Annotated in this window: 532 protein-coding genes, 12 tRNA genes, 3 rRNA genes, 2 other RNA genes and 19 pseudogenes (2 of these 568 cut by a window edge); 231 read left to right on the top strand and 337 right to left on the bottom strand. The window is 53.0% G+C overall.

Annotated elements, in window-relative coordinates:
* From DQM29_RS13465 to fdrA, 4 genes are all read right to left on the bottom strand, one after another.
* Window positions 1-760: the 5' portion of an autotransporter-associated beta strand repeat-containing protein gene (locus tag DQM29_RS13465; protein ID WP_111741165.1), read on the bottom strand. 1,310 nt of this gene lie to the left of the window's left edge; 760 of the gene's 2,070 nt are visible here — the first part of the coding sequence; its start codon is at window positions 758-760; the stop codon falls past the left edge of the window.
* Between the two features lie 238 nt (window positions 761-998).
* Window positions 999-1,904, bottom strand: a complete 906-nt coding sequence (locus DQM29_RS13470; RefSeq protein ID WP_111741166.1) for a carbamate kinase — start codon at window positions 1,902-1,904, stop codon at window positions 999-1,001.
* Between the two features lie 193 nt (window positions 1,905-2,097).
* A complete protein-coding gene (locus tag DQM29_RS13475; RefSeq protein WP_111741167.1) occupies window positions 2,098-3,363 on the bottom strand; it encodes a YlbE family protein in 1,266 nt (421 codons plus the stop codon).
* A gap of 9 nt (window positions 3,364-3,372) precedes the next feature.
* Entirely contained in the window at window positions 3,373-5,040 is a 1,668-nt protein-coding gene (gene fdrA, locus DQM29_RS13480; RefSeq protein ID WP_111741168.1) for an acyl-CoA synthetase FdrA, read from the bottom strand.
* A gap of 463 nt (window positions 5,041-5,503) precedes the next feature.
* Between fdrA and allD the strand changes: the two genes are divergently transcribed.
* From allD to DQM29_RS13495, 3 genes are all read left to right on the top strand, one after another.
* Window positions 5,504-6,553, top strand: coding sequence for an ureidoglycolate dehydrogenase (gene allD, locus DQM29_RS13485; protein ID WP_111741169.1), 1,050 nt, complete (start codon window positions 5,504-5,506; stop codon window positions 6,551-6,553).
* A 358-nt stretch (window positions 6,554-6,911) separates the two neighbouring features.
* On the top strand, window positions 6,912-8,075 hold the full coding sequence (locus tag DQM29_RS13490) for an MFS transporter (protein WP_232054965.1): 1,164 nt from the start codon (window positions 6,912-6,914) through the stop codon (window positions 8,073-8,075).
* A 100-nt stretch (window positions 8,076-8,175) separates the two neighbouring features.
* Window positions 8,176-9,015 (top strand): oxamate carbamoyltransferase subunit AllH family protein, encoded by an 840-nt coding sequence (locus DQM29_RS13495; RefSeq protein WP_170126535.1) that lies wholly within the window; start codon window positions 8,176-8,178, stop codon window positions 9,013-9,015.
* Here the strand turns inward: DQM29_RS13495 and allS are convergent.
* The 6 genes from allS to DQM29_RS13525 all read right to left on the bottom strand — a co-directional run bounded on the left by allS (window position 9,012) and on the right by DQM29_RS13525 (window position 17,131).
* The gene (allS, locus tag DQM29_RS13500; protein WP_111741172.1) at window positions 9,012-9,944 is read right to left on the bottom strand and encodes an HTH-type transcriptional activator AllS; all 933 of its coding nucleotides are present in this window, start codon (window positions 9,942-9,944) and stop codon (window positions 9,012-9,014) included. The genes DQM29_RS13495 and allS overlap by 4 nt on opposite strands.
* Window positions 9,945-10,157: 213 nt before the next feature.
* A complete protein-coding gene (locus DQM29_RS13505) occupies window positions 10,158-11,240 on the bottom strand; it encodes a hypothetical protein (protein ID WP_111741173.1) in 1,083 nt (360 codons plus the stop codon).
* A gap of 52 nt (window positions 11,241-11,292) precedes the next feature.
* Complete coding sequence (locus DQM29_RS13510; protein ID WP_111741174.1) at window positions 11,293-12,315, bottom strand: DUF4272 domain-containing protein; 1,023 nt, start codon at window positions 12,313-12,315, stop codon at window positions 11,293-11,295.
* A gap of 122 nt (window positions 12,316-12,437) precedes the next feature.
* On the bottom strand, window positions 12,438-12,926 hold the full coding sequence (locus DQM29_RS13515; RefSeq protein WP_111741175.1) for a hypothetical protein: 489 nt from the start codon (window positions 12,924-12,926) through the stop codon (window positions 12,438-12,440).
* 51 nt (window positions 12,927-12,977) lie between these two features.
* Window positions 12,978-15,818 carry a bifunctional [glutamate--ammonia ligase]-adenylyl-L-tyrosine phosphorylase/[glutamate--ammonia-ligase] adenylyltransferase gene (gene glnE, locus DQM29_RS13520; RefSeq protein ID WP_111741176.1) on the bottom strand — a complete coding sequence of 947 codons (2,841 nt, stop codon included), beginning with the start codon at window positions 15,816-15,818 and terminating at the stop codon, window positions 12,978-12,980.
* A 23-nt stretch (window positions 15,819-15,841) separates the two neighbouring features.
* The gene (locus tag DQM29_RS13525) at window positions 15,842-17,131 is read right to left on the bottom strand and encodes a CYTH domain-containing protein (protein ID WP_170126536.1); all 1,290 of its coding nucleotides are present in this window, start codon (window positions 17,129-17,131) and stop codon (window positions 15,842-15,844) included.
* A 205-nt stretch (window positions 17,132-17,336) separates the two neighbouring features.
* On the opposite strand from DQM29_RS13525, the gene DQM29_RS13530 reads away from it, so the two are divergent.
* Entirely contained in the window at window positions 17,337-17,960 is a 624-nt protein-coding gene (locus DQM29_RS13530; protein WP_111741178.1) for a TIGR04211 family SH3 domain-containing protein, read from the top strand.
* A gap of 93 nt (window positions 17,961-18,053) precedes the next feature.
* Complete coding sequence (locus DQM29_RS13535; RefSeq protein ID WP_111741179.1) at window positions 18,054-19,286, top strand: multifunctional CCA addition/repair protein; 1,233 nt, start codon at window positions 18,054-18,056, stop codon at window positions 19,284-19,286.
* Window positions 19,287-19,380: 94 nt separating this feature from the next.
* On the opposite strand, the gene bacA is transcribed toward DQM29_RS13535, so the two are convergent.
* Window positions 19,381-20,208 carry an undecaprenyl-diphosphate phosphatase gene (bacA, locus tag DQM29_RS13540; RefSeq protein ID WP_111741180.1) on the bottom strand — a complete coding sequence of 276 codons (828 nt, stop codon included), beginning with the start codon at window positions 20,206-20,208 and terminating at the stop codon, window positions 19,381-19,383.
* 114 nt (window positions 20,209-20,322) lie between these two features.
* The gene (gene folB, locus DQM29_RS13545; protein WP_111741181.1) at window positions 20,323-20,682 is read right to left on the bottom strand and encodes a bifunctional dihydroneopterin aldolase/7,8-dihydroneopterin epimerase; all 360 of its coding nucleotides are present in this window, start codon (window positions 20,680-20,682) and stop codon (window positions 20,323-20,325) included.
* A 161-nt stretch (window positions 20,683-20,843) separates the two neighbouring features.
* On the opposite strand from folB, the gene plsY reads away from it, so the two are divergent.
* Window positions 20,844-21,482, top strand: coding sequence for a glycerol-3-phosphate 1-O-acyltransferase PlsY (plsY, locus tag DQM29_RS13550; protein ID WP_111741182.1), 639 nt, complete (start codon window positions 20,844-20,846; stop codon window positions 21,480-21,482).
* 7 nt (window positions 21,483-21,489) lie between these two features.
* Here the strand turns inward: plsY and tsaD are convergent, their stop codons facing one another.
* Window positions 21,490-22,512, bottom strand: coding sequence for a tRNA (adenosine(37)-N6)-threonylcarbamoyltransferase complex transferase subunit TsaD (tsaD, locus tag DQM29_RS13555; RefSeq protein ID WP_111741183.1), 1,023 nt, complete (start codon window positions 22,510-22,512; stop codon window positions 21,490-21,492).
* A gap of 263 nt (window positions 22,513-22,775) precedes the next feature.
* Between tsaD and DQM29_RS13560 the strand changes: the two genes are divergently transcribed.
* From DQM29_RS13560 to DQM29_RS18215, 8 genes are all read left to right on the top strand, one after another.
* Window positions 22,776-24,299 (top strand): vWA domain-containing protein, encoded by a 1,524-nt coding sequence (locus tag DQM29_RS13560; protein WP_111741184.1) that lies wholly within the window; start codon window positions 22,776-22,778, stop codon window positions 24,297-24,299.
* 151 nt (window positions 24,300-24,450) lie between these two features.
* Window positions 24,451-24,666, top strand: coding sequence for a 30S ribosomal protein S21 (gene rpsU / locus DQM29_RS13565; protein ID WP_027275017.1), 216 nt, complete (start codon window positions 24,451-24,453; stop codon window positions 24,664-24,666).
* A gap of 164 nt (window positions 24,667-24,830) precedes the next feature.
* A complete protein-coding gene (gene dnaG / locus DQM29_RS13570) occupies window positions 24,831-26,579 on the top strand; it encodes a DNA primase (protein WP_111741185.1) in 1,749 nt (582 codons plus the stop codon).
* 163 nt (window positions 26,580-26,742) lie between these two features.
* The gene (gene rpoD / locus DQM29_RS13575; RefSeq protein ID WP_111741186.1) at window positions 26,743-28,596 is read left to right on the top strand and encodes an RNA polymerase sigma factor RpoD; all 1,854 of its coding nucleotides are present in this window, start codon (window positions 26,743-26,745) and stop codon (window positions 28,594-28,596) included.
* Window positions 28,597-28,679: 83 nt separating this feature from the next.
* On the top strand, window positions 28,680-29,252 hold the full coding sequence (locus DQM29_RS13580) for an NADAR family protein (protein WP_111741187.1): 573 nt from the start codon (window positions 28,680-28,682) through the stop codon (window positions 29,250-29,252).
* Between the two features lie 72 nt (window positions 29,253-29,324).
* Window positions 29,325-29,400 (top strand) — tRNA-Ile (locus tag DQM29_RS13585).
* A gap of 185 nt (window positions 29,401-29,585) precedes the next feature.
* On the top strand, window positions 29,586-30,155 hold the full coding sequence (locus DQM29_RS13590; RefSeq protein WP_170126537.1) for a DUF4875 domain-containing protein: 570 nt from the start codon (window positions 29,586-29,588) through the stop codon (window positions 30,153-30,155).
* A gap of 433 nt (window positions 30,156-30,588) precedes the next feature.
* Window positions 30,589-30,765, top strand: coding sequence for a hypothetical protein (locus DQM29_RS18215; protein WP_170126538.1), 177 nt, complete (start codon window positions 30,589-30,591; stop codon window positions 30,763-30,765).
* Between the two features lie 259 nt (window positions 30,766-31,024).
* Here the strand turns inward: DQM29_RS18215 and DQM29_RS13595 are convergent, their stop codons facing one another.
* Complete coding sequence (locus tag DQM29_RS13595; protein WP_170126539.1) at window positions 31,025-35,050, bottom strand: autotransporter outer membrane beta-barrel domain-containing protein; 4,026 nt, start codon at window positions 35,048-35,050, stop codon at window positions 31,025-31,027.
* A gap of 498 nt (window positions 35,051-35,548) precedes the next feature.
* Window positions 35,549-38,197, bottom strand: coding sequence for an autotransporter outer membrane beta-barrel domain-containing protein (locus tag DQM29_RS13600; protein WP_111741190.1), 2,649 nt, complete (start codon window positions 38,195-38,197; stop codon window positions 35,549-35,551).
* Window positions 38,198-39,001: 804 nt separating this feature from the next.
* On the opposite strand from DQM29_RS13600, the gene DQM29_RS13605 reads away from it, so the two are divergent.
* The gene (locus DQM29_RS13605; protein WP_111741191.1) at window positions 39,002-40,102 is read left to right on the top strand and encodes a mandelate racemase/muconate lactonizing enzyme family protein; all 1,101 of its coding nucleotides are present in this window, start codon (window positions 39,002-39,004) and stop codon (window positions 40,100-40,102) included.
* 98 nt (window positions 40,103-40,200) lie between these two features.
* Here DQM29_RS13605 and DQM29_RS13610 read toward each other — a convergent pair whose 3' ends face one another.
* The 4 genes from DQM29_RS13610 to DQM29_RS13625 form a co-directional block, all read right to left on the bottom strand.
* Window positions 40,201-40,812, bottom strand: a complete 612-nt coding sequence (locus tag DQM29_RS13610; RefSeq protein WP_111741192.1) for a GntR family transcriptional regulator — start codon at window positions 40,810-40,812, stop codon at window positions 40,201-40,203.
* A gap of 143 nt (window positions 40,813-40,955) precedes the next feature.
* Window positions 40,956-42,551 carry a UxaA family hydrolase gene (locus DQM29_RS13615; protein WP_111741193.1) on the bottom strand — a complete coding sequence of 532 codons (1,596 nt, stop codon included), beginning with the start codon at window positions 42,549-42,551 and terminating at the stop codon, window positions 40,956-40,958.
* Window positions 42,552-42,590: 39 nt separating this feature from the next.
* A complete protein-coding gene (locus tag DQM29_RS13620) occupies window positions 42,591-43,886 on the bottom strand; it encodes an MFS transporter (RefSeq protein WP_111741194.1) in 1,296 nt (431 codons plus the stop codon).
* 55 nt (window positions 43,887-43,941) lie between these two features.
* A complete protein-coding gene (locus tag DQM29_RS13625) occupies window positions 43,942-44,835 on the bottom strand; it encodes a dihydrodipicolinate synthase family protein (protein WP_111741195.1) in 894 nt (297 codons plus the stop codon).
* A 347-nt stretch (window positions 44,836-45,182) separates the two neighbouring features.
* Here DQM29_RS13625 and DQM29_RS13630 point away from each other — a divergent pair, with 347 nt between their 5' ends.
* A complete protein-coding gene (locus DQM29_RS13630; RefSeq protein WP_172622633.1) occupies window positions 45,183-45,950 on the top strand; it encodes an IclR family transcriptional regulator in 768 nt (255 codons plus the stop codon).
* A 136-nt stretch (window positions 45,951-46,086) separates the two neighbouring features.
* Here the strand turns inward: DQM29_RS13630 and DQM29_RS13635 are convergent, their stop codons facing one another.
* The 18 genes from DQM29_RS13635 to DQM29_RS13715 form a co-directional block, all read right to left on the bottom strand.
* Window positions 46,087-47,301: a fimbrial protein gene (locus DQM29_RS13635; RefSeq protein WP_111741197.1), complete on the bottom strand. Its 1,215-nt coding sequence runs from the start codon at window positions 47,299-47,301 to the stop codon at window positions 46,087-46,089.
* Window positions 47,302-47,324: 23 nt separating this feature from the next.
* Entirely contained in the window at window positions 47,325-47,915 is a 591-nt protein-coding gene (locus tag DQM29_RS13640) for a fimbrial-like protein (RefSeq protein ID WP_111741198.1), read from the bottom strand.
* 16 nt (window positions 47,916-47,931) lie between these two features.
* Window positions 47,932-48,537 (bottom strand): fimbrial protein, encoded by a 606-nt coding sequence (locus tag DQM29_RS13645; RefSeq protein WP_170126540.1) that lies wholly within the window; start codon window positions 48,535-48,537, stop codon window positions 47,932-47,934.
* Window positions 48,538-48,551: 14 nt separating this feature from the next.
* Window positions 48,552-49,136: a fimbrial protein gene (locus DQM29_RS13650; protein ID WP_170126541.1), complete on the bottom strand. Its 585-nt coding sequence runs from the start codon at window positions 49,134-49,136 to the stop codon at window positions 48,552-48,554.
* An 85-nt stretch (window positions 49,137-49,221) separates the two neighbouring features.
* Window positions 49,222-51,828, bottom strand: coding sequence for an outer membrane usher protein (locus tag DQM29_RS13655; RefSeq protein WP_111741201.1), 2,607 nt, complete (start codon window positions 51,826-51,828; stop codon window positions 49,222-49,224).
* A 55-nt stretch (window positions 51,829-51,883) separates the two neighbouring features.
* Window positions 51,884-52,627 (bottom strand): fimbrial chaperone, encoded by a 744-nt coding sequence (locus tag DQM29_RS13660; RefSeq protein WP_111741202.1) that lies wholly within the window; start codon window positions 52,625-52,627, stop codon window positions 51,884-51,886.
* 145 nt (window positions 52,628-52,772) lie between these two features.
* Window positions 52,773-53,348 (bottom strand): fimbrial protein, encoded by a 576-nt coding sequence (locus DQM29_RS13665; RefSeq protein ID WP_111741203.1) that lies wholly within the window; start codon window positions 53,346-53,348, stop codon window positions 52,773-52,775.
* Between the two features lie 1,275 nt (window positions 53,349-54,623).
* The gene (locus tag DQM29_RS18470) at window positions 54,624-54,923 is read right to left on the bottom strand and encodes a hypothetical protein (protein ID WP_232054920.1); all 300 of its coding nucleotides are present in this window, start codon (window positions 54,921-54,923) and stop codon (window positions 54,624-54,626) included.
* 2 nt (window positions 54,924-54,925) lie between these two features.
* Entirely contained in the window at window positions 54,926-55,147 is a 222-nt protein-coding gene (locus DQM29_RS18475) for a hypothetical protein (RefSeq protein ID WP_232054921.1), read from the bottom strand.
* A gap of 3 nt (window positions 55,148-55,150) precedes the next feature.
* A complete protein-coding gene (locus tag DQM29_RS13675; protein WP_111741204.1) occupies window positions 55,151-56,092 on the bottom strand; it encodes an ABC transporter substrate-binding protein in 942 nt (313 codons plus the stop codon).
* On the bottom strand, window positions 56,089-56,781 hold the full coding sequence (locus tag DQM29_RS13680) for an ABC transporter ATP-binding protein (RefSeq protein WP_232054922.1): 693 nt from the start codon (window positions 56,779-56,781) through the stop codon (window positions 56,089-56,091). Before DQM29_RS13680 ends, DQM29_RS13675 begins: the two co-directional genes overlap by 4 nt.
* On the bottom strand, window positions 56,778-57,533 hold the full coding sequence (locus DQM29_RS13685; protein ID WP_111741205.1) for an ABC transporter permease: 756 nt from the start codon (window positions 57,531-57,533) through the stop codon (window positions 56,778-56,780). Before DQM29_RS13685 ends, DQM29_RS13680 begins: the two co-directional genes overlap by 4 nt.
* Complete coding sequence (locus DQM29_RS13690) at window positions 57,533-58,090, bottom strand: hypothetical protein (protein ID WP_111741206.1); 558 nt, start codon at window positions 58,088-58,090, stop codon at window positions 57,533-57,535. The genes DQM29_RS13685 and DQM29_RS13690 overlap by 1 nt, the downstream gene beginning before the upstream one ends.
* Window positions 58,091-58,236: 146 nt before the next feature.
* Window positions 58,237-58,779 carry a 4Fe-4S binding protein gene (locus tag DQM29_RS13695; protein WP_111741207.1) on the bottom strand — a complete coding sequence of 181 codons (543 nt, stop codon included), beginning with the start codon at window positions 58,777-58,779 and terminating at the stop codon, window positions 58,237-58,239.
* Window positions 58,780-58,909: 130 nt separating this feature from the next.
* Window positions 58,910-59,686, bottom strand: a complete 777-nt coding sequence (locus DQM29_RS13700) for a dimethyl sulfoxide reductase anchor subunit family protein (protein WP_111741208.1) — start codon at window positions 59,684-59,686, stop codon at window positions 58,910-58,912.
* 1 nt (window position 59,687) lies between these two features.
* Window positions 59,688-60,305, bottom strand: a complete 618-nt coding sequence (locus tag DQM29_RS13705; RefSeq protein ID WP_111741209.1) for a DMSO/selenate family reductase complex B subunit — start codon at window positions 60,303-60,305, stop codon at window positions 59,688-59,690.
* Between the two features lie 10 nt (window positions 60,306-60,315).
* Window positions 60,316-62,736 carry a DMSO/selenate family reductase complex A subunit gene (locus tag DQM29_RS13710; protein ID WP_111741210.1) on the bottom strand — a complete coding sequence of 807 codons (2,421 nt, stop codon included), beginning with the start codon at window positions 62,734-62,736 and terminating at the stop codon, window positions 60,316-60,318.
* Between the two features lie 398 nt (window positions 62,737-63,134).
* Complete coding sequence (locus DQM29_RS13715; RefSeq protein WP_111741211.1) at window positions 63,135-66,191, bottom strand: autotransporter outer membrane beta-barrel domain-containing protein; 3,057 nt, start codon at window positions 66,189-66,191, stop codon at window positions 63,135-63,137.
* Window positions 66,192-66,611: 420 nt separating this feature from the next.
* On the opposite strand from DQM29_RS13715, the gene DQM29_RS13720 reads away from it, so the two are divergent.
* Window positions 66,612-66,881, top strand: coding sequence for a hypothetical protein (locus DQM29_RS13720; RefSeq protein ID WP_111741212.1), 270 nt, complete (start codon window positions 66,612-66,614; stop codon window positions 66,879-66,881).
* 221 nt (window positions 66,882-67,102) lie between these two features.
* Entirely contained in the window at window positions 67,103-67,528 is a 426-nt protein-coding gene (locus DQM29_RS13725) for a DUF1622 domain-containing protein (protein ID WP_111741213.1), read from the top strand.
* A gap of 97 nt (window positions 67,529-67,625) precedes the next feature.
* Here DQM29_RS13725 and DQM29_RS13730 read toward each other — a convergent pair whose 3' ends face one another.
* From DQM29_RS13730 to DQM29_RS13750, 5 genes are all read right to left on the bottom strand, one after another.
* A complete protein-coding gene (locus DQM29_RS13730; RefSeq protein WP_111741214.1) occupies window positions 67,626-69,053 on the bottom strand; it encodes a DUF3999 domain-containing protein in 1,428 nt (475 codons plus the stop codon).
* Window positions 69,040-71,877: a DUF2339 domain-containing protein gene (locus DQM29_RS13735; protein ID WP_111741215.1), complete on the bottom strand. Its 2,838-nt coding sequence runs from the start codon at window positions 71,875-71,877 to the stop codon at window positions 69,040-69,042. Before DQM29_RS13735 ends, DQM29_RS13730 begins: the two co-directional genes overlap by 14 nt.
* Window positions 71,878-72,048: 171 nt before the next feature.
* Window positions 72,049-72,855: a siderophore-interacting protein gene (locus tag DQM29_RS13740; RefSeq protein WP_111741216.1), complete on the bottom strand. Its 807-nt coding sequence runs from the start codon at window positions 72,853-72,855 to the stop codon at window positions 72,049-72,051.
* Between the two features lie 88 nt (window positions 72,856-72,943).
* On the bottom strand, window positions 72,944-73,840 hold the full coding sequence (locus DQM29_RS13745; protein ID WP_111741217.1) for a DMT family transporter: 897 nt from the start codon (window positions 73,838-73,840) through the stop codon (window positions 72,944-72,946).
* A gap of 21 nt (window positions 73,841-73,861) precedes the next feature.
* Window positions 73,862-74,110, bottom strand: a complete 249-nt coding sequence (locus DQM29_RS13750) for a hypothetical protein (protein WP_111741218.1) — start codon at window positions 74,108-74,110, stop codon at window positions 73,862-73,864.
* A 286-nt stretch (window positions 74,111-74,396) separates the two neighbouring features.
* Here DQM29_RS13750 and DQM29_RS13755 point away from each other — a divergent pair, with 286 nt between their 5' ends.
* Window positions 74,397-75,179 carry a triose-phosphate isomerase gene (locus DQM29_RS13755; RefSeq protein ID WP_111741219.1) on the top strand — a complete coding sequence of 261 codons (783 nt, stop codon included), beginning with the start codon at window positions 74,397-74,399 and terminating at the stop codon, window positions 75,177-75,179.
* A 103-nt stretch (window positions 75,180-75,282) separates the two neighbouring features.
* Here the strand turns inward: DQM29_RS13755 and DQM29_RS13760 are convergent, their stop codons facing one another.
* The 7 genes from DQM29_RS13760 to DQM29_RS13790 all read right to left on the bottom strand — a co-directional run bounded on the left by DQM29_RS13760 (window position 75,283) and on the right by DQM29_RS13790 (window position 82,576).
* Window positions 75,283-76,125, bottom strand: coding sequence for a sugar phosphate isomerase/epimerase family protein (locus DQM29_RS13760; RefSeq protein ID WP_111741220.1), 843 nt, complete (start codon window positions 76,123-76,125; stop codon window positions 75,283-75,285).
* Entirely contained in the window at window positions 76,122-77,060 is a 939-nt protein-coding gene (locus tag DQM29_RS13765) for an amidohydrolase family protein (RefSeq protein ID WP_111741221.1), read from the bottom strand. The genes DQM29_RS13760 and DQM29_RS13765 overlap by 4 nt, the downstream gene beginning before the upstream one ends.
* Window positions 77,061-77,079: 19 nt before the next feature.
* Entirely contained in the window at window positions 77,080-78,417 is a 1,338-nt protein-coding gene (locus DQM29_RS13770) for an MFS transporter (RefSeq protein ID WP_111741222.1), read from the bottom strand.
* Window positions 78,418-78,622: 205 nt separating this feature from the next.
* Window positions 78,623-79,246 carry a dihydroxyacetone kinase subunit DhaL gene (gene dhaL, locus DQM29_RS13775; protein ID WP_232054923.1) on the bottom strand — a complete coding sequence of 208 codons (624 nt, stop codon included), beginning with the start codon at window positions 79,244-79,246 and terminating at the stop codon, window positions 78,623-78,625.
* Window position 79,247: 1 nt separating this feature from the next.
* Entirely contained in the window at window positions 79,248-80,246 is a 999-nt protein-coding gene (locus DQM29_RS13780) for a dihydroxyacetone kinase subunit DhaK (RefSeq protein ID WP_111741223.1), read from the bottom strand.
* Between the two features lie 30 nt (window positions 80,247-80,276).
* On the bottom strand, window positions 80,277-81,275 hold the full coding sequence (locus tag DQM29_RS13785) for a 4-hydroxythreonine-4-phosphate dehydrogenase PdxA (RefSeq protein ID WP_111741224.1): 999 nt from the start codon (window positions 81,273-81,275) through the stop codon (window positions 80,277-80,279).
* 41 nt (window positions 81,276-81,316) lie between these two features.
* On the bottom strand, window positions 81,317-82,576 hold the full coding sequence (locus DQM29_RS13790) for an MFS transporter (RefSeq protein ID WP_111741225.1): 1,260 nt from the start codon (window positions 82,574-82,576) through the stop codon (window positions 81,317-81,319).
* Between the two features lie 503 nt (window positions 82,577-83,079).
* Between DQM29_RS13790 and DQM29_RS13795 the strand changes: the two genes are divergently transcribed.
* From DQM29_RS13795 to tkt, 4 genes are all read left to right on the top strand, one after another.
* Complete coding sequence (locus tag DQM29_RS13795; RefSeq protein WP_111741226.1) at window positions 83,080-84,048, top strand: sugar-binding transcriptional regulator; 969 nt, start codon at window positions 83,080-83,082, stop codon at window positions 84,046-84,048.
* Between the two features lie 452 nt (window positions 84,049-84,500).
* Window positions 84,501-84,959 (top strand): ribose 5-phosphate isomerase B, encoded by a 459-nt coding sequence (gene rpiB, locus DQM29_RS13800; protein WP_111741227.1) that lies wholly within the window; start codon window positions 84,501-84,503, stop codon window positions 84,957-84,959.
* A gap of 185 nt (window positions 84,960-85,144) precedes the next feature.
* Window positions 85,145-86,095, top strand: coding sequence for a transaldolase (gene tal / locus DQM29_RS13805; protein WP_111741228.1), 951 nt, complete (start codon window positions 85,145-85,147; stop codon window positions 86,093-86,095).
* 112 nt (window positions 86,096-86,207) lie between these two features.
* Window positions 86,208-88,202, top strand: a complete 1,995-nt coding sequence (gene tkt / locus DQM29_RS13810) for a transketolase (RefSeq protein ID WP_111741229.1) — start codon at window positions 86,208-86,210, stop codon at window positions 88,200-88,202.
* 32 nt (window positions 88,203-88,234) lie between these two features.
* On the opposite strand, the gene DQM29_RS18220 is transcribed toward tkt, so the two are convergent.
* The gene (locus tag DQM29_RS18220; RefSeq protein WP_170126542.1) at window positions 88,235-88,408 is read right to left on the bottom strand and encodes a hypothetical protein; all 174 of its coding nucleotides are present in this window, start codon (window positions 88,406-88,408) and stop codon (window positions 88,235-88,237) included.
* A gap of 16 nt (window positions 88,409-88,424) precedes the next feature.
* On the opposite strand from DQM29_RS18220, the gene crcB reads away from it, so the two are divergent.
* From crcB to DQM29_RS13850, 8 genes and pseudogenes are all read left to right on the top strand, one after another.
* Window positions 88,425-88,811 (top strand): fluoride efflux transporter CrcB, encoded by a 387-nt coding sequence (gene crcB, locus DQM29_RS13815; protein ID WP_111741230.1) that lies wholly within the window; start codon window positions 88,425-88,427, stop codon window positions 88,809-88,811.
* Window positions 88,812-89,251: 440 nt separating this feature from the next.
* Window positions 89,252-89,923, top strand: a complete 672-nt coding sequence (locus DQM29_RS13820) for a DedA family protein (RefSeq protein WP_111741231.1) — start codon at window positions 89,252-89,254, stop codon at window positions 89,921-89,923.
* 164 nt (window positions 89,924-90,087) lie between these two features.
* Window positions 90,088-90,399: an ElaB/YgaM/YqjD family protein gene (locus DQM29_RS13825; RefSeq protein ID WP_111741232.1), complete on the top strand. Its 312-nt coding sequence runs from the start codon at window positions 90,088-90,090 to the stop codon at window positions 90,397-90,399.
* Window positions 90,400-90,408: 9 nt separating this feature from the next.
* Window positions 90,409-90,804 carry a phage holin family protein gene (locus DQM29_RS13830; RefSeq protein WP_111741233.1) on the top strand — a complete coding sequence of 132 codons (396 nt, stop codon included), beginning with the start codon at window positions 90,409-90,411 and terminating at the stop codon, window positions 90,802-90,804.
* Window positions 90,801-91,097 (top strand): YqjK-like family protein, encoded by a 297-nt coding sequence (locus DQM29_RS13835; RefSeq protein WP_111741234.1) that lies wholly within the window; start codon window positions 90,801-90,803, stop codon window positions 91,095-91,097. Before DQM29_RS13830 ends, DQM29_RS13835 begins: the two co-directional genes overlap by 4 nt.
* Window positions 91,098-91,376: 279 nt before the next feature.
* Entirely contained in the window at window positions 91,377-91,772 is a 396-nt protein-coding gene (locus DQM29_RS13840; protein ID WP_170126543.1) for a DoxX family protein, read from the top strand.
* Between the two features lie 64 nt (window positions 91,773-91,836).
* Window positions 91,837-92,828: pseudogene (locus tag DQM29_RS13845) on the top strand (glutathione S-transferase family protein).
* A gap of 10 nt (window positions 92,829-92,838) precedes the next feature.
* Complete coding sequence (locus tag DQM29_RS13850) at window positions 92,839-93,693, top strand: pirin family protein (protein WP_111741235.1); 855 nt, start codon at window positions 92,839-92,841, stop codon at window positions 93,691-93,693.
* Between the two features lie 39 nt (window positions 93,694-93,732).
* On the opposite strand, the gene DQM29_RS13855 is transcribed toward DQM29_RS13850, so the two are convergent.
* Window positions 93,733-94,584 carry a DMT family transporter gene (locus tag DQM29_RS13855; protein WP_111741236.1) on the bottom strand — a complete coding sequence of 284 codons (852 nt, stop codon included), beginning with the start codon at window positions 94,582-94,584 and terminating at the stop codon, window positions 93,733-93,735.
* Window positions 94,585-94,613: 29 nt separating this feature from the next.
* Window positions 94,614-95,525: a LysR family transcriptional regulator gene (locus tag DQM29_RS13860; RefSeq protein WP_111741237.1), complete on the bottom strand. Its 912-nt coding sequence runs from the start codon at window positions 95,523-95,525 to the stop codon at window positions 94,614-94,616.
* A 241-nt stretch (window positions 95,526-95,766) separates the two neighbouring features.
* Here DQM29_RS13860 and DQM29_RS13865 point away from each other — a divergent pair, with 241 nt between their 5' ends.
* From DQM29_RS13865 to DQM29_RS13880, 4 genes are all read left to right on the top strand, one after another.
* Complete coding sequence (locus tag DQM29_RS13865; RefSeq protein ID WP_111741238.1) at window positions 95,767-96,252, top strand: zinc-ribbon domain-containing protein; 486 nt, start codon at window positions 95,767-95,769, stop codon at window positions 96,250-96,252.
* A 464-nt stretch (window positions 96,253-96,716) separates the two neighbouring features.
* Window positions 96,717-97,688, top strand: a complete 972-nt coding sequence (locus DQM29_RS13870; RefSeq protein WP_111741239.1) for an HlyD family secretion protein — start codon at window positions 96,717-96,719, stop codon at window positions 97,686-97,688.
* Entirely contained in the window at window positions 97,670-98,821 is a 1,152-nt protein-coding gene (locus tag DQM29_RS13875; protein ID WP_111741240.1) for an ABC transporter permease, read from the top strand. The genes DQM29_RS13870 and DQM29_RS13875 overlap by 19 nt, the downstream gene beginning before the upstream one ends.
* A gap of 2 nt (window positions 98,822-98,823) precedes the next feature.
* Window positions 98,824-99,972 carry an ABC transporter permease gene (locus tag DQM29_RS13880; protein ID WP_111742102.1) on the top strand — a complete coding sequence of 383 codons (1,149 nt, stop codon included), beginning with the start codon at window positions 98,824-98,826 and terminating at the stop codon, window positions 99,970-99,972.
* A 54-nt stretch (window positions 99,973-100,026) separates the two neighbouring features.
* Here the strand turns inward: DQM29_RS13880 and DQM29_RS13885 are convergent, their stop codons facing one another.
* The 5 genes from DQM29_RS13885 to DQM29_RS13905 all read right to left on the bottom strand — a co-directional run bounded on the left by DQM29_RS13885 (window position 100,027) and on the right by DQM29_RS13905 (window position 105,442).
* Window positions 100,027-100,815 carry a hypothetical protein gene (locus tag DQM29_RS13885; protein ID WP_145960375.1) on the bottom strand — a complete coding sequence of 263 codons (789 nt, stop codon included), beginning with the start codon at window positions 100,813-100,815 and terminating at the stop codon, window positions 100,027-100,029.
* A 164-nt stretch (window positions 100,816-100,979) separates the two neighbouring features.
* Window positions 100,980-102,257 (bottom strand): TRAP transporter large permease, encoded by a 1,278-nt coding sequence (locus tag DQM29_RS13890; protein WP_111741242.1) that lies wholly within the window; start codon window positions 102,255-102,257, stop codon window positions 100,980-100,982.
* Complete coding sequence (locus DQM29_RS13895; protein WP_111741243.1) at window positions 102,248-102,727, bottom strand: TRAP transporter small permease; 480 nt, start codon at window positions 102,725-102,727, stop codon at window positions 102,248-102,250. The genes DQM29_RS13890 and DQM29_RS13895 overlap by 10 nt, the downstream gene beginning before the upstream one ends.
* A gap of 108 nt (window positions 102,728-102,835) precedes the next feature.
* Window positions 102,836-103,855 carry a C4-dicarboxylate TRAP transporter substrate-binding protein gene (locus DQM29_RS13900; protein WP_111741244.1) on the bottom strand — a complete coding sequence of 340 codons (1,020 nt, stop codon included), beginning with the start codon at window positions 103,853-103,855 and terminating at the stop codon, window positions 102,836-102,838.
* A gap of 132 nt (window positions 103,856-103,987) precedes the next feature.
* Window positions 103,988-105,442 carry a tagaturonate reductase gene (locus DQM29_RS13905; RefSeq protein ID WP_111741245.1) on the bottom strand — a complete coding sequence of 485 codons (1,455 nt, stop codon included), beginning with the start codon at window positions 105,440-105,442 and terminating at the stop codon, window positions 103,988-103,990.
* A 498-nt stretch (window positions 105,443-105,940) separates the two neighbouring features.
* Here DQM29_RS13905 and DQM29_RS13910 point away from each other — a divergent pair, with 498 nt between their 5' ends.
* Window positions 105,941-107,431, top strand: coding sequence for a UxaA family hydrolase (locus DQM29_RS13910; RefSeq protein WP_111741246.1), 1,491 nt, complete (start codon window positions 105,941-105,943; stop codon window positions 107,429-107,431).
* A 59-nt stretch (window positions 107,432-107,490) separates the two neighbouring features.
* Here the strand turns inward: DQM29_RS13910 and eutH are convergent, their stop codons facing one another.
* Together eutH and DQM29_RS13920 are read right to left on the bottom strand one after the other, a co-directional pair.
* Window positions 107,491-108,741: an ethanolamine utilization protein EutH gene (gene eutH, locus DQM29_RS13915; protein WP_111741247.1), complete on the bottom strand. Its 1,251-nt coding sequence runs from the start codon at window positions 108,739-108,741 to the stop codon at window positions 107,491-107,493.
* 109 nt (window positions 108,742-108,850) lie between these two features.
* Window positions 108,851-110,290, bottom strand: a complete 1,440-nt coding sequence (locus DQM29_RS13920; protein WP_111741248.1) for an FGGY-family carbohydrate kinase — start codon at window positions 110,288-110,290, stop codon at window positions 108,851-108,853.
* 246 nt (window positions 110,291-110,536) lie between these two features.
* Between DQM29_RS13920 and DQM29_RS13925 the strand changes: the two genes are divergently transcribed.
* The 4 genes from DQM29_RS13925 to DQM29_RS13940 all read left to right on the top strand — a co-directional run bounded on the left by DQM29_RS13925 (window position 110,537) and on the right by DQM29_RS13940 (window position 114,548).
* Entirely contained in the window at window positions 110,537-111,937 is a 1,401-nt protein-coding gene (locus DQM29_RS13925) for an NAD(P)/FAD-dependent oxidoreductase (RefSeq protein ID WP_111741249.1), read from the top strand.
* Window positions 111,934-113,148 (top strand): NAD(P)/FAD-dependent oxidoreductase, encoded by a 1,215-nt coding sequence (locus tag DQM29_RS13930; protein WP_111741250.1) that lies wholly within the window; start codon window positions 111,934-111,936, stop codon window positions 113,146-113,148. The genes DQM29_RS13925 and DQM29_RS13930 overlap by 4 nt, the downstream gene beginning before the upstream one ends.
* A 40-nt stretch (window positions 113,149-113,188) precedes the next feature.
* Complete coding sequence (locus tag DQM29_RS13935; protein WP_111741251.1) at window positions 113,189-113,977, top strand: DeoR/GlpR family DNA-binding transcription regulator; 789 nt, start codon at window positions 113,189-113,191, stop codon at window positions 113,975-113,977.
* Between the two features lie 211 nt (window positions 113,978-114,188).
* Window positions 114,189-114,548, top strand: coding sequence for a DUF1937 family protein (locus tag DQM29_RS13940; RefSeq protein ID WP_111741252.1), 360 nt, complete (start codon window positions 114,189-114,191; stop codon window positions 114,546-114,548).
* A gap of 34 nt (window positions 114,549-114,582) precedes the next feature.
* Here DQM29_RS13940 and DQM29_RS13945 read toward each other — a convergent pair whose 3' ends face one another.
* From DQM29_RS13945 to DQM29_RS13955, 3 genes are all read right to left on the bottom strand, one after another.
* Window positions 114,583-114,873 carry a type II toxin-antitoxin system RelE/ParE family toxin gene (locus tag DQM29_RS13945; protein ID WP_111741253.1) on the bottom strand — a complete coding sequence of 97 codons (291 nt, stop codon included), beginning with the start codon at window positions 114,871-114,873 and terminating at the stop codon, window positions 114,583-114,585.
* Window positions 114,870-115,157 (bottom strand): damage-inducible protein J, encoded by a 288-nt coding sequence (locus DQM29_RS13950; RefSeq protein ID WP_111741254.1) that lies wholly within the window; start codon window positions 115,155-115,157, stop codon window positions 114,870-114,872. The genes DQM29_RS13945 and DQM29_RS13950 overlap by 4 nt, the downstream gene beginning before the upstream one ends.
* A gap of 312 nt (window positions 115,158-115,469) precedes the next feature.
* On the bottom strand, window positions 115,470-116,375 hold the full coding sequence (locus DQM29_RS13955) for a GntR family transcriptional regulator (protein WP_111742103.1): 906 nt from the start codon (window positions 116,373-116,375) through the stop codon (window positions 115,470-115,472).
* A 163-nt stretch (window positions 116,376-116,538) separates the two neighbouring features.
* Between DQM29_RS13955 and DQM29_RS13960 the strand changes: the two genes are divergently transcribed.
* Entirely contained in the window at window positions 116,539-117,555 is a 1,017-nt protein-coding gene (locus tag DQM29_RS13960) for a zinc-binding alcohol dehydrogenase family protein (protein WP_111741255.1), read from the top strand.
* An 80-nt stretch (window positions 117,556-117,635) separates the two neighbouring features.
* Here the strand turns inward: DQM29_RS13960 and DQM29_RS13965 are convergent, their stop codons facing one another.
* The 3 genes from DQM29_RS13965 to DQM29_RS13975 all read right to left on the bottom strand — a co-directional run bounded on the left by DQM29_RS13965 (window position 117,636) and on the right by DQM29_RS13975 (window position 121,116).
* Window positions 117,636-118,292, bottom strand: coding sequence for a DUF4136 domain-containing protein (locus tag DQM29_RS13965; RefSeq protein ID WP_111741256.1), 657 nt, complete (start codon window positions 118,290-118,292; stop codon window positions 117,636-117,638).
* A 523-nt stretch (window positions 118,293-118,815) separates the two neighbouring features.
* On the bottom strand, window positions 118,816-119,772 hold the full coding sequence (locus DQM29_RS13970) for an amidohydrolase family protein (protein WP_197708830.1): 957 nt from the start codon (window positions 119,770-119,772) through the stop codon (window positions 118,816-118,818).
* Between the two features lie 36 nt (window positions 119,773-119,808).
* Window positions 119,809-121,116, bottom strand: a complete 1,308-nt coding sequence (locus tag DQM29_RS13975) for an MFS transporter (protein ID WP_170126544.1) — start codon at window positions 121,114-121,116, stop codon at window positions 119,809-119,811.
* Between the two features lie 473 nt (window positions 121,117-121,589).
* Between DQM29_RS13975 and DQM29_RS13980 the strand changes: the two genes are divergently transcribed.
* From DQM29_RS13980 to DQM29_RS13990, 3 genes are read left to right on the top strand one after another with little or no spacing between them, the layout of a single operon-like run.
* Window positions 121,590-122,732, top strand: coding sequence for a transglutaminase-like domain-containing protein (locus DQM29_RS13980; protein ID WP_111741259.1), 1,143 nt, complete (start codon window positions 121,590-121,592; stop codon window positions 122,730-122,732).
* Window positions 122,704-123,066 (top strand): hypothetical protein, encoded by a 363-nt coding sequence (locus tag DQM29_RS13985; protein ID WP_172622634.1) that lies wholly within the window; start codon window positions 122,704-122,706, stop codon window positions 123,064-123,066. Before DQM29_RS13980 ends, DQM29_RS13985 begins: the two co-directional genes overlap by 29 nt.
* 20 nt (window positions 123,067-123,086) lie before the next feature.
* Window positions 123,087-123,347 carry a heavy-metal-associated domain-containing protein gene (locus tag DQM29_RS13990; protein WP_111742104.1) on the top strand — a complete coding sequence of 87 codons (261 nt, stop codon included), beginning with the start codon at window positions 123,087-123,089 and terminating at the stop codon, window positions 123,345-123,347.
* Between the two features lie 81 nt (window positions 123,348-123,428).
* Here DQM29_RS13990 and DQM29_RS13995 read toward each other — a convergent pair whose 3' ends face one another.
* The 7 genes from DQM29_RS13995 to rsmI all read right to left on the bottom strand — a co-directional run bounded on the left by DQM29_RS13995 (window position 123,429) and on the right by rsmI (window position 130,773).
* Window positions 123,429-124,256 carry a phosphoenolpyruvate hydrolase family protein gene (locus DQM29_RS13995; protein ID WP_111741260.1) on the bottom strand — a complete coding sequence of 276 codons (828 nt, stop codon included), beginning with the start codon at window positions 124,254-124,256 and terminating at the stop codon, window positions 123,429-123,431.
* Between the two features lie 11 nt (window positions 124,257-124,267).
* Complete coding sequence (locus tag DQM29_RS14000) at window positions 124,268-125,482, bottom strand: Tm-1-like ATP-binding domain-containing protein (RefSeq protein ID WP_111741261.1); 1,215 nt, start codon at window positions 125,480-125,482, stop codon at window positions 124,268-124,270.
* Window positions 125,483-125,707: 225 nt separating this feature from the next.
* Entirely contained in the window at window positions 125,708-125,806 is a 99-nt protein-coding gene (locus tag DQM29_RS18770) for an IS1/IS1595 family N-terminal zinc-binding domain-containing protein (RefSeq protein ID WP_422385824.1), read from the bottom strand.
* Window positions 125,807-125,929: 123 nt separating this feature from the next.
* The gene (locus tag DQM29_RS14005; protein ID WP_170126546.1) at window positions 125,930-128,761 is read right to left on the bottom strand and encodes an autotransporter outer membrane beta-barrel domain-containing protein; all 2,832 of its coding nucleotides are present in this window, start codon (window positions 128,759-128,761) and stop codon (window positions 125,930-125,932) included.
* Window positions 128,754-129,056 (bottom strand): hypothetical protein, encoded by a 303-nt coding sequence (locus DQM29_RS18225; RefSeq protein WP_170126547.1) that lies wholly within the window; start codon window positions 129,054-129,056, stop codon window positions 128,754-128,756. Before DQM29_RS18225 ends, DQM29_RS14005 begins: the two co-directional genes overlap by 8 nt.
* A gap of 422 nt (window positions 129,057-129,478) precedes the next feature.
* An RNA gene (gene rnpB, locus DQM29_RS14010) (RNase P RNA component class A) lies at window positions 129,479-129,856 on the bottom strand.
* A 38-nt stretch (window positions 129,857-129,894) separates the two neighbouring features.
* Entirely contained in the window at window positions 129,895-130,773 is an 879-nt protein-coding gene (rsmI, locus tag DQM29_RS14015; protein WP_111742106.1) for a 16S rRNA (cytidine(1402)-2'-O)-methyltransferase, read from the bottom strand.
* 64 nt (window positions 130,774-130,837) lie between these two features.
* Here rsmI and DQM29_RS14020 point away from each other — a divergent pair, with 64 nt between their 5' ends.
* The 4 genes from DQM29_RS14020 to dolP are packed head-to-tail and all read left to right on the top strand — an operon-like array spanning window position 130,838 to window position 134,212.
* Window positions 130,838-132,622 (top strand): penicillin-binding protein activator, encoded by a 1,785-nt coding sequence (locus tag DQM29_RS14020; protein WP_111741263.1) that lies wholly within the window; start codon window positions 130,838-130,840, stop codon window positions 132,620-132,622.
* Complete coding sequence (locus tag DQM29_RS14025; protein ID WP_111741264.1) at window positions 132,571-132,981, top strand: YraN family protein; 411 nt, start codon at window positions 132,571-132,573, stop codon at window positions 132,979-132,981. The genes DQM29_RS14020 and DQM29_RS14025 overlap by 52 nt, the downstream gene beginning before the upstream one ends.
* A gap of 48 nt (window positions 132,982-133,029) precedes the next feature.
* Entirely contained in the window at window positions 133,030-133,620 is a 591-nt protein-coding gene (diaA, locus tag DQM29_RS14030; protein WP_111741265.1) for a DnaA initiator-associating protein DiaA, read from the top strand.
* Window positions 133,621-133,633: 13 nt separating this feature from the next.
* Window positions 133,634-134,212, top strand: a complete 579-nt coding sequence (dolP, locus tag DQM29_RS14035) for a division/outer membrane stress-associated lipid-binding lipoprotein (RefSeq protein WP_111741266.1) — start codon at window positions 133,634-133,636, stop codon at window positions 134,210-134,212.
* Between the two features lie 95 nt (window positions 134,213-134,307).
* Here dolP and mtgA read toward each other — a convergent pair whose 3' ends face one another.
* The 4 genes from mtgA to mnmL all read right to left on the bottom strand — a co-directional run bounded on the left by mtgA (window position 134,308) and on the right by mnmL (window position 139,278).
* Window positions 134,308-135,030, bottom strand: a complete 723-nt coding sequence (gene mtgA, locus DQM29_RS14040) for a monofunctional biosynthetic peptidoglycan transglycosylase (RefSeq protein WP_111741267.1) — start codon at window positions 135,028-135,030, stop codon at window positions 134,308-134,310.
* Entirely contained in the window at window positions 135,027-135,680 is a 654-nt protein-coding gene (gene elbB, locus DQM29_RS14045) for an isoprenoid biosynthesis glyoxalase ElbB (protein WP_111741268.1), read from the bottom strand. The genes mtgA and elbB overlap by 4 nt, the downstream gene beginning before the upstream one ends.
* 183 nt (window positions 135,681-135,863) lie before the next feature.
* Window positions 135,864-138,206 carry an aerobic respiration two-component sensor histidine kinase ArcB gene (gene arcB, locus DQM29_RS14050; RefSeq protein WP_111741269.1) on the bottom strand — a complete coding sequence of 781 codons (2,343 nt, stop codon included), beginning with the start codon at window positions 138,204-138,206 and terminating at the stop codon, window positions 135,864-135,866.
* Window positions 138,207-138,375: 169 nt separating this feature from the next.
* Entirely contained in the window at window positions 138,376-139,278 is a 903-nt protein-coding gene (mnmL, locus tag DQM29_RS14055; protein WP_111741270.1) for a tRNA modification radical SAM protein MnmL/YtqA, read from the bottom strand.
* 733 nt (window positions 139,279-140,011) lie between these two features.
* Between mnmL and gltB the strand changes: the two genes are divergently transcribed.
* The gene (gltB, locus tag DQM29_RS14060) at window positions 140,012-144,475 is read left to right on the top strand and encodes a glutamate synthase large subunit (protein ID WP_111741271.1); all 4,464 of its coding nucleotides are present in this window, start codon (window positions 140,012-140,014) and stop codon (window positions 144,473-144,475) included.
* An 11-nt stretch (window positions 144,476-144,486) separates the two neighbouring features.
* Window positions 144,487-145,905: an FAD-dependent oxidoreductase gene (locus DQM29_RS14065; RefSeq protein WP_111741272.1), complete on the top strand. Its 1,419-nt coding sequence runs from the start codon at window positions 144,487-144,489 to the stop codon at window positions 145,903-145,905.
* Between the two features lie 79 nt (window positions 145,906-145,984).
* On the opposite strand, the gene DQM29_RS14070 is transcribed toward DQM29_RS14065, so the two are convergent.
* Window positions 145,985-146,926 carry a LysR family transcriptional regulator gene (locus DQM29_RS14070; RefSeq protein ID WP_111741273.1) on the bottom strand — a complete coding sequence of 314 codons (942 nt, stop codon included), beginning with the start codon at window positions 146,924-146,926 and terminating at the stop codon, window positions 145,985-145,987.
* A gap of 424 nt (window positions 146,927-147,350) precedes the next feature.
* Between DQM29_RS14070 and DQM29_RS14075 the strand changes: the two genes are divergently transcribed.
* From DQM29_RS14075 to dsbI, 3 genes are all read left to right on the top strand, one after another.
* Window positions 147,351-149,147, top strand: a complete 1,797-nt coding sequence (locus DQM29_RS14075) for an aryl-sulfate sulfotransferase (RefSeq protein ID WP_111741274.1) — start codon at window positions 147,351-147,353, stop codon at window positions 149,145-149,147.
* Between the two features lie 82 nt (window positions 149,148-149,229).
* A complete protein-coding gene (locus DQM29_RS14080; protein ID WP_111741275.1) occupies window positions 149,230-149,898 on the top strand; it encodes a thiol:disulfide interchange protein DsbA/DsbL in 669 nt (222 codons plus the stop codon).
* Between the two features lie 12 nt (window positions 149,899-149,910).
* Window positions 149,911-150,594: a protein-disulfide oxidoreductase DsbI gene (dsbI, locus tag DQM29_RS14085; RefSeq protein ID WP_111741276.1), complete on the top strand. Its 684-nt coding sequence runs from the start codon at window positions 149,911-149,913 to the stop codon at window positions 150,592-150,594.
* A gap of 92 nt (window positions 150,595-150,686) precedes the next feature.
* On the opposite strand, the gene sspB is transcribed toward dsbI, so the two are convergent.
* The 12 genes from sspB to citC form a co-directional block, all read right to left on the bottom strand.
* A complete protein-coding gene (sspB, locus tag DQM29_RS14090) occupies window positions 150,687-151,175 on the bottom strand; it encodes a ClpXP protease specificity-enhancing factor (RefSeq protein WP_111741277.1) in 489 nt (162 codons plus the stop codon).
* Window positions 151,176-151,180: 5 nt separating this feature from the next.
* Entirely contained in the window at window positions 151,181-151,822 is a 642-nt protein-coding gene (gene sspA, locus DQM29_RS14095) for a stringent starvation protein SspA (protein ID WP_111741278.1), read from the bottom strand.
* Between the two features lie 315 nt (window positions 151,823-152,137).
* Window positions 152,138-152,530 (bottom strand): 30S ribosomal protein S9, encoded by a 393-nt coding sequence (rpsI, locus tag DQM29_RS14100; RefSeq protein WP_027274897.1) that lies wholly within the window; start codon window positions 152,528-152,530, stop codon window positions 152,138-152,140.
* A gap of 15 nt (window positions 152,531-152,545) precedes the next feature.
* Window positions 152,546-152,974, bottom strand: a complete 429-nt coding sequence (gene rplM / locus DQM29_RS14105; protein ID WP_111741279.1) for a 50S ribosomal protein L13 — start codon at window positions 152,972-152,974, stop codon at window positions 152,546-152,548.
* Window positions 152,975-153,373: 399 nt separating this feature from the next.
* Window positions 153,374-154,813, bottom strand: coding sequence for an anion permease (locus tag DQM29_RS14110; protein ID WP_111741280.1), 1,440 nt, complete (start codon window positions 154,811-154,813; stop codon window positions 153,374-153,376).
* A gap of 395 nt (window positions 154,814-155,208) precedes the next feature.
* Window positions 155,209-156,354 (bottom strand): 2-methylaconitate cis-trans isomerase PrpF family protein, encoded by a 1,146-nt coding sequence (locus DQM29_RS14115; RefSeq protein ID WP_111741281.1) that lies wholly within the window; start codon window positions 156,352-156,354, stop codon window positions 155,209-155,211.
* Between the two features lie 23 nt (window positions 156,355-156,377).
* Window positions 156,378-157,301, bottom strand: a complete 924-nt coding sequence (gene citG, locus DQM29_RS14120) for a triphosphoribosyl-dephospho-CoA synthase CitG (RefSeq protein ID WP_232054924.1) — start codon at window positions 157,299-157,301, stop codon at window positions 156,378-156,380.
* A complete protein-coding gene (gene citX, locus DQM29_RS14125) occupies window positions 157,298-157,822 on the bottom strand; it encodes a citrate lyase holo-[acyl-carrier protein] synthase (RefSeq protein ID WP_111741282.1) in 525 nt (174 codons plus the stop codon). The genes citG and citX overlap by 4 nt, the downstream gene beginning before the upstream one ends.
* A 5-nt stretch (window positions 157,823-157,827) precedes the next feature.
* Window positions 157,828-159,348 carry a citrate lyase subunit alpha gene (citF, locus tag DQM29_RS14130; RefSeq protein ID WP_111741283.1) on the bottom strand — a complete coding sequence of 507 codons (1,521 nt, stop codon included), beginning with the start codon at window positions 159,346-159,348 and terminating at the stop codon, window positions 157,828-157,830.
* 12 nt (window positions 159,349-159,360) lie between these two features.
* Window positions 159,361-160,248, bottom strand: a complete 888-nt coding sequence (citE, locus tag DQM29_RS14135) for a citrate (pro-3S)-lyase subunit beta (protein WP_111741284.1) — start codon at window positions 160,246-160,248, stop codon at window positions 159,361-159,363.
* On the bottom strand, window positions 160,245-160,541 hold the full coding sequence (citD, locus tag DQM29_RS14140; RefSeq protein ID WP_111741285.1) for a citrate lyase acyl carrier protein: 297 nt from the start codon (window positions 160,539-160,541) through the stop codon (window positions 160,245-160,247). The genes citE and citD overlap by 4 nt, the downstream gene beginning before the upstream one ends.
* The gene (gene citC, locus DQM29_RS14145) at window positions 160,538-161,614 is read right to left on the bottom strand and encodes a [citrate (pro-3S)-lyase] ligase (RefSeq protein ID WP_111741286.1); all 1,077 of its coding nucleotides are present in this window, start codon (window positions 161,612-161,614) and stop codon (window positions 160,538-160,540) included. Before citC ends, citD begins: the two co-directional genes overlap by 4 nt.
* Window positions 161,615-162,025: 411 nt before the next feature.
* On the opposite strand from citC, the gene dpiB reads away from it, so the two are divergent.
* The 5 genes and pseudogenes from dpiB (at window position 162,026) to degS (ending at window position 167,766) form a co-directional block, all read left to right on the top strand.
* The gene (gene dpiB / locus DQM29_RS14150; protein WP_338418312.1) at window positions 162,026-163,612 is read left to right on the top strand and encodes a sensor histidine kinase DpiB; all 1,587 of its coding nucleotides are present in this window, start codon (window positions 162,026-162,028) and stop codon (window positions 163,610-163,612) included.
* Between the two features lie 2 nt (window positions 163,613-163,614).
* The gene (gene dpiA / locus DQM29_RS14155) at window positions 163,615-164,316 is read left to right on the top strand and encodes a two-component response regulator DpiA (RefSeq protein ID WP_111741288.1); all 702 of its coding nucleotides are present in this window, start codon (window positions 163,615-163,617) and stop codon (window positions 164,314-164,316) included.
* Between the two features lie 249 nt (window positions 164,317-164,565).
* Window positions 164,566-164,973 carry a Z-ring associated protein ZapG gene (zapG, locus tag DQM29_RS14160; RefSeq protein ID WP_111741289.1) on the top strand — a complete coding sequence of 136 codons (408 nt, stop codon included), beginning with the start codon at window positions 164,566-164,568 and terminating at the stop codon, window positions 164,971-164,973.
* Between the two features lie 272 nt (window positions 164,974-165,245).
* Window positions 165,246-166,619 (top strand): serine endoprotease DegQ, encoded by a 1,374-nt coding sequence (gene degQ, locus DQM29_RS14165; RefSeq protein WP_111741290.1) that lies wholly within the window; start codon window positions 165,246-165,248, stop codon window positions 166,617-166,619.
* Window positions 166,620-166,708: 89 nt separating this feature from the next.
* Window positions 166,709-167,766 (top strand): annotated as a pseudogene (gene degS / locus DQM29_RS14170) (outer membrane-stress sensor serine endopeptidase DegS).
* A gap of 84 nt (window positions 167,767-167,850) precedes the next feature.
* Here the strand turns inward: degS and murA are convergent.
* The 7 genes from murA to mlaF form a co-directional block, all read right to left on the bottom strand.
* Window positions 167,851-169,113, bottom strand: coding sequence for a UDP-N-acetylglucosamine 1-carboxyvinyltransferase (gene murA, locus DQM29_RS14175; RefSeq protein ID WP_111741291.1), 1,263 nt, complete (start codon window positions 169,111-169,113; stop codon window positions 167,851-167,853).
* Window positions 169,114-169,214: 101 nt separating this feature from the next.
* Window positions 169,215-169,469, bottom strand: a complete 255-nt coding sequence (ibaG, locus tag DQM29_RS14180; RefSeq protein WP_111741292.1) for a BolA family iron metabolism protein IbaG — start codon at window positions 169,467-169,469, stop codon at window positions 169,215-169,217.
* A gap of 197 nt (window positions 169,470-169,666) precedes the next feature.
* The gene (gene mlaB / locus DQM29_RS14185; protein WP_111741293.1) at window positions 169,667-169,990 is read right to left on the bottom strand and encodes a lipid asymmetry maintenance protein MlaB; all 324 of its coding nucleotides are present in this window, start codon (window positions 169,988-169,990) and stop codon (window positions 169,667-169,669) included.
* The gene (gene mlaC, locus DQM29_RS14190) at window positions 169,990-170,616 is read right to left on the bottom strand and encodes a phospholipid-binding protein MlaC (protein WP_111741294.1); all 627 of its coding nucleotides are present in this window, start codon (window positions 170,614-170,616) and stop codon (window positions 169,990-169,992) included. Before mlaC ends, mlaB begins: the two co-directional genes overlap by 1 nt.
* Window positions 170,617-170,655: 39 nt before the next feature.
* Window positions 170,656-171,171 carry an outer membrane lipid asymmetry maintenance protein MlaD gene (mlaD, locus tag DQM29_RS14195; RefSeq protein WP_111741295.1) on the bottom strand — a complete coding sequence of 172 codons (516 nt, stop codon included), beginning with the start codon at window positions 171,169-171,171 and terminating at the stop codon, window positions 170,656-170,658.
* Between the two features lie 4 nt (window positions 171,172-171,175).
* Complete coding sequence (mlaE, locus tag DQM29_RS14200) at window positions 171,176-171,958, bottom strand: lipid asymmetry maintenance ABC transporter permease subunit MlaE (RefSeq protein WP_111741296.1); 783 nt, start codon at window positions 171,956-171,958, stop codon at window positions 171,176-171,178.
* Window positions 171,958-172,761, bottom strand: coding sequence for a phospholipid ABC transporter ATP-binding protein MlaF (mlaF, locus tag DQM29_RS14205; protein ID WP_111741297.1), 804 nt, complete (start codon window positions 172,759-172,761; stop codon window positions 171,958-171,960). Before mlaF ends, mlaE begins: the two co-directional genes overlap by 1 nt.
* Window positions 172,762-173,201: 440 nt before the next feature.
* On the opposite strand from mlaF, the gene kdsD reads away from it, so the two are divergent.
* From kdsD to rnk, 9 genes are all read left to right on the top strand, one after another.
* A complete protein-coding gene (gene kdsD / locus DQM29_RS14210) occupies window positions 173,202-174,170 on the top strand; it encodes an arabinose-5-phosphate isomerase KdsD (protein WP_111741298.1) in 969 nt (322 codons plus the stop codon).
* Window positions 174,171-174,223: 53 nt separating this feature from the next.
* A complete protein-coding gene (kdsC, locus tag DQM29_RS14215) occupies window positions 174,224-174,772 on the top strand; it encodes a 3-deoxy-manno-octulosonate-8-phosphatase KdsC (protein WP_111741299.1) in 549 nt (182 codons plus the stop codon).
* Entirely contained in the window at window positions 174,769-175,362 is a 594-nt protein-coding gene (gene lptC, locus DQM29_RS14220) for an LPS export ABC transporter periplasmic protein LptC (RefSeq protein ID WP_111741300.1), read from the top strand. Before kdsC ends, lptC begins: the two co-directional genes overlap by 4 nt.
* On the top strand, window positions 175,346-175,864 hold the full coding sequence (gene lptA / locus DQM29_RS14225; RefSeq protein WP_232054968.1) for a lipopolysaccharide ABC transporter substrate-binding protein LptA: 519 nt from the start codon (window positions 175,346-175,348) through the stop codon (window positions 175,862-175,864). Before lptC ends, lptA begins: the two co-directional genes overlap by 17 nt.
* A 50-nt stretch (window positions 175,865-175,914) precedes the next feature.
* On the top strand, window positions 175,915-176,640 hold the full coding sequence (gene lptB, locus DQM29_RS14230) for an LPS export ABC transporter ATP-binding protein (RefSeq protein WP_111742108.1): 726 nt from the start codon (window positions 175,915-175,917) through the stop codon (window positions 176,638-176,640).
* Window positions 176,641-176,664: 24 nt separating this feature from the next.
* Window positions 176,665-178,101: an RNA polymerase factor sigma-54 gene (gene rpoN / locus DQM29_RS14235; protein WP_111741302.1), complete on the top strand. Its 1,437-nt coding sequence runs from the start codon at window positions 176,665-176,667 to the stop codon at window positions 178,099-178,101.
* Between the two features lie 21 nt (window positions 178,102-178,122).
* Window positions 178,123-178,644, top strand: a complete 522-nt coding sequence (gene ptsN / locus DQM29_RS14240; RefSeq protein ID WP_111741303.1) for a PTS IIA-like nitrogen regulatory protein PtsN — start codon at window positions 178,123-178,125, stop codon at window positions 178,642-178,644.
* A 173-nt stretch (window positions 178,645-178,817) separates the two neighbouring features.
* On the top strand, window positions 178,818-179,690 hold the full coding sequence (gene rapZ / locus DQM29_RS14245; RefSeq protein ID WP_111741304.1) for an RNase adapter RapZ: 873 nt from the start codon (window positions 178,818-178,820) through the stop codon (window positions 179,688-179,690).
* A 306-nt stretch (window positions 179,691-179,996) separates the two neighbouring features.
* Window positions 179,997-180,404 (top strand): nucleoside diphosphate kinase regulator, encoded by a 408-nt coding sequence (gene rnk, locus DQM29_RS14250; RefSeq protein WP_111741305.1) that lies wholly within the window; start codon window positions 179,997-179,999, stop codon window positions 180,402-180,404.
* A gap of 73 nt (window positions 180,405-180,477) precedes the next feature.
* Here rnk and pmbA read toward each other — a convergent pair whose 3' ends face one another.
* Complete coding sequence (gene pmbA, locus DQM29_RS14255; RefSeq protein WP_111741306.1) at window positions 180,478-181,818, bottom strand: metalloprotease PmbA; 1,341 nt, start codon at window positions 181,816-181,818, stop codon at window positions 180,478-180,480.
* Window positions 181,819-181,985: 167 nt separating this feature from the next.
* Here pmbA and yjgA point away from each other — a divergent pair, with 167 nt between their 5' ends.
* From yjgA to DQM29_RS14285, 6 genes are all read left to right on the top strand, one after another.
* Complete coding sequence (gene yjgA, locus DQM29_RS14260) at window positions 181,986-182,546, top strand: ribosome biogenesis factor YjgA (protein WP_111741307.1); 561 nt, start codon at window positions 181,986-181,988, stop codon at window positions 182,544-182,546.
* A 272-nt stretch (window positions 182,547-182,818) separates the two neighbouring features.
* Window positions 182,819-184,495, top strand: a complete 1,677-nt coding sequence (locus tag DQM29_RS14265) for an HAL/PAL/TAL family ammonia-lyase (RefSeq protein ID WP_111741308.1) — start codon at window positions 182,819-182,821, stop codon at window positions 184,493-184,495.
* Between the two features lie 9 nt (window positions 184,496-184,504).
* Window positions 184,505-186,094, top strand: a complete 1,590-nt coding sequence (locus DQM29_RS14270) for a flavocytochrome c (protein ID WP_111741309.1) — start codon at window positions 184,505-184,507, stop codon at window positions 186,092-186,094.
* A 15-nt stretch (window positions 186,095-186,109) separates the two neighbouring features.
* Window positions 186,110-186,541 (top strand): cytochrome c3 family protein, encoded by a 432-nt coding sequence (locus DQM29_RS14275; protein ID WP_111741310.1) that lies wholly within the window; start codon window positions 186,110-186,112, stop codon window positions 186,539-186,541.
* Between the two features lie 10 nt (window positions 186,542-186,551).
* Complete coding sequence (gene phsC, locus DQM29_RS14280; RefSeq protein ID WP_111741311.1) at window positions 186,552-188,177, top strand: thiosulfate reductase cytochrome B subunit; 1,626 nt, start codon at window positions 186,552-186,554, stop codon at window positions 188,175-188,177.
* 192 nt (window positions 188,178-188,369) lie between these two features.
* A complete protein-coding gene (locus DQM29_RS14285) occupies window positions 188,370-189,827 on the top strand; it encodes an AAA-type ATPase lid domain-containing protein (RefSeq protein ID WP_111741312.1) in 1,458 nt (485 codons plus the stop codon).
* Window positions 189,828-189,862: 35 nt separating this feature from the next.
* On the opposite strand, the gene DQM29_RS14290 is transcribed toward DQM29_RS14285, so the two are convergent.
* The 13 genes and pseudogenes from DQM29_RS14290 to csrD form a co-directional block, all read right to left on the bottom strand.
* Window positions 189,863-190,126, bottom strand: a complete 264-nt coding sequence (locus tag DQM29_RS14290; protein WP_111741313.1) for a barstar family protein — start codon at window positions 190,124-190,126, stop codon at window positions 189,863-189,865.
* Window positions 190,126-190,623 carry a ribonuclease domain-containing protein gene (locus tag DQM29_RS14295; protein ID WP_111741314.1) on the bottom strand — a complete coding sequence of 166 codons (498 nt, stop codon included), beginning with the start codon at window positions 190,621-190,623 and terminating at the stop codon, window positions 190,126-190,128. Before DQM29_RS14295 ends, DQM29_RS14290 begins: the two co-directional genes overlap by 1 nt.
* Window positions 190,624-190,740: 117 nt before the next feature.
* Window positions 190,741-191,616 (bottom strand): DUF817 domain-containing protein, encoded by an 876-nt coding sequence (locus DQM29_RS14300; RefSeq protein WP_111741315.1) that lies wholly within the window; start codon window positions 191,614-191,616, stop codon window positions 190,741-190,743.
* Between the two features lie 126 nt (window positions 191,617-191,742).
* Window positions 191,743-192,243 carry a DUF1993 domain-containing protein gene (locus DQM29_RS14305; protein WP_111741316.1) on the bottom strand — a complete coding sequence of 167 codons (501 nt, stop codon included), beginning with the start codon at window positions 192,241-192,243 and terminating at the stop codon, window positions 191,743-191,745.
* 76 nt (window positions 192,244-192,319) lie between these two features.
* The gene (tldD, locus tag DQM29_RS14310; protein ID WP_111741317.1) at window positions 192,320-193,765 is read right to left on the bottom strand and encodes a metalloprotease TldD; all 1,446 of its coding nucleotides are present in this window, start codon (window positions 193,763-193,765) and stop codon (window positions 192,320-192,322) included.
* Between the two features lie 4 nt (window positions 193,766-193,769).
* On the bottom strand, window positions 193,770-194,618 hold the full coding sequence (gene nit1 / locus DQM29_RS14315) for a deaminated glutathione amidase (RefSeq protein ID WP_111741318.1): 849 nt from the start codon (window positions 194,616-194,618) through the stop codon (window positions 193,770-193,772).
* The gene (yhdP, locus tag DQM29_RS14320; protein WP_111741319.1) at window positions 194,618-198,460 is read right to left on the bottom strand and encodes an AsmA2 domain-containing protein YhdP; all 3,843 of its coding nucleotides are present in this window, start codon (window positions 198,458-198,460) and stop codon (window positions 194,618-194,620) included. The genes nit1 and yhdP overlap by 1 nt, the downstream gene beginning before the upstream one ends.
* A 117-nt stretch (window positions 198,461-198,577) precedes the next feature.
* Window positions 198,578-200,048: pseudogene (gene rng, locus DQM29_RS14325) on the bottom strand (ribonuclease G).
* A pseudogene (locus DQM29_RS14330) lies at window positions 200,045-200,643 on the bottom strand (Maf family protein). The pseudogenes rng and DQM29_RS14330 overlap by 4 nt, the downstream one beginning before the upstream one ends.
* A 7-nt stretch (window positions 200,644-200,650) precedes the next feature.
* Window positions 200,651-201,142: a rod shape-determining protein MreD gene (gene mreD / locus DQM29_RS14335; RefSeq protein ID WP_111741321.1), complete on the bottom strand. Its 492-nt coding sequence runs from the start codon at window positions 201,140-201,142 to the stop codon at window positions 200,651-200,653.
* Window positions 201,139-202,152, bottom strand: coding sequence for a rod shape-determining protein MreC (mreC, locus tag DQM29_RS14340; protein ID WP_111741322.1), 1,014 nt, complete (start codon window positions 202,150-202,152; stop codon window positions 201,139-201,141). The genes mreD and mreC overlap by 4 nt, the downstream gene beginning before the upstream one ends.
* Window positions 202,153-202,386: 234 nt before the next feature.
* A complete protein-coding gene (gene mreB, locus DQM29_RS14345; protein ID WP_111741323.1) occupies window positions 202,387-203,430 on the bottom strand; it encodes a rod shape-determining protein MreB in 1,044 nt (347 codons plus the stop codon).
* 262 nt (window positions 203,431-203,692) lie between these two features.
* Window positions 203,693-205,633: an RNase E specificity factor CsrD gene (gene csrD, locus DQM29_RS14350; protein WP_111742109.1), complete on the bottom strand. Its 1,941-nt coding sequence runs from the start codon at window positions 205,631-205,633 to the stop codon at window positions 203,693-203,695.
* A gap of 617 nt (window positions 205,634-206,250) precedes the next feature.
* Between csrD and acuI (DQM29_RS14355) the strand changes: the two genes are divergently transcribed.
* The 4 genes from acuI (DQM29_RS14355) (at window position 206,251) to accC (ending at window position 210,013) form a co-directional block, all read left to right on the top strand.
* The gene (gene acuI, locus DQM29_RS14355) at window positions 206,251-207,231 is read left to right on the top strand and encodes an acrylyl-CoA reductase (NADPH) (protein ID WP_111742110.1); all 981 of its coding nucleotides are present in this window, start codon (window positions 206,251-206,253) and stop codon (window positions 207,229-207,231) included.
* Between the two features lie 455 nt (window positions 207,232-207,686).
* Window positions 207,687-208,130 (top strand): type II 3-dehydroquinate dehydratase, encoded by a 444-nt coding sequence (gene aroQ / locus DQM29_RS14360; protein WP_111741324.1) that lies wholly within the window; start codon window positions 207,687-207,689, stop codon window positions 208,128-208,130.
* A gap of 41 nt (window positions 208,131-208,171) precedes the next feature.
* Complete coding sequence (gene accB / locus DQM29_RS14365) at window positions 208,172-208,633, top strand: acetyl-CoA carboxylase biotin carboxyl carrier protein (RefSeq protein ID WP_111741325.1); 462 nt, start codon at window positions 208,172-208,174, stop codon at window positions 208,631-208,633.
* Between the two features lie 24 nt (window positions 208,634-208,657).
* The gene (gene accC / locus DQM29_RS14370; RefSeq protein ID WP_111742111.1) at window positions 208,658-210,013 is read left to right on the top strand and encodes an acetyl-CoA carboxylase biotin carboxylase subunit; all 1,356 of its coding nucleotides are present in this window, start codon (window positions 208,658-208,660) and stop codon (window positions 210,011-210,013) included.
* Between the two features lie 69 nt (window positions 210,014-210,082).
* Here the strand turns inward: accC and DQM29_RS14375 are convergent, their stop codons facing one another.
* The gene (locus DQM29_RS14375; protein ID WP_111741326.1) at window positions 210,083-210,514 is read right to left on the bottom strand and encodes a GFA family protein; all 432 of its coding nucleotides are present in this window, start codon (window positions 210,512-210,514) and stop codon (window positions 210,083-210,085) included.
* 144 nt (window positions 210,515-210,658) lie between these two features.
* Here DQM29_RS14375 and DQM29_RS14380 point away from each other — a divergent pair, with 144 nt between their 5' ends.
* From DQM29_RS14380 to DQM29_RS14415, 8 genes and pseudogenes are all read left to right on the top strand, one after another.
* Window positions 210,659-211,054, top strand: coding sequence for a tautomerase family protein (locus DQM29_RS14380; RefSeq protein WP_111741327.1), 396 nt, complete (start codon window positions 210,659-210,661; stop codon window positions 211,052-211,054).
* Window positions 211,055-211,242: 188 nt separating this feature from the next.
* Window positions 211,243-211,488 (top strand): YhdT family protein, encoded by a 246-nt coding sequence (locus DQM29_RS14385; RefSeq protein ID WP_111741328.1) that lies wholly within the window; start codon window positions 211,243-211,245, stop codon window positions 211,486-211,488.
* Window positions 211,478-212,926, top strand: a complete 1,449-nt coding sequence (gene panF, locus DQM29_RS14390) for a sodium/pantothenate symporter (RefSeq protein WP_111741329.1) — start codon at window positions 211,478-211,480, stop codon at window positions 212,924-212,926. Before DQM29_RS14385 ends, panF begins: the two co-directional genes overlap by 11 nt.
* Window positions 212,927-212,936: 10 nt before the next feature.
* Entirely contained in the window at window positions 212,937-213,821 is an 885-nt protein-coding gene (gene prmA, locus DQM29_RS14395) for a 50S ribosomal protein L11 methyltransferase (RefSeq protein ID WP_111741330.1), read from the top strand.
* A 258-nt stretch (window positions 213,822-214,079) separates the two neighbouring features.
* Window positions 214,080-215,087: a tRNA dihydrouridine synthase DusB gene (dusB, locus tag DQM29_RS14400; RefSeq protein WP_111741331.1), complete on the top strand. Its 1,008-nt coding sequence runs from the start codon at window positions 214,080-214,082 to the stop codon at window positions 215,085-215,087.
* Window positions 215,069-215,365, top strand: coding sequence for a DNA-binding transcriptional regulator Fis (gene fis, locus DQM29_RS14405; protein WP_111741332.1), 297 nt, complete (start codon window positions 215,069-215,071; stop codon window positions 215,363-215,365). Before dusB ends, fis begins: the two co-directional genes overlap by 19 nt.
* A gap of 183 nt (window positions 215,366-215,548) precedes the next feature.
* Window positions 215,549-216,928: pseudogene (locus DQM29_RS14410) on the top strand (PepSY-associated TM helix domain-containing protein); the annotation flags it as partial.
* 105 nt (window positions 216,929-217,033) lie between these two features.
* Window positions 217,034-217,588 carry a hypothetical protein gene (locus tag DQM29_RS14415; protein WP_111741334.1) on the top strand — a complete coding sequence of 185 codons (555 nt, stop codon included), beginning with the start codon at window positions 217,034-217,036 and terminating at the stop codon, window positions 217,586-217,588.
* Between the two features lie 536 nt (window positions 217,589-218,124).
* Here DQM29_RS14415 and DQM29_RS14425 read toward each other — a convergent pair.
* Window positions 218,125-220,293 carry a YgiQ family radical SAM protein gene (locus DQM29_RS14425; protein ID WP_111741336.1) on the bottom strand — a complete coding sequence of 723 codons (2,169 nt, stop codon included), beginning with the start codon at window positions 220,291-220,293 and terminating at the stop codon, window positions 218,125-218,127.
* Between the two features lie 352 nt (window positions 220,294-220,645).
* Here DQM29_RS14425 and nrdD point away from each other — a divergent pair, with 352 nt between their 5' ends.
* From nrdD to DQM29_RS14440, 3 genes are all read left to right on the top strand, one after another.
* On the top strand, window positions 220,646-222,784 hold the full coding sequence (gene nrdD, locus DQM29_RS14430; RefSeq protein ID WP_111741337.1) for an anaerobic ribonucleoside-triphosphate reductase: 2,139 nt from the start codon (window positions 220,646-220,648) through the stop codon (window positions 222,782-222,784).
* Between the two features lie 80 nt (window positions 222,785-222,864).
* Window positions 222,865-223,329: an anaerobic ribonucleoside-triphosphate reductase-activating protein gene (nrdG, locus tag DQM29_RS14435; protein ID WP_111741338.1), complete on the top strand. Its 465-nt coding sequence runs from the start codon at window positions 222,865-222,867 to the stop codon at window positions 223,327-223,329.
* Window positions 223,330-223,348: 19 nt separating this feature from the next.
* Entirely contained in the window at window positions 223,349-223,759 is a 411-nt protein-coding gene (locus DQM29_RS14440) for a DUF2251 domain-containing protein (protein ID WP_111741339.1), read from the top strand.
* An 11-nt stretch (window positions 223,760-223,770) separates the two neighbouring features.
* On the opposite strand, the gene DQM29_RS14445 is transcribed toward DQM29_RS14440, so the two are convergent.
* Entirely contained in the window at window positions 223,771-224,226 is a 456-nt protein-coding gene (locus DQM29_RS14445; protein ID WP_111741340.1) for a YhbP family protein, read from the bottom strand.
* A 111-nt stretch (window positions 224,227-224,337) separates the two neighbouring features.
* Between DQM29_RS14445 and DQM29_RS14450 the strand changes: the two genes are divergently transcribed.
* Complete coding sequence (locus DQM29_RS14450; RefSeq protein WP_111741341.1) at window positions 224,338-224,655, top strand: GIY-YIG nuclease family protein; 318 nt, start codon at window positions 224,338-224,340, stop codon at window positions 224,653-224,655.
* Between the two features lies 1 nt (window position 224,656).
* Here DQM29_RS14450 and DQM29_RS14455 read toward each other — a convergent pair whose 3' ends face one another.
* The 4 genes from DQM29_RS14455 to relB form a co-directional block, all read right to left on the bottom strand.
* Window positions 224,657-225,160, bottom strand: a complete 504-nt coding sequence (locus tag DQM29_RS14455) for a GNAT family N-acetyltransferase (protein WP_111741342.1) — start codon at window positions 225,158-225,160, stop codon at window positions 224,657-224,659.
* Window positions 225,154-225,675, bottom strand: coding sequence for a ubiquinone anaerobic biosynthesis accessory factor UbiT (ubiT, locus tag DQM29_RS14460; protein ID WP_111741343.1), 522 nt, complete (start codon window positions 225,673-225,675; stop codon window positions 225,154-225,156). Before ubiT ends, DQM29_RS14455 begins: the two co-directional genes overlap by 7 nt.
* Window positions 225,676-225,823: 148 nt before the next feature.
* On the bottom strand, window positions 225,824-226,093 hold the full coding sequence (locus tag DQM29_RS14465; protein ID WP_111741344.1) for a type II toxin-antitoxin system RelE/ParE family toxin: 270 nt from the start codon (window positions 226,091-226,093) through the stop codon (window positions 225,824-225,826).
* On the bottom strand, window positions 226,083-226,289 hold the full coding sequence (gene relB / locus DQM29_RS14470; RefSeq protein ID WP_415270871.1) for a type II toxin-antitoxin system RelB family antitoxin: 207 nt from the start codon (window positions 226,287-226,289) through the stop codon (window positions 226,083-226,085). The genes DQM29_RS14465 and relB overlap by 11 nt, the downstream gene beginning before the upstream one ends.
* A gap of 212 nt (window positions 226,290-226,501) precedes the next feature.
* On the opposite strand from relB, the gene ubiU reads away from it, so the two are divergent.
* Both ubiU and DQM29_RS14480 read left to right on the top strand, forming a co-directional pair.
* Window positions 226,502-227,497, top strand: coding sequence for a ubiquinone anaerobic biosynthesis protein UbiU (ubiU, locus tag DQM29_RS14475; RefSeq protein WP_111741345.1), 996 nt, complete (start codon window positions 226,502-226,504; stop codon window positions 227,495-227,497).
* Between the two features lie 13 nt (window positions 227,498-227,510).
* Window positions 227,511-228,392, top strand: a complete 882-nt coding sequence (locus DQM29_RS14480) for a U32 family peptidase (protein ID WP_111741346.1) — start codon at window positions 227,511-227,513, stop codon at window positions 228,390-228,392.
* A gap of 102 nt (window positions 228,393-228,494) precedes the next feature.
* Here the strand turns inward: DQM29_RS14480 and DQM29_RS14485 are convergent, their stop codons facing one another.
* The 4 genes from DQM29_RS14485 to DQM29_RS18480 all read right to left on the bottom strand — a co-directional run bounded on the left by DQM29_RS14485 (window position 228,495) and on the right by DQM29_RS18480 (window position 232,062).
* Window positions 228,495-229,379: a tetratricopeptide repeat protein gene (locus DQM29_RS14485; RefSeq protein ID WP_111741347.1), complete on the bottom strand. Its 885-nt coding sequence runs from the start codon at window positions 229,377-229,379 to the stop codon at window positions 228,495-228,497.
* A 148-nt stretch (window positions 229,380-229,527) separates the two neighbouring features.
* A complete protein-coding gene (locus DQM29_RS14490; RefSeq protein WP_145960376.1) occupies window positions 229,528-230,292 on the bottom strand; it encodes a hypothetical protein in 765 nt (254 codons plus the stop codon).
* 55 nt (window positions 230,293-230,347) lie between these two features.
* Window positions 230,348-231,805 carry a M14 family metallopeptidase gene (locus DQM29_RS14495; RefSeq protein WP_241966740.1) on the bottom strand — a complete coding sequence of 486 codons (1,458 nt, stop codon included), beginning with the start codon at window positions 231,803-231,805 and terminating at the stop codon, window positions 230,348-230,350.
* Window positions 231,806-231,849: 44 nt separating this feature from the next.
* Window positions 231,850-232,062 (bottom strand): hypothetical protein, encoded by a 213-nt coding sequence (locus DQM29_RS18480; protein ID WP_241966741.1) that lies wholly within the window; start codon window positions 232,060-232,062, stop codon window positions 231,850-231,852.
* Between the two features lie 193 nt (window positions 232,063-232,255).
* Here DQM29_RS18480 and DQM29_RS14500 point away from each other — a divergent pair, with 193 nt between their 5' ends.
* From DQM29_RS14500 to DQM29_RS14550, 12 genes and pseudogenes are all read left to right on the top strand, one after another.
* The gene (locus DQM29_RS14500) at window positions 232,256-232,804 is read left to right on the top strand and encodes a metal-dependent hydrolase (protein ID WP_111741350.1); all 549 of its coding nucleotides are present in this window, start codon (window positions 232,256-232,258) and stop codon (window positions 232,802-232,804) included.
* Between the two features lie 405 nt (window positions 232,805-233,209).
* Window positions 233,210-234,097, top strand: a complete 888-nt coding sequence (cyoA, locus tag DQM29_RS14505) for a ubiquinol oxidase subunit II (RefSeq protein ID WP_111741351.1) — start codon at window positions 233,210-233,212, stop codon at window positions 234,095-234,097.
* Window positions 234,098-234,100: 3 nt separating this feature from the next.
* Window positions 234,101-236,095: a cytochrome o ubiquinol oxidase subunit I gene (gene cyoB, locus DQM29_RS14510; protein ID WP_111741352.1), complete on the top strand. Its 1,995-nt coding sequence runs from the start codon at window positions 234,101-234,103 to the stop codon at window positions 236,093-236,095.
* Window positions 236,085-236,699, top strand: coding sequence for a cytochrome o ubiquinol oxidase subunit III (locus tag DQM29_RS14515; protein ID WP_111741353.1), 615 nt, complete (start codon window positions 236,085-236,087; stop codon window positions 236,697-236,699). The genes cyoB and DQM29_RS14515 overlap by 11 nt, the downstream gene beginning before the upstream one ends.
* The gene (locus tag DQM29_RS14520) at window positions 236,700-237,026 is read left to right on the top strand and encodes a cytochrome o ubiquinol oxidase subunit IV (protein ID WP_111741354.1); all 327 of its coding nucleotides are present in this window, start codon (window positions 236,700-236,702) and stop codon (window positions 237,024-237,026) included. It begins immediately after the preceding gene.
* A gap of 11 nt (window positions 237,027-237,037) precedes the next feature.
* Window positions 237,038-237,931, top strand: a complete 894-nt coding sequence (cyoE, locus tag DQM29_RS14525; RefSeq protein ID WP_111742113.1) for a heme o synthase — start codon at window positions 237,038-237,040, stop codon at window positions 237,929-237,931.
* Window positions 237,932-238,083: 152 nt separating this feature from the next.
* Window positions 238,084-239,436 (top strand): annotated as a pseudogene (locus DQM29_RS14530) (MFS transporter); the annotation flags it as partial.
* A 171-nt stretch (window positions 239,437-239,607) separates the two neighbouring features.
* Entirely contained in the window at window positions 239,608-240,624 is a 1,017-nt protein-coding gene (locus DQM29_RS14535; protein ID WP_111741356.1) for an LLM class flavin-dependent oxidoreductase, read from the top strand.
* 119 nt (window positions 240,625-240,743) lie between these two features.
* The gene (locus tag DQM29_RS14540; protein WP_232054925.1) at window positions 240,744-241,703 is read left to right on the top strand and encodes a D-2-hydroxyacid dehydrogenase; all 960 of its coding nucleotides are present in this window, start codon (window positions 240,744-240,746) and stop codon (window positions 241,701-241,703) included.
* 265 nt (window positions 241,704-241,968) lie between these two features.
* Window positions 241,969-242,352, top strand: a complete 384-nt coding sequence (locus tag DQM29_RS14545) for a SymE family type I addiction module toxin (RefSeq protein WP_332102947.1) — start codon at window positions 241,969-241,971, stop codon at window positions 242,350-242,352.
* A 173-nt stretch (window positions 242,353-242,525) separates the two neighbouring features.
* Complete coding sequence (locus DQM29_RS18485) at window positions 242,526-242,870, top strand: hypothetical protein (protein WP_232054926.1); 345 nt, start codon at window positions 242,526-242,528, stop codon at window positions 242,868-242,870.
* A complete protein-coding gene (locus DQM29_RS14550) occupies window positions 242,824-243,525 on the top strand; it encodes a hypothetical protein (RefSeq protein ID WP_232054927.1) in 702 nt (233 codons plus the stop codon). Before DQM29_RS18485 ends, DQM29_RS14550 begins: the two co-directional genes overlap by 47 nt.
* Window positions 243,526-243,666: 141 nt before the next feature.
* Here the strand turns inward: DQM29_RS14550 and DQM29_RS14555 are convergent, their stop codons facing one another.
* The 5 genes from DQM29_RS14555 to ltnD form a co-directional block, all read right to left on the bottom strand.
* Window positions 243,667-245,037, bottom strand: coding sequence for a GntP family transporter (locus DQM29_RS14555; protein WP_111741359.1), 1,371 nt, complete (start codon window positions 245,035-245,037; stop codon window positions 243,667-243,669).
* A gap of 118 nt (window positions 245,038-245,155) precedes the next feature.
* Window positions 245,156-245,932, bottom strand: coding sequence for an HPr family phosphocarrier protein (locus DQM29_RS14560; protein WP_111741360.1), 777 nt, complete (start codon window positions 245,930-245,932; stop codon window positions 245,156-245,158).
* 3 nt (window positions 245,933-245,935) lie between these two features.
* Window positions 245,936-246,580, bottom strand: coding sequence for a 3-oxo-tetronate 4-phosphate decarboxylase (gene otnC, locus DQM29_RS14565; protein WP_111741361.1), 645 nt, complete (start codon window positions 246,578-246,580; stop codon window positions 245,936-245,938).
* Window positions 246,577-247,860: a 3-oxo-tetronate kinase gene (gene otnK / locus DQM29_RS14570; RefSeq protein ID WP_269472291.1), complete on the bottom strand. Its 1,284-nt coding sequence runs from the start codon at window positions 247,858-247,860 to the stop codon at window positions 246,577-246,579. The genes otnC and otnK overlap by 4 nt, the downstream gene beginning before the upstream one ends.
* A complete protein-coding gene (ltnD, locus tag DQM29_RS14575; RefSeq protein ID WP_111741363.1) occupies window positions 247,860-248,771 on the bottom strand; it encodes an L-threonate dehydrogenase in 912 nt (303 codons plus the stop codon). Before ltnD ends, otnK begins: the two co-directional genes overlap by 1 nt.
* A 260-nt stretch (window positions 248,772-249,031) precedes the next feature.
* Between ltnD and ygbI the strand changes: the two genes are divergently transcribed.
* Window positions 249,032-249,802 carry a DNA-binding transcriptional repressor YgbI gene (gene ygbI, locus DQM29_RS14580; protein WP_111741364.1) on the top strand — a complete coding sequence of 257 codons (771 nt, stop codon included), beginning with the start codon at window positions 249,032-249,034 and terminating at the stop codon, window positions 249,800-249,802.
* 65 nt (window positions 249,803-249,867) lie between these two features.
* Here ygbI and DQM29_RS14585 read toward each other — a convergent pair whose 3' ends face one another.
* From DQM29_RS14585 to DQM29_RS14610, 6 genes are all read right to left on the bottom strand, one after another.
* Window positions 249,868-250,623 (bottom strand): hypothetical protein, encoded by a 756-nt coding sequence (locus DQM29_RS14585; RefSeq protein WP_145960377.1) that lies wholly within the window; start codon window positions 250,621-250,623, stop codon window positions 249,868-249,870.
* A gap of 211 nt (window positions 250,624-250,834) precedes the next feature.
* Window positions 250,835-251,980 (bottom strand): glycerate kinase, encoded by a 1,146-nt coding sequence (locus tag DQM29_RS14590; RefSeq protein WP_111741366.1) that lies wholly within the window; start codon window positions 251,978-251,980, stop codon window positions 250,835-250,837.
* A 92-nt stretch (window positions 251,981-252,072) separates the two neighbouring features.
* Window positions 252,073-253,425 carry a GntT/GntP/DsdX family permease gene (locus tag DQM29_RS14595; protein ID WP_111741367.1) on the bottom strand — a complete coding sequence of 451 codons (1,353 nt, stop codon included), beginning with the start codon at window positions 253,423-253,425 and terminating at the stop codon, window positions 252,073-252,075.
* Between the two features lie 174 nt (window positions 253,426-253,599).
* Window positions 253,600-254,601: a 4-hydroxythreonine-4-phosphate dehydrogenase PdxA gene (gene pdxA / locus DQM29_RS14600; RefSeq protein ID WP_111741368.1), complete on the bottom strand. Its 1,002-nt coding sequence runs from the start codon at window positions 254,599-254,601 to the stop codon at window positions 253,600-253,602.
* A complete protein-coding gene (locus tag DQM29_RS14605; protein WP_111741369.1) occupies window positions 254,598-255,926 on the bottom strand; it encodes a four-carbon acid sugar kinase family protein in 1,329 nt (442 codons plus the stop codon). Before DQM29_RS14605 ends, pdxA begins: the two co-directional genes overlap by 4 nt.
* Before the next feature lie 66 nt (window positions 255,927-255,992).
* Window positions 255,993-256,736, bottom strand: a complete 744-nt coding sequence (locus DQM29_RS14610; protein WP_111741370.1) for a DeoR/GlpR family DNA-binding transcription regulator — start codon at window positions 256,734-256,736, stop codon at window positions 255,993-255,995.
* A 297-nt stretch (window positions 256,737-257,033) separates the two neighbouring features.
* Here DQM29_RS14610 and DQM29_RS14615 point away from each other — a divergent pair, with 297 nt between their 5' ends.
* Complete coding sequence (locus DQM29_RS14615) at window positions 257,034-258,011, top strand: KpsF/GutQ family sugar-phosphate isomerase (protein WP_111741371.1); 978 nt, start codon at window positions 257,034-257,036, stop codon at window positions 258,009-258,011.
* Between the two features lie 62 nt (window positions 258,012-258,073).
* Here DQM29_RS14615 and DQM29_RS14620 read toward each other — a convergent pair whose 3' ends face one another.
* The 4 genes from DQM29_RS14620 to rpsO form a co-directional block, all read right to left on the bottom strand.
* Entirely contained in the window at window positions 258,074-259,963 is a 1,890-nt protein-coding gene (locus DQM29_RS14620; RefSeq protein ID WP_111741372.1) for a DEAD/DEAH family ATP-dependent RNA helicase, read from the bottom strand.
* A 167-nt stretch (window positions 259,964-260,130) separates the two neighbouring features.
* Window positions 260,131-261,021, bottom strand: a complete 891-nt coding sequence (nlpI, locus tag DQM29_RS14625; protein WP_111741373.1) for a lipoprotein NlpI — start codon at window positions 261,019-261,021, stop codon at window positions 260,131-260,133.
* Window positions 261,022-261,181: 160 nt separating this feature from the next.
* Window positions 261,182-263,296, bottom strand: coding sequence for a polyribonucleotide nucleotidyltransferase (gene pnp / locus DQM29_RS14630; RefSeq protein WP_111741374.1), 2,115 nt, complete (start codon window positions 263,294-263,296; stop codon window positions 261,182-261,184).
* A gap of 260 nt (window positions 263,297-263,556) precedes the next feature.
* Window positions 263,557-263,826: a 30S ribosomal protein S15 gene (gene rpsO, locus DQM29_RS14635; RefSeq protein ID WP_111741375.1), complete on the bottom strand. Its 270-nt coding sequence runs from the start codon at window positions 263,824-263,826 to the stop codon at window positions 263,557-263,559.
* 495 nt (window positions 263,827-264,321) lie between these two features.
* On the opposite strand from rpsO, the gene DQM29_RS14640 reads away from it, so the two are divergent.
* The 7 genes from DQM29_RS14640 to DQM29_RS14670 are packed head-to-tail and all read left to right on the top strand — an operon-like array spanning window position 264,322 to window position 271,990.
* Window positions 264,322-265,131 (top strand): BPSS1780 family membrane protein, encoded by an 810-nt coding sequence (locus DQM29_RS14640; RefSeq protein WP_197708832.1) that lies wholly within the window; start codon window positions 264,322-264,324, stop codon window positions 265,129-265,131.
* Window positions 265,132-265,178: 47 nt separating this feature from the next.
* Window positions 265,179-265,868, top strand: a complete 690-nt coding sequence (locus DQM29_RS14645) for an RDD family protein (RefSeq protein WP_111741376.1) — start codon at window positions 265,179-265,181, stop codon at window positions 265,866-265,868.
* Window positions 265,865-266,857 (top strand): stage II sporulation protein M, encoded by a 993-nt coding sequence (locus DQM29_RS14650; protein ID WP_111741377.1) that lies wholly within the window; start codon window positions 265,865-265,867, stop codon window positions 266,855-266,857. The genes DQM29_RS14645 and DQM29_RS14650 overlap by 4 nt, the downstream gene beginning before the upstream one ends.
* Complete coding sequence (locus DQM29_RS14655) at window positions 266,847-268,376, top strand: DUF4129 domain-containing protein (RefSeq protein ID WP_111741378.1); 1,530 nt, start codon at window positions 266,847-266,849, stop codon at window positions 268,374-268,376. Before DQM29_RS14650 ends, DQM29_RS14655 begins: the two co-directional genes overlap by 11 nt.
* 2 nt (window positions 268,377-268,378) lie before the next feature.
* Window positions 268,379-269,653 (top strand): DUF4350 domain-containing protein, encoded by a 1,275-nt coding sequence (locus tag DQM29_RS14660; RefSeq protein ID WP_170126548.1) that lies wholly within the window; start codon window positions 268,379-268,381, stop codon window positions 269,651-269,653.
* The gene (locus tag DQM29_RS14665; RefSeq protein WP_111741380.1) at window positions 269,643-270,689 is read left to right on the top strand and encodes an AAA family ATPase; all 1,047 of its coding nucleotides are present in this window, start codon (window positions 269,643-269,645) and stop codon (window positions 270,687-270,689) included. The genes DQM29_RS14660 and DQM29_RS14665 overlap by 11 nt, the downstream gene beginning before the upstream one ends.
* Window positions 270,686-271,990, top strand: a complete 1,305-nt coding sequence (locus tag DQM29_RS14670) for a DUF58 domain-containing protein (RefSeq protein ID WP_111741381.1) — start codon at window positions 270,686-270,688, stop codon at window positions 271,988-271,990. Before DQM29_RS14665 ends, DQM29_RS14670 begins: the two co-directional genes overlap by 4 nt.
* Window positions 271,991-272,088: 98 nt before the next feature.
* On the opposite strand, the gene truB is transcribed toward DQM29_RS14670, so the two are convergent.
* The 6 genes from truB to DQM29_RS14700 all read right to left on the bottom strand — a co-directional run bounded on the left by truB (window position 272,089) and on the right by DQM29_RS14700 (window position 278,460).
* Entirely contained in the window at window positions 272,089-273,039 is a 951-nt protein-coding gene (gene truB, locus DQM29_RS14675; protein WP_111741382.1) for a tRNA pseudouridine(55) synthase TruB, read from the bottom strand.
* The gene (rbfA, locus tag DQM29_RS14680) at window positions 273,039-273,440 is read right to left on the bottom strand and encodes a 30S ribosome-binding factor RbfA (RefSeq protein WP_111741383.1); all 402 of its coding nucleotides are present in this window, start codon (window positions 273,438-273,440) and stop codon (window positions 273,039-273,041) included. Before rbfA ends, truB begins: the two co-directional genes overlap by 1 nt.
* 99 nt (window positions 273,441-273,539) lie before the next feature.
* Window positions 273,540-276,200: a translation initiation factor IF-2 gene (gene infB / locus DQM29_RS14685; protein WP_111741384.1), complete on the bottom strand. Its 2,661-nt coding sequence runs from the start codon at window positions 276,198-276,200 to the stop codon at window positions 273,540-273,542.
* Window positions 276,201-276,223: 23 nt separating this feature from the next.
* Window positions 276,224-277,705: a transcription termination factor NusA gene (gene nusA, locus DQM29_RS14690; RefSeq protein ID WP_111741385.1), complete on the bottom strand. Its 1,482-nt coding sequence runs from the start codon at window positions 277,703-277,705 to the stop codon at window positions 276,224-276,226.
* A gap of 19 nt (window positions 277,706-277,724) precedes the next feature.
* On the bottom strand, window positions 277,725-278,177 hold the full coding sequence (gene rimP / locus DQM29_RS14695) for a ribosome maturation factor RimP (RefSeq protein WP_145960378.1): 453 nt from the start codon (window positions 278,175-278,177) through the stop codon (window positions 277,725-277,727).
* Between the two features lie 206 nt (window positions 278,178-278,383).
* Window positions 278,384-278,460, bottom strand: a tRNA-Met gene (locus DQM29_RS14700).
* Window positions 278,461-278,673: 213 nt separating this feature from the next.
* Here DQM29_RS14700 and DQM29_RS14705 point away from each other — a divergent pair.
* Entirely contained in the window at window positions 278,674-279,573 is a 900-nt protein-coding gene (locus DQM29_RS14705; protein WP_111741386.1) for a LysR family transcriptional regulator, read from the top strand.
* A gap of 61 nt (window positions 279,574-279,634) precedes the next feature.
* Here the strand turns inward: DQM29_RS14705 and DQM29_RS14710 are convergent, their stop codons facing one another.
* From DQM29_RS14710 to DQM29_RS14765, 13 genes and pseudogenes are all read right to left on the bottom strand, one after another.
* Window positions 279,635-280,480 (bottom strand): dimethyl sulfoxide reductase anchor subunit family protein, encoded by an 846-nt coding sequence (locus tag DQM29_RS14710; RefSeq protein WP_111741387.1) that lies wholly within the window; start codon window positions 280,478-280,480, stop codon window positions 279,635-279,637.
* A 1-nt stretch (window position 280,481) separates the two neighbouring features.
* The gene (locus DQM29_RS14715) at window positions 280,482-281,033 is read right to left on the bottom strand and encodes a DMSO/selenate family reductase complex B subunit (protein ID WP_111741388.1); all 552 of its coding nucleotides are present in this window, start codon (window positions 281,031-281,033) and stop codon (window positions 280,482-280,484) included.
* A gap of 2 nt (window positions 281,034-281,035) precedes the next feature.
* Window positions 281,036-283,621: a molybdopterin-dependent oxidoreductase gene (locus DQM29_RS14720; protein WP_111741389.1), complete on the bottom strand. Its 2,586-nt coding sequence runs from the start codon at window positions 283,619-283,621 to the stop codon at window positions 281,036-281,038.
* Window positions 283,622-283,674: 53 nt separating this feature from the next.
* Window positions 283,675-284,376: a TorD/DmsD family molecular chaperone gene (locus DQM29_RS14725; protein WP_111741390.1), complete on the bottom strand. Its 702-nt coding sequence runs from the start codon at window positions 284,374-284,376 to the stop codon at window positions 283,675-283,677.
* Between the two features lie 11 nt (window positions 284,377-284,387).
* Entirely contained in the window at window positions 284,388-285,710 is a 1,323-nt protein-coding gene (locus DQM29_RS14730; RefSeq protein WP_111741391.1) for a radical SAM protein, read from the bottom strand.
* 12 nt (window positions 285,711-285,722) lie between these two features.
* Window positions 285,723-286,112, bottom strand: a complete 390-nt coding sequence (locus DQM29_RS18490) for a 4Fe-4S dicluster domain-containing protein (RefSeq protein ID WP_232054928.1) — start codon at window positions 286,110-286,112, stop codon at window positions 285,723-285,725.
* A 360-nt stretch (window positions 286,113-286,472) separates the two neighbouring features.
* A pseudogene (locus tag DQM29_RS18775) lies at window positions 286,473-286,655 on the bottom strand (hypothetical protein); the annotation flags it as partial.
* Between the two features lie 330 nt (window positions 286,656-286,985).
* Window positions 286,986-288,995: a TonB-dependent copper receptor gene (locus DQM29_RS14740; protein WP_111741393.1), complete on the bottom strand. Its 2,010-nt coding sequence runs from the start codon at window positions 288,993-288,995 to the stop codon at window positions 286,986-286,988.
* Window positions 288,996-289,136: 141 nt separating this feature from the next.
* Window positions 289,137-289,583 carry a DUF2946 domain-containing protein gene (locus DQM29_RS14745; RefSeq protein WP_111741394.1) on the bottom strand — a complete coding sequence of 149 codons (447 nt, stop codon included), beginning with the start codon at window positions 289,581-289,583 and terminating at the stop codon, window positions 289,137-289,139.
* 192 nt (window positions 289,584-289,775) lie between these two features.
* Window positions 289,776-291,872 (bottom strand): TonB-dependent receptor, encoded by a 2,097-nt coding sequence (locus DQM29_RS14750; protein WP_111742115.1) that lies wholly within the window; start codon window positions 291,870-291,872, stop codon window positions 289,776-289,778.
* A 452-nt stretch (window positions 291,873-292,324) separates the two neighbouring features.
* On the bottom strand, window positions 292,325-293,197 hold the full coding sequence (locus DQM29_RS14755) for a dimethyl sulfoxide reductase anchor subunit family protein (protein ID WP_111741395.1): 873 nt from the start codon (window positions 293,195-293,197) through the stop codon (window positions 292,325-292,327).
* A gap of 14 nt (window positions 293,198-293,211) precedes the next feature.
* A complete protein-coding gene (locus DQM29_RS14760; protein WP_111741396.1) occupies window positions 293,212-293,757 on the bottom strand; it encodes a 4Fe-4S dicluster domain-containing protein in 546 nt (181 codons plus the stop codon).
* Between the two features lie 3 nt (window positions 293,758-293,760).
* A complete protein-coding gene (locus tag DQM29_RS14765) occupies window positions 293,761-296,124 on the bottom strand; it encodes a molybdopterin-containing oxidoreductase family protein (protein ID WP_111741397.1) in 2,364 nt (787 codons plus the stop codon).
* Between the two features lie 1,088 nt (window positions 296,125-297,212).
* Here DQM29_RS14765 and DQM29_RS14770 point away from each other — a divergent pair.
* Window positions 297,213-298,643: a pyridoxal phosphate-dependent decarboxylase family protein gene (locus DQM29_RS14770; protein WP_111741398.1), complete on the top strand. Its 1,431-nt coding sequence runs from the start codon at window positions 297,213-297,215 to the stop codon at window positions 298,641-298,643.
* A 275-nt stretch (window positions 298,644-298,918) separates the two neighbouring features.
* Window positions 298,919-299,982 (top strand): annotated as a pseudogene (ada, locus tag DQM29_RS14775) (bifunctional DNA-binding transcriptional regulator/O6-methylguanine-DNA methyltransferase Ada).
* Window positions 299,983-300,321: 339 nt separating this feature from the next.
* On the opposite strand, the gene DQM29_RS14780 reads toward ada, so the two are convergent.
* From DQM29_RS14780 to rlmE, 9 genes are all read right to left on the bottom strand, one after another.
* Window positions 300,322-300,408: transfer RNA gene (locus DQM29_RS14780), tRNA-Leu, on the bottom strand.
* A 40-nt stretch (window positions 300,409-300,448) separates the two neighbouring features.
* On the bottom strand, window positions 300,449-300,781 hold the full coding sequence (secG, locus tag DQM29_RS14785; protein WP_111741399.1) for a preprotein translocase subunit SecG: 333 nt from the start codon (window positions 300,779-300,781) through the stop codon (window positions 300,449-300,451).
* Window positions 300,782-301,065: 284 nt separating this feature from the next.
* Entirely contained in the window at window positions 301,066-301,710 is a 645-nt protein-coding gene (locus tag DQM29_RS14790) for a hypothetical protein (protein ID WP_145960380.1), read from the bottom strand.
* Between the two features lie 275 nt (window positions 301,711-301,985).
* Window positions 301,986-302,711 carry a glycoside hydrolase family 25 protein gene (locus DQM29_RS14795; RefSeq protein ID WP_111741401.1) on the bottom strand — a complete coding sequence of 242 codons (726 nt, stop codon included), beginning with the start codon at window positions 302,709-302,711 and terminating at the stop codon, window positions 301,986-301,988.
* Window positions 302,712-302,852: 141 nt separating this feature from the next.
* The gene (gene glmM, locus DQM29_RS14800; protein WP_111741402.1) at window positions 302,853-304,193 is read right to left on the bottom strand and encodes a phosphoglucosamine mutase; all 1,341 of its coding nucleotides are present in this window, start codon (window positions 304,191-304,193) and stop codon (window positions 302,853-302,855) included.
* Between the two features lie 7 nt (window positions 304,194-304,200).
* Window positions 304,201-305,034 (bottom strand): dihydropteroate synthase, encoded by an 834-nt coding sequence (gene folP, locus DQM29_RS14805; protein ID WP_111741403.1) that lies wholly within the window; start codon window positions 305,032-305,034, stop codon window positions 304,201-304,203.
* A 58-nt stretch (window positions 305,035-305,092) separates the two neighbouring features.
* A complete protein-coding gene (locus tag DQM29_RS14810) occupies window positions 305,093-306,031 on the bottom strand; it encodes a hypothetical protein (protein ID WP_111741404.1) in 939 nt (312 codons plus the stop codon).
* Window positions 306,032-306,256: 225 nt separating this feature from the next.
* Window positions 306,257-308,206 (bottom strand): ATP-dependent zinc metalloprotease FtsH, encoded by a 1,950-nt coding sequence (ftsH, locus tag DQM29_RS14815; protein WP_111741405.1) that lies wholly within the window; start codon window positions 308,204-308,206, stop codon window positions 306,257-306,259.
* A gap of 52 nt (window positions 308,207-308,258) precedes the next feature.
* On the bottom strand, window positions 308,259-308,888 hold the full coding sequence (gene rlmE / locus DQM29_RS14820) for a 23S rRNA (uridine(2552)-2'-O)-methyltransferase RlmE (RefSeq protein ID WP_111741406.1): 630 nt from the start codon (window positions 308,886-308,888) through the stop codon (window positions 308,259-308,261).
* 121 nt (window positions 308,889-309,009) lie between these two features.
* Between rlmE and yhbY the strand changes: the two genes are divergently transcribed.
* Window positions 309,010-309,303 (top strand): ribosome assembly RNA-binding protein YhbY, encoded by a 294-nt coding sequence (gene yhbY / locus DQM29_RS14825; RefSeq protein ID WP_111741407.1) that lies wholly within the window; start codon window positions 309,010-309,012, stop codon window positions 309,301-309,303.
* A 107-nt stretch (window positions 309,304-309,410) separates the two neighbouring features.
* Here the strand turns inward: yhbY and greA are convergent, their stop codons facing one another.
* Window positions 309,411-309,887 (bottom strand): transcription elongation factor GreA, encoded by a 477-nt coding sequence (gene greA, locus DQM29_RS14830; protein WP_111741408.1) that lies wholly within the window; start codon window positions 309,885-309,887, stop codon window positions 309,411-309,413.
* Window positions 309,888-310,198: 311 nt separating this feature from the next.
* Here greA and dacB point away from each other — a divergent pair, with 311 nt between their 5' ends.
* Window positions 310,199-311,629, top strand: coding sequence for a serine-type D-Ala-D-Ala carboxypeptidase (gene dacB / locus DQM29_RS14835; protein WP_111741409.1), 1,431 nt, complete (start codon window positions 310,199-310,201; stop codon window positions 311,627-311,629).
* Window positions 311,630-311,692: 63 nt separating this feature from the next.
* Here dacB and cgtA read toward each other — a convergent pair whose 3' ends face one another.
* The 4 genes from cgtA to rplU all read right to left on the bottom strand — a co-directional run bounded on the left by cgtA (window position 311,693) and on the right by rplU (window position 314,743).
* A complete protein-coding gene (gene cgtA, locus DQM29_RS14840) occupies window positions 311,693-312,877 on the bottom strand; it encodes an Obg family GTPase CgtA (RefSeq protein WP_111741410.1) in 1,185 nt (394 codons plus the stop codon).
* Between the two features lie 100 nt (window positions 312,878-312,977).
* Window positions 312,978-313,940, bottom strand: a complete 963-nt coding sequence (locus DQM29_RS14845) for a DMT family transporter (RefSeq protein ID WP_111741411.1) — start codon at window positions 313,938-313,940, stop codon at window positions 312,978-312,980.
* 214 nt (window positions 313,941-314,154) lie between these two features.
* Window positions 314,155-314,412: a 50S ribosomal protein L27 gene (gene rpmA / locus DQM29_RS14850; RefSeq protein WP_108901277.1), complete on the bottom strand. Its 258-nt coding sequence runs from the start codon at window positions 314,410-314,412 to the stop codon at window positions 314,155-314,157.
* A 19-nt stretch (window positions 314,413-314,431) separates the two neighbouring features.
* On the bottom strand, window positions 314,432-314,743 hold the full coding sequence (gene rplU, locus DQM29_RS14855; RefSeq protein ID WP_111741412.1) for a 50S ribosomal protein L21: 312 nt from the start codon (window positions 314,741-314,743) through the stop codon (window positions 314,432-314,434).
* 253 nt (window positions 314,744-314,996) lie between these two features.
* Between rplU and ispB the strand changes: the two genes are divergently transcribed.
* Window positions 314,997-315,968 carry an octaprenyl diphosphate synthase gene (gene ispB / locus DQM29_RS14860; RefSeq protein ID WP_111741413.1) on the top strand — a complete coding sequence of 324 codons (972 nt, stop codon included), beginning with the start codon at window positions 314,997-314,999 and terminating at the stop codon, window positions 315,966-315,968.
* A gap of 56 nt (window positions 315,969-316,024) precedes the next feature.
* Here the strand turns inward: ispB and DQM29_RS14865 are convergent, their stop codons facing one another.
* Both DQM29_RS14865 and DQM29_RS14870 read right to left on the bottom strand, forming a co-directional pair.
* Window positions 316,025-316,414 (bottom strand): DNA-binding protein, encoded by a 390-nt coding sequence (locus DQM29_RS14865; RefSeq protein ID WP_111741414.1) that lies wholly within the window; start codon window positions 316,412-316,414, stop codon window positions 316,025-316,027.
* Window positions 316,415-316,441: 27 nt separating this feature from the next.
* Entirely contained in the window at window positions 316,442-316,906 is a 465-nt protein-coding gene (locus DQM29_RS14870) for a DNA-binding protein (protein WP_415270872.1), read from the bottom strand.
* 478 nt (window positions 316,907-317,384) lie between these two features.
* On the opposite strand from DQM29_RS14870, the gene DQM29_RS14875 reads away from it, so the two are divergent.
* Complete coding sequence (locus tag DQM29_RS14875; protein WP_111741416.1) at window positions 317,385-317,681, top strand: helix-turn-helix domain-containing protein; 297 nt, start codon at window positions 317,385-317,387, stop codon at window positions 317,679-317,681.
* A gap of 80 nt (window positions 317,682-317,761) precedes the next feature.
* Here the strand turns inward: DQM29_RS14875 and mdh are convergent, their stop codons facing one another.
* Window positions 317,762-318,700 carry a malate dehydrogenase gene (gene mdh, locus DQM29_RS14880; RefSeq protein ID WP_111741417.1) on the bottom strand — a complete coding sequence of 313 codons (939 nt, stop codon included), beginning with the start codon at window positions 318,698-318,700 and terminating at the stop codon, window positions 317,762-317,764.
* Window positions 318,701-318,988: 288 nt separating this feature from the next.
* Here mdh and argR point away from each other — a divergent pair, with 288 nt between their 5' ends.
* Window positions 318,989-319,459 (top strand): transcriptional regulator ArgR, encoded by a 471-nt coding sequence (argR, locus tag DQM29_RS14885; protein ID WP_111741418.1) that lies wholly within the window; start codon window positions 318,989-318,991, stop codon window positions 319,457-319,459.
* 183 nt (window positions 319,460-319,642) lie between these two features.
* On the opposite strand, the gene DQM29_RS14890 is transcribed toward argR, so the two are convergent.
* Window positions 319,643-321,718, bottom strand: a complete 2,076-nt coding sequence (locus DQM29_RS14890; protein ID WP_111741419.1) for a DUF4139 domain-containing protein — start codon at window positions 321,716-321,718, stop codon at window positions 319,643-319,645.
* 114 nt (window positions 321,719-321,832) lie between these two features.
* The gene (mpl, locus tag DQM29_RS14895; RefSeq protein WP_111741420.1) at window positions 321,833-323,206 is read right to left on the bottom strand and encodes a UDP-N-acetylmuramate:L-alanyl-gamma-D-glutamyl-meso-diaminopimelate ligase; all 1,374 of its coding nucleotides are present in this window, start codon (window positions 323,204-323,206) and stop codon (window positions 321,833-321,835) included.
* 271 nt (window positions 323,207-323,477) lie between these two features.
* Here mpl and fbp point away from each other — a divergent pair, with 271 nt between their 5' ends.
* The 4 genes from fbp (at window position 323,478) to ppa (ending at window position 326,239) form a co-directional block, all read left to right on the top strand.
* Window positions 323,478-324,485: a class 1 fructose-bisphosphatase gene (fbp, locus tag DQM29_RS14900; RefSeq protein WP_111741421.1), complete on the top strand. Its 1,008-nt coding sequence runs from the start codon at window positions 323,478-323,480 to the stop codon at window positions 324,483-324,485.
* A gap of 136 nt (window positions 324,486-324,621) precedes the next feature.
* Entirely contained in the window at window positions 324,622-325,368 is a 747-nt protein-coding gene (locus tag DQM29_RS14905; RefSeq protein WP_111741422.1) for a sulfite exporter TauE/SafE family protein, read from the top strand.
* A 71-nt stretch (window positions 325,369-325,439) separates the two neighbouring features.
* A complete protein-coding gene (locus DQM29_RS18835) occupies window positions 325,440-325,553 on the top strand; it encodes a hypothetical protein (protein ID WP_232054929.1) in 114 nt (37 codons plus the stop codon).
* Between the two features lie 155 nt (window positions 325,554-325,708).
* Window positions 325,709-326,239: an inorganic diphosphatase gene (gene ppa, locus DQM29_RS14910; protein ID WP_111741423.1), complete on the top strand. Its 531-nt coding sequence runs from the start codon at window positions 325,709-325,711 to the stop codon at window positions 326,237-326,239.
* A 122-nt stretch (window positions 326,240-326,361) separates the two neighbouring features.
* On the opposite strand, the gene DQM29_RS14915 is transcribed toward ppa, so the two are convergent.
* A complete protein-coding gene (locus tag DQM29_RS14915; RefSeq protein ID WP_111741424.1) occupies window positions 326,362-326,589 on the bottom strand; it encodes a hypothetical protein in 228 nt (75 codons plus the stop codon).
* A 271-nt stretch (window positions 326,590-326,860) separates the two neighbouring features.
* On the opposite strand from DQM29_RS14915, the gene DQM29_RS18500 reads away from it, so the two are divergent.
* Window positions 326,861-328,000 (top strand): fimbrial protein, encoded by a 1,140-nt coding sequence (locus DQM29_RS18500; protein ID WP_232054930.1) that lies wholly within the window; start codon window positions 326,861-326,863, stop codon window positions 327,998-328,000.
* A 65-nt stretch (window positions 328,001-328,065) separates the two neighbouring features.
* On the opposite strand, the gene DQM29_RS14925 is transcribed toward DQM29_RS18500, so the two are convergent.
* From DQM29_RS14925 to tamA, 3 genes are read right to left on the bottom strand one after another with little or no spacing between them, the layout of a single operon-like run.
* Window positions 328,066-328,410 carry a gamma-glutamylcyclotransferase family protein gene (locus DQM29_RS14925; protein ID WP_111741425.1) on the bottom strand — a complete coding sequence of 115 codons (345 nt, stop codon included), beginning with the start codon at window positions 328,408-328,410 and terminating at the stop codon, window positions 328,066-328,068.
* Window positions 328,411-328,412: 2 nt separating this feature from the next.
* The gene (gene tamB, locus DQM29_RS14930; protein WP_170126549.1) at window positions 328,413-332,177 is read right to left on the bottom strand and encodes an autotransporter assembly complex protein TamB; all 3,765 of its coding nucleotides are present in this window, start codon (window positions 332,175-332,177) and stop codon (window positions 328,413-328,415) included.
* The gene (tamA, locus tag DQM29_RS14935; RefSeq protein ID WP_415270873.1) at window positions 332,174-333,925 is read right to left on the bottom strand and encodes an autotransporter assembly complex protein TamA; all 1,752 of its coding nucleotides are present in this window, start codon (window positions 333,923-333,925) and stop codon (window positions 332,174-332,176) included. Before tamA ends, tamB begins: the two co-directional genes overlap by 4 nt.
* A gap of 282 nt (window positions 333,926-334,207) precedes the next feature.
* On the opposite strand from tamA, the gene msrA reads away from it, so the two are divergent.
* Together msrA and paeA are read left to right on the top strand one after the other, a co-directional pair.
* A complete protein-coding gene (gene msrA, locus DQM29_RS14940; RefSeq protein WP_111742119.1) occupies window positions 334,208-334,846 on the top strand; it encodes a peptide-methionine (S)-S-oxide reductase MsrA in 639 nt (212 codons plus the stop codon).
* A 175-nt stretch (window positions 334,847-335,021) separates the two neighbouring features.
* Window positions 335,022-336,356, top strand: a complete 1,335-nt coding sequence (gene paeA / locus DQM29_RS14945; protein ID WP_111741426.1) for a polyamine export protein PaeA — start codon at window positions 335,022-335,024, stop codon at window positions 336,354-336,356.
* Between the two features lie 119 nt (window positions 336,357-336,475).
* Here paeA and DQM29_RS14950 read toward each other — a convergent pair whose 3' ends face one another.
* Window positions 336,476-336,682, bottom strand: coding sequence for a DUF1107 domain-containing protein (locus DQM29_RS14950; RefSeq protein ID WP_111741427.1), 207 nt, complete (start codon window positions 336,680-336,682; stop codon window positions 336,476-336,478).
* 246 nt (window positions 336,683-336,928) lie between these two features.
* A complete protein-coding gene (gene cysQ, locus DQM29_RS14955; protein WP_111741428.1) occupies window positions 336,929-337,708 on the bottom strand; it encodes a 3'(2'),5'-bisphosphate nucleotidase CysQ in 780 nt (259 codons plus the stop codon).
* Between the two features lie 375 nt (window positions 337,709-338,083).
* On the opposite strand from cysQ, the gene dcuC reads away from it, so the two are divergent.
* Both dcuC and DQM29_RS14965 read left to right on the top strand, forming a co-directional pair.
* Complete coding sequence (gene dcuC / locus DQM29_RS14960; RefSeq protein ID WP_111741429.1) at window positions 338,084-339,388, top strand: C4-dicarboxylate transporter DcuC; 1,305 nt, start codon at window positions 338,084-338,086, stop codon at window positions 339,386-339,388.
* Between the two features lie 48 nt (window positions 339,389-339,436).
* Window positions 339,437-340,714: an amidohydrolase gene (locus DQM29_RS14965; RefSeq protein WP_111741430.1), complete on the top strand. Its 1,278-nt coding sequence runs from the start codon at window positions 339,437-339,439 to the stop codon at window positions 340,712-340,714.
* 52 nt (window positions 340,715-340,766) lie between these two features.
* On the opposite strand, the gene fklB is transcribed toward DQM29_RS14965, so the two are convergent.
* Together fklB and DQM29_RS14975 are read right to left on the bottom strand one after the other, a co-directional pair.
* The gene (gene fklB, locus DQM29_RS14970; RefSeq protein WP_111741431.1) at window positions 340,767-341,387 is read right to left on the bottom strand and encodes a BamJ family beta-barrel-assembly machinery protein; all 621 of its coding nucleotides are present in this window, start codon (window positions 341,385-341,387) and stop codon (window positions 340,767-340,769) included.
* Between the two features lie 97 nt (window positions 341,388-341,484).
* Window positions 341,485-342,699, bottom strand: coding sequence for an MFS transporter (locus tag DQM29_RS14975; RefSeq protein ID WP_170126550.1), 1,215 nt, complete (start codon window positions 342,697-342,699; stop codon window positions 341,485-341,487).
* A gap of 222 nt (window positions 342,700-342,921) precedes the next feature.
* On the opposite strand from DQM29_RS14975, the gene DQM29_RS18230 reads away from it, so the two are divergent.
* Window positions 342,922-343,668, top strand: coding sequence for a LysM-like peptidoglycan-binding domain-containing protein (locus DQM29_RS18230; RefSeq protein ID WP_170126551.1), 747 nt, complete (start codon window positions 342,922-342,924; stop codon window positions 343,666-343,668).
* Here DQM29_RS18230 and DQM29_RS14985 read toward each other — a convergent pair.
* From DQM29_RS14985 to DQM29_RS15025, 9 genes are all read right to left on the bottom strand, one after another.
* A complete protein-coding gene (locus DQM29_RS14985; protein WP_111741432.1) occupies window positions 343,654-344,022 on the bottom strand; it encodes a DUF488 domain-containing protein in 369 nt (122 codons plus the stop codon). The two genes, DQM29_RS18230 and DQM29_RS14985, sit on opposite strands and share 15 nt — an antisense overlap.
* Before the next feature lie 123 nt (window positions 344,023-344,145).
* A complete protein-coding gene (rplI, locus tag DQM29_RS14990; protein WP_111741433.1) occupies window positions 344,146-344,598 on the bottom strand; it encodes a 50S ribosomal protein L9 in 453 nt (150 codons plus the stop codon).
* A 35-nt stretch (window positions 344,599-344,633) separates the two neighbouring features.
* The gene (gene rpsR, locus DQM29_RS14995; protein ID WP_000135199.1) at window positions 344,634-344,861 is read right to left on the bottom strand and encodes a 30S ribosomal protein S18; all 228 of its coding nucleotides are present in this window, start codon (window positions 344,859-344,861) and stop codon (window positions 344,634-344,636) included.
* Window positions 344,862-344,865: 4 nt separating this feature from the next.
* Window positions 344,866-345,183 carry a primosomal replication protein N gene (gene priB, locus DQM29_RS15000; RefSeq protein ID WP_170126592.1) on the bottom strand — a complete coding sequence of 106 codons (318 nt, stop codon included), beginning with the start codon at window positions 345,181-345,183 and terminating at the stop codon, window positions 344,866-344,868.
* Window positions 345,184-345,193: 10 nt separating this feature from the next.
* On the bottom strand, window positions 345,194-345,595 hold the full coding sequence (gene rpsF, locus DQM29_RS15005; RefSeq protein WP_111741435.1) for a 30S ribosomal protein S6: 402 nt from the start codon (window positions 345,593-345,595) through the stop codon (window positions 345,194-345,196).
* Between the two features lie 197 nt (window positions 345,596-345,792).
* Entirely contained in the window at window positions 345,793-346,188 is a 396-nt protein-coding gene (locus DQM29_RS15010) for a RidA family protein (RefSeq protein WP_197708871.1), read from the bottom strand.
* A gap of 20 nt (window positions 346,189-346,208) precedes the next feature.
* Window positions 346,209-346,868, bottom strand: coding sequence for a DUF2625 domain-containing protein (locus DQM29_RS15015; protein ID WP_111741437.1), 660 nt, complete (start codon window positions 346,866-346,868; stop codon window positions 346,209-346,211).
* A gap of 32 nt (window positions 346,869-346,900) precedes the next feature.
* Window positions 346,901-348,037, bottom strand: coding sequence for a threonine synthase (locus DQM29_RS15020; protein ID WP_111741438.1), 1,137 nt, complete (start codon window positions 348,035-348,037; stop codon window positions 346,901-346,903).
* A gap of 124 nt (window positions 348,038-348,161) precedes the next feature.
* On the bottom strand, window positions 348,162-348,665 hold the full coding sequence (locus tag DQM29_RS15025; protein ID WP_111741439.1) for a YbaK/prolyl-tRNA synthetase associated domain-containing protein: 504 nt from the start codon (window positions 348,663-348,665) through the stop codon (window positions 348,162-348,164).
* A gap of 614 nt (window positions 348,666-349,279) precedes the next feature.
* On the opposite strand from DQM29_RS15025, the gene DQM29_RS15030 reads away from it, so the two are divergent.
* The 5 genes from DQM29_RS15030 to DQM29_RS15050 all read left to right on the top strand — a co-directional run bounded on the left by DQM29_RS15030 (window position 349,280) and on the right by DQM29_RS15050 (window position 357,825).
* Window positions 349,280-349,909, top strand: a complete 630-nt coding sequence (locus DQM29_RS15030; RefSeq protein WP_111741440.1) for a SadB/YajI family lipoprotein — start codon at window positions 349,280-349,282, stop codon at window positions 349,907-349,909.
* Window positions 349,910-349,951: 42 nt separating this feature from the next.
* Window positions 349,952-354,958, top strand: a complete 5,007-nt coding sequence (locus tag DQM29_RS15035; protein WP_111741441.1) for a YadA-like family protein — start codon at window positions 349,952-349,954, stop codon at window positions 354,956-354,958.
* A 247-nt stretch (window positions 354,959-355,205) separates the two neighbouring features.
* Window positions 355,206-355,889, top strand: coding sequence for a helix-turn-helix transcriptional regulator (locus DQM29_RS15040; RefSeq protein ID WP_111741442.1), 684 nt, complete (start codon window positions 355,206-355,208; stop codon window positions 355,887-355,889).
* A gap of 212 nt (window positions 355,890-356,101) precedes the next feature.
* Window positions 356,102-357,058 (top strand): AEC family transporter, encoded by a 957-nt coding sequence (locus tag DQM29_RS15045; RefSeq protein WP_111741443.1) that lies wholly within the window; start codon window positions 356,102-356,104, stop codon window positions 357,056-357,058.
* A gap of 77 nt (window positions 357,059-357,135) precedes the next feature.
* The gene (locus DQM29_RS15050) at window positions 357,136-357,825 is read left to right on the top strand and encodes a glutathione S-transferase family protein (protein WP_111741444.1); all 690 of its coding nucleotides are present in this window, start codon (window positions 357,136-357,138) and stop codon (window positions 357,823-357,825) included.
* Window positions 357,826-357,874: 49 nt separating this feature from the next.
* Here DQM29_RS15050 and rlmB read toward each other — a convergent pair whose 3' ends face one another.
* From rlmB to DQM29_RS15070, 4 genes are all read right to left on the bottom strand, one after another.
* Window positions 357,875-358,606 (bottom strand): 23S rRNA (guanosine(2251)-2'-O)-methyltransferase RlmB, encoded by a 732-nt coding sequence (gene rlmB, locus DQM29_RS15055; RefSeq protein WP_111741445.1) that lies wholly within the window; start codon window positions 358,604-358,606, stop codon window positions 357,875-357,877.
* 74 nt (window positions 358,607-358,680) lie between these two features.
* Window positions 358,681-361,104, bottom strand: a complete 2,424-nt coding sequence (rnr, locus tag DQM29_RS15060) for a ribonuclease R (protein WP_111741446.1) — start codon at window positions 361,102-361,104, stop codon at window positions 358,681-358,683.
* A 3-nt stretch (window positions 361,105-361,107) separates the two neighbouring features.
* Window positions 361,108-361,566, bottom strand: coding sequence for a nitric oxide-sensing transcriptional repressor NsrR (gene nsrR / locus DQM29_RS15065; RefSeq protein WP_111741447.1), 459 nt, complete (start codon window positions 361,564-361,566; stop codon window positions 361,108-361,110).
* Between the two features lie 183 nt (window positions 361,567-361,749).
* Entirely contained in the window at window positions 361,750-363,048 is a 1,299-nt protein-coding gene (locus tag DQM29_RS15070; protein ID WP_111741448.1) for an adenylosuccinate synthase, read from the bottom strand.
* A 940-nt stretch (window positions 363,049-363,988) separates the two neighbouring features.
* On the opposite strand from DQM29_RS15070, the gene DQM29_RS15075 reads away from it, so the two are divergent.
* The 6 genes from DQM29_RS15075 to DQM29_RS15095 all read left to right on the top strand — a co-directional run bounded on the left by DQM29_RS15075 (window position 363,989) and on the right by DQM29_RS15095 (window position 375,661).
* Complete coding sequence (locus DQM29_RS15075; protein ID WP_170126552.1) at window positions 363,989-364,576, top strand: fimbrial protein; 588 nt, start codon at window positions 363,989-363,991, stop codon at window positions 364,574-364,576.
* A gap of 89 nt (window positions 364,577-364,665) precedes the next feature.
* The gene (locus tag DQM29_RS15080; protein WP_170126553.1) at window positions 364,666-367,293 is read left to right on the top strand and encodes a fimbria/pilus outer membrane usher protein; all 2,628 of its coding nucleotides are present in this window, start codon (window positions 364,666-364,668) and stop codon (window positions 367,291-367,293) included.
* Window positions 367,294-367,317: 24 nt separating this feature from the next.
* Entirely contained in the window at window positions 367,318-368,055 is a 738-nt protein-coding gene (locus tag DQM29_RS15085; RefSeq protein WP_111741451.1) for a fimbrial biogenesis chaperone, read from the top strand.
* A gap of 37 nt (window positions 368,056-368,092) precedes the next feature.
* On the top strand, window positions 368,093-368,281 hold the full coding sequence (locus tag DQM29_RS18785; protein ID WP_415270874.1) for an IS1/IS1595 family N-terminal zinc-binding domain-containing protein: 189 nt from the start codon (window positions 368,093-368,095) through the stop codon (window positions 368,279-368,281).
* A 364-nt stretch (window positions 368,282-368,645) separates the two neighbouring features.
* Window positions 368,646-374,159, top strand: coding sequence for an autotransporter outer membrane beta-barrel domain-containing protein (locus DQM29_RS15090; RefSeq protein WP_170126554.1), 5,514 nt, complete (start codon window positions 368,646-368,648; stop codon window positions 374,157-374,159).
* Window positions 374,160-374,401: 242 nt separating this feature from the next.
* Window positions 374,402-375,661, top strand: a complete 1,260-nt coding sequence (locus DQM29_RS15095) for a fimbrial protein (protein WP_145960381.1) — start codon at window positions 374,402-374,404, stop codon at window positions 375,659-375,661.
* Between the two features lie 147 nt (window positions 375,662-375,808).
* Here DQM29_RS15095 and hflC read toward each other — a convergent pair whose 3' ends face one another.
* The 9 genes and pseudogenes from hflC to nnr form a co-directional block, all read right to left on the bottom strand.
* The gene (hflC, locus tag DQM29_RS15100) at window positions 375,809-376,825 is read right to left on the bottom strand and encodes a protease modulator HflC (protein WP_111741454.1); all 1,017 of its coding nucleotides are present in this window, start codon (window positions 376,823-376,825) and stop codon (window positions 375,809-375,811) included.
* Between the two features lie 6 nt (window positions 376,826-376,831).
* Window positions 376,832-378,136 (bottom strand): FtsH protease activity modulator HflK, encoded by a 1,305-nt coding sequence (gene hflK, locus DQM29_RS15105; RefSeq protein ID WP_111741455.1) that lies wholly within the window; start codon window positions 378,134-378,136, stop codon window positions 376,832-376,834.
* A 55-nt stretch (window positions 378,137-378,191) separates the two neighbouring features.
* Window positions 378,192-379,475, bottom strand: coding sequence for a ribosome rescue GTPase HflX (gene hflX / locus DQM29_RS15110; RefSeq protein WP_111741456.1), 1,284 nt, complete (start codon window positions 379,473-379,475; stop codon window positions 378,192-378,194).
* 35 nt (window positions 379,476-379,510) lie between these two features.
* A pseudogene (gene hfq / locus DQM29_RS15115) lies at window positions 379,511-379,803 on the bottom strand (RNA chaperone Hfq).
* A gap of 200 nt (window positions 379,804-380,003) precedes the next feature.
* Complete coding sequence (gene miaA, locus DQM29_RS15120) at window positions 380,004-380,930, bottom strand: tRNA (adenosine(37)-N6)-dimethylallyltransferase MiaA (RefSeq protein ID WP_111741457.1); 927 nt, start codon at window positions 380,928-380,930, stop codon at window positions 380,004-380,006.
* Window positions 380,920-382,851 carry a DNA mismatch repair endonuclease MutL gene (gene mutL / locus DQM29_RS15125; RefSeq protein WP_111741458.1) on the bottom strand — a complete coding sequence of 644 codons (1,932 nt, stop codon included), beginning with the start codon at window positions 382,849-382,851 and terminating at the stop codon, window positions 380,920-380,922. Before mutL ends, miaA begins: the two co-directional genes overlap by 11 nt.
* 37 nt (window positions 382,852-382,888) lie before the next feature.
* A pseudogene (amiB, locus tag DQM29_RS15130) lies at window positions 382,889-384,354 on the bottom strand (N-acetylmuramoyl-L-alanine amidase AmiB); the annotation flags it as partial.
* Between the two features lie 64 nt (window positions 384,355-384,418).
* The gene (gene tsaE, locus DQM29_RS15135; RefSeq protein WP_111741459.1) at window positions 384,419-384,892 is read right to left on the bottom strand and encodes a tRNA (adenosine(37)-N6)-threonylcarbamoyltransferase complex ATPase subunit type 1 TsaE; all 474 of its coding nucleotides are present in this window, start codon (window positions 384,890-384,892) and stop codon (window positions 384,419-384,421) included.
* Window positions 384,893-384,911: 19 nt separating this feature from the next.
* Window positions 384,912-386,417, bottom strand: a complete 1,506-nt coding sequence (nnr, locus tag DQM29_RS15140; RefSeq protein WP_111741460.1) for a bifunctional ADP-dependent NAD(P)H-hydrate dehydratase/NAD(P)H-hydrate epimerase — start codon at window positions 386,415-386,417, stop codon at window positions 384,912-384,914.
* On the opposite strand from nnr, the gene queG reads away from it, so the two are divergent.
* Complete coding sequence (gene queG, locus DQM29_RS15145; protein WP_111741461.1) at window positions 386,416-387,555, top strand: tRNA epoxyqueuosine(34) reductase QueG; 1,140 nt, start codon at window positions 386,416-386,418, stop codon at window positions 387,553-387,555. The two genes, nnr and queG, sit on opposite strands and share 2 nt — an antisense overlap.
* 337 nt (window positions 387,556-387,892) lie before the next feature.
* Here the strand turns inward: queG and DQM29_RS15150 are convergent, their stop codons facing one another.
* From DQM29_RS15150 to DQM29_RS15180, 7 genes are all read right to left on the bottom strand, one after another.
* The gene (locus DQM29_RS15150) at window positions 387,893-389,368 is read right to left on the bottom strand and encodes a hypothetical protein (protein ID WP_111741462.1); all 1,476 of its coding nucleotides are present in this window, start codon (window positions 389,366-389,368) and stop codon (window positions 387,893-387,895) included.
* Window positions 389,369-389,371: 3 nt separating this feature from the next.
* Entirely contained in the window at window positions 389,372-390,754 is a 1,383-nt protein-coding gene (locus DQM29_RS15155; RefSeq protein WP_111741463.1) for a DUF6384 family protein, read from the bottom strand.
* Window positions 390,751-391,911 carry a merozoite surface protein 3b gene (locus DQM29_RS15160; protein WP_111741464.1) on the bottom strand — a complete coding sequence of 387 codons (1,161 nt, stop codon included), beginning with the start codon at window positions 391,909-391,911 and terminating at the stop codon, window positions 390,751-390,753. Before DQM29_RS15160 ends, DQM29_RS15155 begins: the two co-directional genes overlap by 4 nt.
* 225 nt (window positions 391,912-392,136) lie before the next feature.
* Complete coding sequence (locus DQM29_RS15165; RefSeq protein ID WP_111741465.1) at window positions 392,137-392,820, bottom strand: GntR family transcriptional regulator; 684 nt, start codon at window positions 392,818-392,820, stop codon at window positions 392,137-392,139.
* A 120-nt stretch (window positions 392,821-392,940) separates the two neighbouring features.
* The gene (locus tag DQM29_RS15170; RefSeq protein WP_111741466.1) at window positions 392,941-394,134 is read right to left on the bottom strand and encodes an enolase C-terminal domain-like protein; all 1,194 of its coding nucleotides are present in this window, start codon (window positions 394,132-394,134) and stop codon (window positions 392,941-392,943) included.
* Window positions 394,121-395,458 (bottom strand): MFS transporter, encoded by a 1,338-nt coding sequence (locus tag DQM29_RS15175; RefSeq protein ID WP_111741467.1) that lies wholly within the window; start codon window positions 395,456-395,458, stop codon window positions 394,121-394,123. The genes DQM29_RS15170 and DQM29_RS15175 overlap by 14 nt, the downstream gene beginning before the upstream one ends.
* 295 nt (window positions 395,459-395,753) lie before the next feature.
* Window positions 395,754-396,824 (bottom strand): NADH:flavin oxidoreductase/NADH oxidase, encoded by a 1,071-nt coding sequence (locus DQM29_RS15180; RefSeq protein WP_111741468.1) that lies wholly within the window; start codon window positions 396,822-396,824, stop codon window positions 395,754-395,756.
* 96 nt (window positions 396,825-396,920) lie between these two features.
* Between DQM29_RS15180 and DQM29_RS15185 the strand changes: the two genes are divergently transcribed.
* From DQM29_RS15185 to DQM29_RS15195, 4 genes are all read left to right on the top strand, one after another.
* The gene (locus DQM29_RS15185) at window positions 396,921-397,829 is read left to right on the top strand and encodes a LysR family transcriptional regulator (RefSeq protein ID WP_111741469.1); all 909 of its coding nucleotides are present in this window, start codon (window positions 396,921-396,923) and stop codon (window positions 397,827-397,829) included.
* A gap of 39 nt (window positions 397,830-397,868) precedes the next feature.
* A complete protein-coding gene (locus DQM29_RS18235) occupies window positions 397,869-398,030 on the top strand; it encodes a hypothetical protein (protein ID WP_170126555.1) in 162 nt (53 codons plus the stop codon).
* Window positions 398,023-398,199 (top strand): hypothetical protein, encoded by a 177-nt coding sequence (locus DQM29_RS18240; RefSeq protein ID WP_170126556.1) that lies wholly within the window; start codon window positions 398,023-398,025, stop codon window positions 398,197-398,199. Before DQM29_RS18235 ends, DQM29_RS18240 begins: the two co-directional genes overlap by 8 nt.
* A 205-nt stretch (window positions 398,200-398,404) precedes the next feature.
* Window positions 398,405-399,181: a hypothetical protein gene (locus DQM29_RS15195; protein WP_111741471.1), complete on the top strand. Its 777-nt coding sequence runs from the start codon at window positions 398,405-398,407 to the stop codon at window positions 399,179-399,181.
* Between the two features lie 27 nt (window positions 399,182-399,208).
* Here the strand turns inward: DQM29_RS15195 and DQM29_RS15200 are convergent.
* From DQM29_RS15200 to orn, 4 genes are all read right to left on the bottom strand, one after another.
* Window positions 399,209-399,284: transfer RNA gene (locus tag DQM29_RS15200), tRNA-Gly, on the bottom strand.
* Window positions 399,285-399,317: 33 nt separating this feature from the next.
* A tRNA-Gly gene (locus DQM29_RS15205) sits at window positions 399,318-399,393 on the bottom strand.
* Window positions 399,394-399,442: 49 nt separating this feature from the next.
* Window positions 399,443-399,518, bottom strand: a tRNA-Gly gene (locus tag DQM29_RS15210).
* A 181-nt stretch (window positions 399,519-399,699) separates the two neighbouring features.
* On the bottom strand, window positions 399,700-400,245 hold the full coding sequence (gene orn, locus DQM29_RS15215; protein WP_111741472.1) for an oligoribonuclease: 546 nt from the start codon (window positions 400,243-400,245) through the stop codon (window positions 399,700-399,702).
* A 101-nt stretch (window positions 400,246-400,346) separates the two neighbouring features.
* Here orn and rsgA point away from each other — a divergent pair, with 101 nt between their 5' ends.
* The 3 genes from rsgA (at window position 400,347) to mscM (ending at window position 405,801) form a co-directional block, all read left to right on the top strand.
* Entirely contained in the window at window positions 400,347-401,390 is a 1,044-nt protein-coding gene (gene rsgA / locus DQM29_RS15220) for a small ribosomal subunit biogenesis GTPase RsgA (RefSeq protein WP_111741473.1), read from the top strand.
* Between the two features lie 166 nt (window positions 401,391-401,556).
* Window positions 401,557-402,420 (top strand): archaetidylserine decarboxylase, encoded by an 864-nt coding sequence (gene asd / locus DQM29_RS15225; RefSeq protein WP_111741474.1) that lies wholly within the window; start codon window positions 401,557-401,559, stop codon window positions 402,418-402,420.
* A 60-nt stretch (window positions 402,421-402,480) separates the two neighbouring features.
* Window positions 402,481-405,801, top strand: a complete 3,321-nt coding sequence (gene mscM / locus DQM29_RS15230) for a miniconductance mechanosensitive channel MscM (RefSeq protein ID WP_111741475.1) — start codon at window positions 402,481-402,483, stop codon at window positions 405,799-405,801.
* 355 nt (window positions 405,802-406,156) lie between these two features.
* Here mscM and epmA read toward each other — a convergent pair whose 3' ends face one another.
* Window positions 406,157-407,134 carry an elongation factor P--(R)-beta-lysine ligase gene (gene epmA, locus DQM29_RS15235; RefSeq protein ID WP_111741476.1) on the bottom strand — a complete coding sequence of 326 codons (978 nt, stop codon included), beginning with the start codon at window positions 407,132-407,134 and terminating at the stop codon, window positions 406,157-406,159.
* A gap of 403 nt (window positions 407,135-407,537) precedes the next feature.
* On the opposite strand from epmA, the gene frdA (DQM29_RS15240) reads away from it, so the two are divergent.
* The 5 genes from frdA (DQM29_RS15240) to DQM29_RS15260 all read left to right on the top strand — a co-directional run bounded on the left by frdA (DQM29_RS15240) (window position 407,538) and on the right by DQM29_RS15260 (window position 411,690).
* Window positions 407,538-409,346: a fumarate reductase (quinol) flavoprotein subunit gene (gene frdA, locus DQM29_RS15240; RefSeq protein ID WP_111741477.1), complete on the top strand. Its 1,809-nt coding sequence runs from the start codon at window positions 407,538-407,540 to the stop codon at window positions 409,344-409,346.
* Complete coding sequence (locus DQM29_RS15245) at window positions 409,339-410,073, top strand: succinate dehydrogenase/fumarate reductase iron-sulfur subunit (protein WP_111741478.1); 735 nt, start codon at window positions 409,339-409,341, stop codon at window positions 410,071-410,073. The genes frdA (DQM29_RS15240) and DQM29_RS15245 overlap by 8 nt, the downstream gene beginning before the upstream one ends.
* A gap of 18 nt (window positions 410,074-410,091) precedes the next feature.
* On the top strand, window positions 410,092-410,481 hold the full coding sequence (gene frdC / locus DQM29_RS15250) for a fumarate reductase subunit FrdC (protein ID WP_111742121.1): 390 nt from the start codon (window positions 410,092-410,094) through the stop codon (window positions 410,479-410,481).
* Window positions 410,482-410,494: 13 nt separating this feature from the next.
* On the top strand, window positions 410,495-410,851 hold the full coding sequence (frdD, locus tag DQM29_RS15255) for a fumarate reductase subunit FrdD (RefSeq protein ID WP_170126557.1): 357 nt from the start codon (window positions 410,495-410,497) through the stop codon (window positions 410,849-410,851).
* Between the two features lie 224 nt (window positions 410,852-411,075).
* Window positions 411,076-411,690: a trimeric intracellular cation channel family protein gene (locus DQM29_RS15260; RefSeq protein ID WP_111742123.1), complete on the top strand. Its 615-nt coding sequence runs from the start codon at window positions 411,076-411,078 to the stop codon at window positions 411,688-411,690.
* On the opposite strand, the gene rbsR is transcribed toward DQM29_RS15260, so the two are convergent.
* The 12 genes and pseudogenes from rbsR to DQM29_RS15320 form a co-directional block, all read right to left on the bottom strand.
* Window positions 411,687-412,679 (bottom strand): ribose operon transcriptional repressor RbsR, encoded by a 993-nt coding sequence (gene rbsR, locus DQM29_RS15265; RefSeq protein WP_232054931.1) that lies wholly within the window; start codon window positions 412,677-412,679, stop codon window positions 411,687-411,689. The genes DQM29_RS15260 and rbsR overlap by 4 nt on opposite strands.
* Window positions 412,680-412,689: 10 nt before the next feature.
* Window positions 412,690-413,613: a ribokinase gene (rbsK, locus tag DQM29_RS15270; protein WP_111741479.1), complete on the bottom strand. Its 924-nt coding sequence runs from the start codon at window positions 413,611-413,613 to the stop codon at window positions 412,690-412,692.
* Window positions 413,614-413,682: 69 nt separating this feature from the next.
* A complete protein-coding gene (gene rbsB / locus DQM29_RS15275) occupies window positions 413,683-414,570 on the bottom strand; it encodes a ribose ABC transporter substrate-binding protein RbsB (protein WP_111741480.1) in 888 nt (295 codons plus the stop codon).
* Between the two features lie 60 nt (window positions 414,571-414,630).
* Entirely contained in the window at window positions 414,631-415,602 is a 972-nt protein-coding gene (gene rbsC / locus DQM29_RS15280) for a ribose ABC transporter permease (protein WP_111741481.1), read from the bottom strand.
* A gap of 3 nt (window positions 415,603-415,605) precedes the next feature.
* Window positions 415,606-417,123: a ribose ABC transporter ATP-binding protein RbsA gene (gene rbsA / locus DQM29_RS15285; RefSeq protein WP_111741482.1), complete on the bottom strand. Its 1,518-nt coding sequence runs from the start codon at window positions 417,121-417,123 to the stop codon at window positions 415,606-415,608.
* A gap of 13 nt (window positions 417,124-417,136) precedes the next feature.
* Window positions 417,137-417,556 carry a D-ribose pyranase gene (rbsD, locus tag DQM29_RS15290; RefSeq protein ID WP_111741483.1) on the bottom strand — a complete coding sequence of 140 codons (420 nt, stop codon included), beginning with the start codon at window positions 417,554-417,556 and terminating at the stop codon, window positions 417,137-417,139.
* 241 nt (window positions 417,557-417,797) lie between these two features.
* Complete coding sequence (locus DQM29_RS15295) at window positions 417,798-418,460, bottom strand: 3-oxoacid CoA-transferase subunit B (protein ID WP_111741484.1); 663 nt, start codon at window positions 418,458-418,460, stop codon at window positions 417,798-417,800.
* Window positions 418,457-419,115: pseudogene (gene atoD / locus DQM29_RS15300) on the bottom strand (acetate CoA-transferase subunit alpha). Before atoD (DQM29_RS15300) ends, DQM29_RS15295 begins: the two are co-directional and overlap by 4 nt.
* An 18-nt stretch (window positions 419,116-419,133) precedes the next feature.
* Complete coding sequence (locus DQM29_RS15305) at window positions 419,134-420,312, bottom strand: acetyl-CoA C-acetyltransferase (protein ID WP_111741485.1); 1,179 nt, start codon at window positions 420,310-420,312, stop codon at window positions 419,134-419,136.
* Entirely contained in the window at window positions 420,312-421,142 is an 831-nt protein-coding gene (locus tag DQM29_RS15310) for a beta-keto acid cleavage family enzyme (protein ID WP_111741486.1), read from the bottom strand. The genes DQM29_RS15305 and DQM29_RS15310 overlap by 1 nt, the downstream gene beginning before the upstream one ends.
* 1 nt (window position 421,143) lies before the next feature.
* Window positions 421,144-422,415, bottom strand: a complete 1,272-nt coding sequence (locus DQM29_RS15315; RefSeq protein WP_111741487.1) for an MFS transporter — start codon at window positions 422,413-422,415, stop codon at window positions 421,144-421,146.
* A gap of 14 nt (window positions 422,416-422,429) precedes the next feature.
* Window positions 422,430-423,203 (bottom strand): cyclase family protein, encoded by a 774-nt coding sequence (locus DQM29_RS15320; protein ID WP_172622635.1) that lies wholly within the window; start codon window positions 423,201-423,203, stop codon window positions 422,430-422,432.
* A gap of 294 nt (window positions 423,204-423,497) precedes the next feature.
* Between DQM29_RS15320 and DQM29_RS15325 the strand changes: the two genes are divergently transcribed.
* Entirely contained in the window at window positions 423,498-424,196 is a 699-nt protein-coding gene (locus DQM29_RS15325) for a TetR/AcrR family transcriptional regulator (protein ID WP_170126558.1), read from the top strand.
* A gap of 41 nt (window positions 424,197-424,237) precedes the next feature.
* Here DQM29_RS15325 and sugE read toward each other — a convergent pair whose 3' ends face one another.
* Window positions 424,238-424,552 carry a quaternary ammonium compound efflux SMR transporter SugE gene (sugE, locus tag DQM29_RS15330; RefSeq protein ID WP_111741489.1) on the bottom strand — a complete coding sequence of 105 codons (315 nt, stop codon included), beginning with the start codon at window positions 424,550-424,552 and terminating at the stop codon, window positions 424,238-424,240.
* Between the two features lie 234 nt (window positions 424,553-424,786).
* Here sugE and DQM29_RS15335 point away from each other — a divergent pair, with 234 nt between their 5' ends.
* Together DQM29_RS15335 and DQM29_RS15340 are read left to right on the top strand one after the other, a co-directional pair.
* Entirely contained in the window at window positions 424,787-425,206 is a 420-nt protein-coding gene (locus tag DQM29_RS15335; protein ID WP_111741490.1) for a MarR family winged helix-turn-helix transcriptional regulator, read from the top strand.
* A 34-nt stretch (window positions 425,207-425,240) separates the two neighbouring features.
* Window positions 425,241-426,518 carry an MFS transporter gene (locus DQM29_RS15340; protein WP_197708835.1) on the top strand — a complete coding sequence of 426 codons (1,278 nt, stop codon included), beginning with the start codon at window positions 425,241-425,243 and terminating at the stop codon, window positions 426,516-426,518.
* A gap of 28 nt (window positions 426,519-426,546) precedes the next feature.
* Here DQM29_RS15340 and DQM29_RS15345 read toward each other — a convergent pair whose 3' ends face one another.
* From DQM29_RS15345 to efp, 3 genes are all read right to left on the bottom strand, one after another.
* Window positions 426,547-426,900, bottom strand: coding sequence for a DMT family protein (locus tag DQM29_RS15345; protein WP_111741491.1), 354 nt, complete (start codon window positions 426,898-426,900; stop codon window positions 426,547-426,549).
* Window positions 426,901-426,943: 43 nt separating this feature from the next.
* Window positions 426,944-427,075: an entericidin A/B family lipoprotein gene (locus tag DQM29_RS15350; RefSeq protein WP_111741492.1), complete on the bottom strand. Its 132-nt coding sequence runs from the start codon at window positions 427,073-427,075 to the stop codon at window positions 426,944-426,946.
* A 74-nt stretch (window positions 427,076-427,149) separates the two neighbouring features.
* A complete protein-coding gene (gene efp / locus DQM29_RS15355) occupies window positions 427,150-427,716 on the bottom strand; it encodes an elongation factor P (protein ID WP_111741493.1) in 567 nt (188 codons plus the stop codon).
* Window positions 427,717-427,758: 42 nt separating this feature from the next.
* Here efp and epmB point away from each other — a divergent pair, with 42 nt between their 5' ends.
* Both epmB and fliB read left to right on the top strand, forming a co-directional pair.
* Window positions 427,759-428,790 carry an EF-P beta-lysylation protein EpmB gene (gene epmB, locus DQM29_RS15360; RefSeq protein ID WP_111741494.1) on the top strand — a complete coding sequence of 344 codons (1,032 nt, stop codon included), beginning with the start codon at window positions 427,759-427,761 and terminating at the stop codon, window positions 428,788-428,790.
* 189 nt (window positions 428,791-428,979) lie between these two features.
* On the top strand, window positions 428,980-430,191 hold the full coding sequence (gene fliB / locus DQM29_RS15365; RefSeq protein ID WP_111741495.1) for a flagellin lysine-N-methylase: 1,212 nt from the start codon (window positions 428,980-428,982) through the stop codon (window positions 430,189-430,191).
* 83 nt (window positions 430,192-430,274) lie between these two features.
* Here the strand turns inward: fliB and DQM29_RS15370 are convergent.
* Both DQM29_RS15370 and DQM29_RS15375 read right to left on the bottom strand, forming a co-directional pair.
* Window positions 430,275-431,523 (bottom strand): annotated as a pseudogene (locus DQM29_RS15370) (enolase C-terminal domain-like protein).
* 215 nt (window positions 431,524-431,738) lie between these two features.
* Complete coding sequence (locus DQM29_RS15375) at window positions 431,739-432,443, bottom strand: FadR/GntR family transcriptional regulator (RefSeq protein ID WP_111741496.1); 705 nt, start codon at window positions 432,441-432,443, stop codon at window positions 431,739-431,741.
* Between the two features lie 178 nt (window positions 432,444-432,621).
* Between DQM29_RS15375 and DQM29_RS15380 the strand changes: the two genes are divergently transcribed.
* The 3 genes from DQM29_RS15380 (at window position 432,622) to DQM29_RS15390 (ending at window position 435,972) form a co-directional block, all read left to right on the top strand.
* Complete coding sequence (locus DQM29_RS15380) at window positions 432,622-433,395, top strand: SDR family oxidoreductase (protein ID WP_111741497.1); 774 nt, start codon at window positions 432,622-432,624, stop codon at window positions 433,393-433,395.
* 52 nt (window positions 433,396-433,447) lie between these two features.
* Window positions 433,448-434,494, top strand: coding sequence for an L-idonate 5-dehydrogenase (gene idnD, locus DQM29_RS15385; RefSeq protein ID WP_111741498.1), 1,047 nt, complete (start codon window positions 433,448-433,450; stop codon window positions 434,492-434,494).
* Window positions 434,495-434,631: 137 nt separating this feature from the next.
* Entirely contained in the window at window positions 434,632-435,972 is a 1,341-nt protein-coding gene (locus DQM29_RS15390; protein WP_111741499.1) for an MFS transporter, read from the top strand.
* 138 nt (window positions 435,973-436,110) lie between these two features.
* Here DQM29_RS15390 and groL read toward each other — a convergent pair whose 3' ends face one another.
* The 3 genes from groL to DQM29_RS15405 all read right to left on the bottom strand — a co-directional run bounded on the left by groL (window position 436,111) and on the right by DQM29_RS15405 (window position 438,772).
* Window positions 436,111-437,757, bottom strand: coding sequence for a chaperonin GroEL (gene groL, locus DQM29_RS15395; RefSeq protein WP_111741500.1), 1,647 nt, complete (start codon window positions 437,755-437,757; stop codon window positions 436,111-436,113).
* Between the two features lie 50 nt (window positions 437,758-437,807).
* Window positions 437,808-438,101: a co-chaperone GroES gene (locus DQM29_RS15400; protein WP_111741501.1), complete on the bottom strand. Its 294-nt coding sequence runs from the start codon at window positions 438,099-438,101 to the stop codon at window positions 437,808-437,810.
* A gap of 185 nt (window positions 438,102-438,286) precedes the next feature.
* Window positions 438,287-438,772: an FxsA family protein gene (locus tag DQM29_RS15405; protein WP_111741502.1), complete on the bottom strand. Its 486-nt coding sequence runs from the start codon at window positions 438,770-438,772 to the stop codon at window positions 438,287-438,289.
* Between the two features lie 403 nt (window positions 438,773-439,175).
* Between DQM29_RS15405 and aspA the strand changes: the two genes are divergently transcribed.
* The 5 genes from aspA to DQM29_RS15430 all read left to right on the top strand — a co-directional run bounded on the left by aspA (window position 439,176) and on the right by DQM29_RS15430 (window position 445,452).
* On the top strand, window positions 439,176-440,600 hold the full coding sequence (gene aspA, locus DQM29_RS15410) for an aspartate ammonia-lyase (RefSeq protein ID WP_111742127.1): 1,425 nt from the start codon (window positions 439,176-439,178) through the stop codon (window positions 440,598-440,600).
* A 240-nt stretch (window positions 440,601-440,840) separates the two neighbouring features.
* Window positions 440,841-442,142, top strand: coding sequence for an anaerobic C4-dicarboxylate transporter (locus tag DQM29_RS15415; RefSeq protein WP_111741503.1), 1,302 nt, complete (start codon window positions 440,841-440,843; stop codon window positions 442,140-442,142).
* 167 nt (window positions 442,143-442,309) lie between these two features.
* The gene (cutA, locus tag DQM29_RS15420) at window positions 442,310-442,654 is read left to right on the top strand and encodes a divalent cation tolerance protein CutA (protein ID WP_111741504.1); all 345 of its coding nucleotides are present in this window, start codon (window positions 442,310-442,312) and stop codon (window positions 442,652-442,654) included.
* Window positions 442,630-444,387, top strand: coding sequence for a protein-disulfide reductase DsbD (locus DQM29_RS15425; RefSeq protein WP_111741505.1), 1,758 nt, complete (start codon window positions 442,630-442,632; stop codon window positions 444,385-444,387). The genes cutA and DQM29_RS15425 overlap by 25 nt, the downstream gene beginning before the upstream one ends.
* 33 nt (window positions 444,388-444,420) lie before the next feature.
* On the top strand, window positions 444,421-445,452 hold the full coding sequence (locus DQM29_RS15430) for a DUF1176 domain-containing protein (RefSeq protein ID WP_170126559.1): 1,032 nt from the start codon (window positions 444,421-444,423) through the stop codon (window positions 445,450-445,452).
* 76 nt (window positions 445,453-445,528) lie between these two features.
* Here the strand turns inward: DQM29_RS15430 and DQM29_RS15435 are convergent, their stop codons facing one another.
* Window positions 445,529-446,395, bottom strand: coding sequence for a LysR family transcriptional regulator (locus DQM29_RS15435; protein ID WP_111741507.1), 867 nt, complete (start codon window positions 446,393-446,395; stop codon window positions 445,529-445,531).
* Window positions 446,396-446,672: 277 nt separating this feature from the next.
* Between DQM29_RS15435 and bla the strand changes: the two genes are divergently transcribed.
* Window positions 446,673-447,560: a class A beta-lactamase gene (gene bla / locus DQM29_RS15440; RefSeq protein ID WP_111741508.1), complete on the top strand. Its 888-nt coding sequence runs from the start codon at window positions 446,673-446,675 to the stop codon at window positions 447,558-447,560.
* A gap of 138 nt (window positions 447,561-447,698) precedes the next feature.
* Window positions 447,699-447,774, top strand: a tRNA-Phe gene (locus DQM29_RS15445).
* 297 nt (window positions 447,775-448,071) lie between these two features.
* Here the strand turns inward: DQM29_RS15445 and DQM29_RS15450 are convergent.
* Complete coding sequence (locus DQM29_RS15450; protein ID WP_111741509.1) at window positions 448,072-448,539, bottom strand: hypothetical protein; 468 nt, start codon at window positions 448,537-448,539, stop codon at window positions 448,072-448,074.
* A 557-nt stretch (window positions 448,540-449,096) separates the two neighbouring features.
* On the opposite strand from DQM29_RS15450, the gene DQM29_RS15455 reads away from it, so the two are divergent.
* Both DQM29_RS15455 and DQM29_RS15460 read left to right on the top strand, forming a co-directional pair.
* Window positions 449,097-449,879: a type IV toxin-antitoxin system AbiEi family antitoxin domain-containing protein gene (locus tag DQM29_RS15455; RefSeq protein ID WP_172622636.1), complete on the top strand. Its 783-nt coding sequence runs from the start codon at window positions 449,097-449,099 to the stop codon at window positions 449,877-449,879.
* Window positions 449,866-450,798 carry a nucleotidyl transferase AbiEii/AbiGii toxin family protein gene (locus tag DQM29_RS15460; protein ID WP_111741510.1) on the top strand — a complete coding sequence of 311 codons (933 nt, stop codon included), beginning with the start codon at window positions 449,866-449,868 and terminating at the stop codon, window positions 450,796-450,798. The genes DQM29_RS15455 and DQM29_RS15460 overlap by 14 nt, the downstream gene beginning before the upstream one ends.
* A gap of 659 nt (window positions 450,799-451,457) precedes the next feature.
* On the opposite strand, the gene mhpE is transcribed toward DQM29_RS15460, so the two are convergent.
* The 10 genes and pseudogenes from mhpE to hcaE all read right to left on the bottom strand — a co-directional run bounded on the left by mhpE (window position 451,458) and on the right by hcaE (window position 460,474).
* Window positions 451,458-452,489, bottom strand: coding sequence for a 4-hydroxy-2-oxovalerate aldolase (gene mhpE, locus DQM29_RS15465; protein WP_111741511.1), 1,032 nt, complete (start codon window positions 452,487-452,489; stop codon window positions 451,458-451,460).
* A complete protein-coding gene (locus DQM29_RS15470) occupies window positions 452,486-453,436 on the bottom strand; it encodes an acetaldehyde dehydrogenase (acetylating) (RefSeq protein ID WP_111741512.1) in 951 nt (316 codons plus the stop codon). Before DQM29_RS15470 ends, mhpE begins: the two co-directional genes overlap by 4 nt.
* On the bottom strand, window positions 453,433-454,230 hold the full coding sequence (gene mhpD / locus DQM29_RS15475) for a 2-keto-4-pentenoate hydratase (protein WP_111741513.1): 798 nt from the start codon (window positions 454,228-454,230) through the stop codon (window positions 453,433-453,435). Before mhpD ends, DQM29_RS15470 begins: the two co-directional genes overlap by 4 nt.
* A 14-nt stretch (window positions 454,231-454,244) precedes the next feature.
* The gene (locus DQM29_RS15480) at window positions 454,245-455,114 is read right to left on the bottom strand and encodes an alpha/beta fold hydrolase (RefSeq protein WP_111741514.1); all 870 of its coding nucleotides are present in this window, start codon (window positions 455,112-455,114) and stop codon (window positions 454,245-454,247) included.
* A 21-nt stretch (window positions 455,115-455,135) separates the two neighbouring features.
* Window positions 455,136-456,080 (bottom strand): 3-carboxyethylcatechol 2,3-dioxygenase, encoded by a 945-nt coding sequence (gene mhpB, locus DQM29_RS15485; protein ID WP_111741515.1) that lies wholly within the window; start codon window positions 456,078-456,080, stop codon window positions 455,136-455,138.
* 178 nt (window positions 456,081-456,258) lie between these two features.
* Window positions 456,259-457,458, bottom strand: coding sequence for a 3-phenylpropionate/cinnamic acid dioxygenase ferredoxin--NAD(+) reductase subunit (hcaD, locus tag DQM29_RS15490; protein ID WP_111741516.1), 1,200 nt, complete (start codon window positions 457,456-457,458; stop codon window positions 456,259-456,261).
* Between the two features lie 9 nt (window positions 457,459-457,467).
* Window positions 457,468-458,280, bottom strand: coding sequence for a 3-phenylpropionate-dihydrodiol/cinnamic acid-dihydrodiol dehydrogenase (gene hcaB, locus DQM29_RS15495; protein ID WP_111741517.1), 813 nt, complete (start codon window positions 458,278-458,280; stop codon window positions 457,468-457,470).
* The gene (hcaC, locus tag DQM29_RS15500; RefSeq protein ID WP_111741518.1) at window positions 458,280-458,597 is read right to left on the bottom strand and encodes a 3-phenylpropionate/cinnamic acid dioxygenase ferredoxin subunit; all 318 of its coding nucleotides are present in this window, start codon (window positions 458,595-458,597) and stop codon (window positions 458,280-458,282) included. The genes hcaB and hcaC overlap by 1 nt, the downstream gene beginning before the upstream one ends.
* Complete coding sequence (gene hcaF, locus DQM29_RS15505; protein ID WP_111741519.1) at window positions 458,597-459,118, bottom strand: 3-phenylpropionate/cinnamic acid dioxygenase subunit beta; 522 nt, start codon at window positions 459,116-459,118, stop codon at window positions 458,597-458,599. The genes hcaC and hcaF overlap by 1 nt, the downstream gene beginning before the upstream one ends.
* Window positions 459,115-460,474, bottom strand: a pseudogene (gene hcaE / locus DQM29_RS15510) (3-phenylpropionate/cinnamic acid dioxygenase subunit alpha). The gene hcaF and the pseudogene hcaE overlap by 4 nt, the downstream one beginning before the upstream one ends.
* A gap of 143 nt (window positions 460,475-460,617) precedes the next feature.
* Here hcaE and hcaR point away from each other — a divergent pair.
* Window positions 460,618-461,493 (top strand): annotated as a pseudogene (gene hcaR, locus DQM29_RS15515) (DNA-binding transcriptional regulator HcaR); the annotation flags it as partial.
* Between the two features lie 208 nt (window positions 461,494-461,701).
* The gene (locus tag DQM29_RS15520; protein WP_111741520.1) at window positions 461,702-462,598 is read left to right on the top strand and encodes a PhzF family phenazine biosynthesis protein; all 897 of its coding nucleotides are present in this window, start codon (window positions 461,702-461,704) and stop codon (window positions 462,596-462,598) included.
* Window positions 462,599-462,785: 187 nt separating this feature from the next.
* Here DQM29_RS15520 and DQM29_RS15525 read toward each other — a convergent pair whose 3' ends face one another.
* The 5 genes and pseudogenes from DQM29_RS15525 to DQM29_RS15545 form a co-directional block, all read right to left on the bottom strand.
* Window positions 462,786-463,304: an OsmC family protein gene (locus DQM29_RS15525; RefSeq protein ID WP_111741521.1), complete on the bottom strand. Its 519-nt coding sequence runs from the start codon at window positions 463,302-463,304 to the stop codon at window positions 462,786-462,788.
* Window positions 463,305-463,783: 479 nt separating this feature from the next.
* A pseudogene (gene acuI / locus DQM29_RS15530) lies at window positions 463,784-464,771 on the bottom strand (acrylyl-CoA reductase (NADPH)).
* A 138-nt stretch (window positions 464,772-464,909) separates the two neighbouring features.
* Window positions 464,910-465,542, bottom strand: coding sequence for an acrylate utilization transcriptional regulator AcuR (gene acuR / locus DQM29_RS15535; protein WP_111741522.1), 633 nt, complete (start codon window positions 465,540-465,542; stop codon window positions 464,910-464,912).
* A gap of 48 nt (window positions 465,543-465,590) precedes the next feature.
* A complete protein-coding gene (locus DQM29_RS18335) occupies window positions 465,591-465,914 on the bottom strand; it encodes a hypothetical protein (protein WP_111741523.1) in 324 nt (107 codons plus the stop codon).
* Between the two features lie 171 nt (window positions 465,915-466,085).
* Window positions 466,086-466,970, bottom strand: a complete 885-nt coding sequence (locus tag DQM29_RS15545) for a LysR family transcriptional regulator (protein ID WP_111741524.1) — start codon at window positions 466,968-466,970, stop codon at window positions 466,086-466,088.
* Window positions 466,971-467,169: 199 nt separating this feature from the next.
* Here DQM29_RS15545 and DQM29_RS15550 point away from each other — a divergent pair, with 199 nt between their 5' ends.
* Window positions 467,170-468,147 (top strand): NAD(P)H-dependent flavin oxidoreductase, encoded by a 978-nt coding sequence (locus DQM29_RS15550; RefSeq protein ID WP_111741525.1) that lies wholly within the window; start codon window positions 467,170-467,172, stop codon window positions 468,145-468,147.
* A gap of 116 nt (window positions 468,148-468,263) precedes the next feature.
* On the opposite strand, the gene DQM29_RS15555 is transcribed toward DQM29_RS15550, so the two are convergent.
* Window positions 468,264-468,620 carry a tRNA-binding protein gene (locus DQM29_RS15555; RefSeq protein ID WP_462927098.1) on the bottom strand — a complete coding sequence of 119 codons (357 nt, stop codon included), beginning with the start codon at window positions 468,618-468,620 and terminating at the stop codon, window positions 468,264-468,266.
* A 486-nt stretch (window positions 468,621-469,106) separates the two neighbouring features.
* Here DQM29_RS15555 and DQM29_RS15560 point away from each other — a divergent pair, with 486 nt between their 5' ends.
* A complete protein-coding gene (locus DQM29_RS15560; RefSeq protein WP_111741527.1) occupies window positions 469,107-476,561 on the top strand; it encodes an autotransporter outer membrane beta-barrel domain-containing protein in 7,455 nt (2,484 codons plus the stop codon).
* Between the two features lie 940 nt (window positions 476,562-477,501).
* Here the strand turns inward: DQM29_RS15560 and DQM29_RS15570 are convergent.
* The 6 genes from DQM29_RS15570 to DQM29_RS15590 form a co-directional block, all read right to left on the bottom strand.
* Window positions 477,502-478,722, bottom strand: coding sequence for an MFS transporter (locus DQM29_RS15570; RefSeq protein ID WP_197708836.1), 1,221 nt, complete (start codon window positions 478,720-478,722; stop codon window positions 477,502-477,504).
* 114 nt (window positions 478,723-478,836) lie between these two features.
* Window positions 478,837-479,037 (bottom strand): IS1/IS1595 family N-terminal zinc-binding domain-containing protein, encoded by a 201-nt coding sequence (locus DQM29_RS18790; RefSeq protein WP_415270875.1) that lies wholly within the window; start codon window positions 479,035-479,037, stop codon window positions 478,837-478,839.
* A 65-nt stretch (window positions 479,038-479,102) separates the two neighbouring features.
* On the bottom strand, window positions 479,103-480,068 hold the full coding sequence (locus DQM29_RS15575) for a hypothetical protein (RefSeq protein ID WP_111741529.1): 966 nt from the start codon (window positions 480,066-480,068) through the stop codon (window positions 479,103-479,105).
* A gap of 27 nt (window positions 480,069-480,095) precedes the next feature.
* Complete coding sequence (locus DQM29_RS15580; RefSeq protein ID WP_111741530.1) at window positions 480,096-480,875, bottom strand: OmpA family protein; 780 nt, start codon at window positions 480,873-480,875, stop codon at window positions 480,096-480,098.
* A gap of 80 nt (window positions 480,876-480,955) precedes the next feature.
* A complete protein-coding gene (locus DQM29_RS15585; protein WP_111741531.1) occupies window positions 480,956-483,706 on the bottom strand; it encodes a YadA-like family protein in 2,751 nt (916 codons plus the stop codon).
* A gap of 60 nt (window positions 483,707-483,766) precedes the next feature.
* Entirely contained in the window at window positions 483,767-484,555 is a 789-nt protein-coding gene (locus DQM29_RS15590; RefSeq protein ID WP_111741532.1) for a hypothetical protein, read from the bottom strand.
* Window positions 484,556-485,442: 887 nt separating this feature from the next.
* Here DQM29_RS15590 and DQM29_RS15595 point away from each other — a divergent pair.
* From DQM29_RS15595 to arsB, 3 genes are all read left to right on the top strand, one after another.
* Window positions 485,443-485,817, top strand: a complete 375-nt coding sequence (locus DQM29_RS15595) for an ArsR/SmtB family transcription factor (RefSeq protein WP_111741533.1) — start codon at window positions 485,443-485,445, stop codon at window positions 485,815-485,817.
* Entirely contained in the window at window positions 485,814-486,290 is a 477-nt protein-coding gene (locus DQM29_RS15600; RefSeq protein WP_111741534.1) for an arsenate reductase ArsC, read from the top strand. The genes DQM29_RS15595 and DQM29_RS15600 overlap by 4 nt, the downstream gene beginning before the upstream one ends.
* Before the next feature lie 91 nt (window positions 486,291-486,381).
* Window positions 486,382-487,404, top strand: a complete 1,023-nt coding sequence (arsB, locus tag DQM29_RS15605) for an ACR3 family arsenite efflux transporter (RefSeq protein ID WP_111741535.1) — start codon at window positions 486,382-486,384, stop codon at window positions 487,402-487,404.
* A gap of 81 nt (window positions 487,405-487,485) precedes the next feature.
* Here arsB and gss read toward each other — a convergent pair whose 3' ends face one another.
* On the bottom strand, window positions 487,486-489,360 hold the full coding sequence (gss, locus tag DQM29_RS15610; RefSeq protein ID WP_111741536.1) for a bifunctional glutathionylspermidine amidase/synthase: 1,875 nt from the start codon (window positions 489,358-489,360) through the stop codon (window positions 487,486-487,488).
* Window positions 489,361-489,693: 333 nt separating this feature from the next.
* Here gss and DQM29_RS15615 point away from each other — a divergent pair, with 333 nt between their 5' ends.
* Window positions 489,694-490,803 (top strand): 4Fe-4S binding protein, encoded by a 1,110-nt coding sequence (locus DQM29_RS15615; protein WP_111741537.1) that lies wholly within the window; start codon window positions 489,694-489,696, stop codon window positions 490,801-490,803.
* A 102-nt stretch (window positions 490,804-490,905) separates the two neighbouring features.
* Complete coding sequence (locus DQM29_RS15620; protein WP_111741538.1) at window positions 490,906-491,151, top strand: YmjA family protein; 246 nt, start codon at window positions 490,906-490,908, stop codon at window positions 491,149-491,151.
* A 108-nt stretch (window positions 491,152-491,259) separates the two neighbouring features.
* Here DQM29_RS15620 and DQM29_RS15625 read toward each other — a convergent pair whose 3' ends face one another.
* The 30 genes from DQM29_RS15625 to DQM29_RS15770 form a co-directional block, all read right to left on the bottom strand.
* Window positions 491,260-492,804: a T6SS immunity protein Tli3 family protein gene (locus DQM29_RS15625; protein ID WP_111741539.1), complete on the bottom strand. Its 1,545-nt coding sequence runs from the start codon at window positions 492,802-492,804 to the stop codon at window positions 491,260-491,262.
* 117 nt (window positions 492,805-492,921) lie between these two features.
* Window positions 492,922-493,335 (bottom strand): type VI secretion system baseplate subunit TssE, encoded by a 414-nt coding sequence (gene tssE, locus DQM29_RS15630; RefSeq protein WP_172622637.1) that lies wholly within the window; start codon window positions 493,333-493,335, stop codon window positions 492,922-492,924.
* A 10-nt stretch (window positions 493,336-493,345) separates the two neighbouring features.
* Window positions 493,346-493,894: a type VI secretion system lipoprotein TssJ gene (gene tssJ / locus DQM29_RS15635; RefSeq protein ID WP_111741541.1), complete on the bottom strand. Its 549-nt coding sequence runs from the start codon at window positions 493,892-493,894 to the stop codon at window positions 493,346-493,348.
* A 31-nt stretch (window positions 493,895-493,925) separates the two neighbouring features.
* On the bottom strand, window positions 493,926-494,978 hold the full coding sequence (tssG, locus tag DQM29_RS15640; RefSeq protein ID WP_111741542.1) for a type VI secretion system baseplate subunit TssG: 1,053 nt from the start codon (window positions 494,976-494,978) through the stop codon (window positions 493,926-493,928).
* A complete protein-coding gene (gene tssF / locus DQM29_RS15645; protein WP_111741543.1) occupies window positions 494,942-496,708 on the bottom strand; it encodes a type VI secretion system baseplate subunit TssF in 1,767 nt (588 codons plus the stop codon). The genes tssG and tssF overlap by 37 nt, the downstream gene beginning before the upstream one ends.
* 441 nt (window positions 496,709-497,149) lie before the next feature.
* Entirely contained in the window at window positions 497,150-498,733 is a 1,584-nt protein-coding gene (tssA, locus tag DQM29_RS15650; protein ID WP_111741544.1) for a type VI secretion system protein TssA, read from the bottom strand.
* A complete protein-coding gene (locus tag DQM29_RS15655; protein ID WP_170126560.1) occupies window positions 498,723-502,169 on the bottom strand; it encodes an ImcF-related family protein in 3,447 nt (1,148 codons plus the stop codon). The genes tssA and DQM29_RS15655 overlap by 11 nt, the downstream gene beginning before the upstream one ends.
* A gap of 275 nt (window positions 502,170-502,444) precedes the next feature.
* On the bottom strand, window positions 502,445-502,702 hold the full coding sequence (locus DQM29_RS15660; RefSeq protein ID WP_415270876.1) for a PAAR domain-containing protein: 258 nt from the start codon (window positions 502,700-502,702) through the stop codon (window positions 502,445-502,447).
* A gap of 41 nt (window positions 502,703-502,743) precedes the next feature.
* Window positions 502,744-504,207 (bottom strand): hypothetical protein, encoded by a 1,464-nt coding sequence (locus DQM29_RS15665; protein WP_111741547.1) that lies wholly within the window; start codon window positions 504,205-504,207, stop codon window positions 502,744-502,746.
* Between the two features lie 255 nt (window positions 504,208-504,462).
* Window positions 504,463-506,808, bottom strand: a complete 2,346-nt coding sequence (locus tag DQM29_RS15670; RefSeq protein WP_111741548.1) for a T6SS effector phospholipase Tle3 domain-containing protein — start codon at window positions 506,806-506,808, stop codon at window positions 504,463-504,465.
* 2 nt (window positions 506,809-506,810) lie between these two features.
* Window positions 506,811-508,280, bottom strand: coding sequence for a T6SS immunity protein Tli3 family protein (locus DQM29_RS15675; RefSeq protein WP_111741549.1), 1,470 nt, complete (start codon window positions 508,278-508,280; stop codon window positions 506,811-506,813).
* 38 nt (window positions 508,281-508,318) lie between these two features.
* On the bottom strand, window positions 508,319-511,771 hold the full coding sequence (locus tag DQM29_RS15680; RefSeq protein WP_111741550.1) for a DUF2345 domain-containing protein: 3,453 nt from the start codon (window positions 511,769-511,771) through the stop codon (window positions 508,319-508,321).
* 144 nt (window positions 511,772-511,915) lie between these two features.
* Window positions 511,916-514,600 carry a type VI secretion system ATPase TssH gene (tssH, locus tag DQM29_RS15685; protein WP_111741551.1) on the bottom strand — a complete coding sequence of 895 codons (2,685 nt, stop codon included), beginning with the start codon at window positions 514,598-514,600 and terminating at the stop codon, window positions 511,916-511,918.
* Between the two features lie 124 nt (window positions 514,601-514,724).
* Entirely contained in the window at window positions 514,725-515,213 is a 489-nt protein-coding gene (locus tag DQM29_RS15690; RefSeq protein WP_111741552.1) for an Hcp family type VI secretion system effector, read from the bottom strand.
* A 10-nt stretch (window positions 515,214-515,223) separates the two neighbouring features.
* Entirely contained in the window at window positions 515,224-516,927 is a 1,704-nt protein-coding gene (locus DQM29_RS15695) for an OmpA family protein (protein ID WP_111741553.1), read from the bottom strand.
* 214 nt (window positions 516,928-517,141) lie between these two features.
* A complete protein-coding gene (gene tssL / locus DQM29_RS15700; RefSeq protein ID WP_111741554.1) occupies window positions 517,142-517,801 on the bottom strand; it encodes a type VI secretion system protein TssL, short form in 660 nt (219 codons plus the stop codon).
* Complete coding sequence (gene tssK / locus DQM29_RS15705; protein WP_111741555.1) at window positions 517,798-519,150, bottom strand: type VI secretion system baseplate subunit TssK; 1,353 nt, start codon at window positions 519,148-519,150, stop codon at window positions 517,798-517,800. Before tssK ends, tssL begins: the two co-directional genes overlap by 4 nt.
* Window positions 519,151-519,177: 27 nt before the next feature.
* Window positions 519,178-520,713: a type VI secretion system contractile sheath large subunit gene (gene tssC / locus DQM29_RS15710; protein WP_111741556.1), complete on the bottom strand. Its 1,536-nt coding sequence runs from the start codon at window positions 520,711-520,713 to the stop codon at window positions 519,178-519,180.
* 39 nt (window positions 520,714-520,752) lie between these two features.
* The gene (gene tssB / locus DQM29_RS15715) at window positions 520,753-521,265 is read right to left on the bottom strand and encodes a type VI secretion system contractile sheath small subunit (protein ID WP_111741557.1); all 513 of its coding nucleotides are present in this window, start codon (window positions 521,263-521,265) and stop codon (window positions 520,753-520,755) included.
* A gap of 924 nt (window positions 521,266-522,189) precedes the next feature.
* Window positions 522,190-522,540, bottom strand: coding sequence for a DUF4156 domain-containing protein (locus tag DQM29_RS15720; protein WP_111741558.1), 351 nt, complete (start codon window positions 522,538-522,540; stop codon window positions 522,190-522,192).
* Window positions 522,541-522,925: 385 nt separating this feature from the next.
* Entirely contained in the window at window positions 522,926-530,401 is a 7,476-nt protein-coding gene (locus DQM29_RS15725; protein ID WP_111741559.1) for a BigA/YdbA N-terminal beta-barrel domain-containing protein, read from the bottom strand.
* A gap of 1,448 nt (window positions 530,402-531,849) precedes the next feature.
* Window positions 531,850-532,173: a FaeA/PapI family transcriptional regulator gene (locus tag DQM29_RS15730; RefSeq protein WP_111741560.1), complete on the bottom strand. Its 324-nt coding sequence runs from the start codon at window positions 532,171-532,173 to the stop codon at window positions 531,850-531,852.
* Between the two features lie 243 nt (window positions 532,174-532,416).
* Window positions 532,417-533,376, bottom strand: a complete 960-nt coding sequence (locus DQM29_RS15735) for a D-2-hydroxyacid dehydrogenase family protein (protein WP_111741561.1) — start codon at window positions 533,374-533,376, stop codon at window positions 532,417-532,419.
* A 105-nt stretch (window positions 533,377-533,481) separates the two neighbouring features.
* Window positions 533,482-534,558 carry an FAD-binding protein gene (locus tag DQM29_RS15740; protein ID WP_111741562.1) on the bottom strand — a complete coding sequence of 359 codons (1,077 nt, stop codon included), beginning with the start codon at window positions 534,556-534,558 and terminating at the stop codon, window positions 533,482-533,484.
* A 98-nt stretch (window positions 534,559-534,656) separates the two neighbouring features.
* Window positions 534,657-535,448, bottom strand: a complete 792-nt coding sequence (gene kdgR / locus DQM29_RS15745; protein ID WP_111741563.1) for a DNA-binding transcriptional regulator KdgR — start codon at window positions 535,446-535,448, stop codon at window positions 534,657-534,659.
* A 103-nt stretch (window positions 535,449-535,551) separates the two neighbouring features.
* Entirely contained in the window at window positions 535,552-536,460 is a 909-nt protein-coding gene (rnz, locus tag DQM29_RS15750; RefSeq protein ID WP_111741564.1) for a ribonuclease Z, read from the bottom strand.
* Window positions 536,461-536,483: 23 nt separating this feature from the next.
* Complete coding sequence (locus DQM29_RS15755; RefSeq protein ID WP_111741565.1) at window positions 536,484-537,476, bottom strand: zinc-binding dehydrogenase; 993 nt, start codon at window positions 537,474-537,476, stop codon at window positions 536,484-536,486.
* Between the two features lie 18 nt (window positions 537,477-537,494).
* Window positions 537,495-538,133, bottom strand: a complete 639-nt coding sequence (locus DQM29_RS15760; RefSeq protein WP_111741566.1) for a LysE family translocator — start codon at window positions 538,131-538,133, stop codon at window positions 537,495-537,497.
* 35 nt (window positions 538,134-538,168) lie between these two features.
* Window positions 538,169-539,032, bottom strand: a complete 864-nt coding sequence (locus DQM29_RS15765; protein WP_111741567.1) for a helix-turn-helix transcriptional regulator — start codon at window positions 539,030-539,032, stop codon at window positions 538,169-538,171.
* A 111-nt stretch (window positions 539,033-539,143) separates the two neighbouring features.
* On the bottom strand, window positions 539,144-539,725 hold the full coding sequence (locus DQM29_RS15770; protein ID WP_111741568.1) for an NAD(P)H-dependent oxidoreductase: 582 nt from the start codon (window positions 539,723-539,725) through the stop codon (window positions 539,144-539,146).
* A 294-nt stretch (window positions 539,726-540,019) separates the two neighbouring features.
* Here DQM29_RS15770 and DQM29_RS15775 point away from each other — a divergent pair, with 294 nt between their 5' ends.
* The 4 genes from DQM29_RS15775 (at window position 540,020) to DQM29_RS15790 (ending at window position 545,032) form a co-directional block, all read left to right on the top strand.
* A complete protein-coding gene (locus tag DQM29_RS15775) occupies window positions 540,020-540,751 on the top strand; it encodes an AzlC family ABC transporter permease (RefSeq protein ID WP_111741569.1) in 732 nt (243 codons plus the stop codon).
* The gene (locus tag DQM29_RS15780; RefSeq protein ID WP_111741570.1) at window positions 540,748-541,071 is read left to right on the top strand and encodes an AzlD domain-containing protein; all 324 of its coding nucleotides are present in this window, start codon (window positions 540,748-540,750) and stop codon (window positions 541,069-541,071) included. Before DQM29_RS15775 ends, DQM29_RS15780 begins: the two co-directional genes overlap by 4 nt.
* 95 nt (window positions 541,072-541,166) lie before the next feature.
* The gene (locus tag DQM29_RS15785; protein WP_111741571.1) at window positions 541,167-543,047 is read left to right on the top strand and encodes a diguanylate cyclase domain-containing protein; all 1,881 of its coding nucleotides are present in this window, start codon (window positions 541,167-541,169) and stop codon (window positions 543,045-543,047) included.
* A gap of 95 nt (window positions 543,048-543,142) precedes the next feature.
* Window positions 543,143-545,032 carry a diguanylate cyclase domain-containing protein gene (locus tag DQM29_RS15790; RefSeq protein WP_111741572.1) on the top strand — a complete coding sequence of 630 codons (1,890 nt, stop codon included), beginning with the start codon at window positions 543,143-543,145 and terminating at the stop codon, window positions 545,030-545,032.
* Here the strand turns inward: DQM29_RS15790 and DQM29_RS15795 are convergent.
* The 3 genes from DQM29_RS15795 to gltP all read right to left on the bottom strand — a co-directional run bounded on the left by DQM29_RS15795 (window position 545,029) and on the right by gltP (window position 548,539).
* Window positions 545,029-546,372: an MATE family efflux transporter gene (locus tag DQM29_RS15795; protein ID WP_111741573.1), complete on the bottom strand. Its 1,344-nt coding sequence runs from the start codon at window positions 546,370-546,372 to the stop codon at window positions 545,029-545,031. The genes DQM29_RS15790 and DQM29_RS15795 overlap by 4 nt on opposite strands.
* A 30-nt stretch (window positions 546,373-546,402) precedes the next feature.
* Window positions 546,403-547,011: a TetR family transcriptional regulator gene (locus DQM29_RS15800; protein ID WP_111741574.1), complete on the bottom strand. Its 609-nt coding sequence runs from the start codon at window positions 547,009-547,011 to the stop codon at window positions 546,403-546,405.
* Window positions 547,012-547,228: 217 nt separating this feature from the next.
* The gene (gene gltP, locus DQM29_RS15805) at window positions 547,229-548,539 is read right to left on the bottom strand and encodes a glutamate/aspartate:proton symporter GltP (protein WP_111741575.1); all 1,311 of its coding nucleotides are present in this window, start codon (window positions 548,537-548,539) and stop codon (window positions 547,229-547,231) included.
* 841 nt (window positions 548,540-549,380) lie between these two features.
* Between gltP and acs the strand changes: the two genes are divergently transcribed.
* The 3 genes from acs (at window position 549,381) to DQM29_RS15820 (ending at window position 553,446) form a co-directional block, all read left to right on the top strand.
* Window positions 549,381-551,339, top strand: coding sequence for an acetate--CoA ligase (gene acs / locus DQM29_RS15810; RefSeq protein ID WP_111741576.1), 1,959 nt, complete (start codon window positions 549,381-549,383; stop codon window positions 551,337-551,339).
* A gap of 143 nt (window positions 551,340-551,482) precedes the next feature.
* Window positions 551,483-551,794, top strand: coding sequence for a DUF485 domain-containing protein (locus DQM29_RS15815; RefSeq protein ID WP_111741577.1), 312 nt, complete (start codon window positions 551,483-551,485; stop codon window positions 551,792-551,794).
* A complete protein-coding gene (locus DQM29_RS15820) occupies window positions 551,791-553,446 on the top strand; it encodes a cation acetate symporter (RefSeq protein WP_111741578.1) in 1,656 nt (551 codons plus the stop codon). The genes DQM29_RS15815 and DQM29_RS15820 overlap by 4 nt, the downstream gene beginning before the upstream one ends.
* A 162-nt stretch (window positions 553,447-553,608) precedes the next feature.
* Here the strand turns inward: DQM29_RS15820 and rpoC are convergent, their stop codons facing one another.
* From rpoC to DQM29_RS15890, 14 genes are all read right to left on the bottom strand, one after another.
* Window positions 553,609-557,832, bottom strand: coding sequence for a DNA-directed RNA polymerase subunit beta' (rpoC, locus tag DQM29_RS15825; RefSeq protein ID WP_111741579.1), 4,224 nt, complete (start codon window positions 557,830-557,832; stop codon window positions 553,609-553,611).
* Window positions 557,833-558,090: 258 nt separating this feature from the next.
* The gene (gene rpoB / locus DQM29_RS15830) at window positions 558,091-562,119 is read right to left on the bottom strand and encodes a DNA-directed RNA polymerase subunit beta (protein WP_111741580.1); all 4,029 of its coding nucleotides are present in this window, start codon (window positions 562,117-562,119) and stop codon (window positions 558,091-558,093) included.
* A 341-nt stretch (window positions 562,120-562,460) separates the two neighbouring features.
* Complete coding sequence (gene rplL, locus DQM29_RS15835; protein WP_111741581.1) at window positions 562,461-562,826, bottom strand: 50S ribosomal protein L7/L12; 366 nt, start codon at window positions 562,824-562,826, stop codon at window positions 562,461-562,463.
* Between the two features lie 57 nt (window positions 562,827-562,883).
* On the bottom strand, window positions 562,884-563,381 hold the full coding sequence (rplJ, locus tag DQM29_RS15840) for a 50S ribosomal protein L10 (RefSeq protein WP_111741582.1): 498 nt from the start codon (window positions 563,379-563,381) through the stop codon (window positions 562,884-562,886).
* Window positions 563,382-563,709: 328 nt separating this feature from the next.
* A complete protein-coding gene (gene rplA, locus DQM29_RS15845; protein WP_111741583.1) occupies window positions 563,710-564,414 on the bottom strand; it encodes a 50S ribosomal protein L1 in 705 nt (234 codons plus the stop codon).
* Window positions 564,415-564,417: 3 nt separating this feature from the next.
* Window positions 564,418-564,846, bottom strand: a complete 429-nt coding sequence (gene rplK, locus DQM29_RS15850) for a 50S ribosomal protein L11 (RefSeq protein ID WP_027275337.1) — start codon at window positions 564,844-564,846, stop codon at window positions 564,418-564,420.
* A 138-nt stretch (window positions 564,847-564,984) separates the two neighbouring features.
* On the bottom strand, window positions 564,985-565,530 hold the full coding sequence (gene nusG / locus DQM29_RS15855) for a transcription termination/antitermination protein NusG (RefSeq protein WP_111741584.1): 546 nt from the start codon (window positions 565,528-565,530) through the stop codon (window positions 564,985-564,987).
* Window position 565,531: 1 nt separating this feature from the next.
* Window positions 565,532-565,915: a preprotein translocase subunit SecE gene (gene secE / locus DQM29_RS15860; protein ID WP_111741585.1), complete on the bottom strand. Its 384-nt coding sequence runs from the start codon at window positions 565,913-565,915 to the stop codon at window positions 565,532-565,534.
* A 234-nt stretch (window positions 565,916-566,149) separates the two neighbouring features.
* Entirely contained in the window at window positions 566,150-567,334 is a 1,185-nt protein-coding gene (gene tuf / locus DQM29_RS15865; protein WP_111741586.1) for an elongation factor Tu, read from the bottom strand.
* 129 nt (window positions 567,335-567,463) lie between these two features.
* Window positions 567,464-567,539: transfer RNA gene (locus tag DQM29_RS15870), tRNA-Thr, on the bottom strand.
* Between the two features lie 3 nt (window positions 567,540-567,542).
* Window positions 567,543-567,617, bottom strand: a tRNA-Gly gene (locus DQM29_RS15875).
* Window positions 567,618-567,846: 229 nt separating this feature from the next.
* A non-coding RNA gene (locus DQM29_RS15880) (RtT sRNA) lies at window positions 567,847-567,978 on the bottom strand.
* A 43-nt stretch (window positions 567,979-568,021) separates the two neighbouring features.
* Window positions 568,022-568,106 (bottom strand) — tRNA-Tyr (locus tag DQM29_RS15885).
* Window positions 568,107-568,143: 37 nt separating this feature from the next.
* A tRNA-Thr gene (locus tag DQM29_RS15890) sits at window positions 568,144-568,219 on the bottom strand.
* 347 nt (window positions 568,220-568,566) lie between these two features.
* Between DQM29_RS15890 and DQM29_RS15900 the strand changes: the two genes are divergently transcribed.
* The 11 genes and pseudogenes from DQM29_RS15900 to DQM29_RS15950 all read left to right on the top strand — a co-directional run bounded on the left by DQM29_RS15900 (window position 568,567) and on the right by DQM29_RS15950 (window position 580,926).
* Window positions 568,567-570,132, top strand: coding sequence for an ABC transporter substrate-binding protein (locus DQM29_RS15900; RefSeq protein ID WP_415270890.1), 1,566 nt, complete (start codon window positions 568,567-568,569; stop codon window positions 570,130-570,132).
* Entirely contained in the window at window positions 570,132-571,100 is a 969-nt protein-coding gene (locus tag DQM29_RS15905; RefSeq protein WP_111741589.1) for an ABC transporter permease, read from the top strand. Before DQM29_RS15900 ends, DQM29_RS15905 begins: the two co-directional genes overlap by 1 nt.
* On the top strand, window positions 571,097-571,909 hold the full coding sequence (locus DQM29_RS15910; protein WP_111741590.1) for an ABC transporter permease: 813 nt from the start codon (window positions 571,097-571,099) through the stop codon (window positions 571,907-571,909). Before DQM29_RS15905 ends, DQM29_RS15910 begins: the two co-directional genes overlap by 4 nt.
* Window positions 571,903-572,709, top strand: coding sequence for an ATP-binding cassette domain-containing protein (locus DQM29_RS15915; RefSeq protein ID WP_111741591.1), 807 nt, complete (start codon window positions 571,903-571,905; stop codon window positions 572,707-572,709). The genes DQM29_RS15910 and DQM29_RS15915 overlap by 7 nt, the downstream gene beginning before the upstream one ends.
* A complete protein-coding gene (locus tag DQM29_RS15920) occupies window positions 572,693-573,316 on the top strand; it encodes an ATP-binding cassette domain-containing protein (protein ID WP_111741592.1) in 624 nt (207 codons plus the stop codon). Before DQM29_RS15915 ends, DQM29_RS15920 begins: the two co-directional genes overlap by 17 nt.
* Window positions 573,317-573,488: 172 nt before the next feature.
* Entirely contained in the window at window positions 573,489-575,339 is a 1,851-nt protein-coding gene (atoS, locus tag DQM29_RS15925; protein WP_111741593.1) for a two-component system sensor histidine kinase AtoS, read from the top strand.
* Window positions 575,336-576,712, top strand: a complete 1,377-nt coding sequence (gene atoC / locus DQM29_RS15930) for an acetoacetate metabolism transcriptional regulator AtoC (RefSeq protein ID WP_111741594.1) — start codon at window positions 575,336-575,338, stop codon at window positions 576,710-576,712. Before atoS ends, atoC begins: the two co-directional genes overlap by 4 nt.
* 319 nt (window positions 576,713-577,031) lie before the next feature.
* Entirely contained in the window at window positions 577,032-577,691 is a 660-nt protein-coding gene (atoD, locus tag DQM29_RS15935; protein ID WP_111741595.1) for an acetate CoA-transferase subunit alpha, read from the top strand.
* 2 nt (window positions 577,692-577,693) lie between these two features.
* Window positions 577,694-578,359, top strand: coding sequence for a CoA transferase subunit B (locus DQM29_RS15940; RefSeq protein WP_111741596.1), 666 nt, complete (start codon window positions 577,694-577,696; stop codon window positions 578,357-578,359).
* Window positions 578,356-579,677: pseudogene (locus tag DQM29_RS15945) on the top strand (TIGR00366 family protein). The gene DQM29_RS15940 and the pseudogene DQM29_RS15945 overlap by 4 nt, the downstream one beginning before the upstream one ends.
* Before the next feature lie 43 nt (window positions 579,678-579,720).
* Window positions 579,721-580,926: pseudogene (locus DQM29_RS15950) on the top strand (acetyl-CoA C-acetyltransferase).
* Window positions 580,927-580,988: 62 nt separating this feature from the next.
* On the opposite strand, the gene hypE reads toward DQM29_RS15950, so the two are convergent.
* From hypE to DQM29_RS16015, 13 genes are all read right to left on the bottom strand, one after another.
* Window positions 580,989-582,014 (bottom strand): hydrogenase expression/formation protein HypE, encoded by a 1,026-nt coding sequence (gene hypE, locus DQM29_RS15955; protein WP_111741597.1) that lies wholly within the window; start codon window positions 582,012-582,014, stop codon window positions 580,989-580,991.
* 12 nt (window positions 582,015-582,026) lie between these two features.
* Window positions 582,027-583,133 carry a hydrogenase formation protein HypD gene (hypD, locus tag DQM29_RS15960; RefSeq protein WP_111741598.1) on the bottom strand — a complete coding sequence of 369 codons (1,107 nt, stop codon included), beginning with the start codon at window positions 583,131-583,133 and terminating at the stop codon, window positions 582,027-582,029.
* Window positions 583,117-583,413 (bottom strand): hydrogenase maturation factor HybG, encoded by a 297-nt coding sequence (hybG, locus tag DQM29_RS15965; protein ID WP_111741599.1) that lies wholly within the window; start codon window positions 583,411-583,413, stop codon window positions 583,117-583,119. The genes hypD and hybG overlap by 17 nt, the downstream gene beginning before the upstream one ends.
* Window positions 583,404-584,621, bottom strand: a complete 1,218-nt coding sequence (hypB, locus tag DQM29_RS15970) for a hydrogenase nickel incorporation protein HypB (RefSeq protein ID WP_111741600.1) — start codon at window positions 584,619-584,621, stop codon at window positions 583,404-583,406. The genes hybG and hypB overlap by 10 nt, the downstream gene beginning before the upstream one ends.
* A gap of 84 nt (window positions 584,622-584,705) precedes the next feature.
* Window positions 584,706-585,047, bottom strand: coding sequence for a hydrogenase maturation nickel metallochaperone HypA (gene hypA, locus DQM29_RS15975; RefSeq protein ID WP_111741601.1), 342 nt, complete (start codon window positions 585,045-585,047; stop codon window positions 584,706-584,708).
* Complete coding sequence (gene hybE, locus DQM29_RS15980) at window positions 585,040-585,531, bottom strand: hydrogenase-2 assembly chaperone (protein ID WP_111741602.1); 492 nt, start codon at window positions 585,529-585,531, stop codon at window positions 585,040-585,042. Before hybE ends, hypA begins: the two co-directional genes overlap by 8 nt.
* A 2-nt stretch (window positions 585,532-585,533) precedes the next feature.
* Window positions 585,534-586,019, bottom strand: a complete 486-nt coding sequence (locus DQM29_RS15985; protein WP_111741603.1) for a HyaD/HybD family hydrogenase maturation endopeptidase — start codon at window positions 586,017-586,019, stop codon at window positions 585,534-585,536.
* Window positions 586,019-587,722, bottom strand: coding sequence for a hydrogenase 2 large subunit (gene hybC / locus DQM29_RS15990; RefSeq protein WP_111741604.1), 1,704 nt, complete (start codon window positions 587,720-587,722; stop codon window positions 586,019-586,021). Before hybC ends, DQM29_RS15985 begins: the two co-directional genes overlap by 1 nt.
* Window positions 587,719-588,897 (bottom strand): Ni/Fe-hydrogenase cytochrome b subunit, encoded by a 1,179-nt coding sequence (hybB, locus tag DQM29_RS15995; protein ID WP_111741605.1) that lies wholly within the window; start codon window positions 588,895-588,897, stop codon window positions 587,719-587,721. Before hybB ends, hybC begins: the two co-directional genes overlap by 4 nt.
* Window positions 588,887-589,870, bottom strand: a complete 984-nt coding sequence (gene hybA, locus DQM29_RS16000) for a hydrogenase 2 operon protein HybA (protein ID WP_111741606.1) — start codon at window positions 589,868-589,870, stop codon at window positions 588,887-588,889. The genes hybB and hybA overlap by 11 nt, the downstream gene beginning before the upstream one ends.
* Window positions 589,871-589,872: 2 nt before the next feature.
* Complete coding sequence (gene hybO, locus DQM29_RS16005) at window positions 589,873-590,991, bottom strand: hydrogenase 2 small subunit (protein ID WP_111741607.1); 1,119 nt, start codon at window positions 590,989-590,991, stop codon at window positions 589,873-589,875.
* 386 nt (window positions 590,992-591,377) lie between these two features.
* Window positions 591,378-592,427, bottom strand: coding sequence for a LacI family DNA-binding transcriptional regulator (locus DQM29_RS16010; RefSeq protein WP_111741608.1), 1,050 nt, complete (start codon window positions 592,425-592,427; stop codon window positions 591,378-591,380).
* A gap of 45 nt (window positions 592,428-592,472) precedes the next feature.
* Window positions 592,473-593,099, bottom strand: coding sequence for a TetR/AcrR family transcriptional regulator (locus DQM29_RS16015; RefSeq protein WP_111741609.1), 627 nt, complete (start codon window positions 593,097-593,099; stop codon window positions 592,473-592,475).
* A 213-nt stretch (window positions 593,100-593,312) separates the two neighbouring features.
* Here DQM29_RS16015 and DQM29_RS16020 point away from each other — a divergent pair, with 213 nt between their 5' ends.
* From DQM29_RS16020 to DQM29_RS16080, 13 genes are all read left to right on the top strand, one after another.
* A complete protein-coding gene (locus DQM29_RS16020) occupies window positions 593,313-594,098 on the top strand; it encodes a 3-ketoacyl-ACP reductase (RefSeq protein WP_111741610.1) in 786 nt (261 codons plus the stop codon).
* A gap of 8 nt (window positions 594,099-594,106) precedes the next feature.
* Window positions 594,107-594,949, top strand: a complete 843-nt coding sequence (locus tag DQM29_RS16025; protein WP_111741611.1) for a sugar phosphate isomerase/epimerase family protein — start codon at window positions 594,107-594,109, stop codon at window positions 594,947-594,949.
* 9 nt (window positions 594,950-594,958) lie between these two features.
* Window positions 594,959-595,735, top strand: coding sequence for an enoyl-CoA hydratase/isomerase family protein (locus tag DQM29_RS16030; RefSeq protein WP_111741612.1), 777 nt, complete (start codon window positions 594,959-594,961; stop codon window positions 595,733-595,735).
* Between the two features lie 14 nt (window positions 595,736-595,749).
* Complete coding sequence (locus DQM29_RS16035; protein WP_111741613.1) at window positions 595,750-597,291, top strand: acyl CoA:acetate/3-ketoacid CoA transferase; 1,542 nt, start codon at window positions 595,750-595,752, stop codon at window positions 597,289-597,291.
* The gene (locus DQM29_RS16040) at window positions 597,288-599,357 is read left to right on the top strand and encodes an FAD-binding protein (RefSeq protein WP_111741614.1); all 2,070 of its coding nucleotides are present in this window, start codon (window positions 597,288-597,290) and stop codon (window positions 599,355-599,357) included. Before DQM29_RS16035 ends, DQM29_RS16040 begins: the two co-directional genes overlap by 4 nt.
* 255 nt (window positions 599,358-599,612) lie before the next feature.
* A complete protein-coding gene (locus DQM29_RS16045) occupies window positions 599,613-600,890 on the top strand; it encodes an MFS transporter (protein WP_111741615.1) in 1,278 nt (425 codons plus the stop codon).
* Between the two features lie 423 nt (window positions 600,891-601,313).
* On the top strand, window positions 601,314-602,666 hold the full coding sequence (gene purB, locus DQM29_RS16050; protein ID WP_111741616.1) for an adenylosuccinate lyase: 1,353 nt from the start codon (window positions 601,314-601,316) through the stop codon (window positions 602,664-602,666).
* Between the two features lie 155 nt (window positions 602,667-602,821).
* On the top strand, window positions 602,822-604,225 hold the full coding sequence (locus DQM29_RS16055) for an anion permease (protein ID WP_111741617.1): 1,404 nt from the start codon (window positions 602,822-602,824) through the stop codon (window positions 604,223-604,225).
* Window positions 604,226-604,453: 228 nt separating this feature from the next.
* Window positions 604,454-606,262 (top strand): fumarate reductase (quinol) flavoprotein subunit, encoded by a 1,809-nt coding sequence (gene frdA, locus DQM29_RS16060; RefSeq protein WP_111741477.1) that lies wholly within the window; start codon window positions 604,454-604,456, stop codon window positions 606,260-606,262.
* The gene (locus DQM29_RS16065; protein WP_111741478.1) at window positions 606,255-606,989 is read left to right on the top strand and encodes a succinate dehydrogenase/fumarate reductase iron-sulfur subunit; all 735 of its coding nucleotides are present in this window, start codon (window positions 606,255-606,257) and stop codon (window positions 606,987-606,989) included. Before frdA (DQM29_RS16060) ends, DQM29_RS16065 begins: the two co-directional genes overlap by 8 nt.
* Before the next feature lie 18 nt (window positions 606,990-607,007).
* A complete protein-coding gene (frdC, locus tag DQM29_RS16070) occupies window positions 607,008-607,397 on the top strand; it encodes a fumarate reductase subunit FrdC (protein ID WP_111742121.1) in 390 nt (129 codons plus the stop codon).
* 13 nt (window positions 607,398-607,410) lie between these two features.
* Window positions 607,411-607,767 carry a fumarate reductase subunit FrdD gene (gene frdD, locus DQM29_RS16075; RefSeq protein ID WP_170126557.1) on the top strand — a complete coding sequence of 119 codons (357 nt, stop codon included), beginning with the start codon at window positions 607,411-607,413 and terminating at the stop codon, window positions 607,765-607,767.
* Between the two features lie 109 nt (window positions 607,768-607,876).
* The gene (locus tag DQM29_RS16080) at window positions 607,877-608,536 is read left to right on the top strand and encodes a hypothetical protein (RefSeq protein WP_111741618.1); all 660 of its coding nucleotides are present in this window, start codon (window positions 607,877-607,879) and stop codon (window positions 608,534-608,536) included.
* A gap of 81 nt (window positions 608,537-608,617) precedes the next feature.
* Here the strand turns inward: DQM29_RS16080 and DQM29_RS16085 are convergent, their stop codons facing one another.
* The 3 genes from DQM29_RS16085 to hypF all read right to left on the bottom strand — a co-directional run bounded on the left by DQM29_RS16085 (window position 608,618) and on the right by hypF (window position 615,583).
* Window positions 608,618-611,440: a S8 family serine peptidase gene (locus DQM29_RS16085; RefSeq protein ID WP_145960382.1), complete on the bottom strand. Its 2,823-nt coding sequence runs from the start codon at window positions 611,438-611,440 to the stop codon at window positions 608,618-608,620.
* Between the two features lie 629 nt (window positions 611,441-612,069).
* Window positions 612,070-613,245: a hypothetical protein gene (locus tag DQM29_RS16090; RefSeq protein WP_111741619.1), complete on the bottom strand. Its 1,176-nt coding sequence runs from the start codon at window positions 613,243-613,245 to the stop codon at window positions 612,070-612,072.
* 58 nt (window positions 613,246-613,303) lie between these two features.
* The gene (gene hypF, locus DQM29_RS16095) at window positions 613,304-615,583 is read right to left on the bottom strand and encodes a carbamoyltransferase HypF (protein ID WP_111741620.1); all 2,280 of its coding nucleotides are present in this window, start codon (window positions 615,581-615,583) and stop codon (window positions 613,304-613,306) included.
* A gap of 215 nt (window positions 615,584-615,798) precedes the next feature.
* Here hypF and coaA point away from each other — a divergent pair, with 215 nt between their 5' ends.
* Window positions 615,799-616,752 carry a type I pantothenate kinase gene (coaA, locus tag DQM29_RS16100; protein WP_111741621.1) on the top strand — a complete coding sequence of 318 codons (954 nt, stop codon included), beginning with the start codon at window positions 615,799-615,801 and terminating at the stop codon, window positions 616,750-616,752.
* A 19-nt stretch (window positions 616,753-616,771) separates the two neighbouring features.
* Here the strand turns inward: coaA and DQM29_RS16105 are convergent, their stop codons facing one another.
* The 4 genes from DQM29_RS16105 to yccX all read right to left on the bottom strand — a co-directional run bounded on the left by DQM29_RS16105 (window position 616,772) and on the right by yccX (window position 619,971).
* The gene (locus DQM29_RS16105; RefSeq protein WP_111741622.1) at window positions 616,772-617,479 is read right to left on the bottom strand and encodes a hypothetical protein; all 708 of its coding nucleotides are present in this window, start codon (window positions 617,477-617,479) and stop codon (window positions 616,772-616,774) included.
* Between the two features lie 70 nt (window positions 617,480-617,549).
* Window positions 617,550-618,521 (bottom strand): bifunctional biotin--[acetyl-CoA-carboxylase] ligase/biotin operon repressor BirA, encoded by a 972-nt coding sequence (gene birA / locus DQM29_RS16110; RefSeq protein ID WP_111741623.1) that lies wholly within the window; start codon window positions 618,519-618,521, stop codon window positions 617,550-617,552.
* Window positions 618,518-619,555 (bottom strand): UDP-N-acetylmuramate dehydrogenase, encoded by a 1,038-nt coding sequence (murB, locus tag DQM29_RS16115; RefSeq protein WP_111741624.1) that lies wholly within the window; start codon window positions 619,553-619,555, stop codon window positions 618,518-618,520. The genes birA and murB overlap by 4 nt, the downstream gene beginning before the upstream one ends.
* A 143-nt stretch (window positions 619,556-619,698) precedes the next feature.
* Entirely contained in the window at window positions 619,699-619,971 is a 273-nt protein-coding gene (gene yccX / locus DQM29_RS16120) for an acylphosphatase (RefSeq protein WP_111741625.1), read from the bottom strand.
* 116 nt (window positions 619,972-620,087) lie between these two features.
* On the opposite strand from yccX, the gene DQM29_RS16125 reads away from it, so the two are divergent.
* Both DQM29_RS16125 and DQM29_RS16130 read left to right on the top strand, forming a co-directional pair.
* Window positions 620,088-620,666, top strand: a complete 579-nt coding sequence (locus DQM29_RS16125; RefSeq protein WP_111741626.1) for a hypothetical protein — start codon at window positions 620,088-620,090, stop codon at window positions 620,664-620,666.
* Window positions 620,667-620,736: 70 nt separating this feature from the next.
* Window positions 620,737-621,696 carry an MBL fold metallo-hydrolase gene (locus DQM29_RS16130; protein WP_111741627.1) on the top strand — a complete coding sequence of 320 codons (960 nt, stop codon included), beginning with the start codon at window positions 620,737-620,739 and terminating at the stop codon, window positions 621,694-621,696.
* Window positions 621,697-622,241: 545 nt separating this feature from the next.
* On the opposite strand, the gene DQM29_RS16135 is transcribed toward DQM29_RS16130, so the two are convergent.
* Window positions 622,242-622,793, bottom strand: coding sequence for an HD domain-containing protein (locus tag DQM29_RS16135; RefSeq protein ID WP_170126561.1), 552 nt, complete (start codon window positions 622,791-622,793; stop codon window positions 622,242-622,244).
* Window positions 622,794-622,809: 16 nt separating this feature from the next.
* Complete coding sequence (locus DQM29_RS16140; RefSeq protein ID WP_111741629.1) at window positions 622,810-624,555, bottom strand: sigma-54 interaction domain-containing protein; 1,746 nt, start codon at window positions 624,553-624,555, stop codon at window positions 622,810-622,812.
* A gap of 366 nt (window positions 624,556-624,921) precedes the next feature.
* On the opposite strand from DQM29_RS16140, the gene dpaL reads away from it, so the two are divergent.
* The 4 genes from dpaL (at window position 624,922) to DQM29_RS16160 (ending at window position 630,428) form a co-directional block, all read left to right on the top strand.
* Window positions 624,922-626,139 carry a diaminopropionate ammonia-lyase gene (dpaL, locus tag DQM29_RS16145; RefSeq protein ID WP_111741630.1) on the top strand — a complete coding sequence of 406 codons (1,218 nt, stop codon included), beginning with the start codon at window positions 624,922-624,924 and terminating at the stop codon, window positions 626,137-626,139.
* A gap of 46 nt (window positions 626,140-626,185) precedes the next feature.
* Complete coding sequence (locus DQM29_RS16150; protein ID WP_111741631.1) at window positions 626,186-627,370, top strand: YgeY family selenium metabolism-linked hydrolase; 1,185 nt, start codon at window positions 626,186-626,188, stop codon at window positions 627,368-627,370.
* An 85-nt stretch (window positions 627,371-627,455) separates the two neighbouring features.
* A complete protein-coding gene (locus tag DQM29_RS16155) occupies window positions 627,456-629,045 on the top strand; it encodes an N-acyl-D-amino-acid deacylase family protein (protein ID WP_111741632.1) in 1,590 nt (529 codons plus the stop codon).
* 87 nt (window positions 629,046-629,132) lie between these two features.
* Window positions 629,133-630,428 (top strand): MFS transporter, encoded by a 1,296-nt coding sequence (locus DQM29_RS16160; RefSeq protein ID WP_111741633.1) that lies wholly within the window; start codon window positions 629,133-629,135, stop codon window positions 630,426-630,428.
* A 3-nt stretch (window positions 630,429-630,431) separates the two neighbouring features.
* On the opposite strand, the gene DQM29_RS16165 is transcribed toward DQM29_RS16160, so the two are convergent.
* On the bottom strand, window positions 630,432-630,635 hold the full coding sequence (locus tag DQM29_RS16165; RefSeq protein WP_111741634.1) for a hypothetical protein: 204 nt from the start codon (window positions 630,633-630,635) through the stop codon (window positions 630,432-630,434).
* Window positions 630,636-632,203: 1,568 nt separating this feature from the next.
* Between DQM29_RS16165 and DQM29_RS16175 the strand changes: the two genes are divergently transcribed.
* The 13 genes and pseudogenes from DQM29_RS16175 to fdhF all read left to right on the top strand — a co-directional run bounded on the left by DQM29_RS16175 (window position 632,204) and on the right by fdhF (window position 646,656).
* On the top strand, window positions 632,204-632,839 hold the full coding sequence (locus DQM29_RS16175) for a 4Fe-4S dicluster domain-containing protein (protein WP_111741635.1): 636 nt from the start codon (window positions 632,204-632,206) through the stop codon (window positions 632,837-632,839).
* Window positions 632,839-634,857 (top strand): hydrogenase 4 subunit B, encoded by a 2,019-nt coding sequence (gene hyfB / locus DQM29_RS16180; protein ID WP_111741636.1) that lies wholly within the window; start codon window positions 632,839-632,841, stop codon window positions 634,855-634,857. The genes DQM29_RS16175 and hyfB overlap by 1 nt, the downstream gene beginning before the upstream one ends.
* Before the next feature lie 10 nt (window positions 634,858-634,867).
* Window positions 634,868-635,835, top strand: a pseudogene (locus tag DQM29_RS16185) (respiratory chain complex I subunit 1 family protein).
* 17 nt (window positions 635,836-635,852) lie between these two features.
* Window positions 635,853-637,292 (top strand): hydrogenase 4 subunit D, encoded by a 1,440-nt coding sequence (locus tag DQM29_RS16190; protein ID WP_111742132.1) that lies wholly within the window; start codon window positions 635,853-635,855, stop codon window positions 637,290-637,292.
* A gap of 11 nt (window positions 637,293-637,303) precedes the next feature.
* On the top strand, window positions 637,304-637,954 hold the full coding sequence (gene hyfE / locus DQM29_RS16195) for a hydrogenase 4 membrane subunit (protein ID WP_111741637.1): 651 nt from the start codon (window positions 637,304-637,306) through the stop codon (window positions 637,952-637,954).
* A gap of 6 nt (window positions 637,955-637,960) precedes the next feature.
* Window positions 637,961-639,523: a hydrogenase 4 subunit F gene (locus tag DQM29_RS16200; protein WP_111741638.1), complete on the top strand. Its 1,563-nt coding sequence runs from the start codon at window positions 637,961-637,963 to the stop codon at window positions 639,521-639,523.
* A 26-nt stretch (window positions 639,524-639,549) separates the two neighbouring features.
* Window positions 639,550-641,262 (top strand): hydrogenase large subunit, encoded by a 1,713-nt coding sequence (locus tag DQM29_RS16205; protein ID WP_111741639.1) that lies wholly within the window; start codon window positions 639,550-639,552, stop codon window positions 641,260-641,262.
* A gap of 14 nt (window positions 641,263-641,276) precedes the next feature.
* The gene (gene hyfH / locus DQM29_RS16210) at window positions 641,277-641,831 is read left to right on the top strand and encodes a hydrogenase 4 subunit H (RefSeq protein WP_111741640.1); all 555 of its coding nucleotides are present in this window, start codon (window positions 641,277-641,279) and stop codon (window positions 641,829-641,831) included.
* Window positions 641,828-642,610, top strand: coding sequence for an NADH-quinone oxidoreductase subunit B family protein (locus DQM29_RS16215; RefSeq protein WP_111741641.1), 783 nt, complete (start codon window positions 641,828-641,830; stop codon window positions 642,608-642,610). The genes hyfH and DQM29_RS16215 overlap by 4 nt, the downstream gene beginning before the upstream one ends.
* Before the next feature lie 4 nt (window positions 642,611-642,614).
* Entirely contained in the window at window positions 642,615-643,028 is a 414-nt protein-coding gene (locus DQM29_RS16220) for a formate hydrogenlyase maturation HycH family protein (protein WP_111741642.1), read from the top strand.
* Window positions 643,025-643,495, top strand: coding sequence for a hydrogenase maturation peptidase HycI (gene hycI, locus DQM29_RS16225; RefSeq protein WP_111741643.1), 471 nt, complete (start codon window positions 643,025-643,027; stop codon window positions 643,493-643,495). Before DQM29_RS16220 ends, hycI begins: the two co-directional genes overlap by 4 nt.
* Window positions 643,496-643,870: 375 nt before the next feature.
* Complete coding sequence (locus DQM29_RS16230; protein WP_111741644.1) at window positions 643,871-644,416, top strand: 4Fe-4S dicluster domain-containing protein; 546 nt, start codon at window positions 643,871-643,873, stop codon at window positions 644,414-644,416.
* A gap of 95 nt (window positions 644,417-644,511) precedes the next feature.
* The gene (fdhF, locus tag DQM29_RS16235) at window positions 644,512-646,656 is read left to right on the top strand and encodes a formate dehydrogenase subunit alpha (protein ID WP_111741645.1); all 2,145 of its coding nucleotides are present in this window, start codon (window positions 644,512-644,514) and stop codon (window positions 646,654-646,656) included.
* 80 nt (window positions 646,657-646,736) lie between these two features.
* On the opposite strand, the pseudogene DQM29_RS16240 reads toward fdhF, so the two are convergent.
* The 5 genes and pseudogenes from DQM29_RS16240 to DQM29_RS16260 form a co-directional block, all read right to left on the bottom strand.
* Window positions 646,737-648,329 (bottom strand): annotated as a pseudogene (locus DQM29_RS16240) (sigma 54-interacting transcriptional regulator); the annotation flags it as partial.
* A gap of 604 nt (window positions 648,330-648,933) precedes the next feature.
* A 5S ribosomal RNA gene (gene rrf, locus DQM29_RS16245) occupies window positions 648,934-649,049 on the bottom strand.
* Between the two features lie 31 nt (window positions 649,050-649,080).
* A tRNA-Thr gene (locus tag DQM29_RS16250) sits at window positions 649,081-649,156 on the bottom strand.
* Window positions 649,157-649,202: 46 nt separating this feature from the next.
* Window positions 649,203-649,318 (bottom strand): 5S ribosomal RNA (gene rrf, locus DQM29_RS16255).
* Window positions 649,319-649,438: 120 nt separating this feature from the next.
* Window positions 649,439-652,329: ribosomal RNA gene (locus tag DQM29_RS16260) — 23S ribosomal RNA — on the bottom strand (it continues 108 nt past the right edge of the window).

The raw sequence follows: 652,329 nt of genomic DNA on the forward strand, positions 1-652,329 counted from the left end.
CCTTCAACAAGAGTGCATTTCCAACACCTGAACTTTGCACGCTCCCTACCAGCGAGGTACCTTCATCCAATATCAATATGTTGTTATCGCCATGGATATCAATCGCCGTTCCACTTGTGCCTTCAATCGCCCCTAGGTTGGTCAGCGTATGGCCGTCGCTGAGCATTCTTACGCCAACGTCACCGACAATAGTGCCACCGTACTGATTGGTAAAGTGGGACGCCGAGGCCGTCGAGACCGAAATCCCCGCGTCAATGCCCTCTATGCGCCCGGCGTTGTAAAGCGTATAGGTGCCGGAAGAGAACGAAACGCCGGTATTGCCCATAATGACGCCCGCCGCCTGATTGACTAGCGTCCCGCCGTTGAGCATCTCAACGCCTACACCGCTGACGCCCTGAATACGACCGCTGTTAGTGATGTAAGCACCGCCGTCCAACGCTGACGTCAAACGAATACCGTCAACGGCGGCGGTAATATTACCCTGAACGTTCAGTATCCAGTTCTGCGAGCCGTCAGCCTCAATACCGTTTCCCGAGGCAGACTGAATAGCGCTGCCGTTCGGCAGAATAAAGTCGGACTCTCCCGGCGCCAGCGCCTGAAGCACAACCGCTGATGAGGAAGAGGGAATTGTGGTTTCAGCCTGCGCCAAAGAACCAAGTAAACCGACAGCACTCATCCCAATCCCTAAAACAACCCTCTTGTAGTTAGTCGAGGTTTGTTCACGACTTGCCGATGCGTTCACGCAATAGTAGCCCTTCATGCTCGATCCCAAAGATAGGAAGACCCTATAGAAAGCCTAGATATAAATACGTGATTTTCAAACGCCGACGTATAAAAAATCTTTTTAATCAATGATAACGACTCTCTTTCTCGCTCAAACCTCACGCCGCGACTGACGCGATAAAAAACGTCAGGAGAACAGAATAAAGGGCAATAAAAAACGACCGCTGAATCCATCAGCGGTCGTTTTACATCAAGCTCTGGGAAAAGAACCCTAGCTATGCCAGCCTTATACAGGTTCCCTTTTCTTCCCTGACGATATCCAGCGCGTCTTTCAGTGCGCCGATAAACGCCTTCTTACCGGTTTTTTCCACAAACGAAATCGCCGCCTCAGCCTTTGGCCCCATCGCGCCGTCCGGCGCGGCAAACGGCCGCAGCTCGTCGGGAGTAACCTGACGCAGCGCCCTAGCCTGCGGCGTGCCCCAGTCCTGATAGACTGCATCGGCATCCGTCAGGATCATCAGATATTCAGCATCAAGCTCACAGGCCAGCAGAGAAGCCACTGAATCTTTATCGATCACTGCCTCAACGCCGCGATAGCCTCTATCGCTTTCAACCATAGGAACACCTCCCCCACCGCAGCAGATAACGATATGGCGCTTTTCCAGCAGCAGCTCAATTGCTTCCCTGTCCTGAATGCTTTTTGGCGCGGGAGAAGGCACCACACGACGCAGATAGCTGCCGTCAAGCTTCATCTGCCAGCCATACTGGCGTTCAAGCTCCTGTTGACGCTCAGGGCTATAAACCGGACCGATATACTTGCTGGGCGAACAGAATGCAGGGTCATTCTTGTCCACCAGCACTCGCGTCAGTATGGTTGAAACGGGAAGCCCATTGACGTTTTGTGACAGCTGCTGAGACAGCATGTAGCCGATCATGCCCTGACTTTCTGCCCCTAAAATGTCGAGAGGATAAGACGGTACCTCCTCATACGCCAGATTTTGTAGCGCCAGCAGCCCAACCTGAGGTCCATTACCGTGCACAATCACAATGCGGTAGTGTTCGGCCAGCGTGTCTATCGCCGCGGCTATTTTCGCGATGCTCTTATACTGATTGTCGGCGGAGAGCACGTCTCCGCGCTGGAGTAACGCATTACCCCCTAGGGCGATCACTAATGTTTTCATTGGCATACTCTTCTCTTAAGTCCGTTTCGTCATAGAACATTCGCCGGCTATCCCGCAGTATGCTGTACCGGCGCGGTACATAGACCGAAGGCAAAAAGAAAAGGAAGGCGCGGCCTTCGCCTTCCTTTATCGTCTATCGTCATATTTGCGCTTCCCCCTACAGCCGGGGGAAGCGCTTATCGTGAGTGCGTCGCTAGGCTTTGATGTCCATCTTCTCAGCCAGCGCCTCTAGCGCCTTTTCAAAGCAGGCCAGAGGTGCGCGCACAGTACCTGCGCCGATCTGACCAACGCCCGCTTCGCGGTGGGCAATGCCGGTGTTGATCAGTGGTGTAATGCCGGTTTCCACAACGCGAAGCACGTCCAGACCGATACAGGCGCCCTGGAAGTCCCAGGTAGGGATTTGCATCATTCCGTTACGCTCAAGGTAGATTTCACCCATTTCTTCGGTCACTTCCAGCGCAGCGCTGATACCGCCACCTGCGCCAACAAAGCGGGTAACGCCCGGTGCGGCAACCATCGCTGCGCCGCCAACGCCAAAGGTTTCCGTAATGGCACTGTCGCCAATATCAGGGTTAGCATCGGCCTGGCTGTAGCCGGTAAAGAACAGCCCTTCCGGTGTGTTCACCGGAGCGGTAAACCAGCGATCGCCCATGCCGCTCACTCGGATACCGAAGTTTTCACCGTTACGAGTCATCACCGTCACAATGCTGCCCGCTTCGATCTGCGCACCAGCATCCATGGCGGCTTTGCAGTAGGCCATTGCAAGGTTGAGGAAGAACTGATCCGTGACGCTTAGGAACTGCATCACTTCTGCCAGCTGATCTTTCTCACGTTTGAGCAGAGTAATTTTCGGTGCCAGCACGCGCATCAGCAGGGCTGAAGCGGCAATGTTTCGCTGGTGGAACTCATCACCCATGGTGATAGCCTGTGCCATCACTGCGGTAAGATCGATGCCGCCTTCAATCGCCTGTAGCGCTTCGCTCAGGGTCGGCGCCAGAGTGTCACGCATCCAGCGCAGACGCGCCTGCACTTCCTCGTTATAGGCGCCAAAGCGCATGACCTTGCCGATACCTTCGTTCAGGTTGCAGTAGGCACGGTTGCCGTGCACCTTGTTTTCAATCACCAGCATCGGCATATTTGCTGAGGTAATGCCTCCCATTGGCCCAACAGCATCCACGCTGTGACATGGGAAAAACTCTACGCCGCCGCCGTCCAGCAGGCTCAGCGCCTCTTCTTTAGTCTTCGCCCAGCCTTCAAACAGGCAGGCGCTAATGCAGGCGCCGCGTACTGGGCCGCTCATCGCCTGCCACGTTACCGGAGGCCCGGCGTGGAGAAGCCTGCGCCCCTCTTGAAGCACGGGAATAACCTGCTTTGCCGGTTTGACGTCTAGCCAGTGTGGGCGAGCTTCTTTAATGCGCTCGATGACCGCTGCGTTAGCTTCTTGAATAGATGCGTACATAAGGACCTCTTATTGCATTTGTTTTAATAGGTTAGCCAGCTTCCGGTTGCCGCCTGCGATAGGGGCCCACTGGTAGTGCACAACGGGTACGCCCGCTGACTGAAGATCTTCAGCAAAGCTGCGCAACCCAGCGTTAATCACCGCCACGGAGTTGAGCAGCGAAGCGGGTTCTCCGAGAGAGACCGTCTGACGCGCCTCAATAAGCCCGTGACTCAGCATGACGGCTTCCGGCAGCGTATCGACTACGGCAATGCCCGCAGCCCGCAGCGCGTCGATCTGTACGGACCTCACCTGAGGATCCTGTTCGGTACCGGTGACTGTCGCGATAACGGCAAGAGGATTAGCCTCGCCCCGGCGGTCGCGCGCCTTGTTGACGGCCTCTATCAGAGAGCCGGTAGGCTCTGCCTGCGCACCGTAACCAATCACCACGTCCAGCAGAAGAACGCCGACGTCAGGGCGATTCGACAGGTTGACGATTTCCTGATTGCGGGTTGAAGGGTCGATCATCGGATGCGGCTTACCTTGGGTATAGAAGTCGTCCCCTAGGTCGATGATGCTGTGACCATCGGCATTGAGCATGGTGCCGCGCTCGTGTTTACTGTCGATCTCAGCGCCGAGGCGCTCGGCCAGCATCATAGCGACCTCAACTGCCAGCGTGCCCCCGGTGTAAAGCCCGGCAATCTTCTTACCGGTGACAGTCGGCAGGCTTTCTGCACACTCTTGGACTCGTGCCAGAGCCGCTGCCAGACGCGCAGCTTCATCCAGCGAGCTCGCCAGATAGACGTTTCCGTCCCTCGCTTGGCTATGCTTGACGCCTAAAAATAGGGTAACGATGGGCTTATTAATTTGCTTCATTGCGCTGAACACACGCTGGCGCACCTCTTCAGCAGGCGGCTTAGACACAAACAGCAGCACCTTGCTTTTCTCGTCTCGCGCCAGCATGTCCAGCGCGGTCAGCGCGCTGATCCCGCCCACGTCAGCGGAGAGGTCTCTACCGCCTAGGCCGATAGCGTGGCTAATGCCCTGCCCCGCCAGCGCAATCTGTGACGCCAGCTCCTGAATACCGGTACCGGAGGCGCCGATAATGCCAATCCGCCCTTCCGGCAGAACGTTGGCAAAAGCCAGCGGCGCGTTGGCTATCATCGCCGTACCGCAGTCAGGGCCCATGACAATAAGCCCCTTATCCCGCGCCTTGGTTTTTAGCGCCACTTCTTGCTCGACAGAGACGTTGTCAGAGAAGATCATCACGCTTTTCCCGCTGTCCAGTGCGGTATCCGCCAGCTCGGCAGCATACTCACCGGCGATGGAGATCAGCAGCAGATTAGCATCCGGTAGCTTCTGCTCAGCGCTTTGCCAGCGGCGCGCTTTTAACAGAGATTTCCCACCCTGTTGCCCCTTGGCAATAGCCGCCAGCGCTTCGTCCAACTGCTCGCCGACATACTCTGTCAGCGAGCCGTCAGCGCCTTCCGCCTTAATGGCGACGCAGATATCGTTTGGCGTCGCTTCGTTGAACATCTCGTGCCAGAACCCGGTATTGGTTAACAGCGACTTGTTGGCCGGCGTTCCCATCATGATGGAAACCTCGTCAACGCGAGGAAGCTCGCTCAACTTCCGGGAAATCAGCATCAGGCTGACGGAATCCTGAAAGCTGCCCTTTTTTATGAAAGCATGGATCATAGATAGGCCCTTTAACGTAAACAAAAAAATGAACCCAATATTTTCTTAATACGTTACCCAGATAGACAAAATAGGATATGGCTTTTACTTTTAATTAATGTTCTCTCATTACCCGTGCTTTATAAGCATAATGAAAATACCTAAAAAATGAAAACCAATGACGCATTAGAAAATTTAAACCAGCAATAGCTCAATAGGCTGGCTAAAAAGCTATATAAAAAAGATGTCCATCAAAGTGAGAGAGGTCACATTTCTATTATTATAAAAAAAATGTATCAAATCAGCAGGCAATTATTTAATTAGTCATGAATAACCCTATTTATTAAGTTATTTTGATAATCAAACATTCATTTAATGAATTTTTTTTCGAATTCCGTAACACCAATGTCGATCACATTATTTCACTTTAATTATCGCAATTATCGGCACAGCGTTATTTACCCTGCGAAAGGATGACACCTAAATGAAAATGACTCGAGAAAGGCTTCATCAGCTCATAAAAAACAAGATTGCCGCCGCTGGTCTTTCGCTCGAACACGCTGATATCGTTGCTGACGTTCTCGTTCACGCTGACGCCCGAGGCATTCATTCTCACGGCGCGGTGCGCGTAGAGTACTATGCAGAACGCATCAGCAAAGGCGGCACCAACCGCGACCCTCGCTTTACGTTTGAAACAACCGGTCCGTGCAGCGGCATTTTTGACGGCGACAACGGCGCTGGTCACGTCGCGGCAAAGCTCGCGATGGAACACGCTATTGATATCGCGAGCGAACAAGGCGTCGCCATTGTCGGTGCCCGCCGGATTGGCCACAGCGGCTCGCTGTCCTACTACGTTCAGCAGGCGGCTAAAGCAGGGCTTATCGGCATTTCAGTCTGTCAGTCCGATCCGATGGTGGTTCCCTTCGGCGGCGCTGACGTTTACTTTGGCACCAACCCCATAGCCTTCGCCGCGCCGGGAAACGGCGACGACGTTATCACATTTGACATGGCCACCACCGTTCAGGCCTGGGGAAAAATCCTCGATGCACGCTCCCGCGGCGTCGCAATCCCCGACACCTGGGCTGTAGACGATCGGGGTGTTGCCACCACCGACCCTATGTTGGTTAAAGGACTGCTGCCCGCGGCAGGCCCCAAAGGCTATGGCCTGATGATGATGATTGACGTGCTCTCCGGCATGCTGCTTGGCCTTCCCTTTGGCAAACACGTGAGTTCGATGTACCACGATCTTTCTCAAGGGCGAGAGCTGGGGCAGCTACACATCGTCATCAATCCGGCGTTCTTTACCTCTCGCGACCTGTTTTGCAGCAGCGTCAGTCAAATGATGGTAGAGCTAAACGCCATAGCGCCCGCCCCCGGCACTGAAAAAGTGCTTTATCCGGGCCAAAACTGCGACATAGCCGAGCGGGAAAGCAACCTCCACGGTATCGATATTGTTGACGAAATATATCAGTACCTGATTTCTGATTCGCTGTATGAACATTCTTACGACTGCAAAGATCCGTTTGCGTCCTAGTACACAGCGCTGATGAAGCCGTTGCTCGAAAATAGAAAAGTGTGCGATAGCCTTTCCAGAAATAGAACTATTCCAAATGACTTAGTTTCATCAATGGAAAATACAGGCTCCGCATAGAAAGAATAGCGTAAACACTGTTTATTGGCCGCTAAGGAATATATAGCAGAGTCATTAAACGCTATCGAAATGACTAAATATCCTTTAGTGTGGGGGATACAAACGCCAATAAAAAATGAAAGATCGGATTTGCCTTTCGAAAAAATTAAAAAATAGTGTGGTTAGTTAAAAATTGTTGAGGATTCATTATGGATAACGAAGTAAAAAAGAGCTATTTCCCTACTGGGTTAGACTCGTCATCATATTCTTTCTTGGCTGGATTGCCATTTATGCGGGTCGTTCTGTATTAAACCCAATTATGCCCCACATTCAGGCTGAATTTGGGTTATCAAAAGGCAACCTAGGACTGATAAGCAGCCTATTTTTCTTGACCTATACGGCGCTTCAAATCCCTGCGGGTATTTACGGTGATAAAGTTGGCCGCAAAAAAATCATGGTTCCCGGCTTTATGCTGTTTGCGGCGTTTATTGCTTCCGTCAGCATCTCTCCGAGCTTTATGATTTTCATCATTTTGTGGATGATGACCGGCGCGGCTCAAGGCGCCTACTATGGCCCGCAGTACGCTCTGTCTTCCGAAGCCATTCCCAAAAAGTGGATCACTCTGGGCAGTGCGGTGATCGGCAGCGGCATGTCGTTCGGTATTGCGCTTGGCTACTATCTGTCCAGTACCATGGTGGACAGCTTCCACACCTCGTGGAAAATGCCATTCTTAGCCATTTCCATTCCCATTTTTATCGTTGCCCTGCTGATGCTGTTCTTCATTCGTGAGAACGCAAATCCAAAAGATCCCAAGGCGGCTACCACAGCCAAAAGCGACTTCCGCTTTATGGATCTGTTCAAGAATCGCAACCTGATCATGGCCTATATCACCATTTTCTGTTCGATTTACGGCTTCTTCGTCATCATCACCTGGCTGCCCTACTACCTACAAAAAGAGCGCGGCATGGACATCGTTCACGCCTCCAATATCGCCTCTATCGTACCGTGGATTTCCATTATCGGTACGTTGCTGTGTAGCTATGTGTCCGACAAGCTGGGCCGCAGAAAACCGGTCGTGCTGTTTATGATGCCGCTGTCTCTGCTGGCTATCTTCGGTATCGTCTATTCCAGCTCTGAAGCTGTGCTGATCGCGGTGCTTATCCTGTACGGCTTTATCGGCAAAATCAGCCTTAACCCTGTACTGGTCGCCCTCGTTGCCGACAACGCACCGAGATCGGCACTGAGTACCGCCTTTGGCCTATATAACTTCTTCGGCATGGCGGCATCGATCTTCGCCCCAGTCATCACCGGCTTTATCGCCGACAGCACAGGTAGCCTGAACGCCGGCTTCTACTTTGCTGCGGTAGTGACCGTCGTCGGCATTATCGCCATGCTGTTTGTTAAAGAAGGGGAAAAGCAGGCCTAATAGGCTGTTAACCCTGTCTTGGAGTAGGTTCGAAAACATGATGTCCTTCGAATCTACTCCAGCGACAAACTCACGGGTCGTTCCTCAAGGTGATATAACAATGACCGCACTTTCCCTCTCCACGCTGGCCTATAGCTCCAACGCGCCTCATACCTCAGGAACCGCCACCTGTATTGGCATTTACAGCAAGGCAATAAACCTGCTGACCGAAAAAGGAGAGCTACTCACGCTTCATGAACATCCTCACGGCCTTAGCCCTGCCGGATGGCTGCTTCAGGAAGAGGTGTTTCACGCCGTCAGCCACCGCATTACACCCCAGTCTCGAGTCTGTCTGAGCAAGGGCGAGCTACGAATAGGCGGCTTATGCCTGAGGCGCGCCGGGCGCAGAGTCAGTCTGAATATGTGGAGCGGAAGTCACCCTCTAAGAGCTGAGAGCCTACGGCAGACGCTGTGCCATCAAATGAGGGAAACGGGACTTTACGGCTCGCTTCACCATCTTGCGACCACTCCCCTTTGCGATAAACTCGGCCTTATAGTAGATCGATTCACTCTGTCATTGATCGGTCAGAAAACGGACTGGACCGCCCATATCGGTATGGGGCCAGGGTTGACGCCAAGCAGTGACGATATGTTGGTAGGCATGCTGGCTGCAGCGTATGGCTACACGCCAACGGCAAAGAGGCTGCGCCAATCACCGTTCTTTATCTCAGCCACACCATTACAAGAGTTAACCACTCACGTCAGCAGTGCCTATTTGCATCACGCCTGCGAAGGGCGTTTTTCAACGCCTCTTAGTCGCGCCGCGCTATCGCTACGTCATCATCGCAGAGATAAGACAGCGGTAGTCAGGCTGCTGTCCCACGGGCACACGTCCGGTGCTGATACGCTGCTGGGCGTTTGGCTGGGAGCAATGGCCGTTGAGAGGCTGGAGCGTGTTTAACCGACCTCAATGGGATTATCGATTCTAGCCAGAAAGTCTTGAATTATCGGATCTCGCTCTTCAAACAGCCTGACAATCTGCTGTGTGGCTTTCCCCATGGTGGCGTTCTTCCACGCCAGACACAGCGGAGAAGGCTGTCGGTTATGGGACACTTCGCGCTGAATAAGCGTGCCGTCGTCCAGATAGGGCTGGCACAGCGTCTTGGGTAAAAATCCAACACCTAGCCCCCGCAGGTGACAGGCCAGTTTGGTGTGGAGATTAGGCACTTTGATATCCCGCTGCCCCGGCAACAGCCAGGCAACCCGCTTGGGAAGGTTTCGGGAAGTGTCTTCAATATTAATGGCGGGATAGGCGCGCAGTTGATCTTCCGTCAACGTACCTGTCGTGCTTGCTAACGGGTGCTGAGGCGCAATAACAAACACCCAGCGCACCGCTCCGAGCTGTAAAATATTAATAGAGTTATCTAAAGACTCCCAGCCCGTTGCGCCAATAGCAATCTGGTAGCCGCCGTTGAGCAGCGTGTCCCAAACCCCCATGTAAACCTGACGAGAAATCTGAAACTGGGTAAACGGAAAGCGCTGGTTAAGGTAGTTCAGCAGCTCTGCGGCAGCGGCAGGGTTGTACAGCAGGTTGTTGACGACGATATTGACCTGAGGTTCGACCCCGTCGTTAATCTGGCGCAGCTCCCCCGGCATCACTTCCAGCCAGGTATTCCAACGGTAGCACTGGGCCAGCAGATACTCTCCCGCCGAAGTCAACGATACCGAGCGCGTTGTGCGGTTAAATAGCGGTGTGCCGATCCGCTCTTCCAGCATTTTGATGCGATAGCCGATGGCCGCAGGTGTCTTATGCATCACCTCAGCGGCTTTAGAAAAACTGGCAGACTCCGCCACGTTAATAAATGAACGGATCGTTTCTTGATCAAGCATCGCAACCTCAACGCATGGACGGCTCCACCGCTTATAGCACTTGATTAGTTACAAATATCAAGGAAAGCGACGTAACCCATCATTAACAGAATCTGACATTGTATCCCTATATCAAAATGACGCGGTGATCCGCGTCATAGAATGAGATTAACCCCATGAATAATAATGGATTAAATGTCTTCCTTGAGGCCTGAACCGCAGAGAGACTACCGTTTAGTACCACTCTCCCCGCAGGTACCCTTTCAGTTCACCCTCTGGTGACTCATTTGCGCGATTCACTTCCAGCTCCGTATCCTCAGTCACAAAGGTAAATCCTTCTTTGGGCAGCGCATCTCGTAGAGCACTGGCCATCAGCCCCTGCCAGTACGTCAAGTCCCCAGCCTTATCGCAGTACCCGCCGGGGTAGGTATAGTCAGTAAACGGATCGCTGTCCTCAACCAAAAAATCCTCATAGTTGATACGCCCTGTATACATTGCCCGTTTTCCGTCCTCGCAGGGCTTATCACCATAACGAATGACCCACGGTTCTGTACCGCTAACGGCAAACACGACGTCCTTTTGCAACTGACGATAAATGTCTGCTCGCGACTCTTTCCAGTCAATGTTGCCGACGTTCTTCTCTACCCATTCGGCGGCACTCATCAATTCTGACGGCGCCAGCAGCCTGAACGCTTTTCCGCTTTCTTCACCTTCGATCGTCACCTGCCATGCCCGACCCTCATAGGCCAGCTCAAGGTAGTACGACGGCAGCTTTACGTCTAGGCGCTCCTGCGCTTTGGCAATCTCTTCCGGTGAAAAACGGGCGTCTGTTTCCTCAACGACCAGCCCCGCGTGATAAGGGTTGAGCTGTCTTACCGCCTCTTCCCAAGTGGGAAAGAAGGCTTCCATCGTTTTAGCCTTGGCCATCTCTTTTTTCAGGAAGTCATTGGGCAGTAGCACACCGTCACCCGACACAGTAAGTGAGGTATCCCCCTCCATCATCGCCTCACCGTAGATTCGATAAGGCACGATGCTCGTTACCGGCGGCAGTTCGACCGATCGCTCCGTTGCATCAGCATCAACGCTAAGGCTGTACTCATTACCGCCGATTTCAAGGACTAGAATTTCTTGTATCTGATCGCTACCCAGCCCGTTGGTCACATAAAGCCCGCTGCGATCTTCTTGAATGCTAGCTCGCTCACCCAGCGAATCCCAGTTCTGATATACGTTATACCAAATGTAGGCCATGCCGGAACCCACAAGCAGAAACAGCCCCAGCGCTGAGCCTATCAGGATATTTTTTTGCGTTTTGGTCATTTGATTAAGCTTATTTTCGTATGATTATTTTTAAACCGCTTTTCGCTACTGCTCAAGTGGGCGTATCGACTTCATCCCACTGCGCATCCTCAAAGCATACCAGCCAGTTCAGGGCATAGTGACGTTCGCTTACTACGCTAGCTGACAGGTTTGCGGGCACTTCCTCTCCGCGCTGCCCAGCTTCACGAACCACCCAGTGCAGGCGATAACATAAATCCAATGCGTCTAAAATCTCAGCCGCCGGGCGAAGTCGCGCTGAGTCGATAAAGCTTTGCGTATCTCCGGCTAGAATAAGATTGGTGACCTCATCAACATCACAAATATCAGTAGGCAAGGCGAGGTGCTCCGTTTTGCCTAAACTCCACAGCAGTCCTGCCAGCGCCTCATAGCGCCACACTGCGTTAATGATGTCTTGCTTATCTGGCGGTGAATCAGACATAAAGCGCGCCTCTTCCGCACTTAACAGAGATACCGCCTGCGGCAGGCGTGCATAAATCTGTTCAATATTATCGCGCTCCCCTTGAGAAAGAGCCAACGCCCGCGCCGCTACGCACAGCAGCGCTACACAGCGCTCAGCCACCTCTTTAGGCGAGCGTAACACCGCTTCACCTTCACCCAGCACCGGCGGTAAAGAATTGGCAACGTGAACGCCCAGCGTTCGACAATAGGCATCATGACTTGCTTTTCGCGCCAAAGCGTCCGCAGGATAAGGCACTGAGCCCGTTATCTCTTCATCCCCTGGTGTCGCTAACAGCTCCCCTTCGGGAGAAATAACCGCGCCATTCGTACAAAAGCAGATGCCGTTCACCTGCTTCATCCAGTCAAAAAATGCGTCTAGGCTGTCTTCCTCAATCTCTAAACTAAACTGGGTCTGCACGCGACTGATATGTTGCAGTAAGTGATATAAATGCGCCGTCATCTCGCCACCGCTTTTCTCATGCACATAGCCCATAAACCCGTTTAAATGCGGCTGAAGCTCAGGATCTGTACGATCGCGGCGATGAACAAGCTGATGAGAAAACGCTGGCGCTGGCGGCGTGCGCAGTGTGGAATAAACGTTGAATAAAATCGTCATGAAAATAAATCCTTTTAAGCCGAACGCCAAGATAAGTGGAAATGGTTATATTTAGTTATATATAGTTGCGCAACTTTATCAAAAAGCACCCTCTCCAACTTTGATGAAAAGGGTCTTCTCATTCACTTATTATTATTTGATTTAAGCGCGTCAAGCTCTTGTCGACAATCGACGGAACGACAAGGCGTGACTTCCAAAATGCCAACATCGGGGCCAACAAGCACAAAACCGCTTTGGCTAATATAGTCTGTTGATACAAAGGGCTGTGTATTGGGTTCTCCAATACACATTATCCAGTCGTTATTGCACTGCCAGCCCGGATTCAATTTGCTGGCTTCTTTACCGGTAATATCATAGGGATAAATGAGTGCTGACTCTCTGCCTTTCTTACCAATTTCAGTGAGCCGCCATCCAGGCATTACATCGCGTTCCTTATCGTCTTCACATTCCTTCACGTTCTCACGTTCGCACTGATAAGGAGCGACGCGTATAGCAACGGCGCCTTCCGGCTTTCCCGGCTCATAAATAGCCCAGTCGCCAACGAGGCGATCAGCTGTGCATCCGGCAAGCAGGCTGAGTAAAGCAATACCCAATAGATAGATCTTGTTCATCATATTCCCTTATAGGTGTTTCATGCTGGCGCCACGCCGAGATTATTTATTTTATTCCCCAAGCCACTTCTGCCAGCTTATTCTCACCTGTTCCCGCTCAGGGAGAAAAGCGTCCATCGTCACTTTCCCGGCCTTTTCCTGCAGCGCCATCCGGTGGATTTCATCACGCATGGAGACGTAGGCACGGGTCAGCGCCATGGCTTCTTCTTCATCCATAATCTGGTGGTTAGCCATCAGTTCAAAAATCCTGACGTTGTCCGGCCAGCGGGTCAGCTGCGGCTTGTCGTGAGCATAGCGCAGCACCAGATACTGGGCGATAAACTCAATGTCGGTAATGCCGCCTTCATCTGCCTTCAGGTCAAACAGCGTATCGGACTTGCCGCCCAAGTGACCGCGCATTTTCTCGCGCATCTCGCGCACTTCCCGCTTGAGTGTTTCTTCATCACGTTCAAGGCACAGCGTGTCATGGCGAACGCGATCGAACGCGGCCTGTAGCGGCGCATCGCCGTATACCAGCCGACTGCGCACCAGCGCCTGATGTTCCCAAGTCCAGGCCTCTTTGCGCTGATACTCATCAAAGGCCGCTAGCGTCGTGACCAACAGACCTGACTCGCCGGACGGTCGCAGCCGAGCGTCGACTTCATACAGAATGCCGGACGCCATGCGGGCGCTAAACAGGTGCATAATGCGCTGCGCCAGCCTCAGGTAAAACTGCCTACCGTCGATGCTGCGCGGGCCGTCTGTGGAGATATTATCCGGGCAGTCGTTCAGAAATACCAAGTCCAGATCCGAACCATAGCCCAGTTCAATGCCTCCCAGTTTGCCGTAGCCAATCACCGCGAAGCCCAGTCCGTCCCTGTCGTGCAGATGAGTCGGCTGACCATAGCGAGCGGTCATCTGGAACCATGCCTGCCTCACTACAGCGGCAATAATGGCCTCAGCTAAGTAGGTAAGGTGATCGCTGACCTTCATCACCGGCAGCGCGCCTGAGATATCTGCGGCAGCGGTGCGTAAAATATGGGTCTGCTTAAACTGACGCAGCGCTTCCAGCCGCTGCTCTTCGTCCTCTTCCGGCACCCGCAGCAAAAACTGGCGCAGCTCGTCGCGGTAGGCGCTGAGCGGAATAGCCTGATAAAGGGAGTTTACGTCCAGCAGCTCATCGAGCAGGATCGGGTAGTCCGCCAGCTGCTGTGCCACCATCGGTGACGCGGCGCACAGGCGAATCAGGTGGGTCATCGCTGACGGATATTCCACCAGCAGTTCTAAATAGGTCGTGCGCGTCACGATACAGGCAATCAGGTGGGTCAAGCGCGGCAGCAGACTGTCGGCATCATTCCGCTGGCAAACGTCTGCCAGTAGCCTTGGCATCAGGCGATCGAGAACATCGCGCCCGCGCTGCCCGACAGCGCGCTTGTCCAGATCGTGCCGAAAGGCGTCAAGGTGCTCGCCTACCGCCCGACGCACCCCCTCGTCCAGCTTTGGCATCAGCGCCGTCAGCTCTTCTTCGCTTAACTCGTCTTGCCACAATGTGGCGTATCCCTGACAGCCCCGATCCTCTTCCCCCTCTTGCGCATCTTCGCCAATCAGCGAGCTGAAGATTTCTCGAACCGCCTGAGTATGGATCTCTAGCTCAGCCATCATCGCAGACCAATCTACGCAACCCATACCGTAGGCCAAACGTTCGCGGTTTAGCGCATCTGTCGGCAGCGTTTGAGTCTGCTGATCGTCAATGGCCTGTAGCAGATTTTCCAGTCGCCTCAGGTAAAGGTAGCTTTCCCGCAGCGCGTCAGCCTGCTCCTTTGTCAGCAGCTCCAATTCAGCAATCGCCAACAGAGTCGGCAGCAGCGCGTTCCCCTGTAGCTGCGGCTCTCGACCTCCGCGAATCAGCTGGAAAACCTGAGCGATAAACTCAATCTCGCGAATACCCCCAGCGCCAAGCTTGATGTTATCCGCCAGCCCGCGGCGGCGAACCTCTCGGGAAATCATGCCTTTCATGCCGCGCAGCGACTGAATAACGCTAAAGTCGATATAGCGGCGAAACACAAACGGCCTCAGCATGCGCTTCAGCTCTTCGGCGTAAGGTTCTCCGGCATCCCCCATCACGCGGGCTTTCACCATCGCGTAGCGCTCCCAGTCGCGCCCCTGTTCCTGATAGTAGTCTTCCAGCGCGCTAAAGCTAAACACCAGCGGCCCGCCGTCGCCAAACGGTCGCAGGCGCATGTCAACGCGGTAGACAAAGCCTTCCATCGTGACCTGATCCAGCGCTTTAATCAGGCGCTGCCCAAGGCGAGTAAAGAACTGTGCGTTGTCGAGCTGGCGTCGCCCCCCTTGGGTTTCGCCGTTTTCGGGATAGGCAAAAATCAAATCAATATCAGACGAAAAATTCAGCTCGCCGCCACCCAGTTTCCCCATGCCTAAAATCAACAGCGGCTGCGCCTCGCCCTCACTGTTAACCGGTGTCCCCCACTCTCGACAGCACTGCTCGTACAGCCAGTCGCGCGCACTGACAATGAGCACCTCCGCCAGTTCGCTGAGCTGCGCCAGCGTCTGCTGTGTGGTGCACAGAGACAGGCTCTGCGCCCAAGAAATGCGCGTCAGCATTCGACGGCGAAACAGGCGCAGCGCTCTCATCAGTGAAACCTCATCCACCGCATCGGCCATGGCTTCCTCCAGCCACTCGCGATAGCGCTGGGCATCATCCCCCTGCGGAGGAACCTGATGCAGCTCCTTCAGCCAGTCAGGCTGAAGCGCCAGACTTTCACTGACGAAATCACTCAAGGCCAGCGCAACACCGTCCTCCAAAGAGAGGTTCACGGCGGAAGGTTCCTGAGCGGCAAGATCGCTCTGTCGCTTAAGGCGCTGGGTTTCAAGCAATGGAGAAAGCGGTAGCATGAAATATCCTTACTGAAAAAAGATCAGGCGGGCCGATCGCCGTTTAGCCAAAATGCGGGCTGAGTCAGCGCTTTCTGTCGCTGGGTGTCGCGATCGCACTGACCATCATAAAGCTGCTGCCAGGTATCGATATAGGCTTCCGCTGCTTCTGAATAAGCGCCTGACAGCAGCCAAAAGGCGATGATCAGTCGTTCAAGACGGGGCTTCTGGTCGCGATATTCATCCGACGACAGCGTAGAATGAAAGGCTTCTTTAAGCTCGGCTCGGCAGCGCGACAGAGCGACGTCCGCAAAGCGCTTAAACGAGCCACTGAGCTTTTTCTCATCCCGCTCGTCAATAAAACCGCGCCAGCGCTGGCCGTTTGTCCAATCCATGACCGCCAGCTTGAGAGCCAGATAGCCTTCGCCATAGCAAATATCCCTCGCTGCATGGCGAGTCGCCAGCTTCGCTTCCAGCGCTAGCAGCTGTTCCCGCAGCGCGCTCGACGCCTTGCGGGGAATAATGCTTCCCAGCAGCGCTATCGCCTGTCTGATAGCCACCAGCGCACGTCTAACCTCTTGTTGAGCGCCAGCGTGGCCTGCAAACCAGTCGGCCTCTCCGCGCTGCCAGCGAGCCAGCGACCACTCCAGCGCTGCGCTGAAGCCCTGTTCTACGCTCGCGCGAGCGGGAAGCATTAGCGGCGTAAACGGCAGCGTCGCTGGCTCTACGCTTTCGGTCAAAAGCCGATAGCCTCGCGCTGCCTTACTCTGACTCCCCAAGCGAATGCCCGATGTAGAAGACAGCCGCTTCGCCAGCGCCAGAACGTCTTCCAGACGCCCCTCTTTCAGCTCCATTTCCAGTTCGCTAATCGGTTCGCTACGCCCGTCGGCCTTAATTTCGCCCTGATCCAGCGCGACTTCAATTCGGCTCTCTCCTTCATTCACTAACCAGGCCTCACGGGTAAAGTCGGTGGTAAAGAGAGGGGCAAGCTTTCCATCAAGCAGGGAAACGTCAATCCCCTCTGGCCACGCCTCCTGCGGCAGCAGGCCAATGTTCAAACCGTCGCTTTCCAGCGGTACGTTATGCTCAGCGCGGTGCGATACGCCCCCCACCGTTTTGCCACCGGACTTCAGCGTCATTTCGTAACGCCCATTGTGCCCTCGAACGCGCAGCCCGATCCGGTGACGACGTAAAATGCCGTCCGCCGTGTCGTAATAAGCATTAGACAGGTGCAGCGTGCCGTGTTCCAGCACAGGCCAGTCAAGGATCTGCGCCTTCAGCGCCGCAGTGGCCTCTGGCTCAACGATAAACTTCAGTTCAACTTCAATACTCATAGACCTGTTCCTATCACCGTCATGACGCACTTGCATTTACATAATGGCGAGCAGTGTAACAATTTCTACCGTTTTTCAGGAAAATAACCGTTAAGGAAAGGCAATTATTCCCATTTAGCCGGGTTTTTACATTGCACCCTGCATCTGAAATCTCTACTATCCATAGACATGTTATTTCGCTACGGAAGATAAAAAAATACCGCCGATGCTTAAATTCAACCGATTCTCGACTCTTCTGCTGATCTCATTCAGCATCGCTGCTTTCAGCGCTAGCGCGGCAGAAGTCCGCTATATCTCAGATAATCTTATCACCTATCTGCGCGGCGGTCCGTCGGATAGCCACCGCATTACCGGAGCTATTAACGCCGGTGAAAAGGTTCAGCTTCTTAGCACCAGCAGCGACGGCAAGTATGCGCAAATTACAGATTCCAAGGGCCGCACCGCATGGATCCCTCAGGCTCAGCTAAGCACTGAGCCCAGCCTGAGTGAGAAAGTGCCCGCGCTGGAGCAGCAGGTTAAAGATCTGACTGACAGGCTGGCCAATATCGATAATAGCTGGAACCAGCGCACCTCTGAAATGCAGCAGAAGGTGTCCAGCAGCGATGGCATTATCAATGAATTAAAGCAGGAAAATCAGAAGCTGAAGGAAGAGCTGGTCGCCGCCCAAAAGAGAGTCAGCGACATTGGCCTACAGCTGGATGACAAACAGCGCACCATTATTCAGCAGTGGTTTATGTACGGCGGCGGCGTTGCTGGCATTGGCCTGCTGTTAGGCCTGGTTCTGCCGCACCTGATCCCGCGCCGTAAAAAAGACCGCTGGATGAACTGATCGCCCGCTGTTAAAAAACCGTAGCAACGCCGACGCCCTTTGGTCGGCGTTTTTATTCAAAACGTCTGGATACGCTTTTTGCGCGGAGGCGATGTGAAAACCTATCTCGTTGGCGGTGCTGTCCGCGATTCTCTGCTGGGGCTGCCCGTTCACGAACGCGACTGGGTGGTCGTCGGCGCTACGCCTGAGCAGATGCTCTCTCTTGGATACCAGCAGGTAGGGAAAGACTTTCCGGTTTTTCTCCATCCCAAAACTCGCGATGAGCATGCCCTAGCGCGGACAGAGCGCAAGACCGGCTCCGGCTATACTGGATTTACCTGCTACAGCGCGCCGGACGTGACGCTGGAGCAGGATCTGCTAAGGCGTGACCTGACCATTAACGCCATCGCACAGGATGCCGAAGGCGGCATTATCGACCCCTACTTTGGTGAGCGCGATCTGCAACAAAAAGTGCTGCGCCACGTCTCCCCGGCGTTTAGAGAAGATCCCGTGCGCGTGCTGCGCGTCGCCCGATTCGCCGCCCGCTTTGCGCCGCTGGGCTTTACCATTGCGCCAGAAACTCAGCGGCTGATGACAAACATCGTCAAGGACGGAGAAATCTCCTACCTGACGCCAGAGCGCGTTTGGAAAGAGACGGAGAAAGCGCTCAATACCGACGCGCCTCAGATTTTCTTTCAGGCGCTGCGCGACTGCGGCGCGCTGGCCGTTCTGTTCCCCGAGCTGGACGCGCTGTTTGGCGTCCCCGCACCGGAAAAATGGCACCCGGAAATCGATACTGGCGTGCACGTTCTGATGGTGCTGGAAATGGCTGCTCGTCTGAGCGATGACGTCGATGTGCGCTTTTCTGCGCTGTTTCACGATGTGGGTAAAGGACTCACTCCTCCTGAGCTTTGGCCTCACCATCGCGGTCACGGTCTGGCAGGCATTCAACTGGTGGAAGACGTCTGCCAGCGCTACCGCATCCCTAATGCCACACGCGAACTTGCCCGACTGGTGTCAGAGTTTCACGACAGGATCCACACCGCTTACGAGCTTCGTGCAGAAAGCCTCCTTGGGATGTTTGACGCTGTTGACGTCTGGCGCAAGCCGCAGCGTCTGGAGCAGCTTCTGACTGTGAGCGAAGCCGACTATCGCGGTCGAGCCGGGTGGCAGGAAAGGCTTTATCCACAGGCCGAGTACGTTCGGGAAGCCTACCGCGTTGCCAGCAGAGTCAGCGTAAAAGAGATCGTCAGCGCTGGGTTTACCGGTAGTGCGATTAAAGAAGAGCTCAAGAAGCGGCAGCTCGTCGCCCTCAACGCGTGGAAAAGCCAGCAGGCACAGCCGTAGACAGCCCAAATTGGCCCAACAAGCATAAACACAAACGCCCGGCTTTCACCGGGCGTTTGTGTTTTTAGCACCTGCTGTTCACGGGCTTATCGAATCAGAAAAATACCAGATAAATCACGCCCGCCACAAAGAAGCGGTAAATAGCAAACGGAATAAAAGAGAAGCGTTTAATGACGCTCAGGAAGGTTTTAATCGCCACCAGTGCCACGAGAAACGCGGTGACAAAGCCCACGGCGAACATCGGCAGATCGCTCCACGCCAAGTGCCCCAGGCTCTTGTACATCACCAGTATCGTCGCTCCCAGCATCATCGGTACTGCCAGAATGAACGAAAACTCTGATGCCGCATAGCGGCTTACGCCAAGCAGCATACCGCCAGAAATCGTCGCGCCAGAGCGGGAGAATCCGGGCCACAGAGCCAAACACTGGAAACAGCCAATAATAAAGGCCTGCCGATAGCTTACATCGTCCAGCCCCTCGGCTCTTGGCTGCTTAGGCTTGAGCAGTTCAGCGGCAATGAGCAGCAGGCCGCCCGCAATCAGCGCGTACATCACGGTCTTCGCGCCGAAGAGATTCTCTTTGATGGTATCGTGCAACGCAAAGCCGGCGATTACAGCAGGCAGCATGCCGAGAATAATATGGATCAGCGTTAAACGCCCTGTGCCTTTTCCTTCGCGAAGCGGCTCTTTTTGACCAAAGTGGATACCAATAAGTCCAAACAGGCGACGCCAGAACACTACCACTACCGCCAGAATCGACCCTAGCTGGATAACCACTTCAAACGTTGAGGCTGTATCGCCGGAAAAGCCTAAAAACTCGCCAACAATGATCATATGCCCGGTGGAAGACACCGGTAAAAACTCGGTAAGACCTTCAACAACGCCGAGAATAAACGCAACGACCAGCTCGTGTACCCCACCCATCAAAAAACACCTTATACAAGAAAAAAGACAAAAAAAGGGGCCTTCCTAGAAAGACCCGTAAACGTTTTATCCATATGCTCAGACAGGCCGCTGTGCAATTAGTTCAATGTGTTGTTAGACATTACGAAAACCACGCTCAATTACCACGCCAACGCTCTTCGCCCGTGCAACGGCGCCCGGTTTGTCCAGACGAATTTTAACCCAAGGAACGGAAAAGCGCTGCATTAAAAGAGTGGCCACTTCTTCCGCAACCCGTTCAATCAGCGCAAAACGGCCTTTTTCCACGAGCTCAACAATCGCGTCGCTGACCTCAGCATAGTTCAGGCAGTCCACAACGTCGTCGCTGGCTGCGGGCTTTCGGTTGTCCCAGCCCATTTCGATATCGAACACTAAACGCTGCGTGATAGTCTGTTCCCAATCATAAACGCCAATTGTTGCAAACGCTTCAAGGCGTTCTATAAAGACAGTATCCATGACTCGACTCTCTGTTTTTCAATTAAGACATACCACTTTTTACTGAATATGCGTATTATTCACACATATTATCCACATATAGTCAGGCCGTGTCCCGCGATTATCCGTCACAGGTAGCGGCCTTAGATCCACCCGATAACCGTAAAACGAGGAGCGAGTTTATGAGTGCTATCGCGCTTGGCATGATCATTATCGCTTATCTGTGCGGCTCCATTTCCAGTGCCGTGCTGGTGTGTCGAATCGCTAGGCTGCCGGATCCCCGAGAAAACGGCTCCGGTAACCCTGGCGCAACCAACGTGCTGCGCATTGGCGGCAAGGGTGCCGCTGCCGCTGTACTCATTTTTGACGTGCTCAAAGGGATGATCCCCGTCTGGATCGCCTACAAGCTTGACCTGCCGCCGTTCTTACTGGGTATGGTCGCTATCGCCGCCTGCCTTGGCCACATCTACCCCATTTTCTTTCACTTTCGCGGCGGTAAAGGTGTCGCAACCGCTTTCGGCGCTATCGCCCCCATCGGCTGGGATCTCACCGGCCTGATGACCGGCACTTGGCTGTTGACGGTGCTGCTAAGCGGCTATTCATCACTAGGCGCGATAATCAGCGCGCTGATTGCGCCATTTTATGCCTGGTGGTTTAAGCCCCAGTTTACCTTTCCCGTCGCCATGCTCTCCTGCCTAGTGCTGATCCGGCACCATGATAACATTCAGCGCCTGTGGCGCGGTCAGGAAAGCAAAATCTGGGATCGGTTTCGCAAAAAGAAAAACGGCGACGCGCCTGGTAAAGACGAATCGCCGGAATAATGACCGACTAGCCTGCGCTGACCTGAGGCAGCTCTTCCAGCGGCCAGCGGGGGCGAACAATCACCGGCAGATCGGCGTGTTCCCCCGCCTTCAGTCTGACCATTCCCGCATAGGCAATCATCGCGCCGTTATCAGTACAAAACTCGGGGCGCGCGTAAAACACTTCGCCACCACGAGCAGCCATCATTTCCGCCAGTTTTTTACGCAACGTTCGGTTGGCGCTGACGCCTCCCGCCATCACCAGTCGCGTAAAGCCGGTTTGATCCAGCGCCCGACGGCACTTGATTGCCAGCGTGTCTACAACGGCGTCTTCAAACGCTCGGGCGATGTCCGCTTTGGTTTGTTCATCGTCCCCAGACTGGCGAACCGTATTGGCCGCATAGGTTTTCAGGCCGGAAAAGCTGAAATCCAGCCCCGGTCGGTCAGTCATCGGTCGGGGGAAAGTAAAGCGATCTGCAGAGCCTGACTGCGCCATTTTTGACAGCATCGGCCCTCCGGGGTAGTCCAGCCCCAGCAGCTTGGCGGTTTTATCAAACGCCTCACCCGCCGCATCGTCAATCGACTCGCCCAACAGCTGATACTGCCCAATGCCGGTAACGCTGATAAGCTGGGTATGACCACCGGAAACCAGTAGCGCAACAAAGGGGAACGCAGGAGGATTATCCTCCAGCATCGGCGCCAGAAGGTGCCCTTCCATATGGTGAACGGCCACGGCAGGCACGTTCCACGCCATCGCCAGAGAGCGGCCAATGGTTGCCCCCACCAGTAAAGCGCCAATGAGCCCCGGACCGGCCGTATAGGCAACGCCGTCGATATCTTTCGGCGTCAGCCCTGCCTGCGCCATCGCCGCCTGAATCAGCGGCACTGTCTTACGCACGTGATCGCGCGAGGCAAGCTCCGGCACTACGCCGCCATAATCGGCATGCAGTTTGACCTGACTGTAGAGCCGATCGGCCAAAAGCCCCCGCTCGTCATCATAAATAGCCACGCCGGTTTCATCACACGACGTTTCAATACCTAGAATGCGCATATCTTGTTAATCCGCTGGAACCTTAGAAAACAGCGGCAATAATAGCATAAGGAAGCGATGACTTAACGACCGCCTTGCGTAAAAATGCTACTTGATAGCGACATCCGCCTACAGATTCCGTTAAACTACGCGACTAATAAAGCTCGCTGAAGAGTTCCTGTCGTAAAGAAAGCCCCATCGCTGTGTATATGCCACTGCACAGGTGTTGTGCTACGCTTTTCGGCGTCCGTTACATTTAAAACAACCACTTGATCGAGACTGAAATGACGAAAGCCTACAGAGTGAACCGCAAAATCGCCTCTCTGGCCCTATTGAGCACGCTGGTCATTGCCGGCTGTAGCTCGACGGATCCTAACGCCAATTTGCCTTCCGCAGCCAAAACCAGCGCCGGTGCAGAGCAGGAGTCAAAATATGGCATAACGACGACAGGCCCTGCACTGAGCATCGCCGCCGGGCAAAACAGTGGCAGTTACCTCAACGCACGCCGCTCGCTGATTAACGGCCGGATCCCTGACAAACAGTCAATTCAGTTAACCGAGTGGGTGAACTTCTTCCCTTATAACTATCCGCAGCCAAAAGGGCGTATCCCCTTCTCTGGCAACAGTGAAGTCGCAGCCACGCCGTGGAACCCTGCCACCAAGCTGCTGCGCGTCGCCATCAAGGCTGACGACCTACAGGCCGCTGAACGCCGCTCGGCAAACATTGTCGTGCTGGTCAACCCAGACAGCACTGACCTTTCTCTGATCAAGCTGAGCCTGACGAAGCTGGTTAATCAGCTTAATGCGCAGGACAGCCTGACCATTCTGACCTACGCGGGCGACAGCGCCGTTGTACTGGCGCCGACCGCCGGCAGCAGCAAAGACAAAATGCTGTCCGCTATTAGCAACATTAAAAGCGGTAAAGCCGGGAAAGACAGTGAGTCCCGCCTTTCTCAGGCCTATCAGCTGGCAAAAGAGCGCTATATCGCAGGCGGCGTTAACCGCGTGATTCTGGCGGGCAACAGCGCGTTCAACGCGGGCCTCAAGAATGCCGAGCAGGCGCAGAGCTTCTTCTCTAGCCCCCAGACTGCAAATATCTCGTTAACTGCGCTAGGCTTTGCCGTTAACAGCTTTACGCCTTCTGCATTAGCAGATCTGGCCACTATCGGCCACGGTGCTTACGGCTATATTGACAACGAGCGTGACGCGGAAAAAACCTGGTCTGAGCAGCTGCGCTCCACGCAGACCCCGGTTGCCAAAAACTTTCAGATGACCGTAGAGTTTAACCCTAGCTTCGTGAAGGCTTATCGCCTACTGGGCTATCAGCCAACCAGAGCGGCAGGTGGCGAACAGGGTGTCGTGGTCACGGGCCAAACCCTGACAGCGCTCTATGAAGTCGTTCCTGCGGGCGGCAACGGCGGTTGGGAAGGTGAAACCTTTACCCCTAACGCCAATACCTACCTGCGTCCGACTCAGGAAATGGCTATGGTACACCTGCGCTACCAGACCGCTGAAGCCCAAGGTGAACCAATGCGCATCGAACTCCCGGTTCCTAGCTCTCAGATGAGCACACCGCTGACGAAGAGCAGCAAAGACTTCCGCTTCTCCGCCGCAGTCGCCGCATTTGCTCAGCAGCTGCAGTACAACGGTGCAGCGACTGGTCAGTTCACTCTGGACGATACGCTGAAGCTGGCTAAATCCGGTGAAGATGACGATCGCTTTGAGCTGCGCGGCGAGTTTATCCAACTGGTGGAAAAAGCTCAGGACGCGCTGCCGAAAAGTTCGCCAATAAAGGGCAAAGGAAAATAAAAGTCGCGTAAAACGACGCGCCGAAACGGTGAGAGAATCCGCACCGGGGGTTTACAAACGCCCCCGGTTCGAAGTAGAATTCCGCACCATTTTGAATATCGCTGGCAATGATGCCAGCAGCAAACCGATTTCTTATTGAGGTGAAAGGTACATGCCGGTAATTAAAGTACGTGAAAACGAGCCATTCGACGTTGCGCTGCGTCGCTTCAAGCGTTCCTGTGAAAAAGCAGGCATTCTGGCAGAAGTTCGCAGCCGCGAATTCTACGAGAAGCCAACCACAGAGCGTAAGCGCGCTAAAGCGTCTGCCGTAAAGCGTCACGCCAAGAAACTGGCTCGCGAAAACGCACGCCGCACTCGCCTGTACTAATGCATTCCGGCCTTCTGCCGGACATGCATTAATAATGCGGTTGACCGTGCAGAAGGTACAGACGCAATAGCGAAAGCTAGCGGGCTGACTGCATATAAGCATGCCGTGCTTTCCAAAAGGAAGCGCGGCTTGTTCTCATTTATGGGCTTACAAATTGAGGCGGAATGGCAGGACGAATCCCACGCGTGTTTATTAATGACCTGCTGGCCAGGACCGACATCGTCGATTTAATCGACGCTCGGGTGAAGCTGAAAAAGCAGGGCAAGAACTATCACGCCTGCTGTCCGTTCCATAATGAGAAAACCCCCTCTTTTACCGTCAACGGTGAGAAGCAGTTTTATCACTGCTTTGGCTGTGGAGCCCACGGCAACGCCATTGACTTTTTGATGAACTTTGACCGCTTAGAGTTTGTCGAAAGCGTTGAAGAACTGGCCGCGATGAACGGCCTTGAAGTTCCCTATGAGGCCGGAAGCGGCGTCAGTCAGCTAGAGCGACACCAGCGGCAAAATCTTTATCAGCTGATGGCTCCTCTGGCAACGTTTTACCAGGAAGCTCTTAGCGCGCCTCAGTCCCAGACCGCGCGCGACTATCTGGCCCAGCGAGGCTTAAGCGATGAGGTTATCTCGCGTTTTGCTATCGGCTTTGCGCCATCGGGCTGGGACAACGTGCTAAAGCGCTTTGGTCGCGCTCAGGAAAGCCGAGAGCTGCTGAGCAATGCCGGTATGCTGGTGACCAACGACAACGGTCGCACCTATGACCGCTTTCGCGAACGCGTTATGTTCCCCATCCGCGACAAACGCGGGCGGGTGATTGCCTTCGGCGGGCGCATTTTGGGCAGCGGTACGCCCAAATACCTGAACTCGCCAGAAACAGAAATTTTCCATAAGGGTCGCCAGCTGTATGGCCTTTATGAAGCCCAGCTTAGCCACCCTCAGCTTGACAGGCTGCTCGTGGTAGAAGGCTATATGGACGTCGTTGCACTGGCTCAGTACGGCATCGACTACGCCGTGGCCTCTCTGGGAACGTCAACGACAGCGGAACACATTCAGCTGATGTTTCGCTATACCGACAGCGTAATTTGCTGCTACGACGGCGACAACGCCGGTAGAGAAGCAGCCTGGCGGGCGCTGGAAACGGCACTGCCCTATTTGAACGACGGTCGCCAGCTGCGCTTTATGTTTTTACCGGACGGTGAAGATCCGGATACGCTGGTTCGTAAAGAAGGTAAAGAGGCGTTTGAGCAACGCATGGAAGGAGCTCAGCCCCTGTCGACATTTCTCTTCGACACGCTGCTGCCACAGGTAGATCTCAGCTCCCCCGACGGTCGTGCTAAACTTAGTACACTGGCGCTGCCGCTTATCGGTAAAGTGCCCGGCGAAACGCTTCGCCTTTACCTGCGTCAAGAACTCGGTATGAAGCTGGGCATTCTAGACGACGCCCAGCTTGAAAAACTGCTGCCCAAGCAGCAAGAAACAGCGCAGCCTAACCAGGCGCCGCCGCTCAAGCGCACGACAATGCGCCTGCTTATTGGGCTTTTGGTTCAGCGCCCTCAGCTAGCGACGCTGGTGCCTTCAACAGAAGGCCTTGAGCAGTCTGAGCTTGCGGGCGTATCGCTGTTTATTGAACTGATAAAAACCTGTCTGTCTCAGCCAGGGCTAACAACCGGGCAGCTGCTTGAGCTGTATCGCGGTAATAAATTCAGTCAACAGCTTGAAATGTTGGCCATATGGAACCACATGATCGTTGAAGAGATGATCGAAGACACGTTTCTCGATTCTTTGGCTAAACTGTATGATTCCATCTTGGAGCAGCGTCTGGAGACGCTAATCGCCCGGGACCGAACCCACGGGCTAACTGCCGAAGAGCGTAAAGAACTTTGGTCGCTGAACGTCGCGCTGGCGAAAAAGAGCTAGACTCAGCGATCGGTAAGAAATTAACGGCTTAAGTGCCGCATAGAGCAGGAAGCGAATCCTGCATTGAAGCTGTTAGGCCGCAGCTGATAAAAATGGCCCAATCGCTTATGATGACCGGCTTAGCCGATAAAAATTTACTACTCTGAAGTGTGGATACCGTCTTATGGAGCAAAACCCGCAGTCACAGCTTAAGCTTCTTGTTACCCTTGGCAAGGAGCAGGGCTATCTAACCTATGCTCAGGTCAATGACCATTTGCCGGAAGATATCATCGACTCCGATCAGATCGAAGATATCATCCAGATGATCAACGACATGGGCATTCAGGTTATGGAAATCGCGCCTGATGCCGACGATCTCATGCTCGCTGAAAACACGGCGGACACCGACGAAGACGCTGCTGAAGCCGCCGCTCAGGTGCTTTCCAGCGTAGAATCCGAAATTGGGCGCACTACCGACCCGGTTCGCATGTACATGCGCGAAATGGGTACCGTTGAACTGCTTACCCGCGAAGGCGAAATCGACATCGCCAAGCGTATTGAAGAAGGTATCAACCAGGTTCAATGCTCCGTTGCTGAATACCCGGAAGCCATCACCTATCTGCTTGAACAGTACGATCGCGTAGAAACCGGTGAAGCTCGCCTGTCCGATTTGATTACTGCCTTTATCGACCCCAACGCCGACGAACTCGGCCCGGCCGCGACTCACGTAGGTTCTGAGCTGTCTAGCGAAGAACAGGACGATGACGACAGCGACGACGATGATGAAGACGGCGACGACAGCGATTCTGATTCCGATGAAGACATCGGTATCGATCCGGAAATGGCCCGCGAGAAGTTTAACGAACTGCGCGAGCAGTACGAAGCCACCCGCAAAGCCATTAAGGCTCACGGCCGCAGTAACGCCAAGGCGCAGGAAGAGATCGTTAAACTGTCCGACGTGTTCAAACAGTTCCGCCTGGTGCCTAAGCAGTTTGACTATCTGGTCAACAACATGCGCCAGATGATGGATCGCGTGCGTACGCAAGAGCGCCTGATCCTCAAGCTGTGCGTTGAACAGAGCAAGATGCCGAAGAAAAACTTCGTCACGCTGTTTTCCGGCAACGAAACCGATCTGGGCTGGTTCACTGGCGCAATCGCGCTGGGTAAGCCGTGGTCTGAAAAGCTGAAAGACGTTGCGGAAGAAATCGAACGCAGCACACAGAAGCTACAGCAGATTGAAGAAGAGACTGGTTTGACTATCGAGCAGGTCAAAGACATCAACCGTCGTATGTCTATCGGCGAAGCGAAAGCCCGTCGTGCGAAGAAAGAGATGGTTGAAGCTAACCTGCGTCTGGTTATCTCTATTGCCAAGAAGTACACCAACCGCGGTCTACAGTTCCTCGACCTGATTCAGGAAGGCAACATCGGCCTGATGAAAGCGGTAGACAAGTTTGAATACCGTCGCGGCTACAAGTTCTCGACTTACGCCACCTGGTGGATCCGTCAGGCGATTACGCGTTCAATTGCCGATCAGGCGCGCACCATCCGTATTCCGGTGCACATGATCGAAACCATCAACAAGCTTAACCGCATCTCCCGCCAAATGCTGCAGGAGATGGGTCGTGAGCCGCTGCCGGAAGAGCTGGCAGAACGCATGATGATGCCGGAAGACAAGATCCGTAAAGTGCTGAAGATTGCCAAAGAGCCTATCTCCATGGAGACGCCAATCGGCGACGACGAAGATTCGCATCTGGGCGACTTTATCGAGGACACCACCCTCGAGCTGCCGCTGGACTCTGCTACCTCTGAGAGCCTTCGTTCAGCCACTCACGAAGTGCTGGCTGGCCTGACCGCTCGCGAAGCGAAAGTGCTGCGCATGCGCTTCGGTATCGACATGAACACCGACCACACGCTGGAAGAGGTCGGCAAGCAGTTTGACGTTACCCGTGAGCGTATTCGTCAAATTGAAGCAAAAGCGCTGCGCAAGCTGCGTCATCCAAGCCGCTCAGAAGTTCTGCGCAGCTTCCTGGACGACTAAGCGACCGCGTTTCACGCTTTGCTAACAACAAAGGCCTCCAGCTCGCTGGGGGCTTTTTTATGAATTAGGGACACAACAAGGTTATGCAACAGGGAAACTACAGCCTCGACGCGCTACAGCAGGCCGTACGCGCAGGAAAACGCTTTAAGTACCTCTATTTCTGGGGTCATCGCCCTTCCGCCAGCGGCGCAGTAACCTCCTCCTGCTTTAGCCAGTGGTGGCCGTCACTATTTGTCGTAGACGGCGTCACCTACGCCAGCGCGGAACACTGGATGATGGCGGGCAAGGCCAGACTGTTTGGTGACGAAGCCACCCTGCCGCGTATTTTGAACGCAAACTCCCCCGCAGAAGCAAAAAAGCTCGGCAGACAGGTTGCTGGCTTTAATCAACAGATTTGGGAAGTCCACTGCTTTGAGCTGGTGTGCGAAGGCAACTATCACAAGTTTAGCCAGCATCCAGAGCTGGGTGCGTTTCTTATTGGCACCCACACTCGCGTTCTGGTGGAAGCTAGCCCTGTTGACCGCGTTTGGGGTATCGGCCTGGCACAGGATGACGAGCGCGCCGCCAACCCTCTGCGCTGGGACGGCACCAACCTGCTCGGCTTCGCGCTAATGGCGGTCAGGGACAGACTAACGGGAGCCTGCGGCGGCAGCTGAACAGAAAAGCCGCAGGCAGACTAGGCAAGTGTAGATTTTCTCCCGGCTTTTACCGTATAATCGCCGCCTACTGGCCCCTTAGCTCAGTGGTTAGAGCAGGCGACTCATAATCGCTTGGTCCCCCGTTCAAGCCGGGGAGGGGCCACCAAATTTTGACAGCATTTTTATAAATAAATCATATAATTAAGCCCGCTTTTTTAAGCGGGCTTAATTATATGGTTCATAGGCTGTCGCAAAAGTGTCGCACAAAGTTTTTATATCAAAACTAATAAGGTAATCCCCTTCAAACGCAGTAGGTAATACAACCTCTGGACTACAAATAGGATGTTATATATGGCTCTATTACTTAAATTACGGAACACTGCAACGCTATTGGCAATAGCTGTATCGCTGCCCGCCTTTATCGGCATCGCTACAGCTGCACCTATTGCTTACGAAATCATTCAGGATGAAAACACGCCTACAGGAAGCCAGCGGACTAGTGCAAACATAACTATTGTCGCACCGTCCGCACAGGATAAAGCCAGCCGAGCTGAGGCTGTAAAACAGGCCGTTAATGACAAGGTAGCAAAAGACAAGACGACCGTAGTTAACGTTTCATTAATTCCATCAAAACAGCTGCTCGGCACGGGCGCCCTACTCGCGCAGGCAGAGTTCTATGCAGACGGCTGCGGCTTTTCAGGCTCCCCCTGTAATGGCGTCAAGTGGAGCGTTATCGCATCTGATATCAAACTTTCAGATAAAGACCTTCTGATATGGAACCAGTGGGGAATAAGCTCTAAGGAGTTTGAGGCTAAAGGAATTTTTGATGATAATAAAGTTGCCGCGGACGTAGCAAAAAAACTCAAAATAAAGCTCTCAGAAGTTGAGATCCCTTATGTAGAACTAGAGGCCGTTAAATAAGCTACAGATTCATGACTCATTGAACTCTGTATTAATGGTGAAGGGCCAGCGAGGTGTAGCTGGCCCTACTTATATAGAGGCCAAAAGCGACACTACACGTTCAGCATCACATAAATGTCACTACAGGTCTCATCCAAAAAATAGCTTACCTAAAAAGCATTTTATTGCGCTAATGAACTACAATCTAAAATAGATCTTCAGACAAGAAGTTCTAAGTAATAAAGTAAATAAAAAAGAAATTAATTCATCAAAAATAAATCATCAATACAAAATCCTTATTGATATGAAAATTATATTCATAGAAAAATAAATAAACCCTCAATTATTATTAAATAAAAAACACTTATATTGATTAACGCTACATTTTAACATTAAATAAAAATGCCTAATGGTACATTTTATTAATTTTAACTCTATAAAAGGATATATAGTTATGCGTCAACTCGACCAGCATGAAATCGAAGCAGTAAACGGCGGCTGTTCTTTCATCACCGATGCCATCAAGTCCATCTTAAATAAAGAATCTGGCGGCTTCCTGAGCAATATCTTTGGTGGTGGCTTACTGGACAGCATCTCAAACATCTTCGGTGGACTCTTTAAGAAGAAATAATTTATCGACTTAATTAAAAAGAGGGGAAACAGCCCTCTTTTTAATGCAACACATTCTATATCTTAATAATTAAATAAAAGCACTCAAAAAAACAACTCAAATGCGCCTTACTCTATAAGAATGTATTCCATAAATATCCAATTCACACAATATCTTTTACTCAGTAAAGATTTCCTTATCTAAACCTCTCATCAAAATAGAAAAGGGAAGACAAAATGCCTTCCCTTGCTGATTTAAGTCACGTTAATACCTACAGGTATCAAAACCGGTAGTTAACGCCCACGACGCCACTGGTATCGTGATACCCATTTTTACCGACCTGCTGAGCCACGTGACTCCATACGCTGAAGCCTTTGCTTAACCGGCCTTCAATTCCCACCTTCGCCTCATAAACGTTTCGGCTTCCTTCGGAATAAGAGCGAGTATCTTTCATCTGAACACCGTACTGCTTTGAATTATGCACCCAGTTTGTTTCCACAAAGGGCTGAAACTCACGCACGGTATCTTTATCTACACGACTCTTGCCGTTGAGATACAAACGAACGCCTAGGCGAGTTTGGATATTGTCGTTACCTTCACCTTTCACCCGCGTACCATTTTTTTCAATATGGTCATCGGCCTTCACCCCAGCCCAGATAACCTGTGCCTGCGGTCGAATATAGACCTTATTCTCTATATTGCTGTCCGTGGCGTATGATCCTATGTGATAGGTATAGCCTGACTCTACTGATGAAGTAATACCCTTACTGTTGTAGCTCTCTTGGGCAAGTTCATTGCCTTTCACAGTATTATCAAACCAGTTATAGAGCACCCATGAGTCAACGTACAGCCCTGTCTTTTCTAGCGAGTTCTGATACCAGGTTCCGTACAGGCCGGCACTGTAGCCGCTCACTTCACCGCGAGAGCGATGACCCGACCAGCGGTTGTGGGTATTGCTGTTCTGCTTGCCATAGCCGCCCATTATGCCTAAGTGATAGCTATCAACGCCGTTAACGCTTCCCTGAGCCAGATCGCCCCCAAGCTGTATCACAAAACGGTTAGCCGACGTCTTATTTTGACCGTCAGACATCCGTCCTGCACTGTGTCCACCCGATACGCGCAGCCACATGCTGGTCTCGTAGCTTCCCCCAGTAACAGGATGGAAATAGCCAGCGCTGCCCTGGCGATCGTGTAGTCGAGTACTAAACAGCGAGTTGGCCGCCGCTAGGTTACTGGTATAGCTGCCCCCTTCGGGGCGATAAACGTGAACCGAGTCGTTCGAATTACCGGACTCATCGGGATTCGGCGAGTGAATTAGACTGGTCAGATACCAGCTATTCAGGTCTTCGCCGGAAGCCGTACCCTGTTTCACATAGTATTCATAGCTGCCCGCCACGATACGCCCGCGCTGCACAAAAGCATCCGACGTCGTACTGCCGGTTTCAACAATCTTAATCCCTTCATGCACCAGAGAGCCTGAACCGTTCTCATTGCTCACGGAGACATAGGTTGTGCCAGTCGCACTACCGGTAACCACCAGCTTATCGGTCAGGCTACTGTCTCCACCGAGAACGGTTCCCAGAGAAAGACTGCCGCCGTTGCCGACGTAGTCACCGTCGATGGTCAACGTGTTGCCAGCGCTAGTATCGCTATTATTCAGCACGATATTGCCGCTGTTAGTCACATCGCCTGTCAGCGTCACGCTAAGAGGAGAAGCGGGCGGAACGCCATAGTCATCAATCAGTAGAGTACCGCCGTTATCCAGCGTATTCACCGTCTGGCTGTTGCCGTTAAGATTCAGCGTGCCCCCTTCATCAATAGTCACTCCGGACGTATTGGCAAAGGCGTTCGACGCTGTCGTCTTTAAGGTTCCTTCATGGATATGGGTTGAACCGGTATAGGTATTTTCTACCGACAGAACCAGCGTGCCTTTTCCGGCCTTGGTCAAACTTTTACCGTCCCAGAGGGTATTGGTATGCACGGTATTGTCTGCCAAATCGACACCGAGACTAAAGGTGCGTCCTTCATCAAGGGTAAACGTCCCGTGAGCATCAGAGTCCAGACCGTTCCAGTACAGTGAGTACTTAATGGTTCTGTCTCCGGCGTTGATATAGGCAAAATCGGGCTGACTCATACCCGCCACAAGCGCGTTGTTAAAGGAGAACGCTCCACTGATGCCGTTAACCGTTTCCACCAGCATAATGTCGTGCTGATCCCAGTGGGTGATATTCGCATTGAGGGAGGCTCCCTCTTCGATAGACAGAGAGTCCGCTTTAAGGCTGACACCGGCACCAAGAGTTAACGCGGTTCCCTCGGCAAATGAAACCTGTCCGGAAAATTCAATTGGCTGTCCTGCAAGGGCAACGCTGGCCAGTCTGCCAACGGCCAAACCGCCGTTGATAGCGCGATTCTCTGCAACGCGCCCCACAATAAGCAGCGCTGTTGCGCCTTCAGCGGTGCTGTCCGCCAGCGTGATATTTCCGGTGATGACTGAGCCAGTGTCTAACGTCAGGGTATTGCTGCCGCCGGTGAGATCTATCGCAGAACCATTTTCACCCGAATTGGCACCCGTGCCACCGCTACCGCCAGTGATTTGGCCGCTGTTGACGATCGTCAAATCGCTGCCGGATATTCCCGCGCCGCCGTTGCCGCTGCCGATGTTACTACTGCCACCTCTGCCTCCAACAATAGAGCCACTGTTTTCAATCACTCGGTTACTGCCGGAGATCCCCGCACCGCCATTACCACCGTAGTAGTTATAGTATCTGGCATCATAACCTACTCCCCCGGTAATACTGCCAGTGTTAGTGATTTTACGGTTGTTACCGGATACGCCAGCACCACCTTCACCGCTAACGCCCATGATGTTACCTCGTTCACCGTTCCCTCCAGTGATAACACCCCTGTTGATAACCTCTATGTCACTACCTGTTACGCCTGCCCCACCGTTACCGCCGTTAAGAGCCTCACTACCCGGACCATTGTAGGAACCGTTACCACCCGTAATGCGGCCATCGTTAGTGATGGTCATATCGCTACCAGATATCCCTGAACCGCCGTGGCCACCGTTACCGCCAAGTGCGTTAGCAGTATAGCCACCGCCGTATTTACCGTTTCCACCCGTGATAGAGCCATTTGCCATATTGGTTATCGACATGTGACTACCAGATATTCCGTCACCGCCATCGCTACCATCAGGGCCTGATGAATCTCCACCGGCAAAACCGCCTTCCCCCCCAATAATAGAGCCGCTATTAGTGATGACCGCATTGCTGCCGAATATACCTGCCGCCCCTGCGGTAGGGTTTCCGGCCCCGCCATTGTCGTCGAGGCCGCCATAGCCGCCTTTTCCACCGGTGATGCGACCGCTATTAATGATGGTCATGCCGTTACCGGATATTCCCGCACCGGCCATGCCGGCATCATTACCATAGCCGAAGCCGCCCTCACCGCCGGTAATACTGCCGCCGTTAGTTATCCTTAGGTCATCGCCGGAGATTCCCGCACCGCCAGCGTTTCGTGAGTTCCCTTCTCCCCCGGTAATAGACCCACTCGCTATATTGTCTATTGTCAGCCGGTTGCCTGATATTCCATCCCCGGCAACACCGCCTAAGCCGCTACCGTTACCATAGCCATAGCTGCCTCTGGCTCCAATGATTCTACCGCCGTTGGTTATCGTCGAGTCATTCACGGATATGCCGGCAGCGCTATTACCACCGTAATGACCTTCCCCGCCAGTGATAGTGCCGCCGACTATATTGGTTATAGTCAGATGGTTACCGGATATCCCCGCTCCACCCAGACCATCCGTACTGCCAATATTGCTCTGACCATAGCTTCCGCTACCGCCCGTAATTTGACCGCGATTAATAATCGTCAGGCTATCGCCAGAGACACCGGCGCCACCGGAACCCGAGCGAGCGGATCCACCATAGCCGCCAGCCCCTCCAGTAATGCGGCCGTCATTTTCCAGCGTCAGATTGCTGCCAAGAATACCAACGCCTGCATCATTGTATCCATTACCGCCCGCGCCGCCGGTAATAATGACACCGCTAGCCACGGTTACGCGGTTATCTGATGCGACAGACTCCGGATCCGTTAAAAATATGTATCCCGCTTCGCCGCGAGTTCCCTGCGCGTCAGCCGTTTCGTTAATTCCGCGAGTACCGGTGTTAGACGCAGCAGAATAAGGGTATGGCCCCTCGATCTGAATAGTCGCGCCTATTGCCGATCCGAACGATGCAGCAATTGATAGGCTTAATAGGGCTATTTTGTGTGGTTTATTAAGAATATATGGGATTTTCATGTTCTTATAACTCTCCATGTTCTATTGCAGTCCTAAATCAGTATACATAGCAACGCATTTTAATGAAATATTAGATCGAGTTTTTATTCCATAAAGAAATAAATATCTAGATATTAACTAAAAAACGGCAGGTAAAAACATACGGGGTGAGTAAAACAGACCATTACGTATTATTAAATGGCTTGCAAGCCATTTAATCTGGATGTTCGCTCGGTAAAAACACTGGTTTGTAGTTGGTTTTTTTGTTATACACACGCGATGAATATTAATGGTTTATTAATTAATAATAGCATTTCATTAATAAACATCCGAAAGTATCCGTGATTCTTTTTATTACACTGAATTAATAAAATAAAAAATTTCAATACACTAAATACGCAATCTTGACGGAAAATATATTCACCGTTATTCCTGCACTGATGCATCAAAAAAGCCTCTAAAAATAAAAAGGATCGGTGATAAATCACAGGCCCTTGCAGCATTATCTCTACATCTACATCAAAAACTGTATTTAGCACCCAGCATTGCCTGCGTATCGCTGTAAGAATCGTTTCCTATCTGCTGCGATACGTTGCCCCACAGGTTAAGCCGTTTACTGACCTGCCCTTCGACGCCGATTTTGGCTTCACCTATATTTTTTGCCCCACTCTGGCTGCTTTTACGGTTATCCATCTCGACGGAATAGTCTTCAGTATTATGTATCCAGTTGGCTTCGATAAACGGCTGGAAGGTGCGATCTTTGCCGTCATCCACCGCACTGTGGCCGTTCATAAAGGCGCGCATGCCTACGCGAGTCATTAAGTTGCCGCTGGTATCGTATTTGATCCGACTGCCGTTATTCTCTCGGTGTGAATCGGCCGTAACCCCTAGCCAAACCAGCTGGGCTTTCGGCTGTAGCCAAAAGCTGGAACGTTCGCTATCTGCCAGCTTGATACTGTACCCGCCTTCCAACGAGGCCGTCACGCCGCTCGATTTGTACTTCTCTGCCGCCAGCCGCTCGCCGTTAACCTCGTTGTCAAACCAGCCGTACTGCACCCATGAATCCAGATAGCTACCGCTTTTATCCACGCTGTTGGCATACCAAGTGCCGTAAAGACCTACGCTATAGCCGTTCACCGAGCCTTTAGAGGTATAGCCGGTCACGTTAGAACGCGTTTTACTGTGGCTATTACCATAGCCCGCCATAGCGCCGACGTGCCAGCGATCCATGCCGTTGCGAGTCCACTGAGCCAAATCACCGCCAAGCTGCATCACATAGCGATTGCTGGTGGTTTTTAGCTGCCCGCTGCCGTCATGAAAGCGGTTATGCCCCCCGACGTTGCGCAGCCACATGTTGGTCACCTTCTGTTCGCCAGTTAGCGCATCGGTGTACTGCGTCTCCCCAAGACGGTCGTGCAGACGAGTGATAAACAGGGTATTTGCTGCGGATAGGTTAGCAACGTAGCTGCCCGCCTCCGGACGATAGACTGGCTTTGGCGTAGACACTTCCGGCGTCACGGGTGGAGTCACTGGCGGATTAACCGGTGGGTTCACTGGTGGATCGACAGGAGGATTCACCGGAGGAATAACTGGGCTATAGTCAGAAACCAGATACCAGCTGCTGTCGTTCGCCCCAGCGATGGTGCTGCCTGAGCGAACAAAGTAGTCAAACGCGCCGCCGACAATACGCTGGCTGTTGCCAAAAGTGCCCGCTGAGTTGCCCTCAACCTGAACCAGCTCAATCCCCTGAGTGGTTAACGCGCCGTTGCCGCCCGCATTGGTAATAGAAATATCCGTATGCCCTGACGTATCGCCTTTAATGACCAGCTTATCCGTTAGAGAACCGTCGCCCTCCAGCACCGTATTCATGGCGATAACGCCGTTATTGCTGTGATAATTGCCGTTTACCGTCAGGGTTTTGAACACGCCGTCCGTATAGTCATAGTGAATGCGAGTCTTATTCCCCAGACTCAGCGTTGTCACGTCAGAATCCTGATTCATATTCCAGCGACTGTTCTGGCCGCTGATATCAAGGGAGACAGTACCGGTTTCACTGTCCGTGGAAGCACCGCCGTTAAACTGAGTCCCGTCTGTCATGACTAGCGCTATTTGACCGCCTTCAGTTGCCAGCATATTGCCGGTAATCAGAAACTTACCGGACGTAGCCGTTGACGTACCGCTGCCGGCAATATAGTCATTAAGCTCGCTGACTGTTTCCAGCGCCGTTTTTTGAGAAACAATTCTGGAGCCAACGCCCTTTGCATACACCGCATAGGCCGTATCGTAACTAACAATCACCTCAGCACCGCCGGTCAGCTCAATAATGCCGCCCTTCTGGTTTTGCGTATCTGTTCCTACTGTGGCGTGCAGCGCATTTGCTCGGGTACCAGAGGTTTCAACGTATGCGCTATCTCCAAGCTGAATAACCCCGCCTTTATTGGCATACACCGCATGAGTCAACGCTGTTCCACTGTTGGTAGTAGAAATATGGCTACCGCGGTTGATAACCACAAATGCCGAACCGTTCTGTGTATCGCTATTACGGTTACGGTTGCCGGCAAAAACAGCATAGCCTTCGCCGCTCGTCTCGCTGGCACTCGTCGCCTCGCCGGTGATAGTCGCCCGTTCACCAATCTTCACGTGGTTGTACTCTCCCGCGTTCGGAGAGAGATTAGCCCGCACCGCCACGCCGACTCTTGAGCTAATATCAACGTCATTTCCCAGCGTTACCGAACCGGATCCTTGATACAGCGCCACGTTAATACCGTCGCCCGAGCTCCCCGTTGCCCTTATTCTCGCGCCGTCGCCAATAGTCAACGTCGTCGGGCTACCTGCACTGCCGGACGCCTTCAGGTTAATAGCATCAGCATTCAGTCCCGATACCGTGACTATCAACTTGCCGCTTAAGTCTATATTTCCAGCATACATATAGACACCGTGCGTACCGCCGGTGTTATCACCGCCGTTCCATGAGCCGTTGGTATTCACAATAGTAATATCCTGTGAACAGGCCATTGAAGTAGAGCCATTGACGGAATAGATAGTCTCATTGGAAAAGCTAGACTGCCCGCCGCTGCAGTCCGCTGCAAGAGCAGCAGAAGGCACAGCGCCCACAGTCAGCGCAATAAACACTGCGGCGGGAGTTGGTATCGCATTATTTTTTAACATGTTATTAGTCCATTAAATACATCAATAAACGTTGACCCGATTCTAGCTTCACTGATTTTTGTAAAAATAGGATGACGACAGTGAGCCGGTAGAAAATGAAAAATGAGTATATTGTTAGGCACTGCTTAACGAGAATGATAAGCGCTAAAAAGGCATGAGCCTTTGCAAATATTACAAAAATAGCCCGCAGCTAATCTGGTGTTATTAATAAATATTTTTTTGAAAACCTCCACCAGAATATTATTCCATACCTGTTGCTTAAAAAGAAATATAACACAATAAACGTGTTTTTATAAGTCATTCAATTCAATTGGCGCAGTTTGTAAAGAAAGTTTACTCCGCTGTGATTGGAGGTAAAAATAATTGATAAAGCAGGCAATATATTTTGCTGACATTTCAAATTAAAGAAATAATTTAAATTAAAATGGTGTCATTAATCATAATGACAATAGAAATTATATTAAGCATCTATTCATTGATATAATAGCGTTAATTTATAGTCCCCCCTAAATTTATACACAAATTAGTCAAATAATAATGAGCCAGTTAGCAGGCTTTATACTGATTTTTTATGTGAAAATAGACAAGCCGTGCCCGCCTCAAGATCTTTCGCTACTGTTCTACCCTTTCGCTGGCGTCTAGCTGTCTCTTTAGACTACGTGAACTGCTGCTCTTCAGCATCGTTACCATCTGCCTAAAAACCGTGATCCTCCCCCCACATCCAGCACAATCTGTTTGATCTTTACGCCGGCTCACTTATTGTATTTACATTGTATACAATATAAATACCAAAAAGGAGCGACGATGAAAATCACCAAAGCAGAAATCTTCATGGTAGACCTGAAGCCGAAGGTAAAGCGCGTAGACGCCATCCAGTCCTTCGTTTCACAAGAAACCCCTATCGTTAGGATAACAACAGAAAGCGGCCTGGTCGGTGAAGGCTACACCTATACCATCGGCACCGGCGGATCGTCAGTGGTGGCGCTGCTAAACGACCACCTGTTGCCCAAGCTCATCGGCCGTGATTCCTCCATGATCGAAGAAATATGGGAATCCCTGCTGTTCTCAACCCACGCCACCTCTGTTGGCGCCATCACCTCCCTGTCGCTGGCGGCGATCGACACCGCCCTGTGGGATCTGAAGTGCAAACGTCTGGGGCAGCCTCTGTACAAAGCGGCTGGTGGCGCAAAGTCTAAAATCAAGCTCTACACCACCGAAGGCGGCTGGCTGCACCTGAGCACTGAAGACTTGGTGAAAGATGCACTGGACGTGAAAGCAAAGGGCTTCTGCGGTTCAAAAATCAAGATTGGTTCAGAAAGCCCAGTACGCGATATCGAGCGGTTAGAAGCGGTGCGTAAAGCCGTCGGGGGTGAGTACGTGATTATGACCGACTGTAATCAGGCGTTTAAATTCTCTGAAGGCAAACAGCGCGCTGCGCTGCTGGAACACATTAACCTATCGTGGATTGAAGAGCCGTTCCTCGCTCACGACGTGGACTCCCATAAAAAGCTGTGTGAATCCACTACTATTCCCGTTGCGGTCGGCGAATCCATGTACTCCGTTCAGCATTTTAAAGAGTACCTGCAAAACAACGCCGCCGACATTATTCAGGTGGACGTTGCCCGCATCGGCGGTATTACGCCGTGGCTGAAAGTGGCGCACATGGCCGAATGCTTCAACAAGATCGTTTGCCCGCATTTCCTGATGGAGCTACACATCTCTCTGTGCTGCGCTATCACTAACAGCCGCTGGCTGGAGTACATTCCGCAGCTCGACGGCATCACGCTCAATCAGGTGAAGATCGAAAACGGCATCGCCTATCCACCGCAGGAGCCGGGCATCGGTATTCAGTGGGACTGGGAAAAAATCCGCAAAGAGACGCTGGTACACCACGTTATCGAGTAACCATGTCTGTTCTTTAGAAATAGAAAACGGGGTTGCAGCATATACTGCGACCCCGCTCTTTTTATGTCTGTTCTTTTAATATAAATAGAGCATAACAGCTACTTAAAAGCTGAGAAAAGGCGGTTATAGGAATTGCCAACGTGTTCGGCCACCGCCCCCCTCGCCTGTTCAAGATCCCTCGCGATCACTGCATCGCAGATGGTTAAGTGCTCGCGGGAAGACGCCAAAATAGACTCTCCTTCACCGTTGCCGGCGCGCAGCATCCGCAGCCGCTCGTAAATAAACGACAGCATTCGGGTGACGATTTCATTTTGGCAGTCCACTAGCAGCCGCTCGTGCAGTTCGCTATCTGCCTCCAGCAGCAGATCAAAACGCGTCTCCGCCAGTCCCTGTTCGATCTTCTGCCGAATATCGCGATAGCGCTGAACGTCCTGGTTTTCCCATGAAAGGTTAAGCACCATCAGCTCAATGTCTTTTCTGACCTGAAAAATACTGCGTATTTCGTTAAAGGTGATTGGCCTGATGGTCTTGGTTTTATTTTTTGAATGTTCGATCCAGCCTTCTGTCATAAGCCTGAAAATCGCCTCACGAAGAGGCGTACGGCTGACGTTTAGCTCTTGGCACAGTTCATTTTCAGACACCGCGCCGACCAGCTCGTTAGCAATAATTTTCGCCTTGAGCTGCTGATATGCTTTTTCACTGACGTTCATAAAAGATAGGGTAGCCGATAAAATGTATACCAATAAAATACCGACTAAGAGACGGCAAATCAATTAACGCCGCGGTTCAGGCAAAAAGACGCTCTCATAAAAAAGGGGCATCCCTGCCCCTTCTTTATGTCAGACAGATAGCATTACAAATCCAGCGAGCGCTTCCACAGCAGGAAGTCAAACTGTTCCAGCCTGTCGGCCTTCACCACGTAGTCCTTACTGGCTGTGTCGATAACTTTGTCAAACAGCCCGCGGCTCACTTCCGGCAGCGGCATGCCGTCGATTACCGGGCCGCAGTCAAAGTCGATCATGTCGCTTAGCCGCTCGGCGATGGCGCTGTTAGTGGAAATTTTCAGCACCGGCACAATGGGGTTACCCGTAGGCGTACCCAGTCCGGTAGAGAAAATCACCACGTTACAGCCCGCGGCCACTAGCCCGGTCACCGCATCCACATCGTTACCCGGCGTGCACACCAGCGACAGGCCGCTGTCCGGCATCGGTTCGGCGTAATCACACACGCCAGTAATCGGCGCGCGACCGCCCTTTTTCGCTGCGCCCGTGGACTTAATGGCGTCAGTGATCAGGCCGTCGGCAATGTTGCCAAAGCTTGGGTTGTCGGCAATTGTAGTGTTGAAGAAGTTGGCGGTTTTCTCATAGGCCTGCATCAGATCGAGGAACTTTTTCTTATCTTCAAAGCGAACGCAGCGCTTCACCATATCTCCTTCCGCGCCGCACAGCTCGGGGAACTCCGCCAGCCCGGATGCGCCCCCTAGCGTTGTCAGCCAGTCAGACACCAGCCCCATCGCTGGGTTACCGGAAATACCGGAGAAGCCGTCCGAGCCGCCGCACTTCACTCCTAGCTTCAGGTAGGAAAGAGGCACATCGACTCTCGCCGTTGGCTTCACCGCCTTCATGGCGTTAAAGGTTTCTTCCAGCGCGGTTTGCATCATGCGCTCTTCGCTGTCCCACTCCTGCTGGAGAAAATAGAGCGAGGGCTTATTGAAATGAGGGTTGCGCCTTGCCAGCGCGTCCTTAAACATCTTTTGCTGTGACTTTTCGCAGCCCAGGCTGAATACCGTCATGCCGATGACGTTCGGATGGTCGGCATAGGCCGCCAGCACGTCACACATGGTTTCGCAATCAGAAGTCGCGCCGCCACAGCCGCTGGTCACAGTAATGCAGCGAACGCCTTCAATATGTGGGAACATTTTTGGCGCTTCCGCAGGTGCAGCGCTGCCGGAGGTCAGGCTAAGGGCAAAGTTTTTCAACGAACTGTTGCTGTAGCCCAGCGCCTCATTGAGGGCATCGGTCAGCTTGGTGACGTTGCGGTTTTCGCAAAATACCAGCGGGAACACCAGCCAGTAGCTGGCGGTGCCGACCCGGCCGTCGTCGCGAACGTAGCCCTTAAAGGTGCGGGATTCCCATTCAGAAACGTCCGGCGCCTGCCAGCTGTACGGCTCAACGTTCTCTAAAGAAACTGGCGCGGCGTGATGACGAATATTGTCCACCGTAATCGCCTCGCCCTTGGCAATCGGGCGAGTTGCCTTACCTACCGGCGTGCCGTACATCGACACCACGCCGTCAACCGGCACGTTTTCCGTCGCAAACTTGTGCTTGGCCTTGACGTCGGTCACGAGGGTAAACCGCTCGCCGTTCCAGTCATAGGACTCACCGGCGCGCAGGTCTTTCAGGGCGACAATCAGGTTATCGCTGCTGTCGATACGCAATATTTTTTGCATGCTCACATCCTTCTCAAAGTGGCTCTGACCTAAAACGAACTATGCCTCATCAGACGGCTGGCTATTTTTTAGCAGGCCAATCAGCAGCGCACAGCCGACGGTAATAACGGACAGCGTAATCAGGCCGGCAATGCTGCTGTTCATCAGCTGATCCATCTCTACGCGGATGATGGGAGCAAGGAACGCGCAGAAGGCGCCCATGGTGGTACAAAAGCCGATGCCGGCGGCCAGCGCCGGGCCAGTCAGCAGCTGTGGCGGGAAAGTCCAGAAAATCGGCTGGACGGACAGAAAGCCAATCGCGCTCAGGCACAGCGCTGCAATGGCGAAGACCGGCCCGGCAAAGGCAGAAATCGCCAGCCCAATCGCCGCCGCCATCATGCACATCACGGAAATAGACACGCGCTTCTCTGGGTGACGGTCAGCAATGCGGGGAATATAGTAAACGCCAAACGCTGAACATGCCCAAGGGATAGCCGCCACCAGCGACTGCTTAAAGCCCAGACTTTGCCCCATCAGCGAGGCGACCTGTGAGGGCAGGAAGAACATCAGGCCGTATACGGAAATCTGGATGGTGCCGTAGATCAGCGCCAGATGCCACACCTTCAGGTTCTTCAGCGCCGACAGCACAGAGCTGGTCTCGGTTTTTGACTGTTCTGAGGCAAGCTGCGCGTTTAACGCCTCTTTCTCTTCCTGAGTCAGGAAGCGCGCCTTGGTCGGGTTATCGTCCAGATAGAAGTAGGCAAAAATCCCCAATACCAGCGCAGGTAGCCCTTCAATCACGAACATCCAGAACCAGCCGGGGTGCCCCATCCAGCCGTGCAGCTCCAGCAGCGCACCCGATATCGGTGAGCCCAGCGTCAGCGCCAGCGGTACGCCGAGCACGAAAATGCCGACCACCGAACCGCGCACTTTGTTAGGAAAATAGATCGACGCCAGCAGCAAAATGCCGGGATAGAAACCCGCTTCTCCCAAGCCGAGCAGGAAGCGCAGGATGATAAATTCCGTTTCGTTGGTCACAAACCCTGTCATCGCCGACAGCAGCCCCCAAACGGCAGTGGTAATACTCAGCCATTTTTGAGCGCCGATTTTATTCAAAATCAGGTTTGCCGGAATGCCAAACAGCGCATAGGCGGCGAAGAAGATCCCCGCCCCCAGCGCAAAGGCCGACTCGGACAGGCCAATATCCACCTTCATCGCGTCTTTGGCAAAGCCGACGTTGACTCGGTCAATAAAGGCGACAAAGTACATGATAAACATCAGGGGAACGAGGCGTTTCCACGATTTCTGTATCGCAGAATTTAGTAGGGGGTTATCGTACTGCGCTATTTTAGCCATTTATTTTTCCTTATATTCTGTAGATAAAATGTTCTATTTATTGATCTAATAAGGTTTATTTATAGGAATCGGCTGCGGTAAGAATGTCCTGTAGCTGCTGTGTTTGTACCGCGTTCAGGGTGTTGAAAGGCGACGAACAGCGGTCCGACTGAATCACGCCCTTAAGCTGTAACGCTTTCTTAAAGGTCGGTATAAAAGGCGCATTGACCCCGTAGACCGCCATTAGCCGATCTACCGCGCGCTGGTGCTGACCCACAGCGACCAAATCACTGTTGCTAAAGGCTCTCATCCAAGAGGCAAAAAACTCCGGCACGATGTTAGAAAGCCCGCCAATACAGCCATTCCCACCGGACAGTACCGTATGGGCAAAGTTGTTGTCATAGCCCGCGTACACTTCAAAGTGCGGGATTTGCCTTTTCACCGTATTGATCACCTGTGCGGTGTGCGCCGTGTCGGGAATGGTGTCCTTCATACCGATAATATTCGGGTACTTGTCTGCCAGGCGCAGGCACACCTCTGGCGATACCGAGTAGCCAGTTCTTTCCGGGAAGTTGTAGATAAAGATCTTGGCCGGAGTCTGAGAGGCAATGGTGCTGTAGAAGTCAAAAATCGCCTCGTCGCCGAGCGGAAAGTAATAGGGGCTGATAATCATCACCCCGTCCAACCCCTGCTCGTGCGCACAGTTCGCCAGCTCAACGGACTCGTTTACGTCCAGGCGACTTGCTCCGGCGTAAACCTTCATATCGCCTTTAGCAAACCCGCCGCAGGCTTTGATCAGCTGCCGAGAGCTTTCCATATTCAGAGAAAAAAACTCACCGGTGCTGCCCATCACGACAAATCCGGACACGTGCGGCTTAATAAAGTCGTACACCCGCAGGTTCTGTTCAACGTCGATTCGGCCTTTCTCGTCAAAAATGGTAACGGTGGGCGTAATGTAGCTACTTTTCATTTTTACCTCGTGGAGACTGTTTTTGTTGATTGTTCATATATACAAACTTCATTTATAAATACAAACTACCGCGAGTATACCTAAGCCGAAAAACGAGTCAAATGTAGCCAGATCGTTTCAATAAGCATTTATTTTATTGATTAGTAAAAGTTATTTATTTACAGGGCGAAAAGACGATCTTTTGCAACCAACGCTTTTTCGTTAATGTTTGATGCCAGTCACACAACGCGGCAAAAGGATAAGAAGCGGAACGGGCCTGCGAGTGGGAAAAGGGGCGGGGCGATTTACTTGGGTTATTTTTAAACCTAGAATGGTGGCCCTGTTTACCGGCAAGAGCATTTATCACTATGGAACACAAGCCCACCATGCGGGTTTTAGAAATACTGGAAGCGCTCGCGTCGGAGAATAAAGGCGTTTCATTAACCGCCCTCTCGGAAAAAACCGGTATTCTAAAAGGAACGATTTTCCCGATACTGAAAACGCTGGTGGAACAGCGCTACATCAGCTACGACGTCAACGCCCAACTCTACTATTTGGGCATTTCCTGTTCCATTCTGTCGCGATCGTTCCTCGACAAGTCCTACTGGCTAAACATGGTGTACAAAGAGATGAACGACATTGTTAAAGAGTGCAATGAAGTTTGTCAGATGGGCATTCTGGACGGTGCAGACGTGCTGTACATCAACAAAGTGCAGGCGGAGCAGACTGTTCAGCTAGTATCCCACATCGGCACTCGACTGCCGGCAATCTATTCCGCACTGGGCAAAGCCATTATCTGCGAGTACAGCGATCGACAGATTCTGGATCTCTATCCTGAAGGGTTTACCCCCCTCACTCCCTACAGCGTGACGTCCATCGAGCAGCTGCGTCAGCAGCTTGAAGGCGTGAAGCAGAACGGTTACGCGGTAGATAACCGGGAAATCAACGAAGAAACCACCTGCTATGCGGTCGCCTTAAGGCAGCGAAACCACACCATTGCCGCCATTAGCATTTCGATCCCCACCTTCAGGGCAACAAAAGAAAAAACGGCAGACGTTACCCGCACGCTGCTGGCCGCGCGCGGGCGTATTGAACAGGAGCTCAATACGCTACAGGATGTGAATTTTTATAAATAAGCGTCTGGCATAAAAAGGCCTCCTAAACAAGGAGGCCGATGTTTGAAACCGTATAAAACGCATCTAACATAGTAAAAGTATTCTGCAACCTACTGCCATCAGCGGTACTCGCGTGCGTAGAGCAGTCCAGAAGGCGCTATGGATACGTGATTTGAAACGTCCCCTTGGCTTCAAGCCTGCCGGAACCGATTGTGGCACTGCCGTCCTGTTTAAGCGTCGCAAAAAACTTCAGCGTTTGCAGGGCGTTGCCCACCGAACTTTGCTGATAGTCAGACTGATTGGCATAGGATGAAAAATGATAAATTGAATCAGCCTTGTTAGGCACCAGCGTCATCTTTGCGCTAAGCGGGTTAGCATCCCCTTCGATCATCACCCCAACGCCCTTGGCGGCATCCGCCCCCGTTTTAGTATTGGTTAACAGCGTTGTATCGCCAGTACCAACGCTACTAGATACAAGTTTCACCTGTACGTTTTTAACGTAAGAACAGCCCTCCAGATTTAACGAAAAGGGTACTGCGGCAAGTCCGTTTCTAATGTCGCTAGCCTTATGTTCCCCCAGAGCGACAGTGGTTCCGGTAACGCTACTGCCGGAAATGGACCTCGCGGTACAGGTCGGAAATGTCACAACCATAGGGTTACCGGTTATATTAAATTTAACCTGTTTTGAACCGTATAAATCGGCTCTCGGGTCTGTCATTTCAAAGAGAAAGTCGTAGTCTTGCTGCACCTTAGTAAAGTTCATCGACAGGGGGCTAGCGGTTGGGCGAAAGGAGGAGTCGGCATAAAAATGATACTCTGCCGTCAAGACGATCCCGCCCATGATCATAAATTTGTTTTCTACCCCACCACAGGCGCGAAGATTTTCGGGTGGTATAAACCCGCTAAAATCCAGGTTAATCGTATTACTATCAAGCCAAACGGGCCCGGTGATCCCTGTGCCAAAATTGAGCGTAGTGAACTTGACAGAAAAATAGAGTCCAGAAACGGACGTTTTCCACAGGGTGTGGCCATCGAATCGCTGACCCGAGCTCTGATAGCTGGTGCTCATTCTAATGTCGTGCATATCATGATGGCTATTACAGTATACCCCTCCACCCGTTCCGCCCGACTGAAATCCATCCCAGTAATAACTCGATGTGCCAACCTTTCGCATAGACGTCTCGCTGTGAACAGCAACGGTAGGCATGCCCGCATTAAACGTTGCAAGCCCGCTGCTTAATCCACCAAGATAAATGTTATCTCTTGAGGTCGGCGTTTCTTTTTCACCAAAATAAATACTCCACGCGTGGGACGGCATGGACGAAAGGGCAAAAAGCAAAGTACCAGCAAGTGCGGCAAAAAAACGACTCATGTAGCATCCTTTCTCTTTCTTGCTCAGTTATAGCTCACGTTAACCAGCACGTTCGACAGTACAGGCCCCGGCGTTACGCCGAGGCTGGCGTCGATTTTTTGCATCCGGGTGTAAAACGTCCAGGTTGAGTTTTCCAGCGTGCTTTTTGTCACTGGATAAACGGCCTGAGAGCTTCCATCGGTTTTCAACACGTTAAAGCGATTGGCGCCGTCCTGAGCAGAAAAAATCACCACCCCCACGTTTTGCGCCCCGCTAACCAACGCGTCGTTGGCAAAGATCTGTCGACTTGGTAGCGGAAAAAGGCCGCTCTGTGGGGTAAACTCAACCTGCATTTGCGACACACTGCTTATCGTCGAGAGCTGGACGCAGTTGGTAATACTTAGCGTAAACGTCTGCCCTCCCGGATAGTCAGTTGTCGCCGTCACACCCGCTGCAAAATAGTTCGGCGTTACGGTACCTAAAATGACCCTCCCACCGTTACTCACTGTCACTTTGCAGGAGTTAGCAATGACATTGGCGGTAAAATCCACATCTTTTGCCAGTACTGCCGAAGCGAAAAACAACGCCGCCATCGGCCACAACGTATACGCCAAACGGCGTTGATTTCGACACATCTGCTGTACCTAAAAGTTACTCGTAAACAATGTTAAACGTTCCCTGCGAGCTGAAGCTTCCTGCCGTTACAGCATCAGAAGAATTCGGCGCAGCAACGACTAAACGAGCGTTTAGCGGCCATTCGGTGTCCGCTGTCGGAGAGATCCGCACCGTTTTTTGCACTGGAGAACCGCAGTTTAGTGGTTCACCGCTTGCGTCTTTAGGGTCGCTTTTCGTCCGAATTGCTACTGCAACAGCACTCGCACTACCGGCTCCTGTTACAGTATTGGCAAAGGCATTTCCCGCCCCTGCCGCGTCGCAGCTTACGCCCGATTTTGGACGCAGAGTTATCTTTGCCTGACCAGAGTTAACCGACTCGCACTCAGAGAAAATCAAAGAAAAAGATTTAGATTTGCTCTCATTCACTACTTCAGAGGTATACACGTCGCCAAAAGCAACCGTGTTGTTCTCTACTTTATCAACCATCAGCTTTACCTTACAGGTACCCGCTGTGACAGTAGTAATAACATCCAGCTTTAAAGATTCCGTCCCTTCCGCTGCGCTGGCAATGTTCATATACAGAGAACTGGTAATAAGCAGGCCGCTAATAAGGCTACAGTAAACGGAGTTAATTTTTTTCATGACATTTCTCTCGCTCATTCGTAGGTAAATCCAAACGTGGCCGAAGCCTTAAAGCTTCCGGTTTGCCCGCCGCCATAATCGGTGCTGGTTTCACGCAAAACCAGCGTCATATCGAGCCCACTGCTTTTTTCACCACTGCTCCAGACGACAGAGTCTCCCGCTTCAGTACCCTGTTTGAGCTTAATAAAGCTGTCTCCTGACGTTGACTTGCGTTTAAAGCCCATCCCAACCCATTTCGCAGTACCGGCACCCGTCAGTTCGTTACTCGCTAAGTACAGGGGTGAATAAGTTGATACACGCCCCGGTGTGATAGTCATCGATATCTTACTGAGGTCAGCTGTGCAGTACTCGGCCTTCAGCTTAAAGTGAGCCTGCGCCTGATTGGCCGTCTTTTGCTTGATGTATCTCAGGGGCACTTCCGGCATCATCATCGTGTAACCGGACGTAGTGCTCCCCGACACATTGTCCCCCGACAGCGTAATCTGGCAGGTTGCCGCTTTGATATCCGCAGTAAAAGTGACTTCCACATCCTGGGCCAGCCCCAGCGGTGACGTTAACACTGTTAGAGGAACGGCTGTGGCAACCAGCATTTTTTTCATATTTACCATCGTTTCCCTTATTTCCATCATTGCGCGACGCGCGCTTTTTGTTTAAACGTTGCCCATCTCTATCGCTTAAGCGGGCTTACTGAACGCGGCAGACCGCGTTGTTAAATACCAGCGTTTGCCCCAGCTTTTCCTGTAAGTCAGTCACTTGGTAATCGATCATGCAGCTTTGAGCGCCGCTGCCAGCGCCCCATACCACTCGAAGCTGGCCGCTGTCCTCAATGCCGCGAACAAATGCCTGACCGCCCTGCCCCACGTGCCCAATAATGACGCCCTGCTCGTTATAAACATCAGCGGCGAAAGGGATAAACTCACCGTCGCTGCGCGAGAGTCTCATAACGGCGGAGCGCCCCATGTCGGTATCAAAATTGGCCACGACAACCGAGCCGGAGCGCGGTATGGTCGTTGCGCTGGTGCTCTTTAACTCAACGTCGTTTTCTACTGTTTCAATATCTAAAGAAACGCTGTTTTCACGATAGGGAGAGAGCGTATTGGCAACCCCGTATCCCCAGCGGTCAACGGTGTTGTTGCCGTAGTTAATGCGCGCGCCTTGAGCGCCGGGAGCTTTCACCAGCACCAGCGTATCGCTGTCGCCGAAGCTGTTATTGCTGAAGGTTAGCCCACCGCGATGCAGAACAAATCCGCCGTCAGTATTTGCCGAGTACTGCCTGCTGCCGTCATCGTTGGCTGATATTGATGCCCCGAGAGTGCCCCAGGGAGACTCATAGCTGCTGTAGCCGCCAATAGAAGCCAGATCCCGCCCGGTCTTCACCATGCTATAGCCGGTGTTAACGCTATAGCTCAGACGACCGTCTTCACTGCCGCCGTAGCTGCTCATGGTCAGACCATGGTTACCGTTAAAGTCAGTGTTCATCTGGCCGTCAACAGAGCGGAAGCCTGACGTGCGCCGTTCGCCGCCCAGAAGCTTTTCGAGAGGGATACTGACGTTAAAGTACATGCTGTCTTGACGATCGCCGTACTCATCCCAGGTTCTTTGCACGCTGATGCCGTAAGACCCCCAAGAAGCGCTGTTGCTGTATCCTAGCGAATAGTTGCTGCGACTTTGGTCCGTTGCCCAGTAGTCAATCCAGCTGCCCGTCAGGTAAAACGATCCAAAATCTTGCTCTTGAAGCCTCAGGGGTTGGTTAATGCTGATGCTGAACTGGTTTTTCATCCGCGTATAGTTGCCCATGCGGGCCTTGTCTTCTTCACTAATGTTTTCTGGCGGATGTTTAGCATCGTCAATCAGCCTAATTGCGTCATTCAACCCCAAATAGTTTTGCGTGGAATAGCGGTAAGCAGCGACGTTTAGCGAGGTGTTCGTCGCCTCAAACATTTTGTTCCAGGAAATGCGGTAGCTTTGCCCCGAGTAGCTCTTATCATCGGGAATATCGACCTTAGAGTGGGTCACATCGAATGAAATCGCACCAATGCCGGTGTTCACCCCGACCCCAAGCAGGCCAGACAGGTAGTCGTTATCGGTCGCCTGAATGCCGGTATAGCCAGTCAGCAGGTTGTTAATACCGTAGTAGAAGGTTCCCTGAACCAGATTGGGCTCATCTTCCAGATCGTCATTGATAATTCGACCACCGCTGATATCCCAGCGCCCAACGCCGGGGCTCATCATTTGCACTACTGACGAGAACGGCTGGCTAAAGGTACGTATAGAGCCATCGGCTTCTTCAATGGTGACGATCAAATCCGCCCCGTAGCCCGAAGGGCTCAGATCCTCGATAGCAAACGGACCAGGAGGGACGGTGGTTTCATAAATTTTATAGCCGCCCTGAGTAATCGTGATCTTGGCGTTGCTGTTCGCTACGCCCCGAACCGTAGGGGCATAGCTGGAAAGGTTAGAGGGCAGCATGCGGCTATCGCTGTAAATGCGCGCACCGCGGATGCTCACGGAGTCAAACGTTTCCCCGGTCGTATAGGATTCGCCCAGAACGATCTGCGATCTCAAGGCAGCCACATCGCGCTGAACGTAGCGGTTTTGAAAGTCAAAACTGTTACCCATTGAGTTCGACCAGCTGTAGTTCCCTCTCGCTCTGAGCCGCCAGGCGCCTAAATTTATCCCGCCGTTAAAATTGGTGTAAAAGCTGTTGTTATTACCGCCGTGATTCTCCGTTCTGTAAGCATTCGTATTGTAAGAAAGCAGCGCGGCATTGATCCCTTCTTCCCAAAGAGAGGGATCGACATAGTCCCTATAGCCGTGCACGATCCAGGCCTGAGGTAGCGAAATATTAAGACGCTGTTCATTGGTGTCATACTCAACGCGAGACTGAGCAATTGACTGCTCCAAATCCAGACAGTCACTCTTTTTCTCTTGCTCGCTTTTTAGCAGCCACTGAGTGTCCATCATGCCGGGCTGCTTAATGTGTAGCTGCGTCAGCAGGCTGGGCGTCAGGCAGGCAAGAACGCCGCGATCTTTGATATCAATAAACTCTACGCTGGCGATTGAAACTGGCCTGTCGTTAATAAACACGCTGACTTCATGAACACCGGCAAGCGCAGGGTTGCCGTCCGAATAGCGCGCCAGATCCAGAGACGTTGCCGCGCTGCCCATCAGAAAAGTGCTATCGTATTCCACTTTCTCAGCAGCACTGGCTGCGCTGCTGCAAAATAGCGCACAGGCCGCTGCTATACCTGACGTTTTACGGTGGAATTTTTTATTATTAGGTGTAGACAACTTGATTGGTATCCCTTCGGCGTCTCTAAGTTATAGAAAAAGAAAAAAGCGTACCTTATAGACCGGCGCTGCCTTCTACCGCTCCACCGAAGTCGTTAATGGCAGAGAAGCTAATCTTGGCCTGCCTTGGAATGCTCTTGATTCCTTTCACCGGATAGCGGGTTTCACCAAAGGGGACAACCATCTGGCTTTCTATTTCGTACTTTCGACCGCCAGCGTTCAGGTTTAGCGAGCTAAACGATACGTGGTAAGGGGTTGGGTTTTTAGCAATCACCACCGCTACGCCCTTTTCTACGCCGGTACTCCACACCAGCGCTTTCGGCGCTTCGGAAGGAATACCGTTCAGCCCTTCAGGGCGATAGAACAGTTTGATGCGTGTGCGAAACGCCAGCTGCAGCATGTTTTTACCGGCTGTTTCCCCGTCTGCTGGCTTTGGCGGCACTTCCAGCACGTTGAACCAGAAAACGCTTTCGCGGTCTTTAGGCAGCGCGCTTGCGGCGGTATACATCACCTTGACTGTTTGACCGCGCTTGGAATCAATGCGAGATACGGGAGGCGTTGAGTTGAAAGGAACGCTAATTTGACTAGGGTCAACGTTATCATTACCGGTATCCAGCCAGTTTTGCACCAGCAGCGGATTCTCTCCCCGGTTTTCCAGACGCACGTTGACGCTTTTCTGACTTTCTTTATAAACAATGCGGGTACCGGAAATCACGATATCCGCCTGCGCGGGCGCACTCAGAGCGGTGAGGCATACGGCGCATGAAATAACCGCCGCGGCTTGAGTAAAATAACGCATAAAACATCCATCCCTAAACGTTGTTCCCCACAGGGGATATCCTGACAGCCCTGCAGGCACAGCACTGTTACCAGATACCGCGCCGCAAAAAGTGCAACAATAAACTCACAGCCCGACGCCGTAGCGCTCGGGCTGCTCTCACCCATTACTGGTAAGTGAAGGTGTAGGCTGCGTTAGTCATAACGTGGCCTGATTTCACCTCAGTGGTGGAATTTTCTCTCACGTAAGAGGCCAGAAAATCAAACACTGCTACCTTATTGGTGAAAGACGCTTCCATGACTTGGCTTGGATCGTTCACTTTTACCTGATTCTGAATCGCGCCGTTTGGACCTTCTGTTAAGTGCAGCGCAATGTTGACGCCCTTAGCTGGATCGTTAATAGATTCGTTATTTTTCAGCGTGCCGGTGCTGTTGCTAAAAAATACAGAACTAAAAGTTACAGAAGCCTTATCCAAAGCATTACCGGACTTGTTGCAGTCAATGGTCAGGCTAAAGGCCTTTGGCTTGGCGCCAGCTGTTGTATTGGAAACCATACCCGCAGTCTTTACTTCATCAACTAGCGCAGTATCCAGAAGAACTAGGCCATCTTTTCCGCCACCGTTAACACGGGTATCACAGGTGTTATCGCTCACTAGGCCGCTGATGTTGATTTGGCCAGCCTCGCCAGCCATTGCAGACGCAGAAGCCAGTGCCAGAGCGGCAAAAAGAATACTTTTTTTCATGGTACATCCCTTGATATAAACAAAGTCCAATAGAGGTAATAATTCACGCTTGCAAAAAGCGTCCGAACGCCCTGCCAGTGGCAGCAGAATATTGACTCGCCTTTACGTGAATCATTAATTTTCATTACGTGGTTAGGTTTAATGGCAGATAAAACCTTCTGCAACAATAAACGTGCGGCATTATTCCACTCAATCATAAATATCGTCAACCGCATTTTAAAGATATCATCATAATATTAAATAACACCATGAAAAATAACATATTTATATTTTATTTGAATTGTTTTTAAAAATTTAAAAAATTATTTTAAAAAAATAAAAAGTGAATTTTTATATTAAAATCTAAGAATTAAAAACATAATTAAATATAAAATAAAAATGACACATAAAATAAATGAACCACGTTAAAAAAAATTATACAAAATAAAATTTACCGGCTAAAAAATAACTACCATCCATAACTCCTTTAAAAATGCGCCCGACAGGAAAGTAAATACGTCGTTACTTCAGAAAAAAAATAAACGCGGACTCTGACTCACACAATTAGCTATCAGGCCATTGAGTACCCTAAAAAGCCTAACTACACCACTACAACGCTTACGACTTAGGCACCAGCTTGCGAAAACATCCTTCCAAAGCAGCACGTTTTGTAAAAATGCGATAAAAAAAGCAGAAATCTACTTTCAGCCCGGTTCAGTGAATACAGGCTTACCGCCCATTAATAAAAATGATAATAATTATCAACAAAGGAAGGTGGGCTTTTTTATCAGCAGAAAATTGGTTTGTTTTTATCTCAATTGTGTCGTTTTCACGATCCCCTGCGCTTAAAAACAGACAAATCGATCGTACAGCCATAAGGCCTTTACTTTGCTGTGCGTCAGTGCGAATACCTTTGCGCAGTATTCACCTCGGCGAAAAAAAGCATAACACCATGAAAATAAAGAATTTATTAATTAATTTATTTAAAAAAATGGTCTATTAGAAATAATAGAAACGCATTAAAAGTAATAAAATCGCAGAAATAGCAGGATCGCGAAAAAAAATAACACATTGAAAAACAATAAAAAAAATAATAAAACCCTATAAAAAATAGTACCAAAACCCTATCTTTACCGGGTTTACCACCATTATCTGCCGCATATTAATGCATGCAAATGCCGAGCTGGTTCTTGCTGCTGTGACATCCCCCTGCAGACAGCATCGACTGACCGAGAAGGAGCCACATAAAGCAAAACCGGCGCAGTTAGCGCCGGTTTTTAAACGCTAAAGTAAGCCTTACGCGTAATGAAACAGCGCACTATCCGGCAGCGTCATGATTTGCTGCACCTTTTCAGCCTTATAGCGCAAATAGTCGCCATAGCCCTCGGTACTCTCGTCAACCGCCTGCCAGGTCGACACCTGCTGGCGAAACTCATCGTCAAGCACCGAGGCGTCCGGCCAAACGGTCAGCGTTTGGCTTCGATAGCGGATTTCAAACAAAAAGCTGCCCACCAGCGAAGCGGGCGCATTGGCCTGCGGGTGACTGAGCGTCGGATTTTGCAGGCAACGCCCGTCTCTCACCGCGTGAGAAATCATCTCTACACAGTCAAGAATGCCGGGCCGGGGAAGCCTACCTGCCAGTAAAGCTCGCGGCGATGCACCGATGCATTCGGCGACAGCTTTTCAAAGGCAAATCGGCACAGGCGGATCATCAATGCTGAAGCAATGACGTTCTCTTTAGAGGCGTACTTGAGCAGGTCTTCTCGCGTCAGCACAATATCACCGTCTCGGTCGTGAACGGTTACGCTACACTCTTTCATTGCTTAGCGCTCCATGGCCTGAGGAATAACAATCGCGTTGACGCCCGGCGCGTTACGCATCATGCCGTTGTCCAACATAAAGCGAACGTCGTCCTGCATGCTGTCAATGTCTCTCTGATTCATACGCTGGGTAAAGTGCGAACCGTTAAACAGCGTTTGCGCCTCTTCTACGCTGATGCCCTGAACCTTCGCCCCAAGCGCGATAGCCTCTGATTTATGTTCTTCGATCCACTGGCCCGCTTCGTCGTGAGCCGCTATCGCTGCCTTAATCCACTCTGGGTGATTTTTCACTACCGCTTCGCTAGAGGCCATCACCAGCTTAGGCACCACCAGCCCGTCAGCCGTAGTGAGCACTTTAGCGCCTTCCTGCTCGGCTTTAATCACAGCGGTAGCCGCCAGCAGCGCGGCGTCAACCTGCCCGCTTTGCAGAGCAGCAAAGGCCTGCGGGATATCCATTTGTACAAACTGTACGTCTTTCATCGTCAGGCCGCTTTTCACCAGCGCGGCAACCAGCGTCTGATGCAGCACAGTGCCCTTTGGCCCAGCGACCTTTTTCCCTTTCAGATCGGAAATAGATGCAGCGCCGTCCTTTTTTGCCACAATGGCAAAAGTGCCCGTTGGGCGAGAAACCCCTGCGATAATCTTGACCGCGTTGCCTTCGCCGTTCGCCATCAGCACAGAAGACGTGTTCATCACCCCAGCCACGTCCAGATCGCCACTGGCCAGCGCCTGAGCCTGCTTGGCGCCGGAAGTGATTTCATGCCACCTGACCGCCATGCCAAGTTTTTCCGCCTGTTTTTCCAAGAGCCCCTGCTCTTTCATCACAATCATTTGCAGGTTAAACGGCGCTTTGACGTAGCTGATATCAATGGTTTTATCATCCGCGTGAGCCTGACCAATGCCCAGCAGTAGCGCGAGCGCGCCAGTTAATAGCGTCTTTTTCATTGAGGGTTCCTAGTTTCAAGAGGTTGTAAAGAGTTAAGAACGAGCTGTTTTAGATCGAGCGGGTAGCCGCCCTCTCTGCGGACAAATTCAGCGGCAATTCGCCCCTGATTCATCACTAGAATGCGGTCACCGATAGTTATTGCTTCATGAATATCGTGGGTCACAAACAGACAGCTGGCGCGCTGGCCGCTAATCAGACCGCGCAGCATCTGCTGCTGCTCAGTACGGGTGATAGCATCCAGAGCGGCAAAGGGTTCATCCATCAGCAGCGCGCTTGGGTTCTGTAGCAAAGCCCGGGCAATGCCGACCCGCTGGGCCATTCCGCCGGACAGGGAAGCAGGCATCATCTCCCGCGTACCGCCTAGTTGAACTTTTACCAGTGCGCTATCTATAGCCTGCCGTTTATTTGTGCGCCAAAAGGGTAGCGCCAGCGCCAGATTTTCCGCTACCGTCAACCACGGCAGCAGCCGAGGCTCCTGAAAGACCATGGCACAGTCGGCTGGCTGTACGTTAACCGAACCGCCGTCGGCGGGGATCAGTCCACCCAAAATGCGCAGCAGCGTTGACTTACCGCAGCCGGAAGGCCCCAGCAGACAGGTGATTTCGCCCTCAGGCAGAGAGAGGGAAACGTTATCCAGCACCGTTCGCCCACCGTAGCGCTTGTCGATCCCCGTTAATCCCTTCATCATCGAATGACCTCCGGAAAGCGCCGCGATAGCCCTTTAGCCATCGCCTGATAGAACAGAGCGTCCAGCAGCCAGCCGATAAGGCCAATGGTCAGGATCCCCACCATCACCGCGTCGGTGCGCATCATTTCCTGAGAGTCGACGATCAGATAGCCCAACCCGCTGGCGGCGGCGATAAGCTCTGCGCCAATCAGCGCCCGCCAACTGTAGCCAAAGGCTAGGCGAACGCCGGTCACGGTAGAGGGCACTGCGCTGGGAATAACGATAAAAAACAGATAGCGCAGCGGTGACAGGTTCAGCGCCACCGCCAGCTCGCTGTGCTCCGGCGAAACCCGGCGCAAGCCGTCACGTGCGTTAAGAAAAATCGGAAAAATGGACGCCAGAACGATGATCGACAGCTGAGTGGCTTCGCCAATGCCCAGCCACAGGATCAGCAGCGGTGTCATTGCCAGCGGAGGGATCATGCGAAACAGCGCCAGCGGTGCGGAAAGCAGCTGCTCTAGCCAGGAAAAACGCGCTACCAGCCCTGCCAGCAGCATCCCCAGTGAACAGCTGATAAAGAAGCCTTCAAACACTCGGGCAAGAGAGGTCGCAATATGCTGAGGCAGCTCTCCCGAGCGCCACATGTCGACCGCCGAGTGCAGCACTGTCAGCGGCGGCGGCAGCAGGTAGGCAGAGATCACGCCAGAGCTGGCTAAAAGCTGCCAGTACACCACCACCAGCACCGGCGTCAGAAGCGGTCTGAAGTAGCGCATCACAGTTGCCGAACGGCGCTCTCAGCGTCAATAGTCAGAAGTGTATTGGCTAGGCTGTATTTGGCCTCTGTCCACTGTCGCTGAATTTCTTCAGTGGCACTCGCCTGCTTGCTGGCTCGCCCCATGGCTAAAAATGATTCCGGCGGCTGGCCGACAGCCGGCGCCAGCTCGACGCTTTTCCCCCGATAGCCGAATTTAAAATAGAAGCTACCGGCGATTCCCTTTTGCGCATCGGGGTGAAGGTAGTCAACGTCCAGCGTAAAGCGCCCTTCGCTCACCATGCGGCTTACCAGCTCAAAGCCGTCCCTTGCACCCATGCCGGGAAAGGCGGTAAACAGAGTCAGTTCGCGCCTCTCCAGCAGCTCCCCTTCGTCGGTCAGCAACACAATGGCGCGCTGTAGTAAGCGAAAACCCAATACCACACCACCGACCGCATCGTAGCCGTGGTAGTTAAAGGCATCCTGAAGAGTAAAAGCAATAGGCTGGCCGCAGTCTGCGACGGTTAGCGAAGGGGAAACCCACTCAGTACTGGGAATAAGACGAGGGTTAGCAATCACGGGGGCTCCTTTGAACCTGCTGTTAACGATGCCTTTATAACCCGTGATTGTAGGCATAAACACAAATGATATCAATTCTCATTTGTGTTTCATAAATGTAATCAAAGCGTTTTAAATGTGTTGATTATCGGGAGGATTAAAGCAGATCAGATAATGGTCATTTCCAGCGCGTTCACCGGGCAGGCAAAGGCACACTCGCCGCAGCCGTCACACTTGTCGGCCTCAACGATCGGAGCTAGGGCTTTTTGCCAGACGATAGCGTCTTTCTGGCAGCGCTTTTTGCAGGTATTGCAGAACATGTAGCGGTTTTGGCAGGTGTTCTCAACTTTGGGCAAAGCGTTAATAGAAAATCGCCCAGCGCTCAGCGCCAGCTGCCCGCAGGCTTTTGCACACTCACCGCAGCGAGAACAGTAGTTAGAGATAAAATCCAGCGCCGGATAGCCGTTATTCATCACAATGATGGACTCAGGACAGGCAGTAACACAGTCACCGCAGCTGTTGCACTGCTGACGAAACAGTCCTTCGTCCAGCGCACCCGGCGGACGGATCGCATCAGCCTTAGTGATTCGCCGCTCAGTTTCCTTTTCAACCGCGTCCTGCGCGCCCTTAAACAGCCCGCGAAGCAGGCCGCGTCGGCTCACCGTACGGTGTTCCATATAGGCGCGATAAAAACGTTCGTCCTTAGACAACGGTAAACTCCAAAAGGATAAATGAGACTCTGCTCTAGTATACGCCAGCTTGCGGCATCACTAAAGGCGCATCGTCGAGGGGAGAAGCGGCCGAGGAACCCCAGCCGCTAAGTCTTTCTTACAGTGTCGCTTACAGCGCAACCGCCCACAGGTTATAAAACGCGATGCGGGACAGCAGCTCACCTACGATCACACCGCAAGCGCACAGCGCCAGTGTCGCTTTCGCGCTCTCGCTTTTGACAATCGCCACAGCCGCAGCGGCAACGCCCAGCGCTAGGCAGAGCGCCTGAACCGCCCACAGCGTTGATTGCATACCGGCAAGGGACGGATCGGTCTCGGTGACAAAGCGCAGGTAGTCAGGCTTCACCAGCAGGCTCAGAAGAGCGCCAACCAGCAGCGCAATGCCGCCCAGCTTACGCACTCCGGCCAACAGCGCACAGGCACCGCCGCCCACCAGCACGGTTGCCCACATCTGCCATGCGGTATGCGAGGTATTCCAGCTGGCAACGGTCGCCAGCTGATAAACCTGCGTCATTGCCCAGACAAACACCAGACCAACGGCGATAGTCAGCACGTTAAACAGCGTCGCCAGCGCGGCACTCTTTTTCACATAGAAGAAGAACAGCGTGCAGAACGCCAGACCGATAAAGGCACCGCCGAGAACAATCTCGTTGCTCATCGGAGAACGACCAACCCCTTCCAGCATGTTAAACATGCGGAACAGCTGCCCCAAGTGGAACATACTGCACAGCAGGCCAATGGCCATCAGGATAAACGCCAGCAGGTTTGCGCGCTTTAGCTGATCCCAGTCAGACAGCTTTAAGCGGTGGCTAATAAAGGCCAGCAGGAACAGGCCCACCGCACTTTGCCCCAGTACGGTAAAAAAGACTAACGGTAGCTCATGCATGTTACACCTCCGCCGGGTTCTGAATGCGGCCAGACTTATCGCCGCAGGGCTTTGCATCGCGATGCGCGATAATCACCAGGTTCGGCCCGGTCAGGCTCGAATCCGGCAGCGGCGCAATGGCGTTCTCATTACCATACTTCTCACGCAGCACGCTAATTTCATCAAAGTCCAACGCCCGCTGCGGACAGGACTCAACGCAAACCGGCTTTTTACCTTCCGCCACGCGCTGATAACAGCCGTCACACTTAGACATCACCTTCTTCTCGGCGTCAAACTGCGGTGCGCCATACGGGCAGCGCATTTCGCAGTAGCGACAGCCAACGCAGACGTCCTGATTAACGACGACCAAACCGTCCTCTTTGCGCTTGTGCATTGCCCCAGTCGGGCAGCCTTCAACACAGGTAGGATGCTCGCAGTGGTTACAGGCGATAGAGAGGTAGTAGTTGAACACGTTTTGCGTCCACAGGTTGCCCTGCTTTGCCCAGCTGCCGCCACCGAACTCATACACGCGGCGGAATTTGGGCCCTAACGGCAGATCTTTCTCATCTTTGCAGCTCACCTGACAGGTTTTGCAGCCGGTGCATTTGGAGCTGTCTACTAAAAAGCCATACTGTTTCATCACAATCTCCTTACGCCAGCTTTATCTCAACCAGGTTGGTGTGCTGCGGGTTGCCTTTGGCAAACGGCGACGGCCGCTGCGTCGTCAGGGTGTTGATACAGCCCCCGACGTCTAGCCCCTGCTCATTTACGTCACGCCACGCTCCCTGAGGAACGGCGAGGACGCCCGGTAAAACGCGCTGTGTAACTTTGGCCAAAATGCGAATTCGGCCGCGATCGTTGAAGATCTCTACCATATCGCCGTGCTTCAGCCCGCGAGCCTCAGCGTCGATCGGGTTGATCCAGACCTGATGCGGCACCGCTTCGCGCAGCATCGCCACCGAGTAGTAGGTGGAGTGGGCGTGGCCCTTGTCGTGGAAACCAATCATCTGGAGCGGATAGGTCTTCTGCTTTTCAAGATCGTTAACGCCTTCATAGGTTTCGCAATACTCTGGCACCGCAGGGATACGGTCACCTTCCGGCAGTTCCCAAGTGGCTGCGATCTCCGCCAGACGATCGGAATAGATTTCGATTTTTCCCGACGGCGTTTTTAGCGGATTAGCCTGCGGATCGTCGCGGAAGTCCTTCAGCGCAATGTACTTGCTGCTGTCGGCCAGCGCCCGGTCGATAACGCCTTTGTCATTGGTGTCGGCAAAGGTAGGCAGCGCTGGGTTCTTCTCGCGCATTTTGTTGTAGCAAAGCTCGATCCACTGCTCCTGCGTGCGGCCTTCAGTGAATTTGTCGCGAATGCCCAGCTTTTCTGCCACTTCGGCCAGCACGTCGTAAGACGGGCGGCACTCCCACAGCGGCTCGATAGTGTTCTGCATGCGAACAAAGTAGTGATAGGCGCCGCTGGCGTAGGAGTTATCGATCAGGTCGTTAGACTCGACGTAGGTGACGTCCGGCAGCAACAGATCGGCGTATTTCGCCGTCGCCGTCATGTGGTTTTCCCATACCAGCACAAACTCACACAGGGATTCGTCCTGAAGAATGGTGTGTGTTTTGTTCAGGTCTGAGTGCTGGTTCATCAGCACGTTGCCCGCATAGTTCCACAGGAACTTGATGCCGACTTCCAGACGATCCTTATTCTTAAGGTGAGCATTTTTCGCCGTCATCTCGGTTGGGCGAGCAATGGCGTCAGTCCACATAAAGCAGGGGATAGTGGTTTTTATCGGGTTAGGAATGCTAAAGCCCGGCACGTTGTACTTCACGTTACCGCCCCAGCCGCCGGTGTTAGTACCCGGACGCCCGATTTGCCCGGTCATGACCGGAACCATCATCACCGCACGGGCAGCCTGCTCGCCGTTCGCCGTGCGCTGTAGCCCCCAGCCCTGAGAAATCCAGGCTGCTCTGGCAGTGGCAATTTGGCGCGCCAGCTGCTTAATACGCACAGGGGAGATACCGGTAATAGCGCTAGCCCACTCTGCGGTTTTAGCGATACCGTCCGGGCCGTTGCCCAGCAGGTAGTCTTTATAAGAGGCGTTTCTCGGCGCAGACTCTGGCAGCGTGGTTTCATCCCAGCCGACACAGTAGGTTTTCAAAAACGCTTCGTCGGTCAACCCTTCCTGAATCAGGGTATGGCCGATACCCGCCACCAGCGCACCGTCGGTACCCGGATAGATGGGGATCCACTCCGCGCCCAGAGTCGTTACGCTGTCGTTCATGCGCGGGTCGATAATAATGACGCGAGCGTTACTCTGCTTTAACGCGTTCAGCGTTTCATAGAACTGACCGCCGCCAGACATGCGGGTTTCCCCGATGTTGTGACCAAACATCACCACCAGATCGGAATTTTTAATCTCTGCCAGCAGGCTTTCGAGAGTGCCGCCGTAGACATAAGGGAAGATGTGGTTAATCTGCGCCGTAGAATAGGTACCGTGCTGCTCAAGGTAGCCGCCGTACAGGTTCAGCAGGCGCTTACAGGCGTTACGACCCTGTAGGTTAGCGCCGGTAGAGCCCGAACCATACTGGTAGTAAATCGCTTCGTTACCGTATTTTTCGACAGTGTACTTCAGCTTTTCCGCCAGCAGCGTGGTGGCTTCGTCCCAGCTGATGCGCTTGAACTTGCCTTCTCCGCGCTTGCCGGTGCGCAGCATCGGGTACTTGATGCGGTCAGGATTGTAGGTTTTCCAGCGGATCGAGCGCCCACGCAGGCAGGGGCGAATATGGTGTTCACCGAATTTGGCGTCGTCAAAAATCGTTTCAGACGCAACTTTGGTAATCACACCGTCCTTAACGTGAACCTTCAGCGGACAGCGGCTGCCGCAGTTCACTAAACAGGCGCTGTATTTGATTTTTTCTTCCGACGCGGCGTCAGAGGCTGGCTGTGCATTGACTGTAAACGGCAGCGAGATCGATCCCGCTACTGCGGCAGCGCCACCTGCCGCCGCCGAGGCCTTGATAAAGCCCCGCCGCGTCACCTCACCGTGGTGAACAGATCTGTTTTTGCTCATCGACATTACCCTCGTGGTAATAACATTAAGATATATAAAGGTTTTTAGTATTATTATTACTTTATATCATACCGTCGTTGCGCAAACGTCCATACTGATCTATGTCAACCAAAAGTGGAGGAATATATCGAACTTTTCCAACGGACTGCTGTTGTCTAACAAAAAGCCAAATAACATATTGTTATTATTTGGCTTTAAATGGCAAGAAAGTTGAATACTTAACGATTCTGAAACAAATATTGTTCCAATAAGTTGAATTTTCACCTCAGGATTTCATTTTTTCCTGTAGAAGCCCTTAATAAACAACTCTCATTACTTTTTGGCATAAAAAAGCTCCAGACGCCGTCAAAACGACGCTGGAGCCATTTATCATTATCTATCAATACGCTAGATCAGTATTAGAAACTCACTTTGATACCAAAGCTGCCGCCGTAGCCGTCAGCGCTGGACGACGTGTCCTTCTGGTATTTCAAGTCACCGTAAACAGAAACGCTGTCAGACAGGTTAGCGCTGACGCCCGCTCCGGCTCTCCACCATGTGTCAGTGAAATCGCTCTTCACGGTGGTATCCGCTACGCGAACGTCCGGCGAGTCGCCCAACTGGTGAATCACGTCCATCGTGATATAGGGCTTTACGCTGTCCATCTGCTTCTCAATGCGCAAACCGCCGCGAGCGCGACCGCTGCTTTCAGAAACCCCATCAACGCGACTTACGCCGTCGTTAAAGTCGCTCAAATGTAGATATTGATACATCAGCTGTGCCTGAGGCTGCACGCTCCAGCCCGAACCGAGCGCAAACCCGTGGCCGGCTTCGATAGAGGTGACGGCACCGTAGCCGTTCTGCTTGGCGTTATGGTCACTGCTGTAGTCATTGCGGTAGTAAGTGCCCTGCCCGACCACATCAATATAGGCACCGTTTGCCATCGACACGGAGTAGTAGGCGCCCAGACCGTAACCGTCACTGTCCACTTTTCCGGTTTTAGCTGAAAGCAAAGGAGACAGGCGACGAACGCTGTCGCGAGCGTCGGTATTCTGGCGCCCCAGCGTCATCATCAGGCCGCCAACGGCACGAGTGCCGGAGTCACTGATGCTGTCATAAATGTCTGAACCCAGTTGAACAAACCAGGTGTCAGTTTTGTAGTTAAAGCGTCCGGACTCATTGTCTATACGCTGGCCGCTGATTCGCCCCCAGGCGCTGTCTTTACGGGTGACAGTGCTGTCGCCTTTACGCTCTTGGAATGACCCTATGGTGTCAAACCCATACTGCTGGTTCAAATAGGGAGCCGCCACATAGCCCGCCACTTCAGGCCGATACAGAATCTGTGGCTTTGGCTTCGGTGCTGGAGGCGTTACGCCCGGCTCAGGGTTCGGATTTGGATTTGGATCCGGATCGGGTTCTGGCGCAGGAGGCGTTGGCGTCAGGTAAGAACGAAGATACCAGTCGTTAGCATCGGATTCTCCTCCCTGATAAAGCATATACTGATAGGCACCGGCGCTGACCGTATTACCAAGAGTGAATCCTCCGGTCGCGCTGCCGTCAATTTGCACTACCTGAATGCCATCTCCTACGGTCAAGGCGCCTAAACCACCAGCGTTGTGGATGACCAAGCTGTGATTGCCGTCAGCGTCACCGGTAATGTGTACTCGGTCGCTTTCCGTCGCGCTGCCGCCTTCATTAAGCACGGTATTTAGCTCAAAGGTCGCGTTTTGCCCCGCCAGAGAACCCAGCGAAAGTGTTTTAAAGATTCCTGCTGCCGGCGCGCTAAGCGCGATAGTCGCACCGTTTGCCGTCAGGCTGCCGACGTAAGAGTCCTGTTTCACATTCCAAAGGCTGTCGCTCATCGTCAGCTTGTCTACGCGCTCGGCAGCACCGTTCCACTGCGTGCCGTTTGTCAGCGCCATGTCAATACTGCTGCCGGCATCAAGCTTAACGTTACCGTTCAGGGTAGAAGAGTCTGCCCGCAAGTGGGCTTCAGATCCGTTGCCCATAACGTAAATCAGTTCATCACTGCCAGAGCTGACCTCACTGTTAGTCAGTGAAATCAGACCTCCGGTTGCGTTTGCTACTGTGAACGCAGCAAACTGCTCGCTCACTAACGAGCTATCTTTAAAGCTGAACTCACCGCTGACGCCGCTATCCACCATCATCATAAACGCTGAGCTTTCTTGACCCTTAACGTGAATATTTACCCGCTCGGCCTTGACGATATTGTCAGAACCGTAGGAAATAATGCCGTGCGCACCGTTTCCTTCAGTCTCAATAGCAACATCCTGCAGTTCAAGATGCGCAATGTTAGGCGTGTTGTAGCTAGTCAGGAAGAAACCGTAACCGTTATCATTTTTTGTTGAGAGCGTACTTTGCTTCATAACCATACGCGGCCCTTCAACGGATTGGTGATCCGCTGTGGGTAGCGCCTGTATAGTCACACCAAGGGCGTTTTGCCCATCAATATCAATGCGGCTGCCGCTAATCTCAACCCGAGAGCCGTCGCTGACCTGTATGCCGTAGCTGTTTTTACCGGTCATGGTGATATGGGTATTGTTAGCCTCAATCAGGCTACCGGGTGCAAACGTGGTATCAGAAGCTTTAGAAACGGCAAGCAGACCAACTCCGTTATCGCCGGAATTCGTTATTGTGGCACCGTCAAGGATGAGTGTACTGCCGCCCGCTACTGCGGCACCCACGGAGTATTTACCCTGCAGAGAAATGTCAACGCCGCTGGCCTGAACCCAAGACTGTGCGCCTTCCGCCCTGATCCCCGTCTGGTTGCTTAAACTGCCCTCGATAGTGCCGCCGGTAGCCGTCAGCTTGCCGCCGTCTGCTGCCCATAGTCCCTCTCCGGCAGCCCCGCCGATGATCAGGTGGCTGTCTTTGATGCTGCCTATCGTGCCCAGATCTTTGACAAATACGCCAACGTTGCCGCTGTTGCTGTTGTTGGTTATCGTCACGCCGTCCAGCGTCACGCTAGCGCCGCTAGAAGCGCGAACGCCGTAGGACTTCTGTCCACCGACCTGAATAGTCGTGCCAATAAGTGAAACCGACGCGCCGGACGTTGCGGTCACGCCGTCAGAGCTCTCGTTAGAAACGGTAATATGTCCGCCGGTCATCTCGGTTTGGCCTGCGCTCAGCCACATACCGCTGGCGTTTTTACCGGTTGTTAAAATGTCTGAATTCGTCAGCGTTAAGCCATTTCCTTCCATCACAACGCCGTGCGCATTATCGCTCTGCGTTTGGATTTGGCTTTCCGTAACTTCTATCAGTTCTCCGGCATTCACAGTCAACCCGTTAGGGTAATCGACTGCATACGCAGAGGAAATGGCACTAAGTCCAATAATGGCGCTGGCAAGCGCGCGACCGCGGCGAGAGGGAGAAGATTTCTTTTTGCTGCGGCCGAATTCAGAAACGACTTTCCAGCCAGTGAGGTGGTCCCATACGAGACGATAGATATGATTCAAAATAGCATTCCATTACAAAAGATTAGCAATATCTTGAATTATGGAATGGCTAATGCCCCCCCTGTCCATAGGGTCAAAAAAGTCATCCATAACTCTGTAAAAGGCAGATATATTTAAGTGAGGAGATGATAAACAACTTTTTCGATAAAAAGAATACTTGTGAAACTATCTTTTGACGATAAAATAAATTACCAATAAATTCAATTAATTAAAATAAATGCAACTCTTTAATTATGAATAAATAATTCATTAAAGAATGAAATTAATATAATTACATAATCAAATAAATCAATTTTTAATAAACCAGTACAGAAAAAGAAAGATTGAAAAAACAGCTCCATCGGGCGCTTGCCTGTTGTCAGTCGGGATTTCTTAGCCTAAAAATAAAGGTATCCATCCAAAAGTTTTGTCGGAGGAGCCATGTTTACGTTTGAGCAGCTCATTGACGGTGTAAAGCGCAAAAAGGAGGACATCTTTCTACAATATGGTCGCCTATCCAGCGACAGAATGCTTATCGTCATGAGAAAGGATGATATGCACGAGCTGTTTAAGCTGCACTATCAAAACCGCCACACTCCACATCTGACGCTGACTCCCGGCTACATGCTGAAAATTATGGATATTAAAGTCATCACCGCGCCGGAAGCGCTGCTAAAAGAACGGCTTTTTATGTTAACCGTGGTGGTATGAGATGGCAGTGTGAAAAGCACACTTTAAAAAGAAAGTATTGAAAATATGGAACTGCATTGTAAGAACAGTGTCTCTTATTCTGAAACGCTTACGCTAAGGCAACCCGTTATTAATAACAGCTATACGCCGCCGCGTATTCGTGCGATGCTAGATCGTGCTCAAGGAGAGCGTGTTGAAGTCTTTTTTTTACCAGACATTTCATCAAACAAAGGGAACCTGATATGGTCACTATTCTACAGCTACTTGCTGATATCATTAGTATTATCAGCATTTTTATTATCGCCTACGGCGCGATTGTCTCCATTATTACCTTCGTTCGTAACGAGCTTAAGCCTCGCTATGGCGCATTAAACGATCTCAGACCCGTTCGAGCGACTCTGAGCTCCTATCTTCTGCTCGGTATTGAAGTGCTAATCGCCTCGCTGATTCTCAAGACGATTTTAGAACCCAACTACAGCGCGCTGATTGTCCTAGGTGCTATCGTTGCAGTTCGCCTGCTGATGTCACTGTTCCTCAATCGAGAAATTGTCGATCTGGCTGCATTGCAGCAAAAAGAAGCGCTTCAGCCGACGTCTGCTGAAAAAGCAGCAGTTGAAGCAGAAGAGAAGATTATCGTTAGCAGCGAAGAAACTAAACACGCCCACTAGGCTGTTTTTTGGCTAAAACCAAAAGCGCAATGGCGATATTAAAAAGGCCACATCCCTAGGACGTGGCCTTTTATCATCAACGCCAAGCGTCAAACCGCTAGTCGCTGCGTTTACCCATCGCCTCTCGGGCAAGCTTTAGCGTAATCAGCCCTAGCCCGGCAACACCGGCAATCAGTAGTCCCCACAGGAGCCAGGTTTGCCAGCGCGCAGAGGCTTCCGCAGCCGATTCTGCCGTCAGGCGGGACTCGCCGCCCAGCGTCATTGTCGGACCTGCCTCAGCCGTATCCAGCCCTTCAACACCCGATGGCGGCATGGCCGCCGCAGGGATCATGCTGCCAAGCTCTATTGACGCATTATAGGCAATATTTGATCCCCAGGTTAAAAGATAGGGAGGATTTCCCTGCGCGTTAAAAATAACGTCAACACGCTCGCGTTCACCTTTTACCACTGGAGGCTCTTCGCCCCAGCTGCCGTTCACCGCCTTCACGCGAACGCTCTGCACCAGTGATTTATTCAGAGCAAAGGGATCGGAAATTCGGTAACCGTCAGCGCTTTCAAGACGATAAATCACCGCGTTCGTCAAAGATCGCCACTCCCCGCCGGCCTTAGTGCGATACTCAACGTTGACGGGTAAAACGGTGTTGCTCTGCGCCGGCACAACGGACAGCGTCGAAAGCGGCTGAGGGCGCTTAAGCTGATACACGGCCTCACTTGCAGTGATCGATTCAACAGCAAACGGCACTTCCAGCGTGGCAACGCTCGAGTGTTCGACAATTGATATGGCCTTCGCTCCACTAATTGCAGGCGCTTTACCCTGACCGTCAGCGTTGACCACCAGCAGCCAGTAGAGGTCATTGCGGCTACTGTAGTCGTTATCAATATCGACATGGTTAAGCGTCAGGCGATCGTTTCCTGACAGCAAGTCCATCAGCGGCGCATTGCTGGCTCTCGGCCGCCAGTTTTTCAAATCCCGGCTACCGTAGACGGAAACCTTGGCCTGCCAGTTGGCGGGAGCCTGCTGCCAGTCAAGCACCAGCTGATTAAAGCCGTCTCCTTCTCTGGCGTGCTGGCTATCGTCGGCCTTTAACAGGTAGGTAGTTCCCATTTCCCGCCGATCGTCGCCGGGGTAGAGACTCACCTCCACGCCGTCAGCAGACTTCATCACCACCTTGCCCTCTTCACCGCGGTCTTTAGCGCCGGTAGACGTCACGCTTAGGGGAAAGACCTTCAGCGACTGCTCGTAGCGCTCGGTCTTTGCCGAGGAAACGGGAGAAAGCGCAAACGTCACTGCCTGCCCCGTATGGTTAAACACTCTAACGTCACGCAAATCGCTCCGAGCGGTTTCAAAATAGACGCGATCCGGCAAAGGCAATCGGTAGAACGGCGCCGCAGAGTCGGTAGAAAGCTGAGCGCCCTGATAGAAATCCTGTGGCGTTAGCGCCGCCTCTTCTGCGGCTGCCGGAAAAATTGTCAGCAGCCCCACGGCGGTAAGGGCTGTCCATAGTCCGTATTTAGCTGTTTTCATTTTGTGCCACACCTTCACGTTTCTGTTCCCGATTTGCCCCCTGACGAGGCGGCAGCGGTGAAAAATACCCAACAACCAGCAGCAGCCCGGCAACGCCGAGGAACGCAACGGCACGAGCCAGCCCGCCGCCCTGTGCGCTATCTACCAGGAAGAGCTTGATGATAACCACGCCCAGCACGCTTGCACCAGTAAACCAGAGCGCCCGACTGGCGATACGCACCGCGTAGACCATGCCGAGTAGCGCCACCAGCGTCCAAACGATGGCAAAGGTTGCCTGAATCAGGCGCGAAGCCCACAGGGTTTCCGGCCACCAGGCTACCTGCGCGTAATATGACAGTGCCCTTAACAGCATGCCGTTTATCCACCATGCGCCCAGACCGACGACAGTCCACACTGCAATTTGGTTTATCTGCCCAGCGCGATCGTCCAGCGTCCCCTTCACGACCATACCCGGAAGGCGGGACACAGCGGCCTTCATCCAGACATACACTGCGACAATGCCCAACCAGGCAGCCTCTTCCAGAGGGTTAACCAGCGGCAGGTAGCGCCAGAACGGGATTTGCCCGTCCATCAGGTTTCCGTATACCAGCAGCGCCAGTACGCTTAGCGCCAGAGGGGATGCGCCGAGCCAGTAAACGTTGCCAAACGAACTCATTGGCCACAGCCCTCGGCGGGCGAGTCCCCAAAGCGCCAGCAGCGGCAGAGATAGCACAACAACGCGCAAACTAAAGCGCCACTCGTCCATGCCCCAGGCCAGTCCGTCGATTTGCCAGAATGCTTCACTGCCAATCAGTGCCAGCGCGATCCAAAACAGTGACAGGTGACCGCCCTTCACCAGCATTGAAGGAAGCAGGAGTACGGCCTCTCGCCGCAGTAGCCAGCCCATTGCCCCTATTGCGACCACCCAGCAGAGGTTCCATATTCCCGCTGCCAGTGGATGAGGCTCATAAGACAGCTGTATCAACAGCGCAATTCCTGCCATCGGCCACAGCAGCCAAGCGGCCTGCCGCAGCTCCGACCAGCCTAGCCTGCGACCACCTCGGTTCCAAACCAGTGCCGACAGAACAAAGCCCAGCAGATAAACCAGCGGTCGCCGTGAAGTAAAGCCATCTCCGTCGGCCAGAGCTGACAGTTCAATCAGCCACCAGCACCAAACGAGGATACCGCCAGTCAGTAAACCGAGGCTCATCACCTTCCACGGCAGGTTCTGAGGCCGGTAGCGGCGCCACAGCTCCGCAGAAACCAGCAGGCTTAAAGAAACCACTGCCAATCCCAGCAGCGGCATAGAGACTCCAAACGGATCGTACATATAGGCCACGCACTGGGAACCCAGACCAAAGGCCACTAGCCCACTGCCGCTGAGAGATAGACCCCGCTGCTTTTGCAGCAGTCCGAACCACAGGATCGCCACGCCCTCCAGCGACCAGGCCAGCGCCGTCCACTGTGCTGACAGCGCCAGCGGGATAGCCAGCGTAACAAAGCCACCTCCCAGTGCCAGAAAGCCAATAGCCATACGCTTGCCCATCTCAGGGAAGCGCCGCAGCGTCCACCAGGCCATTGTCAAATAGAGCAGACCAAAGCCGAGAGCTGAGAACGCCGCACCAAACGCCCAGTGTTCCGTAATGGCGTACTGCATGGCGAATCCAACCAGCGGCGGGCCAAAGACCAGCGGCGCGTCGATCGCCATATGCTGTTTCATTCGGTGCTTTACGGCAAACAGCTCCGCCAGCAGGCCGAACAGGATCAGGTTCGCCAGCAAAAACAGCTGGCAGGAGAGGTAGTGCTCAGGGCGATAGTATTCTGCGCCCCACATAGCCGCCACGCCAAAGGTAAAGGCAAAGCCGACCAGATTCAGCGCTCGCCACGACTGCCAGATGCTGACGGCCACAATGCCGCAGGAAATCAGCAGGTAGTAGGAAAACAGCGCAACGTGGTTGCCAGAGCCAGTGGAAAGCAGTATTGGCGACAGGTAGCCGCCGATGCTGGCAAGCATGGCTAAACTCAGTGCCCGCTGCATAACGGCCAGCGCGACGCTGGCGGCACAGATAACCAGCATCAGCCCGAAGGCAAAGGCGTGCGGCACCAGCGCATACAGCCGGAAAGCGGCAAAGGTCGTAATATAGAGCGCCCCGATGGCGCCACCCTGCAAAATTAGCGCATAGAGAGCCTGCTTATGGCGCAGACGCCAGCCTAGCCCCAGCAGAACAATGCTCACCAGCGCGGCGCTGGCCAGTCGGAGCTCGATGGGGAACATGTCCCGCTCAATAGTATATTTCAGCAGATAGGCGATGCCGAAAAACAGCAGCAGGATGCCCAGCTTAGCCACGGGATTCTCTTTAAACATCCAGTGAATAATGGAGCTGAAGGGATCCGGTGCATTCGCCTTATCGACTTCTTGTCGCCTAGCGGCGGGCGTCGAAGCCGTTACCGGCGTTGAAGGAGGTTCAACATTGGCTTTCTTTGCTACCAGTGCCGACTCGTCAGGCGCAGAAGCCACTGTTTCTGGCGTTTTCTGAGCAATGCCGGGCGGAGCCAGAGGCGCCACTGGCTCTGCCGTTACGATTGTCGGCGTGGCGGTAGCAGAAGCTGTCGGTGTGGTAAGGGCACTTTGCCGCTGCGGTTCACTCGGTTTTTCCGCGCTCAGCTTTTCAACATTCCCTGCCGTAAAGGACGCCAGCGTCTTGTTGAGCGCGTCTATCTGCGCCTTAAGTCGATTAACTTCATCTCGAGCCTGAGCGCTGCGGCTAAGCGCGACCAGCGCCATTATCGGCGCAGCGAGCACCGCCAGAATGATAAGTAAACCAAGAAGAACTAATCCATCCATAGGACGTCATCCTGAATATAAGAGAAGCCCAGTGTTGCAGGAAACCACGCGTTGCGCTACCTCTGCTGGCGTAAATATAGCTCTGCAAATATTTACCAATTGTAAGTTTTTATCAAATAGCGTCGCAAAATCCTAATGTGTAGCTGCCCAGCATACAGCCCAATAGCCCCTCTACTCTTCGTTCGTATGGCTAAAGCTTCCTTCGGCGACGCCCTCTCTCCAGTAGTTCACTAAATAGATACGATCGCGAGGAATATCGCCTCGATCTATCAAACGACGCCTTAGGGCTTTTGCCAATCCGCACTCCATGCCGCCCCACACCAGTGGCTCTTCATCGGGTAAAAATACCGTCGATACCGCAGCATTCACCAGCTGGCTCTTCTCCCCTGCACGTCGGATAAGCCATACCACTTCAACACCTTCAGGGGCGATTAGATCGGTGATTTCTTCTTCATCCGCGACTTCAATTATCGCTCTGCCCTTCGCGCGCTCCGGCAGAACGTTCTCCAGCGTATAGGCAATTGCCGGCAGCGCTGAGCGATCGCCGACGAACAGCGTCCACTGGCCGCTATAGGTGACACGACCGCCCGGCCCCCAGATACCGATCCTGTCACCCGCTTTCGCATTTTTCGCCCATGAAGACGCTACGCCGCCCTCGTGACGTACAAAGTCTATCGTCAGCCGCTGGTGCTGTTCATCGTAGTGACGCAGACTGTATGTGCGAAGCGTCGGGCGTTCTCCTTCCGGCCAGACGAGTCGCCCAAGTTCGGCGTCAAATGCAGGCCATAGCAGGCAGTCTACTCCCTTAGGCGGGAACATCAGCTTTAGGTGAGGGCCAAGAATAGAGCGGTCGATCTCCAGCGACGCAAGCTCCGCGCCGCCGAGAACGACTCTGTAAAAGCCGCCGTTAAGCGGATAAGCCTCAACAACGCAAAGTTCACGCTGGTTGTCGGCGCGTTTAGGAGGGCAAGATGACATAGGGAAGCCTCAGTCGCGATCGGTAAGAGCAATATGATAATTGATAATAATTATCGTTTGCAAACTGAGTGCACGTTTGGACTATTCCCTATGTTGTGGAGACCTCGCGCTTTCTGGGAGGCAGGCTGACGACAATCAGTGCCAGGATCACACAGAGAATACCGGCTGCCTCATACGAGTTTGGCCGCTCGCCCAGCAGCCACCATGACAGCAGCGCGCCGCAGATCGGCACGGCCAGCGCCCCCATTCCCGCCACAGCAGCGGGCAAATTTTTCAGAATAAACATCCACAGTACCCAGGCCACCGCGGTGCCCAGCACAGCGTTAAACAGCAGACCACCCCACATGTAAGGATGCCATTCGATAGGGCGACTGTGTGTCACAAACGCAATAACCACCAGCACCAGCGCTCCCCACACCATCTGCCAAGTGGTCAGCGACAGCAGGTCGGTTTGATAGCGAATGTACAGGCGCTTGGCGTAAATGGCGCTTGCCCCCCAGAAAAAACCTGAACACAAAGCCAGCAGAGAGCCGATAATTCCACTGTTTATCTTCCACGGCTGAAGGATCAGAACCATGCCGCAAACGGCAATCCCGGTCGCCAGATACTGCACTTTTCTCAGGCGCTCTTTCAGAAACAGAGCGGCCATCAGGATCACCCAGAAAGGCATGGTGTAGGTCAAAATAGCGACTTTACCCGCGCCGCCGTTTACCAGCGCCCACTGGGAAAAGCCGACCATGCCTGCTGTCTGCAATAGCCCAATAATAAAAGTCGGCAGCAGTGGCGGCGGCTTCATACCGCGGTTGCGCACTTTAAGCACCAGCAAAAGCAGAACCGCCCCCAGTGAACAGCGCATGGCGGCGAAATCAAAGGCGCCCACGTAGGGCAGCACAGACTTCATGACGATCCAGCCGTATCCCCAAATACCGGTCAGGCAGACGAGCGCAAGCAGCGCAGAAACGTTAAGCTTCAAAGGTAAAAACATCCATTCAACAAGAAATACACACTAGCGCGGCGCGCTTTCTTCTTCGCGTTTAGCCAGCGCGATAAGGCCTTCAATAGCGCCTCGCGCCTGCGGGCTGTTGTGCCAGCAGGTGGAGCCCATCATATCGGCGATTTGTTTGGTAACCTGTGAGGTCTCGGCCATTGCCAGCTGAGACAGTGAAGAAAAGCCAATTTGCTCCAGGCGAGATATCACCGTAGCGCCCACGCCCTTCACTGCCAGCATGAGGGATTTCTCCCGTTCGGAAAACATCGCCACTCCTATTAATTAGTTACGGCTGTGTCATAAAAGGGGACAAAACGTCAGCCTGAAAGCTTAAGTCATCCCATTAATAAATCAAGGAGAGAACGCGGCAATCGCACTTAATGTGTGTGATAAAACAGGCAGCGTTTTTTTACGCTTTTCGTGAGGTAGGTCAAAGGTTTTACTCGATAATCAATTGTTCATTGATGTATCATATGAACAATTTTACAAATAAAGACAAGCAGTACTAACGCCTCAACCCCAATGCCTCAATACTCATGCCCAGAGGACTATGATGAAAAAGACGCTTATCGGCACCAGTTGGAAAATGAACAAAACGCTGGCTGAAGCCATGGCGTTTTGCCAGACGCTGGAAACCTTTATTCCCACCCTGTCAGAACGCATTCAGCCTTTTATTATTCCCTCCTTCACCTGTGTGCGCGACGTCTCGACCTATGTGGCCAAGAATAACGTTCGCTGCCTGACCGGTGTGCAGAACATGCACTACGAAGATCAGGGTGCCTTTACTGGGGAAGTCTCTCCGCTGATGGTCAAAGACGCAGGGGCTCTCTTGGTCGAAATGGGTCACTCCGAACGGCGGGAGTTCTTCGGCGAAACAGACTTAACGGTACAGAAAAAAGCCAATGCGGCACTTAAGCACGGCCTGCGCCCGCTTATCTGTATCGGCGACAGCGCGCAGGACATGGCTTGGGGTACTTCGGCAGAAACTGTCGTTAAGCAGATGAAGGCCGCCCTGTTTGGCATTACGCCAATGCAGGCCGAGCAGGTGATTATTGCCTATGAGCCTATTTGGGCCATTGGCGAAGGCGGCACCCCCGCAACGCCCGAACAGGCACAGGCAGTTCACGAACGCCTGCGAGCCGCGCTAGTGGAACTCTACGGAGCAGATACCGCCGAGCGCATTCCACTGCTTTACGGCGGCAGCGTTAATCCGGGCAACGCGGTTTCCTTACTCGCTCGTCAGGATATCGACGGTCTGTTCATCGGTCGCTCAGCCTGGCAGGCGGAAGGCTTCTGCAATATTTTACGCCTTGCTGAAGGCTATCTGACGGCCTGATACCTCAAAAAGAAAGCGCGCCGTAGAGTCTTCCCTCGGCGCGCTTTTTTACGTCTTTACGCTAGATTAACTGCACAATCTCAAAAGCATGACTTCAACGGCGCTATCCCAGAAGCCGCTGAATGCCAGCCAGCGAACGGGTCAGCACGGTGCGGCTATCCTCCAGCGGCGCAGGCTCGGCGCTTCGAATAGGCCAGCTGTCTGCCTGACGGTGCATGCGCAGCGGGATCTCTAGGCTGCACGGAATACCGCGTTCAGCGAGCGCCGGTAAAATCGTCGCGTAGTCAATCACACCCTCGCCAATAGGCGGGAACCAGAACTCACCGTTGCGCATTTCAACGTCTTTCACGTGAAAATGCTCAGCGTAAGGCAGCATTGCCAGCGTCTGTTCAACGGGATCGAGCTCCGGCGCCAGTGAAAGCATATTGCCCGGATCGATGTTTAACGCAACGGCAGAGTGCCCCACCTCTTCCAGCAGGCGAATACCGTCCTCAGCGGTAGTGAACGCATCGTAGTTAGGATCGCCGCCGTTTTCCAGACAGATCACACAGCCGCTGTCTGCCGCTTCAGGCGCTATCGCCTTCAGGTTTTTAATCATCTGTTCGCGCTCTGCCATCTGCGTAGTGCAGGCATTCAGACAGCGAACTCCCAGCATGTGGGCAAAGCGGATGCGCATACGGAATTTTTCCACCATATCGGCACCCGCTAGGTTCATAGTACAGCCGAGCGCTACCGTCGACAGACCGTGCTCCTGCATCAGCTCCTTAACTCTGCCGGCGCTGGCCGTTGAAAACAGCGTCGGATTGAGGTTACCGACATAGCCTTCGTTGTAAGCCAGCTCCAGATAGCGGTACCCAGTCTCAGCAATAATCGAAAAGGCGTGAGCCAAATCGTGACCGTCAAACATGGCGGTGTTTACTGCCAGTTGGGTAATGGTTTTACTCATAGGGTCTCCTTACTGTGTGTTCGATAGTAGCGGCGAGCGTTGGTACAAAACAGCTGCTGCTGCTCTTCATAAGGCCTATCGGCCACGGCCTGCTTAAAGCCGGAAAAAATAGTGTCAAAGCTGCCGCACAGGCTGTCTACCGGGAAGTTGCTGGCGAACATGGCGCGATCGGCGCCAAAAATGGCAACGGCTTCGCGAATAATCCAGCGGTTGTCTTCAATATTCCACGGAATGTCCTTCAGGCCAATACCCGATACTTTTACAACCGCATTGGACACCTCAGCAAAGTCAGCCATCGCTTTATGCCAGGCGGCTAGCCCTTCCGGGGAGCGATCTGAAGGCAGGCCGGTGTGGTTAAGAATAATCAGCGTATTGGGAAAGTCCTTCGCCAGCCTCTTGGCCTCGTGCAGGTTCCACCACGGCGTTTGCAAATCAAAGCTCAGACCGTTTTTTTCCAACTCGGCGTATCCCCGCAGCCAGCGCTCATCGCTCATCAGCGTACGCTGACCGGCTTTAGCCTCCTCAGGCGTTGCCGCGCCGCCGGGCTTGTGACGCACGCTGCGAACTAGTCTGTAAGCCGCCTGAGCCTTAAGCACTTCTGGCGCATCGTCCGCGTTGAGCCAAGCCTGCGCCACCACGGCGTTAGGTACACCAAAGCGCTCTGCGACAGTGTGGATATAGTCGGTTTCGCCCATCGGGTCTCGCGGATCCCACTCGGCATCAATATAAACCGTTTCTACGACGTGGTGCTTTTCCGCATCTTTAAAGTAGTCCGGCGGCAGATACTCACGCTTGATGGACGTATAGTCACCGTAGCGGAAAGGAATCATCACGCCTTCCGCTAGCCAAGGATGTGGGTTAACCGCTGGCTGCCAGAAGTGGTGGTGAGCATCCACTATCGGGCCATCATAGTACTCATGGTGTTCTTTGTTCATACTGATTCTCCTCCCCGCATCAGGTATTTTTTATCGACTTTGCGCCGATCAGGCAGGTGCCCAGCACATAGAATCCTGCGCATCCTGCGAAGAAGGCCAATACGCCGTTATAGCCACCGGTGGTTTCAACAATAAGCCCTACGAGGATCGGCACCAGAATTCCGCCTGTGCTGCCCGCCATGTTCATGGTGCCGCCCACTACGCCTACGCGGCTCTTTGGCGCCAACAGCGCCGGGAAGCTCCAGTAGATACTTCCCCACAGCAGGAAGAAGGAGGCTACGGACAGAACGGCAACCGCCATCACCGGATCGCTCAGGTAAGGCAGAGAAACGAACGATACCAGCGTTACTAAACCAGAGAACGACAGCAGTGACTTTAACGCCACAATGTGTCGAACGCCGCGCTTCACCAGCAGGTCAAACAGGAAGCCGCCGCACAGCGAGCCTAACGCCCCAGACATAAAGATAATAAAGGTCGCGTTGCCGATAGTATGCAGATCAAAGTTTCTAGCGTGTGACAGGTAGCTAGGGCCCCAAGTCAACAGGCCGAACCAGGCCATGGCCCAAGCAGCACGACCAAGCAAAATACCTGTCAGCGAGTTCAGCGGAATACCAAGGCCTTTAGGCGCAGGCTCACTGCTCTCCAGCTTATCCGCCGCACGGGTCTTTTCATCAAAGATCTGATCCAGCTCTCCCTGATTCACCTTAGGGTGCTCAAGAGGATTGTCGCGCAGGTAGTACCAAGCCAGCGCCCCTAACAGGACGGTCACGATACCGGCAATGGCAAACACCATACGCCATGAGTCGAGTGACACGATCATATAGGCGATGATAATACCCCCCAGCGCTGCACCCAGTGGCCCGCCGCAGTCCATTAGCACCGCACCGCGTCCACGCTCCTGAGATGAGAGCCAGGAAGAAATCATCTTTCCGCCCGCCGGGAATAGCGGCGCTTCTGCCGCACCCAGCGCCATGCGGGTAAACAGCAGAGACATGCCGCCGGTAGAAAACGCCGCCAGCGTCTGGAACACGCCCCAAAATACGGTGGAGCCGGTAATGATCTTACGTGCACCAAATTTATCGATCAGCCAACCGCCCGGAATTTGCAGCAGCGCATAGGCCCAAAAGAAGCTACTGAGGATCAATCCCTGCATGGTGGGTGACAAATTGAACTCTTTTGCGATGGTCGGCATACCGATAGACAAGGAAACCCGGTCGATAAGGTTAATCACTACCAGGATGAAAATGATGCCAAAAATAGTCCAGCGCACGCGTGTAGGTTTGGTATTAGATGATCCCTGAGGTGTAGGGATCCCCTGAGCTGTCGGTTGCCCAGTAGAAGTCGATTGAACTGTCATGTTGTCCCCTATCATCGCCGGTGCGTCTTAAATCGTACCGTGCGGATATCAATTATTAGTTTCGTTGTGTTGATAAGCGCCCGCTGACCGCTGCCATCGAGCACTTCGGGTTACTATGGTTACTGGCTATGAATTACTAGGTACTACTAGGTCGTAATAGGATTAAAAACAGGCGGGCGAACCAAGTTCGCCCGCAGGCCCATGCTTAAAGGCCTTCTGCCATATAGGTCAGAATCAGTGACATAGATACCGCACCGGGGTCGACATGTCCGAGTGAGCGCTCACCCAGAGTCTTCGCCCGGCCAAACACAGCAACCTGATCCTTAGTGGACTCAGCGCCTTCTCTCGATGCCTGAGCAATTTGCGGCAGCGCCTCGCTCAGCGGCATATTGCCCAGCGCGTTGGCTTTTTCCACCGCAGCTATCAGCGCATCAACCATGGTCTTATCGCCCTTTTTCGCCGCGCCGCGCTGGAATACTGCGCTGTGCCCTTCGGTTAAAAACTTCGCCAGAACCGGCGTGGTCAGCTCAGGCTCACCGGCCACAGCCTTGCCGCCCGCGCGGAACATGGTGCCAAAAATTGCGCCGGACGCGCCGCCCATGCTGGACATCAGTCGCGTACCGATTTGCAGCAGCAGCGCGCCAACGTCATCAGGGTTACACCCGTCGCCGTCCAGCATGGTTATCACGGCGGCGAAGCCGCGCTTCATACCCAGTCCGTGGTCACCGTCGCCGATAACCTGATCAAGACGGGTAAGTTCAGGCTCTGCTGCAACCATTTTTTCTGCCGTTGCGCGCATCAGACTGCGGGTTGAAGTTAAATCCATCATGTTATTTTCTCCAGGCAAAGCTGTGGCAAGGGGCGTCATAAAGCGCTTGAAGTTCGTCATCAAGCTTAAACAGGGTGATTGAATAACCGGACATCTCCTGAGAGGTACAGTAGCTGCCGATCAGCGTGTCGTGGATGGCGATGCCCTTTTCGGTGAGCATCTCGTTCGCCTTACGGTTAGCGATCAGCAGTTCAGTCACCGTAGAACCGCCGAGGTTGTTAATCAGCAGCACTACGCGATCGCCGGAGGTAAACGGCATATCTACACAGAGGCGCTCGATAATTTCCGCCACGATGTCGTCGGCAGGCGCCATTTTCTGGCGACGAACGCCCTGCTCACCGTGGATCCCCATGCCAAGCTCTAACTCGTCATCTGCCAGTTCAAAGTTAAAGCCGTCGTTTAGCGGCAGAGAGCAGGCAGACAGCGCCACACCCATCGAGCGAGTATGCTCGTTAGCCTTCACTGCCAGACGATGAACTTCCTCTAGGTCCTTCATCTGTTCGGCAGCAGCACCAGCGATCTTCAGCACGATCATGTCGCCCGCGACGCCGCGACGGTCGCTCTTCTTGGCAATAGCAATATCATCGCTGACGCGAATAGTACGCGACGGGATCCCTTCCTCTTCCAGCAGCTCTGCCGCGATGTCGAAGTTCATGTTGTCGCCAGCGTAGTTACCGTAGACAAACAGCACGCCTTTCCCGCGCTGCGCAGCCTGCGCACCGGCCATAATGATATCCGGCGAAGGTGAGGTAAAAATCTCCCCCAGAGAAGACGCGTCGGCAAGCCCTTTGCCCACATAGCCTGCAAACATAGGTTCATGGCCGCTGCCGCCACCGATAAGCACGGCGACTTTACCGTCGGGAATATCACTACGAACCACGGCGCTAAAACCGTCGACCCGCTTCATTGTCCCGTGACAGGCGGCAATGAGCCCTTCTAGCTGTTCTTCAGGCACGTTTTGGGGATCGTTTAAGAGTTTTTTAGGTTTTCTTGTACTCATGGAAATAGTCATCCTCTACGTATGCCCTACTCAGCGGGCGTTTTTTGCCATATTGACGGTAAGTTCTAGCGCATTATGGAATGCTGACGGCGACGCCAGATTCTGGCCGTAAATGTTGTAGGCCGTGCCGTGGTTTGCCGTGGCGATAGCAATAGGTACGCCGCCCTGAACCGTCACGCCGCGCTCAAAGCCCAGCATTTTGATCGCAGAGGCGAACTGGTCGTGGTACATGGACACAACGCCGTTCAGCTTCTGATCCTGTACCGCTTTCAGCGTGGTATCGGCAGGGAATGGGCCATAGACGTCAATCCCCTTCTCGCGCGCCTTTTCCATCGCAGGCTTGATGATCGTAATTTCTTCATCACCAAACAGGCCACCTTCGCCGCCGTGCGGATTCAGCGCCTGTACGGCAATCTTCGGATTAGCGATACCCGCCTGCTTCAGCGTACGGTTCAGCAGCTCAATACAGTCCAGAACGGTTTCAACGCTCAGGTTGGCAACGATGTCCTTAAACGGAATGTGGGACGTCACGCGGCTGGCCCAGATACCGTCAACGACGTTCAGCTCGCAGGCAAAGTCTTTAAAGTTGGTCAGGTCGGCAAACCAGTGAAGCTCATCGCGGTACTTTAATCCGCCTTTGTGCATCGCCTGTTTGTTCAACGGGGCAAAACAGATCCCTGAGGTGTAGCCCGCAAGGGTCATATCGACGGCTTTTTTCAGCGTTTCCAGCATGTAAACGCCGCTCTGTTCAGTCGCCACACCGTACTCAAACGGTGCGGGGTGACTGCCCTTATGGTGCAACAGCACCGGCACGCCGGGTTTGAAGGCTACCTTGGCGATATCGTCAGCCTCTTCATAGGGGAAGCGAAGACCGGCAATCTTCATGCCTTTCTCCAGCTCGTCCCGATCGGCAATAATGGCGATGTTGGCTTTTTCGCGGTTCTCTTCTTGAGACAGCACTTTTGCCACCAGCTCAGGGCCTACGCCCGCTGGATCGCCAAGGACTAATGCAATGGATGGAATCGTCATAGTTGCTACCTACCTTTTGGTTAAAATCAAATCAAGTCGAATTATTGTTCCGGCACCTGCAGCGGTTTGTCCGGGCGCATAAAGAAAGTCAGGAAGATCCCCACTACCAGCAGCACGACAGAGCCGTAGAACGGCAGGCTCCAGTTGCCTGTTTTATCAATGATGATGCCGAAGACGATGGGCGAAATAATGCCCGCCACAGCAGAACCGGCGTTCATCAGTCCGCTGGCTATTCCGACGTACTTTGGCGTGATGTCCATTGGTACTGCCCAGATAGGCCCAATAGTGAGCTCAAGGCAGAAAAAGGCCACGCTCAGACATATGGTCATCACCAGCAGAGAGTTGGTGTTAATGACCGGAATAAGCAGAAGCAGCACAGTGATAAAGCTGAAAATGATGATATTGCGACGAGCCGTCACCAGATTGCCGGTCATCTTGAGCACGCGGTCGCTGATTATGCCGCCGACCGTATTGCCCACCACGCCGGAAAGGAACACGCCAGCGGTAAACAGCGCCGATGACTTCAGATCCATATCGCGACCGTGCATAAAGAAGGTTGGCAGCCAGGTAAAGAATAGCCAGCTGGTCCAGCCGTAGCAGAAGTAGACACCCATTGTCGGCCCCATACGCTTTAACAGCGGGCCCCACGGGGTTGGTTCAGCTTTAGCTTTGAGATCTTTCTTCTCGTAGACCGGTACGCCTTCCAGCTCTTCTTCCGTCATGCCGCTGTGGTCACGCGGATCGTCTTTAAACGAGATAATCCAGGACACCAGCCAGACGAAGGTAATAATACCCAGACTGATAAACGCGCCACGCCATGACCAAAAGGCCACCAGCACAACAATGATGGGTGGCGTGATCGCGTTGCCCAGACGGGAGAACGAGTGAGTAATACCCTGCACAAAGCCGCGCTGCTGCGGTTTAAACCAGTAAGTAATGGCTCGCGCTTGAGAAGGCAGCGCTGCACCTTCGCCGACGCCTAGCAGCAGTCTGGCCATGAAAAGAGAGATAAAGCCGCCGACGAAGCCGGTCAACATGGTGGCAATAACCCAGATAACGCCGCAAAAGATGATCATGCGGCGAGCGCCGAGACGGTCAACAAACCAGCCGCCGATAATTTGGAAAATGGCATAGGTATAGGCAAACGCCGAAAAGATAACGCCGAGTTCAGTGTTGCTAAGCCCCAGCTCGTCCTTAATCAATCCGGCAGTGGCCGCCAGGTTAACGCGATCCACGTACATCAGGAAAGACATTGCGCAAAACAGCGCAAGTATCTTGGTTCTGGCTTTAATTTGTAACATTGTTGTCCCCTGTGCCAGCGCTCTACGCCAGCAAGAATGTCAATCAGTCACACATGTCCACAGCAGTTAATATTTCCCTTTACGCTCGTTCATCCCGTTCATGCAAGAGCACTAAAACCCTTACGCTCTTAGCGAACCGTTGAGGAATGCCTTTGTTTTTTTAACGTTCCGTTACTTTTGCGTATTATCCTTAGCCGTGATAATACAAAAGAACAAATGACAAACTTTTGTTCAGCTATATCAGCAAAAATCCAGAAATAAAAAAAGATAACAGATCTCATTAATCGTCTTTTCAGCGTGGAGAATTCAAATTTCGTGAACTGAATCGCTTCTTCACTCCTTATAAAAAGAACAGCTGAAGAACAAATGAAGAATCACCCTTCACCAAGTGGAACAAATGTTCTAATATGACCTTTGCAGGTGAACATATCTGCCAGCGTTTAGAGACAACAAATAATAACAACGCTTTTAATCTCTACTTTTGACCTAGAAGGCATCACTCAATGGAAAAACAACGAGTTCCACAAGACAATGAGCTGCTGACCGAAATCGCCGTAGCCTACTATCAGGACGAAATGACGCAGGAAGAGATCGCCCAAAAGTTTGGCATCTCGAGAATTAAGGTTGGCCGCCTACTCAAGCGCGCCAAGACAGAAGGCATTGTCGAAATTACCGTGCGCTACCATCCGGTATACAGCACTCGGCTTGAGCAGCAGTTGATTGAACACTTTGGCCTCAAGCGCGCGCTCATCGCCCTTGACTACCAGGATGAAGATGAACAGCGACGCCAGATCGCCTCGCTGGTTTCCAACTATCTGGCGACTAACCTGAAAGACAACACAGTGCTGGCTGTTGGTCAGGGCCGTAATATCGCCGCTGTAGCGGATCACGTCAGTATCGTTCCAGAAAGAAGCTGCCGGTTTGTTTGCGGGATTGGCGGCACTCATCGCCCCGGTGACGCCATTAACGCTGACCACATCAGCCGCCGCATGGCGAAAAAGTTCGGCGGCACCAGTGAAACCCTATACGCCCCAGCCTACGTTGAAAACCGCGCGCTGAAAGAAGCGTTTATGCAAAACGGCACTATCAAAGAGACGCTAGACCGCGCTCGCAAAGCCGATATTGCTCTGGTCGGTATCGGTGACATGAACGAAAACAGCTACATGGTAAAGCTCGGCTGGTTTACGCCGCAGGAAATCGTCGACGCCAGTCTGCATCAGGGAGTCACGGGTGAAATCGGCGGCTATGACTTCTTCAATGCGCAAGGACAGCCCGCCAATACGGTGATGAATAACCGCGTTATTGGCCTAAGTACAGAAGAGCTGCGTCAGATACCCTGCGTGATTGCCATCGCGTCTGAAAGTACAAAAGCGTTAGCTATCCTTGGCGCGCTACGCACCGGCGCCATTGACATTATCGCCACCAGTGCGGCCAACGCCCGCACTATCCTGAACATGCTACAGCAGCCCTAAACGCTGTAACCTATATCCGGGGCGGCTTGCAGTAGCGCCCCGCTTTCTCAACCTTTCCAGCCCTTACAATTTCTCCCTCTCATCTCTTTTGCTAAACCTCTCCTACTACAACGCATCTATTGTTCAACACCATCTCATTTATTCAATTTTTGCCTTATAAATCGCTAACCTATCCGCTAACACGCGTTCTTTTCGGAGATCCACTTCGTTATCCACCCCTCATTTTGAGTAAAAATCACACCAAAACGAACAAAAGTTTATTGACTTAACATATGAAAAAAACGAACATGCAACAAAAGAACACAGTGCGAACTTTTGAAAAGCGCATGCACTGAACCGCCTTACAGAGAAATAAGACGCCTTCATCCGACATTAGCCAGTCGCTGTCGACGCCAGAGCGGTTCCAGTGCGATCTACAGAATTTCCGTTAAAATTTGTCAATGAGGTGAAATATGCTTCCTATAGCCATCGGCTGCGACGATGCGGCAATTGAAATGAAAAACCACATCGTCGCGTTTCTTAAACAAAAGGGAATCGAAGTCGTAGACTATAGCTGCGATCAGCGCAGCGAACCGACCATTTATCCAGACATCGCCGTTGAAGTGGCGCAGGCCGTAAAGGCCGGCAAGCACCAGCGCGGCATTCTTGTCTGTGGAACCGGCATCGGTATGAGTATTTCTGCAAACAAAGTGCCCGGCATTCGTGCGGCACAGTGCCACGATACCTACTCTGCTGAGCGGGCACGTAAGAGCAACAACGCCCAGATTATCTCTCTCGGCGCTCGCGTGATCGGCGTAGAGCTGGCAAAAACTATCGTCAACACCTGGCTGGAGTCTGAGTTTGACGGCGGTAACTCAGCGCCGAAAGTAGACAGAATTAGCTACTACGAACAGAAGCTACAGCAAAAATAGCCCAATACATCCCCGGTTTCTCCGACTTCCGGGGAACCGGTCCAGGCCTTCTGCTTTAGGAACTGGCGCAGCAGCATTGCTGCGCCAGATGCCTACGGCTACCCGCTCAGCGTCAGGCCGGCGCGTATTGCGCTTTGTTTCCTGTACGATGAGGGGATAAATAAAACAAAAAAGGACCCCCTTATATGAACCAGCTCGAGTCATTAAAACAGTTAACGACCGTAGTGGCTGACAGCGGCGATCTTGAATCCATCCGTCAGTTTTCACCTCAGGATGCCACTACCAACCCTTCCCTGATCCTCAAAGCAGCAGAGCTGCCCCAATACCAATACTTGATTGACGCCGCCATCAGCGACGCCAAAGCGCAGGGCGGCGATAAAGAGACCCAGCTTATCAACGCCAGCGACCGTCTGGCGGTGTATATCGGCGCCGAGATCGTCAAAACGATCCCAGGCCGCATTTCTACTGAAGTTGACGCGCGCCTCTCCTTCGACCGTGGAATGTGTGTAGCAAAAGCCCGCAAGCTGATTTCCCTGTACGAAAAAGCGGGCATCGACAAATCGCGCATTCTAATCAAACTGGCAGCCACATGGGCCGGCATCCGCGCAGCCGAAGAGCTGGAGCGGGAAGGCATCAACTGTAATCTGACGCTGCTGTTCTCATTCGCTCAGGCTCGCGCCTGTGCTGAAGCGGGCGTATACCTGATTTCCCCGTTTGTCGGCCGTATCTACGACTGGTACCAGAACCGCCAGCCGGTAGCTGACTACCAGGCCGACAGCGATCCAGGCGTAGTGTCCGTGCGCGATATCTATAACTATTACAAGCAGCACCGCTATGATACCGTTATTATGGGCGCCAGCTTCCGCCGTACCGAACAGATCCTCGCACTGGCTGGCTGTGACCGTCTGACCATTTCCCCCGCGCTGCTAAAACAGCTTCAAGAGGCTGACGGCCCTGTCGAGCGCAAGCTTGCACCTACTAACGATGTAAAAAATCGGCCGAACATGATGACGGAAGCCGAGTTCAACTGGCAGCACAATCAGGATGCGATGGCGGTAGAAAAACTGGCAGAAGGTATCCGATTATTCGCCGTCGATCAGGAAAAACTGGAAAAAATGCTGCTTGCTCGCCTGTAAATCACCGACTGGCACTAACAGCGAGGGCAAGGCTATCCTTGCCCTCACGCTGCCAGGCTAACAGACTGATTGACATAAAGAATGTGAACGCCGAATTTAAACGGAGCAAATAATGCCTTCTCAAAAAGAACTCGCCAATGCTATCCGCGTCTTAAGTATGGACGCCGTGCAGAAAGCCAAATCCGGTCACCCAGGCGCCCCCATGGGGATGGCCGACATCGCCGAAGTCCTCTGGCGCGGCTTCCTGAGCCATAATCCGACCAACCCCAACTGGGTTAACCGCGACCGCTTTGTCCTGTCCAACGGTCACGGCTCCATGCTGATTTACAGCCTGCTGCACCTCTCCGGCTACGACCTGTCTATTGAAGACCTCAAGCAGTTCCGCCAGCTCCATTCCCGCACTCCGGGTCACCCAGAGTACGGCTACGCGCCGGGCGTGGAAACCACCACTGGCCCGCTGGGTCAGGGTATCTGTAACGCGGTAGGGATGGCAATTGCCGAGAAAACTCTGGCGGCACAGTTCAACCGCCCGGGTCACGACGTGGTTGACCACTACACCTATACCTTCATGGGTGACGGCTGCATGATGGAGGGCGTGTCTCACGAGGCCTGCTCTCTGGCGGGCACGCTGAAGCTGGGCAAGCTGATTGCCTTCTACGATGACAACGGCATTTCTATTGACGGCCACGTTGAGGGCTGGTTTACGGACGACACCGCCATGCGTTTTGAAGCCTACGGCTGGCACGTGGTGCGCGGCGTAGACGGCCACGACCCGCAGGCGCTGCGTCAGGCGGTGGAAGCGGCACAGAAAGAGACCGGCAAGCCGTCTCTGCTGATGTGTAAAACCGTGATTGGCTTTGGCTCGCCGAACAAGGCCGGTACCCACGACTGCCACGGCGCCCCGCTGGGCGACGCGGAAGTGGCGGCCACTCGCGAAGCGCTGGGCTGGACGCACGCCCCGTTTGATATTCCGGCTGACGTTTACGCGGCCTGGGATGCCAAAGAAGCCGGTAAAGCCCGCGAACAGGCGTGGAATGAGAAGCTGGCAGCCTATGCCAAGGCGCATCCTGAGCTGGCGGCCGAGTTCCGCCGTCGCACCTCCGGCGAGCTGCCGGCCAACTGGCAAAGCGAGTCAACGGCGTTTATCGAAAAGCTGCAGGCCAACCCGGCCTCTATCGCCAGCCGTAAAGCCTCTCAGAACGCGCTGGAAGCGTTCGGCAAGGTGCTGCCGGAGTTCCTGGGCGGTTCCGCTGACCTGGCGCCGAGCAACCTAACCATGTGGTCGGGCTCGAAGTCCATCGTGGAAGACGCGGCGGGCAACTACATTCACTACGGCGTGCGCGAGTTCGGCATGTCGGCCATCATGAACGGTATCGCCCTGCACGGCGGGTTTATTCCTTACGGCGCGACCTTCCTGATGTTTATGGAGTACGCCCGTAACGCCGTTCGCATGGCGGCGCTGATGAAAATCCGCAGCCTGTTTGTTTACACTCACGACTCTATTGGTCTGGGTGAAGACGGCCCGACTCACCAGCCGGTAGAGCAGATGGCCAGCCTGCGCTTAACGCCGAACATGCGCACCTGGCGCCCCTGTGACCAGGTGGAATCGGCGATTGCGTGGAAGTCAGCGCTGGAGCGTCAGGACGGCCCAAGCGCGCTTATCTTCTCCCGCCAGAATCTGGTACAGCAGCCTCGTACGGCGAAGCAGCTGGCAGACGCGGCGCGCGGTGGCTACGTGCTGAAGGGCTGTGAAGGCACGCCGGAGCTGCTGCTGATTGCCACCGGTTCAGAAGTGAGCCTGGCGGTGGACGCGGCCGAGAAACTGGCCGCAGAAGGGCGTCGCGTACAGGTTGTTTCCATGCCCTGTACGGAAGCGTTTGACGCGCAGGATGAGGCCTACCGTGAATCCGTGCTGCCTTCAGCGGTCACAGCGCGCGTTGCCGTGGAAGCGGGCATTGCTGACTTCTGGTACAAGTACGTTGGCCTGAACGGCCGCATCGTTGGCATGCGCTCGTTCGGTGAATCTGCACCAGCAGAGCAGCTGTTTGCCGAGTTTGGCTTCACGGTCGACAACGTGCTGACGCAGGCTCGTGAGCTGTTGAAGTAACGCTTAGGCATACAGAGCCTCTAGAGGCTTTCTTAAAAATAAGCGACAAACGCCGCCCGCCGTTTTTTCTCACCGGCGGGCGGCGCAATCTCATCTTCCGCTATTCCCACACGTCCTTCACAGGTAAGATAGGCCACAGACACCGCACGCCCGTCGAGCCGATTTGGCGAACGACGTCCTCCGGCGACATCACGTATCACTGACATATCAGAGGTTTCTCACATGGGCTATTCCGTCACGCTAGCTATCGTGGCCTTTGGCGGCGCTGTTGGCGCCATCAGCCGTTTTCAGATAACAAACTGGTTCTCCCAGTGGTTTGGTAACAGCTTCCCCTACGCTACGCTGGCAGTAAACGTTGGCGGCTCTCTTATTATGGGGCTGCTGATGGCCGCGCTGACCCAAGGATCTCTGATCTCTCCCCACTGGCGACCTCTTATCGGCGTTGGATTTCTCGGCGCGCTAACGACGTTCTCTACCTTCTCTTTCGATACTCTGGCGCTGTTCACTCAGGGCGAATGGCTCAAGGCAGGTATCAACATCGTCGCTAACGTTGTGCTGTGCCTGCTAGCGGTCTATATCGGCTACCAGTGCCTTAACAAGGCTGTATAAAAGTTATCCACAGGCCGTCGACAGAACGTCGGCGGATCCCATCATTTTTTTGGTATTTATCAAAAACCGTGCCCGGTAACAGTGCTATGCTGCGCCGTCGCCTCTGTAAAGATATTAAAAGATAATTAATAAACGTACTAAACCGGTCTTTTTATCTGTCGTGACAAAATGAACTTTGATACAGTGCCTGCACCGTTTTTCGCGCCTTTGCCCGTTTGGCAAAAGAAGAAGAGCCTTGGCGCAGCCCAATATCAGCATAGGGTTAGGCTACACTGATAGAATATATGGCAGTATCGCAACACAATTATCCACAGATGTGTTTTGAAGGCGAATCTAAGAGTCTGGCGACACTCCTGTCCGATGTGATAAATGGTGATATGTGCGGTAAACCGTTTTATCCAGATAGGCACTCCGGCAACACCGATGTTTAGGAATACGAAATGGATGTAATACATACCCTCTGGCAGGCCCTCTGGCACCACGACGTCGCCATGCTGACGAACCCTTCTCTGGTTTGGACACTATACGCCATTCTGTTCACTATCCTTCTGTTAGAAAACGGCGTTCTACCGGCAGCGTTCTTACCCGGTGACAGCCTGCTGCTGCTAGTCGGTGTGCTGGTCGCCAAGGACGCCATTAACTATCCTATTGCTCTGGTCGTTTTAACAACCGGCGCCAGTATCGGCAGCTGGATAGGCTTCCTTCAGGGTCGCTGGCTCGGCAATACTAAAATCGTGCAAAACTGGCTTTCCCATATTCCTCCCCACTATCATCAGCGCGCTCATCACCTGTTTCATCGTCACGGCTTGGCTGCCCTGTTTATTGGCCGTTTTCTGGCGTTTGTCCGTACCCTACTGCCAACGCTGGCGGGTATCTCGGGCCTAAACGGCAGCCGCTTTCAGTTCTTTAACTGGATGAGTTCTTTCCTGTGGGTGTTCATTCTTACCGCTCTCGGTTACGGGCTGGGCAGTTCTAAGCTCTTTGGTCAGTATGAAAGCCAGCTAATGAAGTGTCTGGTGCTGTTGCCAATCGTGCTGCTGGTTGTCGGGCTAGTTGGCTCCATTATTGTTATCTGGCGCAAAAAGCGAAGCCAAGCGGTTAGCAGCAAATAGCCAAAGATAGACTGAGTTAGCGGCGCTTTATAGCGCCGCTTTTCGTTTTAAAGCGCATAAAACTCCCCTCAATGTGGGGAATAAATCGGCAGCATCGTCTTTAACAACAGTTCATAATGAACTATGTTTAAATGAGTATTTCACTTAACGAAAGGACGAATCCTATGACCAAGAAAACAGAAAGCGTTTCAGAGCCGCTCCATGAAGAGCTGCAAACTCTGGTAGACACACTGGAGGAAACCCTTCAGTCCACCACCGAGCAATCTGGCGCCGAAATAGAGAAACTCTATACCAAAGCGGAAGGTCTGCTCAAAGAGGCACGCGCTCGCCTGAGCGAAACCGGCGGTAAAATCGTCGATCAGACAAAAGAAGTGGCGGACAAAGCGGACAGCTATGTTCATGAAAAACCTTGGGCCAGCGTCGGTATTGGCGCTGCCGTAGGTTTGGTGCTCGGCGTACTGCTGTCCCGTCGCTAAGGCGTTTTCATGCCAAACACAACAGCCTCTCAGGGCCCCGGTCGCGGTGCCCTGAGCGTTGTACAGCGCATATTTACTCTGCTGCTAAGCATTGCACAAACCCGTCTGGAGCTGGCGGCCGTTGAGCTGGAAGAGGAAAAGTCTCATCTAGTACAGCTGCTTATCATGGCGGGGTTAACCCTGCTGTTTGCCGGCTTTTGCCTGATGGGGCTGTTTATTCTGGTCTGCCTGGCAATAGACCCCGCTTATCGGGTTGTAACGCTTATTGCCATTACCGGCACGCTGTTCTGCCTAGCCATAGGCGTTGGCTTTTGGACGCTGTCTAAAGCCCGTCGCTCCACGTTTCTTAAAGAAACGCGAGCGCAGTTAAAGAACGATCGCCATCGTCTGGAAAAAGACCGATGAACGAGCGCGCTTTGCAACGGCACCTAAAGAAAGCGCAGCTGCTTCAGCGCATTGAACAGCAGCGTGTTCAGCTTTCCAACGAGTGCCAAAACTGGCTGGACAGCACGCAAACCTTAGATAACAGTTGGCAGAGAGCACGTCGTCACCCTCTCCTTGTCAGTGCCGGCGTTGCGCTGGTAGCTGTTTATGCTCTGCGTCATCCCCGCAGGCTGCTGCGCAAAGGGCAGTGGGCGCTATTTGCCTGGCGCGGAATAGACTACGCCAGTCAAATCCTGAAAAAATCATCGTTCTAACAGGCCACCTCTCAGCCAACTCAACACAACCAACAGTAATTCTGATTGCCAAAATCAAAATTCATGTGATAGTTGCTCCCGTTATTTCATATACCCCCATTTTTCCTTGCATATAGAGCCTTTTTATTTGGTCATATTTTTTGAATAACTCGTGCAATTCTTCTTACTAACAACCCAGACGATCCTGAACTACGATTATCCCTGTCAACAACAACGCGTTTATTCACACTGTGATGAATAAACCAAAGCGATATATTTTATTCAGGAGTCGTAAGTACCATGAAAAACCTAACCCATCTGGCACTGCTGGTCGCGCGTATTTTAATGCCGGTTCTGTTTATCGTTGCTGGCTATGGCAAATTGGGAGACGCCTATGCGGGAACGCAGCAGTACATGACAGCGATGGGCGTACCCGGCTTTATGCTGCCGCTGGTCATTTTACTGGAGCTTGGCGGCGGTCTGGCCATTCTGTTTGGCTTCCTTACCCGCACCACTGCACTGTTCACAGCATTCTTCACGCTGATGACTGCACTGATTTTCCACCACGACTTCGCTCAGGGAGTTAACTCTTTGATGTTCATGAAAAACATGACCATCGCCGGCGGCTATATTCTTCTGGCCGTAACCGGCCCGGGCGCCTGGAGCATTGACGGGCTGCTGAAGAAAAAGTGGTAAGCCTGACGTAACGTTTAACGCGCGCCGCCTCAAAGGCGGCGCGTCTACATCTGGAGGTAGTAAAATGGGACAGCTTGTTAACGGCGTCTGGCAAGACGTTTGGTACGATACCGCATCAACCAAAGGGCGCTTTGAGCGCATGCCTTCCCGGTTTCGCAACTGGATCACCGCCGACGGGCGCCCTGGCCCCACCGGAGAAGGAGGATTCAAGGCTGAACCCGGCCGCTATCATCTGTATGTTTCCCTCGCCTGCCCCTGGGCTCACCGAACGCTAATGGTGCGCAAACTCAAAGGGCTAGAGAGCTTTATCGACGTAAGCGTGGTACACCCGCTGATGTTGGAACACGGCTGGACGTTCGATACCGACTTCCCTGCTGCCACTGGCGATGCCCTGTTTGGCCTATCGTATCTTTATCAACTGTATGTCAAAGCTGCCCCAACTATACCGGACGCGTTACTGTGCCAGTGCTGTGGGACAAGCAGACAAACACCATCGTTAACAATGAGTCTTCGGACATCATTCGCATGTTCAACGACGCGTTCAACGGCATCGGCGCGCAGGAAGGGGATTATTACACAACTGAGCTGCGTGAACAGATCGACGATCTTAACGCGTGGATCTACCCCACTGTTAACAATGGTGTTTATAGAGCCGGATTTGCCACTCAGCAAGATGCCTATCTTGAAGCGGTTGAGTCACTGTTTCAGTCACTGGATACGCTGGAAGAAAGGCTTAGCCGCAGTCGCTTTTTAACCGGCAGTCGGCTGACAGAGGCCGATATTCGGCTGTGGACTACACTGCTGCGCTTTGATCCGGTGTATGTCACCCACTTTAAGTGCGACAAAAAGCGTATCAGCGACTACCCCAATCTCTATGGCTTTTTACGAGACATCTATCAGATACCGGGTATCGCGGAGACAGTGAGCATTGACCACATTCGTCACCACTATTACCGCAGCCATAAAACCATTAACCCGACGGGAATTATCTCTATCGGGCCGCAACAAAACCTCAACGAGCCGACGCTTCGCGCTACGCTCGGCGAAAGCCGATAAGGAGTCAGCAATGAGTACTGTATTTCGCCGTATTGCCACTGTCCTCCCTGCCATTGCCACACAGGACGGCGCGGGCGTCAGCCTGAAGCGAGCGCTGGGGCAAAGCGATCGACAGAGAATGGATCCCTATCTGATGATGGATGTCTTTTTCTCTCAGGATCCAAAAGACTATTTGGCCGGCTTTCCCAGCCATCCGCACCGCGGCTTTGAAACCATTACCTACATGCTCGAAGGCAATATGCTGCATGAAGACCACGTTGGCCATCGCGGCGAATTGAAAACCGGCGGCATCCAGTGGATGACTGCGGGTCGGGGCATCATTCATTCAGAGATGCCGCAGCAGGTAGACGGCGCTATGCGCGGCTTTCAAATTTGGCTCAACCTGCCGCGCGATGAAAAGATGAAAGCACCTGCCTACCAAAATATCGAGGCCGACGGCCTGCCTAAGATCGCGCTGTCGAAAGGCGGTGAAATCACGCTGATTGCAGGAACCCTCGAGCTAAATGAAAAGCGCTACCAAAGCCCAGTGCAGGCATCGGTCACACAGCCGCTGATTGCCGATGTTCACCTTGCACCTGATGAGGAAGTTGAACTGCCGATCCCTGAGGAGCTTAACGCTCTGCTGTTTCTGTTTGAAGGGAACGTTGAAGTGGAAGGCCAGAGCCTGCACTCTGACCAGAGCGCCCTGCTCACTTCTGGTAGCACTCTGCGCCTGAAAGCAGGGAAAATCGGCGGGCGCGCTATGCTGTTGGCGGGTAAACCGCTCAACGAGCCGGTTGTTCAGTACGGCCCGTTTGTCATGAACAGCGTGGAGGAAATTCAGCAGGCGATAGACGACTACAACAGCGGTCGCTTCGCCTATTAAACGTATAGCAGGCGGCTTTCAGCATCAGGCCGCCCGTGTTTATCCCTTTTGGCGGCTCGACCAGGCAACGGCCAGAATAATCAGCGCGCCGCCAATAATCGTTCGCAGCGTCGGCTGCTCGTGAAACAGCGGCCAGGCCACGGCAATGGCATACACGGGTTCCAACGCAATAATCATCGCCGACGTTCGGGCATTAATCACCCTAAGCGCGTTGATAAACAGACTATAGGACAACCCAGTGCACAGCAGCCCCAGACAGGCAATCCACACCCAGTCCAGAATAGGTACCGAAGACACATCCCCGACGGCAAACGGCAGTAAGCACAGCATTACAGACAGACTTTCCCACCAGTTGACCTGTACCCCCGACAGCGTCGCCGCCACCTTACGATTACCAAGGGTTAACATAGCGTAGGTTAGGCCTGAAACAATCCCCCAGAGCAGCCCCTGAGTAGCGCTCGCCGTAAAGTCGACCTCTGGCGTCACTAAAATCAGCCCCAAAGACACCAGCGCGATCAGCACGTACTCTGTACCCATCAGCCGTTCACGAAACATCAGGCTTTCAAACAGCGCGACAAAGGCGGGAAACGCAGCAAAGCCGAGCGTAGCCACCGCCACTCCGCCCACTTTAATGCCGATAAAAAAGGTAACCCAGTGCGCTACCAGCAAAGTGCCCAGCGCCAGCAGGCAGGCAATCTGCTTCACGCTTAAGCCTTTCCAGGGAGCTCGGCTGTCCTTCAGCAGCATGGCAGACAGTGCCATCAGGCCGAATGCCGCCCGACCAAACACCAGTACGGCTACTCCGCTAATAATCAGCTTGCCAAAAATGCCCGACAGGCCAAACAGCACTGCCGCAATGTGCATTTGCAGCAGCGCGCTACGACGCGTCATGCGTTATTTTCCTTAACATACAGAAGAGGTTAGTCAGCTTTAGGCTTCGGCTCAACCAGCAGCTTAGGGATCTCCCGCAGCAGCCAGGCTTTCGCTTTACCGATCTGATCCCGTCGCCAGGCCATCACGATGTCAACGCGGCTACCGGGATCGTCACCAATCACCTTCAGCCTTCCGGCATCCAGATCGGGCTGAGCGATGTCTATCGGCAGGGTCGCAATCCCCAGTCCGGCCAGCAGAGCGCAGTGTTTATCTTCCATAGAGCTGACCGTCAGCCGGTGCTGTTTTTCCAGCAGCTTAACGGTAACCAGAGGGCGTTCTTTAGCCGTATCGGCGATGGCAATCCCGCGATACTTCAGGCGAGTGGCTTCATCCAGCGGTGAGGCCTCTTGGTGAATGGGGTGATCCGGCGCCGCCACGTAGTAGCTCATCAGTGAATACAGCGGTGACGTATTGATTTCTGACGATGGGCGCATGTGGTCTGAGGGACCGATAACGATATCGGCTCTACCCTGTTCCAGTCGCTCCCAGGCCCCCGCCAGCACTTCCGTCATGATGCTTATCTGGGTATCGGACTTTTCCGCCAGCCGATCAACCAGAGGAAACAGCCGCTTGGCCGGCACCAGGGTTTCTGCAACTATGTTGATGTGAGTTTCCCAACCGCGAGACAGCGCCATGGCGTCTGTTGTCAGCTTGTCCGCCGCCTCAAGAAGAATCCGCCCTCTATCCAGCAGCAAACGGCCAACGGGAGTGAACTTGGTGCGATGCCCTGAGCGATCGAACAGCAGCACGTCCATCTCTTCTTCCAGCTTCTGCATGGTATAGCTCAGCGCCGAGGGCACTCTTCCCAGCTCTTCTGCCGCGGCAGCAAAGCTCCGGCGGCGCTCGATGGCGTCCATCACTCTTAACGCTTCAAGCGTCAGCGCTTTGTCTTTATTCATCGCATTTCGTCAAACGGTTGGTTAATAAGAAAACATCAGACTAACGTGTAGGTCGTCGGGCGTCCAGTCGCATCAAATAAAATATGGCGTTAAAGGCGTCTTAATCCCGCTATTTTTTATCGTTCAAGAAATATTATTCTTTCACCTAAAAAGCCGTTTGACACATTGCCCGCTCTTCGATAATTTTCCGAGCGGCTAACGCAGTAGGTTTAGGTTTAACAATAAAAAACAGGGATGACATATGATTATTTGGGGCAGTAAGTCTAGGGAAAAAGTTGAGTCACAGGGAGAGTTCCACTGTCCAAACTGTGACGGAGAAAAAAGAAACTACAGTCAAATCAAAGTATCCAGCTACTTCACGCTCTACTTCATTCCTCTTTTTCCAACGGAAACGCTGGGCAGGTACATTAAGTGCCAGACATGCGATTCTAACTATAACGAAGACGTTCTGGAGTACGTTCCGCCAACCGCGCGGGAAAAGCTGCAGTATGAAATCTATCAGGATCTGATTTCAGGCATGCCGACCCAGATGATTATACGCAAGCTTCGCAATCAAGACTGGACAGAGCAGGAAGCGGAAGAGATTGTCTATTCCGTAACCGACATGAATCACAGGGTTTGCCCAAACTGCAACTTTAACTTCCACGAGCAGGTAGACAGCTGCTCCAGCTGCGGCGTTGACTTACCTGAAGCACAGGTTGAGCACCCTAGAGAAGTCATTCTCTGATTAAAGCAGTCTCACGCTTTCTCCTTTATTCAGGGAGAAAGCGCCATACTGATAAGCAGCAAAAAACCTTATTCAATAAAACGCGTTAGCTACCATAAGGGTAAATTTACACGCTGCACGACGACAGCCATTGGCCTAGTCGGTACTTATTTCATGCTAAAAAATATAGCACGTTATGTTAACGGGTAATTATGAACCGCGTGGAGATTCAGGTAAGATCGTTTACGCCGCGCACAGCAGGAATCACGTATCCACCCCGTTAGTGAAAGCGTCAGCTTCTCTCCGCGTTACACAATACGTTTTTGGGCAATCTGTCTATTGGCCTAACTTCAGGCTAATATTCTGTTATGCAGTGGAACACATTTACTTCCTCGTTTAGCCGGTATTTATCCGGCTTGAACGGATCGCGGCGCTGCCGCTGACAACGCAAATCGCGTCGACTAAAACATAGCAATATTTGAAATATGAAGAAGCAATCCATCATCACGCTGCTGTTTATTATTACCGTCGTTGCGCTGGCCATTTTGTTCCGCGCGCATAACCAGTATGTGCTTTTACAGGGTGAGGTCGATGCGCCGGAAGTTCTGGTGACTTCAAAAGCCAAGGGGCGCGTTATTGAGCGCTACTTTGAACGCGGTGACGACGTGAAGGCAGGCCAACTGCTCATGAAGCTGGACAGCCCCGAACTGGACGCACAGGTTAAATCACTGGAAGCCGCACGCGATCAGGCTAAGGCACGGCTGGACGAGTCCCTGCACGGCACTCGAGAAGAGAGTATTCGCAATCTAGAGGCTTCACTGGCACAGGCTCAGGCAGTCTATAAAAATGCCGAAAAAGACTATTTGAGAAACCGCAGCATCGCCGCTCAGGGCTACGTATCCGCGACAATGCTGGATGCCTCATTGAAGGCTCGCGATACGGCACAGCATCAGGTCAACGCAGCAAAAGCCCTGCTGGATCAGGCCGTACACGGCGATCGCTCTGAACAGAAAGACGCCTTTGTCGCCGCGCTGCATCAGGCGGAAGAAAATCTGACACAGATAAAAATTCAACAGGAAGACCTGCTGGTTAAAGCCCCTGTTGACGGTGAAATCGGCACCATTCCCGCCGAACTGGGAGAGCTGCTCAACGCCGCTAGCCCTCTAACAACAATTATCCGCCTGCCGGACGCCTACTTTGTCTATAACCTTCGCGAAGACGTGCTGGCTCACGTACGCAAAGGGGATAAAGTCATGCTACAGGTACCGGCACTCAACAACCTTCAGGTTGAAGCAGAAGTTCGGTTTATTTCCCCCATGGGCGACTTTGCTACCAAGAGAGCGACACGGGCAACCGGCGACTTCGACCTGAAAACCTTTGAAGTGCGTCTCTACCCTTCTAAATCCATCGACGGGCTGCGTCCCGGTATGAGCGCTCTATGGAAATGGGAAGACTAAAAGCAGGCTGGCGCTGCTTTAACCGCTCGTTTAACGTGGAGGCGCTAGCCGCCTCCCGCAGCATTGTTGTGCACTGGCTAACGTGGATTTTCCCGCTGCTGCTGTTCACCATTATCTGCGCCAACTTTTCAGCGGGTACCATGCTAGAGCTGCCGGTTGCTGCGGTAGATAACGACCACTCGACACTGTCGCGTAAAATTATCCGCGGGCTGGATGCAGGCTCTCACGCTCAGGTCTATCAGTACGACGATGGACTGGAACCCGCCCTAGTCGCTCTGCGCTCGGCGGAAGTCTACGCCCTGCTCTACATTCCCCACAATTTCGAAGCCGACGTGCTGGCCGGGCGGCAGCCTAGCCCGGTGCTTTACTATAACGGCCTGTTTTACGGCGCAGGGCTCTATTCCACGCAGGACTTTCCCGGCCTGACTTCAGAATTAAACCAGCTTTATTCGACTATCGTAGCGACGGCTATCGGCCATCCGCTTCCTCCTCTGGCGCAGGTGAGCCTGTCTTATGAAAGTCTGTTTAACGCCAGCGGCAACTTTATCTACTATCAGCTGTTTGCCGCCACTGTGCACATTCTCCAGCTGTTTGTCGTCACCTGTACTATCTACGTGCTTAGTCGTCGTAAAATTCTGCTCAACGCTCGGCCATTTGGTCTGGCTCTGCTTGGCAAGCTGGCGCCATACACTATTGGCTATACGATCCTGCTGCTGGTAGAAATTGCCATTATGGTGTTCTACTCCGGCGCGCGTATTAACGGCAACCCGCTGTTTATGCTGGCAATTGGCTTTTTCTACATTATGGCCGCCCAGAGCATTGGCCTACTGCTGTTCACCTTTACCAAAGATATTATTAGCGCCTATACCCTGATTGGCCTTTTGGTAGGGATAGCCATGACTTACTCAGGCACCGCCGTTCCCGAGCTTTCCATGCCGCTGATTGCCCAGATTATCGCCAATATTGAACCGCTGACCCACGCGCTCTACGCGCTGTTTGACGTGTTCCTACGTGGGTTTCCGGCGTCGTCGCTGTTTTACGTCTGCGGCCTGCTGTTCATTTACCCGCTGATTACCGCCCTTCTGGTGCGTAAACGCTTGCCAAAGCGCCTGTTGGGGAGTGACATTCGCTGATGATAAAAGCCTACTTTCGCGGTTTCATGATGATCCTGACGCGTCTGCTGGAAAAGCCAATGTGGCTTATCCTGATCTGTTCGCTGTGCGTCATGAGTCTCGCCTACGCCAATAAAACCGTCTGGGATCTGCCCGTAGCCGTCGTGGATTTAGACCACAGCTCCGCCAGCAGGATGGTCACCCGCAGCCTTGACGCCAGCGCTAAAATCGCCGTGATAGGCTATAGCGATATTGAAAGCGCCAAGCTGGATCTAATAAACCGCAGGCTGTTTGCCGTTATCGTACTGCCGCACAATATGGAAAAGCGCATTCTGCACGGTGAGAATGTCACCATTCCCGCCTATGGTGATGCCACCAGCAGGCTGGCAAATGGTCAGATAGAGCGCGACGTAGTGGCGGCCTACCGCACGATGACAACCGCCTACAATCAGGAAATCCTGATGAATAACGGCTTTACGCCGCTGCAAATAGACCGCATCCTTTCGCCGATTAAAGCGCAAACTATCGACCTGTTTAACCCCGGCGTCAGTTTTGCCGCCATTACTTTCCCCGGCCTGATGGTGATGCTGCTACAGCACTCCCTGCTGATTGCCGGCACCCGCACCAGCATCGTGCTGCACACGCTACCGCAGGGTAAGCCGCCGCTACCGGTCTACCTTGGATGCCTGTCAGCACTGATCCCGATTTGGATGTTTTTATCCATCGTGCTGTTTGTCGTCTGGCCGATGATTCTGGGGTATCGACAGACGGCTCCCATTCCAGAACTATTGCTGCTGACGTTCCCCTTCCTGCTTGCCACGCTCGGCTTAGCCAAGCTGATTACCGAATGCCTGCGCAACGTCGAGCTGGTTTACCTAACTCTGGCTCTGGTCACAACGCCAGTGTTTTATATTTCAGGCACTATCTGGCCGCTGCAGTCGATGCCAAAATGGGTGTGGTTTATTACCCATCTGCTTCCCTCCACTTGGGCAACCAAGATGATCGCCAGCGTCAACCAGATGGGGCTTTCTATGAGTGAAGTAGGCTTTGAGGTCGTTATGCTGCTAGTGCTCGGCGTGGTCTACGCTACGCTAGGGTGGTTTGTCGGTGCCTTAAGAGACGGGCGCTTGAGAATGAGCCTAAGAAGGCGCGGCAGAGTCCACCGCACCTGAGAAAGTAAAGCACACAGCGCCTGCCACCAGAAATACAGCGGCACAGCACAAGGGCTACGGTTTCGGTGAATACGCTTCTGCGGCCTTCTTCAACAGCGGTATTGAAGCCTTTAGGATCGGCGCACTGTTTCCTTCCAGCGTATACACTTCCGCACTGCCTGAGTCAGGCGTGCGGAAGTCCACTTTTATCACCGACGTTTCTTTCAGCTGACCGACAAAGTCCGCAGCGAGTTCGCCGTCGATATAGGGCTGTTCATTCACCGAAGCCAAATTTTTACCGTCAATCACAACTCGGGTTATCCTGTCTGTGGCCTTTTTCCCCATGCTGATCAGGTAGCCCGCAGGAACGTTTTCTGGCAATTGCCCAGCCAGATACTGCAAATAGAACCGATCCCCTTTGACGTAGCACGCCTGACCCACATCCCTTGACTCGCAGGAGAAATCCCAGCCCAGCTCACCGCCCACAAAGCCGACAACCGCGCCGCCAGTGTGATTCACTCGGTACTCCACGCCATCGATCGTCCCTTCTTCCCACGCCACGACGTTTGCTACGCCCTCATTGTGGTAGTCAGGATACAGGTTGCACTTTATTTTCCCCCCAGGAAGCAGCGGGCGTTGCGAGAAGGGTAGCGAATTAAACTGAATTTTGTACTGCTTAATGTCTCCGATCCCTTTATGTAGCATAAAGTCGTTGCAGCCCAGCGCCTTGATGCTGTCCTGAGTAAACAGCCACGCAGTCTCTGCTGGAGGCAGATCTCGGGACTTAGCGGGAGCAAACTGTTCATAGGCCATTGCGCCAGAAGAAAGACAGAGCGACAGCAGCGCCGCCGCCGAAAAAAGCATGTTTGTGCCAGAGCCATTCATTTTCTATTTATTCCATGTGGCCAGAGGGATGAACATTATAGCCGCCGCCAGATGTCAGAAACATGATGTAACAATCACCTATGAACAAAAATGGCATAAAAAACGGGCGCCAAAGGCGCCCGATGTAACTTCAAGAATAGCCCCTACAGGCTGGGTAAAAACGTCGTGAAAATGGGGAAGAAGGTAATCAGCAGCAGCACAACAAGCAGCGCAATAAACATCGGCCATACTTCCCGTATAAATTCCGAAATCTTCACGCCGGTAATCGACGTCGCCACAAACATTACTGTTCCCATCGGCGGCGTCAAACAGCCGATAGCCAGATTCAGGATCATCACCAAACCAAAGTGAATGGGGTCTATATCCATCAGCTTCACGGTAGGCATCAGCAGCGGAACCAGTACGATGATCGCCGCGTTCCCTTCAATGAACATCCCCAGCACCAACAGTACAAGATTGACGATCATCAAGAACACGTAAGGGTTGTCGGAAATGTTGGTCATGGTTTCCGCTACGTCTTGAGCTATCTGTTCATTGGTCAGTACCCAAGCCAGCGCGGAACAGGTCATGATAATCAGCATCACGCCCGCAGTAGAGCGCGCCGTTTCAAGCACTGAGGCCAGAATGTCCTTTAGCTTCATTTCCCGATAGAACAGCGTGCCGACCACAATGACGTAAATAACCGCTACTGCACCAGCCTCCGTTGGCGTAAAAATACCCAAACGAATACCGCCGATAATCACTAATATCAGAAGCAGTGCAGAAATAGCGCCTTTGCCGGTTTCCCACAGCTCGGCAAAGGTCGGCCCACGGGTGCGAGCGGGCTTGTAGCCGCGCTTTTTAGCAATAAGGTACACCGTCGTCATCAGCGCGACGCAGCACATCAGGCCAGGAATAATCGCCGCCATAAACATTTTGCCAACCGAGACGTCCGCCACAAAGGCGTAAATAATCAGCGCAATGCCGGGGGGAATAATCGGCGTAATCAGCGAGCCCGCCGCGGTGATAGCCGCCGAGAAGCCCCGGTTATAGCCCAGCTTGGTCATTTCCGGCACCAGCATCTTGCACAGCATGGCGCAGTCAGCCAGGTTGGAGGCGGAGATCCCGCCCATCATGGTGCTTAAAAGAACGTTAGACTGTGCCAGACCTCCGGGATAGTGACCAGAAAGCACCTCAGTAAACTTCAGCATTCGGCGAGTAATGCCGGTGTAGTTCAGCAGGTTGCCCAGCAGAATAAAGAACGGGATCGCCAGCAGCGTGACGTTCTCTCCTGAGCCGATAATCCGCTGAACCGCAATAAGCGGCGACACGTCCCCTGCCATAAAGAAGTAAGTCAGCAGCGCCACCAGCACGCTGGTAAAAACAGGGACGTTAATGAAAAAACAGAAAATTAAGACAATACACGCAGCGGCTACTGACATTTCGCCTCCCCACCGATCAGTTTCTTCATATCCTGATAAAGATGCTGAAGACAAAACAGCACCATCACAAACGCGCCAATCGGCACAGCGATATCAATATAAAAATAGGAAATGGACAAAATAGACGTCAGCTTGTCTTCAGCAATTTCCGCCAGTTCGTAGCCCAGATAGCCGAAAATCGACAGTGCCACGATAGAAATCAGGTCGGTAATAACGGCAAACAGCACCTGCCCTCTCGGCGGCAGCATAGACGTGAAGGCGTCAATGCTGACGTGCATGCGCTTTCTCATTGCCGACGCCGCCCCCAGCATGATCATCCAGATATAGCAGACGATCAGCACTTCCTCGCCCCACACTAGCGGGTCATTGAGCAGCCAGCGCATAAATACCGCCACCACGGTAATGCCAACAATACCGATCACGGCCAGCGATGCGAGCGCGTCGGTGACTTTTCCTAACATCCTGAACATAGGATACCCCTCATAACTCCAAGCGAACCGGCTGCGTTATGATGTGTTGAATAAGTGATAAAGAGGCCTCGATCCGCCGTCCTGACTGCACGAGGCCCTGTGACAGGCTTATTGCTTATTGATGATTTCCTGCGTTTTTTCGTACAAACCCGGTGTCCACTCAGGGAACTTACCGTAGAAAGGCTGCACCGCGTTTTTAAACAGGCTGCGGTCTACCTCAACCACCGTCACGCCCTCTTTCTTCATTTTCTCAATCGTTTCCTGCTCTTGCTTCAGCACTAGATTAGTCAGGAACTGTCCTGCTTCGTCGCCAGATGCCACGAGTGCGCTTTGAATGTCATCCGGCAGCTTTTTGAACGTTTTGTTACCCATGACCAAGTTGGTCACGTTCTCCACGTGACCAGTCAGGATCAGGTACTTCGCCACTTCGTAGTGCTTCTGGCCGTACAGCACCGGGATTGGGTTTTCCGCACCGTCGATCACTTTCAGGTTCAGAGCGGTGTACACTTCTGCCAGCGGCAGAGGTGTCGGAGTGGCTCCCATAGCTTTGACGCCTTCAATTTGAATGCGGTTATTTGGCACGCGGATTTTCATCCCCTTCAGATCTTCAGGCGTTTTCACCATCTTGTTAGTCAACATATGGCGGGTGCCGTACAGCCAGTCCTTGGTAATGATGTGCAATCCCTTGGCGTCTAGCTTGTTCTCCAGATCCTTATACCAGTCAGAGGCGTTCAGCTTATAAATGTCCTGATAACTGTTGCCCAGATAGGGGCCAAACATGATGCCGAAGTCCGGCACGTAGTCAGAGAAAAACGCGCCGTCCGCCAGCGTAATCACGGGACTGCCGAGCTTCATCTGTTCAATAACGTCTTTTTTCGAACCCAGCTGAGAGCTGGGATATGGCACTAGCTCCCCCTGACCGTTGGTTTTTTCATTAAACAGACGCGCCCATTCGCGGATCGCCAAGTCAAACGGCTCTCCCGGGTTGTTTTCATAGGCCACTTTCAGAGTGTATTTAGCGGCAGCAAGCGCAGAACCGCTAAAGCTGGCAATGGCGAGCGTTGCGCCAAGCGCCATGGCTAACAGCTTTTTGCCCTTGTTGTTATCTTTAATGCTAAACATTTTCATTATTATTGTTCTCCAGATCTGAAAGCCGGAATGCAGCCGGCCTCTGTGCATGGGTCACCGTCTCAACAACGGCGGATTTAGGGTAGTACAGAGACGCCCTTTTATCGGGCGTCGATAAAACACGGTCGATGTCTATTTCAGACGCTCAATCACACTCTTGATACCCTGAGCATTGAACTGCTTCATCGTCTGATAAACGGCTTCTGTCAGCCCGGGAAGCTGATTGAGGTCACTTTCCCACAGGTCGGTCATGCCCAGCGCGTTCTTCACCAGCTGTTGGAGATCGGTATCATACAGCGGCTTCCAGGCCTCAAAGCGCTCAAGCAGGTGACGATCGTCCGACAGCGGAATGGTTTCCCCTTGAAACTCTCCGCGATAAAAGAGCAGCAGCGCCGCCAGTGCGGCTGCAATGTGCGCCGGTGGCTTGCCGAAGCGGCGACTGTAGGTCAGCAGCTGGGGCAGCAGTCTCGTTTTAAACTTGGTGAGCGAGTTAAGCGAAATGGCCTGTAGCTCGTGGCGAATATAGGGGTTACTAAATCGGGCAGTGACGTCCTTCGCGAACTGCTCCAGCTCTGAGGCCGGTAGAGACAGAGTTGGGATCACCTCTTGATTCAGCAGGCGGTGAATAAAAGCCGAAATGACAGGATCCGCCATCGACTCACCAACAGTGCGCAGCCCCGCGAGGTAAGCCACTGGCACCATCGCCGTATGCGCGCCGTTCAGGATGCTGACCTTACGCTCTTTATAGGGGCGAATGTCGTCCACAATGTGAATATTTAGCGCAGTGCGATCGAGCTTCAGCTTATCCCGCAGCCACTGCGGCCCCTGAATGACGAACAGGTAAAAGTATTCTGCCGTCACCATAAAGCGGTCGCGATAGCCGAACTCCTGTTCCAGCTTGTCGATTTCTGCGTGGGGATAGCCGGTAACGATGCGGTCAACCAGCGTCGAGCAAAAGGTGTTGTCCTGACCGACCCAGTCAACAAAAGCCTCCTCCAGCTGCCAGAGGCGGGCGTAGGCCAGCACATATTCCTTCAGCTTCTCGCCGTTGTAGTCAATCAGCTCACAGGGCACGATAATTAAGCCCTTGTCGCTCGCACCGTTAAAATGGCTAAAGCGATGGTGTAAAAAGCGCGTCAGCTTGGCGGGAAACGTCGCCGGAGGGCGGTCGTCATAGCGGTCGCTGTCGCTATAGCTGATACCGGCTTCGGTAGTGTTAGAGAAAATCCACTCAAGCTCAGGATTTTCCGCGCAGGCTAAGTAGTCCTCAAACTCTTTGTAAACAGCGATCTCTCGGTTAACCGAGCCAATCAAACGCGGTTCAGCGACGGGCTGCCCCTGCTGGTTCAGGCCGCGGATCACGGCAGTATAAAGTCCGTCCTGTTCGTCAAGCTTAGGCTGAGGCGTGTCGATTGGGCGAATGATAGTAATACCGCTGTTAAAGTCGGTTTTTTCATTCAGGATATCAACCATCCAGTCGATAAACGCGCGTAGAAAATTGCCTTCGCCAAACTGAACGATTTTTTCCGGATAGCGCGCCTTGGGAAAATCCTGTCGGTTTATCTGCCGAGGTGAGTTGCACTGCATATCACAATCCTTCCTTCTTCTTTTATATTGAATCAAGTTTGTTTTATTTGCTGTTGGGCAAGGACACCTGATGAGGGAAGAGTAGAGAAAGCGATTCAAGTTTGAGATTTTCTTATATCAAGATCGTGCGATAGATTCTGTTTTGCTGTTTTTAATCCGATTTTATTCATTAAAAAACAGATTTAAGCCGGTGAAACAATTAGAACATGAATCAATAATCACCGTAAATAAAAGAAAGAATTGACCTGTCAGATCTGGCGCTGAAACGTTACAACCAAATGAAAATAAAACGATTAAAAAGCCATTTATTGTTCATTACACCGCATTAATCAGATTGATTTTAGGCTAAGAGGCTGCATAGTTCCTCTGCATTTTTTAGGGATTCTTGCCATTAGAAAAAGCAAATATCATGTTTTTAAATTGATAAAATCCAAAAAGACAGGCTAGAATATTTCCGTTGGGCAGGGAAGTAATGTCTATTTCCTTGTTGAGGTTTTCATGAAAACGCACATTCTTATTCACCCCGCCGATTCCGTTGTCGTCGCCTTACAGCCTCTCGGTAAGGGAACTGCACTAACGATTGGCGGGCGAACGCTGACGCTAAAAGAGGATATCGACAAAGGCGGTAAGATCGCCCTGTTTCCCCTTCGCGTCGGCGACCCTATTGTTAAATACGGCAGCCCTATCGGCGAGGCTATCGCCCCCGTTGACGTCGGCGAGCTGGTGCACACCCACAATCTAAAAACCCTGTTAAAAGACGGACTCAGCTATGAGTACTGCCCTGAATTTCCTCAGGTACAGATTTCACTGCCGGAGGCCAGCATTCAGGCCTACCAGAGAAACGATGGCGATATCGGTATCCGCAACGAGCTGTGGGTTATCCCTACTGTCGGCTGTGTTAACGCCGTTGCCAGGCAGATGATTGAGAAGTTTAAGGCAGAAGTTGGAACTGCGGGCATTGACGGTATTTATCTGTTTACCCACCCCTACGGCTGTTCCCAGTTGGGTGACGACCATGAAAACACTCGGCGCATTTTGGCAAATATGGTGCACCACCCGAACGCGGGCGGCGTGCTGGTGATAGGACTAGGTTGTGAAAACAATCAGGTCGACGCCTTTCGAGAGCTTGTTGGTGACGTCGATCCGAAGCGGGTTCGTTACATGATAGCCCAGCAGGAAAACGATGAAGTAGCCGCTGGGCTTAATCATCTCAAAGATATCTATCAAACAATGAAAGAAGACCGGAGAGAAACGGTTTCTATCGGCAGGCTGCGCGTCGGCCTCGAGTGCGGAGGTTCGGACGGCCTGTCCGGCATTACCGCTAATCCGCTGCTGGGAAAATTTTCCGACTATCTGATTGCGTTCGGAGGCAGCAGCGTGCTGACCGAGGTGCCGGAAATGTTCGGCGCGGAGCACATTCTGTTCTCCCGCTGCCGGGATCGGGGCACCTTTGAACGGGCGGTGGACATGGTCAACGACTTTAAACGCTACTTTATCGATCACCGTCAGCCCATTTACGAAAACCCCTCTCCCGGCAATAAAAAGGGCGGTATTTCCACACTGGAGGATAAGTCTCTCGGCTGTACGCAAAAGGCAGGGGACTCACAGGTCGTCGATATCCTGAACTACGGCGATCGGCTAAAAGTGCCGGGGCTAAGCCTGCTCAGCGCCCCCGGTAACGACGCCGTCGCCACTTCTGCACTGGCGGCGGCTGGCTGCCACATGGTGCTGTTTAGCACCGGGCGCGGAACCCCCTACGGCGGCTTTGTACCAACGGTAAAAATCGCCACCAACAGCGATCTGGCTCAGCGCAAGCCGCACTGGATTGACTTTGATGCCGGTCAGCTGGTTTATGACACTACCATGGAGCAGGCGCTAGAGGCGTTTGTCGATCTGATCCGCCAAATCGCCAGCGGCGAGCAGCTTGCCCGCAACGAACAGAACGACTTCAGGGAACTGGCTATCTTTAAAAGCGGCGTAACTCTTTAGCCGCTAGTCTGGTTAATCCAGCGGGGCGCTAAAGCCCCGCTGGACTTAATAGGCAGGGATCAGGCGACGGCGCTGGCGTGAACGCCGCCCTTGTTTTCCACACCTTCCGCCGTCTTTTCATCCTGCTGTTCAAAACGAACGGCGGCAGGTACAGAAATTTTGATAGCGATAAGCACCGCCAGCAGGCCACCGGTCAGCTTACCCAGCAGAATGGGCACCACCAGCGTCGGCTGGAAGTTGGCGGTAAAGGCCAAGTGATCGCCAATCGTCGCCTGAGCGCATACGCCAAACGCGACGCACAACACCTTGTCGCGAGCACGCATGTTAGTAAATAAGTGATAAGTAGCGATAATGTTTGCCAGCACCATAATAAAGGCCAGCGAACCGGTATCCGTCAGCTTCAGCAGCTTGCTTAGAGCCCCCACCAAACGCTTACAGTACCGCTGGAACAGGTAACAAATGGGGAAAGTGCCCGCCAGCATAATGCCGATATAGCCTGCGATCTCAATAGCCCGAAATAGCTCTTTCTGGTCGGCAAACAGCGGATCGAATCCCCAGACACCAAAGACTTTAGTAAACACGCCGGTAAAGTGCTCGATGATAGAGCAAGCCAGCACCAGCTTGATAAAGGCATCCATCACTTTACCGAATACCAGAAACCCTACTACCATCAGGTTTGGCCGATACTTCAGCCCCGCCGCCAACAGAAAGCAGAAGATAAACAGCGGTGCCAAGTACTGCAACATAGTGAGAAAATCCAGCGACAGATGATGCACCACTGGTGAACTGGTAGAGATAATGTCCCGCACTGGAATATTGTTAAAGGTGATCAGCAGTAAAGAAGCCAACACGCCGAACGGAATGCTGATAAGCCCGGCCATTGCCCCTAGCGCCAGATATTTGTGATCCTGACGGTTAAGCATGGTCAATCCTACCGGGATCAGATACACGATGGTCGCTCCAGAGGTGTAGCCAATCAGCATGGCGGTGATCCACATATCGCGGTTGGTGGTCAACGCATCAGCCAGCTGATAGCCCCCCATATCGACAGCGATAATTGACAGCGCAGCGATAGAAACGTCAGAGCCAACGGCGCTAAACACGGGGCCTAACAGGTGAGAGATCGCCTGTGACAGTAGGGGTACGGCGGCCATAATGCCCGCCTGAGCCAGAAACACCGGGCCAATGGAGTGAATACCGTTAACAAATTCCTTTCCAAGCCCGCTATCGGGCTTGACGATAGAAGCCAGCGCGCCGACCAGCGTTCCTACCATAATGAGATAAATAACGTAGTTGCCAAACTCAGCCATGGGAAATCCTCGTAATTTATTATTGTGTTAGGGGAGCCCGCCCTAACCCGAGAGCGTCGCCGGCGAATATGTCTTCGCATAGCGAGGCTCGAAGGGTGACGGGGTCGCCCTAATTGCGCAGGTTGCGCGAACGGCTAATGATTTCCTGATACTTTTCCATCACGCCCGCCATTGGGCGGTCGCTGGGTTTTGTGATAAGCGCGTCCTGATTGAGGTGAATGGGCCGGTCTATGCCCAGCCCTTTTCTGGCCAGCATGGCGGCACCCTGCGCCGTGACCTCACGGTTAGCCGGTGCGACAATGTCTTTTTGAATCAGGTCGGCAAGAAACTGTTTGAAATAGGCGTTAGAGGAGAGCCCGCCGTCGACAGAAATGCTGTCGCCAAGGGGAGAAAGTCGGTCCATAGCAACGATGACCTCCGCCGAGCGAACCGCAATGCCTTCTAACACTGATTGGAGAAGATCTTTTCTTTCTACGTCCAGAGAAAGCCCGGCCCACAGGCCAGCCGCAGAGCGATCCCAGTATGGGCAGCCCAGTCCGGAAAGCGCAGGTACAAAGGCCAAGCCCCGAGATATCGCCGACTCTTTTCGAAAGTCGCTCAGCTCTTCAAAGTCGCTGAACAGGCCAATTTTACGCGCCCAGTTAACCGCAGAGGCAGCGTTATAAATGCCGCCATCTAGGCCAAACACCGGTTTCTCATTAGGAAACTTCCAGCACAGCGTCGGCAAAAGCCCTGAATCCCGGGTATCGGCAATATCGTTACCCGTCAGCGACTGAAGAAACGCGCCGGTACCAAACGTCACCTTCGCGTCCCCCTGCTGGCGACAGCCGTGACCGTAGGTGCCCGCAAACTGATCGACAATCACCGCGGTTACCGGCGTGATGTGACCATCCAGATTAACGCTGCCAAAGTCGCCGATGGTGTCTCTGATTTCCGGCAGGCAGTGAATGGGCACGCCAAAGATGCGGCACAGCTCCTCATCCCACTCGAGCGTGTGAATATTAAACAGCGAAGTTCGCGAGGCGGCGTTGTAGTCGGTGCAGTAAACCCCACACAGTCGGTCAAGAAAAAAGGCATCCATCGTCCCTAGCCGAAGCCGCCCCTTATCCGCAAGCTGCTTGGCGCCAACGATGTTTTCAATAATCCAGTTCATCTTACTGGCGGAGAAATAGGGATCCAACGGTAGCCCTGACTTGCTTTGGATCAGCGGCTCCAGTCCCTCGTCTTTCATACGCTGAATGCGCTTTTCGGTACGCATGTCCTGCCAGATGATGGCGTTATACAGCGGCTTCTTTGAGTCTGCGTCCCACGCTACGATGCTCTCCCCCTGATGACAGATGCCGAGCGCATCCACAACGTCACAGCTGGACAGGCACTTCATGATGTTGGCAAGGATCTCTTCTGGGTCGTGTTCAACCCAGCCACTGTTTAGTGCGATCTGCTTGTGGGGAATGCTCATCGGTGAATGAGAGCGACCATTTTCATCAAAAACGACGACTCGGGTCCCCGTCGTCCCTTGGTCGATCGCTGCGTAGCGTTGGTTAAGCATAGGTTACATAATCCAAATTATTATTGTTGTAAATGTGAGGCTTTTTATGATTATCACGATCAATCGGAAATAAAATCCACATAAATATCACATAATGTTTATGATGTGTGACAAATGTCACAACAATCTAACATTGTGGTATTACAAATCATAATGTGACTATTTATGTTGTTTTATGGATTGATATTGTGGTTATCATGTGGTTTTATGTGCTTAGGAAAAAAATTCATCGGGATTGCCTGAACTATGAAAAATCAAAACGAGCCCATATGGGATGCGATCGTTATCGGCGGCGGCGTTGTTGGTTGTGCCGTCCACCGCAAATTTGCCCTGATGGGGGCAAAGACGCTGCTGTTAGAAAGAGGGGGAGACATTCTCTCCGGCGCCAGCAAAGCCAACAGCGCCCTGTTGCATACCGGATTTGACGCTCCGCCAGACAGCCTAGAGCTGACCTGCATCCAAAACGGCTACCGAGAGTTCATGGAAATCAAAGACAGGATGAACCTGCCCCTGCTGCAAACTGGTGCACTGGTGATGGCCTGGAACGAAGAACAGCTTTCCAAGCTGCCGGACATTGTCGCCAAGGCGCATAAGAACGGCGTCATGGACGTTGAACAAATTGATAAAGAAGAAATTTATCGCCGCGAGCCCGGTCTGGCAGAAGGCGCACTCGGCGCCGTCAGCGTACCCGGTGAAGCGGTCATGGATCCGTGGAGCTCACCTCTGGCCTACCTGACGCAGGCAGTCAAACACGGGGCGGAATACCGCTTCCACTGTGAGGTAGAAAGCGGCGAATTTAGTGACGGAATGTGGACACTTCAGACAAAAAAAGGTCCGTTTCGTGCCCGTTTGGTTATCAACTGTGCGGGAATCAACGGCGACGTGGTAGAAAGTATCTGCCACCCCTCTCCTTTCCAGATCAAACCGCGCAAAGGCCAGTTCCTGATTTATGACAAGGCCGCTGCGGCTGACATCAACGCTATTATCCTACCGGTGCCTACAGCGGTGACCAAAGGCGTTCTCTTAACCAAAACTATCTTTGGCAATCTGCTGCTTGGCCCAACGGCTGAAGAGCAGGATGACCGCTGGAAAGCCGAAGTGGACGAGGAAGTCTTGAAAGATCTGATTCGCCAAGGCTCAAAAATGCTGCCGACCCTTGCCAACTATACGGTAACGGCCACTTACGCCGGGCTGCGTCCGGCAACGGAAGAGAAGCACTACCGTATCGCTGACTACCCGGAAAAGCAGTGGATCTGTGTAGGAGGCATTCGCTCAACGGGCCTGACGTCAGCCCTTGGCGTTGCTCAACACATCGCTCAGCTGTATACGGAAAACTTCTCGCCGCTGTTTGAGCTTAATCCGCCTCAGGACATCATCTGGCCAAAAATGCCCGTTCTGTCCGACTACCACGAGCGCGACTATCAGCACGAACATAACGGCGGCATCGTCTGCCACTGTGAGCTAGTGACCCGTAGGGAAATTGAAGCCGTTTTTGATTCAGACATTCCCCCTGAGTGTTTAGGAGGACTGCGCAGAAGAACCCGCGCCATGATGGGGCGCTGCAACGGCTTCTTCTGCAGTAATAAAGTCGCTGAAATCATTAATAACCGCTTTGAAAATACGCTGGCCGTGGAGGAACTGAAATGAAACTAGACTACGACGTTATCATTATCGGTTCAGGACCTACCGGCATTGCCGCAGCAACGACGCTGAAACAGCAGGGTGTCCGAGACATCGTCATTCTAGAGCGCGAAGCACAGCCCGGCGGAGTGCCGCGCCACTGTCTGCATCCTACTTTTGGCCTGCTGACCTTCAAACGCCCGATGAAAGGCTCGTCTTTTATTGAAAAGATTCTGGCTCCGGTTTCTGATGTGCCGATTTTAACCGGTACCACAGTGGTGGAAATTCATCCAGAAGGCAAACTGAGCGTCTCCTGCGATAAAGGCCTGGTTGAAATGCGCGCCAGACGCGTACTGATTGCTACCGGCGCTCGGGAAACGCCCCGTCACCCTAGACTGGTTTCAGGGCTTCGCCCTCAGGGGGTGCTAACTACTGGCGCCCTACAGCAGTTCATCTATCTTAATCGACAAAAGCCCTGCCGAAGACCAGTCGTTATCGGCAGTGAAATCGTCAGCTTCTCCGCTCTATGGACCTTACGCAACGCAGGCGCTAAGGCGCAGGCCATGATCGAATCACGAGACCGGATTGTCGCCAATCGACCGTTCCAATTTGTCGCAGGGGCAATGGGCGTACCTCTGTATTTAAATACTAAGCTGCTGGAAATTGGCGGGCTGGATCGGGTTGAGTACGTGCGAATTGAGCGCAACGGCCAAACTGAGCGCATTGACTGCGACGCGGTGATCTTCACCGGGGAATTTACCGGAGAGTACACTCTGCTTAGAAGAAGTCATCTCGACACTATCGTTAGTACCGGTAACCCGGTTACTGACGCCAGAGGGCAGTGCTCAGATCCAACCTACTACGCCTGCGGCAACCTGCTGCATCCGGCCGATATGGGCGATCAGTGCTATCAGGAGGGGAAAGCCGTTGGTTTGGCAATTGCCGAAAGCCTGAAGCAGGGAATCACCTCAAACCGACGCCGCATTGCCGTGCGCCACGATGAGAACATTCAGTTTACCGTGCCCGCCTGCCTAGACGGCGAATCAGATAAAGGGCCTGTGGACATAAATATTCGCGTCAACCGCGCCGTCAGCGGTCAGGTTACGGTCAAAGCCGACGGCGTGGTTATCTATCAGGGAAACCACCGCTGCCTGCCCGGACGTCGGATTATGCTTAAGAAAGTGAATGCACAATTGATCCCTCTAAACGCTACAGAAATCAGCGTGAGTATCGTATAGTGAATCAACGTTAATCACTGAATACTAAGGTTCAATATTTATGGCAGAGGGGCGTTCATCGAATTCTCGGCATCAGGTAATTCTGGAACTGCTTTCTTCAAAAGGTCAGGTCTTTGTCCATGATTTAGCCGAGCATTTTAACGTGGCTCAGGAAACAATACGGCGAGATCTGACCAAACTGGAATCCCAGAAGCTGCTAAAAAAGGTGCACGGCGGTGCCGTTAACGTTCAGTCAAAGTTTGAACGCAACTTTTCCGAACGGGCAAAAGCCGCCATTGATGAAAAAAAGGCGATTGCCATTAAGGCCGCTGACGTCATCAAGCCGGGTGACACGCTCTTTATTGATTTTGGCTCGACAACCGTAGAGTTCAGCCAGCGCGTCAAGCTGATTAACAACCTGACAGTGCTCACTAACTCGCCGCTGATAGCCAGCATCATGCAGGAGAACCCGACCATCGATACCATTCTTATCGGCGGTCAGTTTATCGGTTCTCAATACGCCTGCTTGGGCGCCATCGCGCTGAAAAACATCGGAGAACTGTTTGCCGACTATGCAGTTATCGGCGTTGGCGCGATTGACGGTCAGCGGGGAATTATGGACCAAAACGTGGATGAAGCCGCCGTTGCCAGAAAAATGTTGGAAAACAGCGATAAGCTTATCGTTTTGGCTGATTCGTCAAAGGCTCACAAGCACGCGATTAATCTGGTTACCGGCTGGGAAAACGTCGATATTCTGGTCACCACCAGTAAAGAAATAAAGATTACGGATAAAAATAAGGCCATCAAAACCAAAATTATGGTGGTCAACGTTGAAGACGCGCCGCAATAGCTTATTAAGTACGACGCGCCGATAAACTCTCAGGCTGGCTGAACCACGGCCAGCCTGCTGTTTGAAATAAATAACCTGTAACTCTGGCCGAAAGCGCTTTCGTGCCCGCTTGCTGTAGATATATTTTTTGCCTCGCCGACTTTTATAACCAATAAGCCGGGCGGCACCCTTTTGCCTCTAACCTGCTAAAACAGAAAAATAAGGAATCTCTATGAAACTCTATTTTATTGCCTGCCCCTATTCCGATGCAGACCCAGAAGTCGTCATACGCCGCTTCAATGAGTGTACGGAAGCCGCTGCAGCCCTCTCTTTAGCCGGCCACGCCGTCTACAGTCAGATAACCATGACGCATCCCATTAATGAGGCTGTGGCAAGAGCGGGTAAAAAGATTGTCTGGAGCCCTATTGACGAAGCCTATATGGCGCGCTGTGATGAAATTATTGTGCTAACCCTGCCGGGCTGGGAAAAGAGCGGCGGCGTCGCGGCGGAAATTGACTATTTCAAGTCGAGAGGGAAAAAGGTTTGGACCTACGAGGAGTTCACAAAGGCTCACGGCGTCCCCTCTCTCTAACATTGATGAACCGGCAAAGCGCCCCCTGCGGGCGCTATTCATACTTACGCCTCTGCGATGTATGCAACACGCGCAGAATATATATTGCTCCCGGCGCCGTTGCGTAAACAATAATAAACGGTAGCCGAGCTAGCGCCAGCCTGCGCCTGTTGACACTACCGTACAGAGAGCCCGCCTGCGGATGCGTTTTCAGCAGCTCAGCCGCCTGAGTAAAACGTTCATCCGTCGCATTCGCCACCTTCAAACCCACCTCTTCACGCAGGTAGTGCCACACCTGCTCTCGGTCTTTCTGCGCTCGCGCTTCCCAAAAGACGGCGTTTGTCACTTCTCGCCCCGCTCCGCCTGTGACTTCAGCGCCGCCATTCTGTTGTTCATGGCGCCATCGTCAATAAACTCGCCCTTGCCCACCTCGTAGCGCGCAAAGGCCTCCTGAACCTGATTCTCAAGCCAAACGTCATGGGCGCTGTTTTGATACTGCCGCTCTTCTTCTGCCAGCTCTTCTGCCCTGCGGCGCATTAAGTCCGTCAGGCTGGTCTGCTGCCGCTCAGCTGCCTTCATGGCAAGGCGCTTGGTCTCTTCATCAATGCGAAAATGAATCGTGCTGTTCATTCCGACATCCTCTCTTTTTAATGCTAAACGTGGTGTCAATTGTGGTGTCAAATAGATACCCATAGTCTAACCTCTCTTTCTGATAATTTCAGCACGAAATTAAAAATGAAAAATTAACCTGCCGAGAAACGCTACATCACCAGAAAACCGCTCGTCTCTCTGACTTTTTCGACATGTAATGAAAATGCGAGATATTTCCCAGTTAAAAAGTAACAGGTGGGTTTGTAGCGAGAGAAAGACGAAGGTAGACCGAAAAATGATATGGAGCGTGAGGTGCTGGCACCCCACGCTAGTATGAAGAAACAGGAAGCGTTAGCCGTTCTGCTGACGAATAGACCGAATCATCGAGTGCTTGGCAGTATCCAAGTGCCTTCTGAGCTCGTTCATCGCGCTGAGATCGTTCCGACTTATCATGGCGCTGAGTATCGCCATATGCTCTTCAATGCCGAGAATGTTGCGCTCTTTCAGATCCCGCTCATCCCACTGATAGTGGAAGTGGAAAATCACTGTAATCACTTCGATTGACTGGTTAAAAAACGGATTTTCGGCAGCGGAAAGGATCAGACCGTGCAGCTCGTGATCCAGCTGTGAGAACTCACGATAGTCAAACATCACCGTTTCTCTCAGCTGGCGATGGCGATAAAGCAGATCTTTGGCTAACACCCATCGGGTGTCGTTTTCAGGAAGGTTCATAAAGCGGTTCAGCGCGTGAGTTTCCAGCAGTTCACGCAGTTCAAACAGCTTTTCAGCGTAGTTCTGGTCGAACTTCATCATGCTCCACTGACCGCGGCGCTGGTTTTCCATCAGGTTAAAGCGAGAAAAGCGCAGCAAAAACTCGCGCACAATCGTCGGGCTGACGTTAGTCTGTTTGGCTAACTGCTGTTCGGTGAAGGTGCTGCCGGGCTTAAGCTCGCGCTGCTGAATCATCCGGTAGAACGCACGCTCGAAAATAACCAACTGCTCTTTAGGCAGCTCTATTAGCGTATCAAAACCGTCCTCACTCTCCGGCTGACGCACAATAACGTAGTCGCTGCCGACCTTCTCCAAAATGCCCCGCGATGCGAGATAGTCGAGAGTGTGGCGAACCGTTGTCCGGCTGATGCTGTACATATCCGCCAGCGTGGACTGTGACGGTAGCGGTGAACTGATGTGCCCATTGCCGATCGCATCGATGAACTGATTGATCACGTTTTGTCGCAGGTTTTGCGTACGCGCCATGCTTCGTCCCTTTTCTGTTTTCTCTGCTTTTTCTGCTTTTTCTGCTTTAAAAACCAATTTAATACCGGATAAGTAATATTAGCTCACAAAAAGAGAGAAATTAAAACCTGACATCCGATTTTTTAACTAAAAAGACAGAATAAAACCTAAGGATACTATCAATATGAAAATACTCATCTGTCAGGAACCTACTCAGCTTGTTTATCAGCAGCGCGACGTCCCTACTCCTGCGGCAAACGAAGCGGTGATAAAAATCAGCGCCGTTGGCATTTGCGGCACAGACATTCACGCCTGGTCCGGAAAACAGCCGTTCTTCAGCTACCCACGCGTGCTGGGGCATGAAATCTGTGGTGAAGTGTCCCAGCTCGGCAGCGGCGTGAGCCAGTTCAAAGTGGGTCAACGGGTAGCCGTCATGCCTTACCTCTCTTGCGGCAAGTGCGGTGCCTGTCAAAGCGGCAGGACTAACTGCTGTGAAAACATCTCAGTCATTGGCGTTCATCAGGACGGCGGGTTTAGCGAATACTTAAGCGTGCCGGAGAGTAACCTACTAGAGGTTGACGATGTCGATCCTATCAGCGCGGCGCTGATTGAACCCTTTGCCATCAGCGCTCACGCGGTTCGCCGTGCAGCCCTGAAACAGGATGAACACGTTCTGGTGGTCGGCGCTGGCCCTATCGGCCTAGGCGTGGCGGCTATCGCTAAAGCAGACGGTGCAAAAGTCATCGTCGCCGATACCAGCCCCGAGCGGCGCGACCACGTGACTCAGCAGTTAGGCGTAGCCGTTATCGATCCCGCCAGTGAAACGTTTGACGCCGATCTGCGGTCACACTTTAACGGCATGCTGGCGGCAAAAGTCATCGACGCAACGGGCAATCAGCACGCCATGAACAATACCGTTAACCTGATCCGTCACGGTGGAAGCATTGTCTTTGTTGGGCTATTTAAAGGCGACCTGACGTTCTCCGACCCTGAGTTTCATAAAAAGGAAACCACTATGATGGGCAGTCGCAATGCGACGAAAGAGGACTTTATCAAAGTCGGCCGCCTGATGGGGGAAGGAAAGCTCAGCGCAGACATGATGCTGACACACCGCTTCCGCTTTGACGATATTGGCGAACGCTACGAGCAGGATGTGATTAACAATCGCCAGCTTTTGAAAGGGGTTATTGAATTTAGCTAACCTTTCTTTTGCTTCAGACATAAAGGAACCGGCGCCATAGCACCGGTTCCTTTATTACCTATTTTGACTGCATGGATCCACTATGGCGCGGTTCTCAACGCCTGCACATCTGGGGAGTCAGCGGGAACAGAAACACTCACGGCATGACCAGAGTCTTTTCCTATATAGGGCTTCAGCGCCGTCAGCATATAGGGGAACATATAGCGCAAATCGCCGCTCTCGTTATTGCTGACAGCCTGCGCTTCCCACAGCGGCTTTACCGTTTTACTTTTCGCATAGGCCGACGCATCTATCGCCTGCAAGCGAAGCCACTTACTGTACACGGTGAACTGGTAAACCATCGGTTCATAGAATGGGTAATTCAGCATCGGGTAATAGTAGCCAAATCCGGGCCCGTAGACTGGGCCAGGCATCGGATAAACCGGCGTATTAACAATTTGGGTGCGCGTCTGTGGCGCGCCTATGTGATAGCTCAGCGCAATCAGCATTTGCGCTTGTGCAGGGCTTCTCGCCGCTACGTAGCCCTGCTCGCGCAGAACGTCCTCAACCTGGCGCGCGTACTCGACAAAGCCTAAATCGCCCTCGACTGGCTGATAGTCACCGGATACCACAGCAAACGTCCGGAACGCTGTCGACGTCCCTTTTGCCGTAATGGCATTCACCTGTACGTTTTCCGTGCTGACACAGCCGGAAAGCGCGCCGACCAACAAAACTAACGCTATCGTTCGCCAGAACATCGTTAACCGCCTTTCATCAAGGGAATAATAGTAAGTATGACAGCAAAATCATCAGGCGGGTTTCACCTGTGAACATTTCTTTCATCTTTCACGTTATAAAAGCGAAAAGGCGCCATTAGGCGCCTCAGACTGCTGACAAACCATCTTCAATTAGCTTCAGAGGATATTCCGGCCGAAAATACAACCTACTCATATCGCTATTGTGCTCGGCCGGAAGAGCGCTTGTATTAGCTTTAGGAGTGCGTCGGGCATAGCCTTCCTACGGGCCGTTATGAAGCCCTTCGGGCTTCACCCTTTCAGGGCCAGCGCAAGCGCTGTTCAAACCGGCAAAGCCGGTTTGTCGTTGGCTTACGCCAAGTCGACCCCAACGGACAACGCCTTTAGGTGTTGAGCAACACGGAGTGTTGACCCGCAGGGCGAGCTAAGCGAGTAACACTCTCCCTCCGTTTGACTCTGTAGACTTTATTTAAGGCCTTTGTCATCAATCGCAAGGCGCCATTAGGCGCCTTGCGATCGGATGTCTTTATTCCTCAGGCAGATCGATGCGATAAAACGCCTTTGCGTTGCGCCAGAAGAAGGCCTCACGCTGCGCCTCGCTGAATCCCGAGAAGATTTCCGACATATTGCTGACCAGCTGACGATAGGTTAATTGCAGGCTGGAAACCGGGAAGTTACTGGCAAACATGCAGCGCTCAATGCCAAACATCTCAACGGTTTCTAGCACCACACCGCGGTTGCCTTCCACCGTCCACGGCCGATCCTGCAGCCCTAGTTCTGACACTTTTACTGACACGTTAGGGCAAGCAGCCAAAGCCCTCATTCCCTTACGCCATCCCTCAAGCCCCTGCGGTGAGCGATCCCATGGGAAACCCATATGGTTTAGCACGATAGGCACATTAGGATACATGCGGGCCACTTCTGCCGCCTCTTCCAGATGCCAGTACGGCACTCTTAAGTCCCACGACAGCCCGTACTTCTCCAGCAGGGCAAAGCCTTTCAGCCATTTTTCATCCTGCATGCTGCCGCTCACGCCCTTCACCGTATGGGCCAGCTCTGGCCGCTTGGCGGTCACTGGCTTACTGCGAATGCCGCGCACTAGCGGAAACTGCAAGTGCTGATTCAGGATCTCTTCACCGTTGTCGTGGTGGAACCAGATATGGGCAACAACTGCGCTAGGAAAGCCCGCGCGCTGCGACTGCTCGTGCAGCCAGCGGGTTTCCGCCACTTCGTTGTTGTAGTCATGATCGGCTTCGCAGTGAACCGTTGCCAGCACGCGGTGCCCGGCGCTATCAGCTGCATAGTCCTCTGGCATATAATTGCGGATTAACGATCGATAGTCGCCCACAAATGTCCCTGGTTCGTAGGTCGCCAGCCACGGATAGTGGTTTTTTGTCAGATCCCACAGGTGGTGGTGAGCGTCAATCAGCGTAATGCCGTCCGATCTTTCTTCCACCCCCATCTTTTCATGGATTGTTTTCACAATAGTCTCCCCTTATTTTTTTAATTTCTATTTGGGTTAACGAGATTCAGCTTCGGGCTCAATGCCAGCCTGTTCAGCCGTATTTTCGCCTGCCTTCGGCGTGACAGAAGCCAAGGCGAGACCGCATAAGAACAGCGCCGCCGCCATAAGGCCAAATCCAGCCATGGTGCTCCCCGTCAAGTCAATCAGCCAGCCGACAACATAAGGCCCGACGAATCCGCCCAGATTACCGATACCGCCGATGAGCCCCAGAGACAGCGCCAGAATGTCTGAACGTAAAATCAGCGGCGGCAAGGCAAAAAACGCGCCGTGAATGTACAGCCCAGAAGCGACGATGCACAGGAAGATAAACTGCACGATAGGTGACGGGAAAAACTGTCCACACAGCAGCGCCACAGCAGTGATCGTCAGCGGCAGCGCAGCGGAAGACTTCCGCAGCCCGATTTTATCGGTGCGCACCGCGATAATAATCATACCTATTAGCCCTACCAGATACGGGATAGCCGTCAGAATACCCACCATTGAAGGCGATGAGCCTGAGGTGTTGGCGATAACCTGCGGTAGCCACATGGTAAAACCGTAGAAGCCTGCACAATAGAGGAACCAGGCGACGATAAGCGTCAGCACTTTGCCGTTGCGGAACACGTCACGGTAGCGGGCAGAATCCTGATTAATAGCAGTAGAGCTTTTTTTCTGTGCCTCATCCTTCGCAATCGCGTCAACGATATAGCGACGCTCGCCGGGCTCCATCCACCACACTTTTTCCGGAGAATCTGCAACCATAACGTACCAAACGATAGCCCAGATAATCGGCGGGAAGCCTTCAATGATAAGCACCGTACGCCAGCTGAAGTGCTCCAGCAGGAAGCCGGTAATCGGTGCGGCGATAATGGCAGAAATTGGAATACACATTAGCCAGAAGCCGTTGGCTCTTGCCTTTTCACGCTGCGGGAACCACTTTAACAACAGCACCAGCGTTGCGGGCTGTACGCCGCCTTCAAACACCCCCAATACGAATCTTGCCAGTAGTAATTCATTGGTGGTTTCTACCAGGCCGGTCCAAATAGCCGCAGCACCCCAAAGTATCATGAGAATAAAAATAGTCTTTTTGGCACTCCAGCGCTCAGCCAGCAAAGCTGCTGGTACCTGAAGCAGCAGATAGCCGAGGAAGAATATGCCGGAGGCCATTCCCTTGGTGCTATTGGTCAGGTGCAGGTCTTCACCGATATAAGGCAGGATAAATGACAGGTTAGTTCTGTCTAGGAAAGCCAACATGTACATGATACTGGCGATCGGAATAAACAGCAGCCATCGCCGACCTATTCCTTGATATTGCATGGTCATAACGTCCCCTCTCCACATCAGTTGAACACTTTGTCTTTTTATTTTGATCTTTTGAACACAATGATAACAATTGATTGCTTTTTGGATACTAAGCGCGTTGTGTAATAAGACCAAACGACCTTTTAGTAAAATGTGAATGGAGTCAAAAACAATCTCTCATGGAAAAATTAATTCATTATTTATCAATTAAATAAAAATTTAACATTCTATGGGAGATAAAGGGCAAGCTTTGAGGCTCAATCGGAATATGGGAATAACAGGGAGATATAGCAAAAAACAAATATTTAACTAATGAACTTTTGATGATTATTCCTTTGCTAGCGCTTAGAGTGAGTCCCTTGCAGCTCTGTAGTAAACCTCACATAATATTAACACTTCCCTTCCTGCCCCTCTGCAGCAGGGGCATTTTCCAGAAGTGCGCCCTATCGCGCCTTCTTCTTTCACCGCGTTTTTACAAGTAAGGCTCTCAACATATGAAAAGGCGTAGTTTTCTGAAAGGTGCAGCCCTGCTGTCAACTGCAGGACTGGTTTCCCCGGTGATGGCAAACGGCATAAGCTCAACTCAGCACGAATCCAAGAGCACGGACGGTCGCCGTCGCTTTACTCTGACTCAGAGCTACCACCTTGTTCCACCGGAAGGCTCCAGCGGCGTAGTGAAGCTCTGGATCCCGGTTGTTGAAGATACGCCTTTCCAACGACTTCTTGATCTGAAGTTCAGCGGCAGCTATCAGGATGCCTTCATCACGACCAATAACCACTATGGTGCAAAAACTCTGTTTGCTACTTGGCCTGATGCCAAGGGCAAAATGGAAATGACCGTGGAAATGGTGATTGAAACGCTGGACTGGGAGCCGTTGAAAAACAACGCGCTGGCCCACTGGCGCGCACCAAAAGAAGTTCAGTTCCCTATCGATGTGGAATACTACTTAAGACCTACCGCACATATGCCAATAACCGGCATCGTGAAAGAAACCTCAGATAAAATCGTCGGCCAAGAAACCGATCCGCTGAAAAAAGCGCGGCTGATTTATAACTGGGTGAGCGCCAATATGTTTCGCGATAACAACGTTATCGGCTGCGGCACCGGCGACGTCGCCACCATTCTGGAAAGCGGCAAGCTGGGCGGCAAGTGTACCGACATCAACTCCGTGTTTGTGGCTCTGGCACGAGCAGCTGGTATTCCAGCTCGCGAAATGTTTGGCATCCGCCTGGGTAAAGCCGTCAAGCTGGAGCAGTATTCAAAAACCGCCTTTGGCAGCGCCGACGACAAGGGCTTATCCAACGTCAGCGGCGGCCAACATTGCCGCGCGATGTTCTATCTAGCGGGTTTCGGCTGGCTGCCCGCCGACCCAGCCGACGTGACCAAAATGCGCCTGACAGAGAAGAAAGAGCACAGCGACGCCGCTGTGCAGGCAGTAAACGACTATCTGTTCGGCAACTGGGAAATGAACTGGGTCGGCTTTAACGTAGGCCGCGATTTCGACCTATTCCCTGTAGCAGAACAGGCGCCAATTAATAACTTTGGCTACCCTTACGCAGAAGTCGACGGCGATCCGGTCAACTACTACGATCCGAAAGCGTTTAGCTATGACTACCGCTCCGTCGAACAGCGCTAAGGGTTTTATGGCCACGCTGGCCGCTGCTGCCGTTACGGCGGTAGCGTCTAGTCTGTGCTGTATAGGGCCGCTGATTTATCTGGTCTTCGGCGTATCCGCCGCAGGCCTATCCGGTGTGGAAAAGCTCGGCTTTTTGCAGTATCCGATGCTGATACTGTCAACCGTTCTTATTGTGATGGGATTTTGGCGGCTCTATTTCTCTAAGCGGCCCTTTTGCAGTGGGCGCATAAGCCGCGCTCAAATGCTGTGGGCCTACTGGCTCTTACTGCCCGTAGTGCTGTTTTTTCAGCTTTATCCTTTTGTTCTTCCCTGGCTACTGGAGATAATGGAGTGAGACGTTTACTGTTTCTGGCGATGGTGCTGTTCTCCCCAGCCCTTTGGGCCAACAATGTTCAGGTCACTCTGGACGTTACGGGCATGACCTGCCCGCTGTGCGTAACGTCCATCAATCAGGCGCTGCGAAAAACCGACGGTGTCATCAAGGCAAAGGCGTCGCTAAAAACCCGACAGGCGGAGGTGATTGTTCCGGAAGGATTCAATACCGATGAGCTGCTTAAGGCGGTTGAGAAAACCGGCTATAAGGGAACGGTGCTGAAGGTGGAAAAGCAGCCGTAATATACTTTTTCGCCTATAAAATAAAACGGGTCGCAATGAAACTGCGGCCCGTTTTATTTAGCTCGAGACTGAACGCATAGCCTAGCGAGTAATGGACTTAAACTCTCTGGTCGTCGCCGTCAGCGCCACTTCCGTCGGCAGCCGCTCCATTGAGCTTGCTCCGTAGAAGCCGTGGCAGTCTGGGCAGTGCTGCATGATGTATTTCGCATCTTCCGGCGTAGCGATAGGCCCGCCGTGACACAGCACGATAACGTCTTGACGCACTGACTTAGCTGCCTTCGCCCAGTCATTAATAAGCGGCACGCAGTCTGCCAGCGTCAGCGCCGTCTCTGCGCCAATATTGCCGCCAGTGGTTAGCCCCATATGGGGAACGATAATATCCGCTCCGGCTTTGGTCATATCAATAGCGTCTTGCGCGCTAAACACATACGGCGTGGTCAACAGCCCCTTTTCGTGCGCCATACGGATCATATCGACCTCAAGGCCGTAGCCCATGCCGGTCTCCTCCAGATTGGCGCGGAAGTTGCCGTCAATCAGCCCCACAGTAGGGAAGTTCTGCACGCCTGCAAAGCCGATCGCGGCGACGTCATCCAGAAACTTGTCAAACTGACAGAACGGATCAGTGCCGTTAACCCCTGCCAGCACTGGCGTATGCTTCACTACGGGCAGAACTTCCCGTGCCATATCCATTACGATTTCATTGGCGTTGCCGTAGGCAAGAAGCCCTGCCAAAGAGCCGCGCCCTGCCATACGGTAGCGCCCGGAGTTATAGATAACGATAAGATCGATTCCACCCGCTTCTTCGCACTTGGCGGAAAGCCCGGTTCCCGCACCGCCGCCGATAATCGGCTCTTTGCGCGCAATCATGTCGTGGAATTTTTTCAGTAGCGCTTCGCGTGTTATTGACATACTTCGTCTCCCTAACGATAAAAGAGTTGAGTGAATTCGGCGACCGCGCGCTCGGTGAACGCCCGATCGTTAATGTGGTGCGGCAGACGGATAATCTGACGTTTATCCGTCTGCACAACGGTTGACTCCAGCGCCTCAATAAAGGCTTGGTTGGCTTCTGGCTGCCAGAATGGCCCTTCCGGGCAGTCGATGGCGGAAAAGCCGCCGTCAGGGATCAGAAATCTCACTTCACCCTGATACTGGTTGAGCTTTTCACCGATCCACTGCCCCATCTTGCGGTTCTCTTCCGGCGTGGTGCGCATCAGCGTGACCTGCGGATTGTGGTGATAGAACAGACGATCGGCGTATTTCTCTGGCACCGAGTCCGGGCTGCCGAAGTTAACCATGTCCAGCGCGCCGCAGGACATTACGCAGGGGATACCCTCGCGAGCCACTGCGTCAAAGCGCTCTTTTGAACACGCCAGCACGCCGCCAAACAGGTAGTCACACACTTCCGTGGTGGTAATATCCAGCACGCCGTTAAGCAGCCCGCCGTCCACCAGCTTTTCCATCGCCCGGCCGCCGCTGCCCGTCGCGTGAAATACTAGACAGTCAAACTCGTTCTCCAGCTGTTCGGTTATCTGCTGTATGCAGGGCGTAGTGACGCCGAACATGGTTAAGCCCACTGCTGGCTTGTCTACAACGCTCTCTTCTTCATAAAACATCACCGCCCCGGCAATCTGGTTAGCGGCATTCTTCAGCACCTTGCGGGAAATGCGATTCAGACCCGCGACGTCAGTGACGGAATACATCATGGCGATATCGCTGGCACCGATGTAGTGCGACACATCGCCCGATGCCATAGTAGATACCATCAGTTTCGGCGTGCCGATCGGCAATTCCTGCATAGCGGGCGTGACTAGCGCCGTGCCGCCCGAGCCGCCGAGCCCGAGAAGCGCGGCAACGTCGTCGCGCTGGCTCAGGAAGTGTTCGAACGCCACCGCCATTTCGGTAATCGCTCTACCGCGGTCGCCGCAGAATACTGCCTGAGCCCCCTGCGGGTGGCAGTCAGCAACAGTTTTTGCACTGATATCTGCACCGCGCTCGACGTGCTCTTCCCGAGTTGAGAGATCAACCGTCAGCGCCGCTAGTCCGGTTTTTTTAATCAGATCCCGTACGTAAAGCGCTTCTGCACCTTTGGTATCCAGCGTTGTTGCAACATAGACACGGCCCTTTTCTTTCTGCATCTCTGTCTCCCGCTAACGATAGTGGTCAATTATCACCCCAAATGAGATTTGGGTTTCATTTTGATTATATTAACCACAATTCGGGCTAGATCGCTATGCTCTTTCGTACAGGGGATGTGAGAAGTGGTACTTGGCTCGCAAAATTATGCTTTTATGGTAAAAGCGCACATATCGCCTACATACTGTATTGACGGTAAGCACCGTTAACGCTTATGGCAATAAACGCTAACGCAAATATGCTCGGTAAATATACTTATTCTGAAAGGTTTTCTTGCAGCTTTCACACCGGTAGCGCTGAAGACCGCTGCGATTCTTGCCATGCATCTTGACGCGTTCAGCGCTGCCGCAAAAGCGGCATGGAGGGATTCTTCTTATTATCACTATCAACTTTCCGCTTAAAACGCGGCAGCCCGGATTCACATATCGAGCCGCCGCGCGTCTTTGCTATCAGAAGCTGTACTTCACGCCCAGCATCGCCTGCGAGTCGTGGTAGCCGCTGTCGCCCACCTGCTGCGCCACGTTGCCCCAGACGTTCAGTTTTGAAGTCAGCTGCCCCTCAACGCCCAGCTTCACTTCGCCGATGTTTTTCGCACCGTCCTGATAGTGCCTATCGTTATCCAGCTTCACCGACACGTCTTTCATGTAGTGAAGCCAGTTCACTTCAACAAACGGCTGGAAAGTGCGCTGCTTATCGCTGTCGGTATCCGCACGGCCGCTGGCGTAAGCCTTAAGGCCCAAGCGAGTCAGCAGGTTGTTACTTTCACCGTCCTGAACGCGGGTACCGTAGGCATCGCGGTGGCTGTCAGAGCCTACGCCCATCCAGACAGCCTGCGCTCGCGGTGACAGCCAGTAGTTGGCATTTTCACTGCCGCCGAGCCTGAAGCTGTAACCCGTTTCCAGAGACGCCGTGACACCGCGAGACTTATAGTTGTCTGCCTTCAGGTCATCGCCTTTGACTTCGTTGTCAAACCAGTTGTACAGCACCCAGCTGTCGACGTAGGCGCCGCTCTTGTCCTGCGCGTTGGCGTACCAGGTGCCGTAGAGGCCTGCGCTGTAGCCGTCAATCTTGCTTTTAGACTCGTGCCCCTTCAGGCGAGAGTGAGTTTTACTCTCGGCGTTGGCATAGCCCGCCATGGCGCCAAGGTGCCAGCGGTTAAGGCCGTCAGTGCTCCACTGAGCCAGATCGCCGCCAATTTGTACCACATAGCGGTTACCGGTCGTTTTTAGCTGACCAGAACCGTCGCGGAAGCTGTTACGTCCGCCTTCGTTGCGCATCCACATGCTGGTAACAAGCTTCTCGCTGGTCAATGCGTCGGTATACTGGGTTTCCCCCAAGCGGTCATGCAGTCGGGTGGTAAACAGGGTGTTGCCCGCTGCCGCGTTGGCAAGATAGCTGCCGATTTCAGGGCGCAGAACGCGAATGCTTTCACCCGGCTCAGGGTCAGGGTCGGTACCCGGATCTGGATCGGGATCGGGATCGGTGGGAACGGTCGGATCGATAAATTGGCTGGTCAGGTACCAGTTAGTGCCTTTGTTGACCAGCGAGTAGTCATAGCTCCCCGCGACGACGCGACCTTCCTGAGAAAACGCATCAGCGGTAGTGCCCTGAGTAGTGATAATCTCTATACCTTCCAGCGTCCCTGCACCAAGACCTCCAACGTTGTTAATGCTAACCTTGGTGTAGCCGTCAGCCATACCGTTAATCATCAATTTATCAGTCAGGGAGCCGTCATTACCAAGCGCAGTGTCGAGAGCAATGCGGCCAGCATCAGCCAAAGTGGCTCCGCCAGTGTAGTTACCGTTAATCGTTAATATATCTCCAGCCAAAGTCCGCCCGCTTTGAGAGAGCATAATCAGACCACCGCGTAGACTGTTAACGTCACCGTTGAGTACAAACGCTGTCGGCACGCTACCTGCTGAATAAGTTGCATCCAACACGCCGCCATCCTCTAGACTGAGCTTGGTCAAAGTTGTCGATACATCACCATTTTCCTGAAGCGTCCAACGTGCTCCCTGACTCAGCGCGAGATCGACAGTAGCCGAATCCGCTTTATTCACCAGCCCCTTCATTTCACCGTCGGATAGCGTCATGTTGACACTGGAGTCATTGTCTACATCCAGCACCCAAGCGGACGATCCTTCCGCCATATTTAGCTGAGTCTGCTCACCTTTAAAATTGAACGACACGCCGGTTTGCTGCTGATAAACCTTCAGCAAGGAACTTGTTGAGGACGTTGTAGAGAATGAGGCATTGTTGAAGCTGGCAGTAATATCATCAGAGGAACTTTCTACCCCCCAGTCGTTTTGCCCTACGTTCAGCGCGTTACCGTTAGATATCACTGTCGTACTGCTGGTATCGCTATCGGCAATCAGCTTTGTGCCGTTTACCGCAAGTTTGATAGCGCTCCCGCTGGTATTCGCCATATCAATATGCATATTGCCGTAAGAGTAGAGTTCCCCTCTACCCGAACCTACCGCGCGGCTTTTTCCTACTTTAATAGCGCTGTTATCGCTTCCCTTACCGTTATTCAACGTAATCGTTGAGTCGCCCTCCAGTATGACTCGACTTGCTACCGCATCAGTGACATCCCCTTGACCAGAGATATAGATGCCTTCTTGCCGTCCACCGTCAAGGCTCAAAGTCAAATCACCTTTAACTACAATCTGCCCAGCAGGGCCTGCCCCTGTGTCATTATAGGCACCTTGAATCGCTCTCAGCCCGCTCTGCAAATGGAACATGCCGCCATTCGTTTTCATACTGATATCAAGGTTATTTACTGTCGTTGTAACGTAGTTCTTTGAGCTAAAGTTAGCCGTATCTTGGCTAATGCCCGCATCTACCGTAGAACCAGAAACAACGCCATATGACGTACCACGTTTCAGAATATCGGTATCCGTAAATTCAAGGTTGAAAACAATATCAGTGTTGCTTCCATCCAAATTAGCCTGATTGCCGGAGAAACCGCTTACCGTTCCCCCGCTCTGTGTCGTGTGAATATTGAAAGCGATCTTATCGATGCCTTCGAGCCGGGCAGTAACCCTATCATTGCTCGGATATCGCCACCCAATCCCACCAACAAAGGCAGCGTTGCGTTTGACGGTGATATCGCTTATCCCGTCCTTCCCTTTAATAACGTAATCCTCCCCGCCGTCGAGAAGATAAATGCCCCAGTCAGCCGTTGAGTCAACGTTTTCAATCAGAAGCTCTTTTGCGTTAACAGGAATTCCTACTGCATATACTGCAAACAGAGAGGCGTACAGCAGACTATGTTTAAACACATTTTTTTTCATTATTCATACCCTCGATTAAATTCATACCTTTGACTGCCAGTGTTAAACGGCTAAGCTTGACGCACAAAAACGGAGAAATATCATTCACTAATGCATACTGGACGAATAAAGCATGGAGAACGTCAGAATCGAGACAGTGTGCTTCTTTTGCATAAAACCCTGTAAATGAAGCCACACCACCATTTAAAAACGCACAACAAGCAACGCATTTAATATTTATTACGAAGTCTATAACCTCAAGATGTTTTTTTTCAAAAAAAATAGAAAATAAAATTAAAAACACACTTTAACCACATAATAAACCATATAAATAATTTCAATAAAAATAAAAAAATCTATTTATACAAAATCATATGCGATCAATAAATTCATGTAAACACAAAAAACAGGCATACAAACCATTAAAACTAAAAATTTAAAGAATTAAATTTCATCAAATGGCTAAGCGTCTGTTTTTCATTTTCTGTTTTAGGAATATCTCGATCTTTTCATCTCAGATAAACTTAAAATTAAGTGATTACTGCCAATTAGAATAAACCCATGGAAAAAGAATAGAGGAAACAGACAGGATTAGAAATTGAAAGCAATGCTTTAAGATTAATGAAGCATATAAAATAATCACTATTGATATTAAATCAAAAAAGCGAGAATTAAAAAAAACAGGCGCATTATATTAATGCGCCTGTCTTGGATACTTCAGAAAAATAGTGGAGTCGGCCGCTAAGCCGGGTTCTGTCGTGGACAGTCATTCATCTAGGCCAGCAATCGCTCACTGGCTCAAGCAGCCTACCCGGGTTCGATACGGGCCGTACCTTGTGAACCCCTATTTGGCCTTGCTCCGGGTGGAGTTTACCGTGCCGCGAGCTGTTGCCAGTCGCGCGGTGCGCTCTTACCGCACCCTTTCACCCTTACCTGATCCCGCTTGCGCGGGCCATCGGCGGTTTGCTCTCTGTTGCACTGGTCGTAGGCTCGCGCCTCCCAGGCGTTACCTGGCACCCTGCCCTATGGAGCCCGGACTTTCCTCCCCTCCGCCCGTCTCCCCGAAAGGACGACGACGAAGCGGCGACTGTCTTGGCCGACTCCGGCGCGGAGTATACACTCCGCGTGGACGATACGCCAGCTTAGGCTTCGTCACCTTCTGCCGACTTATCCAACCCGTGGCGATACAGGGCGTTTTTCTTCACGCCGTGAATTTCCGCAGCTAAGGCTGCGGCCTTTTTCAACGGCAGCTCTTTTTGCAGCAGAGCCAGCGTGCGGAGCGCCTCTGGTGGTAAGCGCTCCTCGGCGCTATCTTTATATCCTTCAACGATAAGCACCATTTCCCCCTTACGGCGGACTTCATCTTCTTCTATCCACGCCAGAAGCGCTCCCACCGGAGCGCCGTAAATACTCTCCCAGGTTTTGGTTAGCTCGCGCGCTAAAACGACGTAGCGTTCAGCCCCCCATACCGAAACCATATCTCGCAGGCTGTCCAGCAGGCGGTGGGTAGACTCATAGAAAATCATGGTGCGAGGCTCTTTTTCCAGCTCGCGCAGCGTATCGCAGCGGGACTTGGTTTTAGCGGGCAAAAAGCCTTCATAGCAGAAGCGATCCGACGGCAGCCCTGCGGCAGAAAGGGCTGCTATCGCAGCACAGGCGCCCGGCAAAGGGATCACCCGAATGCCCGCCTCGCGGCAGCGGCGCACTAAATGATAGCCGGGATCGTTAATCAGCGGCGTTCCTGCATCAGAAACAAGCGCTATACTGTGTCCATCTTGCAGTTTTGCGATTAGAATATCAGCCTTGGTCTGTTCGTTATGGTCGTGAAGCGCAAAAAGCGACGCGCTGATGGCAAAATGCTGTAACAGCAGGCCGGTATGGCGAGTGTCTTCCGCCGCAATAAGATCTACGTGACTCAATACGTCCAGCGCTCTCTGCGTGATGTCACCAAGATTGCCAATGGGCGTGGGAACGACATAAAGTGTCGACGGCAGGATAGCGATCTGGTTGTGTGTGCTCATTAATTTCATCCGATTGGTCGCCTTGACGTTACTATTAATAACCTAAACAAAAACTGGATACAGCATGCGTTTATTGACTTCCCTACGTGCCAAAGCTGCCTGTGCGCTGCCGATGGTACTCGCTACGACGCTGTTTTTGGCAGGATGCCAAATCACTTCACCCACAAATACGTTTCAGAGCGATCTCACGCAGAACTCTGCTTATTACCTTGAAAAAGCCGCCAACAGCCGCGACGAAGCGCAGATAAACTGGCAGCTAATGGCCATTCGCGCTCTTACTGTTGAGAACGATATCAAACAAGCGTCTGCAATGTTAGAACAATTGCCGAAAACGCTGAACGAAGCGCAAGAACAAGAGCGCCAGCTGCTAAGCGCTGAGCTTGCCGCTGTAAAGAAAAACGCCAAAGAGATGATTCAAGGATTGAAAAACATCAATCTGGCCACCCTGTCTGAATCTCAGAAAACTCGCTACTTCCGCGTCGAAACGCAGGCCTACAAAGGCCGTGACACCATGGCTCAGCTGCGCGCCTACATCAACCTTGAGCCGCGCGTCACCGAACAGGAGCGTCAGGCCGTTATTGACCAAACCTGGGATACCGTCACGCGCATCACGCCGAAGATGATGGAATCTCTGGCCATTGACGCCAACGAAGAGACGCTGCGCGGCTGGCTGGATCTGCTTCAGACCTACCAGAACAACAAAAGAAATCTGGAAATGCTCCAGACCTCTCTCAAAGACTGGCAAACTCGCTATGCACAGCATCCGGCCGCTAAAATGACGCCGACGGCGCTGACTCGCTCACTGGAGCTGCAAAAGTTCTCCAGCGCTAAAATCGCACTGCTGCTGCCTTTGAGCGGTTCCGGCGGCAAGTTTGGCCCGATCATTCAGGACGGATTTAATACTGCAAAATCCTTGAGCAACAACAGCGCTCAGGTCAAAGTCTACGATACCGGCAGCAAGCCGCTGGCCGACATCCTGGCACAGGCTGAACAGGACGGCGCAACAATGATCGTTGGCCCACTGCTGAAAAAAGACGTTGAAGAGACCATCGAGTCCAGCACCTCACTGGGCGTTCTGGCGCTCAACCAGCCGGAAAATATCGTCGATCGCCCTAACGTCTGTTACTTTGCTCTGTCGCCTGAAGATGAAGCCATCGACGCCGCTCGCCACATTTACGCGCAGGGCAAGAAGTCACCGCTTATCATTATTTCCCGCGGCAACTTCGGCGATCGCGTATCTAAAGCCTTTGGCGAACAGTGGAAGATTCAGACCGGCAACACCGCTCGCGTGCAGTATTACGGTAAGCTAGGTGACCTGAAAGAAGCTATCAGCAAAGGCGGCGGTATGTCTGCCAGCGGCCAGCCGATTTCTCTAGCCTCCGGTGCAGCCAGCGCGCCAAGCGCCTCAGTTGACGCTATCTATATTGTTTCTACTGCCGCAGAGATGGCGCTTATCAAGCCGATGCTCGACATTTCCAAGGCCTCCAAATCCACAACTCTCTACGGCAGTTCTCGCAGCTATCAGGCTGGCGCAGGCCCAGACTTCCGCTTTGAGATGGAAGGTCTCCAGTTTAGTGAGATACCGCTGCTAGTCGGTCTCTCTCCGACACTGGCGCAAAAAGGCGGTGAAAAGTATGGCGGCGACTTCTCTCAGTATCGTCTCTACGCGCTAGGGGCAGATGCTTGGGAACTTGCGAGTCATTTCGCAGAAATTCGTCAGATGCCTGACTATCAACTGAACGGCGCAACGGGCATACTTTCCGCAGACGATAACTGCGTAGTACACCGTAAACTCTCATGGATTCAATATCGAATGGGTCAGCTAACGCCGGTCAAACAGGCGAAGTAAACCACTATGGCGTAGGCATACGCTATGAAGGCCTGGCGCGCCGACACTTAGAGCGCGCTGGCCTGAGCTTCATCGCCGCTAACGTCAAATACCGCGGCGGTGAGCTCGATCTCATTATGCAGGACAACAGCACTTGGGTATTTGTTGAAGTCCGCTATCGCCGTCACGCCCAATATGGAAGCGCACTGGAGTCTATCGACCGGCGCAAGCGCCAGCGTCTGATGTATGCTGCCTCGCGCTGGCTTCACGACCGATCTCAGTCACTGGAAACGGCAGACTGTCGATTCGATGTTTTAGCCATCACCGGTAATCAGTTACAATGGCTGACTAATGCGTTTGACGCCGACGATGACGTTTAGCGCAAACCTCTACGAACCTCAACGGGCATAAAAAGTAGAACATAGACTATGTTGGAAAGAATTAAAGGCTGTTTTACCGAAAGCATCCAAACCCAAATTGCAGCGGCAGAAGCGCTGCCTGACGCTATTTCCCGCGCGGCCTTGACCATCGTTCAGTCGCTGCTTAATGGCAATAAAGTGCTGACCTGCGGTAACGGCGCCAGCGCGGCCAACGCTCAGGTTTTTGCCGCCAACCTGATAAACCGCTTTGAAACCGAGCGCCCCAGCCTGCCAGCCATCGCTCTTAGCGCTGATAGCGTAACGCTGACGGCTATCGGCAATGATGACATCAAGGACGAAGGCTACGCCAAACAGGTCAGAGCGCTGGGGCAAGCCGGTGACGTTCTGCTGGCTATTACCGGTAAAGGGAACTGCCGCGATGTCATAAAAGCCGTCGAGGCCGCCGTAACGCGGGATATGACCATTGTGGCGTTAACTGGCTCTGACGGCGGCGAGCTGGCCGGGCTTCTGGGGCAGGAAGACGTAGAAATTCGAATCCCTTCCCATCGTGTTGCTCGAATACAGGAGATGCATTTGTTTATGGTAAACTGCCTTTGCGATCTCATTGACGACACTCTATTTCCTCACCAGGACGACTGAAGGAGCGATTTGCATGAAAACAAGTAAACTCACCGTACTCGCCGTTTTACTCAGCACTGTAATGCTAAACGGCTGTGTCGCTGTCGTTGCCGGAGGAGCCGCTGTCGCAACAAAAACCGCGACAGACCCGCGTACCGTCGGCACCCAAGTAGACGACGTCACGCTGGAAGCCCGCGTGAGCAGCGCCATCGCTAAAGATCAGGAAATCAAGCAGGACGCTCGGGTCACGACCACGGCCTATCAGGGCGGTGTGCTGCTTACCGGCCAGTCTCCTCGTTCCGATCTGGCTGAGCGCGCCAAGAATATTGCGCTGGGCGTAGAGGGTGTGCAGGAAGTCTATAACGCTATCCGCGACGGAAAGCCAGTAGAGCTGGGCAGGATCTCAAGCGACAGCTGGATCACGACCAAAGTCCGCTCTCAGCTGTTGACCAGCGACAAAGTGAAGTCTAGCAGCGTCAAAGTGGTTACCGAAAACGGTGAAGTCTTCCTGCTTGGTCTGGTGACCGACGCTCAGGGCAAAGAGGCTGCTAAAATAGCCAGCGAAGTCAGCGGCGTTAAGCAAGTGGTAACCGTGTTCCAACACGTGAAATAGCGACTCTTTGATTGAACAGTAAAAAAGGCCCGAATGAACTCATCATTCGGGCTTTTTTTATCTCTTCTTGTTTGAGTTTAGCGCCTTGAAAAACGCTACAGGTCTTGGATAACCTTTGTGCCGCCAAGCAGGTTCATCTGTTTCAATATCCAACCCTGACGCGAAATGACGTAAGCTGAAGGCCTGTTGGCCTTAAATCGAATCGGGTTTGGCAAAACGGCGGCTAGGCGAGCAGCCTCTGTGGGGGTCAGCTTGCTTGCTGGCTTTTTAAAGTAGCGCTGGGCGGCTTCCTCTACGCCAAAGACTCCCTCGCCGAATTCCGCGACGTTAAGGTATACCGTCAGTATGCGGCGCTTAGTCCAAACGACTTCCAGGCCAGCCGTCAGACCCGCCTCAAGCCCTTTTCTTACCCAGCTTCGGCCGTTCCATAAAAAGAGGTTTTTTGCCGTCTGCTGTGACAGCGTGGAAGCGCCCCTGACGCGCTGAGGGCGACGTTCGTTGTGGCTAATAGCCGACTCAATCGCGTTGAAATCAAACCCCCAGTGACTGGGAAACTTCTGGTCTTCTGCGGCGATAACCGCCAGCGCCATATGGGGAGAGATATCATCCATAGACACCCATGTCTGATGCGCAACGTAAGAAAAGTCGCCGCTAAGCCAGGCACTCAGCTGTTTTTCCAGCATAACTGCAGAGAAAGGCACAGGCAAAAAGGCAAAGAGCACAATTGCTGTGCTCCATAGTAATAAAACGGTGACGATGCACCGTTTTATCCAAAACACGAGGCGCCCCATCATACCGGCAGGGGCAGACTTCTTCATTCGCTTAGCACCAGCACTCGCGCCACCAGCTTTTCAATACCCTGAGCCGCCTCACTAATGCTTTGTGCCAGCATATAGGCCGGCGTCGTAACCACTTTTTGCTCTTCATCAACCACAATATCGTCAACCGGGCAGGTAACGTGCTCACCGCCCATCGCGTCGATCACTTCTGCCGTATCAATATCATTGCCAATCGTGACGCGAACCGGAACGCCAAGCAGCTTAGGCAATAGCGCAGGCGCAATACAAATAAAGCCCATCGGCTTGCTCGACTGGTGCATAGCTTTGACCAGACGCGCCAGATCTGGGTTAATCGTGCACTCTGCACCTTCAAAGGCGAAGCTGCTAAGATTTTTAGCGGCGCCAAAGCCGCCGGGCACGATCAGCGCGTCAAATAGAGAGGCGTCTGCCTGCGACAGCGGCTGAATTTTCCCACGGGCAATGCGAGCAGATTCTGTCAATACGTTGCGACTTTCAGAAGTCGGCTGACCGGTAAAATGATTCACGACGTGCGCCTGAGGCTGATCGGGGGCAAAGCAGGTTACCTGAGCGCCCGCTCGGTCTAATGCTAGCAGGGCCAGTACAGATTCATGAATTTCCGCACCGTCTAAAAAACCACACCCGCTGAGTACAACAGCAACACGTTTCATCGGTCACTCCTCTTAAAAATCGTTTTTCTTATTTGAATCTGCGTTCGTTAGGGTCGCCTATTCTACGCCAACAGCCGGGGCTCTGTCCCTATCTTGTTGTCAACGCATACCGCCAACGGATAGAACGCTGGCCTGCTGTACGCCTAACAGAGTGTTGCTGAAGACATCAAAGTAGAGCGTCAGCTATGGCGCTCTACTTGTGCGTTCATCAATCCACGCGCGCAGGTGTTGCACGTCGCTACGCCACTCAAGTTTCAGCTCATCGATCCACTCTTCGACGTTGTCCCACCAGGCTGGCAGAGTCGGCGTTTGAATCTGTCGGGCGATAGTCTGCAGGTGCTTCAGCCCGATAGAGCCGGATGCGCCCTTGATCTTATGGGCTTCTTCGGTAATACCCTTCTGGTCTCTGGCAGTCATGTTGGACTCCAACACCGCCAGATACCCCGGCATCACCTGCTCATACATTGCTATACCGTCTACGATCAGCTTTGGCCCCACGAGGTCGATATACTGCTCCAGCATGGTGATATCAAGTATATCTTCATTAGACTTCATTGCGTTTTTCTCCTGTAGGTTAGGTAACGCCTTGGCGTGAGCATCGCCAATTTTATTGATCACGACCGTAAGATCCGGTACAGACAGAGGCTTGTTCAACACATCATCCATACCGGCATTAAGGTATTCTCGTTTATCCTTCAAGACGTTTGCCGTTAATGCGACCAGAGGCGGGATCTCTTCCGTTCTGTAGGTTTCTCTGATTTGGCGAGCAATATCAAAGCCGGTCATATCCGGCAGCTGAATGTCTAACAAGACCAAATCATAGGTATTAGGCTTAAACTTCTCTAAGGCCTCTGTTCCGTTCATCGCGACATCCACGTGATGCCCCAGCTTTTCCAGCACGGATCGCGCAACGATAACGTTAAGCTCAATATCTTCCACCAGCAGCACATTAAGCTCGGAAGAAACCGTTGCGGCCAGACTAGGCTGTTCTTCTATCTGGCCTCTCGATTCCGCTTTGATGTAAACGGTAAACAGCGTTCCTTTGCCCACCTCACTCTTCACAAAAATGTCGCCGCCCATAGCCTGAGCTAGCCTCAGAGAGATAGCCAAACCGATCCCTGTACCGGTCGCTGGACGCCCGCCCTGCTCGCTGGGCACCTGATAGTACATGGCAAAAATCTTGTCAGTCTCTTCCTGTGGAATACCGATCCCGGTATCTTCCACTTCAAAACAGAACTGGCTGTCGCCCTGACGGCGCACCCGCACTGAAATGCCGCCTTCGCGGGTAAACTTAACCGCGTTGCCGATCAGGTTCCACAGGATCTGGCGCAGTCGCGTGCCGTCGGTAATGATAAAGTTTGGCAGGTCTTTGCTGTATTCCAGCGTAAAGCTGAGCCCTTTCGGTTCCACCAGCAGACCAGAGAGGTTTTCCAAATCTGACAGGAAGGCGAACAGATCCAGAGGCGCCATGTCCAGCTGAGTCTTACGTCGCTCTATCTTGTCCAGCTCAATGACGTCATTAAAAATATAGCCAAGGGTGGTTGCGCTGACGTAAATCGTGCGCAGGTATTTCAGCTGCTCTTCGTTAAGTTCGGTATCAAGCAGGATGCGGCTGAGGCCGACAATGCCGTTAAGGGGCGTTCTCAGCTCGTGACTAATTGTAGAAATGAAGGTGGTTTTATCCCGGCTCGCCTTTTCCAGCGCGTCCTGATAGCGCTTGCGCTCGGTGATATCACGTCCAAAGCCCATCAGGCCGTGCCGCTTGCCGTCTAGTGCATAGAACGGCACTTTACGCACTTCAAAACAGGCTTTGCGCCCGTCTGGGTAGTCGAGCCACTGCTCGTAGGTTAAAGAAACGTTGTGGCGAAAAACTTTATCGTCCGTTTCAATCACTTTTTCCGCCACGTCTTTCGGGTAGAGGTCGCTGGCAGTGAGGCCAATCAGCTGTTTCTCGCTGCGCCCAGTCAGCAGCTCCATCGCCCGGTTGCAGCCGGAAAACTTGCCGTTCTCATCGCGGTAGTACACAAGGTCAGGAGAGGAGTCTAGGAAAGATCGGAGAAAGACTGACTGCTGTTCATACTCAGTTTGCGCCTGCTGCCGCTGAACGATCTCGATTTGCAGCTCTTCAATCGCCTGCTCTCTGGCCTCTTCCGCCTTGATACGCTCGCGAATTTCCTGATTCAGCCGCTCAATGTTGTCCTGCAGTTTGTGGTTCAGCTCAAGGTCGCGCGTGCGCATCTCCTCCAGCGTTTCCACCAGTTTGGTCAAGCTTTGCCGTGAATCCTCAAGCTGCTCAACGACGATAGAAAGGAAGTAAACGGCCCAGGGCGTTACCAGCAGGCCGAAGAAGATCGAACGGACGACGTCTATACGTTCAATGGTGCCGTGTAGCGCAACGGTAACGGAAATCTGCACCGTAAAGGCGAGAACGATAAGAATAGAGGCCAACAGCAGAGAGAATTTCACCAGCCCCAGCTTTACCATGGCGTTAACGTAGTACTGGGCCAGTTTTCTCAGTTGCTTCATGGTGACGTGACTCCCGACATAACAGTGCGCCGAAGCTGCAACAAAACGCGCGATTACCCGCGCATAAACAATAGACTACCGCTGCGGTGAATCAGTAAAACACACATCATAGAGACGTGGCTATAGAATCTTCATCACCTTTTTTCGCTTTCTGCCCGATGCTCTGTCGCTAAAGGGCAGAGCCCTGCCCGCCGCACTGGGCCAGCCGGGACTCAATAGCGTTCATCGCCAGCCAGCGATTTTCGCACCACAGCGGCGCGAGCAGCGTAGGCCGACGAGCCGTCGCCGAAATGCGGTGATAAACCACCGCAGGCGGCGTATGCCTGATAATTTCACTGGCGATATCCACGTACTCTTCAAACTCCAGCGCCCGCAGTCGGCCGGCGAGCCAGGCCTTGGCCATAATGCTTCCGGTCACAACGTGAAGCGGATGCAGCTTAATCCCGTCGGTGCCGACTTCTATCACCCTGTTAAGAGTGTCGAAATTTTCAGCCATCCCCTCGCCCGGCAAACCGACAATCAGATGTGTACACACGCGGATCCCTCGCTGCCTCGCCGCTGTAGCGGTCGCCCGGTAGCTGGCGAAGTCGTGCCCGCGATTAATGCGCTTCAGAGTTTTATCGCTGGCGCTCTGTAACCCTAGCTCTAACCACACTTCATACCCCTGTTGGCAGTAATCCGCCAGCAGATCTAATACCGCTTCTGGCGCGCAGTCCGGCCGGGTACCGACACAGATCCCCACGATATCGGTTTGCACTAGCGCCTGCTGATACATCTCTTTAAGCAGGCAAACTTCCGCATAGGTGCTGGTATACGCCTGAAAGTAGGCCAGATAGCGCTTAGCGCGGTTAACCTTCTCGGCCTGTATCGCCAGCTGCTCAGCAATACTTTTATGCTGCTGAGCCTCATCGGAAAACGAAGCGACGTTACAAAACGTACAGCCGCCCCTCCCCAGAGTACCGTCCCGATTGGGGCAGCTAAAGCCGCCGTGCAGAGTCAGCTTATGTATTTTTTCACCATAACGCCGCTGCAGGTCCGCGCCGAACATATTGACATACTGGTGCAGTTGCATAGTTAATCCGAGCGCATGGCTTTGGTCGTGGATACGGTTTAAGGGAGCCACAATCTACCGATTATTCTGACCGTACGGCGTGACAGAGATCAAACAGAGCAGTATCGCCGCATCTTCCGGTATCACTATTAGCTAAAGTGAATCCTCAAACCGAATCATGATTTCTTTTCATACTGTTCCACAACGAAGCAATAACATCCTGACAACAAATTACGCCATTAAATGCCACGTTAATATGGATTATAAGGATATTCTACCAGAAGAAGAGGCTATATAAGCATATGTTCACCACACTTGCTGAACTATATAGTGACTTAGCTCACAGTTCGTTTCGTCTCAATAGTAAAACTCAAATCTCAAACATGGGATTAATGTAATATTTTTCAATTAATTAATAGTTATTCATAAAAATCAGACGACCTACAGTCCTCATTTGACCTGAATTCTCTTTGTATATTAAGTTGGATACGCAAACGTTTCTTGGGGTCTTCGGATGAGTCCCTCTGTCAAACCGGCTCGACGCGCTACCGTTCAGTACGCCTGCCGCGCTGATGCAATTTTCTTTCCGGCCCTGCCGGACTGAGCCTGATATTCAATGAATGAAGTCGCGCCAGCATAGCGTATCTGGCGGGTCTGTTGGTGCCTGCCGTTCGGGCACTGAAACGGATCGAGAAGAAACGAATAATAATAGCGCTATAACGACACACAAATGGGGTAATGGGAGAGCAACATCATGCTATACGACGCGTCCAAGCAACGTGACAACTGCGGCTTCGGGCTAATTGCCCACATTGAAGGGGAACCCAGCCATAAAGTCGTCAGAACGGCTATTCACGGCCTGTCGCGCATGCAGCACCGTGGCGCTATTCTCTCCGACGGAAAAACCGGCGACGGCTGCGGCCTACTGCTGCAAAAGCCAGACCGCTTTTTTCGCCTAGTGGCTGAAGAGCAGGAATGGCGGCTAGCTAAAAACTATGCCGTCGGCATGCTGTTTTTAAGTCAGGATGAAAAAGAGGCCAAGGCCAGCCGCGCTATTGTGGAAGAAGAGCTTCAGCGAGAGACGCTGTCGGTGGTTGGTTGGCGAGTGGTGCCAACCAATCCAGACATGCTGGGGGAAATCGCCCTGTCGTCGCTGCCGCGAATTGAGCAGATCTTTGTCAACGCGCCGGCGGGCTGGCGCTCTATCGACATGGAGCGCCGTCTGTTTATGGCGCGCCGCCGCATTGAGAAGCGGGTCAGCGACAGTGATTTTTACGTCTGTAGCCTCTCCAACGTCGTCACTATTTACAAAGGCCTCTGTATGCCGGTCGACCTGCCAAGATTCTACCTCGATCTGGCTGACCTGCGCCTTGAGTCTTCTATCTGCCTATTCCACCAGCGTTTCTCTACCAATACCGTGCCCCGCTGGCAGCTGGCGCAGCCGTTCCGCTATCTGGCGCACAACGGCGAGATCAACACCATTACCGGCAACCGCCAGTGGGCTAGAGCGCGCTCCTATAAGTTTAAAACGCCGCTGATCCCCGACCTGCAGGATGCCGCGCCGTTCGTCAACGAAACCGGCTCTGACTCCAGCTCGTTGGACAACATGCTCGAGCTGCTGCTAAGCGGGGGGATGGATCTGATACGCGCCATGCGACTGCTGGTGCCACCCGCTTGGCAAAACAACCCAGACATGGGCGAAGAGCTGCGCGCTTTCTTCGACTTTAACTCCATGCACATGGAGCCGTGGGACGGCCCAGCGGGGATCGTAATGTCCGATGGGCGCTACGCCGCCTGTAACCTCGATCGCAACGGCCTGCGTCCTGCTCGCTACGTTATCACCAAGGATCGTTTGATTACCTGTGCCTCCGAAGTCGGTATTTGGGACTACCAGCCCGATGAAGTGCTGGAAAAAGGCCGCGTTGGCCCAGGCGAACTCTTGGTGATTGATACCCGCACCGGCAGGATCCTGCGCAATAACGAAACTGACAACGATCTGAAAGGTCGTCATCCCTACCTAAGCTGGATGAATAAAAACGTTCGCCGCCTGACCCCTTACGAGAGTCTTCCCGACGAGCGGGTCGGTCAGCGTGAGTTTGACGATCTGCGGCTGGCTGCCTATCAGAAACAGTTTGCCTACAGCAGCGAAGAGTTGGAGCAGGTACTGCGCATGCTGGGTGAGAACGGGCAGGAGGCGACCGGCTCTATGGGCGACGATACACCGTTTGCCGTACTCTCTAGCCGCCCGCGAATCATTTATGACTACTTCCGCCAGCAGTTCGCTCAGGTGACCAATCCCCCTATCGACCCACTGCGTGAAGCCCACGTTATGTCGCTGGCGACTAACATCGGCCGCGAGATGAACGTCTTTTGTGAAGCCGAAGGTCAGGCGCATCGACTCAGCTTTACCTCTCCGGTTCTGCTCTATTCTGACTTCCTTCAGCTCACCACGATGAAGGAAGAGTACTACCGCGCAGACAAAGTGGACATGACCTATGAGCCGGAAAAAAGCGGTCTTCAGGAAGCCATTCTTGCCATGTGTGAACAGGCCGAACAGAAAGTACGTCAGGGCACCGTCCTGCTGGTGCTGTCTGACCGCAATATCGCTCCAGGTCGCCTGCCAATCCCTGCGCCGATGGCTGTTGGCGCTCTGCAAACCAGGCTGGTTAACGCCAACCTGCGCTGCGATGCCAACATTATTGTGGAAACAGCGAGCGCCCGAGATCCTCACCACTTTGCCGTACTGCTCGGCATTGGCGCAACGGCAATTTACCCCTATCTGGCCTATGAGTCTCTGGCAAGCATGGTGGAAGGGGGGATCGTTGATAAACCCCTGCGTAAAGTGATGCTCAACTATCGTAACGGCATCAACAAAGGGCTTTACAAAATCATGTCGAAGATGGGGATCTCGACCATTGCTTCCTACCGCTGCTCTCAGCTGTTTGAGGCCGTTGGCCTGCATGCCGAGCTGACCGAGCTATGCTTTAACGGCTTTACCAGCCGCATCGGCGGGGCCAGCTTCGACGACTTCCAGCGGGATTTACTCAACCTTGCAAAACGCGCCTGGCTTGTCCGCCAGCCGCTCGATCAGGGCGGGCTTCTTAAGTTCGTTCACGGCGGGGAATACCACGCCTATAATCCGGATGTCGTCACTTCACTGCAGACAGCGGTAAAAAGCGGCCGCTATGAGGACTACCAGATTTACGCCGATCGGGTCAATCAGCGCCCTGCGACAACGCTGCGCGATCTGCTGGCGCTAAAGCCCGCCGCTCCGTCACAGTCTATTGAGATCGACAGCGTTGAGCCGGCTGAATCCCTGTTCACCCGTTTCGACAGCGCCGCCATGTCCATCGGCGCCCTAAGCCCGGAGGCGCACGAATCGCTGGCTATCGCCATGAACACTCTTGGCGGCAAGTCCAACTCCGGCGAAGGCGGCGAAGATCCGGTGCGCTACGGCACCCACAAAGTGTCGCGCATCAAGCAGGTCGCCTCAGGTCGCTTTGGCGTTACTCCCGCCTATCTGGTGAATGCGGATGTGATCCAAGTGAAGGTTGCTCAAGGCGCCAAGCCCGGCGAAGGCGGTCAGCTGCCGGGGGATAAAGTCACGCCTTATATTGCGAAACTTCGCTATTCAGTACCGGGCGTCACGCTGATTTCACCGCCCCCGCATCACGACATCTACTCTATTGAAGATTTGGCTCAGCTAATTTTTGACCTCAAGCAGGTCAACGATCGGGCGCTGATCTCCGTTAAGCTGGTGTCAGAACCAGGCGTCGGCACGATCGCCACCGGTGTGGCGAAAGCCTATGCGGACCTGATTACCATTGCAGGCTATGACGGCGGCACCGGCGCCAGCCCGCTGACATCGGTAAAATATGCCGGTTCCCCTTGGGAACTTGGGCTAGCCGAAACCCAGCAGGCACTGGTCGCCAACGGCCTGCGCCATAAAATCAGGCTACAGGTAGACGGTGGATTAAAAACCGGCCTAGACATCGTTAAAGCCGCAATCTTAGGTGCGGAAAGCTTCGGCTTCGGCACCGGCCCAATGGTGGCGCTGGGCTGTAAATACCTGCGCATTTGCCACCTGAATAACTGTGCAACCGGCGTGGCGACTCAAGACGAAAAGCTGCGCCGCGATCACTATCACGGCCTACCGGAGCGGGTGATGAACTACTTCCGGTTTATCGCTGAAGAGACGCGCCGCATCATGGCGGAACTGGGCGTCGCTCAGCTTACCGATCTTATCGGGCGCACTGACCTACTTATCGAGCTGGACGGCTTCTCCGCCAAGCAGCAAAATCTCGACCTTTCGTCGCTGCTGGCCTGCGCCCAGCCTCACCCCGGTAAAGCGCTTTACTGTACCGAAAATAACCCGCCGTTCGACAAAGGCACACTTAACCAAACCCTGCTCTCACAGGCCACTCCCTTTGTTCAGGCCAAGCAGAGCAAGTCGTTCTATTTTGATATCCGTAATACCGACCGTTCCGTCGGTGCGGCCTTGTCCGGCGCTATCGCTCGTCAACATGGCGATCAGGGGCTTGCGGGAGATCCCATCAGGGTCAACTTCAGCGGCACAGCAGGCCAAAGCTTCGGCGTCTGGAACGCCGGTGGCGTTGAGCTTACGCTGACCGGAGACGCCAACGACTACGTTGGAAAAGGCATGGCGGGCGGCACTATCGCGATCCGGCCACCGGTTGGGTCGGCCTTTAAAAGCCACGAAGCGTCCATTATCGGCAACACCTGCCTGTACGGCGCCACCGGAGGAAAGCTGTTTGCCGCCGGGCGCGCAGGGGAACGCTTCGCGGTGCGCAACTCCGGCGCGATTACGGTTGTAGAGGGAATTGGCGACAACGGCTGTGAATACATGACTGGCGGCATCGTCTGCATTCTTGGCCGTACGGGCATTAACTTCGGTGCAGGAATGACCGGGGGATTTGCCTACGTGCTGGATGAAGACCAAGAGTTTCGTAAACGAGTTAATCCTGAGCTGGTCGACATACTGGCCGTGGACGAACTGCCGATTCACGAAGAGCACCTGCGCGGGCTGATTACCGAGCACGTTCAGCTTACCGGTTCAGAGCGTGCCGAAGACATTCTGGCTAACTGGTCTCAGTGGTCTACCCGGTTTGTACTTATTAAGCCCAAGTCCAGCGACGTCAAGGCGCTGCTTGGTCACCGCAGCCGCTCCAGCGCTGAGCTGCGCATTCAAGCGCAGTAAGAGAGATCATCATGAGCGAAAACGTTTACCAGTTTATCGACCTTCAGCGTGTCGATCCGCCTAAAAAACCGCTGAACATTCGTAAAATCCAGTTTGTGGAAATTTATGAGCCCTTTTTAGACACTCAGGCCAAGGCGCAGGCGGATCGCTGCCTGTCCTGCGGTAACCCCTACTGTGAGTGGAAGTGCCCGGTGCACAACTACATTCCTAACTGGCTGAAGCTGGCCAACGAAGGAAGGATCATGGAGGCGGCAACGCTGGCTCATCAGACCAACAGCCTGCCGGAAGTCTGTGGTCGCGTCTGCCCACAGGATCGCCTGTGTGAAGGCGCCTGCACCCTTAACGACGAGTTTGGCGCGGTCACCATTGGCAACATAGAGCGCTATATTACCGACCGAGCGCTTGCCGAAGGCTGGAAGCCGGACATTTCACACGTCAAGCCAACGGGGAAACGCGTCGCTATTATCGGCGCAGGCCCTGCTGGGCTAGCCTGTGCAGACGTGCTGACCCGCGGGGGCGTTCAGGCCGTGGTGTTCGATCGCCATCCCGAAATCGGCGGACTGCTGACCTTCGGCATACCCTCTTTTAAACTCGACAAAGAGGTGATGGTTAAGCGCCGCCAGCTGTTTACCGAAATGGGCATTGAATTTCGCCTTAACACCGAGATCGGAAAAGACATCACGCTGGAAGAGCTGGAAGAAGAGTTTGACAGCGTATTTCTCGCCGTTGGCACCTATCGTTCAATGGCCGGAGACCTGCCGAATGAAGACGCCAGCGGCGTCTTTAGCGCCCTACCTTATCTGATTGCTAATACCCGACGACTAATGGGATTCCCTTCCACAAAAGAGGAGCCCTATATCAGCCTTGAAGGTAAACGCGTCGTGGTACTCGGCGGTGGTGATACCGCGATGGACTGTGTCAGGACTGCCGTTCGCCAAGGTGCGGTGCAGGTCACCTGCGCCTACCGCCGAGACGAAGAGAATATGCCGGGCTCGCGACGCGAGGTAAAAAACGCGCGAGAAGAAGGCGTGGAGTTTGCCTTTAATCTTCAGCCTATCAGCATAGAAGTGGATGCCGTAGGTCAGGCCAACGGCGTCAAGGTCGTGCGAACCGAACTCGGCGCCCCCGACGAAAAGGGTCGTCGTTCCCCACAGCCAGTAGCGGGTTCAGAGCACACGCTGGCCGCCGATGCCGTTATTATGGCTTTCGGCTTCCAGCCGCACGCCATGCCTTGGCTGTCTGCCTCCGGTGTTATTCTGGACAACCGTGGGCGAATTTCGGCTCCCGAAATCGGCGACTATCCGTATCAGACCGGCAACGACAAAATATTTGCCGGCGGCGACGCGGTGCGCGGTTCCGATCTGGTCGTCACCGCTATTGCTGAAGGAAGAAAGGCCGCTGAAAGCATTATGTCCTACCTGAACGTGTAGGGGTACTGACATACAAAAGGCGACGTTTGTCGCCTTTTTACTTTTTATTTTCTGACTTTTGTTTTCTTACCGACTTCTCCTACCGGGCAATCTCTTCAGAAGCATGTTTTATAAACAGCTCTCTTAGCCACTGAACCGCCGGGTCGTGATGAACGCGATGGTGCCAAATCAATCGAGTAAAGAACGTTCTGGCGTCGCAGGGATAGGGGAGCACTTCTAAATCCGCCATCTTTGCAAAGTGCAGCGCAGTCTGCCTCGGCAGCGTCAGCACAAAGTCCGTCTCAGCCAACACCATTGGCGCGGCCAGAAAATAAGGCACCGTCACGGCAATGTCAAAATCTCCCGTTTGTGGAAACGCTGCCTCGTCGAGCGCATAGCCCTGCTCCTGCTTGCCGTCATGCACCATCACCTGTATGCGCCGATAGCTGTTAATTTTCTCCTGCGTCAGGGGAAGTCCCTCTTGCATATGACTGACTAACGGATGCCCCTTACGCACCAGACAGGCATAAGAGGTTTGAAACAGATTCACTTCATGAAAATCGGCGGGCATGGTCACCAGTGGGAAAATAGCCAAGTCCATTCGGCCATATTTCAGGCTGGCGCAAAGATCGTTGCCAATCGGCAGGATCTCGATTCTGGCCTTGGGCGCCTGCTCAAACAGGTCTTTCATCACTCGAGAAAAAATAGAGAACACGCCGTTATCTACCGCCCCTAAGTAGAGCGTTCTCGTCAGCGTTTCTGGCTTGAAGATATCCGGTTCAGTAAGCCTTTCGAGCTCCAACAGCGCTGCCGTAATGCGGGGTGAAAGCGCTTTGGCTCTGGGCGTGGCCTGCATGCCGTAGCCCGCTTTAATAAAAAGATTATCGTTAAAAATAGCCCTCAGTTTAGTTAAGGCCCGACTGGCGGCTGCCTGGCTCATTCCCTGCTTGTTTGCTGCCAGCGTCAAAGACTCTGTTTCTGACAGCGCTCTGAACAATCCTAATAGTTCAGTATCCAAAGGTAGATTTTCCACTTTACGCATGATCGTTATCCGGAAAGGCCTCTTTATCTCTTTTTAGAGATAACCTACTATCGCCATAAAGTAAATAAATGTAAAAAACGTTACGTGATCAAGTTCAAATTTATATTAAATAACTATTTGATTATATTGAAATAAATTTGAATGCAACGTAGCTAAATTATCTCTCAAACGTTAATTTTTTCATATTTTATTTAACATAATTATTTGAAGAGGTATGACCATCCACATAAAAAACAAGGCTAATCACCAAGTTACCGAACAACGGCATGACCTAAAGCTAACGCTTTGAAAATAAAGTAACTAGTCTCATTTTTTGCAGCCAAGAAATACTGACAGTTTTTAGGATGGACGGGGCAGGTAGGGTTTGAAACGACGGTGCCCCAATTTATTAAGAAAAATAATATTGCCAATTTAGGAGATAGCTATGTTTACGAAAACCAGAAAAACGCTGGTAGCGGGCGCAGTTGCCCTGGCCTTTGGCCTGACGGCCTCGGGAGCAATGGCCGCAGGGTTCAAACCCGCACAGCCGGCGGGGAGCCTAGGCGCCGTTATTGTCGATCCCTACGGTAACGCGCCTCTGACTGCACTGGTTGAGCTCGATGGCCATAAAATTTCTGACGTCAAAGTTACCGTTCAAGGAAAAGGCGACAAGGGTGTACCAATCAGCTACAGCGTCGGAGCAGAATCATTAAAAAACTATGACGGCGTGCCCATTTTCGGCCTGTACCAAAAGCATGACAACAAGGTCACCGTTGAGTTTAAAGAAGACGGCAAGCCAATGAAGGACGAATACACCGTCAAAACGTCGGCTATTGTCAACAACTACATGGACAACCGCTCCATCAGCGATCTCCAGCAAACTAACGTCGTTAAAGTTGCTCCCGGCTTTGAAGACCGCCTTTATCTCGTCAATACACACACCTTCACCGCACAGGGTTCAGACTTGCACTGGCACGGTGAGAAAGACAAGAACGCCGGTATTCTTGACGCCGGCCCAGCCGGTGGTGCCCTGCCTTTCGACATCGCACCGTTTACCTTTATCGTTGATACCGAAGGCGAATACCGCTGGTGGCTGTCTCAGGATGCCACCTATAACGGTCGCGACGTTAATATCAACAAGCGCGGCTACCTGATGGGCATTCGCGAGACGCCCCGCGGCACATTTACCGCTGTTCAGGGTCAGCACTGGTATGAATTCGATATGATGGGTCAGATTCTGGTTGACCATAAGCTGCCTCGCGGCTTCATGGACGCAACCCATGAGTCTGTCGAAACCTCCAAAGGAACCGTACTGCTGCGCGTCGGCAAGCGCAACTATAAGCGCGAAGACGGCCTGCACGTGCATACTATCCGTGACCACATTCTTGAAGTGGATAAATCTGGCCGCGTTGTAGACGTGTGGGATCTCAACCAGATCCTCGATCCGCTGCGCGACAGCCTGCTTGGCGCGCTTGATGCAGGTGCCGTTTGCGTTAACGTCGACCTCGCCCACGCTGGCCAGCAGGCCAAGCTTGAGCCGGATACACCGTACGGCGACGCGCTGGGCGTTGGCCCAGGTCGTAACTGGGCGCACGTTAACTCCATTTCTTACGACGACAAAGACGACTCCATCATCCTTTCATCTCGCCATCAGGGCGTCGTGAAAATCACTCGCGACAAAAAAGTGAAGTGGATCCTCGCGCCGTCTAAAGGCTGGAACGAGAAGCTGGCACCGAAGCTGCTTAAGCCGGTTGACGCCAACGGCAAGGCACTCAAGTGTGATGAAAACGGCAAGTGTGAGAACACTGACTTCGACTTCGTTTACACCCAGCACACTGCCTGGCTCTCCAGCAAAGGTACGTTGACCATATTCGACAACGGTGACGGCCGCGGTCTTGAGCAGCCTGCTCTGCCAACCATGAAGTACTCTCGCTTCGTTGAATACAAGATTGACGAGAAGAACATGACCGTTCAGCAGGTTTGGGAATACGGTAAAGATCGCGGCTATGACTGGTACAGCCCAATCACCTCTATCGTTGAGTACCAAAAAGACCGCGACACCATGTTTGGTTTTGGCGGCTCTATCCACCTGTTTGACGTTGGTCAACCGACCGTCGGCAAGCTGAACGAAATCGACTACAAGACCAAAGAAGTCAAAGTTGAAATTGACGTTCTGTCAGACAAGCCTAACCAGACGCACTACCGCGCTGTGCTGGTTCGTCCTCAGAACATGTTCAAATAAAAAAATCCCAAAGCCCCGCGAGTCGGGGCTTTATCACGCTGTTTGAGATCCAAAACATTTTAAGCGCTAAGGAGTATCCACCATGTATACGAGCCCGTTAAAGAAAATGTTCAAAAGCGCACTGTGCGCTGGCCTGCTGGCTACGTCGTTTATGGCCTCAGCCTTTACGGAAGGGACTGACTATATGGTTCTGGAAAAGCCCATTCCCAACGCTGAAAAAACGCTGATCAAAGTTTTCAGCTATGCCTGCCCTTTCTGCTACAAGTACGACAAAGCCGTAACGGCTCAAGTGGCTGAAAAAACTGCAGACACGGTCACCTTCGTGCCTTTCCACCTAGAAACCAAAGGTGAATACGGCCGTCAGGGAAGTGAAGTGTTTGCCGTTCTGCTTGCAAAAGATCAGGCGGCTGGCGTTTCTATCTTTGGCGACAAGTCACAGTTCAAAAAGGCTAAATTTGCCTACTACGCTGCCTACCACGACAAAAAAGAGCGCTGGGCTGACGGCAAAGATCCAGACGCCTTTATCAAAACGGGTCTGGACGCTGCCGGCATGAGCAGAGCTGACTTTGACGCTGCTCTGAAAGAGCCAGCAGTTCAGGAAACGCTGGAAAAATGGAAAGCGGCCTATGATGTAGCAAAAATTCAGGGGGTTCCTGCCTACGTGGTTAACGGTAAGTACTTGATCATGACTAAGAGCATCAAGTCTATCGATTCTATGGCTGAACTCGTCAAAGAGCTGGCTGCAAAATAAGGATTTCACATTATGTTTAAGAAAATGTGGAGAGACCTGCGTACCTCTCCGGTAGATACGCTGGTGAGATGGCAAGAACAGCGCTTCTTGTGGCTTCTTATGGTCGTCGCTATGGGTGGCCTGATTATTCTGGCTCACTCGTTTTTCCAAATCTATCTCTACATGGCGCCCTGTGAACAGTGTGTGTACATCCGTTTTGCCATGTTCGTTATGGTTATTGGCGGGCTGATCGCCGCCATTAACCCAAAGGTTCTGGTACTTAAGCTGATTGGCTGTGTTGCTGCTTTCTATGGCTCCATCACAGGCCTTGGATACTCCATCAAGCTTAACGGTATTCACCACGCGGTTCATAGCCCGGATGCGCTGTTCGGCGTACAGGGATGTTCAACCGATCCCAACTTCCCCTTCGGCCTACCGCTAGCCAAGTGGGCACCCGAATGGTTCCTGCCTACCGGCGACTGTGGCTATGACGCCCCTATCGTTCCGGATGGCGTAACCTTAAGCAGCTTCCAACAGTTCTTCGTTGATATGTACGTTCAGGCTGAAGGATGGTACCTCATTCCATCCATGAAGTTCATGAACATGGCGCAGTCCTGTTTCCTTGCCTTCGGCGCCTGCTTTCTTATTCTACTGGTGATGACTATCGCCTGGGGAATCAAGATTGCCAGAGGCGGCAAGAAATCCGCTTTAGCCTAAGGCTAGCGGCAGCAAAAAGGCGAAGCACTATGCTTCGCCTTTTTATTTGTCCGACAGTTCACTTATTCAATCTATCAGGTTGCAGCCTGCCGTTACTTTACGACTCTAAGCGCAGGCCTGCCGCGCGGCGGAGGCGTCGGCTCGTTATCATCACCGTCCCCACCGCTCTCTGGCTTGCTGTCTTCTGGGGAGGAAACCAGATGGATACCGTCGGCACGCTCTTTGTCGCCAGTCTCCAGCTCTTCGTCATCAAATGACTGAGAATCTGGGTACTCTTCCGGCTCAAAAGCCATACCTACGCCGTTTTCCCGCGCGTAAATAGCCATTGCTGCCGCCAAAGGCACTTCAACCTTACGAGGAACGCCGCCAAAGCGAGCGCTAAACCGAATCTCATCGTTGCCCAATTCAAGGTTGCCGACCGAGCGAGGCGCGATGTTCAATACAATCTGCCCATCGCGAACGAACTCCATCGGCACCATAACGTTAGGCGCCGTTGCGTCAACCACCAGATAAGGCGTTAAACCGTTATCCAGCAGCCAGTCATAAACGGCACGAAGCAGATAGGGGCGACGGGGCGTCATCCCGGTTATCCTCTCATCTGCAGGCGCATTTCGCGCTCGGCTTCCGTCAGAGACGCTAAAAACGACTCGCGTTCAAACACACGATTCATATAGGCCTTAATCTCTTTTGCGCCACTTCCGCTTAGCTCAATACCCATCTGCGGCAAGCGCCACAGCAGTGGAGCAAGGTAGCAGTCAACCAGACTAAACTCTTCACTCATAAAGTAAGGCGCTTCATTGAAAATCGGGGCAATGGCCAGCAGCTCTTCGCGTAGCTGCTTGCGGGCTGCGTCTGCATCCGGTGCGTTGCCGCTCAGGATTGTATTAAGCAAAGAATACCAGTCCTGTTCAATGCGGTGCATCATCAGTCGGCTTGTACCGCGAGCAACGGGATAAACGGGCATAAGCGGTGGATGAGGGAAGCGTTCATCCAGGTATTCCATAATGATTTGCGACTTGTACAGAGTTAATTCGCGATCGACCAGAGTAGGCACGGAGCCATAGGGATTCAGATCGATTAAATCCTGCGGCAGGTTATCCATGTCGACCTGTTCAATCTCAACGCTCACACCTTTTTCAGCCAAAACAATACGAACCTGATGGCTGTAAATATCAGCCGGGCCGGAAAATAGCGTCATTACCGAACGTTTATTGGCAGCGACAGCCATGAAAACCTCCAAGTTTCTCAATTAATAACTCATGAATAATGACAGCGGCGGTCTACACGCTAGCCGCCAAACGCCTGTCTCAATAATGAATGATTGTTAATAGAATTCGCTTATTGATTCAATAACGCATACTGAACGTCGGCTAGTTTAGCAGATTTTCAGCGCTCTTGATCAGAACCGAGTGATAATTTATCTGTCATTCACAACAGATTGTTATTCCAGACTAAAATAAAGACACTTAACAAAAAGTAGAAATAAAAAAACCCGGCATAACCGGGTTTTTTAACGCTAACTTGATGCCGAAGCGGCAAACAATTAACGCTTGGAGAACTGAGGACGACGGCGTGCTTTACGCAGACCGACTTTCTTACGTTCAACTTCACGCGCGTCACGAGTAACGAAGCCTGCTTTACGCAGCTCGCCACGAAGTGACTCGTCATATTCCATCAGTGCACGGGTAATACCGTGACGGATAGCACCAGCTTGACCGGAAATACCACCACCTTTAACAGTGATGTACAGATCCAGTTTACCAATCATCTCGACCAGTTCTAGCGGCTGGCGAACTACCATGCGGGCAGTTTCGCGACCGAAGTACTGTTCCAGGCTGCGCTGGTTAATAACGATGTTACCGCTACCCGGCTTAATGAAGACGCGTGCGGAAGAGCTTTTGCGGCGACCTGTGCCGTAGTATTGATTCTCTGCCATTGCCTATAATCCCGATTAAATGTCCAGAACTTGCGGTTGTTGTGCCGCATGGTTGTGCTCGTTACCTGCGTAAACTTTCAGTTTACGGTACATAGCACGGCCCAGCGGGCCCTTAGGCAGCATGCCTTTAACCGCGATCTCGATCACGCGCTCAGGGTGGCGAGCAATCATTTCTTCAAAGGTCGCTTCTTTGATACCACCGATGAAGCCAGTGTGGTGGTAGTACACCTTGTCAGAACGCTTGTTGCCGGTTACAGCAACTTTCTCTGCGTTCAGAACGATGATGTAATCACCGGTATCAACGTGCGGAGTGTATTCCGCTTTATGCTTGCCGCGCAGACGGCGGGCCAGTTCAGTAGCAAGACGGCCCAGCGTTTTGCCAGTTGCATCTACAACATACCAGTCACGCTTTACTGTTTCTGGCTTAGCTGAAAAAGTTTTCATTTAAATAACTTACCCAATCTAAAGTTACACGTTGGTGAACACCAATCGTCAAGAAACGTTATTGAGGCTCACACGACCAATCGAGTCCAGCAAACCTACCCCTTCGAGCAGTACATGCCGACACTATCAAGGTTCTGGGAAAAAAACCTTGTTGTAACGTGGGGTCGCAAGATTATAGAGAAGTCGCCCATAAAGATCGACCTGTTTTTACGCCGTTATGTGGATTTCTTCTCTCTTTCTCTTCTTCTTTCACTGTCTGATGTTCTTCCTTTATATAAGGAAAGAAAACAAGGAGAGAAAATGGAGAAAAACGCGAGAGCAAAAAAGAGAACGGCACCGATTGCTCGATGCCGCTTTATCAATTGCCCTGCTGTGTATCGCCGGGCACTTAGGGGTCTATCAGCCGCCGATAATGCCCATACTGATCAGCATTTCCCACCAGCCTAAGCCGACTGTCATGTGAACTGCCAGACTCAGGAAGGCAACGACGCCACCGATAATCCACCAGGAGCGAGTATCGTTGTAGCCCGCACCGAACACGATAGGAGCCGCAGCGCCTCCGTAATGGGTTAGGCTGCCGCCGTAGGAGTTAGAGAACAGCAGGCCCAGCGCCAGCAGCATCGGAGGAGCGCCTGCGACCATACCCACGGTTGCAAACACCGGAACCATAGCGGCCACATAAGCACCGCCGGAAGCGAACAGATAGCGGATCGCGACGCTGATAAACATGATGACAAACAGTGCCATCATTGCGTTATCACCGAAGGACAAGTTTTCGTTCATGACTGTCGCCAGCCATTCGAAGAACTTGGCCTTAGTCAGCACGCCTGACATACCGATGATGCCACCGTACCAAATCAGGGTGTTCCAGCCGCCCTTGTTCTTCAGGACGTCGTCCCAGGTCACTACGCCACACAGGATAGTCAGTGCCATTACGCAAATAGCTACGGTTGAAGCGTCAACGCCGATAAGACCTGAACACATCCAGCCCAGCAGAGCAAGAACGAACAGTCCCAGCAGCAGCTTCTCGCGCAGAGTCATTGGCCCAAGCAGTTCAAGCCCTTCTTTGGCAATCTTCTTGTTGTCGACTTTCTTCAGCTCAGGCGGATACATTTTGTAGATCATAAACGGTGTCAGGATCAACATGATCAGTCCAGGCACACAGGCAGCCAGCGCCCACTGACCCCAGCTCAGCTGGATGTTCAGAATCTTGGACATCATTTCCAACGCCAGTGCGTTAGGCGCCATCGCCGTCAGGAACATATAGCTGGTGGTTTTCGTCACCATATAAATGTTCACCATCAGATAGTGGCCGACCTTGCGGGGGCTTTCCTGTGGATCAGAACCTAAGGCAACGGAAACACTGTTGATGATAGGGAACACGATCCCACCGGCACGAGCCGTGTTGGACGGCGTTGCCGGAGCAATTAACAGATCCAGAATGGCCGTAACGTAGCCTAAGCCCAGCGTCGTTCCACCCAGTTTGCCGATCAGGATATAGGAAATACGCTTCCCCAACCCTGTTAGAACAAACGCAGAACTCAGCGTAAACGCCGCGAACACTAGCCAAGTGGTACCAGAAGAGTAGCCTTTTAGTACTTCACCAGCTTTAAGCCCCTTCTCACCGAACACGCCGATAACAACGGCCGTTGCGGCAATCGTTCCCAGCAGGATAACGGGCTCGGAATACGGCTTAAGCACCAAACCAACAATAGCGGCTAAATAGAGACCGAACAATATCCAGGCGAGATTCGATAATCCCGCTGGTGTCGGTATCAGAGCCACGATAATGGGAATGGCTATTAGCAATAATAGCTTCCACATTTTCTCTTTACTCATTACGGACATTCTCCTTGATAATAAAAAACAAACGGGCCCCCGTTTACAAAAAAGTAAACGTGAAATTTTTATTCATTATTTATAAAGTGGTGCTAATTATATTTCGTTATCTAACCGTTAATAAAAAATTAAAAATTAGAGGAATAGTATTTTGCCTCTATAATATTTTCATGATGCGCCATACTTAATGATAAATATGTGACAGAGGCTAAAGTTGGTATCATAAATTTAATGTTTTTAATTATTCTATTACCTCTTATTTTCTTTATAACGTTAATTAGCTCTATCGCTAAAAGTACCTAATGAAAAGGCGCCTGCAGAAACAGACGCCTCTACACTCGGCTTTTTAGCCTTTAGTGTAATAGTTCAAATAAACGGGTAAGAGCTGGACTTAACTAATATACTTCTACGTCGCCCTTCATTAAAATACGCGCTGTACGATATACAGTGCCATTTAATGCTGAAAACGTACCCTGATGATTTTCAACATTCGCACTTACAGAAAGAATCCCGCTACAGTGCCCAATATTTAATTCATCTTTATGATTAATTGAGCTGGTAATCTCATTAACCAACGTACCCTCTATTTTTGCCGCTACGCCAATACATACGCCGCCGGTAATTGCCAGTACGGGATGGAGTTTCCCCATAGACAGCATACGGGCCTGAATATCAATACTGTCCTGGCTGATCTGTTCGCCCGGTAGGCTAGTATAGCAAGCGGCTGGTGCGACAAAACAGAACTTCGGCACGGCTTGACTATTAACCCGAGCATCGTCCATGTCTTTAGCTAATCCAATAAGCACAGCGGCAGCTTCTCGAATAGAAAGCATACGTCTTAACAGCTCAGGATCGCTGTCAATTTGTGCCGGAAGCTCACCGCCGGTTAGGCCAAGATCAGCTGCTCGAACAAATACCAGAGGGTTTGCCGCATCCACGATGGAAACTTCTACGAGGCCATATCCGGGAACGTCAATGGTATCTTTTGCGTTGCCCGTTGGCAGCAGTTTACCGGTCACTGCACCACCGGGGGACAGGAAGTCCAGCTGAATACGCGCTCCTGTACCGGGTACACCCGAAATAGCAAACTCACCGTCATAAACCACTTTACCGTTCTTGACCGGCACATGTGAAACGATGGTTTTTTTAGTATTGGTGTTATAGATCCTGACCTGCGTTACGGGCTCAGAAATCTCATCCACCAGCCCTCGCTCAATGGCAAAAGGGCCTACAGCAGAGGAAATATTACCGCAGTTTCCCTTACGGTCTACGGCATTAGCGCCAGTCTCAACCTGACAAAATGTATAGTTAACGCCGTTTTTTTCTTCCGGCCGCTTACTGACGATCATGGCTTTGCTGGTTGTTGAGGTTCCACCGCCCATGCCGTTGATTTGACGACCAGAGGGATCGCTGCTGCCGTATATTTTACAAAGCCAGTCATTCTGAACGGCTACGTCAACAGGCAGATCGGCCTCGACAAAACACCCCGCCTTGCTGGTGCCTCCCCGCATCCAAAAGCAGGGGACGCTATGACTTTCCATACAAAAACCTCCAGTAACAATGATTATTCGTTGCCATTCTTTCCGTATGACTCAGGAAACTGAGCTAAAAACCAGGTCACAATAAGCAGATCCGCGCAGCCTCCCGGGCTGAGATTCCGTTCAATGCACTGGCTGTCAAACGCCTTGAGCCGGGTGATGTAGTCTGGCTGAGTAACGCCGCCGTCCGCTAAAAACCCGCGCGCCGTTTCCTGCATCCAGCGAAGCCCCTCTATGCCTCCGCGCGAGGCGACGTTGGTATCGCCATTGACCGCCATCAGGCTAAGCAGCGCCTGAAGCAGCGCACGCTGAGGATCGATATTCTGAGAAATAAGCTGCTGGTAGACAGGAAGTGATATTGTGAGCACTGACGTAAAACCCGATTCGGCTTCACCCCGAGCCCCGGTAAGGCCGTATTCTTGGTATAGCCGCTGGCCCGCAGTAAGAGAACGGTTATTTTGAGCAAGCTCACTAGCGACCATGCCCTGACACATGTCCGCCACTTCTTTACACAAATTACGCTGGGTAACGGCGCGCTGATTAGCCACCAGCCGCCCCATTGCAGTCGCCAGCAGACCAAGAGAGAAAATCGTGCCTTTATGGGTATTTACGCCGGATGTCGCCTTGTACATTGAAGACTCACAGGCCAGCCCTAGTGGGCGTATACCGGTAAGTACCTCACGGCTACTCTGCCTGTACGAACTCATGCCGTACTCCACAAAATAGGGGATCCATGCCCTGATGGCGTCGGCACTGCGGTAGAAGTCGGTAATCTCCATATCCTTATGGGCACCGCTGTTTCGCATGTCCACCAAACCAGGCTTCGGCGTCAGGTTAACTTCATTGAGCATGGCACTGTGCGCCAGATGGCTACAGCGAACCACCCAGGGAAGCCTATTAATTTCGAGGGCAGCGGGCCGTTGAATAGGGTCTGTTGATTTCAGCATCATGGGAGTAGTGCCTCCATGGCCTGATGCAGCTCAGAAAGCGAATGGGTTCGCTCACGAGCACAAAGGCGCGCATCTCGGGAACACACCAGACAGCTTCGAGGCGCCAGCCCAAACATCTGGCGAGACAGGATCCCCTCAGGGCCTATCACATCGATGTCCCAAAGGCGCCCTACTGCGCTTTGCTGTTCCAGCTCAACGCAGGCGCGCTTAACTTCTTCAGGCGAAAAATCAACTGCCAACAGCCCTTCTGGGCCGGTTGGCAGACAAAAAACCGCTTTATCTACTGTGCGCCAGCCTTTCTCCGCGAGTAGCGAGGCCAGCGACTGCCAGGCGATATTGAAAGCCCGGCGGGAAAGCAGAGTGTCTTTACACTCTCCCGGAACGACGATCGTCAAAGAAATGAGCGTTACTGCATAACGGCTCATCCACTCCTGCTGCCTCTCCTGACGCATATCCCTGCTAAGCAATACCTCCTCTAGAGAAACGCGGCGTTCTTCAACAAGCTCCGGGAGAATGTTCACTGTGTTTACTCTTTAATCTGTCTAACGACGTCAAGCACCGAACCGTCGCGATAGCGAACGACGGCTACGACTCTGTCGGTAAACTCAATCGGCTGAGGCTTACCGGTGATGAGCTCTGCGCGATCCCGCAGTTGTTCAATGGTCATCAGCGAAATCCCTGCCTGAGTCAAACGCTCGATCAGATCCTGACGCGCTGGGTTAACGGCAATACCGTGATCGGTGACCAGCACGTCTACGCTGGCTCCCGGTGTCACTGTCGTCAGCACTTTATCAACGACGCAAGGAATGCGACCGCGGACTAAAGGAACCGTCAGAATGGTTAAGTCAGCACCTGCCGCTGTATCGCTATGCCCGCCAGACGCGCCGCGCAGTATGCCGTTGGAGCCAGTCATTACGTTCACGTTAAAGTTCACGTCAATTTCCAACGCGCTCAGCATCACGACGTTCAGACGATCGCAGCTCGCCCCTTTTGACGTCGGGTTCGCGTACTGATCGGTAGAAATCTCAATATGATTTGGGTTTTGCGCCAAAGAGCGAGCCGCATCGCCGTCAAAAGACTGTGTATCAAGCAGCACTTTGATCAGGCCTTTTTCATGCAGATCGACCATGGTGCCGGTGATCCCACCGAGACCAAAGCCCGCCGTAATGCCGAGGCGACGCATTTTGTCTTCGAGGAAGCGGGTTACAGCCAAAGAAGCGCCGCCAGAACCGGTCTGTAGAGAAAAGCCGTCTTTAAAATAGCCAGAGTGTTCAACGACGCTTGCCGCCATACGGGCAATCAACAGTTCACGAGGGTTGCTGGTCAGGCGAAGCGCACCGGCGGTGATTTTTGCCGGATCGCCCACTTCTTCAACCTGAACAATCAGATCGACCTGATCCTGAGCAATACTCGCCGGGTAGTTAGGGTAGTCCACCCAGGCTTCTGTCAGCAGCACAACACAGTTAGCGTGAGCAGCATCCACCTGCGCATAGCCTAAAGAACCACAGCGGGACTTGCCGCTAAAGCCGTTGGCGTTGCCAAACTCGTCGCAGCACGGTACGCCCAGAAACGCGACGTCAATATTCAGCTCACCGCTTTCAATCAGGTGAACACGCCCACCGTGAGAGTGGATGTGTACGGGGTTTTCCATCAGGCCGGCTGAAATTTCTTCACCCAGCTTGCCGCGCAGGCCTGAAGTATAAATCTGGCTAACCACGCCGTTTTTAATATGCTCAATCAGCGGCCAGTGGGCGTCAATCAGCGAACTTGAAGCCAGAGTCAGGTTGCGAAAGCCCATTTCTGCCAGCTTCGCCACCACCATATTCACCACTTTGTCCCCACCGCGAAACGCGTGGTGAAAAGAAATGGTCATGCCGTCTTTCAGGCCTGAACGACGGATGGCGTCCTCCAGCGAATCACACACTTTACGGTGGCGTTTTTCCGATTCGTTTGCTAACCACGGGCTTTTTACTGCAATGCCGCTGTACGGCTGTAGTCCTTCCGGCATGACGTACTGTTGATTCAGCATCTCTACTGTCTCTTTCATTTCTCTTTCCTCTTAATCACGAATGCCGGAAGCGGATAGCGCCACAACTTTGCGGGCGTAATCGATGATTGGCCCGTCTATCATCTTGCCGTTGAGCGACACAACGCCTAGGCCCCGTGCTTCAGCGTCTTCTGCGGCGGCGATAACTTCATGGGCGTGCTCCACCTCTTTGCGCGTCGGCGCATAGGTTTGGTGCAGCAGCTCAATCTGACGCGGGTTAACCAGTGACTTTCCGTTAAAGCCCAGGCTCTTCGCCAAACTTGCCTCTTTCAGGAAGCCTTCTTCGTTATTAATGTCGGACCAAACCACGTCATAGGCAGCAATACCGGCAACGCGCGCCGCGTGCAGTACCGCACAGCGGGCATAGAACAGTTCAGTACCGTCACCGCGGCTGGTCCCCATGTCCATAACGTAGTCAAACGCCGCCAGCGCTATCGCGACCAGACGAGGGCTAGAGGTGGCAATTTCAATGGCGTTAACAACGCCCATTGCGGACTCAATGGCAGCCATCAGTTTGGTGCTGCCCACTTCGCGCCCGCACTCACGCTCAATACGCTCAACGTGCGCTTCCAGCTCTAAAACATCTTCTTTGCGGTCAGTTTTCGGCAGGCGAACCATCTTGACGCCCCCGCGCACTACCGCTTCAAGATCGGCAAGGCCGAAAGGCGTATTGAGCGGATTAATACGCACCACGGTTTCAATGTTCTGATACAGAGGATGTTGCAGAGCGTGGAACACCAGCAGGCGTGCGGAGTCTTTTTCACGCAGGGAAACGGCGTCTTCCAGATCGAACATGATGGAATCCGCTTCATATACAAAAGAGGTGCTCAACATAGCGGCGTTAGCGCCGGGAACAAACAGCATACTGCGGCGGGCGCGTTGTGATAGTTGCGGCTTCATTTCAAGGCCTCCCAAGGTAGCGTTTGGCAGTCACTGGCTCTAAGCAGTGACGCCTGTAAACGAGCCCGCAGCACGCACTCCAGCGCGCCCTTATCGTCAACGACAAGCTGAACGCCGGTAACGCCCATTCTGGACAGCGTGTCCATGACGGTTGCCCGAATAGCATCGCCAAACTGCTTCTCGACGCTGCTGTTCAACTGCAGGTCAATATCCGATCCTTCGATCGGGGCGACCCGCACCATGACATCGCTTGATTCAAGCGTGCCGGCTACGGCTTCTTTGATAATTTTCATAGTTCACCCATGGTAATAACGGAATCTTTAGTCGGAGCGTCCGTAGACGTCTGGCGAAGGAGCGGACTTTTTAGCAAATATTGATAGGTACACTCCGGCACCAGATGAGAAATGGTTTCCATCTGCCCTTTAGACAGTAAACGACGCACCCACGAGGCCGAAACGGCTGTTCCTTCGTGCTGAACACGCTCAATTTCAACCAGCTCAATCGGTGGGCAGGACAGCTCAGGCGTGTTGAGCCAGTAGCGCATATCGGCGTTGTATTTGCGGGTTACTTCGCAAAAAGGCTCAGTGCCCACAAAGCGATGCGTCACGCCCAGAGCTGGCGCGAGATATTGACGGAAAATTTTGAGGTCAATCTCGGTATAACAGTTATCAACAATGCCCTGCTCTTTAATGAAGTAGCAGGGGAAAGTGGCGCGAGAAATCATGTATTCCGAACCGGGATAAACCGTCAGGTTAGGAATATTGGCTGTTCCTTCCGTCACCAGCTTTAGGCGATCGACGTAGGGAAACGTTGACGTGTTCTCTTTCACCAAAAAGAGGTGCAGCCAGTCACACTGTGAAGCCGCCTGCTGAACAAGAAACTGATGCCCTAAAGTGAACGGATTTGCGTTCATGATAATGCAGCCAATTTTGTCGCCAGCCTGGCGGGACTTCGCTAGCTGCTCACCGTAACGCTTAAGACGACAGCTGCTGTTTTCCATAAGAACGACGGTGCCCGGCACTGAAGCAATAGGAAAAAAACCGCACTGTCGAAACAGCTCTTCGTTTTGCGTTTTGGTATAGATAAACAGGTGAGTATGGTGGCGCTCATAAGCCAAATTGACGAGCTCTGTCGCTAACGAAAGAGCGATCCCTTCACCGCGAAGATTTTCGCTTATTGCAACGCACTTTATAATGTTATCGGCAATTCCACCGCAGGCGATTATTTGAGAGCCGCGCGTAAGGGTAATAAACTCTTCAATGGAAGTATCAATATTCAAGTCGTTATGGCGAAGGAATTTTGCGATCTCCGCAACTTTTTTAAACTCCGACCGTTTTACTCGATTGAATATTGTTGAATTATACATAGTCCATTCTCTATAAATGCATTAATAAAACAACAAAGGACATAAGGGTGGGCGATTCAAAAGTCACCCGCCCCGATCATTAGTCAAAACGATAGCTCAGCGTCCTGCGCTGACAGGCCGCATAAATGAAAATATCTTTTTAATCATTAGAAATGTTAAGTTAATTGACTAATAATACAGCGATCTACATCATATTAATTCACCCTAATCAGTTAATTGATCTGCTTCACAGATAACTGAATAAATAGAAATAACTTAATGGTTTTTATTTGCTTAATTAATTAAATGCATTTTATAACCAAATTAATTATATTTAGCATTCTGGGACATCGTAAAAAATTAAATAATAGAAGTGAATGTTAAATGCACCTTAAACTAACCAAAGACACGATAAAGGGTATGCTAAGAAACATGTCATTCAAATGGCGCGTTTTTCTGCTGCTGCTCGTGGTCTTTACCCTGCTTTTTGGCGCACTGAACACTTTTATGGAGTACCAGCTAGATAACTATCTCACAGAGAAAGTCAGCGAGATCGCCATGAACCAGGCAAAAATTATTGCCTCTATGGACGACGTCATCGAAGGTGTCGAGCATCGCGACACGACCAAGCTGAAAAAGATTGCCGATCGGCTAAGTATGGAATCCAACTTCAGCTATCTGGTCATAGGCGATGAGCACTCTGTCAGGCTTTATCACCCTAATCCCGAAAAAATCGGCTACATCATGCAGTGGAACAAGCCGGGCGCGCTGGAGCGGGGGGAAAGTTACATCATTAGCAGTGAAGGATCCATGGGGCTGGCACTGAGAGCAAAAACGCCTATTTGGGATAAAAATAACAAAGTCATCGGCGTTATCTCCTTAGGCTATCTCAACAGCAAAATCGATATCTGGCGTTCAAACCAGCTGCTGCCCCTTACCAGCGCCCTGCTGATGATCCTGTTTGTACTGATTTTCCTTTCATGGCAGTTCTCCTCGCACATTAAGAAACAGATGATGGGCATGGAGCCTGCAGAAATAGCCCGCGTCCAGCGCCAACAGGACGCACTGTTCGACGCGGTGTTTGAAGGCCTCATAGCTGTCGATACCGAGGGAAAAATCACCGCCATCAACCAAAATGCACAAAAAATGCTAAGGCTGACCGGCGCGCCGAAACACCTTATCGGTCAGGGAATCAAAGCCCTGGTAACCCCTTCAGACTACTTGACTGAAAGCCACGGCAACAACCGCATTGACGACCTGCTCGTTCTCAACGGTATCAAAATTATCGCTAACCGAGTCGGCATCTGGATAGACAGCCAGTTCCAAGGGTGGGTCATCAGTTTCCGCCGACAGGATGAAATCAATATGCTAAGCGCTCAGCTTTCTCAGGTTCAACAGTATGTAGAAAACCTGCGCACGCTGCGCCACGAACACCTGAACTGGATCTCAACCATCGGTGGCCTGCTTCAGTTGAAGGAATACGAGCGCGCACTGGAAATGGTGAAGTTTGAATCCTCCAACCAGCAGTCTCTTATCGACAATATCAGCAGCATGTTCAAAAACCGCTTAATTGCAGGGCTGCTGTTTGGTAAATACCACCGCGCTAAAGAGCTAGGGCTTGAAGTCAACTTTGTTTCAGGGTGTTCACTGAGTATAAATCCTGGCCCACTGGCAGAAAACGAGCTCGCCAGTATTTTAGGCAATCTGCTGAATAACGCCTTTGAAGCCACACTGAAGAATCCGAACAGCAGTAAAACGATTGAATGCTACATCTCAGATGAAGGCGAAGAGCTAGTGATAGAGATCTCCGATCAGGGATCCGGCATCGACCCCAAAATTCGAGACAACATTTTTACCCGAGGCGTATCGTCTAAACAGAGCGGCGACCACGGGATTGGGCTTTACCTCGTGAAGACCTACATCGATCAGTACCAAGGAACGATTACTATAGAAGATAACGATCCCTACGGTACTGTATTTTCTATCTTTATTCCTAAAGGGACAGCAAAAGGAAATTAGTCATGAAATACCTGAACATCTTAGTGATAGAAGATGAAACGCCGCTGGCCGAAATGCACGCTGAGTTCATTAAACGCCATAGCCTGTGCCGTCAGATATGGCTGGCTGGCAATCTGGAACAGGGTCGCATGATGATAGCTAACTTCAAGCCTGACCTGATCGTTCTTGACAACTATTTGCCCGACGGCAGGGGAATCGAGCTGCTGCAAGAGCTTTCCGCCGCAAAGTATCAAGGGCAGATTATCTTTATCACCGCCGCCAGCGATATTGAAACTGTCGCCGATGCAATTCGCTACGGCGTATTCGACTATTTACTCAAGCCGGTTTCCTACGATCGACTGGAGCAAACTCTTGAGCGTCTGAGCCACCTTCACCGAGTGCAAAAGCAGGCTGAAGACGTCAGCCAGTCGCAGGTTGATGAAATGTTCAACACCTTTGCCCGCATTCAAACCAAGCCCACCATGCCCATCGGCATTGATGAAATTACGCTGAAAGTCGTGCAGGAAGCCTTTATCGATAGCGAAGAAGAAGCGGGATACACCGCTGAAGACATTGCTAAAAAACTGGGATTAAGCCGCACTACCGCGCGCCGCTATCTGGAATACTGCACAAAAGAGAACTTTCTTAAGGCTGAAATCATCTACGGTAAGGTCGGTCGCCCACAGCGCATTTACCGACTGAGCCAGAGGGAAAAGCAGGTTTAATGTACCGAGGGAACGCTAGTCGCTTCTCGCCCGGTCTTTTGAGATTAAAAAAGCGATTTTATCGTGATAGGATGTCACTGCGTGAGTAGTGCCGTTCCCCCAACCCTACATTTCTGGGTATATTTTCGGGTGTATTTCCGAGTATAGTGATGTACAAGAACACGGGGGAACAGCAAGCGACTCTGTCGCTTTTTCAGCCTTTCGTCAGGCTGGTTCTTCTGTAATTTATGACCGTAACAAGGAGTCATTATGACTTGGGAATATGCACTGATTATCGGCTTAGTCGCCGGGCTTATTATTGGCGCTCTGGCGATGCGGTTTGGCAACAGGAAACTGCGCCAGCAAACAGCACTGCAGCAGGAGCTTGATAAAAGCAAAGCAGAACTGGAAACCTACCGCCAAGAGCTGGTTAACCACTTTTCCCACAGCGCTGAGCTGCTTGAAAAAATGGCGCAGGACTACCGCCAGTTCCACAAGCACATGGTAAAAAGCTCCAGTACACTGCTCCCTGATATGGCTACCAGCAATCCCTTTAGCTACCTGAATTTTAAACCTGAAGCATCGGGTCACGAAGACACGCGCAGCGACACAGACCACCCTCCTCGCGACTATTCCGAGGGTGCATCGGGTCTGTTTCGCCCGGAGCGCAAAGAGTAAATAAATACGCCACTCCTCGCGGTGCCGTGCAAGACGGCGCCGCAGTCTCCAAACGAATATTACCTTTCTTTACGTTTTACGCCGTCCCGCGCGCTGACTGGATTTGAAGCCGATCACATTTCTGAATTAATCCCCTCCCGATGTCATTAACCACTTGTTTATGAACTTTTTGAGCCTATATCGAGTCTTAGATTAGCTACAGTTAATTGTGAAACAGCCGTCTAGCGCGGCTCCACCCAAGTTTGAAGGTTGGTATTGAGAGTCTATTATCCATGAAGAAAACAACGTTACTATTAAGCGCCCTAACCGTTAGTTTAGGTCTGTCTTTTTCCTCAGTACCGGCAGCCAATGCCGCCCTGCCGATCTCCGTCGCAGGTGAACAAACTCCAAGCCTGGCACCAATGCTGGAAAAAGTATTGCCTGCCGTCGTTAGCGTCTACGTAGAAGGCACACAGGTTCAGCGCAAGCGCATTCCCGAAGAGTTCAAATTCTTCTTCGGGCCAAACATGCCGTCTGAACAGCAAAGCGTGCGCCCTTTTGAAGGGCTAGGCTCTGGCGTCATTATCAATGCGGAAAAGGGCTACGTCGTTACCAATAACCACGTGGTCAACAATGCGGACAAGATCCGCGTCCAGCTCAATAACGGAAAAGAGTATCAGGCCAAGCTTATCGGTCGTGATGAACAGTCTGATATCGCCCTGCTCCAGCTCATTGATGCCAAGGAAAAAGATCTAACCGGTATCAAACTGGCAGACTCTGACTCCCTGCGGGTCGGCGACTTCGCCGTTGCAGTTGGGAACCCGTTCGGCCTCGGCCAGACTGCCACCTCCGGCATTATCTCTGCACTGGGTCGCAGCGGGCTGAATCTGGAAGGTTTTGAAAACTTTATCCAGACCGATGCCTCAATCAACCGCGGTAACTCCGGCGGCGCGCTGGTTAACCTTAACGGTGAGCTTATCGGCATTAACACTGCCATTCTGGCGCCAAACGGCGGCAACGTCGGCATCGGGTTTGCTATCCCCAGTAACATGGTGCAAAGCCTGACTGAGCAGTTGATCAAGTACGGTGAAGTCAAGCGCGGCATGCTGGGCATCAAGGGCAGCGAAATGACGGCGGAAATGGCGAAAGCCTTCAAAGTCGACGCACAGCGCGGCGCCTTTGTCAGCGAAGTTATGCCGAAGTCAGCAGCGGCTGCCGCGGGCATTAAATCCGGCGACGTTATCGTCTCCCTTGACGGCAAAACTATCAGCAGCTTTGCTGAACTGCGCGCTAAAGTTGCAACAGCCGGTGCCGGTAAGAAAGTGAAGATGGGTCTGCTTCGCGAAGGCAAGCCAATGGAAGTCGACGTTGAGCTGCAAAACAGTGAACAGTCCGCTACCAGCGCAGAAACGCTTATGCCTGCTTTACAGGGTGCAACACTGAATAACGGTGAAGCCAAAGGCAATAAGGGGATTGTGATTAAGGACGTTGAGAAAGGCTCTGCTGCCGCTCAAAGCGGACTGCGTGCAGGCGACACCATTATTGGCGTCAACAGCGAACGCACACAAAACCTCGGTGAACTTCGCAAGATTCTGGACAGCAAGCCTAACGTTGTTGCCCTGAATATTTTACGCGGCGATGACAATATCTATCTGATCCTTCGTTAATCCCGATCGCAAAAACGGATACGGCAATGTGCCGTATCCGTTTAAGTCATGTTATTCTTAGTTACCTTCCCTTTTTTCTGATGAACTGCATGCTTGCCAAACTGTTACGCTCAGTCCTTATCGGCTTAATTATTGCCGCAGCGCTGTTGACCATTTTTCCGTCGCTGCGCGATACGTCCGGCCTGTTGGATAATTCGCTTTCGCTCTCTATTGGTGAAGCCCCTATGAGTTACAACAGTGCAGTCAAGCGAGCAGCTCCTGCTGTCGTCAACATTTATAACCGCAACATTCACAGCGAAAACGGCCCTGGGATCAACACGCTGGGTTCCGGCGTTATCATGAATAAAAAGGGCTACATCCTGACAAATCGGCACGTTATCGTGAACGCCGATCAGATTATTGTTGCGCTACAGAATGGTCAGATTGACGAAGCGCTGGTTGTCGGCAGCGACACTCTGACTGACCTTGCGGTGCTAAAAATTCAGGAAGGAAATCTTCCCGTAATCCCAACCAATACGAAACGAACTTCCCACGTCGGCGATGTTGTTTTAGCTATCGGCAACCCCTATAACCTCGGCCAGACGGTCACGCAGGGCATCATCAGCGCCACCGGACGGGTCGGCCTGAGTCCCTACGGTCGCCAAAACCTGCTACAAATTGACGCTTCAATTAACCACGGCAACTCTGGAGGGGCGCTGGTCAATACCCTCGGAGAACTGGTCGGCATCAACACCCTGTCGCTGGATAAGCGAACCGACGGCGACACGCCTGAGGGTATCAGTTTCGCTATTCCTATTGAGCTAGCCGTTAAAATTATGGATAAGCTCATTCGCGACGGCCGCGTCATTCGCGGCTATATCGGCATCGGCGGCGGAGACCTTAGCCGCGTTCAGGCTCAAAGTGGCCCTTCGATCGCCTACAGGGAATACTGGTCAGGTCGATAACTCCGGGTGGCCCCGCTGACCGTGCAGGCCTACAGGCCGGTGACGTACTGTTAACTGTGAACGGTAAGGCGGCTAATTCAGTTCTGGAAGTGATGGATCAAATCGCTGAAATTCGTCCGGGAACTAATATCCCAGTTGACGTCATGCGAAACGGTCAAAAGATATCCGTCACCATCATGATTCTGGAATATCCAGCGACCTAGGTACAAAAAAGAACCTACAAAATAGAGGGGGAGCATTTGCTCCCCCTTTGCTTTTATTGCGTTCTCATACAGCAGCAGCGGAACTTAGTCCTCTTGCTTTACGCGCTGAATATTCGCCCCTAGGGCATTCAGCTTTTCTTCAATGCGCTCATAGCCGCGGTCAATATGATAAATGCGGTCTACGGTCGTTACGCCGTTAGCAATACAGCCCGCCAGTACCAGGCTGGCAGAAGCCCGCAGGTCTGTCGCCATCACCTGAGCCGGAGAAAGCTTCTCCACGCCGTGACAGATCGCAGTATTTCCCTCAATCTCCGCGTGAGCGCCCATGCGGATCAGCTCAGGAATGTGCATAAAGCGGTTTTCAAAAATCGTTTCGGTAATAACGCCAGTGCCTTCAGCCACCAGATTCAACAGAGAAAACTGCGCCTGCATATCGGTTGGAAATCCCGGATGCGGAGCAGTGCGAACGTTAACGCCGCGTGGACGCTTGCCCTTCATGTCGAGACTGATCCAGTCCTCGCCAGTCTCGATCTCCGCACCCGCTTCTTTCAGCTTGGCTAACACAGCGTCCAGCATGTCTGGGCGCGTGTTGCGGCACATAACTTTGCCGCCGGAAACCGCAGCCGCCACGAGGAAAGTACCGGTTTCGATGCGGTCTGGCAGAACATGGTAAACGCCGCCGCCAAGGCGCTTAACGCCCTCAATCGTGATGCGATCGGTACCGGCACCGGTAATGCGTGCCCCCAGCGTATTGAGGAACTCAGCGGTGTCGACAATTTCCGGCTCGCGAGCGGCGTTTTCAATTACCGTAGTACCTTCCGCCAGCGTCGCGGCGCTCATGATGGTAACGGTCGCGCCAACGCTGACCTTGTCCATGACGATGTGGGCACCCTTAAGGCGACCGTTTACCGTAGCTTTTACGTAGCCTTCTTCAAGCTTGATGTCCGCTCCCAGCTGCTCTAGGCCGCTGATATGCAGATCGACAGGGCGAGCGCCGATGGCACAGCCGCCCGGCAGAGACACTTCACCACGCCCAAAGCGAGCAACCAGCGGCCCCAGCGCCCATATTGATGCACGCATTGTTTTTACTAAGTCATAAGGGGCGCAAAGCTCAGTCACGCTGGAAGCGTCAACGAAGATAGAGCCGTTGCGTTTAATGTTTACGCCTAGGCGGCTGAGCAGCTTGATAGTGGTATCAATATCTTTCAGCTTGGGAACATTTTTCAGTTCTACCGGCTCTTCCGCCAGCAGTGCAGCAAACAGGATAGGCAGTGCGGCGTTCTTCGCGCCTGAAATAGTGACCTCACCGGAAAGGCGCGTAGGCCCCTGTACTCTAAACTTGTCCATAACCGTTATCTCTTAAAGTAAAACTGTCATCATCATGTACTCCTTCAGTGAAGTGATTGTGTGTTTATAGGTATTTTTCTTCACTAAAGGTAAAAAGTGGCTTAGAGGCCGTTCAGTTTGCGATCTCTCGCCCATTCAGCCGGGGTATACACTTTGATCGATAGCGCATGAATACGGTTATCGGAAATATATTCCATCAGTGGAGCATAGATGGTCTGCTGCTGTTTGACTCGGCTCATACCGGCAAAGATTTCACCAATGGCAATGACCTGAAAATGGCTACCGTCACCGGTAACGAGAACGTCCTGCAGGCTTAAAGCATCCATTAAAACTTGTCTGATAAGAGTAGTATCCATGCGCTTTTCTGTGCTCACTGAGTTAAAGATGTCCGGCTCCGGACGGAACCAACGCGTATTCTACGCCTGAAGAGCGGCGAGACGCCACGATCATTATTTCGCGACGATAAAAAAACGTACCGGCACATTTTACGGTGCCGGTACGTGAGCTGATGCAGTCATTAATAGAGGGCAACAGCGTGACTGTCACTATGGTATCACAACCCGTCAGCCTGGCTCAGCAGATACGGCTGAATTATTTGCTGTAGATTATAGAGCGCAATCAGCGACTGCAGCTTCTCCGTCATCCCGGACAGCCTGACAGAGTGCCCTTTAGCAGAAGACTCATCCAGCAGATAAACCAGCATAGCCAGCCCCGGAGAGTCCACGCGCTCAAGCCCGGCGACGTCAAGAGTATGGACATCGGACGCCATCAAAGAGTGGCGCGCAGTCCACAGCGGCATCAGCGTTTCGCGGTTCAGATCGCCGCTTAACGTGACGACGCCGTCAGCAGACTGCTGGCTTAGCGAGGCCGTAGCCATTACTTACTGTCCAGCTTGATAGGCTGCTTAGAAAGAGCGCTCAGCTGGCTGGTTAAACCGTCAACACCGTCACGGCGCAGCGTTTCCGCCCACTCGTTCTGCTTGGTGGTGATCATGCTGATGCCTTCGGCAATCATATCGTAAGCTTTCCATTCACCGGTTTTGCTGTTTTTACGCCATTGGAAATCCAAACGGATTGGCGGACGACCGTTAGTATCGTTAATAGTGATACGGATAGAAATATTATCTTTACCCTCTAGCGGCTGCTCTGGGGAGATCTGATAGCTCTGGCCGTTATACATTGCCAGCGCCTGACCGTAAGCCTGCTCCAGATAGGCCTCAAAGGCAGGCATATAGGCATTGCGCTGAGCCGGTGTTGCATCTTTATAGTAGCGGCCAAGCACCAGCGCCCCTGCATACTTCACCTGAACATAGGGGATCAGCTCTTCTTTTACTACCGTTTTCAGATAGTCAGGATTTGATTTGATCTTAGGCTGTTCGTTCTTTAAGCGATTGAACGTCTTCTCTGCCGCAGCCTGCATTTCCTGATACGGATTGTTTGCGGCAGCGTTCACCGCTAAAGGCGCAACGACAAGAAGCGCGGCCATCATAAAACGTTTAAACATAATGGTTCCTCTTTACTGCTAGTAGTTGTTAGCTAAAAATCAGTGAGCGCTCTGCGGCTGCTCAGCCGGCGCCGATTCCTGCTTATCATCGCCGCTCTTATACAAGAACTGCCCAATAAGGTCTTCCAGCACCATGGCTGGCTTGGTGTCTTTTATCGTGTCGCCGTCTTTAAGAATAGACGTTCCCATCTCCTCATCCTCAAAGCCAACGTTCAAGGCTAAAAACTGCTCGCCGAGCAGGCCCGCTGTGCGGATCGACAGTGAGCTGGTGTCAGGAATGTGGTTATAGCGCGACTCAATGTCGATCGCGACGCGCGGCAGATAGGTTTTCTCATCCAAAGAGATTTCCGTGACTCGGCCAATCAGCACGCCGCCGACCTTAACCGGTGAACGCACCTTCAGGCTGCCGATGTTGTCAAACGTTGCATAGACGCGGTACGTCGGCTCATTCCCCAACGACTTGATGTCCGCTACCTTTAAACATAGGAAAAGCAGTGAACAAAGCCCAATAAGCATAAATACGCCTACCCATATTTCCGTTTTTTTACTTTGCATCGATTTAGTTCCCAAACATCATTGCGGTAAGTACAAAATCCACACCTAATACAGCAAGAGACGCATGTACTACGGTACGAGTTGTCGCCTGACTAATGCCTTCCGACGTTGGAATACAGTCATAGCCGTTGTGCAGCGCGATCCAAGTCACCGTGACAGCAAACACCGCGCTTTTAATAAAACAGTTCAGTATATCGGTATGCCAGCTGACAGAATCCTGCATCGCTGACCAGAAAAATCCGCCGTCAATGCCCTTCCAGTCAACGCCGACCATCGCGCCGCCGAGAATGCCCACGGCAACGAAAATCGCTGTCAGTAAAGGCATGCTGATAAATCCGGCCCAAAATCGCGGTGCGATCACCCGACGCAGCGGATCGATAGCCATCATTTCTAGGCTAGACAGCTGTTCAGTCGCCTTCATCAGCCCGATTTCCGCTGTTAACGCGGAACCCGCACGCCCGGCAAACAGTAAAGCTGTGACCACTGGCCCCAGCTCTCGCAGCAGCGACAGCGCCACCATCATGCCGAGGCTCGCCTCCGCGCTGTAAGTGGTTAATATAAGGTAGCCCTGTAGCCCCAGTACCATGCCGATAAACAGGCCGGAAACGATAATAATCAGCAATGACTGAACGCCTACGACGTACAGCTGTTTGAGCAGCAAAGGCCACTGCTTGCGAAATTCCGGTGAGCCCACTAGGGCGCCATAAAGCATCGCACCTGAACGACCAAACGAGCCGATAAAATGAATGCCCCGGCGCCCTAAAGACGCCAACGTCTGTAGCAACATCAGCTTAATAACTCCGTTTTATAATCGCCGGCGGGGAAGCGGAAAGGCACAGGGCCGTCCGCAATGCCGTCCAGAAACTGACGGGCTCTAGGGTCTGGATTAGCCCGCAGCTCGGTGGGCGAACCTTGAGCAATGACGCGGTGTTCCGCCACGATGTAAGCATAGTCTGCGATGCTTAACACTTCGGGAACGTCGTGAGAAACGACGATGCAGGTAATACCCAGCGCGTTGTTAAGCTCATCAATCAGCTTAACCAGTACTCCCATAGTGATAGGATCCTGACCAACAAACGGCTCATCAAACATGATAAGTTCAGGTTCCAGCGCAATGGCTCTGGCCAACGCGGCTCGGCGAGCCATACCGCCAGAAAGCTCAGACGGCATCAGATTTGCAGCCCCGCGCAGCCCTACCGCTTCAAGCTTCATTAACACTGTGCTGCGCACCAGCTCTTCTGGCAGGCGAGTATGTTCCCGCAGGGGATAGGCGACGTTTTCAAACACGGTTAAGTCAGTAAACAGAGCTCCGGACTGAAACAGCATGCTCATTTTTTTACGGACTTCATAAAGGCGACGACGGGAAAGTGAAGGAATGTTGTCCCCGTCGAAAATGATTTCGCCGCTGCTGGGAGCAAGCTGCCCGCCAATAAGCCGCAAAAGTGTGGTTTTACCAATGCCCGATGGCCCCATGATCGCGGTGACTTTACCGCGCGGCACTGTCAGGTTGATATCCTGAAAAATTGGGCGGCCGCCGCGAAAAAACGACATGTCGCGCACTTCGACCAGGTTTTCTGTCGATCTGTTCATTCACGTCCTTAACTGTCACTGTCAGGATGAGATACCCTATGCGTCCATCATAAGTATTTATATACTTCAGCTCAACTCTCTACCGCACGCCAAGGCTAACGGTAAAGCCACGCTTCACGTATGTTCTTCATCCGAAATACGACGACTATTATGACTAACACTGCACCATAAAAATGTGCCTTTACGCGAAATTTACACAGCGTCCGGTACGCCTTCGCGATGTCACTACTGTGCGGATAGATATAGCCTTATAATAGCCGCTATGGTTCTTATTGTCGGTATTTTAACGTTTCATCATCAGCAATTGTACAGGCAAAAGCCCTACGGGTTTGCGATTAACGCCGTTGACCTGTTACGCTTAGCCACATTTTTTAAGGCTTCCTGACAGACAACTGCCGCTAGGGTGCGGCAATAGCTTATAAACACAGTGAGAGAGCGCGATGTCCAATTTTAACTTCCAGCAGGCGGGAAAGCAGGTTCTTGATATAGAAAGAGCCTCACTAGAGCAGCTTTATCAATACATCAATACAGACTTCGACCGCGCCTGTGCCATGATGCTGGCCTGTAAAGGCAAAGTGATTGTGATGGGAATGGGAAAGTCCGGCCACATTGGGTGTAAGATCGCGGCCTCTTTCGCCAGCACCGGAACGCCTTCTTTCTTTGTTCATCCGGCGGAAGCCAGTCACGGCGATCTCGGCATGATCACTGCCGAGGACGTGGTTATCGCCATTTCTTACTCTGGAGAATCCAGCGAAATCATGGCGCTGGTTCCGGTGATTAAGCGCCTACAAATTCCGCTGATCTGCATGACCGGCAATCCCAACAGCGCCATGGGTAAAGTCGCTGACGTTCACCTATGCATTCACGTACCGCAGGAAGCCTGCCCCCTCGGGCTAGCGCCAACCAGCAGCACTACCGCAACGCTGGTGATGGGCGATGCGCTAGCTGTAGCACTGCTCAAGGCCAAGGGCTTTACCGCCGACGATTTTGCCCTATCACATCCCGGTGGCGCACTGGGGCGCAAGCTGCTGCTGCGCGTTAGCGATATCATGCACGCTGGCGATGAGATCCCACGAGTCAGCGTTGACGCTACTCTGAGGCAGGCACTGGTGGAAATCACCAGCAAGAATCTTGGCCTGACGGTTATCTGCAATGACGATATGATTATCAAAGGTATATTTACCGATGGTGACTTACGCCGCATCTTCGACCAGAATATTGACATCAGAGAAGCCAAAATTGCCGACGTGATGACCAAGGGCGGGATCCGGGTTTTACCGTCCATGCTGGCGGTTGAAGCCTTAAACCTGATGCAGTCTCGACACATTACCGCACTCATTGTTGCAGAGGGCGATCTGCTCAAAGGCGTCGTACACATGCATGATATGCTGCGCGCAGGCGTCGTTTAGGGCAAAATAGAGCGTTTACGAAACTCGAACTGAGCGTTTTGAAGAGTATTACTATGATAGAGACGTGCTATGGCACTGTAGACAAAGGCATTTTCCAAAAGGCGGCCGCCATACGGCTGCTTATTTGTGACGTGGATGGCGTCATGTCCGACGGCCTTATCTATATGGGCAATCAGGGTGAAGAGCTGAAAGCGTTCAACGTGCGCGACGGCTACGGCATTCACTGCCTGATCACCTCTGGCATTGAAGTGGCTATTATTACCGGCCGCCAGTCCAAGCTGGTGGAAGACCGTGCAAAAACGCTGGGAATCACGCATCTCTATCAGGGGCAGTCGAACAAGCTGCCGGCGTTTGACTCCCTTTGCCGCACTTTATCTATCCAGCCAGAAGAGATTGCCTATATTGGCGACGATCTTATCGACTGGCCAGTGATGGCAAAGGTTGGACTTTCTGTATCGGTTGCCGATGCCCATCCCTTACTTCAGCCTAAAGCACACTACATCACCCGCAGGCCGGGAGGCCACGGCGCCGTTCGCGAGCTGTGCGACCTTATTTTACAGGCGCAGGGCAAGCTTGAAAGCGCGCAGGGGCTATCAATATGAGCAAACTCAAAACGCTAATCACTGTCCTGCTAACGCTGGCGGTTCTGGGCCTGATTGGCTGGAATCTGGCGGACACCGATGCGCCTCAGCCTGTTGCCCCCCCTGATGATAAAGAGCCGACTTACCAAAGCCAGCAGATGATAACCATCGTGTATAATCCAGAAGGCCTACTGAACTATAAGCTAACGGCAGAGGACGTGAAGTACTACGCCAAGCCGGAAGACACTTGGTTTACCCTTCCGGTGATGATCATCTTCGATAAAGAGCAGGTTGCCATCTGGTCGATTAGGGCAAACCGTGCGAAACTGACGAAAAGCCGCATGCTCTATTTATACGGCGATGTGGAAGTCAACAGTCTGACCACCACGTCGCAGTTGGAAAAAATCAAAACTGACAACGCTGATATCGACCTGACTACGCAGGACATCAGCTCTGACGATCGCGTCACGCTTTATGGGGCAAGTTTTACCTCTGAAGGGATGAAGATGCGCGGAAATCTGCGCAGTAAAACAGCGAAGCTGATTGAAAAGGTAAAAACCTATTATGAAGTTCAACCAAAAGCCGGTAACGAAAATGCACCATCACCCTAAAGTCGGCCGAGTGGCGCTTATCGCCGCTGCGCTGCTTTTGACCAGTACCTCGGCGTTTGCGCTAAAGGATGACACAAACCAGCCGATCAATATTACGTCAGCCCAGCAGTCACTGGACATGACGGGCAATATTGTGACCTTTACCGGCGACGTGGTGGTTAAACAGGGCTCTATCGACATTCGCGCAGATAAAGTTGTGGTCACACGCCCTGAAAACGACAAAGGGAAAGAGGTTGTTGAAGCTTTCGGCAACCCCGTCACTTTCTATCAGATGCAGGACAGCGGCAAGCCGGTAAAGGGTCACGGCCAGAAGCTGCGCTACGAGCTGGCTACCGACTTTGTCGACCTAACGGGCAACGCCTATCTGGAACAGCTGGACAGCAACGTTCAGGGCGATCGGATCACCTACAAGGTCAAAGAGCAGAAAATGGAAGCCTTTAGTAATAAAGGCAAGCGCGTCACCACGGTTCTGGTGCCGTCCCAGCTGCAGAAAAAGAATTAACCACGGCGCGCTTGCTGGCGCGTGATGAAGAGAAGAGTAAACAAAAACGCATGGCAACATTAACAGCTGAGAATCTGGCAAAGGCCTACAAAGGCCGCCGCGTCGTAGAAGACGTCAGCCTGACGGTGAACTCAGGCGAAATCGTCGGCCTGCTTGGGCCTAACGGCGCGGGTAAAACGACCACCTTTTACATGGTTGTCGGCATTGTTCCGCGCGACGCTGGATCTATCGCTATCGACGGCGAAGACATCAGCCTGCTGCCTCTGCATGCTCGCGCCCGCCGCGGGATCGGCTATCTTCCTCAGGAAGCGTCTATTTTCCGGCGGCTGAGCGTTTACGATAACCTGATGGCGGTTCTTCAGGTTCGCAACGACCTAAACAACCAGCAGCGTGAAGATCGCGCTAACGAGCTGCTGGAAGAGTTCCACATTGACCACCTGCGGAAAAACCTGGGTCAGTCTCTGTCCGGCGGTGAACGCCGTCGCGTCGAGATTGCCCGCGCGCTGGCCGCCAACCCCAAATTTATCCTGCTGGATGAACCCTTTGCCGGCGTTGACCCCATTTCCGTTATCGATATTAAAAAGATCATTGAACACCTGCGCGACAGCGGCCTGGGCGTTCTGATCACCGATCACAACGTTCGCGAAACGCTGGACGTCTGCGAGCGCGCCTATATCGTCAGCCAAGGGCATCTGATTGCCCACGGCACGCCGTCCGCCATCCTAGAAGACGAGCACGTCAAGCGCGTGTATCTGGGCAATGAGTTCAGGCTTTAAGAAAAAGAGACGCTAAGCGGTACTATGAAGCAAGGTTTACAGCTCAGGCTAAGCCAACAGTTAACCATGACGCCCCAGCTACAGCAGGCCATTCGCCTGTTGCAGCTGTCGACGCTTGAGCTACAGCAGGAGATTCAAACCGCGCTGGAAAGTAATCCGCTGCTTGAACAGGCAGACGTTCACGACGAAATTGAGTCTCGAGAAGCGCCAGAAACAGAGCAGCTTGATACCAGCGAAGCGCTACAGCAGTCGGATATTCCTGAAGACCTCCCGCTAGACGCATCCTGGGACGAGATCTACACCGCTGGCACCCCGTCGGGTACACGCAACGACTACGGTGACGACGAACTCCTCGTGTTTCAGGGTGAAACCACGCTGACGCTGCAGGATCACCTGATGTGGCAAGTAGATCTCACGCCCTTCACCGATCTGGATAAAGCGATTGCGATAGCCATTATCGACGCCGTTGACGACGCGGGTTATCTTACTGTTTCACTAGAAGACATCGCCGAAAGTCTCGGCCAAGAAGATGAAACCGTAGAGCTTGATGAGCTCGAAGCCGTGCTTAAGCGCGTTCAGCGCTTCGACCCCGTCGGCGTTGCTGCGCGGGATCTGCGCGAGTGCCTGCTGGTTCAGCTGTCCCAGCTGGATAAAACCACGCCGGGCGTTGCCGAAGCGCGGGAAATCGTCTCTGAGCACCTGACTCTGCTGGGCAATCACGACTTTAGAACGCTATTAAAACTGACTCGAATCAGCGAGTCTTTGCTCAAAGAGGCCATGCAGCTGATCCAAAGCCTCGATCCGCGCCCCGGCCAGTCGATACACAGTAGCGAATCCGAATACGTTATTCCCGACGTTCTGGTGCGAAAAGTGCACGGTAAATGGACGGTAGAGCTTAACGGAGAAAGCACGCCGCGCCTGCGCATTAATCAGCACTACGCATCGATGACCAATACTCACAGCGCCAGCGACAATCAGTACATTCGCAGCCACCTCCAGGACGCAAAATGGCTGATAAAAAGCCTGGAAAGCCGTAACGATACGCTCTTGCGCGTCACTGAGTGTATCGTTGAGCGGCAGGAAGCTTTTTTTGAGTCCGGCCCTGAGTTTATGAAGCCGATGGTGCTGGCGGATATAGCTCAGGCTGTCGACATGCATGAATCCACTATCTCGCGGGTTACAACACAGAAATTTCTACACAGCCCGCGGGGCATATTTGAACTAAAATACTTCTTCTCCAGTCATGTGAATACGGAGAGCGGCGGCGAAGCATCCTCTACCGCCATTCGCGCGCTGGTGAAAAAAATGATCTCGGCCGAAAACCCCGCCAAACCGCTCAGCGACAGTAAAATCGCCGATATGCTGGCGGAACAGGGAATGGTGGTCGCCAGAAGGACCGTGGCAAAATACCGAGAGTCGTTATCTATTCCTCCTTCAAACCAGCGCAAACAGCTGATTTGATCCTACGGTTGCCATAAGACAATGAGCACGCTATCTACAACACAATTACGCGCAATTCTTAAACCCGAAAGCACTCGCTGTGCGGTTCACTGCTCCAGCAAAAAGCGCGCGCTGGAAATCATCAGCGAGCTGGCGGCCGAACAGCTAAATATCCCTACTGCAACGGTATTTGAAGCCATTCTCAGCCGCGAACGCATGGGTACTACCGGCATCGGCGCCGGAGTGGCGATCCCCCACGGCAAGCTGGAAGAAGACACTACCCGCGCCGTCGGCGTTTTTATTACGCTGGAACAGCCCGTCAGCTTTGACGCGGCGGACAACCAGCCAGTAGACATTCTGTTCGCCCTGCTGGTGCCATTTGACGAATGCCAAAGCTATTTGGCAACGCTTTCTGCCATCGCAAAGCGCTTTGGTGACAAGACGTTCTGCCGCCAACTGCGCATTGCACAAACGGATGCCGAACTGTACCAACTGCTGGTTGGTACAGAAGAAGCGCCGGCAGAAGAAGTCGATATCGATGAAGAGCCACATGACGAAAAATAATGGCACAAGTCGGCTGTTGTCATGTAGAGTGAAAGCCGTTATCAGTAAATACGGCGACAAATAAGCGTAGTACACGCCACTGAAGGCAAACGAATTATCATGCGCCGCTGCAGCTCGTTCGGCGGGCTAACGCAGATGAACATCGTATTACGATCATTAAGGGGAAGAGTAACATGGTGCTGATGATTGTCAGCGGCCGTTCCGGCTCGGGGAAATCCGTCGCGCTACGCGCACTGGAAGACATGGGATTCTACTGTGTTGATAACCTGCCCGTAGTGCTGCTGCCGCAGCTGGCAGAGACGTTAGCCAAGCGCGACACGTCCGCCGCCGTTAGCATTGACGTGCGCAACCTGCCAGAGACACCAGAAATTCTGGAAGAAGTGCTGAACAGCCTGCCGGGCGACTTCACGCCTCAGCTCCTGTTTCTGGACGCTGACCGCAATACGCTGATCCGCCGCTATAGCGATACCCGTCGCCTGCATCCGCTGTCGAATAAGAATCTGTCTCTGGAAAGCGCCATTGACGAAGAGGATGCTCTCCTCGAGCCGCTCCGCTCTCGCGCCGACCTGATTATCGATACGGCTGAGATGTCTGTTCACGAGCTGGCCGAAATGCTCAGAGCGCGTCTGCTCGGCAAGCGTGAACGCGAGCTGACAATGGTGTTTGAATCCTTTGGCTTTAAGCACGGTATTCCTATCGATGCCGACTACGTGTTTGACGTGCGGTTCTTGCCTAATCCCCACTGGGATCCCAAGCTTCGCCCGATGACCGGATTGGACAAGCCGGTGGCGGCGTTTTTGGATCGGCATACCGAAGTTCACAACTTTATCTACCAGACTCGCAGCTACCTTGAACAGTGGCTACCGATGCTGGAAACCAACAACCGCAGCTATCTGACTGTCGCTATCGGATGTACTGGCGGCAAGCACCGTTCGGTCTATGTCGCTGAACAGCTGGCTGACTACTTCCGCTCCCGCGGCAAAAACGTTCAGTCCCGCCATCGGACGCTGGAAAAGCGTAAAAATGACGGTAAAAATGCGGGCTAAAGAGGGAGATAACCCATTAGCCATTGCCTTATTTTGCTGCTATGATGAGCATAATTAACACACATTTTCACTATGGCGCTCGGCTTTAACAAAGAGTGCGTCATAGAGCGATTGGATAGTGCATTATGCGATCTCGATCGCTTTAATTAAGTGAATACAAATTAATAATCGGGTTGACGTTAAGCCCCCGCACGTTATCTGCGGGGGTTTTATTTTGTTATGTTCTGTTTTTCTGTTGACTCACCCGAATTGTTCAACACAACGTTAGATGGAACTCCATCATCAAGGATAATATCGGAGTAATGTATGCTTAAACCCACCATTATCATTAATGAACTGGATGCGGAGCGTATCGATATACTGCTTGAACGCCCTGAGTTCGCTTCATCGCCGGTGGCACAGGCACTGACTGAAGAGCTCGATCGGGCAGAAATTGTCGCACCAGGCAGCATGCCAGCCGACGTGGTCACCATGAACAGCCGCGTCAGGTTTATCGATCTGAGCAATCAGGAAGAGCGAGTGAGAACTCTGGTATTCCCCAACGCCCTGACAGACAGCAACGAACAGCTTTCCGTGATGGCGCCCATTGGCGCTGCACTGCTAGGCCTTCGCGTCGGTGCTGACATCAGCTGGCACCTGCCAAACGGCACGGTAACGCAAATTAAGGTACTAGAACTGCTCTATCAGCCGGAAGCCGCTGGCGAGCATCAGTAACGTTTCTGACAGAGAAAGAAAAACGGGCCGATGTGTATGCATCAGCCCGTTTTTATTGTACCTAGCTCACTGGTTATTCGCCGGCGATTTTCATTTGCTCAATCAGCACTGAGCCGCACTGGATGTTGCTGCGCGTTTCAATATCATCCCCAACGGTGGCTATCTGGTTAAACATCTCTTTCAGATTGCCAGCGATAGTAATCTCGCTCACCGGGTACTGAATTTCACCGTTTTCAACCCAGAAGCCTGCTGCTCCGCGAGAGTAGTCACCGGTTACCGTACTTACACCCTGCCCCATCAGCTCCGTCACGAGCAGACCGCGCCCCATCTTCTTGAGCATGGCGTCAAAACCCAGCCCTTGCCCGGCAATTCGCCAGTTGTGGATGCCGCCCGCGTGGCCTGTGTTAGTCATGCCAAGTTTACGCGCTGAATAGCTGGTCAAAAGCCAGGTTTCCAACACGCCTGCCTTGACGATTTCTCGTGAATGGGTCGCTATCCCTTCGCTATCGAACGGCGTTGACGCCAGCCCTTTCAGCACGTGAGGACGCTCGCTAATAGTCAGCCATGAAGGCAAAATTTGCTTACCCAGATCGTTTAATAAAAACGACGACTTCCGATAAATGCTGCCACCGCTGATGGCAGAAACCAGATGCCCAAACAGCCCAGTCGCCACTTCGGCAGCAAACATCACCGGAGCCTGCATCGTCGGCAGTTTACGCGGCGCTAGCCGAGATAGCGTGCGGCGAGCAGCCTCTTGGCCAACCCACTCTGCGCTGCTAAGGCCAGACATTTCGCGGGAAATGGTATAGGCATAGTCGCGCTCCATATCGCCATCCTGCTCGGCAATAACGCAGCAGGACATCGAATGCCGGCTGCTGCAGTAGCCCTGCAGCATGCCGTGACTATTGCCGTAAACCTTAACGCCATAGTGACTGTTAACGCTACCGCCTTCGCTGTTGGTAATACGCGGAGAGGACTCCAGCGCGGTGCGCTCAGCCAGCGCAGCCATCTCAATGAAGCGCTCTGCGTCTAGCTCTGTTGGGTGAAATAGGTCCAGATCCGGCGCCTCGAAGGCCATCAGATCCCGCTCGCCGAGCCCAGAGTTGGGATCGGGAGAGGTATAGCGCGCAATATCCAGCGCCGCCTGTACAGTACGCGCAATGGCGTCCGGGCTTAGGTCGGTAGACGACGCGCTGCCCTTACGCTGCTGATGGTATACGGTGATGCCAAGCGCCCCGTCGCTGTTAAACTCAACGTTTTCCACTTCACCAAAGCGGGTTGAAACGCCAATTCCCGTTGACTTCGTTACGCTGACTTCTGCTGCATCCGACGCACCCTTCGCCAGCTCCAGAGCCTGAGCCACTGCCTGCTCCAGCTCTTTTCGCTGCTGCGCTACCTGATTCACTATGCTCATACTTCAAGGCCTGCCCTGGTCAGAAAAAAAGATAGCCGCAGTTTAGCAGGATCCGCGCACAATTTCGCACATTGACAACAACCTGTTACTATTAGCTCATATGGCGGCGCGACTCACAGACGCCGATTTTCCTGAATCAACCAGCCTGAATCAAACCAGACGATATTATGAGTAAATACACAGAAGATGAGCAGTGGCTCGACGACTCCCTTCCCGGCAACGAGCCTGAAGCAGAGGACGACGAGATTATATGGGTCAGCAAAAGCGAAATTAAGCGAGACGCAGAGGTTCTTAAAGATCTTGGCGTGGAGCTGGTAAAGCTCGGTAAAAACGCGCTGGAGCGTATTCCTCTTGATGAAGACCTGCGTGCCGCCATCGATCTGGCTCAGCGCATCAAAAAAGAAGGCTATCGTCGCCAGATCCAGCTGATTGGCAAAATGCTGCGCGCCAGAGACGTCGAGCCGATCCAAACCGCGCTGGACAAGCTGAAGAACCGCCACAATCAGCAAGTCGCCGTTTTCCACAAGCTGGAAAGCCTGCGTGACCGCCTGATCGACGGCGGGGACGACGCCATTACCGACGTTCTGGAGCTCTACCCGAACGGTGACCGCCAGCAGCTTCGCTCAATGGTCAGAACCGCCCAAAAAGAGCGCGCGGGCAACAAACCGCCGAAAGCCTACCGACAAATTTTCCAATACCTCAAAGATTTGGCGGAACAGGACGAATAAAGAAGCACAGCGGCAGGACAGTCTTTGGCTCTTCTGCCACTTTTCAATATACACTCCGTCTTATTAACGCCGCTCAGCCGGCGTTTTCTTTTTGCTGTTTCCCCTCAGTGTTCCTTTTATGTTTCTTTTTCGCCCACTGTTCTTCACATTTCTTTTACCTTGATTTTACTCACGAAATATCAAAAATCCACACGCTCAATGCGCCCACACCTTCTAAGTCTGACTACCTATAAATAGCTAGAATGTCCCTAACTTTATTATGGGGACTAAAAATGAAAAACAAGACGACTACAACCCTCAATGCTTGCGCCCTGGCTATCGGCGTGATGTTTAGTGGAAACCTTTTGGCACAGGAAGCAGTAGTACTTAACGGAAAAAACCTGACGCTGGAAGACGCATGGGCCATCGCAGCGCAGGGAAAAACCGTTAAAATTGACGCCGCCGCGATGGAAAAAATGAAGCGTTCCAACGCTCTGCTGATGCTGGCCGCTGAGCAAGGCGTGCCGGTATACGGGCTGACTGTCGGCGTCGGTTTAAACAAAGATAAATCGCTGTTTGACGCTCACGGCAAGCTAAGCCCAGACGTACTGGCAGCCTCCCGTGATTTCAACCGCAACGCGCTGCGCGCCCACGGTGCAGGCGTTGGGCCGGATATGCCTGTAGATCTGGTCAGAATGTCGATGGTTATTCGCCTAAATACCATGCTGACAGGCGCTACCGGTGCCCAGCCGTACGTTGCTGAACTGTATGCCGCTTTTCTTAACAAGGGCATTACTCCCGTAGTTCCCTCTCAAGGCTCAGTAGGTGAAGCAGATATTACTCTGGCTTCCCACATCGGCGACGCCATGATGGGTGAATGGCGAGTTATCGTTAATCAGCAAACGATCCCAGCCGCTGAAGCGCTAAAAAATGCCGGCCTCACGCCACTCGATCCTGTCGGCAAAGACGCCCTCTCAATACTTTCGACTAACTCTATTTCTACGGCCTATTCCGCAAAGGCCATTATGAACGCCAAACAAATCGTTGGCATCACGCCCGCGGTCTTTGGTCTAAGCCTTGAGGGGCTAAACGGCAACGTGTCGCCAATCCTACCGCAGAGCGTTTCTGTTCGCCCTTTCCCTGGCCTAGCCGACAGCGCCAAGTCTATTCGCGATACTCTAACGGGTTCCTATCTGTGGCAGCCTAACGAAAAGCGCCCGCTTCAGGATCCTCTGTCGTATCGCACCACGGTCTTTGTCCTCAACGAAGCGCAGCGCGATCTGGCTAATGCTCAGGAAATGCTGTCCATTCAGATGAACAGCTCGGACGACAACCCGGCGGTTATTCTAGACGCCAGTGAAGAATACGCCCAGAACGGCCAAGTGAAGCAGTACTATGTGAAGGGCAAAGACATCAAAGGCGCTATCTACCCCACCGCTAACTTTGAACCTCTGCCGCTAGCGCTGGCGGTGCAGAAGCTGTCCGTCTCGCTGGGCCATCTGTCCCATAACAGCGTGCAGAGAACCCTGCACCTGTCCGATGACCACTTCACCGGCTTAAGCCGCTTCCTGACGGCTGAAGGAAACAGCGGTCACGCCTTCGGCGCGATTCAAAAGCCTCAGGTCGCCCTGCACTCAGAAAACGTCGATCTGGCTAACCCGGTTTCTCTCGACGGTCAGGTTATGGCAGGCACTATCGAAGACACCTTTACCAACAACCTGTACGCCTCTCAGCGTCTACAGCGCATCGTTGACAACATGGCGGCCATCTACAGCCTAGAGCTACTGCACTCCACTCAGGCTATCGATCTTCGCAAAATCGCCATGCCAGAGATAACCATGGGGCAACAAACTCAGGCGCTGTATCAGGCCTATCGTAAAGCAGTGCCGTTCGTCGATCGGGATCGTATCTACAGCGATGACATCAAAAACGGTGCGGCTCTGGTTGCCGACTATCCGGTTCAGAAATAGGAGCAGGTCATGAGTCACAGCAAGAAACGCCCCTCAACGCGCCGCGAATTCTTAACCAAAGGCGCACTTCTGGCGACAGGGAGTCTGGTGGGGCTGGCGATGCCCTCAGCACAGGCGGCGCCGGTTACCGTCAGCGTGCCGGAAACCGTTAGCGGCGGCCGAACCCGCTTTCACCAAGTCTATGACGTTATCGTGGTCGGCAGCGGCTTTGCAGGGCTTGCCGCCGCGCTGGAGGCCAAAAGTCACGGCCTCGATGTGTTAGTCATTGAGAAAATGGCGGTTTACGGCGGTAACTCCACCATAAACGGCGGCGCGTTTGCTGTGGCTGGCTCTCCGCTGCAAAAAGAAGCGGGGATCGAAGACTCCCCCGAGCTGATGTACAAGGACATGCTAAAGGCCGGACGCGGCCTAAATCATCACGACATTCTTCAGGTGCTGGTCAATGGCACTCAGGAAGCCTACGAGTTCACCATCAAGCACGGCGTTCGCTATAAGCCGTTTGTTCAGCACTTCGGCGGGCACTCTGTTCCCCGCACGCTGCAAACCGTTGAAAGCTCCGGCGCAGGCATTGTGATGCCGCTGCGCAACTCCGCCCAAAAGCTCGGGGTGATCTTTAAGAACCGCTGTAAGTTCGACGCCTTTATTCAGGACGATAAGCGGCGAGTGATTGGCATTCAAGCAAAAGACGACTACCGTTTTCCCGATGAAAACAGCGGCTCAGTCAGAAACTACGGTGCCCGCTACGGCGTCATCATGTGTAACGGCGGTTTCGGTAACGACCTGCGTTTTCGTCAGATCCAAGACCCGCAGCTGGTCAGCGATATCGACACTACCAACCATCCCGGCGCTACCGCAGAAGGCCTGCTCGCTATGCTGGGGATAGGTGCTACACCGGTTCAGCTGGATTTAATTCAGCTTGGCCCTTGGTCATCGCCTGATGAAAAAGGCTTTGGCAACGTGTCGCAGTTCAACACTATCGCCGGCTACCCCATGGGCATTATGGTGGACGTTCGCACCGGCAAGCGCTTTACCAACGAACTGGCTGACCGTAAAGCCCGTGAAGATGCCATTCTGGCTCAGCGGGACGCCGACGGAAAACCGGTTTACCCCGTTTGCTTTACCAACCTTGAAGGCGCCAAGCAGGCGCAAAGCCTACCCGCCGCGCTTAAGTACAACGTGGCCTGGCAGTTCAACACGCTAAAAGAGCTGGCTGACCACTTTTCCATTCCCTATGACGGTCTGCAAAAAGAGGTGGACGCCTACAACCTAGCGGTCAAAAACGGCGGAGGTGACCCTCTGGGTAAAGACGTCAGCCGCGCGATTTCTCTGGCTGAAGGGCCCTACGTCGCGGTTCGCGTCTGGCCTAAGGTTCACTACACCATGGGTGGTGTACAAATCAACGCCAGCGGGCAGGTGCTTAACGCTCTGAACGGCGAGCCGATTGCCGGGCTTTACGCCGCCGGAGAAGTCACCGGTGGCCCACACGGTGCTAGCCGACTAGGCAGCTGCGCCATCGCCGACGGACTGGTGCTGGGCCGAGTTGCAGGCGCTCACGCTGCGACCCAAACCGCAACGCCTCTGTTTGACCTTAACGCCTGAGCCACGGGAGAGATCATGTCTTTGTATCAACGAATTACCTTTATTTTGGTCCTCTTGTTTAGCGCCTGTAGCTGGGCGCAGGGCGATAAGGCGTCAGCCAATGACGCCCGCGCCTTTCAGGAAAAGCTCGACAGCATGACCATCAAACCATACCACCAGCCGCTGGCAGCCACGGGAAAAGACGCCAGCTGTCAGCTATGCCACGGTGCCAAAACGCCCACAACGCCTGCCAACGACAGCAACTGCCTAACCTGCCACGGCAGTTTGGACCAGATTGCTGCCCTGACGGAGCCTAAGTCAAAAGAGGGGCACCCTGAGCCGAACCCGCACAACTCAATCCACTACGGGAAAGACGTTCCCTGTAGCACTTGCCACAGCGAACATAAGCCGTCCCAGGTCTATTGCAACAGCTGTCACCTGTTCAAGTACCCGAACATGAAACCCTGATGAGGATGCGATGAACATGAGATCGATGGGGATATTACTGCGGCGCTCATTCAGACTGCTTATTGCGCTTGGTGCAATGGCATGGCTGTCGAGCGCACAGGCGGCAGCGCCTGACAATTCGCAGTGCCTTCGCTGTCACGCCGACAGCGATGTTCATGCGGTAACGACACAGAACGCCGGGAAGAAGCTGTTTATTTCCGATGAAGCCTACCGTGAAGGCGTTCACGCCTCCCTGCCGTGCGTCGCCTGCCATCAAAGCGAAGCCGGCAACGCAGGATTTGACGCGCTGCCACACAAACAGGTGACAACCGTTGCCAACTCGTGTGAAAGCTGCCACGGCGTAGTCAAGCACGACATCGTCACCGCTTACCAAAAGAGCGTTCATTCAAAGAACATCCCACAGGATAAGTTCAGCTGTCAGTCTTGCCATGACGCTCACACAGCCCAACCGGCCGTCATTACCCAGCCTGACCGAGCACAGATTGCGTCAACTAACGCGATGTGTACTGACTGCCACACTCGCGCCGCCGATTTTAAGGCGCTGTCCGGCAAGTCTGTCACCACGCAGGATCTGAGCCACTCGGCCTTGCCTGCCGCACAGCTACACCTGTCGTCGCTGCGCTGTATTGACTGCCACGCCGCCAGTGGAGACAAAACGCTGCACGCCATTGCGCCAGCAAAAGAGAGCGTGTCCTGTAGCCAGTGCCACAGTGAATCATCGCTGCTAGCGCAGCGTCAGCGCTTTACGCCACCGGGATTTATGCAGGAAGGAAGTCTGTTAGGTCACGGTCTGTTTGACGACGCCTCGCTGATCAAAACGCTGGATTCCTTAGGCGGTATCTCCGCAAAGCAACAGACCAGCGTTGCCAGCGCAGGCCTGTTTGTCGACAGCTATATGGTCGGTGCCAATGGCAATCCCAGCATCGATCGCGCAGTCTTCTGGGCTGTAGGTATTCTGGCAGCCATGCTGATAGCCCACGGCGCTCTGCGGTTATTTAGCCAGCGAACAGAACCTAGCGTCGAGTGGCACAAAACCTATCTATATACGCTACCTGTCAGATGCTGGCATCTGCTGAACGCGCTGTGCTTTATCACGCTGCTGTTCTCCGGCGCCGTGATGCACTTCGCCATCGGCGATCTGGCGTTCTGGGCCGAGTTGCACAACACTTCCGGGCTTATCCTGTGCGGCGTCTGGCTACTGTTCCTGCTGGTTTGCGTAACGGGCAACGGCCACCACTATCGAGTCCGGTTTAATGGGCTAGCTGGGCGCATCGTTCGTCAGGCGCGCTACTATCTGATCGGCATTTTCCGCCATGAACCGCATCCGGAAAGCCCTGACGAAAGCGCTAAGTTCAACGTGCTACAGCAGCTGGGCTATATCGGCGTGATGTTCCTGCTGGTACCGCTTCTGCTAGTCAGCGGGCTGCTGATGCTGTATCCGGAATATACACCAAATACCCTCTTCGGCCTGCCCGGCAAGCAGATTATCGCCTGGACTCACTACGGGCTGGCTGCTGTCACGCTGCTGTTCCTGCTAGTGCATCTCTATCTGTGTACAACGGGCGACAGCCTCGGCGCGCTGGTAAAAGGAATGATTGACGGCTATCACCGCCACAGGAGCACGAGCCGCAATTAGAACAGGTAGCCTTACTCAGCCCCTTGAACACCAAGGGGCTTTTTTATAAAAAGAAACATCTATTCACATTTTGAAATAAAATTTGAGATAAATCAGTACGCCCCTTTCCCACACATCTTACAGTGCATAATCCGATCCGCGACGTAAGCCAATGGTCAATAATAATAACCCACACGGGAAGAGCAATGCGCCATGCGTGAAGCACTGTGCAGTACGCTACATTTGGAAAAAGCCATTGCGGCCTGTATTGAAGCCGCCCCTGATAATTTTCCTATCGACGGCATTTTTCTCAACTACTACCGCGACGACATTCAGAGCATGCAGTTTCTCGCGCTCGCCACCCGAAAGCGCAGCCGAGCCAAACTGAACGTGCTGTCGATCCCTGTGCACGTGCTGTCCAAGTTTATCGTAAGGGAAAATTTCACCACTACTATTCTTAACCGACTGTCAGATGACCCGCTCACCGAATTTGTTATCAAGCACCACTTCCGTAAGGTGAAGTCTGCTATCGTTATGCGCTTGAAAATGGACGACGTTCGTCTTGGAGCAGTGATTTTCTTTAGCTACCGCACTAACGCCTTCAGTACCCCTCATGCAGAGCTGGCTGAGTCACTGCGCGGACCGTTCTCTCTGCTGGCATCTCGAGCGCTTTCTCAGCTAAAAATTATTAGTGAAGAAACGCTGAGGGCAAACTACACCCATCGCCCTTCAGTGCAGCAAGACAGCCTCCCTCCAGGCATTATCGCCACGCAAAAAAGTCCAATGGCCTCCTTGTTTACCCGGCTTCCCGGTATAGCTAAAAGTCAGAGGGTCATTATTATTCAGGGAGAAAAAGGTACTGGGAAAACGCTGCTGGCTCACCACCTTTACCGGCATTCTGATCGGATGCAAAAGCCGCTGGCCGTACTCTATGCCGAAACGCTGACGCTGTTTATTCACCAAAAAGATCTGCCGCCGAATAGCCACACACTCACGCCACAGGCACTCACTGATGGAACGCTGTTTACTCTTGCTGGAAATGGCACACTGCTGATTGAAAACGCAGAAAGCCTGCCGGAAGCGCTGTTCTATGAGCTGATGAAAAGTATTCGTATTCATAAAGAGAAGGGCTGGGACAGCAGCGTTACGATCACCCGAACGCTGCCAGAACGCCGTCGGATTGACCCCGAAGCGCTACTGGGGTGTGAACACTGCGGTGGCCTTTATTGCTTTTCTGTCACGCTGTTACCCCTCAGGCAGCGACGGGAAGATATACCCGAGCTGGTTACCTACTACCTTCTCCAGCTCAGTCAAAGTAGCCAGCACAGGCCACCGCTGCTGTCCGTTCGCTTTCAGCAGTCGCTGCTGCATCACGACTGGCCGGGAAACGTAACTGAGCTTATCGCCCGATTGGAAAAAGCGCTGCTCACCGGCAGCGCTGACGTACTGGACGTAAAGCCTCAAGAGTATGATTTAAAGGATGACAGCGGGTTAAGCGTGGTTTTACCGCTGGATGAGGTGGTCAGGCGCCACATTATTGGCACGCTAAGGCAAACAAACGGCAAGATATCCGGCGAAGGAGGTGCAGCAGAAATGCTACAAGTCAACAGCAATACGCTGTACAGCAAAATGAAAAAGCTGGGTATCACCCGCGAGACATACACACAGTAGCGTCAACGCAGGTAAATACTCATCGTCGATAGCGACTATCGGCTGTTAAACAGCAGCTGACCGTCCAGTTCCTGCTGAGCCTGTTCGAACAGGCGGTACAGAGGAAGAAAATCCATAGCCTTCGGGTCAAAGTGGGTAAACACGATCTGAACCGGCAGGCGGATCCCTACCGTTAACGCGTCCCACAGCGCGTCTAAATTATTGCCAAACCAGTCCGGCAGCAGGAAGCTATCGATAAACTGTAGGTAAAAATCCGGCATTGACTGTATTTTATTAAAGTCAAAAACAACGCTTCTCATTATCTGCTTACCTCCGTGAAACGTTGATAATGGTCGTGAGTAACATAAATCAGACCATCATTTGAATATAGCAATCTTTCAGCGCCCCGATGCCCGCAGCGGTAGTTAATATCCGCCTCGAACCACTGCCGCCCTTTTGACTGAGGTAGACGCTTTTCCCGGTTGGAAAAGCGATCGCCGCCAATGGCCTTCCCCGGCAGGGTAGAGCAAAGATTGCCGTCGCGTGCATCCCAGCCTTGCGAACGGGCTTGACTCTTGGTGATGTAATAGTCCGGCAGGCGACCGTGCTGTCGCATATAGTCCACAACAACCTTTTGCTGCGTTAGCCGATCTATACTCTGTTCAGCCGATGCGGGTAAAGAAGAAACATCCCTTGGCGCTGACGTCGATACTGTCGTCGGCGTACCGTCACTGTTGTTATAGCCAAAGTGAAAAGCCAGCCCGCCAACAATCAGCAGTAAAAAAACGATCGATAGCCATTGTGAATGTTTTTTCATAACTCAACGCAGTGTGGATAAATACTCGTCTCTGCACATTTCTATTACACCTGTGCCCTATTTACTCTTTAAGCAACGCCAGGCGTAGCTTTTAATCATAAAAATATGACATAGGTTTCATTTCGTCAGCCTATTTTCGCTTTCTTTACGTTGGTGAAAGAATTTTAATTCGGCAACAATGGTAAAAGTAATCACTACCAGCAGCCCCCACGAGCTTATTTTCCCTAAGTGAACCAGCTCCCAGCTCTCCGCCTGATTCGGGTACTGCCAGCCGCCAAACAGTGTGCTGATGTTTTCCGCAATCCAGATAAAAAAGCCGATCAGTAAAAACGCCAGCGGAAGCGGCATCCAAAACTCCCTCATCATTGGCCGGAAGTAAACCCGAGTGCGCCAAAACGCAGCCACTAGCAGCAGTGTCAGCGGCCAGCGATAGTCGCCGATAAAGTGGTGAGTAAAAAAGTTTAGATAGATTGCCAGCGCCAACGCGGCGGCCAGCCAGTGAGCAGGATACCCAGTCAACCGCAGCGACAGATGCCGCCATGACTGCATCATATAGCTGGCAACGGCGGCGTACATAAATCCGCTATACAGGGGAACGCCCATCACCTTGGTGTAGGCAAATTCAGGATAGGCCCACGATCCTATCGCCGGAGAAGTTTTAAAAATCTCCAGTACCAGCCCCAGCAGGTGGAACAGTGAAACCGCCGCCAGCTCCCTTTTCGTCTCTAGCCCGCAGTAAACCATGGCAAACTGCACTGCCAGCGCCACGACCAAAATAAAGTCATAGCGGGGGATCCCGCCCATTGGCAAAATCTTGGACAGCCCCAGCGTAATGAAAAAAGAGACGGCAAACGCGCAGCTGAGCGCCTCTTTTACGCCAAAGCTCCAGAATTCCATCAGAGGCAGTGGCAGGCGGCGCATCCAGCTGGGCAAATACCACGGATAGCGGTAGCCACTCAGGCTTTCAATGCTATAGGTCGCGATAGCGGACATAGTCAACTTCCTGTCAGTAAAATATGCATACTGGGAAGCGTACTTGACCTATGTGTGAAGTGAGTGAAGCAATGGTGAAGTAGTAAAAAAATTGGCCACCCGCAGAGTGCAGGTGGCTAGCAGCAGTTAGATCTTGCCCAGATAGTCCCGCTTGCCGACGGCTACGCCGTTGTTACGCAGGATGTTGTAGGCGGTCGTGATGTGAAAATAGATGTTTGGCAGAGCGTGCTGAAGCAGGAAAACGTCACCGCGCATGGGTTCGTCATACCACGGCAGCTTTATTTCACGAGACTCGCTATCAGTGAAGTCCTTCTCTTCCAGCGTTTTGATATAGCTAATGGTGTTGGCTATGCGCGCTTTAAGCTGGGCAAACGTCGTTTCACTGTCTTCATAAATCGGCGGCTCTAGCCCGGCTAAGCGGGCAGCGCAGCTTTTCGTCATGTCGCTCACCAGCTGAATCTGACGCACCAGAGGAAACATATCCGGAGCCAGACGGGAATTAAGCAGCACCTGCTCTTCAATACGTCGCTCTTTGCAAAAGGCCGACGCGATGCTCAGCAGGAAATCAAGGTTGTTCAGCACGCGAATGGTGCTTTGCGTCGCCAGTTGGTAATAGGACAGGCTCATTTTTTACTCCTGAAAGTTAAACTACCCGTGCGCTTAACGCGCGCCCGGCGAGTTAACGCCGATCGCGCGCCCTTTTTTAGGCTGTGCCGCCTACCGTCAGGCTGTCGAGCTTCAGCGTAGGCTGACCGACACCAACCGGCACGCTTTGCCCCTCTTTGCCACAAACGCCGACGCCCTTGTCCAGCGCCAGATCGTTACCGACCATCGAAATCTGCTGCATAGCCTCAATGCCGGAGCCGATCAGCGTCGCTCCCTTCACGGGCTTAGTGATGCGGCCGTTTTCAATGAGATAGGCCTCTGACGTCGAGAAGACAAACTTGCCGGACGTGATATCGACCTGACCGCCGCCGAAGTTTGGCGCATACAGGCCAAAGTCGACGCTTTGAATAATGTCTTCTCTGCTGGAGGCTCCCGCCAGCATATAGGTGTTGGTCATGCGCGGCATCGGCAGGCTGGCGTAAGACTCACGGCGACCGTTGCCGGTAGGTGCCAGCCCCATCAGCCGAGCGTTAAGCTTGTCCTGCATGTAGCCTTTCAGTACGCCTTTCTCAATCAGCACGTTGTACTGACCGGGAACCCCTTCATCATCGATAGACAGCGACCCGCGACGGCCGGACAGCGTACCGTCGTCCACCACCGTACAGAGCTCAGAAGCTACCAGCTCTCCCATGTGGCCGCTGAAGACTGACGCACCCTTGCGGTTAAAATCACCTTCCAGACCGTGTCCTACCGCTTCGTGTAGCAGAACGCCCGGCCAGCCCGCGCCGAGCACTACCGGCATGGCCCCGGCGGGTGCCGCAACGGCCGAAAGATTTACCAGCGCCTGTCTGACCGCTTCGCGGGCGAAGGCTTCAGCTCGCACGCCGTCTTCGGTCAATTCCAGAAAATACTCATAGCCCACGCGACCGCCGCCGCCGCTGGAGCCGCGCTCGCGCTTGCCGTTCTCTTCCACCAAAACGCTCACCGAGAGGCGAACCAGCGGGCGAACGTCTGCCGCCAGCGTGCCGTCCGTTGCGGCAATCAGTACGGTTTCATAAACGCCGCTCAGGCTAGCGTTAACTTCCTGAACTCGGGCATCTTCTCCACGGGCAACGCGATCGACGCGGTGAAGCAGTTCGATCTTGGCTTCCCGCGGCAGGCTTTGCAGCGGATCCAGCGCCGGATATAGCGGAGAATATCCAACCGGGCCAAAGGTATGAACCTTACCGTTGCCCTGTTCGCTAACGATACTGCGCGCTGCATGGGCGCTTTGGGTTAAGGCCTGAAGCGTTATCTGGTCAGCATAGGCAAAGCCGGTCTTCTCACCATGAACAGCGCGTACGCCGACGCCCTGATCGATATTGTAGGATCCCTCTTTAATAATCCGATCTTCTATCACCCACGACTCGTGATAGCTGGACTGAAAGTAAAGATCGGCATAGTCCAAACGACGCGTGGTCATTTGCCCCAGCACGTCAAAGAGATCCTGATGGCTTAACCGATTGGCCGTAAGCAGCTGCTCACTGACCAGAGTAAGATTCATAGCGTTATTCACCTTTCTTTACCGCCGCTTTAAGCACTGGGTCGAAACGATTGTGTTTCATCAGCGGCATCTGCTCACGCAGCTTAGGCAAACCGCTGGTGTCGACCCGCACTTTGATGCCTTCAACCGCATCAGGATTAATGCCCACGACGCTGCCCCACGGGTCAATCGCCATTGTGTGCCCCCAGGTGCGACGGGTCGCGCCGTGACGACCAACCTGTGCCGGAGCAAGTATCCAGCACTGGTTTTCAATGGCTCTGGCGCGCAGTAGGATTTCCCAGTGCGCTTCACCGGTTACGCGAGTAAAGGCTGCCGGAACGGAAATAATGTCAGCCCCGCGATCCCGCAGCGCCTGAAACAGGCCAGGAAAACGCAGATCGTAACAAATCGTCATGCCCAGGCGACCAACTGGCGTATCCACTACCGTCAGGTGCTGACCGTAGTCGTAGGTATCAGATTCACAGTAGTGGCCGTGGCTGTCCGCAACGTCTACGTCAAACATGTGCATTTTATCGTAACGCGCTTTCAGTTCGCCCTTATCGTCAAACAGCAGGCTGCTGGCAGTTAGGCGTTCTGGGTTTTCACGGCTGATAAGCGGCATCGATCCCACTAGGATCCACACACCGTAGCGCACTGCCATTTCGCGGATAGCGTCCTGCAGCGGCCCCGTCCCTTCCGTTTCTGAGTGCTTGTAATAGGTCTGGGTGTCAGCAAACAGCAGCGCATTCTCTGGTGTAATCACGAGCTTCACGTGAGGTTTTAACTGCTTAATCTGCTGCTCAATTTGCGCTAGGTTAGCGCGAATATTCTCTCCACTGCACAGCTGTAACAAAGCCACGTTGGCGCTTTTCATTAATTCGGGTCTCCCTTTGGCTGTCGCAACACTTCGTGCACGACCGGCTCGTCTAAATCACCATCAATTCTATAACGTATCAGCGAAATCTTATTCCACAACGGTGCCAGCACCTGACTGGCGGCAAACACTGCCGCGCCGGCTATTGGGTTAACGACAAAGGCAGTAGCAACGCCAACGGTGGCGGAAATCTCCGGCGCGACGACGGCGTTAAGCGCAAGGCGGTGCTGAACAAAGTCAACCTTGCCGTCGACCGCAATGTCCGCAGACAGTCCGTTTATTAACAAGTCGTCGGTTTTTGCTACGCCGTTCGATAACACGACGCTACCGCTGATAGTATCAAAGTAAAAACCTTTACCAAAGGTATCGCGGAAATCAAACTGCAGCTTGCGCAGCAACGCGTTAAAACTCAATAGCCTCAGAAGCTGTCCCGTATGCCCGCCCGCATTGTCAACCTGACCTTTGCCAAGCTTAGCCATCGTGTGCCCGTTTAGCGTATTGATCTGCGGCGCCCAAGGGTCTCCCTGCCAGTTCAGGTCAAACTCCACGTCGAACGGCGAGTCCTTCAGCGGCGTATAGACGCCGAAGTAGCTCATTGTGCGATCGATGCGCTTACCGGAAAGCTTACCGTCAAAGCGGGTCGCTGAACCTCCCGGGGAGCGCAGCCAGTCTGCGGTAAACGTCAGTCGGGCGTTTCCAGTATCTACCAGCCCGTTTGTCACGCTTAAGTTATCGCCGCGAAAGAGCAAATCCGCATCCACCTGGCCTAAACGCTGGCCGGCCACCCAGCACTCCTTACAGCGCACTGCGATACGCGGCAAACGAGGGAAGTGCCCGCTAAACGAAGGCGTTGGGCTTTTCGCTCCTGGCGAGGAAGAGGCAGAGGCACCACCGCTATCAGTAGAAAACAGGTTGGACTTAGGATTGAAGTAGACATAGTCAAGGTTAGCCTGCCACGGCTGACCGCTGTCCATCGTCAGATTCGCGCGGATCTCCTTACCGTTAACCACGACGCGCCTTGTGCTAGCTTCGCGATTAACCTCAACCGTGAGATCGCGCCAATACTGCCCCGCTAGCTCAAGCTGTGGCGAGTGGATTACCCATCGAGACGGCAGGGTAAAAGCCACTCCGACATCGCCCTCTTTACTGCCAGAACCGGACAGCGGCGACAGCAGCCCCATTAGGCGTTCGCCGTCCACTGCAGGCAGTTGCACCTCTAGCCGAGAGTCTGCTGGCAGTGGCGGCGTTTTCCGGCTACCCATCCGCCATGCAAGCCGGTTTAGCTGAACCTGCTTTTTCCCCAACGACCAGCGACTGTTTACCGCCTGATTGCCGGCAATAAGCCCTTCCAGATCGAATCCTATCGTATCCCCTTTAGCTTTCAGGCTGACCGGCAGCGCGCTGCCGCTTCGCTTGTTCAACGGGGCGGGTAAGCGACTGCTTACTCCGTTAAGATCGCCAGTGAGCGTCACGTTGTATCTGGGGAGCCCTTTTTGCGGCAACGTAATGTCGACATCGCTTTTCCAACGAGCGCTGCCAGAGAGCTGTTTCGCCGCGTCCGCAGGCAGCCACGGCAGCTTGGCGACCGCCCAGTTCCCGTCAACCCCCACCTTAATGGCATAGTCTTTTGCTCCCTGACGTGTAGAAAACTTCAGGCCAATCGGCTGCTTAAACCACTCGGCGCGCAGAGGTTCACTGATGAGATTGCCGTCGTCAAAACGGAAGCGACCGCTTACTTTTTCCATCACGCTGTCGATAGGCTTAATGTGTAATCGGTTATCTTTCAAATCGATTACACCGCTAGCGTGAGCCTGCCTGCCGTCCAGAGGGATATCCAGATTCAGCCGCCCGCTGACGCCGCCGCTGATATCCACTTCATCCAGCGCGGAGCCTACAGTATTCTTTAAGGGAGACTGCTTCAGGTAGTCGCGAACGTCAGGCCCCTGCCCGCTTACCTGAGCGTTAATGTTCAGCTGACCTTCGTGGAAGTCGGCAATAACAGCATCGATATTGGCGCCGTTCACTTTGCCCAGCATGGCTGAAGGGGCGTGCATCCATAGGCCGCTGTTAATAAAGTTCAGATTGATGGTCATGTCGCTCAGCGGCTGCCAGGTCGGCTGAAACTTAAACACCGTGTCAGTCAGGGGAGCGTACACTTCAAACAGACCGTCATTTTTCGGATAGGGAAAATGGTGCGGATCGCCGTTAAAAATCAGCGTCGCGTTATCAGACTTACCGGCCACAATGGCGGAAGAAAGATAGTTAACCAGCGGCGTTCCCATCAGCGGCTCAGGGAAATAGCGCCAGGCGTCCCCAGCGTCGTAGACGCGAATGCCCGCCAGAATGCTAAGCCAGGGCTCGTCCCCATCCCCCTGACGGTAGCTAAAACCGCCGTTAGCCCACAAAGACTTGGCCTGAACGTCAATATCGTCGCCCCACAGCCGAAACTCATCCGTCCCGTAAAGCCAGTGGACTGTGGCACGAGCCTGATCCACAAGCAGCGGTGCGCGAAACATGCTTTCATAGGGCAGCGTGCTCTGATCCAGAGTCACCTTAACCGTGCCGCCAGAAGCGCTTCCCGCAACTTCAATATCCGCACGATCGCCCCCCGGCACCTGTTTCCACGGCTGCCAGCTTGCGTTTTTCCACCGGCCGTCAAAGCGAATGTTATCAGGCTGCTTAAGGGGAATATCCAGTGCCAGACGGGCTAAATCCCCTTTCGGCTGGATCTTTAGCCAAACGTCGAGCGCGTCAGGCTGTAAAAAGCTGAACATCGGCAGTAGAGGATTGATGCGCTCCAGATCCAAAGACTCAGCACGAATGCGCAGCAGTGGCTCCACCCGATCACCACCAACGCCGATCCGCTCAGGCTGCCAGAACAGACTTACGCGGCCGCCTTTCGCCCAGTCTTCACCGTCTGTTTTCAGATTCAACGAGGGGGCATCCAGCCGCCATCCGTCATCTTGCCGCATCACTCGCACCGCCAGCTTTTCAACGTCTAAGCGGTGCTGTTCATCGCCCTTATGCCAGTTGGCGCTGCCTTTTCCAAGCAGCAGATCGCCGCCGTTAACCTGACCCGCCTGCACGGACAGCCACGCTTCCAGGCTAAAGCGAGCGTCGTCAAATCCGGTATTGGCCTTAAACCAGTGGCTTAGCCACGGCAGCACGTTCACATCGTCGGCCTGTAGGTAGACGGTTCCGTTGTCCATCAGCTCAGCGCCATCCCGCAGGTCGAAGCGCACTTTTAGCATGCCGTGCGGCCCATCGGCTGTCGAAACGCCAATCTGCCCTTCGGCGCGGTGGCGCTTGCGGCCGTTCAGCCAGTCCAGTTTTGGGATGCTCAGAGAAATACGTTCGCCGGACGCGCCAAGAACAGAGAGCTGGCTGTCGCGCAGAATAAAGTGGTCAAACTGTTTGAGGAACATGTTTTCCAGCGCCGCGCTTCCACTGGACGCCGGTTTGTCGGTATCTGAAGAGGCGTCTGCCGTATAGTCGAGATCTCCCTTCACGCGGTAGAAGGTTAAGTCGCGAAACTGCCAGCGAAAATTGACCAGCGAAGCCCAAACGTCAAGGGCAACGGTGACCCGTTGAGCGCTGATTTCACCGATATCGGTTTTTAGAGAAAGCTGGCGCAGCTCAAGGGTCGGGCCAAACATCTCCCACTGCCCTTCCATGTGCGCGACTTCAGTGGGGATCCCCGTCATACGGGAAACTGTGTCAAGAATAGGCTCACGATAGTCGTTGATGCGGGGCAACATCAGGCGCAGCGCTCCGACTGCCAGCGTTAGCAGCACCAAAAGCGCGATGGTCATCTTCAACACTATGCGGCTACTTCGCCCCATCGTTCCCCCTGCGGCAGCCGCACAGCGGCTTAGCTACCTGTCGCAGCACTATGGCAAGACATAGCTGCTACAGATTCTCCCACAACCCTTTCACTGCTTTTTGACGCTGCATTATGGCTACATCATGACGACGTCAAACTGCTCTCTGTTGTACAGCGGTTCTACCTGTATTTTAACCTGTTTTCCAACAAACAGTTCGACTTCAGCCACAGAGTAAGACTCTTCGCTTTTTAACGCCTCACCGACGTCAACGGAGGCATAGACCAAGAAGCGATTAGCGTCGTACGCGTGGTGAACGCGCACGATTTCACGCAGAATTTCATAGCAAAACCGTCTCGACGGTTTTCACACGCCCGCGCCCTCGGCAGCTTGGGCATTCACCGCACAGCACGTGCTCAAGGCTTTCCCGCGTGCGTTTGCGGGTCATTTCCACCAGCCCAAGCGCCGAGAAGTCGTTGAGACCTGTTTTGACGCGATCTTTAGACAGCGCCTGCTCGAGAGAGTGCAACACGCGGCGTCGGTGATCTTCATTCGCCATATCGATAAAGTCGATAATGATGATCCCCCCAAGGTTTCGCAGCCGAAGCTGGCGAGCGATAGCCTGAGTCGCCTCAATGTTGGTGTTAAAGATGGTTTCATCCAGATTGCGATGGCCAACAAACGCACCGGTATTAATGTCAATGGTGGTCATGGCTTCCGTCTGGTCGATAATCAAGTAGCCGCCGGACTTCAGCTCCACTTTGCGATCCATGGCGCGCTGAATTTCATTTTCTACGTCATAGAGATCGAAAATCGGCTGTTTGCCAACGTAGTGCTCCAGCTTATTGGTGATTTGCGGCATAAACTCAGCGGTAAACTCAATCAGAGAATCGTAGGTCAGACGGGAGTCAACCCGGATCCTGTCCAGCGATTCGCCGACAAAGTCGCGCAGCACGCGCTGCGTCAGAGCCAGCTCGCCGTAGAGCATATTTTTAGTGGCGCTGCGGCTCTTGCGCTCCATAATTTTATTCCACAGGCGCTTTAGAAAGGCCGCGTCCTGAGCCAGCTCCTCAGTGCCGACGCCTTCAGCTGCGGTTCGGATAATAAATCCGCCCTGCTCATCGCAGTATTCCGCAACAATCTGCTTAAGGCGCTCACGCTCATCTTCACTGTCAATCCGCTGAGACACGCCAACGTGCGCAGCGCCGGGCATAAATACCAGATAGCGGGAAGGCAGGGTAATATCCGTTGTCAGTCGTGCGCCCTTTGTGCCCAAAGGATCTTTAACCACCTGCACTACCAGATCCTGCCCCTGACTAACCAGTTCGGTAATGTCGCGAACGTGGAACTGCTTTTGCTCGTTGTCTGCAATACACTCGGTATGAGGCATGATATCAGAGGCGTGAAGAAAGGCGGCTTTATCAAGACCAATATCGATAAAGGCCGCCTGCATTCCCGGCAGCACGCGACTGACGCGCCCCTTATAAATATTGCCCACGATACCGCGCTTGGATTCGCGGTCGATATGCACTTCCTGCAAAATCCCGCCTTCAATAAAGGCAACGCGGGTTTCTGAAGGAGTTACGTTAACCAAAAGCTCTGCCGTCATGTTGACTCCTGATGAAGAGGGCCTGACTGCGCCAGTAAAAACGCCTCCAAAAGCTCGCGGGTTTCTACTAAAGGAAGGCCGACAACCGCATGATAGCTGCCGTTAATTGCCCGAACGAATGCGCCGCCCAGCCCTTGGATACCGTAGGCTCCGGCTTTGTCCATCGGCTCACCGCTGGCGATATACTGCGCGATATCCTGCTCACTCAGGCGGCAGAATGTCACATCGGTAACGACAACGTCGCACATCACGCGCTGTCGATCTGCAAACGCAATGGCCGTCATCACCCGGTGCTGACGCTGTGAAAGAGAGCGAAGCATCTTGGCAGCATGCTGCGCGTCTTGGGGTTTTTCCAGCACTTCACCGTCCAAAACGACGATGGTGTCCGCCCCCAGTACAGGGAGATCCTGCTCGGCTACCGCTACGCCAGCCTGAGCTTTACTTTGAGCCAAACGACAAACGTAATCCAGCGGGGTTTCCCCCGGTTCGCGGCACTCTTCGACGTCAACGCTTACGCGCTCAAAGGAAACATTCAGCATCCCAGAAGCTCGCGACGGCGTGGGGAAGCGGAAGAAAGATAAATTGATGGTGTCATGCGGCCCTCATCTGACGGCGAAGCGCCGACGTAGTTTACGCATTAGCAGAAACAGCCACGGCCAGAGCAGGCCGTTGATCAGGCTTTTCCACAGTATTTCCGGCCTGAAGGCCACGTCATGAACGGAAAACTCGCCCCAGAAGACGATAATCTCCATCACCAGCGACAGCAGCACAACGACCAGCGCCTGCTGCCAAAGCGCCAGATTGCGAAGCTGCTGGCAGCGAAAGGCAACCACGTAGGCAACGATTCCTAGCGCTAATCCCCGCACCCCAAGCGTGGCGCCTAGAGTGAGATCGCAAAGCAGCCCCAGAATAAAAGCGGTGCCCACGTTAATGCGGTGCGGCAGCGCCATCACCCAATACACCAGAATCAGCATCACCCAAGAAGGCCTAAACAGGTAAAGCTCTTCCGGCCACGGCATGGTTTGCAGTATCAGCGTCACGATAAAGGACAGCCAGATAATCCAGCGGCCCGAGCCCTGGTAGCTGTTATTCATCGCGCTCCTCGGTTAGAGCGGACTGGAGCCGGCGCTGGTGTAGGAGACGGCACGGCAGTAGGCGGTGTCGCGTTAGACGGTGGCGTCGGCGGTTCAGACTCAGGCGGTAATACCTGCGGCATCATCTGGCGCAGCCGCTCTTTAGCAATGCGCCTGACCTCTTCTGGTGGGAGCGGCGTTTCGCCATCGCGATCGGTCGGCCAAAGCAGTAGCAGGTAACGCAGACGCTGCAAAGCCACCGTTGGGTGCGCCTGAATCACCGTGCTGGCGCGCTGATCGTCAATCGCTACAGAAGAGACAACGGCTACCGGATAGCCTTCAGGGAACCGGCCGCCCAGGCCAGACGTCACCAGAACGTCGCCAACCCGAATGTCGGTATCTCGCGGTAGGTATTCAAGCTGTAAATCTTCGGTACAGCCCGCCCCCATAGCAATAACGCGAATATCGTTACGCAGCACCTGAATGGGAAGTGAGTGAGAGGTGTCACAGATGAGTAAAACGCGGCTAGTATTGCGGGCTACTGCTACAACCTGACCGACGACCCCTTTATCATTGATCACCGGCTGGCCTTCATAGACACCGTCTTGAAAGCCTTTGTCGATAACGACCTGATAGCTGTAAGGATCGGACTCCGTAGACAGCACCTGAGTAATCATCTTGTGTTCATCGCCGCGCAGCGGGGATCCCAGCAGTTCGCGCAGACGCTCGTTTTCCTGCCGAAGCTGACCGAGCAATAGCAGATCGCTGCTCTTTAACAGCATCTCTTCCCGCAGGCGCTGGTTCTCTTTCTGGAGATCTTCTCTTGACGCAAGCGTGTCGGAAACGCCGTCAAGAACGTCTCGCGGGCCGTTCGCCACGAAAAAGAAGGGACTAATGGCCGTATCCAGATAGCTGCGCACTTTAGAAAATACGCTGAGCTTGCTATCAACAATAATCAGGCTTATCGCCATGACGACGGCCAGAATAAGGCGTAGCTGTAAGGATGGCCCTCTGCTGAAAATAGGCTTCATATCGTTGGCATTATCCTTGTCGACAGGAAGGAAGCTTACGCACCTTTGGCAGGGACAATCTGACTCTCACTTTCTTTAGAAAGCAGAGAAAGCGCCCTTTCAGCCCGACGGGTTGAATAAACGGCAAAACCCAATGGTCGGTCAGATACGCCATCACTCAGGCAGCCTTAACGGGACCTGAGTGATGCTATAGACAAAGCGAGACGCTTTCACTGTCATAGAACGCGATAGAAATCAGTCTTCGCTGAACAGATCGCCGCCGTGCATATCGATCATTTCCAACGCCTTACCGCCACCGCGCGCTACGCAGGTAAGCGGGTCTTCGCCGACAACGACCGGAATACCGGTTTCTTCCATCAGCAGGCGGTCAAGATTGCGCAGCAGCGCACCGCCGCCGGTCAATACCATACCGCGCTCAGAAATGTCTGATGCCAGTTCTGGAGGACACTGTTCCAGCGCCACCATTACCGCACTAACGATGCCCGCCAGCGGCTCCTGCAGCGCTTCCAGAATCTCGTTTGAGTTCAGGGTAAAGCCGCGCGGTACACCCTCTGCTAGGTTACGCCCGCGAACTTCGATTTCGCGGACTTCGTCACCCGGATAGGCAGAGCCGATTTCATGCTTAATGCGCTCTGCGGTGGCTTCACCGATCAGTGAGCCGTAGTTACGGCGCACATAGTTGATGATAGCTTCATCAAAACGGTCGCCGCCGATGCGCACGGAAGAGGAGTAAACCACGCCGTTAAGAGAAATAACCGCCACTTCGGTCGTACCGCCGCCGATGTCGACAACCATTGAACCGGTTGCTTCAGACACGGGTAGGCCAGCGCCAATCGCCGCTGCCATTGGCTCTTCAATCAGATACACTTCACGAGCGCCTGCTCCCTGAGCGGATTCGCGAATTGCACGACGTTCAACCTGTGTTGCGCCAACCGGCACACAAACCAGCACGCGCGGGCTTGGGCGAAGAATACTGTTGCTGTGAACCTGACGAATAAAGTGCTGAAGCATCTTTTCCGTAACGAAGAAGTCGGCGATCACGCCGTCCTTCATGGGGCGAATAGCAGAGATATTGCCCGGCGTACGCCCCAGCATCTGCTTGGCTTCATGACCTACTGCCGCGACGCTCTTTTGCGTACCGACACGATCCTGACGAATGGCAACAACGGAGGGCTCATTCAGTACGATGCCCTGCCCTTTTACATAAATAAGGGTGTTTGCCGTGCCCAAGTCGATAGACAGGTCATTGGAAAACATGCCGCGAAATTTCTTAAACATACTTGAGAGTAATCCTGCAAGCTGAGACGAACTGTGAATCCGCCTACTTTACCAACCACGCGAAAAAGGCAACAGGGCGCATCAGCGTGCGCGCCTTTCGGGCATTTCGCGTGAACTCAATTCGCCTGCCGCCTAATGCGGCAAGCGTTTTTTAAACTTTTTAACCTGACAAATTGGCCGATGCAAAGGACAGAACGGCCTCGAACCAAACAGGAATAAGCAAGGCGCTCTATTCTACGTGAAAACCGCACACATTTCAGAGTTAAAATTGACGATTTTGTCGACTATTTTTTTCTTTGAAGTAGGGTATCGGCTTAGGCGAAGCAAAAAACTCACCCTGCCCGCCAACTACGCCGCGAGAAAGCAGAGTTTCCCACTCGGCGCGCGTTCTCACGCTAGCGGCCATCACCACCACGGATGTCCCCTCACAGGCGGCCATCAGGTTATCGACAAACAGCTGATTCTCAGGACGTTTGTCAATATTACGCACCAGCCCAGGGTGGAGCTTAATCACCTCCACAGGTATAGACTTCACGTACATCGAACTACTCACCACGGTTAAGCCCGCCTGAACAACGCCCAGACGGCATCCTAATCCATGCAGCAGTCGAATAACCGGCCGCAGTCGGTCGCTATATTGACAAACGTCTGCCTCTGCAAGTTCAAATATAATTCGCTTTCGCGCCGATTTTTCTCTTTCCAGCAGATGATCGCGCAGCCAAATCTGGAAGGAGTGTTTTAGCAGCGAGTCGACAGTGATCGAAACCGCAATGGTATCTTCTGGCCAGCAGTCCAACAGCGGCAAAGTTTTACTCAGTACCATTCGGTCGAACCTTTCTGCCATACCAAATTGTTGAATCAGCGGCATAAACTCGGCGGGTTGAAGCTCGTCATCACCGTCTTTGATGCGCAACAGCATTTCCCGATGGCTCAGTACATTATCTACTGTCACCGCTGGCTTGTAGTAAATATTTGGCCCGCCGCGGGATAGAGTTTGCTCTAGCAGAGTACGCCAGCAAACGCTGCCTCTAACCAGAGGCGCAGTCTGATTTTCATAAATAAACCAGCTGTTGCCTCCTTGCAGTACAGCAGCCCTCGCGGCATGTTCAGCATTGTCCATAATCTGTTCCGGCGACTGCCCTCCCTGATAGCCGCAAACGCCAATGTGGATCAGGCTGTCTTTCTCGACATTTGGAGGCAGCGGCAGGCTATCAATGGCGCTAACTAACTGGGCGGCAATACCGTCAGCATCTTTCAGAGAGCGATGGGGTAAAATAACGCTAAAGTCGTTACTGAAATAGCGCGCCAGCAGCGCTGCGGGATGGCGCATAATAAAGGTAGACAGCATGTTGACCAGCATGTACAGCAGATCGTCAACCACCGCGTTACCGTACTCCTCCACCAGTAACTCCAGCTCCGGCAGGCGCACAATCATCACTACGCCGTGGGCGCCGGGCTCTTCCAACTGGGTTGCCAGCTGATTGTCAAAAAATAGCCGGTTATTCAGACCAGTTTGCGCGTCCTGCGCGGCAAAAGAGCGAATCAGCTTATCGACCCTGACTCTCTCCTCGCCCATATTCTTCAGCTCCATCAGCAGGCGATCGATCGCCGCACTGGCGTGAACGGGCCACTCGCGAACGTCAACAGCCATGGCGTCTTCTCGCTCGCCGGACAGAATACGCCACGCGCGCGCCTCCAGCAGCTCAACCCCTTTGAACTGACGCTTAAGCCACCGCAACCACAAAAAGACAATGACAACAATAAGAGAAACCACAGCCATAACGGACAGGAAAAACGGCAGAGAAAACAGCGTGCTTAAAATAGGGTCCGCATAGGTGATATGCAGCGTAAATCCCGGATGGTTGTCTAACTCTATGTCAGTACTGCTTTCAGTATGAAAATGACGCCAGAAGTTAAGATGAGCGTCGATATGGTGAGAGTAAATCGCCTTTCCCTGCGCGTCAGTAATCGCTAGACGGCTCGCGCCGGTCGCCGACATAACTGTCGGCAATCCGTAGCTGTAGACAGCCTCGGACTGGCTGGTCAGCGCCCGATCTGCAGTCTCTATTAGCGGCTGCCAGTGGCTGTCCATCTTGTTTCCACCGACCAGATAAACGCTCAGAACACTCGTCAGCAGCGCCAGTAATACGGTTAGAAACACCAGTATGGACATAAAAACGGACAGTCTGGCGGTAAATCTCATTCCCATAGCAATTTATCTACTGCATAAAAATAAACGTCAGTGTCGCGTCTTCGCGTCCACCCATAAGCCATAACACAGACAATAAAAAGAAAACCGGACAGGAAATGAGCCTTCGCTTCCCTGCGCCTCATATATCTTAACAGTTAATTCTATTTTTGTTGGCACAACACCCTATAGATACATTTTGAGGACATATTTTCCGACGCACTTCACCCTTTTGAGTAAAAAAGGCCATATCTGCACGGGTAAAAACGCATCAGAAAGGAAAAGGTGAGGTATATCGCTCTCATGACTTCACGACGCGTATTCACAACGCATATTCGCAACGCATATTCGCAACGCATATTCGCAACAACAGAAAGTGAAGTTTGAGCTAGAGCTCATTTCCTGAGCTTTATAAGCTCGCCAAGGAGCAAATCAAAGTATGCTTGACGCGTCAACAAACCGACACTTCCGCATAACGCATTGCGTCCACAGAGACAAAAGCGAATAATGCAACCGTACCGATACGGTTTTTATACATTTTGTACCCATCGGATTTGACACGTTCCGGCAACGGCGCGCAAAAAGCGATGGGCCGCTATTATTCTACCCATAAACGCGATCAGGTAAGACTTATGGCTAAAGCACTCATTCTCGAACAGCACGACGGGCAGACTCAGGGAACAGTAAAAGAGGTTTCCCTTGAGCAGCTTCCAGCAGGAGACGTCACCGTCGATATCAACTGGTCCAGCATTAACTACAAAGACGCACTGGCTATTACCGGTAAAGGCAAAATCATCCGCGATTTCCCCATGATTCCGGGCATCGACTTTTCCGGTACAGTGCACACAAGCGACGATCCCCGCTTTCAACCAGGTCAAAGCGTCCTATTGACGGGCTTTGGCGTGGGAGAAACGCACTGGGGCGGCCTGTCTCAGCAGGCTCGCGTCAACGGTGACTGGCTTATCCCTATTCCGAAAGGATTGGATCAGCGTAAATCAATGATTATCGGTACTGCGGGGCTCACCGCCATGCTGTGCGTTATGGCGCTGGAAGACGGTGGCGTAACGCCGCAGAGCGGTGAAGTGCTGGTTACCGGTGCCAGCGGCGGCGTCGGCAGCATTGCCGTGGCGCTACTGCACCAGTTGGGCTATCAGGTTTCCGCCGTCAGCGGTCGTGTGCACAACGCCGAGTACCTGCTTTCTCTCGGCGCTGGTCTGGTTCTTGAACGTAACAGCTTTGAAGAGCCCGCCAAGCCGTTGGAAAAACAGCGCTGGGCTGGCGCAGTAGACGTCGTCGGCGGCAGCATTTTGGCCAAAGTGATCGCCCAAATGAACTATAACGGCACCGTAGCCGCCTGTGGCCTTGCCGGTGGCTTCCAACTGCCCGCCACCGTGATGCCGTTTATCCTGAGAAACGTTCGCCTACAGGGTGTAGACTCCGTCATGACGCCGCAGGATCGCCGCCTGAAGGCATGGCAACGCCTGAGTGAACTTCTGCCGGAAAGCTTCTATCAGCGCGCCACCAGCGAAATAGGTCTGGATGAAGTTGTCAAAGCGGCTAACAGCCTCATGGATGGGAAAATTACCGGACGGGTCTTGGTTAACGTCCGCTAATTCACATCACCGCCTCTTTCAGCCTGTACAAACATCGGCTGAAAGAGGGTATTTCGCCTTTTCGCACCGAAAGTGCGCACAGTCACAAAAGCGGAAACACGCCTTCTCCAATGCGAACTTCCTCTAAAAGCAACGCTCTAAGTGGCAATTGAGTAAAATTCTACAATAATTAACGGCAAAGGACGCTATCACTGAAACGTGGCAATCTGGCTAACCTATAGATAATACAACACTTTTTATCTTCCGTTGGCACAACTACCCCGTATGAACCTGAGGCCTTACCGTAAATCTTCGCTGATAAGACCAGTAAAAGGCTGCTAATTTCGGCGATATCGTTATAATGGCGCACTTTAATTTTGTCGCTACCGTCAATTTCCTACATAAGAAAGGTGACAATTGATACGCATCAGGTTATTTTTAGCGATTAGTTTCTTATTGCCGGAGATATCAGCACAATGACGAAAAAAGCGCACATTTTGCTGTTAAACGGCCCCAACCTTAATCTGCTGGGGACGCGCGAGCCCGAAAAATATGGGCATACGACGCTGACTGATATTGTCAATCGCCTAGCGGGTGAAGCTGAACGCTTGGGCGTCGATTTTTCTCACTTTCAATCCAACGCCGAACACGCTCTGATTGACGCCGTGCATCAGGCACGCGGCGCGGTGGATTTTATTCTTATCAATCCGGCCGCGTTTACTCATACCAGCGTAGCCCTGCGCGATGCGCTGCTGGCCGTCAGTATCCCGTTTATCGAAATTCACCTGTCTAACGTTCACGCTCGAGAGCCTTTCCGACACCACTCTTATCTTTCCGATATTGCGGTGGGCGTCATTTGTGGTCTCGGCGCTGACGGCTACGACTTTGCCCTGCAGGCGGCTGTTCGTCGCTTGCAATAACGTTTTCCCATTTACACACGAGAGAATACGGAATCATACCTATGGATATTCGTAAGATTAAAAAGCTGATCGAACTGGTTGAAGAATCTGGCATTAATGAGCTGGAAATCTCTGAAGGCGAAGAGTCTGTTCGCATCAGCCGCGGCCCCGTTGCGGGCAGCTACGCCGCCCCTATTCAACAGTACGCGATTCCTCAGCCTGCACCCGTCGCTCAAGCAGCGGCACCTGCCGCCGCTGCGCCTGCTGAAGCCGCGCCTGCCGCAATCAGCGGTCACGTTGTTCGCTCACCAATGGTTGGCACCTTCTACCGTACCCCGAGCCCAGACGCTAAGGCCTTCATCGAAGTCGGCCAGACTGTGGCCGTTGGCGATACGCTGTGCATCGTTGAAGCCATGAAGATGATGAACCAAATCGAGGCCGACAAAGCGGGCGTCGTTAAGGCCATCCTGCTGGAAAGCGGGCAACCGGTGGAGTTTGACGAGCCGCTCGTCATCATTGAGTAACGAGGCGAGCTTATGTCTAAAAAAATGGGCAAGATTGAGAAAGTTGTCATCGCAAACCGCGGCGAGATCGCGCTGCGTATTCTGCGCGCCTGTAAAGAGCTGGGTATTAAAACCGTTGCGGTTCACTCCAGCGCTGACCGCGATTTAAAGCACGTGCTGCTGGCAGACGAAACCGTCTGCATCGGCCCGGCTCAGTCAACCAAGAGCTACCTGAACATTCCGGCGCTGATTGCAGCGGCAGAAATTACCGGTGCCGACGCGATCCACCCCGGCTACGGCTTTTTGTCAGAAAACGCTGACTTTGCCGAGCAGGTTGAGCGTTCCGGCTTTATCTTTATCGGACCTAAAGCCGATACTATTCGCATCATGGGCGATAAAGTTTCAGCCATCAATGCGATGAAAAAGGCTGGTGTTCCCTGCGTTCCCGGTTCCGGCGGCCCCCTTGACGGCGACATGGTAAGAAACCGCGAGCTGGCCAACCAGATTGGCTATCCGGTCATTATCAAAGCCTCTGGCGGCGGCGGCGGTCGCGGCATGCGCGTCGTGCGCGGTGAAAAAGAGCTGGAAGAGTCCATCATCATGACCCGTGCGGAAGCGAAAGCCGCTTTCAACAACGACATGGTGTACATGGAGAAATTCCTTGAGAACCCACGCCATATCGAAATTCAGGTTATGGCTGATGGTCAGGGCCACGCGGTCTATCTGGCCGAGCGCGACTGTTCGATGCAGCGCCGCCACCAGAAAGTGGTGGAAGAAGCGCCAGCACCCGGCATTACCGAAGAGGTTCGCCGCAACATCGGCGAGCGCTGTACTAAAGCCTGTATTGAAATCGGCTATCGCGGCGCGGGTACGTTTGAGTTCCTATATGAAAACGGCGAGTTCTACTTCATTGAGATGAACACCCGTATTCAGGTTGAGCACCCGGTTACCGAAATGATCACCGGCGTAGACCTGATCAAAGAGCAGCTGCGCGTCGCCGACGGTCAGAAGCTGTCTCTGAAGCAGCAGGACATTCACGTTAAAGGCCACGCTATCGAGTGCCGTATCAACGCAGAAGATCCGAACAACTTCCTGCCGTCGCCGGGTAAAATTACCCGCTTCCACGCGCCGGGCGGTTTCGGTATTCGCTGGGAGTCTCACATTTACGCTGGCTACACCGTGCCGCCGTACTATGACTCAATGATCGGCAAGCTTATCGCCTACGGGGAAACCCGCGAAGTGGCTATTTCACGCATGAAAAACGCCCTGGCTGAGCTGATTATCGACGGCATCAAAACCAACGTCAGCCTGCAAATGCGCATTATGGAAGACAAAGGCTTTGAAAAAGGCGGCACCAACATCCACTATCTGGAAAAAATGTTGGGCATGCACGAGAAGTAAGTCGCTGTAAACCGACTGTCATCACAAAACGCCGGAAGATTAATTTCCGGCGTTTTTTATTTTCTCAGGCTACGTTTTATCCGGCGGAGCGTACATGGCAATAACCTCGGCCTCGGTCATCATCTGCATCTCACCGACAAAGCTGTAATAGTCTGGCTTGCGGTCAATAAAGACCTGAATATCGAAAACGAGACTTTCCGCATCGTCAAACAGCCCTATCGGTACGGCATACTGCTGACCATCCACTATTCTATAGAACAGGCTAGTGCCGCACATCTTGCAAAACCCGCGTTCGGCCCATTCCGATGAACGAAACACGCCGATGTGCTCTTCACCGCTAAACGTGACTTCTGTACCACAATCCACCGCTAAAAAGGGCCCACCGCCCCACTTTCGGCACATCCCGCAGTGGCAGGCACCAACGTGACGGCTCATTTTGCCCGCAGTAATGCCGACGCTACCGCACAGGCAGCGGCCGTGCGCAATTTGAGTCTCTGACATGGTGCTCTCCTCTCTTGAAACACTGAGATATCAGCGGCGAGAAGCGCTGCCTCTAAGCCGCCGTTTTAAACACGATTTAACCCGTGGAAAAGCGGATGATAGAACGTACAATGAAAACTTGGACGCCATTCTCAGGAGAACACTATGCCCTATTTACAGCTAGACGTTAACGGCAGTTACGATGCCGAACAGAAAAAAGCGTTAGCGAAAAGGCTCTGCCAGACCTATACCGAAATGATGACGGTGGACATTCGCCGCATTAGCATCGCCATTCGGGAAACCGGCGACGGCGGCGTTTGGCGCACCGTCAATGAACAGGGCGATCTTGAGCGCGTTTCTGTTCTGATGTGCGACATCCGTGAAGGCCGCCCGGCAGAACAAAGGATGGCGCTGGCAAAGCGGCTTATCGACGACTGTGTGGAGATTCTGGGGCTAAGAGAAGACCGCCTCAACGTCGAATTCACCCAGCACAGCGGTGACGAAATGTATCACCCTACCCTCGGCGGCTTTAGCCCTGACTGGTCACCCAACGAAAAATAGCGCCGCAGGCTGGCACAAAGAGGGCGACTCGTTCGTCCTCAAGCAGATTTCGCTTCTGACGCCCGCGTTAAAATAGTGCTGTGCAAACGCTTCCGTTTCCGTACAATTCTATCCCTTGATTATTACGCTTCCCGAGCTGAACGCTCGGGAAATGAATCGCACCGACAGACAATGACGGAGTCGCAACTATGGATCCTCGCTTTACTCAGGCCCATAAGGAAGCGCGCTGGGCGGTATGGCTGACGCTAGCCTATCTGCTTGCCTGGTCGCTGGCCGCCTACCTGCCGGATTCACAGCAGGGAATCACCGGCTTGCCTCACTGGTTTGAAATGGCCTGCCTGCTGGTTCCCCTGATCTTTATTTTGCTGTGCTGGCTTACGGTTCGCTTCATTTTCCGCGATATCCCGCTGGAGGATAACGACGATGCAGCTTGACGTTATTCTGCCGCTTCTCGCCTATCTTTTTCTGGTGTTTGGCCTGTCTATCTATGCCTATCTCAAACGCCAGAAAGGCAATTTTCTTAACGATTACTTCATCGGCGACCGCTCGATGGGCGGATTTATTCTGGCCATGACGCTGACCGCAACTTACATCAGCGCCAGCTCGTTTATCGGCGGGCCGGGCGCGGCCTATAAGTACGGGCTGGGCTGGGTGCTGCTGGCGATGATCCAGCTACCTGCGGTCTGGCTTTCTTTGGGCGTGCTGGGTAAGAAGTTCGCTATTCTGGCGCGGCGCTACAACGCGGTCACCCTTAACGACGTGCTCTACGCCCGCTATAAGAGCAAAGCGCTGGTCTGGTTCGCCAGTATCAGCCTGCTGTTGGCCTTTATTGGCGCCATGACCGTACAGTTTATCGGCGGCGCGCGGCTGCTGGAAACCGCCGCCGGAGTGCCCTACGACATCGGCCTGCTAATTTTCGGTGCCACTATTGCCGCGTATACCGCTTTCGGCGGTTTTCGCGCCAGCGTGCTAAATGACGCACTACAGGGCGTCGTTATGCTGGTGGGTGCAATTCTACTGTTGGTCGCCGTTATCTATGCAGCGGGCGGCCTAGGCTCTGCTGTCGACAAACTGGAAGCTATCGATCCAAAGCTGCTTTCCGCGACGGGTGCTGACGACTTTCTTTCCCTGCCGTTTATGGCTTCGTTCTGGATCCTCGTCTGCTTTGGCGTTATCGGCCTACCGCACACCGCAGTGCGCTGTATCGCCTACAAGGACAGCAAAGCGGTGCACCGCGGCATTATCATCGGCACGGTTATCGTCGCCATTTTGATGTTTACTATGCACTTGGCAGGCGCTCTGGGCCGCGCCGTGATGCCGGGCATGACCATTCCCGATCAGGTGATCCCGGCGCTGATGATTAAAGTGCTGCCTCCCGTCGCCGCAGGGATTTTCCTTGCCGCGCCGCTGGCCGCCATTATGTCGACGATTAACGCACAGCTGCTGCAGGCTTCTGCCACGCTGGTAAAAGACCTCTACCTCAGCCTAAAGCCGGAACAGATGAAAAACGATCGCCGGCTAGCCAGAATCTCAAGCTGGGTCACGTTTATTCTGGGACTGCTGCTTATTCTCGCCGCCTGGCGACCGCCGGAAATGATCATCTGGTGGAACCTGCTGGCGTTTGGCGGGCTGGAAGCCGTGTTCCTGTGGCCGCTGGTGCTTGGGCTTTACTGGGAGCGGGCGAACGCCTACGGCGCACTGTGTTCCATGGTGTGTGGCGCAGTCTGCTACGCGGTAATGGCGACGCTAGGTCTGTCCTTCTACGGACTGCATCCCATTGTGCCCTCGCTGGCACTGGGAATTATCACTTTCCTGATCGGCAACGTAGTGGGAGAGCGCAGCGCGCATCCTTCCGCCGTCAGTTTAAAATAAGAGAAACGCTATGCCCTGGATACAGTTAAAGTTAAACACCTCTGGCGACAAGGCCGAAGACATCGGCGATGCGCTGGTGGAAAGCGGTTCCGTCTCCGTCACCTTTCAGGATACTCACGACGTGCCGGTTTTTGAACCGCTGCCGGGGGAAACCCGCCTGTGGGGCGATACTGACGTCATCGGCCTGTATGATGCCGAAACCGACATGAAAAGCGTCGTCGCTATGCTGGAACAGCATCCTCTGTTCGGCACAGGATTTGCTCATAAGATTGAACAGCTGGAAGACAAAGACTGGGAGCGGGAGTGGATGGACAACTTCCACCCTATGCGCTTCGGCGAACGCCTGTGGATCTGCCCCAGCTGGCGCGAAGTGCCCGATAAAAACGCCGTTAACGTCATGCTTGACCCCGGTCTGGCTTTCGGCACCGGAACCCACCCAACGACTGCCCTGTGCCTGCAATGGCTTGACGGACTGGATCTGGCGGGTAAAACCGTGATCGACTTCGGCTGCGGTTCCGGCATTCTGGCCATCGCTGCCCTTAAGCTGGGTGCAGCCAAAGCCATAGGTATCGATATCGATCCGCAGGCGATACTCGCCAGCCGTGATAATGCGGAACGCAACGGCGTTGCAGAGCGCCTAGAGCTCTATCTGCCAAAAGATCAGCCCAGCGACCTGCGCGCAGACGTCGTCGTGGCTAACATTCTCGCCGGGCCGTTAAGAGAGCTGGCGCCGCTGATTAGCCAACTGCCAAATGCCGAAGGGCATCTGGGGCTGTCGGGAATTCTCGCCTCACAGGCGCAGGACGTCTGTGCCGCCTACGAAGGACTCTTTACGCTGGATCCGGTAGCGGAAAATGCGGAATGGTGCCGCATAACGGGTGTCAGAAAAGCCTGACAGAAACCTTTAACACGTCAACAGGCCGCCTCTCGCACAACACGTGTCGTTAACAAAAGAGGCGAGCTGTAGCAAAAAGTTTTACTGAATAAACGAAACACAACTTATTGTAAAATAAATGAAAGATATTGCGCATCACGATCGGGGTCAGGTTTCTTTGATTTTAGTCGATAATTGTTCAAAGTTTGGCCTTTCATCTGAACCAAAAAATGCGTAATATACGCGCCCTTGCAGATACATATGGTCGTTTGACTATCCATGCGCATTGGTAATCTTGAGTTGACAAATCGTTTAATTGCCGCCCCTATGGCGGGAATTACGGATCGCCCGTTTAGAACGCTATGCCACTCGATGGGTGCCGGAATGACGGTATCTGAGATGCTCTCTTCCAATCCGGATGTGTGGCGAACCGATAAGTCAAAGCTGCGTATGGTTCACTTTGATGAGCCCGGCATTCGGGCAGTGCAAATCGCCGGGTGTGACCCTGACGATATGGCGCAGGCCGCACGCATCAACGTGGAAAACGGCGCTCAGTTGATAGACATCAACATGGGGTGCCCGGCCAAAAAGGTTAACCGCAAGCTGGCGGGATCTGCACTGTTGCAGTATCCAGAGCTTATCGGGCGGATTCTCCGAGCCGTCGTCAACGCTGTTGACGTTCCGGTCACGTTGAAAACCCGCACAGGCTGGGATCCCGAGCAGCGCAACTGCATTGAGATAGCCCAGCTTGCTGAACGCTGCGGTATTCAGGCCATTACGATTCACGGCCGCACGCGCCACTGCCTGTTTAACGGTGAAGCGGAATACGACAGCATTAAGGCTGTAAAACAGAATGTCGGTATCCCCGTTATCGCTAACGGAGATATCACTGACCCGCATAAAGCCAGAGCCGTACTGGACTACACCGGAGCTGACGCTCTGATGATTGGCCGGGCCGCTCAGGGAAGACCTTGGATCTTCCGGGAAATCCAGCATTACCTGGACACAGGGGAAGTGCTTCCACCTATGCCGCTGCAGGAGGTGGAGCGTTTGTTAACTGCGCACGTGAGCGCCCTGCACGACTTTTACGGGTCGGTTAAAGGGCTTCGCATCGCACGTAAGCACGTTTCCTGGTATTTACAGGAGCACGTCCCCAACGACCAGTTCCGACGGTCCTTCAACGCCATTGACGATGCCGATGAGCAACTCGATGCATTGAGGGCATATTTTGAAATTTTGCCTAACCAGATAGAAGAGCTAACAGAACCATGTTCGAACAACGCGTAAATTCTGATGTATTAACTGTCGCTACCGTCAACTCACAGGATCAAATCACGCAGAAGCCTCTGCGCGACTCCGTCAAACAGGCTTTAAAGAACTACTTTGCTCAGCTTAACGGTCAAGACGTTAACGATCTTTATGAACTGGTTCTGGCTGAAGTAGAACAGCCACTGCTGGATATGGTGATGCAGTACACCCGCGGTAACCAAACCCGCGCTGCGACCATGATGGGCATCAACCGCGGTACGCTGCGCAAGAAGCTTAAAAAATACGGCATGAACTAAGATTCCCCGTAGCCTTTTATGAAAGCGCCTGCCGGAAACGGCGGGCGTTTTTATTGAGTGTTAGCCTCCCCCGACAGCCTGCCAAAAAGCTCTTATCCTCCCCTCTTAAAATCAACTAAAATATTTACACAAAATTAACAAAAAGATATCATTCTCATTCGTTTCATTTGCTTCGCGTCAGGGATGCGCGCCTATTGCAGTGGAGATCCCATGACCCACACCCAGCCCCCATCAGCGCTGCTGGACCTTATTCGCCGCCTACATTTTTACATCGGTCTGTTTGTTGCACCTTTTATTTTTATCGCCGCTCTGACCGGAACGCTGTACGTTCTGACCCCGCAGCTAGAAAGCTGGATCTACGCCGAGGCGCTGGAAGTTGAACCACAGGGTGAAGCCAATCCGCTGTCTGATCAAATCGCTTCCGCGCGTGAATACGCTGGGCAAAGCGCCAGAATTTATGCCGTTCGCCCCGCCCCAGAGGCGACTGACACCACACGCGTACAGTTTACCGCCCCTACCCTCGGCGAGTCTGAATCCCGAGCCATTTTTATCGACCCGTATACGCTGGCGGTAAAAGGCGATATGGCGGTCTACGGCACCAGCGGCATTTTACCCCTGAGAACAGCTATCGATCGACTGCACCGCGATCTACTGCTGGGAAGCGTCGGCAGAAACTACAGCGAACTGGCCGCCTCCTGGCTTTGGATCGCCGCGCTCGGTGGGTTACTTCTATGGTGGACGTCTCGCCCGCGCCGTAAAGTCCGTCAGGTCAAAGGCGCTTCGGCAAAGACCCGGCATCGCCACGTAGTAACAGGAATCACTCTTTCGCTTGGCCTGCTGTTCTTTTCTGCCACGGGGTTAACCTGGTCTCAGTGGGCGGGAAGCAATATTGACAGCCTGCGCATGCAGCTCGGCTGGCTCACGCCGCAGGTTAACGTGACGCTGGCTAAAATGCCGCAGACTGCTCCCCACGCAGAGCATGCTCACCACTCGATGACAGGGAACTCCGCCACAAAAGAAGGCAATGCGCCCGATGCCGACTGGGACAGCGTACTTGCCTCTGCCCGAAGCGCGGGTCTAGGTGCAGCAAAGCTTGAAGTACGCCAGCCCAAAAACGACCGCAGCGCCTGGACAGTAACAGAAATCGATCGCAGCTGGCCAACGCGGGTAGATGCCGTATCCATTCACCCGGACGGATTTACCCTCGTCGATCGAGTGAAATTTAAAGACTTCCCTCTGATTGCTAAGCTGACCCGCTGGGGCGTTGACGCCCACATGGGCGTGCTTTTCGGTTTAGCCAACCAGCTGCTGCTAGCGGCGTTCGGCACGGGGCTCTGTGCGCTTATCGTCTTTGGCTACCGCATGTGGTGGCTTCGCCGTCCAAGAATGCAGGACAGCGCTCCTAGCCGTACTTTACTGTCGGCCTGGTGGCGGCTGCCTCGCTATCAGAAAGTGCTAAGCCCGATAGCCGCTGCGGCACTGGGCTATGCCCTTCCTGCGATGGGTATAAGCCTGCTCGCCTTTTTACTGGTCGATCTGGCGCGCTGGAAAATGCGCGACGAACAGACATCAAGCTCGCTTCAAACACCCTAGGCACTGTAGGCGTCTTGCATATGACGCCCTGCTGCCGTAAGGTACCACGCACAAACATCAAGGATGAAAGACACCATGGAAAATGAGCTACCGCTGTTTGCCTACGCTGCCCCGCTGGCTGCTGTTCTGGGCGTGATTCTGCTGGTCTGGTGTGTGAAAAAGCTAGGGAGGATTATTTTCCCAAAAACGCGAATCCTCTTTTCCAGCAGCGAGGAAAAAACCGTTACTTTACCGGCTCCAGGGCGCTATGTGATTTCTGTTGTCTTCCCGATGCGCGCCGTTTTTATTGGTGTGTCCCACTATTCCGCCAGCTTTAGCATAGAACACCTCACGCGTTCTCAGGCTGTGGCATACCACCACTACAGTCGACTGAACCTCTTTCGCGTTCAGCGTTCCGATATGCGGGGCAACAAGTCGATGCCTTTAGGCGATTTTGAATGTGAAGAAGTGGGAGATTACCGCATTGTCTGTACAACACCGGAGAGCATTCGTTCCGACTTTTCCCTGGAAGTTTCCAACTACACTTCCCCACTGTCTCTGATGGGCTTCATTCCCCTAACAATACTGGCCTTCGGTATGACAGTTGGTGGAATTATTGTATCGCTGGCGATATTTACTGGGCGAATCTAGCCCGTAAACGACATCGGCCTTCGCTGCGTTTTTTATCTTCCCTGTTTCCGGCTTCATCTATACTTACTGTACGCCCACTCGTGGCAGTCGGAGGTTATCATGATGACGCTCTCATTCTTTCGCGCTAACGTAATCGGTTTTGCGATCTGTTCGCTCCCTACGTTATCGAATAGCTGTGCGCCCAAAAATACAGAGCATCCACCAAAACCGACGCTTAAAGAGAAGACTAAGCCGGAGAAACCATCCAGCGTTTAGGCTTGGCGTTCAGCATAGATCTAGCTTTTCATTTTCTAAGACGAATACCGGTCTCTGTTTAGTTCCTATTACTCTAATGATGAGTCAACAGAAAGTAGATAAACCAGCCTACCAACAGACTACAGCCAAACAAAACAGCAAATAACAGCGTTCGCCCAAAGCTATGCTGCCCGTTCATTTTTAATGAGACATTCCACAAGGCAATCACCAAGCAGCAGAAAATAAAAATCAGCGGAATACCAATAAATCCCATATGTTTACTTCCTTTCTACTGTTCGCGTTTAACTGCGCTTCTTTTTACTCTGTTCACCCGCCGAGCGCTGATGCGCTATCGGCGTATGCTTAGTCAACGCAGGCCGGGTATTTCGCTGACCACGGCGCGCAGCGCGCTGCTCTTCAATGGTTGCCGCAGGCACCAGGCACTCGCGGCGGCTGCCTATCAGGTGTTTAAGCCCCATTTCTTCCAGCGCGGTGCGGATCGCCGGCCAGTTAGCCGGGTCGTGATAGCGCAGCAGCGCTTTCTGCAAGCGACGCTGGCGATCGCCCTTAGGCACCGCTACGTCTTCGCTTTTATAGTCCACTTTCCCCAGCGGGTTTTTGCCGGTGTAATACATAGTGGTTGAGTTGGCCAGCGGTGACGGATAGAAGTTCTGCACCTGATCCAGACGGAAACGGTGCTTTTTCAGCCACAGCGCCAGATTGACCATGTCTTCGTCGGTAGTACCCGGGTGAGCAGAGATAAAGTACGGGATCAGATACTGCTCTTTGCCCGCCTGCTTTGAATAGGCGTCGAACAGCTCTTTAAAGCGGTCATAGCTGCCCATGCCCGGCTTCATCATTTTTGACAACGGCCCCCGCTCGGTATGCTCCGGTGCGATCTTTAGATAGCCGCCCACGTGGTGAGTCGCCAATTCCTTAATATAGCGAGGATCCTGCACCGCCAAGTCATACCGCACCCCGGAGGCAATCAGGATCTTCTTGATACCCTTCAGCGCCCTCGCCCGTCGATAGAGCTTAATCGTCGGCTCGTGGTTGGTGTCCATATGCTGACAGATTTCCGGATAGACGCAGGAGGCGCGGCGGCAGGTCTGTTCTGCCTTCGGCGACTGGCAGCGCAGCATGTACATGTTGGCTGTCGGCCCGCCAAGGTCGGAGATAATCCCGGTAAAGCCCGGCACGGTGTCGCGAATGGCCTCGATCTCGCGCACAATGGAGTCTTCCGAGCGGCTTTGAATGATCCGCCCTTCGTGCTCGGTAATAGAGCAGAACGAACAGCCGCCGTAGCAGCCGCGCATAATATTGATCGAAAAACGGATCATTTCGTAGGCGGGAAGCCGTGAGCCTTCATAGGCCGGATGAGGCACCCGCTGGAAAGGCAATCCGAATACGCTGTCCATCTCTTCCGTCGACAGTGGGATCGCCGGAGGGTTAATCCAGATATAGCGGTCGCCGTGCTTTTGCAGCAGCGCTCTGGCGCAGCCGGGGTTGGTTTCGTGGTGAAGAATGCGCGACGCGTGCGCATACATCACTTTGTCGTTTTTGACCTTTTCATAGGAAGGCAGCAGCACATAGGTTTTTTCCCACGGCTTGGGCTTCGCGGGCTGAACCACTACCTCTTTGGCCTTGGGCTGCCTTTCTGGGGCAAACGGGCTGTCATCGTCAACACAGGGTAGATCGTCACCGTAGGGATGAGGAATCGGATCAATGCGCCCCGGCTTGTCCAGCCGCGTTGAGTCAACACCTGACCAGCCCGGCAGAGGCCCTTTAGCCATAATCGCCGTATTACGGATGTCTTTGATTGCCTCAATCGGCTCGCCGGCCGCCAAACGGTGTGCCAGCTCCACCAGCGGGCGCTCGCCGTTGCCGTAAATCAGCATGTCCGCCTTGGCGTCCATCAGCACCGAACGACGCACGGTATCTGACCAGTAGTCATAGTGGGCGATGCGCCTCAGGCTGGCTTCAATCCCCCCCAGCACGACCGGCACGTCTTTATAGGCCTCTTTACAGCGCTGGCTGTACACCAGCGTGGCGCGGTCAGGCCGCTTGCCGCCGATATTATCCGGCGTATAGGCATCGTCGTGGCGCATGCGGCGATCGGCGGTATAGCGGTTAATCATCGAATCCATGTTGCCCGCCGTAACGCCAAAAAACAGGTTCGGCTTGCCCAAGCGCATAAAGTCTTCTTTATTCGTCCAGTCCGGCTGGGCGATGATGCCAACGCGAAAGCCCTGTGCTTCTAGCATACGGCCGATAATTGCCATGCCAAAGCTGGGATGATCAACATAGGCATCCCCCGTCACCACAATCACGTCACAGCTGTCCCAGCCTAGCGTATCCATCTCCTCTCGGGACATGGGCAAAAACGGCGCGGTGCCAAAACACTCCGCCCAATAGGGCGTATAGGAAAACAGCGAGCGCTCTGGCTGGATCAGACTTACGGGGGTGTTCATAGGGGGTTCTTCACTATTTAATCGGGATTACATTTATTGGGACGACGTCTATTAGGATAACGACGCAGCGCCGGGATTATACCCGTTTCCCCGCGCCAAGAGTGAAGAAATTTTCAGCAGCTATTTTTGAGACCCAGGTAATAAAACGCGAAATCCTTGCTCTGCATCAAACAAACGCGCTTTCATTTGTGGCAGATACCATATATAGTGCTTACATTAAAAACACACACCTACATATAGTGATTTTATCCACCTTTCATCCACAAGATCTCCCCTGCAAAGCGGGGTTTTGCTGTGGATAACTTGGAATAACGTAGTAAAAACCGTTAACTGATTGTCGAAGGAGCCAATAGTGAAACCTGTGGTGATTAAGCGAGATGGCTGCAAAGTGCCTTTTGATGAAGTACGCATCAAGGAAGCGATCGTACGGGCCGCCACCGCCGCAGAAATTAATGATGACGCATACTGCGCCAGCGTAGCAAAAGCCGTCGCCGACCAAATGGAAGGCCGCACGGCAGTGGATATCAACGAAATTCAGCAGGCGGTTGAAAACCAGCTGATGAGCGGTAACTACAAAACGCTGGCTCGTACCTACATCGAATACCGTCACGACCGCGATATTTCTCGCGAGAAGCGCGGTCGCCTTAACCAGGAAATCCAAGGCCTGGTAGAGCAAAGCGATCTCTCCCTGCTAAACGAAAACGCCAACAAGGACAGCAAAGTGATCCCCACACAGCGCGACCTGCTGGCCGGGATTGTCGCCAAACACTACGCTAAGCAGCACCTGCTGCCCCGCGACGTAGTGATCGCTCACGAGCGCGGCGAACTGCACTACCACGATCTGGATTACTCTCCGTTCTTCCCAATGTTCAACTGTATGCTGATCGACCTCAAGGGCATGCTGACCAAGGGCTTTAAGATGGGCAACGCGGAAATCGAACCGCCTAAGTCCATTTCTACCGCAACAGCAGTCACGGCACAGATCATCGCGCAGGTCGCCAGCCACATTTACGGCGGTACCACCATTAACCGCATTGATGAAGTGCTGGCGCCGTTCGTCACAGAGAGCTTTAAGAAGCACCGCAAGGTAGCCGAAGAGTGGAACATCCCCGATGCAGAGGGCTACGCGCATTCCAGAACGGAAAAAGAGTGCTACGACGCCTTCCAGTCGCTGGAGTATGAGGTCAACACGCTGCATACCGCCAACGGCCAGACGCCGTTCGTGACCTTTGGCTTCGGCCTTGGTACCAGCTGGGAATCTCGCCTGATTCAGCAATCGATTCTGAAAAACCGCATCGCAGGGCTGGGCAAGAACCACAAAACGGCGGTATTCCCGAAGCTGGTGTTCGCCATTAAAGACGGCCTGAACCACAAGTTCGGCGACGCTAACTACGACATCAAACAGCTGGCGCTAGAGTGCGCATCCAAGCGCATGTATCCGGACATTCTGAACTACGATCAGGTCGTTAAAGTGACCGGCTCGTTCAAAACGCCAATGGGCTGCCGCAGCTTCCTCGGCGTGTATGAAGAAAACGGTGAAATGATCCACGACGGTCGCAACAACCTCGGCGTGATCAGCCTGAACCTGCCGCGTATTGCGATTGAAGCGCGCGGTGATGAATCCCGCTTCTGGCAAATTCTGGAACAGCGTCTGCTGCTCGCCAAGAAGGCGCTGATGACCCGTATCGCCCGTCTGGAAGGGGTGAAGGCTCGCGTTGCGCCAATCCTCTATATGGAAGGCGCCTGCGGCGTTCGCCTGAAGCCTGACGATAACGTTGCGGATATCTTTAAGAACGGCCGCGCCTCCATCTCTCTGGGCTATATCGGCATTCACGAAACCATCAACGCGCTGTTTGGCAATAAGGAACACCCTTACGACAACCAAACGCTGCGCGAAAAAGGCGTCGAGATCGTTCAGCGCCTGAAAGTGGCGGTAGAAGAGTGGAAAAAAGAGACCGGCTACGGCTTTAGCCTGTACAGCACGCCGAGCGAGAACCTGTGTAACCGCTTCTGCCGTCTGGACACCGCTGAGTTCGGCGTGATTGCCGACGTGACCGACAAGGGCTACTACACCAACAGTTTCCACCTCGACGTGGAGAAGAAAGTGAACCCTTATGACAAACTGGACTTTGAAGCGCCGTATCCTCCACTCGCTAACGGCGGATTCATCTGCTACGGCGAATACCCGAACCTTCAGCACAACCTGAAGGCGCTGGAAGACGTTTGGGACTACAGCTACAGCCGCGTTCCCTACTACGGCACCAACACGCCAATCGACGAATGCTATGAGTGTGGCTTCTCCGGCGAGTTTGAGTGCACCAGCAAAGGCTTTACCTGTCCGAAGTGCGGTAACCACGACTCGTCGAAAGTTTCCGTAACTCGCCGCGTGTGCGGCTATCTCGGCAGCCCGGACGCGCGTCCGTTCAACGCCGGCAAGCAGGAAGAAGTGAAGCGTCGGGTCAAACACCTTGGCGCGGGGCAACTGGGCTAATTCACCGTTGCCTCTGACCGAAAGCCGCTTTATGCGGCTTTCGGTATCTTTAAAACGCTCGACTACAGACCGAATCTGCTATGAACATCCACCAGTATTACCCCGTTGATGTAGTCAATGGCCCAGGCACCCGCTGCACGCTGTTTGTCTCCGGCTGCGTCCATCAGTGCCCCGGCTGCTATAACCAAAGCACCTGGCGGCTTAATTCGGGCGTGCTGTTTACGCCGGAAATGGAAGACAAGCTCATCGCCGACCTTAACGACACGCGCATTCCGCGACAGGGATTAACGCTGTCCGGTGGCGATCCTCTCCATCCGCAAAACGTTCCCGATGTGCTTAAGCTGGTACAGCGTGTGAAGCGCGAATGTAAAGGGAAAGACATCTGGGTCTGGACGGGGTATAAACTTGATGAATTAACGCCGGAGCAGATGGAAGTCGTGGATCTTATCAACGTGCTGATTGACGGCAAGTTCATCAAAGAGCTGGCAGACCCAGCTCTGCTGTGGCGCGGCAGCAGTAATCAAGTGGTTCACAGACTGCGTTAAAAACTATTCAGGAGGAATGATGACGATTTACGTCACTGCACAGGATGAGCTTATCGTCGGCAGTGAGATAGCTGTAGAAAGCAATGCACCAGAAGGCGACTTGGCCGCCGTTTTTGAAGACGACGGCGACACCGGCTATTTTTACGCGCTCGACTATTCCGTTGAGGGTAATCCCATTCAGGACGCGGTTCACATCTATAACGCTGAAGACGTTACCGACGGTGAGAAGCCTTCTGAGGTGAAAATAGGCTGGTCAGAAGATAGCCGTAAGTGCGTGCTGCTCATTAACGGCTATCCGCACGGCGCATTCAACTTCGATACCAAACGCGGCTACTGTCGAACCGGTTTTCCTGATTCTATCGGCGAATGGTCTAAGGAAGGCCACCAGTGGGACGACGCTGTCGATCGCTTTTTCTATACCGAGCAGTAGCGGCTCTGCCGCTACGCTTCTTCCGATGAACGCTGCCACAGCCGCTTGGTGCCAAAGCCCGCGCGGTTGTCAGTCATCTTTACGTCATCAAGGGTCAGACGCCACAGCGGTGCTGACGCCATTCGGGCAATAGGGAAACGTTTAAGATAGAGCGCTCTCGCCCGCTGAGCTTCTTCACCTTCCAGCAGGTTCAAACGCCCCCGATACTGAATCCCCTGAATCAACAGCACGTTGCGCGTTTGCGCGGTTATTGTTCCCGATACACACTCGTGATTCAGCGCCGCCCGCCCGTGGCGAGTGGTGGTTTCCGTCATCAGAAACAGCGACATCGAATCAGCGTCAAAGGCGTAAAAACAGCTGGCGCACCACGGCAGGCCGTCATCTTCAGTCACGCACAGAGTAACAACGTGCTGCTTGCCCAAATAGCGACAAATGGCCTTTAGCGCCTGTTCACTGCTCTCGCTCATGGAACCTCGATATAGCGGGAAAAATAGGAAGAAGGGTCACCACGTTATCACAACCTCTTTTAGCCAGAAAGCTGATAATATAGCGGCCTGCGCAACTTTACGGGATCACAAGTGGAACACGATGCTCCGGCCGCTTCGTCGGCCATCTGGCACCTGTATATCATAGAAACCAGCAGCGGCAGGCTATACACCGGCATTACTGTGGATATTGAGCGTCGGTTTAAACAGCACCAAAGCGGGAAAGGCGCCAAGGCGCTGCGGGGCGCAGGCGAGCTCAAGATGGTTTATCAGTGCCGTATCGGCGAACACTCGCTGGCACTCAGGTTGGAATATCGCCTCAAGCAGCTTAACCGCAGGCAAAAAGAAAGGCTGGTACTTGACCAGCCTTCTCTTGCTGAACTTTCTTGCCTGTTAGGCTGCGAGCTTTAATTTAAAAGCGATCAAAGGGCTCAGAATAGGACACCAGCCCCGATGCGTTTAATAGCGCATCATCCGCCAGCGGGTAAACCTGAAACGCCGCTTCGGTTTCCGGCCACTTGCACCACAGCCCTGCGTCCGCGGCGTTTTTAAACCCCAGCGCGCCATAGTAGGCGGGCTCACCCAGCGTCACCACTGCGGCATAGCCAAACTCGTTCAGCGAATCCAGCCCTTCATACACCAGCGCTTTGCCAAGCCCCTGCCTGCGATAGCCTTCTGCTACCGCCAGCGGTGCCAGCCCAACCCACTGAAGCTCTTCGCCGTTGACCATTACCGGGCTAAACGCTGCATAGCCAATTACGCCACCCTCGTCGTCGGTCGCAACCACGCCAAGCGTGATCAGGCCGTCTTCCCGAAGGCTATGAACCAGCTCGGCCTCTTCACCACCAGGAAAAGCCTCTTCAAGCAGCCGAGCAATACCGGCAGCATCAACGGGTATTTCAACGCGGATCAGCACGATACAGACGCGTGCGAAGTGGCTTCGCCGCCCTCTTTCAAACCGGCTTCAACGAATTCGGCAAGCTGCATCAGACCAATACGCAACGGTGCGGGCATGCTGTCCAAGTCGATAGAGTCCATCAGGTTTTTGACGTAAAGCCCCAGCTCGGTATCGCCCTCAATCACCAGGCGACGTTGGAAAAACAGCGTATCCGGATCCTGCTTACGAGCAGCAATCAGGACTAAATCATTGGCCTCGCCGCTAAAGCTGACGTCCTCCTGCTGGTTTTCGCTCACCAGCAGCGTTCCACCGCGCACGGTAACAAACCAGCGAAGTTCCAGATCCCGCACTTCAACCTTTAGCCAGCGATCTTCCAGAAAGTCCAGCTCCCCTTCCGCCAGCGCCTGCTTAAACTGCCAGCTTAACACCTGTTGCAAAACCTGCTTTTGCAGAGCAAACGGCGTTAACTTAATGGGTAAACGAAGAAAAGACGGTCCCTGACGGACCAAACGCGCTCTTAACTGTGCTAACACGGACTCACTCCTGCAAAAAACGATTGGCGCTATTGTGCCACAATGGAGGAGAAAATCATGAGGATTGGTCAAAAAATTGTCAATTGGGGGTAAACCCAAGACTGCCGAAATCAATCAATAAGCGAGGTTACACATCAGTACTAAAAAGTCAGGGATACTCCCGCTTTGCATGTAGAACACTAAGAATTTCAATGCGGTCAGAAATTCGATAAACAACAATATAGTTAGGATGAACTACAATTTCCCGCGTGCTTAATACTCTTCCTTGGCGATGTCTATAAGGGTAAGAAAGTAGAGCTTCTGTAGCAGCAATAATATCTCTGTAAAGTTGAAAGGCCGCTTGAGAATTGTAATCGTCAATGTAATCGATAATTGCCCATAGCTCTTCCTGAGCGTCATCAGTCCATTCAACCCACATTATGTACCTTTCGCTTTGCGTCCAAACGCACCTGTATTTCAGCAATAACTTGCTCATGCGGGATCCGAGGCTTAGCGCTGTTCATTGCGGCTTCAACCTTAGCCCTAAACCAGCGATCGTAACTATTGGCCTGTTCCTGAGTCTCAAACTCGGATTCGGTAGGCGATGGCTTTATCGTCATATCGCATCTTTTCATCTTGCTGCTCTCCTTGATGATGTTTCGACCAGTATAGCTTCCCGCAAAAAACACACCAAGCCCAATGGTACAAACCTGCGAGACATCTCGAGTATGTATGACCAATAGATTCACCCAATCTACAAATAGCTGCCTCAAATCAAGATTCGTTATCAAAAGGTTAACTACAATCGGCAACAAGCGTTTTATATGATGATTTTCAGGAATTTTTGATGGAACTGCTCTGCCCCGCCGGTAACCTACCGGCACTCAAAGCGGCGATCGATAACGGCGCCGACGCAGTCTATATCGGCTTTAAAGACGACACTAATGCCCGCCACTTTGCGGGGCTAAACTTCACAGACAGCAAACTGGCTGAAGCAGTGGACTACGTTCACCGTCGCGGCCGCAAGCTGCACGTGGCGATCAACACCTTCGCCCATCCGGACGGCTTCTCCCGCTGGCAGCGGGCAGTCGATCAGGCTGCTGACATCGGCGCAGACGCGCTGATTCTGGCAGACATTGCCATGCTGGAATACGCCAGCGAACGGCATCCGCAACTAGAGCGCCACGTATCGGTGCAGGCCTCCACCACCAACGAAGAAGCCATTAAGTTCTATCAGCGCAACTTTGACGTCGCTCGCGTGGTGTTACCCCGCGTGCTGTCCATGCATCAGGTCAAACAGCTCGCCCGCGTCAGCCCGGTTCCGCTGGAAGTGTTCGCCTTCGGCAGCCTGTGCATTATGTCTGAAGGCCGCTGTTATCTTTCTTCTTACCTGACCGGCGAATCACCCAACACCGTTGGCGCCTGTTCACCGGCTCGCTTTGTTCGCTGGCAGCAAACGCCACAGGGGCTGGAATCTCGCCTTAACGACGTGCTGATCGACCGCTATCAGGACGGAGAAAACGCAGGCTACCCAACCCTGTGCAAAGGCCGCTATCGGGTGGACGGCACGCTTTATCATCCGCTGGAAGAACCTACCAGCCTCAATACTCTTGAACTGCTGCCGGACTTGCTGGCCGCCAACATTGCCTCGGTGAAAATAGAAGGGCGTCAGCGCAGCCCAGCTTACGTGAGTCAGGTGGCAAAAGTGTGGCGGCAGGCAATTGACCGCTGCCTAGCGGATCCGCAAGGCTTTACGGTAGAGCCAGCGTGGAATGAAACTCTCGGAGCCGTCTCGGAAGGTACCCAAACCACCCTAGGCGCTTACCATCGTCAGTGGCAGTAGGCAGGAGAAAGAGATGAAATACGCACTGGGTCCACTGCTGTACTATTGGCCTAAAACCGACACCGAAGCCTTCTACCGAGCGGCAGCCGAAAGCAGCGCTGACGTGATTTATCTGGGTGAAACGGTGTGCAGCAAGCGCCGCGATATGAAGTCCGCAGACTGGCTGGCGATGGCAAAAGAGCTGTCGCAGTCCGGCAAGCAGATCGTACTGTCCACGCTAGTGCTGCTGGAAGCGCCGTCAGAGCTGAACGAGCTTAAGCGCTACGTTGAAAACGGCGATTTTCTGATTGAAGCGAATGACTTTGCCGCGGTCAACATGGCTGCGGAAAGAAACCTACCCTTTGTTGCAGGACCCGCCCTAAACTGCTACAACGCCTACGCGCTGCGCCTGCTGTTAAAACAGGGCATGACGCGCTGGTGCATGCCGGTAGAGCTTTCCCGCGACTGGCTGGCTAACCTGCTGGTTCAGTGTGAAGAACTGGATATCCGCAATCGCTTTGAAGTGGAAGTCTTCAGCTACGGCAACCTGCCGCTGGCCTACTCTGCCCGCTGCTTTACCGCCCGCTCGGAAAACCGCGCCAAGGACGAATGCGAAACCTGCTGCATTAACTACCCGAACGGCAGAGAGGTGATTTCTCAGGAAGACCAGCGGGTGTTTGTGCTTAACGGCATCCAGACGCAAAGCGGCTACTGCTATAACCTCGGCAATAACCTGAAAGAGATGGCTGGGCTGGTTGACGTGGTTCGGCTGTCCCCCATGGGGCTCGACACGCTAGCGCTGGTTGACGACTTCCGCCGAAACGAACAGGGAGAAGCTCCGCTACAACTTCAAGATCAAGTTGACTGCAACGGCTACTGGCTACGCGTTGCGGGGCTGGAGCTGATTGAAGCATAGACGATACTACCCGGCTAATCTTACGGGTCAGTTCTTATGATTCAATAGGGGAATAACCGAAACGCCGCGACGTCAGCCGCGGCGCTATTTTACTTTATCTGACTACAGGCAGGCCTCTGTGAGTTCCTTTTGACAGGCGCTAAGTAGCTTATTTACGTTCTCATTCTTAGCATCCACTATAATTTCCCACGCTTCTCGAGCAGGTGAGCTCTTGTCAGCATCGCCGCCAAAATCCTTTGCCAACCTAAATAGCACGCGAGCCTTATCCTCATTTTTCTTGACGCCTCTCCCCTCCGAGTACATCTCCGCAAGGTTAGAAAATGCCAGCGCATAATTTTGCATAGCCGCTAGGCGATACCATTTCACCGCCTCAGCATAGTCAGTGGTAACACCCAGACCACTCTCGTACATATATCCCAAATAATTTTGGGAGCGCCCATCTCCCCGCTCAGCCGCCAGACGAAACCATTTCACTGCCTCAGCGTCATCAGCGGCTACGTTTTGGTCATTCCGATACGCAATGCCTAAATTAGCCTGAGCGTGCACATGCCCCTGTTCTGCCGCCAAACGATACCACTTCATCGCCTCCGCATAGTCAACGGCAACACCCCGGCCAATATAGTACATAACGCCTAAATTATTCTGACCGCTCACATATCCCTGCTCAGCAGACAGGCGATACCACTTCACCGCCTCAGCATAATCAACGGGAACGCCAAGACCGTTTTTGTATATAACGCCTAAACAATACTCTGCTTCCGGGTGTTTCTGCTCCGCCGCCAGACGGAACCACTTCATCGCCTCAACGTGATCGACGGCAACGCCTTTGCCGTTAGCGTATATAAGACCCAGTTCATTCTGGACGTTAGCGTCTCCCGCCTCAGCCTTAGCTCTGATTTCCTGTAAGCTTTCATCGGCCTGAACGCCAAAAGGAGACAATAGGCAGCCGAGCAGAAAAAGTAAAAAACGCGCCTCAATTACACGCATAGTAAAATATCCTTTCCTTTTGATTTCACATAAAACTTAAAAAATCCCTGCTATTTTATTGTTCTGACCTATCAGATAGCAGCGCAGCTAACACGGCTTCATTCGTTTATAAAAGTAGATGTATGGATAACAGAAGCATCGACTGGCGTCATTTCCCGACCGGCTGCCTGCAGCCTTCTGACCGAGAAACGGCGTCATCGCAGATCTCATCCTCTGAAACAAGCCTATCGGCTCTCATCCAGCCCACAACGTCGTTAAACTGAACCAGCAAATAGCCGTGCCGTTCACCTTCCGACGCGTTATCTAGCAGTTGCTGTGATGCCTTATCTTTCACTCCCAGTCCCACTACTTGAACGGTATCGCCAGAAATGACGAAAACGGACTCACTGCGGCACTGCTCTACCGGAGCGGAATAAAACCACGAGCGGGATTTACCGGTCACGATCCAGCGGGGAGACTCTGTCTGAATGGGTTCTAGCGTCAGCTTTTCCAACAGCGACTGACACTGCGCTGCCTGCAACAGGCACCGCTGATAGCGCTTGCCCGCCTCCTGATTAAACGTAAGGGGATCGTCATTAACATCTGTTAGCCGGTTTTGTACCGGATCGTAGGTCACCCACCCCAGATTGCCTGCGCCGGGAGTATCCGGCGACGGAGTTTGCCGACTGTCGTAAAGGTGAAGCGCAATGTTGCCATCCCGTTTTTCAGCCTCAATGCGCAAATCTTTCTCTGGAACGCGCTCGGCCTTCATCAGCGCCTGATTGCTGCTGGCGACCATTTTTCGCTGTGAGATAGAACAATCAAACAGCCGAGGCGCCACATCACTCGCAGCCGACACGCCACAAGAGCAGAGCAAAAGCAGAATCGCTACGCTATATCCCCCTGCTCCCCATCGTCCCTGATATATTTTCATTATTTCTACTTACTGAAATGCCGGCACACTGAATGGTCAAATACTACATCGTCGACTATTGCATCACCATCATGGCGATCTCCGGTTTCTCCTGCACGCGGTAGAGCGGCAACGGGTCGCCTACGGTTGCCTCTTTCGTATCGCTTTGAGCGGCTGGTTTGGCTTTTTTAGCCTTTTGCTTTTTAGCCGAGGCCTTTGACGAAGCAGGCATCTTCATCGCGCCGCTCTCCAGCAGGCTTCCGGACGCTTCAGGCTCCAGCAGCGACACGGCCAAATTGGCCAGAGGCTGGTTAAGCGGTATGTAAAAATACCCCGGTTCCAGTGACAGGGAGATGCCTTGTAAATGACTTAGTACATGACGACCCGACTCGGGCACTTTTGCCGTCTCTGTCGGCTTATTTTGAGGAGCAAGCACATACTGCTGAGCTTTAACTGTCTGCTTTTCGCTGACCTGATACACATCAATACCCAGCGACTTTAAGCGAGCAACGGAAGCCTTTTCTGACGACGGCAGCAGATAAGCGTAGGGACGTGGACGAGTGAGTACCGGCATGATCTCCAGCGCAGAATCCACCTCGACGTTGACTTTAACGTTATCCGCCGTTTTTGCATCCATCATCGACAGCGTTACAGTACTCGGCAGCGCCTTCCCGCGCACCACGATCGCTCCCTGCCCTGTCTGAGCGTTAGTCTCTTCGCGAACGCTGCGGCGGAACGTCATGACATCATCGTGATTTTTTGCCGTTGCCTTAACCAGGCTCTGCATAGATAAGAATTGGGTGTACACCCGACGGGCAAAGTGCGCTTTTCCCAGCCCAATCCCGCGCGTGGCAAACGACAGAGAAACCGCATTGCGCAGGCCGGCCGTATTGCGCAGCGTATTCACGTCCATGTTACCCATTTCAACGCGACCTTTATCCTTCGAGTCGGTATCAATAGTCAGATAGCCGCTGTGGCTTAGCCCGTTAGATTCCAGCGTATTGATCAGGCTCTGGCGAAACGTGCGCTCGCCAAGCGCGGTGATTTTTGCCGACAGGTTGGGAACGGCGGCGTGTTGGATCATCGCGTCATAACGCGCTAAGGCGCCAAACTTTTCCAGCCACTGCCCGGCAGGCTGGTATTCTCGGCTGTCCAGAACCACATCCGGCTGATACTCGGTCATCACCCAGGCCAGCGCTCGGCTTTCCGGCGTGCTGAGCGCGAAGTGATCTTTATTCAAGTCTACGCCATTGGCTAACGCCTTGGTAAACGCGTCGGCACCGTCGGGGTTTGCTCTCGGTACAATCAGCACGTTAATCCACGACAGAGCGTCGCCCTCTTTTCCCTGAGCCAGACTTTTGGCATAGGCCAGTGCCCCTTCACCGGAGGCAGGCTCGTCGCCGTGCTGCATCGCAACAATCAGCACTGTTGGTTTACCGTTTCTCATTAGCGCCTGAGGAGAAACGTCCTGCGTTTGGGAAAAAACCAACATAGGAATATCTCTTCCCTTTTGCGATTTCCCTATAACGCTCACTCGTAAAGAGGGAGAAGTCTTGCTCAGACTGGCGATAAACGCTGTCAGCTCATCCTGACTGGTGAAATCTTTTTTATCTGCGGCAAAGGCAGGCGTCCCCAAATCGAGACTGGGTGAAGGAAACTGTTTAACAATGGCGGAATTTCCTGATAGTCCCGAGTGGGATCGTACTTCGCATAGGCGCTGCCGGGCAGCGTAGCCAAAGCCAACAGGCAGGGAAACAGCGCAGCGGTCGCCGCCCTGGAAAACTTTCTCATGACGCATCTCCAAAAGAACGCTGGCGGGATCTTCTCTCCCCCAGGCAAACTGCCGCCTATTATTCCACTAAGAGGCAGCAGAATCTCTCTTCGTTTTATCAATCCGCACGAAAAAGCGATCCGCATCGCTTCATGTCTACTTCACACGTCACCGATAGTATCCAAAGAGAAATTTCATAACAGGACGTTAGCTATGCCAACCGTTGTCACCCACGTTGCCGTACCCCTATGCATAGGGCTCGGTTTAGGAAAGAAAGCCATTCCGCCCTCTTTGCTGTTGACCGGTATAGCATTCGCAGCCATTCCCGACCTCGACGTGCTGTCGTTTAAGTTCGGCATTGCTTACGCTAACGCCTTTGGCCATCGAGGCTTTACCCATTCTCTGCTGTTTGCCTTTGCCCTGCCGACACTGGCTCTGGCGTTTAAGCGATGGTTTAAGGTCGGCTACGGACGCATTTGGGGATTCCTTACCCTGTCGCTCTTGTCGCACAGCGTGCTGGATGCGTTTACTACTGGGGGAATGGGCGTCGGCTGGCTGTGGCCCTGGTCGCAGGAGCGCTTTTTTGCCCCCGTTCAGGTTATTAAAGTTGCGCCGTTTAAACTGGCAAAATACCTAGAACCAAGCGGTATTGCCGTAATTAAGTCGGAACTGCTGTGGGTGTGGCTGCCGGGTATCGTGCTGATGCTGGCGATGATGGCGGCTAGAAAGATAGAACAGCAGCAGACACCACAGGCTTCATAGAAAAAGCTGATTACAGCGATAATCTATACCTTAGGTCGTCGTTAAGCCGGATTATCGCCACGTTAACCGCTAAATACGGCAGTTTAGCAGATTATTATCACTTCGCCGCCCCATCTCTTAGCAATTTATTTCATTTGAAAAAATGTGCCTTCCGCCAAACTTAGCGATTTAAGATAGAAAATCACCGCTAAAAATCTGAAAACCAGTCTATTCTTCTTTAAGAAACGTGTTGTCCCCTATTATCCCATCGAATTCAAGTTAACAAAAACAACATTCATTAGTGACAATGATTTAATAACATTTACATATTTGTAACTTTTAAATAAAATCAACTCACAATCGGGCCATTCCCGAAGGCCCTGAATATCACAAAGCACGTAAAGTCCTTTGTCACGAGGTCGACCAATGAGACTAAAACACTGCACTACACTTTCTAAGCTATTGGTAGTTGGAGTATTGGGATTACTCCTCAGCGGCTGCGATATGGCGCTGTTGAATCCGAAGGGGCAAATCGGCATGGAGCAGAGATCCCTGATCGTTACGGCGCTCCTGCTCATGCTGATCGTCGTTATTCCCGCTATCTTGATGACTTTTCTTTTCGCATGGAAATACCGCGAGTCTAATAAAAGTGCCAAATACACCCCTAACTGGGCCCACTCGAACAAGATCGAGCTGGTGGTCTGGGGCATTCCCTGCGTCATTATTTTAATTCTCGGCGCGCTGACCTGGAAAAGCACCCACGCACTCGACCCAAGAACGCCTATCGTCAGCGAAGCGCAAACCATCACCATTGAAGCCGTGTCGATGGACTGGAAGTGGCTATTTATTTACCCAGAACTGGGCATTGCGACCGTGAATGAACTCTCATTCCCCGAGAACGTGCCGGTTAAGTTCAAAATCACCTCTGACACCGTGATGAACTCCTTCTTTATTCCCCGGCTTGGCAGCCAGATTTACGCCATGGCGGGTATGCAAAACATCGTGCACCTGATTGCCAACGAAAAGGGTACCTACCCCGGCATGTCTGCCAACTACAGCGGCAAGGGTTTCTCCGGTATGAAGTTCAACGCGCTGGTGACCTCAGAAGAAGACTTCAACAAGTGGGTAGAGAAAGTCAGGCAGTCTCCGAATCAGCTGCAGTGGGCCGACTACGGTAAGCTCGCCAAGCCGAGTGAAAACAACCCGGTTGAGTACTTCTCTACCGTCAAGCCCGGTCTGTATCTGGACATCATTAATCAATACATGGATATGGACAAGAGCAAGCACGCACAACACTCTGGAGCCGAGGAATAAAACATGTTAGGAAAATTAACCCTAGACGCCATTCCTTATCATGAGCCGATTATCATGGGCGCCGTCGGCATGATTATTGTGGGCGGCATTGCTCTGCTGGCGCTGATCACCTATTTAGGCAAGTGGAAGTGGCTGTGGAACGAATGGCTAACCAGCGTTGACCACAAAAAAATCGGCGTGATGTACATTCTGGTCGCTATGGTGATGCTGCTGCGCGGCTTTGCTGACGCCATCATGATGCGTACGCAGCTGGCAGTGGCTGCCGCGACCGCGGGAGAAGGCTTCCTGCCTCCGCACCACTACGACCAAATCTTTACCGCGCACGGTGTTATCATGATTTTCTTCATGGCAATGCCGTTCGTTATCGGCCTGATGAACATCGTAGTGCCGCTGCAAATCGGCGCTCGCGACGTGGCTTTCCCGTTCCTCAACTCGCTGAGCTTCTGGCTGTTTGTGGCGGGCGTGGTGCTTATCAACATTTCTCTTGGCGTCGGCGAATTCGCCCAAACCGGCTGGCTGGCCTATCCGCCGCTGTCGGGCAAGGTGTATAACCCCGGCGTGGGGGTCGACTACTGGATATGGAGTCTACAGATATCCGGCGTCGGTACGCTGCTTACCGGGGTAAACTTCTTCGCCACTATTCTGAAGATGCGCGCGCCGGGCATGAAGATGATGGATATGCCGGTCTTTACCTGGACCGCGCTGTGCGCCAACGTACTGATCATCGCCGCCTTCCCTATCCTGACGGCGACCGTCGCTATGCTGACGCTAGATCGCTATATGGACTTCCACTTCTTTACTAACGACCTCGGCGGCAACCAGATGATGTACGTCAACCTCATCTGGGCATGGGGTCACCCGGAAGTGTACATCCTGATCCTGCCCTGCTTTGGTATCTTCTCCGAAGTGGTGGCGACCTTCAGTAAAAAGCGTCTGTTCGGCTACACCTCGCTGGTGTGGGCTACTGTCGCAATCACTATCCTGTCCTTTATCGTTTGGCTACACCACTTCTTTACTATGGGGGCAGGAGCCAACGTGAACGCCTTCTTCGGCATTGCCACCATGATTATCTCCATCCCGACCGGAGTGAAGATTTTCAACTGGCTGTTCACTATGTATCAGGGGCGCATTCAGTTCTCTACCCCCATCCTCTGGACACTGGGCTTCCTGGTGACCTTTACCGTTGGCGGGATGACGGGCGTGCTGCTGGCCGTTCCGGGCGCTAACTATGTGCTGCACAACAGCCTGTTCCTGATTGCCCACTTCCACAACGTGATTATCGGCGGCGTGGTGTTCGGCTGTCTGGCTGGTTTCAACTACTGGTTCCCGAAAGCCTTCGGCTTCACCCTTAACGAGCGCTTAGGCAAGTACGCCTTCTGGTTCTGGATTATCGGTTTCTTCGTTGCCTTTATGCCGCTGTACGCGCTGGGCTTTATGGGTATGACCCGCCGCCTGAACTACAGCCTACAGCCGGAGTGGACCTCTCTATTGGTTGTGGCGGCGTTCGGCGCAGTGCTAATTGCACTAGGCATTGCCTGCCAGATCCTACAGCTTGTCGTCAGCATCAAAGACCGCAAGAAGAATCTGGACGTGACCGGTGACCCGTGGGGCGGCCGCACGCTGGAATGGGCAACATCTTCCCCAGCGCCGTTCTATAACTTCGCCCATCTGCCAACGATTAACGGTATCGACGTTTTCGCTGACATGAAGGAAAAGGGCATCGCCTACGCGCGCCCGGCCAGCTATGAACCAATCCACATGCCGAGAAACACCGGCGTCGGCGTGATTATCGCTGCCTTTAGCGTCGTCTTCGGCTTCGCGATGGTGTGGGAAATCTGGTGGATGGCGATCGTCGGCCTGATCGGCATGGCTGTTGCCTACATTGCCTATACCTTCTGCGACAACACCGACTACTACGTGCCGGTAGAAGAGATTGAAAAAATCGAACAACAGCGTTTTGAACAACTGAGCAAAGCCGGGGTGAATCATGGCAACTGATACGCTAATCGCGCCAAGCGCGCATGCTCACGAGCATGAGCACCACGACAGCGAATCCAAAACCGTCTTTGGTTTCTGGATTTACCTGATGAGCGACTGCATTCTTTTTGCCTGCGTGTTCGCGACCTATGCCGTGCTGGCAAACGGCACTGCCGCAGGCCCGACGGGTAAAGAAATTTTCGAACTACCCTATGTGCTGGGTGAGACAGCGCTACTGCTGCTCAGCAGCTTTACCTACGGTATGGCGATCATCGCCATGAATCGGGGAGCTAAAAGTCAGGTTATCGGCTGGCTGGTAGTCACTTTCCTGTTCGGTCTGGGCTTTATCGGGATGGAGCTCAACGAGTTCCACCTGCTGATTAGCGAAGGCTACGGCCCCTCTACCAGCGCGTTCCTCTCTGGCTTCTTTACGCTAGTTGGCACGCACGGCCTGCACGTTACGCTGGGTCTTATCTGGATGGCAGTGATGATTATTCAGGTTGCCAAAAAGGGTCTGACGCCGAAAAACGGCGCTCGCCTCATGTGCTTAAGCCTGTTCTGGCACTTCCTTGACGTCATCTGGATTTGCGTCTTCACCGTGGTTTATTTGATGGGGGCCATTTAAATGAAACATACCGACGCTTCCGGCGCCAGCCACGGCACCGTTAAATCGTACCTGATAGGCTTTGTGCTGTCCGTCATTTTGACCGCTATTCCGTTTTGGATGGTGATGACCGGCGCTGCCGCGCCGAGCACGCTGGCGATTACCATTTCGCTATTTGCAGTTGTTCAGATTGTGGTGCATCTGGTCTACTTCTTACATATGAACACAAAGTCAGAAGGTGGGTGGAACCTCATCGCTCTGATTTTTACGGGTCTTATCATCGCTATCGTCGTCGTGGGGTCACTGTGGATTATGTACAACCTCAACGTCAACATGATGGCTCACTAAGCGTGGTGCCTATGATGAAGAAATATCTGCTGGTCACTAAGCCGGGCATTATCTTTGGCAATATGGTGTCCGTTATCGGCGGTTTCCTCCTCGCAGCTCAGGGAAACGTCGACGCTTTCCTGATGTTTGCTACCGTTGTCGGCGTCTCGCTGGTTGTGGCGTCCGGCTGTGTGTTCAATAACTATATTGACCGCGATATTGACTGCCTGATGGAGAGAACCAAGAACCGCGTTCTGGTTCAGGGACTTATCTCTCCTAAGATAACGCTGATTTACGCCACCGCGCTGGGAGCCCTTGGGTTTGCCCTGCTTTACGTGTTCACTAACCCTCAGGCTGTCGGCTTTGCTCTGCTTGGGTTTGTGGTTTACGTCGGCGTTTACAGTCTCTACATGAAGCGCAAGTCGGTCTACGGCACGCTGGTTGGCAGCCTCTCCGGCGCAGCGCCGCCGGTCATCGGCTACTGTGCCGTCAGCGGTCAGTTTGATACTGGCGCCATGCTGCTGCTGGTTATCTTCAGCCTGTGGCAGATGCCTCACTCTTACGCCATCGCGATTTTTCGCTATAAGGACTATCTGGCAGCGAATATCCCGGTTCTGCCGGTCAAGCGCGGCATTTCGGTCACGAAAAACCACATCACTCTCTACATTGTCGGCTTTATTGCGGCAACGCTGATGCTGGCTATCAGCGGCTATGCAGGCTACGGCTATCTCGCGGTAGCGGCTACCGTTGGGCTGTGCTGGCTGGTGATGGCGCTGACGGGCTACAAAACCACGGACAACCGCGTCTGGGCGAAAAAAGTGTTTATCTTCTCCATCGTGACGATCACAGCGCTAAGCGTCATGATGTCAGTGGACTACACTCAAACCGCTGCGCCAGAAACCCTGCTGGCGCTGGTCTGGCCTTAAGCTTTCACGCCCGCCGTGCTCTGTGCATGGCGGGTGCTCTAAGCCAGCCCAACTAACCTATCCGATTCTTACATAAAGAAAATCCGCGCATTCCGCTACGCTTGAGATTATGCTATGGGCCACTTCTGTCCATACACACCGCATGAGGCACTATGAACGATAACCGCATGACGCCACAGGAACGCCGCGCAACGGCAGGATTGGGGCTGGTCTTCTCTTTGCGCATGCTGGGCATGTTTATGGTGCTGCCGGTGCTGACCACCTACGGCATGTCTCTGGCGGGTGCAACCGAGCAGCTTATCGGTATTGCTATCGGTATCTACGGCCTTACACAGGCGGTGTTTCAAATTCCGTTTGGCCTGCTGTCAGATCGGGTGGGCCGTAAGCCTCTTATCATCGGCGGGCTGCTGATTTTTGCCTGCGGCAGCCTGATTGCCGCAATGAGCGACTCCATCTGGGGCATTATTTTAGGTCGTGCGCTACAGGGTTCAGGCGCTATCGCCGCCGCCATTATGGCGCTGCTGTCAGACCTGACGCGGGAACAGCACCGCACGAAAGCCATGGCGTTTATCGGCGTGAGCTTTGGCATTACTTTCGCTATCGCTATGGTGCTGGGGCCTGTTGTAACGAACGCTTTTGGGCTCAGCGCGCTATTTTTCGCCATCACGGTGCTTTCTCTGTTGGCTATCGCGCTAACCATTTTTATTATCCCCAATACCAGCGAGCACGTGCTCAACCGCGAGTCGGGCATTGTAAAAGGCAACCTTGGCAAAGTGCTCGGCAACGATCGGCTGGTCAAGTTAAACATTGGCATTCTTTGCCTGCACGCTGTCCTGATGATGACCTTTCTCGCCCTTCCGGTCGCCATGGAGAAAGCCGGATTTATGCCTGCTGGGCACTGGAAGCTCTATCTGGTCACCATGCTGGTTTCTTTTGTCGCTGTTGTGCCCTTCATCATAATTGCGGAAAAAAAGCGCAAAATGAAGCAGGTATTTTTAACCTGTATCGCACTGCTTTTTGTTTCCGAAGCTATACTTTTTTCCAGCGGGCAACGCCTGTGGCTTCTGTTTGCAGGCGTTCAGCTGTTCTTCATCGCCTTCAATACGATGGAGGCCATTCTGCCTTCGCTAATTAGCAAAGAAGCCCCGGCTGGCTATAAAGGCACCGCGATGGGCGTCTATTCCACCAGCCAGTTTATCGGCGTAGCGATAGGCGGTGGCATCGGCGGCTGGCTGTTTGGCCTAAACGGCGTTAGCTCAGTCTTTTTAGGCTCCGTCGCCCTGTGCGGTCTGTGGTTTTTGGTGAGTACCACCATGAAACAGCCGCCCTACGTCAGCAGCCTGCGCATTAACGTGCCTGAAGAGGCCGTGGGAGCCGGGCTGTCGGAAGCGGTGCTTAGAGCGTTCACCGGCGTCAATGAAGCGGTATTCGTTCCCGAAGAGCGCGCAGCCTACGTCAAGATCGACTCAGCACGAACCAGCCGAGCAGTACTGGAACAGGCTATTTTTGATTTCATCCATGAGTACCACAGCCGATATCAGGCTGGCGAACAACCGGCGGCACATGCCCAATAGACATCTCGCCGCGCCGTAGGCAAGCAAAGGCAGAGCGACGGGGCATTGTCCGAGACTTAGAGCCCGTTTTTACAGGCCTCAGCGACATTGGAGATATCTAGTATGACGCAGACTTCCCGTATACCTCTTTCCGTTCTCGATCTCTCGCCGATTGTCCAAGGCGGTTCTATTCCCCAAACCTTTGCCCACTCCCGCGAGCTGGCGCTGTTAGCCGAGCGTCTCGGCTATTGCCGCTACTGGCTGGCGGAACATCACAGCATGGAGGGGATTGCCAGCTCGGCAACGGCGGTACTGATAGGCTATATTGCGGGCGCGACGCAAAAAATGCGCGTTGGCGCGGGCGGCATTATGCTGCCAAACCATTCGCCGTTAACCATTGCTGAACAGTTCGGCACTCTGGCTTCCCTCTACCCTGACCGTATCGACCTAGGGCTAGGCCGCGCGCCGGGCACCAGTCAGGAAACCGCCTTAGCGCTCCGGCGCGACGACCACGACAGCGCCAGAAACTATCAGGCCAACGTGCATGAACTTCAGGGTTACTTTGGCGAAGACACTCCTGAGCGAGTCATTAAAGCCGTTCCCGGTCAGGGGCTCAACGTGCCTATCTGGCTGCTGGGCTCCAGTCTGTACAGCGCCCAGCTGGCGGCCCATATGGGGCTACCCTTTGCCTTCGCAGCCCACTTCGCGCCAGACCTGCTGATGCAGGCTCTAGAAGTCTACCGTAGAGAGTTCAGGCCTTCTCCATCGTTACACAAGCCGTATGCAATGATTTGCCTTAACGTTATCGCCGCCGATACCCACCTTCAGGCCGAGCGGCTGTTTAGCTCGCTCCAGCTGCACTTTGCCAGCATGCTTCGCGGCAACCCCGGCGCTCTGCCGCCTCCGGTAGACGACATTACCCAAGTGCTTGCCAAGCACGAACTCTATAGCGTTAACCACACGCTGAGCCTGTCGATCGTAGGTGACAAAGAGGATGTGCGAGACGGGTTGCAAAATCTGCTGCAGGAAACCGGTATTGATGAGATTATGATTAACGGACAGATTTTTGACCATCAGGCGCGGCTACGATCGTTTGAGCTGATTGCCGATATCGCGCCTGAATTAGATAGTGTCTCATAACTACCCGCGCACGCCGCTGGCGGCGGGCATTTTGTACTGCTGTGCGCTGTTGTCATCATCGTTATTATCATAATAGCGGCGCGCAGCGGTAACGTTTAACCCTCTGGACTATCAGGTGAATGATGAAAATTGTGGTATTAGACGGATATACGCTCAATCCCGGCGACATTTCCTGGAGCGATCTTGAAAAGCTTGGCGAGCTTACGGTTTATGACCGCACGCCAAAGGATCTTATCGTTGAGCGTATCGGCGATGCAGACATCGCCCTAACGAACAAAACGCCTATCGACGCCCAGACTCTGGCGGCCTGCGCTTCTCTTAAGTTTATCGGCGTACTGGCTACCGGTTACAACATCGTCGACGTTAAGGCCGCCCGGGAGAAAGGCATTGTCGTATGCAACGTGCCGAGCTACAGCACCATTTCCGTCGCCCAGCTCAGTCTGGCTCTACTGCTAGAGCTTTGCCACCACGTAGGCGATCACAGCACAGACGTCCGCGCGGGCGGCTGGAGCAGCAGCATCGACTTCTGCTATTGGCGTTCGCCGCTTATCGAGCTACAGGGTAAAACTCTGGGCCTTATCGGCTACGGCCAAATCGGCTCGGCCTTCGCCGCTGTGGTAACCGCTCTTGGTATGAATATTCTGGTTTATACCCCTAGCCAAAATAAAAAGCACGAACGTCCCGGGCTGAGTGTTGTACAGCTGGATCGGCTGCTGGCAGAGTCCGACGTTATCAGTCTGCACTGCCCGCTCACGGCGGACAACACCGGCATGATTAACCGCGACACTATCGCCAAAATGAAAGATGGCGTACTGCTGCTGAATACCGCCCGCGGCGCACTAATCGTCGAACAGGATCTGGCTGATGCTCTGAACAGCGGTAAAATCGCCGGAGCAGCGCTTGACGTGCTGTCCACCGAGCCGCCAGCCGCCAGCAACCCGCTGCTCAAGGCCAAAAACTGTGTGCTGACGCCTCACATTGCCTGGGCGCCGAAAGAGGCGCGCCTGCGCCTGATGGCCATTACGGTAGAAAACCTTAAGCGCTATGCGGCGGGTGAACCGCAGAACGTGGTGAATTAACGGCTGGGTTTTATTTTGCGAGGCATATTCCGATATTGGCATTATGCCTTGTTTCTCTTAATAAAATCGCTTGTTGCCCATTATCGATAACGGTATCTTTTGCCCGCGCCTGCAAATTCAGGCTCCGGGCTTAGCATCCTGAAATTCTCTTGTTGGCGACATATTGGCGCGTCTGTGCTTTTTTTATGTCGTGCACACGGCTACACTCCTATGGCGAGCCGGACGGTGGCGTCGCAAGACGCGCCGGTGTCCAACAAGGCCGGTAATGCTAACTCCGTCCGGTTCCGCCACCCGTGAAATTAGCATTTCCGATGGCGGCATAATTGACGACTTGTTGGAGGCTGCCCCTATGGCTACGATCCCTACCCAGACTCACCCCTCATCAGAGAAACCCGCTAAAACCCAGCGCCGCTATACCGTCGGCTACGTCCCTAACCACAGCGACACCAGCACGCCCGCCCTCAACTTAAGCGGAAAATGGCTTAGAGAAGTCGGCTTTGACACCGGAATCAACGTGACGGTCAAGATTGCCGGAGACTGTATTGTGCTCATTCCCGATAACGAGGAAGTACATGAGCTGCGTACCCAGCTTAAGCAGGTGAAAGAGGCGGTGAAGGTGATGAAGGAGGAGGTGCTTAGTTCGCTGTGAGGAAAAAGGGAGAGTTCGTGTCTCCAAACGAGAAAAGCCACCTTGAAGGTGGCTTTTCCGGTACTAACTTTAGCGCGCGGGTCCGAAGAAATCCGCGCCTTGATGGAAGGAATTTATCAGTATCTGGCAAGTCCGTCAATCCACCCCCTGATGTTTGAGCTCTGGAGGACATAATGCAGTTGGAAGATTATATCTCAGCCAAGCGGCTCAGCATTTACACCGATGTGCTGAAACTGAAACCCGGTGAAGCGCTGGGCGGCTATAGCTGGAATAAAGCAGTCGCTGCGGCCATGCAGCCGCTGATGCACTGCCTTGAGGTGACACTGCGCAACGCTATCGATTACAGCATTCGCCACGATCCTCTGCCCGGCGCGGTAGGGCTCTGGCGCACCGATGCCAATTGGGTCTTCGATTTACCCCGATACATGGGAGATAAAATATGGATGCGGCAGAATAAGCGCTATAAAAAGGATGCACGCGGCCAAAACGCTGTACCATCACGGAAAACCTGTTTATGACAGGACTACTTGGGAAGAAGACTGTATCCGCAAAGTTGCAAAGCGGATCCGCGATGCTGGCAAAAATCCGACGGCAGAGCGGATGATCTCTGGGCTAGATTTTGGTTTCTGGACTAACTTTCTGACGAAAAACTACGATGAACCCCGGAACTGTTCGCTGCTGTGGCCTCAGTTGCTTCCGTCTGTCTTTCCCGGCGCTCCAGTCGGGACATCCCGGCATGAGCTGGAAAAGAAATTTACTCGAATCCGAGATCTGCGTAACCGTCTGGCGCATCATGAAGCGATCTGGAAATTCCAGGAGAAAAATCCGGTCACCGGTGCACCGGACTATAACCGACCGGTGTATGGCTTGCAGGCTTCACTACAACTGCTGCGCAGGGCTTGGGACGATATGCTGGAAGCGTTGAACTGGCTCAGCCCGGCACGGCATGCCGCGTTTCTGGCTGAGGGGCACCATATTCGTTTTGAAACGCTGACAACCCGAGACGGACTGCTGAGTTTTACTGGATGCCAGCAGCTGGTGAACGACCTGAATATTCGGCGCAGCAGGGAAACCAGAAAGCTACTACGTGGGCTCAATCAACAGAAAATTATCCGGCTGACCAGCAGTTCCCAGATCGTGGCCATTATCGGTCCTGACTTTATTCGGATATAAATTACTGCGGAGAAAGCCATCTTTATAACTCTCGTTCAGATGGCTACTGTTTCGGTCAGAATGCTCTCTGAAACTTATTAGGACGGTTTATCAGCAAACATAGCCACCTGCGATGCAGGTGGCTATGATCCAATCTAAAACCTACACCGCCAGCCACACCAGCCAGGTAAACGCGAACCCGCTCAGCCCCAGCACAGTGGTAAGCACCGTCCAGGTTTTCAGGCCATCAGCAACGGAAAGTCCCAGATATTTAGTGACGATCCAGAATCCGGAGTCGTTAATGTGGGACAGGCCCAGGCCGCCGAAGCACATGGATAAAGTGACCAGCACCAGCTGAATGCTGTTTAATCCAACGACCGCTTCGGACAGCAGACCGCCGGTAGTCAGGATCGCTACTGTCGCTGAACCCTGTGAGGCGCGCAGTGCCAGAGAGATAATGAATGCGGCGGGAATAAGCGGCAGGCCTATGGTCATCAGCACGTCGGCCAGCGCCTTGCCCACGCCGGACTCAACCAAGACTTTACCAAATACGCCGCCGGCACCGGTCACCATGATAACAACGGCAGCCGTTGGCAGCGCACCACCCATAACGTCACTGGCGTGCTGTAAACTCCACCCGCGACGAACCGCCAAAAAGTAGAATGCCAGTACCAGAGCGATCATCAGCGCTATACCGGGAGCCCCCAGAAAAGAGAAAAGATCCCTTATTGCTGAGCCTGAAGGCAGTACCGTTGCAGAAACCGTCCCCAGCATGATGATAGCAATCGGGATCACAATCAGCGCAGAGATTAAAAATGCTCCCGGAGGATTCATGCGGTCAGTAATCGGCGCGCTGTTCTCCGGTGCAGGTTCTGGAGCAGCTAGCTGAAGCTGTTCCAGAACTTCAACTGACATGGCGTAGTTCTTACGGTTAAGGCGCTGGGCAACAAAGTAGCCAATGATGCCCACAGGGATAGAAATTAGCAGGCCAATGATGGTCAACCAGCCCACGTCCGCACCCATCAGCCCTGCGGCGGCAACCGGACCCGGATGAGGCGGCAGCGCGACGTGTACTGTCAGCATCACACCGGCCATCGGTAAACCGAATTTTAGAGGTGAAACCTTCGCTACTTTGGCAAAGCCGTAAATAATCGGTGCCAGAATAATAAAGCCAACGTCGAAGAATACTGGGATCCCGAGAATAAACGCCGCGATGGTCAGCGCCGCTACCGTGCGCTTTGGCCCCAGCTTTTTACTAAAGTAGTCCGCCAAAGACTCCGCACCGCCGGAGTGCTCAATCATCCGGCCGAGCATCGCCCCCAGCCCGATAATAATGGTTATCGAACCAAGAACGCCGCCCATCCCGGCAGTCATCACTTTCATCACATTATCGATAGGAATACCGCTGGCCAGCGCCACAAACAGGCTAACCATCAGAAGCGCGACGAACGGCTGAACCTTCGCTTTTATTACCAGCAGCAGGAGTAAAAACACGCCTGCGGCCGCTATGGTTAATAGTGCAAATGTCGACATCGTTAGTGAGTCCCTTGTTGTAATAGGTAAAAGAAGGGGTACCGCATCGGTGTAAACACTGATGCGGTGGGTTTATTTTTCTTATAAATTTGTTGCTATACGGATAGCTGATTTCGTACTACAGGTAGGGTTTCACCCAGCCAAGCCCCGCCGCTGTTTCGCCGCGCGGCTTATACTCACAGCCTACCCATCCTTGATAGCCAATCTCATCCAACTTATTGAATATCCAGTTATAATCCAGTTCCCCACTGTCTGGCTCGTGACGTTCTGGCACCGAAGCTATCTGAATATGCGCATAGCGACCGGCCATGGACTGAATAATGTTAGTCACGTTGCCATCAACCAACTGAGCGTGGAAAAAGTCCAGTTGGACAAAAGCGTTGGGCTTATTAATTTCCTCAATTAATGCCAGCGCCTGATGCTGGCTGCTAAACAGATAGTTGGGTTTAATCGGCGGGCTAAGTGCCTCAATCAGCACCTTAATACCGTGAGGCGCAAAGCGATCGGCGGCGTAGCGAATATTGTCGATAAAGGTTTTCCGATGGGCTAAGCGATCGGCACCTTCAGGAACAACCCCCGCCATCACGTGCACGTTCGGGCAACCGAGCGCAATGGCATACTCCAGAGCACGGTCGATGTCTTCACGCGCTTCGCGCTCGCGACCGGGCAGCGCCGTCAGCCCCCACTCCCCTGCGGCAACGTCACCGGGAGCAGTATTAAACAATACCTGCTTTAACCCGTTCTGCTTTAACTTTTCAGCAAGCAGCTCGGCAGGGTATTCATAAGGAAATAGGAACTCGACCGCTTTAAAGCCGGCCTTAGCCGCCGCCTCAAACCTTTCCAGAAACGGCACTTCGTTAAACATCATTGACAGATTAGCTGCAAACTTTGGCATGATTTAGCTCCGTAACTCAGCAATTTCATCATCAGACAGATAGCGAATGCGGCGATCGCCCAGTATGAAGATCAGCTTCGCTGTCTCTTCCAGCTCTTCGTAGCTGTCCGCTGCATCTCGCAGATTTTTCCCAACCGTCACTGCACCGTGGTTCGCCAGCAGGAAGGCGCGATTTCCACCGGCAAGCTTAGCCAGATCTTCGCCGATTCTCCGATCGCCCGGGCGGTAATAGGGCACCACGGGAAGGCGACCAACCCGCATCACGACATAGGGCGTAAAGGGACGAATAGCGTTGCCCATATCCAAGCCTTCCAGACAGGAGAGCGCCGTCAGATAAGCGCTGTGTAGATGAACCACTGCCTTGCACTCAGGGTTATTGCGATACAGGGAAAGATGGAAACTGATCTCTTTTGACGGCTTGTCTCCCGACAGCCATTCACCGTCCAGCGCCACTTTAGACAGGCGTTCACCGTTAAGATCCCCCAGGCAGCCGCCCGTCGGCGTCGCCAGCAGCGTATTGTCCGGCAGCAGCAGCGAGAGATTACCCGCAGAACCGGTGGCATAGCCGCGCTGGAAAAGAGATGCGCCGAGGTTAACCATCGCCTCTCGCGCCTCTTGTTCAGCCTTGATTAGCGTCTGTTCATTCATACGGGAAACTCCAGCTGCGCTCTGGCAAAGAAGTTCTCATCGCCAAAGTTGCCTGATTTCAACGCCAGTGAAACCGGACGCTCGATAGCCCTTACCCACGGCACGCCGGGAGAAATACAGGGGCCGATATGAAAACCGTGAATGTCCAAAGACTGGGTCACCACGCCCGAGGTTTCCCCCCCGGCAACGATAAAGCGACTGAAACCCACCTCTTCGAGCAGCACAACCACTTCAGAGAACAGCCGTTCAACCGCGTGACTGGAAGCCTCTGCGCCATACTGCTGCTGTATTTGCTTCAGGGTCTCAGGCTCGGCCGTAGCGTACAGCATCGGTGCCAGCCCGCCGCTGGCGTTTTCTTCTACCCAGCGAGCCAGCTCGACGGCATAGGCAGAAAGCGCGGCCTCAGAGCCCACGCAGCGTGCAACATCAATGGCTGTTGATGTGGCCTGTTGGCGATAGCGCGCCACCTGAAGATTGGTCATGGTGGAACAGGAGCCGGACAGCACAACGGCCTTTTTCCCCTGCGGCGCGCCGGCTCGCTTAGCGCTGAACTTGTCCTGTCCTGCCTCTTCGTCGACAACGGCCCACTGTCTGGCAATACCGATCGCCAGACCGGAGCCTCCAGTCACCAGCTTCATCGACTTAACCGCTTCCCCCTGTACCAGCAGGTGGCGTTCATTCAGTGCATCCAGCACTACATAGCGCTTACCTTCCTGCGCCAGCGTCGCCAACTTCTGGCGCACCGCTTCAGCACCAAGATCGAGTTCAGACGCTGTCACCAGACCGCACTTGCCTTCGGCCTGCGCCTCCATCAGCCGCAGCAGGCTGCTGTCGGTCATTGGCGTCACGGGGTGGTTACGCATGCCTGACTCCGACAGCAGTTGCCCCATCACGAACAGATAGCCCTGATAAACCGTACGACCGTTCACCGGCAGCGCCGGAGAGATAACCGTCTGCGACTCGCCCAGCGCGTTCAACAGCGCGTCCGTTACCGGCCCGATGTTGCCCTTCGGCGTGCTGTCGAACGTTGAACAGTATTTAAAATAGAACTGGCGACAGCCCCGCTTTTTCAACCACGTCAGCGCGGCGAGGGACTGCTCCACCGCCTGCTCGACGGGGCAAGAGCGAGACTTCAGGCTAATCACTACCGCCTGTGTATCAACAGTAACGTCATCTTGAGGAACACCGTTAAGCTGAACGGTAGACAGGCCGTTTTCCACCAGGAAACTGGCGATATCGGTCGCTCCCGTAAAGTCGTCTGCAATAACGCCTAGCAACATTATGCGTTCTCCTTACCCTTCGGCAGCTCAATGCCGGAGAAAATCTTGATCACGGCGCTGTCGTCTTCTCGGCCAAAGCCGGCATTGCTGGCTTCAGTAAACATGTTCAGCGCGGTTGAGGCCAGAGGAAGCGGGAAGTGCAGAGACTTGGCGGTATCGGCCACCAGCCCCAAATCCTTGACGAAGATGTCTACCGCTGACTTGGGCGAATAGTCGCCGTCCACCACGTGGCGCATCCGGTTCTCAAACATCCACGAGTTGCCGGCTGCGTTGGTTACTACATCGTACATTACATCTAGCGGAATGCCCGCCCGCGCGGCCAGCGCCATGGCTTCAGCGCCCGCTGCAATGTGAACCCCAGCCAGAAGCTGGTGAACAATTTTTACCGTTGCGCCAAGGCCGATCTCTTCACCAACGCGATATACTTTACCCGCCACAGCGTCCAGTACTGGAGCCAGCTGGCTAAAGGTCTGCTCGCTGCCCGAGGCCATGACGGTCATTTCCCCTGCGGCAGCCTTCACCGCACCACCGGAAACTGGCGCGTCCAGCATGTTAAGACCAAACTCTGCCAGACCTTTTTCGATTTCTTTCGCATCAGCGGCAGAAATGGTAGAAGAGACCATAACCGGCGTGCCCGGCTTTAGACTCTGCGCCAGTCCATTTTCACCGAACAGGATTTTCTTCACCTGGACAGCGTTCACCACGAGCAGAAGGACTGCATCAAGCCGGTCTGCAAACGTCCGCGCATCGGTTGCTGTTTCTTTGGCGCCCTGTGCCTTTAGGCTTTCTAACGCCTGCTGATTAATATCCGCACCGTACGTCGCTAGCCCGGCGCGAACGCAGGACAGCGCCGCCCCCATACCCATAGAGCCCAGCCCGATGACGCAAACGGCGTATTCGTTATTCTGCATGTCTTCCTCTCTGTTAAAATTAGTTAAAATTTGTTTTTCTGTGTTAATTGTACTGAGATGCAAAAACAATGTCGCGATCGAATTCACATATATTAACATTGATAAAAATATGGTCTTTTTATAATAAGAGAATGGAATCTATATTTTTTCATGTATTTTATGATGTTACGAGCTTACAAGCCGCTTCACACAGTAGGGGCTAATGTGATAACTTATAACAAAAATTAACGCCATAATGTTCATTTGGAGTCAAAAGCATTGTGATACCCGTAGAACGTCACCAGCAGATTCTGGAACTCGTTGCCGAGCGCGGCGTTGTCAGCATTGCTGAACTCACCGAGCGCCTCGGCGTCTCTCACATGACGATCCGGCGGGATTTACACAAGCTTGAACAGCAGGGAACGGTCATTCCCGTTTCGGGCGGCGTTCAGGCGCCAGAGCGGCTAGTCAGCGAGCCGTCCCATATGGATAAAGAAGCCATGTTTAGCCTGCAAAAAACCCGCATTGGTGAACTGGCTGCAGAAACGATCCCACCAGACAGCTGCATCTATCTGGATGCAGGCACTACAACGCTGGCGCTGGCTAAGCAAATCGGCGATCGCAGCGATCTGACCGTGGTGACCAACGACTTTGTTATTGCCAGCTACCTGATTGAGTTTGGCCGCTGCGCCATTATTCACACCGGCGGCACGGTTTGCCGTGAAAACCGCTCATGCGTAGGGGAAGCCGCAGCCCATGCTTTGCGCAACCTGCTTATCGACATTGCGTTTATTTCTGCATCCTCGTGGAGCATGCGTGGGCTATCGACCCCGAGCGAAAACAAAGTGGTCGTAAAAAGGGCTATTGTTGACGCCAGCCACCGCTGCATCCTGCTGTGTGATACGTCCAAGTACGGCAAAATCGCCACCTATATGGCGCTGCCCATGTCGGTATTCGATACGGTGATTACGGATGATGCGCTGCCGGATACGGCAAAAGAGGCCATTCGTCTGGCAGACATTACGCTACTGTTGGCAAAGGTAGAGTCGTAAAAAAAAGCCTGTCGCTATTTTCGACAGGCTTTTTTATCTTCTTATAAAAGAAAAAAGCAGAAAGATTACTTCAGCAGTTCCAGCGTGGCATCGTTGAAGTAGTCAACCTGTACTGTGTAGTCCTGACCCAGCAGCTGACCGCGGCCGTACCAGTTAATGCCACCAAGCTGCAGAGACAGCCCCTGAACGTCATAGTTAAACAGGTAACCGGTTGAGCTGACGAAGGTGAACTGGTTGTTCTGCATTTGCAGCAGGTTGAACTGAAGCCCTTTCTGGAAGTGCGACTGCACGCGACCCAGATAGGCAGGAGCCAGCTTGCTGAACAGGCTCACGGCCTCAGCGCGGTAGGCTTCTACAGTCAGACCTTTCGGCAGTTCACGAGCAACAAGGGCAAAAATGTCGGCGTTAGCCAAAGCAATCGCCAGCTTGGTCGTCAGGGACGCAGTCAGTCTTTCCTGATTAACAGAAAACTCTGGCTGCTTATTCTTATTCGCCTGTGCCTTTTTTACCGGCTCAAGGAATTCACCCAGATTGGGCTGAATCAGCACGGTTGTTGCAATGTAGGCTGCTGCAGCCGTGTCCTGCTCAGGGCGACGTTCGCCAATGAAAAGCGCAAATTCATTGCTTTCCGTGGCTTCAATCTTGTTGGCCTTCAGGTATTCGGCAACATCTTCCGGTGTCTTCTCACCGCGAACCAGTTCACACAGCACGTTCATATGCCCGTCGTGACGGCCGCCGTTAAAGGTAGGCGCCAGCGACATAACTGCGCTTTGAATAATAGGAAGTGCGGGGATAGCTAAAAGGTTTTTTGCTGTGCTCATGTTATTACGATCCATCAGTAGAAAATACTCTGGCGCCAAACGCTCAAGCGCCGCTCATGGTCCGGTATTCCTTATCGCACGGGTAAACGCACGCCGGACTCAGCTAAGTAAATATCATACCCACATAAGGCGTAGAGCGCCAGACGAACGCTTATCCGGATCCGGTGTCTGCGCCGCTTTGACCACAGCTGCGGCTAAAATACCCTTAATATCAGCTCGGTAGCAACTGCCCTATTTTCAGCATTGCCGCCACGTTTCTTGCCGCTAAGCGCACGTTAAAGGCTCCCGAGGACAGCGCATCCGGTACAGAACAGCACTCAAACAGCACGCTGACAATCGCTTCAATACCGTGTTCGTGCACCACAGGCGCTTCCCGCGTTAAACACCCGGCGATACCAATAACCGGTTTGCCATAGCGCTTGGCGACGCGAGCTACGCCGATTGGTGTTTTGCCAAACACGGTCTGACCGTCGATCCGCCCTTCTCCGGTAATCACCAGATCGGCATCCTTGACGGCGTCGTCAAGGCCAACGGCTTCGGTAATAATATCACTGCCGGGTCGCAGGCGACCGCCCACTACGCCGACCATTGCCGCCCCCATACCCCCAGCCGCTCCGGCGCCGGGTACGTTAAGCACGTCAGCACCGAGATCTCGTTTAATAATCTGACCGAAGCGCTTTAGGCAAGCATCCAGCTCCCACACCGTTTCCGGCGAGGCGCCCTTTTGCGGGCCAAAGATAGCCGACGCTCCCTGTGGCCCACAGAGAGGATTGTTTACATCGCAGGCAACGTTAATAGTGCTTTGAGCAATACGAGAATCGAATCCCGACAGGTCGATCCTGTCCAGCTCGCGGAGCGCTTCGCCGCCAAAGCGAATACTCTTGCCTTCTGCGTCCAACAGGGCTGCACCAAGCGCCTGTAGCATCCCCGCGCCGCCGTCGTTAGTGGCGCTGCCGCCGATGCCGATAATAAAGTTTCTGACACCCGCATTCAGCGCCGCCAAAATCAGCTCACCCGTGCCGTAACTGGTGGTAATGCGGGGGTTCCTCTGGGGCTCAGCCACCAGCGCTAGGCCGCTGGCAGCGGCCATTTCTATCACTGCGGTTTCACCGTCACCGGTCAGGCCGTAAAACGCCTCGACGGGTTCGCCCAAAGGCCCTGTCACCGAGATGTCAACTCTTCTGCCGCAGGTCGCTTCGACCATCGCCTGTACAGTGCCTTCTCCACCGTCCGCAACGGGGAGTTTGATATAGCAGGCCTTGGGAAACACTTCGCGAAAGCCCGCTTCAATTTCATTGGCCACTTCCAGCGCTGTCAGGCTTTCTTTATAAGAATCGGGCGCGATCACTATTTTCATAAGAAGCTCCGAAAAATAGGAATGCGCCGAAGCGGGTACTTACCTCTGCTTCAGCGCGATAGAGAGAAAATGGCTATCGTCTGAAAGACAGCCTAAACGACCGCCGCCAGAGCCAGCGTGGCGAAAAGACCAAGCACCGCAGCGATACAGGTTGCTACCGTATAGGTGGCGTACATAGTGCCGACGGGGATCCCCAGACTCTCTTTAACAAACCAGAAGCCAGAATCGGTGACGTGCGATCCGCCAATCGCTCCAGTACCAATGGCAATAGCCACCAGAGCGGGATCGAGATTCGGGTAACCGCTCAGCACGGGCAGGATAAAGCCCGCTGCCGCCATCATGGCAACCGTTGCGCTGCCGAGTGCAGTGCGCATAACGATCGCGATAACCCACGCCATAATAAGAGGGCTGATCTGGATACTGGTGAGTACTTGCTTCAACGCTTCGCCGACGCCGCTGTCGATAATGATTTTGTTAAACGCCCCAGCAGCGCCGATAACCAGAAGAATAGACGCCATTGGCGCCATCGCGCTTTCACTAAATTTACCCAACTGGTTGAGCGTAAAGCCACGTCCGGTTCCCAGCACGAAGTAAGCGACCACTGCAGAAATGAACAGCGCAATCATGGGTGTGCCGATAAAGTTAACGTAAACCATATAGGCGGGCGGATTGGCTTTGTCGATCATCAGCTCAACGATCGTTTTGCCGATCATCAGCAGCAGAGGCAGCAGGATAACCAGCAGCGTTTTACCAAAAGAAGGCAGTTCAGAATCCGGTCTTGGCTCCGCGTTAGCGTAGGTACCGGTCACCTCCACAGGGAAGCGTTTAGCAATGAACTTACCGTAAATTGGCCCAGCGATAGCCGCCGCAGGCAGCCCCACCAGCAGGCCGTAGAAAATGACTTTGCCGACATCCGCATTCAGAGAGCCTGCAATTGCCATTGCCGCAGGATGCGGCGGCACGACACAGTGCACAATAAGCAGCCCCATCACCATCGACAGTCCGACTTGGATCACCGGCAGATTTGACTCTTTCGTCACTGAGAACATCAGGGCAATAAGCAGAATGATCCCAACCTGGAAGAACACCGGAATACCACAAATATAGCCGACAACCAGCATCGCCCAGTGGGCGTGGGTTTTACCGAGGAAGTTAATCAGGGTTCTCGCCAGCCGCTCTGCTGCCCCCGAAATTTCCATCAGCTTGCCGAGTATTGCCCCCAGCGCCAGAATCGGCGCCAAGAAGCCCAGCGTTCCCCCCAATCCCGTTTCAAATGCCGAAACGATCTTTGCCAGCGGCATTTCCATGGTTAATGCAAGAAACAGACACGCTGTCATTAAAGAAACAAAAGCGTGTATTTTAAAATATACGCATAATACGACCACGATTAAAATGGCGAGTATTAGCATCGACATCGCAAATCCAACACTCATATCCGTCCCCATAATTTACGTTCATTTATTACGGGCTATGGCCGAACGACGGGTGCAGTCGGTCGGACGCATAGCGCCGGAAATAAAATGATGTTGATATTGTTATTTAATAAAGCGGTCGAGATTTCGGCCCGCGTTTATTATTTATATCCGCCACACTTCAGTTCGTTTTAAGGTAATGTCCCCCTACTTTTTAAAATAGGGTGCATACAGCCCCGCCAGGCGAACCGCCTCGATTAGGCTCACCGCGTTGGCAATGCCCTTACCGGCAATGTCGTTTGCGGTACCGTGATCCACCGACGTTCTCAGAATCGGCATGCCGTTGGTAATGGATATCGTACGGTGGAAGTCCACCATCTTGGTCGCGATATGTCCCTGATCGTGATAGGGGGAAAGCACCGCATCGTAGGCGCCTTCAAGGGCGAAGTGGAACACGCTGTCCGCCGGTTTAGGCCCAACGATGTTCACGCCAGCTTTTCTGGCCATTTCAACGCCCGGAGCCAGCACATCGTCGTCCTCATGACCGAAAAGGCCGTGCTCACCACAGTGCGGATTGATACCCGCCACCGCTAAACGGGGGTTTTTAAGCCCTAGACGATTAAGCGCTTCCGTACAGCGGATCGCATAGTCGCAGATACGCGCTGGCGTCAGCGACTGAATAGCGTTAACCAAAGACATATGGCGAGTCAGAAAGAAAACCCTAAGCTCTTTAACCTGAAACATCGTTAGGGGATCTGCGGTGCCGGTTAAATCGGCCAGAATTTCTGTATGGCCAATATAGTTAATCTCCCCTGCCTTTAAGGACTCTTTATTAATTGGCGTTGTTGCTAACGCGTTTAGTTTATTTGCCAGCGTCAGTTCCGTTGCCGTCTTAATATATTCAAAGGCGGCCTTGCCGCACTGCCCTTGAATAAGACCCGGTTTAAAGGTTTTATAGTCCAGTTCACCCCGTTGAATAAGGTTTAATATCCCCTCTTGATGAACGGCTTCGCTAACATCGTCAATGACGCGAATCTCAAGCTCGACGTTGGAAAACGCTGCCGCCTCTTCCAATATGCGCCTATCGCCGACGACAACCATTCTTCCGTACTGGTGCGCCTCTTTGCTGGCAAGGGTTTTGACAACAATTTCCGGGCCGATCCCCGCAGGGTCGCCCATAGGTATGCCGATTAGCGGTTTTTCGTTCATTTGTACTCCTGACTTTGGTTAGATACATGATTCGTGCCGCTGTCGCAGCTGGAAATTTTGGTGCTCAGGTAGTCGACACAGTGCACCAGCGTGCTGTCGTTCCCCACGAAGCCGCCTTTAGTCACAATAGACAGGCCGTTACAGCGCTCTCCCAGCAAGTGTCCGTACACCGCCAGCGGTTCAACCTCGTCTTTTAGGATGAATCCTTTGCTGCCCAAACGGTTAGTCACCGCCAGCGTAACGTCGCCGCCGCTGGTATAAATGCCTCGGAACATCGACTTCTCGTTAAGTAAAACCTGAGACGTCACTTCGGCAATGCCCCGATTTATCATGCAGCTGACTTCGGACTTATCCACGCCGCACTCCAGTGCCAGTCCCCCCAGCTCGCAGACGTGTTCCGGCGCTTCTACCGTGTCGATACCCACCACGTCATACTCTTCCGACTTGCGCAGCAGCATCTGAACTAGCGGCCCCGCCTTACCGGGGTGTTTAGAGATATCGATAAGCTGGCGCGGCGGTACGACTTCCAGCCAAACGCTGCGGTCATACTTCAGCTTTTCTATCTGCCTCTGAGTCAACGCCGAAACGCTGCCGATGGCGATAAACACCTTGTTCGTTTTGACATGACTGCTGGCGTAGCGAAGGTGGGCAAGCTGCGCAGTAAAAGGACCGGGATCGACACAGAACACCGGCAGGCCCGCTTTCTCTACGGCTTTTGCAATCGTCGAGATATCCAAGTCTGTAGTGGCATCAAAAATCGCAATCCTTCCGCCCTGCCTGTAAAGCGTCGCTATTTTCTCCGACAGTGCATCAACGCTGGTGAGTACGTCCCGCAGCGGGATATGGTGAGGCTCGTAGTGCGACTGCTGACGAAACAGCTCAAGAACTGAAGACTCTGTCATCGGATTCTTAGGGTCGTCTCTCATCATGGTGTTCTGTAGGGGAATGCCGGATACCAGCAGGGAGCCGCCAACGCAGATCCGCCCGCTGGAGGGATAAACCGGCACAACGATCGCCATCAGCTCTGGGTACTTATCCAGCACAGCATCGACCTCAGCGCCCATGTTGCCTCGGAGGGTGGAATCAATACGCTTGCTGATTAAAGGCGAGGTTTGCATAAACTGATCGAGACAGGCGCTCACCCGGCTGTAGGCCTCTTCTGCGGGGATCGAGCGGGAGTCTGTAGAAAAAGAGACAATATCAAAGTCGCTCAAAGAGGGATGAAACGCCTCTAGGCAGGTAATAGTGCTAAAGCCTTTTTTGCTTAACAGCGCACTGGTGGCGTTAGCACCGGTTAGATCGTCCGCGACAATCGCAACTTTCATCGCACTCTCCTTTATTTTTTATGACGGTTTTTTATGATGATTTGTATGGTGGCAGTCATGATGATTTCACCTCTGACGGATGCCTAATCCGGTAGTTTCACAGCTCTCATGCTGTGCTCCGTCGGTAATCACGCGGTGAAACGTGGACATATCGGCGATTTTGTAGCGACAGCGGATGTTCAGCTTGCTTTCATCCACGAGAAGAATCGGCTGCACCGAGCGGCGAATCGCCATCCACTTGCAGTCGGCCTTGATCTGGCTAGTCGTCAGCGCGCCGTACTCTTCGCTATAGCCGTCTGCGCCGATAAAGGCGATATCGGTGATACGCTCAGACAGATAGCGGATCGTTTCCGAGTTGTAGCAGGCGCGGCTTCTGGGGATCACTTCGCCCGGGCACAGGATAAGCTTGACCTCGGGCTTGCTGTTGAGCGCCATGGCAATAGACAAGTCCAGCGTGATAACAGTAATAGGCAGCTGGATATAGGGAATCATCTCCCGTACTGTCGTTCCGCCGTCCATAAACACCACCATGTCCGGCTGCAGCAGTTCACATGCACGCTGGCCAATAAGGCGCTTGCTTTCAAAGCAGCGAGACTCTTTCACGTCATAGCCGGGGCTCTGATCCAGAAAGCGTTTTTTAACCAGCCCACCGTAGGCGAGATGAACCAGCCCTCGCTCCTGCAGCTGCTTAAGATCGCGACGGATGCTCATATGGGATACGGTCAGCAGCCGAGCCAAATCGTTAATGGTGCAGGAATCATAATTATCTAAAATATTTAGTATTTTCTTATATCTTGGTACATCCGGCATGAGTTCTCCTTGCTTTGGTTCACGCGTGAAAACTACATATAGAAACTACATACAGAAACGACGCGTGACACGAAAACGACATAAAATTGCGCTGGAAAATTGTGGTTAGTATGGGGAGGGAAATTCTTTCATCCGTGAATCTATTAACACTTTCACAAAATAAAATCGCAGATGTTACGCGTGTCTCTTTTCTTCATTTCCGTTCGGCAATAGCTGTTAACCTGCCAATAAACGCGTAGAAGTGGTCGAAATCAGGCGTTATGTTGCAGTCCGTTACCCTGATTTGACGGAGTAGGTATGGAAGAGTATGAAAAATATATAGGGCAAGCCAAGCGCGTATTGCTCACCGAATCTCAGGCGATTGAGCGAGCTGCGGAAAGAATAGGCACAGCGTTTATCGAAGCGGTAAAGCTTATCCAGTCAACGCAGGGACGGCTTATTGTCACCGGCATGGGAAAACCGGGCTATATTGCCCATAAAATTGCCGCCACGCTGATGAGTACCGGAACGCCAGCCTACTATCTTCATCCCGCAGAAGGCAGCCACGGCGATCTCGGCATGATCGCTAAAAACGACGTTATTATCGCCATTTCCAACAGTGGAGAAACGCCGGAAATACTCAACCTGCTTCCAGTAGTGCGCCGAATTGGCGCTAGGATCGTCGCCCTGTGTGGCAACAGCAGCTCCACTCTGGCAAAGCTTGCCGACGTGACGCTTGACGCATCAGTGGAAAAAGAGGCCTGCCCGCTAAATCTTGCTCCTACTAGCAGTACCACCGTCGCTCTGGCGCTGGGAGACGCTATAGCCGTTGTGCTCATGCAATCCCGCCGATTTACCGCTGACGACTTTGCGCTGTACCATCCCGGTGGTTCCCTAGGGAGACAGCTATTACTGAAGGTCGAGCACGTTATGCGCAGCGGCGGAAGAAACCCGGTTATCTCGCAGGAAAACAGCGTTGAGCACGCGCTGTTCGTGATGACAGAGAAAGGCGTTGGCGCAACGTCGGTCATTGATGAGCGAGGCAGACTGGTTGGACTAATTACCGACGGTGACGTTCGCCGCCGACTCGCGCAAGATAACCAGATCCTCTCGCTTCCAGTCAGCCAGCTTATGACTCGCAGCCCGCTCACTATACATCGCGACAAACTGGCTTCCGAAGCCGTTTATCTTATGGAAAACCATCACCCCAGACCTGTGACCGTACTGCCAGTTATTGACGACGACGGTCTGGCTGTAGGTCTGGTGCATATTACTGACGTTCTGAAAAACTATTAGGCAAAAAAATACCTCGCCAACAAAGGGCGGGGTATCGTACTTACGCGCTTAAAGCGGCGACATTATTCACTGTCAGAGTGAGAGCGGCGACGCGGTGGGCGTGAAACGCCGTCGCGATCCGAAGCTTTCTTATCGCGGCCACCGCCAAAAGAGCGACGATCGCCGTTTGAAGGACGATCGCCACCAGAAGAACGACGATCGCTAAAGCCACCTTCACGTCTGCCTGCCGGACGGCGAGATTCTCCCCCTCCGGTAGACGGCCCCACAAACTGCATGTTCAACGGCTTGTTCAACACGCGGGTTTTGGTGAAGTGCTGGAGCAGCTCGGTCGGCATCCCTTTTGGCAGTTCAATCGTTGAGTGCGTCGCGTACAGCTTGATGTTGCCGATGTAGCGGCTGCTGATATCGCCTTCGTTAGCAATGGCACCCACCAAATGGCGAACCTCAATGCCGTCGTCACGACCCACTTCTACACGGTACATGTCCATTTCGCCAACGTCGCGACGCTCACGCTTGGGCGCTGCGCCGTCACGGTCGCGCTCACGGCGGCCAAAGCGATCGCTGTTACGGTCGTCGCGGCTACGCTCATCGCGATCGCGGAATTCGCGACGCGGACGGCGTTCAACCGGCGCTTCCGGCGGCAGAATAAGAGGACGTTCGCCCTGTGCCATTTTCAGCAGCGCAGCGGCCAGCGTCTCAATATCCTGATCTTCCACTGGCTGTAGCTTAGACAGCAGCGCCCGATACTGATCCAGATCGCTACTTTCCAACTGCTGGTTTACGCGCGCAGAGAACTTCTCCAGACGACGCTTGCTCAGAAGTTCGTTAGCGGGCAGATCCACCTCAGGGATAGTAATCTTCATGATACGTTCAATGTTGCGCAGCAGGCGGCGTTCGCGGTTTTCCACAAACAGCAGCGCGCGACCAGCGCGGCCGGCACGGCCAGTACGGCCGATACGGTGAACGTAGGACTCGGAGTCCATCGGAATATCGTAGTTAACCACCAGGCTGATACGCTCAACGTCTAGGCCGCGAGCGGCTACGTCGGTGGCGATCAGGATATCCAAACGGCCGTTCTTCAGGCGATCCAGCGTCTGCTCGCGCAGTGTCTGGTTCATGTCGCCGTTCAGCGCCGCGCTGTTATAGCCGCTGCGCTCCAGCGCCTCAGCTACTTCCAGCGTCGCATTTTTGGTGCGCACGAAGATGATAGCGGCGTCAAAGTCTTCTGCTTCAAGGAAGCGAACCAGCGCTTCGTTTTTACGCATGCCGTACACCGTCCAGTAGCTCTGGCTGATGTCCGGACGAGTGACCACGTTAGACTGAATGCGGACCTCTTGCGGATCTTTCATAAAGCGACGCGTAATACGACGGATAGCTTCCGGCATGGTGGCAGAGAACAGCGCGGTCTGATGCTCAGCCGGGATCTGCGCCATGATGGTTTCAACGTCTTCAATAAAGCCCATGCGCAGCATTTCGTCGGCTTCGTCCAGAACCAGTCCCTTCAGTTGAGACAGATCCAGCGTACCGCGCTTGAGGTGATCCAGCAGTCGACCCGGTGTACCGACCACAATCTGTGGCCCCTGACGCAGAGCGCGCAGTTGAACGTCATAACGTTGACCGCCGTAAAGAGCGACCACGCGCACGCCGGACAGGTATTTGGCATAGTCAGTACAGGCTTCAGCAACCTGAACCGCCAGCTCGCGAGTTGGCGCTAATACCAGCACCTGCGGGCAGGCCATTTTCGGATCGATATTGTTTAAAAACGGCAGCGAAAAGGCTGCTGTTTTGCCGCTGCCGGTCTGCGCCATGCCGAGCACGTCGCGACCTTCCAGCATGTGAGGAATACAGGCGCTCTGGATAGGGGATGGTTTTTCAAATCCCAGATCTGCTAGCGCTTTTAATAAAGGTTCTGATAAGCCTAAATCAGAAAAAGAGGTTTCAATCTCAGACATATAAACAAGCCTCGTTGGCAATGGCGGCTAGTCTACATACCTCATTGAAATGATATTCAATCATTTTCATTTAAAAGTGTGAACCAGCTCAAATTGGATTAAAAAACGAACGGAAACGCCGCCCTGACACACTGTGCCAATCAGGCCGCGTTAACGCATTCGCCAGTCTATTTTTTATCCGATTCTGATAGGTCGTCTTGTTCTAGCCCTAAAAGGGCTAATTCCAACAGCGCATAGCGGTTCTCAACAAAGTTGTGCACGTTGTTGGCCACCGCCAGTTTGAACAACGCAATTGCGTTGTCCTCATCCCCCAGACTTAGGTAATGTTTACCTAAATAGAAGTCAGTTTCACTGAGATGCTCAGCGAGCGAAGTGTTATCCGTCGCTTCTTCCTTCAGGCGAGACAGTAGCGTTTTTTCGCTAATCTTGCCGAGGTAGAATTCCACTATATTCCAGCCCCACGTCTTTCCGCGTTCAGCGTTAGCGTATCGCTCTGAGAGCGCTTTTATCGCCTTAGACGAATTCAGCTCTCTTTCAGTCAGATAAAGCCACATCGTGCGGAATGGATCGTTAGGGTCGTCATGATAAAACGCCAGCAGATCATCCTGCGCTAACTCGTAGCGACCGCCGTAATACAGGGCAATGCCGCGGTTTAAGCGCGCATAACTGTAAGTTGGATCAAGCTCTAAAACAGAATCAAACGCATCATAGGCAGCGTCGAAATTACCGCCCTGCGTCAGATATATCCCTAAGTAGTTAAACGCCTCTGGAATATCGGGTCGAATCAGCAATGCCTGAGAAAAGTCATTGCGCGCCAAAGCCCTAAGGCCAAGGCTGTCGAACAGCACACCGCGCTCATAAAGCAGCTGCGCGCGCTCGTCGCCTGATAGCACCTGACTCGCAAGGATCTGCTCCATGCGCGCCAGCATCACTTCCTGCTGCAGCGTTGGCTGCAGTGGAATTGCCAAAACGCCATATTTACGCCCTTCAAGGCTGCCGCATCCTGCAAGCAGGAGAGCCGTGGCAACAATGTAGCACCAGCGCAAAAGAGGCTTCATTTCAACTCCCGGAGACAAACGTGGGATAGGTATCCTACCTTCCGCTTGCTTTTACACAAGAACTCCCTGTCCCAGTCATACAACCCGGCGTCTGTTAACGTTACCATCAACCGACGCCGCGTCATCATTTTACGCGACCCGAAGGCCGCGTGGCCACCGCTTACTCTTCAGTTGCGGCGGGTGCATCAGAAGCCGTCATCGCTTCTTTGATGCTCAGGCGAATACGGCCCTGACGATCGACTTCCATCACCTTGACCTGTACTTCCTGACCCAGCTGCAGGTAGTCAGACACTTTCTCTACGCGCTTGTCAGCGATTTGAGAAATGTGAACCAGACCTTCCTTGCCACCGACGATAGAAACAAAGGCGCCGAAGTCAACGATGCGGGTGACTTTACCCGCATAGACGCGGTTAACTTCAACGTCAGCCGTGATCTCTTCGATACGGCGAATAGCGTGCTTCGCCTTATCACCGTCAACAGCCGCGATCTTCACAGTACCGTCGTCTTCAATTTCAATAGTCGTACCGGTTTCTTCGGTCAGAGCACGGATAACCGCGCCGCCTTTACCGATGACGTCTTTGATCTTCTCAGGGTTGATCTTGATCGTATGGATACGAGGTGCAAACTCGGAGATGTCACCGCGTGGGCCAGAGATAGCCTGTTCCATTACGCCCAGAATGTGCAAGCGCGCACCCTTAGCCTGATTCAGAGCAACCTTCATGATTTCACGAGTGATGCCTTCGATTTTGATATCCATCTGCAGGGCAGAGATACCTTCGCGGCTACCGGCAACTTTAAAGTCCATGTCGCCTAGGTGGTCTTCATCACCCAGAATATCAGACAGAACCACAAAGTTATCGCCCTCTTTCACCAGACCCATCGCGATACCGGCAACGGCCGCTTTAACGGGAACGCCTGCGTCCATCAGCGCCAGAGAGGCACCGCACACGGAGGCCATAGATGAAGAACCGTTAGATTCAGTGATTTCAGACACCACGCGAACGGTGTACGGGAATTCATCCTGACTTGGCATAACAGCCAGCACGCCGCGCTTAGCCAGACGGCCGTGACCAATTTCACGACGCTTCGGCGAGCCGACCATGCCGGTTTCCCCTACGGAGTACGGAGGGAAGTTGTAGTGGAACAGGAAGCTGTCGGTACGTTCGCCCGTCAGTTCATCGATGATTTGCGCATCGCGGGCAGTACCCAGCGTTGCAACAACCAGCGCCTGAGTTTCACCACGGGTGAACAGGGCAGAACCGTGAGTGCGAGGAAGCACACCGGTACGAACGTCCAGACCGCGAATCATATCTTTTTCACGACCGTCAATACGCGGCTCACCGCGAAGCACGCGGCTACGGACGATGCCTTTCTCAATGCTGCCCAGCATGTCAGCGATCTCGCCTTCGCTCAGAGTAGAATCTTGAGCAACCAGAGCCTGAGTCACGTCAGCCTTGATGGTGTCGATTTGCGCATAGCGAGCCTGCTTGTCAGTGATACGGTAGGCGTCACTCAGGCGGGCGTTAGACAGCGCGTCAACCTGCCCAAACAGAGTCTGGTTAGTTTCTGGCGCTTTCCATTCCCACTTCGCCTTGCCGGCTTCAGCAGCAAGAGACTTGATGTTTTCAATAACGATCTGCTGCTGCTCGTGACCAAACATCACAGCGCCCAGCATTTGCTCTTCGGTCAGAAGCTCAGCTTCAGACTCAACCATCAGCACTGCGCCTTCGGTACCGGCAACAACCAGATCCAGACGGCTTTCTTTCAGCTCGTCGATAGACGGGTTCAGCACATAGCTGTCGTTGATATAGCCAACGCGAGCCGCGCCGATAGGGCCGCTGAACGGAACACCAGACAGGGTCAGTACAGCAGAAGCACCAATCATCGCGACGATATCTGGGTTAACCTGTGGGTTAACGGAAACAACGGTCGCAATCACCTGAACTTCGTTGAGGAAGCCGTCAGCAAACAGAGGGCGGATAGGGCGGTCGATCAGACGGGCAATCAGCGTTTCGCCTTCACTTGGACGACCTTCACGACGGAAAAAACCGCCCGGAATGCGGCCAGCAGCGTAGGTACGCTCCTGGTAGTTAACGGTCAGCGGGAAGAAACCCTGACCTTCTTTTGCTTTTTTTGCAGCAACTACAGTCACGAATACGGACGTGCCGTCCATATCGACCATAACGGCAGCCGTCGCTTGGCGCGCCATCATGCCGGTTTCTAACGTTACGGTACGCTGACCATATTTAAATTGGCGAACAATCGGATTCAGCAAACTATTTTCCTTTTTAATCAGAAATCTTCAGGTATTTACCTTCGGACATCTCTTAAACAAAATCCCCCGCGTGCTGCCTCACGACTAACGAAAGCACTCTCTCAGCAAATAAGCCGAAATAGTATTTTCGTTAGCCGCGCAATGGTGCACCGGAAGAGCCCAAAATCAATCTGTTATGATACTGCTATTTGTTACTTAATCATAGGTCAGGTCTAGAAAAAAGGGGCCTGTTGGCCCCTTTTCCCTGAAACTCATCGAACTTAGCGACGCAGACCCAGGCTGGCAATCAGCTGAGTATAACGAGAGGCGTCTTTACGCTTCAGGTAGTCCAGCAGCTTACGGCGCTGAGATACCATGCGCAGCAGACCACGACGGCTGTGGTGATCTTTTTTGTGCTCGGAAAAGTGACCTTGCAGATGGTTGATTTGCGCAGTCAGCAGGGCAACCTGAACTTCCGGTGAACCACTGTCGTTTGCGCCACGGCCGTACTCTGCAACGATTTTAGCTTTTGCTTCAACGCTTAGAGACATTCTAAACTCCACTTTATTTTGACTATAAAAAACGGGCGCCGATCTCTAATTCAGCTACCCAATACACAAGCGGCCATATACTACTCTCCTGCCCCCAAAATCGCAAGCGACAAGGCCTGAGAGTGGGAAATTAATTCCTGCGCCGCTAAGGCGTTGGTACAAAAAGGCCTACTTATTTATCATAGCCAATAAAAATATAAACATAGTGTAAAAACATCGAAAAATTATCAAAAAACTACTTTTAATCAGGGTGAGAAGCCCGTATCATCCCGAGTCCTAAAGCCTGATGGCAGAAGGCCGTCATCTAAGTTTTGGCCTACATGCTTAACCTAACGCTGTCGTTCAGCTAGCAGGTCTTGGCCTAACGCTGTTAGATTTACCATTGGATATAAAATACTAGCGCTTTGCTCGTTACCTAAAAGACGCTACATAAAAGGACTCGGTCGTACCTCTGGTTCGCCCTGATATCTCCCTTAAGGAAAGAGAAAACATACCATGACTGATCAACAAGATTCTCATAACCCCTATACTCCCCCAGAAGCCAGCGTTAGCGACGTTGCTGTTGCGCTTGATGAAGGTAATGAAACCTTTATTCCCGGCGGTCAGGCTGTTCCAGCCGGCGGCGGCGTAAACTGGATTGGCGATGCATGGAACCTGATGAAGCCTAAGCTAGGCATGTGGATCCTGATGGCCGTTATTCTGTTCGTCATCCTGATGATTGTGCAGATCATTCCAATTGTTAGCCTGCTAACTACGCTGATTATGCCTGTCTTCGTCGGCGGCATCATGTCTCTGTGCGAAAAGCAGCGTGTCACCGGTGAGTTCGATCTGGGCCTGATGTTCTCCGGTTTTCAAAACAACTTCGGTAGCCTGATCGGCGTTGGCGCAGTGATGTTCGGTGTCAGCATTTTAGCTGTTATCGTTATGTTCGTCGTTGGCGGCAGCGCTATGATGGGTCTGGCACTTGCCGGAAACGATCCATCAATGGCCATGACTGGTGCAAGCAGCGGCATGCTGTTCATTGGTATCATCCTGATGTTTGCCATCATGATGGTTGGCTATGCGTTAACCTGGTTTGCTCCTGCACTTATCGTGCTGCACAAGCTGCCTCTGGGCCAGGCTATCTCTATGAGCCTGTCCGCCGTGAAGAAAAACATTCTGCCGGGTCTGGTGTTCTTTATCGTCATCAGTATCGTCATGGTAGTTTCCATGATCCCGTTCGGCTTAGGCCTTCTGGTCACTATGCCGCTGATGCTGGCCACTTACTACACCAGCTATCGTAACCTGTTTATCGCTCAGCGCTGATTATTCAGGACTAAAGCCGGGCACTCGCCCGGCTTTATGCGATAACAATGCTTGATACAGTTCGCGACGTTACCACTCCTGAGCTGATTGAAATTCAGCTCCACCCTGCGGGTTTTCTGTCCCGCGGCTTTGCTTTCCTGATAGACACACTCATTCGCTGGACGCTCATTGCCATGCTGGCCATCCCTGTCCTGCTTCTGGGCAAAATGGGCATTGGCATCGGCCTTATTATTCTGTTTCTGGTTGAGTGGTTTTATCCGGTATTCTTTGAAGTTTTGTTTAACGGCAAAACCCCCGGTAAGCGGCTAGCCGGGCTTAAAGTTCTGCACGACAACGGAACGCCGATAGGCTTAAGCGCCTCGATTATTCGCAACTTTTTGCGCTTTGCCGACTTTCTTCCCCTTTTCTATTTCTTTGGCCTGACATCGATGCTGGTCAACAAAGAGTTTCGCCGTCTAGGCGATATTGTGGCGGGAACCATCGTTGTTTACAGCGTGCCGCCTATTTCCTATTTTAGCGTGCCGCCTGCTCTACCTTTGCAGCCGGATTTTCCGCTTTCAAGAGAAACACAGAAGGCCGTCGTCTCTTTTGCCGGTCGTTCATCGGGGTTAACCGGCCCGCGTCAGGAAGAGCTGGCGTCGCTTCTACCTACGCTGTCCAAGCCTGAGGGCGAAGCGCTGCAGGGCGCGGCTCGGCTTATCGGCATCGCTAATTTTCTGATAGGCAGGAAGCCATGAAGCAGACGCGATTTGAAGCTATGCATGAAGCCGAATGGGCCGAATTTGAAGGCTGGTTGACTCACCGCAAAAAAAACACCTATACGGCAAACAACCGCACAGAGACATTCGACAGCCACGACATGCCCTCCCGCTATCGCAGCATCTGTCAGCACTTGGCTATCGCGCGCGATCGGGGCTATAGCCTGCTGCTGATCGACAGGCTGCACGGAATAGTGCAGCAGGGTCACGACGAGCTTTATCGCGCCAACAGCGGCATCAGTCAAAGAATGTACGACTACGCTATCGGCGGATTTGCCACCGAGCTGCGCGCCAACCTGCGCTGGATCATGCTGTCATTTGCTCTTATCGCCGTGCCCTGGATAGCGATGATGATCGTCATCAGGATCTGGCCCGACTTTGTTTTTATCGTTATGCCACAGGACGACGTTTACTCCCTTGACGCCATGTACAGCGGTGAGGACACGTTTAACTATGGCTCGAGCATTTTCCGCGAAGCGGACTCAAACTGGATGATGTTCGGCTTTTATATTTACAACAATATCAGCATTGCCTTTCGCGCTTTCGCCGGGGGAATACTGGCCGGTATCGGCACGGTTTACTCTCTGGTCTTCAACGGCATTCATCTGGGGGCAGCGGAAGCACGGTTAGTCAACATTGGTGCGGGTCGCAACTTCTACTCTTTTGTCAGCGGGCACTCCGCCTTTGAAATCGGCGGCCTGATTATCGCAGGAGCGACCGGGCTGAAGATGGGATGGAGCCTGATAGCGCCGGGTCGACTAACCCGTCTGGACTCACTGAGAATAACCGGTCGTTCTGTGCTGGGGCTTATCTGCGGCAGCGGCGTTATGCTGTTTATCGCCGCCATGATTGAAGCCTTTTGGTCACCGCACAACTTTCCTTTTGTGTTAAAAATCAGCGTTGGCATTTTCAACCTGCTGCTCATTTTGGCCTACTTTACCTTTACAGGGAGGCGCCATGCAGCTTGAGAAACTCGCTATTTCGCTTCGCCCTCGCCATCCGAATGAAGCCATCGATCTCGGCATCAGAATGGCAATGCACTGGAGTAAATCGCTATACAGCGCCTGGTTCTGCCTAGCGCTGCCGACCATTATTATTCTGTTCGCGCTGGGGCGCTGGATGGGCATTGGCTACTGGGGCATCAGCGTCGCTATCTGGTGGATAAAGCCGCTGTGGGACAGAATGGGCGTTTTCGTTATGGCGCGCACTGTCTTTGGTGAAGAACCAACGCTACGCCAGTGCATCAAGGCTATTCCTACCCTGTTAATGAAAACAAAGCTGCTGCGGGCGCTAACCTGGGCGCGCTTTACCCCCTACCGCTCTCTCACTCTGCCAGTGGACGTTCTAGAAGGCGTTAAAGGCCCCGTAGCCCGCACGCGCAGACGCGCCGTATCCAGCTATATCGGCTTTAACGCCATGGTTTTAACGTTCGCCGGTGTTATTATCGAAACGATGTTCCCGTTCTGCATCATGGCTCTTTTAGCCATGCTCTCCGTTGACGGCAACGCCATTGCTCCCGACATGTCGATGGACATCCTGAGCTATCTGCGAAACGATTTCTCTTTAAGCGATCTTACTATCTACGTTTTGGGCATGCTGATATGGGAACCTATTTACGTTGCTGCCGGATTCTCTCTCTATCTTAAGCGCAGAAGCGACATTGAAGCCTGGGATCTGGAACTCCAGTTTCGCAATATCGAGAAAAAACACAGCAAAATGCCCTCGGCGCTGTTTGGCCTGACGCTGGCGGTTATCACCTCTGTTGGCCTGTTTGGCTATTCTGACAGCGCTTTTGCCGCGAATACCACAGACTCTGCTCGCCAGCAGAATATCGACCTTGCCCCACAGACGCTAAAAGACATTCTTCAACAGCCTGAATACGGCGGTAAAACCACAAAGAAAACGCCTAAACTGCCTGAGTTCAGCAGCGCTGAAAAGAAAAAACCTAAAACAGAAAAGATCACCCCCAAAAAAGACTATTCGACCTCAACTTCCCCTGGCTTTGCAGGCATTAGCCAGAGCCTGCTGTGGATCCTGCTGGCTCTGGTGGTCGCCGCGTTGGTTTATGTCATTATCGTTCGCCTGCCGATTATGCGCGGGAGGCAAGATGTGGACTATCAGCCACCGATTCAAATTGCCGGGTTGGACATTCAGCCAGAATCGCTGCCGCAAAACCTTGCCGATGCCGCCTTAAGGCTCATCCGAGAAGGTAACCTTCGCGCCGCGCTGAGCCTGCTGTTCAGGGGTTCACTGTCGGTTCTGGCGCACCGCGATCGTATCGCCTTTCGCTCGTCGGATACCGAACAGGACTGCATTCGGCGCGTTAAGCGCAGTGACAACCCCAGCGGCACCTTTTTCATTCAGCTCACCCGACTATGGCTCGCTCTGGCCTACGCCCATCGCGCCCCGGACGTCACAGAGCTGGAGCGCCTGTGCCGTGAATGGCCCACTCATTACGATCACCAGTCACAGTGGGAGGCGAATTAACGATGTCTGCTGAAAAAGGCAAATCCAGCCTCCCCATCGGGATTATCCTTGCCGTGCTGCTGGGGATTGTCGCCGTATTCGCCACAGTGATGTATCAGAATCTCGAATGGGAAGAGCAGGAAGTGACGCTTCCCCCCAGCATTAAAGTGCTGACTAACCGCTACTACACGGCTGAACAGCTGCTGGAGAAATCGGGCTACCGGGTTCGCCACGCTAACGACGGATTTATTCTCGATAAACTTCCCGCTCAGGCAACGCTGGTTCTGTTCAATACTTCAGTATTAAAAGACGAAGGCCAAAGAAAGAAGCTGATTTCCTGGGTGGAAAAAGGTGGCCATTTAGTACTGTCTCCACGCGTGGATGAAAACAGCAGCGCCCTGTTTGATCTGATGGACGTTTACGTCAAGGATGGCTACTGCGAAGACGACGACAAGTCATGCCAGCGCAGGCTGAAAAATAAACGAGAGGCTCTTGAAAAAGAGGATGCCGCTCAGGAAGACAGTCCGAAAGAAACGCGTCCATCTTCATCAACAGCCAGTACGTCCATTCGCTTTGAAGGTGACAAAATGAACGTTGATGTCGCCAGAACTCAGCGTTTCTACGTTGATAGAGATCAGTTTGAAGAGAACGTCAATGACGTAGGCAAGAGCGACTGGCAGATCATCAGCCGGTTTAGCATCAAGCAAGGGAAGGTCACGATTGTACCGCTGTCGCTGTTTACCAATACCAATATCAAACGCTACGACCACGGAAAGCTGTGGCTGCACATCGCCACGCTGCCGAACAGGGACGACACGGTCTATCTGGTGCGCTACATTTCGTTTCCTAACCTGATCCATTGGCTGTCAGACAAAGCGCCGTACACACTGGCCGCTCTTATTCTGTGCATCCTGCTGATCCTCTGGCGATACGTGCCGCGTTTTGGCGCCCTGATCCCAACGCCTCCGCCAGTGCGCCCTAGCCTGACAGAGCACCTCAAAGCGGTTGCAGCCTTCCTGCTTAGAAACCGCAACTACAACCGCCTGCTGGGGCACCTGCGGGAAGAGACGTTACAGCTATTGCAGCCGCTGAGAATTCACTACCCCGGTAGCCACAGCGACGCTGAACTGCTGGCTCAGCTAACGCAGTGTGATATCACCGCCATTACTCAGGCTTTTGGAACTCAGGTTCAACAGCTGAATGAATTTACTCAGCATGCCCAGACGCTTTGCCTGCTGATCGATCGTTTAAACGCACTGCAACGCAGTACGAGTCGGAGATTTAATTATGGAATATAGCTCTACAGACAACTTTTTTAGCGATGCGATACCGCCTAAGGTCGCTGTCGCCCCTTCTTCCGTTCCGTCTATTCCGACCACGCCGCAGGAAGCGGGTGAAGTCGTTCAGCAGATAAAGCATCAGATCCACCGCGTGTTTGTCGGTCAGGAACAGGTTGTCGAACAGATCCTCTGCGCCCTTCTGGCCGGTGGTCACGTTCTGCTGGAAGGCGTGCCCGGGCTGGGTAAAACGCTGTTGGCCAAAGCGCTGGCTCAAGCCTGCGGATGCCAGTCGTCGCGCATTCAGTTCACCCCTGACCTGATGCCTGCCGACGTCACGGGTCACATGTTCTATGATACCAAGGCGACAGAGTTCATTATTCGCCGCGGCCCGGTCTTCGCCAATCTGGTGCTTGCCGATGAAATCAACCGCGCCCCGGCAAAAACTCAGGCAGCACTGCTGGAAGTCATGCAGGAAAGTCAGGTTACCATTGAAGGCGAAACGCTGCCGCTGGCACCGCCTTTCTTGGTTATCGCAACACAAAACCCGATTGAACAGGACGGTACTTACGCCCTGCCGGAAGCTCAGCTTGACCGCTTCCTGCTGCACGCCGTGATTGACTACCCGACTGAGGCTGAAGAGCGCTCGCTGATCGCTGCCATTACTTTTGAACGCATCGGCGATCGCCTTGATGTAGAAAGTGTGGAAACTGTCGCCAGTCAGGAAGCCATTGTGGCGCTGCAAAAAATCACCGCCTCTGTTCGGGTTGACGACAGCGTGCTGGACTACGCGCTGCGCATCGTGCGAGCTACCCGCAACTGGCCCGGCATCGCCACCGGAGCTGGGCCGCGCGGCGGCATTGCGCTTATTCGCGTCGCCCGCGCCAGTGCCATCCTCGATGGTCGAGATTTCGTTACGCCAGACGATGTCAAACAGCGAGCGCTGGCCACACTGCGTCACCGCATTGCGCTGTCCCCTGACGCTGAAATCGAAGGCCTGACGGAAGAACACATTCTTAATCGTCTGCTGGAACAAATCGAGGCGCCGCGCAGATGATTCTGCCATCCAACCGTCTGCTAACGCTTGGCGGGGTCTGGTTTTTTGCCTCCATTCCCGCCGCGATAGAGCCTATGCTACTGCCGTTCTGGCTGGCGGCAGGCGGAGTGCTGCTGTTTATCATCACACTAGACGCGGCGCGTCTGGTGCGCCAGCCGCTTCCTGAAATCAGGCGCGACGTTGCAGGCAGCCTCCCGCAGACAGTATGGAGCGACGTTAAGCTCTACTTGACCACTAAGGTTGCCTCTGGGCAGCTGCTGAAAATTAAAGACAGTCCACCGGAAAAGTGCGAATACAGTGACGACGCAGTGACTCTGCGACTGGAACCCCAGCGGGAGACGGAGGTTGTCTATCAAATAAGGCCGATGATGCGGGGAGACCTGTCTTTTGGTCAAACACACCTGCGCCTTGAGTCCCCTTGGAGGCTGTGGCAGCGGCAAATGTGGATCGGCGAACGCCAGAAGATCAGCGTCTACCCCAACTTCGCTCCGATCACTCAAATGGCTCTGCAAACGACGCTAACCCAGCTCAGTATGGGATTTCACAAGTTTCGCAAACGTGGACAGGGCATGGAGTTTGAACAGCTGAGAGAATACCGCAGCGGCGACTCCCTTAGGCAGATTGACTGGAAGGCAACGACCCGCATGCGCAAAATGATCTCTCGCGAGTATCAGGACGAGCGCAATCAGCGGATCTTTATCATGTTGGACTGCGGCCGCCGTATGGGCGCTGGTGAGGGGGAACTGACCCACTTTGACCACACGCTGGACGCTGTGCTGCTGCTTTCCTACGTTGGCCTGCGCTACGGTGACTCCGTTGGGCTAATGAGCTTCGGCGGGCCAGAGCGCTATCTGTCCCCTGTAAGATCGGTTAACGCCATCAACCGTGTACTGCATGAAATTTACGACCTACAGCCGACTCTTGCCAGCAGCGATTTTGAAACAGCCGCTCAGTCGCTCGTCAGCCGCGAACGTAAACGCTCTCTAGTGGTGGTGTTTACTAACCTGCGCGATGAAGATGAAAGCAGCCTGCTCGGTGCTGTCAGGCTGTTAAGCAAACGGCATCTGGTTCTGGTTGCCAGCCTGCGGGAAGCCGAACTCGATCAGGCCGCCGAGCTGCCCATTGAGAATGCGCAGGATGCTGCGCTTCGAGCTGCGGCAGCAAGCTATCAGGCTAGGCGTAAGTCAGTGCTTGCACGCCTTCGCAGCTCGGGCGTGCTGTGCCTTGACGTTCAGCCTCAAGAACTAGCGGTAGAGAGCGTCAACCGCTATCTGGCGATTAAGGCCGCCGGTAGACTATAAGAACGTGATTAAATATATAAGTTAACGCTAATAGATACAGAAGAGGGAGTGCTGTCGCACTCCCTCTCCTACTTTTCTGATTGAGAAACCGCAATCAGCTAGTCATTCATCGCTGGATCGACCACCAGCCGCTTCGGTGCAACCATACCGTCGTCATTAATCTGGCCTACGCCGATAAACTCCCGCTCTTCTCCGACAGTCAATCGAACCATGCCCTCTTTAGGCGCTCCAGCTACGCGAACTGCCTGGCCCTGTTTGACATAGCTGCCAACGCTCGGCAAAAGATTAACTTCAGGGAAGTCCTCTACCGCAGTGTCCATAGGCAGCAGCAGAGGATCCAGCAGTTCAGCCAAAGGCTGCTCCATCTCCTGAGACTGCGCCACCAGCGCCTCAAGCTGTGCCAGAGTAACCATACGATCGGCCGGGTAACGGGCAACGTTCAACCTGCGAAGGTAAATAACGTGCGCCCCACAGCCAAGCATTTCACCAAGATCGTCGATAATCGTGCGGATATAGGTGCCCTTGGAGCAGTGCACTTCAAGCTCCAGCTCATCGCCCTGGTGGCGAATAAGAGCCAGCTCGTACACGGTGATATCCCGCGCTTCCCGCTCAATCTCAATACCCTGACGCGCGTACTCATACAGCGGACGCCCCTGATGCTTCAGCGCAGAGTACATCGAAGGCACTTGCTTGATACCACCGCGAAAGCTTTCCAGCGCTCGCTCCAAGTCTGCTGCGCTAAAGGCGACCGAGCGTTCAGATACGATCTCACCGTCTGAGTCGGAAGTATTGGTTCGCTGCCCCAGACGAGCAATGACTCGATAGCGTTTATCCGCATCCAGCAGGAACTGAGAGAACTTGGTTGCTTCCCCTAGGCAGATCGGCAGCATGCCGGTCGCCAAGGGGTCCAGCGCGCCGGTGTGGCCCGCCTTGTTGGCCTGATAGAGGCGCTTAACCTTCTGAAGAATGTCGTTAGAACTGGCGCCTGTCGGCTTATCCAGCAGCAGGACGCCGTGAACGTCGCGACCGCGACGGCGCGGACGACCCATTATGCCTCGCCCTCGTCACCATCAGCCGCAGCGCGGCGCTCCCGATCGTTCTTCACTACGTTGCTAACCAGATTAGACATTCTCATCCCTTCAACCAGAGAGTTGTCATAGGCAAAGGTCAGCTCAGGGATAACCCGCAGGCGCATCGCTTTGCCCAGCAGGGAGCGAATAAAGCCAGAGGCGTCGGTTAGTCCCTCAAGGCCTGCTTTGATAGACTCTTCATCGCTGTCGTTTAAAAACGTTACAAACACTTTGGCATAGGCCAAATCGCGGGAAACTTCCACGCCGGACACGGTCGCCATGCCGATGCGGGGATCTTTAACTTCACGCTGAAGAATGATTGCGATCTCTTTCTGCATCTCTTGCGCCACGCGCTGAGTGCGGCTGAATTCTCTCGCCATAGTAATTTCTCCAAATAATGAGGGGGGACACGTTCGCCCCCCCAAATAGTGCAGTATCACCAGCCTGCTTTTACTAACAGACCGATTGGTCTTCGAGCATTAAGCGATAGTACGCTTAACTTCGATGACCTCAAACACTTCAATAATATCGCCGACGCGAACGTCATTATAGTTCTTCACGCCGATACCACATTCCATGCCGTTACGGACTTCGCTGGCGTCATCCTTAAAGCGACGTAGGGATTCCAGCTCGCCTTCATAGATAACCACGTTGTCGCGCAGTACGCGGATCGGATTGTGACGCTTCACTACGCCTTCTGTCACCATACAGCCAGCGATAGCGCCAAACTTCGGTGAACGGAACACGTCACGCACTTCTGCCAGACCGATGATCTGCTGCTTGTACTCAGGAGACAGCATGCCGCTCATCGCCTGCTTCACTTCGTCAATCAGATCGTAGATAACAGAGTAGTAACGCAGATCCAGACTTTCAGCCTCGACAACCTTACGTGCAGAAGCGTCGGCGCGGACGTTAAAGCCCAACAGGATAGCGTTGGATGCCGCCGCCAGCGTAGCGTCAGTTTCGGTGATGCCGCCCACGCCGGAGCCAACAATTTTCACCTTCACTTCATCAGTAGACAGGCGCAGCAGCGATTCACAGATCGCTTCCGCAGATCCCTGAACGTCAGCTTTCAGAACGATATTAAGTTCGGAAACGTCACCTTCTTCCATGTTGGCAAACATGTTTTCCAGCTTGGACTTCTGCTGGCGAGCCAGTTTGACTTCACGGAATTTGCCCTGACGGTAGAGAGCCACTTCACGGGCTTTCTTCTCGTCGCGCACGACGGTAGCTTCGTCACCCGCAGCCGGAACCGCAGACAGACCAAGGATCTCAACCGGGATGGACGGGCCAGCCTCAGTGATTTCCTGGCCCAGCTCGTCACGCATTGCGCGAACGCGGCCGTATTCAAATCCGCACAGCACGATATCGCCCTTGTGCAGCGTACCTTCCTGCACCAGAACGGTCGCAACCGGACCGCGTCCCTTATCCAGGAACGACTCGATGACCACACCGCTAGCCATGCCGTCACGAACGGCCTTCAGCTCAAGCACTTCGGCCTGAAGCAGAATGGCGTTAAGCAGGTCGTCGATACCGGTTCCCGCCTTCGCGGAGACAGGGATAAACTGAGTTTCACCGCCCCACTCTTCCGGCAGAACGTCGTGCTGAGACAGCTCGTTTCTCACTCTGTCGAGATCCGCTTCTGGCTTATCGATCTTGTTCACAGCAACCACTAACGGCACCTTGGCCGCTTTGGCGTGCTGAATAGCTTCAATAGTCTGAGGCATTACGCCGTCATCGGCGGCAACAACCAGTACCACGATATCCGTCGCCTGAGCACCGCGGGCGCGCATTGACGTAAACGCGGCGTGCCCCGGAGTATCCAGGAACGTGATCATGCCGTTGTCGGTTTCAACGTGGTATGCACCAATGTGCTGAGTAATACCGCCCGCTTCGCCAGAGGCGACTTTGGTAGAGCGAATGTAGTCCAGCAGAGACGTTTTACCGTGGTCAACGTGACCCATGATGGTAACAACCGGCGCGCGCGGCTCCAGAGCCGCATCGATATCGCGGTCGCTCATCAGCGCTTCTTCCAGTTCGTTTTCACGACGCAGGATAACCTTGTGGCCCATCTCTTCAGCAACCAGTTGAGCAGTTTCCTGATCGATAACTTGGTTGATCGTCGCCATGGCGCCGAGCTTCATCATCGCCTTGATGACTTGAGAGCCTTTTACCGCCATTTTGTTGGCCAGTTCGGCAACGGTAATTGTCTCACCGATAACGACGTCGCGGTTAACCACTTGAGCTGGCTTGTTAAAGCCCTGCTGCAGGGTGCTAGGCTTACGCTTGCCCTTACCGCCGCGAGTTGCTGCACGCGCTTCTTCACGATCGGCTTTGGATTCGGACAGCTTGTTGCCCTTTTTAGAGCGGGTAGACTTGCCGCTGCGAGCGCGGCGATCGCCTTCCACTTTACGGTCGTTCTCATCTTCCGCTTCGCGAGCGTGGTGAGACGTCGTAACGTGGTAGTCGACACCCTCTTCCTCTTGTGGAGCGCTCGCCCAGCGGGCTTCGTTTTCTTCAGCCATAGCGCGAGCTTCCGCAGCCACGCGTAGTGCGTCAGCCTCGACCTTACGGCGGGTTTCTTCTTCCGCCTTACGCTTCAGCTCTGCGGCTTCAGCTTCACGCTTCGCCTTTTCGCTCTGCTCCGCAGAAACCTTTTCTGATTTCTCAACAGCAGGCTTGGCGTTTGCTTTCGCTTCGGCTGATTTCTTCTCAGCCGCTTCGCGTTTGGCTTTTTCTTCCGCTTCGCGCTTGGCCTTTTCTTCCGCTTCACGCTGGGCTTTTTCTTCCGCCTCGCGTTTGGCCTGCTCTTCGGCCTCGCGCTTAGCCTGTTCTTCTGCCTCGCGGGCTTCTTTCGAATCGCGGTTTACATAGGTATGCTTTTTGCGCACCTCAATCTGGACGGACTTATTCTTGCCGCCAGTGCTTGGGATGCTTAACGTGCTGCGCGTTTTACGCTGCAGCGTCAGTTTGGCCGGCGCGTTGCCCTTATTCAGGTGCGCCAGCAGCGTCTCTTTTTCCTGCTGCGTCACAGAGTCCGCGGCAGATTTCTGGATGCCCGCATCAGCAAACTGCTGTAACAGGCGATCTACCGGAGTTTGGATCTCCGCGGCCAGCGATTTTATGGTTACTTCTGACATGCTGTTCCTTCCTGCTACAGTAATTACTCTTCATTGCCAAACCAGCAGATGTTGCGCGCGGCCATAATTAGCTCGCCGGCCTTTTCGCTGGTCAGGCCTTCAATATCGGTAAGATCGTCAACGCCCTGTTCGGCGAGGTCTTCAAGGTTGCAGACGCCCATGGCGGCAAGCTTGAAGGCCATTGCGCGATCGAGGCCGGGCAGATTCAGCAGCTCGTCCTCAGGCTTTTTACCGCTCTCTTCCTGCGCCAGAGCCAGCGTTGTTAGCGCGTTCTTGGCGCGTGAGCGCAGCGCTTCAACGGTGTCTTCATCCAGACCGTCGATTTCCATCAGCTCTTTTGCTGGGACGTAGGCCAGTTCTTCCAGCGTTGAGAAGCCTTCCTGCACCAGAACGGTGGCGAAGTCTTCATCAATGTCCAGATACTTGGTAAACGTATCGATGGCAGCAAAGGATTCTGCCTGATGCTTAGCCTGCAGGTCTTCGGTGGTCATCACGTTCAGTTCCCAGCCGGTCAGCTGAGCCGCTAGGCGAACGTTTTGGCCGTTACGGCCGATAGCCTGAGCCAGATTGCTGGCTTCAACGGCGATGTCCATCGTGTGCTTGTCTTCGTCAACAACGATAGAGGCAACGTCAGCCGGCGCCATCGCGTTGATCACGAACTGAGCCGGGTTATCGTCCCAAAGAACGATATCAATGCGCTCGCCGCCCAGTTCGCCGGATACCGCCTGCACGCGCGCACCGCGCATGCCGACACAGGCGCCGACAGGGTCGATACGCTTGTCGTTGGTCTTCACAGCAATCTTGGCGCGTGAACCCGGATCGCGAGCTGCGGCTTTGATTTCAATAACTTCTTCGCCAATTTCTGGCACTTCGATGCGAAACAGTTCTACCAACATTTCCGGGCGGGAACGGCTGATAAACAGCTGAGCGCCGCGAGCCTCAGGGCGCACGATATACAGCACACCGCGCAGGCGGTCGCCCGGGCGGAAGTTTTCGCGCGGCAGCATGTCTTCACGGTTGATAACCGCTTCCGCATTGCTGCCCAGATCGAGAATGATGCTATCGCGGTTAACCTTCTTCACCACGCCAGTGACGATTTCGCCTTCGTACTCGCGGAACTGCTCTACCACCATGGCGCGCTCGGCTTCGCGCACTTTCTGCACGATAACCTGCTTCGCCGTTTGGGTCGTAATGCGGTCAAAGGTCACAGATTCAATCTGGTCTTCAACAAAGTCGCCGAGCTGCATAGCGGGATCTTCGAACTGAGCCGCTTCCAGCGTAATTTCACGCGTGGGCTGAGTGACCTGATCGACCACCAGCCAGCGGCGGAATGTATCGAAATCGCCTGAACGGTGATCGATGCTGACACGCACGTCGATATCCTGCTCATACTTTTTCTTGGTTGCCGTTGCCAGAGCTGTTTCTAGCGCTTCGAAAATCTTCTCACGAGGAAGCGACTTTTCGTTAGAAACCGCCTCGACAACAGCCAGAATCTCTTTATTCATCTAGTTGCCTCATATGAGCTTAAAAGTGGGGAACAATGTTCGCTTTCGCAATATTGCTTAGAGCAAACATCTCGTCTTTACCTTCAACGTCAAGAACGATGGTCTCGCCCTCTACGCCTTTAATCGTGCCAACCCATCTACGGCGATTCTGTATGCCGATACGTAGGGTCAGGCTAACCTCTTCACCGATAAAGCGCTCATAGTGCGCAGCGGTAAACAGCGGCCGGTCTAGGCCGGGTGACGAAACCTCAAGGTTGTAGGCCGTTGTGACGGGATCTTCCACATCCAACACCGCGCTAACCTGATGGCTGACGTCCGCACAGTCGTCAACGGTAATGCCGTTTTCGCTGTCAATATAGATACGCAACGTCGACTGACGGCCGCGAATAAATTCAATACCGACCAGCTCAAATCCGAGCGCCTCAACCGGTGCGCCGATCAGTTCCGTTAACTTCTGCTCTAGCGTGGCCAATCCCACCCCCAAGACATAAAAAAAGGGCCTAAAGCCCAGTGATTTTGCTGTCAAATAACAAAAAACCCCGATTAATAAGTCGGGGCTTTTTGTAACTGGACCCTGTTTATGACTTAGTGCCGTCGCGCTAAGTCAGTCTAGTCTCTTTTCAAATAAAGTAGCGATACGCCAAGAAGAATATTATTTGAAAACAGGCCAAGGAATACTGGTTGCGGGGGCCGGATTTGAACCGACGACCTTCGGGTTATGAGCCCGACGAGCTACCGGGCTGCTCCACCCCGCGTCCGAACGATGCGTATAATACGCCAGTCACTGGTAAAACGCAAATATTGATAAGCCGGCCTCCTACGCTTTGCCCTTCTCTTTTCTTTTAGCGTTTAAAAGCGTTGTTATCGTTTATCTCTCGATGACGTTCTGGCCATTCGCCTCCCTGTTTGCAGCCCAATCCGACGGTGATAGTATGCGCTTATCCATTCCTTAGCTGCGGCGATTTTTCATGTCCTTCACCCTCCGCCAACTGGAGTTTTTCGTTACGCTCGCCGATACTGGGCAAATCTCAAAAGCCGCACTGCGCTGCAATGTTTCGCAGTCATCAATGACGGTGGCGTTAAAAAATCTGGAAGAGCAGTGCGAAAGGCAGCTGTTTACTCGGCACGCGAAAGGCGTTCGGCTCACCAGCGCTGGCGAACGGCTTTTACGCCACGCCAGACAAATCCTCAATTCTGCGCGATTGGCTGCGGGAGACGTTCGCGCACAGTCGAACGAGCAGCTAGGCCCGCTTCGCATTGGAATGACGGAGACACTGTCAGCCTATATGCTGCCCACGCTGTTAAACGACATGTCCGCCCGCTTCCCCTCTCTGATGCCTGAGCTGGTTGAACTACCCTCTGCACCACTGTTTCGGGCTGTCGAAAACGGTGATGTCGACTTTGCCATTATGCTGATCTCTAACCTCACGCCACCGGCAACCTGCGAAACCGAGATTTTCTTCCGTTCGACAAGGCGGCTGTGGACCTGTGCCGGACATCCGCTACAAAACGCACCAACCATCACGCTCAAGGACGTGGCGAATGAAGACTATTTGCTGCTCGACATGGACGATCATATTCCTATCGTCAACAGCTACTGGGGAAAGCAATCCCTCAGTCCAAAGGTCAAATTCAAGTCAACGTCAATAGAAGCGGTAAGAAGCATGGTCGCACTGGGACTCGGCGTCACCATTCTCTCTGACTTTGTCTATCGAGCCTGGTCGCTGGAAGGCAACCGAATTGTACGAAGGGACGTCAGCAATATTATTCCCTCAATGGATATTGGCGCAGTGTGGATGAAAGGCCGCCCCCTGTCTGATTCTGCGCAGATTACTCTCGATTTTATCCGCCACCAGCGGCTGTATTAATGCAGATAGCACAGCGGGCCGCTAAAGCGACCCGCTGTTATTCTACCCGTAGCGCACTGAATCAGCCGCCGAGGCTAAAGAATGCGTAACGCCCAAGCAGCTCTGCCGCGATGGTAACAACCAGCGCCAGCGCGAGCATACTGCATGGCAATGCCTGACGCTTTTTGACAACGCCGTTCACCAGCATCAAGAGAGCGCCAATCAGCAGTACACAGCGCCCTAGTGTCAGTGCACCAACGTTGGCGGCCGCCGTCCTGACGGAAATACCTACCGCCAAGTTAGGCGCCGAAGTAGCCAGCATGGCGACAATCGCCAAAGAGGCCAACAAAAAGCCCAGAATGTACAGCTGAAACAGCGGTGACATCAGGCTAGCGCCGCCGTCGTCAGTACACTTACGCAGCGATGACTGCATGCAAACCACCGCCAGCAGGCTGCCCATCATCAGCGCGGAACCGTAAAAGCCAGCATAGGTTCCCCAACCCTGCCAAAGAATAAAGCGGCTGTTGTCGTAAATGGCGGACATGACAAAGATATCCGCCAGCCCCACCAGCGCCGTTAAAGCAACCAGCGGCGCGGGCAGCGTCTTTTTCATCAGCATAACGACGACGGTTAAGAACAGCAGCCCCATAAACAGCGCGGTGAACAGGATCTCACGGCTCATCCATGAGCTGGCAACGTGATTTAAGGTGTACAGCGCGTGCATTGGGTTTCCCAAGTGCGCCATCGACGCCAATAGGCCGATACCGCCAACAGCCAGCGCGCACAAGAGCGCTGGCCTAACGACGGAGAGGCGCTGGCTCCCATCCAGCTCGCGCAGCGCGAACGATTGGCAATACCAGGCAGTCAACACGCAGCCTATTGCAAGCTGCATCAGCAGCGTAAAAATAACTAGTGGCCATTCATGCATGTCAGTTTCTCCGCTGTGTTTTGCCGCTAACGATCAGATTGGGGTGCGTGATGGACGCATCGGGCAGCCCTTCGATATTGGCGTTGTCGCCGTACTTTTTACGCAGCTCGACAATGGGGCCGAAGTCCAGCGCCCGCATCGGACAAGCGTCCACACAGGCCGGGTTTTCCCCCTTGGCTCGCAAACTCAGGCAGGTATCACACTTGGTCATCATGCCGGACGCTTCATCGAACTGAGGCGCTTCGTAAGGGCACGCCCAAGTACAGTAGCGGCAGCCAACGCACAGGCTGTGATCGACCACCACTACGCCGTCTTCTTCGCGCTTGTGCATCGCCTTGGTCGGGCAATGGCTGACGCACGCAGGCTCATCACAGTGGTTACAGGAAATGGAAAGGTGCCAGCTTCTCGGCTTCGGGTAGCTGCCCTCTTCAAAATCGTAAACCCGCCGAAAGTTTCGCCCCACCTCAAGCTCGTTTTTGTCTTTGCAGGCGATGACACAGGTTTTGCAGCCGATGCACGCCGCGGCATTAAAGTAAAATCCAACCTGTTCCATACTTATTGCTCCTCACCAAAAATGATGCGCTGCGGACGGGCGACGTCCGCAATTAGCGCTTCTCCGTGCCACTTCTCGACGTTGCACAGCACAGTATTCCAGCCGGATGTGCCAAAGCCGGTCGCCACCTGTTCAGAAACGGCGTTATCTGCACCGGCCAAATCCACGCCAGTGCTTTCATCCAGCTCAAACCAGCTGCCGTGCGGCAGCGCCACAACGCCGGGCTTCAGCGTTTCTGTGACCCAGGCCGGGCGCAGCGTTTTTCCGGCGGCGTTACTGATAAGCACCGTATCGCCGTGCTGAATGCCCAGACGAACGGCATCAGACTTGTTGAGGTAGACCGGTGACGGCCACGCCTCTCTAAGCCAGGGAACGTTGTCCAACGTGCTGTGAGAACGCCTTAAGTAGTGAGGGTTATAAAGCTGGAAAGGATGCTCGCTCTTCACTTTGCCTTTCCAGTCAGAGAAGCTCTCTTCATAGCCTTTTGGTTTTTGCGTATAGGCAGGGATGGCCGGAACTTCGTTCCAACCATACTCTTGGCTGATTTTGGTCAGTTTGGCGCAGTAGATTTCAAACTTACCGCTGTCCGTATCGCGCGGGTGCCCTTGAGGATCTCTCACGAAGTCTTCATAGGCGATGTAGCCGTAGTTGTCACCCTCTTGTCGAGTGACCTGATAGCTGCCCTTTTCCAAAAACGCTTTCAGGGCGATTTTTCCCTGTTGAGCCCGTCCGGTAACGCCCCATTCTGCCAGATCCTGTTCGGTGATAGTCAGCAGCGGCACTTTTGTTTTGCCATCGTCATCTATCACGTTGGCGCCCTGCAGCGTATTGAAAAACTGCTGTTTTTCCGTTGTCGGGAAAACTTTATTCACGTCAACGCCAAGGCGCTTGCCGATTTCTTTTGCGATCCACTGATCGCTTTTCGCCTCATACAGCGGAGGAACGATATTCACCGCCACAATGAGCACATCGCGGTTGCTAGGGTTTAGAATAGTGCCCTCGCGCTCCCACTCGGTAGTGACCGGCAGCACGACGTCCGAATATTTGGCACTGGTGTGCAGCACATAAGTCGGTGACACAATAAACTCAACCTTCTCACGCAGCAGCTTAATGCCCTCGGTAATATTGGCTCGCGTTTGCATGGTGGCGTTAAAGGTGTGGAACATCATCTGGATATCCACCCGCTTCTCACCGCTTCCCCGCTGGCGAAAGACCCCTTCAGACAGCGCTCGGTTAATCTCGTTATGGTTAATGGTGCTTTTCAACGGATTCGGGAATGCTGGCAGCCCAGCGTCACCGCCGTTGACCAGGCGAGGCCCGCCGTTACCTGCCGCATAGTGACAGCTTACGCCGGTCATTCTACCTGGGCGCCCCATATGCCCGGTCATAAAGCCGAGCGTCGAGAAGGCATGCACCCAGCCTTCACCGTTGTGAATGCGCGCAGGCGCCCAGCCGGTTAACAGCGCGACGCGCTTAGTGCCGCCAATCTGTCTGGCTAGGCTGCGAATGTCCTCTGCGGAAACGCCGCAAATATCCGCCGCCCATTCGGGCGTTTTAGGCTCACCGGTAAAGGTACCTAGCAGATAGTCTTTAAAGTTGTCGTCAGGATTCACGCCCGCTGGCATGTGGTCTTTATCAAAACCGACGCAGCAGCGGTTGAGGAAGTCCCAGTCAATCAGCGGATTGCTAGCCGGGTCATCCTCTTCCAGCAGTGCTGACATCACGCCCAGCGCCAGAGCGTGGTCGGTACCCGGGTTGATCGGCATCCACTCAGCGTCAAGCAGCTCACAGGTAGCCGTGTAGCTGGGGTCGATGCAGATAAAGCGCGCTCCCGCCTTTTTCGCCTGAAGATAGTTATAGGACGGGCTACCGGGGCTACTCCAGGCAGGGTTAGCTCCCCACAGAACCACCAGTTGAGATTTGCGCAGATCCAGACGGTCGTTGGCGCCAAACTTAATCCAACCGTCGTGCACGCCGATATACCCCGGAGTGTCTTTCCAGGCTCCCCAAGAGGTGGTTCCCCAGTCGGAGGTATAGCCACCGTAGTTGGCATAGACATTCAGGTAGTGAGTACCGTTACCGCCAGTCAACCAGATAGATTCGTTACCGTACTTCTCTTTTATTCGCTTGGTCTCGCTGGCGACGATGTCCAGCGCTTCATCCCAACTGATGCGCACCCACTGGTCGCGACCGCGTAGAGACTTGTCTCCACCGCCCGGCGCCCAATTTTTACGCTTCATCGGATAGCGAACGCGGTCTAAACCAAATACCTGCTTGCGCTGAGAGCGCCCGCGCAGACAGCCTCGCTGTTGAGGATTATTGGGCGAATCCGTATGGGTATCGTCCGTTTTCTGCCGCTCAACTACGCCGCCAACCACCAGCGCTTTATTGAGGCAGCGGCCGCCGCAGTTATGCCAGCAGGCGGCTGGCTTCCAGACGCCTACCTTGTCCGGCGAGGCCGACGCTTGCCCGGTAACGGTTTCCGCCCGCAGCCCGCGTCCTATCGGCAGGGTCGCGATGGCCGCCGCCGCAGAGCCCAGCTGAATAAACGTGCGCCTGCTGATGCCTGAACGTGATTTATCTGTCATGGGATACTCCTAACATTGCCTATTGCTCGCTATGCTGTTGATCGTCGTTCTCGTTATTGTTGACCGTTGAGGTCGCTTTCCTTTGCCAGCGCGTCGTCCAGCCGCTGAGCGTCGTGCTTTAAAAACAGCGGCAGCAGCTGGGCCACCCCGCGATAAAAATCTGTCTGAGCGTGAGCCTGCACGCTTTGGCAAAACGCATCACAAAATGCCAGCGGATGCTGCACAAGGAAGTCGCGCTGTGCCCGCAGTCGTGCCGTCAGGCTGTCTGGTGAGACTCCATTGGACAGATCGCTGGCAACCCGCTGGCTTTGCTGGAACATAAAGTCCAGCTCATAGCCTATGTGGTCCGCCGCTTCGTTTTCGCCCTCTTCCATTTGCCAGCCAAAAGACTGATAAACGGCCTTCACTTCGTGGGTGCAGTGCTGAAACAGCAGTCGGTCTTTCGACACATAAACCGATTCCCAAGGCGGTGCAGGTGGCGCATCAGGGCCGATAAACAGACGAGTGAAATCCCAATGCAGATCTTCAAATGCCGATTCGCCTGCGGCAAATGGTGCTGGCGATAGCGCACTGGCTATCGTCGACAGCGCCGCAGGGAAAGCCTTATCCGCCACGGAGGGAAACAGCACGCCAAGATCCTGCTCCCGCAGGAAGTTCAGCAGCTCAGGCGTTGGTTCTTCGATCAGAATTCGACGAAGAACGTCATAGCCAACCGGGCGCTGAATAAGATAGTCGTAAACGTCTGAAGTGCTCATGGTCGTATCCTTTACATCTCTGAAAGTACGAAAGTGGACGGAGTCGTGTGCTGAAGCTGAACTTCCTTGATATCGCGCTCCGTAGCCGAATGCTGCTCGATAACGTTAAGAGAAAGGCAGATTTCAACGTCTAACCCCTTGAGCAAGGCAATCGACGCCGGGTGAAACTGGACCACGCCTCGGAACGCGTCTCGCCTCATCGGCTGCCTATGTTCGGCAAGGATCGCGGCAACGCTGTCAGCCTGAAGGCCAAACACTTTGGCGCACTTCAGGAAGTAGTCTTTTTCTGAGAAAAAGTAAGTATCCCCTGCGTCCACGCCCGCGTTTTGCTGATAAACCTGCCCGGTATGCTTGTTTTCCAGAGAGCAGTAGTGAACGCCAAGGGAAAGCCCTTTCTCCAATGCAAACAGCATCAGTCTTAGAGCGGCATTTTCGCTGTCTGCGATGGCTAGCCCTCCGGCGTACCAGTAGTTGTAATAGACCTGATACGGCGGTGACTTCAGGGCGAATCCCCGCTGGCGAAACGCGGGTGCGTTGTTTAGCGGAAAGCAGAACTCAAGCAAGTTAATGCCGTCGACGCCAATCTCATCCAGCTCGCACAGCAGTGCGCACATGCTTTCATCGCTACCGGGAATCACGGGCATTTCTACCATTACTGTAGAAATATGCTCTCTGGCCAGGCGAATGCGTCGAAGCACACGAGCCTGTTTTTCAGGCGCGTCGTCAATTTTGATGCTAAAGCGGATCTCATTAAGGCCTGCCGCTTTTAGTCGCTCAGCTGTTTCTCGGTCAAGGGGATCCCCTGCGGTATACAGGCGGGAGTGAATGTGGGGAAAGCGCTGACGCAGGCGGGCAAAAAAGTTCACCGTTCCGTCTTTATACAGTAGAGGCTCACCGCCGGTCAGCGCGCCATAATGTAGCGCAGCACCGCTCTCGGCAATGTGCTCAACCTCCTGTTCCGCCTCACGAAAGTGATCCTGATAGTAGTCATAGTCCTGCTGATTGGGGTTAAAGCAGAAATAGCAGTTGCGATGACACTTTAAGGATAAAAAGGTCGTGTGGCTGGCCTCTCCCGTTCGGCAGGCGATGCAGGCGTCTGATATCCAGTTAATGTGAATGCTTTTGTCGCCGTTGGCGAAAATCGCCCCCTCGGAACGCAGTCGCTTTCTGAGTGCATCATTTTCACGTGCTGACGCCTCTGACGCGTCGAAATCGAGACCGAACTGCGCAATAGCCCCATGAGTGCCTGACTCGATTTCAACGTACTGCCGGGCATAGTTGGCAAAGTCAGGGGTTTTAATACAGTCAAAAGAATCAAGATGAATGGCTTTCACGCTATGCCTCCGTCACTGTGGAAAGTTAAGGCTGTTCATTCCCATGCGCTGAGTGGGAATGTTTAGTCGTTCACGCAAGCGACAGGCCGGACAGCGCTTTTCTCCGGGGCTTAGCGACGGGTAGTTCTGCTGACAGCTCGGGCAGTGCGCAGCGTGAAAGGCATATGATTGAAGCTCTCTGAGCTTCGTCTCAGTCCGGACGCGCAGTGCCTCTTCGGGGCAACTCTCTTCACAAAGCCCACAGCCGACGCACTTTCCTGCGTCAATCACAAACTGCCGATCTCGGTAATGAAATACGCCCTCAGGGCACAGCTGTAGACAACTGCTGCACAGAGAGCAGCGGTTAGAGGCAAGATCTACGCTGAATCGCTGCCATGATGGAAAAACTTCCGCCAGAGGCATATTTTGAGGCAGCTCGTTTTTTTTGAAATACTGGCGAATAAAACCAACGCCGAGTAAACGTCGACGCTTTATATCCTCTCCGTCAGATTCAAAATAAGAATCGTTATTATCTAAAGAAGGGGGAATAATAGAAAATGGTGATTTGTTTATGGTATGTAAAAATAGATTCACTTCATCAATAGCGTTTATCCATAATGAATGCTTTTCATGAAGAATAAGAGTGTGATATCCGGCTTGATAATAAAGCAGAAGTTCTTTTTGTGAAGGAACGGACCCACTATCCTGATACAGGCACATATTGTTAACATGCCGCTCAGGCAGAGGCCCATTTATTGCCATTACCGGACAGGCAAATACACACCCACCACATCGAGTGCAGGCTTCTGTATTCACCTCAACGCTTCCGTCCTCCACAAGAACCAGCGCACAGTGCTCACAGTAATCTATGCACTGCCGGCAGGCTGCGCGTTTACTTTTATGTCGAATACAGTCTGATGTGACGCAAACTGCACCGCTTAGAAAAGTGTTGATAGAATACTCCACACGATTGCTTAATAAGATATCACTGTTATAAAAATAAAAAAGGAACGACTAAATAAAATGATTTATTAATAAGCAGGATGAATAAGTTCACTAATGTTTAAAATATGTAAAATAACCTATTTATCACCCTACCTCTATTGGGTGAATACTATTCCCACACTTTTTATAATACCAATATATTTTTCGAATATTGCATTATTGATTTTTTCTATATTACGAGATAGATATTTTTGTGCCACTTTGGTAAACAATAATGGCGGACGAGCGTTTCTCGATTTTCTTACTCATTAACCGCTCCGCCGTCCGTGAGGGACGACGGAGACCTCTCGCTTAAAAAGCTACGTTAGTTTTGAGCCAAAAAGTTCTACCCGGTTCATTAACAGGGGTATTCGCCGAATAGCCAAATCCGCCGTTACCCGCCAAATTTAAATGCTCGCTGTAAGCCTTATCGAACAGGTTATCGACGCCGACGCTCACTTTGACGTATTCATTCATTCGATAGGCCGCGTTGGCTGAAAAGATTGCAAACCCGGCACTGCTGTCAAAATCTTTCCCTGCCACGTTTCCTTCATTGATAGCCACACGATGCTGAGCGCTGACCAGACGCAGCAGCCCCGTGCTGCTCCAGCCTCCCCGCTCCCAAGACAGGCTAAGACGAGCCTCCAAAGGAGGGATTTGCGGCAACGGACTATTGTTATCCGTATTTTGCGCCCAGGAATACGCCAGACTCGCATCCGTTTTCCATTCGTCCGTCAGACGATAGCTCACGCCAGTTTCGCCGCCCATCACGGTAGCGTTTACGTTGTTCACCTGGCTTATCCGAGCGTTATTGGCTGAATATCGAAACAGAATAAAGTCATCAATCCGACCAACATAGGCGGACACCCAGCCGTTCAGGCGCTTGCCGCTATACTGTGCGCCGACATCCAACTGGGTGGTTTTCTCCGTTTTCACCTTATCAAACACGTCCGACGACCCATCCGTTCCGTAGGTGGGAGAAAAGAGCTCCCAATAGTCAGGAAAGCGCTCCGTGTAGCCGACGCCCGCGTACAGCATCACAGGGACGTCGGCCATCGAGTACTCATAGCGCACAAAGCCTGCAGGCAGCATATCGGTTCGTTCTGACGATCCCCTTCCGGTATAGTTATCCGCTATTGCACGATCCAGACGCGCGCCACCGATAGCCTTTCCCTGTTCCGTCATATTCCACGTCAACTCGCTGAACACGCCATAGTCGGCAAACCGGGCATCCTTATTCCAGCCCCCCATTTTGCTTTCCTTTCTGTGGGTATTAAGCTGCATATCGACACCGCTTTTCAGCTCATAGTCTGACACTGTCCAAGTTCCCATCATCCTGCCGCCTAGCGTGCGGCGATCGACTCGGTTAGCCATCCGCATCCCCATTCCCGTTGAACCTCCGGGTGAACGCAGCGAGTAGTTATCCATGATGTGGTCGGCATAGTTGTAGTAGGCGCTGGCTTCAAACTTATCGAAAAAATCGCTGATGTTCGACTTCTCAAAGCGCACGCCAAGACTTTCTCTTTTAAACTGGGAACCGTCCATGCTTCGCCCGGCATAGCGCGCTTCACCATCGCCCTTGCCAGCGCTAAACTCTAGCAGAGTGTCTGTATCCGGAGTCCAGCCGATTGCGATATCTGCATTCCATTTGTCCCACTTTGAGGGGACCCGATCTCCGTTGCCGTCCTTGTAGTCGTTAGCACGAGACTTATTGCCAATCAGGCGCACATAGCCGTCCTGATTACCAAAGCTTATGTCCGCATTGCTATCCCATCGGTCGTTAGAAGCCACTAGCGCGCTCGCATCCCCCTTAATCTCCGGCTGCCCAAAATAAGGAGGCTCTCTGTCGAAGCGGATTGTCCCTGCAGAATTGCCGGGGCCCCAAAGTACGGTTTCAGGGCCTTTAATCAGCGTAAGCCGGTCAAAGCTCTCTGGGGAAATATATGAGCTGGGTGCATCCATTCGCCCTCCGCATGCCCCCAGCATCTCTCCATTATTGGTTAACAGCCTCAGCCGCGAGCCAAACATGCCGCGAAAAACGGGATCGCCGTTGGTGCCGCCGTTTCTGATTTGCGAGAAACCTGGAATAGTTTTCAGATAGTCCGAACCGTCGCTAGCAGGCACCGGCTGCCTTGGCGTTTTCGGTGACGTCACCACCTCTAGCGGAGAAACCACAGGGGCGGTGACGACCATGACCGTATCGTCTTGTGAAACCGCATCGGGGGCGGTATGGCGATGGCTTTCTTCCGCCATCAGGGGAAAAGAACCCAGCGCGACCGCCATTAGCGATGCGGTGGGTGTAAAAAACGGTACTGTTTTCATCATTATTTCCTTGCCGTTATGTCCTCGGCACGACGCATCGCTGGCCTTCCGCTAATCCGCTTTAGGCAACAGAAAGCCAGACGCCACCAGCCGTCACGCCGATGCATACTCAAAAATTAACACATTATTTTTATTCAATATTCAGAATGAAAAAGCAAAAGGCGGCGGCGCTCGGGCAAGGTTTTTACGGTAGGATTTGGACAGATAAAGGCAAAGAAGATCGCCAACAGGAGGGCTTTGAAAGACAAAAAATAATAGCCAGATAAGGGGTTGAACAATGACTAAAATAAGCGAAAGGTGAATCAGGATATGGCAGTAGCCGCAGGCGATGTCTTCCAGAAGAGACTGCCCACCGTGAGACATAGCCATGTCAGGGTGGGTACCGCCGTGTTTACCGTGCGCCTCCGACGTATCGGCAACGCTCACAGAAACGCCCTCCATAGGGGCGTTCATAGAAACGTGCTGGGCGGATTGATGGCATGCGGCCACCTGAGCCAATGACTTTGAAATCAGCGGCGCGATAAACAGCATAAGCATCGCGGCCAGCGCAATAAATGCCGCCGCTCTACTGCGGGGAAGACTCCTCAATGGCGCTGATCCTGATGGAGCTTTAAGTGTCGCCAAAGTGTATCCAAGGATAAAAATGGTTACAATCGGTATTAACTGCGCTGATTCTCATTTATTACATGTTGAACTACCGCCTGAACTCTCAATGAATTCCCCTGTTTAATCAGGCGTTTTTGAGAGTGAGGCGGTCATAATAAAGAGGCTGGCAACCACTTAAAAATTGACGCTCACTGAAACCCAGTAGTTGCGCCCCGGCATCACTTGACCGGTGGTCGACTGGGACGACGTAAAGTAGTCACCCGCGGTCGTTGTTCCGCTACCCACCTGATACACATAGGTTTTGGTGAAGTCTTTATCAAACAGGTTGTTCACTGCACCGTTTAGCGTCACGTCCTTAGAGATGCGGTATGAACCGCCCGCGTTAAATACGGTATAGGACTTAAAGTTTTCGCCCAAATTGTCGTAAACCACTTTGTTTGCAGCGCTAAGGTTGCTGTAGTTTTGCGTGAAACGAGCCGTTTTGCCGCGATATTCCGCTTTCAGCCAGGTTGAGAACCTGTCGTTAACATTCCACTTCAGGTTAGCGTTAGCCATATGCTTTGGCGTACTGGTTAAGCGAGCGCCCTTATTATCACCGTCTTTCTGTTCGCTGTCGGTAAAGGTGTAATTCAAGTTCAGCATCACGTCTTTGGTCCACAGCGGAATGCCTGTGGCAAATTCCAGCCCTTGCGTGGTGGCTTTACCCACGTTGGCGTAAGTGCTGGTAGTGCTGTCGATAGAATCGCTAACAATCTTATTTTTAAAGCGGTTGTAAAACACGGTTGCGTTAGCGCCAAATCCGCTGTCGTGCTCATAGTAGGCACCGAACTCCGTGTTTACACTCTCTTCGGGATCCAGATCTGGGTTACCAATGGTGGTGATCGTTCCCTGCCCGGTTACGCCGCTTATCCCATTGTGCAGTTGAGCAAGAGACGGCGTTTTATAACCAGTGCTGACGCCGCCTTTAAAGGTCAGCTCATCAAGAGCGTCCCACACCAGATAGACTCGAGGGCTAACGTGCCCGCCAAAGGTTTCCTGATACTCATAGCGAGCGCCGTAGGTGAGCGCCAGTGAGTCCAGCAGTCTCCATTCGTCCTCACCGAACATTGACCAGGACTCCTGCTCAAACTTGCTGCCGCCGTTTGCCAGAACGATGCCGTCCTTCATTTGGGCGTTCCAGTATTCCCCGCCGACCGTCACCAGATGGCTTTCACCCAGCGGCATCAGCAGGTTGGTATCGACAATGACGTTGGTATTTTTCAGCAGACGCTTGTCGCCCACCCTATCAGACCCTTTTGGCACCGATGATTTGGTAATCAGGCGGCCTTTATTTTCCGTTTCGTTATAGGACAGGGTTGAATTCCATGAGCCAAAAGAGAGCTGATTGCTACTCCCCAGCGTGGCTTTGCGGCGCTGGTAGCGCAGCGTGTCTTCATAGCCGCCGGAGGTGCCGAGGGTTCCCAACTGGCTGTCGCTGTTGTCATATTTTTGATTGGCAATTTCACCGTCCAGCCAGAGGGAGTTTTGTTCATTCCACTGCCATGTCAGCTTAGAGCCGAGATTGTAGTTATCTGACTTAACCGGGTTTGGCCCCCGATTGCTTAATTCCGCCCCGGTTGAAGAAGACTCAACGTGGGAAGCCTCACGGCGGAAAATAGTGCCGCGCAGCGTCAAGCCCAACTGGTCTTCAACCAGCGCACCGCCGGAATAGAAAGAAAACTTCGAACTGTCGCCGTAGGCAGTATCCTCTTGGAAAGTATGTTCAAGCGTCGCTGAGCCTGACCACTCTTTAGGCGCCTTCTTGGTAATGATGTTAACCACACCACCCATGGCGTCAGAGCCGTAAAGCGTCGACATCGGGCCCCGAATGACTTCGATGCGCTCAATAGCCGATATGGGTGGCATAAAGCTGGTGTTCATTGCGCCAAAGCCGTTCGGCGTAACGTCGGAAGTCCCGTTTTGCCGGATACCATCGACCAAAATCAGAGTATAGCTGCTGGGCATACCGCGAATGCTGATGTCCATACCGCCTGTTTTCCCCGTCGTACTGCCAACGTCTACGCCTTCAACGTCGCTAAGCGCCTCAGCCAAGTCGGCATAATTGCGCTGGCTTAAATCTTCCTGACTCACAATAGAGATACTGGCGGCTGCGTCTTTCAGCTTTTGCTCGTGCCCAGATGCGGTCACGACCATAACGCTACCGTCGTCGGCAGACATAGCGGGAATAGAGGCCATAGCGGCTAGCGTAAATACGGCGGTTTTCTTTAACATTTTTATTCTCTCGCGGTGATTAAAAGGTTGCCCGTTAGAATCCATCGTCATAACCGCGCCTAATTATATATTCCGAAAATAATATGTAAATAGAAATCATTCGCATTATCATTTTTTAATCACCTATAAAATAAAGGGTTTTTATAAAGGTTGATGTACTAGAGTAAGGGCGTTTAGAGAAAGTAGTCAGCTAGCGGCTTATGAACGATATTTAAAACACCAATTTTCTATCTCGTAAATAACATAACTATTTATCATTAATACGTTGCTTAACCGTTTAAAGCGACGCAGTTAAAGCATGGAGAAAATCGCCAACGAACCTTCGCCTTGAGGATATTTTTAGCTTCTTCAGACAGTATATTGCCCACAAAAAGCCCGGCGTAACATACGCCGGGCAGACTCTTGCAGTACTGCCGTTCGGCTAGCCTAAAGCCAGTCAATATCAGCCTGTCTTATGACGGAAGCTGTCCCATCACAGAGTGATAGAACTGGGCACGACCAATCATTTCACCTACAACGGCACACAGTACCACCAGCGCCGCCATCTTGCAGCCAACCCCCCGATGGGAAAATACCATCAGCGCAGCAGCAGCCGGTACAATCAACCCCAGCACCAGCCGCACGTAGAACCACGGTGAAGATAGAGTCATCATTACAGCAGTACTCTGTTCTACAGATAGACCGTGCGTTTGGGCAAAGGCCGCTATCACGCCAACAATCATCAGGACGGCCACCAGCGCAAGCCCAGCAAACAGGCGGCTGGTACATCCGTTCTGATCCTTATCGGCTTGGCAGCCCACTGCACCTTGACTCACCAAGCTGAGGGCTAACGAACCTATGAACAGCGCAGAAAGAAGAAACGCAGCCGGTGTCTGCCATGAATCCCAGGGCAGGCGCCCCGGCAGCATATAGATACGGCTGGTCACAATCAGCGTCGCAATGCCGCACACTGCCAGAATAATCCCAACCAGCCTGCGTGCTCCCCCAGAACTGTTAGCGGATGACTTCCACCACAGTCCGGCATAGATCAGCGCCAAGAAGCCGGTCACTGACAGCGCGACAATTTCCAAACTCAGCATTGAAGTCCCCAAGTGCCTTAACGACTTGTAGGATTCGAAAGGCTTACCAAGGTGAAACACTGAAAAGAAAACGCCCGCAGCAATCAGAACAACGATCAGCATCCCAATACGCCTGAAGCGGTTAAACCCAGCACCGTTAATCGTTGAAGGGCTGAGAATATCCGTCAGCGCTAGCATACAGGCAATACCAACGGCCGCCTGACAGATAACCGTAAACAGGACTAACGGTAACTCAATAGAACTCATGTTAATTTCTCCTGTCAGCTTTCAATGTTAGGGCTGATTCTGATAACGATCGAAGGATGGGTAACCTCTGCCTTCGGCAGCCCCTGGAACTCCTGAACGCCAACGTAGGTCGCCCTAAGCTCGTCCAGTTCTCCGGCCACCAAAGCGCCCGCAGGGCACGACTCTACACAGCGAGGCTTTTTCCCCTCCAGATAGCGGTCATAGCAGTAGTCACACTTGCTGGTTTTTCCTTCGTCAGGATCGAACTGAGGCGTGTTGTAAGGACAGGCCATCACGCACATTTTGCAGCCGATACAGTAGTCGTGGTTCTGCTTGACGATACCGTTATCGAGCTTCTCATAAGCGCCCGTCGGGCAGGCTTTGAGACAGGCTGGATCGGCGCAGTGGTTGCACGCCATAGAAAGAAAGCTTAGGGAGGCGGGTAGGTCTGTGCTGAACTCTCTGACGTGACGATAGCTCACGTTAGGCGAAGTCTTGTTGTGCAGCTTACAAGAAACAACACAGGTCTTACAGCCGTAACATTTGACCATATCAATATAGAAACCGACTTGCTTTGCCATCTGTTATGCCTCCTTCTTGACGTCTACGAGCGTGTTGTTACAGGCATGTCCACCGCTGAGCCTTTCCAGAAAATCGCTCGTTACGTGGCTACTGCTTCCTCCCAGCTGTTCCCACCAGCCGTTTTCCAGGGCAACGATGCCCTTCTTAATATGCGGCTTAACAATGGCAACACAGCGGTGCTCGCCGCGGTCGTTATAGGCAATGACCCTTTCGCCGTCCTCAATGCCTCTCTCTCTAGCGTCTTCAGGATGCATCAACACTCTGGCATTAACGCCATAGGTTTCACACATCCACGGCAGCGCCGAGAAAGAGGAGTGAATACCGCGATGCAGCTTTCTCTGAACCGCCATAAGAGGGTATTTCTTTGCCATTTCAGGCGAGCCTTTCACGGACTCGTTCGGGCGAATATAGGCGACAACCGGAGACATATTTTTGGCCTTCCAAGAGGGCATAAACAGTTCGGCTTTTTTGGTTTTAGTCTTGAATACGCCGTCTGGATACGGAATAAACGGCGTAGGCACGGTGCGTACCGGCCCTTCTTTCAGCTGCTCAAGGGTAACCCCGGTTCCAGCCAGACACACTTCAATCAACTCTTCAGGGGTCTTATCGAACTCCTCGCCGAACCCCATGCGCTTGGCTAACTCGGTAAATATCGCCAAGTCAGACATCGCCTCTCCGGGCGGCTCAACCGCTTTTTCCATAAGCTGTACGAATCGGTTACGGTGGTTTGCTAGCAAGTTTGTCTCTTCAAAGACGGTCGTGCAGGGAAGCACCAGATCGGCATACAGCGCAGTTGAAGTCATCAGGTTCTCGACAACGACCACGAACGGGATCTTTTTAAAGGCTTCTTTTACCCCGTTGGTATTTGGAAACTGAGTAATAAAGTTATTGGTTAAAGACCACAGGAAACCGATTTTGGTTGGGTTGTCGTGCAGGATATAGTCAGCAAACCTCGGTGCGGGAATAATATCAAGCTTAGGCGTCGGTGATACTGGAACCGGATCGTTAACCTTGATGCTGTTAGCCATACCGCCCGCGTCACATATCCCAGTCCCTGCTTTACCGATATTTCCGGTAAAGACAGCCAGATAAATGTGCGCCGCAACGGCATAGGAGCCGTATTCCGTACGCTGGAATCCACCCATGTTCTGAATAATCATGGCCGGGCGCCTTGAGGAGTATTCTCTGGCCAACCGGAGTACTGTACCGGCAGGGACATCCGTTTCCTGCTCGACCTTTTCAATAGTCCAAGGCTTCGCCTCGCTGTAGACCATATCGAATACCGTGTGGTATTCCGACTCAATGTCCAGCCCGACGGTAGACAGCGCGGGAACAGCGCCCGGTGCATCGTGACGAACAAGAGTTTTACTTTGCGTATCAAAGACCAGATATCCAGTCTCATCGCCCTCAAGCTTAACCTGATCGCCCGTCGCTTTACTTACTAGGAACGGCAGGCTGCTGTGCTGCAGCATAAAGTCGAGGTCATAGCGCTTCTCTTCGATAATGATTTTTAGCATACCGAGTGCCAGCGCGGTGTCGGTTCCCGGTAGAATAGGCACCCACTCGTGGGACTTGGCTGCCGTCTCGCTAAAGCGCGGATCGATAACGATCATTCTTGCGCCACGGTCCAGCGCCTTTTGGTACCAGCTCAGGTAAGAGCCCATGGTGACAGCAGGGTTGGTTCCCCACACTAAAATGTACTGGCTGTCTTCAATGGTATCGCGCGTGTCTTCAAAGCGCGTACCGAACATGGGTACCATTGTGCCGGAAACGGCCTGGCAGCAAAGTGAGCCGACAATAGGCGTACTTCCCCCCAGTTTGGAGAAGAAGGCGTTTGCTATCGGGTTCGTCAGGCTGGCAAAGCTGCCTGAGCCTCCACGATATGCCAATCCTTTATTTCCCAGCTCTTTTTTGGTGGTATTAATCTTTTCAATAATAAGGTTAAAGGCTTCGTCCCAGCTGATTTCCTTGAACTTACCTTCACCCTTTTCGCCGGTTCTTAACATCGGTTTTTTCAAACGATCCGGATGGTTAACCCACTGCACTCGGCTCAGTCCCCTAGCACAGCCCTTCGTCGGCTCGCAGGCGCTGGTATCGATATTCACTAGCTTTCCGTCCACTACATAGGCCGTCAAGTTGTGGTGCAGACACTCCATCGCACAGCTGGAACTGAAAGTCTTAGCCTTGGAAAGGTCAATATAGCCGGGATCCGCAGGATCGGCCGCGTGAACCATACCGCTCTCGGTCAGCGATACACCGCCAACGCCTACCGTTGCTAGCCCTGCTGCCGTTCCCGATACTTTAATAAATCTACGGCGAGAAAGCTCAACACCGCCTTTTTCTGTTTTGTCTGTCTTATTGCTCATATTACCCTCTAGAAAATAACGAAAATGAAAAGATAACCTTCGTTAAACACTCCTTGATTTACTCTGAAAAAGTAGACTTTTTAACTAACAGCCTTATTCACCTTTAATTGTCGTCGACGTTTTCACGCGACGATCTCTCGACATTTTTTCAGCGTAAAAATGACTACACCCCCAAGAAATCCATTCAATAGGGATATAACGCTACTCAGTAATTTGACATAAATGAAAAGTATCAATAACAAAATGACTATCCTTTCATAGAATCAAGTCCATTTTAAAACACCGCAGTTAATCAACCTGCTACGTTTAAAAGAAAAGATATAATTTAATGGATATAAATCCTTATCGCAGATCAAAAAGCACCAAGTTTAAATAAAAAATCCAACATTATCATATAAATAGAAAATTAAAAAAGGGTAAATTTATCGCTATAAATCCGAATTACAAATAACTTCACCACAGCTATAATTCACAATGTTTACTTTATTTGAATAGGGTGAAACTAATAAGTTAGATATTCAATTTACTTATCAAAATAATAATTATCCATTTCATTAAAATAAAAAATCATTAAAAATAGTCAAAGGAATTATCATTTAGGTATTTAAACCAAGCACACTCTATATTCATAAATAGGTAAATAGCGTCTTTCGAGATTTATTGGACAATAAATATACAATATTTCGGGTATAGTGGCGCATAGTTAAAGAAGGGGGATTTTGCATAATTAGGCGTACTAGTACGATATTTTATATTTAAGACAAAGAGATATCAGGAACCTAAATGAGAGGATTCGCGATAAGTTTAGCGCCTTCGTAGGCGCAGTTTGCCTACGAAAACGATTCAGGCAGCTGTCGCGACATTCATTAACGCCTATATCTGATGTTAATACAGAAAAATGGCGAATATCTGAGTGTAGATAGCGGTGCCACCCAGACCAGAATTGTGCCGCAAGAATCGGAGTTTTAAATAGTACACTTCACCCTATTGTAGAGCCTGATATATCGAATGTTTCTTCGAATTGACATCATCATGAAATTCGAGAAGTTTTCACTAACATCATAATTTCTATGTAAAAGAGAGATAAAATGGCCCAGGCATCTGCTTTTCGATCCGTTCTTGAAAATACACTGAAACATGCACTTCAACATTTAGACAACTTGAAAAATAACCCAGTGGCTGCGAGTGCAAGTTTAGAGACACTGCGCGAAAAACTGCATAAACCTCTCAATATCAACGGGCTCACCGCCGAGCAGGTCATTGATGATTTAGTCGCCGATACGGACGGCGGTATCATGGGTAGCGCAAGCGGGCGCTTTTACGGTTGGGTTATAGGAGGTTCTCTACCAGCGGCTCTAGCGGCTGACTGGTTAACAAGCACATGGGATCAAAATGCCGCTTCATACTCTTGTGGGCCAGCTGAAGCCGTTATTGAGGAAGCCTGTGGTCGATGGCTAAAGGACCTACTTGGCTTGCCTGAACACGCCAGCTTTGCTTTGACCAGCGGTTGTCAGATGGCACACGTCACAGCATTGGCTGCAGCGCGCAATGAGCTGTTGACGCGCCGCGGCTGGCAGGTTGAATCCGATGGTCTATTTGGTGCACCAGCAATTCGTATCCTAAGTAGCGACCAATTCCACGGGAGTATTACACGAGCAACTCGCCTATTAGGTATGGGAACAAAGAGGGTTGTTGGTTTATCCGCCAATCAAGCCGGGAAAATTGAAGCGGCAACGCTGGAACAGGCTTTGAAAGAAGATCCGGATACATTAACTATTGTGCTGCTACAGGCGGGCGACCTTAACATCGGCGCATACGATAATTTTGAAGAGCTAATTCCGCTAGCACACCGCTACGGCGCATGGGTTCATATTGATGGAGCCTTTGGGCTATGGGCGAATACCAGTCCGAATCATAGGCATCTTTTGAAGGGCGTAGAGCTTGCTGACTCATGGGCAACTGATGGCCATAAATGGCTGAACGTGCCTTATGACAGCGGCTTTACGTTTGTCGCTCATCCAGACGCTCATCGCAGATCCATGTCCTACGAGGCCAGCTATATCACACACAATGACGGCGTTCGCGAACAAAAAGACTGGAATCCTGAGTGGTCCCGCCGGGGGCGCGGATTTGCAGTTTATGCTGCCCTGAGGCAGCTCGGCCGACAGGGGATCGCTGAATTAATCAATACAAGCTGCAAATCGGCTCATGATTTAGTCATGGGAATTTCTGCACTACATGGGGCTAAGTTAGTTTGGGAACCCAGCGTTAATCAGGGATTGATTGGTTTTCTTGATCCTCGCCCTGATGCCAAACAGCATGACCATGACGTCTATACCGATAAAATTACCGAAGCAGTGGCTAAAAGCGGTGAAGCCTTCTTCAGTAATACTACATGGCGCGGCATACGCTGCATGAGAGTCTCTGTGTGTAACTGGCAAACGGATGCGCAGGACGTACAGCGGGCAATCGCGGCCGTTGATGCAGCGCTAAAAAATATGGGATGGACCAGTAAATGACACTCTGATTCAACCTTGGAATACATATCTAAGGCTAATTCTTCCCCTCCTGAAAGCATCGATATCAGCGAACTGTAAGAAAAAATCTTACAGTTCGCTTGCGCATGACGAACGTAGCTTCTCGCGTCCCTGAATTCAAATGATAAATCACCCGCCTGTGGCAATGACACGTATTCGGTATAATCTCGAAAAATATAAAGAGCAAGAATCGGAGTGCTTGCGGTGCCATACCTGCCTATAGTGGTCACACGATGACCGAGAACAGGAAATTTACTATGAATAAGACCGTTGCTTACAAAACAGATGAGGAACGCTGGGCGGCGGTGATGGCTCGCGATCCTATTGCGGACAGCCATTTCGTCTATGCTGTTCGAACAACAGGCGTGTACTGCAGGCCGAGTTCATCTACGCGGCACCCAAAAGGGAAAACGTAGTATTTTTTGATACGGCAGAGGCCGCAGAAGCCGCAGGATATCGAAGCAGCCGTCGTGATTATGGCAACCAATCCAGTGCCGCAGCCGAACGTGCTGCTCTAGTGTCTCGCATATGCCGAACGATAGAAGCATCAGAGACACCGCCTCAGCTTGATGAGCTAGCTGCTGAGGTGGGTATGAGCCCGTACCACTTTCATCGCCTCTTCAAAGCAGAAACAGGCCTAACGCCGAAAGCGTACAGCTCGGCCTATCGCGCCCGAAAGCTGCGAGAAGGGTTAAGCTGTAAAGATGCCTCTATCACAAACGCCATCTATGACGCCGGCTTTAATTCAAACAGCAGATTCTACGAAACCGCAGACGATCTTCTCGGCATGCGTGCGAGAGACTATCGGGCAGGAGGGACTGGCGCCACGATCCGCTTTGCGGTAGCCCAGTGCTCACTGGGCGCTATTCTGGTAGCGCAAAGTCAGCGCGGTATTTGTGCAATTTTACTCGGCGACGATCCGGATCGCCTGGTGCGCGACCTACAGGATCAGTTCCCTAATGCTGAGATCATTGGCTGTGATGGTGAGTTCGAACAGCTAATTGCGCAGGTAATAGGCTTCATTGAAGCCCCCTCAATGGGGCTGAACCTGCCTCTGGATGTGAAAGGTACGGTTTTTCAGGAACGCGTCTGGCGAGCACTGCGGGAGATCCCGCCGGGTACTACAGTAAGCTATGCGGATATCGCAAACCGTATTGGTTCACCGAAGGCAGTACGCGCAGTGGCTCAGGCGTGTGCTAAAAACCACATCGCCGTAGCCATCCCCTGCCATCGTGTCGTAAGGCGCAATGGTGATATTTCGGGCTATCGCTGGGGCGTGGAGCGCAAGCGAGAGCTTCTGCGGCGAGAAGCGGAAGCTTAAGTTATGCTGGCTACTATCGCTAACACAGTGTGCCAATCGTCTTATATTTAGAATCGTTGGGGTGAACCAGAGGGTACATCCCAACGCCATCGTATAGCTGACCTACCTTATTGCCTGGCTTCGTTGAATGTAACTTTGTATCCGTCAGCCCTCCTTTACATCGCAGTAAAATACAAAATATTGCAAAGTAAAAATGTACCAACATTTATACCAACAAGAGTCGATTGATGTCGATTGAATTGAGTAGGTGCTGAGAGAGTATGAAATGAAGGAAAGCCAGTATTTACGCGGATTACAGGCAAAAAAATAGACGTCCATTGACGTCTATTGATTTGATATTGGTACCGAGGACGGGACTTGAACCCGTAAGCCCAATCGGGCACTACCACCTCAAGGTAGCGTGTCTACCAATTCCACCACCTCGGCACTGACCGATGGATGACTCCACCGGTTTAAACCTGTTCCCTTAATTAGGGATATCGCTGCTCGGCGTATTTGGCTTAACAGGAGCAACCTGCTCAACCTGCACCGGCGCGCTTAAGTCGTCAAATTCGCCGACTTTCTTTTCCTGACGGCTGCTCATGTTGCCCAGCGCCAGACTGATAATGAAAAACAGCGCGGCTAAAATCGCCGTGGTGCGGGTCATAAAGTTACCCGAACCGCCTGAGCCAAACAGCGTTGCTGAAGCTCCGGCACCGAAAGAGGCACCCATGTTGGCCCCTTTGCCCTGCTGCAGCATAACCATGCCGACCAGACCAATGGCCACCAGCAGGAAAATAATAAGAAGCGCTTCGTACATATTCTTGCCTGTAATCCTTGCGGGATACCCCGTCGTAATGCTTTACCGGCTAATTAGAAGGGAGATCTCAAGCCTATCTCAACCTAACCGGAGCGGGTGTGAATACTAACGAAAGCCACAAAGAGGTGCAAGCGCATTTTTATTCATCCTGCGCATTTGTAGAAAAAACCAACGTTTTACCTGCACTCTTGCGGCTCGTTTTCCCTATTATAAGGGAAGTCCCTCTGCTTTATCCATTCTTATATAGCCAAACGACGATTTGCCGCGCGCTATATAGTTAATACTTAAGTTTCGTAATATTCGATGGTTCGTTCCTGTGTAAAGCGATTCTCTTCTGGCCCCCACTCTGCACGCAGCCAGTTGGCGTTGTGATCGTAGCCGCTATAGAATTTCTCACTACGATTTCTATGCTGAGAGTGTGACTTCGCTTCGGCAATAATCCGCTGCAGGGCATTCTCTTTGTTATAGTCGAAATAGTAAGAGGAGACGTGATTGCTGTCCCCAGAAAGAGAGTCGCTTCTGGCTAACAGGCCGCTGGAATTGTAGTGATAGCGTTTTACCGCATAGCCTTCGCTGTACTCTTCTTCTACTCGGGACTTTTCGATAATCTCGGTCAGCTGGCCGTCAGCGTTGTAGAAGAACTCCCTCATCCACCCGCTGTTTATCAGTTCGCTTTTTACAATACGACCCTGACTGTCCTGACGGTAGCGTATAACCACGTTGCCAACATCGCTCATCTTGCCGTTAATAAGCCAGTTAATGCTCTTCACCCAGCCCTGGCTGTCCTTGTAAACATAGGTTACGGACTCTCCGCGTCGGCTTTTATCTCGCCGCTTAACGCGCAGAACGTTTCCTTCAGGACTATAATCAACCTCGCTAGAGCTTAGCCATTCCCCGTTGCGAAAAGTCACTTCTTTGAGCTTTTTCATGCGAAACGAGGTGAATGCAAGAGAGTGTGCGGAATTTTCCGTCAATGCGAGATTAAAAGAGAATATGGCCTTGTCTTCCGGACTAAGTGCAGTACTGGCATAAGAAAAGCAGGAAAAGGTAGCTAGACATGAAAGTAGAAAAAACCGGATAAAAGACAACTTCATTGTCATCATTGCGCCCTATATATTATTTACTGTATTCCATTCGGGCAGGATTTTATCATCACAAAACGGTGTTAAACAATAACTATTACATTACGTCATGATCGATGTGGTTAATTATTTATAAGCGTTTCAAATTTATCTTTTTTTCCATTAAAGACGTTAAAATCAACAAAGGTTTCAATACCCTCCAGCTTTCCTCTGTTGGCATACTGCCAGAATAGCCAGTCTCTGTCGGGCTCTGCCAGTGTGGGCTTACCAAAAATATCTCTGATCCAAATTGCATTTTCTCGCATTTGGTCAATCAGGAAATCATTGTAAAACTCTTTGGTAACGTACAGGATAGGCTTTCTGCCGTAAGCCTTCTCAAGGCGTGAAGCCAGTATTTCAACCTCTCTAAGCACCTCTTGCTTTCCCGATGTCAGCTGGCAGTTACCTCCGTATTCTAGATCGATAACCGGCGGCAAAGTGCCTTTCTCTAGGGGAACGGAAGAAATAAAGTTATCCGCCTGATCGGCTCCGCTGCTGCAAAAAGTAAAAAAGTGATAGGCGCCAACAGCGAATCCTCTGTCGCGCGCATCTCGCCAGTTAAGCTGAAAGCGTTTGTCTTTAAAGTCCCCGCCTTCCGTTGCTTTTATAAAAATAAACTGAATCTCGGACACCTTAAGCCTGTCCCAGTCAATCTCTTTTTGGTGATGTGAAATATCGATGCCCTGAATAGGGAAGTCATCACGAGAGGGGTAGTTAAGCCGCACAATGCCCTGATAAAGTGCATAAACAAAACAAGCAGCGAATACCGCCACTACGCATACTGTGCCAAGGAGATGCTTTATTCGCATGCTTTCTTAATCCCTTATCCTCGTCAAACTGTGTTAAAAGGTCAGCCTAATAAGTAGGTTCTATATGGAGATATAGATAGAATGATGAGGAACAAGCTCCTAGCTCCTCATCTATACGCTTATTCGCTGACCAAATAACGGCTAGCCTGCAGCCTTCACCGCGTCGGCAATACGGTTTGCCAACGTCACAACCTGCTGCTCATCTTCGCCTTCTACCATTACGCGGATCAGCGGCTCTGTACCTGATTTGCGTAGAAGCACCCTGCCGCGACCGGCTAAATCCTTCTCGACGTCCTGAGTTACCTGCTTCACTTCTTCTGTCGCCAGTGGGTCATGCTGCCCAGAGAAGCGAACGTTAACCAACACCTGTGGCAAAAGCTTCATGCCGCTGCACAGATCGTGCAGGCTCATGTGGTTACGCACCATGGCGGCCAGCACCTGCAGACCCGCGACGATCCCGTCACCAGTGGTGGTCTTATCCAGCAGGATAACGTGACCTGAGTTTTCTGCACCAATAGCCCAGCCCAGCTCATTCATTTTTTCCAGCACATAGCGGTCACCCACTTTTGCTCGGGCAAACGGGATACCCAACTGTTTGAGCGCCAGTTCAAGGCCCATATTGCTCATCAGCGTCCCGACAGCGCCGCCCTTCAGCTGCCCCTTACGCAACGCTTCACGGGCGATGATATACATTATCTGATCGCCGTCGACCTTATTGCCCAGATGGTCAACCATAATCACGCGGTCACCGTCACCGTCAAAAGCGATGCCAACATCGGCCTTTTCTGCCAGAACGCGTTCCTGTAAAGCCCGCACGTCAGTTGCGCCGCACTTTTCATTAATGTTCATGCCGTCCGGCTCGCAGCCAATCACGATGGCCTCCGCACCCAGTTCACGCAGCACGCTCGGCGCAATGTGATAGGTTGCGCCGTTAGCGCAGTCAACAACGATTTTAATCGAGCTCAGGCTTAGCTCACTAGGGAAGCCGCCTTTACAGAACTCGATATAGCGCCCCGCTGCGTCGTTAATCCGGCTGGCTTTACCCAGCTCGGCAGACTCTACACAGGTCAAAGGTTTTTCCATTTCAGCCTCAATGGCCTCTTCTACTTCGTCGGGCAGCTTAGTGCCGTCGATAGAAAAGAACTTGATGCCGTTGTCATCAAAGGGATTATGAGATGCGGAAATAACGATGCCCGCCTCCGCACGAAAGGTTCTCGTCAGATAGGCAACCGCTGGCGTCGGCATTGGCCCGGTGAATGACGCCGAAAGCCCGGCAGCAGCTAAGCCAGCTTCAAGGGCTGACTCCAGCATATAGCCAGAAATACGCGTATCTTTACCGATAATGATTTTGCGAGAACCGTGGCGCGCTAGGACTTTCCCTGCCGCCCAGCCCAGCTTAAGAACGAAGTCTGGCGTAATAGGATGTTCACCCACTCTGCCGCGAATGCCGTCAGTGCCGAAATATTTACGTGTGCTGCTCATGATATTTTTATCCCCTTTCGGAAAGCGTAGCTTCCACAATTCTCATTGCTTCTACCGTTTCTTTGACGTCATGTACGCGAATAATCTGCGCGCCCTGCATCGCGGCAATCATCGCGCAGGTCACGCTGCCAACCAGCCGTTCAGCAGGTGGCACGTTTAACAGCTGGCCAATCATCGACTTACGCGACATGCCAATCAGTAAAGGCAGCCCAAAACGATGAAACTGGGACAAATGCGCCAGCAGCTGATAGTTGTGTCGTAAATTCTTACCGAAACCAAAGCCGGGATCGAGCACTATTTTCTCTCTCGCCATACCCGCCTTTTCACAGCGTTCAATCTGTTCCGCCAGATACGCGTCGACTTCAGCGACAACGTCTTGGTACTGGGGTTCGTGCTGCATGGTCCTCGGCATGCCCTGCATATGCATCAGACAAACGGGCAGCTCAGATTCAATCGCCGCCTCAAGCGCACCCGGCTCTTGAAGTGAACGAATGTCGTTAATGAGATGAACGCCTGCGCGAGCGGATTCCCGCATCACTTCAGCCTTGGAAGTATCGACGGACACCCACACGTCAAAATTACGCGTCAGCGCCTCGGCAACCGGGATCACTCGCTCCAGCTCTTCTTCAACGGATACGTCGGCCGCTCCAGGTCGAGTAGATTCACCGCCAATATCAATCAGGGTCGCCCCCGCCTGAATCATGTCGTTGGCATGGCGCAGCGCGCTGTCAACATGGCGATAGCGACCACCGTCGGAAAACGAATCCGGCGTAACGTTGAGGATCCCCATGACCTGAGGGTAGTTGAGATCCAGCGTAAGTCCTCGGCTTTCTAGCTTCATGGCGCCTCTTTCACTTTTCACTACAGAACAAACCGATAAACATCTCTGTAATCATTTCCTACTGGCCGACCGTTAAGCTGTGGGCAACGCGACTAAACTCCGGCATAAACTGCTCACTCAGTTCCGCTTTCACGATCCCCTTAATGACATAGTACCCATCGGCAGAAACGACAATAGCCTGATAAACCTTCACCGGACGGTGATTACGAGCGTCTTCAGCATTAGCCTGTAGCTCAACAGCATCCAGCCCGCCTATTTTCAGGCTCTTCACGCTACCTTTCACAACTTCGGCTTCAATGAGTGATGCGGTGCTCTTTAGGTGCTTCTCAGCAAACGCCGCCAGATCGCCGGTTTCAACTTTGCCAAATGAAGGTGCGATAACCAGCAGAGGTTCAGCGCTTTCTGATGGGAACGGGTCGCCTGGGCGAGTCATCGCCAGAGCCGTATTCATACGCTTGGTAATCTTCAGGCTTTCGCTTTCCTGAATCTTGTAGCTTAGGCCATCCAGGCTCACTTGATTTCTTAGCGCATCCTGAACCTCAATGCTCAACAAAGCCTCTTTAATCTTTGCTCCTTCATCCGCATCGTTGGCCGCCCGAAAGGTTCCTACCAGCATCAGAGTGCCCTTCTCGTCACCCTGTAATAAAATCCACTTGTGATAGACATCATTCCCAGCGCGCTGTGAAATCTTATACAGCCAGAGCTTTTTCCCCTGATGCTCCGCCTGTTCTGATCCTAAAATGCTCACGCCCTTGACGGTTAGCAGGTCAGGAATAAAGCCGTGCTGTACTTCACCCAGCGAAGAAGGCATTTCAGTCGCCATAATAGAGGCGCCGCTTTTTTCATTAAAGTAGCCGGAGAACTGCGCTGAAGGAATAAACCCTTCAGGAGGATTAATCGATGCGGCAATACCGGGGATCTTTTCCAGCGCCTGCGCCGAGCTTATGAAACCAATGAGGGAAAAAAGCAGTGCAGCCGCTAAACGGTGAATCTTCATAGCGCAATGTAACTCCATGATGTCATTAACAGTCCCTGAGCATAAGAAAACGCCGTTTCTGACTTTCACAGTATCGACATTTTCAACCGCGTCCTACGGCGATATAGCCCAATATCCGGACGTTACAATACCACATTGCTCCCTTTGCCGCTGTCGTTTCTTGAGTCAAAAAAAACGGCTCTCCGTTTAACCGGAGAGCCGTTGGATACTGCCGCTCAGCGAATGTTACATTGCTGGCTTATCGCTGGGTGCGTTTTTATTGAACTCAGGCGACGGCTTGTCTTCAGACGCCGGCGGTGGGTTCTGTGCGCTACCCGCAGGCGGCTGCTTCATGCCGCCGTTTTGGGCATCATCCCAACCAGCCGGTGTGCGAACTTCACGGCGAGCCATCAAATCGTCAATCTGCGGAGCGTCAATGGTTTCGAACTTCATCAGCGCATCCTTCATTGAGTGAAGGATATCCATGTTTTCTTCTAGGATCTTTCTGGCTCTCTGATAGTTGTGCTCAATGATGGCTTTCACTTCCTGATCGATGATGCGTGCCGTTTCGTCAGACATGTGCTTGCTCTTCGATACAGAACGCCCCAGGAATACTTCACCCTCTTCTTCCGCATACAGCAGCGGCCCAAGCTTCTCAGAGAAGCCCCACTGGGTCACCATGTTGCGGGCGATAGAGGTCGCCACTTTGATATCGTTGGAGGCGCCCGTAGACACCTTTTCCACTCCGTAAATCAGCTCTTCTGCCAAACGACCGCCGTACAGCGTTGAAATGCGGCTTTCCAGCTTCTGACGGTTTTCACTGATGGCATCGCCTTCCGGCAGGAAGAACGTTACGCCCAGCGCGCGACCGCGAGGAATAATCGTTACCTTGTGCACTGGGTCGTGTTCCGGAACCAGACGACCGATGATCGCATGGCCCGCTTCGTGGTAGGCAGTAGACTCTTTCTGCTCTTCCGTCATCACCAGCGAACGGCGCTCAGCGCCCATCATGATTTTGTCTTTGGCTTTTTCAAACTCGACCATCGACACAACGCGCTTCTTGGTCCGGGCTGCAAACAGCGCCGCTTCGTTAACCAGGTTAGCCAAGTCAGCGCCGGAGAATCCCGGAGTACCGCGAGCAATCACGGATTCGTCCACGTCCGGAGAAACCGGCACGCGACGCATGTGTACTTTCAGGATCTGAGCGCGACCGCGAACGTCCGGCAGACCAACAACAACCTGACGGTCAAAGCGACCCGGGCGCAGCAGCGCAGGGTCAAGCACGTCTGGGCGGTTGGTCGCAGCGATAACGATAACGCCTTCGTTGCCTTCAAAACCGTCCATCTCAACCAGCATCTGGTTCAGCGTCTGTTCACGCTCATCGTGACCACCGCCTAAGCCAGCGCCGCGCTGACGGCCAACGGCGTCAATTTCATCGATAAAGATGATGCAGGGAGCGGCTTTCTTGGCCTGTTCAAACATGTCGCGAACGCGGGATGCACCCACACCCACGAACATTTCAACGAAGTCAGAGCCGGAAATAGTGAAAAACGGCACTTTCGCTTCGCCGGCAATCGCTTTGGCCAGCAGGGTTTTACCGGTGCCCGGAGGCCCCACCATCAAAATGCCTTTCGGGATCTTGCCGCCCAGCTTTTGGAAACGGCTCGGCTCACGCAGAAACTCAACCAGCTCGCTGACGTCTTCTTTGGCTTCATCGCAGCCCGCTACGTCAGCAAAGGTGGTTTTGATCTGTTCTTCCGTCAGCATGCGCGCCTTGCTTTTACCGAACGACATGGCGCCTTTACCGCCGCCGCCCTGCATTTGGCGCATAAAGAATATCCAGACGCCGATAAGCAGCAGCATTGGGAACCAGGAAATGAATACCTGTTGCAGGAAGCCCTGCTGTTCCGGCGGCTCACCAACCGTCTTGACGTTATTTTTCAACAGCAGGCTCAGCAGAAGAGGATCTTCCGTCGGCATATAGGTAGTGCGCGGAGAATCGTCAGCCATCTTGTACTTGATCTCACGCCCGCTGATTCTGGCCTCTTTCACCTGCTTATTGCTGACCTGAGACATAAACTCGGTATAGTCAGTACGGCTCCCGCCGGTCTCACTCGTGCCGAAGCTCTGGAACACTGTCATCAGAACAACTGCAATAACCAGCCAGAGAATTAGGTTCTTCGCCATATCACTCAAGGAATTAACCTCATATTACAATGGTGTTAACGTAACAATACGCGTTAGGGTACTATAGTTTGCGCCCAGTCGCTACAATGTATACTTCACGGGAACGGGCTCGAGAAGCATCAGGTTTACGAATCTTTACTTTGGTAAACAACGAACGGATTTCACGTAGGTACTCGTCAAACCCCTCCCCCTGGAAAACCTTAACAACAAAGCTTCCACCCGGCGCCAGCACGTCTTTACTCATTTCCAGCGCCAATTCGACCAAATACATCGCCTTGGGGATGTCAACCGCTGGCATGCCGCTCATATTAGGCGCCATGTCGGACATCACGACCTGAACTTTACTTTCCCCGACCCTTTCCAACAGCGCCTTAAGCACCATCTCATCACGAAAGTCGCCCTGAAGAAAATCGACACCGACGATAGGATCCATAGGTAAAAGATCGCAGGCGATAATTCTCCCCTGCCCGCCGATTTGCGTCACCGCATACTGCGACCATCCGCCGGGCGCAGCCCCTAGGTCAACAACGGTCATGCCGGGCTTAAACAGCCGGTCGGTCTGCTGTATTTCATCAAGCTTGAACCACGCCCGTGAGCGAAGGCCCTTTTTCTGTGCCTGCTGAACGTATTTGTCGTTAAAGTGTTCCTGTAGCCAGCGCGTCGAGCTGGCTGAACGCTTTTTATTACCCATTTGGTTTTCCAACTGTACTAATATTAGGGTGCATTCCAACTTCACGCCAAGTTGGTGCTAAGTGTCAGATGGCGGTAGAATATGCCGTTTTCAACCCCAACAGCAAATCGACATTAAGACAATGAACTTATCTAACAAGCAAAAGCAGCACCTAAAGGGCCTGGCACACCCGCTAAAGCCGGTCGTCATGATCGGCTCCAACGGCCTGACTGAGGGCGTTCTCGCCGAAATCGAACAGGCTCTGGAGCATCACGAACTGCTCAAAGTCAAGATTTCAACGGAAGAGCGAGAAACCAAAATGCTGATCGTCGATGCTATCGTTCGGGAAACCGGTGCGTGCAACGTGCAGGTCATCGGCAGCATGCTGGTACTTTACAAGCCCAGTAAAGACAAGAAAATCGCCCTTCCGCGCTAAACCCGGACAGTTTCCCAGAGAAACCCGGAGAAAAAAGGCGGCCTTCGTCGCCTTTTTCATTTCTTTACACTTGAGAGAACTAATTTTGCCTGAAAGAGAGCGTTCTCTTAAAGGTATTCGACGTTCAGCACTTCATATTCTACGTCACCGCCGGGGGCTTTAATAACCACCACATCGTCAGCCTCTTTGCCAATTAAACCGCGTGCCATCGGTGAGTTAACAGAAATCAGGTTCTGTTTGAAATCAGCTTCATCATCGCCCACGATGCGGTAAACAACAACTTCTTCCGTATCCAGATTCATGACCTTTACCGTTGCGCCGAAAATCACGCGGCCGGTGTAAGGCATTTTTGTAACGTCAATGACCTGAGCGTGGGACAGCTTTGCTTCAATTTCCTGAATTCGGCCTTCACAGAACCCCTGCTGCTCACGCGCTGCGTGGTATTCAGCATTTTCTTTCAGATCGCCGTGCTCTCTAGCATCGGCAATATCTGCAATGATTTTAGGCCGACGCACGTTTTTCAAATGATCCAGCTCTTCGCGCAGTCGTTCTGCGCCCAGCAGCGTCATTGGAATTTGTCGCATACTACTATCCCTCTAGAATCGCCGTTTTCTCTTTTAGTCACAGCGACTGTTTAAAAGCTTAAGTACCCCGCCGCACGCTCGTCCAAACAGACAAAAGCGACCCGACCCGGGTTAATCACCAGGCCAAACGGCAGTCACAGGAAGGCGCTATTTTACCTGAGAGTTCCATCGGGGTCATCGTTTAGTTTTTCGGGTTCCCCTGCTCCTCTGCCTATATAGCAATCGGGGTATAAATTAGCCGACTAAAGCGTGATACACTCTGTTCGTCATTTTTGCACCGCGATTTGCAGATAAGCAGGTAATTATCCATTATGCGTTTATTGAACACGTTCGGCGCCGCACTTTGTGCGCTTAGCGCCTTTGCCCAAGCCGCAGAGGCTGACAAGTACATTGGCCTGCTGCCGGAAGGCGCATCTCTTTCACTGAAGGTTCAGAAAGTGGGCGCATCGTCTCCCGTTCTCGACTATCAGGATAAACAGCTTACCCTTCCCGCCAGCACACAAAAGGTTGTCACTGCGCTAGCGGCTCTGCTTCAACTTGGGCCAGATTTTCGCTTCGCAACGACGCTGGAAGGCGGAGCTGTCAATAACGGCACGCTAAATGGCGATCTGACTGTGCGCTTTAGCGGAGATCCAACCCTTAGCCGCCAGCAGCTGCGCAGCATGATCCAAAGCCTTAAGCAGCAGGGTGTAAAGAAAGTTTCCGGTGGGCTTGTTGTCGATACGTCAGTGTTCGCCAGCCACGACAAAGCGCCGGGCTGGTCTTGGAACGACATGACTCAGTGCTTCAGCGCACCGGCATCAGCCGCTATTATCGATAAAAACTGCTTTTCTGTTTCTCTGCAAACCCCTAAACAGGCCGGCAGCACGGCGACAGTTCAAGTCGCTTCTTACTATCCCGTTCAGGTAAGCAGTCAGGTGAAAGTTTACCCGCGCAACGCGCCCGAAGGTCGTTTTTGTGAATTTGACGTAACGGCCGGGGAAAACCAGCGTTACAGCCTGACCGGCTGCCTGACGCCGCAGGAAAAACCCATCACGTTATCGTTTTCAATTCAGGACGGCAGTGACTACGCAGCGAAAGTGATCAAAAGCGAACTGCGCCAGGCAGGAATACAGATTGGCAACGCAGTCCGCTACCAAACTTCCCCAACTAAGCCAGGTCGCGTTCTGGCTCAAACACAGTCGGCACCGCTTCACGATCTGCTAAAAGTCATGCTAAAAAACTCAGACAACACCATCGCGGATACGGTCTTTCGCACCATGGGCTATAAGCAGTCTGGCGTAGCGGGAACCTGGCGTTCAGGCGCCAGCGCCGTGCGTCAAATCCTGCGCAAACAGGCAGGGATCGACTTAGGCAATACCGTAATGGCCGACGGCTCTGGCCTCTCGCGCCACAACCTGATTGCGGCAGACACCATGATGCAGATCCTTCAGTACATCGCCCAGCACGACCAGCAGTTGAACTTTATCTCTATGCTGCCTACTGCCGGTCAGGACGGCACACTGCGCGCGCGCAGCGGTTTTAAAGAGGCTGGGCTAACGGGGAAAGTATCAGCTAAAACTGGCGCACTGCAGGGGGTGTATAACCTTGCGGGCTTTATGACCACAGCCAGCGGAGAGCGGATTGCCTTCGTACAGTTCCTGTCAGGATACGCAATGACGCCGCAGGAAAGAGGGAACAGTAAAAAGACCCTGTCCGGATTTGAAAGCACACTCTATCGGGATATTTATAGCGCTAACTGATCGTGAGTGAGAATTAAAAAAGCCGCGAATGGTATTCGCGGCCTTTTCATTTTTAAAGAGACATTAGCGCTCGTAAATAATCTCTACGCCTTCGTCGTCTTCATCATCCCAGTCGTCCCAATCGTCATCATCTTCGTCGTCAACAACGTGGGCGTCAGCGTTGCTCAGCTGGGTACGATGGTAGTCATCCCACATGAACTCGGCCTTTTCAGGTTCAGCGTCTTTTTCGACGAGCTCTTTAGGGTTCGCATTCAGGAACGCCATGATGTCCCAGCAAAGCGCAGTGATCCCTTCCCGATTAGCCGCGGAAATCAGATAATATTTGTCTTCCCAGCCCAGCGAGTCGGCAATTGCCTTGGCTCTAGCCTCTGCTTCTCCAGCATCCAGCAGGTCAACCTTATTGAACACCAGCCAGCGCGGCTTTTGCGCCAGCTTTTCGCTGTACTGCTGTAGCTCATTGAGAATAACGTGAGCGTTTTCAACCGGATCGGACTCATCGATTGGCGCAATGTCAATCAGGTGCAGCAGAACGCGACAGCGTTCAAGGTGCTTAAGAAAGCGAATTCCCAGCCCTGCGCCGTCAGAAGCGCCTTCAATAAGCCCAGGAATGTCGGCAACAACGAAGCTCTGCTCACTGTCCATACGCACGACACCCAGACTTGGGACAAGCGTAGTAAACGGATAGTCAGCGACCTTCGGCTTGGCGGCAGAAACCGCGCGAATAAACGTAGACTTGCCGGCATTAGGCAAACCCAGCATGCCGACGTCAGCCAACAGCATCAGCTCCAGCAGCAACTCGCGCTTGTCCCCCGGCGTACCGTTGGTTTTTTGGCGCGGTGTCCGGTTAACCGAAGATTTGAACCGCAGGTTGCCCAAGCCGTGAAAACCGCCCTTCGCCACCAGCAGTTTTTGGTTGTGGCTGGTCAAATCACCCAGCACCTCTCCCGTTCCCTGATCCAGAACGCGCGTTCCTACCGGCACCTTAATGGTGATATCCTGACCCCGACGACCAGTACAGGCCTTGCTCTGGCCGTTCTGCCCGCGCTCAGCGCGGAATGACTTCTCAAAACGATAGTCAATCAGCGTATTTAGGTTTTCATCGGCCAGCATAAACACATCGCCGCCGTCACCGCCGTCACCGCCGTCCGGGCCGCCTTTAGGAATATATTTTTCCCGGCGGAAGCTAACACAGCCGTTGCCACCGTCGCCAGCCTCAACGCGAATGGCGGCTTCATCAACGAATTTCATTCTTACTCTCCACACGTTTGCCCGACACTGTCGGGGCACTTTCTCTCAGTCTATCCTATTTACACATCATCGCACGCTATAGGGCGAGCAGAGGATAAACCTACTTAATCGATATTCCCGGCCGCTTCTCTGAGCGCCGAGAAAACAGGCGATGTCCCGCAGCAGAAAACATCGCCCCCAAAACAACAATAATAGCGCCACTATAGCCCATGACGTTCAGCACCATCATGGAGAACATGTCTGGCCACACGACAGCTAACAGATCGGAGAAAATCAGCGTAAACAGAGGCGTCAGCGTGATCAGTGCACTAACCTGCGCCACCTGCCAGCGAGCCATTGCCTCACCGAGGGCGCCATAGGCCACCAGAGTATTGAGCCCGCAAAACGCCAGGCACGCCAACTGCCAGCCGTTCAGATTAAATATCTCTGATGGCGTAGCTAAAGGCGTAACAAAAATTGTGCTCAACACATACAGTAAAAACAGAATCTGGGATGCTGAAAGCCTTCGCTGCAGTATCTTTTGCGCTACGCCGTAGGCAACCCACACCACCGAAGCACACACGCCGAGCAGTACGCCCATAGTGTAGTCTGTCAGACGGGTAAAAATCTCGATCAGGTTGGTATTAAAAAACATCACCATGCCAACTACCAGCGTGATAGCGCCAATAATTTGCGTAATGCGCATCGTCTCTTTCAGGATCAGCACGCTGGCAAACAGCATGCCTATCGGTGAAAGCTGCCCAATAACTTGGGAAGCCGTCGGCGTCAGGTACTGTAGCGCCGAGCTGAAGAAGACAAAGTTACCTACTAGACCCAGCGCGGCGATCAGTAGAATAATCAGCCAACGCGGACGACGAAACAGCTTCAATCTGGGCAGCTTGCGCTGAAACGCCAACACTAATCCTAAGCCTACCGATGAAATAATGAACCGATACCAAACCAGAGTATACGGCGTCATATCGGGGAAAAGCTGTTTCATTGCAATAGGTACGGCACCCCACAACACGGCGGTGATTAAAGCGAACGTAACGCCTAATGCCATACTTTGCTTAACTTGAGACATTGCCCAACGGCTCCGAGATGAAAAAAAACCATGCACTGACCGCCAGCCGAAACGAAGACTGACGGTTTTTCAACCAACAGGATAACATAAACTCTATGCTAAATAATTCAAGCCTTCGGCGAGTGCCTTCCTGCTGACCTGAAGTACGGAGAGTATGCAAATAAAAAGCCCTGCAATGTCATTGCAGGGCCTTAAGTCTCTAAAGCTCGAAAAATTATTCAGCAACGATGCTGATGAACTTACGGTTTTTCGGGCCTTTTACTTCAAACTTCACTTTGCCGTCGATTAATGCAAACAGCGTATGGTCGCGACCGCAACCAACGTTGGTGCCCGCGTGGAACTTAGTCCCACGTTGACGAACCAGAATGTTGCCAGCAAGAATAGATTCGCCGCCAAAACGTTTTACGCCAAGGCGTTTGCTTTCAGAATCGCGGCCGTTTCGTGAGGAACCGCCAGCCTTTTTATGTGCCATTTATCCGCTCTCCTATACCTTAAGCGCTGATACCAGTGATTTTAACATCAGTAAACCACTGACGGTGGCCCTGTTGCTTACGGTAGTGCTTACGACGACGGAACTTAACGATCTTAACTTTATCGCCACGACCGTGCGCCACAACTTCTGCCTTAATCTTGCTGCCGTCTACGAATGGAACGCCGATTTTAACGCCATCACCATTTGCGACCATCATCACCTGATCAAACTCAATCGTTTCACCAGTTGCGACATCCAGCTTTTCCAAGCGAACGGTCTGACCTTCGCTTACTCGGTGTTGTTTGCCACCACTTTGGAAAACCGCGTACATATTAACTCCGCTTTCCGCGCGCTTACTGCCAAATTAATAAAAAATGTGCGAAGCGCGCTATAAAATATTCACAATAGGGCGCGAATTCTACGCAAAAAAATGACCGTTTACAAGCCTAGAATCAGTGAAAATGATTAAGCACTTTTTATGGCGTTCATCTATGCTGATTTTCGAGTACAATCTCTATCGCTATAGCTCTGTACACACGGGCGGGACGACACTGAATTAAAACGATAACACTTGCAAATACACTATGAATATTGAACAAATCACGCAGTTAGCGGAAAAGGACATGGCCGCGGTTAACGCCGCGATACTCGCACAGTTGAACTCAGATGTCGTACTCATCAATCAGTTGGGTCACTACATTATCAGCGGAGGCGGCAAGCGCATTCGCCCCATGATAGCCGTTCTGTCGGCCAGGGCGCTGGGCTATCAGGGAGAGGCTCACATCACCTCCGCAGCGCTAATTGAGTTTATTCATACTGCGACGCTGTTGCACGACGACGTTGTTGATGAATCAGACCTGCGCAGGGGAAAAGCGACGGCCAATGCGGCCTTCGGCAATGCCGCCAGCGTGCTGGTTGGTGACTTTATTTATACCCGCTCGTTTCAGATGATGACCAGCCTCGGCTCTCTCGACATTCTTAAGCTGATGTCATCAGCCACTAACGTGATTGCTGAAGGTGAAGTGATGCAGTTAATTAACTGCAACGACCCAGATATCACCGAAGAAAACTACATGCAGGTTATCTATAGCAAAACCGCCCGGCTGTTTGAAGCTGCATCGCAGGCCTCCGCAATGTTGGCTGGCGCAACGCCTGAGCAGGAAAAAGCGCTACAGGAATACGGTCGCTACATTGGCACCGCCTTCCAGCTTATTGACGATCTGTTGGACTACAGCGCGGACGGCGCTCGACTGGGGAAAAACCTGGGGGACGACCTAAACGAAGGAAAGCCAACGCTGCCTCTATTACACGCAATGCATAACGGCACTCCAGATCGTTCAGCGCAAATACGTAATGCTATTGAGCAGGGTAACGGTCGCCACCTGTTGGAAGACGTGCTAGAAACTATGAAACAATGTGGTTCACTAGACTATACGCAGCAGCGCGCCGAAGAAGAGGCTGAAAAGGCGATTTCCGCACTAGCCTGCCTGCCGGATACCCCATATAAAGAGGCTTTGGCCTCTCTGGCTCGGCTGTCCGTTCGTCGTGACACCTAAGCCTGTTCTTCAGTAGTACAATACCATGCAAAACGGGCGCCTAGCGGCCCGTTTTTTTATGCGTCAGACAGCATTTCGCTCTCTGCCAGCTCCGTACTGTCAGGCAAATTCACTTTTTCCATCAGTCCGGCAATACCTCGACGCATCAGTAGCGCCACGATCTTATCCCGTTCTAATGACGTTAGTTGGCTATAGGCGGTTACCCAGATAGTAAACGGTTCATCCGCATGCGGACTGTAGAGCACGCTGTCTTCCATCGTACGAAGGACGTGCTGAACACCGGTAGGAATACTATCAATATGGTACTCAACCGCTTTTCCCTGCACACCTTGACGCCGACGCCGCACCCAATTTTCCCGCTTCGCTCTTTGATTAACGCCCTGTGCAGTACCCGGTAGCCCTCCGAGATCGACCAGCTCTTTTGCTGCAAACCATTCTTTTTTCATATGTCATCCATTACAAAATCTGAGTGATTAAACCTGAGCCGCTTCCGCGATATCTGTAGATAGCCCAATTCTTTCCATTAAGCCGGTGATGCCGTCACGAACAATGAGAGAAATCAAACGTTCCCTTTCTGCTACTGTCAGCTGGTTATATGCCGTAACCCAAACGACAAGCGGATCGTTCATTCCCACACTTACACCGTATTTATCGCTCTCTTCTTTAGCAAAAAGCGCAGCGCGCACTTTTTCTGGAACGCTGTCAATGTGGTATTCAAGCGCTTTCCCTTGAACACCAACTCGCTTTCGACTTTTCCAATGCTCTCGGCGCGCTTTTTGATTAATGCCCTGAATGGTTGAGGGCAGTCCGTCCAGACGGGTTAATTCATGTGTTGAAAACCATTCCTTTTTCATAAAGGACGCTTCCTTAATTTCAATCCCTGCATATTGGCGCTCACGCTGTGCATTTCCAAAAACAGACAATGCACCCTTTGGCACCAAGCCTAATCGGGAGTTTTTTTATTATATTTAAATCAGTAACAAGCTTATGTTAGTTAATTTAATAAAAAAACAGAAGAGTTTAAAACACCCCCTGTCTTTTAAGACAGGATGAGGTGTTGCAAATTCTTCCTCCATGGTCGCAAAAATGAAAATAATCCCATGAAAAACAACAAATAAAATTAACCCAAACAGTGGAAATAAAAAAGAAAATAATCGAATAAAATTTTCTTAAAATTAAATTATCAATAGAATTTTTAAGTAAAAAATTTATAATAAATTAACTAATAGGAATGGGTAAGATGAAGAAATAGTTATAAAATTTAAGCTATAGATCACTTTCATTGCTTATTCACTGCAAAAAATAAAATAAAAAATTTCCAATATTAAGAAAATTATTTCCATTAAATAATTTCCAAAAAACTTTCTGCCCCTATTTATTAATATGTACACAGCACATTTTGAAAGGAGAACATACATGAACGAAAGGAAAGAGGACTGGCACCCCGCAGACATTATCGCTGCGCTGCGTAAACGTGGAACAACGCTGGCTGCCCTGTCCCGCCAGTCTGGGCTGAGCTCATCAACGCTGGCTAACGCCCTCGTTCGTTCATGGCCGAAAGGAGAATGGCTTATCGCAGAAGCGCTAAGCATCCATCCCAGTGAAATATGGCCAAGCCGCTATTTTGATCCCATCACAAACCGGCTAAAAGTAAACAGGGGAAAGAGAATCGAACACAGCCAAACCAAGGCTGAAGACGCCGCCCTTCAGTGATGTAGCAACCCCAGCGGCACAACAACAAAAAACCGCTACTGGCCTACGCCAATAGCGGTTTTTTTATCTATCAGGCGACATTAGCCCTGAACGAACTTCTCGCCCAGCTCAATATCTTTGTGCAGCACGTCCAGCATGCCTTCCAGAGATTTTTGCTCAAACGCGCTCAGGGAACCGATATCTTTGATGCTTTCAATGCCGTCTTTCCCCAGCACCAGAGGCTGAGCAAAGAAGCGGGCGTATTTGCCGTCACCTTCGACATAGGCGCACTCAACAACGTTCTTTTCACCCTGCATAGCGCGAACCAGAGAAAGGGCAAAGCGCGCAGCGGCCTGAGCCATAGAAAGAGTTGCAGAACCGCCACCGGCTTTAGCTTCAACCACTTCGGTACCGGCGTTTTGAATACGCTTAGTCAGAGACTCAACTTCTTCTGCAGTAAAGCTGATGCCCGGGATCTGAGACAGCAGAGGCAGAATAGTCACACCAGAGTGCCCACCGATAACAGGAACAATAACGTCCTGTGGCTGCTTGCCTTTCAACGCGGCAACAAAGGTGCTAGAACGGATAATGTCTAGAGTTGTAACGCCAAACAGTTTGTTTTTGTCGTACACGCCAGCCTTTTTCAATACTTCCGCCGCAATGGCAACGGTGGTATTGACTGGGTTGGTGATCACGCCAACACAGGCTTTCGGACAGATTTCTGCCACTTGGCCAATCAGATTGCGGATAATGCCGGCATTAATATTGAACAAATCTGAGCGGTCCATACCGGGCTTACGGGCAACACCAGCAGAAATAAGCACAATATCCGCGCCTTTCAGAGCCGGGCGAGCGTCTTCACCGCTAAAGCCAACGACGTTAACCGCCGTAGGGATATGGCTCAGGTCAACGGCAACGCCTGGAGTCACTGGCGCGATGTCATAAAGAGCAAGCTCGGAATTCGCAGGCATCTGGGTTTTTAACAGCAAAGCTAAAGCCTGACCAATGCCACCGGCCGCACCGAGAACGGTAATTTTCATTCTGTACTCCTTTTTGTATCTGTCTTTAGATGTATCGAGCAAAAGATAGGGAGAAGCTTAGAGGATTGTTAGCAGAATCACCAATCTTTAGCGTTAAGTTTGAGATATGCTGCAAAAAATCGGCGATTAAAAACTTTTTGTTCATCAATATAGCCAATTAAGTGCATTATGGTCGCAAGATGAAAAAGTAAAATATGTGGTATTCACAGGAATCGACAAAGGTTTTTGAGTCCTGCCCCATTTTTATTCATAATGACACCATGATTATTTAAAAACAGACGGTACCGCATGCGAAACCCAAACAAGCAAGAAGATCTGATTAAAGCGTTCAAATCCCTGCTGAAAGAAGAAAAGCTCAGCTCGCAGAGCGAGATCGTACAGGCACTGCACGACGAAGGGTTCGAAAACATCAATCAGTCGAAGGTGTCCCGAATGCTGACTAAGTTCGGTGCCGTTCGCATCCGCAACGCTAAAATGGAAATGGTGTACTGTCTGCCAACGGAGCTTGGCGTTCCTACCGCCACCAGCCCGCTTAAAAACCTAGTGCTGGACGTCGACTACAACGACGCGCTGGTCGTTATACACACTAGCCCCGGTGCAGCACAGCTGTTAGCGCGTCTGCTGGACTCTATGGGTAAATCAGAAGGCATTCTGGGAACCATTGCCGGAGATGACACTATTTTTACCACACCGGCCAGAGGCTTTAGCGTTAAGCAGCTTTACGAGGCAATTCTCGATCTGTTTGAGCAAGAGCTTTAGTTTATAGCGCTAGTTTATAGCGCTCGACGTCTCTGTTATTAACGCTTAATAAGCCACAACGCATACCGCTGTGGCTTTTTTATTGCCTACAGAAAGCCACCTTAAGCACTTTAAGTAATAAAAAACGAGCCGCTCAAAAAGGGCGGCTCAGAACAGAAGTCTAGCGATACGAACGACGTTAACTCACTTTGAGCGCCCGGCTAGCCAGTCGCGAAGCGCAGCGTCTGCCTTGGCTTTCTTGGCCTTTTCCGTATCAATCTGCGCCAGCAGGCTAGCCATTTGGTCTTCTTGCTGCTCCATTTGCTTCAGATAGCGTTTCTGCAAGTCGCTCCCGTTGGGAACCTGACCAAGGTTCTCACGCAGGCGAGCCTGTTCTGAAATAATGGTCTCTCTTGCGCCCTGCAGGGCAGCGATGGCTTCATCCGCATCGATAGCGTCTTTGCGCATTTCAGAGATCTTGCTGAAGACGCGCTTTGTTTCATCATCGATCGCGCCATTTTGCACGATAGTCTGTGCGTAATAGTTTAGCGAATCGCGATCAATCTCCTGCATCTGCTCAAAGCTGAGGGACTCTCGGCTGACTGACTCTGTCACGATATCCACGGCCTCTTCCTGCCCGGCAGCAAGAGGATGACGAATGCGATAGCCATTCTGGATCAGGTTAACGCTGTTAGCGTCCGCTTTCGGCTCAACCAGCGTTTCCCCCGGCTGACGCGGAATATCAATCACTACAATGCGCTTTTCGTTGGCCAGTGACTTCAGGCGATAGGTTGTCGTCTGGCGCACAGAGTTCTTAATCTGCACAATGCCGTTCTCAACCGATGCGGAATACACTTCTTTGGTTGTCGGCGCATCGCGAATAATGCGCACGTTCAGGTCAGAAGCAAAGCCCACCAGTCGCTTGTCTCCCGCGGGCAGAGCGCCGATTTGCCCATCGCCTAAATAGGCAGCTTCACTGCTGCCGTCATAAAACGTAATCGCTCCCGGTGGCAGCCCGGTTTTGCCTTCATTAGCAATCTCCACGGCAACAACGGGTCGATTGTTATTCAGCAGCGTGTGACGAACAGCAGGCATATCGCTGTCAATAATCGGCGTCATCATCGACTGGCCGGATGCAATGGTCTGACGCTCGGGCAGCTTAAGCACAATCTGACTCTGGTTTTCTACAGCTTCCGCCGGAGGCGGTGGAGCCAATGCAGTGCTCACCGTGATCTGCTCACGCTCAGCGGCAGAAGCCGCCGATGCCTGTGGCATAGCAGCAAACTGCCCACTGTTTAATGAACTGGCTTTCATTTGGCGAGCCTGACGAGCCTGCTCTTCTATTAAGACCCGCTGCTTTTTAGCTGCGTTAACCTCGCCGCGATCGACGATCGGCATCTGGTGGTTAAGCGTTTCAACCGGCACCACAGGGCGGTTAACGTAATAGGACTGATACAGCGGCTGGCGAAAGGCGATAGGGTTTCCCGACAGCAGCGTCAGTTCAACGTCATTCCAATCCCGCCCGCTGGTATTCTCCAGAATAGCCCATCCCTGAAGATGAGCGCGATCGTCTTTATCCAGTTGAACCCGATAGGCCACTTTCCAAACAGGTGTACTAACGACGTAACCAATTTTCACCTGCCGCTTTCCCTGACCGGATAGCACAACATCCAGCCTGCGAGGCCCGTTTTCCTGCGCCGCTGCCACCAGCGTCAGCGCGTGGTTAAGCTGATTGCGCAGCTTTTCGTCATCAAAGCGCAGCGACTGTACATCCTGCAAAACGGCCTGCTGTAATCCCTCACTGGTAAGAACAGATACGCGATAGCGGCTCTGCGTGCCCATACCGCTGCCCAGCGTTGCTGTCTCCGTTTCCACAGACATTAGCTTCCCTTTTATGGAACGAGGCCCGGTAATAGAAACGTCCGCACCGCGCAGTTCGTTCAGAAGGCTGACGGGGGATTTCAGCGCAGCAGGCGTAAACTGAAAGTCGCGAAAGCCCTTTTCCAGCGGCTCATTGTCCGGCATGCGCACAGAGACTGCACCGCCGTTGGCGCCGACAACAATCATGCTTTTCAGCACGTCGTCTATCTGATCGCGGGGTACGGAAAGAGACAGCGTCGTTGGGCCGTCAACCTCCGTTTCATATTCAAAGTAGCCGACACCGGCGCTGGACAGAGCCACTCTTTTGAGAGGAAGCGCCGTATCAGAACTGGCCAAAGAGGGAAAAGCGGGTAACGCAAATACAGCCAGAAAGTATACCGACAGATAACGCAGTCTCATGAAATCTCCTTATTGTCATACAGACGGGTCATAGCAGGGATGCCAAACCGCACGGGAACATTTAAAGAAACAGCCCGCCAGCGGCTTAACCGGCGGGCGATTTTGTGACTAGATTCAGTAGGACGCCTTCGCTTTCTTAGTCAGCGCGTCTAATAGCTTTTCGTGAATGCCGCCAAAGCCGCCGTTGCTCATCACCAGAATGTTATCCCCCGGCTGGGCGCTGTTGGCAATCATGCTGACCAGCATGTCGACATCACCCGTCCAGTGAGCGGGCTGGATACAGGCGTCGGTGACGTCGGAAACCTGCCACGGAAGCGTAGATGGCTGAAGAATAAACACTTCATCGGCGCGGCCAAACGCGGGCGCCAGCTCATCTTTACTCACGCCCATTTTCATCGTGTTGGAGCGAGGCTCCAAAACCGCAAGAATGCGCGCAGTGCCGCCTACTTTGCTGCGCAGCGCTGCCAGCGTTGCCAGAATCGCTGTCGGATGGTGAGCAAAGTCGTCGTACACGGTGATACCGTTAACTTCGCCCTTCAACTCTAGGCGACGGCGGGCGTTAATAAACTGCCCCAGTGCTCGGCAGGCGTCTTCTGGCTTCACGCCAACGTGGCGCGCAGCAGCAACCGCCATCAGGCCGTTTTGCATATTGTGCTCGCCGACCAGCGACCAGTTCACCTCGCCAACCACTTCGTCGTTCAGCAGCACTTGGAAGTGGCTAGCGTCCGCCGACAGCTTGTTGGTCTGCCAAGGCTGCCCGACGCCGCTCATTTCCAGCTCGCTCCAGCAGCCCATGTTCAACACCTGCTTCAGGTTTACATCGCTTTCCGGCAGAATAATCTTGCCTTTTCCCGGCACCAGCCGCACCAAATGGTGGAACTGCTTTTGAATAGCGTGCAGATCTTCAAAGATATCCGCATGATCAAACTCCAGATTGTTCAGCACCAGCGTGCGCGGGCAGTAGTGAACGAACTTGGAGCGCTTGTCAAAGAACGCTGTATCGTACTCGTCAGCCTCAATGACAAAGAAATCGCTGTCCCCCAGGCGGGCGGAAACGTCAAAATTCCCCGGTACGCCGCCAATGACAAAGCCCGGCTTATAGCCACAGCTTTCGAGGATCCACGCCACCATTCCGGCGGTGGTCGTTTTCCCGTGGGTTCCGGCAACGGCAATAACCCACCGCTGGTGCAGCACGTTGTCGTGTAACCACTGCGCACCCGACGCATAGGGCATCCCCTCTTCCAGTACGGCTTCAACGCAGGGGTTTCCCCGCCCCATCGCATTGCCCACAATCACCAGATCCGGGCGCGGCGTCAGCTGAGAGGGATCGTATCCCTGGATCAGGTCGATCCCCTGCTTTTCAAGCAGTGTGCTCATCGGCGGATAGACGTTGGCATCTGAGCCGGTAACCTGATGGCCCAGCGATCGGGCCAGCATGGCAATACCGCCCATAAACGTCCCGCAAATACCAAGAATATGAATATGCATTATATTTCCAGCGGTTGATGTATCGAGTTAGCTCTCATTCTAACGCCTAAGTACAGAGGCTACAAAGGGAATAGCCTATCAATTTTCTTAACGTTTAGTTAAAATCTTCATGCTCTCTCTTTCAATGATTTTGCCGCATCTGCGCGAGCTCTGGTTCACCTCATCAGACATTGCGAGAAGGGAATGATTGAAAAATGCAGCCTTATTTACAGCGAGACGGTGCGGGTGCTTGCGCCTGCCGTCATACCTTTGGTCGATTCAGGAACCGTTCATGAAAACGTTAGGCGAATTCATCGTCGAAAAGCAACAGGATTTTCCCCACGCTACGGGCGAACTGACTTCACTGCTCTCCGCCATCAAACTCGGCGCGAAAATTATCCACCGCGACATTAACAAGGCCGGTCTGGTCGATATCCTAGGCACTAACGGCGTCTCCAACGTACAGGGTGAAGTCCAGATGAAGCTGGACCTGTACGCCAACGAGAAGCTAAAAGCAGCTCTGAAGGCACGCGGCGAAGTCGCCGGTATTGCGTCGGAAGAAGAAGACAATATTGTCATCTTTGAGGGCGAACGCGCCACTAACGCCAAATACGTCGTTCTGATGGATCCGCTAGACGGCTCCTCCAACATCGACGTTAACGTTTCTGTCGGCACCATTTTCTCTATTTACCGCCGCATTACGCCAATCGGCCAGCCGATTACCGAAGCAGACTTCCTACAGCCCGGTAATCGTCAGGTGGCAGCGGGCTACGTGGTGTACGGTTCGTCAACGATGCTGGTATATACCACCGGCGTTGGCGTCCACGCGTTCACCTATGACTCTTCCATCGGTGTGTTCTGCCTGTCTCACGAGAAGGTGCGTTTCCCTGCATCGGGTAACATGTACTCCATCAACGAAGGTAACTACATCAAGTTCCCGCTAGGCGTGAAAAAATACCTCAAGTACTGTCAAGAGCAGGATGAGGCAACCCAACGCCCCTACACCTCGCGCTATATCGGCTCGCTGGTTGCGGACTTCCATCGCAACCTGCTCAAGGGCGGCATTTATCTCTATCCAAGCACCGCGTCTCATCCTAAAGGTAAGCTTCGCCTGCTGTATGAGTGCAACCCGATGGCGTTCCTGGCCGAGCAGGCCGGCGGCCGCGCCAGCGACGGCTTCCGCCGCATTCTGGACATCATTCCAGACACGCTGCACCAGCGCATGCCTCTGTTTATTGGCACAGACTCCATGGTCAAAGAGGCCGAACGCTTTATGCACGACTACCCCGATGAGCCGTAATCGATAGGCATCACGCGTTAATAAGAGAGGGCAGCGTTCACGTTTGCCCTCTTTTTTATATCTATCATCTTTTACATTTCAACGCCGCTCTCCTACTCTTCCTTATGACATAGCGAATCAATAAAAGGGAATCGCAATGCTGGAACACCTTCACTGGCTAGACGTCTTGATCATGACTGCTGGGATAACAGTCACCTACGTTATTTTTGGCATCACCGGTTTTGGCACCGCGCTGATTGCCGGTTCGCTGTTAGCCTTCTTTATTCCAGTGGATAGAATCGTTCCTATGCTGGCACTGCTCGACTGTTCAGCAGCAGTCGCCAACGTAGCTCGGGATCGTCACAGCGCCGTGCTGTCGGAAGTGAAGCGACTTGTACCGCTGATGATTTTAGGCAGTCTGGTGGGTGCCGCTGTTTTGCTGTACAGCGATCCCCAAAAGCTTCTTGTTTATCTGGCCGCATTCGTTATTGCCTATTCCCTTTATGCCCTGAGCGGCATAAAGCCCAGCGCGGAATTTACTCCCAGAGCGGTCTATCCCTTTGGCTTTATCGGCGGCATTTTCAGCGCCCTGTTTGGCAGCGGCGGCTTTATCTACGCGATTTATCTGTCAGGAAGGTTAAAAGACAATAGCGCTATCCGCGTAACGCAAAGCACTATTATTGGCTTCAGCACGCTGACGCGCATCGTTATTTTCCTTCTGGCTGGAGTCTATACCGACCTTTCTTTACTGTTGCTGACCCTGATTCTGCTGCCGGGCATGCTGATCGGCGTCTATATTGGCCGCCGAATAACTCTGGCGCTGTCTAGGGAGCACTTTCTCAAGATTGTTAACGTTATTGTGCTGCTGTCCGGCCTGTCTCTGCTGGTGAAGGCACTGGCTTAACAAGGTTATTGTTTACATTTTAAAAACATTTATAATAAAAGTAAGTTACATATTCTCTGGGAGAAACCGCAATGAACGGTGCGTGCAACAAAGGCGTCATCGCCTTAATTGCCTTCTGTGCCCTGTCTGGCATCGGCGGCGTAGTGATTGCCGGGCTACTGATCTATATCCGAGCCACTCCTTAGACGGTCTCACTCGCTCAGCACTCGCGCGTCACTTTTCCGCTTAAAAAGCCCTTCGTTAGCCGTCCTTTGCCTGCAAAAAGTTGAAGATTCCCGCTTAGAGTCGGCTATAATGAGGGCACTTTTACACTTACGCTATTGAACAGAAGGAAAGAACGATGAGCCTTAATTCCGTTCCGGCAGGTAAAGATCTGCCTGAAGATATCTACGTTGTTATTGAAATTCCGGCTAATGCCGATCCAATCAAGTACGAAGTGGATAAAGAAAGCGGCGCAATTTTTGTTGACCGCTTTATGTCAACCGCCATGTTCTATCCCTGCAACTACGGCTACATCAACCATACTCTGTCTCTGGATGGCGACCCGGTAGACGTTCTGGTTCCTACCCCGTATCCACTGCAGCCGGGCGTTGTTATCCGCTGCCGTCCGGTTGGCGTGTTGAAGATGACTGATGAAGCTGGCGAAGACGCCAAGCTGGTTGCTGTACCGCACAGCAAGCTGTCTAAAGACTACGATCATATTAAAGACGTTAACGATCTGCCTGAACTGCTGCGCGCCCAAATCGCCCACTTCTTTGAACACTACAAAGATCTGGAAAAGGGCAAGTGGGTAAAAGTAGAAGGCTGGGACAACGCCGAAGCCGCCAAGGCTGAAATCGTCGCCTCTTTCGAGCGCGCCAAGAAGAAGTAACGCCCTTCGCTGATATTGATGACATAGGCCCCGCTTTCGCGGGGTTTATTTTTTGCGCTGCCTTTTTTCTCTCTGCGAAGGCGGCCTACAGCCCTCACCCTCTTCCAATAGCTCTAGCTCGATCAGCCGCTCACAGCTTTAGAGGAGATGCCATCTACGGTTAAAATCAGCGCATGAAAATACGGGTTCTCGTGCTGGGAATCGATGCTAATTTGCCAGCCCGGTTCTGTTTTCTTATCATCTCTCGACTCCCATAGCGCCTGAAAAATATCGTCCTCAGCTTCGTCAAAATTACCCGCGCCGTAGCAACGCTCAATGAGACGTAAGGGAAGCATGATGTAAATAACCATTCTTTATCTCAATAGTTCCACTATTTTATTTTTATTCATCTCAGCCTATTTTCACACTAAGTATTAACGACGCTGAGTTCAATAAAAAAATAGATAACTCAATCAACTAAGTATTGGAGAAAAAATAAACAATAGAATTATATATATTGAATATTATTTCATATGAATATAATTAATATATAAAATAAAAAGGCCGCTCTCAGATTTAGCTTAAGCCTTTCTGTATCTGGCACAGAGACTCTTCTAACAGAACACCATTCAGGGATTCACTATGAAACAAACATGCCGTCTTCTGTTACTGCTAGTTGGCCTGCTGCCGTTAGCAATAGGCCTGCCTCAAGTACAGGCTGAGGATGATAATGCACAAGGCCACGGCAAATGCTATGTGGAAGGCTCTAGTCGCAATCATACCGTTGTGGTTAACCCTATCACGTTAAATATTCCACTGGCTCACGTCGACACTCCTGTTGAAATATTTCGTACTGAAACGGCTTATGACTTTCCTCTCACAGATATTGATGTCGGCTGCAAGGCGTCAGACCCGTATTTCGATAGTCGAACCGTCTACTTCATCAATTCAGCCGCCTCAAACATATTGAATACTCAATACTCAGGGGCAAAAGGTCAGGCATTGTTAAAAACCACTGTACCTGGTATCAACTACACGGTGGAGCTTATATGCGACTACTGCGATCGAGATAGGAAAACCGTTGTTGGTCTGCACCTACTGGCTGGCTCTAACTCCAAAAACACCTATCCAAGCCCTGATGACTGGTTCGCCTGGGAGAATTCTGACGCGATGTGGAAACTTCGGTTTCGCCTGTATCAGACGCCCGAGTTCAAGCCGCAAACAGGCGTATCTGAAGGCAGAGCGATCTCGGGGAAAATCGCTACCTGGCGCATTGGTGGAAGCGGTGAGCCAGAAATTTACTTTGTGGCTGATACCAGTTCTCTTCACTTTACCGTCACGGAACCGACCTGTGATGCCCACGTGCTGATATCAAACGGGAAAGAAATTTCAAACAACACGCTATCGCTAGGGGAATACTACACGTCTCAGGTCAAAAACAGCACTACGCCAGAAATTCCCTTTACCATTCGCGGTAAAGGCTGCTCCGCTTCGAAGATCAAAGTGAAGATGGTTGCAGCCAACAGTTCGCCAAAGTCAAACCTCTTAGGGAAAACTAACGGCAGCGCATCAGGAGCTGGGGTTAAGGTGGTTTCAAAACTCGGAAGTGCCAATACGGTAATGATGCCGAATGGTACAAACTGGGTAATTAATAACTATCAGGATGACTGGTGGGCGCTGTCTCGCGACTTTTACTTTACAGCCCAGCTGCTTCCTGACGGTCAGCCGATTGCAGCAGGAAACTTCAGCGCTAAAGCAACCTTTACCTTTAACTACGAATAGCGAAAAGCCGGCAGCGGCTCTCTCCAGCCACCGCCGCTTCAATTCAGTCGCGACGGTGGCACTGGTTACGTCTTCTCCCGGCTGATCCAGTCACCGCTGTCAATGCGCCGAAGGCCCTCCACAGAGTGCAGGTAAAGGTACATCCACGCGCTGCCGTAGGGCGTCTGAACCAGCTCACGCCTATAGTCTCGGGTATCATGCTTAAGGTCATCAAGCTCAGCCAGAATGGCTGAGTCAATGCGATACACTTCACAGTCAATCTCACCGTCGCCTTTAATCACCGCAGGGTAATGCCCCAGGTCATACAGCTCGTAGCCTGCAATGCGATAGTCACCCAGCCACTGGGCGTTAGTCATCCAGTGGCTGTTGCCTTGGCCTTTTCTTAAACTTCCATAAACAATGATTCGCATAATCAAAACTCAAACTGATAGAGCACGTCCAGCGCCTGATCGATACCGGATACCGCTTCCAGATAGAGCCGCGGCATCAGCCTGTAGCGCAGCGTCAACGTCGCCAGCGAGTCAAAGATGCCCACGCCGTACTTCACCTGTAGCCCCGGCATAATATAGCCGCTGACTACTACAGAAGAGCTGTCGCCTACGCCCTGCGTATCTAGAGACAGGTTTTTGACGCCAAAGGCCTCGCCGATTTGCCCCACCAGCTTGCCGCTCTTGGCGACACCCATCCCGATAAGCATTGACGTCATCATATCACTGTCACCACCGCCGCTGTCCAGCCCCTGCCCGCGCAGAAGGTAAGAGAGCGCAGCCTGCTGTGACATCGCTGGGTCAGAGAAAATCTCCACCTTGGGTTCGCTGGCAAGCCCGGTTACGCGCACGCCTGCGGTAACGTCGTTCTCGGTAGATTCCGGATTACGAATAGCCTCCAGATTCAGCAGCGGCTGATCCGCCGGTCCGGCAAACTGGATAACGCCCTTGCGGATAATCAGATCCTGCCCGTAGGCGCGGAACTGGCCGCTCGGAATATTTACCTGACCGTTAAGCCCCAGCCCCTTCTTGTCCTGAGCAACTTTCAAGTCTCCCTGCAGGCGAGCCTTCAACCCAAAGGCATTAATGGCCACGTTGTTACCGATGTGGATCGTCAGGTTGCTATTAATGGGGATTGACGCCGTTTTTGTCTGGATAGGCTGTCGTGAATTATCAAGCATCACTTCGTCAGACGACACGCCGGTTGCGGTCGCAGGAACCTCTTCCACGACGATACGCGCCCACGGAATGCTTACTGAACCGTTTAGCGTCAGCAGGCTCGGCGTGGCTTCAAAAACAATGTCCGGAGAAACGTCGAGCGAAACAGTGGGCGGCATAGAAATGCGGATCCGATCGCCCTTGGCAGTGATAGCCGCTCGCCAGGCTTCTGGCCTACGCCAATCGGCACTGCCGCCCAGCGCCAGAGATCCCTTTTCTGTCTGAATGGTACCGTTCAGATCCGAGCTGGTGCCGTTGAAGTTCATCACCAGTTGACCTTCTTTCACCACAACCGGGGTCCACTGGGTATTCAGCCGCAGCCTATCGAGAGCTAGCCGCCCCAAAATGCGCGGGCTCTGAGCCGTTCCCGCCAGCTTCAGATCGGCGTTCAGCATACCTTCCGCCTGCTCTTTCTTTTGCAACACAGGCTGAAGCAGGGCGAGGGAGACGTTATTAATGCTAACTTGCCCAGAGAGTCCTCTGGCACCCTGAGGATCGCTCACCTGTACTTTGCCACTCAGGCTGCCGTTATTGGCGAGGCTCATCAGCCAGTTCAGTTCCGCACGGTTGCCCCGCGCCTGAGCGTCAAGAGTCAGGGTATTAAACGCGATCGGCATCCAGCGCCCAGATACCATCTGGTTAACCGAAACACCGTTGCCTTTAAGGGCGACTTTTGCCTGCGGCATACCGCCACCCGCACTCCAGCTTACATCGGCATTGCCGGTAAACACCCCCTTGGCCTTGGTTTCGCTCCCAAGCATCGGTGCCAGCATGGCTAAATCAAAGCGGTTAAGCACAATGCTGGCCTTACCGCTGGGACCTGCCTCTATAGTTTTTGGAATACAGATTTCCGCATTCGGATTACGCCAACAGTGGGCGCCAATAGACGCCGTCTGTTGGGCGTTGCGATAACCCAGCGCCACGTCCTGAGACGGGCGCCACTCGCCGACCGGTGTCATAAAGCGGGTGCTGCTCAGCGTGCCCTTCCAGCTTTCAGAGGCGCGGTTAAAACTACCGCTCAGCGTCAGCGCACCGGACACCGGTTCTCCGTTCACGTTTAGATGAAGCTGGTGCTGGCTTTCATTGCCGTTCGCATCCAGTGCCAGTTGGGAAATCCGCATATCACCCTGTTTCAGCTCTTTCACTTTCAGGGAAAGCGTGCCCTTTATCTGAGCCGCTGACGTAACGTCACCGTTTAGCGCCACGTTGCCAATGTGCATATCCTGCCAGCCCAGGCCGTTGGCCGTCAGGTCTGCCAGCAGTTGAGGTGCTTTCGCACTGCCGCGAAGGCGCAAATTGCCCTTAGCCGTGCCGCTCAGCCCCGGCAGCATGCCGGTCAACTTCGGCGCGTTGATATCCGCATCGAGGTTCCAGATCTTTGCCAGTTCCCCTTTCGCCTTCACGCTGTTAGGCCCAAGCGCTAGCGTAAAGCTGGGAATGCTCCACTGGCCTGAATCGTTCCCCTTCAGCGCCCCCTGAATGCTCAGGCGGTTTTGCTTTACCTGACCGTTTAAATCGATTTCCGGCACCTCGAGCTGCCAGCTGCCGCCGTACAGGCTGCCTTTAGTCGACGCCTTTCCGTTTAGCGTCGCGGGCCATTCGGGCCACTGTTTAGCAGTATTGATGCCGTCCACGTTCAGCTGAGCTCGCCAGCTAACGGCGTTACTCCAATCCGCCACGCCGTTCACTTCGGCCTTGCCCTGCAGCGCACTCAGTCGCAGGCGAGAAAGAGTAAACGCCCTTTCGTTCCCCTTGCCGTCAACCAGTAGGTCAGCAGGAGGAATATCTGTTCCCTCCACGGATGCTCGCAGAGAAAGAGCGTAGTCCAACGCCGATCCCGTCAGACGCAGCCGCGTATTGTTTACCCTGTAGTCGCCTTTTCCGCTAAGAGGCCACTGCACTTTAGAGCTTTCCAGCGTAAGGGAAACCGGCAACCCAGCAGTTGCCAGAGAGGTTTCTCCCTTTAGCGTCGCGCCAACTGGCCCTGACGCGTTAAGATCGACTGTTAACTGCCCCGTCACTTCACCACCCAGCAGCAGCTTAACCTTTTCTCCTTTGAGAGTTGGCTCATTTACTGTGGCATTTAGCGTCAGGTTAACCGGCCAGCGTTCACTCATCGTAGCGTCGCCGGTTAAGGCAACAATGCCTTCAGGAGCGTTAACCTTCAGCGACAGGATCTGTACGTGAGCCTCTTTGGTTACGGCATTCAGCTCAAGGCGGTCGATTTGTAAAGGCGCGCTCCCCGTTAACCTTATATCTTCCCCGACAAGGCTTGGCAGCGAGAAATCCATCGGCAGGATCACTTCCGGTAGCGATGCCAGCAGAGGCTCGCTGAACAGCGCCTTCAGCGCGTCACCAGTCGTTTGTGTTGGCTGTGCGGGCTGCTCAACGGCACCCTGCGGTGCAGAAGGCAGATCGACGATCGCTTGACGTATATTCGTCGGCCAAATATCAATCTGGCGCTTTTGCCAGCTCGCTGCCGTGCGAAACTCACCTACGGCGATAGTAATGTCATCCACCGCAACGTTAACGTTGGTTAGCCTAAGCAGGTTCAACTCAATGGGGTAAGGCGTCTGAATGTCCGTAACGGGCGCACTGGGAGTAACCTCAACCTCTGGCGTTTCTGATACAGGCAGGCTGGCAGTGTCTATCTTGACGTTCGCGCCGTCGGCCGTCACTGCGTTAACACAGATTCGGCCGTCAGTAATACAGCCAAAATTAATAGAAAGGTGGAAAGTGTCAACGCCAACCGCCACACCGGGCATCTCATAGCCCACCTGTGTTAACGTGAGGTCGCGAAGCCCGCCTTTCACCCCACCAATGGACAGGCCGGGAACGACCTTAGGGAGTTGGCCCAGTGTGAACTGTAAACCGGTTTGCGTACCGAGCAGAAAGGCCAGCGCGGCCACCAGCAGGATAACCACCAGCAATAGGCCAATCAGCGTACGTTTTATCCATTTTTTCAGGTTCATAGCTCTGGCCCCAATCCGATATAAAACTGCATACCGCTTTCGTCCTTATCGCCAATCGGTGCGGCAATATCAAACTTGATAGGACCGATCGGCGAAGCCCAGCGCACGCCAACGCCAGCACCCTTTTTAAACTTGTAGTCATCGATCTTGTTCACGGCGTCACCGCCGTCGGCAAACGCCGCGCCCCACCAGTTGCCCGTCACGTTATACTGATACTCCAGCGAGCCGGTCGCCATCTTTGAGGCGCCGGTCAGTTTGCCGTCGCTGTCTTCGGGCGAAACGGACTTGTACTTATAGCCGCGGATGCTGCGATCGCCACCGGCAAAAAAGCGCAGGGACGGCGGCACTTTGGTGAAGTCGCCGGTTTCAATCCACCCGATGTTTCCTCGGGCAATAAAGCGGTGACTGTCATTCTTACCCAAAGAACGGATCCAAACGTTCTGCGCCTGAGTGACGGTGAAGTTAACGTCCGAGCCCCAAATCGTGTTCGATACGTCAACGGAGTAGCGCTGGCTGTCTCCCCATGAGGGCATCACGCCGCCGCGCTGCCGCGTACGGTTCACGCTAACGCCGGGGTACAGCAGCATAGTGGTATTGGTGACATCGGCCTGAGTAAAGTCGTCCACGCTCCAGCGCAGGTTGACTGAGCGCTGCCAGCCGCTGGAAAGATCCCAGTAGCGCGCCACGTTCATTGTTCCGGTACTGGACTTGGTGTCGTTTTGATCTTCATGCTTATAGCCCGCCTGCAATAGGTAATACTGTTCAAGAGGACTTTTCAGGAGAGGAATTTTATAAGAGAAATCAAGGCTCTGCTCCGGCGCCGAGAGGTTAACGCTGGTTTCCAGACTGTGCCCGCGATCGTTAATCCACGGCTTCTTCCAGTTAGCCTTCACTCTGGGGCCAATATCCGTGGAGTAGCCGCCGCCAAGCTCAATCACATTCTGGCTGCGGGGCGCCAGTACGCCCTCCAGCGGCAAAAGTTTATCGCCGTAAACATGCTCAAAGTCGGGGGAAACCACCACGCTGGTAAACCAGTTAGTGGACGAAAGGCGACGGTTCAGCTCAGACAGCTGTGCAGAGGTGTAGTACTCCCCCTCTTTAAACGGGATCAGGTTTTGCAGGTAGTCGTCGCGAATTTGCGAGCCGGTAAAGGTGACTTTGCCAAAACGGTAGCGGTCACCGCTGTCAAAATCGATGTCCCAAAAGGCCTGATGCAGATCCTGCGCAACGCCAAGCTGGCTGTGTTCAATGCTGGCGTCGAAATATCCGCGGCGAATGGCCAAACCGGTCAGCGAGCCCTTAAAGCTGTCATAGGTGCCGTGATCCAAAACCGTTCCCTTGGCGGGAATACCTGTTTTCAACAGCTCCGTGTAGGCGTCGTCTTTTAGCGCCTGTCCGGTAATCACAACGTTCGTCTCTTCGATTTTAACCGGCTCGCCGGGGTTTACCGTCGCCGTCAGCACCGGCGTTAAACCCAGCGCCGAAGGCTTCACGTCAAATTTGATTTCCGGCTGGTAGTAGCCCTTCGCCCGCAGCCCCTTTTTAATCGCCTCTTCCACTTGGCGGGTAAAGCGAGGGCTCTCCGACATTTCACTTTCCGGAATGGCGGCCAGAAGCGCGTCAACGTTATCTTTCAGTTCACCGCTAAGCCCCTCAACTGCCAAACTGACCTCTGCCGCTTTGGTCGAGAGCGTCAGAACCAAAGGCGACAACAGCAGGAAAAAAAATCTGTATCGAGATCGTGACACACGGGCTCCTAAAATTATTCGTTAGGTCGACTACAATTAACCGATAATCAGGGTCAAACCGTGACGCTCTGTTAAGGCTTTGTCATGTACTCGAAATCATTCAAGTGCAGGTTTGGCAGCAAGTAAGAAAAACCCTAAGCGCACAGCGCGCGACAAAATCAGGGTTATTGAGCGCAGCCAACGAACCTGCAATGTAAAATATGATGTGTATATTGTCGGCAAAGATCCCAAGAGATACAACACGCTTAACCCTATCTTGACAAAAACATGTGGGAGTTTTTTATGACAACGGTAAATTCCGACGCGTTTATTCAGCCGGAGAACCCGCTGGAAGGGCGTTCACGACCGATGCCCGTCAGCCTTAGGCATCGGGTTCTGCACGCCTCAATGAGCGAAGTGCCGAACGGCATGGAAGTGGCGCTTTTCGCTATGGGGTGCTTCTGGGGCGCTGAGCGCCTGTTCTGGCAGCAGCCCGGCGTATACAGCACCGCCGTGGGCTACAGCGGTGGTGTAACGCCTAACCCAAACTATCGAGAAGTGTGTAGCGGTAAAACCGGCCATGCAGAAGTGGTTCGCATCGTTTTTGACCCTACCGTTCTGCCCTATTCCCATCTTTTACAGCTGTTTTGGGAAAACCACGACCCCGCACAGGGAATGCGACAGGGTAATGATATTGGCACTCAGTACCGTTCGGCTATTTATGCCATCACGAACGCCCAGCTTGAGCAGGCTCGCGCCAGCAGAGCGGCCTTTATCGCCGCGATGCGTAAAGCGGGAGATCTTCGCCAAGTCACAACAGAAATTGTCACAGCTAAACCGTTCTACTTTGCAGAAGAAGATCATCAGCAGTACTTAGACAAAAACCCCAACGGATACTGCAATCTTGGCGGTATCGGCGTATGCCTGCCACCGCCGGCCTGACGCAGGTTTTCACGGAAATCGGGGGAGTTTAAAGAAATAGGACAAGCGTTAAGCAGCTGTTATACTTGTTATTCAGCGCGGGCAAGGGTCTGTAAGAGCAAAAGCCCGCCGCTCTTTAACGCTTTTCAAGCGCCCTGTGTCAGACTCCATTTCCAGCACATTTGCGGATAGTTTTATGTTAAACAGTTTATTACAGATCGTTTTGCTGATCGCCGTCAGCGCGTTTTTCTCGGTCTCGGAGATAGCCCTTGCCGCTTCGAGAAAAATAAAGCTGAAAATGATGGCGGATGAAGGCAACATCAACGCGCAGCGCGTTTTACAGCTTCAGGAAACGCCGGGCGTATTTTTTACCGTAGTGCAAATCGGCGTCAACGCTGTCGCCATTTTAGGCGGGATCGTCGGCGATTCGGTTTTTACCCCCTATTTAGCCGAGTTTTTCAGTAAATTTGTACAGCCAGAGGTTGCAAAGCAAATTGGCTTTATTATCTCTTTCTCCTTTGTTACTTCCATGTTCATTCTGTTTGCTGACCTGGCGCCAAAACGCATTGGCATGACGTCTCCGGAGGCGGTTGCCGTTCGGATTATCAATCCAATGCGCTTATGCATCATTCTGTTCCGCCCTCTGGTTTGGCTGTTTAACGGATTGGCGACGCTGATTTTCCGGCTGTTTAAGCTGCCGCTGGTGCGCAACGACAACATCACCTCTGATGACGTCTATGCCGTATTTGAGGCTGGAGCCTTGGCAGGCGCGCTGCGCAAGCAGGAACACGAACTGATCGAAAACGTGTTTGAGCTGGAGTCGCGCAACGTGCCCTCAGCCATGACGCCCCGCGAGCAGGTTATTTTCTTTCAGCTCGACGAGCAGGAAGAGGACATAAAAGAAAAAATCTCCAGCTATCCACACTCCAAGTTTCTGGTTTGTAGCGACTCTATCGACCACGTCGTCGGCTATGTCGACTCAAAAGACCTGCTGATTCGAGTGCTCAAGAATGAAAATCTGACCCTTAAGGGCGGAGTACAAATCCACACGCCCCTGATCATTCCTGACACGTTGACTCTGTCAGAAACGCTGGAAAGCTTCCGCAGCGCCGGTGAAGACTTCGCGGTTATCCTCAACGAGTACGCGCTGGTTGTCGGCATTATTACCCTTAAAGACGTGATGACCACCCTGATGGGCGACCTTGTCGGCGCCGGTCAGGAAGAGCAGATCGTCGCACGCGATGAAAACTCTTGGCTTATCGATGGCGTAACGCCTATTGATGACGTTATCCGCGTGCTGTCCATTGACGAGTTCCCACGCGCCGAGAACTACGAGACGATCGGCGGCTTTATGATGTACATGCTGAGAAAAATCCCTAAGCGTACCGACTCTGTCAAGTTTGCTGGCTACAAGTTTGAAGTTGTAGATATCGACAGCTACAAGATCGACCAGCTGCTGGTCACCCGCATTGTTGAAACGCCGATTCAGGAAAACGCGAAAGGAACGCAGGAAAGCGGAGAAGAAAACTAGCCGTAAGCGGCTGCCGGAGCCTAAAAAGCAAAAAGGCCATCTTTCGATGGCCATCGGCATTTACATGTAACAAATGTAATTTAACGACGGTAGCCACTTACTTCTGGCTACCGGGAAAATCAGGCAAACTCAGCGCGCAGCTCTAAGACTTCCCGATTCACCTCTGACATCACGTTAAAATGAAGCTTATCGCACACCTTTGGAAGTAGAATTTTCCCCATATCAAACTCAAACGCACCAATACCTTTGATGTAGAGCCTGCCGCGGAAGAGCGTCTTCACGTATAGCGCAACCCTCTGAGGATTGTAGCTAGGGAAGATTTTCATTTCATGTCCTCCATCGTTATTTTCAAGACCAACGCATATAGCACGGCCACGTGAATAACTTTTTAGCGTGGCGCTCGCTATTCACCTTAGTAAACACGACTTAGAGTGATACGCCTAACCTCTTTAATCTTATTTACACTCATTACGGAAACGTCAAGAAGCGTTCCTATACCCTATAAGTATAGGTTACACACTAATAATAATCGAATAAATGCCTGTAAATTGTGACATCGTCGTTATTTATAGCTAATGTTTCCAGAGTTTGTCTTCGTCAACGGAAACGTAAAAACCGGGATTGAGAAACGACTCCTCTGGTGCATAATTAAGCGGAATATCCTGCCAGTTATTCACCTGTAACCCTACCGCCCGAACGATGGCGTGGCCTGCTGCCGTATCCCAAATGTTCGTCGGCCCAAAGCGTGGGTAAAGCTGTGCACTGCCTTCTGCCACTAGACAAAATTTTAGCGATGAGCCTACCGCTGTCGTTTCGTAATCCCCCAGCGAATCTAGAAACGCCGTCAGCTGTTCATCCTGATGGGAACGGCTGCACACCACCTTTGGCGGATTGGCCGACTGAGGGCTGATTTCGCGGCGCAGGCCGTCTTTTTCCTTCCAGGCTTTTTGCGCTTCTGCCGCGTACAGCACTTTAAGCGCAGGCGCATACACCACCCCCATCACCGGCTCACCGTCTTCTATCAGGGCGATATTGACGGTAAATTCATCGTTGCGGGCAAGAAACTCTTTCGTTCCGTCCAGCGGATCCACCAGCCAGTAGCGGTTCCATTTGCGCCTGACTTGCCACTCTTGAGGAGACTCTTCAGACAGCACCGGAATATTTGGCGTGAGCAGCGCCAGCCCTTCTACTATCACTCTGTGCGCCGCCAGATCGGCAGCGGTGACAGGTGAGCTGTCAGACTTTGTGCTGACGTCCAGCGGCGCTTTATTGCGATAGACGGCCATGATGGCATCTCCAGCACGGCGCGACAGCGTACAAATGGCTTCCAGAGTGGGGGATAAGTGTGGCATCGACGTTCTCTCTTAACTCATTGCATTGCCTATCAGGGTAGCGCTTTTTCCCACAATAACCAGTACTTCCATCCCGTTATTGACCGAATTTGCGCTGTGAACCGATTTTTCTTTTTGTGGTGCAAAAGTAGCTCTCGCTAGCACTGCCCATTGCTTTCAGATGCATTAATTACAAAACAAAGTGATCAACATAACAAACTGTATATTTCTTTATTGTTTGTAAAAACACTCCAGCATATAACGACAGCCAGACGCTTTTTAAATTCTGTTCAGGGTAAACGGATCCATCAACAACCTTTCGGCTCAAAAAGCCATGAACACTGACCGCTAGCCGCTGACGACTTACCGCTTAATGACATGGAGAGTAAGAACACTATGATAGAAATTATCGCCCTGCTGATTGTCGCCGTTACCGTTTATCTGCTGATAAAGCAGTATGAGACGCGCATGGTGCTGATAGGTTCCGGCCTACTGATGTGCCTGGTTGCGCTAAGCCCTATGACGGGCTTTGAGGCGTTTGCCAAAAGCATGACCTCAACCAGCCTGATTCAGGCTATTTGCGCCAGCATGGGCTTTGCCTACGTCATGAAGTACACCACCTGCGACATGCATCTGGTTAAAGCCTTAACGGGGATGATGAGCCGACTGGGCTTTTTTCTCATTCCCGCCACTGTGCTGATGACCTACTTTATCAATATTGCCATCCCCTCAGCGGCGGGCTGTTCAGCCGCCGTTGGCGCAACGCTGATCCCGCTACTTGTTGGTTCACGGGTTCATCCGGCCATTGCCGGTGCGGCTATCCTTAGCGGCACGATTGGCTCTCTATTAAGCCCCGGCCTCTCCCATAACGCCTTCGTGTCTAACCTGTATAACGAAATCATGGTGGGAACAGAAGGCTTCACAAAAATGGAGATTGTCGATCTGATCCGATACCACGCACCGTACAGCATCGCGCTGGGCATTATTGGCGCAGTGTCTCTTTCCATCGTTGCTCTGGTGCGTAAAGAGTACCGCATTCAGCTGGCAGAGGGAGCTGCGAGCGCAGGCGAGGTCAAAGAGAAGGATGAGGTACGCACCAACTATCTCTACGCAACTGCACCGTTTATTCCGCTGGTTCTGCTGCTTATTGCCAGCACTACAACCTGGTTTGGTAGCGTAAAAATGACCGTACCCGCGGCGATGCTCATCGGCGTTATCTATTCGCTGCTGATTACCCGCCGCAGCCCTATTTCCATGACCAAAGAGTTTTTCAAAGGCATGGGCAATGCCTACAGCGACGTGCTGGGCATTATCATCGCTGCATCAGTATTTGCCGCCGGGCTTAACGCCTCTGGCTTAATTAACAGCTTTATCTATTTTCTGACCCATCACCCAGAGCTGGCCCGCTGGGGAGGCACGGTAGGCCCGTTCCTGATGGGCGTCCTGACTGGCTCGGGTGACGCGGCTTCGCTGGCCTTTAACGACACCGTGACGCGCCACGCCATGGAATTTGGCTACACCATCCCCGACCTGGGCATGGCCTCAACCATGAGCGGCGCACTTGGGCGCACGGTATCGCCCGTGTCCGGCGTGGCCATCGTCTGTGCCGGTATCGCCGCCATTAACCCAATAGAGCTCGTCAAGCGCACCGCGCCGGGCGTGGTGGTCTCTCTGCTCTTTGTTGCGCTGGTTATGCTCTAGGCCAGCGCGGCGGACAACTTTGATAAATGACCAATAAGGAAATGCACTATGTCAAACGTCGATTTAACACAGCTGATCAACTGGCGGCGCGAATTCCACCGCTGCCCAGAGTTCGGTTGGTCCGAATTCACGACTACCGCGTGCCTGATTAAGATACTTCGCGCGATGGGGCTGGAAGTGCTCGCCGGACCGAAGATGATTAACCGAGACTTTATTTACGGCCGCACGCCCGCGCTGGTTGAAAGCGGGCTTGCGCGCGCAAAGGCAAACAGTGTCGACGAAGCGCTTTTAGCAGAGATGGACGGACTAACCGGCTGCGTCGCCATATTCGACAGCGGAAAACCAGGGCCAACGGTCGCACTGCGTTTTGACATCGACTGCGTTTACGTACAGGAAACCGCAGAGGCGGAACATATACCAAACCGCGATGACTTTGCGTCTAAAAACCCCGGCATGATGCACGCCTGCGGCCACGACGGGCATGCGTCCATAGGGCTCGGCATCGCCAAGTGGCTGACGGAAAACGGAAACCAGCTTACCGGCAAAGTGAAAATCGTATTCCAACCCGCAGAAGAGGGAATGCGCGGAGGCCGCCCTGTCGCGGAGAGCGGTATCGTTGACGATGCCAACTATTTCCTCGGCATGCACTTAGGCTTTATCGCCAAGTCCGGCGAAATCGTTGTTAACCCCAATAACTTCCTTTGTACCACCAAAGTCGACTTTCGCTTCTACGGCGCGCCGGCCCACGCAGGAGCCGAGCCTCACCTTGGGATTAACGCACTGGCGGGAGCCTGCCACGCTGCAACCCAAATGCTGGGCATTTCCCGCCACGGCAAGGGCATGTCGCGCGTTAACGTTGGGGTTATCAGAGCGGGAGAAGACCGCAACGTTATTCCTTCCTACGGTGAGCTCCAGGCTGAAGTGCGCGGGGAAAACGAAGAGATTAATTCCTTTATGGCACAGCAGATGCACCGCATTGCTGAAGGTGCAGCGCACAGCTTTAATCTGCGGCTGGAAAGTGAAATTATGGGAGAAGGCGTCGATCTGGTTAACGACAAGGAACTGGTCGAACTGCTAACCAACATCGTAAGACGCAATCCTGAACTTACTGCCGTGCAGCAGCGCTCATTCGGCGGCAGTGAAGACGCCACGACCATAGCCAAACGCGTCCAGCGCAACGGCGGTAAGTCTATTTACTTTATCGTCGGTGCCGATCTGGCCGCTGGTCATCATCAGGCAGAATTTGACTTTGATGAGCGCCAGTTAAAAACCGCCGCTGATCTGTTTATCGGCTGTTTGCAGGATCTGATGGTAAATCCAGCCTAGAAAGATAAAAAAATGCCGCTCGTAAGAGCGGCATCTTCACACTGTCGATAGCTTACAGAATTTCTAACAGCTCTACGTCAAACACCAGCGTGCTGAACGGAGGAATCGACGAACCAGCGCCGCGCTCGCCGTAGGCCAGATTGTGAGGGATCGTTAAGCGCCACTTGGAGCCAACTGGCATCAGCGTCAACGCTTCAACCCAGCCGGCAATAACGCCGCTTACTGGGAACTCTGCCGGCTCGCCGCGTTGAACTGAACTGTCAAAAACCGTGCCGTCGATCAGTTGGCCAGTGTAGTGAACCCGTACGCGATCCTGACGTGCAGGAATGCTGCCTTCGCCCTGATGGAGAACCTCGAACTGCAATCCAGATTCAGTAGAGTTAACTTCGCTGCGCTTAGCGTTTTCTTCCAGAAAGCGCACGCCCTCTTCCGCCATTTTCTCTTGCTGTTCACGACGGGCACTGTCGGCGCGTTCGTGAATTTCACGCAGCGCGCGATGCACTACGTCAACCGATACTGACGGCTGGTTTCCCTGCAAAGAATCAATAAGCCCAGCAACCAGCGCATCCGGCATCAGCCCTTCCAGGCCTGACTCCAGCAGCTGTTGGCCTACCTGTAGGCCGATACCGTAACTGGCCTGTGCTTCAATGGTGTCAAAAGAGGGCTTCGTCATGGTTTTTCCTTAGCGTAATTGTTTTTAACGATGTTTTTATCAGTGAAAGGCTCGCAGCATATCACAGGAAATCCGGCAGAAAAAAGCGTTCTGCCGATTAACCGGATGTCTCCCGATATGCCTGCGCCTCTCGCTCAAGATGACTTCGGCTGAGTAACCACACGACCAGCGCCACCGCGCTCAATACCGCTCCCGCAATGCAGACATAGCGCCATTCCCCATATTGATAGGCGGTAGCGGAGATCAGTGAGCCGAGCGCGCCGCCAATAAAGTAGCTGGTCATATAGCCTGCCGTCAGGCGGCTTCTGGCCTCGGGCATCATGCGGTAGATCGTTGACTGATTAGTCACGTGTACACCCTGCACGGAAAAATCTAACGCGACAATGCCCACCACCAGCGCCGCCAGAGAGTATTCTCCCCAGGCAATAGGCAGCCAAGAAAGCAGCAGCAGTACCAGTCCTTGGGTTGTCGTGCGCGCTCCTTTACCCTTATCAGCCAGTTGCCCTGCTCCACTGGCGGCTAACGCTCCTGCGGCACCCACCAGTCCAAACAGGCCGATAGCCGCCTCGGAATAGCCATAAGGGGGAGACGCTAACAGAAAGGCCATTGACGTCCAGAGGATACTGAAGTTAGCAAAGGAGAGCGCCCCCAGTAGAGCACGGGTTTTCAGCGTAGCGCTGCGGCGAAACAGCGTAAATATGGAGCCAATCAGCTGAGGGTAGTTTAATCCCACCGGCTGCTTATAATAGGGCAGCGCTCGCCACAGAATTAACGCCATCAGGATGGTTAGCGCTGAAGCCAGCCAGTATACGGTCCGCCAGCCTCCCAGCGTAGCCAGCGCCCCAGCAACGGTTCTGGCCAGCAGGATCCCCAGCAGCAGGCCGCTCATGATAATGCCCACCGCCTTGCCCCGTTTTGCCGGTTCTGCCAGCGTTGCGGCAAAGGGTACCAGCATCTGAGCCACGACGGAGAACAGCCCTGTCAGCGCTGTGCCAATAATAATGCCGGTAACCGTTGAAGACATAGCGGTAATCAGCATACCCGCAGCGGCCAGCAGCGTCATACCGACAATAAGCCCTCGACGCTCAAACATGTCCCCCAGCGGCACGATAAACATCAGCCCGACCGCATAGCCTAGCTGTGCTGCCGTCACGATAAATCCGGCCCGACTGACTGATAGATTAAACGCGTTAGCAATGGTTTCCAGCAGCGGCTGGGCATAGTAGTTACTAGCAACCACTAAACCGGTCGCGATAGACATGATAACGATCAGCGACGGCGTGAGTACCGGGCTCTGCGGGGCTTTTGTCATAGTAGCTTGGGTAAGATTAAAAGTGTGGTAAAAAATATTTTAGTCTTAACCGTGTAGAAATAGCAGAAAAATACGCTTATTCGCCAAGATAAAAAAACGGCGGCGCCCAATTATTCGCAGGATATTTAACGGGAATATGGGTAAAATCGTTTTATTGCACAGGTAACCTCTTGTCGTTTCAGCGTTAACGGATACCCTGTGCACAATCGGTGAGGAGGAGCTATGCAGGCAAATAACGTCAATCAGCGGCGACGCGCGCAAGGCAGTGCCTTTAAAAATGCGCTCTCTGCGCTATGGCACCTGCCGGACCGCTTTCACTGGATGGCGCCGCTCCCCTATCCACATCGTAGGGGCGTACTTCTTGCCGTTCTGCTAATGCTGGTGGCTTTTCTTTGGCCAGCGGGCAGCGGATCGCCCGATGCTCCTGCTTCTGATTCACGGTCTGAAACAGCGGTTCCTCTCGCTCAGGGATCTTCTTCTGAATCAACTCAGGCGCCCGCGACTTCACCAACCGCCCAGAACAGCGTTGAACCGCCCCCGATGGTCGAATCTGGGGCAGCCCCGTCGCAGCCCTCAGTTCAAACTCAGGAATCTACTACAACACCCGCCGGATCGCATCTAGAGACGGCACAGGCTTCGGCTCAACCGCCCACAGAACAGCAGTCAACAGAACAGGCGTCGTCAACTCCAGCAGCCACGGCAGAAGGCGAATGGAAAGAGTTCACTATCCAGCGCGGCCACACTCTGACTCAGGTATTCAGGGATAATCATCTGGTCGTTAACGATGCATTTTTACTGGCTCAGGTCGAGGGGCCAGGGAAACCTGTTAACGCGCTGAGAATCGGCCAGAAAGTGCGGGTTCGCATTGCCGAGGGGAATCAAGTTACTGGGTTAGAGGTGGAAATCACCCCTACCCAGTCGGCGCTGTTTACTCGCCAAAGCAACGGGCGCTTTTTACGCGTTCACTGATTTAAGCTTGCTGAGCAGGAAGCCCCTCAGCACAACGCCCTGATTGTGCTCAACGTCTCGGCTGCCGAACATCAGCGTCACGGTTTCGCCCTGCTTGAGCAGGGTCAGCAGCGGCTCCCAGCCTCTCTGCCCGTTCAGCTCCTCAATATAGTCGCGGCAAAATGCATCCCACTGGCTGGGATCGGCATGAAAACGCTGGCGTAGTTCAGTGCTCGGCGCCACCTCTTTTAGCCAAACAACGCCCTTTAGACGCTCTTTGCTGATGCCTCGCGGCCAAAGCCTATCGGTGAGAAAGCTGTTCTTATCAGGCTGCGGCGGGGCATCGTAAACCCGCACCAGTCGAATGTTGCCCATGTTGTCTTCCCCTGTAGGATGGTCACTGTCGATATTATCGGCAGATAGCCGGCAAAATGACAGCCGTATAAAGCAAAAACGCCAGCATTCGCTGGCGTTTTTAACGGGTTAGAAGACGAGTAATTAGTCTTCTGCAACCACAACTACGTTCAGCTTAGCAAATACTTCGCCGTGCAGTTGGAAATCAACGTCGTGGTCGCCCAGAGTGCGGATAGCACCAACAGGCAGACGAACTTCGCTCTTAGCCACAGCAACGCCGGCCGCGGTAACCGCGTCAGCAATGTCGCGAGTACCGATAGAGCCGAACAGTTTGCCTTCATCGCCTGCTTTAGAAGCGATGGTGACGCTGCCCAGTTCAACGATCTTGGCGGCGCGAGCTTCAGCAGCGGCCAGAACGTCAGCCAGTTTGGCTTCCAGCTCTGCGCGACGCGCTTCGAAGAACTCAACGTTTTTCTTGGTTGCCGGAACCGCTTTACCCTGCGGAACCAGATAGTTACGGGCATAGCCCGCTTTTACATTAACTTGATCACCCAGGCTGCCCAGGTTAGCTACTTTATCAAGCAGAATAACTTGCATTACCGTATCCTCTTTAAGTTCTTGGAACGAAACCGTTACTGATGACGATCAGTGTACGGTAACAAAGACAGGTAACGCGCGCGCTTGATAGCGCGAGCCAGCTGACGCTGGTATTTAGCACGAGTACCAGTGATACGGCTCGGGACAATTTTCCCGCTCTCGGTGATATAGTTTTTCAGCGTTGCGATATCTTTATAATCGATCTCTTGAACGCCTTCCGCGGTAAAACGGCAGAACTTGCGACGACGGAAATAACGTGCCATATGGCTACTCTCCAGAATCTATCAAATCAATCTGCTCGGCATGTAACACCAGTTTATTAAGACCGTTACGCCCCTGATGGGTGCTGATAAAACCGGTTACTTTTAGGTGACTGCCGACCGTTATACTGTGAGTTAATGCCTGCGACTGCTGCCCACTGACGACGACGGGCATTCTACACCACGCCTGTCGCGTAAACCCGGCTTCCTGCTGCCCAGAACGGTGTTCTAACACGAACTGACAGTGAGGGATGCCGGATGGACTGACCTTTCTCAGCGGCGCCTTGCACACAGTGCCGGACAGCGTGAGTCGGTTAGCAGTCAACACGGGCTATTTACTCTTCAGAATCCCCAGCATCATCTGAGTCATCCTCGGCGGTTTCTTCAGCATAATCTTCGCGGCGATCGCGACGATCTTCTTTAGCTTTAACCATCGGAGATGCTTCAGTCACGGCATGCTTAGTACGCATAACCATGCTGCGGATAACGGCATCGTTGAAACGGAAGTTAGTTTCCAGCTCATCGATCGCTTCCTGAGGTGCTTCAACGTTCAGAAGAACGTAGTGTGCCTTGTGCAGCTTGTTGATTGGGTAAGCCAGTTGACGGCGACCCCAGTCTTCCAAACGGTGAATTTCACCACCTGCGGCTTTGATTGCACCGGTATAGCGTTCGATCATGCCCGGAACTTGTTCGCTTTGGTCAGGATGGACCATAAAGACGATTTCGTAATGACGCATCAATAGCTCCTTACGGATTATTCAGCCTCCTGTCAGGGTCAGCCGCGGCCCATGGAAGCAAGGAACGTGTGTGAGAAAGACGGCTGAAAAAATTGACGCGCAATTGTACGTTTATCACGGGCGAACTTCAAGGCCTGCGTTCTTGTTTACGCTTTTCGCCATAAAGCCATTGATAGTGTTGATAATATAAAGCGGGCTTAAAGGCCCGCAACGGCTTCAATCTCTAACGCCGAGCCAAAGTGCAGTTCACTGACGCCGGCCACAATGCGCGCCGGACGGTGATCGCCGATCCATTCGGCATAGATCTGATTGAACGTCGGCCAGTGCGCCATGTCGGCAATAAAAATGCGTACCTGAATCAGCCTGTCACGGCCGCTTCCCGCTGCGCGCAGTGAGGCATCAATATTGAACAACACCTGACGCGCCTGTTCGTCAAAGGGTCGGTCGGACAAGATATTGCCGCTAGGGCTTACCGGCAGCTGACCCGACAGATAAACCGTTGAACCGTGGACACAGGCGTGAGAATAGTGCCCACCCGGCTTAGACAGTTCATCGCTGTTGACGCAGGCAATCGCGCCGTTTTCATTTTTCATACTCATTGATTCACCTATTTTTATCCCAGCTGCTGCCTGAACTCCTGTGTCAGCGCCCAGTGTTCCGCGATGGGTACCGTAGCGCGCTCGCGTTCATCCAGCAGCCTATTTGGTTCAGTCCATAGAAAGGGGAAAAAGGCGTACACATCATCACCGCCGAGGGATGCCATGTCGCTACGCCAGCCCTGCCAGCGAACGGTTTGGTAAAACTGCGCTAAGTCGCCGCACAGCGCCCACCGTAGGAAGTCCGAGTACCCGACGTCAAGCGCTTCCCAGCCCAGAGAGTCCGGCGCGAGATAGTACACCTGACCGAGGTCTTCCCCTAGCCCGCCGCCGTTCAGGGCGAAAAAGCCGCCTGATGCATCGTCAGCAATCAGCAAAATCTGCATCGCCTGCTTCTTAGTCGCTAGCGCGGTCCACGCCGCCGGGCTGCGCGTCAGGCGGGGATGACCGGATCCCAAGATCCTCAGCCAGCCGCCGTCTATCAAAATACCGCCGGTTTCATACACCACGCTCCCCATTGGCGAACGCGTCGTCACCTGTAGCTGATGCAGAGCCTGTTCGGCAATCTCTGCCTCTTTGGGAAGCACCTCATAGTCATTGGTAGCGCCCTTCAGCCACTCCTGCACCATCGGCCATGCGGGTTCCTGTAGATTGATCAGTTCAGACAGCGGCTTCACGCCTTTCCCCTATGTGTTGAAGATCCATATCACTATGACGGAAAAATATCGCTCATCAGGTTACCCGCCTTCAGTCCGGTACCCGTCAGAATAACCACGGTAGTTTCTCCCGGTTTAATCACACCGCGAGACGTAAAGGCGTCAACGGCTGCCGCAGCCTGAGCGCTGGTTGGCTCAGCAAACAGCCCCATCGCCGTCAGCTTTTTCACCGCAGCGACAATGTCAGACTCGGACAGCGCGACCGTATCACCGCCGGAGCGGCGAATAGCCGCCAGCACTTCACGCAGGCGAACCGGGCTTCTGATAGCAGTGCCTTCAGCAATGGTCTTGTCATAGACGGTTTCAACCAGCTCGTCGCTGTTGGCCTGATAGGTGGCGTGGATCGGCGAACAGTTGGCGGGCTGCGCAATAAGAAGCTTCGGCAGCTTCTTGATTTGCCCTGCCGCTAACAGCTCGCAAAAGCCTATGTCACAGCCCAGCACGTTGCTGCCCGCACCGGTAGGAATAATCACGTTGTCAGGCGCCTTAAAGCCCAGCTCTTCCCACAGCTCGTAGGCCAGCGACTTCGTACCCTGCAAAAAGAACGGATGCCAGTTATGGCTGGCGTAAAAGGTAGTTTCCGACTGGCGAAGCGCCTCGTTTTCCGTATCCTGACGGCTGCCCGGCACGCCCTGAACTTCAGCGCCGAAAGAGCGGCTTTGCAGCAGCTTGGCCGGAGAGGTGGAGTCCGGCGCCAGAATGCGCGCCCTGATGCCCGCTGCCGCACAGGAGGCGGCAATCGCCGCGCCGCCGTTACCGGAGCTGTCTTCAATCAGTGATTCAACGCCGAGCTGCTTCAGAAAAGAGACCATCACCGACGCACCGCGATCTTTAAAGCTGCTGGTCGGGTTAAACCATTCAAGTTTGAACAGTACGTCAACGCCGCCCCAGCGTTTCGCCACCAGCGGTGTGCAGCCTTCGCCCAGAGACACAGGGCGAGCAATCTCCACAGGCAGCGCAGCGCGATAGCGCCAGATAGAGCGCTCGCGGCTGTCAATATCGTCACGAGAGATACCCGGCAGCGGGGTAATCATCAGCGGCGCTCGACGATCCGAGCACCAGCGCAGTTCATTAATGTCGTAGGAAAGGCCGTTGCGTTCATCAACGTAGCGAGGGGCTGCGTTCTTCATCCGTTGTTCTCCCATAGGTTCGATAAGAGGAATACTCCACTGCATCCCACGGTTATACACCGAGAAATAAACACAAACAATAAAGAATTATACAAACTGTTAATTCAATCCATTTTATCTTTCTCTATTCCTGTACTGTCTCACTCTCTTGAGAAAAATCGCACAGCGTCGGCTTCACGATCCTCTGGTAGTCCTCTACGTTAAGCAGAATGGAGCGTTCAAGAGATCCTGCGTTAAACACCATCTCCTCTTCCTGTTCAAACAGTTTCGGATCGCACACCAGCTTAAGCTCGGGGTGAAAACTAAAGGGGGGGATCGCTCCAAACACGCACTGAGTCAGCTCCATCACCTCTTTTGGGCTGGCTAGAGAAGCCCGCGTGCCGCCAAGTTGGCGGGCGACAAGACTCAGATCCGCCTTACGGTGGGCGGGCAGTACTGCCAGCACGTGCTGCTTAACGCCGTTGCCCTTAACGTGACACACCAGCGCCTTTGCTCCCTGTTCGATTTTCGTTCCGCGCACTTTTGCCACATCGGCGGAGCGGCCTGCGCTCTCGTGCTCAATCACGCGATAGCGCGCGCTGTTGCTGTCCAGCAGAGTGATTAACTGTTCAAAAATGGGTGCTGACACTGAATACTCCTTGTTAAAAGCGATGCCGCATACATCATTACGATAACTTACTCGCTTTATTTCAATATTGAAAATCCAACGTACCCTATGGCTTCTCGGCACACGGGAAGAATAGCGATTTAAAAAAGAAGTGGATTCGCACAATGATAATAAAAATGGCTTAATGGATAGTATTTATATCGTAATATTTACGAAGTTAATAAACCGACTTACTTAATCCCTAATTAAAAGTAAACAATAAAGTTAAAAAAATAAAAACCGTTAACCTATACAGCCACTCTGGCTATTTAAACAACCTAATTAACGGTCAATTATCTAACAGAAAGAAAAAAAGCGATCGTTAGATCGCATAATTACCGATTCGTCAGACAATATCATTTGAATTTTTCACAAGAGAAAAATATTATAGGCGCGTCGAAACTAAAGTGAAAAAATCCGAATTCTGATTAAGCAAAGCAACAAGTGTTGTATTTTGTCTATTATCACATTCAAAATTCACTTTATTTTTATCTCTAAAGCCTCTGTTCTTATAAGCAATTCGTCGTGCAGAGAAAAAAGGAAATTGCCACAGGGCAGTCTGTTTTTCCCGTGGATATGGACAAGAGAAAGTGCTCATGTACTCAAATACAAAACTCATCTGTGGATTAGCCGCTGCCTCGGCTTTCACACTGTCTGGCTGTGACTATGCATCAGACAGGGCGCAGCTCAGCGAGCTAAAGCAGCAGCAGGAGCGCCAGCAGGCCAGGCTAGACCAAATAGCGCAGCAGCAGGCAAACCTGGCTAATAGTACGGCGGCCTTTGTCAATGCAGTCAACGATCTGAAGAAAAAACAGGACGTATTCGCATTTACCGAATTTAATCCGTCACAAACCCGATACTTTATTTTAAACAATGGTTCTATTGGTCTGGCCGGGCGCATTATTTCTATTGCGCCGACCAATAATGGCAGCCTGGTTCATATTTCTCTGGTTAATCTTCTCAGCGTTCCCGTGTCAAATATTGGCTTTAACGTGACTTGGGGAGGGGAAAAACCGATGGATATAAAAGCGCTTCCACAGTGGCAACAGCTGCTTTTCAATACGCTAATGAATTCTCATTTAGTGCTATTACCCGGCGAATGGAAAGACATTACGCTGACTTTACAGGGCGTTTCCCCAAACAACCTGAAGTATTTAAAAATAAGTATCGACATGAATAACATTCAGTTTAGCGAAACACCCTCTGCGGAAATACCTCCTCAATAGATAAAACACTCATACTTATATTTAAAAAGATAGAGAATAATAATGAATAAGATATTTAAAGTTATCTGGAACCCGGCGACGGGCAGTTATAGCGTTGCCAGCGAAACGGCAAAGAGCCGCGGAAAAAAGGGCGGACGCAGTAAGCTGTTAATTTCTGCGCTGGTTGCGGGCGGGTTGCTGTCGTCGTTTGGGGTGAATGCCGCAGTCGCGCTCGATGGTGGCAAAAGTGCTGAAGAAGCTGCCGGGGGTACCTCACTAACTGATAACTGGATTGCTATTGGACAGGGGGCTATAGCAGCGTCAAACTCAGGTCCATCAGCAAGTATTGCGATAGGGAAAAACTCCCAATCTGCCGTTGGAGCTACAGCGCTAGGCTTCCAAAGCTTGGCAACAGGAGAAAGGTCGGTGTCTATAGGGCAGGTATCGACAGCTTCAGGAAACAGGGCCATAGCTCTCGGAAGTGGTAGTAAAGCCAGCGGGGACTATACCATTGCACTCGGCAGGGATTCAAAAGCTGAGGGGCTGAATAGTATTACATTCGGGCAAAATGCTCTGAGCCAAGGAGCTGGTTCCCTTGCGGTGGGCTTTACAAGCCAAGCGACTGAAGAGAAAGGACTTGCTCTGGGCTATAAAGCAATAAGCTCCGGCGTCAAAGCCATTGCAATGGGTGCAGGCAGTAACGCGGAGGGAGAAAACTCGCTTGCCCTCGGTGACACAGCCAGTGCATCAAAAGAATATTCAATGGCGCTGGGTGCAAGTAGCAAAGCTGACGGCGTAGACAGCCTCGCATTAGGCAGACTATCCGCCACCAGCGCAGCAAACGCCATTGCTATGGGTGCTGAGACCGAAGCCGCTGAAAATGCGACGGCTATTGGCTTTAGCGCGGATGCGCTCGGTAAATCCAGCCTGGCGCTGGGAGACACTGCTAAAGCGGCTGGCACAGACAGCCTCGCATTAGGCAGACTATCCGACGCCAGCGCAGCAAACGCCATTGCTATGGGTGCTGAGACCGAAGCCGCTGAAAATGCGACGGCTATTGGCTTTAGCGCGGATGCGCTCGGGAAATCCAGCCTGGCGCTGGGAGACAATGCCAATGCGGCTGGCACAGACAGCCTCGCATTAGGTAGAGAATCACTCGCCAGCGCAGCAAACGCCATTGCTATGGGCGCAGATACCGAAGCCGCTGAAAATGCGACGGCTATTGGCTTTAGCGCGGATGCGAAAGGGAAATCCAGCCTGGCGCTGGGAAACAGTGCCGAAGCTGGCGAAGTCAACTCCATCGCTATTGGTCAAGGCAGCAAGGCAAGCAAAGATAGTTCAATTGCGCTGGGAAGTAACAGCCGCTCATCGGGTGTGAACGCCATTGCACTGGGCACCAGCAGTAATGCGGGGGGCATAAACAGCCTTGCTTTCGGTTTGAATGCCAACGCAAATGGTGATAACGCAGTCGCCATTGGTGCAAATTCCACGGCCGGTTCAGACTATACAGTGTCTGTAGGTAGCGCCAGTTTACAGCGCAAAATTGTCAATATGGGGAACGGTAACATCAATGAAACCAGCACCGATGCCATTAACGGATCACAACTTTATGACATCAGTAAGTCGGTTTCAGACAGGCTCGGCGGATATCATCAGGATCCTACTAATGTTATAGACCCTGACGGAACGCTTAAAGCCCCCAAATATTTTCTACAAAGTGACGAATACAATAACGTGGGAGAGGCTCTCCAGGGCATCGATAATAACACGTTACACTGGGACGAAGGTGCCAAGAAATACAGCGCCAGCCATACCACCTTTAATATAGATGGTTCAACTAAAAGCACCCAGGCGACAAGCATCATTACTGACGTCGCTGCTGGTCTGATTAATGAAAACAGCACCGACGCCGTTAATGGCTCTCAGTTGAACGCCACAAATACGCTCATCAACCAGATTGCCGGGAATACCAGCACAACCTATGTCCAGAGTAATGGCGCAGGGATCAACTATGTTCGCACCAACGACACGGGTCTGATCTTTAAAGACGCCAGCGCCTCAGGGAGCGGTGCAACGGCGGTCGGGTATAGCGCAAATGCGACTGGTGTAAGCTCACTTGCACTCGGCCAAGATACGCAAGCAAAAGGTAAAAACAGTATCGCTATAGGTACAAAAAGTATCGCGAATGTTGATGAGACGATTGTTCTGGGCATAGCTAACTCAGCCGGATTGCAAAACCGGGCACTGCAACAGGGTGGAATCGCCATCGGACGAGCCAACAAATCTGACGGCATCGATGCTATTGTTCTGGGAAATGAAAGTTCAGCAGCCGGAAATTATTCCCTTTCCCTGGGGACAGCGAGCAACGCGGGTATAGAGGACGCTATTGCGTTGGGCCACAACGCTACAGTGACGGGCAAAAGCTCTGTCGCACTAGGTGCTGGCTCTGAAGCAAAAGATGCTGACGTTGTTTCTGTTGGTAATAGCACTTTAAAACGTAAGCTCATTAATGTAAAAAGCGGCACTATCTCCGACAGTAGTACCGATGCCATTAATGGCTCACAAATCTATGATATCAGCGACTCTGTAGCAACCCACCTTGGCGGTGGCGCAGGGGTGGATCAAACCACCGGTGTGGTTACCTCACCAAACTATGTATTAAAAAATGGTACCTCCAGTACAGTGGGAGAGGCGCTCGCTATACTTAATGCTCACACCGTGCAATGGGATGCGCTTAACGGGGTATACAACGCCGCACACGGCTCCGAAGCCACCAGCAAAATCACCAATGTTAAAGATGGTACCGTTTCAGCAATCAGTAAAGACGCCGTTAACGGTTCACAACTGAATACCACTAATACCAACGTAACAAACCTTGGAAATACGGTTAATGGCATCAACACAACTGTTAGTGGCCATACCACCAGTATCACTGCTCTGAACGCGGACGTTGATAATCTGGAAAAAGATGCCCTGCTCTGGGACAGCACCGCGAGCGCGTTTAGCGCTAGCCACAGCATCAAAAATCCTGACGGTACCACCACCACTTCGGACAGCAAAATCACCAACGTCGCGGCCGGCACGCTCTCGGACAGCAGCACCGACGCCGTTAACGGCTCGCAGTTGAATATCGTTAAAACCGACGTGACAAACCTTACTACTACCGTTTCAGGCCATACCACCAGCATCCAGGCTCTTGAGAACGACGCTCTGCTCTGGGACAGCACCACGGGCGCGTTCAGCGCTAGCCACAGTATCAAAAATCCTGACGGCTCCACCACCACGTCGAACAGCAAAATCACCAACGTCGCGGCCGGCACGCTCGCTGACGACAGCACTGACGCCGTTAACGGCGCTCAGCTGTATGCAACCAATCAGCAGATCAACAAGCTCATGGGTGACACAAGCAATACCTATATCACCGACAACGGCGCAGGCGTGAAGTATCTCCGCACAAATGATACTGGTCTGACTGCCAGCGATGCGCACGCGTCCGGCATCGGCGCTACTGCCGTTGGCTATAATGCCGCCGCCTCTGGCATTGGCAGCATCGCCGTTGGTAGAGACAGCAGCAGCACGGTTGAAGGCGGTATTGCACTGGGCAGCGGGTCATCCTCTACTCGAGTTATTGCCTCCGGCTCGCTAACAACCAGCGTCACGAGTAGCAGTGTCACTATCGGCTATGACACAACGGACAGAACGCTGCTCGGCGCGCTGTCATTGGGAACAGACGGCCAAAGCTATCGTCAGATTACCAACATGGCAGACGGCTCTGAAGCCCACGACGCCGTCACGGTACGTCAGCTGCAAAATTCGGTAGCCGCCGTTTCCATCACCCCAACCAAGTACTACCACGCCAACTCGACAGAGGCTGACTCTCTGGCCGTTGGGGAAAACGCCATTGCCGTCGGGCCAAAAACCGTGGTTAACGGGGATTCAGGGATCGGCATCGGCTACGGTTCAACCGTGGCTCAAACGGCTACCAGCGGGGTCGCTCTGGGTACTGGCGCTAGCGCCAATCACGCCTACAGCGTCGCCTTAGGCAGCGGTGCTCAAACCACTGTCGGCGCGCAGAGTGGCTACACGGCCTATAATCTGGACACGGCACAGAACTCTGTCGGCGAGGTTTCCGTAGGCAGCGACAGCGGCCAGCGGCAAATCACTAACGTTGCAGCGGGCAGCAAAGACACTGACGCCGTTAACGTTTCTCAGCTGAAGGTGACTGATATCCACGTTAGCCAAAACACACAGAACATCGCTCAAAACACAAAAAGTATCAACAACCTTAATATTCAAGTGAGCAGCCTTGATACCCGAGTGACTGATATCGAAAACTCTGTGGGCGATATTGTGACAACGGGCAACACCAAGTACTTCAAAACCAGCTCAACAGGCCCGGACGCCAACGCTCAGGGTGAAGACAGCGTAGCCATAGGCTCGTCGTCTGTAGCCTCTGCGAAAAACAGCGTTGCGTTAGGTACTGGCTCTGTCGCCGATGAAGTGGATACGGTTTCCGTTGGCTCATCGACCAAACAGCGCCGCATTACTAACGTTGCTGCCGGCAAAAACGACACGGATGCCGTTAACGTTGCCCAGTTGAAGTCTTCTCAGGCGGGGAATGTGCGCTATGACACCTACGCCGACGGCAGCATAAACTATGAGTCTATCTCACTGGGTAACGGCAGCGGCGGCACGACGCGCATCAGCAACGTTTCTGCCGCGGTTAACGGCAACGACGCCGTTAACTATACCCAGCTAAAACAGGGTATTCAGGAAACGAAGAGCTATACCGACCAGAAAATGGCTCAGATGAGCAACAAAGTCAGCGACGTCGAGAAGAAAGTCAGCGGCGGCGTGGCGTCGGCAATGGCCATGACCGGGTTGCCGCAGGCCTACGCGCCGGGCGCCAGCATGGCTTCGATTGGCGGCGGTACTTATAACGGTGAATCCGCCGTTGCGCTGGGCGTTTCGATGGTCAGCTCAAGCGGAACCTGGGTATACAAGCTACAGGGCAGCACCAACAGCCAGGGAGAATACTCAGCGGCAATCGGCGCGGGCATTCAGTGGTAGCGCTTAAAAGTATCAGCGCTTAAAAATAGCCGAGCGTTAATAGGCTAATCCCATCAAGTGAACAGTGTGATAAAAAGCATTGTTCACTTTTTTTACGTCCACAGAAAAAACGCCCCCACGGCACGCCTCACCAAGAAAGTGGAACGCCCTCTCAAACCCACAGAAAAGGCAGAAAGCGTTTTACCGCGGGGACACTGCATTTTTCATACTGTATAATTAGAGACAAAGAGTAAAACGGACAGCAACCATGGCACCTAAAACAGCAGTATCCAAAAAAACACGTCAAACCTCCGAGTCGGATGAAAACGCGCTGCTGCTGCGCGAAGCGAAAAAGATCGCTTTTGCACTGGGCAAAATGTTTGCTCCCGGCTGTGAAGTGGTGGTTCACGATCTGACTCACCCTGAACACGCCGTTGTCGCGATTGAAAATCCACTGTCGGGTCGAAAAGTCGGCTCTCCCGCAACCGAACTGGGGCTGGCTCGCATACAGAATGCGGAGTTTCCCGACATTGTGCAAAATTACCGCAACCACTTTCCCGACGGCCGCGAGGCTAAAAGCACCTCGATAGGGCTGAGGAACAGCAAAGACGAATACGTCGCCGCGCTGTGCCTAAATCTGGACGTGTCGCTATTTACCACTATGCAGAGGGTGCTGGAGCAGTTTACCGCCATAGACAGCCCGCAAATGCCGGTTGGTGAATCGCTGAAAACCTGGAAGCTTGACGACGTGCGCGCCGAAATCAATCGCTATGCCGCCACGCTCAATACCCAGCCCCGAGCGCTAACGTCGGCACAGCGACAAAAGCTGATTAGAGCACTGTCTGAACAGGGGCTACTCCAGCTTCGAGGAGCAGCCACCGCTGCGGCAGACACCCTTGGCATCTCACGAGTGTCGATTTATAACGCGCTGAAAAGCGCATCCACTGAGTAAAAACGCACCAACTGAAAAAAGGGAAAACGTCAGCGTTATTTCACGTAAGCTTTGCCAAATAGAGCACGTTTTTCTGAATGTTTGACCCAGTATTGACGTTCTTTCAACACTCCGTATAGTCACAGCCTGAAGCGACGCAGCCGTTCATTCAGCCTGTGTTTTTACCGCTCGACATCGCGCAGCAACCATCGACATCTATCGGACGGGCTTTCATGCAAAGTTTTTTACTCCCTCTCTGGCACCAAATCGTGCTCTCTGCGCCGCTGTTTTTTCTGGCCGCGCTCGGCTACGGCCTGATTCGCTGGGGTAAGTGGAACAAAGTCGCTGCTGACGGCCTGACCCGCTTTGTGTTTTCCGTCGCTCTACCCGCCATGCTGTTCCGCATGATGTGTAGCTTCTCCAAACAGCCTCCCGTTGACGCACGGCTGCTGATCGCCTTTTTTGGCAGCTGTCTGATTGTATTTATCATTGGTCGAGTTCTGGCGGCTAAAGTGCTGAAGCTCGACGGTACCTCCGGCTCGGTGTTCGCCCTCGGCGGCATTTTCTCTAACAACGTCATGCTCGGCATTCCGGTTGCTACTGTGGCACTGGGAGAAGCCTCGCTGCCTTCCGTTGCGCTAGTGCTGGTGTTTAACGGGCTGATTCTCTGGACGCTGGTTACAGTGTCCGTAGAGTGGTCGCGCAGCGGTTCACTGTCGGTGAGCGGCTTTGCCAATACGGTCAAAAACGTACTGAAAAACCCGCTGATTATCGGCATTATTTCCGGCACCCTGTTTAGCCTCACTGGCTATGACCTGCCGGAGTTTATCGATAAGCCTATCGGTATGCTGGGGCAAATCGCGGCACCTATGTCTCTGGTTGCTCTGGGTATGGGGCTGGCCGAGTACCGCATTCGCGACGGCTGGCAGATAAGCTCTATCGTATGCACCCTCAAACTGGTGGTTCAGCCGCTGGTGGTTTGGGGGCTAGCAGTGGCGCTCGGCCTGCCGCCGATGGAAACCCAAGTGGTAGTGCTGTTGGGCTCAATGGCAGTCGGGGTAAACGTCTACCTGATGGCGCGCCAGTTCAACGTCATCGTCGGCCCTGCAGCGTCGAGCATGGTGGTATCTACCGTGCTGTCGGCAATTACGACACCGCTGATCCTGACGCTTATCGGCGTTCGCGTTTAGGAAGAGAAAAAAGCGCCAGAAGCCATCTTGTTGTACACTTTAGGCTATCCCTCAATGCGTTAAGAAGGAGCCTTCGCGTGTATCAACTCTATATCGCCAACAAGAACTACTCTTCCTGGTCGCTGCGCCCGTGGGTATTAATGAGTCAACTGGGCATTCCCTTTGAAGAAACGATCGTTCCGTTCTCCTCCGCTCCGGGAGAGAACTGGGAAAACTACCGTCGTTTCTCACCCAACGGCAAAGTGCCCTGCTTGGTTGATAACGGCATCTCCGTATGGGACTCGCTGGCCATTGTCGAATATCTGGCTGAATCTCATCCTGAAATCTGGCCGCAGGAGCGACAGCCCAGAGCATGGGCTCGCAGCGCCTGTGCTGAAATGCACTCCGGATTTAGCACCTTACGCAACACTTGCCCGATGAACGTCGGTATACGCGTTCGCATGAATCAGCCGCCGGAAGCGCTAAAGAAAGAGCTGGAGCACCTGTGCGAGCTGTGGGAGTCCGGGCTTGCGCAGTTTGGCGGGCCGTTTCTGGCGGGTCACGCCTTTACCGCAGTAGACGCCTTCTTTGTGCCAGTTGCCTTTCGCATTCAAAGCTACGGGCTAGAGCTGACGCCTGAGTCCACAAAGTATGTCCAGCGCCTTCTTGGCCTTCAGTCTGTAATGATGTGGGAAGAAGAAGCGCTTAAAGAAGAGTGGCGGGACGAATCTCACGAAAAAGAAACGCTGGAATCTGGCATCCTGCTGCAAGACCTGCGCTGCGCCTAAAACGCAAAACGCCCGCATTCGTGCGGGCGCTTCTCTGTCAGCGTTTAATCTATCCGCGCTGGCGCACAATCTCAAACAGGCAGATGCCGGTCGCTACCGACACGTTCAATGATGACACGCTGCCGGCCATTGGGATGCTCACCAGTTCGTCACAGTGCTCTCGGGTCAGCCTGCGCATACCTTCTCCTTCCGCTCCCATGACCAAGGCTACCGGACCTTTGAACGCTGTCTGATACAGCGTATGGTCGGCCTCTCCCGCAGTGCCGACAATCCAAATCTGTTGCTCCTGTAGGAGACGCAGAGTACGAGCCAGATTGGTCACGCGGATCAGAGGAACCGTTTCCGCCGCGCCGCAGGCCACTTTTTTGGCCGTGGCGTTCAGCTGTGCGGAACGGTCTCGAGGCACAATCACAGCGTGCACGCCCGCCGCATCGGCGCTGCGCAGACAGGCGCCCAGGTTGTGCGGGTCGGTCACACCGTCCAGCACCAACAGGAACGGAGAGTCCAACCCTTCAAGCAGATCGGGCAGGTCGTTTTCCTGATACTGACGCCCTTCCCTCACTCTGGCGATAATGCCTTGGTGAACCGCACCTTCGGCCTTCGTATCCAGCCATTGGCGGTTGGCAACCTGCACAGAAATGCCGTTTTGTTCAATCTCCGACACCAGCGGTGCCAGACGGCGATCGTCTCGCCCTTTCAAAATAAATACTTCAATAAAGCGCTGCGGATCTCTCTCAAGCAGCGACTTAACGGCATGAATGCCGTAAATAATTTCGCTCATAGCCTACTTACACCCTGACAATAAAATGGGGGCGGCCTCTGTGCCGCCCCTATCAATTAAATAAACAAAGAGGCCTAGCGTTCAGCGGCTTTCTTTGCCCGCTTGCTTTTTATCGCCGCGGTAATCTTCTTCGTTTTGGCTGACGGTTTCTTGGCTTTCCCTTTCGGCGCTTTGCCCGAACCCGCTTCGTCATTTTTTACCTTGGGCTTTCTCGGCGGCTTTACCCGCACGGAGGAATCTGCCGCATAGCCTTCAGACTTGCCGCGCCGAGAGGACTTCTTCGCCTTCTCTTTCTCGGTCTTGCCTTCACCGCGCGGGCGGCGCTCGCTGGAAACCAGCGCAAAGTCGATCTTACGCTCGTCCATATGAACGGCTTCAACGCGGATCTCAACCTTGTCACCTAGGCGGAAGGTCTGGCCGGAAGACTCGCCAATCAGCCGCTGACCGACGTTATCAAACCGATAGTAGTCGTTCTCCAGCGTTGAGACGTGCACTAGGCCGTCAATATACAGCTCGTCAAGCCGGACGAAGAAGCCAAAGGACGTTACGCTCGACACGGTTCCCTTGAACACTTCACCCACGTGATCCTGCATAAAGTCGCACTTCAGCCAGTCCGCTACGTCGCGAGTGGCCTCATCGGCGCGGCGCTCGGTCATGGAGCAGTGCTCTCCGAGCTGGAGCATGTCTTCCATGGCATAGTGCCATCCGCCGCTGGAGGTCATTCCCTCCTTGCTTCCTGCCAGCAGGTACTTGATAGCGCGGTGCAGCGACAGATCGGGGTAGCGTCGAATCGGTGACGTAAAGTGCGCGTAGGCGTCCAGCGCGAGGCCAAAGTGACCGCGGTTTTCCGGATCGTATACTGCCTGCTTCATTGAGCGCAGCAGCATGGTTTGCAGCATTTCGCGATCGGGGCGATCGGCAACCGCATCCATCAGCTTAGCGTAGTCCTTAGGCGCTGGCTCAAGGCCACCGCCAAGCGTCAGACCAAGCTCGCCCAGCACGCTACGAAGCGATGTCAGGTTGTCCCCTTTCGGGCGGTCGTGAATGCGGAACAGCGCAGGCTCTTCTGCTTTTTCCACAAAGCGCGCAGCAGAGATGTTCGCCAGAATCATGCACTCTTCAATGATCTTGTGGGCGTCGTTACGCACCAGCGGTTCGATGCTCTCAATGCGGCGCTCGGCGTTAAAAATAAACTTCGGCTCTTCCGTTTCAAACGAGATGCCGCCCCGCTGCTCGCGGGCGCTGTCCAGCGTGCGGTAGAGCCTGTGCAGCTCTTCCAGCATCGGTACCAGCGGCGCGTAGTGCTCGCGCAGCTCTTTATCACCGTCGAGCAGGTGAGCAACCTTGGTGTAGGTGAGGCGAGCGTGAGAGCTCATCACCGCTTCATAAAACTTGAACGAACTCAGGCGACCGGCCTTGGAGATAGTCATCTCGCACACCATACACAGGCGGTCTACCTGCGGGTTCAGCGAACACAGGCCGTTGGACAGCACTTCCGGCAGCATCGGGATAACCTGCGACGGGAAGTAAACCGAGTTGCCTCGGCTGCGCGCTTCGGCATCCAGAGAAGTGCCGGGACGAACGTAGTAGCTGACGTCGGCAATGGCAACCCACAGGCGCCAGCCGCCGCCGCGGTTCTTCTCGCAGCACACCGCGTCGTCAAAGTCGCGGGCGTCTTCGCCGTCAATCGTCACCAGCGGCAGGTCGCGCAGGTCAACGCGCCCTTTTTTCGCCTTCTCCGGCACGCTTTCTTTCAGGCCGTTGATTTCATTCAGCACGGACTCCGGCCAGACGTAAGGGATCTCATGGGTTCTCAGCGCAATATCCACGGCCATGGAGGTGCCCATCTTGTCGCCGAGCACCTCAACAATTTTGCCGATAGCCTTCGTCCTGCGCGTGGGGCGCTGAGTCAGCTCTACCACCACCACGTAACCCATTCTGGCGCCCATGATGCTTTCCGGTGGGATCAGAATGTCAAAATTCAGGCGGCTATCGTCAGGCACCACAAACCCTACGCCCGCGTCGGTAAAGTAGCGGCCAACAATCTGCGGGCTGCGCGGTTCTAGCACCCGCACGACGCGCGCTTCGCGGCGCCCACGGCGATCGAGATCCATCGGCTGCGCCAGAATAACGTCGCCGTGCATAGCCATTTTCATCTGCTCAGCAGACAGGTAAAGGTCGTCCTTATTGCCCTCTACGCGAAGAAAACCATAGCCGTCGCGGTGGCCGATCACCTTGCCTTTTACCATGTCCAGCCGCTCTGGCAGCGCATAGCACTGGCGTCTTGTAAACACCAGCTGCCCATCACGCTCCATCGCCCGCAGGCGGCGGCGCAGCGCTTCCTGTTGGTCTTCGCTTTTCAGCTCCAGCGCCTCGACCAGCTCGTCGCGGCTGGCGGGAGTCTGCCGCTTGGACAGCAGATCGAGAATATATTCACGGCTTGGGATCGGGTCATCGTACTTTTCCATCTCGCGTGCCAGGAAAGGATCTTTATTCATGACTTACCCTTTTGCTTTCATTGAGAGCGCGGCGGAATGCGGCATAAACAGCAGCGTTTTGAGAGGCTCATTCTCCTCGACCATGTCCGCCAGCGTATAATTGTCTAACTCGTGTAGAAACGACTTTATGGCCTTATCCAGCGCCATCTTTAGACGGCAGGCTGGAGTAATATGGCAAAATTCGGCACTACAGTTAACCAAAGAGAGCGGCTCCATCGCCCTGACGACATCACCAATGCGGATATCTGCAGCGGGCTTTCCCAAACGAATACCGCCATTTTTACCCCGCACGGCATCAACCAGCCCCACCCGGCTCAGTTGGTTAACGATCTTCACCATGTGGTTGCGGGAAACCCCGTAAACGTCCGTCACCTGAGAAATGCTGGTCAATTCGCCTTTTGGTAGCGATGCCATATAGACCAGCGCCCGCAGGCCGTAGTCGGTAAAACTGGTTAACTGCACAAATACCTCTTAAATCGTTGCACGCTGTTCTTATAGTAAACGATTGGCTCTAAAGCCGGTAACCTTAATCGTAAAAATGTATGCTTTTAGCCTCATTCCCTTGGCGTGCTTCAACCCTAGATACAAAAAATCCGGGAGTCTCTCGACGCCCGGATGATTATGCAAAACGCGTTGTAATAAGAATTACGCGTCAAACGGATCGCGAAGGATCATGGTTTCTGAACGGTCTGGGCCGGTAGAAATAATATCAATCGGCGTACCGGTCAGCTCTTCAACGCGCTTGATATAGTTGCGCGCTGCCTGAGGAAGCAGGTTGACGTCTTTAACGCCAAAGGTGCTTTCAGACCAGCCAGGCATGGTTTCATAGACGGCCTCAATGCCTTCCCACGCGTCAGCGTCCAGCGGGGTCGTATCGATAACGCGGCCGTCAGGCATGCGATAGCCAACACAAACCTTAACCTCTTTCAGGCCGTCCAGCACGTCCAGCTTGGTCATGCAGAAGCCAGACAGAGAGTTCAGCTGAACAGCGCGGCGAACGGCAACGGCGTCCAGCCAGCCAGTACGGCGACGGCGGCCAGTAGTAGCGCCGAATTCGTTGCCCTTCTGGCATAGGAACTCGCCCACGTCGTCAAACAGCTCGGTCGGGAACGGCCCGCCGCCAACGCGCGTTGAGTAAGCTTTCACGATGCCCAGTACGTAGTCGATATAGCGAGGACCAAGGCCTGAGCCAGTCGCTACACCGCCAGCGGTAGTGTTGGAAGAGGTTACATAAGGGAAAGAGCCGTGGTCGATATCAAGCAGCGTGCCCTGTGCACCTTCGAACATCATCAGTTCGCCTTTCTGGCGCGCGCGCTCCAGCAGATCGGAGACGTCAACCACCATAGAGGTCAACACGTCAGCAACCGCCATCACGTCGTCCAGAACGGTTTGATAGTCAACCGCTTCGGCTTTGTAATAGTGCACCAGCTGGAAGTTATGGTAGTCCATGACTTCTTTCAGCTTGGCAGCAAAGCGCTCTTTGTCGAACAGATCGCTGACGCGCAGCGCACGACGAGCGGCTTTATCTTCATAGGCTGGGCCAATGCCGCGGCCGGTTGTGCCGATAGCGTTAGCACCGCGAGCCTTTTCACGAGCGACGTCCAGCGCCGAGTGGTAAGGCAGGATCAGCGGACACGCGCCGGATAACAGCAGACGCTCGCGAACGGGAATGCCGCGCGCTTCAAGCTCACGCATCTCTTTCATTAACGCATCGGGAGCGAGCACAACCCCGTTACCAATGATGCTGGTGACGTTTTTATGCAAAATACCGGAAGGAATTAGATGAAGTACGGTTTTTTCACCGTTGATTACCAGAGTGTGGCCTGCGTTATGTCCGCCCTGATAGCGAACAACATACTTAGCCCGTTCAGTCAGCAGGTCTACGACCTTGCCTTTGCCCTCGTCACCCCATTGAGTGCCTAGTACGACAACGTTTTTACCCATCTCACTATTCACCAAGTCAGTTAAAAAAGAATTCTACCATTACATTTTTTTACTTTCAGCTGTTTTTAACACATTCTTCGAAAGCCAAACCAGCCCGTGCTTTCATACAGCGAAAAAAAATGACATTTCCTTGCCTCAGAACAAGGTCTTCTTATGTAAGCCTTGCCGTCTGTATGATTTTTTTTCATCAGTTCATTCTGACCATAAGGGATATGAATGATGTGAAGCGTCCGTATGTCACGGTGGCGCCAAAAAGCTATTTAGCCGCTTTTAGAATAACGAAAGGTGCAAACAAAACAGCACAGGCTCTGACCTCGATAACGTTTTTTCTTACTTAATACCATCAATGGGAGATCTTTAATTTCACTTTCAACTCATCACAAAAATAAATAACAGACAAAAACCCCTCATTGAAAAAAATAAAAAACACTAAAAAAACACTAAAAAAATTTATTAAAAAATTTTTTGACCAAACAAAAAGCCAATTCTTCAATTAAATACCAACAACAAACAAATTGAAAGATCTTCAATCTAAAAACAAGCGCTTTATTGGAATTTAATTCTATCAAAAACAACATTTGTGGACGTTGAACCCACAAAACACATATTGAATGAATTAAAAGATCGTGTTTTAATCAAAAAAGAACGAGAAAAAAGTTTATAAGCGTTATTAAAACTAACAATACGGAAATTAAAAACACTCATTATTTGAATAAAAAAATCACACTAACTGTAAAAATTAGCATAAAGACAACAACTCGTCTTTATAACGGATCCTGAAGAGACATCCGTTTAATAGGCTATTCAGATTCAACCTTGGGGTTATATCACTTAATCCACAGGAGCAGATAGTTTTTTTAAATGGATTTTAAACAGGCATATTTCCGACGTTTGTCGGTTATCAAAACGTAAGTCAATCACTCACTAAATGGAGTTTACAATGAAACTAAACAAGAGCCTTCTGGCCCTTATGGCTGCTCTCGCCCTAGGAAACACGGCCGTTCATGCAGCCGACGGTACCATCACGTTTAACGGTGTCGTTACTGCTTCAGCCTGTACTGCTATCACTTCCGTCACCGCAGACAGCGTCGCGACCGGCTCTCCTATTAACGCAACGCTGACACTGCCCAACGTGACAGCAACCACGTTGAACGCAGCAGCAGGTACCTATGCAGGTCAAACGCCTTTCTCTATTCAGCTAGCCGGGTGTGAAGCCACTGCCGCGCTGAACAACGTTCGTGCCGTATTCACTTCATCTTCATCGCCAGCGGGTGATGCTTACGTTATGGCCAACGTAGCTGGTACCTCTCCAGCTGCCGACGTCGCTGTTGCGATCATGCAGCCTAACGGCATCACACAGATCGACCTGAACGGCGGCCCAGCTAAGGATCCTGGTCTAGCCCTACCCCCTATCGGCTCTGCGGCTCCTTTAACGCTGAACTATAAAGCAGCGTATAAGTCACTGAGCACTTCCGTTACCGCCGGTAACGTACAGGGCGTAGCTGACTTCGTTATTTCCTATTTCTAATAGGTCACCTTGGTTACGGCGAGATATCGCCGTAACCAGTCTTCATATGGAAACGGATGCCTCAGCTTCTGGTAAAAACGGTGGATACAATGAAAAGGACATCAAAAAGCCAAACGATCAAGGATAAAGACACTCCCCGATGGAACCTCCAGCCCAAACTTTCGTCTCTTTTTATCTGCATACTGGCTTCTTTATCAACAAACGTCGCCACGGCGGGAAACGATATTGAATTTGAAGAACATTTTTTACGTAAGGATAAAAATGGCGCATCCCCCAGCGTTTTTCTCTACAAAAACGCCATCAGTCCCGGGCTGAAAACGATTGATATTATTGTCAACGATCGCCTAGTTGACAGGTTTGAAGTGAATTTTGTCGAAGATTCTGAAAAGAAAATTGTGCTTCCCTGCCTTAACCAAAATTTACTGAACGCGGCGGGTATAAAAACTGAAATTTATAATGACTGGCAAACCCGTTTAAAAGACAGTAAAGCAGAAGAAAGCGCCATTTGTGAAAACCTACAGGAACGCATCCCTGCCTCTAGTCTGTATTACGATGACGCAAAACAGGCATTAAGGCTCACTCTGCCTCAGGAGGCAGTAAACAGTGAGCGTTTTCAAATGATCTCACCCAAAGAGTGGGACGACGGTACACCGTCTTTACGCACCGCCTATAACGGCTACGTTTACAGTTCCAAGCAGAAAAACAGCGGCCCAGACAACGATAAAACAGCAACCGACAGCAGCTATATCAGCCTTAGCAGCGTTGCAACAGCCGGCGCCTGGAGACTCCACAGCTTCGACACATTTAATAAAGAGTCAGGAAAAGGCTGGGAGACCAACCACGATCGCCTCTACATAGAGCGCAATATCGTTTCACTGCGCTCTAAGGTCTCTGCTGGCGATATTTATACCTACACGCCGAGCAGCATCATGGGCGTTATCCCTCTGCGGGGGATTACCTTTTCCACCAATGAAAGAATGATGCTGGAATCTCAGTTCACCTATGCGCCAGTCATTCGCGGCACGGCTAGAACTAACGCACGGCTTACCGTTCGCCAGCGCGGCAACATTATCTATAGTAAAACGCTGACGCCGGGCAACTTTGCCATCGACGATATTTATAGCGGTCAGGTCGGTGCAGATCTCGACGTCACCGTTGAAGAGACTGACGGCACCGTACAAAACTTTAAAGTCCCCTACACGGCTCTCCCCAATATGATCCGCCCCGGCGCAGTTCGCTACAGCGCCTCACTGGGTGAGTACCGCGACGATTCACTGTCAAGCAATCCCATAGTGGGGGCCTTCAGTCTGGAGCGGGGCTTTGAAGCCTTTACCCTCAACGGTAGCGCTCTGGGTTCAGATAAATATCAGTCGCTGGCAATAGGCGCTGCCTGGAACGCAGGCAGCGTTGGTGCGTTTTCACTCGATGTCGCCCAAGCGCACTATAAGCAGGACTGGGATCTGCCGAACGATGAAGAAAAAAACCGCAACGGCAGCGCCGTACGCCTTCTCTACGCCAAACAGTTTGACACCTCGGATACAGGGCTGCGTATCCTCGGCTACCAGTACCGCTCTGAGCGCTTTTTGGAATTCTCTGAGTTCATCAACCGCAGCGGCTACAGCGGAAGCGATCCATTTGAACAGGGTGACAGCCTTTGGAATAAACGCCGTCGAAGCCGCATTGAGGTTAACGTTAATCAGGGCATGCGCGAATATGGCAACCTGTTTGTGACTTTTAGCCAAGATCGCTACTACGGCACGAGCGAGAAAAGCACCTCAGCTTCTGCAGGCTACGGTATGCAAATAGGTAAAGCGTCCGCCAGTCTGATGTACACCTATAACAAAAACGGCGGCGACAGCTATGACAACCAAATAGGCCTTAGCGTCAGCATGCCGCTAAGCTGGGGCGAGCAGGACAGGCATCGCGGTTCGCTAAACTACGGCCTGACGCGTAACAAAGATAACCAGTACAGCCAGTCAATGGGCTTTTCAGGCAGCATGCCGGACAACGTACTGTCCTATTCGGCTAACGTTCAGCGCGATAGCAGAGGCAACTTTTCCGAGTCAGCCTCACTCGGCTACAGCGCCAGTTACGCCAACATGAACACATCCATCAGCCACAGCAAGCACAGCGATCAGCTCTCGTTTGGCGCCGCAGGCGGAGTCGTACTGTATAAGGGAGGTGTCGTTCTCTCTCAGCAGCTAGGTGACACCATCGCCATTGTCGAAACGCCGGACGCTCCCGGCATTCGCGTTGCCGGCAATAGCAGCGTAAAAACCGACCTCTGGGGGCGAGCCATCGTCACTTACCTTTCTCCCTATCGCTACAACACTGTCTCACTTGACGCCAGAGATACTGAAGGCGTCGAGCTTAAAGAGTCATCGCGCAAAATCGTACCGACAGAAGGCGCTGCGGTACTGCTGAAGTTTGTCACGAGAGTAGGCCGCAGGGCTATCGTCATCATCAAGAGCCATAAGGCTATTCCCGTCGGCGCCTACGTTACAGCACAGGATCAAACAGAGGAGGCGGGTATCGTCGGCAATAACGGCTTGACCTATCTGACCGGACTGGATGCCCGAAAAGACGAAATTTTAACGGTTAACTGGGGCGATGGTGATGCACAGCAGTGCCGCTTTACGCTACCTCGCCCGCCTGAAGAGGTAAAGGATGCGCAGGCCGAACAGTGGCATAAAAAAGTAACGGTCAACTGTAAATAACAATAGGAATTAAAAGGATATTATATGCTTAACGCACTCAGAAAAAGCTTCCTGACCACCGCTTTGATTGCAGGTTGCCTTATTTCACTGTCTGCCTCATCGGCGGTTCGTCCACAGCTAACGCGCATCATCGCCTACGCTCAGGATAAAGAAACGCCGATAGACATCGTCAACGACAGCGAAGAAATGTATCTGATCCAGTCGTGGCTGGAAGATCTAAACGGCAACGATAGCAACATTCCCCTAGTGCTAACGCCGCCAGTGATGAAACTCGGTGGTAAAGCTGAAGGCAAGCTTCGTCTGGTAGTTCTTCCAGCAGAAATTCCACAGGACAGGGAGTCCGTCTACTGGCTCTCTTTACAGGAAATTCCCCCAAAGGCCAAAAATGAAGAGATAGAGAACAGGCTGATTATTGCCATTCGCAGCCGATTAAAGGTATTTGTGCGTCCACAGGGGCTTAGCGAGAAAGGCGCCACACAGGCGGTAAAGTCTCTTCGCTGGGAAGTAGAGCGTGAGGGCGGAAAAGTCTGGCTAAAAGCGGTAAATCCGTCCCCCTACTACATCAGCTTTGGCAAGCTTGAGCTTAAAGCGGGTGGAAAAGGCGTCACGCTGGAAGACAAAATCAACATGCCCACACCAATGGGTAGCCAGCGCTATCTGGTACCTAAAGCCTTCGTTGGCAAATCCGTTGTCTTAACCTACAGCGCTGTTAACGACTACGGCGGAGCCGGCGATGAGCTTACACAAAAAATCAGCTTTTAACGTTTAAGTCAGACATAAAAACACAGAGGAGAATTTTATGTTTAATAAAAAAATACTCTGCCGACACTGTGGAAGTTGTGAAGGCATAATAAAGCACGGCTCGGGAAAATCAGGATATCAGCGCTACAGGTGTTTATCCTGTAGGCGCACGTTCCAGGCAAAATATATTTATAAAATTAGCTCAATCAAAGAAAAGAAAGGCGTTACCACAGCGGCATATTCTTAATAACAATTTCGCCCATACAATTCTATCAATATGATTTAAAAGACATAAATTAGAAAAAAGCCAAAACAAGGAGCTAATAAAAAAGGGAAAAACTTATACATTAAGAATAACGCCCCAGCGCATCCAATTAATACACCAGCCCGTAGTACCCGTGCGCTTTATGTCAGAAAACAAAAAATGCTTATTGCCTTACACAATGAGCAGGCTGGCTTTTTACGCCATTTAGTCGGCCCATAAATTAAAAAGGAATACATATGAAATATGGAAAATTTCCCGAATGTGGAAAAGAAACAGAGCCGCTCTCTGGCATAAATAAAAACAGCAGAGCCCGAGACGCCTTTACCCAAGTCTTCTCATGGCCGCCATGGCAATAGCACTGAGTTCGGGAAACGCCTGGGCCGATAACTGTACCTCTCTCACCTACGCTTCCAGCGGCATTTCATGTACCTCAACGACGGATACCGCAGAACTGACTGTCACAGGGGAAACAGTTAACGCGGCAGGAACCGGGATTCTGGTTTCCAGTGCCAGCGGAAGCACGTCCAGCCTGACGCTGTCCGACAGCAATATCACCGCCAATCCAAGCTCTCCTGTCGGCGGCATTCTGGTTTATGGTGGTTCTAGCGACAACAGCATTACGCTCAACGGCAACAACACGCTGGACTTTGGCGTGAATACTGATACGGCAATTCAAGCCGGAGCGGGTACGGGCAACAGCAGCATCACCATTAACGGCACGCTGAACCTGACCAATGCAGGTACCGGCACCACCGCGGACGGGCTGGAAGCCAGCTCTGTTGGCGGCGATGTCACCATTAACCATCACGGTAACGGCACGATTGACGTCGCGGGTGGGCACGCGCTGTTCGCGATTACCTCTGGTTCTGGCACCGCGACCATCGTTGCTGACGGCGGTGCGATTCTTAATACGACAGGTGCCAACAATTCAGCTATTCAAGGGGTCAGCGATACGCTGGTCAGCATTAGTTCCAACGCAGAGATTCACACCGCAGGCCAAGACGCCATCGGCATTGATGCCATAGTCGGAGCATCAGGCCGTGCCGAGATTACTAACGAAGGCGTGATTGACGCTGCTGCAACTGGTATTCAAATTTTCACGAACGGCGGCGATGCCACTGTCAACAACAGCGGCAACATATCCGGTGGTGCCGGGCAATATCTGGCTGACGGTATTCACGTTAACTCAGGCGGCCACAGCGTTATTAACGATCTTAACGGCAGCACGATTACCGCAACGCAGGGGGGAATCTCGTCTCGCACACGCGGCCAAGACACTAACGCGGGCGTTAACAGTAACTCTCGCATTATCGTTGATGACTCTACGCTCGGTGCCGCTACGCCTACCCATAGTCTCATCGGTATCGACAACTTCCTCGAAACGGCAGGCCTGAATTCTCTAGGCAACGCCGTCGTTAACTATGACGGTCGCAGCACAGGCGGCATAACCGTCCTAGGTAATCACACCGCAACGGACTCAATGATTGGCATTCGCGCTTACGTTGAGCAGGGTAATCTTGGCCACGCCGACATTACTGCCGCTGGCGATATTTCTGTGAGTAAGCTGTCTGGCACTGCCGGAGGTTTTGTTTACGGCATAGAGGCTATTAACAGAGGTACCGGAAACTCTCTCATCAAATACAGTGAAGGCACGCTAAACGTCACCAACAGTGTAGGCGTAGGCGCCACAGGTTTTGGCCTGGTCTCATGGTCCAACGGAGGAAATGCATCAGTCACCACGGGGGCGAATACGTCCATCAATACTGTGGGTGACGGCATCGAGGCTGTCCACGTTGCAGCCGGAACTGACGGTGCCGCCATCGCCATCACTCACTCAGCTATCACTACTGCGGGGGATTCCGCCCACGGCGTCAGCGTAACTAGCGCAGAGGGAGACGCAACGATTGTCAATACTGGCGACATCCTCCTAACAGGCCAGCTTGCCGACGGCCTTCTGGCTCTGGTCAGCTCTACCTCTGGAGCCGGCAAAGTAAGTATTGGCAATCAGGGCACTATTGCATCGATAGCGGGCAGCAGTATTAACGCCTATAACGCCGGAACGGGCGATGTGCTGATCGTCAACGAAGGCACCTTGGTCGCAGGCGTTCACGCCATTGCGGCTGGTTCAGCAGGCGGTAAGGTCGAAGTCAGCAATACCGGAAGTCTATACGGCATCGGCGCAGACTATGCCGGCGTTTATCTAAACGCCGGTGGCGCGATGGTGTTTGATAATGCAGGCGATATCACCACCGACGGCGGAACCGGGATTTTTGCAATGGGTAATGAGTCCATCGACATTATTCACCGCGACGGCTTTAAAATTTCGTCAAATACTTTGGATGGCTTAACCACTACCGGACAGGGCTATGGCTCAGCCATTCATGCAGGAATAGTAAATACGGCGGCAACGGGCGACGTTAACCTGCTCGTTTACGGCGACGTAGAGAACTACGGCACTCTCGTTCCGGCCTATACGGTTTACGCCGACAACCACGGCAGCGGCAACATTTTGATTGACGCCAAAGGTCAGGTAACCAACCACGCGACCGTTGCAGGCAGTTCAGCGCTGCGCGCCCACGCTATCGGCGCAGGAAACGTCGTAATTCAGTATGAAAATGACGCTGCTCCCATTTCTATTTCAACAATTGCCGATAGCGCGAACGCGATCCACGCCAGCAGCAGCGGTGGCGACACTACCGTTAACGTAATCAAAGCCAACGAAATCCAAACCAACGGCGAAGGCGCTCACGGCATTCTGGCTACGGCAACGGGAGCCGGTAAAGTAAACGTCTTCGTGGATGACGCCGTGATTAACATCAACGGTTCTAACGCCAGCGGCATTTACGCCTACGGCGACAGCGACGTTACTATTGTCTCTAACGCGCAAATCAACAACAGCGCTCAAGGATTAGTCTCCAGCTCAACGGACGGCATTCTGGGCTCAGTCGCCGTTGCCGGGGACGTAACCATTGTTGCAACCAACAATATTACGCTGGACGGCGGCGCAGCTTCCGCAGGTGAGCACGGCATTCTGGCAGATCACGGAGCAGGCTCGACCGGCGACAACAGAATCAGCTACTCAAACGGCACGATTCTCACCAAGCAGGACGAGCAGCGTGCGATTGAGTCTAACCACTACGGCTCTGACGGCTCAATCCGCATTGAGAACAGCGGCACTCTGGCTACGCTTGGGAATAACTCCACCGGGATCGCGACGCGCATCGGCAGCACAGCTAACAGCACAGGCTCCATCACCATTCTGAACAAAGGCGATATCTCTACCTCCGGCAGCGGTATGGGCTTCTTCAGCAGCCATGCGATCGCAGCGCTAACGCAGGGAGGAACCATCACCATTCAGAACGAAGGCGTACTGAGTCTGGCGGGCAATAACGTTGACGGCATTAGCACCAACGTTGCTGCGGCCGGCGGAAGCGGCGCCATAACTATTCTCAACAAGGCAAATATCACCACCAGCGGCGACCAGTCTCGCGCTATATTCGCCCACAGCGAAGGCGGGGATATCGTGATTGCTAACGCGGCAGATATTCAAGCGTCAGGCAATAGCTCAGTGGGGATCACCGCTGATATCAATAACGGTGGCGACGTTTCTATCGCCAATACCGGCAGGATAACCACCTCTGACGAACGCGGCATCGTGGGTTCAACCGTCAGCGGTAATGTCACTATCACTTCATCAAACAATATCACCACCGGACAGTCTGGCGGAGCAGCCAACAGTCATGGTTTGGAAGCCATAAGCATGGCTAACGGTAAAGCCCGCGTCGAGTACGACAACGGTACGGTTAAAGTCGTCGGCAATACCGCCAGCGGCGGTAACAGCGTCGGTATTACCGTCTGGGACAATGCTTCAAACGCAGCAGACGTTGATGGCTATATCCATCTGGGCGCTAACGGTATCGTTGACGCCGTTCAGGGTGTAGGCGGCCTGTTCCTCGGCGTGAGCGGCACCGGTACCGTTAACATTGATACTGGCGCACAGGTGCACGGCGGCGCCAGAGACGGCTACGGCGTTAAGCTGACCGGCGTCGGTAGCGCGGCTAACCACACCGTTAATAACTACGGCACGATCGACGCCATGAACGACAACGCCATCACCGGCAGTATCACAGGTGGTTCAGCCCTTATTGAAAACTACGGTACCGTAACCGGCTATGTCTCCTTCGACAACGGCACAGCGGTAACCTTCAATAACTACTCGCCAAACAGTTTTGATATCCGCAACTTTGCCGATACCGACGGCGACGGCGTGCGCGATACCAAGGGCGTAGCCTTCTCCACCTTCGGCGGCGCGGCCAGCACTTTTGACAATAAGACCACTGGTGTTGTGCGTTTGGTTCCCGTTAACGGCGAACAGTACGTGAACACGACCGGCCAGTATCTGGCTGACGGTTTGGCGCACTACGATACTAGCCGTAGCGGCATCGTTCAGGGCCAAATGCTGAATCTGGGCCAGTTCATCAGCAGCGGCGTGATTGACCTGAGCGAGAACGGCCTAACGGGTGATACGCTGGTTATCAGCGGCAGCGGAACGGCGGGCGCTAACGGCAACGGTCAGTTTGTTTCTAACGGCGGCGCCGTCAAGATGGACACCGTGGTAAACCGCGGTGGCTCAAGTACTCAGAGCGATATTCTGGTTGTGGACAACGCCACGACGTCCAGTGCGCCGACGGTACTGACCCTGAATACGCTCAAGGGTCAAGTAGGCCTTTCCGAGAAAGAGGGCATCAAGCTGGTTGAAGTCCTTGGTACTTCAGACGCAAACGCGTTCACGCTGGGTCAATACGTCGAAAACGGCCCGTTTGAGTACGGCCTGTTCCGTGGTTCCTTGACCAACGCGGCAGATCAAAGCTGGTACCTGCGTAACTATGACGAGAACGGCCGTCCGATGTTCCGTCCGACAGTAGGCGCCTATCTTGCAAACCAAACGGCAGCGACTGGCCTGTTCGTTCACACTCTGCACGATCGCCTCGGTGAACCACAGTTCACACACGCCTATAAAGACGGCTACACCCCGTCAGTCTGGCTGCGTATCGTGGGTAACCATACCGACAGCAAAGCTGCTGACGGCCTGTTTGATCAGGATACCGACAGCACCCTTGTTCATTTGGGCGGTGAACTGGCCAACTGGACCAGCAACGGCGACGACCGCTGGCACGTGGGCGTCATGGGCGCCTATGGTCAAAGCAAGACGGACAGCACCATCCAGAGTACCGGCAAGTCTTCAACCGGCAAGATCGAAGGCTACAGTCTCGGCGCCTACGCAACCTGGTACGCCAATCAGAACATGAAAGCACCTACCGGGCTCTATCTGGACAGCTGGATGCAGTACAGCTGGTTTGACAACACCGTCAGCGGCGGCGGCGATCCTCAGGAAAGCTACAACAGCAAGGTGATGACCGCCTCTCTGGAATCCGGCTATGCGTTCGTAGCTCACGACGCGCCGGCTCGCCAGTGGATCGTTGAGCCACAGGCACAGGTTGTCTACAGCAACTACAGAGCCGACTCCGTTACCGACAGCCGCGGCATGCGCGTCGACAACGGCGATGCGGACAGTGTGATGACGAGACTGGGCGTTCGCACCTACAGCCGCAGCACGTTGGGCGACGGCGCGTTCCAACCGTTTGTAGAAGCAAACTGGCTGTACAACAACGCCAAAAACACGCTGGACTTTAACGGCTATACCGTAAAAGACGGTACGCCAAAGAATCGCTACGAAGTCAAAGTCGGCGTACAGGGTGAAATCACCAAAGGCCTACAGGTCTGGGGTCACTTCTCCGGTAAAGGCGGCGAACAGTACAGCGATTACGGCGGTACGCTGGGCGTGAAAAAGACGTTCTAATCGCTGACGTTAAGGTGTGTCGTCACTTCTCAATGTGATTGTATGTGACGGATAAAAAACACTTTATTAAAAACCAGGGCCGCCATTAATTGATTTTAATTAATGGCGCCTTAACGACATTTGATATCAGAACAACGAAATACATTAGAGGTGCCAACAATGACAGCGTATCTTTCCTGTTTTTGCCGTCAATACACCGCTGCTCCCGTAAAGGAACAGACGTGGTGCGTGGGGAGGAGCCAGTGAACAAGACAATTTATGCGCTAGCCTATATCGGCGCAACGGTTATGGCCTCCATAGCAGCCCCACAAACGATAGCAGCAACTTATAATGTCACCGCGGCGTGGTCCAGCGGAAGCGTGCTGGGACAACCCGCCGCCTGGTGTAGCTACATAATACCTGACGAAAGACCGTTAACCATACCCAGAACGCTCGTAGTCGGGAATGATATCCCTAACGGAACCGAGATTTATTCGTGGGGATATGGAGAAGCCTTTTCTGATTTTATTGTTACCTGTACGTCCAGCGGTATTAGAGGTGGAGGTAATAATATTGATGCCTATATGGACAGTCGTTTAGTTCTTTCAACCAATAGCAGCGGGTATATTCCACTTAATGACTCTGGATTGGCCCTAAAGTTATGGTTCAGATTCAACAACCCGCCGGGGTTTGATTACACAGGCTGCGGAGGGGTATCAGCGAACTGTGAATACTATGACACCTCCTATTACGCCCCATCCTATACAACAAAAGTGCCTAGCGGTACTGAGGTTGAGGGCAGCCCAGCTGGCTATACAATGCAGGGCGCAACGCAAGTGATGAGAAAATTCAGAACATCAATTACACCAGTAGACTATATTTTTCTTACCCATCGCGGAAGCATCTCAGTGAGAATGTCATTGGTCAAAATAGGCACGATACAGTATAACAGCCCACTCAAAGTGCTTAATTCATCGGTTTTACGTAACGATATCCGCTTAAATACGGCTTCAACAAGTTTGAATGGATTTTTAGACGGTACCGGTATAACAATAGCTCCGCCAGCCTGCCAGCTCAAAACCACCGATTATACCGTTCCCATGGGGCGCTGGGCTGCTGACTCCATTACCTATGTTGGCGCACCGGTTTATGGCTCATCGGTACCTGTTAACCTCTCTCTGGAGTGTTCCAGTAAAGTAAACCACGTCCGCTTCCGCTTTGAGGATACAGGCTCATCACTTTCCAGCAACAACATCAGCCTCTACGATACTGCCGGCGGGAACAAAATTGATGGTCTGGAAATTGAGCTATTTTATAACGGCACAAAGGTGAATGTAGATAACAGCACCCTTACGGATACCGGCAGCCACGGTTCGTTTGTCTCTTTTGATCCTGTATTCGATTCTTTCAGTACAGCAACATTTCAGGCTCGCTATGTGCAGAAAGCCGCCGTCACCCGATCGGGAGCAAATTATACGGGTCCAGTCACGGGCATGGTAAATATGTATGTGACTTATGATTAGCGCCGATAGTATAAGTACATCATAGAAATCCATCTTTTAGGGCTCTTGAGTCTGATATCAGTAACAAACGAAACCCCCAGCCTCGCTGGGGGTTTTCTATATACAAAAAGCCCGGCTTTCGCCGGGCTTCACGTCTAAACGACAATCTTAAGGCTTAACGTTCGCAGACGGTGAGTTCATATAGCGGAAGAACTCGCTGTCCGGACGGATAACCATCACATCATTGCCGCTGTTGAAGCTGGCTTCATAGGCGCGCAGGCTACGCAGGAATGCGTAGAAGTCAGGGTTCTGACTAAATGAATCCGCAAACAGCTTGGCAGCCTGGGCATCACCTTCACCGCGAGAGATACGAGCCTGACGCTCGGCTTCTGCGATGATTTTAGTCACGCGGTAGTCAGCCAGAGCGCGGATCTTTTCAGCTTCTTCCTGACCCTGAGAGCGGTGGCGGTGAGCCACGGCCTCACGCTCGGCTCGCATACGCTTATAAATCGCGTCAGACACTTCCGCAGGCAGGTTGATTTGCTTAATCCGCACGTCAATAACTTCAATGCCTAGCTCAGCCATACTGTTGGCGTTCACCAGCGGCAGTTTGTTATCAGCCGGCAGCGTGTCTGTGCCAGCGGCAACAGGTGCGGCTTCAGCGGCAGGCGCAGCTTCGGCGGCGGGCGCTTCTGTTGGCTTGTCCTGATAGCCCTTGTTCAAGGCGTTCAGCACGTCCTGCATCAGCTGACCGCGGGAGTCCGTAACCAGATCCTTAATATCACGCTGACCGATACCAGAACGCAGACGGTCATTCAGCTTGCTGCGCAGAATGCGCTCGGCGTTAGCTCGGTTACCGTCACCGGTTGCCAAATAGTAGCGGCTGAAGTCAGTAATGCGCCACTTGACGTAGGAGTCAACCATCACGTCTTTGGTTTCTTTGGTGACGAAACGATCGGCTTCGTTGTTCATCGTCTGCATGCGAGCATCCAGCACTTTCACCGTATCAATCATCGGTACTTTAAAGTGCAGGCCCGGTTCGTAGACTCTAGGGTTGTCCTGCGCGTCGCGCAGCACTTTACCAAAGCGCAGTACGATGCCACGGTTACCTTCCTGTACGACAAACAGCGACGTAAATACACCGATGGCGACAATCACGAGTAAAGGAATAAATAGTTTACGCATCAGTGATTAACCTCTCCCTAAGCCCATGGATTCAAGACGCTGCCTGTAGGCATCAGCGCGCTCTTGCGTGATTCTATTTTCAGAAGACGCGCTAGAGCTGCTTTGCGCTTCAGTTCTGGCATTAGATGACGACGTCGCTGATGGTGCAGAAGGCGTAGACGCACTGGCAGGTGCAGCTTCGGCCTGAGGCGCAGCGGCAGCCGGAGATGCACTGGCCTTACCGCGCATCAGCTGATCCAGCGGCAGCATCATCAGGTTGTTGATCTTATCGTCCACCAGCACTTTGTTGGCTTTACCCAACACTTTTTCCATGGTTTCAATATACAGACGCTCGCGGGTGATTTCCGGCGCGGCCTTGTACTCTGGCAGCAGCTTAGCGAAGCGAGCGATTTCACCCTCGGCTTCCAGCACAACTCGTGCCTGGTAGGCTTTCGCGTCTTCAATCATGCGCTGCGCTTTACCGTTGGCGATAGGCAGTGCACCGTTGGCGTAGGCGTCCGCTTCACGGATGTAGCGCTGTTCGTCTTCGCGAGCGTTGATCACATCGTCAAACGCCGCTTTGACTTCTTCCGGCGGGCGGGCTGCCTGGAAGTTGACGTCCAGCACCTTCAGACCCATATCGTAGATCTGGATGGTTTTCTCAAGTTCCTGCTTAGTATCGTCACGCACAATGGTACGGCCCTGAGTCAGGATGCGGTCCATGGTGTACTTGCCGATCACCGAACGCAGGGCGCTGTCGGTTGCCTGACTCAGACTGTTGTCGGCATCGGTCACGCGATACAGGAACTTGATGGGATCCGCCACCTGATACTGTACGTTCATCTCTGCACGCACAACGTTTTCATCGGCGGTCAGCATGCTGCCAGCAGCCGACAGACCGCGCACCGCCTTGGTGTTCACCGGGCGAACCGCGTCAATAAAGGTTGGCTTCCAGTTCAGACCCGGCCCTACCATGGTCGGCTGTACTTGGCCAAATCGAGTGATAACGCCCAGTTCGCCTTCTTTAATGGTATAAAAACCGCTTGCCGCCCAGATGACAACCAGAACGCCAGCGATAATAGCGACAAGACGGCCTCCCATCGGAGAGGCGCTGAAACCGCCATTTCCACCGCCGCCGCCACTGCCGGCTTTACCCAGCAGGCTGCTTAATTTACTAAAAATATTATCGAGATTCAGCGACTGCTGACCACGACCTCGGTTTGGTCCACCGTTGTTACTTCCACCGTTGTTGTTTCCACCGGGGTTGCTGTTGTTGCCGCTTCCCCATGGATCGCGGTCCTGGCCATTATTACCGGGCTGATTCCACGCCATGTTTTAGCTCCACTCGTTTACCATTGCTCTATAGGGCACAATAGTTTTTACAGATCTACCGGACAATAAACCCTTCCAGCGCCTGTTCTTGTTTACAGAGGCGACGCCAATCTGCGATCGGCATCCTAATGACTAAACCGATGCTCCCATCCTCTTCAATCCACTCCTTAAGAATGGCCTGAAGCTGATAAAAACGGCTGCGCAGTCGACCTTCCTGAACGGGTAGTTTCAGGGTGTACTGCGCAATCTCACCGGAAAGACGTTCCGTCAATGCGCGGAACAATAAATCGATCCCTTCTCCGGTCTGAGCTGACAGCCAGACCCGAATGGGAACGTTGTTCTCGTCCCTATCAATACGCGGAGAAAAATCCTCCAGCCTATCGATCTTGTTCATCACCAGCAGCGCCGGAATTTCGTCGGCTTCAATTTCAGCCAAAACGTCGGTTACTGCGGCAACATTTTCGCTCAGTCGCGCATCGGCGGCGTCTACTACGTGAAGCAGCAGAGATGCCTGACGCGTTTCCTGAAGCGTGGCCTTAAACGCCGCTACCAAGTCATGAGGCAGGTGACGAATAAAGCCAACGGTGTCGGCCAGTACAGTCGCGCCGACGTCCTCCACCTCGATACGCCGAAGCGTGGGATCGAGAGTGGCAAACAGCCGATCGTCAGCATAGACGCCAGCCGTTGTTATCTGGTTGAAAAGCGTGGACTTGCCGGCGTTGGTATAGCCTACCAGCGAGACGGTTGGGATCTCCGCGCGCACGCGCGCCCTGCGCCCCTGTTCACGCTGCTTTTCAACCTTTTCAAGCCGTAAAAGGATCTGTTTTATTCTTTCGCGCAGCAGTCGCCGGTCGGTTTCCAGCTGTGTTTCACCCGGGCCGCGCAGGCCTATCCCGCCCTTTTGGCGCTCAAGGTGAGTCCAACCCCGCACTAGGCGAGTGGACAGATGCCTCAGCTGAGCGAGCTCAACCTGCAGCTTGCCCTCATGGGTTCTGGCCCTTTGGGCAAAAATGTCGAGTATCAATCCCGTTCGATCGATAACTCGACACTCACAGAGGCGTTCAAGATTTCGCTCCTGCGCTGGCGAAAGCGAGTGGTTAAACAGCACCACGGACGCGCCGGTTGCGCTTACCGCCTGTGCGATTTCCTCTGCTTTGCCTTCACCAACGAAATACTTGGCCTGAGGCGCTCTGCGGCTGCCGGTGACAACCTGCAGCGCTTCTACGCCAGCGGAAGAAACCAGAGATTCAAACTCCCTGAGATCTTCCGCCTCTTTTTCCTGAGAGAAGTCAATGTGCACCAGAACGGCCTGCTCTCCCGCATCGTACCGCTCAAACAATCGCACTGCTCCTCAAAGGAGAACTGACTGACCCGTTACTCAGAGGCATCGTCATCCTGCTGTGACTGGGCTCCGCCCTGATAGTTCCCCACGTTACCGCCACCGGTCGCGTTATTGTGGTGAGATACCGGACGAGAAGGCACCACGGTAGAAATCGCGTGCTTGTACACCATCTGGCTGACCGTGTTCTTCAGCAGGATCACAAACTGATCGAAAGACTCAATTTGGCCCTGAAGCTTGATGCCGTTGACCAGATAAATAGAAACCGGAACGCGTTCGCGACGAAGTGCGTTCAAAACGGGTCTTGTAAAGATTGCCCTTTAGCCATTCTTCTTTTCCTTATATTTGCTGTCTGTTACCAAGAGCCAACGGCTCTAAAATAAACTTCACACACTCGCCATGCTTCAAACAACAGGCTCACAGCCCACCATCTGAATGATTTGGAGTATAAAATTCAATTACACGAACAATCAGGCCGTTCAGTACATAAAAAACAGACGGACTCTTTAATTGTACACAATCATAAGGCTATAGCCTAATAGCGCGTGTAACTCTTTCAAACGCCGAACCAAGCTGCTCGCTGTCGAGCCACTCGACCTCCGGCCACCCCCGCAGCCACGTCATCTGCCGTTTAGCCAGTTGACGAGTTGCGCAAATACCGCGATAAACTGCCTCTTCTCTGTCTATTTCGCCCTGCAGGTACATCCACATTTGCCGATAGCCTACACAGCGAATCGACGGCAGGTCGGGATGCAGGTCACCCCGCGCCATAAGCCGTCTGACTTCATCTTCAAAACCTGCCGCCATCATCTGATGAAAGCGCGCTTCAATACGCTGGTGCAGCAGCTCACGCGACTCCGGCGCAATAGCAAACTGGTGTACGCGATAAGGTAGCGCTTCACCCGCCGTTTTTGTCAATTCCGTTAAAGTCTTACCCGAAATGTAGAAAACTTCCAATGCCCGGCTTAATCTTTGCGGATCGTTTTGGTGAATTCTCGCCGCTGCCGTCGGATCAATCTCCCTCAGGCGCGCGTGAAGCACAGCCCAGCCTAATTCGGCCGCTTCAGACTCAATGCGCGAACGGACGGCGGCGTCCGCAGTCGGCAGAGGAGAAAGCCCTTCCAGCAGCGCCTTGTAGTAAAGCATCGTCCCACCCACCAGCAGAGGAATGCGCCCGGCGGCAACAATGTCTGCCATCTCCCTTAGAGCGTCGCGGCGAAAATCTGCCGCCGAATAGCTTTCGGACGGATCGAGAATATCAACCAGCCGATGCGGCGTCTTATGCAATTCCTGCGGTGTCGGCTTTGCCGTACCGATGTCCATTCCGCGATAGATCAGCGCAGAATCAACGCTAATCACCTCAACGGGCAAGTTTCGGTACAGCTCCGTCGCCAGCGCCGTTTTACCGGATGCCGTCGGCCCCATAAGAAAAACGGCGAGAGGTTTATTTTCCATGACTCAGTGCGGCCAGAGGCCCCTTTAAATCGATAGATTGCAGCAAGTCTGTCGCCGGCCTCACCACGCTCTGCGGGCAAAGTCGCTCAACGTCAGCCAACAGTTGGATAGCCTGAGACTGTGTCCACTGCGCTGTTTCACTGCTTAATCGCCCTGCCAGCCAGTCGGCAAGCTGCTCTTCGTCAATGGCTTCATCGGCGCTTAAATAGGCCAGCAGCGAAGGCAGCAGCTGTTGGAGATTCTGCTGCCTTAACGGCAGCGGCACACCCTGGGCCTGAACTTTCTGTCGTTCAACGGAAAGCTGAATGCCAAAACGCTGCAGCAGAGCCGCATGTCGCGTCAGGCCTGGGCGGTCTTTATCACTTAAAGTCAACGCCAGCGGAATAAGCAGCGGCTGAGGCTTGAGCCCTTCTGCTGGCGGCATTAGCTGAGCGCGCCGCAGGCAGCGTTCCGCCGCAGGTAAAGACAGGATCGCCAGCCCGTCCCCACGCTCAACGATGGCGTAAGACGCCTGCCAGATTGCCAAGACGCGCCCAAGACTCTGAGGAGAGCTTTTATCGAGCAGCGAAGGCGGCACGGGTGACTGAGAGGCCGGGCGCTCAGGGAACAGCGGCGCTCTGACCGCAGGGCGCTCCTGAGATGTTGTCTCCAGCGGGGCTGACACCGTGGCCTCTTCCCCCTCAGCCGTGGACAGCAGGCGGCGGTATACGTCGTTTTCCCGCGCAATGGTCGTTGGCGAGCGGTGCTCCCCGCCAGAATAGGCATTCGGCGCGCGCTCGGCACTTTTTTCCGCTACGGCGACAGCCGGGCGGTTATAGCGATTCTCACCCGCAGAGGGACGATTTTCCGGCTGCCAGGACGCGGCAACCGCCTCCGCTGACGCTGTTGTGTCTGTCGCGTCAGCCAGCGGTAAAGATGCAGTTCCTGCCTGTTGCAGCACAGTTGCAACCGCCTGATAAACAAAATCGTGCACCAGCCGCGACTGGTGGAAACGCACTTCGTGCTTGGCCGGATGAACGTTGACGTCTACCTGATGAGGATCCACCGTCAGGAACAGCACATAGGCAGGCTGACCGTCATCGGCCAGCAGTGTCTGATAGGCCTGACGAATCGCGTGATTCAACAGGCGATCGCGCATCATACGTCCGTTAACATAACAGTACTGCATATCGGCTATCTGGCTGGAGCCGGAAGGATCAACAACCCAGCCGTCGATGCTTAAATCGCCGTGCTGCCAGGATACCGCTAGCGCGTGCTGCAAAAAAACGCTGCCGCAAATGCTGCCTAAGCGGCGCTCTCTCGGTTCATTCTCTTTTATGCCTCGGTACTGACGCACCGCTTTACCGTTGTGGCTCAGGTTAATCGTCACGTCAAAGCGCGCCAGCGCAATGCGACGGATAACCTCATCAATATGGCCAAATTCAGTTTTTTCAGTGCGTAAAAACTTGCGGCGTGCAGGGGTGTTGTAAAACAGATCCAGCACTTCCAGCGTCGTGCCGACAGGGTGAGCCGCAGGCTTGACGCTAACGGCCATATCTCGCCCTTCGGCATAGGCCTGCCATGCTTCATTCTGATCTGTCGTACGGGAAGTTAGCGTCAGACGGGAAACCGAGCTGATACTCGCCAGCGCCTCCCCGCGAAAGCCCAGGCTGACAATCGCCTCTAGGTCGTCCAGCGTGGCAATTTTACTGGTCGCGTGGCGAGCCAGCGCCAGTGCCAGCTCGTCTTTAGCGATTCCGATGCCGTTATCGCGAATGCGAATAAGCTTGGCGCCGCCTTTTTCAATATCGATGTCGATTCGAGTCGCGCCAGCATCCAGACTGTTTTCCACCAGTTCTTTCACGACAGACGCGGGGCGCTCAACCACTTCACCAGCGGCGATCTGGTTTGCGAGCTGCGGCGGCAGTACCTGAATCGGCATACGAACTCCTGATTAATTACGTACGATCGGTTATGGGGGCGCCTGCTGGCACTTTCAAGCGCTGCCCGACCCAAATACCTTCTTTTTTCAACGCGTTTAGCTCAATCAGCGTTTTCATTGACACACCGTAGCTTGCCGCAAGCTGAGACAGCGTCTCGCCCCGCTTTACAACGTGTACTTTATGTTCGCCCGTCGCCTTACTGGCAACGGCCTTTGATGAAGAGCGGGTACTTTTGCCCGTGCTGCCGGTATTTCTTACCGGAGCCGCAGAATCTAGCGGATGTGCCAGAAAATAGCTGCGAATGCCTTTATAAATAGCCTCCGCCAGCCTGTTTTGAAACTCAGCGCTGCCCAGCAGGCGCTCTTCGCCGGTATTAGAAATAAAACCGGTTTCAATCAGCAAAGAGGGAATATCCGGCGAGCGCAGTACTCCAAGGCTGGCATGTTCTGGCGTGCGCTTGTGCAGCGCGCCAATGCGCCTCATTTCTGTCAGCACTTTCACCGCCACGTCATAGCCTACACGCTGCGAGTGGCCAAACTGTAGGTCAAGCACGGCCTCGCTGAGATAGGGGTTAGACTCGCTGTTCGCCAGTACATCACCTGCACCACCCAGCAGCTCAGACTGTTTCTCGTGCTGTTCTAGCCAGCGTCCCATCTCACTGCTGGCTCGACGGTTGGACAACACCCACACCGACGCGCCTGTAGCGCTGCGGTTTGGCGCGGCGTCCGCGTGAATAGACACCAGCAGGTTAGCGTTCTTGTCCCTTGCTACGTCAGAACGCCCCATCACCGAGATAAAATAGTCACCGTCGCGGGTCAGTACGCCCTTAAAGTCGGGGTCTTTATCCAGCAGCGCCTTAAGCTTGCGGGCAACGGACAGCGTAACGGTTTTCTCCTGTAGTCCGTTTAACCCAACGGCCCAGAGTCTTTACCGCCGTGCCCCGCGTCAATAGCAATCACCACCTGTGCACCGCCAGTGCGCTTGGTCGATGAAGCGCTTGATGAGGCGGCCTTTGATGACGTAGAGACCGCCGCAGACGTTGAGGTGTCACCAGAGAACGGATTCTTACCGCTGGTAGCGCCTGATTTTTTTGCCGAGCTCGACGCGTTCTGACTACTGCTTGAGGACTTTTTCGCCGCGCTTTGGCTTTGCCCCGTCGCCTGAAGGGTAAACACCACCTGGTGCTGATTACCCTGCTTACGAGAGTTGGCCTTTACCGTTGCGCTCTGCTTGAGCTCAAACACCAGTTGAATGCTGCTGTTGTCTTTCGGCGTTCCTGAAACAATCCTGTTTACCAGATTTTGCCCACTAAACTTCAGCGGCAGGCCCTGTATCGCACGCCCGCTCTGCCTGACGTCAATCGTTACTCTCGGCGGGCTCGCCTGACTGGCAAAAGCGTACATTGGCTGACTGTCGAAGGTTAAGGTTACCTTCGCCTCTTTCCCGCTGTTATTGACCTGAATGTCCGTCAATGACGCCGACTGCGCGACTCCGGCTACCATTAGCCAGAACAGCGCACTTAGCGTTATCCAAAATGTTCTCATTCTTCAACCTTCCCTGTTGCCGTCATGCGTGAAAGGCCTGCGCCAAGCGGGAAAGCATCGCTTCACCCCGTTCGGTTCCGGCCGATAGCGTGACGCGTCGCCCTTCTCCCGCATAGCCAAACGCAAGCGCGACGTCTGCGACTGAAAAAACACCCTCACCTTTTTCGGGCCACTCAACCAAACACAGGCTGTCCGACTGGAAATAGTCGCGAATACCCATAAACTCCAGCTCTTCCGGTGAAGCCAGACGATACAGGTCAAAGTGATAGACGTTAAGATCGCCAAGCCGGTAGGGCTCAACGATAGTGTAGGTAGGGCTTTTCACATTACCCTGATGGCCCAGAGCCCTCAGGAAGCCTCGACTAAACGTAGTTTTACCCGCTCCCAGATCGCCTGAAAGGTAGAAAATGCCGGCTCTTCCACAGGCGTTTGCCAACGCAGCGCCAAGCGCGACAGTTGCGGCCTCATCGGCCAATTCAAGTACCAGTTCTTTCATTACGTCCCGACTATTAACTCTATAGAGGATTAACCAGCTTAGGTATTTCTGACAGCAAGTCCGTCGCAATCGTTCCCCGCTGCCCCTGACGATGGGTAACGCGATCCCCCGCTGCACCGTGGATAACAGCCCCCGCACAGGCGGCCTCAAACAACTCTAGCCCCTGCCCCAGCAGACTGGCGATAATACCCGTTAACAGATCGCCCATACCGCCTGAGGCCATACCGGCATTGCCAACGTCAGCAATCGCCATGCGGCCTTTATCATCGGCTATGACCGTTCTGGCGCCTTTTAGCACCGCGACGCCACCGAAGCGCTCCGCCAGCTGCCGTGCAGCACTGAGGCGGTCTCGCTCAACGTTTTCAACGCTGCACTGCAAAAGCCGCGCAGCTTCTCCCGGATGAGGAGTGATAACGCGCTGCGGCTGAATATTTGGGCTGATTGCCAGTAAATTCAGCGCATCAGCATCCCAAACCGTTATCTTATCACTGGCAGCAATCTGCTCCAACGCATCCTGTGCCCAAGAAGAGATCCCTAGACCAGGCCCTACTGCAACAACGTCCGCCCAGCCCAGCGCGGCGGTCAGGCTTTTTTCATCAAGCGCCTGCACCATCAGCTCTGGCCGGGCAGCAAGCAGCGGTGCAACATGCTGGCGACGCGTCAAAACGCGAACCAGCCCCGACCCGCTGCGAAGCGCCGCTTCCCCTGCCATTCTCACCGCACCGCCCAAGCCGCAGTCTCCACCAACCACCAGCAGCCGACCGTGGTCTCCTTTATGGGAACAGGGCTTTCGCGGCGTTAGCCATTGAGGCAGGCTTTCTGCCGTCAGGCGCTCAATCTGCGTAGCCTGTTCCGCCAACCATCGGGATATCCCCAGTGAAGCATAGTGCAGCTCACCCACCGCGTCGCGCGCTTTCCCCGTTAACAGTCCGGGCTTAAGCGCCACAAATGTAAGCGTTTGCTTCGCCTCTATGGCTTCCCCCTCTATCGCTCCCGTCTCGGCATTAAGCCCAGAGGGAATGTCCAGCGCAACGGTTGGTGCAATGTGGGCGTTCGCTGCGCGAATTAAAGAGGCATAAGGCTCTTTCGGCACGCCATGAACGCCAGTACCCAGCAGGCCATCGACGATAAGATCGCACTGCAAAGGCCACGGCGCGTCATAGGGAAGGATCTGACCGTAATTGTTCAACCAGTGCTCTCTGGCTCTCTGAGCCTCTTCGGGCAAGCGCTGTTCTGCACCGCCGCCGATAACCGTCACTTCCATGCCGTACTGGCGAGCAAAGCGCGCCACAACGTAGCCATCGCCGCCGTTATTGCCGTGCCCGCAAAGCACCAGCCAGCGCCGGGCGTCCGGGTATAGCCTGCGGCACAGCTGAAATGCTGCCTCTCCCGCATTCTCCATCAGCTGATACAGAGAGAGGTCGTGATAGCGGGCACCCACTTTTTCATTTTCCCGGACCCAGTCGGCGCTAAAGACAGAATGTGGTAAACTCGCAGCGTGTCGGTTTTGTTGATGGTCTGTCATGTCTCACCCTCTCGATCTCAATCAGTTAGCCCAACATATCAAGCTATGGGGGCAAGAACTAGGCTTTCAGCAGGTCGGCATTACAGACACCGACCTGAGCGTTGAAGAGCCGAAGCTGCTAGCCTGGCTTGATAAACAGTACCACGGCGACATGTCGTGGATGGCTCGCTACGGCCTGTTGCGGGCTCGCCCCCATGAACTTCAGCCCGGCACGCTGCGCGTTATTAGCGTGCGCATGAACTATTTACCCGCCGATGCCGCCTTCGCCAGCGCGCTCGACGCGCCAGAACAGGGCTATATCAGCCGATACGCACTGGGTCGTGACTATCATAAAGTATTGCGCCAGCGCTTAAAAAAGCTGGGTGAAAAAATTCAGCAGCACTGCGGCGAGTTGAGCTTTCGCCCCTTTGTCGATTCCGCGCCAATCATGGAGCGCCCGCTGGCGGCCAAGGCCGGTCTCGGCTGGACCGGTAAGCACTCACTTATCATTAATGGCAGCGAAGGCTCCTGGTTTTTCCTCGGCGAGCTGCTGGTGGATATCCCTCTGCCGGTCGACATTCCGGTTCAGGAAGAGTGTGGCCGCTGCGTGGCCTGCATGACCCTCTGCCCTACAGGCGCCATTGTCGAGCCTTACGTTGTCGACGCCCGGCGCTGTATCTCCTATCTGACCATCGAACATGAAGGCGCTATCCCGCTGTCGCTGCGCCCTCTGATGGGCAATCGCATATACGGCTGCGATGACTGCCAGCTGGCCTGCCCATGGAACCGATTTGCGCCGCTGACCGACGAGGTGGACTTCTCCCCCCGCGCCGCGCTGCACCGCACGCCTCTGTTGGCCCTTTATGCATGGAGCGAGGACGAATTTCTTTTCCAGACGGAAGGCTCTCCCATTCGTCGCATCGGCTACTTTCGCTGGTTAAGAAATATTACTGTTGCCCTAGGCAATGCGCCCTACCAAGAGGAAAACGTCACGGCGCTAAACGCGCGTAAAGGACTTTTCCCTCTACTGGATGAGCACATAGACTGGGCTCTTGAGCGCCAAATAGCGCAACAGAAAGGTCAACTGATTGATCTTAAAGAACCCAAGCGACAGCGTCTTATCCGTTCTATCGAGAAAGGCCTCCCCCGAGATGCATAACAGTAGATTATGCATTGAAGACGCCAAACAACAGGATATTTTTCGCTCCTTTTCGCGCTGTGTATAAAAAAAGCGTGGGATGACATAATCCCCACCTATTAAAAGACCACAGGAAAAAATTTCACGTCGTTATAATTAAAAAAATTTTATTTTTCAAACGGTAATTTAACTCGGCTTTGACACACGCTAGCACACACATTTTCCACTTAGGCAGCCAAACCTGTGGATAACTCTGTTGACAGAAAAGTGACAGGCAGGGTTAACCGAAGGGATCCCGCTGTTTTCTCCGGCATCGCTAACACCACAGGCACAACGCTTTCCAGCAGAAATCTCTATTTTAGAAACTGTCGGTTGTCGTAAAACGACCACCGCCGGACGAGGAGGATGTCCGATGGCTTCCACCGCCAAAAGAGCTGCCGCTTGAGGAGGAGGAACTGCTGCCAGAAGAAGATGAACCTCTGGAGGAAGAGCCGCTACCACGAGAGGAAAACGTCGAGGTGGAGGCTGACGTACGTGTTGTTCCCGATGATGAGGTTTTGGTCGACGTTGATGAAGATGTCCAGCTCCAGTCGTTATCCGATGACGAACTGCCGGCTTCTGAGACATATCTAACGCTTTTCAACACTTCAACCAGATGGCGTGGACCAAACTGCTTTAACACTATCGCTTTAATCAAATCGACGATTTGCTTCTGATCGATATCGTAGCTGTACTTTGCGCTATTTAACCCGCTCGCCGCGTAGTGCTGAGAAAGCTCGCGCATACGTTCGTATTGGACGTTTGTTGCCTCCCACTGAGGCTGTATGGCCTGAAGCGAATGTTCTAGGGAAGAGACCTGCTCTACATTTTCCCGAAGTCTGGCAAACAGGCGATCGTCCTGAGTTGACTGGGTTTTCTTTGCCATCTCATCCAACTGCTTGAGCGGTAGCGACTGCATTACGCTCGCCATTTTTTCTGCAATAGAAACAAACAGCGGACTTTCACCCACAATGCTGTCGCGCAGAAGATTATGAAGTCGACCGATGTCGCCTTGTCGCGTTTCAATAGTGGACACCAGCCGCGTCAGCTGCTCCAGCAGAGGTGCCAAACCAACACGCTTCGCCGCGCCGTTCACCATAATCTCGTGTCGAGAAGACACATCGTCAAGGCGAGGTCCTATTTCCTCGCGCCGATTCGTAACTTCCTGTGCCATGGCCAACAGCGTGCGGTAGTTGCGCAGGTTTTTAGGGAAGTCGATCTGGCGAGCTAGCCAGCTGTCCATATTGCGGAAAATCCACTTTCCCCGATAGTCGCTTTCACCAAACCGGCGCGCCATCAGATATTCAAACGCCTCATTGGCGCGATACTCGTCGCCCTTTTCCTGCGCTTCGAGGTGAATATCCTGCTCAAGCTGAGATATAGACTGGCTCTGTTCTCTAAGACTGGCTAGCTGGCTATCAAGCTCGACAAATTTGGGATCCCGCATCAATAGCGCAACCTTCTCTGCCTCAAGGGGCTCGATTCTTTCGGACAGCTCATTCTGGCGCTGCCTTTCCTGGTCAAGCTGCTGCTTTAGCTCCAGAAGCTGACGGTTTAACTCTGCTATCTGCCCTTTCATCTGCTTTTGCAGTACGTCAATTTCAGTGACATTTTTCAGCTCGGGGCTTTCCAGCAGCAGCACTTTTGCCATCAGCGGGTAAATCTCAAGCTGTTCCTGCTTCAGCGTCATCAAGTCTTGTCGATAAGAGGTGATGCGCACATTAAGCACAGAAAGCTGATCTTCAAACGCGCTTTCGCTGTTTGACAAAATTTGAGCAACGTTAAATGCCTTCACTGATTACCACTCCATAATGACGCTGCCGCTGGTTGAGCGGGTATAGCTGAAGTTAAGGCGACCGGAAGACTTCTTGCCGACCTGCTTTTTCTGAATACGCCCGTCGTCCAGCTTATCGTTGCGCACCCGATCGTAGTCGTTGCGGGAAACCTGTAGACCAAACGTCGTCACCCGGCGGGACTGCCCGGTTTCTGCATCGGTAAGCCACAGTGGGAACGGCTGACCGCTCGGCGTTAGCGCCTCAACAATGATGTACCAGGTTTTACCGCCGCTGTCCTCGTAGGTTCTCTCCACGCCGGACTTTTCTCCAACGCGGTCGACGATTGTCAGCGTCAGGTTCTCAGGAGCCAGCTCTGTCAAATAGCGAAGGTGCTCAAGAGAACGCTTGGCTGAGACGAGATCAAACTGCGCCAGCGCCCTCTGAATATCGTTGACGTCGCTTTGAGCCAGGCTTCTCTCTTGAGCGGTTGGCACCAGTCTCTTTAACTGCTCCATGCTCCGCTCCGCCTCTTGGGCGACCGCCTGCGCCTCCTGCGCTAACCGGTAGGCTGACTCCAGCGTTTTTAGGCTTTCCAGCCCCTTTTCTGCACTCTCTGACATGGACGCCGCAGCGCGCTCAAACGCCTGTCGAAGCGGAGCATAGCGACGAGACAGCGCCGCAAAGCCGCTGTCGTCAGCAATCTGCTGCAGCTGCCTGTCCGCATCCGCAAGGGCGCGATACTGCGCCAGTTTTTTCTCAATGCTTTGAGCGTCTATTTGCGTCGCGCTGGATATCCCATTTAGCGACGCCTTCTGCTTGCTCAACGTAATATAGGAACTGCTGCTCTCTGCAACCACTTGGGCAAAGGTTCTGCCCTGCTTCATTGCCTTTTCCGCCAGCGCAATGCTGGACGATCTCAGAGCCTCGCCGCTTGCAGACGCATAGCGCAGCTCACTGCCGTTAAGTGCCAGTAGCTCACTGTGATGACCGTTGATTTTTTGCAGCAGAGACTGCTCGACCTGCTGTAGGCCTGCAATGGTATTTTTTGTCATCTTCACCGCGATGACGTTAATCGCTATCAGAGCGACCGCCACCATCAGCAGGCTGAAAAACACCCTAAACACTCGCTTACGCTTTAAGTAAAGCCTAGCCAGCAGCCGCTGATGCCAGGCAGGCTTTGGCATGCTAAAGCGAAGTCGATCGGCAAACCACTCATCGACGCCCTGTTCAATCAGTGCGTCCTGAATGTCCATCCCTCTGGAACGGTAATATTCCCGAATGCGCTGCGCCATCGTCTGACGCAGAGCTATAGGGTTAAGCAGCTCTTCCAGCGCCGTTTGCTGCTGGTAGAGCTCATCAATAATCGCCATCGCGCCCAGCTGATCGCTGAGCTTTACATCAGTCATTCAGAGGCGGCCTTAAGTACCATGTCGCTGAAGCGACGCTTGCCGTCCTCGGCGATAGACTGTAGCTCTTTAGCGTTGTTTGACGACTCTTCACGCAGCTCTTCAATAAGCTGATAGCTAGACTCTTGGAAGTTCACGATGGCGTTGACCAGCGAACGGATAGAATCAGCCTTAATCGTAGAGCCGTAGCCCGCGCGAATGCCGGCATCCATATGCTTGTTGCCCGCTTCGGCGATTGTCTGTAGCCCTTTGTTAATGCCGTCTTTCATGGCTTCGAGGGTTTTGGTGCTTTCCGTTAGTCCGCTCAGGGAAGTCATCGACGCTGACAGCGCAGTAAAGACGATTTCGTTCGTTGAGAAAAACACCATGCTCTGGCGATAAACGCGCTCTTTGACTGACGAGGTTTGCTGAAGGCGGGCAAACACCGCTTCGGCAGCGTTGTAGGCGACCATCAGGTTGTCCGCCAAATCCTTCACAATCTGGTAGCGCTCGTCCTCTTCCTGCATTTGACGCAGGGCTTCGTCGCGCACCAGCTCCATGCGGCCCAGCTCGGCAGCATCGGTAGTCGCGGCCTGCTCGCGGGTTTCTAGCGCGCTCTTCAGGCGCTGCTTGCACGCTTCCAGGCTTTGCTCTGCCAGCTTTAACAGCTCCTGAGAGTCAATTTCTGCCTGCTTGAGGCCAAAGCGGTAATCCTGATAGGCATCAAGGATGGTCTGCTCACGGGTAATCTGCTCTGACGCTGCCTTCGCCACTTCCAGATAGGTTTCTTTAATTTTGTTAAAACGATCGGGAATGGAGCCGCGAACCAACACCATCCAGCCGTTTTTTACGCGCTCAATCAGATCCAGCTTACCGTCGTCCAGCCACTTAACCATTTCCTGAGCGTCAGTGCGGATAGAGTCAAACGCCGTCACGATTTTTCCCTGACGGTTAGCAACGTCCATACCGGTAATATTTTCACGCACAATGGCGTTAAACGCACTCTGCTGCTGCAGCGTACGGGCAATAGCCACTACGCGATTGTTGTCTAGGTTGGATACCGCATCCAGCAGCGCCATGACCGGGGCATCAGGCTCCCCTGCAACAACAATGCCTAGCCTTTTTAGTTTTTGAACAGCGCGGTCTGTGTATACAACGAGAGAAGTAGTAGAAGTCATGACGTTATCCTTGCCTATGTGCGGTAAATGCGGCGGTCTCTTCACTGTGCTTTCAGGCACTGTTTTATTAGAGCTGCGCAGCGCGTAAACAGTAGCTCTCCAAGAATGACGTTATATCATTCCTCAACGGCTATTCCAAGATAAGCGTATCATTCTCACAGAACAATACTATTGATAATCAGTTAATTATGAATTTTATCGACTGTAACTATTTTCCAAAAATACTCAGGAAACGTGTTTCTCACGAAACATGCGCAGCAGACCGCCAACGTGCCAACGCAGGCGTTCGTCGGCAGCGGCGTCTCGGCCTTCTCGCAGTAGCGACACGATGTCTTCATGATCGCTCTGTGAGCCCGCAAGCTCGTCGTTCGATCTGGCTAGGCGATTTAGCAGCGCACGAATACGGTTGATAATATTGTGGTAGGCATCGATCAGATCGCGATTCTGGCTGAACTCGATGAGCGCCATATGGAAAGCAGCATCTGCCGCGCGAAAGGCATCAGGGTCGCTGTTCATTGCCGTTCGGCCCTGTTCCAGATGCATTTCTAACGCAGCAATCAGGCCGCTTCTGTCGCGGGCAAGCGCAATATCCAGCGCGCCGGATTCAAGGATTTCACGCATTTTGCAGGTTTGCCGCATTTCCTGTTCGTTGAAGTCGAACACGAAGGTGCCCCTCTGGGGGATAATCTGCACCAGCCGTTCGGTTTCCAGCTTTTGCAGCGCCTCCCTGACGGGAGTACGGCTCACCTGAAGCTTACTGGCGATATCGTTTTCAGAAAGCAGTGCTCCCAGTTCAATATCACCGTTAACGATAAGCTCGCGGATCTGAGCGGCCATGATTAACGCCATCGACTGAGGCCGGACAATTTTTTTCATCGTCCAGCCAGAAGAACGCTTATCGGTACTCATAGCGCCGTATATCCTTTTCCAACGAAAGTGTAGAGTCGTGGAAAAATACTTACATGCTTGCTTCTTATATGCAAGGACAGCGTTACTGAAAAGGCGGCACAGGCCGCCTTTGTGTGAAGGCTACTGTGTAAACAGCAATTCTTCGCGCTGCACGTTAGCCCGATTGAGCGCCATGCCCATTCCCGGAGTTTCCGGCACGTGGATAAAGCCGTCTTTCGGCACGATCGGGTCGCATAGGAAGTGCTGGTGAATATCATTCCATTTCACCAGATACTCCTGAAACGGCGTGTGAATAGGCGACTGGGTTACGCTAAAGTGCGCAGTCGCTATTGTTGAGTGCCCGTGCGGGACAACCTGAAGATCGTACATGGTCGCCGCCGCGGCGATTTTCAGCGTTTCTGACAGGCCCCCGCACCAGTAGATATCCGGCTGGATGATGTCTAGCCCGTCAGCCTCAAAGAAGCGCTTGAAGCCCCAGCGGGTATATTCGTGTTCTGCACCAGCCATGGGGATATTCAGCTTCTCTTTCAGACGACGAAGCCCTCCCAGCCTGTCGGCCATGACGCACTCTTCCAGCCAGCGAGGCCGGTAAGGTTCGATAGCCAATCCCAGCTCGGTCACGTAGGTCACGTCCATTGACTGCCAGCAGTCGAACATCAGATCGTAGTCTTCCCCCACCGCCTCTCGCAGGGTTTTTACCAGTTCGATATTTTTCTTTAGGCCTTCCCGTCCGCTCATAGTGCCGTGGCGGAAAAACCACTTTTGCCCGCAATAGCCCAGTGATTTGTAATACTTCGCCCGCTCGCGCACCAGCCCCATATCCTGAACGGAGAAGCCCAGCATAGAGGCGTAAGTAGGAATAGCTTCACGGGATGAGCCTCCCAGCAGGCGATAAACCGGCTGTTGCATCCACTTGCCGCGCAGATCCCACAGCGCACAGTCGACCGTACTAATCGCCATCATGGCCTCACCGTGGCGACCGTGAACCAGCGCGCGGTGCATTTGATCCCACAGCCTTTCGCTATCGCGGGGATCCTGGCCGATAAGCAATCGGCTCAGGTGGCTGGCGATAATAGAAGCCACTGAGCGGGGGATTGGCCCAGCCATGCCCTCTACGCCCTCGTCGCTGACAATCTCAAGAAATACGGTAGTAATGGCAAAGCCGTCTTTTTGCTGCACACCGCCTTCGTGGTCATCAAGGAGACGGTAGTCCTGATAAATATCTAGCGGGCGCGCCAGACGCTCCTCCCAGATGTCTCCCTGCGTTGGCAACACGCCCTGAACCTGACGAAGTCTGACCTCAACAATTTTCATTTATATACTCCTTATTTTCACTCTTTAACGCCCCCTGCGGCGCAGCCGTTTTCCATAACCGGAAAATCAGCGTCAAGACAATGACAGAAAGCAGCGCCATCGCGGCAAGCCAGTAGAAGCCGCCGTTAAAACTGCCGGTTTTATCGCGAATGGTGCCGATGACCCATGGGTTGATCACGCTGGACATGTTGCCCAGAGAGTTGATAAGCGCAATGCTGCCCGCCGCTGCCGATGCGGAAAGAAACTGTGAAGGAAGCCCCCAGAAAACCGGCATCGCGCCAAAAAAGCCGATTGCGGCTCCGCACAGGAACACCAGCCGTAAAACAGGCTCGTCAAAATAACCGGCCCCTAGAAGACCGATAATAGAAATCGTCAGCGCCAGATAGTTAGTCGCCAGCCGGGCACCCGGTTTATCCGCCATTCTGCCGAGTGCCAGCATCCCCACCAGGCCAAAGACATAGGGAATAATCGCCACAAAGCCCGTCTGCACGTTACTCAGCCCTGTCTCTTTCACGATCATCGGCAGGAAAGTGCTGATAGCGCCGTTCAGGTTGGTCAAACCGTAATACGCCAGGCTGAACAGCAGCACCTGTGGGCTAAACAGCGCCTTCAGCATGCTGCCGTGAGCCTGCTTGGGCAATTGGCTGCGCTCAGCGGCGAGCTTCGCAATCAACCAACGTTTTTCATCCTCTTCAAGAAAATGTGATTCTTCTGGCCTGCTGGGCAGTGCAAAAGGAACGATAACCGCCAGCACGATGGCAGGCATTGCCTCCAACAGGAACATCCACTGCCATCCGCTCAGCCCCATCCAGCCGTGAAGCTCCAGCAGCATACTGGAAATCGGCGTGCCAATAATTAGCGCTACCGGGATACCGGCCATAAAGGACGCCACGATGCGCCCCCGCCAGGCCGACGGGAACCAGAGAGTCAGATAAAACACGATACCGGGGAAGAACCCAGCCTCTGCCGCACCCAACAGCGCACGCATAACGTACAGACTAGTTTCATTCCACACGAACATATGGGCGCCGGAGATAATGCCCCAGGTGAACATGATGCGGGCGATCCACCAGCGGGCACCAAACTTTTCCAGTGCCAGATTGGAAGGCAGCTCCAGTAAAACGTAAGGGATAAAGAACAGCCCTGCCGCCAGCCCAAAGCTGGCAGTACTCAATCCGATATCGGCATTCATAGTCAGAGCCGCAATGCCGATATTGGCCCTATCGATGATAGCGATAACATAGCAGGCGACCAGCAGCGGAATTAGCCGCCAGGTAACCCTGCGCATTACCTTCTTTTCTATTGTAGAATCATTGAGTTGCATAATAATTATTCCCATTGCTATTGGTTTTTTTATACACTCGCCCATTTACATGTAAGGTACTTGTATACAAGTTCAAATAATGAACATAATAAAATGCCAATTCAATGAGAAATGTTGTGTTGTGAGAGCTGAAAGGATTTAGCTAGAAATAACTTAGTATTCGACGCGCTATTAATCGATAGCAGAGTATTGGCGCTTTAGGGTTGCGGCAGTGAAGAACAAAATGAAGAACAAACAGAGGGATAAGTGCGTCGACCCCACGGCCGACGCAAAGAAAAACAGCTAATGCACACAGCTACCTGAATGCACCCACGTAAGATCCCGGTACATACTGGACATCGCCGCCATCAGACGCGTTTTGATGAAACTGCGCATTCAAAAGCCAGTTCGGATCGCGCAGCAGTCCGCGCCCTATCGCGACCAGATCGGCATCGCCAGTGCTGAGCACATAGTCAGCCACTGCGGGGTCTTCCAGCATACCCACGGCAACGGTCGGCAGCCCAGTCGCTTCTTTTACCGCTCGCGCCAAATATACCTGATAGCCCGCGTTAAATATCGGAGTATGATCAGGATGAAGCGGGCCGTCTCCACCGCCGCTGACGTGGATAACCTCAGCCCCTGCGGCGGCAAACCGCTTGGCAACTTCGCATCCGTACTCAACGTCAAAGCCGTTTTCACCATACTCTTGTGCAGAGATCCGCACGAGAAGGGGCATCTCTGCGGGCATAACGGCTTTCGCCGCCTGAATAAGGCGCTCACCAAACAGCATTTTGTCTTGCCCATACTCGTCAGTGCGCAGATTCATTTTTGGCGAGTAAAACTGATGAATCAGATAGCCGTGCGCTCCGTGGATCTCTATAGCGTCAAAGCCTGCCTCCACCGCGCGCCGGACGGAATGTTGAAACGCCTGAATGATGTCTGCAATCTCGTCTTTATCAAGCACCCGAGGCTCTTGATAGGCCCAGAGGCCGTTTCCTGCATCAACTGCGCCGTCGTAGCGAATGGCTGACGATGACACAACGTCTTTCTCTCCCAGCGCTTTGCGGCCAGCGTGGGCGATTTGAATAGCTATCTTTCCACCCTGAGCGTGCACTTCATCAACGATGCGCTTAAACGCATCGCGCTGCTCATCGTTCCACAGCCCCAGGCAGTTTGGTGAAATCCGCCCGTTGGGGGCGACGTTAGTCATTTCAACAATCACCAGCCCCACTCCGCCAACGGCACGAGAAACATAGTGCACAAAGTGCCAGCTGTTCGGCAGGCCGTCAGTTGCCTGATACTGGCACATAGGCGGCATGACAACACGGTTTTTCAGCGACAGACCTTTTAGAGAAAATGGGGTAGTTAGGTGGCGAAATTTGGCCATAGTGCATTCCTTCGTATCGATATTGATAAGCTGGCTTGCAGGGTAAGCTGACTGCTGTTATAAATCCAATAATCAATTTTTATCATAAATATAAATTTGAATAATATCAGAACATTCGATCTTAACCTGCTTAAGGCGCTGGACGCCCTACTGGACGAACGCAGTGTGACGCGTGCGGCAGCAAAGCTGTCCCTCACGCAGCCCGCCGTCAGCAGCATGCTAAATCGGCTACGAGACAGCTTTGGCGATCCTCTATTCGTTCGTGCGTCCCACGGGATGGTTCCGACAGAGCGCGCTCTGGCGCTGGCTAAACCTGTCAAAAAGCTGCTGGCAGATACGGATGCGCTAATGCAGACTCCGGCGTTTAATCCCGCAGAATTAGAAGCGGTATTTAAAATTGCCTGCGCTGACCACGACATGCTCGCACTCTGTCAGCCGTTTATTTTGGAGCTCAAGCGCCGAGCCCCTCACGTCAGGATTGCACTACTGTCGATTCACCGTCTTGACGTCCACGCGATGCTGGAACGCGGCGAGCTGAATCTGGCACTGCTCGATCCCAGGATGTCGCCGCCCGATCTCCGCAGCCGTAGACTTTATGAAGAGCGCTACGTGTGTATTATGCGCAAAGGCCATCCCGCCGCTGAACAGGAAGCGCTGTCTCTCGATGCATTTTGCTCGTTGGAGCACGTCATGGCCTCTTACGAAGGCGGGCAGTTTTCCGGCGTTACCGACGACGCACTGGCTAAAATTGGTCGCACCCGCCGCGTGGCGCTTTCTGTCACCAGCTTCCTGCTGTTGCTCAGCGTGCTTAAGCAAAGCGACTTTATTGCCGTTATCCCTGAGCGCTTGGCCAAAGAAGCTGAAGGCATCATCATTGTTGACACGCCGATTGAGGTGCAGGGCTATACGAAAATCATGGCCTGGCACGAACGCAGCCATCACGACCCGGTACAGCAGTGGCTAAGAGATCTGATGTGGGAAGTGTGCGGAGAAAAAGGAAACTAGCGAGGCTTTATGCACACGGTAAGGTATGGCGAAAAAGAAATGAGGCTTATTGAGAGCGGAGCGCTGGACGAGCAGGCTCCACTGTTGGCGGGAAAAGATCTGGACGTAAAAAAAAAGCGTTCTTCTGGCGCTCGACCGCTATCTCGATCCTTGGTTTGGCTACTCCCTACCCCACCAACAGGCGATCTTCCAGATGCTTGAAAAAGAGCTTTGGAACGACGTGAATGATGAAGACGTCATGGAAGACGTTGTCCTGCTGCTCGCTCAGTATTGCTCTTTTCCGCTGGATGAGCTGAGAGCCAATAGGGATCGCGTCACCAGCCCTGCGGTATTGCTAGAGATAGAAAGCCTGCTTGAAATAGCAGCATAGACCTTTAGGGCGCTCAATCAGTGCAGCCAACGCACTGATTAACTTTCCGGATAAGAGCTGAATCCCAAAAAGTGCTACAAAGTGTAGGCATTCGCGAATTTAGGCAGGTATTCTTAAACCATATTGGATTATCGATCGCATACAGACGGTCGAAAAGATGGCAGATGCAGTTGGCGAGTAGGCAGCTAAATCAATAAGGCTCATCATGGATTTGATCGTCCTCAAGCTGGTTTTTCCACCCTTCCTCATCCTGCTGGCAAGCCTGGCCGGGCGACGCTGGGGAGACGCCATAGGAGGATGGCTCGTCGGCCTGCCGCTGACGTCTGGCCCGATTTCCGCCTTTCTTGCACTTCAGTACGGCACTGATTTTGCCGCCGTAGCTTCCAATGGCTCTCTGATTGGCACGGTCGCGCAAGCGTGTTTCTGTCTTGGCTACGCTCTCGTAGCGCGTCGCGGCTGGGTTCCCGCCCTTATCGCTGGGATCGCCGCCTACGCCGGTTCAGCGCTTTTTATGCAGGAACTGCCGCTTACTCACTGGGGCTTTTTTGTCGCCGCGCTTGTCACCCTTACCGTGTCTGCAAGGCTGATTCCCTTTTATAATCCACTGCGCAACCCTATCGCTTCACCGTGGTGGGATCTGCCCGCGCGAATGCTCGTCGCTACCGTCATCGTCGTCACCCTGACCGCAGCGGCATCCCTAGTGGGAGCTCAAATGGCAGGCATACTCGCCTGCTTTCCGGTTTTTGCCTCTATTCTCGCCGTTTTTACCCACCGCATGAGAAGCGCTGAAATGGCGATGCAGGTACTGCGCGGCATGGTGCTGTCTCTTTACGGCTTCGCGACGTTTTTCTTTTTGATTGGCTTAATTATTGTCGAAGTGGGCACGCTTCCGGCGTTTGCTATCGCGACAGTCAGTTCTCTGCTGATGCAGTCGACCGCACTCTATTTTATTCGACGAGGGAAGATAGTGTATTCGCGTTAGAGATAGATAAGTAGTGTGAGAGAAAATTGGAGCGGGAAACGAGGTTCGAACTCGCGACCTCAACCTTGGCAAGGTTGCGCTCTACCAACTGAGCTATTCCCGCTTGGGAGAAGCATTTGTCAGTGCAGAAGAAAGTTGGAGCGGGAAACGAGGTTCGAACTCGCGACCTCAACCTTGGCAAGGTTGCGCTCTACCAACTGAGCTATTCCCGCATGCGCGAGGCTAACTTTCTGGTGCTGCTAACAAACGTCAAACAAAATTTGGAGCGGGAAACGAGGTTCGAACTCGCGACCTCAACCTTGGCAAGGTTGCGCTCTACCAACTGAGCTATTCCCGCAATCCAAGTGCCGTATCATATTAAGAAATAATAACGTCACGGGGAGCGCATTATACGAAAATTAGCACCGCTCGCAAGCCCCCCGAGTCAAAAAAACCGCCTTTTAATGCCGTTTGATGATTAAACCAGCAGGGCTGGCCGCTCCTGTTCACTGAATAAGCGGCCTTTTGAATGAAATCACTTAAAGCTGAATAAAATGCTCACGATAGTAAGCCAGTTCGGCAATTGAGTCGCGAATATCGTCCAGCGCCTGATGGGTACTTTTCTTCTCGATTCCCCCGAGAATGGACGGCTTCCAGCGCCGCGCCAGCTCTTTCAGAGTGCTAACGTCCAGATAGCGATAGTGGAAGTAGCGTTCTAGGTCTGGCATGTAGCGGTAAAGAAAGCGTCGATCCTGACCGATGCTGTTACCACAAATTGGCGACACCCCCTGAGGAACCCACTTTTGCAGAAACTCAATCGTCGCCAGCTCCGCCGCTCTTTCGTCCAGTGGGCTTGCCTTAACGCGCTCAACCAGCCCGCTGGCGGTGTGGGTAGTCGTGTTCCAATCGTCCATTGTCGCCAGATGCTCATTCGTCTGATGCACGGCAAACACGGGCCCTTCAGCCAGAACGTTCAGGTTGGCGTCCGTCACAATAGTGGCGATTTCGATAATACGGTGAACCTCAGGATCTAACCCAGTCATTTCCAGATCGATCCAAATCAGGTTATTCTCACTTCCAGACATGATGATTCCTGCGTGATTAGCCAGACATCAGTGTATCATAGCGGTTTAACGCCAAACGGGCGACTTCGCCGTATCAGAAAGGTGTTCTTGAAGGATGTTTTGTGAATAAAAAGAAACTGTCTAAAGGCCAACAGCGGCGTGTCGCAGCCAACCATCAGCGGCGCCTGCAGGCGGTTAACCAAAAGGCTGAGCCAGACGACTCTCTGTTTGACGAGCCGCAGGAAGGCATTGTCGTCAGCCGCTTTGGCAAACACGCTGACGTAGAGGCCGACGACGGTAGCGTTCACCGCTGCAATATTCGCCGTACAGTCCCTTCACTGGTCACCGGCGACAGAATTGTCTGGCGCCCGGCTCTTGCGGAACACGCGAAAGGCATTATCGAAGCCGTTCACGAACGCACGTCAGTGCTAACCCGACCTGACTTTTACGACGGCGTGAAGCCTATCGCCGCCAACGTCGATCGCATCGTTATTGTTTCGGCCATTCTGCCCGAGCTGTCACTCAACATTATTGACCGCTATCTGGTCGCCTGTGAGACCGTCGGCATTGCTCCGCTTATTGTCCTGAATAAAGTAGACCTGCTAGACAGCGAAGGCCGCGACTTCGTCGAACAGGCCATGCAGATCTACCGCAACATTGGCTACCCCGTGCTGCTGGTGTCTAGCATCAGCGGAGAAGGCATGGACGAACTGACCGAAGCGCTCAAAGGCCATATCAACGTGTTCGCCGGGCAGTCCGGCGTCGGCAAGTCCAGCCTGCTCAACGCCCTACTGCCGCCGGAAGAGGCGACCATCGATGTGGGAGACGTCTCCGACGTTTCCGGGCTCGGACAGCACACCACTACCGCATCTCGCCTCTATCACCTGCCCAACGGCTCAGACATTATCGACTCCCCCGGAGTGCGTGAGTTTGGCCTTTGGCACTTGGAACCAGAACAGGTTACCCACGGTTTTATCGAATTTCGCGAGTTTATCGGCCACTGTCGCTTCCGCGACTGCAAGCACGTAGACGATCCCGGCTGTGCTATTCGTGAAGCAGTTGATGCGGGAACCATCGCCGAAGAGCGTTACGACAACTATCTGAAAATTCTTACCAGCATGGCGGAAGTCAGAAGCAGGAAGAACCCCAACGATGTGAAGGAATAGGCAGATATTTCTTTGCTCTGGCTTTACAGCGTTTTGTACCGCTCACAGGCAGGAACATTAAAGCGTTGCAGCGGTCTTACTCTATGGGCTTTTGGGCAAAATGACTTTATGCCCCGTCCCCGCTACAATGCGCAACATTAGCTAATACATTGACACGAGGCTACCCGTGCTGGATCGCATAAAAGTACGATTACAATATTTACTTCCCAAGCAGGGACTTACTCAACTGGCTGGTCTGGCTGCAGGCTGGCAGGGTGGATGGCTGACGCATCTGGTCATCAAGGCGTTTGCCAAATACTATCGGGTTGACATGCAGGAAGCGCAAAATCCCGCTCCCGAATCTTATGCAACCTTTAACGACTTCTTCGTGCGCCCTCTAAAAGAGGGAGCACGCCCTATCGTTGAGGATGAACGCCAACTCGCACTGCCCGCCGACGGCGCGGTTAGCCAGCTAGGGCCAATTACTGACGGCAAGCTTATTCAGGCCAAAGGCCACGACTTCACGCTAGAAGCGCTGCTGGCCTGCAACATGCCGATGGTAGACACCTTCCAAAACGGCCTGTTCGCCACTATCTATCTCTCACCGAGAGACTACCACCGCGTACACATGCCCTGCCGCGGCGTTCTGCGCGAAATGGTGTACGTCCCCGGCGATCTGTTCTCTGTGAACCCGCTGACGGCAGAAAATGTCCCTAACCTGTTTGCCCGCAACGAGCGCGCAATTTGCCTGTTTGACACTCCCTTTGGCCCGATGGTGCAGATCCTCGTGGGCGCCACCATTGTCGGCAGCATAGAAACCGTCTGGCAGGGCACTGTGACACCGCCTCGAGAAGGCGTTCTCAAGCGCTGGACCTACCCGGCTGAGGGCGAAGAAGGCGCCGTAGTGCTGGAAAAAGGCGCTGAGATGGGGCGTTTCAAACTGGGTTCCACCGTTATCAACCTGTTTACTCAAAACAGCGTGACCTTTGCCTCACACCTACAGTGCAAAACGCCAACCCGAATGGGTGAACGCTTTGCCGATGCCGGCTAGCCCTCTTTGGGCTTACCGTTTTTAACGACTATGCGGATAACTGAGGCGGATAATTAAAGGATGAAACTGACACGTCTACTGTCAGCACTGCTGCTAAACCTAATACTGATAGGCTCTGTCTGGGCGGCTACGCTTCCAGACGCAGGGCAGATCAAACAGGAAATCAAGCAGGTTGAGGCCAACAAAGACGCCCCCGGTCAAAAGGAGATCCTTGAGGCCTATCAGGGGGCGCTTAACTGGCTAAACGAACGCAGCGAGTCCCTTACCCGCAGCCAGCAGTACCGCAAATCTATTGACGACTTTCCCAAGCTGACCAAAAGCCTGCGCGCTCAGCTGGAAAGCGAAAGCACTGCGCCCCAGCCTCTTCAGGCTGGGTTAACCATTGCCGAACTTGAGCAGCTTTCCATTCAAACCAACAGCCGACTGCTGGAGCTTAACCGCCAGCTGCTGCAAGAGCAGGATCGCACTCGGGAAATTACTAACTCCCTCAGCCAGCTCCCGGCTCAGCTAGCGGCAACGCGCAAAACGCTAAACGATTTGGAAAGACGCCTGCCGGATCAAAACCAGTCATCCGCTCTGGCCATCGCCAAACTGGCACAGCTTCAGGCGGAAGCCGCTTTCAACAAAGCCAAAGTGGACGAGCTGGAACTGGAACAGCTCTCCGCCAGCAACCGACAGGAAATTTCCCGCCTACAGGCAGAAATCCTCAAGGCTCAGCAAACCAAAACCGATACGCTGCTTCAGCTTATCAACGCGCAGCTAAACCAGCAGCGCCAGCAGGAAAGCCGCCAGACGCTGGAGCACACGACTCAGTTGGCAGAGCAGCACGGCGACTTGCCGCTGTCCGTCAGAAAGCTGCTGCAGGAAAACCAGGAACTGTCGGAAATGCTCAGCCGGCAGGCGCAGAAAATGGACCAAATATCCACCGAGCAGCGCCAAACTGTTAGCAAAATCGTTCAGGTACGCCAAGCGTTCACCACTCTGACAGAGCAGTCCCAGTGGCTGAGTATGTCAACGGCTCTGGGGGAATCCCTGCGCCTACAGGTCTCTCGACTGCCGGAAATGCCAAAGTCCCAGCTGTTGGACACCGAAATGGCCGATATGCGCGTCCAGCGTCTGAACCTGGAAGATCGCCGCGACAAGCTGGTTAAACTACCCGAACTCGTTCAGGACAACGGCCTGCCGCTCACCGAGCAGCAGCAAGAGCTGGTTAAACAGCAGATAAAAATGCAGCAGGAGCTGCTTTCGTCGCTGCTGGCGGGTTACGACACCCTGCTTATCGAGTTGACCAAGCTGAAGGTGTCTAACAATCAGCTGGCAGAGGCGCTGGCAGAGGTAAAAGACGCCTCTCACCGCTACCTGTTCTGGGTGGCAGACGTCAATCCGCTGACTCTCAGCTACCCGCTACAGGTGTTTCAAGACCTCAATCAGCTGCTTTCTCTGGACACGCTAACGGAGCTGAGCGGTGCGGTTAAAGCCATGGCGACCACCAAAGAGGCGGTAGGCCTGATTTTTGCCGCCGTGTGTCTGGTTGGCTTTAGTATCAGCTCTCGTCGCCACTATCAGGCGTTTTTAGAACGCGCTTCAGCGCGAGTCGGCAAAGTGACGCAAGATCACTTCTCGCTGACCCTTCGCACCGTATTTTGGTCTATCATCGTAGCCGTGCCGCTGCCGGTTCTCTGGTGGGCGCTGGCCTACGGGCTCCAACACGCCTGGCAGTATCCGATCGCTGTCGCCATCGGTGAAGGGGTTAACGCTACCGTCCCACTAATGTGGGCGTTTATGATTAGCGCCAGCTTCTCCCATCCGCAGGGGCTGTTTATCGCTCACTTCCGCTGGTCACAGTCGCGAGTCGCCCGCGCCATGCGCTATTACAAGCTCTCTCTGTGGGTCGTGGTGCCGCTGATTATCGCCTCTATCAGCTTTGACTACTTCAACGAGCGGCAGTTTTCCGGCACGCTGGGGCGCCTGTGCTTTATTTTGCTCTGCGGCGCGCTAGTGATGATGACCACCAACCTGCGACGGGCGGGCATTCCCCTCTATCTCGATCGACGAGGATCGGGGGAGAACGCCGTCAACCAGGCTCTGTGGACGTTTTTAATCTTTGCTCCTATTGCCGCGGCCGCAGCTGCTGCGTTTGGCTATTTAGCCACGGCACAGGCGCTGCTGCTGCGCCTCGAGGCCTCGGTAGCCATCTGGTTTGGGCTACTGGTGATTTACCACATTATTCGCCGCTGGATGTTAATTCAGCGGCGCCGCATTGAGTTTGACCGCGCCAAACAGCGGCGCGCCGAACGTCTGGCACAAAGGGCAAAAGGGGAAGACGATTCAGCGCCCAATTCCGACAGTTCAATGGATAACGACGAACCGGTAGTGGTCGATCTGGATGCCATCAGCGCCCAGTCATTACAGCTGGTACGCTCCATTCTGACGATGATTGCGCTAGTATCGCTGATTATTCTCTGGTCAGAAATCCACTCGGCATTCGCCTTTTTGGAAAACATTCGCCTGTGGGATGTGACGTCTTCTGTTGCGGGGGCTGAGAGCATTCAGGCCATCACGCTAGGCTCTGTACTGATCGCCATTCTGGTGTTTATTGTCACCATGCAATTGGTTCGCAACCTGCCCGCGCTGTTGGAGCTGGCCATTCTCCAGCACCTCGACCTCTCGCCGGGCACTGGCTACGCCATCACCACCATTACCAAATATATCCTGATGCTGATCGGCGGCATGGTGGCCTTCTCCCTTATCGGCGTAGAGTGGTCTAAGCTCCAGTGGCTGGTCGCTGCACTCGGTGTGGGCTTGGGCTTTGGTCTACAGGAGATCTTCGCCAACTTTATCTCTGGCCTGATTATCCTGTTTGAAAAACCGATCCGCATCGGCGATACCGTCACCATCCGCGATCTGACCGGCTCTATCACCAAGATCAACACTCGGGCAACGACCATTGTCGACTGGGATAGAAAAGAGATTATTGTGCCCAACAAGGCGTTTATCACCGAGCAGTTCGTCAACTGGTCGCTGTCCGACTCGGTCACCCGAATTGTGCTGACGGTACCGGCTACTGCCGATACCGATCCGGACTTGGTCAAGCGCCTGCTGGAAGATGCTGCACATCGCTGTTCACTAGTGCTGGATACGCCGCAGCCCGACGCCTTCCTGGTCGACATTCAGCAGGGCATTCAGATTTTCGAACTGCGCGTGTTTGCCGCCGAAATGGGCATGCGCATGCCGCTGCGCCACGAAATGCACAGCCTGATCCTGAAGGCCTACGAAGACAACAACCTGACGCTGCCATTCCCACCGTTCCAGATGAGCGTCAACGCCATGGCGCGTCGCAACGCCAATATCAGGCCGCCGTTTAAAACCGGTGAGTTGTGATTGATAAAAGCAAACAGGGCACCAAATAGTGCCCTGTTTTAAATTATTGACAAAGGCCTTAAAGAATCTAAATAACCTAAAAAGTCAAACGGCGGGAGAGGCCTCCATTGGGGTCGACTTGGCGTAAGCCAACGACAAACCGGCTTTGCCGGTTTGAACAGCGCTTGCGCTGGCCCTGAAAGGGTGAAGCCCGAAGGGCTTCATAACAGCCCGTAGGAGGGCTAGGCCCGCCGCGCACCTAAGCTTAATACAGGCACCCTTCCGGCCAAGCACAATGATGATATAAGCAAGTTGTATTTTCGGCCGGAATATCCTCTGAAGCTCATTAGAACGGTTTATCCACAGCCAAAACGCACTACGCCCTCTCCACCGGGAACGCCATCACCTCAGCAATAGACTGAGCGCCTAGCGCAATCATAATCAGGCGATCGACCCCCAGCGCTACGCCGGAACAGGCCGGTATGCCGTACGCCAGCGCCGCTAAAAGATATTCATCAATCGGACGAACGGGCAGCCCGCGCGCCTCTCGCCTGCGGTTTTCCTGCTCAAAGCGCTGGCGCTGCTCGCCTGCGTCCGTCAGTTCGCAGAAGCCGTTCGCCAGCTCAACGCCCTTATAATAGACCTCAAAGCGCTCCGCCACGCGGTGATCTTCAGAGCTGATTTCCGCCAAAGACGCCTGAGAGGCGGGGAAGTGGTAAACAAAGGTCGGCTTTTCATGACCAATGTGCGGCTCAACGCCAAAGACAAACAGCATCTGTAAGAGGGTATCGCGATCCTCTTCTTTTTCCGCCAGCTCCCCCAGCTCAATCTTGGCTGCCGCCGCGCGAAGCTGAGGCTTGTCTGCTGAAAGCGGATCGATCTCCAGATGACGCTGGAAAATCTGCTGGTAGGAAACGACTTCACTGGCCTCGCAGTTAAGCACCTGCTGAAGCAGATCGTCCACTTCGTTCATTAAGCGATACATGTCAAAGTGGGGGCGATACCACTCCAGCATGGTGAATTCAGGGTTGTGGTGGCGACCGGCCTCTTCATTGCGAAAGCTTTTACCAAGCTGGTAAATAGGACCACTGCCCGCCGCTAGCAGGCGCTTCATGTGAAATTCTGGGCTGGTCATCATATACAGCGTTGCGCCTTCCGCCGCTCCGGGCCCTACATAGCGGGTTTCAAAAGGCACCAGATGCAGGTCAGTTCCCGTCGCTCGGCTCATGGCTGGCGTATCCACTTCCAGCACGCCGCGTTCAGTAAAAAAGCGACGAATTTCCGCGACGATCTTGGCGCGCTTCAATAAATTGGCAATAGACGCGCTGGGCTGCCAGTTAGCCAGATCGCTCATTATTTATACTCCGTAGTTCAACCTGTCGGGCAGTCTACCGTTATCTTTTCAAACAGACAAATTCCGCCGCGACATTGGCTGATTTTGCAGGGTTTTATTTACACATCAGTCTCATAATCACATTTAATTAATATGTTGATCACATTTTATTAATGCTTGGGTTTCTAAAAAAAATAAAAACACTATCCTTTTATCGCAACAAAAAATCGACCACATCAAAATTCACCTACATCTTCTTGGGTAGAATAGCGCCCTATTCCGACATCACCGAAAGACTCGGTGATTAGCAGGGAAACGTAAGGCTTTCTTAATACAGTAAGTCGCGCAGTGAGCCCCACATTAGGCTTAACTGTTCGAAATAAAACATTTTTTATTATCACCTTGGAACATTTGGAGGAATGCAGTGCAAACCTTTAACGCCGACATCGCCATTATCGGGGCCGGGGGCGGAGGACTGCGTGCAGCCATTGCCGCTGCCGAAGCCAACCCTAACGCCACCATCGCGCTGATTTCTAAAGTCTACCCCATGCGCAGCCACACCGTGGCCGCCGAAGGGGGTTCCGCCGCCGTCATCCGTGACGACGACAGCTTCGAACTCCACTTCCACGACACCGTCGCCGGCGGGGACTGGCTCTGCGAACAGGACGTCGTCCAGTACTTCGTCGAAAACAGCCCGCGCGAGATGATTCAGCTCGAACAGTGGGGATGCCCCTGGAGCCGCAAGCCTGACGGCGCCGTCAACGTCCGCCGCTTCGGCGGGATGAAGGTTGAACGCACCTGGTTTGCCGCCGACAAAACCGGCTTCCACATGCTCCACACCCTGTTCCAGACCTCGCTCAAGTACCCTAACATCAAGCGCTTTGACGAACACTTCGTCCTCGACATGCTGGTCGATGAAGGCCACGTTCGCGGCCTGGTCGCCATGAACATGATGGAAGGCACGCTGGTGCAAATCCGCGCCAACGCGGTTGTTATGGCTACCGGCGGTGCCGGCCGCGTCTACCGCTACAACACCAACGGCGGTATCGTTACCGGTGACGGTATGGGCATGGCCTTCCGTCACGGCGTCCCGCTGCGCGATATGGAATTCGTTCAGTATCACCCGACAGGCCTGCCCGGCTCCGGTATCCTGATGACCGAAGGCTGCCGCGGTGAAGGCGGTATCATGGTCAACAAGGACGGCTACCGCTACCTGCAGGACTACGGTCTCGGACCGGAAACTCCCCTCGGCCAGCCGCAGAACAAGTACATGGAACTCGGCCCGCGCGATAAAGTCTCTCAGGCCTTCTGGCACGAATGGCGCGCCGGTCGCACCATCTCTACGCCGCGTGGCGATGTGGTCTACCTTGACCTGCGTCACCTGGGCGAGAAGAAGCTGCTTGAGCGTCTGCCGTTCATCTGCGAACTGGCTAAGGCCTACGTCGGCGTTGACCCGGTCAAAGAGCCTATCCCGGTGCGCCCAACGGCTCACTACACCATGGGCGGTATCGAAACCAACCAGCAGTGTGAAACCCGTCTGACCGGTCTGTTCGCCGTCGGCGAATGTTCCTCTGTCGGCATGCACGGCGCCAACCGTCTGGGCTCCAACTCGCTGGCCGAGCTGGTGGTCTTTGGTCGCGTGGCCGGTGAACACGCTCTTGAGCGCGCCAAGACCGCGACCGCGGCTAACGGCTCTGCGCTGGATGCACAGGCGTCCGATATCGAAGCCCGCCTGCACGCCCTGCTCAATCAGGAAGGCACCGAAAACTGGGCCAACATCCGTGATGAAATGGGTCTGAGCATGGAAGAAGGCTGCGGTATCTACCGTACCGAAGAGCTGATGCAAAAGACCGTCGACAAGCTGACCGAGCTGAAAGAGCGCTTCAAGCGCGTGCGCATCACTGACCGCACCAGCGTCTTCAACACCGACCTGCTGTACACCATCGAACTGGGTCACAGCCTTGACGTGGCTGAATGTATGGCGCACTCCGCCATCCTGCGTCGCGAATCCCGCGGGGCACACCAGCGTCTGGACGAAGGCTGCACCGAGCGTGATGACGTCAACTACCTCAAGCACTCTCTGGCCTTCTACAACCCGGAAGGCGGCGCGCCGCGCATTGACTACAGCGATGTGAAGATTACTACCCTGCCGCCGGCCAAACGCGTGTATGGCGCTGAAGCCGAAGCGCAGGCGAAAGAAGAAGCACTGAAGAAGGAGCAGGCGAATGTCTGAGATGAAAACCCTCAAAGTAGAAGTCATGCGCTATAACCCTGAGCGTGACGCTGAGCCCCGCTTCGAGGCCTATGATGTGCCTTATGACGCCTCCACGTCACTGCTGGATGCGCTGGGCTACATCAAGGACAATCTGGCCCCTGACCTCTCCTACCGCTGGTCCTGCCGGATGGCTATCTGCGGCTCCTGCGGCATGATGATTAACAAGGTGCCCAAGCTTGCCTGTAAAACCTTCCTGCGTGACTACCCGCAGGGCATGAAGGTCGAAGCGCTGGGGAACTTCCCCATCGAGCGCGACCTGGTGGTCGATATGACCCACTTCATTGAGAGTCTGGAGGCCATCAAGCCTTACATTATCAATGACGCGCTCAAGCCTGAGAACGGCCCAACGATTCAGACCCCGGCTCAGATGGAGAAATACCATCAGTTCTCCGGCTGTATCAACTGCGGCCTGTGCTATGCGGCCTGCCCGCAGTTCGGCCTTAACCCCGAGTTTATCGGGCCTGCCGCCATTACCCTTGGCCATCGCTACAACCTCGACACCCGCGACAAGGGCAAGAAGCAGCGTATGACCCAGCTTAACGGCAAGAACGGCGTGTGGAGCTGTACCTTTGTGGGCTACTGCTCTGAAGTCTGTCCGAAGCACGTGGACCCGGCGTCGGCTATCCAACAGGGTAAAGCCGAAAGCGCCAAAGACTTTATGATTGCTATGCTGAAACCCCAGTAAAGGGAGTGGGAGACGATGATGATAACCAAACGTAAACCCTATGTCCGTGAGATGAAGGCTTCCTGGTGGAAGAACCTGGGGTTCTATAAGTTCTATATGTTCCGTGAAATGACCGCCGTTCCGGCCGTCTGGTTCAGCATTGTGGTGCTGATTGGCGTGTTCTCACTCAGAAGCCTTGAGAGCTGGGCCGGGTTTATTGGCTTTTTGCAAAACCCGCTGGTGATGCTGCTCAATATCATCACGCTGGTGATGGGTGTGGTGCACACCAAGACCTGGTTTGACCTGGCGCCGAAGGCGGTGAACATCGTCAAGGGCGACGAGAAGATGAGTCCCAAGCCGATGATTACCGGCCTGTGGGCAGTGACGGCGGTGGTAACCGTGATTATTCTGGCCGTGGCGCTGGTGTAAGGAGGGGAATGAAATGATTGACCAAAACCCTAAGCGTTCTGACGAACCGGTATTCTGGGGCCTGTTTGGTGCGGGCGGTATGTGGAGCGCCATTGTGGCGCCGGCGATTATCCTGCTGGTGGCGATTATTCTGCCGCTGGGCTGGGCGCCTGAAGCGTTGAGCTACCCGAGAGTGCTTGCGTTCTGCCAGAGCTTTATTGGCCGGGTGTTCCTGCTGCTGATGATTATTCTGCCGGTGTGGTGCGGTCTGCACCGTATGCACCACATGAGCCACGACCTGAAGCTGCACATCCCTGCGGGCAAGCTGGTGTTCTACGGCATTGCCAGCGTGCTGAGCATTTTGGCGGTGGTTGGCGTGTTTATGCTATAAGAAGCATGCTGTAAGATTCGCCACATCAAGACAAGGCGCTCTGCTTGCGGGGCGCTTTTTTTATGGCAAAAAGGCAGCGTTCAGCCCAATATTGGCAAATTTGCACCAAACAAATAATTAATAGTGAAAAAAATCAATATAACTTCAAATAGCGGCTGCAAAAACCAAACATCTGCGTGATAATTAGTAAATTCGTTTACCGTATAAATTTTATTCGCTACGACATGCTACTATACGTACTCTATATTATCGGCATCACTGCCGAATCCATGACCGGCGCGCTAGCGGCGGGCAAAAGTAAGATGGACATCTTCGGCGTTATCATTATTTCTGCGGTAACCGCTATTGGCGGCGGCACGGTGAGAGACATCATTCTCGGCCACTATCCGCTGGGCTGGGTCGCCCATCCGGAATACGTGCTGATCGTCGCCGCTGCGTCAGTGATGACGGTCGCAACGTCCAGGATTATGATCTACTTGAGAAAGTTCTTTCTGGTGCTTGATGCGGTAGGCCTGGTGGTGTTTTCTATCATCGGCGCGCAGGTAGCGCTGGGCATGGGTCTGCCCGCGCTGATCGCAGGCATTGCGGGGCTGATTACTGGCGTATTTGGCGGCGTGCTGCGCGATATCTTCTGTAACCGCATCCCGCTGGTGTTTCAAAAAGAGCTGTACGCCAGCGTCTCTTTTGCTGCCGCTATGCTCTACGTTGGGCTTATTCACTTCAAGATCGCGACCGATATCGCCGTTATCGCCACACTGGCGTTTGGCTTCACCTTCCGCATGCTGGCAATCTGGTTCAAGATCGGACTGCCAATATTTAGCTACCAAACTGACGACTAGGCTGACTGGCGCTCCACCAGCTTCGGGGCCAGCGCCAGCGTTTTGGTTTCTCGATTTTTCCCTTCCAGTCGGTGCATTAACGTATCGATCGCCAGCCGCCCTAGCTCTCCGGTCGGCTGGTGAACGGTAGTCAACGGCGGCGTCATATACTGCGCCAGCTCAATGTCATCGTAACCAACGACCGCGACGTCCTGTCCAATCTTCAGTCCCGACTGGCTTAGCGCCAGATAAACGCCAACCGCCATAGCGTCATTACAGGTAAACACGGCCTCCGGCGGCTCAGACAAAGCCAAAAGCTGACTCATGGCCTTAAGTCCACCGGAAAACTCAAAATTGCTGAAGATCTGATAGTCGTCCGGAGCGGCCAGCCCGGCTTCTTTCATCGCCTGACGGTATCCCTCCAGCCGCCTTTGCGCCTGTACGTTATCCTTCGGCCCGGTAATACAGGCAATGCGACGATGCCCCTTAGATATCAGAAACTCGGTTGCCGCAAGGCCTCCCTGAAGGGAGTTATCCTGAATCACATCACAGGCGCCGCTAAACGGCCCCCAGTCCATCATGACAATAGGCAAATCTGGATAATTGAAAAAAAGCGTTTCCAGCGTCGGATTACGCTCATTACATATCAGGATCAGGCCGTCTACCCGCCGCTGTAGCAGGGTTTCCAAACTGCTCTTCATGCGTTCAGGGTCATTCTCCGTATTGCACAGGATCAGACTGTAGCCCCGCTCATAGCAGCTCTCTTCAACGCCCCGCATAACCTCGGCAAAAAATGGATTATTGCTTGAGGTCAGCAGCATCCCGACGGTGCGGGTCGACTGCGCTTTCAGGCTGCGGGCAACGGCAGAAGGCGAATAGTTCAGCGTGGCAACGGCAGAAAGGATCCTATCGCGGATCGGCTCGCTGACGAACCGACTGTTATTGATGACGTGAGACACCGTAGAAGTGGATACTCCCGCCAAACGAGCGACGTCTTTCATGGTTGCCACGATAAGGCTCCTATTGCTTTGCTAAAAACGCATCAATTTCTTCCCGCCAGGGAACAGACGGCTGCGCGCCCGGCCGGGTGACAGCTATTGCCGCTGCGGCATGGCCGAAGCGAACAGCGTCCAGCAGCGCACGACCTTCTAACAGCGCGGTCATCATACCTCCGTTAAAGGTATCCCCTGCGGCAATGGTATCAACTGGCTCCACGCGGAAGCCTTTTACCAGCTGTCCTTCACCCTCAACGCTTACCCACGCGCCGCGACTGCCTAGAGTAATAATTACCGTGCGAATGCCTTTAGCGTGCAGCGCACTGGCTGCGCGATGTGCCTCTTCCTCTCCGGTCACAGCAATCCCCGTCAGGTACTCCGCTTCCGTTTCATTCGGCGTAATGATGTCGATACACGACAGTAGCTCATCGGGCAGCGACCGCGCCGGAGCAGGGTTTAACGCCACAGTGGTGCCGTTTGCTTTCGCCAGCGCGGCAGCCGCCACGATAGTCTCTAAAGGCGTTTCAAGCTGCATCAGCAGCGCATCGGCTTCCACAACGTGCTGACGATACTTGTTTAAATAGTCTGGCGTTACCGCCGCGTTGGCTCCGGCATCGATAGCAATCACGTTCTCGCCGTGACGGTTAACGAAAATCATCGCCACACCGGTATGAGTACCCGCGATAGCTTCAACTGGCGCTACGTCAATGCGATCCTGTTCTAACTGATGCCGTACCTGCCTGCCCACATCGTCTTCCCCAACGCAGGCGATAAAAGTGATGTTGGCCCCGCTGCGCCCGGCGGCAACGGCCTGATTGGCGCCCTTACCGCCAAAAGAGATGCGGTAGCCCTGCCCGGTGATGGTCTCTCCCGGACGAGGAAATTCCTGTACGTTAAGGATGTGGTCGGCGTTAATACTGCCTAATACCACCAGCTTTTTCCCTGACATCGTTGTCTCCTGTCAAAGGGCGCGGCAGAAACTAGCCTGCCGCGCAAAGAGTGCCTAAGATTGGAATTGTTACTTGGTAATCAGCTTCAGTTCAACCGGAATACTCGCGTCAACCTTTTCGCCTTTCAGCACTTTCACTGCGGTTTCAACGCCTACGCTGCCGATAAGCTCAGGCTGCTGGGCTACAGTAGCGCCCATCTGACCCCCCTTCACTGCGTTCATGCCGTCTTTGGTACCGTCAAAACCAACAATCAGTACGTCTTTCTTACCGGCTGTACGCAGGGCTCTCAGCGCGCCCAGTGCCATTTCGTCGTTTTGCGCGAATACGGCCTGAACGTCAGGATGCGCGGTCAGCAGGTTCTGCATGACGTTCAGCCCTTTAGTACGGTCAAAGTCAGCAGGCTGGCTGGCCAGCAGTTTGAACGGGTGTGCTGCCATAGACTGTTTAAAGCCTTCGCCACGCTCACGGGCTGCTGATGTACCGGTAATGCCTTCAAGCTGAATAACCTTCGCCTCATTGCCGACCTTTTCAGCAATAAAATCGCCCGCCAGCTTGCCGCCCGCTACGTTGTCAGAGGCAACGTGGCTGACCACTTCCCCTTTGTTAGCGGCGCGATCCAGAGTAATAACCGGAATGTTGGCCTTGTTGGCCATGAGAACCGCGTTGCCTACCGCATCAGAGTCGGTCGGGTTAATCAGCATCAGCTTGGTGCCGCGCACGGTCAGATCCTGTACGTTGCTCAGCTCTTTCGCCGGATTGTTTTGCGAATCCAGCACGATCAGGTTGTAGCCAAGTTCATCGGCTTTCTTCTGCGCACCGTCTTTCATCGAAACAAAGAACGGGTTGTTCAGCGTGGAAACAACCAGTGCAATGTTTTCTTTCGCCATCGCGCCAGCGCTGACGGAAAGGGTGAGGGCGGTTGCAGACACAAGCATTGCCAGCTTTTTCATATTCATCGTCATCGTTCCTATCATCAATGGAATATCAGTAAAGTGGGAACCTAATGGAACAGAACCCTATTTGCCGCTTCGGTTTTCAACCAGCACCGCCAGCAGAATGACAGCGCCTTTTACAATCATTTGGAAGTAGGCGGAAACGCCCAGCAGGTTCAGCGCGTTGCTTAAGAAACCCAGGATCAGCGCGCCGATAAGAGTGCCGGTAATACGCCCCTTGCCACCAGCAAGGCTGGTCCCCCCCAGAACAACAGCAGCGATAGCGTCAAGCTCATAGCCCACACCCGCCGTTGGCTGCGCTGAAGACAGACGACCGACTTCGATTACTCCAGCCAGCGCGGTCAACATACCGCACAGGGCGTAAACAATAATCTTCACTCGATCGACATTAATACCAGACAGGCGAGTCGCCGCTTCATTGCCACCCAGCGCGTAAATGTAGCGGCCAAGGCGAGTGTGGTTAAGCAGGTACCAGGCCGCGATAAACACCAGCGCCATGATCCAAATCGGAGCCGGAACGCCCAGCGGTGTACCAATGCCAAACCATTCAAACGCTTCGGCTGACTCGTTAAATCCAAGGTTAATCGGGCTGCCCTCGGAGTAAACCAGCGTTGCCCCGCGCAGCATCAACATCATCACTAGAGTGGCAATAAACGCTTGTACTTTGCCCTTGGCGACTATCACTCCGGAAACGCCGCCGATGGCCGCTCCCAGCAGCAGTGCACCGGCCACCGCGACAAACATGTTAACTTCCAGACCGACGATAGACGCCGCTATCGCGCCGGTAAGAGCCAGTATCGACCCCACAGACAGGTCAATGCCCGAGGTCAGGATCACCAGCGTCATGCCGACAGCAATAATCGCGTTCACCGACGTTTGCTGCAAAATGTTGTATATGTTGTTGAGCGTAAAGAAGTTAGGGCTCAAAAATGACACCACTACAATTAGCACAATCAGTGCTATCAGAGACTTCTGCTCAAGCAGCCACTCTTTACCAAATCGGCTGGTTGCCGGGGAATTTTTTAACGTACTCACGAATTATGACTCCTGCTCTACGCGCTGCTGTTTATCTAGCTTGCCTACGGCCGCAGCCATTAACGCTTCCTGTGTGGCCTGCTCTATCGGGAATTCGCCGCTAATGCGGCCTTCATGCATCACCAGAATACGGTCGCTCATGCCGATAACTTCCGGCATTTCTGAAGAGACGAGAATAATACTCAGCCCCTCGCGCTTAAACTGGTTGATAAGCTGGTAAATTTCTTTCTTGGCGCCAACGTCTACCCCACGAGTTGGCTCGTCAAGGATCAGCACGTTTGGTCGAGTCATCAGCCCGCGGGCAATCGCCACTTTCTGCTGATTCCCGCCGGACAGTAGGCCAATAGGCTGCATCATGGAGGGCGTTTTCACGTTGAAAAGCTGAATAAAGTCACTTACGGCCTGCTGTTCTTCGGCGTGCTTCAAGCTGCCCCACTGGCGGCTAAAATAGCGCAGCGCGGTCAGCGACATGTTTTCTTTAATGGACATGCCGAGCACCAGCCCGTCGCCCTTACGGTCTTCTGAGATGTAGACAATGCCGTTTTTCAGGCCGTCCTGAGGGCGCTTAATCGAAATAGGATGACCGTCGAGCTGAATACTGCCCTTACTGTGAGGCAGCGCGCCGTAGATCATTTTTACTAACTCGGTGCGCCCGGCGCCCATCAGGCCAGACACGCCGAGGATCTCACCGCGATACAGATCAAAGCTGGCGTTATCAACACCGTTACCGCTAAGCCCACTCACCTGAAGGCGCAGCGACCCACGCGGCAAATCCAATCGGGGGTAGCGCTCATCGAGCTTCCGACCAACCATCATTTCAATCAGCTGGTCTTCGTCCAGTGAGTCCACAGGGCGTTCGCCGACGAAGCTACCGTCGCGTAAAATCGTCACGTCGTCGCAAATCTCGAAGATCTCTTTCAGGCGATGGGAAATATAGACAATGCCGCATCCCTGAGCGCGCAGCTCGTTAATGACGCTAAACAGCGAAGCGGTTTCTGTATCCGTCAGGGCATCCGTTGGCTCATCCATGATGATGACTTTGGATTTGAAGCTCAGCACTTTGGCAATTTCAACCATTTGCCGATCGCCGATAGACAGCTCGCTCACCAGTACATGGCTGTCAAAGCGAACGTTCAGTCTGGCCAGCAGACGATTGGCCTCACTGTAGGTTTTTTTCCAGTCTATGCGGCCAAAAGCGTTGACGAATTCGCATCCCAGAAAAATATTTTCCGCCACACTCAGCTGCGGGATCAGGTTCAGCTCTTGATGAATAATCCCAATGCCGGCCTCCTCAGAAGCCTTTGGGCCACTAAATGAAACGGGCTGCCCTAAAAACTCGATAGTGCCAGCGTCTTTGGCGTAAATCCCGGTTAACACCTTCATCAGCGTCGACTTGCCCGCACCGTTTTCCCCCAGCAGAGCCATCACCTTGCCGGGATAGACGTTCAGGCAGGCGCCCGATAGCGCCTTAACGCCGGGAAACGACTTTTCAATGCCGCTTAGCTTAAGCAAAGGCTGCATCTTCATATCTCCCTTAAAACACCACGCCGGAGCACAAAATAACGTTGGCATAAGGCGAGCACTCGCCGGTACGCACCAGCGCGTGGCTGTTGGCAGTTAACGCCTTAAACTCTTCGTGCAGCACATACTCTACGGCAATGCGGTTGCGCTGACGCTCTTCCAGCTCGCGCAGGCGCGCCAGCAGCTGTAGGTGCAGCTCGGCATTTTTCTCTTTGATTTCTGAGGCGATAATCGCCTTTTCCACCTGCATTTCCTCTACTACAGTGTCAAACACCTGCAAAAAGGACGGAACGCCGTGAGTCAGGGCGAGATCGATGCGCTCAACGCCGGCTGGGATAGGCAAGCCGGCATCGCCGATTGCCAATGTATCAGTATGGCCAAGCCGAGCTATCACAGAAGACAGCGGGGCATTAAGCAGAAGGCCTTTTTTCATATCGTCCTCTTAAAAGCGTGCCGATTATGGTTAAAAAATCGACATCGAAACGTTTCGCTATTGAACCGAGTTTAGGAATGAATGACAGGAAAGCAATCTATTTCTTAAAAATTTGTGAGCGCCATCGAAACGTTTCGCTTCAGGCTGAATGCCGAATCGTGACAGCTAAAAAGACAAAAAAACCTCACGACCAGCGTGAGGTTTTGTGTAAGAAAACGAATGGATATCGATAAGAAGATTATCAGGCCGCTAGTGCAATCGGCATTTCCTTCAGCTGCGGCGACACAACAAACTCCGCCTCGGTCTTTTGGCGGATTTCGTCAAGGCTGACTCCCGGCGCGTGTTCAACCAGCGTCAATTGACCGTCGATAAAGCGGAATACCGCCAGCTCGGTAACAACGATAGAAACACAGCCACAGGCGGTCAGAGGAAGCGTGCAGTTGCGCAGGATCTTCGACGCTCCGCTCTTGGCGCAGTGCTCCATGGCCACAATCACCTTACGCGAACCAGTGACCAAATCCATCGCGCCCCCCATACCGGGCACCATCTTGCCGGGGATCATCCAATTAGCCAGATTGCCGTACTGATCGACTTCCAGCCCGCCGAGCACGCAGGCGTCCACATGACCGCCGCGGATCAGGGCAAACGAGAAAGCGCTGTCGAAGGTCGCGCCGCCGGGCAGAATGCCACACGGCTGACCGCCCGCGTTAGCGGTATCCGGATCGGGATGTTCCTCGTCTGCTGGGCAGAGGCCAACAAAGCCGTTTTCTGACTGAAAAACGATATCCACACCTTCCGGCAGGCAGTGGGCGACCATGGTCGGCAGGCCAATTCCCAGATTAACCACGTCGCCATCCTTCAGCTCCAGCGCCACGCGGCGGGCAATAAAGGCTTTTGGGCTCATCGCGCTTCTCCTTTAAAGATACCGTTTACCAGCAGGCCGGGGGTCATAATGCTGTCGGGATCCATAGTGCCTACCTCAACCAGCTCTTCCACTTCGGCAAACACCCTATCGGCTGCCAGCGCCACCAGCGGGTTAAAGTTTCTCGCCGAGCGACGGTAGTAGAGGTTACCCACCGCATCACCGCGGCGGGCGTAGACAATCGCCAAATCCGCCTTAAGGGGCATCTCTAATAGATAGTCTCGCCCCTCAAAGGTCATTCTCTGCTTTCCTTCTTCCACGACAGTACCGACTCCCGTCGGGGTCAGAAAGCCCCCTAGCCCAGCTCCGCCAGCTCGAATTCGCTCAGCCAGTGTGCCCTGAGGCACCAGCTCAACCTCCATCTCGCCGGAAATCATTCTGCGGCCGGTTTCCGGATGCAGCCCGATGTGAGAGGCAATAACCTTACGCACTCTGCCCGCCTCTACCAGCGGTGCAACGCCAACGCCCGGCGTCCCGGTATCGTTACCGATAAGCGTTAAATCTTTAACGCCGGAGTCTAACAGCATCTGTACCAGCGTCGGGGAGTTCCCTGCCCCATAAAGCCGCCGAACATCACGCTCATGCCGTCGCGGAAGTGGCGGGAGATCTCCTCCCGCACAGTAACTTTAGACTTCATGACTCATCCTCCCTGTGCCTACAGGCGCTCAACGACAACAGATACACCCTGCCCACCGCCGACGCACAGCGTCGCCAGCCCAAAGGTTTTATCCTGAGCGCGCAGCGCGTGCAGCAGCGTCACCAGAATGCGCGCCCCTGACGCACCAATGGGGTGCCCCAAAGCGATAGCGCCGCCGTTGACGTTGGTTTTTTCCATGTCAAAGCACAGCTCGCGGCCTACCGCAATAAACTGAGCGGCAAAGGCCTCATTAGCTTCAATCAGGTCAAGATCCTTTACGCTGAGTCGCGCCTTCTCCAGCGCTTTCAGGGTTGAAGGCACGGGGCCAATGCCCATCACCGACGGATCGACGCCTGCCGTCGCATAGCCGCGAATGCGGGCTAAAGGCGTCAGCCCCAGCGCCTTCGCCTTCTGTGCTGACATCACCAGCAGCGCTGCGGCACCGTCATTAATACCGGACGCGTTGCCTGCGGTTACCGTTCCCTCTTTGGTAAAGGCGGGGCGCAGTTTGGATAAAGCTTCAGCGCTAGCGTCGGAACGCGGGTACTCATCGCGATCGAACACCGCTTCTTTTTTTCGCTGCATCACGGTAACCGGCACAATTTCACCGGCGAAAGCGCCGCTCTCCGTTGCCGCTACCGCACGCTGCTGAGAGCGCAGCGCCACTTCATCCTGCTCTTCACGGCTGATGCCGTAGCGCTGGGCGACGTTTTCTGCCGTAATGCCCATATGATAGTGGTTAAAGGCGCAGCTCAGGCCGTCGTGCACCACGCTGTCGGTCAACGTGCCGTTGCCCATGCGGTAGCCCCAGCGAGCCTTGTCCAGCAGGTAGGGAGCAGCAGACATGTTTTCCATGCCGCCCGCCAGCACCGCATCTGCATCACCAGCCGCAATGGACTGTGCCGCCATAATCACGCTTTTCAGCCCTGAGCCGCAGACCACGTTAATCGAGGTGGCAGGCACCGCGTCGGGGATGCCGGCCTTGATGGCTGCCTGCCGCGCCGGATTTTGCCCCAGCCCAGCCTGCAGCACGTTGCCTAAAATCACGTCATTAACCACACAGGGTTCAATGCCCGCCCGAGCCATGGCTTCTTTCGCGACTATTGCGCCTAAATCCGGAGCGCTAATTCCCGCAAGGGAACCGCCAAAGCTGCCGATAGCGGTGCGTACGGCGCTAACGATCACGATATCGTTCATCATTTAGCTCCTCTCAGGTTGAGGATCTGGCGCGCATCGTCTGGAGTTGCCGGATCGCGACCGGCCTCTTTCGACAGGCGTACCGCACGCTCAACGAACTCAGCGTTAGACTTCGCCAGTCGCCCCTTGCTGTAGTAGACGTTGTCTTCCATACCAACGCGCACGTGTCCGCCCAGCGCCAGCGTCGTCATCAGGATAGGCATATGGCCGCGACCAATGCCGAACGCCGACCAGTGGGCGTCTGCGGGCAGAAGGCCTTTAAGGTAAACCAGATTTTCCACCGTAGCCGCCGTGCCCCCAGCCGCACCCAGCACCAGCTGGTAGTAAGCCGGCGTCTTAATCAGGTTCTTTTTGATGTAGTAGAGGGAGTTGTAGAACATCCCTGCGTCAAACACTTCAATTTCCGGCCGCACATCGTTATCAATCATCAGTTGGCCGAGCTTTTCCAGAAACGCTGGATGGTTGATAAACAGGCCGCTGTGAGCCCAGTTCATCGATCCGCAGTCGTAAGAGGCCAGCTCTGGCTTCAGCGCCGCAACGTGCATCATGCGCGTTTCATCGGTAGCGTTCAGGTCGCCAGAGGTGGTCAGGTTAATCACGATGTCGCACTTCTCGCGGATAAGGGAAACCGTCTCGCGGAACTTATCGATACTCATTGTGCCTTTGCCTTGGTCATCACGCATGTGCAGGTGGGCAATCGTGGCCCCCGCCTGCCAGCACTCGTAAACGTCCTCAGCGATTTCCTTTGGCGTTAGCGGAATATTGGGGTTGTCTTCCTTGGTCGGAAAGGCGCCCGTGGTGGCAACAGTAATAATGGTTTTATTATTCATCTCAGCGTTCTCCCTGTACTTCTGCATCCGGCAGCGCGGCGGCGGTCGGCTGTTTTTCTTTATCAATATCGGGCAGCGCAAACATCATCAGCCCGGCCAGGCAGAAGAAGATGGCGCAAATCATGATGCCGGTTACCAGGCCGTAGCTCTGAGCAATAAAGCCCATGGCGAACGGCGCAAAGGCGGAAACGCCCCGGCCAATGTTGAAACAGAATCCTGCTCCCATAGTGCGAACTCGGGTTGGGAACAGCTCGGGGAAGTAGGATCCCATTAGACCCACGAAGGCGGTGAAGAAGGCATAGACCGGCCCCATAATCAGCAGTGCGGTGTGCCCAGTCATGCTGACGTAAACAGGTAGCGTAATGGCCGTGCCGATAAAGGAGATCACTAGCGCTTTACGGCGCCCCATTTTGTCCGCCATCACGCCAAACACGTTATAGCCAACGAACATGCCCACGTTCAGCACCACAAAGAACAGCGACATGGTTTCGATGCTCAGCCCGCGATCCTGCGTCAGGAACAGCGGTAGCCAAGTGGTACAGCCCCAGTAGCCAATCAGGCCAAAGCTGGCAACAACAGTGGCAAACAGCGTGTTGCGGGAAAGCTCTTTGGAGAAGATCTCGCCAATGCGCACTTTCTCGCCCTTGTTTTTCTGCGCCTCTTTTTGCTGCTTCCAGCTTTCGGACTCAGGTACGAAGATCAGAAAGTAAATCGCTGCAATAATCGCGCCTGCGCCGCACAGGAACAGGGCGCGCCAGCCGTAGGCAGGAATGATTAGATAGGCAAGGAACGCCGCAAGGCCTGCGCCCGCGGGGAATGAACTCAGTACAAAAGAGGCGGCTCTGCCGCGCTGCTTCGGCGGCCAGGTTTCTGCGATATAGGCGACAATAATACTCCACACGCCGCCCAGCCCAAGGCCGGCCAGAAAACGCAGCACCAGAATTTCAAACCAAGTGCTGGTAAAGGCGATAGCTGCCGTCAGAACGCTGAACAGCATCAGGCTCCAGAACAGAGTTTTACGCCGTCCGTAGTTGTCCGCACACCAGCCGACAATAATACTGCTCAGGCCGATACCGACCATTGTCGCGGTCGCCAGCAGGCCGCCGTCCGCCTTGGAAATGCCCAGATCGGCGATAATCACCGGCATGGACACTGCCAGTAACAGGATGTCTACAGCGTCAAACATGTAGCCAAAAAAGCCGCCAAACAGCACGTGCCACTTTACTCGGGAGTTACCCGTGGTCGCAGCGGCATTGTTATGAGATTGAGTCATAGCATCGTCTCCCGTCAGAGGTCGAACATGGCGACCGGCCTGCACCATCCTGCGCTGGCGGCCTTAATCTTGATGGGGAAGCAGGCAATCTTGAAGCCAAACGGCGGCAGTTTATCAAGATTGTTCATCTTCTCCATGTGGTAATACTCGCTCTCAATGCCCGCAAAGTGCCCTTCCCAAATCAGCGAGGAATCGCCGGTTTGTTCAAACTCTTCAGCAATCAGCGACAGTGGACGATCCCAGCTCCATGCGTCGGTGCCGACAACCTTAATGCCGCGCTCCAATAGGTATAGCGTGGCTTCACGGGTCATGCCGCAACCGGCGCTGGTATACGCAGTCGTGCCCCAGTGCTTCATAGCGCCAGTGTGGATCACAACGATGTCTAACGGTTTTAACGTATAGCCGATGCGCGCCAGTTCCGCTTCCAGGATCTCGACGGTAATTTTTCCGCCTTCGCCGGGGACTTTAGAGAAGTCGAGCTTCACGCCGTCCGAGAAGCACCACTCAAGGGGAATATGGTCGATGGTGCGGGCGGGTTCGCCCTGATTCATGGTTGGATGATAGTGCCACGGCGCGTCCAGATGGGTGCCGCTGTGGGTGGTTAGCTGGATGTATTCGATTGACCAGCCCAGCCCGCCGGGAAGATCTTTCTCTGTTGCTGTCGGGAAAAACTGGCGCATGTGCTCCGCACCCTTATCGTGCCCCCAGTAGTCAATGCGCGTTGGCATTGACGGCGGATCGCAGGGGGTTTGGTCTTCAATCGTCACGCTCAGATCGATGATTTTCATGATGGTACTCTCTGTCACTCTCATTATTGGTCGTACGTCCAACCTATATTAATTTAGACAGTCGTCCAAATTGTTTTATCAGGATCGTGAGCAAGATCGGAAAACCGCTGAAAAGGTAAAGAATTTGTTTTTGGAATGATAAAAAAATGAGTGAATTTTCGACCTGAATCGGTCACTGTTGCACAAAAGCTAACGCATTTTTTCCCGCACGACTTATAATGCCGTTTTACGCACACACAGCACGGGCTCACCTCTCTTATCGGGCGCTTTGACGGTAGCCTTAACGGTATGAACATGCAGATATCGACATCCGAAAAAATCCTGAATGCCGCAGAAGAGCTTTTCGCCCAAAGCAGCTACGACGCCGTGTCCATCCGGCAGATCACACAAAAAGCCGACGTCAAACTGGCGCTGGCACACTACCACTTCGGCACCAAAGAAGCGCTGTTTGACGCGGTCGTTAAGCGTCGTATAGGCCAGCTCAGCCAGTCTCGCCTTCAGCTGCTGGACTACTTTCGCCAGCAAAATGGCGATGCGCCGCTGCCCCTAGAGCAGATCGTCCACGCCTTTGTCATGCCCTACCTGTTTTGGCATCTGAACGGCGGTGAAGGCTGGCGCAGCTACGCGCACATCGTATCGACACTGCTGGGCTACAATCTGACACTGCTTCAAGAGCAGTTCGACGATGGAGCCAGAGCCTTTCAGCAGGAAATGCGACGCTCGATGCCTCACGCGGGGGAAGCGGGCATTCAGTGGGGATTCGACTTTATGGTCGGCGTGATGTGCAACACCTTCTCCGAAGTCGACCGCATCGGCGGTCTGTCGGAAGGGCAGTACAGTACAGAAAACAAAGAGCAGGCCTGTGAGTACCTGCTGGCGTTTATCGTTGCCGGGCTGGAAAGGCTAGCAGACAACAAGAAACAGGATCTACAGGGCAGTTTGAAAATTCTGGCGTCGCTAACGATGCCCGAAGAGGAACAGCAAGAGTCATAAAAAACGGCTCTGAACGTTCAGAGCCGTCAGTCTGTTATGGATTACGAGCTGAACTTCAGGCCGATAATGCCAAAGATAATCAGGCACAGGCTGATAATTCGCATTGCGCTCGCTGATTCACCCATCAGAATAATACCGGTTACCGCCGCACCAACAGCGCCGATACCCGTCCATACTGCATAGGCTGTACCCATCGGTAGGGTTTTCATGGCGTTTGCCAGCAGCAAAAAGCTTGCCGCCATCGCCACCAGCGTAATAATGCTCGGCGTTAACCGGGTAAATCCGTGACTGTACTTCAGACCAATCGCCCATACGACTTCAAGCAAACCGGCAATAAACAGAATAATCCAGGCCATGTGGGTACTCCCCTTAACTTACGTTGGGGTCGTCCCCTGATTGGTGTCACCCGCCGGGCCGTCCCGAGGGTCAAAAAGATAAGCGTTGCACAACGACGCACTACGCCGCGTGTAGTCTCTATTGTAGCCGAATTGACACTATTTTTGCCAAAAAAAATGAGTTGACGTTTTTCGCATCTTCACTTTAAATGGTGCATATACACCATTTGGTAAAAATCAATTAGGCAAACACTCATGCAAACGCCGCTGCCCACTGAGCCCTGCCTGTGTACTCGCACTCGGCGTACCGCGCAGAAACTGACTGACTACTATGACAAAGTGCTCCAAGCGAGCGGTATAAGCGTCAATCAGTATGCGCTGCTCGTCAATATCGCTCGCCTCGGCGAATGCGGTACAGGAGAGCTGGCTCAGAAGAGAGGGCTGGAAAAAAGCACACTGGTACGCACCCTAAAGCCGCTGCTTGCCGCAGGGCTGATTGCTGACGCCTCCGCACCCGGCAGCCGAAAACGCAAAATGCGACTGACGCCCGAAGGCGAGCGCACGCTGCAAAATGCCATTCCCCTGTGGCAGCAGGCGCAGGACGAATTAAAAAACAGGCTCGGCGACGACCACGAGCGCCTAATCCACCTCTTTAACATCGCTAGCAATCTCTAGCGATTATCTACTCCCTACGATAAAAGGAACCTCCGTGAACAACAGTAACAGCGCCGAGCGTCTCGCGTCGGGCGACGCCCCTTCTCGCGCCCCCAGCATGTGGCCGCCTATCGCTCTGGCCAGCATCATTCTGATGGTGACTATGGGCATTCGGCAAACGGTGGGACTATTTGTCCACCCGATCATGGAAAACACGGCGATGGATATCGCCGAAGTCAGCATGGCGCTGGCAATAGGGCAGCTAATGTGGGGTGCCTTTCAGCCGCTGTTTGGCGCTTGGGCAGATAAAAAAGGGGCATTTTCTGTACTGGTCGTCGGTGCACTGCTTATCGCTCTGGGGCAAATCGGCACGCTGTGGGCGTCGTCATTTCTTCCTCTGACGCTGTCGCAGGGGTTGTTAAGCCCGGCAGGTGCCGCGGCGGGAAGCTTTTCAGTGCTGATCGGCGTCGTCGCTAGCCGACTGCCTGCCGATAAAGGCTCCGTTGCCAGTGGGCTTATCAACGCAGGGGGATCCGTCGGTCAGTTTGTTTTTGCACCGGTCATTCAGGCTATCGTCAGCCTGCGAGGCGCGGCCTCTGGCTTTCTCTTTTTAGCCGCTGCGGCACTTGCTACTATCGTACCTTCCTGGTTTTTATGTAAAAACGGCAACGTGGGCTCCCATAAGGTCAAAGCAGTGGCCCACAGCCCCGTAGACTCGCTGGGGTTAAAGCATCAAATCGGCGCGGCGTTTCGCACGCCAAGCTATCTGCTGCTACACGCGGGATTTTTCACCTGTGGCTTTCACGTGGCGTTTCTTACCACCCACCTGCCGGGGGAAGTCAGCCTGTGCGGCCACGAGGCCTCCGTTTCCGCCATCAGCCTTTCCCTTATCGGCCTTTGTAATATTGTTGGCAGCATTTTTGCCGGGATACTCGGCAAGCGCTACCCGATGAAGTACATTCTGGCAGTGCTCTACGCCTCACGCGCGCTGATGATTGGCGTCTACCTGATGTCGCCGAAAACCGAGCTGACGTTCTATATTTTCGCCTGCTCTATCGGCTTCACCTGGCTTGCCACCGTTCCGCCTACGGCGGGGATCGTCGGTAAGCTGTTCGGCACCCGCTATCTGGCTACTCTGTTCGGCTTTACGCTGTTTACTCACCAGATTGGCGCCTTCTTCGGCGCATGGCTGGGAGGAGTGGCAATGCAGAACGAAGGCAGTCTACTGTGGGTCTGGTACGCTGACATCGCGCTGGCGCTGCTGGCGGCTCTGGTCAATCTGCCAATTAAAGAAAAGAGCGTAGCGATACCCATGCAGGCATCAAAAGCCTGATGTAATAACGGCGGGCGTTTACGCCCGCTTACCCCATAATCTTGTGCCGGAACATAAAGAACACAGCACCCAGCAGGCACAGGCCGGCCCAGATATAGTCAGTGCGGAAAGGCTCTTTGAGGATATACATAGAGAAAGGGATAAAGACCGTCAGGCTGATAACCTCCTGAATGATCTTAAGCTGCCCGGCGCTGGCTACCTCGTAGCCGATGCGGTTAGCCGGTACCTGAATCAGGTACTCAAACAGCGCAATGCCCCAGCTTATTAGCGCTGCGACAACCCAGGTTTTACTGTGAAAATACTTGAGGTGGCCGTACCAGGCAAAGGTCATAAACACGTTGCTCAGCGTCAACAGGCCGATAGTGATAAACAGAGACGACATAACTGCTATCCTTTGATAACAGAAAAAATCAGAAAGAGACGGATTAGCTTGCGCCGCGCTGGATAGCGCCGCCTACGTGCTGCACGTCTTCGCCGAAGCCGCGCACGGTGTTGCAGCCGCCGAGCGCTGCCGCCAAAGCCAGAACTAACAGGATTTTACCGGTGAAATTCAGCATATAGCCCCCTTCGTTTTCAACCTACAAGTACAAACAGGGCCGCTATAAAACGGCCCTGTTGCAGACTGCGGCGATTACTTCACGCGAGAAACGTATTCGCCGGAGCGCGTATCCACTTTGATCACTTCGCCAATCTGTACGAATAGCGGTACTTTTACCACAGCACCGGTAGACAGCGTCGCAGGCTTGCCGCCAGTACCGGCAGTGTCGCCCTTCAGGCCTGGATCGGTTTCAACGATTTCCAGCTCAACGAAGTTCGGCGGCGTCACGGCGATAGGCGCGCCGTTCCACAGTGTAAGAATACACTCAGCCTGCTCAACCAGCCACTTGGCGTTGTCGCCTACGGCTTTGGCGTCAGCGGCCAGCTGTTCGAAAGTGTCGTTATTCATGAAGTGCCAGAACTCACCGTCGGAATACAGGTAAGTCAGGTTCATATCCATGACGTCTGCGCCTTCTGCGCTGTCGGTGGACTTGAAGGTTTTCTCAAGCAGCTTGCCGGAAATCAGCTTGCGCAGACGCACGCGGGCAAAAGCCTGGCCTTTACCGGGCTTGACGAACTCGCTTTCAATGACAGCGCAAGGCTCGCCGTCCAGCATGATCTTAAGACCCGGACGGAAATCGTTGCTAGAATAAGACGCCATAATGGTCCTCTTTCTTAATTAATTTAGGTAGTACAGCAAAAAATGGCGCACATTGTAACCCAAAACACCACAGATAGAGAAGAATGGTTACAGCAGTTATCGGACGTTATTACCGATCCCGAAGAGCTATTGCGCCTTTTATCGTTAGCGGACAGTCCGATACTTCGCGCCGGCATTGAGGCGCGAAAGCTGTTTCCGCTGCGCGTCCCTCGAGCATTCGTCGCCAGAATGAAAAAGGGCGACGCCCGAGATCCCCTTTTGCTGCAGGTTATCGGTTTGCCCGACGAGTTTACCTTAACGCCGGGATATAGCAACGATCCGCTGGAGGAGCAGTCTCCCGCTGCACCAGGGCTATTACACAAGTATCAAAACCGAGCGCTGCTGCTGGTCAAGGGCAGCTGTGCAGTCAACTGTCGCTACTGCTTTCGCCGCCACTTCCCCTATCACGAAAACCCGGGTAATAGAGCGTCCTGGAGTCAGGCGCTAGACTATGTTCGTCGCCACACAGAGCTGGACGAGCTGATTTTCTCCGGCGGTGACCCTCTGATGGCAAAAGACAAAGAGCTGGACTGGCTGCTTAGCGAAGCGGAGTCCATTCCCCATATAAAAAGACTACGTATCCATTCCCGACTGCCCGTCGTTATCCCCGCTCGGGTAACAGCGGTTCTATGCGAGCGCTTCTCCCGCTCTCGGTTACAGATTGTTTTGGTCAGCCATATCAACCACGCTAACGAAGTCGATGCGTCACTCAAAGAGAGCATGAAGCGGCTGAGAGACGCGGGAGTGACCCTTCTCAATCAGAGCGTGCTATTAAAGGACATTAACGATGATGCTGACACGCTTATTGCGTTAAGCAACGCCTTGTTTGACGCCGGAATACTGCCCTATTACCTACACGTGCTGGATAAAGTACAGGGCGCCGCGCACTTTATGGTAGACGACGCTCAGGCACGGCGAATTATGGAAAAAATGCTGGCGAACACTTCCGGCTATCTGGTGCCCCGGCTAACGCGGGAAGTGGGCGGCATGCCTAGCAAAGTACCGCTGAACTTAAACCTGATGGGTAATGAATGATAGTAAAAGCTAAAAAATGCGTTTAAAAGGCGCTAAAAAATATTCTATTGGTTTTCATAAAGTAGAAAGATAAAACACTTTTAGTCACTAGTCTTATTTGCTTTTAACGACAGTGATTTGCTAGTTTAGCAACACAATGGGTAAGTTAAAAAAATATAAAAACGACAGAAAGTGCGGCTAGATATTGCAATGGATATTATTACAGTTTACGAACCCGAGTACGTCAGACGTTTTCAATGCAACGGCGGAGGATGCCTATGCACCTGCTGCATAGGGAAAGCCATCCCGCTGGACAAGACCAGCACCCGCTCATACTTGAAAAGTCAGGACCTCACGATCCGCGGCATCGCTCAGAAGAGCATTCAGGTGAAAAAGATCGATGAAGATAACTGGGGCACTATCGCGCTTAATCAGGACAACTACTGCCCATTTTTTGACAAATCTCGCGCCTGTACTTATTGCCGCATTGGGGACCGTGACGATCTGCACACGCGCCCACCCTTCTGCCTTGACTACCCCTATGTGAACGTACGCTGGCAGCATGAAGTGCGCAAAAGCTTGGCGATAGAGTGCCCGGAAGCCTGTGGCCAAATCCTGATGAGCCAAACGTCAATCTGGACAGAGTCCCAACATCAGCTTTCCGGTCAAAGCCAGTCTCCGCTTAACGATACCTGTCAGGTAGTTAACGCTGCCAGTATTGCGTTTGTCCTTCGCCCGGAAATGACCCCCGCAGAGCGACTGTTTGCGATTGGTCAACTGGTGCTCTCTATTCCAATCGAATCCTACGACGACGGTAAAAACGCAGCTCGTCTAAAGGAAAAGCTGGATGAACAGTCTGCACTGCTGAGTATTGAAAACATCCAACACAAGATGAATACTCTGCCCCACGACCAAGCCATTCGCTGGCAAGTATTTGCCGAAATGGGCGCTCAGGTGGCGCGGTTAGCCAACTCGGAAACGACGCCCTCTATGGCCAGCTTTTGGGAAGAAATCTACCAGGATATTATCCACCAGACCCCAGAAAGCGGCGCGTTAAAGATGGCTATGCTGGAAGAGTCTTGGCAAAACAACGTTCTGCCGATCTTCAAAGAGTACCCACACGTGATCACTAACTACCTGTTCTATCGCCTGTATCACGATGCGTTTCCCTACCACCCGCACATGTCGTCCCACGAATGCTATTACCAGCTGATTGCTGACTGCTTTATTATTCGCAGCCTGATGGCCTACTGGGCGTTGACCCATTCAAGAACCAAAAAAGCCAGAATGATCGACATTGTGAATATCTACCACCGCTGGCGTAGGCAGTACACCAACGCCTATCAGCGGTCAGCGAATACTCTCATCTCGCTCGGCCTGTATCATCCTGAAAGGATCTACAAGCTGCTGAATCACTGGTAGGCTAGCGGGTAAGTATAAGTCTGTGCGCCGGGTAAACACCCGGCGCGTTTTTTCATTCAACAAAGTAAAGCAGCAATAAATCCCTACGGGCGAGCGGCAGTGCCATCCGGCAGGCGTGCGTTAGTCCAGCTTGGCAGGCCACCCTCTACCGGGTAGCGCTTGGCTTTCTCTTCATCGATGTCGATACCCAGCCCAGGCGCATCGTTCAAATAGGCGTAACCGTTATCTATTTCCGGACAGCCGGGAAAAACTTCCCTTAAGGCATCATTCATCGGTGTATATTCCTGAATCCCCAGATTAGTAATGCTGAGGTCGATATGCATATTCGCCACCACTCCAACCGGGGAAATGTCCCCGGGCCCGTGCCAGGCTGTGCGGACACCGTGGAACTCCGCCAGCGTCGCCAGCTTTTTCGCGGGGGTAATACCGCCTATCATACTGATATGACAGCGAATAAAATCTATCAGATGCTCTGTAATCAGACGTTTGTATTCCGCCACGTGAACAAACAGCTCACCGATAGCGATAGGCGTTGAGGTTTGGCTTCGCATGACCTGCAAAAAGTCGACGTGCTCAGGCGCAACGGGGTCTTCAAGATAAAACAGGCGGTAAGGCTCCAGCGACTTCGCCATTTGCAGCGCCGCTACCGGCTGAACGCGTTCGTGCACATCGTGGATAAACTCAACGTCAAAGCCGATTTTATTTCTGAGATGGTCAAAAAAACTGCGGGATGCTTCTGGCATAGGCGTCCGGGTCAAAGTAAATCCCCGACGTGCGAGTGCGCGGAGAGCGCTTAGGGCGAATGTCTTTTGCCCGATTTAGCTGAGTAGCGATCAGTTTGAGATCGTCAGTACCAGCGCCGCCGTACATCCCCATCTGGCAGCGAACGTACTGGTAGCCTTCTTCCATTGCCGCCAGAATGTTGTCTTCCGCTTCGACAGCATCGGCGCCGTCACAGTGGCGATAAAGCGGGATACCGTCCCGGCATTTGCCCCCCAGCAGCTGATACACCGGCATGTTGGCCATCTTGCCTTTGATGTCCCAAAGCGCCATATCAATGGCGGAAATAGCGTTATTCATCACCGGCCCGTTTCGCCAGTAGCCGCTAACGGCGGCTGACTGCCAGATATCCTCAATGCGCTCAGCGTCTTTGCCGATCAGAAAAGGACGGATATAGTCATCAATGGCCGCCTTTACGGCAAAAATCCGCTGTGTAAACGTCGCGCATCCTAGCCCGTATAGTCCGTCCTGATTGGTTTCTACCTTAACGACCACCAGATCGATGCCCCCCGGTGCCGTCAGGATAGTTTTGACGTTTGTAACTGTAACCATGAATGACTCCTGAAAATAAAGTGAAATACACACTATTAAGATAAAATACCGCTATGTTGTATGACATCATATAACAATGAGGTATTACTACCAAAGGCGATAGCCAAAATCAAGCGTCTTTAAAAATAAAGCAATAGAAAATGCGAGAAGTGGAACAGATGGGAAAATCAGCGCCGGGCAGACATACCCGGCGAATCAGGGGAAATAAACAGTGTCTAGACGTTATCCAAGCTATTGATCATAACAATGTTTTCCGCCATAGCCTTATCTAGGCACTGCTTGGCGGTTTCTATATCATGATTTTTGATCGCCATAAAAATCTTGATGTGCGCGTCGATACTCTCCAGCGTAATACCGAGAACTCGGTTCAGCTCCTCAAGATAGAAGTAATACATCTCTTTGATATATTTGATAATATGAGAGAAAACCTTATTGTGAGCCGCGTGAATAATCGCCATATGGAAATCTAGATCCGCCTGCGAATACTTCTTGTAGTCGTTCTTGCTCACCAGCATGCGGTTAAGGGCGTCCTCAATGGCAAGGATATCTTCCGGCGTTGCGTTCTCTACCGCCAACTCAATACATTTAAATTCAACGCTTTGACGAAAAAACATCATATCCATAAACTCTTTTTTCGTCAGGTGTAGAATCGGTCGGTTTTGATACAGCATCTCAAAGCTGTCAAATTCGCTGGATACAAAAGATCCCTTGCCGTGTTTGGTATAAATCAGCCCTAGATTTCTCAGCTTCTGAACTGCACTACGGATGCTGGTTCGGCTTACGCTAAACATCTCGCTAAGCTCAAACTCTGACGGCAGCCGCTCTCCCTTGGGCCACTCCTCATCCAGTATTTTTTTCTGCATTTTCTGATACACCGCTTCGGCAATGTTATTGCGCGTAATTGCGTCGTCGTTATCCATAGCGCCTCATCGATTTATTGCAAGCAAGATCACAAAAAGGAAGATTCAAGATTGTTGGAAGTATACCAAGAAGGTATTACTGTTGCCAGTTATGTGTTGTATGACAACTTGATGTAATACAACTAGGCCAACATTCAATAAATTCTGTTTACGTTAAACAAAGCGAAGGTAATACACAATGGATGCTCTTAATCTCTTCAATTTAAAAGGCAAAACCGCCCTGATTACAGGCTCGGCACGGGGGCTTGGCTTTGCCTATGCAGAAGGACTTGCCTCTGCCGGTGCGTCAATCATTCTCAGCGACATTCGCCAAGAGACCCTTAATGAAGCCGTACAGAAGCTCCGTGCAGGCGGTTACGACGCTAAAGGCTATGTGCTGGACGTCGCCAGCGAAGAACAGATCGTCAGCACCTTTGAAGCACTCGACCGCGACGGCATTCAGGTAGATATCGTGATAAACAACGCGGGTATCCAACACCGCCAGCCAATGGTTGAGCTGTCGCTGAAAGACTGGCAGCGAGTGGTTGATATTCACTTAACCGGTGCGTTTCTGGTTTCCCGCGAGGCAGCGAAAAGGATGATTGCCCGCGGCGAAGGCGGCAAGTTTATCAATATCTGCTCGCTAACTAGCGAGCAGGCTCGGCCAACAGTAGCACCCTATACGGCAGCGAAGGGCGGCGTAAAAATGCTGACTCGCGCGATGTCCGCCGAGTGGGGTCAGTACAACATTCAGGCCAACGCCATCGGCCCCGGCTACATTCTCACCGACATGAACGAAGCCCTGATTCAGGATGCCGCGTTCGACGCTTGGGTAAAAAACAGTAACCCCGCCAAGCGCTGGGGGAAAACCGAAGAGCTTATCGGTACAGCGGTATTTCTCTCGTCGAGCGCTTCTGACTATATCAACGGTCAGGTGATTTATGTCGACGGCGGCTGGCTGTCGGTTCTCTGATCCCTGCCCTGCGTCAATCTCATCCATATGCACTGAGAGAGTCAATATCAACATGGAAATCAAAACGCTGACATACGATGCCTGCGTCATGCACGGCAAAAAAGACGTAAAGGTCGAGCAGCAGTCCCTTAGCTACTCCGATCGGGAAACCGTCGTAAAAGTGGAATGTGGCGGCATCTGCGGCTCCGACATTCACTACTATCATGAAGGCAGGGCAGGACTGTCGGTGATTAAACACCCGATGGTTATCGGCCACGAGTTTGTAGGTCGAGTTCATCAGGCTCCTGAGGGTTCTTCGCTGAAAGTAGGCCAAAAAGTGGCGGTCAATCCATCTCGCCCGTGCAACCAGTGTACTTTCTGCCTGGAAGGTAAACAGAACGAGTGTCCGAACATGCGCTTTATGGGCAGCGCCCAGTTTAATCCACACGTCAGCGGCGGCTTTGCCCAGTACGTCACCGTGTCGGCATCTCAATGTCACCCCTACGATGACAACGTCGCTGCGCGGATCATGGCCTTTTCAGAACCCACCTCCGTCGCTATTCACGCGGTTAACGTTGCTGGCAGCATTGTGGGAAAGCGCGCGCTGGTTATCGGTGCAGGCCCTATTGGCGCCCTGACTATTGCGGCAGCCAAAGCGGCTGGAGCAACGGAAGTCATTGCCTCAGATCTTAGCGAAAGGTGCAGAAGCATCGCGTTGGAAATGGGCGCCGACGGCGCATTCGATCCCCGCGACGGTGAGGCAACTGAGCGCTACTACAAAGACCGCGGCTATTTTGACGTTGTCTTTGAGGCCAGCGGCGCGGCGGCAGCTGTTGACTCAGCGGTTTTTGCGACCCGCCCTAATGGCGTGATTGTTCAAATCGGCATGGGCGCAAGCCCGGTTCAGTTTCCTGTCGCCCAAATGCTGGCCAAGGAGCTCTCTTGGAAAGGCTCATTCCGCTTTATTAACGAATTCGCGACGGCGGTAGCGTGGCTGGAAAAAGGCATTATCGATCCTCGCCCGATTATCTCTTCCGAGTATGACTATCGCCATATTGAAGACGCGCTGATCAAAGCCAGCGATAAAAATGAATCTTCAAAAGTGCTGGTCACCTTTTAATTCATAGCTCTGCCGGATAAATGCCGTCCTAAGCGTCATTTATCCGGTCAGCTATTCGGCTAATTTTAAATCTCTTTATCGTCACGGATAAGGACAGGCTTCGTGACGCTAAAATTTGCTAACGTGATGGTGAAATCATGAGTCAACCCTCTACGAATAATGAAAGAAGCACCTCCGATTTAATCAGAGCCTCCGTATCCGGTTGGCTCGGCACCACGCTGGAATTTATGGACTTCCAGCTTTACTCCCTCGGCGCTGCGCTGGTGTTTCACGAAGTCTTTTTCCCTGAGCAGTCCGGCGCAATGGCGCTTATTCTGGCGATGGGTACTTACGGCGCGGGGTACATTGCCCGCATTGTTGGCGCGGTTTTCTTCGGCAAAATGGGAGATCGGGTAGGCAGAAAGAAAGTGCTGTTTATCACTATTGCCCTGATGGGCGTGTGCACGACGCTGATTGGCGCCCTTCCCACCTATCAACAGGTCGGCATTCTTGCTCCGATCCTGCTGGTTGCCCTGCGGATTATTCAAGGGCTGGGAGCCGGAGCCGAGATTTCCGGTGCCAGCACTATGCTGGCGGAGTATGCGCCTAAAGGCAAAAAGGGCATTATCGCTTCGCTGGTCGCCATGGGTACTAACTGCGGTACGTTAAGCGCAACGGCCATTTGGGCAGTGATGTTTTTCGCCTTCAGCAACGAAGACATTGTCTCTTGGGCCTGGCGCATTCCCTTCCTAGCCAGCTTTGTGGTGATGGGATTTGCCATTTGGCTGCGAATGAACCTGAAAGAAAGCCCGGTATTTGAAGGCGTACACGGCGATGCGAGTCCACAGGCGGCACAGCCTGAAAGCACGCCGATTCTACAGCTGCTTAAGGGTAAATCGTTTTGGATCGCCACCGGTCTGCGCTTTGGTCAGGCAGGCAACTCAGGCATTATCCAGACTTTCCTTGCCGGATATCTGGTTCAAACGCTGCTCTTTAATAAAGCCATCCCCACTGACGCCATGATGATTAGCTCGATCGTCGGCTTTATCACAATCCCTCTTATCGGCTGGCTCTCGGATAGGATTGGTCGGCGCATACCCTATATTGTCCTGACGCTGTGCTCTATCGTGCTGGCCTACCCGATGCTGTCAATCATCGTTGACGGTGCCCAGTCAGTAAGCACCATTACGCTGTGCCTTATTCTGATACACAGCGTTGCGGTGCTGGGGCAGGCTGCCATTGAAGGGATCACCATGGCTGAAATGTTCGGCGCAAAAAATCGCTTCTCTCAAATGGCTATTTCCAAAGAGATTGGCGGCCTGTTTGCAACCGGACTCGGGCCACTGCTGGCAGGGATCTTCTGCCAGATGACCGGCAGTTGGTATCCCATCGTAGTCATGCTTATCTGCTATTCCTGCATTGGCCTGCTGTCTGCTCTGGTGATGCCGGAAGTGGCCGATCGGGATCTGGGAGACTTTAGAGACGCGACTGACAGTTAATGGCTAGGTTTTCTACAATAAGAAAATAGGCATAAAAAATGGGCAGGATAATTATCCTGCCCATTTCGTTTTGCGATTTTGCGGAACCGACCTTTCGTTTTTCAAAAGGCCGGGCGCGGCATCAGCTCAAAGAGCTGATTACATCATGCCGCCCATTCCACCCATACCGCCCATGCCGCCGCCTGCGCCTAAGTCAGGAGCATCGCCCTTAGGCATATCGGTGATCATGCACTCGGTGGTGATCATCAGGCCAGCGATAGACGCTGCGTACTGCAGTGCAGAACGAGTCACTTTGGTTGGATCCAGAATACCCATTTCGATCATGTCGCCATACTGCTCAGTAGCAGCGTTGTAGCCGTAGCTGCCTTCGCCTGCTTTCACGCTGTTAGCCACAACTGACGGCTCTTCGCCTGCGTTAGCAACGATTTGACGCAGTGGAGACTCCATCGCGCGCAGCGCTACGCGAACGCCCACGTCCTGGTCGGCGTTATCGCCCTTCACGCCAGTGATCTTGGCAGCAACGCGGATGAGCGCAACGCCACCGCCTGCAACAACGCCTTCTTCAACCGCAGCGCGAGTCGCCTGAAGGGCGTCTTCTACGCGGGCTTTCTTCTCTTTCATTTCGATTTCGGTCGCAGCGCCAACTTTCAGTACGGCAACGCCGCCTGCCAGTTTAGCAACGCGCTCTTGCAGTTTTTCGCGATCGTAATCAGAGGTCGCTTCTTCGATCTGCTGGCGAATCTGAGCAACGCGGCCTTTGATAGCGCCTTCTTCACCCACACCGTCGATGATGGTGGTGGTGTCTTTGTTGATCACTACGCGCTTAGCCTGACCCAGATCTTCCAGAGTCGCTTTTTCCAGCTCCAGACCGATCTCTTCAGAAATCACGGTGCCGCCAGTCAGGATAGCAATATCCTGCAGCATAGCTTTGCGGCGATCGCCGAAGCCAGGCGCCTTAACAGCAGCAACTTTCACGATGCCGCGCATGGTGTTAACCACCAGAGTCGCCAGCGCTTCGCCTTCAACGTCTTCAGCCACGATGGCCAGAGGCTTACCGGCTTTAGCAACGGCTTCCAGCACAGGCAGCATTTCGCGGATGTTGGAGATCTTCTTGTCTACCAGCAGGATGTATGGACTTTCCAGTTCAACAGCGCCAGTTTCAGGCTTGTTGATGAAGTAAGGAGACAGGTAACCGCGATCGAACTGCATACCTTCTACGACGTCCAGCTCGTCTTCCAGGCCAGTGCCTTCTTCAACGGTGATAACGCCTTCTTTACCTACTTTTTCCATCGCTTCAGCGATCAGCGCGCCGACGGTAACGTCAGAGTTGGCGGAAATGGTGCCGACCTGAGCAATGGCTTTAGAATCAGAGCACGGTACAGACAGCTTCTTCAGCTCTTCTACTGCTGCAACAACGGCTTTGTCGATACCGCGCTTGAGATCCATCGGGTTCATGCCCGCTGCGACGGCCTTCAGGCCTTCGGTGATGATGGACTGTGCCAGTACGGTTGCAGTTGTTGTGCCGTCACCGGCTGCGTCGTTGGCTTTGGAAGCAACTTCCTTCACCATCTGAGCGCCCATGTTTTCAAACTTGTCTTCCAGCTCGATTTCGCGGGCAACGGACACGCCGTCTTTAGTAATTGTCGGTGCGCCGAAGGACTTGTCCAGTACGACGTTACGGCCTTTAGGGCCCAGAGTGACTTTTACCGCGTCTGCCAGAACATTTACGCCACGCAGCATTTTTGTGCGAGCGTCGTTACCAAATTTTACGTCTTTAGCTGCCATCTTGAGGTTTCCCTTAACTTTTCATTCAGTTCAAAAAAGAGCGTTATTAATTACGCTTCAACAATCGCTAGAATGTCGCTTTCGGACATAATCAGAACGTCTTCGTTATCGATCTTTTCTGCTTTAACGCCGTAGCCGTCGTTAAAAATAACGATATCGCCGACTTTCACGTCCAGGGCTTTGACTTCGCCGTTTTCTAAAATACGACCGTTGCCAACCGCCAGCACTTCGCCGCGAGTAGACTTAGCCGCTGCAGAACCGGTCAGTACGATGCCGCCCGCTGATTTAGTTTCAACATCTTTACGCTTAACAATCACACGGTCGTGTAGTGGACGAATTTTCATTGATAGCTCTCCTTTAAGAAGGTCCTTACCAGGTTAGGGTTAAGCGGGTAACTTTTTGTTTACCCGCCCTGTGGGTTTGATAATGGGGGCGAAACCGACGGCTTCAAGAGGAAAAAAGAAAAAAATTTGTCAGCGCACGCCTTTGGCTACGTTTCAGCCATTGTTCACACGCCTGAACAGGCGGTCTATTTGTCTTGCTTATCGTCAAGGCGTTGGGTGTCTTCATCATTTTTGCGTTCAAATTCGCCTTCTACAGTGTATCCCCCCTGCCCCTGCGAATTTCCATCAGAAAAGCCGGGCGGTGGCGAAGCGCCAAACACGTGAATATAGGGCAACATGCGTAGCGTTAACAATTTCTGAACCGGTGGTAGCAACAACAGTAGCCCCAAGAAGTCGGTAAAAAAGCCGGGAATTAATAACAGAAAACCGGCAATCAGCAGAGAAACGCTTTTCACCATTTCTGCCGCTGGGTTTTCCCCTTGGCTGAGCTTGGTTTGCATCTGAATAAGCGTGCGAACGCCCTGCTGGCGCACCATTGAGACGCCCAAACAGGATGTTGCTATCACCAACAGCAGGGTTAATGCCACGCCTATGCCATCGGAAACTTTAATAAAGAGTGTAATTTCTATATAGACTAACAGGAACAAAAAAATAGGCAGCAACCAACGCACAACGACTCCTTAATGCAATAAAAACATTACGTTTTATGTCACTATGTTAAAAGTTTTCCAACGGAATGAATAAAACCATTAACACCAATGAGACCCTTCATTAACGCACCATTAAAAAACAACATTCCAGTTTAATGTACTGCTATAAAGTCGATAATTTAGTGATGTTATCTTTAAATTATCCAGATGACGACAAAAACACCACCTACCTCTTTTGTGTGATTTAAATCACGTTTATGCCATTTATATTTCTTATGATGTCAATTATCTGATCTAGGTTCATACTTTTGGCAAAAAGGAGCATATGATCACCGACATCAAGAGCTCCAACGCTTTTGTTATAGAAGTTTTTTACAGCTTGTTTTTCACTGTTTATTCATCTTGGTATAAAAAGAAGGTTTACATGTCAAATAATATCCGTATTGAAGAAGACCTGTTAGGCACACGCGAAGTTCCTGCCGAAGCATACTACGGCGTTCACACTCTGCGTGCTATCGAAAACTTTTATATCAGCAACAGCAAGATCAGTGACGTTCCTGAATTTGTTCGCGGCATGGTAATGGTGAAAAAAGCAGCAGCGCTGGCGAACAAAGAGCTGAAAACAATTCCTCGCGCTATTGCCGACACTATTATTCAAGCCTGTGATGAAGTACTGAAAAACGGCAAGTGCATGGACCAGTTCCCAGTTGACGTCTATCAGGGCGGCGCGGGTACCTCCGTTAACATGAACACCAACGAAGTTATCGCTAACATCGGTCTTGAGTTGATGGGTCACCAGAAGGGTGAATATCAGTATCTGAACCCGAACGACCACGTTAACAAGTGCCAGTCAACCAACGATGCCTACCCTACCGGTTTCCGTATCGCCGTTTACGCTTCTCTAATGAAGCTGATCGATGCGATCGAAGTACTGCGCGCTGGTTTCGACCGTAAAGCAGAAGAGTTTAAAGAAGTCCTGAAAATGGGCCGTACTCAGCTGCAAGACGCCGTTCCTATGACTCTGGGTCAGGAATTCCACGCGTTCAGCGTACTGCTGAAAGAAGAAGTGAAAAACATCCACCGCACCGCAGAGCTGCTGCTGGAAGTTAACCTGGGCGCTACCGCTATCGGTACTGGCCTGAACACACCAAAAGAGTACTCTCCTCTGGCGGTGAAAAAGCTGGCTGAAGTGACTGGTTTTGCCTGCGTACCGGCTGAAGACCTGATCGAAGCGACCTCTGACTGCGGCGCTTACGTTATGGTTCACGGCGCGCTTAAGCGTATGGCTGTTAAAGTTTCTAAAATCTGTAACGACCTTCGTTTACTGTCCTCCGGCCCACGTGCAGGCCTGAACGAAATCAACCTGCCTGAACTGCAGGCCGGTTCTTCTATCATGCCAGCTAAAGTTAACCCGGTTATTCCAGAAGTCGTTAACCAGGTTTGCTTCAAAGTCATCGGTAATGACATTTGCGTCACTATGGCTTCAGAAGCCGGTCAGCTGCAGCTGAACGTGATGGAGCCGGTTATCGGTCAGGCCATGTTCGAGTCTATCGAAATCCTGTCCAATGCCTGCCACAACCTGGTTGAGAAGTGCGTTGACGGCATTACCGCTAACAAAGAAGTGTGTGAAGCCTTTGTCTTCAACTCAATCGGTATCGTTACCTACCTGAACCCGTTCATCGGTCACCACAACGGCGACATCGTTGGTAAGATCTGTGCTGAAACAGGTAAGAGCGTACGTGAAGTTGTTCTGGAGCGCGGCCTGCTGACCGAAGCTCAACTGGATGACATCTTCTCTGTGAAGAACCTGATGCACCCAGAGTACAAGGCTAAGCGTTACGACGACTAGTCAATCGTTATACCTGTGAATGTTGAGTTGCCGCCTGAGGCAACGGTGCAAATCCCCGGATGAAGTGCCCGGAGTAACACAAGAGCAAGCTAAGCAGCAACATTAACGGCAACAGGAATAGGAGATAAAGGGCATGTTATCGCATAGAAGACATGCCTTTTTATCATCTATTAACGATATCAGCGCTTTATTTTGTGTTAACTCTATTTTTTAACACGCTTAAATCAAGGAAATAATTATATGTTAGCAGTGCAATTTGTGATCGTCCTGCTTGCAATCTATCTGGGCTCTCGCCTTGGAGGGATTGCCATCGGCTACGCAGGAGGCCTTGGCGTTCTGGTGCTGAGCGTTTTTTGCCAGATCAAACCCGGCAACATTCCGTTTGACGTTATCCAAATCATCATGTCCGTTATCGCAGCGATCGCAGCTATGCAGGTTGCCGGCGGTATGGACTACCTGGTTAGCCTCGCAGCGAAGCTACTGCGTAAGCACCCTAAATACATCACGTTCCTCGCTCCTATCGTCACCTATATCATGACGCTGCTGGCAGGTACTGGTCACACCGCATTCTCCACCATGCCGGTTATCGCCGAAGTCGCGAAAGGTCAGGGCATTCGTCCTTCCCGTCCGCTGTCAATCGCCGTTGTGGCTTCACAAATCGCGATTACCGCATCTCCAATTTCTGCTGCGGTCGTCTTTACGGCGGGCATTCTGGAGCCGGTTGGCGTTAGCTACCTGATGCTGCTGGGTATCTGTATTCCAACTACCTTTGTGGCCGTAATGCTGACCGCTATCGTCAGTAACTTCCTTGGCTGCGAGCTGAAAGACGATCCAGTTTACAAAGACCGCCTCGCTAAAGGTCTGGTCAGCGACACCAAAGTTGCCGACATCGTAATTAAGCCAGGTGCCAAGCTGTCTGTGGTACTGTTCCTGATCGGTATCGTCGCCGTTATGGCCTATGCGACTGCAATCAGCGGCTCTGTTGGCCTGATCGAGAACCCAATCCTGGGTCGTGACCACGCTATCATCGTCTTCATGCTGACCATCGCTACGGCAATCTGCGTGTTCTGTAAAATCGACACCAACCAGATCCTGAACGCGGCTACCTTCAAGTCCGGTATGAGCGCCTGCGTCTGCGTACTTGGCGTTGCATGGCTGGGCGATACCTTCGTTCAGGCTCACATCAACGAGATCAAAGAGTTCTCTGGCAGCCTGCTGCAAGACCACGCTTGGATGCTGTCTATCATCCTGTTCTTCGCTGCTACTCTGCTGTACTCACAGGCAGCAACGGCAAAAGCTCTGCTGCCTGCTGCGCTGGCGCTGGGCGTTTCTCCAGTTGGCGTAGTGGCGTCTTTCGCAGCGGTTTCTGCGCTGTTTGTTCTGCCAACCTACCCAACCCTGCTGGCCGCCGTACAGATGGACGACACTGGTTCAACCCGTATCGGGAAGTTTGTGTTTAACCACTCCTTCCTGGTCCCTGGCGTTGTCGCCATCGCCCTGTCAGTACTGTTCGGATTTATTGTAGGCAACATGGTTCTGTAATCTATAAAGATCTCTGGGAACCCACTGGGGCGCTATGCGCCCCAGTTTTCTTTCTGCTCTATTCTTTTCTTTCCGCTGCCGCCTTCCGTTTACTGACAATCCTCCCCTCGATCGGTATAGTGTTTCCCATGCGTCATGTGTTTTCCCACCGGCTTGAGGTAAACATAATGAAATCAGATAGCTCTGAAGCATCACCTGTCCATGCTGTGCTCGTTTTATGCACCGCACCCGATGAAGCCAGCGCTCAAGGGCTGGCGGCCAAAGTCTTGAACGAAAAGCTCGCCGCCTGCGTAACCCTGCTGCCCGGCGCGACGTCTCTCTATCACTGGCACGGGAAGCTGGAGCAGGAGTATGAAGTGCAGATGCTGCTGAAAACCGACAGGCAGCATCAGGACGCTCTAATGGACATGCTGAAACAGCACCACCCTTATGAAACACCAGAGCTGTTGGCTATCGACGTCAGCGGCGGTAATAAAGACTATCTATCATGGCTAAACGGCTCTCTAAACTGATTGCATTTTTCTGGCTGGCGCTGCTTTTCAGCGCCTTTAGCATACAGGCATCTCCATTTGACAGCCTCTCCGGCAAGAACAAATTTCTCAACGTCGACAGCGCGTTTGCCTTTGATTTTCAGCAAAACAACCAGCAGCTGACGCTAAAGTGGAGCATTGCTCCCGGCTACTATCTGTACCAGCATCAGATAAAGATTGAGCCAAAGAGCGCCGAACTTGCCCCTTTCACCCTGCCACAGGCGCAAACTCACCACGATAATTTCTACGGCGAAACGCTGGTGTACACCAACTCGCTGGATATTCCTCTGACGCTGACACAGGCCAGCGCTGACGCCATTGTCACCGTGACCTATCAGGGCTGTGCCGAGGCCGGTTTCTGCTACCCGCCAGAAACCCGTAAAGTACCGCTAAGCGCCTTAACGTCGGGAGAAACCGATTCCGCCTCATCGAGCGCATCAACAACATCAACATCGGCCAGCCAGCCAGCAGCAACGCAGGAAAGCAGTACCGAATCACTGCCGTTTTCCCCGCTCTGGGCGCTGCTTATCGGCATCGTCGCTGCGGCAACCCCCTGCGTGCTCCCCATGTATCCGCTGATTTCCAGCCTGATCCTCGGCAGCAAGCAGCGCATGAGCCTTGGTCGCGCGTTCTTTCTGGCCTTCGTTTACGTCCAGGGGATGGCTATCACCTATACGGCGCTGGGCATTGTCGTCGCGGCTGCCGGCATGCAGTTTCAGGCCTATTTCCAGCACCCTGCGGTGCTGATTGGGCTCTCGGCGCTGTTTATCCTGCTGGCGCTGTCGATGTTCGGCGTCTTTACCCTGCAGATGCCTTCTTCCATACAGACTCGCCTCACACAGTGGAGCAATGACCAGAAGTCCGGCTCCACGTTCGGCGTCTTTGCTATGGGCGCACTGGCGGGGCTTATCAGCTCCCCCTGCACCACCGCGCCGTTGACGGCTATTCTGCTCTATATTGCTCAAAGCGGTAACCTGCTGGTGGGCGGTGGAACACTGTACCTTTACGCGCTGGGCATGGGCCTGCCGCTGATTCTGGTGGCCGTTTTTGGCAACCGGCTGCTGCCCAAGAGCGGGCCGTGGATGGAGAGCGTGAAAACCGCCTTTGGCTTTGTGATCCTTGCCCTGCCGGTATTCCTCCTTGAGCGCGTTGTCGGCGACGTATGGGGTCTGCGCATGTGGAGCGCCCTCGGCGTTGCCTTCTTCGCCTGGGCGTTTATTACCAGCCTGAAAGCCAGCGCCTCGTGGGTACGCGTCCTGCAGATCGTGCTGCTGGCTGCGGCGTTTATCTGCGCTCGCCCTCTACAGGACTGGGCCTTTGGTGCGCCGACTGCATCCGTCCTTCCCTCTGAAGGGCGCTTTGCCTACGTGTCTGACGTCAGCGAGCTGAATCAGGCTATCGCTCAGGCCAAGGGCAAACCGGTAATGCTCGATCTCTACGCTGACTGGTGTGTTGCCTGTAAGCAGCTAGACAAAGAAACGCTGAGCCACGCCGACGTGGTGCAGGCGCTTTCCGGCACGGTTCTGCTTAAGGCTGACGTCACTGCCAACGAGGAACGCCACGCACAGCTGTTAAAGCAGCTTAACGTGCTTGGCCTGCCCAGCATCCTTTTCTTCGACGCTCAGGGTAAAGAGATCGTCGAAGCGCGCGTCACCGGATTTATGGACGCTCAGGCATTTCATGAACACCTGAAACGCCACGGCATTGTTCACTAAGGGACAGTAGTAACGATAAATATGGAGATAATCATGCGTACTTCTTTAGCTATAACGCTAGCGCTGCTGTTTTCCCATTCCCTCCTTGCAGCTGAATCCGAGGGCATCTCGTTTGACCACAAAGACTGGGAAATGGTCTGTGATAACGCCCACACCTGCCGAGCGGCCGGGTACGGCGTTGAAGAAAACGCGATCTCCGTTTTGCTAACGCGGGAGGCGGGAGCCGGGAAAAACGTCAGTGCGGCCGTCGTTTTCAGCGATTTTGACGACGAGACAGCGACCACCGAAAGCGTGACGATGTCTATCGACAGCGGAGCCAAACTTGCGCTGAAACAGGGCGAAGACGGCCAGTGGATCTTAACGCCAAAGCAAACCTCCTCTCTTATTACTGCGCTGATTCAATCCAAGCCGGTCGTATTTTATCAGGGCACAAAGGCTCAGGAAATTTCCAGCAGCGGCGTGAATGCCGTTTTGTTAAAAATGGACGAATTTCAGGGGCGCTTGGGCACGTCCGGTGCGCTGATGAAGAAAGGCAGCAAAAGCGAAAGCGGTGTACCACCTGCTCCAGTGCTGCCTAAAATCGTTGCCGCTAGTATATTCCCAGACAGTAAAGAAAAGCCGTTCCCTCAGGATAAGCTTGACGCCCTGTGGCCTGCATTAAGCCAAACGCTGCTTAATGAAGACTCATGCTTTATGTCTGGCGAAACAGAGAACGCACGCAAAGAAAGCCTGCGAGTCATTGCGCTGGACGAGAAGCACTCGCTTATCACAGGCGCATGCTGGATGGCCGCCTATAACTACGGCAGCGCCTACTGGCTTATCGACAGCGAGCTAAAAACGGCGCCGACGCTGATTGGTACTGACTTCACTTACTATGGAAACGGCGCTTTGCTGTCAAGCCAGAAAGGCCGCGGTATCGGCGACTGCTGGTCGCAGGACGAATGGACATGGGATGGCCGCGAATTTCAGAAAAGCCAGTCTTACACCACAGGAGCCTGTAAGGGCATCCGCGCGGGAGGAACCTGGAAGCTGTATGACTGGGTCACTCACGTCGTGAAGCCCTAACGCGCTTTTCACTCACGCGCTCACTTCGATAACGCCCGCTATGCGGGCGTTTTACTGTCCGAATCTGCAGGCGGCGCTACGCCGCTGCCTCCTTCACAATCCAGTCACGAAAGATCTCCATGGCGGGCGTTATAGGCTTCGACTTCAGGTGCGTTAGCCAGTAGCTTCCCATATCGACGTCGATATCAAACGGGCGAACAAGCTGCGCCGCCTCCAGCTCTCGGGTAAACATCTTCGGCGGCGCCAGCGCCACGCCGCCGGTGTGAATAGCGGCCTCAACCATCAGGCGCGATGAGTCAAAGACTAGGCCGTTCACTCTCTCCGCCGCCAGCCCTGCCGCGGCAAACCAGCTGTCCCACTCTTCAACGCGATAAGAGCGCAGCAGGTTCTCTTTCAGAAGATCGGCGGGGGTATTCAATCTCTGCGCGGTTTCAGCCGTACAGAGCACGCTGAGCGGCGCATTCAGCAGCATGTCGTTATGGGTTGACGGCCAAGATCCAGAACCGAAGCGGATGGCAAAATCCAGCCCTTCTGCCGCCAGATTAACGACGTTGTTATTAGTACGCAGCCTCAGCTCAACGAAAGGATGCAGCTGCCGAAACTTTTCAAGACGCGGGAAAAGCCAGCCTACGGCAAAGGTGCCAACCGCCGCCACGGTAAGCACTTCGCGATATCCGCCGCTTTCAAACTTATTAAAAATATTTTCAATCTGACCGAACACGTCAGTGAGCACGGCAAACAACGCCTGCGCCTCGTCGGTCATTTCCAACCCTCTCGGCAGACGCTTGAAAAGAACCATACCAAGGCGCTCCTCAAGCATACGAACCTGCTGGCTGACGGCTGCCTGAGTCACGTAGAGCTCCATCGCCGCTCGCGTAAAGCTCAAATGCCTGGCCGAGGCTTCAAACGCGCGTAGCGCATTAAGGGGAAGATTTGCACGCATAAACAGTTACCCATTAGATTTTCTTTAGGCTATGGGAAATTCTTCTCGCTTGTCAATAAACCCGTAACGGCGGATAGTTCTGCCACAAGACGATAACTTCAGGCCGAATTTATTTTAATTAACTATTTTTCATATAGATAAAATAAATCATGCCTCTTTTATTTTCTGACAACGACTGAGTAAATAACAGAAAGTGCATTTTTAAGACGCCCTTGGCAATACTTATTCTTTTATGTTCTTTCACGTTACAGGCTATTTATTACCCAAGGAGCTATTCATGCTTAAAAACGCCTTCCGCCACACGGCGCTTATCGCCGCCGCCACAGTACCGCTACTCTTTGGCAGCGCCTCACTGTGGGCAAATACCGCACCGAACGCGGACGCTCTCCAGCAGAAGCTGGCCGATTTGGAAAAAAGCACCGGAGGTCGTCTGGGCGTTGCCCTGATCAACACCGCCGATAACTCACAGATTGTTTATCGCGGTGATGAACGCTTTGCCATGTGCAGCACCAGTAAGGTCATGGCCGCCGCAGCGGTGTTAAAGCAGAGTGAAACCGATAGCCGCGTGCTGAGTAAAAAGGTTGCGATTACAAAAGCCGATCTGACCAACTGGAGCCCAATTGCCAAGAAGCACTTGGGTGCAGGAATGACGCTGGCTGAAATGAGCGCGGCGACGCTTCAATACAGCGACAATACCGCCATGAACAAAATCCTCACCCACCTTGGCGGGCCAGAGAAAGTCACCGCCTTTGCGCGCTCTATCGGCGACACTACCTATCGCCTGGATCGCACTGAGCCCGCGCTGAACTCCGCCCTTCCCGGCGACCCACGCGACACCACTACCCCACTGGCGATGGCAAAAAGCCTGCGCAGCCTGACGCTGGATAACGCCCTTGGTGAAACGCAGCGCGCTCAGCTAGTCGAATGGATGAAAGGAAATACAACCGGCGACGCCAGCATCCGCGCAGGCCTGCCAAAAAATTGGATCGTCGGGGATAAAACCGGCAGCGGCGACTACGGCACGACTAACGACATCGCCGTAATCTGGCCTGAAAACCGCGCCCCGCTGATTTTGGTCACCTACTTCACCCAGCCCCAGCAGAACGCCAAGGCTCGTCGAGACGTTCTGGCCTCAGCGGCCAAAATTGTGACTGAAGGGCTATAGCCATCAGCGAAAATCACCCGCTAGACGGGTGATTTTTCTCCTTTAAACGGCAAAACGCCGCAATGTTAATCAGTCAAACGCCCTTTTGACGATTTGTCATTGACGAAGCGGGCCGAATCGGGTTTAATGCCCGCCGTTGCCCGGATAGCTCAGTCGGTAGAGCAGGGGATTGAAAATCCCCGTGTCCTTGGTTCGATTCCGAGTCCGGGCACCACTTCTTCAAAGAACCCGCTTTTTAGCGGGTTTTTGCTTTTTAAATCCCTTCATATATTCGTTTGAAAGCATTAGGAAAATTCGCTAATCAATCAGATTTCCTCATACTGTAGAGCATCCCTGAGTTTTGTTACGCCCGTATTTTTATGGGTCTCGTTGGGGGTCTTTGGGTTCGATCAATGGTAAAGCCCCCACAATAGCCCTTACCTTTATGAGGGCAAACCTGCTGTGTTTCGAGATCTTCTCTCCTGCTTTTTCAACACAGTAATAATGTCGGTGGGCTGCCCGTCCGATTGCATCATACACATACCGCCACCTCGTCGATAAACTTCACGCCGTCGGCGGTGCGCAGCCAGCGCGGGGCTTTCATTTCCGCCGCAAAGTAATTGATCAGGTCATACAGCAGATAACTCAACTGTTTCTCCGTTTCAGAGGAAAATCCCTGTCCCGCCAGCGTCTGCGTCAGGGCAAGGCAGTAGTTGCAAAGTTCGGTGCATTCAGGCTCAAACTGGGGAGAGTTTGCAGGGAGAGTATCAACGGTCAGGCTTTCAACAAGATGGGGAGGGATGGGTTCTAACAGCGTGGGCTGGAGCAGCGTCAGAGCGGCGTTGAGTCTGCCGCAAAGCGCCATTTTTAACGCCATATCTTTGCTTTCAATCAGAGTTTCGGCGAAGTTTTCGCAGTGGCTGGCAAGGACAGTGAAATCAGTGGCGGCGTTGAAGGGAACGGAAAGTAATGGGTGTGTTTGGATTGGGGTAGTAGCCATAGGGGCAGCCTCGTTGATTAGGTTTTGCAAACCTCACCAGACCGCTGCTAAACGGGGTGGTGAGACGTAACAGGGTTAGCAGACCGGCATCAACGGAACCGGCGAGCGCGAACGCTCCCCGCTACGCCCCACCATAATATGGGCGTATGAAGGACACAAAAAAACCGCACTACGAAAAACGGCGGCTGTCCGCGTTGATAGTCAGGCTGCTAAACCCGGCACCTGAATTTGCAGGTACGGGCAAAAGATACCGCTATCAATTACAGGCCTCAAGCAGTTTTATTACGATAAGCGAGGCGTGGCGTTAATCTGGAATCCGCCTCGCAAAATCGTATGAGGGATTATTGTTTAGCTTTGCGTCTATGTTACACGTTTCGCTTAAACTGACCGAATACGTTTGAGTCCGCTTGTCTGTCGCGACCAGAAGTTTATATTCTCACAGATATGTCGATTTAAAGCGACATATCACAGAATAATCAAACCTAATGTTGCTATGCAGCATTGATGACTTTAAAATGGTTTAATAATTTTCAAAATTGTCCATCAAGAGGCGACATTTGCCAAACTATCTAAACTGGTTGATGCAAAACACCCTCCCTGGTCAGGTGCTGCTCCAATCATGGCTTACCCGTAACGGCATAGATCGTAAGCTCTCTTATCTCTATGTCCAGAATGGCTGGCTCAGACGAATCGCTCACGGCGTTTACTGCCGGACGGGTCGCGATCCAGACTGGGTGGATGCGGTTTACTGCCTGCAAACGCAGTGGGAAAAACCGGTTCGTGTAGCGGGGCTGACCAGCCTTGCACTACAGGGCCACGCTCACTATACCGAGCCGGGCAGACAACAAATCTGGCTCGCGCTTCCGGCTTACGTCAAACTGCCGGGATGGTTCGCCACCTTTGAACAATCCGCGACGTTTGTCACGCTGTATACGTCAGGCCTTACCGTTGATATCACGTTATTGACCACGGAACTGAAAATTGGCGACCGGCAGTTAGCAGGCAGTGTCCCGGAACTGGCCGCGTATGAGATCGCCTGCGGTGTTCCTTCGTTGATCTCGTTCGAGCATGCCGATGCTCTGTTTCAGGGAATGAATCTTCTCAGTCCGCGTAAATTGCAAACACTGCTCTGCGCCAGCCATTCGGTTAAAACCAACCGGGTGATGCTCTATCTTGCCCGGCGCAATGAGCATCCTTATTTTCGGTATCTCGATCAAAGCGGTATAGAAACAGGTACGGGAAAACGGCAAATCGTTCCCGGCGGCTGGCTGGAACCGGATTATCAAATCACCGTTCCCCGCGCATTTAAACCGGAAGGAGTCGAAGATGGATCTGCGTGATAGTTATGCCCGGCAGGTCAGGCTATTAATGGCTGCCCTGCCGCATGTGGCGAAGGAATCCTGTTTCGCATTGAAAGGCGGCACAGCAATCAATTTGTTTGTGCAGGATTTTCCCCGTCTGTCGGTGGATATCGATCTGGCGTATAAGACCTTTGCGGATCGCGATACCGATTTGGCAGCTATCAACGATGCTTTGAAGAGAATTACTGCATCGCTGAACAGTAAACCGGGGATCACCGCGATTCGACAGGAAAATAAAGCGGATGAGAAGCGCATCATTGTGAATACCACTGATGCACAGATAAAGATCGAGGTTAGTCCAGTCTGGCGCGGGCTGCTGCTGCCACCAACAGAAATGCCAGTATGTGAACAGGTGGAAATGGAATATGGATTCACCACCATGAATGTCGTTTCGCTGGCAGATCTTTATGGCGGTAAAATCTGCGCCGCGCTCGATCGCCAGCATCCGCGCGATCTGTTTGACGTGCTAAATATGCTGAAAAAACCGGGCCTGACGCGCGAGATCTTTGACGGTTTTCTTTGCTATCTGGCAGGCCATCCTCGCCCCATTGCTGAGTTACTGACTCCCAACTGGGATACAGCGCGGATCGCCACATTGTACGCACAGGAATTTTCAGGAATGACAACACAGCGGGAAACATCGCTGGAGTCGCTTTTATCAGTAACGACGTTGTTGCCACAAGCACTGAAATCGCATCTTACGGACAGGGATCGCCAGTTCTTACTCAGTTATAAGCAAAATACCCCTGACTGGTCGCTGTATCGCTATCCTGAAATTCAACACCTACCGGCTATTCGCTGGAAGCTGCGTAATCTGGCCGTACTGAAGGAAAAGAACCCGGCCAAGAATACGGCGGCGGTGAGCAAGTTAGAAGGAGTTCTGGAGCAGTACTTTTAGCTCTGGTTCTGAGGAAATGAATTGAGCCATGATGTTTAGTTATCTCAACTGCCTCATGTCCATATCTCAAAAACCGATTAAAATATTTATGTAATTCAATAAATAATAATTAACACTGTCAAATATTATCTCAAAAGTGCCTAATCCGACATATCAGCGTAAAGCTCAATGCAGGCGTGACGGTTCAACACCCCGCGGGCGAGGTAGGTATGTTTTTCACACCGTTATATGTGGACCTCGAACCGTTATGTGTGGAGTTCCATCCACTATATGTGGACCTCAGACCGTTATGTGTGGACCTGACTCCACACATAACGAAGCCTCTACCCTTAAACACCGATTCTTCGTGATAACCCTCAAAAAAACCAAAGCGATTCTTTGTGGGAGCCTTCGTGGGGTCGTTATTTACAAGAAATACCAACAATACCAATAACAAACAGCATGTTAATCGTGGATATGATTCCGAGTCTGGCACCACCTTTTCTTTTTTATACTCCCTAGCAAGTTCCCGTTCGAAATAAATTCAATAAATTAACGTAAAAACCTCTTCAGATGCTCTTTAATTTCCCCCTTCGTATCCAGAAAATCAGGGTCAGATTGAGTGACGAGAGCCGCCCCTATTCACCCTGCTACCGCAGGAAGCGACGGCTCTCAGCAAGTCAGGAGCCAGAGCGTTCTTGCTGGCGGGAACAAAGATCCAGCGCGACATCGACGATCATATCTTCCTGTCCTCCCACCATGCGGCGTTTACCCAGCTCAACCAGAATATCCACTGCGTTGATGCCATATTTCGCCGCAGCCACTTCACAGTGGCGCAGGAAGCTGGAGTAAACTCCGGCATAGCCCAGCGCCAGCGTTTCGCGATCGACGCGAACGGGCCGATCCTGCAACGGACGCACCAGATCGTCCGCCGCGTCCATCAGGGCATACAGATCGGTGCCGTGGTTCCAGCCAAGCTTATCCGCCGCCGCAATAAACACTTCAAGCGGTGCATTGCCGGCACCGGCGCCCATTCCGGCCAGGCTGGCATCTACACGATCGCAGCCTTCCTCCACGGCGACAATCGAGTTGGCAACCCCTAAGCTCAGGTTGTGGTGCGCATGGATACCGGTAAGCGTTTCAGGTTGAAGTACCGCTTTCAAGGCACGGAAACGGGCGCGAATATCGTTCATGTTCATCGCTCCGCCGGAATCTACCACGTAGATACAGGTTGCCCCGTAGCTTTCCATCAGTTTCGCCTGGCTTGCCAGATTGTCCGGCGTGGTCATATGGCTCATCATCAGGAAACCCACGGTGTCCATACCAAGCTCACGCGCATAGGCGATATGCTGTTTAGAGACGTCCGCTTCGGTACAGTGAGTGGCCACGCGCACAACCCGCGCCCCGGCGCTATAGGCATCTTTCAGATCGTGGATCGTGCCAATGCCCGGCAACAGCAGCGTGGCGATTTTTGCATGATGGGTGACGTCCGCCGCCGCCTCGATCCACGCCAGATCGGTATGTGCGCCAAAACCATAGTTAAAGCCGCTCCCTTGCAGGCCATCGCCGTGCGCAACTTCAATCGAATCCACCTTCGCGGCATCCAGCACTCTGGCAATATCTTGTACGTTCTGCAGCGTATACTGGTGGCGAATGGCGTGCATCCCGTCGCGCAAAGTTACATCCGAGATATAGAGTTTTTTCTCGTTCATCTCTGTTCTCCTGTAGCATCCGTCATCGCCTGAGCCATGCGCTCAGCGGTTGCCAGCGCAGCGGAAGTCATGATATCGAGGTTGCCTGCAAAGGCAGGCAGGTAGTGTGCTGCCCCCTCAACTTCCACAAACACGGAGGTTTTGAGGCCAGAAAAACGCCCAATGCCGGGCAGATTGAGCGGGGCTTCCGCCGGGATCTCATCAAACTGCACCTTCTGTTTTAGGCGATAGCCGGGAACATAGGCCTGCACAGCGGCTGCCATTGCATTAATCGACGCCTCAACCTTTGCGCGATCGGCGGCTTCGCTTAGCACATAAACCGTATCACGCATCATGAGCGGCGGCTCTGCGGGGTTCAAAACAATAATGGCTTTTCCTCTCTCTGCGCCACCGACAGCCTCAATCGCCTTGCTGGTGGTTTCGGTAAACTCGTCAATATTGGCGCGAGTACCCGGCCCTGCGGACTTACTGGCAATAGAGGCAACGATCTCGGCATAGTGGACTCTGGCCACTCGCGCGACTGCCGCCACCATCGGGATGGTCGCTTGGCCACCGCAGGTCACCATATTGACGTTAGTCTGATTAAGATTTTCTTCCAGATTAACCACCGGCACACAGTAAGGGCCAATCGCCGCAGGCGTCAGATCGATCAGACGGATCCCCGGTTTAGCCGCCCGGAGAATAGCTTCGTTTTTAACATGTGCCCCCACACTGGTGGCATCAAAGACAAAATCAATGTCGGCGAATTCCTGCATCACAATCAGGCCTTCCACACCGCTATGACAGGTCGGGACGCCCAGACGACGCGCGCGCGCCAGGCCATCCGACTCGGGATCGATACCCACCATCGCCCCCATTTCCAGATGTTTAGCGTTACGCAGGATCTTAATCATCAGATCGGTACCGATGTTGCCGGAACCGACGATCGCCACTTTTCTTTTACTCATAACTGGCTATCCTCACAGAAGTGAGCCGATACCGTACCCACCCCTTCAATTGTTGCCATAAAACTGTCGCCCGCTTTCACGGGTACCATCGGGCCTAGTGCCCCAGTCAGTACCACATCACCCGCACGTAACGGCGTCCCCAGGCTCGCCATTTTGCGCGCCAGCCAAACGGCAGCATTTATCGGGTGCCCCAGGCACTCGCTGCCATACCCGCTGGAGACCGCCTCGCTATTGCGCGTCATGGTCATACTGCAATGCTGCAAGTCCAGTCCATCAATCCGGCGCGCAGGGCCACCAAGGACATACACGCCGCAGGAAGCGTTATCCGCCACGGTATCGACAAACGCGATGGACCAGTCCTTAATACGACTCCCCACCACTTCCAGCGCGGGCATCACCCATTCCACCGCACTACACAGTTCATCGAACGTGGTATCGATATGCGGTAAATCACGCGCCAGCACTAGCGCAATCTCCGCTTCGATACGTGGCTGCATCACCCGTGAAAACGGAATGTTCTGGTTGCTGCCGTAGCACATATCGGCAAACAGGGTGCCAAAGTCCGGCTGGTCTACGCCCAGCTGTTGCTGAACCTTGGGATGGGTTAATCCCACTTTTCGTCCAATGACCCGGCGGCCAGCGGCCTGCCAGTGCTGCACATTCAGCTGCTGAATGGCGTAGGCGGCCTCCCCGTTGTTAATACCGAGGCGATCGCGCAGCGGTTCCATCACCTTGCCGCTGTTTTCTGACTGGCGTAGCGCCTCAGCCAGCCGCTCCAGACTGTAATCACTCATCATTCACTCCCTGATTAATGGCTGAGGAAATCCAGCACCAGACGATTGAAGGTGTCGGCATGTTCCCACTGCACCCAGTGTCCGCAGTTGCTGAACACGTGCAACTGCGATCCGGCAATACCCGCCAACAGTCGCAGTCCGGTATCCATTGGCACAAAGCGATCGTCACGCCCCCAGACGATCAGAGTCCTAGCTTTGATTTCGCCCAGACGCGAGCTGAAGTCCGGGAACTGCTTAGGATTAGCAGACAGGCTCTTGATAAAGTTCTCTAGGTGTTCGCGGTTCGCCAAAATGTTGTCGAGGCGGGTTTTAAACAGCGCTTCGGTCAGATCGCTGGGATCGTACACAAAGATGTTCATCATTTTGCGCAGGTTATCGATGCCGGGCTCACGATAGAGCCCCTGCAGAAGCTTGATACCTTCCGTCGGCATCGGCACAAACGGGCTGGCGCCTCCGGTGCCGCCTCCCATCAGAACCAGCTTGCCAACTCGCTCAGGCCAAGTCAGGGTAAAAGCAACAGCGCTATGACCCCCCATCGAGTTCCCCAGTAGATGCACCTGTTGCAGATCCAACGCATCCACCAGCCCTTTCAAAATGCGGGCGTTAAGGTCAGAGCGGGAGCCGGTGCTGACAATCGAGTCACTCTTGCTCCAGCCGGGGAAGTCCAGCAGGATCACGCGATAGCCTGCGGCGACCAGCGGTTCGATATTGCGGCTAAAGTTCGCCCAGCCGCTGGCTCCGGGGCCCGAGCCGTGGAGCATCACCACAGTTTGTGCACCGCTGCCGCAGTCGTTGTAGTGGATACGCAGCTCGGCTTCACCCTCGCGGATTTGTACGAAACGGCTGGTCTTCTCTTCAGTAAGGTCAAAATGTTGCGATGTCATGATGTTCTCCAGCAATAGTTTTTATTTCAGAGGCGCCGCACTCACGGAGCCGAATCCCGTGATCCACTCGGGTAGGGTGCGGTAATACCGCCCTTCGGCCTGATAGGGACCGAAGGCTGACAGCGCAGCGAAGGCAGCCATCCAGGATTTAACCTCATGGGCGGAACTGTCCGCGATCGCGGACAGTTCGTCATTGCCCAGCGCATCCAGCTCAGCGAGCTGTCCACTGGAAAGGATGTCCATAAACTGGTTGTCCCAGACCGGGTTGAGTGGATGCAGCGAGTTTTGATCTTCTACAAAGGCGCGTGCAGCAGAAATAACGCGGTGCTGGCGCAGCTGACGCTCGTCCGGCGGTAGTTTGCGACCGCTGCCCAACAGTCGATCGCGCATGTGGGCATCGGCACTGGCCAGCTGCGGTACCGGTGGCTGATGCGATAGCCCGCCTGAGCCTAAGATCAACACCCGTTTATTCAGACCGCGCGCAAAGCGCCCTATGGCTTCGCCCAGCAGGCGCGTGCGCTGAAAACCAGGCAGTGGCGGAGCCACGCCGTTGACGAACACCGGCAATACCGGGTAATTCGCCAGCCCCCCCAGCAAATACTCCAGAGGCTGGGCAAAACCGTGATCCACCTGCATGCAGTAGGACACCGCAACATCAACCCCTGCATCCAGCACCGCCTGCGCACAGGCTTCGGCCAACTCTGCGGGCACCGACAATTCACCCGCAGCGCTGCTGAAATCACCAATCGCTGTTGCCGCCATGCCAATACAGAAAGGCGGCATAATGTCGTAGAAAAAACCGTTGTAATGATCGGGTGCGAACAGGATCACCAGCTCGGGATCGAATGCCTTGATCCGCTCCCGCGCATCGGCAATGGTTTTTTCCACTTCTGCCAATACCTCAGGGACGGGGTCAACATACCCCATCAGCGGTGAGTGAGAGAGACAATGAAGATAAGCGTTCATATTAAGCCGCCTTGTTTTTAATCATTGGTGTATTTAGCGCGGAACGGAACGGCGATTGCCTGACGGTTCATCGTTCCGGGCATTAAAGCCCCCTCTCACCCACTCGCAAACCAGATCAACTCCCTTTACTGCGTAAGAAAGTCGAGTGAGAGGGGGAAACCGGTTAGCCCTCGCGTGGCTAAATCAAGCTCTTTAGCGCCACAAGTGGATCGGTCAACTGTTTTTCATCCACCTGACCGGCTTGCTGGATCAGCGTGCGCAGATGGCGCATTTCCCGGCCCTGGTTCAGGGTAATAGCCCCCACCAGACGCCCGTCCCGTACCGCAAACCAGATGGCGCTGTGCGCATCGGCGCTGCCACGCATCAACCAACGCTCGTTCTGCATGTCCCCGATAAATTGGATATTGCTGTCAAACTGATCGGTCCAAAACCAGACCGGCACTGCTGCCGGCAGCGGCTTGTCCAACATGGCGCAGGCCGCTACCGACGCCTGCTGGTTAGCGTTATCCCAGGTTTCCAGACGAACAAGCTGCTCCCCCCGGCGCTGTAAGGTGACGTCACCCGCCGCATAGATATCCGCCTCGGAAGTCCGGCAGCGATCGTCGACAATAATGCCGTTGGCCGTGGCCAAGCCGGCCTGACTGGCCAGCCGATCGTTGGCCTCAATACCAATGCCGTAAATCACCGCATCGCCCACCAGCCGTTCGCCGTCCTGCAACGTCAGCACGACATTACCCTGCTCCAGAGCAGCCTGTTCGATCCGGGCATTCAGACAAAAACGAACCTGATGCTGTTGATGCAGTTTCGTCAGGTATTCGCGCACCGGCGGCGGAGCGTTGCGTCCCATCACCGTCGATGCCTGCTCAATCACGGTGACCTCACAACCACATTGCCGGGCGCTGGCAGCCAGCTCGAGGCCAATGGTGCCGGCGCCAACAATCAGGATCCGTTGGTTCGCCTTCAATACCGTACGCAACCGGCCTGCATCTACCGCCGTACGCAAGGTATGCGACTTATCACCCAGCGCATCCAGTAATGCCAGACGTCGCGCTCTGGCTCCGCTCGCCAGCAGTAGCCTGTCCCACTTCAGCTCTTCCCCATCAGACAGCACCACAGTGCGCTGTTGGGTATTGATAGCCACAGCCCGCGTGCTGCGGCGCAGAATAATGTCATTCTCCTTATAGAAGCTGGTGGGAAGAATGCCTTGCAGCTGCGGTGTGGGCGATAGCAGCGCGTCTTTAGACAAAGGAGGGCGCTCATAGGGAATGTCCGGTTCGTCACTGACTACAGTGATGGTGCCGGCAAACTGCTGTGCGCGCAGCGCTGCGGCTGCCATAACCCCAGCCTGACCGCCGCCGATAATCACTATCTGTTTCATAGCTTGCTCCTATAACAGCAGCCCACCCGCAACGTGGCGGATCCCCCAGATCGCCAGACCCGCATCGGCATTGATCGTCACGCCGCTCAGTGTCCGGTTGTTACGGCGCGAGGCCAGCATCACGTAAGGGCCAGTAAAATCTTCCGGCGCAGGAGAGAATTGCAGCGGCAAAATGGCGGCGATCTTTTCTGGCGTCAGCGATTGCATAATTGAGGTGTCCTGCTGCCCCAATGCCTGCGGACCGCGTAAATCGCTGGCCATCCCGCAGGGGCCTACACCGTTGACCCGAACCTTGGGAGCCAGCTCATAGGCCAGCTGACGAATCAGCCCCACCGCCGCATGCTTGCTGGCGGTATAGAGCGGGCCACCGCCGCCGGGATACCAAGCCGCATTAGAGAGGGTGAAAATCATGCTGCCAGAGGATTCAAGCAGCGCAGCGGCGCTGGCTCTAGCCCCCAGCAGATAGCCTTTAACGTTAACGGCAAACAGTTCGTTAAAGCCCGACTCCAGCTGCTCTGGCGATGTGGCTAACAGCGACGCGTTATGGTCCCAGATACCGGCATTGCCGATAAAACAGTCCAGACGCCCGAAGCGGGACAGCGCCATCTTCACCGCTCGCTGATTATCGGCAAAAGAGGTGACATCCCCCTGCACCGCAACAATCTGCTCGCCAAACTGCTGCTGTAATCGGGTTACCTTCTCAGCAGAGCGTTCCAGAGTCACTACGCGGGCGCCCTCTTCAATAAAGCGCGCTACCAGAGCCAGCCCCAACCCTGAGCCTCCGCCGGTTATCAGCACTACATCATCATTGAGATCGGACATCAGGCACCCTCCGGTAAATCAATAAACACCGACCCCTCTATCACGGAAACCGGATAGGTTTGCAGCGGTACCGTAGCGGGCATGCATAGCGCCTTGCCGGTTTTCAGGCAAAAGCTTGCTGCGTGCAGCGGGCATTCCACGGTAGCGTTATCCTCGATATAGCCTTCAGACATTGAAGCATTGCCGTGGCTACAGCGATCGTCGATGGCGTAATACTCTCCAGCTACGTGAAACAGCGCGATCGCTGGTTCAGTATCGAGCCGGAGAGCTTCTCCCTCCGGCAGCGCCCCCACAAGACAGACATGGATTCGTTTCATCAGAACATTACACTCATGTTGTGAGAAGTGATGACCGCCTGGTCGAGAATAATTTCACGCCCACACAGCCCCCAGCCCTCCGCCGTGGATCGGCGTCGTAGCAGGTCGGTACGAGTGCCGACATAAAAGGTTTCGTCGCGCTCTTTTTGCGCTCGATAAAGCAGATAGTTCACCCGTACCGAGAACACATCGGCCTGCGCCGTTTCGCTGATAATACAGTTGCTAACCATATGGCGAGTGCGGGACGGAGGCTCCTCCGCCCAGGCCATGCCGGTTTCCAGACGGGCAATCCGGCGCTCAAGCTGCGATTTGGTATCGTTAAAAATCCAAGTAGTCGGAGGCTGTATCCCTTTGCGCCGATCGCGAGTCTGGGCGTTGACTGTGGTACGCATGGTGTAGCTCAAGTCATCATCAAGCAGTTCCAGCCAGGCGCGGAACTCCCAGTCATCCAGCAGTGCGGCCTCATGATAGAGGAACTGGGTAATCTGATGCTGAAGTTCAATAGAGATGGAAGGGCTCATTTCATCACCTCCTGCTGATAGGCTGCGGTTTTTTCCTGAACTTCCTGCCAGCTGTCGCTGCTCAGTAAATCCGCCCAGCGCTGGTACATGCCGCGCGCTGCGGTTTCAGAAAAAATGTAGTTAGTAATGCCGGGGATGCCGTCTTCACGGCGTTTTTCCTGATGCAGCCCCATCTCTAGGCAAAGTGGGCTGTGGCGAGCCTGGTGGCCTTTAAGCAGTTTCTGGATCTCGCACCAGTTTTCCGAGTCATCCTGTTCAAGGAAGCCGGCAGGGCCAAAAGCTCGGGTGGCGCTGTTTTCAAACGCCGCCTTGGTTTCTGGCGAAGCGGCCTTATCGGCGATACAGAACGCCCAGACTTCTACCTGATCCGGCCCGCGAGGATGCCAGACTCGCAGGGTGGCGGTGCCATTAAGCCAGGAAAGGGTCGGGAAAATATTGTTATGCCCGGCTAGGCGTAAGGCACGGATCTTACCAAGGCGCTGCTCTGCTTCAGGGTAGCTTGCGGTAGTAGCGCGAGACTTCGCCGTCAACCCACACGTTAGCGTCCGGCTTTTCGGTGAAGAAGAAGCCGCTGCCGTGACCATCCTGACCAAACTGCACCGCGTCTTTGGCGGTTTCCCAGACCGGACGTGGCGTCTGGCCTTCTCCCAGCTTTTTATCGCTACCGTCGTGCATACCGCCTAACACCTGTACCGCCGAAACGTGGCTGAACAGGGCATGATACTGATCGCTGGCGAACTGCTCTGCCGGGAATTTCCAGTTACAGTTAATCACCCACTTCTGTATGCCACCCACAATTTCGGTACCGCTTTCACGGCGATCCAGCAGACCGTCCAGATACCAGGCCATATCTCCCAGATATTCACCAAGTGGCGGTGCGCTGGTATCCCAGTTGCCGAATATCAGGCCTTTATAGCTTTCGACACAGGGCACCTCTTTCAGTCCCCAATGGGATTTACACAGGCCTTGTGGATAGGCGCGCGGCTCTAATGGCACCTCGGTCAATTCGCCATCAATACCATAAGACCATCCGTGATAGGGACAGGTAAAAGCGCGGGTATTACCACTGTCTGCGTAGCTGACTCGCATTGCCCGGTGCCGACACTGGTTGAGAAACGCCTTGATGGATCCGTCCTTTTGTCGGATCACCACCACTGCGTCTTCACCCATATAGGTGTTAAAGAAATCGCCTGGGTTGGGGATCTGGCTTTCATGTGCCAGAAACAGCCAGCAGCGACCAAATATGCGCTCCAGTTCTAATTGATAAATTTCTGGATCGGTATAGATTCGCGGCAAAACCTGTCCATTTTGGGTATCAATCAGGCTATAAATGTCTAATTTTGCGTTTGTGGTCATATTATTTGATCCTCATTAAAGAGATGTGTTGACCTTCGTAGGGAGTTGCGTAAAAGATGTTGCTTTCAAGTTGCTATTTTGTGAAATAGTAAAAATCGACCGTACCAGACATTTTTCCTATAATGGGAGAAAAAGGCATGTAACTAAGACACTTACGTTATTTTGTCGCGGTAGCTGAAGAGCTTAATTTCACTCGGGCTGCAGAAAAATTACACACGTCGCAGCCCTCCTTGAGCAGCCAAATCAAAGATCTTGAGGGCTGTGTCGGCGCCCCACTGCTGATACGAAATAATCGCCAGGTTTCGTTAACCCCTGCCGGAGAAGTGTTCTTGCAGCAGGCCATCAACATCCTTGAGCTATCCGAACAGGCAAAGCAGCTGGCGCGGAAGGCAATGGAACAGCAGGTGCAGCTGATTATTGGGTTTGTTCCCTGCGCGGAAGTGAATATCCTGCCCGACGTTCTGTCTCAGCTACGTTTACAGCTACCCGCATCCAGCATCGAGCTGGTGAGCGTCGCCACTACGCAACAGGAAGAGAAATTATTAAAAGGAGAAATTGACGTTGGCTTTATGCGCCACCCGATTATCAGCGATCGGCTGAACTACCGAGTGGTTTATCGTGAACCTCTGATGGTAGTTATGCCCGTCGATCATCCGTTGAGTAAAGAATTGCAGCTAAAACCGCATCATCTTGATGGTGAAAACTTTATCGGTACCGATCCGGCCCACTCGGGTGCGCTCTATCAGATAGTGACCGACTATCTCGCGGAGTCCCACAGTGCCCCCCATATCGTGCAGGCTGCGACCAATATTCTGGTTACCATGAATCTGGTGGGGATGGGGCTGGGGATTTCCATTGTGCCACACTATGTTTGTCATTTTCAGTCATCGAACGTGGTATTCCGGCCTCTACCGGTCAGTGCACCACAGATTGAACTATTGATGGTGTGGCACAGGGAAAACGATACCCCGGCTCTGGCTCAGATGATCGATCTGGTTGAGGAGAAGTCCGCAGCTTAGCCGCAACCCGACCTTCTTTTAGTCCTCTCCCGGATTTAGTGATTCTTTGTAACATCAACAGCATAAGCCTTCTACACAGTCACACAGCGATGCATTGCGAAAGATACCGCGACGATACGCCTTGATGTATCTCTATATGCTCCAACGAATTGATATCAGTTATTTAATAAAGCTATGATCAGGCCTTATCGATAGCGGATGATGACAAATGCTCAAAAGAGACGATGTAATACCACGCGCCTATAAGCAGGTGGATGTATTTACCTCCTCGCCATTACAGGGGAATCCTTTGGCGGTGATTCTAGATGCAGAAGGGCTGAATGATGCGCAGATGCTTTCACTAGCCCGCTGGACCAACCTTTCGGAAACGACGTTTGTTTTCAAACCGACTAACCCGCTTGCAGACTATCAGGTGCGCATTTTTACCCCCGAAAAAGAGCTGCCCTTTGCCGGGCATCCAACATTGGGAACGGCCCATGCCTTGTTGGAAGCCGGGCTAGTGCCCAAACAGCCGGGAGTTATTGTGCAAGAGTGCGGGGTTGGTCTGGTTACGGTCAACATCTTACCTGAAGGGACGCTGGCGTTTGCCGCGCCTGCGGTAGCGTTTCGAACGCTGACTATTGAGGAAAGGGATCGTCTAGCAAACGCTTTTCAGCCCGCAACTATTGAAGCAGATATTGTGCCAGTGGTTGCCGATATGGGCATTCGCTGGCTAATGGTTCGTATGCCAAGCGCGCAATCCTGCCTGACAGTAGCGCCGACTCAGTCCATGATTAAAGAGCTGCAAACTGATTATCACGTTGATGGCGTAGTGATTTATGGCGCCTATTCATCTGGCTATCCAGCAGACTATGAAATGCGCGCGTTTCTGGTTGAGCAGGATAAGCTAGTTGAGGATCCTGTGACTGGCAGTGCAAATGCGTGCCTGGCCCGCTTGTTGAAAGCCAATGGCTTCCCCGACGGAGGCTTAACGGCACAGGGATATCAGGTTCGACAAGGCACTCAACTGCATCGAGAAGGTCGAGTTAATGTTCGTTTTATTCACGATGAACCATGGATTGGCGGGCAGAGCTGCACGCTGATTAATGGATGGCTACACATTTAAGTATAGTCATCTTAAGTATGTTTAACGCCAGGAAAGCCGCTTTTTTGATGACTGGACTGGCCGGTCTTTTATTCTAATATTTATCGTCAATATAGAGTTACCCCTGTGGATAACTCTATATTTGAATATTGATACCTGAACGAGAAAGCACACAGTCTCTTTACCATCAGTGCTACATAAGCAAAGATTATTCTTCTAAAATATATTTCACAGGCGTTGCATTCTCTATATTATCAATAGCTGCACCAATTCTTGAAACATCCACAATTAATTTATTTTTCTGCGCTTCCGATAGCGATGATGTAAACGATAGTTTAACAGTCAGTGATGGAAAACCGGCTCGGTGTTCATCGCTAACGCCCATTGCCTTAGAAAAATCAACGGTCCCGGTTACAGACACTTTAATATTGCTGATGTCCAATTTTTGCTGTACGGCTAATAGCTGTATTGTTGAAAGAACACAGCTTCCATAAGAGATCGCTAACAGCTCAGGAGGCGTAGGCCCAGTGTCGTCCGCCCCGAACTCCTTAGGCTGATCGATAATAATTTTATGCCCGCGAACCTGCGCCTCTTGAGCGCGATTTTTGATTTCCCGTATTTCAACATTGATTGGATATAGCATCGTTTTATCTTCACTTTTACCAACTGCTATCGCTGGCATAGCCACTATAGTGGAAAATATAAAAAATAATAAAGTTTTATACATAGCCTTCACCCTTCCCTTTTTATATAAAAATACGCCACAAACTCCATTAGCAATAATTTCACTATTATTTATATGCGTTCTAAAAAACAACAAAAATTAAGACAAATAGAGTCTCAATTACTCAATAAAATCATGATGAATATTTATTTTTAACTGAAAACCATCTCATAAAAAATAAAAACTCATCCTATATTCATGATTCAATTCATTAAGGATAAGATTTATTATGCCGGTGGATTTTATGTGTCACGCTTTAACAGTTGACCGTGATTCAGGTTGTTTAGCGTGGTAGATGATGTTAATCGGTAGGCTCTGGCAATCGACGTTGAACGCGATTAATGACAATAACAAAGCAGTGGACACTCTTCCCTTTCACTCCCCATTCGTCTTTAAGAAAGTCAGGTTCTAGGCGGGTCTTGCCACTCTATGAGTAGAAAGCCCCGCCCAGAACCTAAAATAGACGGCTATTTAGGCCTGCATTAACCCTGCAAATTGACGACGACTCGGCCTCTTATTTTACCATCCATTAATTGAGCGATAGCGGGGATAACGCCATCCAAGGATATTTCTGAACTGATTTTATCGAGCAGCGCGGCGTCGACAATTTCAGCCAGTCGATCCCAGGCCTGAACTCTGTCTTCATAAGAGCGCATGACACTGTCTATTCCGGCGAGCGTAACGCCGCGTAATATGAACGGGGCAACATTGCTGTTGAAGTCCATCCCCTGAGCCAGACCGCAGGCGGCTACAGTTCCACCGTAAGCGGTACTGGCACAGACGTTCGCCAACGTGTGGCTTCCCACGCTGTCGATTGCCGCCGCCCAGCGCTCTTTCATTAAGGGCTTACCCGCTTCTGAAAGCTCTTTTCTATCGATAACTTCCGCTGCGCCAAGCTCATTCATCAAATAGTTAGACTCTTCAATACGTCCCGTTGAGGCAATCACCTGATAGCCTAGACGCGACAGGATGGCGATTGAAAAGCTCCCAACGCCGCCGTTGGCACCTGTCACTAATACTTTACCGCTCTGAGGCGTAATACCGTTCTTTTCCAACGCAATCACTGACAGCATCGCCGTGTAGCCTGCGGTTCCGATGGCCATAGTTTGCTTTGGCGTTAGCCCTTTAGGCATGGGAACAAGCCATTGACTATTGAGCCGAGCGATTTGAGCAAGCCCACCCCAGTGTTTCTCACCAACGCCCCCATCCATTAAGAAGCACCTCATCCCCAACGCTATATTGAGACGTTGAACTCTCTATCACTGTTCCCGCTAAATCGATACCCGGCACCATAGGGAACTTGCGTACTACCGGACTTTTTCCCGTAATGGCCAGTCCGTCTTTATAATTTAAGGAGGAGTAGCTGACCTTAACCGTGACGTCCCCTTCAGGCAGCGATGCTTTATCAATATCCACAACGTCCGCACAATACGTATTCTCGTCTTTATTCACTAAAATACCTTTAAACATACTATTTTCCTTTTATAAGCCCATGATATTTTGATAAAACCCACATTCAATAAAACGAATAAACGTATTTAAATAACAGCACGCTCCTAGAACCCAGTAAAAAAATATAGACCGTTCGTCTATAAAAAATGAAAAAATTTACCGGGGCAGCATGCTAATAAAATTATTGATGAAAATGCTCATTGGCTCTTGGTCTTTAACAAGCTTGGCGCGCATAACCGCGCCTTCCCACCCGATCCAAAAAAATGCAGCTAGCGCGTTACAGTCCGCGCGTGACGATATCTCACCGACGGTTTGTGCCTCTTGTAAACAGCGCGCAATGCGACTCTGCCAGTCGATAAGAATGTCATTCAGAATCTCTCTGTATCCATCGGGCAGTGTGGCCACCTCCTGACCAAGATTGCCGACTAGGCAGCCCCGCTCAAAAGCGTATTTTTCCATTCCCCGCTTTGCATCTTCATAAAACGAATATATGCGCTTTAGCGGCGTCAGGGAGTTATCAAGCAGGCATTTATCCAGTTTATACGCGAAGTAGCGAGAGTAACTCGCCATGATTTCTCGGCCAAACGACTCTTTACTCTCAAAATAATAGTAAAAAGACCCCTTTGGAACGCCGACTCTTTTCAAAATCCCGTCGATATCTGAAGTCATGTAGCCGCGTTCAGTGAGCATTTCGATACCGCTGCGGATCAGGGCATTCTTTGTATCAGGATTATCCCTTGGATGCTTTGGAGGGCGCCCTCTGCGCGGCTTTACTTCAGAAATGCTCATTGTTTACCTGCACCGTTTGTTTGCGTTCAAACAATATAGACCGATCGTCTATAAAAAAATAGAACTATTTTTGACGACTTCACTAAACCCATGCTGCTGTATAAGCCACAGGCCAGACCGGCGGTAGACCGTTCTATTTTCTACCTGACCCCGTTGATCAAAGCTTATTTCATAGTCCAGCTGAGCACCTTGGTCGTTAATAAGATAAATCTTGGCTGTTTTAACACGGTGATAAAACATATTGGCCTGAACTCCGCCAATGAGGATTACACTATTAGAATAGTGAACCATATTATTAGAATAGGCTTTTTTACTAAGAGGCTCTTCTGAACTATTCGGACTACAGCCAGTCATCACCGCCAGCGAGAGCAAAAAGGTTACCGATAGCAGCTTTTTTCTTTTATAAAATTTTTAACATGAAAACATCCCTATTCATCATCCACTGAGTTGACTAACGTAACTGAATACTACCATTACAGAAAAATTATCCAATATGGTCATACAGTTATACAATTTTTATAATACATCCACCCTTCCCAAAGCCTACAGCAGCGTTTCCAGCCACTCAGCAAATGCACGCACCTTGCGAGAAAGATGGCGGTGTGGATAAAGCAGTGACAGCTTGCGTGGCGGAACAGGGTGATTCGGTAAAACTTCCACCAGCTGTCCGCTGTCGATGTACGGCTGTAAAAAGATATTCATCCCCTGTAGCAGCCCCAGTCCCGCCAGCCCTGCGGCGATGTAGGCTTCAGAATTATCCAGCACCAGCCGGCCCGGCAGACGTACTTCCTCTGTCCCCGACGCGCTCTGAAACATCCATGACATCGTCCGACGACTGCTGCTGTTGATCCAGTTGACGGCCCGGTGTCGCTGTAGATCCTCGAGGGTCTCAGGAATGCCGTAAGCCCCAAGATAGGCCGGACTGGCGCAAGTGGTCATACTGATATTGCCCAGAGGCCGGGCAATATAGTCACCGTCCTCCAGCGCCCCCATGCGCAACACGCAGTCAAGGCCGTTGCGCAGCATGTCCCGACGCCGATCGGAGCTGCTCAGTACAATTTCAATCTCGGGATACGCACGATAAAAATCAGGCAGATTGGGCACCACCAATTGAGTAGCAAAAGAGGTCGGCATATCCACGCGCAGTTGACCACACAGAGGCCTATCGACGGCAAACGTCTCCAGCAGGTCGTCTGACTGAGCCAGCAGCGGTTTACTCCGGTGATAAAACGCCTCCCCTTCGGGCGTCAGATGAATACGCCGCGTAGTGCGCTGTAGCAGGCGCGCGCCGCAGTGCACCTCAAGCTGCTGTACGGCCTTCGTCACAGCTGGCCGATGAATTTGCAGATTTTCCGCCGCCTGGCTAAAACTGCCCGACTCAACAATCTCGATAAAAATTTTAATCAGTTCATAAAGGTTGATATGCATGTCGTGCGCGCTCTGGAAGCAAAGAAAGGCTGTCAGGTATCTCTATTGTCACCCATTTTTCCACTATTACAAAATCAGTAATTCTGTTTTAAGGATTAGACCGTTTTTCCGAATAATAGTCAGAGGTAGAATCTGCTTTATCGTATCAGCGGCCGTGTAGCCAGCGCCGTTCAAAATACATCTATAAGGAAATCACGTTATGCAAAGCAACAAGATCTGCCAGATTCTGGGCATAGAAAAACCGGTTATTCAGGGGCCGCTCTCGTGGCTAACCGATGCCCGACTGGTCGCCGCCGTCAGTAACGCCGGTGGGCTGGGCGTGCTGGGGCCAAACGCTGGCTTAACGGCAGAAACGGCGGCGTCCACACCGGAAGAAACGGCGGAAAAAATGCGCGAAGAAATTCGCAAAACCAAAGCTCTTACCCAAAAGCCTTTCGCCATCAACCTAATCCCTACGCCTGAGAACGACGTTTGGACACCGCCTATCATGCAGGTCATAAAGGAAGAAGGGGTCAAAGCCGTTGTCTATACCGGCTACGGTGAAGAAGCCATCATCCCTGCTCTATTTAACGAACTGAAAGAAGCCGGTATTAAAATCATCTACCGCGACCTTAATCCTACCCCGGGAAATGCCCAGCAGGCAGAAAGCGCCGGCGCAGATGTGATAGTGGCTACGGGGTTTGATGAAGGAGGCACACTGCCCGGTACTGCCCTTGGTACGTTTTCCATCGTGCCGATGATTGTCGACGCAGTACAAAACGTCCCCGTCCTAGCTGCTGGTGGTATCACCGATAACCGCACCGCCAAAGCTGCTCACGCGCTTGGGGCGCAAGGGGTCTTTGCGGGCTCGGTCTTTATTAGCACAGTGGAAAGCCGCGTCCCCCAATCGATAAAAGATAAAATCGTCGAAGCCAACGGGCTGGATTTGCTTCTGTTCCGCACTCTTCCCGACTATTACCGCTCGCTGCCCGGCAAGCTGACAAACAAACTGGTTGAGATGGATCGGGCAGGAGCGACGCGTGAAGAGCTGGGCAAAACCATGGGGGGTCTACGAGGTCTGCGTATCGGCATGCTAGAAGGAAATATCGACGAGGGATATATCTCACTGGGTACCGGCATTGGCAGCATCAGGCGCGTTCAAAGCGTTGCTGAAGTGGTCAATGAGCTCACCGCCTAAGGGCTATCGTTGAGCTACTGAGCTATTTACCGAGTTCTTCACTGAGTTGTGCAGGCTGCTCCTGCACAACCCCCAAGTATTCTGGCTTTACTGAACGCCTGGGATAATAAATAGCGCTATAAAAGCTTAGTCCCAAGCGGTGCTTCTTTATCCGGAACGCAGAGTATCACGCCGCCGTCACGATCGTGGAACCCGGTCACCAGGCATTCTGACTGAATGGGCCCAATTTGTTTTTTAGGAAAATTCACTACGGCAACGACCTGTTTTCCAATCAACTCTTCGATTGTGTAGTGGTGAGTAATTTGCGCACTGCTTTTTCGAACGCCAATTTCCTCACCAAAATCAACGTGCAGTATATAAGAAGGATTTCTTGCTTTAGGGAAAGGCTCCGCGCTAATAATTTTTCCTACTCTGAGCTCAACGCTTAAGAAGTCTTCAAACGTAATTTCATTCATTTCATTAACCTTATTCAAGAAATATCCTGAATGCGAATCCCTTACGAATAGGAGACGTCCATAGTAATAAAAAACTAAACGGCTATCTACGTCGGTCCCGCCACAGCTTGCTAAATCAGGCTACCAGCGCCTGATGGTGCACGCGAACTAACCGTCAGCGCCAAGCAAATTTATTCTTAACCCTGTAAAGCATCATTTAAAACGACACATTAATATTATAAGCATGCTTATATTACATCTTTATAGCAAGTACTCCTCAATAATTTCCAGACCCACATCCTTTATTTATGCATGGGTATTTTCACCCTCTTTAACCGAATTTTTATTTTCTACACATATCAATCAATTCAATAAAACCACAAGGATCCACAGAAACTTCAGGGATATTTTCAGTGCATCGTCCTAGATTATTGGCTATTCCAAACTACACTTCTACGAATCGGCAGATTACTAGCATATATAACAGCTGCCGTGGTTAAATTTTTATTCTGTGGAGCACCACCCATGAACAAATCATATCGCGTTGTTTTTAATTTTAATTTAGGCATATGGATTGCTGTTGGTGAGTTTGCCCGAGGGAAAAAGAAAGCAGGAAAAAGCCTCACTGCACGAATCAAACCACGCGCTTTAATGCTGCCGTTACTTTTCTTAACAAATTATGTTTACGCCGCTGACTGTACATCGACGCAGCTGCCGCCGGTTGCCGGGGCAAGTGCCGGGGTCTATGAATGTTATGTGTCCGGCGCACTACAGGATACCAATGGCGATGGCAAAATCGACGCTATCGATACAACCAACTCAGCAAACTATAAAAATAGAAATCAGGTATTTAATAGCGATACCGTCTTTTCATTAAGCAACGGCGTTCAGTGGCTGCCGGCGGTAAACGGCCCAACCACGCCGCTGCCGGTAGACTATGTCAACGCCTCTGACCTCTACGACAAAGGCGCGCTGACGATAACCGACAAAAATGGCAACGTGCTAACCTCGCTCCCCACCATTGACGACTGGAATCTGGACGCCACTGGCGGGAAAACGCAAATCAGCTGGGTGAAAACCGACGGCACCACCGGTTACGCTGACGTTTACGATATCGACGGCATTGGCATCACCAAAGACATCAACGCAGCGACCGGCTTTGCGGCACAAATCATTACCTCCCAGCCAACAGAGCCGTTTATCAACCTAACGCTGGCCACCATTAGCGGAGCCGCCAAGCTCGATCTGGTCAGTAACGGCGTACAAAATGCCGACGGCTTTGCCATTGACTGGCAGCCGGGTCAGGTAAAACAAAGCTCGTTCTTCGTCGCTGAAAACGGCGGCACAATCAATCAGGCAGCAGACACGCCAATCCGAGTCACCTTTGCCTATACAGACGGCGTAAATAACCCAACAGACAACACTCCCGTGTCCGGCGACTTTGGCCCGACTAAAGTACTGTCAGGCTCCAGCGTCACCTTTCAAGGCGCTAACTACGTTATTGACTCGAAAGATGCCCTGAACCGCTACAACCAGGCACTGATCGCCGCGATTCAGGACAACACCCTGACCGCCTCAGATTATGAGTCCTGGTTCCGCAAGGCGTTTAAAGACGGCTCACCGGAATATACTTACACCTACGATCCGTCAAAAGTTGACTATACCGACTACTACATCACGCCAGAGATGCGAGCCAGTATCGGCAAACGAGCCATTTTTGAGGCTGACGGCACTGGAGTCGTGAATCTCAATGCTAACGTGGCGGCTATCGGGCAGCCGTCGATTCAGGCCTATAACGCCTGGGCGCACGACGGCGGAACGGTAAATAACCACGGCGACGTGATTGTAAACAATGCAGGCACACAAAACGCCCTGATCGAAAGCGGCGCTGCTTTTAACAATACCGGTACTCTGACCTTTAACGTCGACGGCACCAACTGGGCGGATCAGGTGGCAAACAGCGGCTCGGTGTATACCAACACCGCCAGCGGCGTCATCTCTGTGTCCACCTCAAAGAAAAACAATGCCGGGGGCTCATACCCTAACCGCTACGCGAAATACAGCCGTAACGTCGCCACTGAAGTGCTGGACGGCGCATCGGCTATCAACCAGGGAAGCTACTTTATCGGTACCAGCGAGCCGTCGGGCAGCGTTGGCACCGCAACCGGTGTGCATATTGTTAACTCAGGCAGCTTCCTCAATAGCGGCACCATGACCATCGGTAAAAACGCCAGCGGCGGTGACGTCACCCTAAAAGGCGGTTCAAACGCGGAAACGCTGTACGTCGATGAGTCTTACAACGCTGCCAGCGCCTATGTGAATAACAGCGGCGCAGCTATCTCCATGCGTAACGACGGCACCATCAACATTAACCGTACCGCGCAAAACAGCGTGGCGATGAATATCGGCGAAGATCCGGTTCTGTCCAACACCACCGGCTCGGTATTTGTGCCGAAAAACGTCACCGTTGAGAATACCGGCACCATTAACGTGAACGGCAAGAACAGCGCCGGGCTTAAAGCGGCGGGCGCATTTACCCTTGCCAACAGCGACAGAATTATCAATACCGGCATCATTAACGTCACTGGTGCGGGCAGCTCCGGTATTTTTGCCGCCTCAGGGGCTGAAATCATCAATGACGGCAGTGTTGTTGTCACCGGTACGGCCTCCCTGAACAACCGCGCCTACGGTATTCGGGCAGACAATGCCACCGTCTCGCTGGAAAGCAACAGCTCTCTGACGGTTAAAGGCAGCTACACCACCGGTCTGTATGCGCGCACCGGCGGCCAGATTAACGTTAACGGCGGCACCATCGCCGTCCCCGTAGACGCCAATGCCACCAACCAAGTGGTGTTCTGGGTCTCCGGTAAAAATGCCGAAGGCGTTACCTCCACCATCAATTTCTCCAACCCAACTAACTACTCGCTGGAGAATAACAATTCGACGCTGTTCCGCGTCGATCAGGGCGCGACCTACAACGGCAACAGCTCTAATCTGGAAACTGTCAACGTCGACGGCGACGGCTCTAACGGCTATACCATCGCCACCCGAGGCACGACCTTTATCAGCAGCGCGACAACGCTCAACGTCAACGGCGCTGGTGCTACCGGCATTAACGTCAACAGCGGTGCGGGTACCGACAACAGGGTCAATCTGACCAGAGACACGGAGATTTCGGTCAACGGCAGAGGCGCAACTATCGCCACCGTAGACGGCAACACCTACGACGTGCTCGGCAATAAAGTCGGTCAGGACGGCGCTAAGCTGATTACTGAAGCACAGCTGAAAGCGGGTAACGGCGGCCAAGTAGCTGAAAACGCTATCGGCTACAAGATCATCAACAAAGGCGAGCTGGTGCAAAACGGCACCATCAACTTCAGCAACGCCTCTAACACCACCGGTGTGTACATTGACGGCGGCACGCTCACCAACAACGGCGCCATTACTTCTAACGGCATCGGCGTGGACGTCTATCAAACCGGCTCCGACACATCAGTGGTGAACAACGCCAGCGACATTACGGCTATCAACGGCACTGCGGCCATTCGCCTGAATAACCGCGCCTCTCTGAAAGTCGGCGGCAGCGGCACTATCACCGGCCACGGCACAGCGGATGCGATTCGCGTCATGTCCGGCGCCAGCCTGACCACCGACGGCGCTAAAATTGTCGTCAACGGTACCGGTAGCGGCATTCATTTCCTAAATACTGCCAGCGATGCCGCAGGCAGCACCTTCCACTTATCCGGCTCGGGCACAATTAGCGTGACGGGAAACAACGCTGCCGGGATCACCCTCGAAGGCCAGAACAGCAGCGGTAATCCGACCATGTCCAACGCCAATATGGACACCCGAGGTTCTGAACAGCTGATTATTAACGTTAACGCGCTGGGGGGTAATGGCATCGTTACCAATACCTCCGGCTACGTGTATTCCGGCACCAGCGTTAATATCAACTCCGCTGACGGTCAGTCGGCTCTGGTCGTTAAGGGCACCACCACGGACATCCAGCAGGCGGGTAACCTGACGTCTCAGTCAACGAGCTCTGCCGTGGTTGACCTGACGCAGTTAAGCAATCCAACCTCTACACTGGGCTTTGCCAACAGCGGCAAAATTACCGCTAGCGGCGGCGGGCTGGCAGTAGACGCGGCAACACATTCCGGCAAAGTGAACTTCTCTAACACCGGTTCGGGGAACATCACCGGCGGCGTTGCGCTGGGCAGCGGCGGCAACAGCATTCTGCTGCGCGACAGCAGCAGCGTGGACGACGTGACTACCGGAAACGGCAACAACACCATCACCGTGCAAAATGCCGCTAAGCTCACCGGAACGCTAACAGCGGGCGACGGTGCAAACACCGTCAACCTGAAAGACACCAGCCAGACTAACGCCGTCACCCTTGGCAACGGCGGCAACGTGGTGAACGTGTACGGCGGCACCCTTAACGGCACGCTGCTCTCCGGCTCAGGAAGCGATCGCTACTCGTTAATTGGCGTCAACGTCGGCAATGCCACTCCGGCACAGAGCGTCAACGCCTTTAGCACCCTGAACGGCGGTGCGGGCATCGACCTGCTAACAGCCACTCAGAAAACCTGGTACACCCTGACCGACCCCAACAATATTCAAAACATTGAAAACCTCAGCGTGGAGCAAAACTCCACCTTTGAAGTGAAAAATATCAATCTGGCGCTGACGGACGCCGGCGCAGGCACCAACATCGTTAGCCTCGATAGCGGCAGTACCTACTTTATTAACTTTGACGCCACGTCCACAGACTACCTGCTGCAGCAAAATATCCGGGGCGACGGCACCATTCGCACCAATACCAACGGCAAGATGTTCGACTTTGGCAATGCGGATTACACCCGAGACAACTTCACCGGTACTCTGGCACTGGGTAACGGCAGGATGAACGTGGATGGTGATAATACGATAGCGTTAACCAACGCCACTCTACAGCTCGATACTGACGGTGTTGGCATACTGGAAAAAGGCCTGCCGACACAGGTTATTGGCGGCCTGCGGTTTAACGGCGGTACCCTACTGGTCGAAGAAGGCTTTATCGGCTCCAAGCAGAACCAGCTGCACAGCCACCTTCAGGTTACCGATCTGGATGTGAGAGGTGACGGTACCGTCAACGTTATTGCCGACGGTTTTGACAACGACTACAACCCACAGCAGCAGCTAGAAGACCTTTCTCGTAAATCACTGCTGCGACAGGATGAAGGTAACCCGCTGGTAGCGATAGTCAATGCGACCGGTACGGTGCTTGGTAAAGCCGTGGATCTCGATCTGGTTCTGACGGATCCTAACGGCAACCCGCTGCCTGACGATAGGGATCAGGATCAGGACATTCGCCAGAACAATGAAACCGTTGCTATCGGCACCTACGGTATTGGCGGCACTACCGGCACCCTCGGCGATGGCCTGTACGCGGCCTACCTGCTCAAACAGATAGACATTCTCAACGGTAAAACCGTCAATCTGGAAACTAGCCCGGGAGACACCAACAACTCTCTCGATCTAAGCGCTAAGCTGACCGGCACAGGCAACGTGAGTATTAACGCTTATGGCACCTATCTGTCGCTTTCCAACAATAACAACAACTACACCGGCAGCACTGTGGTCAATCACGGGATCTTGATCCTTGGGGACAACAACGTGCTCGGCCAAGCAAACCAGCACACCAGCGCCCTTAATCTGGTGACCAACACGCAGGTGCAGTTTGGCTCAACAACGCAGTACGTCGGCCAGTTAAACAGCCAGCGCAGCAGCCTTGTTGCCCTTGAACAAGGCACGCTGAATATTTCCAACGGCGGCGTTGTTAACGGGCAAATCACCTCTGCGGCAAACGCGTTCTTAAAAGTGAACGGCGGCACGCTGGACGTCACCGCAGCCAATACCGGCTACCACGGCACCACCGCCATTGCAGCTCCGGCCACGACCAACATTTACCACGTTGCTGGCCTCGGTGACGGCGCTATTTCACTGGCGGGTATTTTGAACGTCACTAAGGCTGCGCCGGGTAACCTGATGAACGCTATCTCCGGCAGCGGAAAGGCAAATATCGTTAACGGCTCAGACGTCAACCTGACCGGCAACAACAGCGGCTTTAGCGGCAGCTTTAACATTGATGCCAAAAGCACTCTTCGCGCCTCTTCTGCGCAGAATATCGGTGACGACACGCCAAGCAGCGTTACACGCGCAGCGCCGCTGGCAAGCGGCACGCCTGCTGCCATTCACAACAGCGGCAGCCTCTGGCTGACCAACGCACAGGCGAAAACCTGGACCGTCAATAACCTGATCGACGGCACCGGTGACGTCTACAAACAGGGAGGCGGCACGCTGGCCCTCACCCAGTCCGCCGCGCAGTATACGGGTAAAACCTATGTGAATCAGGGGGCTCTCACCGCTGGTGAAGTCGCCTCAGCGATCACGGTGAAATCCTCTCTGGTAAATATTGCTCAGGGCGCCCAGTTTGGCGGCTACGGCTCCATCGCCGGTTCAGTTGATAACAAAGGAACCTTTAACGTCGGCGGGCTGGATAAAGCCGAATTGAAAAAGGCCACCACTTACAGCGTCAACGGTAGCTTCAGCAACGCGGGCAGCATCATTCTGGGCAGCGATAGCGTCACGGGCAGCACGCTTAACGTCGGTGGCGACTACGTCTCCAAGGGCGGTGCACTGTACCTGAATACTGTTCTCAATAAGGGCTTTGCTGAAACCGACACAGACCAAATGCGGGTAGGCGGCAGCGTCCGTAACGACGGCGGCCCGACCCGTATTTACGTCCAAAACGTCTTGGGTAAAGGCGCCTTTACCCAGCCGGACGCCATTAAAGTGGTGGACGTCAAAGGCGGCACAGACGGTTCAGCCTTTGTACTAGGTCGCCCAACGGTCATCGGCATTTACGAATACCGCCTGAGCAAAGGCACCAAAGACAACAGCTGGTACTTGAGCTCCTTTAACCCGGTCTACCCACCGGGAGAAAACGTCGGCGAGCCGAATCTGCACTACGTTAACCCGATGATCGGCGGCTTTGCGGCAAACCAAAATGCCCTGTCGCTGTTCAACATGACGCTGCACGATCGTCTGGGTGAACCGCAGTACGCAGAAAGCCGTCGTCAGGATGACGATCTGGCTCACTCCCTGTGGATGCGCGTCGTCGGCAGTCACCAGCGCTACAACGCTATCAGCGATCAGGTACGCCTTGACGGGCACAGCACCGTTGTTCAACTGGGCAACGATCTGATCCACTGGAGCGATAACAATGACTGGCGCGGCCGCGCCGGTATCATGGGCGGTTTCGGCAACCAGAAAATGTCCAGTAAATCGCGCCGTACCGGTTCCGAGGCCACGGCAAACGTCAACAGCGCCTACAGCGTTGGGGTCTACGGTACGCTGTACCAGAATGATGAAAATCCGCTGGGAACCTATATCGACACCTGGGCGCTGTACAACTGGTACAGCAATACCGTTGCTATGTCCGGCTATTCTGACGCCAATTACGACAGCCACGGCTACAACCTGTCCATTGAGGCTGGGCACACCTTTGTCTTCGATAAAGACGAAGAAAAACAGCGCGAATGGCAGTTTATGCCGCAGGCACAGTTAACCTACGGGCAGATGACCAGCGATGGCGTCAGCAACGATGCCGGGCTGTCGATTGATAAAACCAAGTCAACGTCTCTCGAGTCGCGTCTTGGCGCTCGCCTGACTCGGGTTTATCACTTCGAGGACGACCAAAGCGTTCAACCTTTCGTCGAAACCAACTGGCGTCACCAGTTCCGCAGCAATACGCTGACGTTTAACGAAACCTACCAATTTGAGAATAAGCAGCCTGAAAACCGCTATGAGCTGAAAGTCGGCGTTGAGGGCCAGCGCAATAAAAACCTCAACGGCTGGGCTAACGTCTCCTACTCTGTGGGCGACAGCGACTACCGGGAACCTAAGGCCATGGTGGGAATTAAATACCAGTGGTAGAGACGGGTCTGCCGTCCGGTGAAAGGCCGGACGCGTAGGTTCTATACGATTAAAGGCCGCTTTTGAATCAGGCGGCCTTACTCTTTTATGGCACCAAAAGCCGCAAATCCCCCATTCATTCCCCATCAATTAAAAGTGTTCCTTCTCCAAGACGTTCCTTTTCCCCTCTACATCCAGCACGTTTACTAATGAAATATCGCCCATCCAATTTGATCGTTATTGATTTATCATAGCTATCACATTAAATAATCACGGTGCGTTCATTAATGCACTGTTTTTCAGACAGCCTATTTTTAGCACTTAAAGAAAAAGCCGATAAGCAGGAAGCAATGAAAAAAATAAGAAATTTCTTACTACTCTTTCCCGCACTCCTCGCGGTCTGTAGCAGCTTGCTTCTAATGGGTGTCGTGAAATTGAATCACCTTATACGATACCCAGACGAGAGATTTTCAGAACAGTTTCTGGGGATTTTGATGATATGGCTACTGATGCAGAATGCTGCCCTCTGCCTGTCTACCTATACAGCGCTATTCAATCTGTTTTGCCAAGTACGCGATCGTCTCTGGGCATCGTTACTGAGCTTTTTTCTACTGCCATTGATTATTTTTAGCCTGTGTTTTTCGGAAAGCTATAACAGCGTTGAAAGCCTTTGGACTTTATGGGTATTACCAGGTTTGTGTTTCTGGCTCCCATATATCGCGCTATTTATCTACTTTCGCCAAAACGCCAGAAAAAAGGAAACGGGGCAAGTAACGACATCTTAGCGCGGGCTACGCAGTACCCGCTTTATCTCCCCCAGCGGTAGCCTGAAAGATCGCCATTTAGTCTGACTACCCGATGGCAGAGTAAAGAGACTGTTTAATTGGGGTCATATTTCGTTTCTTTTATTTCTGATAACAGGTCTCTCATAAAGGCTTCCCAATCAACCTCTCGGCATCACTTAAACGCCCTCAGGCAAATGCTGTAATCTCGGCACGTTAGACAGCGAAAGGATCGCTAGCTGAACCATAAAGCCAGCGACGGCAGCCCATAGGCAGCTTTCTACGCCGTAGCGAACCGCCAGCAGCGCGGCAATGGCAGAGCCCAGCGGCCTTGCACCAAACGTGGTGGTTAAAATCAGCGCCGATACTCTTCCCATCATGCCTGTCGGCGTAACCGCCTGCCTTAAAGACATGGTGGTGATTGACCAGATAATCGGCCCTACGCCAAAGAAGAAATAGCTCAACCCGGCAAGGTACGAACTGGGAAACCATAGAGTCATCAGCATGATGACTGACCCGATAAACCCACCAACCGGGCCTAAGACAACCATCAGGCCGTAGGGCAAGCGGCCCGAGATATATTTGAGGCTTAGTGCCCCGATAATCATACCGGCTCCGTATAGCCCAATGGTAAAGCCAATCTGAGCCGCATCAAGCGCCAGATGTGTCGCCGCATAGGCAACAAAAACGCCCTGAACAATAAACCAAGATGTATTAAAAAAGACGGCGGTAAACAGCATTGGCCGAAGAAGGTCGTGTTTAGCAATAAAGCTCGCCCCTTCCGCCAAGTCGTGAAAGAGGTGTTTTTTTACACCTGGTATTTTTACCTCTTCAGGTAAAGACATCAGCAGTATAAAAGCCAGAATGGACAAAGTTGTGGCAAGCACGTACGCCACCGGAGCCCCCATATAGCCAACAGTAAAGCCGCCAATGGCTGGCCCTGCGGTATAGGCCACGCTGCGGGCCAGTTCAAGCCAGCGGTTAGCCGACACCAGTTCATCTTTAGGAATAAGGGTGGGAACGTAGGCGGGAGCCGCTACGTTATAGCACACCGTACCTACCGCGCCGAAAAAGCCCAAGACCACTAACAGCGGCAGGGTGATGGTTCCTGAAATCAACAGCAAAAACGCCACCGTCAGCGATATCGCTCGTACGGCCTCGGCGCCGATCATCAGCTTTCGTCTTGAGATGCGATCGACAATCAGACCTGCGGGAATGGAGAGTAAAAGAAACGGCATAGTTTGGCCGGTTTGTAGCCAGGCGGTTTCACTCGGCCCGGCGTTGAGCAACAGCACTGCCGCCAGCGGCGCGGCGGCAAGCGCGGTCTGTTCGGAAAACTGCGCGCACAGATTTGACCAGGAAATTTTCTTAAAATGACTATCAAGCAGGCGCATGGACATACTCTCTTCTTTAACCCCAACCAGACTTAGGGTGAGTTTAAAGAGCGATCGATCGGGTGCGCACTCCGTTTCTTGCTTTCAAAATTTGGCCGTCAGTCAACTTAGGACTTAGCGTTAAGAGGAGATATAGGCTGAATAGATGTATTTCGTCTGAAAGGTCTTATTGCAATCCATACACTTGTACCGCGGATACCCAGACCGCCCTTTTCCATGCTTTCTGACGGAGTCTGATTTACCGCAGTACCGGCATTTTACTTCAGGTAGAAACAGCTTTCTCCACGGCATATATTCATCCCCATCCTTGATTAACTGCATTGATCTAAAGACAGAGAAGGACGCGATATGCCCCTTCTCTGGTATTAGTCATTACCGCCACTCATTCAGCGTTTCAACGAATTACGGCGTGGTGTTTCAATACTGCCGCCCGATTTACTGACCGGCTGCGGATCCTCAATGATCTTCAGGTTTACAAAGTACTCTTTCCCCAAGATCTTGCTGTTACCCAGCCAGTCTATGTCGCGGTAGCGCAGCGCTGCCCTGTGGTGCTCTTTTACCAGCTCGTGGCCTTTCTCATCAGAAATGCTGAAGCCTAAGGCTGTCACCCCGTTAACGGTTATCGCCTGACTGCGGCTATTGAGATAAATGGTCTCTATTGCTCGCAGATATTCAGGAGCGTAGTTTTTGAGGGTAAAGGCGACGTTTCTACGGTATTCCACCATCGTCAGCGGTACGCTATTCGGCGTGTTGTTGGCAATCAGCCCGTAAAGCTGGGCGGTGGCCTGGGCGACTGCCAGCTGAATTCTCGCATCGTTGATAAACGCATCTTGATTAAATGTGTCCACCTCGACCTCGTGGGGAACTTCACGTTCTGGCGTTTTCTGCCAGAACTTCCAGCTACTCGGCGCCTCGACATCCGGCTGGGTTGCCGGAGCGTTTACTTTCTGTTTGCCGGTATATGCCACATTGTTGACCGGTGCGTAAAACGACGTTGCCAAATAGGATGCACAGGCCATCTGCTGCTGTTCAATATTGCCGTTCACCAGCATCGAAAAAGTATTGCCCGACGCGGGGATCTTCTCCGGCACGATATTGTTTTGGCGCAGAGCGGCGTTCACCTCCTGCTGGGTTTTCTCCCCTCTAGCCAAGTGACATACTTGTGCCATTAAAAAGTCACTGCGCTGGCCGTTAAACATCGGCGTAAAGCTGGTCAAGGTTTCGGTAATCAGCGTGGAGGCGGGTAGCGTAATATACCTGACGCTTAAATCCTCAGGCGCAGCCTGCACCGAGGCTGCCGATAAAAGAAAAAGACCGCTTGCGGCAGTCCTCACCAAGCGGTCTTTATTCATGACATATTTCCTAAACGATCTGACAGGTTATTCAACAATATCAACGGTCATGCGGCGGTTCGGCGCCAGGCAGGCAATCACCTCAGCCGTCGCGCTGCCCGGGCAGGTGACGCGCGGCTCGCTGTCGCCCAGTCCACGGGTGCTAATCGTAGCGCCGGCAATGCCCTGACTGACTAGCAGCCGCTTCACGGATTCAGCCCGCGCCTGGGACAGGCGCTGATTGGCCGCAGGTTTACCGATACGGTCAGTATAGCCCGTCACCACTACCCGCTTGCCGTTCAGGCCGGTTGCCTTCATATCTGCTGCCAGCTGAGATACCTGTGCTACACCGGCTTTGCTCAGGGTCGCGCTGCCAAAGGCAAACAGCCCTTCTGAACTCAGCTCTTTATGCATCGTTCCGGTCTTCAGCATGCTCAGGCAGTTCGCCGGAGAGAAGTAAAAGCTCTGAGCTTTCATCGACGAGTCAAACAGCACCTTGAACTGGCAGGTCAGTACCGAGTTATCTGCTTGACCGAAGTGGAAGATGTAGTCCCACTCTTTGACGCGAATAACTCCCTCTTTAAAGTGCGGCACGCCAATCAGCTCATACAGCTGAGCCTTGGTCATTTCAGGACGTACCTGACGGAGGTTGTCCAGATTGACAAAGCTCCCCTCGGTGCGCACTGCTGACGCAGGGTCAGGGAATACCGGCGAAACAGTTTTGCCCTGTGAATCCACTTCACTGACGGAATGGCTACAGGCGGTCAGAAAAAGCAGGCTTCCAGCAGCAATCACAGCCGCCGCGTTGTATTTCAATTTCTTTAACATCACATGATTTCCTTCATTGTTCTGGAGCTCCCCGCCCTCCGGGCAGGGAGAATATTGCATCGTCTTACCCGTTTACGCGGTTACCACTGATAGCCCACGCCAACTGCAACGCCAAAGTCGTTCTGACTGTTGGTGGAACCGGACAGCTTGGTGACCCACTTGCCGTTGTCGGAGATCGTCGAAACCCCTAATGCAATAGCGGACTGACCCTGATAGGTACCGCCTGCGATACCCACCATGCTGGCACCCGGTGAATACGGCTGAGGCAGGCCAGACATCGCCATAGCTCCGGCAATACCGGCACTCATCTTGTCTTTCTGGTCGTCAATCATGTTCTTCAGGTACGCTACTTTGTTATTAACGTACTGATTGGACGACGCTGCGCTTTGCTTCAGCTGGCTGACGTTCACTGCGTCCGTATCGGCAGTACCCGCTGCCACGTTAGTGATTTGACGCTCTCCGCCGGCATAGCCTACGGATACCGAGTTAGCGCGATCCGCGACAGAGCCGGCACCGAGCGCTACCGAGTTGCTGGCCTTGGAAGACGCACCGTTACCCAATGCCACACTGTTGGCACCCGAAGACGAGGCCTTGGTACCCACCGCCATACTGTTATTGCCGGTAGCGCTGGCGCCCGCACCGCCCGCCAGCGAGTTGGTGCCCGTCGGCGACGGCTTGGACAGGTTGTCAGTGTTGTTCACCTGGAACATGCCGTCCTTACCGTTGTTGATGTTGTTGACTACGTTGCCGATGTTGGTCACATCGCCAGCAACCTCTTTCAGCTGGCCGACGTTCACGGCATCAGTGTCTTCAGTACCGGCCGCGACGTTGGTGATTTGACGCTCATTGCCCTCAGAACCCACGGAGACCGTGTTGTCGCGGTCAGCCACCGAACCTGCACCGAGTGCTACCGAGTTGTTGCCGGTCACGCTAGCACCGTCACCGATAGCCACGCTGCCGGTACCGGAGGCGCTTGAGTTATTACCCATGGCAATCGCCCCGTTACCGCTGGACTGCGCGCCGTTACCCGTAGCAATGGAGTTGTCCCCGGAAGCGACGGTGCTCTGGCCCAGCGCAATGGCGTCAGCCCCAGTGGCTATGGCATCCGGCCCGTTGGAGTTGACCTTCAGGTAGCGCATGGTCGGCACGATATTGTTGTAGACGATGTCTTCCACGTTGGTCAGGCGGTAGTCGATGTTTTCAACCTTCTGGTTGGTAGCGTACAGCTGGCTGCCGTTCACCGCATCGGTACTGGTGGCGTTCAGGTCACCATCGGCCACGTTGGTGATTTTGTTCACCACAGAAGTACCGTGGCTGGCGCTAAAGGCGCCTAAGGTCGGATCCCACAGCAGAGCGTCATCCCGCAGGTTGCCCACGTCGGTGTACAGGTTCTCAACGGCAGTATTTGTGGCAAACAGCTGCGAACCGTTAACGCCATCGGTGCTGGTAGCGGAGAGGCGCCCTGCGGCTAGGTTAGTGAGCGTTCGCTCTGCGCCGACAGAACCGATGCTGACGGTGCTGGTAGGTGCCGTACCCGCGAAGGCATAGGTCACGCCGTTAATCGTCACGTCAGTAGTCGCTACCGCAGAGGCCGTTTTTGAGTTCGCCCCCAGCGCCACGTCGTTCATATTGTTGGCAACAGCGCCCATGCCAATAGCGACAGAGTCCAGCCCGCCTGCGATAGAGTCGGTGCCGGTGGAATTAGCGTGGAAGTACTTGGTGCCGGTGTTATAGATATTGCTGACGTTGTTGTTGGTCTGGGTCAACTGAGCAAAGTTCACCGCATCGCCGGGATTGACGCCTTCCGCCACGTTAGTGATTGTCGTGCCGCCAGTGTGAGTCACGGAGTTATAGGTGTCACCGCCCAGCGTAATGTTGTTGTAGTTGATCGTTCCGTCTGGCTTAAGGTCGTACTGCACAGAGCGATCGCTCAGTTCGCCAATAGCGGTATTGGTCGCAAACAGCTGTGAACCGTTGACACCGTCAGTACTGGTGGCGGATAGCCGGCCCGCCGCTAGATTGGTCAGGGTGCGCTTAGCCGTAGCTGAACCTATACTCATCGTCCCGACCGGCGTGGCTCCGGCAAACGCATACGCTTTACCGTTGATCGTGGTCTGCATGGTGCCTACCGCTGCCGCAGTCGCGGAGTCAGTGCCCACTGCGATGCTTTGAGCATGGCTTGCTTTTGAGTTATAGCCTATCGCCACTGCGTTAGCGACACTGGCGGCTGACAGTGAACCGATGCTGACACTGTTATTCGCTGAGGCTTTCGAGCCGGCGCCAATCGCCGTCGCTCTCATTGCTGAAGCCACCGCTGAAACACCGATAGCCTGAGCCTGCGCGCCAGAAGCGACAGAGGCATAGCCAAACGCGACCGAATCTGCGCCTGAAGCAAGAGACGCGGTACCAAACGCCGAGGCCCCCATTGCCGCACGGGAATAAGTTCCGTAGGCAGAAGACCAAGGCCCTACCGCAGAAGCATTACTGCCGATAGCAACAGAACTAAAGTCCGATACTGCATTCAAACCAATAGCGACTGACGAGTTCATTGTATTGTTGATAGCCGTGTTGCCGGTCCCCACGTTACCAGCACCGGTAAGGTGTGCAGCGCCTGCCCAGGCTCCAGTGCCGATAGCAACGGCGTTGCCATCGGCTGAAACGCCACCGCCAACCACGTAAGCCTGAGCCGGAACCGCCAGCATCGCCAGCGCTAATCCGCCTGCACACACTAGGCCGCTGCGCCCGCCTTTTCCTTTGGACGCCGACAGCTCGCTGGCCGCAACCCATATTCTTAAGCTTGAATTCCAGACTGAACGATAAATTTTATTCATAGATGCTCCTACCCATTCTAAAAGAGTGGGTTGATTTCCTTATTTTCTCTTGGTTTTCTATTAATTAAGCTTGCTGAATTTTTCGACTTCACGGTTGATCAAGGGACGTTCCAGCGAAATATCGTTAAGCTTGCTATAACTGCGTTGAAACACTTCTCGTGCTTTGGGAATATCGTTTTTAACATATTGAAAATATCCCACAGCAAAGAACGCCGCTTCCGTTTGGGCATCCAACTTTATCTCCGTCGAGATATCAGGAGTATTTTCAATCGTGTTGAATAGGGTTTCGGTATTTATCTTCCCCGCATATAAATCAGCAATTGCCTGACCGTATCCGGTATGCCATCTGTATTCAGACACTTTCTGGCTCAACGCCTTTTCTAACGCTGTTTTTCCCTTCGTCCAAGTGCGTGCAGTAAGCCATAAGTCCCACAGACGGGCATAGTCAGCCTCTTTGACATTGCTGCTGAACATGAGCGGGGAGAAGGCTTTTTTAGCCGCGTCAAAATTGTCTAAAGCCACATAATTCACGCTAGAAGGAACGGCAATCAGGGGGGCAATCTGAGTGTCTGCCAGATAGTCGTAGCCTTTTCTGGCCAAGGAAGGATTGCCTGCCAAATCGCTCTTAACGGCGTTTTGGAAGAGCTTATTGAGCTCCTGCTCACTAAGCTGGTGAGAATTCTCTCTCAACGACGTATTTATATTTCCACTGCTGTTTATCGCTGGAAGACGATTATCTTCAGCATAGGATGAGTGAGGCGTTATCAATAATCCTCCCATAGCCAAAGTAACCACTAATATAGCTAAACCTGCTTTATATCTTTTTTTATTTAGAGAATATTCAGCCATACCCTTACCCTCCACTGGCAGAGTTTTAATAAAAATAAATCGTATTATTCGTTAACCAATAACGGTTAACGCTAGAAGTTTAATCTAGTTAAGACGTCAGCCATCCATTGACGAATAGTCAAAGACATTATTTAGAATATGACCAAAAATCCCGTACTAGATTCTTTCTGTGCGCTTTTAGCGCTTTTTATCTTTCAGTAGATTAAAAACCTTTAAATAGCCCCTATGGGATGGTTGCATTATACCCATGAGGAAAAAATTTGGAATATACGATCGAAAATATTGAAGTATTCAATATAAAATTCCATAAAAATAAGTGAAGGTAGCCTTGAGAACCTAACTTAACAACAAAATTGAACTTATAAACTAAAATGTTTATAAAATTAAATATTATCAACCTATATGAGTGTCTTAAAAATCAACTTAAAACTCCAAAAAAGTGTTAGTAACAATTAAAAACAATACCAAAAATTACAGTAACTAAAAATTACATTAACTATTGAAATGTAATACCCACCCTCTAAAAAAGCATAACCAAATGATAGGAATTCTATTTTTTTAAGTACTTACTGATGTTTTATAGTGATAGTTTCAATTTGTTATATTCACAGCGAGATAAATAAGCACCTTGTCGCTTTTTATTGTTCCTATTTATAAAAAGTTTTTTTACTTTTTCAGAATAAAAATAATATTCTTATTAAAACGCTGTATATGCTTTCCTTCTCCCCCTAACCGCCGATATGACTCACTAAAACCCTTGTGACACGCAGTACCCACTTCAGCGCATCATCACTACCAGCTGCCGTCGTGATAAAGCGCTTGCATTCACCTCAATATTTCAACAATAATTGAAATATTGAATTAACCGATATTGAGAACCTTTACAGATGGAAAAACAAACCGCGACAACGATCTTCGAATCCCTGTCCTCCGGCGTGCGTCTCGACGTCTACCGTCTGCTGGTCAAAGCCGGTACCACAGGCATGGTGGCAGGAGAGATCGCCTCTACGCTTGAGATCCCTTCCACGAATCTGTCGTTCCACCTAAAAGCGCTGACGCAGGCGAGCATGCTAACGGTTGAACAGGAAGGCCGCTATCAGCGCTACCGGGCTAATATCCCGCTAATGCTGGATCTGATCGCCTACCTGACTGAAGAGTGCTGCGCCGGTCACCCGGAACAGTGCCAAGGCCTACGCTCTGCTTCAACCTGTTCAGAAGCCGTTCTTCCTCCTCGTGAAACGACAAATGAGGCTCAGCCATGAATGTTCTTTTTCTGTGTACCGGTAATTCCTGCCGCTCGATTCTGGCAGAAGCCACGTTTAACCATCTGGCTCCGCAAGGCTGGCGCGCACTCAGCGCGGGCAGTCAGCCAACCGGCTACGTTCATCCCCGCGCGCTAGCGCTGCTTGAGCGTGAAGGTATTTCAACAAAAGGCTACTTCAGCAAATCCTGGAATGACCTGCCTCAAACGCCAGACCTTGTCATCACCGTGTGCTCAAACGCAGCGGGAGAAACCTGCCCGATCTATCTTAGCAACGCAGTGCGTGCCCACTGGGGCGTTGCCGATCCTGCCCACGCAATCGGCAATGATGCCGAAATCGATGCAGCCTTTGATAAGGCGTATCGCACTCTGCGAAAGCGCATTGAAGCCTTTCTGGCGCTGTCACCAGAGGCACTGGCGCAGGACCAACATCGCCTGAAAACTGAATTGGAACGCATCGGCGGCCTTTTTTAACCATAATTACTTCAATAGTTGATGAAATTTTGAATGAAGATCCTACAGATTTTCACCCTAACCTTCACTGCGCTACCTAGAGGATCTTATTGTGAATCGGTTTGAACGCTATCTGACCCTGTGGGTCACGCTCTGTATCGCGGCCGGCATTCTACTCGGGCAGCTTATGCCTAACCTTTTTCGTGCGATTGGCGGGCTAGAAATCGCCCGGATAAATCTCCCGGTCGGGCTGCTTATCTGGGTGATGATTATCCCTATGCTGCTGCGCATTGACTTCAGTGCACTGGGGCAGGTTAAGGCGCACTGGCGCGGCATTGGCGTCACGCTGTTTATTAACTGGCTGGTTAAGCCGTTCTCTATGGCGCTGCTGGGCTGGCTGTTTATCCGCTATCTGTTTGCACCGTGGCTGCCCGCCGATCAAATCGACAGCTATATCGCCGGGCTTATTCTGCTGGCCGCTGCGCCCTGCACCGCGATGGTGTTCGTCTGGAGCCGACTGACCGGCGGCGATCCCTACTTTACGCTGTCTCAGGTAGCGCTGAACGATACCATTATGATTTTCGCCTTTGCTCCGCTCGTTGGGCTACTGCTTGGCCTGTCGGCCATTACCGTACCCTGGGCGACGCTGCTAACTTCCGTGGTGCTGTACATCGTTCTTCCGGTGATTCTGGCTCAGCTCTGGCGCAGGTCGCTGCTGCGTAAAGGACAACAGGCCTTTGACAGCGCACTGGCGAAAACCGGGCCGTGGTCGATGGCTGCGCTGCTGGCGACGCTGGTACTGCTGTTTGCCTTTCAGGGGGAAGCGATCCTCCAGCAGCCGCTGGTGATTGCCCTGCTGGCGGTGCCGATTCTGATCCAAGTGCTGTTCAACTCCGCGCTGGCCTACTGGCTTAACCGACTGGTAGGAGAAAAGCACAGCGTTGCCTGCCCGTCCAGCCTGATTGGCGCATCAAACTTCTTTGAGCTGGCCGTAGCCGCCGCCATCGGCCTGTTCGGATTTCAGTCCGGCGCAGCGCTGGCAACGGTGGTTGGCGTACTGATTGAGGTACCGGTGATGCTGCTGGTTGTACGCGTGGTGAATAGATCTAAAGGGTGGTATGAAAAGACTCGATAACGGGTAATCATGCTAATAAAAAAGCGCCGACGGTCAGTACATCAGCCGTCGGCGCTTTTATCTATAACCGCGATAAATCGACTACAAAAAATCCTTATCTTTTAAAACAATCAGCGGTTCGATTTCGCTTTCCTTTTTGATCACCAGCGACTCATCGCCTCTGAGGCAGGTGCCGCCGTAGCTGCCGCCGACGGTGAAGGCGCACACTTGAATGTACTTGCCGTCCACTTTCGGCAGGCACCACAGCTGTTGATAGACATTCTTCTGGTCGGCAAAGCCGCCGGAGGTTTTGTCCAGCAGCTCTTCGTGGCGGCTGATCAGGTCGATATTGCTGCCGCAGCGCCCGGCAATGGGCTTCACCGCGTAGCCGGTTTTAATCAGCTCGTCGTTGACCTCAAAGTCGGTATCCAACAGGTAGCGGTGATGAGGGAACAGCGACCACAGCACCGGCAGGATCGCCTTATTGCCGGGGATCACCGTCCAAAACGGCTCAAACACCATCACTTCTGGGCGCAGCAGCACGTCGATAAGCCGCACATTGTTTTCCGGGTGGCCGGTGCGGATAGGCACGGCGGCGTACTCCGCATCGCTGACTTCACGCACCTGCTCAATGGCCGTTTCCCACGCCCAGGTTTTCCACACGCAGTTCACTGGGCGACCGTCGCCGTCGATAAGCTGACCGGTTGCGTCCCAGCCCAGCTCGCCCAGCCCGCGCAGGATTTTGCTTTCAAATCCGGCTTTGGTCAGGGCGCTTTGCATAAACTTGGCGTGGTAGTCCTCTTCGGCATCATTTTCGTCCTGCATGATGTGCACGAAAGAACGCGCGCGGCTGTGTTTCCACGCCCCCACCAGCTCGTCAAACAGATCTTCACCGGGGTTATGGCCGGGGCCGCGATAGCCGTGGCGCTTCCACTGGTCGAGGATCGGCCCGGCCTCGGTATGGCAAGACGCCGAGTCAGCGTTGTATTCGTAAACCTTCAGTCCGCGCTCGTCCATGCAGAAGTCCATTCGCCCGGTCACCATATGGTGCCGACGACGCTGCCACGACAGCCGCAGTCTCGGCCAGAGGATTTTAGGAATATCGAACAGCGCCAGCAGCGCGTCGTCTTTCAGCACTTTGTCCGTGGCGTGCAGGTACATCAGGTGCAGCTCGTTGGTAGCCTTAATCAGCTCCTGCTCGGCGCTTTTCGAGATGGTGAAATACTGATAGGAGTCTTTATTCAGAGCCGGCACGTTGGCCTCAATAAACGGCTGCTGTAGCGGATCCCGCGCGTTGAGCCAGGTGCCGTTAAACTGCCCGTCGTTAGGTAGGCGATGGCCGTGGATCATCAGCGCTTCGGGAGGTACCGACGGCTGAGGCAGAGAGTCCTGTGCGTTTTCGGTTTGAATCATCCAGCCGAGAATAACCGTGTCGTCAAACGAGTCGCTGATGGTATACATGCCGTCCTGAACGGTTAGCGCCAGCTCCCGCGTCCACTGCTGGCCCGGCGGCAGCGTCGCGTTGTGGACGTTCTGTTCAGCAATTCGAACCCTGTCATTGAGAAGCTGAGTAATCACCGCCACGTGGCCAGTGTCCTTAAACTCACCGCCCTTTTGCCAGATCAGCAACGCCCCCGCCACCGGAGGGCGCGAAGAGCCGTTGGCAAACGCCTGCAGCGGCAGCAGGTTGTCATTGACCACTTCCCGCAGGAAGCGCAGCGAGAAGATCTCATAGGCCATGCCGACGTCGGTAAACACCACGCCGTAGTTCAGATACAGGAAGCGGCGGGCGAACTCGACGCACTGCCACTTGTGCCCCATGTATTCATTACCGATATAGCTGCGAAAAGACGCCTCGTCCGGGTAATCACTACGATCCAACGTTCGGTAGTTTGACGAATACATCGCCACGCCGCCCGGCGCATAGCCCAGCAGTGTGCCAAACGGCGCTTCACTGCCTGCCGATTTTTTGCTCATTAACCTGACCTCAAATAAACAACGCGACCCGAGACGTCGACGGTGAAATCCACTTTCTATTTTGCTTCGGGATCGTGGCCAATAGATGTGTGTGCATAATAACACTCATTCAGTATATACCCGTCATACTTCATACCCCACCAAGGCCGAAGCGTCTTAACATCGAAAAGCAACACTTTCCATACAAATCAACACACTATCCCCTGCTTAAAAAACATGCATTTTTAAGGCATAAATCAACGTTTCATCATACAAAGGGTGGTAATTTGCCCCTATTCCCTAGATCCACCATGAGTGGACGTAAAAAATAACAGCACGGGGCAATCAACAGCAATGAACGAGAAAACCAGAACGCGCTGGCAGCGCCGTCCCGGCACAACGGGCGGCAAACTACCGTGGAACGACTGGTGCAACGCCCTGACGTGGCGCAGAGCCACGCAGGCTCTACTGCTGGCGATTAACGTCTATATCGGCGTCGCCTTCTACTTCTGGGTGCGCTATTTTGAAACCGGCGGCACCAGTGTCTATGTCCCTCGGCCGGGCGGCATTGAAGGCTGGCTGCCGATAGCCGGGCTGATGAACGCTAAATTCTCTTGGGAAACGGGTCAGCTACCACCTATCCACGTCGCTTCAATGCTGCTGCTGTTGGCGTTTGTTCTCACGAGCCTGCTGCTCAAAAAGTCGTTCTGCTCATGGCTGTGCCCGATCGGCACTCTGTCGGAGCTGGTCGGCTCGCTGGGCAAGCGGATGTTTGGCCGCAGTTTCACGCTGCCGAAATGGCTGGATATTCCGCTAAGAAGCCTGAAGTACCTGCTGTTGGGCTTTTTTCTCTACATCGCCCTGCCCATGCCGGCACAGGGCATCTATATGTTTCTGATGTCGCCCTACGGCCTAATTGCCGACGTTAAGATGCTCGGCTTCTTTCGCAATATCGGCGCTATAACACTGGCCTGCGTTTTCGCCTTTACCTTTGCCAGCCTGTTTATCCGCAACTTCTGGTGTCGCTATCTGTGCCCCTACGGCGCGCTGATGGGACTGTTCTCGCTGTTCTCGCCTTTCAAAATTCGCCGCAGCGCTACCAGCTGTATCGACTGCGGTAAATGCGCCAAGGCCTGCCCGTCGAACATTCCGGTGGACAAGCTGATTCAGGTGAGAACCGTAGAGTGTACCGCCTGCATGACCTGCGTGGAGTCTTGCCCGGTCGCCTCAACCCTCACTTTTTCCGTAGTAAAACCGAAAGGCGAGCCTAAAGACAGCGTCGCTGCCGCCAAGCCGCTATGGCGGCAAACGGCGCTGTCCGGTATGGCGATGACGGTGCTGGTGCTCGGTATTCTCTTCGGCACCATAGGCTACGCCATGTACACTGACCGCTGGGACAGCCCAATTCCCGAGCATATGTATTTTCAGCTGATTCCGGGGTCGCAGGCGATGGGGCATCCGTAGGTTGGGAGCGTGTTTGCTGTTACATGAATGACAGAAAATAGCGTAAGGATGATATTATTGAAGTCAGACGATGCAGGCAGGCATAAACCCTGGAGACAACCTATGAATAGTGAAGTACCCCTGAAATATTATGACATCGTAGATGAGTATTCGATCGAGTGTGCAGAACCCGTGGGCGAATCAGAACGTAAACCTCTGGCGCACTATTTTCAGCTGCTGATTACCCGTTTAATGAATAACGAGGAAATCAGTGAGAATGCGCAGAAAGAGATGGCTCGTGAAGCCAATATTGACGAGCAACGAATCGATGAGATCGCTGAGTTTTTGAATCGATGGGGCAATGAGTAGCTTTTTGTTTTATTCAGTCTGTACATAAATTTGTGTCATTGCATGATGTTGATATGTTCAATCTCACATCAAGTGAAGGTGGATTTATGTACAGGCTCTAGCAGACGGTCAGAGGCTATTTCTGCTTTCCTCCAGCCGTTTGTCATACTCCTCCACCGTCACTCCACCCACGCTCCTCGGCTTAACCCCCGCATCGCACTGATAGCTGTCCATTTCCACCGAGTAATTTGGCAGCGTTTTCTCTTGTCCGTAGACGGTACGGGACTCACCGCCTCTGTCGTCGTTCTCCAGCGCGATCCTCGTATATTTATACTCATAGCCGTTCGAGACGTATACGGTCAGAGTGTTCTCTGTCATCACGGTGGTGAAGTGCTTTGAGTACGCTGGCGGATCTAGCGCTTCGTCACGACTGTCGCGTCTCATAATGTAGTAAAACGGCTTAAACGTTTTGCCGTAGTCGGTGGAGTAGTAAACCATCGACTCGCCGCACAGGTCTTCTGCACAGCTGGTTCTGTCCGCCATCACCGGAAAGGCCAGATTCTTGCCGCTTGGATCAACGTTAATCACTCGCCCCTGATAGTTACGCATTTTTGAAAACAGCCGGGTGTTAATGCCGCGCGCAGGGTCACGATACCAGACGTCCACCACCTTTTCGTCTTCATAGGTTGGCGTGCAGCCGCTGTAGTTGCCTAACTCGACGTAGCCGTCGCCGTTGGTTCGGTAGAGCACCTGTGGCTCGACATCGTAGACTGCATAGTGGGTGCGCAGTATCACCTTAGAAGATCCAATCCCATCAAGCACAATGGCTGCGGCGTTCAGGGTCGATAAAAAATCGGGAAAGAGTTGGGGCTGGGCTTTGTATTCTGCAGCAGTGATGCTGCCAATGGAGGTAGGCCTGATGCTGTCGTCACACTGATAGTGCGTCATAGCGACGGGGTAAGTGGGGATGGTTTTTGTACTGCCGTATATATCTATCGGCTTTCCTCGGTACAGCTTTCCCGCTGTCTCAATTTTGGTAAAGCTGTAGTCGCCCTCTCTTCCGCTATAGGCAATAAGCTCTTTATCCGTCATCACCACAATATGCTTTTTAGACACGAGCGAAGGATCGCCGCTGGAGCCGATGGTCTCTGAGTGCCCCCAGGGCTTAAAGGTTCTGCCGTAGTCAGTCGAATAGATGATAATTAAGGAATAGCACTTATAGTCAGAGTTTCGGCAGCCCAGACTATCGCTGTCATTGGATATGGGAAGAACGATATTTTTTCCGCTCGGATCGGCGTTGATGACCATCCCCTGATAGTTGCGCGTTCCGGTGCTGACTCTGGTTCTTATTCCCCTGCTTGAATCACGATACCAAACATCCGCCACGCTTCCGTCTTCATCTGTCGGCCGGCAGCGCTCGTAGTTGTCCAGCTCTAGATAGCGCTCGTCGTCCAGCCGGTAAATTACCTGCGGCTCCACATCGTAAACCGGATAGTGCGTACGCTCGGGTAACTTCACGAAACCTGCACCGCCAAACGCCGAACCGACGCTCATGCGGCTTTGGAAGCGCTCAAAAATGCCAAACCCAATGAGCAGCGCTAAAACAGCCGCGAATACGATAACCAGAGTGAAACGACCCGACTTTTTTTCTTCCTGCGGCGGAGATGGATCCATGCAGCCTTCCTGTGGCGATAAGCGAGAAAGGCCATGTTAGCGCAAGTGAAAGCGTTGGTGGGAATTTTATGGAAAGTCGGCTAGCCACCAAGGGTGGCTAACAGCTATCAAGGATGACTACCTCACCGTCAACCGTCTCAACACCGCCCTGCCCTCGGGCATAAAGTAGGTGCCGAAGCGCACCAGTCCGACTTCTTTCAGGTGGCAGGTCAGGGTGTAGGTGAGCAGCGCGTCTTTAGCACCCGGCTCTAGCGTGAGTTCGACCGCCAGCAGGCGGGGCTCGTACTTTAATAGGGTATGCTGGATGGCGCGCATCAGACCGTGGGCTGAGGACGGCAGTTCCTGATAGATCAGACTCAGATCCGGCAGGCCGTAGTCGGGCAGGTACTTGATGGCGCCCGCTCGGCTGTTGAGAATGCGCTGCACGTTGTCCATCACGCTGAGGATGGTTTGGGTCTGTTCGTTGACTTCATCCAGCGCGATTCCGGAGCTAAAGCCCCCCATCAGGGTTTCATACAGTGACGGTCCCATCGTCAGCCTCCTATTTCAGCGGCACTAGACCGATCGCGCCGTAGTTAGCGATCAAAAGCCTCGGCTTATCGGCGTCCAGTTCGCTGCGCTTGATAACCACTTTCCAAGTTCCCTCTTCCAGATTAGGCGTGCGGAACAGCGCCACCACGCCAACAAACCCGGCGTCTTTGTGCATCGGCACGTCGAGAGAGACAGCGGAGGCGGGATGCAGCACCACTTCATTGCGCGCCAACAGATCGGTGGAGAGCGTCTTTACGTCATCCTCCACAAGCCGTGGGTAGGTCGCCTGTTCAAAGTTGTCCACCTTGTCGAGCTGGTAGACGCGAACCATCAGCGACGCCGGGGCGTCTTCATCCCCCGGATTAAGCTGAGCGCGGGCAGCAAAGTCCAGATGCAGCGTGTTGATGTTTTTAATAAAGATGGCTCTGGCTACGTCAGTTGCCCCCTCGGTAGCGGACTGGAGGGCACCGCAGCCGAACAGCAGCCCGGAAAGGAGCAGAATTCCCGCCTTGGCGAACGTCGATGCCGTTTTTGTTGAACGTAATGCGTGTTGATTCATAGTGATCCCTTTAAAACGTTTTTATCTTTGCCTATCCCTGCGCGACCAGCCCGACATAGCGGCCAAGGTTAACGCTAATTTCCTGCCGCTTTCGCTGCTCGTTCGTTACCGGCAGCACGGAGGTCAGGCCCAGCCGAACGCGCGATTCGCCGAGCTGTGCTCTGGGCAGCAGCTCACGCCTGACGTTCATCATCATGCAGGCGTCGAAGCGATAGCCTAAATAGGCGCGCAGCAGCGCCATCAGATCGGTATGCAGCGTTTCTCCCGGCAGCAGGCCTTCGATCTGCTCGCGGGTAGCGGGCGTAATCGTCACGCGCACGGCGCTGTTGCTGTCCTTAAAGCGTCGCCCCAATACGGTAGAGCCCTGTAGGTCAAGCCGCTCTCCGTAGCCCAGACGGGCGGGCCGATCGAGGCTTACCCACTGGGGGTAAAACTCGTCAACGTCCACCTCTGCCCCGGGCAAAAGCAGGTTGATAACCCCCTTAAGGCCGTCTCCGGTGCGGGTTCGCTGAGTAATCAGCCCCATCAGCGCCAAAAAGCGGGACGGCGGCGCGGCGATCTGTTCGCTAGAGCCCTTGATGCCAAACCCCGCCAGCCCCAGCAGGCACTGCGATACCGAATCCACACCGCCCGAACGAAAGCCCGCCGGGTAGTAATACTTGCGCCAGATGCGGTAGTACTGGGTCATCACCCGATGGTTAAAGATGTCGAGAAATTCCTCCAGCGCTTCGTGCCCTTCCTGACGCTGGACGATGTCGTCCAGCCAGGCGTAGGGCAGCACGGCGTCCACGCCGTACAGGCCGAGGAATGTGGTGCGCACTGTCGGCGGGCGTTCGGGGTTGTCCCGATCCCACTCGACGCGCTTCATTTCGCTGGAGGGAAACCCCATCTCAGGCAAAGGGCGAAAGCGCACCGGGTCGGTCGCGGGGGTTTCCCCGGTTCCCAACCCTAATGACGACGGGTTTTGCTGTTCCAGATACTGGCAGAACCGGTAAAAGTTCATACGCGGCGCCTGCCGGAACAGCCCCTCCATCAAAGGGGTGTGCGTCAAAGGGGCGAGCGCACTGTCTTGCTGTCGGTCCATGTTAGGCGTTTTCCCGTAGGTAAGAGCACCAGCGTTAGGCGGGTGAACAGGTTTAGGTCGGCGTATAGCGCGAAGAACTGATGCAGCAGTTCACCGAACAGCTGAATGTCCCCCTCGCCGGGGAACTGGTGAGCGTTGAGGGTGACTTCAATTTCTACGCCGCGCTCGCGCATGCCCCGCGTCATCCGATTAATTGGGCGATGGGTCACTTCAACGATACCCTCCAGACGGCGGCGGTTCAGCTCGTTGTCTGTCCAGTCGTACAGCGCCAGCGTGCCCCGCAGCACCTCGGCGTTCATCAGCGACAGGTAGTTGGGCGCAAGGTGGGAAAGCACTCGCCAGTGGAAGCGGTCGTTCACCGGCGGGTAGCAGGGCAGCGTTGGCGCACACAGGTTGCGCACCGCCATGACGCCCGTCTGTGCATGAGTAATTTGATTAATCGACGCATTGCGCAGCGCCTTGCGCGGCAGCATGCCGTTAGTGCCGGTCACGCGCAGGGAGAGGGTTTCGTCATACACTTCCTCTTCCCGTTCCCACACCTGCCCGCCGAGAATCAACCACGTATCGTGCAGGCCGGACGCCCCCAGCCGCACGCGGGTATGGTAGTAGCGCTCCGGCGCGTCGTGCCGCAGCATGCCGCCGCGGTGGCGGAAGCTGGTGAACGGCACGTAGACCGCCCGCCCCTGTCGGCTGATGGACTGCACGGCGTCAACAGAGTAAATCTCGACGTGGCCGTCCTGCATCAGCAGCGGGCGCAGCAGGTACTCACTTTCCAGCTGGTTAATACGTACCGGATCCGCCTCCATCGGGAACAGGTTAATCACCGGGGCACAGTGCAGACGGATGTTTTGGCCGTTAAACGGCAGATCGTCAGGCCAGGTTTCATTCAGCACCATCTCGACTTCAAACGAGCGGACGCCTTCCGGTATGCGGCTCACGTCCAGCCCTGTCAGATCGACGAACATAAACTTCTCGCGGAAAGTGAAGTATTCCAGCAGCAGCTGGTATCCGCTAAAGGCGTTGTCCGGCTTGAGCCACAGCCGCTCGTCCGGCGAGAATCCGGCGGGGGTAATACGCCCGTTCATCGGCTGCGGAGAGCCGTCGCGGTAGCCGAAGTAGCGCACCTGCATGGCGGCCACCTGCCCGACCAGCGCCTGATACAGGGCTGACGCCACCGGAGTATCGGCATTGAGGTACAGGCGCAAGCTGGAGAGATCCATCTGCGGCAGAGAGGCCATCGGGCCTAGCTCGAAGCGGATATAAATCACCGAGCGCCCGTCGTGGTGGCTGCGCACGCCCGCTTTGGTCACGCTCAGGGGTTGTAGCTCTACGGCCTGTGTGGTGCGGTACTTACAGCGAGTGCGGGCGGGGCCAACGGGTGCGGTCTGCACGCCGAAGCCAGCCTCGACGACCTCTTTGCGCGCCAGCACGCCATAGTCGGGCATCAGTTCGACGATGGAGAGTGACGGAATAATGCGCAGGTAGTGAGGCCAAAGCAGGCTGACGATCCCTTCTGTGAGTTCCGGCAGGTCGTCGTCCAGCTTTTGGCGCAGCCGCCCCATCAGGAAGGCGAAGCCTTCAAACAGGCGCTCGACGTAGGGGTCGCGATCGCCGACGCGGTCAAGGTTGAGCATGCCCGCTCTGTCGGGGTGAACCTGAGCGAACTCTTTGCCCGCTTCGCGCAGGTAGCGCATCTCGGATTCGTAGTAGCGTTTGATTAGATCGTCCATGGAGGGTTCTTATGTTGTTTATTAACTGTTTTAATGAGTTTCTGTGTATATTCCGGCCGTAAATACTCTGTGCTTATATGTATATTGTGCTCGGCCGGTAGAGCGCCTTTATTAGCTTTGGGAGTGCGTCGGGCCTAGCCTTCCTACGGGCAGTTATGAAGCCCTTCGGGCTTCACCCTTTCAGGGCCAGCGCAAGCGCTGTTCAAACCGGCAAAGCCGGTTTGTCGTTGGCTTTCGCCAAGTCGACCCCAACGGAAGCCTCTCCCTCCGTTTGACTCCTGCATTCAAAACCAAAACAATTTTGATTTACCTAGAGCAGAATTAAGTAACCCATTCATCTGACTCAATACGTCAGCGCTCTTCCTCTGTTTAGCCTCAATATTCAAAGCCAAAACACTTTTGATTTGCCTAAATCAAAATTGAGTAAGCCATCTATCCAGCTCAATACGTCAGCGCCCTAGCGGGATTGAGTACGGTGAGTTCGGCGAGCAGGCGTTCGGCTTCGCGGTTTAGGGTTGTTCGGTCGGCGTCTTTTAGCAGGCTTTTGTGCTGGATGAGCTTTAGCAGTTTTGCCTTAAGTTCAAATACTAAATCGGGTTCCCAGTCGGTGAGGCGGTAGCGGTCGCAGCGGTCGTCGAGGGCTTTGAGCAGGCGCAAGGCGACGTCCGGCTTGCCGCTCTGTTCGGCTAGGCGGGCCAGCAGCATGCGTTTGAGGTAGTCCTGTCTGTCGGTGACTAAGTCTGGCAGGGTGTTCAGGAAGCTGAAGGCGGCTTCCAGCCCGTCTCGCCCGGCGATTTCGGTGGCCTGCTGTTCGATTTCGTTCCAGCTGTCGCTGTCTAGCGCTACCGGCGCCAGCGCTTCCCCTTCGTCAAGGTGACGCATGGTGGCAGAGGTGGCTATCCACGCCAGCGTTTCGCCGTCGGCGAACGGCGTGCCGTCGCTGTAGGTCAGGCGTTCGATGCCTCGCAGGCGATCTAGCATCAGGGCGACGTCGGTCAGGCAAAGTTCCTGCCAGGCGCTGTAGGGGGCGCCTGCGTTTAGCATGGCGTCGCAGGCGTAGCGCTGTAGGTCGAACCAGAAGTGGTTGGCCGCCTCTGAAAACGCTCGCTCGACCTGCTCCAGCAGCTCCAGCCAGTTTTGCTGTAGCCACAGACGGTTCAGGTGTTGCTTCAGCTCGACTCTGGGGGCAATCAGCCGGGTGGCGTAGCGGTCGTCGTGGGGAGGGAGAGCGGTTACCGTATCCCAGCGGACGCTGCGCATCAGGCGCACCGCCGCCAGATAGCCGTCGGGCTTTTCTCGCAGGAAGGCCGACATGCGCCGCGCCTGATCCAGCACGTCCCGCAGCGAACCAACGCCCTCTTGGCGCACGCTGCCGCTTGCCGCAGTGGGGCTCGCCGAAGGCGATGGCGAACCGGTTACAGGCGACGGCAAAGGCGCAGGCTCGGGGCCTTCGAGGCGGTTTTCAAAAAAGCGGATCAGCGCACCCAAGTCCGGGCGCAGCGGCTCTTCCCACAGCTGGGTGTACTTCATCATCAGGGACAGAGCCGCAATGGCGCGCTCGAGGTCGTCGTGCTTGAGATCCGGCTGATTCTCCAGCAGGTCAATAAACTTGCCGCTCGCCAGCCACTCCACCGCGGCCTTTTTGCTTTCCCCTCGGGCGGGGAACAGCAGGGTGTCGTAGCGGGCAATAAGCCCGGCCATCAGCTCGAGGCCGTCCGCCAGCCCTTTGACGCCGTCTAGCCGCAGGCGCGCCCAGGCGTAGTAGGTGGCAACGCGCAGGTCTTTGGTGCGCTCATACAGCAGCCCTTCGCTTAGCGACATAATCAGCGCGGCGTCGATGCCGGAAAGCTGGGCGATTTCCTCTTTAATTTGCTGGAAGTCGTCGTCGTAGCCGGGGTCAACGCCCACAGGGCTGTCGCCGTCGATGGGCTCTAGCCACGCCTGCCAGTGCTGCTTGATGCGGCGGTTGACGGCGTCCTGCGGGTTTTGGCTGCCGAACAGGGTTTGAAGGAGTTTAGTTAGCATCGTGTTCGATTCTTATCATTCCGGATGAGGAAGGTGTAGTGGAAGACTCACTGGCCGCTGCGGCACTCTCGGGCGCGGCTTCACCTTCCTGAGCTAAAGCGGTATCAGTCGTATCGGCGCTGGCAGCCTTGCCTTTTTTCGGCGGCCTGACGGTGGAGGCATCAGCTGTAGAAACAGGATTACCGATGATTTTCGGCTCCCCCGCTGCCGCTGGCTTTTTGCGGGCGCTGCCTTCCCCCGCGTCGTCGGCAACGTAGGATTCAGCCGGTGACTGCCCGGCGGGGCTGTTGGCGGTAACAAATACGCTGGACGGCAGGCGGAAGTTGCGCAGCTTAAGCAGCTCCAACGGCCCGCTGTAGCTCTGGGCGCGCAGGATGTAGGTCAGGCTTTTACCGTCGTCAGCCTGCCAAGTGACCCGATAGCGGCTGCTGTCTATCTGCGTGACTTTGGCCTGCTCAAGCAGGCGAACCCAGCCCCAGCTGCCTTTGGGGCTGTCTAGCAGGCGCTGGCCGGCATCGGCGGTGCTCCAGCTGAGCTGTGCCCCCGGTGAGTAGGTGTCTCCCGGCCAAGTCATGGTTTTCCACGCTTCCATCTGGTTGAAATAAATCAGGCTTTCGCCATCCAGTAACAGCTCGGTTTTCACTACGTCCTTGCTGGGGCGAGCCATCAGCTCGAAGGGCATCTGCGCATCGCCGCTGGCGTACAGCATGCCGGAGACCCGGCTAAGCTGGTTAAGCGCGGAAATAAACTGCGGGTTAAAGGTCAGCCCCTGCGAGTTCAGCGCGTCGGCCACCCACAGGTCTCCCTGCTTGTGCAGGATACCGCCGAGCTGGGTGGTGACAAAGCGCTCGATCATGCCGCTGTCGGGGCGTAGAAAGCGTCCCAGCTCCGGCAGTGAGGCATCGTTGCCAGTGGCTCTAAACGGGTAGCGTCCGTTAAAGGTGCGGTTCCACGGGTCGGCGATGCTTTCGCGCCAGGCGCTGTTAAAGCTCATGGCGGCGGGCTCCAGCACGCCCTGCCACGCCTGCTCTAGAGGTTGAACAAACAGGCTACTGCCAAATCCGGACCACTCTTCACCCAGGCTGGCGGCAATCAGGCTGCCGTAGTCGCGGGTGTCGGTCAGGTCGATGGCTTTACCTTCAAACACCGTTTTCGCCAGCGCCTGAGTCATGGCCTGCGGATCCGGTGCGGTAGTGACCTGCTGTAGCTTAAGCCTGACGCGGGTCACGCGGGTTAGGTAGGTTTGCAGACTGAGGCTGTCCCCCTCGGCCTTGCCGCCGCTTTGCAGAATGCGCAGCAGCGGGCCGAAGGTGCCGTCCAGCGGGCCGGTCGGCTCGTCGCTATTCATCGGAATAGCGTCGAGCTTTTTCGCTTTGGCGCCGAAAACTTCCTGCGCTGACTGCACCAGCGTCTCCGACAGTCCGCGCCCCTTCTGTGCCGCCTGCCCCTGATACTTGACGGTGTTCATCAACGCAATCAGCGGTGACTGGCGGGCATCGGCCATCAGGGTAAGCTGGTCAATAACCTCAGAAATGGATTCCGCGCGCTCCCAGCTGATGCTATTGAGGAAGTTGAGCCAGGCAGCGCCGTAGTCGGTAAAGTAGCGGTCGGTCAACCTTGCCTGCAGCGCTTCCGGCGCAATTTCGCCGCCAAGGCTCTTGCCGCTGTCGGTCAGCACCCAGTCGATCTCTTCGCGGCGGTCTTTCACCGCTTTGTCGATCTCTTTTTCCACCATGCCTTCCCACGCTTCGCGGGTAAACATGCCGGGCACTTCCTCTTCGGTGTTAAACAGGGTGTGGCCGTCGAGGCCGTTCAGCACCTGATTCAGGGTCAGGTTGCCGTAGTTTTGCGCAACGCGCCGGAGAATGCCCTGATAGATGGCGGTTTCGGCGTTCTGCATGCCGATTTGGTTAATCAGCACCTGACGCACGTCGTTAATCAGGCGGCGGTCGGGCTTAATCGCCCAGTCAGGGTGGCGAGACAGGTTGTCGGCGTAGAACTGCATTAGCTCGGCACCTACGCTCTGCCAGACGCCTTCGGTCACCGCTGCCGGAGCTGGCCCCGCGTTGGCAATCAGGGTTTTACCCAGCAGCGGCGCATCGACCCGATCCGGGCGCGACAGCATCAGGTAGGCCTTTAAGCGGTCGTAGCCGTCTTTCGCCAGCTGGGCGCGCTCGGGGCTGTTAGGGGGCATCTGTACCAGCTTTTCCAGATTGCCGCTCAGGCTGGCCACCACGATAGACTGCACGTTCTGTTCGTTGGCGGTACGATAGTGAGGCCACAGCGCCGCGAGCAGCGCGTCGTTGCCGCTCAGGCCAAAGCCCAGATACCACGGGCTGCCATGCTGCATGCGGTGCTGAAGCTGGGTCATCTGCTGTTTGAACGCCTGCTGGCGAGTCAGGCGGGTGGTCATATCGGTGCTGAAGTCGTTCGCCTCAGTCGCTAAGTCTTTTGATGAGGAAATCAACCGCACGTTGCCAATGTAGGACACGACGCTGCCCACGCCGAACAGGGCAATCGCCGCCAGCGCGGCGACGTTAATCCCGCGCATCCACGGCACGCCGACACCCTTTCCCTTAGCCAGTCGGCTGTCGTCAACGATGGCCTGCCAGACGGGCGTCGGTACAAAGGCGCGATCGGCGACGGTATCGGGGCGCGTTACGGCGCAGGTAAACATCAATCCGCGCAGCGGGTTCGCGCCCTGCGCGGTCAGAAGCTGGGGCAGCCAGCCCTTCAGGCGCGGAACGTCGCGCTGTTCGAGATCCTGCGCCAACTGTAGGAGGAAGGCGTGACGGTTGTCGATCATCACCTGCGCCATCCCTTCCTCGGTAGCGCTCTGACCAACCGACGCCAGGCGCTTGGCCAGCTCGTCCGGCGTGGCCCGGGCGGGGAACAGCGTGCCGACCGCCTGCTCTTCGCGATCGGACTGGTCCCACGCGGTGGTGCGCAGGTCGAGCAGGTAAAGCGGCGCGGCGTAGCCAAGCTGCTGGTTGCGGGCGTGCATCTGCCACAGGGCTTTGTCCTGTAACGCCTTTTTGTCTTTGCTGGGAGCGTAGTCTTCGGCTTTTACCACCCACACCTGCGCGTCAACGGGCCGAATACGGCGAAGGTTTTTTAACTGCTTCAGCCAGGCGTCGTCTAGCGCCGCTTTGGTGGTTCCGCCCCAGATCAGCAGGGCATCGCTGCCTGCCTGCCAGCCGTCGCGGATAAGGCCGGGAGCGACCTGCTCTACGTCGGTAGTTTCACCGACGACGAGGATCCAGCGCAGCTTGCGACGCCAGAGGAGACCGTAGCGGTGGCGGAGTTGTTTAGCTAAATCTGTAAAAGGTAATTCTAATACTTCCTTATCCTTATCAACTTTACTCGATGGTGGAAGTTTTCCCTCTTTCTGATGCTTGATTTTTACTTGGTTATAAATATAAAAAATAGTTGGCACTAATCCCAAAAGTATTAGCAATAGGCAAGATACCCCCCAAACAAATATCTTTTGGCTAAATTCAGACCACCCAAAAAAATCAGAAAAATAATTAACCCCTCCCCACAACACCAAAGCAGCTAGCAAGGTAATTATAATCAAACATAGTACCTTCCATTTATTCATTAACTATATCCTTTATATAGAACATTAGCCTCTAAGCTTCCTATAAAGTGGGAAAAACCAGGGAAATTATAAATTCAAAAAAATTTACTTTTAAGAAAAGAGAGCGTCTCTTAATCAACACTAAACTCGTTCTGGCTAGGAAAAAGAACAGAACCACAGGCGCTCTTGCATTGTTCAACAACAATACCTTTACCATCTTCACTATATGAAAGAGAGCATTCAACAATAGGATTTACACCATGGATAGGGCAAGAAACAAGATCGTTGATCAATGCAGCTGAAATACCATTTATTTTTAATGTTGATGTCGCGGTAATTACGCTGCCACCGTGAGATGTTTTATCGTTAAGTCTAATTATTTTCTTCATCATATACACCGATTATATTTCACATCAAGAATAAACCATACTCATTGATAATATTTCTTTACGACTATGGCACTACATAATAGTCGATGCAAGAAAACAGAGGCCATAATTAATATTCCCGAACCTAGTATAATAGAAGAGAATAATCCTAAATAGCCTAAAGCAGGAAAGATTGAGCTTATAGATACAGCAAATGGGAGACTTAACGCCAGCGAAACAGCAATACTACCAAGAGGAAATACAATAACATTTCTATCGTATATAAAACTTTGTTTTAGCTCGTCACTATTTCCAGCGATCTGTAATAATACTTCGCCATCTGAGTGAGTTGAAATTAAAAGGCTTGCACCCTCTTTTTTCTTTAAGGAAAGTCCACTCAAGGCCGATAAATACCAATATTTTTTTGATTCAATATCGTCAACAGCACCATTCAGATTAATTATTCCAAAAGGAACACGCTCCCTATTTAAAGGAATATTCAGCTCATTAGCAATAACGTTAAGCTGTAGCTCTGTTTCTTCATCCAAACCGCTATGCCAAATCGCATTCATTAGTGCCAGTGGCTGCTGGTTAGCTTCGATGAGGTGCTTTATGTCCTCTAGTAAATGCTGTTTAGATGAACGCATACTGCGGTATAAACAAACTGAATTGGGAAAACTTACGCAAGATGCCGAGTAATCAGGGATCCAAAGCGAAACTGCCGCAAGCTCATCACATCCTTGAGTCACTACTGTCTGGTACTTCGCTGTAATAATAAGTGCACTGTATTTGCACTCGTTTTTATCGTCTAGCCGTTCCCACAATGTTTCCAGTGCTGTCCCCGCAGCAACAACACAAATTTCAATCTCAATACTTAAATTCAATGAATTCCAAACGGCTTCAAACTGTCTTTTAATCCGTTTCTCCTGCAATGACTCCTCCTGATTTTCGCTATTAGGTATAGAACACAGGCTAAACTCATCCAACTGCAGATAGATCAAGAGTTTTTCTTTATTATTTAACTTTTCCAATGAGGATTTAATGTCATTTAGAAGATGTTTACACATTAAATCAAACCGCCCCAATCCTGGAGGTGAAAAACTGTCAGGAAACAAGGGATGTTTGTCCTCTTCATTCTCCAGAGCGTTTCCACTTTCCACTATTTCAAGAAGATGACGATAGGTTGATAACACAGCGCTGTCGGCAAGCACATAGTGTCTATGGGTCCAATCTTGCCAAGCAGATAAATCTTTAGCCCGCCAACGATTCCAGATAAGCGATTTCATTTGCTGGTGTTCAATGGGAATGGCGTAAGCCGCTAGAATGAAAAATAATAGCGTAATTGTCACTACAATAGTTGAATAATACTCCGTTAATCCTTGACGATGCAGCCTATCGAAAGGAGTTGTTAAAATAATAAAAACTCCTCCTCCGATTAAACATAACATACATAGCAGAACAATTACCCAGTAGACATAGCGAGCATTTGTCTCTGACCGATTTATTTCAGGAATAAACCAGTTCATTTTTCACTCCTCATCTATATACTAATATATCTTTCATATGCATATAGAAATATCACTTTAAATTAATTTCCATATAAACCAACTTCATTTAATTTATTATATTTCAATAAAAATTTTCACCCAAAAACACATCACCTATTGTAACCTGGACACTAATACTAAAGAAAAAAGATATTTTTTATAAAAATAAACAGGCTAATTGTAAATAATAAAAAAACATCACCAAAAACAACCCATAAAATTTATATAATTAGATTAATCATAAACAATTCCTTGTTCTCTAGCTTCTTCATAATCCTTTGCCACCTCATGCCCAATGGTAATTAATGCCTCCAACTCTTTTTTCGAAAGTTTACTGCTATTAATTGTTGATGGCATAGATGGAGATAACTGTGTTTGATTCATAAAGTATTGTTCTATTAATTCTTTTCCTTGAGAGGTTTGCGCCAACACTCCCTTTTCCATATAAAAATCACTTCCTGGCAGCGTCCAATCTGCCTGCTTTATCAATTCCATCTTAATTTCATCTAGACAACGACCAAAACCTATAGGTAAATCAAAGGCTGCAACTCGGCTCATAATCTTATGACTTCTAGGCAATGTACTATGATCAGTTGGACGAGAAATATAGGTTTTTAAATTTTCGTCTGTCTGCTTCATCAGGTTATCTGCTTTTTCATGTTTAAATTCTAGGTAACCGTAATACTGAAATACTCTATCGCCATCATTTCCCCCTAATTTTTTGGCATTATAATTACTAGCGTAATCTTTATGTTGCCAGACTATCCAACCATTTTTTATTCCCAACTCTCCCTTGCTTCGATTGATTTGACGTTGTTTTTCTGCCACTGGACTGGGGTCTATTCCCTCAGGAAGCGTGTTTAATAACGTTAGCGTATGCATGTTAGTCCCGTTCTGCTCCTTCAATTGAAAAAGTGGCAAGTAATAACGGTAAGCCTCATCATTCGCTTTTATCTTTCCTTTCTCTACTTTACTTTCTCCCCACCCTTCATTTTCTTTACCAACTTTATCTCTATTGTTTTCATCAAAAATCTTCATATCATCGCCGTTCAAAGGCTCAGGTACTTTTTCTGCATTAATATTCATCGTCTGCCACTCAGGTGGGGTTTCCCAAATAGGCATAAATTTATCTTTTAGAAGAAATACTGGATAAGCGACCTTAAATGCCCAGTTAACTTCTACCGCATAGCTCATGTCATCCCAAAACGGTTCATTTCTTACATTCATTATGTAAGCTGGTCTACTTAATTCCTCATCGGCTGGAATATTTACTGGAGTATACATATCAGGCAATGTACCAAAATTGGTTTTGACATTCGGCTCATCGCCACACGGCGTTCCCCTAGCCATCAAACGCTGAAATAATTTGCCTTTACACTCATCCAGCAAAGGATGTATCTTCCCATCTTTGCTGTTAGGAAGACCTTGCCAACCGATACTCACTAACGCGATAGACCCCATAACACGATCGTGAGCATTACAATAAATATAGGTACGGCCGTGGTTGTCCCTTTCTGGAACAGCTGCCCCATCAGATCCTTTATGTATTGCATTTGGCGTCCATACCTTACCATCCTTGCCTCGACCTAAAGAAAGATGTTTCTCTAAACCACATCGAGAAAGCTTATCCTGATTCTTTGCTACAGCCTCCACCACCGCCTTCAATGTCTCCTCTCTAGCCCCATCACTTACCTGTTCGGAGCTATCTACAGCAGAGTAGTCCGTCATAATATTCATCATACGATAAGGCGAATTGAGTAAAAATAACGAGTCAGGAGCGCTGATTAATGATGCTGCCAGCGCCACCATCGTTCCTTTACTGTGGGAAACGATAGTTACTGTGTCATTTGGGCTGTGGTCACGAATACGCTGAATAAGCATCGCTAGCCGCCATGCGGCGTGAGAATAATATTTACGTGATGGAGCTGTCGCCAACAGCCGATCTTCTTCCGGGTTAAACCACTGAGTCGACATCAAGCCGCCGAGAATATCCTCGTTAAAGCTAAAATCACCCCACATTGGGTTAAGAGTGGTCGACGCATTCTGAAACGGCCCTCCTCCCCAAAAATAGGGACCTCGTTTAGCAATCTCCTCCTTTGACATCTTCCTGTCTAGCAGGTGCTGTTGATAGCTTTCTCCTTTGAGATTTCTTAGCGGCACTAGATATTTTCCCAACTCATTATCATTGGCACGATATCCCCAATAAAAGCGAATTACAGGAGAATTGTTGGATTTAATTAAATAACTATCCTCATTATTTTCAACATCAAGAATACGTTCAGTCTTAACCTCAGCCTTCTCATCATTTTTATATACGTTAGGTATTAGCTCAAAATCACTACCTGATAAAAATAGACGCTTATTCAATCCATCACATAGTGCCTCTTCCGCCTTTTCATACCACTCTCCTTCTGAATTAACACCATGTACAAAAATAATCACACCAGGAAGATGAGTTCCTGGAGACACTTCAGGGGTTGAACACACGTTCTTCGGTGTTGCTGATACCGTAGCCGTAACTTGGCCAAGCTGATTAATTGCAGTCGTCGGCCTTCTTGTTGCTCCGTCATGCTTTCCCATAATTAATTCCCTTTTTCTTGTCTGTTGTACTCGTCTACAGAAATATTACCAATGCTTTTAGGTTTAATATTGGTATCGCATTGATAGTTCTCCATGAAGGATGTATGAGGAGGAATTATTGGATCTTCTGTGCCATAAATTTTATCTTCATCTTCTTTATCTAACCTTATTTTTGTCGTTTTATAGCTCTTCCCCCACTGTTTATACACCACCAATTCTTTATCTGTTATTACAGTAGTAAGATAATTTTTTGAGTATTTTAGTGAGTCTCGTGGTTCATCTCTATTATCCCGAGTACCATCACTATATCTAAGATAATAAAAAGACTTAAACGTCTTGCCGTAGTCAGTAGAGTAATACACCATCGACTCACCACAAACCTCATCCATACAAGTCATTCTGTCGCTCATTACCGGAAAGGCTAAATTCTTACCACTCGAGTCGGCATTGATTATTTTTCCCTGATAGTTGCGAACTTTTGAAGGTAGTTGTGTTTTGATATTACGATTCAAGTCGTGATACCAAATCTTTACCACCTTTTCGTCTTCATAGGTAGGCTGACAATTTTCATAATTGTTCAGTTCCACGTAACGATTATCGTCCAATCGGTAAATTACCTGTGGTACCACGTCGTAAGCTGCATAGTGCGTCCGCAGAGTTACCTGCCAAGACGCTAAGTTAACAAGCACTGATATAGTTTTGTTTGTAGCAGATAAGAGTTGCTCAAAGTACGGACGTCGACGCTCATCATATTCTTTTATCTTAATTTCGCTGACACCTCTGGGCTTAATGTCAGCATTGCACTGATATCTCCCCATGGGAGCTAGGTAAGCAGGGATATTTTTTACATTACCGGAACTAGTTACCGACTTTTCATCAACATTTTTTCCATCAAACACTTTCTTAGCAAAAAAATACTCATCTTTCTCTTTCTGATAATAAACTAGTTCTTTATCTGTAATCACGAAAGTAACATCCTCAGCAGAACTAGCTATCTCAGAGGGATCACCTCTTACCCAAAGAGACACTGTTCGTCCGTAATCAGTGGAATACAGCACTCTTGAATTTCCCATAGGAAAAACCAAGTTCTTACCCCTCGGGTCAGCGTTGATAAACCTCCCCTTATAAGCCCGTATCAATGGTGATATTTCTGTTTTAATGCCCAGATTCAGGTCGTAATACCAAGCCTTCGCCACTTGCTCGTCTCCCAGCATAGATTCGCACCCCATATAGTGGCTTAATTCCACATAGCGATTTTCATCCAATCGGTAAACAACTTGTGGTTCGATATCAGCAATCGCATAGTGTGTTCTTACAGGTGATTTACCATCAAATCCTGCTCCACCAAACGCAGCCCCAACACTTAGCCGCGATTGGATCTGGCCAAACAGCCCTAGTGCAATGACTACCGCTACGACAATAAGCAAAACCACATAAACCGGCATTTTCTTTTTTGGTGATGGTGTCGTCATACATATTCCTTTTGTAGAAAACCAAATCGCAGCCAAATCTATAACAGTTCGATTTTTATCCGCTCTATGGAGCTAAACTCCATCAACTCGGTTAAGCCATCTTCTCCCGTCACACCTTCAATGACATTACCGGAGGAAGTCGTTACTCTATATTTCTGATTTGGTAGCGTTTCACCTGTACTTTGGTTCGTTATAACAAAACGCTCTTTAAACGTGTTTGGTTCAAAAGACTTCATGGCAGCTTCCTGGCTGGAAGGACCCTGCTTGGTTACACCTGCGGTTTTTATTAGCAATTCCCCTGGGGCACCAATTTCTACTTTCCCGCCAGCAATCTTAATATATCCACCACCGCAAACTAAAATAAGCTCATCCTGAGCAGACAGTACCATTCGCTTTCCACTACCGATAAAAGTGTCTTTTGTTGACCAAGAACTCACCTGCCCCTGATGAGCCTGAATATCAATGTCGCTATTGGATGCGTAAAGCTTCATCCCTGCATCAAGAGCATATAAACCAACACCACCTCCCGCTGAAATAGTGACATTTTTGATCGCACCTATATCGACTTGGTTGCCTGCGGTCAATGTCATATTTTGTGCACTGGCTATTTGTGTATGCTCTCCACTCGTTAAACCTATTCCTTGAGGCGCGCTAGCCAATATGACTTTCGCACTTAAATCATTTAAACGCTGTTCAAGTAAAGATTGTTGAGATTCAATATCAGCAACCAGCGCTTTCGCCTTATTCGCGGCATCCGTCAGGCTTAACATATCCATTTTGGCCTGAGTCAGTTGATTTAATGCAGCACTCATCTCAAGGCTTAATCCCGAAGCCTTCTCTTGACCATCCGCACTAATAAAAATCCCCTTCCCCGCCCTTATCGCCCCCCACTCATCGGTGCGCAGCTCAAACCCTTCCCCTCGCTGCTTGCGCTCGGCGTCCACCAGGTGGCCCATATTCAGTTGCGTCTTGCCATACTCGGTGGCGACTTTGATATGCTCCTTGCCCCGTTCGTCGTCCATCCGCAGTTTGTTATTGGCAGGAGTACGTATCACGTTGCGCTTGTGGTTAGCCGCCGTTACCAGTTCAGGGTGGCGGGAGTCGTGCATGGCGTGGGAGATATAGGGTCGGTCGGGGTTGCCGCCGGTAAAGGCAATCGCCACTTCAGTGCCGTCAATCAGCGGGAAGTGCAGGCCGTAGGTCTCGCCCGCATAGACCGACGCGCGGCGCATCCACAGGCTTTCTTCGCCCTTGCGCCAGCTGTCGTTCAGGTCAAAATCCATCTTCACCCGGTAGCGGCCATGGCTGTCCATATAGCCGTACTGATCGTTGTCCGGGCTGGTAACTCGGGCAGGCAGCGTGCCGCCAATACTCGGCCACGCCAGCAGCGCGGGCCGGTAGGGACGCAGCGCGTCGTAGGGGATACCGGTAAACGTCAGCTGATAGGCCTGACTTCTGTCGCCGATGCTCTCCACCGACACAATCAGAATGCCGCCGCCCGCTTCCGCTATCGGCGAGCCGTTCACCGTCAAAATTTGCCCCGGAGCGAGGTGCGCCAGCGTAGTCTTGCCGCTAATGGTTATCTGCTCGGTCATCAGCCGCTGATGGCGCAGTTTGCCGTACCACGCGCCCTGCCCGACGCCTTCCGGCTCTTGGCTTTCTTCACCGCCTTCGCCGTTCTCGCCACCCTCTCCGTCACCAAAACCAAACTTGTTTAGCAGGTCAGTGCCTTGGCCCATCAGGTCCTGCGCCTGTCCTGCAATACCCTGTGCGGCACCGCTGACCGCGCCGCCGATGGAGCTTGCCGCGCCGCTAACGGCAGAGCCGATGGAACTGGCGGTGGAGCTTACGGCAGACCCCACCGAGTTCGCCACGCTGCCCGCCATGTCGCCAATGCTCGCGCCGGAACCGCCGCCGCCAGCAAAGTCCACTGGAGAAGACCCAACGCCGGACGCGCCGCCGGTAATGCCGCCTATCGTACTGCCTACAGCGCTGGTTACGCTTCCTGCCGCGCCGTCAATGGCGCCCTTCACGTTGCCGATGGCACCGCTAACCGAGTTCGCTACGCCGCTCAGCTGGCTGATACCCGGAATATCTCCCAGACCGTCCAGCAGGTTGCCAAACTGACCCAGCAGGTCGTCCTGCTCGTTGCCGCTCTGCACCACCTCGCCCCGGTCGCGGTAGTGCTCGGCGTACAGATAGTACTGCCCGCGGGTGGTGGCGTCCTTCTTCTGTTCGTTAACGTCTGACTTCATGCCCGACTGGGCGGCGCGGTAGTTGTAGTCCTGCGTGATAACGTTCTGTGGCACCGTCTTGCGGGCGACCGACATGTCCCACACCGCCTCCAGCCCGCCGTCGTTATTGCCGGTCGGCTGACGATAGCTGGCCTGCGGGCCGTCCTGATACTGCTGCACCGAGTCGCCGAACACCACCACGTCGCAGCCGTGCTCCGCGTGGCTCTCAAAGCGGAACCAGATACCCGAATCTGCAAGCAGGCGGCGGATAAACGTCAGGTCACTCTCTTCCCACTGGGTCAGGTACTCCTTGACCGGGTAGGTCTCTGCCAGCTCGAAGCGGAAGTCTACCCCCGTCAGTTCATGCTTGCGCAGCACCTCTTCCACTACCTGTGGCACCGTCTGATTTTGGTAGATGGCGTTACCGCGAGTGTTGTCCAACAGCTGTAGGCGCGGGCTGACCGTCACTTCATACCGCGCTTCGTCGCCGGAAGTGGACAGCTGGCTGAACGATGTCACAATGCCGTACAGAGCGCGGGTTTCACCAAACGCGCCGCCGCCGTTCATGCCCAGCGCACCGGCTGCGCCGCTCACGGCCGAAGTCAGAGACGACAGCCCCGAGCCTGCCTTGCCCAAGGCTCCGCCAACGCTGCCCAGAAGCCCTGATGCTTTGCCCGCTATTCCGCCGACGGCACCCGCCGCGCTGCCAAGCCCGCTAGCCATGCCGCCCATCTTGCCCGCCACGGAACTGACCCGACCGGCAATCGATGCGCCCTGACTGGCCATCTGCGTAATGCGCTTGATGGAGAAGCCGCCGATAGGCGCGTTAAAGGCCTGACCAATCTTATCGCCGAACATCCCGCCAAAGGCGTTAAACGCCGACATCAGCTCGCTGCTCAGGCCGGAAGCGGCCCCCATCAGGTCGCTAACCCCGCCCGGCGCCAGCGCAATGGCCACGTTCTTACTCAATACCTGAGACATCGACAGCCCGTGCGGGGCGGTGAACTGCACCACAAAGCGCCACGGCTCGCTTAATTGCTCATGCCCCTCAATGCGCAAGATAGACAGCCGCGCCCCGACGCCGTCTATACCCAACTGATAGCGGTTCATGCCGTCCGAGGCGGGCGTCGCGCTACCCGCACTGCTGCCCGCGCCGCCTGAGTTCCCTTCTCCACCGCCAAACAGCCCCCCCAGCCCGTAGGCCGACAGCTGCTCGTCCAAAAGCGCCTTGCCCTTGTTGATCAGTTGGTCTTTCATTCCTTTACTCCTTGTCTGGCTTCAGAGCCGCTGCAAGCGGCTAGAGCGAGTGACGAACCGTTTTAATCAGCTTCTGCGGATATTCCGGCCGAAAATACGCTGTGCTTTAATAACTATTCTGCTCGGCCGGAGAAGCGTCGGTATTTAGCTTGGAACAGCGGCCTCCGCCACCGTTCCCTGTTCAATCACATCCAGCGTAATCCCCTCTTCCTCGCTATAGCCAAGCGAAAGCGCCTTCGCCCGGCGCTGCTGGGACTGTAGGCTTAGCAGAGTTTGCGACAGCACTGGCAAAATTTGCTGATTCAGCAGGCTGTCGATATTGCGGGCACCGCTGTCCGGCAGCAGGCATGCGCTGACAAGCGTGTCAAACAGGCTTTCCTCAACCTTGAATTCGATGCCGTAGTGGCGCTGGAGGCGTTCCGCCACTTTGTCCATCTTGATCGCCACGATCTTACGCAGCGCCTCAGCACCCAGCGGACGGTAAATCACCGTCTGGAAGCGGGCCAGCAGGGCGGGCTGGAAGTGATCCCGCAGGATCGGGTAGATCGCCTCATGCAGCAGAGAGGTCGGCGACTCCGGCTCGGCCTCCAGCTGCGCAACCATCTGGTCGCTGCCGAGGTTGGCGGTCATCAGAATCACGGTGTTGCGGAAATCGATTTCCCGCCCTTCGCCGTCGCGCATAAAACCGCGGTCGAATACCTGATAGAACAGGTTGATCACGTCGCGATGCGCTTTTTCAACCTCGTCCAGAAGGACTACGCTGTACGGGCGGCGGCGCACGGCCTCGGTCAGAACGCCGCCCTGACCGTAGCCCACATACCCCGGCGGCGAGCCCTTAAGCTGGGAAACGGTGTGAGCTTCCTGATATTCCGACATGTTGATGGTGATAAGAGAGCGCTCGCCGCCAAACAGCAGATCCGCCAGCGCCAGCGCGCTTTCGGTTTTACCGATACCGGACGGCCCCACCAGCAGGAACACACCCAGCGGCCCCTGCTCCGGCGTCAGGCCAGTTTTGGCGGCACGCAGGCGCTGAGCCAAAGACACCAGAGCTTCATCCTGGCCGATCACCCGCTGCGCCAGTTCGCTTTCCAGCGACAGCAGGTTGCTTTGTTCATCTTTCAGCAGGCTTTCCAGAGGTACGCCTGTCCAGTCGGCAATCACGCCCGCCACGGTGCGGGCATCCACGTCGAGGGAGAGCAGCGGAGCGCCGCCGCAGCCCGCGTGCAGGCGCTCCTGAAGCAGCCTGATTTGGTCTGCCTCTTTTTCTTCGCTGGCTCGCAGAGCAATCAAACGCTCAACAATGCCTTTTTCTTCGGCAAACTGCTTATTCAGCGCCTCGATGCGTTCTGCCAGCGTCGTTTTTTCAGCAGCGATGTCTGCCAGACGCGACGTATCGACGTTCTCCCCTAGCTCGCGATCTTCTTTCAGAGCGATGTCTTCATATTCCAGCGCCGACAGCTGCGCTTCCAGCAGCGTGATGTCTTCCGGCACGGTGTCCAGACTCATGCGCACACGGGCGGAGGCGGTGTCGAGCAGGTCTACGGCCTTGTCCGGCAGCTGACGGCCGGTAATGTAACGGCGGGAAAGGGTGACGGCGGCGCGCACTGCTTCGTCAAGAATGTGTACGCCGTGGTGCTGGGCGTAGCGAGACTTTAAACCGCGCAGCATCAGCGCGGCGGTATCGTCGTCCGGCTCGTCCACTTTGACCATCTGGAAGCGGCGCTCCAGCGCGGCGTCGCGCTCGAAGTACTGCTTATATTCAGACCAGGTGGTTGCCGCAATGGTGCGCAGCTCTCCCCGCGCCAGCGCCGGCTTAAGCAGGTTGGCGGCGTCAGCGCCGCCTGCCTGATTGCCCGCGCCGATAATAGTGTGGGCTTCGTCAATAAACAGCAGAACGGGGGTTGGCGACTGCTGAACGGCGTCGATAACGTTTTTCAGCCGCTGTTCAAACTCGCCCTTTACGCCCGCGCCCGCCTGAAGCAGGCCCAGATCGAGCACGTGAACGCTAACCGGCTTCAGGCTGTCCGGCACATTGCCTTCGGCAATGCGCAGCGCCAGCCCTTCCACCAGCGCGGTTTTACCCACGCCCGGTTCGCCCACCAGAATCGGGTTGTTTTTACGGCGGCGGGAAAGAATGTCCACCATCTGGCGGATTTCTACGTCGCGACCGAACACCGGATCGATTTTGTTCTCTTTCGCGCGCGCCGTCAGGTTAACGGTAAAGCGGTCGAGCGCCGTCGGCTGGGCAGGAGCGTTTGGCGCATCGGCGCCTTTTGATGTCAGCGGCGCAGCAACGGAAGCCGCAGCGCTATCAGCGGTTTCTCCGGCCTGATACTGCGGCGCATTGACGCGATCCGGATTCTCATCAGACAGCTCGTCCAGCATCGGCAGTAGCCGCTGTAGCTGTACCTGTGACAGGCTCAGCAGCGGCCAGGCGTCGCGCGCCTTCAGCCACTGGGGGTTGTCGATCAGCGCCTGTAGGATATGGGCTGAGCGCACGGATTCTACGCGGTTTTCTAACGAGGCGATGAGCCAGGCTGACTTAAGCAGCTCCTGAACAACGCCCGACAGCACCGGCTTTTGCTGTACGGTATGGGGTAGGCTTTCCAGCTGGTTGAGCAGCGCCTGCCATATGGCATCCAGATCCAGCTCGTAGCGTCGGGCTATAACCGTCAGATCGCCAGCCCCCTGTTCCAGCAGCTTTAACAGCCAGTGCTCTAGCGTGATTTCCGGATGGGCGCGGGTCTGGCACAGGCTGGCTGCGGCCTCCAGCGCCTTGGCGCAATAGGGATTGAGTCGACGTAGTAAAACGGACGGGTCGGAGATCATTGGCAGCTCCCTGGCTCAACTGATACAGATAACAAAATGAATAAGTGGGATTTAGAATGACGTCGGCGAGGGCTCGCCGACGTTTTTAGCTAACGGAGCGCCTGACGCGCCCCGGCAAGCGGGATTAACCGCGGCCTTCGTTCCAGCTGTCGGAATGGATGATGTTGCCATCCTTGTAGGTCCACGTGATTTTCTCGTAGCGGACTTCCACTTCTTCCAGATGGTTGTAGCGCTCTTTAGCAGCGTCCTTGATGTTGTACATCACCGGCTTGATAGACACGACTTTTACGGTATCCATCATGGTGTTGAAGTACTCCACTTCCTGACCCGCGTCATCAATGCGGTACCATTTGATTTCGGCAGACTTCAGGGTCTGACCGGTAGATACCGCTTTGTACAGGTACGGGGAAGAGGAATCGACCTCTTTCACGAACTTCAGCGGTGCGTGAACGCGGGTGCCAGTCAGTTTGCCGGTGTTGCCATCGGTAGGAATGTGAAGCTTGTGTTCAAACTCAACCACTTCAATGCTGCCTTCGCGGCCTTGAACGGTTACAGATCCCTTAATGTCGGCGCCGCCGTCGTCTTTGATAAACAGATATGCAGGAATTGCCATTACTCTCTCCTTAGTTTTGTTGAGATATTTGGTGTTCGGGCGCCAGCCGACAGGCAGACGCATCCGGCACCAAACTGATTTCCACTCTGCGGTTAGCCGCTCTTCCCTCTGCCGTTGCGTTATCGGCAATGGGTTGTGTCGCTCCATACCCCTGAATGGCGAAACAGGTTTTATCAATATCGCTGGTCTCTATCATCCAGTCGCGAACCGCTTCCGCTCTGGCTAAAGACAGCGCCTGATTGCGTTCGGCATCTCCGGTTACGTCGGTATGGCCCGCAATCAAAATCAGCCATCCCGGCTTGGCCTTAACGTTGATTAAGGCATCCACCAGCACTTTGGTGGAGTCCGGTTTGAGCATCGATTTACCGGTGTCAAACAGCGACATGCTGTCTAACCGGACAACTTTCGGCGCCTCCACCACAATTTGCGGAGGTGGAGGCGGCGGCCTCGGGCGGTAAGCCATGATGGCGACATCCAGCGGCGGTATCATTCTCGCTCCGGCGTAAAGCCCAACGCCCAACCGCGCGGGTTCCCCAGCTCGGTAGTACTGATCCAGCAGCGCTCTGTCGGCCTTTATCACTTTCAGGCCTGCCAGCTTGGCGTCGTAGCTGTCCATCGGAATACGGTGATAGGACGATAAGTCGCCACCTACCTGTTCAAGCAGCCTGCCGTTGTTATAGGCCGATGAGCACAGGGCGACGACGGCAAACAGGGCGGTAAACATCAGCGCGTGACACAGCGCTCGCGCTTTCGGCGCCATCGGGCTGCTGATTGGCATATTGCTCACCAGCGGTTCCGGCAGAGTCATCGAGACGTTGCAGTTCACCGCAGGCAGCGTTAGCGTGGTCAGCTCGCCAAGGTAGTCGCACCAGACGCTTTCCCCGCTGCCGCCAACCGCGTTCAGGCACGCTACCGCCCCCGGCGTCCACGGGGGAACCGGTAACTGTTTGTCGCTAAGCGGTGTTAGAACGCTGTCGTTCAGCCACTGCCGCAGCGTTTTCAGCATCACTGCCAGGCTTTCGCGCTGGACGCTTTGCTGCCCTTCCCCCTGCCGCCGCCACACCTCCAGCGGCGTATGCGCGTTGTCTAACAGGCGGATATCCTCTTGCCCCGTCCACCAGAACCACTGCGGTTCAGTTGACGGCATTCCCAGCCGTGCATTGACTGCCAGATAGCCCGGTAGGCGGTAGCCGCAGGCCTTGCTGGCATCCGCCCACGACTGGCGAAACGTCTGCAGCAGCCCCTGAAGCGCCCTCTCTGAAGCGTGCCGCTCAGGAGACAGGGTCAACATCACCCCAATCCTTCCTGCCGTTTCCGGCCAGCGTCCGCTTAGAGCGTCTGCCGTTAGGGCCAGTTCGGCCATGGCCGGAACGGCTATCCATATCCCTTTGCCAGTGACCGCGACCCTGTCGCCTTCTCCATCGGAGAAGTAGTTCATCGTGGCATCGCCGGTAACCAATACCACCGGCAGTCGGCGCCTGAGGCGCTCCGGTAGCGCTTCAAGCCGTTCTTCCAGCGAGTCCAGCCAGGGAGAAACGTGCTTGACCTGTTTTGCGTACCGGTGCGTGCGCCACCCTTTGTAACCGCTGACCAAGATCGTCAGCACACAGCCTATAGCTACCCAGCCCGCAGGCAGAGGTAGGAAGAACAGCAGCAGCGCCACACACAGGCAGGTGGCGTACAGCAGCTGCGCTCGCCAGGGGTAATCACCCACGTTCACATCCTTAATACTCTCTATCCTTCAGTCGGCCTCTTCGCTGGCTGCATGATGTCGAGTACATTTTTAATCCCACGTCGATTTGCCTGTCTCCGTGCGGGATCCCTACCGCGCCCCTCTTTGTCTGTAAAAAAGCGCTGTCTGTAAAAACGCGCTGCGCTTTTATGCCGGCCGCGGTAAGAATGCCGGACTGGATGTCTTGCTAAACGGCCTATGCGCCCTGAAGCAGCTGCGCCAGCAGGCTGTCTATGTGGTAGCGCAGCGCGAAATAGAGCGCGACTACCGCCACCAGAGAAACGCCTGTCCAAAACAGCAGAGACGTTCCCCGCCACAGGCCTGTACGCGCGGAAAACGCGTTCATCAGCCCACCGCCGCCCGGATTTTGCGCGGCGGGAAGCAAATCCCGCACGGCCATAACCAGCGCTTCGCGCTCGCCCTGCGGCTGTGACTGATAGCGCCCCTGAAAGCCCAGCCCCAGCACGCGGTCATAACAGGCCAGTACTAACTGGCTGCCCTCAGGGTGACGAATGCGCTCGCGAATTCGCTCGTAAAGGATATCGCCCGCCTGATAGGTGTTGAAAAACGTCACCTGTAGCGGTACGCCCTGCCACACTTCGTAACCTTCGTCGTTGCTTCTTTGCAGAACGGTTTCATCCAGCAGCGCACAGGCGGCATAGCTCACGTCGTCAATCACGGTGGCGTCGTACTGCATCTCGGTCAGGCGCTGGCGCAGAGTGGTGATCTGATCCACACAGCGCTTGTAGAGCGCCTCGCCCTTCTCAACGACAGCGCCCGCCCGCAGGTGAACTACGGTTAAGGCGACGTCGCGCAACAGTTCGTCAATGGATACGGTTTGGCTGCTTTGACTCATGATTTAAGTACCGCAAAAAGCTCTAGAGACACGTCCGGCAGCGATCGGGGGACGTAAAACTCGCAACAGCGAGCCGCCAGCATGCTGGCGGCAGCCGGATGAGTTAAGTCCAACGCGAAGTACTGGTTGTCCAGACGCAGTGGAATGGCCGCCGGAACGTGGCTCAGCGCCTTGAGTGGAATGCCGGACAGCGCCGAGTTGACTGTCTGGCTGACGTCGTCCGGTGAGCCGACCTTGCACAGCAGCGGGAACAGCTCCAGCAGCTGATGCGACGGCATAGACGAACGCACAGACAGGAAGAAATCGGCCTCTTCCGTCAGGCGGCTGTCTTGCAGGCGACCCGACCAGCGCGTGCCGCGATCGTGAATCAACTCGATGGCGATCACGCGGGACGGCAGGCTGGCCTCCAGCAGTTGACCGACTAAGCGGAACAGCGGCGGAAACACCTGATTAAGCTGTTTGTGCTGGTAGGCAGGAATAGCCTCCACGTCGTGCTCAAGGGAGAACGTCAACAGCGCACCCGCCAGCGATGAAAGCTGCTGATAAAGGCGCTCTGGATGCGATGCCGGAAACTGCTTGAAGAACTTCAGCAGCGGCTCGTGGCCGTTAAGAGCGTTCAGCAGCCAAAACAGCGACACATCCGCCACAGCGAATTCCGCCATCTGCTGATTGCGCTCTCGCCGCATGCCCATCAGGCGCTGGCGCTTGGCCTGTACCTGAGTGCAAAGCATATCCAGCTGCTGAGCCAGCATGCCGCCGTCGGCGGTCAGATTCAGCATAGGCGGGAGAAACGACGGATCGACAGCAAACGCGCCGTTGGCGTCGCGCTTGAGGCGCGCCACCGGACAGGTGAGATAGTCACCCTGCTCTTCAAAATCGAACAGCAGCGTGAGCGCAAAGCGCTCCACAGCGATATTTTCGCTACCCTGCCCAAACATGTCCTGCACGTCTATCCACTCTTTGCGATAGCGCAGCGGTCTTTCGGAATGCGTACCGTCCTGATGGCAATTGCCGCCGTTGGCGAGCAGCAGCGGTAAACCAAGCAGCACGACGATCTCACTGCGATCGGCGGGAACGCTTTGCAGCAGGTCGCGGGCAGGCGGCAGCGCATCCGATACGTCGGTGTCGACGAGCGTGCCGTCAGGGAAACGAATGCTCAGACTTTCCGCATTCAGGCGGTTCAGGGACAGCGCCTGGGGGTCAAACGTCGCGCGTTGGACTCCCCAAGGGTTCGCCAGGCCGAGCCTGGCGATACTGTCGTTGCTGAACGCTTCCCATCGGTTTTGCTGCTGGAACTGCTCCGGCGACAAAAAGGCGCCCTCATTCCACAGCGGGCGATGGATCTTCATTGTGACAAACTCCCGATCCCTAGGGGATTACGCCTTGGCCTTTGGCATCTGCGATACCATTGACAGGTTGATATCCATACCTTCGATCTGGAAGTGAGGCACCAGGAAGGTCTTCACGCGGAAGAAGCCCGGGTTGTCCTCAATGTCTTCAACGAGAACCTTCGCCTGACGCAGCGGGTGCGATGCCTGAACTTCGTCACTCGGGTCGGTCATTTCTGTCACCAGATTATTGATCCACGTGTTCAGCTCAAGCTCCAGCACGCGGCGATCTTTGGTGGCGCCGATGTTTTCGCGCTGAATAACCTTCAGGTAGTGCGCAATGCGAGACAGCAGGAAGATATACGGCAGGCGCGCGTTGATGCGGCTGTTGGCCGTCGCCTCTTTGGTGTCGTACAGCGCAGGCTTCTGGGTCGAGTTGGCGGAGAAGAAGCAGGCGTAGTCGCGGTTTTTGTAGAACGACAGCGGGATAAAGCCTAGGTTGGCGAACTCAAACTCGCGGGTTTCTGGGATCAGCACTTCGGTCGGAATTTTCACCTGATTGCCGGTGCCCAAATCGTAAAGGTGGATCGGCAGATCGTCGACCAGACCGCCCGCCTGCGGGCCGCGCACCTGTACGCACCAGCCGTTGCGGATAAAGCTCTTCACCATATTGGCAGCGAAAGCGAAAGAGGCGTTAGTCCACAGATAGCGATCGTGATCCGGGCCTTTCACCTGCTCAACGTAGTTGAAGTTGCGTACCGGCACGGTGTCTGGGCCGTAGGGCAGGCGCGCCAGAACGCGAGGCAGCGTCAGACCGATGTAGCGCGAGTCGTCCGTATCGCGGAAGCTCTTCCACTTGGTGTACTCGGCGCGGTCGAAATAGTTAGCGATATCCTTAATGGCCGCCACTTCTTCCATCGTTTCCTTGCCGAAAAATGCCGGGCCGACAGAGGCGATAAACGGCATATGTGCCGCAGCGGCGACTTTAGACACGTTGCGCAGCAGGGCGATATCCTGTGGGCCGCGGCCAAACTCAAAGTTAGAAATCGTGACGCCGATTGGCTCGCCGCCGGGGGTGTCGTATTCCTGAATGTAGGTATGGCGGTAGAAGCCGGTCTGGATGGTTTCCGGTGCGTCTTCGAAGTCCTGCTGCAGCGCTTCTTTAGAGACGTCCAGCACTTCGATTCTCACGTTGCGGCGAAAATCGGTGCGATCTACCAGAAACTTCAAGCCGCGCCACGACGCTTCAATTTCCTGAAACTCGGGGTGATGCATGATGGCATCCAACTGCTCGCTGAGCTGCTGGTCGATCTGGCTGATATGGAAATCCAGCAGGCTTTTGTCCAGCTTGTCGACCTTCTGGGCAGACTGTTGGATCATGTTCAGGAAGACGTTAACCGCCATAGTGACGCGCTCGTCAGCAGAGGCTTCCGCCAGCGCGTCGTTGTCCTGAAACTTGACCAGATCGTCAAACTGCTCAACCGGCGTCAGGTTGATTTTATCGAACAGAGATTGATAGACGCTGCTGCTCTCTTTAACCGTCGTACTGCCCGCTTTTGTAGCGCTGGCGTTTTGCGTAGACATATAAAATCCTTCTTAAAAATACGTATTGAGAAAAAGACGTTATTGTGGAGAACTGTCATCCGGCAAAGAGCCGATGGCGGCCAGTTCGGCCCGAAGTTCATCCGACAGCTGTTCGTCTTTTAAAATACGTTCCAGCTCCAGGCGGAAAGTCGCGTTGTCCAATAAATTGGATTTCAGGTCGCGTAATAAATTACGCATAGCGAGAAGAGAGCGCAGAGCGGGTATTTGCTTAGCCACCTGCTCGGGTTCGAAATCTTTCATATCCTTAAAGCTAAGTGAGACGTTTGTTTCAGAATCATCACCCGCTAAGGTATTTTTAATTGTCAGTTTAGCTTTAGGATTGAGGTCGGCTAATACCGCATTGAAGTTGTTTTTATTAATAGAGATCTTTTCTCTTTCAGCGATCGGACGATTCTCCTGACCGTGACTATAATCTCCCATGACTAGCATCTTTAACGGCAGTTCAACTTTTTTCTGTGCGCCACCGGTATGGAGGTCCAGTTTTATATTAACGCGCGCCGCAGGGACTTCATTTTGAAAACTATCGGCCATATCTTTCTTCCTGTTCCTTATAGACAAAACACACCACTACTACCTTCCCTATTTCCCTATGCTTTACTACGCTGAAATACCCGATATCTCGGATGAGGCCTAAGCCTCACGGTCAATAACAGCGGCCTTCTTCATTAATTTCATAGAAAACAGTTCAGCACAGAAATATATCTCCGCGCTGGCCTCCGTTATGCTGAGTGCAGATTTCTGTATGAATTTTAACCTTTTACCTGTCGCAATTTTCCTGCGTTTATACCAAATCAGAACAGGGGTGCCTACCTGCTAATTTTTACAGGTTTTATATCTAAATAAGGCGTTGAATATAGAAAATCCAAATAAGTTTCCCAGGGGAAATAATAAAATATTTCGTTATTAAAAAATAAATAGAGAAGAAATTTCCTATAAATAGAAAACATAAAAATTCATAACACACATTGAACACAGCAGTTGCCTTTTAATTATTTTTGAGAACTCCATCTAAATAAAATAAAGCCGTAAAAAATAGAAAAATGACAAAAAGAACACTAATCATCTATATTTCATAGATATTATGAAAATAGTCCAACACAACGGATACAGATAAAGTCTAAGGCTCAGTATTCAACAGGCTATTTGACTAAAAATTCTTAGCCACTCTTGTTCTCAATAAATCAACCAGATTGGCGATGTGTCAACTATTTTCGTACTCCGGCAGCTCCGATGAAAATGCTTTCATTCGTCCTATAAACGCCTAACGCATTAATTAGTGAAAATTTTTTTTCAAAAACATGAGCAACTTCAAGAGATGGTCAAATATTAGGCAGAAAAAAACGCATCAGCAGCAAAAGATCTGCCGAAAAAAAGTCAATTAGGGAAAGATAAGGAAAAAACAATAAAAAACCCCGCTCGATCGAACGGGGCATAAAGCACGTCTATACGGTGCTATCAGTTAGGGCACTTGTAAACCTGACCAACCACTTTGGTGTCCATCGGCGCAAGATCTGACAGGATGTTTTGCTTTTCACTCACAACGCCATAAACCACGTTGCCGCCTGCTAATGCGGCCTTGTTACGCAGATCGTTGACCGCGCTTTTAAACGACTCGTAGTCGCTATTAATGCCAGACATCCAGTTGCTTTGACGGCCTTCTGCGTTGCCCAGCAGCTGACATTCGGCTCCCGGCTGCTCTTCGACAACCCGCACCTGCTGGCCTGCGCCGCTTAGGGTGTTAGAGCTGCTGCTGCAACCCGCTAAAAGCAGTGCGGCAACGCCGCCTAATAACCATTGAATCCGCATGTTTCCTCCGTATCTTTTTGATAACGGGGTCGGTTACCTCCCCCATCGCGCATCTCATTGTCAGATTACTCTATTCGCCGTCTCTATCGCAACGCTCTCTTGGATACCGTGCTCAAGCAGGCTGCTTTGCCAGCAGTGTAGCAAATCACACCCCGCTCCGCTGGCCGTCGACGTTCGTTTTGTGCTGTAACCCTAGCTATTTACCATCTTTTGGCTGCATCAGCTTGCCCTCAAAGGGCACTGGATAGACAAAATGAAACCATAAAAAGCGCTCTCAACAGTAGGATAATTATGCCATTAGTGAGGAACATGCGGGAATACGGGAGAAGAGCAATAAACAGGCCGCACCCTTACGGGCTGCGGCCTAATGGTTTATTGAGGGTGATTAAAACGCCTTTTTAAAGTTCAGCATAAAGCCTTTATCGCTCAGACTGTCCTCTTTCCACTGATAGGCATCTAGCTGCAGCGCGCTGTTTTTGCTGCTGTACTTCACGCCCACTGTAGCAAGGCTGTTAACGCCGCCGCCCTGTTGATCGTCATCAACATTGAAGCGCTGACTGCCCGCACCGGCAAGCGTCGCAGAACGCTGGCTCTTCACGTAGCTCAGGTTCGGCCCGCCTTCCAGCATTGCGCTCGCGCCCCAGCCGTTTTTACCTACATAGTCCAGCTTCAGGCCGACAATGCTGTCTACCGCCGTTTCACTGCCGCTGCTCATATTCAGGTTAAAATTACCCGCGTTGCGTTCCTGATAGCCGCTTTCCAGAGTGTGACGCAGCTTCACGCCAGCATAAGGCGTTACGTTTAGCCCTTCTTGCAGTTCAAAGGTTTTAGCCCCTTCGCTGCGGAACTCCAGATACTGCTGCTTCACGCTAGTATCTGCCGTTTCGCTCACGCCGTTCCAGGAAATAGCGCGGCTGCTGTCAAGATTATGCACGTCATAACGCAGCGCGTTGTTCCAACTCAGGCCATCGCCAAACGCCACTTGGTGCTTCAGACCGAAGAACTGACTGTAACCACCAGTCAAGCCATTATCACCCGCTTTATCTGAGCCATTGCCGTCCAGACGCGCGATACCATACACCATGCTCAGCGTTTGACGCTCTGTCAGATCCAGCGTTTTACCCAGCGCCAGCATGTCGTACTGTGTGTCGTTGCCCAGTTCTGCACGCGGATCGCCTTTCGCCACGACGTTAAACGACATGCCGTTTCCTACCTGCTGCGCGGCGTCCGCCAGCATTTCGAAACGATTACTCAACACGCGCGCCTCGCGGAACGCGGTCGTCGCTTGGCTGCCACTGACCTGTTTCAAGGCATTGTTCAATTCTGCCGTAGTGCGAACGTTCAAACTGGAGAATAGGCTATTGTTGGTATAGCTCGCATCCAGCGCCTTCGCGACGCTGTTAACGGAACTATCTGTTACCAAGTTCGTGTAGGCATTTTTGGTCATGGTGACATCAACGTTGCCGCTGGCGTTAGTACTGCCTTGAGCGTTCCATACCACGGAGGTTGATGTAATGGTTTCTGCATCCGTCAGGTTATTACCCTGAACTACGTTGTCGAAGGTAACAGTTGTGGAGCTGGTTCCAGCCGTAAATCCAGTGTTAACAGAAACCCCTTTCAGGCTCGCGTTGTTCACTTTCAGCTTACCTGCACTGCCGTCAGAACTGGTTCCTACAACATAGCCATTAAGTTTATTCTGGCTTCCACTATTAGATGTGTTATCGGCAATGGCAGAGACTGATGAACTGGGAACGTCAGGCAAAGTGTAATTAGCATAATGAACTTCACTATTGTTACCGTTATTGCCGTTCACGCCTTCAACATTAATGCTGTCACCTTGCTTGATAAGCCCTGACCCCGTCACCCCATCGGCAATAGTTACTGTACCGTTGTTTACGAGATGGCCTGCAGAACCTAACATACTAAATGCAAAGGAGTTGTTGGCGTAAATGTTGATAGCGCCATTGTTCTCAATTACCGCATCAGCCGTCGCGCCGCTGTCCAGTTGCATCCCGATCATACCGGTATTGGTCGTGCCCTGCGTTCCGAGGTTGATAGTGCCGTTGTTGACCAGTTGTGCGTTTTTATTGCCTCTCATCGCAATAGCGTTATTGCCGCTAATATTCATGGTGCCATCATTCTGTGCAACGTAGTTGCTGTGAGTGAATTTCACTACAACACCATTGTTTTTATCAAAATTGACTACACCACCATTCTGATTCCAGAAATATGCCTTGTTGGCGCTGGCATCATTACCACTGACCGCCAGCGCGTTTGCCGTAACATCAGCAGTACCGCCGTTAATAAAGCGACCATTGTTATCCGCATACCAGTAGTTTATTGCGTTACCACTATAGTTTGCGCCAGAAATTAACATCTTCCCGGTGTTGTAGAACGTCCCCGACTGAAATAGATGAATAGCATTCCTGCTGTTATTCAAAATAAAATCGCCGCTATTGTTAAACACCGCTGTATGAAAAATTTCCATCATGCTGGCATTATTACTATCACTACTACTGCTGGCCCCGAGATACCAGGTACCGGTGTTATTGACTATCGCGTTTTTACTCACCTGAGCACCGTTTGCCACGATCCCATTTTGCTGGTTATTAAACGTTCCTCCCGTCTGGAACATGCGCGAATTAACCTTACCGGTGTTATCAACACTGCCTGCGTTTTGGGTTATCTTCGCCACTGAACCTGCGTTATTTAAAGCCCCGCTGTTGATAATAATTGCGTTATTGACAGTCCCCGTCGACGTATTCACTAACTCACCGTTGCTTATCGTAATATCAGCGCCGGAGATCGTTCCACTGTTAACGGTCTGACCTTCTTTTTCGCCATTAACTGTAGATTTTTTATTGAGGGACTTTGTTTCACCCTGCGCTGTTATTACATCACCACCGGAGTAAATCACTGGAGCGTAGGGATCGGTATCATTATAGTCATTACCCGTCAGGCAATTACTGTTAACGCAAATAGTGCCATAGTTAAGAATGATACCTGAACCATCGCTATAGAATGCCTGTCCGCTATCAGCGTTAATATTAATTACGCCCGTCCGATCGTTAATAGCAGTACCTTTTTCATAGGCCGCCATACCGATAAGAGAATTCGCGCCCAGGCTACCATCGTAATTACCGTTTTTCTCCAGATTGATCGTACCCCGGTTAATAACGGTATTTGTATCTCCGTAGGCTGCCATACCAATCCCGGCGTTATAAATAGTGATAACACCACCCAATCGGTTAATAGCTGTGGCATTCTTTTTCGGCCCGCTAGTGGTATCTGTCCCCACTGCCATACCCACACCGTAACTTCTGGCGCCATTACCGATATTGCTGCGCAAAGTGGTAGTGTCGTTTGCATCAACCCAGAGTGAATCCAGTGTAATCTGCCCTGCGTTTTCTGCAGTGCTTTCGCTAATGGCCAACATACCGACATTGCCACGACCATACATCTCGATCTTGCCGCTGCTCTCATTAAGAACGTAACCACGATCGAAGGCCTCAAGCCCCATCATACTGAACGCATCTGAATAGAAAGCATGTGGCTCTTTAAGGCCAAATGAGGCACCAAGATTAATTACGCTCTCCTGTTCCATGACTTTTGCAGTAATGGTACCCGTATTAACTGCCCCACCCCCCTGAGTAGTAAAATAGCCGGCTCCGCCATTCTCCAAAATGCCATAAACAAACTGAGAAAGTGAGATATTGCCGCTATTGCTTCCGGTTGAATTCTCTCCTGAAATAGAGGCAAAGCCGATATTTCGGATATTAACATCACCTTTATTGACGACCTGAGCACCAGACTCTGCATTAATCATTTGAGTTTCAGGCGTAGAATAGTGATCGTAAGTAGTAATATCCTGCATATTAATCGTGGCGCCAGTTCCAATTTCGAGCATGGCGTCATTACGTAATTGGATCATTCCTGCATAGCCTAACGGCAAATCACCACTGATGGAGGAATCTCCATTCAGGTAAACAGATGACTTGCCATCTACCGTAATAACCGGCGTATTACCATAGCCCTTGCGCTCAGATGCCACTGTAGAGCCGTCGGTTAGCTTACCCGACTCGCCCAACAGTTGAACACCGCCATTCAGATTAACAATATTGTCGTTACCAGATACCACCAGACCGAAAATATTCTCCTGACTGCCATCGATGTTGGCATATTTGCGAGCGGTCAGTTCACTGTCAGCCACAACGGTTAACTTGCCGTCCAGGGTCACGCTATTGCTATTACCATTAACGTTTATGCCAACGGACGGATCGTAGAAATATTCCAGAGCGTTTGCCGCCGTTTGATCCTTATCGACCAGAACGTTACCCGTGATATTCACTGTGTTGGCATCACCAGAAACGTTTACCCCTGTCGCTTTCTGCCCAGTGACTGTCAGATCTTTAGCCGCCAGCGTCATGCTGTTGTTGTTGCCGTTGAGATCTACCCCGGTCGAGAAATCGCCAACCTGCATACTGCCTGCCAGCGATATGTTTCCGTCGTTAGTTGTGATGCTGAACCCGGTTGCTTCATTGCTAACGCTAACATCACCCGTATTGGATACGGTTGCTTTATCACCGTTGACGAGAACACCAATTGAGCCCGCATCGGAAACACTCATATCCCCTTTGTTGTTCACCGTATTACTGTCACCAGTAATCTCAACGCCAAACGCGCCACCGGTAACAATCAGCCCACCCTCCAGATTTACAGTACCGTTATTACCCGCAATTTCAGTACCGGTGGAGTCTTTGCCGTCTACCGTGGTTTTGCCATTATTGTTAACGGTGGCTTCGTTACCGTCGATCTGCGTGCCGGTGCCGCCGTTGGTGATAGTGCTGTCGCCGCTGTTGTTGATGACAGCCTTATCGCCCGCAATCTCAGTACCGGTGGAGTCTTTGCCGTCTACCTTGGTGCTACCGTTATTGTTCACGGTGGCCTCATTGCCGTTGATCTGCGTGCCGGTGCCGCCGTTGGTAATGGTGCTGTCGCCGTCGTTATTGACAACGGCCTTGTCACCGTCGATCTGGATACCGATGGAGTCGGCGTCCTTAACGGTCATGTCGCCCTTGTTGTCCACTTTGGCGCTGTCGCCGGTGATGTCGATACCGTGACCACCGCCGCTGACGTCCAGCGTACCGTCCTGATGCACGACGGCACTGTTGCCTGCGATCTCGGTGCCGGTAGAGCCCTGACCGTCAACGGTGGTTTTGCCCGTATTGTTGGCGGTCGCGTCGTTCCCCGCGATGCTGGTGCCGGTGCCGCCGTTGGTGATAGTGCTGTCGCCGCTGTTGTTGATGACAGCCTTATCACCCGCAATCTCGGTACCGGTGGAGTCTTTGCCGTCTACCTTGGCGCTACCGTTATTGTTCACCGTGGCTTCGCCACCGTTGATCTGCGTGCCGGTGCCGCCGTTGGTAATGGTGCTGTCGCCGTCGTTATTGACAACGGCCTTGTCACCGTCGATCTGGATACCAATGGAATCGGCATCCTTAACGGTCATGTCGCCCTTGTTGTCCACTTTGGCGCTGTCGCCGGTGATGTCGATACCGTGACCACCGCCGCTGACGTCCAGCGTACCGTCCTGATGCACGACGGCACTGTTGCCTGCGATCTCGGTGCCGGTAGAGCCCTGACCGTCAACGGTGGTTTTGCCCGTATTGTTGGCGGTCGCGTCGTTCCCCGCGATGCTGGTGCCGGTGCCGCCGTTGGTGATAGTGCTGTCGCCGCTGTTGTTGATGACAGCCTTATCGCCCGCAATCTCGGTGCCGGTGGAGTCTTTGCCGTCCACCTTGGTGCTACCGTTATTGTTCACGGTGGCCTCATTGCCGTTGATCTGCGTGCCGGTGCCGCCGTTGGTAATGGTGCTGTCGCCGTCGTTATTGACAACGGCCTTGTCACCGTCGATCTGGATACCGATGGAGTCGGCGTCCTTAACGGTCATGTCGCCCTTGTTGTCCACTTTGGCGCTGTCGCCGGTGATATCAATACCGTGACCGCCGCCGCTGACGTCCAGCGTACCGTCCTGATGCACGACGGCACTGTTGCCTGCGATCTCGGTGCCGGTAGAGCCCTGACCGTCAACGGTGGTTTTGCCCGTATTGTTGGCAGTCGCGTCGTTCCCCGCGATGCTGGTGCCGGTGCCGCCGTTGGTGATAGTGCTGTCGCCGCTGTTGTTGATGACAGCCTTATCGCCCGCAATCTCGGTGCCGGTGGAGTCTTTGCCGTCTACCTTGGTGCTACCGTTATTGTTCACGGTGGCTTCGCCACCGTTGATCTGCGTGCCGGTGCCGCCGTTGGTGATGGTGCTGTCGCCATCGTTATTGACAACGGCCTTGTCACCGTCGATCTGGATACCGATGGAGTCGGCGTCCTTAACGGTCATGTCGCCCTTGTTGTCCACTTTGGCGCTGTCGCCGGTGATGTCGATACCGTGACCGCCGCCGCTGACGTCCAGCGTACCGTCCTGATGCACGACGGCACTGTTGCCTGCGATCTCGGTGCCGGTAGAGCCCTGACCGTCAACGGTGGTTTTGCCCGTATTGTTGGCAGTCGCGTCGTTCCCCGCGATGCTGGTGCCGGTGCCTCCGTTGGTGATAGTGCTGTCGCCGCTGTTGTTGATAACAGCCTTATCGCCCGCAATCTCGGTACCGGTGGAGTCTTTGCCGTCCACCTTGGTGCTACCGTTATTGTTCACGGTGGCCTCATTGCCGTTGATCTGCGTGCCGGTGCCGCCGTTGGTAATGGTGCTGTCGCCGTCGTTATTGACAACGGCCTTGTCACCGTCGATCTGGATACCGATGGAGTCGGCGTCCTTAACGGTCATGTCGCCCTTGTTGTCCACTTTGGCACTGTCGCCGGTGATGTCGATACCGTGACCGCCGCCGCTGACGTCCAGCGTGCCGTCCTGATTCACGACGGCACTGTTGCCTGCGATCTCAGTACCGGTGGAGTCTTTGCCGTCCACCTTGGTGCTACCGTTATTGTTCACGGTGGCCTCATTGCCGTTGATCTGCGTGCCGGTGCCGCCGTTGGTAATGGTGCTGTCGCCATCGTTATTGACAACGCCCTTGTCACCGTCGATCTGGATACCGATGGAGTCGGCGTCCTTAACGGTCATGTCGCCCTTGTTGTCCACTTTGGCGCTGTCGCCGGTGATGTCGATACCGTGACCGCCGCCGCTGACGTCCAGCGTGCCGTCCTGACTAACCACCGCGCCGTTACCCGCGATTTCTGTGCCGGTGGAGCCTTTGCCGTCAACGGTGATATCACCTGTTTTTACAGTGGTATTGTCACCGATGATAATCAGTTTACCTTTATCATCATACCGCCATACGGCACCGTTCGCGCTGGTTCCCTCAATCACCACGGAATTGTCCGCTTCATTCACCTGCCATCTATTAACAACTGCTGTACGCTTATCGGCTGACGTTAACGTATAGGTGCCATCCGCATTTTTACTATAAGTAAAAACAGTATCGCGAATCGTCAGCGTTTTTGCCGTTTTATCCAACGTTACACCGTTGCTGAAGGTCACTTTAGATGAAGGAGTTGGAGTACCATCTCCACCATTCTCCGACGGCACCACAACATCATGAGAGTCACTGCCATCCGACAACTCACTGATGGCAAAAGCCGCGACCAGTGAGGTTGCACCTGCAGCGATCCACAGCTCGGTCTCACTGCCTTGACACTCGGCCGGCAGCTTTTTCCGAGCCTCGGCACTCAATTTTTCGGCATCAGCGGGGCAGCCTATATTTGACTCCTGACGCGCTTCCTCGACGCTGTCTGTCGCCCATGCCGCTCCACTCAGAGCTATCGCTATACAGGCGGAAAGAAGTTTTTTCTTTTGCATCTATAATTCCTAAAAACGTTTTTGCGTCACTACCCGTATGATGCAGCAGAAAATTCTCAATCCACGCAGCAAATTAAAAAAGCTGAGAGCGGATATCCTTGCGGGATATAAAGAATCACCAGACACCAGTGGATATATTCAGCGTCAATGAGCCTAATGTATAAAGTAATATCTCGATATAAATACTTATTTCAAATAAATAAAATACTTAGATTAAATATGATCGTTCTATAACCCAGAAAATCTAGCACGTTAACAAGATATAAGTATTGATTACACCATGATAAAAGCCTTCCTCATATTTATGAGAAATCTTTCTACTGTGTATCGGTGAAATAATATTAAATCAGGCTATTCTTGTCTATAACATCCAAGCTAGCATTTCGTAAAATGGATACAGAAAAAAGCATTTTTATCCATATAAATAGGAATTAATCACGCAGTTCTTACTCTATATTTATAAGTAGCCATGACTATTTTAACCATATGAAGCGTGTTAAATTAATTTTAAATCTCTTTTATTTTTTCTCATATCGCCACATTCTATTTAAATACGATATAACAATATTAATCATTAAAATTAACCCATTAAAAACAAAAAGATATTTATATATTTAGGAATCTAATCCTTGTTTTTAGGCCACTCATCTAAATACTTATGTAGTATGGCTTTTACAAAAGACTCTTGAGCTAACTGGCTCTTTCTCCCAAAGCCACTGTGCTTTTTATTTCCCCATGCTCATTTCCATTTACTCCATGTAGAAACATTTCTGGCAGCCCATTCTCGGACTTAACGCACAGGAGCGTCAAAGATATACGCTCACCAATACAAAACTGTCTCTCTATCAATATGAAAAAATCCGTCCTCTCGGTATAATTCAAACGGACAGATGCTTAGGGGATTTTCGATGACGCACTCTTCTAACATTTCAGAATTAGTGTCTCATTTTTAATATTTAAACCCCAGAATCTCGTCAATGTAAAAGTAACTCTATCGTTAAAATACTTACCGTACAGTACAAAAAATGCATTCACGAGTAAGAAAATGTGGACGGTACCTTGCACGACCTCACAAGTCGTAACAAAACAGAAGATATGTGTTGTCCTAGATAAAAAGGCATAACAAATGTATTCCCACTATGTGGAGAGCTTCTGTTTACAAATGTCAGGAGCTGCTAATATCTAGACAGCTGATTAAACGTTTAAGACAGTTAGAGATAAAAAGTGTTTCTGGTGGAAGGGCGTTGCAAAGAACTATTTATCGAACGATTCAACAAGCGATGGAAAAATAAAGTGCGCCGCCTCGGATACGACGGTTCACATTTATTATTGAACTCGGTGACCGCCTAACGATCACCAACAATAATAGACTGTCCTAGGCCGCTAGACGCCAATAATTCTCGTCAAGAAACTCAAGAGCAGTAGTCTGCATTCAAAAAAGCAATCGACTAGTTCTGCTTTTCCGAGCCCAACAGCCACCAGTGCAGAGGATATCCCTTTTTGACGCCGGTTTTCAACACCAGCCCTTCTTCCATAAGTTTCAATAGATAGTAGCGAGCCTGATAGACGTTAATAATGCAGCTTTCTGCAATATCGTTTGTCGTAGGAGCAATTTTGCGAAGCGTTTCATCACTCATATTATCGCTAATCGAAACTTCATCCTTTACTGCAGCATATTTTTCAGCACATTTTTGCGCCAGAGCGTCCACTATTTCCTGCGTGATCGCAGCGCCTTTTGTCACTTTTTGCACTGACTCATCGTTATTTTTCATCCCTTCCTCCTTAGAAAAATATAAATAAGTACAATAAGCCCGAGATTATACACCAATTACAAAAGGGACATCCATTTCTGCCGATCCATGCCCTTTTTTCTCTTTTTTCACTCAACGATAAAATGTTAAAAAACAGCCTCGTTTAAAGAGTGGTGACTTCGCTTATTTACTAAAAATACTGGCCCAAATATATTCCTGCCGGAAGCTCTGCCGCAATCGCAGGCCCCGGCAGCAAGGCGATAGCTACTTCAGCGTACGTATCGGACTCCCGGCTAAAAAAGCCTGAATGTCTTCAACAGCACCCTTAAAATACCCTTGATAGTTGCTGTCGGCAACATAGCCAAGGTGAGGCGTAGCCAACACGTTAGGCAACGTTCTCAGAGGATGGTTCAGCGGCAGCGGCTCTATGTCAAACACGTCCAGCCCGGCACCAGCGATACGCCCCTGTTGCAGCGCGTCAATCAGCGCCTCACCGTCAACAATCGCCGCTCGAGACGTATTGATCAGCAGTGCCCCTGGCTTCATCACACCAATGTCATCGCGACCTATCAAACCCCGACTACGCTCACCCAACACCAGATGGATAGAAACAATATCGCTATCCCTCAGCAGTGCCTCTTTTGACGCCGCCAGTTCTGCGCCACACTCCTGCGCGCGTTCTGCCGTCAGGTTAGGGCTCCATGCCGTGACTTTCATGCCGAACGCGCTGGCGATCTGCGCCATACGCCCGCCGATTTTCCCCAGCCCCAGCAGGCCAAGGCGCTTGCCGTTCAGCGTCATACCTACAGAGCTCTGCCACGGCCCGCCTTGGCGAAACGCATTGTTTTCCGGCACTACGTGGCGCGCCAGCCCTAAAATCAGCGCCCAAGTCAGCTCCATCGGCGGTTCAGAGCCGCTCGCCGTTCCGCACACCGTTACACCCCGCTCAGCGGCAGCCTTTAGATCGATAGAGGCGTTCCGCATCCCCGAGGTGATCAGCAGTTTAAGCTTCGGCAGGCGGGCAAACAGCGAGGCGGTAAAAGGCGTTCGTTCACGCATGATCACAATAATATCGCAATCACCGATCTTTTCCGCGAGCAGTGCTTCATCGTCAATATGCTCGGTTAAAGAAAAAACGTCCACACGCTCCTGTACAGCTGACCAATCAGCTATCGTCAACGCCACGTTCTGATAGTCATCAAGAATTACGCACTTTAAGTTCATTTAATTCATAAACCCCACTTCATCAATAGGTTATAGAAAATCATAGTGCTGCGAATGTACACATAACCCAAGCTAAAAACGTTGCCTGACCTCTAATTTCCGATATTACCTGACGCTCATTTGGGATGTTTGTTTAATATGACTAATACCGCTTTTCATGATTAGCTTTCGCAGCCACGGCGTCGTGAGTATACGAGCCTTCACGATCTTGCTCAGGAGCTTCACGCGCAGCCGGAAAGTGCTTTTAAAATAGGCCTGATTCAGAGATGTTCCCCCCCGGTTAAGAATCTGACTCAGCAGCTCGGCGCTGTCCAGTGCGTAGCTGATCCCTTCCAGAGAGCTGGCACTGATAAAGCCCGCCGCTTCACCAATCAGGAACGCGTTATTTTGACCGCAAACAAAGTCCTGCCATCTGGACGGGCAAAGCACCGTACACTTCTCGCTTTTTAGCGCGTCACCAAAAGTAAAGCCGTGCGGCACCAGCCGCTCTTTCAACAGGTCATAGCGCGCTTTCCCTTCCTTCATCGGAAACGCGCCGCCAAAAATAAAGTGACCGTCTTTGCTGATGCTCCAGGAATAGCAGTCGGTGACTTCGTTATCAAACAGGCAGGAGTAAAACGGCACGGGGTGGCGGTCTTCAAACCACTGCTGAATAGCCTGATAGCGCCGAATTTCATGATTGGGATAAAGGAAGCGCCTAACCATAGAGTTAGCACCGTCAGCACCGACCAAATATCGCGTAAAGATGCGCTTTTCTTTACCCCCCTCCGTGAAAGTGATGCAGTAGCCGTCGTCGGTCTGTTCTATGCGTTTACACAGCGTATCGTGATGCACGTCAACGTGATTTGGCACCAGAGACTTCATCCACAGGTCAAAAGCGTGGCGATTGATGTTGATATAGCTGCGCTGGTAGTTACGGCTAATGCCGGTTTGGGTATCTAGCGTTTTAACGCTAAAAATCTGAGGGTTTGCTATCACGCTGGTTGGCAGATTGAGCCCGAATCGAATAAACGCCCGCTGGGCGTCCGGCGCCAGCAGCCCACCGCAGGGCTTTTTAAAACCGTCATCGCCGCTTTCGCGCTTTTTATCTAGTGCAATTACGCGCAGTTTCTTGTCCAACAGCCGAGCCAGCGTGGCGCCAGCCGGGCCTAAGCCAATAATGGCTACGTCATAACGTTCCATCGTCATTCTCCCTATATGTATGTCGTCAGGGAAAATACGCATCCCATGTGAAGTCGGCATGAAGCGAATCTGCCGACACTGCGGGGAATTTGACGTCGCTAGTAGGGGTAGTCGTGATAGCCCATTTGGCTCGAGATATCGCGTGCAGCGGCGTGCAGCAAAGCAACCAGCTGAGGCCGACCCTCTTCGCTAAAGCGAAGAGTAGGTAAAGAAAGGCTTAAGCCTACACTCACTGTACCGAGGCGGTCGAATACCGGTACGGCAATACACCGCACGCCCTCTTCTTGCTCTTCAGCATCTTCTGCATAGCCCTGCTGCTTCACCTGCTCCAACAGGGGAAGAAAGTCCTCCCGACGCTGAACGGCATTGCCGGTTCCCGGGCTAAAGGTGATTTTTGCCAACGTCTCTTCACGCAGTCCCGGATCGCACCAGGCCATCAGCACCTTGCCGATAGCTGTCGAATGGATCGGATTGCGTCGACCAATGCGGGAGTACATGCGCAGGTTGTACTGGGAATCAATCTTGTGGATATAAATGATCGCGTCGTCGTCCAGCGCCCCGAGGTGAATCGCCTCTTTAGTTTGGCGCGACAGCTCGCGCATCGGGCCGTTGGCATAGCGGATAACGTCGACGTTTTGCAGCGCCTTTGCACCAAGCTCGAACAGCTTGACCGTCAGCGAGTACTTCTCGGTGTCTTCTTCCTGACTGACATAGCCCAGCGTTTTCATCGTTTGTAGGAAACGATACACAGTGCTTTTCGACATCATAACCCGCTGAGCCAGCTCAGAAATACCGATATCTCGCTCGTCACCCAGCGCGTTCAAAATACCAAATACTTTCAGAACGGAAGAGACGGAATCCGGCTGTTTATCTAAATCCTCTGCCGCCATGGCGATGTTACCCGTTTCAATGTTTGTTTCAGAAAAATTGGAACACAGCCTAGTATAATGTTACCTCGCCAATACTAACAATTCTTCATCAAAAATCCGCAGGTTATACCGTAAACGACGCGAGGTCTCTGGCCATTTCTACATCAGGAAACACCTCTTGGCACTCTGCCAGCAGGCGCGCTTCATCTTCTTTGCCGTAGCGCGGGCTTAGGTGAGTAACAATCAGTCGCTTTGCTCCGACGTCTTTAGCCACCTGCGCAGCCTGCCGGGTCGTAGAATGCCCGCGACTGTTGGCGCGTTCAGTCATGGAGGCCTCTAGCGTTGCTTCGTGCACCATTACGTCGGCATCCTTCGCCAGCAGAAATGCGCTTTCCGCCGGCGCCGTGTCACCGAATATCGCCAGCGTTCGTCCTTTTGTCGAAGGAGATAAAAACGCGCTTCCATCAATAACTCTGCCGTCGTCCAGCTGCACTCGCTCTCCGGTCTTTAGCCGTTGAAACAGCGGCCCGGGCGACAGCCCGGCGGCTTTCAGGCGCCCGGCATCCAGAGAGCCGGGGCGATCCGCCTCTTCAATGCGAAAACCAAAACAGGGCACAACGTGATTGAGCGGCTGCGCTGTTACGCAGAAGCGTTCGCTTTGATAGATAACACCAGCATCAAGCTCTACGATATCCAGTGGGTAAGTTAAATAAGAGGCGCTGAGGTTCAGAGAAACTTCCACGAACTCTTTGATGCCCTTAGGGCCGTAAACCGTCACTGCACCACTGCCGCTCAGCATGGAGCGGGTCGTCAGTAGGCCCGGCAGACCGAAAATATGGTCACCGTGCAGATGAGTAATAAATATTTTCTCAATTTTTGCCGGGCTAATGGGCGTGCGCAGGATCCGGTGCTGAGTACCCTCACCACAGTCGAATAGCCAGACTGCACCGCCCTCTATGGTCAGCGCAGTGCAGCTGACGTTGCGCAGTCTGGACGGCGTTCCCGCTCCGGTGCCTAAAAACAGCAGCTCCATGTCTCACGTCCCTCTTTTTTGCCCTATGAGTCGATATTAATCACGTATTTTACCGCACGGTCGTTACGCTTAAGGCGCATCAGGCTCTCCGGCAGTGCGTCAAACGGGCTAACCTCAAAAGGCGGCAGCACTAGCGCGCCGCGCTCAACGCGAGCCAGCAGCTCCTGCCCGGCCTGCACCAGTTCAGCCCATTGAGCATCGCTGCCGTGCTGGTGCATCGCACCGAGCGCAATTTCGTGCAGCGAAAGACAGGTGGTAAATGCGCCGACGGGCGACGTATTGACGCGATCCTGAACGCAGACCAGATGCCCATAGTATCCCAACAGCGGAGCCAACGTGGCAGCATGTTCGCCGCTAACCATATCAAACGCGGCGTGCAGCGCGTGAGAACCCAGCTGCTGACGCAGCTGTTGTCGCCAGTCGCTCTGGCGGTAGTCAAATGCCTGAATAACACCCCAGTGACCAAGTCGGGCATGATTCGTTTCGCTGGCGGTGGCGTAAACCAGCGCACCCTGTTCAATCAGAAGCTGAGTCAAGATAGATCCAACAGAACCGCCCGCCCCGCTGACCAGCACACGCTTGCCCTTAAGCTCAGGCACTTTCTTCAGCGCCTGCCACGCCGTTAAGCCCGGGCAGGGAATAGCCGCAGCGGCTTCGTCTGTAACGCCGTCTGGAACGGGGATCGCCGCTTTGGCGGAAATAACCGTATGGTGGCTAAAGCTGCCGTTAGTTCTCAGGTTGGTATGGTAGCAAACGCGACTGCCGACGCGCAGGTGGCGCACGCGAGCGCCAACAGCGGCAACAGTGCCCATGGCGTCTACGCCCGGAATATGACCCGCTTCCCAGAGGTTAAACGGCTGCTCAATAAACTTCCAGTCAACGGGATTCAGACCAATGACCCGATTTGCCACCAGAATCTCGTCACTCGCCAGCTCCGGCAGCTCCGTGTGGCTTAAGGTCAGCGAATCCGGCTCTCCGGGCTGTGCCCAACACCAGGACAGCGTTTGTTTTGACATGGTTTACTCCTTTATCCGTTAAGCGAGATTGATAATCAAAGTGAGCCCCATCCCCAGCCCTATTGCCAGCAGTACAGCACCCGCACCGCGCTCGATCCAGTGGATGACGCGCCCGAGCCGCTGCTGCACCAGAGGAAGACTGATGACCGACGCTACCAGCAAATCCCACAGCAGTACCGCTGAAAACATCCAGACGCCGCAGCTCACCTGCTGCTTTAGCGTCACCTGACTTCCCAACAGAGTGGTCATCAGGCTCATATAAAACAGCGCATTTTTAGGATTCAGCAGCGACGATCCCAGCCCCATCGCTAACTGTCTAGTCATCGACACTTCCTTCGCTGCCGCGCCCAGCGCTAGCCCATCGGAACGGCTCTTTATCAGCTGTGCGCCAATATACAGCAGATAAAGCGCTCCCGCCGCCTGAACCAGCGCAAACAGCCACTGGACGTTAGCTACGCTGCGAAAGCCGACGATCGCCAGAGCGATATAGACCGCGTTGCCCAGCGCAATGCCTAAGCATATAAAGGCGCTGCCGCGAAGCCGATAGCGAATTGCATGGCCTGTGAGCAGAAAAAAGTCAGGCCCGGGGCTTAGCAGCGCCACCCCGTGTGCCAACGCCAGCGAAAGAAACGTCGGCGGCAACCAGTCGTTTATCATGAGTGCTTTCCCGATAGTGAAACATCGGAAAGACTCTACCTCTCGCCGGGGGACGGGGGATTGTCAAAAATTGATCTCTCCAGCAGATACTGCCCCGGCGTCGCGGCAGTGGCGGCAACAAAGCGCTTGTGAAAGTGGCTCTGGTCGCTAAAGCCTACCGCCTGTGCCGTATCAGCAATGCTCTCTCCCTGCCGGAGAAGCGATTTCGCCCACTCTATGCGCATACTGTTCAGGTAAGCGTGGGGCGTCATACCCGCTTCGCGATAAAAGGCTCGGATCAGGGTTTCTGGGCGCAGGCGAAGGTCTTCTGCCAACTCCGCAAGGGTCGGGGGAGAAGGTAAATTTTCCTGAAGGCGGTGGCGTATAAAACGGACAATATCCCGTTCAGAAGAAGCCGGCTCCGGAGAACAATAGCAAAGCATCAGGGGATCGATAAATGCATCCAAGGCAAGCTGCCACACAGGAGGCTCATCACTGTGCATCAGCACATCCACCAGCTCCAGATAGCGCCTGAAAAGCGCCGAATCGCTGACAGAGAAGTGAGAACAGCACAGAGAGTTAACCGAATGGCCGACAAGGGCTGACAGACGCTGAAGACACCAGTGAGTATCAAGATAGAGCATATGATAGCTGCGCTCTCGGCCATCCAGCGGGTTACAGCTGTGTGCCGCATCGGCTTCAATCAGCACAAGCTCCCCAGTCCGAGCCAGTCTCTCTTGCCCTCGATAGCGAACAAGGGTTCGCCCTTCAAGGATAGCGCCGATGGAAAACGTTTGGTGCAGATGCTCGCCGTAGCCCACGCGGCTTTGGTAAGTCGAACGTAGCTCAACATGGGGCATGCGCTCGCTGCGCCAGTAGCCCTGAGTGACCGACTTTACCCGTTGAAGCGCGCTTTGCATGCGGCGAGTTCTCCCCTCGGCGGTGAATGCCCTATCTTAACGCGTGGGTAAAAAAAACGGCCATAAAAAATGACCGTTTCCCGTTTTTATCTGCAATGGGAAATCTGTCGATCAACCAAATACCTGCACCAGATGAGCATCCAGACGCTTCAGGTTGTTTTCCACATCAGGCCGCTTCATCACGTCGGTGCACAGGAAGGTTGGCAGCGGCGACATGCCCAGGAACTGGTTTGCCTTGTGGAACGGTAGATAAACGCCGTCAACGCCTACGCCTTCAAAGAACTGCTCTGGATCGGTAAACGCCTCTTCTGGCGCGTTCCAGGTGACAGACAGCATGTAGGTCTTTCCCTGAATAAGGCCGCCTGAACCGTATTTCTTGGAATCGTCTGAGCGAGTGCGGCCATCGCTGGCATACAGGCGACCGTGGCCTTCAGTGAAAACGTCGTCGATATACTTTTTCAGGATCCACGGAGCCCCCATCCACCAGCCCGGCTGCTGATAGATAACCGTGTCGGCCCACAGGTACTTTTCAATCTCTTCTTCAATCACGTAGCCGCGATCGACAATAGTTTCTTTCACGCTGTGCCCCAGCTGCTGCAGCTTTTCAACCGCCGCATGGTGCAGAGTCATATTCAGCTCGCCGTTGGAGTGGGCAAATTTCTTCATGCCGTTAACAATAAGGATGTTGCTCATAGCCTTGTTCCATATATAAAAAAGAGCCTGCGGCGAGATGCCTATGGCGTATCAGGGAACTATTCTACTGCCTCTATTTAGTAAATAAACTGCAATAAATGCATAATATAATTGACTGCTAGTCAACTATGCGAAGAAATCCCTGCATCAGCGCTCGTGAAACGCGTTGCATTTTGAAAAACAAAAGCGGCTAAAAAGGCGAAAACTCGCGCCGCCAAGCTTGGCGAATGACACAATTTCCTTCACTATAGTGAGTTGCATCACAGAAAGAATTAAGGAATTCCGTTTCCCACTATGAGTGAATTAGCGTCGGACACAGCCCTCTCTTCTTCTCCGTGGCGCAGTTTTGTGAAAGGCTGCGTTGCGATACTGCCCCTTAGTCTGGCTGTGCTTCCCTGGGGTCTTTTGGCTGGCTCAATGGCAATAGAAAGCGGCATGACTGCGGCGCAGGGCGTCGGCATGTCTGTCATTATCTTTGCTGGCGCCACACAGCTGGCCGCTATGGGCATGATCAAGGCGGGAGCTGGGCTAGTCGCCATGCTGATCTCGGCCTTTTTTATCTCTTCGCAGCATTTACTTTACGGCCTGACGATGCGCGAGCGCATTGCGCCGCTGCCTCTGCGATGGAGGCTGATTTTAGGCTTTCTGCTTACCGACGAGCTTTTCGCCCTGATCGGCGAGCCTCGGGAAAAAGCCTTTGACCGCTGGTACGCGCTGGGCATTGGGCTGTTTTTCTATCTATTCTGGATTGCCTCAACGCTGGCCGGTGCAGTTGCCGCCACGCAAATAGAGGACTTAGGCAGCTACGGACTGGACTTCTCCATTGCCGCAACCTTTATCGTTATTGTTGTGCCGCTGATAAAAAATCTGCCTACGCTGGTCTGCGTACTGACAGCACTCATTCTGTCAGTGGTTCTAGGCTATTTTCAGGTTCCCAGTTCGCTTATCATCGCAGGCGTGATTGCCATGTTCGCCGGGCTGATTACGTCGCTTATCGTGGGAGATAAGCCGGGAGAGAAATCATGATTTGGGTTGCCATTGTCACGATAGCGCTGGTTGTCTTTTTTAACCGCTACGTTTTTCTTGAACCCAGCCTGCCGATTAAGCTAAGCCCGGTGATTAAAAAGCTGCTGAGCTTTTCGATTCCCGCAATTTTGACGGCAATTTGCGCACCAATTATCTTTTTAAACGACAGCGGATTTAGAACCTTTCCGCTGAACCCTTATTTTATTGGCGCGGTATTTTCTATATTGCTGGCAATGTTCATTCGTAACACGCTTATTTCCGTGATATTAAGTTTAGCTATTTTTATGCTGTTAAAATCTGGATTATCATCTTATTTTTAACGCAATAAAATTTAATCACCAGCCGTAATTTTTACAATAAAAAATATTATTATTCCCTTATACTCTTAATAGATTTTTCTATTAAGGGTACAGGGATGAACCAAGAACTTTCTGAAAAAAGCGTTATTGCACAGCTTACTGATATTATCCCATTACATATCATCCGCTCTGAGGAGCTGGATAGTCTGACTTCGCTTATTGCCGACCACTTTCACACTCCAGCCGCCTTCATTACTCAAGCAAACGGTGAGCCTCACTGGTCTGACTCTTTTTTTCAGCCCAGTGATAAAAAAGAAAGCCTCCATGCCGTGGTTGAAAATATGTTTTCGAAACAGGCGCCGCTGATTATTTGTAATCTCAAAGATAATGAGCAATATTCACATCACCCTTTTGTCAAAGAACTGCCAGAAATAACATTTTATGCTGGACATCCTCTTTATTCTAAAACCGGCCGACTTCTTGGTGCGCTGTCTTTAATCGATCGGCGGCAGCGCGACTTTAGTGAGAAAGATAAAAAGCATTTTCACTATTTTGCAAAAATTCTTGAACGCTATTTCCAGCATCAGGAAGAAAGCCGTCATATTAAATCTATAGAGGATAGCCTGCTCAACAGTGAATCCATGTTTATACAAACGTTCAATCTGGCCGCCGTAGGCATGGCAAACGTGTCGCTCACCGGAAAATGGCTAAAGGTAAACCCCAAGCTGTGCGACATGCTGGGCTACAGCGAACAGGAGATGCTGGAAAAGACCTTTATTGACGTCACCCACCCAGATGATTTACACATTGGCTTTCAGCTGATAGACGACCTGCTGAACGACCGTATTCATACCTATACGACGGAAAAGCGCTATATCAACAAGCAGGGAAACGCGTTCTGGATCCTGCTTAGCGTATCTCTGGTACGCGACATTCAGGGAAACCCCAGCCACTTTATCAGCGCTGTTATGAATATTAATGAGAAAGTGGAAGCAGAAAATGCCCTGAAAAAGCTGGCAGATGAGCTAGATAGTCGGGTAGAAGAGCGCACTGAACAGCTAAGAATGGTGCTTAACCTGATCAATCAAGAGGTGGAGAAAAACATCGAATGCAACGATCTCCTCAATATTGAAAGAGATCGCCTGAAGGAGATCACCGATAACGTTCCCGCCCTTATCAGCTGCGTTAACCACGACCTCCACTACACGTTTGCCAACAAAACCTACGGCGACTGGTTCAATATTCCTCCGGCAGAAATCATTGGTCAGTACGTGCCCGATGTCGTCGGCAAAGCGAGTTTTCACCTGGCTGAACGCTATCTTTCGTTGGTAATACACGGTCAAAAAGTGGTGTATGAAAATCAGTTCACGACGCGAGAAGGCGTTAAGCACGTCCAGACGACGCTGATTCCTAACCCCGATCCGTCGCGCCGAGAGTTCTACGTACTCTCGCTGGATATTTCCGAGCTTAAGCACCTACAGGATTCTTTGATTGCAGAAGCGTCTCACGATGCGTTGACCGGCCTGCCGAACCGCCGGGCGTTTATGGGCGTCCTTCAACGCCTGCTGCACGGCTCGCAACCCCATTGGATTGCGCTGTTTTTCATGGATCTGGACAGGTTTAAAGCCATTAATGACAACCATGGCCACGAGTTTGGTGACAGAGTGCTGCAAACCGTCGCCCAAGTGCTAAAGCGCTCGGTTCGCCCTGGAGATATCGCTGCCCGACTGGCTGGCGATGAATTTACCATCCTGCTTCACTGCGACAGCCATCCTCAGGCCATTGTCGCAGAGATCTGCAAGCGCCTGCTTGACACGCTGTCAGACATCAAGCTCATAGGGGAAACCCCCGTTCAATTAAGTATGAGTATCGGTGTAGCTATCAGTAAAAACGGGCCGGACGTTACTCCAGAATGGTTGCTGTCGCAGGCGGACAAAGCCATGTATCAGGTCAAAACCCACGGGCGAGGGACTTACCGCATTATCGAGGGAAACTAGCGTTTTCTTTTAGGAAATTTATCACGAAGTTGCCGTGAAAATACGACTTTATATACTATACTTCTAAGCAATACTGTCGGCTATGAGAACGCGTAATGATGCCCGCACGGATCCCTGCTAATGAACGGGAACGCCTGAGTATTTTAAACGATCTGCATATTCTGGATACGCCACCTTCGGCGCAGCTGGACTGTATCACCCGACTGGCGGCGGAGTTCTTTCACGTTCCTGTCGCACTGGTCACGCTGATAGACAAAGATCGCCAGTGGTTTAAGTCCTGCTTTGGCCTTTCACTGCAGGAAACGCCGCGTGACATATCGGTGTGCAGCCACGCTATTCTCCAGGACACTACGCTGGTCATCTCAGACTTACGCAAAGACCCACGCTTTAGAGATATCCCACCGGTTATTGAAGCGCCTCACCTCGTCTTTTACGCGGGCTGCCAAATTCATTCCAGAGAAGGCATTGCGCTAGGCACGCTTTGTATTATCGACACTAAGCCTCGCCGATTTAGCAAAAAGGACCAAGACCACCTCAGCGATTTTGCGAGACTGGTAGAACAATATTTTCACAGTCTGCAAGAGACCACCTATACCAAAGCCGTTGAAGATACGCTCAGCACCACAGAGTCGATGTTCGAACAGACGTTTAATCAGGCTGCGGTCGGCATGGCCAGCGTGGCGCTAAACGGCGAATGGCTGCGGGTCAATCCCAAGCTTTGCGATCTGCTCGACTATCGCGAAGAGGAACTGATGAGCAAAACGTTTCAGGAGCTCACTCATCCTGACGATTTGGATTCTGACCTGTATATGGTACAGGGGCTACTCGCTGGGCAAATGGACACCTACTCAATTGAAAAGCGCTATATCGATCGTCAGGGAAGCGCGTTCTGGATCCTGCTGACGGTATCGTTAGTCAAAAACCGCCAGGGGAATCCACACCACTTTATCGCCATTGTGGTGGACATCAACGATAAGGTCGCTGCTCAAACGGAGCTGCGCCAGCTTACCGACGAGCTGGAAGTGCGCGTTAAGCAGAGAACCGAGCAGTTGGAAAGAACGCTGCATCTGGTTAACGAAGAGGTAGAACAGCGTATTGAAACGCAGTCGCTGCTCAATCTGGAAAAAGAGCGCTTAAAAGAGATTACCGACAACGTTCCCGCACTTATCAGCTGTGTGAACCATCGGCTTTACTACACCTTCAGCAACAAAACCTATGAAGACTGGTTTGGCTTTGCCGCTGCCGGAAAATTTATGCCTGAGGTGATTGGCGAAGAGAGCTTTCGAAAAGCCAATGGCTATCTAGCCCAAGCCGTCTCCGGTAAACGAGTCTCTTTTGAACACCGGCTGCTAACGCGTCAGGGTGCCAAACACGTTCAAACAACGCTGATTCCCCACAGCGACCTCGATCACGGTGAGTTCTACATCCTGTCTTTGGACATCACGGAATTGAAGCAGCTGCAAGAGACGCTGATTTTTGAAGCCTCTCACGATATTTTGACCGGGCTGCCAAACCGTCGCTCATTTCTTAGTACCCTTAACTCACTGCTACAGGATCGGGAAGCACACCCCTGGATTGGGCTGTTCTTTCTCGATCTGGACGGCTTCAAGCAGCTTAACGACGTCTACGGTCACGACTTCGGCGATCGGGTGCTAAAAAGTGCCGCCTCCACGATCAGCAGTGCGGTCAGGCTAGAAGATATCCCCGCACGGCTGGCGGGGGATGAATTTACTATCCTACTGACCCATACAGAGCGCCCTGACGACATTGCCAAAACCATCAGCCAGAGGATACTCGACAGGCTGGCGGAGCAAAGCGAAATCAACGGTATCTCCGTCAGGCTCAGCATGAGCATTGGCGTTGCCATCGCCCGCAATACACCCGCCCTGACGCCGGAGATACTTCTCTCCAGCGCGGATAAGGCAATGTATCAAGTTAAACAGCAGGGAAAAGGCACCTTCCGCCTTGAGCTTATTGGTGACTAGGCAGCCACCTCCGGCTCACTGAGCTGGAGATTCATCAGCCTAATTTGCTTAATCAGCAGGAAAATGACCGGAATAGCCAAAACAATCGCCGATATCGGCATCGCCAGCCAGATTCCCGCCGTGCCGAGAAACCTCGGCAAAATAAACAGAAAGGGCAGCTGAATAAGTACGTTACATATAGTAATAATCAGCGCCTTGTGGCCTTCGCCAATGGACTGAAAGAAAGCTTCTGTTATCACAAAGAATCCCTGACAGAACAGCATAAACAGCGATAGCCGAATCGCCACCACAATAGCCTCAGACAGCGCGCGATCGTCTCCGGCAAAGAAGTCAGAAAAGGTGGTTGGGAACAGCAGCATTGCCAAGGTGTACACCACACCGAAGCCAACGCTGTAGGTCATCGCCAGCTTTAAAATCTTGCCGGAAGATACCGCATCTCGAGCGCCAAAGAATCGACTGACCAGCGGCTGCATGCCGTGAGCCAGCCCTTCTGACAGCAGATAGTAAAACGTCAGCAGATAGCCGATAACCGCGTACGCCGCCACTTCAATCACGCTGCCGTACCGCAAGAACATGAAGTTATAGGCCACGATGGTCAAGCTGAGATAAATGTACATAAACAGGCTTGATGAGCCATTTTTGCAGATTTTCCAGCACAGATCGCCGCGTACTTTAAAATCGCTTATCGCCAGCCTTACCGGACTGCGGCGGCTAAACACATAGCACAGCGCCAGTATCATGGCGGTCGATTCGGCGATCAGCGTCGCTAAAGCGACACCCAGCAGCTCTAGGTGCAAAACGACAATAAACAGGTAATCCAGCGCAATGTTCATCAGCGCCCCGATCACCATAAACATCGTTGCCAGCCGTGGAGCATTCAGGTTTCGCATCAGGTAGGGCACCGCAATACTGCCGAGCACCAGCGGTGCGCCAAAGGCAATCACCTTAAGGAAGTCATAGCCGTAGCTAAGCACCTGCCCTTCTGCCCCCTGAAGAGACAGCATTGCCCTACCGCCGTAGTACAGAACTAGGCTAAGCAGCAGACCGGGAATAATAATCAGCAGAGGCAGTTGACCAATATAGGATGCTGCCAGCGCCGCCTTGCCCGCGCCGCGAGAAAGGGAAACGTAGCTACCGATGCCAATACCCACCATCAGCCCGACCGCGAGCAAAACGCCCACCATCGGCCATGCAAGATTGATCGCCGCTAGGCCATCGCTGCCGATGTAGCGACCAACGAAAATACCGGCAATAATTTGATAAGTGCCGCTCACAAGCATTGCGATCAGCGCAGGAACGGCATAACGGGCGAACTGCGCCCCTATGCGTGTGTCAGACATACTTCACCTACATAACGTCTCATTTGAGACTTAAAACGACGCCGGATCGGCGCCAAATTCGTTGATAATGCCGTTTTTCAGCAGGCTCGTTGCCGTGGCGGGCAGCAGGACGTCAGCGCTGATATCAAATATGGCTATCACGCCAAAGCCTACGGACATCAGCCGCCACGCTCTGGCCGACACGTCTTCAGTGCTGAGGTCAGGGTGAAACGCGCCGCTGCGGCACCCTTCTTCAATAACGCGAACCGCCTCTCCGTGCAGCAAAAGCAGTGACTGGGCGTAAACCTCGCCAAACGTCTTGTTGCGCACCGCTTCTGTCCAGGCGTCATTCCAAAGGCGGGAATCGGGGTCGTCCGCTGTGCTCCCTGAGTAGTCCAGTAGGGAGAGCAGCTGTGCAGCAGGAGTCATCCCCTGAATGCGCTCACAGGCGCGCCGATGCTCTTCCTGAACGAAATACTGGAAGACTTCTCTTCTCAAATCCGCCGTTGAAGAAAAGTGGTGATGAACAATCCCCGTGGCGGCGTTCATTTCAGCGCTGACCTTTCTGGTAGTGATATTCATCAGTCCATCTCTTAACGCCACGCGCATCGCCGCGTCAACAATCGCTGCGCGCCGTTCGTCTTTTGCCATATAGGACATCGCTACACTCTCTCTTTTCTTCTATTTTTAAATTTTGATCAATTGTTCAATTTGAACAGACGCTCATATTACCCACACGTTGGTCAAAGATCTAATACTTTCTTCACCGATAAAAGTGAGCAGTCAGGATTTGGTTGAACTTGGCTGGAAGAAAAATGAAAAAACCCCGCTTTCGCGGGGTTCAGATTTTTCAATCGAGAGGGCAAAGGATTGTCGATTAAGCTTCAGCCTCTGAACGCCCCTTTCCAAGCACTTCACGTTCGTACTCGCGGGACTTCTTCACATCGAACTGGCGTTCCCACTTGGCGATAACCAGCACGGCCAGCGCGTTGCCGACCACGTTCAGTGCGGTACGAGCCATATCCATAATGCGGTCTACGCCGGCAATAAACATCAGGCCGTCTAGTGGGATGCCCACGCTGCCCAAAGTCGCCAGCAGCACCACGAAGGAAACGCCGGGCACGCCAGCGATACCTTTGGAGGTCACCATCAGCGTCAGCACCAGAGTGATTTCCTGCATCAGCGACAGCTCGATACCGTACAGCTGTGCAATAAAGATCGCCGCAATGCTCTGATACAGAGTAGATCCGTCAAGGTTAAACGAATAGCCGGTAGGCACCACGAAGCCAGTAATGGCCTTCGGGGCACCGTAGGCTTCCATTTTCTCGATAATGCGCGGTAATACCGTTTCAGAACTGGCGGTCGAATAGGCCAGAATCAGCTCATCCTTCAGGATGCGGATCAGCGTCCAGATGCGCAGGCCACAAAGCCTCGCAACGAGGCCAAGCACCACCAGCGCAAAGAACACAATCGCAGCATACACCAGCAGCACCAGCTTCAGCAGCGGGATCAGCGATGAGAAACCAAAGGTAGCGACGGTCACGGAAATCAGAGCAAACACACCAACGGGCGCATAGTTCATGATCATGTGCGTCACGCGGAACATAGTCTCAGACATCGATCTGAACACGTTCAGCAGTGGAGCGCGCGTCTCCTTCGGCAAGGAAGACAGGCCCAGACCAAACAGCACCGAGAAGAAAATAATCGGCAGCATCTCACCGGACGCCAGCGCCTTAAAAATATTGGTAGGAATGAGCGACATAATGGTGATTACCAGACTATGTGCGCCGCTCTGAACCTCTTCGGTGGTGGCCTTATATTGAGAAATGTCTACCGCGCTAAGCTGGGACATATCAATGCCGTGACCGGGTTGAAAAACATTAGCCGCCGTCAGGCCAATAATAATGGCGACGGTGGTGATGATTTCGAAATAAATAATGGTTTTCAGCCCGATGCGGCCAAGCTTTTTGGCGTCGCCAACGCCCGCAATGCCGACCACCAGCGTGGAAACCACGATAGGCACGACAATCATTTTAATCAGGCGGATAAAGATATCGCCCGCAGGCTTAAAGAAGTTGATGACCAGCCAATCAACAGATTCTGCACCGTGCATGACGGAGCCAACGATGACTCCAAGGATCAGCGCGATAACAATCTGCCAGGCTAAGCTAATTTTAAAACCTTTCATATAACTCAATTTCCTTCACTTTCATTGAACGCCTCCAGATGGGCGCCGCCTGTCAATCAGGCCTTTTTATCTGAGCCTCATGCTCTCCTGAAATAGGTCTTCCTCTTTTGCAACATTGTGGATAGAAATCTGCGAACAAAAAAATGCAGGCGCTCTTTTTAGCACTTTATGAAGCAAAATTACATTTTTCTTTACGTAACGGCTGCAATTCAGATGAAAATACTGAGAAACCGGCGTGAATATGGCTATCTGGCCTATAAAAATGGAAGAGGGGTTTTTAGCTAAAAAGTCGCTAATGATGTTAACGAGGATAAGTAAAACAGTGTGGAAATATGTTAATTAACTCATTAATTTTAAAAATAAATATCTTCTGTATATTGTCATTTTTTCTATGTACTCATTAAGTGTAAGAGAGGTCACCATATACGCCTGATTTCACAAATTTTATCTTAGATAAAGATTTTTGCTCTAACCGCCGAAAACCGAATATAAAAATTGCGTTGTAGTGAAATTTATCAGCGCCTCACATGATGTCTGCCTACTTTACATACGTTAAGCGTTTCTCCACTGCATTCAAGATAAACGCTTTTTTATTCATTATGTTAGCCGCAGGCTTTTCTCTTTTACCCCCTTTCTTTCTCTGCGTATCGATTCAGCATAAAAGAATGACATTAGGGTGAATATCAGTCCTTTAGTTTGGATAAATCCTCTTAAAACGCCCGTTTCGTCATTATTCACTGTGAAGAAGCGTGATCTTCCGCGCAAAAAAGAGATCTGAAATGTGCGCAATTATTATTCAACAACTAAATTACATAATGTTAACAATTTTGAGGGGTCAATAATGAGCGCTGTTCATAAACATCCCATTCCTGCAGCCATTGCGGACAATGCATTAATAAACAGGCAGCAGTATGAAACGATGTATCGGCAGTCCGTGGAGGATCCCGATACGTTCTGGCGCCAGCAGGGGAAAGCCGTTGACTGGATAACGCCCTATCAGAAGGTCAAAAATACCTCCTTTGCGCCGGGAAACGTCTCCATTCGCTGGTTTGAGGACGGCACGCTAAACCTGTCTGCCAACTGCCTAGATCGCCATCTCGCCGAGCGCGGCGAACAGACGGCCATACTGTGGGAAAGCGACAGCGGTGAGGAAACTCAGACTATCACCTATCGCCAGCTTCATCAGCGCGTTTGCCGCTTCGCCAACGTGCTCAAGTCGCTAGGGCTAAAACAGGGCGATGTGGTTGCTATCTATATGCCGATGGTGCCGGAAACCGCCGTCGCCATGCTGGCCTGTGCCCGACTTGGCCTTATCCACTCGGTTATTTTTGCCGGATTCTCTCCTGAAGCCATCGCCGGGCGCATTATCGACTCCAATGCGCGTCTAGTCATTACCGCTGATGAAGGACTGCGCGCCGGGAAAACTATTCCTCTGAAGAAGAACGTGGACGACGCGCTGGCGAATCCCAGCGTTAACAGCGTTGAGCACACCATCGTCTTCCAAAGAACTCGCGGCGCCATTGCCTGGCATCCGAACCGCGACCTGTGGTGGCACGAACTGCTCGAACGGGCTGAAGACGACTGCCCACCGGTTGAACTGTCGGCAGAGGCGCCGCTGTTTATTCTCTACACCTCCGGCTCAACCGGGAAGCCAAAGGGCGTACTGCACACCACCGGCGGCTATCTGGTTTATGCAACCCTGACGTTCAAGTACGTATTCGACTATCACGACGGCGATATTTACTGGTGTACTGCCGATATGGGCTGGGTCACCGGCCACAGCTATGCCCTGTACGGCCCGCTGAGCAACGGTGCGGTTACGCTGCTGTTTGAAGGGGTGCTCACATCGCCAGAACCGAACAGAATGGCGAAAATCGTCGATAAATATCAGGTTAACATTCTCTATACCGCACCAACCGCCATTCGCTCTTTGATGGCTCAGGGCGATCTCGCGATTGAAGGCACCTGTCGCGACTCCCTGCGCATTATGGGCTCCGTCGGCGAGCCGATTAACCCAGAAGCCTGGGAGTGGTACTACTACACCATTGGCAACGGCAAGTGCCCTATCGTGGACACCTGGTGGCAGACGGAAACCGGCGGCTTTATGCTCACTCCCCTGCCTGGCGTTACCGAACTAAAAGCAGGTTCCGCCACCAAGCCGTTCTTTGGCGTTAAGCCCGCGCTGGTAGACAACGACGGTAAAATTCTGGACGGCGCCTGTGAAGGTAATCTGGTAATAACCGATTCTTGGCCCGGTCAGGCGCGGACGCTGTTTGGCGATCACGACAGGTTTGAGCAAACCTACTTCTCTTCCTTCAAGAACTTTTACTTCAGCGGCGACGGCGCCAGACGCGACGAAGACGGCGACTACTGGATCACCGGCCGCGTTGACGACGTGCTCAACGTCTCCGGCCACCGCCTCGGCACCGCCGAAATTGAATCGGCGCTGGTCTCCCACCCCAAAATTGCCGAAGCGGCAGTGGTCGGCATCGCCCACTACATCAAGGGGCAGGCAATCTATGCCTATATCACGCTGAATCACGGTGAACAGCCCAGCGATGAACTTTACGATGAAGTCATCAAGTGGGTACGTAAAGAAATTGGCCCAATTGCTACACCCGACATTCTGCACTGGACGCAGACCCTGCCTAAAACGCGTTCAGGGAAGATCATGCGTCGCATACTCAGGAAAATCGCCGATGGCGACACCAGCAACCTGGGAGATACCTCAACTCTGGCCGATCCCGGCGTTGTAGAAAAGCTGCTGCAGGAGAAAGCGTCAATGAAAGCGGCTTCATAGTTTGCGCCGCCTTGCGCGGCGACATTCAACCGTTTTGCTCTACATAATTCAGGCTGCGCGAAAACGGCTGAGCCGGAAGGCTTGGTCGGGCAACGCCCGCGCGGCTTGGCGTATGGCGAGTCTATCTCACAGGAGATGCTCCTATGAACGAACAGATTTATCAACGGATTGAGAGCAACCCGCGTTTTAAAGAACTGGTGCGTCGGCGCGATAACTTTGCCTGGACGCTGTCGGCCATTACGCTGGCCCTTTACGTTAGCTTTATTCTGCTTATCGCCTTTGAACCACAGTGGCTAGGCACGCCGCTCTTCGAAGGCTCCAGCATCACACGGGGTATTCCCGTTGGTCTGGGGCTTATCATCGCTTCCTTCATTTTAACCGGCATTTACGTGTACCGCGCCAACCGGGAATTTGACGAGCTGAATGCTCAAATACTGAATGAGGCTCACCAATGAAAAACCGCCTGCTCCTTGCGCTGCTCACGCTGCTGACCGCGCCGCTGGCGCTGGCCGATGCCGTTACCGGTGAGGTCAAGCGTCAGCCGCTAAACGTCGAAGCCATCGTGATGTTCGTTCTGTTTGTCGGCCTGACGCTCTACATTACCTACTGGGCCTCAAAGCGAACCCGTTCACGCGCTGACTACTACACTGCTGGAGGAAAGATCACCGGCCTGCAAAACGGCCTGGCAATCGCTGGCGACTTTATGTCTGCCGCCTCGTTTTTAGGCATTTCCGCGCTGGTCTATACCTCCGGCTACGACGGCCTGATTTACTCGATTGGCTTTCTTATCGGCTGGCCGATTATTCTGTTTTTAATCGCCGAACGGCTGAGAAACCTCGGGCGCTATACATTTGCCGACGTTGCCTCTTATCGACTAAAGCAAAAGGAGATCCGCACTCTTTCTGCCTGCGGTTCGCTAGTGGTTGTGGCGCTGTACCTGATAGCGCAAATGGTGGGTGCGGGTAAGCTTATCCAGCTGCTGTTTGGCCTCAACTACCACGTCGCGGTGATTCTGGTGGGCATTCTGATGGTGCTGTACGTGCTGTTTGGCGGCATGCTGGCTACCACTTGGGTACAAATCATCAAGGCAGTGCTGCTGCTATCCGGCGCCAGCTTTATGGCTATCATGGTGATGAAGTCGGTCAACTTCAACTTTAACGAGCTGTTCGTACAGGCGATTAAGGTGAGCCCGAAAGGTGCTGCCATTATGAGCCCCGGCGGGCTAGTGTCGGATCCGATATCGGCACTTTCCCTTGGGCTGGCATTGATGTTTGGTACCGCAGGCCTACCGCACATCATCATGCGCTTTTTCACCGTGAGCGATGCCAAAGAGGCGCGTAAGAGTGTGTTTTACGCCACGGGCTTTATCGGCTATTTCTATATACTGACCTTTATCATAGGCTTCGGTGCGATTTTCCTGGTAGGCGGCAACCCAGCCTTTAAGGATGCAGCAGGCGCGCTGATCGGCGGTACCAACATGGCGGCGGTTCACTTGGCCAACGCCGTTGGCGGCAGCTTCTTCCTAGGCTTTATTTCGGCGGTTGCCTTTGCCACCATTCTGGCAGTAGTTGCCGGATTAACGCTGGCGGGAGCGTCTGCGGTCTCCCATGACCTGTACGCTAACGTCATTAAGCAAGGAGCCGCCACAGAGCGCGACGAGCTTAAGGTATCCAAAATCACCACGGTGGTGCTCGGCTTTGTCGCCATCGGCCTGGGCATTCTGTTTGAGAAGCAGAACATTGCGTTCATGGTAGGGCTTGCCTTCTCCATTGCCGCCAGCTGTAACTTCCCGATTATCATTCTGTCCATGTACTGGAAAAAGCTAACCACTCGGGGAGCTATGATCGGTGGCTGGCTGGGGCTTTTAAGCGCGGTGACCATGATGATCCTTGGGCCTACAATTTGGGTGCAAATCCTCGGCCACACCAAGCCTATCTACCCCTATGAGTACCCAGCGCTGTTCTCCATGCTGATTGCCTTTGTCAGCACCTGGTTCTTCTCCGTCACTGACACCTCGGAAAACGCGGTTCAGGAAAGGCTGCTGTTCGATCCACAGTTTATTCGTTCGCAAACGGGCTATGGCGCATCCGGAGGGGTTTCTCACTAGCGTTCTTTTGAGCAAGGCCCTGTAACAAAACAAAAGCGCCAGTCTACATATATGAACTGGCGTTTTTTTCATTAGTACTTAAGTATTTCAGTTAAAAAAAACACCGGTCGATAAATCGACCGGTGTTTGTCTTTTAGAACGTTCGCCTAGAGGCTGCGTCGATTATTCGTCGTCGCTATTGCCCAGACCGGCGTTTAGCAGTTCCGCCAGATTAGCTGATGCCTCTTCTGCACTTACCTGCGGTGCTGAAGCGATATCTTCTATATGGCGACGGCGCATGCGATCCTGGTGGTAGGCATAGCCGGTACCTGCCGGAATCAGACGACCCACGATGACGTTCTCTTTCAAGCCGCGCAGTTCGTCGCGCTTGCCAGCAACGGCCGCTTCCGTCAACACGCGGGTCGTTTCCTGGAACGATGCCGCAGAGATGAAGGACTCGGTCGCCAGAGAGGCCTTGGTGATACCCAGCAGGTCGCGAGCGAAGGACGCTCCCAGTTTGCCTTCCGATTCCAGACTGCGGTTAGCAATCTTGATACGGGAGTATTCCACTTGTTCGCCTTCCAGGAACTCGGTGTTGCCCGGATGCACGATGGTGCCCTTACGCAGCATTTGACGAACGATAACTTCGATGTGCTTATCGTTAATCTTAACGCCCTGTAAGCGATACACTTCCTGCACTTCGTTGACGATATAACGGGTCACTTCGTGGACGCCGCGCAGACGCAGAATGTCGTGCGGTGCTTCAGGACCGTCGGAGATCACGTCGCCGCGCTCTACCAGTTCGCCTTCAAACACGTTGAGTTGACGCCACTTTGGAATCATCTCTTCGTACGGATCGCTGCCGTCCATCGGCGTGATCACCAGACGACGCTTGCCCTTAGTCTCTTTACCGAAGGAAACCACACCGCTGACTTCTGCCAGAATAGCAGGCTCTTTCGGACGACGGGCTTCGAACAGGTCAGCAACGCGCGGCAGACCACCGGTAATATCGCGAGTACCGCCGGATTCCTGCGGAATACGCGCCAGAGTATCACCCGGATTGATTTCAATGCCGTCTTCCAGCTGGATAATGGCTTTACCCGGCAGGAAGTACTGTGCAGGCATGTCGGTACCAGGGATCAGTACGTCGTTACCTTTAGCATCAACCAGCTTCAGCGCAGGACGCAGATCCTTGGTGCTGCCGGTACGCTCTGCGCCTTCCAGAACCACGATAGAGGACAGACCGGTCAGTTCGTCGGTCTGACGAGTGATGGTCTGACCGTCAACCATATCGGTAAAGCGAATGAAACCGCCCACTTCTGAGACAACCGGCATGGTATGCGGATCCCAGTTAGCGACCATTTCACCGCCAGTGACGTTGGCACCGTCGCCCTTGGCAAGCGTTGCGCCGTAAGGCACTTTATAGCTTTCCTTGGTACGACCGAACTCGTCGATCAGCGTCAGCTCAGTGTTACGAGAAGTAATCACCAGCTTGTTGGCTGCGTTAACCACGAACTTGGCGTTCTTCAGTTTCAGGCTACCGGAGTTCTTCACCTGAATGCTGGACTCTGCCGCAGCACGGGATGCCGCACCACCGATGTGGAAGGTACGCATGGTTAACTGTGTACCCGGTTCACCGATAGACTGTGCAGCGATAACGCCGATGGCCTCACCCTTGTTGATGATGTGACCACGAGCCAGGTCGCGACCGTAGCAGTTAGCACACACGCCGAAGTCGGTATCACAGGTTACGACAGAGCGTACCTTGATGATGTCAACAGAGTGCTCTTCCAGCAGGTCACACCACTTCTCGTTCAGCAGCGTATTACGCGGAACCAGAATGTCGGCAGTGCCCGGCTTCAGTACGTCTTCAGCCGTTACGCGGCCCAGTACGCGCTCACGCAGCGGCTCTTTAACGTCGCCACCTTCGATAACCGGCGTCATGGTGACACCGTCGTAGGTGCCGCAGTCGTCTTCGATAACGACCAGATCCTGCGCCACGTCAACCAGACGACGAGTCAGGTAACCGGAGTTCGCGGTTTTCAACGCGGTATCCGCCAAACCTTTACGCGCACCGTGCGTGGAGATGAAGTACTGGAGTACGTTCAGACCTTCACGGAAGTTTGCCGTGATCGGCGTTTCGATGATGGAGCCGTCCGGCTTCGCCATCAGGCCACGCATACCGGCCAGCTGACGGATCTGAGCAGCAGAACCACGGGCACCGGAGTCAGCCATCATAAAGATGCTGTTAAAGGAAACCTGCTTCTCTTCTTCGCCGTCACGGTTGATAACGGTTTCAGAAGACAGGTTTTCCATCATCGCCTTGGCGACGCGCTCGTTAGCGGCAGCCCAGATATCGATGACTTTGTTGTAGCGTTCGCCAGCGGTTACCAGACCAGACTGGAACTGCTCCTGAATTTCCGCCACTTCGGTTTCGGCTTCGTTGATGATTTCCGCTTTCTTAGCCGGGATCACCATATCGTCGATACCTACAGACGCACCAGAGCGAGCCGCATAGGCAAAGCCGGTATACATCGTTTGGTCAGCAAAAATAACAGTAGGCTTCAGCCCCAGGATGCGATAACAGGTGTTAATCATCTTGGAGATGGCTTTTTTGCCCAGCGCCTGGTTAATCACGGAGTAAGGCAGACCTTTAGGTACGATCATCCAGAAGATGGCGCGACCCACGGTGGTATCCACCAGGCCCGTTTTTTCCGTCATTACGCCTTCGGCGTTTTTAACGTATTCAGTGATACGAACCTTAACGCGAGCGTGCAGCTCAGCGTGACCGGCACGGTAAACGCGCTCGGCTTCTTTCGGCCCGTTCAACACCATGCCTTCGCCCTTGGCGTTCACCTTGTCGCGGGTCATGTAGTACAGACCCAGCACCACGTCCTGAGACGGAACGATGATAGGCTCACCGTTAGCAGGAGACAGAATGTTGTTGGTAGACATCATCAGCGCGCGCGCTTCCAGCTGGGCTTCCAGCGTCAGCGGCACGTGAACAGCCATCTGGTCACCGTCGAAGTCGGCGTTATATGCCGCACACACCAGCGGGTGCAGCTGGATAGCTTTACCTTCGATCAGTACCGGCTCAAATGCCTGAATACCCAGACGGTGCAGAGTCGGTGCACGGTTCAGCAGTACCGGGTGTTCGCGGATAACTTCGTCCAGGATATCCCAAACGACAGCTTCTTCACGCTCAACCATTTTCTTAGCGGCTTTGATGGTGGTGGCAAGGCCACGCAGTTCCAGCTTGCCGTAGATGAACGGTTTGAACAGTTCCAGAGCCATTTTCTTCGGCAGACCGCACTGGTGCAGACGCAGGTATGGACCCACGGTGATTACAGAACGACCGGAGTAGTCAACGCGCTTACCGAGCAGGTTCTGACGGAAACGACCCTGTTTACCTTTGATCATGTCGGCCAAAGATTTCAGAGGACGCTTGTTAGAACCGGTGATCGCACGACCGCGACGACCGTTATCCAGCAGGGCATCTACTGCTTCTTGCAGCATACGCTTTTCGTTGCGCACGATGATGTCCGGCGCGGCCAGATCGAGCAGGCGCTTCAGACGGTTGTTACGGTTGATCACGCGGCGATACAGATCGTTCAGATCGGAAGTCGCAAAACGACCGCCGTCCAGCGGAACCAGCGGACGCAGGTCCGGCGGCAGAACCGGCAGAACGGTCAGGATCATCCACTCAGGCTTGTTGCCGGACTGAATGAACGCTTCCAGCAGCTTGATGCGCTTGGTCAGCTTCTTGCGCTTGGTTTCTGAGTTGGTTTCGTTCAGCTCTTCGCGCAGCTGCTCGCACTCCTGCTCCAGATCCATGTTCTTGAGCAGAGCCTGAATGGCTTCGGCGCCCATTTTGGCGTCGAATTCGTCACCGAACTCTTCCAGCGCGTCCAGATACTGCTCTTCAGTCAGGATCTGGCGCTTTTCCAGATTGGTCATGCCGCCTTCGACTACAACGTAAGATTCGAAGTACAGTACGCGTTCAATGTCGCGCAGAGGCATGTCAAGCAGCAGGCCGATACGAGACGGCAGCGACTTGAGGAACCAGATGTGAGCGGTCGGAGACGCCAGCTCGATGTGGCCCATGCGCTCACGGCGCACTTTGGTCTGGGTCACTTCAACGCCGCACTTCTCACAGATAACGCCGCGGTGCTTTAAGCGCTTGTACTTACCGCACAGGCACTCATAGTCTTTTACTGGCCCGAAAATACGGGCGCAGAACAGACCGTCACGCTCAGGTTTGAACGTACGGTAGTTAATGGTTTCCGGCTTCTTCACTTCGCCGAAAGACCAGGAACGAATCATGTCTGGCGAGGCCAGAGCGATTTTGATGGCGTCAAACTCTTCGGTCTTGGTTTGCGCTTTCAGAAACTTCAATAAGTCTTTCACGGATCGGCTCCTGTCGGAGTTAAACCTGTTGGGCACTTATACCCGCTGTCTTTCAAGCTGCTTCTTTGTTGGCTGCATTCGTTCACCCGAATCACTTACTTATGTAAGCTCATCGGGATTCACTCACTTGCCGCCTCGAAGCAACTCGAAATCCATTGGGTATAAACCTGTCTTAAACTACAAAACTGCCGTTTAAGGGGTTAAGCGCCCCTGTACCTGCAACCATCCCCAGCGAACCGGGGCTCCGGTATGAGGAACTTATTCCTCTTCCAACTCGATGTTGATACCCAGCGAACGGATTTCTTTCAGCAATACGTTGAAAGACTCGGGCATGCCCGGTTCCATCTGATGGTTGCCATCCACGATGTTTTTGTACATCTTGGTGCGGCCGTTGACATCGTCGGACTTGACGGTCAGCATCTCCTGGAGCGTGTACGCTGCGCCATAGGCTTCCAGCGCCCACACTTCCATCTCACCGAAGCGCTGTCCACCGAACTGTGCCTTACCACCCAGCGGCTGCTGAGTAACCAGGCTATAAGAACCGGTAGAGCGTGCATGCATCTTGTCATCAACCAGGTGGTTAAGCTTCAGCATGTACATGTAGCCAACGGTAACCGGACGCTCGAACTGCTCACCGGTACGTCCATCAAACAGCGTGATCTGACCTGAGGTCGGTAAACCGCCCAGCGTCAGCAGCTCTTTAATTTCTTTCTCTTTGGCGCCGTCAAACACCGGCGTCGCGATCGGCATACCCTTACGCAGGTTTTCCGCCAGCGTCAGCACTTCTTCATCGCTGAAGGTGTTGAGGTCAACGCCCTGACGGGTGTTGTCGCCCAGATCGTAAGCCTTCTGGATAAACTCGCGCAGCTTGGCTACTTCCTGCTGCTGCTTAAGCATAGCGTTGATCTTGTCGCCGATGCCTTTTGCAGCCATACCCAGGTGAGTTTCCAGGATCTGACCGATGTTCATACGAGACGGTACGCCCAGCGGGTTCAGTACGATATCGACCGGCGTGCCGTTCTCATCGTAAGGCATATCCTCGATCGGGTTGATCTTGGAGATAACACCCTTGTTACCGTGACGGCCTGCCATCTTATCGCCCGGCTGGATCTGACGCTTAACGGCCAGATAAACCTTAACGATCTTCAGCACGCCCGGAGCCAGGTCGTCGCCCTGAGTGATCTTGCGACGCTTGCCTTCCAGCTTCTTCTCAAACTCGGACTTCAGCTCGTCATACTGCTCGGCCAGCTGTTCCAGCTGGTTTTGCTTGTCTTCGTCACTTAAGCCGATTTCCAGCCACTTGTCGTGGGTCAGCTTGGAAAGCTTCTCGTCTTCGATGCCGCCGGCAACCAACACGTCGTGGATACGGGCAAACAGGCCAGCTTCGAGGATCTTCAGCTCTTCGGTCAGGTCTTTTCTGACCTGCTTCAGCTGCATGTCTTCGATTTCAAGAGCACGCTTGTCTTTTTCTACGCCGTCGCGGGTAAATACCTGAACGTCAATAATGGTACCGGATACGCCGTTCGGCACGCGCAGGGAAGAGTCTTTAACGTCAGACGCCTTCTCACCGAAGATAGCGCGCAGCAGCTTTTCTTCTGGAGTCAGCTGGGTTTCACCCTTAGGCGTTACCTTACCCACCAGAATGTCGCCACCGGTCACTTCTGCGCCGATATAAACGATACCGGATTCATCCAGCTTGGAGAGCGCGGCTTCACCCACGTTAGGGATGTCGGCAGTGATCTCTTCAGGCCCCAGCTTGGTGTCGCGAGACACGCAGGAGAGTTCCTGAATGTGGATGGTAGTAAATCTGTCTTCCTGAACCACGCGCTCGGACACCAAAATGGAGTCTTCGAAGTTGTAGCCGTTCCAAGGCATGAACGCTACGCGCATGTTTTGGCCCAGCGCCAGCTCACCGAGGTCGGTAGACGGGCCGTCAGCCAGCACGTCACCGCGCTCAACCTTCTCATCCAGCGCCACGCACGGCATCTGGTTGATACAGGTGTTCTGGTTAGAACGGGTGTACTTGGTCAGGTTATAAATATCAATGCCCGCTTCGCCCGGCATCATTTCGTCTTCGTTAACTTTGATAACGATACGAGATGCGTCGACGTACTGAACAGTACCGCCGCGGGTTGCAACAGAGGTTACACCGGAGTCAACGGCAACGGCGCGTTCCATACCTGTACCTACCAGCGGCTTGTCAGCGCGCAGAGTCGGAACCGCCTGACGTTGCATGTTCGCACCCATCAGGGCGCGGTTAGCATCGTCGTGCTCAAGGAATGGAATCAGAGAAGCACCAACGGAAACCACCTGCTGGGTTGATACGTCCATATAGTCAACCTGATCGCGGCTGAACAGGCTGGACTCGCCCTTGTTACGACAGGTGACCAGATCTTCGATGAAGCGGCCTTCGTCGGTCAGGTTGGAGTTCGCCTGAGCGATAACGAAGTTGCCTTCTTCAATGGCAGACAGGTAGTGGATCTCGTCGGTGACAACGCCGTCAGTCACTTTACGGTACGGAGTCTCAAGGAAGCCGTATTCGTTAGTCTGTGCATACACGGACAGGGAGTTGATCAGACCGATGTTTGGACCTTCAGGCGTTTCGATAGGACATACGCGACCGTAGTGAGTCGGGTGTACGTCTCTAACTTCAAAGCCCGCGCGTTCGCGCGTCAGGCCGCCTGGGCCGAGGGCAGAAATACGACGCTTGTGCGTGATTTCTGACAGCGGGTTGTTTTGGTCCATAAACTGGGACAGCTGGCTTGAGCCGAAGAACTCTTTCACCGCCGCCGAAATCGGCTTGGCGTTGATCATGTCCTGAGGCATCAGGGTATCGAGGTCGCCCAGGGACAGACGCTCTTTCACCGCACGCTCAACGCGAACCAGACCTACGCGGAACTGGTTTTCGGCCATTTCGCCGACGGAGCGGATACGACGGTTACCCAAGTGGTCGATGTCATCCACTTCACCGATACCGTTACGGATACCGATGAGCTTCTTCATGACTTCGATGATGTCTTCTTTGCTCAGAATGCCGGAACCTTCGATTTCATCACGGCCCAAAGAGCGGTTGAACTTCATGCGGCCTACCGCAGAAAGGTCATAGCGATCTTCGGAGAAGAACAGGTTCTCAAACAGGTTTTCAGCCGCTTCGCGCGTAGGCGGCTCGCCCGGGCGCATCATGCGATAGATTTCAACCAGCGCGCTCAGGCGATCGGTTGTGGTATCAACGCGTAGCGTTTCTGACATGTAGGCGCCGTGATCGAGATCGTTGGTAAACAGCGTCTCGATGCGCTTGTGACCAGCTACGCTCATCTTGGCCAGCAGATCCAGCGTCAGCTCCATGTTAGATGGGCAAATGATTTCGCCAGTCGCTTCGTCGATATAGTCTTTCGCAGACACTTTGCCGATGATGTACTCGGTTGGCACTTCGATCTTGTCGACGCCGTCCTTTTCCAACAGGCGAATGTGGCGAGCAGTAATGCGACGGCCTTTTTCTACATAAACTTTGCCGTTGGCTTCGATATCAAAAGAAGCCGTTTCACCGCGCAGGCGCTCAGGAACCAGTTCCATCTGCAGCTTGTTGTCGCAAATTTCAAAGACGACTTTATCGAAGAACAGACCCAGAATTTCTTCTGAAGTAAAGTTCAGCGCGCGCAGAATAATGGTTGCAGGCAGCTTGCGACGACGGTCAATACGGACAAACAGGTTGTCTTTCGGGTCAAACTCAAAGTCTAACCATGAACCGCGGTAAGGGATAATGCGTGCGTTATACAGCACCTTGCCTGATGAGTGAGTCTTGCCCTTGTCGCTGTCGAAGAAGACACCTGGACTTCTGTGCAGCTGGGAAACGATAACGCGCTCGGTACCGTTAATCACGAACGTACCGTTATCGGTCATGAGCGGAATTTCGCCCATGTAGACTTCTTGCTCTTTAATGTCTTTAACCGTGCCCGCCGGCGCGTCGCGATCGTAGATCACCAGACGCAGCTTCACGCGCAGAGGCGCAGAGAAGGTTACACCGCGGATTTGACACTCTTTGACGTCGAATACAGGCTCACCGAGGCGATAGCTAACATACTGCAGCTCTGAGCTGCCGCTGTAGCTCTGGATAGGGAACACGGAGCGGAATGCTGCTTCCAGGCCGTGTTGGCCTTCCGGATCTTGCTCGATAAACTTCTGGAACGAGTCAAGCTGGATAGAAAGAAGGTATGGTATGTCCAAAACTTGTGGACGTTTACCAAAATCCTTACGAATACGTTTTTTCTCGGTATAGGAGTAAACCATAGGGTTCCTCAGCTCGCTGACAAGTCGGCCCACTCTGCCCGCCTGGGGGCAGTTACAGTTCTTTATACGACACTATTTATTTCGATCGGAGGCGGAGAAATCCTCCGCAATACGCATTTCTATTACTCTTAAATCATTTCATTGCGCTGTATCCAACTTCTAGGCAACTGGCCTAAAGCAAGAAACGCAGTATATTAAGTCGTCAATAGAAAGGAGTATTGAGGCCGTTCAGTGGGTAAACAGTGTGAAATCCCGCTGACGCCTATAGCGCAAAAAGGCTGGTGACTAAAAAGTCACCAGCCATCAGCCTTTTAAGTCAGGCTGCAAACTGGAAAAAAGTCTTACTTGACCTCAACGGTCGCGCCAGCTTCTTCCAGTGACTTCTTAAGAGCTTCAGCGTCATCTTTGCTGATGCCTTCTTTAACTGCAGCAGGAGCTGCTTCAACCAGATCTTTGGCTTCTTTCAGGCCCAGACCGGTTGCGCCGCGAACGGCTTTGATAGCAGCAACTTTGTTAGCGCCTGCGCTGGTCAGAATGACGTCGAACTCAGTCTTCTCTTCGACTTCAGCAGCTGGGCCAGCAGCAACAGCTACGGCTGCGGCAGCAGATACGCCGAACTTTTCTTCCATCATGGAGATCAGTTCAACAACGTCCATTACGGACATTTCTGCAACTGCGTCCAGAATTTGCTCTTTAGTGATAGACATAATCATTATTCCTGAATGTAGAAAGTAGTTTATACGTTAACAAATGCAATGAGGCGATTAAGCCGCTTGCTTGCTGTCGCGCAGTGCCGCAAGAGTACGAACCAGTTTGCCCGCAGAGGCTTCTTTCATGGCCGACATCAGGCGCGCGATAGCTTCTTCGTAAGTTGGCAGAGTTGCCAGGCGGTCGATCTGAGCCGCTGGGATAAACTCGCCTTCAAAGGCTGCGCCTTTAACCTCAAATTTTGCATTGTCCTTAGCAAAGGCTTTGAACAGACGAGCGCCAGCGCCCGGATGCTCATGAGAAAATGCAATTAAGGTAGGACCGACGAACGTGTCTTTCAGGCACTCGAAAGGAGTACCCTCAACGACGCGGCGCATCAGCGTGTTGCGAACAACGCGCATGTAAACGCCAGCTTCACGACCTGCTTTACGCAGTTCAGTCATTTTGTCTACGGTAACGCCGCGAGAATCCGCAACGACGGCAGACAGCGCGCCCTTGGCTACTTCACTCACTTCAGCAACAATCGCTTGTTTGTCTTGAAGATTTAATGCCATTGGCTTTTTGCTCCTGGATTAAGCCGGGAAAATTCCCGGAACTCACTTCACCCGACGCTTAGTTCCCGAAGGCGTTCAGAGAGCGGGCGTTGAAACACGGTGAGTAGAATCCAGAAAAAATTTCTTTAAAAGACATTTTTAGGCTCTCTCACCGTCTACGCAGGCCGTTGTTATTGATATTTTCATATAAATAACAGGCAATTAAGTATGTTGCCATACGCCTGCGGTCTTGGACGGAGGCCTGGATAAGGCCAGGCTCCAACCGAAAAAATCAAAAATCTAAGGGGCTAAATTCTAGACGAATCCAGCCCCGTAGTAAAGCAGTGAATTAGTTCGCTGCTGCGCTCAGGGTGCCCTGATCGATAGCCACGCCCGCACCCATAGTGGTGGACAGACTGATCTTCTTAATAAAGACGCCCTTGGCGGTAGAAGGCTTAGCCTTCTTCAGCGCGGACAGCAGAGACTCTAAGTTCTCCTGCAGTTTATCTGCATCGAAATCAACCTTACCAATCGTGGTATGGATGATACCGTTTTTGTCGTTGCGATAGCGAACCTGACCGGCTTTAGCGTTTTTAACCGCTTCAGCGACGTTCGGGGTTACGGTGCCGACTTTCGGGTTAGGCATCAGGCCGCGTGGACCTAAAACCTGGCCCAGCTGGCCAACAACGCGCATAGCGTCTGGAGAAGCGATAACAACGTCAAAGTTCATTTCGCCTTTCTTGATCTGGTCAGCCAGATCTTCCATACCTACCAGGTCAGCGCCGGCTGCTTTTGCAGCTTCAGCGTTAGCGCCCTGAGTAAATACGGCGACGCGAACGGTACGACCGGTGCCGTGAGGCAGAACGGTAGCGCCGCGAACGTTTTGGTCTGATTTACGAGCGTCGATACCGAGGTTAACGGCAACGTCGACACTTTCAACGAACTTGGCAGTTGCCAGTTCTTTCAGCAGAGCAACAGCTTCAGCAATAGGATACTGCTTAGTTGCATCAACTTTTTCACGAATAACGCGCATGCGCTTGGTTAGCTTAGCCATTGATTAACCCTCCACTACCAGGCCCATGGAACGCGCAGTACCTTCGATCGAACGCACCATGGCGTCGATGTCAGCACCCGTCATATCCGCTGCTTTAGTCTGAGCAATTTCGCGAACCTGTGCCGCGGTTACAGTGCCCACTTTAGTCTTGTTCGGTACACCGGAACCAGACTTAATGCCAGCAGCTTTCTTCAGCAGAACGGCTGCTGGAGGAGTCTTGGTGACGAAGGTGAAAGAACGGTCAGCGTAAACAGTGATAACAACAGGGATCGGCAGGCCTTTTTCAATGCTGTCAGTTTTAGCGTTGAATGCCTTACAGAATTCCATGATGTTAACGCCCTGTTGACCCAGAGCGGGACCAACTGGCGGACTTGGGTTAGCCATGCCGGCTGCAACCTGCAGCTTAACGTAGGCTTGGACTTTCTTAGCCATTGAGATTTCCTCAGTTTGGGTTATAGCGCCTCAGGGAGGCTCCCCGGTTTATAGAAAACATAAAAATAAAAGGCGCGAAATTATAGAATAACTTCACGCCTCTTACAAGAGCTTAACGCCTGACGTTAAAACGTTGAATCAGCCCTTTTCTACCTGACTGAAGTCCAGTTCGACCGGCGTAGAGCGGCCAAAGATGGAAACAGAAACTTTCAGGCGGCTCTTTTCGTAGTCAACCTCTTCAACGACACCGTTAAAGTCAGCAAACGGACCGTCGTTAACGCGAACCATTTCACCCGGTTCAAACAGCGTCTTCGGCCGCGGCTTGTCGCCAACCTGCTGCAGACGGTTCATGATAGCATCGACTTCTTTATCGCTGATAGGCGCAGGCCTGTCTGACGTTCCGCCAATAAAGCCCATCACGCGTGGAATACTGCGCACCAAGTGCCAGGTCGCGTCGTTCATCGCCATTTGCACCAGCACGTAGCCAGGGAAGAATTTGCGCTCGCTCTTGCGGCGCTGGCCGCCGCGAATTTCGACGACTTCTTCAGTCGGTACCATCACTTCGCCAAACTGATCTTCCATTTCGTGCAGCTTGATGTGCTCACGCAGAGATTGAGCTACGCGACCTTCAAAACCGGAAAATGCTTGAACCACATACCAACGCTTCTTAAGTGCTTCAGTCATTTTAGAACCTCAGGCCAGTAATAAAGGAGACCAAACGGACCAGAATACCATCCAGCCCCCACAGAATCAGCGACATAACGACAGTAACAGCGGCAACAATCAGCGTCGTGTGTAGCGCTTCTTGACGCGTCGGCCAAATGACCTTACGCATCTCAATGCGCGAAGCGCGGGCAAACTCCAGCGTCGCTTTTCCCTTCGCCGTCAGCATAGCTATCACGAAGGCAATGCCAATCACAACCACAACGGCTGTCGCACGCAGGAAGACACTGTACTCTCGATACATGAAGTTACCGACAATCGCGACGACAATCAGCGCAGCGACGACAATCCACTTAACGGTATCTAGTTTTCCACCGCTTCCCTGAGTTTCGGTATTCGCACTCATAAACCAACCTGTCATTATGACCTAAATAAATCTTCACCCCGCATTATAGCAGAGCAACCAAGTCGAACGCTCTTTCTTCGGCACGCCTGCCGCATCTATGAGCCTATCTCACCCTGACTCTCCGATCCGCTTTTGTCTAAAAAGCGCTAAAAAGCCTGATGAGATAGGTTCTTCTTTTTACAACGTTGAAAAAGGGCATCAAATGATGCCCTCTTAAAGCCCGTTACGTCAATCTTATTTGACGATCTTGGCAACAACGCCCGCGCCAACGGTGCGGCCGCCTTCGCGGATTGCGAAGCGCAGACCTTCGTCCATCGCGATTGGGGCAATCAGCGTAACTACCATCTGGATGTTATCGCCTGGCATTACCATCTCTACGCCTTCTGGCAGTTCGATGGTGCCGGTCACGTCAGTCGTACGGAAGTAGAACTGAGGACGGTAGCCTTTGAAGAACGGAGTATGACGACCGCCTTCATCCTTGCTCAGGATATACACTTCTGACACGAATTCTGTGTGAGGAGTGATGGTGCCTGGCTTAGCCAGTACCTGACCACGTTCGATTTCGTCACGCTTAGTACCACGCAGCAGAACACCAACGTTCTCACCTGCACGGCCTTCGTCCAGCAGCTTACGGAACATTTCAACGCCAGTACAGGTGGTCTTGGTGGTGTCTTTGATTCCCACGATTTCCACTTCTTCACCAACTTTGATGATGCCGCGCTCTACACGACCGGTGACTACAGTACCACGGCCAGAGATAGAGAAAACGTCTTCGATAGGCAGCAGGAACGGCTTGTCAATCGCACGCTCTGGCTCTGGAATGTAAGTATCCAGCGCTTCCGCCAGCTCGATGATTTTCTTTTCCCACTCGGCGTCACCTTCCAGCGCTTTCAGCGCTGAACCGCGAATAACCGGCGTATCGTCGCCCGGGAAGTCGTACTGAGACAGAAGTTCACGAACTTCCATTTCTACCAGTTCCAGCAGCTCTTCGTCATCAACCATGTCGCACTTGTTCAGGAACACGATGATGTAAGGAACGCCTACCTGGCGACCCAGCAGGATGTGCTCACGAGTCTGAGGCATTGGGCCGTCAGTCGCAGCAACAACCAGGATAGCGCCGTCCATCTGAGCAGCACCAGTGATCATGTTTTTAACGTAGTCGGCGTGCCCTGGGCAGTCAACGTGCGCGTAGTGGCGAGTCGGGGTGTCATATTCAACGTGAGAAGTGTTGATGGTGATACCACGAGCCTTTTCTTCTGGCGCGTTATCGATCTGGTCGAATGCACGTGCGCTACCGCCGTAGGTTTTAGCCAGTACGGTGGTGATAGCAGCAGTCAGGGTTGTTTTACCGTGGTCAACGTGGCCGATAGTACCGACGTTAACGTGCGGTTTTGTACGTTCAAATTTTTCTTTAGACATCGATAGTCCCTCTAAAACACGATAGATCGTGGCTAAACCACATTAACCAAGCAAAAGCTTGTATAACATTGTATAACAACAGCAATGAGTCATAGAGGAAGTCAGGGAGTAAAAACGGAGATAGGAAAGTGGTGCTGATAGGCAGATTCGAACTGCCGACCTCACCCTTACCAAGGGTGCGCTCTACCAACTGAGCTATATCAGCACTTGGAGCGGGCAGTGGGAATCGAACCCACATCATCAGCTTGGAAGGCTGAGGTAATAGCCATTATACGATGCCCGCAGTTCCGAACTCAGTGACCTGGTGCTTCAACACTCTAAACTCGGTGTGGGAGAAGAATAACTCGATACGCTGCGATAACGCTTTGGGTGGAACACCCTCCGGGTAACTACCTGAGTAGTCGTTCTCGCTTTGCTGAGTGATGAACTCTAACAGAGCTCTTACTCATCCCCTTTCAGGTGTCTTTTCAGACACTGTACTGACATAACGTCTTATCAATACAATCAAATAATGGTGGTGGGGGAAGGATTATTCGTCGCTTCGCTCCTCACCCTTCGGGCCGTCACCTTCGGCGACGTTGTCTCGCTTTCGCTCGACTCGAACCTTAATCAAAGGTTCTCACCCTTCCCGACAGGCGCATCCAAAAGATGCTGTCTATCGGTTTACCACATTGCTGTGGTGAATAATGGTGGTGGGGGAAGGATTCGAACCTTCGAAGTGAGTCACGGCAGATTTACAGTCTGCTCCCTTTGGCCGCTCGGGAACCCCACCTAATTTTCTATCTTTTTACGTCTATCTTGAAACTTGCTGGTGCCGGCTGCCGGAATCGAACTGGCGACCTACTGATTACAAGTCAGTTGCTCTACCTACTGAGCTAAGCCGGCATCAAGTGCTGCGCATTCTAGGGAGACATGACGCACGATGCAACAAAAAAATTCAGTTTAATGCGCTACCGCTCAATTTTTAGCCAAAGAAATCTTTTTTTAACCGACGAAGTATACATTGTAGCCAATTCTCACACGCATTTTGAAGAACTTTTAGCCACCTCGCAAATACCTCACCCTTTCATCTCGCTTTTCATTGGCTTTCAATTTTTCGATCTAAATCAAAGCGTCGACTTTTCTTGCCTGTTATAAATTCGCGCAAGAAAGTATGAAGTTTTTAGTGAAAGTTATGAAGAACAGTGAACAGCGTGTCACTATATAGAATAGGAGCATTACTATAAATGAAAATGAAGCCCTTTTACATGGCAGCCTGCTTGACTGCCGCTCTTACACTTTCATCAACGCTTACCGCCCAAACTCACACGCTTAAGATGGCCATTGGCGCAGAGCCTTCTGAAGGTTTTGATCCGCTATTAGGATGGAGCCATGGCAGCTATGTGCTTCTTCATGCGCCGCTGTTACGACAAAACGCCGACCTGAGCTGGCAGCCGCTACTGGTTGAAAGCTATTCCCTAAGCAACGATGGTACTGTGTGGACCCTCCGCCTAAAACCAGACCTTAAGTTTTCCGATGGCTCACCGCTCACCGCAGAAGACGTTGCGTTCTCCTACAATCAGGCTGCTGTTAGCGGCGGTAAGGCCGATATGGGCAGCTTCCGTCAGGCCAAAGTGGTAGATAAACAAACCGTAACCATTGAACTGAAGCAGCCAGAAAGTACCTTTATCCACGTCCTAGGTGCCCTTGGCATCGTTCCCAAAGCGAAGTACGGCAAAAGCTTTGCTCAATCACCCATTGGCGCAGGGCCGTATAGACTGGTCAGCCTACAGCCTGGGCAACAGCTGATTGTTGAAGCCAACCCCTACTATGTCGGCCAAAAGAACGATTTCGACAAGCTGGTGTTCGTATTTCTCGATCAGGACAGCGCCTTCGCCACGGCCAGCAGCGGCGGCTTAGATCTCATTCGTATTCCACAGACACTAGCCAATCAGCCCGTTGCTAATATGAAGCTATTAGTGCAAAAGAGCGTTGAAAATCGCGGCATCATGTTTCCAATGACGCCGTCAGGCAAAAAAGACGCCAAAGGCAACAGCATCGGTAATGACGTTACCGCTGACCCAGCGATACGCAAAGCCATCAACTATGCAGTCAATCGCAGTCTGCTCGCCAATCAGCTGTTCGATGGACAGGCTCGCCCGGCCTTTACAGCGGTAGACGGCCTTCCGTGGGACAACCCGAACGCAAAGTTCAAAGACGGCGATCTTGATAAAGCCAGACAAATACTCGATCGGGCTGGATGGACAGCAAAAGCACCAGACGGCCTGCGCAAAAAGAACGGTATTCCAGCCCAAATAACCCTGTGGTACGCCAGCGGCGACAGCACCCGCCGGGATCTGGCTCAGGCGTTCAGCGCGATGATGGAACCCTTGGGCATAAGGGTTTCACTGAAATCCGGCAGTTGGGAAACCGTTGAACGCTACATGCACTCAAACCCTACCCTATTCGGCTGGGGCAGCCTTGACCCTATGGAACTCTACCACCACTACGCCAGCAGGCTGGGGGGCGAAGGCTATTTTAACCCCGGCTATTACGCCAATAGCGCGGTAGACCAGCATCTTAAGCAGGCCATTGAATCCCCTAACTGGCAGTCGGCCATTCCCCACTGGCAGAAAGTCGATTGGGACGGCACAACTGGTGCAGGCGTTCAGGGTGACGCAGCCTGGGTTTGGCTGCTGAATCTTAATCACACCTATCTGGTCAATCCCTGTGTCAGTCTGGGAGAAGGTGCTCCAGAAGCGCACGGCGACTGGACGGTTCTCAATAACCTCGACGGCTGGCGCTGGACCTGTCAGTAATGATCCCACTGCGTCTGCTGTCGCTAAGGCTTATCTGCCTGCTGTTCACCGTGACAGCGGGCATTTTCATATTGATAAGCTTTTCCCCTATCGATCCGGTTCGCGCCTACATCGGTAGCGACCTGCTGCACGTTCCTCCGGAACAGTACGCACAGATAGCCGCCCGCTGGGGGCTGGATCAGCCGCTGTGGCAGCGTTTTTTACTTTGGATAAAGCAGGCTGTTCAGGGGGATCTGGGCTACTCCGTGGTTTATAACGCACCGGTGATCGACGTTATCGCTCAGCGCTTTGCCACCTCGTTTGCCCTACTGGCCTCTGCCTGGGTTCTATCCGGCATATTTGGCATCGCTCTTGGGCTTACCGCTGGCCGCTATCTCAACCGCTGGCCAGACACTCTGATACGCACTCTCTGCTATCTGCTTTCATCGCTCCCGACGTTTTGGATTGGGCTCCTAATGCTGGCGTTTTTCTCCGTCAAGCTTGAATGGACGCCGATCTGCTGTGCCTGGCCGCCGGGGCTTACCGCACAGGAAACTTCGCTCACTCAGCGTCTTTATCACCTGATTTTACCGGCGCTGACCCTTAGCCTGCTCGGCGTCGGCAACATTGCCCTACACACTCGCGCCCGCATAGAGGAAGCCAGCCGCAGCGAGTTTATTCATTTTGCCTACGCACAGGGGGACAAGGGCTGGTCAATGCTGCGTTTTCACCTGCTGCGCCACGCCCTAACGCCCGCCGTTTGCCTTCAGTTTGCTTCACTGGGCGAACTCTTTGGCGGTGCACTATTGGCTGAAAAAGTGTTTGCCTACCCGGGACTAGGGCAGGCAACTATTGATGCAGGGCTCAGAAACGATGTGCCGCTGCTGTTAGGCATTAGCCTATTCGCCACTCTGCTGGTTTTTATCGGCAACTCGCTCTCACTGCTGATACTGCGCCGCCTTAATGCGCCGCTAAGGAGAGCTGAATGAAGCACACCCTTAACGGCGCAACGCTGCGGCTAGCGTTGGCAATATCGCTGCTTATCGCCCTGCTCGGCACAGGCATTTATGCCCTAAGCCAGACGATTGACCTAAATCTGTTGGCCCGTCGCGCTGCGCCTTCCGCTGAATTCTGGTTCGGTACCGATAGCCTAGGTCGAGACCTCTGGCTCCGCTGCCTGCAGGGCATGATGACTAGCGTACAAATCGGCATGACGTCGGCGTTGGTCAGCGGGCTACTGGCGCTCACTCTCGCGGTCATTGGCCAGTTTGGTAAAGTGCTGGGAGGCCTCGTTCAAATTCTAGTGGACACCTTTATTTCCCTGCCTCATCTGCTGCTGCTCATACTCATTTGCTTTACCTTTGGCGGCGGCAAATGGGGCGTGATCCTCGCCGTCTCTCTTACCCACTGGCCGAAGCTCACTCTTATCCTGCAGTCTGAGCTTATGCGTATTAAAACGGCAGACTACGTGCTTTTAGCGAGGCGAACAGGGGCTACGCGCTGGCAGTGTTGCTATCGTCACTTTCTTCCCCTATTGCTGCCCCAGCTTGTCGTTGGCGCGCTGCTCATTTTCCCCCATGCGGTACTCCACAGCGCTGGGTTGAGCTTTTTAGGATTTGGCCTTGAGCCTCACGAAGCCTCGCTGGGGCTGTTGCTGGCAGACGCCCTTCGCTATCTAGCCAGCGGCGACTGGTGGCTAGCCTTTTACCCCGGCCTTACGCTGGTTGTACTGGTATTAACTATTGATCTTCTGGCTCGCAGCCTGCAAAAAGTCTGGCTGAGGAGAACACAATGCTAGAGTTAAAAAATCTATCCCTGCTTCAAGCCAGGCAGCGCTGGCTGCGAAAAACGCGCTGGGAGCCGATGCTAAGCGAAGTCGACCTTACCCTTGCCGAAGGCGAGCTAGTTGCGCTAGTCGGCGGCAGTGGCGAAGGCAAAAGCCTGCTGCTGCAAAGCCTACTCGGCCTGCTGCCGAACGCCATTCGCGCAGAAGGGGAGATCCGCCTTGACGGTCAGCCCGTTTCACCATCCCGCCTCTGTGCGCTTAGGGGGAATACGTTAAGCTATATTCCTCAAAGCGTCAGCGCCCTCAATCCGCTGGTGAAAACCGGCCGGCAGATTCAGAGAGCCGCAGGCCTGAGTGGCTGCTGCCCAAGCGTGGACGACATTGCCGAGCAGCTGTCACAATACCGGCTTTCTCCCGACCTGCTCGACCGCTACCCCCTTTCTCTCTCGGGCGGCATGGCAAAACGGGTTTTGGTGAGCTGTGCCACGCTAAGCCAGTCGCGATTTATTCTGGCTGATGAGATCACCGCATGGCTGGACAGCTGCCGCGCCGAACTCCTTATGCAGCACCTAAAGTCCCTGTGCCGAGAGGGGCGCGGCGTACTGTGGGTAACACACGATTTGCACCTAGCCGCCCGCTACGCGGACAGAATTGCCGTCCTTCATCAGGGCACGCTAAAAGAAACGCTTTGTGCCCATAGCCTGCGCAGTGGCGGCGGTAGCCCGTGGGTACAGTCGCTCTGGCGCTCGCTGCCAGAGTGTGGCGCTTTTGGCATCCAACAGGAGCCGGTAGTTCATGCTGCAAACGCATAGCCTGAGCGTTCATCAGGGGGACGTCACTCTGTGGAGCAATCTGAGTCTCTCAATCGCTCCCACAGAGAGGCTGGGAATTTTTGCTCCCAGCGGTTACGGAAAAACCACTCTGGGTCGCGTTCTCGCTGGTTGGCAGCTGCCGACTGGAGGAAGCGTAACGCTGGACGGCAAGCCACTACCCACCTCTGGCTATTGCCCGGTGCAGCTGGTTCCCCAACACCCGGAGCGCACGTTTAACCCGGTCCGTACTGTTGGCGCTTCGCTGCGCGACGTTTGGCTGCCCGACGCCGAGTGGTTTGACGCTCTGTCCCTCAATCAGCGCCTGATGGCTCGCTATCCCGATGAAGTTTCCGGAGGGGAGCTGGCGCGCATCGCTCTGCTGCGCGCTCTGGCGCCGCAGACACGCTATCTTATCGCCGATGAGATCACCGCCCAGCTCGATCCCCTTCTTCAGGCACAGGTGTGGCGCTTTCTTCTGGAACTCAGCAAACAGCGCCCTTTAGGCTTGATCGTTATCAGCCATGGCCGAGCGCTGCTGGACGGCGTCTGTACCCGAGTTTGGCAACCTGACACCCTCTCTCCGCACAGTGAAAGCATGGACAAATAGTGTTCAACCTTTATCGATCTGCTAGAGGCTCTTCACAATTTACGGCTCTCGCGCTTGTTCCAACAAAATAAGCTTTTATAGTCGACGGCAACGCTATGGCAACGCCGGGTGCACCGCGAAAAGCGACGCCCTGCCTCGTTGTTCCTCTCGAATTACCAAGGATCCGGCTAACATGTCCGCTCTTTTTTCCACCGCCAAACGCGCTCTGTCGGCCTGCCTTCCCCACACGCTGCGCAATAAGATGATGCTGCTGGCCATTCTGATGGTCACCGCGCCAACGCTGATCATTGGCTACTTTGTTGAAACAGAGGGCAGAGACGCCCTGCTGGAAGAAAAAAGGATCAAGCTGGTCGCTGTGACTCACCTGCTGGATGAAGCGCTGGGCAACGACTTTCAGCGCTACGCTAACTTACCCCACGACGACAGGATCCAGGCTCTTAATCGCCTGTTGGCGCCAAGAACAGAGCGGATAACTAATGCCTTCTCAGGCGTAGGAGCGGGCTACTATCATCGGGAGCTGGACGCCATCGTTACCTATGGCCCTCAGGCAAAGTACGGCTACGCTGTCGGTGTAACTATTAAGCCCGATCACCCCGGACGGGAAGTAATGGCCAGCGGTGAACCGAGAGTTAAATGGGGTTCTCAGGTTCGGGGCAACATCATGAACTCCATGATCCCTATCAAAAGGGACGGACTGGTCATTGGCTACATCTGGGCGAACGAGCTGTCCAACGATATTGACCGCCAGGCGCTGGCGATGGACATCAAAATCATGACCGTCATCGTCATAGGTATGCTGCTCAGCATTGGCCTGATTGCCGCCTTCTCTCGACGGTTTGCTTCAGATATCGACACTATCAAGGCAGGGCTGAACGAACTGCCCCTCGACCTCAACACCGTGATTCCACCCATGAAAGGGGAAATGGGCGAGATTTCTAACAGCGTTAACGCCCTGTCCCGCGCGCTGAGGGAGGCTAGAACCCTCAACGAGCTGATTATTGAAAGCGCCGCGGACGGAGTTATTTCAGTCGATATCAACGGCTGTGTCACGATGGTTAACCCCGCAGGCGAAGCCATTACCGGCTATAAAAAGAAAGAGCTCATCGGTCGCCCCTACGCTGAGTTCTTTATCAATACTGACTTTGATAGCCCAGTGCTTGATACGCTAGAGCGCGGCATTGACCACGTCGCGCTGGAAGTAAAATACCCCGGCAAAGACCGCACGATTCAAATCAGTGTCAGTACCAGCCAGCTGCGCAATGCTCAGGGCGAAACCGTCGGCGCACTGGTGATCTTCACTGACCTGACCGCAGCAAAAGAGGTTCAGCGACGCATAGAACAGGCCGAACGTCTGGCGACACTGGGTGAACTGATGGCGGGGGTGGCTCACGAAGTGCGAAATCCGCTGACGGCCATCAGCGGCTTCGTCCAGCTGTTAAAAGACGGCGAGCAGGATCCACAGCGGCTTGAATATACCCACACAGTTCTCAAAGAAGTGCGTTCAATAAACCGCGTCATCCAGCAACTGCTGGACTTTGCCCGACCGCGCCCCAGCCTTCATCAGAAGGTCATGCTTAACCAGATCATTAACGAGAGCCTTATTCTGGTTAAAACGCGCGGACTGGAGGCCAGAATAAATTTTCACGTTAATCTGAACCAAGAGCTTCCCGAAATTTACGCAGACGGGGAGCTGCTCAAGCAGGTGATCCTTAACCTGCTGATTAACGCCGTTCAGTCTATCAACGCCAAGGGTGACATCGATATTTCGACTCAGGCTATCTCCGACGATCGTCAGGAGATCAGAATAAGTGATAACGGCTGCGGCATCCCTGAGGCCATCAGGAAAAAGATTTTCGATCCTTTCTACACCACCAAGTCATCGGGAACTGGACTCGGCCTTTCTATCAGCCAACGCATCATTGCCTCCCACGGAGGTGATATCATGGTGGAAAGCGAACTTAACCGGGGCTCGACCTTTATCATTGTTTTACCGGTGACGCACAGTGAGGGGACTCTGCCGTGAAAAAATCGTACAGCATTCTGCTTGTGGACGACGAAGAAAGCGTACTGCGCATGCTGATGGCCTTCTTCTCCCGCAGCGGCCATCACCCTATTTGCGCTCAAAACGGCTTAGAGGCAGTAGAACTGTTCAAGCAGCAGTCTCCTGACATTGTGCTGATGGACATTCGCATGCCTGGGCTCAACGGCATCGACGCACTGCAGGAAATGCGTAAAACCAACAATGATACGCCTGTCATTTTAATGACCGCCTACGCCGCCGTTGAGACTGCCGTTGAGGCGCTAAGGCTGGGTGCATTTGACTATGTCATCAAGCCCTTTGAGCTCGACGAACTGAAGCTAATGGTCGATCGCGCCATGCAGCTGCGTGAAATGAAGCAGGAAATCAATCTGCTGCACCGCGCCCTGTCAGACAGCTACCAGTGGGACCGCATTCTGACTAACAGCCCCAAAATGATGGAGCTGTGTCGGGATACCGCTAAAATTGCCCAAAGCAGCGCCAGCGTGCTGATTACCGGCGAAAGCGGCACGGGAAAAGAGCTTATCGCCAAGGCGATTCACTACAACAGCCCGCGTGCCAAAGGGCCGTTTATTAAAATAAACTGCGGCGCGCTGCCCGAATCTCTGCTGGAAAGCGAGCTATTTGGTCATGAGAAAGGCGCCTTTACCGGAGCCCAAACCCAGCGGCAGGGGCTGTTTGAACGCGCCAATCAGGGAACGCTGCTGCTGGACGAAGTGGGTGAAATGCCCCACAACCTACAGGTTAAACTGCTGCGCGTTTTACAGGAGCGGGAGTTTGAACGCCTCGGCGGCAGCCAAACCATCAAAACGGACATCCGCCTGATTGCCGCCACTAACCGCAATCTGGAACAGATGGTAGAACAGGGAGAGTTTCGCCAAGACCTCTTCTACCGCCTGAACGTTATTCACTTATCCCCGATCCCACTCAGAGAGCGCCCGGAAGATATTGCGCTGCTGGCGCAGCACTTCTTACAGAAATACAGTGCCGAAAACGGCAAAGAGATTGTCGAGCTGGATCCCAGTACGCTAGCAATACTGGAAGCCTATCCGTGGCCGGGGAACGTGCGAGAGTTGTCCAACGCCATTGAGCGGGCGGCTATTATGAGCAACGGCTTTATCATCTTCCCCGATGAACTGCCGGATCACCTTCAGCGTCAGCAAAACGTCCCTCATATCAGCGACACAGTGCACACATTGACAGGGCATACGCTTAAAGAGCACCTGAAAGCCTACGAGCGGGAACTTATTTGTAACGCGCTGACCAGCCATCAGGGCAACAGAGTTCAGACTGCCCGAACGCTGGGCATTAGCCGCCGGGCGCTGATGTATAAACTACAAGAGTATGAAATCGAATAGTTTTTTAAGATAGCCCCTCGTCTTCAGCTCCACACCATACGCCATAGAAATGCCCTGAACACTCAGGGCATTTTTATCTGATATCGCCTTCAGCAGGTGAAACAAAAAATGCACACCTGTGCAAAAAATTGCACCTTTCATTCCACTTCACTTCACCGTACTGCACGCGATTCAGCAGCGCACCAAACGAATAAACTCTCTATCTATCAGTTCATTAAAAACGTTTTCACTAAAAAGCCACCTCTCAACACACAGGTGGCACATCCCTTGCTATTCCTTAAGCGAGCTCGTTTTCGGGCATCAACCATAAGGGATAATTATGAAAAATAAACAGATCGACATACAGCACGCTGCTGAACATTTTCGTGATGGTATGACCATCATGGTTGGCGGTTTTATGGGTGTGGGGACGCCACCGCGTCTGGTTAAGGCGCTGCTTGACTCCGGCGTAAAAGATTTAACCCTGATTGCTAACGATACCGCATTCGTTGATACCGGCATCGGCCCTCTCATTGTTAACGGCAGAGTGAAAAAAGTTATCGCTTCACACATCGGCACCAACCCAGAAACCGGCCGCCAGATGATCGCCGGCGAAATGGAAGTAGTGTTGGTTCCACAAGGAACGCTGATCGAACAAATCCGCTGCGGCGGTGCCGGACTGGGTGGATTCTTAACGCCAACCGGCGTGGGCACCATCGTTGAAGAAGGCAAACAAAAGCTGGTTCAAAACGGTGTGGAATACCTGCTCGAGCTTCCGCTGCGCGCGGATCTGGCATTGGTTCAGTCACACGTTGCCGACAAGCAGGGCAACTTGGTTTACCAGCTGGCTACCCGCAACTTTAACCCCATTATCGCTCTGGCGGCTGACATCGTTATCGCCGAGCCGGACACGCTGGTAGACGTTGGCGAGATCGCCCCTGACGCCGTAATGACTCCAGGCGCCCTAGTTGACTTCATCGTTTCCCCCAAGGAGAGCTAATCATGAATGCTAAAGAACTCATCGCTCGCCGCGTGGCTCTCGAGCTGCACGATGGAGACATCGTCAATCTGGGCATTGGCTTGCCAACACAGGTCGTAAACTACCTGCCTCAGGGCATTCACATCACGCTACAGTCTGAAAACGGCTTTTTGGGCCTAGGCCCAGTCACCGAGGCGCATCCGAATCTGGTTAACGCCGGCGGTCAACCCTGCGGCCTGCTGCCGGGCGCAGCGATGTTTGACAGCGCCTTCTCGTTTGCCCTTATCCGCGGCGGCCACGTAGACGCTAGCGTACTGGGCGGCCTACAGGTAGACCAAGGCGCTAACCTGGCAAACTGGATGGTGCCGGGCAAAATGGTTCCGGGAATGGGCGGCGCGATGGATCTGGTCACCGGTGCCAAGCGTGTGATCATCGCCATGGAACACTGCGCCAAAGACGGCTCCTCCAAAATCCTTAAGCAGTGCACACTGCCGCTGACAGCGAAAAACAAGGTCAGCATGATCGTCACTGAACTGGCAGTCTTCAGCTTTGAGAACGGCAAGCTGGTTCTGAAAGAGCACGCTCCGGGTGTCTCTCTGGACACTATCCGTGAAAAGACAGATGCAGACTACACCGTTGCCGCTGACGTAAAGGCAATGCCGATTGCTGTTGAGGAAGGTGTTGCATGATAGGCCGCATTTCTCGCTTTCTCACCCGATTTGTCAGCCGCTATCTGCCGGATCCGCTGATTTTCGCCATGCTGTTGACCATGCTGACGTTCCTTATCGCACTGGCGCTCACACCTCATACACCAATGGATATGGTGAAGATGTGGGGCGACGGCTTCTGGAACCTGCTGGGCTTCGGTATGCAGATGGCGCTGATCATCGTCACCGGCCACGCACTGGCAAGCTCAGCGCCAATTAAGCGCCTGCTACGCCTGACGGCTTCCGCCGCCAAGACGCCGACTCAGGGCGTCATGCTGGTAACGTTCTTCGGCTGTACCGCCTGTGCGATTAACTGGGGTTTCGGCCTAGTGGTTGGTGCCATGTTCGCTCGGGAAGTCGCCCGCCGCGTGCCGGGTTCTGACTATCCTCTGCTCATTGCCTGTGCCTATATCGGCTTTTTGACTTGGGGCGGTGGCTTCTCAGGTTCAATGCCTCTGCTGGCGGCTACGCCCGGTAACCCGGTCGAGCATATCGCAGGTCTGATCCCTGTTACACAAACCATGTTTACCGGCTATAACGCGTTCGTTACCTTCGCCTGATCTTCCTGATGCCGTTTGTTACCCGCATGATGATGCCTAAGCCGGAGCACGTCATCAGCATCGATCCTGCGCTGCTGCAGGAAGAAGCAGACTTCCAGAAGCATTTGGATAAAGACGCTCCTCCCGCAGAAAAGCTGGAAGAGAGCCGTATCGTTACGTACATCATCGTTGCACTGGGCGTCGCCTACCTCGGTATGTACTTCTACGAGAAAGGCTTCAACATCACTATCAACACCGTCAACATGGCCTTTATGATCGCAGGCCTGCTGCTGCACAAAACGCCAATGGCCTATATGCGCGCTATTTCGGCGGCGGCGAAAAGCACCGCAGGGGTTCTGGTTCAGTTCCCGTTCTACGCGGGTATTCAGCTGATGATGGAACACTCTGGCCTTGGTGGACTGATTACCGAATGGTTTATCAACGTCGCCAATAAAGACACCTTCCCGATCATGACCTTCTTCAGCTCGGCGCTTATCAACTTTGCCGTTCCGTCAGGCGGCGGCCACTGGGTTATTCAGGGTCCGTTCGTTATGCCTGCCGCACAGGCGCTTGGTGCTGACTTAGGTAAGTCCGCCATGGCTATCGCCTACGGTGAACAGTGGATGAACATGGCACAGCCGTTCTGGGCACTGCCTGCACTGGCTATCGCTGGCCTCGGCGTTCGCGACATCATGGGCTACTGCGTCACCGCCCTGCTGTTCTCTGGCCTGATCTTCGTTATCGGCCTCACAGTGTTCTGATGACTGCAACTTGAAGTGTGAAAAGTCTATAAGGAATTAAGTGATGAATAATATTGTAATTGTCAGCGCAGCACGTACCGCTATCGGCAGCTTCAACGGCGCTCTGGCGTCTGTTTCCGCCGTCGATCTGGGGGCTATCGCTATTCGTGAAGCCATCGCGCGCGCAGGAATTGGGGCAGACCTGATTGAAGAAGTGGTTTTCGGTAACGTGCTACAGGCTGGCCTTGGCCAAAACCCTGCCCGCCAAGCCCTGCTGAAAAGCGGCATCGCGGAAAGCGTCTGTGCCTATACCGTCAATAAAGTATGCGGCTCCGGCCTTAAGAGCGTCGCGCTGGCGGCACAGTCTATCGCTGCAGGCGACGCGGAAATCGTCGTTGCGGGCGGCATGGAAAGCATGAGTCAGGCGCCTTACCTTCTCGACAGCAAAGCGCGCTGGGGGCTATCGCCTCGGTGACGGCAAACTGATGGACGTTATTTTAAAAGACGGCCTGATGTGCGCCACCCACGACTACCACATGGGTATTACCGCTGAAAACGTGGCTAAAGAGTACGGCATTAGCCGCGAACAGCAGGACGCCCTGGCGCTTGCTTCGCAGCAAAAGGCCATTGCTGCTATTAACAGCGGCGCGTTTAAAGAGGAAATCGTCCCGGTTACGGTCAAAACCCGCAAGGGCGAGATCGTAGTGGATACTGACGAGTTCCCAAAAGCAGATACCACCATTGAAGGCCTGGCAAAGCTGCGCCCGGCGTTTACTAAAGAGGGAAACGGTCACCGCGGGCAACGCTTCCGGCATTAACGACGGCGCCGCTGCGCTGATCGTTATGTCAGAAAGCCGCGCTAAAGCGCTTGGCCTTAAGCCACTGGGCCCGTATTAAAAGCTACGCCAGCGGCGGTGTGGCGCCATCGCTGATGGGGATGGGTCCAGTTCCTGCAACGCAGAACGCGCTGAAAAAGGCCGGTATGCAGCTGTCTGACATCGACCTCATTGAAGCCAACGAAGCCTTCGCGGCGCAGTTCCTCGCGGTAGGCAAAGTGCTGGGCTTCGACGCGGCGAAAGTCAACGTCAACGGGGGCGCTATTGCACTGGGTCACCCGATTGGCGCCAGCGGCGCTCGTATCCTGGTTACCCTGCTGCACGCGCTGAAGGCGCACGACAAGACCTACGGTCTGGCGACGCTGTGCATCGGCGGCGGTCAGGGAACGGCGATGATTGTTGAGCGACTGGAGTTAATCGTTCTTCAAGCGTAAAACAGCAACGGCTCCTTTCGGAGCCGTTGCTTTATCTGTATCTAAATTTACCACCAGATAGCTTAGCAAATCCTCGGCAGCGGCTCGCTATGGGGAAGATCCAGCAGTCGAGTAGCGCCGAAAATACCGGTAAGCTGAACGCGCTTGGTATCCGTTACGGTGCCGATAGTCGCTGCGTCCTGCCCCAGAGGATGCGCCCGAAGACGGGTTAACGTTTCCTGCTCGGCTTCTGGTGCAACCACGATCACCAGCTTGCCTTCATTGGCAAAGTTAAGCGGCTCTAGGCCAAGCAGCTCACACACGCCGCGCACCGCGTTCTTCACCGGCAGCGCGCCTTCGTTAATCGACATGCCGCAGCCGCTGGATGCAGCGAACTCGTGCAGAATGGCGGTAACCCCACCGCGAGTCGCATCGCGTAGAGCCCGAACGCCGGGAATATCGCGCAGCGGGGCAATCAGCGGCGTCAGCACCGCGCAGTCGCTTTCAAGCTCAGCTTCAAGCCCCAGCCCCTCTCGCAGATTGAGGATCGTGGCACCATGATCCCCTAACGTTCCGCTAACCAAAATCCGGTCACCGGGTTGAATATGCTGTGCGCCCCACTGAATAGAGGCAGGAATAGCACCTATTCCTGCGGTATTAATAAAGACCTTATCTGCCGCGCCGCGCTGCACCACTTTGGTGTCGCCTGTGACGATTTCTACGCCCGCTTCGGCCGCCGTTTTCGCCATAGAGATAACAATCTGCTCCAGATCCTTCAGCGGCAGCCCTTCTTCAAGAATAAATCCACAGGAAAGATACTGAGGCACCGCGCCGCTCACCGCCACGTCGTTTACCGTACCACACACCGCCAGCTTGCCAATATTGCCACCGGGGAAAAACACTGGGTCAATAACGTAGCTATCGGTGCTGAACGCCAGACGATCGCCGAGCTGGGTCAGCTTAGAAAGAGGAATACGCGCCTGATCTTCGCGCTCGTTAAGCGCCGCATTGGAGAACGCCTGTAAAAACAGGCTTTCGATCAGCTGCTGCATAGCCTGACCGCCGCTGCCGTGCGCCATAGTCACGACGTCTTTTTCACTAAATGACATGCTTAGTATCCGTTAACGACGATATTGATAGTAGGCGGCGCAGGCGCCTTCGGAAGAAACCATCAGCGCGCCAAAGGCGTTTTGCGGCGTACAGCGAGTGCCGAACAGCGGGCATTCGTTAGGCTTACAGCGCCCGGTCAGCACATCGCCACAGCGAGCATCAGGATCGTCCGCTACCCGGTGTTCTTGGGTATTAAAACGCAGCTCGGCATCAAACTCGCGGTAGGCTGGCGTTAAGCGCACGCCGGATCCGGCAATTTCCCCTAACCCGCGCCACTCGCTGCTTTCTTTTAGCTCAAATACGTCATCCAGCGCCTTTTGCGCGATGGCGTTGCCCTGCACGGGCACAATCCGCTTGTACTGGTTTTCAACCTCGCAGCGTCCGTCTTTAAGCTGTTCCACCAGCATAGACAGCGCCTGTAGAATATCGAGAGGCTCAAAGCCGGTTACCACCAGCGGCTTGTGAAACTCTTCAGTAATAAAGCCGTATGGGGTGGTGCCAATCACCATGCTGACGTGGCCCGGAGCCAAAAAGCCGTCAATGCGCACGTCAGGCTGCTCTAGCAGGCTTCTGAGCGTGGGAATAATGGTGATGTGCTGGCAAAAAACGGTGAAGTTATTGATCCCACGGCGCTTGGCCTGCTGTAGCGTTATCGCCGTACTCGGCATGGTGGTTTCAAACCCCAGACCGAAAAAGACTACCTGCTTATCGGGATTCTGCTCAGCAAAGGTTAAGGCATCCAGCGGAGAGTAGACGATACGCACGTCCGCACCGCGGCGCTTGGCGTCAAGCAGAGAACCACTGCGCCCCGGTACACGCATAGCGTCACCGTAGGTGCAGAAAATGGTGTTGGGCCGCTCGGCTATCTCAATACAGCCGTCAATCCGCCCCATCGGCAGCACACACACCGGGCAACCGGGGCCGTGCACGAACTCAATTTCCGGAGGTAAAAGCTGATCGATGCCAAACTTGTAAATCGCGTGGGTGTGCCCGCCGCAAACTTCCATCAGCTGTAGCGGGCGCTGCTTCGCCCAGGATATTTCTGAAACGGTACGCGCTATGCGCGAAAGCAGCGCCTTGGCCAGTTCAGGATCGCGAAACTCATCTACGTACTGCATCACCTGCTCCGGCATTAATGCCAAGGAAATCGCCGACTTCGTGCTCCAGAGCGCTCATAGCCATCAGCGCCTCCATGGTAGCCTTAGCCTCTTCTTCATCGATAATGCTCATTGCAAAGCCGACGTGAACCAGTACCCACTGCCCTAAAAGCTCAGCGGGTTCTCCTTCGCAGATAAGTCCAATGTTGACGTCACGCTTCACGCCGCAGACGTCAACCTGCGCCAGTTGATGAATATCGTTTCCTACGGCAACGATTTGACCGGGTACACCTAAGCACATAGCTGACTCTCCAACCACGACAGCCAGGCATCCATACCTTCACCGCTGGTCGCTGATACTTTAATGACTAAAATTTCTGGATTGACTCTGCGCGCGTTGGCAATGCAGGCATCGACATCGAAGCTTAAGTGAGGCAGCAGATCAACCTTGTTGAGCAACATCACCTTAGAGGCTGCAAACATATGGGGGTACTTCAGAGGCTTGTCTTCCCCTTCTGTCACGGAAAGTACCGCAACCTTCGCGCGCTCGCCTAAGTCGAAGCTGGCTGGGCACACCAGATTGCCGACGTTTTCAATAAACAGCACGCTGTCTTTCTGCAAAGCGAGACGCGCTGAAGCGTCCTGCACCATTTGCGCATCCAGATGGCAGCCTTTACCGGTATTCACCTGAATTGCCGGTACGCCAGTGGCGCGAATGCGCTCTGCATCGTTAGTCGTCTGCTGATCCCCTTCAATCACCGCACAGGACAGCCTGTCTTTCAGGCGCATCAGCGTTTCGGTCAGCAGAGTAGTCTTACCAGAACCAGGGCTGGAAACCAGATTCAATGCCAGAATATGCTGTTCGGTAAAGTAGGCGCGGTTGTGTTCGGCCAGATGGTTGTTCTTGCTCAGCACGTCCATCTCAATTTGCAGCATGCGCTTCTGGCCCATACCCGGAGCATGCGTTCCCGCTTCGCCGTGGCCGTAGTCCAGATCGTTGCCAAGCTCGCGCGGCGCAAAAGCCTCTTCCGACTGCTTTGCTGCCGCGTTTTCCATTTCAAGCTCAAACTCCACATCGCCCATCTTGTTGGCAATCGCTGTATGCACATGGTGGTGCACGTCGCCCTGATGGTGATAGTGGTGATGAATAATTACCGTGCGCGGCAGGCGCTCATCGCGGTCGTGAGAATGGGAATGGTCGTGCTCATGCGCGTGGTGATGACCGTAAGCATGATGATGGTCGTGCTCGTGGTCATGATGATGACTGTGCCCGTGAGCGTGATGGTGGTCATGCTCGTGGTCATGATTGTGACTGTGCCCGTGAGCGTGATGATGGTCGTGCTCGTGGTCATGATGATGACTGTGCCCGTGAGCGTGATGATGGTCGTGCTCGTGGTCATGATGATGACTGTGCCCGTGAGCGTGATGGTGGTCGTGCTCATGGTGATGGCCGTGTTCGTCGCCTTCAATCCGCCGCTCGCCAGCGGCGCATCCGCAGGTAGTACACATAAAGTCTCCCTCGGGAATAATCCCGTCACGGTTTGGAAGCCAAGCCGCGTGCAAAAAAGCCACTACAGCGACCAGTGCTTCAGATTATTCAACTTCGATTTCTTTAATCTGTAGTGTATCACCGTTGTCGACACGGAGTCGAAGCCCTTGGCAATGTGGGCACTGTGCCTCGTGGCTGGTGATTTCTACTTCTCGGCTACAGTCCCAGCACCAGGCCTGCGCCGCTTTGTGAATGATATGCAGCTGACTGCCTTCTGCTACCGTGCCGCGACAGGCGATGTCGAAACCAAATCGTAGCGCACCCTCTTCCACACATGACAGCGCGCCAATCTCCAGCCATACAGCAGTGACGCGCTTAACGCCGTGCTGAGCCGCCTGTTGCGAAATAATATCAACGGTGCTTTGGCAGAGGGACAGCTCATGCATCGCCGCTGTTCCTGAGGCCAAACAATAGCGCACGACGATCGCGTTGGGCGGGTGCGTCAGGGTCACTGACTGGCATCGACAGCAGCATCCGCGCACTGTCATTTGTCAACTGTACGCCCTGCTCCGGCGTAAGGTGTCGCTCGATAGGAGACATCAGAGAACAGGTTAAATATTGGGAAACACCCTCCAGCTCACCAACAGTAAACGTCATGGTGCCATAGGGCATTGTCAGTCCGATTTTTTCGCTAACCTTACGCTTTGGCCAAATCTGGTCTGGTCCGGGGAAAATCAGCGCGCTCAGCATCCAGGGGGTGACAGCACAGCCAACCCACTGGCCTTCAAACAGGGTAAAGCCGGACACATAGACCGGCATATTTGGATGCAGAAAAGAGAGGTCGTGCATTGACTGCTTGGCGATAGCCTCAAAGGCAGCCTGAACCAGCGGCGTCGGGCTTTCCGCGTAGCCTAAAATCTCGTCGGACATGTTTACTGCTCCTTGGGAATCGCTTCCACGCCGGATTCACGTAAAGCGGCGAGCACTTCCTGCAGCGCAGGTTCAATCATCGCTTCTACGGTTGCCGTCATACCGATATGCGGCTCAAGGGATTCTGGGATCACGCCGACAAGCGTCAGCTTACGGGGGAATTCCCCCGTAAAGCGGAGGGCCGACAGAACGTCGGCCAAGCCTAACTGATGCGGAGAGATCTTATTAGTAAACAGCGTCGGAACTTCTTCGTCGCGCAGGATCATGATCGTCCCCGGCGTACGCTTTTTGGAAACCACGGCATCGGCGATAATCAGATGATCACGGTCTGCCATCATTTCCAGCAGTTCCATACCAGCGGTACCGCCGTCAAGAACTTCTACGTAATCCGGTAACTCGTATCGCTGCTCAAGAGCCTCAACGATACGAACCCCAATGGCTTCGTCGGTCAACAGCACGTTGCCGACGCCTAATACTAATATCCGCATTAAAGAACCTTAACTGTAACTACATCGTTGCCATCAGCGTCAACCACGTGCACCGCACAGGCCATGCAAGGGTCGAAGGAGTGAATGGTACGAACCACTTCCAGCGGCTTCGCCGGATCGGCAATCGGCGTTCCGACCAGAGACTGCTCGTAAGGCCCAACTTCACCGTTTTCGTTACGCGGTGCAGAGTTCCAAGTCGTCGGTACTACCGCCTGATAGTTAGCGATCTTGCCGCCCTTAATGACCATCCAGTGAGACAGCATACCGCGCGGAGCCTCTAGGAAGCCAACGCCTTTGTACTCGACGTTAGGATCGATGTTCGGCTTAACGAAGGTCACGTGGTCGCCGGTACCGATATTGGCAATCAGCGCCTTAAACTGATCCTGCAGCACCTGCTGTAGCTCACAGGCGTGAACGGTACGACCGATAACGCGACCCAGCGTAGAGTGAAGATCGTCAACGCCGATAGTTTTGCCGGTCAGAGCCGTGTAAAGCGCCCCAATTTCTTCAACCTTAGCCTTGGTTGCTTCGTGACCAGCCGCCAGCTTACACAGCATGTTGGCTAATGGACCCACTTCAACAGCCTTGCCGTAGAAGGTTGGAGACTTAACCCATGAGTATTTACCGTCAGCGTCCCAACCGGTGTAGTTAGGAATTGTAGTACCTTCCCACGGTGCCTGCGGCTCTTCGTCTTTATACCAAGCGTGCTTCGCGCTCTCTTCAATGCCCTTGATCAGATATTCGTCTGACTGAGAGTCAATGCGGCGGAACGTCGACAGATCGCTGTTGGTGATATAGCCACCGGGGAACAGGAAGCTGCCGTTTTTGCGATCGGTCGGGAATTCAGGGGTACTCAGATAGTTCACTGAGCCTCTGCCGAGCGCCAGCCACTCTGGGTAGAACGCGGCAATAACGGCGGTATCCACTTTGTACACCTGCTCAACGAAGTCGCTTAAGCGATCGATGAAGGACTTGATGTACATCAGGCGCTCAAGGTTCAGCACTCCCAGGCCGTCCAGATTGATTGGGTTGGCAACGCCGCCCACAGCCAGGTTTTGAATGTGTGGAGTCTTACCCCCCAGCAGTGCAACAACGCGGTTAGCGTCACGCTGGCACTCCAGCGCCTGCAGGTAGTGGGCAACAGCAATCAGGTTCACTTCAGGCGGCAGCTTCATGGCCGGGTGACCCCAGTAGCCGTTGGCGAAGATACCCAGCTGACCGCTGGCAACCAGATCCTTGATCTTGTTTTGTACCTTAGTGAACTCTTCAGCGCTGTTCTGGTGCCAAGTAGACACGCCCTTCAGCAGGGCTTCCGCTTTAGCCGGATCGGCCTGCAGCGCGGAAGTGATGTCTACCCAGTCCAGTGCGGACAGCTGATAGAAGTGAACAATGTGGTCGTGCGTGGTGTGCGCGGCCAGAATGATGTTACGGATGTACTGCGCGTTAAGCGGCACGTCAATATTCAGCGCGCTTTCAGCGGCGCGAACGGAGGCCAGTGCGTGAGTGGTAGTACACACACCGCAGATACGTTGAACAATCATCCAAGCATCGCGAGGATCCTTGTCCTTTACGATCTCTTCCATACCGCGCCACATGGTTGCTGACGCCCAGGCTTTGGAGACAACTCCGTTCTCAATTTCGCAGTCAATGCGCAAGTGACCTTCGATACGCGTTACCGGGTCAATAGTGATTCGTTGGCTCATGCTTTGCTCGCCTCTTGGTGCTTATTAACGTGATTTTTTAAAGGAGGAATAATCGGCAGCAGACGAATAAGTAAGATATAGGCACATATCTCAATAGCCACGAAGCCAATTGTAATTAACAGTTCTTCCCACCTTGGGAAGTAGTGATAACCGCCGCCCGGATTGAAGGCGACCAGCGAGTAGGACATACGCCACATCGCGCAGCCCAGCAGCATACTCAGCGCGCCGATAAACAGCATGCGAGAGTCGTTCAGCATCTTCGGTACACGGAATACTACCAGCGGGAACGCCAGCAGCAGAATTTCAATCCAGAACATCATGGAGTAGAAATCGCCCGCAAATACGTAAGAGAGCTTATCGCGATAGATCAGCTCGCCAAAGCGCGCCGCCAGGAACAGTACTAGGAAGACGCTTAGAGTTCCGATGAGCTTTTTAAACAGCGATTTCTCATCAGGCCCGTTGCCTTTGAGTCCGGACTGAACCAAAGAACCCTCAAAAATCACGATCGAGAAGCCCATGATAAATGCCGTAAACAGAGAGAACAGCGGCAGCATTTCATAGCTTTGCCACAGCGGATGCACTTTGTGACCTGCTGCGATCATCAGTGAACCCATTGATGACTGGTGCATCGTCGGCAGCAGGGCGCCTAGAGCAATGATAAAGAACATCGCCTTGTTAAGACGCTTCAGCGAGACTTTCCACCCCAGACGTTCCAACAGTGCAGGAGCAAACTCCAGCGCCATCACGCCGATATAGATAGTCATACACACCGCCGTTTCAAACAGCACCGAGTTCACGTTAAAGTGCCCCGGAATGTAGAAGTACGGCAGGTTCCAGTAGCGGCCTACGTCGATAGTGATAGACAAGCCGCCCAGTGAGTAACCGAACAGGCTAGCTAGCAGCGCAGGACGAACCAGCGGGTGGTATTCGCCTTTATTAAATACGTAAACCGCCCAGGCCAGCGCCCATCCGCCACAGGCGAAGCCGGTGCCGATAAGCAGGTCAAAAGCGATCCAGATACCCCAAGGGTAGCCGCCGTTCAGGTCGGATACAGAACCCAGACCAAAAACCAGACGCTTAACGATGAAGATCAGGCAAAGAATAACCAAAGGCCCGAAGATCACGATCGGTTTACTAATGAGTTTCCCGCCCAGCGGTTTTGGATCATGACTCATGATCGTCTCCTCCTTCGTGATGGTCGTTCTTAGTATTGCGACGAACCAGCACGGTCAAGCCCGCTAAAACGGCCAATGGCAGCATCATGCCCTTGTACACCGTATGTTGGATGTTCTCAGAGCGCGCCCCGGTAGAGAGTTCCGCCACTTCTGGCAGATCCAGATTCTTGAACGGAACCCCGGTCAAGACCAGAACCTGTGTACCGCCACCCTCTTTTTCACCGTACAGGTGCGGATAGTACTTAGGCACCGTATGCAGGTAAGGATCGTTGGCATGCAGAGTCTGACGCGGATAGCCGTATTCTGAACCCGGCTTCAGCTCAAGACGTTTCTTGGCTTCTGCCAGCAGTTCCTCACGGGTACCGAAAATGACTGCACCAGCGGGACATACTTCAACACAGCCCGGCAGGCCGCCTTTGTCCAGACGCTCAACGCCCTTCTGGTTACACAGCTCACACTTGTGCAGCGCGCCAAACGGGTTGTCATAGTCATACTTGGGAATGTTGTAAGGGCAGCCCACCATACAGTATCGGCAGCCGGTACAAACATCAGCGTTATAGTGAACGATGCCGGTTTTTGGATCTTTTTTCAGCGCCGAAACCGGGCATACAGAAACACAGTTCGGGTCGACACAGTGCATACACTGCTTTTTAATGTAGGCATATCCGTCGACTTCTTGATCCTTATGCTCACCGCTGCCGCTGCTCCATACCTGAATAATGTTGTTGGTATAGGGAGACAGCTTGTCGTTATTCGACCACGTTTGCGACCCTTTCGGGTTGCGCTCAGGATGGTTGATATCCTGACATTTGGTCACACAGGCCTGACAGCCTACGCACAGCGTTGAGTCATAAAGCATGCCCAGCGAGCCGGGAATCGGGGGCCGGTTTTCCGCCGCAGCGAAGCTAGTGGAAGTACCTCCCACCAGCAGCGCGCCGCCGGAAGCGACTTTTAAAAAATTGCGTCTATTCACGGTTATTCTCCCCGTGAGCCAGCATCATCTTTCTTTTGCTGACGTCCAAGTTCACGAACCGCCATTACGCTTACGCCAGCAACAAGCCCGACAACGCCGCCGAGCAGGCCGATAACCGTAGGAGAAACGCTGCCGCCCTCTTGGTTATTCACATCTGGCTTGGCATAGCGCGGCGTTGGATTCTCAACGCTGGCTAACTGGTGAATGCCTTTATGGAAACCGACGCCCTCTTCGTTACAGCCGTAGCACGGGTGACCGATAGATACAGGCCACACGCCGCCCACGTCGCAGAACTGCAGCGTTGAACAGTTACCGTAGGTCTCTGGCCCTTTACAGCCCAGATGGTATAAGCACCAGCCTTCACGATGGCCTTCATCGCCAAACTCTTTAGCAAAGCGGCCGGCGTCAAAGTGAGGACGGCGTTCGCAGTGTTCGTGGATCAGGCGGCCATAGGCAAAGGTTGGACGATTTTTCGAATCCAGCTTAGGCGCTTTACCGAAAGTAATGATGTGGGCAACAGTCGCCAAGAAGTTGTGCGGGTTCGGCGGGCAGCCAGGAATATTGATGATGGTTTTGCCCGGAAGGACTTCCTGCAGGCCAACGGCACCGGTAGGGTTGCTGCCGGCAGCGGCTACGCCGCCCCATGCAGCACAGGAGCCGATAGCAATAATCGCCGCCGCGCCTTCAGCCGCCTTGCGGATGTGATCGATAATTGGCTCGCCGGCAACCATACAGTAAATTCCGTTATCTTTTAACGGAATAGAGCCATCAACGACCAGAACGTACTGGCCTTTGTACTTCTCAATGGCATTGTGTTTATTTTCTTCCACCTGATGGCCAAACGCCGCAGACAGCACCTCATGGTATTCAAGAGAAATGGTCTCAAGCACCAGATTTTCAACGGTAGGGTGCGTTGCACGCAGCAGAGACTCTGTACATCCCGTACACTCCTGCGCACCAATCCAGATAACCGGAGGGCGCTGCGGGTTACTAACCGATTCCGCAATTTCAGCGGCTGCGTTTGCGCTCAGACCCATGGTGGCGGCCAGTGCAGTACACAGCTTCATAAAATCACGGCGATTAATACCGTGGGAAGGAAGAAGAGCGTTATCTTCTATCATTATAGTTATTCCTTTACGGTGACTAACGACATTGTTCATTCATGAATGACGAATATGGTGGGCAGATGTTAAGTCTGCGTTACCTTCAGCACTTGATCTTTATCAAGCACACTCAAGTAACAGCGCAGTTTTTCATTGATATGTGACTAAAAACGATTCAGCTAGCCAAGGCTCAAAACAAATAATTAACAACATATCAATAAAAAATAACAATCGACCACAATATATAACCAATAAAATATTATACGTAGGCGAATGTTCTAGGTTCTTGATATTGATCAGGAAGGTTCCGTGAGGTAAAAAATAATAAGTAACAAAATATAAATGGGTTATTAACTATCTGAAATATCTTTATTCTCTTAATGAATAATGTAAATAAAAACGATTCAAATTATTTTTGATGAATCCCTGATAATGAGAGAAACGGGAAGCGTTGTAATACTTCCTTTTGTTATAAAATCGGTTTTTGATTGGTAAGAAAATCCTATCTGAGACAATAAGTTATTGGCCGCACACTCCCCCATTTCTCGGCGAGGAATAGAGACCGTAGAGAGAGAAATATTTAAACTTTCAAGTAAATCTATATCGGAAAAGCCAACGACGGAAATATCTTCTGGTACACGTAGATTATGGTGATAGCAATAGTTTAAAACGCCCAATGCTGTTTCATCATTCACCACAAATAAAGATACCGGCAATTTATAATTTCGCAGTATTTCCGACATCATGGCATAGCCGTCTTCCGCACGAAGTCTTTTAACAAAAAAGACGCTGTTATCAGAATTAAAGCGCTTATCCGCCTTTTTCATCGTATCGCAATATCCCTGATAGCGATGCTCGATACCGGACTTAGCCGCTATGGGGCCAGCAATATGCAATACCGGACGGTTGGGAATGGCCAGCAAGTGCTCGGTCGCCATCCTTGCTCCCACCACGTTGTCAGCCACAACGGCAGGAAACAGGTCACCAATAGCGTGGCTTATCAATACCAGAGGAATATTAAACCGGGAAGTCAGCTCCGTCAGGTGAGAGGTTTCTTTTGAACAGGGCAAAATAATGATGCCATCCACCCCCAGCTGCGCCAGCTTCCTGACCTGCTCCTGCTCCTTTTCCAAGTCGTCCCGAGTTTGGGATACCCAGTAGGAGAAGTCGATCCGATTTGTTACCTCTTCCATACCGGTAAAGAAGTCGCGGAAAAAGGGGTTATTAAAGTAGTTAATCACCACCCCAAACGCCCGAGTATGGCTGCCCCGCAGTGAACGCGCCCCAGCGTTTGGCACATAGCCCAATTCAGCGGCGACGCGCTTTATCTCTTCCCGACGAGCTGGAGTTAATGAACCCCGATTGTTCAACGCCATAGAAACTGCTGTGGCAGAAACGCCTACGATTTTGGCAATGTCCTTTACCGTAATACGACGGCCGTGTTTTTCATTCATAGCTGACCCAGGGTAGTAATAAAAATGTATGCCAAAAGTGGCAACTTACTTTTGCAACAGCCAGCTCATAATGGTTTCCTTAATCACTTTACGTCGGATGTCCAACGCCTGTGGAGAAACCATGCTGATATTATAAACCTGCCCTAGTGTATGCTGGTTAATAAGATAATAGGCACCAAGAGCGGCAATATTAATATTTACCTGCAACGGATCGATATCAGGCTTAAACACTTTTTGCTTTTTTCCTTCCTCAAGCAAAGAGGCCATTAACTGCAAATGTGCATGGTTAATGTGGGGTAGATGAGTCGACTTTTTATAGTGCTCCCCTTTGCTCTGATTTTCGCTATTCACAATCTTCAAAAACCAGGGGTTCTCTACGTAGTAATCCCATGTAAAGTCAACAATTCTTTCAATTGCCTGCTTAGGCTCTAATCCGCTGAGATCCAACTCTCTTTCCCTTTGGCGGATATCATTCCAAGTGTATTCGAGTACCTCAATAAAGAGATTTTCTTTATTGCCGAAATGGTGGTAAACGGTCTGTTTGCTGCAGTCTGCCGCTTTTACAATATTGTCTACTCGAGCGCCTTCATAACCATATTCGGCAAACTCATTTATTGCGCATAAAAGAAGCCTGTCTTTAAGACTCTGCGCCCTGCTTGTATCAATATACATTCCGTTTCCCCAGACCGTATCAACTCACCGCTCTATCATATTCTATTTTACAGAACAGTTTTATAAAAACGCATAATATAAATATTTTCAATCAGTTGAATAATCTCATGTGATTCAACTCACAATCAACCAACTAGATGGTTGATCTCTTTGTGAACCAAGCGCATTTTAATAACCATTCGAAAAGGACTACCTAAAAAATGAGGCTATAAAATGAAATCAAGTAAACCTGTCGCTGTCGTCACTGGCGCCGCACGAGGTATAGGCAAGGGCTGTGCGCTGGAACTAGCCAGAGCGGGTTTTAATCTGTTAATCAACGATCGCCCCGATGATGAAAGCGTGATGAAACTGGCGCAAGTTAGCCAAGAATGTCAGGCAGAGGGAGCCGAAGTGGAGTGCTTTCCCGCAGACGTTGCAGACCTTTCACAGCACGAGGCCATGCTGAACGCGGCACAAAACCGCTGGAACCGTTTGGACTGCCTGCTAAACAACGCGGGAATCTCCGTTAAGCGTCGCGGTGACCTGTTGGACCTCCAGCCGGACAGCTTTGACGAAAACATTATGGTCAACACCCGTGCGCCGTTCTTCTTAAGTCAGGCATTCAGCAAGCGCCTGCTAGCGCAACCTGCCGATGAGCATCAGCATCGTTCGATCATCTTCGTTAGCTCCATTAACGCCGTAATGCTGGCGATGAACCGCGGCGAGTACACAATGGCTAAAACCGCTGTCTCCGCTGCGGCTCGACTGTTCGCCGCCCGCCTGTGCGAAGCGCAGATCGGCGTCTATGAAGTCCGCCCTGGCCTTATCAAAACCGATATGACGATCCCGGCTACTGCCTACTATGACGATCTGATCGCTAACGGCCTAGTACCGCAGGGGCGCTGGGGCTATCCGGAAGATATTGCCTCCACCGTGAGAGCCATGGCGGAAGGAAAGCTGATTTACACCTGTGGTCTACCGGTTGCCATCGACGGCGGGCTGAGCATGCAGCGTTTTTGAGGCTTGTGATGAGAGACATTACCCAACGCCCTGATTTATACAGCATCAATACAGCCACACTGGGGTATAACGCCCCGCTGTCGGTCATTATCGATGCCTGTGCAGAACGCGGTATCGGCGCCATTGCCCCCTGGCGCAGAGAGCTGGAAAACGTCAGTCTGAACGCTATCGCTAGCCAGTTATCCGCTAACCAAATGAGTGTCTCCGGCCTGTGCCGCAGTACGTACTACACCGCTCCGTCTGAGTTAGAACGTCGACGCGCCATTGACGATAACCGTCAGGCGCTGGACGTCGCCGCCGCGCTGAACGCAGCCTGCTATATGCAGGTCGTCGGCGGGCTTCCGCAGGGCAGCAAAGATCTGCACGAAGCCAGAGAACAGGTAAAAACAGGCATCCGAGCACTACTTCCACACTCCCGTGATGTCGGTGTCCCTATTGCGCTGGAACCGTTGCACCCGATGACTGCGGCAGATCGCTCCTGCCTGTGCTCGCTGCGTCAGGCTCTAGACTGGTGCGACGAGCTGGATCCGGACGGTGAATTTGGCTTAGGCGTCGCCATTGACGTCTACCACCTGTGGTGGGATCCCGATCTGGCCAACCAAATCCAGCGGGCGGGTAAACGCATTCTGGCATTCCACGTTTCTGACTGGCTGGTACCAACGACCGATCTGGTCAATGACCGCGGCATGCCCGGCGATGGCGTCATCGATATTCCCTCGATTCGGCAGTGGGTTGAAGGCGCTGGGTATTGCGGCGCCGTCGAACTGGAAATTTTTTCGTCCCGCTGGTGGCAGCAGGATATGAATACCACGCTGGATACCAGCGTTGACCGCATAGCGCGTTACTGTTGAGGAATCACTATGAGTAACCAACCCATTCTTTTTGAAAGGGCGGCTGCCTCATGCCGTCTGACGCTGAATCGCGAAGATAAATGCCATGCGATTAATGAAGAAATGATTGAAGTTTTGGATCAGTATCTACATGAAATAGAACGCGATCCTGATATTCGCATGGTGGAACTCACGGCTACCGGAGATAAATTCTTCTGTGCCGGGGGCGATATTATTTCTTGGTCTGCCTATTCCCCGCTTGATATGGGAAGGAAATGGATAAAGCGCGGTAATGAAGTGTTTAACCGCCTGCGCCAGCTGCCGCAGTTAACCATCGCTGTCATTAACGGACATACCATCGGCGGTGGGCTAGAACTGGCCCTAAGCTGCGATCTGCGCATTGCGCGCTCCACGGCGAAGTTCTCCAGTCCGGAAGTCACCCTCGGCATGGTGCCCGGCTGGATGGGCATTGAACGACTACTAGCTCAGGTAGGCCCCGCGCTGGCAAAAGAGATGCTGATGCTGGGAAAACGCCTTAACGCCGAGCAGGCAAAGCAGGCCTCGTTGATTAACGATATCGTCGAAAAAGATCAAGTAGACAGCTGGCTGGAAAATAAACGGGTAGAAGTTGCCAAATGCGGCCCAGTTGCGCTGGCGCATATCAAGCACCTGATTCTGACACTGGAGAATAAGCATTCCGCCTACGAACACCAGCTCTTGGCTGCATTAATGTCCGCCACTCAGGACTGCCAGCAGGCTACCCAAGCCTTCGCAGAAAAGCGCACGCTGGAATTTCAGAATAAATAACAAGGATATTAACAATGTCAAAGTCCGCTACACCGGAATATCTGGCGTCTTTAATTCAAGATGGTTCGACCATCGCCATCAGCGGTAACGGCGGCGGCATGGTTGAAGCCGATTACTTGCTACAGGCTATTGAGCAGCGTTTTCTGGAAACGGGCCACCCGCGCGATTTGACGTTGGTGCACTCACTAGGCATTGGCGATCGTGACAGCAAAGGCAGCAACCGCTTCGCCCACGCGGGAATGCTTAAACGAGTCATCGCAGCTCATTTTACCTGGTCGCCTAAAATGCAGACGCTGGTGAAAAATGAGGAAATCGAGGCTTACTGTTTTCCCGGCGGAGTTATTCAGGCGCTGCTGAGGGAAATCGGCGCAGGTCGCCCGGGGTTGTTTACTCACGTCGGTTTGGGGTCATACGTTGATCCGCGCCACGGTGGAGGAAAGTCCAATGCCCGCACAACCGAAGACTTAGTCGAACTGATCGAGATCGACGGCGAGAGCAAGCTGCGCTACCGCCCGTTCAACGTAGACTATGCAATCGTACGCGGTACCTACGCAGATCTGCGAGGTAACGTCAGCCTTGAGGAAGAGGCAATCGATATGGACGCCTATTCTATGGCGCTGGCTGCACATAACTGCGGCGGTAAAGTCTTTGTTCAGGTCAGAGACATTGTGGCCTCCGGCGATATTCAGCCCCGCCATGTCACGCTGCCGGGCATTCTGGTAGACCACATCGTCGAATACCGCGAACAGCCACAAACCTATTTAGGCGGCTACGATCTGACCATCAGCGGCCAGCACCGTCGCCAAACCTCCCGTGACGCAATCGAGCTGCCCGCCAATCCAGTGCGTCGCCTGATTGCGCGCCGAGCGGCACGAGAACTTGTCGCTGGTGCGTCGACCAACTTTGGTTTCGGCATCCCCGGCGGCATTCCCGGCATTGCGCTGCGTGAAGGCGTTTCTTATGACAGCCTGTGGCTGAGCGTAGAACAGGGCGTGCATAACGGTATGATGCTGGACGACGCGCTATTTGGCTGCGCCCGCAACGCCGATGCCATTGTCCCCTCTCTCGATCAGTTCGAATTCTACAGCGGCGGCGGCATTGACATTACCTTCCTTGGCATGGGGGAAATGGATCAGCAGGGCAACGTCAACGTCTCTCACCTTAACGGTAACCTCATTGGCCCCGGTGGCTTTCTAGAGATTGCACAAAACGCCCGAAAAGTGGTGTTCTGCGGCACGTTTGACGCCAAAGGCAGCAAAGTGAACGTTACTTCAGATGGCATAAACATCGTGCAAACCGGTCAAGTGCCAAAGCTGGTGGAGCAGGTAGAAAAAATCACCTTTAGCGGGGAATACGCACGCCAGTCCGGTCAGGAAGTCCTGTATATCACTGAGCGGGCGGTATTCCGTCTCACTCAGGAAGGTGTAGAGCTGACAGAAGTTGCGCCGGGTATTGATATTGAGCGCGATATTCTGCCCTATATGGGTTTTCGCCCGCTCGTTAAACACCCTCGCCAAATGGATCCCGCGCTGTTTTCGCCCATGGAGGCCAAATGAGCCAGATCGACGACGCGATCCTCGATGCGCTGACGCACGTTACGTTTCCCAAGGGATTCGTACAGGCAGAGCCCGCTTCGACGGTATTCATTGATAATGTAGAGTATCCAGTCTGGCGCAGCGATGCGCTGGTGGTGGGCAGCGGCGCCGCTGGTCTGCGTGCAGCAGTCGAGCTGAAACGCCGCAAGAAAGACGTATTGATTGCCACCGCAGGTTTATACATGGGTACCTCAGCCTGCTCCGGCTCCGATAAACAGACGCTGTTTACCGCCGCCACTGCGGGCAAGGGGGACAACTTTCTGAAGCTGGCGCAGGCGCTGGCCTCCGGTGGCGCGATGGATCTTGATACCGCCTACGTTGAAGCGGTTGGTTCATTACACACTCTGGGCGGACTGCAATTTCTCGGACTAGAACTACCGGAAGATCGCTTAGGCGCCATTCTCCGCTATCAAACCGACCACGATGAAGCCGGGCGTGCCACGTCTTGTGGGCCGCGCACTTCACGACTGATGGTAAAAGTGTTGCTGGAAGAAGTTCAGCGTCTGGCCATTCCGCTGTTAAGCGGCGCAACGGTCATTAAACTGCTGCGCCAGCGTGACAGCAACGGCGTGGAGCGCTGTGCAGGGGCAATTGTCGCTACTGGTTCTCGAGTGCACAATCCGTGGGGGCTGGCGCTGATCGTCGCGCCAAACGTCGTGTTAGCCACCGGCGGCCCGGGCGAACTGTACCGCGACAGCGTTTATCCGAAGAAGTGCTTTGGCTCACTGGGGCTGGCTCTGGAAGAAGGGCTAACGCTAGCAAACCTTACCGAAAGCCAGTTTGGCATCGGCACACCCCGCAGCGCCTTCCCTTGGAATCTGTCCGGCACTTACGTGCAGGTGATCCCCTACATTTATTCTGTTGATGAACACGGGCAGGAACATAACTTCCTAGCCGACTACTACCGCACCACGCAGGAGCTGGCGTCCAATATTTTCCGCAAAGGCTATCAGTGGCCGTTCCACGCCACAAGAGTGATGGATTTCGGCTCTAGCCTGCTGGATATGGCCGTTGCGCATGAGCAGCAGCTCGGACGTAGGGTCTACATGGATTTTAAGCGTAACCCGCTCCCCGTTCCCGGAGATCGACCGTTTTCTCTAGATCGTTTGGATAGCGACGTGCGCGCCTATCTGGAAAATAACGACGCTCTAGGCGAGCTGCCGATTGAACGCCTACAGCGTATGAATCCGCTGTCCATCTCCCTCTATAAAATGCACGGTAACGACCTGACAAAAGAGCCGCTGGAATTCGCCATGAATAACCAGCATATGAACGGCGGCATTGAGGTTGATATCTGGGGGCAAACCTCTTTGCTAGGCTGCTTTGCCGTTGGTGAAGTGGCAGGTACACACGGCGTTACTCGCCCCGGCGGCGCAGCGCTTAACGCCGGGCAGGTGTTTGCCGTACGTCTGGCGCGCTATATCGCCGAAGCAGGCCATTCGGAGGTCTGTTCAGACATACCTGAACTGGCTTTCGCTGCCTTATCTACCCTAGGCGCAGTGATAAAGCGCGCGCTCGCTAACCCTCAGGGAATATCGCTTCAGGCCGCCAAAAAGCAAATTCAGGCACGCATGTCTGACCATGCGGGGTTTATCTGCCATGCCGAAGCAATAAATCAGGCCAGTAGCGATGCACAGACTCTGGTTGAACAGATTTATCAGGATGGGCTGACCATCCAGCATGCAGCAGAGATAACCGAGCTCTTTATGTGGCGCCACATGGCGTTAACCTCAGCCGCAGTGCTAGCTATGCTGAAACACTATGTTGCCGAAGGCGGCGGAAGCCGTGGCGCGAGAATTATTATCGACCAGAGTGGCGAATGTCTGCCGTTGACTCGACTCGGCCCGACAGATCAATGGCGATTCAGACCCGAAAAGGAGGACGACAAAAATCACAAGCTAACCCTTCAATGTGTACAGTTGAAATTTACCGTTAACCGGAATGCACTACGCGATATTCCGGATATTAGCGGAAATTATTTTGAGAAAAGTTGGCCCGACTTTCTTTGCGGAGATATTTACCGCTAAGCATAAATTTATATACCAGAGTATTAGAGTTACATTACTGCGAAAATATAACACCTTTGGGAATATAACAAATATTCTCCGAGGTGCTTTCCGCGACAGCGTAATTTCATAGGTACTACATATCGGCAATTTACTATCTCTACCCCTGACTTATTCAAGGTGAACATATGGAAATTAAAAAAACTATTGTCGTTCCCCGTATGAATTTCAAACATGCCGCCGATATATATTAATGATAATAAGGAAAGAAAAATCATGAAAATAATTAAAAATTACCGATGGCATATGATTGTGCTCGTCTGTTTCATTACCGTTATTAACTATCTGGACAGGACGGCATTAGGTATCGCCGCGCCGACCATTATGCAAACTACAGGGATAACAAAAGAACAATATTCGTGGATAGTCAGCGCATTCCAACTGGCGTATACCCTTGGTCAGCCGATAATGGGATTTTTTATTGACACTGTCGGATTAAAATTAAGCTTTGCCATCTGTGCTGCGATATGGGGCTTGGCAACGATGGGACACGCGTTAACCGGCACATGGCAAGGGCTGGCGTTTATGCGTGGAATTATGGGATTCAGCGAAGCCTCTGCGATTCCTGCGGGTGTAAAAACCGCATCAGTATGGTTTCCAGCCAAAGAACGCGGCATCGCTACCGGCGTATTTCAAATGGGGACCTCACTCGGCGCTATGCTTGCTCCACCGCTTATCGCCTGGTGCATTATGTTCCACAGCTGGCAGTTTGCATTTCTGGTTTCCGGTGCATTAGCGTTAATTGCAGCAGTAATGTGGTTCTTTTTTTATAAAGATCCTAAAGATGCTAAACGACTATCCGATGAGGAAAGGCAGTATATTGAAGCCGGAAAAGAAACTCATTTGAAAGATGTCAAAAAAGAAAAAACGTCCGTTATACATATTTTAAAGCAGAGAAACTTCTGGGGTATTGGTATTGCGCGTTTTCTGGCTGACCCAGCCTGGGGAACAATTAACTTCTGGGTGCCTATTTTCTTTGTTGAAACACTTCATTTCAGCTTAAAAGAAATCGCCATGTTTGTATGGCTACCCTTCCTGCTGGGTGATTTAGGCTGTCTGGCCAGCGGATTTGTTGCTAAATTCTTCAATGATAGAGGCATCAGTTTAATTAACTCACGAAGAATCGCCTTCACCATTGCCGCCGTTATCATGATGACAATTGGCCTAGTCAGCATCGTTGAAAATCCGTATATCGCGGTACTGCTAATCAGCATCGGTGCTTTCGCTCACCAGCTGCTGTCTACGGTTTCCACCACACTAGGCGCCGATTTGTTTAAAAAAGACGAAGTCGCGACGGCAGTTGGCATGGCGGGCGCCTGCGCGTGGTCCGGTCAGTTAATCTTCAACCTGTTTATTGGCGCATTCGTTAGCATTGTTGGCTTTGCACCGTTCTTTATTGCTCTGGCATTTTTTGACGTTCTCGGCGCTATCGCACTATGGATATTTATCAAAGACCCTGTCTGCGTAGAAGAAAACGCGCTTGTAACGAACTAATTAACCCTCGTTCCCCCGTATAAACAAGTAGAAATCCGCCTTCGTAGAAAGCGGATTTCTACTCTACGCATTTTAAGCAACGCGTAATGGGCTCTTCTGGATAACCACAACGCTGTGATGATATGGCTGCCGTCAGGTATTCCACATTCATAAATATCAGACATACATCTGAGCAGATATTTCGTGAAATTCATATCATTTTGATTTAAAAAACAAAAAATGAATAATCTGTTAAGAGGATCACAAACCCTAATTTTTTTATGGTTTTCTTTGATTAACAAGTTTAACGTTAAAGTCAATGTAATCAGGAAGAGGTAGGAAGGCTTTCAGAAGGCATTCTGTCACCTTCGTCTTCCCTTTCCTGATTATTTTTTCACTATCAACTTTAACGTTAAACTAAATCGATAAACATGGAGAAGCATCATGAACTCAACGGTAATTGACAGCCAGGTTTTCGGCGCTCTTTTCAGTACCAAAGAAATGCGCGATATTTTCAGCGACCGCAATCTGGTGCAAAAGTGGCTGGATACAGAAGCCGCGCTTGCCAAAGCAGAAGGCGAGCTGGGCATTATTCCTAAAGAAGCCATGCAGGAAATCTGCAGCAAGGCCAATGCCGACCTGCTGGACATCCCCTCCATCGGTGAATTCTATAAGAGCTCCATCACCATTGTTCCTTTGCTCAAGGCGTTTAAAGCCGTGCTTAACAACAACGCCGGCGAGTTCGTTCACTGGGGCGCGACCAGTCAGGACATCGTAGACACCGGACTGGTGCTGCAAATTCGCGAGGCCCACGCCGTGCTGCTGAAGAAGGTACGCCAGTGTGAAGAAGCCTGCTACGGGCTGGCGGAAAAATACCGCGACGTCGTGATGGCTGGTCGTACCCACGTTCAGCACGCCTTACCAATCACCATGGGCTTCAAAGCCGCAGGCTGGGCCTCTGAGTTTGCCCGTCATACTGAACGCCTGAATGAAATCACGCCTCGTCTGTTTGTCGGTCAGTTCTCCGGCGCCGTTGGTACTCTCGCCTCACTGGAAACCGAAGGCCTCAAAGTACAAGAGCGCATGATGAAAGAGCTAGGTTTAGCCGCACCGGATATTGCCTGGCACTCTGCACGCGACAACATCGCCGAGTTTATCAGCGTTCTGGCGCTGGTGGCTGGCACTATCGGTAAAGTCACCCGTGAAGTGCTGACCTTACAGCGCACTGAAATCGGCGAGCTGGAAGAGCCGTTCTTTATGGGTAAAGTCGGCAGCAGCACCATGCCGCACAAGCGCAATCCACAGGTGTGTGAAAACGTTATCGCCCTGACCCGCAGCGTCCGCGCGCTGGCACCGCTGGCAGTAGAAGCCATGAACTGTGAGAACGAGCGTGACTGGAGCTGTGAAATCGCCGAGTGGGACTTTGTTCAGCGCGCCTGTCACCTACTGGATGCCGCATTAGAAAAGAGCGTCGACATTCTGGAAAACCTGATCGTTTATCCGGAAAAAATGGAGAAAAACCTGAGCTGCCTGAAGGGTCTGATGCTGTCAGAGTCCGTCATGATGCACTTGGGCGCCAAAATGGGTCGCTTAACTGCCCACGAAATCGTCTACACCATCTGCATGGACGCCTTCGAAAAAGGCATCGCTATGGAAGACGCGCTGATGAGTCACCCAGAAGTTATGCAGTTCTTCAGCAAGCAGGAAATCAAAGACATGCTGAACCCGCATAACTATATCGGGCTGGCAACGACCTTCGTTGACCGCGTGCTAGCCAAACGGCCTAGCGTGAAGTAACCCATCCGGGCGCGCGAAGCCTCTCGCTTTGGTGAAGCGCGCCTCACTATTACTAACGGGTTGCCGTTATCGGGTCGCCGCCTTTCTCTGGGATCTTCTCTCCGCTTTTTTGGCGACTAACCGAACAGGCCCCGAACTGCGGAGGTCTCCGTCATATGTCTAATAATATAATAAAAGGGGCTATCACCGTTCTTATTGGCCTCATCATCTGGTTTATTCCGGTACCAGAAGGCTTAACACCTCAGGCGTGGCACCTGTTTGCCCTGATGGTCGCCATTATTATCGGCTTTATTCTTCAACCCGTTCCCGTCGGCGCAGTAGCGTTTGTTGGCATTACCGCTATCGTGATGACCAACACGCTAAAACTGTCTGAAGCCCTGTCTGGCTTCAGCTCCGGTGCGATCTGGCTTATTGTTGCCGCCTTTCTGTTTGCCCGAGGTTTTATCAAAACGGGATTGGGGCGACGCATCGCCTACATGATTCTGCGCGCCATTGGCGACAGCACGCTAAAAGTGGGTTACGCGCTGGCTTTAAGCGATCTGATCCTCGCACCGGCTACGCCGTCCAGCGCAGCCAGAGCCGGCGGCATCATTTTTCCTATCGCCCGCAGCCTTTCTTCGGCACTAGACTCTGAGCCGGGCCCAACCAGCCGTAAAGCGGGAGCCTACTTCCTTCAGGTCATCTACCAGACGGAGTCCGTGGTCTGCGCCATGTTCTTAACCGCCATGGCGGGTAACCCGATGATTGTGGAACTAGCGGCAAAAACCATTGGTGTGGAAATCACTTGGGGCACTTGGGCGCTGGCTGCCTGTGTACCGGGTCTGATTGCCTTTATTACCATCCCTTGGCTGATGTACGTGGTTTACCCGCCGGAGCTGAAGAAGATCCCACAGGCCAAAATCATTGCCCGTGAAGAGCTGGAGAAAATGGGCGCCGTTACGCTACACGAGAAGATCTTAGCGGTCGTGTTTCTGGTTTCGCTATTCTTGTGGTGTACGTCAGGGTGGAACGGGCTTAACGCCACGACGGTCGCCATGCTGGCAGTTTCCTGTCTGTTAGTGACACAAGTGCTGACTTGGGAAAACGTCGTTAAGGAAACCGGCGCTTGGGATACGCTAATCTGGATGGGCAGTTTAGTCGGCCTTGCCGCGCAGCTTTCCAGTAAAGGCTTTATTCCGTGGTTTGCCGAAGCGGCTAGTCACTCTATGAGCGGCTATTCATGGATCACGACGCTGTTTTTACTGGTCGTTATCTATATGTATTCCCACTACGCCTTCGCCAGTCTGACAGCGCATATTTCTGCCATGTATGCGGCCTTTATTGCCGTCGCCGTTGCTGCGGGTGCACCGCCCTATCTGGTTGCTTTAGCGCTAGCCTTTACGGCTAACATCTGCCTTCCTATAACCCACTACAGCGGAGCACCCGGGCCGATTTACTACGGCGCTGGGTATATCGACTTACCCACCTGGTGGAAAATAGGCTTCCTGTTCTCAGTGGTGAATTTAATCATATGGATAGGTGTGGGTTCTATCTGGTGGAAAGCGTTGGGGCTGTGGTAATACGCGGTTCTGAAGCGAACCCAATTAAATAAATTAAAATAATTAACCCTATGCTTAATATGGTAAATTACATCAGATTTTACAGTTTATACGCCAAAAGAGTGATGTAAACGCCATATTAAGCACTTTAGCTCGGCTATAATAGTTTTGCTTATTTGATTACGCACATACAAAAAAAATTTTTTTTATTTTTTAACACACTTAAACCGGAACATTTGGAGGAATGCAGTGCAAACCTTTAACGCCGACATCGCCATTATCGGGGCCGGGGGCGGAGGACTGCGTGCAGCCATTGCCGCTGCCGAAGCCAACCCTAACGCCACCATCGCGCTGATTTCTAAAGTCTACCCCATGCGCAGCCACACCGTGGCCGCCGAAGGGGGTTCCGCCGCCGTCATCCGTGACGACGACAGCTTCGAACTCCACTTCCACGACACCGTCGCCGGCGGGGACTGGCTCTGCGAACAGGACGTCGTCCAGTACTTCGTCGAAAACAGCCCGCGCGAGATGATTCAGCTCGAACAGTGGGGATGCCCCTGGAGCCGCAAGCCTGACGGCGCCGTCAACGTCCGCCGCTTCGGCGGGATGAAGGTTGAACGCACCTGGTTTGCCGCCGACAAAACCGGCTTCCACATGCTCCACACCCTGTTCCAGACCTCGCTCAAGTACCCTAACATCAAGCGCTTTGACGAACACTTCGTCCTCGACATGCTGGTCGATGAAGGCCACGTTCGCGGCCTGGTCGCCATGAACATGATGGAAGGCACGCTGGTGCAAATCCGCGCCAACGCGGTTGTTATGGCTACCGGCGGTGCCGGCCGCGTCTACCGCTACAACACCAACGGCGGTATCGTTACCGGTGACGGTATGGGCATGGCCTTCCGTCACGGCGTCCCGCTGCGCGATATGGAATTCGTTCAGTATCACCCGACAGGCCTGCCCGGCTCCGGTATCCTGATGACCGAAGGCTGCCGCGGTGAAGGCGGTATCATGGTCAACAAGGACGGCTACCGCTACCTGCAGGACTACGGTCTCGGACCGGAAACTCCCCTCGGCCAGCCGCAGAACAAGTACATGGAACTCGGCCCGCGCGATAAAGTCTCTCAGGCCTTCTGGCACGAATGGCGCGCCGGTCGCACCATCTCTACGCCGCGTGGCGATGTGGTCTACCTTGACCTGCGTCACCTGGGCGAGAAGAAGCTGCTTGAGCGTCTGCCGTTCATCTGCGAACTGGCTAAGGCCTACGTCGGCGTTGACCCGGTCAAAGAGCCTATCCCGGTGCGCCCAACGGCTCACTACACCATGGGCGGTATCGAAACCAACCAGCAGTGTGAAACCCGTCTGACCGGTCTGTTCGCCGTCGGCGAATGTTCCTCTGTCGGCATGCACGGCGCCAACCGTCTGGGCTCCAACTCGCTGGCCGAGCTGGTGGTCTTTGGTCGCGTGGCCGGTGAACACGCTCTTGAGCGCGCCAAGACCGCGACCGCGGCTAACGGCTCTGCGCTGGATGCACAGGCGTCCGATATCGAAGCCCGCCTGCACGCCCTGCTCAATCAGGAAGGCACCGAAAACTGGGCCAACATCCGTGATGAAATGGGTCTGAGCATGGAAGAAGGCTGCGGTATCTACCGTACCGAAGAGCTGATGCAAAAGACCGTCGACAAGCTGACCGAGCTGAAAGAGCGCTTCAAGCGCGTGCGCATCACTGACCGCACCAGCGTCTTCAACACCGACCTGCTGTACACCATCGAACTGGGTCACAGCCTTGACGTGGCTGAATGTATGGCGCACTCCGCCATCCTGCGTCGCGAATCCCGCGGGGCACACCAGCGTCTGGACGAAGGCTGCACCGAGCGTGATGACGTCAACTACCTCAAGCACTCTCTGGCCTTCTACAACCCGGAAGGCGGCGCGCCGCGCATTGACTACAGCGATGTGAAGATTACTACCCTGCCGCCGGCCAAACGCGTGTATGGCGCTGAAGCCGAAGCGCAGGCGAAAGAAGAAGCACTGAAGAAGGAGCAGGCGAATGTCTGAGATGAAAACCCTCAAAGTAGAAGTCATGCGCTATAACCCTGAGCGTGACGCTGAGCCCCGCTTCGAGGCCTATGATGTGCCTTATGACGCCTCCACGTCACTGCTGGATGCGCTGGGCTACATCAAGGACAATCTGGCCCCTGACCTCTCCTACCGCTGGTCCTGCCGGATGGCTATCTGCGGCTCCTGCGGCATGATGATTAACAAGGTGCCCAAGCTTGCCTGTAAAACCTTCCTGCGTGACTACCCGCAGGGCATGAAGGTCGAAGCGCTGGGGAACTTCCCCATCGAGCGCGACCTGGTGGTCGATATGACCCACTTCATTGAGAGTCTGGAGGCCATCAAGCCTTACATTATCAATGACGCGCTCAAGCCTGAGAACGGCCCAACGATTCAGACCCCGGCTCAGATGGAGAAATACCATCAGTTCTCCGGCTGTATCAACTGCGGCCTGTGCTATGCGGCCTGCCCGCAGTTCGGCCTTAACCCCGAGTTTATCGGGCCTGCCGCCATTACCCTTGGCCATCGCTACAACCTCGACACCCGCGACAAGGGCAAGAAGCAGCGTATGACCCAGCTTAACGGCAAGAACGGCGTGTGGAGCTGTACCTTTGTGGGCTACTGCTCTGAAGTCTGTCCGAAGCACGTGGACCCGGCGTCGGCTATCCAACAGGGTAAAGCCGAAAGCGCCAAAGACTTTATGATTGCTATGCTGAAACCCCAGTAAAGGGAGTGGGAGACGATGATGATAACCAAACGTAAACCCTATGTCCGTGAGATGAAGGCTTCCTGGTGGAAGAACCTGGGGTTCTATAAGTTCTATATGTTCCGTGAAATGACCGCCGTTCCGGCCGTCTGGTTCAGCATTGTGGTGCTGATTGGCGTGTTCTCACTCAGAAGCCTTGAGAGCTGGGCCGGGTTTATTGGCTTTTTGCAAAACCCGCTGGTGATGCTGCTCAATATCATCACGCTGGTGATGGGTGTGGTGCACACCAAGACCTGGTTTGACCTGGCGCCGAAGGCGGTGAACATCGTCAAGGGCGACGAGAAGATGAGTCCCAAGCCGATGATTACCGGCCTGTGGGCAGTGACGGCGGTGGTAACCGTGATTATTCTGGCCGTGGCGCTGGTGTAAGGAGGGGAATGAAATGATTGACCAAAACCCTAAACGTTCTGACGAACCGGTATTCTGGGGCCTGTTTGGTGCGGGCGGTATGTGGAGCGCCATTGTGGCGCCGGCGATTATCCTGCTGGTGGCGATTATTCTGCCGCTGGGCTGGGCGCCTGAAGCGTTGAGCTACCCGAGAGTGCTTGCGTTCTGCCAGAGCTTTATTGGCCGGGTGTTCCTGCTGCTGATGATTATTCTGCCGGTGTGGTGCGGTCTGCACCGTATGCACCACATGAGCCACGACCTGAAGCTGCACATCCCTGCGGGCAAGCTGGTGTTCTACGGCATTGCCAGCGTGCTGAGCATTTTGGCGGTGGTTGGCGTGTTTATGCTATAAGAAGCATGCTGTAAGATTCGCCACATCAAGACAAGGCGCTCCGCTTGCGGGGCGCTTTTTTATAGGGACAATTAGATAAACGGCTTCGTGTCTATAAATAGAGGGAAAAATGAGTCTTAAACTTTTTGGCTATTATCTGGTTGAGATCTCCCCCAAGCCAGACTGGATAGATATAAATAGTCCAAAGATACTGACAGTAAGTAAATGTCTAGGAACACTACACCCGCTATTAGAAGGGTGCTTTTATATCAACCAAGCGAAAAACCATAAAAACTATCAAAAATCGCTAAAGCTTGATGATGCCAAATTTGCCGATTTAAAAAAGGCGGTCAATACGCTCTATGAACAACAAAAAATAGATTTCGACAGTCGTTTCCAACACTATCAAGATGCCCGAACGTTTTATGAAAACTATTTATACCAACTGGAAAACATAAAAATTGTTGCACTTGCTGTAGAAGAACAGAATACCGATAGCCTACTGAATGAACTAGCCGATTCAACACATGCTTTTTTACTACCGGAAGATAACGTTATTGAAGGTGAACTTCTTGGCTATGACATTCTCGGGTACGAATTCGACTTCTGTCATAGCTATCTTTGCAATGGATTGGACAAAGAGATCTCGCAGCATTTTACGCTTCGGGTCAATGAACTGGGTCTAATTCAAAACGCCTATGCGGAGGTCGACGCATTTGCTCATCATATAAAGGAGATGGGAGAACCTGTTTTATGGTTGCCCTTCGCCATTTATGATTGTTCAAAATAGAAGCGCAAGCGTTATAACGTAAAACGCCCCTTTGGCAGAACCTAAGGGGCGTTTGTCTATCAATGGCTGTATGTCCTGCGGCTAAAACGTAAACGTAAAGCCCATATTCACAGAGTTAACGTTCTGCGCATCGCTGAAATACTGTTCGTAGAACAGGTTCAGCGCCATCTGGTCATTCATCAACCACTCAAAGCCGCTTCCCACCATCAAGACGTCTTTAGGCAGTTCTGCACCGCGAAGAGGCATGTACTGATTAACGCCGGTAAAGCTGGCACTGTAGCGCTGATTGCTCTGCACTACGGCGCGCTGGTAGTGGGTTTTCGCCGTCAGGTTAACTCGCCCCTGATCCCCCATATCCCAACCGTAGCCCGCACGCACGCCCATTCCTGCCTGTAGCCTATCAGTAGTTTGTGACTTCGCCTGCAGGCCAAAGCCAGAAGCGCCGTTTTCCTTAAATCCATCCTGCTTCAGGTTGATATACTGCGTATCAACATAGGGAGTAACCTGCCAGTTATCGCCCTTCACGCGATAGCCCGCTTCACTGCCAACCGTAAAGTAGTTACCACTCTGATCGCTGCTGACGCGGGAGGAGTCTGTACCCAGCAGTAGCGTTCGCTTCTGCTGCCCGTCATAGTAACCAGATGCCACACGACCCGTCACATAATAGGCGTCAAACATCTTACCTCCGTAGAGCGAGGCTTCCCCCACGGTTCCACTGTTGTACTCTGAACCGCGGCTTAGGCTGCCATAGGTATTGCTGCGCGTTAACGATGAACCGATGAAGGTGTTCTTATCCAGAAAGACGTCGCTTCCCATCACCCAGCCGTTCATTGAGTAGTTCACACCGGAAAAACCACCTCCAGTCATACTGCTCTGGTAGTTAACGTTCTGCGTCCAACTGCTGCTGACTGGTGCTTCCATAAGCTGAGCAATGTGGTCAGACACGTGGCGGTTGTTCACGTTCACTGCCTGAAGCGTCATCGCACGGCTGGCGGCTGGCAGCTGCCCTGACAGGCTTTCTAAAGATGCCTGAGCAATTTCCGGCGTTGGTGACTGTTGCAGGCTGGCCGCCCCCTTCAAAAACTCGCTATCCTGCACACCACTTGGCGATGGTGAACCGCTGTTTTGCGCATCTAACAGGCTAAACGCCTGCTCAAGCCTTGCGGCACCCGCACTGGCTGCCGCATTGTAGTTCACACCAGAAACCTCGGTGGCGTTAACTCGCTTCACGTCTAACCATGCCTGAGTGCTGCTGTAGCTCACCGTTGCATCAACAAAAACGCCCGCAGCCTGAGTGAACGTATTGAAGGTACCGTTCAGCCCGCCTTTTGCGCTAAGCACATCCTGACGCGCCTTGGTAACATAGCCCTGCGGAATACCCAGCACGTGAAGATTTCCGGCAACGTTCGCTGAGCCCGTGACGTTCAGCGTTGACCCCAGCATCAGAGCCAGTTGACCGTCAGCCGTTTGTGTATAGCTGCCGTGAAACGCAGTTTCGCCGTTACGCAACACAACACTGCCTTGGTTATAGACGTCTCCACCTACCTTCCTCACGTCCAGCGTACCAAGCCTTCTGACGTTGATATCGGAAGCGATACTCTTTTCAGAGGCCAATCTGCCTCCGAGCACGTTTGTCGTTCCCCTGTAGGTGGCGTTTTCTGTTAGCACCAGAGTGCCAGTACCGTCTTTTGTTAACCCGCCGTCACCGCTAATAGGATTGCGCCAGGTTGAGGTATAGCCGTCGAAGCTAACGGAAACGTCACCCCAGTCAAATTTTGACGGGCCTTTTATCGCCGCAGCAGCATTCAACAGGCCGTAGCCAAAGGTGCTATCCACACCGGCCGCACCTAAGTCAGTAGCGGTACCCAACAGCGTCTGTCGAACCAGATCGTTACTGAAATAAGGGTATGCCTGCCAAACCATCGCCGCAGCCCCAGAGACCTGAGGTGCTGCAAACGAAGTGCCCGATACGGTAGTAAAATCACCGTTGGTGGTAAGAACAGATACGGTTCCGGGTGCGACGAGGCAGTAGTGCATACTGGCACCACAGGCGTTGGCATAAGAAGCCAGCCTGTCAGGATGGCTGGTATCCACAGCGCTGACGACAAGCCAGCCTTTTTCCAGCTGTGAAGACGGAGAAAGGGTTGGCAGCATAGCGATTTGAGTAGGATTAGCCTGTGAATCGTTGCCACTGGCGAACACGACAAGCCCGCCTCGGGTTTTTATAAAGTTCTGATAGGCATTAACGTAATTATTGGTCACCGCTGTATTCGACGGCTCCCATACGGGCATGCTCCATGAGTTATTGAGGATTTTCGCCCCTGCATCAGCCACGTCATAGTTAACTCGGGTAAGTGAATAGCCCTTATTTCCTACTGACGTCGGTGTATCGGAGATAATACGCGCACTGACAATAGACACATCAGGTGCAATACCGCCGGAGAAATCACCAATGCGCTGACCCGCCAGCACCTGAGCCACCATGGTACCGTGACCGCGAACGTCACCCACACTGGTATTGTTGGTAGCGGGATCGACATAGGTCAGTGATTTAATCACCACACTCTGAAGCGCTACATTGCTGGTAAGCACGCCGCTGTCAATGAGGCCGACAATAACGCCTGCTCCGGTGAACCCGGCTTCTCTGGCTTCAGCGGCTTTAGTGATAAAAAGATTTCGGTTATAGGCGGTTGGTGCAATAGGCGCTGTAGGTGAGACAACTCCGCCGGCGTTGCTCGAGGACTGATTTCCAGACCCTGAGTCGCTGCTGTTGTTACCGCCGCCGCCACCACCACCACCTCCTCCTCCTCCACCGCCGCCGCCACAGGCAGCAAGCGCCGTAGTGAGAAGAAAAGATCCGGTAAAATAAAGCGTTTGTTTTAATAGAGGTCTTTTTAAGGACATAATAAGCCCCTGACGACCTAAAAGGGTCATCTATAAGCAATTAAACAGTCCTTGAAATCCGCAAATAATAATTTTTATTTCGGTTTTCAAATATAAGTCATCCCTCCCCCAGAAGACCTTCCCACGGGCTTTGGAGGTAATACTTATTGAATAACGATGTTAAGTTGCTTATTGACTAACCCTATCAAACTAATGGCAACGACACTTTGATTGGTTATTCTAATTAAATACTAGATGTCTCTTTTTGTAACGTCAACTTTCAAAATGAAAAAAATAGCACCAAGATAAAAATTGTTCTCATTTAAATAGTAAACAATAAAAACAAAAAATAGAGAATGCAATTAATTGAAAATTAAACACATTCAATAAATATCATCTTGTGAAAAAAAGTTCTTTGTTATCATTTATAAACTACTGGTAAAGCAATTAACAAAAAAATTAAATTATTAACGCAGGTGAATCGCTTGGAAAAACACCCATTTTGTATAGGGTTAAAATGACTGGTTATAAAGTCACCCAGATATTGAACGAATTTTATCTATATAAAAAACAGACATAACCTTAGATGAAAAAAGAAATGAGAAAGCATTTAGCAAAAAAAATACCTCATTCTATGTATTAAAAGGCCGCTATTCATTTTTTAATGAAAAATGCCCAGCGTGCGAATTAATTTCTTTGTAGGGAAGAATAGCCCATTCAGGGTATTCACAGGCGCGTGCAACACGAGGAAAAGAGGGACTAAAAAGAATACCTTTCGGTGTAAAATGCCAGTTAACAAAAGCCCAGTACGACTGCGTTCGATAATCACACTCCTCGTTTTCCAACATTCTCTTTGGATAGAGTGCAGCCATTCTTTTTACAAGCCAGGGCGCAAGCAGACGCGAGCGATAGTCGGAAAATTCGTCAAAGGTGGCATTTCCCCGCCCCTGTTCGTCATAATATATCGCCTCACCCTTTCCTAACCACAAAACGTCTTCCAGTGACAGTTCACGCGCCTGTTTAACGTCAAGATTGATAGGAAAATCAGCAAAGTCTGGATGTGCACCGCCGCAGTAGAAGTGGGTAAACACCTTGGCACTCAGCACGCTTTTTGAAAAGTAGCTCGGCGTGACGGTTTGAGAAAAATCGGCTTCTCCGGCACTGCTCTGCAATCCACCGTACAGGCAGCCGTGGTAGTCCACGACCGACTTCCAAAGGCGATCGCGCAGGTGTTCATTAATCTTTTTCAACGACCCCTGAGGATATCCCGACAAAACGCTAAATAGACGAATACCAGAAACCGGCTCTTTCCACCACTGAAGGTGATACCCCATAAACGTCTGCTCGCGCTCTTTCGTCAGCGACGAAGCGGCGATACGCAAGTAGTCGTATGGGTTTTCCTGACGCAGCGCCTGTAGATAAGGCGTATCGTCTTTCTGCTCTTTAAGATCCTGCGCAAGCGTCAACTGCACGGGCTGAGTTTTGCCCCCTACGCTGCGCCACTGACCTTTCAATGAGCCATCCTGTACCTGATACAGAGTTATCGATGATGTAGCAATGGGATTTTCTGCACGTCGATTCTCATACAGGTTCAGGCGTCCGTCAGCCGACTTGGTTCCCGACAGCGCAATGTCGTTATGATAGCGCCGATAGAAATAGCGCCCAACGATGCTGTCGTCATCCTCAATGGACAGTTCAACAACGACCGCCTGCGCGCCAATCACGCCGGTATAAACAGAGCGAGGCTCTTGCTCCGCGCTCACTGAGAACGCAGTTAAAAGCCAGAAGCACCCTGCCATCAGCGTGAATACCAGACGTTTTATCATTTTTATTATTGCTCGCTCAGCGGCGCTTTATTTTGCCATGAGCGATAAGTATAGAACCTTAATTGCGAGATGCCGCCACAATTGCCTGACCAAACGCTAAACCGCCGTCTCCCATGGGCAATCGCTCAGGATAAATGACGCGCAGCCCCTCAAGGCGCTCTACCAGTAGCGAGCGCAATAGGCGGTTGTGTAGCACACCGCCAGCCAGCGCCACGGTCGATACACGGTGCTGCTGTGCAAAGGCTTTCGCCATGTCGCCCATACCGTTCGCCAGAGCCTGATGAAAAGCGTAGGCGCGATCTGCCATTGGCGCTCGATAGGCTAGCCACTGCCGCCAGAACGTCGCTAAATCCAACGTATCACCACTAAACGGCATCGTGACGGGATGCTCCCGATTACAGCAGCATTGGCGGGCAATCGCTTCCAGCCGGCAGGCCGCTTCCCCCTCCCAGCTTATGCCGTTTGGAGAAATCGATAGCGCCGCAGCAACCGCGTCAAACAGCCGCCCACAGGAAGAGGCCTCTGGAGAGTTTAGCCCCCGCTCAACGGCAACGGCCAGCGGCTGCCAAGGGTGAGCCATCACGACCGCCGCTTCAGGGTAGTTCTTCCAGTCGGGTAAAAAGCGCTGCCACTGGGCAAGGAGGTTTCTCCATGGCTCTTTCGACGCCTTGTCGCCACCCGGCATGGCAACAGCGGGCAGGCCACCAAGGCGCTGGCAGCTCTGATAGTCCACCAGCAGGCACTCGCCGCCCCATAGCTGCCCATTTTCACCATACCCCAATCCATCCAGCGCTAGGCCGATAACTGAACCACCCTCTCTGCGCCAGCCGTGTTCCGCCATCGTCGCGGCAATATGGGCATGGTGGTGCAGCACCTCCACCAGCGGCAGGTTGGCTTTTTGTGCCAGCTCTCGCCCTAAACGATGGCTAACGTAGCCAGGATGAGCATCGACAGCGATAGCCGCCGGCGTAAAGCGATAAATATCTTCAAACAGAGTTAGTGCAGAACGGTACTGCTGCTCAATATCGACATCGTCCAGATCGCCAAGGTGCTGGCTCAACACCGCGGCATTGCCCCGAAGCAGGCAAAACGCGTTTTTTAGATCGGCTCCCATCGCCAGCTGTGGGGGCTCGTCGCGGAACCCTTCAGGCAGTTCAATCGCATCGGGTACGTAGCCCCGCGAGCGACGCATCATCTCTGCGCGCCCTCCCTGCCAGCGAACAACGGAGTCATCGGCTCGCTGCACAATATCTCGGTTGTGCATCAAAAACAGATCGGCAATCCCTCCCAGATCTGCTAGCGCCTGTTCATTAGAAAGAGCGGGAGGTTTACCAGAGGCGTTGCCTGACGTCATCACCAGCGGCCTTCCTACTTTCTCCATCAGCAAATGCTGTAAAGGGTTAGCGGGCAGCATCAGGCCAACCTCATCCAGCCCGGGGCACACTGCGCGACTCAGTGGAGACCCTATTGATGTCTCTACCAGTACGATAGGCGCCGGGCCGCTTTGCAGAAGCTGACGCAGGCTCGGTTCATTTTCCCGGCTGCAAAAGCTCAGCCAGTCTGCCGAAGGCAGCATCACCGCCAGTGGTTTAGTGGGTCGATGTTTGCGCTTTCTCAGCAGAGCGACAGCCTCGTCGCTGGTTGCATCGCAGGCTAGGTGAAAACCGCCCAGCCCTTTAATAGCCAGAATGCCGCCGTTAAGCAACAGCTCAGCAGCCTTTTCTAACGCCAGATCGCCAACAGTACCAGTCGGCTGAGGGTCACTTGCTCTGCTCAACCAAACGTACGGCCCACAGACCGAACAGGCGTTCGGCTGGGCGTGAAAGCGCCTGTCCGCTGGGGACTCATACTCCATACGGCACAGAGGACAAAGGGGAAACGAAGCCATGGCAGTAAACGGGCGATCGTAGGGCATCTTGCGGACGATCGTGAAGCGCGGCCCACAGTGGGTACAGTTGATAAAAGGATAGTGATAGCGTCGATTGTTACTGTCGAACAGTTCATTCAGGCAGGCAGGACAGGTCGCCGCATCGGGGATCACCTGTGTATCCATTGGCCCTTCACCACTGCTGCGAATGGTGAAGTCTGTCGGCTGTGTCGCCCAGTCGAACGACGTCGGCGTTACGCTTTCAATACGCGCCAGCGGCGGGCAGCGAGCATAAAGCTGCTCAACAAATGCCGCGGGAGCAGACTCGGCCAACAGGCGAACCAGAACCCCTTCGGCATCATTACAGACATCGCCCAGAAGGCCCATTTCGTGAGCCAACTGCCAAACGTAGGGTCGAAAGCCAACGCCCTGCACTTTGCCTTTAATTCTCAGCTGAATTCCACTGGGCACTCTGTTGCTCCCCTCAAAAACCACGCGCAATGGAGGCTATTTTGCACCCCGAAAGGCCCCGCCACCACCAAAAGATCCAAAGAAATGATAGACAAACAGAGAAAAACTGCTGCCCTCATCGCCAAGATGTCTATAATGAACCACTGCATCTGCTGATTTTACAGCGCAAATGATTGTGGTAAACGAGCGGTACAGCTCCCAGGACACGATGGTTTATGAACGAAAAACAGCAACTATTTGGCTTAAGCCCCTACATGGAATTCAGTCGTGAGCAGTGGGCGGCACTTCGGGATTCTGAGCCTCTGACCTTGACCGAAGAAGAAATCGCCAGCCTCAAGGGCATCAATGAAGACCTGTCGCTGGATGAAGTATTAGAGATCTATCTTCCCCTGTCCCGCCTGTTGAATTTTTATATCGACAGTAACCTGCAAAACCACGTGGTACTGGAAAAGTTTCTCGGCGTTCGCAAGCAGCGCGTTCCCTATATTATCAGCGTTGCCGGTAGCGTTGCGGTGGGTAAAAGCACCAGCGCCCGCGTGCTGCAGGCGCTGCTAAGCCGCTGGAGCAAAGGGCTCCGGGTCGAGCTGGTCACCACCGACGGCTTTCTGCTGCCAAATCAGATACTGCGCGAACGCGATATGATGAAAAAGAAGGGCTTTCCACAGTCTTACGACATCATGAACCTAGTGCGCTTCGTTTCGGAGATCAAGTCGGGTAAAGCGCAGGTTGAAGCGCCCGTCTATTCACACCTGATTTATGACATCATTGCCGGAGAAACTCAGGTCGTCGAGCAGCCAGATATTTTGATCCTCGAGGGGCTAAACGTGCTGCAAAGCGGTATGGACTACCCCCACTCTCCTCACCGCGTCTTCGTGTCGGACTTTGTCGACTTCTCTATTTACGTCGACGCCAAAGAAGATCTGCTGCGCCAGTGGTATATCAACCGTTTCCTTAAGTTTCGTCAGGGGGCGTTCTCCGATCCGGACTCCTATTTCCACAGCTATGCAAAGCTGTCAGAAGAGCAGGCGATCAATATTGCTGACGGTATCTGGCGGGAAATCAACGGGCTGAATCTGGTGCAAAACATTCTGCCAACCCGGGAACGGGCAAGCCTCATCCTAACCAAGGGCGCGAATCACGCCGTTGAGCAGGTGAGGCTGAGGAAATAGGCGAAAAGATCGGGCGGTGCTAGCTGGCCGCCGCCATAATTGCCTCGCTGTATGCCCGTAAATAGCGTTCACCCGTAGCGTCGTTAATCAGCATATTGCGATCAATGCGCAGTGTGACTTTTTGCCCCTTTATTGTTGTAACAATCTGCTTATTGTCAGCAGAGAGCATCCAGGTCAGTGGCTGGCACTCTTTCTCTCCTTTCGGGCAAATTTGGCTGTACTCGCTTTGCTGATACAGCATCAGGAAAGTAGGTGACGTTTCGCCATCTGGGGCAGGAAAAGAAGATGTAAACGCATCAAGCGACGCAAAGCAGGACGTGTCGCTGTTTTCAGGGCAAAGGTAATAGAGTCCGGGAATAAAAGACGCGTCTTCATCCAGCGTCAGCACAAACGTTCCACTCTTGGGATCGTCGAGCAGCGCACTATTTTCACGTACGGTCATCGCCATCTTCGAGCCATCGTCGAGGCTTATTTCCAGCCTGTCGCCCATAACTTCCCAAAAAAAGCCCGTTCTCTCGGCCCGAAAAAGAATGCGCCCGGTATGGTTTTTTTCAAAGTAGTAAGACTCGTTTTCGTGCAGTGACTTACCCTGACGGCAGTCAGCCAGTTCGCCATTGCACAAACGGTATTCTCCGGTCTTGAATTCCGCCGTTTCCGCCTGACTGAAAAAAGAGCACAGCGACAGCGCACCCGCAAGCAGCGACAGTACAGTTCGAGATTTGAACATAACACCCTCCATTGGCTTATAGATATGTTAAACAGCTTTCAGTTTTCCCATGCAAGCGTATGGGAGCATCCTAGAGATCGCGATCATCAGGCCTTAGTGAAATCTCACCACCGATATATGGCTGAATCTCACCGTCCTGCTCCAGCAAAAGCGCCCCTTGCTTATCAATACCGCGGGCGATACCGAATATTTGACGCTCTCCTATCAAGAGTTTCACCGGGCGGTCAATAAAGTTGTCCAGCGTGCGCCAGCGGGAAACAAAGGGAGCCAGCCCCTGCTGCTCAAACTGCACCAGCGTATCTCTCAGCGCGGTAATCAGACGGGCGACCAGCAGGTTTCTGTCGATATTCAGGCCGCCCTCCGTCAGGTTTGCCCAGCGCTGGTTCACTACGCTGCTGTCCGGCTCGCGCATGGCGAGATTAATGCCGGCACCGATGACAACGTTCGCCGCGTCACCGGTTTTACCAGTCAGCTCAACCAATATTCCCGCCAGCTTGCAGTCGTTCATGTAGAGATCGTTCGGCCATTTGACCTTGACGTCTTTCGCGCCCAGCTCGCGCAACACTTCAGCCATCACAATGCCGACTGCCAGGCTAAGCCCTACGGCCGCCGCTGGCCCCTGCTCTAATCGCCAGTACATGGAAAGATAGAGGTTAGAACCAAACGGCGAGAACCACTGCCGACCGCGACGCCCACGCCCCGCCTGCTGAAACTCGGCTACGCACGCCTCGCCGGAGCGCAGAGATCCGATTCTGTCCATCAAATACTGGTTGGTGGAATCCACCACTGGCAGCACCGTAACGCCCCCTTCCGGCAGGCTCTTGGAAATAGCTTCCGCGTCTAAAAGCTGAAGCGGCGCGGCCAGGCTGTATCCCTTGCCCGTCACGGTAAACACGTCCAGCCCCCAGTCGCGCAGAGTTTGCATATACTTGTTGATCGCAGCGCGGCTCATGCCCAGCGCCTGTCCTATTTGTTCGCCAGAATGAAACTCACCGTCAGAAAGGATTTTCACTAGCTGAAGCGGAACGGCAATGTTCTTCATGACAGCACCTCTACTGCGTTACGCTCCCCTTCCCGACCGATAAAGCGCACTTCCGGCTCCAGCCAGACGTTAAAGGTTTCGCCAACGCGATTTCTCACATAGGCCGCCAGCTGAACCACGTCCTGAGAGGTTGCACCGTGTTGATTAATCAGTACCAGCGCCTGCTGCTGGTGAACCGCCGCGCCACCAATAACGTGTCCCTTTAATCTACAGCTATCGATAAGCCAGCCAGCCGCCAGCTTTTCCTGACCGTCTGCCTGTGGGTAGTGCGGAGCGTTAGGATAGTGCGCCAAAATAGACGCGAAGTCCGATGCGCTGACCACTGGGTTTTTAAAGAAGCTGCCGGCGTTACCGGTTACCGCCGGATCGGGCAGCTTGCTCATACGCATGGCGCATACTGAATCAAACACTTGAGAAGGCGTCACCGTGGCTGGGTCTAGTGCACGCAGATCGCCATAGCTCAACACTGGCTGCCAGCGTTTCGGTAACCGAAGCCCTACCGCGGTAATAGCGTATCCGTCGCGATAACGGTGTTTAAACACGCTTTCGCGATAGCCAAACTCACACTCGGCAGCGGAGAGTCGACGCGTTTCACCACTTTCCAGATTCAGCACGTCAACGTAGTCGCAGACGTCTTTCAACTCTACGCCGTAGGCGCCGATATTTTGAATCGGCGCTGAGCCCGTGCAGCCAGGAATAAGCGCTAGGTTCTCAAGCCCCCCCATACCAAGGGAAAGCGTATGGCGCACCAGCTCGTGCCAGTTTTCACCCGCGCCCACGTGGATTTGCCACGCATCGGGAGACTCCTTAACTTCTATTCCCTTGATGCGGTTGAGAACGATCCAGCCGCCAAAGTCCTCCAGAAACAGCATATTGCTGCCGCTGCCCAGCAGCAGCGTCGCCTTACCCTCTCGCTTTGCCTCCCGCCAGGCGCTTTGCAGCAACGAAGCGGAATCGGCCTCAATGACGCGCTCGGCGTAAACCGGCAGCCCAAAGGTGTGCAGACGTTGAATAGAAACGGGAGAAGAAGGCATAGCGGGTTCCGGGTTATCGTTTGTACAAATCAGTGCGATGTATTGGGGTCTAGTCTACCCGATCGGAGGAATTAATGGCTAGGCTGTGTACCGCAATTGTACGCAGGTGGCGCTGCCAGACAGTTACAGCACACTGCGCAAGCTTAATACTTAATGCTGAAACTCGCACAGTCGCGGTAGGGGCGAGGCTCTATGAGCACGCGTTCAACTCTGGCGGATCGGGGGCCAACCTTTAACCACGCAATCAGCTTTTCTACCTGCTCCCGCTCACCGCAGGCCAACACTTCCACACGGCCGTCATCCATATTGTAGGCATAGCCTGTAACCCCCAGCGCCCGCGCCTGAAGCTGAGTGAAGTAGCGAAAACCAACACCTTGGACGACCCCGGATACATAGGCCATATAGCAAACGCTCATTTCAGTCTCCTTATTTAAGGTTTGCGCTCAAAGAAGACTAACGCCGATTTGTCGATCTCGCTATCATGACAGTAAGTTCATTCGACATCTTTCCATGTGCCTAAAAGGAGCTCGGCATGTTTAAAAATATTTTCGGTAAGAAAGCAGAAGAAAAACATTTTGTCACCGTGACGCTTAATGCCCGGCTTCAGCCAACTCATAGAGGTGATTTGGAAGATGCGCTGGAGAAAGTTTTAGAGCGCTACACCATCGGCCACGTCAGCGGCGGCGGCTCTTTACTCACTGACGATGGCGAAGTCAGTGAGTGCGACATTGAAATTGATGCAACGGACGTCAGCGAACAGGCGATAGGCCACATTCTCGGCTTTCTGGAAAAAGCTCTCGCGCCCAAAGGTTCCCGGTTACGCGTCGATGACCGTACGATCCCCTTCGGGCATCAAGAAGGGTTAGCACTCTATCTCAACGGCACCGATTTGCCGGATGACGTTTATCAAAACAGCGACGTTAACGTCGTCTGGAGCGAAGTGGAAAAGGCACTTGGAGAAGAGGGCTCCATTCATAGCTATTATCAGGGCAACAAAGAGACAGCACTTTACCTGTACGGCAGCAGTTTCGCCACCATGCGCGCGCTTATCCAACCGTTTCTCGACGACTATCCCCTGTGCCAGCGCTGCCGGATTGAACAGGTTGCCTAACGCACGATATGTCAGGAAAAGAACACTATAGTTAAACAGCGATGCTATAAACAGCAAGGAACAGTCACCCATGAAGAAATTCGCTTCTCGCGCACTACTGGCGCTAGCACTGACCGGATGTGCGTTTACCGCGCTGTCATCTGCCCCGACCAAGCAGGAGACGCAGGTCCCTGGCTACTACCGTATGTCGCTCGGCCAGTTTGAAGTCACTGCGCTGTACGACGGCTCTGTCAAGATCGGCACCAGTCTGTATAAAGGCATAAGTGCTAAAGACGCCAAAGCGCTGCTGGACAAAATGTACCTCAACAGTGACAGCGGAGTGCAGACCGCCGTTAACGCCTACCTGATTAATACCGGTAGCCGTCTGGTGCTGGTGGACTCCGGCGCGGCAAAGTGCTTTGGCCCAACGCTGGGATCAATAAAGGATAATCTACAGGCATCTGGCTATAAGCCAGAGCAGGTAGATACCGTGCTGCTGACTCACCTTCATCCCGATCACCTGTGCGGCATCACTGATAACGGAGCAATGGTCTTTCCTAACGCGACTATTTATGCCGCCAAAGCCGAAGCCGACTACTGGCTAAACCCGGAACAGGCAGCAAAAGCGCCGGATGACGCCAAGTCAACATTTACCGCTATCAAAACAGCCGTTACCCCTTATCAAACTGCCGGAAAGTTTAAGACGTATCAGCCTGCAGACGCACTGCTCGACGGCGTTACCGTGATGCCAACGCCGGGACACACGCCTGGCCACAGCTCTTATCTGTTCACCTCTGGCGAACAGCGCCTGCTGGTTTGGGGAGACATCGTCCACAGCCATTCAGTGCAGTTTACCCGCCCAGAAGTCGCCATGGAGTTTGACGTTGATAGTAAAGAGGCGATAAAAACCCGCAAAATGATGTTCGCCAACGTGGCGAAAACCGATCTTTGGATAGCCGGAGCCCATCTGCCATTCCCCGGTATTGGGCATGTAGGTGCGGACGCTCAGGGATATCGCTGGGTGCCGGTGGAGTATAGTCCGTTTAAATAAGGCCATACTGGTTTAAGAAGGCGTTTATTAAAGGGGGAATCGGCTTCCCCCTTAGGTACGTTTCAACCCGCGAACTACTTCAACAGATCGATCAACCGCAGCAGAGCCAGCAACAGCTCCAGCACGGCAATGAGTACAACCAGCTTACGCATCAGTGTGTCCATCCGCTCTCCTTCTTGAAGGAGCGCAACGCCAACATCTTATCCTTACGCCGCCTGTCGATGCTGGTGTACATTTGTTGAGTCATGTTGTCGCACTCCAGACCGGGACACCGCCTGCGGCACCACCCGTCCGGCAGCCAGGGCTTAAAATCGGTTTGATCTGAAGTGCGATAAACTCAACGTTTCGCATTATAGAGTGGGGTTATTGATTTGCAACGGGGGATAAAGGGGGTTAAAATCATGTCGTTGAGTTATGTTGTCGCACAACGCCGCTTAAGCCGTTACCTGCAGCCTAAGGGCAAAAAAATAAGAATCCCCGTCTCACCAGCGGGGATTTTTGTTTTCTGCGATATATCTCCAAAAATAATGGCGGCGCTTCCTGCCTTAAAAAGTCTCTCTCCCCTGCCTCCACGCTAATACAACCCCTACACCTCGTTCAATCGTCTCATTCGCCTGCTGAAACAGCTCCGCGTCACCCTGAGTCAACACCGCTAGCTGGCGGCGCTTTTCTGCCAGATAGCCTTCGGCAAAGGCAGGGTCAAAATCGGCCACGGTGCGGCAGTTGTCGATAATGTCCGCCAGCTTAATGGTTTTCGCCTGCGGGCAGGCGAGCGCAGTGTGCCGGAGGTCGACAACAAAGCGCGCCTCTCTGTCACCGTCTCGCTCAGCGCTGACCTTAGTGACCATCGCCACATACTGAGCAACCGACTCACCGAACAGGTGAAAAATGTCGTCGATAAGAACGTCGGTGTCCTCCACCGTATCGTGCAGCCAGGCAGCGGCCAGCATTTCTGGCGTATGGGGCACTGAGCGCACCAGTTCTACCACCGCGGCAGGGTGCACAATATAGGGCGCCAGCGTGTACTTCCGCCGCTGGTTAGCTTCCCCATGAACTCGGGAGGCGAACTCTCGCGCGCGTTTTTCAAGATCGCTCATCACCTCTCCCCTTTCATCAGGCCAGATCGTAGCGCTTAATCTTGCGATACAGCGTTGCAATACCAATACCCAAGTGCTCCGCTGCCCGCTTCTTTCCTTCAACATCGTGACCAAACTGCGTTAAAGCCAGCGCGATAGCCTCTTTTTCAGCGGGTATGGCCGCGCCCTTAAGTGGAGACGCAGACTTGTTCGTCAACATGCGCTCTGTCGCGTGCAGTAAGTGAGGGGGTAAATGGCTGGCGTTGATGCCGGACGCGTCGCCCTGCATCACGTAGATATACTCAATCACGTTGCGCAGCTCGCGAATATTGCCCGGCCAATGATAAGCATACAGCAGGTTAATCACGTCCGCAGGCAGCTTTTGCCTCGGCCTCTGATAGCTGTCGGAGAACTCGTCAGCGAAATATTGCGCCAATGTGGCGATGTCTTCTTTACGCTCCCGCAGTGAAGGAAGCTCTAATGGCACCACGTTCAGACGGTAGTAAAGATCCTGCCGGAACTGGCCGTTCTCAACCATGTCGTACAGGTTTTTATTGGTGGCGGCAATAATGCGTACGTCGATATTAATTACGTTGTTAGAGCCTACCCGCGTAATAGCCTTCTCTTGCAAAACCCGCAGCAGCTTGGCCTGAAGGTGCAGCGGCATATCGCCGATTTCGTCTAAAAACAGGCTGCCGCCGTGAGCCAGTTCGAATTTACCCACTCGCCCTTTTGGATCCGCGCCGCTGAACGCGCCGCGCACGTAGCCGAACAGCTCGCTTTCCAGCAGCTGTTCGGGAATGGCTGCACAGTTAATGGTGACAAACGGCTGCGCCTTGCGCGGACTGTTTTGATGAATAGCGAACGCCACCACCTCTTTCCCCGCGCCGCTCTCACCGGTAATCAGCACGCTGGCGTAGCTGTCCGCCACTTTGCCAATGGTGTTTCGAAGCTGCTCCATCGGGCGGGAATGCCCTACTAGCCGAGCGCGGTCGTCAAACTCATTGGCAGGCAGTGTGACTTTGCTCATGTAGTCGCGGGCATCGTGGAAAATGACCATCGTCAGGCTGTCTTTATCAAATGACGACAGGGATATTTGCTTACACAGCACGTGATGGCGCTGCCCTTCCAGCGTTAGCCACGCTTCCTCATCGCCGTACAGCACGTCCCCGGTCATTTCGATCTCAAGCGCCATTCCCACCACTTCGCGGTTAAACAGGCGTTCAGCCGACAGGTTGGCGTGCCAGATGCGGTTCTGGCCATCGATCGCCACCACGCCGCGATCCATCGCGTCAATAAGACGACGAAACGCGCCCAGCGTCTCCTGCGCTCGCAGTCTCTCGAGGCATTCGAACACCTTGCTGGAAATCATCTCGGCAATCTGTTCAATGAAGGTGATGAACTTATCGATTTGATTAAGCAGAACCTGACGCTGCTCCATGGAAGAACAGATGATGCCAATAACGCCGATGACGCGATCGTTCAGAAAAATTGGCGCGTTTAAATCCAGCACTTCAGAGCAGTAAAGATGCTTCTCACAGCTGCGGCAGAGAATATTCTCACCGGGGTTCTCTATCAGTACCGTTTTCTGTACCTGTAAAACGTGGCGGTAAATATAGCCGTTTTTTGCCACGTTCTGATTGAGCATGTGGCGATATTTACCCGTCCCGGCGATGCGAATGAGCGACTCGTCGATGATTTCAACGTCGGTCCCAGTAATGCCGGAAATGGCGTCCGCATAGTTACAGATATCGTCCTGAATATTGCTTAATACCGAGATCACAACGGTTTCCCCCGATGGCTTCCCATAGTTATCAATAAATGATAATTATTGAATGGAGAATTAACGCATCCCCAAATCAACAGCATTATTCTATTGTATTTAAATAACTATTCTTATTTATCCATGTAGATCACATAAATTATCAATAGTGATAATTTATCACCCCATTGATAATTTATTTTTTCTTCACGATTTCCCTCATTTAATTAACCCTAATAAAAAACATTACAAATCAATAAATAAAAGAAAAATAACGCCTTCTTTTTCAAAGTGGCACGCTGCTTGCTTTTCTATGACTATCGATAAACGCGATAAACATGCAGCCAAGGTGTTGCATCGAGTTAAAAACAATAATGAGGCTTTTTCATGCAGGACATATTGCAGTGTTTTATCAACCATACCTCGTTCACTGAACGCCCTACGGCACCGCTTGCGCCGTTCAGCTATCAGGAATTGGTAAAAGCGTTGAACTTCCACCGTTCTATGCCGGGTTATGCGCCAACGCCGCTTTATCATTTACCGATACTTTCTAAAGAGCTCGGCATTAAAAGTCTGTGTCTTAAGGATGAGTCACAACGCTTTGGCCTAAAAGCGTTTAAAGTGCTGGGCGGCGCTTACGCCATGGCCAGACACATCGCGGATCTGCTGGGTAAAGATATTAGCGAACTGCCTTTTGACGTGATGACCAGCGACGCGGTGAGAAAAGAAATCAAAGAAGTCACCTTCGCTACCACCACTGACGGCAACCACGGTCGCGGCGTAGCGTGGATGGCGCGCCAGCTTAAACAGAAGTCCGTTGTTTATATGCCGAAGGGTTCTTCACAGGAAAGACTGACCGCCATTCGCAACGAAGGGGCTCGGGCGGAAATCGTTGATATGAACTACGACGACGCGGTGCGCATGACCGCCGAACAGGCGAAAGAGCACGGCTGGGTTGTTGTGCAGGATACCGCATGGCCGGGCTACGAGAAGATCCCTCTGTGGATTATGCAGGGCTACGGCTCCCTGATGCTGGAAGCGATGAACCAGCTTCATCAGGTTCCGCCGACGCACGTCTTTGTTCAGGCCGGTGTAGGCTCGTTTGCCGGTATGGTACAGGGCATGCTGACCGCCGCCTACGGCGAAAACAGGCCGAAAGTTATCGTGGCGGAAGCGCTGATTGCCGACTGCCTGTATCGCTCGGCCCTATCGAAGAAGGGTGCGGCGATTCCGGTTGGCGGCGATCTGCAAACCGTGATGGCCGGGCTGGCCTGCGGTGAAGCCAACTCCATCGGTTGGGAGCTGCTACGCGACTACGCGGACGCCTTCGCCTCCTGTCCGGACTTCGTCGCCACGCTAGGCATGCGCACGCTAGGCAACCCGCTGCCGGGAGATCCGCACATTGTTTCTGGCGAGTCCGGCGCGGTAACGACAGGCCTGCTCAGCATTCTGATGCGTTCGCCGGAAATGGCGCAAATTCGCGAGCAGCTGGGCTTAAATCAAGACTCTCGCGTGCTGGTTATCAGCACAGAAGGCGACACCGACCCGCAGCGCTATCGCGACATCGTGTGGGACGGCGAAATTCCAAGTTTCAAAAAATACTAGGCTGTGCCTTACGGCCCCGCAATTACGGTCATTACGGAGAATAAACATGTTATCAGCAAGTCGTTTTGATGAAGTGGTTAAAAACTGCCAGACCCTGATCCACGAAAAGAGCTACTCCGGTCAGGAAGGCGATGTGGTCAAAGCTATCGAAAAAATGATGAAAAGCTACAGTTTTGACGACATTCACATCGATAAATACGGCAACATCGTCGGCGGCATCGTTGGCAATCGCCCGGGCAAGACGCTGGTGCTTGACGGCCACATCGACACCGTTCCGGTAGACGAAGAAAAGTGGAGCCGTAACCCCTACGGCGGCGACATTGAAGACGGCAAAATCTACGGTCGCGGCACTACCGATATGAAGGGTGCCGTTGCTGCCATGATTTCTGCCGTTGGCTTCTACGGCCAAGACCACCAGCGCGACTTCGCCGGCAAAATTTACGTCGCCTGTATCGTACACGAAGAGTGCTTTGAGGGCGTCGCCGCCCGTCTGGTGTCCGAACGCTATAAGCCGGACTACGTCATCATCGGCGAAGCCTCCGAGCTGAATCTGAAAATCGGCCAGCGCGGTCGGGCGGAAATCGTGGTGGAAACCTACGGCAAGCCTGCCCACTCAGCCAACCCTCAGGCGGGCATCAACGCGGTGTACAAGATGTCACAGCTGATTGACAAAATCCGCACCGTCACGCCACCGACTCATCCGGTACTGGGCTTGGGCATTCTGGAGCTGACCGATATTAAATCCTCGCCGTACCCGGGCGCCTCCGTGGTGCCAGACTACTGCCGCGCCACCTATGACCGCCGCCTGCTGGTGGGCGAAACCAAAGAAAGCGTTATCGCTCCGCTGCAAAAGGCGCTCAAAGAGCTGGAAGCGCAGGATCCGCAGTTTAAGGGCAAGGTGTCCTACGCCTTTGGGCAAGAGTCCTGCTACACCGGTTCAACCATTGAAGGCGAGCGCTTCTTCCCCGGCTGGGTGTTCGACGAGTCCGACGAGTTTGTGCAGGCCGCGCTGGCAGGCGTTCGCGCTGTGGGCATCGAGCCGACGATCACGCAGTACTCTTTCTGCACCAACGGCAGTCACTATGCGGGCGAAGCGGGCATTAAAACCATCGGCTTCGGCCCCTCACGGGAAAATCTGGCGCACACCATCGATGAGTTTATCGAAGTTTCCCAGCTGACCGGTTCAGCAAACGGCTACTACGGCATCATCCAAAGCCTGTACGGGAAGTAAAAAACGTCGCTGAAAAATAGAACATTCATATACCTAAAGAAAGAACGGTGCGTCGTCATGCGGCGCGCCGTCCCGGAGAATAACGATGAAAACCATATTTAAAAACGGAAAAGTTATCGACGGTACCGGCAGCGACGCGTTTATCGCCGACGTTGTCGTTAACGATGGACGCATCGTCGCCATCGGCCAGGCAACCCCCGGCGTCAACGATCAGGTAATCGACGCCACGGGAAAGATTGTCTGTCCTGGCTTTATTGATACCCACACTCACTCAGACCTTTCGGCTATCGTTAACCCTGCCCTATCTGCCAAAATCCGTCAGGGTATTACTACTGAACTGCTGGGTCAGGACGGCGTCGCTCTCGCGCCGCTGCCGGAGCAGTATATCGCCGCCTGGCGTAAGAACATCGCCGGTCTGGATGGCGATACCGACAAGATCGACTGGAAGTTTAAAAATACTGAAGGCTATCTCAAACTGCTGGAAGAGCACCATCCGGCCACTAACCTCGCCTATTTAGTACCCCACGGCAACGTCCGCATGGAAGCTATGGGTCTGGAAGGCAATCCTTCCACCCGTGAAGACGTGGCGAAAATGTGCGAAATCCTTGAGCGTGAGCTGAAAGCGGGCGCATTTGGCCTCTCTACCGGCCTTATCTATATGCCGTGCGCGTTCGGCGATACTGCTGAAATGATCGAGCTGTGCAAAGTTACGGCTAAGCACAACGGCATTTTCGTCGTCCACCAGCGCAGTGAAGCTGATGACATCATTACTTCAACTCAAGAGCTTATCGACATCGCCAAGGCATCCGGGGTCTGGCTGCACATTTCCCACATGAAGGTGTGCGGCAAGAAAAACTGGGGGCTTATCGACCAGATGCTCGGCATGCTGGAACAGGCGCAAAAAGAGGGCATCCGCATCTCTTACGATCAGTATCCCTACGTGGCGGGCAGCACCATGCTCGGCGTGATCTTGCCTCCTTGGGTTCACTCCGGCGGCACCGACAAGCTGCTTGAGCGTTTGGAGTCTCCTGAACTGCGCGCCAAGATGATTGAAGATATCAAAAACGGTATTCCCGGCTGGGACAACTTCATCGACTTCGCCGGTCTGGACCAGATCTTCGTCACTAGCGCTAAAACGGCTAAAAACCAGGACGCCGTTGGCCTCAACTTGGTTCAACTCGGCGAGCTGCGCGGCAAAGATCCCTACAACGCCACCTTTGACCTGCTGTACGAAGAAGAAAACGCCGTTGGCATGGTCGACTTCTACGGCACCGAAGAACACGTCATCAAGTTCCTCTGCCGCCCGGAGCAGAACGTCTGTACCGACGGCCTGATGGGTGCAGGCAAGCCTCACCCCCGCGTTTTCGGCGCCTTCCCTCGCGTACTGGGCAAGTACGTGCGCGAAGAGAAGTGCCTGAGCTGGGAAGCGGCTATCCGCAAGATGACCGGCAAACCGGCAGAAGTTATGGGGCTTAGCGACCGCGGGCTGCTGAAAGTGGGCTACGCCGCCGACATCGTCATGCTCGACCCAGAAACTGTCGCGGACAAGGGCACCTTTATCGAACCTAACCAGTATCCGGAAGGCATTGAAATTGTCATGGTCAACGGAAGTCTGGCGTTAATACATGGCATAGAAAGCTATGCCTGCAGCGGTAGCGTTATTAGAAAGCAATAAAAACCATAATAAACAATACAAAGGGCTTAACCCTCGCGGATATTTTATATCCGTGACGGGAGCCCCTACCCTAAGGACATCACGATTATGAGTTTACAATCCAACGCGACAGGCGCGGCCAGTGCGGCCAAGCCCAAAACCTGGAAAGCGAGATATACCGTCCTTTCTCTGATTTGGCTTGCCTGGCTACTCTCCTTCCTCGATCGCATGGTTATGAGCGTCTCCCTGCCCTTTATCGGCAAAGACCTGAATCTGGACACTGCTGAGCAGGGTCTTATCATCAGCGCCTTCTTTATCGGCTACGCCGCGTTCCAAATCCCCGGTGGATTTCTGGCCGACAGGTTCGGTGCGCGTAAAATCATGGCTATCGGCATCGCCTGGTGGTCAATATTTACCAGTCTAACTGGCGCAGTACTGACCCTGCCGCTGATGTTAGCAGTTCGCTTCCTGTTTGGTATTGGCGAGGGCTGCTTCCCGTCCGCGTCGTGGAAGATGATCTCCACCTACTTCCCGTCCAAAGAGCGCGGTCGCGCAACGGCTATTCAGTCTACCGTTAACACCTTAGGCCCAGCCCTGGCAGTCGTTGTTGCTGCAGGTATTATCGGCGCCTTTGGCTGGCACATGGTGTTTATCGTTCTTGGCCTGCCCGGCCTGTTCATTGCCGCAGGAATTTACTTCTTTACCCGCGATAACCCGAAAGATCACCCCAGCATCACGCAGGCCGATCTGGACGAACTGGCTGCAGACGGTAATACTGTCAGCACTTCCGAACCGCCTATGCCGTTCAGCCAAGTACTGAAAATGCCAGTACTGTGGCAGATGGCCGCTATCTGGTTCCTGTTTGATATCACCTTCTGGGGCTTCTCTACCTGGCTTCCAAGCTACCTTATCACTGTGCGCGAGTTCTCTCTGGCCAAGACCGGCGTGATGGCGGCCATTCCGTTCCTGTTCGGCGCGGCGGGCACCCTGATCGGCGGCTACTGTTCCGATAAATTCAAGCCTCAGCGCAAGATGCTGTACGTACTGACGGCCGTTATCGCCGCAGGCTTTCTGTACATGACCTTTACCGTTGTCAGTGCCGACATGGCGGTGGTTTACCAGTGTATCTCCGCACTGTTCATGTTCTTCGCCATGGCGACCTTCTGGGGCATCCTGATGGACACCATTCCGAACAAGATCATGGGTCGCGCATCCGGTATCGTTAACTTTGGCGGCCAGATGGCAGGCGTGGTTTCTGCCCCGATTATGGGCTGGCTAATTAAAACCAGCGACGGCAGCTATAACAGCGCCTTCATCTTTATGATTGTCGCGCTGATCGCTTCCGCCGTTGTCACCCTGACCGTCAGCAACGCCCGCGCTAGCGGCACGGCGCAAAAGGCATAAGAGTTAGATAGGTTGGTTTAGCGGCTCCGGCTTTGGCTGGGGCCGCTTTTTTGATAATAGGCGAGATTTAATAACTTCTTTAAGAGGAACAAGTTTAATTGCGGGATCTTCAAGCAGTACCGTATCGGGATCGAAGGCTACGGCCTCACGAATTTTTGTCTCTTCTTTATCCGTAGGAAAAAATGTTTCAGGTTTAAGTTTCGGCATCTTCTCTAATCCCCCTATTTGCTATCAATGAGTGTGTTGAACATTCTATTAGCTGAGAAATCAATTAAATAACCATATCGATTTTATTGAAAATTATTTATTAAAGGGGGAAGTGGTCTTCCCCCTTAGGTGCGTTTCAACCCAAGAGCTACCTCATCGGGTCAATCAGTCGTAATAGCGCTAACAGCAGCTCCATAACAACAATGATGACAGACAGAATGTCCATTTCACCCGCTTCTCCGTACTTGCGGAGCACGACGCCGACGCCTTACCCTTACACTGCCTGTCAGCATCGGAGCTCAATTATCAGGTTGAGATACCGCACTCCAGACCGGGGCACTGCCTGCGGCACCACCCGTCCGACAGCCAGGACTTGTAAACTGGCACAAATCAGAGCACGGCAAACCTGACGCTCGGAATTATAAAAGGCCTCCCAACTCAGCCAATAAGGACATCTGTTTTTTGCGAGGCATTTCCAAATAAAAAACATTAATAACTGTGCGTTATCTACATCCTTGCAATCAAAAATAGAGAGCGCTACACTCACAAAGTCAGGTTGAGATGCCGTGCTCCATATTTAAACAACGGTGTGTTTACTGAGAACAAAAACAAAAAACCTCGCTACCAACGAGGTTTTTTGTTTTTTGCACTTTCTCTTCAAATAGGCTTTCTTTACCTCTACATCCTAAAGCAATATCAAGCCCACTCTTCAGCCAATGTCACTCGATAAAATTCAGCATAGCGTCACCAAACAGGCTGCATCATGTTTATCAACGACAGAGATGAAATACGAGAGCAGTGAGAAGTATTTATCTAAGAAATTGAGAGGAATGTTTTATTAAAGGGGGAACTGGCATTCCCCCTTAGGTACGTTTCAACCGGTGAATTACTTCAGCAGGTCAATCAACCGTAATAGAGCCAGTAGCAGCTCCAGCACGGCGACGAGCACAACCAGCTTACGCATCAGTGTGTCCATCCGCTCTCCTTCTAAAAGGAGCGCAACGCCAGCATCTTACCCTTACACTCACAATCGCTAAGTTTGTATTATCACGCTCCAGACCGGGGCGCTGCCTGCGGCACCACCCGTCTAGCAGTCAGGACTTGAAATTGGTCTGGTCTGAAACGTGATAGCCCCAGCGCTCGGCATTATAAAGAGCGGAGGAGTTCGTTTGCAATGGGGGATAAGGCGGGTTAAACTCATATCGCTAAGTTTGTATTATCACGCATCGCCGCTCAGGTCGCTATCCGCAGCCCGAGGGCGAGAAAATAAAGAACCCTGCCTCACCAGCAGGGTTTTTTGTTATCTGCGATCTGCCTTCCACAACCCCTCACCTGCCATTGCCCGACGAATAAATTCCTCTCTTTTTTCGTCACTCTATCATCGTCATAAATGACGACGATTGCGCCAATAGCCCTTATCCTTCGTCATTCAATATTAAATTAATATAAATATCAGATAATTACCAACCTCATTCCTTTGGCACGATTCCTGCTACCTCTCCATTAACCGTTTAGAGGTACAGCCTTAGACACCGTCGGACGAGGGTCTAAACACCGGAGGGATGGTAATGAACCGCTTTGTCATTGCGGATCCAAAACAGTGCATTGGGTGTAACACCTGCATGGCCGCCTGCAGCGAGGTGCACAAAGTCGAGGGCCTGCAGTCTCACCCGCGATTAACCGTTATGCGAGACGCAGGCGCTACCGCGCCAATTCTGTGTCGACACTGTGAAGATGCGCCCTGTGCGCAGGTTTGCCCCGTGCAGGCCATTACGCATGCCGATAACGCTATCGAGCTAAACGAAAGCCTGTGCATCGGCTGCAAGCTGTGCGCTATTGCCTGCCCGTTTGGCGCCATTACGCCGCACGGCAGCAGTCCACTCTCCATGCCAACCTCCTATGAGCGCTTTTCTCAGGCCGATGCCCACGCTCGCGAGGCCAGAACTGCGCCGCTAAACAGCAGGCTAAATCCCATGCTGGCCTGGAAACCGGGCATGCGCGTCGTGGCGGTCAAATGCGATCTGTGCAGCTTTCTGCCAACCGGTCCTGAATGCGTTCGCGTCTGCCCAACCAAAACGCTGTTTATCATCGACAGCGACAGTCTGGAACGCGCCAGCGCGGCCAAGAGGGCCGAGGCGATGGACGTTTTCCATCCGGGAAGCTTCGACAATGAAGCCTCCGCAAGCCGTGAGGAGAGAAGATAATGACCGATCCGCTTTCATGGCTCCTCCTGTCCCTTGCTGCTTATTTAGTCGGGGCGGTACTTCCGCTGCTGATTGGCCGCTGCGAACGCATAACGCTTCGGCTCTCCGGCCTGCTTTGCGCCCTTGGCGGCGTACTCGGGCTGGTGTCAGCCGTTTCCGCACTTTGCAGCGGTGACGTCTATCTATTGGCGCTTGACGGGCCGTTCTCCTTTGCGCGATTTACCGTCCGTCTGGATGGGCTGGCGGCCTTTATGGTGCTGGCCATTTCACTACTAGTCGTGGTGACGTCTATCTACTCCCTGTCCTACGTTGAGGAGTACATCGGCAAGGGCGCGAAATACATGGGCTTCTTCATGAACCTGTTCGTCGCCTCCATGGTCGCGCTGGTGGTGATGGACAACGCCTTCTACTTTCTGGTGTTCTTCGAAATGATGTCGCTGGCCTCTTACTTCCTGGTGATCACCGAACAGGATGAAGAAGCCGTCAGCGCCGGGCTGCTGTACTTCCTGATTGCTCACGCCGGGTCGGTGCTCATCATGATCGCCTTCTTTCTTCTCTATACCGAAAGCGGCAGTATGGACTTTGCGTCTTTCCGCCAGACGTCGCTTTCTACGCCGCTGGCGTCCGCCGTGTTCCTGCTGGCGTTTTTCGGCTTTGGCGCCAAAGCGGGAATGATCCCCCTGCACGGCTGGCTGCCCCGCGCTCACCCCGCAGCGCCGTCTCACGCGTCGGCGCTAATGTCCGGCGTGATGGTGAAAATCGGTATTTTCGGCATTATCAAAGTCGGTATCGACATTCTCGGCGCCACTCAGACCTGGTGGGGCGTTGTGGTACTGGCGTTCGGTTCGGTTTCAGCAGTGCTGGGCGTGACCTACGCGCTGGCGGAGCACGATATCAAAAAGCTGTTGGCCTACCACACGGTGGAAAACGTCGGCATCATCCTGATGGGCGTAGGCGTAGGCATGATCGGCATCGCCACCCACCATCCGGTGCTGGCAGTGATTGGCCTGCTCGGCGGTCTCTATCACCTGCTTAACCACGCGGTGTTCAAAGGGCTGCTGTTCCTCGGCGCGGGCGCGGTGATGTATCGGCTACACACCAAAGACATGGAGCGCATGGGTGGGCTCGCCAAGCTGATGCCCTACACCGCGCTGGCGTTTTTAATCGGCACCATGTCCATCTCTGCCCTGCCGCCGCTCAACGGCTTTGTCAGCGAGTGGTTTACCTATCAGGCGCTGTTTACCCTCAGTCACGACGGCTCGCTGATTATGCGCATCGCCGGCCCTATCGCCATTGTGATGCTGGCGATTACCGGCGCGCTGGCCGCGCTGTGCTTTGTTAAGGTCTACGGCATCAGCTTCGCCGGAGCGCCGCGCAGTGAGAAAGCCGCCCAAGCGACGGAGGTTCCCTGGCCGATGGTCATCGCGATGGGGCTACTGGCGCTGGCCTGTCTGGTACTGGGCGTTGGCGCTCCGCTGATTTCTCCGGTTATTGCCAACGTGGCCGCCGCGCTCGGCGGGCAGCAGTCGATGGAAGTTGCAGCTGGCGCGCTGGTCTATCCCGGTGAAGGGGCGCAGACCGTGCTCTCCACGCCGCTGGTGGCAATTCTGCTGATTGGCCTGCTGTTCCTACCGCTGTTTATCTACGCGCTGTTTGAGCGCAAGCGCCTTCGTCACCGTCACGGCGGCGATCCCTGGGCCTGTGGCTACGGCTATGAAGAGCAGATGTCGGTTTCTGCCGGTGGCTTTACACAGCCTATTCGCACCATGTTTGCGCCACTCTATCGCCTACGCCAACTTCTCGATCCGTCGCCTGCCATGGCGAAGGGCATGACGTTAACCCTACGTGGCGCAACGAAGGCCGAGCCCTGGTGGGAAGAAAAAGTCATTCTGCCCATCGCCCGCGCCGTCGTCTGGCTGGGGCAGCGCATTCAGTGGCTCCAGCACGGCGATTTCCGAATTTACTGCCTGTACGTAGTCATTGCCCTGACTGCGTTGATGCTGGCCATAGCGCTATAAGGAGACGAACATGACTACTACTCATTCTGCCGTTGACGTTCTCTCCTCGCTGTCGCTGCTGCCGCTGGCTTTTATTCAGGCTTTGGCTCTGCTAGCGCTGGCGCCGCTGCTGTCCGGCATTTCCCGCGTGATTAAGGCCAGAATGCAGTCGCGCCGGGGACCGGGCGTCCTTCAGGAGTATCGGGATCTCGTTAAACTGCTTAAGCGCCAAAACGTGGCGCCGGAGGCCTCTGGCTTTATTTCCCGCCTGATGCCCTTCGTGCTCATCAGCTCAATGCTGGTCGTCGCCATGGCGCTGCCGCTGATTACGCTGGCCTCGCCGTTTGGCGCTGGCGGTGACCTGATTACGGTGATCTACCTGTTTGCCCTTTACCGCTTCTTCTTTGCGCTAGCGGGCTGGACTCCGGCAGCATTTTTGCCGGCATCGGCGCCAGCCGCGAAGTCACGCTGGGCGTGCTGGTTGAGCCGATTCTGGTGCTTTCTCTGCTGGTACTGGCGCTGATCGTCGGTTCAACCAACCTCGGCAGCATCAGCACCTCGTTGGCAACTGACCCGCTTCAGTCGCCGAGCGCGACGCTGTTAGCCGTCGGCGCCTGCGCCTTCGCGGTGTTTATCGAAATGGGAAAAATCCCGTTTGACGTAGCGGAAGCGGAACAGGAGCTTCAGGAAGGCCCGCTGACGGAATACTCCGGCCCCGCGCTGGCGATGGTCAAGCTGGGGCTAGCCCTTAAGCAGGTGGTTATTGCGTCGATGTTCGTCAGCGTGCTGCTGCCCTTTGGCAACAGCGGGACACTCGGCGCAGGCTCACTGATTGCGGCAATCGTGCTGTTTCTCATCAAGCTGCTGGTGGTCTTTGTCGTGGCATCGCTGTTCGAAAACAGCCTGGCGCGCGGCCGCTTCCTGCTGACATCGCGCGGCACCTGGGTCGGCTTCGGCATCGCCGCGCTGGCGTTCGTGTTTTATCTCACCGGTCTGTAAGGAGCTGAATACCGATGATGGAAAATATCGCTCTCGCAACCGTTCTGGTGCCCTTTATCGGCGCGGCCATTGTTGGCTTAGCCCCCGGGAAGCAGGCTAAGCTGCTGTGCGCTATCGTTGCCGCCACTGCCTCGCTACTCTCCCTGACCCTCGCTATCGGCTGGCTTAACGGCGGCAGAATAGACGCCGCCTATCCCCTCGTCAGCATCGGCAGCGTTGAGCTGTTTGGACTGGTGGTGGATCGCATAAGCACGCTGATTACCTTCGCGGTCGTGTTCCTCGGCTTTTTAGTGAGTGTTTACTCTTCTGCCTACTTAACCAATGGTAACAAAGAACACCCTCACGAAGGTCTCCCCCGCTACTACGCGCTGCTGCTGGTGTTTATTGGCGCAATGGCCGGGTTGGTTCTATCTTCCACGCTGGTAGGCCAACTGCTGTTCTTTGAAATCACCGGCGGCTGTTCCTGGGCGCTGATCGGCTACTATCAGAAACCAAAGCCGCTGCGCTCGGCTCTGAAGGCGCTGCTTATCACTCACGTTGCCGCCGTTGGGCTTTATCTGGCCGCTGCCTATCTGTTTGCTGAAACCGGCACTTTCTCGCTAACCGCGTTAGCCACTCTTAACAGTGATGCGAAAACGCTGGTACTGTTTGGCATTCTGTTTGCCGCCTGGGGCAAATCGGCCCAGCTGCCGCTGCACGTCTGGCTGCCGGACGCGATGGAAGCGCCTACTCCAGTGAGCGCCTACTTACACGCCGCGTCGATGGTTAAGGTCGGTGTCTATATTTTCGCCCGCGGCCTGATGTCCGCCGGAGAAATCCCGGAAATCATCGGCATCGTCGGCGTAGTGATGGCTACGATCACCCTGATTTACGGCTTCATTATGTATCTGCCGCAAACCGACCTTAAGCGGCTGCTGGCCTACTCCACCATCACTCAGCTGTCATACATCTTTCTGGCGCTGTCGCTATCCGCCTTTGGCTCCGAGATGGCGTTCGACGGCGGTATTGCCTACATCTTTAACCACGCGTTTGCCAAGAGCCTCTTCTTCCTGGTCGCGGGCGCGCTCAGCTACAGCTGCGGCACCCGTATGCTGCCAAGGCTTCGCGGCATCATGCGCCGTATGCCGCTGCTGGGAGTGGGGTTCTGCGTCGCGGCAATGGCAATCACCGGCATTCCGCCGTTTAACGGATTTTTCAGCAAGTTCCCGCTGTTTGCGGCAGGTTTTGAGCTGTCCAGCGCACACGGCTGGATGCTGCCCGTCATGATCCTGGCGCTGGTGGAATCCGTCGCCAGCTTCGGCTGGTTCCTTTACTGGTTCGGCAAAACTGTACCGGGTGAACCCTCGGAGGAAGTGGCTAACGCCTCGCCGGTTCCCCTTGCCATGCAGGGCGTGCTTCTCGTGTTAATTGTGATGTCCCTGTGCTCAAGCTTCATCGCAGCCTGGTGGCTAGGATAACGGAGTTGATGATGACCGGAACGCTTATAGTAAACAATCTGGCAGGACTGCTGATCGTCAGCTCCCTGCTCGTTATCGGCGCCAAACGTCCGAAAAACGCCGCACTCTTTTACGCCCTACAGTCGCTGATTCTGGTGCTGATCTTTATCGCACTGGCCTACACCATGAAAGCCGAAGAGCTGTTCTGGTGGTCAGGCACCGCCTTTATCACCAAGGTGCTGCTGGTGCCGTGGATAATGTATAAAGCCTTGGGCAAACTACAGGATCCGCGAGCGGACACGCCGGTTATCGGCCTTGGCTGGCTTATCCTTATCGCTGCCGTGATTATCGTGCTGAGCTATCTGGTGGTCGACTCCGTCCATCTACCGGTGGTGGAAGGGCTTAAGCCCGCCCTCAGCGTCTCTCTCAGTCACTTCTTCTTAGGGCTGCTGTGCATCGTCAGCCAGCGCAACATCCTTAAGCAAATCTTCGGCTACTGCCTGATGGAGAACGGCGCGCACCTGACGCTGGCGCTGATGGCCTACAAGGCGCCGGAGCTGGTAGAGGTCGGTATCGCAACCGACGCCATTTTCGCCGTTATTATCATGTCCTTTATGGCGCGCAGAATTTACCACACGCTGAAAACCCTGGACGTTCGGCAACTGACGGCATTGAAGGGGTAACGGAAAATGACCAATACGCTATGGATTTACGCACTGCTCTCAGTGCCGCTGCTGATTTCACTGCTGTGCTTTGCCTGCCGCTGGCTGGGTGAAGCGCGCCGGGCTGTAACTGGGCTGCACACTGCGGGTATTGTACTCACCTGCGCGCTATCGATGCTGGTCATTAATGCCGAAATGGCCTCCGGCGCACTGCTGGCGCTGCACCAGTGGATTTATATAGACAGCCTTGGCGCGCTGTTTATCGGCATTATCGGCGTAATAGGGCTGCTGGCAGGGCTTTACTCTATTGGCTATATGGGACATGAAGTCGAACACGGCGAGGTCAGCGTTACCACGCTGTGCAGCTATTACGGCTTCTTTCACCTGTTTTTGTTCACCATGCTGCTGGCGGTGACGGCCAACAATATCATTATGATGTGGGTCGCCATTGAGGCAACGACCCTGAGTTCGGCCTTTCTGGTGGGGCTTTACGGGCAGCGCTCCTCGCTGGAAGCGGCCTGGAAGTACATCATTATCTGTACCGTTGGCGTGGCGTTTGGGCTGTACGGCACCGTGCTGGTTTACGCCAACGCGGCCAGCGTTCTGGCAGATCCTAGTCAGGCTATCTTCTGGACCGTCCTGCATCAGAACGCCAACCTGCTCGACCCAACGCTGATGCACTTGGCCTTCGCCTTTGTGCTCATAGGCTTCGGCACCAAGTCCGGCCTGTTCCCTATGCACGCCTGGCTGCCGGATGCCCACAGCGAAGCCCCCAGCCCCACCAGCGCCATGCTGTCGGCAGTGCTGCTCAACTGCGCTATGTTAGTGGTTGTTCGTTACTACATCATCGTCAACAAAGCCATCGGCGCCGAATTCCCGCAAATGCTGATGCTGATTTTTGGCCTGCTGTCGGTAGCCGTCGCCGCGCTGTTTATTATCGTTCAGCGCGACATCAAGCGGCTTTTGGCCTACTCCAGCGTGGAAAATATGGGGCTTATCGCCTTGGCCTTCGGCATCGGCGGCCCCTTGGGCACGCTGGCGGCGCTGCTGCATACCGTTAACCACAGCCTGGCGAAAACCCTGCTGTTCTGCTGCTCGGGCAACGTCCTGCTGAAATACGGCACGCGGGACATGGACGCTGTGAAAGGCATTATGCGCGTAGCGCCCGTCACTGCGGTGCTGTTCGCCGGCGGCGCGCTGGCGCTCGGCGGTATGCCGCCGTTTAACGTGTTTGTTAGCGAATTTATGCTGGTCACTGCGGGTATTCAGGCAGGCAAAGTCGCCGTGACCGTTGTTTGCCTGCTGCTGTTAACTATCGTACTGGCCGGGCTGGTAAGAATGGTGGCTTCGACGGTGTTAGGGCCTAGCCCTGAAGCGCTGGCCAAGGGCGAGCTTGGGTCAATGACCCTGCTGCCCATCGCCCTGCTGATGGTTTTAATGCTGGTGATGGGGCTGCATATTCCACAGCCGGTTCTCCAGCTGTTACACAACGCCGCCGCGATCGTCATGGATAACGGCAGCGTACCCGCCAGCGACATGCTGACGCTGCCTTGGCAAAGCGTTCAGACAACCATCGTCCACGGCCAATAAATCAGGAACGACAGGAGAAACAAAACGTGAATACCCTTAGTGAAACCCGTGTCGGTCATGATTATGTTGAAGGCGTAAAGCAAAAGTTCCCAGCCGCGGTGCTGGAAGAGAGCTGGCAGACGCACAATCAGGTTACCCTTACGGTCAAAACCAACTCGCTGCCGGAGATCGTCGAGTGGCTTTACTACGTTCAGGGCGGCTGGCTGTCAGTGCTGTTTGGCAACGACGAGCGTCCTCTCAACGGCCACTATGCCGTTTATTACGTGCTGTCGATGGAAGCCACGGTCAAGAGCTTCGTCACGATTAAAGCGTTTGTCGACGACGCCACGCTGGAATTCCCTTCCGTAACGCCTCGCGTACCGGCCTGCGTCTGGGGTGAGCGCGAAGTGCGCGATATGTACGGCCTGCGCCCGGTAGGGCTGCCCGACGAGCGCCGACTGGTGCTGCCTGACGACTGGCCAGACGATCTCTACCCGCTGCGCAAAGACGCCATGGACTACCGCGAGCGCCCGGATCCGACCACTAATACGGAAACCTATCGCTTCGTCAACGAAGGCGGTGAAAGCCGCGTGGTGCCGATCGGCCCCATGCACATTACCTCCGACGAGCCGGGGCACTTCCGGCTGTTCGTTGACGGGGAAGACATTGTCGACGCCGACTATCGCCTGTTCTACGTTCACCGCGGCATGGAAAAGCTGGCGGAAACCCGCATGGGCTACGATGAAGTGACCTTTCTGGCCGACCGAGTGTGTGGCATCTGCGGCTTTACCCACAGCGTGGCCTACGCCAACTCGGTTGAAAACGCTCTTGGTATTATCGTTCCTGAGCGGGCACAGATGATCCGCACTGTGCTGCTGGAGGTCGAGCGCCTGCACAGCCACCTGCTGAACATCGGCCTTTCTTGCCACTTTGTCGGTTTTGATACCGGCTTTATGCAGTTTTTCCGCGTGCGCGAGAAGGCGATGAAAATGGCGGAAATGCTGACCGGCGCGCGCAAAACCTACGGTTTGAACCTGATCGGCGGCGTGCGCAGAGACATTCTGAAAAGCCAGCGGCTCGAGTCGCTGAAAACCCTGCGGGAAATGCGCGAAGAGGTGACGCGGCTGGTAGAGATCCTGCTGGAAACGCCCAACATGCAGCAGCGTACGGTGAACGTCGGCATTCTGGATCGCAAAGTCGCCAGAGACTACAGCCCGGTAGGTCCACTGGTTCGCGCCAGCGGCTACTTCCGCGACGTGCGTAAACTTCATCCTTTTGCAGGCTATGCCGATGTGCCTTTTGACGTTCACGTTAAGGACGGCTGCGACGTAAATTCCCGCGTAATGATCCGCATTCAGGAGTTTTACGAGTCCATCGCCATTATCGAATACGCGCTGGACAACCTGCCGGATGGCCCGCTGCTAGTAGAGGGATTCCGCTATCAGCCGCATCGCTTCGCGTTAGGCATTACCGAAGCGCCGCGCGGAGAAGACATTCACTGGAGCATGCTGGGCGACAACCAAAAGCTTTACCGCTGGCGCTGTCGCGCGGCGACTTACGCCAACTGGCCGCCGCTGCGCTACATGCTGCGCGGCAACACGGTGTCCGACGCGCCGCTGATTATCGGCAGCCTCGACCCCTGCTATTCGTGCACTGACCGCGTTACCGTGGTCGACGTGCGCAAGCGCAAGGCGCAGACCGTGGCCTACAAAGAGATCGAGCGCTACGGCATTGAGCGCAAGAACTCTCCGCTGAAGTAACGCCGAGGTGAACTATGTTTAAACTGCTGAAAACCATACTGAACGTCGGCGACACTACGGTTAAATATCCGTTTAAGCCCTATGACGTTTGTCAGGACTTCCGCGGCAAGCCGGAGTATAACGCCGAGCAGTGTATCGCCTGCGCAGCCTGCACCATGGCCTGCCCCGCCAACGCCCTGACGATGAATACTGATGCAGCCAGCGGTGAGCGCGTCTGGGCGCTGTTTCTTGGCCGATGCATTTTCTGCGGCCGCTGTGAAGAAGTGTGCCCCACCAGGGCAATACGACTGTCGGAAGAGTTCGAGCTGGCAGTATTCAACAAGCAGGATCTGTTTCAAGAGGCGGTCTTTCAGGTCGCCTCCTGCCGCGTCTGCCACAAGCCGTTCGCACCGCAAAAGTCTATCGATTATGCCATCGCGCTCATGGTTCAGGCCGGTATGACTCAAGAAGAAGCACAAAGCCGACGCATCCAGTTCGAGACCTGCCCTGAATGTAAACGCAAGCAAAGCATGGTGCATACCGACAGAGTCACTCTGGGCCCGCATCTTAATCAGGAGGCGACAAAATGAGCAGTCAACTCACCACAGTGACTAACGGCATTTCCAAACCTATTTCCGTCGAAGAACAGGTCGCCAAGCTTAAACAAACGCTGCTTAAAGACATTCAGCGTTCAGCCTACGTCTATCGGGTCGACTGCGGCGGCTGCAACGGCTGTGAAATCGAAATCTTCGGCACCATTACGCCGGTATTTGACACCGAGCGCTTTGGCATCAAAGTGGTCGCCTCTCCGCGCCACGCCGACATTTTGCTGTTTACCGGCGCGGTCACTCGCGCTATGCGCACTCCGGCGCTGCGCGCCTATGAGTCAGCACCCGACCCGAAAATCTGTATCTCTTACGGCGCCTGCGGCTGCGGTGGGGGTATCTTCCACGATCTTTACTGCGTCTGGGGCGGCAGCGACCAAATCGTGCCGATTGACGTTTACATTCCCGGTTGCCCGCCGACGCCCGCAGCCACCATTTACGGCTTCGCCATGGCGCTGGGGCTGCTGGACCAAAAGCTGAAGCTGCCCAACCACGTTCAGGGCGTGGACGAACGTCCTACACCGCTGTTCCCTACGCTGCCTTCCTCAGTGCGCGTTGAGCTTGAACGCGAAGCGCGCAGAATGGCCGGCTATCGTCAGGGAGGTGACATCGCTAACCAGTTTATGACGCTGCTGACTCAAAACGCTCCACAGCCCGTTGATGAACGCATTGCTGCCTACCTTGAACAGCATGACGATCCGCGCCTGCGGGAGATTGTCGGCCGCCTATACGACATTTGCGCACCGCGCCTGAAAGGAGAGTAGAACGATGTCAACGGATAGCGTGGTGTTCTACACCCTAAACCAAAAGTTTCTCGACAGCGACGACGATATGCCGGAGCAAAGCCAGCAGGTGATGTACTACTCTCTGGCTATCGGCCACCACGTCGGCGTCATTGACTGCCTGAAAACCCTTATGCATATCCCAACTGGGGAATACAGCGCTTGGATAGCCCAACTGCCGGAGGGCGGTGAAGCCCGCAGAAAAATGGAAGGCCTGCTGAAGTTTGGCGAAATCACTATCGACAGCAGCCACGTCCAGCTTTTGGCGAAGGCCTGGTCCGCGATAGGCGAGCGCCTGACTGCACTCCAGTCAGAATGGGCACAGACACTGATGAAGGCGCTACAGGCCATCGACAGTGAACCGGCCATTTACCTGATCGTCAGGAGGCGTGACGCATGACGGCTCTAGCCCCCTCCCGCGTGGTGCTTACCGTAGGCAACGCCATGATGGGTGACGACGGCGCCGGGCCGAAGCTTTATGACATGATGACAAACTCCCCCATTCCCGGCTGGCAGGCCATTGACGGCGGCAGCGCGCCGGAAAACGAGTCTCACAGAGTCAAAGCGCTCAGCCCTGATACGCTGGTGATCGTTGACGCAGCCGATATGGGGCTAGAGCCGGGAGAGGTTCGCCTGATTGATGCAGACATCATTGCTGACATGTTTATTATGACCACCCACAATCTGCCGCTGAACTTCCTGATAGACCAGTTGAAAGAGGAGATCTCGGAGGTCTTCTTTATCGGTATTCAGCCTGACCTGGTGGCATTTGCCTTTCCCATGACGCAGGCCGTTTCTGACGCGGTGGACACCGTTTACCAAAGCCTGCTGAGGTGGCGCGGTGAACCGGAGTTTGAACGGCTTTAGTTTAGGCATATTCACAAATTAACGGCCATCCAATAAACAAATTTACTGAATTTTAACAAATATTGCGGCACGTCAACATGAAGGTACGGCATCTGGTGTATCACTTCATGCAGAGAAGCTGCCCGCTGTATACCAAGAGTGGAAGACAGCGCCATCGACACATTTGACGATGCGCTGTCGACAGACCGCGACTCCACCCCAAAGCTAGAAGTATAAACAATAAAATCAACGAATTATAAAAACAAAAAACTGGCATAAACCCTGCTTACCTCTTTTAGGCCAGCGGTATGAGAGAAATCTCCTAGGGAGCCAGCCGTTAAACACCATCTTTCTCTGACCGCTAACGGTCAGTATGCGAGTAATGGAGATGTATTTATGAACCGGTTCGTTATCGCCGATCCCAAGAACTGCATTGGATGCCGTACCTGTGAAGTCGCCTGCGCCGTTGTCCACAGCGCGGGAAGCGATGTCGCAAACCTGTCGGTTAAAAGCTTTTCTCCCCGTATTCGCGTCATCAGGGGCAGTACCGTCAGCACGGCTATCCTTTGTCGCCACTGTGAAGACGCGCCCTGTGCGGAAGTCTGCCCTAACGGCGCGATTGTCAGGAGTAATAACAGCATTCAGGTGCTTCAGGAAAAGTGCATCGGCTGTAAAACCTGCGCCATTGCCTGCCCTTACGGCGCGATGAGCATTGTTACCAGCCAGGTTAGCGTTCCCAATGAAAGCGCCGTCGTCGGCACTCGCCTGAAGGCTCAGGCGCTGAAGTGCGATTTGTGCGAAGGCGTGGCAGAAAGCCCCACCTGTGTGAAAGTGTGCCCGACCAATGCGCTACGCTTAGTCACTCCCGAATCGCTGGACGCCATCATGCGGCAGAAACAGGAGCGAGCCGCTTTAGTCGATGCTGGAGAAATCCATTTTTAGCCATCCGTTCCTGACTATCCGTGTTTAACCCACCGTGTTTAATTCACCGTGTTTAATTCACAGATAGACCAACGGACTTGAGGAGCAATGTGAGCATGAAAAAAGTTATTACCGTCTGCCCGTACTGCGCGTCGGGCTGTAAAATCAACCTGTTGGTTGAGGGCGGAAAAGTCGTAGGCGCCGAGGGCGCAAACGGGGTTACCAACCAGGGGGAGCTCTGTCTTAAGGGCTACTATGGATGGGACTTCCTTAACGACACCAAGATCCTGACCCCTCGCTTGACCAAGCCGATGATCCGCCGTCAGCGCGGCGGCGATCTGGAAGCCGTTTCGTGGGATGAAGCGATTGAGTTCGCCAGCTCCCGCATGAAAAAGATTATCGAAGAGCACGGCCCTGACGCCGTAATGACGTCCGGTTCATCTCGCGGCCCCGGCAACGAAGTGAACTACATTATGCAGAAGTTTGCCCGTGCCGCGATTGGTACCAACAACGTAGACTGCTGCGCACGCGTCTGACACGGCCCTTCGGTTGCAGGTCTGCACCGCTCGGTCGGCAACGGCGCAATGAGTAACTCCATCCCCGAGATGGAAGATACCAAATGCTTATTTATCTTCGGCTACAACGCCGCGGATTCACACCCTATCGTGGCTCGCCGTATTCTGAAGGCCAAAGAGAAAGGGGCGAAAATCATCGTTTGCGATCCGCGCTATATAGAAACTGCGCGCATTGCTGACCTCTGGCTGCCGCTGAAAAACGGCAGTAACGTGGCGCTGCTCAACGCATTTGCCAACGTGCTGATTAGCGAAGGGCTGTACAACAAAGAGTTCGTCGCCAACCACACAGAAGGCTTTGAGGAGTACTGTAAGGCGGTTGAGAAATACACGCCGGAGTACGTTGAGGAAATTACCGGCCTGTCGGCGAAGCAGATCCGTGAAACGATCCGCATGTACGCCGCAGCGCCTTCTGCCACCATTCTGTGGGGCATGGGCGTAACCCAGTGGGGACAGGGGGTTGATACCGTACGCTGCCTGACCAGCCTGGCGCTGCTGACCGGCAATCTCGGTCGGCCAAACGTCGGGGTCGCTCCGGTGCGGGGCCAGAACAACGTTCAGGGCGCCTGCGACATGGGTGCGCTTATCGATACTCTGCCGGGCTATCAGTACGTTAACGATCCGGCCGCCAGAGAGAAGTTTGCCAAGGCCTGGGGCGTTGAATCCCTCCCGGAGAAAAGGGGCTACCCTCTCAGTGAGGTGCCTCACAATGCTATTTCCGGCAAGGTGAGAGCGTTCTACGTCATGGGGGAAGACCCTATGCAGACAGAACCCGACCTCTCCGTCGTTCGCCAAGGCTTTGAGGCGCTTGAGCTGGTTATCGTTCAGGATATCTTCATGACGCAGACCGCCGCGATGGCGGACGTCATATTCCCGGCAACGTCCTGGGGCGAGCATGAAGGGGTTTACACCAGCGCAGACCGCGGCTTCCAGCGTTTTTATAAGGCCGTTGAGCCGAAAGGCGATGTGAAAACCGACTGGGAAATCATCTGCCTGATGTCGACTGCCCTCGGCTATCCAATGAAGTACAACAACACCAAAGAAATCTGGGACGAGCTGCGTGAACTGTGCCCTATCTACTACGGCGCAACCTACGAGAAGATGGAAGGTCTTGGCTACGTTCAGTGGCCCTGTCCAACCCTTGACCACCCGGGCACTCAGTACCTGTTCGCCGGCAGCAAGTTCAACCGACCTAACGGCAAGGGCGCGCTGTACGCCTGTGACTGGCGTCCACCGATGGAGCTGACAGATGAACAGTACCCGCTAGCGCTGGCGACCGTGCGCGAAGTGGGTCACTACTCCTGTCGCTCCATGACGGGCAACTGCGCTGCGCTGCAAACGCTGGCCGACGAACCGGGCTACGTGCAGATGAACACGCAGGATGCTGCCGAGCTTGGCGTTAAGGATCAGGAGCTGGTCTGGATTTCATCTCGCCGTGGGAAAGTCATCAGCCGCGCGGCGGTCAGCGATCGCACCAACAAAGGCGCGGTGTATATGACCTACCAGTGGTGGATCGGTGCCTGTAACAGGCTAACTCTCGATGAACTGGATCCAATATCCAGAACGCCGGAGTTCAAGCACTGTGCGGTCAACGTTGAGGCTATTTCCGATCAGGACTGGGCGGAAAGCTACGTCCAGAAAGAGTACACGACGCTGAAAAGCCGACTGCGTCAGGCGGCTGAGGTTTAGGTGAGAGCTTAGGCTGTCTAATACAACACAAAGGGGCCTAACGGCCCCTTTGCTTTTCCATGCTTCCACGTTTTGCTTTGCTAGTCGCTTTCCAGAATGTCTTTTACCGAAATGCTCAAGCGCTGCATACGCGACAGCAGCGTCGTTCTTTTCAACCCCAGTTTCTCCGCTGCTCCCTTTGGGCCTGCGACAATACCGTTAGTCTCTTTCAGTATGCGGATAATTTCCTGACGCTCTGCTTCATTATCGTCAACTAAAGGGATCGACTTAGGCTTTAAAGATGACTTTTGCTTGAGCGGTCTTGGCGCGGGCTTAACGCTCATCGGCGCTAAGTGATAGTGCAACTCCTGAGGCTGAAGGTTTAGTACCGGGCCTTTAGTCAAAATAACCGCCCGTTCAATGACGTTTTGCAGCTCCCGCACGTTGCCCGGCCACGGCAGCTTAGATAACAGCGCAATGGTTTCTGCCGGTACGCTCTCAATATGGCGATTCATCCTTTTGGCGATGCTCTTGGTGAAAAACTTTACCAGCGGCGCAATATCCTCAGGGCGATCGCGCAGAGGAGGAATAACGATGGGAAACACGTTCAGGCGATAATAGAGATCGCTACGGTACGCTTTATCAATCACCATTTGATGAAGATTACAGTTCGTTGCGGCAATCAGTCGCACGTCAACGGGAATAACCCGACTGCTGCCCAAGCGTTCAATTTCCCTTTCCTGTAAAACGCGTAGAAGTTTAGGCTGTAGCTCCAGTGGGATATCACCCACCTCATCTAAGAACAGTGTACTGCGATCGGCCTGCTCAAAGCGGCCTATCCGCGGAGCCGTAGCGCCGGTAAACGATCCTTTTTCATGGCCAAACAGATCGCTTTCCAGCAGCCCTGACGGTATCGCCGCACAGTTCACCTTCACCATGGTTCGTGAATTTCTCTGGCTTAGCTTATGAATAGCGCGAGCAATAAGCTCTTTACCGGTTCCTGTCTCACCCAGTATCAGTACCGTACAGTCGCTGTCGGCCACCATAGCAACCTGATCCAGCACCGCCGACATCGCTTCGCTTTGACCGATAATCTCATCGAACGATTCAAAGTTGCGGATCTCTTCGGTTAAGTACTGGTTTTCATGCAGTAAATTATCTTTTAGACGAGAGATTTCTTCATAGGCCAGTGCGTTATCTAACGCTATCGAAATCCTAGCGGCAATGTGGCTAAGCAGTTCAAGGTTGGCATCAGTAAAAACAGCGTCGTCGGTACTTCCTAAGCACAGCACGCCAAGCGTTTTTTCGTTAAAGACTAAAGGCAACAGGCAGAATACGGAAAGCGTGGTTTGAGAGAGGACGGCAATATATTCATCCTGACTGTCCGAACTTTTAAAAGTACTGCTATAAAGCAGACGAACGCGGGTTTGATTAAGTACAGATCTTAAGGTTGGACTCTCCAAAGAGCTGTAGTCATGTCGGTGTAAAACCTTTTCCTTGGACTTAAACTCCGCGCTAAAGCGGCTAATCCTCTCAGTTTGCACATCGGGAAGATCGAGACTAACGTAGCTGATATTGAAGAAGTGGTGGATCTCATCGGAAAGCTCGGCTGCCAGTTCACCTAATTCGCGCTTAGCCAGTACGGTATTGGTCACATCAACCAAAATACGAAAGTTATCCAGCTCCTGTCGAAGAGCACCGTCGCTTCCGGAATAAATCGATTGCTCAAGCTGTAATAGTGCCATAACTCAATCGCCATAAAGTCAGAAACAGATTGCCCGAACAGCGTTGAGATTTATTATCGTTTAATTTTCTTATTGCAGTTCTCTTCGCTGTTAAGAAGGAAAAACACCGAGCGTTGGGCCTGCTGTAGTATCTATTGAGTGTACGATATCACCCTTTATGTTTATATGATTTTTCTATTTTGAATGAATAAAAGTGAACGCAGATCAAATTTAATAAAGGCAGATAAAACAATCAACAACACGTTAGAGACAATTGCTGAAAAAGTAATAAGAAAGGCTAAAAAATATAATAATAAGAAATATGTTCAATGATTTTAAGAACCAAAAATATATAACATATTGAAGAGAATAGTTATCGGTGACTAGAAAACAAATTACCCATCTCTCAACACAAGAAGTTTCACCTTCTTGTCTACGTTCTCATGGGGAAGCCCCACACTAGCCCTCGGCGCTACAGCGTTTTAGCGCAACAGGCGTTGATATAAACCCATAAACCCATAAACACAAAAAGGCCACTCTCTCGAGTGGCCTTTTTGTGACTTCTAAATTAAGAGCCTGGCAGTTCCCTACTCTCGCATGGGGAAGCCCCACACTACCATCGGCGCTACGGCGTTTCACTTCTGAGTTCGGCATGGGGTCAGGTGGGACCACCGCGCTATCGCCGCCAGACAAATTCTTTCTACGTCTAACGTAATTTAAGTGGTGCTGATACCCAGAGTCGAACTGGGGACCTCACCCTTACCAAGGGTGCGCTCTACCAACTGAGCCATATCAGCACTAAATTTCTTACAGTGTCCGTATTTACGTACACTTTAATTAAGAGCCTGGCAGTTCCCTACTCTCGCATGGGGAAGCCCCACACTACCATCGGCGCTACGGCGTTTCACTTCTGAGTTCGGCATGGGGTCAGGTGGGACCACCGCGCTATCGCCGCCAGGCATATTCGTTACGCTCGCCGTTGTACTTATGCTTTACATATTCGCACAACCACGAACTTCAATCCTTCAACAAGCTCAATAATTCTACTGTCTCTCGTCTCAAAACGCCTTCGGCGTTGTAAGGTTAAGCCTCACGGTTCATTAGTACTGGTTAGCTCAATACATCGCTGCACTTACACACCCAGCCTATCTACGTCATGGTCTTTAACGTTCCTTTAGGGGACTCTAAGTCCCAGGGAAGACTCATCTCGGGGCAAGTTTCGCGCTTAGATGCTTTCAGCGCTTATCTTTTCCGCACGTAGCTACCGGGCAATGCAATTGGCATCACAACCCGAACACCAGCGGTGCGTTCACTCCGGTCCTCTCGTACTAGGAGCAACCCCCCTCAATCTTCCAGCGCCCACGGCAGATAGGGACCGAACTGTCTCACGACGTTCTAAACCCAGCTCGCGTACCACTTTAAACGGCGAACAGCCGTACCCTTGGGACCTACTTCAGCCCCAGGATGTGATGAGCCGACATCGAGGTGCCAAACACCGCCGTCGATATGAACTCTTGGGCGGTATCAGCCTGTTATCCCCGGAGTACCTTTTATCCGTTGAGCGATGGCCCTTCCATACAGAACCACCGGATCACTAAGACCTACTTTCGTACCTGCTCGAGCCGTCACTCTCGCAGTCAAGCTGGCTTATGCCTTTGCACTAACCTCCTGATGTCCGACCAGGATTAGCCAACCTTCGTGCTCCTCCGTTACTCTTTGGGAGGAGACCGCCCCAGTCAAACTACCCACCAGACACTGTCCTCACCCCGGATAACGGGGCTAAGTTAGAACATCAAACATTAAAGGGTGGTATTTCAAGGTTGGCTCCATGCAGACTGGCGTCCACACTTCAAAGCCTCCCACCTATCCTACACATCAAGGTTCAATGTTCCGTGTCAAGCTATAGTAAAGGTTCACGGGGTCTTTCCGTCTTGCCGCGGGTACACAGCATCTTCACTGCGAGTTCAATTTCACTGGGTCTCGGGTGGAGACAGCCTGGCCATCATTACGCCATTCGTGCAGGTCGGAACTTACCCGACAAGGAATTTCGCTACCTTAGGACCGTTATAGTTACGGCCGCCGTTTACTGGGGCTTCGATCAAGAGCTTCGCTTACGCTAACCCCATCAATTAACCTTCCAGCACCGGGCAGGCGTCACACCGTATACGTCCACTTTCGTGTTTGCACAGTGCTGTGTTTTTAATAAACAGTTGCAGCCAGCTGGTATCTTCGACTGGCTTCGGCTCCATGGGCAAGCCACTTCACCTATTGCCAGCGTGCCTTCTCCCGAAGTTACGGCACCATTTTGCCTAGTTCCTTCACCCGAGTTCTCCCAAGCGCCTGAGTATTCTCTACCTGACCACCTGTGTCGGTTTGGGGTACGATTTCGTGTTACCTGATGCTTAGAGGCTTTTCCTGGAAGCAGGGCATCAACCACTTCATCTCCGTAGAGACTCGTCATCACGCCTCAGTGTTATACAGCAGACCGGATTTACCAGGACTGCCCACCTACACGCTTAAACCGGGATAACCGTCACCCGGCCGGCCTAGCCTTCTTCGTCCCCCCTTCGCAGTAACACCAAGTACGGGAATATTAACCCGTTTCCCATCGACTACGCCTTTCGGCCTCGCCTTAGGGGTCGACTCACCCTGCCCCGATTAACGTTGGACAGGAACCCTTGGTCTTCCGGCGAGCGGGCTTTTCACCCGCTTTATCGTTACTTATGTCAGCATTCGCACTTCTGATACCTCCAGCAGACCTCACAGTCCACCTTCGCAGGCTTACAGAACGCTCCCCTACCCAACGAACGTATCCCTAAGCCAACTCGACTTTAATGGGCGCATTGACGTCGCTTCGCTCCGTCAATCGTTATCCACATCAGTGAAATTGTCTTGGGTGATACGTTCGCTGCCGCAGCTTCGGTGCATGGTTTAGCCCCGTTACATCTTCCGCGCAGGCCGACTCGACCAGTGAGCTATTACGCTTTCTTTAAATGATGGCTGCTTCTAAGCCAACATCCTGGCTGTCTGTGCCTTCCCACATCGTTTCCCACTTAACCATGACTTTGGGACCTTAGCTGGCGGTCTGGGTTGTTTCCCTCTTCACGACGGACGTTAGCACCCGCCGTGTGTCTCCCGTGATAACATTCTTCGGTATTCGCAGTTTGCATCGAGTTGGTAAGTCGGGATGACCCCCTAGTCGAAACAGTGCTCTACCCCCGAAGATGAGTTCACGAGGCGCTACCTAAATAGCTTTCGGGGAGAACCAGCTATCTCCCGGTTTGATTGGCCTTTCACCCCCAGCCACAAGTCATCCGCTAATTTTTCAACATTAGTCGGTTCGGTCCTCCAGTTAGTGTTACCCAACCTTCAACCTGCCCATGGCTAGATCACCGGGTTTCGGGTCTATACCCTGCAACTAAGACGCCCAGTTAAGACTCGGTTTCCCTGCGGCTCCCCTATTCGGTTAACCTTGCTACAGAATATAAGTCGCTGACCCATTATACAAAAGGTACGCAGTCACCCCCCATAAAGAGAGGCTCCCACTGCTTGTACGTACACGGTTTCAGGTTCTATTTCACTCCCCTCGCCGGGGTTCTTTTCGCCTTTCCCTCACGGTACTGGTTCACTATCGGTCAGCCAGGAGTATTTAGCCTTGGAGGATGGTCCCCCCATATTCAGACAGGATAACACGTGTCCCGCCCTACTCATCGAACTCACACCAACTGCACTTTCATGTACGGGGCTATCACCCTGTGTCGCGCGACTTTCCAGACGCTTCCATTAATGCTGCTGATGATTCAGGTTCTGGGCTCTTCCCCGTTCGCTCGCCGCTACTGGGGGAATCTCGGTTGATTTCTTTTCCTCGGGGTACTGAGATGTTTCAGTTCCCCCGGTTCGCCTCATTAACCTATGGATTCAGTTAATGATAGTGCAACGGATTGCACTGGGTTTCCCCATTCGGGTATCG

The organism is Leminorella richardii, from assembly GCF_900478135.1.
Classification (GTDB): Bacteria; Pseudomonadota; Gammaproteobacteria; order Enterobacterales; family Enterobacteriaceae; genus Leminorella; species Leminorella richardii.

What these genes read in the sequence shown, in the direction of transcription:
- DQM29_RS13470 (WP_111741166.1), bottom strand. Translation starts at nt 1,904, where the DNA reads ATGAAAACATTAGTGATCGCCCTAGGGGGTAATGCGTTACTCCAGCGC.
- DQM29_RS13475 (WP_111741167.1), bottom strand. Translation starts at nt 3,363, where the DNA reads ATGTACGCATCTATTCAAGAAGCTAACGCAGCGGTCATCGAGCGCATT.
- fdrA (WP_111741168.1), bottom strand. Translation starts at nt 5,040, where the DNA reads ATGATCCATGCTTTCATAAAAAAGGGCAGCTTTCAGGATTCCGTCAGC.
- allD (WP_111741169.1), top strand. Translation starts at nt 5,504, where the DNA reads ATGAAAATGACTCGAGAAAGGCTTCATCAGCTCATAAAAAACAAGATT.
- DQM29_RS13495 (WP_170126535.1), top strand. Translation starts at nt 8,176, where the DNA reads ATGACCGCACTTTCCCTCTCCACGCTGGCCTATAGCTCCAACGCGCCT.
- allS (WP_111741172.1), bottom strand. Translation starts at nt 9,944, where the DNA reads ATGCTTGATCAAGAAACGATCCGTTCATTTATTAACGTGGCGGAGTCT.
- DQM29_RS13505 (WP_111741173.1), bottom strand. Translation starts at nt 11,240, where the DNA reads ATGACCAAAACGCAAAAAAATATCCTGATAGGCTCAGCGCTGGGGCTG.
- DQM29_RS13510 (WP_111741174.1), bottom strand. Translation starts at nt 12,315, where the DNA reads ATGACGATTTTATTCAACGTTTATTCCACACTGCGCACGCCGCCAGCG.
- DQM29_RS13515 (WP_111741175.1), bottom strand. Translation starts at nt 12,926, where the DNA reads ATGAACAAGATCTATCTATTGGGTATTGCTTTACTCAGCCTGCTTGCC.
- glnE (WP_111741176.1), bottom strand. Translation starts at nt 15,818, where the DNA reads ATGCTACCGCTTTCTCCATTGCTTGAAACCCAGCGCCTTAAGCGACAG.
- DQM29_RS13525 (WP_170126536.1), bottom strand. Translation starts at nt 17,131, where the DNA reads ATGAGTATTGAAGTTGAACTGAAGTTTATCGTTGAGCCAGAGGCCACT.
- DQM29_RS13530 (WP_111741178.1), top strand. Translation starts at nt 17,337, where the DNA reads ATGCTTAAATTCAACCGATTCTCGACTCTTCTGCTGATCTCATTCAGC.
- bacA (WP_111741180.1), bottom strand. Translation starts at nt 20,208, where the DNA reads ATGGGTGGGGTACACGAGCTGGTCGTTGCGTTTATTCTCGGCGTTGTT.
- folB (WP_111741181.1), bottom strand. Translation starts at nt 20,682, where the DNA reads ATGGATACTGTCTTTATAGAACGCCTTGAAGCGTTTGCAACAATTGGC.
- plsY (WP_111741182.1), top strand. Translation starts at nt 20,844, where the DNA reads ATGAGTGCTATCGCGCTTGGCATGATCATTATCGCTTATCTGTGCGGC.
- tsaD (WP_111741183.1), bottom strand. Translation starts at nt 22,512, where the DNA reads ATGCGCATTCTAGGTATTGAAACGTCGTGTGATGAAACCGGCGTGGCT.
- DQM29_RS13560 (WP_111741184.1), top strand. Translation starts at nt 22,776, where the DNA reads ATGACGAAAGCCTACAGAGTGAACCGCAAAATCGCCTCTCTGGCCCTA.
- rpsU (WP_027275017.1), top strand. Translation starts at nt 24,451, where the DNA reads ATGCCGGTAATTAAAGTACGTGAAAACGAGCCATTCGACGTTGCGCTG.
- dnaG (WP_111741185.1), top strand. Translation starts at nt 24,831, where the DNA reads ATGGCAGGACGAATCCCACGCGTGTTTATTAATGACCTGCTGGCCAGG.
- rpoD (WP_111741186.1), top strand. Translation starts at nt 26,743, where the DNA reads ATGGAGCAAAACCCGCAGTCACAGCTTAAGCTTCTTGTTACCCTTGGC.
- DQM29_RS13580 (WP_111741187.1), top strand. Translation starts at nt 28,680, where the DNA reads ATGCAACAGGGAAACTACAGCCTCGACGCGCTACAGCAGGCCGTACGC.
- DQM29_RS13590 (WP_170126537.1), top strand. Translation starts at nt 29,586, where the DNA reads ATGGCTCTATTACTTAAATTACGGAACACTGCAACGCTATTGGCAATA.
- DQM29_RS18215 (WP_170126538.1), top strand. Translation starts at nt 30,589, where the DNA reads ATGCGTCAACTCGACCAGCATGAAATCGAAGCAGTAAACGGCGGCTGT.
- DQM29_RS13595 (WP_170126539.1), bottom strand. Translation starts at nt 35,050, where the DNA reads ATGAAAATCCCATATATTCTTAATAAACCACACAAAATAGCCCTATTA.
- DQM29_RS13600 (WP_111741190.1), bottom strand. Translation starts at nt 38,197, where the DNA reads ATGTTAAAAAATAATGCGATACCAACTCCCGCCGCAGTGTTTATTGCG.
- DQM29_RS13605 (WP_111741191.1), top strand. Translation starts at nt 39,002, where the DNA reads ATGAAAATCACCAAAGCAGAAATCTTCATGGTAGACCTGAAGCCGAAG.
- DQM29_RS13610 (WP_111741192.1), bottom strand. Translation starts at nt 40,812, where the DNA reads ATGAACGTCAGTGAAAAAGCATATCAGCAGCTCAAGGCGAAAATTATT.
- DQM29_RS13615 (WP_111741193.1), bottom strand. Translation starts at nt 42,551, where the DNA reads ATGCAAAAAATATTGCGTATCGACAGCAGCGATAACCTGATTGTCGCC.
- DQM29_RS13620 (WP_111741194.1), bottom strand. Translation starts at nt 43,886, where the DNA reads ATGGCTAAAATAGCGCAGTACGATAACCCCCTACTAAATTCTGCGATA.
- DQM29_RS13625 (WP_111741195.1), bottom strand. Translation starts at nt 44,835, where the DNA reads ATGAAAAGTAGCTACATTACGCCCACCGTTACCATTTTTGACGAGAAA.
- DQM29_RS13630 (WP_172622633.1), top strand. Translation starts at nt 45,183, where the DNA reads ATGGAACACAAGCCCACCATGCGGGTTTTAGAAATACTGGAAGCGCTC.
- DQM29_RS13635 (WP_111741197.1), bottom strand. Translation starts at nt 47,301, where the DNA reads ATGAGTCGTTTTTTTGCCGCACTTGCTGGTACTTTGCTTTTTGCCCTT.
- DQM29_RS13640 (WP_111741198.1), bottom strand. Translation starts at nt 47,915, where the DNA reads ATGTGTCGAAATCAACGCCGTTTGGCGTATACGTTGTGGCCGATGGCG.
- DQM29_RS13645 (WP_170126540.1), bottom strand. Translation starts at nt 48,537, where the DNA reads ATGAAAAAAATTAACTCCGTTTACTGTAGCCTTATTAGCGGCCTGCTT.
- DQM29_RS13650 (WP_170126541.1), bottom strand. Translation starts at nt 49,136, where the DNA reads ATGAAAAAAATGCTGGTTGCCACAGCCGTTCCTCTAACAGTGTTAACG.
- DQM29_RS13660 (WP_111741202.1), bottom strand. Translation starts at nt 52,627, where the DNA reads ATGCGTTATTTTACTCAAGCCGCGGCGGTTATTTCATGCGCCGTATGC.
- DQM29_RS13665 (WP_111741203.1), bottom strand. Translation starts at nt 53,348, where the DNA reads ATGAAAAAAAGTATTCTTTTTGCCGCTCTGGCACTGGCTTCTGCGTCT.
- DQM29_RS18470 (WP_232054920.1), bottom strand. Translation starts at nt 54,923, where the DNA reads ATGATTTCTCACGCGGTGAGAGACGGGCGTTGCCTGCAAAATCCGACG.
- DQM29_RS18475 (WP_232054921.1), bottom strand. Translation starts at nt 55,147, where the DNA reads ATGAAAGAGTGTAGCGTAACCGTTCACGACCGAGACGGTGATATTGTG.
- DQM29_RS13675 (WP_111741204.1), bottom strand. Translation starts at nt 56,092, where the DNA reads ATGAAAAAGACGCTATTAACTGGCGCGCTCGCGCTACTGCTGGGCATT.
- DQM29_RS13680 (WP_232054922.1), bottom strand. Translation starts at nt 56,781, where the DNA reads ATGATGAAGGGATTAACGGGGATCGACAAGCGCTACGGTGGGCGAACG.
- DQM29_RS13685 (WP_111741205.1), bottom strand. Translation starts at nt 57,533, where the DNA reads ATGCGCTACTTCAGACCGCTTCTGACGCCGGTGCTGGTGGTGGTGTAC.
- DQM29_RS13700 (WP_111741208.1), bottom strand. Translation starts at nt 59,686, where the DNA reads ATGCATGAGCTACCGTTAGTCTTTTTTACCGTACTGGGGCAAAGTGCG.
- DQM29_RS13705 (WP_111741209.1), bottom strand. Translation starts at nt 60,305, where the DNA reads ATGAAACAGTATGGCTTTTTAGTAGACAGCTCCAAATGCACCGGCTGC.
- DQM29_RS13710 (WP_111741210.1), bottom strand. Translation starts at nt 62,736, where the DNA reads ATGAGCAAAAACAGATCTGTTCACCACGGTGAGGTGACGCGGCGGGGC.
- DQM29_RS13720 (WP_111741212.1), top strand. Translation starts at nt 66,612, where the DNA reads ATGTTTACGTTTGAGCAGCTCATTGACGGTGTAAAGCGCAAAAAGGAG.
- DQM29_RS13725 (WP_111741213.1), top strand. Translation starts at nt 67,103, where the DNA reads ATGGTCACTATTCTACAGCTACTTGCTGATATCATTAGTATTATCAGC.
- DQM29_RS13730 (WP_111741214.1), bottom strand. Translation starts at nt 69,053, where the DNA reads ATGAAAACAGCTAAATACGGACTATGGACAGCCCTTACCGCCGTGGGG.
- DQM29_RS13735 (WP_111741215.1), bottom strand. Translation starts at nt 71,877, where the DNA reads ATGGATGGATTAGTTCTTCTTGGTTTACTTATCATTCTGGCGGTGCTC.
- DQM29_RS13740 (WP_111741216.1), bottom strand. Translation starts at nt 72,855, where the DNA reads ATGTCATCTTGCCCTCCTAAACGCGCCGACAACCAGCGTGAACTTTGC.
- DQM29_RS13745 (WP_111741217.1), bottom strand. Translation starts at nt 73,840, where the DNA reads ATGTTTTTACCTTTGAAGCTTAACGTTTCTGCGCTGCTTGCGCTCGTC.
- DQM29_RS13750 (WP_111741218.1), bottom strand. Translation starts at nt 74,110, where the DNA reads ATGTTTTCCGAACGGGAGAAATCCCTCATGCTGGCAGTGAAGGGCGTG.
- DQM29_RS13755 (WP_111741219.1), top strand. Translation starts at nt 74,397, where the DNA reads ATGAAAAAGACGCTTATCGGCACCAGTTGGAAAATGAACAAAACGCTG.
- DQM29_RS13760 (WP_111741220.1), bottom strand. Translation starts at nt 76,125, where the DNA reads ATGAGTAAAACCATTACCCAACTGGCAGTAAACACCGCCATGTTTGAC.
- DQM29_RS13765 (WP_111741221.1), bottom strand. Translation starts at nt 77,060, where the DNA reads ATGAACAAAGAACACCATGAGTACTATGATGGCCCGATAGTGGATGCT.
- DQM29_RS13770 (WP_111741222.1), bottom strand. Translation starts at nt 78,417, where the DNA reads ATGACAGTTCAATCGACTTCTACTGGGCAACCGACAGCTCAGGGGATC.
- dhaL (WP_232054923.1), bottom strand. Translation starts at nt 79,246, where the DNA reads ATGATGGATTTAACTTCAACCCGCAGTCTGATGCGCGCAACGGCAGAA.
- DQM29_RS13780 (WP_111741223.1), bottom strand. Translation starts at nt 80,246, where the DNA reads ATGAGTACAAGAAAACCTAAAAAACTCTTAAACGATCCCCAAAACGTG.
- DQM29_RS13785 (WP_111741224.1), bottom strand. Translation starts at nt 81,275, where the DNA reads ATGACGATTCCATCCATTGCATTAGTCCTTGGCGATCCAGCGGGCGTA.
- DQM29_RS13790 (WP_111741225.1), bottom strand. Translation starts at nt 82,576, where the DNA reads ATGTTACAAATTAAAGCCAGAACCAAGATACTTGCGCTGTTTTGCGCA.
- DQM29_RS13795 (WP_111741226.1), top strand. Translation starts at nt 83,080, where the DNA reads ATGGAAAAACAACGAGTTCCACAAGACAATGAGCTGCTGACCGAAATC.
- rpiB (WP_111741227.1), top strand. Translation starts at nt 84,501, where the DNA reads ATGCTTCCTATAGCCATCGGCTGCGACGATGCGGCAATTGAAATGAAA.
- tal (WP_111741228.1), top strand. Translation starts at nt 85,145, where the DNA reads ATGAACCAGCTCGAGTCATTAAAACAGTTAACGACCGTAGTGGCTGAC.
- tkt (WP_111741229.1), top strand. Translation starts at nt 86,208, where the DNA reads ATGCCTTCTCAAAAAGAACTCGCCAATGCTATCCGCGTCTTAAGTATG.
- DQM29_RS18220 (WP_170126542.1), bottom strand. Translation starts at nt 88,408, where the DNA reads ATGTCAGTGATACGTGATGTCGCCGGAGGACGTCGTTCGCCAAATCGG.
- crcB (WP_111741230.1), top strand. Translation starts at nt 88,425, where the DNA reads ATGGGCTATTCCGTCACGCTAGCTATCGTGGCCTTTGGCGGCGCTGTT.
- DQM29_RS13820 (WP_111741231.1), top strand. Translation starts at nt 89,252, where the DNA reads ATGGATGTAATACATACCCTCTGGCAGGCCCTCTGGCACCACGACGTC.
- DQM29_RS13825 (WP_111741232.1), top strand. Translation starts at nt 90,088, where the DNA reads ATGACCAAGAAAACAGAAAGCGTTTCAGAGCCGCTCCATGAAGAGCTG.
- DQM29_RS13830 (WP_111741233.1), top strand. Translation starts at nt 90,409, where the DNA reads ATGCCAAACACAACAGCCTCTCAGGGCCCCGGTCGCGGTGCCCTGAGC.
- DQM29_RS13835 (WP_111741234.1), top strand. Translation starts at nt 90,801, where the DNA reads ATGAACGAGCGCGCTTTGCAACGGCACCTAAAGAAAGCGCAGCTGCTT.
- DQM29_RS13840 (WP_170126543.1), top strand. Translation starts at nt 91,377, where the DNA reads ATGAAAAACCTAACCCATCTGGCACTGCTGGTCGCGCGTATTTTAATG.
- DQM29_RS13850 (WP_111741235.1), top strand. Translation starts at nt 92,839, where the DNA reads ATGAGTACTGTATTTCGCCGTATTGCCACTGTCCTCCCTGCCATTGCC.
- DQM29_RS13855 (WP_111741236.1), bottom strand. Translation starts at nt 94,584, where the DNA reads ATGACGCGTCGTAGCGCGCTGCTGCAAATGCACATTGCGGCAGTGCTG.
- DQM29_RS13860 (WP_111741237.1), bottom strand. Translation starts at nt 95,525, where the DNA reads ATGAATAAAGACAAAGCGCTGACGCTTGAAGCGTTAAGAGTGATGGAC.
- DQM29_RS13865 (WP_111741238.1), top strand. Translation starts at nt 95,767, where the DNA reads ATGATTATTTGGGGCAGTAAGTCTAGGGAAAAAGTTGAGTCACAGGGA.
- DQM29_RS13870 (WP_111741239.1), top strand. Translation starts at nt 96,717, where the DNA reads ATGAAGAAGCAATCCATCATCACGCTGCTGTTTATTATTACCGTCGTT.
- DQM29_RS13875 (WP_111741240.1), top strand. Translation starts at nt 97,670, where the DNA reads ATGGAAATGGGAAGACTAAAAGCAGGCTGGCGCTGCTTTAACCGCTCG.
- DQM29_RS13885 (WP_145960375.1), bottom strand. Translation starts at nt 100,815, where the DNA reads ATGCTTTTTTCGGCGGCGGCGCTGCTGTCGCTCTGTCTTTCTTCTGGC.
- DQM29_RS13890 (WP_111741242.1), bottom strand. Translation starts at nt 102,257, where the DNA reads ATGTCAGTAGCCGCTGCGTGTATTGTCTTAATTTTCTGTTTTTTCATT.
- DQM29_RS13895 (WP_111741243.1), bottom strand. Translation starts at nt 102,727, where the DNA reads ATGTTCAGGATGTTAGGAAAAGTCACCGACGCGCTCGCATCGCTGGCC.
- DQM29_RS13900 (WP_111741244.1), bottom strand. Translation starts at nt 103,855, where the DNA reads ATGAAAATGTTTAGCATTAAAGATAACAACAAGGGCAAAAAGCTGTTA.
- DQM29_RS13905 (WP_111741245.1), bottom strand. Translation starts at nt 105,442, where the DNA reads ATGCAGTGCAACTCACCTCGGCAGATAAACCGACAGGATTTTCCCAAG.
- DQM29_RS13910 (WP_111741246.1), top strand. Translation starts at nt 105,941, where the DNA reads ATGAAAACGCACATTCTTATTCACCCCGCCGATTCCGTTGTCGTCGCC.
- eutH (WP_111741247.1), bottom strand. Translation starts at nt 108,741, where the DNA reads ATGGCTGAGTTTGGCAACTACGTTATTTATCTCATTATGGTAGGAACG.
- DQM29_RS13920 (WP_111741248.1), bottom strand. Translation starts at nt 110,290, where the DNA reads ATGCTTAACCAACGCTACGCAGCGATCGACCAAGGGACGACGGGGACC.
- DQM29_RS13925 (WP_111741249.1), top strand. Translation starts at nt 110,537, where the DNA reads ATGAAAAATCAAAACGAGCCCATATGGGATGCGATCGTTATCGGCGGC.
- DQM29_RS13930 (WP_111741250.1), top strand. Translation starts at nt 111,934, where the DNA reads ATGAAACTAGACTACGACGTTATCATTATCGGTTCAGGACCTACCGGC.
- DQM29_RS13935 (WP_111741251.1), top strand. Translation starts at nt 113,189, where the DNA reads ATGGCAGAGGGGCGTTCATCGAATTCTCGGCATCAGGTAATTCTGGAA.
- DQM29_RS13940 (WP_111741252.1), top strand. Translation starts at nt 114,189, where the DNA reads ATGAAACTCTATTTTATTGCCTGCCCCTATTCCGATGCAGACCCAGAA.
- DQM29_RS13950 (WP_111741254.1), bottom strand. Translation starts at nt 115,157, where the DNA reads ATGAACAGCACGATTCATTTTCGCATTGATGAAGAGACCAAGCGCCTT.
- DQM29_RS13955 (WP_111742103.1), bottom strand. Translation starts at nt 116,375, where the DNA reads ATGGCGCGTACGCAAAACCTGCGACAAAACGTGATCAATCAGTTCATC.
- DQM29_RS13960 (WP_111741255.1), top strand. Translation starts at nt 116,539, where the DNA reads ATGAAAATACTCATCTGTCAGGAACCTACTCAGCTTGTTTATCAGCAG.
- DQM29_RS13965 (WP_111741256.1), bottom strand. Translation starts at nt 118,292, where the DNA reads ATGTTCTGGCGAACGATAGCGTTAGTTTTGTTGGTCGGCGCGCTTTCC.
- DQM29_RS13975 (WP_170126544.1), bottom strand. Translation starts at nt 121,116, where the DNA reads ATGACCATGCAATATCAAGGAATAGGTCGGCGATGGCTGCTGTTTATT.
- DQM29_RS13980 (WP_111741259.1), top strand. Translation starts at nt 121,590, where the DNA reads ATGAAAAGGCGTAGTTTTCTGAAAGGTGCAGCCCTGCTGTCAACTGCA.
- DQM29_RS13985 (WP_172622634.1), top strand. Translation starts at nt 122,704, where the DNA reads ATGACTACCGCTCCGTCGAACAGCGCTAAGGGTTTTATGGCCACGCTG.
- DQM29_RS13990 (WP_111742104.1), top strand. Translation starts at nt 123,087, where the DNA reads ATGGTGCTGTTCTCCCCAGCCCTTTGGGCCAACAATGTTCAGGTCACT.
- DQM29_RS13995 (WP_111741260.1), bottom strand. Translation starts at nt 124,256, where the DNA reads ATGTCAATAACACGCGAAGCGCTACTGAAAAAATTCCACGACATGATT.
- DQM29_RS14000 (WP_111741261.1), bottom strand. Translation starts at nt 125,482, where the DNA reads ATGCAGAAAGAAAAGGGCCGTGTCTATGTTGCAACAACGCTGGATACC.
- DQM29_RS18770 (WP_422385824.1), bottom strand. Translation starts at nt 125,806, where the DNA reads ATGCATGGCAAGAATCGCAGCGGTCTTCAGCGCTACCGGTGTGAAAGC.
- rsmI (WP_111742106.1), bottom strand. Translation starts at nt 130,773, where the DNA reads ATGAGCACACACAACCAGATCGCTATCCTGCCGTCGACACTTTATGTC.
- DQM29_RS14020 (WP_111741263.1), top strand. Translation starts at nt 130,838, where the DNA reads ATGCGTTTATTGACTTCCCTACGTGCCAAAGCTGCCTGTGCGCTGCCG.
- DQM29_RS14025 (WP_111741264.1), top strand. Translation starts at nt 132,571, where the DNA reads ATGGATTCAATATCGAATGGGTCAGCTAACGCCGGTCAAACAGGCGAA.
- diaA (WP_111741265.1), top strand. Translation starts at nt 133,030, where the DNA reads ATGTTGGAAAGAATTAAAGGCTGTTTTACCGAAAGCATCCAAACCCAA.
- dolP (WP_111741266.1), top strand. Translation starts at nt 133,634, where the DNA reads ATGAAAACAAGTAAACTCACCGTACTCGCCGTTTTACTCAGCACTGTA.
- mtgA (WP_111741267.1), bottom strand. Translation starts at nt 135,030, where the DNA reads ATGAAGAAGTCTGCCCCTGCCGGTATGATGGGGCGCCTCGTGTTTTGG.
- elbB (WP_111741268.1), bottom strand. Translation starts at nt 135,680, where the DNA reads ATGAAACGTGTTGCTGTTGTACTCAGCGGGTGTGGTTTTTTAGACGGT.
- arcB (WP_111741269.1), bottom strand. Translation starts at nt 138,206, where the DNA reads ATGAAGCAACTGAGAAAACTGGCCCAGTACTACGTTAACGCCATGGTA.
- mnmL (WP_111741270.1), bottom strand. Translation starts at nt 139,278, where the DNA reads ATGCAACTGCACCAGTATGTCAATATGTTCGGCGCGGACCTGCAGCGG.
- gltB (WP_111741271.1), top strand. Translation starts at nt 140,012, where the DNA reads ATGCTATACGACGCGTCCAAGCAACGTGACAACTGCGGCTTCGGGCTA.
- DQM29_RS14065 (WP_111741272.1), top strand. Translation starts at nt 144,487, where the DNA reads ATGAGCGAAAACGTTTACCAGTTTATCGACCTTCAGCGTGTCGATCCG.
- DQM29_RS14070 (WP_111741273.1), bottom strand. Translation starts at nt 146,926, where the DNA reads ATGCGTAAAGTGGAAAATCTACCTTTGGATACTGAACTATTAGGATTG.
- DQM29_RS14075 (WP_111741274.1), top strand. Translation starts at nt 147,351, where the DNA reads ATGTTTACGAAAACCAGAAAAACGCTGGTAGCGGGCGCAGTTGCCCTG.
- DQM29_RS14080 (WP_111741275.1), top strand. Translation starts at nt 149,230, where the DNA reads ATGTATACGAGCCCGTTAAAGAAAATGTTCAAAAGCGCACTGTGCGCT.
- dsbI (WP_111741276.1), top strand. Translation starts at nt 149,911, where the DNA reads ATGTTTAAGAAAATGTGGAGAGACCTGCGTACCTCTCCGGTAGATACG.
- sspB (WP_111741277.1), bottom strand. Translation starts at nt 151,175, where the DNA reads ATGACGCCCCGTCGCCCCTATCTGCTTCGTGCCGTTTATGACTGGCTG.
- sspA (WP_111741278.1), bottom strand. Translation starts at nt 151,822, where the DNA reads ATGGCTGTCGCTGCCAATAAACGTTCGGTAATGACGCTATTTTCCGGC.
- rpsI (WP_027274897.1), bottom strand. Translation starts at nt 152,530, where the DNA reads ATGGCAGAGAATCAATACTACGGCACAGGTCGCCGCAAAAGCTCTTCC.
- rplM (WP_111741279.1), bottom strand. Translation starts at nt 152,974, where the DNA reads ATGAAAACTTTTTCAGCTAAGCCAGAAACAGTAAAGCGTGACTGGTAT.
- DQM29_RS14110 (WP_111741280.1), bottom strand. Translation starts at nt 154,813, where the DNA reads ATGAGTAAAGAGAAAATGTGGAAGCTATTATTGCTAATAGCCATTCCC.
- DQM29_RS14115 (WP_111741281.1), bottom strand. Translation starts at nt 156,354, where the DNA reads ATGGAAAGTCATAGCGTCCCCTGCTTTTGGATGCGGGGAGGCACCAGC.
- citG (WP_232054924.1), bottom strand. Translation starts at nt 157,301, where the DNA reads ATGATGCTGAAATCAACAGACCCTATTCAACGGCCCGCTGCCCTCGAA.
- citF (WP_111741283.1), bottom strand. Translation starts at nt 159,348, where the DNA reads ATGAAAGAGACAGTAGAGATGCTGAATCAACAGTACGTCATGCCGGAA.
- citE (WP_111741284.1), bottom strand. Translation starts at nt 160,248, where the DNA reads ATGAAGCCGCAACTATCACAACGCGCCCGCCGCAGTATGCTGTTTGTT.
- citD (WP_111741285.1), bottom strand. Translation starts at nt 160,541, where the DNA reads ATGAAAATTATCAAAGAAGCCGTAGCCGGCACGCTTGAATCAAGCGAT.
- citC (WP_111741286.1), bottom strand. Translation starts at nt 161,614, where the DNA reads ATGTATAATTCAACAATATTCAATCGAGTAAAACGGTCGGAGTTTAAA.
- dpiB (WP_338418312.1), top strand. Translation starts at nt 162,026, where the DNA reads ATGTCATTCAAATGGCGCGTTTTTCTGCTGCTGCTCGTGGTCTTTACC.
- dpiA (WP_111741288.1), top strand. Translation starts at nt 163,615, where the DNA reads ATGAAATACCTGAACATCTTAGTGATAGAAGATGAAACGCCGCTGGCC.
- zapG (WP_111741289.1), top strand. Translation starts at nt 164,566, where the DNA reads ATGACTTGGGAATATGCACTGATTATCGGCTTAGTCGCCGGGCTTATT.
- degQ (WP_111741290.1), top strand. Translation starts at nt 165,246, where the DNA reads ATGAAGAAAACAACGTTACTATTAAGCGCCCTAACCGTTAGTTTAGGT.
- murA (WP_111741291.1), bottom strand. Translation starts at nt 169,113, where the DNA reads ATGGACAAGTTTAGAGTACAGGGGCCTACGCGCCTTTCCGGTGAGGTC.
- ibaG (WP_111741292.1), bottom strand. Translation starts at nt 169,469, where the DNA reads ATGGATACTACTCTTATCAGACAAGTTTTAATGGATGCTTTAAGCCTG.
- mlaB (WP_111741293.1), bottom strand. Translation starts at nt 169,990, where the DNA reads ATGGCTACGGCCTCGCTAAGCCAGCAGTCTGCTGACGGCGTCGTCACG.
- mlaC (WP_111741294.1), bottom strand. Translation starts at nt 170,616, where the DNA reads ATGTTTAAACGTTTTATGATGGCCGCGCTTCTTGTCGTTGCGCCTTTA.
- mlaD (WP_111741295.1), bottom strand. Translation starts at nt 171,171, where the DNA reads ATGCAAAGTAAAAAAACGGAAATATGGGTAGGCGTATTTATGCTTATT.
- mlaE (WP_111741296.1), bottom strand. Translation starts at nt 171,958, where the DNA reads ATGTTGCTACAGACGTTGGCGTCTTTAGGGCGCCGGGGCATTCATTTT.
- mlaF (WP_111741297.1), bottom strand. Translation starts at nt 172,761, where the DNA reads ATGAACAGATCGACAGAAAACCTGGTCGAAGTGCGCGACATGTCGTTT.
- kdsD (WP_111741298.1), top strand. Translation starts at nt 173,202, where the DNA reads ATGTCCAATTTTAACTTCCAGCAGGCGGGAAAGCAGGTTCTTGATATA.
- kdsC (WP_111741299.1), top strand. Translation starts at nt 174,224, where the DNA reads ATGATAGAGACGTGCTATGGCACTGTAGACAAAGGCATTTTCCAAAAG.
- lptC (WP_111741300.1), top strand. Translation starts at nt 174,769, where the DNA reads ATGAGCAAACTCAAAACGCTAATCACTGTCCTGCTAACGCTGGCGGTT.
- lptA (WP_232054968.1), top strand. Translation starts at nt 175,346, where the DNA reads ATGCACCATCACCCTAAAGTCGGCCGAGTGGCGCTTATCGCCGCTGCG.
- lptB (WP_111742108.1), top strand. Translation starts at nt 175,915, where the DNA reads ATGGCAACATTAACAGCTGAGAATCTGGCAAAGGCCTACAAAGGCCGC.
- rpoN (WP_111741302.1), top strand. Translation starts at nt 176,665, where the DNA reads ATGAAGCAAGGTTTACAGCTCAGGCTAAGCCAACAGTTAACCATGACG.
- ptsN (WP_111741303.1), top strand. Translation starts at nt 178,123, where the DNA reads ATGAGCACGCTATCTACAACACAATTACGCGCAATTCTTAAACCCGAA.
- rapZ (WP_111741304.1), top strand. Translation starts at nt 178,818, where the DNA reads ATGGTGCTGATGATTGTCAGCGGCCGTTCCGGCTCGGGGAAATCCGTC.
- rnk (WP_111741305.1), top strand. Translation starts at nt 179,997, where the DNA reads ATGCTTAAACCCACCATTATCATTAATGAACTGGATGCGGAGCGTATC.
- pmbA (WP_111741306.1), bottom strand. Translation starts at nt 181,818, where the DNA reads ATGAGCATAGTGAATCAGGTAGCGCAGCAGCGAAAAGAGCTGGAGCAG.
- yjgA (WP_111741307.1), top strand. Translation starts at nt 181,986, where the DNA reads ATGAGTAAATACACAGAAGATGAGCAGTGGCTCGACGACTCCCTTCCC.
- DQM29_RS14265 (WP_111741308.1), top strand. Translation starts at nt 182,819, where the DNA reads ATGAAAAACAAGACGACTACAACCCTCAATGCTTGCGCCCTGGCTATC.
- DQM29_RS14270 (WP_111741309.1), top strand. Translation starts at nt 184,505, where the DNA reads ATGAGTCACAGCAAGAAACGCCCCTCAACGCGCCGCGAATTCTTAACC.
- DQM29_RS14275 (WP_111741310.1), top strand. Translation starts at nt 186,110, where the DNA reads ATGTCTTTGTATCAACGAATTACCTTTATTTTGGTCCTCTTGTTTAGC.
- phsC (WP_111741311.1), top strand. Translation starts at nt 186,552, where the DNA reads ATGAACATGAGATCGATGGGGATATTACTGCGGCGCTCATTCAGACTG.
- DQM29_RS14285 (WP_111741312.1), top strand. Translation starts at nt 188,370, where the DNA reads ATGCGTGAAGCACTGTGCAGTACGCTACATTTGGAAAAAGCCATTGCG.
- DQM29_RS14290 (WP_111741313.1), bottom strand. Translation starts at nt 190,126, where the DNA reads ATGAGAAGCGTTGTTTTTGACTTTAATAAAATACAGTCAATGCCGGAT.
- DQM29_RS14295 (WP_111741314.1), bottom strand. Translation starts at nt 190,623, where the DNA reads ATGAAAAAACATTCACAATGGCTATCGATCGTTTTTTTACTGCTGATT.
- DQM29_RS14300 (WP_111741315.1), bottom strand. Translation starts at nt 191,616, where the DNA reads ATGTCCGCTATCGCGACCTATAGCATTGAAAGCCTGAGTGGCTACCGC.
- DQM29_RS14305 (WP_111741316.1), bottom strand. Translation starts at nt 192,243, where the DNA reads ATGAGCCTGTCCTATTACCAACTGGCGACGCAAAGCACCATTCGCGTG.
- tldD (WP_111741317.1), bottom strand. Translation starts at nt 193,765, where the DNA reads ATGAATCTTACTCTGGTCAGTGAGCAGCTGCTTACGGCCAATCGGTTA.
- nit1 (WP_111741318.1), bottom strand. Translation starts at nt 194,618, where the DNA reads ATGAAAAGCGCCAACGTGGCTTTGTTACAGCTGTGCAGTGGAGAGAAT.
- yhdP (WP_111741319.1), bottom strand. Translation starts at nt 198,460, where the DNA reads ATGGGGCGAAGTAGCCGCATAGTGTTGAAGATGACCATCGCGCTTTTG.
- mreD (WP_111741321.1), bottom strand. Translation starts at nt 201,142, where the DNA reads ATGAATAACAGCTACCAGGGCTCGGGCCGCTGGATTATCTGGCTGTCC.
- mreC (WP_111741322.1), bottom strand. Translation starts at nt 202,152, where the DNA reads ATGAAGCCTATTTTCAGCAGAGGGCCATCCTTACAGCTACGCCTTATT.
- mreB (WP_111741323.1), bottom strand. Translation starts at nt 203,430, where the DNA reads ATGTTTAAGAAATTTCGCGGCATGTTTTCCAATGACCTGTCTATCGAC.
- csrD (WP_111742109.1), bottom strand. Translation starts at nt 205,633, where the DNA reads ATGAGATTTACCGCCAGACTGTCCGTTTTTATGTCCATACTGGTGTTT.
- acuI (WP_111742110.1), top strand. Translation starts at nt 206,251, where the DNA reads ATGGCTAAAGCACTCATTCTCGAACAGCACGACGGGCAGACTCAGGGA.
- aroQ (WP_111741324.1), top strand. Translation starts at nt 207,687, where the DNA reads ATGACGAAAAAAGCGCACATTTTGCTGTTAAACGGCCCCAACCTTAAT.
- accB (WP_111741325.1), top strand. Translation starts at nt 208,172, where the DNA reads ATGGATATTCGTAAGATTAAAAAGCTGATCGAACTGGTTGAAGAATCT.
- accC (WP_111742111.1), top strand. Translation starts at nt 208,658, where the DNA reads ATGGGCAAGATTGAGAAAGTTGTCATCGCAAACCGCGGCGAGATCGCG.
- DQM29_RS14375 (WP_111741326.1), bottom strand. Translation starts at nt 210,514, where the DNA reads ATGTCAGAGACTCAAATTGCGCACGGCCGCTGCCTGTGCGGTAGCGTC.
- DQM29_RS14380 (WP_111741327.1), top strand. Translation starts at nt 210,659, where the DNA reads ATGCCCTATTTACAGCTAGACGTTAACGGCAGTTACGATGCCGAACAG.
- DQM29_RS14385 (WP_111741328.1), top strand. Translation starts at nt 211,243, where the DNA reads ATGGATCCTCGCTTTACTCAGGCCCATAAGGAAGCGCGCTGGGCGGTA.
- panF (WP_111741329.1), top strand. Translation starts at nt 211,478, where the DNA reads ATGCAGCTTGACGTTATTCTGCCGCTTCTCGCCTATCTTTTTCTGGTG.
- prmA (WP_111741330.1), top strand. Translation starts at nt 212,937, where the DNA reads ATGCCCTGGATACAGTTAAAGTTAAACACCTCTGGCGACAAGGCCGAA.
- dusB (WP_111741331.1), top strand. Translation starts at nt 214,080, where the DNA reads ATGCGCATTGGTAATCTTGAGTTGACAAATCGTTTAATTGCCGCCCCT.
- fis (WP_111741332.1), top strand. Translation starts at nt 215,069, where the DNA reads ATGTTCGAACAACGCGTAAATTCTGATGTATTAACTGTCGCTACCGTC.
- DQM29_RS14415 (WP_111741334.1), top strand. Translation starts at nt 217,034, where the DNA reads ATGGAAAATGAGCTACCGCTGTTTGCCTACGCTGCCCCGCTGGCTGCT.
- DQM29_RS14425 (WP_111741336.1), bottom strand. Translation starts at nt 220,293, where the DNA reads ATGAACACCCCCGTAAGTCTGATCCAGCCAGAGCGCTCGCTGTTTTCC.
- nrdG (WP_111741338.1), top strand. Translation starts at nt 222,865, where the DNA reads ATGAACATCCACCAGTATTACCCCGTTGATGTAGTCAATGGCCCAGGC.
- DQM29_RS14440 (WP_111741339.1), top strand. Translation starts at nt 223,349, where the DNA reads ATGACGATTTACGTCACTGCACAGGATGAGCTTATCGTCGGCAGTGAG.
- DQM29_RS14445 (WP_111741340.1), bottom strand. Translation starts at nt 224,226, where the DNA reads ATGAGCGAGAGCAGTGAACAGGCGCTAAAGGCCATTTGTCGCTATTTG.
- DQM29_RS14465 (WP_111741344.1), bottom strand. Translation starts at nt 226,093, where the DNA reads ATGTGGGTTGAATGGACTGATGACGCTCAGGAAGAGCTATGGGCAATT.
- relB (WP_415270871.1), bottom strand. Translation starts at nt 226,289, where the DNA reads ATGAAAAGATGCGATATGACGATAAAGCCATCGCCTACCGAATCCGAG.
- ubiU (WP_111741345.1), top strand. Translation starts at nt 226,502, where the DNA reads ATGGAACTGCTCTGCCCCGCCGGTAACCTACCGGCACTCAAAGCGGCG.
- DQM29_RS14480 (WP_111741346.1), top strand. Translation starts at nt 227,511, where the DNA reads ATGAAATACGCACTGGGTCCACTGCTGTACTATTGGCCTAAAACCGAC.
- DQM29_RS14485 (WP_111741347.1), bottom strand. Translation starts at nt 229,379, where the DNA reads ATGCGTGTAATTGAGGCGCGTTTTTTACTTTTTCTGCTCGGCTGCCTA.
- DQM29_RS14490 (WP_145960376.1), bottom strand. Translation starts at nt 230,292, where the DNA reads ATGAAAATATATCAGGGACGATGGGGAGCAGGGGGATATAGCGTAGCG.
- DQM29_RS18480 (WP_241966741.1), bottom strand. Translation starts at nt 232,062, where the DNA reads ATGAGAAAGTTTTCCAGGGCGGCGACCGCTGCGCTGTTTCCCTGCCTG.
- DQM29_RS14500 (WP_111741350.1), top strand. Translation starts at nt 232,256, where the DNA reads ATGCCAACCGTTGTCACCCACGTTGCCGTACCCCTATGCATAGGGCTC.
- cyoA (WP_111741351.1), top strand. Translation starts at nt 233,210, where the DNA reads ATGAGACTAAAACACTGCACTACACTTTCTAAGCTATTGGTAGTTGGA.
- cyoB (WP_111741352.1), top strand. Translation starts at nt 234,101, where the DNA reads ATGTTAGGAAAATTAACCCTAGACGCCATTCCTTATCATGAGCCGATT.
- DQM29_RS14515 (WP_111741353.1), top strand. Translation starts at nt 236,085, where the DNA reads ATGGCAACTGATACGCTAATCGCGCCAAGCGCGCATGCTCACGAGCAT.
- DQM29_RS14520 (WP_111741354.1), top strand. Translation starts at nt 236,700, where the DNA reads ATGAAACATACCGACGCTTCCGGCGCCAGCCACGGCACCGTTAAATCG.
- cyoE (WP_111742113.1), top strand. Translation starts at nt 237,038, where the DNA reads ATGATGAAGAAATATCTGCTGGTCACTAAGCCGGGCATTATCTTTGGC.
- DQM29_RS14535 (WP_111741356.1), top strand. Translation starts at nt 239,608, where the DNA reads ATGACGCAGACTTCCCGTATACCTCTTTCCGTTCTCGATCTCTCGCCG.
- DQM29_RS14540 (WP_232054925.1), top strand. Translation starts at nt 240,744, where the DNA reads ATGATGAAAATTGTGGTATTAGACGGATATACGCTCAATCCCGGCGAC.
- DQM29_RS14545 (WP_332102947.1), top strand. Translation starts at nt 241,969, where the DNA reads ATGCTAACTCCGTCCGGTTCCGCCACCCGTGAAATTAGCATTTCCGAT.
- DQM29_RS18485 (WP_232054926.1), top strand. Translation starts at nt 242,526, where the DNA reads ATGCAGTTGGAAGATTATATCTCAGCCAAGCGGCTCAGCATTTACACC.
- DQM29_RS14550 (WP_232054927.1), top strand. Translation starts at nt 242,824, where the DNA reads ATGCACGCGGCCAAAACGCTGTACCATCACGGAAAACCTGTTTATGAC.
- DQM29_RS14555 (WP_111741359.1), bottom strand. Translation starts at nt 245,037, where the DNA reads ATGTCGACATTTGCACTATTAACCATAGCGGCCGCAGGCGTGTTTTTA.
- DQM29_RS14560 (WP_111741360.1), bottom strand. Translation starts at nt 245,932, where the DNA reads ATGCCAAAGTTTGCAGCTAATCTGTCAATGATGTTTAACGAAGTGCCG.
- otnC (WP_111741361.1), bottom strand. Translation starts at nt 246,580, where the DNA reads ATGAATGAACAGACGCTAATCAAGGCTGAACAAGAGGCGCGAGAGGCG.
- otnK (WP_269472291.1), bottom strand. Translation starts at nt 247,860, where the DNA reads ATGTTGCTAGGCGTTATTGCAGACGACTTTACGGGAGCGACCGATATC.
- ltnD (WP_111741363.1), bottom strand. Translation starts at nt 248,771, where the DNA reads ATGCAGAATAACGAATACGCCGTTTGCGTCATCGGGCTGGGCTCTATG.
- DQM29_RS14585 (WP_145960377.1), bottom strand. Translation starts at nt 250,623, where the DNA reads ATGAGCACAGCAAAAAACCTTTTAGCTATCCCCGCACTTCCTATTATT.
- DQM29_RS14590 (WP_111741366.1), bottom strand. Translation starts at nt 251,980, where the DNA reads ATGAAAATAGTGATCGCGCCCGATTCTTATAAAGAAAGCCTGACAGCG.
- DQM29_RS14595 (WP_111741367.1), bottom strand. Translation starts at nt 253,425, where the DNA reads ATGGGGACGGATATGAGTGTTGGATTTGCGATGTCGATGCTAATACTC.
- pdxA (WP_111741368.1), bottom strand. Translation starts at nt 254,601, where the DNA reads ATGAACGAAAAACCGCTAATCGGCATACCTATGGGCGACCCTGCGGGG.
- DQM29_RS14605 (WP_111741369.1), bottom strand. Translation starts at nt 255,926, where the DNA reads ATGAAAGTTGCGATTGTCGCGGACGATCTAACCGGTGCTAACGCCACC.
- DQM29_RS14610 (WP_111741370.1), bottom strand. Translation starts at nt 256,736, where the DNA reads ATGCCGGATGTACCAAGATATAAGAAAATACTAAATATTTTAGATAAT.
- DQM29_RS14615 (WP_111741371.1), top strand. Translation starts at nt 257,034, where the DNA reads ATGGAAGAGTATGAAAAATATATAGGGCAAGCCAAGCGCGTATTGCTC.
- DQM29_RS14620 (WP_111741372.1), bottom strand. Translation starts at nt 259,963, where the DNA reads ATGTCTGAGATTGAAACCTCTTTTTCTGATTTAGGCTTATCAGAACCT.
- nlpI (WP_111741373.1), bottom strand. Translation starts at nt 261,021, where the DNA reads ATGAAGCCTCTTTTGCGCTGGTGCTACATTGTTGCCACGGCTCTCCTG.
- rpsO (WP_111741375.1), bottom strand. Translation starts at nt 263,826, where the DNA reads ATGTCTCTAAGCGTTGAAGCAAAAGCTAAAATCGTTGCAGAGTACGGC.
- DQM29_RS14640 (WP_197708832.1), top strand. Translation starts at nt 264,322, where the DNA reads ATGACTGATCAACAAGATTCTCATAACCCCTATACTCCCCCAGAAGCC.
- DQM29_RS14645 (WP_111741376.1), top strand. Translation starts at nt 265,179, where the DNA reads ATGCTTGATACAGTTCGCGACGTTACCACTCCTGAGCTGATTGAAATT.
- DQM29_RS14650 (WP_111741377.1), top strand. Translation starts at nt 265,865, where the DNA reads ATGAAGCAGACGCGATTTGAAGCTATGCATGAAGCCGAATGGGCCGAA.
- DQM29_RS14655 (WP_111741378.1), top strand. Translation starts at nt 266,847, where the DNA reads ATGCAGCTTGAGAAACTCGCTATTTCGCTTCGCCCTCGCCATCCGAAT.
- DQM29_RS14660 (WP_170126548.1), top strand. Translation starts at nt 268,379, where the DNA reads ATGTCTGCTGAAAAAGGCAAATCCAGCCTCCCCATCGGGATTATCCTT.
- DQM29_RS14665 (WP_111741380.1), top strand. Translation starts at nt 269,643, where the DNA reads ATGGAATATAGCTCTACAGACAACTTTTTTAGCGATGCGATACCGCCT.
- DQM29_RS14670 (WP_111741381.1), top strand. Translation starts at nt 270,686, where the DNA reads ATGATTCTGCCATCCAACCGTCTGCTAACGCTTGGCGGGGTCTGGTTT.
- truB (WP_111741382.1), bottom strand. Translation starts at nt 273,039, where the DNA reads ATGGGTCGTCCGCGCCGTCGCGGTCGCGACGTTCACGGCGTCCTGCTG.
- rbfA (WP_111741383.1), bottom strand. Translation starts at nt 273,440, where the DNA reads ATGGCGAGAGAATTCAGCCGCACTCAGCGCGTGGCGCAAGAGATGCAG.
- infB (WP_111741384.1), bottom strand. Translation starts at nt 276,200, where the DNA reads ATGTCAGAAGTAACCATAAAATCGCTGGCCGCGGAGATCCAAACTCCG.
- nusA (WP_111741385.1), bottom strand. Translation starts at nt 277,705, where the DNA reads ATGAATAAAGAGATTCTGGCTGTTGTCGAGGCGGTTTCTAACGAAAAG.
- DQM29_RS14705 (WP_111741386.1), top strand. Translation starts at nt 278,674, where the DNA reads ATGTCCTTCACCCTCCGCCAACTGGAGTTTTTCGTTACGCTCGCCGAT.
- DQM29_RS14710 (WP_111741387.1), bottom strand. Translation starts at nt 280,480, where the DNA reads ATGCATGAATGGCCACTAGTTATTTTTACGCTGCTGATGCAGCTTGCA.
- DQM29_RS14715 (WP_111741388.1), bottom strand. Translation starts at nt 281,033, where the DNA reads ATGGAACAGGTTGGATTTTACTTTAATGCCGCGGCGTGCATCGGCTGC.
- DQM29_RS14720 (WP_111741389.1), bottom strand. Translation starts at nt 283,621, where the DNA reads ATGACAGATAAATCACGTTCAGGCATCAGCAGGCGCACGTTTATTCAG.
- DQM29_RS14725 (WP_111741390.1), bottom strand. Translation starts at nt 284,376, where the DNA reads ATGAGCACTTCAGACGTTTACGACTATCTTATTCAGCGCCCGGTTGGC.
- DQM29_RS18490 (WP_232054928.1), bottom strand. Translation starts at nt 286,112, where the DNA reads ATGCCTCTGGCGGAAGTTTTTCCATCATGGCAGCGATTCAGCGTAGAT.
- DQM29_RS14740 (WP_111741393.1), bottom strand. Translation starts at nt 288,995, where the DNA reads ATGAAAACAGTACCGTTTTTTACACCCACCGCATCGCTAATGGCGGTC.
- DQM29_RS14750 (WP_111742115.1), bottom strand. Translation starts at nt 291,872, where the DNA reads ATGTTAAAGAAAACCGCCGTATTTACGCTAGCCGCTATGGCCTCTATT.
- DQM29_RS14755 (WP_111741395.1), bottom strand. Translation starts at nt 293,197, where the DNA reads ATGAGTTCTATTGAGTTACCGTTAGTCCTGTTTACGGTTATCTGTCAG.
- DQM29_RS14760 (WP_111741396.1), bottom strand. Translation starts at nt 293,757, where the DNA reads ATGGCAAAGCAAGTCGGTTTCTATATTGATATGGTCAAATGTTACGGC.
- DQM29_RS14765 (WP_111741397.1), bottom strand. Translation starts at nt 296,124, where the DNA reads ATGAGCAATAAGACAGACAAAACAGAAAAAGGCGGTGTTGAGCTTTCT.
- DQM29_RS14770 (WP_111741398.1), top strand. Translation starts at nt 297,213, where the DNA reads ATGGCCCAGGCATCTGCTTTTCGATCCGTTCTTGAAAATACACTGAAA.
- secG (WP_111741399.1), bottom strand. Translation starts at nt 300,781, where the DNA reads ATGTACGAAGCGCTTCTTATTATTTTCCTGCTGGTGGCCATTGGTCTG.
- DQM29_RS14790 (WP_145960380.1), bottom strand. Translation starts at nt 301,710, where the DNA reads ATGAAAAAGCTCAAAGAAGTGACTTTTCGCAACGGGGAATGGCTAAGC.
- DQM29_RS14795 (WP_111741401.1), bottom strand. Translation starts at nt 302,711, where the DNA reads ATGCGAATAAAGCATCTCCTTGGCACAGTATGCGTAGTGGCGGTATTC.
- glmM (WP_111741402.1), bottom strand. Translation starts at nt 304,193, where the DNA reads ATGAGCAGCACACGTAAATATTTCGGCACTGACGGCATTCGCGGCAGA.
- folP (WP_111741403.1), bottom strand. Translation starts at nt 305,034, where the DNA reads ATGAAGCTAGAAAGCCGAGGACTTACGCTGGATCTCAACTACCCTCAG.
- DQM29_RS14810 (WP_111741404.1), bottom strand. Translation starts at nt 306,031, where the DNA reads ATGAAGATTCACCGTTTAGCGGCTGCACTGCTTTTTTCCCTCATTGGT.
- rlmE (WP_111741406.1), bottom strand. Translation starts at nt 308,888, where the DNA reads ATGGGTAATAAAAAGCGTTCAGCCAGCTCGACGCGCTGGCTACAGGAA.
- yhbY (WP_111741407.1), top strand. Translation starts at nt 309,010, where the DNA reads ATGAACTTATCTAACAAGCAAAAGCAGCACCTAAAGGGCCTGGCACAC.
- greA (WP_111741408.1), bottom strand. Translation starts at nt 309,887, where the DNA reads ATGCGACAAATTCCAATGACGCTGCTGGGCGCAGAACGACTGCGCGAA.
- dacB (WP_111741409.1), top strand. Translation starts at nt 310,199, where the DNA reads ATGCGTTTATTGAACACGTTCGGCGCCGCACTTTGTGCGCTTAGCGCC.
- cgtA (WP_111741410.1), bottom strand. Translation starts at nt 312,877, where the DNA reads ATGAAATTCGTTGATGAAGCCGCCATTCGCGTTGAGGCTGGCGACGGT.
- DQM29_RS14845 (WP_111741411.1), bottom strand. Translation starts at nt 313,940, where the DNA reads ATGTCTCAAGTTAAGCAAAGTATGGCATTAGGCGTTACGTTCGCTTTA.
- rpmA (WP_108901277.1), bottom strand. Translation starts at nt 314,412, where the DNA reads ATGGCACATAAAAAGGCTGGCGGTTCCTCACGAAACGGCCGCGATTCT.
- rplU (WP_111741412.1), bottom strand. Translation starts at nt 314,743, where the DNA reads ATGTACGCGGTTTTCCAAAGTGGTGGCAAACAACACCGAGTAAGCGAA.
- ispB (WP_111741413.1), top strand. Translation starts at nt 314,997, where the DNA reads ATGAATATTGAACAAATCACGCAGTTAGCGGAAAAGGACATGGCCGCG.
- DQM29_RS14865 (WP_111741414.1), bottom strand. Translation starts at nt 316,414, where the DNA reads ATGAAAAAAGAATGGTTTGCAGCAAAAGAGCTGGTCGATCTCGGAGGG.
- DQM29_RS14875 (WP_111741416.1), top strand. Translation starts at nt 317,385, where the DNA reads ATGAACGAAAGGAAAGAGGACTGGCACCCCGCAGACATTATCGCTGCG.
- mdh (WP_111741417.1), bottom strand. Translation starts at nt 318,700, where the DNA reads ATGAAAATTACCGTTCTCGGTGCGGCCGGTGGCATTGGTCAGGCTTTA.
- argR (WP_111741418.1), top strand. Translation starts at nt 318,989, where the DNA reads ATGCGAAACCCAAACAAGCAAGAAGATCTGATTAAAGCGTTCAAATCC.
- DQM29_RS14890 (WP_111741419.1), bottom strand. Translation starts at nt 321,718, where the DNA reads ATGAGACTGCGTTATCTGTCGGTATACTTTCTGGCTGTATTTGCGTTA.
- mpl (WP_111741420.1), bottom strand. Translation starts at nt 323,206, where the DNA reads ATGCATATTCATATTCTTGGTATTTGCGGGACGTTTATGGGCGGTATT.
- fbp (WP_111741421.1), top strand. Translation starts at nt 323,478, where the DNA reads ATGAAAACGTTAGGCGAATTCATCGTCGAAAAGCAACAGGATTTTCCC.
- DQM29_RS14905 (WP_111741422.1), top strand. Translation starts at nt 324,622, where the DNA reads ATGCTGGAACACCTTCACTGGCTAGACGTCTTGATCATGACTGCTGGG.
- DQM29_RS18835 (WP_232054929.1), top strand. Translation starts at nt 325,440, where the DNA reads ATGAACGGTGCGTGCAACAAAGGCGTCATCGCCTTAATTGCCTTCTGT.
- ppa (WP_111741423.1), top strand. Translation starts at nt 325,709, where the DNA reads ATGAGCCTTAATTCCGTTCCGGCAGGTAAAGATCTGCCTGAAGATATC.
- DQM29_RS14915 (WP_111741424.1), bottom strand. Translation starts at nt 326,589, where the DNA reads ATGGTTATTTACATCATGCTTCCCTTACGTCTCATTGAGCGTTGCTAC.
- DQM29_RS18500 (WP_232054930.1), top strand. Translation starts at nt 326,861, where the DNA reads ATGAAACAAACATGCCGTCTTCTGTTACTGCTAGTTGGCCTGCTGCCG.
- DQM29_RS14925 (WP_111741425.1), bottom strand. Translation starts at nt 328,410, where the DNA reads ATGCGAATCATTGTTTATGGAAGTTTAAGAAAAGGCCAAGGCAACAGC.
- tamB (WP_170126549.1), bottom strand. Translation starts at nt 332,177, where the DNA reads ATGAACCTGAAAAAATGGATAAAACGTACGCTGATTGGCCTATTGCTG.
- msrA (WP_111742119.1), top strand. Translation starts at nt 334,208, where the DNA reads ATGACAACGGTAAATTCCGACGCGTTTATTCAGCCGGAGAACCCGCTG.
- paeA (WP_111741426.1), top strand. Translation starts at nt 335,022, where the DNA reads ATGTTAAACAGTTTATTACAGATCGTTTTGCTGATCGCCGTCAGCGCG.
- DQM29_RS14950 (WP_111741427.1), bottom strand. Translation starts at nt 336,682, where the DNA reads ATGAAAATCTTCCCTAGCTACAATCCTCAGAGGGTTGCGCTATACGTG.
- cysQ (WP_111741428.1), bottom strand. Translation starts at nt 337,708, where the DNA reads ATGCCACACTTATCCCCCACTCTGGAAGCCATTTGTACGCTGTCGCGC.
- dcuC (WP_111741429.1), top strand. Translation starts at nt 338,084, where the DNA reads ATGATAGAAATTATCGCCCTGCTGATTGTCGCCGTTACCGTTTATCTG.
- DQM29_RS14965 (WP_111741430.1), top strand. Translation starts at nt 339,437, where the DNA reads ATGTCAAACGTCGATTTAACACAGCTGATCAACTGGCGGCGCGAATTC.
- fklB (WP_111741431.1), bottom strand. Translation starts at nt 341,387, where the DNA reads ATGACGAAGCCCTCTTTTGACACCATTGAAGCACAGGCCAGTTACGGT.
- DQM29_RS14975 (WP_170126550.1), bottom strand. Translation starts at nt 342,699, where the DNA reads ATGACAAAAGCCCCGCAGAGCCCGGTACTCACGCCGTCGCTGATCGTT.
- DQM29_RS18230 (WP_170126551.1), top strand. Translation starts at nt 342,922, where the DNA reads ATGCAGGCAAATAACGTCAATCAGCGGCGACGCGCGCAAGGCAGTGCC.
- DQM29_RS14985 (WP_111741432.1), bottom strand. Translation starts at nt 344,022, where the DNA reads ATGGGCAACATTCGACTGGTGCGGGTTTACGATGCCCCGCCGCAGCCT.
- rplI (WP_111741433.1), bottom strand. Translation starts at nt 344,598, where the DNA reads ATGCAAGTTATTCTGCTTGATAAAGTAGCTAACCTGGGCAGCCTGGGT.
- rpsR (WP_000135199.1), bottom strand. Translation starts at nt 344,861, where the DNA reads ATGGCACGTTATTTCCGTCGTCGCAAGTTCTGCCGTTTTACCGCGGAA.
- rpsF (WP_111741435.1), bottom strand. Translation starts at nt 345,595, where the DNA reads ATGCGTCATTACGAAATCGTCTTTATGGTCCATCCTGACCAAAGCGAA.
- DQM29_RS15010 (WP_197708871.1), bottom strand. Translation starts at nt 346,188, where the DNA reads ATGAAAAATGAAAACGGCGCGATTGCCTGCGTCAACAGCGATGAACTG.
- DQM29_RS15020 (WP_111741438.1), bottom strand. Translation starts at nt 348,037, where the DNA reads ATGAAGAACGCAGCCCCTCGCTACGTTGATGAACGCAACGGCCTTTCC.
- DQM29_RS15030 (WP_111741440.1), top strand. Translation starts at nt 349,280, where the DNA reads ATGTACTCAAATACAAAACTCATCTGTGGATTAGCCGCTGCCTCGGCT.
- DQM29_RS15035 (WP_111741441.1), top strand. Translation starts at nt 349,952, where the DNA reads ATGAATAAGATATTTAAAGTTATCTGGAACCCGGCGACGGGCAGTTAT.
- DQM29_RS15040 (WP_111741442.1), top strand. Translation starts at nt 355,206, where the DNA reads ATGGCACCTAAAACAGCAGTATCCAAAAAAACACGTCAAACCTCCGAG.
- DQM29_RS15045 (WP_111741443.1), top strand. Translation starts at nt 356,102, where the DNA reads ATGCAAAGTTTTTTACTCCCTCTCTGGCACCAAATCGTGCTCTCTGCG.
- rlmB (WP_111741445.1), bottom strand. Translation starts at nt 358,606, where the DNA reads ATGAGCGAAATTATTTACGGCATTCATGCCGTTAAGTCGCTGCTTGAG.
- rnr (WP_111741446.1), bottom strand. Translation starts at nt 361,104, where the DNA reads ATGAATAAAGATCCTTTCCTGGCACGCGAGATGGAAAAGTACGATGAC.
- DQM29_RS15070 (WP_111741448.1), bottom strand. Translation starts at nt 363,048, where the DNA reads ATGGGTAAAAACGTTGTCGTACTAGGCACTCAATGGGGTGACGAGGGC.
- DQM29_RS15075 (WP_170126552.1), top strand. Translation starts at nt 363,989, where the DNA reads ATGAAACTAAACAAGAGCCTTCTGGCCCTTATGGCTGCTCTCGCCCTA.
- DQM29_RS15080 (WP_170126553.1), top strand. Translation starts at nt 364,666, where the DNA reads ATGAAAAGGACATCAAAAAGCCAAACGATCAAGGATAAAGACACTCCC.
- DQM29_RS15085 (WP_111741451.1), top strand. Translation starts at nt 367,318, where the DNA reads ATGCTTAACGCACTCAGAAAAAGCTTCCTGACCACCGCTTTGATTGCA.
- DQM29_RS18785 (WP_415270874.1), top strand. Translation starts at nt 368,093, where the DNA reads ATGTTTAATAAAAAAATACTCTGCCGACACTGTGGAAGTTGTGAAGGC.
- DQM29_RS15090 (WP_170126554.1), top strand. Translation starts at nt 368,646, where the DNA reads ATGGCAATAGCACTGAGTTCGGGAAACGCCTGGGCCGATAACTGTACC.
- hflC (WP_111741454.1), bottom strand. Translation starts at nt 376,825, where the DNA reads ATGCGTAAACTATTTATTCCTTTACTCGTGATTGTCGCCATCGGTGTA.
- hflK (WP_111741455.1), bottom strand. Translation starts at nt 378,136, where the DNA reads ATGGCGTGGAATCAGCCCGGTAATAATGGCCAGGACCGCGATCCATGG.
- miaA (WP_111741457.1), bottom strand. Translation starts at nt 380,930, where the DNA reads ATGGAAAATAAACCTCTCGCCGTTTTTCTTATGGGGCCGACGGCATCC.
- mutL (WP_111741458.1), bottom strand. Translation starts at nt 382,851, where the DNA reads ATGCCGATTCAGGTACTGCCGCCGCAGCTCGCAAACCAGATCGCCGCT.
- tsaE (WP_111741459.1), bottom strand. Translation starts at nt 384,892, where the DNA reads ATGAAAGAACTGGTACTTGAATTGGCCGATGAGGCCGCAACTGTCGCG.
- queG (WP_111741461.1), top strand. Translation starts at nt 386,416, where the DNA reads ATGTCTCACCCTCTCGATCTCAATCAGTTAGCCCAACATATCAAGCTA.
- nnr (WP_111741460.1), bottom strand. Translation starts at nt 386,417, where the DNA reads ATGACAGACCATCAACAAAACCGACACGCTGCGAGTTTACCACATTCT.
- DQM29_RS15155 (WP_111741463.1), bottom strand. Translation starts at nt 390,754, where the DNA reads ATGACTGATGTAAAGCTCAGCGATCAGCTGGGCGCGATGGCGATTATT.
- DQM29_RS15160 (WP_111741464.1), bottom strand. Translation starts at nt 391,911, where the DNA reads ATGACTTCTACTACTTCTCTCGTTGTATACACAGACCGCGCTGTTCAA.
- DQM29_RS15165 (WP_111741465.1), bottom strand. Translation starts at nt 392,820, where the DNA reads ATGAGTACCGATAAGCGTTCTTCTGGCTGGACGATGAAAAAAATTGTC.
- DQM29_RS15170 (WP_111741466.1), bottom strand. Translation starts at nt 394,134, where the DNA reads ATGAAAATTGTTGAGGTCAGACTTCGTCAGGTTCAGGGCGTGTTGCCA.
- DQM29_RS15175 (WP_111741467.1), bottom strand. Translation starts at nt 395,458, where the DNA reads ATGCAACTCAATGATTCTACAATAGAAAAGAAGGTAATGCGCAGGGTT.
- DQM29_RS15180 (WP_111741468.1), bottom strand. Translation starts at nt 396,824, where the DNA reads ATGGCCAAATTTCGCCACCTAACTACCCCATTTTCTCTAAAAGGTCTG.
- DQM29_RS18235 (WP_170126555.1), top strand. Translation starts at nt 397,869, where the DNA reads ATGAGGCTTATTGAGAGCGGAGCGCTGGACGAGCAGGCTCCACTGTTG.
- DQM29_RS18240 (WP_170126556.1), top strand. Translation starts at nt 398,023, where the DNA reads ATGCTTGAAAAAGAGCTTTGGAACGACGTGAATGATGAAGACGTCATG.
- DQM29_RS15195 (WP_111741471.1), top strand. Translation starts at nt 398,405, where the DNA reads ATGGATTTGATCGTCCTCAAGCTGGTTTTTCCACCCTTCCTCATCCTG.
- orn (WP_111741472.1), bottom strand. Translation starts at nt 400,245, where the DNA reads ATGTCTGGAAGTGAGAATAACCTGATTTGGATCGATCTGGAAATGACT.
- mscM (WP_111741475.1), top strand. Translation starts at nt 402,481, where the DNA reads ATGAAACTGACACGTCTACTGTCAGCACTGCTGCTAAACCTAATACTG.
- epmA (WP_111741476.1), bottom strand. Translation starts at nt 407,134, where the DNA reads ATGAGCGATCTGGCTAACTGGCAGCCCAGCGCGTCTATTGCCAATTTA.
- DQM29_RS15245 (WP_111741478.1), top strand. Translation starts at nt 409,339, where the DNA reads ATGTCTGAGATGAAAACCCTCAAAGTAGAAGTCATGCGCTATAACCCT.
- frdC (WP_111742121.1), top strand. Translation starts at nt 410,092, where the DNA reads ATGATAACCAAACGTAAACCCTATGTCCGTGAGATGAAGGCTTCCTGG.
- frdD (WP_170126557.1), top strand. Translation starts at nt 410,495, where the DNA reads ATGATTGACCAAAACCCTAAGCGTTCTGACGAACCGGTATTCTGGGGC.
- DQM29_RS15260 (WP_111742123.1), top strand. Translation starts at nt 411,076, where the DNA reads ATGCTACTATACGTACTCTATATTATCGGCATCACTGCCGAATCCATG.
- rbsK (WP_111741479.1), bottom strand. Translation starts at nt 413,613, where the DNA reads ATGTCAGGGAAAAAGCTGGTGGTATTAGGCAGTATTAACGCCGACCAC.
- rbsB (WP_111741480.1), bottom strand. Translation starts at nt 414,570, where the DNA reads ATGAATATGAAAAAGCTGGCAATGCTTGTGTCTGCAACCGCCCTCACC.
- rbsA (WP_111741482.1), bottom strand. Translation starts at nt 417,123, where the DNA reads ATGCAGCCTTTGCTTAAGCTAAGCGGCATTGAAAAGTCGTTTCCCGGC.
- rbsD (WP_111741483.1), bottom strand. Translation starts at nt 417,556, where the DNA reads ATGAAAAAAGGCCTTCTGCTTAATGCCCCGCTGTCTTCTGTGATAGCT.
- DQM29_RS15295 (WP_111741484.1), bottom strand. Translation starts at nt 418,460, where the DNA reads ATGAGCCCAAAAGCCTTTATTGCCCGCCGCGTGGCGCTGGAGCTGAAG.
- DQM29_RS15305 (WP_111741485.1), bottom strand. Translation starts at nt 420,312, where the DNA reads ATGAACGATATCGTGATCGTTAGCGCCGTACGCACCGCTATCGGCAGC.
- DQM29_RS15310 (WP_111741486.1), bottom strand. Translation starts at nt 421,142, where the DNA reads ATGAATAATAAAACCATTATTACTGTTGCCACCACGGGCGCCTTTCCG.
- DQM29_RS15315 (WP_111741487.1), bottom strand. Translation starts at nt 422,415, where the DNA reads ATGACTCAATCTCATAACAATGCCGCTGCGACCACGGGTAACTCCCGA.
- DQM29_RS15320 (WP_172622635.1), bottom strand. Translation starts at nt 423,203, where the DNA reads ATGAAAATCATCGATCTGAGCGTGACGATTGAAGACCAAACCCCCTGC.
- DQM29_RS15325 (WP_170126558.1), top strand. Translation starts at nt 423,498, where the DNA reads ATGCAGATATCGACATCCGAAAAAATCCTGAATGCCGCAGAAGAGCTT.
- sugE (WP_111741489.1), bottom strand. Translation starts at nt 424,552, where the DNA reads ATGGCCTGGATTATTCTGTTTATTGCCGGTTTGCTTGAAGTCGTATGG.
- DQM29_RS15335 (WP_111741490.1), top strand. Translation starts at nt 424,787, where the DNA reads ATGCAAACGCCGCTGCCCACTGAGCCCTGCCTGTGTACTCGCACTCGG.
- DQM29_RS15345 (WP_111741491.1), bottom strand. Translation starts at nt 426,900, where the DNA reads ATGTCGTCTCTGTTTATCACTATCGGCCTGTTGACGCTGAGCAACGTG.
- DQM29_RS15350 (WP_111741492.1), bottom strand. Translation starts at nt 427,075, where the DNA reads ATGCTGAATTTCACCGGTAAAATCCTGTTAGTTCTGGCTTTGGCGGCA.
- efp (WP_111741493.1), bottom strand. Translation starts at nt 427,716, where the DNA reads ATGGCGTCTTATTCTAGCAACGATTTCCGTCCGGGTCTTAAGATCATG.
- epmB (WP_111741494.1), top strand. Translation starts at nt 427,759, where the DNA reads ATGGCGCACATTGTAACCCAAAACACCACAGATAGAGAAGAATGGTTA.
- fliB (WP_111741495.1), top strand. Translation starts at nt 428,980, where the DNA reads ATGGATATTATTACAGTTTACGAACCCGAGTACGTCAGACGTTTTCAA.
- DQM29_RS15375 (WP_111741496.1), bottom strand. Translation starts at nt 432,443, where the DNA reads ATGGATAACGACGACGCAATTACGCGCAATAACATTGCCGAAGCGGTG.
- DQM29_RS15380 (WP_111741497.1), top strand. Translation starts at nt 432,622, where the DNA reads ATGGATGCTCTTAATCTCTTCAATTTAAAAGGCAAAACCGCCCTGATT.
- idnD (WP_111741498.1), top strand. Translation starts at nt 433,448, where the DNA reads ATGGAAATCAAAACGCTGACATACGATGCCTGCGTCATGCACGGCAAA.
- DQM29_RS15390 (WP_111741499.1), top strand. Translation starts at nt 434,632, where the DNA reads ATGAGTCAACCCTCTACGAATAATGAAAGAAGCACCTCCGATTTAATC.
- groL (WP_111741500.1), bottom strand. Translation starts at nt 437,757, where the DNA reads ATGGCAGCTAAAGACGTAAAATTTGGTAACGACGCTCGCACAAAAATG.
- DQM29_RS15400 (WP_111741501.1), bottom strand. Translation starts at nt 438,101, where the DNA reads ATGAAAATTCGTCCACTACACGACCGTGTGATTGTTAAGCGTAAAGAT.
- aspA (WP_111742127.1), top strand. Translation starts at nt 439,176, where the DNA reads ATGTCAAATAATATCCGTATTGAAGAAGACCTGTTAGGCACACGCGAA.
- DQM29_RS15415 (WP_111741503.1), top strand. Translation starts at nt 440,841, where the DNA reads ATGTTAGCAGTGCAATTTGTGATCGTCCTGCTTGCAATCTATCTGGGC.
- cutA (WP_111741504.1), top strand. Translation starts at nt 442,310, where the DNA reads ATGAAATCAGATAGCTCTGAAGCATCACCTGTCCATGCTGTGCTCGTT.
- DQM29_RS15425 (WP_111741505.1), top strand. Translation starts at nt 442,630, where the DNA reads ATGGCTAAACGGCTCTCTAAACTGATTGCATTTTTCTGGCTGGCGCTG.
- DQM29_RS15430 (WP_170126559.1), top strand. Translation starts at nt 444,421, where the DNA reads ATGCGTACTTCTTTAGCTATAACGCTAGCGCTGCTGTTTTCCCATTCC.
- DQM29_RS15435 (WP_111741507.1), bottom strand. Translation starts at nt 446,395, where the DNA reads ATGCGTGCAAATCTTCCCCTTAATGCGCTACGCGCGTTTGAAGCCTCG.
- bla (WP_111741508.1), top strand. Translation starts at nt 446,673, where the DNA reads ATGCTTAAAAACGCCTTCCGCCACACGGCGCTTATCGCCGCCGCCACA.
- DQM29_RS15450 (WP_111741509.1), bottom strand. Translation starts at nt 448,539, where the DNA reads ATGGCTACTACCCCAATCCAAACACACCCATTACTTTCCGTTCCCTTC.
- DQM29_RS15460 (WP_111741510.1), top strand. Translation starts at nt 449,866, where the DNA reads ATGGATCTGCGTGATAGTTATGCCCGGCAGGTCAGGCTATTAATGGCT.
- mhpE (WP_111741511.1), bottom strand. Translation starts at nt 452,489, where the DNA reads ATGAACGAGAAAAAACTCTATATCTCGGATGTAACTTTGCGCGACGGG.
- DQM29_RS15470 (WP_111741512.1), bottom strand. Translation starts at nt 453,436, where the DNA reads ATGAGTAAAAGAAAAGTGGCGATCGTCGGTTCCGGCAACATCGGTACC.
- mhpD (WP_111741513.1), bottom strand. Translation starts at nt 454,230, where the DNA reads ATGAGTGATTACAGTCTGGAGCGGCTGGCTGAGGCGCTACGCCAGTCA.
- DQM29_RS15480 (WP_111741514.1), bottom strand. Translation starts at nt 455,114, where the DNA reads ATGACATCGCAACATTTTGACCTTACTGAAGAGAAGACCAGCCGTTTC.
- mhpB (WP_111741515.1), bottom strand. Translation starts at nt 456,080, where the DNA reads ATGAACGCTTATCTTCATTGTCTCTCTCACTCACCGCTGATGGGGTAT.
- hcaD (WP_111741516.1), bottom strand. Translation starts at nt 457,458, where the DNA reads ATGAAACAGATAGTGATTATCGGCGGCGGTCAGGCTGGGGTTATGGCA.
- hcaB (WP_111741517.1), bottom strand. Translation starts at nt 458,280, where the DNA reads ATGTCCGATCTCAATGATGATGTAGTGCTGATAACCGGCGGAGGCTCA.
- hcaC (WP_111741518.1), bottom strand. Translation starts at nt 458,597, where the DNA reads ATGAAACGAATCCATGTCTGTCTTGTGGGGGCGCTGCCGGAGGGAGAA.
- hcaF (WP_111741519.1), bottom strand. Translation starts at nt 459,118, where the DNA reads ATGAGCCCTTCCATCTCTATTGAACTTCAGCATCAGATTACCCAGTTC.
- DQM29_RS15520 (WP_111741520.1), top strand. Translation starts at nt 461,702, where the DNA reads ATGCTCAAAAGAGACGATGTAATACCACGCGCCTATAAGCAGGTGGAT.
- DQM29_RS15525 (WP_111741521.1), bottom strand. Translation starts at nt 463,304, where the DNA reads ATGTATAAAACTTTATTATTTTTTATATTTTCCACTATAGTGGCTATG.
- acuR (WP_111741522.1), bottom strand. Translation starts at nt 465,542, where the DNA reads ATGAGCATTTCTGAAGTAAAGCCGCGCAGAGGGCGCCCTCCAAAGCAT.
- DQM29_RS15545 (WP_111741524.1), bottom strand. Translation starts at nt 466,970, where the DNA reads ATGCATATCAACCTTTATGAACTGATTAAAATTTTTATCGAGATTGTT.
- DQM29_RS15550 (WP_111741525.1), top strand. Translation starts at nt 467,170, where the DNA reads ATGCAAAGCAACAAGATCTGCCAGATTCTGGGCATAGAAAAACCGGTT.
- DQM29_RS15560 (WP_111741527.1), top strand. Translation starts at nt 469,107, where the DNA reads ATGAACAAATCATATCGCGTTGTTTTTAATTTTAATTTAGGCATATGG.
- DQM29_RS15570 (WP_197708836.1), bottom strand. Translation starts at nt 478,722, where the DNA reads ATGTCCATGCGCCTGCTTGATAGTCATTTTAAGAAAATTTCCTGGTCA.
- DQM29_RS18790 (WP_415270875.1), bottom strand. Translation starts at nt 479,037, where the DNA reads ATGCAGTTAATCAAGGATGGGGATGAATATATGCCGTGGAGAAAGCTG.
- DQM29_RS15575 (WP_111741529.1), bottom strand. Translation starts at nt 480,068, where the DNA reads ATGAATAAAGACCGCTTGGTGAGGACTGCCGCAAGCGGTCTTTTTCTT.
- DQM29_RS15580 (WP_111741530.1), bottom strand. Translation starts at nt 480,875, where the DNA reads ATGTTAAAGAAATTGAAATACAACGCGGCGGCTGTGATTGCTGCTGGA.
- DQM29_RS15585 (WP_111741531.1), bottom strand. Translation starts at nt 483,706, where the DNA reads ATGAATAAAATTTATCGTTCAGTCTGGAATTCAAGCTTAAGAATATGG.
- DQM29_RS15590 (WP_111741532.1), bottom strand. Translation starts at nt 484,555, where the DNA reads ATGGCTGAATATTCTCTAAATAAAAAAAGATATAAAGCAGGTTTAGCT.
- DQM29_RS15595 (WP_111741533.1), top strand. Translation starts at nt 485,443, where the DNA reads ATGGAAAAACAAACCGCGACAACGATCTTCGAATCCCTGTCCTCCGGC.
- DQM29_RS15600 (WP_111741534.1), top strand. Translation starts at nt 485,814, where the DNA reads ATGAATGTTCTTTTTCTGTGTACCGGTAATTCCTGCCGCTCGATTCTG.
- gss (WP_111741536.1), bottom strand. Translation starts at nt 489,360, where the DNA reads ATGAGCAAAAAATCGGCAGGCAGTGAAGCGCCGTTTGGCACACTGCTG.
- DQM29_RS15615 (WP_111741537.1), top strand. Translation starts at nt 489,694, where the DNA reads ATGAACGAGAAAACCAGAACGCGCTGGCAGCGCCGTCCCGGCACAACG.
- DQM29_RS15620 (WP_111741538.1), top strand. Translation starts at nt 490,906, where the DNA reads ATGAATAGTGAAGTACCCCTGAAATATTATGACATCGTAGATGAGTAT.
- DQM29_RS15625 (WP_111741539.1), bottom strand. Translation starts at nt 492,804, where the DNA reads ATGGATCCATCTCCGCCGCAGGAAGAAAAAAAGTCGGGTCGTTTCACT.
- tssE (WP_172622637.1), bottom strand. Translation starts at nt 493,335, where the DNA reads ATGGGACCGTCACTGTATGAAACCCTGATGGGGGGCTTTAGCTCCGGA.
- tssJ (WP_111741541.1), bottom strand. Translation starts at nt 493,894, where the DNA reads ATGAATCAACACGCATTACGTTCAACAAAAACGGCATCGACGTTCGCC.
- tssG (WP_111741542.1), bottom strand. Translation starts at nt 494,978, where the DNA reads ATGGACCGACAGCAAGACAGTGCGCTCGCCCCTTTGACGCACACCCCT.
- tssF (WP_111741543.1), bottom strand. Translation starts at nt 496,708, where the DNA reads ATGGACGATCTAATCAAACGCTACTACGAATCCGAGATGCGCTACCTG.
- tssA (WP_111741544.1), bottom strand. Translation starts at nt 498,733, where the DNA reads ATGCTAACTAAACTCCTTCAAACCCTGTTCGGCAGCCAAAACCCGCAG.
- DQM29_RS15660 (WP_415270876.1), bottom strand. Translation starts at nt 502,702, where the DNA reads ATGAAGAAAATAATTAGACTTAACGATAAAACATCTCACGGTGGCAGC.
- DQM29_RS15665 (WP_111741547.1), bottom strand. Translation starts at nt 504,207, where the DNA reads ATGAACTGGTTTATTCCTGAAATAAATCGGTCAGAGACAAATGCTCGC.
- DQM29_RS15670 (WP_111741548.1), bottom strand. Translation starts at nt 506,808, where the DNA reads ATGGGAAAGCATGACGGAGCAACAAGAAGGCCGACGACTGCAATTAAT.
- DQM29_RS15675 (WP_111741549.1), bottom strand. Translation starts at nt 508,280, where the DNA reads ATGACGACACCATCACCAAAAAAGAAAATGCCGGTTTATGTGGTTTTG.
- DQM29_RS15680 (WP_111741550.1), bottom strand. Translation starts at nt 511,771, where the DNA reads ATGAAAGACCAACTGATCAACAAGGGCAAGGCGCTTTTGGACGAGCAG.
- tssH (WP_111741551.1), bottom strand. Translation starts at nt 514,600, where the DNA reads ATGATCTCCGACCCGTCCGTTTTACTACGTCGACTCAATCCCTATTGC.
- DQM29_RS15690 (WP_111741552.1), bottom strand. Translation starts at nt 515,213, where the DNA reads ATGGCAATTCCTGCATATCTGTTTATCAAAGACGACGGCGGCGCCGAC.
- tssL (WP_111741554.1), bottom strand. Translation starts at nt 517,801, where the DNA reads ATGAGTCAAAGCAGCCAAACCGTATCCATTGACGAACTGTTGCGCGAC.
- tssK (WP_111741555.1), bottom strand. Translation starts at nt 519,150, where the DNA reads ATGAAGATCCATCGCCCGCTGTGGAATGAGGGCGCCTTTTTGTCGCCG.
- tssC (WP_111741556.1), bottom strand. Translation starts at nt 520,713, where the DNA reads ATGTCTACGCAAAACGCCAGCGCTACAAAAGCGGGCAGTACGACGGTT.
- tssB (WP_111741557.1), bottom strand. Translation starts at nt 521,265, where the DNA reads ATGGCCGATAGTTTTCAAAATGAAGTCCCTGCGGCGCGCGTTAATATA.
- DQM29_RS15720 (WP_111741558.1), bottom strand. Translation starts at nt 522,540, where the DNA reads ATGCGGATTCAATGGTTATTAGGCGGCGTTGCCGCACTGCTTTTAGCG.
- DQM29_RS15725 (WP_111741559.1), bottom strand. Translation starts at nt 530,401, where the DNA reads ATGCAAAAGAAAAAACTTCTTTCCGCCTGTATAGCGATAGCTCTGAGT.
- DQM29_RS15730 (WP_111741560.1), bottom strand. Translation starts at nt 532,173, where the DNA reads ATGAAAAATAACGATGAGTCAGTGCAAAAAGTGACAAAAGGCGCTGCG.
- DQM29_RS15735 (WP_111741561.1), bottom strand. Translation starts at nt 533,376, where the DNA reads ATGAACTTAAAGTGCGTAATTCTTGATGACTATCAGAACGTGGCGTTG.
- DQM29_RS15740 (WP_111741562.1), bottom strand. Translation starts at nt 534,558, where the DNA reads ATGGAACGTTATGACGTAGCCATTATTGGCTTAGGCCCGGCTGGCGCC.
- kdgR (WP_111741563.1), bottom strand. Translation starts at nt 535,448, where the DNA reads ATGGCGGCAGAGGATTTAGATAAACAGCCGGATTCCGTCTCTTCCGTT.
- rnz (WP_111741564.1), bottom strand. Translation starts at nt 536,460, where the DNA reads ATGGAGCTGCTGTTTTTAGGCACCGGAGCGGGAACGCCGTCCAGACTG.
- DQM29_RS15755 (WP_111741565.1), bottom strand. Translation starts at nt 537,476, where the DNA reads ATGTCAAAACAAACGCTGTCCTGGTGTTGGGCACAGCCCGGAGAGCCG.
- DQM29_RS15760 (WP_111741566.1), bottom strand. Translation starts at nt 538,133, where the DNA reads ATGATAAACGACTGGTTGCCGCCGACGTTTCTTTCGCTGGCGTTGGCA.
- DQM29_RS15765 (WP_111741567.1), bottom strand. Translation starts at nt 539,032, where the DNA reads ATGCAAAGCGCGCTTCAACGGGTAAAGTCGGTCACTCAGGGCTACTGG.
- DQM29_RS15770 (WP_111741568.1), bottom strand. Translation starts at nt 539,725, where the DNA reads ATGAGCAACATCCTTATTGTTAACGGCATGAAGAAATTTGCCCACTCC.
- DQM29_RS15775 (WP_111741569.1), top strand. Translation starts at nt 540,020, where the DNA reads ATGAGTGAATTAGCGTCGGACACAGCCCTCTCTTCTTCTCCGTGGCGC.
- DQM29_RS15780 (WP_111741570.1), top strand. Translation starts at nt 540,748, where the DNA reads ATGATTTGGGTTGCCATTGTCACGATAGCGCTGGTTGTCTTTTTTAAC.
- DQM29_RS15785 (WP_111741571.1), top strand. Translation starts at nt 541,167, where the DNA reads ATGAACCAAGAACTTTCTGAAAAAAGCGTTATTGCACAGCTTACTGAT.
- DQM29_RS15790 (WP_111741572.1), top strand. Translation starts at nt 543,143, where the DNA reads ATGATGCCCGCACGGATCCCTGCTAATGAACGGGAACGCCTGAGTATT.
- DQM29_RS15795 (WP_111741573.1), bottom strand. Translation starts at nt 546,372, where the DNA reads ATGTCTGACACACGCATAGGGGCGCAGTTCGCCCGTTATGCCGTTCCT.
- DQM29_RS15800 (WP_111741574.1), bottom strand. Translation starts at nt 547,011, where the DNA reads ATGTCCTATATGGCAAAAGACGAACGGCGCGCAGCGATTGTTGACGCG.
- gltP (WP_111741575.1), bottom strand. Translation starts at nt 548,539, where the DNA reads ATGAAAGGTTTTAAAATTAGCTTAGCCTGGCAGATTGTTATCGCGCTG.
- acs (WP_111741576.1), top strand. Translation starts at nt 549,381, where the DNA reads ATGAGCGCTGTTCATAAACATCCCATTCCTGCAGCCATTGCGGACAAT.
- DQM29_RS15815 (WP_111741577.1), top strand. Translation starts at nt 551,483, where the DNA reads ATGAACGAACAGATTTATCAACGGATTGAGAGCAACCCGCGTTTTAAA.
- DQM29_RS15820 (WP_111741578.1), top strand. Translation starts at nt 551,791, where the DNA reads ATGAAAAACCGCCTGCTCCTTGCGCTGCTCACGCTGCTGACCGCGCCG.
- rpoB (WP_111741580.1), bottom strand. Translation starts at nt 562,119, where the DNA reads ATGGTTTACTCCTATACCGAGAAAAAACGTATTCGTAAGGATTTTGGT.
- rplL (WP_111741581.1), bottom strand. Translation starts at nt 562,826, where the DNA reads ATGTCTATCACTAAAGAGCAAATTCTGGACGCAGTTGCAGAAATGTCC.
- rplJ (WP_111741582.1), bottom strand. Translation starts at nt 563,381, where the DNA reads ATGGCATTAAATCTTCAAGACAAACAAGCGATTGTTGCTGAAGTGAGT.
- rplA (WP_111741583.1), bottom strand. Translation starts at nt 564,414, where the DNA reads ATGGCTAAGCTAACCAAGCGCATGCGCGTTATTCGTGAAAAAGTTGAT.
- rplK (WP_027275337.1), bottom strand. Translation starts at nt 564,846, where the DNA reads ATGGCTAAGAAAGTCCAAGCCTACGTTAAGCTGCAGGTTGCAGCCGGC.
- nusG (WP_111741584.1), bottom strand. Translation starts at nt 565,530, where the DNA reads ATGACTGAAGCACTTAAGAAGCGTTGGTATGTGGTTCAAGCATTTTCC.
- secE (WP_111741585.1), bottom strand. Translation starts at nt 565,915, where the DNA reads ATGAGTGCGAATACCGAAACTCAGGGAAGCGGTGGAAAACTAGATACC.
- tuf (WP_111741586.1), bottom strand. Translation starts at nt 567,334, where the DNA reads ATGTCTAAAGAAAAATTTGAACGTACAAAACCGCACGTTAACGTCGGT.
- DQM29_RS15900 (WP_415270890.1), top strand. Translation starts at nt 568,567, where the DNA reads ATGAAGCCCTTTTACATGGCAGCCTGCTTGACTGCCGCTCTTACACTT.
- DQM29_RS15905 (WP_111741589.1), top strand. Translation starts at nt 570,132, where the DNA reads ATGATCCCACTGCGTCTGCTGTCGCTAAGGCTTATCTGCCTGCTGTTC.
- DQM29_RS15910 (WP_111741590.1), top strand. Translation starts at nt 571,097, where the DNA reads ATGAAGCACACCCTTAACGGCGCAACGCTGCGGCTAGCGTTGGCAATA.
- DQM29_RS15915 (WP_111741591.1), top strand. Translation starts at nt 571,903, where the DNA reads ATGCTAGAGTTAAAAAATCTATCCCTGCTTCAAGCCAGGCAGCGCTGG.
- DQM29_RS15920 (WP_111741592.1), top strand. Translation starts at nt 572,693, where the DNA reads ATGCTGCAAACGCATAGCCTGAGCGTTCATCAGGGGGACGTCACTCTG.
- atoS (WP_111741593.1), top strand. Translation starts at nt 573,489, where the DNA reads ATGTCCGCTCTTTTTTCCACCGCCAAACGCGCTCTGTCGGCCTGCCTT.
- atoD (WP_111741595.1), top strand. Translation starts at nt 577,032, where the DNA reads ATGAAAAATAAACAGATCGACATACAGCACGCTGCTGAACATTTTCGT.
- DQM29_RS15940 (WP_111741596.1), top strand. Translation starts at nt 577,694, where the DNA reads ATGAATGCTAAAGAACTCATCGCTCGCCGCGTGGCTCTCGAGCTGCAC.
- hypE (WP_111741597.1), bottom strand. Translation starts at nt 582,014, where the DNA reads ATGTCATTTAGTGAAAAAGACGTCGTGACTATGGCGCACGGCAGCGGC.
- hypD (WP_111741598.1), bottom strand. Translation starts at nt 583,133, where the DNA reads ATGCAGTACGTAGATGAGTTTCGCGATCCTGAACTGGCCAAGGCGCTG.
- hybG (WP_111741599.1), bottom strand. Translation starts at nt 583,413, where the DNA reads ATGTGCTTAGGTGTACCCGGTCAAATCGTTGCCGTAGGAAACGATATT.
- hypB (WP_111741600.1), bottom strand. Translation starts at nt 584,621, where the DNA reads ATGTGTACTACCTGCGGATGCGCCGCTGGCGAGCGGCGGATTGAAGGC.
- hypA (WP_111741601.1), bottom strand. Translation starts at nt 585,047, where the DNA reads ATGCATGAGCTGTCCCTCTGCCAAAGCACCGTTGATATTATTTCGCAA.
- hybE (WP_111741602.1), bottom strand. Translation starts at nt 585,531, where the DNA reads ATGTCCGACGAGATTTTAGGCTACGCGGAAAGCCCGACGCCGCTGGTT.
- DQM29_RS15985 (WP_111741603.1), bottom strand. Translation starts at nt 586,019, where the DNA reads ATGCGGATATTAGTATTAGGCGTCGGCAACGTGCTGTTGACCGACGAA.
- hybC (WP_111741604.1), bottom strand. Translation starts at nt 587,722, where the DNA reads ATGAGCCAACGAATCACTATTGACCCGGTAACGCGTATCGAAGGTCAC.
- hybB (WP_111741605.1), bottom strand. Translation starts at nt 588,897, where the DNA reads ATGAGTCATGATCCAAAACCGCTGGGCGGGAAACTCATTAGTAAACCG.
- hybO (WP_111741607.1), bottom strand. Translation starts at nt 590,991, where the DNA reads ATGATAGAAGATAACGCTCTTCTTCCTTCCCACGGTATTAATCGCCGT.
- DQM29_RS16010 (WP_111741608.1), bottom strand. Translation starts at nt 592,427, where the DNA reads ATGAATGAAAAACACGGCCGTCGTATTACGGTAAAGGACATTGCCAAA.
- DQM29_RS16015 (WP_111741609.1), bottom strand. Translation starts at nt 593,099, where the DNA reads ATGTATATTGATACAAGCAGGGCGCAGAGTCTTAAAGACAGGCTTCTT.
- DQM29_RS16020 (WP_111741610.1), top strand. Translation starts at nt 593,313, where the DNA reads ATGAAATCAAGTAAACCTGTCGCTGTCGTCACTGGCGCCGCACGAGGT.
- DQM29_RS16025 (WP_111741611.1), top strand. Translation starts at nt 594,107, where the DNA reads ATGAGAGACATTACCCAACGCCCTGATTTATACAGCATCAATACAGCC.
- DQM29_RS16030 (WP_111741612.1), top strand. Translation starts at nt 594,959, where the DNA reads ATGAGTAACCAACCCATTCTTTTTGAAAGGGCGGCTGCCTCATGCCGT.
- DQM29_RS16035 (WP_111741613.1), top strand. Translation starts at nt 595,750, where the DNA reads ATGTCAAAGTCCGCTACACCGGAATATCTGGCGTCTTTAATTCAAGAT.
- DQM29_RS16040 (WP_111741614.1), top strand. Translation starts at nt 597,288, where the DNA reads ATGAGCCAGATCGACGACGCGATCCTCGATGCGCTGACGCACGTTACG.
- DQM29_RS16045 (WP_111741615.1), top strand. Translation starts at nt 599,613, where the DNA reads ATGAAAATAATTAAAAATTACCGATGGCATATGATTGTGCTCGTCTGT.
- purB (WP_111741616.1), top strand. Translation starts at nt 601,314, where the DNA reads ATGAACTCAACGGTAATTGACAGCCAGGTTTTCGGCGCTCTTTTCAGT.
- DQM29_RS16055 (WP_111741617.1), top strand. Translation starts at nt 602,822, where the DNA reads ATGTCTAATAATATAATAAAAGGGGCTATCACCGTTCTTATTGGCCTC.
- DQM29_RS16065 (WP_111741478.1), top strand. Translation starts at nt 606,255, where the DNA reads ATGTCTGAGATGAAAACCCTCAAAGTAGAAGTCATGCGCTATAACCCT.
- frdC (WP_111742121.1), top strand. Translation starts at nt 607,008, where the DNA reads ATGATAACCAAACGTAAACCCTATGTCCGTGAGATGAAGGCTTCCTGG.
- frdD (WP_170126557.1), top strand. Translation starts at nt 607,411, where the DNA reads ATGATTGACCAAAACCCTAAACGTTCTGACGAACCGGTATTCTGGGGC.
- DQM29_RS16080 (WP_111741618.1), top strand. Translation starts at nt 607,877, where the DNA reads ATGAGTCTTAAACTTTTTGGCTATTATCTGGTTGAGATCTCCCCCAAG.
- DQM29_RS16085 (WP_145960382.1), bottom strand. Translation starts at nt 611,440, where the DNA reads ATGTCCTTAAAAAGACCTCTATTAAAACAAACGCTTTATTTTACCGGA.
- DQM29_RS16090 (WP_111741619.1), bottom strand. Translation starts at nt 613,245, where the DNA reads ATGATAAAACGTCTGGTATTCACGCTGATGGCAGGGTGCTTCTGGCTT.
- coaA (WP_111741621.1), top strand. Translation starts at nt 615,799, where the DNA reads ATGAACGAAAAACAGCAACTATTTGGCTTAAGCCCCTACATGGAATTC.
- DQM29_RS16105 (WP_111741622.1), bottom strand. Translation starts at nt 617,479, where the DNA reads ATGTTCAAATCTCGAACTGTACTGTCGCTGCTTGCGGGTGCGCTGTCG.
- birA (WP_111741623.1), bottom strand. Translation starts at nt 618,521, where the DNA reads ATGAAGAACATTGCCGTTCCGCTTCAGCTAGTGAAAATCCTTTCTGAC.
- murB (WP_111741624.1), bottom strand. Translation starts at nt 619,555, where the DNA reads ATGCCTTCTTCTCCCGTTTCTATTCAACGTCTGCACACCTTTGGGCTG.
- yccX (WP_111741625.1), bottom strand. Translation starts at nt 619,971, where the DNA reads ATGAGCGTTTGCTATATGGCCTATGTATCCGGGGTCGTCCAAGGTGTT.
- DQM29_RS16125 (WP_111741626.1), top strand. Translation starts at nt 620,088, where the DNA reads ATGTTTAAAAATATTTTCGGTAAGAAAGCAGAAGAAAAACATTTTGTC.
- DQM29_RS16130 (WP_111741627.1), top strand. Translation starts at nt 620,737, where the DNA reads ATGAAGAAATTCGCTTCTCGCGCACTACTGGCGCTAGCACTGACCGGA.
- DQM29_RS16135 (WP_170126561.1), bottom strand. Translation starts at nt 622,793, where the DNA reads ATGAGCGATCTTGAAAAACGCGCGCGAGAGTTCGCCTCCCGAGTTCAT.
- dpaL (WP_111741630.1), top strand. Translation starts at nt 624,922, where the DNA reads ATGCAGGACATATTGCAGTGTTTTATCAACCATACCTCGTTCACTGAA.
- DQM29_RS16150 (WP_111741631.1), top strand. Translation starts at nt 626,186, where the DNA reads ATGTTATCAGCAAGTCGTTTTGATGAAGTGGTTAAAAACTGCCAGACC.
- DQM29_RS16155 (WP_111741632.1), top strand. Translation starts at nt 627,456, where the DNA reads ATGAAAACCATATTTAAAAACGGAAAAGTTATCGACGGTACCGGCAGC.
- DQM29_RS16160 (WP_111741633.1), top strand. Translation starts at nt 629,133, where the DNA reads ATGAGTTTACAATCCAACGCGACAGGCGCGGCCAGTGCGGCCAAGCCC.
- DQM29_RS16165 (WP_111741634.1), bottom strand. Translation starts at nt 630,635, where the DNA reads ATGCCGAAACTTAAACCTGAAACATTTTTTCCTACGGATAAAGAAGAG.
- DQM29_RS16175 (WP_111741635.1), top strand. Translation starts at nt 632,204, where the DNA reads ATGAACCGCTTTGTCATTGCGGATCCAAAACAGTGCATTGGGTGTAAC.
- hyfB (WP_111741636.1), top strand. Translation starts at nt 632,839, where the DNA reads ATGACCGATCCGCTTTCATGGCTCCTCCTGTCCCTTGCTGCTTATTTA.
- DQM29_RS16190 (WP_111742132.1), top strand. Translation starts at nt 635,853, where the DNA reads ATGGAAAATATCGCTCTCGCAACCGTTCTGGTGCCCTTTATCGGCGCG.
- hyfE (WP_111741637.1), top strand. Translation starts at nt 637,304, where the DNA reads ATGACCGGAACGCTTATAGTAAACAATCTGGCAGGACTGCTGATCGTC.
- DQM29_RS16200 (WP_111741638.1), top strand. Translation starts at nt 637,961, where the DNA reads ATGACCAATACGCTATGGATTTACGCACTGCTCTCAGTGCCGCTGCTG.
- hyfH (WP_111741640.1), top strand. Translation starts at nt 641,277, where the DNA reads ATGTTTAAACTGCTGAAAACCATACTGAACGTCGGCGACACTACGGTT.
- DQM29_RS16215 (WP_111741641.1), top strand. Translation starts at nt 641,828, where the DNA reads ATGAGCAGTCAACTCACCACAGTGACTAACGGCATTTCCAAACCTATT.
- DQM29_RS16220 (WP_111741642.1), top strand. Translation starts at nt 642,615, where the DNA reads ATGTCAACGGATAGCGTGGTGTTCTACACCCTAAACCAAAAGTTTCTC.
- hycI (WP_111741643.1), top strand. Translation starts at nt 643,025, where the DNA reads ATGACGGCTCTAGCCCCCTCCCGCGTGGTGCTTACCGTAGGCAACGCC.
- DQM29_RS16230 (WP_111741644.1), top strand. Translation starts at nt 643,871, where the DNA reads ATGAACCGGTTCGTTATCGCCGATCCCAAGAACTGCATTGGATGCCGT.